The following is a 922,746-nucleotide window of genomic DNA, read 5'->3' as shown; positions in this document are numbered from 1 at the left end:
GCACGCACGAGCCAGTGACTCCAGTCGTTCGCCTCGGTGTAATAGCCGCCGAGCATGAGTGCCTGTAACGTGAGCGTGGCGTCGCGCAGCCAGCAATAGCGATAATCCCAGTTACGCTCGCCGCCCAATTGTTCCGGCAGCGATGTCGTGGGTGCCGCGACCACGCCGCCCGTCGGCACGAACGTGAGCGCCTTGAGCACGATGAGGGAGCGACGAATCGCCGACGACCATCGTCCGTCGAGCTGACAGCGATTGGCCCAGGTGCGCCAGTAACGTTCGGTATCGGTGAGCGCCGCGAGCGGATCGATTTCGCGGGGATCGGCGTGATGCGACGGCACGCGCGACAGCACGAACGGCACCGTCTCGCCCGCCTTCACGTCGAAGCGCGCGCGCAGGCTGCCCGGCACATCCCGAATCTCGACGGGCGTGCGCATGACGACCTTGTCCGGCCCGGCGATAAGACGCATGCCAGGGCCGGTCGGATCATCAGCATCGAGCGGACGCGACCACGGCACCGATGCGCCGTAATCGAAGCGCAGGATCAGCTCCATCGACATCGTCACCGTGCCGTGCACGCCTTTCACCAGGCGCACCAGGTCAGCAGCACCATCGCGCAACGGCATGAAGTCGATCACGGCGACGCAACCTTCCACCGTCTCGAAACGCGTCTCGAGAATCAGCGTGTCATCGTGGTAACGGCGCGTGGAAGTGGCGTGCGGGTCTTCGGGGGCGATTCGCCAGCGGCCATGCTCGGGGCCGCCGAGCAACGCGGCGAAGCACGCCGGGGAATCGAAGTACGGCCAGCAGAGCCAGTCGATGGAGCCGTCGCGCGCAACCAGCGCGGCGCTTCGGCAGTCGCCAATCATTGCGTAATCTTCAATACGTGCCGGCATGCTCACCTCGCGAACAGGAGAGGACCAACGCCCCCGATGCCGTCACGGTGCGCGACGTTGTCGCCAGTGACCGGGGGAGCGCAAGCGTATGAGGCTCAATGGTACGCGTCTCGCGGACGCAGGACCACCGTTCGGGCAATGCAATGGGCGAATTGCCGAGGATTCTGCCAGGGGTCATGCCTTCCCTCCTTACGACGTTGCGTCGGGTCGGATTGATCGGGACTGGCGACCGCCTCCACTTCGCGCGCATCGTCGAGAAATGAAGATATCGCCGGCCAGTTCAAAAACCGACCGGCGACCGGGAGGGAAGTTCGCTTAAATTGCCGCTCGGTGACGTTTCGCGAGTCAACTCGCGGAGAATCCGCACTGCAGCAGCCAGGCATACATCATGCCGTCACCGTAGCGCCCTCTTCCAGCGCATGCACCGCTCCTTGCGCGATCAGGGCGCGAACATGCTCGGCATCGAAGCCATATTCGGCCAACACCTCGGAAGTGTGCTCGCCCAGACGCGGTGCAGGCCCACCGGTACACTTCGGCGTCTCCGAGAATCGAATCGGCAGGCCGATGCTGCGGGTTGGGCCATCGAGCGGATGCTGCGTTTCGACCACCATCTCGCGCGCCACGATCTGCGGATGCGACACGGCCTCGGAAATCGGCAGCACTGGCCCAACCGGCAGACCGACCGCGTCGAGGCGTTCCACCCAGCGCTGCGTCGTATCGCGCATCAGATAGGCGGTGAGGCGCTCGACGAGTTCGTCGCGATGGGCGGTGCGCCCTGCATTGGTGGCGAAGCGCGGATCACCTGCGATTTCCGGCGCGTCGAGTACTTGCAGCAGACGTTCGTAATTGGCCTGATTCGCAGCACCGATGTTGATCCAGCCGTCTTGTGTGCGAAACGCCTGATACGGCGTGCTGGTCGGGTTGGCGGAGCCGAACTTCGGCGGATTCTCGCCGCTGGCGAAGAAGTTTGCCGCGGCCCAGTACATCTGCTGAAAACCCGCTTCGAGCAGCGACGTATCCACGATCTGGCCTTGCCCGGTGCGCAACCGGTGCGCGTAAGCGGCCGAGATGCCGAGCGCTGCCAGAATGCCCGCGTTGATGTCGGCAATCGGCGAACCGGCCTTGATCGGCGCCTGCCCCGGTTCGCCTGTCACGCTCATCAACCCCGACAGGCCCTGCGCGATCAGATCGAATCCGCCTTTGTCCGCGTAAGGCCCCGTGCGTCCATAACCCGAGATGGAACAGTAGATCAGCCCCGGATTGGCTTCGCGCAACGTGTCATAGCCGAGTCCCAGCTTTTCCATCGTGCCCTTGCGATAGTTCTCGGTGACGACGTCGGCACTCGCGAGCATCTTGCGCAACACGGCCTTGCCGCCGTCGGTCTTGAGATTGAGCGCGATGCCGCGCTTGTTGCGGTTGAGCATCATGAACGACGCCGACTCGCCGTGCGAGAGGATCGGCGCGAAACGGCGCGCGTCGTCGCCTTCCATCTTCTCGACCTTGATGACGTCGGCGCCCATGTCCGCGAGCATCATCCCGCACACGGGGCCGGACATGATGTGCGACAGCTCGATCACCTTGACGCCCTGCAACGGGCCGCCCTTCTTTGCCGTATCTGCTTTCGTATCGGTCATCTCAGCGGCCCTCGAATACCGGCATCGTCTTCGCAAGGAACGCACGATAGCCCGCCTGAAAGTCGGCGGTGCCAAAACACGCGAACCCTTCGTCGATCTGCGCGGGCGTGAGAGGCTTGCCGCTCACCAGTTCACGCACGAAGCGCTTGTGCCAGCGCGCGACAAGCGGTGCACCGGCGGCGATGCGGTCGGCCGTGGCGAGCGCTTCGCGGGTGACGTCGCTATCCGCCACCACGCGTGTGACAGCCCCGATGCGCAGCGCCTCCTGCGCATCGAAGATGCGGCCTTCGAGCAGAATCTCCAGCGCCTTGGTCGGGCCGAGCAAGCGTACGAGGCCGGACAACTCCGCATGCGCCATCACCAGACCGAGTTTGTTGATCGGTGCGCCGAAGCGACTCGACTCGCCACAAATGCGGATGTCGCACGACGCCGCAATCTCCATGCCGCCCCCGACGCAGATGCCATGAATCATGGCGACGAGGGGCACTGGGCAGTTCGTCAGCGCATCGAGCGTGCGATGCATGAGCGCGCCGTACGTTCGCGCCTGCTCCACGTTGGCGCGATCGGTCTCGAACTCGGCGATGTCGTTGCCCGGCGCGAAGGCCTTTTCGCCTGCCCCACGCAACACAATGCAGCGCACGTCAGAAGACTCGGACAACGTCAGAATCGTGTCGCCCAACGCCTGCCACATCGGCTTGGTCAACGCATTGAGCTTTTCGGGACGGTTGAGCGTGACCAGCGCAATCGCGCCGTGTCGCTCGGTCAGAACGGTCGATGTCACATTGCCTCCTGGAGTCGCCAACATGTATGTAACGTCGGCGGATAACGATTTTTGGTATACCAATTTTTCGTTAACGATAGAAGCAGACACCTTCAATTGACAAGCAACAATCGAATAAATCAGGGTTAACGTTGAATATCAGGTGATTGCCGATTGACGCCTTCGGTGATCGACATCAAAATTGGTATTCCAACCTCAACACCCCCGCACATGAGCACCACCGCTTCGCTGAATGCCGCCGCGTATGACGCCCTCAAGGCACGCATCGTGCGCGGGGACCTGCGCCCCGGCGCGCCATTGTCCGAGCGCGCCCTGTGCGACGAACTCGCGGTGTCGCGCACGCCGCTGCGCGAGGCGCTCAAGCGGCTGGCCAACGAAGGACTGGTGGAAATCTCGGAGACACGGCGGGCACGCGTGGCGCGAGTGAGCGTCGATGAAGTCGTGAACCTGCTGGCGGTGATGGCGGTGTTGGAAGGACTCTCGGGAGAGCAGGCGTGCGAGAAGGCCTCGGAGGCCGACCTCGATGAACTCACCCGACTACAAGAGGAGATGGAGTCGGCGTACGCACGTACCGATCACGCCGCCTACTTCGCGCTCAATCAGCAGATCCACCTCAGCATTCTGCGCATGGCCGACAACGGCCCGCTGGCCGAGTATTTCCACAATCTCAACGCGCGCTTGCGCCATGTACGGGAGCGCCTGACGCCGACGCCCGAACGGTGGCGTCAGGCCGTGGACGAACATGCGGAGATGCTGGCGTTGCTGCGCCGACGCGATGGAAAGCGGCTTCGCACATTGATGGAAGCGCACTTGCGCAGCAAGACCGACGCCTATGTGGCGGCCATGCTCAACGAAGGACTCGTGAGCATGAGTCGCGCCGCCTGACGGACGGTCAGGCCGCCACGCGTTTATTGGCAAGCACCGCCGCGCACTTCGCCATCAGATGCACGCGCAGCAGTCGCCCGAGCGTGGCGCCGTCGCGCTGACGCAAGGCATGGAGAATCTCGACGTGCTCTTCGATAGCGCGATCCCACTTCCCCGCATGCAGGTTGGAGCGAAAGCGCAGCGCCTGAAGCCGATGATTGACCGACTGATACATCTGCGTGAGCGCCGGATTGCGCGCCGCGACGTTGATGCGGTCGTGAATGCGCTGATTGCAGTCGAAGTAGCCCGACAGATCGCCGTTGGCATGGCAGGCGTCCATCGCACTATGCAGCTCCTGAATCTCGTCGATCTCGGCTTGCGTGATGCGCTGGCACGCCAGCTCACCGGCCAGCGCCTCCAGACCGCTCAGGAGTTCGAAGGCATCGGAGATATCGCTCGCGGACAACGTCACAACGCGCGCCCCGCGATTCGGCAGCAGATCGATCAGACGTTCGACGGCGAGCATCTTCAGCGCCTCGCGCAGCGGCGTGCGCGACACCCCCAATTGCTCGCACAGCGCACGTTCGTTCAGATGGGCGCCGGGCGGCAGAACGCCCTCGGTGATCATCTTGCGCAGCCTGTCCATCACAGCGAGATGCAGCGCCTGACGGCTGATGGGTTGACTCCCGCCTGTGTCTGGCGGATGAATAGCGGGGTCGCGTACGGCGTTCAATGTCACGGAGTGCATAAGCTTGCCCTGGTCATTCGTTTTAGGAAGAAAGACAGCGACTGCCTGTAAAGCACCTTCGCGGACGACGGCAAACCCGACCGAAGCCTCGCCACACGAAATATTTCGGTTTGCGATCAAATATTACGAAATATTACGAAGACCGATTCTCGCAGATCGATGCAGTTTTGACTACGTTATGTGGTGTTTTCACTGAGTAAGCGACATGTTTGCGCCGCACCGCAACATCGCTCGGATTTTGGATACGATGTGGACAACTGTGTTCGGCAAGTCACTGACGCAGCGCCCTTCCCTCTGGAGATTTGCAAGATGTTCGAGACCCAACCCGCCGTCGAGTCGCTGGCTCGCCTGCTCGCCGACACGCGTCGTGGCGACACGCCCATCGCCTCGCCAGCCCCGGCGCTGCTGCCGGTCGACGCCAACACCGCTTACGCAGTGCAACTGCGCACGCTCGATCTGCTCGGCGACACGATTGCGGCATGGAAAGTGGGCGCGAAAGCCCCGATGGACTTACCCAATTGCGCGCCGATCCCGGCGTCGGTGGTCAGCAACGCTGGTGGCGCACTCGCGCTGAGCGACTTCTTCCGCCCCGGGCTAGAACTGGAGATCGCTTTCCGCCTGTCGCGCGACATCAAGCCGGGCCGCTATGAAGAACGTGAAGCCATGATGTTCGTGGACGACATGCTCGCCACCATCGAAATCACCGACAGCCGTTTCGCGGAGAAGGGACTCGACAGCCGCTTTGCGCTGGCCGACCTTCAGAACAACGGGGCGCTCGTGATCGGCAGCGGTCGCGGATACGAGGCACGTTTCGATTACTCGCGCCCGAAGGCCGTCTTCTCGCTCGATGGTCGCGACATCACGCCCGCCAAGGTCTTCAACACGGGCGGCGACCCGCGCACGCTGCTCACGTGGCTCGTCAATCACAACGGCAAGCGCGGCATCACGATGCGCGCGGGCGCGATCGTGACCTGCGGCTCGTACGTCGGCATGATTCCCGCCACTGGTCCGGGTGAGCTGCGCGGCGTGATCGACGGCGTCGGTGAAGTCGCCGTGACGTTGAAGTAAGGCGGACGGCGCGTCCGGGGCATGGACCTTCGCAACGCGCCTGCCCTTGCTAGACAACCGGATGGGCTGCCAGCTCAGTGCTTTGCGGCGCGTCCGTCCACACCGGCCAGCATCTTCGGCGCGAGCAATGCGATAGGCACAATGCACAGCAGCCCCGTGCCGAGCGCGAATGGCAGGCTGATGCCGTGTGCGATGGCACCGATCAGCACTGGGCCGATCAGCAGCCCGAGGTAGGCGAGCTTCGCCATGACGGCAATCGCTTCTGCGCTCGCCATCCCGGCACCACGCGCCACTTCGCCCGACGCCGCAAACATCACCGGCATCACGTTCGACAAGCCGAGGCCCGCGAGTGCAAAGCCCGCCACCACGGCCGCCGGTTCACGCCAGAACAGCGCGAGCAACACGCCGCCGACACATAGCAAACTGCTCACGCGCAGCAAACGCGCGCCGCCCATGCGGGCGCGGACGGGATCGCCACCGAAGCGACCTGCGGCCATGCCGACGGAAAACGCCGCATAGCCCGCGCCGATCCACGCGCCCTGCGCCAGAACCACTTCGCGCATATACACGGCCGTCCAGTCATACATTGCGCCCTCCACCACCAGACCGAGGAACGCGAGGATGCCGAAGCCCGTCAGTTTGCGATGCAGCTTGCGACGCGACGCCTCGTCCAGCACGGGCGGCGGCGCGTGCTTGTGCGACGCTTCGCGCCCCTCGCCCGCTTCTGTCCGCGTCACCGGGGCTTCGCCCGGCATCATGTCTCGCTGCATGAAGCGCGCGCCGACGACGATCACCACCGCGCAGCCGAGCGCCGCCAGTCCGATATGCCACTGCGGCGAGCCGTGATGCGCGAGCCACGCGCCGCCCACGAGCGCACCGGCCATGCCGCCCAGACTGAAGCAGCCGTGCAGCGACGCCATGATCGGCTTGCGATAACGGGCTTCGAGCGTTGCGGCCTGCGCATTGACGGCCACGTCGTACGTCGCGTTCGCCGCGCCGTAAAGCGCCAGCCAGCCCACGAGGCCCCAGTAACTGGGCATCGAGAGAATGAACGCGCTCGTGAGCGCCAACGCAATGCCGGAGTGCAAGCTCGCGCGCTGACTACCTGCGCGCCCGACCCAGCGGGCCATGCGCGACATGGTGACGATGGCGCCGCCCGCCACGGCGAACATCGCCACCGACAGGCTCGCGTCGTTCAGGTCGAACATCGCCTTGACGGTGGGCACATGCACGCCCCACGTCGCATACAGGAATCCGCTGCAAAACAGCAATGCCATCGTTGCCGCGCGCGCAGGCCAAAAGCCCGTGCGCGGCTTCGCGATTTCAGAAGTCATGGGAATTGAAGAAGTGCGGGAATTCTGGGGTGACGAGGCAGAGAACACTACCTGGTCGTCATGAACGTTTTGATGCGGTCGACGAGGGTCCGACGTTGCGGATCTCGCAATTGATGTTGAGAATTCTAGCGCACTCTATGTGACAGCACAGTGCACTTTCGGCAACGTCGTCGCGAATCCCGCTCAACGCGTGCGCGCACGGCGGCGTGCGACCGCCCACGACTTATCCACCGTTTTTGTTCACAAGGCTGTGGACAACGAACGGGGACAACGTGCCAAGCACTTGATCGGTATGGAGATTTCGACGCAGGCGATCAGGCGGCGGCGCCCGCAGGCAAAAGACGGGCAGGCACCGCCGATTTATCCACAGATTTTGTGTTCAAGTCTGTGGACAAGTCCTTGATGAGAGGACTCAAGTGGTTGATTCAACTCAGAGAATCATTGCGCAGCGAGCGTCGAAGCAGCGCTGATCTGCTCCGGCGTGAGTGCAAATCCCTTGTTCCGTTCGCGTACCACGCGATGAATCAACTCCCACACCGTATGCGCGACGGGCGAGAGCGAGCGGTTCTTGCGACGCACGAGCACGATGTTGCGCTCGAAGGCGGGCAGCAGCGGACGCACGGCGAGCGTGGAATTCTCCGGCAGCGGCAACGCCAGCGGCGGCAGCACGCTCACGCCCAGCCCTTCCTGCACCATGCGGAAAATTGTGCTGACATGCCCCAGCTCCTGCGTGATGGTCCCCTGCACTTTCTGCGTGGTGAGCGCGCGGTCGATCAGCGGACGGCTACCCGAACTCTGGTTGAGCAGCACGAGGTTCTCGCCCGACAACTCCGACCAGTGCACAGCGCCTTGCATTGCCAGCGGGTGATCGTTGCGGCACACGAGGCAAAACGGTTCGCTCATCAGATGCTCGGTCGTCAGATCGTCGGCACCTTGCGGGGCCACCACGATGCCGAAGTCGACATCGCCCGCGCGCACGCTGTCGAGCACGGCGCGTTGCATCTGGTCGACGAGTGCGAGCGCGATGTCCGGATAGGTGGCTTGCGAAGCGAGCAACACGCGCGGCATGAGCGTCGCGGAGATGGTCGGTGCTGCGCCAATGCGTACACGACCGGTGGTGCGCGCCTCTGCCCCGTGGGTCTGGAGCAACGCGATTTCGAGTTCGTCGAGCACGCGATCGAGGTTGGTGGCGAGCGTGACACCCGCGTCGGTGAGTGCGACCTCGCGCGTCGTGCGGTCGACGAGGCGCAGGCCGAGTTGCCCTTCGAGTTCGTTGATGCAGCGGCTGATGGCCGGTTGTGTCAGGCCGATCTCGGCGCCCGCGCGACTGAAATTCTTGCTGCGCGCCACGACCATGAAGACCTTGAGTTGTCTCAGCGATACGTTCATAAAGCCTGCCCGTAAGTATTCGAACTAGCCACAAATGACTCAGGCGCGCCGCCCACGGCGGCGCGCCTCCGTACATGCTTCGATCAGGCCGCTGCCTTGACCATTTCCTCGATCACCTTCTTCGCGTCGCCGAAGACCATCATGGTCTTGTCGAGATAGAAGAGATCGTTATCCAGCCCGGCATAACCGGCGGCCATCGAGCGCTTGTTGACGATGATCGTCTTGGCCTTGTAAGCCTCGATGATCGGCATGCCAGCGATCGGTGATTGCGGATCGTTCTTCGCGGCCGGATTCACCACGTCGTTGGCGCCCAACACCAGCACCACGTCCGTCTGACCGAATTCGCCGTTGATTTCGTCCATCTCCAGCACCTGGTCGTACGGCACTTCGGCTTCGGCCAGCAGCACGTTCATATGCCCCGGCATACGCCCCGCCACCGGGTGAATCGCGTAACGTACGCTCACGCCCTTCTCGATCAGCTTGTCCGTCAGTTCCTTGAGGGCATGCTGCGCACGTGCCACGGCCAGACCGTAACCCGGCACGATCACCAGCGATTCGGCATTGCTCATGAGGAACGCTGCGTCGTCGGGCGAGCCGGACTTCACCGGACGCTGTTGCTGTTCGCCCGCTGCGGCCCCTGCGCCCGGCGTCGCACCGAAGCCGCCGAGAATCACGTTGAAGAACGAGCGGTTCATCGCGCGGCACATGATGTACGACAGAATCGCGCCGGACGAACCGACCAGCGAACCCGCGATGATCAGCATCGGGTTGTTCAGCGAGAAGCCGATGCCCGCGGCCGCCCAGCCCGAGTATGAGTTCAGCATCGAGACCACGACCGGCATGTCTGCACCGCCAATCGGGATGATGATGAGCACGCCGAGCACGAAGGCGATGGCGGTCATGATGACGAACGGCGTCCAGCTCAGCGTCGTGAAGAACGCAATGCCGAAGCCGAGCATCGCAATCGCGAGCGCCAGGTTCACGAAGTGCTGGCCCTTGAACACGACCGGCGCGCCCTGGAACAGACGGAACTTGTACTTGCCCGAGAGTTTGCCGAACGCGATGACCGAGCCCGAGAACGTGATCGCCCCGACGAACGTGCCGATGAACAGTTCAATACGGTTGCCCGGCGGCAGCGCCTCGCCTGCGGCGACGATGCCGAACGCGGCCGGTTCAGCCACAGCAGCCACAGCGATACACACCGCCGCCAGACCGATCAGCGAGTGCATGGCGGCCACGAGCTCCGGCATCTTCGTCATCTCGACCTTGCGGGCGACATAGGCACCGATACCGCCACCGACAACCAGACCCGCGAGGATCAGTCCCAGACCGGAGAAATTGCCGCCAGAGAGCTTGCGCAACTCGAAGATCAGCGCCACGGTCGTCACGGCCGCAATCGTCATGCCGATCATGCCGAAGGCATTGCCGCGACGCGCCATGCGCGGGTTCGACAAGCCCTTGAGCGCCTGAATGAAACAGATCGACGCGACCAGATACAACAGCGTCACAAGATTCATGCTCATGTCAGTGCGCTCCCTTTGCTGCCGATTCGTCGTTAGCCGCCTTGGCAGGGGCCTTATCCTTTTTCTTGAACATCTCCAGCATGCGCTGCGTGACGAGGAAGCCCCCGAACACGTTCACCGCTGCAAGCGCCACCGCCACCACACCCATCGTCTTGCCGAGGTTGCCTTCGGTGAGACCGGCGGCCAGCATTGCGCCTACGATCACGATGGCCGAGATCGCATTGGTCACCGCCATGAGCGGCGTGTGCAGCGCAGGCGTGACGTTCCACACCACGTGATAGCCGACGTACACCGCCAGCACGAAGATGATCAGGTTGATCACCGTGTGATTAATCAATTCCATGACAGAGCCTCCCCTTATGCCGCACGCAGCACTTGACCGTCGCGGCACATCAGGCACGCACTGACGATGTCGTCGTTGGTATCGATGACGAACTGACCTTCCTTGTCGATGACGAGCTTCAGGAAGTCGAGCACGTTACGGGCATAAAGCGCGGAAGCGTCCGCAGCCACCATACCGGCAAGGTTGGTGTACCCCGCGATGGTCACGCCGTGCACTTTGACGACTTCGTCGGCTACCGACAGCGGGCAGTTGCCGCCGCCGTTGGCACCGCGCCCGGCCGCCAGATCGATGATCACCGAGCCGGGCTTCATGGCTTTGACGGTGTCTTCGCTAATGAGCGTCGGCGCGGCACGGCCCGGAATCAGGGCGGTGGAGATGACGATATCGGCCTGCGTCAGACGCGTGTGCACCAGTTGCGCCTGACGCGCGAGCCATGCCGCAGGCATCGGGCGAGCGTAACCGCCCACACCCTTGGCGATCTCGCGTTCTTCGTCGGTCTCGAACGGCACGTCGATGAACTTCGCGCCAAGCGATTCAATCTGCTCACGCACCGCCGGACGCACGTCCGACGCTTCGATCACCGCGCCCAGACGCTTGGCCGTCGCAATGGCTTGCAAGCCAGCAACGCCAGCACCGAGTACGACCAGGCGCGCAGCCTTCACCGTACCGGCAGCCGTCATCAGCATCGGCATGAAGCGTTGATAGAGGTTCGCAGCGAGCATCACGGCCTTGTAGCCAGCGATGTTGGCCTGCGAGGACAGCACGTCCATGCTTTGCGCACGCGTAGTGCGCGGTGCGGCTTCGAGCGCGAAGCCGATGATACCGGCCGCCGCCATCCGCGCATTGTTCTCGGCATCGAACGGATTGAGCATGCCGACGACCACCGCACCGCGACGCATCTGCGCGATCTCGGCCACAGACGGCGCACGGACCTTCAGCACCATCTCGGCACCGAACGCCTCGGCAGCGCTGCCGGTCGATGCGCCCGCTGCGACATACGCCGCATCCGGTACGCTCGCCGCCTCGCCTGCGCTCTGCTCCACGGTGACGCGATGTCCTGCGCTCACCAGCTTCTTCACCGTTTCCGGTGTGGCCGCGACGCGGGATTCGCCGTCGGCCGTCTCCTTTGGAATGCCAATATGCATAGTTATTGTCTCGGGGTCTGAGCCCCTGTCGTGTTGTGAAACTCAGGCCGCAACGGCTCTCGGCGCTTGCATCGAACGGCCTTCGTTGGCCGCTTCGAAGCAACGCACCTTGGTGCAGTGAATCAGATCGCACAGGAATTCCGGCTCGTAAGCGCGCAGCAGGTGCGGCTGATGTCCGTCGAGGTAGGCCCCGATCATCACCAGCTCGGCCATGCGCAACGCTTGCGCCGAAACGCCTTCGAGATACGCCAGCGGCAAATCCTGATTGCCGGTGGTGTGCAGCAAACGGGTGTAGGTGTGGTTATCCCAATACCAGTCCAGACCCAGTTCGACGAATGCGTTGTTGAACGCATGCAGATGAGCGTTAGCAACCGGTGCCAGAGCGGCGGGTTTGATATGCGATTCGATGACCGACATGATGGCGTCTCCCAAAATAGTGATCGTCCAAACCCGCTTGCTTCTCTGGCGCGACGCATCCTCCAACGCTTTGCTGTCACACCGCCTTCATGCGGGCTGCCATTGCAGATTACGCAGCCCGACATATAAAAGACAGTTAAAGTTAATTATGCAAACCATCAACGATTACTTATACTTCCCGGAGCACATCATGCACATCGATCAAACATGAAACACGCCACACTCCGTCAGCTGAAAGTCTTCGAAGCCGTGGCGCGCCATCTGAGCTTTTCGCGCGCGGCCGAAGAACTTCACCTCACACAACCGGCCGTCTCGACGCAGGTCAAGCAGCTTGAAACACACGTCGGACTGCCGCTCTTCGAGCAACTGGGCAAGAAAATTTTCCTGACGCCCGCAGGCGCCGAGATGCTGCATTACAGCCGCGCGATCATCGCCCTCTTTCGCGAAACCGAAGAGGCGATGGATCACCTCAAAGGCATTACCGGCGGCAAACTCAACGTGGCCGTCATCAGCGCGGGCGACTACTTCTTCCCGCGCCTGCTGGCAGCGTTCACCGCACGCTATCCCGGCGTCACGCTCAACCTCACGGTGCATAACCGCGAGGAACTGTTGCACCAGTTGACCGAAAACCTGACCGATCTGGCGGTGATGGTGCGTCCGCCTCACGAGATCGACACGATCAACGAAGCTTTCGCGCCGCACCCTTACATCATCGTGGCCCCGCCCGGTCATGCGCTGGCCGGTCAGAAGCAGATTCCGTTCTCACGGCTGACGCAAGAACCGTTCATCAGCCGGGAGCGCGGCTCCGACACCTGGAATTCCTTACAGGACGCTTTCGGTCATCGCACACAGCAACTGAAAATTGCGATGGAAATTTCCAGCACGGAAACGATCAAGCAGGCGGTGATTGCGGGCATGGGGATCAGCTTCCTGTCCGCGCACACCGTCGGCATGGAGTTGCAGACGGGGCAGTTGACGGTGCTCGACGTGCAGGGCTTTCCGGCATGGCAAAGCTGGTACGTCGTGCATCGCCGCAGCAAACGGCTGCCGCCGGTCGCACTCGCTTTCCGTCAGTTCCTGCTCTCGGAAGGCGCAGCGCTGATCGACGGGATGATGGCCTACAAAAGCACCGTGCCGCCGCCCTCAGGCAGCGACACGAAATAGGCATCCAACGCCTTCACTGCTCCCATACCCTGGCAGATCGCGAAGATCTGCCGAATGAAAAAGGGCGATCGGCTCAGGCCATTGCCACCCCGGCCGACCACCGTGAAATCGCTTGCGAGGTGCCGGTCAACCGCCCATGCGGTTAGCCAGCGTGCCGAGTCCGTCGATGCTCACTTCCACCAGCGCGCCCTCTTTCATCGAGCCCACGCCGATCGACGTGCCCACCGCGATCACATCGCCGGGCAGCAGCGTCATGTCCTGCGACAGACGCGCAACGAGCTGCCACGGATTGAAGATCATGTCGGCGAGCGGGTAGCGCTGACGCTCCGTGCCGTCGAGCGTCGTGACCAGTTCGGCCTCGCGCCAGTCGAAGTCCTCGGCAATGAACGGGCCGAGGCAGCCGAAGGTGTCGAAGCCCTTGGCGCGCGTCCATTGTGCGAAGTTGCCGTCCTGCTCGATGATTTCAGCGGCCGTCACGTCGTTGACCAGCGTGTAGCCGAGGATGTAGTCGCGCGCGGCTTCCTCGCTGACGTTGCTCGCTTGCTTGCCGATGACGATGCCCAGCTCGCCCTCGAAGACGATCTTCCCGGCATACGACGCAGGGCGACGAATCACCGCGTCGGGACCGTTGAGCGTGGTCGCAGGCTTGATGAGGAAGAGCGGATGCGAAGGCGCCGCCTTGCCGAGCTTCGCGCCGAGCGCGTGATAGTTGTTCCAGAGCGCCACGATTTTCGAGGGCTCGCACGGGCACAGTAGCTCGACCGCGTCGCGCGCAATCGTTGCGCCCGTGGCGACCGGCTGATCGTAGAGATCGCCGCGATGTTCGAGAATCTGATCGCCCTGCAGCAGGCCGAAGCCGATGCGGCCATGTGAGGTCTTGAAACGGGTCCAGAGCTTCATGCGTTTGCCATTCCTGTAGCGGCCCGGCAGCACGGCAACGTTCGCCATGTGTGCGCCGGGCACGATGTCTTGAAGTCATTCACATCTGCCTCTTGCAGACACTGGGGCGCCTTGCACACGCATTGCGCCCATTCAGATTCGTCAGACCGCGCCGACTTCGCGCAGCGCTGCGATCTGTTGCAGGCTGTAGCCGAATTCGCCGAGCACGTCGTCCGTGTGTTCGCCCAGCAGCGGCGAACGCTCCACGTGCGTGGGGCTGTCGGAGAGCTTGATCGGGTTGCCGACGGTGAGGTACTTGCCGCGCTTCGGGTGGTCGACTTCGACGATGGTGCCGGTCTCGCGCAGCGACATGTCTTCGGCGATTTCCTTCATCGACAGGATCGGTCCGCACGGAATGTCGTACTCGTTGAGAATGCCCATGACCTCGAACTTGGTCTTCGTCATGGTCCATTGCTCGACGGTGTCGAAGATCTCGCGCAGGCGCGGCAGACGCGCACGCGGCGTGGCGTACTCGGGGTGTTCGACCCACTCGGGCTTGCCGATCACCTTGCAGATCGAGCCCCACACGGGTGCCTGCGTGATGAAGTAGATGTACGCGTTCGGATCCGTCTCCCAGCCCTGGCATTTGAGAATCCAGCCCGGCTGACCGCCGCCCGACGCATTGCCTGCACGCGGGACCGCATCGCCGAACTGACCGTTCGGGAACTGCGGGTACTCTTCCATCACGCGCGCGCGCTCAAGGCGCTGCTGGTCGCGCAGCTTCACGCGGCAGAGGTTCAGCACGCCGTCCTGCATGGCGGCCAGCACGCGCTGGCCCTGTCCGGTCATGGTGCGCTGATACAGCGCCGTCACAATGCCCAGCGCCAGATGCAGGCCCGTGCCCGAGTCGCCGATCTGCGCGCCCGTCACCATCGGCGGGCCGTCATCGAAACCGGTGGTGGAGGCTGCGCCGCCCACGCACTGCGCCACGTTCTCGTAGACCTTGCAGTCCTGATACGGACCGGGGCCGAAGCCCTTCACCGAGGCCACGATCATGCGCGGGTTCAGCGAGTGAATGTGCTCCCAGGTGAAACCCATGCGATCGAGCGCGCCGGGTGCGAAGTTCTCCACGAGCACGTCGCAGTCGCGAATCATGCGCTCGAGCACCGCCTTGCCTTCCGGATGCTTCGTATCGAGCGTGATCGAACGCTTGTTGCTGTTGAGCATCGTGAAGTAGAGGCTGTCCGCGTCAGGAATGTCGCGCAGCTGATCGCGCGTCACATCACCGTGCCCCGCGCGTTCGATCTTGATCACGTCTGCGCCGAACCAGGCCAGCAATTGCGTACACGTTGGCCCGGACTGCACATGCGTGAAGTCGAGAATGCGCACACCTTCGAGTGCCTTTCCCATGGTTTGTCTCCTCCTGATGCGACGGCGTTTATGTAATGGGTGCGCGAGATTCCCCCGATAGCCGTTCTGAAAGCAGCCTCACACGTGGGTCTCACCGGATCTGACGACGGCTGTCGCCTCTTCGGGCGCCATCCCATTCGTCGATCGAATCTTGTGATATACGGTATTTCATACACGATATTTTATCAACGGCTTTTTGTTGCCGATGCGATTTGCTGTGTCGCCGCATTTCATCGTGAAAATCGCGCAGATCCCTATGAATAAAGGCACTCCGCATTGCAACATCATTCGATTTCTACCAGTGGAATACGGGTTTACAGGCATGTGTCACAAAGATGAAATGGGGCGACGGATGGGTCGATTTTGTATTCCCTCCTCTTAAATATATTGAATACAAAATACTTATCGGATGAAGCTCTCGCCTTTCACCATCGCTGAAAGCAAAAAAGCACCGGTGCGCATAGCGCATCGGTGCTTCGTTTGTAGTGTGCAGAGGTCAAGCTACGGCATTAAGCCGACGCCCCCTCCTCTACCGTTGTCAGTCCATCAACTTGCCGTGGCGGCGAGTTTCGCTTCCAGTTCGGCCACGCGCTTGCGCAACTGACGGTCTTCCTGAAAGCGTGCGGTCTCGTCGCGGATCACCGCCACGATGCCGGTCACTTCGCCCGCGTCGCCGTGCAGCAGCGCAACGGTAAAGGCAATCGACATGGCGCGGCCGTCCTTGTGCGCGGCGGGCACCTTGAGCAGATCGCTACCGTATTTGGTCTGGCCGGTCTCCATCGTCTTGGCGTAGCCTTCGTTGTGACGTGCCCGCAGCCGATCCGGAATGATGATGTCCAGCGGCTGACCGACCGCCTCTTCTGCCGAGAAACCGAACATCTTCTGCGCACCGGAATTCCAGAGCGTGATGATGTTTTGCGGGTCGGCCACGACGATGGCGTCGCCCACCACTTCTACCAACTGACCGACGTCGACGGATGCGCTCATGATGTCTCCAATAATCTTGTGGGGAATGCGATTGGCATGACTACCAAACATGCCAATAAAGTACATCAATTAGAGGACAACACGGTCCCGAAAATAAAAATGGGTGCCGACTCCGCAGGGAGCCGCACCCATGAACACCTTGCCTGCTTGCGAAATGCCCGCACCGCCGCCGCCCGCAGGCGGCGATGGCACGTGCGACATCGCGATGTTGCGTGACGGTCTTAGACCGAGCGCGACGTGTGCAGGTTAGCGATCTGGTCCTTGCTGTAACCCAGCTCGGCCAGGATCTCGTCGGTGTGCTCACCCAGCAGCGGCGAACCCGTGATTTCCGGCTTCAGACCCGAGAACTTGATCGGGCTGCCGACCGTCAGGTACGAACCACGTTCCTTGTGCGGCACTTCCACGATCGTGCCCGATGCGCGCAGCGACGGATCGTTGGCGATTTCCTTCATCGAGAGCACCGGAGCACACGGGATGTCGAACTTGCGCAGGATGTCGACCGCTTCGTACTTCGTCTTGTCGGCCAGCCAGGCTTCGATGGTCGCGAAGATGTCGAAGATGTGCGGTTGACGAGCTTGCGGCGTCGCGTAGTTCGGATCGCTGATCCACTCCGGCTTGCCCAGCGCGCGGCAGATCGGCTCCCAGGCGTGACCCTGAATCGTGAAGTAGATGTAAGCGTTCGGGTCCGTTTCCCAGCCCTTGCACTTGAGCACCCAGCCCGGCTGACCGCCACCGCCGGCGTTACCGCCGCGCGGCACGACGTCGCTGAACTCGCCATGCGGGTACTGCGGATACTCTTCGAGGTAGCCGATACGGTCCAGACGCTGCTGGTCGCGCAGCTTCACGCGGCACAGGTTGATGACCGAATCCTGCATCGAGACAGCGACCTTCTGGCCACGGCCCGTCTGACCACGGCCGATGATGGCCGTCAGAATACCGATCGCGAGGTGCATACCCGTGTTGCTGTCGCCCAGTGCAGCGGCCGACACCGTGGGGGGGCCGTCCCAGAAGCCCGTCGTCGATGCTGCGCCGCCTGCGCACTGCGCCACGTTCTCATACACCTTCAGGTCGTCGTAGTGGTGACCGTCCGAGAAGCCCTTCACCGAGGCCATGATCAGCTTCGGGTTGAGTTCGTTCAGACGTTCCCACGAGAAGCCCATGCGGTCGAGGGCGCCCGGGCCGAAGTTCTCCACCAGCACGTCGGATTCACGCACCAGCTTTTCGAGGACTTCCTTGCCTTCCTGCGTCTTCGTGTCCAGCGTCAATGAGCGCTTGTTGCTGTTGAGCATCGTGAAGTACAAGGCATCGGCGTCGGGGATGTCGCGCAGTTGGTTACGCGTAACGTCGCCCGAACCCGGGCGTTCCACCTTGATCACGTCAGCGCCGAACCAGGCCAGCAGCTGGGTACAAGCCGGGCCGGCCTGCACGTGCGTGAAGTCGATGATCTTGATTCCTTCGAGGGGTTTGCTCATGTCATGTCTCCTTGATTGACTCGGCTCTTACTTTTTCATCGCCGCGCTTTGCGGATTCAGGTTCGTCAGACGACCGCTTTCGGTGCCTGCGGATTCATCGATCACGGCGTTGATCAGGACCGGCTTGCCCGAAGCAATAGATTCTTCGAGGGCCTTCGTCAGCTCAGCCGGCGTGGTCACGTTGTAACCAATGCCACCGAACGCTTCGATCATCTTGTCGTAGCGCGCGCCCTTGACGAACACCGTCGGGGCCACGTCCTTGCCGCCCGTCGGGTTGACGTCGGTGCCGCGATACACACCGTTGTTGTTGAAGATGATGGTGGTGATCGGCAGCTCGTAACGGCAGATGGTTTCGAGTTCCATGCCGCTGAAGCCGAAGGCGCTGTCGCCTTCGATCGCCACGACCGGCAGGCCGCTCGTGACTGCCGCGCCGATGGCGAAGCCCATACCGATACCCATCACGCCCCACGTACCCGAGTCGAAGCGCTTACGCGGCTGGTACTGGTCGATGATGCTGCGCGCATAGTCCAGCGTGTTCGCGCCTTCGTTGACGAGGTTGATGTCCGGGTGCTTCTTGAGCACGTCGCGGATCGCGCCGAGTGCACTGTGGAAGTTCATCGGCGACGGATTCTGCGCAAGGGTCTGCGCCATCTTCGCCAGGTTCTTGTTCTTGCGCTCGGCGATAGCGCCGGTCCACTCGGCCGAGGGCTTGCCAAAGTTGGCATCCACACCGGCGAGCAGTGCCTTCACGCATGAACCGATGTCACCGATCACCGGGGCGGCAATCGCGACGTTGCTGTCGATTTCCGTCGGCGAGATGTCGATCTGCACGAACTTCTTCGGTGCGGCACCCCAGGTCTTGCCCTTGCCGTGAGCGAGCAGCCAGTTCAGGCGTGCTCCGATCAGCACGACGACGTCAGCCTCCTGCAGCACGAACGAACGTGCGGCTGCGGCCGATTGCTCATGCGTGTCGGGCAACAAGCCCTTGGCCATCGACATCGGCAGGTACGGAATGCCGGTCTTCTCGACCAGCGCGCGGATGTCTTCGTCGGCCTGAGCGTACGAAGCGCCCTTGCCCAGCAGAATCAGGGGACGCTTGGCGCCCTTGATCACGTCGAGTGCGCGTTGGACAGCATCCTGCGCAGGGATCTGACGCGGTGCGGCGTCGATCACGCGGATCAGCGAATCCTTGGCCTTTTGTGCGTCGATGGTCTGCGACAGCAGCTTGGCCGGCAGATCCAGATAGACACCACCGGGGCGACCCGACACGGCTGCGCGGATCGCGCGGGCAAGGCCCACGCCGATGTCTTCGGCGTGCAGCACGCGGTAAGCCGCTTTGCAATACGGCTTGGCCGCATTGAGCTGATCCATTTCTTCGTAGTCGCCCTGTTGCAGGTCGACGATTTCACGCTCGCTCGAACCGCTGATGAGAATCATCGGGAAGCAGTTCGTAGTGGCGTTGGCGAGTGCCGTCAGGCCGTTCAGGAAGCCAGGTGCGGACACCGTCAGGCAGATACCCGGCTTTTGCGTCATGTAGCCAGCGATCGCGGCGGCGTGGCCAGCGTGCTGTTCGTGACGGAAGCCGATGAAGCGCAGGCCTTCGGCTTGCGCCAGGCGGGCCAGATCGGTGATGGGAATCCCCACCAGACCGAAGATGGTGTCGATGTCGTTCGCTTTCAGGGCATCGATGACCAGATGGAAGCCATCGGTCGTTGCTGCCTCGGACACGATGTTCGCGTGTCGGCTGTTGTCTTCGAGCGTCTCGTTTTCCGCCTTGCCGACTGGCACGGTCATCGCAATGGACATAATTCTCTCCTCCAATTTTTCCGGTTTCAGTGTTGCGTCGTCTTGTCTGACGATTAGTGGGTATTCCTGTACTGCTTCTCTACTTGCTCACCCGGCCGTGCAACCGAGCCCCCGAGGGCCCGGGTTGCACGCCGGTTAAACATGTTGCTAATCAAGCCAGCCAATCTGCCTCTAATTAGTACTGCTCAACGTCCAGATGACGTATCGAACTCGCTTTACGTGGTGCTGCGGCTCAGGTCCGCGGCTTTCACGACCGGCTCGCTCGACTCTGCCTTGTAGTCGCTGGCGTAACGCTGTGCCAGACGGGCACGCATCGGCTTCAAGACAAACAAGGCAAGGAAGGCGGCGAAGGCGTTCATGGCGCAAGCGACCATGAAGACAGCCTGCCAGCTACCCGTCATCGAGGTGATGATGCTGGAGAACGGCACCAGCAAGGCAGCGGTCCCCTTCGCGGTGTACAACATCCCCGCATTGGTCGCGGCATACTTCGAGCCATACGTATCGGCGCAGGTTGCCGGGAACAAGCTGTAGATCTCACCCCAGGCGAAGAACACCAGGCCGGTCAGCAGCACGAAGGCCACCGGGTGCTGGCCATACTTTGCCAGTGCGTAGATCCCCACGGCTTCCATCGCGAAAGCGATGAACATCGTGTTCTCGCGACCGATCTTGTCCGATATCCAGCCGAACACCGGACGCGTCACCCCGTTGAGCACACGGTCGATGGCCAGTGCGAAGGTGAGTGCGGGCAGTGTGAGACCGAGAAGCGAGACAGGTGCCTGATCCAGACCGTAGTCCTTGGCGATCGGGCCGAGCTGCGCCGTTGCCATCAGACCGCCAGCGGCCATCAGCACGAACATCAGATACATCAGCCAGAACACCGGGGAGCGCATGACTTCCGTCGGCTTGGCGTTGTAGCGCATTGCGCCCGGTGCCAGCTTCTTGAGCGCTTCGATCGATGCGGGCGGACTCGCGAGCGCCAGACCCAGCACCAGGACGATGATCCCCTGCCCCAGCCCGAAGGTCAGGAAGGTGTTCTCATAGCCGCTGGACTTGATCATGTTGGCGATCGGTACCACGGTCAGTGCCGAACCGGCGCCGAAACCGGCAGCGGTAATACCTGCGGCAAGACCACGGCGGTCCGGGAACCACTTCAGTGCGTTACCCACGCAGGTGCCATACACCGCACCGGCGCCGACACCGCCCACCGCCGCTGCGAAGTACAGCATCGGCAGCGACGAAGCATAGGCATTGAGCACCCATGCAATACCGCACAACAGACCACCACCGACCACCACCGGGCGCGGGCCGAACTTGTCGACCAGATACCCTTCGATCGGCACCAGCCAGGTTTCCGTCACGACGAAAATCGTGAACGCCACCTGAATGGCCGTACGGCCCCAGTGATACTTTTCATCGATCGGGTTGACGAACAGCGTCCACCCATATTGCAAGTTGGCGATCATCGCCATGCAAATCACGCCGAACACGAGCTGAACCCACGGGCTCGCGAACACGGATTGCTTACCGTGTTGATTTGTCGTCTCCACTTGTACCTCCTCCATCGGTTTTCAGTTGTTTGGCAGCTTCACAACAACAACACCTTCCGGATGGGGTCTATGCCCCCTGGGTATGCTTTACGAGGTCTATGCCTCGTCGACTTGTCTCTGATGCTTACGGGAGTCCATTGCGTTTCCCGTAAATATACCGAACGAAATATACGATATATCAGATATAAGTCAACACTAATTTATTGCTGTCCTCGTTTTCCAGCTCGCGTGCCGAAGTCGTTTTCGTCCATTGCATCGAAAACAACTACGGCACGCGAGGCACTGTCCTAAGTGGCGGCTAGATACAGTAACGCAACTGTAGGACGGAGCGGCGCAACAACGCAATGCGAAAACACTAAGGAGTTAACCTGATCCAGGAACCTTACCCAACAAGGCGCTCAGGCCTTTTATATCGGGCTCCTTGCGATTTTTTAAAACGGGCACAAGGCGATATTTTTGCTAATTTCACTCACAAGAAGACATACCCCTCTTCGTCCCCACCTCTCTGTAACACACCGTAATAATTCACTCGCAAGCAGCCCCCGGACATTTCACAAGTGCAGTTCATGACCGCAACGCTCACACATGCGGAAGCCCTTTTTTCAGGCCTGTGCGGGGAAACCATGAGGCCAAAAGGGCCAGGAAGGCTTGGCGCTATTCTTCTTGTGATATACGATATACAACATTTGGTATTAGAAGAATCAGAAGAATAAAGCGGCCAGTACCAGGCCCGGGTTTCGATTGACCTTTGGAGGGAGAGACTTCATGAAGATTTGCATCTATGGCGCCGGTGCCATCGGTGGCTATCTCGGCGTGCAACTCGCGCGCGCCGGAGCCGATGTCAGTCTGGTGGCACGTGGACCGCACCTCGCGGCCATGCGCGAGCACGGACTCAAGCTGCTCATCGATGGCGAAGAGCGCGTCGCCCACTTGCGTTGCACCGACGATGCGCGCGAACTTGGGCATCAGGATTACGTGATCATTGCCCTGAAAGCGCACTCGGTACCGTCGGTACTCGACGCGATGCAGCCGCTGATCGGCCCGAACACGGCCGTCGTCACGGCCGTGAATGGCATTCCCTACTGGTACTTCTATAAGCACGGCGGCGCGCTTGAAGGCACGACGCTGGAGAGCATCGACCCGGGTGGCCGTCAGTGGCGCGAACTCGGTCCGGAGCGTGCGATCGGCTGCGTGGTGTATCCGGCGACCGAAGTCGTCGCGCCGGGTGTGATTCAACACGTCTACGGCAACAAGTTCCCGCTGGGCGAAGCCAGCGGTGAGCGCACCGAGCGTGTGGAGAAGCTCTCGCAGATCATGATCGCCGGTGGGCTCGACGCCCCGATCCGCGAAAACATTCGCGACGAGATCTGGCTCAAGCTCTGGGGCAACCTCTGCTTCAACCCGATTTCAGCGCTCACCCACGGCACGCTCGACATCATCGCCAGCGATCCGGGTACGCGGGCCATAGCGCGCGCCATGATGCTCGAAGCGAAAGCCATCGGCGACAAGTTCGGCGTGCACTTCCGCGTGGACGTCGAACGCCGCATCAACGGCGCCGGCGCGGTGGGCGCGCACAAGACGTCGATGCTTCAGGATCTGGAGCGCGACCGTGCGATGGAAATCGACCCGCTCGTCTCCGTCGTTCAGGAGATGGGACGCCTGGCCAACGTGCCGACACCCACGCTCGACGTCGTGCTCGCGCTGATCAAGCAACGTGAGTTCATGACGAAGCCGGATGCCGTGGCGGCCGCACAGGAACGTCTGGCCAAAGCGGCATAATCAGACGGCATAACCAGCGGCATAACGCGTAACCGTTGTTTGTTTGAAACACCCGATCGCAGGGCACCGTGGCGTGCCCTGCCCGAATCGGCACTGACTATATATATAGAGGGCGATGCGATGGGTCCGAGAAACTCGTCGCCGACCCCGCCCCGCAAGCGCTCACCCGTGCCGCCACCGGACCTCCGGTCGCGGCCGATTTTTTGCCGGAAACCTCGGCGCTGTATGGCCGATGCAGGGAATAACGGCTGTGGTTTCGCGGCAACGCAATAACGTCCGTTTGGTCCACCCCAAAAGCAGCACCCGAATCACTGAAAACTGCGTGCGCCACTGGCGTCCCGAAATCCGCACCATCGCAAGCCAGACGGACATCCGAGGAGGTTCATCGCCATCATCGATCCCCCAAGCACTATCGGAAAAAGAGACAAATCCGAGACGTGTGAGAGCAGTGAGACCTGAAGAACGTCCCGAAAAACGATAAATTTTGATATTCGGTATGTGGTATATCTTGAGACTTGTTGCGGCGCGACATACAATGCAAAGCAAGTTCTCCCCCACATTACTACCCGTCAACCTTTATCTGGAGTCTCACCATGTTAGTCGCTGCCCTTACGCTTCTCGCCCTGGCTTCTGCCCTCGCCGCCGGTGTTGCAATGGTTCATCTGTTCGTCGCACTGCCCGCCAAATTGCTCGAAAAGGCTGAATCCAACGGCCGTTTCGCCTATCTGGCAGAAACCACGCAGGCAAACGAATCGGGTAAACTCGTCACGAAGCCGGCAACCCTCGTGGGGCAGCAAGCATTGCGCCTCTGAAGGGGCCGTAATACCTAGGAGACTATTGCATGTCCCTGATCACCCCAACTCCGGTGCGCGTGACGCCACTCGCACTGGAGCCGATCGACACCACCACGAGTTTTCGTAATCAGGCGTATGCGCTGCTGAAAAAAGCCATCGCCGATGCCGATATTTATAACCAGAAGGACGAAATTCGCCTGGACGAGCGTCAGCTCATCCAGGTGCTTGGCGTTTCGCGCACACCGATTCGCGAAGCCATGACCTTGCTGGAACAGGAAGGCTTTCTGCGCACGGTGCCGCGCCGGGGCATCTTCATCATCCGCAAGACCAAGCGTGAAATCGTGGAAATGATTCAGATGTGGGCCGCCCTTGAAGGGATGTCTGCGCGTCTGGCCACGCTGAACGCGAGCGACGAAGAGATCGCCAAGCTGCGTCATTTGTTCGATGAGTTCGTGAATGCACCGCCGACGGATCATATTGAAGAGTATTCGGACGCGAACATCGACTTCCACCAGGCGCTGATCAATCTTGGCGGCTCGCAAGCCATCGCCAACACGATCAAGAATCTGTTCATTCACGTGCGCGCCATCCGTAAGGTGACGATTGCTCAGAACGACCGGGCTGCGCGCTCGATCGTCGATCACCTGAAGATCATCACCGCGCTCGAAAAGCGCGATACGGAACTCGCCGAGAAGCTCGCGCGCGACCACACCCTCGGTCTGGCCGCGTTCGTCGAAGAGCACTGCGACTTCCTCGAGTAAGCGCTTGATCCGGATTTGATCCGGGTTCGATGTCTCCACGACGCGCTCACCGCGCGTCTGCGAAAAAGCCAGTGATATGGAAGTGTCACTGGCTTTTTTTCTACCCCCCCTCCCGCCTGTCACGCCCACCGGCATTGCCTTTCCGGATTCGGGTAAACGATCCCGCGAAACCGCTTGCCTCGGTATTGCACGTATACCGTATATGATATATCGTGTTTCACATACTGACCGAAGGTTGACGAAGTAAGCAACGGGCGAGAGGCCGAGCCCGTGCGGCATATGGTGGGGGCTATGTGTCGCACGCTCATCCGGCGTCACGCTGATCGACTAGACCCGAGAAGCATCGTCGTATGTGACCAATGGGTCTCTCGCCCCGGGGCAGGACAAGAACATATAACCACCCTCAGGCGCACCGTACCCCACAGTGCGCCAAACAGGAGACATCAGCCATGCGCGAGGCTTATTCCATCGCGACGGTGCAAGCGATTCTGGACCATCATGCATCTCAGGAAGGCCCCCTTCTGCCGATCCTCCATGATGTTCAGGAAGCTTTCGGCTACGTTCCCCCGGATGCCGTGTCCGTCATTGCCAACGCCCTCAACCTGTCACGCGCCGAAGTGCATGGCGTGATCACGTTCTATCACCATTTCCGCACCACCCCGCCGCCGCGACACGTCATTCAGATCTGTCGCGCGGAGGCATGTCAGAGCATGGGCGCCGACGCACTCGTGGCACACGCAGAACGCGCGCTGGGTTGCGCGATGCACAGCCACAGCGGTGACGTCGCGCTCGAACCGGTGTTCTGTCTGGGCCAGTGCGCTACGTCCCCCGCGATCACCATCGACGACAAGCTGCACGCGCGCGTCACCCCCGAGAAATTCGACCGTCTGGTCGCCCGCGCCAAGGAAGCCGTATGAGCCAGTCCACTACTTCCGCCAAGGCAGCTGTGCGCCTCTACCTGCCGCGTGACTCCGCCGCGCTCGCGCTCGGTGCCGATGAAGTCGCCGACGCCATCGCCGCTGAGGCCGCCAAACGCGGCATCGAGATCGAGCTGGTCCGCAACGGCACGCGCGGCATGCTCTGGCTCGAACCGTTGCTCGAAGTCGTGACCCCTGCGGGTCGCGTCGCCTATGGGCCTGTCGAAGTCGACGACGTCGCCGCCCTGTTCGATGCGAACGTCACCGCCGGTGGCGATCATCCGCTCGCGCTCGGTCTGACCGAAGAGATTCCGTATTTCAAGAAGCAGGAACGTCTGACGTTCGCACGCGTAGGCATCACCGATCCCGTTTCGGTCGACGACTACGTCGCGCACGACGGCTATCGCGGCCTGCGCAACGCCCTCGCACTGGACCCCGCGACCATCGTCGCGCAGGTGACCGAGTCGGGCTTGCGCGGACGTGGCGGCGCAGCGTTTCCGACCGGCATCAAGTGGAAGACGGTGCTGAACACGCCCGCCGCGCAGAAGTACATCGTCTGCAACGCCGACGAAGGCGACTCGGGCACGTTCGCCGACCGTATGCTGATGGAAGGCGACCCGCTCGTGCTCGTCGAAGGTATGACGATTGCTGGCATCGCCGTGGGTGCGACGCGAGGCTACATCTACGTGCGCAGCGAATACCCGCATTCGATCGACGTACTCAACGAAGCCATCGTCAACGCGAACAAAGCGGGCTATCTCGGCGAGAACATTCTCGGCTCGGGCCACGCGTTCCACCTCGAAGTGCGCAAGGCTGCCGGGGCTTACGTCTGCGGCGAAGAAACGGCGCTGCTCGAAAGCCTCGAAGGCAAGCGTGGCGTGGTGCGGGCGAAACCGCCGCTGCCCGCCATCGAAGGCCTCTTCGGCTTGCCGACGGTCATCAACAACGTGATTTCGCTCGCTTCCGTGCCGATCATCATGGACCGTGGCGCGGAGTTCTATAAGAACTTCGGCATGGGACGCTCGCGCGGCACCCTGCCAATCCAGCTCGCGGGCAACATCAAGTACGGCGGCCTCATCGAGAAGGCCTTCGGCGTGACGCTGCGCGAGATTCTGTACGACTACGGCGGCGGCGCCATCACCGGTCGCCCGCTGCGTGCGGTGCAGGTCGGCGGCCCGCTCGGCTCGTACCTGCCGGAATCGCAGTGGGACACCCCGCTCGATTACGAAGCGTTCGCCGCGCATTGGGCCGTGCTGGGTCACGGCGGCATCGTGGCGCACGACGACACTGTCGATCTCGCCAAGCTCGCCCGTTACGCGATGGAGTTCTGCACCATCGAATCGTGCGGCAAGTGCACGCCGTGCCGCATCGGTTCGACGCGTGGCGTCGAAGTGATGGACAAGATCATCGACGGTCGCGACCGTCCCAAGCAAATCAAGCTGCTGCGCGACCTGTGCGACACGATGCTCAACGGCTCGCTGTGCGCCATGGGCGGCATGACGCCCTACCCCGTGCTGTCTGCGCTGAATCATTTCCCAGAAGACTTCGGCGCGGCCGAATCGTCGAACTTGCCGACCAAGGCCGCCTAGGAGACCCCCGATCATGATGGATCCGATGTTTGAGAAGGATTACGGCACCCCGCGCCGCGAATCGACGAAGGAAGTCACGCTGGAGATCGACGGCGAACAGGTCACCGTGCCTGCGGGCACGTCGATCATGCGCGCGGCGTCCGAGGGCGGCGTGAATGTGCCCAAGCTGTGCGCGACCGACTCGCTGGAGCCGTTCGGCTCGTGCCGTCTGTGTCTGGTGGAAATCGAAGGCCGTCGCGGCTTCCCGGCATCGTGCACCACGCCGGTCGAACCCGGCATGAAGGTCCGCACGCAGTCGCCGAAGCTGCAAGAGCTGCGCAAGGGCGTGATGGAGCTGTACATCTCCGATCACCCGCTGGACTGTCTGACGTGTGCCGCCAACGGCGACTGCGAGTTGCAGGACATGGCCGGAGTGACGGGCCTGCGCGAAGTGCGTTACGGCTTCGACGGCGCGAACCACTTCGACAGCGAGAAAGACGAGTCGAACCCCTACTTCACGTACGACGCTTCGAAGTGCATCGTCTGTAACCGTTGCGTGCGCGCCTGCGAAGAAACGCAAGGCACGTTCGCACTGACGATCTCTGGCCGAGGCTTCGAAGCCCGCGTATCGGCGGGCCAAGATCAGGCGTTCATGGATTCGGAGTGCGTGTCGTGCGGCGCCTGCGTGGCTGCCTGCCCGACCGCAACGCTGCAAGAGAAGTCCGTCATCCACCTCGGTCAGGCCGAGCACGCCAAGATCACGACCTGCGCCTATTGCGGCGTGGGCTGCTCGTTCAAGGCCGAGATGAAGGGCAACGAAGTCGTGCGCATGGTGCCGCACAAGGACGGTCAGGCCAACGAAGGCCACGCCTGCGTGAAGGGTCGCTTCGCCTGGGGCTACGCCACGCACAAGGACCGTATCCTCACGCCGAAGATCCGCAAGAAAATTACCGATCCGTGGCAGGAAGTGTCGTGGGACGAGGCGCTCGACTACGCTGCGTCGGAGTTCAAGCGCATTCAGGCCAAGTACGGCCGCGACTCCATCGGCGGCCTGGTGTCCTCGCGTTGCACGAACGAAGAAGACTACCTGGTGCAGAAGCTGGTGCGCGCCGCGTTCGGCAATAACAACGTCGACACCTGCGCCCGCGTGTGCCACTCGCCGACCGGCTATGGTCTGAAGGCGACGCTCGGCGAATCGGCCGGTACGCAGACGTTCAAGTCGGTCGAGCATTCGGACGTGATTCTCGTGATGGGTGCGAACCCGACCGACGGTCACCCGGTGTTCGGCTCGCGTATGAAGAAGCGCCTGCGTCAGGGCGCGAAGCTGATCGTGATCGATCCGCGTCGTATCGACCTGGTCAAGAGCCCGCACATCAACGCCGACTATCACCTGCAACTGCGTCCGGGCACGAACGTGGCCATGGTCAACGCACTGGCGCACGTGATCGTTACCGAAGGTCTGATGGCCGACGAATTCATCGCCGAGCGTTGCGAAGATCGCGCATTCCAACAATGGCGCGACTTCATCTCCCGTGCCGAGAATTCGCCGGAAGCGACCGAAGCCCACACGGGCGTGCCTGCCCACCTCGTGCGCGGGGCAGCCCGTCTGTATGCGACCGGCGGCAACGCTGCGATCTACTACGGTCTGGGCGTGACGGAACACGCACAAGGCTCGACGACGGTCATCGGCATCGCCAACCTCTCGATGCTCACCGGCAACATCGGCCGCGAAGGCGTGGGCGTGAACCCGCTGCGCGGTCAGAACAATGTGCAGGGCTCCTGCGACATGGGCGCGTTCCCGCACGAACTGCCGGGCTATCGTCACGTGTCGGATTCGAGCGCCCGTGCGCTGTTCGAAGCCGAATGGGGCGTCGAGCTGCAAGCCGAGCCGGGCCTGCGTATTCCGAACATGTTCGACGCGGCGCTCGCGGGCACCTTCATGGGCCTGTACTGCCAGGGCGAGGACATCGTCCAGTCGGACCCGAACACGCAACACGTCACGCATGCGCTGGAGCAGATGGAGTGCATCGTGGTGCAGGACATCTTCCTCAACGAAACCGCGAAGTACGCACATGTGCTGCTGCCGGGTTCGTCGTTCCTGGAGAAGGACGGCACGTTCACCAACGCCGAGCGTCGTATCTCGCGCGTGCGTCAGGTCATGCCGCCGCGCGCCGGTTACGCCGACTGGGAAGTGACGATCCAGCTGGCGAAGCGTCTGGGCTACGAGATGAACTACTCGCACCCGTCGGAAATCATGGACGAAATCGCACGTCTCACGCCGACGTTCACCGGCGTGAGCTACGAGAAGCTCGATCGCATGGGCAGCGTGCAGTGGCCGTGTAACGAAGAAGCGCCGGACGGCACGCCCGTCATGCACATCGACGAATTCGTACGCGGCAAGGGCAAGTTCCTCATCACGCAATACGTGCCGACGGACGAAAAGGTCACGCGCCGTTTCCCGCTCATCCTCACGACCGGGCGGATTCTGTCGCAGTACAACGTCGGCGCGCAGACGCGTCGCACGGACAACAACAACTGGCACAGCGAAGATCGTCTGGAGCTGCATCCGCACGATGCCGAAGAACGTGGCATCAAGGACGGCGACTGGGTCGGCATTCAGAGCCGGGCGGGTGAGACGGTGCTGCGCGCCATCGTCAGCGACCGCATGCAGCCGGGCGTGGTGTACACGACGTTCCACTTCCCGGAGTCGGGCGCGAACGTGATCACGACCGACAATTCGGACTGGGCGACGAACTGCCCCGAGTACAAGGTGACGGCGGTGCAGGTCACGCCGGTGGCGCAACCGTCGGAATGGCAGCGTCAGTACTCGGACTTCAACCGTCAGCAGGAAGCGTTCCTCGGACACGACCAGACGACGGCGGCCAGCGCAAGCTGAGTCGGCAATCAGGCACGCGACGGCGCCGGTCGAGCGACCGCACCGCCGTGTGCCGCCACGGACAATCCGCGTCCATCGTCGGAAGCACACAGTGCCGACGAGCTTCGCCGTCTATTGCCAACAGACGGCGCGGCGGACGCGAGATTGGCCAAGCGAACCGGTGCAATGCATCGACAGAGAACGATCACAGGGGACAAGACAGATCATGGACACCGACAATCTGGTCAAGATGGCCAATCAGATCGGGGATTTCTTCGAGACGATGCCCGATCGCGGCGAAGCGCTTGAGAACATCGCCGGCCATCTGCGTCGCTTCTGGGCGCCGCGCATGCGCATGACGATTCTGGAACATCTGGAGACGACGGACGGGCATGGCATGCGCGAGATCGTCGTGGCCGCCATCACCGCGCATCGCGCCGAACTCTGGCCGCGCAGCTGATATTCATCTGGACTTATCGGCAGGACGCGAGGTCCGGCCGTGACATCGGGCGCGCTCGTGGAAACGATTGCGCCTGATTTCGTTGGCAGACGCCAATGCCGCCTCAGGCGCCCATTCAGGCCCCAAGCTTGATGAGTACCGCACCGCCGACAACCAGACTGCATGCGACGATACGCCTCGCGTTGAGTTTCTCCCGCATGAACAGCCAGCCCAGCAGCACCGCAAAGATGGCGCTCGATTCGCGCAACGCCGACACCACACCCATCGGCAGAAATTGCAGCGCGAAGACCACCATGCCGTAGGCGCATTGCGCCACCACGCCCGCACCCAGCGCTTGCGCCACCCGACGGCGCGGCTCGAGGAACATGCCGCGCCATCCGCCCCGCCACTTCCACACTGCCCCGACCAGCGGCACGCTCGCAAACAAGTACGCCCACGCGATGTACGCGAAGCCGTTCCCGCCACTGCTGTTCGTCAGGCGAATGCCGAACCCATCCACAATCGTATAGGCCGCAATGAACACGCCGGTGAGCAAGGCGGCAGGCACGCTGTCGCCGGACAGACGCCGCCCACGCAACGCGAGCGTCAGAATGCCGATACAGATGCACGCGATGCCGATCACCGCAATCCAGCGCGGAAGTTCACCCGCGAGCAGTAGCGCCGCCCCCGAGATCAGTAGCGGCGAGATGCCACGCGCGATCGGATAGATCTGTCCGAACTCGCCCACGCGATAGGCGCGGATGAGCGCCGCCGTGTACGCCACCTGCGCACATGCGGACAGGAGAATGAGCGGCCAGACCTCGACGGGCGGTATCGGCAGCACCGCAATGCCGACGACGGCGGTGAGCAACTGTGGCACGGCCATCATGCCGACTTGCCAGAGACGATCGGGACTCGCGTGAAGGAAGGCGTTCCAGGTGGCGTGCATCAGAGCCGAGAGCAGCACGAGGAGCACGATGGGAGTGGTAGTCATGTCGATCGGACGCGGCGGCGGTGTGTCGGAAATGGGATGACAAGGGTGCGCCGACGGCTTGGGGGTCAGCCACAAAAAAGTTGTCCACACCCTTTGTGGATAACCCACTGGATAACCTGACGTCGACTTCCGAGTCGCCCCGTGAACAGGGGCTGTCAAGAGCCTTGCTCAAAAAACGGTCAGAGAAGGAACAAATATTCGGCTTGACGGTCTGCCCCCTCCCTGCTCAACCGCCCGCCTCCTCGTTTGCCGACACATGAGACGACATCTCGGCATCCTTCTCAGTTTGCGGCGGCGGGCACGCTGCGCATTCAGGCGTCGGGAGCGGGCGACTGCGGCGTAGCACGCAACGCGGCCATCACCTGGCTCTGGCCCATGCCAGCTTCCGGCGACTTCTGCAGTGCCAGCAGATAGCGTTCGCCGAACTCGTCTTCTTTGCCGCCGGTACGACGGAACAGTCGCGCGGCTTCGTCGGCCAGTGCAATGCCAGCCTCGGCGAGCGGCGGCTCCTGCTCCTGCCATTCGTCGAGTGCAACGATCAGGCGCGAGACAGGATCGAGCCAGCGGAACCAGGGGTCTTCGGTGAACAACTGGACGAAGCGGCCAGTCGGCACCGCACCGAAAACCCCTTCGTATTGCTGACGGTCGTAGTCGATCAGCACCTTGTGCTGGGCAAGCAATGCGGCGCGCAACGCCTTCAGGGCAGCGATCTGGGCGGCACTGGCCGGTGTGGTTTCGGTCGGTTCGGTCATCTCTGGCACCGGGTTACGTCAGAAAGGATAGGAAACAGAATTGGAAAGCGTCTGACATGCACTTTAGGACTTAGCCCATAGCCAACAGACGTCTGGATCACGATACTACACGGGTCTCGCAAACACCTCGCGAGACCAGGCTTTCACTTCCCCGTGGGAGGCCTGCTTCCTCACCCGCCAACCCGGCGGGTTTTTTTTGCCCTGACACTTCGTCTGCCCACTTCGTTTATCATCGGCAGCGCCCTCACCTCCCCGCACTGCGCGTGGCTCACGTTCCGATATGACCCTTCCCCTGCGTCCCAAGACCATTGGCGTGATGGGGTCCGGCAAACAGCCGTGGCCCGAACTTGCCGTGCCGCTCGGCCGTGCGCTGGCGCTCGCTGGCTTTCACTTGCTTACCGGTGGTGGACAGGGAGTGATGACGAGCGTGAGCGAAGCGTTCTGCGCCGTGCCGCAACGCATCGGTCGTAGCATCGGCATCGTGCCGACGGAGGCAGTCGGTGGCACGGATGATGGCGACGATGGGCAGACGGGTGTGCCTGGTACGTTCCGCGCAGTGCCCGGCTATCCGAACCCGTTCGTCGAAGTGCCGATCCTCAGCCCGCTGCCGCGTCATCTGCCCGACGCGCCGCCCGGGACCCTTTCGCGCAATCACATCAACGTGCTCTCGAGCGACGCCATCGTCGCCCTGCCCGGCAATCACGGCACGCGCAACGAAGTCGGGCTCGCCGTGCACTACGGCAAGCCCGTGATTCTGTTCGGGCAGAGCGAGCACTTCGCGGACATGCCCGCGTCGCTCGTGAGAACGGTATCGCTCGATACCGTAATGGACTTCGTCAGAACGGTACGGTGAGCTTCGCGTCGATCGACTGGAAGCGATAGGACCAGCCGGGCGGGCCGCTCGCTGCGGGCATCCACGGCGCGTTCAAGCGCTGCATCACCGACAAGTCCAGCTTCGACGTCCCCAGATAATGCGTGTGACTCAGCCCCACCTCGGCGTAACTGTCGTAGGTGTGGATCGCGTTCGGATCCTCGGTGCGACTGCGGTTGTAGCGCAGTTCGAGGCCAGTCGTCCCGTTGGACGTCACATCGAACGCGCGACGCACACGCCATTGGAGCGTCTGCGTCTGCGTGGTGCCCGTTGCAATCTGATCGGTGGCGGCATTGGTGGAGCCGGTGATGCCGACGGTCCAGTCGGCGTCGATGGGTACCGAATAGTTGGCCGTCAGATCGCGGTTGGTCGCATCACGTCGCGCATTCTGCAAATCCTGACTGAGCTTCGTATCGAGCTTGCCGTACATCCCCAGCGGGTTGTTCATCAGCAGATTGGCGGTGCCCTGCATCTTGCCGGTGGTCGTCATGCCGCTGTTGTTCATGCCGACGTTGAACTGATACGGACGGTCGTTGAGTACCTGAAGCCCGATAGCGCCCTCGCCCGGCGTGCGGCTACGCGTGGCGACGAAAGGCAGTTGGTCGTCGCGCACCACGAGTCCGCGACGCATCAGCATGCGGATGTTGCGGTTCGCCAGACTCTCGTGACGCGGCATGCCGCGCAGGCACGATGCGCGTGCGAGGAACGTGTTGGGCGGTGCAACGTCGGGCAATGGCTGCGGCTCGCTAGCGGCGGCGGTAGCGCCTGAGGCCACGGCATCGATATCGACGGCGTGGATCGCGGTGCCGTCCGCGCTCAACTCCGGCGCGACGGCGAACTCGCCTGCAGGCAGTGGCGGCGAAGGCGGTGTCGGGGAGACGACCGGCGTCTCGGCAGACGCTGCGCTCGCGCCGTCTGCTGCGACGGTTTGCGACGGATCGGATGACGCGGACGGGTCACCTGCGGATGTGGTTGGGTTTGAAGCCGCGGCCGCAGCCGCATCGGCCGCACGCTTCGCGGCCTCCCGATCGACGGACGCAGCGATCGCGTTCGGATCGTCGCCAGCGAACAGTGCAATCGGATCGGTGGACGCCCCCGGATCCTCCACCACGGGCGGTGCAGGCGGTGGTGGGGGCGGCACAAAATACTGAGGCGCCAGTCCGCGGTCCCACAGTCCGTAGGACACAGCATTCTGCTCAGTGAAACACGGCGGATTAGGATCCGAGAAGAGAGATTGTGCGTGCGCGCCCACCGGTATTCCGGCACTCAGACACGCGGCCAGCAGGAGGCGACTCCGCACGACCGGCTTTACCGACATTCGACACCTGAAAATCCCACCCCACACCGTTGCCGTCCGCAAGCGTCGTGCGCCGCTTTCGACATGAGGGGGGTGACGTAGCGACAAGGGGCTATTTTACGTCGATCGGGTGACGCTCTGCCAGTCACGAAACGCCCAAATTCCCCGGGAACTCTTTCGCGGGATTGCCACTCTTATCGCGTGACTTCCCCTGTAGTGATTTTTGCCCGCCTCGTGCGGGCATTTTATTTTGCGATTCCACATCGCAAAAAAAGCCCGGGAAGTGGGTTCCCGGGCAATGGTCGATCGCCATGGAGGGGCGACCGAGGGGGGCCAGCCGATGCCGCGTCCCCGTCAGGACGCAGCACCGTCGTCATCACGTCAATTACTTCTTCTTCCCACCTTTTCCGCCAGCGAGGAAGCGTTCGTTGTACTCGTCCATGAGTTTGCGCACCGTCGCACCGATCTGGATGTAGTCCGGTTCGTTGAGGTTCGCGAGCGACACCCGACCCGAGGGGTGCAACGTACCGAAGCCGCGCCCCGGCAGCAGCACGACGCCGCTTTCCTTGGCCAGACGGAACAGCACCTCCGACGGATCGATGTTCTTCATGAACCAGTCCACGAACGCCTTGCCGTAGATCTTCGTACCCAACACCTCAAGATCGAGGATGTTGTAGTAGTCGACGGTGTTCGGCCCGCTTTCTTCCGAGATCCCCGCCGCGCGATACATCACGGCCTTGCGGCGGCGGATGATGCGCTTCACGGCATGCTTGTACGCGTCCGGCTCGTCCATCAGGCAGAACAGCGAGAAGAGCGCCATTTGCACCTGCTGCGGCGTCGACAGACCTGCCGTGTGGTTGAGTGCCACAGCGCGGCTGTCGGCCACGAGACGGTCGATGAACTTGAGCTTTTCCGGCTCCGTCGTGATCGACGAGTAGCGTGCATTGAGCCCTTCACGCTGCGCCTTGGGCAGTTTGGCGATCTTGTCGTCTAAGACATTCTTCTCGTGCGTGGCAATCGCGCCGAGACGCCAGCCCGTCGCCCCGAAATACTTCGAGTACGAGTACACGAGGATGGTGTTGTACGGCGCAATCGCGAACAGCGAGCGGAAGTCGTCGGCAAACGTGCCGTAGACGTCGTCGGTCAGGATGATCAGGTCCGGGCGCTTCTTGACGATAGCGGCAAGATGTTCGAGCGAAGCGTCGTCCATCTTCACCGACGGCGGGTTGCTCGGGTTCACGAGGAAGAACGCCTTGATCTTCGGATCGAGCAGCTTGTCGAGTTCCTTCTTCGAGTACTGCCAGCCCAGATCCGGATCGGCATTCAGATTGACTTCGTGAAGCTGATAGTCGGCCAGTTCCGGGATCTCGATATACGGCGTGAAGATCGGCATGCCCAGCGCAATCGAATCGCCCGCTTGCAGCAGATGGTTCGTCTTGAGCGTGTTGAACAGATACGTCATGGCCGCAGTGCCGCCTTCGACCGCGAACAGGTCGAAGTTGCCCACGAACGGGTGACGTCCGACCATCTCGCGACGCAGATACTTCGCCGAGATCTTCTCGGTATTGCGCAGCATGCGGTCCGGCACCGGATAGTTACACCCGAGAATGCCGTGCACCATCTCCGTGAGGAAATCCTCGACGACGAGCCCCATCTGATCGCGCACGTACGAGATCGATTTTTCCAGGAACTTCACGCCCGGCGCGTGCTGGTTCTCACGCGCGAAGTCTTGCCAGCGGGCTTCCACGCCCTTGCCCGGCGGAATGCCGCCCACGCCTTCCGGCATGTACGTGAACTGGCGCTCGGCTTCGGACAACGCGAACAGCCCCAGTTGGAAGAAGCCATGGCGCGGTTCGAGCGCCAGGAAGTTCGGGTTACCGCGACCCGCGTTGAGCATCGAGCGCTGCGCGCCATTTTCCTGTGCGAGTTCGATCAGCGTGTCCTTGAATTCGAACGGGCTGAGTTTGGCGAGTGCGTCGAGTTCCTTCGATTTCATAGCAATTTCTCCATGAACAACCACTTACAACCCATAGCGATGCCGTCTTGCGGGGGCAGCGACGGACGATCGGGACGAATGCATCAATCAGATAAAAGCCATAGGGGACGGTCGTGGCCTCAGGTCAGCGACACCACCAGCGGTCCGAGCAGCGTGAGCAGCACGTTGGCGATGGCGTAGGTGATGGCGAACGGCACGGTCGGCACGTTGCTCTCGGCCTTGTCCAGAATTTCGCCGAAGGCCGGATTCGCACTGCGCGAGCCGGACAGCGCACCCGCCAGAATGGCCACGTTGTCGTAGCGCAGCACATAGCGTCCGAACAGATACGTGAGCAACAACGGCACGATGGTGACGATCACCCCGGCAACGAAGATCGAAATGCCGCTTTGCTGCAACGTCTGCCAGGCTTGCGCACCGGCGGAGAGCCCCACGCAGGTCACGAACGTCGCCAGCCCCAACTCCTTGAGCAACGAGCTTGCCGCAAGCGGCATCGCGCCGAACGTCGGATGCTTGCCACGCAGCCAGCCGAAGACCAGACCCGCGAGCAGCGCACCGCCACCGCTGCCCAGCGTGAGCGGAATGCCGCCGACCTTGACCACGATGTAGCCGATCAGCAAGCCGAAGACGATACCGATGCCCATGTACACGTAGTCGGTCTTCACCGAGTACGCGACCGGATAACCGGCTTCCTTGGCGGCGCGTTGCACGTCGCTGTCGGCACCGTACAGCGTGACCACGTCGCCGTGATAAATGATGGTGTCGTCGAGAATCGGCACGGGCTGGCCCATCCGCATGATCTTCGCGATGTACACGCCATGCTTAACGTCGCGCTCCACACCGGCCTTGAGTTCGCCGAGCGTCTTGCCGTTGCCGCCCTTGCGCGCGAACACGACTTCCTGCATGCGCAGTGCGATATCGAGATCGGCGGACGGACGTTGTTCGTCGCCGAGCAGACGCCAGGCTTCGGTGGCCGCTTCACGTCGACCGATGAGCATGACGTCGTCGCCCGCTTCGAGCACGAGATCGTCGGTCGCGATGATGATCTTGCCTTTGCGACGCAGCCGTTCGATGGTCACGCCATCGGTCAGTTGCTTCTCGATCTCGATCACGCGCTTGCCTGCACCGGTCGTCACGCGATAGACGCGACCCACGAGCGCCGGCAGCGAGTCGACCTGATCGGCGGAGAGGACCGCACGGCCACCGGCCATTTCGAGCTCGGCCTTCTTCGAGTCTTCCTTGAGCGTGCGGCCCATGAGCTTCGGCACGAGCGACGCGCACACGATGATCGCGCCAAGACTGCCGAAGATGTACGTCACCGCGTAACCGATGGCGACTTCGGATTGCAGGCGCTTCACTTCGTCCGCAGGTAAGCCGAGGCGCGAAATGGCGTCGCCCGCCGTACCGATGATGGCGGACTGCGTGAGACCACCACCCGCCACACCGGCGGCGAGGCCTTTGTCGAAGCCGAAGATCTTCGCGCAGATCAGCACCGTGACCAGACCGGATGCGGCAAGGAACACGGCCATGCCGATCTCACGCAGCGTTTTGCGCGAGAGCGAACTGAAGAACTGCGGACCGCTTTCGTAACCCACGGCGTAGATGAACAGCGCAAACATGATGCTCTTCACGCCAGCGTCGACCGAAATACCGATTTGCGAGACGACCACGGCCACCAGCAGCGAGCCACCCACGCCCCCTAGCTGGAACGAACCGAACTTGATCGCCCCGATGGCGTACCCGAGGGCGAGCGACAGGAAAATCGCGACCTCCGGGACATGATTAAGAATCGTATGCACCAGTTCCACGGCAGAACCTCCGTCAAAAAGATGAATGCGGCCGCTGGCGGGGGAGCCAGCGCCGACTCGCTAACGCGAAAACTGATGGGCGACGAAAACCACCGCCGGTCCCATGAGCGGCAGCAGCACGTTCGACAGGGCGTACGTCACCGTGTACCCCACGACCGGCAATGCGCTGTTCGCGGTTTGCACCACTGCGCTGATGGCAGGCGTGCTTGCCTGCTGACCTGCGATGGCGCCGATCAGAATCGGGCCGTCGATGCGCAGCAACTTGTGACCCACCCACAGCGACACGAGCGCCGGAATGAGCGAAACGCAGATCCCCACGACCGGCAGCGCCATGCCGTGTTCGCGCAGCAGCACCGCCGCCTGCGGCCCGGCCGACAGGCCGACGCACACCACGAACACCGCCAGCCCAAGGTCTTTGAGCAATTCGTAAGCGGCCGGCGGGAACGTGCCCCACGTCGGCCGACGCGACAGCAGCCAACCGCTCGCCAGCCCCGAAACCAGCGCGCCGCCGCCCGAACCGAGCGTCATCGGTGCGCCGCCGATATGCACCGACAAGTGTCCGATGCAAAGGCCGACGATCAGCGCGAGGCCCACGAAAACAAGGCTCGTCTTATTGCCGTACGGCACGGCTTTGCCCATCACGGCACCCGCGCGCTCCACGTCTTCCTGCAAGCCTTGCAACGTCACCACGTCGCCGCGTTGCAGCGGAATTTTGTTGAGCGACGGCAACTGCATGCCCATGCGTTTGACGGATTTGACGAACACGCCGTGGCGCAGCTCCACTGGCGCTTCGCGTCGCAGATCGGCAACGGTGCGCCCTTCGGCTTCCTTATTCGTCATGATGAAATCGCGCTCCACCAGCACGATGTCGCTCGTCTCGGTACCCGCGACTTCCGGGCCGATGAGCGCGTGCGCGTCGAGCATGGCGTCGCGACGGCCAACGAGCAGCAGTTCGTCGTTGGGTTCCAACGTGAGGTTCTGAGCAACGGCCACTTGCGTCGCGGCGCGGCGCACCCGTTCGATGGCGACACGTCCGTCCAGCGCGGCTTCGAGCGCGGCGACAGTGAGTCCGGGGTGCGCCACGCGATAGCTGCGCCCGACGAGATCGGGCGCGGCCGGGGCGCCGAGTTCCTCACCGTTCTCGTCCTCCATCTCCTTGGCCAGACGTGCACTGTCGGCTTTCAGATCGATGCCGAGCAAACGCGGGGCGAGCAGATTGGTGAACAGGACGATGGTGATGAGGCCGAACACGTAAGTGAGCGTGTAAGCCGTGACGACGTTGGCCTGCCAGGCCTTGAAGGCTTCTGGATCGAGCCCGAGGCGTCCCAGCGCTTCGATGGCCGTGCCGACCATCGCCGATTCCGTTGCCGCACCGGCCGCCAGACCACCCGCCGTGCCCGGATCGAGACTGAGGAATTTCACGGCCAGCATGACGATGCCGAACACGAACACCACTTCGATGATGGAGAGCACGCCGAAGCGCAGGCCGCGCAGGTTCAGGTTCTCAACGAACTGGGGACCGGCAGAAAAGCCCATCGCAAAGATGAACAGCGCAAAGGCGAAATCTTTGAGCGAGCCTTCGACCATGCAGCCGGTCTGTCCCACGAGCAATGCGACAAGCAGCGCGCCGCACACGCCACCGAGCTGAATAGGGCCGAACTTGATTCGCCCGAGCAGTTGACCCAGGACGACGCAGACGAACACGGTGATCAACGGCACAGCATCGAACAGCGGAACTGAACACTGCATACAGGCTCCTGCCACATGTCGCGCTTCGGCGACGGGCTACCGCACTTGGCGGCCTACGTCCGGCATACGAGACTTCGGAAAACGACAGATCGTCGCGGCATCAGCCACGCCAATCGAGAGACAGCAGACCGTGTATCGGTCGTACGTTTTGCACCTGTGCGGGAACCGCCAGGCGTTTATGTAGGGAAGGCGCACACGGCGCACTTATTACCTGTGAAAGTTGCACGATCGTCGCGCAATCAGGTAGCACAAGTAATTAAAATTACGCTATCTGCGACTGTTCCGCATTTCGAGGCGACGCGGTGTGGGCATAGTATTGTTCAACGTTCCGGACGTGTCAACAGGTTTCGCGTAAGGTCTCCACCTTGTGCGCGTCAAGCCCACAATTCCACTCACTATGTCGGAATCCTGATTAATAGTCGACGAACGTCGGCCACACGGCATGACGTCGTGGGACGATAGATGAGGGCGTTACTTCGGTGCGCGGATTTCGTGGATGGTGCCCGGCCCCCAGCCGGTGGCGTCCCACTTGCCGTCGCGCAGCGTCCATTCATGGACACCGGTCTCTTCCCAGTGCGGCGGGGTGTAGCGCATGCCGGGGCGCTTGGCTTCCATGTGTCCGTCCACCCAGTCGTAGCGGCCGTCCTTCCATTGCCAGTAGCCCGGCACCCAGAACTCGCCGTTGGGCGCGGCGTGCGGATCTTCGAAGCGCGGCGGCGGCGGGCCGCGTTGCAGCGTCACGTCGGCCAGCGCAGGCAGGCTTGCCAGACATAGTGCGGCCACCAAAGCATAACGTCTATGAGGGCGATGTGCGACGAGGAAGGTCATGACGGACGTGACGGGCGAGACGATTGAAAGCGACGAGGACGACATGCGCAGACTTTCAGTGAAGACAGAGAAGTGGCACATTGTACCGTCCGCTTACCCGCATCATCAGTCCACATCGCGCGCGATGTGCGTCATAACGTCACGAAACCTTATAATCGGCGCACTCACAACCTGCCGCCTCGTGCGGATTCCGACGGTGCCGCCATGAACGGCTGCCGCAACGCTCACTCATGAACCCTGCCCCTGCGGCCGCCGGTCACCGGCAATTGCTTCGTCTGGCGGTGCCGATCGTGCTCGCCAATCTCACCCAGCCCTTGCTCTCGGCCGTGGACACCGCCGTGGCCGGTCATTTGCCAGGCCCGACGTATCTAGGCGGTGTCGCGCTCGGCGGACTGCTGCTGAACCTGATCTTCTGGGGATTCTCGTTCCTGCGCATGGGCACGACCGGTCTCGCGGCGCAGGCCTTCGGCGCGCAAGATGCACCACGGCTTCGCGACACACTCGCCCGTGCGCTGGCGCTGGCCTTCTCCATCGGCGCGGTGTTGCTCGTGTTACGCGTGCCGCTGGTGTCGCTGGGCGTCTCGTGGCTCGGCGGCAGCGAGCAAGTGCAGGCGCTGGCACGAGAGTACGCGAGCATCCGTATCCTCGCTGCCCCCTTCGCGCTTGGCAATTACGTGGTGCTGGGCTATTTGCTCGCGTGTCAGCGTGTGCGTCAGGGACTGGCGGTGCAGGTGTTCATCAATGTGGTGAACATCGTCGCCGTGCTCGCGTTCGTTCGCGGCTTCGGCTGGGGGGTCGCGGGCATTGCATGGGCGACGGCGCTGGCCGATCTGCTCGGTTTCGTGCTCGGGGCGTGGCTGCTCTGGCTTGCGCGCACGCCCAATCTGCCGCCGCTACGGGTGGCCACGCTCGTCGAGCGCGCAGCGCTCTGGCGTTTGCTGCGCCTGAATCTCGACATCTTCCTGCGCACGCTGTTTCTGCAACTCGCGTTCGCGTGGTTTGCCCGCGTGGGAGCGCGTCTGGGCGACACCACGCTCGCCGCTAACGCCCTGCTGCTGAACTTCCAGACGTTCATGGCTTATGGCCTCGACGGCTTCGCGCATGCCGCCGAAGCCCTCGTCGGCGCCTACATCGGGGCACGACAACGACAGGCGCTGTTGCACGCGATTCGACTCTCTCTGGGATGGGCGCTCGGGTGCGCCGTGGCGTTCGCGCTCGTCTACGCGATGGTAGGCGGCGTCATCATCGACGCGCTCACCGATCAGGCGACGCTACGTGAAACCGCACGCGAATTCCTGCCGTGGGCGGTGCTCTCGCCTATCGTCGCCGTCTGGTGTTTTCAGTTGGATGGCGTCTTCATCGGCGCAACGCGTACACGCGAATTGCTCACGTCGTCGCTGATCGGTCTGCTGGTGTTTGGCACGGTAATGCCCTTCACGATTGAGGCGTGGGGCAATCACGGCTTGTGGGTCGCGCTGATGGCATTCCTCGCCACGCGCGGCATCGTGCTTGGCGTGCTGCTGCCGCGCATCTGGCGCGGCATGCCTCGTCAGGCGGCTTAATTCGGATGATCTGAAGGGGACGGGCTTGCGTGGCTCGTCCATTCACCGCATGGCCAACTGCGGCCTCAGCCGCGAATGCAAGCCAGCGCCGCCGCGTGCAGCTCGGCGTTGGCGGCCGCCAGCACCTGCCCCTGCGACGTGAGCGTCAGCGGCTTGCCTTCCCAATCGGTAATGACACCACCGGCCGCCTCGACCACAGGGGCTACGGCCAGATAATCGTACGTCTGCAAGCCCGCTTCCATCACCAGTTCGATGTGCCCGCTCGCGAGTAGCCCGTAGGCGTAGCAATCGCCACCGAAACGACGACGGCTGACGGCCTTCGTCAGGCGTTCGAACCGGGCATACTCCGCCGCATCGAAAATGTCGGGCGACGTGGCATAGACGGTCGCGTCGGCCAGCGTGGTGACCGGGCTCGTCGCGCACAGCTCGCCACCGAAGCGCGCTTCGCGCACGCCCGCAGCGGCGTCGTTCACACCCACCCATCGCTCGCCTGTGGCAGGCATATCGATCACGCCGACGACCGGGTTGCCGTTTTGCAGCAACGCAAGCAATGTGCCCCACAGCGGATGCCCCGTGATGAAGCTGCGCGTGCCGTCGATCGGGTCGACCGACCAGACGAACTCGGCGTCCACACCGGTTTTACCGAACTCCTCGCCCCAGATGCCGTGCGACGGATAGCGTGCGGCGATCTTCTCGCGCAGCGCTGTCTCGACTTCGCGGTCGGCAATCGTGACGGGGCTTTCGTCAGCCTTGTCGTCGACCGCGAGACGACGGCGGAACCAGCCCATCGACAGCGGGCGGACGGCGTCGGCAAGCGAGGCGGCGAACGCCGCATATTCGGCAACAGCGGGAACGGACGACATGCACGAATCTCCTGCGAAGGTGCCGCACGATGCGGCAAATGGTGAAATCACTCGGTGAATCGCGATGATACGCGCTCGCCGGTGACGCGGCGACGACATTCGGCGCGTAAATATATCTGGCGGCCCGTGCGCCGGGAGTGCCCAATACTGGTGCAAATTTGCTATGCTCGCGGCCTGATTTGCCCCCTCTCACAGGACTCCCATGCTTTCCGGTCGCGGCGTGATGCTTTCCGTATCGGCGTCGGTCATGTTTTCCGTTATGCCCGCGCTCGTGGCGCAATTGTCGCCCCTCTCGGGACTGGACGTCTTTGCATGGCGCATCCTGCTCACCCTGCCCGGCACGCTGGTCATCGTCACGGCGTTGCGCCGCTGGGAAATCGTCGGCAGCACGTTCTCACACGTCTTTCACCGCCCTGCGCTGCTCGGCGCGGTCCTTTTGTGCGCCGCGATGTTGGGCGTCCAGCTCTGGCTGTTCGTCTGGGCACCGCTGCAACAGCGCATGCTCGACGCCTCGCTCGGTTACTTCCTGCTGCCGCTCACGATGGTGCTGGCGGGTCGCACCGTCTACAAGGAGCGCCTGAGCCCCTTGCAGACAGCTGCCGTCGTCTTCGCCGCGCTCGGGGTCGCGCATGAACTCTGGGCGACGCGGGCACTGTCCTGGGTGACGGCCGTCATCATGTTCGGCTACCCGCCCTACTTCCTGCTGCGCCGCCGCCTGCATCTGGACGCCCTGAGCGGCTTCATTCTGGAGATGCTCGCGATGGCGCCGGTCGCCATCTTTCTGGTCTGGCACGCGTGGGGGCAAAACGCGCCGGTACTCGCCGAGCCGCGCTTCTGGTTCTGGCTGCCCGCGCTGGGTCTGCTCAGCGCGAGCGCGCTCGCAAGCACATTCGCTGCCGCACGCGTGTTGCCTATCGGGCTTTACGGCATTCTGGGCTACGTGGAGCCGGTGCTGCTGTTCGCTGTGTCGATCACGTTGTTGGGTGAGCCCTTCACCGAACGCGGGCTCTGGACGTACGTGCCGATCTGGATCGGCGTGGCGCTCATCGTGTTCGACAGCGTGCGCACGCTGCGCCGCCAACGGTTGCTCCGTCCCGCAGAAGAGACGGCACCGCTGTAAGACTCGCTGTGGGGCCGGCTGCGGGTTGTTGGTTACGACGTCATGCAAGGCAACATCGGCGCGTTATACTCGCGCAAGCTTGTACGACAACGACTATGAAAAATCTCGCCAGAACCGCCATTCTGCTTTCCTCGGGGCTTCTCACGGTGACGCTGTCCGCCTGCGGCACGTCTGCACCGCTATTCACTTCCGACGGACGCGCCACGCAGCAAATCCAGTGCTCTGCCACCAATTCGGGCGACTGCGACCAGCGCGCCCGTACACAGTGCGCGCAAAAGGGGTACGACATCCTCACGCGAGATGTGAACGGTGGCGTCGCCAATCTCGTGATCGCCTGTCATCCGAGCTAAGCGCACCTCTCACAGCGCGCGTCTCACTCGCGTTTCGACTGCTGGCACCGCGCCTCACCCAGGCGCGCGCCGGCTGTTGGCATTCCGATGGGTTATTGCGCGCGGTCAAAGTCCCTCCCCGGGGCTGGGATGACTTTCAGGACACGCGGTGCGAGAATGGTATGCGTTTTCCCAATTGCCGCACGCATTTTCAGCCCCAAGAGGACACCATCATGTACGAACGCATTCTGGTTTCGATCGACGGCAGCACGCCCTCGAACCGCGCCATCGACGAAGCGGTCAAACTCGTTGCACTCAGCCAGGGCAAGATTCGCCTGGTCTCGGTCGTGCCGTCCCTCGCCAACGCCTACGCCGCCGGTGCCTACAGCGGCTTCGTGCCCCTGGAGAGCCAGGAGTCGTTCGAGAAGGAAACGGACGAGATTCTGGCAAACGCCAAGACCGAACTGCAAAAGCGCGGCGTCGATGCCGAGACGAAGATGATCACGCTCGAAGCGGGCACCGACGAGATCGCCGACGCCGTGCTGCGTGAAGCGCAAGAATGGAACGCCGATGTCATCGTGCTCGGCACGCATGGACGTCGCGGCATCAACCGTCTGCTGCTGGGCAGCGTGGCCGAAACGCTGCTGCGCATCACCACGGTGCCGGTGCTGCTGGTCAAGGCCGCCGACAAATAACTTCGAAAACGCTTCGCCCCTCGCGCTAACGTCCGCCCTTCCGGCTCGTTGAACGGAGTCCGGAAAGGTCGCTACGTCAGGCGAAGATAGGTCGGACGACAAGACGGCACGCTCTTCCGCGTGCCGTTTTGCTTTCAGCGCGGGTCTTAGCGAATACCCGCACGCATGAACGACTGTACGAACTGGCGCTGAAACAGCAGGAATGCGATGAACAGCGGTGCAGCGGTCATGAGCGTTGCGGCGGTGATCAACGACCAGTCGATGCCCTGATCCGTCGCCGCAAAGACCTGCAAGCCGACCGTCAGCGGGCGCGTCTCCACCGAGTTCGTCACGATCAGCGGCCACAGGAAGTTGTTCCAGTGGTGACTGATCGACACCAGCGCATACGCCACGTACACCGGCCGTGCGAGCGGCACGTACACGCGCCACAGCACCTGCCACGCGTTAGCGCCCTCCACGCGGGCCGCATCGTCCAGCTCGCGCGGCACCGTCTTGAACGCTTGCCGCAGCAAGAAGATACCGAATGCCGACGCGAAGTACGGCAGCGCAATGCCCAGAATCGTATCGCGCAGCCCCATCCAGGCGATGGTGCGGTAGTTCTCGACGATCAGCACGTCCGGCATGACCATCAGTTGCAGCAGCACGATCATGAACGCCACTTCGCTGCCCCGGAACGTGAAGCGTGCGAACGCGTATGCAGCCAGCGTGGCGAGTACGATCTGCGCCGCGAGAATCACCGTCACCAGCACGAACGTATTGATGAGATATCGCCCGAACGGCGCCGCCTGCCACGCGTGAACGAAGTTCTCCAGTGTGAGCGGTGCGTCGAGCACGAAGCGCGTGGCGTAGGCGGACGGATGGATCGCGCTCCAGACGCCATAGAGCAGCGGCAGCAGCCAGAGCAGGCCGAGCAGCCATGCACCGGTCACGTCGAGCAGGTTAGCGTGTCCCGTCGCGCAGAAGGCAGGAAGCGACGCAGACGCTTTGCCCGCACGGGCGGATGCGTCCGACGTCACCGCAGCGGAAGAGGGATTGGCAGAGGTCGTCATTGGTAATGCGTACGTGAGTCGAGCAGGCGGAATTTCACGAAAGCGACGATGGCGAGCAGCGTGAGCAGCACCACCGTGAGCGCCGCCGCGTACGACGTATCCCAGAAACTGAAAGCCACCTGATAGATGTAGTACAGCAGCAATTGCGTGGCGTTGTCGGGACCACCGCGCGTCATCACCACCACGTGATCGACCAGACGGAACGCGTTGATGACCGCATTGATCACCACGAACACGGTCGTGGGCATCAGCAGCGGCCACTGCACGCGACGGAAGAACTGCCAGCGCGACGCCCCTTCGAGCGCCGCCGCTTCGGCGAGCGTCGGCGAGATCTGCTGCAACGCGGCGAGATAGAAGATCATGAAGAAGCCCGCTTCCTTCCAGATCGTGACGACCATGAGCGCGGGCAGCGCGGTGCCCGGCTGTCCGAGCCAGTTGTGATCGCCCCAACCGAACGCTTGCGAGATCTGCGCGATGAGACCGTACTGCGGCGTGTAGAAGAAGAGCCAGATGTTCGCGACAGCAATCATCGGCAAGATCGCGGGAGTGAAATACGCCAGACGCAGCAGCGCGCGCCCGGGCACCTGACGATGCACCCACAGCGCCATGACGATCGACAGCACGATCGCCACGGGCACCGTGATCAGTGCGAACAGCAGGTTATTGCGCAGCGCCTGCCAGAAGACGGGATCGTCGACGAGCGCCTGATAGTTCTCGGCGCCGACATACACGGACGATGCACCGGCGCGCGCCGTCGAGAACACGCTATGCCATAGCGTCGCAACGGCAGGATAGTGGGTGAAGGCAACCAGCAGCACCAGCGCCGGTAACAGCAGCAGCCAGGGCACCCATGAGGCGGAAGAACGGTTCATCGTCGGTCCATCGGTTCAGCACCCGGGGCCGGGCCCCGGGCTTCTACATCAGCGAGCGTACGGACGCAGGATACGATCCGCTTCGCGCTGCGCATCGTCCAGTGCCTGCTTGGGTGACTTGGTGCCGGTGAGCGCAGCTTGCAGGCCGTCGCTCAGCGCCTTCGTCACGCGCTGGTTGTCGTGCGTCGAGAACTCGGCAACGCTCACGCCGAGCTGATCGCGCGCCACAGCGGCGGCGGGCACCTTCTGCACGTACGCCTTCATGGCGGGGGTTTCCCACGCGGCCGGCGTCACGGCGACGTAACCCGTGTCGATACCGAACTGCGCGGCACGCTCAGGCGTGGTGGCCCACTTGATGAACGTCATGGCCGCCTGCTTTTCCTCCGGCGTCGATTTCTTGAAGACGTAGAAGTTGCCGCCGCCCGTCGGGCTACCACCGCGCACCTTCGTCGGCATCTTGCCCACGCCGAACGGGAACGACGCGTTGGTGCGGATATTGGTCAGGTTGCCCGTCGTCGTGTAGATGATCGCGGTCTTCTTTTCGAGGAAGTCCTTCGGCGTGGTGCCCCACTCGATGGCGCCGGTCGGCATGACCTTGTACTTGGTCGTGAGGTCGACCCAGTATTGCAGCGACTGCACGGCTTGCGGCGCGTTGAGGAACGTCTTCGTACCAGCCGGGTTCATCAGCTCGATGCCCGCTGGCGTGGTGAATGCCTGGAACAGCCAGTAGGCAAAGCCGACGGACGGCACCTTGATGCCCCACTGCGTCACGTTGCCCGAAGCATCACGCTTGGTCAGCTTCTGCGCGTAGCTCACGAGTTCGTCCCAGTTCGCCGGGGCGCGGTCCGGATCGAGACCGGCTTCGCGGAAGGCGTCCTTGTTCCAGTACATGACGATGGTCGAGCGCTGGAACGGCACGCCCCAGGTGTGACCGTTGATGCGCGAGTTCAGCATCAACGCCGGGTAGAAGCTGTCGAGCCACTGCTTGTCGGCAGCCGTGTTGGCAATGCTGTCGATGGGCACGACGGCGTCTTCGTCGATCAGCGTGAAGACGTCGGCGGCGGCGAGCACGGCCAGTTGCGGCGGCGTACCGGCCTTCGCGGCAGTCAGCGCCTTGACCACCGAATCCTGATACGAACCGGCGTACACGGGCTTGATCTTGATGCTCGGATGGTCCTTCTCGAAGTCCGCCACCAGATCATTGATGATCTTCGTGACCGGGCCGCCCACGGCGACCGGGTAATAGAACTGGAGCTCAACCGGCTTCTGTTGCGCGATGGCGTGGCTCGTCAGACCGCTGAATGCCAGCGTGGCCAGACTGGCCGCAAACGTTTTCAGAATCGTGCGTCGCATGTTCCTGGGTTCCCCATGAAAGCGTAGTGGTGATGTGACTGGTAGTGAATGTTGGCCGCCCGGCCGTTTGTTCGTGCATCCGGCCGATGCCAGCCCCCGCCCTGATTCAGGCGTGTTGTTCCGGCGTCAGCGCCATGGCCTGCATGGTTTGCGGGGCTTGTGGCGACGTGGCGTCCGGCGTCTGTGCCGCGACGGGCGATGCAGGCAACGGCGTCGACGGTGCGATCTGTGGGCTCACGTTCAGCGTTGCATTGGTCACACGCTCGCCCGAGGTCGCGTCGAACAAATGCTGATCGGCGGCATCCCACTGCAAGCCGATGGCATCGCCCGGCAGGAACGGCCGATGGCCCGGCACGCGCGTGGCGATCTCGCCCGCGTCGCCGAGCGCACACGCGACAAGCGTGTCCGCGCCCAGATACTCGACAGCGCTCACCGTCGCGAGCACTGCGCCCACAGCGGTCGGCGCGACAGCGCGAACGTGTTCCGGACGCAGCCCGAGCAGCGCGGCGTCACGCGTGCCGGCGGGGGCGAGCGCGGGGCCGGTTTGCCCGGCGGGCACGAGCGCATCGCCATGACGCACCAGCTTGAGCAGATGCATCGGCGGCGTGCCGATGAAGCTTGCGGCAAAACGCGTCGACGGCGTGGCGTACAGCGTGTGCGGTGCACCGTGTTGTTCGATCCGGCCGTGACGCAACAGCACGACCTGATCGGCCATGCTCATCGCTTCGGTCTGATCGTGCGTGACGTAGATGAGCGTCATGCCGAGCTGCTGTTGCAGCGCGCGGATTTCACGACGCATTTCCTGACGCAACTGCGCGTCGAGATTCGAGAGCGGTTCGTCCATCAGACATACGGACGTCTCCGCGATGACCGCACGCCCCAGCGCGACACGCTGTTGCTGGCCGCCCGAGAGCTGCGACGGCTTGCGGTCCAGATAGGGCTCCAGCCCGAGCAACGACGCCACACGGGCGAGGCGTTGCGGGTAATCGCGCGTCGGCTCGCGGCGCACGCGCAGGCCGAACAGCAGGTTCTCACGCACGGAAAGATGCGGAAACAGCGCGTAGGACTGGAACACCATCGAGAGCTTGCGGCGCGCGGGCGGCAGCGCCGTAACGTCGTCGCCACCGAGCAGGATACGGCCGCTCGTCGGCGTATCGAGACCGGCGATCATGCGCAGCAGTGTCGACTTGCCGCAGCCCGACGGGCCGAGCAGAACGACCAGCGAGCCCGCGTCGGCCGAGAAACTCACATCCTGGAGCGCGTGTGTGCCGCCCCACTGTTTGCTGACGGATTCGATGACGAGCGATGACATGAGCGGATATGCACAGGCCACGCAAAGGCGGCCGGATCGGAAAAACCCGACCTTAACCGGCTATCGATGGCAGTTTGATGACATCGTGTGCACCAGTCCTGGCGCGGCTCTCGCGGGACAGGAATGTCAGGCATCCGATCAGTCGAGCGAAGACACACGCAGGCCCGATACCGCTCTCGTTGCGTGAGAATTCAGATATCCGAACGAAGGCCACACACGCTTGGGGAAAGCGTGTGCGACTTCATGAACTGCGGGGATGTCGGGCGTCGGGGTTGACGCCCGGGTGATGACGATCAGGCCGCTGCCTGACGGCGCTTGGCACGCAGCAGCGCCTTGGAGATGATGCGGGTCTCGGAAGTCGCGGCACCGGTGCGACGCGCCACGGCGTCACGGAAGAAACGTCGCGTCTCGTCGGCGACGGTCTCGCGCTCGTTGTCCATCGTGAGGATGTGATAGCTCTCGCCGAGCAGGCATTTCTGCTTCACTTCCGACGACACGCCTTGGTACACGATGCGCGCGTTGTGCGGGCTGGCCGTATCGTCGTCCACTGCATGGACGATGAGGCAATCCGCCGTCACACGATCGAGTCGGTGGCGCACGTGAGAGGCGAGCCGTCGCGCGTTATACAGATGCTCGATGGGCAGAGACGCCGAGCCGATTTCCGAGGCGTCGTGCAGCGACATGGACTTCTCAACGCGCGCACGCAGCCGCTCGTTCTTCAGCCCGAACGGCGCCTTTTCGTAGTAGCGGTAGCGATTGCCGAACGGCAGGTGATACAGCAAATCGAGCAGCGGATAGGCGAGCGGAATGGTCCAGCCGTCGTACACGAGCGTGACGGCCAGCACCGAGATCGCCGTGACGTCCGGCTCCTCTTCGGCCACGGCCAGACTGAGCGTCGCGCCCATGCTCAGCCCGCAAAGCGAGACGGTCTCGTGCGTGTCGCGCAACTCGCGATACTTCGCGCGCGCGGCAGCGATCCACTCGCGCCAGTGCGTGCACGGCGAGCCGAGGCCGTAGCCTTCGATATGGGGCACCGACACGGTGTACCCGTCGCGATGCAGCGCCTTGGCGACCGGACGCATTTCGAGCGGTGTGCTCGAGAGTCCCGGCAACAGCAGCACGGCGTGCTCGCCGCCCTTGTAGAAAATGTCTTCTTGAAACATCGTTAAGCCCCGCCGGAGACGACGGGCGCCTCCGAAACTTCGGTCACTTCGCGCCGGTCAGGCGTGCTGGTCTTCGTATCACTCGCATGGCTGGACGTGGATGCCTGCGACAGCGTGTGGAGCGGCGTCACCGGGCGCACCGTCGGCCCCGAGTGCAGTCGCAGAATCACATAAGTCCCCACATGCGCGCGGAAATGCTGAAGCTCGCAGTGGATCAGGTCGTAGCCACCGTCGCGCGTACGCACGCGCAAGTTGTACGCGCCGTGCGGCGGCGGCTCGACGTCGAGCGAGAAAAGGCCCTCCATGCGCTTCGCGTCGTCCGGATGCAGCAGTGCGCGCAGTCCCTCGCGCTTGGCGACCTCCGGCGTCACGCCCGTCTCGCGACGGAAATGCTCATCGATGAAGACGTAATGCGAGGCCGGGTTCGCCAGATAAAAGATCGAGTCCAGGTGCTTCGTCAGGTACGCCATGAGCGCGTTGCCCAGTTGCACCGAATCGGTAAGCACCATGCGCTCGTTCTCGGCGCGCAGCAGCATTTCGTAACGCGTCTGCGCCACCTCGGCGATCAGCTCGGCGCGATATTGCGCGCGGCGCAGCCGCTCGATCAGCGCCACGGCGAGCGGCGTGATCATCAGAAAGCCGGTGACGATAAGCACATCGCGGCGATCCAGTTGGGCAACGTCGCGAAACGGCGGCACAAAGAAGAAATCGAAGATCGGGATGCTGACGACCATCGCCATGATTGCGGGTCCGAGACCCCAGACGAACTCGACGATGATGACCGCGCAAACGAAAAAGAGACCTGGCATCGAGTGATCGAGCACCGGATGCAGGAGGCTGCGAACAAGAAACGCAGCAAGTACCACCATTAACGCACCGACATACCGCTTGGCGCCGGGCTCCGCCCAACGTCGGGCGTTTCTGATATCCATGATTCACCGCCGACTTTTGTCGACGCTCAATAATCCGAGGTTGTGCACTAAAAAGCGGCACACCTGTTACAAAATATTACGGATTATCGCACGTCCGCTCTTGACGTTCGGGGGCGTCAAACCCTAAATCAGTCGCGCCTTAGCAACACGGAAATGGCGGATCCAGCACTGGCGCGGCTGCGCGGCCAGTGCCGGTTCGGTTGACAGGGAAAAACCGGTGACGAAACTCGACAAAACGCTGCAAATCAAAAGGATACGGGGCCTTTTGGGGGACGCATTTTGCGGATTTCGGCGCCTTCAGCGCAACATGGAAGACATCGCGGAGAGGCAGTTGAGCATGCGAACGGCCGCCTCGACGGTGGGCGCTTCGAACTGCAATGTGACGCCGTCGACGCGCTCAAGCGTCGGCCACTGACAGAAGAGATCCGCCAGCGCGGTGGTCTGTGTTTGCAGACGCACTTCGACCGGCGTTTCCACCTTGAAGGTATGCCATTTGCGCGGGTCGGCCAGCGACACCTTGGCCGCTTCGCGAATCAGGTCGCACGACTGCGCCGGGTTGAGCGTCATGCCGCTGCCCTGCCCCCACGCCGACTTGGTCTGCACGAAATGGGCGGACGGGAAAATCGGTTGCGTCTCTTCAACGAACACGTCGTCGCCGCTGGCCATGACGACAGGCACGCCGCGCTCGCCTGCCAGCGCGCCGTAAATCATCGCTTCGCCCGCTTCCACGCCGCCCAGCCACACGCGCGCGAAGGCGAAGCTGTTGATGGTGTGGGCCAGAATGCCAGCGCTCTGCGACTTGCCGTGAAAACCGATCATGAACATCGCGTCGCACCCGGCTTCCACGCCAGCGGCCATGCTCAGATAGCGCGGCTTGCCCAGCACCAGACGCGCGCGCGGGTCGAGTTCGTCCGGCAGCAGATTGCGGAAGCTCCCGTGCGAGTCGTTGACCATCACTTCGGTCGCGCCGCCCGCGAACGCGCCTTCGACGGCGGCATTGGCCTCGCGCGTCATCCAGCGGCGGGCAAGTTCGTATTCGCCATTTCCGGCGCGGGTCTGTTCGGCGTGAAAGACGCCGGCGACGCCCTCGATGTCGGTGGAAATCAGGATTCGCATAGTGTCATCAATATCTCAGCAATGTCTCGGCAGTGTCATCGATGGGGTTTCCCGGGCTCGCCGGACTGCACCGGGCTGTGTATTCAAAGCGTCGCCCAGTCGGGCAGCACGTCGGCCAGCGCGCGTCGCACGTGACCATCGCGCCCAAGTACGGACTCGGCGGCGAACAACGCATGCAGGATGGCCTGCTCGGTAGCGTCGGCCGTCGCCTGGAAAATCGGATCGAGTAACGCATCGGGCACCAGCGCTGCGGGTGCAACACGCCCCAGCGCGTCGTGCGGCACCGTGTAACCGGTGGTGAAGGCGAGTGCGACGTCGCCGCTGCCGTGACCGTAGACGGAGCCCGTGCGGGCCAACCCTGCCCCGGTGCGGGTCGCGACGCGGCGCAACTGGCGCGCGTCGAGCGGCGCGTCGGTGGCGACGAGCATGATGATCGAGCCGCGCTCGGGCGCTGCGCTCTGCTCAGGCTGGGCAAGGCGTTCGTCGAGCACCGGGCCGACGTGGCGCCCGTCAATCGTCAATTGCGAGGGGCGTCCGAAGTTCGACAGCACCAGCACGCCGACGGTAAACGTCGCCCCCGCCGTCTCCACCACACGCGACGCCGAACCGATCCCGCCCTTGAGGCCAAAGCTGGACATGCCTCGCCCCGCCCCCACCGCGCCCTGTGCGAACACCGGCGACGCATTCGCCAGTGCCTGCGCGTAGTGCGCGTCCGAGACAGCGAACGCCTGCATGTCGTTGAGGTAACCGTCGTTGCATTCGAACACGGTCGGGTTCAGCGACGGGCCGCCGCGTCCGATGTCGGGGTTCGCGGCAATGGCGGCGCGCAGTTGCCCCAGCACGACCTGACTGACGGAGAACGTGTTGGTCAGCGCCAGCGGCGCTTCGATCACGCCAAGCTCTTCGATCTGCATGAGACCGACGCTCTTGCCGAAGCCGTTGATCACGGCGGCGGCAGCGGGAATCTTGTTGCGGAACGGGTCCCAGCGGGCGTGGGGGGCGCAGGCGTCGGGCGCGCCGCCCGCGTCAGCCGTGGAGGCCGGTGTCGGGCACACGACCGTGACGCCGGTCTGCACCGGGCCATCCTCCAGGGTGACCTGCCCGACGAACACGCCGGGCACATCGGTGATCGCGTCGCGCGCCCCGGCGGGTAGTTGCCCCACATGAGGTGCGCCGAACAAGGCTTCGCGAAATTCTGACGGGGGCATGGCTTCGCGCTCCTGCGGGAATATCAGTGCCGGTCGAGCTTCGGATCGAGCGCGTCGCGCAGACCGTCACCCAGCAAGTTGAAGGCGAGCACGGTCAGGAAGATGGCCAGGCTCGGGAAGATGGCAATGTGCGGCGCATTGACCATGTCGGCGCGCGCTTCGTTGAGCATGGCACCCCACTCCGGCGTCGGCGGCTGTGCGCCCAGACCGAGGAACGACAGGCTCGCGGCCGTGATGATCGAGGTGCCGATACGCATCGAGAAGTACACGACGATGGACGACACCGTGCCCGGCAGAATGTGCCGCATGATGATCGTCCAGTCGGACGCCCCGATGGAGCGCGCCGCTTCGATGTACGTCAGATGCTTGAGCACCAGCGTGTTGCCGCGCACGAGGCGGGCGAACGCCGGAATCGAGAAGATAGCCACCGCCACGATCACGTTGATCATGCCGTTACCCAGCACCGCCACCACGCCGATGGCCAGCAAAATACCCGGGAATGCGAACAGCACGTCGGAGATACGCATGACGATGCGATCCCACCAGCCTTCGTAATAGCCGGCGAGCAGGCCGAGCACGGTCCCGATGACCGCCCCAAGCGCGACCGAGCCGAAGCCCGCAGCGAGCGAGATGCGCGAACCGGCGAGCACGCGGCTGAAGATGTCGCGGCCGAGCGAGTCGACGCCGAACCAATGCTTCGCGGACGGCCCCGCATTCAGCGCGTCGTAGTCGAAGAAGTTCTCCGGGTCGAACGGCACCAGATGCGGCGCGAGAATCGCGACGATGACCAGCGCCAGCACGAAGGCCCCGGCGACCATCGCAATGTGTTGCTTCTTGAACTTGCGCCAGAATTCGCGCCACGGCGTGCGTACGCGGGTGTTGGTGGCGGCAGCCGCGTTCGCGGCCGTTGTCGGTTGGCTTGCGCTCATTGTGCTTGCCTCACTTGTAGCGAATGGTCGGGTTGATGACGGCGTACAGCACGTCGACCACGAGGTTGATCAGAATGAACTCAAGCGAGAACAACAGCACCAGCGCCTGAATCACCGGGTAGTCGCGCATCTCGACCGAGTCGATCAGCAGGCGTCCCAATCCGGGCCAGTTGAACACCACCTCGACGACGATCGAGCCGCCGAGCAGAAAACCGAACTGCAACCCCATCATCGTGACGACGGGGATCATGGCGTTACGCAGCGCGTGCTTGAACACCACGCGCATTTCGTTGAGGCCCTTCGCACGCGCGGTGCGCACGAAGTCTTCATGCAGCACCTCGACGAAGGCCGAGCGTGTGAAGCGTGCCATCACGGCGGCCACGGCCGCGCCCAACGTAATCGAGGGCAGGATGTAGCTCTTCCACGAGTCGGCGCCGATGGTCGGCAACCAGCCGAGTTGCACCGAGAAAATCTGCATCAGCAGCATGCCCAGCGCGAACGCCGGGAACGAGATGCCGGAGACGGCGAAGGTCATGCCCAGCCGGTCGGGCCAGCGATTGCGCCACACCGCCGAGGCCACACCCAGCCCCATGCCGATCACCACCGACCACACCATGCTCACCAGCGTGAGCCACAGCGTCGGCAGGAAGCGGCTGGAGATCTCCTGCGAGACCGGCTGCTTGCTGCGCATCGACAGACCGAAATCGCCGCGCACGGCGTTCGTGATGAAGGACGTGAACTGCGTGAGCAGCGGCTTGTCGAGGCCGAGATCCTGACGCACCAGCGCCACGGTCGCCTCGTCCGCCTGCGGACCGGCCGCCAGACGCGCCGGATCACCCGGCAACATGTGCACGAAGGCGAACACCAGCACTGCCACGATCAGCAGCGTGGGGATCAGGCCGAGTAGGCGTTTGAGAAAATAATTGAGCATCGCAGTCTTGCCGAACGTCTTGCCGAAACCATGTCTTGCGGTAGACCGCGCCGCCAGCGTCGAAGCTACTTCGCTGGACCGGGCGGCGCGGGGAACATCACACGCGCATCGAACGCATATCGCACGCATATCGCACGCGCGCCGCCCCGGCATTCCGGGGCGCACACGTGCCGCGCGATTACTTCATCGAGATGTCGGTGAAGTTGAACGAACCGTCAGGCATCGTGTACACGCCGCTCAGGTTCTTGTTGCGTGCGTACAGCAGCTTTTCCGTCACGAGGAACGCCCAGGGCGCATCGTTCCAGATCTTCTGTTGTGCGTCCGTGTACAGCTTCGTCTTCTCGGCGCGGTCCGTCGTGAGCAGCGCCTTGTTGAAGTCCGCGTCGACCGCTTCGTTCTTGTAGTACGCCGTGTTGAACAGCTTCGGCGGGAACGATTCCGAGCTCAGCAGCGGGCGCAGCGCCCAGTCGGCTTCACCCGTCGACGACGACCAGCCCACGTAGTACATACGCACCGGGGCCTTGTCGGGGTCCGGTGCGGACTCGACCAGCTCGACACGCTGACCGGCTTCGAGCGCGCGCACTTGCGCCTTGATGCCGACCTGCGCCAGTTGCTGCTGCACGAACTGGATCACCTTCTGCGCCGTGGTGTACGTATAGGCCGACCACAGCGTGGTCTCGAAACCGTTCGGGTAACCGGCCTCCTTGAGCAGTTCCTTGGCCTTGGCCGGGTTGTACGGCCACGGGCCGGTCTTCGCTGCGTAGTCGACGCCCTTCGGCACCACACCGTCGGCCGGCGTGGCGTAACCTGCGAAGGCCACCTTCACCAGCGCTTCCTTGTTGATGGCGTAGTTGATGGCCTGACGCACGCGCACGTCGTCGAACGGCTTCTGCTTCGTGTTGAAGCTCACGTAGCGCTGGATGATCGACGGACCGGCGATCACGTCCACCTTGCCGCTCGCCTTCAGACCATCTGCCTGTTCATACGGCACCGGGAAAGCAAAACCGGCTTCGCCCGTCTGCATGACGGCCGCGCGCGTGTTGTTGTCCACCACCGGCTTGAAGGTGATCGTGTCGACCTTCGGATAGCCCTTCTTCCAGTAGCCGTCGAACTTCTTCACCTTCACGTAATCGGTGCGGTTCCATTCGACGAATTCGAACGGGCCGGTGCCGACCGGGTGCGAAGCGATGTCCTTACCGTACTTCTTGAGCGCTTCGGGCGAGATGATCACGGCCGACGGGTGCGCCAGCGTGTTGATGAACGGCGAGAACGGCTCCTTGAGCGTGAACTTCACCGTGTGCGCATCGACGGCTTCCGTCTTGGCGATTTCCTTGTACAGGTTGTAGCGCTTGAGCTTGTTGTCCGGGTTCGTCACGCGGTCGAAGTTCGCCTTCACGGCGGCGGCGTCGAAGTTCGTGCCGTCCTGGAACTTCACGCCCGACTTGAGCTTGATCGTGTAGACAAGACCGTCTGGCGAGACCGTGTAGCTATCGGCCAGCACATTGATGAGTTTCATGTCTTTGTCGAAACCGAACATGCCCTCGTAGAACGACTTGGCGACGGCCTGCGACAGCGTATCGTTCGCGTCGTACGGATCCATCGTCGTGAAGGTCGATTGCACGGCCATCACGACATCCTTGGCGGCGAACGCCGGGGCTGCACCGAACACGGCGGACGCCACAGCGACGGACGCGAGCGCGGTTTTCCAGCGAGCGCCCAACAAAACGTTTTTCGACATCTGTCTTTCTCCTTCTGGTCTGACGGGGTCGCCCCGGGCGAGTCGTTCGACTGCGCCACTTGGCGGTCATTATGGTGACAACATGAACAGCAAAAGGTACTGCCTGAAACTACCGGGCGCGAAGCGATCGCACCCGGGGAAAACGGGTTCTGCTTACGACATCCGCGTCAAGCGCATCAGTAAGCACCGGCCACGCGATGGCGCGCGACAAAGTGCCCCGCGCCGACTTCGACCAGCGGCTGCACTTGCGGCTCGTCGCCCAGCGCGCGGATCGGACTCGGAATCTCTTCCGTGAGCAGTTCGCGTTTGGTGTGACGACGCGCCGGATCGGCAATCGGCACCGCCGACATCAGCTTCTTCGTGTACGGGTGTTGCGGGTTCTCGAAAATCGCGCGACGCGGACCGATCTCGACGATCTGGCCGAGGAACATCACCGCCACGCGGTGGCTGATGCGCTCCACGACTGCCATGTCGTGCGAGATGAACAGGAACGCGATACCGAACTCCTTTTGCAGGTCGAGCATCAGGTTGATGATCTGGGCCTGCACGGAGACGTCGAGCGCCGAGACGGATTCGTCGGCGATCACGACCTTGGGTTTGAGCGCCAGTGCACGCGCAATGGCGATACGCTGACGCTGACCGCCCGAGAATTCATGCGGATAACGCTGAGCATACTCGGCGGGCAAGCCCACGCGCTCCAGCAATTCGGCCACGCGCTTTTCGGCTTCGGCGCCGCTCGCCACACCATGCACCAGCAGCGGTTCCATGATCGAGAAGCCCACCGTTAGACGCGGATCGAGCGACGCGAACGGGTCCTGGAAGATGAACTGGATATCGCGGCGCAGCGTCTGCAAGGCACGGCCTGCGAGATCGTGAATCGGCTTGCCGCCGAACTCGATGGAGCCGCCCTGACTGGCGACCAGACGCAGCAGCGCACGGCCGGTCGTCGACTTACCGCAACCCGATTCGCCCACGAGGCCCAGCGTCTCGCCGGGATACAGATCGAAGCTCACGCGCTCAACGGCGTGCACGCGTTGTTTCACGCGTCCGAAGAGGCCCGATGGCACGTCGAAGCGCGCGATGAGATCCTTCACGCGCAGGATCGGACCGGCGTCCGTCTTCACCGTCGGCTGGGGCGTTTCGGCAACAGGCTTCGCATCGGGTGGTGCGTCGTAGCGCAGCAGCGGGAAGCGTGCAGGCAGATCGGTGCCGTGCATCGAACCGAGACGCGGCACGGCCGAGAGCAACGCCTGCGTGTAGCGCTCGCGCGGTGCGGAGAAGATTTCCGCCGACTTGCCTTCCTCGACCTTATCGCCGCGATGCATGACCAGCACGCGGTCGGCTACCTCGGCCACCACCCCCATGTCGTGCGTGATGAACACCACGCCCATATGCATCTCGTCCTGCAACGCGCGAATCAGTTGCAGGATCTGCGCCTGAATGGTCACATCGAGAGCTGTGGTCGGTTCGTCTGCAATCAGCAAACCCGGCTTGCACGATAGCGCCATCGCGATCATCACGCGCTGACGCATGCCGCCCGAGAGCTGGTGCGGGAAACGGCCCAGCACGCGGCGCGCTTCGGGAATACGGACGAGTTCGAGCATGCGCAGGGCTTCTGCGCGCGCGGCGGCGGCGTCCTTGCCCTGGTGCAGACGAATCGACTCGGCGATCTGCTCGCCGACCGGGAACACCGGGTTGAGCGACGTCATCGGCTCCTGGAAGATCATCGCCATGTCGGCACCCCGGATGCTGCGCATGGTGTGGCCACTTGCGCGCGTGAGGTCGACCAGCTTGCCGTTGCGACGGCGCATGATCATCGTGCCCTGCGTAATGCGTCCGCCACCGTTTTCCACGAGACGCATGGCGGCCAGCGACGTCACCGACTTGCCCGAGCCGGATTCGCCGACGATGGCGAGCGTCTCGCCCCGGTCGACGTGGAAGGACAGGTCGCGCACGGCCGTGACCACGCGCTCGGAGGTCGCGAACTGCACGGAGATGCCGCTCACGTCGAGCACACGCTCGTCGGGCAACGAAATGGTTGGGGTTGTCTTACGCTCAGCCACGCCTGTCCTCGCTAATCTTCACTTGCCGAATCTGTTGCCAAGGGCGATGCCGTCTCCGGTGTCGCCCTGTCCTGCCTGCCGTATTGAGACGTCAGGCGATACTGACGGACGTTATTCGTGAATGGCCGTCACCGGCGTCTCGCCGACACGGGCCACCCCGCGATACATCCCTTCCGTGTTGAACGGAAGCGCCACATTGCCCTGTGCATCCACGGCGATCAGACCGCCGCGGCCATCCACACGCGGCAGACGCTCGCGAATGACGCGCTCGGCCGCATCGGCCAGCGAGAGACCTGCGTAGGCCATCAGCGCGCCCACTTCGTAACACGCGACGGCGCGAATGAACGCCTCGCCGGTGCCCGTCGCCGAAACGGCGGCCGTGGCGTCGTTCGCGTAACAGCCCGCGCCGATCAGCGGCGAATCGCCCACGCGGCCAATGGCCTTGTTCGTCATGCCGCCCGTGGAGGTCGCTGCGGCTATATGGCCGTGCATGTCGCAGGCGACTGCGCCGACCGTGCCGAACTTCGTGTCCGGATCGATGGGCTCTTTCTTGAGCGGCATATCGTGATCGAGCGACACCGCAGCACTCGCCAACGCGCGCTGCAACTGGGCATAGCGCGCTTCGGTAAAGAAGTACTCGGGATCCACCAGTTCGGCCCCGTTTGCCGCAGCGAAGGCTTCCGCGCCCTCGCCCACGAGCAGCACGTGCGGGCTGTGCTCCAGCACCGAGCGGGCCGCCAGAATCGGGTTGCGCACACGGTGAACGCAGGCAATGGCGCCGGCGTCGAGCGTCGTGCCGTTCATGATCGCGGCGTCGAGTTCGTGCGTGCCTTCGTGGGTGAAGACCGCCCCACGTCCGGCATTGAAGCGCGGGCAATCTTCGAGGTGCTGCACGGCCACGGTGACGGCGTCGAGCGCCGAGCCGCCGGCCGCCAGCACAGCCTGACCGGCGCGCAGCACTTCGGCCAGGGCCTCGTGATACGCCTTGAGTTCTTCGGGCGACGTGTCGCGGCTGATCGTTCCGGCACCGCCGTGAATGGCGATGACCGCGCGTTGGGCGTGGCTCATGATGCGTTGTCCTTTCTGTCCAGACTGACGGGCGTCGCGCTGGACGCCGTGCTGGCATGACTCGAATGTCGGGATGCGGTCTGATGGACCGGATTCGGTGCGCCCAGCGTGCTGGTCGTCGCCGCAGCGGCGGCGTTCGACAGCGACTTCACGGTGGCGGTGGTAGCGGCGGTGGCAGCAGCGGTCGCGACGGGCGACGGCGCTCTGGCGACCGCTCTGGCCACATTGGCGGGGGCGTTCGACGGACTCTGCGACGCAGAGTCGATCCACGGCAGCAGGAAATCGGTCAGTTCGGTAGCGCGGTCCACCGCGTGTTTCGCGCGTTGCGCGACGGCGTCGCAGATGGCATCGATCATCGCCAGCACGCTCGCCTCGGAGTTGCTCGACAGGCGCGGCTTGCTGCGCACGAAGAGGACGATATCGCCCAGCGGTGCCAGCGGCGACGTCGGACTGTCCGTGAGCACCATCACCGACACGCCACGCCCGCGCAGGCGACGGCACAGCGTCACCGTGTCGGAGACGTAGCGCGGGAAGCCGAGCGCGATCACCAGATCGCCCTCGCGCAGTTTGAACAGTTGGCGTGCGGCATGCGTCGATCCGCCTGCGCCGACGACCGACTGCACGTTTTCACAATAGGGATCGAGACCGTGATGCAGCAGACCGGCGAGATAACCGCTCGCTCCCAGTCCCAGCACGTAAATGCGGTGCGCTTGCAGAATCGACTCGATGGCGCGCTCGCACGTACCGGCGTCGAGCGCGCGGCGAGTCCAGTCCAGATTCTCGATGGCCTGTGCAAGGGACGCGGCCATCACGTCCGCGCTGTCGCTCGCCTGTGCCTTGCTCGTGCGCAGGCTTTCGATAGGGGCCAGCGTCGCCTCGTAGCCGCGGACCATCGCCGCACGGCATTGCGGGTAGCCGTCGAAGCCGAGCGCGCGGGCAAAACGGTTGACGGTCGCGAGCGACACGCCGACGGCGTCGGCAAATTCGTCGATGCGCATGGTCGCGGCACGAAACGTATTGTCGAGCACGAACGCCGCCATGCGCTGCTGCGCGGGCGTCAGTTCGGGCATGGCTCGCACGATGCGCTCAGTGAGCGGCAAGTCGGCGGGCAACGAATCGGCGTCGATCATGAAAATGAAATGCATCCATCCTTCGGAGTGAAGGAAAGTATATTTTCATCGGCACCCCGTCAAAAGAAAAAAAATAGTTCAAATGCTGCCGGTCGAGCCTTCAGCACAGGTGTATTTCTCCTCCATAGCCCGCAAACCCTGTCAAAACAAGGGGGCATGACCTCCGTCATACGTAAAAAGCGGGCATACTAGGGGAAACCCGAATGCACGAACTTGCCGGCGGCTTTGCGATCCGACGCTGAAGTACGGTTTCACTGCGCGTCGGTTCATAAGCGTCGCGCAGCGTCACTCAGATATCGCTTCGATATCACTCAATCGTCAGGTAACAGATTCACAGGACAGTCACTGGACCGCCTGGGGAGGCTTGGTCGGAGGCGAGTCGTAACGTGCAGTAAACATGGCGTAGTCGCGGGCTTACATTCGTCCGTTACTGTGACCGAACGAATCGCGCCGACGCGAAAGCTATCGCCTCAAGGAGCATGACCATGCTAAGCCCGCATGAAATCGCCACGCTGTTGCTGGCGGCCGCATCTCTGGGCCCCATCGATGCCGATGCGCTGGAACCGCCCGACCTCGCCGCGCTGGAACAAGCGCGTCTGGTGCATGTGGCGATGGACGAGGGACAAACGAAAGTGAGCGTGACCGAAGACGGCCACAGAGTGTTGCGTCGTCTTGGATTGGAACGTTCGGGCGGAGAGCGCATGGAAGCGCCGCGTCTGGCGACGACTGCCGCGCGACACGCGGAGCCCGGCATGAGGGACGTTGCCAGTGAGGGAACTGTGACGCCTGAGGCATCCTGAGTGCCGCAGGCAGCAACGCTGCCCGCGAACACGAACGTCAATGCGTCAGAGCATCGCGAAGAAGAGGCTTAAGCGCGCGAGGACGATCAGCAGAATCTGCATCAGCAGGAACAGCGCTAGCGGCGAAAGATCGAAGCCGCCGAGCATCGGAATGACGCGGCGAAGCGGGCGCAGCAGCGGGTCAAGCAAGTGCTGGAGAATCGGCATCGCCGTGGCACGCGGATTGACCCACGACAGCACGGCCATCAGCAGCGTGAGCCACATCACCAGATTCGCGCCCCACTTGGCGACGAGCACCAGCGCCACCAGCAAGCCACGCGGGAACACCGTGACCGGCGACACCCCCACTACGGCCGTGATCAGTACCAGATAGAGGATCGCCGCGACCCACGCGCCGATCACACATGCCCAGTCGATCCCCCCAACGCCCGGCACGACACGCCGCAGCGGCAATACGATCCAGTTGGTGAACTGGAACACTCCTTGAGAGAGCGGATTGCGCGGGGGCAGCCGAGTCGCCTGCATCCACACACGCAAAAGCAATAAAGCGCCGAATAGCGAGAAAACAAGGTCTAGCAGCAGACGGGCGATTTCGACGAGCATCTGGACTCCAACGGATTGTGCGGTCCCCCGCAAAACCGGCATTGTCGCATGCGTTTGCCCGAGTTCAATCCCTGCCTAGCGCATTCAGTGGATGCTCCCCTTCCGGCCACGGTGAAACGAAGAAGGCATCGACCTCAGTCGTCGGCACGTCGTCCAATGTGGCGAAGCGCCAACGGGGTTGCTTGTCCTTGTCGATCAGCAGCGCACGGACGCCCTCGACGAAATCGCCGGACGCGAATGCGTGATAGCCAAGCACCAGCTCCATCCGGAAAGCGTCGGCCAGATCGAGGCGTCGCCCCTTCTGTAATTGCCGGTCGGTCACGCACAGACTGAGCGGAGAGCGTTGGCGAAGCAGCGCCAGTGTTTCGACCGCCCACGGGTTATCGACGTCGTCCGTCAGCGACGCCACGATGCCCGGCACGTCAAGGGCGCTGAAATGCCGGTCGAGCGACGCTCTTACGCCAGCAAGCGGCGCGGCGTCCGACGACGTATGCCCCAGCGGCACAATAGCGGCGCGCAGACGCGCGAGCAACGCGTCGTTACCGTGATCTGTGGCGCTCGCATCGTCCTTGGACCATTCGAACTTCAGGAGCACTTCGCGCAGTTGCGCCAGGGCATCGCCTTCAAGCCAGACATCGGCGAGTCCGCAGTAGAGCGCATCGGCCGCCGCAATGGTTGCTCCGGTCAGGCCGAGATAGCGCGCCAGCGTCGGCGCAAGATGCCCGAGGAACCAACTTGCGCCGACATCGGGGAACAAGCCGATGGCCGTCTCCGGCATCGCAAGCTTCGTTCTGTCGGTCACAATGCGTAGCGCCGCACCCTGCGCGACACCCATGCCACCGCCCATGACGATGCCATCGAGCAAGGCGATATATGGCTTCGGATATCGGTGAATCAAATAATCGAGCTGATACTCGTCGACGAAGAACGCCTGATGCGCGTCAGCGTTGTTCACACGACTGTCGTATAGCGCGCGGACATCGCCGCCAGCGCAGAACGCCTTCTCCCCCGCCCCTTCGATCAGCACCGCCCGCACCATGGGGTCGTCTTTCCACGCCCTCAGTTGTCGCCACATAGCGCCCACCATGCCGTGGGTGATGGCGTTCAGCGCCTTCGGCCGGTTGAGCGTGATCACACCGAACCCGTTGATCACGTCGAACAACACTTCGTCTTGCGCCTCGACAGCGCCATCGTGCAGATTCACTTGCCCTCCTCCTCAATCCAGTGCGCGGGCGATCACCTGCCGCTGGACTTCGCTGGTGCCTTCGTAGATTTGCGTGATGCGGGCATCGCGATAGAAGCGCTCGACCGGATAGTCCTCCAGATACCCGTAACCGCCGTGAATCTGAATGGCATGCGTGCACACCCACTCCGCCAGTTCCGACGCGAAAAGCTTTGCCTGCGACGCCTCCGTCAGGCAGGGCAAGCCTTGTGTGCGCAGCGCTGCTGCGTGCAGGATCAGGAAGCGCGCCGCGTTGATGCGCGTCGTCATGTCGGCCAGCATGTTGGCGATACTCTGATGCTCGCGAATCGGCTTGCCGAATTGCTGACGCTCGTTCGCATATTGCAGCGCCGCCTCGAACGCGGCGCGCGCCACGCCAAGCGCCAGCGCCGCGATCCCGATGCGCCCACCCTCAAGGTTCGATAGCGCGATTTTCAGACCCTGTCCCGGCTCACCCAACATGGCGTCCTCGCCGACCTCACAGTCGACCAGTGTGATCGGACAGGTGTCCGACGCACGAATGCCCAGCTTGTGCTCGGGACGCCCGACCTCGAATCCCTTCGTATCGGTCGGCACGATGAAGGCCGAGATGCCACGCTTGCCCGCCGCAGGATCGGTCACTGCAAACACGATGGCCACTGCCGCGCGCTTGCCATTCGTCACGAACTGCTTGTTGCCGTTGAGCACCCACTTGTCGCCCCGGCGCTCGGCGCGCGTCTTCAGATTGCTGGCGTCCGACCCGGCTTGCGGCTCGGTCAGACAGAACGCCCCGATCTTGCGGCCTGCCGCCAGATCCGGCAGCCAGCGCGCGCGCTGGGCGTCATTGCCGAACTTCAGGATCGGCGCACAGCCGACCGAGTTGTGCACGGACATCATCGTGGCCGTGGAAGCGCAACCTGCCGCAATTTCTTCCATCGCCAGCGCATACGCCGTGTAATCGGTGTACGAGCCACCGTACTGTTCAGGCACCATCATGCCGAGCAGGCCAAGCTCGCCCATCTGCGCGACCATCGCGTCGGGCAAGGCACACTCGCGGTCCCACTGCGCTGCGTTCGGCGCAAGCTGCTCGCTGGAAAACGCACGCGCCATGTCGCGAATCATGCGTTGGTCTTCGGTGTAGAAATCCATGTTCTGTCTCCTGCGCCGTGACGTTATCGGAACGTTATCGGGAAGCATCGCGTTAAGAATCGCGGTAAAAATCGCGGTAAAAATCGTCGACGTCTTTCGCCTATCGATAGGTCCAGTGTAGGGATCGCGCCCCGTTGGCACCATAGCCAAAAACGGCAAATTCGATGAGCAGAATTGCCATCGGAATCGTCTGTATTGGGCTCGGGACAAACCCTCATGGCCGCAAGGAATCGCCGCAGGCCTTACCGGACAACGCCCAGGGTACGCCTGACGCGGGGCGATATCCCCTGTTTGCGGAGTGGATAAATCCCTCACGAACTCTGACCCGATTGGACATTGCCTGCCGCCAACGCCACCCATTACGATGAATTTCCCCTTGCCCGCGAGCGTCGCACCCGAGAACAGACGGTGCCGCGGGCGGTCGGCGAAGCGCTCGGAGGTCACTGCATCGCAGGCGCGCTGCCGACCGGCATCGGACTACAGGAGACAACCCATGACTGCGGATTACGCCCAAGCCTATGAGGCGTTCGACCTCGACGCCACCGTGCGCGCCACGCTGGACGGCAACCTCGACGCGATGAATGCCTGTGTCGAATGTTGCGACCGCCACGCCCTGCCCGGGCGCATCGCCCTGTTCTGGGAAGGCAAGGACGGCACGAGCCAGACCTGGACGTTCAAAGTGCTGCAAACCCTGTCGGCGCGCTTCGCCAACTTCCTGCGCGAACAGGGTGTGCAGCCCGGCGACCGTGTCAGCGGCCTGCTGCCTCGCACGCCGGAATTACTCATCACGATTCTCGGCACCTGGCGCGCGGGCGCGGTGTATCAGCCGCTCTTCACGGCGTTCGGGCCGAAGGCGATCGAACACCGTCTGCAAAGCGCGCAGAGCAAGCTCGTGATTACCGACGCGACCAACCGGGCGAAGCTCGACGAAGTCGCCAACTGCCCGCCGGTCGCGACGGTCGGCGGCCCTCGCGGTCAGGGTGTGCGACGCGGTGACTTCAGCTTCTGGCACGAGGTAGAGCACCACGACGAGGTGTTCGACCCAGTGATGCGCCGGGGCGACGATCCCTTCATGATGATGTTCACTTCTGGCACGACGGGCGCGGCCAAGCCGGTAATGGTGCCGCTGCGCGCGATCATGGCGTTCATGGGCTATATGCGCGACGCCGTCGATCTGCGTACGACCGACACCTTCTGGAACATTGCCGACCCGGGTTGGGCATACGGGCTGTACTACGCCGTCACGGGACCGCTCGCGATGGGGATTCCCACGACGTTCTATGACGGGCCGTTTACCGTCGAGAGCACGTACCGAATCATCAACAAGCTGGGTATCACCAACCTCGCCGGTTCACCGACGGCATTTCGTCTGCTCATCGCTGGCGGCGAAAAAGCGGCGGCTCCCGTCAAGGGGCGGCTGCGCGCCGTGTCGAGCGCCGGTGAACCGCTGAACCCGGAAGTCATTCGCTGGTTCGCCGAACATCTCGGTGTGACCATTCACGACCATTACGGCCAGACGGAACTGGGCATGGTGGTATGCAACCATCACGCGCTCTCGCATCCGGTGCAATCGGGAGCTGCGGGCTTTGCCTCGCCGGGGCACCGTGTCGTGGTGCTCGACGACGAAGGCCGGGAGTGCCCTGTCGGCCAGCCGGGCGTACTCGCGCTGGACCGCAAGCAATCGCCGCTGATGTGGTTCGGCGGCTACTGGGAGCGGGAGACGCCTGCGTTCATGGGCGACTACTACCTTTCCGGCGATACCGTCGAGCGCAACGCCGACGGCAGCATCAGCTTCGTTGGACGTAACGACGACGTCATCACGTCGGCGGGCTATCGCATCGGTCCGTTCGACGTGGAAAGCGCGCTGATCGAACATCCCGCTGTGGTCGAAACGGCCGTAGTGGGCAAGCCGGACCCCGAGCGCACGGAGCTGGTCAAGGCATTCGTCGTGCTGCACGCCCAGTTCGCGCCGTCGGACGCCCTCGCCCGCGAATTGCAGGAACACGTTCGCCATCGACTGTCGACGCACGCGTATCCGCGCGAAGTCGAATTCGTGACCGAACTGCCCAAGACGCCGAGCGGCAAGCTTCAGCGCTTCATTCTGCGCAATCAGGAAATCGCCAAGGCCGCGCAAGCGTCGGCCAATGCGGCCTGAGCGCCACCTTTACTTATTCGGGATTCGCAATGCAAATCAAGGACCGTGTCTTTCTCGTCACCGGCGCATCGTCGGGGCTCGGTGCAGCAACCGCCCGCATGTTCGTCGACGCAGGTGCCAAAGTCGTGCTCGGCGACATCAACGCCGAAGCCGGTGCCAAACAGGCCGACGCGCTGGGCGAGGCCGCGCGCTTCGTCGCGACCGACATCACGCGCGAAGACGATGTGCAGCGCCTCGTCGACACGGCGAAAAGTGCCTTCGGCACGCTGAACGGTGTGGTCAACTGCGCGGGCATGGTCATTGGCGAGCGCATTCTTGGCAAGCAGGGACCGCACCGGCTCGAGAGCTTCGCGCGCGTCATTAACGTGAACCTGATCGGCACGTTCAATGTGCTGCGCATTGCGGCTGCGGCGATGGCCGAGGGTGAAGCGGATGCCGAAGGCGAACGCGGCGTCGTCGTGAACACGGCATCGGTCGCAGCGTTCGACGGGCAGATCGGTCAGGCGGCGTATGCGGCGTCCAAGGGGGGTGTCGCCGCGTTGACCTTGCCCGCCGCGCGTGAGCTGGCGCGACTGGGCGTACGTGTCGTGACCGTTGCACCGGGGATTTTCGAAACACCGATGATGGCTGGCATGACGCCCGAGGTGCAGGCTGCGCTCGGTGCGTCGGTACCTTTCCCGCCGCGTCTGGGCCGTCCGTCGGAGTACGCCGCACTGGTGCGACACATCGTCGAGAACACCATGATCAACGGCGAGGTCATTCGTCTTGACGGCGCATTGCGCATGGCACCGAAGTAAGCCCAGGGAAGTCTCGACGTCTTAGGCTGCAATCGAAACGCTAAGTCCACCAACCGCGCCAAATCTGCCAAATCCGCGATTTCGGAATACTCCGATCAGCGTTTCGGACGGCGACGGAAGCGCCGACAGGGGCCGCACTGCTAGAATTCCTGCGTCCCCCTGCTACGGCATTCCGCCGGCTCCGATTCGCGACGCATGGAAAAAGGCAGTATTTCGATTCATTTTGTGATCAACGCATTGGCGCACGTCGAGCGACTCGGCGGCGATCCAACGGCATTGCTGCGCGCCGCGGATATCGCCCCGTCGTTGCTCGCGCATCCTCAGGGGCGTGTCTCGGCGGATCGATACGCGCATCTGTGGCGGCTGATCAGTCTCGCACTGGACGACGAGTTCTTCGGACAGGATTCGCGACGCATGAAGTTCGGCAGTTTTGCGATGCTGTGTCACAGCGTCGTCGCCTGCCACACGCTGGAACAAGCGTTGCAGCGTGCCTGCCGCTTCATGGGGTTGTTGCTCGACGATCTGGAGATGCATCTGGTGCGCGACGGCGCACTGGCCCGGCTTGAAGTTCATGAGCGGCCGGATGCGAAAGCGCCGCGCATCTTCGGACACGAGACGCTGCTGATTCTCTTCTACGCCCTCACCTGTTGGCTGATCGCACGGCGCGTGACGTTGGGAACGGCGTACTTCGCCTTTGACGAACCGGTCTACAGCGAAGAGTACCGAACCATGTATTCGGCGCGGTTGGTTTTCGGTGCTCCGCATACCGCTATCGAATTCGACGCTGCCTGTCTGGACTTGCCGGTCGTGCAAAACGAAGTCACGGTGAAGGATTTTCTGCGGGCCGCGCCGGGCAACATCATCCTCAAGTACAAGAACACCAAGGGGATGGTGGCGCGGGTGCGACGCAGACTGAAGACCATGCCGACCGACAGCTGGCCCGCGTTCGAAGCGTTGGCGGGCGAGTTTCACACGACCCCGTCGACGTTGCGCCGGCGCTTGGAAGACGAGGGACAGTCATACCAGTCGATCAAGGATCAGTTGCGACGCGATCTTGCGATTCACGCGCTGTGCCACACGTCCAAGCCGATGCTGGAAATTGCGCTGTCGTTGGGCTTCGCCGATCCAAGCGCGTTCTTCCGGGCGTTCCGGAAATGGACGGGGGCGCGTCCGGGAGATTACCGGCGTCAGGCGGTGGAGGCCTGACGCGGAACGATCTCCCCTGAACCGACCTGCTCCGCACTGTCCGCCGCGATCCGTGAATGGCCAATTCGATGGCGGCCCAGTCGGCGCCGCCATCATCCGCCAAACGGACGACGGTGGCGATCTCAGGCCGCGCGGGCCTTCCCGGTCACGGCAGCACTTTGACCTTCCTTGCCGTCATCGTCATCGTCGTCCAGTTCGATGCGTTTGACTTCGCCGAGCAACAGCAGGTAGCACAGCACCCCGGCGATGGCGAAGATGCTGATGAGACCGAGGGCCCAGCCGAACGAGCCTGTCGCTTTGACGATGAAGCCAATCGCGATGGGCGTGATGATGCCCGAGAGGTTACCGGCAAAGTTCACCGCACCGCCGGTGATGCCGACCATGCCCTTCGGGGCAATGTCTGCCACGAGCGACCACGACGCCGACGCCACGCCTTGTGCGAAGAACGCGAACGACATGATGGCGATGACGAGCCAGTTGGCGTCCGTGAGTACCGTGAGCGACATCGTCGGCACCAGCAGCAGACCGGTGACGATAGGCGTCTTGCGCGCCGTACCGACCGCCACGCCGCGACGCAGCAACCAGTCCGAGAGCAGACCACCGCACACCACGCCGATGGACGCCGCGACGAACGGCACCGACGTCATGCCACCGGCCTTGAGCACCGTCATGTGACGTTCGGTGATCAGGTAGGTCGGGAACCACGTCAGGAAGAAATACAGCGACGAGAGCGACGCAAATTTGCCCACGCATATCGCGATAATCTGGCGATTACGAAACAGCGCCAGCAGCTTGCGCCACGGGAATTTCTGCGCCGTCGCAGGTTCCGCCGATTTCACTTCGACGAGCGCCCCGCCGCTACGAATAAGTTCGAGTTCTGCGGCGTTGACCCACGCGCACTTGTCGGGATCGCGATAACCGACGAACCAGACACCAGCCCACACGATGCCCAGCAGACCCGTCGCGTAAAAAATCTCGCGCCAGCCCCACGTGTGTGCAATCCAGAACAGCACCGGCGTGAGCGCCGCCATGCCGATGTACTGGCCGACGAGGTAGACGCTCGTGGCCACACCCCGCTCACGTTGGGCGAACCAGATCGAGACCACGCGGTTGTTCACCGGGAACGTCGGGGCTTCTGCAATGCCCACGCCCAGCCGCATACCGAAGAGCGTGGCGAAGCGCGACGTGAAGCCTTGCATGAACGTCAGCACCGACCAACTGAGGATGGCGACACCGTAGATCGCACGTGTGCCAAAGCGGTCGATGACCCAGCCGCCGGGAATGTTGGCGATCACATACGTCCATGCGTACGCCGAGAAAATGAAGCCCAGCTCGACCGGTCCGAGACCGAACTCCTGCTTGAGCATCGGGGCGGCGACCGAGAGATTGGCGCGGTCGACGTAGTTGATGACCGTGCCGACGAAGACCAGAAAGAGCATCCAGTAGCGCACACGCGAGGGGCGCTGGGAGGATTTGGGGGGCAGAGAAACTGACATGTTGAATCTCATAATGGGCGGCGACCTCATACGAACGCCACCGAAAATCCTGCAATCACCAACATCGCCGACATCGTCGGCACCGAACGAATTCGACGCCGACGATACCGACAATATCGAGGCTTAGCCGCTACCTCAGAAGCTGTGATACATCCCGACGCGCAGCAGCATCTGATCGTGATTGCTCGATGCGCCGATCGGATACGACGCGGCGTGGTTATTCCCCGTCGCGCCGATGTACGTCACCTGCGCCTGCAACTGCGTACGCTTCGAGAACGAATACAGGTCGCCCGCTTCGATCTGGTTGTAGTGCGTGTGGTTGAACGACGAGTACGAATAGCCCAGCGTCAACGCGTTTGCTTCCGTGACGCGGTATTCCGTGCCCACGTCGTAGTTGAACATGTTGCCCGAGCCGCCCGGCGCACGAACTTCGCTGCGCGTATAGAGCGCGTGCACGTTCCAGCGCGACGAAATGCGGTACGAAGCGCCGATGCCCGTGTTGTTCACAGCATCCGACTGGAACAGCTTCGTGGCGGAAAGGGCCGACTGACCGAAGATCGACGAAATGCCGAGACGCGACGAGAAATCGAACGTCCGCTTATTGATGCTCACGTAAGTGGCAGCCATCGACAGCGCGCCGTTGTCGTACTTCACGTAGGCACCGGCCGTGCGCCCTTGGGCATTGCCGCCAGCGAAACCGTACATCAGACCGCCCGTCAGTCCGTGGAAGCTCGTGCTGTTCCACTTCACTGCGTTATCGATCTGCGACGAGTTCGCCAGATTGTCGAGGTTACCGGGGTGATAGGCATACAGATTGTGCTGCCAGAAGCCGTTCGAGAAGCGGATCGAGACGTCTTGCATGAAGTCTGTCTGGTGCCCGATCGATACCGTGCCGAAACGATCGCTGGCGAGACCGACCCACGCCTGACGATTCCACTCGACGCCGCTATTGATCAGCGCACCGGAGCTCGTGTTGAAGCCCTGTTCGAGTTGGAAGATAGCGGCGAGACCGCCCCCGAGATCCTCGCGTCCCTTAATGCCGAAGCGGTCGGGTTGACCGATCCCGGCGTCCATTTTGAACAGACGTCCGCCGCCCTGATTGCTCACATAAGTGAGGCCATCGTCGACCGTCCCGTAAATCTGTAATGAATTATCAGCGGCATGTGCCGCGCCAACGCATGCCAATAGGCAGGCTGCGCCGATACTGCGTCTCTTCACCATCCACTCCTGTTTGCCTCTGATGCCCGGGGCTATTGACGCCCTTTGCCGGCACGCTCGACGTTATTCCCAACGTCCCGGCTGCTGCATCGTTATTGTCTTACCTATGAAACAATGATTAATAGGTGAGACAATTATGTCGAAGTGGCTACTGTGAGACAAGCAGAAAATAAGTAAGCATTTATTGATGTTGCGCAAATGCTAATGACAAAGGTGACGCGCGTCTGCGGGAAAAAATAGGGGAAAGGCACGACTGCGACGTCCGGGCGGGGTCGATCAGAAGATGGCGAGACAAGCGCGACGAAGTGCGCAACGAAGCGGGGGCGGAGAAAAACGGGGCGTATGAGTGGCGACGATCCCCGGCCCCCCCTGACGCAGTGACTTAAAGGTAGTGGAACGGAGTCAGGGGGCCGGGGATTGGCGCTGCCCGGGGGGTATTAAGGGCGGGGAGGATTTGGGACCGTAGGGTTGGGGACCGTAGGGTTGGGGACCGTAGGGTTGGGGACCGTCGGGTTGGGGACCGTCGGGTTACATCACGGATGCCCGCCGAGCGGCACAACACCAGTGCGCTCGGAGCGGTAATTCAGCTTATGAGAGAGTTCATCGGCTGCGGATACCACCTTCTCGACAATGCCGCTCTCGAGCAGGTCGGCTTCGACGCGTGCCTGCGGGATCGTCACGCTGATCACGGCGGCAATTTGCCCTCGATGATTGCGCACCGGCGCGGCGATCGTCGAAATGTTCTGTTCGAAGAAGGCTTGGCTCATGCTGTAACCGCGAGCGATGTCTTCCTGCACCACGCGGTGGAGCGCATCGACCGTGGTGGGCGTATGCGCCGTGTAGGCTTCGAGCTTGCGTTCCGGATAAAGCTGCTTGAGCGACGGCAACGAATAGTCGCCGAGCAGAATGTGCCCGACGGCGGTCGCATGAGCGGGCAGACGCGTACCCACGCGTACCGTACCAAACACCAGTTCGCGGCTGGCCGCCTTCGCGACGAACACTGCGTCGCGCTGATCGAGAATCAGGATGTGGCTGGAGAAGCCCGTCGCGTCGCGCAGCTTCTCGATGACGGGCGTCCCCAGATCCGTCAGCTCAAGCGAGTTCAGATACTCGAAACCGAGGCGCAGCACTGCCACACCGAGTCGGTAATGACGGTCGTCGCCCGCCTTCTCGATAAAGCCTTCGGCTTCCAGCGTCTGCAACAGACGGAACACCGTCGAGCGTGGAATATCCAGCCGACGGGCAAGGTCCGCCCCTGCCAGCACCGGCTCGCGCGCCGAAAAAGTCATGAGGATCCGCAGACCGCGCTCCAGGCCCGGGACCGAATATTTGTTATCGCTGTCGTTGCTCATGCCGTTTGCGCACAATGGCGCCGACCGGTGTGCGGCGGTTCCGCGCAGCCGATAGACGATATTCATGGAAGGCGCACATTATAGGCTACGGTCCCGCCACCCGACCATGACGGAAGACCATGAGGCGACCGGGCCACTTTCTCACCACGCGAGACGGAGTTGCGCCGATGGTATCGCGACGGTTGCGCTTGGTTGCGCCCGTTCTCGAAACACCATGCCCTATGCAAGCGCAGGCTGGCACCCATCCAGGGCAAGCGGGGCGGGCTTTCGGGCGATTTCGGGGCCCGACGCCCGCGTCCGGCGGCATGCACCGCAATGGGGGTAATTCCGAAGCGCGTCGACTCGCGGTTTTTGTCATGATTGCGGCTGCAAGCTTGACAAGCTGGCGCATGTGGAGCGAGACACCGTGGCCCGAGCCGAGAACAACAAACGATCCGGACTGGCCAAAAGGCACGTATTCCTTTTCTCCTGACGCTTTTGCGATTGCCTATCCCAATAGCCACTCAGGAGCTGCGCCCACCTGCCAAGTGGGCGTTTTTTTGCTGGTTAAACGCTCCCTTCGCAGTGTGGTTCGACCCGCCCGCGGCGTTCTTCAAAAGAGAACCCGATGTCCTGGCATGCTTGTTGCTTGTATTTCCAGCATCGGGGATCGACGCCGCCTTGGCCGAGTTTTGACGATAAGTACGCACCAGATTGCACCGGTTCTTACTAGATCGCGAAACCCGGACTCGCCCCCTGCGGCGCCTCCGTTTGTTTTGGGTCGAGGTGTTATGTTTAATGAACTGAGCGACGTTGAATGGCACGCCCTGCGTGATCTGATTTGCGACCGACCGGTCCGTACGGAACGACGCGGCCGCCCTCAAGTCGAGCAGCGCACGCTGACCAATGCTGTCTTGTGGGTGCTGTTCACTGGCGAGAGCTGGTCCAAGCTGCCCATGCAGTACCCCTCCGTGCCGACCTGCCGTCGCAAACTGAATGAATGGCGCGAATCGGGCATGCTCGATACGATTCTGAAACGCCTGCAACAATCGGGCCGCGATATCAGCGCCTGTGCAGGTCAGATCAGCAAACCGGCACGCAGCACGCCGTGTGGCGACACCGATCGACTGCGTGGTGTGTTCTGGACGAACCCCGCTTCGTGGAAGCCGCCGGTCGCCGTGCGGTAATGGGTGTCGAGTGGCGCTGATGGGTCGTCGGTGTGCCGACCCGCACACCAGATCGAATCCATCGATGTCACGATGTCCCCAGGCAGGATTGCCGCGCAACGTTCGCGGCGCCGCCGGGAAGGCATCACGGGGTTAGCCAGATAGCAGACATGAGCGAGATGTGGCCGGGCGGCCCATCTCGCGATTTGTCGCCTGACGTCTCTCCTCAGGGAGTCAGGCCATCAGTCCAATGCGGCGCGCACAGCCTCCGCAATCGCCAGCGACGCCGTCAGACCCGGCGATTCGATGCCGAACAGATTGACGAGCCCCGCCACGCCATGCACCGCCGGTCCATCGATCCGGAAGTCCGCTGCCGGCTCACCCGGTCCGCTGATCTTCGGTCGAATTCCCGCATAGCCCGGTTGTAACGCGCCATCCGCCAGCGTCGGCCAATAGCGTCGCACTGCGGCGTAGAAGCCGTCGCCGTCGGACGAATTCACCGTGTAGTCAATCTCGTCCACCCACACCACGTTCGGACCGAAACGCGCCTGACCGCCGAGATCGAGCGTCAGGTGGACGCCCAGTCCGCCCGGCTCGGGCACCGGATAAATCAGATGGGTGAACGGCGCACGCTGCGCGCAGGTGAAATAGCTGCCCTTCGCGTAATACCGCTGAGGAATGTGTTCCGACGCCAGCCCATCGAAGCGACGAGCGATATCGACAGCGTACAGGCCCGCGCTATTGACGACCGTGTTGGCGAGCAGTGTCGACGTGACGCCATCGGTCTCGACATCGAGTTCGATGCCCTCGGCACTGCCCACGCGAGCGCCTGTTACGCGCGCCTCGAAGGCCAGCATCGCACCTGCGTTCTCCGCGTCACCCTGCAAAGCGAGCATCAGCCCATGACTGTCGACGATGCCCGTCGACGGGGAGAGCAATGCACCAAACGTGTGCAGCGCAGGCTCTCGTTGTGCCACTTCCGCCGCCGTCAGCCACTGAAGATCGTCGACCCCGCTCGCGCGCGCGTTGGCGGCGATCGCTTCGAGCTCAGCGACCTGATGGTCGGTCGTCGCGACGATCAGCTTGCCGCAGCGACGATGCTCCACACCGTGCGAGGCGCAAAATTCGTACAAACGGTGTTTGCCCTCGACACACAGCGTCGCCTTGCGCGAGCCGGGCGGATAGTAGATGCCGCCGTGGATGACCTCGCTGTTGCGCGAACTCGTGCCCGTGCCGATGGCACGCTCGGACTCCAGCACGACGACTTCGCGTCCGGCCATGGCCATCGTTCGCGCGACGGCCAGTCCCACCACGCCCGCGCCGATCACGACGCAATCGACTTTGTCCATCGCTGTTCCCTGTTTGCCGTTCGAGATGTCCGATTCGGATGAAGGCGCACTTGCACACGTCTTCATCCGAATCGGCTGCGGGAGCGACTCCCGCAGCCCAACGCGTTACAGCGCGCCCGTCAGTTCCGGCACGACGGTGAACAGATCGCCCACCAGACCGTAGTCCGCCACCGAGAAGATCGGTGCTTCCGGATCCTTGTTGATCGCCACGATCACCTTCGAATCCTTCATGCCCGCCAAGTGCTGAATCGCACCCGAGATGCCCACAGCCACATACAACTGCGGCGCGACGATCTTGCCCGTCTGGCCCACCTGATAGTCGTTCGGCACGTAACCGGCATCGACTGCCGCGCGCGATGCGCCCAGCGCCGCACCCAGCTTGTCCGCCAGCGGCTCCAGCACCTTTGTGTAGTTCTCGCCGCTGCCCAGACCGCGGCCACCCGAGACGATGATCTTCGCCGAGGTCAGCTCAGGACGGTCCAGCTTCGTCACTTCACGGCCCACGAACTGCGACACGCCAGCGTCCGGCGTCGCTGCGACGCTTTCCACCGCAGCGCTGCCACCCGTGGCCGCCGCCGGGTCGAAGCCCGTCGAGCGCACCGTGATGACCTTCACCTTATCGGCGCTTTGCACCGTCGCAATCGCATTACCTGCGTAGATCGGACGCTCGAAAGTGTCCGCGCTGTCGACCTTCGTGATATCCGAAATCTGCGCGACGTCGAGCAGCGCTGCGACGCGCGGGGCGATGTTCTTGCCGTACGCCGTGGCCGGGGCCAGGATGTGCGAGTAGTTGCCTGCAATCGACACCACTTCGTCCGCGATGTTCTCAGCCAGACCGTCGCCGAAGTAGGCGGCGTCTGCGAGCAGCACCTTCTTCACACCGGCGATCTGCGCAGCGGCGTCAGCTGCTGCCTTCGCGTTGCTGCCCGCGACCAGCACGTGCACGTCGTCGCCGCATTGCAGCGCTGCCGTCACCGTGTTCAGGGTCGCCGACTTGATAGCGTTGTTGTCGTGTTCTGCAATGACCAGAATGCTCATCTCGTCGTCTCCCTTAGATAACCTTGGCTTCGGTCTTGAGCTTGTCGACGAGCGCTGCCACGTCCGCCACCTTCACCCCTGCGCTGCGCTTGGGCGGCTCGGCCACCTTCAGCGTCTTCAGACGCGGGCTCACATCCACCCCCAGATCCGCAGGCTTCACGGTCTCCAGCGGCTTCTTCTTCGCCTTCATGATGTTGGGCAGCGTCACGTAACGCGGCTCGTTCAGGCGCAGGTCCGTCGTGATCACCGCAGGCAGCGACAGCGACACGGTCTCGAGACCGCCGTCCACTTCGCGCGTCACTTGTGCACGGTTATCCGCCACCGACACCTTCGAGGCGAACGTCGCCTGCGGCAGCTTAGCGAGTGCCGCCAGCATCTGACCCGTTTGGTTGGAATCGTCGTCGATCGCTTGCTTGCCGAGGATCACCAGTTGCGGCTGCTCCTTGTCCACCAGCGCTTTGAGCAGCTTGGCCACAGCCAACGGCTGCAACTCTTCGTCAGACTCGATGAGAATCGCGCGATCCGCACCGATGGCCAGCGCCGTACGCAGCGTCTCTTGCGACTGGGCCACGCCCGCCGACACCGCGATCACTTCCGTCGCCACGCCCGCTTCCTTCAGACGCACCGCCTCTTCCACCGCGATTTCGTCGAACGGATTCATCGACATCTTCACGTTCGCGATGTCGACGCCACTGCCGTCGCTCTTCACGCGAACCTTTACGTTGTAATCCACTACCCGTTTGACCGGTACCAGGATCTTCATGCGGAACTCCCTTGAATCAAAAAAACCGGACGGCCTGCCGACACCACGGCAACGGCCGTCCTCGAACATACGAAAACTGTCTTGCGAATTCAGCCAACTGAGCTGCGAAGTTGCTCGCGAACTTACTCGATCTCGCGCCCTTTCGTCTCGGGCAACATGAACGCGGTGATCAGCACGACGAGGTACGCGCCACCGGCAAACATCCCGATGGCCGAGCCCAGACCGCTCGTCTTGGCGAGATAGCCCACCAGACTCGGGAACAAGGCGCCGATGCCGCGCCCGAAGTTATACGCGAAGCCCTGCGCATTCGCACGCACCGCCGACGGAAACAGCTCCGTCAGATACGCGCCCATGCCGCTGAAAATGCCCGACGCCGCGAATCCCAGCGGGAAGCCGAGAATCAGCATCTGGTCGTTGCTCAGTTGAAGCTGTGTGTAGACGTAAATGCTCACGCCCGAGAGCACGGCAAAAATCAGCAGGTTCGCGCGACGCCCCAGACGGTCGGTCAGATACGCCCCCGTCAGGTAGCCGATGAACGAACCGAGAATGATCACCAGCAGATAGCCGCCCGTGCCGATCACCGACAGGTGGCGCTCCGTCTTCAGGAACGTGGGCAACCACGTCGTCACGGCATAGTACCCGCCCTGCACGCCCGTGCACAGCAGCGCCGAGAGTGCCGTCGTCTTGATCAGTTCCGGCGAGAAGATCGCCCACGCCGACGTGCGCTTTTCTGCGACATCTTCGCGCTTGCGCGTGCGCTGAAACAGTTCGGGCTCAGGCACGTTCTTTCGGATGAAAAGCACGAACAATGCCGGAATCACACCGATCCAGAACAGCACTCGCCACGCATACTCTTCCGGCAGATACGAGAACGACGCCGTATAACAAAGCGCCGCCACGGCCCATCCGATAGACCAGCCGCTTTGCACCGTCCCCACGGCGCGGCCGCGATACTCGGTGCGCACGATCTCGCCCATGAGCACCGAACCCACCGCCCACTCGCCGCCGAAGCCCAGACCCTGCAACGCACGCAGCACGAAAATCTGCTCGAAGTTCTGTGCGAAGCCGATCAGTACCGTGCAGATGGAGAACCACAGAATCGTGACCTGCAAGATACGCACCCGTCCGTAACGGTCGGCCAGCACCCCGGCAAGCCAGCCACCGATGGCCGAGAACAGCAGCGTCACGGTCGCCAGCATGCCGGCTTGTCCCTTGTCGATGCTGAACACGGTGATCAGTGTCGAGATCACGAAGGTGAACACCATGAAGTCGAGCGCGTCGAGCGCCCACCCGCCGAACGCGGCAATAAACGTGTGCCGCTCGGTCTTGTTCATCTGGCGATACCAATCCATCTTGTCTCCTCCTGAACCTCTTGGACTTCATGAGCGCAAGGCGCGCCGGGAATGGGTAAAGCAAGCAAACCGGAAATCAGATCGTTTTCGGAAAGCCGTACAACCGTGCCGGGTTGTCCACCAGAATGCGCCGACGTGTCTCGGCGTCCGGTGCCCACTGCGGCAGCAGATTACGCAACGCACCGGTGTTCGGCATGCGCGTGAGCGACACATGCGGCCAGTCGCTGCCCCAAACCATGCGATCGGGGGCGTCTTCGATGAGCGCCTGTGCGAACGGCGTCACATCGTCGAACGTCGGGAAACGCTCGCTGATCCGGTAAGCGCCCGAGAGCTTCACCCAGTAACCGTGGTCGCGCACCAGCGAGCGCAACGCCGAAAAGCCCGGCGAATTCAGTCCTTGCGCCACGGGCGTATGACCCATGTGATCCACGATGCCCGGCACCGGCAGCGACGTCATGCGCGGCATGAGTTCGGGCAGCGCATTCACGTCCATCAGGAACTGCATATGCCAGCCCAGATCCTTGATGCGATGCGCGAGCGTTTCCATCGCCGTGAAGCCGATGCCACCACCGAACAGCACGTTGATGCGCAATCCGCGCACCCCCGCTGCGTGCATCGCTTCCAGCTCGGCATCGGTGACGTCCGGCGACACCACCGCAATGCCACGAAGGCGATCCGGGTGACGGCGTAGCGTTTCGAGCATGTACCGGTTGTCGGTGCCGTAGACGCTGATCTGCACCAGCACGCCATAGGTCATGCCCGTCGCGTCGAGCATCGCGAGGTACTTGTCCTCGGGCGCGGGCGGCGGCGTGTAGCTGCGCTCGGGCACCATTGGATACGCGTCGCTCGCGGCGACCACGTGTGCGTGCGTGTCGACAGCGCCAAAGGGCACTTCGAACGTGGGCGGATCGATCTCCGGCAGCGGGCCCAGACACAGCGGCGCACCGGCGGCGGAAGTTGCGGTCATGTCGACTCCTCAGGGGAAAACGTCATCGGACGCCGATGTCCGGCGTCCGCGATGCGAAAAAATCGTTACAGCAGCTTGCCCGGATTCATGATCCCGGCCGGATCGAACACGGCCTTGATCTCGCGCATCAGGCGCAGTTCGAGCGGCGATTTGTACTTGGCGAAGTAGTCGCGCTTGAGCTGTCCGATACCGTGTTCGGCGCTGATGCTGCCGCCGAAGCGCGCGACTTCGTCGAGCACTTCGGCCGTGATCGCCTCACCGTGCTTTGCCATGAAATCCGTCGCCTCACCTGCCGGACGCGACAGGTTGTAGTGCAAATTGCCGTCGCCGAAGTGGCCGAAGATGAACGGACGCACCTGCGGACAAACACGTCGCACCCGCGCCTCGGCGCTGGTCATGAACTCGGGAATCGATTCGATGGGCAGCGAGACGTCGTGCTTCAGGTGCGGGCCGTCGGCACGTTGCGCTTCGGAGATTTCCTCGCGCAACTTCCACATCTCTTCGACCTGACCCAGCGTGGACGACACCACGGCGTCGGCACACAGATCTCGCTCGATAGCGGCCTCGATCACCCGTTCGAGCAATGCCCCGAGGGCCTGTTCGTCTGCCGTATCGGCCAGCTCGACCAGCACGTAGCCCGGGTGACGCTCACCAAACGGCGCACGCACGCCCGGCACATGCGCCATCACCAGATCGACGCACTCGCCGGTGAAGAACTCGAACGCCTGCATGCGCGGGCCGCATTCGGCGAACAGCAGCTCATAAAGCTCGAGCGCCTGACGCGGCGACGTGACGGCGGCGATGACCACCTGACGCACCGGCGTGGGGGCGTACAGACGCAGCGCCGCCGCCGTAATCACACCGAGCGTGCCTTCCGAGCCGATGAGCAACTGCTTGAGGTCGTAACCGGTGTTGTCCTTACGCAGCGTGCGCAGGCCGTGAAGGATCTCGCCATTCGGCAACACGGCTTCCACACCGAGCACCAGATCGCGCGTCATGCCATAGCGCACCACGTTCACGCCACCCGCGTTCGTCGCGAGATTGCCGCCCAACTGGCACGACCCTTCGGCCGCGAGACTCAGTGGTAGCAGACGATTCGCGTCGCGCGCCGTGCGTTGCAGGTCTTCGAGAATGCATCCCGCTTCGGCTACGAGGGTATTGGCGATGGTGTCGAGGCTGCGCACCGCGTTCATGCGGTCGAGGCTCAGCACCACGTTCTGCTCGGACTTGTCCGGGGTGGCGCCGCCGCACAGTCCGGTGTTGCCGCCGCGCGGGACGACCGGGGTGCCCGTGCTCTGGCACAGCGCAAGAATCTTGGCGACGTCCTGCGTCGAGCGCGGACGCACAACGGCCTGCGCGTGCCCGCGATACATGCCACGCCAGTCGGCGAGCCACGGTGCGACGTCCTCAGTGGAAGTGAAAACGCTGTCGGCGCCGACGGCGTCGATCAGACGTTGAGCGAAAGCGGTGATGGTCATAAGGTCACGCGTCGGGGGTTACGGTGTAGGGGATGGCATCTGACGATAGCTCGGCGGCTCGCAGATCAATGGCGCTTCGGCGCAACCGCGCCGGTAATGATGTCGCGCCCGGGAAGCGTCAGGCCAAGACGCCCCGAGGCACTCAACAGATGCGAGAGCGACGCCTCACGCGCGCGCATCGGATCGCGCGCCTTGATGGCATCGAACACGGCGACGTGCTCCTGATGCACCTGCGCCGCGAGGCCCTCGTGGCGCAACGTATTCGTGCGTGCGGCCTGCACGACCTGCCGGATTTGCAGATTCAGGTACTGCAACAGGTCGGCGTAATAGCGGTTGTGCGTCGCGCGCGCGATGGCGGCATGAAAAGCGGTATCGAACTCGACGCCGTTCTCCGGGTGATACAGATGTGTTTCGAGTTTGCCGAGGATCGTTTCGAGCTGACGGATGTCGTCGTCGGTATGACGAACGGCGGCGAGCGCAGCGGCCGTGCTCTCCAGATCCAGACGCAATTCGTAGACGCTCGCGAGATCGGCCGCATCCTGCCCGACGGGCACCTGAAAACCGCTTTGCGGCGTACGCGCCTTCACGGTCACGCCTGCGCCCTGACGGCTGTCGATCAGCCCCTGCGCACGCAGACGCTCCGTCACCTCGCGGATCACCGCCGGACTCACGCCATACGATTCGGAGAGTTGCTTGCCGGTCGGCAGCCGGGTGCCGACGGGATAGACGCCCTGCCGGATCGCTTCCTGTAGTTGCTGCGCGACCTGCTCGGTCAGGGTTCTGGGCTTGGTGGTCATCCGTTCCTGTCGCTCAATTCTTTTCTGGTTTGCATGTTATCTGAAAACTTTTATTGCCTCATATCGCGTTAACCCTAGTCGTCCCGCTAAAAAGAAAAAGCGGTGGTGGAGACTGGCTCCATCACCGCTTCATCGGCTGCGCTCCGATTGGATCGGACGCAGAACCGCTCCTGCCTTAGAAGCCGATCAGCGCTTCCGTCACGTGGCCGACGTTCGGCGGCGCGGCGAAGCAATCGCTCACGAGCGCGCGCCATTGCTGGAAGGCTTCCGAGTTGCGAAAGTGAACGGTGTGGTCTTCGAGCGTTTCCCAGGTCACGACGAGGCTGTAATGCGTCGGTTGCTCGATGGACTTGAGCAGGCGCATGCCGTGGCAGCCTTTCGATCCCTTGAACAGCGGCGCGGCCTTGGCGACACCTTGTTCGAACTCGGCTTCCTTGCCGGGCTTCACTTCGATCTGCGCGATTTCAAAAATCATGGGGTTCCTCAGAGATGGGTCCGTGGTTTTGCTGATGGATTCTATACCGCGTGCCGGTGACACGCATCGCATGTGACGTCCCCTAGCCTTTCACCGCTTTTCCACAATCCGCAATGTCCGCATGCACGAAGAACGCCCGCGGCGTCGGTTTGCGGCACCACGACCGTGCACCCTGAAGCACCGAATGTCACATCACCAGATAAAACTCACATAGATATCAATGCGCTAGCGATTCCTGGCATCGCTCTTGCATATCTTCGTTTCTTCTCACGTTTGCACCAAAAGAGCACATTCATGCCCAATTCCAATACACCCGGCGACGTGCTGTTCCTGCTGCTCGGCGCGATCCTGGTGCTTGCCATGCACGCCGGTTTCGCGTTTCTCGAGCTTGGCACTGTCCGCAAGAAGAATCAGGTCAACGCGCTGGTCAAGATCCTCACGGACTTCGCCGTCTCGGGACTCGCGTATTTCTTCATCGGTTATCCGCTCGCCTATGGCGTGGACTTCTGGTCGAGCGCCACGGTGCTGTCCGAGCACAACGGCTACGCGCTGATTAAGTTCTTTTTCCTGCTGACGTTCGCGGCTGCCATCCCGGCCATCGTGTCTGGCGGCATTGCCGAGCGCGCCAAGTTTCATCCGCAGTCGGTGGCCACGTTCTTTCTCGTTGGCGTGATCTACCCCTTCTTCGAAGGCATCGCGTGGAACGGGCATCTCGGCATTCAGGACTGGCTCACCCAAACGCTCGGCGCGCCCTTCCACGATTTCGCAGGTTCGGTCGTCGTGCATGCGGTGGGGGGATGGATTGGTCTTGCGGCGGTGTTGCATCTCGGCGCGCGACGCGGGCGCTACAACGGTCAGGGTCAGGTCGCCGCGCATCCGCCGTCGTCGATTCCGTTCCTGGCCCTTGGCGCATGGATTCTGATCGTCGGCTGGTTCGGCTTTAACGTGATGAGCGCCCAGCGCGTCGGTGGCATCTCGGGGCTCGTTGCCGTGAACTCGCTCATGGCGATGGTCGGCGGCACGCTGGTTGCCATGTGGGTGGGACGCGACGACCCGGGCTTCATCCATAACGGGCCGCTTGCGGGACTCGTTGCCGTGTGTGCAGGGTCGGACGTCATGCACCCGCTCGGTGCGCTGGTCGTGGGTGCGGTCGCTGGCGGTCTGTTCGTGTGGCTGTTCACGGTGACGCAGAACCGTCTGCGCATCGACGACGTGCTTGGCGTGTGGCCGCTGCATGGCGTGTGCGGCATCTGGGGTGGGCTGGCGGCTGGCATCTTCGGACAGAAGGCGCTCGGTGGACTCGGCGGTGTGAGCTTCGTCGCACAGATCGTCGGCACGGTGATGGGCGTGGCGATCGCCTTCGCCGGTGGCTACCTCGTGTATGGGGTCATCAAACGCGTCTCAGGATTACGACTCGACGACGAACAGGAGTACTACGGCGCCGACCTCTCAATCCACAAGATCACGGCGACGCCGGAGCGGGAAACGAATTGGTAAGCGGGAGAATCTGAACCGCTGAATCATCAAACGGTGCGCAGTGACGCGACTCATGCCGATCACAGCGCACCGTTTGCAGGTCCCGCACTGAACGCCATCCATTGCGGCAAACCCACGAGGCAATTTCCTCCGGGACTGCACACTCAAGCCTGGACGGTCGTCATTGCGATTTGGGACGAAGAACAGCCTTAAGCAATGCGGGCAGCGCCAGAAGGACCAGCGGCATCTGGACGATAAGGCCCGCGATGATGGCCACCGCCAATGGCTGTTGCATGGCGGAGCCTTGTCCGATCGCGAACGCCAGCGGCAGCAGTGCGAGGATCGCGGCCAACGTCGTCATCGCAATCGGACGAAGGCGATTCTGCCCGGCGACAATCAGCGCTTCTTCCAGCGGCATGCCCTCCCGCGTCAGGCTCTGAAGCTCCGATACATAGAAGATCGCCACCTCCGTCACGATGCCGATGATCATCGTCATCCCCATCATCGCCGTGATGTTCAACTCGATGCCGGTCACCCACAAGCCGACGAATACCGCACCAGCGGCCAGCATCGGCATGGCCAGCACGGCGGCCGCCACACGAAATCGCTCGTAAAGGAACAGCAACAGCGCAAAGACCAGTGCGACGGCCGCCCCGAACACGACCATCAGACCGTGGAACGCGATTTGCTGCTGCTCGTAGAGCCCGCCCAGCGCGTAGTAGGTGCCCTTGGGAAGCAACGGCTGCGTGCCGAGCATCTGCTTCACATCGCCGATTACCGAGCCGAGATCGCGCCCGCTGATCCGCGCCGTGACCGCCACCATCGGCTTCAGGTTGTCCCGTTCGATTTCGGGTTGTCCGGTGACCGGGACAAGTTTGGCCACGCGGTCTAACGGAAACAGATGACCGTCGGGTGCGCGCAGGAGCAATTGGGCAAGCCCAGTATCGGTCAGCGCCTTCGCACCGGTCAGCTGAACGCGAATCCCCATGGCTTTGACGCCGACCTGATAGGTCGTCGCCACATTGCCTGCCAGCAGATCAGAAACCTGTTGGGCCACCCACTGCGGATCGACACCCTGCGCGGCCGCCGCGTCGGGCTGGATCTGGATGTCGAGCGCGTCACCGGCCGGATTGATCCCGTCATTCACATCGACGACGCCCGACACGTGCGCGAGGGCCCCCGCGACCTTGCGGGCCGTAGCCTCCAGCACCGCCTGATCGTCGCCGTAAATCTTGATTTGCACGGGTTGAGGCACCGCCGTCAGATCGCCGATGAGATCCTCCATCAGTTGAGCAAACTCAACGCTCACGCCGGGCACCCTCGCTTCCACCTGTGTGCGAATGTCGTTCATCACGGTATCGATCGGTTGCCTGCCGCCGGACTTCAACCGCACGAAGAAGTCCCCTCGATTCGGCTCACCCAGACCATCGCCCAGCCCTGTCCCGGTGCGTCGCGAGTACGTCTGCACATTCGGGTTGGACTGAACGATCTGCTCGATCTGGCGCACCAGTCGATCGCTCTCCGTCACCGATGTGCCCGGGGCCGTGTGATAGTCCAGCACGAAGCCGCCCTCGTCCATGCTCGGCATGAAGCCGCTGCCAACCTGCGTGAACGCGAATGCGGCAGCCGCCGCGAGCGGGACAATCCCGAGCAGCATGCGTGACGGGCGCAGTGTGAGCCCTCTCACCACACGTGTGTAGCGGGCGTCGACCCATCGCGCAATCTTGCCGCTGCTGTCCGCATGGGCGTCTTTTGCCGTCAGCCAGTGATCGCAAAGCAGCGGAATCGCCAGCCACGTCACACAGAACGACACAAAGAGCGCGCTTGCCATCGTGACGGAAAGCGCCTTGAAGAACGCACCGGTGACGCCTGTCAGAAGGCCAGCGGCACAAAGATGATCAGCGTGGCTGCCGACGAACCGGCAAGCGGTCGCGTGAACTCAAGCGCCGCCGCCATGACCCGGCCGTGAAACTTCTCTGCGCCATGCTCATGCATGCGCCGCACGATGTGCTCGATCATCACGATGGCGTCGTCGATGATCAGACCGACGGCCGCCGCCATGCCGCCCAGCGTCATGATGTTGAGTCCCATGCCGAATAGATGGAGCACCAGAAACGTTGCCGCCATCACGACAGGCACTTGCGCCACAGCGATGGCAGTGATTTTCCAGTTCCGCAGAAACAGCAGCAACGTAAAGGCGGCCAGCACGACGCCGATGAGCATGGCGTCGCGAACGCTGGCCGCAGACGCGATGACAAGCTCACTTTGGTCGTACCAGTTGGAGAGCTTCACGTCCGACGGCAACTGCGCCTTGAAGTCCACCAGCTTTGCCTGAACGTCGCGCGCAATCGCCACACTGTTGGCGCCCGGCTGCTGGTAGATGTTGAGCAGCACGGCGTCGCGGCCATTGGCGGTGACACGCAGCCATTGCGGAACGGTCCCCTGCGAGATGTTCGCGACGTCCGACAAATGGACCGGTCCGCCCGGCGTGTTCGCCACGACCACCCCGGCAAGCGTCTGCGGCGACGTCAGCGACGCGTGTGCGATAGCCAGATACAGCTTGTCGTGATCTTCGAGCCGACCGCTCGCGAGCAACACGTTGCTTGCCCCGACCGCCTTGACTACATCACCGATCGCAAGCTTGTAGGCGGCGAGCCGAAGGGGGTCGACAGTGACTTCAAGCTCGTCCTGCGCACCGCCTGCGGCCTCGACTCTCGCCACCCCGGCTACGGCCGACAGCAGCGGGCGCAACTGATACTGGGCAAGGTTGTACAGCTCCGAAGGCGAGCGTTTCGCGCTCGTCAGGCTATAGGCGATGACGGGAAACACCGTCGGGTCCATTCGCCGCACCCGCGTCGACGTCCCAGCCGGTAGCGAGGGCAACGTCTCTGCGATGGCCGACTGAATCTGAAGCGTGGCCAACGCCATGTCGGTGCCCCAGTCGAAGTTCACCGCAATCTCGGCGCTGCCGCGACTCGTTCGGGACGTCACGCCGCGCACGTTCGGCGCACGATGCAGCGCCTCTTCGACCGGCATGGTGACGAGCGTCGCCATTTGCTCGGCGGGGCGATCACCGGCGTCCAGTGACACGACGACGCGCGGGAACGCAACGTCCGGAAACAGCGAAATCGGCAACTGCGTCGACATGAGTGCGCCCGCAATCGCGATCATCGACACGACGAACAGCAACGAGCGCCGGTGCGCCTGCATCCATTGCACGAAACTCATCAGTGGTCTCCTGCGACGGTCACCGTCATGCCTTCGGTCAACTCGTAGTTGCCTGCCACGACGACCGGTGCCCCTTTGAGCAGATCGCCGTCGACACCGTATTTCTCCCCGGCGTCGACTTCCGGACGCACCGCGATTCGGTGCGCACGGTGCAAGCCGTCGATCTGGAAGAGATACGCGCCGTCCTTGTCGCGAAGCACGGCGCTACGCGGCACAACCCAGTGTTGCGCCGGTCGCGTCTGGATCGATGCGCTTACGCGCGTTCCAGGAATCAGGCCCGGGCTCGCAGGCGCATGCGCCGTCACAACCACGGCTTGCGTGACCGGATCGATGGCGGCACCGATGGTGGCGACGCGTCCGGTGACGACACCGCCCGTCAGATTGGCGGAGACCGGCCGGACCTCGACCACGTCCCCTGGGTGAATACTGGCCGCGAGCGATGGCTCGACGTTCAGGACAAGGTTCGGCACTTGAGCGTGCTGTGCGTCGCGGGCCAGCAGGCCGAGCGGTGCTCCGCTTGCAACCTGATCGCCCTGCCCCGCACTCAGTTGGACGACCACGCCGTCAAAGGGCGCGCGCAGCGTTTGCGTTCCGTTCGTCGCGCCGACACGCTGTTGAACCGCCTCGGCCTGCACGGCGTCGTCCAGCGATTTTTGCGCCGCGTCGAGTTGCGATTGCGTCGCCAGATGGGTGTCGTAAAGCGCGCGCGTATGCGCCAGGTCTCGACGGGCCGCTGCCAGCGCCGTACTGGCCTGATCGCGAGCGAGGGTCGCGGCAGCGTCCGCTACTACGTCCATCAGCGGCGTTCCCTTGGCAACCCGCTGACCGGGCGCGACGCGAAGCGCCGCAATCCGCACCGTATAGGGCAGCGTGACGGACTGAACCGCCGCGCCGGACGCCGACACGGCACCGTACGCGCTGACCGGTTGCGCAATCACCGCTTGCCTGACCGGTAACGCCGTCACCGAGACGGTGGCCGCATCTGCCGCTGCGCTGCCGCTAAACGAGGCGAGCAGACAACCCAGACCGAGTACGCCGGCCTGCCCCAGCGAGAGAATTTGCGGGCGTGCGCTGGCCCAGCGACGCGCGGCCGCTTGTTTATTTCTGTTCATGATTGGATTCCTTGGACGGAGTGCTGTCGGACACCATGGCCAGTCCGGCCAGTGTTTCGATGGTGATGTCCTGCTCTTCGACGGCCTCACGCAGTGACAACGCCTCGATGGACTTTGCCAACCACGCCAGACGGCTGTCGGTATAGGCGGTGAGCGTGAGATTGCGGGCTTGAAACTCGCGGGTTGCGTCGGCGCTCACTTGCGACAGACCGGGAAGCACGCCTTCGACGTCGCGTAGCTGCGTGCGCGAAATCGTGCGATCCGCGCGCAACCGGGCGATATCGGCATAGGCCTGATTCAGACGAATCTGGTACTCGTCATGCAGCCGGGTGCGCGTCGCGGATTCGATGGCGACGTTGCCCTGATTTCGATTGAAGATGGGCAGGCTCAGATTGATCTGAAAGCCTGAGGTGTAGACGTTTGAGGTGTCACGCGCTCGGACAAAACCCACCGTCAGACTCGGGAACTGTTTGAGAATGGCCTGGCGGTACTGTGCGTCCTGCGCTGCATAACCTTGTGCCAGCGCCAGCAAATCGGCGCGACGTTGTGCGAGATGGCCGACGGCCTCATCCAGTGCGACGTCGGACGCCGCAACATCCCGCGCACCGCCAATGAGCGTGAGTTCCGTCTCCGGCGACAAACCTAGCAATGCGTTGAGATCGGCATGCGCCTGAAGATCCGCATGCTGCAAGTCGGTGTATTGCTTGTGGGTATCCTGCGCGGAAGTCAGCGCTGCGCTGACGTTATCCGATGTCAGATTGCCTGCGCTGACTGCCTCCCGATAGGTCTCATAGCGTGCCTGCGCCAGCTCACTCGCCTGACGCGCCAACGGCAGCAGTTCGTCCTGATTCTCACGGCCCGCGACGCCCTGACGGATCGCGTGCAGGGGCTGGATGCCGGAGCCGACGACTATCTGGTCAAACCGTTCGAACTGGACGAGCTGGCCGCCCGGGTCAGAGCACTGGGCCGTCGCCGAGTCGGACAGGCTGCACCGCTCTACGTGCACGGCACGCTGATGCTGGACCCTTCCGCCCACACGGTTTCGCTCGATGGGCAGGCGGTCGACCTTCTCCCCCGCGAATTCGCGTTGCTGTCTGCATTGATGGAAACGCCAGCACCGGCCTCACCATGCTGTTGGCGAATCTTGTCGACAACGCGCTTCGTCATACGCCGCGGGGCGGTGCCGTCGATGTGCGGCTGTCGAGCGGTAGCAGCGGCGTGACACTGGAAGTGATCGATACCGGACCCGGTGTCGCGCCGAATGAACTTGAGAAGGTCACCACGCGGTTCTATCGCGGTGACGAGGCGGTCGGGCAAGGCAGCGGCCTGGGCTTGTCGATTGTCGGTCGGGTCGCCGAGCGCCATCGCGCGCGACTGGTGCTGGAGAATCGAACAGACCGGACGGGCCTGATCGCGCGTGTGGCACCGTTGTTGTCAGCTAGCGCCTGAGCGGATGGCCGGTCGACGTCCCAAATGAATTCTCAGACGGCGCCGACGGCAATCGCCACCGGCCCCTTCCCATCGAACTGCATCTCGCCTCAATGACTCTGCGCCGCAGCCGGTTGCATCCGCTTACGCTCGGCGTCGCTCAAGCTACGCCAGAGTGCGGGATCGACCTTGCCGCCCATGCCGAGAATCTGCACGGGGCTTGATGCATCGTACCGATAGCCTGCCCCGTAGCGTGCCGCGTCGCCGTTGGCTGCCGACGGCTTGCCGTCCGCCTCGCCCTGCGAACCCTGCACCGACGCGCCCAGCATCCGCACCGTGAAGATCGACGACTGTCCTGCGCGTTGGCTAGCCCGGTCGCGTGACACAGCATCCTGCGCTGCGGCAGCCGCCTGCGCGGCCGTCGCGCTTGCGTTCGTCAACGCCCCCACATTCACCGCTGCGATGGTCGGAATGCCCACCGACTTGCCCTGCACCTGAATGTTGTCGGCATTTAGCACGCGTAGCGCCGCGATGTTGACGTTGCCGGACACGCGAATGCCCGCTTCGCCCGCATCGATCGTGCCGAGCGGCGCGATCAGGTCGATGTCGCCCGGCGGAATCTCCGGAATCGGATTGAGCGTTGCGATACCGGCCCCGGTGTTCGGTGTCGTCGGCGACAGCGAAACCATGCCCATCTCGTCGTACACCCGACGCTGCGGCGTGTAGACCACCGTCGACTTCGAACCGCGCCCGGCGTTGATGTCTCCCTGCGCCGACCACGCCAGTACATTGCCGCCGAACGTCGTGAAGATACGGCTCTGGCCCAACAGGATGCTGTCTCGCGAATACAGATCCACGTTGCCGCGACCCTGCGTGAGGACACCCGATCCTTCGCCGGGGACGAAGCCGCCGTCTACGCCGATCAGCGTTCGTCCGCCCGGCGTGACGATGCTGATCCCGCCACCGAAGTCCGTGTGAATCCCAGCGTCCTGCACTTCGTAATGCGGCACGTCGTATTGCGGGCTGCCACGGGCAATCCATTGCGCCTGCGTCAGATACTGAACGCCCGGCAGCGGACGCACTGTCGCCTCGCGATTCAGGTTTTGCAGGTAATACTTCGCGCTGCTGTACATCGTGACGCTGCCCTCGTATGTCAGCGGGTTTCCGGCGGCGTCGTGCGTTGGGAACAGCGTGGCGATGGCTTCGCGTCCGCGCAGATAACTGCCCGCACGCGCGCCGCCAGTCTCGTTGTACTCGCGCCCAGACGCCCGCAGCTCCGCAAAGTACACGTCGCGCAGATACGTGCGTTGTTGCTCCGGCGCGAGCGCGTCGAAGAACTGACGCGCGTTCATGGACGTCGCATCGAAATGCAACCCTGCGTTGTTTGGCCCACCGTAGCGCGTCGTCAGCCAGTTCACGAGATGCAACTGGCTCTGCTGCGCGTACTCATTGCGCAGGTCGCGCTTTGCCGCGCCACTGCCCGCCTGACTCGCCGCGTTGGCAGCGTTCAGCTCGGCCTGCTTGCTCACGAGGAAGGCGTCGGCACCGGCTGCGTCGCCGCGATAACCGAACTCCTGTTGCAGCCACCCCACGAGTGTGAGTTCGCCACCGTAGACGACCACGGCCTTGCCCGGTTGATCCGACAGCGTGCGGCCGGGATCGGCCTGATTGGCCGCGTCGAGATAGCGTGCGGCGAAGGCCTTGAAGTCGACACCGTCGAGCCCCTTCGGACCGACGCCCGCCGCGACCGCAATCGCAGCGCCATTGCTTCGGTCGCCGGGTTTAACGTTGACGACCCCACCGAGGCTGCGCAACTCCGCAGTGTCGCCCATGAACACGTCGCGTCCCGCCGTCACCTCCAGCGCGCCCGGCCCGATGACGTAGAACGTGCTGTAGCGCACGTCGCGTCCGGCGGAGACCACGGAGACGTCGTCGGCGCGGTTGTGAACGATCACGTTGCCTTGCGTCGCCACACCGGTGCGCCGGCTCGGCGTGCCCGGCTTGGACGGATCGAGCGCGTCGCGCGTCATCGACCAGCCAGCAAAGTCGCTGTTGGAGACCAGATACGTGCCGAGCGGCGTGCCGGAATTCACGATGTCGCGTCCCGCACGAATCGCTACCGCCCCGTTGCCCTCGTACCACGTGGCCTCCAGCCCCTGCTTCGGGGACAACGACGCCCGGTAGTTGATGCCGCCCGTCTGAAGGCCCACGATGTCGCCTGCTACCGCGTAGAAGCGTGCCGGCGACACATGGCCAACGTCATAGCCCGAAACGGTGGCCGGCGTCAGGCTGAACATGGGGAACACGTTGGCACCAGAGGCACCGTAGTAGTAGAAAAGATCGGGCGCGAGCGCGTCCTGCCGCACGTTCGTGAGATACGAACGATTGCCCGGGATATCGGCCACCCCCCCGGCAAACGCAGGCGATTGCGGCGTGGGCAACGCGCGCGGATCGGCCGCCGAGCGGCTGATCGGGAACCCGCCGCCGAACATCGATTGCCCCGCGAGCATTTCGAGCGCCCCACCGTCGCTGCTCACCTTGAACAAACTGCTGACCGGCTCGGGCGCGAGCAGCATCGGTGTATCTGCCGTTGTCTGTGCGCCGTTCGCGAAGAAGCTGTCAGTCGCGGCGGGACCGTTGAAGATGTTGCCCGCGCCCGCCGTCACACGCAACGTGGCGGGCAGAACGAAGCGGCCGTCGGTCGGTGAATGGTTGCCCCCCACACGGGTGCGATCGGCGATGGCGGTGAGCGGTGCCACGCTGCCCCCGGCGCTGAAGAGATCGATGGCGGTCGAAGGGGTCCACAGCGTGAACCAACTGAAACCCTCGCCGCTGTAATCCACGCCGCCCACCGAGAACGGTGTGCCGTTGTTGCGCTGCTTCGTGCGGGTCGCGTCGCCATAGCCGCCGATGACGAGATCGCCACGGGTTTCGACGCGCGCACCCGAATCCCCGAGCACAAGCGTCGGGCCACCGCTGGCCATGCCGCCCGACACCACGAACGGGCTCGTCGCACGCGACTCACGCAGATCGGCTCCGCCTGCAACCGCGCCGCTGCCACCCAGTGCGCCGGCTTCTACGCGCGTTGCGCCGCGCAGATTCGTAAAGGTGCCATAGAGGGACAGATTGGCATTGCGCCACGCCGTCGACTCGCTGATCTCGTTGTTGGCGGGTGCGATCGCGCGCACGTCTCGCACCGGGTTGAGTCCGCCGCCGATGCGAATGTCCAGATCGCCGCCGCCTGTCAGCACGATCTGCGATCCGTCGGCAGACACACGTCCCGTACTGGCCACCGCGACGTTCACGCCCTGACTACGTGCAAAGACTTTCGTCGCATCCGAATTGCTCGGGCCCATGCGTGACTCAAGCATCCCCGCGTTGCCGCCGGCCTCCATGACGAGATTGCCGCCGCCCAGCGTACCCAGCCCAGTGAAGCCGACCAGATACGGCATCTTGGCGAATGCGTCATAACCTTCGGACGGACCCACGGTGTAGGTCCCGAAGTTGATCCACCACGCACCCGGCACGCCGCCGTCGGCAATCGCCGAACCGGAGCCCTGTCGCCAGAGCCAATTGCCCACGTTCGACATGTCGGCCGCTGCGCGCGGCATCCCGAAGCTCGTCGTGCGACGAAAGCCCGAGCCGTCCGCCGCGATGTCGCCGCGAATGTCGCCGCCCGCGCGAACGAACAGGTTACCGCCATGCTCCGGATACCACGCGCCGTAAAGACTGTCTGTCTTGCCGTCGACGTATTTCTCGAACGTCGCGCCGTCGGCACCGAGCACGTTCGCGCCCTTCACTTTGCCGCGAGCGAGGTTGTACGCCCCCGTGACGTCGGCGGCTTGCGTGCCTGCGGTGTAGACGCCGAACGGCGAATTCATCGTGAAGTTGCCCGCCGCAAGCATATCGAGATCGCCGGTCCCGGTACGCAACACGCTGAACGCCGGTTCGCGTGCCGGCAGCGAATTGAAGGTGTACGTCGGCGGCGTGCCTGGCGTGACGAGACGAATCACGTCGTAGCCGCCGTTGATGCCGTCGATGTCGCCGTCTTCCACAATGCCCAGCATTTCCAGCTCGGCTTGCGTCACGATCTCGCCGGGAATGCCGCCGTACCAGTCGCCGTAATCGCCCCATCTGAAGACGCCCGGCGACCCGCTGCCCGGCACCTTGACCCGCTCTTCTCCCATGCCGTAGTGCGTGTCGGAAAGCACCAGATGCCCGCGCTTGCTGTCGGGCTGCAATGCGCGCGGATCGGCCGCTGTCGTGTCGGCCCCGGCCACGAATCGCATCGACCATGACGCCGAACCCGGCGCGAGCATCGGCGCGATCGCGAGCAAGTTGCCCTGCACGCCGTCCGCGTCCGCCGGGCGCAGTTTGACGACCGTCGCGCCGCCCGGCAACTTCACATCCGTTTCCGCAGGAATGATCGCGCCCTTGCGCAGATCCACGGCGTTCGCGAGCACCAGCTTTACCGGCACGACGGCACCGGCAGGCCACGTGAGCGCCGCCACGGCAGTCGCAGCAGGCAGCACGTTACCGGCGTCGAGTTGCGTTGCGCTGCGCAGCGTCACGGCAGACGGCAACACGGCACCTGCGGCGTAGATCACGTTGCCTGCGGCGTCGCGCACCGCGCCGCCAAGGACCGTGCCGGCCGGCAACGTCAGCGTGCCCGTGAGCGAGACGCGTGTCGGCAAGCGCAGGCCGAGCGGCAGCGTCGTCGCCTGTACGGGGATGTCGTAGTTGAGTGCGCGTCCGACCGGGAATGCCGTCCCTGCGGCCAGCTTCACCTGCCCGCCCACCGGCACGACCGCATCTCCGCCCCAACCGGCCACGCCGCTCGTGAGCACCCAGCCCTTGCTGTCCGTGCCCGGCGTGAGACGGGTGGTGTCGAAGCCGTCGCTTACGCTGCCATAAACCTTCAGGTCGCCCCCCGCCCGAATCGTCAACGCGCCCGCCTCCCCGCTGCCATACACGCCTGTCTTCTGCGTATGCGGGTTCAGACTCGCGTAGCGATAGCGAGACAGGTCGATGTCGCCGTCGAGATGGATGTCGCCGTCCGGCGTCTTGCTCATGATCTCAACGCCCGGACGCAGATGAAACGCGTCCGTATAGCGACGCAGCCCCGCCAGCCGTGCGAGCATTGCCCCGTTGGCGAGCGCGTTCGTCATGAACGTTTCGTTCTTCGCGTGGAGTGCGTCGAGGTATGCCCGATTGACGACTTGATAGGGGCGGCCATCGACCGCCGTATCGGTGCCCGTCGGGGCATCCAGATCGCGATACATCCCATTGACGGTGATGGCGCGCGCGCCGTCGATCACCACATTGCCGCCCGCGTCGATGGCAATATCGTTGCCCGTCGCGCCACCTCCGGCACCGAGACGTTTGGCGCTGATCTCCAGCGTTCCAACGTTGAGCGACGTACCGTCCGTGCCCCCCCGCACATCGAGACGTGCGCCGTCTGCGAGCACCACGCGCCCTTCGCTGCCGTTGATTTCGATGACGGCGCGATTCGCCGCTTCGATGATCTGACCATAGCTGTCGCGACGAGCGACCTTGCCGTGCGCATCCAGCACGGCTGCGCCGCTCACGCTCACGCCATCGCGCGCCGACAGGCGAATCGTCCCCACCTGATCGCCGCTGGCGTCCACACGGCCCCGGACTTCGAGATGTCCGCCGTCGACCGAAAGCGTGATCTCGCGCGCCCTGAGTTCGTCGCCGACGACGAGATCGCCCTGTTTGATCTGGAAGCTGCGGCTGCCGAACACACCGCCGTCGGTCAGGCGCGCATTGAGTGCTGTGAAATCGTCGATGCGTTGCGCGCGCACATCGATCCCCCCGGCGGAGAACGGAACGAGCGTGCCGCCCGCATCGTACTGGCCGGTCGCGCTGCCCAACAGTTTGCCCAGCAACGAAACGTTGCCACCCGAGGCACCCAGCGCCACCACCGACAGCTTGCCCGCACGGTTTTCCATTGCCGACAGATCGATGCGCGATCCGGCCGCCTGACGCACGTTGCCGTTGGCGCTCGACAGCAGGACGTCGCCGCCCCAGCTGTACTTGCTCACGTCGAAGAAATCGAGCTTGCGACCTGCGAGATCCAGTTGCGCGTTATCGCCCAGCGTCACCTCGCCCTGCGCCGCCACGCTCAGTCGACCGCTCGGCAGCACCACACCGGTGTCGAGGTTCACCGTGCCACCGGCCTTGAGGGAGACGTCCGCGCCCAGAGCCCCCACGAAGTCGGCATTGGTCAGCACCGGTTTGGCACGGGCACGGGCGTTGGTCACCGTCAGGTTGCCCCCGGTCGTGTAGCTGCTCGTCGAACCGGCAGCGCCTGTGAGCAGCGGCGTATCGATGACGAGGTCGCCGCCGCTGTAGTCGTAATCCTTCGTCTGCGCATTCCAGCCTTGCTGCGACCGGTAGACGGACAGACCGCCCTTGTAATTGGCGCTCACGCGCTCGCTGGCGTTCAGATTCACCGTGGAGAACCCGAGCGCCATCCGGTTCTGGTCGTTGTTGCTGTCCGGCTGCGTGGCGGGCCCGTAGCCGAGCACAATCTCCTTCGCGTCGATGACGAAGCGCCCGCTGCCGGTGCCGGCGCCGTCGGCCGTCACCGCACCGGCCGGCGACTTCGAACCGCTCCATACGAGGCGATCGGTACGGATGCGCGCGAGTGCGTCGGCCGAGCCATAGCCGAAGATGGCCGGTGTGCCGAGCACGAGCGTGTCGATGCGCGACTTGCCCGTCGCCGGGTCGAGGGTCGAGAGTTCGACGGAATCGAAGAAGTTGATCGAGTCTCGCGCGACGAGCGACAGACTCTCAAGCGCGGGCGTGCCGTACGCGGTATCGCCACGCAGCAGGCGGCTCAGCATGGATTGGTCGAGCGTCAGCCCGTCGGCCAGTCGTCCCTTGGCGGCGAGTGCGTCGAGCGACGCCTGACTGCCGACGTTCACCCGGCCGACCGTCAGCGCCAACTGACGCGCGCCGTAGCGCACCGCATCGGTGATCGTGAAACGTTTGTCCGTCGACACGGCGATGCTGCCTTCGGAGAGCAGCAGCGTCTCGCCCGAACAGGTCGCGCCCGGCGCGCACACGCCCAGATCGATGGCGCCTGCCCCCTCGGTCGGACTGCCCGCCTCGGGTGCCAACATCGTCAATCGACCATTGGAGACGGCCAGTACGGCCTTCGAGCCGGGCGCGTAGACATAGCCGAGCGTGGAATCCCACATCGGCTTGCCGTAGCCGAGCGTGCTGATGCCGCTGCCCTGCTCGATACGAATGCCGTCCTGCGGCGAGTTCGACGAAATGAAGACTTCGCTGGCGCGCAGCATCGCGCCGCCGCGTAGCACCACATACTTGAGCGCACCGTTAATCGACGCCCTCATGGCCGACGCCAGCAGGCTGCTGGTACTCGTCGTCACCTCCGGCAACCCGCCGATCCCGATACGCGCCGCACCGACGGCGTTCAGATCGGCGGCGTTGAGTGAGATGAGCGTCCGGTCGCCCACGGTCGGCGTCGCGCGTGGCCCGAGTATCTCCACGCGCTCACCTAGCGAGGAAATCAGCAGACTGCTGCCGTAACCGTCCTTGGCCGCGGCGCCCGCCATCAGTCCGTCGAAGCGCAACGCGGGCACATCGACCACCTTGCCCGCCTCTCTGTCGCTCAGGAATTTCAGATCCAGACGCTTGGCATCGGCTTCGACAAGCGAGCGAGACACGCCATTGCGCGCCGAACTCGCACGGACATAGCCCGCGTAGCTCATTTCGTTGTACTGCGCATATGTGCGCAGCACGCTCGCCGGGCTCAGCAAGGCCTGCGTCGGCGCGGCATTGCGAATGCCGGTGTTGTTCACGCTCAGGGTCACCGGTGCGGTGAGCGAACCGTTGCGCATGGCGACCGGACCGAGCGAAGCGTCGACGGTGGCCTGCGTCTGCAATTCGACGCGGAACGCGCCCGGCAGCAGGGCAAACGTCGACGGCAGCAATGTGTAGGTGCCCGCAGGCAGTCCGGGCACACCGGCGCCGATCGTGATCCGCTGGCCGATGAGCGGGTCGCCTGCACCGCGCTCGCCGAGCACCGGGGCGTAGGCCGGTTGCGTCCCCGGCACGATGGCGTAGACCGGATTGGTCGACAGCGCGGGCAAACGGAAACTTCCCTTGTTGCCGGTCTGCACGACTTGCATGAGCGGCGAGAGGCGAACGTCGACGGAGCCGCCACGTCCGGCCAGGAACGCCGCACCGCGAATCTCGCCGCCGCCCGACAGATCGATCACGGCCCCCTTTTCCACCGCGATGGCGTGACTGGTGACGATGACGGACGGGCCACCGCCCGGCCAGAAGGTCTGCACGTCGTTGCCCGCGTACATGTAGCTGAGCCCGTCGAGCGAGCCGCCGTAAGGCATCACGAGACCGTTCGCGCTCACCGACGTCACGCTGCCGGGCAGCAGATGAAACATGCCGACGCCCTCCCCGCCAAACTGACTACCGACCGTGATCGTGCCCATCGGCGCGCGCAACACGCCGCCCTGACGGATCGTCGGCGCGACCAGCATGAGACTGCCGAAGAGAGAATAGGGCTGCTCGGGCAGCACCTCGGTCGTGCGAGCGATCGTCAGTACGCGCTTCGGGTCGAGTTCGATAGCGCCGTTCGACGCCTTGTACTGGCCCACCACGAACTTGCCGCTCGCGTTCGCCGCCGGATAGATCTGCGCGGCGGCCAGTGTCAGGTCGCCCGGCACGTAGAGTTCCTGCCTGTCGAGCAGACGTATGTCCCCGGCGCTGCGCAGCACAACGTCGCCGAACGCCAGACGCTCGACCTTGACCGGTGTCCCGCTGTTCGTCTCGATGGTCCCGGCGGTGCCGAACTGAACCATGCCCGTGAGATCGATGAGCGACGCGTCGATGTCGAATCGAGCGTCAGGGGCGAAGTTGGGCACACCAAGCACGCCGATGCCCCGCCCGCCGTTCTTCGAACCGTTGACCGGATTGGGCAGGATGAAGTTGTCGTCCTGACCGCCCCCCGCCGACGCGACTTGCACATATGGCGCAGCGAGTTTCACGCGCGTGGCAGGTGCCGCGCCGCTCGCCAGCCCCAGCGAGCTTGCCGCGATGCGCAGACTCTGGCCCATCGACAGGCTCACGTCCCCCGCGAAATCGAGCATGCCGTTGGCCATCAGCGACAGGTTGTCGAAGCCACCGGCCTTGATGCGGTCGACGCCGATACGCGCCCGTCCGAGCACCAGCCCTCCGGCCCCGCCCATCTGACCGGGCAGCAGTGCGTCCGACAATTCGCTCGGGCCTTGCGTTTGCGCGAGGATCATTTCCCGCGCGACGCGTACCGCATCGTCGACGTTGGCACCCTTGAGGCTGGTGCGATCCACGCGGCCGTAGAGCGGCGTGTCCAGCGCCACGTTCAGCGTGCCGCCCGCCGCACCCGCGCCACCAGCCTCGGCCTTCATGTCGCCGTCCAGATACAGGCCGCGACCGGACGCCAGCGAGATCACGCCACCGTTGCTGGCGACGCGTGTGCGGCCCAGCCCCGGCAGGTCGATGTCGGCGACGGCGCCGGAAGCGTCAAGTGTCGCCCCCGAACGCACGACGATGAACGCGTCGGCCCCGACCAACTTCGTCGCACCGGGCACATACTTCGCGCCAATCTGGATCGTGCCGCCATCGGCCACCTTGCCGGTGTAGGTGCCGGCAGTCGAGCGCGCCACGAACGGACGCGCCGCCACGTCGAGTACGGCGTTCTCGCCGATCCACATGGAGGTCGGTGTGAGACGACCTTCGGGCAGATTCGAGCCTTCGGTGAGGAATTCGCCCGCCAGCACGCTCAGGGTGCCCGACGCCGCATGCAGGCCGCCGAGCAACGTCATCTGACGATTGCCAGTAAGCGTGATGCTGCGACCGGCGTCCACCGAGATTTGCGAGCCGCTGCCCAGACGCAAGTCCGCGCGTTTGTACGACGCGCCCGCCGACAGCGCAATGTCCGCGCCGCCGCGTTGCGACACAGTGCCCTTCGCGGCGTCGGCCTGCCATTCGGGCGGCAGCCAGACGGACAGCATCTGTCGCGGAACGGTGCCGCTTTGGGCGTCGCGCGCAGCTTGTACGTCGACGTTGAAGACCGGCATCGCGACGTCAAGTCGCACGTTGTCCGCAACCACCAAGCCGAGTTGTCCCTTTACGTCGTAGCGGGCGAAGCCGCTGGAGAAGAGACCGGTGCCGAGCGACGTAGGGGAAGCCACACGCACGGCATCGACCAGCGAGAGACCGGCCGGAATCGTCGCGCCTTTTTCCAATCGAACGTCCGCAGGAAGCGGTTGCCCGGCCTTCGCGACGACGTCGTAAGCCACTATCGTCCAACCGGCCGGAAACACGTTCGCGGGCACGACATAACCGCTGGCAATCATCCCCTCGCCGCGGGAGATTTTGCGATCGACGGGCACGACGTCGCCTGAGCGGAACGCGTTCCCGTACTGATCGTAGACGACGTAAGCCGTGCCGTTCACGCCAGCGGGCACCGTCCAGGGGGCCGACAGCACGCCGGGGGCTGCCGTGGTGAAGACCGGCTGCGTCGTCAGCACTTCGCCGGCGCGCACGGTGGAGACGGTCTGCACGAAGTCCGTCGACATGACCGTGCCGGCTTTGATCACGTACTCCTGCAAGAGAGTGAGCGCGACCGGCGACGTTTCGCCAACGCCGAGCCAACCGTCTTTGACCAGCCCCGGGGCACCGATGATCACGCCGTTACCGGTGTCGATCTTGAGCGTGCCGCCGCCGTTCACGCCGAAGGCGCGCAGGTCGCCGTCGACATGCAACGCGCCCACGCGGGTGCCGTTCGTGTCGTACTGGCTCGCGAGCAACGACACGCTGCCGCCCTTGCCGCCGCGTACCGTGCCGTTGGCCAGCAGCGCGGCCCCGGATGAGACGTCGATAGCACTGCCCTTGGACAGAATCACGTCGCCCGTGCTCGATAGCGCGACGGACCCGCCATCGAGATACGGCATGCCGTGAACGCCCGCATCACCGTCGATGGCCCGGCTCCACACCCCGCGCGCGTCGAGCGTTGCGCCGCTCGCGACCTTTACGTATTGCGTCCCCGCGACTCTGGTGGTGTCGACGACCGGCAGGTCTTGCCATAACCCGCCGCCCTGATTCTCGTTCACGCGACGCAGCATGTTGCCGACGTTGATCGCGCCGCTTCGCGCGGTGAGGTTCGCGTCGATGTCTACGCGCGTCGCATGCAGGCCGATGTCGCCGCCATCCGCCACACGCAGATCGCGGGAGAGGCCAACGCGCTCGGTCGCGAGCAATTTCACGCCGCCGAAGTGCTGCCGATTGAGCCAGCCGGCGTCGAGCGAAATCTTCCCCGCGCGTTGCGCATCGATGTCGGCATCCAGCGCAATGGACGCCGCCAACGCCTGAATATCGCCGACATCGATCGTACGCACGACGGCGTTCGGACTGTCGCGCAAGGTGAGCGACGTGTCGTCGTAATACGGCGTGAGCTTGCCGACGATCAACTGCCCGCCACGCGGCGCGGCGAGTTGCGATTGCAGGTAACCGTCATACAGCCCCCGATCCGCTGCTTGCGTCTGACGCGAGCCTTGGTAGACGGTGGTATCGACGTCGCCTTCGAGCACCGCCGACTGTCCGGAGACGATCAGACGTCCGGCGTCGCGCCCCACGGTGTAGCCGTTCTCAAGCCGCTCGCCCGGCGCGATGAACGGCGTGGCATACGCCTCGGTCGTGTTCTTGCCCCAGCGCGCGTGGGCAACTTCGAAGCCGCGATACACGCCGAGGTAGCGCAGGTCGCCCGGTGCGTTGTCGACGCGATAGAACTGGCCGTCTTCTGCGCGCAACCAGCTTTGCCGGATCATGCCCGTCTGCACGTCGAGCGTGCCACCGGCCAGATTGATGAGCGAACCAGCGCGCGTGACGACTTGCGCGCCGCCCAATTGCACCGTGCCCCCCTGCGCGGCCCATTCGCCAACGCCGTGCTGCGCGGTGTTGAGATAACCGCTGACTTCCAGCAAGCCGCCCGACGTGTACCAGCGATCGGTCGAGTAGCCTTGCGTGCCCGCCGGCACGCGCACCAGATAACGACGGTCGATGAAGACCGTCAGACTGTTCAGTCGTTGGGTGTCGCGATTGGTGGGTGCGTCGCGCTGCTCGTTGCCCTGAATGTTGACTTCGAGATTGTTGGACGCCATCGCCATTTGCACACCGACCGCGCCCGACACATCAAGTTTGGCGCGTTCCATGGCAATCATGCGTCGCGTTGCGGCGACGTTGATCTGTCCGCCGGTCGCGAGCGTGAGCGTGTCGCTGTCGAGCAGCACATCGCCCGACGAGACGATCTGCACCAGCGACTGATCGCGACGGTTGTACAGTCCGGATTCCGCGACCTTTGCCGTGTCGGCAAGCAACGTAGCGCGTTGCACGTCGAGCGCGGTATCGCCGGAAGTATCGAGCACGATGGCATTCAGTGCGCCCGGTGCCACGTGCACCAGCGCGTTCGTGTCGCCACTCGCCGTCAGGTGAATCGTGCCGCGCGTGTTGACGGAGGTCGAGGTAACCAGCACGCCGCTTTGCTCGACCTGACGCCCCACCAGCGAGATGTCACCCAGCGGCGCCTGAATCAGACCGCTGTTGCTGACGCGTCCGGCCGTCGATCCCGCGAGGAGGCTCGGCGTGACTTCGTTGCCGCGCGTGCTCGAATTTGGATTGCCGTCCGTACCCATACCGCGACGGATGACGAACGCGTCGCCACCCGCGATCACCGTCTGGCCTGAGGGGGTGACGATCGTGCCTCGGTTATGCGCTTCGCGACCGAGCAGCAGCACGTAGCCGCCGCCTTCGGTCACCGACTGCGGCTTGCGCGTGTTGATGCGCGCACCCGCATCGACGACCACATTGGCCGTCGCGCCGGTGTGCGTGAACCCTGAGCCGGTGACGGTCAGGTCATTGGCGAACGTCGGCACCGTCACACTGGCGAGGGCCGTGCCGTAGATGCCGCGATTGAATTGGTCGTTCGTCATGCCCACGGCAGCCGCCACCAGATTGCGCGTATCGACCTGCGCCGTGCCCGTGAACTGAATGCCGTTGCGGTTGACGATCACGACCGTGCCATCCGCCTTGATCTGCCCCTGAATCTGGCTGGGACGCGCGTTCGGATCGTTCACGCGGTTAAGCACCGCCCAGCCCGGCTGCTGCGCGAATTCGACCGTCGTGCGACGCCCGACGTTGAACGTCTCCCAGTTCAGAATGGCTTTCTCGCCCGTTTGCTCGATCTTGACGTTGGTGTTGCCAGCGGCGTCGCGCGATTGCGCGATGTCCTTCTTCGCGTTGATCCAGCCCGCAGTGAGACTGTTCGTGTCGACCTTCAGGCCGCCTTCGGCGAGACCGTCGGGAATCGCTTCCGGAGACGCAGCGGCCGCCTGACGCGCCGCCGTCTGTGCGGCCTGCATCGCCGCGATGCCTTGCGCTGCGGTTGCGAGATTGGCGATGGAGTTCTGCAACGCCTGATTGGCACGTTGCTGCTGTTCGCCTGGGTTCTGCAGCGACGAGACGGGCATACCGTTCGGCAGACGTCCCGTTTGCGCCGCCGTGGTCTGCGCAGCACCGCGTGCGGCGAACCATGCGTTGCTGAACGCCTGCTGCGCGTGGGCCTCGCTCCAGAAGCTGCCGGTGGCGAGCACCAGTGCGACGGCGTGCGTCATTGGCGAGAGGCGCAAACGTCGTGCGCCTGGCGTCGAATGTCGTGACTGAACCGTCTTGCCCGTCTGTCCGCGTGTGACCATCTGGAACTCTCGCCTCATTCTGCGCCGGCCCCGCAACGCGACATTCCCCATGCGTGCGAATCGGCTTTTCCCGTAGATTTGTGCGCACTACGACCCGAGTGACGGTGTCGCAGAAACGTCGTGACGAGCTAAGACGAACCCGGCGAATGGAGTCCGCAAAATTTTTTGCAGACGGCTGTGGCAATGCGTTTTTGAAGGCATGCGAAGCGCATCGGCCACTCAGCCGACGCGCGCTTCACTTCAAGGGAACCAACCGGATCAGGTGAGAACGAGCAGACCGCCCGGCAACTGGCGAGCGTGCAGATCGAAGCTGTATTGCAACTGGGCGATGGCGCGATCGAGCGATGCGATGTAAAAGCTGCCGCTCACAGGCTGGTTGCGCACCTTGTCGTTCATCAGGACGATGCGCCCCGGACGATACCGGTTGATCTCGTCGAGCACGACCGCCAGACGCGTCTGACGAAACACCAGTTCGCCATTGCGCCATGCGGACACATTGGCGGCGTCGGCCAGCGTCACACCGGCGAGTTGGTGACGGTCGTACGCCGTCTGCTGCGCCGCGTGCAGCACGCGCTGCCCCATCGGATGATCGACACGCACCGCACCGGACAGGCAAGTCACACACACGCGGCCGTCGAGATACCGCACCTCGAATCGCCCAGAGGTCGACGAACTCGTGCCACCTGCGGCCGCCACAACAAACGCCGTACCCATACCGTTCCCACGGCCACCGGGCAGATCGACGGCCGCTTCCCCGCTCAGCAGTTCGATGCCCGGCACGCTGGCGGACACATCCGTACGAATGCGGGTCTGGGTGTTGAGCGTGACGTCGACCTGTCCAGCCGAACCAGCCAACCGGATAGCACGCTGTTCGCCGGTTGCAGTGCTGTAGTCCGCGCCCCATTGATCGGGGGACGGCCACAACCCCGCAGGCGGATGGACGATGGCGGCCACCGCCAACGCAGCGCCGCCCGCGACCATCGTGCCGAGAAAGGCGCGGCGGCCAGTGCGAACGGCGACGCGCACCGGCGGCGTGCGTCGTCCGAGTGTCTGACCGAGCGCCGCCGCAGCGGGGGTGTAGCTGTCCCACTGCGCTCGGGCGGCATTGAACGCCGCCTTGTGCGCCGGACTGGCGTCGAGCCAGTGTCTGAATCGCTCTGCATCCCATTGCCTGACGGTGTCCGACTTAAGCAGGCGCAACCAGACCCAGGCTTGCCGATGCAGCTCGTCCGGGGTGTTGGCGTGGTCGTCAGGAATGGAAGTCATGTCTGTCTTGTTATTCGATGGTGCACAGCGCCGGGGCACTCATCGTCATGCCGGAGCCCCACCGACGAGGCTCGCACGCGGTTTTGCCACGTCCGCCAGTAGGTAGACGGATGGCAAGCGCGAAATCCGCAAACTTTTCGCTGATCGAATTCTTACGCGGCATTACGCGAGCTTTGGTGTGCGCCGTTGTGAGTGCCATCACGTGTCCCGCTCCATTTTTCGCGCCAGATAATCGTGTGCATGCTTGAGCTCATACTCCACGGTACGTTTGGAGCACCCCAAACGCTGCGCGACGTCAGACTGAAGCAGGTTCTCGAAGTGAACGAGTACGAAGATCTCGCGACGGCGTTCGGGCATGCGCTCCAGCCACTGCATCATCGTCTGCATCTCGATGCGCGCCTGCACCGTCTGTGCCGGACCGGGTGCGGGGTCGGCCAGCTCGATGAGCGCGTCCACCTCGTCGAGCGGCAAGGCGCGGCTGTTGCGACGCAAGGCGTCCACTGCAATGTTGATCGCCATGCGCACCAGATAGCTGCCGGGGCTGCGCACCGACGCTGGTAAGGCATGGGCCGCTTCGCTGGCGTCACCGGGTTCGCCGGGGTCGCTCGCGTCGTCCGACGGCGGCGCCGGTTCGGCGTTCACGCGCAGCCATGCGTCGTGCAAGGCGTCGCTGGCCAGATCGCTGCTGCCGAGCAGATGCGTCACCCGGCGCTTGAGCGCACCGTAATGGCGGATCAGGTATTCGGAGAGGGCCGGTTGGGAATCGTGCGCCATGCCTAGCGTTCCCGGCGCTCAGACATGCATGGGGGCGTCGCGTCGGTCGCGCGCGCCGCGCTCGGCACGATCAGCAGCGTGAGCGGTTGATGCAGGTCGGCGGGCGGTGCGATGTCCAATACGACACGCTGCAAGCTGGCGAGGATGGCTCGGTCGCGCCGTGCGTCGCCCGTGCTGCTCAACAGCTCAACGTTTTCAAGCGCACCGCTCTGCCTGACACCAAAGCGCAGCAGCGCCCGATACGCGCCCGGCGCGCTGTCGCCGCCCGCGCACAGGGCCGACATCACGCGCGCCTGAACGAATGCCGGATAACCCGCAAGGTTGCCAAGTCCACCGCGCGCGGCCGCGCCCGAGGCCGCACCCTCCGCTGTGCGCAATACGAACGCCGGTCCCGTATCGCTGGCAATGCGTTGCGCCACGAGCCCCGTGCTTTCAAGCAATTGTGCGAGCGCCGTTTGCGCCGTCAGAAATCCATGAACAGGCGACGACTCCAGCCCGTCGACCAGTTCGCTTCTATAGAGCGTGGGCAAGCGGGTGACGCGGGCGAACTCGCGCAAGGCGTCGGACAGGGGTTGTGCGGGGATATCGAAGGACAGAAAGGCGTCGCCGCTGCGTAACGCAGGCTGTGCGATGGCGAGCGTGCCGCCGCAAAACACGAAGCCGGCAAGCGCGAACGCGCGCAGCGGCGCGAAGCTGCCTGTCATGTCGTCGAGAGTGGCGTTGGCTGAGAAGGCCGGACGTGCGGGGCCTGAGTTGGCGCGCGTCGCCTTCGGGTGAGCACAGAACCTGAATCGGCTTGAAAGTTACCGTTCGCTCATGACAGACGCATGACAGTTAGCAGTGCTGTGGGTAGCACGCAATGCCCGCTCATCCGGAATTAAACGGTCATTTGAAATAAAAGAGCTAAGCCGTGGCCGTTCGTCACTCGCATGACACAAAGGCAAGCCCGCGATATACACTATGTCTTAAGTAGTGCGACGTACTTTACGTATCAACGTGGTATGCGGCGCCGGCAGTTGCATCGCCTTTTGCCCGCTAGGTCCCTCCGACGTTTTTTCGAGAAACCGACGATGAATAAACCAGTTGCGCGCATTACCGTCCTCCTGGCAAGCCTCTTGCTTGTTCCGCCGCTGCCTGCGGTCGCTGCGGTCTACAGCAACGGCACCGCCACCAGCACCTTCACTGTCACGCTGATCATTCAGGCCGGTTGTTCGATCACGTCCACACCGATGAACTTCGGGACGGTGTCCAGCCTGACGACGCCACTCACGACGACGACGACCCTGTCGGTGACGTGTACGAATACCACGCCCTACAACGTCGGTCTGAGCGCAGGCACCACCACAGGCTCGACGACCAGCGCACGCTTGCTGGCAGGGGGCACCAGCGGCAACACGGCGACGGTCGGGTTCGGGCTCTTTCAGGACTCACAGCACACGACCAACTGGGGCACGTCTCAGGGCACCGATACGGTCAGCGGCACCGGTAACGGCTCAGCGCAGACCGTGACCGTCTACGGTCAGGTCCCGACATCGGCTGGCGCCATTCCCCGGCCCGATACGTATTCGACGTCGATCACTGCGACCGTTTACTTCTAGCGGGGCGCCAACGATGACAGTTTTCCGCCTCGGGGCGGAGCGACGCGCCATGACCGGCGCGGCGGGATTTGTTCGCCACATTGCGTTGCGCTCCCCTCTTCTCCTTGTGCTTGCCGCGACGCTCGTCAGTCTGCCCGCCGCAGCCGCCACGCTTCAGATTTCCCCCGTCAATGCCGAATTCGCAGCCAAACAGAACGCCATCGGCATGACGTTGAGCAATCCGGGCGACACGACCGTCTACGGGCAGGTCCGGATCTACACATGGACGCAGGCGGATGGCGAAGACAAGCTCACGCCGACCGACGCCATTGCGGCCAGCCCGCCGATCCTGCGCATCGAACCCGGCAGTTCTCAGATCATCCGGCTTGTGCGGATGGCGAACACGCCGCCCGCCACCGAACAAAGTTTCCGCCTGCTCGTCGACGAACTGCCCGAACCCGGTCAGCCCGTGCAGAGCGGCATCACCATTCATATGCGCTATTCGATTCCCGTGTTCGTCGCGCCGCCGACCGTGCCCGCGAAGCCAGATCTGCGATTCAAACTCAAGACCATCGACGGCGTGTGGCACCTCGAAGCCGAAAACCACGGCGGCACCCGCGCGCAGATCGGGGCGTCCGGTCTCGTCGACGCAGCAGGGAAGTCGCACCCGCTGACCAGCGGTCTGCTCGGCTATGCGCTTGCCGGGCAACGGCGTGTGTTCAAGGTGTCGTGGCCGGTCGGGAAACCGCCTGCGTCGCCGCTCGCCCTCGACGCGGCGATCAACACGGTGCCCACGCGCTTCGTCGTCAATATCGATGGCGGCGGGTGAGCGCGCGCGTATCCGTGCGAACGCCCTCACCCCTGCTCTCGCCCTATCCGTCGCGCCGCCCATCCCGTGCTGCACGCGGAAAAAACGCCCGCCTCGGCAACGACAGGTGGTCATATGGTTGGCGAGGATGGCGAGCGTGTTCGCGGGCGCGCTCACGCCTGTGCCGGACGCAACCGCCGCCGACGCCATGCCCGCCGATTACTATCTCGACGTCTCCGTCAACGGTGCGGCGACCGGGGCCATCGCCCACTTCATCCTGCGTGACGGGCGTTTCAGCGCCGCAGCCGATGACCTGCAATCGCTCGGTATCGACGTCAGTCAGCTCAGCGTCTCCGGCGACGCACAAGTGCCGCTCGACAGGATCGGTGGCGTGCAATATCGCTACGACGCTGCGCGACAGAGCATCGACATCGACGTGCCCGATGCGCTGCGCGTGCCGTTCCAGATCGGCCGTGTCGCACCGCGCGCGGCGAACGCCATGACGTCGCGCGGCTTCGTGTTCAATTACGACGCGCTGCTCGAGCGGGACCGGACTACGCGCGCCTCCAGCTGGACCGAGTTCCGGTACTTTCATCCGGGCGGCGTGTTCAGCCAGACGGGCGTATTCGACACGTACTCGGGGAGTCAGGCCTATCTGCGCTACGACACGTTCTGGCGTCATGACAATCCCGTGGAGATGAGCAGCCTGCAACTGGGCGACACGATCTCGGGTTCGCTGGCGTGGTCGCGCTCGATTCGCATGGCGGGTGTGCAGTGGCGCAAGAACTTCGCCCTGCGGCCCGACCTCGTCACGTTCCCCGTGCCCACACTCGGCGGCTCGGCGGCGGTCCCTTCGTCGGTCGACGTCTATCTCGACGGTATCCGGCGCTTTGGCGGCAGCGTGCCCGCCGGTCCGTTCGTGATTCGCGAGACGCCGGGGCTGATCGGCAATCTTCAGGCAACGGTCGTCACACGCGATGCGCTCGGGCGCGAGAGCGTCCTTAACGTGCCGTTATATATCGACACCCGCATGCTGGCGGCGGGACTGTCGAGCTATTTGTTCGAAGCAGGCGTGCCGCGCACCGACTACGGTTTCCGATCGTGGGGCTATGAGCATCGTGTGGCCGCGTCGGCGGCGTACCGCTACGGCGTGTCCGACCGGCTGACGACCGAATATCACGCAGAGGGCTCGTCGGGACTGGTGAATGCAGGCGTGGGTGCGCTGGTGTCGATGTCAGGCTATGGGGTTCTGAGCGGCTCGCTGTCCGGCTCCACGGGAAAGCGCAATGGCGCGCAGATCGGCGTGGGCTACCAATATCTGTCGCGCGGCTTCTCGTTCGATTCACTGTTTCAGCGGACCATCGGCGACTTCCGCGATCTCGCCACGCTCGGCGGCTCGGGCGTGCCGACGGCCATGGACCGTGTCACCATCTCCACGCCGTTCTGGGAAAACCGGACGCTGTCGTTGAGCTACATCGGCATGCGCGGCCCCGATTTCCCAACGTCGCGCGTGCTGTCGGCCAACGTCTCCTGGCCGGTGCGGGTCTTGGGCTCGCTCAACCTCGGGGCGTTTCAGGATTTTGCGAATCGCCGCAGCTACGGTGTGTTCGCGATGCTCAGCTTTACCCTCGGTCCGAATACCGTCGGGTCGGTGTCTCTGGCCCGACAGCAAGGCTCGACGCAGGCCCTCGCCGGGGCGACGCGCACGCCCGACTATGGCGGCGGATGGGGATGGAATGTGCTGGGCGGCGTAAACGACAGCGTGCGCATCGGTCAGGCGCAGGCGCAGTATCTGGGGCGCTACGGACAGGCGTCGGCACAGGCACAGACGTACGACGGACAGACACGTGTCGGTCTCGGACTGTCGGGGGCGGTCGTCGCCATGGATGGCGGCCTGTATCCGGCACGGCGCATCTACGACAGCTTCGCGCTGGTCAAGACGGACGACGACGCCAGCGTGCCCGTACTGCGCGAACAACTCCCGGTCGGACGCACCAACGGCATGGGCAATCTCGTCATCCCCGATCTCAACGGGTATCAGATCAACCGTCTCAGCGTCGACCCGACGGACCTGCCCGCCGACATGCGCATCTCGCCCGCCGCGCGCACCGTCATTCCCGAGTCCGGGGCCGGGGTGCTCGTCGCATTCCCCGTGCATCGCTACCGCGCCGCGCTCATCACGCTGGTCACGCCGGACGGCGCGCCGTTGCAGGTCGGTGCACGCGTCACGCATCGTGAAACGGGCGCGCAAACGGTTGTCGGCTACGACGGCCAGACGTTCGTGGACGCCTTGCTGCCCGACAACTCGCTAGTGATTTCGCAGAACAACGGCACATGTGTCGTGACGTTTGCCTACGATCCGGCCGTTCAGGGCGCGATGGCACGGATCGGGCCGCTAGTTTGCACGCCGCAGGGCAAACCCGCCTCAGCAAGACCGTCGGGGAGAGATCGATGAAACGCTTCGTCCTGCTCTCGATCCTTTTTGTGATGGGCTTGTTCGCCGCCCCCACTGCACAGGCTCAGACCTGCTCGCTGGGAGCGCCGACGATTGCCCTGCCCGCCTTCAGCCCGATCACAGGCACCGCACTGACGACGACTGGCACGGTCAAGGTCACTTGCACCTGGGGCGCGATCAATCTGGTGCCGAATGTGAAGATCTGCGTGACATTTTCGGGGACGTCGCCGCGCACGCTGGTGAATGGCAGCAACACGATTGCGTACAACATGTACACCGACAGCGGACACGCAACGCCTTGGGGGTCCACAGCGGCCACCGCGCTGTCCACCACGTTCAGCAATTCGATTCTTGGCGGCACGGACAGTAAGAACATCGACATCTACACACAGATCGCGGCGAACCAGACCACCGTGCCGAGTACCAACAACGGCGACACCGTCTACTCCGCGACGTACGCGGGAAGCACCGTCACGCTGTCCTATCAGTTCTATTTGCTGGTCGCCCCCGCGTGCGGCACGTCGGGCTTTTCGAACGGTACGACGAACGGGTTTACCGTGAACGTCACGGTGATCAACCGGTGCACGATCAACGCGACGGGCCTCACGTTCGGACCGTCGACCACGCTAAGCAATACGCTGACGGCACAAGGCTCGCTTGCCGTGCAATGCACGAACAACGACGCGTATCAGATTCTCCTGAGCAGCGGTGTGAGCGGGCAAGTCGGTGCGCGCACGCTGAAAGGCCAGAACTTTGGCGCGACGATTCCGTATCAGCTCTATACCAACTCGACTTATGCCACCGCGTGGGGCGACGGCACGGGCGGCACGTCGACCTATGTCGGCACCGGCACCGGGCTCGTGGTACCGATCACGATCTACGGCCGCATTCTTGCGCAACCCTCCACCCCGGCGCCGGACACCTATAAGGACTCCATCACGGCAACGATTCAGTTCTAAGGTCGGTGAGCGTGCGACGATGGCGATGGCATTGCGCGCATCGCCATCACGTCAAACGCTCAGAGCCATGTCGACTCCATGTCGACGCGTATCGCGCCCGCATGTGGCGACGCACTTGACCTCCGCTCCCTGACGGCCGTCTCCTCGTCGCCATGACACGGCGACGCACCCACGACCCGCTCCAGCAGCGCTGCGCTCCAATGCTGATACAGCAGCAACAAGCGATACGTAGCGCGCGCCGGTGTCGCAGCGACGCTTTCCCAGGCGTCGCCGGTCCAGCGTTGGCCCCACGGATTCTCCGCGGGACTCAGGCTCAGGTAGTTCAGGCCATCGACGCACGACGCATGGCACGGCACGTCGAACTCGCTGCACGCCACCGTGATCTGGCTGGCCGACAAGTCGCGCGCAGAGGCGAGTAAGCACTCGCATAAAGTCGGATGTGACGCAATCTTCGCCAGCAATGGCGTGTCGCAATGTCGGGCCAGTTGTGTCACGTGCGCGGCGCGGCGCTGTACCGTTGCCACATCGTCCGTTGCGACGTCTGCCAATCGGGTGGACAGCGCCTCCCAACGTTGCGTAAGCGTTTGCGTGTCGATCGTGAACGCTTCGTTACGTGCCCACGTGCCAAGCAGACTCGTCACCGCGCGGCAGGAGTCGAGCATCAGCCCGGCCACGCGCAGGATGCCGCGATACTCGTCGGTCGTGGACGATGACCCGGAGAACCATGATGGCACCCACAGCCCCAGTCGCGCGGGAGGCACCGCCGAGTTGGCGAATGTGAAGAGTGTTGCGACGTCGCGCGCACGCGTCAGGTTGCTCAGCGTGCCACGCCACGATGTCTGCGGCTTCGCCGGTAGCAGCACGCACGCTTCGAGCAAACGACAACCGGCATCCATGCGTTTGAGGATTTCGTCCACCGCGTGATGACGGATCAGCGTCGGCGAACCGAGCGACTGTGTGAGTACCCCCTTCACCCCTTCGAAGGCGAGCAACGACCAGTCGGCCCACGGTACGCCGAATGGCGTGTTGGCGGTCGTGATGCCGCGAGCGGTGGGCTGCGACGCCTCATCGTCGACATCTCGCTCCCGGTACAGGCACGCGGCAATCACGGCGAGCAACGACAGATTGCCCACGAGCGACATGGCATCACGTGCCGCACGAAAGTGCCATCCTCTGCGGCCGGTCGCGGCAACGGTGTCCAGCCAGGCGGTGATGTCCGCACCGATGCGCTCAATGCTCGCGTCAGCCCCATCTGAAACATCACCATCGTGAGTGGGCGCCAACATCGCATCGACCTGTTGCGTGCTCTGTGCGAGACGCGCGTCGCGTGCATGCGCCAGATCGAACTCCTTGCGATAGAAGTGCTGACACGGCCCGGAGCTCAGCCAGAGTCCAGCCCACGCGTGCGCAAACGCCTTTGACAGGTGAGGATCGACGCGACGCGTTGCGGCGTGCCCACTTACGTGTCCATGCATTTGCGCGTTCAGCCGTTCATGACGCGCCGCATTCGACGCCTGCGTGAGGCGCGTGCCGAAGTCGGCCCGTTCGGCACGACGGCACGCCGCCTCCTCGCGCATGCCCGCCGGCGCGATCCCCGCTTCGGCGCGCTCGCTCATTCCCCACCCCGGCCCCCAGCCGCTAGCCCTGGAACTCTGCTGGTACCACATCGCATCCCCCTGCCAGAACGTCGCCGGTCATCCCGGCAAACCGCCGACTATAGGCAGACGACAACGAACGCGCGGCGTCCTGTCGGGCGGATACGCGGGAAAGCCCCGGAATACCGGCGACGTCACGCGTCGTACGATGCCCTCCATCGGCACCCCAGCGAGCACCCACTTACGCAGTTTGTGCATGTCAGGCGGGACAAGCGAATCGCGTCCCCTCTCGCCAAGTGCCAATGCGTCGCGGTAGACTTTCGCCACACTGACGTCTGCGGTCGTCCCGGGCACTCCGGCGAGCGCCCACTTCGCTGAATCGATATGTCTACCAACACACCTGCTCAACCGTCCGTCGCTTCGACGTCGGTGCCTGTCTCGTCTTCCGTGCCTGCCTCGCCTGCTTCCGTGGCGCAGGGGCTCCCGCTTGTTGCGCTGACGCCCGACGAGATCCCGCTGGGCGAAGCCCTGCCCTGGGCCATCGTCGACCGCAATGGCGAGCCGCTGCTGGCCGAGGGCGATATCGTGCCGTCGCAAGCGGGCCGCGACTGGCTGTTCTCGTCGTTCGCGCCGCATCGCGTGGCCACGCTCGGGGAAGACGACGCGGCAGCCGTCGCGCCCACCGATGCGGCGCCAGTGACGCAAGCACCCACTGACAACGCGGCCACGGCCAGCGGTGCTACGTCGCCGCAGTACGGACTCGCCGACCTCAATCTGCGTCCCGGCGACTGGCTGCAAATTCAGTTGCCGCCCGGTGCCGGATCGCAGCGTGTGCGCACGCGCGTGATTGGCCATGCGCCGAATCAGATGCTGTTCGTCACGGCCCCCACGGGCCGCGCCGCCCCGCCGACGCTACAAGCCAGCGAGCGCCTCGAACTGTGGACTTTCTCCGGCGAAGACATCTATCACTTCGTTTGCACGGTCGAGCGCGTCGAGCGCACGCCGTTTGATTACGTGGTGTTGTCGGCACCGGCACAAATCCGTCGCAAGGTGCTGCGCCGCTCGCAACGCGTGCCCGCCAAACTGGTCGTCTCCGTGAGCGCTGCCGAAGCACGGCATCTGGCATTGCTTCAGGACGTGAGCGCCGAAGGCGTTTCGCTGCTCGCCGACACGCCGCTGGGCGCGCCCGGCGACAGCGTACAACTGGCGTTTCGCGTGCGCGTTGGCGACATCGATATGCCCATCGAAGCGACGGGAACGATTCGCGGCGTGCAACAGGGCGACGACGGTCATCTGCACGGTATCGAACTACCTGTACTCGAACCGTCGCATTACGTGGCGCTCAAGTGCTACGTGTACGAGCGCCTGCTGGCGCTCGGAGGTGCCTGATGGCCAAGCCGAAGGCACCGGAGGCCGAACGCCCTCGCACGCTCGCCAGTCAGACACTCTTTCGCGGCCTCGATATCGTGGAAGCGGTCGCCGCAGGCATCGACACCGTGCCCGCGCTCTCGGCGCACACCGGCATCACGCCGTCGACCACGCATCGCATTGCGTCGGCGCTGGTGCACGCGGGGTATTTGCGTTTCGAGCCACGTCGCGGTTATCGGCTCGGCAATAAGCTCATCGAACTGGGCTTTCTCGCCTATCGGCAGATCGACCTGCCGCGTGTTGCACGACCGACGCTTGAAGGACTCGCGAGCGAGACGCAAGACACGGTGCACCTCGCGGTCGCCGACGGCTGGGAAGTCATGTACCTCGACAAGCTGCCCGGCCAGCGCGCTGTAGAAATCAGCTCGCGCATCGGCGGACGCAAGCCGATTTGCGTCACGGGTGTCGGTAAGGCGTTGTTGCTCGATCAGGACGAGGCCGAGTGGCAGGCACAGCTTGAGCACTATCAATCGAAGGTGCCGTCGCATCCGATCGATACGGCGGCATGGCTCGCGCGCATGCACGACTATGCACGTCTGGGCTACGCCTTCGATCTCGAAGACGACACGCCGCAGATCCGCTGTGTCGCCGCCCCCGTCTATGACGCGAGCCAGCGCATCGTTGCGGCCATCAGCGTGTCGAGTACGACCAAGTACATGAGCCGCGAGCGCATGCAGGAACTCGTGCCCAGCGTGAAGAACGCTGCGGCGCAGATCAGCCGTCAGTTGGGCTGGTCGGGCAATACGCGAGGATAGGCGCAGGGGTAGGCGAAGGGATAGGCGCGGCCATAAAAAAACCGGCCCCGTCTGACGAGGGGCCGGCATTGGCACGGAGATGCCACGAACTATTTACGCAGCGCGTCGCTTGATCAAGTCGAGCGCAACGTCGACGATCATGTCCTCCTGACCGCCTACCATACGACGCTGGCCCAGTTCCACCAGAATGTCGACGGTCTTCAGGTCGTAACGCGACGCAGCGGCTTCTGCGTGGCGCAGGAAGCTCGAATACACGCCGGCGTAGCCGAGTGCCAGCGTCTCGCGATCCACGCGCACTGCGCGGTCCTGCAACGGACGCACGATATCGTCGGCTGCATCCATCAGCGTGTACAGATCGCAGCCGTGGTTCCAGCCCAGACGCGACGCCGCCGCGATGAACACTTCCAGCGGCGCATTCCCTGCCCCTGCACCCATGCCCGCCAGACTCGCGTCGATACGGTCGCAACCCTCTTCCACCGCAACGATGGAGTTCGCCACGCCGAGGCTCAGGTTGTGGTGCGCGTGCATGCCGGTCAGCGTTTCGGGCTTGAGCACGTCCTTGAACGCGCGGAAGCGATCGCGCACATCGTTCATGCCCAGCGCACCGCCCGAGTCCACCACGTAGATGCACTGCGCGCCGTACGACTCCATCAGCTTGGCCTGCTCGGCCAGATGCTGCGGCGTGGTCATGTGGCTCATCATCAGGAAGCCGACGGTGTCCATGCCCAGCTCGCGCGCATAGGCGATGTGCTGTCGGGAGACGTCAGCCTCCGTGCAGTGCGTGGCGATACGCACCACGCGCGCACCGGCGTCATAGGCTTCGCGCAGGTCGTGCACGGTGCCCACGCCCGGCAGCAACAGCGTCGCGACCTTGGCGTGCGTGACCGTCTCGGCCACGGCGGCAATCCATTCGAGATCGGTATGCGCGCCGAAGCCGTAGTTGAAGCTCGACCCGGCGAGGCCGTCGCCGTGGGCCACTTCGATGGAATCGACCTTGGCGCGGTCGAGCGCGGCGGCAATCGCCTTCACGTTGGCAATGCTGTACTGGTGACGAATCGCGTGGCTGCCATCGCGCAGCGTCACGTCGGAGATATAGAGCTTTTTCTGGGTCATGATGAGGTGTGTCTCCTGATAGCGCGTGCGACGTTCAGGCCGCGAGCGCCAGGCGGGTGGCGGCGATGCGATCGGCACAGGCCAGCGCGGCGCTGGTCATGATGTCGAGGTTGCCCGCGTAGGCCGGCAGGTAGTGCGCGGCGCCTTCCACTTCGAGGAATACCGAGGTCTTCAGACCCGTGAGCTTGCCCAGACCCGGCACGTTGAGCGGACGCGAGGCGTCGAATAGCTCGAACTGCACCTTCTGCTTGAGACGGTAGCCCGGCACGTAGGCGTGCACCTTGTCGACCATCGCCTGAATGCTGGCTTCGATGGCCGCCTGATCGCCCGGCTCCGACAGCACAAACACCGTGTCGCGCATGATGAGCGGCGGCTCGGCCGGATTCAACACGATGATCGCCTTGCCGCGCGACGCGCCGCCCAACACTTCAATCGCCTTGGACGTCGTTTCCGTGAACTCGTCGATATTGGCACGCGTGCCCGGCCCGGCTGACTTGCTGGAGATCGAAGCAACGATTTCCGCGTAGTGGACCTTCGCCACCTGCGAGATCGCCGCGACCATCGGGATCGTGGCCTGACCGCCGCACGTCACCATGTTGATGTTGCGGGCGTCGAGATGTGCGTCGAGGTTGATCGACGGAATCACGTACGGGCCAATCGCCGCCGGCGTCAGATCGATCACCTGCACGCCGCGCGCTTGCAGCAACTCGTTGTGATGCGCGTGCGCCTTCGCCGACGTCGCGTCGAATGCGATGCGGATGTCTTCGAAGCCGGGCATGGCCAGCAGCCCGTCGATGCCGCCTGCGGTCACGGGTACGCCGAGGCGCTCAGCACGCGCCAGGCCGTCCGACGCCGGGTCGATACCGACCATCGCGCCCATTTCCAGATGCTCGCTGTTGCGCATCACCTTGATCATCAGGTCGGTGCCGATATTGCCCGAGCCAATGATCGCTACTTTCTGTTTGCGTCGTTCCGTCACTGTCGTCTCCTGAACGTGTCCGTCCACCGGTATGAGCCGCATCGTAATTCCGCCCGAACTTAAATGTCAATATGTAAACATCAATCTCATATTTTGAGATTATCTAAATCGATGGCTTATCCACACTTTTTGTTCACAAGCCCGTTGATAACTTGCGGAAAAGCATCGCAAGTGACTGATCCAAAAGGGAAGATTTCCCGCGCGCGAAAGTTGTGCCACTTGCTGTAAAACGAGGCGTGGCGCGGGTTTCAGACGCACTTCGTTATCCACAGAATCTGTTTGCAAGCCAGTGGACAACTCGCGGATAGCTCGCTCAAGTGCTTGATCGGAAGGGAGAAAAATGTCGCGCGCAATTGCTGCGCCATGACGAGAGCACGCCGGGAAATTTCCCATGCCGAGTACGATGTCTTCGGGTCACACGCTTGCGTCGTCGCGTTATCCACAGAAAATGTTCACAACCCGGTGAATAACGCGTCGATATCCGCAGTATCTCGTTGACGTAAAAGGACTTCTTTGTCGCGCAGCAGGTTCGGTCAACACTTGCTCCCGCAACGGGCAGTCGTGTGAGATTGAATGAAAAAGTGTGAGAGGACGAACTTTCGCGTTTTCAGCCCGGTCTAGAGAACAGTTTCCAGGGAACACCGGATTCGCGCTCCGCGCTCCGGTTAAGCACGCGACTTCCAACTTAGATTCGCGGCCGCCCCAGACTCTCGCTCGACGCCGACGCTCGCGACCGGCACGTTTTTTCGCAACACGCTCACTCAACCATGACTACGACCCCCCAAGTCACCGGGCGGCTCGCGCCATCGATTTCACTCGCACCGCTTGCCCCACTTCCCCGGACGTTTCACCGCCGCGCACTCAGCCTGAGTTCGCGTCTTCGATCACTGCTTGGTTCGCCCGGCTCGCAGCCGTCGCATGCGTCGCAGGCGTCTCGTTGTGCCCGCGTCTTTTCGATGACGTCGCTCAGCATCGCCTGCGCCGTTACGTCGTTCACACCGCTTGTCGCGCATGCCGATGATTCCCCCGGCGTCGTCTCGACGTGGACGGGCGCCATTGCCGATGAGTTTCGGGAAATCGCCACCGAGGGGGCGAGCGAGCTTTACGTGCCGCTGCACACCCATCATCTGCGGTTCGCGTACACGAGCGAAAAGATCGCGCAGTACAACGAGAACCCGTGGGGTCTGGGCTACGGACGCGTACTCTCCGACGGCAAGAACGGCTCGCGCATGCTGTATGCGATGGCCTTCAAGGACTCGCACAACGACTGGTCGCCGATGGCAGGCTATGGCCGGATCTGGAACGTCGCGAACGCGGGGCCTGTGCGATTCGGTCTGGGCTACACCGTCTTCCTGATGTCGCGCTCCGACACGCTCGGCGGCGTCCCCTTCCCGGCTGCGCTGCCGTTGGCCGAAGTGGGCATCGGACGCGCCGCCGTCGCCACCGCCTACGTTCCCGGCGGTAAGGGCAACGGCAACGTGCTGTTCATTTTCGGACGCTACACGTTCGGCAAGCCAGGCTGATTTTCAGTCGCCTCATCTCCCGATGCGTCCATCTCCGGCATGGTGCGTGCGCACCATGCCCCGAAGCCTGCGATGTAGCAGTACGCCAGCGCAGGCACCAGAAACGACAGCACGATCCCAATGCCATCGGCCAGCGCTCCTTGCAGATAAGGCAGGATCGCGCCGCCCACAATGGCCATACAAATCAGGCCACCGCCTTCGCTCACACGCGCGCCAAGCCCGCCAACCGATAACGAGAAGATCGTCGGGAACATGATGGCGTTGCCCAGACCGCATGCCAGCAGCAACCACATGGCAATCGCGCCGGGCAACGTCAGCGACGCGAGGATCAACATCAGGTTGTAGAGCGCGCACAGACCGAGCAGCTTGCCCGGCGACACCTTGCGCAGCAGCCACGCACCTGCGAAGCGGCCCACCATCGCCCCGCCCCAATAGAAAGCCAGATAGCGGCTCGCATGCGCGTGATCGTCGATGCCCGTGCCCGTGTGCGTCAGATAGACGATCAGAAAACTTCCGATACTCACTTCCGCGCCGACATAAAGAAATAGCGCCACGATGCCGTAACGCAAAGGACGGTGCGATAACAGGCTGCGAACGTTACCGAGCAAACCGGGCGATGCCGCGGTGTCCGCGCGCTGCTCCGGCAACGTCAGACGCCACAGCACAACGCCGCCGAGCGCCAGCACTGTCGCGAGCAAGCCATACGGGCCGCGTACGCTGTCTACCGCGTGACCGGTCATCCCGGAAGCCTGTGGCGCGAGTATCCAGAGCGCCGCAAGCGGGGGGCCGACGGTCGTACCGAGCGAGTTGAACGCCTGTACCAGTGTGAGACGGCTGGCCGCTTCGCCACGCGAGCCGAGTGTCTCGACGTAGGCGTTCACGGCGACCTGAAGCAACGTGATGCCGCTCGCGAGCACGAAGAGCGCCGCGAGAAAGCACGGGTAAGAGACGAGCGCCGTCGCCGGGAAAAACAGGGCGCAGCCGAGGCCCGCCAGCCAGAGCGACGTAGCCAATGCGCGCCGGTAGCCCACGCGGGCGGTGTATTGCCCTGCCGGGTAAGACACCACGAAGTACGCAGCAAAGAAGCTCGATTGGATGAGCGCCGCATCGCGGTACGTCAGATCGAAGGCCGCCTTGAAATGCGGCACCAGAATATCGTTCAGCGACGTAATGAGCCCCATTGCGAAGAAGAGCGCTGCGAGCATCGCGAGCACACGATTCGCGGAAGGCATGGGGGACGCAGAGGAAGAAACAGAGAAAGCAGAACCGGAAGTAGGTGAAGACGTGCAGGGAGCGGGAACGGAAGCAGACTCAGAGGCGGGCTCAGAAGCGGACTCAGAAGCGGGCTCAGAAGCGTGAGCGGAATCGCCGGGGTCGCGCGTGCGGTCGACAGGCATGCAGGGTCTCCAGTGGACAACGGCAGAGCACGTTGAAAACGCCATGAAGGGGGCCGGTCTGCGCAGTGTAGACCGCACTATCGATGCCGCGATACGAGAGGAATCCGAATTTTGCGTGACGCCACAATGTTGCGCGGCCCCTCGTCATCCGTCGAACAGGGCCATTTCTTCCTTGTTTTTCGCCGCTTTCGGCTATTGTCAGCCGACGTCTTTTGATTGACTATCCGCAGCATAGGATATGCCGCGACATTGGGGAAACAACATGCGGGGTTTCAAGTTTTTGGGATTAGCGACGGGTTGGCTCGTTGCGGGCGCACTCGGCGCGGCCGGTCACGCTCAGGCACAGACCGCTGGCACCGCGCGTGCGCCGGTCGCCGCGTGTAACTGCGCGCAGATCATCGCCGACTGTTCGGCGTCGGTATCGGTACTTCCGACACGTGCCCTCAACGGCGTGTTTTCCGCCGACGTCACGCTGATGACGGATGCCCCCTCCTGCGCCAAGGTCGATTACCAGCTCGACGACACGCCTTACGTCACGATCCTGCGTGACGGCACGCAAGGAAGTCAGCGTCTGTACGGCACGCGTCCGCTGACCCGCAACAGTCTTTCGCACATGTCGTGCCACGTGTGTGCGGCCGCCGCAGCGCCCGTGCCGAACGACGGCCTGAGCGCCGACATGGCACGCGTCGACGGTGCATCGGGCACCTTCAGTGTTGCGCCCGCGCCAGCCGCCCCGGCAACTTCGGCCCCCGCAGCATCGGCAGTGAGCACCTATGCGCCGCCGGCGACCGCAGCGCAAAACGCGAGCATCGCGGCGACGGCACCGAAGGACACGCCGCTGCCGAGCACCATCGGCGACACCGCAGGACTGAACGCCGTGAACGCTGGAGGCACGTCCGAATCTCCGGAAGTCGCCCGCGATGTGGCAGCGATCAACGCCCCCGCACCTGCGGGCACGACGCTCGTGACGCCACCCATTCCACCAATGTCGCCAGGCACCGCCATCGTGCAAACCAGTGCACCAGCGCCGTTGCGCCTGGTAAATCCCTCGGGACGCTGGCGCGGTCTGTGCACGAACGCGCCGCCGTGGTGGGGACTTTTCGGCAAGCCGATGACGCGACTGATGGCGCTTGCACTTAACGGTTCGCAAGTGACCGGCAGCGTCGACGACGTCGAACCCAATGTTCACACCACGGTGCAGGGCACGCTCGCGGGCGATCGTCTTCAACTCGCAGGCAGTTACGGCGCGAAGCACGACATCACTTTCGGCCCCGACGGCAACACACTCACCGACGCCTGGTGCAACGACGACGGACGTTGCGAGACCTGCGAAATGCAGCGTTTCTGAGGGTTTCGGGACGATTGAGACTTCGCGCGAAGCGGCGTTTGCATCGAATCGCCCGGCAGACGCCGCGCAAAAATCACGTAAAAATTCGCGTCGAAAAATGCGCTGAAAGACGGGTGAAAACCGGACAACCGATTCGCCGTCGCGAGAAGAAATTCCCGGCACGTGAAAGCAGCGAATCGAAAAGTCGCGATTTTCGCCGCTCAGCCTTGTGCGGCAAGCGCGCAACATAATGCGCGCACTACTCGCACAAAGCGATTTCTTAGGTAGAATCGTCGGCGCAGCAAGACGTATCATTCGGGTGGCCGTTCTCCGACGGCACTTTCTTATTCTCATCGATTGGATCGATATGGCAACGGCAAAGAAAGCAGCAGCAAAGAAGGCCCCTGTGGCGAAGAAAGCTGCTCCGGTAGCAAAGAAGGCTCCGGCAGCGAAAAAGGCAGCAGCACCGAAGGCAGCCCCGAAGGCTGCTCCGAAGGCAGCCGCTAAGGTTTCGCCGATCAAGGAAGCACTCAACAAGACCCAGCTCGCAGCACACATCGCCGAAACCTCGGCTGTCGCCGTCAAGGACGTCAAGGCTGTGCTCGCCGCTCTCGAAACCACGATCGTCAGCGCTCTGCACAAGAAGGGCGCAGGCGAATTCACGCTGCACGGCCTGTTCAAGGTCACGTCGCAACAAATCGCTGCCAAGGCGAAGCGTTTCGGCAAGGACCCGTTCACGGGTGAAGAGCGTTGGTTCCCGGCAAAGCCGGCTTCGGTGCGCGTGAAGGTTCGCCCGCTGAAGAAGGTGAAGGACGCCGCTCAGTAAATCTTGCCATCGCGTTGCCATGAGCTTCACGGCCGCGCGAATCGACAGGATCTGACAGTAGTCCCGGAAGACGGTGCCGATACTTCGGCACCGTTTTTTTTCACCCCGACGACTGACTTCGTCATCCTCAACAATGCGCGCGGCATGCCTCGGCCCTCTCGCACGAAGGGTTTTCTCTGGGGTTTTTGCTGAGTGGACGCATCCGGAACCGACCGCTAACATCGCTCGGGACACGACGCGTCGCGACATGGCACGGCACTGCACGCCCCTCGCTCGCTGACAACGTCTTCGCGAACTCAGGAGATCCGTTTATGACCCGCAAGTTTTCGCGTCACCCGACAAGTCCCAGGCCGTCGGTATCGCGTTCATCGCATCCGGCCGATCACCCGAATTCTTACAATGCTCCCGACTCTCCGGGTGTAACGTCGCGCCGCAATTTCCTCACCACACTCGGCGTTGCTGCAATGCCTGCCGGTTTTGTCGGCTCGCTGGGCGGCACGCTCGGCAGTCTGCTCACGGGCACCGCCTCGTTTTTCGTGACACCTGCGCACGCGCAAACCGTGGCCGACATCAAGAAGAAAGGCTCGATCAACGTCGGCATGCTGATCGACTTTCCGCCTTATGGCACGACCAACGCGCAGGCGCAGCCCGATGGCTACGACGCCGACGTCGCCAAGTTGCTCGCCCACGATCTCGGCGTGAAGGTGAACATCGTGCCGGTGACCGGGCCCAACCGGATTCCGTATCTGCTCTCGGGAAAAGTGGACGTGCTCGTCGCATCGCTCGCGATCACGCCCGAGCGCGCCAAACAGGTGCAGTTCTCGAAGCCGTACGCGGCCGCGACGATCCTGCTGCTGGGCAAGAAAGGCACGTCGATCAAGTCCGCCGCCGATTTGAAAGGGCTGCGAGTGAGCGTGGCGCGCGCGAGTACGCAAGACACTGCCGTCACGAAGACAGCGCCGCCGGGCACCGAGATCCGTCGCTTCGACGATGACGCTGCTGCCATGCAAGCCCTGCTCTCCGGTCAGGTCGATGCCATCGGCTGTTCGGTGACGGTCGCAAACGTTATCAATACGCGTGCGCCGGACCAGTTCGAGCCGAAGTTTAATTTGCTGCAACAGGCGATGGGCATCGCACTGCGTCCGAATCAGCCGGAACTGCTCGCCAGCGTCAACGACTTCGTCACGCGCAACACCGCCAACGGCGAACTGAACAAGCTCTATCGAAAGTGGCTTCAGACGGATCTGCCGCCCTTGCAGTAAGTCCCCCTCCGCACACTCCACCGCCACTGCTTTCATCGCCCATCGTCCGGGATCTCCCCGGCGACGGGCGATGCGCCTCCGCCGCCCGCCCCCACTATCGAAATAGGTATTTCGATATAGTTTTCGGACAGTGCCGTCTTGCAACGCACTGACGAAAAACCTCCAGAACCATTACTCCACAAGGCTTTCGAGCATTCACCAGCCCATCTCCGCAAAAATAGTTTTGCTTTAGATGCAATTTAGATATATCGTAAACATGTCTTAACTACATCGATAAGGAGTCGCACCATGCGTGGATCACGTGGCGATTTCATGGGCCGAGGCCCAATGGACCTGGACAGAATGGATTTTGGCGACGAACGACGCGGTGGGCGTCATGGACGGCGCGGCGGTGGTGACGGATTTGGCGGTCGCGAGGGCGAAGGTCGTGGCGAGCGCTCGGAGCGCGGCGGTCGTGGGGGGCGTGGCGGTGGTCGTCTCTTCAGCCACGGCGGTCTGCGTCTCGTGCTGCTACACCTGATTTCGCAGCAACCGCGTCACGGCTACGAGCTGATCAAAGCCATCGAAGAAAGCGTGAACGGCACCTACAGCCCGAGCGCTGGCGTGGTCTACCCGACGCTCACGCTGCTCGAGGAAATGGGCTACATCCGGGTGCAGGAAAACACCGGCGACAGTCAGCGCAAGTCATATGAGATCACCGACACCGGCCGCGAATATCTGGCCGAGAACGAGGACTCCGTCACCGAACTGCTGGCACGCCTGGCCACCCGTCGCGAGCGCTCTGAGGACATGCCCCCGCAAGTCATGCGCGCGCTGCACAACTTCAAATATGCCGTGCATTTGCGTCTGGGCGCCGAGCCGCTCACGACCGAGCAGGCCAACGCGTTTGCCGCGATTCTCGACGCGGCTGCACAACAACTGGAGCGACTCTGATGCAAGACAACGCTGCACCGAACGTCACCCTTGATCGCACGCCGCAGCGCGTGCGCCATGAACTCCGATTCCGTCTGCTGGAAGTGCGCAGCGTAGAAGCACTCACGCCGCACATGGTGCGCGTGACGCTCGGTGGCGACGATCTGGAAGGCTTCAACAGCCCCGGCTTCGACGATCACGTCAAACTATTCTTCCCGAACCCGGAAACCGGCGAACTGGCCGTGCCGCAGATCGGCCCCGAAGGCATGGCGAAGCCCGCGCCGGGCGACGCCCCGCGTCTCATGCGCGATTACACGCCGCGTCAGTACGACGCAGCGTCGAAAACGCTCGTGATCGATTTTGCGATGCACGAATCGGGCCCGGCCACGCAATGGGCGCGCTCCGCCAAACCGGGCGACAAGCTCGGTGTCGGCGGCCCGCGTGGCTCGTTCGTCATTCCGATGAACTTCGACGGTTACGTGCTGATTGGCGACGACACGGCGCTGCCCGCGATCTCGCGGCGTCTGGCCGAGTTGCCCGCTGGCGCTATGGTTTTCGTCTTCGCGGAAATCGACGGCCCGGCCGACCGCCTGCGCTTCACGAGCGAAGCCGACGTGGTCGTGGAATGGATCTATCGCGAGGGTGCCGCTGCCGGTCAGAGCACGGCACTGATCGACGCCCTTGAGGTCGCCAGCCTGCCCCCAGGCGATCTGCATGTGTGGGTGGCGGCCGAAGCAGGCGTGGCGAAAGCGGTACGCCGTCATCTGGTCGAAGCGCGCGGGCTCAACCCGAAATGGGTGAAGGCAGCGGCCTACTGGCGGCGCGGCGACGCGGCCGTCCACGAAAATCTGGACGACTGAGATCGCGCCGGTTGCGCGGCCCTAAGCCCACATGACAAACGTTAGTTGCGTAGCTCTGTTCGTCCCTTTGGAGAAATTCCCTGCCGTCTTTCGGAATTGCCTGATAGAAATGCCGGGAACAAATTCCGACTATGAAAACGCGCCCGGGGATGTCGAATGTCGGCACCCGGAGGGCGGTTCACCCATAGGGGGTACGACGACATGGAGCAACGCAAACGACACGACGGTTTCGAACGTTGGGCGGCGGGCGCGACGGCGCGTCAGGCCGGACGGGACGACGCCCGCTGGCGTGTCTTTCGCGCGCCGGAGCAGGCGGACTTTCACGGGTTCATCGTCTGGTGCTACACGCAGGGCGTGTTTCTCGGGCAGGAATTCGACCGGCGCACCGATACCGTCACGCACTGCTATGTGCGCAATGGCGCGTGGGCCGTGCAGTTCGATTCGTTCAGCGAAGCCTGCGAGCGCGCCTTCGACATTCACGCGCCCACGCTGATTCTCTATGCGCCTGAGCGCAACGGCAGCGTCTTCATCACCAGTACGGAGCAATAGCCTGCCCCCGGCGTAATCGGCGTAATGCATCGTGCGCATCGCGCGCCGAAACGACACCGGCCAGCTGAATCGCTGACCGGTGTTTTTTTTTAAGCGTAGTTGCGGATGTCGTCGATTTCCGTCTGACCGAAGTCGTCGCGCTCGGTCAGCGCCAGAATGCGACGGGCGACGTCTTCCGGCGACGACAGCTTGCCGCTCACCTTGAGATCCTGAAAACGTGCCAACGCCGGGAAGCTTTCGATGCTGCTGCTGCGAATCGTCTCCTGCATACCGGTGTCGACCACACCCGGCGCCAGCGAAATCGCCTGGACGCCGTGCTCGCGATGCTCGGCATTGACCACGCGCGTATACATATCTAGCGCGGCCTTCGTCGAACAGTAGACGGCCCACCCGGCATTCGGATTGCGGCCCGCGCCCGACGAGATGTTCACGATCTGGCGCTTAGCCGTCAGCCCTTGCGTGGTCGCGAGAAAGCGCGACGTCAGCAACATGACCGACGTCACGTTCAGCGCGAACGCCGCGCCGATGGCCGCCGGATCGTTCAGCGCCGCCGAGTTGGCGACGGGGTGCACCGTACCGGCGTTATTAATTAGCAGATACCGTCCGGCGTCGCGCGGCAGCGAGGCGAAGACGCGCTCGGCCGTCTGGGCGGCAGCGGTGGTGTCGGCGAGATCGACGGCGATCTGTTCGAGCTTGACGCCCTTTTCGCTGGCCAGCGCGGCGAGTTCGTCGTCCGTGCGACGTGCCAGCGTCACAAGTTGGGTGCCGGGCGCGAGCAAACCGCGCGCAAGCGACGCGCCGAGACCACGGGAAGCACCGGTAAGAATGGCAATCGTTTGGGACATTGGGAGAAGTGCGGTCGGAAGACACCGCAAAAAAAGCGACGGGATTGCCATTATCCGCGTATCGCCTGAATGCCGCTATACCGACCAAAAGTCGTTTTTCAAGGCAAAACGGTCGGGATTACGGCGATCCGGCGCAATCTGGTGCGTCAAATAGACGCCGGGTGGCTCTAAAGCGAAATAGAGTATTGCGGAATATAATCGCGAACTCGGAACGCCTATCGCCTAACGTAGTAATTAGGGGTATTTGCAGACCCTTCGGAACACTCAGCCCGCAGTGCAGCGCAACGGTTATCGCGCGTCAATGCCCTGAATCGCCAAGGTTGTCGCGGTAAGTACAGGTGTTTTAAGTGCACTGCACATTACCGCTTTATGGGTATATATTCCCCCCTCATGGAAACGATACCGAAAATCATTTCGGCGCCTGCTGCTGCGTCGGCCACAAGTAAAACCGCACGTCCCGTGCCGCCGCGCCCGCGTCAATACGACGCCCGCCTCGCACGCTGGATGGTCACGCCGCTCGCGGATACAGCCGTGACGCCGAATCACCTCACGACGGTTCGCCTGATCGTGGGGCTCGCTTGTGCCTGGGCGTTCGCCAAGGGCGGCTATGCGATGGCCAATCTCGGCGCACTGCTGCTTGTGCTCTCGAACTTCATCGACCACACGGATGGTGAGCTTGCCCGTATCAGCGGCAAGACGAGCCGGATCGGTCACTTTTACGACCTCGCTTCGGACGCTTTCGTCACGGTGCTGTTGTTCGGTGGCATCGGCATGGGTGTCGACGCGATGGCCCCGGGTCACTTCCCGCTGCCCGTCCCGCTGTCGGCCTCTGCGCTCGGCTGGATCGCTGGCTTCGCCGTCGCCCTGATCTTCTTCCTGCGCATGCGCATTGAGGAGCGTGTGGGCAAGGCGGGGACCAAGCAGGCCTCCGTCGGAGGCTTCGAAACCGAAGACGTGCTGTATCTGATGCCACTCGTCACGCTGTTCGATGGCACGCGCGGCTTCCTGATCGCCGCCGCCATCGGCGCACCGCTCTTCGCACTGCTGGTCGTGGCCGATTACGTGCGCGTGATGCGCCGTCCGCTGCCGGTGAAGGCTGACGAATCAGTCAACGCAGCAGCCGCCCCGGCCGCACCGATGGCACCGGTCGCACCGGTCGCACCGATGGCGCCCGCCGCGTTTGCCGCAGACGCCGAGATCGAACGCGCCCTCGATGCCGTGGACTTCGACGGCGTCACGCGTGAGTTCAAGTCGCAGGACGCCTTCGTCTATATGGAGAAGTTCCTGCCGCAGTCGGTCACGGAGCAGTTGATCGCCGCCGCGCGCACCGTCACGCCGAGCGTGAACCGTAACTATCTGCCCGGTCACAAGCAGGGGGGCAGCGTGAGCCGTCATACGCTCGACGAGCTGGCCCCGTTCGTGGCCGAGCTGTACCGCTCGCCTGCGCTGATCGGTTTCCTTGAGCGTCTGGCCGGTGAGAAGCTGCTGCCGTCGCCGCAGGAAGATCCGCATGCGTATGCGCTGTATTACTACACGCGTCCGGGCGACCACATCGGCTGGCACTATGACACCTCGTACTACAAGGGGCGCCGCTACACGCTGCTGCTCGGCGTGGTCGACCAATCGAGCTGCAAGCTCGAATACCGGCTGCACACGCGTAATCCCGGCGCGACGCAAGTCGACGGCGCTGTGGCGTATCCGCCGGGCGCGCTGGTGTTCTTCGACGGGGACAAGCTGCATCACCGGATCACGCCGCTCGGCGATAACGAGGAGCGCATTTCGCTCACGTTCGAGTATGTGACCGACCCGCGCATGGGCACCTGGCAGCGCTTCATCTCCAATATGAAGGACGCTGTTGCCTACTTCGGTTTCCGGCAAGTGTTTCGTCAGATTTTTGGACGGACGAAACGCTAAATGAACCGGACCGCCATCGTCTCACTCACCCTCGGTTTCGCCCTTTTCGTCGCCCTGCTGATCTGGCAGGGTACGGGATCGGTGATGTCCACGCTGGGCGCCGCCGGTTGGGGCCTGCTGCCCATCGCCGCCTTCCACCTCGTGCCGCTGGTGCTCGACGCCGCCGCCATTCAGGTGCTGGTGTCGAAGTCGTGCACGCTCGGCCGCGCCACGCTCACGCGCTGGGTTGGCGAATCGGTGAACAGCCTGCTGCCCGCCGGGCAGATCGGTGGCCCGATCGCGATGGTGCGTCAAATGAAACAACGCGGCATGGCCGGTCGCGAAGCGGCCGCCGCCATTACCGTCAGCACCACGCTGCAAGCCGTGGCGCAAATCGTGTTCGCCCTGCTGGGACTGGCCGTGTTCGGCATCAGCGCGACGCAGGGCACCAGCGACAGCCTATGGCTGCCGATGTTGCTCGCCACGGCGCTCGTCTCCGCCCTCCTCTACGCGTTCTATGTCGCGCAGCGTCGTGGCATCTTCGGCTGGGCGTTCCGCATGCTCTCGAAGATGTCGTCCAAGCGCGACTGGTCGTCGTTGCTCGACCGTGCGGATGCCGTCGACGAAATCGTGCAGCGCATGTACGGCCATCGCCGTCAGGTGCTCGCCAGTTTTCTGCTCAGCCTCGTGGGCTGGATCGTCGGCACCGTCGAAGTCTGGCTGATCCTGCAATTCATCGGGCATCCGGTGAGTTGGGTCGACGCGCTGTTGCTTGAAAGTCTCGGGCAGGCGATTCGCGGTGCTGCCTTCTTCGTGCCGGGTTCGCTCGGCGTGCAGGAAGGCGGTTACCTGCTGCTCGCCCCGCTCGTGGGTCTGCCGGCCGACGCCGCGCTGGCCCTGTCGCTGGCCAAACGGACGCGCGAGCTACTGCTCGGCGTACCGGGCCTCGTCTATCTGCATTTCTCCGAACGTGGCTGGCGCCGTCAGCGCGCTGCGCAACAAAGCGTGCCGCTGCCCACTGCCACGGATACTGCACCGCTCTAAAGAAGGATATCGACCATGCGGGCCATCATTCTCGCAGCAGGCATGGGCCTGCGTTTGCTCCAGCCCGAAGACAAGCAGTCGCCCAAGTGCCTGCTGAAGTTCGACGGCATGTCGCTGCTGGAGCGCCACCTTCGCATGCTGGCAGCGGCCGGCATCACGGACGTCGTGCTCGCGCTCGGGTTCCATCACGAGCAAGTGAGCGAGGAACTGGAGCGTCTGAACTGGACGCCGCGTCCCAAGATTTACCTCAACCCGGAATTCAATCTGGGTAGCGTGCTCACGCTGCATACCACGGCTGAAGCCATGACCGCCGGTGGCGACGTGCTCGTCATGGATGCAGACGTGCTCTACGACCAGCGCATTTTCAACGCCCTCGTGGCGGGCAAGACCGCCAACCGTCTGCTCATCGACCGTGACTTCGAAGTCGGCGACGAGCCGGTCAAGCTGTGCCTGCGCGACGGCGTGCCCGTCGAGCTGCGCAAGCAGGTCATGGTCGGCCTCGAATACGACACCGTCGGCGAGTCCGTCGGTTTCTTCCGTTTCAACGAAGCGACGGCAACGCGTCTGGCGGAAATCACGCGCGATTACGTCGAATCGGGCCGCGCCAAGATGCCGCACGAAGAAGCCGTGCGCGATCTGCTGCTCGAGCGCGGCGCGCAATTCGAAACCGCCGACGTCACGGGCTTCCCGTGGATCGAAATCGACTACCCTGAAGATGTGAAGCGCGCCGCCGATCAGGTGCTGCCGCAACTCGAACCGCTCACGATGGTGTCCGAATGAACGCTCCCGACGCATTTACCCTCCCGCCGACGGCTACGCGTGCAGCGCAACTGCGCGCCATGCTGCTCAGCAATCAGCTCGAATTCCTGATGGAAGCCCACAACGGCATTTCCGCGCGTATCGTGCGCGAAGCCGGTTTCAAGGGCATCTGGGCGTCCGGGCTGACCATTTCGGCGCAGTTCGGCGTTCGCGACAACAACGAAGCCAGCTGGACCCAGGTTGTCGACAACCTCGAATTCATGGCCGACGCCAGCGACTTGCCGATCCTGCTCGACGGCGACACCGGCTACGGCAACTTCAACAACATGCGACGTCTCGTGCGCAAGCTCGAACAACGTGGCATCGCTGGCGTGTGCATCGAAGACAAGGTCTTCCCGAAGACCAACAGCTTCATCGGTGGCGAACGTCAGCCGCTGGCCGACATCGACGAGTTCTGCGGCAAGATCAAGGCCGGTAAGGACTCGCAGGCCGATGACGATTTCTCCATCGTCGCCCGTGTCGAAGCGCTGATCGCCGGCTGGGGTATGGAAGAAGCCCTGCGTCGTGCCGAGGCCTATCATCAGGCCGGAGCGGACGCCATCCTGATCCACAGCAAGCTCAAGCGTGCCGATGAAATCGTGCAATTCGCGCGTGAGTGGGGCAACCGCTGCCCGCTGGTGATCGTGCCGACGAAGTACTACAGCACGCCCACCGACGTGTTCCGCGAAGCCGGGATCAGCCTCGTGATCTGGGCGAACCATCTGCTGCGCGCCGCCACCTCGGCCATGCAGTCGGTGGCCGCCGAGATCCATCGCAACGAAACGCTCATCAACGTGGAAGACCGCGTAGCCACCGTGGACGAGATCTTCCGTCTGCAAGACGCCGACGAGTACACGCAGGCCGAAGACCGCTACCTGTCCGCCGCCAATGCACCGCGCTCGGCCATCGTGCTGGCCGCCAGCCGTGGCAAGAACCTGGAGAGCGTGACGACCGACCGTCCGAAGGTCATGCTGCCGGTCGCGGGCAAGCCGCTGCTGCGCTGGCTGGTCGACGGCTTCAAGAAGCAGAACGTGAACGACATTACGGTCGTGGGCGGCTATCGTGCCGACGCGATCGACACCGCCGGGATCACGCTCGCCGTCAACGAACGTCACGCCGAAACGGGCGAACTGGCCTCGCTCGCACGCGTTGCCAATGCCTTCACGCAAGACACCGTAGTGTCGTACGGCGACCTGCTGTTCCGCAGCTATATCGTGCGCGATCTGGTCGAGAGCGACGCCGACTTTACCGTCGTGGTCGACTCCACGGCGGCGGTCACCGCCAACGCGGCGAACGCCAGCGTGCGCGACTTCGCGTATTGCTCGGCAGGCGACGACCGTGGTCTGTTCGGTCAGCAAGCGCTGCTCGAAAAGATCAGCGGCGACGCCTCGGACGCGGGCCGCACGCCCAACGGCCGCTGGATCGGTCTGCTCGGTGTGCGTGGCGACGAAGGCCGCACGCAACTCCAACGCGTTTTTGCCGCGCTTCAGGCGCGTGCCGACTTCGACCAGCTCGGCATGCCCGAACTGATCAACGCGCTGGCCGCCGATGGTGCCAGGATCGAAGTGCAATACGTGCACGGCCACTGGCGCGGTGTGAACGACATGGAAGAATTCCGCCGCGCGGCCGATTTCGCCCATGGTCAGACGCCGTTCAGCGGCACCGCTCCGGAGACGCAAGGTGATTGAGGCAGGTCAGTTCGTCGAAGCTGCGCGCAAGCACGGCTTCACGTGGTACACCGGCGTGCCGTGTTCGTTCCTCACGCCGTTCATCAACTACGTGCTGCAAGACCCGACATTGCACTATCTGTCGGCAGCCAACGAGGGCGACGCAGTCGCCATCGCGGCAGGCGCGACGCTCGGTGAAGGCCGTGGCGCGCGCTCCGTCACCATGATGCAAAACTCGGGCCTCGGCAACGCGGTCAGCCCGCTCACGTCGCTCACGTGGACGTTCCGTCTGCCGCAGTTGCTGATCGTGACGTGGCGTGGCCAGCCGGGCATTACCGACGAGCCGCAACACGCGCTCATGGGTCCGATCACGCCCGCCATGCTCGACCTGATGGAAGTGCCCTGGGAGTTGTTCCCGACCGAGCCCGATGCGATTGCACCGGCGCTGGAGCGCGCGGTGCGTCATATGGACGAGACCGGCCGCCCCTACGCACTGGTGATGCAAAAGGGCAGCGTGGCGCCGTTCCCGCTGCAACCGTCGGAGCGTCCCGCACGTCCGGCACAACCGGCACCGGTGTCGGTCATGCGCGGTGTTGCGCCGTCGGACATGCCGACGCGTCGCGACGCCCTCGCCCGTGTCATCGCGCATACGCCGCTCGAAGGCACTGTGGTGCTGGCGTCGACCGGCTTCTGCGGACGCGAACTCTACGCCCTCGACGACCGTGCCAACCAGCTCTACATGGTCGGCTCGATGGGATGCGTGACGACGCTGGCGCTGGGTCTTGCGCTCGCGCGTCCGGACCTGCGCGTGGTCGCGCTCGATGGCGACGGCGCGGCGCTTATGCGCATGGGCGCGTTTGCGACGCTGGGCGCTTACGGCCCGTCGAACCTCATCCATTTGCTGCTCGATAACGCCTCCCACGACTCGACCGGCGCGCAGGCGACGGTCTCGCCGACGGTGTCGTTCGCCGGTGTCGCCGCCGCCAGCGGCTACGCGCTGGCGCTCGAAGGCGATACGCTCGACGTCATCGAGCAGTTGTTCGACGGTCGCAGCCACAGCCTGAACGACGGCCCCCGCTTCGCGTGTCTGACGACGCGCCCCGGCACGCCGGACGGTCTGCCGCGCCCGAAGGTGACGCCGGAAGCCGTGAAGTCGCGACTGATGGACCATATTGCACAACGCGCACAGGCTTCGGCCTGAGCGATCCCCCTTTACGATATCTGCCGAGGAAGCTTCGCCATGCTGTTACTGAATCCGGGCCCCGTTACCCTGACCGAGCGTGTTCGCAAAAGTCTGCTGCAACCCGATCTGTGCCACCGCGAGCCTGAATTCTTCGACTTGCAGGACGAAGCCCGCGCGCGTCTGACGGCCGTGTACGGCCTCGACCCAGCCGTGTGGACGCCGGTGCTGATGACCGGTTCGGGCACGGCTGCCGTCGAGAGCATGACGGCTGGCCTCGTGCCGGAAGGCGGTCGCCTGCTGATCGTCGAGAACGGCGTGTACGGCGAGCGCATCTCGCAGATCGCGAAGCAATATCGCATCGATCACGACGTCATCCATTTCGAATGGATGCAGGCGCCGGATCTGGCGCAGATCGTCGCCAAGCTGGACGCCGCAGGCGAGCGTCCGTACACGAATGTGGCGATCATTCACCACGAAACGACCACCGGCCGTCTGAACGATCTGACGGGCATCTCGCGTGTGTGCCGTGAGCGCGGTATCGACCTGCTGGTCGATGGCGTGAGCAGCTTCGCCGCCGAAGCCATCGACTTCAACGACTCGGCCATCGTGGCTGTAGCCGCAACCGCCAACAAGTGCGTGCACGGCGTGCCGGGCGTGTCGTTCGTGCTCGTGCGCAAGACAGCCCTCGCGAAGGCGTTCGCCCGCACCTACTATCTGGACATCGCGCGCCTCGCTAAGCTGCAAGCCGAGCGCAACACGCCGTTCACGCCGTCCGTGCAGGCTTACTACGCGCTCGTCGAAGCACTGCGCGAACTGGACGATGCGGGCGGCTGGGAAAAGCGTCACGCGCACTACGGTGCGCTCGCCGAGCAAGCGCGCGCCGGTCTGGCCGCGCTGGGGATCGACAGCGTACTGCCGCCGGGCGAATCGTCGGTGGTGCTGCGTGCCTACAAGCTGCCTGCCGGCGTCGACTATCCGCGTCTGCACGACTGGCTCAAGGCCGACGGCTTCGTCATCTACGCTGGTCAGGGCGGTCTGTCGAAGGAACTGTTCCGTATCTCGACGATGGGCAACCTTACAACGGCCGACATCGATCGCCTGCTGGCCTCCTTCGCCCGACTGGTGAAGTAAGCCGGGGACGGACGTTCAGCCATGACAGATTTGCTAGCCAGCCTCCACTCCCCTGCCGAACTGCGCGCGCTCTCGCGTCCCGAATTGCGCCGCGTGGCCGACGAACTGCGCGCCTGCGTGCTCGAGAACGTCTCACGCACCGGCGGGCACTTATCGTCGAATCTGGGCACCGTCGAGCTGACGATCGCCCTGCACTATGTCTTCGACACGCCGAACGACCGGATTGTGTGGGACGTGGGTCATCAGACCTACCCGCACAAGATCCTGACGGGTCGGCGCGAAGCCATGCCGACGCTGCGTCAGTGGCAAGGGCTGTCGGGCTTTCCGAAACGCGACGAATCGCCGTACGACACGTTCGGTACGGCGCATTCGAGCACGTCGATTTCGGCAGCGCTGGGCATGGCGCTGGCCAGCAAGGTCAAGGGTGAAAAGCGTCACGCCATTGCCGTGATCGGCGATGGCGCGATGACGGCGGGCGAGGCGTTCGAAGCGCTGAACAATGCCGGTGTCTACGACGATCTGCCGTTTCTCGTCGTGCTCAACGACAACGATATGTCGATCTCGCCACCTGTCGGCGCGCTCAATCAGTACCTCACGCGTCTGATGTCCGGTCAGTTTTACTCGGCGGGTAAGGAAAGCGTGCGCAATCTGCTGCGCAACGCGCCCGCGCCGATGCGCGAACTCGCGCACAAGCTCGAAGAACATGCCAAGGCCATCGTCTCGCCCACGGGCACGATGTTCGAGGAATTCGGCTTCAACTATCTCGGTCCCATCGACGGCCACGATCTCGACGCGCTGATCCCGGCGCTCGAGAACATCAAAGCCCTCAAGGGGCCGCAGTTCCTGCATGTGGTCACGCGCAAGGGCCGTGGCTACAAGCTGGCCGAGGCCGATCCCGTGCTATACCACGGACCGGGCAAGTTCAATCCGAGCGAAGGCATTCGTCCGGCCGCACCGGGCTCCGTTTCGGCCAAGACCTACACGCAGGTGTTCGGGGAATGGCTGTGCGATGCGGCTGCGGCAGACAAGCGCGTTGTCGGCGTGACACCGGCCATGCGCGAAGGCTCCGGCCTTGTGGAGTTCGAGAAGCGCTTTCCCGAGCGCTATTACGACGTCGGCATTGCCGAGCAGCACGCCGTCACGTTCGCGGGCGGGCTGGCGACGGAAGGTCTGCGGCCGGTCGTCGCGATCTACTCGACGTTCCTGCAGCGCGGCTACGACCAGTTGATCCACGACGTCGCCTTGCAGAATCTGCCGGTCCTTTTCGCAATCGACCGTGGCGGTCTGGTCGGTGCGGACGGGGCGACCCACGCGGGTGCGTACGACATCGCCTATCTGCGCTGCATTCCGAATATGGTCGTGATGGCCCCGGCCGACGAGAACGAATGCCGTCAGATGTTGCACACGGCACTTGGAATCGATGGACCGAGCGCGGTGCGCTATCCGCGCGGCACCGGCCCCGGCGTGAAGACCGAAGCGGGTTTGTCGACGCTGCCAGTCGGCCGTGCACAGGTGCGTCGTCAAAGCGCTGCCCCCGCAGGCAAGCGGGTTGCGATTCTGGCCTTTGGGTCGATGGTCGCGCTGGCCGAACAAGTGGCGGAAGCCTTCGACGCGAGCGTGGTCAACATGCGCTTCGTCAAACCGCTGGACGAAGCGACGGTACTTGAGATGGCGCGCACGCACGACCTCGTGGTGACGCTCGAAGAAGCATCGGTGATGGGCGGTGCAGGCACGGCCTGTGTGGAAGCGCTGGGCGCTAACGGTGTGTTGGTCCCTGTGCTTCAACTGGGGCTGCCCGACACGTACATCGATCAGGGCACGCCTGCGCAACAACTGGCCTCCGTCGGCCTCGATGTGCCGGGCATCACGGCCTCGATTCGCCGCGCAATGGCTGAGCGCCTCGGTGGGTCGGTCGAGGCGGTGTAGTGCGCATTTGACGGCGTACACGAGCATCGACCGCGCATTCGTCACACCTAAGAAAAAACGGCACCTCTCGGTGCCGTTTTTCATTGCCTTGCAGCTTCCGTGTGGTCAGGACTGCTTCGGCGGTACAGCCTTCCCGCGTGGCTTGCCCATCAGCACCGGCTGGAAGAACACCGCGCCGATGAGCGTACACACGAGCGACAGCGCCAGCAGCTTGCCCATACTCGACGTGCCGGGGTGATGCGACAGCCAGAGACTGCCGAACGCGATGCCCGTGGTCGCCGCAGACAGCACGATCGCCTGCGTCAGACCCGACGCCAGCAAGCGGTACTGTCCGTGACGCCACGCGATCACGTAGTAGATCTTGAACGCTACCCCCACGCCCAGCAGCAACGGCAGCGCAATGATGTTCGCGAAGTTCAGCGGCAACCCGATCAGCACCGTCACTTCAAGCGTCACGGCCGCCGAGACCAGCAGCGGGACCAGCGTGCGCAGCACGTCGCCGAAGTTGCGCAGCGCCAGCCACAGCAGAATCGTGATCGACAGCAAGGCCCACGCTCCCGCCTCGATGAACGCACGAATGATCGTGTTGGCCGAGCGCAGAATCGAGATCGGACCGCCGACGGCGTCCGGCGTCGTGCGCAGCACGGCCTCGGTGAATTTGCGCAGCATCACGTCGTCGCTCGGGTCCGCGCCCTTCTCCACGCGCGGCGAGATGTTGACGAGGGCACGCCCGTCAGCGGCCACCCACTGCGACGCGATGTCCTTCGGCAACGATTCACGCGTCACAGATTGGGGCTGCAACGCGTCTCGCAGTTGACCGAGCGCCAGTTTCAGCGGGTCGGCAATCGCACGGTCGGCACGGTCACGCGTGGCAGGATCGGCCGCTGCGAGCTTGCGCAACGCCGCCGCCAGACGCTGCGCTTGCTTCGCGCCCTCGCCCGGGTAATCGAGCGCGGCGTCTTCAAGCTGGCCAGCGGCCGTCTTGAGCGCCGAGACGCGCGTTGCATCCGGCACAGCGGCCAGCGGCGTTTGCGTGAGTACCGGCAGCAGCGATGTCGCAGCCGTTCCGATCATCGCCAGCTTGGCGGGTTGGTCGGACGGCAAAAACGTGGTCAGCGTCACCACGCGGCCGATCTCCGGCACGGCGCGCAGCTTCGCGGCTTCGGCATCGGCATCCGCGAGATTCGGCGCGAGCAACTGCACATCGTTGACCCCCGCTTCCGGCGAATTCGACAGATCGATGAGCGTCGCCATCGACTCCGTATGCGGGTCTTTCAGATGCAGCGGGTTGAAATCGAAGTGCAGATGCGCGAGCAACGGCAGCCCGGCAATGACCAGCGCGAGCGTGCCGTACAGCAACGGCTTGCGGTGCTTCTCGGTGAAATCGTCGACCGGCCCGAGGCTGCGGAACCCGGGCGGGCTCGGCTCGCCCTTGGGCTTGAACACGCTGATGAGCGCAGGCAGCAGCGTAATCGCCGACGGGAAGGCGACGCACAGAATGCCGACACCCGCGATCAGGCCCAGTTCGGACACGCCGCGATAATCGGTCGGCAGGAACGAGAAGAAGCTGGCCGCCGTAGCTGCTGCGGCCAGCGTGAGCGGCATCGCAATCTGCTTGCCTGCGCCCGCCAGAGCGCCGCGCAGTACGTCGTCGCCCGATTTGCCATCGTCATGCTCCAGACGATGTCGCTCTTCCCGATAACGCACGCCGAACTGAATGCCGAAGTCCACACCTATGCCGACGAACAGCACCGCGAACGCCACGGAAATCATGTTGAGCGCGCCGACCATCATCAGACCGAGCGCAAACGTGACGGCCAGCCCCGCGAGCAAAGTGATGAAGACAGCAAGAATCATCTTGCCCGAGCGCACAGCCAGCCACAGCACCACGAGCACGGCGAGCAGCGTGATGACGGCGTTCGGCCCTGCGTCCTGACGCACAGACGCGAACTCCTCGTCCGACAGCGGACGCGGGCCGGTGAGGCGCACCGTCGCGCCGTAGCGCTGCGCAAGCTTCAAGTCGGCTACAGCGTCGCGAATACGCGTGGCCGCGTTGGCACCTGCTTCGAGCGCGCCGTAATCCAGCACGGGCTGCACCTGCACGTAGCTGCGTGCGACGGTATCGGGCGCGACCAGCGCACGCCACGACATTGCGGCCGGACGATTCGCGAGCACAGCCTCCGAGGCATCTGCCGCGTTGCCCAGCAGGCGCGACATATCGGAGAGCTTCACCTGACCGGTTAGCAACGGCGTCTGCAACGTCACCGACAGCAGGTTCGACAGACCGGCGAGGCTCGGATCTTGCGCGAGACGGTTGAGCAACGGTTTGGCGTCTTCAAGCTTGCCGGTGAGCGACTTAACGTCGTCCGTCGACGCGAATAGCAATGCGTTGTGCGCGAAGAAGTCGCCCGCGCCGGGACGACTCACCGCGCGGAACACGTCCGTCTCGCTTTCCAGCTTGGCCGCCAGCTCAGCCGCAGCCTTGTCGGCGAACTCGGCGGCGGGTGCCTGCACGACGGCCAGCGTCAGATCGGTCTTCTGCGGGAACGCACGGTCGATTTCGCGACCGCGTTCGGCGGCCGGGGTATTCAGGTCGATCAGGCTGGAGACGTCGGTGTTGATCGCGAAATGCTTGGCGACGTACACACAACTGGCCACCACAAGCAGCAGCGAAGCGAAGATGACCGGGTACGCGTGCTTCGCCGAAAAACGGACGATGCGCACGACGAGCGAAGTCAGCATGAAGCGGTTCCGGAAGAAAGTGGAAGTCTCACTGTGACGTCCGACGCATAGCCCGCTGCCCCCCATCAACACGTAACGAAAGGTTAAACATTGGCGGGAATCAGGAACCAATTGCGGAGAAAGTCCGTCGATCAGCCCAGAGAATGCGCAGTGAACAGTGAATTTACAAAATCGCAGCAGTATACAGGGGCCGGGTGTGCGTCACGTGCACTACACTACGGCCTACCCCCGAATCCAACCTATTCAGACAAGCTGGCATGAATAAATTCCTGATGACGGTGGCTGCCGTCGCTTTGAGCGGTATCGGCAGCGTAGTGACCGTATCCAGTGCCTGGGCGCAGGCAAGCGCCAATCCGAACGACATGGTGAAGACGGCCGTCGAGACGGTCGTCAAGGCCGTGAAGGCCGATCCGGTGGCCAAGACCGGTGATGTCTCCGCCACGGCGCGCGTCGTCGCCCGCGACTTCCTACCGTATGCCGATTTCCTGCGCACCACGCGCTTTGCCGTCGGCCCCAAAGCCTTCGATGCCGCGACGCCCACTCAGCAACAGCAGGTCTTCGAACAGTTCCAGCAACTGCTCGTGAACACCTTTGCGCTGCAACTCTCGCAAGTGCGCGGCAACGACCTGACGTTCAAGTTCGATCCGGCGAAACTCACTGCAAACAGCAGCGATGTGGTGGTGGGCGCAACCGTCAGCGGCACAGGCGACAACCTGTCGGTCGCTTACCGTCTCACGAAGACCGACAAGGGCTGGAAGATCTACGACATCAACATGATGGGCGAGAACGTGGCCAACGCCTGGCTCATCCAGTTGTATCAGCCGCAGTTCAAGGCGCGCATCGCCCAGGGCGGCATCGACAGCCTGATCGCCTACCTGCGCGAGAAGAACGACCGTTTCGGCAAATAAAATCAACGGCTTAGAGAAGCCGTTCGCTTCCGGCCAGGCAGATTGAATGACCGTTCACCGAAATTTGCGGGGAATGGCAGCAGGATCGGCGCAGAACTCACCCAGATCGGCGCCGATTCGTCAACATTTACGCAACACTTGCGGGCGCTCTCCTACCGGGGGTCGTCAGCAATATTTGGCAGCCACGGTTACAATCGCTGCTTGTCAAACGACCGGACGGCGGTCCCCCCACGGGTGTGTACGATTTGCCATCGCAACTGGCCTTGTACGCTCCATCGCGCCTGGCTTCCAGGTGCATGGAAACCCGATAGAAACCGCCATCCCGGCCGACCTGAGCCGGAGAGCTGAATGCAAGTCTTACTTGCCCAACCCCGCGGGTTTTGTGCGGGTGTCATACGTGCCATCGAGATCGTAGAGCGTGCGCTGGAAAAATACGGCGCGCCGGTCTACGTTCGCCATGAGATCGTCCATAACAAGCACGTGGTCGATTCGCTCAAGGCGAAGGGTGCGCGCTTTATCGCCGAGTTGTCCGAAGCCCCTGCGGGCGCTGTCACTATTTTCAGCGCCCATGGCGTCGCACGCGTCGTCGAGCAGGAAGCGGAGATTCGCGGTCTGAAGGTGCTCAATGCCACCTGCCCGCTCGTCACCAAGGTGCACATTCAAGGCAAGAACTACGTGTCTGCCGGTCGTGAAGTCATTCTGATCGGTCACGCCGGACACCCGGAAGTCGAGGGGACGATGGGCCAGATCGACGGCCCGGTTCACCTCGTGCAGACCGAGGCCGATGTCGATGCCCTGCCGCTCGCCATCGACACGCCGGTCTCGTACGTCACGCAGACCACGCTGTCGGTCGACGAGACTCGCGGTATCATTGCTGCGCTGCAACGTCGCTTTACCAATATCGTCGGCCCGAACACCAAAGACATCTGCTACGCCACGCAGAATCGCCAGACCGCCGTGCGCGAGCTGTGCGAGCGTGTGGACGTACTGCTCGTGGTCGGGGCGACGAATAGCTCGAACTCGAACCGCCTGCGCGAAATCGGCTCCGAAATGGGGCTGCCGAGCTATCTCGTGGCCGACGGCTCCGAGGTAAATCCGGAATGGGTGCGCGGCAAAGCCCGCATCGGCATTACCGCAGGGGCGTCCGCGCCCGAGCGCATGGTCGAAGACGTGATCGATGCGCTGCGTCGCATCGACACGGTCGAAGTGACTCTCATGGACGGCATCGAGGAAACTATCCAGTTCCGCTTGCCGTCGGAATTGACCAAAGACGAGCCGGTCGCCGCACGCCACGCGGTCGCTGGCTAACGCTATACGAACAGGAGCCGAACTTGGCCATCCCCTTTCTGCAACAGGCGTATGTTGGCGCCTATCTGATGAAGCAACGCTTCAAGGGCGTCAAGCGCTACCCGCTGGTGCTGATGCTCGAACCGCTCTTCCGCTGCAATCTGGCCTGCTCGGGCTGCGGCAAGATCGACTATCCGGATCCCATCCTGAACCAGCGCGTCTCGCTCAAGGACTCCCTTGACGCAGTGGACGAATGCGGCGCACCGGTCGTCTCGATCGCTGGCGGCGAGCCGCTGCTGCACAAAGAGATGCCGGAGATCGTCAAGGGCATCATCGCGCGCAAAAAGTTCGTGTATCTGTGCACGAACGCCCTGCTGCTCGAAAAGAAGATCGACGACTACGAGCCGAGCCCGTTCTTCGTGTGGTCGATCCACCTCGACGGCGACCGTGAAATGCACGACGCCGCCGTGTCGCAGGAAGGTGTGTACGACCGCGCCGTGGCCGCCATCAAGCTGGCGAAGTCGCGCGGCTTCCGTGTGAACATCAACTGCACGCTGTTCAACAACGCCGATCCGGAAAAGGTCGCCAAGTTCTTCGATTCGACGAAGGATCTGGGCCTCGACGGCATCACCGTGTCGCCGGGCTACGCTTACGAGCGCGCCCCGGACCAGCAGCACTTCCTGAACCGTTCGAAGACCAAGCAACTGTTCCGCGACATTCTCAAGCGCGGCAACGGCGGCAAGAACTGGACGTTCAGCCAGTCGAGCCTGTTCCTGGACTTCCTCGCCGGCAACCGTTCGTACCACTGCACGCCGTGGGGCAACCCGACGCGTACGGTGTTCGGCTGGCAGCGTCCGTGCTACCTGCTCGGCGAAGGCTATGCCAAGACGTACACGGAACTGATGGACACCACCGACTGGGACAAGTACGGTGTGGGCAACTACGAGAAGTGCGCGGACTGCATGGTGCACAGCGGCTTCGAAGCGACGGCCGTGAACGAAACCATCTCGCACCCGCTGCGTGCTCTGGGTGTGGCGCTCAAGGGCGTGCGTACCGAAGGCAAGATGGCGGACGACATCTCGTTCGCCAAGCAGCGTCCGGCTGAGTTCGTGTTCTCGAAGCACGTCGAGATCAAGCTCGACGAACTGCGCCGGGCTAAGGCGTAAATGCCGTCGCGAGTGCTGGTCACCGGCGCCTCCGGGTTCGTCGGTTCTGCGGTAGCACGTACGGCGCTCGCGCGCGGTCATGAGGTTCGCCTGCTGGTGCGTGGCACCAGCCCCCGGGCGAACCTCGCCGACCTGCCTGTCGAGGTCGTGGAAGGCGACATGCGCGACGCGGCATCGATGCAGCGCGCGCTGACCGGCGTGGACGCCCTGCTCCACGTGGCCGCCGACTACCGCCTCTGGGCGAAAGATCCCAACGACATCATGCGGGCCAACATCGACGGCACGCGCACGGTGATGGAAGCCGCGCTGCGTGCGGGCGTCGAACGTGTGGTGTACACCAGTAGCGTGGCTACGCTGCGTGTGCACGATGCCACCGGCCCTGTCGATGAAACCTCCCCGAACGAAGAAGCCACGACCATCGGCGTGTACAAGCGCAGCAAGGTCGCGGCCGAACGTCTGGTCGAGCGCATGATTGCGAACGACGGCCTGCCCGCCGTGATCGTCAATCCGTCCACGCCCATTGGGCCGCGCGACATCAAGCCCACGCCCACCGGGCGCATCATCGTCGAAGCCGCGCAAGGCAAGATTCCTGCGTTCGTCGATACGGGACTCAATCTCGTGCACGTCGACGACTGCGCCGAAGGCCATTTGCTGGCGCTGGAGCGTGGGCGCATCGGCGAGCGTTACATCCTCGGTGGCGACGACGTGCTGCTGCGCGACATGCTCGCCAGCATCGCGGGCATGGTCGGACGCAAAGCGCCGAAGATTGCCCTGCCCCGCTGGCCGCTGTATCCGCTCGCGATGGCGGCGCAGGGTGTGGCGCGCTTCACCGGCAAAGAGCCGTTCGTGACGGTCGACGGTCTGAAGATGTCGCGCTATCACATGTTCTTCTCCTCGGAGAAGGCCAAACGCGAGCTGGGCTACACTGCCCGCGCCTATCCCGAAGGTCTGCGCGACGCGCTCGCCTGGTTTGGTTCTGCCGGATATCTCTCATGACTGTTTTGGCCTGGATCGCCGCGTTGTCGCTGGCCATCTGGATCTACCTGCTGATCTCGCAAGGCGATTTCTGGCGTGCGCGTGAGCGCGACGATCTGAACGAAGACCGTCTGCCCGCTCCGGTCGTATGGCCTGCCGTTGCTGTCGTGATTCCTGCGCGCAACGAAGCAGAATCGATCGGTCAGGTGGTCGAGTCGCTTTGCCGTCAGGATTACGCGGGACGCCTGCGCATCGTCGTCGTCGACGATCAGAGCAGCGACGGCACGGCGGACCTCGCCCGCGAAGCTGCCGCCCGCGCTGCGGCCGACGGCCTGACGCGACGCGTGGATGTCCTCTCGGGTCAACCACTGCCCGGCGGATGGACCGGCAAGATGTGGGCGGTGCGTCAGGGCGTCGCGTTCGCGAGCGATCCGGCAACCAACGACGACGGCATCCGCCCCGAATACCTGCTGCACACCGACGCCGACATCGCGCATTCGCCCGACAACGTGCGCCGTCTGGTGACGCGCGCGACGGGCGATAACCGCGTACTCGTCTCACTCATGGCGAAGCTGCGTTGCACGGCATGGTTCGAGCGCACGCTGATTCCGGCGTTCGTGCTGTTCTTCCAGATGCTGTATCCGTTCGCCTGGGTCAACGATCCGAAGAAGAAGATGGCGGCCGCTGCTGGCGGCTGCATGCTGATCCATCGGCCGTCGCTCGAAGCCGGTGGCGGTATCGAAGCGATTCGCGACGAGATCATCGACGACTGCGCGATGGGACGCATGCTCAAGAAGCAAGGTCCGATCTGGCTGGGGTTGACGGAGCGCGCGGTAAGCGTGCGTCCATACGACAACCTCGGCGAGATTCGCAAGATGGTGTCGCGCACGGCTTACGCGCAGTTGCAGTACTCACCGGTGCTGCTGGCAGGCACGATCGTGTCGTTGCTGCTGACGTTCATCGTGCCACCGGTCATGACGATCTTCGGCTCGGGCATCGGCCAGTGGCTGGGGCTCTTTGCTTGGATCGCGATGACGATTTCGTATCTGCCGATGCTGCGCTTCTACCGTCAGCCGTCGAGCTTCGGTCCGATGCTGCCGCTCGTGGCCGCACTCTATACCGTCTTCACGTTCGACTCGGCGCTGCAACACTGGCGCGGTCGTGGCGGCATGTGGAAGGGCCGTGCGCAGGCACGCGGGCAACAGTCGTCGGACGTTTGAGTTCAACGTTTCGCAAAATTCAAAACCCCACAAGGTGCTTGCACTTGTGGGGTTTTTTAATGATTGCGGCGTGTGCGAAAGCGAATCTCGCGCACCTGTCAACGCTGACAGGTATCCTGACGAGAGTGTGCGAACAGGCGTACGGCCAGCAGACGTCCGTTGGTATCGAACGCCTTTCGAGTCAGAGCTGCGTCTTCCGCGGAACGTAGTAGATGTAGTTAACGGGCCCTTCAGATCCCAAGAATCCTCCCTGCCCCGCCTCAGCCTCAGTGCCACCGGTGATGACAAATACTTGTAGCTGCCCGGGCGTCAGAGACGGAAGTACCGTGTTGATCTGTCCATCGCTGACGATCTTGAACGTGCGCTCGAAGATTTTCGTCGATGATGTCGAGTCCACGAAATAGACTGCCGTAGCCTTCGAGAACCCGTCGCCCATAATCGAGATACTGGCGTTGTTCATGTCCGCCAACTCTTGAGGGACAACACGGTGGATGGATGCCATGTTTGACTCCTGCGGGAGCGCCCCCGACACGGGAAGCTAACTGCAATTTAGGCAACGAATCCCGTTCACGCACCTGTCAAGGCTGACAGGTCTTTGGACAGATTGACGGGCAGATGTCGCTGGGATCGTCAAATCCCCGCCGCCACCGCGCCGAACCCTTCGCCAAGTCGCAGCGCGACGATCTGACGCCCGTGGCGCATCGCATCCTTCGCGTGTCCCGCATCCTTCCCCACGCGAAGCAACGCTGGCAATTGCAGCGGGTTTTTCGCGAGCGATCCCAGCACGCCAAGCAAATTGACCGAGCCATCGGGCCGCATACCGGCGAGCGCCGCCGGAGGCAACGAGCGCTCGGCGGGATCGATCACCACGCGCGCGACAACGAATGGCAACCCATGCGCCTGCGCCACGCGCGCGACGATATGCGACTCCATGTCGGCCGCCGCCGCCCCGCTCTCGCGAAACAGCGCCGCCTTGTCTTCCGCCGTCACCACCGGTGCCGTCACCCCTGCTAAATCGGCCCGTAGTGCGGCGGGCAACGCACGACGCAACGCATCGGCCCATGGGATCGACGTGACGGACTCACGCGCCTGCTGCGGCATGTCGAGCACCTTGTGCGCGATGACCCACTGCCCTGGCTTCACGCCGGGAATCAGGCCGCCCGCCGTGCCGAAGCTCACCAGCCCGCGCGCGCCTTCGGTGGCAATGACAGCCTCCACTTCCGCCGCCAGCGTGTCATTCTGTGCGCAGACCACACGCACGCCTTCACCCTTGGCAATGCGAGCCTCGAACGGCATACCGGTCACGACGATGATGGGCTGATTCATGAATACCTTGAACGAAATCGACAGCGAACGGTAAAACGAATCGCCCCGGCGATCAACACGAAAACGGTCGATGCCGGGGCGACGAGGGTCTGATTACGACGACGAGCGACGGGCGTTACATCCCGCAAGGCACCGGACAGTCGTTACGCACCGTCAGATTCCGGAAACGCGCGAGCGCCCACAGCGGGAAGAACTTGCGATAGCCGTGGTAGCGGAGATAGAACACGCGCGGGAAGCCCGTCGCCGTGTAGATGTCTTCGTCCCACAGCCCTTCGTCGTTCTGCGTGTTCAGCAGGTAATCGACGCCGCGCTTGACCGCCGGATGATCGGCCTTGCCTGCCGCCATCAGACCGAGCAGCGCCCAAGCGGTTTGCGACGACGTGCTCGGCGCGGCCTCGTAGCCCTTGTATTCGAGCTTGTAGCTGTCGCCGTCCTCGCCCCAGCCGCCATCGGCGTTCTGGATCGAGAGGAGCCACTGCGCAGCACGAGCCATCGCCGGATGCTCCGGCAGAATGCCTGCCGCCGCAAGACCGCACATCGCCGACCACGTGCCGTACACGAAATTCATGCCCCAGCGGCCGTACCAGCTACCGTCGGCTTCCTGATCGTCAAGAATGTACTTCAGCGCCAGATCGGCTGACGCACGACGCTCAGGCGACTGCGGCAGCTGCGCGAGCATCGACAGACAGCGTGCGGAGACGTCCACCGTCGGCGGATCGAGCAGCGCACCGTGGTCCGAGAACGGAATGTTGTTCAGGTACAGATGCGTGTTTTCCGGCTCGAATGCACCCCAGCCGCCGTTGCTGCTCTGCATGCCGATGACCCACTCCGTGCCGCGATCGATCGCATGACGCATCGGACGCGCGCTCGCGTCGACCTTGTCGTTCTCGAAGGTGCCAGCGAGCTTCTCGTAACGATCCATGGCCATCGCGACCACGGCCGTATCGTCCACGTCCGGATAGTGCGGGTTCGCGAACTGGAAGGCCCAGCCGCCGGGACGCACGTTCGGACGGCGCGAGATCCAGTCGCCGCGCACGTCGAGAATCTGCAACGGGATGAGCCATTCCAGCCCCTTGCCCGCCAGTTCGATAGCGCGCTTGTCGCCGGTTTCCAGCAGCGCGTGGGCCGACAGCGCGGTGTCCCACACTGGCGACAGACACGGCTGCACGTACGTCTCGTGATCGGCCGGCGTTACCAGCTTCTCGACCGACTTGCGGGCAATCGCACGACTCGGATGGTCTTCCGGGTAACCAAGCACGTCGTACATCATGACGGCGTTGGCCATCGCCGGATAAATCGCGCCGAGGCCGTCTTCACCGTTCAGACGCTCTTCCACAAACTCGACCGCGCGCTTGACCGACTTCTCGCGAAGCTTCTTCGGGAAGAACGGATCGAGCGCACGCAGCACATGATCGACACCCGAGAAGAACGTGAACCAGAAGCGGCTCTGATGCGGGGCGCGTTTGGGCGGACCGACATCCTTAGGGCTGCCGATGAACAGTTCGTCGATGGTCACGCCCTTCGGATTGCGCGCGAGCGGACGCTTGGCCTGCAACACGAGCAACGGCACGATCACCGTGCGCGCCCAGTACGAAACCTTCGAGAGATGGAACGGGAACCACTGCGGCAGCAGCATGATTTCGACGGGCATCATCGGCACCGCCTTCCATTCGAGCACGCCGTAAAGCGCCAGCAAAATGCGTGTGAAGACGTTCGAATTCTGCGCGCCGCCACGCGAAATGATGGCTTCGCGCGCGCGCACCATGTGCGGCGCATCGATCGGCTCGCCGATCATCTTGAGCGCGAAATACGCCTTCACGCTCGCGCTCATGTCGAACTTGCCGTTGTGGAACAGCGGCCAGCCGCCGTGCTCGCCCTGAATGCGACGCAGATACGCGGCGACCTTCGCTTCGAGGTCGGCGTCGACCTTCTCGCCCAGATGGTGACGCAGCAGCACGTACTCGGCCGGAATCGTCGCATCGGCTTCCAGTTCGAACAGCCAGTGACCGTCGTCCTGTTGCAGATCGAGCAGCGCCGTGATCGAGCGGTCGATACCGGTTTCCAGCGTCTGCGTCGCCATCGCCGTACTCACCTTTTGAGCGAGTTCGGTGTGCAGTTTGAGGTCCACAGCCGTGGCAGCGGCCGTGCGTCGCGCTTCCTTTTCGGAAGCATCGCGTATCGTATCCATGACGTTCTTGCCTATTCAAAGGCGATAGAGCGGCGCGCGTTAGGCGCCGGTTAACAGTTACATGCGCATTGACGGTCGCAGTGACGATTGCAACCGGTCAGGCGCGGTGCAGCAGATCGGCCGCCAGATTCCCGCTGCGCAGTGCGCCCTCGATGGTCGCGGGCAGCCCCGTAGCCGTCCAGTCGCCCGCCAGCAGCAGATTGCGCCAGCGCGTCTTCGCCCCGGGGCGACGCTTGTCCTGTGCGGGCGTCGCCGCAAACGTGGCGCGCTTCTCGCGCACCAGTTGCCACACCGGCATCGGCGTGGACGGAATCTTGCAAGCTTTGGCGACCTCTTCCCAGATGCGAAGCGCAAGCGATTCGCGCGACTCGTCGAGCAGATGGTCGGCTCCGCTGATCGTGACCGAGAGACGGCCATCGAACGCGAAAATCCAGTCGCTCACACCGTTCACCACGCCAATCATCGGCGGGCAGTCCGGCGGCGGTGGCACCTGGTAGTGCGCATTGACGATGGCACGGTACTCGTCCGGCGTCGTCAGCGACGGCACCAACGACGCCGCCACGTTCGGCGGCACCGCCAGCACCACGGCATCGTCGGCGGCCAGCGGCTCTGGCCCGTCGCCGAAATCGATCGCTTCAACGCGGCTGCCGTCGGCGGCAAAGTGCAATTCGCGCAGACGGTGCTGCATCATCACGCGCGCGCCCTTCGCTTCCAGATACGCCAGCGCAGGCGTCACGAACGAAACGTCCAACCCTTCCGTGGCAATCAGCGGATGGCAGGACTTGCCTCCCGGCACCAGCGTCTCGCGCAGCACCGCCCCGGCCATCTGCGCCGAACCCTCCGCCGGATCGGCGTTGAGCACCGCGAGGAACAGCGGATGAATCAGCCGCTTGTACAGCATCGGCGGGCAATTCATGGCGTCGGTCATGGTGGCGTCCGGCCCCGCGCGCAGCAGCGGCGCGAGCGACAGATAGTCCGACCACTTCGTGCCGGGCACACGGGCGTGCTTGTCGAAGATCCACCACGGCAGACGCCCTTCGGAGAGCCGCACCGTCCAGCGTTCGTCGCTTTCGAGATCGACGAACGCGAACTCGGCGCGATCCGGGCCGGTCAGCGTGTGCTCGGAGCCGATGGTGCGCGTGAACTCGCGCATCGTCGTGTTGCCCGAGAGCACCAGATGGTTGCCGTTGTCGATCACGGCGTTGAGTTGCTTGTCGAAGTACGAACGGCAACGTCCGCCGGCCTGCGGTGCGGCTTCGTGCAGCACCACGGCAACACCGCGCGTGGCGAGTCTGACGGCTGCGGCCAGCCCAGCCAGGCCAGCGCCAATGACGTGAACGGTCCCCGCCATCAGAAAACCATCTGCCGCACGAGCATCAGAATCAGACGCCAGCGCGGCACACGCACGCGCTCGCGGGGCACGGCGAAGCCGCGCGCAATGAGTTTGTCGAGAATCGCGCCGTACGCCTTAGCCATGACGGCCGGAGCTACCACGACACGTCGCGGGTGGCGCGCCATGATCGTGCGTGCACGGGCGTAATGCTCACGCGCCTGCGCCACGAGCGGCGCACACGCCTTATCGAGACGGGCGGCGACGACCATGTCGGGTGTCGCACCGACGATACCGGCGTCCGCCAGCGTTTCGCGCGGCAGATAGACGCGGCCAATGCCCGCATCTTCGTCGATATCGCGCAGAATGTTCGTCAACTGGAGCGCACGACCGAGGTGATACGACAGATCGATGCCGTCCTGCTCGGGCATGCCGAACACCTTGACCGACAGACGGCCGACGGCGCTCGCCACACGGTCGCAATACAGGTCGAGCGTAGGCAGATCGGGGGCGACGATGGGACCGCAGGCATCCATTTCCATGCCGTCGATGACCGCGAGGAAGTCTTCGTGCTTCAGACCGAATTGCTTGACGGCGCGCGCGAGGTTGCCCAGCGAAGGCGTCGGACGACCGTCGTAAAGATCGGCCAGATCGCGCCGCCACACGGCCAGACGCGCCATGCGGTTCGCCGACGTATCGTCGCCATCGTCGGCGATATCGTCCACGGCACGGCAAAAGGCGTAGATCTCGAACATGCCTTCGCGTTGCGCGGGCGGCAAAATGCGCATGGCAGCGTAAAAACTGCTGCCCGACGCCACGCGTGCACTGCTTTGCTCAGGCGAAATTTCGATCGGTTCGGCGACGCTCACGAGGCTCCTCGTCGTACAGGGGAACAGGGTGACACTGCTATAAGACCCAGAGAATTCTGGCAAAGGGTGAAGTATACCGGGGATTGGCACGACTTTCCCGACAGGATGAGGAGCGATGACATAGAATCTCGGGGCATTGCGCGCCGCCCCGGGGTTTTGGCCTTCGAAACCAAACATCGATGCGGCATGGCCCTCATTCGCTTCATATTCGCCTCACACGCATCACCCGATGACTTCCGACGCCAAGATCGAGCATTACGAGAACTTCCCGGTCGCCAGTGTCCTGCTGCCGCGCGAAATGCGCGCGCCCGTAGGCGTGATCTACAACTTCGCCCGGACGGCCGACGATATTGCCGACGAGGGCGACGCCACCAACGCCGAGCGCCACGCCGGGCTGGCCGCCTATCAGGCCGAACTCGACAAGATCGCCGCCGGACAGCCGACGTCGCCCGACATGCCGCTGTTCGCTGCTCTGGCCCGGGTGATCGCCGAGCACCGCCTTTCGGTGCAACCGTTCTCCGATCTGCTTTCCGCCTTCGATCAGGACATCGAGACCAAGCGCTACGCCACGTTTGCCGACCTGCGCGATTACACGCGCCGCTCGGCCGATCCCGTCGGTCGCATCATGCTCGGCCTGTTCAAGCTCGACACGCCGGAAAACATCGCCTGCTCCGACGACATCTGCTCGGCGCTGCAACTGATCAACTTCTGGCAGGACGTGGAAGTCGACTGGCGCAAAGCGCGCGTGTATCTGCCGCAGGACGACATGGCCCGCTTTGGCGTAACCGACGCCGACATCGGCGCGCACAAGTACGATGACAAGTTCCGCGCGCTGATGCGTTACGAAGTCGACTTCGCCCGCAAGATGATGTTGCGTGGCGCACCGCTGGCGAACCGCGTGCCGGGTCGCTTCGGGTTGGAACTGTGCTGCGTGGTGCATGGCGGTCTGCGCATTCTCGACATGATCGAAGCCGTCGACTACGACGTCTTCCGTCATCGCCCCCAACTGGGCAAGAGCGACGGCATCCGCGTCTTCCTGCGCGGCCTTGGCATGAAGCTGAGCGGCAAGGCGCCGAAGGCTTGAGCGCGCAGGCATTTCAGCGCCGTGGCACCAACGAATACCTCGGCGCTGGCGCTTCTCTACCCTCCACGCCTACCTTAACGTGATGGGATAGCGCGTTCTGCCTGCCGGACACCCGCAAGGTCGCGTTCAGATCCCCGGCCGCAGAGCGCCCGTCCATCCCTCACGGAGTCCGGGCACGTGAACCTGCCTGCCAGTCTGCAACGTCTCGCCTCGAACCGTTCGCCCGTGCGTTCGCACGCCGGGGTGCTGTTCGCCATCGTCATCGTGACCTGGGGCGTGAACTGGCCGGTCAGCAAGGCACTCCTCGCCCACGTCTCGCCGTGGTGGAGCACTGCGCTTCGCTCGGCCATCGGCATGGCGACGCTGTTCGTCATCTGCGCGCTGAGCCGTCGTCTCGTGCTACCGCGTCGCGGCGATTTGCCGGTGATCCTGAGCGTCGGTCTGTTGCACATGACAGCGTTCTCGCTGCTCGTCGCGCTGAGCCTGCAATACGTCAGCGCCGGACGCTCCGCCGTGCTCGCCTACACCACGCCACTCTGGGTAATGCCCGCCGCGCGCCTGTGGCTGGGCGAGGCACTGACCCCGCGACGCCTGCTCGGGCTGGCGTGCGGCCTGCTCGGTCTGCTGGTCATGTTCAACCCCATCGCGTTCGACTGGCACGACCACAACGCCATCTTCGGCAATGCACTCGTGTTGCTGTCCGCGTTCGTGTGGGCAATCGCCATCGTGCATATGCGTGCGCACCGATGGGTCAACGGTCCGTTCGAACTGAGCCCGTGGCAATTGCTGCTGGCGAGCGTCATGCTGTGCACGCTGGCGTTCGTCGTCGACGGGGCACCGCGCGTGACCGGCTGGGCCGGATTCTCGGCCTTGCTGACGTATGGCGGCGTGGTCGGCGGCGGCATCGCGTACTGGTTGGCGGGTGTGGTCACGCGTCAGTTGCCTGCTGGCGTCACGTCGCTCGGCTTGCTTGGCGTGCCCGTGGTCGGCACGCTGGCGTCGGCACTGATCCTGCGCGAGTCGCTCGGGCTGGACGTCTGGATCGCGCTCGCCCTGATCGTCGGCGGTATCGCGCTGGGCACGGTGCCGCGTGCTGCGACGCCATGCCGCACCGAAGACCCTGCCTGAGCGCACCCGCGCTTGACCCATCGCAAGAACCGTTCGCGAAGCGAATGTCAGACTGCCGGAACTGCTGCGCCGCATGCCTTCGTGGGCCAGCATTTTTCGACGAACGGATCTGACATGAACGAGCAATGGCTGACGCTGGCCGGCCGCCGGCTGGTGCCGGTGGTGCAAGGCGGCATGGGTATCGGCATCTCCGCACACCGACTGGCGGGCACGGTGGCGAAACACAACGGCATGGGGACGATTGCGAGCATCGACCTGCGCCACCATCACCCCGATCTGCTTGCTCAGGTGGACGGCACGCGTGACAAAGCCGCCATCGAAGCCGTCAACCTGATCGCGCTCGACCGCGAGATTCGCGCGGCTAAGGCGATTGCCGACGGCAACGGTCTCGTAGCGGTCAACGTCATGAAGGCGGTGAGCGCGCATGCGTCGCTCGTGCGTCAGGCATGCGAGAGCGGCGCGGACGCCATCGTCATGGGCGCCGGTCTCCCGCTCGATCTTCCGGAACTCACCGCAGCGCATCCGCACGTCGCGCTGATCCCGATTCTGTCGGACTCGCGCGGCGTCAGCCTTGTGCTGCGCAAGTGGATGAAGAAGGGCCGACTGCCGGACGCCATCGTCATCGAGCACCCGGCGCACGCGGGTGGCCACCTCGGCGCGTCGCGCATCGAGGATCTGGGCGATGCCCGCTTTTCGTTCGACCGCGTACTGACGGAATGCCGCGAGATCTACGCAACGCTCGGCATCGAATGGACGCAGGTGCCGCTGATCGTGGCGGGCGGCATCCATCGTCACGAACAGGTCAGGCATTGGCTCGCGCAGGGTGCGGCAGGCGTTCAGTTGGGGACGGCCTTCGCCGTCACCGAAGAATCCGATGCGCATCCCGACTTCAAGCACGTGCTGGCGAGTGCGCGTCCGGAGGACATTGCCGAGTTCACCAGCGTCGCAGGGCTGCCCGCGCGGGCGGTGCTCACGCCGTGGCTGAAGAAGTACCTCTCACGCGAGACGGCCCTGCAGGCGAAGGCGAAAGTGCGTCAGTGTCTGGAGGGCTTCGATTGCTTGCAAGCGTGCGGCTTACGCGATGGCGTCTCGCGCATTGGTCAGTTCTGCATCGACCTCAAGCTCGCCCAGGCTGTGCGTGGCGACGTGGCGCGCGGCCTCTTCTTCCGTGGCCGCGACCCACTGCCGTTCGGCGAGCGCATTCGTCCCGTGGCGGACCTGATGCGCTACTTGCTGACGGGCGATCTGCCGGACGCCGCCGCACCGACGTCATCAGCCGCTTCGGCAGCGCCTGCATAAGCGCGCCGGGGCAAACGCCCCGGCAACACCGACAGCACAGCGAGACGAGCTACGCGGCGACGTACGAAGTCTTCACCGTCGTATAGAACTCAGCCGCATAGCGCCCTTGTTCGCGCGCGCCATAGCTCGATGCCTTACGCCCGCCGAACGGCACGTGATAATCGCCACCGGCCGTCGACACGTTTGTCATCGTCATACCGGCTTGCGCGTGCCGCTTGAAGTGATTCGCATACTTCAGCGACGTCGTACAGATGCCGGCCGACAAGCCGAATTCGGTGTCGTTGGCCAATGCAAGCGCATGCTCGTAGCCGTCGGCCGCAATCACGCAAGCCACCGGCCCGAAAATCTCCTCGCGGGCAATTCGCATGTCGTTGTGCGCGTCGACGAATAGTGCCGGAGACAGGTAGTGACCCGGCGTGTCGCGCGACAGCCGCTCGCCGCCAAACGCCAGCGTTGCGCCCTCCTCGCGGCCGATGGCGATGTAGTCGAGGTCCGTCTGCAACTGCGCCTCGCTCACGACCGGACCGATCTGTGTCGACGGGTCCCGCGCGTCACCGATACGCAGCGTCGCGAGGCGTACCGTCAGCGCATCGACGAAGCGTCGATGTATGCGCTTGTCGACGATCAACCGACTCGATGCGGTACATCGCTGCCCGGTGGAAAAATATGCGCCTTGTACGGCACATTCAACGGCAACGTCGAGGTCGGCGTCCTCGAGCACGATCAACGGATTCTTGCCGCCCATCTCCATTTGCACCTTCGCAAGACGCGACGCAGCGCTCATGAGCACGCTCTTACCTGTCGCGACCGAGCCCGTGAAGCTGATGCCGCTCACATCGCGCGATTCGAGCAGCGCCTGCCCAACTTCGCGCCCACGCCCCATGACCAGATTGAACGCGCCGGCAGGCAAGCCCGCCCGGCTGATGATTTCAGTCAGCGCCCATGCCGACGCCGGGACAAGATCGGCCGGCTTGAACACTACCGTATTGCCGTGAGCAAGGGCCGGCGCAATCTTCCACGCGGGAATGCCCAACGGAAAATTCCAGGGCGTGATGATGCCGACCACGCCGAGCGGCTCGCGCGTGATGTCCACTGTAACGTCGGGACGCAGCGACGCAAGATGCTCGCCCCCGGGACGCAAAGCCTCACCGGCGAAGAACTTGAAGATCTGTCCGGCGCGTGCGGCTTCGCCAACGGCCTCGGGCAGCGACTTGCCCTCTTCACGTGCCAGCAACTCGCCGAGCGCTTGTTTGCGAGCGATGAGTTCCGTGCCGATCGCATCGAGCGCGTCCGCCCGCACCTGGGGTGTAGCGTGTGCCCATGCCTCACCGGCCGCGCAAGCCGCACCGATGGCATCGCGTGTGGCGGCCGCATCGCCGCGCGCGTATGCGTCGACGATGTCATTCGTGTCTGACGGATTGGCGTTCGGCGTGGCCGCCACGCCGGGCACCCACGCTCCGTTGATGTAATTAGGTTTCATCGGCGGGGATCTCAGGCAGCGCGCGCCGCACGAATCGATTCGGCAAGGACCGTCAAACCTTCTTCGAAGACTGTGTCCTCGATCGTCAGCGGGAAGAGGAATCGGATGACATTGCCGTGCACACCACAGATCAGCAACAGCAATCCACGCTTGAGCGCCTCGGCCTGCACGCGACGCGTCATCTCGGCGTCGGGTGCGCCGGTAAGCGCGGCGCCGAATTCCACCGCAATCATGGCGCCAAGCCCGCGCACGTCGACGATCTCCGGCACATCGTCACGCAATCCCGCCAGCATGCAGGTCAGTTGGTCTCCCAGCACCGACGCCCGCTCGGTCAACCCCTCTTCCTCGATGACGTCGATGGCGGCGAGCGCAGCTGCGCACGCAAGCGGGTTGCCCGCATACGTGCCGCCGATACCACCGGAGCCCGCGGCGTCCATCAGTTCGGCACGCCCGGTCAGCGCCGACAGCGGGAAACCACCTGCCAGACTCTTCGCCATCGTGATGAGGTCGGCGTCCACGGTGTGATGCTCCAGCGCAAAGCGCTTGCCAGTGCGTGCGAAGCCGGTCTGCACCTCGTCCACGACGAGCAGAATGCCGTGCGTGTCGCACAGTGCGCGCAGACGCTTCACGAACTCGGGGGGCGCCACGTAGAACCCACCCTCACCTTGCACGAGTTCGATGAAGATGGCCGCAACACGACGCGGATCGACATCCGTCTTGAACAACGATTCGAGCGCAGCCATGCTGTCATCCACGCTCACCCCGTGCAGCGCCACGGGATACGGGGCGTGGAACACCTCGGCAGGCATCGGTCCGAACCCGAGCTTATAAGGCGCCACCTTGCCCGTGAGCGCCATGCCCATCATCGTACGGCCGTGGAACGCGCCGGAAAACGCGATGATTGCGCTGCGTCCCGTCGCTGCACGCGCCACCTTAATCGCATTTTCAACGGCTTCGGCGCCTGTCGTGAAAAGCGCAGTCTTCTTGGCAAACCGACCCGGCGTGATGTCGTTCAGCCGCTCGCACAACGCCACATAGCCTTCATACGGTGTGACATGGAAACACGTGTGATGGAAATGTTCGAGCTGCGCTTGCACCGCGGCGACGATGCGCGGATGCCGATGTCCGGTCGCCAGCACGGCAATGCCGCCCGCGAAATCGATGAAACGATTACCTTGCACGTCCCAGATCTCGGCGTTCTGAGCGCGGGCCGTAAAGTGCTGCGTCATGACGCCGATGCCTTTGGCGCAGGCGGCGTCCTTGCGCGCCTGGAGCGATGCGTTGCTGCGGGCTGAATTCAACATGAAGTAGATCTCGTCAAGAATGCTTAGCCGGTCAGCGCCGGCGGTTCGGTGTGCCGAAGATGGCCGAGCCAGTGTAGATTTGACGTGAAATTTTTGCAATTAATTTTCATTAATGTGAAAATTTGCATAATTATTTTTTCCACCGCTGCGTCAGGTAAGGCCCCATCACCGCCGTCATTGGCGACCTTCTGCCAGCGACGCCAGCCCGTCGGCTAGAATTCGGGACGCGATGCGCGAGCGCGTCGTTCTTGCAACACGTTGGGGATCGGGATGCCAGTACACAAGAAATCGGGGACTGCACCGCAAGGCGAATCTGCCGCGCCGGTGGGCACGCGCACGAAGCGGGTGCCGACGAAGGCTACGCGACAGATTGGAGCGAAGCCGCCCATGCCGGACATCGCGTGTGCGGGCAACGCCGACGACGCCGCGCCGCTCGACTGGATCGGCCCCGAAATCAAGAGCCTGCGTAAAGCGCGGGGCTTGTCGCTACAGGATCTGTCCGCGCTTTGCGGTAAATCGATCGGCTTTCTGAGCCAATTGGAGCGCGGTAAGAGCAAACCCACCATCGGCGCCCTGCACGATGTCGCCGCAGCGCTCGGTGTTCAGGTTAGTTGGTTTTTCCCGCACGGCGAAAGCGCCGAACCGTCGGATGGGGGCGTTGTCGTGCGACGCGAGCGCCGCCGCCAGTTGACGTTCGATTCCGGCATCGCCGACTACCTCCTCTCGCCGAATCTCAGCGGCCAACTGGAAATACTGTGGTCGGTCATGGCCCCCGGGTCCGATAGCGGCGACGCCTACCAGCATCGTGGCGAAGAAGGTGGCGTCGTCATCAAGGGCACGCTCGAGCTCTGGGTCGGCGAACAGCACTTCGTACTCGAAGCGGGCGACAGTTTCACGTTCGAGAGTCATACGCCGCATCGCTACCGGAACCCCGGCAGCACACCGGCGGAAATCGTCTGGGTCATCACGCCGCCGTCGTACTAACCCACGTCCCCCGGGGCGCCCTCACAGCCTCGCGCCCTCGTATAAAAAGCCTGCCATTCGGTGGGCTTTATTTTTTTCCGACCCCCGATTTCACACGCGACGAACGCACACCTCGCAACGGTCGCAAGACGCCGCCCCGTGCGGGTTTGCGGTCGATCACCGCTCGCCACTCAAAAAAATGGCTTTCCCTGCATCACGCTTTTCCATTACGATGATTTCATGTGAATCATACGTATTCATATAGAATACATTCATTCGACGAATGTGCCGAATGAATGCGGACCCTACCGGCCAGTTGAAGGCCGATTCTGGAGACGTCAGTCATGGCCGCCGTGCCTACCGAAATTTCCGATCATCGCGATGCGCCGCCACGTGCGCGACATCCCGACGTTCTGATGCGCCCCGAGCGTTTGGCCGCATTGCAGCCCAGCCGTCTGTCGATGACACGCAGCTTCATGCGTCAGGCAGTCGACGAGCGTTGGGATATCCAGCGGCTCGCCTTCGACATCGATGCGCAATCACGCGGCACCGCGCACTACCGCATCGATGCAAACGGCGTACCGCTCGACTTCGTGTTGAGTTCTTTCGCGTATCAGGAGGCCGGACGCACCGGCCGCATCATCGGACGCGCGTGGGACATGATGGGAGGGCTGCTCGATGGGCCGGCCACCGACGCGCAGATCATGCAGACGCGCGCCGAACTACCCAAGCTTTACGAGGGCCGCGCCACACCCAACACGCTCACCTGGGCGCGTGCGAATCGCAGCTCACGTGTGTTCGCCCACGCGGTCGACGCGTTGGCCGCCGGCCGCCAACCCGATATCGAGACGGTGGCGCAAGTGTGCTATTTGATGCGCAACACGGGCATCGACGGCAACGGCACGTTCGGTACGCGCTCGTACAAGGCGCTCGAACGTCGTCACCCCTTGCGCAAGACGTTGGCTGCGCAGATGGCATCGGCCTACATGATGCGAGTCTTCGCGGTTGACCTCGTCAATCGTCTCGCGCACGCCCGCTCGCCGAATGCGGCCGAACTCTCGCCCGAATATCAGCAGTTCCTTGGCATCGGCAATGGATCCGCGCTGGGCCTGATCTTCTTCCTGCACAACCATCCGCACCTGATCAATCGCTGGCTCACGGCACGCGAGCAAGCGATCGTTGCCGCCAAATCGCTCAAGGTCGACGCGGGCCATCCCGCTGTATTGCATCTGCGCAATCTGCTCGACCGCGCGATCGCGTTTCGTCGCGAAGACCGGATGGAGTACGAACACTTCGCGCCGAGCGCACTGGTCGCCACCGAATTGGCCAAAGCGCGTGAAGATGTTGACACGCTGTACCGCACCGGTCTCGTGCGCGGTCGACGCACCACCTATCCTCTGAATGCGCTGGCCGACGCGCTCGAAGGTGAAATCCACATCGAAGCGCACGAAACACTGCTTGCCATGTACATCGAGCTGGTGCCGGAACTGGCGGATCGTCTGGTCGCAGACGCGCTCGACGCCGAAGAAGAAATGCCGGTGCAGCCGGAGATGACGGCCGGCTATCTGCGCGACATCCTGCACACCGAATATGCGTGGGCTCTGGCCATGGACCTGACAACGGAGGCCTCGCGCCGCTACATCTGGTACAAGTCCGCCACGGCGGAAGAGCCGAGGCGCGGTCCGCGCGAGGAAGTTGGCGACGTGCATCAGTTGGGTCTGGACCTGCCGCGCTTCGTTCAACAACTCGAACACGTGCTTGCCGGTGTGCAGCCAAAGACCCGCATGGCGCATGTGCTGCTGCGCCATCCGCATTTGCGCGCGATCGTGGCGCGAATCCAGTCGCTACGCGGGCTGCCCTATCACTCGCCGCAGATGAACATCATGGGCGAGGACTTCATTCCGATTCACATCGTGCGTCTGCTCAACGTTGCGATCCACGGCGTGGATCGTCCCCGCGACTATCTCGGGCGCAACTTGCGCGGCGTGTTGTTCCTCGGCGCCCCCACCCCAGACGCGATTCGCGCGGGTGCGGATCACGACTGGTTCTGCCCTCTGGAGCCTAAGCAATGAGTTCGACCTGCACCACCATGACGGGCACGCTGCAAATCAGCCTGCGCGAAGCGCGGCTGACCCTCGATCGCGCATTGCTGGAAACAGGCATGCCGTATGGCTTCAACAATGCCGTGCGCGAATGCGTCCTGATTTCGGAGGCGTGCCGCACCGTACCGGCAGGCGCGGCGGATTCGGATTCCGGCATGGGCGGTTTCCGGCACTTCATGGACATCCACGACGCCCTGGCGCAGGCCAGACCGGACGCTTTGCAGATTGCACCGGTGGTGGCATCGACCGATCCATTGACAGTCGAATGCGCTGAGCAACACGCCTGGGTCGTCGCACAAATGCTCCTCGACCTGCTGCTCGCCGAACATGCCGAGCGCGAGGCAACTTCGCTCGAAGCGACCGGCGTGCGCGAGCCGCACGAACTGAAGGTGATCGAGTGGCTCGCCCAGCGACACGGCGCGCGCGTCGGTGTGCAGACGTTCCCGGCAACCACCGACGAAACCGGTGCACGGGCGACGCTCACTTTGCACGCCCGGCGTCTGCCGCCAAAGGATGCCGCCGACGACGCCCTGCGCGCCATCATCCATCGCGGCTTGCCGGTCGACGCGGCGCTCTGGTGGTCGATGTACCACCTCTCACTGGGCGCCCTCGCGCCAGACAACGTCGTTTCACGCCGCCACGCCGGCGCGAACATCGTTGATGAAACGGGGGCGGTGATCGGCCGCCCGACAGACGACGACACCGACTTCTCGCTGCTCACACGCATCGAACGGAAGGAGGACGCGACAGGCAAGGCCCCTGCCTGAGCAGCAGGTGGGCCCAAGCAGCAATACGACATTCGAATCAAACAACGCGCGCGGAGGCAATGGGTCGCTGGCGCGTTCCTCAGGAGCATGACAATGATTATCGACGGTCTGCAATGCGGTCACTTCGACCGTGAAGTGTTCGAAAGCCTCAGGAAGGGCAACATCGGGTGCGTGACCAACACACTCGGATTCTGGGAGGGCGCGGTCGCGTCGATGGACGCCATCGTCAAATGGCGCAACATGGCAATGGCAAACGCGGACGTCTTCGGCATCGCCACGACCGCCGCGCAGATCGAGGCGCTCATCGAAAGCGGCAAGGTCGCAGTCCTCATGGGCTTCCAGAACACCGACCATCTGGAAGGACGCATCGGCTATGTCGAGCTTTTCGCCGATATGGGGGTGCGAGTCATGCAACTCACCTACAACAATCAGAACAGTCTCGGCGGCAGTTGCTATGAGGAGCACGACTCGGGACTCGCGCGCTTCGGCAAGGAAGTCATTCGCGAGATGAACCGCGCGGGCGTGCTGATCGACGTCTCCCACGTGGGCAACAAGACATCCCTCGAGGCGATCCGGTATTCGGAAAAGCCGGTCGCGATTACGCACGCCAATCCGGACTCCGTGTTCCCGCACAAACGAAACAAGACCGACGACGTGTTGCATGCGCTACGCGATAACGGCGGCGTCATCGGCTGCGCGGCCTACCGCAATATTGCAGGCGACTATTTCTGCCTGACCGTGCGGAATTGGTGTGAACTGGTCGCACGTACCGTGGACATCGCAGGCATCGATCACGTGGCCATCGGTACCGACCGCAGCCACAATACGACGCAGACCGACCTCGACTGGATGCGCATGGGACACTGGACTCGCGGTGTGGACTATGGTGCGGGATCGGCTGCGCGCCCCGGGAAGGCCGCTCGCCCCGAATGGTTCCAGGAAGTGCATCAGTTGGGCGATGTGCACGGCGGTCTGCGCGAAGTCGGTTTCACCGAGGCCGAAGTCGACAAGATCACGCACGGCAACTGGCTACGCGTGTATCGCGAGGTCTTCGGAGGCTGAGCGCACCTTTCCCGGTCATCAGCGTAAGCGAGCAACGGACTGCGGGAAAAATCCGGGCGTGTGGTGTCGTGGGGACGCCGCCCGGCACCTCGCAGGCCGGAGCGCACAGGTGTGGCGACGTAGTAGTCAAGCGATGGACGATGCAATGAGTGAAGTGACGAGAAAAGTCGTAAGGAGTGGCGTGAAATGAACGGTGCCGATGTCTTGTGCGACACGCTGCTGGCGGGCGATGTCGATGTCTGTTTCGCGAATCCGGGGACGTCCGAAATGCATTTCGTTGCCGCGCTCGACCGCAAACCGGCCATGCGTTGTGTCCTCGGGCTGTTCGAGGGAGTGGTAACGGGCGCCGCCGATGGCTATGCCCGTATGGCAGACAAGCCAGCCGCGACCTTACTGCATCTCGGGCCGGGATTGGCGAACGGCCTGGCGAATCTGCATAACGCCAGACGTGCGGGTACACCGGTCGTCAACATCGTCGGCGAGCACGCCACCGACCACCTGCCCTACGACGCACCGTTGACCAGTGACATCGAATCGCTGGCACGGCCAATGTCGGCGTGGGTCGGGCGCATCGGTCACAGCGACGAGGTCGGCGAACGCGCCGCGCAAGCGATTGCCGCCTCACGCGTCAATGGCGGCAGTGTCGCGACACTGATTCTGCCGGCCGACGCGGCGTGGGGCGAGACGATGCGCACCGCGCCCATCGCGCCGGACATTGTGCAAGCGGGAATTCCGGACGACACCGTGATAGACCACGTCGCTGCACGTTTGCGCAACGGACGCCGGACGTTGCTGCTGATCTCGGGTAAAGGGCTGCGTGCCGATGCACTGGCCGTGGCGGGACGCATCGCTCAGGCCACCGGGGCACGTATGCTCGCGCAGCAATCGAATGCGCGCATCGAGCGCGGCGCGGGGCGTGTTCCCATCGAACGCGTGCTGTACAACATCGACGCCTGCGTGGCCGACCTGGCGGACATCGACCAACTTGTGCTGGTCGGCGCCCGCGAGCCTGTCGGGTTCTTCGCGTATCCCGGCAAGCCGAGCGCCATGCTACCGGCGAGGTGCGAAGTGACTCGCTTCACTGAGCGCGGACACGATGCGCTCGCGTCACTGCAAGCGCTGGCCGACAGGCTTGGCGTGCGTCGCGACGCGTCGGTGACACTTGCGGCGCCGAGCACGCTCTTGAAGTTCGACCGTCCATCTGGTGCGCTGACCCCGGCGAGCATCGCCGCCGCTGTCGGACGCCACCTGCCGGAAGGCGCCATCGTTTGCGACGAAGCGATCACGTCCGGACATGCCTTCTTCAAGCACACGACAGGTGCTGCGCCGCACGATTTTCTGGCCCTGACCGGCGGTGCGATCGGCTCTGGCCTGCCGATGGGCACGGGCGCGGCGGTCGCCTGCCCCGACCGGAAGGTCGTCTGCCTGCAAGCGGATGGCAGCGGCATGTTCACGCTTCAGTCGCTCTGGACGCAGGCACGCGAGCGACTGGATGTCGTCACCATCATCTTCGCCAATCGTGGCTACGCGATTCTGCACAACGAATTGAAACAGGTTGGCGCAGGGGTGGCCGGGCATAACGCACGACGAATGCTCGACGTGGTCGACCCGACGCTCGATTGGGTACACCTGGCGGCCGGCATGGGCGTGGAAGCCGCATGTGTGAACACCCTCGAAGCCTTCGACGATGTGTTCGCAATGGCCATGCGCCAGCGCGGCCCGTTCCTGATCGAAGCCAGCATTTGATCTTTACCGAATGACACCGGCGGTGCGGTCCGCACGCCGCAGAAAGAGCACTGCAACCTTCCGAGCCGCCGCAAGCGGCTCTCTTTTTGCCCGGTCCTTAGCGTCTCGAAAAGGAAGGAAAAAAATGCGCCCGAAGGCGCACGCAAATGTTAGGGGAAATGGCTGGGACGGCAGCGCGAGCGGCCTCAGAACCTCAGAACGTATGACGCACACCGAACTGCACACCGGTCGTGCTGTCGCCAGCGTCCGGACGGTTGAGCAGCGTGCCGCTCGGTGCCTGTGCCGCGCCCAGCGCATAGCGCAGACCTTTAGAGTTCGTGATGTAGGCCGCCGACGCGTAGAGCGTCGTACGCTTGGAGAGCGAATGCAGATACATCAGTCCGAAGTGGTTCGCATGGCCTTTGCCGGGAAACACGGCTGTATCGCTGTTTGCCGCATCGGCCTTCACATCGATGTACGTATATCCCAGGCTCAACTGATCCGCCGGTGTGATGAACCATGCCGCGCTCACCGAGTACAGATCTTTGTTGATCGTGTCGTCCGACTGCTTGTTCTTGAAGTACCCGAGGTAAAGACGGAACGGCTGGATGTCGTAGCTGCCACCGATCGCAAACTGACGATCGACCACGCCCTTGTAAGTGTTGGGCGCGCTCACCAGCGGACGCGCCTCCACATATCCGGCCAGGAAGTAAGCGCCGTTCCCGCGATATTCGATGGCCACCTGCGACGATGTGCCGTTCGCCTTGTTCTGCGGGTCATTGCCCAGCGAGTGATGCAATTCTGCGCGCCACCCCGCCACACGCGGTGACGCGATCATGATGTCGTTCGAATTGCGAAAGTTGTAGCCCGACTCGGTTCCCAGCCCGGCACCGTACGTCCCGCCGTAGAACGCGGCGATGTTGCCCAGAAACATGAAGAAGACGCTGTTCTGCTGCCCGATGCGGAACTCACCATAGTGCTCATGACTCAGCCCCACCCATGCCTGACGATTGAACATGCCTCCCGCCACAGAGCCGGTGCCATTGTTCATGTTGAAGCCGTTCTCCAACTGGAAATTAGCCTTCACCCCGCCGCCCAGTCCCTCGGAACCGCGCATGCCCCAGCGCGAGACCTGCAGACCGCCGCTGTCGGCACCGTAAGCCGAACGTCCGCTACTGAAAATGCCAGTGACATACGTATCGATCACGCCATACAACTGAATATTGCTTTGCGCCTGGGCCGCGCCGGCAAACGCCGATATGCCGGCCGCGAGAAAAATCGATGCCGTGCGGGCGGTCAGGCCGTTCGGGACTCCCGTCGTTTTCATGGTCCTGCTCCTTGCTGAAGTGTGCTCTGGTAACTCGCTCACGCGAGGCTTGCTCTCAGGGCACGGCAACCGGGAGGGCTGGTCTTGTGTTTTGCGTCCCGCCTGCTACATCGTCTGCAGAACGAGCGCCGCCCAACGCTCTTGCACGGGCAAAAGCGTTCCCATCGCCCCTCGAATCGGGGGCGTCATCTCCAATGCTTCATTGCTCAGGAACGAAGGCCGGACGAGGCCGCAAGTCCGCGTCCGGCCGGGATCCGTGCGGTCAGTCGCTCAACACGTGCGTGTGGACCGGATCCCAGTGAATCGGGTGACGGCTGCCGACCGTCACGCCCTGCATATCGATGTTCGGGACCTTCACGCGCAGCGCCAGCCCCGCGCTCTCCCCGATCACCAACGCGCTATCGCCGTAGTGAATGACATTTTTCACGTCGAGCTGCGCATCCTTTACCCCCGCCGAACAGGCGGTGCCGCCACCGGTGCCGAGACGAATCCATTCGGGGCGCAACAACAGCGAGACCTTCGTGCCCGTGACGTGCGCACATGCCGCCGCCCGTACTCGGCCAAGCGCCGCCGAGGCATATTCGCCCTTTGCGGCGTCCACCACGCTGACGTCGAGGAAATTGCTCTCGCCGATAAACTCGCCCACGAACCGCGTGCGCGGCGCGCCGTAAAGGTCGAGCGGCGCGGCGAACTGCTCGACCCGACCCGCGTTGAACACCGCGATGCGATCGGACATGGTCATCGCCTCGCCCTGATCGTGCGTGACGAAGACCGTGGTCATGCCAAGCTCCGTATGCAGGCGCTTGATCTCGATCTGCATTTGCACGCGCAGGTTCTTGTCGAGCGCGGAAAGCGGTTCGTCGAGCAGGAGCACGTCCGGCTCGAACACCAGCGCACGAGCGAGCGCCACGCGTTGCTGCTGACCGCCGGAGAGCTGCGACGGCATACGCCCGCCATGCTGTCCGAGCCCGACGATCTCCAGCGCTCGTTGGGCACGCTTGGCCTGATCCGTTGCGTTCACCTTGCGCATACGCAGTGGAAACGCCACGTTCTGCGCTGCCGTCATATGCGGAAACAGGGCGTAGCTCTGGAAGACCAGACCGATATTGCGTTGATGCACGGGAATCTGCACCAGCGAGCGGCCGTTGACGCGAATATCGCCCGCACTCGGCGTTTCGAAACCGGCAATCATCGACAGCGTGGTCGTCTTGCCCGAGCCGCTCGGCCCAAGAAACGTGATGAACTCGCCGCGGCGGATTTCCAGGTCCACATCGTCCACCACGCGATGAACACCGTCATACGACTTGCACAACCGGCTAACGTGCAGGTAGGCATCCATCAGCGCGGGCGACGCCGCGCTGGCACTGGCCATGACACCGGCGGAATACATCGACTTCATAAACATGAATACCTCTGTGACATAGAGCGGGACAGCGTCGTCAAACAACGGCGACAGCCTGCATGGCCGAGCGCTGCTGCGCTGCCTCACGGCGTGCCTTCACACGTCGCACCACAATCGGCGTCAGCGAGCCGATCACCACCAGCGCAAGCAGGAGTGTCGAAACCACCGAAATCACGGGGTCGGCCTGCGTGCGCAAGCTGTCGAACATCTTGCGCGGGAGCGTCGACACGTCGCGCCCCGAGATGAACAACGAAACAATCGCTTCGTCGAACGAGTGAATGAACGCGAACATGCCTGCGGCGAGAAATCCCGGACGCAACACTGGGAATGTGACCAGCCAGAACGCCTGCAAGGGTGTCGCGCCGCAGTTGGCCGCAGCGCGCTCCAGCGTGCGGTCGTAGCCGCGCAAACTCGCAGACAGAATCAGATAGGCGATGGGCATCGACAGGCACGTGTGCGCCAGAATCACCCCCAGGTAGGTCTGAGTGAGACGCAGCGATCCGAAGTAATAGAAGTACCCCAGCGCCACCACAATGTTCGGTACGGTCAGCGGCAGCAGGATGAGCAGACTGCCAAAGGTCCGCCCGCGAAACTCGTAGCGCACCAGCGCGAACGATGCCGGAATGACCAGTGCCAGCGTGAGCGCCGCCGTGCCCAATCCGATCAGCAAGCTGTTGATCGCCGGTCCCGTCCAGGTCGGATCGGCGAAAAATGCGGCGTAGTAATGCACCGACCAGGCAGGCGGCGGGAACTGAAACGACTCCGACGCCGAGAACGACATTGGAATGACGACCAGCAGCGGCGCGCCGATCAGAATTGCCATGACGACGGCAAAGCACTTGAGCGCCTTCATTTGCCTTTGCTCCAGAGTTTGTCGAGACCGAAGAACCGGTTATAGAGCGCGTACAGACTGAGCGTCGTGCACGCGAGTACTACCGCCATGGCGGAAGCGTCGCCGAAATTGCCGAACTCCTCCATCTGTTGACCGATGAGTCCGGCCATCATCTGCTCGCTTGGACTGCCGAGCAGCACAGGCATCACGTAAAAGCCCAGCGAAACGATGAATACCATCGTGCAGCCGTTGACGATGCCCGGCAGCGAAAGCGGTAGAAACACGGCCCGGAAAGCCGCGAATCGATTGGCACCGAGATTGGCAGCCGCCTTGACCAGCGCCGGATCGATCTTCTTCATGACCGAGTACAGCGTGATGGTCATGAGCGGCAGCAGCGCGTGCACCATGCCCAGCGTCGACGAGAAGCGCGTGAAGAGCAACTCGGGTGGCGTCTGCACGCCCATTGCCCGCAACAGGCCGATGACCGGACCGCTATTGCCGAGAATGATCATCCACGCGTAGCTCCGGACGAGGAAACTTGTCCAGTAGCTCATGCCCACGACCAGCAGAATGCCCGCGCCGAACCGCGCTGTGGCCTGCGCGAGGCAGTAAGCGAGCGGATAGCCCAGCGTCAGACAGCACGCGGTCACGAGCAGCGACGTCAGGAACGTCATGCCGAGTACGCGAAGGTAGAACGGATCCGCAAAGAAGTGCACGTAGTTGGCCAAGCCAGGCGTCGGCTCCGTGAAACTCAACCAAAGCACTTGCGCGAGCGGCACCAGAAAGAACGCCGTCAAAAATATTGCCAGCGGCGCGAGTAAGAGATACGGGCGAAACTTATGCATGACGCGGCGACCGGTTACCGAACCACGAACTGATCGAAGCGACGCGCCAGTTCATTCAGTTGCGGCCCCATCTTGGCCAGATCCTGCTCAAAGGTCAGACGGTAGTTCGCGGGGTAAGTCGGCATTCCCTTGGCCTGCGCGTCGGGAATGTACTGGAACACACGCTGATCGACCGGGCTGTAGTCGGCCTGCATGCAAAATTTCGCCAGCCGTTCCGCCTTGAGCGCCGATGCAATGAATTGCCATGCTTGCCTGGCACGTGGCGTGCCCTTCGACACGACCCAATAGGCGCGATCGATTTCCCCCTGGTTCCACACCAGATCCACCGGCGCATTCTGACGAATCAGCGAGAGCGCGCGGCCGTGCCAGATCGCCACGGCGTTGACTTCGCCGTCGCGCAGCAACTGTTGGGACTGTTGGCCCTGCGTCCACCAGACACGCACATCCTTCTTGATGCGGTCAAACGATTTGAACGCGCGATCGAGGTCCATCGGATAGACCTTGTTAGTCGGCACGCCGTCGGCCAGCAGCGCCAGCGGCACCACTCGCGCGGCATAGCGCTGCAGGCTGCGTGGTCCGGGAAAGCGTTGCGTGTCCCAGAATTCCGCCCAGTTCTGCGGGCCGCCATGCGGGAATTTGTCTTTGCGCGACGCGATGACCGTTGCGAACGCATGCGTGGCGATTCCACTCATGTATGCCTGCCCCGGCGGCAGTTGCTTCATGTCGATGACGCTCGTGTCGATTTTCTCCACGAGACCGGCCTCGACCGCGCGAATCAGTTCGCCGCCGCCGAGCGTCGTCACATCGAATTCATAGACTCCGGTGCGGGCCTGCGCCGCGAGCTTGGCGTATGACACGGGCGACACCGTACGGATCGGAATACCGGTCTCTTTGGTGAACGGCTCAAACAGATGCGCTGCTGCGGCCTTTTCCCAGTCACCGCCCCACGTGTTGACGAATAGCGGATCGGCAGCGCGTGCCGTTTGGATAAAGGGTGCGGATACCGCAGCACCCGCTGCCGCCCCCAGCAGCTTGATGACGGAACGGCGGCCTGCCGACGGATTCGATGTTTCGTTCTTCACGTATTCCTCGCAATCGACTCAACGCTCCCGCAGGAGCGATCGGGGTGGTACCAATCTGGCGCTTTGCATGTATTAGAATTTAAATTGGTCACATCAAATAGTGCCGATCAATGAATGTTTGATGGAACCAATTACCGAACAACAAGTTCGGGTAATCCCTGCTTGCGCCTTATTTTTCCAATGTTTTGGCACTATCGTGCAGTATTATCCATCGATGGCATTGCCGTGACGTCGACAAATTGCACCATTTCAGTGCAATCAATTTCATTGTGGGGCCAATCTCGCCCCAAGGTGCCGCCTCCATGCAGATTCTGCTGTCCGATCTGATCCTTCAGCATCTCGAACCGGGTGTGGATATCCCGCGCAACCGGCAGCTGTACAACATCGTAAGAGCCTCGATTCTCGACGGGCGTTTGCCGGGCGGCACACGACTGCCCGCCTCACGCGACCTCGCACGCGAGTTGGGCATCTCTCGCAATACGGTGCTGTACGCGTACGAGCAACTTCGCGCGGAGGGCTACGTGCGCTCACGCACGGGCGACGGCACCTTCGTGACCGATGCAATTCCCGAGGAGTCCATGGCGACCCGGGCCAGGCAGGCACCTGACATGCCGCCCGATGCCGATGTCACGCTGTCACAACGCGGACGCGGTCTCATTCTCAATGCCCGTGCGTCCCGACGTCAGGCCGGCGCGTTCATGCCGGGCGTTCCCGACCTCGACGCGTTTCCGCTCAAACAATGGACGCGCCTCGTGGAGCGTCACTGGCGTCGGCGCACGCCGGAGAATCTGACCTACGGTTACGGGGGCGGTCATCCTGCGCTTAAAAGGGCACTGGCCCAACACCTTCGCTCGGCACGTTCGGTGGTATGTGAACCTGAGCAGATCATCATCACCGAGGGGATCCATCAGGCGATCCATCTGTGCGTGCAAATGCTCACCGACGTGCGCCATCGCGCCTGGGTGGAAGACCCCGGTTATTGGGGCATTCACAAGGTGCTGCAGGCGTATGGCGTGGAGACGATCTCCATTCCCGTCGACGCGGAAGGGCTGAACCCATCGCCTGCCGACTGGCGCAAACCGCCAAGGCTCATCTTTGTCACGCCCTCGCACCAATATCCCCTGGGACACGTGATGTCGCTCGCGCGTCGCAGGCAGTTGCTTCAATACGCGCGAAAGCACGATGCCTGGATCGTCGAGGACGATTACGACAGCGAGTTCCGGTATGCGGGGCGCCCGATCGCGTCGTTGCAGGGACTGGAGTCGGGCGCACGCGTGCTTTATGCCGGGACCTTCAGCAAGACGCTGTTTCCCGGACTTCGCATCGGTTATCTCGTCGTGCCCAAGGCAATGGTCGAGCCATTGCAGTTGGGCATCGCCGAGCTTTACCGCGAGGGGCGGTGGATGGAGCAGGCGGTGCTGGCCGACTTCATTGGCGAAGGGTATTATTCCGCGCACATTCGACGTATGCGGCTGATCTATGGTCGGCGTCGCGCGCTGCTGCAAGAAGCGATCCGGCGTCACATGGGAGAGGCCCGATTGATTTCCGCCGACAGTAATGCGGGGCTGCATCTGACCGTCCGGCTTGCGCCCGAAGTCGACGATGTCTCGCTGTCGGCGCGTGCCCAGGAACTCGGCCTGATCGCGTTGCCGCTCTCCCGCTATTATTTGGAACAACCGCCACTGCACGGACTTGTGCTCGGCTATGGATGCGTGCCGGACGACGAGATCGAACCATCGCTGGCAAGACTCGCCTCGTTGCTGACGTGAGCCGCAGCAGCACGAAGATCGCCCCGAAAACCTTTCGACTCCGATGGATGTTGCGTGAACAAGAAGCCTGACCCCGGCAGTGCCAACAACGCCACAGACGCAAAGCCTGACGATGAAGGCGGCGTGCGGCCGCTGTCGTCCGCCCTCAAGACGCTCGAAGTTCTCGACGCATTGGGCGAATCCGTCAGTCCCATGCGCCTTGTGGACCTGGCGCGTATCGTCGGTGGGAGCCGCGCAACGGTCTATCAGCGCCTTCTCACACTCGTTCGGGCAGGCTGGGTCGAGCCCACAAATGACGGGTTGTATCGGCTGAGTCTGCACGCGGCGCGTGTGGGGGATGCGGCGCTCGCCCACGCAAGCCTCGGCGACCGTGCGGAAGCCGTATTGCGGGAGCTTGCCGACACGACTGGCGAAACGGCGTCGCTGGCGGTGGTGGATGACGGACGCATTCGAATTGCGCGCCGTGCCGAACCGCATGGTGTGCTCAAAGCGGAGCTGCGCATCGGTGCCGTCCTCACGCTCGACGGCAGCGCATCCGGCCGGATTCTCGCAGCGTTCCTGCCGCAGGGCACGCTTGACGAATTGCTGCGTGCGGGGGGAATACTGGCCGACTCGCATGTCATCGAAGCGGCACGGGAGACCGGTTACGCGACGTCGAGCCAACGCGATATGCCGGACGTCATGGCGGTGGCCGTACCCGTCGAGGATGCGCAGCAACAGTGTTATGCGGCCCTCTCACTCGTCGGCCCCGTCTCGCGCTTCGACGCACAAGCCCTGCTTGGCCCCCTGCGAGACGCCGCCGCCGAACTCGCCGCGATGCACCGCCGCCAGCACATCGACATTCGCCGTTAAGCCAAGGTTAAGCTACCGTCAAGCCGCCGCGATGCCACCGTGATGCGAGCATGACGCGCGACAAGTCGCCTACTTCACACCGGGCATGCTCGCGGCGGCAGGCGCGTCGGCTGCCTCGCGCGCCGCCATCCGCCGGTCGAAAAACGCCGCGAGTGCCGGGTCGTTCACCTTGAGATCGAACTGACGTTCGTCCACCGCATTGAAATAGCCGTCGCATATTTCGGCTTTCGCGGTTTGCGTTGGCTGATCGTCAATGGTGTTCGAATACACGACGAACTGGCGTTCGACGAGCTTCGGAAACTGGTTGGTGAGGAGATCGTCGAAGCGCTGACGCGCCTCGGGGTCGGTGTAGACGGCGCGCAGTTCGTCGCGCACGCGCTGGCCCTCAGTGAGATAGTCGCGATGCCGCGCCTGCCATGCACGCAGCACGGCATTCCCATGCGCCTTGGTCGCCTCGCTATACAGCCCGCACTTCTGCACGAGCCGGTCGAGCACCTGACCGACGCCCTCGGGCGACGCGATCGCCGCGCCCATCAACTCCGCGTCGTTCTTGTATTGCGGCGGTTGCGCGAGCGCCGCCGTCGTCCAGACAAGCGCCGTGCCCGCAAAGGTGCAGGCGAGCAGGCGTCGCAATGCTTTGCCAGATAGCATGATTGCCGGATCTAAGGGATGGCGGGCTCGGCAGGCCCCGCTCTTGGAGATATCGCATCGGCCACGACGTCGATGGCTGCATCTTAGCCGAAGTTTGTGACTGCCGGATCAGTCCGGCATCAGGCCACCATCAAACCGCCATCAAGCCGATGAGGCCACCGGACAAGCTTCCGGCCCGAGCTTCGCCACCATGTAGCGCACGAAGTCGTCAAGCTTGGACGACACGTAGCGCCCCGCCAGATGCACGAGATGCATCGGCTCGCTCAATTGCGCCTGCGCTTCGAGCACACGCACCAGACGCCCCGCTTCCACCTCAGGCGCAAGCAAATACTCAGGCAGCAGCGCAATACCCATGCCATGCACCGCCGCCTGAAGCTGCGCGAGCGGATTGTGCGCGATGAGACGGGCATCGCCCGACGCCCCGGCAGGCGCAAACTCCCAGCGTCCCAGCACCTCGTCGTAGCGAAAGCCGAGGCAGTCGTGCCCGGCCAGATCGGCGGGCTGACGGGGCACGCCGCGTCGCGCAAGATAGCCGGGCGACGCGCACGCCACGCGCGTCACACCGCGCAACGTGTGCGCGACCAGCCCCGGTTCGGGATTGCCGCCCGCTTGAAAGGCAGCGTGAATGCCCTCTTCCTCCAGATCGACGGCCCGGTCCTTGAGTGCGAGGTCGAGCGCCACGTCCGGATGCGTCTGCAAGTACTCCGCAAAGATCGGCATGAGCAGATGCGAGCCGACCGTAGTGGGCGCGCTCACACGAATCTGGCCGACAGGCCGCGAGATCGCCGACGCGAGCAGTGCCCGCGCAGGACTCCCGTCGCCCAACGCGTCAGCCGTCTCGACGCGCGCGAGCACTTCGGCACACTCGGTGTAGTAACGCTCGCCGAGATCGGTGGGCACCTGACGCCGTCCGCTACGGCGCAGCAACGGCTGGCCGAGTCGGGCTTCGAGCGCTTGCACGTGGCGCGTGGCCGTGACGGCCGACATCCCACAGGCGGCCGCACCGGCAGACAGGCTGCCGGCGCGCACCACTTGCACAAACACCTCCATGCATTTGAGGCGGTCCATGGTCAGTCGCGCAGCTTCGCCCGGTCGATGGACATGTGCGTGGGCATCATGTTCTCGTTGGCGTTGTGCATCACCCACAACGAACCCGCGACGATGATCGCAATCAGCCCGGCCGTGCACAGGAAGATGGCCGAGTTCTGACGCTGGCTGCGCTTCGCACCGATGTGCAGGAAGTACACCAATTGCACCACCAGTTGCGCCACACATAGCACGACGATGGTCGCAAGCCCCCAGCCGCTCGGCACGAGCTTGAGCATGACTGCGCCGAACGACGCGAACGTCAGCACCAGCGACAGGAAGAACCCGATGATGTAATCGCGCAGATGGCTCTGCGAGGCGTAAGCGCCGTGGTCGTGAACTTGCGCGCTCGTCATACGAACTCCCGCAGATAAACGAAGGTGAAGACACAGATCCAGACGAGGTCCAGAAAGTGCCAGAACAGGCTCAGGCATTGCAGACGGCGACGCACGACCGGATCGAAGCCGAAGCGTCCGATCTGATGGATCATCACGACGAGCCACAGCAGACCGCACGTCACGTGCAGACCGTGCGTGCCCACCAGCGTGAAGAACGCCGAGAGGAACGCGCTGCGTCCCGGGCCTGCGCCTTCGTGCAGCAGTGCCGAGAACTCATAGATTTCCATCGACACGAACGCTGCACCGAGTGCGAACGTGATCCAGAGCCAGCGCTGGACGACGCCCTCGTTGCCCGGACGCATCGACAGCGATGCCAGCCCGAACGTGAAGCTCGAGAGCAACAGCAGCATCGTCTCGCCGAGCACGAACGGCAGCTCGAACAGTTCACGGCCGGTCGGCCCACCGGCCGTATTTGCAGCGAGCACGCCGAACGTCGCGAACAGCACGCAGAAGATGAGGCAGTCGCTCATCAGGTAGATCCAGAAGCCGAGCGTCGTCGTCGCGCCTGCGTCGTGGTGCCCGTGAGCGTGGGCGTCGGCTCCGGCAGCAGCGCCGTGACCGTGTGAGGTATGAAGGGATGCCGAGGACATCAGGCGGCCTTTTGCAGGGATTGATGCGCGCGATGCGCGGCACGCAGGTCGGCAAAGCGGGCGTTTTCGATACGCTCCACTTCGGCCGCCGGCACGTAGTAATCGACGTCGCGGTCGTAGGTGCGCCACAGGAACGTGGCAATCGTCGCGATCAGGCTCGCACCGGCCAGCCACCAGATGTGCCAGATCAGCGCAAAGCACATCACGAAGCTGAACGCCGAGACGATGAAACCGGTGCCGGTATTACGTGGCATGTGGATATCTTCGTAGTGCGTCGGCTGCACGTAGGCCAGACCGCGCTCCTTGTCATCCCAGTGCTGCTCCAGCGAGTCGATGTGCGGCACGTGCGCGAAGTTGTAGAACGGCGCGGGCGAAGACGTCGCCCACTCCAGGCTGCGCGCATCCCAGGGATCGCCCGTGAGGTCGCGGTTGGCGTTGCGGTCGCGAATGCTCACGACGAGTTGCACGCCAAAGGACAGAATGCCCAGACCGATCACTGCAGCACCGACGGCCGCCACGATGAGGTACGGCTGCCAGTCGGCCTGCACGTAGTGGTTCATGCGGCGCGTCATGCCCTTGAAGCCGAGCACGTACAGCGGCATGAACGCGAGGTAAAAGCCGATCAGCCAGCAGGCGAACGAGAACTTGCCCCAACGTTCGTTGAGCGTGAAGCCGAAGACCTTCGGGAACCAGAACGTAATGCCCGCGAGGCAGCCGAACACCACGCCGCCGATGATCACGTTGTGGAAGTGCGCCACGAGAAACAGCGAGTTGTGCAGCACGAAGTCCGCGCCCGGCACGGCCAGCAGCACGCCGGTCATGCCCCCGATGGCGAACGTCACCATGAAGCCGATGGTCCAGAGCGTGGCCGAGTGATAACGGATACGGCCCTGGTACATCGTGAACAGCCAGTTGAACAGCTTCACGCCGGTCGGGATCGAAATGATCGTCGTCATGATGCCGAAGAAGGCATTGACGTTCGCGCCCGAACCCATCGTGAAGAAGTGGTGCAGCCAGACGAAGAACGACAGAATGCCGATCGACGACGTGGCGTAGACCATCGATTTGTAGCCGAACAGCGGTTTGCGCGAGAACGTGGCGATGATTTCCGAGAACGCACCGAACGCGGGCAGGATCAGGATGTACACCTCCGGGTGTCCCCAGATCCAGATCAGGTTCACGTACATCATGGCGTTGCCGCCGAGTTCGTTCGTGAAGAAGTGCATGCCGAGGTAACGGTCGGCGGTGAGCAACGCGAGCGTGGCGGTCAGCACCGGGAACACGGCAACGATCAGGATGTTGGTGATCAGCGCGGTCCACGTGAACACCGGCATCTTCATCAGGTTCATGCCCGGCGCACGCATGCGCAGGATAGTGACGATGAAGTTGATGCCCGTGAGCGTAGTGCCCAGCCCCGATATCTGTAGCGACCAGATGTAGTAATCCACCCCGACCGTCGGGCTATACCCCAGCTCCGAGAGCGGCGGATACGCGACCCACCCCGTCGCGGCGAAATCGCCGACGAACATCGACATCATGACGAGCACCGCGCCCATGGCCGACAGCCAGAACGACAGCGAGTTGACGAACGGGAACGCCACGTCGCGCGCACCGATCTGCAACGGCACGATCACGTTCATCAGGCCCAGCACCAGCGGCGTGGCCACGAAGAAGATCATGATGACGCCGTGCGCCGTGAAGATCTGATCGTAGTGATGCGGCGGCAGATAGCCCGCTTCACCACCGGCGGCGATGGCTTGCTGCGCGCGCATCATGATCGCGTCGGCAAAGCCGCGCAGCATCATGACGAGCGCAAGGATGATGTACATCACACCAATGCGCTTGTGGTCGACGGAAGTGATCCACTCCGTCCAGAGATAGCCCCACTTCTTGAAGTACGTGATAGCGCCGAGCAGCGCCGCGCCACCCAGCAGCACCACGACGAGCGTGCCCATGATGATGGGCTCGTGTAGTGGGATGGCGTCGAGATCGAGTTTTCCGAACATGACTTACTCCGTGAGCGCGCGCTGCGATGCGGGTTGTGCACCGGCCTCGCGCTCGGGACGCTGCGCGAGGAGCGCGCGGCTGTCCAGTTGGCCGTCCACGCGGCAATTGGCGGCGGCGATGATGTCGTCGATGGCGCTGTTGCCCGAGACACGCATGCCCTGCGTACCTTGTGCGCCACCATCCATCGGCCCCATGTACTTGCCGACGACGGCGTCGAACAGGCCCGGCATGACGTTGGCGTAGACGGCGACCGGCGCAGCGGTACCCGGCTGTTCGAGCTTCACGTAGGTCGGTGCGTCGAGCGTGTCGGGCACGGCCTGCGCTTCCTTCACCCACTTGTCGAAGTCGCCCTGCGAAGTGACGTGCGCCTTGAAGTGCATGTCCGAGAAGCCCGGGCCGCTATAAGCGGACGACATCCCCGCATAAGTGCCGGTCTCGCTGGCGATCAGGTGCAGCTTGGTCTGCATGCCCGACATCGCGTAGACCATGCTGCCCAGTTGCGGGATGAAGAACGCATTCATCAGCGACTCGGCTGTGATCTTGAACTCCACGGGCGTGTCGACCGGCAGCACCAGCTTGTTGACGGTTGCCACCTTGTAATCCGGGTAAATGAATAGCCACTTCCAGTTCAGCGCCACGACTTCCACACGCACCGGCGGCTTGTCGGCGGCGATGGGTGCGATGGGCTGATAGGGATCGAGTTTGTGCGTCGTCTCCCAAATCATCACGGCGAGCGCCACGACGATGATCACGGGAATCGTCCACACGACGACTTCGATCCTGGTGGAGTGGGACCACTTCGGCGAATAGGTCGCCGCGGTGTTGGTCTCGCGGTAGCGCCAGAAGAACACGAGCGTGAGCACGATGACCGGGATCACGACAAGCAGCATGACGCCCAGCGCGATCAGGATCAGGTGTTTCTCCTGCTCGCCGACACTGCCTTTGGGGTCAAACAGCTCCATCGTGCAGCCGCTCATGGGCACCATCGCCATCGCAGCGGCGACGCGCGCACACCACGTGCGCCAATGCGTGCCGGGTGTCGTGTCTGCCCTTCCTCTGCGGGGGAGCGAGACGTTATGCATGGACATCTTAAGCCTCTATGTATGGATATACTATTTGCGTTACGAATGCTACGCATGCACATATTCCATACATCGCGACATAATGACGCACTCGGGAACTGATGGTTCGCGCATTGAAACCGAAATTGCGTCATGCCATGCCAAATGAAAAAACGCCAGGAAGTGCTAATTCCTGGCGTTCTTTGGTCTTTCTGGTAACGTCTTTGTTTATCGCTTTGATGCAACCTTAATTACATACATCAAAACCTCCATGTTGCCGACACGGAACCTGCTATGTTGGCATTTCCAGCCTTATAGACGTTGCTGGATACGGCCGCGCCGAGCACGATCTTGCGGGCCATGCGATACGACACACCGGCTTGCAGGCCGAGGCTGTCACGACCGACGACCTCGCTGCGCGTCGTGAACGATGCCCCTGGATAGCCCGCGAAGCTGGCCGTCTGGTTGATCGCCCCACTCGTCAGCTCGTGGTTCCAAGTCGCTTGCAGATTGGCCGTCAGCGCGTTGCCGGAGACCATCGGCAGATCGAAGCGCAACTCACCGCCCACGCGGGTGCGCAGCGAGTTGAACGTCTTGCCGTCGAGATGCAGGCTTGCAGCGCCGTCTTCCGTGAGGCTCGGACGATACAGCGCGGTGTAGTCGAGCGCCGCCACCGGGCCTGCACTCGTCGTGCTGCTCAACTGCCAGCGCCAGCCGCCGCCGATGCTCGCGGATGCTGTCGCGCCGGTCCATGTGCCGCGCGGCGTGGCCGAGTACCCGTTCACCGCGATGGTCCGGTCGACACGACCGTCCTCGACACCGAAACGCGCCAGGGCAAACGCGTGCGGACCGGCACTCGCCGACGGTGCATAGCGCGCGTGCACACCAATGTCGAACGCCGTCGTCTTGCCCGACCCGGGCGTCTGGCCGTCCAGACGCGTCGACTGGCCACTGACCGCGCCGTGCGCGCCGATGGTCCAGTCGCGCCCCTCTCCTGCCGCCTTCTCGACGCCGAACACCACGCCGTACGTGTTGCCGCTCGCACCCGCCATGTCACCGCTGCGCCCACGCCAGTAACCGCTACCGAACGGCATGGCGAACCCGCGCCAGTTACCCGTGAGCGCACCGTTGCCGGTGTTCTGGCTGCCGTCCGCATCGACGGCGGTGGCCACCATGTCCGTCAACTGACGCTCCCGCAGCAGCCCGCCGGTGAACATCGCGCCGTAGGCGGCGGGCGTCAGTTGCGGCAATGCACGAGCGATGTCGCTGCCGTCTGCGGCCGAGAAGTCGAGCGCTGTGACGAGCGGTTGCAAGTCGCGGCCGACGCTGCCCGCGATGCGGTCGAGCGCGGCGCCTACGCGACGGCTATTACCATCGATGCCGTATTGCGAATAGGCGTTGCCAGCGCGGGCGATCTGCACCCGATACGTGTTGTTGCCGAGCGAACTCGCAGTGGCGAGCAACGTCGGCGACGACAGCAGGGTCGTCACGTTGGCGAACGCACCACCGATGCTCGACGCGTTCAGCCATTGATCCGACGTCACCGTCATGCCGCTTGCGTACCAGCCGCGCTGCGGCGCAATGGCGAGCGTGCCGTCGAGCGCCGCGTGGCCGGTCACCACCAGCTTGGTAAACGTGCCGTTGTCCGACAGCGAGGAGACGAACCGGCCCGTGCTTGTCTGCGAGTAGTCGCCACCGATGCTGATGAAGCTGCCCGCCACCGACGGCGCTACCGTGCCCGCGTTCACGAAAGCGCCCGCTGAGTCGAGCGTGTAACGGCTGTTGCCGGTGAGCGTCGCGCCGCTGAGCACAGCCACGTCGTGCACCGTGTGGTCGCCGTTGATCTGCGTGGTGCCGCCCGCCATCGTCAGCGCCAGATTGCTACCGACGATATTGCCGTCGTAGCGCAAATTGAACGTGGGGTCTGCTGCGGTCGTCGCGAGGCCGTTCGCATCGGGCGTCAGACCGAAGTTCAGTTGCGTGAGACGCAGCGCCCCTTGGGCGTCCCGCTCGGCGTACCTGGAGATGATGTCGCCGTACAGCGCCGCCCCGCGCATGATGTTGATCTCCCCGACGTAGCCGTTCTCCGACATGTACAGCGACGCGTAGGTGCCCGCGAGGCGTCCGGTAATGTCTGCGCGGGTCACGAGCGGACCGTCGAGTTCGTCGGGCAGCGGCAAGGTCAGCTTGGTGACGGGATCGACTTTCGTCGAGATGTAAGACCCACGGTAGTCGCCAGCGTCACCCAGCGCGTTGTGGCCGAAATCGAAACTCGCCGCGATGCCGTTGGCGCCGAGTGCCTGAACGTCGCCACGCTGCACGAACGAATGGTTCTTGCCGTACGTGAACATCACGCCGCGTCCGTTGCTGCCGTCCGCATAGATGCGCGTGCCCGGCAGCACGGTCACGTTGTTGCCCACACCGTCCACCCGAATGCCCGCCCCGCCCGCGCCAATGGTCAGGAGGTCGGCGCGCTGCGCGACCGTGTTGCCGCTGCCGTAGATGTGCAGGCCAAGCCCGAGCGTCGCCGTGTTGTACGTGTTCGGGATGTAGGCCGTGCCATCGGCATTGCGGCCGAAGAACGGGTTGTCGTTGGTCAGCGTCAGGCCGTCGTTGTAGATCGAACGACCGAAGAAGTTGCGCCGGTCGATGTCGTAGCCGAGGTCTTGCAGCGCGGCCAGCTCCGCCTCCATGAACGCCGTGTAGTTACGGTAGGTCTGGTGGCTCATCAGACTGTTCTTGAGCTCGATGTGCGAGAAGATCGGCGAATCGTAGGTCGTCTCGTCGAACATCGCCTTCACGGGAATGCCCTTCATCGAGTCCCCGAGCACTTCCCTGACGTGATCGCCGGTGAAATACGCCGTGTCGTTGCGGGCGTCGAACGCGTTGGGGTCGGCCACCGTGCCCGCATCCTCCGGCGTGAGAATCATTTGTCCGGCCTTCGCCTGACGACCGTTGTCGTCATACAGGTGCGCGGACCACGAGTCCAGAACCGTCGCAAACTGGTTCGTATGCTTGCCCGACGGCAACTCGATCTCGGCGATATTCGTCCCCACACCCAGCGCGTGCGCCACTTCGTGCAACATGACCGCCGGAAGGTCGGCGTTGCTATTGAGTGGGATTTGCGACGCCGCAGGCGCTGCCGTCGAAAACGCCATCTGGCCCAGTGTGATCTCGCCGTTCGCGTTGTGATAACTATCACGCGCGAGCGGGTTGTTCTGCAGCGCTGCCTGCACGAGCGTCGGGTTCTGCCCGCCCGTGGCCGTCGGGTCGCCCGCCTCGAACGCGTAAGGGCTGTACGCGTGCGCGCCGTTCTCTGTGCTCATCCCCACATTGATGATCGCGGGCGAGCGACCGGGTTTCACCTTGATGACCTCAGCCCAGTAGTTCAGGGCGCTGCGAATCTGATCGGTTTGCAACGGCGAGAGCGTGCCCGTCGAAAACTGGTCTCGATTGTTGGGGTCGGTGGCATAAGCGCCATCCGTCGGGGAAAACAGCCGCGCTTGTATGAACGGCGTGCCGTAGCGGTCGGCGATGTCGATCGTCGTGTAGGCCTGCGCGGCCGACGTGATTGTGCAAAGCGCCGCAAATGCGACGCAGGTCATCCGAATCGTCCTCATTCAGTACTCCATTGTTCTATTTCGCTTCTGTAAGGCTTTGTAATGCGAAGCGAATGGTACGGAGCACTCTGAACGACGTCACTGCGATTTATACGGGGTTTTACGGCGAGCGCCCGTAACCCCCTATGAAATAAGCACTTTTTCCCTCAGACAATCACGAGTCCCTCTGAAATCGGGCCGACCTGTATTAATCACAGTTTCGCGGCGAGGGGGCGATGACGATACTTCACTCACCGGCTAACGCAACACAACGACAGCCGCCAAACCCAACAAACCGACTTAAGGAGAAACACCATGCCCGCACTCGTCACCTACGGCTTCGCCTCGATCCTCGGCCTCGTCGGCACCATCGTCTCGGCCCTCGGCTGATCGTCACCGACTCGCTTAAATCGCACCCAACACCGGAGAAACCACCATGAGCCTCATCCTCAACCTCGTCGACAGCCTCTTCTACAACGAAACCTGCATCGAAACCGGCATGCAATGCGCCATCCACGTCGGGCATGTGTTCGGCTACTGAGCCACTTCACCGGCCCCTCAGCCGCCCCAACCTCACGCACGACGGAGAACACGTCATGATCGAAAACCTCCAAAACATGGCATTGATCGGCATGCGGCTCGCATTTGAGATTTGCCCGGCACTCTTCGCCTGATCGGGCACTCATGCAAAATCTCCCGCCCAGAAAGGACCGCGCTCGCGGTCCTTTTCTTATTGGGCGAGAACAAGTGATGACCGGATAACGCGAGACGTGTCATGCGCGTGTATTTCTGCGAAATTTCGTCGTCCGGTGATTTTTTAGTACGATTTGTCTATTCCATAAAAAACCGGGGCCAGCGGGATGTCATCTCCCACCAAAGTTTTCTGCATTGAGGACGACGTAGATTCGGCAGATCTGATTCGAGAAGATCTGACGGATCGCGGTTATGTCGTCAAAGTCGCGCACGATTTTTCGGCCGCGCTGGCAACGCTCGCCGCGTTCATGCCGGACATCATCGTGTGCGACGTCAACGTGCCAGGCATGACCGGCTTCGAGTTTCTGGAAAGCGCTCGCGGCATCATTCAGGGCGAGCGCAAGATCCCCTTCATCTTCCTGACCGGCAACGCCGACAAGGAATCGATCATGCGCGGGCACAGCACCGGTGCGGACGAGTACATGCTCAAGCCGGTGGATTTCGACGTGCTCGACACCGTCATCCGCAAGTACACCGAGCATGACGAGCCGGAGGAAGGCACGCCGTTGCCCTTCGGTCTGTCGAAGCGAGAAGTGGAAGTGCTGCAATGGTCGGCAAAGGGCAAGACGTCGGCCGAAATCGCGATCATTCTCGATCTGGGCAAGCGCACGGTCGACTTCCACATCGACAATGCCCGCGAGAAGCTGAACGTCGCCACCCGCACCGAAGCCGTGGTGCGTGCCGCCCTGCTCAATATCATCCAGCTCTGAGCGCGTCGCCGCGCCGGGCCACACCTGCTGATTACTGCTGACATCGCATGTCGAAAGCGTCTTCCACACCGCCCAAGTCGCTCCCGATCCGGGGGCGGATGTATCTCCTGCTCGCACTGTGTCTCGTGGCGATGATCGCCGTGGGCGTCGCCGTGCACCATCAGGTCGACTCGTCCCAGCAGCGCGCCATCGCTGCCGAGCGCACCCAGATCGAGAATCTGAGCCTGCTCGAAGAGCTGAACGACTACATCTCCGACTTCCGCACGGTGGAGTCCGAAGCCCTCGCGCCGATGTCGCCCAAGGCCCTTGCGGACATCCGCACGGCGGCAAGCGAGTTCGACGACAAGATCAAGTCGGCGTCGGACCGTTATCAGAAGGTGCTGGCCCACGACGAATTCCGTCTCGCATTCTCGAAGTTTCAGTCGCAATGGGCGCAGTACCGTCGCGCGTCGAATCAGGTGTTTCAGCTTGCGCAGACCGGCAAGCTGAGCGATGCCGCCAAGCTCTATCGCGGCGACTCGAACAATAAGTACACGCAGGCGAACAGCACCTTCGGCTCGCTGGTGTTTCGCAGCACCGAGTCGCTGATCAAGGAAGTCGAGGTGAAGAACAGCGCGGCACGCAAGCATCTGCTGCAAATCGATGCGCTGATTGCCGCGATGATCGTCGTCACCCTGCTCTGCCTGATTTACGTGGACACCGTGATTCTCAGCCCGCTGACGCGTCTGATCCGGATGGCGGGCAACACGATGTCGGGCAAGGACAAGCTGCGTCTGCCGTGGCTCTCGCGCGGTGACGAAATCGGCACGCTGTCGCGCACGCTGTCGAAGATTCAGGAAAGCACGGCGTCGCTGGTGCGTAACCAGAAACTCGCGACGGCGAAGAACACGATTTTGCAGCGGGCGCTGGCGAATGAAGAGCGTCTGAATAACTTCCAGAAGACGTTCCGCTCGATGGCCACGCACGAGTTCCGTACGTTGCTCAGCGTGATCGACGGGCACGCGCAGCGGCTCTTAAACCCGCGTAACGAGGAAACGGATTCGACGCCGCGTTACACGAAGATTCGCGAAGCGGTGGCGAAGCTGAATAACCTGATTCAGAACTGGTTGGATGCGGCGCAAAGCGCATCGCTGGACGATCCGAAATTCGGCAAGCGCGCGGAGTTGTCTCTGGTAGCGTTGCTGGAGGATGTGCGCGGCGTCGGCTCGGACATGTTCCCGAACGCGACGATTACGGTGCAAGCACCGTCCGGCATGGACAGCAAGATGATCGGCGACAGCAACGTGCTGTTCCACGCATTCATCAACCTCATCAGCAACGCAACGAAGTACACGATGGCGCAACCCGCCATCGATATGAGCGTGACGGATATAGGTGAGGCTTTCCAGGTGGTGCTGCGAGACAACGGCACCGGCATCCCGGCGGACGAGTTGAAGGAGATCTTCCAGATGTCCTTCCGCTCGCGCAGTAATGCGGTACTGGAAGATGGCTCCGGCGTGGGACTGGCGGTGGTCTACGCCGCTATTGAGTTCCACAAGGGGACTATCGACGTCGCCAGTCAAGTTGGGGTTGGGACGACGTTTACGATCACGTTACCGAAGGCACCGGCGGTGGAAGCTACGCCAGCCTGAGCGGCTGGCGTATATGTCAGATACCCGCCTTGGAAGCGTTAAGAATCAAGCGCAGACCAAGCGCTGCAATGGCCGCGGCGGCAATTCTGTCGATCCACTTCTTCGCGCGCAGGTACACCTCGCGCGGCCCTTTGCTCGAAAAACACAGGGCGACAATGGTGTACCAACCGAATTCGATGGCAAAGACGAGTGGCGGCAGCACGAAGTAACACCACAGCGGCGGATGCTGCGGCAACAGCGCGGCAAAGATACTGCCGTACCAGATGGCCGTCTTGGGATTGCTCAATTGCGTGCTGAGGCCAATCCAGAACGATTTGCGTACGCTGCCGCGGGACGCCGTCAGCGTGGCATCGACCGTAATCGGATGCCCGGCACCGCGCCATATCTTCCACGCGACGTAGATCAGATAAACGCCGCCTGCGACCTTCAGGCCGATATAGAGCCATTCGACGGTCTGTAAAAGCGTGTAAAGCCCGGCGAGCGCAACGCCGCCGAAGAAAATGCCGCCGACGCCCATGCCGAAGGCTGTCGCCAGCCCATCGCGACGAGACAGACCGATCGCGTTGCGCGCGACCAATACGAAGCTCGGCCCGGGAATCATGGCGCCCAACCACAGCGCGACCAGAACGGCGAAAACGGCAGATGTAGCAGTCATCGGACACTCCTCGGCAACGAATTTGCCTCGTAAGCGAGGATTCTCGCACATGCGGGCCATGCGCGAGTGACGGGAGATTCCGGGCATTGCGTTGCGCAGGAGCTCAGGCCCGCTTGCGTTCCGGCGATCGCACTACTTCGCCCAAACGACCAGCAGGTGCAACGGAAGTGTCAGCGCGGCGGTTACGCCCACGCCGAGGCACCATAACGCGATGAACCACAGAAGCTGCCGTCGCCGATCGCCACGACGCGGCCTGTCATGGTGAGCCATATGCTTCTCCTCGCATTTCCCGGGCCCGAAGGATTTCCGGAACGCATCGTCTGATCTCATCGACGGCCAGGCGAACGCGCGATGGGAAAGGGTGTTTCGCCTGAATCAACAAATGCAGGTCCAAAGGAGGCACCTTGTGTCCCGGCAGCACCGGAACAAGGCTGCCGCCCTTGAGCGCCTCTATGCAGGCGGGCACCTTGACGACCCCAATGCCCGCAGCACCGCACAGCATGTCATACATGGGGCGCCAATGACTCATCGTCATCGCTGTCTGAATCGGCGTCGTGCTCTCCCGAGCCTGCGCATCGATCAATGGCAGCGCCTCGTTATCGAAGTCGCCCTTGATGCGGATAAACGGATGCGCAGCAATGTCGTCCGTTTGCCGAATCACCGGTGCGCGCGCCAGATAGGACGGCGCGGCCACCAGCATTCGCTGAACTTGCCCCAACTGGCAGGCGATAAAGCTGCCATCGGCGGGTCGGCCGAATCGAAACGACAGATCCACGCCCTCTGAAATCAGATCCAGCGGACGGTCTTCGAGCACCAGATCGATCGACATGGAAGGACATACAGCCCGAAGATGCCGAATGGCCTCAGGCACGACGCCCTCCCCCAGACAATGCGGGGCAGCAATGCGAATCTGGCCAGCCATCTGGGTGTTGTCCTGCGAGACCTCAAAAACGGCGCGCGTTGCGGCCTCAAGGACTTGCTTGCTGCTTGTGTAAAACACCTCACCCTCGGACGTGCACTTAACTGCGCGCGTATTGCGTTGCAGCAAGCGGCATCCGAGAAATTGCTCCAGTCGCTCGATGCGCTCGCTGACTGCGGACTGCCCGATTCCCAAATCGCGCGCAGCGCTCGAAATGCTGGTGCGCTCGACCACTCGCACATAAACGCGCATGGCTTCGAGGAGATTCATCGAACACCTCCCTTTGCCGGTCGACACGGACAACATCGTTCGCGCGGATTATCTGCCTTACTTCTCGCTGTTTTTGCCATGATAGTGATCCCTCTATTCCGAATGACTCAAGCGTAGTCCTCGAAAAGCGATGTGTGAGTGCACAAAAACAGGAGGTAGCGAAGAGTACAGTTCTGATAGAGTGACGCAGACATCGTCACAACGAACAAAATCGGCGGTGTGAAGAACACAGTTGGCAGGCAGGGAGCACGCGATGAGACTTTACGAGACGCTGGCGGACGACATCCAGAGCCAGATCGCCAACGGTGTCTATCAGCCGGGGGAGCGCCTCCCGTCGGTGCGTCAGACGAGCCAGCAGCGCCAGATCAGCATTACGACCGTCATTCGCGCCTATCTGCTGCTGGAGAGCCGCGGACTGATCGTCAGTCGCCCGCAATCCGGATACTTCGTGAGTACCCTGGAGGCCTACGCAGCACCGGCCCTGACTGCTGCGAAGCCAAAACCGATCGCGATTTCGGCTTCCGTCGACGTGAGTCGGCTGGTGCTCTCGACGCTGCGCTCCATTGCCACCGACGACGCCGTGCCGCTCGGCTCGCCTTACCCCGACCCCGGCGCGTTTCCCTTCGAGAAGTTGAACCGGTACGCCTACGCCGCAGCGCGCGACGACTCGCTGCGAGGCATGAGAGACGCCTTGCCGCCCGGGCATCCGAAACTGATCCGTCAGATCGCCAAGCGCTACTCCGAAAAGGGGGTGACGATCGATCCCGCCGAGATCATCGTGACGGTCGGCGCGACGGAAGCCATTAACCTGTGCCTGCAAGCCGTCGCCAAGCCCGGCGATGTCATCGCAGTGGAATCGCCAACCTTTTACGCCATGCTTCACGCCATTGAGCGCATGGGTATGAAGGCCATCGAAATCCCGACGCATGCGGCGCGCGGCATCGACGTCGATGCGCTGGCAAGCATTGCCCGCGACCAGCGCATCGGTGCTTGCATGGTGATGCCGAATTTCCAGAACCCGCTCGGGTTCGAGATGCCGGACGAAGCCAAACGCGCACTCGTGTCGCTCTCGGCCGAACTGAACATGCCGCTCATCGAGAACGGCGTGTACAACGAGCTGTACTACGGCGACACTTACCCCACCACGCTCAAGCAATACGACCGCGAAGGGCTCGTGCTGCACTGCTCGTCGTTTTCGAAGACACTTGCCTCGGCGTACCGAATCGGCTGGGCGCTGCCTGGCCGATACCGGGACCAGGTCGAGAAACTGAAGTTTCTCAACACGCTTACCACCGCGTCGATACCCCAACTGGCCATCGCCGAATTTCTGGAGCGTGAAGGATATGAGCATCATCTGCGCCGGTTGCGCAAGACTTACGCACAGCAAGCCAACCTGATGAAGGCCATCGTGACGCGCTTCTTCCCGGCGGGCACACGTCTGTCAAACCCGGCGGGCGGCTATGTACTCTGGGTGGAATTGCCGGATAAGGTCGACGGCATGAAGCTGTATCAGCTCGCGCTCGAGCGCGGCATCACAGTCGGTCCTGGCTATATGTTCTCGGCCTCGGGCAGCTATCGGAATTTCATCCGCCTTAACTACAGCACCCCGTGGTCCCCCGAAATCGAGCAAGCCGTCATCACCGTGGGCAAACTCGCCACCACCTGTGCGAAGTAGGCAGCCATCTGCGCACGCCTGTGCGATGTAAGCCGCGCGATCTGCCGATTAGCCGCCGGTGACGGGCGGGAAGAAGGCGACCTCGCTGTCGCCGCGCACCACAAAAGCCGTGTCTACAAGGTCGAAATTTACGGCCACACGCACCGGGCGCTCGCCATTGAACACGTCGTGCGAGCGGGCGTCGCGCGAGGCCAGCACGGCGCGCAATCGTTCGATGCTGATGTCCGGTGTGTCGACGTAGACGATCTCCTCGTCCAGCCCGAGCGCGTCGCGAAGACTCGCGAAATACTTAATGGTCAGTTTCATGATTAGAGCCGGGAGCGACGTTGTGGGACTTACCCCCACCGAATCGTCGCATGTTCGTTTGTTGAGTGAGGCACAACCCACTCGGTCGCGCCGTCGCGCCGCACTTCCTTTTTCCAGAATGGCGCGTTGTGCTTCAGAACGTCCATCAGGAATTCGCACGCGCTGAACGCCGAAGACCGCTGCTGCGCTGCCACGATCACCATCACCATCGCCTGTCCCAGCGGAACCCGCCCGATACGGTGGACGATCTTTACGGTATCGAGCGGCCAGCGTGCCTGCGCTTCCTCGACAATGGTCCAGAGCGTGCGCTCGGTCATGCCTGGGTAGTGCTCGATTTCGAGCGCCATGACGTCGTCGATGTCGCCGCTTTGCCGCACCACGCCGAGAAAATTGACGATGGCGCCGGTCTTCGGGTGACGCATGACCTGCGCGAGTTCCGCTTCGATAGCGATGTTCTGCACCTGCAGTCGAACTTCCACGCCTGACGAAATGCCGCTTGAAACACCCGGCGTGGGCAGCATGGCCTGCATGTACGGGAAAGAAGCCGTCATCGTGAACCCCTATGATTCTCACACCGTCGGTGCCCTCGGGGCCGCCGACACAACGGCGGGCTCAACCGCCGACCAGCGACATGCGGATCGTCGGATATCGACGTTTCCCGCCCGCCGCAGAGCGCTGGGCCCGGCGCTCGGAGTAGTTGTCGCCACGTCGCGCCCAATGCGCCCGAACCACGTCGGCGAGCGCCTCGGGCGACGCCCCGTTTCCGATCCCGTCTCCTAGCCAGGGGCGAATATCCAACCCCTGCGTCGCGAACAGACAGGTGTATAACCGACCGTCCGAGGAGACACGCGCACGCGTGCAGTCACCGCAGAACGGCTTCGACACGCTGGCGATGAATCCGACTTCGGACGACACGTCGTCGGCATGCCCGAAATTTACCGACGTGCTTCCCGCGCGCACATCTTCGAGCGGAACAAGCGGATAGACGGATTCGACGTGGCGACGTACGTCGTCTGCCGTGACCACACGGTCCATCGCCCAGCCATCGGCGCCACCGACGTCCATGTACTCGATGAAGCGCAGTGCCACGCCCGTGCCTTTGAAGTGGCGTACGAGCGGCAGGATCTGATCGTCATTCGCCCCGCGCTCAATGACCGTGTTCACCTTTACCGGCGCCAGACCGGCAGCGCTCGCCGCCGCGATGCCCTCCAGCACACGGGCCACCGGCACGTCCGTGTCGGTCATGCGCCGGAAAACGCCGTCGTCCAGCGCATCGAGACTGACCGTCACCCGCGTCAGGCCAGCAGCGTGCAGTGCTTTCGCCTTGGCTGCGAGCAGCGTACCGTTGGTCGTCAGCGCAATTTCCATTGGCGTGCCACCGAGCGTGGGGATCGCCGCAAGGCGTTCGATGAGCGACTCAACGCCACGCCGCAGCAATGGCTCGCCGCCCGTTATGCGGATCTTGTCGACGCCAAGCAGCGCAAAGCTGCGCGCCAACGTCTCCATCTGATCGAACGACAGACGCTCGGACGAAGCAAGGAACGGATAGTCCGCGCCGAACGTCCCACGCGGCATGCAATAGGTGCAGCGGAAATTGCACCGATCGATGACCGACAGGCGAAGATCGCGAAGCCAGCGCCCGCGCAGGTCGGGCACTGGCCCGCCAGCCACCGCCGGTGCGGAGGCGCACGTCAGGTCGGGCGAAGTGTCGGCGATAGCGTTCACGTAAGATTCCGGCGCGGGCGCCAAAGCGTAAGTCATGTCCACAGCATAGGCGCGCAGCCGGTCGACGAAGATCACAATTCGGGGCCGCGTCGAAGAGTACAGTTCTGTGCGCCGCACCTGCTCAGGTCAGTTGATAGGGATATTTCGGTGCGACCGGCTCGGGCAGTTCGCGCCCGCAAAGCTCGAATACCGAGCGTTCGATCGTTCGGGTCATCGCATCGAGCGCCAGTGCGTTGGGTGCCACGCTGAACGGTTCTGCGACTTCGTTCGCAATCGCTTCGAGCGCGATGAGCGTGTACGAAATGAACACGCACAGTAGCGGGGTGAAGAACTCCGTCGAATCCACCAACCCGAACGGCAGCAGCACGCAGTAGGTATAGACCGTGCGATGGAGCAATACGCTGTAAGCGAAAGGGATCGGCGTCGACGCAATACGTTCGCACCCGCCGATGGTTTTACCCAGCTCGACCAGTTGGGCGTCCAGCGTCCAGAACTGAGCATCCGTCACACGGCCTTGACTGTGTGCACGTGTGAGACGTTCGCGCAAGACATGCAGGATCGCCACGGGCCGGTATTGCTTAGCGCCGAACCACGCCGCCTGACCGGGGCCAAGCAACTGGCTCAGGTCGTCGTATGGATCGGTGCCGCGCAGTTGGTGCTTGAGCGCGTAGATGACCGCGACGCTCAAATCGGCGATGCGCAGCGTCTCCCCCGCTTCAGGCACGTAACTGAGTACCTGCGAGACGAGGGTGCGCGTGGCGATCAGGGCATTGCCCCACAGGTGCCGCGCTTCGTTAAACCGCTCGTAACTCGCGTTGTTGCGAAACGCGAGGAAGATGGCGAGCGTCAGACCGAAGAGTGTGAGCAACGTCGTATTCAGCGGAATCTTCTCGCCGAAAATCCGCCCATGCGTGAAGACGGCCAGGCTGCTGACCGCCGCCATGAACAGCAACTGCGGAATGATGGACTGCAGCACTGAGCCGTTCCAGACGAACAGGAGACGGAACCAGCTTTGTTTCGGCCGGACGATCATGAATGACAATAAGGGTTAGTGATAGCCGGCGTCATGCTCGCGAACCTTGCCGCGAAAAACACGGTACTGCATCGCGTTGTAGACGAGGATGATCGGCAGCACGATGACCGTTCCGACCAGCGCGAACGCCTGACTCTGCGGGCTTGACGACGCCTCCCAGATCGTGAGCGACGGCGGCAGGATATTCGGCCAGATGCTGATGATCAGCCCGCTATAGCCGAGAAAGCACAGCGCCAGCGTGAGCACGAACGGCATGGCCTCATGTCGCAGGCGAACCGAGCGATAGATGGCCGCCACGCATGCCAGCACCAGCACGGGCACCGGCAGGAACCACATCAGCAGGCCGCTGCCGAACCAGCGCTGCGCGACGCCCGGCAGGCCCAGCACCGTCCAGAGACTGACCAGCCCGACGACACCGAGCAAAACGCTAACCAACGGTCGCATGAGCAGCCGCATTTTTCGCTGCAATTCACCGTCCGTCTTCATGATCAGCCAGCCGCAGCCCAGCGTGGCATAAGTCACGAGCACTCCCATACCGCAGAACACGCTGAACGGTGAGAGCCAATCGAACGGACCGCCCGCGAACTGGCCGTTCACCACACGAATACCTTGCAGCAGCGATCCCAGCACAACGCCCTGACAGAAAGCTGCGAGCGCGGAGCCCCCGATAAAGGCGAGGTCCCAGACATGCTGCGTTCGCCTTGCCTTGTTACGAAGCTCGAACGCCGCGCCCCGAAAGATCAGGCCGATGACCATCAGAATCAACGGCAGGTAGTTGGCTGGCAGTAACGTCGCGTACACCACGGGGAATGCACCGTAAAGCCCGGCGCCGCCAAGCACGAGGAACGTTTCATTGCCATCCCAGACCGGGGCGACAGTGTTGAGCATGACCTGACGGTCGGTCTTGCTGTCGAAGAACGGAAACAGCAGTCCAATGCCAAGGTCGAAACCGTCGAGCACCACATAGATAAATACGCCCAGGCCGATAATGGCCGCCCAGACGACAGGCAGATCGATATGCATGGCATTACTCCCCTTGAACGGCTTCGAACGGTTCCGACAGGGCCCGATTGTTCAGCCCCGGATGCTTCAGGCGCACGAAGAACTCAGTCCTCTCGCTCGGCCCCTGCTTCATGAGCTTGAGCATGTAGTACACGCCCATGCCGAACACGAGGAAATACACGACCACGAGGATCAGCAGCGAGACACCGACTTGTTGCGCACTGACCGGTGAGACGGATTCAGTGGTGCGAAGCACGCCGTAGACCGTCCATGGCTGACGTCCGACTTCCGTCGTGATCCAGCCTGCAAGCAAAGCAATCAAACCCGACGGCCCCATGCAAAGCACCATCCACTGATACCAGCGCGTCTCGTAGAACTTCCCACGCAGACGCAGCCAGACACCGATGAGCGCGGTGAGCAGCATGAGCATGCCGAGGCCGGCCATGATGCGGAACGTCCAGAAGATGACAGGCGAGTACGGGCGGTCTTGCGGCGCGAATTCCTTGAGGCCGCGAATCTCGCCGTCCCATGAGTGCGTGAGGATCAGACTCCCCAGATGCGGGACTTTGACGGCATAACGCGTCACCTCATCCTTCATGTCGGGCAGGCCGAAGAGATTGAGCGCGGTACCGCCCTTCTCCGTCTCCCATAACCCTTCGATAGCGGCGATCTTTGCCGGTTGGTATTCGCGCGTGTTCAGCCCATGGGCGTCGCCCACTACGATCTGGATCGGGGCGAGCGCCAACAAGATCCAGAGCGCCATCGAAAAGCTACGCTTGACCGGCTTGTCGCGACGGCCTTTGAGCAGGTGCCAGGCCCCGCACGCCGCCACGATGAACGCTGCGACGATGAATGCCGCAATCGTCATATGCGCCAGTCGATACGGAAACGACGGGTTGAACACCACCTTGAACCAGTCCACCGGAACGATGCGTCCGGCCTCGATCGCATACCCCTGCGGCGTTTGCATGAAGCTATTCGACGACAGAATCCAGAACGTCGAGATGAGCGTGCCGACGGCCACCATCAGCGTGGCGAAGAAGTGAGCGCGCGCGCTCACACGCTCCCAGCCAAAGAGCATGATGCCGAGGAAACCCGCTTCGAGAAAGAAGGCGGTGAGCACCTCGTAAGTCAGGAGCGGTCCGGTGATGTTGCCGGCAACGTGCGAGAAGCCGGCCCAATTGGTACCGAACTCGTAGGCCATAACAACGCCTGACACGACCCCCATGCCGAAGCCGATAGCGAAGATCTTCGACCAGAAAAGAAACATGTCCTTGTACGTTTCGTCGCCGGTTGCCAGCCAGCGCCATTCGAGGACGGCGAGGAAGCTGGCCAGGCCGATGCTGATCGCGGGGAACACGATGTGGAATGACACCGTAAATGCGAACTGCAATCGGGCGAGATGGAGGGCATCTAACATGTCCATAAGCGTTCTCTGTAATGAAGCGACGACCGAACGCGGGCAGCACCTCGCCGCGCCCGTCAGGACAGACGGGCGTTGCGAAGGCTCGGCGGCGCGGGGCGGTGGGGTGAGCGCCTTGTCACGTGAGCCTCAGGGCAGCACGCGACACGAAGGCGTCAGCAGGTCATGACGCGGCGGCGGTCTCGTCGGACGTCGATCGCAAAACCCGTACCGGTATCGACTTGTATGAGGGCGTCCCGCTGTCTTCGTCGATGTAGTCGAGCGGCACCAATACGTTGGCCTCCGGGTAATAGGCGGCCACCGACCCCGGCGCGATGTTGTACTCGATCACCGTGATGCCCGACAGGCGCAGCGCACGGCCGGACGAGATCGTTTGGATATCGACGAGATCACCGTGCTCCAGCCCGTGCGAAGCCAGATCGTTTGGGTGCATGAACAGCACATCGCGACGCCCGAACACGCCACGATAGCGGTCGTCCATCGCGTAGATCGTCGTGTTGTACTGATCGTGGCTGCGAATCGTAATGAGCCGCAGCACGTCGTCCGCCCACGGCTCGTAGTTCTCGCGCACGCCCTTGAACACGGAGAAGATCGCCTTGCCCGAGGGCGTATTCCATTGACGCTCCGTCGGTGGCAGCGGCATGCGGAAGCCGCCCGGGACACGGATACGCGCGTTGTAATCGTCGAAGCCCGGCACGGTGCGCTCGATCAGGTCGCGAATGCGATCGTAGTCCTCGATCAGCGAAAACCAGTCGACCTTGCTTGCGGGCAACGCGGCGCGCGCCATCCCGGCCACGATGGCCGGCTCCGAGCGCAAGTGCTCGGATGCGGGCTTGAGCTTACCGGCCGAGGCGTGAACCATCGACATCGAATCTTCGACGGTCACCGACTGCGGGCCACCGGCCTGCACGTCCAGTTCGGTGCGACCGAGCACGGGCAGAATGAACGTCTCCTTCGCGACCAGCAGGTGGGTGCGGTTGAGCTTTGTGCCCAGATGCACGCTCAGATCGAGCGTCTTCATCGCCGGAAAACAGAGATCCGGATCGGGCAACGCTACGGCGAAGTTGCCCCCAAGGCAGATGAGGGCCTTTGACGAGCCGTCGACCATGGCCTGCATGGCCTTGACCGCGTCGTGACCATGGCCCTTCGGGGGCGTGAAGCCGAACACGTCCTCGATGCGTTCGAGAAAGTCCGCCGACGGCTTTTCGGTGATACCTACGGTGCGGTTGCCCTGCACGTTTGAATGTCCGCGCAACGGACAGATACCTGCGCCCGGCTTGCCGAAGTTGCCACGCATGAGCAGCAGGTCGGCGATCAGACGCACGTTGGCCGTTCCCGTGTTGTGCTGCGTGATGCCCATGCCGTACGTCACGATGGTCGCGTTAGACTTTGCGTAGGCGACGGCCACCTGCTCAAGCTCGTCGCGAGTCAGTCCGCTTTCCTTCTCGATGTCCGCCCACAAGGTCGCTTCGAGGTCGGCGGCGAGTGCGTCGAATCCCTCGGTGTGCGTCGCGATGAAATCCCGGTCGAGGACATTGCCTTGCGTCGCTTCGAGCGCGAGCAGCGCCTTCATAATCCCCTTGAGCGCCGCCGCGTCGCCGCCGGCCTTCACCTGGAAATAGGTCGACGCAATCTTCGTCGAGCTATACGTCGCCATCTCGATGATGTTCTGCGGATCGGCGAATCGCTCCAGGGCACGTTCGCGCAGCGGATTGAAGACGATGATCGGCACCTTGCGGCGCGCGACTTCGTGGAGCGTGCCCATCATGCGCGGATGGTTCGTGCCAGGGTTATGACCGATGGAAATGATCAGTTCCGTCTCATCGAAATCGTCGAGCGAGACGGTGCCCTTGCCTATGCCGATCGACATCGGAAGACCCACGCTGGTCGGCTCGTGGCACATGTTCGAACAGTCGGGAAAATTGTTCGTGCCGTATTCGCGGGCGAACAACTGGAACAGGTACGCCGCTTCGTTCGACGCGCGCCCGGAGGTGTAGAACTCCACCTTGTCGGGCGAATCGTAGCTACGCATGATTTCGCCAATGCGCGCGAACGCCGCGTCCCACTCGACGGGCTTGAACTTATCCGTTGCTGCGTCGTACGCCATGGGATGCGTGAGTCGACCGAAGTCTTCCAGCGCGTAATCGGACATCGCGAGCAGCGACGAGACGGTGTGCTGCTCGAAGAACGCCGGTGTGACGCGTTTGGTGGTCGCCTCCCATGTCACGGCCTTCGCACCGTTCTCACAAAACTGGAACGTGGAGCGGTGCTCCTTGTCAGGCCACGCACACCCCGGGCAATCAAAGCCCGTCGGCTGGTTGGTACGCATCAGGACGATGGGCGCCTCAAAGCTCTCCATCTGCTGCCGAACGGCAGTGGCGGTGGCGCGCAATGCGCCCCATCCGCCCGCGGGACCATCGTAGGGGCGAATGCCCGGCACTTCGCGTCGTTTGCTCATTTCATCACTCCGTGCATCTGTGGGGATGCGTCTGCTTGGGGGCTATGGCCGCTGGGCGACCGGGTTTGAAACTGTCATTCGACTATAGAGTTTTACCGGCGCCCCGAGACGTGCAGTTCGGCGTCCGGCAAAAGAGTACAGTTTCCCTAGTTCGAGTCCCCAGCCTTCTCTACGGTCGGCCGTCCCGTGGTTCTGACGAACGTCACGGCGTCGTTCGCGGCGTCGTACTTCACATCGGCCACGTCGCCTTCGCACAGCGCATCGTTGAGGATCTCCCTGGCGAGCTTCGTCTCGACCATCTGGCGAATCTGCCGTTTTAGTTCGCGTGCGCCGAACTCTGGTTGATAGCCCACGTCCACGAGATGCTCGACAAGCGCGGCGTCGAAGTTAAGCGTGATGTCCTGCGCGGCAGCGGTACGTTTGACGCGATCGAGCTGGATAGCCACGATGGCGCGAATGTTCTGCTTGTCGAGCGAATGAAAAACGACGATCTCATCGATCCGGTTGAGAAACTCCGGACGGAAATGTCCTTTGAGCACTTGCATGAGCGCCTCGCGAACGTCCTTTTCGGACTTGCGCTCGGTCTCTGGTAGCCCGGCGTTGTCCATAATCACGCGACTGCCCAGATTGCTCGTGGCGATCAGAATCGTGTTACTGAAGTCCACCACGCGGCCCTTGCCATCGGTCAGACGCCCATCGTCGAAGACTTGCAGGAGCACGTTGTAGACGTCCGGGTGCGCCTTCTCGATCTCGTCGAGCAGAATCACGCTGTACGGGCGGCGACGCACGCGTTCGGTGAGTTGGCCGCCCTCGTCGTAGCCGACGTACCCCGGCGGCGCCCCAATGAGACGCGCCACGGCATGCCGCTCCATGTACTCGGACATATCGATGCGGATGATCGACTGCTCGTCGCCGAAGACCGTCTCTGCCAGCGCCTTTGCAAGCTCGGTCTTACCGACGCCGGTCGGGCCGAGAAAGAGGAAGGTGGCGATGGGCCGGTGCGCTTGCCCCAGCCCTGCGCGCGAGAGCCGCACGGCGTCGCTCACGGCCACGACGGCCTCGTCCTGTCCAACGACGCGCTGGCGCAGCACCTCCTCCATGCGGAGCAGTTTCTGTCGCTCCTCCTGAGTCAGCTCAGCCACAGGAATGCCGGTGAGGCGCGATAACACGTCTGCCACCGATGTCACGGTCACTTCCAGGGTTTCCGAGCCGGTCTTGCGTTGCCAGGCTTCGAGCATTTCGTCGAGCGTCTTCTGTTTATCGGCAATGCGTGCCTCGAACGCCTTGGCTTCGTCGAAGCGTTTGCGCGAGGACGCGTAGTCCTGCTCGCGACGTAGTTGCAACAGTTCGGCTTCGGTCTCGTGGATCTCCGCCGGTCGCGAGGTCGCACCGATACGGACTCGCGCCGCCGCCTGGTCGATCAGGTCGATGGCCTTATCGGGCAAGAAGCGCGTCGTGATATAGCGGTCCGCCAGCTCGGCAGCCGCGACGAAGGCACTGTCGGCGAAGGTCACCTGATGATGCGCTTCGAGACTGTCGCGTAGGCCACGCAGGATGACGATCGTTTGCGCCACCGTCGGTTCGGCCACCAGTACCGGTTGAAAGCGGCGCTCCAGCGCCGCGTCTTTCTCGATGTGCTTCTGGTATTCGTTAAGCGTGGTGGCGCCGATGAGACTCAGTTCGCCGCGTGCGAGTGCGGGTTTGAGCACGTTGGCAATGTCGAGTCCACCCTCGCCGCCGCCCTGTCCCGCCCCAACAATCGTGTGCAGCTCGTCGATAAACAGGATCAGTTCGTCCTTCTTGGCCGTGACTTCATCGATCATCTGCTTGGCACGTTCCTCGAACTCACCGCGATACTTTGCGCCTGCCACCATCGAGTTGATGTTGACTTCGACCAGACGCTTGCCCCGAAGCACTTCCGGGACGTCGCCGTTGACGATTCGCTGCGCCAGCCCTTCCACGATGGCAGTCTTGCCGACACCCGGCTCGCCAATGAGCACCGGGTTGTTTTTCTTGCGACGCGCGAGGACTTCCACGGTATTTTCGATTTCCTGCGCGCGACCGAGCACCGGGTCAAGCTTGCCCTGACGGGCGAGTGCCGTGAGATCCCGGCCGAACTTGTCGAGATTCGGCGTCCCCGAGGGGGTGTCGACGCGCCCGTCCTCCGCGCCTTTGCCCACAATCTTGACGACCTTCTGGCGCAGCGCCTCCGGTGTGATGCCGTACTTCCTGAGCAGGGTGCCCGCGAGACTGTCGGGCACAGCGGTCAGCCCGATCAGCAGGTGTTCCGGGCCGATATAGGAATGCCCCAGGTCGTGCGAGGCCTGAAACGCAAACTGAAAGGCCTTCTTCAATCGAGGCGAGACCGTCATCTTGTCGATACCGTCATCGTCCTGCGCGTCGCCCCTTTTGGCATGCTCGTCGATGTATGTCTTGATATCCTGCGGCGAGAGTTTGAGTGCCTTCAACAACGCCGCGCAAACGTCGGTGTCCGCCAGAACGTAGAGAAGATGCTCCGTGTCGAGTTCGTGACGGCGCAGTTCGTGCGCCTTTTCGGCTGCCCGCTGCAGCAGGTCAACGGTCTGGTCGCTGAACGCGTCGGTCAGATCGACCGACTCCCTCGGCACGATGGGCGGTACGGAGACACCGGAATCGTTGACCGATGCGCTATCTCCGGGGTCCGTATCCATGCCGAACAGCCGCGACATGCCGCTGCCCATGCCGAGCAGGGAATCGAACGGATTGAGCGCGCTTTGATGGCGCATCAACTGGCGGTAGTGGAAATCGCAGATCGAGATCGACTTGGGCTCGCCATTCTCGACCACGGTCACGCGCGCGATGGCGGGACGCGCGTTACAGATATCGCACATAGCAGGCATGGTGGAAATCCTCCGTCGGTGGCGCATTCGTTTATGGCCTGAGCACGCTGGAGTCTCGGACGCGGCTCGCCGTTCCGATGTATTGTATTTTTGATGGCGTGTCGGCAGAACCTGGGGCCATCCGATAACACTTATCGGCATCGCCCGGATCATTGGAATGCGTGACGGTCGCGAACGTACCGTGCCTGCCGAAAATCGCGAGCGGATAGGAAAATGACAGCCCCCCGCGTCCGGTCGGCTATCATGCCAGTCTTCTTAGCGGTAGCTCCTTATGATTTCCGTCCGTAATCTCACGCTGCGTCGCGGCGTCAACGTCGTGCTCGACAGCGCATCCGTCACCTTCACCCCAGGCGAAAAGATTGGCCTTGTCGGCCGCAATGGCGCTGGCAAGTCGTCCTTTTTTGCCCTTCTTAACGGCACGCTGCACGAAGATAGCGGCGAATTCTCGATTCCTGCTGCATGGAAGATGGGCCAGGTCGCGCAGGATATGCCGGAGACCGAGCAGGGAGCGACCGACTTCGTGGTCGAGGGCGACACCGTGCTGATGGCCGCGCATGCGGAAGTCGCCGCAGCCGAAGCCAGCGATGACGGCATGCGCATGGCGCACGCTTACATGAACCTGCACGACGCCGGGGCGCACGATGCCCCCGCCCGCGCGCAGGCCCTGATTCAGGGTCTCGGCTTCAGCGCTGAGCAGTTGAATCAGCCGGTCAACAGCTTCTCGGGTGGCTGGCGCATGCGACTGCAACTGGCGCGCGCGCTGATGTGCCCGTCCGACCTGCTGCTGCTTGACGAACCGACGAACCACTTGGATATCGACGCACTGGTCTGGCTGGAAGCGTGGCTCAAGCGCTATCAGGGAACACTGGTCGTGATCAGCCACGACCGCGAGTTTCTCGATGCGGTGACGCAGGTCACCGTGCACGTCGACAATGCCAAGCTCGTGCGTTACGGCGGCAACTACAGCAAGTTCGAAGACATGCGCGCTGAGCAGCTCGTCTTGCAGCAGGCTGCGATGGCCAAGCAAGTGGAAAAGATCGCCCACTTGCAGAAATTCATCGACCGGTTCAAGGCGCAGGCATCGAAGGCGAAGCAAGCGCAGAGCCGGGTCAAGGCGCTTGAACGCATGGAGAAAGTGGCGCCGGTGCTTGCCGAAGCGGAATTCAACTTCGAGTTCAAGGAACCACTCAGCGTTCCGAACCCGCTGCTGTCCATGCTGGATGCGAGTTTCGGCTACCCCGCCCCTGCCGACGCACCGCTGGACACCCCGCCCACCGTCATCGTGAAGGGCATCAGCCGTTCCGTGCTGGCCGGGCAGCGTATTGGCATTCTTGGCGCCAACGGTCAGGGCAAGTCCACGCTGGTGAAGACCGTCGCGCATGCGCTCGCGCCGATTGCCGGAGAAATCAGCGAAGGCAAGGGGCTGAACATCGGCTACTTCGCCCAACAGGAGCTTGATGTGCTGCGTCCGCTCGACACGCCGATGGAGCATATGATCCGGCTCGCGCGGGACACGCCGCCCCAGATGCGCGCGCCCGGCCAGAGCGGCACGGAGCAATCGCTGCGCACGTTCCTGGGGACGTTCAACTTTAGTGGCGACATGGTCCATCAGGCGGTGGGCACCATGAGCGGCGGCGAAAAGGCGCGGCTCGTGTTGTGCATGATCGTGTGGCAGCGTCCTAACCTGCTGCTGCTTGACGAACCGACCAACCACCTCGATTTGGCCACGCGTGAGGCACTGGCGGTGGCGCTCAACGAGTTTGAAGGAACAGTGATGCTCGTCAGCCACGACCGCGCGCTGCTGCGTGCTGTCTGTGACGAGTTCTGGCTGGTCACCAACGGCGGCGTCGAGCCCTTCGACGGCGATCTGGACGACTACCAGCAGTTCCTGCGCGACGAAGCACGTCGACTGCGCGAGCAGGCTGCGGCCTGAGTGGCTTTCTGACGGTCGGCGTTACACGTCGACCGTCGTCGGCTTGCCTCGACCGGCCTTAGGTCGACAGGGCCTTCTTCATGGACGGCGCGGGGTGCAGTACATAGCTCTCTCGCTCATAGAACGGGATCGCGTCCGGCCGCGCGTCGAGAAATATCGCGGACATGCCGCGAGCGCGTGCGTCGGCTTCGGCATACGCCATCAAGGATCTACCAACACCTGTTCCCCGACCCGCCGCATCGACCACAAGGTCATCAATATGAAGGTGCGCCCCGCGCGCCAGAGTGTGGACGGGTCTCATCCCCATCACTCCGAGAATCGATCCCCTGTCGAACGCCGCTACGAGTTCGTAACCCGAATGCGATTGCCGACGGACCCGCTCCAGGAAGTCGGGACCGTCAAGGGTCCGCAGTTGAGCGATGACCGGGTATGCCAGCATCCATTCCGGTGGCGCCAGTCTTCTGATTTCCAACGTGCTGCTTCGATGTTCGGTCATGTGTTAAGTCGATAGCCCTTTAAGAGCTCAGATTGTTGCACGGAGCGACTGACGTTCCATCGAGGCTTGCGCAGCAATTGCAGACCACCAGGCGACGAGAGCTGAGCGAACAACGCGCCAGTGGTGCCCGAAGGGCCGCTTAGTGTCGGAAATGGTGGCCGACAGATGACCGCAATCGGCCATCAGCAGTCGTTCAGGCTAGGCTGTATGTTTTGATTGAGAGTAATAAAGAAAATGGACAGTCCGTCAATGGAAACGCCTGTCACGTTACGCCAGGCATACCTCATCATGTTCGACTTTCTCGAACGGGAATGGGAGCGGCTTGGCCGCTCGGATGAACTCGGCGCGCTCCTCAGCAGCCTTTCTCTGTGGGCCGAACCAAATGGTAAAGGCGTTCCGATGGATGCCGCGATATTCCCTGAGTGGATTGAGTGCGCCCGACGAGTCCTTCAAAGTGAACAGACATCCGACGGCTACCCAAATGCCGACATCAGACTATTGCCAATTACACCCAAAGATTAGTTTGTGCTTGACTCGGTCAGGTGTCCGCTTCGGGTCGGAAGGAGTCATTTGGCGTACGGCGGGGCTGCCGCTCGAAATACCTTGACGGTGCCGGACTGTCAAGGTAGTGTGTACAGAGAAACATTCAAGAAGCTCGATTGCTGATCATCATTTTTCTGCGTTTTCCGCGCGGTACTCGCTATCCTCTCTCCCTCCTTGAAGTTTTTCTCGCTCCGCAACGGAGCTAATTTGATTATTTCAAGGATTCATCATGGAAACTGGTACCGTTAAGTGGTTCAACGATAGCAAGGGCTTCGGCTTCATTACACCGGATGCTGGCGGCGACGACCTGTTCGCCCACTTCTCCGAAGTGCGGGGCGAAGGCTTCAAGTCGCTCGCAGAGAATCAAAAGGTTAGCTACGAGACCAAGCGCGGCCCTAAGGGCCTGCAGGCATCGAATATCACCCCGCAGTAACGTAGTTCAAGGGCCGGCTCACCGGCCCTTTGCTTGTATAGCATCCGCGCGGAGCCATTGCGCTCCCGACTTGATCGCACCATTTCGAGGTGTGCATCATTTGTCTTTCCGACACGATCTGTCTCGCTCCCATTTTCGAAGTTTTTCGACTTGTCTGGCCCGAATGCCATGCAAGCGTCACTCGCATTCCATCTATGAAAAATAATAACCATAACCACCATTACAACGGGTATCTGGTTTCCCCCTCCGCGTACCAGCTTCCGGACGGCTGGTTTGCGGCCAACCTCCTGCTCGAGCGGGGCGATGCCGCCCACGCGGCGCCCGCCGCCTACACATTCCATGCGCTGGACTATTTCGACACCGAACTGCAAGCCCTGGGGCACGCCAGTGCATGGGCGCGCGACTGGATCGACAATCGCGGTTAATCGTCGTAGCATCCGGCCACATCGCAAGATGCGCGATCGTCGTCCGTCTGCGCTTCGTCATCAGAATTGCGGTGACCCGTCGACATAAAATCGCGTCAATCCCGCGCCCCATTGAGTGAATTCTGCACCCATGTCGTCTCCACGCAATTGACACACCTACCCGAAAACGGATGCCGCGCTAAGTAAAGAGATGTGTGCTGGTCAAGATACGGTGAAACTTGGGAATCTAGCGCAATGCCAAGGCAGAACAGGCTGGGAAACGCTTACACAATATGCATTGAGTCCTCGATGCAATGGGCGTATAAGCAATATATCGAACATCAAGTCTGACGTTAATCGATCAAGCGTCGATCTCATCGTTCATTGCGAGACACTTCCGATCTCTGAATTTCTTGGTTGTCCGCCACTTGCGCCCAGTTTCGCGTTCCGCGATGACTATTCGCAGGGAAAACCTGGGGTTCACATGAGCACCGGAATTGTAAAGTGGTTCAACGGCAGCAAGGGCTTTGGTTTTATCACGCCGGATGATGGCGGGGACGACTTGTTCGCCCACTTCTCAGAAATTCAACCTCAAGGGCGCACGGAGTTTCGCACCCTGCAAGAGAACCAACACGTTTCCTTCGACCTCACGCGCGGCCCGAAAGGTTTGCAGGCATCCAACATCAAGCCCGCGTAGCGTCTTCCCTGAATCACTCGTTAGCATCGCCGTGCCAATACTGCGATGCGGCATTGCTCGCCATGTCGGAGGAAATATGTCACACACGTCGCCCTCATACAGAGGATTCAGCTTGGAAACTCTGGTGTTCTTAGACCCGGATACAACCCAAGCGAGCCGTAAACACGAAAGATTGCTGGCTGTATCCGTTCGCATCACCCCGAGTGCGGCCGTCGGTTCAGTTCCGTCGCCAGAATCGCGAGTGTTTCGACTTGAGACAGTCCTGTTCGATTCAATCGGCAATGCACGGCGCGCTGGGGATGAGTTCGGCCGCACACTGATAGACGGCTTTATTAACAAGGCTTCGTTGGAGGCATAACCCCATGGGCGCTTCTCCTAACTGGTTCTTGTATTCCGGCTACGTGCCAGTTGACGCGGCACGCCTGCTTTCTTTCGGATCGATTGCACGCGCGATTTGTCTGAGCAATCGGACGGAAGCGTCTGCGCATGCGCAGCACGGCCCCGTCGTTAAGTGGCTACGTTGGCGGGCCGCTGAACGCAAATTGCCCAACTGAGCGGCTTTATCGAAGCGCGGCGCACAGGGTCATAAAACTTTTACAGGAGCGAACATGCTCGCCCTTTCAGCACAAGCCATAACTGCGGCGCTTCAACGCATTGCGGAAAAAAACCCGAAGCAACCTTCAGACGCGGTTATCAATGCGTTGCTCGCACGCGAGTTGATACATCGGGTGGGCAAGCACTTTGAGCCGACCCAATTCGGTCGCTCATATTTCCGCCAGGCCTATACCATCCGTCCAGGATGGTAGACCTCGTCGGACACCGTTCGTAGCTGTACGAACTGGTCTCGCAAAAATCCATCTGAACTAGTGGCGAAAGTCGTCGAGGTGGGCGGAAAATGATGCCGTCGAACCTCTAGCTCACGTTAATCGCGTATCGTCAATGCGTCATAAGTGCGCTCGCAGGCAAGTTCTTCGATGTGCGCTGCATCAGCGTATCGAGCAAGTTCTTCCGCAGCCTGGTCAGGCTGACTGAGCAACCGGAGGATGCCTTACCAAGGGCGCTTTCAGGCTTCACGTAGCCACGGCTTTCACAAGCGCCGTATTATCTTCGCGAGATTGCGTGTCGTTTTGGACAAAGCCAGCACTTCGGCCCAATACGTTTTCGAACTCCGACATCGTTGGAATGTTGCAAACAGTATCTTCGGTGGATATCTAGCCAGAACCACTTAACGTTCGCTTCGGGTCGGATAGCGACCTTCCGTAGGCGCACGCTCGATCTCCCTTTGCCAGAAAGGAGATTGTCATGAAATCCGAGAATGTCGTGGTTAGCCATCGTGAGCCATGGAGTAAGGGCAAACTCACCGGGCAGAAGCCGCCGCTAAAGCTCAGAGAGATTTGGGCGATCCGAACGAGGCTTCAGATGACGTCGAATGTCCGTGAGCTTGCGATGTTCAATCTCGCAATCGATAGCAAGCTTCGAACGTGCGATCTCACACGATTGCAGGTGCGGGACGTCCGACACGGAAGCCACGTGGCAGCGAGGGCCACCGTCATGCAGCAGAAGACACAGCGACCGGTCCAATTCGAGATCACGGAACAGACCCGTGAGAGCCTCGAAGCATGGATCGACGCGCGAAGACTGAAGGCGGCGGATTTTCTGTTTCCGAGTCGGCTGCATACGTCGCCGCATCTATCGACCCGGCAATACGCCCGGATGGTACATCGCTGGGTCGCGTCGATTGGTCTCGACGATACCGCATACGGCACCCACACTATGCGGCGCACAAAAGCCTCGCTGATCTACCGGCGAACGAAAAATCTTCGAGCGGTGCAGTTGCTGCTCGGACATACGAAGCTCGAAAGCACGGTCCGCTATCTTGGCATCGAGGTTGACGATGCCCTTGAGATGGCGGAGCAGACAGAGGTCTAATGACGCGGTGGCTGGCGAGCGGTCGCTTGCTGGCCATCAGTGGACGTTCGCGAACCCAACGGCCACTTGGTAAAAAGCTGATCGGGGGCAGTCGCACCTGTTGTGGGATATGCTCCTGCCCGTTGTTACCAGTCGAGTCTTCAATGTTGATTTCAACGCTCCTCAACGGTCAATCAGTAGGGCCGTCCCAGCAATCCGAACCCATTGTGCCTTGGTGGAGCTTCACTAAAGCGGTGTTAGCCGCGACCGCGCTGAAGTTGGTACGCGACGGTCGACTCGTTCTGGATGCTCCGCTCGCTGAAAAGGCGTTCACGTTGCGTCAGCTCTTGCGCCATGAGGCTGGCCTCGCTGACTATGGCGAGCTTCCCGAATATCACGCTGCTGTCGCCAATCAGGAACAGGCATGGCACGCGGACGAAATGATGCGGCGTCTGGATGGTTCCCGGCTTCGCTACACCCCTGGCGCCGCTTGGCGTTACTCGAATGTTGGTTTCATGTTTGTCGCCAGGCTAATTGAGCGGGCAGCAGATATGCCACTTGAAGCCGCCATCAAGCAGCAAGTCTTGACGCCGCTTGGCATCTCGACGGTTCGCTTCGCAACGGAACGTTCAGAACTCTGTGGCGAGTATCTCGGCAATGCGTTGAATTACGACCCCGGCTGGGTTTATCACGGCCTCCTTATCGGCCCAGTTTTGCAGGCTGCTCTTCTGTTGGATCGCTTGTTGGCCGGAAAACTTCTGCCATCCAACCTGCTTGATGAAATGCTGGCGACGAAGGTATTGGGTGGCCCGATGATCGGCCGACCGTGGGTGACGCCAGGATATGCGCTGGGTCTTATGCGGGGCACAGTCGAAGACGGTTCAACGCTGGCGGGGCATACCGGATGTGGCCCAGGCAGCGTTGTGGCTGTCTATCGATGTACGGTTGACGGGGCGGCAGCGTGCAGCGCTGTTTTTTCAACGGGCGCGGATGAGGGCGGTGTCGAGGCGGTGGCCGTAAAAGCAATACGCGAGGCACTCGGAACAACGCTCTGAAGTTCGCAGCGCTCGACCAGCATCACGCGTCCGCACGCTTCAATGTCCGCTTCGTGTCGAAATCAGCCGTTCCCCTTAGCGCAATCCCCAACTTCATCCACACTCTCGGATTATTCTTTTTCTAATGAATGGTCTCCCCACGCCCCAACATCCCCACAAACTCCTCAATCTTCCGCGCCCGCGTCTCAGCCTTTTTAACGTTCTGAATCCGAAACAAGATGGCGTAGCGGTTCCGGCTGCTCAGTGTCGCAAAGAACTCGCGGGCTTTGGGGTTCGCATCTAACGCGGTTTGCAGGTCGTCGGGGACTACCGAGTTCTTAGGCGAGTCATAAGCTGCTTGCCATCGCCCATCCGCTTTGGCCTTTTCGATTTCTCGCATCCCCGACGGGCGCATTCTGCCTGAGGCGATCAAAGCTTCCGCTCGTTCTGTATTCAGCTTGGCCCAGATGCTCTTGGCTGTACGGGGCGTGAAGCGCTGCAACCAGTGTTCGTCGCTTTCCTTCTTCTTGTGCCCGTCGATCCAGCCGTGACAAAGCGCGCTTTCCACCGCCTGTGCGTAGCTCAGCGTCGGCTGTGCCGCCCCTTTCTTTGCCAGACGCAGCCATACCCCGGCGGATGTTCCACCGTTTTGCGTCAACCAGTTTTCCCATTCATTCTGGTCAGGAAGTGTCAGACAAGGCTCTGTCATAGCGCGATTTAGATTGTGATATCCGGGTAGCGGCGCTTTTGCGCCGCTACGATGTCGACATATCGTAGCGCGTGCGAAACGCCCCTGCGAATATTCAACTTAAATCCACTGATCGTTCGCCACCGTCCGATCCCCTGCCTCGCCGTCGCCCGTATTCACTACGCCTCGCGGCTCGATCAGCAGCAACTTGGCTTCGCTCTCTGCGAACGGCTTGTGTTCGACGCCCTTCGGCACCACGGCCATTTCACCAGCGCGCAGCACGATGGCACCGTCGCCGGTCGTCGCATCGCGGAAATCGATCCGCAGCTCGCCTTCCAGGACGATGAACGTTTCGTCGGTATCGGCGTGCTGATGCCATTGGAACTCGCCGATGACCTTGACGACCTTGAACTGGTAGTCGTTCATCTCGGCGACGACGCGGGGTTGCCAGTGACCGTCGATCAGCGCGATCTTGCGGATCGGATCGATGGCCTTGCACTGGCCGCGATCCGACGGGGCGTTGGGATGAGTAGGGAATTGCGACATCGTTCTCTCCGTTCTTGGGGGTAATGCGTCGAGGATACGCATGCCCCTTCACGGCCGTATTGAACGATTGTGCGTGGCGGTTCTAGCCGGGCAGAATGCCGCTCGCGACCTGAAGCCAGCGGCCGGGCATCAGCCCGAAGGTCTTCGAGAACGCCTTCCTTTGATAAAAGCCGGCTACTGCCATGTCTCGTTCCAATCGAATGCTCGGCGACGCCGTTCCGTATTGATGTCGTGAAATTTCGCGGATGTAGTATTGAATTCCAATTCCATCAACGCGACTCAGATGTAGAACATCGCGCCGGAGCTCAGGCATTCCGAGATCGCTTGCTTGACTGCGAGGCACGATCGAAGCAGCCGAACAAAAACACGGCAACCGCGAACCCCAGTGTGACGACGCACACGCCATTCCACCCCGCCCATGCCCACGCCGCGCCTGACAGCGCAGCACCAATTGCGCCGCCGACGAAAAAGATGCCGACAAAGAGCGCGTTCAATCGGCCACGAGCCGCCGGATTGATCAGGTTGATCGCGCGTCGACCGAGCGTTTGATCCGCGATCACACCGGCGTCGAGCGCCGCCGCCCCGACTACCAGCAATGCGAGTGCAAGGACGGGGTGCGTGGCCGCGGAGAACCCGCCCCAGCCCGCCCCGGCAATCGCGAGCACGAGTACCGCCGCGATCATCACCAGATGCGCAGTGATTTGTGTCGCGCGCCCCGCCCCGCGATCGCCGAGGTAGCCCGCGAGCGGCGTCACCATCGCGCCCGTTGCACCCGCCAGCGCGAAGGCAGCAATGCCTTGTGTACCCAGCGAAAACGGCGGCTGGGCAAGAAGCAGTGCAATGGCTGTCCAGAACGCGCTGAACGCACCGAGTGCGAGCGCGGCAAGCGTCGCGCGACGCTGTAAGACGCGTTCGGTGCGCAGCAAGGTCCACAGCGAACGCAGCAAGTCCAAGTAGCGAGCAGCCGTCTTCGGCTTGTGACTCGGCAACCGCGTCAGCAGCACGACAGCAAGCAGCGAGTCGGCCAACGCCGCGAAGCCATAGAACGCACGCCAGCCAAACGCTCCGCCGATCAGGCTCGCGAGCGGTCGCGACAACAAAATGCCCAGCATCAAGCCGCTCATCACGTTGCCGACTGCGCGTCCGCGCCGGCTTTCAGGCGCCATCGACGCCGCCATCGGCACGAGCATCTGGATCACGCTCGATGTCGCCCCGGCCATGAACACCGATGCCAGAAACAGCCAGCCCGATCGTGCGAGCGACGCGAATCCGAGGAACATCGCGCAGCAGGCGAGCGTCCAGACGATCAGGCGGCGATTTTCAAGGAGGTCGCATAGCGGTACGAGCAATAGCAGACCCGCGGCGTAGCCGAGTTGCGGGAGCATTGCGATCATGCCGGCAAGCTCGGGCGGCAAAGTCAATGCTCGGCTGACAGGCCCTGTCAGAGGTTGTGCGGCGGTCAGGTTCACGACGATGACGCCGACGGCGGCGGCAAAAAATATCGTCAATGGCGTGGTCAGGCCACCGCCTGGGGACGCATCCGCTTGCAGTGAGGGCAGCGAAGCGGAGGGCAGTTCGCGCGCGCAAGTGTCAGAAGGTTGACTCATGGGTTTGGGCTTCCGGTGTACGAGTGTGGCTTATCCTAAGGACGAGAACGTTATGCGACAATTGAATTATCTTGATAATGTTTATGCGAGATTGTTTGATGAACACGCGAGACTTGCAGGCTTTCGTGGCTGTGGTCGAAAGCGGCTCAATGGTGCGGGCCGCAGAGAGACTGTTTTTGACTCAGCCGGGACTCACGCGCCGTGTCCAGAATCTGGAAACGATGCTCGGCATCGAGCTGCTCGACCGGCAGAGCAAGCCGCTCAAACCGACGGCGGCCGGAAGCGACGTCTATGGCCTTGCGCGCGCGGTGCTACGCGCGGTCGACGACCTGCTGGCCGTCGCGTCGCCTGATAGCGAGCCGGCAGGCGAGTTTAGGATCGGGGTACCGCCGTTTTTGTCTGAGATGGCGTTGGAGCAACCCATCGACCGTCTGCGTGCCGCGTTTCCGAATCTGACGCTGCGCGTGACAGCGGGCTGGTCGCCGGGACTGCTGGAGGGCATCGAAAAGGCGAAGGCGGACGCGGTCGTCGTGCTTTTGCCTGAAGGCGTGCCATTGCCGGCAGGCCTGACGTCGACGCTTCTCGCCTATAAGCCCACGGTCGTCGTCGCGCCGCGCTCGTTCAGTCTGCCCGACAAACCCGTCTCGCTCGCCGATCTGGCGGCTTATCCGTGGGTGCTGAACCAGGACGGTTGCGGAATGCGTTCAGCACTGAGTCGCGCCATGTCTGCGGCGGGCTTGCCGTTCAACGTCGCTGTCGAAGCGTTCGGTTCGGAACTACAGTTGTCGCTGGTCGCGCGCGCTTTGGGCGTCGGGCTCGCTGCGCCTGAAGTGCTGGCGCGCAGCCCGCATCGCAATGCGCTGCAGATCGTCGATGTGCCTGAGTTCAATAGCGGGCTGAACGTGTGGCTCGTGCATGGCGTGCTGCCTGGCCGTCTCGTGCGACCCGTCGCGGTGATGCGCGACGCACTGATCGAAACGCTGGAAAGGGATGCGGTATGTTTGCCCCTCGCCGATTCCGTCGCATAAGCCCGAACAGAAGCTGAGTTGCAGGAGATTTCCCCACCACCGGCCTCGGCGCAAAAGCCGGGGAGATTCGCACGTCGAAGCCGCTTGCCACCGTCCATCCGCTTTGGCTTTTTCGATTTCTCGCATTCCTGACGGGCGCATTCTGCCTTCGGCGATCAAGGCTTATGCTCGTTCTGCATTCAACTTGGCCCAGATGCTGTTAGCCAAGCGTGGGGTGAAACGCTGCAACCAGTGCTCGTCGCTTTTCTTCTTCCCCCTGGCCGTTCTAGCCCGGCAGAATGCCGCTCACGACCTGAAGCCAGCGGCCCGGCGTCAGTCCGAAGGTCTTCGAGAAATGGCGCGTCATATGGCTCTGATCGGCAAAGCCTGCCGTAGCAGCCGCATCCACGAGAGATGTACCCGCAAGCAACTGGTGACGTACATCATCCAGACGCCGCATCGTCAGATACCGGTACGGACTCGTGCCGTAGAACGTGCGAAAGTCGCGCGACAGACTCCACCTATCCCGCCCTGTCGCCGCTTCGAGTTCGTCCAGTGTGACGACCCGCGCGCTGTGGGTATGCAGAAAGTCCCGCGCGCGCTGTGCCGCCAGATAGTCGCCCTTCGTCTTCCGCGCAGGCGCACCGGAGACTGCCGCGAGCGCGTGGGCCAGTTCCGTCAGCGCGTCGCTCTGTTCCAGCGGCTCCAGCGTGTGGCTGACGTGTTGCAGCAACGTCTCGGTCGCCGCCGCCAGACGCGGATCCGTCGTCACGCCGCCTTCGACGAACGGCAACGCCTGCCCGCCAAGTACATCCTGAAATAGCGACGGATGCACGTAAATCATGCGATACCGGAAGCCTTCGTCGGTGCCCGCCTGCCCATCGTGCGGTTCGTCGGGATGCAGCACCATTGTGTTGCCGGGCAGACTATTTCGCTGCCCCCGCCGATAGCTGAAACTCTGAACACCCGCGAGCGTGCGGCCAATCGCGTAGGTGTCGTGGCGATGCATCGAGTAAGCGTTACCGCGAAACCACGCCTCGAAGCGCTCCACGCCCTCAATCGGCTGTGCATGCTTGACCCAGTCGGGTGTTAAAGCGGATGTCCGTCGATTCATGATGTACGGCCTCGGATGACCTCACGCGTCACGGTGCAGTTCGCAGGTTCAAACCACGCTCGATATTACTCACTCAAGCAGGCGGATTCACATCCGACGCATTCCCTGCCCCGCCCAGCGCCTTGTACAGCACCATGCGATTGTTCAAACGGTTCAGGCGCACTTGCGCATCGGCCGTTTGCGCGTTGCGCAGCAACTGCAACTGCTCCAGCCACTGCTGCACTCCGATAGCGCCCGCCTGATAGCGCGAACGCAGCAAGGTCTCGGCACGCTGCGCCTGCACCAGCGACAGCGCACGTTGCTCGCCCTCCCGCGTCAGTTGCTCACGCGCCGACAGTGCGTTCTCGACTTCGCTCAGCGCCGTAAAGAGGCTCTTGCGGAAATTCACCACCGCTTCCTCGTACTGCGTCTGCGACACCTTGATCTGCAACTGCATCGTATTCCACTGGATGAACGGCAACGCCAGCCCCACCCCCAGTGAACCGATCGGGTTCTGCAACACGCGCTCCAGCGACGTACTCGTCGTCCCTACCTGCCCCGTCAGCGTGAACGTCGGGTAAAAGCTCGTGCGGGTGATGTCGACGTTAGCGAGCGTCCCACGCAAACGCAATTCCGCCGCGCGCAAGTCCGGACGACGGCCCAGCAGCTCCGCAGGCAAGCCCGCCGGTACGACAGGCAACGCCTGCGTCGGCAGCGTCGACGGTTCGGCCGCCGCCTGCTCCGGCGGACGGTCGAACAGAATCGCCAGCGCATTGCGGTTTTCCGTGCGCTGCTGCAACAACTGCGTGAGCGCCGCGCGCTGATCGGCCAGATTGCCCTCCGTCTGCGCCACATCCAGCCCCGACACCGCCCCCGCCGCATAGCGCGAGCGCACCAGCGCCAGAATCCGTTCGCTATAAGCGATATTGCCCTCGGTGTTGGCGATCTGCTGATTCAGGAAGCCGATCGTCCAGTACAACTGCGCCGTCGTACCGATGATCGACAGACGCGCGGACTCGCGGTCGGCGTCGGTCGCCTCATACTCCCAGCGCGCCGCATCGCGTTGCGCGGCCAGCTTGCCCCACAGGTCCAGCTCGTACGATGCCTGCGCCGACAGGGTGCTCTTACGCCCCGTTGCATGGGTATCCAGCGTGCGTTGCACGGTCGCGTTCCCACCAACGGTGACGGACGGCGTGAGGTTCGTATCCGCCAACCCCGCCTGCAATTGCGCGCGATACACGCGAATCCCCGCCGCCGCCAGGTCGTTGTTGACGGCCAGCACATCGGTAATCAGACGATCCAACACCGGGTCGCCGAACGCACGCCAGAAGTCGGGGGCAATCGTTGCGGTGTTGCCAGCGACGGCAGGCGACGTCGCGGAAGCCCCCGCCCACTGCGCGGGCACCGGCACCGCCGGCAGCGGATCGTGATGTACACCAGCGCAGCCAGTGAGCAGCACTGCTGCGCTCGCCAGCGCGAGGACCGTACGACGCAGCACCGTCGACGTGCCGGACAGATCGGCCGAAACTAACGAAGCGAACGAGTGGCAAGTAGTAGATTTCATTCTGGTCATCTGGCAATACCTCAATCGCGTGCAAGCGCTTCGACCGGATCCAGCCGCGCGGCATTGCGCGCTGGCATGAACCCGAACACCACGCCGATGAGCGTCGAACACAGGAATGCCGTGACGACCGAGCCCATCGAGAACACCATCTTCCACTTCTCGACGAACAGCGAGAACAGGAAGCTCGCCCCGAACGAAAGCGCAATCCCGATCGCGCCGCCCATCAGACACACCATGACGGCCTCCACCAGGAACTGCTGCATGATGTCGCTCTGACGCGCCCCGACCGCCATGCGGATACCGATCTCCCTCGTGCGCTCCGTCACCGACACGATCATGATGTTCATCACGCCGATACCGCCCACGACCAGCGAAATCACGGCGATAAGCGACAGCAGCAGCGTGAGCGACTGACTCGTCTTCTCGACGGTCTTCACCACGCTGTCCATGTTGTACGTGAAGAAGTCCTTGCGGCCGTGACGCTGCGTCATGAGCGTCTCCAGACTCTTCTCAGCGGCCTTGCTCGGCTGACCGTCACGCACGCGCACCGTAATGCTGTCGACGTTGCGCTGACCGAACAGACGCCCCGCCGCCGTGGTGTACGGCACCCAGATGTTCAGGCTCTTGGTGTCGCCGAATGCGCTCTTCTTCTCCACCGTCACACCGATCACCACGCACGGCAGATTGCCCACGAAGATCACCTCGCCCAGCGGATTCGGGTTCGCACCGAACAGCTTGCGACGCGTATTCTGGTCGATCACGGCAACCTGCGCCTGGCGCCGCACCTCGTCCGCACCGAACGCAATGCCCTGCCCGATCTTCATGCCGCGCACCTGGAAGAAGTGCTCGCCCACGCCCGTCACCATCGCGCTCGCGTCGACATTGCGGTAGCGCAGCAGCAGACTGCGCGCCGTTTCGGGCGTCGCGCTGTCCACGTAAATCTGCTCCGAGAGCGCGTGCACGTCCTCGGGCACGAGCGTCTGAATCGCCGTCGCGCGGTTGTCGCCCCAGTCTTTGCCCGGATAGATGTTGATCGTGTTCGTGCCGATGCTGCCGATCTCGGCCAGCATGTAGCGCTTCGCCCCTTCGCCAATGGCGACGATGGAGACGACCGACGTAATACCGATGATGATCCCGAGCATCGTCAGAAACGTGCGCAGCCGGTGCGAGATCAGCGCGATCCACGCCATGCGGAAGGCCTCCGCAAAGCGGTCGATGCCCCCGGTCCAGCGACGCGGCGGAATCGCCCCGCCGTGGCTGGCACTCACCGAAGCGGGATCGGCGGCCGGAGCTGTCGAGGCAACCACGGCCTCCTCGGCGGCCTCCTCCGGCGACGGGACATCCGGCTCGATCTCCACCGGCGTGTTCTCACGGTCGGCCACGATCTCGCCGTCGCGAATCTCGATGATGCGGCGCGCATGCGCGGCGACCTTCTCGTCGTGGGTCACGATAATGACCGTGTGCCCCAGCGCGTTGAGTTCCTTGAGAATGCGGATGACTTCGCGTCCGCTGCGCGTATCGAGTGCGCCGGTCGGCTCGTCGGCCAGAATCACATCGCCGCCATTCATCAGCGCGCGCGCAATACTCACACGCTGCTGCTGACCGCCCGACAACTGGCTCGGCCGATGTTCCGTGCGATCGGCCAGTCCGAGCCGCTCCAGCAGCATCACGGAGCGCGCACGACGCGCCGCATGCGGCGTGCCGGTGTACACCGACGGCATCTCCACGTTCGACGCCGCGTCGAGGTGCGGCAGCAGATGGTAGCGCTGGAAGATGAAGCCGAAGTGCTCGCGACGCAGTTGCGCGAGCGCGTCCGCATCGAGATCGCGCGTCTCGCGCCCCGCAACGCGGTAGCTGCCGTCGCTCGGATGGTCGAGACAGCCGAGAATGTTCATCAGCGTCGACTTGCCCGAGCCGGACGCCCCCATGATCGCGACGATCTCGCCTTCTTCGATGGTGAGATTGACGTCGCGCAACACGGTCACGTCACGCTCACCGGCCGGAAAGCGTCGGGTGATGCCCGTGAGTTCGAGCATCGGGTGGGGACGGACGTCGGAAGCCCGCTCAGCGGCTTGCGACGCTTGTGACACAGAAGACGTACCGGCGGCTTGAGTCATGGCGCTCGCCTTCCTTTATTGGGACGCACCGGGCGAGGCGTCCGTCGAGGCCTGCGTGCTGTCGCCCGCCTCGCCGATCACGACGCGATCGTCGGCCGTGAGACCTTCTTTCACCTCGACCCGCACGTTGTTGTTCAGTCCGGTGACGATCTGACGCGTCACAGCCTTGCCATCGCCCTTGCCCTCCGCAGGCAGAACACGCACTTCGTAACGGTCCGGGCCGACCTTCTTGCCCAGCGCCGCCACCGGCACGCTCAGCGCCTGTTTGGCCGTGCCGAGCAGCACGTTGACCTGCGCCGTCATCGAAATGCGCAGGCGATGGTCGGGGTTCGGCACTTCGAACAGCGCGTTGTAGAAGACCGCCGTGTTGTTGCGCGTCGCGCCCCCGCCCAGCGTGCTTTGGGTATCGAGGAAGTTCTGCGGCGCCGGCTCGATGGCGCGCAGCTTGCCGTAGTAACGCTTGTCGGGGTCGCCCAGGATCGTGAAGTAGGCGGTCTGTCCCGGCGAAATGCGGATGACGTCAGCCTCCGAGACCTGAGCCTTCACGGTAATGGTGTCCAGATCGGCGAGCTTCAGAATCACCGGCGCCTGCTGCTGCGCGATCACGGTCTGGCCTTCCTGTGTGACGATGGCGACCACCTGCCCGTCGATGGGCGCGTCGATGCGCGTATAGCCCACGTTAGCCTTCGCCGATTCGATGGCGACGCTGGCCTTACGAATCTGAGCGTCGAGTCCGTTGAGCGAGGCGCGCTGCACGTCCAGATTGGCTTGCGCCGATTCGAAGTCCTGACGGGACGTCGCGTCGTCCGGCAGCATCTGACGCTGACGGGCAAACGCCAGTTCGGCCTGCTTGAGTTGCGCCGCCGTCGAGCGCTTTTGCGCCTGAAGGTTCTGCTCCTCGGCCTCGGCCTGACGCAGGCTGTTCTGTGCGAGCACCGGATCGATCTGCGCGAGCCATTGCCCCTTCGTCACCTTGTCGCCCAGCTTGACCTTGAGCGACTTCAACTGCCCGCTGACCTGTGCGCCGACGTCCACCTGCTGGAACGCGCCCAGCGTACCCGTGGCGAGTACGGTGTTTTCAAGGTCGGTGCGCTCCACCTTGGCGCTGAGGTACTGCGGCACCTTCGGGGCCGCGAGACTGCGCAGACCGAGTGCCACGAGAACGATAAGCACAACGAGGCTGGTAACCAGATAGGGCCGACGGCGAATGAACTGGATCATGGAACGAAGTTGGCGATCAAAAAGACACGTCCGGGACACGTCAAAAGGGCTTCACTCGTAGCGCATTCGGGCCGGTGGGCCGGTCGGTCCGCCGACCGGCAGATCGGTCGATCTACCGGCCAGTAAGCCGCGCCGGGCGCGACGGGCACGCTTCGGAGCACAAAAGGATGAGATTTTAAGGGGTTTGCATGACGGGTGGGGCGGCTTTCCCGCGTCTGTCGTTTCGTTGCAGGCAGTGTCGCACCCGCGATAGACGCTGAAAACCTGTACAAATCACAGTTTCAGGCCCGCTGGCGCGGCAAAACACGGGCAAAAGCACCTGAAGTGATATATTCGCCCGGCACTGCAAGGGACATCATGAAAACAGAAATCTTCTACGCCCTGTACCTCATCGCCATCGTCACGGAAGCGATGTCGGGGGCCATCATGGGGATGCAGCGCGGCATGGACCGCTTCGGGCTCGCCTTCGTCGGTATGGTGACGGCGCTCGGCGGCGGCACCATTCGCGACGTGCTGTTCGGCCGCCATCCGCTCGTCTGGATCGCGCATCCGGAGTACCTGCTGCTCACCCTCGGCGCGGCGACGCTCGCGTCCATCGTCGCGCGCCACATTCACCGGCTGCGCATGACGTTCATCACGGTCGACGCCATCGGCCTCGCCGCGTTCACGATTCTGGGGTGCGATATCGGCATGACCGTGAGTACGAGCCCGGTCATCGTGGTGCTTGCCGGGGTGCTAACGGGGATTGGCGGCGGTATGCTGCGCGACCTGCTGTGCGGACAGGTGCCGCTGGTGCTGCGCCGCGAGATGTACGCGAGCGTGGCGTGCATCGCGGGTGCGATGTACGTGGCGATGCTGCATTTCGGCGTGCCCAACGGCGTGGCGACGGGCGTGGGCTTCGTCGCGGGCTTCGTCATCCGCATGCTGGCCGTGTGGTTTGGCTGGCGCTTTCGCACGTTCGAGGACGAAGCGCCGTCCGAGCCGTTGCACTAAGGCCTTACCCGGTGCAGCAGCGCGCACCGGACATCCATCATGGGACGCTCAGGGCTTGATCGCTTCCGACGCGTCGGGTAGCCGCGCCGGACGACGCGACTCCGTGATCCCGCCAGCAGCCTGACGGCCAGTCTGCTCGGCACAGTAGTCGAGCGTCTGACGCAGCAGCGTGTCCACCTTACGCAGTGACAGACCATGACGGGCCGCGACTTCCTCGCGCGTCAGATCGTCGATGCGCAACTCGACCAGCACGCGGCGATGGTGTCCCGACATCTCGCCGAGGGCACGTGCAAGCGCCGCCAGCTCCGAGCGTGCGCCCGCCACCGCCTCGGGTCCGGGGCTGCGGTCGGGCAACACGTCGAACACTTCGTTCTCGTCCGCCAGCGACGCCCACATCCGGCGTCCCCGCATCTGATCGACGGCGAGGTTGTAAGCCATCCGAAATACATACGTCTCGCCCTTGTGCACGGCCTCGGGCAAGGTGGCGCTGCCGAGCCTCACCCACGCTTCGTGCAGGCTGTCGCTGGCCGTATCGTGGCAGCCGATGCTGCGCGACAGACGGCGCAGCAAACGGTCGTAATTCGCCTCCAGACATTCCCGCAATACCTGCGTGGCAGTGCCCACGCTGCTTTCCTGCGCCTGCGCCGCACGCACCGCAGCTTCGACGCTGACATTGGTCAGATCCACGTCGCCGCTCCCGGTGCCTTGCCGTCCGCCCCTTTCCTGCCTTCCCCGTCATGCCACTGCGCGAACATTGTGTGCCCCCCGATACCCATGAACGCTTGCGTCGGCCATCGCTGCAATCGCGGGCCTCATTGACATGACGGATTTCAGAGGACAAAACCGCAGACTATTTTTCGAACGACTCGAAGGTTTCCGCAGTCACCGGCCCGCCGAAGCCGTACTTCGCACGCGGTCGCAGCATGAACGCCTGCGTGCGCTGCTCCATGACGTGCGCCACCCAGCCCGCCGAACGGCCGATGATCCACATCGCCGTCGACGTACCGTCCGGCAGTCCCAGCGCACGGGCGAGCGCGACCAGTCCCGTCGCCAACCCGGCATGCGCGTTTACTTCGGTGCGCATACGCTCGAGAAAGTCGAGCGTCAGACGAGTGTTGGTGCGCATTGCATCGTCGATGGTGACGTCGTCCGTCTCGCGCATCAGTTCGCCTGCCATCTGCATCATAAGATCGGCACGTGCATCGCCGCCCGGATACAACGGATGATTGAACCCGAGCAGGCTCGCGCCGTATTCGCGCACTCGGCCGACGCGCGAGTCGAGCGCATCGAACGGCTCGCACAGCAGCATCGTCTCGATCTTTTCGGTGCTGGTGCCGGTGGTGAAGCCGATATGCGAACCGATGGCCGCCGCGACGCAGCCGAACAGATCCGCATTGGTGGACGCCGCGACCCGCGCCGAAAACGTCGCCGGTGCGAGTTCGTTGTCGGCCAGCACGACCAGTGCGGCATTCATCGCCCGCAGTCGTGCGGGTGTCACCGCGCTGCCCGCCGCACGCAGCACATGCGATGCGACGCCCTCCCCGGTCTCGCGTGCGACGAAGCATTGCTTCGGCCCGAGAAACCCCACACATCCGACCATGCAATGCAGCATCGCGCGGGCCGCCTGCACGGCGGTGCCGTCGGCCAGCTCGCGTGCGCCGCGTCCGTGCATCGCGAGCGCGAACGGCACCATGCCGAGCAGATTGCCGATGTCAGCGCTCGCCACTTCGCCGTCGTACGTCGCCAGAAAGCGCAGCACGTCGGACGGCGTTTCCTGCATCGGCCATTCGGCAATGCCGTCCTGCCAGATTCCCGTCATCAGCAAATGCACCACCGACTCGAACGACGCCCCGCCGCTCGCCAGATCGATCGCCAGACGGTTGCGATAGCGCGGACCGTGCGGCGTGATCTGGGTGATGGCCGAATGCAGCACGGGATCGCCGAAGCGCATGGTGGATTCGGCCACCGCACCGGTCGGCGCGCGCCCGCGCTTGCGCGTGGCCAGACGCTCGACGTCGCGACGCAGATACAGGCTCTTGCGACCGTCCTCATGCGGACGCGCCCGAATCAATCCCCGGCTCACGTAGGCGTACAACGTGGCCGGTTTGATATCGAGTAGCGCCAGGACTTCTTCGCGCGTCATCAGGTCGGTTTGCGGCGTCATCGGTGTCTGCGGCTCCCTCGGTAGCACTGCGTCGCCCCGTGGCAACGCGTTTGCGGCTCATCATGCCACATTCATATTGACTTTAAAAATCAATATTGATAAACAAAAAATCGCTCAGTAAAGTCGTCTCCGGAACACAGACAAAGACACTGCGAACCGGCGCTCGCCGGTATTCGACAGGTCGCCCATCCGGAGACAACGCATGGCCCATGACCTTCCGCCGCGACACGCCGAGCGCATCGACGTTCGCGAAGCGCTGCAATCCGCCCCGCTAGGGGCCTTTCACTATCGGCTCGCCACCCTGCTGGCGCTGATCCTGCTGTTCGACGGCTTCGATCTCTACAACGCCGCGTACATCGTTCACGACGTCACCAAGCTGTGGCTTTTGTCGCCGAGCCAGATTGGTGTGCTGCTCTCGTGCGGGCTGGCCGGTTTTGCTGCCGGTTCGGCCGTCTCGGGACCGTTCAGCGACCGCATCGGACGCCGCCGCGTGCTGCTCACCGGCATCTGGTTGTCGGGTGTGATGAGCCTCGCCATCGCGCTCTTCGCTCACGACCTGCGCACGTTCATTGCTCTGCGTTTCGTGATGGGGATCTCGCTGGGCTTGCTCATGCCGGTGGCCGTCACGTACATCAACGAAATCGCACCCAAGCGCAGCGCCAACGTTTTCACCATCGTGTTCTTCTCGTGCGGCTGGATCGGTGGCGCAACGGCCTCCGGCTTCATCGCGGCGTGGCTGATTCCGCAGTACGGCTGGCAGAGCATGTACTACGTCGGTGCGCTGTCCGTCGTGTTGGCGCTCGCGCTGCAATTCGTGCTGCCCGAATCGGTGTCGTTCCTCGCGAGTCGTGGCCGTCAGGACGAAGTGCGCGCGCAACTGACCCGCCTGTGGCCCGCGCGTGCCGCGGAGTTTGCGACGGCGACGTTCACGTCTCCCGATGCCGGTGTGAAAGCCGGTTCTGTCGCCGCGCTTTTCTCTCCGGAATTCCGCCGTCAGACCATCTGCCTCTGGTCGATGGGGGCGCTGTCGCTGTTCTCGTCGTACGGTCTGTCGGGCTGGCTGCCGACAATCATGCTCAAGCGCGGCGAAAATCTCTCGACGAGCTTCGCCTACGGATCGCTGCTGGTGTTCGCGTCGGCGTTCGGCAGCCTGCTGACAGGCGTGGTCGCGGACCGCATCGGCAATCGCCGTCTCGCCATGTCGCTCGCGTGGCTGTGTGGTGCTGCGGCCATCGGCGTGCTCGCGACGATCACTGGCGGTTCGGTGACGTTCATCGGCATCGTGGTGGCAGGCATGTTCGTCATCGGCACGCAGACGGTGCTCAACAACCTCGTCGCCGTGAGCTATCCGACCGAGATTCGCAGCACCGGCGTCGGGCTGTATCTGGGTATCGCCCGCGTGGGCGCTATGTGCGGACCGGCCATCGCCGGTGTGCTGCAACAGGCGACGGGCGGCGCAGGCACGATGTTCTTCGTACTCGGCGCAGCGCTCGTGACGGCCGCTGCACTCGTGTTCCTCGTCGCACGCCCTGAAAACCTGCCGAAAGCACCGGCCTTCGGTCACTGACAGCCGCTTCAGAACATTCCATGTCCAGACTCTCGCTGTCCCTCGCCATCAACGATTACGACCACGTGCGCGATCTGCTCGACGCTCGCATCGCCGTCACCGGCATCGATCTCGTGCCGTCGGTCCTGCCGGTGGAAGAGATCTTCTATCGCACCACGCATTATCAGGAGTGGGATCTCTCGGAAATGTCGCTTGCGAAGTACGCGTCGCTGCGCTCACAGGGCGACGACCGGCTGATCGGCTTGCCGGTGTTTCCGTCGCGCGTCTTTCGCTTGTCCTCGCTCTATGTGAAGGCAGGCGGTGGCGTAGCGTCGCCCGGCGACTTGCGCGGCAAGCGCATCGGTGTGCCGGAGTGGGCGCAGACGGCCTCGGTCTATTCGCGCGGCTGGCTCGCCCACGATCAGGGCGTCGCGCTCACGCAGGTCGAGTGGGTGCAGGGCGGCGTGAATCAGGCGGGACGCCGCGAGAAAGTCGCGGTGCGCGTGCCGGAAGGCGTGCGCTACCGTCCCTCGCCCGACAAGTCGCTCACCGCCATGCTGCTCGACGGCGAGATCGACGCCATTCTCAGCGCACGTCCGCCTGCACCGCCCGCCGGACGCGAATACGAGATCGTGCGTCTGCTCGCTGACTTCGAGACGGTCGAGCGCGACTATTTCGAGCGCAGCGGCATCTTCCCGATCATGCATCTGATCGTCATGCGACGCGACGTCTTCAATGCCAATCGCTGGATCGCCAACAACCTAATCAAAGCGTTCACGCAGGCGAAGGACGCGAGCATCGCCCGTCTCGAAGACATCACCTGCTCGCACTTCCCGCTGCCGTGGATGAGCCAGCGTGCCGCCGAAGCTAAAGCGATGTTCGGGGGCGATCCGTGGCCCTATGGCGTCGCGCCCAATCGCGTCACGCTCGACGCCTTCCTGCGCTTCGCCTTCGAACAAGGCGTCTGTCATCGCCCGATGCAGGCCGACGATCTGTTTCCTCCCGAGGTGAGCGCCGCCGTTCGGGTTTGACGCCCGTCCTGCACATCGCGTCACCGTCCGACTATCGACACTCATTGCAAAACACCCCTATGCAAGCCACCACCCCCTACACACCGGCGATTACCGAACACGACGCCGCCTCCATTGCGCAACTGCGCGAAGACCTTGCCGCCGCCAACCACATCCTTGCGCATCACGAAGTGCTCGACGGCTTTGGGCACGTGAGCGTGCGCGACCCGCGCAACGCGGCGCACTTTCTGATCGCGCAATCGATGGCCCCGGAACTCGTCACGCCGGACGACATTCTTACGCTCGACCTCGATTGCCAGCCGGTCGACGGCGACACGCGCAAGCGCTATCTGGAGACGTGGATTCACAGCGAAATCTATCGCGCGCGCCCGGACGTCAAGGCCATCGTGCACAGTCATTCGCCGTCGGTGATTCCGTTTGCCGCGTCGTCGGTGCGACTGCGCCCCGTCTATCACATGGCCGGTTTTCTCGGCAGCGGCGCGCCGGTGTTCGATATCCGTCACTGCTTCGGTTGCACGGACATGCTCGTGCGCAACGGCGAGCAAGGCAAAGCGCTGGCCGACACGCTGGGCGATGCGGACGTCGCGCTCATGCGCGGACACGGCTTCGTGGCGACCGCGCCGACGCTGCCCGCCGCCGTCTATCGCGCCATCTACACCGAGTTGAACGCCGGTATGCAATCGACCGCCATCGCGCTCGGCGGCGAGGTGACCTATCTCAGCGAAGAGGAAGGCAAACGCTCCACGGAAACCAACCTCGGCGTGATGGAGCGTCCGTGGACGTTGTGGAAACGTCAGGCGGCGGCCTTGCGCCGCGACTGATCGGCCTCATGAGCTTGACGCGCCCGCGTGCGCCATTGCGCGGGTGTCACACCGACGACCTTCTTGAATACCCGCTGGAACGCAGCGTCGGACTGGTAGCCGACCGACTCGCCGATGTCCGCCACCGACGCCGTCGTGTTCGCGAGCTTTCGCCCCGCGATGGCCATGCGAATCTCGGCAAGGAAGTCGTGCGCCGAACAGCCCGCAGCCTCGTCGAACCGACGGGAAAACGTGGCGCGCGACATATGACACAGCGCCGCCAGATCGGGTAGCGACCACGGCTGCGCCGGGGCATCGAACATCGCCGCAAGCGCGGGCTGCAAGCGCGGCTCGCGCGCGAGCGCCAGCAGCCCGCGCGACGAACCCTCCCCCTCGCTCGCCGCGCGCAGCGTCATCGCGAACAATGCGCCGGAGAGATTACCCACGAGTGCTTCGCAGCCCGGCTCCTGTGCCATCGTCTCGTCCCGCATGAGCGCAATCAGACGCGCCAGCCGATCCCCGATGCTTCCGGGCGCGGGGGCTTCATCCCCGTTCGCCCCCTGACGCCCGCCACGCACGACCATGCGTGCGGGCAGATACGTCTGAAGCAGGCCGTAAGGCACCGTCCCGAAGAAGAAGCGGCCGCACAGCACATCGGCGGCATCGGCCGCTTCGTCGTCCCCCTGCCGCACGATGGTGAAGCCCGCGCCCGGCTCGAAGCGTGGTGGCTCGGTCGGGCCGCCCTCCCCCTCGCTCAACGAGTGCGCATCCCCCGTCGGAAACATGACGATGTCGCCCGCCGTCATGACGACCGGCGGCCCGTCGCCAGACGCAACCGTCGCGGTGCCGCTCAGCAACAGGTGCCAGGCGATCTGACTGTCGGCCGAGCGCCCTTCGTCGATACGCCAGGGCGCGCCGAAGTGGCAACGGAAATCGAGCTGCCCGGTCACGGGAATCAGCGTCAGCAGACGATCCAGCAAATTCATATGACCTCGGGCACGAAGCGATGTTGAGACGATTGAGCATGATATCGTCAAAATCAGGCATTAAAGATATCACCAATCCTCCCTAAGATGTGATCCATGCCGTCGCCACTGTGACGCGGTATCTCAAACACTTAAGGAGCAAGTCATGAGCCGTATTTCTGCCATCTCGCCGCAAGACGCCACCGGTCAAACTGCCGAACTGTTCGCCAAGATCAAGGCGGGCGCGGGCAAGGTGCCGAACCTGTACGCCACCATCGGCGCTCACGCCCCCGACGTGCTCGCCAACGTCCTCGCGCTCGACGCAGTCATCGGCAAGACCAGCCTCGCGAAGAAGGACATCGAGACGATCCGTCTCGTCGTGAGCGAAGTCGGCGGCTGCGACTACTGCGTGGCAGCCCACACGCTGATCGGCAAGATGTCGGGACTCGCACCGGAAGCCATGCGTGCAGTGCGTGCGGGAGTCGTCTCGGGCGACGACCGTCGTGACGCGCTCGCTCACTTCGTGCGCAATCTGGTCACCACGAACGGCACCATCGACACGAACGAATATCAGCGCATTCGCGACGCTGGCTTCACGGAGCGTCAGGTCATCGAGATCGCGCTGGTGATGTCGGGCATCACGTTCACGAATCTGGTCAATCGCATCAACGACACGGATCTCGATTTCCCGCGTGCCGACTGACTCGCGATAACCCGCCACGAACGGTGAAAAGACAAAGCGCCTCCCGGTCTCCCGGAGAGGCGCTTTTGCGCGTGAACGCGTGACCGCAGATCGTTACGGCATGACCGGCGGGTGATACGTCAGCGTCTGCGCCAGCAACCAGAGCATGACGATGACCACCGGGAAGTGCACGAGCAATTGCGTGAACGTGTAGCCCACCACGTCGCGGGCACGCAATCCGAGCACGCCCAGCAGCGGCAACATCCAGAACGGGTTGATCAGGTTCGGCAACGCTTCGGCCGCGTTATACACCGTCACGGCCCAGCCGAGGTGCACGTGCAAATCGTTAGCGGCTTGCATGACGTACGGCGCTTCGATGATCCACTTGCCGCCGCCCGACGGCACGAAGAAGCCCAGCACGGCCGAGTACACGCCCATCACGCCCGGGAACGACTCCTGCGACGAGATCGCCACGAAGAAACTCGACAGATGGTGCGAGAGCGTCTGCCCGTCCAGCCCCGGGGCCTTCGTCAGCAAGTAGGCGATGCCACCATACAGCGGAAACTGAATCAGCACGCCCGCCACCGACGGCACCGACTTGGCGATGGCGTCGAGGAACCGGCGCGGACGCCAGTTCAGCAACATCCCCAACATCAGGAACAGGAAGTTGTACGTGTTCAGGTTCGAGATGGCGAGCAGCGGGTCCTTGGTGGTGAACTCATGCCCGATCCACAACGCACCGAGCGCCACGATCAGCACCGTCACGAGCGGGCTGTATTCAAGCCAGTCGCCGGGACGCTGCGCACGCACGTATGGCTTCGACGCGTCGTCGAGCGACACGCCGAGATCGGCGGCCACCTTCGCACGCGCATCGCGAGGCGCGGAGTAGTACGCGAGGATCACCGAGACGACCGTCAGCACGGCGGCAATCGCCATCGACTGCGGCAGGAAAATCGTGTCCGAGAACGGAATGACGCCGGTGATCTCGATGAGCGCCTTGGGCAGACTCGCCGGATTCGCCTGCAACTGCGCGGCCGACGAACTCAGGCCCAGCGCCCACGTTGCGCCCATGCCCAGATACGCCGCTGCGCCACCCGCACGGTAATCCATGCGGATGTCGTCGCGCCGCGCAATCGCGCGCACCAGCAGACCGCTGAACACGAGACTGATGGCCCAGTTGAACAGGGAGAGCACGATACTCACGAACGCCACATACGCGACAGCGCTGCGACCGCTGCGCGGCACGGCGGCCATCTTGCGGATCAGCACGGCCGCCGGCGGCGAGACCGCCACCACATAGCCCGAGATGGCGACGATGGCCATCTGCATCGTGAACGGGATCAGGCTCCAGAAGCCGTCGCCGAACGCAACACCGACCTTGACGGCTGGCACCCCGATGGCGAGCGCCCCGCCCGCACACACGATGACGGCGAGTGCGGCGAACAGATAGGCGTCAGGAAACCAGCGCTCGGACCAGCGTGTGACCGATGCCGCCAGACGTTCTAGGAGCCCGCCGTCGTGCGGCGCCTCCGTCGTGCTCGATAGTGAAGTTCCCGGTTTCATTTCCTGCGTTCCCCTTGCTTGATGTGGCTTGAATTGGATGGGTCAGGTGCCCTGCGTCGCTCGCCAGACCAGCATGGCGGCAGCAAGGTCTTCTAGTGCGGTGCCCACGGCCTTGAACACCGTGCGCTCGTCTTGCGTGCTGCGACGAATACGTCCCTCGCGGCACAGATCGGCCAGCGTGCCGCGCACGTCCTCTTTCGTGAATACGCCGCGCGACATCGGTCCGAGCAGCTCGCCGGACTTCGCCAGCGCTTCCTCCGTGTCGACGAACAGCGTCGCACCGGCGAAGCAGGCGTCGTCCGCTTCGCGCATCTGCGGCGTGAAGCTGCCGATCAGATCCAGATGCACGCCCGGCTTGAGCCATTCGGCCTGCACGACCGGCTCGGTCGCGAGCGTGGCACAGGTCACAACGTCGGCATTCGCCACGGCGTCTTTGGCGGTCACGCTCACCTGCGCCTCGAAGCCCTGCTCGCGCAGGCCGTCGACCACGCGGGCAGCGGCCTGTGCATCACGGTCCCACACGCTCACGTGTGTAATCGGGCGCACCGTACGATGCGCGGGCGGCACCAGCGAGCCGACGCGCCCTGCACCCAGCAGCGCGAGATGCGACGCGTCTTCGCGTGCCAGATAGGCCGCCCCCAGCGCCGAAGCCGCTGCCGTGCGGCGCGACGTGATCTCGTTGCCGTCCATCTGCGCGAGCGGCACCCCGGTCGCGGCGTCGTACAGCAGATACGTCGAATGCAGTCCCGGCACGTTTCGCTGGGCATTGGCGGGTGCGATGTTGACCGTCTTGATGCCAAGGAAACCACCCGGCTGCCAAGCGGGCATGATCAGCACAGTCACCGACGCGCCCGTCGCCGGATCGGGAATCACGTGCGTATGGCGCAGCGGCACTTCGCATCCTTGCACGAACATGGCGTTCAGCGCGTCGAGCAGCGGGCCAAACGCGAGGGCGTTGCGGGTGGCGGCGGCGTCGATGATTTTCATGGATTGCGTCCTCTTCAGAATTGGGGGATGAAATTCGGATAAATCTGCACTCGATGTCAGGCGTCGCGGGCGTCAAGCGTCGATCACGACCGCTTCGCGCGGTATGGCCTGACAAGCCAGACACATGCCCGGCTCGTCGAGCGCAACGTCGCCCATGTGATCGACCTCGCCTTCCAGCACACGCACGGCGCAGCTTTCGCACTGTCCGACGCGACACCCGCTTGGCAGCGAAAGACCCAGCGACTCGGCGAACGACAGCAGGCTGCCGTGCGACGGTGTCCACACCGCCTGACGACCTGAGCGGGCGAACGTGACGGGCCACGCCGCATCGGCATCGACGCGCGGTGCGGCCGGTGAGCGGAACGCTTCCTTGAACATGTCGAACGCCGGGACGCCACGCGCGGCCAGCCCGCCCATCACCGCCGCCATCATCGGCTCAGGACCGCAGAGATAAGCGCGGGCGCGGCGGGCGATCAGATCGTCGGACACCACCGCCGCCGACAATCGTTCTGCCGACGCGTAGTCGCGCCCGAGCACATCGACGTCGCGCGGAGCGTCGTAGTAGTTGACGATATTCACGTCGGGCAACCGCTGCGCGAGCGCCGCCAGGCGATCGCGAAACGCGTGCGTCGCGCCGTTGCGGTTGGCGTAGTGCAGCCAGACTTCCGGCGTCTGCGTCAGGCCGTGCTCGACTTGTTCGGCCAGCGATTCCAGATAGCAGAGGAACGGCGTGATGCCGATGCCACCGGCGAAGCAGATCACCGGCTGACGGCTTTGCAGCGGCATGACGAAGCGTCCCGACGGTGCGCCGAGTTCGATCACGTCGCCCACGCGTGCGCCGGTGTTCAACCAACTGGAGACGATGCCCGCGAACGGCTCACCGCTGGCGGTGCGCCCCTGCTGATGTCGCACGGCAATGCGATAACCGCGTCGTGCAGACTCATTGGCGGGGCCGGTCAGCGAGTAAGCGCGTGTGACCGGTTTCGCGTGACCGGGGATGGGTACGCGCACAGTGACGTGCTGTCCGGCGAGATAGTCCGGCAGGCCGACGTCGTCCAGCGGTTCGAACGCGATGGCGCGCACGCCGTCGGCAGCTGCATCGAGTTCGCTGATGCGAAAGCGCGCCAGTCCTTCCCACGGGCGACGTTCGGGATCGCTGGCGGGATCGCGCGCTATGTCGCAGCGGAACGAGCGCAACGGCGACGAACCGCTGATCGGGTCGATGTCCGGCGTCGTCACCAACGCGTTGTAGTTGCTCGACTGCTCGCCCGCCATCGTGAAGCCGCGACGTCCGACGCTGTCGCACGCCTGCCACCAGCCGTACTCGGCAAGCAACACGTCTTCGCCGACACCCGCGTCGAATGCCGCACGAAAACGCGCAATACCCGCGGGCGTCGTCACGCGCACCCAGTCGCCTTCGGCGATCTGCTTGCGCTGCGCCAGCGCGGGATGCAGATGCACCAACGGGTCCGGCGCGCGCATGCGCAGACTGGCCAGCCCGCGATGCTGGCTATGGCAGTAGTAGCCGTTCTTCGTCGAGCCAAGCACCAGCGGGAAACGACGCGCTTCGTCGTCGGTGAGTACGTGCGACGCAACGTGCACTGGCACCGGCGGATAGCCGTGACGCAATAGAAGCTCGGAATACAGTTCGACGCGACGCGTCTCGGTCGCGAAGCCACGTACGCCGCCGGACTCGCTACGCGCGTACTTGCGTTCGTATTGCGGTTGCGGACGCGAGATGCCCTCGGGATGCGCGCGCAACGTCTGCACGTCCAGCCCCGTCGGCGCGAGCTGATGATTCCATCCCGCTTCCAGGCTGCCGCCGAAGAATACGTCGCCCATGCCCAGCCGTACGGCGAGATCGAACACGATGTCGTTGTCGCTGCGCGACTCGCCACGCGGCGACACCATGCACTGACGCAACTGAATCAGGGCATCCGCCTGATCGTCGATCTCGAAGCCGGGACGCAGGCCCTCGCGCTCCCACGGCGTGTTCACCGGCAGCACGATGTCGGCGTAGCGCGACGACGGCGTTTCGAACAGGTCGCAATGCACGTGGAATTCGAGCGTTTCGAGCGCGGCACGCGCCATCTCGTAATCGGCCTGCGACGCCAGTACATTGGTGCCGAAACAGAACAGAGCGCGCACGCGATACGGCTCGCCTTCAAGGATGGCGCGATAGGTGTCGCGTGCCGTCACCCAACCACGTGCGGGCGGCCCCAGTGGACGCTCGTCGATGCCCAGCGCTTTCGCCTGTTGTTCGGGACTCAGGAGGTCGTGCTGCGCGACGGCGTTCACCGGCTGACGCGTCATCACCCGGTTCCCGCCCCGTCGGTCGAAGCTGCCGGTAAGCGCATAGAGCACGGCGATAGCGCGCTCGATTTGCGTGGCGTTCGCGTGCTGAGCGACGCCCGACCACGCGTGATACGCGACGCGTTGCGTGCCGTCGAAGAGCGCAGCGGCCGCGTCGAGTTGTTCAGGCGACACGCCACACAATTCGCTGACGGTCGCCGGGTCGTACGGCGCAAGGCCTTCACAGAGCAGATCGAAGGCCGGGCGGCAGACGATGCGCGCGCCGTCGCTGCCATCGACGGTGAATTCTCCGCGCAAGGCCGCCCGGTTGGCGGCGTCGCGCGTCAGTGCATGCGTTGTGTCGTAGCTCTGCGGTGCGGCGGCCGCTTCGTCCCAGATGACGAAGGCGTCCGCAGACGCGCCCGCCCCAACCGTCGCCAAATCCTGCGTCCGCAGAAAGTGCCCGTTGTCATTGCGCACTAGCAAGGGCGCGTTGGTCCAGCGACGCACGAAGGTCTCGTCGAAACGATTGTCGTCGATCAGACGACGCGCGAGCCCCAGCGCCAGCGCCGCGTCCGTGCCGGGACGCACCGGCAGCCACGCATCGGCCGCAGCGGCCAGCGGCGTCTCGCGCGGATCGACCACGAGCAGACGCGCACCGCGTGTGCGACCGCGTCCGATGGCGTTGGCCTGACTCAGCCACGTGCTCGTCGGGTTATGCCCCCAGAGCATGATGACGTCCGCCTGCGAATAGTCGGCCGTCGGCATGCCGCAGCCGAATGTGAAGGCGTGCGCGAAGTCCTTGTGCCAGTTGCAGATTTCCGTCGCGTAGACGGTGTTGGGGCTGCCGAAGACCCGGATGAAGCGCTCGATCCAGTCGATGCTGTCCGACAGCGGCGTGCCGCTCGGTGTGGTGACACCGAAGGCCACAGCGTGCGCTCCGCTCTCGCGACGGATGTCGCCCAGACGCGTGGCGATCTCGGTCAGCGCTTCGTCCCACGAAATGCGTTCCCAGCGCGGATCGTCGGCCCCTTTGGGCGCGGTGCGGCGCAACGGCGTGGTCAGGCGATCCGGGTGATGCACCAGCTCCGGTGCGGCCTTGCCCTTGCGGCACATGGCAGCACCGTTCGGGTGCGACGGATCGGGCTCGACCGCGATCAGCGCATCGTTTTCCACGCGATTGAGTGTGCCGCAGCGGGATCTGCATAACGTGCAGAACCCGGGCTTGACCTCCTGAACCATGTCCCGTGCATCTCATATATGAAGCGATGTTCCGATGCTATACAGCGGACAGTTTTATTACTAATATAAAAAATATAGTTTGCAATATTGATTTTTTAAATGAAACCAACCCTGCGTCAGATCGAGTATTTCGTGGCCGTCGCCGAGACCGGGCAAGTGATGCGGGCCGCCGAGCGGTGCAGTGCGTCGCAGTCGTCGCTGACGATTGCCTTGCAGAATCTGGAGGTGATTGTCGGCACGCCGCTGTTCGTGCGGCACGCGAAGGGACTGCGCCCGACGGAAGCGGGAGAACGGTTCCTGCGGCACGCCTATCGCATCCTCAACGCGACGGACGACGCCCTGCACGAAGCGCGCACGCTGCCCGACGACGCGGGCGGGCGGTTGCGGCTGGCCGTCACGGAGACGATCTCCGCCTATCTACTGCCGTCGGTGGCAAGCACGTTGTCCAAGCGCTTTCCTAACGTCGAACTCACGCTGATCGAGGGCGACCGTCGCGAGCTGGAAATGGCCGTGCTTGCAGGCGACGTCGATCTCGCGCTGCTGCTAGTGTCCAACGTCGTCGCCGACGGTCTCGTCTCGCACACGTTGCTGCGCTCCACACGACGGCTCTGGACGAACCCCGGGCATCCGCTGCTCGACAAGCCGACCGTCACGTTGGACGACGTGCGCGGGCAGCGCTTCCTGCTGCTGGACATGGACGAGCATGTGCAGACGGTCGAGCGTTACTGGCATGCGGCGCACGTCGAACCGGTTGTGCATTTCCGAACGCGCTCGATCGAATCGATTCGCAGCATGGTGGCGCAGGGATACGGAGTGTCGATTCTGTCGGATCTCGTCTATCGGCCGTGGTCGATCGATGGTGGACGGATTCTGCGACGGGATCTCGGCACGGGTGTGCCGTCGATGGATGTGGGACTGGTGTGGGCGGAACGACGTCCACCGCAAGGGCTGACCGAGCGTATCGTCGGCGCGCTACGCACGCTCATCCGCGAAATCAACGATCGCGGCCATATGGGCGTGGAGTGATAGAGGACGCCGGTCGCTGACAGTCGTCAACGCCCCCACGTCCTCCTAATGCATCAGCCGCGACGCGTCGCCAGTTCGGCCCCCTGGCGCAGCGCTTCGAGCAGGCTGCCCTCGTCGGCAATGCCCTTGCCTGCGATGTCGAACGCCGTGCCGTGATCGACCGACGTGCGCACCACTTGCAGACCGACGGTCACGTTCACGCCTGCTTCAAGACCCAGCACCTTGACCGGGCCGTGGCCCTGATCGTGGTACATGGCGACGACCAGATCGAAGTCGCCACGACCGGCGCGGAAGAACAGCGTGTCGGCCGGGAGCGGGCCTTCGATGTCCCAACCGCGCTCGCGCAGCAGTTGCACGGCGGGCACAATCTTCTCTTCCTCTTCGCCGTAACCGAACAGCCCGTTCTCGCCTGCATGCGGGTTGATGCCACACACGGCAATGCGCGGGTTCGCAATGCCCGCCTTCACCAGCGTGGCGTGGCCGCGCTCGATCGTGCGCTGCACCAGCCCCGGCTCGATCTTGCGAATCGCGTCGATGATGCCGATGTGGGTCGTCACGTGGATCACGCGCAGTTGCGGCGCGACCAGCATCATCGACACCTCTTCCACACCCGTCAGATGCGCCAGCATCTCGGTGTGACCCGGGAACTTGTGACCGCCCGCGTGCAGCGCTTCCTTGTTCAGCGGTGCGGTGCAGATCGCGTCGATCTCTCCGGCTTCGGCCAGCTTCGCGGCATGCGCGATGTACTGATACGCCGCGTCGCCCGCAATCGCCGACAGCTCGCCGAACGGCAAGTCTTCGGGGATCAGATCGAGGTCGATGCACTCGATCACGCCGCGCGCGAAAGTGGCTTCCGCGACCGTCTTGATGCGACGTACGGTGAGCGGCTGCTTCACGATGGCAATGGCTTGCTCGAGACGGCGCGCGTCGCCGATCACGACCGGGCGGCACTGCTGATAAACGCTCTCGTGCGCCAGACTCTTGACGATGATTTCGGGGCCAACGCCCGCCGCATCACCCATGGTGATGCCGATAACAGGGAGGTAAGGGTTCATGGCGTTTGCGTTCATATCCGTTTTGTTGGGTTGCCCGGCGCACAGGCCGGGGCGATTTCCAGGTGTTCGTTTGCGGACGGCGTCACGTCTTGCGTCAACCGACGCTAGCATCCGCCGCCGCGCGCAGGTGACGATAGGCGCTGTGCAGCGCCGCCTCACCACCGAATGCGCCAGCCTTCGTGACGATGCGCATGGGCGCACCGTTGGCGGGACGTCCGACGGCCACGCCCGGCTCCACTTCCGACAGCAGTTCCAGTGCGCCGATGTTCGCAGCGCTCAACATGGCGCGGGCCGTTTCTCCGCCCGTGACGATCAGTCCCGACAGCTTCGCGAAGTGCGGCGCAATCAATGCCGCCAATGCGGCCGAGAGTTGTGCGCCTTCGGCGGGATCGAACGCATCGTCGCGTCCGATGCGCACGAGCAGGTCGGTGCCTTCCTCGATGGCTTCGCCGATGCGTTCGCACCACACGGCGCTCTGCGGATGCGCAGCACCTGCACGCAATACGGCAGGCGGCACGACCCACTCCACGACCGCATTGTCTTCGCACAGTCGCGCACATTGCTGCCGTGAGACTGCCGACAAGCTGCCGACGAGCGTCAACACGCGGCCCTTGCCGTTATCGGTGTCAACGTTGCTTGCCGCTACTGCCGACTGCGTTGCGCCTTCCGGCACCTCGAACAATTCCGGCAGTTCGGCCAGTTCACGAGCGAGACCGCCCGAACCGACCCAGAAGATTTCCGTGAGCGACGTGCTGGCGCGCGCGAGCATGGCGAGATCGTCGTCGGTCTGCGCGTCGACGATCAGCGCCGTCACGCCCGCTGCGCGAGCTTGCGCGACGATGCCAGCCAACGCCGATGTCACCTGCGCGAGTTCGTCGCGCAGCGTCTCGACAGACACCGTCTGCGTGACCATCCCGGCCGCGCTCAGCATGGGTGCGAGACGCGCTTCCTGCCCTTCATGCTCCAACTGCCACGTGTCCGTCTCGGCCAGCGGCACACCGCGCACGAAGACTTCGCCGTCGCGCACGGTGCGTCCCGTCGCAGGAAACGCGGGCGCGACAACCGCCAGTCCCGCGAGCGGCTGCAAGGCCGCCACTTCGGCCACCCAGTTGCCGCGCAACGTCGAGTCGATTTTCTTGTACAGACGACGGCCCGGTGCCGCCAGTCGCTGCCAGGCCGCGACCGCGCGTGCAGCCGCTTCACCCGGTGTGAGACGCCGCGTGTCGGTGTCGATGGCGACGACTTGTGCCGAGGCGTTGAAGCCGTCGACGTCGAGCGACACCACACTGCGCCGTCCGGCATTGGTAAAGCCAATGGCACAGTCGGCAGCGCCGGACAGATCGTCGGCGACAATCAGAACACTCACTGCACCGCTCCCTTACCCGAGCCCGCTGCCTTTGCCGTGTTGCGCGCCATCGCACGCTTGGCGACGGCCGCCGTCAGGATCGGCGAGACGATGGCGGTCACCACCACGCACGCTGCCACGAGCAGCGTCGCGCTCTTGGCGGCTTCTTCATAAACGGGGTTAGCCGCTGCGATCAGCGCAGGCACCGCCGCGGCATTCCCTGCCGTGTTGGCAGCAGCCGTACCGGCCACGCCCGTGCCGCCCGTCAGACGGTCGACGATGTACAGCGGAATGCCCGTCACGACGACGACGGCGAAACCGAGCAGTATGCCCAGCAGGCCGGCTTGCCAGACCTTGTGCAGATCGAGGCCAGCGCCGAGTGCCAGCGCGAAGAACGGAATCATGACGGGGACGGCACGGCCCAGAAAGTCGCGCATTTCGCGGTCGAGGTTACCGAGCAGCATGCCCACGGCCAGCGGCAGAATGCTGCCGACCAGCGTCGGCCACGGGAACGCCGACAGACCGGCCACGCCCAGCGTGACCATCGTCAGGAACGGACCCGATTCGAGCGACATGATCGTGTACGCGCCCACGTCTTCCGAACGACCGTACTGGCCCATCAGCGCCATGTACAGGCCGCCGTTGGTGTCATTCATCGCGGCGACCACGGCCAGCGTGGAGATGCCCGCGAACATGCCCGACGTCACCGGGGCTTCGCCCAGGAAGTGACCCAGCACGATGCCCACGACAATCGCCGCGCCCACCTTAGCGGCGAACAGCGCGCCGCCCTTCTTGATGAGGTACGGCGTGGCCTTCACGTCGATGCTCGCGCCCATGCAGACGTAGAACACCGCGAGAATCGGCAGCGCACCGGTGAACAGCGCGTTCGTGAACGAGCCGAAGAACTTCGGCATACCCGGCATGAACGTGGCAATCAACGAGCCGATCAGCAGGGGGACAATCATCATCCCGCCCGGTACGCGTTCGATGCCGCGCTTGATACGAATTTGAGCCATTGTTGTCTCCCGACTGATATCGATATTGATTGATCGATCATTATTTTGATCGATTTGAGCAGACGGAAGTCTAATCTCTGCCAGAAAAATGTGCAAACTTTGTGACTAGGGGTTTATCCTTGGGTGAAATCGGTCAAAACGAGGGCATCCGGATCGTCAAAATGATTGAATCGATCATTTTTGACAAGCAGCATGCTGGATGCACCCCTCCCCGCTCGTTTGCCAACGTCCCCGCCGGATGGCGGGCATCGCAAGCTACACTATGCGCGCCGTGCGGCGAACCCGCTGTCAGCCTTCAGTCCGAACTGAGTCAGCCCTGACGGCATGGCGCTCGCCCGTAAGACTTTGCCATTCGTATCACTGAGCGATCCCTCCATGAAAGTTGCTAACCGCCGCGAGGCGATTTTCAAAGCTGTCCTGTCGGGCATGACCGATGTGGCTGCGCTGTGCGCGCACTTCGGCATGTCGGAGGCGACCGTGCGGCGCGACCTGCGCGCGCTGGCCGATGAACGCCGCATCGTGCGCACGTACGGTGGTGCCGCGGCGCCCGTACGTATGCACGAACCGGAAGAATCTCTGGAATTGCGTCGCGAGAGTTTTCGCGAACAGAAAGACGCCATCGCCCGCGCTGCGGTGGCGCATGTCGCCGACGGCGACACGATCTTTCTCGATGGCGGTACGACGACCGAAGCAATGGCGCGTTTCCTCGCGGGGCGCGAGAGCGTGCAGGTCGTCACGAACAATTTACTCGCCGTCGGTGCGCTGGCCGCCAACAAGGTGCCGGTGACGCTCATCGGCGGCGACGTGCGTCCGTCGAGCATGAGCGTGCTCGGACCGCTGGCGCAGCTCGCGCTCTCGCGGGTTTCCGTCGACAAGGCGTTTCTCGGCGCAGACGGTGTCGTCGCCGGACGCGGACTGTGCGAAGCGTCGGCCGAACAGGCGTGGCTCAAGGAGTGCATCATTCGCCAGTCCGCGAGCGTCTATGTATTAGTGACGGCGAACAAACTCGACCGCGCAAGTCAGCAGCACTGGACGCCGCTTGAGCGCGCATGGACGCTCGTCACCGACGCGCGCCCGGACGACGGCGCGCTCACTGAATTCCACAAGCATCCGGAAATCGCCATCGAATCGGTGAACGGCTAAAGGGATGACGCGAGGCGTCGTTCGCCTCGCGTGCCCCGATCTGCGCCAACCGCTCACATATCGCGAGTGCGCGGAATGACGACGGCCTGCCCATGCAGCTTGCCGTCGGCGTCGATCAACTGCCACAGCGTGGCCTCTTCGATCATGAAACGCTCACCGGTCTTGGTGATGCGCACGCCCTTGTAGCCCGACTCATAGCCCAGACGCTGAACGCGTTCGAGGAACTGCTGACGCTCCTCACGGTTCGGCGCTTCGGCCGACAGGCGCGACGGCAAACGGGTGATTTCCTCCCAGTCGTAACCAAAGCGGCGCTGCGCCATCTTGTTGCCGTACATGAACACCGGATCGGCGGCCGTGTTGTGCGCGAGCACGGCAAAGGGTGCGTGCTCGTAGAGCCATTCGACGGCGTCTTCGGAGGGGATGTCTTGCGGGACGAGCGGGCGGCCAAGCAGTCTTGCGTGGCTATCCGCCAGAAGTTGAAAAAACGCTGGATCGGAGTGAAGCGGCATCATCGGGGGGACTTCGACAACAAATTACGGGAGCCCTGACGATACAACATCCGCGCAGTTTTCCGGGGGCAGGTCCCAGGCAAAACAATGGCGTCCGAGGACGCCGTTGTTTTGCCAATGTCGCCTGTTTTACTGAGTAAGCATCAGATCCAGATTCTGAATCGCTGCCCCCGACGCGCCCTTGCCAAGGTTGTCGAGCACCGCTGCAAGCAGGATCTGGCCGTTTTCCGGGTGCGCGAACACGCTCAATTGCATGACGTTCGTGCCGTTCATCGCCTCCGGATCGAGCTGTTTCACAACGCCCGGCGCTTCCATCGGCATCACCTGGACGAATTTTTCATCGGCGTAGTGAGCCGACAACGCGTCGTGCAACGCGCGGCCGTCGACGCCCGGCGCCAGCAAACGCGCCTGAAGCGGAATCGTCAGCACGATGCCTTGCCGGTACGAGCCATACGACGGCAGGAACAGGGGGCGGAACGCGAGACCCGAGCGTTGTTCGATCTCCGGCGCGTGCTTGTGCGACAACTCCAGCCCATACACGCGATGCGTCGACCGGGGTGTCGCATTCGGCCCTTCGTGCTCCTCGACCCCGGCACGTCCGCGACCGGAATACCCCGACACGGCGTTGACGCTGATTGGATAGTCGCGCGGGATCAGCCCGGCGTCGACCAACGGCCGCAGCAGGCCCACCGCACCTGTGGGATAGCAGCCGGGGTTCGACACGCGTTTGGCGCTCGCCACGCGCTCGGCCTGCCCTTTCGCCATTTCGGGGAAACCGTACACCCAGTCGGTGTGCGTGCGATGCGCCGAACTCGCGTCGATCACCCGGACATGCGGATTGACGATAGACGCGGCGGCCTCACGCGCGGCGGGGTCCGGCAGACAGAGAATCGCGATGTCGCAGCTGTTGATCGCCTCGGCGCGATGTTGAGGATCCTTGCGATGGGTGTCCGGCAACGTCAGCAGCTGAATATCGGTGCGTCCACGCAGTTGCTCGTGGATCTGCAATCCCGTGGTGCCCTGGTCACCATCGATAAAGACAAGCGGAGAAGACATATCGGATACCCCATCAGTGGAAACGTAAACCTCGTCGAAGTGGTATCTTCTCGCCACGAGTGAAATAAAAAAAGTTGAATTTCGTGAATCTGAAATTCTAATTTTCTGAATCACACCTCACGATATGACAGTGACGATATGAGAGAGATCAGTCTCGACCGATTGAAGACGCTGGTGGCCGTCGCCGACAGCGGCTCGTTTGCCGATGCGGCGCAGGCGCTGCACCTCTCGCCACCGACCGTCAGCCTGCATATCTCGGATCTGGAAGCGCGCGTGGGCGCACAACTATTGTCGCGCAAGCGCGGGCACGTGCGACCGACGTCGGTCGGCGAGGCGCTGGTCGAGCGCGCCCGGCGGCTGCTGGCCGACGCGGAGCGCACGCTGGAGGACATCGAGCGGCACGCACAGGGACTGGCGGGCCGGGTGAGGATCGGCGCGTCGACGGGGGCCATCGCGCATTTGCTGCCGCAGGCGCTTGAAACGTTGCGTCTGGATCATCCGGACATCGACGTGCAGGTCGCCATCCTCACGTCTCAGGAGACGCTCAGCCGCCTGCATCGCGGCGCACTCGATCTCGGGCTGGTGGCGTTGCCGCAATCGCAGGTCAAAGGGTTGACGCTGCGGCAATGGCGTCGCGATCCGGTGATGGCGTTCCTACCTGCGCACTGGGAGATGCCCAAACGCGTGACGCCGGACTGGCTCGCCGCCCAGCCGCTCATCCTGAACGACAGCACGACACGCTTGTCGCGCCAGACGGCCGAATGGTTCGCCGCCGCCGGACATCATCCGACGCCACGCATCGAGCTCAACTACAACGACGCCATCAAGAGCCTCGTCGCCGCCGGGTACGGTGCGGCGCTTCTGCCGCACGAAGCTACGACGCCCCACACGGACGAGCGCATCGCCATGCGGCCGCTGCGTCCCGCGGTGTGGCGCGATCTGGGCATCGCGCATCACACGGGGCCGCTGGAGCGCTCAACGCAGCATGTGCTCGATGCACTGTGGGGACTGCGGCTGCGATAGCGCTCAATCCTTGGCGACAGGATTGAGAACGAAGTCGTAATGCAACGCGTAGCTGCCATCGTCGCGGCGGACCCACGGTGCGATCAGTGACTGACGCACGCCGAACACCGCGTCCGAATCGAGCCATTTGTCGTCCTCGCGGAAGACATGCGTGACCAGCGTCTCGTATCCCGGCGCTTCAATACGGAAGTGCAGATGCGCGGGACGCCACGGATGCCGCGCGGTGGCCGCCAGCAACTCGCCGACAGGGCCGTCGGTGGGGATCGGATACGCTTCGGCCAACACCGTGTGGAAACGATACGTGCCCGCGTCGTCGGCATGGAGTACGCCGCGTCCTTGCGCGGTGTCGAGGTCGTCGCGCTGCACGTCGTACAGGCCCTGCGCGTCCGCCTGCCACACGTCGATGCGTGCGCTTGCAACGGGACGGCCGTCCAGCCCGCGAATGCTGCCGCTGACTTCGCACGGCTCGCCCGATGCGCCGTTCGCCACGTCGTCGCCGTTTTCGTAATGCGGTGCGCCATCGACAAAGAACGGCCCGAACACCGTCGCCTCGGTGCATTCCGGCGGCTTCGCGTTATTCATCGCGACAGTGAGCATCGACAGCCCCAGCACATCGCTTAACAGGATGAATTCCTGACGCTTGTCGTCGCACTTCTGCCCGGTTGCCGTCAGAAAGGCGATGCCCCTGGCCCATTCGTCTTCCGTCAGATTCACGTCGCGTGCGAAGTCGTGCAGATGGCGGATGAGGCTGGTGAGCACTTCGCGCACGCGCGGGTCCGGCGTGCCCGTCAGGCGATCGATCGCTTCCTGCGTGATCGTGTGTTGATCCAGATTGCGCATCGCGTGTCCTTGACGATCAGGTGTGATGAAACGAAAAAGGCACCACATGCCTGGGGAGTATCCCGGCATGTGGCGCCCTCATATGATGCGCTACGCCACGCAGACAGCGCGTGGCAACCACTCAGTCATTGCGTCAATTACGCCGCACTACGCAATGCCGGGCGCGAACCCTTGCCCAGCACCAGATTGGCGACCACGGCCACGACGACGTTCAGCGCCAGCGCGATCAGGCCGGTGTACATCGCGTACTGATCACCGCCCACCGTGAACGAGTGCACAGGCTTGATACCGTCGGCAAACGCCATCCAGCTCCCGCACACGATCCCGACGGCCCAGCCGCACAGCAACGCACGCGCGCCGAACCAGCCCACGAACAGGCCGAACACGAGCGCCGGGAATGTTTGCAGAATCCACACACCGCCCAGCAATTGCAGGTCGAGTGCGAACTTCGTCGGCAGGAACAGGATGAACACCAGCGCGCCCAGCTTCACGACCAGCGACACCACCTTGGCCACCTTCGCTTCACCCTCGTTCGAAATCCCCGGGTTGACGTACGGCTTCCAGAAGTTGCGCGTGAACAGGTTCGATGCACCGATGGACATCACGGCCGCAGGCACCAACGCACCGATGGCAATCGCGGCGAACGCAAAGCCTGCGAACCAGCTCGGGAACAAACCGTTGAACAACGCCGGTACGACGTCGTTGTTGGTCTGCACCTTCACGCCGGCCGCGTAAGCCATGAAGCCAAGCAGCGCGATCAGGCCGAGCAACACAGTGTAGGCGGGCAGGAAGACAGCGTTCTTGCGAATCGTGTTCGCATCCTTCGCGGCGAAAATGCCCGTGAGCGTGTGCGGATACATGAACGCAGCCATCGCCGAGCCGAGCGCCAGCGTGGCGAACGGCAGGAACTGCGACGGCTTGAGCGTCAGGCCGGTCGCCCCGCCCTTGTTCGCGAACACCTCACGCGCCGAGTCGAACACGACACCGTAGCCGCCCAGCTTCGCGGGCACGACGACCACCGCCACGAGCACCACGATGTAGATCATCAGGTCCTTGACGAAGGCGATCAGCGCGGGTGCGCGCAGTCCGGCCGAGTACGTGTACAACGCGAGAATCACGAACGCAGCGAGCAGCGGCAGCTCGCCGGTCAGTCCCAGCGCCTTGATCACGACTTCCATACCGATCAGTTGCAGCGCGATGTACGGCATCGTCGCCACCACGCCGGTGAGTGCAATCGCAAACTCCAGCGGACGCGACTGATAGCGACCGTAGACCACGTCGGCCGCCGTCACGTGACCCGCCTTGTGCGCGGCGTGCCACAGCTTGGGCATGATCAGGAAGACGATCGGGTAGACGAGAATCGTGTACGGCAACGCAAAGAAGCCGTAGGCACCGACGGCATAGACCAGCGCGGGAACAGCGATCACGGTGTAAGCGGTGTAGAAGTCGCCGCCGACGAGGAACCACGTAATCCACGCGCCGAAGTTACGACCACCGAGGCCCCACTCGTCCAGATGCGCGCCTTTGTTGGACGGTCCCGCCATCCAGCGCGACGCCCAGAACCCCATGACAGTGACGAGGATGAAGAAAAACACGAAGACCGCGAGCGCAGTCCAGTTGATACCGGCGTCCATTTACTCTTCCCCTTTCTTCAGACCATCGCGATACACGATCCAGATCAGCAGCGAGGTCAGCGGCACCCAGGCGAACTGGTACCAGTAAAAGAAGGGGAATCCCCAAAGGGCCGGCAGTTCTTTGTTGTAGAAAGGCACCCACAACAAGCCGATGAACGGCAGCAATAGCAATAACCGCATCTCAGCAGTCTCCTCTTGTTCTAGTTGGATAAAAGCGCATGTAAGACACGCTTAAATACACTCTAGCCGATGGAATGTGCTTTTGCCGCTGCGCCACAAAGCCCCATGAACAGTGGGGTTTCAGGGAGAAAAGGAGACGTTGCGCGTATCGAAACATTTTGTCCCGATGCGCAAGTTTTACGTCCGTTTTATTCGATGAAATCGACGTGCTTTTGCATTGATTTCATCGGGACTTAGGTTGAAATATCAGGCACGAATAATGCTCGGAGCAGAAAGCACAACGCACCTGCATCGTGGATAAAAATACGCAGGTGCGTTGAATTTGTCGCATTAAAAAATCTTGACTTCGGGCGATTATCGTCTACGTGGTCCTACGTAGTACGCCTGCGCAAGTGCAACCCAATACCGCACGCCGTCGCGAATAATGTCGTCGTTAAAGTCGTAGGCCGGATGATGCAAACCGACGCCGGTTTCGCCACGTGGTGCGTTGCCGATCAGCACATAAGCGCCCGGCTTCGCTTCGAGCATGAAACCGAAGTCCTCGGACGTCATGTTGGGCGGCACGTCGGCATGCGTGGCGTCGTCCCCGAACGTTTCGCGCATGACTTGCTCGCATAGCGCAGCTTCGTTCGCCGTATTGACGGTCGCCGGGTAGTACTGGAAGAACTCGGTCTCGATCGTCGCACCATAGGCCGCTGCCAAGCCGTCGCCAATGCGGCGGATACCGTCCTGCAACTGGCTCAGCACGGCCGACGACAGCGTGCGGATCGTGCCACGCAACTCCGCCGTGTCGGGGATGACGTTGTCCGTGTCGCCCGCGTGCATCATGCACACGGAGATGACCGCCGGTGCGACCGGATCCTTGTGACGGGCGGCCAGCGTCTGGCATTGCAGCACCATCGAGCAGGCGAGCGGAATCGGATCGAGGCCGAGATGCGGCTGCGCGGCATGCGCGCCCTTCCCGCGAATCGTGATCCGGAAGCGAACGCCCGCCGCCATGATCGGGCCGGTGCGCAGGCCGAACTCGCCCGCAGGCAGCGTCGGCCAGTTGTGCATGCCAAACACGGCCTGCGTCGGGAAGCGCTCGAACAGGCCGTCGTCGATCATCTTCTGCGCGCCCGCGCCGCCCTCCTCGCCCGGCTGGAAGACGAAATGCACCGAACCCGGCAACTGCGGCAACTGACGCAGCACGCGGGCCGCGCCGAGCAGCATCGTCGTGTGGCCGTCGTGGCCGCAGGCGTGCATCACGCCGTGATGACACGATGCATGCGAGAACGTGTTCGCTTCCTGAATCGGCAGCGCATCCATGTCGGCACGCAACACAATGCCTCGCGACGGGTCTGCCCCCGGCAGGCTAGCCACCACACCGGTGCCCGCCATGCCACGGTCGACCGTGTAGCCGAGCGACGTCAGATACTCGGCGACCACATCCGCCGTGCGGCGCTCTTCGAAGCGCAGTTCGGGATGGGCATGCAGGTCGCGGCGCAAGGTGCGCAAGTCGGCGTCGCCCTCAGCGAGCAATACGTCCAGATCGCTCGGAGGCGTCATGTCAGAGATTCCTTGGTCAGTGGGGATGATGCGAGCGTCGGTGATGCGATGTGTGTCCGGTCGACGGGGTTGTCGAGATTTGTCAGTGCGAGCAGCATGCCGACACAGGCATCGGCCACTTCGCGGCCCTTGTGGCGCAGATGTTCGTCGAAAAAGCCGTAGTGCTCGTCGTGCGAATGGAAGTGGTGCGGCGTGAGCGACATCGAGAACACCGGCACATCGGTGTCAAGCTGCACGCGCATCAGGCCATCGACCACGGCCTGCGCCACGAACTCGTGACGATAGATCCCACCGTTGACGACGAGTGCTGCACCGACAATGGCGTCGTACTGGCCGCTTTTCGCGAGGCGCCTCGCGAACAACGGAATTTCGAACGCACCGGGCACATCGAAGTGATGGATACGGTCGGCGGGCACGCCCAGTTCGGTCATGCGCGTCCGGAAGGCGTCGCGCGCACCGTCGAGCAAGTCGGCATGCCAGCCAGCCTGCACGAACGCGATGCGATGAATATCGAGGGAAGTCGTCATAGCTAGTCTGTTGCACGAAAGCCCGCCGCCCCTTGCCAGGCGGCCACGGGCCCTCGTTACTTCTCTTGTGACTGGATTACGATGCGTCTGCCGAGAGCTGCGCCGTCGCCGCCGTGCGGCGCGTGAGCAGCGTCACGACCACCAGCGTCGCCACGTTGAACACCAGCGCGACGATGCCGACGTTGAGGTCCTTGAGCGCGTCCGGCAGGAACGGGAAGAGTGCAGCGACCGACTTCTTCGTGAGCGACACCCACGCCACCGTCGCTTCACCGACGATGATGCTGGCGAACGCCGCCGGGCGGGTCACGAGGTTCTTGCCGATCAGGCTCGCCAGCAACACCGGGAACAACTGCGTCACGAGCGCATAGGCCATGAGCAGCAGCGCCACAATGGTCTGACCGCCGTTGAGCGTGAACAGCACCGCCACCGCCATAACCGCCGGGGCGAGCCACTTGGCGACGCGAGCGACGTGCGCATCGCTCGACTGCGGACGCATCGGGCGATATACGTTGTTCGCAAGCAGCGTGGCCGACGTCATCAGGATCATCGAACCCGGCACGAGCGCCGTCAGAATCCCGGCCGCACCGATCACGCCGACGAACCACGGATCGAACGTCGCGAGCGATACCTTGAACAGCGCCAGATCGATGTCACCGCCGGTGAGGCCCGGCACGGCGAGCACCGCCGAAAAGCCGACGAAGAGGATGAACAGCAGCATGAGCTGGTAGATCGGCAGCACGAAGGCGTTGCGGCGCAGCACTTCCTCACGCTTGGCCGTGTACGTCGCCATGAACATGTGCGGCCACATGTAGAAGCCTAGCGTCGACAGGATCACCGTGGAGACCATCCACACCGGGCTTTCGCCCACGTCCTTGAGCGCCAGGAAGCCCGGCTTGGCCTTTTCGATGGCCGCGAACATTTCACCCACGCCACCGTAGTAGTGATACGGCAGATAAAGGCCAAGGAACACAGCCACGAACATGACGAGCGCGTCCTTGACGACCGACGTCCATGCCGAGCCGTGCACGCCGGACAGCGCCACATACACCGCGACCACGACCGCGCCGATCAGCACGCCCTGATTCGCCGAGAGCGCGGAATACGACGACACGCTCACGATGATCCCAAGACCCTTGAGTTGCAACACGAGGTACGGCACCAGCGCCGCAAAGCCGACGATGGCCACCAGCACGCCGAGCACCGGACTGTTGTACTTCGAGGCGAAGAAATCCGGCTGCGAGATCAGGTTGCGTTCCTTCGCATAGCGCCAGATCGGCGGCAACAGGAAGTACGACAGGATGAACGGCAGGCTGCCGTAGCCGAGCAGGTAATACGCGCCCGCACCGTGGCCATACGCATAACCGCTGCCGCCGAGGAACACGAACGTCGTGTAGATCTCGCCCGCCATCAGCAGGAAGACGATGGCCGCGCCAAAACCGCGACCCCCGACGGCCCACTGCTCAAGGCTCATGTCCTTGCCGCGTCGCGCGCGGATGCCGAGGAACAATGCCAGTGCGATGGCCAGAAAGATGAAGATCAGTGCGCTATTCATGCTCAGACTCCTTCCTGGCCGTGGTCGGCCGCCTCGAATCGCGCCCGATCCGCGTAATAGATGATCGCCATCACAATAGAGGTCAGCACGAGCGCCCCCGCCAGCCACGCCAGCAGAAACGGCATGCCGAGCACATACGGCGTGACGCGGTTGACGAAAAACGGACCTACCAGAACCGCCAATACTGGTAGGAGTGCTAAAAGATGTATGGACCGCATGAGCGTCTCCTGGTTTTTCCCGTTGCCTTGTCGGGCCGGTCAGGGCATCGCAAATTCAAAGCGCTTGAATGTGCGATAACCGCCGTCCGGCACGTCGTGTATGCGGTGAAGCGTGTCCCGTACGTTCACCGCGACAGATCCGTCGTCGGGTTACGCCGTCTCCATCAGGTGCGAGATGCTCTTGACGTGCGTGTAGCACTCAAGCCCCTCGGTGCCCCCTTCCCTGCCGTAGCCGCTGTCCTTCACGCCACCGAACGGAGTCTCGGAGACTGCCGAGACCAGATGGTTGATCGCGAGGTTGCCGACTTCGAGTTCGTCGCCGAGGCGGTAGGCGTTCGCCGCCGAGCGGGTGAACGCGTATCCCGCCAGCCCATAGGGCACGCTGTTGGCGCGCTCGATGGCTTCGTCGAGGCTATCGACGGGCACGATCAGCGACAGCGGGCCGAACGGTTCTTCGAGCATTGCGCGCGCATCCGACGGCACGTCGGCCAGCGCGGTGAACGGGAACACGTAGCCGGGGCCTTCGGCGCGAACGCCGCCGCACAGTACGCGTGCGCCGCGCGCTACGGCGTCGTCGACCAGCGAATGCAGTGCGTCCAGACGCCGCTGGTTCACCACCGGGCCAATGTCGCTCGACGATTCGAGGGCGTGACCCGCGCGAATCGCCGCGCCATGTCGCGCGAACGCCGCCGTGAAGGCGTCGTAGACTTTGCGATGGACGAAGAAGCGCGTGGGCGCCACACACACCTGACCGGCGTTGTTGAGCTTGCCCTTGACGCACGCAAGCGCCGCCGCTTCGGGGTCGGCGTCGTCGCACACGATGACCGGTGCGTGACCGCCCAGTTCCAGAATGGCGGGCTTCATGTACTTCGCCGTCAACCCGGCGAGATGCTTGCCGACCGGCGTGGAGCCCGTGAACGTGATGCCGCGCACCACAGGGCTTGCAATCAGATGTGACGAAATCGTCGCGGGGTCGCCGAACACGAGGTTGAACACACCGTCGGGCAAGCCTGCGTCCTGGAATGCCTGCGCCATCAGCACGGCACCGGCCGGCGTTTCTTCGGCCGCCTTGAGGATGATTGAGCAACCCGCTGCAAGCGCGCCGCCGACCTTGCGGGCGGGCGAACTCATCGGGAAGTTCCACGGCGTGAAGGCGGCGATTACGCCGACCGGCTCACGCACCACGGTGTGACGCATGCCCGGCTCGGCGGGAATGACCCGACCGTAAAGACGCTTGCCTTCGTTGGCATCCCACGTCATCAGATCGCAGCCGCGCAACACTTCTGCGCGGGCCTGCGCCAGCGTCTTGCCCTGCTCCAGCGAAATAGCGAACGCGATGCTCTCGACACGCTCCTTGAGCAACGCGATAGCACGCAGCATGATCTCGGTGCGCTGTGCAGGCGACGTGCGTCGCCAGACGCGCAAACCATGCTCGGCCGCAGCCAAAGCGTCGTCGAGGTCGGTGAGCGTCGCCGTCGGCACCGTGCCGATGGTCGTGCCTTCCGAGGGGTTCGTCACCGGCTGGCCGGGCGCAGCGCGCCATTGACCGCCGATCAGCATCTTGATGTCGGGATAGGAATACATTTCAACGTCTCGGGTTACTTGAGGTACGGAAGAAAAGAACTTCGTGCGCTATCGGGATATCGGGCTATCGCTTGCCACCGGCCATGCGCAGCGACGCCGGGTGCTGACGCAATCGCCACATCGCCACGCAGCCGAGGGCCGGTCCGATAGCGAGCACCCCCATGCCGCCCTGCCAGCCGAGGTGCGCCACGATCACCGGCACCAGCCGGATGCTGGCGAGCGTGAGCAAGAACCCGGCACACGTCTGTGCGGTGAGCAGCGTGCCAACCGACGTCGGGTCTGCCAGCTCCGCAACGGCCGCCGAAAACTGCGCCGAGTCTGCAATGACGGAGAAGCCCCACACGAAGGCGACACCCACAACAAGTGCAAGCGGTGCAGCAGGCAGCCAGCCGATCACAGCGGCGCACGTCGCGCTGAGCGCCATCGCCCCCATCGTGACGAGCGTTCGGCCCAGACGATCCGCGAGCATGCCGCCCGCCCACGCACCGACCGCGCCGAACGCGATCACCGCAAACGTCAGCATCTCGGCCTTCTCATGGAACTCCGCCACGCCGTGCAGTTGCAACGTGTATTGCAGGAACAGGCCGAGCCACGCCCACATGGCATACAGCTCCCACATGTGACCGAGATAGCCCAGATTCGCCAGCCGCACCGCCGGGTCGCGCCACGCCTGCGTGACCTTCGTGAAGTCGACGCGCGCCGCGCGCTTGATGTTCGGGCCGATCTCAGCGAAACCGATGGCTACGCCCGACGCCACGGCCAGCGTGGCCGCCGCGAGATAGACCCAGCGCCAGTCGAGATCTTGTAGGCCGCCCACCAGATGCGGACTCGCGGAGCCCAGCGTGAGCGCCGCGACCAGCAAGCCGATCAGCAAACCGAGGTCGGCTTTGGCCCACGTTGCCACAAGGCGGATGCCGACCGGATAGACACCGGCCATGCAAATGCCCGTGATCAGGCGCAGCAGAATCACCAACGGCCCGGTCGGCGGCAGCACGGCCAGTGCACCGGTCGAGAGCGCCGCCATCAGCGCCGACGCCGCGAAGATCCGACGCAGATCGTACCGGTCGGGCAGCGCGAGCGTGGCCGACACGACCGTGCCGATCACGAACCCGAGCTGCACCGCACCGGTGAGCATCGCCTCGTCCCCCGAGGCAATTGCCTGCGTGCGCTTGATCAGCGCGACGGCGGTCGTCGACGAAAACCAGACGCCCATCGCCGCCACTTGCGCCAGCAGCACGATCGCCAGTGAGGCGACCTTGCCGTCGGGTGCGCCGTGTTCGCGCAGGGTGCGCAGGGTGGACGGAGACTTCATGGGCAGTGCGTCCTCAGGCGGAGACCGCTTGCGCGACCATGCCGACGCGGTGGAAACCGCGTGCGAAATAGATCAGGCCGTCGAGCGCCGCTGCCGAGCGCGCCGCCTTCACTTCACAGAAGAAGACCGTGTGCGTGCCAACTTCGGTGATCGACGACACTTCGCAGTCGAGCACGCTCACCGCACCTTGCAGCGCCGGCGCGCCGGTGTGCAGGGTGTCCCAGTCGCCGCTGGCGAAACGCGTTTCGATCGACAGATCCTTCGTCGCAAACTGCATGGCGATGTCGCGCTGGTCGGCCGACAGCACGTTCACGCACAGGCGTGCGTTCTCGCGCATCACGGCGTTGTTGCGGCTCGCCCGGTTGATGCAGACGAGCAGCGTGGGCGGATCGTCGGTGACGGCGCACACGGCAGAGGCGGTGCATCCGGCCAGCCCGCCAGGGCCGTCGGTGGTGATGACGTTGACGGCCGCACCCAGGCCAGCCATCGCTTCGCGGAAGATCGATTTGTCCACCGTGCTCTTGTCCATTTCCTTCACCTCGTTCAATACGTGCCTACGTGACGGTTCGCTTTCACGGGGACGCTTACTTCGCGCCCGAGCGGTACTGCGCAGCGCTGTGCGTCTGCGGCAGACGGTCATGACCGAAGAGCTTCTTGCGGTACGTGCCGTCGCCGTACGAGGTCTTGTACGCGCCACGCTCCTGCAACAGCGGCACCACGAGGTCGATCACGTCTTCGAAGCACTCCGGCACGACGGTGCGCGAGAGGTTGAAGCCGTCGATACCCGTTGCCTCGCTCCACGCCATCATCTGGTCGGCAATGGTCTGAGCCGAGCCGATCCACGGCGTCTGGCGACTGCCGAGCACCATCTGTTCGAGCAGCTTGCGGCGCGTCCATTGCGGACCGGCGGCGCGCGTCATGGCCGTGACGTTCGACACGATGGCCTGGCTCTTGCCGGTATCGATCGGTTCGTCGATGTCGTACTTGGCGAAGTCGATGCCCAGCGACGCAGCTGCATGTGCGAGAGCGCCTTCCGAGCTGACGTAACGACGATACTCCTCGAACTTCTCTTTTGCCTCAGCGTCGGTGCGGCCGACGATGGGCGTCGCGCCCATGAAGACCTTGACGTCGCTCGCTTGGCGGCCGTACTTCACAGCCTCGGCGCGGATCGTGTCGACGATCTCCTTCACGCCGTCCATCTTCTGGCCGTTCACGAAGACGCACTCGGCGTGGGTGGCCGCGAACTGGCAACCGCGCGGCGACGAACCGGCCTGATACAGCACTGGCGTGCGTTGCGGCGACGGGGCGCTCAGGTGCATCGCGTCGACCTTGTATTGCTTGCCGTGGTGATGGATCACGCGCACCTTCGACGGATCGGCGTAGACGCCCCCTGCGCGGTCGGCCAGCACGGCGTCGTCGTCCCAACTGCCTTCCCACAGCTTGTAGACGAGCGACATGTACTCGTCTGCCAGGTCGTAGCGGTCGTCGTGCGCGATCTGTCCTTCGATGCCGATGGCGCGCGCAGCGCTATCGAGATAGCCCGTCACGATGTTCCAGCCGATACGCCCGCCCGTCAGGTGATCGAGCGTCGACATGCGGCGCGCGAACAGGAACGGCTGCTCGTAGGTCAGGTTGGCCGTGACACCGAAGCCGAGGTGTTGCGTGGCGGCAGCCATGGCCGGAATCAACATGAGCGGATCGTTGACCGGGACTTGCACGGCGTTGCGCAGCGCGGCGTCGGCGTTGCCGCCATAGACGTCATACACGCCGACCACGTCGGCGAAGAACATCCCGTCGAAGAGCCCCTTTTCCAGCTTCTTCGCGTAGTCGACCCAGTATTGCAACTCGCTGTAGCGCGTGGATTGATCGCGGGGATGCGTCCACAGACCTTGCTGGATATGACCCACGCAGTTCATCTCGAAGGCGTTCAGTCGAATTTCACGGGGCATGTTGACTCCTTGTCTGCAACAAATTAGGGGCGGGACCAATGCGGTTCGATCCGTTGTTGCTGTTTACTATAGTAGACGTTTGACTACGATCAAAAATATTTCAGATGGGGGTAAACGCTAAATTTCCGGGTCGTGATAGAGGTGACTTGTATAATTTCGCAACCCGAAACCCTTGGAATCTCTGCATGACTCCCCCGATGGTGGACCCGACGCCCGCGATTTCGCATCGCATTCGTATCGAGCGCGAATCCCGCGGCTGGTCGTTAGGCGATCTGGCTGAGCGCTCCGGTGTCTCGAAGGCGATGATCAGCAAGATCGAACGTGGCGCTGCCAGCCCGACGGCTGCACTGCTCGGTCGTCTCTCGGGCGCATTCGGTCTGCAACTGTCGATGCTGCTTTCGCTCGCCGAACAATCCGGAGAGCGTTTGAGCCGCGAAGCCGAGCAACTGGTCTGGCAGGACCCGGAGACGGGCTATCTGCGCCGCGCCGTGTCACCGCGCAATGGCGGCATGCTGGAGTTGCTGGAAGTGACGTTGCCGCCGGGCGTGAACGTGTCGTATCCGTCGTCGGCCTTCACGTTTCAGCATCAGCAGATCTGGGTGCGCAAGGGAACGCTCACGTTCGAGGAAGGCGAGTTGACGTATGAACTCAAGGAAGGAGACTGCCTTCAGCTCGGACCGCCCGCACCGTGCACGTTCCTCAACGCAGGCAAACAACCTTGCGTCTACGTTGTGGCACTGGTGCGTCGTTAAGCCCACACTCAGCGGACATCGTCTTTACCGAACAAGGAATATTCATGCGCACTATCGGCTTGATCGGCGGCATGAGCTGGCAATCCAGCGTGGAGTACTACCGCATCGTCAACGAGGCGGTGCAGGCGAGGCTCGGCCCGCTGCGCTCAGCGCAGACACTGATGTTCAGCGTGGATTTCGGTCCGATTGAGCGTGCCCAGCATGAGGGACGCTGGGATGACGCCGGTGTGATGTTGCGCGACGCGGCGATGCGTCTGGAAGCAGGCGGCGCGGACTGTGTGGTGCTGTGCACGAACACGATGCACAAGCTGGCGAACTACATCGAAGACGCGGTCTCGATCCCGCTCATCCACGTGGCCGATCCAGTCGGACATGCCGCAAAGGCACGTGAGATTACCTGCGTCGGCCTGCTAGGGACCGCGTTCACGATGGAGCAGGATTTCATCAAGTCACGGCTGCAGCAGAAGTTCGGACTCGACGTGCTGGTGCCGGACAGCGACGACCGCGCCGCCGTGCATCGTGTGATCTACGACGAACTTTGCGTGGGCATCGTCAGCGATGCGTCGCGCGCCGTCTATCTGGACGTGATGCAACGGCTCGCCGCACGCGGCGCACAAGCCATCATCCTCGGCTGCACCGAGATTTCGCTGCTAGTGAAGCCGGAACACACCGACCTGCTGCTGTTCGACACCACCGAATTACACGCGATGGCAGCGGTCGACTTCGCGCTCGACGCCGTCGCCTGACATTGCAACGGGAGAGCGTCGAATCGATGTCGACGCCCTCCCACGCGTTTCGTCACGTTGTCGCTTACGCGCGGCTACGTTGCGAACGAAGCCACAGGAATTGCACGATCGAGCCGAGCACGAAGATGCCCAGCCACGCGCCGAGTGCGCCGCGCACGAGCGGCGACTCCGGACCGCTCGCGAGCGGATGGCTCGCAGGCAGTCTCGTCAGCGTCTCATTGATCCCCGGCACCAGCAGCAAAAAGAAGCTGAACCCGAAAGCGAACTGGGAGAGGTACGGGCGCACACGTCCCAGAAAATCGATCTTCGGGATGAGCAAACCACCCAGCGTCGCGAGCAACGCCAGAATGCCCAGCGCATGGCCGACGTTGAATCCACCCGTGCTCGATAGCCCGAACGACGTGAGCACCGAGATCAACATTCCGACGAGATAAAGCTGGCCGGAGCGATTGGCCGGATCGATCTTTCGATAGCGAACGAAGCTGGAGATGCCCGCTGCGAACGTCACGACACTGATGGCGGTATGCACCGCGCCCAAGGTGGAAATAGGATGAGGCATGGAGGGATTCCTTCGACCGACTAGTTGGTTGGTTTGATACTTCAAAAAGTGGGCGCAATTGCGCCCTTATCTGCATGCTCGTCCGAACGATGTTCAGTCGGTCGGCGTCATTTCTTCAAACTCACTTCTTCGAACTCAAGCGACTGATCGCCACTTGTGCGATCGCCTGAAACGAATCCGCGCTTCCCAATACCCGCGCCGTCAACATCGCGCCGTGCACCGTGGACATGAACGCCTGCGCCTCGACCAGCGCGCTGCCGTTCAACCGGAACTGCCCCTTCTCCACACCGGCTTCAAGCACCGATGCGAGCCATGCCGTCAGATCGTCGAAATAGCGACGCACCTCGTCGGCGATCTCCGTCGGGATCATCGGCAATTCCGCCGCCAGCATGGCGCAGATGCACATGGGCATCGAACCGTCGCGAATGCACTCCGCCCAGTAATTCGTGTAGGCAGTGAGACGCGCCGTCGGATCGACCACATGCCGATCGAGCGCCGCCAGCCCGTCGCGCGCCTGCTCGCGATGCCGCTTGACCACCGTCAGCACCAGATCTGCTTTGCTGGGGAAGTGGTGGTGAATGCTGGCCTTGCCGATATTCACCCGCTCAGACAGATCGGCGTAGCTGAACCCGTGATAACCGCCCGCCGCCAGCAGTTGCTTCGTGTGCTCTGCGATTTCGGTCGCCCGGGGAGACAGCTCGACGCTCATAGTCCTTAACTCGATTAGACGAAATGGCGTGAAGCCGTGCCTCACGCGAGGGTTTGACACCGGTGACGGCGTCCAATGGCAGCCAATCTACTAGTTGGTTGGTCGCGCGTCAAGTGCCCCCCCCGATCGTGCGTCGCCATACGTTGTGCGGCTTGCTTGACTCATGGTGCCTGAATCATGCGGCTAAACTCACGCGCCGTACACCAGCCGCTCGAAGAGATCCTCCCCGCCCATCTGCCCGCCCTTGAGCAGAATCTCCATGCCGTCGAACGACGGCACATCGCTTTTCAGACGACACAGCGGCGCACCCGGCGCGAGTGCCCCGGCATGCGTCAGTCCCCAGGCATCGAGCGCCCGCATGCCGTGGCTGGACGTATCTCCTCCCGCAATGCCCATGCGCGACACCGGCACTTCGCGCAGCACTTGTGCGAGCAATCGTCCTCCGGCTTGCGCGAGCCGTAGCGCGTTGATCGTGCCCTCGTTCGCCGTCGCCCCCTGAGAAGGGACGGTGCACGCCAGCGTATGACGCCCAGCTCGGAGATGTTTCACGAGCTCTAAGGCCGCCGACGCGCAGTATTGCCCATCCGCTTGCGTCAATCGCACGGCATCGAGACGCACGATCTCGAACGACTTTGCTGCGGCCACTTGTGCTGCGGTCACGGGCGAAAGACTCCCCGCCAACACCAGCACCGGCCCGCAAGCCGCCGCGACACCCGTCGACGTCACCGTCGCGCGTTGCGGCATGGCGCTCGCTAGCGCCTGCGTCACGCTGCTCGGGCCGACGGCCAGTAGCGGCGCGTGTTCGGCCGCCGTCCAAAGCTGCGCCCCGATTTCACCCAAGTCGCTTTGTCGCGCGACATCCCACAGCACGTGTCTCACGCCTGCTTCGCGCAACGCGAGCAAGCGCGCGGACGACGCGTGCGTGGCATCGGCGTCATAGCTCGTCCACGGAATCAGCCCGATGCCTTCCAGTCCCTGCCCCGCAAGATGCCGCCGCAAATCCGCTTCGCTCATCGGGGTGACCGGGTGGCGACTCATCGTCGGATGCCGGTCGATGCGGAATACGCCGCCACCCGCGCCAGCCGCTGCAAAGAGATTGCCGAACAGACAGAAGCGTTGCAGGTTCGGCTGACCGCCGACGATCGCCACCCACGGGCTGGGCATTGCCGCAGACAGCAGCCGCACGGCCTCTCCGATGCTGCCGACGTCCGGCGCGCTGTCGAACGTCGAACAGGTCTTGTAGTGCAGCACGCGCGGTTGAAGGCGTCGCGCGAGGTCGGCCACCGGCGCGAGTTCGTCGCGCATTTGCATCGGCGCCAGCGAGCGTGCGATGCCCGCGATGCCCAGACAGTCGATCTCGCCCAGCGAGGCCAGACGCGCCTCGGTCGGCGGCGCGAGCAACAACATGCTGCGCAATCCCGCTTGCGCAGCGGTCGCGAGCGTGTCCGTCGCACCGGTGAAATCGTCGCCGTAATAGAGCAGATGCGGACGATGCCGTTCGGTCGCTTTCGATTCGATGACCATGTCGTCCTACCGATCAGCGACCGAAGAAGCGCAACGCCGACGCGAGCGGCGACGACTGCTTCGCGGCGTCCTCAAGGCTGTGCCCCTCGCGAACGGCTCGCCATGCATCGCGCAGGCTTTGCACGCCCGCCGCAGGACCTTCCGGGTGCGCCAGAATGCCGCCGCCCGCCATGAACAACAGATCGTCGCGCCCCACCGCGCGCCAGGTCGCCGGGACGGTGCCCGCCCACTGCCCCGAGGAAAACGCGGGCATAACGATGTCCGCCTCACCAGCGGCGTTGCCCTCGGCCAACGGCCGGTAGCAGTCGTGCGCCGACTCGATGACCTCCTCGTCGGCTTGCGCAAACTTGCCTTGCAGACCGTGCACGTGCATGTGATCGACGCCCGCGAGTCGCCAGAGCGTCTGGTACGCCTGAAAGCCGATGCCGAGCAGCGGGTCGCGCGACATCGCGCCGTAGCCGTTGCGATGTGCGTGGATCGCGAGGTCGGTGTGACGCCGCAACGTCTGCACCGCGGAAAAGCCGCACCAGTTCAGGCTCACCATCACGCAGTTGCCGCCCTCTCGCTTCACGAGATCGGCGTGGCGACGCATCGCATCCGTCTCGTCGGTGATGTTGAACGCCACCATGACCTGTTTGCCGGTGCGCTCACGATGTTCGCGCACAGCAGCCATTACCGCCGGTACGCGCTTGGCGAGCGGCGCATGCACCGGGTCGGCGCAGACCTCGTCGTCCTTGATGAAATCGACGCCTGCCGCGCACAGGCGCGCCACCAGCGCGGCCGTATCCTCGGCGCTCATGCCGACGTTCGGCTTGAGAATCGTGCCGACCAGCGCGCCGCTCGACACGCCCGTTGCCGCACGCGTGCCTGCGATGCCATAGCGCGGGTATTCGAACTGCTCGCGATACGCTGCAGGCAGCGAAACGCGCTCCAGCCGCATGCCGGTGACTTCGCCCAAATCGTAAAGATTACCCGCGAGCGTGGCCGCCAGCGTCGGCAGGTTCGCGCCGACGTTATCCGTCGGGAATGCGATGCGCACACGCGCACGGTGCCACGGGCCGCGAATGCCCTTGCGTTCGAGATAGGCGTTGGGCAGCGACGCCGTCGCGACCTCGCCCACCGTCTCGACCGACTCGACGATGGCGCGCGCGCGCTCGCGCAGCGCATCGGTCTCGCCCTCCACTCGCGTGAACGTGCCGCACGACTGCTCGCCTGCCATCACTTCGGCAACCGCGCGCGGATCGAGTGGCGTCTCAATCAGATAGGTCGCATTCAGCATCGGACTCATAGCTTCGACAGATCAGGAAAGACACGCACCGGGTCACGGCCATCCCAATCGGCAGCCGCCTCGCGAATCATGCGAAAGAGTGTGCCCTTCGGGCCAGCCACTTCCGACAGCTCGATGGTCGTTCCCGGATGACACCCCGGGTCCGCGTCGCGATCTTCGAAGTAGACGAAGCGTCCGTTCTCGCCCACTTCGCCGCTCATGCAGACCTTGAAGCCTGCCGCCTGCGCGCGCGCCAGATCCTCGTCGAAGTTGTCCGTCCAGTACGCCACGTGCTGCGCGCCGGTGCGCCCGGCGCTGAGGAAGTCGCGATACATCGACGGTACGTCGTTGCGAATTTGCAGCAGCTCGATCTGGAGGCCGCCCGCATTGGCGAGCGCGACCGAATTGTGTGGTTCGAACGACTCGCCGCGATACGTGTAGTTACGGATCGGCACCTTGGGGTTGTAGTACCAGGGGCCGACACCGAGAACGTCGGACCAGTAGGTCATTGCCGCCTCGATATCGGGCACGAGGTATGCCACCTGACGAATCTCGCCGAAGAATCTGCTCATGGGTCGTCCCTTGTTCTTTGCTGTGACGTTCGTGTTGCGTGCGTCACCGCGCGTGCGAGGACCTTCCTCGCTCACCGGATTCGCGATTGTGTTGAATGTGTTTTTGTGTGACAGCCGAGTGGGCTGCGTTCCTTTGTGTGCTGCTGCTCAGCGCAGGAAGCCCGTCGAAATCCACGGAATCGCCGCGACGCAGATCAACCCGATCACGAGCGCGACGAGGTAGCCCCAGATCGCACGCATGCCCTTTGCCGGATCGACCTTGCCGATGGCACACGCCGCGTAGTACCCGACACCGAACGGCGGTGCGAACAGCCCCAGGCCCATCGACAGCACGACCACCATGGCGTAGTGCACCTCGTGCACGCCGACGGCGCGCGCAATCGGGAACATCAGCGGCCCGAACAACACGATGGCCGGAATCCCTTCGAGCACGCTGCCCAGCACGATGAACGCGACCACCGACACGGCGATAAAGCCTGCTGCGCCACCCGGCATGCGCTCCATCGCCGACGCGAGATCCTGCGCGAAGCCCGATTGCGTCAGCCCCCACGCCATGCCCGTCGCCGCCCCGATGATGAAGATGATGGCCCCCGAGAGCGCCGCCGTTTCGATCAGCATCGGCAACAGACGCCGCGCGTCGAACTGTCGGTAGACGAACAATCCCGCCAGCACCGAGTAGGCAATGCCGATGGTCGACACTTCGGTGGCCGTCGCCACGCCTTCGACCACCGCCGCACGAATCACGAACGGCAACGCCACGGCAGGCAGTGCGTAGACGAAGGCCTTCATCACCGCACCCTTCTTCGCCTTCTCGACACCGGACAGATCCTCATGGCGATAGCGCCACCAGACCACGCAGCACAGCGCCACGCCCAGTACGACACCCGGCAACAGGCCGCCCGTGAACAACGCCGAGATCGACACGCCCGTCACCGAACCGATGGTAATCAGCACAATCGACGGCGGAATGGTTTCGGTCTGTGCGCCCGTGGTCGAGAGCAACGCCACGAGATCGCCCGGATCTGCGCCACGTTTTTTCATCTCCGGGAACAACACCGGCGCGATGGCGGCCATGTCGGCAGCCTTCGACCCGGAGATGCCCGAGACCAGATACATCCCGCCGATCAGCACATAGCTCAGCCCGCCGCGCACGTGGCCGAGCATGCTCGCGAGGAACTGCACCATCGCACGCGCCATGCCGGTCATCTCGATCAACAGCCCGAGGAAGACGAAGAGCGGCACGGCCAGCAGGATCAGATGCGACATCCCCTCGTCCATGCGACCGACGAGCACGACCAGAGGCGTGGTCGTGGTGAGTGCAAGGAACCCGAACGTCGCCAGTGCGAAGGAGAAGGCAATCGGCACGCCAGCAAATACGCATGCCCCGACGACGCCCGCGAAGAAGATCACCAGATTCCAGCGACCGAGCGGTTCGAGCGATGGCCCCAGCAGCCAGAAGCCCGCACACACGACAGCGACGACCACCATCGCCTGCACCGTGCGCCACGCAGGCGCTGCGCGCAGCAGTCGCAGCACGCTCACGAGCAACATCAGCGCCATGCCCACCGGCAAGGCGGCGGCGCGCCACGCGTTGCTGATTTCCATGGCCGGTGTAACGACGAACGCTTCCTCCGACGCGTATTCGTACGCCGGATGCACGATCAGCAGCAGGAAAGCCATCGCGGCGGCAATCGCCAGCATGTCGAGAAACGCGCGTGTCCCCGGCGACGCCTTGCCGACGAACGCCGTCATGCGCATGTGTTCGCCGCGCCGCAACGCCACGACCGCGCCGAGCATCGACATCCAGAGAAAAAGGATGCCTGCGAGTTCGTCGCCCCAGACGAGCGGCGCATGGAACACGTAACGCGCGATCACCCCCGCGAGCATGACGACGATGTCCGCCAGCACGAGCAATGCCGCTGGGATCTCCGTCAGCCAGCCGATAGCGCGATCGAGAGCCGACACAAACGCGCGCCAGCCGTGTGCTGGGGTATCGACGTCAGCGGCATGGAGCCCTGACGCGGCAGACGGATGCGCAGGACGCGGCGTCATATCAGGCCACCTTGCCTGCGGTCGCTTCGAGCAACGCCCAGGCTTCTGCACCGAACTTCTTCTGCCATTCGGCGTAGTACCCCGACTTTTGCAACTGCGCGCGGAACGTTTCCGGAGACGCCGAATTGAAGGCTAGCCCCTTGCTCGCCAGTTCGTTTTGCAGGCCGGTGTTGAGCGCGTAGACATCTTCGCGCTGCTTGATGGCGGCTTCGTTGAACGCGCGTGCGACGATGGTCTTCAGATCGTCAGGCAGGTTTTTCCAAGACCGGCCGTTGACGACGAGGTGATAGCCGTCCCAGCTGTGATTCGTGATGGAGCAGAACTTCTGCACCTCATAGAGCTTCGCCGTCTGGACGATGGCGAGCGGGTTTTCCTGTGCGTCCACCACGCGCGTTTGCAGCGCGGAGTAGACCTCGCTGAATTGCAGACTCGTCGGCGAGGCTTGCAGCGATTTGAACAGCGAGATGCCCATCGGGCTGACCGGCACACGGATCTTCATGCCGGAAAGGTCGTTGGCTTTCGTGATCGGCTTGTTGCCGCTCGTGATCTGACGGAAGCCGTTGTCCCACATCTTCTCGAAGGTGTAGAGACCGGTCTTCGCAAAGGCCGCGCGGATGGTGTCGCCGAGCTTGCCGTCAACGGCATGCCACACCTGGTCGTAGTTGGAGAACGCAAAGCCGACGGCCGTGATCGCGCTGATCGGCGCGAGCGTTGCAATCACCATCGTGCCCGCGTTGAAGATGTCGATCCCGCCGTTGCGCACCTGAGCGAGCATGTCCGTGTCGCCGCCCAACTGGTTGTTGGGAAACACGCGCAGTTCCATCCGTCCCTTGCTCTCAGCGGCGATGCGCGCCGCGACTTCCTGCGCGCGCACGTTCAGCGGATGGCTGACGGGCAGATTGTTGCCGTACTTGAACACGTATTGCGGCGTAGCAGCGCGTGCGGTGCGCGGGAGCACACCCGTCACACCGGCAACACCGGCCACGCCCAATGCGGGCAGCGCAGACAGCGCGCGCAGTACGTTGCGACGGCCTTGTGAAGTTGAACTGGTCATCCGGTTGTCTCCTGATATTGTGGTTTTCGTCTCGTCACTATTGTCGATTGCACCGCAGTCAATTGCATCGTACGTGCATGCCGCCGTCGACCAGCAGCTCTACGCCGTTGATGTAGCGCGCCTCGTCCGACGCCAGGAACACGGCGGCGTTCGCGACATCCCAGCCGTCGCCCATGCGCCCGGTCGGCGAGAGGCGATTGCGCGCCTCGACCATCGCCTGCGTGTTGTCGTAGAAGCCGGAAATCTGCTGATAGATGTGCGGCGTGTCCATCACGCCGGGCAGGATGCAGTTCGCGCGAATACCGCGAGCGGCGTATTGCAGCGCCACACTCTGCGTGAGCGAATTGACCGCGCCTTTGGACGCCGCATAGGCGCAATAGGCATACCCCGTCCAGCGGACGCCACCGAGCGCACCGATGTTGACGATGGCGCCGCTCCCCTGCGCTTCCATCGTCGGCAGCACGGCCTTGCACGTCAGGAACATGCTCTTGACGTTGACCGCCATCACGCGGTCCCATACCTCTTCGGTGGTTTCCACCGGGCCGCCCTGCGACGTGATGCCCACGTTGTTGTGAAGAATGTCGATGCGTCCGTAGGTTTCGATGGCGGCGGCGACCGCTTGCTGGACGTCGGTCCAGCGAGTGACGTCGGCGGCCACGGCGATGGCGTCGTGGCCTTCACCGGCGATGACGTCGCGCGTGATATCGGCCGCCTGCGCCTCGCGATCGATGGCGACCACCCTCGCGCCCTGTCGCGCATAAGCCACTGCGGCGGCCTTGCCGTTGCCCCAGCCGTCGCCGACCGAACCGGCACCGAATACCAACGCCACGCGGCCCTCCAGCCGACGCGACGTCGACACCTCTGCTCCTGCCATCACTCGTCTCCTGTTCCTTTCCTGTTCTTTTCGCACCGATCTTGCGATGCGTTTCGATGCGTTTCAATGCGCTATGAAGTCGTACGATAGGGGGCAAACCGGCAATCGACCAACCCGATTTCATGATGCGATTTGATGTGCTTTGATGAAGTATGCTGCGTTTGTCACGATCATCGAAACACTCAGCGGACTCACTTCCATGCGACGAAATATGCCCAATCTCGCGGATATCGCCCGAATGGCGGGCGTCTCGACCGCCACGGTCGACCGGGTGCTGCATCGCCGGGAAGGCGTGCGTCAGACGACGGTTCAGCGCGTATTGCTCGCCGCGAGCGAACTGAAGTATTTGCCCGAGCAGGATCTGGAGGCAGTACGCCTGTCTCCGCCGACGCAGTTGCTGTTCGTGCTGCCCGACCGGAGCAGCAAGTTTCTGCGCATGCTCGGCGAGTGGGTGCAATGCTCGCAAACGCAATGGGCACCGTACAACGTCAACTGCCGGGTGCAGTTCATTCAGGGGTTCGATCCGGATGCGATGGCGTCGGCATTGCTGGGGCGTGGACGCGGCTGCGATGGCGTAGCGTTCATGCCGCTCGAACACCCGAAGGTGCGCGAAGCCGTCGACACGCTGGCCGACGAAGGCGTCGCGGCCGTCACGCTGGTCTCCGATCTGTCGCATTCGCGGCGCATCGCGTATGTGGGACTCGATAACGGTTCGGCGGGACGCACCGCGGCGTATCTGATTGCCCGGTTCGTCGGTCAGAAGCGACACGCAAAAGTGGCGCTGATTGCCGGGTCGCTCAGCTACAAGGCACACGTGGAGCGCGAGGCCGGGTTCTTGCAGTTGTTTTCCGAGCAGTACCCGCAGATGCAGGTCGTCGGGCTGCGCGAGGGCTACGACGACGAGCTGGTCAACTACCGCCAGACGCGCGCGCTACTCGAACAACATCCCGATCTCTCCGCCATCTACAACATTGGCGGCGGATCGGAAGGCGTGGGACGCGCGCTCAAGGAAGTGAGCAAGGAACACAAGGTGGTGTTCATCGGCCACGGTCTCACGCCGGATACCCGGGCCATGCTGATCGACGGCACGATGGACGCCGTCATCACCCAAAGCCCGCAGAGCGCCATCATGAACTGCGTGCGCATCTTCGCGAACCTGCGCGAAAAGCGCGACCTGTCCGCCGGTGTGGAAGCCAGCCGCAGTCAGGTGATCTTTCGAGAGAACTTGCCGTAGAAGTCGCGCGACGATGTCGAGCGCGCAATTCGACGGGTTGTCGGCCTTGCGCACTCGATATCGTTGTCGTTACTGCATCGTCAGTCGACTGAAACCGGCGTCGATCATCCCGGCATTGGCGAACCGGTGAAGAGATTCGAGAATGCGCGATTTCTCCAGCCCGTCGGTAATGAACACCAGCCGCGACGTCGACGCCTCCCCTTCGATTTGCGGCAGATGGCTGGGCGGATAGACGCGGTGACGCACGCCCTGCACCACGAGTTGCCCCGGCGTCGAGCGTATCGACAGAACCGACTTGAAGCGCAGAATGCGGTCGCCGTGACGATTGAGCAGCGCGGTGAGCCAGACGGAGAACGTCGCCCAGTCGAGCGACGTGTCGAGCGCGGTGGAAAAGCTCTGCACCGAACTCGTATGGACATGCGCGCCTGTCTGACGTGACGAGACGTCACCGATGACCGAAGCCTCGCCCGGTGCGAAGAGCGCCTCGGGCACTTCGCTGGTCATGATGGCGCACGCAGGATTCACGGCGCGAACCGCATCGACGAGTGCGCTCAGACGACTCTCGTCCAACAGATCGGTCTTGGTGATGGCCACACGATCGGCCGCCGCGAGTTGTGCTGCCGCCTCCGGATAGCGCGCGAGCGACGCGATGCCTTCCAGCGCGTCGAACGTCGTGACACATGCGCCCACGCGAAGGTATTCGTCGAGATTTTCGTCGGACAGCACGGTGCCCAGTATCGGGCCGGGGTCGGCCAGACCGCTGGTCTCGATGATGATGCGCTCCAGTTCCGGCAACTCACCGCGCGCGCGACGGGTCAGGATGTCCAGCAATGTCTCACGCAGATCATCGAGTACCGTGCAGCACAGGCACCCATTGGCGATGGTCGCAATCTCCGAATTCAGGTGCAACGTCAGGCGATCGTCAATCGATTCGCGCCCGAACTCGTTGATGATGACCAGTGTCGACGCTGGCGGCCGCTGCGCCAGATAACGCTTGAGCAGCGTAGTTTTACCGCTGCCGAGAAAGCCGGTGACGATATTCAGTTCGAGACGCGGTACGAGTCTGACCATAGCGATTGCGCGACCGTGAAGTCGCTCTCCAGCGGATCGATAAAGGTGTGACCAAGATGCTCGGCAACGCGCCAGAGCGACGACAGATCGGACGCGAGTTGACGACGCCCGCTCGTGTCTTCCACGCTGTACGATTCGCCGTCCCAGTCTTCGGCTGTCAGACCGTGCGGGCGCAGAATGCGGTTGATGAGCCGCAGCCGACGTGCGCGTTCGCTGCGATTCTCCAGAATGCCAGCGGCCACGGAATGCTGACCCATCGGGTCGGCGGCGTCCGTCCAGTGTTCACTCACGCCAAAGACGGCACAGACTTCACACATCTCAAGATCCTCCGGAAAACCCCGGCACGTTCGCCTGCGCGCCGACGGTCATGCTGCCGAGCGCACTGAGCGAGATGTACTCGGTCACGCGTTTGCGTGCGAGATTGGTATGCGAGGCCGCCAGCTCGTCTGCGCGCTCGGCGTCGCGCGTGCGAATGGCCTCCAGAATTTCGCGGTGCTCGCGCAGGATGTTGTTCAGATGTGCCTGTCGCGCCGCCTGCGTCGGGAAGGTTTCGTAGCTCATCGCCAATCGCGCGATCCGCAGGTTTTCCGTCAGCAGATTCGCGTAGATCTTGGCGAGCACGCGATTGCCGCAGGCATTGCCGATGGCCAGATGCAGTTCCCAGTTGCCGTCGATCATGCCGTTGACGTCCTCCTTCTCATGCGCCGTCTCGAAGGCCACCACCAGCGTCTCGATGCGCGCCAGATCCGCCTGCGTGCGTCGCAGCGCCGCCAGCCGCGTCGTTGCGCGCTGCGTCAACTCGAATGCCTCCAGATGCTCCTGCAACTGCGGGATATCCATCGACGACACCCGCGCGCCCCGGTTCGGCAGGATCGAAATCAGCCCTTCCGCGGCCAGACGAATCATGGCTTCGCGTAGCGGCGTGCGCGAAATGCCCAGTTCGTCGACAAGCGCCTGCTCGTCGATGTCGTCGCCCGGGTGCATCTCCAGCGAGACGATGCGATCGCGCAACAACTGGTAGGCCTTCGAAGCCCCGGAACCCTTGACGTGTTTGGTCGCCGCGTCCTGAGCGACCTCTGCTTTCTTGCGCATGGTGAGACGTGAAGTGATCGATTGGCAGCCAGTGTAGCGAACATTCCCCACTTGACACAATAATTTTATACACAAACAATTTGTCGTGTATTTATTGTGTATTTTTGGAGAATAAGATGAATCAGGAACCGCTGGATCTCTTGATAACGCGCGGTCGGGTGCATACCCCTGAAGGGTTTTCGACGCTGAACATCGGCGTACGAGGCGGAAAAATCGTGGCGCTGACGGACGACGCGAACACGCCGCCGGCGCTGCGGACCATCGACGCTGGCGGTCTGGACGTACTGCCGGGGCTTTGGCACGTGCACTGTCACTTCCGCGAGCCGGGACACACCTACAAGGAGGATTTCACGTCGGGCACCACGGCCGCCGCTGCTGGGGGCATTACGTTCTGCATCGACATGACGAACAACGATCCCCATCCGACGACCCTCGAATCGTTCATGCTCAAGCGGGAAACCATCGCGCCGAAAGCGCTGGTCGACTATGCGCTTTACGGCGGTGGGCTATACCCGAAAACCGTGGAAGCGCTCGCCGAAGCGGGCGCCATCGGCATCAAAGTGTTCAACACGCGGCACGTGAAGGAGGTGTATCCGTACATCTCCGAATTGGGCGTGGTCGACCACGGCATCCTGCACGAGCTATACGAAGCGGTCGCCGACAAGGGGCTGCTCTGCGCGGTGCACCACGACGATAGCGAATGGTGCAAACGACTGACGTTTCGCGATTACATCAACCCGGGCAAGACCAGCAATCGCGACTACATGGAGGCGTACGAGCGCGGTTACATGTACGGCCACGGGATGGCGGCGGGGCTGGCGGCGTCGATTTACTACGCGCGACTGACGGGTGTGCGCCTGCATGTCCTGCACATGGGCGTCATGCCGCCGGGTGCCAACGAGCTGGTGCGACAAGCCAAGGCGCAAGGACAGGACATCTCCGGCGAGATGGAATCCGCGACTTTGTTCATGACGCGCGCTCAGGCGGAGAAGGTCGGACCCGGTGCCTATGCGTGGGCGTATGCCCCGGAGCGCCATTGGGAGGCGGTACACGACGGCACGGCCGACATGCTGGTGGGGGAACATGCACCGCATACGCTTGAAGAAATCACGCCGGGTTGGAAAGACAACTTCTCCGTGCCGTTGGGCATTACGGGCGCACAGGAATTTATTCCGCTGGTGCTCAACGCCGTGAATGCGGGAAAGTTGACACTTCAGGACGTTGCACGCCTTTGCGCGGAGGCCCCTGCCAAACGCTTCGGCCAATATCCGAAGAAGGGGCGCATCCAGTGTGGCGCCGACGCCGACTTCACCATCGTCGACATGTTGCAGGAACAGACCTTTACCGTTGCCGACATGCATACGAAGGCGGGCTACACCGCCTGGGAAGGCATCCATACGACGGGTATGCCGGTCTACACCATCGTGCGCGGTGAGACGGTCATGGACCACGGCAAGATCGTCGGCACACCGGGACACGGCCAGTTCCATCCGGGCATCGGCGCTTCCGCCTGACACGCACCGACGCAACGAAACAAAGCGAAACGCAACGATTTCTCATGACACCGGTGCCGGCACTGCGTCCGGCCCTCACTGACAGACCAGAACATGACGACCTCTCGATTCGACTCTCGCCCGGGCGGCGATGCTGGCCGGATGTCCGGTGGCAACGCGACGTCCGCGACCTCGACAGCCTCGGCGTCCGGCGCCCGTGACGCCCTGCGGACTTCGACGCTCACCCAGCAGGACATTGCCCGGCGGCTCGACCGTCTGCCGGTTTCGCGCTTTCACCTGACGGTGCTGGTCGTCGCGGCGCTCTCGCTGTTCTTCGATACGCTCGACACGGTCATTACCGGCTTCGTCCTGGCGACCTTGCGACCGCTATGGGGATTCGATGCGGCCACCATCGGTGTGATCTCGGCCATCGGTCTGGGCGGCTATCTTGTAGGGTCCGCGCTCGCCGGATTTGCCGCCGACCGATACGGCCGCAAGAAAATGATCATGCTCACGCTGGTGCTGTATTCGCTGTTTTCCGCGTCGCGCGGACTGGTCAGTGACGTATGGTCGTTTGCCGCATTGAACTTCTTCACGTGGCTGTTCGTGGGCGCGGAGAGCTCGATTGTTCCGCCCTACCTGGCAGAACTCTGGCCGACGCGCGTACGTGGCAAGCTGGGGGGCTGGATGATGGGCTTCTTCGCGCTGGGGATTGCCGTGTCGCCGATCTGGGCGCTGAACATCATCCCGCACTGGGGCTGGCGTGCCGCGCTCTTCCTGACGTTGCCTTTCGCCATCGTCGTCGGACTGATGCGTTCGGGCCTGCCCGAGTCGCCGCGCTGGCTGCTGCGTCGCGGGCGTGCGGCCGAAGCGGAAGCCGTGCTGGCGTCGATCGAACAGCGCGTGGGACGTCGCCTGCCGGACGAGGCCGTTGTGCCTGGCGCTGCGACGACAGCCTCCGTAGTCGATGCCAAGCCCGCGAAGACTTGGACCGCACGCGACCTGCTCAGCCCGCGCTTTCGCAAGGTGACGCTGATGCTGTGGGCCACTTGGTTTGCCGAGTACGGCGTGCTCTACACATTCATGACGTTCGTGCCGACGCTGCTTGCGATGGAGGGCTTCAGCATCGTCAAGTCGTTCGAGTTCTCGATTGCGATTTACGCGTCGGTCATTCCGGGGTATGTGTTCGGCGGCTACGTGGTCGACTGGCTCGACCGCAAGCCGACGGCCATCCTCGCCTTCATCGGCACCGCCATTTTCGGCACGTTGTTCGGCATGTCGACAACATCCACCACGCTCATGGCGTTCGGCGGACTGACGTCGTTCTGTCTGGCGCTCGGCTCCACCGCCATTTACAGCTACACGCCCGAACTGTATCCGACGGAGATTCGCGCGACGGGGATGGGCCTCGCATCGGCATGGGGGCGCGCAGGCGCGATCCTGTTGCTTCTGGTCTTCGGCGTCTTCGCCGTGCTCAAAGGCAAGCTGTTCGTGTTCGTGATCAGCGACGTAATTCTGCTGGTCGCTGCGATTTGCATCGCGCTTTTCGGCCCGTCGACCAAAGGCAGGTCGCTCGAAGACGCCTCCACGGGCGGGTCGGACTAACTCTCCGTTTGTGCGCGCACGTCGAGCATATAACCTTCGCCGCGAATCGTGCGCAGCAAGCGCGGCTCCTTGATGTCTTCGCGCAGTTTGTGCCGCAGCCTCGATATCTGGACATCGATGCTGCGGTCGAACGCATCGATGGACTTCCCCCGTGCCGTATCCATCAGGTACTCGCGGCTGAGCACACGCCCCGGTGCGGAAAGAAACGCATTGAGCAGCCGGAACTCCGCATTCGAGAGCGGGATGACGGTGTTGTCCGGGGCAATGAGATGGCGGCCGATCAGACTCAGACGCCATCCCGCAAATTTCCGCTCGTCCTTCTGCTCGGTCACCGATTTCGCCTGCGCTTTCGTGCGACGCAGAATCGTCTGGATTCGCGCCACCAGTTCGCGCGGCTCGAAAGGCTTCACGACATAGTCGTCTGCGCCGAGTTCAAGCCCCACGATCCGGTCGGTCATCTCGCCGCGCGCCGTGAGCATGATGATCGGGATGTCCGACGTCGTGCGCAGCTCCCTGCATAGCGTGAGCCCATCGCTGTCCGGCAGCATCAGGTCGAGCACGACGATGTCGATGTCGCTGTGCTCCAGCACCCGGTGCATCTCCTCGCCGTTGGCCGCCTGCATGCAGGTCATGCCGAAGTCGGCAAGGCAATCGCAAAGCAGACTGCGGATTTGCGCATCGTCGTCGACGACAAGTACGTGCGTTGCCATGATGATTTTCCTTTTCTAGTCTCCGACACGTCGGGGCGTTCTTCTGCGTCCCTTCCCCACGCCCGGCGTCTTTATGCCCTCACGTCCCCGATTATCCGCGAGGAACGTGCAGGCATTCTTGCGGCATTGTTGCAGTCCTGAAACATTTGGTGGGCAGGCCCATTCATCGACTACGCGTCGCCTTCGCCTCGTCCGCGCTATGTATCAAACCCGATACAAAGTCGAGATGAACCAGAAATACCCGCGCCGTAACGTGACTCCACACAAGACATAAGCAGGCAGGAGACACGTAGTCCATGAATTACGCCCAACCCAAACCGCCCGCCCGGAGACTGCTCGGTATCGGTGTTGCACTGCTGCTGCACGCCCTGATTCTGTACGCCTTGCTCAGTGGCCTCGCCACCCGGGTCGCGACGATCATCCAGGCGCCCATTGAGACACGAATCATCGAGGAGATCAAACCGCCTCCTCCGCCGCCCCCGCCACCGCCGGTGAAGAAGATCGCACCCGCGCCACGCCCCGTCGTCCAGCCCAAGGCTTACGTGCCGCCGCCCGAAGTGCCGGTGCAGAGCGCGCCGCAACCGAACGCTATCGCGGCGCAGGCCGACAAGCCCGTCGACACCGCCCCGGTTGCGCCGCCCGCACCGCCCGTAAGCAAGCCCGTGCCTGCCAACGTTGGCGTCGTCTGCCCGAACTCGGCCCAAGTGCGCGCCGCTATCCGTTATCCGCGAGAAGCCCAGCGCGACAACATCACGGGCAGCGTGCTCGTCGAGTTCGTGGTCGGCACCGATGGACAGATCAAACAGCTTCGCGTCGCCCGTTCCGCAGCGCCTGTGCTGGACCGCGCTGCCGAGAACGCCGTGCGCCAGTTCCAGTGCGTTGCACAAGGACAGGAGGTCCGCGTGCAAGTCCCGTTCGATTTCCAACTCAATTGAGGCTGTGCTCAACAGCCCATCTTCCACCCTGATTTACGTCGAGGAGACAACCATGTTTCAGTTCCAATCTCGCGTCACGGCCCGTGCACGCGGTCTCGCGGTCCCGATGGCCCTGGTATCGATGACGACGGCGTTTGCGTCGCTCAGCGCCCATGCCGCCACGACGGTGACGAACCCCTACGGTCTGGAGGCCCTCTGGGAAGGCGGCGACATGATCGCTCGCGGGACCCTGCTGATCCTCGTGATCATGTCGATGGGGAGCTGGTACATCATCGTTGCCAAGCTGCTCGAACAGGCCAAGGTGCTGCGCCGGGCGCGTGCGGCGGAGCAGAAGTTCTGGAGTGCGTCGTCGCTCTCCGAAGGCGTGCGCTCGCTCGATGAGGGCAGCCCGTTCCGCTTCATCGCCGAGACCGGCTTGTCGGCCCGCGACCATCACCACGGCGCGCTGCTCGAACAGGTCGATCTGAATACCTGGGTCGCCACCGCCATCGAACGTTCGATGACAGGCGTCTCGAATCGCCTCCAGGACGGGCTGTCGTTCCTGGGCACGGTCGGCTCGACCGCACCGTTCGTCGGCCTCTTCGGCACGGTGTGGGGCATCTATCACGCGCTCACCGCCATCGGCATTGCCGGTCAGGCATCCATCGACAAGGTGGCGGGGCCGGTCGGCGAAGCGCTGATCATGACGGCCATCGGTCTGGCCGTGGCTGTGCCTGCGGTGCTCGGCTACAACTGGCTCGTGCGTCGCAACAAGGCCGTGATGGAGCGCGTGCGCGAGTTCGGCAGCGAACTGCACAACGTGCTGCTCACGGGCAAGACGACCGCGTCGGCCATCGTGGCGACGCGCACCTCGCAAGTCGCTCGCGTGGGGTGATGCCATGGCGATGACCGTATCCAGTGGGGAGGGTGGCGCAGAGCACGACGAGGTCATGGCGACGATCAACACGACGCCCCTCGTCGACGTGATGCTGGTGTTGCTCATCATCTTCCTCATCACCATTCCCGTGGTGTCGCACACCGTACCCGTGACGCTGCCGAAGGAAGCGGTTCAACCGCTGCAGACCACGCCCCAGAACGTTGTCCTCGCCGTCACCCACGATGGCGAGGTGTACTGGGACGAGCGACGTATTCCCGACGCCGCGACGCTGCTGGACAAACTCAAGGCGGTCGCCGTGCTGACCCCACAGCCCGAAGTCCATATTCGCGGCGACCTCGATGCGCGTTACGCCGCGATCGGACGCGTTGTCCTGGCGTGCCAGCGCGCAGGCATCGCCAAGGTCGACTTCATTACCGAAGCGCCGCCGCGTCAATAGCGCGCCGCGCGCACCACCTCAGGAGACTGCCATGGCCATGACCATGCCATCGGGCGCTGGCGAGAACAGCGACATCATGGTGGAGATCAACACGACGCCGCTCATCGACGTCATGTTGGTGCTGCTGATCATGCTGATCCTCACCATCCCGATCCAGACGCATGCCGTCAAACTCGACATGCCCACGCCATCCAACGCCGCGCCGCCAGCGCCGCCGGTCGTCGTGCAGGTCGACGTCGACGCAAGCGGTGTAGTGGCGTGGGACGGCTCACCGCTTGCCGATCGCGCGCAACTGGAAACCCACCTCATCGAAGCTGCAACGTCCACACCGCCTACCGAACTCCACTTGCGGGCGGACGCACAGGCCCCCTACCGGGCGGTTGCGATGGTCATGGCGTCCGCGCAAAAGCTGGGCGTGACACGCATCGGCCTCGTCGGCAACGAGCGGTTCGCACAATGACCGCACGACCGTCAGCCAGCCGCCTCGCGCGCTGACGCGTCAGACGCCCCACTCGCCCTACTACTGGACTACACATGCTGGAAACGAACACCGATACACCGGGGAAGCCGGGGAAGGCGGGGTATGCCGCCCGCGCGCGCCGCGCGCACTACGCGGGGGTCGGCGCGTGGCTCGGGCTTCTCGCCCTCGTCGTCGTGACCTTCTTCGCCAACGTGGACCGCCAGATGCTGGTGCTTCTGGCCGAACTCATCCGCGCCGAATTCGGCCTTGCCGACATTCAGGTCGGGCTGCTGCAAGGGGCCGGTATCGCGCTCTTCGCCGGTGCAGCCGCCATCCCCATCGGGTGGCTGGCGGACCGCATGGACCGACGTGTCGTGCTGGCGCTTTGCATCCTGCTCTGGAGCGCGGCAACCGCCGCGTGCGGTCTGGCGACCGGCTTCTGGACGCTCTTCATCGCCTCCATCGGTCTGGGCATCGGCGAAGCGGGACTTATGCCGATCATCTACGGCCTGCTGCCCGACCTGTTCCCTGCGCGCCAGCGCATCCTCGCCAACTCCGTCTTTGCGATGGTCAACCTGTTGAGCGCAGGCGCGGGTATGGCGCTCGGTGGGCTCCTAATTCAGGGGATCGATACGCTGCATGGCGCGCTGCCCTTCGGGCTGGCGGCCACATCCGCGTGGCGGATTGCGTTCTTCGCCGTTGCTGTGCCTGCGCCGCTGCTGGTGCTGATCGTCGCGATGATTCGTCCGCGCTACGCGCATTCGGACGTCCCGTCCCCGACAGGAGAAGCAGCAGCGCCCGGGTTCGCCGCCGGTGATTACTTCCGCCGCGAAATGCCGATGATGCTTCGCTTCTTCGGGGCCATCGCGCTGATCAATATGGCGTTCGCCGGTGTGACGAGCTGGATGCCGGTCGTCGCCGTGCGCTTCTTCGGTGACACACCCGCGACCGCCGGTGCCGGCCTCGGCAGCGCAGCGATGGTGGGCAGCGTGATCGGGTGCGTGCTCGGCTGGCTCGTGGCACGCCGACTCACCGCCCGACTCGGTGTGCTCGCGCCGCTGCGCGTGTGTGAATGGGGCGCGCTCGGGGCCTGCGTCGTCAGCCTCGGCTATCTGATTGCGCCGTCCGTGTCGTACGTCTACCTCCTCTTCGGCGCGCAGTTCATGTGCGTCGTGGCCGGGATGATCATGTTCCCGGGTCTGATGCAGAGCATCTGTCCGCCGTATCTGCGCTCCCGCGTGGCGGCCATCGGCGTGCTGACGACGGTGCTGATGCAGTCCGGCAGTCCCGTCGCTATCGGCCTGATGTCGGATCACCTGCATGGCACCGCCACCGGTCTGATCTGGGCCATTGTTGCCGTGTCGCTATCCGGTTTCATCGTCGCCTGTCTTCTGATGCGCAACGCGGCCAACGCCGTGCGCCTCGCCATCGAACGTTATGCATGAGCTATTCATGCGTTGAGCCCGAACGCCTATGACGATTCCCTGCACCCTCTCGGTTCGCATCGAACGGTGGCCGCTGGCCACGCCCTTTCACATCTCGGGTCACACGGTCGATGCGGCCGAAGTCCTGGTCGTCTCACTGAGGTCGGGACAGTGCCGTGGCCGGGGCGAAGCCGCTGGCGTCTACTACCGGCGCGAGACGCCGGAGAGCATGGCCGAACAGATTGCCACCGTGCGTGCCGACATCGAGCGCGGTATCTCTCGCGAAGACCTCATCTCGTTATTACCTGCCGGTGGCGCGAGAAATGCCGTCGATGCCGCGCTGTGGTCGCTGGCCGCCCAGCGGTGCGGCATGACCGTCGCACGACTGTCCGGACGCGCACGCCTGCGCCCGCTGCGCACCTCGCTCACGGTCGGTGTCGACACGGCTGAAGCGATGGCCGATGCGGCCCGCCGCTATGTGGGCGCGACGACGTTGAAGATCAAGCTGGACGGGAACGCACTCGACGCTGAGCGCCTCGTTGCGATTCGCAAGGCTTGCCCCGGCGTCGCACTGGCTGTGGACGCCAATCAGGGCTGGACGCAGGACCACATGCACCGGATGCTACCGGTCTTGCAACAAGTCGGCGTCGATCTGCTCGAACAGCCCTTGCCCGTGGGCGAGGACACATGCCTCGAATCGATGTCGTACCCGATTCGCCTCGCGGCCGACGAATCGTTTCAAGATCTGGACGACCTCACCGACGTCGCCCGCCGGTACGACGTCGTCAACATCAAGCTCGACAAATGCGGCGGCCTGACCCGAGCGCTGTCGCTCGTCGCGCCGATTCGCGATCTCGGTCTGTCGGTCATGGTCGGATGCATGCCCTGCACCTCGCTCGGTCTGGCACCGGCCTATCTCCTCGGACAGGTGTGCGACCGCGTCGATCTCGACGGCCCCTGCTTTCTGGCCGAGGATCGGTCTCCCTCGTTCCAATATCGGAACGGTTATGTACTCGGGCCTGACAGCCTGTGGGGCGTAGACGATGCCGAACGAATCGCAACGTGACTCAGGAGGATTGTCGTGTCAGCACCGGTACCATTTGACGACGATGCGCTCATTGCGCTTTTTGATCCCTTCAATCGAAGCGACGCGCCCGGTGTCGTCGTCGGCGCAGCGATCGACGGGAAGGTCGTACTGCGTCGCGCCTTCGGGATGGCGAACGTCGGACCCGGCATCGCCCTCGATGCGCGGACCCGACTGCGCATCGGTTCGACGACGAAGCACATGGCCTGTCTTGCCGCCCTGCTGCTTCAGGAGGCAGGCGCGCTGGATATCGATGCGCCCATCCGTCGGTATTTGCCAGAACTGACAGGCGTCGCGGGTGAGCCGACGCTGCGCTCGCTCATGCACCACACCAGCGGCCAGCGCTGCGCGCTCGACATCTCGCTACTTACCAACGGATTGGCGGTCCCGCAGGCGGGATATTTGCTCGACATTCAACGCCGACAACTGCATGTCAACTTCCCGGCCGGGGAGCGGATGATGTACTGCAACGGCGGCTATCACCTGGTGTCGCTCGCCATCGAACGTGTCAGTGGACAATCGTTCGCGTCGTTCCTGACGTCCGAAATCTTCGAACCGTTGGGGATGAGCGATACGTTCTGCATGTCCGACGATTTCCAGATTCGAAACCGCATGGCCGCATGCCATGTGAAGCGCAGCGACGGGGCTTACGAGCGAGGTCTGTTCCCTTCGCGCGAAATACTCGGTGAAGGCTGCGTCGTCTCCTGCGTGGACGATATGCTGCAATGGTGCGCCCATCTGCGCGGCGAGAAGACCGTCGGCAGTCGCGCCACGTGGGATGCGATGTTCTCGTCGCCGACATTCTCCAGCGGAATGCGCAGCGATTACATGATGGGTCTGAAGCGCACTCACTATCGCGGGTGTGAGCTGATTCACCATGCGGGGGGTGTCGTGGGAGGGACGTGTCAGATGTTGTGCGTCCCGGCGCACGGCGTCGACATCGTGCTGTTGAGTAACGGTGCCATCCCGGCACCCGCCTCACTTTCGCTGCGCATGCTCGACATCCTGCTTGCGGACCGGATGCAGGCGTATCCGATGCCAACGCCCGCGCCAACGCCCCCCTCCTCTGCCTACACCGGTACCTATCGCGACGCAAACGGCGATGTCGTCTACGACGTCGTCGGGCGCGATGGAGGTATGACGCTTAGCGGGCCGCTCGAACCCGGTATCCCAACGCTCTATGAACGCGATGCGCCCGAAGGCGGCACACGCGAATTTGCGTCAGAGTCGAGCGGCGACGGCACATTCCGATTGCAATGGGGAACCGACATTGATCCGGACGACACCGGACATCTGCGCATCGTGCATTGCGGTCACCCGGCAAACTTTCGCCGCACGGTGCCGCTGGCATCGCCAGACGAAGAAACCATCGACAGCCTGAGCGGCGATTATTTCAGCGAAGAAGCGGACGCTCGCGCCTCGTTGCGCCCGCTCGGGCAGGCACAGCCGCAGGGCGACGGCCGCCCCGTCATGTCGCTGGTGATGGCGGGCAACGCAGGGGAATGCTGCTACGACGTCTTTCAGGTCGAAAGCGATCTGTTTCGCTTTTCACCGGACGGTCCGGGCGCAATGCTTACGGGAACGCTGGCTATCGTCAGGCACCCGGACACCGGGCTTGTGGAGGGCATTTCTGTCAACACTACCCGGACCCGAAACCTCCGGTTCGCAAAGTCCTGACGGGAAGGGAGGGAACCTAAGTCCCCTCCCGGCTTCTTCATCACCCGATCCGGGAAAACGCCAGCCCTCGCGTGCGGGACGTGTACAGCGAAAACCGCGTGGCCTTGTCCTCACCACGCTCGACAAGCACGACACCGGCGCTAAGCGCCGATGCATCGGCAGGACGGAACGTCCAGACGTCACGGGTGAGCGCGTTGAGGTGATAACGTGCACTACCCGTCGCGCCACGAATAGACAGCACCAGAACGCCGTCTTCCTTAGAAATCAGCGCGTGGGCGTCGGCATCGTGGCTGAAGTATCGACCGCAGACCCCCTCCTGCTGCAACACCTCGGCCGATGGCGTGCCTTCGTAACGCCGGAGCGTGACGACGTGGCCGTTTTCGATGAAATCGATGGCAGGCACGTCACCCGACGCTGCACGCTCCTGCGGTATGACGCGTATCCGTGCGCCCGCGCCATCTTCGATGCGGTACCCCCGCTCGTCTGCGATCAGCGGTTGCGCAGGGTGTATCGCGTTGTTCGTCGCCGCGTAAAATCCGCCGTCCCGTTCCACGATCTCCAAGAGCTGAACCGGATCGGCGCTCAGGTACTTACCGAGAAGCCCCGGATTTTCCGACGTCGGCTCCGCCGCCTGTCGCGGTGGCCCAAGCACTTCGTCGCCTAAAACGATATCCACGATCTCGGTCGCCAGCGCGGCGGGATCGATGGGCGCCCCGTTGCTCATCAGAACGATATCCAGTGCGTGCGACGGCACCGTGAGCATCTGGCACGTGCCGCCGAAGACGCCGCCCGCATGATGAACGGTTTCGACATTGCGATACTTCGTGCGCATCAAGCCCAGCGCGTATATGCCGGTCTCGCCGCTCGAATACGTCGGCATGGTCAGCATTTCGCGCCACGTATCGGCGCTTCCCAGTCGGCTCGGATGACGCAAATGCGCGGCCCATCTCAGCATGTCGTCGATGGTCGAGACGATGCCACCCTCCCCCAGCACATCGAGACTCGGGAACAGCCCGCGCAGATATCCACCTTCGCCGTCGGGCACATGCTGCGTGGCCATGCGCGGACGAATGCGCAGGTCGTCGCTGACGGACTCCGTGTCGCTCATCCCCATCACGCGGAAGATGCGTTCATCGAGAAATTGCTCGAACGGCATGCCACCGACGCGCGCGATGATCTGCGACAGTAAGTGGTATCCGCCGTTGCAATACATCATGCGTTCGCCGGGCGGGAAATTGACGTCTTGCTGACGCAGCTCGATTTCCAGCGGCATGCCACGCCCGATCGGCGACACTCCCTGCGTAATGACGGACAAGTCCAGATAGCAGCGATAGCCGCTGGTGTGCGTCATCAGTTGACGCAGCGTCGGCTCGCCTGCGGGCACAGGGACTTCCGGCAGATAGGTGCGAACGCCCGCGTCGATATCCAGCTTGCCCTCCTGCGCGAGCAGCAGCGCGGCAAGACAGGCAAAGTGTTTGCTGGTCGAGCCGATTCGCATGCGTGTGGCCGGTGTGTTGGCCACACCGTGTTCGAGGCTCGTCATGCCGAACCCCTTGCGGTAGAGCGTGCGTCCGTCACGGGCGACGCCGACTACGAGCCCCGGCGCATCGCTTCGGTTGAATCGCGCGAAATGCGCGTCGAGCCTGGCGTGCAGGTCTTGTTGTTGCAAAGTCATTGGAAAACCTCCAAAGATTAGAACGGCACCGTCAGCACGGCGCCGAACGTGCGCGGACGCTCCACGCTGACCAGCGCCGGGCCACCCATCGGCATCAGTGCAGTGCCTGCGGCCAGCAACGCGCGACGGTCGAACAGGTTGCGCAAATAGAAGTTCAGGCTCGCCTTGCCGAAGTCGATCCCCGCCAGCAGGTCGGTAACGGCGTAGCCCGGAAGCTGGTAATCGGGGCGACCACTGCTATTGCTGAAGCCCGAATGGCGACGGCCGACGAAGCGTTCCGCAATACCGACATACGAGGCATACGAGCCGAGCGAGAAGTGATACGTCCCTGTCAGCGTCGCGGAGAACTTCGCCGAGTTCGGCAGCGGGTCACCCGACTGGGTGCCGGTCGACGCGTTGCCCTGTGTCAGCTTGGCGTCGATGTACGAGAAGCCGACGCCGAAATTCCAGTGCCGGTCGGGACGGAAGCTGCTCGCCAGCTCGAACCCCTTGACGCGCGCGTTACCGGCATTGAGCACCTGATTGACACCCTCGATAGCGCCGAGCTGCTGGATGTTCTTCCACTCGATGTCGTAGACCGTGGCCGACAGCGACAGACGCTTATCGAACAGGTCGGCCTTGTAGCCAGCTTCGTACGTCCAGAGCGTGTCGGGCTGGAACGTGGCATTGCCGTTACCGGGCAACCCCGTGATCGGGCTGACGAGTTGCGCGTTCGGTCCGCCCGGGCGATAACCGCTGGCCGCACGAACGTAGACGTTGCTGTTCTCGGTGAGACCGTAGCTCGCCGTCAGCATGTAGGTCTTGCTGGTGTCCGACGAGGGGGCGGAAATCGTTTGTACCGGTCCACCCAGCAGACCGCCGGTCGTCTGGCTGAAGTTCTGGTTGTTGTGAGCAATCCGCATGCCGCCTGTGAGCGCCAGTCGCGACGTCACGTGGTACGTCAGATCGCCATACGCCGCGTATTCGGTGTAGGTGCTCGGTGCCGTGAGCGATGAAAGGTATCCGGAAGATCCGTCGGGAAACGCCCCAACAATCCCCTGATCCGACTCGCTACGCTCACGCGTGAAGAAGAGTCCGGCGATCCATTCAAGTTGGCGGTTCCCGGGCGACGTCAGACGAAACTCTTGCGTCACCTTGTTCGTCGACGCGATGTTCGCCGCCACGACCGAATTCAGATTCAGGCCCTGTGCGGCCAGCGCAGGCACGTAGACGACCGACAGATCCTGCGGCGCATTCGTCTTCACCGACTGATACGACGTGATCGAGTTCAAGCGCGACCATCCGAAGTCATACTCCAGGCCGAGCGAGTAAAGCTGCACGTTCTGATGGAACGGCTCGGGCGCATAGATGCGCGTGGTCAGATCGCCATCGACAGGTTTGCCGCTGTTGTCGTAGGCGACGTAGTTCGGCGCATTTCGGTTGATGTTCTGGGTAATCGCGCTCAGACGCACGGTGAACTGGCTCGTGGGTGTGAGGAGCAGCGAGGCGCGCGCGCCGTACGTGTCTCCCCGGTCGACCCGCGTGCCTGCCTGCGGCCCGACGGCGTCGATATAACCGGCATCGTGCTGACTGAACGCCGACACGCGTACTGCCGCCACATCGTTCTTGATGGGGATGTTGAGGACTGCGCTGGCGGTATTGCCGATGCCGCCGTGCTTGGTCGTCGACAAACCCGCTCTCGCCTGCCCCGAGAACGTGTTGGTATCCGGCTCGTTGGTGACGTACTTCAGCAACCCGCCCATCGCGCCCGCGCCGTAGAGCGTGCCCTGCGGCCCGCGCAACACTTCGATGTGGTTCAGGTCCAGCAGACTCATGTCCAGCGCGAACGTCGCGCCTTGCGAGAACAGCGTGCTACCGCCGAAGGCGACGTCATCGACATAGACGCCGACGGTCGGACCCGTTTGCTCTCCGGTCGTCACGCCGCGCATGCTGATCTGTCCCGAACCGCTGCCGCCCTGCGTATTGAGGTCGACACCCGGCTCCGACGAGAGGTAATCCGACATCGTCTTTGCACCGCTCTTTTGCAACTCTTCGGCGGAGATGACGTTGATCTGCATCGGCACTTCGCGTGCCGGTTCGCGGCGACGCGTTGCCGTCACCACGACGGTGTTGAGCGTCGCGCCGTCCTTTGCCGTGGCCGGGGTCACGGTTTGCGCTGCGCCAGGCGCCACGGCATTCGCGTCGGCCGACGGGTTGGCCGATGGGTTGGCCGATGGGTTGGCCGCAACGGTCGCGCTCTCCGCTTCAGCCCTGACCGCCGACGCAGCACCGGGTGGCGTCACGGACTGCGCATGGCCATAGGCCGATGCCAGCCCCAGCAGTGAACCGACCAGCCAGGTGCCGCCGTTGGGTCGAAGTCTGAATCGGTGCAAAGTGCCTGCGGTCTGCCTGCGATGCTGTCTGCTTGCCACTGTCGTCTCCTCCGGGATTTCCGCGCTTCGGTCATCGCCGATGCCTTCGCGGTATGGATCGTGTTGCGCGGTGTGCCCACGCTCATCAGAGTCTTAGCTCTGGCATGAACGTTATTTGTGCGATATTTCTGGTTCATGTGGACTTTGTATCGCGCGTGAAACATAGATCCCCTGAGTGCAGCGCCCCGCCCATGCGGGATTCAGACGGACGGTGCGTGCTCCCGGATGTTTCCGTCCTGAAACAATCTGTTGACGAAGCCGCTACATGCGCGCGGGATAATGGCGCGCATGTTCGAATCCTCATCTACCGCGTCGGCCACACCGCTCATGCAAAAGCCATCGTTCGATTCCGCGTTCTATCGGCTGCTGTTCGTCATGCTCGTGATGGTGGCGTTGACGCAAGCCGGTACCGCGTTGCTGCTTTACACGTTCTATTCGTCTGCCGCCTTCAGAGCGCCTCCCGGCATGTCGACCGGACTCCAATTGGGGCTGGCCGCCACGGTTCAGATCGTGCCGCTGCTTTTCTCCTCCTGGGTCGGTGCACGCATGCTGTCGGTGCCGTTCCGGTCGCTCGCGGCCGGCGCAGCAGAGTTGTCGCGCAATATGGACGCGCCGCCGATTCCCGAAGCGGGGCCGATCGAAGCGCGTCAGGCGGCGCGCGTCTTCAACTCGATGCAGGCCGCCATCCGTCGTCAGGTCAACGACCGCAATCGCTTTCTGGCTGCGGTGTCGCACGACTTGCGCACGCCGCTCACGCGTATGCGTCTGCGAGTGCGCACGCTCGAAGGCTCGGAGTTCAACGACCGGATGATTGCCGACATCGACGAGATGACGCAGCTGCTCGACGCGACGCTGTCGTTTCTTCGTAACGAGGCCGTCACCGAAGAATTCAGCCCTATCGATATCGATGCGCTGATGGACGCCATTGCGGAAGATGCGCTGGAAGGCGGTCAGAAAGTCTCGGTGCACGGCGCCATCGCGCCACTCCTCGCGCAACCGCTGGCGTTGAAACGTTGCCTGACCAATCTGGTCGCGAATGCCATTCGCTATGGTGGCGAGGCGCGCATCGAGCTGATCGACGGCGAAGAGGAAGTGCAGATCGATATCGTGGATCGCGGGCCGGGTATCCCGGAGCCAGAACTCGAACGGGTGCTGGAACCGTTCTTCCGGCTTGAGCGCTCCCGCAATCGCGACACCGGGGGCACCGGCCTCGGGCTGGCCATCGCCAGCGATGTGGTGAAACGTCACGCAGGATCTCTGACGTTGCTCAACGCCAGAGATGGCGGGCTGATCGCCCGCGTGGTGTTGCCCAGACGCTAGCTGTCGTCGGTCGCGCGAGCGCGTTATCCGGCGTGTGTGTCAATGTCGATACACACTGCTCACAATCCGGCAACGCGGTCCTCATAGAGTGTGTGAAACGACCTTCTTCACACCTCTGGACTCGCAATGAAGATTTTCGCGGCAAACCTTTCTACCGAAACAAACACATTCGCGCCGTGCCCCACGGGATGGGGTGGATTTCAGGAGAACGGGATCTACCGGGGCGACGCCAGCATCCGCGCGTCCGATAGCGTGGGCTACATGATGGCCGAGCTTCGTCGTCTCGCCGAAGCGGACGGTCACGAACTGGCCGAAGGGCTGAGCGCAGAGGCGCAACCGTCCGGCCCGGTGATTCGGGAAGTCTACGAAACGTTGCGCGACGAAATCGTCGCTGGCGTGCGCGCCGCCTTGCCGCTCGACGCTGTCGTCCTCATGCTGCACGGCGCAATGGTCGCGCAAAACTACGACGATTGCGAAGGCGATCTGCTCGCTTGCATTCGCGAAGTGGTCGGACCGAATGTCCCCATTGCCGCGACACTCGACCCGCACTGCCACTTCACTGAGCTGATGCAGTACGCGTCCAATATTCTCATCGCCTACAAAGAGTATCCGCACACCGACGGCATCGACCGGCTGCATGAAGTCTATCGACTCGTGACGCAGGCCGCCGAGCGAAAAGTCGCGCCGGTCACCGCCGTGCACGATTGCCGGATGGTCGGCGCGTGGCACACCACGACGGAACCGATGGCGGGCTTCGTTCGCCGGATGAAGTCGTTCGAGGGACACGACGGCATTCTGTCCGTCTCGTTGGGTCATGGTTTTCCGTGGGGCGATGTGCCAGAAGCCGGTGCGAAGCTCTGGGTCGTTGCGGACGGCGACCCGCAGCGTGCCGCCGCACTCGCACATCAGTTGGGCAACGAGTTCTGGGCGTTGCGCCACGAGGTGCAGCCCAAATGGCTCGATCTCGATCATGGACTCGACGTGGCACTCGGCGTCGGCACCGGTCCGGTGGTCGTGGCGGATGTGGCGGACAACCCGGGCGGGGGCGCGCCGGGTGACAGCACCTTCATCCTTCGACGGATTGTCGAGCGGGACATCCCCAACGTCGCACTGGGTTGCTTCTGGGATCTTGGCGCCATTCAGATCTGTGCAGACGCCGGTGTCGGTGCCACGCTAGATCTTCGGATCGGCGGGAAGTGCGGCACCGCCTCGGGCGATCCCATCGATCTGCGGGTCACAGTACGCGCCGTGCACGATACGCACTCACAGAGCATTCGCGGCATGTCGATTCCCTTGGGACGTTCGGTCTGGGTGGAAGGCGCGAACGGTCTGGACATCGTGCTCGTTTCCATACGAACACAAGTCATTGGCGTCGACGCGTTCACCGGTCTCGGTATCGCGATGGAAGCCAAGCGTCTGGTCATCGTGAAATCGACGCAGCACTTTCAGGCGGAATTTGCGCCTCGCGCGAAGGCCGTCGTGCATCTTGCGGCACCGGGCGCACTGACGCCTGACTTCGCGGCACTTCCCTATCGACACCGCAGCCTCAAATACTGGCCTCGCGTCGAGAATCCGTTTGTTTGATTCTCGGCATCTCGCGCTCGACCAAACGCGCTTGATCGGAATTTCGCCCGCCATCGGCGGGCCAGTCTGACGATTTGCCGGGCTTCGCCAAAACTCCGGCAAATTTTTGCCCTTCCTCGCGAAGGGCATTTTTTTAGAACCTGTCGGCACGAAATGGCGTGGGGTCGACCAGCGTCCGCTCACCCGAGATCATTTCCGCGATCAGACGGCCCGTAACCGGTCCGAGCGTCAGACCGTGATGCGCGTGACCGAACGCGAACCATAGATCGCGATGCCGCAGCGCCGGGCCGATGATCGGCAACATATCGGGCGTGCAAGGACGGCTGCCCATCCACGGTTGCGCTTCGACGGGCGTGCCGAGTGGGAACACGCTTCTGGCCAACGGCTCCACCGCCGCGAGTTGGACCGGTGTGCGAGGGGCGTCGCGCAACGCAAGTTCAACGCCAGTCGTCAGACGAATACCCTGATTCATCGGCGCCAGCACGAAACCACGCTCCGCATCCAACACGGTTTGGTTCAACGTTGCACCGTTCTCGGGGCGGAAATGCCTGTGATAGCCGCGCTTGGCGATTAACGGCAGCCGGTAGCCCAGCGCGTTCGTGACGGTACCGGACCACGGCCCCATCGCAACGACCGCGTGACGACCTTCGATCTCGCCGTCTTCCGTTTGCACGCGCCAGTGAGGCTTCAGCGTGGTGGCGTCTCCCCGGACGATGCGTCCGCCGAGCGACGCGAAGTGTTGCGCATAGCGACTCACCAGTTCGCCGGGATCGCGTACCGAGCCGGAGGCCGTGTAGCGAATCGCGCCTGCCAGCGTTGTCGCGAGCGACGGTTCGTCGCGTTGAAGCTGCGCGGCGTCGAGCGGTTCGAACGGTACGTCGTACTCGCTTCGCCAGCGCTCGGCTTCGCGGTATGCGGCGTCGAACGCGTCTGCGGTGTGGAAGATCTTCAGCCAGCCGCCTTCACGCAGCAGATCCTGCGCGCCCGCACGTTCGATCAGCGCGTTATGTTCCGTCAGACAATGCTCGATGAGGGTGCTGTAATGACGGGCGATCTGCGCGTGACGCTGCGGCGCGGAGTGGTGCCAGTAGCGCGCGAGAAATGGCGCGATGCCCGGCAGTGCCGTCAGGTGATAGCGCACGTCCGTGGATCGATTGCGCGCATAACGAAGCAGCGTTCCGATGTCTCTGGCGAACGCATACGGATACACGCCTTCGCGCTGTATCAGTCCGGCGTTCCCGTAGGACGTCTCGCGTCCGGGCGCGGCACGATCGACGAGCACCGTGTTGAGGCCCCGGCGCTGGAGATGGATCGCGGTGGAGGTGCCGACAATGCCAGCACCGAGCACAAGTACGTCGACTGTCATGCCAGCGCCGTCACGGCAATTTCCACGTCGAAACCGGCGCGCATCAGCAGCGATTGAACGCACGCGCGCGTGGGGGCGTGCCCATCCGGCACCCAGACGTCCCACACGCGATTGAATTCGTCGAAATGACGCGCGTCGGACAGCCAGATGTTCGCGGTCAGAAGACGCGTCTTTTCGATCCCTGCCTCGGCCAGCAGCGCGTCGATATGCTTGAGCACTTCGATGGTCTGATCGGTAATCGTCGCGCCCGCCGTGTCCGGTACCTGGCCGGCAAGATATACAACCCCGTTGGCTACGACTACCTGACTCATGCGGCCGTTGGTTTGCATGCGCGTGATGTCTTTCTTCATGGTGCGAACTCGAAAAAGAGAAGTGAATGAACGGCCGCTAACGTAGACTCGACGGATTCGCGGCGGAGTGAATTATCATATATGAGAATTATTATTCTCGTATACGAGAAAACACCGACGCCGTAACGAGATCAACGACGCCGTGTTTTGTTCGGAGGATATGAACGGGACATGGTCAGTGAAGTGCTATGACGCCACCTACACGAAAGAAGACGCCGACGTCGGCTAAGCGGAAGCAGGTCCGGAGCGAGAGCGGACAGGTCAGCCAGATCAGCCATCAGACAGTGGGCGCACGGCTGCGCAATGCACGCAGCGCCCTTGGACTGACGCTCAAGGCACTGAGCGAGCGCTCAGGCGTGGCGGTCTCAACCATCTCGAAGGCGGAGCGCGGCGATATCGCGCTGACGTACGACAAATTCGGTGCGCTGGCGCGCGCGCTGAATCTGGACTACTCGGCGATCTTCGGCGACGAAGAGGCAGCACCCGGCGGCGCGATGGCCCCGTCGTTCACCGCAGCCGGAAAGCAGGCGATCTACGAGACGCCGAACTATCGCTACGGCATGATCGCCTCCGATCTGCACGACAAGCGCATGGTGCCGATGCGCGCGCACATCCGCGCGCGAAAGCTGGAGGATTTTCCCGACTACATCCGTCACGCCGGTGAGGAGTTTGTTTTTGTCTTATCGGGCAACTTGCTGTTGCAGTTCGAGAACGGGACGGCGTTCCGGCTGGCACCTGGCGACAGCCTCTACTTCGACAGCGGCGTGGGGCATGTGTATCTGAGTGAGCACGAGGACGGCGTCGACGCTGTCGTCTGCTGTGTGGACATGAACGTAGCGCATCCGGTGTTGTAACAGCAGGCGACCGCCTTGCGGCGATCGCCCGCCGCCTGACTTACAGAAACTTCGTCGGCCAGATGATGGTGCGCCACATATGCGCCGAGGGTGAACCGTCGAAACCCAGGCCCTCCTTCGGCTGTTTGAAATGGCGTCCGATGATGTCGATGAAGGGATCCCAGCTCACCTGCGCGTTCGGATCGAACGAGTAGATGTCGTTGAGCGTGATGAGACGGCTCGTCATGTACCACTTGTGATTACGTGCGTATTCCCAATCGGCCTTGACGTAAGGCTCAGGCTCGTAATCTCCACCGAAGTAGCGGATGTACGCTTCGGGATAGTCGTAACCAACGGAGGCATCCGGGAAGAAGCGCAGCGCCTGGTGGTAGCGAATGGCCCAGCTCACCTCTTCGTCGACGTATGGGGCAAGCAGTTGCGCACCCCAGTAGCCATGATCGGCGCGAATGAAGCCCGACACGCTGATGTCGTGCAACAGGCACGCAAGAATCGTCTTCTCGTCATGGCCCGCCTTGAGCGCATGCGTGGCGCTTTGCAGCAAATGGTTCGCGGGCGCGAACCGGTGCTTGAAAAAGTCGAGCAGCGTCGGGCGCTCCGGCATCTTCTGCAGGCGCGGATCGTCGCCCATGAGGAAGTGACGCGGATCGGGCTTGCCGCCCGGCGGCGGCATGATCGGCGCCGTCGGGTCGCGATCGCCCGACGTGAACAGCACCGAACGCACGATCTTGCGGTCAAGCGCCTCGATCATCTGATGTTCGAGCGCGTCGGCGCGCGCCGACAGACTCATACCGGCGTGCCCCGGCATTTCCTGTGTTTTCGTGGTGGACATGGCGTCTCTCCGAAACGATTCGTAGGGATTGGAAGCGACGTGCGACTCAGCGCTTCGCCGCACCGGTCGGTGGTGCCATCGGCGGCAACACCGGCACGCTCACGGCGCGAATCTCCGTGTAGTGCTTCAGCCCCTGCGCGCCATACTCGCGTCCGATACCGGACTCCTTCGTGCCGCCAAACGGCACGTCGTACTCCACGCCCACGTGATGATTGATCCAGGCGGTGCCGACTTCGAGCCGCTGTGCGATCTCGCGGGCCCGCACCGGGTCGGCGCTCCACACCGATCCCGACAGTCCGAAGCGGCTGTCGTTAGCGCGACGCACCGCGTCGTCCACATCGCTGAAGCGAATTACCGGCAGCACCGGCCCGAACGGCTCTTCGTCGACGAGACGCGTCCCTTCCGCGATATCGGCCACGATGGTCGGCGCGATGAAATATCCCGGACGCGGGAGTGCTTCGCCGCCACACAGAATGCGTGCGTTCTGGCCACGCGTATCCTCGATGAGTTCCAGCACCCGCTCGTATTGCATGCGGTTCTGCACCGGCCCCATCAGTACGCCCTCCTCGAAGCCCTCGCCGACCTTGACCTTGTTCGCGATCTCGACAAGCGCATCGCACAGCGCGTCGTAGACCTTCTCATGCACATACAGACGCTTGATCGCCATGCAGATCTGACCGCTGTTGCCGAAGCACGCCCAGAACAGACGCGGCGCGAGGGCCTTCACGTCGATGTCGTCGAGCACGATGGCCGCATCGTTGCCGCCGAGTTCGAGCGTCACACGCTTGAGCGTGCTGGCCGCACTGGCCATCACCCGCTTGCCCGTGGCGACCGAGCCGGTAAACGAGATCTTGTCGATGCCGGGATGGTTGGTCATCCACGCACCGAGATCGTTGCCGCCTGCGACGACGTTCACCACGCCGGGCGGGAAGTGCTCGCGTGCGATTTCGCCGATGAGCAGCGTCGTCAGCGGCGTATAGGGCGACGGCTTGAGCACGATGGTATTGCCCGTGTACAGCGACTGGGTGATCTTCGGCAGCGCGAGCAGTACCGGCACGTTCCAGGGCGTAATCGCGCCCACGACGCCCAGCGGGTGATATTGCAGCTCGACGTGCCCGCGCTCGTTATCGCGCAGGAGTTCAGGCTTCAGCTCGATGGCCAGCAGGCCTTCGAGGTTGGCGAACGCCCGGTTGAGTTCGTCCTGTGCGCGGGCGAACGGCTTGCCCTGCTCACGCGTGAGCAGCGTGGCGATTTCCTTGCTGCGCGCTTTCAGTGCTTCTGCAAAGCTGCGCAGCCGCTCGCGGCGATGCGCCGGGGTCGTCTCGCGCCAGACCGCGAATGCACGACGGGCAGCCGCCACGGCGCGATCGAGCTGATCTTGCGAGGCGTCCGGGCAAACGGCGAACGGTGCGCCCGTGCCCGGGTTGATGACGTCGAACGAGGCATTGCTGGACTCGCCGCGACCGTCGATGGTGTGGGTGAAACCGCTTTGTTGCATGTCGTCTCCTCCAGCGCTCTGTGCCGAGCGCATTGATAGTGTTTGGGCGTGATGCACGTGACTAGAGATCGAGCACCAGCCGGTCGCCGCGACAGCCGGAGCAGCAGATCATGACGGTGCGGCCACTGGCCCGCTCGTCCTGACTCAACACGAGGTCGCGATGCTCCGGCGTGCCGTCGAGTACTGCGACTTCGCACGTGCCGCACACACCTTCGCGACAAGAATACGGGGCGTCCACGCCAACGTCGAGCAATGCGTCGAGCATCGTCTGCCCGGCCGCTACGTGGACCGTCTTGCCACTGCGTGCGAGGACCACGTCGTATTGCCCCGTGGAACTCTGGTGCGTGCCCGCCCCGCTGAAATACTCCACATGTCCGTGGCAATCGACGCGGCGCGCCACCGCCGCTTCGAACGCCTGCAACATCGGCGCCGGTCCGCAGCAATAGAGGTGCGTGCCGGGCGCGGCGTCATCGATGAGGCGCATGAGGTCGAGCGAGCCACGCCCCGGCGCGCTGTCGAAATGCCACTGCACGCGGCCGTGCGAGAAAGTCGCCGCATCGAGGCGATTGGCGAACGCCGCCGTCTGGGCGCTGCGGGCGCAGTAGTGCAGCGTCCACGGGCAGCCCAGCGTTTCGAGGCGCGCCGCCATCGACAGTAACGGCGTGATGCCGATACCGCCCGCGACGAGCACCGTGTGTCCGGTGCGCGCCGCGCCCTCGTCGAGCGCGAAGTGATTGCGCGGCGCGCTGATCTTAAGCGCCGAGCCCTCGGTGAGATGCTCGTGAACGAAGGCCGATCCGCCGCGACTCGCCGCATCGCGTTGCACGCCGACGACATAGCGATGCCGCTCGGCCGGATCGTTGAGCAACGAATAGCAGCGTGACAGGCCGTCGCGCAGATACAGCTCGACGTGGGCACCCGCGGTGAAGGGCGGCAACGGGCTGTCGTCGGGCGCGCGCAGCTCGAAGACGGCAATCGTCTCGGTCTGCTGCTCACGCCGCGCAACGTTGACGAGCAGCGTATCGGTGAAATCGGACATGTTCATGAGTCGTCACACAGTCAGGTGGACCGGCCGGGCCGTCACTTATGCCGCCTTGGCGGGCAGACGGAAGACATGACGCGCGTTGTCTTCGAAGATCTTCTGGCGGTCCTGCGCGCTCAGCCAGTCGAGGTTGTCGATGAGCGAACGTACATCATCCATCGAGCGCCCCGTCTTCGGATTCACCGCCGAGCCCACGCCCGGGCACTCGGTGCCGAACAGGCAGCGATCCACGCCGACCGTCTTAATGAGCAGCGACAGCGCCTCTTCGGTGTAGAGCACCGTATCGAAGTACAGATTGCGCAGGCGATCGGAGAAGCGCTGGCCGTTCGGACGACGCAGCGACGGGGCGTCGAAGCGGCCGATCTGATACGGAATTGCCCCACCGCCGTGGCTCACCACGATCTTCAGGTCCGGGAAGTCCTTGAAGACGTCCGAGTTCACGAGGCCGAACACGGCGATGGTTTCTTCGTTGATAAAGTGCAGCGAGTACGGCACGCGCTCCGAGCGCGAACCCGTGCCGTGAATGTGCGCTGGCACGTCGAGCTCGCACAGCTTTTCGTAGAGCGGATACCAGTAGCGATCGCCCAGCGGCGGCGCCTCGGCCACACCGTTCTCGAACGGGTCCGGGTTGAGCAGGCAGCCCGAGAAGCCCAGCTCGTTAATGCAGCGCTCAAGTTCCGGCAGCGCCTGCTCGATCGGGTCGCCAGCGGTTTGCGGCAGACCCGCGACACCCGCGAACGTCTCGGGGAAAAGCTGCGTCTGGCGATAGATGATGTTGTTGCACTCTTCCGTGAACCAATGCACCAGTTTCGACGGCTTTTCCGACTGCATCAGTTGGAAAGGACGCGGCGAGACCAGTTGCAGGTCGGTGCCGTGGTCGCGAATGTAGTCGAGGTGCCCCTTGGGCCACGTTTCGGCGCGATTGGCGGCGGCGCGGATTTCGTCGTCGGACACGTTGATGCGTCCGCGCCCGTGCGAGCCACGGCTGGCCAGCAGGCTGGCCTTATAGGCCCACAGTTCGGTCGGTGCACTCACGTGGGCATGGCAATCGATGATCATGCTGGACTCCGGTTTCAGGTTGATTCGGGTTTGATGAAATGAGATGAAGACATGTGTGGCTTTGCTGCGGTATCAGTGTCTGGGTGCCGATGCGCCGCGTAGCAGCGCCGCCGCGCCGTCGAGCACCGGCGTGTCTTGCGGCAGCAGCATCGAGACGGGACGCACGTTGTAGAGCGCCGCATCGTTCGCACAGGCAGGCGCCTGCCCCTGCGCCAGATCGCGGGCGAGCTTGAGCATCAGCCGACGAAAGCGCACGATGCCGCGATCCGAAGCGCCCAGACGCTCCTGCGAGCGGTCGACGAGCGGCCCCATGCTTTCCTGCACGGCGGCGTCCTGATTCGGAATGCCTTCGATGCCTGTGAAGTTGGAGGTGCGCTGACGTGCGCGGTCGATGCCGTAGTCGTTGTCACGATGCAGCAGCGGCTGATAGCCCTCGTCCACCGGCCCCCAGAAGCCCTTGCGTCCGCCACGGAACGCGATCTCTTCGTCGCGATACGTGCGCGCAGGACTCGCGCTGAAAGACCATGTCCACGTGGTCTCGTCGTCGATAGGCACCCACGCGTGACCGTCGTAGGGCTCCTGACTCGATTCGTCGAAATTTCCAACGGGCGGAATCATCGTGTAGCACGGCAGCAGAAACTGCGTGACACGCCAGTAATACGTGCCCGGTCTGGCATGACGCCGCGCGGCGATCACCAGACCGTAATCCGCATCACTCACCTCGAATACGGGATGACGATCTGACGCGTGATACGGATTGCTCGGCGCACCGGCGACCGGCTCCGTGCGGCTGTGAAGAAATGAGATGTGGCTCGAATCGATGCCGCCCTCGACCGCCTGCGCCCAGTTGCACGATTGCAGTCGCTTGGTCGCCGTGTGCTGACGCTCGGGCAGCCGCGACCATTCGAAGTCGGGCAACGCGGGCACCGATTCGCGCGGCCCCATGTAGACCCACACGACGCCGTTGCGCTCGGCGGTGAGATAGGCCTTGATGCGCACGTTATGCGTCTGCGGATTCTCGTGCGGCTCGGACGGCATCTCCACACACTGGCCGTTCACGTCGAACTTCCAGCCGTGATAGACGCAGCGCAAGCCGCATTCCTCATTGCGTCCGAAGAAGAGCCCGGCCCGACGATGCGCGCAGTAGGCGTCCACGATGCCGACGCGTCCTTGCGTATCGCGAAACGCGACGAGGTCTTCGCATAGCAAGCGCAGCCTGACCGGTGCACCGTCACGCTCGGCGATCTCCTCCGAGAGCAGCGCGGGCAACCAGAAGCGACGGAACAGGTCGCCCATGGGCGTGCCCGGTCCAACGCGCGTGAGTGTTTCGTTGTCTTGCCTGGAAAGCATGCCTGCCTCCTTGCAGGTGGGGCCGGCGCGTCGTCCTCTACGAGACTTGCGCGGCCGGTGGCCTTAATTCGCCGGATGCCAGAGTACGAAGCCCATGGCGTTGCCCGTGCCCGCCGCCGAGCGGTAGCACGGCACGTAATCGACCAACTGCATGGTCATCTGTCCGGCGTTGGCCGCCGCAATGACGGGCAGCCAGTTCTTCACTTCCGAGGTGCCCGATTGCAGCAGCGCTTCGTCGATCTCGCGCAGGTACGCGGTGTCGCGACGCGTCATGGCGTCGAGCAGCGCATGGTCGAACGCCTCGTCGATGACGAAGTGGCTCAATCCGCCCGAGGCGATCACGGCGACGCGCACGTCGTCTGGCCAAGCCACGAGGGCGTCGCGCAGCGCCAGCCCGAGATCGACGCAACGCGTCGCACGTGGCTGGTTGGGCGGATAGAACGTGTTGAGCATGATCGGCACATGCGGCGGCACGTTGCCGTGCATGAGCCGCTGGTAGACGAAGCCGAACGCGTGCGGCATGCCGGTCGGACCGTCGTTGCCGCGCTGCGGGACTTCCGTCGAGATCGTGATGTCGTGCCCGCTGCCGGTGAACGCCGTCGCCAGATGGCGTGCAAGCGGCGCGTGCGCCGGGTACTCCGTGCGCGCCCCCGGCTTGATCGCGGCCGACGAGATCGAGATACCAGGCGGCATCTTCGCGAGTCGCGCGGCGCTGACCGGTTCGTCGAACACTGTCTCGCCGCCGAACAGCCACAGGGCCGGTGTGATTGCAGGGCCGAACACTTCGCGCTGATCGTTGCCGACGATCACGACGACGTCCGGCGCCGCGTCGGCGAGCGCCTTCGACATCACGCCGAGCGCCGCCGCACAGCGCGCGGCATGCGCCTCACGCGCGGGCAACGTCACTTTCGCTTCGATGTCTTCGGCGGCGCGCAACGTCATCAGTTCGTCGAAACTGTAAGTCGCACCGCGATACGGATGCGCCGGTTCGGCACGGTCCGCGCGTACGCGCAGATCCCAGTCGGCGGGCGGCGTCGAGAGCATCGGCCCGTGTGAGGTTCCCATGCACAGCACGATCTCAGCCATGCTGTGTGCTCCCGAGCGGCGCATCTACCACGTTGCCGTGCTCGTCGATCTGCACCCCCATCGCGTCGTGGAACGCACGCTTCACCGCTTCCGGTTGCCCGTACTGGAACGCGTATTCCTTGAGATGCTTCCCGATGATCGGATGCGCTTTGAGTTCCTCTCGCGTCAAACCGTCGACAAAGAGACGCCGGGCGGCGACAGGCAAATCGATGCAGTCGTTCTTGGCTTCTTCACGCACAAGCCCCTTCGGATCGCGGCCCTGTGCAACGGCATCGAGTTCGTCGAAGAAATGACGACGTAGCATGGCAATACCGCGATCGCTCGCGCCCAGATTCTCCTGGGTGCGATCGGCGATGCGCCCCTGCCCAACCCACGCGACGAAGTCCTGATTCATCACGTGGCTGGAGATCCATTGCCCAGTCGCCTCGTCCTTGACCGGGCCATACCAGGCAGGAATCGTCTCCTGCACGTACGGCTCGCGCTCGCGCGGAACACGGTTGAATGCCCACGTGATCGAGAGCGTGTTCTCGTCGTCGATAGGCACGCGCCATTCGAAGTGATCGCCGAGACAGAACACGTTCGGCCACAGGGCGAGACGGCCGACGGCCCACAGCGGATGCTTCTCGTCGGTGTCTTCACGCACGCGCTTGTAGATCAGCCCGTACTCGAATTCCTCGAAGCCGAGCTTCGTATGCGTGGGCGCGTAGGGGCCGGTGTCGCCGCGCAAGCGCACACTCCAGTTCGAGTGCATCCACTCGAAGTGCACCGGATCGATGGAATTCTCCTGACACTGGAACCAGTTGCACGGTACTTCCGAGATGACGACCTGACGGAAACCGTTCGCCCACGTGAACGGCTCCCATGTCGGCACGAGCGGCGCAGGCAACGGACCCATGTAGGCCCAGAGCATGCCCGCCTTGGCCTGTACCGGATACGACTTGATCTTGATCCGGTCCTTCAGGCGTACCTGCGGGTTCGCGATGTCCTCATACGGCTGCTCGGTGCATTGCCCTTTCTCGTCGTAGAGCCAGCCGTGATAGTTGCAGCGCAGTCCGCACTTCTCCACGAAGCCATACGCGAGATCGGCACGACGGTGCGGACATTGACGATCCACCAACCCGTAGTTGCCGGACAGATCCTTGTAAAGCACCAGGTCTTCGCCGAACAGGCGCGCCGGTCGCACCGAGATCTCGTCGAACTCGCTCTCGGCACCGATCGGATGCCAATAGCGCCGCAGCAATTCCCCCATCGGCGTGCCTGGTCCGACCTGCGTCAACAACTGGTTCTTTGCCTCGCTGAGCATGGATGTCTCCGTCCGTTTCTTGTGGAATGCGCACTGCATTCGACAGTGCATTTGCGCATACTGTATGCGTGTTTATTTTGCGTGTCAACGCCCTTTATTGGGCAATCGATGGTGTATTCACCCAACCCCGCTCATTCTTAAATCACCGTCAAAGCCCCACCCACCAAGGGAATCGCGGAAATTTAAGCACTTTCGCCTATTGACGGGACACGCTTACAAACATACTGTATGCGCATTCTACTACGATGCGTGCGTCGCTTGATCAGCGTCAAGGTCGGCCGACAGCGCGTGCCCTACGCTGCGACGACCATGTTCCGAACGTCCGACTTTCTTCCCGACACCTCGCGTACCGAATCCGACCAGCCCGCCATGACAGCGCCGCCGCCTCGCCTGCCCCATCGCCTACCGATTACGCTCCTCACAGGATTTCTCGGGAGCGGCAAGACCACGCTGTTGCGCGCGCTGCTCGCGCATCCGGGCATGAGCGATACGGCAGTGATCGTCAATGAGTTTGGGGAAGTCGGTCTCGACCATCTGCTGGTGCAGACGCTCGATGCGCACACCGTGCTGCTCGAAAGTGGCTGCGTGTGTTGTGCGGTGCGCGACGAATTGAGCGAGACCCTGCTGTCGCTGCAAGCACAGCTTCGCGCGGGTACGATCGCGCCGTTCTCTCGCGTGGTGATCGAGACCAGTGGCCTGGCCGATCCGAGTGCGGTTGTCGCGACATTGCTGCGCGATCCGGCGCTCTCGGCGCGATTCACACTGGACGCCGTCATCGTGACGGTCGACGCCGCCCATGCGCCGTTGCAGCTCGCGCAGCAGCCCGAGGCGCAGCGTCAGGTGATGCTGGCGGATCGGCTGTTGATCACCAAGGCTGACCTTGTGGACGAGGCCGCCCTCGACGACTTGCGCGTGGCGCTCGCCGCACGTAACCCCGCAGCGACGCAGCATACGTGCGATCACGGCCGCATCTCGCCAGCGGAAGTGTTCGGGCTCGGCATGCACGCGGCACAGAACGTCGCGGATGTGACGCTGCGCTGGCACGACGCCGATGCACCGCCCCCGGACCACCCGACGCGAACACCGCGCAAGTACCGACCGATCTGCACCACGCACGGGGCGCAAGGTTGCGCGGACTGCGGACCACTCACGTTACTGCCCGTCCATGAAGCCGCTCACCGCAGCGATGTCATCGCGCATTGCATCACTTTAGAGGCGCCGCTCGAATGGGATCTCCTGAGCAGTTGGCTCGGCGCGGTGACGTTCCATCACGGCGACGATCTGCTGCGACTAAAGGCCCTGGTGGACGTTACCGGGGAATCCGGCCCGGTGGTCATTCACGGCGTGCAGCACCGGCTGCACCCGCCCGAGACGCTTTCGTCATGGCCTGCGCAAGCGGCCGACGCCCATCCCGAACGATGCTCACGCTTCGTCTTCATCATGCGCAACGTGCCCCGCGACGCTTTGCTCGCGCACCTTCATGAAGCGCAGCGCGTACCCACATAGGCTATGCGCAATGTAGTATCTTGTTGCCGATTAAACGACCAGGATTCCCATGTCACGCGAAAAAGCAGAAACACCCGTCTGGAAACTCGGCCGCGCCGAATCGACCGCCATGCGCGTCGAACGTCAGATCAAGGAGGCATTGCTCGACGGGCACTTCGCCCCGGGTGATTTCCTCGGCTCGGAGAACGACCTCGCCACGCAATTCGGCGTGAGCCGTCTGCCGATTCGCGAAGCGTTGGGGCGTCTGCAGGCGCTGGGGGTCGTCGACATTCGCACGGGCGCCGGTGGCGGCGCGCGCATCGCCCAAGGCAATCCTTCGCTCTTCTCGGAGGCGCTCGCCATTCAGCTCAAGCTGGTGGGGATGTCCGCCGAAGAGATCTTCGACGCGCAGTACACGATAGAAGTCGCCGTCGCCGGACTGGCCGCGCAAGCCGCGACCGCCGAGGACATCGAGACGCTGGAAGTCGCACTCGAGAACGCGCAGGCGCTGGTCGGCACGCAGCATGAATTCACGCAGGCGTCGATGGCGTTCCGCAATGCCGTGGCGCACGCGTCGCACAACCATTTCCTCGAAGCGATGATGCAAGCGATCGTGCACGTGTTGTATCGCTCGCTCACGCCGTACACGACGGAGACCGTCGCCAAGGGCGTGATCAAGCGTCACCGCGAACTGCTCAACGCCATTCGCGCGCGCAACGACGAGGCCGCACGCCAGGTCGTGTCGCAAAACCTCAATGTGCTTCGCGAGAAGTATCTGGCCGCACGCGACGCCGCCGCCAAGGCCGCCACCAAGCGTTAAGGCACTACGCGGCGCACAAAAAAAAAGAACCGCGTCCCCCGACGCGGTTCGCAAAAGCCAGCCCACCCCCAAGCGGACCGGCACTGCCTTACATCAGGTGCGGTGGCGGCGCACCCGATTCGATAGCGCGTCGTCGAACCTGACGACGCGCACAATCCCCTCAGCGATTCCAGCCGTAAATGTCTAGCGAGGCTTCGCCCGCTTCCAGACGACGGATGATGTCCGCCTCCTTGGCTTCACGTTCATGGGCGGCACCCACAACCGCGTCGAGCGACGCCTGCGGCAGCGCCACGACGCCATCGGCATCGCCGACGATCACGTCGCCCGGTTGAACGACGATGTCCTCGATGCGCACCGGATAGCCGATCCACCCGCGCGCCGCGAAGTCCTTGCCGGTGCCGCGAATGCACAGCCCTCGCGCGAATACCGGAAAGCCGAAGCGCTCCAGAATGGCGCCGTCGCGCACGCAGCCGTCGATCACCAGACCGCCCAGCTTGCGTACGCGGCCCATCGTCGACATCACTTCGCCCCAGTAACCGGCGTCGTAATGCTCTGCGACGCGGACCACCAGCACGTCGCCCGGGCGCGCAAGTGCCAGCGCCCGATGCAGCCAGAGGTTATCGGCCGGGGGCGCGTCGACCGTCAGCGCAGGCCCGCAGATGCGGAAGGACGGTGCCATAGGCTTGATCGCTGCGGGTAGCGCGCCGATCTTGCCTGCAGCCTCGTGCAGCGTTGCCACGGGCAGTTCGGCTACGCGTGCGATGAGCGCAGGGTCCGGCCGCGCGAAGTCGACGTCGACCGTCGGCAAACCGGCGAATGGAAACTGCGTTGCTAGCGATGCGTTACGGGAAGTGGCGTCCATGACTCGGCTCCTTATCGCGCGCGCGTCTGCAACTGGTGATAGCCCAGATCCTTGCGCGCGTCGTCGAGGCGTTTGCCACCACGCACGGCCTCGCGGATGTGGCGCTCGGCAGCGTCGATCGCTTCGGCAGCATCGAGCACCGCCGCTTCGTGTTCTGCGGGAATCACGATCACGCCGTCGGCGTCGCCGCGCAGAATGTCGCCGGGATTCACGCGTGCATTGCCGATGTTGACCGGCACGCCCACCGACTCGACCTGCACCCGGTCCTTGCCGGTGCGCATCCAGTTACCTCGGCTGAAGAGCGGATAGCCCAGTTCGAGGGCTAGCGAAACGTCGCGGCAGATGCCGTCGATCACCGTACCTGCGATACCTCGGCGATGAGCGATTTCCGTAAGGATGTCGCCCCACACCGTGCAGTCTTCGCGGCCACCGTTATCGAGTACGAGTACCGTGCCCGGAGGAATGTCGTCGATGTAGTCGCCGACCGTGCCGGGCGGCGTGCTTGCAGGCCCATACTGCAAGGTGTAGGCACGTCCGGCCATGCGGTATGCGCTGTCGCGCGGCTTGACGAGATGGCATTGCCCGGCGATGCCGAGACGGTCGAGGGCATCGCTGAGTGTGGCGGTGTCGAGCGCAGCCGCGCGTTCGACGTTCTTATCTTGTTGTGTCATGACGTGTCTCCTGATGAATGGATTGTTGAGGGTCGTCGTGGCGCGCCTGTGCCGCTTATGCCGCGCCGTCGTGCAACATGTGTTCGTAGCTCGCCCCCATGACATCGGTCACGGGCTGCCCGGCGAGCAGTGCTTTCGCCATCGCGGCCTCGCGTGCGGCGATTTGTTCGGCAGCCGCCAGCACGCGCTCGATGTCGCTCACCGCCACGAAGACGACGGCACTGTTGTCGGCGATCACGTAGTCGCCCGGACGGACATCCACGCCATCCACGCAAATGGGCACATTGGTCCCCGCCTCGGCAACGCGAGCGCGCGCAGTGCGTGCCGTCAGTGCCCGACAGAACACCGGCAGGTCGTAGTCGCGCGCCTCGTCGATGTCGCGCACCGGACCATCGGCGACCACACCGGCCACGCCGCGCTGCACGGCCGCCAGCGAGAGAATGCCGCCCCAACTCCCCGCATCGAGTCCGGTGCGTTGCTCCACGACGATGATGTTGTCCGTGCCCGCCTGCATGACCGCCGTCGTGCCCAGGTGGCGCGGCGCGCCTGTCGTCGGCGGTACATCGGCAACCGCCACCAGCTTCACCGTCACCGCGCGCCCGGCAATGCGGCGTGCGCCCGAGCGGTGCGGCAGATGACAGACAGTACTGGGCAGACCGAGTTTGTCGAGGGCATCCGATACGGCGCAGGCATCGAGTTTTCGCAGTCGGGAGACGGCGTCGGCAGAAGCATTCATAGCAAGTCCCTTGCAGAGTGATGTGTGATGCAGCAATGCGCGAGTCGTTGAATGCCCGCTATTGCGCGTTATTTCGCGGGGGTCCAGTAGGCGAACGCCATCGCGTTACCTGTTCCTGCTTCGGTGCGATAGCACGGCACGTAGTCCACGAGCGTCATGCGCCAGTCGATGTCGTGCATCGCGGCGGCGAGCGGATACCAGCTCTTGATCTCCGCAGTGTTCCCATTGAAGTACGGCTCCGGAATATCGGCCAGTGCCGCCTCGTCGTGTTCGGCGAAGGCATTCAGCACGTGCCGGTCGAGCGCCTCGTCGATGACGAAATGCGTCATGCCGCCAGACGCCAGCACCGCCACGCGCAAATCGCTTGGCAACTGTTCGATCGCAGCGCGCAAGGCATGGCCGAACGCCAGGCATCTCGCCGCTCGCGGCTGGTTGGGTGCCACACCAACGTTGAGGAAGATGGGAACGCTCGGCGGCGGTGCGTCGCGCATGATCCGGCGATACAGAAAGCCGAACGCGTGCGGTATGCCGTGCAGACGGTCTTCACCACCGGGCAGACGGACCGATCTCGCCACATCGAAATGCCGGTCGCACAGAGACCTGACGAGCGCATCGGCCACGTCGGGTGCGCCGGGATACGTCGCGCCGTCGGGCGGGCAATGCCCTTCCTCCGCGATGGCGACGCCGGGCGGAAGACGTGCGACCTGTGCTTCGGTGAGCGGAATGTTCTCGATGCGCTCGCCCGCGTAGACGGTGATCGACGGCGTGAGATCTTCCTTGAAGACTTCGCGCTGATCGTTGCCAAGCAGGATCACCACATCGGCACGCGCCTCGTTAAAGCGCTCGGCCAACGTGTCGAGCGCACGCTGGCAAGCGTCAAAGCGTTGCTGCATGGCCTCGGGCGCGATGGCCTCGGCGAAACGCGGCGACTCGTCGGCACGTGCCGCCAGCAAAGCGTCGAAGGCCATGGCCTCGCCACGAAACCAATGCTGCGGATTCTTGCGATCTGCGCCAGCGCGCAAATGCCACATCTGGGGCGGCGTCGCGAGCATCGGCCCGTGCGAACAGCCCATCGCGAAAACGATTCGCGCCATCAGCGTCTCCTTCGAATATTCAGTATTACTGTATGCGTGTTTTGACGAAGAATAGGCGCGATGCATTTCGGTTGTCAACGACTCGCCGCATTTTTTTCGTCGTGTTTGACACTCGTCATAACAGACATATAGTATGCGTGTTATGTCGCGCTGTTCTGCGGGCAGGCACCAGTTCACGAGCCGCATGTCGCGCGTAACACTCTTACGATAACGATACTGGAGGCAGGCATGACCCAACACGCGATGGACGCCCGACCGGCGAACGCGCCCCCGCACAACCCCGCACCGGACAGTCCGGCTGCTTCACCTGAGGCATCCGCCTCTGAGACACTCGCAGCCGCGAACGAGACGCGTCGCGTTGGCCTTCGCGACTGGTACATGTTGATCGTGCTCACGGCAATCTTCGTGTTGTCGTTCATCGACCGCTCGTCGCTCTCGCTCGTGGTCGTGCCGCTCAAGAAGGAGTTGGGCGTCAGCGACTTCCAGATGAGCCTGCTGCTCGGTCTCTCGTTCGTGGTGCTCTACAGCACCTTCAGCATTCCGGCCGGTTATCTGGCTGACCGCTTCAGCCGACGCGGCATCATCGGCTGGGCCGTGTTCGTCTGGTCGTCGATGACGGTGCTCTGCGGCTTCGCCACCAACTACATCCAGCTCTTTCTCGGACGGACCGGCATCGGGATCGGTGAAGGCGCGCTGCAACCGGCCGCGTACTCGATGATCCGCGATACCTTTCCGCCCGACCGGCGCGGACGGGCGTTCGGCATCTATCACATGGGACCCATGCTCGGCGTAGGTTTCTCGTTGTTCGTCGGGGGCACACTGCTCAGCCTCTCGCAGAGTGGCGACGTGGCGCACTGGCCGATTCTCGGCGCGCTCAAGCCCTGGCAGTTCGTGATCGTCGTGCCGGGGCTCGTCGGCATTCCGCTCGCCTTGCTGATGCTGACGCTGCGCGAACCGAAGCGCGCGGCCAAGCAGAAGAGTGCCGACGCGCCCGGCTATCGCGACGCGCTGCGCTTCATCCGTAGCGAATGGAAGCTCTACGTGCCGCTGTGGATCGCCGCGACCCTCTACGCGATGGCGATCTCCGGTTTCAACGCGTGGCTCCCGACCGTCATCTCACGCGCCTGGGATCTGCCGTTGCCGAGCATCGGCCGCATGCTCGGGCCATTGATGATGGCGTCGGTGCCCGCCGGTCTCGTGATTCTGGGTGCGGTCATGGACCGGCTCTCGCGTCGCGGACGCCGTGCGGCACCGCTGGAAGTGGCGATGGTGTCGACCTTCGTGTCCTGTCTGGCGACGCTCCTGCTGGCGTTCACGGACAATCACGCGCTGGCCGTCGTGCTGTATGTCTGCCACACGTTCTTCGCGAGTCCGATTCCGTCGTCCGCTGGCGCAACGATGGCGCAGATCACGCCGGGGCGCATGATGGGCAAGCTCTCGTCGCTGTTCTTCCTCGTGCAAAACCTGCTCGGTCTGGCGCTTGGACCCACGGTGGCAGCCACGATCGCCCACGTGTTCTATAGCGGCCCGATGGCGATGGGATACGCCATCGTGACGACGTTCTGCGTCTGCACCGCCATTGCTGCCGTCATGTACGGGCTGGTCGCCGCACAGGTGCGACGCCGCAACTTCGAGTAAGCGCCCCACCCGATTCGGTCTCCCCCGCTTCGTCACGCGCCGTAAGCCTTCGGGCTCGCGGCGCGTTTGCTTTTGCGCGGGCATCAACCGAGCGCCCACCGAGCGCCCATAAAAAAACCACCGCAACGTTCGCGGTGGTCAAAGTACGACGCATGAAGCCTTCAGGGGATACTGTCAGAACCTGTGCCGCAAGCCGATACCGACACCGGTCTGGTCGCGACCGTTCGGAAACTCGGCACGTTGCGCGCCGTGACCGACGCTGTAATCGACCGTGCCGTAAAGCGTGGTGCGGCGTGAGAAACCGTACTCAGCGAGCAGCACATAGGTCTCGCGCGACCCGTCGCCTGCATCGCCCGACACACCGTTCACATTGCTCGCGCGGTCGTAGTACACAGCTGCGGTGATCGTCAGCGGTTTCGACACCTGATACGCCACACCGCCATAGAACGCATTGTCCTTACGCGGATTCGCGCCCCCCGTCACACCGCGCCCTGAAAGGAAGCCGTCCACGAAACCGGTCTTGTCGTTGCTGTTGTAGTAGCCGAGCGTTGCCGTCACCGGACCCCACTCGTACTTGACGCCCAGGTTGTAGATCATCTGGGTATTGGCGTTGATGTCGCGGTTCTGGAGCACGTTGGCCATCACACCGAACGGCTTGCCCACGTAGGCCAGCGACAGCACATACCCCGAGTTGCGCGCCGTGCTGCCTGCCACGCCGCCAACGATGTACTCGAGGCCGACTTGTACGTCCTGATACCGCTTCATGTACTTCACGGCGTTGTTGGCACCGTTCGGGCCGTTGGTGCCGAACACGACCGGCATCCACTCGTTCTGGTCGTAGTTGCCGACAGTGAGCGGATCCCAGCCTTCGATCAGCAGCTCCCACGCGGGGTTATCCTGCGTGCCGATGGTGAGCTTGCCGTAATCGCCGTCGAGACCGACGTAGGCCTTGCGGTTGAAGATCTTGCCGTTACGCTGCGACGTGCCGTTGTTCAGGTGATAACCACCTTCAAGCATGAAGATTGCCTTCATGCCCTGCCCGAGATCTTCCTTGCCGTAGATGCCCCAACGGCTCTGCGAAATGGCGCCGTCGGTGAGTGCGAAGGAACTCTTGTTGTCATTGGTAGCGCCGGACAGATAGCGAAGGCTCGCATCCGCCACGCCAAACATCGTCACGCTCGATTGCGCGAACGCCGGCGAGGCGATCAGCGCCCCGGCGGCCAGAGGAAATGCCCATGTCTTCATTTAATGCCTTCCCCAATGCGCCAACCGCCCTGCAGCGGCCGGCCATGATAGCACCGCCGCGACGCACGTCACCGCCGTTCATTCCGCAAATTCTGATCGTATATTTAGGATAACTAATAAATTGACATGAATTTGCGAACACACCTCTTCCTCGCCCTGCCTCCAAGCGTTGGCGAAGCCACTGACGGACGATGACGCTCTCCAAACCACGCGGCGCTACAGCGCGCCGACGGTCTCCCGTGTCGCGACTAGAAATTTGTATACCTAACTATTTTGATGTATTATTTTCGTCGTAGTCCCCTCCCGAATGGCAAAGCGTCTCGCACGCCGTTGAAGTTGTCCGGAGGCGCGGCGCTCCCTGGACGGAGCGCCGCATTTTCCCGAACTCTCGCGAAGTGAGAAGCGCAGTACGCATCCCCTCTCACCTTTGCTGCCTGGCAGACTCGAGCGCTTACTTGGCGCCCGCCGGTTTGACGGCAATCACTTCGATTTCCACCATCCAGCCCGGGTCGACCAGACGTGCCGCCTGCAGCACCGAGCGTGCGGGCAGGTTCGGACCGTTCTTATCGAAGAACTGGTAGTAGCCGTTCATGAAGCCGCCGAAGTCCATGACGTTGTTTTTCGCCGGATCGCCTACGAGAAACACCTGCATCTTCACCACGTCCTTCATGGTGAGATTCATCGTGGCGAGCAGCGCCTGGATACGCTTGAGTACGCTCACCGTCTGCTGCTCGGTATTGCCGTAGCCACCGCCTTCGAGCTTCTCCGGCACCTGCCCGCTCAGATAGACGGTCGTGGCGCTGGCAGGCACTTCGACGGCAAGGGCCAGCGGACCCGGTTGCTTCGGCAGATGGCGCACCACTTCCTGCGCCCCGGCGGCATGCGCGAAGCACATGGCTGCGCTGAGGGCTGCGAGTTTCCACCATCCTTTCGTTGACTTCGTCATCTCGTTTTCCTGAAGGTTGTTGAAATCGAGGCGCGCGCGTGCCCACGCGCGCCGGTCTTGCCGACGCGTGACTGTCGTTTCTGCTTTGAGGGGCGGCCCCTACCGGACGCGCTGCGCGGCATTTCTCCGCAGCGACGCGCCCGTCGCGGTCAGTTGCCCTTGGTGCCGCCCTCGTTTTCCTTCGCGGCGATCGTCTTGCGAATCGACGCGACCTGCTCGGTCGTCACCGGCGCGGCGTTGTTACCCCATTCAGCACGAATGAAGGTCACGACATCCGCGATCTGCTTGTCGTTGAGTGATGAATTGAACGTTGGCATGCCGCCGCGCCCACCGATCACCGTTTCAACGACCTTGACGGCGTCCCCCAGCACGAACTTGTCGCCCTTGAGCGCAGGAAACGCGCCGGGAATGCCCTGCCCGCCTGCCTGGTGACACGCTGCGCAGTTGTTGCCAAAGATAGTTTTGCCCGAAGGCGTCTGCGCGTGCGAGACACTGGCCACCAGACTGAGCAACGCGATCGACCACAACTTTTTCATTGCTTTACTCCTCTACCGTTCTACTGACTGCGACTGACGATGATGCTGAATTTCGTAGGGCTCACGCACTCAGGCGCGCATGAAGCTGCTCGATCTGATGCCAGGCCGATTCGATGGCTCCGGCCTGCCAGCCGTTGAGATGGCTCATGTGCTCACCAGCGAGCAACGTGCGGCCCTCGCCCTTGAGCAGACGCGGATACGCCGTGCGGCGTCCCGCTTCGCTCCAGTCGGCCCAACCGCCGAGGTTGTACTTCACGCGGTGCCACGCCACCGAGAACGACGACTCGGCCGAATCGCGATAATGCCCCGGAAACACCTTTTCGCCAGCGGCGAGGCCGAAGTCAGTGCGCTCTTTGAGCGACATCGCGCTTACCTGCGCGGCCATCGCGCCGAAGTTGTAATAGGACAGCAGCGTGCCCTTCTGCCCTTGCCAGTTGGTCGACGGCAGCGAGATCAGCGTGGCGCCTTTGATATCGGTCTGGATGTGACCGCCATAGATAAAATGATCTTCTTCCCAGAAGCGGCGCTTCATCTGCACACCGAGCTTGCCGACCGGCTCGTAGGCGACCTGCATCGCATCCTTGAAATCGTCGGAGAAGTCGGTGTCGATCTGCTTGAGTACCGACAGCGGGATCGTGCACAGGCAGAAGTCGCCCTTGACCGTGCGACCGGCGCCGGTGCGCGTGTCCTTGCATTGCAGCACCACACCGCTATCGGTATTGCGCAGGCTCACGACTTCGGTGTTGTAGCGGATCATCTTCTTGGTGCGACGCTCGAAGGCCTTCGCCACGTGATCCATGCCGCCCACGGCTTGCAACATCGTCTTCTGCTGTTCGATGTCGTTCGTCGAGCGATAGATGTTGCCGAGCTTCGACTTGAGCAGATCGCCGAATTGCAGCGGATCGGTCTGCACGCCCGACTGCACGCCGGGATAGGTCTTGTAGCCGCGCGCCGTCGTGCCCTTGTAGTCGAGGTCCTTTTTGTTCAGGTAGCCCTCATGCACGAGGTAGTCGAGCAACAATGCCCGGTCGCCTTCGCTCAGTTGGTCGTTGAGCTTGCCCGCGCGCAGTGTCTTGGCGAACAGTTCGTCGGTGTAGCCGCGCATGTCGGCCTTGATCTCGAACTGGCGCAGCCGTTTGCCCGCGAGCGGACCGTCGATGTTTTCCTTGTAGACGTAGGCCGCGTCGTTATCGTTGTTGAAGAGTTCGAGCGGCACGCCGAATTCGCGCGTGTAATGCAGCGTGGACTGCTGGCAGAACGGAATGCGCCAAGGGCCGTGGTTGATGTACTGGCCTTCGTCGAAGTTGCAGACCTGGCGCTCGCCACCCAGCTCAGTCAGCTCGAAGCCGCGCCGCGCAGTCTGGCAACGGCCGCCCGCGAAACTGCGTGCCTCGATGATTTCGCACGCGTAGCCGAGTTTCGACAGCTCGTAGGCTGCCGTCATACCAGCCAGCCCTGCGCCGAGAATGACCACGCGCTTACCGCGGCCGCTGCCTGAGAGGCGCGGCGGCGAGGTGCGAACCGAGGCGAGATCCACGCCCCAGGCCTTCATCGTCGCCAACATGAGACCGCTACCGCCGATGGCGAGTGTGCGCATCAGGAAATCGCGGCGGCGCAGTCCGCCCCCGACGCCAGCAGAATCCAAAGAACCCAATGACTTGCCCGTGGTGTGTTGCACGTCTGACATGACTCTCCTCACTCTTGAATGATGAAACGTGTCGCGAATGCCAACGCCGTGCGCGCAATGTGCAAGGGTGTGACCCGGCCTTGCGGACGAGCGCAACCCTTGAGCGCATGTAGCGCTTCAGCGAACGAATACGGGGGATGTGAGAAGGCTCAGGGCGAGTGGCCAGAGGACCGCATGATGTCTCCTTAAGCGCGAATTCCGGGGCAGTGCGACAGTCTTGCGCCGTCGTGATGCCGGGTTCTTGTCTTCTCGTGAAACGTCACCCTCCGAGCGGACCGACAACGTGCTCCGGGGGGAGGTGCGTCCGGTCATATACATAGCGCGCCGGTACTGCACTGCGGAGCCAAATCCTGCTCAGGGGAATCGGGTATGCTTGCTCGCCTGTACCGATAGGTTTGCCCGCCACCATAACGACCATACTATATGCGTGTTATGGGTTCGAGTATTAGCGTTACTACTTAGCGTGCGTATTTGACGAGGTGTTGGAGAGGCGCGGGGTGTGCGCAGGTGTGAGCGCCGCGACATGCGCGGCGCTTTTCAGACAGCAGCCTATCGGCGAATGGGCCAATGGGCCAATGGGCCGGTGACGCCGCGCCGCGAGCGAATCACTCAGGCGTTGCTGGCGTGCGCGAGTTCGCGAAAATTCATCCAGTGGGAACTGACGAGCCAGCCCGCATCGACCGGCAGGCTCACCCCGGTGATCGCGCTCGATTCGTCGCTCATCAGGAAGCTCACGGCCGCCGCAATTTCGTCCGTCCCGACGAGACGCCCGAGCGCCGAGTGCGATTCGATGGCCGTCGCGCTGCGCTTTCCGGTGGCGAGTTTGTCTTCGAAAATTGGTGTGAGCGTAAAGCCGGGCGCGACCGAATTCACCCGAATGCCCGACGCGCCGAGTTCACCGGCGGCGAGTTGGGTGAGCGCGCCCAACGCCACTTTCGCCGGGGAATAGGCGTGCAGCGGCAATGGGCGCAGCTCATTGATCGACGTAATGTTCACGACCGCACCGGCGCCGACCTCGGTCATGAGCGGTGTGAAAGCGCGCAGGCAATGCTGCGCGCCAAAGTAGTTCACTTCCCAAACGCGACGCTGCATGTCGTCGGTCATGTCGAGCATCGGCATCACATCCTGCAACACGCCCGCCACGTTCACCAGACCAGCCACACCCGGATTGCGCAGCGATGCCGCCAACGCATTCACCGCCGCGTGGTCTGTCACGTCGAGCGCTGCCAGCTGCATTCGCGTATCGTCCGCACGCTCGCCGAAAACACTCCGCAGTTGCGTCAAGTCCAGGTCCGTGGCCACGACATGCCAACCGTCGTCATGAAGACGATTGGTCACCGCCAATCCGATACCACCGCTAGCACCGGTCACTACGACAGCCTTGCCTGCGTCGCGTAACGCATTCAATGAGAGGCGCTTCGCGCGGTGGAGGGATGTGTTCATTCAGGGCGTCTCCGTCGGATTGTGTTGTCGTTTTATTTTCTAAACTATTCGTTTAGTTTATCCACAACCCTATCGGCAGCGTCAAGCTTTTTTTGCCAACGCCCTCGCGCGTGTCGTTTTGTTTGCACCGGATGGCGCACTGCCCGAGCGCGATCGGGTCAGCGCGGGCACCGTTCCGTTAGGGCCGAGCAGACCTTGCATGACCAGGTCGACGTGCTCGCGCACGAACGCCCGGGTCAGCGGCTTGTGACCGACGAGCAATCGGTAGTACAGCGGCGCGTAGAGTATGTCGAGAACGACATCGGGATCGCCCGGCTTGATGAGGCCCCGAGCGATCGCATCGCGTACGATCTCGACGCCCTGCTCGCGTCGCGCGGAGACATAGCCGTCGCGAAACGCTTGCGCGATCTCCGGGTCGGACTGCCCCTCGGCAATCAGCGCGCTGATCATCGTGCCCATCGGGCCGCAGAACTCCTCTGCCATTTTGAGCAGACGCGAGAAGATGCTGTCGAGCTGCAACTCCTCCGGATACGGCAGCGCCTGCCCCGCTTCGCGCAGGAACGCCGTCATGATCACGGACGCGCGATTCGGCCACCACTTGTAGATCGTGGCCTTGCTCACCCCCGCCGCCGTGGCGATGGATTCCATCGTCGTGGCGTGCAGTCCTTGTTCGAGCAGAAGACGGTAGGCGGCGTCGAGCACGGCGCGCTCGGCCTCGACACTGCGCTTGCGACCGCGTCGGCCTGGCGTGGGAGATTCGGGATTCGACTGACTTGACATTCGTTGTGCCCGGATAAATACTAAACTGAACGTTTAGTTTATAAATAACGACACCGTATTGAAACACACTGGCAGACGACTCTGCCAACGGTGCGTCGGATCGGAGAACGGAATGCTGAAGTCTGACACAGTTTTTTCTTCCTTTGACCTGCCTGTCGGCGAGACGATTGCCGACACCGGCATCACGCCGGACGAACAATGCGTGCGCGAGGATCTCGCAGCGGCGTACCGACTGTGTGCGATCAACGGATGGGACGATCTCGTCTACACGCATCTGTCGGCGAGGGTGCCCGGCCCGTCGCATCACTTTCTCGTCAACCCGCTTGGTCTGTCGTTTCACGAGATCACCGCGTCGAACCTGGTGAAGATCGATCTGGACGGGCGTGTCGTGGGGCAATCACCATACCGCCCCAATGCGGCGGGCTTCGTGATTCACGGGTGCATTCATGCGGCACGTGAAGACGCCGCCTGCGTAATGCACTTGCACACCGAAGCGGGCATGGCGTTGTCCGCGCTCGAAGACGGACTGCTGCCGATCACGCAGCACGCCATGCGCTTCGTCGGACGGCTCGGATACCACGATTACGAGGGCATTGCTCTCACCATCGACGAAAGGGATCGCCTGCTCACCGACCTCGGTAATCATGCGGCCCTTATTCTGCGCAATCACGGCACGCTGACGGTCGGCCGCTCGGTGGGGCATGCCTTCGTGGAGATGTTCTATCTGGAGAAGGCCGCACGCGCGCAATTGCTGGCGCAGAGTACCGGAGCGCGATTGCGGATTCCGCCGCATCACGTGGCTGTGCTGACCGCACAGCAGTGGGTGACGGACATGCGCGGCTCGGGCGATCGTGAGTGGCCGTCGCTGCTGCGCCAACTGGCCCGCGACGGGCACGATTACAAACAGTGATTCCCCGGTAGCACCGACAGCAGCGGGATAGCTTTGCGAAGTGGCGTCAGGTAGTACGTATCAGGCAGTTGGTAGTCATCAGCACTCAAAAACAGAACCATGACGGAGACACCCCTTGAACCCGACCATCGCATCAACGGCGAGTCAACCCGTGGCGGGCAGCGATAACGCTGCCGCACTGGACTCGCGCATCGCGCAGGAAACCATCGGCCAGCTATTTCGCCGCATCCTGCCCTTCCTGATTCTCTGCTATATCGTGGCCTTCCTCGATCGTGTAAACGTCGGCTTCGCGGCGTTGCACATGAACGGCGACCTCGGGTTCACCGCCACCGTCTACGGCTTTGGTGCGGGCATCTTCTCCATCGGCTACTTCGTCTTCGAGGTGCCGAGCAACCTGATCCTCCACCGCGTGGGCGCGCGCATCTGGATTGCGCGGATCATGGTGACGTGGGGCGTCGTCTCGGCGGGCTTCGCGTTCGTCTCAGGCGAGACGTCCTTCTATGTCATGCGCTTCCTGCTCGGCGTTGCCGAAGCGGGTTTCTTCCCCGGAATCGTGCTGTATCTGAGCCTCTGGTTCCCCGGACGCGCGATGGCGCGCGCCACGGCGATCTTCATTCTCGGGTTGCCGCTGGCCGTGCTGATCGGCGCCCCGCTCTCGACGTGGATTCTCACATCGTTCCATGAATTTGCCGGGCTGCGCGGCTGGCAATGGATGTTCCTGCTCGAAGGCGGGCTCGCCGTGGTGGTAGGCGTTGTGGCTTACTTCGTGCTGGGCAATGCCCCGGACAAGGCGACGTGGCTCAACGAGTCGCAACGTGAGTGGCTCGTTCGCACGCTGGCGCAGGAGAAGGCAGCCAAAGAACGCGCGCGCCAGTATGGTGTGATGGAGACGCTGCTCTCGGGCAAGGTGCTGCTGCTGGCATTCGCCATCTTCTGCAATATCACGGCACTGTTCGGTATCACGCTGTGGATGCCGCAGATCATCAAGGGCATTGGCGGACTGGACAACACGCGGGCCGGCTTGCTGAGCGCCGTGCCGTATGTGTGTGCGGGTGTGGCGATGGTCGTGAACGCGCGGCACTCTGACAAGACCGGTGAGCGCCGCTGGCACATTCTGCTACCGGCGGCCATCGGCGCCATCGGGTTGGTGATGGCGGGGAATGCCGCGTCGCCCTACGTCGGGATTCTCGGATTGTGCATCGCGGCGGCTGGGATTCTGGCGTCGAACATTCTGTTCTGGCCGATGGTGCCGATGTTCCTGACGGGTGCAGCCGCCGCCGCCGGGATCGGGTTGGTGAACTCCGTGGGCAACCTCGGCGGTTTCGTCGGCCCGTATCTGACGGGTTGGGCCAAGGACACCTTTGGCGGATACGGCGCGAGCATGACCACGCTCGGTGCGATGGTGCTGGCCTACGGCGTACTGCTGTTCGTTTTCCTTACCGTGAGCGCACGGCGTGTAGATAGCGTCGATGCGGGCACCACGGGTATTGCGAGGTCGTCATGAATATTGCCAGTACGCTCGCCCGCGCGGCCCAGCGCCACCCCGGGCATGTTGCCACCTATGTCGGCGACGCGCCGCAGTACGACTACGCGACACTCGCGCGACGGTGTGCTGCCATCGCAGCCGGGTTGCGCTCAATGGATCTGCCCGACGGCGCACGCGTCGCGCTCTGGATGCGCAACCGTCCCGAGTATCTCGAATGGCTCTATGCGATCTGGTGGGCCGGGCTGGTGGCCGTGCCCATCAACGCGAAACTGCATCCGCGCGAGGCCGCTTTCATCGTCAATGACGCCGAGGCTGCGGTATTGCTTGCGGAGGCGGAAGACCTGCTAGCGGTTCGAGACCATATCGGCAGTCAGGTGACGGGCTTTGCGCCGGAGGACGCGCAAATTGCCCGTTGGCTGGCAAGCGATGCGAGCGGCGAGGTGGCGTCCCGCGAGAATACCGATCTGGCGTGGATCTTCTATACGTCGGGGACGACAGGGCGTCCGAAGGGAGTGATGCTCTCGCATCGCAACCTCTGGTCGATGGCGGCCTGCTATATGACGGACGTCGACGCCGTGGGGCGCGACGACCGCACGCTATATGCCGCCCCCATGTCGCACGGCGCCGGACTCTACAGCGTCGTGTTCATGATGCAGGCGGCGGGGCATATCTTCCCCGCGTCGGGTGGCTTCGATGCGGAGGAAATGTTTGCGCTGGCCGAGACGCTTGGCAATGTCTCCTGCTTCGCCGCGCCGACGATGGTCAATCGGCTGGTGCGGCACACGCAGGCCTCAGGCGCTTCTTCGGCGGGATTCAAGACCCTCGTCTATGGCGGCGGGCCGATGTATTCGGCCGACATCGAGCGCGCGTTGTCGGTAATGGGTTCGCGGTTCGTGCAGATCTACGGGCAGGGGGAGTCACCGATGACGATCACGGTGTTGCCACGCGACGAAATCGCGGCGACGGCACACCCTCGATGGTCGCAACGACTGGCATCGGTCGGCCATGCCCACGCCATGGTGGAGGTGGCGGTGGTCGATGACGACGGCGTACCTGTAGCCACCGGCGAACCGGGCGAAGTCGTGGTCCGCGGCGATGTCGTGATGCAAGGCTATTGGCGCAATCCGGAAGCGACCGCCAAGACGCTGCGCGACGGCTGGCTGTGGACGGGCGACATCGGTGTGCTGGATGACGACGGCTTCCTCACTCTCAAGGATCGCTCGAAGGACGTGATCATCTCCGGCGGCACGAATATCTACCCGCGCGAGGTCGAAGAGGTGCTGCTCCGTGCAGATGGCGTGGCCGAGGTGGCCGTGATCGGCGAAGTCGACGCAGAATGGGGCGAGGTGGTCGTGGCCTATGTCGTCTGCACGCCCGGCGTGACGCTCGATAGTGCGATGCTGGATGCGTATTGCCTCGAACACATCGCGCGGTTCAAGCGCCCTAAACGCTACGTCGCCGTGGACGCCCTACCGAAGAACCACTACGGCAAGGTCTTGAAAACAGCGTTGCGAACGCTCTGAGTGAATTGAGCGCGTGATCGACTGACGCACAAAACAAAAAAGCCCGCTAGTTAGCGGGCTGATTCGTTCAAAGCAAGATGCTTGGCGGAGAGGGTGGGATTCGAACCCACGGTACGGTATAACCGTACACCGGATTTCGAGTCCGGCGCATTCGACCACTCTGCCACCTCTCCAAGCGTTCTTTCTGCTTTGGTTCGCTGCCTGAGTGGCCTCAAGCAGCGAGAAAGAGATTATAGCCGAATTTATTTTTCCGGCAACCCCTTTTGCAAAGTTTTTTACGCTGCGGGCTCAAGACGCTCGATGCCGCCCATGTACGGACGCAGCACGTCCGGCACCGTCACCGAACCATCGGCATTCTGATAGTTCTCAAGCACCGCCACCAGTGCGCGTCCCACCGCGAGACCCGAACCGTTCAGCGTGTGCACCAGCTCCGGCTTGTTCTGCGCATTGCGGAAACGTGCCTGCATCCGGCGTGCCTGGAAGCTCTCCATGTTCGAGCACGACGAAATCTCGCGATACGTGTTCTGCGCCGGAATCCACACTTCCATGTCGTACGTCTTCGCGCTGCCAAAGCCCATGTCGCCCGTGCACAGCACGAGCGTGCGGTACGGCAATCCAAGCTTCTGCAGAATCGTTTCCGCATGCCCCACCAGCGTCTCGAGCGCGTCGTACGACTCTTCCGGACGCACCACATGCACCAACTCGACCTTGTCGAACTGATGCTGACGAATCATGCCGCGCGTGTCCTTGCCATAGCTGCCCGCCTCCGAGCGGAAGCACGGCGTATGCGCCACCATGCGCATCGGCAACGCATCGTTCGGCAGCAGTTCGTCACGCACCAGATTCGTCAGCGACACTTCCGCCGTCGGAATCAGATAGAAGTTCTCGATACGCTCGCCCTCTTCACCACCGACCTTGCGCGGCACCTTGAACAGGTCGTCCTCGAACTTCGGCAACTGACCCGTGCCACGCATCGACGCCGCATTCACGATGTACGGCACGTACGTTTCCGTATAGCCGTGCTCGCTCGTGTGCGTGTCGAGCATGAACTGCGCGAGCGCACGATGCAGACGTGCAATGCCGCCCTTCATCACCGAAAAACGGGCACCGGCAAGCTTGGCCGCTGCGTCGAAATCCAGACCCAGCGCGGCGCCGAGATCGACGTGATCGCGCGGCGTGAAGTCGAACTCTCGCGGCGTGCCCCAGCGGCGCACTTCCACGTTCTGCGTTTCGTCCTTTCCGACCGGCACGCTCTCGTGCGGCAGATTCGGCACGCCCAGCAACAAATCCGACAGACGCGTCTGAATCTCTTCAAGACGCACCGACGACGCCTTGAGCGTGTCAGCGATGCCGCCGACTTCGGCGATCTCGGCCGAGGCGTCCTCGCCCTTGCCCTTCTTCATGCCGACCTGCTTCGACAACGCATTGCGACGCGCCTGAAGCTCCTCGGTTTGCGTCTGAATCTGCTTGCGCTCCGCCTCGAGCGCAGCGAATGCCGCCACATCCAGCGTGAAGCCGCGCGCTTTGAGTCGCGCAGCAACGCCGTCGAGATCCTTGCGAAGAAGTTGAATGTCGAGCATGGTGGGAAATCTATTGTGAGCGGCCCACGTGGGTGGACCATGAATTGGGTGTTGGCCGACGGCGGCGTTGCCAGTGCATTCTCGCCGACGACGGCACTAATGGCGGGATTTTACCAAACGCGCAGCGCTGTGACGCGATTTGACGCGTCGCCAAGCGCCGAGACGCTGCGGCGGCTCGTTACGGCCGCCCGACCCGCACGGCAGCGCGCCAACTCACGCGGACTCGTCGTCCCCGGATTCCGCTGGCGGTGACTTCTCGGAAGATAAGGATGGAGAGGACGTTTTCCCAGCCGTCGGCGTCTTCGCCGGGGCATCGGTTTTGCGTCCCTTGGCATTCGCACGACGCCACTCGGCATCGAGCGACTTCAGCCAGTTCAGCTTCTCCCCGATCTTGCCTTCCAGACCGCGCGGCACAGGACGATACCAGTTCTGCGCACGCAGATCATCGGGGAAATACGTCTCACCGGCCGCATAGGCATCCGGCTCGTCGTGGGCGTAGCGATACTCGTGACCGTAGCCGAGTTCTTTCATCAGCTTGGTCGGCGCATTGCGCAAATGGATAGGCACCGCGCGCGACTTGTCCTTGCCGACGAACGCCCGCGCCTGGTTGTACGCGTTGTAACCCGCATTCGACTTCGGGGCCGATGCGAGATACAGAATCGCCTGCGCCAACGCCAGTTCGCCCTCGGGCGTGCCAAGACGCTCGTACGTCTCCGCCGCATCCAGCGCAATACGCGCCGCTCGCGGGTCGGCCAGCCCGATGTCTTCCCACGCCATGCGCACGATCCGGCGCGCCAGATAACGCGGATCGGCACCACCGTCGAGCATGCGACAGAACCAGTACAGCGCGCCGTCCGGCGAACTGCCGCGCACCGACTTGTGCAGCGCGCTGATCTGATCGTAGAACGCGTCGCCGCCCTTGTCGAAGCGACGCAGATTCTCGGCGAGCACGCTGGCCAGCAGCGCCTCGTCGATCGTCTCCATGTCTTGGGACATCGCCGCCTGCGCCACGATTTCGACGTTGTTCAACAGCTTGCGGCCGTCGCCATCCGCCGAGTCGATCAGCCCCTGACGCGCTTCGTCCGTGAATCCGATATCGCCCAACTCATGCGCGGCGCGCGTGACCATCTCGCCGAGTTCTTCGTCGTTCAGGCTCTTGAGCACATACACGGCCGCGCGCGAGAGCAATGCGCCATTCACTTCGAACGACGGGTTCTCCGTCGTCGCGCCGACAAAGATGAACAGACCGGATTCGACGTGCGGCAGGAAGGCATCCTGCTGTGCCTTGTTGAAGCGATGCACTTCATCGACGAACACGACCGTCTGCTTGCCCTGTCCGCGCTGAATCTGTGCAGCCTCGACGGCGTCGCGAATGTCCTTCACACCGGAGAGCACGGCCGACAGCGCAATGAAGTAGGCTTTGAAGGCGTCCGCCATCAGGCGCGCGAGCGTCGTCTTGCCGACACCCGGCGGCCCCCAGAGAATCATCGAATGCGGACGGCCCGCTTCAAATGCCACGCGCAAAGGCTTTCCCTTGCCCAGCAGGTGACGCTGGCCAATCACATCGTCGATGGTATGGGGGCGAAGGCGCTCGGCCAAAGGCACCGAAGCCGACAAAGGGGCGTCGTTTGGCATGTTCTCAAGCAGTGCGGCCGGGGATGTCCCCGGCCGCAGTCAGATAATCAGATATCCCATTATGCCAGCCCGATGACAGGCACGCCTGCAAAGCGCTTCTCGGACGATGCCGGGCGGCAGGGACGAAGGTCAGCGCAAGCTCAACCCTTGATCACGTCCGCCCCTTTGGGCACCGTGAACTTGAAGTTGCCCGCCGGTAGCGGCGGATTCTTCTGCATGTTGCTGAACGTAAGCAAGGTCACGTTGCCGAACGCGTCGTACAGTTCCATCGCGGCGAGGTTGCCGTCGCGAAAACCGATGCCCACGCGCTGGAACTGCGTGTCCTGCGCCTTTGGCCTAAGCTCGACCCAGTCGATGCCGTTCTTCACCCCGGCGTCCTTGAGCGTGAAGCTCTTTTCAATGTCATTGCTACCGAACAGGATCGCCGCCGGGCTTGCGCCCAAGGAATCACCCAGCTTGCGCTCCGTGACCTGATTCAGATCCTTGTCGTAGACGTAGAGCGTCGTGCCGTCCGCCTGCAACAGCTGATCGTAAGGCTTGGTGTAGTGCCAGACGAACTGGCCGGGACGCGAGAACTCGAACGTGCCCGACGCATTGTTCGTCACCTTCATCTCGCCGTTCTGCTGTCCCTTCACCTGCTTCTGCTCGAAGTCGCCGCGCGCCGACTTCACCTGCGCCGCGAACGCCTTGAGTTGCGCCGTACCGCTTGCATAAGCCGGTGCGACCAGCGCCGCCAGCGTCACACCGACAGCACCCACCATGAGCGGCAAGCCGCGCTTGAATCCCAGCATATTCTTTATTCTCCCTCGCGATTCGGCACCAGAATTTCCCGGTTACCGTTGCTCGCCATCGCCGACACGACGCCTGACTGTTCCATCTGTTCGAGCAGGCGCGCCGCCCGGTTGTAGCCGATGCGCAAATGGCGCTGCACCAGCGAGATCGACGCGCGGCGCTGCTTGAGCACCACAGCCACGGCCTGATCGTATAGAGGATCGGACTCGCCGCCCCCCTCGCCAGTTCCACCGCCTGCGCCGCCCGCACCGTCGATACCACCGTCTTCGCCTTCGACCGCACCGTCGAGAAGACCTTCGACGTAGTTGGCCTCGCCCTGTTCCTTGAGCCGCTCGACCACGCGATGCACTTCGTCATCGGCCACGAACGCACCGTGCACACGCAACGGCAACCCGGTGCCCGGCGGCATGTACAGCATGTCGCCCATACCCAGCAGCGTCTCGGCGCCCTGTTGGTCCAGAATCGTGCGCGAATCGATCTTCGACGACACCTGGAACGCCACCCGCGTTGGCACGTTGGCCTTGATCAGACCGGTAATGACGTCGACCGACGGACGCTGCGTCGCCAGAATCAGGTGAATGCCCGCCGCGCGCGCCTTCTGTGCAATCCGCGCGATCAGCTCTTCGACCTTCTTTCCGACGACCATCATCAGGTCGGCCAACTCGTCGATCACGACCACGATGTACGGCAGACGCTGCAACGGCTCGGGTTCTTCCGGCGTCAGCGAGAACGGATTCGGAATATGTTCTTCGCGCTTGGCGGCGTCGTCGATCTTGTTGTTGTAGCCCGCCAGATTGCGAACGCCCAGCTTGCTCATCAGCTTGTAGCGGCGCTCCATCTCGGCCACCACCCAGTTCAGCGCGTGACCGGCCTGACGCATATCCGTCACCACCGGGCACAACAGATGCTGGATGCCCTCGTACATGCTCATTTCGAGCATCTTCGGATCGATCAGAATGAGTCGGACCTGCTCGGCCGTCGCCTTGTACAGCAGCGACAGAATCATGGCGTTGATCCCCACCGACTTGCCCGAACCGGTCGTACCGGCCACGAGCAAGTGAGGCATCTTCGCCAGATCGGCCACGACCGGCTTGCCGCCGATGTCCTTACCGAGCGCGAGCGTCAGCAGCGACGACGAACTGTTGTAGACCTCAGAGCCGAGGATCTCCGTCATCCGCACCGTCTGACGACGCGGATTCGGCAACTCCAGCCCCATGAAATTCTTACCGGGGATGGTTTCGACCACACGGATCGACACCAGCGAAAGCGAACGCGCCAGATCCTTGGCCAGATTCACGATCTGACTGCCCTTCACGCCCGTGGCGGGTTCGATTTCGTAACGCGTGATGACGGGGCCGGGATAAGCGGCCACGACGCTCACTTCCACGCCGAAATCCTTGAGCTTCTTCTCGATCAGGCGCGACGTGAACTCCAGCGTCTCGCCCGACACGGTTTCCTGTGCAACCGGCGCCGGGTCGAGCAACGCCAGCGGCGGCAGGATCGAGTCCGGCAGGTCGGCAAACAACGGCGCCTGCTTTTCCTTCTCGACCCGCTCGCTCTTGGGCACCACCTTGACCGGCGGCACGATCTGCACCGGCTCGTGGACTTCCGCCCTGACCCGGTTCTGGACGACCGCACCTTCACGCGCAATCGCCGCTTCCTCGCCCATCCGACGGTCCTGACGCGCCTCGCGGCGACGACGGATCACAGTACCGGTATCGAGAATCAGCGCACCGACCTTTTCGGCGGCGGACAACCAGGAGAAATGGAACAGCAGCGACAGGCCGAAGGCGAAGATCAGCAGCAAGGCCAGCGTGCCGCCAGTGAAGCCCAGTGCATGCTGGAAGAAGCCACCGACGGTCTCGCCGATGACGCCGCCCGACGCGCGCGGCAACTGGGCCTTGAGACGGTACAGACGCAGGGATTCGATACCGGCGCTCGAGAGCAGCACCATGAGGGAAGAGACGATCTCCACCCAGCCGCCGCTCGCGAGGCGTTCGCGCAACGGAGGCGCTTCGCGTTTGGCGGAGATGCGGCGGTAGCCGGAAATCACGCGGCGGGCGATGAACACCACCAGCCAGTAGGCGGACAGACCGAGCATGAGCAGCAGCATATCGGCGACCCACGCGCCGACGCGTCCCGCCCAGTTGGCGATACGCTCCACATGCGCCGCATGCGTCCAGCTGGGGTCCAGACGGCTGTAAGAGAACAACGCCATCAACAGGAATACCATCAGCGCGACCTGCGCCATCCAGCGGATTTCATGGAAGAGGTGCGTCACCCGATTGGGCAACGACGATCCGGCACCAGCAGAGTAGGAAGATTTCGTCGTCATCAAGCCATGCGGTTGGGCGGGCAGACGGGCGGCCTGCCGCGCAGCAATGCTCCATTGTAAACAACTATTACATCGATTAACGCATGAGCACGTCAGGAAAGCGTGACAAGCCGTAACCGCGCCACTCCCGAGCGATTTGCCGGACGCCGGGACGCCCGGTGGCAAAGCGAAGTCGGTGAACAGGCCGCCGCTCCCCTCGCCCACACCCGGCGCACTTGCATCCGATGCATCTGCCCCCAAATTTGAGAGACGTCCCGGCGCGGGGCCTTCGAACGTTCGTCCGGTGTAGTCACCGGACCCCCAACGCCCGCCCGAAGGCTATCGCCTCGATTGTGAGGCTCCATCAACGAAACATCGTCGGCCCTTTATAATGTCGGTTTGCGCCGGAGCCCCGGTCGCGCGCCAGGCGGTGCGCGTTCAGGGGCCCGACGCCAGCACCCAACCCCTTTCCGGTGAGTTCCATGTCTGCTGCCAAGCACGCCAAAGTCCTGATTCTCGGTTCCGGCCCCGCCGGCTATAGCGCCGCCGTGTACGCCGCGCGCGCCAACCTCAACCCGGTGCTGATCACCGGTATCGCCCAGGGCGGTCAGTTGATGACCACCACGGACGTCGAGAACTGGCCCGGCGACCCGACCGGCGTGCAAGGCCCGGAACTGATGGCCCGCATGCAGGCACATGCCGAGCACTTCAACACCGAGATGATTTTCGATCACATCCATACGGTGCATCTGAACGAGCGCCCGCTGCGTCTGATCGGCGACTCCGGCGAATACACGGCCGACGCCCTGATCATCGCGACCGGCGCTTCGGCGCAGTACCTCGGCCTGCCGTCGGAAGAAGCCTTCTCGGGCCGCGGCGTCTCTGCCTGCGCCACGTGCGACGGCTTCTTCTATCGCGGCAAGGAAGTCTGCGTGGTCGGCGGCGGCAACACCGCTGTCGAAGAAGCGCTGTACCTCTCGAACATCGCCAGCAAGGTCACCGTGATCCACCGCCGCGACAAGTTCCGCGCCGAGCCGATCCTGATCGACCGTCTGCTGGAAAAGGCCAAGCAAGGCGTGGTCGAACTGAAGTACGACAGCGTGCTCGACGAAGTGACGGGCGACGACAGCGGCGTGACCGGCGTTCGTATCAAGAACACCAAGACGGGCGCGCATGAAGACATCTCGCTGCACGGCGTGTTCATCGCCATCGGCCACAAGCCGAACACGGATATCTTCGACGGTCAGCTCGAAATGAAGAACGGCTACATCGTCACGCACAGCGGCCTGAATGGCAACGCCACGGCCACCAGCGTGCCGGGCGTGTTTGCCGCTGGCGACGTGCAGGATCACATCTACCGTCAGGCCATTACCAGCGCAGGCACGGGTTGCATGGCCGCGCTCGACGCCCAGCGTTACCTCGAAAACCTCGACCAGTAATCGCTCTCGCGCGTTTTTACGCCTGACGGCGGCGCCCCGGCTGTGTGATCTTTCATGCAGCCGGGGCGCCGTCTTCGCTTGTAGCGTCGCCATCATCTTCGTTACGTGGCGTCACGAGCCGTTATGATTCGGAAACGCGCCTTCGCTACCGCGCAGACGCAACGCGCCGCAACACACCATTTTGTCCTCCCTTTGAACGTCCTTGTTCGCACGATCATGAGCAAGAAACCACCGAAACTCAGCCTCAGCGACCTCTCCAACTTCCGTGACGCGCTCGCGACCGAGAGCGCCGCACGCGAAGCCGAACGCATCGCTGCCGCCAAGCGCGCCGCGCAGGCCAAACGCGATGCCAACGTGTTCCGCGACAGCGTCGGCGAGATCGCCCCGCTTGCCAGCAAAGGCTCGACCAATCGCGTCGAGCACCCGCGCTTCCCGCCCGAACCGGTGGCGCGTCAGACCGAGGAAGACGAAGCCGCAGTGCTTCACGAATCCCTGTCCGACGAGTTCGACCCCGAAGCGTTGCTCGACACGGACGACCGCTTGTCGTATCGCCGTCCCGGCATCAGCCACGATGCCGTGCTGAAGCTGCAACGCGGCGACTGGGTGGTGCAGGCGCAGATCGACCTGCACGGCATGCGTCGCGACGAAGCCCGCGAAGCGCTCTCCACCTTTCTGCACGACGCCGTCAAGCGCGGCCTGCGCTGCATTCGCGTAATTCACGGCAAGGGCCTCGGCTCGGTGAACCGTGAGCCGGTCCTCAAGGACAAGGTGCGCGGCTGGCTCGCCCAGAAGAACGAAGTGCTGGCATGGGCGCAAGCGCAAGGACGCGACGGCGGGGGCGGTGCGCTGGTAGTATTGCTCCAGGCTTCGCAGGCCCGGGGCGCGCGCGCGGGCGACTGACGCGCACCTGCGCCAGATGCCGCATCCCGCCAGCCACCGCTGGCATTGAAGATGTCACCGCCGATCACGACGTATTGACGAGGGACTGTCCACCGTCCCCAACAGGATTCGCCGATGATTCACGAGATGAGCGCTCAACTGCATACGATCCTGGCCGTCATGGAGGCCATCGCCGTATTGTCGTGCGCCATCTCCGGCTTCGCGGAAGCCCGCAAGCAGCATCTCGATCCGGTCGGCGCGTTCGTGCTGGCCTTCGCGACCGCCTTCGGCGGCGGCACGTTGCGCGACGTGCTGCTCGACCACCGCCCCTTCTACTGGGTCCAGCATCAGTGGTACTCGGTCATCATCCTCGTGTTGTCGTTGTCCACAGGCGTCGTGCTGAAGCTCGTCTCACGCGTGGCGACGGAGCGCGTGCTGCTCATTACGGACGCCATCGGTCTTGGGTTCTTCAGCGCGTCCGGCACATCGCTCGCGTTGCAGACCGATATGTCGGCGTTCATGTCGGTGATGATGGGCGTGATTACCGGCGTGGGCGGCGGCGTGATCCGCGACATCCTCTGTAACGAGGTACCGCTGGTATTGCGCGACACACGACCGTACGCCGTGTGTGCGTTCATTGGGGGATGGATCTACATCGCGCTGACTTACGCCGACCTCGATCCCGTCTACACCTTGTCGATCAGCGCGTTTTCCGTGATTTTCGTGCGGCTGATCACCGTCGCATTCGACGTGCGCCTCAAGTCCTGAGCCGATCCGGCACCGGCACCGCCAAAACGCCAAAGGGCGACGCCGCTCTCGCAGCCGTCGCCCTTCGTTTTTCCGACGCAATCACCGCAGCAATGCTGCGGCGCTCAAACTGCCGTCAGACCGCCTGTTCGCCCTCTTCGCCCGTGCGAATGCGGATCACGCGTTCGACATCGGTCACGAAGATCTTGCCGTCGCCGATCTTGCCGGTGCGGGCCGCGCCCAGCACGGCATCGATGACCTGTTCGGCCTGCGCTGCGCTCACCACGACTTCGATCTTGATCTTCGGCAGGAAGTCGACGACGTATTCCGCACCGCGATACAGCTCGGTGTGGCCCTTCTGGCGGCCGAAGCCCTTCACTTCCGTGACGGTCAGACCGGTCACGCCGACTTCGGCCAGCGCTTCACGGACTTCGTCGAGCTTGAAGGGTTTGATGATGGCAGTTACGCGTTTCATTGTCGCCTCGATATCTTGATTGGAATATTCTGCAATTTCGCCCGGCTATTGTACCGGGCCGGGAACGGCACGCCGATGACAGCGCACCCTGCCCGCCCCACTTATCGAATTACGCGTGCGGATCGTCCGGCACCGTGTCCAGATCCGCCAGCCACACCACCGACTCCGAATCGCTCGGCGCACGCCAGTCGCCACGCGGCGAGAGCGAACCGCCCGTGCCGACCTTCGGCGCATTCGGAATGCACGAACGCTTGAACTGGCTCGTACGGAAGAATCGATCCAGGAAAATGCGCAGGTTGCGCTTGATCGCAACCAGATCGTAGGCGTTGCGCGACGCGTGCCCTTCGTCCGGCCAGCGCCCCTGCGACGCATCGTGCCACGCACTCCACGACAGGAACGCCACCTTGCGCGGCGCATAGCCGAAGCGCAGCGTGTAGTAGAGGTTGAAGTCCTGCAATTCGTACGGGCCGATGAAATGCTCGGTGCGCTGTTCGGGCGCGCCGTTGGCCTTGCCCGGCACGAGTTCCGGGCTGATTTCAGTCTCAAGAATATCGATGAGGACGTTGCGGCGCTGTCCTTCCTTGCCGCCCTTAACATCCTTAACGTCCTTACCGTCCTTCTGCGCTTTGGCCGACGCAGCGCCACCCAGTTGCCCCGTCTCCGCGACCCAGCGCACGAGATGCATGATGAGCGTCTTGGGCACGCTGGCGTTCACGTTGTAGTGCGACATATGATCGCCCACACCGTAAGTGCACCAGCCCAGCGCCAACTCGCTCAGGTCGCCCGTACCGATCACAATCGCCCCAAGGTGATTCGCCAAACGGAACAGGTGGTTGGTGCGCTCGCCCGCCTGCACGTTCTCGAACGTGACGTCGTAGACTTCCTCGCCCTTCGCGAACGGATGATCGAGGTCCTTCAACATCTGCATGCAACTCGGACGAATATCGATCTCGCGCGCCGTGCATCCCACGGCGTCCATCAACTCGCGCGCCTGACGTAGCGTGCGCTCGCTCGTCGCGAAGCCCGGCATCGTGTAGGCCAGAATATTCGCGCGCGGCAGACCCAGCCGGTCCATGACCTTGGCGCAGACGAGCAACGCATGCGTCGAGTCCAGCCCGCCGGACACACCGATCACGACCTTCTGAATCTTCGACGACGCGAGACGCTGCATCAGCGCCTGCACCTGAATGTTGTAGACCTCGTGGCAGCGCTCGTCGCGACGCGCCGCATCGGACGGCACATAAGGGAAGCGCGCAATTGCGCGTGCGAGCGGCAGTTCGGCGTCACGCGGCAGGGTGACGTCGACCTTGATCGTGCGAAAGCGCGCCACTTCGTCGGCATGGCGGCGCACCGACACACCGAACGTCGTCTGATGCATGCGCTCACGGGCGAGGCGCTCCAGATCGACATCGGCGAAGATCAGATGCGACTCGCTGGCGAAGCGCGCCGACTCGGCGAGCATGTCGCCGTTCTCGTAGATGAGCGCCTGTCCGTCCCACGCGAGGTCGGTCGTCGATTCGCCCTGCCCGGCCGAGGTGTACAGATACGCCGCGAGGCAACGCGCCGACTGCTGGGCGACCAGTTGATGACGATAGGTCGACTTGCCCACGACCACGTTCGATGCCGACAGGTTGACGAGCACCGTCGCCCCCGCAAGTGCTGCGAACGACGACGGCGGCACCGGCACCCAGACGTCTTCGCAGATCTCGCAGTGAAAGCGCAGCAGCGGCTGATCGGCAGCTTCGAAGATGAGCGCACCGAACGGCACGTCGTTGCCCAGCAGGGCGACGGAATCGACGCCTGCGTCATCCGCTGCGTTGAACTGGCGCGCTTCGTAGAACTCGCTGTAGTTCGGGAGATACGTCTTGGGGACAACGCCGTGAATGCGGCCGCGCGCCACCACGACGGCGCAGTTGAACAGGCGCTGCTGCACGCGCACCGGCATGCCGACGATCATCGCAATGCCCAGCTCCCGGCTCGCGGCCACGATCTCGGCCAGCGCGGCGTCGCAGGCGTCCTGCAAGGCGCGCTGCTGGAACAGGTCTTCGCAGCTGTAGGCAGGAATGCCAAGTTCGGGGAAGGCGACGAGTACCGCACCCTCGGCGTCGGCCTGACGGGCCAGCGCGATGGTCTGGGCTGCGTTGAAAGCGGGATCGGCGACGCGGCATTGCGGCACTCCGACGGCCACACGCGCGAAATCGTGATTGTAGAGATTGAGAAATCGGTTGGTCATGTCGGCGGCTACCATGCATCGCCCTTGTGCCGTGACGTCGGCAGGCATACCTGTCGGGCGTTTGCAGCGATGAAGCGGGCGTAAGAATCGTCAGTATATTACGCGAGGCCCCGCCTTGCCGGGGCCTGCCTTCGACCGCCCCATGTCCCGAAATCGCTCAGGACGCCGGTCGCTTGAACGGCGTATGCGCTTCCAGCTCGCCGATGTGCTCGTCCATCGCTGACGTCTCACGGTCGAGAAAATCCTCGATGGCCTGCGCGAATCGTTCGTCGGCAATCCAATGGGCGGACCACGTAGGCGTGGGTAACAGACCGCGCGACATCTTATGCACGCCTTGCGCGCCGCCTTCGAAACTGCGCAGCCCGTGCGCGATACAGTACTCGATGCCCTGCGCGTAGCAGGTCTCGAAATGCATCCCGGAGACGAAGTCCGTCGTCCCCCAATAGCGGCCGTACATCGTGTCGCCGCTCACGACATTGAGTGCGCACGCGAGCGGCTGGCCGTCACGCTCCGCCATGACGAGCAGCAACGCGTCGGGCATCGTCGCGTGCACCTGCCCGAAGAACGCACGACTCAGATACGGTGAATTCCAGTGCTCACGGTAGGTGTTTTCGTAGCACTGATAAAAGAAGTCGAGCGCTGCGTCATCGATTTGCTCGCCGCGCAGCCAACGGTACGTCACCCCGGCCTCGCGCACGCGCCGACGGTCCTGTTTCAGCTTCTTGCGCTTCTCCTGATTCATCTGCGCGAGGAAGTCGTCGAACGTGGCGAAGCCCGGATTTTCCCAATGAAACTGCACGCCTTCGCGCAGCATGTATCCGGCTTCGGTGAGCGCGGCCAGATCGTCGTCGTGCGTGAACAGCACGTGGATGGACGACAACTCAAGCTGCCGGGCGAACGCAATCGCACCGCGCGCCAGCGCCACGCGATCCGCCTGCGTGCGTGCGAGCAGACGCGGCCCGGTCACGGGCGAGAACGGCACGGCGCACAACAGCTTGGGGTAGTACTCGAGACCGTGACGCGCGAAGGCGTCGGCCCATGCGTGGTCGAAGACATATTCGCCCCGGGAGTGCGACTTGACGTAGAGCGGCATCGCGCCGACGAGCACTTCGTCTGCATGCATGAGCAGATAGGCCGGTTGCCAGCCCGTACGCTTGGCGGCGCACCCCGTCTCGTGCATCGCGTGCAGGAACGCGTGCTGCACGAACGGGTTGTCGCCCGCGAGCGCGTTCCACGCGTTGGCTGGCACGTCTTCAATCGATTGCACTACACGGATGACTACGTCGCTGCTCACTTCACACCTCGTTTGCAAACCGGCGGCTTGCGAAAAAACCCGGCACACGGCCGGGTTTTCTTTGCGTCGACGAACGACGCGGCAAACTTGGCGAAGTGGAAATTACTTCTTCGCGTTCGCGACGCCTTCGGTGATTTCCTTGTGGGCGGCTTCGATGCCTTCCCAGCCTTCGACCTTGACCCACTTGCCCTTTTCGAGCGCCTTGTATTGCTCGAAGAAGTGCTTGATCTGGTCCTTCAGGTAGCCCGGCACGTCGTCGATCGACTTCATGTGTGCCGTCATCGGGCAGATCTTGTCGACCGGCACGACCACGAGCTTGGCGTCCACGCCCGACTCATCGGTCATGTTGAGCATGCCCAGTGCGCGGCAGCGGACGACCGAGCCAGCCAGCAGCGGGAACGGCGTGACGACCAGCGCATCGACGGGGTCGCCGTCGCCAGCCAGCGTTTGCGGAATGAAGCCGTAGTTGGCCGGGTAACGCATACCCGTGCCGATGAAGCGGTCAACGACCAGCAGGCCCAGATCCTTGTCGGCTTCGTACTTCACCGGGTCGCTTTGCGCCGGGATCTCGATGATGACGTTGAAATCGTTGGGGAGGTCCTTACCGGCAGGCACGTGGTTGAAGCTCATGATGGCATTCCTGTGAATGAAAATTGGCATGCCGCCGCGCGGCGCGCATGCCCCGCCAACCGGCCGGATGCCACGCCGCCCGACGGCAATCGGGCGCGAAACATTATAGCGGGTTTGCCTGAATTGCCCCGCCGGATCGGTTCTCGTGCAACGACGGCAGCCGTGCCAGCCGTTCAGCCGTCAACGCCCCCACGTTGGCGCAGCCGAGCAGTTGCATCGTCGTGCGCAATTCGCTCAGCAGCAATGCCAGCACCCCATCCACCCCCTGCCCGCCGCGCGCCGCCACGCCATACAGCGGCGCGCGTCCCAGCAGCACGCCCTTCGCGCCCAGCGCGACGGCCTTGGCGACGTCGGCCCCGCGCCGCACGCCACCGTCCATGAACACGGACATCGCAGGACCACCCGCCCCTGGCACGCCAACGGCATCGACGATCGTCGGCAACGCTTCGACCGGTGCGAGCGTGCTGCCCAACTGGCGTCCGCCGTGATTGGAGACGATGATGCCGTCCGCGCCGTGGGCCTGCGCCTGACGGGCGTCCTCCACCGTCAGAATGCCCTTGACCAGCACTTCACCCGGCCAGTGCTTGCGCACCCACGTCAGGTCGTGCCAGCCGAGCGACAAGTCCATCTGACGACTCAGCATCGCCGCGTGACGCGCCAGATCCGCCCGCTCACCCACGCTCTGAGCGATGTTGCGAAGCTGCGGCGCGCCGCCCACGAGCATCTGCCAGCTCCAATGCGGGTGTCGCATGCAGTCCGCCACGAGTCGCGGTGTGAAGCGCAGGGGCAGCTTGAAGCCGTTGCGCGTGTCGTGATCGCGCTTTCCGTGCACAGGCGTATCGACCGTCAGCATCAGCGTTCGAAAGCCTGCCTCGCGCGCCCGGCGCATCATGCTCTCGGCAATGCGCCGATCCTGCTGCACATAGAGTTGCAGCCAAAGCTCGCCGTTCGGCACCGCCGCGCGCACGTCTTCGAGTAGCGAAGTCGATGCCGTCGACAGCACGAACGGCAGCCCCGCATCCGCAGCGGCACGGGCGAGCAATTCGTCTGCGCGCGGCCAGAACAGGCCGTTCAGGCCGGTCGGGCCGACGACCATCGGGGCGGCCGCCGACCGTCCCCAGAAATTCGTCTCGCTGGATGTGGCGGAGATATCCGTCATGACGCGCGGCGCGAAGCCCCACTGCCCGAAGGCGTCCCGATTGCGCCGCAGCGCCTCCCCGTCCTCCGCACCGCCTTCCAGATAATCGAAGGCCAGCTTCGTCAGACGACGCTTCGCCGCCCGACGGTAATCCTCCACGCAGGAAAACGCGTGCATTGCTCCCCCTGTCTTGATGTTCTCGCGTGCCCCGCCGCATCCGCTTCTAAATGCCCTGAGATCGGGCAAAGTTCGCTACTTGGGCACAAACAATTGCATTACAATCACAATCATTACAATCCGAACAACCCGCACACCCATGCCGCGCTCATCCGCCGGGTCGTCGCGCTCTGCCACAGACGCCACCCAATCCACCAGCGACACCGCTTCGAGCGCCGCCGCCCCGCGTTCCTCGCTCTTCGTCGGCTCGACCGAGAAGACGTTTCAGGTGCTGCACGCCTTCGACGGTCCTGCGCGGTACATGACGCTGGGCGACATCGCCAAAGCGGCAGATCTGGATCGCAGCGCCACGCAGCGGCTGGTGCATACGCTTGAAGCCCTCGGCTATCTCTTCCGCGTACCGGAGACGCGTACCTACGGGCTGACGACCAAGGTGTTGCAGTTCTCGTACAACTACATTCGCGCCAACGAGCTGGTCGACAAGGCGTCGCCGTATCTGCTCGACATTAGCCGCCGTGTGGGCGAGACGACCAACTTGCAAGAGCTGGACGGCCACGAGATCGTGTTCGTCGCACGCTTTCCCGGACAGCATCTGGTGAACATCGATATCGTGGTCGGTGCGCGTCTGCCCGCGATGTTCACGGCGTCGGGCATTGCAATCCTGTCGCGTCTGCCCGAAGCGCGCGTGCGTGAGATTCTGTCGGGCACGGCGCTCGAACCGATGACGCCGTACACGCTCATCGACGAGAAGAAGCTGCTCGAACGGATTGCGCAGACCACGCGTCGCGGCTATGCCATCGTCGAGAACGAAACCGTGATGGGCGACATCTCGGTCGCCGCCCCGATCACCGATCACGACGGTCACGCCGTCGCAGCCATCAACATCTCGGTGCCGACCTCGCGCTGGACGCGGGAGCGCGCGGAAGCCGAACTCGCTCCGCACATTCAGGTCGCCGCGACGTCGATCTCGAAGTCGCGACTGTCGACGTTCCGACGCTAAGCGCGCTCAGGCGCTATCGGGTGCCATCAGTTGCTATCGGGCGGTGACACGCGTCACCGCCGACACACTTCAACGACCTTCGAAAATCGCCAGCTGACGCGCCAGTTCTTCGCGCAGTTCGGCCGACAGCGCCGGTGCGGGCGGCACGAGCGGTGCGAGCATCGCCGGGGCGTTCACGCCGATCAGATCCATCACCGACTTCATCGGACCGGGGTTGGTCTCGGCGAAGGCCAGATTCATCAGAGGAATCAGCGAGCGGTGCAGCGCCAGCGCATCGGCCGTCTTGCCTTCCGACGCGAGCGAGAAGATGCGTTGCCAGGCCGTCGGCAACAACGACGCCGTCACCACGATCCCGCCACGCGCACCGGCTGCCACATGCAGCGGGAACAACGTGTCTTCGCCGCTCAGCACGGCAAACGACTCGTCGACACCGGCGATGGTGCGCAGGAAATGCCACATGTCCGTGTTGCAGGCCTTCATGCCGATGATGTTCTCGTGGCGCGACAGCTCATGCAGCACTTCCGGCGCAATCGCGATACGCGTGCGATACGGAATTTCGTAGATGAGGATGGGCAGCGGCGACTCGTCGGCGTAGCGCAGGAAGTAGTCGCGAATACCGGCTTGCGTCGGGTTCGTGTAGTACGGCGTGAGGACCAGCAGACCGTCGGCACCGGCAGCGGCGAAGTCACGGCCCGCTTCGATGGCGTCGTGATAACCGGGATCGAGCACACCGGCGATCACCGGCACGTCGCGGCCGTGGTCACGCACTTCCTGCGCCGTAAGTTCGGCCATGCGTACACGCTCGGCGCGCGAGAGTGCACCGTATTCGCCCGTGCCGCCCAGCGGCACCACACCGTCGATGCCCTGCGCCAGCAGGTAACGCATGAGCGCACGTGCGCCTTCGATGTGGATCGTGTCGTCGGTGTGCACCGGTGTGGGGATGGCCGGGAAAATGCCCTTCAGTTGTGCGGAGCGAAGCATGAGTTAAACGTCCGTGAATCGTAAGTTTGTTGGGGCGGATACCGCATCCGGGCTTCAGGTCGCGAGGCTGCGCCGGCGCAGTCGCTCGGCCACCCAGATCAGTGCGGCGATGAAAAGGAACAGGCACGTGGACACTGCGGCGATCACCGGCGAGATCTGCATCGTGATCTCGTCCCAGAACTGCTTGGGCAAAGTGGTCGACAGCCCGCCCGACGTGAACAGCGCAATCGTGAGCTCGTCGAACGACGTCGCGAACGCGAACAGGAACGACGACAGCAGACCGGCACCGAGAATCGGGAACGTCACCCGGCGCAGCGTGGCCCAAGGGCGAGCGCCCAGGCTGTACGCCGCCAGATCGAGACGCGTGTCGTAGTTGCGCAGCACCGCCATCATCGTGATGACGACGTACGGCACGGCCACCACGGTGTGCGCGAGCGTCAGGCCCACGCTGGAGCCGACCAGACCGATCTTCGCGAAGAAATAGAACACGCCGACGGCGAGGATCATGCGCGGCACGACAATCGGTGCGAGCACGAAGGCGAGCATCGCCGACTTGCCGCGCATGCCACCGCGTACCAGCAGGAACGCCGCCGGGGTGCCGATCAGCATCGACAGCAAGCCTGCACCGATCCCCACGAGCATCGAGCGCGTGACTGCCTGCATCCACAAAGGCGAATCCCAGATCTGCTGATACCACTGCAACGAGAAGCCCTTCGGCGGCCATGCCAGACCCGAAGCCGAATCGAACGACATCGGAATCATCAGTAGCGCGGGCGCAGCGAGGAACACGACCAGCAGGAAAACGAACACGCGCAGCACGAGACCGTCGCCCTGCTCCGCCTGCGCACCGCGCCCTTTCGGGAACGCGCGCAGCAGCAGATCGGTCGCGATGCCGAGCGTCGCGAGCACCTTCTCGCCGAGCGTGCGTGTCCAGCCGCCACTGCGCTTGCCTGACTTCACATCGCCCGCGCCACCGGCCATCGTCGACAGACCAACCATACGGTCGTAGACGAAGAACACCACCAGCACCACGGCGAGCAGCAGCACCGAGATCGCACCGGCAAAACCCCAGTTCAGCGCCTGCATCACCTGATCGATGATGAGCTGCGTGATCATGGTTTCGTGACGGCCACCGAGCAATGTCGGCGTAATGAAGAAGCCGATGGACGTGACGAACACCATCAGCGCACCGGCGGCCACGCCCGGCAACGACAACGGGAAGTACACGCGCCAGAACACCGTGCCGGGACGTGCGCCCAGCGTCGAGGCCGCGCTCGGCAGACGACGGTCGATGTTCTCCATGACGGAGAGCATCGTCAGCACCGCCAGCGGCATCAGGGCATGCACCATCCCCAGCACCACGGCGGGGAAGCTGTAGAGCAGCGACAGCGGCTGATCGATCAGACCGAGATCGAGCAAGGTACGGTTCACGACGCCGTTACGGCCAAGCAGCACCACCCACGCGAACGTGCGAACAAGAAAGCTCGTCCAGAACGAGAGCAGCAGCCAGAACAGCAGACGTTGCTTGCGCGCGCCGCTGAGCGTCGAGAGCCGGTAGGCAATCGGATACCCGGTGAGGACCGCGAAGAAGGTCGTGTAGAGCGAGACCTTGAGGGTGATGAGCAACACCTCGACGTACACCGACGAGGCGAACAGCCGCTGATATTCGGCAAGCGTAAAGCCGCTTTCACCGCGAATGCTCAGCAGCAGCAACTGGCCGACCGGGTAGATCAGCATGACGGCCAGCAGGATGACGATGGGGGCTGCCATCAGCAGCGGACGCATGCGCGCGCGCCAGCGCGCCCGGCGCGGGGCCGGTTGAGCGGGTTGGGAGGACGAAGGGCGGACCACGGCAGATGCACTCATGGCTTACCCCGCAATCGCCACGGCGTCGTCGGCGCGCCAGGCGAGGCCCAGCGTCTGACCGATTTCGAAACGGTTGCCCTGACGGCGCGTCGGGAAAGCGGCCACAAGCGACTTGCTCGCGTCGCCGCCCGTCGCCGTCGATTGCAGATACAACTTCGTCATGCCGCCCGTGACCATGATGTCGGTCAGCTTCGCCGAGATCGTCGCCATGCCTTCACCGGCAGCGTCCGTGTCGTGCAGATGCAGGTTCTGCGGACGCAGCATCAGCTTGACAGTGCGACCCTGCTCGACTTGCGGGTCGTAGACCATCGCGCCTGCGCCGTTCGCAGCCGTCACGCCCGGCATGGCCACGCGCACCTGATCACCGCTACGCGTGAGCACCGTCGCATCGAGCAGGTTCGACTCGCCAAGGAAGTCGGCCACGAACACGCTCTTCGGACGGAAGTACAGATCGTCGGGCGTACCGAGTTGCGCGATCTCGCCCGCGTTCATCAGGCAGATGCGATCGGACATCGTCATCGCTTCTTCCTGATCGTGCGTGACATAGACGATGGTGGTGCCCAACTCCCGGTGAATACGCTTGATTTCGAGCTGCATGTGATCGCGCAGCTTTTTGTCGAGCGCACCCAGCGGCTCGTCCATCAGAATGATCGACGGCCGGTAGACCATGCAGCGCGCGAGTGCAATGCGCTGCTGCTGACCACCCGAGAGTTCGCGCGGATAGCGCTCTGCCACGTGCGGCAGATGCACCATTTCCAGCGCGTTCATGACCATCTTGCGAGCGGCCTGTGCGTCGGTGCGACGCATCTGCAACGGGAACGCGATGTTCTCCGCCACCGTCATGTGGGGGAACAGCGCGTAGTTCTGGAACACCATGCCGATGTCGCGCTCGTACGGCGCGCCGTACGTGACATCGGTCCCATTGATGCGGATGGCGCCCGCATCGGGCTGCGACAAACCGGCGATGAGCGAGAGCAAAGTGGTCTTGCCCGAGCCGCTGGGGCCGAGCAAGGTCAGGAATTCGCCCTGGGCGACATCGAGGTCGGTCGGCGCGAGGGCGACAAAATCGCCGTAACGCTTGGACAGGCCCGAAACTTGAAGATTGGCAACGGTCATGAGATCAGCACCCCAAAAAACATGAAACGGAACAGCAGGTGAGGATCAGGTCAGGATCCAGCGGTTGAAACGTTCGAGCGCCACGCTCTGGTTCTGCTGCCAGAACTGCGCGTTGATGTGCACGCCGCTCTTCATGTTGTCCGGGAACGTCGGGCAGTTCCTGGCGATCTCGGGCTTCACGTAATTGAAGGCTTCCGGCTGCGTCATGCCGGCCGGGAAGAACTTGACCAGTTCCGCCTGACGCTTCGGATCGCTCGCGAACTTGATGAACTCGCGGCAAGCGGCAGCGTTGGGCGTGCCCTTCAGAATCGACCAGTTATCGACGCCCCAGATGTTCTGGTTCCAGACGATCTCGACCGGCACGCCGTTGGCCTGTGCCGACTGCGCACGCGAGGCCCACGTGGCGACCATGTCGACTTCGCCCGAGCCGAGCATCTGCTCGACCTGCGCGCCGGTCGTCCACCACACGGCGACCTGCTTGGCGATCTTGTCCAGGCTCTTGAATGCACGGTCGAAGTCGCACGGATACACCGAGCCGGGCGCCACGCCATCGGCGAGCAGCGCCTGCTCGATGGTGTCGAACGGATACTTGCGAATCGAGCGACGGCCCGGGAAGTCCTTAACATTCCACAGATCGGCCCACGACGACGGGGCTTTGCGGCCCTTGAACGCATCGGAGCGATACGCCAGCACCGTCGAATAGACGTTCGTGCCCACGCCGAACGGCGACATGTATTGCTTCGGAATCTTCGCGATGGTCGGGTCCGCTTCCAGACCGTGACGCTCCAGATACTCCTTGCCGCCCGACGTCAGCAACAGAATCGCGGGCTGGCTGATCTTCGCCATGTCCCATGTGTAGCTGCCCGCCTCGACCATGCTCTTGATCTGCGCGGTCGGCTCTGCATTGGCCTGCACGCCGACGACCTCGATGCCCGTCGCCTTGGCGAAGGGCTTGTAGTACACGGCGTCGTACGCCTTGGTGTAGATGCCGCCGTCGTCACGCACCACGATGCGCTTGGTGGCGGCGCGCGAAGGCGTCCACACGAACGGGAAGGCGACGGCGGCCGCGCCGACGATGGCCGTCTTCATGGCCGTGCGACGGCCCGGTTGTGCGAGCGTCGCTTCGCTTTTCTTGGTGGTATCGAGCGGGCTTGCGGAGGTCTTGCGTTTCATCATGGTCTCCGGTCTTGACTGGGAGGGTGGGCGCGGCGACGGTTTGCGGACTGACATACGGAAAGGCAGCCGCCGCGCGCGCAGTTATGGCAAAACAAACAGCAAAACTTGAAAAACGTGTGTGTGTGAATTCGTGCGTGATGCTTACGGAACGAGACGCCCCGGATTGAACAGCTGGTTCGGATCGAGCGCCGCTTTCACCGCGCGCATCAGCGTCAGTTCGGCGGGGGCCTTGTAGCGCTGCATCAGCGGCAGGCCCGTTTGCCCGACGCCATGCTCGGCGCTGAACGTGCCCGACAGGCGCGCAGCAACATCGTTGACCGCAGCGCGCATCGCGTCGCCCATCGCCGCACTGTCGGCCAGTGCCGCCCAAGCCTCGAACGAGAACATCGGAATGAAGTGGACGTTGCCGTCGCCCATGTGGCCGACGATGGCGATGTCGAGTCCCGGCACGATGGCGTGCACGGCGCGCGTCGACGCGTCGATGAATTCGGGCACGCTCGACACCGGCACGGCGCAGTCGGTGGTGAGACCGATGGCAGCCTTCTTGTTCGCCTCGCTCACGCTGTGGCGCACTTCCCAGAGATCGGCGCGCTGCGTTTCGTTCGCGGCGATGACGGCGTCTTCGACCAGTCCTTGTTCGATGGCTTCGCCCAGCGTTTCGGTAAGCACCGCTTCGAGGCCCTCGGCATCGCGCGTGTCGCCCAGTTCGACAAGCACGTGCCACGCATGGGCACCGGTGAGCGGATTGCGGCGATTCGGCACATTCGCCAGCACCAGATCGAGCTGGTGACGGTTCATGATTTCGAACGCAGACAGACGCGAGCCGCAGGCGTTCTGGAACATGCCGAGGATGTGCTGCGCGGCGGCCGGATCGCGCGGCGCGAACCACGCGAGCGAGTGATGCGTAGGCAGCGGATGGAGCTTGAGCGCGGCCGCCGTGACGATGCCGAGCGTGCCTTCCGCGCCGATGAACAGATGCTTGAGATCGATGCCCGTGTTGTCCTTGCGCAGCGCACGCAGACCGTCCCAGATGGTGCCGTCGGCCAGCACGACTTCGAGACCCAGCACGTTATCGCGCGTATTGCCGTAACGCAGCACGCTCGTGCCGCCTGCATTCGTCGAGAGCGTGCCGCCGATCTGGCACGACCCTTCCGCTCCGAGACTCACCGGATACAAACGTCCGACGTCGGCCGCCGCATCCTGTACGGTTTTCAGAATGCACCCAGCCTCGACAACCATCGAGCCGTTGGCCGCGTCGACCTGACGGATATGGCGCATGCGCGCCAGATTCAGAATGACCGGTGCCGGGCCGTGAGTCGGCGGCACTGCGCCACCGCACAAGCTGGTATTCCCGCCCTGCGGGAGGATCGATACACCGGCCGCTGCGCACAGCTTCACAATGTCGCTCACCTGCTCGGTGGACGACGGCAGCACGACGCACAGCGCCTCGCCCCGATAACGGCCGCGCCAGTCTTCGGTATAGCCAGCGGTATCCGACTCACTCGTGAGCACGGCATCCGCGCCGAGCGCTTCCTGTAACCGGGTCAACAGCGGGGTCAACAGCGTCTCTTGGGTCACAGCGTCGTTCATCGCCTGCCTGCTCCTGAATGCTTCGGTTCGACTGCTTCGCCGGGTCCGTCCGTCATTGAACCGACGGTACGCAGCGAACTGTAGTGCCATGCCAGACGCCCGTCTGGCGATTCGATGTGATCAAGGATAGGCGAGAAAAAATTGCAATAAAATATCTTTAATTGCAATGCGCTCATTTTAGGTGTTTATGCGGATGTGACCTATACGACGGTCAATGCCCTCGTGAGTTAAGTGATAATGGCCCCACCCTTTACATGAGGTGCAGTCGACATGCCCGAAGCTACACACTTCATCGGCAATCGCTGGGTCGCCCCCGCCAGGCGCGGCGGTACTTCCGCGATATCTCCGCTGTCGGCCAATACGGCCAACACCGTCATTGCCGTCATCGATCCCTCCGACGGACAGCCCTTCACCGAAATCGCTCGCGGCGATGCCGAAGACATCGACCGCGCCGTGAGTGCGGCGCGTGCCGCCTTCAACGGCGACTGGGGCCGTACCGCCGCCGCCGAGCGTGGCCGCACGCTCTACGCCTTCGCCAGCCTGCTCGCCCGTCATCAGGAAACACTCGCCCAACTCGAAGCCCGCGACACCGGCAAGCCGCTCAAACAGGCCCGCGCCGACGCTGCCGCCATCGTGCGTTACTTCGAGTTCTACGCCGGGGCCGCCGACAAGCTGCACGGCGAGACGATTCCCTATCAGCAGGGATTCACCGTATTCACGGTGCGCGAACCGCACGGCGTGACCGGTCACATCATTCCGTGGAATTACCCGTTGCAGATCTTCGGACGCAGCGTGGCCGCCGCGCTCGCGACGGGCAACGCCTGCGTGGTCAAACCGGCGGAAGACGCGTGTCTCTCGCTGCTGCGCGTGGCGGAGCTGTCGCTCGAAGCCGGGCTGCCGCCGGGTGCACTCAATATCGTGACGGGCTACGGGGCCGAAGCCGGTGCAGCGCTGGCAAGGCATCCGGGCATTGATCACATCTCGTTTACCGGCTCGCCCGCCACTGGCACGCTGATCTCGCAGATGGCCGCCGAGAACCACACGCCGGTGACGCTCGAACTCGGCGGCAAGTCGCCGCAGATCATCTTCGCCGACGCCGATCTTGACGCCGTGATGCCGGTCGTCGTGAACGCCATCGTGCAAAACGCAGGGCAAACCTGCTCGGCAGGCAGTCGTCTGTTGGTGGAGCGCGATGCGTACGAGGGCGTACTCGCGCGACTGGCCGAAGCGTTCGCCCAGCTGCGCGTCGGGCCGTCGCATGACGATCTCGACCTCGGTCCGCTCATCAACGCGAAGCAGCAACAACGTGTGTGGGACTTCCTCTCCGAAGCCCAGCACGACGGAATTGCCGTGATGTCGCAGGGCGAAGTCGTCGGCAGCGCGCCGGAGGCTGGCTTCTATCAAGCCCCGACCTTGTTGCGCGATGTCCCCGACACGCACCGTCTCGCTCGTGAGGAAGTCTTCGGCCCGGTGCTCGCGGCCATGCCTTTTACCGATGAAGCGGACGCCGTGCGACTCGCCAATGGAACGCTCTACGGCCTCGCCGCCGGTGTGTGGACGCGCGACGGCGCACGTCAGATGCGCCTCGCCCGCGACATTCGCGCCGGTCAGGTGTTCATCAACAATTACGGCGCAGGTGGCGGTGTGGAGCTGCCCTTCGGCGGCATGAAGCACTCCGGCCACGGCCGCGAAAAGGGGTTCGAAGCCCTCTACGGATTCACCACGCTCAAGACCGTCGCCATCCGGCACGGGTGATTCGCTTCCTTTGCGCTTACTTTGCGCTTACTTTGCGCTTACTTCGCACTTCGGAGACAAGGCATGCGTTTGCAACAGAAAGTGGCTATCGTGACGGGCGCCGGATCGGGATTCGGCGAAGGCATTGCCAAGACGTTTGCGCGCGAAGGCGCGGCGGTGATCGTGAACGATCTGAATCGTGAAGCGGGCGAGCGCGTGGCCGGGGAGATCGTCGAGGCGGGCGGTCGGGCGGTTTTCGTCTACGGCGACGTGTCGCGCGAGGAAGATCACGCCACGCTGCTCACGGAGGCCGTCGCGCGCTTCGGCAAGCTCGACATCGTCGTAAACAACGCAGGTACCACGCACCGCAACAAGCCACTGCTCGAAGTCACCGAAGCGGAGTTCGACCGCGTCTATGCGGTCAACGTCAAAAGCATCTTCTGGAGCGCACGCGCCGTCATCCCCTACTTCCAGCAACACGGCGGCGGCGTGATGATCAACATTGCGTCGACGGCGGGTGTGCGTCCGCGCCCCGGCCTCGTCTGGTACAACGGCAGCAAAGGCGCGGTGATCACCGCAAGCAAGGCGATGGCCGCCGAGTTCGGCCCGCAGAACATTCGCGTCAATTGCGTCAATCCGGTCATCGGCGACACGGGCCTGACCGCCGAATTCATGGGCGTGCCGAATACGCCTGAGAACCGCGCCAAATTCCTCGCAGGTATTCCGCTCGGCCGCTTCTCCACGCCGCAGGACATCGCCAACGCGTGCCTCTATCTCGCCAGCGACGACGCCGCCTTCATCACCGGTGTCTGCCTCGAAGTCGACGGCGGCCGCTGCATCTAGCGCAGCCCCATCAATCTGCGCGCATACCGTTTCCAGTAGTCCGTAGCACCCGTAGTTGTCGCACCACAACATAACGATAGACAACACAACGTCAAACCGGAGGAGATCCGTATGAACAGCGTTCCGACGCCCCCCTCGCCTATGGCCGACACGGCCTCGGCGGACTTTGAAGCGGCCACCTACCGCAAGGTCGGCTGGCGGCTGATTCCGTTTCTGCTGCTCTGCTATGTCGTCGCTTATCTCGATCGCGTGAACGTGGGTTTCGCCAAGTTGCAGATGGTGGGCGACCTGCAATTCTCCGAGACCGTGTTCGGTCTTGGCGCAGGCATCTTCTTCATCGGTTACTTCATCTTCGAAGTGCCGAGCAACGTGATCCTGCATCGCGTCGGCGCGCGCGTGTGGATCGCGCGCATCATGATCTCGTGGGGCATCATCTCCGGTGCGACGATGTTCGTCACCACGCCGTCGATGTTCTACGTCATGCGCTTCCTGCTCGGCGTGGCCGAAGCGGGCTTCTTTCCCGGCATCATCCTTTACATCACCTACTGGTACCCGGCCTCGCGGCGCGGGCGCATGACGGCATGGTTCATGACGGCCGTGGCGCTTTCGGGTCTTATCGGTGGTCCGCTCTCGGGCTGGATCCTGAAGGACATGAGCGGCGTGAATGGCCTCGCGGGCTGGCAGTGGATGTTCCTCATCGAAGCGATTCCGTCGGTGATCATCGGCATTGCGGTGCTGTTCGTGCTCGATGACCGGATTCGCGACGCCAAGTGGTTGAACGACGCCGAGAAGTCGATGCTTGAGCGCAACATCGCAAGCGATGTGCTCACCAAGGAAGACCTGCCGCTGCGTCAGGTGTTCTCGAGCCCGCGCGTGTGGATGATGAGCCTGATCTACTTCTCGTTCGTGATCGGCCTCTATGGCGTGGGCTTCTGGCTACCGACGATCATCAAGAGTACCGGCGTGACGGATCCGTTGCAGATCGGTTTGCTGACGGCCATTCCGTACTTCTTCGCGGTCATTGCGATGGTCGTAGTGGGACGCCGTTCGGACCTGAAGGGCGAGCGTCGCTGGCACATCGCGATTCCCGCGTTCCTCGGCGCAATCGGCCTGTTCCTGTCGACGGTGTGGAGCCACAACACGCAACTCGCCATGGTCGCGCTCACGCTCGCTACGATGGGGATCATGATCGTGCTGCCGCTGTTCTGGAGTCTGCCGACGGCGTTCCTCGGCGGCACGGCAGCGGCCGCCGGGATTGCGATGATCAACTCGCTGGGCAATCTGGCGGGCTTCGTCGGCCCGTATCTGATCGGCTTCCTCAAGGACGCCACGCAGAGCACCAACAGTGGCATGTTCCTGCTCACCGTCTTCATGATTCTGGGCGGATTGCTGACGCTGGCAGTGCCTGCGCGGCTGGTGAACAAGTAGCGGACGAAGTCGACCAGACAGCGGCCAGACGGCGACGAGACGGCGACCAACGAGACAGATCACCTGACAAAACGCCGTCTCAATCGTCGAGACCGACGCGCTACGGGGCTTCTGGCCGCATGGCGCTTGCGGGAGTAACATATTTGGCACGTTTCGCGTGAATCAGGCCGTCCCTGCCGGGGCGGCTTGTTTTTTGCTCCCCCAAGCATTCGTCTTCATCCGCTCGCATGTCCGCCAACGACTCACAGACGACGCCAGCCGGCGTCTCGCCAACGTCACTCACGCCCGCCGAGGTCAAATCGATCCTCACCGGCCTGCTGCTGATCATGTTTCTGGGCTCGCTCGACCAGACCATCGTCGCGCCCGCACTCCCGACCATCGCGCGTGACCTCGGCAGTTTCGACGCCGTCTCGTGGGTCGTCACCGCCTATCTGCTCTCGTCCACGGCCATTACGCCCATCGTGGGCAAGCTCTCGGATTTGTTCGGACGCCGAGTCGTCATCGCCGCGAGCGTCGCCGTCTTTCTGGTCGGATCGGTGTTGTGCGCACTCGCCCCCTCGATGCTCGCGCTGATCGTCGCGCGCGGCGTGCAGGGGCTGGGCGGCGGCGGATTGATCGCCCTGTCGAACACGGTGATCGCCGATATCGTCTCGCCACGCGAGCGCGGTCGTTATCAGGGCTATATCTCGGGGATGTTCGCGGTCTCCGGTGTGGCCGGGCCCGTCACCGGCGGCGTGTTCGCCCAGTACCTCAACTGGACGCTCATCTTCTGGATCAACATCCCCCTCGGCCTTCTCGCGATCTACCTGAGCGACCGTGCGCTGCGACGACTGCCGCGACGCGAAGGCAAGCCGAGCATCGATTACCTCGGCTCGCTGCTGTTGATCGTGTCGACGGTTTGTCTGCTGCTGGCGCTCACGTGGGGCGGACACCGCTACGCATGGCTGTCGGCGGAAATCGGCGGTCTGGTCGCTGCGACGGTGATCGTCGGCGCGGTCTTCCTGCGCCATCAACGTACGGTGCGCGAGCCGCTGCTGCCGGTCGCGCTGCTCGCCAATCCGGTGTTTCGTATGACGTCGACAATGGCCGTGCTGGTGATGATGGTCAACATCAGCATCGGCATTTACGTGCCGCTATATCTGCAATTGCAGCGCGGCGAGTCGGCCAGCAGCTCGGGGCTGATGCTGATCCTGCCGCTGCTGGGCATTGTGGTCGGCGCGCTGAGTTCCGGGCACTACATGCGTCAGACGGGGCATTACAAGCGTCCGCCGCAGATCGGTCTGCCGGTGGCATTTGCCGGGCTCGCGATCATCGCGCTCGGTGTTCAGTCGCTACCGCTCACGGTAATCGGCATTTGCCTCGGCCTCGTTGGCATCGGCTTCGGCTCGGCCATGCCGGTCATGACCGTGGCGACGCAAAACGCCGTTGCGCCGCGCGACATCGGGATTGCAACCGCCGCCCACGCGTTCTTCCGCGCCCTGGGCGGGATGATCGGCGTGGCGATGTTCGGCGCGCTGATCGTCGGCCTGCTGGTGGCAGGTGACAACGGCAGCGCACCGCGCGAGCTGACCGACTTCCTGCGCCCGGGCGGCGCCCCTGCCGGGATGGAGGACCATCTGCGGCTGGCGTTTGGTGCGTTCTTCGGCGGCAGTGCGCTGATCGCCGCACTCGCCATCGTCGCCCTCGCACGACTGCCGGAATTGCCGCTGCGTCAAAGCTCGGGCAACGAAGCGACCGCTATCGAGTAAGTCGTCTTCAGCCAACGCGGTGTGCCGTTCGTCGGCACGGCCAATTCCGCAAAGTCCTGAGCACAGCGACAAAGTGCTACGCCAGGCAATACGGCACAGTGCGGGCTCCCTTATCCGCGACTAGGAGTCCGCGCTTGTTCCCTACACCGCGCTTCAGCCCTACCGCGCCGTCCGGCCAATGCGCCGTCAACGGCGATACGACAACGACGGCATCCACAACGCCCGCCACCGACACGCCCACACACACTTTCGTACGCGACTTCTGGCAGACGCTACAGCGACCGCTTAGCCCACCTTGGCTCATGCGGTCGATCGTGCCGCATTCGGTGCCCTCGTCTGTCATCGCACCGTCGGAATCGACCGGCGATCTTTCCAGCGTGTTGGACGTCCTCCCAACGGAAGCCGAGGAAACCGCAGTGCTGACACGCGGCATGGGAAAGCGAGACGCTCCCACAGCGTTCGGCAGTTTTGACGAGTCCCCCCATCTGTCGCGCTGGAAGCGTCTTGCCGCCCTGCACGAGATTCCGGCCCTCGAACCCAAGCCGTCGACCTCCGGCGTGTCGTATCGCGCCAGCCCACCGGTTCCCGATCACGTATTGCGCAAAGCGCTGCTGATTCTTGGCGATCCGGCGGCGCAGGCATCGGACTGGTTCGCAACGCTGGAGTCGCGCGCCATCGAAGCGGTACTCGACAAGAGCCCCTACGCCGATGCACATCAACTGATGGAAGGCTTGTTGCGACGTCTGGAAGCCGAGCAGTCGCAAGAGAACTGGGCGACGGCCTTCGAACGCGTCGTCGCCCTGACGTATCGCTTCGAAGACCGGACAGCGGTTGCCGCGCGCGCGATGCTTCTGACCTTCGACAAGCTGTCGGGCGACGGTGCGCAGGCACTGGCGCAAACGTCGACGTCTGCCAGCATCGAACACCTGATCGCCCACCGGTTGCACGCGATTGCCGATATGCCCTCGGACACACGCGCCGCCGCGTGGGGCAAATTGCTCGCGGCGGTGGAACGCTCGAAGGCTTGTCCGAGAGCGCAGCGGCTCGTACCCATGGCCCGGTTCATTGGGCTACTGACGGAGGCCGAACAGCGAGCCGCTGCGTTGGCGGTCGTGAGCGCCTCGCGGAATTTCGTCATTAACGGCGGGTGGCGCGACCTCACGGACGCGTTGCTCAAATCCGTCCCCGGAGGTGAGATGGCCACCGTCGCGCGCGCCATCGTGCACGCCGATCAACGGTTACACAGCGCCGACATGTACGACGCCATCGATGCGATTTCCGACCGCGTCGACTGCATGCCCGAGCGTGATGGGCGAGCACTGCTCGAACATCTGATCGAGATCGTCATGGCGCGCGGCGACTTCGCCTATCTCACGTTCTCGCCAGACGAATCCGCTCAGTTACTCGACGATCTGCGCTCGACATGCCGCCGCTGTGGCTTCGACGACCTTGCGGTAACCATGGCGCAAACGCTTGCGGACGTGATGGACGAGTACAAGGTCACGATGCTGGATTGACCGGCCGCCGCGCGGCTTATCAGGATTCGCTCACCGCGTCGAAAACTGGTCAGGATCGTGGTCGAAAAGCAAAGGTGTTCATCAACGAGGGGGCGCACGATGAAATTCCTCCCAACGAACTCAAGGAGTTCATGATGGAAATTTCCTCGGCATCCGCCTCACAGAACACCGTTGCCTCGCAGACTTCGGAAACGAACGCCCGCTCGACCACGCCGAAAAATCCGACTCAAGCTGAGATTTCCGCCTCACTGACTCGGGCGACCCAGACCGGCAGTAGTATCGAAACGGGGCATTCGGACACTCTCACCGCGAGCAGCACCGATGTTCCCCTCCAATTGAAGGCGTTACTGATCACCGGCAGCGCAGACGAACCAACGGATGCCGATCTGAACCAGCTTCGAAAAACGTTGAAGGCTCTAAAAACGCAGCTTCCCAATAGCTTCTCGAAAGAATGGACGCAGATCTTTCTCATGAAGCTCAACGCCTCATCCCCACTTTCCTCGAAAACACTGAGCGTTTTCTTTGATGCGATAGTGGATTTCCCACGCAACAAGCAAGAAAAGGACGCGAAATCATCGATGATCGCGACCTGGAAAGTTTTTGCCGAGCTCGTCTCTCCCAAGGGCAATCCGTTCGATGAAGGTACGGTGAAAAGTAGAGTCAGCGAGTTCTTTAGCAATATCTACGACAAGGCCGTCAATTTGGAAACGGCAAATCACATTCTCAATTTCGCCTCAGGCGAAATCAAGGATCGACCGCAAACCTGCCTCGCGCTCATCTCGGGACTATGGGGAAAGTACAGTGCCATCGAATCGACATTCGCCCCCGAACTCGCCGCTCGGATCGTGACATGCGAGATGTCGTTGGTGCCGAAAACCGATCGCTACAACGTCTGGAAGCACGCGTTCGACAGGGTGGGGAAAGTGAATTCAAACTTTTACCCAAGCGACATGTCGAGGTTCGTCAACGCACTCTCGTCGAACCCTCCCGATCAGGTGGAGGATATGGCGAGCGCCTATGACGACATCGCTAAGACCCTGTACGACTACCCTCTTACGCGCTCGCGCGAAGACGATCAGATTCGGATACGGGCGCTGGACGGATTTCTTAAGGGCGTAGCGTCGGAAGGCGCGCGTGCGTCCGTCACCGTGGCGCTGACGTCGCACGTAGATCTGGCAACGCTCACGGGCAAACGCTGGAAAACCGCCATCGTCACCGTCACGAATAGCGTCTCAACACTCTTTAATGCTGAGAATAAGGAGAAGATCCGCAACGCCTTGAATAAGCTTGCCGGTGCGTAAGTGGCATGAACAAATGAAAGCGCCCGCTGTTCGCGGGCGCTCAGGAAACGCTGTGTGAACCGGGCCGTTGCAGGCCCGACACCATTCACGCCGTGGCACACGCCCGGTAGTGACGATTCGCCTGATCCATCTGCCCCAACCCTTCGAAGAGCTGTGCGAGCGCCAGATGCAGACGCTGTTGCAGATGCCGGTCGTCCGTATGACGCAACGCCCCTTCGAGGAACGTCTGCGCCTTGCCCCACAGACGCTGATGCTGACACAGCTTGCCCAGCGCGTAGAGCAGATCGGGATCGTTCGGATGACGCTGCTGCCACGCTTCCGCCTTCTGGATGAGCGGCAAGGCGTCTGCACCGGCGCACTCGGCATAGCGGCGCAGCAGTCGGCCATCCCAATGCTCGGCCAGCGCCGCTTCGACGATGTCGCGTGCTTCGCGCGGACGGTCCAGCGAAATCAGCAGTTCGGCGGCAACGTCGGCAGTCCGCGACGAGGTACGCGCGTCAGCAGGCAGTTCCTGCCAGCATTTGAGCAATGCGTCCGCATCGTGGCGATGGTCGCGCAGAATGCCCTCGCTGGCCGTCTGCTTGAGCTTCGCGGCCAATGCCGGATGCAGCGCTTCGCGCTTTTCCAGCACCTTGAGCAGATTCAGCACCTCGGGCCAGTGCTTGAGATGCTGATGGGCACGCAGGGCGACGAGCTGCGCCTGCATGCGACGTGCGCCCTGCGCACGCATTTCCGTCAGCGCTTCGAGCGCACCCTCGGCATCGCGTGTGTCGACGCGCAACTCAGCCGTCTGCAACAGGCGCGCTTCTTCCAGATTGGCCCCTTGTGCTTCGGTCAGCCACGCATCGCGTCGTGCGAATTCGCGCATCCGATGCGCTGCACGCGCACCGATGATCGCAGCCACGCCGCGATTGTCGTCCTGCTCGGCAGCTTCGCGTGCCGCCTTCTCTGCGCGCGTATAACGTCCCGCAAAGAGATTCGCCACGGCATCGCGCAGCGCAATGTTCGCGCGACGGCTGCGTTGGCGATTGCGATACGCGGCCACGCGTTCCGGCATCTTGTAGATGTTGCGCAGCACGCGAATGATCACGTACAGCGCCACGAACAAGGCCAGCAACGCCAGCACGAACAGGTTCAGCGACACGTCGATACGGTACGGCGGCACCAGCATGACCACTTGTCCGTGATTGAACGTGGCCAGCACCGCGAAGCCGGCCGCTACCGCGAACAGGAGCGTCAACCAGATCAGTCCTCGCATGCCCGGCTCCTTACGGCTTTTCCTTGACGTCCTTGACCTGACCGATGGCGGTCAGGCTGGCGTCAAGGGTCGGCAGTTCGATGGTGCGCGAGCCCGAATCGACCTGATCGAGCAGCGTTTTGACGGCGGCGATGCGGCGCGACTTGGCATCGAAATACTTGTCGAGCGCAGCCTCGGCGACCTGCACGTCGCTGTGCACTGCCGACGCGTTGCGTGCAAGCAGCGCCAGACGCGCATTGAGCAGACGCAGCTTCAGGTTCGCACGCAGGAACGCGCCCTGCTCAGGCGCCACGAGCATCACGTCCGGATCGTCCAGACGGCGCACCTGCACCAGTTGCTTCAGGCTGCCGAGCATTTCGCCGCTCAGGCGGTGCCACGTCGCCGTCCAGCCGGTCTCGCCCGCGCCGCTGGGGCCGGTGCCGTCCGCCTTCGGTGCGACGCGCTGCTCCTCGGCCTGCAACGGCAGCGTATCGATCATGGCGATGGCCTGATCGAGCTTGCCCGTGAGTTGCGGCAGATCGGCGGCCGGTACGGCCTTCAGACGGTCGATGTCTTTCTTCAGTGCGTCACGCACACCGGCGAGTTGCGGTGCGCCCGTGCGGGCCAGACGCGCGTCTGCCCCTTCGAGCGCAATCAGTGCGCCGCGCACGTTGCCCGTCAGTTGAAGCTGTTGATTCGCACTCGTGACGATCTGCTCGGTCTCGGCCAGCACCCATTCGTCGCGGTTATGCGCGAGTTCCTGATAGAGCTGTTCGAGCGCGGCCTGCTGGCCGCGTGCGTCGGACACGCGCCCCTCCAGCGCCGTGAGGCGGTTCTGGAGATCGCGCTGATTGTCGAGCGCCTGCGCGGTGCGTACCTGCGCCTGCATAACCTGCGAGTCGCCCGCTTGCTGACGGCGCGCCATTTCCTGCTGCACGCGGTCGAGCTTCTGGTTGAGCGACCAGCCGCCGATACCAGCCCCCGCCGCGACCAGCACGAAGAGCAGCCAGGGTAGCGCCGCCCCGGAGCCGCGACGCTTCTGCGGCGGCTCGGGTGGCTGCCACGCGGGCGGGCTGCCGGCCGTGCTGTACGTCGCACCGCCGGTCGCTGTGGAATGTGCCGTCGGGCCGGTCGACGCCGACGGGTTCTGGGAAGACTCTGGAACGCGATTATCTGTCGTCATGCTTGACTTGAATGGGATCCGCCCATGTTTTGAGTGCGGCCAGCAAATTGTCGTCGCCGGGCGCGCACTGCGTAATCCTATCAAACCCCGCGGAACACGCGGCATCCGCGATGCGGGTATGCGATGTAAAGCACGGTGCACTGAGGATCTGCGCAAGCACCTGTGGGGTGCCCGGCGTATGCACGCCGTCGCGGGTGCCGTAGCGTGCAGCCAACAGTGTGCTCAGATGCCGGACCGCTTCGGAGCTGGTCAGCACCCACGCGCACCGCTGCGGCTCAACGAGCCGGGCTTCGAGTGCGGCCCACGCGGCGGCGTCCGGTTCGGGGGCGCGACGCGTGTACGCGCTCACGATATCGACCTGCGTGCCGTTGGCCCGCAGCGTGTCGGCCAGCAACTCGCGCCCGCCGTCCCCGCGCACCAGCAGCACGCGGCGACCGGCCAGCGCCGGCAGATCCAGTTGTTCGAGCAACGCTTCCGAGTCGAAGCGGGCCTGCGGACCGCCCGGCGGGACGATCACGCGATACGCCGGGGCCGCAATACCGGCTTCGGCCAGCGCTTGTGCACTGCCCGGGCCGACGACGGCCACCGGCAGTGTCTCTGGCCAGCGAACCGCGGCCTCGCCTTCGTCTGCCCCACTGCCAGGGGATTGCAGTTGCACCCGTCGCGACAACGCATGTACGACGGCGTTAGGCGAGACAAAGACAGCCAGTGAGTACGACGTCAGCGAGCGCAGCGCAGCGTCCAACGCAGCAAGCGCCGCCGGATCGGCTTGCGCCGCAATGTGCAACAGCGGAAATTCGAGCGTATCGATGCCCTCGGCGTGCAGCCGTGCGGCCAGCGACTGCGCCTGTCCGTCCGGCCGCGTCAGGATCGCGCACGGCGCGACCGGCGATGCGACGGTCCGACGGTCAGTGCCAGCAGTGGCATCGACGGCGGAGGACGGAGCCGGCGCACGCGGCGCGCGCGACGTCAAACGGCTGCGTCCTTCGGCTCGGACGGCGGCACCAGCGCCAACCCGCCCGCGTCGATCAGTTCCTGCGCCACGCGCTGCCCCAGCGCCTCGGCACCTGCCACGTCACCCTGCGCGACGCGCCCGGCCCCTTGCGCACGAAGCACGGTCGCCCCGTCCGTCGACGCAATGAAGGCACGCAGCGCCAGCTCACCCTGCGGCGAGAACTCGGCGTAGGCGCCCAGCGGCACCTGACACGAGCCGCCCAGCGCACGCGAGACGGCACGCTCGGCGCTGACTGCCAGCGTAGTGTTGGCATCATGCAACGGTGCGAGCCATTGCAAGATTTCGGGACGTCCGGCGCGTACCTCGATGCCCAGCGCCCCCTGACCGGCGGCTGGCAAGCTCGCTTCGGTCGGAATGATGGCGCGGATGCGGCTGCCCAGCCCAAGGCGCTTCAGGCCTGCCGCAGCAAGAATGATCGCCGCGAAGTCGCCCCGGTCCAGCTTGCCCAGACGGGTGTCCAGATTGCCGCGCAACGGCGCGACCTGGAGATGCGGATAGCGCGCGCGCAGGCTCACCTCACGGCGCAGGCTCGACGTGCCGACTACCGCCCCGGCGGGCAATGCGTCGAGACTGTCGTAATCGTTGCTGACAAAGGCGTCGCACGGGTCTTCGCGCTCAAGCACCGCGGCCAGCGTGAAGCCGTCCGGCAGTTGCATCGGCACATCTTTGAGGGAGTGGACGGCGAGATCGGCGCGGCCGTCGGCCAGCGCCAGTTCGAGTTCCTTGACGAACAGCCCCTTGCCGCCGACCTTCGCGAGCGAGCGGTCGAGAATTTGGTCACCGCGAGTGGTCATTCCGAGAATACTCACGTGACACTGCGGATATAATTTGTGCAGCGCGTCACGCACGTGTTCGGCTTGCCACATGGCAAGACGGCTCTCGCGCGATGCGATCACCAGGGTTTCAGGAGAAGCGAAGTTCATTCAGCAACCGCGTGAAGACCAAAAGAAAAAATGGTAACACGCTTGACCGGCCCGAACGGCTGGTCTCGAGAGGAGCGACATGAAGAGCAGCGCAAAGGCAAAAGCCCCGAAAGAGGGCCTGGCCAAGTCGGTCGGCAAGACGTCCCCCGCGAAGGCAGCATCCGCGGTTTCATCCCCCCCATCCAAGCGCTCGGGCCAGAAGGCCAACGGGCAGGACAAGTCCATTTCCACCTCACCCGCGATTACGGCGCCCAAAGCGCGCCGCTCGCGTGAGGACAAGGACGCGCCGCTGCGTGAGGACATCCGCTTTCTCGGCCGCCTGTTGGGCGATGTGCTGCGCGAGCAACAAGGCAGCGACGCCTTCGATCTGGTCGAAACCATCCGCCAGAACGCGGTGCGCTTTCACCGCGAAGGCGACCGCAGTGCCGCCAAAGCGCTCGATACGCTGCTCAACGGACTGACCAACGAGCAGGCCATTCAGGTCGTGCGCGCCTTCAGCTACTTCTCGCACCTCGCGAACATCGCGGAAGACCGCCACCACAACCGCCGCCGCCGCGTGCATGCGCTCGCGGGCAGCCGAGCCCAGCGAGGCAGCCTGAGCGCCGCGCTGCAAAGCCTGAAGGATGCCGGGCGCGACGACCCCGCCACGCTGCAAGCCTTCTTCGCCAGCGCCCTCATCGTGCCGGTGCTCACCGCCCACCCGACCGAAGTTCAGCGCAAGAGCATTCTCGACGCCGAGCGCGAAATCGCCCGTCTGCTCGAACATCGTGACGACGCCCTCACGGAGCGCGAGTCGTCACGCAACACCGATTCGATGCGCGCGTACGTCACGACGCTGTGGCAGACCCGCATGCTGCGTAGCTCTCGTCTGACGGTGGCCGACGAAATCGAAAACGCGCTGTCGTATTACCGCAGCACGTTCCTGTCCGAAATCCCCGCGCTGTACGACGACGTTGCCGCCGAACTGCACGACGCCGTGCCGAGCGTACGCTCCGAAGGGCTGGGCCGCTTCCTGCAAATGGGTAGCTGGATCGGCGGCGACCGCGACGGCAATCCGAACGTGACGGCGCAGACGCTGCAACTGGCGATCACACGTCAGGCGACGGAAATCTTCGCGCATTACCTCGAAGAGGTGCACTTGCTGGGCGCGGAGCTGTCCGTCTCGCAACTGCTCGCAGGGGCGAGCGATGCCCTGCTCACGCTGGCTCGCCGCTCGCCGGACGACTCGCCGCACCGCACCGACGAACCTTATCGACGTGCCCTCATCGGCGTGTACGCGCGATTGGCCGCGACCGCACGCGACTGGGTCGGCCATGTGCCGCATCGCGGTGCGGTGGGCAACGCCAGCCCGTATCACGACGCCAGCGAGTTCATCTCCGACCTGAATACGGTCGTCGCCTCGCTCATGGCGCACCACGGCAGCGCGCTGGTTTCGCAGCGGCTCGGGCCGCTCGTGCGTGCCGCCGAGGTGTTCGGCTTCCATCTCGCGAGCATCGACCTGCGTCAAAGCTCCGACATTCATGAAGCGGTCATTGCGGAGTTGTTCGCGAAGGCCGGCGTCGAAGCGAATTACGCCAAACTCGACGAGAACGAAAAGCTCGCGCTGCTGCTGCGCGAACTGCGCGAGGCGCGTCCGCTCTTCTCGCCATACCTCGATTACTCGCAACGCACCCGCGACGAACTCGCCGTCTTCTCGGCGGCGCGCGACATCCGCGCCCGCTTCGGCGCACGCGCGGTTCGCAACTACATCATTTCGCATACGGAAACCGTGAGCGATCTGGTCGAAGTGATGCTGCTGCAAAAGGAGACGGGACTCTTTCAGGGCGCGCTCGGCGTCGACGGCGCGAAAGCCATCGAGCCGAAGGTCGGCGCGATGGTCATCCCGCTGTTCGAGACGATTGCCGACTTGCGCAACGCGCCGGTCATCATGCGGGAGTTCTTCGATATCCCCGGCATGTCGAACGTCGTGACGCAGCAAGGCGGCGAGCAGGAAGTGATGCTCGGCTACTCCGACAGCAACAAGGACGGCGGCTTCCTCACATCCAACTGGGAGCTGTACAAGGCCGAACTGGCGCTGGTGCATCTGTTCGAGGAAAAGGGCATTCGTCTGCGCCTGTTCCACGGCCGTGGCGGCACCGTCGGCCGTGGCGGTGGCCCGACCTATCAGGCCATTCTGTCGCAGCCGCCGGGCACCGTGAACGGTCAGATCCGTCTGACGGAGCAAGGCGAGATCATCGCCAGCAAGTTCGCGAACCCGGAGATCGGACGCCGTAATCTGGAGACCATCGTCGCGGCCACGCTCGAAGCCACGCTGCTGCCGAGTCTGAATCAGCCGCCACGTCTGGCCGCGTACGAACAGGTCATGCAAACGCTCTCGGATACGGCCTTCAGCGCATATCGTGATCTGGTCTACGAAACGCCGGGCTTCACCGACTACTTCTTCTCGGCCACGCCGATCGCCGAAATCGCCGAGCTGAACATCGGCTCGCGTCCGGCGTCGCGCAAATTTTCCGATCCGAAGAACCGTCGCATCGAAGATCTGCGCGCGATTCCGTGGGGCTTCTCGTGGGGCCAGTGCCGCTTGCTGCTCACCGGCTGGTACGGGTTCGGTAGCGCCGTGAGTGCGTATCTGGAGGGCGACGGCAGCAAGGCAGACGCCGCGGGGCGCGACAAGCGTCTCGACACGCTGCGTCAGATGGTCAAACGCTGGCCGTTCTTCGCGAACCTGCTCTCGAACATGGACATGGTGCTCGCCAAGACGGATCTGGCCGTGGCATCCCGCTATGCCGAGCTGGTGGCCGACGAAAAGCTGCGCAAGCGTGTGTTCAGCCGGATCGTCGGCGAGTGGCAGAGCACGTCGCAGGCGCTGGCGCTGATCACCGGGCACGACGAGCGCCTGGCGGACAACCCGATGCTCGCGCGCTCGATCAAGAACCGCTTCCCGTATCTCGACCCGCTCAATCACTTGCAGGTCGAGCTGTTGCGTCGTCACCGCGCCGGGGAGTCGGACGAGCGGGCGCGTCGCGGCATCCATCTGTCGATCAACGGCATCGCAGCGGGCCTTCGCAACACGGGCTGATGCGACGCCGATGTCCCTGCACCGGTCCCGCCTGCGAGGCCGGTGCAGACGGTTTTCATGAGGGTGCGCAGCCGGTCGGCGTGCCTCTCCTTGGGAATCTCCCCAACGACAGTTGTCCGATAGGACGTTATATTTCGACCCATTCGACCAGATTGCCGGGGGGCAACCATCATGCAGACCGATTCGATCGGGCGATCCGAACGCGCAACCTTCACACGACGGGCAACGTTGTTCGTGACTTCTACCCTGCTGGGACTGGGTGCCGCCGCGCACGTGGCGTATGCCAACCCGGCCGCAGCCACCGAAACCTCCGAACCGTCGTTAGCCGCGCCGACCACCGGCCATGTGTCCTCGCACACGCTGGCCGCCGCGCCGCATGGCGTACGCGGCTTCGCAGTGCGTCTGGTCTCGCAGGCGATGGCGGCTGCGCCCGACCATCCGTCACGCCAAGCAAAGCCGCGTCCTGTCGTCGACCCGGTGCTCGATCCGCTGATGAACGGCATTCTCAAGCGGTTGGCGATCGGCGAAGCCGTGGCACGTAACAAGTACGGCACGGGCAAAGCCGTTCAGGACACGGCGCGCGAACAGGCATTGCTCGACAACATGGGCGAGCAGGCCCCGCAGTACGGCCTCACGTCTGCGCAGGCCCGCACCTTCTTCCGTCTCCAGATTGACGCGGGCAAGCTCGTGCAAACGGCGCTGCTGGCCCGCTGGACGCGCGACGGCCATGCGCCGGGCGAGCCGGTGGACCTTGGCACGCGCCTGCGTCCGGCGCTCGATAAGCTCGGCACCTCGCTGCTGCACGACCTCGGCCGTCTGTGCGCCCTGCCGGACGACCCGACGCGTCTGGCGCGGATCCATCAGGCCCGCGAGCGCATCGCCCGCGCGGCAAAGCTCGAAGCGCTGCAACGGGCCGCGTTCGACGAAGCGACGTCCGGCCTGTGCCTGTCGGCCCCGCCGCGCATCTGGACGCTCTCGATGGCGGCCACGTCCCACTAAACCGACCGAACAAGATCACAGCGCCCGGCAGTCGTGGCCCGGGCGCTGCGGCTGTATAATCGCGGTTTGCCGTGCTTTGCCACGGTTCCGCTACGTTCCACGTTTGGCCACGCTACGACAATGACCTCCCAACTCCACAAGAAAGGCGAAGCCTGGTCGGCACGCTTTTCCGAACCCGTTTCCGATCTCGTCAAGCGCTACACCGCGTCGGTGTTCTTCGACAAGCGCCTCGCGCTGTTCGACATCGAAGGCTCGCTCGCCCACGCCGACATGCTGGCTGCGCAAGGCATCATCAGCGCCCAGGATCTGGCCGACATTCAGCGCGGCATGACGCAGATTCGCGGCGAAATCGAAGGCGGTCAGTTCGAGTGGCAACTGGATCTCGAAGACGTCCACCTCAACATCGAAGCCCGCCTGACCGCCCTGATCGGCGACGCCGGCAAGCGCCTGCACACGGGCCGCTCGCGTAACGATCAGGTCGCGACCGACATCCGTCTGTGGCTGCGCAGCGAAATCGACAACATCGGCACGCACCTCGGCGACCTGCGCCGCGCGCTGCTGGATCTGGCCGAACAGCACAGCGCCACGATCCTGCCGGGCTTCACCCACTTGCAAGTCGCGCAGCCGGTGACGTTCGGTCATCACCTGATGGCTTATTTCGAGATGTTCAGCCGCGATGCCGAGCGCATGCTCGACGTGCGTCGTCGCGTGAACCGTCTGCCGCTGGGCGCTGCCGCCCTCGCCGGTACGAGCTACCCGATCGATCGTGAGCGCGTGGCCGCAACGCTGGGCTTCGAAGAGGTCTGCACGAACTCGCTCGACGCCGTGTCGGATCGCGATTTCGCCATCGAATTCACCGCTGCCGCCGCGCTCGTGATGACGCACGTCTCGCGCTTCTCGGAAGAACTGGTGCTGTGGATGAGCCCGCGCGTGGGCTTCATCGATCTGGCCGACCGTTTCTGCACGGGCAGCTCGATCATGCCGCAGAAGAAGAACCCGGACGTGCCGGAACTGGCGCGTGGCAAGACCGGCCGCGTCAATGGCCATCTGATCGCCCTGCTCACGTTGATGAAGGGCCAGCCCCTCGCATACAACAAGGACAATCAGGAAGATAAGGAGCCGCTGTTCGATACGGTCGACACCGTGATCGACACGCTGCGCATCTTTGCGGACATGGTGCCGGGCATCAAGGTGCGCGAAGCCAATATGCGTAACGCAGCGCTGCAAGGCTTCTCGACGGCGACCGATCTGGCCGACTACCTCGTGAAGAAGGGTCTGCCGTTCCGCGACGCCCACGAGATCGTCGCCCACGCGGTGAAGATCTGCTCGGATCGCGACATCGATCTGGCCGATCTCTCGCTCGCCGAATTGCAGAAGTTCTCGCCGCTCGTCGGGGAAGACGTCTTCGAATACCTCACGCTCGAAGGCTCCGTCGCCAGCCGCAACCACATCGGCGGCACCGCCCCGGCGCAGGTGCAGCGTGCAATTGCAGCAGCACGCGCGAAGCTCGCGAAGTAATCGCTTCGGCACTCAGCAACGAAAGATGCCACCCTCGGGTGGCATTTTTTATGCGCAGGACGAACCGTCGTCAGAACAACGGCAACGACAGGAAGCCCTTGATGATGAGCGCGTTCAGAATGTCGATGAAGAACGCCCCCACCATCGGCACGATCAGGAAGGCGAGGTGCGACGGACCGAAGCGCTCTGTCACCGCCTGCATGTTGGCAATCGCCGTCGGCGTCGCCCCCAGCCCGAAGCCGCAGTGACCTGCAGCAAGCACGGCCGCGTCGTAGTTGCTGCCCATCACGCGGAACGTGACGAAGATGGCATACGCCGCCATCGCCACCGCCTGCGTCACAAGAATGACGATCATCGGCACGGCCAGCGTCGACAGGTCCCACAGTCGCAGCGCCATGAGCGCCATCGCAAGAAACAACGACAGACTCACGTTCCCCAACACGGACAGCGAACGGTCGAAGACCTCGTAGCGGACAAGCGACAGCAGGTTGCGCACGACCACGCCCGTAAAGAGTACGCAGACGAACGTCGGTAATTCGAACGGCGTATCCGAGAGCCATGCCGCGATCAACTCGCCACCGAGCAGACAGATCGCGATCATCGCCACCGTCTCGACCAATGCCTGCGCCGTGATCAGACGCACCGTATGCGGTCGCTCGAAGCCCTCCGGTGCTGCATCCTTCGTCGCATCAAGGCCCGGGACTTTGCCGCCGAGGCGGCGTCCGACCAGATAGCGCGCGACCGGCCCACCCAGCAAACCGCCCATTACCAGCCCGAACGTGGCGCACGCCATCGCAATTTCGAGTGCCGACTGCACGCCATAGCGCGTCGTGAGCGTCTCGCCCCAGGCGGCGCCCGTGCCATGCCCGCCCGCGAGCGTGATGGAACCGCCCAGCAAGCCGATGCCCGGCGCCAGCCCCATCGAGACAGCCAGCCCGACACCGATGGCGTTCTGCATGATCAACATGCCCGCCACGACGCCCACGAACAGCACCAGTTGCTTGCCGCCCGCACGCAAGCTAGCGAGATTCGCCGAGAGGCCGATGGTCGCGAAGAACGCCAGCATCAGCGGGCCTTGCAGCGAGGTGTCGAACCGCAGTTCGAAATGCCCGAACTGACGCATCGCCAGCGTGCCGAGCGCCACCAGCAGGCCAGCCGCGACCGGCTCGGGGATGCTGTACGTGCGCAGCGGCGCAATCCATTCGACAAGCTTGCGCCCCAGCAGCAACACCAACGTGGCACAGACGAGTGTGCCGTAGGTGCTGAACACCAGTTCCCTCGTGACGCCCATGACCTCTCCCCGCTCGAAAAATGCGACGAGTGTAGCAATGACATCCCAACAAAATGATGGGAAAAGTCCCAAAAGTGACGCGTTCGAGTCCAGTCACTAAATTGCCGTTTTAGGCGATGCCGCGAACGTTTGCGAGATTTTCGCGGGAATTCACAGGCGATTATGGAAAATTGCGGTGATTGGCGTTGCTATCACATCGCCGATGAATGAATTACGCAAGTTGCACATCATTAATGGGCGTATGCGACAGCACCGCCTCAACGTTGCTCTCCGGGCCCGAAAAAAAACGGTCCCATGCTTTCACATGGGGCCGTCCCTTTATGACGCTTGTCGGCCGAAGCCTCCGGCCGCGTCGGACTCGCTTCGCAGCGATCCGGCATGCAGGTAAACGGACTTACTGTCGCACGCAATCCACGAAGTACTCGGGACGGCCGTCGACTTCCTCGACCACCAGACCGTGAATGTCGGTGTGGAAGCCGGGGAAGCGCTCGTTGAAGTCACGCGCGAAACGCAGGTATTCAATGATCGCGGCGTTGAAGCGCTCGCCCGGGATCAACAGCGGAATGCCCGGCGGATAGGGCGTGAGCAGCACGCTCGTGACACGGCCTTCGAGTTCGTCGATAGGCACCCGGTCGATCTGGCGGTGCGCCAGCTTCGAGAAGGCGTCCGTCGGCTTCATCGCGGGCTGCATGTCCGAGAGGTACATCTCGGTCGTCACACGCGCCACGTCGTTCGCCTTGTACACACTGTGGATCTGATCGCACAGATCGCGCAGACCGATACGCTCGTAGCGCGGGAACTGCGCGACGAACTCCGGCAGCACACGCCACAGCGGACGGTTGTGATCGTAGTCGTCCTTGAACTGTTGCAACTCGGTCAGCATCGAGTTCCAGCGGCCCTTGGTAATGCCGATCGTGAACATGATGAAGAAAGAGTACAGGCCGGTCTTCTCCACGATGATGCCGTGCTCGGCGAGATACTTCGTCACGATGGCAGCCGGAATGCCGCTCTCGCCGAACTCGCCGCCCACGTCCAGCCCCGGCGTGATGATCGTCGCCTTGATCGGGTCGAGCATGTTGAAACCGTCGGCCAGATCGCCGAAGCCGTGCCAGCGGTCGTTCGCCCGCAGCACCCAGTCCTCGCGCTGGATCGGGCCCTCGTCGCCGAGATTCTCCGGGCCCCAGACCGAGAACCACCACGAATCGCCATACTCCAGATCCACCTTGCGCATGGCACGGCGGAAATCGAGCGCTTCGACAATCGACTCTTCGACCAGCGCCGTGCCGCCCGGCGGCTCCATCATGGCGGCGGCCACGTCGCACGACGCGATGATCGCGTATTGCGGCGAGGTCGACGTGTGCATCAGATACGCTTCGTTGAAACGGTACGTATCGAACGTGCGCGCTTCCGAATCCTGCACCACGATCTGCGACGCCTGCGAAATCCCTGCGAGCAGCTTGTGCGTGGAGTGCGTGGCGTAGATGGTCGCTTCGGACGAGCGCGGACGGCCTTCGCCGATAGCGTGCATGTCGCGGTAGAACTCGTGGAACGCCGCGTGCGGCAGCCAGGCTTCGTCGAAGTGCAGTGTGTCGATGTTGTTGCCCAGCACGTCCTTGATCATTTCGACGTTGTAGATCACACCGTCGTACGTGCTTTGCGTAATCGTCAGAATGCGCGGCTTGGCGTTCGGGTCGCGCTCCAGCACTTCGCGGGCGAACGGGTTGGCTTCGATCTTGGCGCGAATGACGTCCGGCTCGAATTCCGACTTCGGGATCGGGCCGATGATGCCGAGGTGGTTACGCGTCGGCGTGAGGAACACCGGCACGGCACCCGTCATGGTGATGGCGTGCAGGATCGACTTGTGGCAGTTACGATCGACCACGACGATGTCGCCCGGCGCCACCGTGGCGTGCCAGACGATCTTGTTCGACGTCGACGTACCGTTCGTCACGAAGAAAAGGTGATCGGCGTTGAAGATGCGCGCCGCATTGCGCTCGGACGCCCCGACCGGGCCGTTGTGGTCGAGCAACTGGCCGAGTTCTTCCACGGCGTTGCACACGTCGGCGCGCAGCATGTTCTCGCCGAAGAACTGGTGGAACATCTGACCGACCGGACTCTTCAGGAACGCCACGCCGCCCGAGTGTCCCGGGCAGTGCCACGAGTACGAACCGTCGGCCGCGTAGTGCGTGAGCGAGCGGAAGAACGGCGGCGGCAGCGAGTCGAGGTAAGACTTCGCTTCACGGATGATGTGACGCGCCACGAACTCCGGCGTGTCTTCGAACATGTGAATGAAGCCGTGCAGCTCGCGCAGGATGTCGTTCGGAATGTGGCGCGACGTGCGCGTCTCGCCGTACAGGAAAATCGGAATGTCCGGATTGCGACGGCGCACTTCCTGCACGAAGGCACGCAGGTTGATGATGGCGAGCGCGAGTTCGCCTTCGCCTTCACCGCCTGATTCGCTCGAGAACGTGCCGAATTCGTCGTCGTCGATGGACAGGATGAAGCTCGACGCGCGGCTCGCCTGCTGCGCAAACGAGGTCAGGTCGCCGTAGCTGGTAAGGCCGTTGACCTCCATGCCCTCGGCTTCGATAGCCTCCGCCAAAGAGCGAATCCCGGACCCGGAGATGTTTTCGGAGCGGAAATCCTCGTCGATGATGACGATCGGAAAACGGAATTTCATTGGCGTTCCTTCGACAAAAGAACGAGCCACGGTCCGACATGGCCGTGGCTCTGGGGCATTGCGATGTGTGAGGTGCTCACCGGCGGCGAGTTAACGTATCAGGCTAGGTTTTCGGCAGCGTGACACCACGCTGTCCCTGATACTTGCCGCCGCGATCCTTGTACGACGTCTCGCAGACTTCGTCGGATTCGAAGAACAGCACCTGAGCCACGCCTTCGTTGGCGTAGATCTTGGCCGGCAGCGGCGTCGTGTTCGAGAATTCCAGGGTCACGTAGCCCTCCCATTCGGGTTCGAACGGCGTTACGTTCACGATGATGCCGCACCGGGCATACGTCGACTTGCCCAGGCACACGGTCAGCACGCTGCGCGGAATGCGGAAGTACTCGACGGTGCGCGCAAGCGCGAACGAGTTCGGCGGGATGATGCAGACATCGCTCTCGACGTCGACGAAGGACTTCTCGTCGAAGTTCTTCGGATCGACGATCGTCGAATTGATGTTCGTGAAGACCTTGAATTCAGGCGCACAGCGAATGTCGTAGCCGTAGCTCGACGTGCCGTAGCTGACGATCTTTTGCCCGTCCTGGGAATACCGGATCTGCGACGGCTCGAAGGGCTCGATCATGCCGTGCTCCTCGGCCATACGACGGATCCATTTGTCGGACTTGATGCTCATGTGTGGGCCTGAATTGGGGTAGTACGTAAAAAGTGGGCATATTTTACGCGAATGTTGCGGTGCGGTGATGTTTTCACTCGCAGCGCCCCGCGCCGGGCCTTCCAGCCCGGCCCGACGGGCTTTGTGACGTACCTACCCCGCTTTCACGCCATCCTCCTGCCATTCTTACGTGTTCTGCACGACGATCGACGGGAATTTGCTCGTCATGTCCTTCTGGCGCGCCGCAATCTTCACCGCGACCTTGCGGGCGATGGCCTTGTACAGCTCGGCCACACGGCCGTCCGGGTCGCCCACCACGCTCGGCATACCGGCGTCTGCGTGCACGCGGATGCTCATTTCCAGCGGCAGCTTACCCAGCAGCTCGACGTCGAAATCATGGCTCATGCGCTCGCCGCCGCCGACGCCGAAGATCGGCTCCTCGTGGCCACAGTTCGAACAGATATGCAGGCTCATGTTCTCGATCAGCCCCAGAATCGGCACGCCGACCTTCTCGAACATCTTGAGACCCTTGCGCGCGTCGAGCAGCGCCAGATCCTGCGGCGTGGTCACGATGACCGCGCCCGTGACAGGCACCTTCTGCGCGAGCGTGAGCTGGATGTCGCCCGTGCCCGGCGGCATATCGACGATCAGATAGTCGAGGTCGTGCCAGTTGGTCTGGTTAAGCAGTTGTTCGAGTGCCTGCGTGACCATCGGGCCGCGCCAGACCATGGGATTGTCCGGCTCGATCAGGAAACCGATGGAGCTGGCCTGCAGGCCGTGGCCGTTCATCGGCTCGAGGGTCTTGCCGTCCTTCGATTCCGGCTTGCCGTGAATACCCAGCAGGGTCGGCAGCGACGGGCCGTAAATGTCTGCATCGAGGATGCCGACATTCGCGCCTTCGGCCGCCAGCGCGAGCGCGAGGTTCACGGCCGTGGTGCTCTTGCCCACGCCACCCTTGCCCGAGGCCACGGCCACGATGTTCTTAACATTGGGAAGAAGCTTCACCCCGCGTTGTACGGTGTGCGCTACGATCTTTTGGCCGATTTCGACGGCTACGCGCTCGACCCCGGGCAGCTTGCCGACGGCCTCGGTAATGCGAGTGCGCATGGCTTCGAACTGGCTTTTGGCGGGATAGCCGAACTCGATCTGAATGCCGACGTGGCCGTGCTCGGCCGCGACTTGCTTCACATACTTTCCGGCGATCAGGTCCAGGCCCGTATCCGGGTCGACGATACCACGCAGCACTTCATTGATTTGGGCGACTTCCATATGGGTCTCTCGCTCTGTCGGGGCGCACCGGGACAACCCGGCATAGCGCTAACAACTTGTAACAACCGTGGCGCACGCTCTCGACTAGCATTCGAGGCGCGCGTGTTATGGGGAACCAGCCGTCGCGGCAAGATGTCCTTGCCTGCGGTTGAAGCTCAGCGCTATTGTAAAAGACGTCGCGCCTTCAGGCTCAAAACCCCTGCGGCGCGCGCGTGCTTCAACGAAGTGCTTACGCGTGTTTCATCACAGCTAGCTAATCGATAAGGAGCCTCAAATGAACAAGAACACTCTGCGCGCTTCTGCGCTCGTACTGGTCTCGGCCGCCATGCTGGCAGGATGCCAGACGCCGCAGGGCACCAACACGGCAGTCGGCACCGGTGTCGGCGCAGCGGTCGGGGCGGGGCTGGGCAACCTCATCGGAGGCAACACCACCGGCACCCTGATCGGCGCGGCAGTAGGAGCCGCCGCCGGCGGCGCCACGGGCTACAACTGGCAGTCCATCAAGAACACGCTGGGCGGTCACACGGCCGGCACCGGCACGCAGATCTCCGAGCGTCCGGACGGTCAGCTCCAGGTCAACGTGCCGAGCGACGTGACGTTCGACACGAACCAGTACGCCATCAAGCCGAACTTCGCCGCCGTGCTCACCGATCTGGCGAACTCGCTTAACCAGAATCCGGGCATCACGGCCCGTGTGATCGGTCATACGGACAGCACCGGTGGCGATCGCATCAACATTCCGCTCTCGCAAAATCGTGCCAATGCGGTCATCCAGTACCTGACCTCGCGCGGCGTCGATGCTCGCCGTCTGCAAGGCGTGGGCGTCGGCTCCAGCCAGCCGGTCGCCTCGGACGCCACGGCAGAAGGTCGCGCGCAGAACCGTCGCGTTGAAATTCTCCTGCAAGCGCCGCAGCAGCAACAGCAAGCGCCTCGCTAAGCGCATCGCTAGGCTTCACCGGACTGACATCCGGTCAGTCCATCCAAACGCATGCCCGGTCCGCCGGGCATGCGCGTTTCTGCGCTAAGGCCGGGTCGCATGTTGCGACGCAGCATCGAAAGTCGGCACATCGGTTGAACTAATCCCCTACCCCAGCGCTCAGACCCTTCGGAAGTGCCTACCGTGGGCGCTTTCATCTCCTCTTTGTTATTGACGTTACGTGTGCCTAGTTATGCCGGAACCTCGTTCCGGCTTTTTTTTGGCCGCGCGCTTTTCCACGACACACCCCTGCCCGGACGTCCGTTTGGGCGCGGGTGCCGCCCGCCTGCTAGAATCGTCCTTTCCCGCAACCCTCAACCCACACAGTCAAACCACATGTCCCGCCGCATTCTCGTCACATCCGCACTGCCGTACGCCAATGGCCAGATTCACATCGGTCACCTGGTGGAATACATCCAGACCGATATCTGGGTACGGTTCATGCGAATGCAGGGCCATGAGGTCTACTACGTTGGCGCGGACGATACGCACGGCACGCCGGTCATGCTGCGCGCCGAGAAGGAAGGCCTCACGCCCAAGCAACTGATCGAGCGCGTGTGGACGGAACACAAGCGCGACTTCGACAGCTTCAACATTTCGTTCGACAACTACTATTCGACGGACTCTGAAGAGAACCGCGAATTGTCCGAGAACGTCTATCTGGCCCTGAAGGAACAGGGCCTGATCGAGGCGCGCGATATCGAACAGGCCTACGACCCGGTCAAGGAGATGTTCCTGCCGGACCGCTTCATCAAGGGCGAATGCCCGAAGTGCGGCGCGAAGGATCAGTACGGCGATTCGTGCGAAGTCTGCGGCTCGACCTACGCGCCGACCGACCTGCTCAATCCGTACTCGGTCGTCTCGGGTGCCACGCCGATTCGCAAGACGTCGACGCACTACTTCTTCAAGCTCTCGGACAAGCGCTGCGAGCAGTTCCTGCGCAAGTGGGTGTCGGGCCTCGCCCAGCCCGAAGCCGCGAACAAGATGAAGGAATGGCTCGGTGAAGATGGCGAATCGACGCTCGCCGACTGGGACATCTCGCGCGATGCGCCCTATTTCGGCTTCGAGATTCCGGGCGCGCCGGGCAAGTATTTCTATGTGTGGCTCGACGCGCCGGTCGGCTACTACGCCAGCTTCAAGAACCTGTGCGCCAAGCGCGGTCTGAACTTCGACGAATGGGTCAAGCCCGGTTCCACGACCGAGCAGTACCACTTCATCGGCAAGGACATCATGTACTTCCACACGCTGTTCTGGCCGGCGATGCTCGAATTCTCGGGCCATCGCACGCCGACCAACGTGTACGCCCACGGCTTCCTGACCGTGGACGGCCAGAAGATGTCGAAGTCGCGCGGCACGTTCATCACGGCCCAGAGCTTCATCGACACCGGGCTGAATCCGGAATGGCTGCGTTATTACATCGGCGCCAAGCTCGGCAACACGATGGAAGACCTCGACCTGAACCTCGATGACTTCATCGCCCGGGTGAACAGCGATCTGGTCGGCAAGTATGTGAACATCGCCAGCCGTGCCGCCGGCTTCCTGATCAAGCGTTTCGACGGCCGTGTCTCGGCGGACGCCATGAACGCGCCGTTGCTCGCACAAGTGCGCGCCGCTGCCCCGCAGATCGCCGCGTATTACGAAGGTCGCGAGTTCGGCAAGGCGCTGCGTCTGGTGATGGAACAGGCCGACGCGATTAACGGTTACGTCGATACGGTCAAGCCGTGGGATCTGGCGAAGGACCCGGCACAGGCTGCGGCGCTGCACGAGGCTTGCTCGGTGTGTCTGGAAGCGTTCCGCTTGCTGACGCTGTACCTCAAGCCGGTGCTGCCGACGACGTCGCAGGCGGTGGAGCAGTTCCTGAACATCGCCCCGCAGACGTGGCAGGACGTGAACCGTCCGCTTACCGCCGATGCCGCCATCAACGCGTACAAGCATCTGATGACGCGCGTCGAAGGCAAGCAGGTCGAAGCGCTGCTCGCCGCCAACCGCGACTCGCTGCAAGCGACGGCTCCGGTGGCCGACGCCGCCGCAGCGAAGGGCAAGGACAAGGCGGCCAAGTCCGAAAAAGTCGAGAAAGCGGCAGAGAAGACTGACGACGGAATCATCACCATCGACGACTTCGCCAAGATCGATCTGCGTATTGCGCGCATCGTCGATTGCAAGGCTGTCGAAGGTTCGGACAAGCTGCTGCAACTCACGCTCGACGTGGGCGAAGCGCAAACGCGCAACGTCTTCTCCGGCATCAAGTCGGCGTATCCGCAGCCCGAAGTGCTCGTGGGCAAGCTGACCGTGATGGTCGCGAACCTCGCACCGCGCAAGATGAAGTTCGGTCTGTCGGAGGGCATGGTGCTCGCCGCTTCGGCCGCCGACGAGAAGGCAGAGCCGGGCATCTACATTCTTGAGCCGCACAACGGCGCGAAGCCCGGCATGCGCGTGAAGTAAAACGCGCAGTCCCGAAAGCGAAACACCCCGAGCGCCGGCGATCCGGCCTCGGGGTGTTTTGTTTTTGAGTGTCGGCGGAGTTGCTTACCGCAAGTGGTCCACCGGCAAGGCCGTGGTGAACTTCACCGTTTCCATCGAAAAGCTGGCGCTGATGTCCTGAAGATCGGCCACGCGGATGAGCTTTTTGTAGAAACGGTCGTAGGCCGCAATGTCGGGCAAGTAGACCTTGAGCAGATAGTCGATCTCGCCCGCCATGCGATGAATTTCGACGATTTCGGGCAACTCCCGCGCCCCCGCGACGAAACGAACCATCCAGTCCTCGCTGTGCGTTGCCGCCTTGATGAAGACGAACGCCGTGACGCGCAGGTCGAGTTGCTGCGGATCGCACAGCGTCACCTGTCCGGTGATCACGCCGCTTTCGCGCAGACGCTGCACGCGCCGCCAGCAGGGCGTAGGCGACAGATGCACCGCTTCGGCCAGTTCACCGAGTGAGCGCGAGGCATCGGATTGCAGATTTTCGAGAATTGCGAGATCGGTTTTATCCACAATGACACCCGGGAGGAAAATTTTTCCAAATCCTACCCCATTTGAAGGAAGATTTGGAAGCCTTTACCCGGTGACGGCAAGTAGACTTCAGAAACATTCTGAAAAAAACGCTCGCCATGAAAATCTTCACTCAACATCCCGCCTCGGTCGGCGAAAACTATCTCCAGCACATGGCGACGTCGTTGTCATTCGCCCTCCCCCTGCTCGGCGCATGCCTTGCGTGTCTCGTCCATGCGGTACTGCCGTTCATGTTCGAGAAGACCGGTAGCCGGATCATCACGCGGCTGCACGACCGGATGGTGACGCATCGCGACCGCCGCGCGGGTCATCAGACGCAATCGCCGCACGCCACCCAGTAACACTGAACCGTCACGGTCGCTCCGACGCCGGATCCGGCGAGCGCGACGTCACCGTGACGCGGCCATCCGGGCCGAAATGGGCGTTGAACATGCCTGGCGTGTTCACGCCGTCCTCAAGCCAGCGCCAACTCCACACCGTCTCCTTCTTCAGACGATATTCCGCGACCGTGGTCGGCTTGCCGAGCAGACGCCGCACGTCGTCCTGCGACATACCCGGCTGCACCTGCTGGAAGTTCTCCGCCGAGAGCGCCTGCGTCACGCTGCGCAGCTTGCCGTCGGCGGCGATGTCGACCATATAGGTCCGCAACCCGCCCGGTGAACGCGGATATTCGAGACGGCGCGAGCCGTCGTCGTTCTCCCATACGATCTCGGGCTTGCCCATCTGATCGCGCACCTGCGCCTCGGTCGTGACGCCCGGTTTGAGGTCGCGCAGCATCAGATCGTCCGGCTTGACGGCGTTGAACGTGTCCTGCGCCTTTTCACGCACCTTGTCGATTTGCTGCTGATCACAGCCGAACAGTCCCAACAGACTCGCAAGCAATCCCATAGCGACTCCCCAACGAAGGCCCCGGCGCACACCTGATTCGCGCGCCCCAAGTTCGAAATCGAGCGACGTTTTCATCGTTACCCTCCTCTGACTATTTGCCGGTCGTACATCCACGGCGCCGATGCAAAGACATCACTGCATCAGTCAAAGCGCCGGTTGAACAACACATCGAAGCCGGACAGCGAACCGGTGCGCAGCGCCAGTTGCCAGCGGCGCGATATCTGCCACGTGATTTTCACGATACTCGCTGCACTCGTCAGACTTTGCTCGTATCCCAACGAGAAGTTGTCCGAGATCGCCTTGCCGAGCTTGACCACCTGCTCGTCATCGGCCAAGCCGGAATCGCTGGTGCCGATGCTGAACTCGTCGATCCCCAGATCCTTGATGATGCGCTTGCCACCCGAGGCACCGAGCAACGCCGTGGCTGCACCCGCCATCGCCTGACGCTGGCCGAGACCCGCACCATCCGGACCATGCCCGAACATCAGCCACGACAGCTTCTCTTCGTCGGAGACGTTCGGCTCGGAGACGAGCGTCACACGCGGCTGGCGCACCGTGCCCGTCACCAGCACCCCGGCAGCAACTTCCTGATTGCGACGCATCGCCTGAATGTAGATGTTCGGGTTGCCCAGCGGGCCGACGAAGTTGATTTCCCCGCGCTCGATGGCGAGCTTGCGGTCAAACGCTTCGTACGTGCCTTCCGCCACCGTGATCGTGCCGGTGCCGCGCATCGGTGTGAGCGGATCGCTTTGCACACGCATACTGCCGCGCAGCAAAAGGTCTGCACCTGCGCCCACGAAGCGGAAATCGCGGCCCAGATTCACTTCGACGTTGATGTGCGGCGAGAACCGGCTGGCGGGCTTCTCGCTGATGCGCGCCGCTTCCTCCTTCGGATCGAGCGGCTTGGCCCGTGCCTGAGCGCCGCCACGCACCACCACGACGTCGTCGCCCAGCTTCGGCGCGGTCGTGGGCGGCAACGCGAAGCGCGCGCGATCCACGGTGAAGCTGCCGTTCACGGCGATCGCTTCGCCACTGCCCGTGGCCTTGGCCTCGCCCGTGAGCGACAACTGACGATCAGGTGCGGCGAAGAGCTGCAACTTGTCTGCGGCGAGCGTGATCGCGAGCGTCGGCTCAGGTGTGTCGAGACGGATATTGCCCGTTGCACGCGCCGTGCCACCGCCACCGCCGGTCACGACCACGTCGCGCAGCACGATCTCGGTCGGTGTGAGCGCGATGCGCATCCTGCCGTCCTTCACGCTCACGCCCGTGTCGAACATCTGCGCTGAAAGATCGTCGGCCGTCAGCTCCCCGGTCGGACGCGGCTTTGCTACCGTGCCCGCCAGTGCCACCTGCAAGTTGGCGCGGCCCTTGAAGGCGAACTGTGCTCCGGCGAGGTCTTCGAACTTCGAGAGGTTCGGAATCGCGACGGCGATGCGACCGGTGAGCGGCGCGTCGTCGGGTACGTCCGGAATACCGCCCTGCACGCGCAGCCCGGTTTGCACGTCAGCGTCGACCGTGCCGACCAGCGAGGACACGGCCTTGAGCGTCGTGTGCGCCGTCTGGCCCGACAGATCGATACGAGTGCGCAGCTCCGAGATGCCGAGCGGCACGCGTGCCCCTACGCCGCCCTTCTCCGCGCTCAGACCGGGAATGCCAGTGATCGTCACTTTGACGTGATCGTTCATGCCGCCGCGACGCAGCGTGACGTCACCACTGCGACGCACGATTTCCACGAACCCGTCCGCGCGCTGACCGGCGCTCACATTCCACTTGCCGTCGAGCACGAGGTCGCTGGCAATCGGCGGCACCTCGCCGGTGAACGTCTGAACGACACGCAGCACCTGCGCGACGTCGAGCGTGTCGATCGTGCCGGCGGTCTTCAGTTGGCCGCCGCCGTAATCGAAGTTCGCGAGCGAAAGCGCACCGGCCCCCGTCACGAGCTTCGCCGCACCGAGATGCACGCGCTGCGCGCTGGCTTCGATCTGCCACGGCGACGCGAGATTCAGCTTCGGCACGCCACGGTTTTCGAGCGTCTGGATCGTGCCCTTCCAACCCGGCTTGCCGCCTGCGTTGGTCACTGCACCCGATGCATCGAGATTCATGTCGAGCGGTGCTTCGCGCAACTTGCCCGCGGCCTTCAGATGCAGTGTGTGTGCACCGCGAGTACCCGCCAACGCCAATGACAGTTTGTCGAGTCGCGCGACGCTGCTCGCGAAACCCTGCCCGTCGAGCGTGACATTCAGACGATCGCTCGCGACGCCGGGGAAACCGCCGCTGACATCCACCTTACCGGCCAGATGCTCCAGCTTTTGCGCGCCGAACACGAGTTTGTCGGCGGCAAGCGTTGCGGCAACTACCGGGCGCTCCACCGTGCCCGAGACCTGGCCATCCAGTTGCAGTCGGCCTGCCAGACCGAAGCCCAGCTTATCGAGCGACGGGGCGTCAACGTTGACCGCCATCTTGTCGCCCGGCGCACCGAAGCTGCCCCGCAGCACGACCTTGTTCCCCGCGACGAGCAGGTTCGCATCGCTCGGCAACAAACGCGTGCCAGCGAGCTTCACGGTGCCCGCACCGCTCATCGGCAAGTCGGCGTAGACGCTGTCCTGCAACGCGAACTTCAGCGTCAGTCCGAAATCTGGACGCAGCGCGCCCTGTGCATCGAACTGACCGGTGACGCTGGCGACCGGTGTCTTTGTCCCGGCCTTTTGCGGGCCATAGAGGTCGTACCATGCGGCGGGATCGAAGCGCGTCAGTTTGATCTGCGCCTTGTAAGCGCCGGTGTCGCCGTTCTCCAGCACGCCGGTTGCCGCGACCTTGCCGTTGCCCGCATCGAGCGACAGCGCGTGAATCGTGGTGCCCTTCGCGTCGAGACCGACGTCGGCGAGCACACGACGGGCCGCATCGCGCCAGTCGAGCACGATGCGCTGGCCGGTCGCGTCGAGCTTGACGTCGAGCGGGCCGCCGAGCCTCGTCGCGGGCAGCTTGCCGTACAACGCGCGCAGGTCGAGGTCGCGCATCGTGAAGGCAAAGCCGCCGACGGTCGCTTCGGCATCGGCCGTGGTCCCATTCGTGGCCATCGCGGCGCTTGCGGTACTGGCTGCGCTTGCGGAAGACGTCGTCGGAGTAGCAGGCGCGGGCGCGCTTGCCGTCGCCGCCACCTTCTCCCGTCGCAACTCACCGCTGCCGGTCAGCACGGCGCGGCCTGCGAGTTTCAACTCGATGCCGGTCAATGCCTGACGCGTCGCATCGAGCAACACTTGCGTGCGCAGACTCTCCACTGGCAGCCAGCCCGCATCGATCGCACCGGGCTTCGCGTTGGTCACCGACACCGGACCCAGCACGCGGAATTCCTTTGCGCCCGGTTGCGGCCGCAAGTCGGCCTGCACTGCGAGGTCCGCCTGCGGCGCACCCGATGCGAAATCGCGCGGATTGAGGTGATCGAGCGCAATCTGCGCGCGCGAGAGCGGCACCGGACCGAACGGCGACGCCGCGATGTGCGCCGTCCCGTTCAGCTTCTCGCCGCTGGCCGTCAGGTCGACGACGAGAGCGTCGAGCGAGCCTGACAAATCGGCTTTGAGCGCGACGGGAATGTCACCCGCCTTGGCCTGCAATCCGACGTTGCCATTCAGCGCAAACGGACGCTGCCCGTTCAGTTGCAGACTGGCCTGCGCTTCGCCATACGGCGTGCCGAGATGCTCGATCTGCACCGTGTGCTGCGTGCCGTCGCTACGACCTGCGACGCGAATGTCTTCAAGCACGAGCGCGGGCGAGTGCAGCGTGAGCTTCGCCACGCGTACGTCGTTCAGCGTCAATCCCAACGGCAGACGCAGGCTTGTCGGCATCGTCGTCGGCGTGTTCGACGGCGGGGACGGCGCGAAAGCCAGATCCACATCGCCCGCATGGAGCTTGTCGACGGTGAAGTGCAGCGGCCGCAGGCCGAGATCCCAACGGCTTTCGAGTCGGCTGACAGTGATGCGCGTCGCACCATCCACGTAGCGCATGTCGTTGAGCGTGAAACCGTGCAACACGCTGCCGCTGCGCCATTCGCCGGAGAGCTTGCCGCCGAGCGTCGAGACGGCCGTCTGCCATAGCCAGCGGCTGCCGCGTTCGTTCGACATGGCCCACACCAGCGCGCCGATGGCGAGTACGACGATCAGCAGCAGCGCGAGGACGATGGCCGCGAGCGTACGTCCCCAGTGTCGGCGCCGTGGCGGCGGCGGTGTCGACGCGTTATCCGGCGGCGGAGTCCCGCTACCGTCCGTTCCCTGCATGCCGGAGCGCGTCAATGTGGGTTCCGTGGGTTCTCGCCCGGTGTCCTGTGCAACGCGACCGCCTTGGCGAACATCGGTCATGGCGGTCGTCGGCATCGAGGTATTGAGCAGCATCTTCATCATCAGAAGGCCACCCCCAGCGAGATCGACGGACGGAAACGCCGGTCATGCACGCCATATCCGAGATCGAGATTCACCGGGCCGACAGGGCTGCGCCAGCGCACCCCCAAACCGACACCGTGATACAGCGGTGTGGGATGACGATAGTCATCGGTCGCCGTACCCACGTCCCAAAACACTGCGCCGCCCCAATCGCGCGTGACCCAGCGCTGATATTCGAGACTTGCCGTCGCAAGGTACTTCGTCGGGAAGGTCGTGCCGTTCTGCTGACGGCCGATGCTCTGATAGGTGTAGCCGCGAATCGACGAGGTGCCCCCCGCGAAGAAGAGCAGCGACGACGGGATGCGGTTGCTGTTGCCGTTCGTCAGCACCGCGCCGAGTTCCAGGCGCGCCAGCACGAGATCGCGCTGTCCGACCGGGAAGTACTGGCGAATACGGCCGTAGAGCCGCGCGAAACTCTGATCGGTCAGCAGCGGCTTTGCGGCGAAGCCGAGCTGCGTGTTGATGATGTTGCCCTTGCGCGGAAAGATCAGGTCGTCGACATCGCGACGATTCCACGAGAACGCAGGTACGAGTGCCTTGTTGAGGAAACGCTCGCCACCATCGGGACGCTCGTCCGTACGATAGAAGTCCAGCGTGTACGCCCAGTCGTAACGCTCGCGCGAGCGCGCACGCTTGATGCCGACCTGCGTCGAGCGCTGGTCGAGACCGTTCAGATACGTGCGGTCGAACGACCCGCGCAGGCTGTTGGTGTAGGCGCTCTCGTCCGGTGGCATGCCGATTTCGGCGTAACCGCCCTGCCGGTACTGTTCGAGACGCGCTTGCGAGTCGAACGTCCACGCCTTGCCGAACAGGTTGTAGTAAGAGTAGCGCCCGTTGATGCTCGCGCCGGTGTCCGTCGTGTAGCCGACACCGGTTTGCACGCGCTGCTGGGGGAATTCGCGCACTTTCACTTCCACCGGCGCGAGTTCGGCCTTCGACGGGTCTTCCGTCACCGAGATGATCACGTTGGAAAAGTACGGCGTGGCCTGAATCTGGCGTTGTAGCTCCTGCAAGCGGTCAGCGTCGAAGGCCTCGCCCTCGGACAGCGGATTGACGTTGCGGATGATCTGCGCGGGATAGCGACGCGTGCCGGTGATCACCAGCGGCCCGAGCGTGAACGGCGGGCCGCTCTCGTAGGTCGCGGCGAGCGAGGCGGCATCGTTATCGGCGTCGACCACGGCGCGCGAGAACGTCATCTTCGCGGCGTGGTAGCGCTTCTGCCCGAGCTGGAACAGGGTGTCGTTCTTCGCCTTGTCCCAGTCGGACTGACGAAAGGGTGCGTCTACGGGCAGTTCCCAGGCGTTGCGCAACTGCTCGACGCGCTGCGGATCCTGCTCGGCGACCGGACCGGTGAACTTGAGATCGACTTCCTTGATATGCGTGCGGGGGCCAGCCTCGACCTTGATGTCGACGTCGCGCTTACCGTTGATGGTCGCCACGTCCACATGGGTGACAGGCGAGAAATAGCCTTCCGTGGACGTCAGTTCCTGCACCTGCTCGCCGATGGTGGCCACGATGTGCTCGAACTGGGCCTCACCGATGTCGTCGCGCGAGGCGTAGCGCACGACGTCGAGGTTGTCCTTCAGGAGCTTGGCGATGTCTTTGGGCGCGTCGACACGCACCCGATAGTCCGCTTGCGCCAGACCGGGTGCGCACAGGCCGCAAGCCAGCGCCGCCAGGCTCACCAGTCGGGTCGGCTGGTGGCGAATGCGCAGGAGATGCGGGAGTGAGCGTACTAATGAGCGTACTAATGAGCGAACCAATGGGCGTACTGAAATGCGCACGCCAAAGCGACGGCCAGCGTCGTGTCCGGATTTGATCTGCGAGACGGTCAAAACCTTCCTTGGAAATATCGCCGCCGGTGGTCCGGCGTGCCGTGAGGGGTGCTCAAACGCACGATGCCCGCCAGCATGGCACAACGAGACACCGCGCATTGCGTATGTGACTCGTATTTGAACATATCCGGGAGTACGGTTCACCCATGCGGCTTAAATTCGGGCGAATTGCCCAAAACGCCAAAACACCGAACGGCGACGGGTTTGCGGTAGAATCTGCGTCGATTGGCACCGTCAGGACGGTGCCGCTTTTGCCTATTTTTCAAGCAATCGACCATGTACGAGTCCGACATCACCCAATTCATCAAGCAACTCAAGACCGAGAAGCCGACGCTGGAAGCGGAGCAACGCAAGGGTCGTTCCCTGCTGTGGGACAAGCAACCGATTGATATGGAAGAGCGCAGCCGCGCCCAGCAATCGCGTGTGGCCCAGCAGCCGTACGTCTACCAAAGCGAGTAAATCGCCGCTCTCCGGCCGAGTTCCGCATTGAATCCGAGTACGCCCGACGATCCGTCGCTCACGCCCGACCCGATCCCCGAGATCGCGCCGGTGCCTGAGCACGTCGATCCCGTGGCGAGCAGTGCTGCCGACCAGACGCCGGACGATGGCCGAAACGACGGTTCGCAGGAGATTCCGGCCCAAGGCGAGCCTGTCGAAGCGGACAAGACCCACGCCGATGCCCCCGAAGGCGCAACCGGCGAAGCGCCACCCGCCGCAACGTCGCGCTCGGGAGGTGCGAGTGGTGCAAGTGGTGCCGGTGGTTCGGCCACCGAGCTGCCCGCGCCGCACGACGGGCAGGACTCCACGCCCGATACGGTCGACGGTGTAGCGCGTGCACGTCTTTACGGCGAGCCGCTGTTTGCGCTGCCGAACGATCTCTACATTCCGCCGGACGCCCTCGAGATCTTCCTCGAAGCCTTCGAAGGCCCGCTCGACTTGTTGCTGTATCTGATCCGCAAGCAGAACTTCAACGTGCTCGACATTCCGATGGCGCAGGTCACGAAGCAGTACCTGCTCTATGTGGAACAGATCCGCCGGACCAATCTGGAACTGGCATCCGAGTATCTGCTGATGGCGGCGATGCTCATCGAGATCAAGTCGCGCATGCTGCTGCCGGTGAAGAAGGCCGACACCGGTGAGGAAGCGGAAGATCCGCGCGCCGAACTGGTGCGTCGTCTGCTGGAGTACGAGCAGATGAAGCTTGCCGCGCAAAAGCTCGATACGCTGCCGGTGCTCGGCCGTGACTTCCTGCGCTCGCAGGTCTATATCGAGCAAAGCCTTCAGCCGCGTTTTCCCGATGTGGACGCCGAAGACCTGCGCGCCGCATGGGCCGAGGTACTGCGTCGCGCCAAGCTTGTTCAGCATCACAAGATTTCCCGCGAAGAACTGTCGGTGCGCGAGCATATGAGCCAGATTCTGCGACGTCTGCAAGGCGCGCGTTTCATGGAGTTCACCGAGCTCTTCGACGTCACGCGCGGCGTGCCGGTCGTGGTGGTCAACTTCATCGCCATGCTCGAACTCACGCGCGAGTCGCTGCTGGAGATCACGCAGGCCGAGCCGTTTGCGCCGATCTACGTCCGCCTGACTTACACCCCAAACTGAGCGCCCCATGAAAGTCATCCCCTCGATTCACGAACTGCGCGACCAACTGCGCGGACAGAATCGCGTCGCCTTCGTGCCCACGATGGGCAATCTGCACGAAGGCCACCTCTCGCTCATGCGACTCGCCCGCCAGCACGGCGATCCGGTCGTGGCCAGCATCTTCGTGAACCGTCTGCAATTCGGGCCGAACGAGGACTTCGACAAGTACCCGCGCACGATGTTGGACGACATCGAGAAGCTCACGCGCGAGAACGTCTACGTGCTGTTTGCGCCGGACGAGAAGGAGATGTATCCGGAGCCGCAGGAATACCGCGTCGAGCCGCCGCACGATCTGGGCGACATTCTCGAAGGAGAGTTCCGTCCCGGCTTCTTCAAGGGCGTATGCACGGTCGTGACCAAGCTGTTCTCGTGTGTGCAGCCGCGCGTGGCCGTGTTCGGCAAGAAGGACTACCAGCAACTGATGATCGTGCGCAGCATGTGCCGTCAGTTTGCACTGCCCATCGAAATCATCGCCGCTGAGACGGTGCGTGCCGACGACGGTCTCGCCCTGTCCTCGCGCAACCGCTATCTGTCTGACGCCGAGCGCGCGGAAGCGCCGCAGTTGTACCGTCTGCTGAATGAAATCCGCGACACCGTGAACGGTGGCAGCACCGACTACGCGGCGCTCGAAGCGTCGGCTATGAAGACGCTGACCGAACGTGGCTGGAAGCCAGACTACGTGTCGATTCGCCAGCGCGCCAATCTGCGCGTGCCCGCCCCCGGCGCGGCACCGGCAGAAAGCCTGGTGGTGCTCGCCGCCGCCAAACTGGGCGCAACGCGTCTGATCGACAACCTCGAAATTTGAGCGCCGGGCCCACCGCGCACGGTCGAGCAACCAGCACGACCGCCGCGAAGGGCTCCAGGCGCAAGCCGTGCGCGTGTCGGCACTTCGTCGATTCCGCGCGCACATTCTTCGTCGCGCAGCGTGCGCGGCATCGCAACACATCGCAACACAAGAGGCACGCCATGTACCGCACCATGCTCAAGTCGAAGATCCACCGCGCCACCGTAACGCATTGCGAATTGCATTACGAAGGCTCGTGCGCGATCGACGAAAACCTGCTCGAAGCCTCGGGCCTTGTCGAAAATGAGCAAATCGACATCTTCAACGTCAACAACGGCGAACGTTTCACGACCTATGCCATTCGCGGCGAGCGCGGCAGCGGCATGATCTCGCTCAACGGCGCGGCCGCACGTCGTGCGCAGCTCGGCGACATCGTGATCATCGTGTCGTACGCACAAGTCGAGGAAAAGGAAGTGCTGGCAGGCTTCAAGCCCAAGCTGGTGTTCGTCGACGAGAAGAACGTGCAAAAGGGCGAGCGCGATCACGTGCCGCTGCAAGCGTGGGAAGAAACCCGCGCCTTCGAAGCCGCCCAGGCTGCGAAGTAAGGCAACGCGCCGGATACCGGCGCAGCCCAAAGAAAAAGGGACCTGCGGGTCCCTTTTTTTATCTCGCCACGAACTCGGTGATGCCATCCCACTGCGGCAGGTCGCGCTCGACGCGCCCCGGCGCGACATCCCACAACGTCAGCCCATGCGCGGCGAGCTGCACGTAGTTCTGCGTGTTACGCAGCATGCCGAGCACCGGCAGACCCGCCTCCTCGCAGTAGCGCGAGAGCTGATCGGCCGCCCGGGTGCGAGCGTCCACACGCATCCCGACCACACCGATGCGCACGTCGCCCTGACGCACCGCCTTCTCTTCGCCCAGCTTCTGAAGAAAATCGCGCGTGGCGAGGATATCGAAGATCGACGGTTGCAACGGCACCAGAATGTGGTCCGCGAGCTTGAGGATCGACTCGAGACGCTTGCCGTGCAAACCCGCAGGCGTATCGAGCACTGCGTGCGTGGTGCCCTTGGGCGGACGCGCCACCTCGTTGTGGTCGACATCCCAGGTGGCGATCGGGCGCAGCGCCGGTGGACGCAGCCCCAGCCAGGCGCGCGAGGACTGCTGACGATCCGTGTCGCCCAGCATGACGGCATGGCCCTGCGCGGCGAGATAGCCCGCCAGATTCGTCGCCAGCGTGCTCTTGCCCACGCCACCCTTTGGATTCGCCACCACAATCACCGGCATTGCAGACTCCCCGAGGTCGATTTTCGCCAATATTACAACGGGTCGATGACGGAGCCGCTTCCGCCGGGTTCGGTCGAGTCCTGGCCGGACCTCAGCACGCCGTCCAGACGCGCGCGAGCTGCATGCCCACCAGCCTCCCTGCTAGCGCAGACAGGCCCACACGCGCGGCAAATCCAGATGCGCGGCAAACGCGTCGGCCAATCGGTCCAGCGACGCCTCGCGCAGCGCGTTGTAGTCCTGCACCGCCAGATCGCGTGCGCCCGCCCACGCGAGCAGCGCTTGCAGTGCATCAGGGGTGTCGAACAGGCCGTGCAGATACGTCCCCATGACCTGATCGTCGGCCGAGCGGGCACCGTCGGCGACCGGGGCTTGTTCGCCACGGTCCAGCCAGACCGCAGGACGCGCAAGCGCCGCCCCGCGCGTCACCCCCATATGGATCTCGTAGCCGTTCACCGGCGCGTCGCCAGCGGTGAGACGTCCGGCCACCACGCGCAATTGCTTCTGGGTCTCCATGGTGGTTTCGATCTCCAGCCAGCCAAGACCCGAGGTCGTACCCGCATCGCCTTCTAACCCAAGCGGGTCGTGAATCGCAGCACCCAGCATCTGCAAGCCCCCGCAGATGCCCAGCACTTTGCCGCCATAGCGTAGATGCCGCGCTATCGCCGATTCCCAGCCTTGTGCGCGCAACCACGCGAGATCGGCACGCACGTGCTTGCTCCCGGGCAGGATCACGAGATCGCTGGCGGGCCACGCCTCGCCCGCACCGACATAACGGAAATCGACTTGCGGATGCGCACGCAAGGCGTCGAAATCGGTGTGATTGCTGATGCGCGGCAAGGCGGGTACGGTCACGCGCAGACGCGTCTCGCCGCTCGCGGCCTTGTGACGTTCGCCTGGCAGCATGTCCTCGCCGTCGAGATACAGCCCGTGCAGGTACGGCAACACACCCAGCACCGGGATGCCCGTCTTCGTCTCCAGCCATTCCAGCCCGCTCGTGAGCAATGACGGATCGCCGCGAAAGCGATTGATGACGAAGCCCTTGATACGCGCACTTTCACTGTCCGACAGACACGCCAGCGTGCCGATCAATTGCGCGAAAACGCCTCCCCGATCAATGTCGGCGACGAGCAGCACCGGAGCATCGACTGCCTCGGCGAAGCCCATGTTCGCGATGTCGCGCGCGCGCAGGTTCACCTCAGCCGGACTGCCCGCGCCCTCGACCAGCACGGCGTCGTACCCCGTGCGCAGACGCTCGTACGCGGCCAGCACCGCCGCCATCGCGCGAGGCTTGTACTCCTGATACGCACGCGCATCGAGATCGGCCAGGACCTTGCCGCCGATGATGACCTGTGCGCCCCGGTCGCTGCTCGGCTTGAGCAGCACGGGATTGAAGTCGGTATGCGGGGCGACGCCTGCTGCTTGGGCCTGCAACGCTTGTGCGCGCCCGATCTCGCCGCCGTCGGCCGTCACGGCGCTATTGAGCGCCATGTTCTGCGGCTTGAAGGGGGCGACGCGCACGCCCTCGCGCAACAGCAGACGACAAAGACCGGCAACGACCGTGCTCTTGCCCGCATCCGACGACGTCCCCTGAATCATCAGGGTGCCGCGACGCGAGCCGCCGGGTGCTTCGAATTTGACAGGGATTTCACTCATGACGCGGATTATCGCATCGGGCGCTCGTACAATATCCGCCATGACCGACCCTGTCCCGAACTCCCCCGATCTCACCTTCGTACTCGGCGGCGCGCGCTCCGGCAAGAGCGCGTTCGCCGAACGTCTCGCCACGCAGAGCGGCCTGCCCGTGACCTATGTCGCGACGGCCGCCGTGACCGCCGAACCCGAGATGCAGGCGCGCATTGCGCATCACCGGGCGAGCCGTCCGGGACATTGGGAGACGGTGGAAGCCGGACGCGAGCTGTCAGACACACTGAGGGAAGTCGCACGGGACGGTCATTGCGTGCTTGTTGACTGCTTGCCGCTGTGGCTCGCGGGCTGGCTGTGTCCGCCGGACGATCACCCCGAGGGACCTGCGACGGAAGCGCAGTGGCAAAGCGTCGTCGACACGCTCGCGCAGACGCTGCTTTCGCTCCCCGGCAAGATCGTCGTCGTCAGCAATGAAATCGGTCTGGGCGTGATCCCGATGGGTGCGCTCACGCGGCGTTATGTCGATGAACTCGGACGTCTCAACCAGCGTGTCGCCGCGCTGGCACCGCACGTGCGTTTCGTGGTCGCCGGGCTGCCGATGGCCATCAAGGGATAAGAGAAAACAGGAGTCACTCGCCGATGCTCACAGGACTCGCGCCCGAATCGCTCTGGCTCGCCGCATTGATCGGCGTGTTGCTCGACGCCTGGCTCGGCGAGCCGCGACGCTGGCACCCGCTGGTCGGCTTCGGCTATATCGCCAACGGTGTCGAGGCATGGCTTAACGATCCCGAGGTGCGCGACAAGCCGTTCAGCGCCATGACACGTGGCGCGTGGGCGTGGTGCCTCATGCTCGTGATTCCCGTACTGATCGCGTGGGCGCTGACGTTCCTGCCGGGCTGGGGCGGCATCGTCTGGCAAGCGCTGGCGTTGTACGCGGCGCTCGGTGCCCGCAGTCTGCGCGAACACGTCGCGCCCATTGCTCATGCCCTGCGCGACGGCGATCTGACACAGGCACGCGCCCTCACGGCACGCATCGTCTCACGCGATACGGAAGACGCTAACGCCTCCGATCTCGCGCGCGCCGCCGTCGAATCTACGTTGGAGAACGGCAACGACGCCATCTTCGGCGCGCTCTTCTGGTTTGCGATTGCCGGTGCGCCCGGCGTCGTGCTGTTCCGTCTGGCCAATACGCTCGACGCGATGTGGGGCTATCGCACCGACAAGTTTCTATATTTCGGCCGCCCGGCGGCGCGCATCGACGACGTCCTCAACTGGATTCCCGCGCGATTGACGGCAGCGAGCTACGCGATCTTTGGCGACGTGGCGCGTGCCATCGATTGCTGGCGCACGCAGGCCAGCGCGTGGTCCAGCCCCAACGCCGGTCCCGTGATGGCCGCCGGTGCGGGTAGCCTCGGCGTTCAGCTTGGCGGCCCGGCGCGATATCACGGTGAGTGGGAGACGCGTCCGCCGCTTGGTTGCGGCATGGAACCCTCCGCACAACACATCAAGGCGGCGTGGCGGCTGATCTCCCGTTCCATGTGGATGTGGCTGATCGTCACAGGCGCGCTCGCGCTGTTCGCTGCATCGCAGGCCGATGCCATGCCCACCACACTGCTGTAATTGTCTTTCCGCTCGTCATGTCTGCATCATCCGCTGCACCCACTGCACCCTCATCGTCTCCCTCCGACGCCCCGCGCCACGGCGGCAATCTCGGCGAAGCCATCCGCCGGTTTGGGCGGCCGCGCGAAGACTGGCTGGATCTGTCGACCGGCATCAATCCCGTGGGATATCCGGTGCCGATGCCACCACCGAGTGTCTGGCGTGATCTCCCCGACGCCTTCGACGACCTGTGCGACGTGGCCGCGCGCTATTACGGCGTGCCGGTGGACACCGTCGTGCCCTGCGCCGGTTCGCAGGCGGTCATCCGCGCGCTGCCCGCGCTGCTTCGACCGGGACGCGTCGCCGTCGCATCCCTCACGTACAGCGAATACGCACCGGCATTCGCGCACGCCGGACACACGCTCGTCCCATGGCTCGGACCGGAAGCTGGCTTGCCGGATGTCGACTACCTCGTCTGGGTCAACCCCGACAATCCCACGACGCGATCCGTCTCACGTGAGACGCTCGCCCAATGGCAAGCACAACTGACGGCGCGCGGCGGCATGCTGATCGTCGACGAAGCCTTTGCGGACGTATCCCCTGCTACGTCGATGACGCCCCACGCGGGCGAAGACGGCCTCGTCATCCTGCGCTCGGTCGGCAAGTTCTTCGGACTGGCGGGGATCCGTGCGGGCTTCGCCTTGTGCCCGAAAGGGCTTGGCACACGTCTGACCGAACGGCTCGGTGCATGGACGATCAGCGGTCCGGCAAGGTTCGCAGTGCGAACCGCTCTGAGCGACACGGCGTGGCAACTGGCGACGCGGGAACGTTTGTTGCGGGAAGGTGAACGACTGTTATCGCTGTTGCGCGACCAGCGCTGGCCAACGGTCGGCACACCGCTATTTGCCTGGACGGCGCATGCGCTCGCGCCGCAATGGCACGCGCAACTGGCAGAACAAGGCGTATGGACGCGCTTGTTCGATGCACGCCCGATCTCGTTGGTGGATGGCATCGAAACGCTGCCGAGCCTGCGTTTGGGCCTGCCCGCGACTGAAGACGAATGGCAGCGGCTGGTGGGTGCACTGACGGCGCTGCGTCCCGGATTCCGTCGTGAATGACGTTTTCGGGAACTGACGCAGATCGGACCCATCCAATTTTCCCGTTATGCTTCAGAACGGGTGTACGTTGCCCGGGGATATCCCACGAATGGCCGAGTGACTGCCCAGAGGCTGCTTACGCGGTATTAAATAACGGGTGTTCCTGTCGTTTTCGTTACAAATTGAAGCATTTCTGCAACAAATGCACACAGTCATCGCCGAAGGGCGCCGCTAGACTGAAGGTTCTTTCGCAAGGGCTTTCCCCAATCAAAAGGACGACCAAATGAAAAAACTGCCTCTGTTGCTCGCCACGCTTCTGACCGCCACTATCGTGACGGTGGGTTGCTCCAAAAAGGAAGACCAATCGGCCGCCCCGGCAGCTGACACGACTACGACCGCACCGGCACCGGCTGCGGCCAGCGATGCAGGCGGCGGCGCCATGAGCGCCCCGGCTTCGGACGCAGGTGCCGCAGCACCCGCACCGGCATCGAACTGACGCTACACCGCGTTAGACACCGCGCCCCCTGAACGCTTCGGCGTCAGGGGGCGCGGTCGTTTCGGTCGACGGGTTCTTGTCGACGGCCTGGATCGGCGCGTTACCTCACCACAGCTACCCCTGCGTCGAGCACGCCGTAGGCTTGCACCTTGCTAGTGCTCGTTGCACTGGTTCCCGATCCAGACCCACCGCCCGGCGCAGCGCACCCGGCGAGCATCGCGACCAACACCAGCGCCGCAGCGCCCACTATTCCCATATTTCGCTTCACGACGTCGACTCCTTCAGTTCTATCCGGCACGGCTGGCATGCCGCCGAATGCCACGCATCTTTCGACACCCGTTGCGTGACATCGGTTCGCAGGACGGTCTTTCAAACGCTTGTCGCCGCGCACCAACCCGCAGAAAATGGCGAGTCCGTAGCGGGAATGATCTCATTTTTCGACGTTTCTTTATCGACGCGTCTCGCACCCGCCTGCCCTTACACCTGTCTCGCTTCGCGCTCATCGAACGCATCGCCCCCATGTCGCTGATATCGCTGCCCCGCCCGGCCATGCTCACCCGCCTACGCGTTCAGACGCTTGCCCTCGCCATCGCCTGCCTCGCAGGTGCGCCCCTGTCCGGCGCACATGCCGCCGTCTCCGTGAAAGACGACTCCGGCGCGACCGTCACGTTGCCTGCCCCGGCGCAACGCGTGGTCAGTCTGTCCCCGCACGCCACGGAGTTGCTGTTCGCCGCCGGTGCGGGCGACAAGGTCGTGGGCGTGGTGAAGTACTCCGACTACCCCGAGGCGGCGCAGCGCCTGCCGCACGTGGGCGATAACAGCGCGCTCGATCTCGAACGCATTCTCGCACTCAAGCCCGATCTGCTCGTCGTGTGGATGCACGGCAATTCGCAGCGTCAGGTCGAGGCGCTGCGTCAGTTGAAGTTGCCCGTGTTCTATTCGGAGCCGAAACATCTGACGGATCTGCCAGCCGCAATCGAGACGCTCGGCACACTGATGGGCACGCCTGCCAGGGCGAAGGAATCCGCAGACGCTTTCCGTGCGCGCTATGAAGCGTTGCGCAAGCAATATGCGTCGCGCGCGCCCGTGCCGGTGTTCTATCAGGTGTGGACGCAGCCGCTCATGACGCTGAACGGCACGCATATGGTGAGCGACGTGATCCGCCTGTGCGGCGGTGTGAATGTCTTCGCGGACGAATCGGCGCTTGTGCCGCGCGTGTCCATCGAAGCGGTGCTGGCCAAAGCGCCGGAAGCGATGTTCACCTCGACGCCCGGGGCCACGAAGTCCGACAAGCCGCTGGCCACGCTGGATAACTGGCGCAAGTGGCCGCAACTCCCGGCCGTCGCGCACAACAATCTGTTCGGCATCGACGGCGACCTCATCAACCGTCCCAGCCCGCGCATTCTCGATGGCGCCCGCACGATGTGCGAAGACCTCGATATCGCACGCTCGCGTCGGACGGCTTCGGCGAAGTAAATCGGCCAAACAAGGCGGCCAACAAGGCGGCCAGCGAAGCGGCAGCAGCGACGTGCGGTTACACGTGCGTTTGCACGTTCCAGTGAATCAGACGCGCGTTGCCGTCGTCGGCAATATGCAGATGACAGATGCTGCCGAAGTCGAGTGCCCACGACAGGCACGTGGTCGTCGGCAGACGCAACGCCGTGGCCATGTGCAGACGGATCGGCCCGGCGTGACCGATCACAACGTGCACCTCGTCGTTGTCCGATGCCTGCGAGCGCAACTCACGCGCCCACGTGTCCACGCGCACCACAACGTCGCGGGCCGACTCGCCGCCGGGCGGCGCAAAGCCAGCGATGTTTTGTGCCCACGCGTCGAGCGCACTGCGATGGATCTCGTCCCATGCACGCATTTCCCACTCGCCGAAGTGCATCTCGGCGAGGCGGGTATCGACGTGATGCGGCGCATGAAACATAGACGACAGCCAACTTGCCGGGATTCGCGCGCGCGTCAGATGACTGCTGTGCACCGCAGTCACCGGCCGGTCTCCGATAGCACTGCGGATTCGCGCGACCAGCGTCCCATGTTGAATAGGTTCGATTAGCGGCACATCCGTCTGACCGTAGCAGACACCCGACGCCACATCGGGCTGCGGATGACGCACCAGAATCAGATCCATGCGCACACCGTGAGATAGAGCGCCAGCTCGCCGAGTTGCTGCGCGAAGCCCAGCGTGTCGCCGGTGTAGCCACCGAGGCGTCGGCGCAGATAGCGGATGAACGCCGCACGCAATGCGATCAGAACTACCAGGCTGGTCACACCGGCTCGCCAATCGGGCCATAGCCACCACGGCGCGCTGCAAAGTACACCGAACATCAGTCCGGCGAGACTCAGCCGTTGCGCCACCGGCTTCGCCTTGCCTTCGGGACGCACGTAGTCGAGGGCGCGCAGCAGACTGATTGCCATGCTACGGCTCGCCGCATGCGCGCCGATCAGCACCACGGCAAAGCCCCCCCACCCGACCGACGCCTGAATGTCAACGAGCGCCTGCCACTTGACCGCCAGCGCGAGCCACAGCGCCACAGCGCCGTAAGTCCCGATGCGCGAATCGTGCATGATCTCCAGCACGCGCTCGCGCTCGAACGCCCCACCGAACGCGTCGACGGAATCGGCCAGTCCGTCTTCGTGAAATGCGCCCGTGAGCAACACGCTCACACCCAGCCCCAGCGCAATGGCGAGATGCGGCGACCAGAGGTGTCCCATCGCCACCGTCAACAACGCCACCAGCGCACCGACGAACACGCCGACGAGCGGGAAATACCGCGTCGCGGCGTTCAGTTGCTCAGGCGAATAACCCACCCACTGCGGAATCGGCACACGCGTGAAGAATCCGAGCGCGGTCAGGAACAGACGCAACTGTCCCCGGAATCCGCCGAACGAGACCCGCACGCGATCCTGCACCACAGGCACATGTGTCGGCGGTACCGTGTCGTCGGAAGGATCGGGGGCGGAGGTCGTCATTCGTTTGTCGTCTCTTTCACGCGCGGTCGCTGACGCCCGCACCTTCGAACGTCGCCATCTCGCGCAGGAACGCCGCAGCCGCCTGAATCAGAGGCATCGCGAGCGCCGCGCCTGTGCCTTCGCCGAGACGCAGTCCCAGTTGCAGAAGCGGTTCTGCGCCTAGCGCGTCGAGCATGGCGCGATGCCCGGTTTCGTCCGACGCGTGCGCGAACACGCAGTAATCGAGCACCGCAGGTGCGACGCGCGCGGCGACCAGCAGTGCCGACGTGCTGATGAAGCCGTCTACCACGATCACAAGGCCGAGCTTCGCGGCGGCAAGATACGCGCCGGTCATCATCGCAATCTCGAAGCCGCCGAAGGTCGCAAGCGTGTCGAGCGGGTCAGGCGTTTCACCCATTGCCGGATGCGCCGCGAGCGCGCGTTCGAGTACGGCCGTCTTGCGCGCGAGACCGGCGTCGTCGACACCGGTGCCACGGCCGACGCAGTCCGCAAGCGGCAACCCCGTCAGACGCTGCATCAGACAGGCGGCGGCCGATGTGTTGCCAATGCCCATCTCGCCGAAGCCGATCATGCGCGTGCCGCGCGACGCGTGCGCCACCACACGCGCGGCCCCGGCGGCAAGTGCCGTCTCCAGTTGCTCGCGCGTCATGGCGGGTGTGTCGACAAAGTTCTGCGTGCCGCGCGCGACGGGAATGTCCACGAGCGACGCGTGGGCCGGGAAGTCCGCCGCCACGCCCGCATTGATCACTTCCATCTCGATGCCGCCAGCGCGACAGAAGACATTGATGGCGGCGCCGCCGCGCAGGAAGTTGAGCACCATCTGCGCCGTCACGGCCTGCGGATAGGGACTCACGCCCGCAGCCACGACGCCGTGATCGCCCGCGAACACCAGCATGGCGGGACGTGCAAGTTCCGGCGTCGCGCTCTGCTGAATGCGGCCGATCCGGTGCGCCACGCGCTCCAGTGCGCCGAGACTGCCGGGCGGCTTCGTCTTGATGTCGATGGCGTGCTGGAGCGCGGCGTCCATGGCTGTCGACGGCGCGGCGATGTCGAAGAGTTCTGCCAGCAAGGGGCTGAATGCGGTCATACGGGAACGTCCTGAAACGATGAGCAGTGAGACTGAAATTACATTTCGACGCCGGGCTGCGCGCGGATGCCGTCGGCAAACGCGTGCTTCACGGGCGTCATGTCGGTCACGGTGTTGGCCGCATCGATGAGCGCCTGCGGCGCGCCTCGGCCGGTGATCACCACGTGCTGCATGTCGGGGCGCGCCTGCAAGTCCGCAATCACGGTGTTCACGTCGAGATAGCCGAGCTTGAGGGCAATGTTCAGTTCGTCGAACAACACCAGACCGAAGGACGCATCTTGCAACATGCGGCGCGCCTGCTCCCACGCCGCTTCGGCCTTGGCGATATCGCGCGCGCGGTCCTGCGTCTCCCACGTGTAGCCTTCGCCCATCACGTGGAACTCGCATTCTTCGGGGAAGCGGCGCAGGAACTTCTCTTCGCCCGTGGGGATAGCGCCCTTGATGAACTGCACGACGCCGGTCTTCATGCCGTGCCCCATCGCCCGCACGACCATGCCGAAGCCCGAGCTGGATTTGCCCTTGCCGTTGCCGGTCGTAATGACGATCACGCCGCAGTCGCGCTGCGCTTTCTCGATCTTCTCGTCAATAACTGCCTTTTTGCGCACCATGCGCGTGCGATGGCGTTCATTGCGACCGTCGTCGGCGTTTGCATCAATGCCGCTACCGCTGTTATCAGCGCAAAGCGCGTCGGATTTCGGAGTTTCCTGGGTCATGGACAGCACCTGTCAATCAAGTCGAATACGGAAATAGAGGACGTACACCGGCTACGTCAGTCATGTGCGCCGCACCGGCACAAGCGCCTCGTCGTCGCCATCGCGGATCAGGCGCAGCGGATAGCCGAACGCGTCGCTGCAATACTCAGCCGATAGCACTTCCTGCACCGGACCGGCACGCCAGCCGCCACGGCCGTCGAGCAAGAGGGCATGCGTGGCAAAGCGACGCGCGAGGTTGAGATCGTGACACGAGAAAACGACTGCACAATCGTCGCGCTGTGCGTGGCGGGCGAGGCGTTCGAGCGCGTCGATCTGATGATGCAGATCGAGATGCGATACGGGTTCGTCGAGCAGCAGCAACGGCGTGGCCTGCGCAATCACCGCTGCCAGCGACACCCGCTGACGCTCGCCGCCCGAGAGCGTCGTGACGTCGCGCGACGCGAAGTCTTCCAAACCGACCTGTGCGAGTGCGTCGATGGCCAGCCCGACATCCTCGTCGGACTCCCAGGCACCCCAGCGGCCCTGCGCGAGATACGGATGACGTCCGGCCAGCACGACTTCCAGCGCGGTCGCACCGAACGCGTCGCGGCTCTGCTGCGGCATGAGCGCACGCACTCTCGCCAACGGTGCCGGACGCCATTGCGCGAGCGGCTTGCCTGCGATGTCCACACGTCCGCTGGCGGTGATCGCGGCGTCGCGCTGCGGCTTGTCGTCGATGGGACGCAGCCCCGCGAGCGTGCCGAGCAGCGTCGTCTTGCCCGCGCCGTTCGGTCCGGCCAGACACCAGCACTCGCCCGGCGCAATCGCCAGGTCCAGCCAGTCGACGAGCACGCGCTCGCCCGCGCGCAGCGTCAGCGCATGCGTTTGCAATATCGCTGCGCTCGCCGTCGGGTTCGTTGTGGGTATGGATGTCATCGGATCACCCGTCGCGAGAGCAGCCACAGGAACACGGGCACACCGATCATCGCCGTGATGACGCCGACCGGCAGTTGCGTCGGCGCAATCACGGTGCGCGCGACCAGATCGGCGAGCATCAGCAACGCGCCGCCGCCAAGCGCGGCCGCCGGAATCAACATGCGCTGATCGTTGCCGAAGCGCAGCCGCAGAATGTGCGGCACCACAAGCCCGACGAAGCCGATGCTGCCTGCGGTCGTCACGGCGACGGCCGTCGCCAGCGACGCCGCCAGATAGATGCGCGCACGCAACGGGCCGACGGCGACACCGACGGCCTGAGCCACCGCCTCGCCGCGCAGCAGCACGTTCAGTCGATGGGCGACCGGGCACACGATGAGCAAGGTCACGGCCAGTGCGATCAGCGGCAACGACGCGCGATCCACACCATTCAGATCGCCCGTCAGCCAGAACAGCATGCCGCGCAGACTCGCGTCGGGCGCGAGCGTGAGAATCAGGGTGGAAAGCGCGCCGAAACCGGCGGCCATCATCACGCCAGTGAGCAGCAGTTTGGTGCTGCTGTCCTGATCGCCGGGGCGCAGGAAGCTGCGGTGCGAGAGGCCCATCACAATCGCGATGGCGGCGAGTGCACCGAGGAACGCGCTCGTCTGCACCCAGAAAAACGGCAGCATGAGCGCCAGCGACGCAAGCGCCGCGACGCCCGCGCCGCCGGAGATTCCGAGCACGTACGGGTCGGCGAGCGGGTTGCGCAGCAGCGTTTGCATGAGCGTGCCAGCCACCGCCAGCAAGCCGCCGCACGCGAATGCGGCGAGCGCGCGCGGCAGACGCAGTCGCCAGACCACGTCGCCAGCGAGACCGGCGTCGTGACCGAGCGCGAGCGCACCGATCTCACGCAACGAAACCGGCACGCTCCCGAGCATGAGCGACGCAACGAGCACGGCCAGCGCGATACCGGCCAGTCCCGTCCAAATAGCGAGGGCGCGACGCAGCGTCATGCGGCGTCACGTCCCGCCGGGACGTCGTCAGAACTGCTTCCAGCCAAGCGAGACGTAGATTGCGCGTCCGAGGGTGTTGTAGCCATAGACCGTCTGGTAGTTCTTGTTGAAAACGTTGTCCAGATGCGCCGAGACGTACCAGGATTTGTCGATATCGTAGCGTGCCTGCAAGTTCACGAGCGTGTAAGCGCCGAGATGCTGGCCGCCCGTATCGTAACGCTCGCCACTGTAATAGACATCGCCACCGACCGAGTACTTGCCAAGGAATTTCTGCGACACGCCGAACGACGCGTATTGCTTGGCGCGGCGGGCCAGCACCTTGTTGGCATCGAGATCGGTCGGGTTCTGACGCGTGAACGACGCGCGAACGTCCGTGCCCGTCCACTGAATCTTGCCCTGATAGGTCAGCTCAAGCCCTTCGACGCGCGCGTTCGCCACGTTCGCAGCCGTGTACGGGAACACGGACAGTGACTGGATCAGGTTCGTGTAGCTCGTGCGGAACAGCGCCAGTTTCGCGAGACCGAAGGCCGGGTCGTAGAACTGGACGGCGAGTTCCTTCGAAATCGAACGTTCCGGTTGCAGGTTCGGATTGCCGTAGCCCGGGTAGAACAGTTCGTTGAAGGTCGGTGCGCGGAAACCGTCCGACGCGTTGGCCATCAGCTTCCACTGCTCGGTCAGCTTGTAGCCGTAACCGACCCAGTAGCTGTTCGCACCGCCGAAGTCCGAATAGATGTCGCGGCGCACGGTGGCCTGCACTTCGTGCTTCTGTGCGAAAACACCTTCATAGCCGACGTAGAACGAGTCGAGATGGCGGTTGTTGTGGTTGTAGGTCGTGTTGCCTTCGACCGTCTGTTCCTGACGCGTGTAACCCGCGATCAGCTTGTGGTCCGGCATGAAGGCGTATTCGTTGGCCCAGTCGATCTGGTTGTTCGACGTATGGAAGTTGCCGTTGCCCTTGCCGTTCAGATAGTTGTAGCTATAGTCGTCGCCCTGCGTGACGGTGAAGCGCGTGTTCCACTTGTCGGTGATGTTGCCCTTGGCGTACGCCGAGATTTGACGCACACGTGCGTCGGTGTCGTTCAGATCGGAGGGCTTGCCGAACGCGTTGTCATAGCTGCTGCTGCCGTCGCTCTGGAACAGACGCGCACCGACTTCCCACGTGTCGCCGAACTTGCGCGAGAGCGAGGCCGTCACGCTGGTGTTGTCGTCGCCGTTGCGGTTCGGGTTGACCTTCGGCGCGAAGCGCGGGTCCTGTGCCGAAATGCCGTTGGTGTGAAAACGCGACACATCCAGCGAAAAGCGCGTCTTGCCGTCTTCGAACGACCCGGCGATACCGGCGTTGGCCTGCGTGGTGTTGTTCGTGCCGTAGCCGACTTCGGCGTAAGCCTTGGGCGGGCCGCCGTCACCCTTGCGTGTGAAGATCTGGATCACGCCGCCAATGGCTTGCGAGCCGTACAGGGCGGACACGTTGCCTCGCACGATTTCGATGTGGTCGATTTGCGACACCGGAATCTGAGCGATGTTGGTCACACCGGCCGTGGCCGAGTTGACGGGCACGCCGTCGATCAGCACCAGCGACGAGTTCGAGTTCGCGCCGCGCATGAAGATGCTGGCCGTCGTGCCGAAGCCGCCGGTCTGCGCAATTTCCACACCCGCCTGACCGCGCAGCAGCGACGGGAGGTCCTGCGCCTGGCTTTGCTCGATCTGCTCGCGCGTGATGACCGAGGTGGACGCGAGTGTGTCCGCCAGCTTCTGCTCGGTGCGCGAGGCCGTCACGACGGTCGTGTTGAGCGACGCATCGCTCGACTGCGCGTGTGCGCCGAGGCTGGTGGCCAGCAGGGCGACAGCGATCGCGAGACGGTGCGGAGCGGGAATACCAGTGGAAATGCTGGGAACGCGGGCGGCGGGCGCCGAAGCGAGACGTGCAAAAGCAGGCGCGTGCGGCGCCATCGCGCGAACGTGGGTGCGCATGGTCGGGTGTGACTTCCGTAGTTTTCTTATAGCCTAGGCCCGTTCCCCCGCGGGCCGCCGGCGCAAGGGGAGCGCCGGTGACACGTCACGGATGCTGAGCATCGACACATGAAAACGACGTCAGGCCACCTGCGGCGCAAAGCCGGGCGGCATGGATGATTCCCCACTCACTTGGGCCGGTATCCGGGCTGGTCATCATGGCGCCTGACCGGCCTTCCCGCATGCGGATAGCACACAGTGGCAATGGAGGCGAGGCGCGTTTTCGGAAACCTTTCGGGCCGAAAGAATGACTTACCGTTGCGGGGGCAGCACAGGTTGGCCAGCCCGTGTGGGGACGCGGCTCCCTGTTTCCCGTTTAACTGCGCATGCCGGGGGGCGTGCGCGAGCACCGAAGTGCCGCAAGTGTAGGGGCCATTGGAACGAGCGTCAATGCTCGTTCGTCGGGCACTGGCCGCCGATTCCGTTAGAATGTAGGGCAATCAAGAGGACGCAGCCCGATGCTCACCGATCTCGACAATCTCACCGACAAAATGGAACAGCTGGTTGTTATCAGCCAGCGTTTTCACCAACACAATCAAGCGCTGCTCGCGGAACTCGACCGCGCGCGTGCCGAATGCGACGAAACCCGCGCTGCCATTGAGCAATTGCGCACGGAGCGCGACGCCTTGCGTCTGCAACGCGATCAGCTTGCCGCCAAGATCGACGAGGCACAGGTTCGCCTGAACGCCATCCTTGAAAAGCTTCCCACGCAGAACCCCGCTGAGGGTCAGATGGATCTGCTCGGTGCCCCCGGTGGAGAAAACGCATGACGATCAAGCAGCTCGAAGTTCATATCCTGGAACAGTCGTACCGACTCGCCTGCCCGCCGGAACACGAAGCCGACCTGCTCGCCTCGGTGTCGCGCGTGGATGCCGAAATGAGCAAGGTCCGCGCGCAAAGCAGCGTGCGCGGCACCGACCGGATTGCCGTCATGGCAGCGTTGAGCCTGGCATCCGAATTGCTTGCACTGGAAAAAAGTATTGCTGCTGGACAAGCATTCCCCGCCGAAGAAATTCAGCGTAGAATGCAGCTCATGGACGAACGACTGAGCGCAGTGATCGATCAGTATCAGAACTGAAAGACACCCGCAGACGTCCGGTCCGAAAGGTTAGTTTTCCCTGCCTGGTTCGCGAAAGTCATAGATTCCTTGAACCAATGATCTGTTGCAGGTTGCGGAAGTTTGTAGTGCTGGCGTGAGCGTCACTCTGTCTGATGAACCCAAAGCGCTACTAACCGCGACCACCTTGAACCTTCGGTTCAGGATGCCGGCTTAGCGGCTGAGGCGGGGACCCAATGCACGGCACTGCGTGAATCACGCAGTGCCGTTTTTTTTTCCAACAATGTTTGTCCGACGATGTTTGTGCGCAAAAGAAAGGCGACCCGCAGGTCGCCTTTCTTTTTTCACGCAACGAAGCGCATCAGAACTGCGCGTCGCTCAGCGACAGGGCCGAGTCGGCCCCCTCGGTGATCGACTGCGCCAGCCCCGGCGCTTGCGTCAGGATGTGATCCGCGAAGAAGCGTGCAGTGCCGATCTTGGCATCGAAGAACGACGGATCCTGATCGCGCAGCTTCTGCGCGGCCAGCAACGCGCGCCCCATCTGCCAGCCACCCAGCACAATGCCCGCAAGCTTCAGATACGGCACGCTGCCAGAGAACACCGCGTTGGCGTTGTCTTGCGTGTTCGCCACGACATAGTCGACCACGATCGACAGCGCTTCGCGTCCCTTGGCAAGACGCTCCGCCACCGATGCCGCCACACCACCCGCTGCGCGCAGCTCATTCTCCGTCGCTTCGACCATCTCGCACAGCGTGCGTGCCACGGCACCGCCGTCGCGTAACGTCTTGCGACCAATCAGGTCGTTCGCCTGAATCGCGGTGGTGCCTTCGTAGATCGGGAGAATGCGTGCGTCGCGATAGTACTGCGCAGCGCCCGTTTCTTCGATGAAGCCCATGCCGCCGTGCACTTGCACGCCGAGGCTCGTGACCTCCAGCGACATCTCCGTACTCCAGCCCTTCACGATCGGCACGAGGAATTCGTAGATCGCCTGCGCGCGCTTGCGCTCCGCAGCATCGGCGGCGTGATGACCGATATCGGCCTGCGCAGCCGCCACGTAGGCCAGCGTACGAGCGCCTTCAGTCAGCGCACGCATCGTCATGAGCATGCGCTTGACGTCGGGGTGATGAATGATCGTGACGGCGTCGCGCGACGAGCCATCCACCGGACGACTTTGCAGACGATCGCGCGCATACGCCACCGCGTGCTGATAGGCACGCTCGGCGACGGCCACGCCCTGCATACCGACGGCGAAACGCGCGGCGTTCATCATGATGAACATGTACTCGAGACCGCGATTTTCTTCGCCGACGAGATACCCCGTCGCACCACCGTTGTCACCGAATTGCAGCACGGCCGTCGGGCTCGCCTTGATGCCGAGCTTGTGCTCGATGGACACGCAGTGCACATCGTTACGCGCGCCGAGCTTGCCTTCGGCGTCGACGTTGAACTTCGGCACGATGAACAGCGAGATCCCCTTCACGCCCGGGGGCGCATCGGGCGTGCGCGCGAGCACGAGGTGGACGATGTTCTCCGCCATATCGTGTTCGCCAAACGTGATGAAAATCTTGGTGCCGAAGATGCGATAGGTGCCGTCCCCTTCCCGCTCTGCGCGCGTGCGCACCATTGCGAGATCGGAACCGGCTTGCGGCTCGGTCAGGTTCATCGTGCCGGTCCACTCGCCCGAGAGCAGCTTCGGGACGTAGAGGGCACGCTGTGCGTCGGTACCGGCAGTGAGCAGCGCTTCGACGGCGCCATCGGTCAGCAGCGGGCACAGGGCGAACGACAGGTTCGCGGCATTGAGCATTTCCGTGCACGGCGTGGCGACGAGCTTGGGCAACCCCTGACCGCCGAACGCCTGCGGATGCACCACGCCTTGCCAGCCCGCTTCGGAGAACTGACGAAAGGCTTCTTTGAAGCCCGGCGTGGTCGTGACAACGCCATCCTTCCATGTGCTCGGCTGTTGATCGCCGATTACGTTCAGCGGTGCGAGCACTTCCTGATTGAAGCGGGCCGCTTCTTCGAGCACGGCCTGTGCGAGTTCGGGCGAGGCTTCCTCATAACCCGGCAGCGCAGCGATGCGGTTCAGGTCCGCCAGCTCGTTCATCACGAACTGCATGTCCTTGATCGGGGCCTGATAACTCATGTCGTTCCTCCAAGGGATTCCGATTGCCTTCGGTGGGTGGCGATTACCGGGATGCTTATTGTTATGTTCGTTCTGTTTTCACTTCAGATGCTGCTCGACCGATTCGCATGAAGACGCACTTGCACGCCTCCTCATGCGAATCGGCTGCGAGAGATGAATCTCGCAGCCGCACAACTTCACTTCGGTACTACGTCAGACGCGTTACAGCGCGCCCGTCAGTTCCGGCACGACGGTGAACAGATCGCCCACCAGACCGTAGTCCGCCACCGAGAAGATCGGTGCTTCCGGATCCTTGTTGATCGCCACGATCACCTTCGAATCCTTCATGCCCGCCAAGTGCTGAATCGCACCCGAGATGCCCACAGCCACATACAACTGCGGCGCGACGATCTTGCCCGTCTGGCCCACCTGATAGTCGTTCGGCACGTAACCGGCATCGACCGCTGCACGCGATGCGCCCAGCGCTGCACCCAGCTTGTCCGCCAGCGGCTCCAGCACCTTTGTGTAGTTCTCGCCGCTGCCCAGACCGCGGCCACCCGAGACGATGATCTTCGCCGAGGTCAGCTCCGGACGGTCCAGCTTCGTCACTTCACGGCCCACGAACTGCGACACGCCAGCGTCCGGCGTCGCTGCGACGCTTTCCACCGCAGCGCTGCCACCCGTGGCCGCCGCCGGGTCGAAGCCCGTCGAGCGCACCGTGATGACCTTCACCTTATCGGCGCTTTGCACCGTCGCAATCGCATTACCTGCGTAGATCGGACGCTCGAACGTGTCCGCGCTGTCGACCTTCGTGATATCCGAAATCTGCGCGACGTCGAGCAGCGCTGCGACGCGCGGGGCGATGTTCTTACCGTACGCCGTGGCCGGGGCCAGGATGTGCGAGTAGTTGCCCGCAATCGACACCACTTCGTCCGCGATGTTCTCAGCCAGACCGTCGCCGAAGTAGGCGGCGTCTGCGAGCAGTACCTTCTTCACACCGGCGATCTGCGCGGCGGCGTCAGCTGCTGCCTTCGCGTTGCTGCCCGCGACCAGCACGTGCACGTCGTCGCCGCATTGCAGCGCTGCCGTGATCGTATTCAGGGTCGCCGACTTGATAGCGGTATTGTCGTGTTCTGCAATGACCAGAATGCTCATCTCGTCGTCTCCCTTAGATAACCTTGGCTTCGGTCTTAAGCTTGTCGACGAGCGCTGCCACGTCCGCCACCTTCACCCCTGCGCTGCGCTTGGGCGGCTCGGCCACCTTCAGCGTCTTCAGACGCGGGCTCACATCCACGCCCAGATCCGCAGGCTTCACAGTCTCCAGCGGCTTCTTCTTCGCCTTCATGATGTTGGGCAGCGTCACGTAACGCGGCTCGTTCAGGCGCAGGTCCGTCGTGATCACCGCAGGCAGCGACAGCGACACGGTCTCGAGACCGCCGTCCACTTCGCGCGTCACTTGTGCACGGTTATCCGCCACCGACACCTTCGAGGCGAACGTCGCCTGCGGCAGCTTCGCCAGTGCCGCGAGCATCTGACCCGTTTGGTTGGAATCGTCGTCGATCGCCTGCTTGCCGAGGATCACCAGTTGCGGCTGCTCCTTGTCCACAAGCGCCTTAAGCAGCTTGGCCACGGCCAGCGGCTGCAACTCTTCGTCAGACTCGATGAGAATCGCGCGATCCGCACCGATGGCCAGCGCCGTACGCAGCGTCTCTTGCGACTGGGCCACGCCCGCCGACACCGCGATCACTTCCGTCGCCACGCCCGCTTCCTTCAGACGCACCGCCTCTTCCACCGCGATTTCGTCGAACGGATTCATCGACATCTTCACGTTCGCGATGTCGACGCCACTGCCGTCGCTCTTCACGCGAACCTTTACGTTGTAATCCACTACCCGTTTGACCGGTACCAGGATCTTCATGAACTCGCTCCAAAGTTACGTTTACGTCAATCCGCTGCCATTATAACCACTCGGCTGATGACGCATTATGTGCATATTTGCGGCATTTTGTGGCGAGCGTTCATGTGCCGCTTTGAATAAGCCACGGATGCACGATCCTTACGATCACGGCTCCGGAGGCAGGCCGGACGCGCTTACCCAGCGCCCTGCCACCCCGAACGATCGTGCTATTTTTATGCAAATCGTGACGCACAGCCAGTTTCCTCGTGGTGCGTTTCCTCTAGAGAATTCACCCCGGCGCAAGACGGCCTATGATCGAATGGCGCACCCGATCATCACTGTGCCGTCGCACATACGACGGTCACCCGGCCAACGCGCCAGGAGGAGACATGACAACGCATTCGGAATCGCGCCTGCAAGCCAGCGACGGACTGATGCTCCACGTCCATAGCTGGTACCCGGACACCGACGGCGACACAGACACCCCACTACGCGCTGTGGTTGCCATCGTGCACGGCATGGGGGAGCACGGCGGACGGTATGCGCGTCTGGCGGCGCATTTCGCGTCGCTCGGCATTGCGACCGTCACGTACGATCTGCGCGGTCACGGCCGCTCGGAAGGCTCGCGTGTCTACGTCAATCGTTTCGACGAATACCTTAACGACACCGAGATCTTCCTCACGCACGTGCGCACGACCTTTGGGCCGACGCCGCTCTTCCTGCTCGGGCATAGCATGGGGGGCGCCATCGCGGCGCTTTACACGATCACGCGCGCGCCCGCGAACGTGAGTGGCCTGATGCTCAGCAGCCCCGCCCTCGCCCCGGGCGAACCGGTCGCGCCGTGGATGGTGAAGGCCGGTCGCTGGGTATCGCGCTGGCTACCGAAGGTGCCGGTCTTCAAGATCGATCCGGCCGCCATCGCCCGCGACAAGACCGTGGTCGACGCAGCGAAGAAAGATCCGCTTAACGCGTATCGCGGCACCCCGGCGCGCACCGCCGCCGAACTGCTCGACGCCATGGCGCGCATTCACGCCAACGCCGACGCACTGCATTTACCGCTTTACGTCTTCCACGGCACCGCCGACCGGCTCACCGCCCCCTGGGCAAGCGAACAGTTTCACGGCAATGCCGGATCGCAGGACAAGACCCTTCGGCTGTATCCCGGTCACTTTCATGAAACGCTCAACGACCTCGATCGCGAGAAGGTTATCGACGAGTTGACTTATTGGTTGCTGGCGCACGTACCGGAAACCGCCGCCACAAAACGCAAGCACCCCCAGTCCATGACGCATGAACCGCGCATGAGCGAAACATCGACGGCAAAGCCCGCGCTCGGGACGCACCACAGCCACTGACGAATGCCTTCGCGAGGCGGCCCCGGAACCCGCCTCGCGAACAGGGTCTCGTCACGCAATACCTCGCTGCGCGTTACACTGAAGCCGTGTGGAATTGCGAGGAGCCTCCGGCATGCAAGCGCAGACGACGCAGCAGACACAGCAGACGAAATACTCGCCGCAGACGGTCACCGGCATGCATTTCTGGACGCCGACGATCTTCAGCATCAAGACCACGCGCCCGCCCGGCCTGCAATTCACCGCCGGGCAGTTCGTGCGTCTCGGACTACCGGGCGACGATGGCGAACTGATCTGGCGCGCCTATTCCTTCGTGAATTCGCCCGCCGAAGATACATTGGAGTTCTACGTAATTACGATCCCCGAGGGCCAGCTCACGCCCCGGCTGTCGGAACTCAAGGTCGGCGGCGAACTGTTCGTCGATCACACCGCCTACGGCTTCCTCACGCTCGACCGATTCACCGGCGGCGACGACCTGTGGCTGCTCGCCACCGGCACCGGCTTAGCGCCCTTTGTGTCGATTCTCCGCGACCCGGAAGTCTGGCAGCGCTTCAAACGCATCTTCGTCGTGCACAGTGTGCGATGGGAGCGCGACCTCGCCTATTACGAGGAACTCCGTCACTTCTCGCATCCTGATGTCGATCCGGCGCTCGTCGACAAGCTGCACTTTGCAGTGAGCGTCACGCGCGAGCAAACGCCCGGCGCGCTCTATGGACGCATCACGTCGTTACTGGCTTCAGGGGAACTGGAAAAGGCCGTCGGCGCAACGCTCGATCCCGCCACTTCGCGCATCATGGTCTGCGGCAATCCGGACATGATCAAGGAACTGCGTGCCTGGTTCACCGGCAATGGTTATGCGGTGAGCCGCACGGCGACACCCGGGCCGCTCGTGCTGGAAAAGCAGTGGTGACGACGGTTGGCGCTTAGTCCTTCGGCTTCGTCCACTCCGGCGGACGCTTCTCGATGAATGCCTGCACGCCTTCGAGCGCGCATGCATCCATCATGTTGCACGCCATTGTCTGCCCCGCCATCTGATAAGCCGCTTCGATACCCGTCTCGGCCTGACGATAGAACAGCCCTTTACCCGCCGCCACCGCTGCCGCAGGTTTGGCAAGAATCGAGCGGCACAGCGCCGCCACTTCGCCGTCGAGGCGCTCCATCGGCGCGACACGATTGATGAGACCGCGCTCGCAAGCCGTCTGCGCATCGATGAAATCGCCCGTCAGCAGCATCTCCATCGCTTGCTTGCGCGTGAGATTGCGCGAGAGCGCCACACCCGGTGTCGCGCAGAACAGACCGACGTTGATGCCCGACACCGCGAAGCGTGCCGCCGACGCGGCGACTGCGAGATCGCACATCGCCACCAACTGACACCCGGCCGCCGTCGCGATACCGTGCACGCGAGCGATCACCGGCTGCGGCATGCGCTGGATCGTCAGCATCACGCGCGTGCATTGGTTGAACAGCGTGCGGTAGTAGTCGAGCGACGGCTCGGCGCGCATCTCCTTGAGATCGTGCCCGGCGCAGAATGCCGCCCCTGCAGCGCCCAGCACCACGACGCGCGCAGTGTCGTCGCGCGCGACGTCGTCCAGCGCCCGTTGCAGCGCGTCGAGCATCGCTTCGGAGAGGGCATTGAATTGACGCGGACGATTCAGCGTGAGCGTGACCACGCCGGCCAGATCGCCTTCACCACGCGTGACGAGTACCAGCGGCCCGCTGGCCGCAGTCGCTTCCGATGACGTCATGTTGTCTCCTGTGCCGCCTCTAGCCCTTAACCCGATATATCGGGAAGACGGCCGGCATCTTGCATTCGTCGCACGCGTGCGACGCGCCATGCTGCCGTCAGACGTCGGCGAGCACCTTCAGATGGGCCACGACGCTGCGTCCGAGCGCCGAGAGGTTGTAGCCGCCTTCGAGGCAGCTCACGATGCGTCCCTTGGCGTGACGATCGGCAATGGCCTTGACTTCCTTGGTCATCCACGCGAAGTCCGCTTCGGTGAGCCCGAGGCCGCCGAGATCGTCTTCGCGATGCGCGTCGAAGCCTGCCGAGAAGAAGATCATTTCCGGACGGAAAGCATTGAGGCGTCCCAGCCAGCCGTACTCGATGGCTTCGCGTGCGGCCATACCAGACGTGCGCGCTTCGAGCGGAATGTTGAGCATGTTCGGCGCAGGATCCTTCGCGCCGGAGAACGGATAGAACGGGTGCTGGAAGATGCCGCACATCAGCACGCGCTCGTCGTTGCCGAACGCAGCTTCGGTGCCGTTGCCGTGGTGCACGTCGAAGTCGACGATCGCCACACGCGACAGCCCATGCACTTCGAGCGCGTGTGCCGCTGCAATCGCCACGTTGTTGAACAGGCAGAAGCCCATCGCACGCGTGGGCGTGGCGTGGTGGCCAGGCGGACGTACGCTGCAAAAGGCGTTGTCGAGTTCGCCTCGAATGACCGCATCCGTCGCTGCAATCGCCGCACCCGCCGCCCGCGTTGCCGCGCGCCAGGAGTACGGGTTCAGCAGCGTATCGGGATCGATGGGGAAGTACCCGGATTCGGGAATGTTGTCGCGAATGAAATCGATGTGGTCTTGCGTGTGCACGAGCCGCAGGCTGGCTTCGTCGGCCGCCGGGGCTTCACGGCGCTCGAGCAGGCCGTCGATGCGTCCCGCGATCAACTGGTCTTCGATGGCGCGCAGCCGTTCGGGGCATTCCGGATGCCACTCGCCCATTTCGTGACGCACGCAATCGGGGTGCGTATAAAACCCGGTAGCCATTCGTTGTGTCGCCTATCGCTTCGAATCGTTATATTGGGACGGGCGGGGGATGCCCGCCGCGCCGTGGTCTCCACGTCCGGTAGCGGCCGGGCGCAGAGCCTGGCTCGCGTCGCGAAAATGTGCCGCAAACATCACACGACATCACCTGCAAACGCGTGCCGATAGCCGGCATCCCCCATGAACACTGTCACGGACAGTGCACAGGCCTTAAGGTATCACAGGTGCACTCGGTTATACTGCCAAGCAGTCTCCCAGCAGACCCGTGTCAGCCGGTAAGGGCCGATCTCCCGAAATTCGGGACGGCAGGAACTGGCATGAATGGTTGACGCTCTAGAGGGCATCTCGCTTTGAGTGAGCACTTTGCGTCACTCGAAAGTGCGCCCATCGGCATCGATAGCTATCGATGAGAGCGCCAACGCGACTAACGTGATCGCGGCCCAACCGCCGCATCGCATTCGGACTTCATACAGGCCTGACAGACAGCATGACATCACCGGTACGGATGTACGATTCTCTCCCGTTGGCGCAAGCACGCCACGCTCGACCGGACACTGCGCGCCCTCTCACTGCGGCGTCGCTCCGGCAATTTTCCCGCTCGTCTCACGTCGCTCGCTCATTCGGCGCATTCGGCTCGCTCGGCATTGCGCTGTGCCTGAGTGCATCGTTCGCGATGACGGCGCTCACGAGTGTCGACGCGCATGCGCAGACGCGCCCCAAGGCGGTCGCGCAATCTTCTCAGTCGTCGCAGACGGAGTTCGAGGAAGAAGTAGTGCCGCAACGCTACGCGGCGAACCCGGAAGTCGACGCGTTCATCAACGACCTCGTCGCGCGCAACGGCTTCAATCGTGGCGAGCTTCAGAAGATCTTCTCGCGCGTCGTGTTCTCGCAGACGGCCGCACGCCTTGTCGCGCCGCCCGCCACGCCGGGCCAGAAGAACTGGACGAAGTACGAGAAGAACTTCCTCGACAACACCCGCATCAACGGCGGCGTGCGCTTCTGGAATCAGAATGCTGCGGCGCTCTCGCGCGCTGCACGCGAGTATGGCGTGCCCGAAGAGATCATCGTCTCCATCATCGGCGTCGAGACGATCTACGGGCGCAACATGGGCAACTTCCGCACCATCGACGCGCTCACCACGCTGGCGTTCGATTACCCGCCCGCCCGCAACCGTTCCGAGCGCATGGCGCTGTTCCGCAAGGAGCTTGAGAACCTGCTGCTGTACGCACGCGAGCGGAACGTCGATCCGTTCAGCATCTACGGATCGTATGCCGGTGCCATCGGCATCCCGCAATTCATGCCGTCATCGATCCGCAACTACGCGGTGGATTACAGCGGCGACGGCAAGATCAACCTGACGACCGACGTGGCGGATGCCATCGGCAGCGTGGCCAACTTCCTCAAGCAGCACGGATGGCAGGCGGGTCAGCCGGTTGTGTGGAACATTGCCGGGGATCGCGGCAGTCAGGGGCTGGCCGAAGCCGGTGCCGACGGACAACCTGAACCGCATTGGAAGCTCGGCGACTTCATCAAGGCTGGCATGCTGATGAACGAGCCGAAGCTCGATGTGGGCGGGGCGCTGGACACGCCGGTGCTGATCGTCGATCTGCCGACACCGGGACAAGCCACACAGTACCGCATGGGCCTCACGAATTTCTACGTGCTCACGCGCTACAACCGAAGCTTCTTCTACGCTATGGCGGTGTACGATCTGGCCGACGCGATCAAGGCGGCACGCGCGCCGTAATCTCGGCGACATCGCAGCGAGCAGCGACTTGCCGTCATCATGAACAACGGGACCCTCGGGTCCCGTTTTCGTTGGCTGTGCAGCGACTACATACCGCCTTACGCCGGGAACACGCCCGTCGACAAATAGCGGTCGCCCCGGTCGCAGACGACGAACACGATGGTCGCGTTCTCGACCTCACGCGCGAGATTCAGCGCAATCTGGCAGGCGCCCGCTGCCGAGATGCCGCAGAAGATGCCCTCTTCCGCCGCGAGACGGCGTGCCATGATTTCGGCTTCGGCTTGGGTCACGGAGATCGTACGATCCACACGCGCACGGTCGAAAATCTTCGGCAAATACGCTTCCGGCCACTTGCGAATACCCGGAATACGCGACCCTTCGGCAGGCTCTGCACCGATGATCTGCACGGCCTCGCTCTGCTCCTTCAGATATTGCGAGACGCCCATGATCGTGCCCGTCGTCCCCATCGCGGAGACGAAGTGCGTGATGCGTCCTTCGGTGTCGCGCCAGATTTCGGGGCCGGTGGTTTCGTAATGCGCCAGCGGGTTGTCCGGGTTGGCGAACTGGTCGAGGATGATGCCGCGTCCGTCGCGTTGCATCTGCTCGGCGAGGTCGCGCGCGTACTCCATACCGCCCTTGACCGGCGTCAGGATGATCTCGGCACCGTAGGCACCCATGCTCTGACGACGCTCGATGGAGAGGTCTTCCGGCATGATCAGGACCATCTTGTAGCCACGGATGGCGGCGGCCATGGCCAGCGCAATACCGGTGTTGCCCGACGTGGCTTCGATCAGCGTATCGCCCGGCTTGATGCGTCCGCGCAGTTCGGCGTGTTTGATCATCGACAGCGCCGGACGATCCTTCACCGATCCCGCCGGGTTGTTGCCCTCGAGCTTGCCGAGAATCACGTTGTTGCGGCGGCGGATTTCGTCGTCGGGCAAACGCACCAGTTGCACCAGCGGTGTATTGCCGATGGTGTCTTCGATAGTCTTGTAGGCCATTACGCTAAGCTTTTTCGGTCGGGAATCGGAACATTCTAATCCACCGGCCATGACCGCGCTCAGGGTAAGGTCTCGCGGCCGGGCGATGCGCCAACTCGCGCCCGGCGCAACCGGCCGCTGGCAGCGTCAGAGCTTCGGTGCGCTGGCCGGTGCCGGTGCCTTGGCCTTCTTCGACTTGGATGGCTTGGATGGCTTGGCTGCGCTGGCGTCACCGCTTGCAGCGGCCGAGCCCGATGCGGGGGACGGTGCGGCGGCAGTTGCGCCCTTGGTGCTGTCAGCCTTCGCATCCTTCGACTTCTTCGACTTGCTAGTCTTGGTGTCCGCCTTCGTGTCGGATGCGCCCGTGGTAGCCGTTGCCCCCGCTGCCCCCGTCGCGGCCGCCGCACCGGTCGCCGCCGGAAGCGGCGTGCCCGGCTTGGCCGGTGCGGTGGTGGCGCCCGGCGATGCAGGCTTCATCGTCGTACCGGCAGCCGGAGTGGGTGTCGGCGTCTTTTGCGTGGCGGTGGCAGGCACCGGCGCGGCAGGGGTCACCGGCTTGGCAGGCGTGGTCGGTGCCGGAGCAGCAGGCGTCTGAGCGGCGGACGGTGCGGGCTTCGCGGGGGCCGGCGCCGGTGCAGCAGTCGCAGGGGCTTTCGCGACAGGCTTGGCCGGTGCCGCAGCACCCTGTCCGTTGATCGTCATGCCCTCGGATTGCAGCGACGTCACGGACTTGGCGCCAAGGCCCTTGACCCGCTTGGCAACATCGGCCGCATCCTTGTAGGGCCCGTGGGCGTTACGCTCGTCGATGATCGCCTTGGACTTGACCGGTCCGATGCCCTTGAGCGTCTCAAGCTGCGATTGGTCGGCGGTGTTGATGTCGACGGCCGCCATTGCCAGGCCGCACAGGGTGAAGAAGGTAACAACCGCCAGCAAGAGTTTGCGAAGCATGATCTGTTCCTTGTAAGGTCACTCGGGCCAACGCCGTGGCGCACCGACACATCGGACATCCCAGCATCCCCGATACCCACTTAACGCCTCAGCGCCCGCCCGGATGACACGGGGAGACATCAAACGACAACGGGGAGCCGCCTGGCTCCCCGTCTTTTGCTGCTCAACCACCTGTCGACGCCTGTGGCGACACTTACTGCGCCAGCAACCAGCGCACGTAGCGGGAAACGCCCTCGCCCACCGTGTAAAACGGCTGCTGATAACCGCCGACTTGACGCAGATGGTCGATGTTCGCCTGCGTGAAGCACTGATACTTGCCGCGCAGGGCGTCCGGGAACGGGATGTACTCCACGAGGCCCTGCTTGACCATGTCGTCAAGCGACAACGCCGCTTCGCCGGTCTCCGCGCGCAGCGTGTTGATCACGGCGACCGCGATGTCGTTGAACGGCTGCGCCCGGCCCGTGCCGAGATTGAAGATACCGCTGCGCTCCGGGTGATCGAAGAAGTGCAGGTTGACCTTCACGACGTCCTCGACCGAGACGAAGTCGCGGCTTTGCGTACCGGCGGCATAGCCGTTGTACTCGCCAAAGAGCTTCACACGGCCGTTTGCGCGGAATTCATTGAAGTTGTGGAACGCCACCGAGGCCATGCGGCCCTTGTGCGCTTCACGTGCCCCATACACGTTGAAGTACCGGAAGCCCGCCACCTGGCTCGGCAACTTGCCGCCAGCGTCACGCATGGCACGGCGCACGATCTGGTCGAACAGGAACTTCGAATAGCCGTAGACGTTGAGCGGCTTCTCGTACTCGCGCGTCTCCACGAAGGTTTCCGACGCACCGTACGTTGCCGCCGACGAGGCATACAGGAACGGCACGGTCTGCGTCTGGCACGCCTCGAACAGCGCCCGCGTGTAGCGGAAGTTGTTCTCCATCATGTAGCGACCGTCCGTCTCCATCGTGTCGGAGCAGGCCCCTTCATGAAAGATCGCGCGCACGCGGCCGAATTCGCGGCGTTGAAAGCGTGCGACGAAATCCGTCTTGTCGAGGTAATCGCTGATTTCGCAATCGACCAGATTACGAAATTTGTCGGCGCGCGTGAGATTGTCGACCGCCACGATGTCGGTCTCTCCGCGCTCATTGAGGGCTTTGACGAGGTTGGCGCCGATGAAGCCCGCGGCGCCCGTCACGATGATGGTCATGTCAGCTCGGAAAAGAGTTCGTTGTAGTCGACGGTCGCCGTCCCCAGCTTGCCGACGACGATGCTGCCCGCGCGGTTAGCCAGCACCACCGCCTGCGGCAGCGGCAGCCCGGCCGACAGCGACGTGGCCAGCGTGGCGATCACAGTGTCACCCGCACCCGAGACGTCGTACACCTCGCGCGCCTGCGCCGGCACGTGGAGCGCGCCACTTTCGGTAAAGAGCGTCATGCCCTCTTCCGAGCGCGTGAGCAGCAGCGCTTCGAGGCCGAGCGATTCGCGCAGATTCTGGGCGCGCGACGTCAGATCGTCCTCCGAATGCCAGACGCCGACGACCTGCTGCAATTCGGCACGGTTCGGCGTGAGAATCGTCGCACCGCGATAGCGTTCGTAGTCGCTGCCCTTGGGGTCGACGAGCACTGCCTTGCCGGCCGCGCGCGCCGCTTCGATCATCGGCTGCACATGCGTCAGACCGCCCTTGGCGTAGTCCGAGAGCAGCACGACATCGTAGCTGGCGAGCAGTTGGCGATATTGGTCCAGCACCGCGAGCAGCACTTCGCGCGTGGGCTGATTCTCGAAGTCGATGCGCAACAGCTGTTGCTGACGCGAGACGATGCGCAGCTTGATGGTCGTCGCGAGATCGGCGTCGCGCGTGACGAATGCCGTCACGCCGCTGGCGTCCAGCATATCGACGATGCGCTCGGCGGGTTCGTCCTCACCGAGCACGCACAGCAGCCCGGCTTGTGCGCCGAGCGACGTCGCCCCCAGCGCCACGTTCGCCGCGCCGCCGAGGCGCTCTTCATTGCGCTTGACGTGCACGACCGGCACCGGTGCTTCCGGCGAAATGCGATTGACGTCGCCGAACCAGTAGCGATCGAGCATCACGTCGCCGACGATCAGCACGCGTGCGCGACTGAACGCCTCGCGTGGCACGTTGGGCACACCCGGCGCCTGAATCGTGCGCGTGAGCGAAGTTGCCGTCGAAGTCATCCGTCGTTCCTTGAAATTCAGGCCGGCTGGCCCAGGCCACGACCGATGGCGTGGTACTCGATGCCCAGCTCTTCCATCGCCTCCGGTTCGTACAGATTACGACCGTCGAAGATCAGCGGCAGCGAGAGTGCCGTCTTCACCTTAGCGAAGTCCGGGCTGCGGAACGCCTTCCATTCGGTGACGATCACGAGCGCGTCCGAACCGGTCAGCGCGTCGTTTTGCGTCGCACAGAATTCGATGCGGGCATGCGCGTCGGCATCGTCGGCGAAATCCAGCGCAATTACGCGGCGCGCTTCATCGAGCGCCACCGGATCGTACGCCCGCACCCGTGCGCCACGACGCACCAGCTCGGCAATCACACGACGGCTCGGGGCCTCGCGCATGTCGTCCGTGTTCGGCTTGAACGCCAGCCCCCACAGCGCGAACGTCTTGTCCTTCAGATCGTCGCCGAAACGGGTCACGATCTTGTCGATCAGCACCGCCTTCTGCGTTTCGTTGACGGCTTCCACCGCGTTCAAGATGCGCAGCGGCACGCCATAGTCTTCTGCGGTGCGCACGAGCGCCTGCACATCCTTCGGGAAGCAGGAACCGCCGTAGCCGCAGCCGGCGTAGAGGAAGTGGTAGCCGATGCGCGGGTCGGAGCCGATACCCTGGCGCACTTCGTCAATATCCACACCGACGCGATCGGCCAGATTGGCCAGTTCGTTCATGAACGAGATGCGCGTGGCCAGCATGGCGTTCGCAGCGTACTTGGTGAACTCTGCGGCGCGCACGTCCATGTACAGCGTACGGTCGTGGTTTCGGTTGAACGGCGAGTACAGGCGCTTCATCATCGCGCGCGCCTGCTGGCCGTCAGCATCGTCGGCCACACCGATCACGATACGGTCGGGACGCATGAAATCGTCCACTGCCGCACCTTCTTTCAGGAATTCGGGATTCGAAACAACGGAGAACTTCACGTCCGCATTACGTTTGGCAAGTTCGTCGGCCACCGCCGCGCGCACCTTGTCCGCCGTGCCGACGGGCACCGTCGATTTGTCGACGATCACCTTGAAGCTTTTGGCGTAGCGGCCGATGTTGCGTGCTGCCGCCACGACGTATTGCAGGTCGGCGGAGCCGTCTTCATCGGGGGGCGTGCCCACCGCGATGAATTGCACGTCGCCGTGGGCGACCGACGCTTCGACGTCCGTCGAGAATTGCAGACGGCCGGCTTCGCGGTTGCGGGCAATGACTTCCTGCAAGCCCGGCTCGTGAATCGGTACGCCGCCGTTGTTCAGGATCTCGATCTTGCGGGGATCAACGTCGAGACAGAACACGTCGTTGCCGACGTCGGCCAGACATGCACCCGTAACTAGGCCGACGTAGCCGGAACCGATGATGGTGATCTTCATGATATTGGGGTGTGAGAAGTCTTACGAAGCCGCCGGCACGTCGGCACGGCGCGGCGTGTAGGTCTCCCAGCCGTTACAGCCGGGGCATTGCCAATAGAACAGGCGCGCACGGAATCCGCACTGGTCGCAGACGTAGCGCGGCAACGACTTGGTACGTTGCGTGATGAGCTTACCCATCAGTTGCAGGTCGGACTGCGTGTCGCCATGCGCGGTGGCGGCGTGCGCTTCGAGCAGACGTGCCATGCCGGGTGCGCTCGGGGCGCGATGCATTTGCTCGCGCATCAGGGTGAGCGCGGCCTCCGGACCTTCGAGCGAAACCGTCTTTTCGTAGACGATTTCCAGCAGGTCGTCCGACGGATTCTTGCGCAGCGCATCGCGCAACATGGCCAGCCCTTCAGGGGCGCGTCCCAGCGCTTCATACGCCTTCATCACGCGCTTGGCGGCCAGACCGAGATACATCGGATTCTGTTCTTCGATGGTGCGCAACACGCGCAGCGCGCCTTCGGCGTCACCGGCGGCGAGCAACATGTCGCCGCGCAACAACGGGGCACGTACATTCGCCGGGTTGGCCGCCAGCGCGGCATCCAGTTCATGACCGACAGCGTCGACATCCTTGCGTTGCAGCGCTTCTTGCGCCAATTCGCAATGGAATTGCGCAATTTCCTTGCGATACGAGACGGCAGGATCGAGATCGCTCAGCGTCTCGGCCTCCGCCAGCGCTTTGCGCCACTCCTTCTCGATCTGATAGATCGTAAGTTTTGCGTGCTGTGCCGCTTTCGCGTATGCGCCGGTGTGCAGACGGCTGAACGCGTCTTCAGCGCGGTCGAGCAGACCGGCCTTCAGGAAGTCGTGACCGAGTTCGTAGAGCGCGTGTTCCTGATCGGCTTGCGGCAGATCGTCTCTCGAAAGCAAATTCTGATGCACGCGAATGGCGCGCTCCGTCTCACCGCGACGGCGGAACAGACTACCTAGCGCAAAGTGCAGTTCGGTCGTCTCGGGATCGAGCTTGGCGACTTCGATGAAAGCGTCGATCGCCTTGTCCGGCTGTTCGTTCAGCAGGAAATTCAGACCGCGGAAATAGGATGCCGGCAGATTGCGGCTTTCCGAGAGCAGGCTGCGCAAATCCAGTCGCGCGGCGACCCAGCCACAGCCGAAGATCACGGGGATGGCAAGTAGCCACCAGACCTCGAATTCCATGAATACGTGTTGTCGTTGAAACAGTCGATGAGGATGGCGAGCATCGCGCGCCGCAGCTTCGCCTTAGACCGGCGGCAGCATCGGCGGCTGATCGCTCGCTTCGGGTTCCCGCTGAGCACGGGCCAGATCGCGACGCGTGCGGCGCAACTCAAGGCGTTGACGCATCAGACTCGGCAACGTGGCGAGCACACCGATGACGCCACCGACCACGAAAAACGCCAGGCCGATCATGATGAGCGGCGCCGTCCACGTATGACCCAGGAACAGGTTCAACGTGACCTCGCCCGTGTTGGCGAGCGCCAGGCACAGCAACACCACGAATACGATCAGGCGAACGATCCAAACAATCAGCTTCATGCCGAAAGGCTCCTGCGGCAGGATTGCCGTATGTTTTGCGACTTGGGCCGGCCAAACGTGACGAGGCGAGACGACGACTGCGTCGAGCCCCTCCCGCGTACCGGGCCGGCACGTGGGCGTATTGTACCGGATGTGCCCTGTGAGGCGTCGTTCCTGCAAATGCCTTCACATTTCCGGCGCTTGTCCGCACTCGCGGCGCATTGCCGAACGCCGGAGACAAAAAAAGCGCCCGAAGGCGCTTTTTTTGCGTAGTAGATCCCAAAGGGCCTTATTGGTCCGACGCCTTGTGATCAACCCGCTCTCGCAACTCCTTGCCCGGCTTGAAGTGCGGCACGAATTTCTCCGGCACCATCACTTTCTCGCCCGACTTCGGGTTGCGGCCGACGCGCGGTGGCCGACGGTTGAGCCCAAAACTACCGAATCCGCGGATTTCGATTCGATGACCGCGCGCAAGCGCATCGGCCATCGCGTCGAGAATCGTCTTCACCGCGAAATCGGCATCCTTGAGCACCAACTGGGGAAACCGCGCCGCCAACTGGTTGACCAATTCAGACTTGGTCATAGGCCTTGGACCTTACTGATTCTGGCTGTCCAGCTTGGCCTTGAGCAGGGCACCGAGGTTCGTGGTGCCGCTCGCTGCCGAGCTATCCGACGACATCTTGCTAATCGCTTCCTGTTGCTCGGCCGAATCCTTGGCCTTGATCGACAGGTTGATGTTGCGCGACTTGCGATCGATGTTGACGATCATTGCGTTGACGGCTTCGCCTTCCTTCAGCACGTTACGGGCATCTTCCACACGGTCGTGCGAGATTTCCGATGCGCGCAGGTAGCCTTCGACGTCGTCGCCCAGCGAAACGACAGCACCCTTCGGATCGACAGCCTTGATGGTGCCGTCAACGATCGAGCCCTTGTCGTGGATCGCCACGAACGTGTTGAACGGGTCGCCTTCGAGCTGCTTGATACCCAGCGAGATGCGTTCCTTCTCGACGTCGATGCCCAGAACCACGGCTTCGACTTCGTCGCCCTTCTTGTACTTGCGAACGGCTTCTTCGCCGGCTTCGCTCCACGACAGATCCGAGAGGTGGACCAGGCCGTCGATGCCGCCAGGCAGACCGATGAACACGCCGAAGTCGGTGATCGACTTGATTGCGCCCTTGATCTTGTCGCCCTTCTTGAAGTTGCGCGAGAAGTCATCCCACGGGTTCGGCTTGCACTGCTTCATGCCGAGGCTGATACGACGACGGTCTTCGTCGATCTCGAGCACCATGACTTCGACTTCGTCGCCCAGCTGGACAACCTTGGTCGGAGCAACGTTCTTGTTGGTCCAGTCCATTTCCGACACGTGAACCAGGCCTTCGATGCCCGATTCCACTTCGACGAATGCGCCGTAGTCGGTGATGTTGGTGACCTTGCCGAACAGGCGGGTGCCTTGCGGGTAACGGCGAGCAATGCCTTCCCACGGATCTTCGCCGAGTTGCTTGACGCCCAGCGAGACGCGGCCCTTCTCTTGATCGAACTTGAGGATCTTGGCGGTGACTTCCTGGCCAACCGACAGAACTTCGCTCGGGTGACGCACACGACGCCATGCGATGTCGGTGATGTGCAGCAGGCCATCGATGCCGCCGAGGTCGACGAACGCGCCGTAGTCGGTGATGTTCTTGACCACGCCCTTGACGATCGCGCCTTCCTTGAGCGTTTCGAGCAGCTTGGCGCGCTCTTCACCCTGGGTGGCTTCGATCACTGCACGGCGCGACAGCACGACGTTGTTACGCTTGCGGTCGAGCTTGATAACCTTGAATTCGAGGGTCTTGCCTTCGTACGGGGTCGTGTCCTTGACCGGACGCGTGTCAACCAGCGAACCCGGCAGGAATGCACGGATGCCGTTGACCATCACGGTCAGGCCGCCCTTGACCTTGCCGGTAATCGTACCGGTCACGAGGTCGCCCGATTCGAGGGCCTTTTCCAGTTGCAGCCACGAGGCCAGACGCTTGGCCTTGTCGCGCGACAGCACGGTGTCGCCGTAGCCGTTTTCCAGGGCGTCGATCGCCACGGAAACGAAATCGCCGGCCTGAACTTCGACCTCGCCCTGATCATTCAGGAATTCTTCGATGGGGATGTACGCTTCGGACTTGAGGCCGGCGTTGACGACCACGAAGTTGTGGTCAACCCGAACGACTTCTGCGCTGATGACTTCACCAGCACGCATGTCTTGACGGGAGAGCGACTCTTCGAAAAGCGCCGCGAAAGATTCGTTGGTCGAGGTTTGCAGGTCGGACATAAAAGTGGATTACGCCGCTGACGTCCGTCTCCCGAGGGGGGTTGACGCTAACGTACAACGGTTGGGTTAAAGGTTAGACAAAGCCAAGCCGGATGACTGCATGAAACACCCGGTCAGGCGCCTTGCGGGTACTGCACTTGCGCGAACCATTCGAGTACCTGAGCCACCGCCTGATCGACGTTGAGCCCCGATGTGTCGAGTACCCGCGCACCCTCTGCCGGCCTTAGCGGCGCTTCCGCACGGGTACGATCCCGCGCATCACGCGCCTCAAGATCCAGCATGAGACTGTCTATGTTAGCAGAAAATCCTTTTTCTATCAATTGCTTATACCGCCTCTCGGCACGCGCCTGTGGTGTGGCGGTCAAAAAGACCTTCAGATCGGCTTCCGGGAAGATCACCGTGCCCATGTCGCGGCCGTCCGCCACAAGGCCTGGCGCGGTCTTGAAGCCCCGCTGGAGCGCCCTGAGCGCCTGGCGTACCGCCTTGTGCACCGCAATACTCGAAGCCCGGTTGCCGATCGCCTCCGCACGGATCGCGTCAGTCACGTCCTCGCCGGCCAGCCAGATCCGCTGATCGCGAAAACGCACGTCGAGCGTCTCGGCGAGCACCGCCAGCGCGCTGACGTCGTCCGGGTCGATCCCGTGGCGTGCGCTCGCCAGCGCGGTCAGCCGGTAAAGCGCCCCGCTGTCGAGGTAATGAAAGCCAAGCTCGTCGGCCACACGGTGTGCCACCGTGCCCTTGCCGGATGCCGTCGGGCCATCCACCGTAATGACCGGAATCGAGTCGTCCACCACCGTCAAATCAGGCATCCCTTCGTCTCTGTCTATTCAACACATTAAAAAATAATACTTCCCATCCAAATAATAATGATTATCATTTAGATGTAGACGCTATTTTGCGTCGCCGGAAGATGTCACTGCCATGCAAAGCCGCGATTATCCCTTAGCTGGCCCCGAATGGGTGCCGCCGCCCGATCAGCAAAACCGTACGCCGCGCCGCGCGCAGCGGTGGATGGGGTTTGCCGGGGCGGGAACGTTGATCGCCGTCGGCTATATGGATCCAGGTAACTGGGCCACGGCCATCGCCGGTGGTGCCCGCTATGGCTACACGCTGCTGAGCGTAGTGTTGCTCTCGAGCGTCATGGCATTGTTGTTGCAGTGGCTGGCCGCGCGCGTGGGTCTGGTGACCGGACGCGATCTCGCGCAACTCTCACGTAGCCAGTATAGCCGTCGCATCTCGCTGGCGTTATGGGGGCTTTGCGAGATCGCAATCATCGCCTGCGATCTTGCCGAGATCATCGGCAGCGCGGTGGCGTTGCAACTGCTGTTCGGTCTGTCGCTGCCCGTGGGCGTAGTGCTCGCCGGGGCCCTCGCGTTCGCGATGCTCGGGTTGCAAGGCTTCGGGCAGCGACGCCTCGAAGGCGCCGTCGCCGCATTGATTCTGCTCACGGCGGGTTGCTTCGCTGCGCAACTCGCGCTCGCGAATCCCGACTGGGGCGCGGCCGCTGCGGGTTTGCGTCCGCGCAGCGAGATCGTGGCGCAAGCAGGCATGCTCTGGCTCGCCACGGGCATTCTCGGCGCGACCGTCATGCCCCACAACCTCTACCTGCACTCGGCACTGCTTCGTATGCGTGGCGAAGCCATGCCCGAACGCACGCCTGCGGCCATGCACCTTGCGCTACGGACGACCCAATGGGACACCACACTCTCGCTCGGTTTCGCGTTCCTGATCAACGCAGCGCTGCTTATCCTGGCCGCAGCCGTCTTTCATGCCAGCGGGAACACGTCGGTTGAGTCCCTCGGCGATGCACACAAGTTGCTCGCGCCGCTGCTCGGCAACCAATGGGCCGGGGTGATGTTCGCGGTCGCATTGCTCGCCTGCGGTCTGAACTCGACGGTGACGGCAACACTCGCCGGTCAGGTCACGATGGAGGGCTTTCTGAACCTGCGCATGAAGCCTTGGCAACGCGCGCTCATCACGCGTGCGCTGGCTCTTGTTCCTGCCCTGTTAATCGTCGGCCACGGCGGAGAAGCGCAGACCACCAACCTGCTGATCTTCAGTCAGGTGATTCTGAGTCTGCAATTGCCCTTCGCCGTGATTCCGCTCGTACGATTTGCTGGCGACGCGAAGCTCATGGGGCAATGGCGAGTACGCGGTGTGCTACTTGCGACGGCCTGGCTGATCGCCGGTGCGATCGTTGCCCTCAATGGCGTGCTGCTCTGGCAGACCATGACCGGACAAGGGTGATGCAATTGCATCACCCTTGTTTCAGGACGCGACTCTCGCGAACTCCGCGAAGTACGTCGGGAATGTCTTGGCGACACATTTCGGATCGTTGATGGTGACCGGTACGCCCCCCAGACTCACGAGCGAGAAGCACATCGCCATCCGGTGATCGTCGTAAGTGTCGATAGCAGCGTTGGCGGTAAGCGTAGCCGGGGGCGTCACGCGCAGATAATCGGCCCCCTCTTCCACCGTCGCACCGACTTTGCGAAGCTCAATCGCCATCGCCGCCAGCCGATCCGTCTCCTTCACTCGCCAACTCGCCACATTGCGCAGCGTCGTCGTACCGTCCGCGAACAAGGCCGCGACGGCAATCGTCATGGCTGCATCGGGAATGTGATTGAAGTCCATATCCACAGCGCGCAGCTTGCCGGAGGGCGTGTCGATGCCGTGCACCTCAATGGCGTCATCGAACATCGTGACGCGCGCGCCCATGGCCGCCAGCGCGTCGACGAAACGCACATCGCCCTGCATGCTGTCGCGCCCCACACCTTCGACGCGCAACGGCCCGCCACCAATAGCACCGGCGGCGAGGAAGTACGACGCCGACGACGCATCGCCCTCAACACGCACCTCGCCCGGACTCCGGTACTTCGCACCATCGGCATCCGCCGCAGGCAGTGTGAATCGCGACCAGCCATCCTGACGCACGTCGATGCCGAATCGACGCAGCAGACGCAGCGTGATGTCGATATACGGCTTCGAAATCAATTCGCCCTCGACCTCCACAACGATCTCCCCCGTCGCGGATGGCAGCAGCGGCAACGTCAGCAACAGCGCCGTCAGGAACTGACTGGACACATCGCCGCGCACGCGAATCGGGGCGGCAGGCGCGATCACCTCAGCCGGCTTGATATGCAACGGCGGGTACCCGGCATTCCCGAGGTAATCGATCTGCGCGCCAAGCTGGCGCAACCCGTCCACCAGATCGCCAATGGGGCGCTCGTGCATCCGCGCCACCCCCAAGACCTCGTAGTCACCGTGACTCAGCGACAACGCGGCCGTCAACGGACGAATCGCCGTGCCCGCATTCCCCATGAAGAGCTTTGCGGCCTTCACAGGAAACACGCCGCCACAACCCTCGACGATGAAATCGCGCGAGTCGCCGATCTGCGTCCACTTGACGCCCAGTGCGGCCAGCGCGTCGAGCATGACTCGCGTGTCGTCAGACGCCAGCAGCTCACGCACGTGCGTCGTACCGCGCGAGAGCGCCGCGAGCAGCAGCACGCGATTCGAGATACTTTTCGAGCCGGGCAGACGAAGCGTGCCTTCGGCGTGGCCGTATGGGCCGAGATCGAGCGTTTCCATTACTTTTCCTGTTGCTTGGCCCAATCCGTTCGCGCCTGACTGGTGCGAGCGAACACGGCCTCGAGACCGGCACCGTCGCCGGCATCGATCAATTGACGCAGTGAGCCGAGCGTGGCGAGGTAACCGTCCAGTTCGGAGAGCAGCGCGTCGCGGTTGGCGACGCAGATGTCACGCCACATCTCCGGATTCGACGCCGCAATGCGCGTGAAATCCCGAAAACCACCGCCAGCGAATCCGAACTTCAGCGCAGCATCCGGTGCATCGAGAATCTGCGCGATCAACGCGTACGACAGCACGTGCGGCAAATGGCTGACCGACGCGAATACGCGATCGTGCTGCCGCTCGGTCATCTCCGAGACGCGTGCGCCGGTCGCTTCCCACATCGCCCGCACGCGTGCGACATCGTCTGCACGATTGGCCGGTTGCGGGCACAACACGACCCGACGGTCACGGTAGAGATCGACCTTCGCGGCATCGACACCGGACAGCTCCGCCCCGGCGATCGGGTGCCCCGGCACAAAACGCCAGGCTTCGTCGCCCAGCGCCTCGTGCGCAGCGGCGACGGCATCCGTCTTGGTGCTGCCAGCATCGGTCACGATCGTCTCGCCGCTCAGATGCGGACGAATGGCCGCCAGCAGCGCCGGCGTCTGCGCGACGGGTGCGGCGAGCAGCACGATGTCCGCCCCCGACAACGCGTCCGCCATCGACGTGGCAGCCCGATCGATCACACCCAGTTCGCAAGCGCGTGCGAGCGAGGCTTCGGTCCGGCCGACGCCCACGACTTCGTTCACCGCACCCGCGGCTTTGAGCGCGCGCGCAAGCGAACCGCCGATCAGTCCGACGCCGCAGATAACGAGTTTATTAAGACGCATGGTGGCCCGCCTGTCGTTCAGGCGGAACGCGGGTACGACCCGAGCACCTTGCAGTAGGCCGCATTCTGGCGAAGCGCCTCGAGCGCCTTCGCGACGTTCTCATCGTCGCGATGCCCTTCGAAGTCGACGTAGAAGTAATACTCCCACGTACCACTCTTCGCGGGACGCGATTCGAAACGCGTCATCGACACACCGTTATTCGCCAGCGGTTCGAGCAACGCCACCACTGCGCCTGCACGGTTCGGCACGGAGAGAATCAGCGACGTCTGATCGCGACCGCTCGGTGCTGGGTCCTGCGTACCGATGACGACGAAGCGCGTGCGATTATGCGGATCGTCCTGCACGTGCGAGAAAGCGATTTGCAGTCCGTACTGCGTCGCCGCCGACTCGCCGGCAATCGCCGCGATGGACGGGTCGGCTGCCGCCATGCGGGCGGCTTCGGCATTGCTCGACACGGCCTGACGCTCAAGCTGCGGAAAGTGTGCCGTGAGCCAATGCTGGCATTGCGCCAGCGACTGCGCATGCGAACAGATACGCGTCACACCGTCGAGCGTGCCGGTGCGCGACATCAGGTTGTGATGGATCGGCAACGCCACTTCACCACCGATGGTGAGCGGGCTCTGCAGCAACAGGTCCAGCGTGCGCGACACGACGCCTTCGGTCGAGTTCTCGACGGGGACGACACCGAAATCGGCACTGCCCGCTTCGACAGCGCGGAACACTTCGTCAAGCGACGGGCACGGCAGGCCCTTCACGCTTTGGCCGAAATAGGACAAGGCCGCTTGCTCACTGTAGGTTCCCGCCGGGCCGAGATAGGCCACGGTCATCACCTTCTCGAGCGCGCGGCTGGCCGACATGATTTCGCGCCAGATCGACGCGAGATTGTCCCCATAAAGCGGTCCGTCATTAGCTTGTTGCAGACGCGAAATCACCTGCAGTTCGCGCTCGGGCCGGAACACTGCCGCGCCGAAACGCTTTTTGACCTCACCCACTTCCAGGGCGACGGCCGCACGTTGGTTCAACAGCTTGAGCAGCTGCGCGTCGATGGCATCGATTTTCTCGCGCAAGGGGCGCAGCGATGCGTTCAGATCGTCTTCCATGGAGCGTATTGTCTTCTTGCTATGTGACATGGTCAGGCAACTCCCAGCGCGACGCTCCCAATCAAATTGAGGAACACGCGTCGCACTGGCAATGTGCCCTCGTCAGCCGTGGCTGCGCTCGAATTCGCGCAGGTAGTCGACCAGTGCCTCGACGCCGGCAAGCGGCATTGCGTTGTAGATCGAGGCGCGCATGCCTCCCACGGACTTGTGGCCCTTGAGTTGCAGCAGGCCGCGCTCGCGAGCGCCGGCCAGGAAAGTTTCGTTCAGTGCGTCGTCGTTCAGGAAGAACGGCACATTCATACGCGAGCGGCAATCCGGCGCGACCGACGTGCGATAGAAGCCGCTGCCGTCGAGATACCCGTACAGCAGATCGGCTTTCGCTTTGTTCGCCGCCTCCATTGCCGCCAGACCGCCCTGACGCTTGAGCCACTGGAACACCAGACCGGCGATATAGATGGCGTACGTCGGGGGCGTATTGAACATCGAATCGTTCTCGGCCACGATCTTCCAGTCGAAAGCGCTCGGCGTGAACGGCAACGCACGACCCAGCAGATCGTCACGAACGATGACGACCGTCAGCCCCGACGGACCGATATTCTTTTGTGCACCGCCGTACATCACACCAAACTTCGACACGTCCATCGGACGCGAAAGAATGTGCGAGGAAACGTCGGCAACGAGTGGCACGTCCGGCAGACCGGCAGCCGCCAGATCGGGTGTCCAGAAATACTCTACGCCGTGAATGGTCTCATTCGTGCAAATGTGCACGTACGCCGGATCCTTCGAAAGCTTCCACTCGTCGACTTTCGGCAAGCGAGTGAACTTCTCGGCCTCGGTACTCACGGCAATGTTGACGTCGCAATACTTGCGCGCTTCCTTCTCCGATTTGACGGACCACGAACCGGTCACCACGTAATCGGCCGTGCGGCGCTCATTGGCACGTGCACCACCCAGCAAATTCATCGGGATGATAGCGTTCTCGGCAAGCGCGCCGCCCTGCATGAACAGGATGCGGTAATTGTCCGGGACGGCCAGCAGCTCGCGCAGATCGGCTTGCGCCTGCGCCAGGATGCTCATGAACTCGCGACCGCGATGGCTCATCTCCATCACGCCCATACCGGCACCGTGCCAGTCGAGCATCTCCTCGGCCGCCTGGGTGAGGACCTCGGCCGGCAATGCAGCCGGGCCGGCGGAAAAATTGAAAGCGCGCGTCATATTGGATTTGCTGCAGTAAAAGTGAAACGCAAGCCGGCGGAATTCGACCCGTGCGGCTTGCGTTTCACGTCTTGACTCGTTTAGCGGCTGCGGCAAAGACTCACTATACCGCCAGTTAGGCATTAGGTGCGGGCACCCGTCTTAAATCAGACGCCGACCGACCGTCTCTCGGAATGATCCGAACTGACGCCTGCGTTGGTGGCGACATTGCCTCCTCCAACGCAAAATGGCCGTTTGCGATCTCTCGCAAACGACCATTATCCGGCAATCCCCGAGGGGACTGGCCGAAATTTACTTCTTGGCCGAACCCTTCGGTGCCGACTTGGCGGCTGCCGCGATTTCGGCGTCAGCTTGCTTGCTGGTCGCGTCGATCGATTGCGGCATGTACTTCTGCATCAGGCCGCCAACGACTTCCTGGCCAACCTGATCCTGCACCTTGATGTACTTCTGGCCGACTGCGCTCTTGTAGAAAGCGGTCAGACCCTTGATTTCGTCGGTCGTGTAGAACTTGCCGTAAGCGTTGTACTGCGCTTGCACAGCGTCGTTCTTGAAGGCGTCGGTCGTGAAGACCTTTCCCGCGCCGTCAACCAGCTTTTGCACCGAGTTTTGTTGCAGCGTCGGCACGATGGCCTGCTTCTGCGCGTCGCTCAACGTCTTGTTTTCAACCAGTTGACGCTCGAGCACCTGCGGAGCCAGTTGCTTGGCTTGCTGTGCCGCGCCGTCGCCGATGGCGCTGACGAGCTTGCTCGAGTCGATGGCTTCAAGCAGCTCCTTGATGGCTGCCTTCTTGTCCGCGTCAAGCGGAGCGCTCTGCTGAGCCATTGCCATTGCCGGTGCTGCGAGCAGCAGCCACATCCACTTCTTGACGTTGTGTTGCATAGTAATAGTCACTCCAAAGTTCGTCGGCCTTCGCTGACGATAAATAGATGCATCCTCGCCTGGGCACTTCACTGCATCGGGCCAGATTCTACTGACTTTTCGGGGCAATGCACCCCTAGATTACATCGAGTTACGCCGGTATTACTCGGTGACATCCGCTTCCGGCGTCTCATCGTCGCCTTGCGTCTCGCCATTTTCGGCAACTTCCGCGTCGGACTCAACGATGCGTTGCAGACCCGAGAGCGTCGTACCTTCGTCCAGGCTGATCAGCGTCACCCCTTGCGTAGCGCGACCCATTTCGCGAATCTCGGAGACGCGCGTGCGGATCAGCACCCCACCGGTCGTGATCAGCATGATCTCGTCATCCGGATCGACCAGCGTCGCCGCAACCACACGGCCGTTGCGCTCGCTCGTCTGGATCGCAATCATACCCTTAGTGCCACGGCCGTGGCGGGTATATTCCGTGATCGACGTGCGCTTGCCGTAGCCGTTCAAAGTTGCCGTCAGCACCGACTGCTGCTCGTTCTCCGCGACCAGCAGCGCAATCACGGTCTGACCGTCTTCGAGCTGCATTCCACGAACGCCCCGCGCCTCGCGTCCCATCGGACGCACGTCGTTCTCGTCGAAGCGCACAGCCTTGCCTGCGTCGGAGAACAGCATAACGTCGTGGGCGCCGTCGGTAATCGCCGCGCCGATCAGTACGTCGCCGTCGTCGAGATTCACCGCGATGATGCCCTTCTTGAGCGGACGGCTGAAGGCCGCAAGCGGCGTCTTCTTGACCGTACCCAAGCTCGTTGCCATGAACACGAAGCGATCTTCCGTGTACTCCTTGACCGGCAGCACCACGTTGATCTTCTCGCCATCCTGCAACGGGAACATATTGACGATCGGACGGCCACGCGAGTTCCGCGAACCCTGCGGCACTTCATAAACCTTGATCCAGTAGACGCGGCCACGGTTCGAGAAGCACAGGATCGTGTCGTGCGTATTCGCAATGAACAGCGTGTCGATCCAGTCGTCGTCCTTCGTGGCTGCCGCCTGCTTGCCGCGACCGCCACGCTTCTGCGCACGGTACTCGGACAGCGGCATCGACTTGATGTAACCCGAATGCGACAACGTCACGACCATGTCCTGCGGCGTGATGAGGTCTTCGGTATCGAGTTCGGTCGCGTTGTGTTCGATGGTCGAGCGGCGGGCGTCGCCAAATTCGGCGCGCACGGCCGTCAGCTCTTCGCTGATGATGGCCGTCACACGCGGCGGGCTGGCCAGAATGTCGAGCAGGTCGGCGATTTGCGCCATCACTTCCTTGTACTCGGAAACGATCTTGTCCTGTTCCAGACCGGTCAGGCGTTGCAGACGCATCTGCAGAATTTCCTGCGCCTGCGTTTCCGACAAACGGTACAGCCCATCCGGCTGCACGCCCACGGCAACGTCGAGCCCTTCCGGACGGTAGGCCGCCAGGCCACCCTGCGTTTCGGTCTCGGCGCGCGCCAGCATTTCGCGCACGACCGACGAATCCCACGACTTCTCCATCAACGCCGCCTTCGCGATCGGCGGCGTCGGCGCTGCCTTGATGATCGCGATGAAGTCATCGATGTTAGCGAGTGCTACCGCCAGACCTTCGAGCACGTGGCCGCGCTCACGGGCACGACGCAGCTCATAGACGGTACGGCGAGTAATCACTTCGCGGCGGTGCGCCAGGAAGTGCACCAGCATTTCGCGCAGATTCAGCAGCTTGGGCTGGCCGTCGACCAGCGCCACCATGTTCATGCCGAACGTGTCTTGCAACTGCGTGTGCTTATACAGGTTGTTCAGGACAACCTCGGGCACTTCGCCGCGCTTGAGTTCGATCACGACACGCATACCGCTCTTGTCCGACTCGTCGCGAATGTCGGAAATACCTTCCAGACGCTTTTCGTTGACGAGTTCGGCAATCCGCTCAAGCAGTGAGCGCTTGTTCACCTGATACGGCAGTTCGTCGACGATGATCGCTACGCGCTGGCCGCGATCGATGTCTTCGAAGTGCGTCTTCGCGCGCATCACCACCCGGCCACGGCCGGTGCGATAACCTTCGCGCACGCCGGAGATGCCATAGATGATGCCGGCAGTCGGGAAGTCCGGCGCCGGAATGATCTCGATCAGTTCGTCGACGGTCGCTTCCGGATTCTTCAATACATATAGGCAACCCTCGACGACTTCGTTGAGGTTGTGCGGCGGGATGTTGGTGGCCATACCCACGGCGATGCCCGACGAACCGTTGAGCAGCAGGTTCGGGATGCGCGCGGGCAGGATCAGCGGTTCCTTTTCGCTGCCGTCGTAGTTCGGTCCGAAGTCGACGGTTTCCTTGTCGATGTCGGCAAGCAGTTCGTGGCCGATCTTGGCCATACGAACTTCGGTGTATCGCATGGCGGCGGCGTTGTCGCCGTCAACCGAACCGAAGTTGCCCTGGCCGTCGACCAGCATGTAGCGCAGCGAGAACGGCTGCGCCATGCGAACGATGGTGTCGTATACAGAGGCGTCGCCGTGCGGGTGGTACTTACCGATGACGTCACCGACAATACGCGCGGACTTCTTGTAAGCCCGGTTCCAGTCGTTGTTCAGTTCGTGCATGGCGAACAACGCGCGGCGGTGAACTGGCTTCAGGCCGTCACGCACATCCGGCAAAGCGCGGCCGACGATCACGCTCATGGCGTAATCGAGGTACGACCGCCGCATTTCTTCTTCGAGCGAAATCGGGAGAGTTTCTTTGGCGAACTGATCCATTATCCGTGTCTATCAAGCCCTAATCGCGATAGGCGGCTGCCGGCGATATGATCTTGCGATTCTAACATGCCCGTCATAGGCATCCGAAACGAGCGTGATGCGATGCACAAGAGACGTCTGGCACGCCAAAACGTCAAACAAGGGAAAGAAATGAAACGGTTGGCGAGGGGCCTCAAAAGGTGTTGCGCTCAAACCACAACTGCGCCACGACGGGCGGCAAAGCTGGGGTTTTTATCGCGAGCGTCCGAATCGCTATGGCAAAATGCCGTGGCATAAGTTAGACATTATTCGAAGTGCATGGGCCATGCTTTCGCGCATTTGCCGATGTTATACTTCGAGCGATGTAAGACTTTGGTTCTGTCGTCTAGGCTCGCAGTAAACCTGCGGTAATCTCATTTCGAGAGGAGAAATATGAATAAATTCGCTAAGCTCGCGATCGTTGCAGCTACCGCAGTGATGGCTGCTTCGGCTATGGCCCAAAACTACGTCGAGAAGGCTCCGGGCCCGATCGCGGCCTCGAAGCAAGCCGTCAACGACAACTGGGTGAACGGCAGCGGCGAGTGGGTTTGGAAGAACGGCTCGGACGAACTGTGCTGGCGCGATGCGTACTGGACCCCGGCTACGGCTAACGCCAAGTGCGACGGTTCGATCATCGCTCAAGTCGCAGCTCCGGCACCGGCCCCGGTCGCTCCGGTCGCTCCGGTTTCGCAAAAGGTCACGTACCAGGCTGACGCACTGTTCGACTTCGACAAGGCTATCCTGAAGCCGGCCGGCAAGCAGAAGCTGGACGACCTGGCTAGCAAGGTTCAGGCTCTGAACCTGGAAGTCGTGGTTGCTACGGGCTACACGGACCGCATCGGTTCGGACAAGTACAACGACCGTCTGTCGCTGCGCCGCGCTCAAGCTGTGAAGGCTTACCTGGTCAGCAAGGGCGTCGAAGCCAACCGCGTGTACACGGAAGGCAAGGGCAAGCGTAACCCGGTTACGACCGATTGCAAGGGCCCGGTTAACGCCAAGCTCAAGGCTTGCCTCGCACCGGATCGTCGCGTGGAAGTCGAAGTCGTCGGCACGAGCAAGTAATACGCTCTACCGGCAACGAAAAAACCCCGCCTCGGCGGGGTTTTTTTTCGTCCCTGGAAAACGATCGGACAGCCGGATCGAACGATGCGCCAGCGACCTCAGGCCTCACTGCCCAACTGCGGGTATTGGCGCCTGACCATGAACGCCATCAGCGCCTTGACCGGACGGTCGCGCCACCACGATCCGGTCTCCAGCGGCTTGAACATCATGCGCGTGGCAGCCTCCACCGGCATGTACTGCTTCATGACGTCGCCCGACATCTCCAGGAAGGCATCCCACGTCATCGTCTCGAACGGCGGCGGCGTGCGCCAGAAGCGGTTGAGCGGTTCGAACGCAAACGCGATGTCTTCGTCTCGCACGAGTTCGCTGCGCGCCACCATCGTGCGCAACCGACTGATAACCCCGTGCTGCTCCACCGCGTTGTACCGGTCGAAGGTCTTGCGGAAATAGCGGTAGTGGCCGACTTCTTCGCTGCTCAGCTTATGCATCATCTGCTTGAGTTCGTCGACCGGCATATACGATTCGAGGCAGCGGTAGATCATGGCCGTCTGCGTCTCTGTGACGCACCGCGACAAGGCTTCGAGCGCCAGAGACGGGCGCATGTACTGCACATCGCAACGCGGCTTGTAGCGCGCCAGAAACGCCTCGTAAGCCTGAGGCCAGTCGAACTCCGGCCACACACGGGCGATGTAGTCTTTGGCGAGTCGCCCGTGCTCGACTTCCTCGGGCAGCCAGGTATCTTGCAGCCATGTGCGCATCTCGTCGTCGTCACCATACATCTGGTTGAGCGTGGAGACAAACTCGGGGACACTGGTCTCGATGAACGACACCGTGGCGAGGGAATAGAAGATGAACGCGTTGCTACGAACAGACGGCTCTGCTGCCATGACTCACGCTCCTATCGGCATAGGCGGTTGAACATGTACATGAAACGTCACGCAAAGGTCACAAAAGCATAGTATAGGAATTGGCCCAATATCGCAGTGCGGCAAACATTCGATAACAGATACATCGTCTTCGCACGCGATGTCCTCACAATGCCCACCGTACCGCACCACACCCAACACCGACACCTCATGGCCCAACGCTACTGGTTGATGAAGTCCGAACCCGAAGAGGCGAGCATCGACGATCTCGCCAACGCCCGGCAGCAGACCCTTCCATGGACCGGCGTTCGCAACTATCAGGCGCGCAACTTCATGCGCGACGACATGCAAGTGGGCGACGGCGTACTCTTCTACCATTCGAGCTGCGCAGTACCGGGCATTGCCGGGCTCGCCACAGTCGCCTCGAAAGCGTATCCCGATCCCACACAATTCGACCCAAAGAGTCCTTACTTCGATCCCAAATCACAGCCCGACACACCGCGCTGGCTGCTTGTCGACGTCAAGCTCGATCGCAAGACACGGCTCGTGCCGTTGACGGAAATGCGTGAGACGCCCGAACTCGACGGCATGCTCGTACTCGCACGCGGTAACCGCCTGTCCATCACCCCCGTGTCACCGGAACATTGGAAATTTATTAGCAAGCACTTACTTAGAGCTTAATTTGGGAAAAGTATCCAAAAAGCGGAACCAAAATTGTTGCGATAGCGTCTGTATAACGTTGCCGCCATGTGCATAGTGTGTACCCACTCGCTGGCATAGTGGCTTCAACCGGTCAAACGTTCGCCGCCAAGATGCGAACTCACACTCGAAAAAGGACAACAACTATGCGCAAGTCTCTCGCTGCTGCTCTTCTGATTGCGACTGCCGCCAACGCCGCGTATGCCCAGTCGGGCGACGAATCGACGCGTCAGGTTTCCGGCGTGCTGGGTCTCGAAGCGAACGCCACGAAGGAAGTCGAACAGGACACCGTGCACATCACCATGTCGGCGCAGGAGCAAGGTCCCGACGCGGCCACCGTGTCGCGCAACCTCACGCAGAAGGCGAACAAGGCGATGTCCGTCGCCAAGAGCCAGAGCGCTGTCGACGTGCACACCGGCAACGTCTCGCTGTATCCGACGACCAACCGCGACGGCAAGATCACGGCCTGGCGCGGTCGCACCGAACTGCAAATGACGTCGAAGGATTTCGGCGCGGCGTCGCGTCTCGCGAGCCAGATTTCGGACCAGATGCAGATGGATGGCGTGGCGTTCTCGCTCTCGCGTGAAGCGCAGGAGAAGACGCAGGCCGAGCTGACCAATCAGGCAATTCAGGCGTTCCGCAATCAGGCACAGAACAACGTGAAGGCGTTCGGTTACAGCGGCTACACGATCCGTCAGGTGCAGGTCGGCTCGAACGCGCCGATGATGCCGCGCCCGTACGCGATGAAGGCGATGGCCATGAGCGCCAGCGCCGACGCGGCCCCGCCGATGCAACTCGAAGGCGGCAAGACGCAAGTGACCGTCACGGTTTCGGGTACGGTGCAGATGAAGTAAGCGGTGCGCCGCTAACCTGCGGACAGCACCAAAAAGCAATGCCGCCTCCGGTACTCCGGGGCGGCATTTTTTACGTCGGTGGCAAACGTCGTGGCGTGTCACATTGCCGCGGGGCGCCGCATGCTCCAGACGCCCCGCGGGAGGTCGCAAGTCCCCCGCCCAACCTCATGCGACAACGTGTCGCAAGCGACTTACTTGAAGCGATCGCGCAGCACGTTCTTTTGCACCTTGCCCATCGTATTACGCGGCAGCTCCGCGACGACGTGCACACGCTTGGGCACCTTGAAGTTGGCAATGCGCTGCTTGAGTGCATCGATCACAGCGCGCTCGTCGGGTGCCTGCGCGCCGGCGCGTGGCACGATCACCGCGACCACCGCTTCGCCGAAATCCGGGTGCGGCACGCCGATCACGGCCGACTCGGCCACCCCGTCCATCTCGTCGATGAAACCCTCGATTTCCTTCGGGTAGACGTTGTATCCGCCTGAGATGATGAGATCCTTCGAGCGGCCGACGATGTGCACGTAGCCATCCTCATCGAACTTACCCACGTCGCCTGTCTTGAAGAAGCCGTCATCGGTAAACTCCTCAGCCGTCTTCTCCGGCATGCGCCAGTAGCCCGCAAAGACGTTCGGCCCCTGCACCTGAATATGTCCGATGTCGCCTTGCGCACTCGGCTGACCGTCGTCGCCGACCACACGCACGGTCACGTCTGGCAGCGGCACGCCGACGGTGCCCGCACGGCGCACCTTCGCTGCGTCGCCATGATACGGATTCGAGACGAGCATCACCGTCTCCGACATGCCGTAACGCTCCAGAATCGTATGTCCCGTGCGCTCGCTGAACGCGTCGAAGGTCTCGCGCAGCAGCGGTGCCGAGCCCGAGATGAACAAGCGCATATGGCGACACACTTCTCGATTCAGTCCCGGCTCGGCAAGCAGACGCACGTAGTACGTCGGCACGCCCATGAACACCGTGGCCCTCGGCAGTTGATGCAGCACTTCGCGCGCATCGAACTTCGACAGCCAGATCATCTTGCTGCCCGAGTAAAGTGCCGCATGACTGGCGACGAACAACCCGTGCACGTGGAAGATCGGCAGTGCGTGCAGCAGAACGTCTCCACCTTCGCGCTCCCCCCAGCCCCAGAACGCATGCAGCACCCGCGTGTTGCTTGCGAGATTGCCATGCGAGAGCATCGCGCCCTTGCTGCGCCCCGTGGTCCCCGAGGTATAGAGGATGGCCGCGAGATCGTCGGGTGCGCGCGGCACCGTCTCGAACGTGTCGTCGAACCAGGCCGCGCGCTCAAGTAGCGAGCCGGTCCGGTCGTCGCCCAGCGTGAAGACGTGTTTCGCGCCGTTAGTGAACGCAATCTTCGAGACCCAGCCAAAGTTCGACGGGCTGCACACCACCACATCCGGCTCGGCATTCTCGACGAAGTAGGTGATCTCACCCTCGCGATACGCCGTATTGAGCGGTAGATAGACGTACCCGGCACGCAGCGTGGCGAGATACAGCAACAGTGCTTCGGGCGACTTCTCGACCTGCACGGCAACGCGCGCCCCCGGCGTCAGATCCAGACTCGCGAGCAGGTTCGCGATGCGCGCACTGGCGTGCTCAAGGTCACCCCAACTGTAGTAAAGCCCTTCGGGGGTCTCGATGGCGCACGCCGATTTGTCCGCAGGGAAGCGTTCGGCAAAGAGTCGATAGAGGTTGGCGTCTTGCGTCATAAACAGAACCGGAAATCAATCAGAACGGGAAATGCATCGATAAACATTGCATAGAGAGGGCGAAGCGCACAAGGCACACAAGACGCTCAACGCCCCCTGAAATCGGGTGGCCGCTTCTCGAGAAACGCGGCCACGCCTTCGCGGTGATCGTGGGAGTCCCAGTAGGAGAAGGCTCGCTGCCACTCCGCCTCGGACAGCGGCGGCACGGGCGGCGCGAGCCGGGCAATCAGCCACTTGTTCAACTGCGCGGCGAGCGGCGCCCCGGCCGCGATGCGCCGTGCGCAAGTGTAGCCTGCCTCCTCGACCGCTTCATCGTCGACCACGCGGGTCAGCAGGCCTTTCTCGCGCGCCTCACTCGCGCCGAACACCCGCCCTTCGAGCAGGATTTCGAGCGTCGCAGCGCGACCGGCCAGCGCCAGCACGCCACGCAACTCGCCCGGCGCCATCGGAAACCCGAGTTTGTTGATGGGCACGCCGAAGCGCGCCCCCTCCCCCGCAATGCGCAAGTCGCAGTGCGTGGCGATCTCCATCCCTCCGCCCACACAAACGCCCTCGATCAACGCGACGCTCGGATGTCGGCAACGCGCCAGCGCATCGAGCGTCGGCCCGATGATCTCGCCGTGATAGCGACGCAACGTGTCATAGCTGCCGCGCTCGAGCGGAAACTCCTCGATATCCGCCCCGGCGGCAAAGTTGCCCTGCGCACCGCGAACCACGATGGCGCGCACGCGCGAGTCGTCGTCGAGCGCCTGCACATGCGTGCGCAGCGAGCGCCACATCGCCACCGAGATAGCGTTGAGTTTGGTGGGATTGGAAAGCGTGAGCGTCACCAATCCTTCGTCGAGCAGACTGTCGTCGCGCAGCACTTCGCCCACTACTTCGTTCACGCGTGTCTCCATGAGGTTATCCGTCATTACGCAAACGTTAAAGAAGACGCGACACCGCGCGCCCCAGCGCAGGCTCGCCATCGATGAGCCGTTGCAGGTTCGCGTCGAGTTCATCGGGCTCGTAAAGATAATTCACCATCATCCCGCACGACTGCTTCGCGCCTTTCTTCGAGAGATCGGCATGCCAGTTGATACGCTCCACGCGCGCGCCATTACCGAGGTGGAAGCGCGCCACGGGGTCTCGCGGCTGCCCACGCACGGTCTCGCGAGCGAGGTAGTGCGCTGCCAGCGCTTCGCCCAGCGCGCGCTGCAATGCCTGCCCGCTCTTGCGATCGGGGGTCGCCTGCAACCACGCCATCATCTGCGCCCCCGACGCTTCCGTCGCCAGCGACGGCTCCTGCGCAAGCAACTTCACACGCTTCGGCCCGAGGGCCTCGGCAAGCGCTTGCGCCGACAGTTGCCGCAACCAGTCGTTGAAGCCCGGAATCGGTGAGAGCGTTGCGAAGTTGCGCAGCTTCGGGAAGTCGACGTGCAACTCGTCTATCACGCGCTTAAGCAGGAAGTTACCGAAGCTCACCCCGCGCAGACCCGGCTGTGTGTTCGAGATCGAGTAGAAGATGGCCCACCGCACGCGCCGCAGGTCTTCGAGCGGCGCCTTTTCGTCCAGCAGCGAATGGACGTCCGCCGCCATCTCCGGAACGAATGCTACTTCGACGAAGATCAACGGTTCGCGCGACATACGAGGATGGAAGAACGCGTAGCAGCGGCGGTCGGAATCGAGCCGGTTGCGCAAATCGGCCCACGACGAAATCTCGTGCACGGCCTCGTAGCGCATGAGCTTTTCGAGCAGCGACGCAGGCGAATCCCAAGTGATCGGATGCAGCTCCAACAGACCGACATCGAACCAGGTCGAGAACAGGCTGCCCAGATCTTCTTCGAGCGCCGCCAACCCCGGCAACGCCGCGCGATGACGCAGCATGTCGGCTCGCCAACTTACGAGGAACGGAAGACCGTCCGGCAGCGCGTTGAAGCGCTTGAGGAACCGAACGCGCGCGCTCCCCAACGCCCCGGCGAGACCGGTCGCCGCGCTGGCGGCACGACGGGCGTCCTTCGTCGCATCTTTACTTGCGTCCTTGCCCGCATCCTTGGCACTGTCCTTGATCGCGCCCTTGCCATCGCCGCCAACCTCGCCATCGCTCGCGCAGATGTCGGCCACGACGGTGAGCAACGCCAGTTGTTCTTCGGCAGACGCGGCACCGTAGCGCGCCATGAACTCGCGCGCGGCCTCGTTGGCTGAGGAATCCGTCAGACGCGCCGAAAAGCACTGCGCCAACTGTCGGCGCAACGCGTTCTCCGCCCGCGCCGATAGCGGTGCGGCGACGACCTTGCCGTCCTTGCCGTCTTTCGGCGCACCGCCCTGCCCACCCGATTTGCCGCGCCCGAACCACTGCCCGAGCCGCTCCCCGAGCGTCGGCTTGGGCGACGGCACCGGTGCGCTCACGTCCGGCACGCTCTCCGACGCACCGCGGCCGGGCGAGGATGACGAGGGCGACGAAGACGAAGCCGCCATCGACGAATTCAGCGCTACAGGCACAGACATTGCGGACATGATCGGCTCATCCTTCATGGTTTCCTCTCAAGGCACAGGGCTCGGTTCGGCTGCCGCCATCTCACGCGATATCACGTGAGATCACGTCATCCCATCAGCCTGTCCGGCAGCCACAACGACAGACCGGGCATCAGACAAATGAGCACGACAGCCACCACCATCAACACGACGAAAGGCATCACGCCCCAGACGATGTCGCGCAGCGCGATATCGGGCGCGGTATTCTTGATCACAAAGATGTTGAGTCCGACCGGCGGGTGAATCAACCCCAGTTCCATGACAATCGTCATCACCACCCCGAACCACACCAGATCGAACCCGGCCGCGCGCAGCGGCGGCAGAATGATCGGCGCGGTCATCAGGATGATGCTTACCGGCGGCAAAAAGAACCCCAGCACGACCACCATCACCAGAATGGCGGCGAGCAGCACCCAGCGCGATAGTTGCAGCCCCACGATCCATTGCGCGGCCGACTGGCTGATGTGCAGATAGCTCATCACGTACGAGTAGAGCAGCGACATGCCGATGATGAACATGAGCATGGTCGACTCGCGCAACGTCCCCGTGAGAATCGGTGCAAGCTGACGCGGCTTCCACATCCGGTAAATCACGGCGATGAGCGCGAGCGCCAGCAACCCACCCAGCCCAGCCGTCTCCGACGGCGTTGCGTACCCGCCGTAGAGCGCCGCCATCACGCCGATGAGCAGCGTGACGAACGGCAGCACGCGCGGCAGCAGCGCCAGCTTCTCGCGCATCGTGGCGGGCGGCTCGCTCGGGAACGGCGATGGCGTACCGTCGCGCGCCAGTGCCAGTTGCGCGTTGGCGTATTCCTTGCGATAGCGCCATGCCGCGTAGCACGAGAACAGCCCCACGAGCAGCAGCGCAGGCACGATGCCCGCGAGGAACAGACGTCCCAGCGACTGTTCGGCCGCTACCGCATAGAGAATCATCGTGATCGACGGCGGCAGCAGAATACCCAGCGTACCGCCCGCCGCGATAATGCCCGCCGCGAACCCCGGCGAGTAACCGCGCTGACGCATCTCCGGAATCCCGGCGCTGCCGATGGCCGAACACGTCGCCGGACTCGACCCTGCCATGGCGGCAAACAACCCGCAGGCGAAGACGTTGGCGATGCCGAGCCCGCCCGGAATGCGTCGCATCCACGCGTGCAGCGCAAGGTAGAGATCCTGCCCTGCGCGAGACTTGCCGATGGCCGCGCCCTTCAGAATGAACAACGGGATCGACAGCAGCGTGATGCTCGCCATCTCCTCGTAGACGTTCTGCGTCACCGTATCGAGCGACGATGCAGGCATGAAGCCGAACATGAACGCCACCGCGACAGCCCCCAGCGCGAACGCGACGGGCATCCCCGAAAACATGACGACGAGCGTTGCGCCGCCATAGAGCAATCCGATCGTGAGCTCGCTCATGCGTGCCCTCCCGTGCCGTGCTGCGTGGTGCCTCTCATCTCACACGCCCCGATGGCCACTTGCAGCAGCAACTGGACGGTGAGCAACGTCATGCCGAACGCCATCAGGCCGTAGGGGATCGCCAGCGGCGGCCCCCATGTCGAGCTGCTGGTCTGGCCGTCGACGTAGGCTTCCCAGAAGAGCGTCCACGACTTCCATGCGAAGAACGAGCAGAACAGGAATGTCAGGATGTCGACGAACCAGCGTCGCACGCGATTCACGCGCGGGGAGAGCAGTGTCGTGATCGCTTCGATGCCGATGTGCCCGCGCAGATGCTGCACGTGTGCGGCCGACACGAAGGTCGCGCCAACCAGCAGGAACACGGCGGCCTCGTCCTGCCAGTCGGTCGCGAGCTTGAGCACGTGCCGCGCGAACACGCTGTAGCTGAGCACCAGCGCGGCCCCCACGAGCGCGAGCATGCACACGACCATGAGCAGGCGGCTCACGCCCTGCAAGAGGGCGTCGAGCCGTCGCAACGCGCGCGAACGGGCGACTGCCGGCTCCGCGCTCGCGACGGCCCCGCTCATGCAGGCACCTTCTCGGCCAGCGCGAGCAGCTTCGCGCACGTATCCGACTTGCTCGCGTAATCCTTCCACGCGGTGCGCCGGGCAATGTCGCGCCACTTCATCACGGTTGCTTCGTCGAGGTCATAGACCTTCGCACCGGCCTTCGTGTAGACACTCGCGATCTGCGCATCGTCCGCCTTCGCCGCTTCCGTGCCGAACGCTTCCAGATCGGCCCCGACTTGCAGAATGATCTGCTGCTGATCCTTCGGCAGCTTGTCGAAGACCTGCTTCGACATGAGCAGCGGCTCCAGCATGAACCAGTACGACTTGTTACGGCCGGTGGTCAGATGCTTCGAGACTTCTTCGAGACGGAACGACATCAGACTGGTGGAGGACGTCATCGCGGCATCCATGGCGCCGGTCTGCATGGCCGCGTATAGCTCGTTCGACGGCAGCGAGATGACCGCCGCCCCCGCTTCCTTGAGCATCATGTCCATCTCGCGGCTGCCGCCGCGCACCTTCATGCCCTTGGCGTCCTCAGGCGCGACAAGCGGCTTGGACCGGCTGGCCACACCCCCGGCCTGCCAGACCCAGCTCACGATCACGATGTCCTTCGCGGCAAGCACGTCGGTCAGCACCTTGCCGATCTCGCCGTTACGCCAGGCATTGCCCTGCGCATACGAGGTCACGAGTCCCGGCATCAATCCGATGTTCAGCTCCCGGACTTCGCCGCCCGCGTACGGCAACGGATACAGCGAGAGGTCGAGCGCCCCGCGACGCAACGCCGAGAACTGCGCGTTGGTCTTCATGAGCGAGCTGCCCGGATAGATCTGGAACTTCAGTGCGCCGTTGGTCCGCTTTTCGACTTCCTGAGCGAACTTGCGGCACAAACGGTCGCGAAAATCGCCTTCGGTCAGCGTGCCGCCGGGGAATTGATGAGAAATCTTGAGTGGGCCGGTTTGCGCGAATGCGCCGCCCCAAGGGCTGGCCAGACCACCGGTGACCAGCGCCGATGCGGCACCGAGCATGAGTTGCCGCCGCAGCGGGGAAGGTGTTGTCTCCATGGCGTCTCCTGTCACTTTTGTCAGCGATGAACCTGCGAAGTCCGGTGCGTGACATCGCCCGAAGCCCGCTTCGCCAACCGCCGAAGACGGACGCCGGGTGCACCACCGGAAACGCCGGCACTGCATGTACGGATGACTGCTTTGTTTTTGAGTTTCGAGTGCGCGAGTTGCCGCTCTCGGAATGAAATCGTATAGTTAATCCGTCATGGTGTATACAAATCGACCCGTTAAAAAATACACTTTTGGCGTTTACCCCGATCTTCAACGGGGAATTCGCGCGCTACTTTGGTAACCATGAACCCCATACGACCCCCGATCACGGGATCGAAACCCGACCGAGCGAGAGCGCCATGACCGTAAAACCGAAGCGATCGGAAGCGCTACGACAGGCCATCGAGGAAAAGATTGCGGTGGGCGAGTACCCGCCCGGCATGCGACTCGACGAGGTCGAACTGGCCACCGCGTTCGGTGTGTCGCGCACGCCGTTGCGTGAAGCGCTGATTCAGTTGGCGTCGTCAGGCGTGATTGAGATCCGGCCACGCCGGGGCGCGGTCGTCGCGCAGATCGACCCGCAGAGGCTGTGCGAGATGTTCGAGGTCATGGCGGAGCTGGAGTCGATGTGCGGACGGCTGGCGGCGCGCCGCATTACCGAAGATGAACTGGCCGAACTACGGCAGACGCACGAAGCCAGCCGGGCGGCGGCCGAGGCGCGCGACATCGACACGTATTACGAGGTCAACGCGCACTTCCACGCGCTCATCTATCAGGCGAGTCACAACGCCTATCTTCAGGAGACGGCGCTGCAACTACACCGGCGGTTGCGTGTGTACCGCCGTTTGCAACTGCGCGTGCGCGACCGGCCGCATCAGTCGTTCTCGGAACACGACGCCGTTTTTCGTGCCATCGAGGCAGGCGACGCGGACGCCGCGTCGGAGCACCTGCGCGGCCACGTCACCGTGCAGGGCGAGCGCTTTGCGGACCTGATGGCGTCACTGCATGCGCTATCGCGCAAGGCGGGCTGAGGGCTGCCTACGCGGAGATTGTAAAAATCGACCGACGTTACGTCGGGCCTTCGCGGCATCGTCAGACAAAAAAAACGGGCCACCGACGCAATGTCCGGTGGCCCGTTTTGAATCGAAGAACGGATGGGCGCGAGCGCGCCGTGAGTCACTACGCCTTCACGCCGCCGACGTCACCTGCGCGCGACGATACGACCACACCAGCATGATCACACCGGCGACGATCATCGGCAGCGACAGCCACTGGCCCATCGACAGACCGAACGACAGCAAGCCGAGGAAAGCATCCGGTTCGCGCGTGAATTCGGCGAGGAAGCGGAACAGGCCATAGCCGACGAGGAACATGCCCGACACCGCGCCCACCGGACGTGCACGACGCGCGAAGAACCACAGCAGCAGGAACAGCGCCACGCCTTCGAGCGCAAATTCGAACAACTGCGACGGGTAACGCGGCAGCCCGTGGAACTGTGCGAACACCATTGCCAGCGCATGATCGGCCATCGCTTGCGGATGCGCGAACATCCACTGCGCGTCTTCCGCAGCCGCTTGCGGGAACAACATCGCGAAGCGCGAATCGGGCGACGTCACACGGCCCCACAACTCACCGTTGATGAAGTTGCCCAGACGCCCGGCAGCCAGCCCCAACGGAATCATCGGTGCGATGAGATCGGTGCCTTCGAGCAACGAGTGTCCGCGACGGCGCGTGAACAGCCACATCGCCACCAGCACCCCGAGGAAGCCGCCGTGAAACGACATACCGCCTTCCCACACCTTGAAGATGTCGAGCGGATTCGCCAGATAGAACGACAGTTTGTAGAAGATCACATAGCCCAGACGTCCGCCGAAAATCACGCCGAGCACGCCATAAAACAGCATGTCGTCGAGATCCTGCGCCTTCCAGCCTTGCGCCGCGATGGATGGCTGGCGCACGCGCAAGCGTCCTACCAGCAGGAAGAGAATGAAGCCGACCAGATACATCAGGCCGTACCAGCGGATAGCGAGCGGGCCGAGATGAATCGCGACCGGGTCGAATTGAGGATGAATCAGCATGGATCAGAAGAATCGATTCGTGAACAAAAGTTCCGCCAGGGGGCGTAGGGACTGCCTTCGCAACGCGGCTGCCGTCGCCTCCGTCACCTAGTTTGCGCCACGCGCTGTGCCGGTCGATGAAACGGCCCACCGGCACGCTATGGGATGGGCTGCACGATACCACGAGCACACGGCAGCGCGACATGTGCACGCGTCCGCAAGTGCCACTTCCACGGTCCGGACACTCCGCAAGACGGCTCAGGTCGAGAGCGTCGCACCCGGCGGGGTATGCGCCACGCCGCGTGCCGTCTCGAGAAACCCTTCGAGCACCGGCGTGACTTCGGCCGTGCGCCATAGCAGTCCGGTCTCGATCAGCGTGCTCGTCTCGCGCAGCGCCCGGTAGGTCACCCCCGTGCGTCGCAAGTGACAAAGCGATTGCGGCACCAGCGCCACACCCATGCCCGCCGACACCAGACTGACAATCGTCTGCATCTGAATCGCCTCCTGTCCCACGCGGGGCGTGAGGCCGAGCGCGGCGTAGCATCCCATGATGATGTCGTAGAACGCCGGGGCCACGCGGCGGGGGAAGATGACGAGCGGCTCGTCGGCGAAATCCGCCAGGCTCACCGGCGCGCCGGGCTGGCCGTCGCCGTTCGACGCTAACGCATCGTCCGCATCGTCCGCATCGTCTGCGCCGCCGTGGCGCCCCGCAGGCAGCGCCAGCATCAGCGGTTCGCGCACGATGGGCAGATAGGACAGTTCGTTGGCATAGCGCGCAGGTACCGGCGGAATGAACAGACCGGCGTCGATACGCCCGTCCATCAGCGCCTCGACCTGCACGTCGCTGGTCGCTTCGAGCAGTTGCAGCCGCACGCGCGGATAGCGCTCGCCGAACTCGCGCAACAGCGGGGGCAGGATGCCGTAGTCCGCCGTCGAGACGAAGCCCAGCGAGAGCGTGCCGACCTCGCCGTGTGCCAACCCTTGCGCGAGGGCGGGCAGCGCGTCGGCATCGGCCAGAATGCGGCGCACTTCCGGCAGCAACTGCCGCCCCACCGCCGTCAGTTCGACTGAGCGGTTGGTGCGCACGAACAAGGGTGCGCCCAGCGACGCCTCCAGCGCCCGGATCTGCTGCGAGAGCGGCGGCTGGGTCATCGAGAGCCGCTGTGCGGCGCGGCCGAAATGCCGTTCTTCGGCCACGGCGACGAAGTATCGAAACTGACGCAGGTCCATGATATGTTTTTCGACTCAATCCGAGTCAAATAATATATTTGACAAGCATTCAAGGAAAGACGAATCTTGACGTCCTCCCCATAAGACAAGCTGTAGTTTCACGGAAGACGACCATGCCTCATTACCGTTCCCGCACCTCCACGCACGGCCGCAACATGGCCGGCGCCCGCGCCCTGTGGCGCGCCACAGGCATGACCGACAGCGACTTCGGCAAGCCGATCATCGCCGTGGTGAACTCCTTCACGCAGTTCGTGCCGGGTCACGTGCACCTGCGCGATCTGGGCGCCGTCGTCGCCAAGGAAATCGAGGCAGCGGGCGGTGTGGCCAAGGAATTCAACACCATCGCCGTGGACGACGGCATCGCCATGGGTCACGGCGGCATGCTGTACTCGCTGCCGTCGCGCGAACTGATCGCCGACTCCGTGGAATACATGGTCAATGCGCACTGCGCCGACGCCATGGTCTGCATCTCCAACTGCGACAAGATCACCCCGGGCATGCTCATGGCCGCCATGCGCCTGAACATTCCGGTCGTGTTCGTCTCGGGCGGCCCGATGGAAGCGGGCAAGGTCAAGTCGGGCGATGGCCAGGTCATCGCCAAGATCGACCTGATCGACGCTATGATCAAGGCAGCCGACCCGAAGATCAGCGACGCGGAAGTCGCCGAAGTCGAGCGCAGCGCCTGCCCGACGTGCGGCTCGTGCTCGGGCATGTTCACCGCGAACTCGATGAACTGCCTGACGGAAGCCATCGGCCTCGCCCTGCCGGGTAACGGCACCATCGTGGCCACGCACGCCTGGCGTCGCGGGCTGTTCGAGCAGGCTGGCCGTCTCGTGGTCGATCTGTGCCGCCGCTACTATCAGGAAGAAGACGCCTCGGTCCTGCCGCGCAACATTGCCACCAAGGCCGCGTTCGAAAACGCCATGACGCTCGACGTCGCCATGGGCGGCTCGACCAACACCGTGCTGCACTTGCTCGCCGCAGCACAAGAAGCGGGCGTCGATTTCAAGATGGCCGACATCGACCGTATCTCGCGCAACGTGCCGTGCCTGTGCAAGGCCGCCCCGGCGACCGACAAGTACCACATCGAAGACGTGCACCGTGCTGGCGGCATCATCGGCATTCTGGGCGAACTCGCCCGTGGCGGCCTGCTCGACACGTCGTGCGGCAACGTCCACAGCGGCACGCTCGGCAATGCCATTGCACAGTGGGACGTGACGAACAGCGCCAACGACAAAGCGCAAACGTTCTACAGCGCCGCCCCGGGTGGCGTGCCCACGACCATCGCCTTCAGCCAGTCGTCGACGTACCCGTCGCTCGACCTGAACCGCGAAGTGGGCTGCATCCGCGACAAGGAACACGCTTACACGAAGGACGGCGGTCTGGCCGTGCTGTACGGCAACCTCGCCGACAAGGGCTGCATCGTGAAGACGGCTGGCGTCGACGAATCGCAATGGGTCTTCACCGGCCGCGCACGCGTGTTCGAAAGCCAGGACGACGCCGTGGATGCGATTCTCGGCGACAAGGTGCAGGCGGGCGACGTGGTCGTGATTCGCTACGAAGGTCCGAAGGGCGGCCCCGGCATGCAAGAAATGCTGTACCCGACGTCGTACCTGAAGTCCAAGGGCCTGGGCAAGACTTGCGCCCTGTTCACGGACGGTCGTTTCTCGGGCGGTTCGTCGGGTCTCGTGATCGGCCACGCCTCGCCGGAAGCGGCCGAAGGCGGCACCATCGGTCTGGTGGAAGACGGCGACGTGATCGAGATCGACATCACCCAGCGCAAGATGCATCTGGCCGTGTCGGACGAAGAACTGGCCCGCCGTCGCGCCGCGATGGAAGCGCGTGGCGACGACGCGTGGCAGCCGGTCGGCCGCGAGCGTGTCGTCTCGCAAGCCCTGCAAGCCTATGCAGCACTCGCTACCTCCGCCGACCGTGGCGCAGTGCGCGATCTGTCGCAACTGAAGCTGGGCAAGCGCGGCTAATAGCGCGATCGGTTCAAACGTGAGCGGCGGCGGCCTCGCTGAACAAAGGCGCCCCGCTCACTCGCAGTAACACAGCAACATCGCATCAAGTGGCGTTCCGTATCCTTTCGGGATGCCACCGTCAGTACAGCGTGATACAACAACGCCTATGTGCGACGCTGCGACGGCTCGTGGCGTGGCGCATCCCCACAGGAGAGAGACGTCATGGCATTCAACCGTCGTTCGCGCAACGTCACGCAAGGCGTGGCACGCTCGCCCAACCGCTCGATGTACTACGCGCTGGGCTACAAGGAAGAAGACTTCGACAATCCGATGATCGGCGTGGCCAACGGCCATTCGACGATCACCCCGTGCAACGCGGGATTGCAGCGTCTGACGGACGCCGCAGTGGAAGCGATCAGAACTCATCAGGCCAATCCCCAGACCTTCGGCACCCCCACCATCTCCGACGGCATGTCGATGGGCACCGAGGGCATGAAGTATTCGCTCGTCTCGCGTGAAGTCATCGCCGACTGTATCGAGACGGCCGTGCAGGGCCAGTGGATGGACGGCGTGGTCGTCATCGGTGGCTGCGACAAGAACATGCCGGGCGGCATGATCGCGCTCGCACGCATCAATGTGCCGGGCATCTACGTCTACGGCGGCACGATCAAGCCGGGTAACTGGAAGGGCAAGGATCTCACCATCGTCTCCTCGTTCGAAGCCGTGGGCGAATTCACCGCCGGGCGCATGACCGAGGCCGATTTCAAGGGCATCGAAAAGAACGCGTGCCCGACCACCGGCTCCTGTGGCGGCATGTACACCGCCAATACGATGAGCTCGTCGTTCGAAGCGCTGGGTATGTCGTTGCTCTACTCCTCGACGATGGCCAACCCCGATCAGGAGAAGGTCGACTCGGCCGCCGAATCGGCGCGGGTACTGATCGAAGCGGTCAAGCAAGACCTCAAGCCGCGCGACATCATTACGCGCAAATCCATCGAGAACGCCGTTGCGCTGATCATGGCGACGGGCGGCTCGACCAACGCCGTGCTGCACTACCTGGCAATTGCCCATGCGGCGGATGTCGAGTGGAGCATCGAGGACTTCGAGCGCATTCGCACACGCGTGCCGGTCATCTGCGATTTGAAGCCCTCGGGCAAGTACGTGGCGACCGATCTGCACAAGGCCGGTGGCATTCCGCAAGTCCTCAAGATTCTGCTCGACGCCGGCCTGCTGCACGGCGACTGCATGACGATCACCGGACGCACCATTGCCGAAGAGCTGAAGGATGTGCCGTCGGTGCCGCGCGCCGACCAGCACGTGATCTTCCCCGTCGATCGCGCGCTTTACAAAGAGGGGCACCTCGCCATCCTCAAGGGCAATCTGGCCGAAGACGGCGCCGTCGCCAAGATCACCGGCCTGAAGAACCCGGTGATCACCGGCCCGGCGCGCGTGTTCGACGACGAACAAAGCGCCATGGAGGCGATCCTGAGCGACAAGATTCAGGCGGGCGACATTCTGGTGCTGCGCTATCTCGGACCGAAGGGCGGGCCGGGCATGCCTGAGATGCTGGCACCGACGTCGGCGATCATCGGCAAGGGGCTCGGCGAGTCGGTCGGCTTCATCACCGACGGCCGGTTCTCGGGCGGCACCTGGGGCATGGTGGTCGGACACGTGGCACCGGAGGCGTTCGTGGGTGGCACCATTGCGCTCGTGCAGGAAGGCGATTCGATCACCATCGACGCGCACAAACTGCTGCTCCAGCTGAACGTGGCCGACGACGAACTCGCCAAACGCCGCGCCGCGTGGAAAGCCCCTGCCCCGCGCTACACGCGTGGCGTGCTCGCCAAGTACGCCGCATTGGCGCAACCGGCTAACAAGGGCGGCGCGACGGGCTGATCCGCAGGAATTGCGCGTCGCAATTGCGACGAAGCACATCGGCCTGAACCAACGGCACGTCCCGCGACACGGCGGGCGTGCCGTTTTTCATGCGTCGTCGTGCCGCGCAGAATGGCGCAATTGCCGCCGTATAATGGCGCGTCGATGCATCTGCCCAAAGTCGTCGCCCACAGACGTCCCTGTCATGCAGCCTCGCATCGGATTCCGTCAACACGGTCGGGGAGTATCGAATGAAGGGATTTGCCGGCGTTCGCGCCGGGACGATGATGAGCCTGTGGCTGATGGCCGCCGCAACCGCCTATGCACAGTCTGCACCGCAGTCCGATGTGCCCGATCACCGCGTGATGGAGAAGCTGGCCCGGGCACGGAACTGTATGACGTGTCACGCCACCGACCGCACGCTGCTCGCGCCGTCCTATCGCGACATCGCAAAACGTTACGCCGGGCAACCCGGTGCCACGGAAGAATTGACACGCTCCATCTCGGACGGAAGTCAGGGGAAGTGGGGCAAGATTCCGATGCCCGCGGGCTTGCAACTCGCGCCGGGCGAGGCGAACGATCTCGCACGCTGGATTCTCGGGATGGTGCCGGGGCGTCGCCCCTGACCGACACGCGGGCCTCCCGCGTCACCCGTTCTTTCGATCACCCCTGCGAGCGCACCTGTTTCGCTACCTCTTCGATGACGGCCTGCCGGATACGATCCGGCAGTTGCGCCTGCAAAGCGTCCGCCACCTGTTTGCCGATCAGTTGCACCAGCCAGGACGTCTGATCGATCAGCGCGTCGTGACAGCGCCGCTCCACCATCGTCGTAATCTCGTCGGCCAGTTGCAACGTGAGCCGCGCGCTCACACGCTCGGCAAACACCGCGACATCGGCCGGGACACCCTGTTCAGCCACCGGCGCGGCAGCCTGCTTATCACCCACAGCGTCCTCAGCGCCCGCAGGCACCGTTTCGCCCTCAGCAAGCACTTCGGTCAGCGTGGGAATGCCGGGGTCGTTGCGCTCGGGCTCGTTCGTCACGATCAACCTCGCTGGTCGTAGTTGTTCAGGGTGTAGCCACGATCGCGGTAAAAGCGATAACGCTCGCGCGCACCGGTCAGGTCCTCGGGCGTGTCGCCGATGATTTCCACCACCCGTTCGAAACGCGCGAAGTGCGTGGGGACGCGGTTCGCCAGATTGAGCATGACCTGATGGTGCTGGGCTTGCTCGTCAGGTCCGGCCAGCACGACCGGCGTCTGGGCTGCGACCGGGTCGGCCGTAAAGCAATGCGGGACGAACTCCAGAGGCGAGAACGTCCACAAGGTCTGATCGAACGCCCGCAGCACGTCGGGCTCACCGACGACCACGAGCGTCTGCCCGGCCCCGTAGACCTTGCGCGCGAACCGGCACGCATATTCGAGCCGGTCCGCCACATGCGTGTGAAAGTCGACGCGGGTCACCGGGCTTCGCGATCGAGCAGGAACTGCGTGAGCAACGGCACCGGACGGCCCGTGGCCCCCTTCGCCGCGCCGCTCTTCCAGGCCGTGCCTGCGATGTCCAGGTGCGCCCACTCGTACTTTTCGGTGAAGCGTGCCAGGAAGCAGGCCGCCGTCACGCTACCGGCCGGACGCCCGCCGATGTTCGCCACATCGGCGAAGTTCGACTTGAGCTGCTCCTGATATTCATCTTCGACCGGCAGACGCCAGGCGGTGTCGCCCGTCGTGCGGCCAGCGGCCAGCAGTTCGTCGGCGAGCGCGTCGCTCTTCGAGAAGAGGCCCGAATTCACATGGCCCAGCGCAATGATGCAAGCGCCCGTGAGCGTGGCGACGTCGATCACCGCCGCCGGGTTGAAGCGCTCCGCGTAGGTGAGCGCATCGCACAGGATCAGACGGCCTTCGGCGTCGGTGTTGAGCACTTCGATGGTCTGACCGGACATACTGGTGACGACGTCGCCCGGCTTCGTCGCCTGACCGCTCGGCATGTTCTCCGTGGCAGGCACGATGGCGATGACGTTGAGCTTGAGGCCCATCTCGGCGACCGCGCGGATCGTACCGAGCACGGAACCCGCGCCGCACATGTCGTACTTCATCTCGTCCATGCCCTCGCCCGGCTTGAGCGAGATGCCACCCGTGTCGAACGTCACGCCCTTGCCGACCAGCACGATCGGGGCCTGCTTGGCGCCGGCGCCTTCATATTTAAGGACGATGAACTGCGGCGGCTCGACCGAGCCACGGGCGACCGACAGGAACGAACCCATCTTGAGCGCCTCGATCTGCTTCGGTCCGAGGATTTCCGACTTGAGCTTGAACTCGCGCGCGAGCTTGCGGGCGGTATCGGCCAGATACGTCGGCGTGCAGACGTTGCCCGGCAAGTTGCCGAGGTCCTTGGTGAGCGCCATGCCGTTGGCGATGGCCTCGCCCTGCTTGGCGGCCACCTTGGCGGCCTTCAGATCGTCCGGGACGACCGAGAACACGACCTTGCGCAGCGCGGTGTTGGCGGCTTCGACCTTGCTTTTCATGCGCGTGAAGCGATAGGTCGCCTCGCGCAGGGCGAGCACCGAGGCGCGCACGGCCCAGGCGGTATCCTGACCCACGACCTTGGCTTGCGGCAGCGTCCAGAGCGCGTCCGCGGCGCGCGAGGCGAGCACGGCGCGCACGGCAGCGCGCGTGGCTTCGTTGAAACCTTTCTGCGAGAGCTGGTCTTCGCGGCCCAGACCGACGAACAGCACACGTGCCGGACTCCATCCGGCGACTTCGTGCAGCATCAGTGTGCTGCCGAGCTTGCCATCGATTTCGCCGCGCTTGACCATGCGGGCGAGCAAACCCTTGCTCGCGCCGTCGAGCGCCTTGGCCAGCCCTGCGAGCGGCTGCTGCTCGAACACGCCAACCACCAGACATTCGGTCTTTGCGTTGGCGAGACCGGCTTGGCCCGCCTTGGTCGAATCGAAGGCTTTTGTGCTAAAGTCCATCGCGCTTTCCTCGGGTAAAATTCGTACGAGCCGCAATTATCCGCTTTTTTCCGCGCTCGCCCAACCGCGAGAGCACCCAACCGTCATCACATGATTTTTCAGCGTTCCCTGCAGCGCGAGCTGAACTACACCGCCGGGGCCGTCTTCATGGTGCTGATCACCGTCATGCTAACGACGATGATGATCCGCATCCTGGGCTTCGCCGCGTCCGGGAAAGCCGATCCGCGCGACGTTCTCGTGCTCATCGGTCTGGCCGTCATCGGCTACCTCGCCGTCATTCTGATCGTGACGCTCTTCGTCTCGATCCTGTTCGTCCTGACCCGGTGGTACCGCGACTCCGAAATGGTCGTGTGGTTTGCCTCGGGACTGTCCATCACCGACTTCATCAAGCCGGTGCTGCGCTTTGCCACGCCCTATCTGGCCGTCATCACCTTCTGCGCGCTGGTTGCCTGGCCCTGGGCGAACCAGCAGATCTCTCTGCTCGAAGCCCGCTTCGCCCAGCGCGACGACGTCTCCATGATCTCGCCGGGCCAGTTCCGCGAGAGCGCGGCGAGCCATCGCGTGTTCTTCGTCGAGACGGTTTCGCCGGACGCCACCAAAGTCCACAACGTCTTCGTCTCAGGCACGGAAAACGGCAAGGTGAGCGTCGTGGTGTCGAAAGACGGTCACATCGAGACGGCCAAGGACGGCAACCGCTATATCGTGCTGGAAAAGGGCCGTCGCTACGACGGCGTGCCGGGTCAGCCCGATTACCGCGTGATGGAGTTCGAGCGCTACGGCGTGAAGATCGACAATCCGACGACCGCAAGCGCCGACAACACGCCGACCAAGGGCGTGCCCACCGCGCGGCTGTTCCGTGAAATCCAGAATCCGATCTTCCGCGGTGAAATCGTCTGGCGCGTGGGCTTGCCGCTGCTCGCACTGGCGCTCGTGCTGCTCGCCGTGCCACTGGCCTATCAGAATCCGCGTCACGGGCGCACCGTCAACCTGGTCATGGCCGTGCTGATCTATCTGGGCTACACCAACCTGCTGAGCCTGTCGCAGGCGTGGGTCGCGCAGGAACGTCTGCCGCTGGCCATCGGCGTGTGGCTGTTGCATGCTCTGGCCTTGGCGGTCATCGTGCTGCTTTACGTGCGACGCGTGCGTTTTCGGGGTCTTTTCAGCCGACGCCGTAACAACGGTTCCGGCGCGGTGCGTGCATCGGGAGGGGCTCGCTGATGCGCGTCTATGAGAAATACTTCGCGCGCCAGATCTATCTGGCGTTCCTGTTCGTCTTGCTTGCGTTCGTCGGCCTGTTCGTCTTCTTCGATCTGGTGAGCGAACTGGGCGACGTGGGCCGCGGCGGCTACCGCTTCCAGCACGCGCTGGCGTACGTGCTGCTGTTCGCACCGCAGCGCATGTACGAAATCATTCCGGTCGCCTCGCTGATCGCGGCCATTTACGTGTGCGCCCAGTTGGCCGGGAATTCGGAGTTCACGATCTTCCGCGTCTCGGGTCTGTCCACGGGACAGGCGCTGCGCTCGCTGCTGAAGATCGGTTTCCCGATTGTGCTGATCACGTTCGTCATCGGTGAGTACATCGCCCCGAGCGCCGAACAACTTGCGCAGAAGATCCGCCTCGAAGCGCTCGGCAGCTCGGTCTCGGCAGGCTTTCGATCAGGCGTGTGGGTCAAGGACACCGTCGACCAGGACGGTAGCCGCGTGACCCGCTTCATCAACGTCGGCACCCTCAATCCGGATAACACCATTGCCGACGTTCGCATCTACGAGTTCGACGCGAAGCTGCGCCTCGACAGCGTGCGACTGGCCAAGCTTGGCCAGTTTGCCCCGCCCAACGCCTGGAAGCTGACGGATGTGTCCGAAACGGTCTTCAGCGCCATCGACGACGCCTCGGCCAACAACGATCCGTTGCGTGCGCTGGTGCAGAGCAAGCAGGTGCACATCGACTCGGTGCAGATGCGCTCGGAACTGACCCCGCAAATTCTGTCCGTGTTGATGGTCTCACCCGACAACATGGCGATCGGCAGTCTGTACAAGTACATCGGCCACCTGAAGGAAAACCAGCAGAACACCGATCGCTACAACCTCGCGCTCTGGCAAAAGCTGCTGTATCCGCTCGCCGTCTTCGTGATGATGGCGCTGGCCCTGCCGTTCGCCTATCTGCATGCACGCGCCGGGGCCATCGGCCTGAAGGTGTTCGGCGGCATCATGCTCGGCATGAGCTTCCAGTTGCTCAACAATCTGTTCTCGCATCTGGGCCTGCTCAATACATGGCCTGCGTGGTTCACAGCGGCGTTACCGTCCCTGCTCTATCTGGTGCTCGCCATCGGGGCGTTGCGCTGGGTGGACAAGCACTGAGGACGCATCGATGCACGGCAAACCCGGCGTCGTTCTCTTTGCCCACGGCTCGCGCGACCCGCGCTGGGCCGAACCGTTCGAGCGTCTGCGCGACAAGCTGATCGCGCAGCGCCCGGACGCCGATGTCCGGCTCGCGTTTCTCGAACTGATGACGCCGAATCTGGCCGACGCCGTCGCCGATCTCGTCTCGCAAGGCTGTCGGGACGTCACCGTCGTTCCGGTGTTTCTAGGCCAGGGCGGTCACGTCCGGCGCGATCTACCGCTGCTCGCCGATGCCTGTCGCAGCGCGCACCCCGGCATCACCTTACGTCTGAGCGCCGCCGTGGGCGAAGACGATGCGGTGCTTCAGGCACTCGCCGTGTACTGCGCTAACGAACTGCCGCGCGCCTGAGCGTCAGTCCCGCATCCTCGCCTCCCCGGCTCCCCGCCTCACCTTCCCCTCACGCCATTTCCGGCCGCGCCCAACTTCGGGCCTTTGAACGCAATCTGCAAGTCGTTGCAAGGGCCGCGCCGCCAAACTGATGTCTCGCGACCGGTGGGCCATTTTTATCTCATTTCGATCACCCCCCAAGCTCTCACGCTTGGCGCCGGTTCCATAGCACTGCACGGTAGTCCCTTTTCGACGGGAGTCCTGGCATGTATTCAAGAGCCGCCGACACATCAGGCACATCAGTTGTCCTTCCGTATCGGGACGATGCGATGGTCGACGCTGGGCATGCCACCGTCCTGAGAAGCGTCACCCACTTCGACAGACTGGCGACAAGCGCCCGGACAATTCTCGACGAATCCCCGGAGGCACAACCGGCGCTCGGTTTCATGCTACGGCTCGCGGAGGAAGGTGTCTGCCCAGCCGATCTGGCGGCGTTGACCGATGGCCTCCTCGACCACCTGGCGTACGCGTTCGACACGCGTCCGTGGCTGACGACCTACCTTCTGGACACGTTGCCGGGTCGACTTGCACGGCGCGCCCCCTGGGAAAGCGTCGAAGACGTTTGCCATGCGCTCCTCGGTGCGTCCGCCTTACGCGATCTCGAACGGTCCGTGGCGCGCGCCAAGGGTTCACTACCGGAAACGTGCCATTACGGCGGCGCGTGGAGCCGACACTTCTGCCGGTGGCGTCAGTCGATTGTCGACGCATGTCAGGACTTCCTGTTGCTCGGTAGCGGCGTGCGTGCATCGAACGGCATCACTCGGATGATGCTCACCTCGTCACCGCCACCGCCCGTCAATGTGCGCACATTCGATTTCGGCCGCGCCGGGGCGACCGGATACGTACTCGGAATTCTTTACGCCTCATCGATCTGCCACGTCACCCGTCCCGACTTGCCGCCCTCGCTGACCCGATATCGATCGCCGCCCCCCAACATCGACGTCGACTTCGAATGGTCCGCCACGGGGACATGCACGCGCCAACCCGACAGTCCCGTCGCGGAATCGACGCAGTCAGTCCTCGGTCGGCTGGAACACATCGTCGGCAGCGTCGAACGCTTCGTCATGGACACCGCCATGCCGGTCATCGAGCATCTCCCCCACGCGCTCGATCGGCTCCTGTTTCCCCCGCCGCTGATGTTCCCGACGACCGCCGCCGACTTGCCTGCGACGGCCGCGCCGCCGCCCGCGCTCCCCGACATGTCGCCGTCCCCCGAATTGCAACGTCTGATCAACACAGCGCATTTCTGGCGACACCGTGCAGCGACGCATAAGGCGCTTTCCAGCACATTTTCTCCGTTGCTGACGTTTTCGCCGCCGCCGAACGAGGCGGAATTGCTGCGTAGGCAATTCACGAACGTCACTGAGTTCACCGGCTTCGAGTTGAGCGATCTCCGTCTCAGACGCCACGCACCGACAGATCAATCGAGAATCAGGCAGGTGACGCACTGGTCTCTTCAAGACGGCGCCCAGCAGGTTCGTGATCGCCGACTGAATATCGGGCAGCCCACGCAGGGGGAGACTTTCGACATCAGTCTGGAAACCCGCCCCGGCGCAGTGTACGAATCTCCGACGGTCATGGCGGCAGACCGCTTCGACAGCATCGTCACACAGTGGGAAGCGGCGTGCCGCGAGCGGGTCGCCCGGACATGGCAGCCCCCCGCCGAATTCGAGACGATTGCAACGTCCCACCTCACGAACGTCACTATCTCCACGCTTGCCCTCAGCGATCTGACACTGTCCTACGTTAATGGGCTGATCTCGAATGAGGCGTTTTATCTCGCACATGCGGCGCTCACCAACGCAACGCTCTCGAACGATCCGTCGATGCCCGCATTTTTGGCGCACCGGCTCGAATTGACGATTTACAGGGACGGTCAGGACCATGTCGCGGCCCCCGCCGGAACGTGCGTGATCGGCAAGCCGTCCGGAAACGGCGTCACATTGCTGTACCTCCAGGGCCACGCACCGGCATGGCGCGCTTTCGCCTCGTACGAGGCCTTTTTCGACGCTATCGATAGCGACACGCTGGCGCTGCGCGCCACGCTCAGTGAAAGACTGCCGATCCCGTTGCGCGACCAAGCCGCAAAAAGCGTAGCGCTAGTGACGTTGCGCGAAACAAACGTTGACCTGCCACTTCAGATCGCATCCCAGGCGACCCTCGACGTCATCAAAGCTGACGGCGCACTCCAGGCCATACAGCGCGACACCGCTGCGCGCATCACGCAATACGGCAAATGGTTGTCCGGTACGAGCACGCAGGGGATGGAACAGGGACTGGACACATTTCGGCGCGACTGCGCCCACGCGGACATCGCGCTGCCGGGGCGGCCGACCGATATCACACTCAACGATGTTGTAAGAATTTCTCGTTTGGAAATGCTGCGATTCGACCTGTCGATGGCGGTTCCACAGATTAAGCGGATCACACGGCGACATCTCAAGGACCGACTCGGACGGGCAGGCTTCCACCCCCACGATCCCGATCAGATTTACGTCAAACTGGCTCATCGGGAAACCCTGACGCTCACCGATGCCGTATTGCGCTCGACATCGTTCGAAGCGCCGTGGTGGGATTTTCCGCTGCTCGTGCGCGATGCTGGCGGCCGATACAGAGTTGCGACCCCTCTGGGCGCATCGCGGGCCTCGCCGACAATGGCTAGCAAGGTACTCGACAAATCATGGGAGGAGGGTGTGCGTAGCGCGTTCCGGGACGCCGCCACGCATTTCTGGGAGACGTCGCGGGCCAACGTGCGCAAGGTACTCAAGGCGGAGTTCATTGCGCAGGTGTGGCTATTGCGTGCGCAACGCAAAATGCCCGTCGATCAGGCGCATATTGCCGCGCGAATCGCGGGGCCGATTGAACTCGCTCGTCTCGATGGCACAGAACTCGAGCGTGAGATCGGCGAGCCGAACGTCGAGCGGGAATGGCTGCGCATCGGTGGAACGACGACGAGCCTGATGCGAGTCTCCATCGTCGGCCGATCACCATGCCTGCTGATCGCGCCCTATGCAGAGGGCTTGCGTGTCTATGGTTTCGACGATCGCGACCGCATGGCGGTCTGGTTTCGCGAGCAGATGCGCGACGAGACGTCACGCGAGCGCATCGCCGGTACGTTCGTCGGCCAACGCCCTGCCGCCCCCTCATGGCATGAGAAGGCCACGCTCGACGCACAGCGCATGAGCGACGCGCAGCCCGTCGACACGTTCACAGCCGTGGCATCGGCATACGAGGCGCGCCAACAACAACCGAACACCACACCCGACGACACGCCTGCGGCCGCCCCCTTCCTGGCCATCATGGACACCTTCTCGAAAATCGACGTCGCTTTCGGCCTGGGCACCTGGTTTCTCCCGTTTGCTCGCCCGGTAAGCACGATCTACTCCATGATTGACGCGGGCATCGGCCTCACCGGAATCGGTGTCGGCGCAGTCACCCACAACGAGGACCTGTTCCAGCAGGGGTGGCAATCCATTTTGTCTGCGATCGGTGCACAGGGTCTGGCCGCTGCGAATTTCAAGGCCAAGTTGTTCGTCACCGGAGACCTGCGCTACAGGTACTTCATCTCACAAGCGCCGGTCGCAGCGGATAGGACGATTGTCGGGCTGCATCGGATCGGCGATAGATTTTATGCCGCCATCGACGCCGAGACCCGGGCGTATATCAGGTTCGATGAGTCGACGGGCTTCTTCCGTATGACGCCGGAAGCATCGTCGGATGTCGAGGACACCGATGCTCCGCTCATGCATATGTCGCCTGCGGGGGAGTGGCATGTTGTCTCGGCATCCAAATCTGTCCCGCCCGTCCTCGACGATCCGCATACTGCCTGGCGCATCGACCAGGCGTTTCGCTCGCGCTACGCCACGTTGCGCGACGCCCGCACGCCAGACTTCGACATCGCCCGACGCTCGGTAACTACCGTGGATACGACGCAGACCACCATGCCGTTGTCGTGGCAATTGCGCTTGCTCAAGCTCGACTTCCTGAACCCTGCGCAATCCAACCCTGAGGTACTCGGCAAGCTCGCCGGACGCATCGCCTACCTGCAAAACGCCGTGGATGCGGCGGAGACAGTCGCGCTTAGCCCGATGGCCGAGGACGCGCGTCGCCTAGGCGCCACCTACCTCGGCGTCACACAAAGTCCCCGCATGTACGTGGGGCATGTTCGGATGGGCCTGCTACGCGCCTGTGCGCTCGTTCCCTACCGATACTCGATCGAGTCGATGGTGAGGCTTTTCAATCAGCAGGCGCGACTGGTTCCGGAATTGTCGGCGTGGCTGGTAGCTGACCTGAGCCAATTGGGAAAAATCACGATCCGATACCTGGACCTGCCATCGGCTGGCCGGGGCGCGGTAGCGCTCGACACCGTCTTTGACGGACAGCAGGGGACAACTCGCGCTTTCGAGGTGACAGCAGGCGCCCGAACGCTATTGCTGGGCCGCCATATCGGCCGTGAAGGCGTGCCAGCCTACTACTTTCTCGATCCGGCGAATGCCATCGTCGTCCACCCCGAGGCCGCCGTCGTGCTGGGCCTGATGCGCAGTCACCTGAGCGCCCTCTTCGAGGACGCCGCGACCGCCTTCCACATCAGGGAGATCGACCTGGAATGGCTGGCCGATATTCATGTCGTCCGCCCCTTCACACAGCCTGTCCCGATCCGCATCGCACTTCATATTTGAGGAGTGCATTTTCAGAGGAGCCTTCTGCATGTTTCACACAGAGTTGACCATCTCGGCGTCCGCCAATATGTGTTTCCCTTTCGATGCCCCGACGTCGAATTCAACATGTCCAATGCGCCAGGATATCTCACGAGATTTCACTGCGCTTCAACAGGTCGAGCGTGGCGCGCTGCAACATCGAGAATCGATCCGCACGTGCGAATGGTTTACGAACCGATTGGAGCGAATGCAGAACAATATCGCAGCGTTCAACGCTGCACTCGGCGCACTGACGCGCAGAGAAGACGCCAGAGCACTCAGGGCGCCCGATACACGGGACCTCGTGTTGGCCAACCTCATCTCGATGTCGTCCGATACCCAGGTCGATAGCGCACTTCGCGAACTCGTTCACGCCATCAATCACCGCCCTTGCGGAGAGTCGGTTCAAGACGTTTGCGAACGTCGATTCGGTCGTTCGCTTTTGCGCGACATCCAGCAGTGGTTCGCACGCAATGAGCAGGTCTATCAAGACCGTCTTAAGCACGAAACGCGGAGGGATTTTGTGGCGTGCCTGGTCGCGGTGGGCTTCCTTGGACGCGACCACATCGCCGCGGCAGTCCGCGCCACCATTCATGCACTCCAGGCATTCCGGTGGGCTGGCACGGGCCGCGATCCGCAAAACGAGATTACCCAGGACAACCAAGTCGCGCTTCGTCCGGGGGCCGACAACTGAGTCGCTAGAGTCGTCAACACACACAATCGCGCGACCACCTGACATGGTGGCTGCGCGTTCGTCAACAGCTTCGCCCCCCAGGCGCCACGCGCGGGAGTGCCAGACATATGTATTCGATCTCCGCGAGTCCGCCCGCCGTTGCGAGTCCGGCAGCGCACCCCGAGTTGCCTGCCGCGTCGCACCTCCCGCCGGACACCTTCGCACGTCTCTCGGAATTCCAGCAAGTCGCAGACGCCACGCTCAACTGGCTCGATGAATCACCGGAATCCGCGCCAGCGCTCGGACTGATCTTCTCGCTCGTGAACCAGCGAGTTTCGTTTGACGATCTCTCAGCGCTCAACGACGACATCGTCTATCGGTTCGCCCGCCTCTTCGACGACCAGCCCCTGCTCGGTAGCTACGTGCTGGCCTGCCTGCCCGCGCAAATCCGACATCGGCTCCCCTGGGAGTCCGTCGAAGTCATCGTCGAGCGCGCGCTCAGCGAGTCGTCACTGCGCAGCCTGTCCCGATCGCTGGATCGCGCTAACGTCAAAACCCCGGAAAGTGCAAGACACGGCAGCGCATGGGGGAAGTACTTCACCCTATGGCGCGAACAGATCATCGGCTGGGCGCACGCGTTTCGGTGGGCAGGCTCGGGGCATACCTGCGGCGTGTCGGATCCGCGAACGATGCAAGCGTACGCAACGGCCCCCTCCCCCCGAACACCGACCTTGAACTTCGGGCAAAGCGGCTGGACCGGCTTCGCCGTCGCCATGCTCTACGGCTCGGCCATTGGCCACTCGCTCAGCCGCGTCCCGCCTATCGGACCGAGGCCCATCCTCGGCTGGCCGATCACGCCCATCGTTTCGGCGGAACGCATCGGCTCATGCGCAGCGCTGGCTCCCGAAGCGGCCTCAACACCCGGCAACGCCGACATTCCTACCTCGGATGCCTTCGATGTCAACGGCCTGAGCCTCGCCATCCACGAAGCATGGCAATGGCTGTCGGACACGACGATGGACATGACCGAGCGTTCGCTCAACGCATTCGACGCGTTCGACGCATTCGACGCGTTCGACGCGTTCGACGCACTGATGCCTCGCGATCCACTCCGCTTTAGCGGCGCCCTCGCAGAGTCGCTTGTTTCGCCCGATCCGTCGGCTCCCGCAGCCCCTTCGGTTCCTGACAATCGCCCCGCCGAATTCGCCATTGCGAAGTGGCGCGAACCGGAGCCCGTCGCCGCGGCCAACCAGCGCGACTTCTTTTCCATGTCACCGGGACTCGACCAGCTCACCATCGCAGCCAATAGCTGGCACAACCGCGGCTCGGAACATCGATCGCTACACGTCAAGTTCGATCGATTGATGAACTTCTCCCCGCCGCCGACCGAGGCGGAATTGTTTAACGCCACAATTTCGGCCGAACCGGATTTCCCAAGCGTCGATCAGCCCGATATCGTGCTCAGACGCCACAAACCGGTGCCGGGAAGTACGCGTCTGCTGGATGTGACTTACTGGAAGCTTTTCGACGCCGCACGAATGATACGTGCGGGATCACTTGACATCGATAACCCGCCCGAGGGCGTCTATTTCGATGTGTGTCAGCGCTCCCCGCACGGCGCGATACAGGGGAATCCCACGCTTGTGAGCGCGGAACGCTTTCGGGCGGTCGTCACCCACTGGACGGAAAAATGTGATGACCAGGCAAAGCAGACCTGGTCGATTCCCGAATCATTGCCCGGTCAGCTCGACGCCACACTGACCACCGGGTCGCAAATCGCACTGGCATTGAGCGATCTGACCCTGGCCTATCGACAAGGACTGATCCCCCATCGGGCGCTAACTATGGTGCGAGACGTCCTTTCCCAATCGAGCCAGTTCCACATGCTCGGGTCGCGTTCGACGTCGCGCCGTCTTATCGTCAAACTCACGCAAGATAGCCGCAAACAAACCTTGGTCCCAGCCGGTACTTTCGTCATTTTCGAGCGTCCGCAAGGCGGCTTGACCCTGCTCTATCTGATGGGCGACGGTCAAGCCTGGCGTGCATTTGCATCGCCGGAGAAGCTGGCGGAAGCCACCGAAACAAATGCCGGTGGCCTGCGCGACACGCTTCTCGAACGGCTACCACGATCTGTCGGCGGTGCGGGACTCGCCGACGCCCCGCCTATCGCATTAAGCCCCGTCCCGCTCGCCGATCCCATGCGGATGGCAAACCGGGCCACGCTCGACCTCATTCGCGCCGAAGCCCCGCTGAAAGCCATGGCTGTCACAACAGGCGCCAGGATCAGGCAATACACGGACTGGTTAAGCGGCGCTTCCACCTCGGCAGTGGAAGATGCACTCGAAACGGCAAGACGCGAGCGTGTCGATGCAGGCCTTCCGGCGTCGCGGCACAGTGCCGTGATCTCATTGGCGCAGATCGACAGCATCCGCCACATTCAGGTGCTTCGCGCGCAGTTGTCGACGGCCATGCCGGACGTCCATCGTATGGCACAGGACTTTGCAAGAAGCGTGCTGGATCGGGCCGGTCTCAGCAACACCGATCCGGACACGTTGTACGTGCGCATAGAGGGCTCTCCCGCCCCGATTTCCGTCACGGCATCCTTACTCTACAAACTACGGGTGCCCGACGCCACCGCGACAGGTCCACTACTCAGACGCTCGCCTGAAGGAGCGCTGCGCCCCGAAACGCAGGACTGGGCATCGGACAGCCCATTTCCCGACGCCGCCGCGATTGTCAGCAAACTGGCCGATGGCCCCCCTGAAAAGAGCATTTACGACGCCCTTGAAAATTTTTGGTCGACATCGCGCAACACGGTTCGTCAGGTGCTCAAAAGCGAGTTCATTGCGCAGGCCTGGCTACAACGCGCGAGCGGTGTACTTTCGGTCGAAGCGCGGCATCTGGCTGCGCGTATCGCGGGCCCGATCGACCTGAATCGCTTCTACGAGATGCAGCTGAGTCACGAAGTGGTTTCGCCGAAAGTGAAACGCGAATGGCTGCATGTGAAGGGGCGCAACTCCACGCTGATGGCTGTCTGCGCTGAAGGTCGGCCAGCGGTACTTCTGATTGCCGCGTATCCTGACGGCCCCCGTGTTCACGGTTTTGAAAGCCGGACGAAGCTTGAAGACTGGTTTCAACAGCAAACCGCCGACGACGACACTCGACGCCAGCTTGCAAGCAGCTTCAGTCCACCATCGCTCGACGACGAATGGCTTGTCGACGCAAAGCTCGATGCATCAGGACAAGCCGTGCCGAGCGAGCCCGACACCTTCACCCTGCTGACGTCCGTGTACGAAGCGCAATCGCCACACGGTGGGTGGGCACACGAGCACATCCCCCGCCGGCGGGCGTTACTCAAGGCCATGGACTATCTGGCGAAACTGGATCTGGCGGTTGGCTTCGCATCGTGGGCGCTTCCCGCAGTGCAACCGGTCGGCGCCGCCATTTCCATGGTCGACTTCAGTGTCGGCGTCGTCGGCGAAGGCGTGGCACTTCTGACCGGAGATGCGAAGCTGCACTCGCAGGCGTGGCAATCCATGGTCTCGGCCGTCGTGGCGCAAGGCGCAGTGGTTTCGCGGTTCCCGGCACTCGCCCTCTTCACGGGCTCACGCCGATTCAATTACTACGTGTCGCAACCGCCCGTCGTTGGTGAAGAACTCATCCTGGGTTTGCATCGCGCCGAAGGACGCATGTACGCCGCGATCGATTCGTCCACACGCGCTTACGTCGAGTTTGACAGCACGGTCGGACACTTTCGCCTGATTCCACCCGGCGGTTCGTCTGCCGCAGCGTCGGACGCCCCGTTCATGCGACTGGGATCCGAGGGGAGATGGCACGTGGCAACATCTGCGGACTTGCTGCAACCAGTGCTTGAGGAGCAGACAGTCGGGTGGCGTATCGACCAAAATTTTCTGGAACGCTACGATGGCTGGCGCAACAGACACGACCCGCTGTTCGAGAACGCCATGCGTGCGTACTCGGATACCGTATCGCAGCGTTCGAGTCCCGTTGACGTGACCGTTTCGGATCTCCGGCTGCTCAAGCTGCAATTCATCGATCGCACGATACGAAGCCCGGAGGAATTGGGCACGCTCGCCGGTCGGATCAACGAGCTGCAGAATGCCGTCGATGCCGCAGCGACGATCTCCGTCGCCCGGCTGCCCTCACAGGCAAGGGAGATCGGTGCTCTCTATGTGCCGATCACACAGCGCTTTCGCCACTATCTCAGCCATCTGCGCACCGGTTTGCTACGCGCATCCGCCGTCGCGGCCTATTACGGCCGCGCCGAATCCGTCGCGAATCAATTCAACGCGTATGCGCAACTGTCTCCGTCGGCTTCCGAACTCTTTGCTGAGGACCTCGCCGTGCTGGGCATCGGCGACATTCCCTACCTTCCCCCGCCGCCTAATCTCGTCACCGACGCCCGCTTCGAGACCATGCTCGAAGGGGCGCAGGACACCACACGTCTGTTCGAGATTACGGCGGGAAGCCGCACGCTTTTGCTTGGCCGACGACTGTCATCCACCGGCAATTCCCAATACGTATTCATGGACCCGGCGGTGGGAATCGTGACCCACTCGGACCGTGAAGCATTGACGAATCTGGTGAACACGCATCTGCACGATGTGGCGTCGGAATACGAGATCCCTCTGAATGAGGGCGGCAACTATGCGATAGAGGTTGCCGAGATCGACGCCCGAACGTTGGGCGACATGCCGTTGTTCCGCGACATCGATCTGTATGTACCGGTGCGCGAGGCGTTCAGGATCTAGCGACAACGCCCGGCCGGTGTTGTTCGCACGGACTCAGGCGGCTTCGCGCGAGGCGGTCGCCGACGGCGACAGGTGAACCCATTCGCGCAGAGCTTCTGCGTTGGCATCGGCAAACACCTCGCCGACGAGCAGCACACTGGGTTGGGACGCGTCGAACCACGCCGCAGCGAGGCCCTGCGCCAATTCATCGAGACGGAGCACCACACGGCGCTCGCGCACCGTCGTTGCGGCTTCGACAATGGCCACCGGCGTGGTGGCGGGTTTGCCTGCCGCGATCAGCTCTGCGGCAATGCGTTGTGCGGCGTCGCGGCCCATGTAATACACGAGCGAATCGGCCGACGCTTGCGTCGCAATCTCCGCCGAATCGGGCGCACGGCTTTGCGTGACGAATGCCACACTGCGCGAGACGCCGCGCAACGTGAGCGAGCGGCCGAGCGTCGCGGCACTCGCCAGCGCCGCCGTAATACCCGGCACTACTTCCACTTCGATGCCCGCCGCCTCAAGCGCGCGCAGTTCTTCGTCCGCGCGACCGAACAACATCGGGTCGCCGCCCTTCAGGCGGATCACCAATCCGTGCGTACGTGCGTGATCGATCAACTGCTTGTTGATGAAGTGCTGGGCGCTCGAGAGTTTGCCGCAGCGTTTGCCCACCGCGACGAGCTTCGCCTGCGGGCACAGGGCGAGCATGTCCGGCTCGACCAGTGCGTCGTGAAGTACCACATCGGCCTGTGCCAGCAAACGAGCACCGCGCACGGTGATCAGGTCGGCCGCGCCGGGACCGGCACCGACCAGATACACCTTGCCCGGGAGCTGGGCGGATTTCGATTGCGTCGTCGTCATGATGCTGCCGTTGTTCAGTGGGCGGGCACCGGCGCGGTCTGTGCGCGCCATGTGCCTGCAATGCGAGAAAGCGTGTGTCGCCGAGGGTCGGTGCGTCAGGCCGCCAATGCGCGAATCATGCCTGCCGCCACGGTGTGATGCGTCGCTTCGTCGATCAGCACGAACGCGCCCGTCGCCGGGTTGGCATCGTACGTGTCGGCGGCCACCGGCTTTTGCAGACTCAGTTGCACGCGGCCGATGTCGTTCATGGCGAGCGTCGTCTTGTCGGTGCCGTGCGAGAGCGTGCTCACGTCCAGCACCGTGTCCACACTGCCGACCTTCACATACACCGTGCTGGTCGCTTGCTTGAGCAGATACTTGCGCTGCGGTGCGAGTGCGTCTTCGTCGAACCAGCAGACGTCGGCCGCCAGCTTGCGCGACGGTTCCAGCACCGAATCCGCACTCACGAAGGTGTCGCCACGCGACACATCCACGTCTTCCGTCAGACGGATCGTCACACACTGACCGGCAAACGCTTCTTCGAGCAGCCCACGCGGGCCGACGATCTCGGCAACCGTCGCGCTACGACCTGCGGGCAACACGCGCAGCGTCTGACCCAGACGCACAACGCCCGATTCCACGCGGCCCATATAGCCACGGAAGTCGTCGGCATGCGAGCCGTCCTGACGCGCTACCAGTTGCACCGGGAAACGCAGTTCGCCTCCCGTTTGCGCGACCGGCAGCGATTCGAGCATATCGAGCAACGGCTCGTCCTGATACCACGGCATACGCTCGCTCGCATAGACGATGTTGTCGCCCTTGAGCGCCGACACCGGCACGAAGCGCACGTCCTGCAACCCGAGACGCTGCGCCAGTTCCAGATAGGCCGCACGAATCGCGTTGAACGCCGTTTCGCTGTAGTCGATCAGGTCCATCTTGTTGATGGCGACGATCACGTGCTGCAAGCCCAGCAACTTCACGATGGCGCTGTGACGCTTGGTTTGCGCAAGTAATTCGGTCTTGCCGTCGACTTCGCTCACACGCGTGGCGTCGACCAGAATGATGGCGGCGTGCGCCGTCGATGCGCCCGTGACCATGTTGCGGGTGTACTGCTCGTGGCCCGGCGTGTCGGCGATGATGAACTTGCGGCGCGCGGTCGTGAAATAGCGATAGGCGACATCGATGGTGATGCCCTGCTCACGTTCGGCTTCGAGGCCGTCGGTCAGCAGCGAAAAATCGATGTCTTCGCCTGCGGTGCGCTTGTGCTTGGCGCGTGCGAGCGCGGAGAGCTGGTCGGTCAGCACCGACTTGCTGTCGTAAAGCAGGCGTCCGATCAGCGTGCTCTTGCCGTCGTCGACGCTGCCCGCGGTGATGAAACGCAGCACGCCGAGGTCTTCCTGATGCGGGGTGAGGCTCATGATCTCTTCAACTCGATTGCGTGGCCCCTGAGCGACAACTTAGGTCGCCCGACCGGGCCGATGTTCTTTCGGTAGGGTCTAACGGTCGCAACAACGAATGCGCGCGCCTTAGAAATAGCCCTGCTTCTTGCGCTGCTCCATGGCCGCTTCCGATGCCTGGTCGTCCATGCGCGTAGCGCCACGCTCGGTGATGTCGGTCACGGCCGTCTCGGCGATGATCTCCACCGGGCTCGACGCGACGCTCGCCACCGGGCACGTGCAGCTGATGTCGCCGACCGTACGGAAGCGCACCGACGCCAGTTCGCTCGACTCGCCGTCCTGCTTCGGCGTGAGCGGCGTGACCGGCACGAGCAGGCCGTTGCGGCGCACAATCTCGCGCTCATGCGCGTAGTAGATCGACGGCAGATCGAGGTTTTCGCGGGCGATGTATTGCCACACGTCCAGCTCCGTCCAGTTCGAGATCGGGAACACGCGCAGGTGCTCGCCCTTGTGCAGACGGGCATTGAACAGATGCCACAGTTCCGGACGCTGGGCCTTCGGGTCCCACTGACCGAACTCGTCGCGGAACGAGAAGATGCGCTCCTTGGCACGGGCCTTCTCTTCGTCGCGGCGCGCACCACCGATCATGGCGTCATAACCGTACTCGTCGATGGTCTCAAGCAGCGTGACGGCCTGTGCGGCGTTGCGCGAATCCGTTTCGCGACGCAGACGCACCGTGCCACGCGCAATCGAATCTTCCACATGACCGACCACCAGCTCAGCGCCGAGTGCTTTGGCGTGACGGTCGCGGAACTCGATCACTTCCGGATAGTTATGGCCGGTGTCGATGTGCACGAGCGGGAACGGCAGTTGCGTCTTGCGACCCGGGCCGAGGCCGAAGGCCTTGAGCGCGAGATGCAGCACCACAACCGAATCCTTGCCGCCCGAGAACAGTAGCGCGGGCTTGCGGCACTCCGCCACGACCTCACGCAGGATGTACATCGATTCGGCTTCGAGCCAGTCCAGATGATCCATTCGCGAGCCATTGGCCTGCGCGACTTCGTGCATCGCACCCATAGTGTTCCCTTCCTTGACGATTCCGAGTTTTCCGAGATTCGGTCTATTCCAGTGTGCCGCCGCGCCCGTTGGCGTTCTTACCTGATCGCGTCACACCGTCTTAAATCTTGTTGCCTGAGGGCCCTGTCGATCAGTTCGACTGCACCGACACCGGGATCTTGCTCAGGTTGCCCGCGTGCAGCCCGCATTCCTTGCTATCGCGCGACTCCCACCACCAGCGCCCTGCCCGGCTGTCTTCACCCGGGCGGATGGCACGCGTACACGGCTCGCAACCGATGCTCGGGTAGCCGCGTGCGTGCAGCGGGTTGACCGGCACGTCGCGCGCGGTGAGGTAGGCCCACACCTGCGCTTCCGTCCAGTCGAACAACGGGTTGTACTTGGCGATGCCGCGAGCGTCGTCCTGTTCCGCGAAAGCCAGTTCGCCGCGCGTCACCGACTGTTCGCGACGCTGACCGGTGAGCCATGCGTCGGCGTCGGCAAGCGCACGGCCCAGCGGTTCGACCTTGCGGATCTGGCAGCAGGCTTTACGCAAGTCCACGCTTTCGTAGAAGGCGTTCGCGCCGTGATCGGCGACGTACTTCTCGACCGCGTCGGCTTGCGGCGCGTACTGCGCAACGTCATAGCCGTAACGCGCCTTGATCTTGTCGAGCATGCCGACGGTCTCGTCGTGCAGGCGTCCGGTATTGAGCGTGAAGACGGTGATCGGCAGTTGCTGTCGCAAAATCACGTGCGTGATTAGCATGTCTTCGGCAGCAAGGCTGCTCGCGAACTTCACGTTGCGATGCTTGCTTGCGATGCGGGCGAGGCGCTCGGCCAGCACGGCTTCCATTTCGTCGAGCAGCGCCATGTCCTGATGCTCGGCATCGGCCACGGTCGACGGCGAGGTCGACGATACAGCGGCCGGGGCGGGTTCCCAGCGGGATTCGTTTCGCATATCGCGAACTCCTTGTTTTGTGTGGGTGTCAGCCGACCAGCTTCACTGCCGCGAGCGTGAGCGTCGCCGCCAGCGCACCGCGCACGATGCGCTCGGGCAGATGACGGGTGAGCTTCGCGCCGAGCCAGATCCCGGGCAGGGAGCCGATCAACAGACTGCCGAGCAGTGCCCAGTGCACCGTCTCGAGCCAGATATGGCCCAGCGCCGCGATCGCCGTGAGCGGCACCGCGTAGGCGATATCCGTACCGGCGACTTCGGCCGGTTCCAACTGCGGGTACAGCATCAGGATCAGCGTCGCGCCAACGGCGCCCGCGCCAATCGAGGAAATCGTCACGAGTACGCCGATCACTGCGCCCACCACGACGGTGGCAATCGTTTGCGCACGGCCCGTCAGTTGCCAGTTGGGATGCGCGCGCAACGCAGCCAGCAATTTGGCGCGGAACAGCAGCGAGAGCACGGTCAACAGCACCGAGGCGGCAATCGTCAGCTTGATGACGTGCAGCGTCGACTCGTCGATACCGCCAAGGCGCTTGAGGAACAGGATCGTGACCAGCGCCGCCGGCAGCGCGCCCAATGTGAGCCGGCGCACGATATGCCACTTCACATGGCCGTGCGAGCGATGCGCCACCGTCCCGAAACTCTTGGTGATGGCGGCAAACGCGAGGTCCGTGCCCACGGCGACGGGGGCCGCGTACCCCAGTAGCAACGTCAGCAACGGCGTCATCAGCGAGCCGCCGCCTACACCGGTCAGGCCGACCAGCAGGCCGACGCCAAATCCGGAAAGGGGTTCGAGCCACAGCGACATGGATGACGTTCCTGGTGGGTCCTAAATGCCTGTAGGGAATAACGTTATCGAAACAGTGGCACCCACTGTAATGAAAAGGCTATATACTTCAAACGAATTAAAAATTGTTTGTATATTTTCTAAAGTTATACAAATGAACCTGCATCAGTTCCGTTTCGTGCGCGAAGCCGTCCGCCAGAATTTCAACCTGACGGAAGCCGCCAAAGCGCTATTTACCTCCCAGCCGGGCGTCTCCAAAGCCATCATCGAGCTTGAAGAAGAGCTTGGCGTGGACATCTTTGCCCGTCACGGGAAGCGCATCCGTAACCTGACCGAGCCCGGTCGCATCATCTTCGAGTCCGTCGAACGGATCCTGATGGAGGTGGAGAGCCTCAAGCGGATCGGCAAGGACTACGCGGCTCAGGATCAGGGCAGCCTGACCATCGCCACCACCCACACGCAGGCGCGCTACTCGCTGCCGCACGCCGTGGCCGAGTTCAAGAAGCGCTATCCGAAGGTGCGTCTGTCGATCCTGCAAGGCAGTCCGACGCAGATCGCCGAGATGGTGCTGCACGATCAGGCCGATCTGGCCATCGCCACGGAAGCCATCGCAGGCTATAAAGATCTGGTGTCGCTGCCGTGCTATCAATGGCAGCACGTGGCGGTCGTACCGCCCGATCACCCGCTGTTGCAACTGCCTTCGGTGGCCATCGAGGATCTGGCGAAGTACTCGCTAATTACTTATGACCCCCAATTCGCCGGTCGCGCCAAGATCGATCAGGCATTCGCGCTGCGGCACGTGGAGCCGGACATCGTGCTCGAAGCCATCGACGCCGACGTCATCAAAACATACGTCGAACTGGGACTGGGTGTGGGGATTCTGGCGGGTGTGGCGTTCGACCCTGAGCGCGACCGCAATCTCCGTGCGATTCAGGTGGGGCATCTGTTCGGAACGAACGTGACGCGCGTCGCCCTCAAACAAGGCGCTTATCTGCGCGGATATGTTTTCACGATGGTTGAGCTGCTTTCACCGATCCTGACCCGCAAGCTGGTCGAACAGGCGCTGCGCGGCGAGCACGAAAGCTACGAGCTTTGATAGATCAGAAGGCTTCGTTGATTTGAAAATAGGCGCCGCGCGTCTGGCGGCCGAAGCCCACGTCGAAGCGCACGTTCACGCGCGGCTTGAATTCGAACCGATAGCCGACCCCGCCATTGGGCAGCCAGTGCGCCGAGGCCAGATCGCCCGGGCGGTCGGCAATCGCCCCCGCTCCGATCCACGCGACAACGCCGTGCCGTCCGACGAGATGCATCCGGTACTCGACCTGTGCCGTGAGCATGTTCCTGTCGCGGTACTGCCCCAGAAAGTAGCCGCGCATGTGCTTGCCGTCGCCAAACGTCGGCATCATGCTCCACGGCACATCTCCCCAACTGAACTTTCCATAGACGTCGAACGCCAGCACATCGCGCTGGCGAAACTTCGTGTAGTGGTCGTACGCCCACTCGAACGACTCGAACGATGTGCTGCTGCCAAAGGCACGCCGGTAGACCGTGGTCGTGAGCGATAGCGCCTGTCCTTTGTATGGATTGGGGATGAAGTCGCGCGTGTCGTAAGAAAAGTTAGCGCTCAGACCGATGCTGCGCACATATGGCCCGATGGGGTCTGTTACGAAAGCGCTCGCGTCGCCCTTGTCGCGATTCACGGCGGAATCGAAGTGGGCGTCGACGCCGAAACCGCCGTAGGCACTGGGCCACAGCCGCCACAGAAAGGTCGGACGCACGAAGGCGCTACGTTTGGTGTACTTCTCACGGTTGTCGTCGTTACTCGCGCGGTCGTAACCGACGCCCCAATACTGCGTGGGCATGTTCACGACAGCGCCCGCGATAACGAAGCGAAAACTATCGTCGGTGAAGAAAGTGGTGTTGTCGACGCCGATGCCGAACGCGCCGGTCGTCGTGCCGAAGCCGTGAAGTGTCAGCGTGGAGAGTTGGGTGGTCGGTAAAGCGTCGCGCGTCTTATATAGACCCACAGCGGCCGCGCCGATGCCGAAGCCCATCTCGGGGTTGTAGAACGGCCCCGGCATAACGCCCCAGTCCATGCCGTGACTGACGTCCACCTTGTCTGCCGCGCCCAGCTTCGCGAGCAGTCGGTCGAGCCAGCCTTGTGGTGCGGCAGGCGGGGTTTGCGCAGCCGTCGGCGGCGTCTGGGCGAATCCAATACCGCTGTGCGCGGCCGTGGCCACCACCGCCCACGTCAGGACGGCGCGCAACGCCGGTCGTTGTCTCACGATGAATGCCGGGGCGCGCATCAGAACCTCAGGAAGGCAGTGAGGATGACGTCGCTACGGTTGTAGCCGTAACCGAACTCGGCGAGCAGACCGAAGCGCTTGCTCGCCGCCCAGCTCACCCCTGCCACGCCGCTCCAGCTTCCTGTGACAGACTGATCGATCTGATAATCGAGCCGCTGCGTCTGACCGCCTGCGGCTTCGATCGGCACGTCGAAGTGACCTGTGATCACGGCGCGCGTGCGAAACCACGTCGCGCCGACGTAGGGGGTGAGAATGCCCGCCGATCCGAGATGGAAGTTCCAACCGATGCGTGGCGAAATGTTCCACGAGTGGATGAGGGAGTCGGACATGGAGATGTCCGAGACCGTGTACGTCACAGGCAGCGAGAAAAACAGATCGCCGTAGGTGCCGACCAAAGTGAATCCGCCGCCGTAAGTGTGTCCGCTGTAGTCGGCGTGCGCCGTCGGCAGCTTGATCGGGTTCGCGCAATTCGGTGGCGGACGCCGTCCCGCACATCCGATGTTCAGTCCGAAAAACTGTTCAAGCGCTGTGAGCGACGAGAAGCCGATGTTGATGTCGCCGCCGCCGCGCACGTTGCCGACGATGCCGTACACGTTCATGAACGGAAACAACCACGCGCCAAGCTGAAACTGGTTCGATTCGCTGCGAATGCGCGATTGATCGAACTGCACGAAGTCGGCCGAGCGCAGGCCGTTGCCGTTCGCGCCAACCATCAGGTTGCTGAGTTGATACCGCTGCGTGCCGTTGAAATAGGAATAACCGACGTCGTACGGATTCGGCAGGTCGTATCCCCGGTCGACAACGCGCTGCGCGAAAAACGGCAGCGCATGGTCCCAATGTTTCGGTGCAGCGGGTGAAGATGTCGTGGCGTCAGGCGAGGCTGCGCCACTCGACGATGCCGACGCGTTGGCGGCCGCCCTGTCCTCCGGCGTGCCTGCGACACCCGACGGTGGCGAAGCGCTATCGCCGGAGGGCGTGGCCGTCGGCCCGATCACGCCGCGATACCATCCGCGCCTTGCCGCCACGTCGCCACCGGCGTCGGACGTCGGCGCGACCATCGTCGCCCCCGTCGCCCCTGCACCCCAGGCGGCGGCTTCGCGCGTCACGCCGACAAGGCACGCGAACGTTCCTGCCACGATCCACCAACATCTCGCACTACGCCACGATCCCATGAGTGTGCCTTGTTCTCTAAAGCCGGTTGTATTGACCGTCCATCGTTAGCGCCACGCGCTACCGACCTGAATGTAGAAGGCGTTCTCCCCTTTGCTGTGGGCGACGTCGATGCCTACGGCCAGACCCAGCTTGGCGGCGATGAGATAGCGAAACCCTGCGCCGACGCTCACGACGGCGTCGGCTTCAGAGAAGGATTTCCACTTGCCCCACGCGCGTCCCGCACCGCTGAATCCCAGCACCGACCAGCGCGGTGTGACGTTCCAACGAACCTCGGCTTCGACCATCGCCGCGTTCTGGTCCTGATATCGCCCTTGCTGCACGCCGCGCAGCTTCACATAGGGCTGCGCGTAGAAAGGCGTATCGCCCGCCGAGAAGCGACCGTCGAGGCGCAAACCGAGTACCCAGTCGCGTGCGAGCGGCAGCCATGTGTAGCCGCGTCCGTTATAGGTCTCGAACGATTGGGAACTGCCAGCCCACGGGCGCGCGGCCTGAAGTTCCAGTTCCATATAGCTGCCGCGATTCGGGAAGAACATGTTGTCGCGCGAGTCGTAGTCGATCACCAGACCGACCTTGCCGATACGGCGCTGCGCATCGGGTAGACCGACCTCCTGCGCCACCTGTCCCGTGAAGTGCGTGTTCGAATCGAAATACGTGTAGCGCGGCCCGATGTACCAATGCGAGTGTCCGATGCGAAACAGCACCTGCTGCACAAGCAACCAGCCGTTCAACTGATATGAGCGCGGTGCGCTCGACAGACCGTAGTAGTCCGTCTTCATGTTCACTTTGGCGAGGCCGCCGAGATAGCGGATGGCGTCGCCACCCCACGTATGGAAGTGCATGAGGCCCGCACCCCATGTCCCGTTTTCGGTGTACATCCCGCCGACGGCGGTGATGTTCGGAGGTGTCATGACACCGGTTTCTTTTGCGTTTCTCGCGGCGTCCGCCATCGACTCGGAAAAGAACAGCAGCCCAACGCCGCCACCATATCCAATGGCCGGTTCTGTGATGATCATCGGGACGGGTAACGCGCCACGATGATTCAGCAGGAAATCGCTGGCATCGAAATTACTGTCGTCCTTTGAATGCCAGGACACTTTTTCTTTAGTGGGTTCGGTTAAGGTGCCGGGTTTATCGGGTGCAACAATCTGATCGGCCTGTTTGGCTGCGGCTGTGCCATCCAATGTTTGCGCGCTGACGGAAGTCGTTGCGGCGGCAATACACAGCACTAATACCGCAGCCAGGCTTCGCTGAAGGCACCCATGCGTCACGTAGCCGGGCATCTCTACGCCTCCTCCCACGACAGTCTCTGCATTGGCTGTTCGCTCTCCGGCAAAGAGAATGAAATTCAGTGATATTTAATTTTCAAAAATCTCAAATACGTCAAGCAAAGTAATTTTAATTACTAATTAATTACTCAATTAAACTGACTTTCAACAAAACACTAAGACATTTAACAAGCTTTAGTCAAAAATAATTTTTAAATTCCCGATAACCACCGGTGGTTGGGCGATTGACTCGGTTCGAGCGGCGATTGAGGCCGGGCGACGGGTTGCTAACGACCCGAATCGGGGAGTATTTTTCCTTGCTGGTCTGACGCGGACGGTGCGGTATGCTTACGCGATTCGACCAAAAGGAGACCCCATGCGCTCACCTCTTCGCGGCATCCGCCTGTCGGGTGTTTTGCTTGCTCTGACGTTGTCCGGCGTAGTGACGGCGGCCCGCGCCGACCTGACCGTTGGCATTGACCTGTCCTCGACTGGGCCGGCGGCCGCTATCGGTATTGCCAGCAAGAACGCCATGCAGCTTTGGCCTGACCAGATCGGTGGCCAGAAGGTGCATTACATCTTTCTGGACGACGCCTCCGATCCCGGCACGGCTGTCAAAAACGCACGCAAGCTCATCAGCGAAAACAAGGTGGACGTGATCGTCGGCCCGAACATCACGCCGAGCGCGCTGGCCATGCTCGACCCGATCTCGGAAGCGGAAACGCCGATGATCACGCTGATCGGTTCGGCGGTGGCCGTAGAGCCGCAGGACGCCAAGCGTCGCTGGGCCTTCAAGATGGCCGCCAACGATTCGGCCATGGCTGACGTGATGACCCGTTACATGGCCAACCACGGCGTGAAGACGGTCGGATTCATCGGCTTTGCAGACGCCTATGGCGATAGCTGGTTGAAGGAATTTTCGAAGTTCGCCGCGCTCCGCAAATTGCAGATCGTGGCGCAGGAACGCTTCAACCGGACCGACACGAGCGTGACCGGGCAAGCGCTTAAATTGATGTCGGCGAAGCCGGACGCCATTCTGGTGGCGGGTTCGGGTACACCGGCTGCACTGCCGCAGCGCACGCTCCAGGAGCGCGGCTACACCGGCAAGATTTATCAGACGCACGGCATTGCGACGTACGACTTCGTTCGTGTCGGCGGTAAGGATGTCGAGGGCACCCTGTTCCCGACGCAACCGGGCGTCGTCGCCAAGACGCTGCCGGACGGACATCCCGCCCGCAAAGCGGCGCTTGCGTTCACGAAGAAGTACGAAGCGAAGTACGGCGCGGACACCGTGACCCAGTTCGCGGCGGATGCTTACGGCGTATGGGATCTGCTCAACGACGCCGTGCCGCGTGCCGCCAAGGTTGCGGCGCCGGGCACGCCCGCGTTCCGTGTGGCATTGCGCGACGCGCTGGAGTCGACGCATAACCTCGCGATTCCCAACGGCATCATGAACCTGAGTCCGCAGGACCACGTCGGTCTGGATCAGCGTGCCGGGGTAATGGGACAGATCAAGAACGGCAAGTTTGTCTACGTCTCCGACTGATATCGGGAAACGGCACGATTGTCGGCGGTGCCAAGCCTGAGGTTTGGCACCGCCGGTGACGCAAAGCTGCCGAAGCGGGCTTGTGGCGGGAGAAAATTTCGGTCATAATCTCGCCTTCGTCCGGTGAGCCGTCAGGTTTATCGAGCGATTCACGCTGCGACACCGTTCGGTGTCGGCACACCCGCCCAGGTGGTGAAATTGGTAGACGCAGGGGACTCAAAATCCCCCGCCGCAAGGCGTGCCGGTTCGATTCCGGCCCTGGGCACCACGGCTTTTCCAAGACATCTGGCGATTCCGCCATGCTCCGCAATTCGGTTATTTCGTCGGCTCGACTTTGTCGTCGAGACGGTCGCGCACGTAATGCTCGGTCATTACCAAAGAGCGGTGGCCAAGTTGCTTTTGGGCCTTTCGAATATCTCCGGTTGACTGCGCTTTGTCGGTACCGGCTTTGGCCCGAAGGTCGCGACACTGGAATGCATCCTTAGCAACCCCGGCAGCCTCGCGAGCCGCATCGAATCGAGTTCGCAAGCCTCGCTGAGGCAGATAACGGGGGGCGCTAAATGGTCAAGAGCAAGTGCTTGTAAATGTCGTAGAAAATCATCGACGGCCCACCGCATGAGATGGGCCATCTACAAAATTACCTTACCAATTTCGGGTTCGCTCCGGGCTTAGGTGAGTGAAGTATGTAGTACGGACTGAACAATCGTTCTGTCGCCACCATCGCCTCCGCAAAAGTATCGAAGTAAATCGCATGGTCCGGGTCAGGTACATGCGCCCGTTGGATTTCTCTCTGCTCCTCATCCCACGCGTAGCCGAGGTAACGGGCATGCGCATGAAACCAAATCACGTAGCCCTTGCGGGGAAATGACGGCGGCAACGTTGGTACTCGCTGCTTGTCCTTGGACGCGTCGGTCTTCTTGGTCGAGCCAACATCGTGTGGCGTAATGCTGCGCTCGCTTGCGTCTGTCACGGTGCCTCCACTTGGATAGGAATAGTTCACTGGGGGACGTAACTCATCATGTCAGGCGCGCAGATACTTGCGTTTCAGCAACTTCCGATAAATTTTTCGGCTAAACGGCCAATGCGCCGGAATACCAAAGGCGGCGACCTGAATTCAGAGGGGCGGGCACGTGATTTGATAACTGTTGATAAGAATGCTAGAGTGACCACTGACCTAGCCAACTCCGACAGGAGGGAAATCATGATCAGTGCAGAACTCGGGCGCTCGCTTGAGGAGTACGTCGCGGAACTGGTGAAGCGGGGCCGTTACGGTTCGAAGAGTGAGGTGTTGCGCGAGGGGGTCCGTCTGATTCAGGACCGTGAGTCGCAGCTTGCGGCGTTGGATGCGATGGTTGAGAAGGGCATTGCAGATGCCGCAGCGGGTAAGGGGCAGCCAGCCGCTGATGTGTTCGACCGCCTTGAGAAGAAGTATCAGGCAAAGGTGGACGACGAGGGATGATCGTTCACTTATTGCCCGAAGCCATCGTAGACCTTGAGACCGTTGGTGATTACATCGCGCTGGACAATCCGCGCCGCGCAGTAGCATTCATTCAAGAACTGCGGGACAGGTGTTTGAGCCTCGCAGACATGCCGTACGCCTTCCCCGTCGTGCCGCGCTATGAGCGCTTCGGTATCCGACATCGCGTCTACGGCAACTACCAAATCTTCTATCGTGTGGTCGAGTCGGACGAGCGTATCGACATCGTCCACATCCTGCACAGCGCACGAAATTACGCGGCGATTCTGTTTCCCTGATGGCATCAATTGAAGTGCCGAGGATAAAAAGTGGTGCTGCGAATGTCCTCGAAAGCCCCCTAAACATCCCGCAATAAACCGCTGGAATCACTAGCGACGCAGTCGTTCATCCCGTCCGACGGCTCAGTCCTGTTCCCGCGCCGCACTCACCGCCCCCGACATCTCGTCGACCACGACAATCTTCTCCAACGCATGCCGGTCTTGCGACATGTGGTAGTACCGCTTCATCCTGCCGTGAATGTCGCGAGCCAACAGAACGTGCGTTGCGTCGACGGCGATGTCCTTCGCCTTGCGGATGTCCGGCGCTTTCACATAGAAGTCTCGCCTCACCCCATCGATGACCGGCATGGCATTGGTCAGCGCGCGACGCGTTTCCGGGGTCATCTCCGATTGCAGTGTCGCATCCATTTCACGGGGAGAAGGTCCGAGCGCGTGAGACGGCAATTGTCCCGCCATCGGGCGCGCACGCATCAGCCCTCGTGCCATTCCCAAGGCCGCACGGCGCGCCGAAGGCAGCACCAGGTTCAGCTTGTTCAGCGTGCTGATCCATTTTTGCCCTTCACCGGAATTCCCCACGGGGTTCAAGTCGGCGTGATGCGTCGCCACGACGAGGTTCGGATGCCTGTAAAGACTGCCGAAAATACCTCCGTCGACGCCCGTCTTTCCACCGAACGCGTTTTTTCTGAACTGCGTCCCCGACTCTTCATAGCTGCCGCTGATGTCGTTCGAGCATCGAACATAGTCCGCAATCGAGGAAGGCAGGATTCGCCTGCGCGTCCCATTCTCCACATCGACCTGCACGCCACCACTGCGAAACACCCCGGCAACGTTCGCCATGTCCTCCGTGTTCACCATCACGGCGCAGGCTCTGCAATAGCTAAGAAAGGCATCCTCGGAAAGCGCTCGCCTGCATGACAAGGCGAACTCGGACGTCAGTCCGCCGGCACGTGTCGAGTTAGCGTCGACGAATGCCTTGCCATGTTTGCGCATCGCATAAATCGTCAGACTATCCTCATCCACAAAGCCCGAGGCATCCAGCGTCGCCAGCAATTGCCGGTTGCGACTCATTGCCTGGTCAGGCGGACAAAACTCGAACTCTCCGGCGGCCATGGCTTCATTGACGCTCAACCCCGGATTTCTCGTCAACGACTTCATCATCTCCAGGAAGCCATCGAACGGATCGCTGCCCGACGGCGTGTGAATCTGAATCAGCATCCAAGTTGCAAGCGCACCGATGTTCACACTCGAATTGAACGGACGGCCGTCGGGTGCGAGCGTGGCATCGTTATAGGGGAGCGTAGATGCTTGCATCCCGACGTATCGACCGTAGCGCTCAGGCTGACCGCCCATCAACCGAATCGCCAGCGCCATCGCCACCGGTTTGGACATGCTCTGCTGCGAAAAGCGGTGATGCATATCGCCAACGCTGACGATCTTTCCCGTGCGCGTGTCCATCAAAGAGATAGCGCGCTTTTCCGCACACGGATTCGTACCGGGAATGCCTTGAACGGGACGCCCTTTGCCGACGGGTGCAGCACGCGAACGAATCACTTCGCTCAGCAGCGCAGCGTCCACGACATACGATTTCCGATAGACCGCCGAAGGCGAGATGTCCTCTCGCGCCCCCTCACTCACGTTCCGAATGTGCATCAGGTCGGCGATCATCACGCGACCGGCAGGATCTGCCTGACATGGTTGAAGATGCACAGAAGCAACGTCATCCACGGGAATCCGTGGGACAAAAGACAGAATTTTCATGATGCGGCGACTTTCTTGAACTCGGAGATATCTGGTCTCAACCTGTTCGATGACCCTATTTCTCTCAGAGCTTCGCCTTGCGGCAAGATCGCCGTGTGTCCCCGCCGTCATTGCGACGGCTTCGGCATTTCGAGAAGAGCATCCCTAAACGATGTTTTATTTCCCTAGGCTACAGGTACGACCAGGAAAGCCGATTCTATGGTTCGCTCATCGCATACTCGACGCGACAACCTCATCGGGTCCGTTCGCTACGGCTCGGCAATCAGGTCGCTATCTTCATAACATCACGTAATTTCCGAATCGGTTGATAGCGCGGAGATCTCGCGCCGAACGCTGCGCAGTCGTCGTCGGATCCCTCGCGCCGCGCGCAATACCGCGTAGCACATGGATCGAAGCGCTCACTACGTTTTCATATTCAATTGGGAAAAGCGCCGAAGCCTTGCGCGTGGCAGCGATCGGGCAGAACGATTCGGACGATGCTGAAACTCACGTCACTTCACGCCTGCCATCATGAAAACACCCTAACCGTACATTTATGGGAGACCTTCATGAACGCTTCTAAAGACGCGAAGACCGAGAAGAGCAGCGACGTCGTTAAGAAGAATCGCAAGCGCTGCGGAACACTGAACGTGCCGAAATCGTTAGCTCGGCAAGGCTACGTAGTTTGGTTTTATGAGCACGGGGAGTATCTGGGATTGGCGTGGAACGAAACGGCTTCGGAAATCGAAAAAGCGCACGTCACCGACGACGATCACGCGATCTACTTCGAAACGTTCGCGCAAGCCGCAGTGGCGTGCGACAAGTTCGTCAGCCCGTGCCGCGTGCTCCATTCGCCTGGCCCCGGCAAGCGGCCGAAACTCATGGGCTAATCGCGGCGGACGGTTCGCCGTTTGTGGCGGGCCGTCCGTGCCTGTAGACGATCTGACACGGTTCGCCCGAGTGGGTGCTGCGGCGTCTGCACGCGCACCGTTTCGGCGGCGATCCCAACCTTTGGGTGCGCGTCACGTCGGCCTTGCGCCCACGCGAGAACCGTCGGCGACTACGGTGGGCTGATCTTCGAGAGAAAGTGCGTCGCGGCAACAAGCGCTGTGCCGACCGTCACGATGGTGCCGATTAGTCGCCAGGTGAGCACATGTAGTTCGCGATGTAACCCGGCACCCAGCGCGTGCATGTCCGATCTGACCGACGCGATCTCACCTGCTATTTCGCTGCGGACTTTGCCGAACTCCTGATGCATCTCTCGGCGCAACTCTCCAAACCCCTGATGCATCTCCTGACGCAACTCTCCGAGCCCCCGATGCATCTCCTGACGCACCTTTCCGAACTCCTGATGCATCTCCTGCCGTACCTTTCCGAGCCCCCGATGCATCTCCTGACGCACCTTTCCGAACTCCTGATGCATCTCCTGCCGCACCGTTCCGAACTCCTGATGCATCTCGCTTCTGAGGCCGCCAACTTCGCGATGCGTCTCGGCACGAACCGTGCCGAACTCCCTAGCAAGATCCTCCTTGGTTGCCAGGGTCGGTAACACCGCCTCGACGGACGCAATTCTTTCATGCAACCGCATCTCATCGTGCTTGTGCCGGGCATCCGCGTGCCCTACTTTGAACCGTGTAATACGTGAATCAATTTTCCGGAGTGTTCCCATCTTCATCTGCACCTTCTGTCGCATCGTCGCCCTCACCTCGCAGGCGTCGACACGTTGGGTAAACGATGTGCAGTGAAGGCGCTTTCGTGCGAAATATGCGGCTTTTTTGCGATCGTCCGGCTCCGCTGCGCTCGCGCCCGTCACTGCATGAGAACCACTCTATCCCGCTGCGCTGTGCTTTCGGTTCTACGTAGTCGCCGACATAGGTGCGGCCAGATGAGCCACGATCTCTTGCGCCGTCGCCCGCGCGCTTCGCATGACGCCGATCAGCGTCGCCGACGCATACCCCGTCCACTCGCCGTAGCCAACCAGCCATAGTCGGGGCTCATCGACGCTCCTTGTCCCGGTGACGCGAATCCGCCCATCGGCCTGCGCAATACCCAGGCCGCGCAAATGACCCAGCGAAGGCCGAAATCCGGTGCACCAGATAACGACGTCGACCGTCGTATGCGTCCCGTCTTCCCAGACGACACCGTCCTCGACGAATCGCGCGAACGGACGCACTGTGCGCAACACCCCACGCGAACGCGCTTCAAGCACCGACGGCACCATGACAATGTGCCCCAGCCCGCTATCGGGATACGGGTCCGGCAAGCCTTGCTGCACAGCCTGCCAGCGTGCCGTTGCGCGTTCGAACAGCACGCGTCCGTCGACGTCGTCCGGTAAGTAAGACGGCGGACTTAGCGTGACCCAGGTCGCTTCGCTCACCTGCGACACTTCGGCATAGATCTGCGCCCCCGAATTGCCACCACCGACGACCAGCACGCGCCGCCCGCGCAGCCCCTGCGCCCCCGCGTATTCGGCCGAATGCATCTGGAGTCCGCCGAACGCATCCTGCCCCGGATAGGACGGCACATACGGCGAACGCCACGACCCCGTTGCACTGACGACAGTGCGGGCCAGCCAGTCGCCGCGATCGGTACTCACCCGCAATCCGTCTGTCTGTGCGACGACGTTCGTCACGTTGACGGGACGCATCACCGGCACCTCATAACGCGCTTCGTACTCGCGCAAATACGTCACGACCGCGTCTCTCGACGGGTATTGCATCTCGCCGCCGCGCATCGGCCACCCCGGCAATGACGACCATTGCGCAGGCGAAAAAAGTTGCAGCGACGGCCACGCCCGTTGCCATGCGCCGCCCGCGGTCGTCTGATCGTCCAGCACCTGATAGTTCACCTGCCATCGACGCAGGAAGTACGCCGTCGCAAGCGCCGACTGGCCGCCGCCGATCACAAGCGTATCGACGTGCCTCATCGAAGACGACGAAGGCAAGGATGACGAAGGCGGCGCTGCCATCTCTTGCAGGCTCATGCCCCCTCCTCGTCATCCGCCTGCACACGCGGCCCCACCTGACGGAAGTAGCGTCCTGGCGATTCTCCGAAGGCACGCCGGAACATGGCGATGAAATTGCTGGGGGTCGAGTACCCGAGCGAATCGGCAATCGTACCGACGGGTTCGCCGTTTGCCAGCCGTTCAAGCGCACTCACCAGACGCGCCTGTTGCCGCCACTGCGTGAACCCCATCCCCGTTTCCGCCACAAAAAGACGCCGTGCCGTGCGCGACGACACACCGGCATGCTGGGCCAGCGCCTCCAGCGAGGTCTGCCCGCTCAGATCGTCGAGCACGGCACGCGCCACACGCGCTACGCGCGCATCGGTCGGCATTGGCAGCCCGAGCGGCTCGGCAGGTGCGCGCGCGATCTCATCGACCAGCACCTGCGCAAGCCGCATCTCCTCGTCCGTCAGCACGTCTCGCAGCGCCCACGACACGGCCCGTTTGACAAGCGCCGCCAGCAACTCCGACACGCCCACCACAGAGGGCGTGGACGGCAATGTCGTCGCAGCCGCTGGCGTCACCAGCACGATCCACCCGCTCACCACGCTCGATAGCGACACGCGATGCGTGACACCGGGCGGAATCCATCCCGCTCGGTAGGGCGGCAACACCCACGCGCCGAACGGCGTATGCACGTGCGCCAATCCCGCGTGAATACAGAACAATTGGCCTCGGACGTGCGAATGCCAATCCAGCTCGCGCGTGCCGATCCTGAACAGACTTCGCTCGTGATCGCGCCCGCCGAAGGCCCAGACGGGCGGGCCGTCGAGCCGGTCGTTCGGCTTGTAGCGGGCGAACGGCGAGTCGTCGAGTTGCATCAGCCCCACGTCGGGTTTCCTGCGCGGCAGGTCGAGAGAATCGGTGCTCATACGTTTGTCCGATGTTTGTCCGATTTGCATTGTTTTATGACCAAACAATGTTATCAGGTCAAACGCGAGCGCGCGGACAATGAGCGAAGTGCCACTGCTGGCCGCCTCATGACGGCCCATCGAAATCATGTCAGTCTTGCATGTCAACATCATCGGCGCGGGTCTGGGCGGCCTGTGCCTGGCGCAGGGCCTGCGCCGCGCGGGAATCTCGTTCGATGTCTACGAGCGGGATCCCGCCCCCGACGCCCGCTTCCAGGGGTATCGCCTGCGCATCGACGCCAACGGCCTGGATGCCCTGAGCGAATGCCTGTCCGACGGCGGCATCGACCGCGTGCGCGAGCGTGCGGCCGTGGCGCGCGCCGGCGGGCGATTCGTCACCCCTCAACTCGAAGACGCCAAGGTCGTCTTACCGCCTAGCTGGCACGACGCGCACACCGATTCGGCCGTCACAGACCATCGCCAGCGCACCACGACCGGCGCCGCGCGCCCGACGCCGCATGCCCCCGACATCCCCGGCGACGTCAGCGTCCATCGCCAGACGCTTCGCGAAATTCTGCTCGACGGCATTCTCGATCGTGTGCATTTCGGCAAATCGTTCTCGCGCACGACCACGATTGCCGACGGCCGCCGTATCGCCCATTTCGACGACGGCACGCAAAGCTTGCCGGGGCTCGTGATTGCAGCAGACGGCACTCAATCCCGCGTTCGCGAATACGTGTTGCCGGGCATGGCCCCTCGCGAGACGGGCGACATCTGCATCTACGGCCTCACGCCGCTGTCGACCGCCCTGCTCGTGCTGATGGACGCCCACGGCGAGGCCACCATGATGGAAGGCAGCACCGTCGTGTTTGCCGACGGATTTGCCGTCATCGTCGAGGCGATGCTGTTTCGTCGTCCGCTTCGTGGCGATATGGCCCCCGAGACAAAGCGCGCACCCGCCCGGATGCCCCTCTCGCCAGTCTCCGACTATCTCTATTGGGCGTTCATCGGTCCGTCGCGAACGCTGCTCGGCCCTGCGTACACCTGCGCGGAAATGCCGGACGCCATGCCGCTCGCGCGCATCGAGTCGATGACACAGTCATGGCACCCGCATCTCGGCTCGCTGTTCTCGCACGCGGTCCCCGAAACGGTCCGCGTGTCGCCCGTGCGCAGCACCGCCAGCCCGCTGCCCTGGCAGATCGACGGTGTGGCCGGGCTGGGCGATGCGGTCCACGCGATGAGCCCCGCCGGGGGACTTGGCGCAAACACGGCGTTGCGCGACGCCGCGCAACTGACCCGGCATCTGCGCACGGTCGCCGACGGCCACGTGCCGCTCTGGCAAGCCATCACCGCCTATGAGCGCGACATGTGCGAGCGCGCGCGCGAGGCGGTGCGTCTTGCCGATGCTGGCGCCGCACTGCTCAACGCGCGTCGCGGCCCGTCGCCCGCATCGACACGGCAATCCGCCGATCTGATGCATTTGTGAGACGACCGCGATCCCGTGTTACTTTTACGGCAACGTTACTGCGCGTGAGGAGTGACTATGTACACCGTAATGGGTATCACGGGTCGCGTTGGCGGCGTGATCGGACACGATCTGCTCACCGCCGGCCTGCCACTGCGGGCCATTGTTCAGGACCCCGTCAAATCAAGTCGATGGGCCACGCTTGGCGGCGAGATCGCGGTGGCGGAGAACGGTGACGCCGATGCGCTGACCAACGCCTTTCGTGGCAGCGAAGCCGTCTTCGTCATGCTCCCGCCGAACGCCGACCCGGAACTCGACTTCTCGCACGCTCGGCACCTGATCGACGCCATCGTCAAAGCACTGAGCGCCACGAACCCCAGGCGGGTGGTGTGCCTGTCGAGCATTGGTGCCGATTGCGACACTCCCAGCCTGATCACCGCGCTGCGTCTGTTCGAAGAGGCGGTGCGCGGGGTACGCTCGCCCGTGACCTTCCTGCGCCCTGCATGGTTGATGGAGAACTTTGCGTGGGACATTGCGCCCGCCCGGGAACGTGGCGAGCTGCCGAGCTATCTGGCACCGGTGGACCGGGCCATTCCGATGGTGTCGACGAACGACGTCGGCCATTTTGCCGCACGTGCGATGCAGGAGGATTTCGACGGCGAACGTATCTGGGAAATCGAAGGACCGGAGCGTTACTCGCCGGACGACATCGCCGCTGCTTTGGCGCGCGCCCTCGTGCGAGACGTGATCGCCGAGGCCGTACCGCGTGCAGGGTGGGACCCGCTGTTCCGCGCGCAAGGCATGCGCAACCCGCTGCCGCGCATCCAGATGCTCGACGGGTTCAACGACGGCACTTTCCAGTTTCGCGACAACGGCCGGCATGTCATGCGCGGAGACGTCACGCTGCTCGACGCGATTACCGCGCTGGTTCGGGAAACCTGAAGTCGAGAGTGAGCGTCTATGGCTTCATGGCCCGCTCCTGACGCCCTTCGGCTCGGTCACTGTGCCGAGCCGCACACGGGCGTCTGTGCGAGCAATGCAGGCCATCGCGCAGCCCACTCGCCGTCGTGCGAAAGGCCGGAGACGACAACCGTCTTGACGCACTTCCCACCGACAGCCGCCGCATAGCGCTTCTCGACGTCCGGGGGCACCACAGTGTCCTGTTCGCTGCTGAAGTGGATCTGAGGTATCGTCGCGACTCGCGTTGCAACGTCGATCGGATTGAGCGACGCCGGCATCGCCGACACGTTATGCATGCGGTTCACATACTCGACATCGAGATTACCGGCGACCGTCCGAAGCGACGCGACGTCCTGTCGTCGGGCGGCAATCAGCGCGACAATCGCGCCACCGCCGGAATAGCCCACGAGCGCCAACCGCTGCCCGGGCGCGCGCGCCGCCATCTTTCCAACGGCCTCGTTCATTGCGTCGATGACGTCCGGCGCAAAGCGCTTGCCGGTCCAATACTGCACCCCGCATGCCGGATTCAGTGCCATTGGCGTGAACTGACAGGGACGCGCGAGATACACCACGTTGGGCGATTTATCGGCCGCCGCAAGGGCGAGCCCCGTCGCAGCGACGGGCGTCGGATCGAGCGACGGCTCCGTTCGCGACAGCCACGCCAGTCCGTCGCCTTCGATATAGACATTCACCGGCGCGTCGGTCTTCGTGATGCGAGAGAACACCGTCAGCACGAACGGTCCGCCCGTCACCGTCTCACGACGCAAACCCGCCGGGTCGGCCAACGCCTGAGCGTGGGCATCGCGATCGAGGCTCGCGCAGCCTGACATCAGCACGGTGGCAACCAGACACGCGAACCCACCGAGCAAGGCCTTAATTTGCATCCTGCAACTCCACACCACGTCGTTGCGCGACAAAGGCGGCGAGCGCCCGCCCCATCCGATCAATCACAGGCCCCCACGCTGCGCGCTCGGACTGACGGAACAGTGTCATCCCCGGATACCACGGCGAATCGTCGCGACCGAGCAACCAGCGCCAGTCGGGTACAAACGGCAGCAGCACCCAGACCGGCCGCCCCATCCCGCCGGCCAGATGCACGGGGGACGAATCGACCGAAATCAGCAAATCTGCGAGATGCAAAATGGCGGCGGTGTCTTCGAAGTCACGGATCTCGTCGCTCAGCGACACCATCGTCATGCCTGCCGGCGGCGTTTGCGCCTGCGACGAAGCGGGTCCTTTCTGGATCGAGAGGAACGTTGCACCGCTCGCGCCGAGCGGCCCAAGCTGATCGAGAGATACGGATCGGTTGCTGTCGTTCACATGCTCCGGGCGTCCGGCCCAGACTGTTGCGACCCAAGGCCGGGGAACGTCGGCCAGACGCGCGCGCCAATGGGCGATGCGCTCGGGATCCGCACTGAGATACCCGACATCGCCGGGCAAATCGGTGAGTTTGAGGCCCATCGCCATCGGCAGGCTCATCAGTTCGCAATGCTGGTCGAAGGTGACGGGCAACGTGCCGCGTCCGACGATGTCCGCCTCGCCCCACATCCGTCGGGCAATCGACAACGTTTCGGGATTCACCTCGAAGATCACCCGCGCCTGACTGCGCTCGCGCACCCACCGCGCCATGCGCATGAACTGGAACGTATCGCCATATCCCTGCTCGTCGTGGATAAGCAACGTCTGTCCCGGAATCGGCTGACCGTCCCAGCGCGGACGCTGGACTTTGCGCTCAATCGACTGCGTGTGTTCGAGGCTGTAGCGATAGCGGTACTCTTGCCAGCCCCGCTCGAAATCGCCCAACAGAAGCAGGGATTCGGCCAGATCGAACCGGTTGGACAAATCACCGGGGACCTGACGCGCGAGCATCGCCAGCACGTCACGGCCAGCCTCGGCTTTACCCTGTGCGCGCAAGGCCATCGCGAGCAGACGCCAAATCGACATGGGCGCAGCGCCCGCCGCCACGACATCGCGCAGCAGCGCCTCTGCGCCTTCGAAATCCTGCGCCGCAATGCGTTCGGATGCCGCTTGATGAACGGATGCGTGATCGTGCAACGTACCCGCCTGCGATACCTGCGACGCCTGCGCGTCAGGTGCCCCGGCGGCGTCACGTCTCGCAATATCCGCTTCGACCGCCGCCAGCGCGGCCTGCACGTTGGTGCTTTGGGGCAGTAACCCGATGGCGGCTCGCGCGCTGACGAGCGCTTCGTCGAGGCGTCCGACCAGACGCAGCACGCCCGCTCGTGCCACCAACGTCGAGGGATGCTGCGCAGCGAATGCCGACATCACTTCCACGACCTGCAACGCAGCCGCAACATTGCCGCGCGAGAGTTCGATATCGGCCAGATTCCGATAAGCGTCGACAAAGTTGGGCGCCAGTTCAATGGCCCGGCGCGCCAGTCCCCCCGCCTCGTCGAAACGTTTCTGCAAGCTCAACAGCGACGCCAGATTACTCAGCGTATCGGCACGCCGGGGATCGATTTCCAACGCGCGGCGATAATGCGCTTCGGACACGCCGAAACGTCCCAGCAGTCGTGCGGTATTACCCAGATTGTTCTGCGCGTCCGCCGATCCCGGTTGAAGATCCCCCACACGCGTCAGACACGTCAGGCTTTGTTCGAGCTGACCGGATTCCTGCAATGCGATGCCCAGATTGTTCCATCCGGGCGCGAACGCGGGATCGATCTCGACGGCGCGACGCCCCGCCGCCACGGCATCCGTCAGACGCCCCGCCTGACGATACATCTCCGCCAGATCCGACCAGCATGCCGCATGCACACCCGGTGCCCGGCACGTGGTTGTCAGATGCTCGATCGCCATGTCGCGCTTGCCGTAAGCATGCGCCATCAGGCCAAGGAGATAGTGCGCGTCGGGGTGTTCAAATGAGGCATCCAGTACACGTCGGCACAACATTTCGGCCTGTGCCGCCTGTCCGGCTTGCCAATGGGAATTCGCCAGCGCAATCGCTTGCGCAAAAGTGAGCGTCCCGGCAGCAGCGGGCGACGACGACGCACCGTGAGGCGACGGGGAGGAGGGGGCGGAAGACATCGGATGACGTTCGGGAAACTCGGGAAGCCGTGGGCACTGCGCGATACTTCCACGGCGGTCGCAGCCATGTCAATGACTGCGACCGCCGATACCGTCTGAAGGTGTCAGACGATCAGAAGCGCTGCTGCACGCGCACGATGCCCGTGTGCGACACGAAGCCCGAGCCCACTTGCAGATCGTAGCGAACGGACGCACTCAGATTGTTCGCCCGCATCAGCGTCACACCCAGCGACATTTCGGCCAGATCCGACACCGGGGTCGCCCCCACCGTCGTGAAGCCGGTTTGCCCGGTCGGGTCTGCGGCAAAGCTCGCGCCCGTGGTCTGACGCGTGCGGTTGTACTCGTGCACCCAGCGCAGACCAAGCTCCGGCGTCCACGTGCCCGACGAGGTCTCGAACGGCATGGCAATCTTCGCGCCCAGAGCACTACGCACCGAACTGCTGCCCGCACTGCCGACCGACAAGGCCGTACCGTTGCCACCGGTTTCCGTGTAGCTGTTCTGATTCAGGTAGCTGTACGTGATGCTCGCGAGCGGGGTGACGATGGCACGGCCCAGCGCAAGCGGCCAGCCGAATTCGGCACTGGTTGCGTACTGCTGACCGTTGAAATTGCCGTTGGCCGCGCCACTGAAGCCCTGCATCGAAACCAGACGCGTCGAGTTGTAACGTTGCAGCACGACCGAACCCGTCAGGTTCACGTACCACGGCTCACCCGTGTAGGCGGCATAACCGATCAGGCCATAGCCGTTGACGCTGGTCTGATTGCCCGACGTACTCCCATCGTTATTGATGACGGTGCGCGAGAACTGGAACGCACCGCCCGCGCGCACGCGATCGCCGAACGCACGGTCGGCCCCCACCAGCAGGCCCCCATAGTTGGCGCTGTAACCGTCGACATTCTCGCGAGCATTCTGGCTGGAGTGACCGCCGAACGCCTGGCCCCACACGCCCCAGTTGGCCGCGCTGTCGCCGGTCGCCACACCCGTGCCACCCGCTTGTGCCACACGCAGACCGTTGACGTGCGAGTTCACGAGGTTCATCGAACCGAACGTCGCAGCACCGGCTGCCCGCGCGTTCTGCGCGGGTGCGAGCTGCTTGCCGACGCGGTTGGCCGAATCGGCCGAACGGTCGCTCAGCGAGCCGAGCGTGGCGTTGAACAGATTGAGCAACTGCGGATCGCTCACACCGGTGTAACCCAACAATCCGCGCAGGGCCGACGTCGCATTCGGTGCCGACGCGATCGTCGCGTTCGTACGCGGATCGAAGGCTGGCAAGCCGCCGTTGTTGCCGTTCCCGGCTTCGGGGTTGCTGCCCGTGCCACCGGCATTGCCCGAGTTGCCCGAGTTACCCGTATTGCCGCCGTTGTTGATACCGCCGTTGCCGCTGCCGTTGTTGGCACCGGTGCCGTTGGCCAGCGTCACCACCAGATTCTTGTGTGAACCGTTTGCTACCTCCGCACCGCTGGCGTCTAGCGTCGTCGAACCATTGACGCGATACACCAACGAGCTGGCGTTGTAGTTCGCCGTTCCTGCCGTATCGATCACGACATAGCGCTGACCGGCGGCAAAGTTGTAGCCCAGCGATTGCAGCGCCACGCTCGACCCGGCGGCAAGCGTCGTATTACCGCTCACCACGAGGCGGCCATACCCGCTGTCGGTCGCCGGATCGCCAGTGGTCACGGCATTGCTAGCCACGCCGATTTGCAGCGTTGCGCCTGCGGACTGCGCGTAGTTACCCGAGACCTGAATCGCCTTGTTGATCTGCAACACCGACGCTTCGTTGTATGCAGTGCGCGTGCCAGCCAGATCGAAGTTGTTGCCCACAACGAGGTTGCCGCCGTTAAAGCGCACGTCGGCATTGGTGCTGACGATCGTGCCGCCATACGTTGGGCCGAAGCTCGTGATCGTGCCGAAGGTGCCATCCGTTGCACCGGCAATGCGCAGATCGTTCGGCGAGCGGTTGATGATCCATCCCGCAATCGTGCCCGCGTTGTTGATCTGACCGATCGACGACGAGACGCTCTGGTTCGAGATAGCGCCGCCCAAACCGGTGATGAGACCACCGGAAAGGTTATTGATGACGCCGATCGAATTCGCGTTGTAAATCCCGTAGTAACCGGCCGTCAGCGTACCCGCGTTGTTGATCTGGCCGATCGTGCCCCCGGTGCTCACACCGTTCGCCGTCCCCCAGTCGTTGTTGATGCCCGTCGAATAGCTCGTGTCCGTCGCCTTGATGCTGCCACCGGCGAGGTTGTTGATCGTGCCGATGGAACCACCGTAGTTGCCTACACCGGCAAACTGACCGACCACGGTGCCGCTATTGGTCAGCGTGTCGAGCGTCGTGCGCGGCGAGACGTTGCCCGACGGCAGGAGCATCAGGCCGGTGTAGCCGCTGATCAGACCACTGTTATTGATCGAACCGATCTGCCCGGTGTTCGCCAGCCCCACAATCGTCGACGCCGTCGGGGCCGCCGAGATGGTGCCGGTATTCACAACCGACGTCAGAACACCGGCATTAATCACGCCGAACCGGCCGCCGGTGATCTGTCCGGAGTTCTCCAGACGCGTCAGCGCGGTCACGCTGTTCACGCCAGCCATGTTGGCCGAAAGCAGCGTGTTTTTGTTGAGCAACGTGCCGATGACACCGCCGTTGTAGATCGCCGAATCCGTCGCACCGGCCGCATGAATCAGGCCGTTGTTCTCGACGCGATCGATACTGCCGCCATTGGTTCCGACGGACAGCGCGGAGGTTCCGGTCAACGTGCCGTTGTTCGTGAGCGTGCCGAGCGAACCGTTGATCGATCCGTAGGTCGTGCCGGAGATCGTCAGGTTGGCGCCATCGTAGGCCCAGTCCGGCGTGCCGGTTGCCGTGCCCGGCGTCAGCGGCCACGTGCCAGCGATGGTCCCGATGTTAGCCGGTGCGAAGATCGTCACCACGAGATCGGTGTTACTGCCGTTACCGACCTTGGCACCGCTGGCCGCGAGCGACGGATAACCGTTCACGGCATAGCGCAGCGTGCCTTCGTTGTAGATGGCCGAACCCGCGGTATCGATCACCACGTAGCGCTGACCCGCCGCGAAGTTATAGCCCAGCGATTGCAGCGCAATGCTCGATCCCGGCGCAATGTATGTGTTGCCCGAGACGAGCAGACGGCCGTAGCCGACATCCGTCAGCATGCTGCCCGTCGCCAACGCGCCGTTGGCCACGCCGATTTGCAGCGTGCCCGCGGCAGCCTGCGAGTAGTTGCCCGCGACACGAAGCACGTTGTTGATCTGCAGCACCGACGAATCGTTGTACGCCGTGCGGGTGTTTGCGAGATCGAAGTGATCGTCCACCACCAGCTTGCCGCCGTTGAAATGTACGTCGGCGTTCGTGCTGACAATGGTGCTGGAATAAGTGGGGCCGAAACCGGTCAGCGTGCCGAACGTGCCGTCGGTCGCACCGCTGATGTACAGATTGTTTTGCGAACGGTTGATGATCCAGCCCGCAATCGTGCCCGCGTTGTTGATCTGGCCGATCGACGCCGTCGGTGCCTGATTCGAAATCGCACCGCCAATCCCCTTGATCACGCCACCGGCAAGGTTGTTGATCGTGCCAACCGCAGCATCGTTGTAGATGCCGTAGTAGGTGCCCCAAATCATGCCCGCATTCTTGATAAGGCCGATGGTGCTCGACGCGACGTTGCTCACCGCAGCGACGTCCGCAGTGAGGCCTCCGGTGGCGAGAATCTGGCCGCCCACCTGGTTGTCCAGCGTGCCGAGATAGGCGTTGCTGTTCAGCACGCCCTTGTTCGATCCGGTGATCGTGCCGCTATTGGTCAGCGTGCCGAGCGCCGCATTGGCCAAACCCGTCTTGCTAGAGATCAGGCCGTAGTAACCGGAGATCAGCCCCGTGTTCGTCAGCGCGCCGAGCTGCGCCGAGTTCAGCACGCCGTAGGCGTTGGCTGCCTGAATCGTACCGGAGTTGAATACCGAGGTGAGCGTGTTGCTGTTGTTCAGCCCCTGCAACGCACCGGTCACGGTGCCCGAATTTTCAAAGCGGGTGATCGTGCCGCCATTGCTGACGCCACCATAGGCCGCCGTCGACACAGAACCGCGATTGACCAGCGTGCCGATGGTCCCGCCGTTGTAAAGGCCCGAGCTGGTGTTGCTGGTCGCAGCGATCACACCGTCGTTCTCGACGAGACCGATGTTGCCCCCTGGGGACGTCGAGAGTGCATAAGCGCCCGTCAACGTACCCGAGTTCGACAGCGTCCCCATGTTGCCCGTGATGGTCGCAAACGAGGTGCCGGCAATCGACAGGTTCGTACCGTCGTAAGCCCAGTTCGGCGAAGACGACGGCGTACCGGCCACCAGCGTGTCCGTGCCGCCCATAGCGCCCACAAAAGGCGCCGTCACCGTCACGACCAGATATTGATGCCCCGAAACCGGAAGGCTTGCACCGCTGCCTGAGAGGTACGGATAACCATTGACTACGTAGCGCTGCGTGCCTTCGTTATAGGTCGCAGCCCCCACCGTATCAATCGCGACAAAACGCTGACCGGCGGCGAAGTTGTAACCCAACGACTGCAAGGCGATGGTGGAACCCGGGGCGACCGTGGTGTTGCCAGTCACCTTCAGATAGCCGTAACCGGCGTCGAGGCCAACGTTACCTGTCGTGACGGCACCGTTGCCCACACCAAGTTGCAGCGTGGCGTTGGCACCCTGCGCGTAATTACCAAAGATGTAGGTCGGTTGGTTGACCTGCAACACTGAGGCATCGTTGAATGCCGTGCGCGCATTGCCAAGATCAACCATGTCGTTCAACAGGAGGTTGCCTCCGGTGAAGTGAACGTCGGCCAACGGACTGGCCAGCGTGCCGACGACTGAACCACCGAAGCCCGTCAGCGTACCGAAGGCCGTGCCCGCCGCACCGGCAATCGACAGGGCCTGCGAGCCGTAATACAGAATGCTGCCAGCAATGGTGCCAGCGTTGTTGATCTGACCGATCATGGCGTCGGTCGACTGGTTCGAAATCGCCGCCGTCGGTCCGGTAATCAGACCGGACGCAAGGTTGTTGATCGTGCCGATCGAATCGGTGTTGTAGATCCCGTAGAGGCCACCCGAAATCGTACCGGCGTTGTTGATCGCACCAATCGTGCCGCGATAGTCCGTGCCGCTGACCGCGCTGGCATTGGAAAGCCCAATGCCGATGATGGTATCTGTGCCGGCAATCTGTCCGCCAACGAGGTTCTCGATGGTGGTGATGGCCGTGCCATTGTTGGAGATGCCCTTTTCCGTTCCGGTGATCGTGCCGCTATTGCGCAGCGTTCCGAGTAGCGGATTCGGCGCGCTGCCCTTGACGGCAGCGACGCCGAAAATGCCCGAAATACGCCCGCTGTTGTTCAGCGTGCCGAGTTGCGACTGGTTGAGCACGCCATAGCCGGCCGTCGCGGCAATCGACCCGCTATTGATGGCCTCCGTCAACGTACCCTGGTTGTTCAGCCCCTGAAAGAACCCGGTGATCGTGCCGGTGTTTTCAAACCGGGTCATCTGACCGCCGTTGCCGATCCCGGCAAACGTGCCCGTCGTCACCGACCCGCGATTGACGAAAGTGCCGATGACGCCGCTGTTGTACGAGCCCGAGTTACTACCTGCATTGATCGAACCGGTGTTCTCGACAAGAGACACGTTCGCTGCAGCAGAGAACGACAGCGCGTACGCACCGCTCATCGATCCGGCGTTCGAAATGGTGCCGAGGCCACCGGTGATCGTCGCGAACGTCGCGGGCAACGAGCCCGAGATCGTCAGGTTGGTTCCGTCAAAGGCCCAGTTCGGCGACGTAATCGTGTCCGGCGAGCCGGAGAAGAGTTGCGTCACACCGTCCATCGTGGCGACAGGCGCCGGTACGGCAAAGACCGCCCCCGCGTTCATCGACGCGACTGCCACGGCAGCAACGGCAGCGGCCTTGCGCGCACGGCGACGGTCGACGGAACGCGACTTGCCGCCGTGGCCGCTCGCCACTTCGGAAGCCACCTGATACATGCCGAGACTGGCACTCCACACCACGCGGTAGATGTGATTCATTTGATCCCCAGGTTCTGATTCTTATGGTTGCTTGTCATGCAATCGATGCACGAATGACGGAATTCGGCACCGCTTCCCGGGCAACACACACGTGCAGACGCCAATACACGAACGCTTCGCTGCAAACGGCGAAGTGCTTCGATATCGATCAGGCGGAAATGCGGACGAGAGCGCGCCGGGAAAGCGACGCAACTGCGCTATAGCGCTAATGGAGGGGATGAGCCCGTTCGCCCGATGAGCGACGTGATTGAACGATCTGTGCGAAACACAGATGCACCGTTGCGGCGAGAAGCGGCACGAACCATTCGGACTACCCCGGTATTTTTTGCAAGCCGACTGCGCTTGTTATTTATCGTAATTTTTGATCAAGCGAATCCTTTCATACGCTTACCCGACTGTCAATCGATAAACGTCACAACTCAGAAACACCGTTGATTTTATTGAATTTGTTTTGACTCAACGCGATCGACAAGCATCGCCACCGTGCCGACCATTTTATAAAACCTATAAATATTTATCATTTTTCAGACAATTCAATGACTTATCCCGAATTAACTTGCTTTGCATACCGATATACATTCCATTAACTCTTACGGACAACTTACATCGCGGGTGTCCGTATCCGATTTTGACGATACGACGACCCGGCACGGCCTGGCCGCCAGCGAACCCATACGCATTGGGCTAAACTCATTGGCGTTTGCGGCACCTAGGCCGCGTCTTCCGGGAAGTCACGCATGAGCACGAACATCGAAACCATCGCCGTCAATCGCAACGACGGCGCCGCCGCGTCGCTGGGCGATTACGCAGGCAAGGTGCGTCTGGTTGTGAACGTCGCATCGAAGTGCGGTCTGACGCCGCAATACGAAGGGCTGGAGCGTCTGTATGAAGACAAACGCGCCGCAGGCCTGGAAGTGCTGGCGTTCCCCGCCAACAACTTCAAGGGTCAGGAGCCGGGCACCGACGCCGAGATCCTCGACTTCTGCACCACGCAATACAACGTCACCTTCCCGCTGTTCGCCAAGATCTCGGTGCTGGGCGACGACCGTCACCCGCTGTACAGCGCACTGGTCGACGCCAAGCCGGAAGCCACCGGCGAAGGCCCGTTCCGCGAGCGTCTGAAGGGCTTCGGTGTCGAGCGCGACAACCCCGCCGACGTGCTGTGGAACTTCGAGAAGTTCCTGATCGGCCGCAACGGTCAGGTCGTGGCCCGCTTCTCGCCGGACGTCAAAGCCGACGACCCGCGTCTGGTCGCCGCCATCGACGCCGAACTCGCGAAGTAATTACGCGTGCGCGCCGCGTAAAAACGCAAAAGGGGGCGATGCGCTACGCATGCCCCCTCATGCCGCGTCGTTTCCCCCCGGATTCGACGCGCTGCTACAACTCTCTGCCCATACTTAGCGCTTGGCCGTATCGGTCATGAACTTGCCGGTCGGCGCTTCACCACCCTTCTTCTGGCGACGCGTATTGCCGTCCAGCCCGCCATCCACCGCCCACTCGGCGAACACCGTCGGCCCCGGCTCGAAATCGCGCGGCTGCCATTCCGGCGTCAGGATGTCCTCGTCGGCGTAATACTCGATGAGCGCGCCGCACGGATTCTTGAAGTACCAGAAATACGCCGACGAAATCGGGTGACGGCCCGGCCCCAACTGCGTTTCCCAGCCGCAGCGGTCGATGTGCATACCGCCGCCGAACACTTCGTGGATGTCGCGCACAGTGAACGCCACGTGATTCAGCCCGCGCTTGCCATTGGGCAATGCCAGCAGGAACAGGTCGTGGTGGCCGCCGTGCGGCGCGCAACGCATGAACGCGCCGCGATCCGGATAACGGTCCGACAGCTCGAAACCGAGCTTGTCCTCGTAGAACTTCTGCGTGGCGGCGAGCGCGTTCGTGAAGAAGACCACGTGGCCGACTTCAATCGGCTGCGCACGCTCGTACACCGGACTCGGCGTATTCACGCGCTGCGCGGGGAGTCCCCACGGATTCGTCGGTGCGCCCTGCACGTCCAGCGCGCGCTTGGCAGTCACTTCGACTCGAACAGCCAGACCGTTCGGGTCGATGCAGCCCGTCGCACCATCCCTAAAGAAGTAACCCGGCTGATCGGCAAGACGGTCGGCGATGGCAGCCACTTCGTCTGCGCTCGTCACGCCCCACGTCACTTCGCGTAGCGTCGGCCCTTCCTCCATAGCGGGCGGCAACGACGGATCGTCGTGACGCACGGCAAGCACACGGCCGCCGTTAAGCGTTTCGAAGCGCACGCCATTAGCGTCGGCGGCGACCTCAGTCAGGCCCCAGTCGGCCAGAAACCGGCGGCAGGTGTCGAGGTCGGTGACCCCGTAGGTAATTTGCTCGATGCCCAGAATCGTCATGACAGTCTCGGGAAAATCGGAAGTCTTGAATAAATGGAGGGAGCGCTCAGAGATCAAGCGTCAGACGCTCACCCTTGCAACCGGACACGCAGATCATCATGACCTTGTTTTCAGCACGCTCGGACGCGCTCAGCACCGAGTCGCGGTGATCGGGGCAGCCGTCGAGCACGCGGGTTTCGCATGCACCGCAAATACCCTCCATGCAGCTATGTTCAGCGTCGATGCCCGCCGCCAGAAGCGTGTCGAGCAGCGTCGCGCCGGCGGGCACGGCAAGCTCCTTGCCGGACTTCGCAAGCTTTACGACATAGCCCGACGACGTCGCGGGCGGCGGCGCGTCCGGTGCGGCGGCGAAGCGTTCGGTGTGAACATTAGCGATGCCCACTTCGGCACACGTGGCTTCGAAGGCATCGAGCATAACGCCCGGGCCACAGCAATAAGCATGCGTGCCCGTCGGCTGATCGGCCAGAAACGCCGCGAGCGACGCAGGCTTACCGTCGTGCTGATCGTCGAAGTGATAGGTGACATCGCCACCGAGCGCATTCAACTCTTCGACGAACGCCGCTTGCGGCGCCGTGCGCGCGCAATACATCAGCTTGACACTTTGACCGAGCGAGCGCAGACGCCGATACATGCAGAGAATCGGCGTCACGCCGATACCGCCTGCGACCAGCACCGAATGCACCGCCGTCTCGTCCAGTTCGAAGTGATTGCGCGGCGCCGAGATCTCTAGCGTCATGCCGACGCGGAAGTTGTCGTGAATGAAGCGTGAGCCGCCGCGACTCTTCGGGTCGGCCAGAATGCCCAGCACGTAGCGGTTTTCCTCACCCGGCGTGTTCACCAGCGAGTAACTCCGCACCAGCCCGCTCGGCAGGTGCAGATCGATGTGCGCGCCGGGCGTGAATTCCGGAAACGGCGTGCTGCTGTCCGCCGCAGGCACGAGTTCGATGCTCATGATGCCCGCCGCCTCATAACGAAGCGTGCGCACCATTGCCGACAGGGTTGACTTGCTCATAACGCCGCTCTCTGATGTTGCTGATTTTCTTGAGGTCCACCCGGCTTAACCTGCGATGGCCGCGACGGACAAATCGATGTCGAGACGCGCAAACGCCTCGATCTCCACACGCAGTTCCGGAAACACCAGACCGCTGACCGCGACGAGCGTCGAGCACGGATACGCGCCGCCGTTCGCCGCCACGTCCGCAAAGAACTCGCGGCGGGCGCGACCGACTTCGTCCTTATCGGCGATATCGGTCACGTACACCACAAGCTTGTAGACGTTCGCCAGTCGTCCGCCACCGGCCTCGACCAGCGCGCGGATCTTGCCGAGCACCACCAGCGTCTGCTCATAGGTCGTGAGTGGCTTTTCCGCATCGCGCGTGGCCGGATGCGCGGTCATGCCCGACATCAGGATTTCGTTGCCGAACCGGATGCCGTTGCTCCACGTAGCCGTCGCGAGATCGGGCACGGCTTGCGCACGAATGCGTTCGGCTTTGATAGCGGAAAGGTTTTGCATGATCGCGTCCATGAAGTTGCCGACGGCTTACGCCTTACCCGGCTGCATGCGCTCGAGCTCTGCCTTCGCCAGATTCTTCAGATGGCGACGCAGACGCACGATGCCCATGTCGTGCTGATACAGATGTTCGTTCTGGTTGGCGTCCGGCTCCATGTCTTCGAGCATCACTCGGTCCTGCTCCAGCACGTTCCAGTGACGTGCTTCCAGACGATTGCGATACAGGAAGCGCCACGTGTCGCGCTGCCAGCCGTCGAGCTTGCGGCAGCGCCAGTGGAACACGGCGGCCAGCGTCGGCGAGATCGGCGTATAGCTGCCCACGATCACGAAGTTACCTCCGGGGCCACCGGTCTTCGGATACGGAATCTCGAGACGCATCCAGTGCGTGCCCGTGTCGGCCCATTCGGTCCAGTCGAAGTTCACATCGCGCTGGCCTTCCTTCTCGAACACGAAGCCACGGTCGGTATCGCGAATGCGGAATGCCGCCGTGTTGTCGCCCTCGGCCATCGAGTGCGATTGCTTGTGCAGATACGTGCCGTGCATCGGGTCCATCACGTTATCGAGCACGTAACGGTAATCGCCCTTCCACTCCGTGTAGCAGAGGAACGACGAGAATTCGCCGTCGGCGTCGAGTTCTTCCGGCAGCACCAGCGGCGGCGGCGTCTCGATGTTCTCGGTGGCGTTGTACAACCAGATCGCCTCGTTACGCTCGACGATGTGATACGCCTGCGTCGGACGCGAGCCTTCGAGCTTGCAACCCGGGCTACCCGGCACACGCATGACCGTGCCGTCACAACGCACCTGCACGCCGTGATAACCGCAGGCGATGCGGTCGCCCATCACGATGCCCTTCGAGAGCGGCGCGCCGCGATGCGGGCAGTGATCGTCGAGGGCATGCACCTTGTTGTCCTGATCGCGCCAGAACACGAGCTTCTTGCCCAGACGGCGCAGCGAGACCGGCTCGCGGCCGATCATGTGCGACGGACAAATCGGGTACCAGAGATTCTTCAGGCCGCGCTCAAGCACGGCGTCGGCGGTGAGGATAGGTTGTTGCGTAGTCATGGGGGGACCTCCATCGCGAGCGCCGCGCAAGCGGCCATCGCGCTATGTAATGTTTTTACTCTTCGGCCAGTCGTGCGATCTGCGCTTTGTAGACGTCTTCCGTCCACAAGTCGCCTTCCTGCGGGCCGGGGCCGGTGCGATTCAGGTAGGCCACGAGGCCCGCCAGATCGTGCGTGCCCGACGCGTAGGCGCGCTCGATGGCGTCGCCCAGCAGGCTTTCGTATTGCGTCGGCTCATGACGACGCGCTTGATGCGGTTCCAGATAACGGTCCATCACTTCCCTCCATTACGTACCCGCTCGCGAATACGCGCGTGCACGGGTACAAAGTCGTACGTCGGATAGCATTCGGTGCGAAACACGCCCCAGGCCGAGCGTTCCAGTTCCACGTTCACGACCGGCAGCAAATGCGGCGGCAGTTCCAGCGTGACGATCTGGCCGAAGCCCATCGCCACGGTCCACGACACCACCTTGACGCCTGCGGGCGGGAATCGCTCCCACCATTCGGCCGCCTTCAGACGCTCCTGAAAATCCTCGAGATTGTTCGACTGATCGTGACGCAGGAACACCGTCAGCATCATGGTCTCGGGCTGGGCGGCGCCCGGTGCGGTTTCGCTCATTGCTCTCTCGCCTGTCGCTTACTGCACGAACTGGTTGGTGAACAGGTCTTCCGGCTTGGACTTCTCACGGATGACCTTCTCTTGTGCGTAGAAGTCCTGCAACTTCGTCACACGTGCCGGATCGAACGCGCCCAGACGTTGCTGGCCCGGATACACATTGCGGGCGTAGTACGTGAGGATCTTCTCGATCTCGGCTTCCTTACCCTTGTAAGCAGGCACGGCGGCGCAGTATTCCTTCGCAGCGCCCGCCGGATCGCGCATGATTTCCGCGACCGACTTGATCGTCGCGCGCACGAACTTGCGGATCATCTCCGGTTTCTCGGCGATCGTCTTGTCCGAAGCCAGAATCGCCTGCGCCATGCCCGGGAAATACTTGTCGGTCGACGTCATCGTGATCTTCACGCCAGCGTCTTCGATGTTCTGCGCCCACTCCGGCGTGCCGACCATCGCTTCCGCCTTACCCGTCGCCACCTGCTGCCAGACGCCCGCCGGGCCTGCGCCCTGAATGCGCGCATCGTTACGCGTGAGACCGGCCGAGGCGAGCAGGCCGAGCGTCGCGTAGAAGCCGGTGTCCTGATAAGCCAGCACGGTGATCGTCTTGCCCTTCAGATCGGCGGGCGACTTGATGTTGGCGTCATCGCGCACGACCAGTTGGTGCAGCGTGCGGCCACCAAGCAGCGCCACCCCCTTGATGGGAATGCCGTTCGGACGCAGCACGATCGGCGTATCACCCAGACCGCCGCCCAGATCGCCGTTACCGGACGCAAGCTGCTTGCCCACGTCGGCGCCGCCCTGCACGGTCAGCCAGCGCACCGACAGGCCTTCTGCCGCGTAGTAGCCCTTCTTCTCGGCCAGCATCAACGGCGCGAAGGCCGGCAGGTTCGCCGGGGCCGGGAGCAGATAGGTGATCTGCTGCGTCGCAGGCTGCTGCGCCATCACCGGTGCGGCGACGCCGCTGAGTCCCGCCACGGCACACAGACCCGCCGTCAGAAAGGCGCGACGCGCCAACGATGCACGGAAAATCGACAACATATCTTTGCCTCGCTCAAGTTTCGGATGTCCGCGATGCCCCGTGCATCGCGGCTTGCCACTGTCATTGCCTACTTCTGCCACCTACGTCAGACCCGACCCGCCCAGGCGAGCGGGTTCTCGTTCAGGCCCCAGTAAAGGCTCTTCTGATTCGTGTATTCCAGCAGTCCCAGACGCCCCTTCTCGCGGCCCATACCGCTCTCCTTCCAGCCGCCGAACGGCGTCGAGATGGAGAACTGCTTATAGGTATTGATCCAGACGGTGCCTGTCTCCAGCGCACGGCCCACCCGCCACGCACGCTTGAAGTCGCGCGTCCAGATACCGGCGGCCAGCCCGTAGACGCTGTCGTTGGCCTCGGCCAGCAGATCGGCTTCGTTCTCGAACGGCAGCACGGCCAGCACCGGCCCGAAGATCTCTTCCTGCACCATGCGCGCCTGATTCGTCAGGCCCGCGATGATCGTCGGCTGATAGAAGTAGCCCTTCTCGCGACCGTCGCCCGCAGGACGCTCGCCGCCGCACAGCAGTCGACCGCCCTCTTCCAGCCCGATAGCGACGTAGCGCTCGATGGAGTCGCGATGCGACGACGTCACGAGCGGCCCCATCTGCGTGTCCTCACGCAGCGGATCGCCCACGCGCAATTGCTTCGCACCGGCAACCAGACGCTCGACGAACGTGTCGAAGATCGCTTTGTGAACGAACAGACGCGAGCCTGCGATGCACGACTCGCCCGACGAACTGAAGATGCCGTAGAGCACACCGGCCACAGCGTGATCGATGTCGGCGTCTTCGAACACGATGGTCGGCGACTTGCCGCCGAGTTCGAGCGAGACCGGCATCAGCTTCTCTGCGGCGAGACGCGCGATGCCGCGCCCCACTTCCGTGCCGCCGGTGAACGCCACCTTCCTGACCTTCGGATGACGCACGAGAATGTCGCCGATGACCGAGCCCTTGCCCGGCAGCACCGACAACACCCCGCGCGGCACACCGGCGGCTTCGCAGATGCGGCCGAGTTCGAGCGAGGCGAGCGGCGTGACTTCCGCCGGTTTGAGCACCACGGCGTTGCCTGCGGCGAGTGCCGGAGCCAGCTTCTGGGCGTCAGACGCAATCGGCGAATTCCACGGCGTGATGGCGGCCACCACACCCAGCGGCTCATGCACGCTCATCGTCAGAAAGTCGCCGCGCGACGGCGTGAGCGTCTCTTCCAGCGTCTCCAGGCACGAGGCGAAGTAGCGGAACGTGCCCGCCGCACTCGCGACCAGCGCGCGCGTCTCGCTGATCGGCTTGCCGTTGTCGCGGCGTTGCAGATGCGCGAGCGCTTCGGCGCGTTGCGTGATGCCGTCGGCCACACGATGCAGCACGGCTGCGCGCTGATGCGGCTTCAGGCCTGCCCAGTCGGCACGACGCCACGCGGCGTCTGCGGCTTCGACCGCTTCGACGGCATCGTCGGCACCCGCAGCGGCGATCTCGGCATTTACGCTTTCGTCCGCCGGGTACAGGCTTTGATAGCGCTTGCCGGTGCCGGGACGCCACTCGCCGCCGACCAGAATGTCGCTCGAAAACCCTTGCAGCAAATCTTGATGGCTCATGACTCTCTTCCTGCTAGATCACACAGTTCGCGACGCGGTTGCGCAGTGCGCGAATAGCCGAGTACGCGGTGAGCGCCGACGTCTTGGGGTTGTCCGGCAACGGCTTGCCGCACATCTCCAGCGACATTTCGCCGAACGCACCGCGCGCCGCGATGTGATGCACGTTGCGCGTGCTCGTCGGGTCGGCGATCAGACGCACGCGCGTCGCGTCGAGTCCCAACCCGGCAATGGCGACGGTCGCCGCGACGTTTGCGTTCTTCGGGTACAGACGCGCAGCATCCCGGGCGCTGCCTTCAAAGATCACGGTCGCTGTGGTGAGCGTCGCGAGATCGCAGACCTGCTCGGCGGGCGTGCCCTGCCAGCCCATCGGCGGCTTGCGGCCCGTGTACAGCACTTCGTCCAGCCCGCCTTCACGAGCAGCGGCGATGGCGTCGATGCCACCGATCGCACCGGAGAGCAGCGTGACGGTCGATGCACCATCCTTCGCCGCCTGTTCCAGCGCTGCCAGCAGATCGGTATCCGAAAGCGCGCCAATCGACGCCACCGCGCAGTCGACACCCGACTTGAGCAGCGGCACGACGTGCCCCGAGAGTGCGCTGTGTCCGGCGCATTCCAGAACGAAGTCCGGACGGCTTGAGAGCGCTTGCGCCGACGACACCACTTCGGTGCCCGCACGCACGCTGCCGCGCACGCGCTCAGCAGCGTCTTCCGGCACGATCACATGGCCCACGCGCAGATACGGATCGCTCGCGCACGCTTCGTACACTTTCGAGCCAATCGCGCCGAAGCCGATGAGTGCGACGTCAACCGGACGATGATTCAATTCATGCATTCGCAGGCTCCCGAACCGGCGGACCGGCGAAATGCGACGCGAAGTTGCCGACCGACAGCATGTCGACTTCGAGCAGCACCGGACCGTCGTAAGCGACGGCGCGGGCCACGGCCCCTTCCGCCTGATCGATGGACGTAATGCGCTCGTGCTTGAGTTGCAGGCTCGCGCAGAACGCGGCGAAGTCCGGCTGATGCAGTTGCACGTAATGACGACGGCCACCGTACTGCGCATCCTGAATATTGCGGATCACGCCATAGCACTGATCGTTCATCAGCAGAATCACGACGGGCGCCTTCTCCTGCACAGCGGTCGCGAGTTCGCCCACGTTCACCATCAGGCCGCCGTCGCCGCACAGTGCGACGGTCTTCTTCGCATTACCCGCGAGCGCGGCGCCAATGCCCATCTGCATGCCCTGACCGATGCCGCCACCAAGTGCATGCACCCCGGCGCGCGGCGAGAAGATCTTCAGCAGACGGTTGCCCCACGTGCTGTTCGAGATCGTGACGTCGCGCACCCAGTTGAAGTCGCGACCGAGCGAGCCTTGCAGCGCTGCCACAAGTTGACGGTACGGGCCGAGGCCTTCAGCGACTTGCTTCACGGCAGCGTCGCGCGCCGCAGCGAGGTCAGCGTGGAATGCCGGATCGACCGAGAGACGACCTTGCAGACGGTCGGCGAGCGCATTCAGCACGCTTGCCGCGTCGCCCTGAATGAAAAGGTCGTTGCGATAGCCACGGTTGTCGGCCAGTCCGTCGGCATCGACGCGATACAGCGGACGCGGCAGCGCCAGCTTGTACTTGAGCGTTTCGTTACCGCGCAGACGCGAGCCGACTACGAGCACCGCGTCACACGTCTTGTAGAACTTCTCGACCGTCGGGTGGATGTTGAATGCACCCAGCGTCGCCGCGTGGTCTTCCGGCACGATGCCGCGACCCTGCACGCTCGTCACCACGCCGAAGCCCATGTCGACCAGACGCTTGACGGCCGCTTCCGCGCCGCGTGCACCGCCCCCCAGCCACAGCAGCGGACGATGCGCCGACGCCAGTTTGTCGGCCAGCGCAGCGACGCGCGCGTCGTCGTGCGTCGGCACGGCGATGTGTGGGGCAGACAGATCGGTCGGCCATTCGATTTCTGCGGCCTGAATGTCGATGGGGATCTCGACGCTGACCGGCCCGGTCGGCGCAGTCAACGCAGCGCGCACCGCTTCGCGCACCGTCGCGAGCGCCGTATCGACGCAGCGCACACGGTAGGCGGCCTTCGAGATCGAGTTGAGCATGCTCAGCTGATCCGGGGCTTCGTGGATATAAGCGAGATCGCGGTCGAGGAACTCGGTTTCGATCTGCCCGGTGATGTGCAACACCGGCGTGCCTGCCGTAAGCGCTTCGACCATCGCACCGGCCGCGTTACCGGCAGCCGTGCCCGTGCTCGTGAACGCAACACCGAGTCCACCGGACACGCGCGATAGGCCGTCGGCCATGTTCAGTGCGCCGGCTTCGCCGCGTGCGCCGACGTAACGGATATTTTCGCGGCGCGCGATGGCGTCGAGGATCGGCATGTTGTGAATCGAGATCACGCCGAATGCGGTCTGCACGCCGCACTGTTCGAGAAACGCCGCGATGACTTCGCCGACGGTGGTTTTGTTAGACATGTCTTGCCAAGCCTCCGGAAACATCGATGTGGCTGCCCGTCGTATAGGACGACTGCGGGCTAGCCAGGAAAAAGATCGCTGCGGCCGCCTCTTCAGGCTTGCCCAGACGTTGCAACTGGATTTGCTTCTTGCGCGCGAGTTCGCCGGTCCACTCCGACCACGTCTTGCCGTCGCCCGCCTCTTGCGCGGCGGCGTAACGACGACGCCACTGTCCCGACTCGACCAGCCCGATCAGAATTGCGTTGACGCGCACGCCATCCGGCGCGAATTCGCCCGCCATCGACCGCACGAGGTTCTGCACGCCCGCACGCGCCGACGACGTCGCCACCATGTGCGGCTCCGGTTGCAACGCGAGCAGCGAGTTGACGCAGACGATGGCGGCGTCGCCCGTCTCGCGTGCGGCGTCGCGCAGCATCGGCAGGCAGGCGCGCGTGGTGCGGATCACGCTGAAGTACTTCAGTTCGAGTTCTTCGCGCCAGGCGTCGTCGGTCGTGTCGGCAAACGTCGACACACGCCCTTGGCCCGCGTTGTTCACCAGCATGTCGAGACGACCGAATTCGCCACGGATGCGCTCGACCAGTGCGGTGACGTCGCCCTCATCGAGCACGTTGCACTGCGCGGCGATGAGACGCGCCTGCGGATGACGCTCGCGCAGATGCGCTTCGGCTTGCGCCAGCCGCTCGGGGTTGCGTCCGCAGATGGCGACGGCGGCCCCGGCGTCGAGCAGGCGCTCGGCGGTCGCCAGCCCGATGCCGGACGTGCCGCCCGTGACCAGCGCTGCGCGCGAGGAAAGGTCGATCTTGATCATTTGAGTCCCAGTGACTTCATGTAGGGGGTGGACTTGCCGTCGCTGCCCGGGCGGTAATTCAGACGGTGCGAGAGCGCATCGGCCGCTTCGCGCACCTGACCGATCAGGCCCGCGTCGAGCATCGATGCGTCGATATTGGCGCGCGGAATCGTGACCGTGATGGCCGCGCAGATGCGGCCCACGTCGTTGCGCACCGGTGCGCTCACCACGCTGATGCCGCGCTCGAACGACGAGGCCGACACGGCATAGCCGCGCTCGGCGTCTTCGCGCACGCGCTCGAACAGTTCGGTCAGCGACTCGGGCGTCTGCGGCGTGAATTTCTCCAGCGTCTTCTCGGGATAGAGCGCACGCAGTTCGGTGAGCGTCAGATCGCCCATCAGCACGTGACCGTGCACCGTGGCGTGCGCAGGCAAACGCGTGCCGACGTTGACCTTGATCGAGTTGAAGACGCCCGCCACGCTTTGCGCCTTCGCGACGAACACGATGTCGCGGCCGTCGCGAATCACGATGTGCGACGTCAGTTGGGTCGCGTCGCGCAGGCGCTCGATGATCGGAATGCCGAGGTCGGTCAGTTCCAGCGAGCTGAGGTATTCGAAGCCCAGACGCAGCACGGCCACGCCCAGACGGAAGTTCTTTTCGCTTCCTGCGCGCTCAAGAAAGCCCATGGCTTCGAGCGTCTGCAACAGACGGAAGACCGTCGTACGCGGAATGCCCAGCCGTTGCGACAGTTCCGGTGCACTGAACACCGGTTCGCGCGGCGAGAATTGCGTGAGGATGCGCAGGCCGCGCTCAAGACCCGGCACGAGGTAGCGGGACTCGGCGGCGCCTTCGACGACGGCATCGCCATCGAGCGAGACGTTTTGATCGTCATGCATCGTGTCGACTTCGGTGAGCGCTTCGCGCTTCGGTGTGGCCGGTGCCATCTCAACGCCCCCCTGCCGCGACACGTTCGAGCCACGCGGCGAGCGCAGCATTCAGAACGTCCGGCGTTTCGATGTACGACGCGTGGCCTGCACCGTCGATGATTTGCAGCGGCACGCCCGCGACCTTCGCGATGACCTCGCAAGCAGCAGGCGACGTGATGCCGTCCTGCGCACCCACGGCCACCGCAACGGGACCTGCCTTGGCGCTCACGTACTGTGCGAGTTCGCCAGCGACGTCGCCATTCGAGAGCAGGTGCGTCGCCTGACGGTAGCCGACCGGCAACACCCGCGACATATTCCATTTCACCCACGCGCGCGGCAGATCGGCGGCGCCGGGCGCGACGAGGTTGTCACTTCGCTCACGCGCCATGCCTGCGGGACCGAGCTTGTCGAGCATCGCCAGACGGCTGTCGCGCTTGGACAGACGTACCTCAGCATCGGCGCGGGCGTAGCCATTGGCTGGTGAGCAGAGAAAGAGGCCGCGCACGCGTTGCGGCGCGCGGCTTGCAAACTTCGTTGCCATGATCGCGCCCAGCGAATGGCCCACCAGCGCCACACGATCCAGACCGAGCGTGTCGAGCCACGCTTCAAGGGCGTCGGCATAGGCGTCGGGATGCGGTTCGGCGGCAGCGACATTCGACGTCGCGCCGTAGCCGGGTGCATCCCAGGCGTACAGCTTTGCATCGAGCCCCGTGGCTTCGAACTGCGCCAACCAGGACGCCGCGCCGGAGCCGATGCCGTGCAGCATCACGACCGGCACACCGGCGTCGTTCTCAGTGCCCACGCAGCGATAACCGACGGTGCCCGCCCGCGTGGCGACTGTGCGATACGGAAACGCGTCCAGCCGTGCGCGCAAGGGCGCGACGACATCGTCTTCTGGCACTTCGTGTTGATGGGCTTCGGCTTGCATGGCGGCTTTCGTCTAACTTTTACGGACTCGATGCAGACTTCCGACTGCGTGAATTTCTGCCGATGCCGCGCGCGCATTCGACACACGGACACCGGACTTTTCTTTGCGGACTTACTTCATTTCGCGCTTGATCTTCGCGAGCGGCGAATCCGGCGGATACGTCGGCGTGACCGGCTTTTGCGAGCCGAGCATCACGCACATCAGCGCGTCTTCGTCGCCGATGTTGATTTCCGTGCGGTACACGCCCGGCGGCACCGAGATCAGATCGCGCTCGCCGAGAATCGCTTCCCACGTTTCACCGTCGCGCTCGCAGATCACCTTCATCTTTCCGCGCATGACGAAGAAGATTTCCTCGACGTCCATGTGGATGTGGCTCGGGCCGATGTTGCCTGCCGGGATCACCATCGTGGAGAACGTGAAGTGACCGGCAGGCACGGTGTTGACGTCCTTGGCCACACCGGTGCCGCCCGTGCCGACGTAGCGCATCTGCGCACGGCGGTACTTCGGGTCGTAGTCGGCCTGGAACTTGAGGGCGTCCCAGTCGTATTTGCGCGTCGAGAAACGGGCGACGCGGGTCTCCAGCCAATCGCCGAATGCCTGACCTTCGGTCTGCGTCCAGCTCTCGACGGCCTGCGGCGTCGCGGTGTTTTTAGCGTCGGCTTGCGCCATGATCTAACTCCTGAAAGGCGTTGCGAATGAGAGTGGCTCGTCAGGGCATGACGAAGCCGCCGTTGACCGGCAGAACCTGCCCGGTCACGAAACGGGATGCGTCGGAGAGCAGGAACAGCACCGGGCCGACGACGTCGTCCGGCACCTGCGCGCGCGGCAGCGCACGTCCCTCCAGATAGTGGCGATGGCGCGCCGCCGGCACATACGCCGTGGCTTCGACTTCGACGAGCCCCGGCGCGATGGCGTTGACGGTGATGCCGTCCGGGCCAAGTTCGCGCGCGAGCGAACGCGTCATCGACATGACCGCGCCCTTGCTGGCGGTGTAGGCGAGCAGGCGCGGTGCGCCCCACAGCGCCGTGTCGGACGCGATGTTCACGACGCGGCCCTGACCCGAGGCGCGCAGGAACGGCAGCGCAGCCATCGTCATGAGCCACGTGCCGCGCACATTGACGTTCATCACGGCGTCCCACGTCTCGACGCTCAGCTCGGTGGCCATCTTGCCGCCCGAGTTGGTGATCGCACCGTTGTTGACGAGTCCGTCGATGCCGCCCATCTGCTGGCCCGCCGCTTGCGCCGCAGCTTCCACCGATGCGGGGTCCGACAGATCGACACGGACGAACGACACGCCATGTCCGGCGTCCTGCAATTCGGCAGCCAGCGCTTCACCGGCATGCGCTGCGATGTCGGCGATCGTCACTTGCGCACCACGCGCCACGGCGGCACGCACGAAGCCTTCGCCAAGACCGCGAGCACCGCCGGTGATCAGCAGCTTCTTGCCGTCGAGCGGCGGCAGCGCGTCGATATCGAGCGGCATCACCGGAAGGGTCGACAGTTCGTTCACGATTCGATTCCTTGTGAAGTCCGGCGCTCAGGCGATGTTCATGGCCGCACGCGGCACGTAATGCAGTGCACGACGCTCCAGCCATACCACCGCCGCGTAGGCCGCGATACCGATGACGGTCAGCCCGGCAATCGCGACGAACACCATTGCGGTATTGCCCTGCCCTTCGCCGTACACCAGCAGATAGCCGAGGCCACGGTCGCCACCGACCAGCTCGCCGACGGTCACGCCGATCACGGCCAGCGTCGACGCGATGCGCAGCCCGGCGAACAATGCCTGCATGGCCGACGGGAATTCCACGAAGCGGAAGATCTGCCAGCGGCGGCCGCACAGCGCACGCACCAGATTGACCATGTCGGGATCGACCGAGCGCACCGCACCCAGCACGTTGATCATCACGGGGAAGAAGACGATCAGCACCGCGACGAGAATCTTCGGGTAGATCGTGTAACCCATCCACATCACGAACAGCGGCGCGAACGCGACCTTCGGCGCGATCTGCAACGCGAGGATGTACGGCGAGAGCATGGCTTCGGTCGATGGCGACAAACCGAGGATCACGCCGATCAGCACGCCCAGCGCCGAGCCGATCACAAAACCGGCGATCACTTCGAGCGCCGTCACGCCGATGTGCAGCCACAGGTTTTCCACCTGGAACATGCGCACGCCTTCGACCAGCGTCGACGACAGCTTGGGCAACACGAATTCGGGCACGCCGAACGCCGTCGGGCCCCATTGCCACACGGCCGCGAAGAGCAACAGCAGCACGAAGCTACCGGCGGTCAGTTGCGTTTTGGAAAGGGATTTCATAGCGGAGATTCCAGTGTCTTGTGCGAAGTGCGAGCCAGTGCCGATCAACCGAGGTGGTCGTCGCGACCGACCTTGAGCAGTTCCATCAGATGCGCGACGTACTCGTTCATGCCCGCTTGCTTGCGGCGCTCGATGGGGTTGTCGCGGTGCGGCAGATCGACGGTGATCTCTTCGATGATCGTGCCGGGACGCTCGCTCATCACGAACACGCGGTCCGACAACGCAATCGCTTCGGCGAGATCGTGGGTGATCATCAGCGCCGTCTTGCCTTCACTGGCGAGCATCTGCGCGAGATCCTGCTGAAGCACCATCTTGGTTTGCGCATCGAGTGCCGAGAACGGCTCGTCCATGAGCAGCACGTCCGGCTCCACAGCCAGCGTGCGGGCGAGTGCCGCGCGTTGACGCATGCCCCCCGAGAGTTGGTGCGGGTAGTGGTTCTCAAATCCCTTGAGGTGGCAACGTGCAAGCAACGCCTTCGCGACTTCGGCGCGCTCGGCCTTGCTGCGGCCGCGAATCTGCATGCCGAGTTCGACGTTCTTCTGAATCGAACGCCACGGCATGAGCAAGTCCTTTTGCAGCATGAACGCGACTTGTTGCGACGGGCCACGCACCGGCTTGCCGGCCAGCGTCACCTGCCCTTCGCTGGGCGCGTACAGACCGGCGCCCATGTTGAGCAGCGTGCTCTTGCCGCAGCCGCTCGGGCCGATCAGCGAGACGAACTCACCGGCCTTGATGCCGATGGACACGTCCGAGACGGCGGTCATCTCGCCCTTGCCCTGGCGATTTTTGAAACGACGCGTGACGCCGCGATATTCGATAGCGAACGGCAACGGTGCCGCTGCGGGCTGCTTCTCACGCGCTCCGGCATACGCCTCGGCTACGTTTGCGTCCTTCAACTGAATCGACCTGAGCATGGGAAACCACCGTGTTTCTGGATGTTCAACTTGCCTCGGGCAGCCTGCGGCGACGGTTCGCTTGCACGGCTTGCCAGCCTGTCTTTCTTTTTCGCGTCACGTTTCATATGTGAAACGTTGATTTACTTATGGATCAATTATAGGGAGTGATGGCCGCAGTCAAAATTGTTTTTTGATTAGGGGAAACCCGAATTCATGGGCTTTCCGGGGGAGCCGCGATGTTTTGAGCAAAAAAAAAGCGCCGACGGGCAAAAGCCGGCCGGCGCATCAAGAGAGACCACTGGGTGAAAAAGGTAAAAGCGCGGATCGGCGTCAGAACGAGTGGTGCACGCCCGACATGATCACGAGCTGGTTCGACGTCGACGACGGGCTGATCGTGTTGATCGCGGTCACCGCGCCGTTGCCGCTCGCGTGCTGGTACGCGCCGCTCACGTAGACCTGCGTGCGCTTGGAGAACGCATAGACGTCGCCAAGGCTGACCTGCGTCCAGCGCTTGCCGGACATGTTGGTCGTGGCCGCGCCGAAAGTGATCGTGTTCGGCACGCTCGTTGCGAAGTTCACACCGGCGTCGAACGATTGATAGGTGTCGTTGTAGCCAGGGGACTGAAGCTTCACGCGCGTGTACAGCGCGTGCAGCAGCCACGGCCCGAAGCCATAGGACACACCCGCGCCCATGTTCTCGACGTTCGATGCCGCGTAGGTCGCCACCGGCTGGCCCTGGAACGTGGCACCGCCGAGCGCCGCAACGTTCGGCGTGCGGTTGTTCTCGTTCGAGTAGACCGCCGATGCCTTGAAGCCACCGTTCGTGTAGTTCGCCGCCGCACTCCACTTCCGACCGTTCGCGAAGTTCGTGTTGTTGCCGAACGAGAGCATCGCGCCCGCCTTGAAGCCCATGTAATCCGGCGTGACGTAGCGCACCGAGTTATCGACCTGCACGACGGACGTGTTGGCGAGTTCGTCGAGGTTGCCCGGGTGGAACATGTACCAGTTCATGCCCAGATAGGCCGTGCTGAACGGGCCCAGCCAGTCGAAGTTGAACGTGGTCATGTGGCCGATGGTGAGCGTACCCATCTTGTCCGACTGCAAGCCGACCCACGACTGACGGTTGAACATCGACCCCGCCTTGATCGTGTTGCCCGTGAGGGTCGAGAAGCCGTTTTCCAGCAAGAAGATGGCGCGATTGCCGCCGCCCAGATCTTCCACGCCACGCAGACCCCAGCGGTCCGGCTGCGAGCCGCCCTGCTGAGCAATCCAGTTCGAACTGCCGCCCTGGTTGTTCACGAATGCCACCCCGGCATCCATGCTGCCGTACAGCGTGACGTTGCTCTGTGCGTGTGCTGCGACCGGCACGCCGAGCGCCAGCAGCGTTGCCGCCGCGACCGTCGTCATGCCCGGGATCCGCCCCATCGGAAACCGCTTCATCTGTGAACTCCTGTCGTTCGATGATTCGAGAACGATGGATACGTCCACCAAAAGCGCAACCAGGCACCGGTCATCGGCACCCAATACGCTTGTTTTGTGACGTTCCACCTGTGAAACGTTGGATTACTTATGAAACCAACTGAGCGAAGCTTAGGCCAGGAGACTCTCGTCGCTTGCAGCGGAGATGCACGAATTGATGGCGGCAAATTGGCGTGATAACGCGCGTGCGTCGGTTCACCGGTGGTGCGTCTGTCCCTGTGAATAGCGGCACCAAACGTCCCGCCGACGTAGCCGCAAGTCCCGGCACGTCGACGTCCGGCGTTGCAGCGGTTGCTCGGGATTTACCCGAGGAAGGCTTGCGGTCGATCGAATCAAAAACAATAATATTTGAACATCATGTTCATATTTGAACGTTTTATTTTTTCCGATTCATCGAAACGCTCGTCAAAGGATGTCCCCCATGCAAGCTCCCCTCATTGGCATCAACGGTGCCGGCATCGGCGGTCTGGCCGCCGCCATCGGATTGCTCCGCGCAGGTTTTCGAGTGCGTGTGTACGAGCAGGCGTCGCAGTTCGCGCGCGTCGGTGCAGACATCAACCTGACGCCAAACGCCGTGCGCGCACTCGACGGGCTGGGCGTTGGCGACGAGCTTCGCAAGACGGCTGCGCAGCCGAGCCATCGCATCAGCCGCATGTGGGATTCGGGCGAAACGACGTCGTGTCTGGAAATGGCGCAGACCGCGCAGACGAAGTACGGCGCGCCCCAACTCACGATGCATCGCGCCGATTTGCTGCAAGCGCTGGAGCAAGCCGTCCCGACTGAAGCCATTGCACTCGGGAAGAAGCTCGTGTCCTTCGAAGCGCCCGACGCAGGGCAGACCGGCAGCATCCGTCTGACGTTCGCCGATGGCACGCATGACGACGTCGACGTACTTATCGGCGCCGACGGCATCCACTCGGTCGTGCGCCGTGGCCTGTTCGGGCAGGAGTCGCCGGAGTTCACCGGCGTGGTGGCATACCGTGCCGTCGTCCCCGCAGAGAAGCTGAGCGGCGTGCCGAATCTCGGTGCGTTCACCAAGTGGTGGGGACCGAATCCGTCGAGCCAGATCGTGACGTTCCCGCTCAATCTCGGCCGTGACATCTTCGTGTTCGCCACGACGCCGCAAGACAGCTGGACGCTCGAATCGTGGACCGCGCCGGGCGACGTGCACGAGCTGCGCGCCATGTATGCCGACTATCACAGCGAAGCGCGCGCCCTGCTCGACGCATGCAACAGCGTGCTCAAGTCGGCGCTCTACGTGCGCGATCCGCTGCCGCAATGGTCGCGCGATCGCGTGTCGTTGCTGGGCGATGCGAGCCATCCGATGATGCCGTTCATGGCGCAAGGCGCGGGCATGGCCATCGAAGACGCTGTGGTACTGTCTCGCCACCTCGCGGATGCCGGTACGGGCGCCGATGCAGCTACGCTGTCGAATGCACTGGCACGATACGAAGCCGCGCGTCGCGAACGCACCGCGCGCGTGCAGATCGGCTCGCGCGGCAATCAGTGGCTCAAGGAAGGCGGCAACGCCGACTGGGTCTACGAATACGACGCCTGGCAAGTACCGCTCGCCGCCTGAGTCCGTCAGGACTTCCGAGCATCGCCGTCCGATTTTGACGAAGGGATTCGAACGCATGACCAAAGCAACGTCCGCCAACACGCCAGCCGCAGGCGCTCCTGAGACTGAGGCGCAAGACACCGCGCAAACGGGTCTCGTGACGCCGGTCATGCGCGCGCTCAAACTGTTGCGCTATGTGGCGGACGGCGGCTCGACGGCGAACCTCAGCGACGTCGGACGTCGCATCGGCGTGAACCGGGTGACGGTCATGCGTCTCGTGGAAACGCTGCAATACGAGGGCGTGCTGGAACCACTGCCGCACGGCGGACATCGGCTCGGCCTCGGATTTCTGACGCTGGCCGCCAGCGCCCTCGCAGGCGAAGACCATCTCGCCACGGCACGACGCGTGCTCACTCGCGTGACGAGCGAGACCGGACTATCGAGCTACCTCACGGTGCTCGATGGCGCACAGGTGCGCTACCTCCTGTGCGAAACACCGGCCCTGCCGCTGGTGAGCAACATCCGGGCGGGCAGTCGCGTCACGGCGCATCTGACGGCACCGGGCCGGTCGTTGTTGGCCCATCTGAACACCGAGCGCCGCCGGGCCTTGCTCGGGCCTGAGCCGTTGGCCGCCGCAACCGCGCAGAGCGCGCGGACATACGCGGCGCTCGATGAACAGTTGTCCCGCGACCGCGAAGCCGGTTGCGCATGGAGTCAGGACGGCTTCGAAGCCGGTATCGATGCCTGCGCCGCCGCTGTACTCGACGCGCACGGTCGGCCCTTGGCAGCCCTGAGCGTTGCCGGTCCCCGGGCGCTCGTCGGCACCGATTCCGTCACACGCGAGCGCACGGCCCGCGTTGTGAAGTCGGGCGCTGCCGATCTCGCCGTATTACTGGCAGACGCGCCAGCTTTCCTCGCGGCGGCGGAACGGACCTGAGTTCACGCAAGCAACGTCATCCCTTTGAACACGTGGCATTCACGGCGACACCGCTTGCCACACACCGCCACACGTCGGTGGAAATCGTGCCCTCGCCAACATTGCCACGGCGTGCCGCGTAACACGCCGTAACGCGGTTCTCGCCTTACCTTCCCCTCTCAAAGCCCCTGATCCCCCGTCTCGGTTGCTAGGATTTTCTGTAACGGGCGCAGACATGCCGCATCAATTCCGCGTGTGTCGAAGCCCGCTTTGCGGCGAATCCAATGACGAAGAACTCTCTGAAATGGCAGCACGTGGCGGTCGCCAGCGTGCTTTGTGGTGCCTCGGCGTTTGCGCAGGCACAGGAAGCCACCGTGTTCGCGGGCGGCATGAACGCGCGTAACGACGACAACGCGCACACCTATGCGTGGGGTTTCGATTACCGTCAGGCGCTGAGCGAGCATTTCGCGACCAGCTTCACGTGGTTGAACGAAGGCCACGTGCCGGATCATCACCGGGACGGCTTCGCGGTGCAGGTCTGGGCGCACCAGCCGCTCTTCGACCGGCGATTCGATGTCGCCGTCGGCGTCGGCCCCTACCACTATTACGACACCGTTCAGGGCAGTCGCGGACGCCGCTACGAAGACGATCACGGCTGGGGTGCAATGTTCTCCGTCGCGGCGACGTGGTACTTCGAAAGCCGCTGGTACGTGCAGGCGCGTGCCAACTACGTGCAATCGCCGTCGAGTGTGAATTCCGTCACCTATTTGCTCGGCGTCGGCTATCAGTTGGAGAAGCCGTCGTCACCTGGCCCGTTGTCGGGCGGTTCGAAGCCGGGGTTGCCGACGGGCGATGTGCTGTCTGTGATGGCGGGAATATCCGTCGTGAACAGCCTCGATTCGCAGAATGCGGCAGCGGAGGCCATCGAATACCGTCACGGCTTCGGGCCGTGGTTCGACGGCACGGTGTCGTTCATCAACGAAGGACACAGCGATATCGGGAGTCGTCAGGGCGCCGCGGCGCAGGTGTGGATCAAGGACGATTTCTCCGACGACCGCTTCAGCCTCGGTCTGGGCTTCGGACCTTACGTCACGTGGAATAAGTACAAGGAGAACCGTGCGGCGGACGGTGCACAGAACGTCGTCGCCGGTTTGCTGACGATGAGCGCCGCCTACCGATTCGCCGATCACTGGGTCGGACGTATCTCGTGGAACCGTGTCGTCACCGGCTATGACCGCGACAGCGATATCTTCCTCGCGGGCGTCGGGTACAAATTCTGATGCATTGCGACGTTCTGTCGCACTCCTTTTAATTAATATCTTCATTAGAGTCTTCGCTCGACATTCCCGTTGACTGTCGAGCGACTCGAAATCCTTATATGACAAGGGTTTCGAGCCGATTCATTCTTCGCAATTCATTGTTGCGCCGCATGCGGTTACTCCTGCGACGTGGTCGTCCTACCTTAGAGGCGTAGGCGGTGCCGGACTCGAAAGCGAGCTGGCCGACCACCCCAAAAAAAGCAATGACAGGAGAATAACCATGACCCGCACTCTTTCTCATCTGATGATCGCCGCAACCCTCGCTGTAGCCGCTGCCCCGGCAGCGTTCGCAGGCACTGGCGGCAACGGTTATCCGAACGAAAACTTCTTCTGGCAATCGAGCGTGTATAGCGAACAGCTCGCCGTGCCGCGCGCTCAGGTCAAGCAAGAACTAATCGACGCACAAGGCTCGCTGACCCAGACCGATAGCCAGTACCCGGTCCTCAAGACCTACGGCAACCCGGTAGGCGCTCACGCGCAAGGCTCGACCGCGCTGATGAACTCGACTTATCGAGGGAATTGATTGGCCGTGGTGCCCCAGTTGAAAAGAAACACCCCGCGCAGTTTGGCAGGGTGTTTCTCTTTGTCTACGGGAATCAGACAGCGATGGCCGACAGTTTGCGTTCGCCGAGCGGCGTGACGCGCAGCGCCCGCGCCTCGCGCGTGGGTTCGAGCCATTTGGCGTCGAGATAAGTGCTGAGCAATGCAGCCCCCAAAGCGCCGCCGAGATGCGGCTTGCGTTCGCTCCAGTCCGGACAGGTACAAGCGAAGCGACGGCGCCGCGCATGCGCCTGAGTGAGATCGACGCCGAGTGCGATCAGGCCATCGGTGCCTGCGTCGGTAAGTGACACGTCGCTTCCATCGATACGAATCCACCGACGCGCGTGCATCCGCGCAAACAGGTCGACGGCAATCTCCCCGGCGAGATGGTCGTAGCAGGTGCGCGCGTGACGCAGCGGGATCGGTGTCGCACGGCTGACCGGCACCGGACGCGGCCGAAGCTCCCGCGTCGCCAGGACAGCGCTGGCGAGCGCCTCGATGGCCGCTGCCGTCTCCGGCGTAGCGATGCGGAAATACCGATGCCGTCCCCGCGCCTCCTGCGCAAGAACGCCGCCGTCGACGAGGCGGGCAAGGTGGCCGCTGGCGCTGGAGGGGGACAGCCCCGCAACGAGCGCAAGCTCCCCGGCAGGACGGGCAGAGCCATCCATCAACGCCCAAAGCATGGTCATGCGGCCAGCGTCGGCAAGGAGCGCGGCGAGGGAACTGACGCCCGGTGCGGCATCGCGTGCAGTGTCCATGTCAGGACTCCTTTGAAGAATATGTCCGCAGTATAGGTCCGACGGCGCGTTCAACAGTTCAGGACAGGATGAAACGTGGCAGGCGCTTCTTGGCGCATCCTTGACACCATCGAGACACGTTTCAGAGGCTCTTCGCCATGTCAGTCGCCACCCTTGCATCGCCCACGCAGCCGCACAACCGCTTTCCCGCGAACGCGCTTGAGGCCGTCACGCACCCCGATCCTTATCCGTACTACGCGTCGCTGGCCACCCGGCGCCCCTTGGGCTTCGACGCATCGCTTGGCCTCTGGGTCGCTGCCGGACCGGAGGCGCTGGCGGCGGTATTGGGGCATCCGGCTTGTGGTGTGCGTCCGGCGGGGGCTTTGGTGCCTGCCGCGTTGGTTGGCGGACCTGCTGGTGAGTGGTTTGGAGCGCTCGTCCGTATGAACGACGGTCCCGCTCACGCGGCGATGAAGCCTTGGCTCAACGCGCAGCTTGCGACGCTGCATGCCGACCGGGACACGCTCGTTCGTCTGCACGACGCCAGTCAGGCCGCCTGCGCCGACGCCTACCTCGCGCGCGGCGACGCCCCCGCCGCCCGCCTCGACGACTTCGTCTTTCGTCAGCCCATCTACGGCCTCGCGGCATGGCTGGGCGTTCCCGCAGCACAATGGACCGAAGTGCATGAAGACGTGCAGCCGTTGGTCGCGGCAATGGCCGAAGCTGGCAAACCGTTGCCGCGCGCCGACGTGCTGGCGCATGGACACCGCGCCGCCGCAGCGCTGCGTCTGCGTGCCGCTCGCTGGCTCGACAACGACGCCGCCCCCGGCACCTGGCTGCGAGAAGTCGCCCGGCGCGCAGCAGACAACGACAGTATCGACTTCAATGCCCTCACGGCGAACATCGTCGGCCTCTTCACACAAACCCACGATGCCTGCGCCGGTCTTGTCGCCAACAGCATCCGACGGCTTGCACGAAGTGCCGATGTCACCCCCGCGTCGGCAGATCCGGCAGACCTCAGTGTCGCCATCAAGACCGTCAGCGACGTCATCCGCTTCGATCCGCCGGTACAGAACACACGACGTTTTCTGCACGCGCCCGCGGTCATCTGCGAACAGGCACTGGCGCCGGGCGACGTCATTCTTGCCGTGCTGGCGTCCGCACCGCCGAGCGCAATGCCGGACGGTGTGGCATGGACCTTCGGGACCGGCGCCCACGCCTGCCCGGGACGCTCCCCCGCGAGCACGATTGCCGCCGTCGGCGTTCACGCAATACGCCAAGGGGGCGAAGACCTTGCGTCGCTGGCAGGCGGCACTGCGTACCACCCGCTCGTTAATATCCGCATCGCCCGGTTTTCCGTGTAGTCCTGGTGTTTTGAGTCGGTTGACGGCGGTCCGCGCAATTCGTTTTATCTATCGAAATATTAATTTCATCTGATAAAACAAGATTCATTGACACGCCCCCCTTTGCCCACAAGGCTTTGCGCGGCGTCCCGCCGTCCGCCCGGGATTTCAGGCAGCATGACACTTTCCTCTTCGCCACCCTCGTCCATCATCCTCTCCGGTCGCGGCAGCCTCGCGCGACGGACGGCGGACAGGCGACCGATGTTCCTGCTGCTCTCATGTCCAACACACTTTCCGACGGCATGCCCATGCCTGCACGGCTCTGGGCCGTGGCGACCGTCATGCTCGCTATCGCCTTGTCGGTGCTCGACAGCGCCATCGCCAACGTGGCACTGCCGACCATCGCGCGCGATCTGAACGCCAGCCCTGCCACCTCGATCTGGATCGTCAACGCGTATCAGCTCGCCATCACCATTTCGCTGTTGCCGCTCGCCGCGCTCGGCGAAATCGTGAGCTACCGGCGCGTCTACACGGTCGGTCTCGCCCTCTTCACCGTCGCCTCGCTCGCCTGCGCGCTCTCCGACTCCCTCGTCACGCTGACGCTCGCACGCGTAGCGCAAGGCTTTGGCGCGGCCGGGATCATGAGCGTGAACACGGCGCTTGTGAAGACGATCTACCCGTCGCGCTGGCTCGGACGCGGTGTCGCCCTCAACTCGCTGATCGTGGCCGTCTCCTCCGCTGCGGGGCCGACGATTGCTGCGGGCGTGCTCTCTATCGCCCACTGGCCGTGGCTCTTCGCGATCAACGTACCGCTGGGCATCATCGCGTTCGCTATCGCCGTGCGCTCGCTGCCGGACAGCACGCGCTCGTCGCATCCCTTCGACTGGATGGGTGCGCTGTTGAGCGCACTGACGTTCGGGCTACTGATCTCCGGCATCGATTCGTTTGGCCACGGTCAGGAGCGCTGGCTCGTCGCCGTGGAGATTGCGGCGGCCATCGTCATCGGGACGGTCTTCGTACGCCGCCAACGCCGTCAGCCAGTGCCGCTGCTGCCCGTCGATCTGTTGCGTATCCCCATTTTCGGGCTGTCGATCTGCACGTCGATGGCGTCGTTCTGTGCGCAGATGCTCGCATTCGTCTCGCTGCCCTTCTTCCTTCAGGACACCCTCGGCTTCGATCATGTGCAAACGGGTCTGCTGATGACAGCGTGGCCGCTCACCATTGTGGTCGTCGCCCCCCTGGCGGGACGTCTGCTGGAGTACTACAAGCCGGGGCTGCTCGGCGCGATCGGGCTGGCCGCTTTCGCGCTCGGTCTGCTCGCGCTCGGCTTGCTGCCCGATCAGCCAGGCACGCTCGACATCGTGTGGCGCATGGCGTTGTGCGGCTTCGGTTTCGGACTGTTCCAGTCGCCCAACAATTACGCGATGTTGATGTCCGCCCCGAGCCATCGCAGCGGGGGCGCAAGCGGCATGCTGGGCACCGCGCGCCTGACCGGACAGACGACCGGCGCGGCGCTCGTAGCGCTTGTCTTCAGCGTCGCGCCGCAGGGCTACGGCACGCGAGCGTCGCTTTACGTGGCGGCCGCGTTCGCAGCGGTAGCGGCGGTCGTGAGCAGTCTGCGCACGTTGCCGTCCGCGCAACCGGCAGTGAAATGACGACGCGTCGGACGCCGCGCCGGATACCCCTTCCCGGGCCACGTAAGCGGGTTCACCCGGCCGACCGTCCGGCCGTGCTACACTGCCGACCTTTTACGGCTCGCCAGCGCGGGCCGCAAACGCCATGAGTTTCTGCGCCATCGATTTCGGCACTTCGAATTCTGCCGTCGCCGTGAAAGGCGGCAGCGCCATGCGTCTGGTCGAACTTGAGGCCGGATACGGCACGCTGCCCACCGCCGTGTTCTTCAACGCCGACGAAGGCGGCCGCGCCTCGTTCGGGCGTCAGGCCGTCGCCGATTACGTCGATGGCTACGACGGGCGCCTCATGCGCTCGCTCAAAAGCCTGCTCGGCTCCTCCCTAATCGAAAGCACCACCGACCTCGGTAACGGCTCGGCGATGCGCTACATCGACATCATCGCCACGTTCCTGCGTCACCTGCGCACCCATGCGGTGAAGGCCGATGGCGGCGATCTGCGTCAGGTCGTCATGGGGCGTCCGGTGTTCTTCGTCGACGACGATCCGAAGGCGGACGCTGCCGCGCAGCGCTCGCTCGAACAAAGCGCACGCGACGTCGGCTTCAAGGACGTGCATTTCCAGTTCGAACCGATCGCCGCCGCATTCGATTACGAATCGCGTCTGACGGAAGAACAGCAAGTCCTGGTCGTCGACATCGGCGGCGGTACGTCCGACTTCTCGCTCGTGCGTGTCGGCCCGGATCGCGCCCGTCATCTGGATCGTAAGGACGACGTGCTCGCGCACCACGGCGTACACATCGCCGGGACCGACTTCGACCGCCGCATCGAGCTGGCAACTATCCTGCGCGAACTCGGCTACAAGGCGCTCGGCCCGGACGGCAAGGAAGTCCCCAACCGGATTTACTTCGATCTCGCCACGTGGCACCTGATCAACACCGTCTACACGCCCAAGCGCGTGGGCGAACTGGCGCTCACGGCGCATCTGTATGCCGACGCGGCGCATCACCGTCGTCTCATGCGCACGGTCGAACAACGCCTCGGGCACGCACTGGTCGGTCATGCGGAAGAGGCCAAGATCGATGTGTCCGCCGGTGGTGAGACGCGCATTGACCTCTCGGTCATCGAGCGCGAACTGGGTGTGGCCTTCTCGGAAGCCGGTCTGGTAGAGGCTGTGAGCGACGAAATCGCCAGCATCACGGCGGGCGCCGTGCATACGGCATCGCTCGCCGGGCTGCGCGCAGAGGATGTCGACGCCCTGTATTTCACCGGCGGCTCGACGGGACTGCGTTGTCTGTCCAGCGCGATGTGCGCTGCCTTCCCGCAAGCGACGCCGGTCTTCGGCGACCGCCTCGCCAGCGTGGCGCTAGGTCTGGGCATTCACGCAAAGCGCGTGTTTTCCTGATCGTTCGTCTCACGCGTCCCACGACGAAAAAAGCGCGCGACCGAAAGATCAGCGCGCTTTTTTTATGCCGTCAGGCGAAGCGAATCGAGACGAATCACACGAGGAATTGCCAGAGCAGCAACGTCATCACCAGTCCGACCAGCGACACGATGGTCTGCAACACCGACCACACCCACAGCGTCTCCTTGAGCTTGAGGCCGAAGTACTCACGCACCATCCAGAAGCCCGCGTCGTTGACGTGGCAGAAGAACACCGACCCCGCCCCGATCGCCAGCGCGATGAGCGAGCCCTGCACCGGCGGCAGATGCATCACGAGCGGCGCGACGATACCAGCGGTCGTGGTCGTGGCGACCGTCGCCGACCCCGTCGCCTGACGCAACGCCACCGCGATCAGCCACGCCAGCAGAATCAGCGGCATATGCGTGCCGACCGCCACCTTGCCGATGGTCGTCGCAATACCTGCCGTCACCAGCGCCTGCTTCAGCCCGCCGCCCGCACCGATGGTGAGCAGCAGCCCGGCAATCGGAGGCAACGCGCGACGCAGTGTCTCGCCCACGCGAGCGCGCGGCAAACCTCGCCCCCAGCCCAGCACGACGATGGCGACGACGACCGTCAGCGCCAGCGCGATGATCGGCTCGCCGAGGAAGTTGAGCGCGTCGAACAGCGGCGTCTCCGGGGTAAGCGCCACCTTCGCAAGCGTGCGGCCCAGCATGAGCACGACCGGCAGCAGAATCACCAGCAGCGCCGCCGCGAACGGCGGCTGCGACGCGTCGTCGTCACGCTTGGTGAATAGCTCGCCCATTTGCTGCGGTGCCTGCACTTGCAAACGCGGCGCAAGCCACATGCCGTACAACGGCCCGGCGAGAATCACGGCCGGGATGGCGATGAGCAGCCCCAACCCCATCGTCATGCCCAGATCCGCATGCAGCGCCGACACGGCGATCAGCGGTCCCGGATGCGGCGGCACGAGCGCGTGCAGCGTCGTCATGCCCGCCAGCGCGGGAATCGCCACGCGCAGGATCGGCGTGTTCGCGCGACGCGCCATCACGAAGATGATCGGCACCATCATGACCAGACCGACTTCGAAGAACAGCGGCAGGCCGATGATCATGGCGACGAGCGCCATCATCCACGGCAACGCCGCACCTTTCGCAAACTTCAGCAGCACCGTGACGATCCGGTCGGCCGCCCCGGTGTCGGCCATCAACGCCCCGAGCATGGCCCCGAGCGCGATGATCATGCCCGCATCGCCCAGCAGACTGCCTGCGCCCTTGCTGAACGAACTGGCCACCGCTTCGAGCGGTAGTCCTGCGCCAAGCCCGGCGATGAACGTGCCGATGAGAATCGACAGGAACGGCGATAGCTTGAGCGCGCTGATGAAAACGATGATGGCCACGAGGCCGACGAGACAGGACAGCAGAAGGCGAGTGTCGTGCGCTGCCCAAGGCACGACGTGGTTGACTATCTCCACGATGATCCTTGATGACGAGAAACGAAAACACCGGCGCGCAGCGCGCAGCCGGTGTGTGCAGGGATTGTGCTACTGGAGACGGCCGCATGCACGCATGGGCCGCAACGCCCCGTGAGACGGGGCAGGCGGGAGGCAGCGGCAAGTTTCGATCGACAAAACATCGCCGCTGCGGGTCGCGTTACTGGAACGCGACTTCGTTGAAACTGCGCAATTTGCGACTGTGCAAACGGTCCAGACCGTTGTCGCGCAGCAGCTCCATGGCCTTCACGCCGATCTTCAGATGCTGATCGACACGCTCGCGATAGAAGCGGTCCGCCATGCCCGGCAACTTCAGTTCGCCATGCAGCGGCTTGTCGCTCACGCACAGCAACGTGCCGTACGGCACGCGGAAACGGAAACCGTTGGCGGCAATCGTCGCACTCTCCATATCGAGCGCAATCGCGCGGCTCTGGCTCATGCGCTGCACCGGCTCACGGTGATCGCGCAATTCCCAGTTCCGGTTATCGACCGTCACCACCGTGCCCGTGCGCATTACACGCTTGAGCTCGAAGTCGTCCAGCTGCGTGACATCGGCCACCGCGCGCTCCAGCGCCACCTGCACTTCGGCCAGCGGCGGCACCGGCACCCACAGCGGCAGGTCGTCGTCGAGCACGTGGTCTTCACGCACGTAACCGTGCGCGAGGCAGTAGTCGCCCAGACGCTGCGAATTGCGCAGGCCCGCGCAGTGCCCCAGCATGATCCACGCGTGCGGACGCAGTACCGCGATGTGATCGGTGATGGTCTTGGCGTTCGACGGTCCGACGCCGATATTCACCATCGTGATGCCGGTGTTGTCCGGGCGCACGAGGTGATACGCGGGCATCTGCGGCAGGCGCGGGGGCGATGTGCCCTCTTCGGCGCGCGCCCCGATGTTCTGGTTCCAGTGCGTGACGTTGCCCGGCTCGACGAACGCCGTGTACTGGCTGCGGTACTCGCGCAGCGCGGGATCGTCCGTCGCGCTCATCAACTCGCGCCCCAGCTCCACGAACTCGTCGATGTAGAACTGGTAGTTGGTGAACAGCACGTAGTTCTGGAAGTTCTCGGGAGATGTCGCCGTGTAATGGCGCAGCCGGTGCAGCGAATAGTCGACGCGCGGCGCGGTGAACAGCGCCAGCGGCAGAATCTCGCCTGGCAGCGGATCGCGCGTGCCGTTGACGATGCTGTCGTCCATCTTCGCGAGGTCGGGCACGTCGAACACAGTGCGCATGGCGCGCAAGTGCGTCTGATCGAGATCCCCTTCGAGGTACACACCGTCCTGATAGGCGAAGTGCACGGGAATCGGTTCGTCCGAGACGCCGACCTCGAACGCGGCGCCGTGGTTGTGCGCCAGTCGGCGCAACTGCTCGATGTAGTAATTCTCGAACAGATCGGGACGCGTGACGGTGGTCTGATAGCTGCCCGGGCCCGAGACAAAACCGTAAGACAGGCGCTTGTCGAGCTGGGTGATGTCTTCCGTGGTGATGCGGATGAACGGGTAATGGGCGCTCACGCGGCGCGCCTGATCCTTCTGCTTCGAGAAGCGCTCGAATGCCGCGCGCAGATAGGCCGTATTGGCGTCGTAAATCGTCTTCAGATAGGCGACGGCTTCCACCGGATCTGCGATCGATCGGGTGGCATGGACCGGTTCTTGTTCGGACATGCGCAAACCTCTTCTGTCTTCTTCGTGATCTCGAATATGCGCCTATTGTGACACGACTGTACGACATCTGCGGGACAGTGAAGCCGGTCGATTCCCATTCGGCGGAAGGCGCGGTCGGCAGGGTTTTCGCGGGGATTCAGAGGGGATGCGAAGGAGATTGGGTGCGACGTCGGCCGGGGAAGTTCGTCCCCGGCCGAGCGTGTTCTTGCGGATGCTACCGGATGGTGCCGGGTGCGTGCGCTCAGTCTTCGAGGCGCATGCCGACCTTGAGCGTGACCTGCCAGTGCGCGACCTTGCCGTCTTCGATATGGCCGCGTGTTTCGGTGATCTCGAACCAGTTCAGATTGCGCAGCGTCTTGCTCGCGCGTTCGATGGCGCATTTGACCGCGTCCTCGATGGACTTGGTCGACGAGCCGGTCAGCTCGATTTGCTTGTACACGTGATTCGTCATGTCAGCCTCCGGGTGGGTTTGGAGACTTCCCATGCTAGGCGTGTGCTACTGAGGCCGCAAGTCGGTGCATTCCGACAGGTCGTCGCCAGCATCGTCGAGCAAGTCGACGGCCGCCGCATGCTCGCTGACGCTCGCCTCATTTCCCGCCTGCGCGCGACGCAGCACGGCGGGCACAACGGTATCGAGCGGCGTGGGAACGACGTGTGTGAGATTGCGTCGCACTTTTTGCAGCAACTGCGTGAGCTGCACCGCTTCGAACGCGGTCAGGCCGTGCAGCGCTTCATCGCGCACTTCGTCGGAAAGGCGACGCGCGATCTGCAATTGCGCAACGGCCGCCCGCGTGACGAACAGGCGTTCGATGCGAGGATCGCGCGCATCGGGCCGACGTCGCACCCAACCGGCCTCTTCCATGCGCTCCAGCGTGCGGGCGAGCGTCTGTACCGGCGTTTCCAGAATGTCGGCCAGCACTGTCGGGCTCACGCCGCGATTGACGGAGAGATAGGCGAGCAAGCGGCATTGCGCGCGCGTCATCGGCAGCGTGCGCTGTGCAAACTGCTCGAAGCGGCGCCCGAAGAGACGTTGGATGTCTGCGACGAGAAAGCCGAAACGTTGGGCGGAATCGGTTACTTTCATATGCCGCATTATGCTAAACATGTTTAGGGATATCAAGCCGACGACACTTCGGCATCCGGTGCATCCCCGGACCACTGCCCGGCCCTCCCCGTCCGGCGCCACCCTGGGCCGCCTCCGACCGCATCAGTCCGCCTCAGGCCGCCGCCGGTGTCCCGTCACCCTGTCCGCTGCCGTGTCCCAACCAGTCGAGCGCGCCCTCGCCTGCGGTTTCGCCTCCCGGACCGGCGCGCCGAATTGCGACGCCCACGGCCAGCACGTCGATGGCGGCGAGATGCAGGATCCGCGCGATCATCGTGACGTGTGCGCCCATCGTCTCCACATGATCGTTAGGCAGCACCAGCGTCGCCTTGCGGGCGAGCGGTGAATTGCGAGCGGTAAGCGCAATGACCTTGGCACCGCGCGTGAGTGCGATATCGACGGCGCGGTTCAGGTCCGTCGAGCGTCCCGATGCGGAAATCGCGACGACCACATCGCCATCCCCCAACAACCCGGCCGACGCCTGCAACAGGTACGGATCGCCGTACGCGATCGTCGGCTTGCCGAAACGGAAGAACTTGTAGTGTGCATCCTGCGCGATCACACCTGAGTTGCCCAAGCCGTAGAACTCGATGCGACGCGCGCCGTCGAGCAGCGTCACGGCCGCCTCGACGGTGCGGGCATCGAGATGCTCGCGCATTTGCAGAATCGACGACACGGTGTTGTCGAGCACCTTGGCGCTGAATTCGGCAGCGGTGTCGCCCACGTGCACCTGCCCGTGACGCACAGGCAAAGTGCCCGTCAATGCGCTCGCGAGCTTGAGCTTGAAATCCGACAGCCCCTGACAGCCGAGCTTGCGGCAGAAGCGAATCACCGTCGGCTGACTCACACGCGCCAGACGCGCGATCTCCGCCACCGGCTCGGCCAGCAACGCGCGCGGTTGCTTCAGCGTAAGTTCCGCGACGCGCTGCTCGGCGGGACTCAGACGGTCGCGCAAACGATGCAGACGGTCGATGAGCGCTCCCGCCCCTGCTGCGTGCGTGCCCAGTTGCTCCGCGAGAATCGCCGACGTCCCTAGAAACGCGGGATGATCGGCCGTGATGATGTAAGTCGGAATTTTCTTCAGATACGCTTCGAAACGGCCCTTCGCCTCGAAGCGCTGACGAAACGGCGAATCCTCGAACAGCTTGCCGAGCTTCGGAATCACGCCACCGCCGAGGTACACGCCGCCGACCGCGCCGAGCGACACCGCCACGTTGCCTGCGAGCGTGCCCAGCATCGCGCAGAAGCAATCGACGGTCTCACGCGCGAGCGCGTCGTCCGATTGCGCGAGCTTGACGATGGCCGGGGTCTCAAGCGATTCCACGCGACGTCCTGCGCGCTCTGCCAGCGCCTGATAAACAAGCGCCATGCCGGGGCCCGCCACCAGCCGCTCGAACGATACATGCGGGAAGTGCTTCCACGCGTAGCGCAGCACGTCGATCTCACGCTCGTCCGCCGGAGAAAATGTTGTGTGGCCGCCCTCGCTGCCCAGCGCGATCCATCGGTCTCCCGCCGGAATGAGGCCCGACACGCCCACACCGGTACCCGGCCCAAGCAGACCCAGCACACCGTTCGGACGCGGTTCGCCGCCGCCGATCTTGTGCTTCTGCGCGTCCGTCAAATACGGCAGCGCCATCGCCAGCGCGGTGAAATCGTTGACGACCAGCAGCGTCTCGAAACACAACGCACGGCGCGTCGCTTCGATGGAGAAGTGCCAGTCGCGATTCGTCATCTGAATCTCATCGCCTTCGATGGGATTGGCGATGGCGATGGCAGCGTGCTGTACCGGCTCGGCGTGATCCGCCTCGTCGAGGTAAGCGCGGATGACTTCGGGCACACCCGCGTAGTCGTCGCAGGCGTAATCACGGATTTCAACGAGATCGCCCGGCGAGATCTCCAGCGCAAAGCGGGCGTTGGTGCCACCAATGTCGGCCAGCAATCGCGGACCGCTCAGGTGGGGCGGGTTATTCCTCACTCCAGAAGACATCGAGCTTGACTCCTTCTCGGTGGATCAGCCGGGAGATGGCATTGTCCTGTTCGCTCGCCTGCGCGGCTTCGAGCACGGCGCGTTTGGCCGGGCCCTGTATTTGCAGGATGAGCCGGTCGCAGGCCGCGAGCGCGGCGAGCGACCACGACACGCGCGGATACGGCGCGTGCTGCGGCTGCACGAAGACGAACTTGTCGTGGGTGGTGGTGGCCTCGGGCCATTGCGGGGCGTCGGCAAAGAGCGACGCGGTGTGCCCATCCTCGCCCATGCCCAGCACGCAGACTTGCGGCACGCCATGCGTCCACGTGTCGTTGAGCGTGCGCACGTGCAACGCCGTGGCCGTCGCTGTGTCGACGATCGGCAACCAGCGCGCGCCGGTCGCACCGGGCAACAGCGTCTCGCTCACGAGTCGCGCATTGCTGTCGGCGTGATCGGGCGGCAGCCAGCGATCGTCCACCAAGGTGATGTCGACGTCGCGCCACGCCACGGGCAGGCGCGCGAGCTGCGCGAGAAAGGCCCGAGGGCTGGTGCCGCCGGAGACGGCCAGCAACGCCCGCTTGCGAATCGTCAGCGCTTCGTCGATGCCCGCCACGACGGCGTTGGCCAGCGCATGTGCCTGCGCGTCGCGCGTGGGAAAGGTTCGCCAATGGATCATGCGGTCCGCCGTCAGTTGTCTTCTTCCACCCAGCTCGATCCGTATTGCGTGAGCAGCGCGCTGGCGGCGGGCGGTCCCCACGTGCCGGCGGCGTAACGCTTCGGGCCCTTGTGCTGTCGCGACCAGTACGCCTGAATCGGCGCGACCCAGCGCCACGCCTGCTCCTGCTCGTCGCGCCGCACGAACAGCGCCAGCCGACCGTTGATGACGTCGAGCAACAAACGCTCGTACGCATCCATCCGGTGTCCCTTGAAGAACTGGTCGAACGCCAGATCGAGGTGGACGGATTGCAGATTCATGCCCTCGCCCGGCTGCTTCGCGAGGCAGTACAGACGGATCGATTCGTTCGGCTGAAGGCGAATGACGAGACGGTTGACCCCCGGTTGTGCCGTCGCGTCGCCCAGCAGCGGATACGGCGTCGCGCGGTAATTGACGACGATCTCCGCCACGCGCTCGCCGAGCCGCTTGCCCGTGCGCAGGAAGAACGGCACACCCGCCCAGCGCCAGTTGTCGATGTCGGCCTTGAGCGCGACGAACGTCTCCGTCTGGCTGTCCGGTGGCACGCCCGGCTCGTCGTTGTACGCGGGCACCGCCGAATTGCGGATCGCCCCGCCGCCGTACTGCCCGCGCACGACATTGCGCGAAACGCTCTCGTCGTCCAGTTGACGCAGCGAGCGCAGCACGCGCAGTTTTTCGTCTCGCACGGCGTCGGCGTCCATCGACAGCGGTGGCTCCATCGCGACGATGGCCAGCAGTTGCAGCAAATGGTTCTGCACCATGTCGCGCAGCGCGCCGGTCTGTTCGTAGAACTCGCCGCGTCCCTCGACGCCGATTTCCTCGGCAATCGTGATCTGGATGTTATCGATCAGTTCGCGCCGCCACAGCGGCTCGAAGATCGCATTGCCGAAGCGCAGGGCCAGCAGGTTCTGCACCGCCTCTTTTCCGAGGTAGTGGTCGATGCGGTAAATCTGGTCTTCGCGGAAGATCGCGCCGACAGCGTCGTTGATCGCCTCCGACGACGCCAGATCGTGACCCAGCGGCTTTTCGAGCACGATGCGGCTGTTCTCGTTGAGCTTCGCGCTGCGCAGCCCTTCGCAAATGGGGATGAACAGCGACGGCCCGGTCGCCAGATAGAAGATCCGCACACCGGGACGCTTCGACAGCCGCTCGGCCAGTACGCCGAACTCGTCTTCGCGGCCCAGATCGAGCGGCATGTAGTCGATGGTGTCGAGGAAGCGCTTCCAGGCGCTCTCGTCCCACACGTCGGGCTTGATGTGTCCGCGCACATGCTGCTCGCACCACGCGTGGTACTCGGCGGCGTCCATCGGTTTTCGCGCGATGGCGAGGATGCGGCCAGCATCGGTGGCGGCGGTGATCGAACTCGCCGTTGCGTCCTTCGCATCGTCCGCGCCGAGCTGGCCGGTGCGGAACGCGCGGAACAGCGCGGGAAGGACTTTGCGCAGCGACAAATCGCCGGTAGCGCCGAACAACACAAAGGTATAGGGTGAAGGCGTGTTCATGACAAGACGTCCACGTGTCACTGGGAAAGCGCAACTTTTGACACTGCATTGTAGTTTAACTACACTGCAATTCAACAAAATATCGTGCTTTAACTACATGCCCTCATGGCGTGGCGAGTTAACGACATTCACGAAAGTTCGCACGCATTCCGCGCTTCCTCCCGCCCCACAACGTCCGTCCCGGGATCCCTCATGACCCAGTCTTCGCATAACGTGTCGCTGCATCCGGTGGTACAACGCGTGACCGAGCGCCTTATCGAGCGCAGCCGGTCGTCCCGTCAGGCCTATCTCGACGGCGTCGCGCGCGCCACGCAGGGGCAACCCGGGCGCGACAAGATCGGATGCGCGAATCTGGCCCACGCACTGGCCGCCGCCCCCGCCGACGATCGTCTGAAAATCCGCTCCGAGCGTACGCACAACATCGGCATCGTCACCGCATACAACGACATGCTCTCGGCGCACGCGCCCTTCGCCGAATTCCCCGACATCATCAAATCCGCAGCGCGCGCGCATGGTGCGAGCGCGCAGGTCGCCGGTGGCGTACCCGCCATGTGCGATGGGGTGACGCAAGGCTATGCGGGCATGGAGCTGTCGCTGTTCTCGCGCGACGTGATCGCGCTGGCCGCCATCGTCGCGCTCTCGCATCAGATGTTCGACGCCGCCATGTTCCTCGGCGTGTGTGACAAGATCGTGCCGGGGCTGGTGATCGCCGCGCAGGCGTTCGGCCATCTGCCCGCCGTGTTCAGCCCGGCAGGCCCGATGCCGTCGGGGTTGCCGAACGACGAGAAGTCGCGCATCCGGCAGGAATATGCAGCGGGCCGCGTCACACGCACCGCCCTGCTCGACGCCGAACTCGCCGCCTATCACGCCGAAGGCACGTGCACGTTCTACGGCACGGCGAACAGCAACCAGATGCTCATGGAATTCATGGGCCTGCATCTGCCCGGGTCGTCGTTCGTCAACCCGCATACGCCGTTGCGACACGCGCTCACGCAAGCCGCCACGGCGCGTGCGGTAGCGCTCGCGAAGTCGGGCATCAATACGTCGCAGATTCTGGACGAGCGAGCGTTCATCAACGGCGTCGTCGGTCTGCTTGCCACCGGCGGGTCGACGAATCACACGCTGCACCTGGTCGCAATGGCCCACGCAGGCGGCATTCTGCTCGACTGGCAGGACTTCGCCGAGTTGTCGGACGTCACCCCGCTGCTCGCGCACGTCTATCCGAGCGGCAAGGCCGACGTGAACCAATTCCATGCGGCCGGTGGCCTGAGTTTTCTCATTCGCGAACTGCTCGATGCGGGCTTTTTGCACAACGACGTGACGACCGTCATGGGACACGGTCTGCGTGCCTACACGCAGGAGGCCTTCCTGCGCGACGACGTGCTGTCGTGGCAGGAAGCGCCGACCAAAAGCCTCGACGAAAACATCGTGCGTCCGGCGTCGCGACCGTTCGCGCCCGAGGGCGGCCTGCGCATGCTCGCAGGCAATCTGGGACGCGCCGTCATCAAGTCGTCCGCCGTCAAGCCCGAACACCAGAAGGTACGTGCGCCGGCGCGCGTGTTCTCCGATCAGGAGTCGGCGCAAGCGGCCTTCAAAGCGGGCGAACTGACGCGCGACGTGATCGTCGTGGTGCGCTTCCAGGGGCCGCGTGCCAACGGCATGCCCGAACTGCACAAGCTCATGCCGATGCTGGGGCTCTTGCAGGATGAAGGGCATCACGTCGCGCTGGTCACGGACGGTCGCATGTCCGGGGCATCGGGCAAGGTGCCTGCGGCCATCCATCTGTCGCCCGAAGCGGAGGAAGGCGGCATGCTCGCGCGCGTGCAGGATGGCGACATCATCGAGATCGATTGCGAGACGAATACCCTGCACTGCGAAGTGGACGACGCCACACTCGCCGCGCGCACGCCCGAGGCGGTGCCGCAACGACCGTTCGATCCGTGGCGCAATATGTTCGCGCTGTTCCGAAACAACGTCGGCACCGCACCGCATGGCGCAAGCGTGCTGTTCAACGACGCGCAGTACCCGAAACACGACTGATCTCACCGCTCAACGTCAGGCAAACAAGGCGTCAAAATCTTGACGCCTTTTTTACCTGCGCCTCCCTAGACTGGCCTCGTTGTCACTTCAGTCGTCAAAACGACACGTCGCCATGCCCTCAATCGCCCAACGCGTCAGCCTTGAACCTCCTGGTGCGAACGCCACTCCGGCTGATCCCTCGCGCGCTTACAGCGCAACACCCGCCGCGGCCCGTGCGTCGCTCAGTTCGGCGCAATCGGCCAACAACGCCGTCGCCGCAACGCCAGCCAGTACGCTGACCACGCTGGGCGCACCGTCCGCCGAGACCGTGTCTGTGGCGCGTCAACGCAATCGATACAACCCGCGCGCCCGCCTCGACGCGACGCTCGACATCACCCTCAGCCGCGCCGCCGTCTCCTCGCTGGCCGTCACGCTGGCGATGAGCCTGCCACTGCCATGGCGTGTCGAGACGATTCGTCCGATCCGGCGCGATACGGCGGCTGTGGTGTCGATTGCCTTGCCGCGCGTCGAAGCGGCACGGGCGATGGACGTCGTCATGCAATCGCTGCCGGAAGCCGAATTCGGCGCACTACGCCTGCGTCCGGCCGTCTGAGACCCTCCCGGCGATCTTCGCCAACACCGATGCTTCAGGTTATGAACACAGCCATCTTCGAAGGCGTGTGGGTTCCGCTCGTCACGCCCATGTCAGGCGCCAATGGCGCTCAGATCGACTACAACGCGTTTGCACGTCTGGTCGACTACTACCTCGCCGCTGGCGTAAACGGCCTCGTGGTCGCAGGCACCACCGGCGAGGGCACACTGCTCACCGATGAGGAGCGCCGCCGTCTCGTCGAGACGGCCTGCCACCTCGCTCACGGACACGCGCCGGTGCTCGCCGGTGTCGGTGCCGCCGACACGACGAATGCCGCGCGTCAGATCCGCAGTCTTGACGACCTGCCGCTCGCCGGTTACCTCGTCCCGCCGCCCTACTACCTGCGCCCCTCGCAGGAAGGCATTCTCTGGCACTACCGCACGCTTGCCGCCGGTACGCGCAAGCCGCTCGTGCTCTATAACGTGCCGCTTCGCACCGGTGTCACGCTCGGCGTGGAGACGATCCGCGAGCTGGCATCGCACGAGTCGTTCGCCGCCATCAAGGAGTGCGATGCGCACCCGCTCACACATCTCCCCGCGCAAGTGACGATGCGCGTGCTGTGCGGCGACGACATGCAGATCCTGCCCGCGCTGCGCGCCGGTGCCGTCGGATGTATTTCGGCGGCAGCGCATGTGCGCCCGGACCTCTATCTCAAGCTGATGCGCTACGTGCGCGAAGGCGACATGGATCACGCGAACACACTCTTCAACGGCATGAAGCCGCTGATCCGACGACTGTTCTCCGAGCCGAATCCGGTGGCGATCAAAGCGGCCCTCGCATCGCTGGGCTTCTGCCAGGACACGGTGCGCCGCCCGCTCATGCCGTGCACCACCGCCCTTCGCAAGGACATCGACGCACAACTGGAAGTCACGATGGCGTTCTGATATCGGCAGCATGCCGCCCCGACGTGGTCCATGACCGCACCTGACAGGACACTCGCAATGGATGAGATCGAACGGCGTCACCGCACCGTCGCCCGTCTGCTGATCAAGCTCTCGGGCACCACGCAGGCAAGGCTCGCTTACGCGACCGGCATCACCGGCAACACCATATCGCGCTGGGTGCATGGCGATCACTGCGCGCTCGGAGCACAAGGCAGAGACAAGCTGTTTGCCGCATTGGGCGTGCGCAGCGACGGCGTGAACATCCGCTTTGCGCCCCGCTCGACGGGCGCGGCACAACCGGTCTTCCAGATCAGCGGTCTGGTGCAGGCCGAGCGATTCGCCACACTTGCCGCGCTCACATCGACGCAGTTCGTCGCTGCGCGCGAGACGTCTCAGGGGCGAACGCTGGTGAGCGTGGTCACGGACATCAGCGGGCAGACGACGGCGTTGCTCGTCGGCACTCGCGAGGCGTTCGACGAGCTGTACGCCGAGCTTGGCATCGCGCTCTCGCCCAATCGCCGTTTGGAGGCAGGCCTCCGCCCTTATGGGGTGACGGACAAGGCGATGCGTCTACACTCGAACTGACAGCAGATTGCGTAGCAAAGCGCCGATGGCCACCGGTCGGCGATCCATTCTTGGCCCCCCGTCAACTATGGAGCGTTGTCATGACGACAGATCGCATCAACAAGCGCATGAAGGTGTACGCCACCGAGGGCTGGCAGGACACGGGATACAAGGTCGGGGAGCAAAGCGCGCCGAAGGTCATTCTGCGAGCGTCCGGCGAGTGGTGCACACGCACGGACGACCGCAAGTTCGGCCGCCGCGACGCCAACGGCCGTACCCCCAACTCCGGCGCGACGTATCTGCACAAAGTCTCAGGTAACGACGAGTATCCGTATCACGGCCACGACGCCCTGATGGGGCAACTCGTCGGGCGCTTCGGCGAGAAGGGCGAACCGTTCCTCGTCGGCAATCAGAAGTCGTTCCGCGTCGAAGGCATGCCCAAGGATGTGTCGCTGTGGCTGTGCTGCAATGATCCTCTCGGCAGCGCGAAGAAGGACAACGATGGCGCGCTCGACGTCACCCTCGAACTCGACGACGCCCGTGACGTTTTCGCGCCGCGTTCGCAGCACTTCGACCGGCCGTCGGGCACCTGGGTCGACGATTAAACCTCGCATCGAAGCCCTGTGAAAAAGCCAGCGGTGAACGACTCGCCGCTGGCTTTTTTCTGTGACGGCTACCGCAGCAACGTCACTGCCACCCGAACCGTCGCGCGAACACGCCCTTCATCAACTGCGTGAGCACGGCGTACGCCAGCAGAATCGCGGCGAGCATCGGGAAGTACGCAAGCGGCAGCGCCTGCATCTTGAAAGTCTCGGCGAACGGCGACAGCGGCAGCATGATGCCGATCAGCATCACCGCGCCCGTCATCAACAGCAACGGCCATGCGGCGCGACTCTGGATGAACGGCAGACGGCGCGTGCGGATCAGGTGCACGATCAGCGTCTGGGACAGCAGACCTTCGACGAACCAGCCGGACTGGAACAACGTCTGATGCTCGGCACTGTTCGCGCCGAACAGATGCCACATGGCGACGAACGTCAGCACGTCGAAGATCGAGCTGATCGGGCCGAAGAACACCATGAAACGCGACAGATCCGACGGATTCCACTGCTGCGGCTTGGTCAGTTGTTCGGCATCGACGTTGTCGAACGGAATCGTCGTCTGCGACAGGTCGTACAGCAGATTCTGCGTGAGCAACTGCAACGGCAGCATGGGCAGGAACGGCAGGAAGGCGCTCGCAATCAGCACCGAGAAGACGTTGCCGAAGTTCGAGCTGGCCGTCATCTTGATGTACTTGAGCATGTTCGCGAACGTACGGCGTCCCTCGATCACGCCCTGCTCCAGCACCATCAGGCTCTTTTCCAGCAGGATCAGATCGGCCGCTTCCTTGGCGATGTCGACTGCGGTATCCACCGAAATGCCGATGTCGGCCGCGCGCAGTGCCGGGGCATCGTTGATGCCGTCGCCCATGAATCCCACGACGTGACCGTTCGCGCGCAGCATGCGCACGAGACGTTCCTTGTGCGCAGGCGTGAGCTTCGCGAAGACGTTGGCGCGCTCGACGGTCCTGGCAAGTTCGGGGTCGCTCATCGCTTCGATGTCGTCGCCCAGCACGCACGCCGTCACCGGCAAACCGACTTCGCGGCAGACTTTGGCCGTCACGAGATCGTTGTCGCCCGTGAGCACCTTGACGTCCACGCCTGCCGCCGCCAGCGCCTTGAGGGCCGGTGCCGTCGACTCCTTGGGAGGATCGAGAAAGGCGATGTAGCCAACGAGCACGAGCTCGCTTTCGTCCGCGATGCTGTAGCGCTCACGTACCGGCGGCAGATGCCGCGTCGCCACCGCCACCACACGCAGGCCTTCGGCGTTCAGGTGGGCCGTCACGCGACGCAATTGCGCCAGCACGTCCGGCGTGAGCGGTTCGACGTTCGCGCCATGCTGCACGCGGTTGCACACCGCCATTACCTCTTCCACTGCACCCTTGCAGATCAGTTCGTGGTGATCGCCGTTCTCACTGACCACCACCGACATGCGACGGCGCTGGAAATCGAACGGGATTTCGTCGATCTTGCGATAACGATTGACGACGTCCAGACGCTGATGCAACTCGGCGTGATTGAGCACAGCGACATCGAGCAGGTTCTTCAGACCGGTCTGATAGAAGCTGTTGAGGTACGCGTATTCGAGGACATCTTCGGAGAAGTTACCCCACACGTCGGTGTGACGCTCCAGACAGATCTTGTCCTGCGTGAGCGTGCCGGTCTTGTCGGTGCAGAGCACGTCCATCGCGCCGAAGTTCTGGATCGCGTCGAGTCGCTTGACGATCACCTTCTTGCGCGAGAGCACGACCGCGCCCTTGGCGAGCGTGGCCGTCACGATCATCGGCAGCATTTCGGGCGTGAGGCCGACGGCCACCGACAGCGCGAAGAGCGACGCTTCGAGCCAGTCGTGCTTCGTGAAACCGTTGATGAGCAGGACGATGGGCGTCATGACCAGCATGAAGCGGATGAGCACCCAAGATACGCGGTTCACACCTTGTTGGAACGACGTGACGGTCGGTTGCTGCGCGCTCACGCGCTGCGCAAGCGAGCCGAAGAAGCTGCGACCGCCCGTGGCGACGACGACGGCCGTGGCCGAGCCGCTCACCACGTTCGTCCCCATGAATGCGAGGTTGTCGTAAGCGAGCGGGTTGCTGCCGCCAGACTCACAGGGATGCGCGAATTTCTCCACAGGCAATGCTTCGCCCGTGAGCGCGGACTGCGAGACGAACAGGTCTTTGGCAGTAAGGATTCGCACGTCGGCCGGAATCATGTCGCCCGCCGCGAGCAGCACGATATCGCCGGGCACGAGGTCCGCGAGCGCGATTTCACGGCCCATGCGTCCGAGGCGACGCACGTTCTCCGGCTCGACTGCACCGTCGATCAACGGCTCACGACGCAGCACGGTCGCCGTAGTGCTCACCATCGCCTTCAGCTTCTCCGCTGCCTTGTTGGAGCGGGCTTCCTGCACAAATCGCAACACCGTGGAAATGATCACCATCGCCGCGATGATGATCGTTCCCTCGGTGTCGTCGGTCGCGTAAGACACAGCGGCCAGTGCAGTGAGCAGCAGGTTGAACGGATTGCGGTAGCAGTTAAAGAGATGACGCCACCAGGGCAGCGGCTTTTCGTGCTCGACCTCGTTGGGGCCTACGTGCGCACGCACCGTGGCGGCTTCGTCGTCGGACAGCCCGTCGCGGGTGGTGCGCAGACGCGCGAGCAGGTCCGGCCCCGCGTCGCGCGCGGCTTCGAGCAGACCCGGCGGTGCCTCGTGGCCATGGGCTGGCGCATCGAGCGTTTCGAGCATGTCGCGGCGACGGAAGAAGCGCAGGCCGAGGCGCGCGCCAAGCACCGCAATCAGTCGCTCGCTGAGCGTGAGAGCTTGTTGCATGAATACATCCTGAAATGGCTTGCGAGGCACCGGAGAACCCCCGGCGCCTCACGTAACAACGGAAAGACGCGCGGTCAGCCTTGCTTGACGCTCTCGCGATGGCGCACGAACGAGGCCAGCCACTGCCCGGCACGCGTCACGAGACCGGGACGCGCCGCGTCATGGGCCGCGTCCGGGTGCGGATCGACGTGATAGTGATGCAGGCACTGGGGCGGCAGCATCAGAGCTTGCGGATTGCCTCCGCGCAGGGTCATGGAATAACGGAACACGATGAATCTCCCGGCCGCACGGCATCTGGCCGACGTGAGCGGCGGGTTCGCGTTTCATGCAAAACACGCGAACGCACGCGCACGACGGGACAGCCCGAACGGCAGACGTAAAACCAATAAGGGAGCGTGCTACGAGAGACGGACGCTATCGGTACATCCCAACAAAACCCTTCGTCGCGCGAGTGCTGCGGCTAAGGGGTGAGGGCATTCGACAGGTACATCTGAGGTGCGCGCCAACCCGACTATGCGAGTTAGCGGCTGGGAAGATCCCGGGGACTAACTCGCGGTGATGGTGTCGACTTCGGTCGACCGGCAACTACCACTAGAACTACTGTCCACGGAAGGACCTCCTGAGAGCTATGACGGCGCGATTCTACCTCCGAGAGCGTCGAAAGAAAAGTGACAATTCAAGGTGTTACAAAATGATGACAAATGGCACTTTCCTCGTGGCGACGGGTCATTCAGAATCTGTCACGCAATCGTCACAAACCGTCGGCCGGCGGCCGTTGAGGCGCCGGCACCGCTAAAGCGCCCGGCCGCACTCCCAATCTCCGGCAGACCTTCGTTCCCCCCGGAGTTCATGGATTCGCTCAACCGCGCCCTCTTTCTCGCCATCAACGCCTCGCACGATGTGAGCGATGGCGAACTGGCCATCGCCGTCTTCATTGCCAAATATCTGATCTTGCTGCTGCCGGTGGGCCTCGTCACGCTGTGGCTCGCGGGCGGACGCGACCGCGAAGGCGCGGTGCATGGCCTGCTGGGCGTGGCGCTCGTGCTGCTGATCAACTTCGTTATCGGATTCGCCTGGTTCGAGCCGCGACCGTTCGTCGTCGGCCTCGGCACGAATCTGCTCGCACACGCGCCGACGAGCGCCTTCCCGAGCAACCACGGCTCGATCATGTTCACGTCGGCGTTCGTGCTGATGGGTACGGTAGCCCGCACGCCACGTCTGCTCGGCAAGCTCCTTCTGATTTGCGCGCTGCCCGTGTGCTGGGCGCGCATCTACCTCGGCGTGCACTGGCCGGTCGACATGCTCGGCGCGCTGGTGGTGTCGCTGGTCGTCGCGCTCATCATGCGCACGGCGAGCGCACGCGAGACGAGCCGTATCGTCGCGGCGATCCTCGAAGGCATCTATCGTCGCCTGTTGGCATGGCCGATTTCGCGCGGCTGGCTACGTCGCTGAGCGGGGAGTTGCGGAAATTGCAGAGGGGATGACTGGGAGACTCGGGAGATCCGAATCTCCCAATGGTGCTGCGGAGAAGGGAATTAACGGTGGTATTCGCCAGCGGCTTCAGGCTGGTAGTCGAGGCCAAGCAGTTCCAGCTCGATGAGATGACCGCCCGGCACTTGCCAGTGAATCGACTGGCCGACACGCAGACCCAGTAACGCGCTCCCCACCGGCGCCAATACCGAAATGCCGTTTTCCGTGGCGGCGAGATGCTGCGGATACACGAGCGTCACGCGGTGCTCCTGCTGCGTGCTCAGATCGCGATAGCGCACCACCGAATTCATCGTGGCGACATCGGCCGGCATTTGCTCCGGCTCGACGACGCTCGCCCGGGCGAGCTCTGTTTCGAGTGCCTCCACATACGGCAGGGCCGTGCGCGGCGCATTCTCGATGACCGAATAAAGACGATCGAGGTCGAGAGACGAGACAGTGATCGAAGGACGTTGTGCGTTGACGGTGGACATGTCGAAGGGCCTTGAATTTCCTTGGCGTTGAGAAAGTTGCCTTCAATCTAACAGAAGCCCCCGGCCGCGAGAAGTCCCGGACTTTGACGCCATCCGCTAGAATCGACGCATTAAGGTGAATAGGCCTATGCGCCGCAAAGCTGAAGTCATGTCCGAAAACACTACGAATGTCGCGCTGTTCGAGCGCGCCCAGCAAACCATTCCCGGCGGTGTGAACTCGCCCGTGCGCGCCTTCCGCTCGGTTGGCGGCACGCCGCGCTTCATCGCCCGCGCACAAGGCCCCTACATGTGGGACGCCGAAGGCGTGCGCTACATCGACTACATCGGCTCGTGGGGCCCGATGATCGTCGGCCACCTGCATCCGGAAGTCGTCGCCGCCGTGCAAACGGCCATGTCGCAGGGTTTCAGCTTCGGCGCACCGACCGAAGCCGAAGTCGTGATGGCCGAAGAAATCTGCCGTCTCGTGCCGTCCATCGAGCAAGTGCGTCTGGTGTCCTCGGGCACCGAAGCCACGATGAGCGCGCTGCGTCTGGCACGCGGCTTTACGGGTCGCAACAAGATCGTCAAGTTCGAAGGCTGCTACCACGGCCACGCCGACAGTCTGCTAGTGAAGGCCGGTTCGGGTCTGCTGACGTTTGCCGACTCCACGCGCAACGCGCCCTCCTCGGCCGGTGTGCCGCCCGAAGTCACGCGCGACACGCTCGTCCTCGAATACAACAACGTCGAACAGCTGCGTGAACTGTTCGCCGGTCAGGGCGGCGAGATCGCGGCCGTGATCGTCGAGCCGGTCGCGGGAAACATGAATCTCGTGCGCGGCTCGCGTCACTTCCTCCAGACGCTGCGCGAGCTGTGCACCGCGCACGGCGCCGTGCTGATCTTCGACGAAGTGATGTGCGGTTTCCGCGTCGGTCTGGGCGGCGCACAGGCGCTTTACGGCATTACGGCCGACCTGACGTGTCTGGGCAAGGTGATCGGCGGCGGCATGCCCGCAGCCGCATTCGGCGGACGCCGCGACATCATGTCGCATCTTGCCCCGCTCGGTGGCGTCTATCAGGCGGGCACGCTCTCGGGTAACCCGCTGGCGGTCGCCGCCGGGCTCGCCACGCTCAAGCTGATTCAGGCGCCTGGCTTCTACGAAGATCTGGCCAAGCGCACATCGAAGCTCGTGAGCGGTCTCGTCGAAGCCGCGCAGGCCGCCGGTGTGCCGTTCTCCGGCGACAGCGTCGGCGGCATGTTCGGTCTGTACTTCCGTGCCAACGTGCCGCAGAGCTTTGCCGAAGTGACGACGTCGGACGTCGCCCGCTTCAACAAGTTCTTCCACGCCATGCTCGATCGCGGCGTCTACCTCGCACCGAGCGCGTTCGAAGCCGGGTTCGTGTCGGCCACGCACGACGACACGATCATCGATGCGACGATCGAAGCGGCGCGCGACGCGTTTGGGACGATTGCATGATCGCGTCCGAGAGCTCGCCTACCATTTGCAGTGTGGTTCGTGCCACGTTTTGCGCAGTCTGCCGGATGTCCGTCCGGTCATAACAAGGGGAAAACGTCATGCAAATGTTACTGCCGATTCTTCGTCGTCAGTCCTGGGTGCGATGGCTCGCGCTGGGACTTCTCGCGTCGATGCTGTCCTCCTGCGGATACAACGAGATTCAGGTCAAGGACGAAGCAGTCAAGGCGTCCTGGAGCGAGGTCGTCAACCAGTACCAGCGACGTGCCGATCTGGTGCCGAACCTGGTGAACACGGTCAAGGGCTACGCGTCGCACGAGCAGGCCACGCTCACCGAAGTGATCAACGCCCGCGCCAAGGCGACGAGCATCACCGTCACGCCGGAGACGCTCAACGATCCGGAAGCGTTCAAGCGCTTCCAGCAAGCGCAGGGTGAGCTCTCGGGTGCACTCTCGCGCCTGATGGCCGTCTCGGAGAACTACCCGAACCTGAAGGCCGACGGCCTGTTCCGCGACCTGCAATCGCAGCTCGAAGGTACGGAAAACCGCATCACGGTCGCGCGCAATCGTTACATCCAGTCCGTGCAGGACTACAACGTGTATGTGCGTCAGTTCCCGAACAATCTGACGGCCAAGATGTTCGGTTACGGCACGAAGCCGAACTTCACCGTGGATAACGAGAAGGCGATTTCCACGGCACCGGCCGTCAAGTTCTGAGGCCGCGGCAATGACAGCGCTCATGCAACCGAAGCGCTTTGTGTGGGCGTTGTGGGCACTCGCGCTGGCCAGTCTTTGCTGGCTGGCGCTGCCCGCGAGCGCAGAAGCGCTGGTGGCCGTGCCCGCGCTGACGGCGCGCGTGACCGATCTGACCGGCACGCTCACCGCCGAGCAGCGCAACGCACTTGAGGCGCAGCTCGCGCAATACGAGCAGCAACGCGGCAGCCAGATCTTTGTGCTGATGCTGCCGAGCACCGCGCCCGAGACCATCGATCAATACAGCATCCGTGTCGCCGACGCCTGGAAGGCGGGCCGCAAGGGTGTTGACGATGGCGTCATCATGCTGATCGCGAAGGACAACCCGAACGACTTGCGCAAGATGCGCATCGAGGTCGGACGCGGCGTACAAGGCTCGCTCACCGACGCCATTTCGGGCCGCATTCTGCGCGACGTCATGGCACCGTACTTCCGCAATGGCGACTTCTTCGGCGGCATCGCGGCGGGAACGGCGGCCGTGCAGGCGGCCATGAACAACGAGGCGTTGCCCGCACCGAATCTGCCGTCCACGCGCGCACCGCACTCCGATTTGTCCGATTTTCTCCCGCTGCTCTTCATCGTCTTCATCATCGCAATGGTGGTGATCATGGAGGGCCGCCGGCGCTTCAGCGGTCCCGGCTTGCCGAGCGACCCCAACGACCCGCGCTCGCGCGTGCTCACCGGTCAGCGCGGACGCATCGGCCCCGGTGGTTTCGGCGGCATCGGTGGTATTGGTGGAGGCATCGGCGGCGGACTCGGCGGTGGCTGGGGACGTAACGACGGCGGTGGCGGCGGTGGCGGCGGGGGGGGCGGTGGTTTTGGCGGCGGAGGCGGCGGCGGTTTCGACGGCGGCGGCTCGTCCGGCAACTGGTGAAGACGATGACGACAGCACACGAACCGGCAGTCGCAATGCAACCGAAACCGCACGACGTGTCGCGCTGGCTGCGTCACGCAGGCACCTGGCGGGCACATGCCCGCTGGCTATTTCCCGACAACGCACTCGACACGCTGGAAGCCTCGATCCGCGAATCCGAATCGGAGCATCGTTGCGAAATCCGGCTGGTGATCGAAGCAGCCATGCCGCTCGCCAACGTGTGGCGCGGGCAAACGTGCCGTCAACGCGCCGTTCAACTGTTTCACCATTTGGGTGTCGCGCACACCAGCGAGCGCACAGGCATACTGCTGTATATCAACATCGCCGATCACGATATCGAGCTGATCGCCGACAAAGGCGTCAATGCGCTGGTGGACGATGCCAAGTGGGAAGCCGTCGTGAAGCAGATGAGCGCCGGGTTTCGCGATGAACGCTACGTCCAGAGCGCGCTCGACGCACTGAACACCCTGCGCGGCATTGCGCGCGAATCCCTGCCGGCCCGAGCCGGCGCAGCCCCGGACAATGCGCTGACCGACCGGCCGCTGATGCTCTGACGATCTTACGTCTCATGTTTTCCGATCAGGATTTTGACTACATGCGCCGCGCGCTGGCCCTGGCCGAGCGCGCGATGTTCACTACGACGCCGAACCCGCGCGTGGGCTGCGTCATCGTGCAGGACGGCCGTGTTATCGGCGAAGGCTTCACCCAGCCCGCCGGGCAGGATCACGCCGAAGTGCAGGCCATGAAGGATGCGCGCGTGCGCGGCGAATCGGTGCGCGGCGCGACGGCCTACGTCACGCTGGAACCATGCAGTCATTACGGCCGCACACCGCCGTGCGCCAAGGGGCTCATCGACGCGGGCGTGAAGCGCGTGATCGCCGCGATGGAAGATCCGAACCCGCTCGTCGCCGGGCGCGGGCTGGGCATGCTGCGCGACGCCGGTATCGACGTGCGCTGCGGTTTGCTGGAGAACGAAGCGCGCGAGATGAACATCGGGTTCATCGCCCGCATGACGCGCGGCACGCCGTGGGTGCGCATGAAAGTGGCAGCGAGTCTCGACGGCAAGACGGCGCTGCACAACGGCGTGAGTCAGTGGCTGACCGGCCCGGCCGCACGCGCCGACGGCCACGCATGGCGCGCACGCGCCTGCGCGATTCTCACGGGCATCGGCACCGTGCGCGAAGACAATCCGTCGCTGACGGTGCGTGAGGTGGAAACGACGCGTCAGCCACTGCGTATCGTCGTCGACTCACGTCTGGACATCGCCCCGACGGCAAAGGTGCTGGCCGGTGGCAATGCGCTAGTGGTCTGCGCCAACGGCGATGCGGATCGCGTGGCGCGGCTGCGCGATCTTGGCGTCGACGTGCTCGATCTGCCGAACCCCAACGGCAAGGTCGAGCTACCTGCGCTACTGCGTGCGCTGGGCGAGCGTCAGTTCAACGAAATCCACGTGGAAGCCGGTTACAAGCTCAACGGTTCGCTGCTGCGCGAAGGTTGCGTGGACGAACTGCTGACGTACTTCGCGCCGAGCATCGTCGGCGACGCGCAAGGCATGTTCAACCTGCCCGCGCTCACTTCGCTCGACGACAAGCTCGCACTGACATTCACCGACGTGCGCATGATCGAGGCCGATCTGCGTGTGATGGCCCGGGTGAAGCGGGACTGACGCACTACTGAAATTCGTCGGACAGTAAAGACAAAAACGGGGCGTGCCGTATGGCGCGCCCCGTTTTGCATGGCACGGCAGAAACGTCTGCCGCACTCACCGACGAATGCGTCAGACGTGGAAGCCCACGCGACCGAGCGATTCCATCTCGACCGACACGTACTGACCCGGCTGGATGTACTCGGCCGGTGTCGCGCCGCCCGCCATCACGATCCAGCCCGCCTGCAACGGCTCACCGGCCGCCGCCGACAGGCGCGCCGCCGCTACGAGCGAGCGCAGCGGATGACCCAGCAGCGCCGCCGTCGAACCGACCTGCACAGTGCGGCCGTTGATCGACATCGCCAGCCCCAGATTCGAGAAGTCGACGTGCGGGCTATGCCACGCGCCGATCACGAAACCGCTGGACGACGCGTTATCGGCAATCACTTCCGGCAACGTAAACTTGAAGTTCTTGTAGCGCGAATCGATGATCTCGATGGCCGGTGCGATCGCCTCGACCGCTGCCAGCGCCTGCGGCCCGGTGACGTTGCCTTCGAGCGGCTTCTTCAGAATGAAGGCGATTTCCGGCTCGACGCGCGGATGCACGTAGCGCTTAAAGTCGATGGACGTGCCCTCTTCGATCTGCATGCCGGACGTCAGACGTCCCCAGATCACATCGGACAGCCCCATCTGAATCATCTTCGCGCGGCTGGTGAAGCCCATCTTCACGCCGACGCGCGTCTCGCCACGCTCGGCACGGCGCGCCAGCGAGGCGGCCTGAATGGCGTAGGCGTCGTCGAGCGACAGGCGGTTATCGGTGTCGAACTGTTCGACTTCGTGGGCGAAATGCGCTGCGTCGTCGAGCAGCTTGGCGTAATCGTGGATGTGGCTCATCGTGCAGCCTCGCTGGCAGGTTCAAAGACGGCGCGGACCGAGCCCAGGCCATTGATGCGGGTCTCGAAGATGTCGCCCGGGGTGACGGCGGCCATCGGACCAAGGGCGCCCGAAAGCACCAGATCGCCCGCCCTCAGCGGCGTGCCCACCGCAGCCATCGTGCGCGCGAGCCACACCACGGCGTTGATCGGGCTGCCCAGACAGGCCGCGCCTGCGCCGACCGAGACCGGCTCGCCACGACGCTCAAGCACCATGCCGCACATGCGAACGTCGAATTCCGAGAGCTTCTTCGGCGTGTTGCCGATCACATAGGCCGACGACGAGGCATTATCGGCAATCGTGTCGGTGATACGGATATTCCAGTCGGCCACGCGGCTGCCGACGATTTCCAGCGCGGGCAGCGCGTACTCGATGGCATTGAGCACATCCAGCTGGCCCGGATTCTCAACGTTCAGATCGCGGCCGATCACGAACGCAATCTCGGCTTCGATCTTCGGTTGCGTGAGGATCGAGGCGGGAATCGGTTCACCGTCGCCATAGCCCATGTCGTCGAACAACAGGCCGAAATCAGGCTGGTCAACGCCGAGCTGCTTCTGCACGGCGACCGACGTCAGACCGATCTTGCAGCCGACGATACGGCGACCGGCCGCGAGGCGTCGCTCGGTGTTGATGCGCTGGATGGCGTAGGCGTCGTCGATGGTGAGCGGTGCGAACGTGTCGCGCAGCGGGGCGATGAAGCGGTGCGAGCGTTCGGCTTCGAGCAGCGCATCGGCGGCCTGCTGGAGACGCGCCTGCGTAGCTGCGTCGCGTTGGATAGCGTTGCTCATTACGCGCCCGCCTTGGCCGGTGCTGCCGGCTCGTCCTTCGTGCGCTCGCCCACCGCCCAGTGGGCGGCCGGCACCTGCGTCGCGAAGACGCGAATCGATTCGAGCGGCGCGCCGAGCGTCTCGTGCACGGTGCGCGCCACGGCCTTCACGCAGGCCTTGACGGCAGCGTCATCGCGGCCCTCGATCAGATTGATATGTACGATTGGCATGATGCTGTCTCCTGAAATGCTCGATCGAGCGGCTTCGTGCAGGCATGATGCGCGCGCGGAAAGATACCGTCCAATACCAAATTTCCAGATTCCGATACTATTTCGGTATCGAGTTGAGGCACTGAATCATGGATATCAAGCAAATGCGGTACTTCCTCGCGGTGGCGCAGGAGGGCCATTTCGGACGCGCTGCCGAACGGCTGAACATGGCGCAGCCACCGCTCACCCGTCATATCCACGCACTGGAGGCGCAACTCGGCACGGCGCTCTTCGTGCGCACGCCCAAAGGCGCGACGCTGACCGCCGCCGGGCAGACGCTGCTCGCCGAGGTGCCGAACATCCTCTCGCTCACGCGCCGCGCAGAAGAGCAAACGCGGCTCGCGGGTGATGGGTATATCGGGCGGCTCGACGTCGGCATCTTCAGTTCCGGCATTCTCAATGTGATTCCGCGACTGCTCGCAGACTTCCACACTGAGCGCCCCGAAGTGAAAATCGGCCTGCACAACCTGTCGAAGACGGAACAGATTGCGGCGCTGCGTGAGCGGCGCATCGCCATCGGCTTCAACCGTCTGATTCCGGACGAACCGGATCTGGTCGTCGACTGGATTCACCGCGAGCCGTTTCTCGTCGCACTGTACGAAGGGCACCCGCTGTGCAAGCGCGCATCGCTCACGCTCGCCGATCTCGATAACGAGCGGATGATTCTCTACCCGAACGCACCGGTGCCCGGACTCGCAGAAGAAGTGGCCGCCGCGTTTCGCGCCGAGGGCGTGACGCTGCGCGTAGAGCAGGAGGTGGAGGACGTGGTGACGTCGATTGCACTCGTGGCGAGTCGCTTTGGCGTGTGCGTCACGACCGAGTCGGCCGCGAATCTGCGATTGCCCGGCGTGGTGTATCGGCCGCTGAAGTCGCAGCGGCTGCGCTCCATCGAACTGAACTGCATGTACCGGCGCGATGACGATTCGCCGATTCTCGCCGCGTTTCTCGCGCTGATCCGCGCATCGCGCACCCGGCGTCACCCGCTGCCGATGTAAGGCTGGCGTCTATCCATAGATATATGCGCACGGATACGACTGAATGCAAAGCGCCGACGATTGGATTTCAATACGCACCGGATTGCATCCAAAATGTCCTGATGCCTATTTCGTCGCATCCATTCAACATGGCCCTCATTTACCGATTCACGTGACATTTGCGGATTTTCCAATCTGCGTAGTACTACGGAGAATCGCTGTGACGACTCTTATTTTTTTCTTATGACCCTTTTGAAACCCTTTATCCATGCGGGTTTTCGGGGGACTCAGGATACCTGTTTCTATTAAAGAGCGTATTACGCTACTATGGCGCATCGTTCAGGCCGCCAGCGGTTTGAAGGATCCAATACCGACCAGGTTTAGCAGTCGATTAAGGCTACCGCACCACGAGGTAGTCAAAAAATACAAATCAAGGAGATGTCCACAATGCAGTTTCGTCACAAATCCCTGTTCGTTGCCGCTGCTCTCGCCCTCCTCGGAACGGCTGCCAATGCAGAGACCGTCAAGATCGCCATCGCCGGTCCGTTCAGCGGCTCGGTTGCTCAGTACGGCGACATGGTCAAGGCCGGTGCGCTAACCGCGATTGAAGAAGTCAACGCAGCTGGCGGCGCGAACGGCAACAAGCTCGAAGCCGTGTTCATGGATGACGCATGCGAGCCGAAGCAGGCTGTCGCCGTCGCCAACAAGATCGTTAGCCAGAAGATCAAGTATGTGATCGGCCATGTGTGCTCGGGCTCGACGATCCCGGCATCGGACATCTACGAAAACGAAGGCGTCGTGATGATCACGCCGTCGGCCACGGCACCGCAACTGACCGAAGGCAAGAAGCGCCACTTCATCTTCCGTACGATCGGTCGTGACGACCAGCAAGGTCCGGCAGCTGCTCAGTACATCATCAACAAGGTCAAGCCGAAGAAGGTTGCCGTGCTGCACGACAAGCAGTCGTACGGTCAGGGTATCGCCACCTCGGTGAAGAAGGACCTCGACGCCGCCAAGGTGCCGGTCGTGCTGTTCGAAGGCATCAACGCTGGTGACTCGGACTACTCGGCTGTCATCACCAAGCTCAAGGCGCAAGGCGTGGACTTCGTCTACTTCGGCGGCTACCACCCGGAAATGGGTCTGCTGCTGCGTCAGGCACGTGAGCAAGGCGTGAAGGCCACGTTCATGGGACCGGAAGGCGTGGGCAACAAGGACGTGACGGCTATCGCCGGCCCGGCTTCGGAAGGCATGCTCGTGACGCTGCCGGCCGACTTCGCTGCCGACCCGGCCAACGCCAAGCTGGTGAAGGCCTTCGCCGACGCCAAGCGCGATCCGAACGGTCCGTTCCAGATGCCGGCCTACACGGGCGTGCAACTGATCGCCAAGAGCATCGCTGGCGCGAAGAGCACCGACTCGGAAAAGGTGGCGAAGTACCTGCACGCCAACACGTTCGACACGCCGATCGGCAAGGTGGCGTATGACGCCGCCGGCGATCTGAAGTCGTTCAAGTTCGTGGTCTTCACCTGGCACAAGGACGCCACCAAGACCGCAGCCAACTGATTCCCTGACGCTTTACTGGCCAGCGAATCACCCCCAGCCGCCCGCCGACCCCGGCGGGCGGCTCGCATTCGCGCTCGGCCCCCGCTAGTCGCGAGGCTTCCCGCATGAACGAATTTTTCCCACAGCTTGCCCAGCAACTGGTCAATGGCCTGACGCTGGGCGCGATCTACGCGCTGATTGCCATTGGCTACACAATGGTCTACGGCATTATCGGCATGATCAACTTTGCCCACGGCGAGATCTACATGATCGGCGCCTATGTCGGGCTTGTCACACTGACTGCAATCGGAACGGCGGCGGGCTACCCCTTGCCGCTCGTGCTGGGCGCAGCGCTGCTGGTATCGGTGCTGGTCACGGGCCTTTACGGCTTCGCGATCGAGCGGGTGGCGTATCGCCCGCTGCGCGGCGGACCTCGTCTCGGACCGCTGATCTCCGCGATCGGTATGTCCATCTTCCTGCAGAACTACGTGCAGATCGGTCAGGGTGCACGCGATGTTTCCGTGCCGATGCTGATCTCCGGCGCCATCGATATTCCGATGGGCGACTTCACCGTGACGATTCCCTACGCTCGCATGCTGATCGTGGGTGTGACGGTGGCACTGATGATTCTGCTCACGCTGTTCATCGCCAACTCGCGCATGGGCCGCGCCTGCCGTGCCTGCGCCGAGGACATGCGCATGGCCAACCTGCTCGGCATCGATACGAATCGCGTGATCTCGTTCACGTTCATTCTCGGTGCCATGCTCGCGGCCGTGGGTGGCGTGCTGATCGGCCTGACCATCGGCAAGCTCAATCCGTACATCGGCTTCATCGCTGGCATCAAGGCCTTCACGGCAGCGGTGCTGGGCGGTATCGGCAGCATTCCCGGCGCCATGCTGGGCGGCGTGCTGCTGGGCCTGGCGGAGACGCTCGCCTCGGGCTACATGCCCTCCGAGTACAAGGACATCGTGGCGTTCTGCCTGCTGGTGCTGGTGCTGCTGTTCCGCCCGACTGGCCTGCTGGGCAAGCCTGACGTCGAGAAAGTCTGAGGTCGACCATGACACAACAACTCACCATGAAGTCCGGCGCCGCCCACCGCGCGCCGGCAGGAGAGACGCTCAAGGGTGCGGTCATCGCCGCAATCGTGACGATCATCCTCACGGCCCCCATCCTGGGCCTGCAACTGAAGCTCGACGGCTACAAGGTCGTGCTCGAACAGCATTGGCGTCCGGTCTGGATCGCGACCGCCATCGTGTTCGTGTTCCAACTGATCAAGCCGTTCCTGTTGCGCACCAAGCGCGCGGTGAAACTGCCGACGATGCCCACGATGGGACGCCGTCAGCAACTGACCGCCATGTGGGTGCTGCTCGCCGTCGGTCTCGTGTGGCCGTTCGTCGGCTCGCGCGGCGCAGTGGACGTGGCCACGCTCGCGCTCATCTACTGCGTGCTGGGTCTCGGCCTGAACATCGTCGTGGGCTTCGCCGGTCTGCTCGATCTGGGCTATGTCGGCTTCTATGCCGTCGGCGGTTATACGTACGCGTTGCTCAATCAGTACTTCGGTCTGACCTTCTGGGAATGCCTGCCGCTCGCCGCGCTGATGTCGGCGACGTTCGGCTTCCTGCTGGGCTTCCCGGTGCTGCGTCTGCGCGGTGACTATCTCGCCATCGTGACGTTGGGCTTCGGCGAAATCATTCGCTTGCTGCTCAACAACCTGACGAGCCTGACGGGCGGTCCGGACGGCGTGTCCGGCATTCCGAAGCCCAGCGTGTTCGGCTTCGAGATGGCGCGCTCGTCGAGTGTGGAAGGCGCGAAGACATTCCATGAACTGATCGGGCTGGATTACAGCGGCGGTCATATGGTGATCTGGCTGTATCTGCTCGCGTTCGCGCTGGTCGGATTCACGCTGTTCGTCACGAGCCGTCTGATTCGCATGCCGATCGGTCGCGCATGGGAAGCCCTGCGCGAAGATGAAATCGCCTGCCGCTCGCTCGGTCTGAACCCCACGCGCATCAAGCTCTCGGCATTCACGCTGGGCGCCTCGTTCGCGGGTCTGGCCGGGGCGTTCTTCGCCGCGCGTCAGGGTCTGGTCACGCCGGAGTCGTTCACGTTCATCGAATCGGCGCTGATTCTCGCCGTGGTGGTGCTCGGCGGCATGGGCTCGCAGATCGGTGTGATTCTCGCGGCCATCCTGCTGACGATTCTGCCGGAAGTGGCACGCGACTTTGCCGAGTACCGCATGCTGATCTTCGGTCTGGTGATGGTGCTGATGATGATGTGGCGTCCGCAAGGTCTGCTGCCCGCCACCCGCCCGCATGTGGAGTTGCCGCAATGAGTGCAGAACTGTTGAAACTCTCCGGCCTTCAGATGCGCTTCGGCGGTCTGCTGGCTGTCGACGGCGTCGAGTTCGACGTCCGCAAGAACGAAGTCTTCGCGATCATCGGTCCGAACGGCGCAGGCAAGACGACCGTCTTCAATTGCGTGGGCGGCTTCTACCGTCCGACGGGCGGATCTATCGTGCTCGACGGCAACGACATCACCGGCTTGCCGAGCCATATGGTGGCGCGTCGCGGTCTGGTGCGCACGTTCCAGAACATCCGTCTGTTCCGTCAGTTGACGGTGGTGGAGAACCTGCTCGTCGCGCAGCACATGACCGTGCACACCGGCTTTCTGCAAGGGCTGCTCTCGACGGGCGCGTTTCGTCGCTCGGAGCGCACGGCGCTTGAGCGCGCGAAGATGTGGCTCGATCGTCTTGGCCTCACGCCGGTCGCCAACCGCGAAGCTGGCACGCTGTCGTACGGCCACCAGCGCCGCCTCGAGATCGCGCGATGCATGATCACCGAGCCGCGTCTGCTGATGCTCGACGAACCGGCTGCCGGTCTGAACCCGCAGGAGAAGGTCGAGTTGCAGCAACTCGTGGACAACCTGCGTAACGAGTTCGGCATTTCGGTGCTGCTCATCGAGCACGACATGAGTCTTGTGATGGGCGTCTCCGACCGGATTCTCGTGATGGAACACGGCAAGCCGATCATGACCGGCAAGCCCGACGAGGTGCGCAACGACCCGCGCGTCATCAAGGCCTACCTCGGGGAGGAATAATGCTCAAGCTGGAACAGATCCACACCCATTACGGGGCCGTCGAGGCGCTCTCGGGCGTGTCCATCGAAGTGAACAAGGGCGAGATCGTCACGCTCATCGGCAGCAACGGCGCAGGCAAGACCACGCTGATGATGACCGTGTGTGGCACGCCCCGCGCGTCGAGCGGCCGCGTCATGTTCGAGGGCAACGACATTACCAACCGTCCGACGCACGAGATCATGCGCATGGGCATGGCGATTTCGCCGGAGGGCCGTCGCGTGTTTCCGAGCCTGACCGTCATCGAGAACCTGAAGATGGGCGGCTTCTTCGCGTCCAAAGACGAAATCGATGCTGGCATGGATCACGTCTTCAAGCTGTTTCCCCGGCTCGCACAACGTGGCAAACAGCGTGCAGGCACGATGTCCGGCGGCGAACAGCAGATGCTCGCCATCGGGCGCGCGTTGATGAGCCGTCCGCGTCTGTTGTTGCTCGATGAACCGACACTCGGTCTCGCACCGCTCGTGATCGCGCAGATCTTCGACATCATTCGTGCGATTCGCGAAGAAGGCGTGACGGTGTTTCTGGTGGAGCAAAACGCGAACAAGGCGCTGCATGTGGCCGACCGCGGTTATGTGCTCGAAACCGGGCGCGTCGTGCTCGCCGATTCGGCCGACAACCTGCTCGCCAACGACGACATCAAGCGCGCTTATCTGGGTGCTTAAGTCGGTGGTCACGAGGCCATCGATCAGGCCGATGTGACGGGCAACAGAAAAGGGGATGTGCTTTCGGGCACATCCCCTTTTTCATACGTCTGCGAAAGATGACTTCAGCCGGGTTACTTCATCAGATCGACCAGTTGATCCAACGCCTTGCCCCAACCGTCGTGGAAGCCCATGGCTTCGTGCTGCGCGCGCGTGGCTTCGTCGCCGTGCATGGCGATCGCCGTGTAGCGCGTGCCCTTGCCATGCGTCTCCATTAGCACGGCGGCGGTGAACTGAAAGCCACCGTGTTCGGCTACCGGCGCGGGCGCGGGACGGAAACCGGGCAGCACCGCGTTCGTCCACACGAGTCGCGAATTCTCGACCACTTCCAGATAGCAACCGACGTTCGGAAACTGCTGCCCTTCCGGTGAACGCATGACGGTGTGAAACAGACCGCCCGGACGCAGATCGATTTCGCACTCGACCGTTTGCCAGGGCGCAGGCGTGAACCATTTCTTGAGATGCTCCGGCTGCGTCCACGCGGCCCAGACGCGCTCGCACGGGACGTCGACATAGCGCTCCAGCACCAGGTCCAGCTTCGGGTCCACCGAGAACAGGTTGGGTTGACTCATCTTCACGTCTCCTTCATCTGCAAAAGATAGTTATCGAGTTGGTCGAGGCGACACGTCCATTTGTCGCGCTGCAACTGGAGCCAATCCTGTGCGCCCGCCAGCGTTTCAGTCTCCAGCGCGTAGGTCCGCACACGCCCTGTCTTGCGCGAGATGACCAGCCCGCTCTCCTCCAGCACGCTCAAATGCTGCGAGAAGGACGGCAACGCCATTGAAAACGGACGCGCCAGTTCACTCACGGACGCCGGGCCCAACGTCAGGCGCTCGACGACCGCACGACGTGTGGGATCGGATAACGCCTGAAAGATTCGATCGAGAGGGATGGATTGGTTAGCCATGCGCCTAACTATAGTCACAGCAATTACTTAGGTCAAGACCTTTGTATTGACGTCTTTCCGTTGTCCGATGCGCTAGATCGGACGCAGCCGCGCACCGGCTTGGCGTAGAATAGAGCCTTTCCAAATTGAGCCCCGCGTTGCCGCTATGCCGTTGGCCACTACAGAAGAAATCATTGCCGAGCTCAAGGCCGGCCGCATGGTTGTCCTCGTTGACGAGGAAGATCGTGAAAACGAAGGCGACCTGGTCATGGCAGCCGAATTCGCAACGCCCGAAGCCATCAACTTCATGGCGAAGTACGGTCGTGGCCTGATTTGCCTCACACTCACGCAAGCGCGTTGCAAGCAGCTCAACCTGCCGCTGATGACGTATCGCAACGGCACGCAGTACGGCACGGCGTTCACGCTGTCGATCGAAGCGGCCGAAGGCGTGACCACGGGCATCTCCGCCGCTGACCGCGCCCATACGGTGAAGACGGCGATTTCGCGCGACGCCCGTCCCGAAGATATCGTCCAGCCGGGTCACGTGTTCCCGATCATGGCGCAGCCCGGTGGCGTGCTGGTGCGCGCCGGTCACACCGAAGCCGGTTGTGACCTGACGGCGATGGCCGGTCTTACGCCTGCGGCCGTCATCTGCGAGATCATGAACGACGACGGCACGATGGCGCGTCTGCCGCAGTTGCTGGAGTTCGCCGAGCAGCACAACATCAAGATCGGCACCATCGTCGATCTCATCCACTATCGCAGCCGTACCGAATCGATGATCGAGACGGTGTCGTCGCGCGAGATGCAAACGGCATGGGGCCCCTTCCAGGCCACGCTCTATCGCGACAAGCCGAGCGGCAATCCGCATCTGGCGCTGGTGCGCGGTGTGCCTTCGCCCGACGAAGAGACGCTGGTGCGCGTGCACGAGCCGCTGTCGGTGATGGACCTGCTTGAGACCGGCGTGTCGACCCACTCGTGGACGCTGGCCGGTGCGATGAAGGCGATTGCCGAAGAGGGCAAAGGCGTGGTCGTGCTGCTGAACTGCGTCGAGACGCCCGAGCATCTCTTCAACCAGTTCGAAGCGCTCGACGAAACCGAGAAGGCGGCACGCGCGAAGCGCCGCCCGGTGGACTTCCGTACGCACGGCGTTGGCGCGCAGATCCTGCGTGAGCTGGGTGTCGGTAAAATGCGAGTCCTGTCGAGCCCGCGCAAGATTCCCAACATGGCAGGTTATGGCCTTGAGGTCACCGGTTTCCAACCGATGCCCGGCGCCGCGACTGCCTGAGTTACCTTGTATCGGCGTCCCGTCTGTGACGGGGCGTCATCTTGCCGAGCATTGCCTGTCTCGGGCATGCCGGCATCACGTTGGCAGCACCGCCTGGACGGTACTTTTTTGAGGAAGCCCATTATGGAAATCGGACAATACCAGCCGGAACTCGACGGTGAAGGCCTGCGCGTGGGCATCGTGCAATCACGATTCAATGACGCGGTCTGCACCGCACTGCGCACGGCAGCCGTGGCCGAACTCGACCGCCTGGGCGTCGACGGCGAAGACGTGCTGCTCGTGACGGTGCCCGGTGCACTGGAAATTCCGCTGGCATTGCAGAAGATGGCCGAAAGCGGCCAGTTCGACGCGCTCATCGCGCTCGGCGCGGTGATCCGCGGCGAGACGTATCACTTTGAGCTGGTGTCGAACGAAAGCGGCGCCGGCATTACGCGCATCGGTCTCGATTTCGGTATTCCCATCGCCAACGCGGTGCTGACGACCGAAAACGACGAACAGGCCGAAGTGCGCGCCGCCGAGAAGGGCCGCGATGCGGCTCGCGTGGCGGTGGAAATGGCCAATCTGCTCGAAGCCATCGACATGTTGAGTGGCGACGATGCAGAGGATGAAGACGAAGACGAAGAAGAGGAAGATCGGTAATGAAGAGTGCACGGCGCCGCGCGCGCGAATTTGCGCTGCAAGGAGTGTATCAATGGCTGATTTCGCGCGGCCACGCGAGTGAGATCGATGCTCACCTGCGCTCCACCCCTGGCTACGACAAGGCGGATCAGGCCCTGCTGGAAGCTGTCCTGTACGGCAGCATCCGCGAGGCCGACGCCCTGTCGGAGCAACTCCAGCCGCATCTGGACCGTCCGGCAGCCCAGCTGTCGCCGATCGAACATGCCGCGCTCATCGCGGGTGCGTACGAACTGATTCATCTTCAGGACGTGCCGTACCGTGTGGTGATCAACGAGGCGGTCGAAGTCGTGAAGACGTTCGGCGGACCGGACGGTCACCGTTTCGTGAATGGCGTGCTCGACAAGTTCGCCGCCGAGGTTCGCCCGGCGGAAGTCGCAGCTAACCGCAACGGCGGTCGCGGCAAGAGCGCCTGACGTTCCAACTTACGTAAGTCCCCCGTCCTCCCCCCGATATGGACCGCATGCCCAACCTCGCCTCCGCGCTGACACTGGCGCAACGTGTCGACGACATCGCCCCTTTTCACGTGATGGAGTTGGCCAAGCAGGCCGCGTTACGCGAGAAGGCGGGGCACCATGTGATCCACATGGGGATCGGGGAGCCGGATTTCACGGCCCCCGAAGCGGTCATCGAGGCCGCGACGAAAGCCATGCGCGACGGTCGGACGCAATACACCAGCGCGATGGGCGTTCCCGCGCTGCGCGAAGCCATCTCCGGCTACTACCGTAGTTTTTACGGGGTGGACGTCGATCCGTCGCGCATCGTTGTGACGGCCGGTGCTTCGGCTGCGCTTGTACTGGCCTGTGCCGCGCTCGTGGGTGTGGGCGACGAAGTGCTGATGCCGGATCCCTGCTATCCGTGCAACCGTCACTTCGTGTCGACGTTCGACGGCAAGCCGGTGCTGATTCCGTCGGGTCCGGCGGAGCGTTTCCAGCTGACGGCCGAGCGCATCGAATCCCATTGGGGGCCGAAGACGAAGGGCGTACTGCTGGCGTCGCCGTCGAATCCGACGGGCACTTCCATCGAGACCGACGAACTTGCACGCATCGTGAAGACGGTGCGCGCGCGTGGCGGCTTCACGCTCGTCGACGAGATTTATCAGGGGCTGTCTTATGACGGCAAGCCGACGACCGCGCTGAGCTTCGGCGACGACGTGCTGGTCGTGAGCAGCTTCTCGAAGTACTTCAACATGACGGGCTGGCGTCTTGGCTGGCTGGTGGTGCCACCGTCTCTGGTGCCGACGTTCGAGAAGCTTTCGCAGAATCTGTTCATCTGCCCGTCGGCGGTGGCACAGCACGCTGCAACGGCATGTTTTCTCCCCGAAACGCTGGCGATTTACGAAACCCGCAAGGAAGCGTTCCGCCAACGTCGCGATTACGTTGTCCCCGCGCTGGAGCGTCTGGGCTTCAAGGTGCCGGTCATGCCGGATGGTGCGTTCTACGTCTACGCCGACTGCACGGGTGTGCCGCATGCGCACGCTGGTGACAGCGACCGTCTCACGCAAGCGCTGCTCCAGCAGGCCGACGTCGTGCTGGTGCCCGGCCTCGACTTCGGGTTTGCGGAGCCGCGCCAGTACATCCGCTTGTCGTACGCCACGTCGCTCGAACAATTGAGCGAAGCGATGGACCGGATCGATAAGGTCTTCTCCGCAGGCTGAGCCAGCGCCTGATATATGACGCCCCCCTTGCGTCACTGACGCGTCCTCTCCGGCGCTTCGCCCCGTTCCGCTACAACGGCTGAGTTACGCCGTCGCACATTCCGCCTTTCCTAACACGATGGCCGACAATGTCGTTGGCCACTGTTGAATCAATTCCTGCCCGTCTCTCGGCCATTCCAACCGCCGTCCCCGCCGTTCGCCCAAAAATCGCGAATTCGTTCAGCGCAGTCCCGATCCGTCCGTCGCTCGACAAGGCACCACGATAGGTGATTCAAAATCTCCCGTCACGTCATCGAACGCGTGCGTTATCCGACCGGAACGTTCCCCCCTCAGGAGATGAATCATGATTCAGCCGCTGACGCAGTGCTCTGCGGTCACCCACCTGACGTCATTCGCTGAATGCGGGAGCAGTCAGACACCTGATATACATGATGGCGGGACGGTGCATGGCTCCGTTGATGCAGCGGCCATTGGCGTGAGCGCAGCGGCGTCATCACACGTAGACTCCATCGCGGACCTCGGTTCGATGCCTTCGCAAGTCGACCTACATGGCGAGGAGATCGTTTCGCCCCCAACGCTCCTCCCTCCCGTACATCCCACACCTTATCCACTGAAAGTAACCGTCGAGGCGACACCTGCGGCCGTTCGCGCCCTGCTTTCGAAGTTCGGGGCAGACAAGACGGTCTCGGATAGGCCCGTGGCCATTGTTTCCGGTGGCAGCATTAGCGGCTACGCGGCGGCACTCGCGCTCGCCAGACAAGGCTTCAACGTACTTGTCGTCGAGAAGCGTGATGGCTACAGCCGCCAGAACATTCTTGCGCTGAAGCAGGATGCCATCTTCTCCCTAGCCCGTCTCGCACCGGATCAAGCAGTGGGAGGCGCTGCGCCGACGACCAGCGGCTTGCTGCGTGCGATGCGCGACAAGCAGTTACTCACCGTCATGAAAAATAAGATCCAGTGCAACGGCGACATGCTTACACGCAATATTCAACGGCAGCACCGCTTTATGGAGTGGGTCGCATCGTCAGATGGCCTCCCCAGCATGCTTCCTCAATTAAAGCGCACCAATGGTGGTATTTCCGCCTACCTCGATGCCCAGGAATCGAAGGCGGCCAGCGATAGCGACAAACAGAATGTAACCATCGACGCGTCCTATCTCGACCTCGCGTTTCCCAGTGATGAGCTCATCGGCGCAGTGAAGCCGGATGATTGGCGACTCGGAGCCCCGGAAGGAATGCGTACCGAGAGTCTCGTGGCCGCTCAAGTGATGGACTTTGAAACGGGACTCAACGATTATTGTGCGGCTCAGCCGGGCATCGACATCGTGCAGGCAGAAGTACAACTACAACAAGGCGACATCGGAGACGACCGATTTGTCCCGGTGCTGAAGATCGGCGGTGAATCAGTTCGTCCGGATTTTCCGGTCGATCTGATCTGCATCGCCGAAGGCGCGCAAAGCAAAAATCAAGAAGTCATCGGCGGCGCACTAGCCATGGTCGCCCCGAACGAAAGCTGGCGTCAGCGCAACTACGTCCAATCTTCGAAAGGCCCTCGACGACTGGGCGGGTTCGAGGTCGTCGATACGCACAGCAATCCGTTCCAACTAACCGTCACGGGATACATCGAGCAAAGCGATCAGTCACTGGCAATGGTTTGGATTTACGCGCCGACGAACGAAAAACCGGGAGAAGAGGAAACGCGCGTGAGAATGGAAGCTGCGCAGAAGCACGTCATTGCTGGAGGTGCAATCCGACTACGGATGGATGAAGGCACGCGACAGTTCTACTCGGGTGACATCGACGTGAAACTGCTCAGTGCGAACGTCGCGGCGAGAAGCAACACGATATTGGTCGGCGACGCGTTCGCCAGCGGCTCCCCGATTGGGGGATATGGCGCTTCGATGGCATTGTGCACCTACCCTGAGGCCGTCGAGCGCCTCGTCTCGCATCCTTTGTTTAAGGGCACGAACGGCGTAATACCGAAAGCACTGCTGGATACGTACCACAAGCACGTATCGAGCACTGCCGAAGTCCTCCATGGCAGGGCGAGCGACATCATGCGCGGCTACGACGTCTACACGCTGGAAACTAGAACGGCACTCGCCCGCCAGATCGCAAAAGCACGCTTCGGGAAACTCGAATGAAGTTTGGAACAGTGGGAGACCTGACGGCTTGCTGAAACCGGGGTCATCTGGAGGGAGTTTTGTTGGCCGTTGCGAAGGCTATCTATATAGATAGCCTCGCAGGCCGATGGATGCGCCGGCCGTGGCGCATCGCGAGGTCGTCGGCTGGTGCCGACCCGGTCAGGCTGCCGTGCTGTCGTCCGCTTCGAGCGGCTTGGCAGCCGCAGCCGCCTTGCCGTTCGAGGTCGACGCTGCCGGCGCGGGGGCCGATTCCGTCGAGTCGACCGGCTTGCCGGTCGAAACCGGCTTGGCCACCGGCTTGGCCGAGCTGACGATCACCGGCGCTTGCGGCTCGTTCGGCGAGACCTTGCGTCCCATGGTCACGCCACGAAGACGATCGCGCTCGGCGAGCACCTTGGCGCCGTAGCCACCGTCACCGGCGCTGGTGGATCCGACGTACAGACGCAGACCGCCCGCGAGCGAACCGCCGCGTGCGATGCATTCCTTCAGGATCAGGGCACCGACCTTGATATTGGCCAGCGGGTGCAGCGCAGCTTCCGGACCGCCGAAGTATTCAAGCTTGTCCTGATGCACCTTCGACATGACCTGCATGAGGCCCTGCGCACCGACGGTGCTCTCGGCATACGGGTTGAAACCCGATTCGATGGCCATCACGGCGAGCAGCAACAGCGGATCGAGTCCGACTTCCTTGCCCGTCGAATAAGCCGCGCGCACGAGGTTACCCGTCACGTCGCCCGCCACGCGATAGCGGCGTGCGAGATAGTCGGCAACGGCGATCTGCTCGCGCGTATCGAGGGCCTTGGTGGCGCGCGCATCGGCCGCCACACGCTGGTTCGGAATATACGCGGCGAGGACAGCGGCCGACGGCACGTGCTGCGCCGCTTGCGCCATCATCGTCGAATCCGATGCTGTGCCTTGTGCAACGATGCCGCCGTTGGCGCCCTGGCCGGCCGCGTTGGCCGTACCGGTGGCTGCCTCAAGCAACGGACCCACGCGCGACGCCATATCGGCGCGCCACGTCGGTCGGGCCCACAGCGCCAGCGTGCCAACCACAGCAACCAGACCGACCGCGCTGGACGTATACAGTCCAACACGACCGCCGTGCCAGGCAAGGCGACGCCAATCGCGGCGAGCCACGGCTACCGTTGCCGCGCCGCGCGCGCGAAGCGCACCGAACACGGCCAGTAGCCAGGGTGATAAACCAGACTTCTTCATACTACGTACTCCGGTTACGCCGTCACCACGGGGTGGCCCCGGGGCGTAAGGAAGTAAGCCGGTATGCCCGCCAGGCATCCCGTTAAGCGCTTACTTACGGCATATGGAAAGAGGCGGTGCATCGTGTTGTCATGGACGATGCCGCTACCGCCGCAGCGCGCCGACCTGTTCAGGTCTCTGGCGCTGACGAGCTATCGCTCGCGCTGCTTCCTAAAACACTGGTTTCCCGACCTCGGTGAGAAAACCAGCCACTGAAAATCCACGTCGATGTTGTAGTTGTCGCTAAGCTCGAGCGGGTCGGCCTACCCGTCATCGAAGCCGCCTTTCTGGATTCAACGGGCGGATTGTAGCAGTGATATATAAACCGTCAATACTATTAACAGTCAAAATCATTACCAAAAGTAATTTGTAACACCTGTTTTGCCGTGACGTTTTACTGCCTTGGCCGGTAAAATGCCCTGCCCCACCCCGCGTTTACAAGGGTGTCACCCCGACTTTTACGCGATTCAAACGCCCGTTCGATCCGGACGTATGAATTTCGTAAAAATTTTTGGTAACGGTTTGTTTCATGAAATATCTCGATCTTCGTGACTTCACCGCGCAACTGGAGCGATCCGGCCAGCTTCGTCGCGTAGACGTGCCGGTCTCTCCGGTGCTTGAGATGACAGCGCTGGCCGACCGCGTACTCAAAGCCGGCGGCCCGGCCCTGTGGTTCGAGCGGCCGACCGGTCATGACATGCCCGTGCTGGCTAACTTGTTTGGCACCCCTGAACGAGTGGCACTGGGGATGGGTGTCGAGGACGGCGAGAACGCCCTCGGCTCGCTGCGCGATATCGGCCGCCTTCTCTCGACGCTCAAGGAACCCGAGCCGCCGCGCGGGCTGAAGGACGCAGGCAAGTTGCTCAGCATGGCCAAGGCCGTGTGGGACATGGCTCCGAAAGAAGTCGGTAGCCCGGTGTGTCAGGAGATCGTCTGGGAAGGCGATGACGTCGACCTCTCCCGCCTGCCGATCCAGACCTGCTGGCCCGGGGATGCTGCGCCGCTGATTACGTGGGGACTGGTCATCACCAAGGGCCCGCACCGTAAACGTCAGAACCTCGGCATCTATCGTCAGCAGGTCATCAGCCGCAACGAAGTCATCATGCGCTGGCTCGCCCATCGCGGCGGTGCGCTGGATTTCCGCGAGTTCGCGCAAGCGAATCCGGGCAAGCCGTTCCCGATTGCCGTCGCCCTCGGTGCCGACCCGGCGACCATGCTCGGCGCGGTCACGCCCGTCCCCGACACGCTCTCCGAGTATCAGTTTGCTGGTTTGCTGCGCGGCAGCCGCACGGAATTGGCCAAGTGCGTGACGCCCGGACTGGAGTCGCTACGCGTGCCCGCCCGCGCCGAGATCGTGCTGGAAGGCTTTATTTACCCGTCCGAACAACCGCCTGTCGTGCCCGAAGGCGCACCGCCGCCGCCCTCGCGGGGGGCAACCGCCGGTTATGAACACGCGCTCGAAGGCCCCTACGGCGATCACACCGGCTATTACAACGAGCAGGAGTGGTTCCCGGTGTTCAAGATCGAGCGCATCACGATGCGCCGCAACGCCGTCTATCACTCGACCTATACGGGCAAACCGCCCGATGAGCCGGCTGTCCTGGGCGTGGCCTTGAATGAAGTCTTCGTGCCCCTGCTGCAAAAGCAATTTCCGGAAATCACCGACTTCTATCTGCCGCCCGAGGGTTGCAGCTACCGGATGGCCATCGTCCAGATGAAGAAGGCTTATCCGGGGCATGCCAAACGCGTGATGTTCGGCGTGTGGAGCTTCCTGCGCCAGTTCATGTATACGAAGTTCATCGTCGTGGTGGACGAAGACGTCGATATCCGCGACTGGAAGGAGGTCATCTGGGCGATCACGACACGTGTCGACCCGACACGGGACACGACGCTCGTCGACCAGACCCCCATCGACTATCTCGATTTCGCCTCGCCCAAGGCCGGGCTGGGCTCGAAGATGGGGATCGACGCGACCAACAAGTGGCCGGGCGAAACTTCGCGCGAGTGGGGGCGTCCGATCGAAATGACCGCCGACGTCGACGCACGCATGGCTGCTCTATATAAGGATCTCGGCCTGTAAAACGAGCCACTGATCCTGCGTCATACCGAACGCCGGCGGCCATCGGGCTGCCGGCGTTTGTGTTTGCGCGCAATGCACCCTGCGCGTCACGAACCTTCTCCATCAATGGAGTAAGCTGGCACCCGAAAGACAGATAAGCCGTATCCGTTTCCGTCCCCCGGGTCGGCGCGACCTCCCCCCGAGCGCACCGACCGGTCATCGAAAGGAGCTAATCGTGTCCTCATCCCCCACTTCCCGCGCTTCTCACGCCCCCCATGCGTCAGCCAGATCGCATCCCGCGCTGGCCCGCCTCAAAGATCCCGACCTGCTCAAGTCCAACGCCTACATCGACGGCGACTGGACGCAAGCCGACTCCCACGCCACCTTCGCGGTCAGCGATCCGGCCACCGACGCCGAAATCGCGCAAGTCGCCGATCTCGGTGCGAAGGAGACCGAGCGCGCACTCGTCGCCGCCGAAGCCGCGCTGCCCGAGTGGCGCGGCAAGACCGGCAAGGAACGCGCCCGCATCATGCGTCACTGGTTCGATCTCATCATGGCGGCGCAGGACGACCTCGGCGCCATCATGACGGCCGAACAAGGCAAGCCGCTGGCCGAAGCCAAGGGTGAGGTGGCGTATGGCGCGTCGTTCATCGAGTGGTTCGCCGAGGAAGCCAAACGTATTGACGGCGACGTGCTCGCCTCACCCGAAGGCGGCAAGCGCCTGCTGATGCTCAAACAACCCATCGGCGTGTGCGCGTCGATCACGCCGTGGAACTTCCCCATCGCGATGATCACGCGCAAGATCGCGCCAGCCATCGCCGCGGGCTGCACCATCGTGGTCAAACCGGCCCGTCTCACCCCACTGTCTGCATTGGCTCTGGCCGAACTGGCCAACCGCGCCGGATTGCCCAAGGGCGTGTTCAATGTCGTGACGTCGAAAAACTCGTCGGACGTGGGCAACGTGCTGACGTCCAGCCCGCGCGTGCGCCATCTCTCCTTCACGGGCTCGACGCCGGTCGGTGCGAAGTTGATGGAGCAATGCGCGTCCACCATCAAGAAGGTGGCACTCGAACTCGGCGGCCTCGCGCCGTTTCTGGTGTTCGACGACGCCGACGTCGATGCCGCCGTCGAAGGCTGCATCGCATCCAAATTCCGCAATGCAGGACAAACGTGCGTCTGCGCCAACCGCATCTACGCACAAGACGGGATCTACGACGCCTTCGTCGAAAAGCTCACCGCTGCGGTGAGCCGCCTGCGCGTGGGCAATGGCTTCGAGCCGGGCGTGGCGATCGGCCCGCTCATTGAGGATGCCGCCATCGCCAAGGTCGAGCGTCATGTCGAGGACGCTGTGGCCAAGGGCGGACGCGTCACCGTCGGCGGCAAGGTGCTGCACGGCCGGTTCTTCGAGCCGACCGTCGTGGCCGATGCCAGCGCCGACATGCTCGTGGCACAGGAGGAGACGTTCGGCCCGGTCGCGCCCGTCTTCCGCTTCAAGGACGAGGCCGACGGCATCCGGCTGGCCAACGCATCGGACTTCGGACTGGCGTCGTATTTCTTCGCGCGCGACGTAGGCCGCGTATGGCGCGTGGCCGAGGGCATCGAGGCTGGCATGGTCGGCATCAACACCGGCCTCATCTCGAACGAAGTCGCACCGTTTGGTGGGGTCAAGCAGTCCGGACTGGGCCGTGAAGGGTCGAAATACGGCATCGACGAGTACCTTGAGATGAAGTATCTCTGTCTCGCCGGGATGTGAAATTCATCTGACCCTTTAACAATTTGTAATAGTTGCTTTCCCACGGCGTGAGCCGCGCCGTGACTGGGTTGCGCGCATTTCGACCTAACGTCGCCGAACCGGACGCCATCGTGGAAACGTTACAAAGTCCCACAGAGGCGGCCCGGCTCGGGTAGAATCGCGCTTTTTTTCGCGAACCGCGACTCCGACCCCAATTCGGTCGTCTCATACGCCAATTGCGGCACCCCCGTTGGAATCCGGTGCAGTCTCGCGAAGCCGATCAACAGAAGTCGCGTCCGTCAGCGCCTCCCCCTGCGCCGTCATGCTCCTCGTGATGGCGACGGCCTGACGACCGTGTCCGCCCTCGCGCAATGCATCCCCCGCTCCTTGCGGGCGTCTGCGTTGTACCCCCCGGGCGTGGAGAAGACATCTATGGATAACAACCAATCGCTCATGCGCAACATCGGGCCGTTCGCCCTGATGTTGACCGGTCTCGGCTCGATCATCGGCTCCGGCTGGCTATTCGGTGCCTGGAAAGCCGCCAAGATTGCCGGACCGGCGGCCCTACTCGCCTGGCTTATCGGCGCTATCGTCATTCTCGCCATTGCCTTGACGTACGCCGAACTCGGCGCGATGTTCCCCGAATCGGGCGGCATGGTGCGCTACTCCCGGTACTCGCATGGCAGTCTCGTCGGCTTTATCGCCGCGTGGGCCAACTGGATCGCCATCGTGTCGGTGATTCCGATCGAAGCCGAAGCGTCGATCCAGTACATGAGCACGTGGCCGTACGACTGGGCGCACGCCTTGTTCGTGGACGGCACGCTCACCACGAGCGGGCTGGCGCTATCCGCGTTGCTCGTGATCGTCTACTTCATGCTGAACTACTGGGGCGTGAAGCTGTTCGCACGCGCCAACACGGCGATCACGCTCTTCAAGTTCGCGATTCCCGCGCTGACCATCGCCGGTCTGATGATTGCTGGCTTCCATCCCGGCAACTTCAACATCGCCGAGCATGGCGGCTTCGCGCCGAACGGTATGTCGGCAGTGCTGACCGCCGTCGCCACGTCCGGCATCGTGTTCGCGTTCAATGGCTTCCAAAGTCCCGTGAACCTCGCGGGCGAAGCGCGCGATCCGGGCCGCAGCATTCCGTTTGCGGTCGTCGGCTCGATCCTGCTCGCGACCGTCATCTATCTGTTGCTGCAAGTCGCGTACATCGGCGCGCTCTCGCCGGAGCAACTCGCGGGCGGCTGGCACATGGTGAGCTTCAGCTCGCCGTTTGCCGAACTGGCGATTGCGCTGGGCTTGAACTGGCTGGCGATCGTGCTGTACTTCGACGCGTTCCTGAGCCCGAGCGGCACGGGCACGACGTACATGGCCACCACGAGCCGCATGATTTACGCGATGGAACGCAACCGCACGTTGCCCGCTATCTTCGGTCGTGTGCACCCGTTGTACGGTGTGCCGCGTCAGGCGATGTGGTTCAACCTCGCGATCTCGTTCATCTTCATGTTCTTCTTCCGCGGCTGGGATTCGCTGGCCGCCGTGATCTCGGTGGCGACCGTGATTTCGTACCTCACCGGCCCGATCAGCGTGATGTCTCTGCGTCGTTCGGCACCGGAGATGCATCGTCCGCTGCGCCTGCCGGGCCTGTCGCTGATCGCGCCGTTCGCGTTCGTCTGCGCCTCGCTGATCCTGTACTGGGCCCGCTGGCCGCTGACCGGCCAGATCATCGTGCTGGTGGTCGTGGCGCTGCCGGTGTACTTCTACTATCAGGCAAAGGACAACTGGCAAGGCTTCGGACGCGACCTCAAGGCCTCGTGGTGGCTGATCGGTTATCTGCCGTGCATGGCGCTTTGCTCGTACATCGGCAGCAAGGAATTCGGCGGCCTCGGTCTGCTGCCTTACGGCTGGGACATGGTCATCGTGGCGGTGCTGTCGCTCGCGTTCTATCACTGGGGCGTGAAGGCTGGCTGGCGCACGCCGTACCTGTCGGAAGAGCGTGAAAACGACGCCGCCAGCATGGAAGGCATGCCCGCGCTGTCGCACTAAGTTCTAGAGTGCTTCAAACGAAAAGCCCGCCAATCGGCGGGCTTTTTTATATTGTGACGAAGCGCCGCCAACCGGCTTACCGATGCGCCCGACGGCGTTCGATGAACAGACTGTTGCCGAGCGCGCGCTTGGCCATCTTCTTGGCATCGGCAGCAGCAGCCGAGACTTCCACGTGTGACGGAAAGCTCTCCGGTGTAACCGCGACCACGCCAATCGACAGACTCGTGATCGGATGGAAGATGACCATGCCGCGACGATCCTCCGCCTCGAACCCGCCAGCCGCGATCTGATCCGGGTGGAAGTACTCCGTCACCGCTTCGCCGAAACGCGTGAGCGCTTCGCGGCAACGGGCCTCCCAATCGGGGCTGCGAAACAGAATCAGGAAGTCGTCGCCGCCAATGTGTCCGAGGAAATCGCGCTCGGGATTGCGCACCGCCATCAACACGCGCGCGACCAGTTGAATCAGGTCGTCGCCGCGACGATAGCCAAACACGTCGTTAAACGGTTTGAAGTTGTCCAGATCGACGTAACAGGCGTGGAACGATTGACGCTCCCCGATCATGCGATCCATGTAGTCGTCGATAGGCACGTTGCCCGGCAGTAGCGTCAGCGGGTTGGCATAGCGCGCCGCATCCAGTTGCATATCGGTGATGTGACGCATCAGCGCGTGCCCCTGCGCCACACCGAAATATCGCCCCTGATCCGTGACGATGAAACCGGCCGCGATCTGACGGCTCGCCCCTTCGGCAATCATCCGGCTCAGATCCTCGACGCGCGCCGCCTTATCGAACGTGAGCGGTCGCGGCTCCATCACGGCCGAGCATGGCTTGCGTCCGTACAACTCGCGCGTGAACGGTCGTGCAAAGCGCCCGATCAGCGACGCCCGTCCAATCAGCCCGACGGCGCGCTCGCGCTCCACCACCGGCAGCACTTCCAGCGCAGGATCGCTCTCGAAGCGCGCCACAACATCCTCGCTGCGCGTGTCCGGCGAGACGGGAGCCACGTACGATGCAATGCGCTCCAGCGTCACATTCCCCGCCCCCAACTGACTCGGTTGCTGATGGACGTAAGCACGACGCTCGTTCACCACTTCCTGCACGTTCGCCGTGATGGCGCGCTGCGGCTGCGCTTCGGGTCGCGCGATGAAATACCCCTGCCCAAGAAAGATGCCCAGATCGCGCACGACCTGAAGTTCCTCGGCATGCTCGATGCCTTCTGCAATGACGCGTGTGCCGCTCGTCTCCGCAATCTGGCGCATCGAGCGCACAAACTGAAGTTTGACGGTGTCGGCATCGATGCCGTCGACGAAATGCCGGTCGATCTTGACGTAATCGGGTCTCAGTTCCGACCACAAGCGCAGGCTCGCATAGCCCTCGCCCATGTCGTCGAGCGCCACTTCGAAGCCTAGCGCACGGTAGGCGGCAAGCGACGCGCGCGTGCTCGCCAGGTCCAGCGTGGGTGCGTGTTCGGTAAGCTCCAGCACGACGCGCTCCGGCGCGAGCCGAAACGACTGAAGCATGGCGAACGTCTCGTCCAGACCGAGCGATTCGCTCACGCCACCGCCGGGGTGCGCACGCGTGACCGGACCGATGTTCAGGAACAGACGTTCAGGCAGGTCCTGCTCCACAAACCCGCGCAGCACCGTACGTCGACAGGCGAGTTCGAGCGGCCCGCTCACGCCGTGACGCCGCGCCGCAGCGAACAGCGCCATCGGCGAATGAATCGATGTGCCCGCAGGCCCACGCACCAAACCTTCATAACCCGCGACTTCGGACGTGCGGAAATCGACAATGGGCTGGAACACGCAGGTCAGGCCGATGCCTTCGCACAACTCGGCGAGCAGCGACGCTTCGTCGGGCTCGACGTAGGGAGTGGAAGCGGAGGGCAAGGTAGAGAGAGCGGAAGCTGGCTGCGCGTCGCGCGCTGTCGCGGGAGCGTCAAAGCGATCCTGCGGACGTATCCCGGCAACTGCGGCAGGCGGGAGAGGGTTCAACTGAGACTCCGTAAGTCGGTGCGGCGCGCCGGCATCATGCAAACAGCTGTACGTTATGCGGGCATGTGTCGGGCACACTCCTACGCACCGGGGGCATCTTTGCTTCGATGTGCCCCGATGAAGTCTCACCCGTTCCCCGTGTTTCACGTGCGGTCGCTGCTCTTTGGCCCATATCCGCGTCTTGTGACGGTGCCCGTGGGCACCCTCTTTTACTCGGCACTCAGGCTATCGCCGTTATTTGACAAAACCGTGACAGCATCGGAATTGCAACAAATGTCGTCGCAGCGCCCGCCCCCGTCTCCCGCTACGCGGGAATCCGTAGCCTGATGGAGAGATTCGCGTCGCACAAGGACGAAAAAAAAACGGCAACGCCGCGAAGCGTTGCCGTCTTTCGTCAGGCGCATCCGAGCGGTGCGCCGTCGAGCCATCCCGAAACTTACCAGGCCGTCACGACCGAGCCACCGAACTTCTGCTCGATGAACGCCTTCACTTCCGGCGAGTGGTAAGCCTTGATCAGCTTGGCGACCCACGGCTTGTTCTTGTCGGCCGAACGGATGACCAGCACGTTGGCGTACGGACCGTTCGCGTCTTCGATGGCGATCGAATCCTTCTTCGGGTTCAGACCGGCTTCCATCGCGAAGTTGGTATTGATGACGGCCACGGCCACGTCGTCGAGCGAGCGCGGCAGTTGGGCGGCATCCAGTTCCACGAACTTCAGCTTCTTCGGGTTTTCAGCCACGTCGATCGGCGTTGCCTTCAGACCGGCGTCGGCGCGCAGCTTGATCAGGCCCTGCTTTTGCAGCAACAGCAGCGCACGGCCGCCGTTGGTCGGATCGTTCGGCAGCGAAACCTTGTCGCCCGTCTTCAGATCGGCCAGCGACTTGATCTTCTTCGAGTAGATGCCCATCGGGAAGATCACCGTCTTGGCGATCGATTCGAGCTTGTAGCCACGGTCCTTCACTTGCGCGTCGAGGTACGGCTGGTGCTGGTAGCTGTTCACGTCCAGATCGCCCGACGACAGAGCGGCGTTCGGCTGCACGTAATCGCTGAACTCGATGACCTTGAGGTTAAGGCCGTCCTTGGCTGCGACCTTCTTCACTTCGTCGAAGATCTGGGCGTGCGGGCCGCCCGTCACGCCGACCTTCAGGTTGATGGCGTCAGCGGCAACTGCAGGTGCTGCAAATTGCGTGGCGAAAACCGTGGCGGCGCCAACACCGGCCAGCAGCTTGAAAATCGTACGACGTTGCATGAAAAACCTCGCGTGTGTGAGTGAAGTGCCGGTTCGACCGGCAACCGTTGTTATGTGGGATTTACTTGTGGCTCAGACGCCGCACCAGCCAGTCGCCGAACGTCTGCACCAATTGCACGAAAACGATCAGGATCAGCACCACGGTGATCATGACTTCCGGCAGGAAGCGCTGATAGCCGTAACGGATGCCGAGGTCGCCCAGGCCGCCGCCGCCAATCGCACCGGCCATGGCCGAGTAACCGACCAGGCTCACGAACGTGATCGTCAGACCGGCGACGATGCCGGGCAACGCCTCGGGCAGCAGCACCTTCATGACGATCTGACCGGTCGTCGCGCCCATCGACTGGGCAGCCTCGATCAGGCCACGGTCCACTTCACGCAGCGCGGTTTCCACCAGACGCGCCACGAACGGCGCAGCAGCGATGGTGAGCGGGACCACGGCGGCCATCGTACCGATGGACGAGCCGACGATCAGTCGCGTGAACGGAATCACCGCGACGAGCAGAATGATGAACGGCGTCGAGCGCACAGCGTTGACGAGAATGCCGACGATCCGGTTGGTCGGCAAGTTCTGCAACACGCCGTTGCGGTCCGTCAGGTACAGCAGCACGCCCAGCGGCACGCCCACGACCGCGCCGATGAGGCCGGAGATGCCGACCATGATCAGCGTCTCCCAGAACGACGAGACGAACAGATCGAACATTTCACTCCACATGGCTCAGCTCCTCAACGACAACGCCTTGACTGGCGAGGAACGCCATGGCTTCGGCCACGCGGGCCGGGGTGCCGCCCGCCATCACGGCGAGCGATCCGAACGCCTGCCCCTGGATCTCGTCGATCTGGCCATGCAGGATGTTGAAATCGAGTTCGTAGCGGCGAATGGCCTCGGAGAGTAGCGGCTGGTCCACGCCCGCCCCGGAGAAGGCCAGACGATACAGATGGTCGTGGCCATTGCCGATGCGCGACGCCACACGCTGGCGCACGCCTTCGGGCAGTTCCTGCGCAATCACGTCGCCGATCAGCGCACGGGTGACTTCGTGGCGCGGACGCAGGAACACGTCGATCACGGCGCCCTGCTCGACCACGCGGCCAGCATCGAGCACGGCCACACGGTCGCAGACCTGCTTGATCACTTCCATCTGGTGCGTGATGAGCACCACCGTCAGACCGAGTTCACGGTTGATGCGCTTGAGCAGTTCGAGAATCGAGCGGGTCGTTTCGGGGTCGAGCGCCGAGGTGGCTTCGTCCGAGAGCAGCACTTGCGGCTCGCTCGCGAGCGCACGGGCGATGCCCACGCGCTGCTTCTGACCGCCGGAAATCTGCGACGGATAACGATCCTTCTGCGCGGTGAGGCCCACGAGTTCGAGCAGCGGCAGCACCTTCGCGCGAATGTCTGCGGCCGACATGCCCGCGAGTTCCAGCGGCAGCGCCACGTTCTGGTAGACGGTGCGCGAGCTGAGCAGGTTGAAGTGCTGGAAGATCATGCCGATGCGACGGCGCGCCTGACGCAGTTCGTCGGACGACAGCGAGGTCAGATCCTGACCGTCGACCCGCACCGAGCCGTCGCTGGGACGGTTAAGCAGATTGATGACACGCACGAGCGTGCTCTTACCGGCGCCGCTTCGGCCGATGATGCCGAAAACTTCGCCGCGCTCGATCGACAGGCTGATATTGGAAAGCGCGTCGATCGGCCCCTTGGGTCCAGCGAAGCGCTGGGTAATGTTCTGGAGTTCGATCATGCAAAAAAATAGCAGCCCCACTGCCGAAACTTCCCGAACAGTGCCGCCGCCAAGACTCTATTTAGCGCAAAGGCAATATTCTAGCCCATGCGCCTAAATAGTTGAAAATAATAAAATTTGATCTCTTTATACTGAATTTCGCAGATAGAGAGGGCAGGCCTCAGGCCCGCCGCTCGTTGGCAAAATCGTCGAGCACTCTGATGACTTCGTCGAACTCCAGCGACTTGTCGAAAAAGTGCCGCACGCCCAGTTGCTGACAGCGCTTGCGGTAGGTCGCGAGCGCATAGTTGGTCAGCACGATCGCCATCAACTTTTCTAGCATGCCTCTGCTGTGCAGGTACGACAGCACGTCCATGCCGGAGCCGCGCCGCAACTGGATATCGACGATGACCGCGTCGAAGGAATCGTTTTCAAGGGTACGGACCGCGTCGTCGGCCGTCTCCGCCACGCCTGTCACTTCCAGCATCCCGCTCGATCCGAGCGCTTCGGACAGACTCTCGCGTATCACCGCCGAATCTTCGATCAGCAGCACCTTGAGGGGCGCTCGCGTCCCTGTAAGCGTTGCTGCGTTCCCAGTTGACATGAAAGCCTCTCTCAACTGATCAGGCCGTTCTTGAGCGCATAAAGCGTCAGGTCGGCATTGGTTTTCAAATGCATCTTTTCCAGCACACGTGCGCGATAAGTGCTGACGGTCTTCACCGACAGATGCAATTCGTCGGCGATCTCGGTCGGCGTGCGTCCCTGTGCCAGCTTGCAGAACACCTGGAATTCGCGCTCCGAGAGCTGTTCGTGCATGGGTTCGTCGACCGGCTTGTCGAGCTTTTGCGCCAGCAGATCCGCCGTCACTTCGCTCACATAGCGATGACCACGCGCTACCGTCCGGATCGCCCGAATGATCTCCTCGGGCGCGGCATCCTTCATCAGATAGCCGTCGGCACCGGCGCGCAGCAGATTGACTGCATATTGCGCTTCGGGATACGTGGACAGGAACAGCACACCCTGCTCGGGTCGCAATTGCTTGATCACGCGCAGGGTGTCGATGCCGTTCTTGTCAGGCATGGCGATATCCAACAGCACGACATCGAATTCGGTTTCGCGCACGGCACGAATCACCTCGTCCCCGCTCGCGGCCTCGCCCAGCACCTCCATGTCCGACTCGTCGGCAATGAATTGCTTGAAGCCGGTACGAACGATCGCGTGGTCGTCGGCAATGAGGATTTTTATTGTGAGTGACATCTAAGCTCCAGAGACTGTCCCCGTCGGCCTCCTGGCCGCACTTGAGTGAATTCGGTGCGCGCGCCATGGCCATCACTCCCGGTCGAGTAGATCCCGCATATCGTCGGCATGCTCTTCCTCAACGGCGAGGATTTCTTCGAGCAAACGACGGGTTGTGGTATCCCGGTCGCCCAAATAATGAATCATCTCGCGGTAACTCTCAATCGCAATACGCTCGGCGACGAGGTTTTCGCGAATCATGTCGCGCAGGGTCTTACATGTGACGTACTCGGCGTGGCTGCGCGAGGAAAGGCTGTCCGGCGAGAAATCCGGCTCACCGCCCAGTTGCACGATACGCGCCGCGATGCGATCCGCGTGATCCTGCTCCTGTGTGGCGTGTTCGGCGAATTCGGCGGCCACCGGCTCGGCATGAATCCCCGTGGCCATGAAATGATGGCGCTTGTAGCGCAGCACGCAGACCAGTTCGGTGGCGAGTGCATCGTTAAGCATGTGGACGACCGCGTCGCGATCGGCCCGATAGTCCTCCGTGACGGCACCTTCGTCGAGGTGCTCACGGGCACGCTCGCGCAGGGCGCGAACGTCGATTTCGAAATCCTCTCCCGCGTGCTGGCTATGACCATTACCGGTCATCGCGTGCTTAGCCTGCTTGGCGTGCTGTTTAGCTTGCTTGGCGGTGTGCATCTGCGAATCCTCCTGTAGCGGTTTGGCGAGTTTGCCGGGGTCGAGGGAACGTTAATGCCATAACTGACGCCAGATATGGCGAAGGGCGGCTCAGGCCGCCCTGCGTTCCTTGACGGTATCTATCGTCGGACCACCCCGAAGAGCAGCGTGACCAGGAAGATCACCAGGAAAATGAAGAACAGAATCTTCGCGATTTCAGCCGCACCGGCGGCGATTCCCGTGAAACCGAAAACCGCGGCGATCAATGCGATCACGAAGAAAACAACGGCATAGTGAAGCATCGCAACCTCCTTGAATGTCGATGGCCCGTTAGCCCATGTGGCAAGCGCTGCGCGAACCGCTTGCCGCGAGCCACATGGCTATGCTGCGGCGCAAAATACGACCGCACCGCAGCGCGCTTCTAGTCGACGATTTTCTTGGCGACGGTCAGGCCAAGCAGCAAGAAAACCACGAACAGCACCAGGAACAGAACGAACAGAATCTTCGCAATCCCGGCGGCACCGGCGGCGATCCCGGTAAAGCCCAACAGGCCTGCCACGATCGATACCAGCGCGAATAACAAAGCCCACTTCAGCATGGCGTTCTCCTTGGTTCAATGTGTCATTTCCCGGAGACTTTCTCTGGCTCCCTGCGGCTGGCGCCTGCCTTGTCGGGCAGCACACCAACCCGAGGGCGCTGAATGAATAGTAGAAAAACGCCGCTCGCGGGACTGCCCGCGCGGCGCTGGTTTTTGCGTAGGAATTTGCTGACAATTGCCCGGAAGGTGCGATTTTCGCCGTATGATCAAGGCACTCCCCGCTATCAACGGTCATTCAAACCCCGCCCAATGCCCCGATTTACGTCCTGGTTGCGTCGCCGAAGCTGGATCATCGCCATGATCGCTGCGATCGTCATCACGGTCGGGAGTCTGATCGGACTGGAGTCGGCGCACCGCCGTCTCGCCTCCACCTACGAAGCGGCGCTGCAAAACATGACCGCCGCCAACGAGCTCAACGAGATCATTGCGCGCACCTCGACGGTGGTCGCGAGCCAGCGTGGTTATCTGCTCACGAACGATCCGAGCTATCTGGATCCGTATCTGTCGGCCGTGCGACGCATTCGCGATCTCTCCGCGCTCGTCATCCAGCACTACAAGGATGTGGGTGACGATCAGGCCACACGCGAATTCGCGCGCGTCATGACCTTGTTCTCGCAGCGCATCACGGCGATGGACACGGCGCGATCCGCCGTGACACAGGGCGAAATGACGCTTGAAGAAGCGTTGTCACCGGCCAATCTCGGCATCGGGACGATGGAACCGGTGCAGACCGGCATTACCGACCTCTATAACCGCGAGCTGGCCCGCGCCCGCACGGCGCAGGACGACGGCCGCTTCGATCAGGCGATCTCGGCGGTCAGCGCCGGCGCACTGTCGGTGCTGACGATTCTGCTCTTCATCTTGTTGTTCCGCTCGCTCGGCAAGCAGATGCGTCAGGAACAACTCGCCCGCGACCAGCTGCACGAGCAGCAGGCCCACCTCGACAGGCTCGTGCGTGAGCGCACCGAACAGCTCGACGAACTGGCCACCCACTTGCAGAACGTGAGTGAAGACGAGAAGACGCGTCTGTCGCGTGAATTGCACGACGAACTCGGCGCAATTCTTACGGCGTGCAAGATGGATGTTACGTGGGCACATCACAAGCTGCGCAACGTCGAGCCGGTGATTTCCGAAAAACTCGCACGCGCGCAACGCAATCTCGATTCGGGCATTCAGACCAAGCGCCGCATCATCGAGAATCTGCGCCCGACCGTGCTGATCAACTTCGGCCTCGTCACCGCGCTGCGCTCGCTCGCGGAAGAAACCGCTGACCAGCAACACTGGCAGCTCGATCTCGATCTGCCCGAGGAAGACTTCGCATTGCCCGAGTCGACCGCCATCGTGCTGTTCCGCGTGGCGCAGGAAGCGCTGACAAACGCAGGCAAGTACGCGCGCGCCACGACTGTGCGCATCGCCCTCGCCTGCGACGACCAACGCGTGCGCCTCGAAGTGATCGACAACGGCATCGGCCTTACGCAAGATCAGTTCAACAAGCCCAAGACACACGGCCTGTTCGGCATGCGTCAGCGCGTCTCGGCCAAGGGTGGACGCATCGACATTCACTCGCTGCCGCAGCGTCTGGGCACTGAGATTCAGGTGGTATTGCCCTTGTGCAATCCGGCCGATGCGATGGATATCGCGACCGAGGTCACCGAAAGCACCGTCTCCGCACAATCGGGCGAGGCATCGTCCGACGGCAAGACCATCGCATCGTCGAACGCGACACCTTCGCGCGACGGCATCGACACCACCGCCACGTCAGACACCTCGCAGCCTCCCCGCCCCCCGGTCGGAATGCACTGACAGCGCAACCCGACTCCGCCTACACCGCGTTGACGTCGCGGCTGACAGCACAAACACTTCGCAGTCCCTACCATGGAATCACCTGCCGACGCCGTGAGAGGCGCGGATTGTGGTCTCCGTGCGCACGCCGCGCTATAGGCGTCCGATGTGCGCTAAATGACGGAATCGCGGACTCCCCGCAGAAGCACCTGAACTAACCCAACACTGAGGAGTTGTTTATGAACTCGGATCTGATCAAGGGCAAGTGGAACCAGCTCAAGGGCGAAGCGAAGAAGCAGTGGGGCAATCTGACCGACGACGATCTGCTGAAGATTGAAGGCAATCGCGACAAGTTCGTCGGTGTTATCCAGGAACGTTACGGCAAGGCCAAGGCCGACGCCGAGAAGGAAGTCGACACCTGGAACAACCAGCACAAGCTCTGGTAAGCCAGCGTCGCTCGCGTGAGCCATGTCAGCCGGGAGGCTGGCGTGGCCCTTCCCTCCCCGCTCGCGCGTCCTATGCGCTTCGGACGACATCATCTCTCCAAGGAGAAATCAAAATGAAACGATTGATCGCCATCGCACTGCTTTCGGGCTTCGCACTCGGCCTGGCCGGTTGCAACACCATCCACGGCGCAGGCAAGGACGTTGAAAAGGGCGGCGAAGCCATTCAGGGCGCAGCCGACCGCAACAAGTAACGCGGTATCGACCGGCGTCTAACCACACCGGCGCGCAGTACCCGAGAGCATCGACATCCCCCCGAATACGCGACGCACGGCGCATAGCTCATTCCCCATGCCGTCCGGGCGTCGCCTCCATGCTTGCCCAATCCCCAGACTAGGAGGACTTTGAGATGTCACATCGAATCGCTATGAACGTCCTGACCTGCGCCTGCATCGCGGCGGCAGGCATGCTCGGCACATCGGCGGCCAGCGCCGCCGATGCTGCGGCCAAGGACCGTTACGACGCTGCGCAGAAATCGGCCGAAGCCGACTACAAGGCATCCGCTGCGCGTTGCGACGACATGAAGGACAACGCGAAGAAGATTTGTGTGGAAGACGCGAAGGGCAAGGAGAAGATCGCCAAGGCCAACGCGGAAGCTGACTACAAGCAAACGCCGAAGGCCCGCTACGATGCCGCCGTCGCCAAGGCAGACGCCGATTACAGCGTTGCCAAACTGCGTTGCGACGACAAGAAGGGCAACGACAAGGACGTCTGTGTGAAGGATGCTGACGCCGCCAAGACGAAGGCCTACGGCGACGCCAAGGTCATGCGTACGAGCCGCGAATCGTCCAAGGACACCATGGCGGCACGTCAGGATGCCAACGCCGATGCCAACAAGGCCCAATACAAGGCCGCGATGGAGCGCTGCGACAGCCTCGCGGGCAATAGCAAGGACAGCTGTGTGGCCGACGCCAAGTCGCGCTACCACCAGTAAGCACAAGTGATCATCGACTAGAACGACAGCAGGTTTAGCAGGGAGGAGGAGGCGTCACGGACCGTCACCACGGGTGAGCGCCGGACGTCGGCACCGGGCGAATGTTGCGCAAGCGGCATTCGCCCGGTGTTTTTGCGCCACAGGCCGGGCACACCATGTAAATGAATGTAACAAGTGTCGCGCGCCGCAGGCGGCGGGCCACCCCGGGACTTGGGGGGCGATGTCAACCGAAACGAGCGCAAAGCGTTGATTCTGAATAGAATAGAGGCCTTAATTTCACGTTTGGCGGCCGCTTTTCTACGCCCGAACGTTCCCCACACCGGATGGCTTCGCATACTTTGCAACAATTGCGTTACGCCCGCGTTTCGGAACTTCAGTAAAGTAAAGCCAAGGAATCTGACGAACCAGGGTGCCGGCGGGCACCGGGCGCGTCGAACGGCATGGTGCCGTTCGGGTGCCGTCATCAGTACGCTGCCAAGTCCGCAGGAGAAATGTCATGAAAACCAAGTTTGCCGCCCTTGCCATCGCCGGGGTCGCGCTCGCCGCGGGTGCGATCGGGACGGCGCAGGCACACGTTTCGGTCGGAATCGGTATTGGTGTACCGCTGATCGCACCGGCTCCGGTTTATGCACCGGCACCGGTCTACGTTGCGCCGCCTCCGCCGGTCTACGTCGCGCCGCCGCCAGTCTATGTCGCCCCGGCCCCGGTCTACTATGGCCCGCCGCCAGCGTATTACGGTCGCCCCTACGGGTATGGCTACGGCCACGGGCGCGGTTACTGGCGTCATGGCCGCTGGTACGGCTATTGATCGACGGCCGGACCGGCTTCGCTGAAACAAAACGCGCTGCCGACTGAGAAGTCGGCGGCGCGTTTTGCTTATGAAAGAGGAAAGTCTCCGGCGGAGCTCAGCGCGCCACCCGGTATGCAATCCGGAAGCCGCCCCAGTGACGTCCGTTCACATAGATCGGAGCGGACGCATCTTTCATCACCACGAACTCCCCGCCGCCCATATCTCGCCGATACGTTTGCAGCAACAGCGGCTTGGTGTTGCGCCCGGCCGCCGCCCCCGTCCGGTCGTTAAACAGACGTCGATTGCGACAGTGCGCGGCGTTCCACACGGGATCGTTCGTCGGCGCTTGCGAGAACTTGCGATTGTGCGTCGGCAGATAGCCGTTTTCATCGACCGCCGCACAGAACGTGATGCGCTCGTTCATGCCGAGCAACGGTTCCTGAATCGCAGGCAACGTCTCGTCCGTAAAGCGTGTAAAGCGCGCCATCAACTGCTGTGGGTTCGAGCCCGGAATCGGTTCGTAGCGACGATCGAACAACTCCTGCTCGCTGATCTTGCCCTTCGCGAGCGCCGCTTCGAAGCTTTCGCCGACCTGTCTGGCCGCGCGACGCACGGCCCGAATGAACGGCGTGTCCTCCGTCTCGACATCCGCCTCGGCAATCAGACCGATCAGATGCTCCGACACCGACAGCAAACCGTTGATCCGCTCGCGCGCACTCTCGACATGATCGGCGGAATGCGTCACGCCATCGGCCATTTCGTCGACGTGTGCGGCGAGCGTGTTGCATTCGTTTTCGATGGATTCACTCGCCTGTGCGATCTGTCCGGCCTGACGGTCGAACGTATCGAGCGCCGTACCGGCTGTCTCGATGACGCTGGCGATGGCGCGAGTGCCTTCGCGCGCGTCGTTAGCGCGCGCGACGTTGGCGTTGCTCTCACGCATGAGACGCTCGGTGCGCTCGCTGAGCGCCGCCAGCGTGTGTTCGATCTGCTGCGTGGCCTCGGCCGTCTTGCTCGCGAGCAGCTTGACCTCGGTTGCCACCACGGCGAAGCTGCGTCCCGCCGCCCCGGCCCGTGCGGCTTCGATGGCGGCATTCAGAGCGAGCAGATTGGTCTGACGCGCGATGACGGAGATGCCTTCGGCAACCTTGCCGACGTGATCGAGCGCTTCGCGCAGGCCGGAGATTTCGTCCGCCATGCCGGAAACGCCTTCGACAAGTCCGTGAATCGACGCGAGCGACGCATCGGCCGTACTGCGCGACGCCGAAATTTCCGCACTGGCACGATCGGCCACGTCGCGGGCTTCGCGCGCCGCCTCGGCAATCCGCTGATTCCCTTCGCTGGTATCGGTCGCGGCGCGGCGAAGCTCCTGAAACACTTCGGCCTGACGCTTGATGCGAACGGCGATTTCGTCGACGTTGCCCGCGATATCGCACAACTCCACACCGAGGGTGCCCGCGTTGTCCGCCACCTCGTTCATGATGTTGACGGTCTGCCCCGCTCCCCTTGAGCGCGTGAATAGCCCCATCGTCAGTCTCCTCGCATCTCTGATCTGCTTGTTATGACGAGGGCGAGACGGTCGCCGGAACTGCCAAAAACGTAAAACGCCGGATAGACGTCTGCGCCACACGTATGGGTATCTTTTTTACCCGGTGTCGAAAAGTATAACGGGAGAAAAAACGGCGGACTTGAGGGTTTCTTCGCGTGATTCGTCCCCGTTTTCTCTATTTTTCGACGTTTATAGGGGCACCCTCTCACGCAAGGCTTACGCGGGACTTACTGCCGGGCACGACGCCCCCTTCAAGGACCTCTCAAGGCCCTTTCAATGCCCCTGCTAACGCATCGGCCAGTGCCACGACCAACCCGCCCGCGTCGCGGCGGCGCAGCAACGCGACTTCGCTGTCGGCATTCGCGTCGTCGAGCGCAACCCGGCGCACATCCGGCCCGGCGAGCGCCGCCAGGCTCTCGGGCACGATCGCCACACCGAAACCGGCGGCGACCAGATTGACGAGGGTCGCCTTGCGCGAAGTTGCCGGAGCCGCCGCCGGAAAGAAACCGTGTTGCTGACACAGTTGCGCGACCCGGTAGCTCAGTCCACCGCGCTCGCGATGCGGCAGCGACACGAACGGCTCGCCAGCGAGCGCCGCCACGCTCACTGATGCCACATCTGCCAGCGCATGATCGCTGGCCACCAGTAGCAACAAGCGCTCACGCGCAATCGTCTCGCAAACGAGCGACGGCGCGGGGCGCAGCACGGGCAATCGCACCAACCCCAGGTCGATGCGCCCGGCTTCGACCTCGTCCTGTTGTTGTTCGGACGACAGCGTCGAGACATCGACGGTGACGCCCGGGTTCGCCTGCAAATGGGCACGCAACGCTACCGGCAGTCCCCCGGCGAACGGCACGGAACTGGAATGCGCGAGCCGCACGGTGCCTTGCTCGCCGCGCGCCACACTGCGCGTGAGCGCGACGGAGCCTTCGAGTTCGGTCAGCACGCGTCGCGCTTCGGTAACGAACGTCCGCCCGGCGGGGGTGAGCGTCACGCCTTTCGACGAGCGTTCGAGCAACACCGCCTGCAACTCCTTTTCAAGTTCGGAGATCTGGCGACTCAACGCCGACTGCGCGACGAACAGACGCTCCGCCGCCGCGCTGAATCCGCCCGCGTCGACCACTTCCAGGAAATAACGCAACTGCCGCAGCGACACCATGACCATGCCGTTTCGAGATCGAACATCGCCACATTCTATATTGGCGCGACGCCTGCACGCGGCCCTATGCTGACGGAAAACCCGCGTGCTCTCAGGCCTGTACGCCAGCACGCTCCGCATCGAATCTCAACGCCGTCACCATGCTCACCACGCTAACCACCTCTGCGCTCGACTCACTCGGCTCACTGACTGCGGCCCTTCCCACACCCGGCCACTGGCTGCTGATGAGCGCAGCGCTCGTCGTCGCCTATGTGATTTTCGGCATCGCGGGCTTCGGCACGGCGCTCGTCGCCAGCCCCCTCCTGGCTTACGCGATGCCTGTCGCGCAAATCGTGCCGATGCTCGCCCTGCTCGACTTCAGCGCGGCATCGGGTAATGTCCTGCGCAATGCCCGCGCCGCCGACATGAGCGAGTTGCGACGTCTGCTGCCCGCCATCGCGATCGGCAGCCTCGCGGGCGGGGCGCTGCTGTTGCGGCTGCAACCGGAGGTGCTGCTTAAGGCGCTGGCGTGGTTCGTCTGCGCATATGCGGTGTTTTCGCTGATCGGGCCGCGCGCGAAATCGCGTCTGTCACAGTCATGGGCGATTCCGTTCGGGACGGTGGGGGGGATGTTCGGGGCGATGTTCGGCAGCGGGGGCTTCGTCTTCGCCATCTATCTGACGAGTCGTCTGGAGCGCGTGGAGGCGATGCGCGTAACGCAGGCGACGCTCATCGGCTTCAGCACGCTCGCGCGCGCCGTGCTGTTCCTGCTGGCAGGTGTCTACGCCAACATGTCGATGCTGGTGACGGCCGTCTCGCTCGTCCCCGCGATGATCGTCGGTATGTGGCTCGGCAAGCACATCACGTTGCGGCTCTCTCGGCAACAGTTCGTGCGCGCGGTGAATTTCGTGGTGCTGGTCGCAGGCATCGCATTGCTGATACGCAGCCGGTAAACATCGCGCCAACAAGCGGGTATGCAGGTATGCTGACGGCCATTCTTACGCGACGCTCCGCTCATGTCTCTGCCCGCCCTGCTAGTCTTTGGCGAAGCCCTCACCGATCTGATCCGTCAACCGGAGAGCGACGGCCGCCAATGGATCAGCCGTGCGGGCGGTGCGTGCTGGAACGTCGCTCGGGTGACGGCGGCGATGGGCGTGGCGACTGGCTACGGCGGCGCCATCAGCACGCATGCTCCGTTTGGCACCGAATTGCTCGCGCTCTCCCGCGAAGCCGGGCTGGATGAGCGCTACTGGCAGGCCGTCGATGCGCCACCGCTGGTGGCTGTCGTGCACCGGCACGATCCGCCCGCCTACTTCTTTTTCGGTGAAGGCGCGGCCGATCTGGCATTCGATCCGGCGGCCTTGCCCGTCGGCTGGCAGGATGCGGCACGCATCGCGCATTTCGGTTGCATCAGTCTCGTTCGGGAGCCGCTGGCGAGCACGCTACTCGCGATGGCGCAGACGTTGTACGATGCCGGTGTCGCGATCAGCTTCGATCCGAATCTTCGGAATCTGATGGGGCCAGCGTACTTCGCCACGTTCACTCGCATGGCGAGACTCTCTACGTGGCTCAAGCTCTCAGTCGAAGACTTGCGCGGCCTCTACCCGACATATACCGACGACGACGCCCTCGCCGACATCCGTCGCATCGCCCCGCAAGCCCAGATTCTGTTGACGGATGGGGCGCGTGGCATGCGCTTGCTACTGCCGGACGGCAGTGCCCTCGTCCAACCGGCGTTCAACGTCGAAGTGGCCGACACCGTTGGCGCAGGTGACGCGGCTATCGGGGGCTGGTTAGCCAGCCTGTCCCGAGTGCCGGACGCGCCGCTCGCCGTCCATTTGCGCCGTGCTGCGGCTGCCGCCGCGCTGGCCTGCACCCGCACTGGTGCGCACGCGTCCGGCTGGGACGATGTCGAAGCGCTCGCTCGAACCTGACTTCCACCGCGATTCGAACGCAAGCGTCGAGTCAATCATCCGAATACTGGCTATGATGAGAGCCAATCATCACCCCAGCCGATACATTCGACAATATGACGCCCGACCAATTGCTGACCTTCGCGACGGTGGCCGAACTCGGCAACATCAGCCATGCGGCGCAGGCGTTGCACCTGTCGCAGCCAGCCGTTTCCGGCCAATTGCGGCTGTTGCAGGAGTCGTTCGGCGAGCCGTTATACCGGCGTGACGGACGCGGTATCCGTCTGACCGCCGTGGGCGAGCAGGTGGCCGTCTACGCGAACAAGCTGCGTCAGGATTACCGTCAGGCGATGGCGTTGCGCGACAGCTTGCGGGGACTGGAGACGGGCGCGCTGCGCATTGGCGCAAGTACGACGCCCGCGAGCTATCTGCTGCCATACGTCATCGCAGAATTCCATCAACGCTACCCGGCGGTCGCGCTGCATATCATCGACGGCAACACGAGCGAGATCGTGGCGCAGCTCGACCGGCTCGACGTCGCATTTATCGAGGGCGCGGTGCCGCCGGGGTTATCGCCGGAGATTGCGGTACGTCCTTGGCGCGACGACGAGATCGTGGCGATTGCGCGCGCCGATCATCCGCTCGCACAGCATCCCGAGGGCGCGTCGCTGCAAAGCATTGCCGCCTATCCGCTGATCATGCGCGAACCCGGCTCCGGGGTGCGAGCACTGGTGGCGCGCGCCTTCTCGGTATCGGGACTGGAGCCGCGCGTGGCGCTCGAACTTGCGGGGGTGGAAAGTATCAAGGAAGCCGTGCGCGCGGGCATGGGCGTGGGCTTCGTGTCGGCCATGTCGATGCGGCATGAAGACGCCGCGCTTGCCACGGTGCGTATCGATCCGCCGCACGGCCTCAAGCGTCTGCTCACCGCGCTCGTGCCGCATGCCGACGCGTTGTCGCGTCCCACCGAACGCTTTCTCGCGCAATGTTTTGCAGGGGACGCCACCGATCCGGCCCCGATGCGGTGACACGTGACAACGACCCCATCGTGCGCTGCACGGCACTCGTCGCATCGCGAACCGGATCGGCGCGTCAGGCCGATCTCCTACGACCTTATTTGAAATCCCAGGCCATCTGCTCGGCGACCGACGTCGCTTCCGATGACCGCACACACACGTCCAGATAGTCAGTCACGGCAGGCGGCGGAGGCGTGCCCTCGCCGAGCAGACGACGGTTGTCGAACACATAGTCGAGCGCTGCAAAAGCGCCATAACGACGCAACGCCTTCGCCATCAGACGGCTATTGCCATGTCCCAACTGACGCGCCAGCGCAGGCGTCAGCCGGTCGATCTCCGCTTCGCCGATGTGGCGGAAGCGCTCGCCAAGGGGCGCCACACCGCGCGCTCTGGCCAGCGCCGCCTCGATTTCGCGAATCGTGCGCGCACTGCCCTCGCCCGCCGACACGTGATACAGGTCGTGACGCAGTCGGGGCAGGAACGCGAGATCGATGAGCGCATCGGCGCAGTAATCGACCGGCACGACGTCGAGACGGTCGTCAAGCCCGCACGTGAATGCGCCCAGCAACTGCACCATCCGGAACATCCAGAAAATGCTCCCCGATGGCTCGCAGCCGAGGCGCGTATGCCCCACCACGATGGACGGCCGCGCGATCACCAGCGGCAGGCCCGGCCACTCGCTGCGCAGACGCCGTTCGGCCTCCGCCTTCGACGCCGTGTAGGCCACCACCTGATGGTCGGCAAACGCGAGCTCGTGCGATTCCTTCACTACGCCGGACAACGCGTCGCCGCACGCCATGGCGGTGCCGACGTGCACGAAGCGCTCAAGCACCGGCGACGCCGCGACTGCGCGCGCCAGCGCCAACGTCCCGGTCACGTTGACGGTATCGAGTTGCGGATGTGCCGAGAAGCTCGCAATCGCCCCCGCGTGAATCACGTGCGTGACGCTGCGCATGCGCGGGTCGTCGTCGAACGTCACCGGCTGCGCCAGATCGCCGCAAACGATGTTCGCTTCGGTGAGCGTCAGCCGATGCACGGGTGCCACGCGAAAACGGTCCATTGCGGCGCGTACACGGGCAAGACCGTCGCTGCTGGTGCGCGCACGCACGAGCAGCAATAACGACGGACCGAAGCCGTCCTTCAGAAGTTGGGCGACAACGGCGCCGCCCACAAAACCGGTACTGCCGGTGACGAGAATTCGCATGGCGATGGCCTCACAGAACGATATGCGTCGCAGATCGCCCGATCAGAACGTGTAGTCGAGCGTTGCCGCGGCCTGATAGTTGGTCTTGTTGAAGACGATGGGGCTCTTAGCCGCGTTGCCGGTGTAGCGAATCACGCCTCCCGCGACCGTCGTGCTCCAGTGCTTGGTGAATTTGTGCGTCCAGTTCGCCGTCAGGCTCACGCCGTACAGGCCGCCGCCGGGGGCGTACTGACCGAAGCCGGAGTTCAGGCTCTGGTTGGCCGTCACACCGAAATAGGTTTGCGCGTACTTGCCGCTGGCGAAGTGCGCGGTAGCGCCGATGCCGACGGAATCGGCCGCCGACTTGTAGATCACGCTATCGACCGAGAAGCGGTAGATGTTGCCGCGATCGCGGTTGGTCAGCGCAATGTCGGTCGCGACACTCACGACGGCCAGATCGCTGATCGTGTAGCCAGCTTGCAGCGTGGTGAAGAGCGAGCCCTTGATGTTGCCCATGCCGCGCAGCTTCTTCGAACCGGCGTCGAGCCCTTTGGGGTCGTCCTTGCGTCCGCCGTCATACGACAGTGCAGCGGACACGAAGAAGCCCGCGGGCAGCGACAGGCGATAACCGATGCCGCTCAGGCCGATGAACACGCCGATAGGCGTTTGCAGCGCCAGGTTCAACGCGGGCGTCGCACGGTATTCGTCGCTGCCCATGTAGCGCGGCGAGACACCGACGCCACCGCCAAGGGTGAATTCGTAGCCGCTGTCCGCCGCCTTCGTGGGCAGACTCTGGTCCGGCTGAATGCCGCTGTATCGGGTCGGCTCGACAGCTAATGCGGGCGATGCGACACCCGCGAACAGCACGCCCGCCGCCACTGCCATGAGAGGGTGCAAATGGCGATTGCCGCAATGGCTTCGGTGGGCGCGAAGGCGACGGAGGGGGCTGGCGAGACGGCTTTTCATGGCACTCCTACAAAATTCGATGAGTTTCAGTAGTGGGAACTTGGAACTTGGCATTGCAATCTGCGGATGGATCGCAAGTTGAACGCATGGTAGGCAAGAAGCCTTCGCGTGGCTGTTATCCGATTTAGGAGAGTTGTGAACAAATGTTTTCATTTGTTCGAAGGTTTGAAACGCCCGCCTGGCGGGCCTCCAGGGCAGTAAAATGCGCCTCACGGGAGTGCTGCCGGCCGTCGGACGCGGAACGCCGGACGTGGAAAACCGGGCGGCACAGAAAAATTGACAGGAATAACGACCATGTATCGAGTCTTGCTGGTCGAAGACGATGCACGCCTTGCCGCGCTCGTTACCGAATATCTGCACGCTTACCGCTTTGAAGTGATGGTCGTGGGCGACGGCTCGCGCGCGCTGGAGCGGTTTCGCGCGTTTTCGCCGGACATCGTGATCCTCGATCTGATGCTGCCGGGAATGGACGGCATGGAAATCTGCCGCCAGTTGCGCGCCGTGAGTACCACGCCGATCCTGATTCTCACTGCACGCGAAGACACCTACGATCAGGTGGCGGGGCTGGAAGTCGGGGCGGACGACTACGTCGTCAAGCCGGTCGAGCCTCGCTTGCTGCTGGCGCGGCTTCGAGCGCTGTTACGGCGTGTCGTGCCCAGCACCGAGCTGGAACTCGAGAACGACGACGGACTCGCGTTCGGGCAATTACGCATCGTGCCGCGCGACCGCATGGTGTTCTGGCGCGGCGCAACGGTCGAGCTCAAGTCCAATGAGTTCAGCCTGCTCCTGATATTGGCGCGCGGTGCGGGGCGAGTGGTCACGCGCGACGAGATCCTTCAGCAGTTGCGCGGCATCGAATTCGACGGCATCGATCGCACGGTGGATGTGGGCATTTACCGGTTGCGCAAACGCTTCGAAGACACTGACGGTGAACCCCAGCGCATCAAGACCGTTTGGGGCCGGGGCTATCTGTTCAGCCCCTCGGCCTGGGAAAGTTGAAGGGAAATAAAGGGAGAGTTAGGGCATGTTTCGCGTCCTATTGAAGCTGTACGCGCTGGTCGGTATTTCTATCGTTGCGTCGATTCTGATCATTACCTACACGTTCGGCCATCTGTTTCTGGACACCATGAACAGCTCCGCGCAAAAGCAACTGGGCGGTTATGCGTGGCTGATCAACGAGAAACTCGGTGATATCCCGGAATCCGAGTGGCCGCAGTTCGTCAAAGAATTTGCCTCGAAGACGCAGGACACCCTGACCCTCCAGCCGCTCAAGGATTTCCCGGTAGAACGCGAGTATCTTCGCCAGGATCTCGAAGCGGGGCTGCCGATCGTGAACGGCACCGACGGCGAGCACTACGCCATGCGCCTGCGCAATTCGCAGTGGGTTCTGACGTCGGAAAGCGGTACCGATCTGAGCATGAAACAGATCAATTACCTCGCCTATGCCGTGGTGGCCATACTCATGCTGATCTCCGTGTTGACCTGGGTGCGTTGGTACTGGACGGATCTGAAATCGCTCAATCGTGCGGCAATTCGCTTTGGCGAAGGCGATTTCAGCTCACGTGCCAAGGTGTCACGCTTCTCGAATCTGACCGCGCTGGTGCGCGTGTTCAACACCATGGCCGACCGTATCGAGCGGTCCATCAAAGCGCAGAAAGACATGATCAATGCCGTGTCGCATGAATTGCGCACGCCGATTGCGCGACTGGATTTCGGGCTGGAGATCTTGCAGCAACGGCGTCAGGAACCGGACGCAGACGACCGGATCAACGCCCTCAAGGGCGACATCCGCGAGCTGGACGAACTGGTGACGGAGTTGCTTTCGCTGGCCCGACTCGACCAGATCACTGCGCCGCCGATGCGCCAGACGGTGTCGTTGCGCCTGATGTTCGACAGTCTTGCGGCGAATTGCACGGAGGTATTGGCGACGCGCTCGATTGCCCTGGACATCGCGGCCGAGCCGGGCGCGGATCGTGTGGAGGTGGAGCCCAAGCTGATGGCACGTGCGGTACAGAACCTGCTCAACAATGCGATGCGGCACACGTCACGACGCATCGTCTGCGGCGCGCGGGCGTGCGAGAACGGCGAGGTGATGATTTACGTGGACGACGACGGCGAGGGTGTCCCGCCCGCTGAGCGTGCCCGCATCTTCGAGCCGTTCCACCGATTGGACAGCAGCCGCAATCGCGCGACGGGCGGCTTCGGCCTGGGCCTGGCCATCGTGCGGCGCATCGCGCTACTCCACGGCGGGCGCGTGCGCGTCGACACCTCGCCACTCGGCGGCGCCCGCTTCACGATCACGTTGCCTGCACCGCCCGCCTGAAAGCGCACAATCTTCGTGTCGCCTGCGTTGTTTATTTGCAGAAACCGCTGTGAACGTTTGAGTTTTTGCAAATAAATAACGCAATTCCCACATCCCCTCTGCCTGCCCGGCCCCCTCCTCCGCCGTTGAGTATCTAGCAAGTCCCCCTCTTTCGGATGACGACACATTGTCATGTTCGCGACATGTTGGCCGCTTACATTGGCGGCTCAATTTAATCCCAAAGAGGACCTTGAAATGAAACCCAACCTCCGCATCGCGGCGGCAGGGTGCTGCCTGGCGTTCGCCAGCAGCCTGCCCATGCCCGCTCTGGCCCAGTCAAACGTTCAGCTTTACGGCTTGATCGACTCGGGCGTCGAATTTCTCACCAACGCCGATAAGAACACCGCTGGCAGCGCCGTGAACCTCACGCGCGTCACGTCGGGCAACCTCGCCGGTTCGCGCTGGGGCCTGAAGGGCACCGAAGATCTCGGCGGCGGCAACAAGGCGTTGTTCCTGCTCGAAAACGGCTTCAACCTCGGTAACGGTCAATCGCTTCAGGGCGGCCGCGAGTTCGGTCGTCTGGCCTACGTCGGCCTGTCGAACAAGTCGTTCGGCACCGTCACGATCGGCCGCCAGGGCGGTGTGTTCCTCGACTGGGTCAGCAAGTTCAACCCGCTCAACAACGCCGTCTACGCCATCAAGATGCAGGACACGGCGTTCTCCGACCGTCTCGACAACAGCCTTCGCTACAGCGCCAAGCTCGGCGACTTCGAAGCGATGGTCCAGTACTCGAAGGGCTACGACGACGTGAGCTTCGGCGCGGCTAGCACCACGCCGGGCGACAATCGTCGCGCACAGGTCGTCGACGCCGGCGTGCGCTACGCCAACGGCCCGCTCTCGTTCGTGATCGCTTACGACCAGAAGAACGGCGGCTCGACCCTGCCCAATGCAGCCATGACCTCGAAGGTCGGTGGTTATGAAGGCAACATGGATCGCCGTATCGCGGCGGCGGTGCAGTACTCGCTGCAAAGCGTCGATCTGTACGTCGGCTACCGTTACCTGAACGCCAAGGCCATCCACCTCTCGGCCCTGAACAAGAGCCCGGTGGAAGCATCGAGCTACTACTGGATCGGCTCGACGTGGCACGCCACGCCCGCGCTCGACCTGTCGGCCACGGCCATGTATCAGGACTTCTACGGCACGAACCGCGACCCGCTGTCGTTCCAGGTCAGCGCCGACTACAGCTTCTCGAAGCGTACGGACGTCTACGTCAACATGGGCTACGTCGTGAACCGCAATGGCTCCGATCTCGGTCTGAACGGCTTCGGCACCAACGTCATCGCTGGCAAGAACCAGTTCGGTACGATGGCCGGTATCAAGCACACGTTCTGATGACGAGCGACGCTCTGCCTGCGCCGCAAGGCGTCGCTGTGTCGCTGCGCGCGCTGCACCAGACTTTCGGTGCGGCGCGCGTGCTCGACGGCATCGACATCGATGTCCCGGCCGGCACCACGACCGCTTTGCTCGGCCCCTCCGGATGCGGCAAGAGCACGCTGCTCAAACTGCTCGCCGGTCTGCTCGCCCCCACTGGGGGCGAAATCCGTTTCGACGACACCGTGGTCGCCAGCGCCAGCGTCTGTCACGCCCCCGAATTGCGCTCGCTCGGCATGGTCTTTCAGGACTACGCCCTGTGGCCGCACATGAGCGTGGCCGCCAACGTTGCATTCCCGCTTGAGATGCGCGGGGTCAAACGCACGGAGCGCGCCGAGCGCGTCGAAGAAGCGCTCACGCTCGTTGGCCTTGCCGGTCTCGGCGCCCGGCGTCCGCAGGCGCTCTCCGGTGGCCAGCAGCAGCGCGTTGCGCTCGCGCGCGCTATCGTCTCGGCCCCGCGTCTGCTGCTGTTCGACGAGCCGCTATCCAACCTCGACCGCGATCTGCGCACGCGTTTGTGCGCCGATATCGGCGCGCTGCTCTCGCGCCTTGGCACCACCGCCGTCTATGTCACCCATGACCGCGAAGAAGCCGAGGCGTTGGCCGACCAGATCGTGATCCTCGCCCACGGGCGCGTTGACAAACGTATTACGAGGTAGCCCATAATGCTCCACCGCAAAATTATCGCGACACTCACCATGGCCTTTGCTGCAAGCGTTGGCGTTCAGCACGCGCACGCGCTGACCGTCTATACCGCCGGCCCCGGCAACCTCAGCAAGAAGCTCGCTGCGGGTTTCGAGAAGAAGACCGGTATCAAAGTCGATGTCTTTCAAGCCACGACCGGCAAGGTGATGGCGCGCATCGAAGCCGAACAGGCCAACCCGCGTGCCGACGTGCTCATCTCGGCCTCGTGGGACACCGCACAGGATCTCGAAAAGCGCGGCTGGCTCGCCCCGTTCCAGAGTGCCAACGCCTCGCGCGTGCCAGCCCCCTTCAAGACGACGCATTACGTCGCGCAAGGCCTCTCCGCGCTCGGCATCGTCTGGAACGCCAAGTCGGGCACGCCGGAACCGCATGACTGGCGCGATCTGACCAAACCCGCGTATCGCCATCTCGTGACGATGCCGGACCCGGCCCTCTCGGGTGCGTCCGCCGACCTGTTGCTGGGTCTGCAAGCGCGTCTGGGCGGCGAAGCATGGAAGCTCTTCGACGATCTGAAGCAAAACGATATGGTCGTGTCCGGCCCGAATGCTCAGGCGCTCAACCCGGTGCTGCAAGGCGCGAAGGCTGCCGTGTTCGGCGCGGTCGACTACGTCGCCTATGCCGCCGCCGCACAGGGCGAAGCCGTGAAGGTGATCTTCCCGACGAGCGGCACGGTCATCGCACCGCGTCCGATGATGATTCTGAACACGTCGAAGCAGCAGAAAGAAGCGCGTCAGTTCATCGATTACGTGCTCTCGGAAGAAGGCCAGCAGATGGTCGCTGAAGCGTGGCTGATTCCGGCACGCGAAGACATCGCCATCAAGCGCGCTTCGTTCAGGGATCTGCGTCTGTTGCCGCAAGGCGACGCGCAATCGTCGAGCACCTCGCGCGCCGATGTTCTGGCACGTTTCGCCAAACTCAACGGCCAGCACTAACGGTGAAATCGCTCCGACTACTGCCGACGGCGACCGTTGCAGCGCTCGCCGTCGTGGTGGCATTGCCGGTCGCGTTCGTTCTGTTACAGGCTATCTTTCCGCATCTCGCGCAGGGATCGTTCGCGGATCCCTTCTCCGCTGTCTGGCCCACGCTGTCGCACGACAGCACGCTGCCGCTCGTCACCAATACGCTGAGACTCGGCGTGTCGGTGGCGCTCGGCACGGCGCTGGTCGGTGGTGCGCTCGGCGCGGTGCGCGGCCTGTTTCACGTACCGGGCGCGCGGCTCTGGGATCTGTGCTTCCTCCTGCCGTTTCTGGTGCCGCCGTATCTCGCGGCGCTGGGCTGGATGTTGTTGCTGCAAACGGGCGGCTACGCTCAGCAGCTCACCGGCATGGACGCCGGACAGTTCCTGTTCTCGCTGCCGGGCCTCGTGTTCGTGATGACGCTCAACATCTTTCCCGTCGTCTACTTCGCGGTGTCCCGCGCGCTCGCGACCACCGGCTCGCGACTGGCAGACGTTGCCCGCGTGCATGGTGCGTCCGCGTGGCGTGCGTTTGCACGGGTGACGCTGCCGCTCGCGCTGCCGGCGTTCGCGGCCAGCCTGCTGCTCGCGTTCACGATGGCTATCGAAGAATTCGGTGCACCTGCCGCCCTCGGCGCGCGCGCCGGTTTCTCCGTGCTGGTCACGTCCATCGAAGGCCGCTTCGCCGACTGGCCGATCGACCTGCCGGGCGCGTCGGTTCTGTCGGTCGTGCTGGCGGTGCTCGCGCTCGTCGCCTTCGTGTTGCAACACCGGCTCGCGGCAGGCAAGGACTTCGAGACGCAGACAGGCAAGCCCATCGCATCGCCTCCACGCGAACTGGGCCGCTGGAAAGGTCTCGCGCTCTTCGGCTTCGCCTTCGTGGCACTACTGGCCACTGTGGCACCGCTGTTCTCGATTCTTGCCACGGCGTTCTCGGGCACGCTCTCGGGTGGCCTGTCGCTCGCCAATCTGACGACGTCACACTTCGCGGCGTTGCTCGGTCAGGGCGCGGAAGGGCTTGAAGCGTTGGCGACGAGTCTGTCGCTGGCGTTGGGCACGTCGCTCGTCACGGGCGTGCTGGGTTTCCTGTGCGCGTGGTGTGTCGTGAAGTCGACGATGCGAGGCCGCGTGCTGATCGACGGCCTGTCGCTGCTGCCGCATGCCTTGCCGGGCATCGTTGTCGGCGTGGGCCTGATCCTCGCGTGGAACCTGCCGTTCTGGCCCGTCACGCCGTACAACACCTGGGGCATTTTGCTGCTGTCCTACAGTTGCCTGCTGCTGCCGTATCCGGTGCGCTACACGAGCGCTGCGCTGCGGCAGACGGCGGCGTCGCTCGAAGCCGCTGCGCGCGTGCACGGCGCACCGGCGGGTGTCGCGCTGCGACGCATTACACTTCCGCTGGTAATGCCCGCGCTCGGCGCGTCGTTGATGATCGTGTTTGCGATTGCGTCACGCGAACTCGTGACCTCGCTGTTGCTCGCGCCTAGCGGCGTGCAGACGGTCTCGATCTTCGTATGGCGTCAGTTCGAGCAGGGTTCCATCGGTCAGGGCATGGCGATGGGCGTCGTCTCGATGGCCGTGAGCGGCACGTTGCTCATGCTGGCGTCGCGTCTGGGGAACAAGCGCGAGCGCGCTGCCTGATCCTGATGCGATAGCACCGAAGGGGCGCGCTGCCGGTCGCCGGTCAGCGCGCCCCTTCTTCATTTCACACGGGACAAGCCGCTATCGATTTAACGACGCCAGCGCAGCGGCCGACGCAGCGGGTGCCGTTGCGGCCCCGTCGCCATCCACACCGGCCCCGCGCCGACCATTGACGAAGGGGTTCCGGACATCGCCTTCGCCTCGTCCTCCTCGTCCTTGTCGACGGTCTTGCTCGTGTCGATAAACAGTGCGGCGACAACGCCCATGCCGAGCAACACCGCCGAGATGGCGAACGGCACGTTGTAGCTGCCGCTCGTCTCGATCAGATAGCCGAACGCCACGGGTGAGATCATTCCCGCGAGACCGAAACCGGTGTTCATCATGCCGCCCGCCGTGCCCGCATACTTGCCCGCGATATCGAGCGGCAAAGTCCAGAGCACCGGATTCGTGATTTCGAGGAAGAAGAACGACGCCGAGAGCAGGAACACCGCCACCATCGGGTCGGACACCATCGTCATCGGCAACAGAAACGCCAGCGATCCGCCCATGCCGACGACCAGCACCGATACACGCGCGAAACGCAGGCGTCCCGTCGCCTTGTAGAGCTTGTCGGACACCACACCGCCCAACGTATCCCCGACCACCCCCGCGAGCAGCGGCAGCGCCGTGAACAAGGCCAGTTGCTTGAGATCGAAGCCCTGCGACTCGCGCAGATATGACGGCATCCACGTCAGATACACCCACAGCAGCCAGCCATAACAGAAGTCGACGAACGTCACGAGCCACATGCGTCGAATGAGCTTGCGCCACGGTGTCGACGCACGCTTGGCACGTTCGCAATCCCCCGGCCGGTAGCCGATCTCGGCCGCTTCTTCCGGCGTAACGCGACGGTGTTGCTCGGGCGTGTTGGTGAACACCTTCATGTAGAGCACGGTCCAGATCAGGCTCACCACCCCCAGCACGATGAACGCCTCGCGCCAGCCGAACGCCACCACGATGGCGAGCACGACCGGCGGCGTGATCGCCCCGCCCAGACGCGCAAAGCTATGCGTAATGCCCTGTGCAAAGCCACGCTCGCCGACGGGCATCCAGTAGGTGAACGCGCGCGTTGCCGTCGGGAACGCACCGCCCTCCCCGATGCCCAGCAAGAAGCGCAACGCAACGAGTGCCGCAATGCTGCCCGCAAAGCCGGTCGCCAGTGTCGCGACGCCCCAGATGAGCGAGAGCACCGTCAGTACGAGCTTGGGTCCGTACCGGTCCGCCAGCCATCCACCGAAGATTTGCATCGCGGCATACGGATAGGCGAAGGCCGAGAACACGAGTCCCAGTTGCACCGTCGTCAGTCCCATCTCCTGTCGGATGAAGGGGCCTGCGACGGCAATATTGACGCGATCGATGTACGAGATGAAATACATCAGGCACATGACTGCAAGAATGATGTGGCGCGTTTTCACGCGACCGGTACGCTTGTCCATGTTGTCTCCTATGTATTTACGTCGCACACGTCATGCGCATGCGATCGTGTCCTGCACCCGGGGAGCGATGGCCCCTCGGGTCGTTACTGTTGCAGCAGCTTGAGTCGTTGCACCTTGCCCGACGGGCCACGCGGCAGTTCGGTGACGAAGCGGAATTCCTTCGGGGTCTTGTAGCGGCCAAGGGTTCGCAGACAGTGTTCGCGCAATGCCTGCACGTCGGCCGACGTGCGTTGAGCGTCGCCCGGCCCACGCAGCACGACAAACGCCACGATCTCCTGTCCATAGGCCGGGTCGGGCACGCCGACGGCGGCCGCCTCCAGCACATCGGGATGCCGCAGCAGCGCCTCGTCGATCTCGCGCGGCGCGATGTTCTCGCCGCCTTTGATGATCAGTTCCTTGGCGCGTCCGGTGATGTAGAAGTACCCGTCGCTGTCGCGATGACCGAGATCGCCGGTGCGCAACCAGCCATCGGCCGTGAAAGCGTCGGCGGTCTCGTCCGGACGTTTGTAGTAACCGCGCATGATCTGCGCACCGCGCAACACCAGTTCGCCGGTCTCGCCTGCGTCGGCTTGCGAGCCGTCGCGGCGTATGACGCGCGCCTCGCCGCCCGACGGCAGACCGACACTGCCGATGCGGCGCATGTGCGCATCGAACGGATTACTGAAAACGGGCGCGGCGGTCTCCGTCATCCCCATCGTCTCGATGATGCCGATGCCGAAGCGCGCTTCGAACGCACGGTGATGGTCGGCGGGTAACGCCGCCGACGCACTGCGGCAAAAGCGCAGCCTGGCTAGCTCAGCACGCGACGGGGCATCGCCTTCGAGCAGATACGCGACGATGGTCGGCACGACGTTGATCCACGAGCACCGCGTTGCGGTCACGTCGCGCCAGAAGGTGCGCGCGGAGAAACGCGGGGCCATCACGACCGATCCGCCGTGAAACAGCGGTGCCAGCAACGTCACCACCAGACCGTTGATGTGATAAAGCGGCAGCGAGGCCAGCACGCGATCCTCATGCGTGAGCCGATGCTCGGCGCTGATGAACGCAGCGTTCGCGAGCAGACTTCGATGCGTGAGTAGCACCCCCTTGGGCACCCCGGTGGTTCCCGACGTGTACATGAGCAGCGCCACGTCGGCGATCACCGGCGAGGCCAGCGATGGCACTGCCGCCATCGACGGGATCTCGGGCAGTGCGGTGGCATCGGGTGACGTGCACACCAGCGCCACCGCGCGCATCATCCCCTGTCCCCGTGCCGCATCCATCGCTTGCGTCAGCGCTGGCAGCATCGCCTCGGAGACGAAGATCAGCCGCGTATCCGAGTGCTCGACAATGTATTGCAGCTGCGTCGGCTGACAAAGCAGATTGATGGGATTGACGATCAGGCCGCTGTACATCGCAGCGAGGATCACGCGTGCCGACTGCGGACCGTTGCCCATGCACACAGACACGATGTCGCCTGCGCGCAGGCCAGCCGCTGCAAAACGCCGCGACAGTTCCCGGCAGTCGTCGCGCAACGCACGGAAAGTCAGCGGCACGGCTTCGCCACTTTCATTGCCGCTTTCATTGCCATCATTGAGCGCCAGCAGGTACGGACGCTCGCCGTGCGTGTGCGCCTGCCGCTCGATCAGATCTCGCAACGTGCTTGCGTTAGCGGCGGGCGATTCATGCGCTGCGGCAAGGGCGGCGGAGACAGGGTTCATGGGCGCGTTCATCGTCCGAATCTCCCGAAATAGTCGGCGAGCAGGTCGTCGGCCTCAGGCACTTCGGCGGCGATGGGATAGGCCACGCGCGTGACGTTGAGGTACTGACGGTAGCCGAGGTTGTCGGTGAAGTTGTTTCGTCCCCACGTGCCGCACCCCATCGACAGGGAGAATGGCAGGCCGTTGTCGAAATTCCCGCCGGTCGCGAAGCAATGCGCCTGATTCACGATCACGCGCGCCACCGGCAAGGTCTCGCCCAGTTGCAAGGCCTGCGCCTTGTCAGCGCCGTGCAGACCGACCGAGTGACCCGCGCCCATGTAGCGGTAGATGTTCGAGACGAGCGACACGGCGTCGTCGAAGTCGCGGGCACGATAGACCGTCAGCACCGGCGAGAGCTTTTCACCCGAGAACGGGTAGTCCGAGCCGGTGCCCGACTCCTCGACCATCAGGAATTTGGGATGTTGCGCCGCAATATCGTCGAGCCCGGCCAGGCGCGCAATCCGCTGCGCCGACTTGGCCGTGCATGCGCCGGAAAGCTTGCCGTCCACCCACATGACTCGTGCCAGGGCCTGCTTCTGGTCCGCACTGAGCAAGACGCCACCGGCGGCGTGCAATGCGTCGATCATTGCGTCGTAGACCCTGCTTTCGATCACGACGCTGTTCTCCGACGAACAACTTGTCGCGTTGTCGAACGTCTTCGAACGGGCGATCTTGACGGCGGCATCCGGCAGATCGGCGCTCTGCGTGACGATCGACGCGACGTTACCAGCGCCGACGCCGAACGCGGGTGTTCCGCTCGTATAGGCCATGCGCACGTTCGCCTGCGAGCCGGTCGCCACGATCAGATCGGCCTGACGCATGAGCGCCGCCGTAGCAGCCTTGCTGATCGGCTCCGGCAGCATCTGTACGAGATCCGGCGAGAGGCCCGCTTTGACGAGTTCTGCATGCACAAACCGCAATAGCAATGCGCACGCGCTGTAGCCCTTGGGCGACGGCGCGACGATCACCGCATTGCCACACTTGAGCGCATTGACGATCTTGTTCGCAGGTGTCGCAGCCGGATTGGTCGACGGCGTGATCGCCGCCACCACACCGACCGGACGTGCGATCTCGACAATGCCCTTGCCCGCATCCTCGTCAATCACGCCATGCGTCTTGCGGCCATGCAGATCGCGCAGCAGGCCGAGCGTCTTACGGAAGTTCTTCTGAATCTTGTCGTCGACGTTGCCCAGCCCGGTGTCGTGCACCGCCAGTTCCGCGAGTTGACGGTTGCGCGCCGGTTCCATGATCGCCCATGCGGCTGCACTGGCCGCCGTGTCCAGCGCCTGCTGTCCGGCAGCGGCGAAATCGCGCTGCGCTACCCTGGCCCGCGCGATGAGTTGCGCGACCTGTACCTCGACGTCGGCCATATCGTTGCTCGCGCGCGGCGCTAACGTGCGAGCGTCCGACGGTGCAACGACAGCTCCGAGAGCCCGTGAATTCATGAGACGCCTCCTGATGGTTTTCGAGTGGGTTCGCGTAACCAATCTAGCCAACACACGACGCGTCGCCGGTCTCAAATTCCCGGTCAAGCCGGACACCTTCGGAGGGTGTAAAGGGTGGGTCGAAATTCGGGACCGCTAAAGTCCGCAAAAGTAATCAAACCGATGCAGAATTGCGGTAACGGGCGAGAGAACAACGACAAAGCTTCGCCACAGGCGACATCAGATTGCCGAGGGGGACATAGCAACACTCAGGAGACGACATGGCAGCATCGAATCAATCGAACGCCGCTGCAGTGCGTGCGTTTCGCGTGCTCGAAACCCTCGCCGACGCTGGCGGTCCGCTATCGATGATGGATCTCGTGAACGCGCTTGGACTGCCCAAGCAAACGGTGCATCGCATCCTCACGCAGTTGAAGGACGCATGGCTGATCACTCGCAGCGACGATGACCGGCGCTATGAATGCTCGCCACGCGTGCGCGCGCTGGCCATCAATGTGTTGATGCAGACGGGCCCTGCTGCAGCGCGTCATGGTTTGCTGGAGCAACTCGTCGCGAGCATCGGCGAGACGTGCAATCTGACGATGCTCTCGGGCAACGATGTGATCTACGTGGATCGTGTGGAGACGGAGTGGCCGCTGCGCATGCATTTGCAGCCCGGCTCGCACGTCCCGCTGCACTGCTCGGCAAGCGGCAAACTGCTGCTGAGTTTCCTGCCGAAGGAACGTCGCGAACATCTGATCGATACATTGCCTCTGCGCCGCTTTTCGGATCAGACGTTCACCGACCGCAGCGCGTTGCGCGCCGAGCTGCAACAGACGCGGCGTCGCAAGATGGGCATTAACAATCAGGAGCATTTGCAGGGGCTGATCGCGATTGCCGTGCCCGTCATGCTCAATCGCAACCGCGCGTGCGCCGCTATCGCTGTGCAGGCGCCTATCGGGCGCCTGACGCTCGACGACCTGCTGGCATTCGAGCCTGAACTGCGCTTCGCTGCCGAAGAAACCGCACGCACCTTCAAGCACTGAGCGGCCCGCTCTCACTGCATCACCGCATGTCACCGCCCCGCCCCGCGCGGGGCGTGGTTCACCTCCTCTCTTGGCGACACCCGCGCGCACACCTGTCCATTATCTGAACAGGTGTCATGCCTGCGGACGCCCGTTCGCCCCCTGAAAAATCCCCTCAATCGTCTAGATTCTTGCGTTTCGAGACGCTGGCATCGAACTTGCTGATCCCTGTGGGCGACGACTTGAAAGTCGCGCCGCATTCCCCCTCGCACAGGTTGATTTCAACATCGTTATCACAAGGATGCCTATCGTGGACAAGATCGAACATCTCGAACGTCAGATCAAGGAACATCACGCGACGCTTGCACATCACCCGGTGTTCCACTCCATCGAATCGATGCAAGGTTTGCAGACGTTCATGGAGTGGCACGTGTTTGCCGTCTGGGACTTCATGTCGCTGGTCAAGCGCCTGCAGGCCGACCTCACGACGATCACGCTGCCGTGGATCGCACCGCGCAATATTCATGCCGCCCGTCTGATCAACGAGATCGTGCTCGGCGAGGAATGCGACGAGACGCCGCAAGGCCCGATGAGCCACTTCGACCTGTACCTCGCCGCCATGCGCGACGTCGGCGCCGATACGCGCCAGATCGAGAAGCTGATCGACCTCCTCGTCAAGGGCCACAGCGTGAGCGCTGCGCTCGCTGCCGTCGACGCCCCCGCGCCGGTGCTGCGCTTCGTCAACTCGACGTTTGCGACCTGCTACGAAGGCAAGACGCATCAGGTGCTCGGCAACTTCTTCTACGGCCGGGAGAACGTGATTCCCGACATGTTCCGCACACTGCTCGACGGCTGGCAGATCGATCCGAAGAGCGTGCCGCTGCTCACGTTCTATCTGGAGCGCCACATCGAAGTGGACTCCGGCGAACACGGCCCCGCTGCGCGCGCCATGATCGTCGAGGCCGCCAACAACGACGAGCGTCTGATGGTCGAAGCGCTGGAAGCGGGCCTGCGTGCCATCGACGAGCGGCTGCGTCTGTGGGACGGCCTGCACGAACACATCGTGGCGTCGCAGAAGGAAGCCGTCGCCGCGTAAGCCGTTTGCGCGATTCGTTTGCGAGCGCGTTTTTCATGAGGCAGGACGGTCGGGGGACCGGAGGGGCGCGGCCGACAGCACACGCTGTCGGCCGCATACGCCCCCTCACATCCTTACATCCCTCACCGCATGCTGCGCGCGCTCCCATTCGAATCCTGAGTTGCAGGTCCTCTGCCGTCCCCCATATTCCGAGGCAACGCCATGTCATTGCAGAGTTACGTCAGCCATGCTGACCAATGGGAACAACGCGCCACGATCCGTTCCCGTCCGCGCCGCATCGTCGAAGACGACGACCTGAGCTACTACCCCGTCGAGCGTCAGCCGCTGTACGCGCACCCCGCCGTGATCGACGCCGGCCGCGAGGTGCAGGACTACATCCTGCTGCAAAGCTTCTACAAGTACATCAACGACGTCATCATCTTCGAGACGGAGATCGTGAACCGCACGGCGCTGGCCATTGCCAAGTCACGCTTCCCGTTCGAGTTTCCGTTCGCGTGCCGCAGCGACGCCATGTCGGTCGTGATCGACGAGAACTACCACGCCTACGTGGCGATGGACTACCTCGACCAGGTCGAGCGCAGCACCGGCATCGGCCCCATCGAGCAAAACCGTGAGATCGAACTCTCGCGCGCCATTCCCCGTGCCATGGAATACGTGCCGCCGCAATACGCCGCCGGTATGGAACTGCTCGGGGTCGCTATCTCGGAGAACACCGTCACCGCAGAAGTCGCCGCATTCTCGCGCGACACCACGCTCAAGCGTTCGGTCAAGGGTGTCATGGCCGACCATCTGGCCGACGAAGGCCGCCACTCGGTCTTCTGGATCAATCTGGTCAAGCTGTACTGGTCGGAGATCGACGAGACGGCACGCATCGAACTCGGACGCGGCCTGCCGTTCTTCCTTCGCGAGTACCTCACGAACGAGTTGCAACTCGAATTCGACCGCCGCCTGATCGGCACGCTCGATCTGCCCGCCGCCACGCGCGAACAGATCGCGAACGACATGGTCGGCGCATACCCGATCACCAACCAGCACCCGATGATCGTCAACATCCGCAAGTTCTTGAAGATGGCGGGGCTGCTCGAACACGAACCCACTCGCGCGGCCATCGCGCAATACCTGTGAGGAACGAGTCATGAGAGCGATTTCCTTCGCCATCGCGGGCAACAACCGCCTCGGCGCACGTCTGTTCGCCGCGCTCCACGACATGGGGCACGACGTGATGCCGCTGTCTTACAGCAGCGGCCCGCTCACGGAGATGGCGGCGCAACTGGGCGCGAGCGTGCCTACGCCGGACAGTGGACCGCAGCGCGTCGAGTGGCGTATCGACTGCGGCGACGCCGCACCGGAAACCGCCTGTGCCGCCACGCACATCATGACGTTTCGTGCCAGCGCCCCGGCACTGCCACCGGTCACGTCCACGCTCGCCTGGCAGTGGCATGGCCCGCGTGGCGATGTCGACGTCGCCACCACGGCCTGCGTGTTCGACAGCCTGCGCTGCGGCGCGGACATGGTCGCGCAGATCGATGCCGAAGCCGAAGCCATGCTCGTCGACATCGTCAGCCAGCTCGGCCGCGACGTGCTGACCACCGATGCGCTCGCGTCGCGCCCGGTGGCCGAGGCGGCGCCCGGGAGCGTGGTGCTCGACCTGCATCGTCTGTCCGGCTGGCATGCGACGAACGAGACGGCACGCGAGATGGCGTTGGAGCCGTCGCTGCCCGAGATGATTTCGCGTCGCGCGCTCGAGGCCCCGTCGGCCGTCGCGCTGCGCGATGCCAACGGCGACGTCAACTACCGCACGTTCGTCGCCGCATCGATGAAGCTCGCGCTCGACATCGCCGCGATGCTGCCCGTGCAATCGCCAGACGACCGTACACCCCAGGTCGTTGCGGTGCGGCTGCCCAAGTCGCGACTGCTGTACACCGCGATTCTCGGCGCCATCGGCGCAGGCGCGGCCTATGCGCCGCTCGACCCGTCGTTTCCTGCGGAACGCGTGCGCCAGATCGTCGAACAGAGCCGTGCGACGTGCCTGATCACCGATGACGATTTCGACGCCAGCGCGCTCGAGGGGCTGAACGTCAGAATCATTCGTCTGCGCTCGCTCAATGTCGCGGACGTGAACATCGGCGTGACAGCGTGGCCCGTCTCGCGCCTGCCCGATCGCGCGAGCCGCTGCGCCATCACGATCTTCACCTCCGGTTCGACGGGTGTGCCCAAGGGGGTGATGCTCACGCACCGCAACATCGTGCACTTCTGCCACTCGTATCGCGACTACATCGGACTGGACGCCAGTTCCCGCGCGTTGCAGTTCTGCACTGTGGCGTTCGACGTCTCGCTGCTCGACATCTTCCCGACGTTCCTCGCCGGTGCCATGCTGGTGATCCCGACCGAAGCCCAGCGCCACGCACTCGACGATCTGAGCGCGCTCATCGAGCGCGAAGCCGTCACGCATGCTTTCCTGCCACCCGCGCTGCTCGGCGTGATGCCGGACGCGCAGTGGCCTGCGCTGCGGCATCTGCTGACCGGCGGTGACGTCTGTTTCCCTGAGACGATTGCCCGCTGGAGTCAGGGCCGCGAGTTCCACAACATCTTCGGCCCGGCGGAATGCACGGTATTCGTCACCGTCGCGCGGCTGAAGGCGGGCGACAGCAACCGGTTGATCGGACGGCCGCTCGCGAACGTGCGCTGCTACGTGCTCACCGAGACAGGCGAACCGGCGCTCACGGGTGAAGCGGGCGAACTGTGCGTCGCCGGTGCCGGTGTGGCGGATGGCTATCTGCATCGTCCCGATCTGACGGAGCGCAGCTTCGTGCCCAACCCGTTTGCCGATCCGAACGGCCAATGGCCGTCAGCCCACGACGAACTGCTGTATCGCACGGGCGACATCGTGCAGTGGGACGAGTACGGCGCACTGCACTTCGTCGGACGCCGCGACGCACAGGTCAAGATTCGGGGCTTTCGCGTCGAACTCGGCGAAATCGAGTCGGCCGCACTCGCTACCGGCCAGTTCGGTCAGTGCGCGTGCGTGGTCGACGACCGCAAACGCATCCGTGGCTTCGTCGCGCGCCCGCTGGCGGCATCCGTGACGGGCGACACGTTGCGCGACCTGCTCGTTGCCCGTCTGCCGGACTACATGGTGCCTTACGAGATCGTCGTGCTCGACGCACTGCCCGCCACCAACAACGGCAAGATCGACCGCAACGCGCTTGGCCGCATCCCGGCGCAGCGCGCCCGCACGGAAGACGACGCCGCGCAGGCACCGCTCACCGAAACGGAAACGAATCTGCGTGCCCTGTGGGCACGGCTGCTCGATCTGGAACCGTTCGAGATCGGCCGCGACGATTCGTTCTTCAACCTGGGCGGCCACTCGCTGCTGGTCTCGCGACTCATGCTTGCAGTCAAGAAGGAGTTCGGCGGCAATGCACCGCTTGCCCGCTTCATGGAACGTCCGACCATCGGCGCGCTGGCATCGCTGCTCTCGAACGACGACGTCAACAAGGGCGAACGCATTCCGCAGCGTGTCTTCGACGACATGGTGCTGCCCGACGACATTCGTCCGGTCGACGGTCTGCGTCCCATTGCGGACGGTGCACGCGCCATTCTGCTTACGGGCGCGAACGGCTTCCTCGGCACCTTCATCGCGGCCGAGCTGATCGCGCAGACGTCCGCCACGATCCATTGCATGGTGCGGGCAGCGAGTCAGAAGGAAGGCGAGGCGCGTCTCGCGCAGGCGTTGCAGGCCAACGGGCTGGCTGCGCTCGCAGGCCATCCACGCTTGAGAGTCGTGCTCGGCGATCTGGCGAAACCGCGACTCGGCGTATCGCCGGAAACGTGGCGAACGCTGGCGCACGATATCGATGCGATCTATCACAACGGTGCACACGTCAATCACGTCTACGACTATCCGTATCTGTACGACGCGAACGTCGGTGCGACGCTCGAACTGTTGCGCCTCGCCTGCGAGTTCCGCAACAAGTCGATGCACTTCGTCTCGACGTTGTCCGCCGCGAGCGCGGTGAACGCCGACGGTCATGTGCTGGAGGAAGGCCCTGCCCGCAACGCGCCAGCCTTCGTGAACAACGGCTACAACGTGACGAAATGGGTGGCGGAGCATCTGGTGTGGGAGGCCGCCGAGCGCGGCGTCGACGCCACGATTCTGCGTCCAGGCAACATCACCGGGGTGTCTGGCACGGGGCTGTGCCAGCCGACGCGTAACCGGATCCTGCTGCTCGTCAAAGGCTCACTGCAACTGGGCGCGGCCCCTGCCGGGGATACGGATTTCGACTTCACACCGGTCGACTTCCTGGCGCGCGCGATGGTCCGCTGCACGACCGACCCGCAGCGCGAGTTGCGCGTCTTCCACCTCCAGAACCCGCAACCGCTGACGTGGGAAGACTACCTCGGCGCCCTCGCCCGATGCGGTTATTCGCTCGCCCTCGAAGAGCCCGCAGACTGGCGCAATCGCCTGACGTCCATCGACGAGACCAACGCGTTGTTCGATGTGGTCGCGTTCTATCTGGACGACAGTCAGGAGGATATCGGCGACATGGCGCGCATTGCCCACCGGCAATCGGCGCAAGCGCTTGCACGTCTGGGGCTGGCGTATCCGCGCAAGGACGACGCCCTGCTCATGCATCACTTCGGGTATCTGATCGAAAGCGGTTTCCTGCCCGAGCCGGGTAGCAGCAATGCCCGGCGTACCGAACCGAAGGGAAATCAGGCGGGTAAGTCCGACGAGAAGGAGACGGCCTCCGTCGCCTGATCGGCGTGTGGGGTCTCTCTGTCATTTGTTGCACCTTTTTTCGCGCAGTCCATTTTCATCATCGAGGAGTTCATCATGCTGCAAAAAGTCCGCACCGAACTGCAACCCGACACGCTGATCCACAACCTCACGACGACTGTGCACGCCGGGGTAGCCGACCTGAATGCGTCTGCACGCGACGTGTGGAACATCGTCGGCCGCTTCGACGGCTACAACCGCTTCGTGACCGGTCTCGAATACATCCAGATGACCGGCACGGCGACCGGCCCGCGCTCGCTGCGTCACAAGCACTTCACGGGTGGCGATCTCGTCGTCGAGCAACTCAACACGCGCAACGACGACGCCATGACCATGAGCTGGACGCTGATCTACACGACGTTCGACATCGGCAACATGTGGGCGTCGATGGAAGTGGTGCCGCGCGGCGACAAGGCATGTACGGCAACGTATCGCATCGTCGGCGAAGCGCGCTCCGGCAATCCGAAGGACCAGCCAGCGTTCGACGATTTCGCCGTCGGCTTCCTGAAGATGGCGATGGACAACCTGCGCAAGATGTTCAACGAGTAAAGCGCGAGTTGCCCGGCATCGATGTTATCGATGGTATTGCGCCCTCACGGCTCGCGTCGTGAGGGCGTCCCACTTCTTCGTTGCGGACCGCACAATGGACAGACATCTCCCGCCCGCCGGTCGCTGGCAGCTCGCGGCGCGCGCGCAACGCATGCAGCCTTCGGCACTGCGTGAACTGCTCAAGGTCGCCGAGCGGCCTGACATCATCTCGTTCGCGGGCGGCCTGCCCTCGCCCTACGCGTTGCCGGTCGAACGGCTTCAGGCGTCGGTCGACCGGATCTTGCGGCGCGACGCCATCGGAGCGCTGCAGTACGGGCCGTCCGAGGGCTATCTGCCGCTACGTGAGGCTATCGCCGCGCGGCTGACCGGGCAGGGCGCGGCAGTCAGTCCGTCTCAATTGCTCATCACGACCGGCTCACAGCAGGCGCTCGACCTCGTCGCACGCGTGCTCGTCGATCCCGGCTCGCGTGTGCTGATCGAGACGCCGACCTATCTAGGCGCGGTGCAGGCGCTCGCGCAATACGAACCCGTGTTCGAAGAGGTCTCGACAGACGCGGCAGGCCTGTTGCCCGAACGGCTCAACGAGACGTCGATGCGCAATGCGCGCCTGCTCTATACGCAACCGAACTTCCAGAATCCCACGGGACGCACGCTCCCCCTCGACCGGCGCATGGCCCTGGCGTCGCTGGCCATCCGTCATGGCTTACCGATCGTGGAGGACGATCCTTACGGCGAACTCGTCTACACCGGCGTGACCCTGCCTTCACTACTGTCGATGGCGCCCGACCACGTCGTGCATCTCGGCTCGTTCTCGAAGGTCATTGCACCGGGCCTGCGCGTGGGGTACGTGGTCGCGCCGGAAGAACTCATGATCAAGCTGTTGCAGGCGAAGCAGGCGAGCGACCTGCACACGACCGGCATCACGCAACGGCTCGCGCATGCCCTGCTCACCGACGGCGAGTACGACACGCACCTCGAAGCCATTCGTCTGCGGTATCGGGCGCAATGTGCACTTATGCTCAAATGCCTCTCCGAGCATATGCCTGAGGGCGTGAGCTGGACGCGCCCCGCAGGCGGCATGTTTCTGTGGGTGACGCTGCCGCCCGGCATCGACAGCGCAAGTCTGTTCGAAGACGCGTTGGCGCGCGGTGTGGCGTTCATTCCGGGCGCATCGTTCCATGCCGTCTCACCGAAGGCGAACACGATGCGGCTGACGTTCACGACCGCCACCCCCTCACAGATCGAAACCGGGATTGCACGCCTGGCGCAGGCGATCGAGGCGCGGCTTCGCAAGACCGAAACCTGCCTCACCGTCTCCTAGGTTCCGCTACCCCGACACCGGCACTTCAGGCGCAGGCCTGAAGTGCCGCGTCCGACGGCTCGAACAGTCCGATGTTCTGCGCCGTCTGCACAAAGCGCTGTACGCACGGGTTGCTGCTGGTCGCGCTCCATACCAACGCCACGTCGATATGCGGCGCGTGCAGCAGCGGCACGAACTGCACGTTCTCTGCGCGCGTGCTGCGCATCGAGCTGTGCACCAGTGCGACCCCGAGGCGCTGTCCGACCAGATTTACGATCGTCTGCTGGAAGTTCGTCTCCAGTCGAATACGCGGTGAAAAACCTGCCTGGCGACAGTGGTCCGTGATGGTGTTGTGGATGAACGGCGATGCTTCACGCGGCGAAATGATGAAAGCATCGTCACGCAATTCGGCAACCGAAATGGCCGAGCGCGCTGCTAGCCGATGACCGGCAGGCAGCGCCGCCACCAGCGGTTCGCGGAAGATGGTTTCCGTGCATAGCTCGACCGACGCATCGGAGGAATACATGATGCCCACGTCCACCTTGCCGCAGCGAAGTTCGGCGGCGAGGTCGGTCGGAATCGACTCTTTGAGTTTGACCTCGATACGCGGAAACGCCGCAGCAAATGCGCGCGTGAGCACGGGAAGCACGCTGCATGCGACCGCAAACATGAAACCGGCGCACAGCATGCCTGAGTCGCCGACTTCGGCCGCGCGTGCGTGAGAGCGCGCCTGATCGAGCGTGGCGAGCACAGAGCGTGCGTCGCGATAGAAACGCTGTCCTGCCGCAGTGAGCGCCACGCTGCGCTGTGTGCGTTGAAACAATACGACCCCCAACTCCTCTTCGAGCATCGCGATCTGACGCGACAACGGCGGTTGCGAGATGTGCAGCAAATTCGCTGCGCGCCCGAAGTGGAGTGTTTCGGCCAGTACTACGAAATAGCGAAGTTGCCTCAGTTCCATGGAGCCTTCCCCCCTTAAAAGAACATCGGTTTCTATTCATAGCGAACCGGTATCAGTCATCGCATCATATGGTATTGGAGACCGCTCGCGAATCGAACTATGCTTGGTCTTGCTTTATGGAGCACCCCCCACGGCATTCGCCATGATGCGATACCGCGCCGCCAAACGCAGCGCCCGCCAATTCCTATAAAGTCAATGAGAGACGCTATGTACGCCCACGATCCGCTGGACCGTTCAAACGCAAACTTTCAGTACTCCTCCCGGCCAACGCTTGACCGGCTCTGCGGTAGCGATCCCTCCATGCTGGCCACCCTCGCGCGTGCCAGACTGCTCATCGATCGCCAACTTCCCATTCTGATTCTCGGAGAAACCGGTACCGGCAAGGAGTACCTCTCACGCGCCCTGCATGACTACAGCGCACGCCGTCAGGCGAGCATGGTGTCAGTCAATTGCGGCTCGATTCCCGAAAACCTTATCGAAAGCGAATTGTTCGGATACCAACGCGGCGCCTTCTCCGGTGCCCTCAACACCGGCATGAAGGGCAAGGTCGTACAGGCCGATGGCGGAACGTTGTTCCTCGACGAAATCGGCGATATGCCCTTCGCACAGCAGACACGTTTGTTGCGCGTACTCTCCGAGCGGGAAGTCACGCCCATCGGCGCGTCCGCGCCGGTTCCCGTCGACCTGCAACTCATTTGTGCGACGCACCAGAATCTCGAATCCCGCGTGCAGACGGGGGCGTTTCGCGAAGACCTCTATTACCGCGTAGCCGTCGGCATCGTGCATCTGCCGCCACTGCGTCTGCGGCAGGACCGCGCCTGGCTGCTCGACGCGATGATCGTCGCCGAATCTCACGGCAAAGCCAGTTTCGAATCGCTCGATCGCGAGACGCGTGAGCTACTGCTGTCCTATGCGTGGCCGGGCAACCTGCGTCAGATGCGTGCGGCCGTTCAGTACGCCTGTGCAGTCAGGAGCGGCGACACGATCCGTGTGTCCGACCTGCCTGCGAATCTGCTGCAAAGTGCGATGGCTCCCGCGATTGCGCCAGCGATGACACCGGCAGCCTTCTCGCCGGGCGCGTCCGTGGCGTCAGGGCCTGCTGGCAACATCCAGATCGCACCGCTCGCATCGCTATCGGCCATCGCCAACGGCGAGCGCGAGATCATTATTCGAGTGCTGTCGTCGCGACGCTGGAATATCTCCGCCGCCTCTCGCGAACTCGGCATTTGCCGCACGTCGCTCTATCGCAAACTGCGTGAACTGCATATTCCTCATGTGCGCGATATGGGCAGCGACGTGTTGCTCGGACCGGATCGCTGATATCGACGCGAGAAACGAACGGCCGGACGACGGGGCCGCATACGCCTCGCGCCCCTCGTCCACCGTTCGCTTCAATTCTCTTCCATCCCCTTACACCACTACGCCGGATCCGCCAGCAACGCCATCATGGCGGTCGGCTTGTAGCGGTTTCCGGAAGTCGCGTTCGTGCCGAAATGGGCGTCGAGCGCGCGCACCATGCCCGGGTCGAGATGCACGCTCGCCGCCGCGAGGTTCTCCTCAAGACGGCTGATGCGACGCGTGCCCGGAATCGGCACGATGTCGTCGCTGCGCGAGAGCAGCCACGCCAGCGCCAATTGCGCAGGCGTCACGCCGATTTGCGCCGCGTAGCCCGCGAGCGTCTGCGCCAGCTTCACGTTCGCCTCGAAATGCTCGCCTTGCAGACGCGGGTCCGACGTGCGACGCGAGTCGCCTTCCGGAAAATCCTCGGCGCGCCGCGCGGTGCCCGTCAGAAAGCCACGCCCGAGCGGTCCGAACGGCACGAGTCCGATGCCCAGCTCGCGCAGACACGGCAGAATCGACGCTTCGATATCGCGATGCCAGAGCGAGTATTCGCTTTGCAACGCGCTGACCGGATGCACGGCATGCGCGCGACGGACGGTACGCTCACTGGCTTCCGAAAGCCCGAAGTAACGCACCTTGCCCGACTTGACGAGCTCGCCGACGGCACCCGCCACGTCTTCGATCGGCACATTGGGGTCGACGCGGTGCTGATACAGCAGATCGATGTAGTCCGTGCCGAGCCGCGACAGACTGGCGTCGACCACTTCCCGGATATGCTCGGGTCGGCTGTCGGCCCCCGTGACCGCTCCGTTCTCGAAGCGAAATCCGAACTTCGTCGCAATGATCGCCTTGTCGCGACGGCCCTTGAGTACGCGTCCGAGAAGACGCTCGTTTTCGAACGGGCCATACACTTCCGCCGTATCGAAGAAATTGCAACCGAGCGCTATCGCCCGTTCCAGCACGCGAACCGATTCAGCTTCGTCGGAAGGCCCATAGGCATAGTGCATGCCCATGCAACCCAGCCCAATGGCGGGGACTTCCAGCCCCTGTTTCCCCAATCGGCGTGTTGGCAGCATTGTCGAACTCCTTTGAAGTGGTCGTAGGTCCGGCGTCTGTCGGTCGACGCCGGTACGTCGTCTTCACCATGCAAGTTTCGATCCATTGTTTTGTCTGCGACGTCGGCATTTCATTCGAATCGTCGCGCTGAACGGCACTCCCCTCACGTAACCCGCATGTCTGCTCGGAACACGACTGACGATCGTGCCGATGGCGACGCGCGACATCGCGGTTAGAACGCGTGTTCGACATCGCACACCTGCGCAAACAGCTGTCCGAAGCTGCGACACCTGTCGCAGCCTGCGACAGGTGTCCGCGTATGTGATGCGGCATCGAAAGTAACCGTTCACAGAGGGAACACGTGTCTGTCGATATGGCATCCAAATTGCTTGGAGTCCGTCATTTGTCTTCGCCACCCACAGGCGCACGACACACGATGAACAACGACAAGAACGCCGTGCAAGCGGGCACGGGGCTGGCGCTTTACGGGGCTTCGGGAGACGTATTGGCCCGATTCAGGGGATGGGCCGCGCATCTGAGCCCGGACGAGCGCAGGCGGGCGGACGCGTTTTCCCGACCGTCCGATCGGGAGGATTATGTTGCAGCGCACATTCTGGCGCGGGTCGCTGCGGCGCGCATTACCGGGCGTCCGGACACGCCCGGCCCGGCAGCGCGCACCTATGTTCTCGTGCAGCGCTGCGAGCAATGTGGCGGTGCGCATGGACGCCCGCGTCTGCCTGCGCATCCGGGCTTGCATGTGAGTCTGAGCCACACCCGGGGCGCGGTCGCTGCGGCGTGCGCGATCTTGCCCGTCGGCATCGACGTCGAACACTGGGACGAAGCACTCGCCCCGGACGTCGACCTCCCCGGCCTGAACGAGCGCGAGCGCAAGCGACTCGGCGCGTTCGCCAGCGTCGCCTGCACGCATCATGCACCGTCGCCACGTGCGCTGGCCTGGTTGCGTCTCTGGACGCGCAAAGAGAGCCTGATCAAGGTCGGCGGCACGACGCTGGACGAGATGAGCGGTATCGACCTGTCGGCCCTGCCAATGAGCGAAGCGCCGCTGCGCGCCTGGCAACGTCGCGTGGCACATGGCGTGTGGGCGATGACCGACTGGCTGGACCCGGCGCTGCGCGTGACGGGCACCGTCTCCAGCGCAGGGGGGGTGAGCGTCGAGCGCATCGACGCATGACGTCGATCACGCATTCGACGCAAAAAAAGTAAGCCGCCCGAGGGCGGCTTACTTCATGGCAACGACAATGACCCGATGCGTGTTCAGGCCACAGCGGCTTCGTTCTGCTCGGCGTCGACTTCGTCTTCTACCGAGCTGAGCATCAGGTGTTCGAACGCGCCGAGCGACGCCTTCGCGCCTTCGCCGACAGCGATCACGATCTGCTTGAACGGCACGGTCGTCACGTCGCCTGCGGCGAACACACCCGGCACCGAGGTCGCGCCCTTGGCATCGACTTCGATCTCGCCATGACGCGAGAGCGACACCGTGCCCTTGAGCCATTCGGTGTTCGGCACCAGACCGATCTGGACGAACACGCCTTCGAGCGCAATCGTCGAACGCTCGCCCGTCGCACGGTTGAGGTAAGTCAGGCCGTTCACCTTCTGACCGTCACCGACGATCTCGGTCGTTTGCGCATTCATCAACACACGCACATTCGGCAGGCTGCGCAGCTTGCGCTGGAGCACCTCGTCGGCGCGCAGCTGGGTGCCGTATTCGATCAGCGTGACTTCCTTGACGATGCCCGCCAGATCGATGGCCGCTTCTACGCCCGAGTTGCCGCCCCCAACCACTGCAACGCGCTTGCCCTTGAAGAGCGGGCCGTCGCAGTGTGGGCAGTAGGCCACGCCGCGATTGCGGTATTCGCGCTCGCCCGGCGCGCCGATTTCACGCCAGCGTGCACCGGTGGCCAACACCACGGCGCGGGCCTTGAGCACCGCACCGCTGGTCAGATGCACTTCGTGAATCTTGCCTGGGATGAGCGCTTCGGCACGTTGCGTGTCGATGATGTCGACGTCGTACGTCTTCACGTGCTGTTCGAGCGCCGTGGCGAATTTCGGCCCTTCGGTGTGCGTGACGGAGACGAAGTTCTCGATGGCCATCGTGTCGAGCACTTGACCGCCGAAACGCTCAGCCACTACGCCCGTCGCAATACCCTTGCGAGCAGCGTAAATCGCAGCCGCCGCACCTGCGGGGCCACCACCCACGATCAGCATGTCGTAGACCGGCTTGTATTCCAGCGCTTTCGCTGCACGCGCCGTCGCCCCCGTGTCGAGCTTTGCCAGCAGTTCCTTCACGCTGGTGCGGCCTTGCGTGAACGATTCGCCGTTGAGGAACACCGTCGGCACGGCCATCACCTGACGCGCTTCCACTTCGCTCTGGAACAGCGCGCCGTCAATGGTGACTTGCTGGATACGCGGATTGATCAGCGCCATCACATTCAACGCCTGCACGACTTCCGGGCAGTTCTGGCACGACAGCGAAATATACGTTTCGAAGCGGAAGTCGCCATCGAGCGCGCGAACCTGTTCGATGGTGTCGTCGTCGAGCTTGAGCGGGTGACCGCCGACCTGCAACAGTGCCAGCACCAGCGACGTGAACTCGTGGCCCATCGGCAATCCGGCGAAGCGAATACGCGGTGCCTCGCCCGGCGTGCCGATCGCGAACGACGGACGACGCTCGTCGGCATCGGTGCGTGCCACGACGGCGATCTTGTCCGACAGCGGGGCGATCTCTTCGACCAGCGCCTTCATTTCTGCAGACTTGGGGCTATCGTCGAGCCACACGGCGATTTCGATGGGGCGCGTGACTTTCTGGAGATACGTTTGCAACTGGGCTTTGAGGTTCGCGTCCAACATGGCTGTTTTTCCGTCTCGATAGGGTGAGCGAGGTCCACCGCGTCGGCCGGGGGCTGGCGCAGGTAAGCGTCGGGAATTCGGGGTTGGGTGCCGGCGCAGCGGGCTTTAGGGGGGACCCGCGCGCCGGCAGGTGACGCCGCTGCGTGACAGGAGCGGCGCTTGCTGCGGTACTACCGGTGAAACTCTGGGTGGTGCTTAGATCTTGCCGATCAGGTCGAGCGACGGGCTCAGCGTTTCAGCGCCCGGCGTCCACTTGGCGGGGCAGACTTCGCCCGGGTGAGCGGCGATGTACTGCGCTGCCTGCACCTTGCGCAGCAGTTCCTTGGCGTCGCGGCCAATGCCGTTGTCATGGATTTCGCACAGCTTGATCTCGCCTTCCGGGTTGATCACGAACGTGCCACGCAGCGCCAGGCCTTCTTCTTCGATCAGCACGTCGAAGTTGCGCGAGATCGCCAGCGTCGGGTCCGCCACCATCGGGTACTGGATCTTCTGGATCGTGTCCGACGTGTCGTGCCAGGCCTTGTGCGTGAAATGGGTGTCGGTCGACACGCTGTAGATCTCCACGCCCAGCTTCTTGAATTCTTCGTAATGGTCGGCCAGATCGCCAAGCTCGGTCGGGCACACGAAGGTGAAGTCGGCCGGGTAGAACACCACCACCGACCACTTGCCCTTCAGGGTTTCGTCGGTCACGGTGATGAAGTCGCCGTTTTGGTAGGCGTTGGCTTTGAACGGCTTGATCTGGGTGTTGATGATCGGCATGTCGTAGTCTCTTGGACGGGGTGGAAAGTGTTGCCAGTATGCCGAATGCTATCGATATATAGAAATTGATTATTGAAATCTATGCGATTAAGCCAGGCTATCGGGGCCGATAGCCTGGCTGCTATGACGACCGCCCCCATCCGGACGGCCACGGGATTCGGACCCTCTCAGCGGTTCGAGCCCTTCGGATAACGCACCGCGCGCACCTTGCCGCTGGCTGCGCCGCCGCAGTAAAACGTGCCGTTGCCGTCATACTCGAGGCCGCTCACGACCAGACCGTCCGGCATCTGGACACGCCTCATAACTTCGCCGCTGACGGCATCGATCTGGCGCAGTTCGCTCTCGTCGTTCTCCCACGTGCCGTGCCATAGTTCGTCGTTCGCCCACGTCACGCCGGTCACGAAGCGATCGGATTCGATCGTGCGTAGCACGCGTCCATCGGTCGGGTCGACTTGCAGGATGCGTCGGTCGCGATACTGTCCGACCCACAGACTGCCCTCGGCCCACGTCAAACCCGAGTTACTACCGCGATCTGCCGGTGCAGGAATCGAATGCACCACGCGGCCGGTGGACGGCTCGATCTTGTCGATGCGCGACTCGGCGATCTGGTACAGATGCTTGCCATCGAAAGCGGTGCCCGCATCGCTCGGCGCATCGACGGTGTGGCTGAGCTTGCCGTTCGCGGGATCGAAGGCGACGAGGGTCTCGCCTGTCGCCGCCCATACCTGCTGCCCGTCGAAGGTCACGCCGTGGATGCGATCGATGCCCGGAAAGGGGCCGTATTCGCTGATGATGTCGGCTGCGCTCACGGCGGCCGTGCGGAAGTTTCGTTGCGGTGTGCTCGTCATATCAGGCTCCGGTTGTTACGCCGCGTTCGGCGTGCAAGTCCACTCTAGCCAAACGACCATCCGGCAGGGAGTAACAAAATTGTCGTGAATTGGGTGAGCGGCGGCGCCATCCAGCGCCGCGCCCGCGCGAGGCCGACGGCACGCACGCGCCCTTCCGCTTCCAGTTCGCCGAGTGCGCGCTGGACCGAGCGCTGGCTCGCGTTCAATGCGAGTGCAAGTGCCGACGTCGACCAGGCCGCGCCGTCTGCCAGCAACGCGACGAGCGAGGCGCGCTCGCCGTCGATGGGCGGTAGCAGGACGGTCACGGAAGGTCTGGCGATGTCAGGAGCGGCGACTGTCGTGGCTCGCTCGCTTGCGTGAGTGCGTGGGTGAACGTCAAGGGGGCGCAAGGCAAAGCCGCGCGGTGTTGCATCGATCTCAGCGATGCCTTTGAGCACACTGCGCAAGCGTCCGATTTCGACACGCAGGCGCGCCCGATGCGTCTCGTCGGGACGACGCAGGCGGAACGCCTCGGCGATCAGTGTCTCTCTGTCGATATCCCCTGGCCACGCACGCGCCAGATGCAACGCAAGCGTGAACAGCACCGGCCGTCTGGCCAGCGGACGCCACACGTTGCCCGTCCCGATACCTCGACGGCAGGCATCGACCACCAGGGTGTCCGAGTGCAGGAGTTTCGCGACCTCCGCGAGCGACAGCATCTGTTCGCCATCGCGATGCCAGCGTCTCGCTGCCGGACGCCCCATCGTCTCGCGAAGACGCCGCACTTCGGCGCTGAGCGCCGGAACGTCGGCGGTCGCCGCTGCGGCCTGCGCCTGGGCGAGCGCGGCATGAGCGTCGGCGATGCGTAGCGTACGTAAGGCAAGTTCTGCTGTCGTCAGTGCATGCACGGCCGTCAATCGTGCAGGTGCATGGGGCAACGGCGCATCTTGCAGGGCAAGTGCTGCGGCATCGAGTTTGCCGAGCAGCAACAGACGCCGCGCAACGATCAACCGCGCGAGCATGGCGTTGGGGAAATCACCGCACTCGGCAAGCTGTGACGCAGCGGCTTGTAGCGACCGGTGCGTGCCACCGAGGTCTCGCATAGCGAGCGCGACCTCGGCATCCGCAACGACACACCGTGCACGAGCGACCGACTCATGCGTGCCGAAGCCACGCGCAGCACGCTTGAGCAGATCCCGGGCGCGAGCGAAATCCCCAAGCTGCGCCATCGCAATCCCACGCAACGCAAGGGCCGGCGGGTCATCGCGAAGCGCCACGCGACGCAGTGCGCCGAGCGGATCGCCCGACGCCAGCGCGCGGGCCGAAGCGGCAATGAGGGAGTCCATCGCGGGATATTACCGCGCGCGACAGCCAAGTCCGGGACCGGGTCCTGTCGAACGGTCGCACGACGGATGCAAAGTTCTAGGCCCAGTAACCGTTAAAATCGGGGTTTTCGTCCGGAATACGTCCATGTCTTTTGACTCGTTGGGTCTGATCGATCCGTTGCTGCGGAATTTGCAGGATCTCAACTACGAGACGCCTACGCCGGTGCAGGCGAAGGCGATTCCTGCCGTCCTCGCGGGCAAGGACGTCATGGCAGCCGCGCAGACCGGCACGGGCAAGACAGCGGGTTTCGCGCTGCCGCTGTTGCAACGTCTCGTGCAACTCGGACCGCAAGTGTCCAGCAACCGGGCGCGCGTGCTGGTGCTGGTGCCCACGCGCGAACTGGCGGAACAGGTGCTGCAAAGCTTCGTCGAGTACGGCAAGGGACTTGGCTTGCGATTTCTCGCAGCCTACGGCGGCGTGAGCATCAATCCGCAAATGATGAAGCTGCGCAAGGGCGTAGATGTGCTCGTGGCAACGCCGGGTCGTCTGCTGGATCTGAATCGCCAGAACGCCGTGCAGTTTGATCAGGTGCAGACGCTGGTGCTAGACGAAGCCGACCGTATGTTGGATCTGGGCTTCGCGCGAGAACTCAACGCAGTGTTTGCGGCGCTCCCGGCCCAACGTCAGACGCTGTTGTTCTCCGCGACGTTTACCGACGACATTCGCGCGATGGCCGCGAACATTTTGCGAGAGCCAGTCGACATCAGCGTGAGTCCGCGCAATGCCACGGCCAGCAAAATCAAGCAGTGGGTCATCCCGGTGGACAAGCGCAACAAGCCGGATCTCTTCATGCATCTGGTCGCCGAGAACGACTGGAAGCACGCGCTGGTGTTCGTCAAGACCCGTAATGGCGTGGACTATCTGGCGGGCGTTCTGGATGAGGCGGGCTACTCGGTCGACACGATCCACGGCGACAAGCCGCAGCCCGCACGACTGCGTGCGCTGGAGCGATTCAAGACGGGCGAAGTGCAGATGCTGGTGGCGACCGACGTCGCCGCGCGGGGACTGGACATCGACGACCTGCCGCTCGTCATCAACGTCGATCTGCCGATCGTGGCGCAAGACTATGTACACCGGATCGGCCGCACCGGTCGCGCGGGGGCAAGCGGCGTGGCCGTATCGCTCGTGTGTGCCGATGAAGCGCCACAATTGGCCGCCATCGAAGCACTGATCCAGCAAACGCTGCGTCGCGAGGAAGAACCCGGCTTCGAAGCCGAACACCGCGTGCCGGAGACCAGCGCGACGGGGCAAATCATCAAGAAGCCGAAAAAGCCGAAGAAGCCGAAGGTGCCGAGCCTTCCGCAAGGCGGCGTCGGCAAGCAACCCGCGCCTAGCAAGAAGGCGATGCCGCAACACGGCGAGAAGAAGCACAAACCCGCGGCACAGCGCCCGGCGTCGACGGGTAACAGTCCGAAGCCCGCTAGCGGCAACCCGTTCAGCGGACAAAAGACGCGTAGCAAGCCCGCGAAAGACTCCGTCGCGAATTTGCTTAAGCCTGCCGGTAAACCTTCGGGTGGTCGCGGCAAACGCTGATCTGGCTCTGCGGTGACGCGAGCATTTTGCGGTCGGCCCCGCTCGGAACATCGTGCGTCTGACTGATTTCGTCTACGACTTTGCTTAGCACTTCAAACACAGTATCCGGGGACACCTTTGTAGGAGGTTCCTTGTTGGTGTTCCGGTGCGCGATCCAATCTCGGTATCTTTTGATCTGCTTCGCGCGTCCGATCAGATTTACGTCCAACTCCGGTTTGAAAAGGTCGAGAATCTCGTCGAATCGCCAGTACTCGACCTCTGACTTGAACTTCTCGGCAAGCTTGCGCGAATATCCCGAGGGATGTCCAGAGGCCAGCAACTCATTTGCCGTCTGCAATCGCTCGACGACGTATCGTTCAAACGTGGCGAAAAGCGCGAAAACTGCGAGTTCGGCGGCTTGTTTTTCCGCGTTCACCAAGGCGGTTTCAACGTCCTCGCGCACAGCACTAAAGAGTCCAGCCCGTGGCACGAGTACCCCATCAACATGGTCACGCGCAATGTACGCCACAACGAAAAGACTCTCATGCGAGACGCGATATGCCTGATAGACGACCTCCAGTGGATTAATGAATGTCATGGCCACAAACGTCCGCAAGCAAGTCCATGAACAGCGCTTCATCGAGCAGCACCGCGCGGCGTACCCTCGACTCAATCCAATACCATCCGTTCTCTTCTATTCTTCGTACGAGCCGCCCTCTCAGCGGATTCCCGGGTCGGCGAATGACAATCGTCGCTGATTTGAACCCCGGGTCGTACTCTCCGTAGAACACCAGATTGTGGAATGTGTACGAACCAACGATCTCCACAAGGCCATCTGCGGCGAGGGCATCAGACGCTGCCGGAACGATTTTGGCCAGCAGATTGCCATCTTTTGAGATGTACAAAGCAGGCGCTTCGTACTTCCCCTCTCTTTCCTCACTCAACAACTGAAGTCGAGTTTCGACCTCCAGCTTGTGTCGATGACACCACCGGGTCGCGTCTTGTAGCAAGGCGTCTACGCGCTCGAGATATTGCTTGAGGAGGAAAGATTTTTCCCGACGTAATTCACTCATTTCATGACTCACAGGACTCGGCGGACTCCGCAGCGAAGTGTTCGCTCGCGGCACCATCGCCGAGGGGTTGAAGAAGTCATGAGCGTACGTGACGCACTAACGTGTGCGACGCGGGCATTTGCTCTGGGAGATGTGAAGCGGTACGCCTCCGGCTTGAAACTACGGCGTGAGGCGCATACGGAAGGCTTCCGATAGACCCAGTGCCTTCGAAACGAAAATCGGAAATTGCCGAGCTTTTCACAAAGCCCTACGCAAATTACTCAATACCCAGTCACCACCGCGAACGCGAGTGCGCCGCCCGAGAGCAACAGCAGCACCAGGAACAGCGGCAGGATGAACTTGATCCACTGACCGAACCCCACACGTGCCGTAGCGAGATACGCGAGCAGCATGCCCGAGGTCGGGGTGATCATGTTCGTCAGTCCGCCGCCGAGCAGGAATGCCAGCACCGACGTCTGCGGACTGACGCCCGAGAGCTGCGCGATCGGTCCGATGATCGGCATGCTCACCGCCGCCTTGCCCGACACCGAGGGAATGAAGACGTCCAACGCCATCTGCACGCCCATCAGCCCGTTCGCCACTGCCACCGCCGACTGTCCGCGCACCGTGCGCGTGAAGTCGTTGATCAGCGTATCGAGTACATAGCTGCCATGCAGAATGATCTCGACGGACGCCGCCAGACCGATCAGCAACCCGGCGAGCATCATGCCCTTGAGTCCCTCGACGAACGCGTCCGCCGCCGTGCGCGAATCGAGACGACCGACGACGGCCGTCACAAGACTCGTCAGCACGTAAAAGGCCGACAACTCCAGATTGCCCCACTTCAGTTCGCGCGTACCGTAGACGAGCATCGCGGCCGCCACAGCCAGCACAAGCAGCGTCGCCTTGTGACGCCCCGACAACCGCGCATGCAGATGCGCCACCGTCGCCATCTGCGCGCGCGCTTCACTTAGCCGGTACTCACTGCGATACACATGCCACAGGAAGTACGCGATGCCCAGCGCCAGAAATACCACGAACACCGCGATGCGCAGACCGATCCCCGAGAACAGCGGCAAGCCGACGAGCGGCTGCGCCACGGCGAGCGCCAGCGGGTTCGTCACCGATGCGATGTAACCGATCTTTGCCGCAATCGCCACCAGCGCGACGGCAAACAGATTCGACAGTCCAAGGCGGCGCGTGAGCACCATCACCATCGGAATGACGACGAGATACTCGGAGATGAAGCCGAGCAGCGTACTGCCCAGCGCGATCAGCACCATCAGCAGCGGTGCGAGCACGTACATATTGCCGGACGTGAGTTGCAACAGCCGGTCAATGCCTGCGTCGATGGCTCCCGTCTTTCGCATCACACCGAACATGCCGCCGACGAACATCACCATGAAGATGAGCGGTGCGTTCTTCACCAACCCTTGCGGCACCGAAAGAAACGCGGAGACGACGTTCGCCGGTTGTGCCTGCTCAGGGGTGCTGTGCGTGGCTTTGGGCGCGACAAGCATGCCGATGTCGTGCGTCTTGGGCACCACCTCGTACGTGCCCGGCACCACGAGCTTGCCGTCGCGCTCGAAGCGTCCGGCATCGACCCACCAGGTCATCGCTACAGCCATCACGAGCACCCACAACATCATGACGACGGGGTGCAACATCTTGCCGTGTGGCTTCTCGGTAGGCCCCGCGGGCGGGTCCGGCAATTCGGATTGCGGGGATGCGGGGTGCCCGTCGACGGGTGTCGGCGCGAGTGCTGTCATGTCTGTCTTGCCTGTTGTCTCTTGTTGTATTCGTGAAATGACGTCGCACCGCGCCTGAGGCAGTCGGCTACGCCACCTTATTGGCTTGCGCCTCGAACGAGGCCGGTGCGGCAGCGCCGCCCGTGTAACCCAGTTCAGCGGAAATCTGACGGCTGCACGCTTGCAGACGCTCCAGATAATCCGGGATCTCGATACGGCTGATGCGCGCTTCCGGTCCCGAAATCGAGAGGGCTGCCACAACCTCACCGGACACGTCGCGCACCGGCACCGCAATGGCGACGGCGCCACTCGTGACTTCGCCCGCACTCATCGCATAGCCCTTGCGGGCGACGGCGGCGAGTTCATCCGCGAATGCCATCGCGTCGGCCGCGACCGGCACGTGCTTCATCCGCGCGAAAAACTCGTTGCGAATGGCGTCCTGCGAAAACGCGAGCAGCAATTTGCCCGACGCCCCCGAGCTGAGCGGCCGACGATTGCCGACCGAGCCGACCGAGCGCACCTGATGCGTGGTCTCGCAGCGTGCGACGCACACCGTTTCCAACCCTTCAGGCACGCGCAGCACGACGGTCTCGTTGATTGCCTGATTGAGCGTCAGCATGTGCTTCTGCGCCGCGCGTACAAGAATGTTCTGCTGCGACGCAGCCACCCCGATCACAAACGCCTGCGGGCCGAGCGCGTAGGTCGTCGTGCGTTCGTCCTGCAGCACGAAGCGGTTGTGCTCCAGCGTGCACAACATGCGATAGGTGCGTGACTTATTGATGCCCAGACGGTTGGACAACTCGGTCACGCCCAACCCAGGATGCTCCGCAACGAGCGAGAGCAGTTTCAGGGCGCTGTCGACGGAATCGACGATGTAGTTCATGGGATTTCCTTCGGGCTTGACTGCGAGCGGACCCACCGGGCGAGCGCAGCCGTGAACGTTTCCAGATGGCGCCCGAGCGTATCAAATCCTGCGTGCTTCACAAAGCGCGCTTCGTCCATGTACAACGCGCGGTTGATTTCGATTTGCAGGCTCGAACGGCGGCGGGCCGGATCGCTCACCGCCGTGAGCAGATCGCCGCCCTGATACGGCGTGTTGACCTGCACCCGATAGCCCAGTTCGCGCAGTTGATCGGCGACCCACTGCGTGAACACCGGATCGGACGTCGTGCCCAGCCGGTCGCTCACCACCATGTCGGGGCGCGCCGCACCGTCGTCCACATTCATGGCGTTACCTCGCGACTTCATCGAATGACAGTCGACGTGCCACAACGCGCCGTGACGTGCAAAAGCGTCCTGCGCCGCGTCGATCAGTGCCTGACGGTACGGCAGGTAATACGCGTCGATGCGATGACGCACCTCGGCCACCGTCAGCTTCCGGTCGTACATCGGCACGCCCGGCAAGGCGTAACGACGCAGCAGCCCCATGCCGCGCGCCGAGTACTTCTCCGGTGCAATCGGACCCGGCCAGGGCGCGTCGAGCATGTCGGCATCGATGTCGGTCACGGCACGATTGGCGTCGATATACATGCGCGGGAAGTTCGCGGCGATCAGCGTGCCGCCGTGGCGCGGCACGCACGCCCAAAGCTCGGCGACGAAGGCATCCCAGCCGGTGAGGAGCGCCTCATGCGGCACCGGCGTGTGGAAGTCGTCCGGCATGCCGACGCCGCTGTGCGGCGAGTCGAACACGATCGGCAGCGAAGCGTCGACCGCGCCCGCAGCCGGACGCGTGACGACGCACGCTTCGCTATGCGACACGCAAATGTCTGCCGACGAAACCGTTGTGAGGTTCGCGCCTCCAGCCTTGTTGTTTTCTTGCGTCACCATCAAAAATTTTTTCCGCGTTCCCACGACCGCTGTCCGGTCGAAATCGCTGCCATCGAAACTCATAAATCCTCGTTGTTTTATTTATTAAAACAACGTATTAAAAATTAAACCTCAAAAATTTGAGCCGGTCAATTGAGGAATCTGTCATCGACGCAGGAGATGGCAAATGCCCGGCTGCCAGTCATCACAAAAACCAATGCCATCAAGCATGTTTTATTGATTGAAATACAAAATTCGGCAATCCCCTCTCCTCCTGCCCGCTCGATTTTTTTCTCGTCGGTTGACGTCTCCGAAGCATCGAATCGATAATTTTCAAAACATTGTTTTAATCATTAAAACATTTGTAACAAGCCGAATTTCACACCAACACCCGGAGGGGGGATATGAAGCACAAGGCCTGGCCAATCGCTCGCGTGGCCGTCATGGGGATGGGAATGGCACTGACGGGGCTCAGCACGTCGGCGCTCGCGCAATCCAACGTCACGCTTTACGGCCTGATCGACAGCGGACTGACTTACGTCAGTAAAGTCGCGGGACCGACCGGCACCGCCACGGGCAGCCGGTTCAGCGTGGACAGCGGCGATCTCCAGCAATCGCGCTGGGGCATGAAGGGGACGGAGGATCTCGGGGGCGGCCTGAAGGCGCTGTTCATTCTTGAGGGCGGCTTTTCAGTAGCCAACGGCACGTCCGGCCAGGGCAATCTGCCGCTCGGACGCACCTCCGTCGTCGGCCTGTCCAGCCCGTACGGGACGGTGCAAATCGGCCGTCGTAAGGATTACATCGACGAGATCGCCACCTGGTATTCGAGCGTCTACAACTTCGGCGTCTTCATCAACGGCGTTCACGACAACAACCTCGACCGCGTGGGCGGCAATCGCGCCAACAACTCGATCCGTTACGACACACCGGACTTCCGCGGGCTGACCGCCAATGTGACGTACGGCTTCGGCGGCACCGCCGGGTCGATGGCCACGGGGCAATCGCTGGGCTTCGGTGCGAACTACAAGTACGGCGGCTTCGGTGTGGGCTTCGGCTACTGGCAGTCGCGTCTGGGCACGGGCACGGCGAGCACGAACACGTCGAGCGACGTGGGTGCGTCATCCGGCGCAGGCTGCGATCCGGCCTACGGCAACGCAGGCGCAGTGTGTATCCGCACGTGGATGGTCGGCACGAGCTACAAGTGGGATAAGGCGCGCGTCTACGCGTCGTGGTCGCGCACGTTGCAGCCGCTCGCACGCTTTGGCGGCACCGCCGCCCCGTTCGCCACGACGTTTACCAGCACCGCAAGCAGTGGCGCATTCGCGGCCGCCGGATCGAACAACAACGCGACGAACGTCTTCGACGTGGGCGTGAACTACTGGGTATTGCCGAATCTGGAACTGATCGGCGCAGTCCTGCACTCGCGCTACTCGTTCGTGGGCGCACCGGCGACGGGTCGTCTGCTGCAATTCAACGTCGGCCTGGACTATTTCCTGTCCAAACGCACCGACATCTACACGTACTTCGCCAACTTGCGCGCGACGGACATGTACAACCCGGGCATCACGGGTGGCGCACCGGGACGCGACGCGACGCAGAACGCCATGACCATCGGCATGCGTCATACGTTCTGACACGGCTCGGATCAAAGGTAGGAAAGCATAGGAAAGCCGCACCCTGCAACGGGGTGCGGCGGTGCTTTGCCGAACATCAGCGGGGAGGCGACTCCCCGTCGTCCCGGCAATCGCTTCCGGAACAGCGCGACGGCGCACCGCGCGCATGCGCGGCATGTCCGGACGACGTGCCCTGACGTCCGAAGCCAATCTGCTGAAAAACACCGCCACCGATTTCGAATCCGGTGGCGTAGTGATAAGCGGCAACGGTCGAACCAAGTGCCACCGACAGCAACAACAACGTACCCGTACGCCAGCGGCGTCGGACCGTGGAAGCCATGTCTCCTCCCTGTCAGAGGTCGGCCCGCTCGGAAGACGTCTGTCGCCGGTTCCCGGTGAACAGCACTCCGGCACTGCTACGTCTTGGCGGGGATCGAGTTTCCAGTCACTACTGAGTCTCGTTTTTTCGCGATTCTGCACGCATCAGCCGCGAATTGTCACCCCGGCTATCCCTAAGACCAAGCAAATATATCGCGATGTGATATATTTTTCGGTTTTCGGACACATCCCATTTCCCTGACGGCCGACTTATGACTGCACCGACTCCGCCGAACGCACCGATCACAGGTGACGCGCTGACCAAGAGCGATTTCGAAGCGCTCTCCGAGTTTCGCTATCGCCTGCGCCGCTTCCTCAATTTCAGCGAGACGGCGGCACGCGAAGGGGGCATCACGCCCCAGCAATATCTGTTGTTGCTGCACGTTAAAGGTATCCCGGGACGCGAGTGGGCGTCCATCAGTGAATTGGCGGAGCGCCTGCAAGCGGTGCACCACAGCGTAGTGGCCCTCGTCGCCCGATGCGAGAAGGCTGGCCTCGTGACTCGCCGCCAGAACGAGAGCGACCGGCGCGTGGTCGAGGTGCATCTCTCGCCGACCGGCGAAGCCTGCCTCGCGAATCTCGCTGCGCAGCACCGCAACGAATTGAGCACGTTTGCGGACATCTTCCACATTCGTGGCGTTCATCTGTAATTCCCAGGACTGTCATGGCATCCGCTTCTCAACCTGCTTCTCAACCGACTTCTCAGCCGACTTCTCAAGCTGCGTCGACGCAAGCGTCGAGTGCCCATCACTCACCGCTCGCGCCCATGGCCTTGCCGGAACACGCCCGCGACTTCGCACGTGCGCCGGGACTGCCACGCCTCATCGCACTGGCCGCCGTCATCGGCTTTTGCGGCGTACCCGCCGCCTGGTTGCTGCTGAACCTGATTCAGGGCTTCACCAACCTCTTCTTCTATCAAACGCTCTCGTTCGCCCCACGCTCGCCTGCGGGCAACACGCTCGGTGCCGTGGTTATCGTGCTGCCGGTCATCGGCGGTCTGATCGTTGGCGCCATGGCGCGCTTCGGCAGCGACAAGATTCGCGGCCACGGCATTCCGGAAGCGATCGAAGCGATTCTCTTCGGCAAGAGCAAGATGTCGCCGCGCGTGGCCGTGCTCAAACCGTTGTCGTCCGGCATCGTGATCGGCAGCGGCGGACCGTTCGGCGCGGAAGGTCCGATCATCATGACGGGCGGGGCCATCGGCTCGCTCATCGCTCAGTACTTCCACCTAAGCGCCGCCGAACGCAAGACGCTGCTCGTAGCCGGTGCCACGGCGGGCATGACCGCCGTGTTCGGCACGCCGGTCGCGGCCGTGCTGCTCGCTGTCGAACTGTTGCTGTTCGAATGGCGCCCCCGCAGTCTTCTGCCGGTGATCGTGGCGTGTGCCGTCGCCGGTTTTGCGCGTCCGTTGCTGCTCGAAGCCGGGCCGCTCTTCCCGATGACGACGCCCGCCGTCTCCCCGATTGCGCTGGTGTCATGCGTGATCGCGGGCGTGTGCGCCGGGCTGCTGTCGGCCGGGATGTCGCGCGCGCTTTACGCCATCGAAGACGCCTTCCACAAGCTCCCCGTGCACTGGATGTGGTGGCCAGCCATCGGCGGCCTCGCCGTAGGCATCGGCGGCTATCTTGAACCGCGCGCGCTGGGTGTGGGCTATGACGTGATCGCCGACCTGCTCGCCGGTCATTTCACGCTGCATGCGGCAGCGGCGCTGCTGCTCGTCAAGGCGCTGATCTGGGCGATTGCGCTCGGCTCGTGCACCTCCGGCGGCGTGCTGGCCCCGCTGCTCATGATCGGCGCAGGTCTGGGGACGTTGCTCGCACCGATTCTGCCCGGCGGCGACATCACCTTGTGGGCGCTCGTGTGCATGGCTGCCACCCTCGCGGGCGTGCTCGGTGCCCCGCTCACGGCCATCGTCTTCGCGTTGGGACTCACGCACGACGTCAATGCGCTGCTGCCTTTGTTGCTCACCTGTGGCGTGTCGTATGGCGTAACGATCTGGATCATGCCGCGCTCGATCATGACGGAGAAGATTGCGCGGCGCGGACGTCACATTCATCGTGAGTATGGCGTCGATCCGCTGGAACGCCTTCACGTCGGCGAGTTGATGACGCGCGAGCCGGAAGCGCTTGTCGCCGATATGACCATCGAAGAAGCGGCGCAACGCGCCTTTGGGGTGACGCAACGTCACCGCGCTTATCCGGTGATCGACGCATCGCGCGCCGTGCTCGGCATGGTCGATCGTCAGGCGCTCACGCGGGCACAGGAACAAGGTCTGCAAACACTGGGCCAGCTATACGGCGTGAATCCGCCGCTCGTCGCCCTGCCGTCCGAAACCGGACGCATCGTATCGGCCCGCTTCGCCGCGCACCATCTGGAGCGTCTGCCGGTGGTGAGCGACGCCACCTCGCGCAAGCTCATTGGCATCATCAGCCGCAGCGACCTCGTCAAACCGGCCGAACACTGGCGCTCGGAAGAGGAAGTGCGCGAACGCATGCTGCACCTCGGACGCAAACGTCGCTAAGCATCGCCGCACGCATGCGTTAAGCGCCGGGCGCGCGTCAGCACCATTGACGCGCGCCCGGCCGTTGATCCACCATCGGGGCTTCCTCCCACCGAATGCGCACCGGCGCGTGCGCCTCTGCCCGATGGCGACGACCCGATCCTCCAAAGCTTCGTCTTCCACAACAACGCGGTCCCAAGCCCCTGACGCGCGCATTCGCATTGGCGTCGGCGGCTGGAACTTCGCGCCGTGGCAAGGCTCGTTCTATCCAGAGAAGTGGCCCAAGCGACGTGAGCTCGAATACGCGAGCCGTCACCTCACGTCCATCGAAATCAACAGCACCTTCTACGGCTCGCAAAAGCCCGCAACATTCCGCAACTGGTTCGACGAAACGCCGGACGATTTCGTGTTCTCGGTCAAGGCGTCGCGCTACGCCACGCACCGACGTGTGCTGGCGGAAGCCGGTGAATCCGTGGCGCGATTTTTCGACACCGGTGTGCTGGAACTCGGCAAGAAGCTTGGCCCGGTGAACTGGCAGTTCGCGCCGACGAAACAGTTCGACGCCGAGGACTTCGAGCATTTCCTGAGCCTGTTGCCGACGTCCGCAAACGGGCACACGATTCGCCACGCCCTGGAGGTCCGCCACGAGACCTTCGCCGTGCCCGAGTTCGTCGCGCTCGCACGCAAGTACAAGATGGCCATCGTGCTCGCCGGAGACGCCAAGTTTCCGTGCATCGCCGACGTCACCGCGCCCTTCGTCTATGCACGCCTCATGGGCACCGAGGAACGCTACAAGCTCGGCTACGCCCCGAAAGCCATGACGCAGTGGCTGGACCGCGCGACCACGTTCGCGAACGGCGGCGTTCCGGACGATCTCGATACAGTGGCCAAAGCCCCACCGAAGGCAAAGCATCGCGACGTCTTTCTCTATGTCATCAGCGGCTTCAAGGAACGTAACCCGGCTGCGGCAATGGCGATGATCGAGACCCTCGCCAAGCGAAAATAAGACGCCCATAGAAAAAGCGGCGCACAAAGCGCCGCGTCGGTACAGCCACTGCTACGGTCAATCGATCAGTCGCATACGCTTCGCGCGTCAGTGCATCGCGGCCGAGTTGCGTGCCTCGCTGGCGTTCTGTGCCGGGCGGTTGCCGTTCGAACGCTCCCATGCGTTCTTGGCAAGCAGCGCGATGGTCGCGATCACGGCCGGAATCGCCAGCAACGAGAACGTGGCCGAAAAGCCAAGGTGACGACGCACCAGCTCTGCGCCGAGCAACGCACCGGCAATGCCCCCGAAGCGGCCGATGCCGAGCATCCAGGCCACACCGGTCGCGCGACCGTTCGTCGGATAGAACATCGCCGCCAGCGACGGCATGGACGATTGCGCACCGTTCATTGCCGTGCCCGCGAGGAAGATCAGCGTCACCAGCATGCCGATGTTGCCGATCGCCTGCCCGACGGCATAGACCAGCACAGCGGTCACCGCGTAGCCCACGGCCACGACCTTCTGCGCGTTGAACTTGTCCATCAGCCAGCCCGACAGGATCGTGCCGATGCCGCCGCCGAGCGGGAACAATGCCGTGATCAGCGCGGCGCGCTCGATCGTGAAGCCCGCATCCTTGAACAGAATCGGCATCCAGCTCGTGAGCAGGTAGAAGATCACCAGCCCCATGAAGTAGGTGACCCACAGCATCAGCGAACCGAAACCGTATTGCTTCGACAGCACCACCCCCATCGCCGATCCGGCGCGCTTCGGTGCGGCTTCCACCACGGTGAATGCGCCAACGTCATCGAGCGATTCGCCCGAGATGCGCGACAGAATGCGACGCACACGCTCCACCGGCTTCTGCTTGACCACAAGAAACTTCACTGACTCCGGCAGGCAAACGATCAGCAGCACCGACAGCACCAGCGGCAGTACGCCACCGAGCACCAGCACGCTATGCCAGCCGAAGTGCGGAATCAGCCACGAAGCGACGAACCCGCCGACCGATGCGCCCAGCGGAAAGCCACAGAACATGGTGTTGACGATCACCGCACGGCGCGCTTCCGGCGCGTACTCGGAAATCAGCGTCACCGCATTGGGCATGGCCGCGCCCAGACCGAGGCCCGTGAGAAAACGCAGCACAGTCAGTGTCTGGAGATCTTGTGCGAACGCCGTCGCGAGACTGGCGATGCCAAAGAACACCACGGACAGCACGAGCATCGTCTTGCGACCGACCTTGTCGGCGAGCGGCCCGGCGAAGATCGCGCCACCGGCCAGACCGAAGAGCGCCGCCGAAAGCACCGGGCCGAGCGAGCCCTTGTCAATGTGCCATTGCTGCACCAGCGACGGTGCGATGTAACCGATGGCCGCCGTGTCGAATCCGTCGATGGCCACGATGAAGAAGCACAGGATCAGCACCAACCACTGATAGCCGGAAAATCGCTGTGCGTTAATGTAGGCGGGCACGTCCACCGTGCGCGGTTGATTCATGACGCTGTCTCCTCGGGGCGATGCCGCCCCGTTGTTCATTCCATTATTTTTTTGAAATCGTCGCTGCCGGTGCGCACCCAGGTGTCGGGGGTGGTGCGCATAACAATGAGCGGGGTGTCCGGCCCGATGGCTGCCCGCCGTCTTGATGCGGCATTGCAGCGAAGCGGATTTCTGCCGCTAATGTACGTCCTTACCTTGCCTGTCGAAATGATCTTTCGTCAAGCCATCCATAACGGGCAGTTATGGATGGCTTGAGGCGCGCCACGCTCAGGCCAGCGGCAACCCGACGTAATTCTCTGCCAGCATGAGCGACGCGGCGCGCGAGCTGACCACGTACTCCAGCTCCGAGCGCTGCATCTGCTGTTCGAACGGCGTGGCATCGTCGATCCGGTGCAGCATGCGCGTCATCCAGTACGAGAAATGCTCCGCACGCCAGATGCGCTTGAGCGCCGCCTCGGAATAGCCTTGCAGTGCGGTTTCACTGTCGCGATGAAAGAAGTCGTCGAGCGCACGCGCCAGACGCCACACGTCAGCCACCGCCAGATTCATCCCCTTCGCGCCGGTCGGCGGCACGATGTGGGCGGCGTCGCCCGCCAGGAACAGACGTCCGTATTGCATCGGCGTCGCCACGAAGCTGCGCATCGCGACCACGTTCTTCTGGAAGATCGGCCCTTCCTTGAGACGCCAGCCATCGTCGCTCTCGGTACGCGCATGCAGTTCTTCCCAGATGCGCGCGTCGCTCCACTCCTCGGCGCGCTCATTCGGATCGCACTGGAAGTACATGCGCTGCACCGTCGGCGAGCGCGTGCTGATCAGGGCGAAGCCACGCTCGTGCGCGGCATAGATCAATTCATCCGACGACGGCGGGGCCTCAACCAGCACCCCGAACCAGCCGAACGGATACACGCGTTGGTATTCCTTGCGCACCGACGCAGGCATGGCCGGGCGGCAGACGCCGTGGAAGCCGTCGCAGCCTGCGATGAAGTCGCACGCGAGTCGACGCGGCTGACCATCCACCGTGAATTGCACACTCGGTTGCGTGCTATCGATGTTGTGCACCGAGACGTCGGACACGTCGAACAGAATCTCGCCCTGCGCCGCTTCTCGTGCCGCAATCAGATCCTTGATGACTTCGTGCTGCGCATAGACGGTGATCGCACGGCCGGTCAGCTCTGTGAGCGCGATGCGGTGACGCTGCCCGCCGAACGCCAGCTCGACACCGTGGTGCACCGCGCCTTCGCGACGCATGCGCTCGCCCACGCCGGTCTCGTTCAGGATATCCATCGTGCCTTGCTCCAGCACACCGGCACGAATGGTCGATTCGACGGCTGCACGCGAGCGCGATTCGAGCACGATGGACTCGATGCCTTGCAGATGCAGCAGATGGGACAGCAGTAGACCGGCAGGACCGGCACCGACGATGACGACAGGGTAATGGGTGCGCATGAGTTGTCTCCTTTCATTGCACCGCCCGCGTCCGGCACACCTGCGCCGGACATCTCGTGACAGGAAAACTGCCTGTCGGCGGATTGCATTTCTTGGATGCTTCACGCCGACCGCCCCAACTTAGGACTGCGCGTAAACGAGCATGTCCGAAGTCATTTTGATGCCTTGTCACGAGGGGCGAATGCGTCATATCTTATGGAGCGCGCACGTCGCGTTGAATGGATGAATCGACGACTTTCTTGTACTTTTTCGACAACTTCGACCAAGGGAAAACCAGTATGTCAGGCGCGTCATCCCGGCTGCGCGCGGCGCGCGAGACGATTCCGGAATTCTCCTTGTATGGCGAGTTGACCGAAACCGACAGCGGCGACTTCGTCCATATCGAATGGATCGAGACACGCAGCCGCCTTTACGACTGGCATATCGATACGCATCGCCATCTGGGGTTGTTTCAGGTGCTCGCGATTTTCGAAGGCACGGTGGAAGCTAACGTCGACGACGCGACGTGGGAAGTCGAGGGCCCGGCCGTCATCACGGTGCATCCTTCAGCCGTGCACAACTTCCGCTTCTCGCGCGGGGCACACGGCTTCGTGCTCACAATGGCGCAGAGCGTGCCGTTCGATGCCGCCATCGGGGCGGACGCCGACATGGCGTCGCTGCTGCGAAAGCCGTGGCTATTCCCCCTGGCCGACGCGCCGCAGACACGCGACCGTCTCTACACGCTGCTGGGCCTCATCATGGATGAGTTCTCGCGCCCGCAATTGGGGCACGCGGAGATGGTCGGATGGCTCACGCGCAGCGTTCTGCTATTGCTAGCTCGTCTGCACGCGCATCACGATTCGGCCACGCGCACGGGGCGTACCGAACTGGATCTGTTCGCTCGCTTTCGCGCATTGGTGGAGGCGCACTACACCGAGGCGTGGGCTGTCCCGGCGTATGCAGAACGGCTACATGTGACGGAGAGCAAGCTCAACCGTCTGTGCCGACGCATCTCGGGAAAATCGGCGTTCGATCTGGTGCAGGACCGGTTGATGCTGGAGGCGCGGCGCAAGCTGATCTACATCCCCGCGCCGGTCTCCCACGTCGCCTACGAACTGGGGTTTCAGGACCCGGCCTACTTCTGCCGCGTGTTTAAGCGGCATGTCGGCGTCACGCCGTCGGCCTTCCGGCGAACGGCGCAACACGCGCATCTGGGCGACGAATCCGATCTTGCGTCGGATCTCGTCACCGCCATCGCCGAATAGTCACCAAAGTCACGCACGCAGGAAGGTCAGCAACGCCTCGGTGACCGCCGGTGCACACTCGATGTTCGAGAGGTGTGCGCCCGGCACGATGACCTGCTTCGCGCCCGGAATGCGCTCGACCATCGCCGTGGACATCGCAGGCGGCGTCGCCAGATCGCCCGAGCCGGTAACGACCAGCGTCGGCGCAGTGATCGCAGCGATCTCGTCCAGCTGATTCATGTCGCGCACCGCCGCGCAAGCGGCCGCATATCCGGCGGGTGCGAGCGAGCGGAACATCGCTTTCATGCGTTCGACGGTCGCCGCCTCGCGCTCGGCGAATTCGGGCGTGAACCAGCGCGAGACCACGGCGTCTGTCACGGCGTTCATGCCGTCGGCCTGCACGGCGCGAATACGGCCGTTCCACACGTCTTCCGCCCCGATGTGCGCCGACGAGCAAACGATGGCGAGACGATTCAGACGCTGCGGCGCGTGAATGCCCAGCCACATGCCCGTCATGCCACCCATCGACACGCCCGCGAGGCTGGCACGCTCGATGTCCAGCGCGTCGAGCAACCCAACGACATCGCGCCCCAACTGGTCGATGACGTATGGTCCCGGCGTGACGGACGAGCCGCCATGCCCTCGCGTGTCATAGCGAATCACGCGGAACTCGCGCGCGAGCGCGGGCACTTGCGGCGCCCACATGTCGAGCGTCGTGCCCAGCGAGTTGGACAACACCAGCGCAGGCGCATGGTCATCGCCATCGATGGCGATACGCAACTGGGCATCACCCACGTCGATCAGACGTTCTACCGTCATTTGCTTCGTCTCCTCAGGCGGTCTTATCGTCACCCACGTCGGGCACGCGCGTGGTCGATCCCGGCTCGGCGGCTTCCATTTCCGCGAAGACCTTCTCGGCATCGTGAATCGCCTGATTGGCGGCGGGCAGCCCGGCGTACAGCGCAGCGTGCATGAACAGTTCCTTCATCTCCTCGCGCGTCACGCCGTTGTTGAACGCTGCGCGCACGTGCATGCGGAATTCGTCGCCGCGATTGAGCGCGATGAGCAGCGACAGCGTGATCATGCTGCGCATATGGCGCGTCAATCCCGGGCGCGTCCAGATATCGCCCCAGGCGAAGCGCGTGATGAAGTCCTGAAAGTCTTCGTTGAAGTCGTTGCGGCGCGTGAGCGTGCGGTCGACGTGCGCGTCGCCAAGCACACCGCGTCGCACTTGCATGCCGTTGTCGTAGCGTTCCTGATCGTTCATTTGGATGTCCTGCCCTGTTGGGTTGACGGCACCGCCGCATCTGCGAGCGCAAGCACCTGACTCACGAACGTATCGGCAGCGCCAAGATAGTGTTGTGGGTCCGTCAGGCGTTCAAGCACCTCGACGGACAACACGCGGGTGATCTCGGTGTCTTCACGCAGGACGTCGAGCAAGTGACGCTGCTGCGCGAGCGCATCTCGGCAACGCGCTTCCACGCGACGATGCGCTTCGAGCCGGCCCATCGATTCGCCCAGCGCCATCGTCACGGCTTCGGCCATGATAAGCCCGTGCGTGACGTCGAGATTGGCGCGCATGCGTGCCGTGTCGACCGTCCAGTCGTTCACGAGTGTGCGTGCCGTCGCCAGCGCGCCGCCGCACAACATGAGCAGCTCGGGCAGCGTTTCCCACTCTGCGTGCCAGGTGCCCAGCCCGCGCTCATGGTCCTGCTGCATGGCCGAGAACAGCGTGGCGACGAGTTGCGGCGTGCGTGCGGCAGCCGCGAGGATGGCCGCGCAGCCGACCGGGTTGCGCTTGTGCGGCATGGTGGACGAGCCGCCCCGCCCCGCACCGGAAGCTTCGGCGATCTCGCCGACTTCCGTTTGCGTCAGCAGCGCCGTGTCGCGGGCGAACTTGCCGAGCGAGCCGGTGAGCGTCGCCGCCCAGCTCCCCACTCTTACGATGCGATCGCGCTGGCCGTGCCACGGCGTCGCGCCTTCGGACAGACCGAGATGGCGTGCGAGCGCCGCCGCGACGGCCGGACCTTGCGTGCCAAGCGACGCCAGCGTGCCCGCTGCGCCACCGAACTGCACACAGAGCACCTGTTCGCGCACGCTGGCGAGGTCGGCACGCGCGCGCAACAGCGCGTCGAGCGTACCGGCGAGTTTGAGACCGAAGGTGATCGGCAACGCGTGCTGAAGCCACGTACGGCCGATCATGACCGTCGCGCGGTGATGCCGGACCTGCTCGGCGAGCGTAGCGATCAGCGCGTCGAGATCCGCACCGAGGTCGTCGAGCGCACCGCGCACTTGCAGGATAAGACCGGTATCGATGGCGTCCTGACTGGTCGCGCCCCAATGGACGAAGCGGGCGGCATCGGCGTCGTGCGTCTTCACGCGCGCCGTCAGTTGCTTGACCAGTGGAATGGCGAGGTTGCCCGCGCAGGCGGCGGCGTCGCGCAAGGCCATCCAGTCGAGATCGCCCGCACGGGCGGCCACAGTGATCGGCGCGACGGCGGCGGCCGGGATCAGGCCGACTTCGGCTTCGGCGGCGGCGAGCGCCACTTCGAAGTCGAGCATGCCCTGCAATGTGGCGTCGCGGGAGAATCGCGCCGACACGGCAGCGCCGCGCAGTAGAGAGTCAAGCAGTTCCGTCATCAGAGAATTCGATGCGTTGCAACAATGCAGATACGGCCACGGGCTGCCGGCATTCGCATGCCGGCAGCCCGAAGCCGCGCCAGATTCAGCGTGACATGACAGACGTCAGAGGTCGAGGAACACCGTCTCCTCGTCACCCTGCATGCGAATGTCGAACCGGTACGACACACGCCCGCCGTTCACTTCACGGCGCGCAATCAGCGTGTGACGGCGCTCGGCCGGCACTTGTTGCAGCACGGGGTCGGCCGCATTGGCCGCTGCCTCATCGTCGAAATAGATACGCGTAAACAGATGATTGAGCAAGCCCCGCATCGTCAGAATCACGTCGATGCGCGGTGCGTCGCCCTGCGCAGCCGCGCCAGGCTTGACCGTTTCGATGACGAAGCGGTTCTCGGCGTCGGTCCCCGTGCCGCAACGGGCCGCGCCCGCGAAACCGGTGCGCTCGATGTCTTCGGCGGTCTCGACGTAGCGACCGTGGGCGTCCGCCTGCACGATTTCGATGAGGGCGTCGTTGACCGGATTGCCCGCACCGTCGAACACCTGCCCGATCAGGCGGATGTGCTCACCTTCGGCGCGGTCCGTGGCGACCACCGGCGTGAAAGCGCTCTTGAAGTCATACAGGTACTGCTCCGGCGACAGGCCATAAGCGAAGTACGGGCCGACGGTCTGCGACGGCGTTTGCTTGAATTCGGGAGTAGTCGACATGGCTCAGGACTCCATCGGCGTTTGGTCGGCACCGCGCAGGACGATGTCGAATTCGTAACCCAGTGCGTACTCCGGCTCGGTGATGTCCATCGAGAAGCGCGCGATCAGGCGGTCGCGGGCGTGGGCCGGCGTCGCTTCGAAGATCGGGTCGTAGGCGAGCAGAGGATCACCCGGGAAGTACATCTGCGTGACCAGACGGGTCGCAAAGTAATGGCCGAATACCGAGAAGTGCAGATGCTGAGGACGCCACGCGTTGTGGTGGTTCTTCCACGGATACGCGCCCGGCTTGATCGTCAGGAATTTGTAGCGGCCTTCGGCGTCGGTCATGGCGCGCCCGGCGCCGAGGAAGTTCGGGTCGAGCGGCGCGTCGTGCTGGTCGACCTTGTGCACATAGCGCCCGCACGCATTGGCCTGCCACAGCTCCACGAGCGTGTTCGGCACCGGACGCCCGCCTTCGTCGAGCACGCGGCCCGTGACGATCATGCGCTCGCCCAGCGGCTCGCCGTTGCGCACCGCATTACGCGTGAGGTCGTTGTCGAGCGCACCGATGATGCCGTTGCCATAAACCGGCGAGCGCAGGTCGGCCAGATTCTGCTTCACCGGCACGAGCAATTGCTTGGGGCCGCGCAGCGCCGTGGACTTGTACCCGCTGTCGATGAGCTTGGGATGCGAATCCCAGTCGCGGGGGCGCAGGACGGTTGTCGTCTTCGACATGGTCTCACTCCATTTTGTGTTGACTGATCTGGCAGGCACGTTGGCCGGTCGCCAGCTTGTTTTCGACACTATATCCATAATCAACGGATATATTTATTGACATTTTCTTAGGCTTTTCATAACTTTTCGGCATGGAAAGACATCTACTCGACGGACGCATCAAGCTGCGTCATCTGCAATGCCTGCTGGCCGTCGCCCAGCACGGCAGCTTGCAGCGCGCGGCGGAAGCCCTGTCCATTACGCAGCCCGCCGTTAGCAAGACGATTGCCGAGCTGGAAGGGTTGCTGGGCGTGCGTCTGTTCGACCGTGGCCGTAACGGGGCCCGCCCCACTGCACAAGCCGAGCTGTTCCTGCGCCATGCAGGGGCGAGCGTCAGTGCGTTGCGTCAGGGCATCGACGTGCTGTCGCGTGCCGTCGGCCAGACTGGCGGCGTGATCGAGATCGCCGTGCTGCCCACGCTCGCGGCGGCGATGATGCCCGGCGTGCTCGAAGCGTTTCGACGCGAATGGCCGGGCATCGTCGTGCAGGTGCATACCGGCGCCAACCAGCAACTCCTCACGCAACTGAAGTCCGGTCAGGTCGCGCTGGCGCTGGGGCGGATGTCCGACCCCGAAGGCATGGCCGGGCTGACGTTCGAACATCTGTGCGCCACGCCGCTGTGCGTCGTCGTGCGGCCCGAGCATCCGCTGGTGCAGCAGCGCAGCGTGTCGATGGCGGACATCGCCCACCATCACGTGATCCTGCCGCCGCACGGCACGATCCTGCGTCACACGGCGGACAGCTTTCTGCGTGCGCACGGCGTCGGCACGCTCGACGACTATTCCGAACTGCTTTCGATGTCGCTCGCCCGCGCGATGACCTTGCGCGACGACGTCGTCTGGATCGCCTCGGAGATCACCGTGCAGGACGACCTCGCCGACGGCGCACTGTGCGCCCTGCCCTTCGCGACGAAAGGCACCGAGGAGTCCATCGGCATTCTGTGGCGCAACGACACCGTGCCCACGCCGCCCGGGCAGACGCTCATCAGCGCCATGCGCGAAGCTGCGCGCGTGCGTTACGGAATGCCGGGGTTGCGCTGACGACATCTCGGCTCACACCTCGGCGGCGGCCATTGTGTTCGACACGGCCGCCAGCCCGAGCATGCCCACGGCGTTGTCCTTAAGCAGCAGCGGTTTGACCTCGTCGCGAAAGCCCGCCGTCTCGAAGTCCTTCAGCCAGCGGTCCGGTGCGATGAGCGGGAAATCCGAGCCGAACAGCATCTTCTCGCGCAGCAGCGAATTCGCGTACTGAATCAGCTCTGGCGAGAAGTACTTGGGCGACCATCCCGACAGATCGATGTAGACGTTCGGCTTGTGAAGCGCGATGGACAGTGCCTGCGATTGCCACGGCCACGACGGATGCGCGATCACGATGTTCATGTTCGGGAAGTCGGTCGCCACGTCGTCGAGGTGGATCGGCTCCGAGTACTTCAGCCGCAACCCACCGCCGCCCGGCATGCCCGAGCCGATCCCCGAATGCCCGCTGTGGAACACCGCCGTGAGTTTGTGCTCGGCGATGAGTTCGTACATCGGGTACGCCATGCGGTCGTTGGCGAAGAAGCCCTGCATCGTCGGATGGAACTTGAACCCGCGCACACCGAATTCCTCCACCAGCCGACGTGCCTCACGCACACCCATCTTGCCCTTGTGCGGATCGATGCTCCCGAACGCGATCATGATGTCAGCGTTCTCCTGCGCGAAGCCCGCGATCTCCTCGTTCGGAATGCGGCGTCGGCCGATGTTCGCTTCGCAATCGACGGTGAACATCACAAAACCGATATTGCGCTCACGGTAATGCGCGATGGTCTCGGGAATCGTGGGACGGCGGTTCTGCTTGAGCACCGTACCGAAGTACTTGTCGGCGGCGTCGTCGAACGCCTTGCCGAACAGGTCCGGTGGCTGACAGCAGGACACTTCCGCGTGCACGTGCGTGTCGATGGCGACGAGATTGTCTAGGTTCATTCGGCGGTCTCCGGATCCTGAATCTGCGATGCAACGATCGCCATCGCGCGATGCGTCTGCGGCAGTTCGAACTTCAGCCAATAGCGTGCGGCGCGGCGTTTGGCGTCGGAAGGGATGCCCGCCGCGACCTCCGCTATCGAGGCCTGCGCCCAAAGCCCGGCCATCGACAGGCCATGTATCGCCTGCATGACTTCCCCTGCGACGCACAGCGCGGCACGCGGCGTCGCGCGCGCCAAAGCGATGAGCGAGGGCATCAGGTCGGTCCACGTATCGAAGCCGTGAAGAGCGTCGTCGAAGCCATTCAGTCGTTCGAGCGCCCGCGCTTCCCTTACCTGCGCCTGCCCCCACGCCAGCCAACGCGACAGCGTCACGCCCTTGTCTTTGACGATCTTGCGCATCAGCAAATCGATGGCCTGAATCTCGTTGGTGCCCTCGTAGATCATCGGAATGCGCGCGTCTCGCACGAATTGCGAGATGCCCGTCTCTTCGACGTAGCCATAACCGCCGAAGACTTGCAGCGCATCGCTTGCCCCATGAAATGCCTGCGCCGTGGCGGTGGCTTTGACGATGGGCGTGAGCAGCGCCGCGAGCGCATCGGCATCGGCGCGCATGGCCGAGGTGGCCGCGTGATGGGCTTCGTCGATGGCAAGCGCTGCGCGATACAACAGCAAGCGCGCGCCCTCCACGCCGACACGCTGCCCTTCGAGCAGACGCCAGACGGCCGGATGCCCGGCAATCGGCGTCCCGGCGTCTGCGCCCGGCACACGAGATTGGGCACGCTCATGCGCATGACGCACCGACATCTCGTAAGCGCCCTGCGCCAGCCCCACCGCCGACGCACCGACATGCAAACGTGCCGAGTTCATCATCGCGAACATCGCCTCCAGTCCGCGATGCACTTCGCCGACGAGATACCCCGTCGCACCTTCGAACGCCATCGAACAGGTCGCGCTGCCACGAATGCCCATCTTGTGTTCGATGCCGGTGCAGCGCACTTCATTGCGCTCTGCGTTGGCGAGAATCTTCGGCACCAGAAAGAGCGATAAACCGGCGCTGCCTGCTGGTGCATCCGAAGTACGCGCCAGCACCAGATGCACGATGTTCGGCGTCAGATCTTGCTCACCGCCGGAGATGAAGATCTTTTCCCCCGTAACGCGCGCAGTCTCCTGTTGCTCGTCGGCCCAGACCGCGCGCGTACGAATCTGTCCCAGATCGCTGCCCGCGCCCGGCTCCGTCAGACACATGGTCGCCAGCCACTCGCCGCTGACCAGCGGCGCGAGCCACGCGTCGCGCAATGCTGCGCTGCCGAAGCGGTGTACGCACTCAAACGCGCCGTGCAGAATGCCGGGGTACATCGTCCAGGCGAGATTCGCGCCCGCCGTCAGTTCCTGCACGGCGATCTGTGCGACGAGCGGCAATCCTTGCCCGCCCAACGACGGATCGCACGGCAGCGACGGCCAACCCGCGTCGCGATACTGACGGTAAGCGTCGGCGAACCCCGCAGGCGTGCTCACTACACCGTCGCGCCAAGTGCAGCCCTCGCGGTCGCCGACAGCATTCAGTGGGGCAAGCACCTCACGCGAGAAGCGAGCCGCCTCGTCGACGACCTGCACGAGCGTGGCCGTATCGAATTCCTGGAACGGTGCGAGCCGCATCAGCGCCTCGCCTACCCCGAGTGTCTCCAGCACGAACGCGATGTCATCGGCCGCGCTGCGCAACTCCGGTGAATGCATGACGGTGACCTATCGACGTGCGGGCGCAAGGATCACGCGTGGGTCGCCTGCGGTGGCGGCGTGGAGCAAATCCACCGTCGCGGACCGATGGTCTTGCACCGCGCGCTGATTGATCGAGCCCTTGTCCGTCACCTCGCCTCTGTCGAGCGACGGCGGCGTGTCGAGCAGCAGCAGACGGGCGACGCTCGTGGCGCTGCCGCTCGCGTTGGCATTGAGCTGCGTCAGGAGCGACGCGAACATCTCGCGCACCGGCGTCGACGCCAGCACGTCGGCCAGCGGCGCATCCGCCGGCAAACCGCTCAGTCGACGGCAATCGTCCACGCGCGGGAAGATCATCAAGCCGATATCGTCGCGATTGATGCCGGTGACCACGGCGTCCTGCACGTACGGTGCGCCTTCGGAGATCACGCGCGCGCGCAGCGGTCCCACGCTGACGAAGGTGCCCGAGCTGAGCTTGAAATCCTCGGTGATGCGACCGTCGAACTGAAGACCCGCCTCAGGGTCTTGCGCATCGACGAAGGTCGCGGCGTCGCCCGTGCAGTAGTAGCCCTCTTCGTCGAAGACCGGGTCCGACGCTTCGTGACGCCAGTACCCCGCCATGACGTTCGGACCGCGAAAACGCACTTCGAGCTTGCCGCCCACCGGCGCGAGCTTCACCTCGCACCCCGGTGCGGGCAGACCGATGTAGCCTGCGCGCATGACCGGTCCCGTGGTGAACATGCAACTCGGCGACGTCTCCGTCATCCCGAGACCGGACATGATGCGAATCCGCTCGCCGCAATGCGTTTCGGTCACACGTTCGAGCCGGTCCCACGCCGCTTGCGACAATCCCGCTCCGCCGAAAAAGTAGAGATTCACACGAGCGAAGAAGCGCTCGCGCAGGGCCGCGTCGCGCTCCAGCGCAATTGCCAGGTCTTCCCAGCCCTTGGGCACATTGAAGTAGACGGTCGGGGAGATCTCGCGCAGGTTGCGCAGCGTCTCCTCGAACTTACCCGCGACGGGCTTGCCGTCGTCGATGTAGAGCGTGCCGCCGTTGTAGAGCGCGATGCCCACGTTGTGACTACCGCCATACGTGTGATTCCACGGCAGCCAGTCGACGAGCACGGGCGGCGCCTCGCCGAACGTCGGGAAGGTTTGCAGCAACATCTGCTGGTTGCTGCACAGCATGCGTTGCGTCGTCGGCACGGCCTTCGGCTGACGAGTCGAGCCCGACGTAAAGAGAATCTTGGCGACGGTATCGCCGTTCACCTTCGCGTGTACGGCATCGATGTCGCGCGGCACCACGTCCGCCAGCGTGTCGAACGACACGGTGCCGAGATCGCCGTGTGCCGTGACGCGAATCACCTCGTCGCTCAGCACAGCGTCCATCGCGCGCCCGTAAGCCGTCGCATCGCTCGCATACACGAGGCCCGGCTTGAGCAGACCCAGCGTGTGACGCAGCTTGCCGTAGTCCGTCGACACGATGGAGTACGCTGGCGAAATCGGAGCAAACGGTACACCCGCGTACATCGCGCCCAGCGCGAGTTGGAAGTGTTCGAGATCGTTGCCCGAGAGAATGGCAATGGGCCGCTCCGACGACAGGCCCCGGTCGCGCAAGGCCTGTGCAATGGCGCGCACGCGCAACAGCATCTGCGCATAGGTGATGCCGACCCACTCGCCTTGCGCGTCACGGCGAGCAACGAGCCACCGCGTCGGATGCTTCGCTGCGCCCGACACGAGCCGATCGGTCAGACGTTCGGGAAAATCGCCCAGCGCCTCACGCGAGCGCAGATACCAGAACTCGCCGTCGCGCTGCACTTCGACACCGGGATTGCCGATGGCGACATGCCGGTAGCGATGCCCGGCCACATTGTTGCCTTGATTCAACACACTGTCTCCTGCTGGGGCTCTGCCCTCTGGGTCCTGCACTCGCCCGGCACGACGCGCTTTTGTTCTCTGGGCAGCGTTCGTGCGCGGGGATCAGATCGGATAGTGACGCGGTGTCGTCTGCACGGTGATCCAGCGCAGCTCCGTGAATTCGCCGATGGAGGCCTTACTACCGAAACGTCCGTAGCCGCTCGCCTTCACGCCGCCGAACGGCATCTGCGCTTCGTCGTGCACAGTCGGGCCATTGATGTGGCAGATGCCCGATTCGATACGTTTGGCCAGTTGCAGGGCGCGCGAGACATCGCGACTGAAGATCGCCGCCGACAGACCAAACTCGCTGTCGTTCGCCACGCGCACTGCTTCGTCGTCATCGCTCACACGATGAATCGTCACCACCGGGCCGAACGACTCCTCGCGATACAGGCGCATCGCAGGCGTCACGCCATCGACAATCGTCGCCTGCATGATGGCGCCGTCGACGCGGCACCCGAGCGGCAGACTCGCACCGTGTTCGCGCGCGTCCTCGACCAACGCCGCGACACGCGACGCCGCCTGCGCGCTCACCATCGCACCGAGCACGCTATCGGGCGACGTCGGCGAACCGGCGTGCAGCTTGGCGGCCTTCGCCGTCAGCTTCTCCACGAACGCATCGGCAATGCGTGCGTCGACAATCACGCGCTCCGTCGACATGCAGATCTGCCCTTGATTGAAGAACGCACCGAAGGCGACGCCATCGACGGCGGCATCGAGATCGGCATCGTCCAGCACCAGCACGGGCGCTTTGCCGCCCAACTCCAGCAACGCAGGCTTGAGATGCTCGGCCGCCAGACGCGCGATGATGCGGCCGACGTGCGTCGAGCCAGTAAAGTTCACGCGACGCACTGCCGGATGCGCGATCAGACGCGCCACGATGTCGCCCGCATCCTGAGGTGCATTCGTCACGACGTTGACGACACCGTCGCCAAGACCTGCTTCATGCAGGCAAGCACCGATCAGCGCATGCACGCCGGGACATTGCTCCGACGCCTTGAGCACCACGGTATTGCCGCAAGCGAGCGGCATGGCTAGCGCACGCGTCGCCAGAATCACCGGCGCATTCCACGGTGCGATGCCAAGCACCACGCCGACTGGCGAGCGCACGGCCATTGCGAGACTGCCGGGCACGTCGCTCGGAATGACGCTACCGTCGATCTGCGTGGTCATCGCCGCCGCTTCGCGCAGCATGTTGGCGGCAAGCATGACGTTGAAGCCGTACCAGTTCGCCATCGCGCCGGTCTCGGCTGCGCCAATCGCGATGAACTCTGCCGCGCGGGCGTCCATGCGCTCGGCCGCCGCCAGCAGACGCTGACGGCGCGCCGTCGGAGAGAGCGCCGCCCACGCCGGGAACGCGGCCTGCGCGGCATCGACGGCCGCATCGGCGTCGGCCAGCGTGGCCGCCGGGGCGCGCGTCGCCACGTCACCCGTCACCGGATCGATTCGCTCGAACGTCGCCCCGCCTTGCGCGCCGCGCCACTGGCCGCCAATCAGCATCTGCACTTCATGCATCGCAGTCTTCCTCAGTGTTCAACGCTTGTAGGCTTGCAGGCCCGGCTTGATCGACTTGTCGTCAAGGAACTGCTTCAGACCCTGTTCGCGGCCATGCTCCGGATCGCGCAGTTGGGCCTGATCGAGCTTGGCGTACAGGTAGTCTTCGCACTGCTCCCACGTGAGTTCGCGCGAACGCTTGAAGCCGTGCTTCGCCGCACGCAGCACCACTGGGTTCTTTTCGAGCAGCTTGGCCGCGAGCGCCAGCGTGGCGGCACGCAATTCGGCAAGCGGCACGCTCTGATTGACGAGGCCCATATCGGCAGCTTCACGGCCAGTGAACGTGTCGCCCGTCATGATGTAATGCAGCGCGCGACGGTGACCCACGGTGTCGGCCATGGCCTTGCTCACCAGATTGCCCGGCGGAATGCCCCAGTTGATTTCCGACAGACCGAACACGGCGTCATCGGCAGCAATCGCCAGATCGCACGCCACCAGCGGCGAGAAGCCGCCGCCGAAGCACCAGCCGTTGACCATCGCGATGGTCGGCTTGGCGTACATGCGCAGACGACGCCACTGCCAATCGGACGCGTCGCGACGAATGCGTTCCTGCACGATTTCCGGTCCGCCGTCGATCTCGCGGAAGTATTCCTTCAGGTCCATCCCCGCCGTCCACGCTGCGCCTGCGCCCGTCAGCACGACAACACGCGCGTCGCTATCGAGTTCGAGCGCGTCGAGCACCTGGTTCATCTCGGTGTTCAACGTCGGGCTCATGGCGTTGCGCTTGTCCGGACGATTGAAGGTCACCCAGCCAATGCCGCCCTCCACCTTCACGTCGACCGTCTTCCAGCGTCCTTCGTATGCATTCATTTTGCGTAATTCCCAAATGTCCGGGGCAACCGGACCGCGCGCCGGGAGTGGTGCGCGGCGTTGCCGACAGACACAATTTAATATCAGGTTACCTTACATTGCAAGCGCGACGACTTCAGGGGAAACCCTGAAGATCGATCCGCGCTTGCGATCAGAACGTGTGACGCATGCCGAGCATGACGCCCGCCTGCCCCTCGCCTGCGGGCGGCGTGGTGCCGCCACCGCCACCGCTGACCGAATAGGCCGCGCGGGCGCTGTTGAAGAGGTAGGCGGCCTGTGCATAGACAGCCGTGCGCACGGAGAGCGAGTACGTGGCGCGCAGCGTTGTCATCGTGCCGCGCGTATCGTGGTCGCTGTTGATGATGCGATAGACCTCGGCGTCGACCAGCCAGGCGGGCGTGACGCTGTACGCCGCGCCGAGATAGAACAGGTTCGAATGCGTGTTGACGGCAGACGTCGACACGCGACGTCCCAGCCAGCCGCCGCCGACCTTGAGGGCGCCGTACTTGTAATACGCACCGAGGGTGGTGCGCGTGTCCTTGTCGCCGCTGCTGGTGAAGGCGGAGGTGGCTTGCCCATCGAAGAAGTTGGCCGCCGCGTTGGTGCCGCCGCGCTGCTCTTCATACGACGCCGCCACGCCGAAGTTGCTCGCGTCGTACTTCAGCATGACCGACCAGTCGCGACACTGCACCGACTGACCCGGCACTTGTCCGGCGCAGGTGCCCTGCCCCGGCGAATTGCCGGTGCCTGCCGAGTCGCGACCGAAGGAGTAGCCTGCGCCGAACGTCAGGCCCTGCCAGCCGACCTGATACGTCACCGAGTTGTCGGTGCGGGCGTTCGGGATGTAGGCGTCGAACGACCCCATGCCGTAGATGTCCGGGCCGAGAATGTCGGAGCCCAGCAGCGCGTAGTACGTCATGGTGTATTGGCGACCGAACGACAGCGTGCCATACGGTCCCTTCACACCCACGAACGCCTGACGGCCGAACAAACGACCGCCTTGTCCGAGATCGCCGCCACGAATATTGAAGCCGCTCTCCAGTTGGAAGATGGCCGCAAGTCCTCCGCCGAGGTCTTCGCTGCCGCGCAGCCCCCAGCGCGACGGCAATTCGCCGGTCACGCCGGGCATACGCACGACCGAGCCGTTCGGGCTCGCATGCGAGACGTACTCGATACCGGTGTCGACGATGCCGTACAGCGTGACGCTCGACTGCGCGCTGGCAATGGCCGGTACCGCCAATGCGGCGAGCGCCGCGAGTGGCGCAAGCGTGTGACGTGAAATGCGAAAAGCCATGAAAGTCTCCAAATTATTGATGTCGTTATGTGTGCTACGTGAATCAGGCGATGCATCCGGCGGTGCGCCAGAAAAAACGCGACGGCGGCCTTCGCATGCCGTCCGTCGCGCACAAGCGAGGCCGAGTCGAGTCAACCTTTCGGGCCAACTCGTGAAGCGAACTCAGTCGGCCGCGCGGGGACGACGGATCAGCGTGAGTGCCGCAAGCGCGGCCACGATCGTCACGGGAATGCTTGCGCCGATCACCACCGCAGCGCTGCTGCCCACCGCGAGCAACATGCCAGCGGCGAGCGGGCCCACCACGGAGCCGATGCGACCGATGGCAACCGCTGCGCCCACGCCGGTGCCACGCATGGCTGTCGGGTAATAGGCGGCGGCAAGCGCGTAGAGCACCGACTGGCCGCCGATGATGAACATGCCAGCAAAGAATGCTGCCGCAGCCAGCACACCGAAACCATGTGCGGCGGCCAGACCGACGAGCGACGCGATCATGCCGAGATACATGCCGCCGATCACGAACGACATGCGCGCGCGGTCCATCAGATAGCCCAGTCCCAGCACGCCGACAGCGCTCCCCACGTTGAAGAGAATCTGCACCCAGCCGATTTCGCCACGTGCAAGGCCGCGCGACCCCATCAGCGACGGCAACCAGTTGAGCAGGAAATACAGCACGATCAGCGTGCAGAAGTAGGACAGCCAGAGCTGCACCGTCGAGAGGCCGCGCCCTTCGGAGAACAGCACCGACATCATCGGCGCAGGCGTGGCGCGTTGTCCTTGCGACGTCGCCGCTGCGAATGCACGCGACTCCGGCAGGAACCAGGCGAGCAACGGCAGGAGCAGGATCGGGCCCAGGCCGCCGACGTAGAAGATGTGCCGCCAGTCGGCGTCGCTTACCGCCAGCATGCCGATGGTCGCCGCGATACCGCCTCCCAGCGGAATGCCGCAATACATGATGCTCACGGCCGTGCCACGCAGACGCGGCGCCACCGCCTCTGACGACAGTGCAATCAGGTTCGGCATCGCGCCGCCCAGCCCGACGCCCGTGAGCATGCGCACGATCACCAGCATCCAGAAATCCGATACGAACGCGGTGGCGATCGACAACACACCGAAAAGCGCTGCACTCAGCATCAGCACGCGCTTGCGGCCGATGCTGTCGGCGAGGCGTCCGCCCACCATCGCGCCCGGCAACAGACCAAACGTGCCCGCCGAGAACGCAATGCCCATCTGCGCCACGCTCAGGCCGAACTCCTTGGACATGCCACGCGCCGCCACCCCGACCGACTGCAAGTCGAGTCCTTCGAGCAACGCCACCGCGAAGCACAGCGCGAGTGTCAGCGCGACGGAATTCGTCGCACTACCGACGCCGCCGGTTCCGTCATCTCCCAACGGCAGCGCCTGCGCGCCGCCCTCCCGATTCGATTTCATGGTGTCTCCTGTCATCTTCTTTATGGATGTCGGTTGCCACCCCGCACGGTCCACCGACATCGGCAACGAACGCGTATTACACAACCATTTAATCAGGTAACCTGATATTAAAGGCGCACATACGACGGACGTGACAACGCCGCGAGAGCGTTGCATCGCTTTCGTCTTACCGGGTCACTGGGATTCGGTCGCGCGGTTATTTAACGTCCGCAGACTGCCGCAGACGGGGCGCGATCCGGTTAGCCGCCGGTGGGCACACAACGATGCCTACCGGGGTGACGGACTCCATTTAATATCAAGCAACCTGACAATACAAGCTATTGTCCGGTCGGGACAAACCCGGAGTCAGTCGCGCAGATTGCGCACGAACAATTCGAGATGACGTTGTACGGCGGCGGCGTCTTCGCGCGCCACACCGGCACGCATGCGCGTGTCGATTTCCTTGGCGACGGCTTCGCATTGCGCGAGTACGCGCCGACCTTCGTCGGTCAGTTGCAGCAGTACGATTCGGCCGTGATTCGGATCCGGTTCGCGGGTGATCCACTGACGCGACGCCATGATGCTCACCACTTCATTGGCGGACTGCGGTGTGATGAACGAGCGTTGCGCGAGTTGCGCATTGGACAGCTTGCCGCGCGCATCGAGCACGGAAAGCGCGGTGAATTGCGCGAGCGTGAGGCCCAGCGGTGCGAGCGCTTCCGACATGTGTCTGCGCAGCAAACGGTCGAGACTGGCGATGACGTAGGTCAGGCGCAGCTTGGAGCGGCGCGGGCGGGTGTCGGCGCCTGTCGCATCGGCGCAGGCCACGGGTTCCGCGTCGCCATCGGCCGCGAGCGCGACGTTGTCCGGCGTGTCGTGCGAACGTGAGTCGCTGGCGGCAACTGCAGCGGCAGTCTTCTTCTTCGAGGGTACGACGCTCATGATGACTCAGCGAGAATGCGCAGATTTTCGCGTAATGCGGGAAAGTCAGCAGTGTAACGCCGCCGCCAGGGCGGTGGCGACGGTCTGCCCGCGATTCATCCCGACGATGAGCGGCGTTCGCCGCCTGACCGGCTCGCCGGAAGCCCCCTCAGGCCTCCGGCGCAGCCGGCAAGCGGTATCAGCTGGCGAGCTTGCGGAACGTTTCCAGCACGGCGTCGCCCTTGAACGGCTTGACGATCCAGCCCTTCACGCCAGCGGCCTTGCCGCGCTCCTTCATGGCCGGGCTGCTTTCCGTGGTGAGCATCACGACATTGACGGATGCGTTCGCGAGTTCGCCGCGAATCTTCTCAACCATCGTCAGGCCGTCCATATTCGGCATGTTCACGTCGCTGATGACGAGACGCACGCCGGGGCTGGCCTTGATCTTGGCGAGGCCGTCGCGGCCGTCGACGGCGGTGTCCACGTCCAAGCCGTTCTTGCGCAGAAAGCCGGCGACTTCGTCGCGCACGGTGCTCGAATCGTCGACCACGAGAATCTTCGACATGGTGTTGTCCTTTGTGTGTAAGAGAGAGTGAATTGGCGAGCCGGGATCTCAAAACATTTCCAGCGCCCCGGTCTCGACGGGCTCAGCTGCGCTCTGCGCCGCCTCACGAAACGCTTCGGGCGACCAGTTCAGGCTGAATACAAAGTGCTGATGCAGCGTAACGATCTGACCGTTGACCGGATCGGTCAGGCGGTAGACGAAACACAGCTGCGGGTTATCGGTGCCGAAGGTGATGTACTTCTGCTTGTGGTTGATGAGCAGCGGCACTTGCACCTGCGTGCGGTCCACGGCGAGCGGATCGCCCATGTAGCGGTTCTTGAATGCGCCCCAGACGAGGTTCGTCAGCTCGCCCAGCATGCCGTTGAGTTCACGAAAACCGGCCTGCCCTTCACAGCGACCGGTGTGCTCCAGCAGTTGCATCAACGGCACCTGCTCGGCCTGCATCATCATGTAGCCACGGCACCAGGCGCTCTCGAGCGGAATCAGGCTGAACACTTCGCCGAAGATGATGCGGTCGCGCACTACGCTTGGCGAATCGCAGGTCACTTCGACGTCGCCGAACAGACCACGGAACACGCCGTCGGTGATGTCGATCATGCCGCGGACCAGCGCGTCCGGGTACTCATGCTCGACGCTATCTTCAAGGATCAAGAACTGGCTGACGGACTCGCGGGGGGAGCTTCGGTTCATTGTGGTGGTTTCCTAAAGCGTAATTCGTGAGAGGCGATGGGGTGCGACCTGAAGCGACATCCGGTGCACGAGCCGCGTCAAAACAATTCCAGTTCACCGCCGGTGTCCTGCGTCACGCTGACATCGGCGTTGAAGTCCAGCGGCGCATGCGCACACACGCACAACGTAGCCGCAAGACTGACCGAACCGTCGAGCGTGATGTCCCACGACGCCAGATGGTTCGGCTTGAGTTGCATGAGGTGAGGCACGCAGCGCGCGCTGAGCACGTAGGGCGTGGACATGCCCAGATCGGGGAAGTACCCCAGTAACTCCTGGTTGATCGCCCCGCAGCACAGATTGCTGATTTCGAGGAAGGCTTCGCGAAACGACTTCTCCTGATCGTCGCCCACGAAGTACGCGCGGGTGGCGTCGTCTTCGTCGAAATGCAGCACGAGCAGCATGCGAAAGTCGATGCCGGAGATCGTGAGCACGACCACGTTGGTGTGACGCACCTTCAGCGCGATGCTCATGGTCGTATCCGACGCGTCGGCCTGCTGCACGGCGAGCGGTGCAATCTCGCACTGTGCGTCGGCCGAGCGGGCGAGCCGCGTGCGCGCCGCCTTGTGAAGGATGCGTTCGAAACTGTCGCGTGCGTGAGCGCTGATCACAACGAAACCTGCCTGCTGAGTGCTTAGTGGAGACGGGAATGCAGCTGCTGCGCCAGCGATTCGACGCTGGAGAGCGACGCCGCAATCATCTTGCCGCCGGCCTGAATGTCCTGGAACGTCGCCGTGGTCGTGACGTCGTTGCGATGCAGGCTGTCGCGGTAGCTCTTCGAGAGTTCTTCCGAGCGCGTCGCCAGCGCGCGCACTTCGCTCGCGACGATGCCGAAGCCGCGACCAGCCGTGCCCGCGCGCGCCGCTTCGATGGACGCGTTGAGCGACACGATCAGCACATGGCGCACGATCGAAGCGAGTTCGTGGTTCTTCGCGTGCATGTCCTGGTTTTGCGTCATCAGCGAAATCATCTGCTCGTGCCAGCGCTCGAACGTGGCCGCCAGACCGCGCAAGCGAGCGGCTTCACCCGCGATACGCTGCGCTTCGCCCTGCCACATCGCCTTGTCTTCCAGCACCGACGCTTCTGACTTCTGTGCGGCCTGCAAGTCCTGCTCGGCCTGCGTCAGGCGCGCCTGCAATGCGGCGATGGCGTCGTCATGCGACTGAACGAGTCCGTCTTTGTCTGCGACGGCGACACGCTCACGCTCAAGCGCCTGCTCCAGCGCTTCGTCGTGCGTTTTGGTCAGCGCGCGCCAATGCGCCGTGGCCTGCGCCATGCGCCAGCGATGCACGACGTAACCCGCAACGCCCGCACCGACGAGGCCCGCCGCCGCACCCGCGAATAGCCATTGAACTGCTTCCATACTCGATCCATCTCCGAAAGCGGTGTGGCGGCCGCAGACCCGTCAGGTCTGCGCCGCCTCGCCGATCGTCCTTACGCCGGGATTCCGACGCTCATGTTCGCGCCTCAGACTTTCCCGGTTTGCGACAAGTCGTCTCGCGACGTGTCCTGCGCCGCCGTCAGACCGTTCGATCCGGCTTGCGGGGCACCGTCTTCCAGCGCGGGCAGGTCGACGGCATCGGCCGCCACGCTGTTCAGATCGAAGCCGTCGACCACGAGGTTGTCGGGCAGGCACACCACCGTCTGGAACTGCCGGAATTCCGCGCCCTTGCGTTCATCCGTGAAGCGCAGTTCGATGCGGCCGTGTTCGCGGCGCACGAAGTCCTGCACGGCGTCCATGCCAACGCCACGTCCCGACACCTCGGTGACGCTCGACGCTGTCGAGAAGCCCGGGCGGAAGATGAACTGCGCGATCTGTTCGTCGGTTACGTACGTCTCGGCCGTGATCCAGCCGCGCTGCACGGCGATGCTGCGAATGCGATGCAGCGCAAGGCCACGACCGTCGTCGGTCAGCGTGACTTGCAGCATGTTGTGATCGAGACCCACTTCGATATCGATGGTGCCCGCCGCTGGCTTGCCCTTCGCACGACGCTCGTCCGCCCCTTCGAGACCGTGGTCCATCGAGTTGCGCAGCAGGTGCATGAAGACGTCGCGCAGAATGCGCACGGCTGGGGCACGCAGACGGTAGCCGTTGTCGTCGATACGCACGGCCGGAGCGGGTTTGCCGAGTTCGCCCGCGAGCGACGGCAGCGAATCGAGTACGCCGCCCAGCGCTTCGCCTACACCTTCGGTGCCCAGCAGACGCAGCGTCTGGTGCACCGCGTCGCGCATGGCGACCAGTTGATGCGGATCGTTCGGATCGGCGGCTTCGAGCATGCGCAGGCTCGCGCGGATGTGCGCGCGGTCCACCACCATCGACTGTTCGTCGGCGGTGCGGCCCGGACCCTTGCGACCGAGGCTCATTTCGTTGATGTGAGCATATGTGTCGACAGCGTCGCGCACGCGTTCGAGTTCGCGCATCAGGCCGTCCTGATCCCACAAACGAGCCTCGTCCGGTGCACGCAGATCGTGATAGCGCTGCTCGGTCTCGTGCACGACGTTCGTCAGGTATTGCAGGTTGTACGTGCGCGCATTGCCCTTGATCGTGTGCATGTTGCGGAACAGCTCGGCAATGGCCGCGCTGTCGGCTTGCGAGTGCTTGCGGATGATGCGCTCGTTCTCGCGAATGAAGCCCGTCGAGCTTTCGATGAAGTGATGGAACTTCTCCTGACTCACCGCCAGAATCTCGCCGATCATCTCCAGACGCTGCTTCTGCTCGTTCGCTTCAGCCGCGAGTTCGCGCAGTTCGGTCACGTCGCGCACGCACAGCATCAGGCGCAGGATCGTGTCGGTCTCATCGGTGATCGCCGACCACGTCAGATCGAGCTGCTTGATGCGGCCGTCCGGCATGCGCTTGCCGATCTCGCCGACCAGCAGGTGTTCGTTGAACGCGAAGTTGATGGCGTCCTGACCGATGCAGGCATCGATGGCCGCTTCGACTTGCGAGACGGCGTCGGACCCCAGATCGCTATCGGCGAACACCAGATCCATGACACCGCGACCGGCGATGTCCTGCGTCTCGAAGATCGCTTCGAGGTAGGCCGAGTATTCGCCGTGCACCTTCGAACCGTCGACGACCGTCAGAATGCCCTGCTGCATGTTCTGCAACATCGCCTGAATGTCGGCCGTCTTCTGCTTGAGTTGCGCGGAGCGCTCCTGAATCTTCTCGATCATCCCGTTGAAAGCGACGATGGAGTGCCCGATTTCATCCATACGGCCGACCGGCACGCGACGGGTGAAGTCCTGACTGTTCGCAATCTCGCTCATCATGGCCTGCATGCGCGAGAGCGGACGCGTGATCTGGCGATACAGCAGCGCACCGATGGCCGTGAGCAGCACAATGGCAAGCCCCGTCACGATGCCGATGGCCGTCGTGGTGGTCGAGAGCGTGTCGTTGAGCGTGGCGATGGCCGAGTCTTTCTGACGGTTCTTCTCCACGCGCAGCGTGTTGACCACGCCTTCGAGTTCATCGCGGTACTGCGCGACCATCGCGAAGAGGAACGCCTGCGCCATCTCCGTCTTGCCCGCCTGCTTGAGCTTGGCGGTGTCGTTGATGGCGTTGAAGTAGTTGTCGACGCTCTCGCGTGCCTGCGTCACCAGCCCCTTCTGGGCGTCGCTTGCGGCGCCTTCGGCCTGACGGGCGAGCGACTGGTCGATGTCGCCGCGCAGCTTCTTGAGATTGTCGAGCGCCTGTTCGACGACGGTTTCGTCGGGCGCGTAGACCAGCGTCATCGTGGCGATCTGCACCGCCTTGACTTGCGAGACGAGATCGGCGGAAGCGAGCGCGCTGGGCACCACACCTTCCGTTACCTGCCGTACTTTGTGAGCGCTGGCGCGTGTCTGATAGACCGCGTAGCCACCAATGATCGAGAGCGCGACAAACGTCAGGATCACCAATAGCGTTATTCGATGACGGATGGTCATTGCGTCATTTCCCCGGGTCGCACCGGCGCCCGGTGCCACGCGTGATTTGACGCAGTAGATCGGCCGCCGAATTAGTTTGTAGATTCCTCGTGCGCCGTGATTATTGCGGGTGAACTGTGACGATTCGATGAATCAACAGAAGCTTCACGTTACCTTGATGCCGTAGTGCCGTGTAGGAATCCGAGATGAGTAAGCGCGTACTGACGAGGCTAACATCCTTAGACCCTCAAGATTTCGGTCCTCACAACGTCCCCCATCCTTCGCGTTGCAGCGGCCACCCAGTCAGCACTAACTTCTGCGCTCGTCCGCGATGGCATCGATGCGTTGCAGCGATTCGACGACCAGCTCGGTGAACTGTCGCCACAGTTCGGGCTTCGCACGCCCGCGCTTCACGATGCGATGAAAACCCAGCGTGACTTCCGGGTCAGTGAGCACCTCCCAACGTACCGCGCGATGACGACATGCAGGCAGCGCGAACGTCGGCACGATCGCTGTGCCGACACCGGCTTCGGCCATGCCGATCAGCGTCTCAAAGCGGCGAAACGGCGCGCGTGGCTCGTCTGCCCGGTCGATGCGCGCGAGATGCGTCTCGACAAGTTGCTGAATCGGATTGTCCGACGGCAGACCGATCAGCGTTTCGCCCCGCAGGGCGTGCCACGATGCATCGCCCGCTTCCGCTTTGGGGTTGCCCGCTTTGCGGGCAGGTCGCTTCGTCGCCGTCACGCGCATCAGACGAAACGATTGCAGCAGGGTTCGCTCGATGCCGTGCGAAGCCTTGGTGAAAAAGCCGAAGCCCATGTCCGCCTCGCCCTGCTCGACAAGCGCATGCACCTGCGCAAGTTCGGTTTCATGCAGCCGCAGGTCCACATCGGGGTTCGCCCGTTGAAACGTACCGAACCACTCGGGCATCAGATGCGACGACACGAGGGGCGTGGCCGCAATGCGCAGCGTCTTGCGCGACACCTGCCCGAACGTCGCAATCTGGCCCGCGACGGCATCGAGCTGGCTGACGGCCGCACTCGCGACCGGGAGCAACGCATGACCGGCGTCGGTCAGCGTCACGCTGCGCGTCGTGCGGTCGAACAGACGGCTGCCGAGTTGCGTTTCGATCTCGCGCATCATGACCGACAAACCCGCCTGCGTGATGTGCAGCCGCTCGGCCGCACGCGTGAAATTGCCCAGCGTGGCCACGAGTACGAACGCTTTCAGTTGACGCAGTGAGATGTTCATCGTCAATTCATAACTGATTCATATTAATTCATATGATAGTCAAAATTCCCTGATGACTGACGACGCGCTTTAATGGTGGCCATTCCAGAACCATTTGCGCAGTCGCGCTCAGGAGACTTTCCCATGCCCCCATCGATCGACGTGGCCATCGTCGGCGCAGGTATCGGCGGTTTGACGCTCGCGCTAAATCTGCATGAAGCCGGTATCGCCTGCCGTGTGTTTGAGGCCGTCCCCGAAATTCGTCCGCTGGGTGTCGGCGTGAACATCCTGCCGCACGCCGCACGCGTGCTCGACGGGCTGGGCCTGACGCCTGCACTGCGCGAGGTTGCCGTGACGACGCGCGAGTCGGCGTTCTTCAACCGCTTCGGCCAGTTTGTCTACAGCGAACCCGCCGGAGAACATGCCGGTTATGCGTGGCCGCAGTTCTCGATTCATCGGGGCGATCTTCAGGGCGTGTTGCTTGCCGCCGTGCGAGAACGTCTTGGAGAAGACGCCGTCGTCGTGGGGCATCGCTGCACCGGCTTTCTCCAGGACGACGACGAGGTCACGATCTCGTTCGAGTCACCGGAGGGCGACACCCTGGCGCCGGTCACGGCACGCCTGCTGGTCGCCGCAGACGGCATCCATTCGGTCGTGCGCAAGCAGTTCTATCCGACTGAGGGCGCGCCGCGATACTCCGGCGTGAACATGTGGCGCGGCAGCGTCGTGCTGCCACCGTTCCTGAGCGGCGCTTCGATGGTGCGCGCGGGCTGGCTGTCGGTAGGCAAGATGGTGATCTACCCGATTCGCAACAACGTCGACGGCCACGGCAATCAGTTGGTGAACTGGGTCGCGGAGATCGAGGCGCCACGTCCGGCGCGTCGCGACTGGAACGGCGTGGGGCGTCTGGAAGACTTCTTCCCCGCATTCGCCGACTGGCACTTCGACTGGCTCGATGTGGCGGGCATGATCGAGGCGACCGAGACGATTCTGGAATATCCGATGGTCGATCAGGATCCGTTGCCGCGCTGGAGCTTCGGACGTGTCACGTTGCTGGGCGACGCCGCGCATCCGATGGTGCCACGCGGCTCGAATGGCGCGGGGCAGGCGATTCTCGACGCGCCTTGTCTGGCCGCACAATTGCGCGAGCACGGTCTGACGCCGAAGGCGTTGGAGGCCTACGATGGCATTCGCGGCAAGGCGACCGCCGACGTCGTGCTGATGAACCGCAAAGCGCCGCCGGACGCGATCTTGCAAACGGTGCACGAACTGAGCGGCGACAAGCCCTTCACGCATATCGACGATGTGATCAGCGCTGCCGATCTCGCGGAGATTTCGAATCGCTACAAGAACGTTGCGGGTCTGAACCGGGAAGCACTTAATGCCGCTCAGGCTGGTCAGGCAGCTCAGGCGGCTCAGACCGGTCGTTGAGTCACCCGGCAGTCGACTACCAATCACGCGTGCGCGCTCCCAGGTGCGCACGCTTTTGCCTATTAGACAGAGCCTCGTCAACGAGGCCGATCATGGAGACAGTGCCATGCCCCAACCCAGCATCGATCTGCGTGCGCTCATCGACGAACGGCCCTTTGGCCATTATCAGATATTCGTCACGGCGCTTTGCGGGCTGATCGTTTTTCTCGATGGTTTCGACACCCAGGCCATCGGCTATGTGGCCCCGGCCATCGTGCATGCGCTGGGCATCGATCGCTCGGCGCTCAGTCCCGTGTTCTCGGCCAGTCTGGTCGGCCTCACGCTCGGCGCGCTCGTCGGCGGACCGGTGTCCGATCGCGTGGGGCGGCGCCCGGTGCTGATCGCGGGCATGCTGATCTTCGGGGCGATGTCGCTCGCGACGGCGTTCGCGTCGTCCGTCACTTCACTGCTGGTGTTGCGACTGCTCACCGGCATCGGGCTGGGCTGTGTAATGCCCAACGCGATTGCGCTGACCGGGGAGTTCGCCCCCGAGCGCGTGCGCTCCACCGCCATCATGGTGATGTTCTGTGGATTCTCGCTGGGCGCGGCGCTCGGTGGACTCGCTGCGGCAGGCCTGATTCGGGATTACGGCTGGCCATCCGTGTTCATCGTGGGCGGTTTGCTGCCGCTCGCCGCTGCACTGCTCGCCTGGCGACATCTGCCGGAATCGCCGCGCTTTCTCATCGTGCAGGCGAAGCATCCGGCGCGGCTGCTTGCCGTCTTACGGAAACTCGCCCCCGATCTGCCGGAAGACGTGCGCATCGACAGCGGTGCCGACGTGCACGCCAAGGGGCATGTCAGCGTGTCCGCCCTCTTCGCGGACAAGCGTGCGCGGATCACCGTGCTGCTGTGGGTGATCTTCTTCATGAGCCTGATGGATTTGTACTTCCTGTCGAGCTGGCTGCCGACGGTGATTCACGATGCAGGCATCGCACTCGATACCGCTGCGATCATCACCTCCATGCTGCAAATCGGCGGCACGCTCGGCACGCTCACGCTCGGACGTGTATTCGACCGCGTCCCGCCCTTCAAAGCGCTCGGCGTGGTGTATCTGGGCGCAGCGGTGTGCGTCGTGCTGGTGGGATTGGCGGGCACATCGGTCGCGGTGCTCACCGCGACGATCTTCGGGGCGGGGTTCTGCGTCGTCGGCGGACAGATCGGCGCGAACGCGCTGGCCGCACGCACCTATCCCACGACGATTCGCGGCACGGGTGTGGGTTGGGCCTTGGGGATCGGGCGTATCGGCTCCATCGTCGGGCCGATCGTCGGCGGTGTGCTGCTGGCCCTGCATTGGGACCCGCAGCACCTGTTCATGATGGCCGCCGTGCCGGTGACTATTGCCGGGGTGGCGGCCTTCACGATCAGCGCTTTCGTGCAACGTGAAGCACGGCTTGAAGCCCGTCGCGTCGCCCGCACTGCGAGCGACGCTATCTGACGAAGACGGGACTCGGCGAACTCAGTAGCCCGCAGCGAGGCCGTCGCGACGGCTGTCGCTCGCGGCCACGTAGCCGCGCTCCGGATCGTTGCGATCCAGACGCCAGATGTACTGGCCGGAGCCGAAGTCCATGTACGGGTCGTCAATGGACTTGAGCTTGTGGCCCAGCGCTACGAGCCCGGCCACCGTTTCGCGGTCCATCGTCGACTCGATATCGACGGTGAAGTCGCGATTGACCTTCCAGCGCGGCGCGTCGCAGGCGGCCTGCGGTTGCTGACCGTAGTCGAGCATGCGTACCACCGATTGCAGATGGCCTTGAGGCTGCATGTCGCCGCCCATCACCCCGAAACTCATCACGGCTTCGTGCTGACCGTTGACCTTCTGCGTGAGGAACGCCGGAATGATCGTGTGGAACGGGCGCTTGCCGCCCTCGACCACGTTCGCCGACTTCGGGTCCATCGAGAAACCGCAGCCACGGTTTTGCAGCGCGATGCCGTAGTCCGGCACCACGACGCCCGAGCCGAAACCCATGTAGTTCGACTGGATGAAGCTGACCATCATGCCCTGCTCGTCAGCGGCCGTCAGGTAGATGGTGCCGCCGGACTTCGGCATGCCGAAGTCGAAGTGCGTCGCCTTGTCCGGATCGATGAGCTTCGCGCGCTCGGTCAGGTAAGCGTCGTCGAGCATCTGCTCCGGCGTCACTTCCATCGAGCGCGGATCGGCCACGTACTTGTAGAGATCGGCGAAGGCCAGCTTCATCGCCTCGATCTGCAAGTGCTGCGAATGCACGCGGTCCACCGCGAGGCTGGAGACATCGAACTTGTCCAGAATGCCCAGCGCGATCAACGCTGCGATGCCCTGTCCGTTGGGCGGAATTTCGTGCACGGTGTAACCGCGATAATCCTTCTCGATGGGCTTGACCCAATCGGCGCGATAGTTGCGCAGATCGTCGGTCGTCATCACGCCACCATGCTCGGCGCTCCAGGCCGCGATGCGCTCGGCGATCTCGCCCTCGTAGTACGCACGCGGGCCCTCCTTCGCCAGCAGACGCAGCGTACGGGCGTGGCCCGGCATGCGCATCATCTCGCTGGTGGTCGGCGCGCGGCCATTCGGCATGAACGTCTGCGCGTATCCCGGCTGATTCTTGAGTTCGGGCACCGCTGCGGCCCACTTGCGCGCCACGATGTTCGCGACAGCATGACCGCGCTCGGCGATCTCGATGGCCGGGGCCATCAGGTCGGCGAACGGCAGCTTGCCGAACTTCGCGTGCAGGGCTTCCCAACCGGCGATCACGCCGGGAATGCTGACGGAGTCGACGCCGCGAATCGGCTGCTTGGCGATGCCGTGCTCCTCGCCGTACTTCTTGCGGAAGTAGTCGACGTTCCATGCGCCGGGGGCGGTGCCCGAGGCGTTCAGGCCATGCACCTGCTTGCCGTCCCATACCAGCGCGAAGCAATCCCCGCCCAGACCGTTGGAGACCGGCTCGACGATGGTCATGCACGCGGCAGCGGCAATCGCGGCGTCGACGGCATTACCGCCCTGCCAGAGAATGCGCAGACCGGCTTGCGCGGCGAGCGGGTGCGACGTCGACACGATGTTGCGGGCGAACACCGGCAGGCGCGGCGTCGGGTACGGGTTTTGCCAGTTGAAGTGCGTCATGGGAATCGCTGATGACCTCTGTCTCGAATGGTTGGAATAAGTCTGCCGGAGCGTGATGTTGCTTTGGTTGCGTGACGTTTATTGCTCGCGAGGATCCAGCGCGTCGCGCAGTCCGTCACCCAGCAGGTTGAAGCCGAGTACCGTCAGGAAAATGGCGATACCGGGAAAAATGGACATCCAGGGTGCTTGTTCGACAAAGTCCTTGGCCGTGTTGAGCATCGAGCCCCACGACGGCAAAGGCGGCAATTGCCCCAGCCCGAGGAACGACAGGCTCGCCTCGGCAATGATCGCGGTCGCGACCGTGAGACTGGCCTGAACGATGATTGGCGGCAGCACGTTCGGCAGGATGTAGCGCACGATGATGCGCGTGTCCGTGAGGCCGATAGCACGCGCACCCTCGACGTACTCTTCCGCCTTCACGGTGAGCGCCTGCGCGCGCGCCAGCCGGACGAAGCGCGGCATGGCGGACACACCGATGGCAATCATCGCGTTGGTGAGGCTCGCGCCGAGGAACGCCGCCATCGCAATGGCCAGAATCAGGAACGGGATGGACAGCAGCGCGTCGGCCAGCCGCGAGACGATGGCGTCGACCCAGCGGCCGAAGTAGCCCGCCAGGAGTCCTAGCGGCACGCCCACGATCACCGCGATACCGACCGACACCACCCCCGCCGCCAGCGACGCCTGCGCGCCGTAGATCATGCGCGCGAGAATGTCGCGGCCCAGCTCGTCGGTGCCGAACCAGTGCAGCGCACTCGGCGCCTGACGCACCGTCATGAAACTCGTGGCAATCGGGTCGTAGGGCGAGATCCACGGCGCGAGCAGGGCGACGAGGACCGCGAACGCGACGATGATTGCCCCGGCGACGGCCGCCTTGTTGCGCGCGAACTTGCGCAGCCCGCGATAGCGACGACGCGGCAGGCGCTCGGCGCTCACGGCAGCGGCCACCGGCGCGACGGTAGGATTCGCGTCCGGCGTCGAAGAGGATGACGTCTGTGTCGTCTGGATAGCAGCCATGTTCTCTAGGGTCTGTTCACATTCTCAGGCGCGACGCAGGCGCGGGTTAAGCAGGACGTAAAGCACGTCGGCCAGCAGGTTCAGCACGATGAAACTCACAGCGGTCACCAGCACGACACCCTGCACCACCGCATAATCGCGGTTGAACACAGCGTCGACGACCAGCTTGCCGAAGCCCGGAATCGTGAAGACCTGTTCCGTCAGCACCGCCCCCGCGAGCAACTCGCCGAACAGCAGCGCCAGCACCGTCACAATCGGGATCAACGCATTGCGAAACGCATGTTTGAGCACCACCGTACCGCGCAGCAGCCCCTTCGCACGCGCCGTACGGATGTAATCGGTGCGCAGCACGCCGAGCATGGCGCTGCGCGTGTGACGCATCAGTTGCGCGCCCAGCGCCGCCCCGAGCACAAAAGCGGGCATCACCATCGTCTTGAAGCTCATCCACAGATCTTCGCTCGGTGGCACGTAGCCCGACGACGGCAGCAACTGCCAGCGCACGGAGATGAGGAAGATCAGCAGAATGCCGAGCCAGAAGTTCGGAATCGACATGCCCGAGAGCGCCAGCACGTTGGATCCGTAATCGATGGCTTTGCCACGATTGGCCGCCGAGAGAATCCCCAGCGGAATACCGATGCCAATAGCGATCACGAGGCCGAACATGGCCAGTTGCAGCGTGACGGGCAACTTCTGCGCGATGAGTTTCGTCACAGGCTCGCCCGTGCGCAACGAGTTGCCGAGATCGCCGCGCAGCACGCTGCCGATCCACAGCGCGTACTGTGTGGGCAGCGGCTTGTCGAGGTGATACTTCTCGCGCAGGGCAGCGATGACCTGCGGGTTCTGATCCTCGCCAGCCATCGCGAGCACGGGATCGCCGGGCAGCATCTTCTGCAACCCGAAGATCATCATCGACACGATGATGAGCGTGGGAATGGCAACCAGCGCACGATGGACGACGAGGCGCAGCATGGCGGCAGTCCCCTTAGCCCTTGATGGTCACGCCGCGCAGACGGATCAGACCGTCCGGGTAGGCCACGAAACCCTGCACCTTCTTCGTGAGCACATACGGCCACGGCTGCACGTACAGATAGAGGATCGGGTCTTCGTCGGACAGGATCTTGTTCGCGGCGTCATACAACGGCTTGCGCTCGGCGACGGTAGACTTCACGCGTGCGTCGTTCAGCAGCTTGTCGACCTCGGCGTTACAGTACTGGCCGTAGTTCAGATTGCCCTTGCACGAGACGAACTGATGCAGGTTGCCGTCCGGATCGACACGTCCCGACCAGCCGTTGTAGAGCACGTCGAAGTCGCCACGGTGCGCGGCGTCGAGTGCCGCCGCGTAGTCCATCGGGCGCAGCTTGAGCGTAATGCCCGCTTCCGCGAGCATCGCCTGCAACATCTGCGCCATCTGGTTGGAGACGGTGCTGTTGCCGAAGCTCAACGTCACGTTGACCTTCTCGAAACCGGCCGACTTCAGCAGCGCTTTCGCCTTCGCAACATCGCGCTTCGTGGTTTTGATCGACGTGTCGTAATACTGCCCCGTGCGCGGTAATGCCTGATTGGCGGGGGTGAAGATGCCACCGCCGATCACCTGATTGATGGCGTCGCGGTCGATGGCCAGATCGAATGCCTGACGCACGCGCTTGTCACGCAGGGCCTTGTTCGCATTCGGTGCGACGTTGAACGTCAGGCCGTAGTAGCCGAGGCCGTCCATCGAGATGAAGGTGAGGTTCGCGTCGCGCTTGACCGACTTCACGTCGGACGGCGAGAGACGCTCTAGCATGTCGAGCGAGCCCGAACGCACGTTTGCAAGACGCACCGTCGTGTCCGGAATCGGCAGGAAGATGACCTTCTGGATGGGGTACTTGTCAGCTTCCCAGAAGCCCGGGAATTTCTCCAGCACCACGCGATCGTTCTGCACACGCTGCACGAACTTGTACGGGCCGGAACACACCGGCTTCGATTGCACGCTCGCATCGTCGGCAAGCGTCTTGGGCGCGAGCATCATCCCCGCGCGGTCGGACAGCGTGGCGAGCAGCGCCGAATCCGGGGCCTTGAGCACGATGTTCACGGTCGAGTCGTCCACCACGTCGACATGGTCGATGGACGACAGCTCGCTCTTGCGGTTGCTTGCCTGCATCGTGCGCGCACGGTCGAGGTTGGCCTTCACGGCGGCGGCGTTGAACGGCTCGTCGTCGTGGAACTTCACGCCCTTGCGCAGTCTGAACGTCCACGTCTTGCCGTCGGCACTCACATTCCATGCGGTGGCCAGCATCGGCACGAACTTCAGATCGGTGCTGATATCGACCAGCGAGCTGCACAGCGAGCGCAGCACCATGCGATCGACGACCTGCGAACTGCGCGCAGGATCGAGCGAACCGATGTCTTCCTGCAAGCCAATCCGGATAGTCGATTGCGCCATGGCCGAAGCCGCGCCGGTCGTGAGAGCCGCCGCCAATACAAGATCGAGCAGAACGTTGCGCATGCGTGTGATCCCTTGTCTGTGTGATGGTGTCGTGAAGGTGTTCTTAAGCACTCGTGCGGGCCGCGATCGCATCGGCCTGCGACTGTCGCGCCCGGTACAGCGCGAGCCGCTCGCCCAGCTTCTCGCTCGGTGCCGCCGCCCGTGCCGGGCTTGCTCCGGCGTTCTGAATCTCACGCCAGAAGTGGCAGGCGACCTGTCGGCCGTCCGGCAGCACTTCGTCGACCGGCTTCTGCTCCCGACATGCCGCGCGCGCATGCGGGCAGCGCGGGTGGAAGCGGCACCCCGGCGGCGGCGCGGTCGGGCTGGGCAGTTCGCCCCCCAGCGGTGCGCGCTCACGTCGCAGATGCGGACGGCTCGCCGGAATCGCCTGAAGCAGCGCCTGTGTATAGGGGTGCAGCGGGTTGTCGAAGAGCGCATCGGCGCTCGCCAGCTCGACGATCTCGCCGAGATACATCACCGCCACCCGGTCGCTCATGTGGCGAATCACCGCCAGATCGTGCGCGACCATGATGAGCGTGAGGCCGAAGTCATGCTTGAGCCGTTCGAGCAGGTTGATGACCTGCGCTTGCACGGAGACGTCGAGCGCCGAAACCGGTTCGTCGCCGATGATCACGCGCGGCTCACCAGCCAGTGCGCGTGCGATGCCGATGCGCTGGCGTTGTCCGCCGGAAAACTCATGCGGGAAGCGTTGCGCGTAGTCCGGTTGCAGGCCGACGGTGCGCAGCAGTTCGGCGACACGCTCGTCGCGAGCGCGTCCGTGGGCGAGGCCGTGCAACGCAATCGGCTCACCGATCAGTCCGCCCACGGTCATGCTCGGATTGAGCGACGCGAACGGGTCCTGGAAGATGATCTGAAGTTCGCGCCGCAGACGCCGCATCGCGCCCGCCCCCAGTGTCATGATGTCTTCGCCCTGATAGCGCACTTCGCCGCGTGTCGCGTCGAGCAGTCGCAGCAGCAGACGTCCCAGCGTGGATTTTCCGCAGCCCGATTCGCCGACGATGGCGAACGTCTCGCCCGCCTGCACGGCGAACGACACGCCGTTGACGGCATACACCGTGGGGGCGCGTGAAAAGCCGAGGCGATGGCCGCCGAAGTGCTTGGTCAGATCGCGGGCTTCGAGCAGCGGGGACATTGTCGATGGTGCGTTCATGCCACGGCCTCCTCACGCAAAGACGGCGGCGGGGTAAGCGACTCGACCGGCGCGAGCCAGCACGCCACGCGGTGCGCGCCGGACAATGTCCGCTCGGGCGGTGCCTCACGGGTGCAACGCGCCTCGGCGAACGGGCAACGCGGCGCAAAGCGGCATCCGGCAGGCATGCGCTCCGGCGAGGGCACGGCGCCGCGAATCGTCGCCAGCGTGCCTTCGCGTTTGCCAATGGACGGGATCGCGCCCATCAGCCCGATGGTGTAAGGGTGCTGCGGATCGTCGAATATCTCGCTCACGGTGCCGTACTCGACGATGCGCCCGGCGTACATCACGGCCACGTCGTCCGCGACTTCGGCGACCACACCCAGATCGTGCGTGATGAGCACGACGGCGGTGCCGGTTTCGCGTTGCAACGTCTGAATGAGCGTGAGCACCTGCGCCTGAATCGTGACGTCGAGCGCGGTCGTCGGCTCGTCGGCGATAAGCAGCGCGGGCCGGTTGGCGAGCGCCATCGCGATCATCACGCGCTGGCGCATACCGCCGGAGAGTTCGTGCGGATAGTTGTCGAGCCGGGTTTCGGGCGCGGGAATGCGCACGAGCTTGAGCATGTCGAGCGCTTCGGCACGCGCGGCGCGCCGGTCCAGCCCGCGATGTCGCCGAATGCCCTCCTCGATCTGATGGCCGATCGTGAACGACGGATTGAGCGACGTCATCGGCTCCTGAAAGATCATCGCCAGACGATTGCCGCGCAGGTCCGCGAAGTCGCGTTCGTCCAGCGCCAGCAGGTCGCGACCTTCGAAGACGGCGCGTCCGGCCACAAGGTTCGCCGGCGGGCTGGGTAACAAGCCCATAAGGGCCAGCGACGTCACGCTCTTGCCGCATCCCGATTCGCCGACGATGCACAGCGTCTTGCCGGGGTGCACGGCGAAAGAGACGCCATCGATCAGATTCGGCGCGTCGGGTGCCTTGGAGAATTTCAGCGACAGTCCGGTGACATCAAGCACCGGCCCAGCATCTGCGGGCATGGTCATGGGGCGCGTTGTGTGGGTCGGCCACCCGCTCATGCGGGATGTGCATGACACGATTATGTCTTCCCCGCACGCAAAGGAAATATTAATATTTCTTTTTCATGCTTAAGTTATTTTTACTTCCCAAATGCTCACCCTGCGCATGTTGAAGACGTTTCGTCTGGTGGCCCAAACCGGCTCGTTTGCGGCGGCGGCCGAGCGCGCCGCATTGACGCAGGCGGCCGTCAGTTTGCAGATGCGCGGGCTGGAGGACGCCGTCGGTCAGCGGCTGTTCGACCGGCGCGGGCGGCAGATCACGCTCACGCGTCAGGGACGCGACCTGTTTCCCCGCGTCGAGCAGATTCTGGCGCTCACGGCCGAGCTGACCACCTCGCCCATCGATGCGATGCAGGGCCCCGTGACCATCGGCGCGGTGGTGTCGGTCATCGGCGCGCTCTCGCTCGTGGTCGCCGAACTGAAGACCGCGCATCCGCAGCTCGATGTGCGGCTGACGTCCGCCCGCTCGGACGAATTGACCGATCTTGTCGAACAGGGAGAAGTGGACATCGCCGCCGTGGTCGCACGCGCGGACGACGCCCGCGCCGACGGACTGGTGTGGACGCCGCTCTACACCGAGCCGATGGTGATGGTCGTCAATCGCGACATCGCGCAAACCGATCCGCAGCAGATTCTCGATGCACACGCGTTCCTGCGGTTCGACCGTCGCGTGCGAACCGGTCTCGTCGTCGAGCAGGCGTTGCGCGCCGCAAGACTCAGCGTGACCGAGTATCTGGAGCTGAACTCCATCGAGACAATCGTCGCGCTCGTGCGCAAGAACGTCGGCGTATCGGTATTGCCGTTGCTGCATCGAGGCGATTGGCACGCTGACCCGCTGCTGCGCATTGTCCCCATCGCCGAGCCGCCACTGCTTCGCACCGTCGGCATGATTCATCGCGAACACGATTCGCGCACGCACAACATTACCGCTGCGATTGCGGGCATGCTGTACGACGTTTGAACCAGCTTGAACGGGTTTGACACGCACGAACAAGTCGCGCAAATGACAACGGCGCGAACTTTGTCGCGCCGTTGGCGGGAAACAACGTGAAATGAAATTGTTGAGCGGCGTTCAGTCTTTCGTTTCAAGTGCTTTGTTGATGCGCAGTGCGAGCAGCGTGCAGACCGTGCCGGAGAGCAGATAGCCGCTCACGGCGATCAGGCCGAACTCTGCCGACAATCCGAGTGCGACGAGCGGTGCGAACGCCGCGCCCAGCAGCCACGCAAAGTCCGTCGTGAGCGCCGCCCCGGTGTAGCGAAAGCGCTGCTCGAAGTTGGACGTCACCGTACCGGCCGCCTGACCGTACGACAGCCCGAGCAGGCCGAAGCCCACCAGAATGAAGATGTCCTGCCCCACCGAACTGCCGCCCATCAGGAACGGCGCAAACAGGGCGAAGACGCCGATGAAGATCGCGAAAAGACCCAATGTCGTGCGTCGGCCAATGCGGTCGGCAATGCGTCCGGAAATCACCGTGCAGATGATTGCGATCACCGCGCCGAAGAGCTGCACGATCAGCACGCTGTTCAGATCCTGCGTGTTTTGCAGCGAAATCCACGACAGCGGGAACACCGTCACCAGGTGGAAGAGCGCATAACTTGCCAGCGCCGCGAACGCGCCGAGGAAGATGTTGTAGCCCTGCGAGCGCACCATCTCCCGCGTGCTGATCGGCTCCAGTTGCCCCTCTTCGAGCATGGCCGTGTATTCGTTCGTCACGACCAGACGCAGCCGCGCGAACAGCGCCACCACGTTCACAGCGAACGCGACGTAGAACGGATAACGCCAGCCCCAGGTGAGGAAGTCGTCCGGATCGAGGCTCCAGTGCAGAAACAGGAACAGCGACGCCGCGATGATGAATCCGATCGGCGCGCCCAGTTGCCCCATCATCGAATACCAGCCGCGCCGCTGCGGCGGGGCGTTCATCGCCAGCAGCGACGGCAAGCCGTCCCACGAGCCGCCGAAGCCGATGCCCTGTACCAGACGGAAGAAAGCGAGCAGCCAGATGGCCTTGTCGCCGATCACCGCATGCCCCGGCAGAAAGGCCATGCCCGCCGTTGCCGTACCGAGCACGAACAGCGCCGCCGTGAGCTTGACGCTGCGTCCCCAGCGACGCTGCACGTTCATGAAGAGCGTGGTGCCGAACGGGCGCGAGATAAAGGCGAAGGAGAAGATCGTGAACGAGTACAGCAGCCCGTGAAGGCCGTCCGCAAACGGGAAGAAAACGTGTGGAAAGACGAGAACGGCAGCGATGCCGAACACAAAGAAGTCGAAGTACTCGGAGGCGCGTCCAACAACCACGCCGACCGCGATTTCCTCAGGCGCGATACGGGATTTACTCCCGTGATCGTGCGCTGTCGGCGCGCCGGGTGCCCCCGGTTGCGTCGGCGATTGATGAGCACTGCTTGACATTATCGGACCCCCTCGCGGATCGGGATGACGATGACACTCGTGCCAGAAAAGCATCGCAGGTATCTCGAATTGCCGCTATAGGGTTTACCCTAAATTGATGCATCAGAAAGTGCGGTCCATGATGGGTACGGTCTAAGGCTACGGTTCCATCAATCGCAGCATGACTTCCCCCAAGTTCCTCCGCGGGGTACTTTTACTCCCCGCCTTCGCGCTGCTGTCCGGCTGCAATACCGTATTGATGTCGCCTTCGGGGGATCTCGCGGTAAGGCAGCGGGACATCATCATCGTTTCCACCGTTCTGATGTTGCTGATCATCGTGCCGGTGATCGTGCTGACATTGCTGTTCGCCTGGCGATACCGGGCATCGAACAAGAACGCCGTCTACACCCCCGAGTGGGATCACTCCACGCTGCTCGAACTGCTGATCTGGGCAGCTCCCCTGCTGATCATCATTGCGCTGGGGGCCCTCACCTGGGTCAGCACCCACAAGCTCGATCCATACCGTCCGCTTGAGCGCATCGACGCAAAACGGGAGATTCCGCCCGACACGCGTCCGCTTACGGTGCAGGTCGTGGCGATGGACTGGAAGTGGCTGTTCTTCTATCCCGACCAGGGCATTGCGACCGTGAACGAACTGGCCGCGCCGGTCGACCGTCCGATCCGCTTCGAAATCACGTCGACCACGATGATGAATTCGTTCTTCGTGCCAGCGCTCGCCGGTCAGATCTACGCGATGCCGGGCATGGAGACGAAGTTGCACGCGGTCATCAACAAGCCCGGCGTGTACGACGGCTTCTCCGCGAACTACAGCGGCGCGGGCTTCTCCGGCATGCGCTTCAAGTTCCACGGCATGACGGCGGACGAGTTCGACGCGTGGGTGAAACAGGTCAAGACGAAGGGCGAAAACCTGTCGCGCGACAAGTACGAGGCGCTCGCGAAACCGAGCGAGTGGGTGCCGGTGAAGTATTACGCCGACGTAGCACCCGACCTCTACGACGCGATTCTGAACCGTTGTGTTCAGCAGGGGCAGACCTGCCTGAAGGACATGATGGATCAACCGAATCACGCGCACGCCAGCCGGGCCGGTTCGCGCAAGACCGATGCGTTGCTCGCCGACGCGATGTGTACCGCACAGAACACCGTGCAGTTCGCCGCCGACGCGCAACGTGCCCCGGGGACTGCGCTCGCGCAGTGACTTCGTGAAGCCGTTTCGCGACGACCCACCCGTGACGCGCACTGCGCCTAACCGTCGACAATGATGCGCCTCGCGCGCGAATGATCCCAGGTTCGAGCTTATGGACATCGTCAAGCTGATCTTCGGTCGCCTCACGCTAGAGGCGATCCCGTACCACGAACCGATCCTCCTCGCGACCTTTGCGGGGGTGGCGATCGGCGGCGTCGTGGTACTGGGCGCCATCACCTACTTCAAGCTATGGGGCTACCTGTGGCGAGAGTGGTTCACGAGCATCGATCACAAGAAGATCGGCATCATGTACGTGATCCTCGGCATCATCATGTTGCTGCGCGGCTTCGCCGATGCCGCGATGATGCGCCTGCAACAGGCGGTCTCGTTCGGCGACAACATGGGCTATCTGCCGCCACACCACTACGATCAGATCTTCACCGCGCACGGCGTGATCATGATCTTCTTCGTGGCGATGCCGCTCGTGACCGGTCTCATGAACTTCGTGGTGCCGCTCCAGATCGGCGCGCGCGACGTGGCCTTCCCGTTCCTCAATAATTTCAGCTTCTGGATGACGACCAGCGGCGCGGTGCTCGTGATGATGTCGCTTTTCGTCGGCGAATTCGCACGTACCGGCTGGCTCGCGTATCCACCGCTCTCGGGCGTGCTGCAAAGCCCTGACGTGGGCGTCGACTACTACATATGGGCCTTGCAGATCGCAGGCGTCGGCACGTTGCTCTCAGGGATCAACCTGCTCGTGACCATCGTGAAGATGCGCGCACCGGGCATGACGATGATGCGCATGCCGGTGTTCACGTGGACGTCGCTGTGCACCAACGTGCTGATCGTGGCCGCCTTCCCGGTGCTCACCGCCGTGCTCGCCCTGCTCGCCCTCGACCGTTACGCCGGGACCAACTTCTTCACGAACGATCTCGGCGGCAACGCCATGATGTACGTGAACCTGATCTGGATCTGGGGCCACCCCGAGGTCTACATTCTCGTGCTGCCGGTGTTCGGTGTGTTCTCGGAAGTGGTGGCGACGTTCTCGGGCAAGCGACTGTTCGGTTATGCGTCGATGGTCTACGCCACTGTCGTGATTACGGTGCTGTCGTACCTCGTGTGGCTGCACCACTTCTTTACGATGGGCTCGGGCGCGAGTGTGAACTCGTTCTTCGGGATCACGACGATGATCATCTCGATACCCACGGGGGCCAAGATCTTCAACTGGCTCTTCACGATGTATCGCGGACGCATCCACTTCGAAGTGCCCATGCTCTGGACCATCGGCTTCATGGTGACCTTCGTGATCGGCGGCATGACCGGCGTGCTGCTCGCGGTACCGCCTGCGGACTTCTCGCTGCATAACGGCCTGTTCCTGATTGCCCACTTCCACAACGTGATCATCGGTGGGGTCGTGTTCGGCGTGTTCGCCGCCATCAGCTACTGGTTCCCGAAAGCCTTCGGCTACAAGCTCGACCCGTTCTGGGGCAAGTGCTCGTTCTGGTTCTGGTTCATCGGCTTCTACGTGGCGTTCATGCCGCTCTATCTGCTCGGCCTGATGGGCGTGACGCGACGCGTGAGCCACTTCGACGATATGTCGTTGCAGATCTGGTTCCAGGTCGCCGCCGTGGGTGCGCTGCTCATCGCCATCGGTATCGCCTGCTTCATCATCCAGTTGGTGGTGAGCTACATGCGTCGCGATCAACTGCGCGACGAGACGGGCGATCCGTGGGGCGGACGCACGCTGGAATGGTCGACGTCGTCGCCGCCGCCGGTCTACAACTTCGCCTTCACGCCGCTCATTCACGACAACGACGCCTGGTGGCAGATGAAGCAGCACGGCTTCAAGCGCCCGATGGACGGCTTCATCCCGATCCACATGCCGAAGAACACCGGCGCAGGCATCATCCTCGCCGGGCTGGCGACGGTGTGCGGCTTCGGGCTGATCTGGCATATGTGGCTGGTGGTGATCGTGGCCTTCGTCGCACTGATCGCGACGGCCATCGGACACACGTTCAACTATCACCGCGACTACTACATCCCGGCCGATCAGGTCGAACACACGGAGGCAGCGCGCACGCGACTGCTCGCCCAGAATGTCTGACACGACCGCACCGTTCCCTGCCGGTGGCGTGCCGCTCGGCGGCGGCGCCCACGCCCCTTACCCGCCGCGCGAGGGCGACCTGAAGTTCATGATGTCGACGGACTACCACCCGCCGGGTGGTACGTTGCTCGGCTTCTGGATTTATCTGATGAGCGACTGCCTCGTCTTCGCCTGTCTGTTCGCGGCGTATGGCGTGCTCGGTCGCAACTACGCGGGCGGGCCGACCGGCGCGGAGCTGTTCGAACTGCCGCTCGTAGCGGTCAACACCACGTTCCTGCTGCTCTCGTCGATCACCTACGGCTTTGCGATGCTGGAGATGCAACGGCGCCGCCAGAGCGCTGTGACCGGCTGGCTGATCGTGACGGGGCTGCTCGGCGCCGCGTTCCTTTCGCTCGAACTGTACGAGTTCGCCACGCTGATTCATGAAGGTGCCGGACCGTGGCGCAGCGCGTTCCTGTCGTCGTTCTTCACGCTGGTGGGCACGCACGGGCTGCACGTCACGTTCGGCATCATCTGGCTCATTACGCTGCTGGTGCAGATCGGCAAGCACGGCCTGACCGCACCGAACCGTCGGCGGCTGATGTGCCTGTCGATGTTCTGGCACTTTCTGGACGTCGTGTGGATCGGCGTCTTCACGTTCGTCTATCTGATGGGAGTGCTGCCGTGAGCACCCACGACTCGACTTTGCACGATGCCCACGGGCACGACCCTCACGATCATGAAGACGATCATGGGAACGAGGGGCCGCACAGCACGCTGCGCGGCTATACGACCGGTTTCATTCTGTCGGTGGTGCTCACCGCGATTCCGTTCTGGTTCGTGATGGGCGGCGTGTTCGAGAAATCGAGCACGACCGCGATCATGATCCTGTTCCTCGCGGCGATTCAGATCGTGGTGCACATGATCTACTTCCTGCACATGAACGCGAAGTCCGAGGGCGGCTGGAACATGCTGTCGCTGATCTTCACGATCGTGCTGGTCGTCATCACGCTCTCGGGCTCGCTGTGGGTGATGTATCACCTGAACCAAAACATGATGCCGGGTATGATGCAGGATACGAAAAACCTCCCTTGAACGGCATTTCCCTTGAGTAGCGATCGACTTCACGATTCGGGGGACGCACAGCGTCCCCCGCGCGCTTCTGGCGCCCCCTCCCGCACATCTCCCCTTCGCGTGGTGATTCTCGGCGTCATCACGCTGGTGCTGATTTCCCTTTTTGTCTCGCTCGGCACGTGGCAGCTGCAACGCCGCGCGTGGAAACTCGATCTGATCGAACGCGTGAATTCGCGCGTGCACGCGCCCCCGTCGGCGGCGCCCGCGCGCGCGCAATGGGCTGACGTCAGCGCCGAGAAGGACGAGTATCGTCACGTCTGGCTGACCGGCACCTACCAGTTCGACAAAGACACGCTCGTGCAGGCCGTCACCGATCTGGGCGGCGGCTACTGGGTGCTCACGCCGCTGCGCACGGCAGATGGTGGCGAAGTATTGGTCAATCGAGGCTTCGTGCCGCCGGGCTGGAAAGAGTCGGTGCCGTCCGCCCCGGCGGGCGAAGTCACGGTGACGGGATTGCTGCGCATGCCCGAGCCGGTCGGCGGCTTCCTGCGCAAGAACGCTCCGGCGGAGAACCTCTGGTATTCGCGGGACGTGGTGGCGATTGCGGCGGCGCGCGGTCTCAATGCGTCCGACGTGGCCCCGTATTTCGTGGACGCCGACGGCAAACCCGGCGCGAATGCGGGTGCCGGTGCAAACGCCATCACCAACGACGCCGAAGCCATGACCAGCAAGGTTCAGTCGCAAGATCGCGACTATCCCGTGGGCGGCCTGACCGTGGTGCAGTTCCCGAACAACCACATGAGCTATCTGCTGACGTGGTACGCACTCGCCATCATGTCGGCCGTCGCAGGCTGGTTCGTCATTCGGCTCGAACTTCGCAAGCGCGGCGAGCAGACGAAATAAGCGTCGCAATGCACGTCGCAATACACGTCGCAATCTCCGGCAGCCGCGCATCGTCGAGCGCGGCGTAGCCGAGCACCAGACCCGGGGGCACCGTCTGCGCCCGGGCGAACTCCCCCAGTCCTTCCACGAACACGCCTTGCGCGCGCAACGCCGCGACGAGCGCCGCCTCGTCCACCTGCGACGGCAGCCACAGCACACAATGAAAGCCCGCGTGGTCGCCGGTGATGCGACAAGGTGTCGTCATCCTCGCGCGTAACGTTTCCAGCAGCAGATTGCGACGTCTGAGATACACGCTGCGCGAGGCGCGCAAATGCCGCGCGAAATCGCCCCCATCGATATAGCTCGCGAGCGCCATCTGTTCGATGAGGCTGTTCGAGCGTCCCGATGCCGAGCGCTGCCCCGCGATTCGCGCAAGCAATGCTGGCGGTGCCAGCAAATAACCGATACGCAGAGACGGAAACAGCGACTTGTTGAAGCTGCTGCAATGGATCACGCGCGCCTGCGTGTCGATGGCCTTGAGCGCAGGTAAAGGCGCGCTCCCGTAGCTGAACTCGCTGTCGTAGTCGTCTTCGACAATCCAGACGTCGCGCGCACTCGCCCACTCCAGCAGTTGCATGCGGCGATTGATCGACATCGTGGTGCCGAGCGGTGCCTGATGCGCAGGCGTCACGTAGGCGATGCCGGGACGCCCCGCCCCCGCATGGTCGGCGGCCTCCACGACAAAGCCCTCGTCGTCGACAGGCACGCTCACGCAACGCTGCGACGGCGCGCGCACCAGCGTCGACAGATTCTTGTAGCCGGGGTCTTCGAGATAGAACGATGTGGTGTCGTCCGCCAGGACTTCCGTGACGAGATCGATGGCATGGCGAATACCGGTCGTCACCACGATTTCGTCGGCTTCGCAGGCGATGCCCCGCGTCATGCGCACATAGCGAGCGATGCTTTCGCGCAGCGGCAAATAGCCGCGCGGGTCCGTGTCGGCCAACAATTCGGGGGTGACGGCCCGCAACGCACGGTTCATATGCTTGCGCCAGACGGGTAGCGAGAACAACGCGGCGTCGGGCGACCGGCCGGTTTTCGACGCAAGCGATGCAGCGCTCTCGGGCAGCGGTTGCGTTGACGCTGCGGTTTGACCGGATGCCGCCGATGTCGCCACCGCCCCGGAGAAGTCCGCGATCACTTCCGTGCCCGCGCCAACGCGACTCGCCACATAGCCTTCGAGCGTCAGTTGCTCGAACGCCAGCTCGACGATGCCGCGCGACACCTCCCAGCGCTCCGCCAGCGTGCGCGTGGACGGCAGACGATCACCGCGTCGCAACTCGCCCGCGACGATGCGCTCGCGCACGCAACGGTAGACCCATGCCTGACGCGTCTCCTTCTCGTGGCGAGCGGAAAGCGGCAATTCCAATGGCTGGCTGAGATGGCGTCGGCGCATGAGGCGGCTGCACAAAGGGATGGAAGCGCGGTGTCACATCGGATGCGGGCCTTTCACGACGGTCGAATCATCGATCCATTGCAAAGTGGCCCAACCCATCCTGCGACAAATGGCGCTTCGAATTATACAAGTTAGGCCTTATCCTAAACACCATGACGTCTGTTCCGCAGGTTGCAACGCGACTGGCGTTCCCCCCAAATCAGAGTAAACAGTGGAGAAATTTGATGGAGTTGACGGAGTTAGTCCGGCGCGAAGCGGTCGGAACCAAGTACAGCGTCGAAGCGATGCAACGTGCACAGGCGCTGACCTGGGAGGCCACCGAGAAAATCGCCGCCATGATCAAGCCCGGCATGCGCGAGTCGGAAGCCATCGCCGCGAGCAAGACGCTGCTCGGCACGCTCGGCATGGACCGCATCTGGCACCCGGTGCTGATTCGCTTCGGTGAAAACACGTTGCGCACGTTCAGCGAGCGCAGCGATAACGACCCGGTGCTCGGCGACGACGACATCTATTTCATCGACATCGGCGTGGTGTTCGGCGCGCACGAAGGTGATTGCGGGTTCACACGCACGACCGGCAGCGATCCCGAGATGCAGCGTTGCGCGGACGACGCCAAGCGTCTGTTCGACATCGTCCATCAGCATTGGCGCGCCGAGGGGGTCAACGGTCAGGCTCTGTACGAATTCGCGAAGGCACAGGCCGAGGCGATGGGCTGGGTGCTCAATCTCGACATCAAGGGCCATCGCGTGAGCGACTTCCCGCATGCCATCTACAAGGGCGGCAAGCTCGGCGATTTCGAAGGTACGCCCAATGGCGGCTTGTGGATTCTCGAGATCCAGATCGCGCATCCGACGCGTGCGTTCGGTGCTTTCTACGAAGACCTGCTGATCTGACCGGAAGCGTTGACGCGAGCACCGCCGGGGTCGCTCGCGTCATTCGTCTCGCATCAAAACTCAACACGCAGTTCAATCCAGCTCAACACGGCGATATCTGCCTGTTATCTGTGCAAGTCGGGCTCGCCTCCCGACTTCGGTTCGCTAATACACGGGTCACATGACAGCGTGGTGATCGCGCAACAATAACGAGTGGATTCCGAACTTTTCGCGTCGTTTCGCTTCGTGATCCCCTCCGTTTCGACGGATAAACCCCCATCGATATCTGACCCTATATCGACCTAAGTTCGCGTCGCGCAAGGCCGGTGAAGGCGCGCGTGCGATTTCGCGAATTGTCCAGAGCCACCCGAAGTCGCGTTGTGGCCCGTCGCCCGGACTTTTGGCGCATCTTTCCCCAATTACCCGTTTTGCGTTAACGTTCGATGGTCGACGGGATTGTTCACACACGTCGCAACGTCGGCGTCGTAATGTCGGCGTCGTAATGTCGGCGTCGTAATGTCGGTATAGGCAGCGGAGACATCACCCCGCAACCGTGTCGCCCCCCGAGGCGCATGGGCGAGGGCGAGCTGCCCGTCGTGTGTCCGTCGCTAGCGCAGTTGAAGCTACCTCCATCTCGCTCACCATAAGAACCACAGAAAGACGATGAAAAACCCAACCTTCACTAAAGCGCTCTTAGCCACAGCTCTGAGCTGCGCGCTGTTCAACGTTCACGCGGCATCGCAGGCACCGGTCGGCGCGCAGAACGGCATGGTCGTGACGGCCCAGCACCTCGCGTCGAAAGTCGGCGTGGACGTGCTCAAGGCCGGCGGCAATGCCGTCGACGCCGCGGTTGCGGTCGGTTACGCACTCGCCGTGGTGTACCCGGCAGCGGGCAACATCGGCGGCGGCGGCTTCATGACGATCCAGCTCGCCGACGGCCGCAAGACCTTCCTCGACTTCCGTGAAAAGGCCCCGCTCGCTGCGACGGCCAACATGTACCTCGACAAGGACGGCAACGTCATCAAGGGCGCTTCGACGACCGGCTATCTGGCCGTCGGCGTACCGGGCAGCGTGTCCGGCATGGAATACGCACGCGAGAAGTACGGCACGAAGACGCGTCAGCAACTGCTCGCACCGGCCATCACGCTCGCCGACAAGGGTTTCGTACTCGATCAGGGCGACGTCGACATGCTGTGGACGTCCACCAAGGACTTCGAGAAAGACCACGCCAACTCGGGCGCGATCTTCCTGAACAAGGGCCAGCCGTTCCAGCCGGGCGAACGCCTCGTGCAGAAGGACCTCGCCCGTACGCTCAAGCTGATCAGTGCCAAGGGCACCGATGGCTTCTACAAGGGTGAAGTTGCCGACAAGCTGGTGGCGTCGATGAAGGCGGGCGGCGGCATCATCACGCAGGCCGACCTCGATCAGTACAAGACGCGCGAACTGGCCCCGGTCGAGTGCGACTATCGCGGCTATCACGTGGTGTCGGCCCCGCCCCCGAGCTCGGGCGGCGTGGTGATCTGCGAGATCATGAACATTCTCGAAGGCTACCCGATGAAGGAGCTGGGCTATCACTCGGCTCAGGGCGTGCACTACACCATCGAAGCCATGCGTCACGCGTATGTCGACCGCAACAGCTATCTGGGCGACCCGGACTTCGTGAAGAACCCGATCGCACAGTTGCTCGACAAGAACTACGCCGCGAAGATTCGTGCTGCGATCAACCCGCAAAAGGCTGGCATCTCGCAGGAGATCAAGCCGGGTGTGCCGCCGCATGAAGGCAGCAACACGACGCACTACTCCATCATCGACAAGGACGGCAACGCCGTATCCGTCACCTACACGCTCAACGACTGGTTCGGCGCGAAGGTCATGGCCAACGGCACGGGCGTGCTGCTCAACGACGAAATGGACGACTTCACCTCGAAGGTGGGCGTGCCGAACATGTACGGTCTGATTCAGGGTGAGGCGAACGCCATCGGCCCGGGCCGTCGTCCGCTGTCGTCGATGAGCCCGACCATCGTCACGAAGGACGGCAAGCCGGTGATGGTCGTCGGCACGCCGGGTGGCAGCCGCATCATCACGGCTACGCTGCTGACGATGCTTAACGTGATCGACTACGGCATGACGTTGCAGGAAGCCGTCGACGCGCCGCGTTTCCACCAGCAATGGATGCCGGAAGCGACCAACATCGAAGCGTTCGCGCTGAGCCCGGACACGCAGAAGATCCTGGAAAGCTGGGGCCAGAAGTTTGCAGGCCCGCAACCGGCTAACCACATTGCGGCGATTCTCGTCGGCGCACCGTCGCTCGGCGGTAAGCCGGTCGGCAAGAACCGCTTCTACGGTTCGAACGATCCGCGTCGCAACACGGGTCTTGCACTCGGGTATTGATGAGAGTTGAACGGATTCGGCGTTGCGCCGGGTCCGGGTAGCGAATGAAAAGAGGCCGCAGATTTGCGGCCTCTTTTTTGTCGGATGCTGTCCGTCTTCGCTCCTCAGCGGCGATGATCCACGCGACGCGCGAGACGTTCCCCCGCGAACTGCACCAGCGTCACGAGCGCCACGAGAATCACGATCACGTTGAACATCACACTCGTCTCGTAACGCTCATAGCCGTACCGCACGGCGAGGTCGCCAAGACCGCCTGCCCCGACCGCGCCCGCCATTGCCGATGCGCCGACCATCGCAATCACCGTCACCGTCGCACCGCCGAGAATCGCGGGCAACGCTTCGGGCAATAGCACGTGACGCACAATATGCCAGCGACGGCAGCCCATCGCGCGCGCCGCTTCGATCAGTCCCGGGTCGATCTCGCGCAAGCCGACTTGCGTCACTCGTGCGAAGAACGGAATCAGATGGACTGCGAGCGGCACCACGGCGGCCCACGTGCCCATCGTCGTGCCGACGATCCAGCGCGTGACCGGCAACAACGCCACCAGCAGAATGATGAACGGCACCGCGCGGAACAGATTCACCACGATCGACAACGCGCGGTTGAAGCGCGGACGTGGGACCAGCCCGCCCGGTGCTGTGATCACCAGCACAATGGCGATCAGCATGCCCACCGCAAAGACGATAGCGCACGCGCTCGTGACCATTAGCAACGTTTCGCCGAAGGCGCGCAGATATTTGTCGAGCATAACGATTCCGGAGGAATTAGACGGCCTGGACCTGATGGCGCTGCGCACTTTGCGCGAGACGTCCCTGCCAGGCGTGTTGCAACGGGCGTAGCAGCGCGCGCGTTGCCTCGGCCAGCGGGTTCGCGAAGACTTCGTCGACCGGACCGAGTTCGGTGATGCGTCCCTGATCGAGCACCAGTACACGGTCGCAGGCCTGATGGATCACGCCCATGTCGTGCGTGATGAGGACCACCGTCAGACCGAATTCGCGCTGCACGTCGCGCAACAACGAGAGAATCGAATCGGTCGTCTCGGGATCGAGTGCGGACGTCGCTTCGTCGCACAGCAGAATTTCGGGGCGATGTACCAGCGCACGCGCGATCCCCACGCGCTGCTTTTGTCCGCCGGAGAGCATGGCGGGATACGCATCGGCTTTGCCCGACAGTCCCACGAGCGCAAGCAGCTCATTCACGCGCGGCGCGATTTGCGTTTTCGGCATGCCTGCCACACGCAGCGGCAGCGCCACGTTTTCGAAGACGGTCTTCGCCGACAACAAGTTGAAGTGCTGGAAGATCATGCCGACGCGCCGACGCAAACCGACCAGCGCCGCTTCGTCGAGCGACGCCACGTCGACGCCATCTACCTTCACGTGCCCCGTACTCGGCAACTCCAGCGCGTTGATCGTGCGCAGCAGCGTGGACTTGCCAGCGCCGCTGCGTCCGATGATGCCGAAGCTCTCGCCACGATGCACGGCGAAGGTGATGTCCTGCAACGCCGCGCTCGACGCCCCGGTGTAAATCTTGCCGAGTCCGTCGAAGGTGATGTGTGCGACTTCGCGCGCCGCCGCCGTGGGTAAGCGGGTCACCGTGGTCGTTGGCGCAGTGGCGGTGTGCCGGGTTGTCATCGACGGGGTCCTCGCAAATGTAAATGGTGAATGGGCGATCAGAACGCCGGGACGACCGAGCCCTGATACTTTGTCTCGATGAACTTGCGCACTTCCTCCGACTGATAGGCCTTCACGAGGGGCGCGACCCACGGCGCGTTCTTATCCTTCTCGCGTACGGCAATGATGTTGACGTAAGGATTGTTCTCGCGCTTCTCGACCGCGATGCCATCGCGCGTGGCGATCAGCCCCGCCTGATACGCGAAGCTGTTGACGATGGCTGACGCGTCGACGTCCGGTAGCGAGCGCGCCAGCACGACCGATGCGCTTTCGATGAACTGAAGCTTGCGCGGGTTGGCGGTGACGTCCGAGAGCGTGGCCGTGCCGGTGTACGGGTCGAAGCCGTCGCGCAGTTTGATGAGACCGTGATCGCGCAGGATCACGAGCGCACGGGTCTGGTTGCTCGGATCGTTCGGCAGGCCGATCTTCGCGCCTTCGGGCAGCGATTCGAGCGATTTTTACTTCTTCGAATAGAACGCGATGGGCGAGATCAGTGTGTCGCCGACCGACACAAGCTTGTAACCGCGTTGCTTGATCTGATCGCGCAGGAAAGGAATGTGCTGGAAGGAATTGGCGTCGAGATCGCCGTTGTTCAGCGCTTCGTTCGGACTGGCCGTGCCGCTCACCACCACGGATTCGACGTTCAGGCCACGCGATTTCGCGACCTTCGTGACCACTTCCCAAATCTCTTCGTCGACACCGCCGCGCACACCGACCTTGAGCGGTTTGTCGGCCGCAAAGGCGCTCGCCGAGCCCAACGTACCGAGCGAGCCGATGGCCAGTGCGAGCAAGAGACTGCCGAGCAGACGAAACAGTTGGCGGCGTTGCATGACGTGTTCCCCTTGATTTAGGTATGGGTGATGCCGATTCAGGCGAACGCTCAGTCTAGGAAGTGGGGGCAATCAGCGTCCAATAACCAATTGCGCAAAGCTAAGTTGCCGACGGGCGCAGAGCATTCGTACGCCGAAGGTTCTGCACTTGTAACTTTTTGTAATACATCGCCGAAAAACTCAGGAACTCCTCTTGTGACCGGCGTCCAACTGGTTTCCCCGTGGATTGCGTCTTGCTCTCTCGTGTGACGGTTGCCGTCGCGCGTGGGGCGCATTTTTGTTCGACGCACATCGCTTTCTCGTCCCTTCTCTCTACGGAATCGCGCGAAGATGTCTGCCCTGTGGTGCCCGCTGCTCAGCCCGTCCCTGCCCCGCCTTTACCGTATGCCGCCACGCGCGATTGCCATTGCGCGCCTCGTGCTGTTCGGCGTCATTCTGCTCATCGCGGGACTGCCGGTCAGCGACGCGCTCGCTGCCAATGCGCATCAGACGAGCAGCGGCAAGCGCCGACACGATGCCGTCAAGAAGAAGAAAACGGTGGCAAAAAAGGCGAAGGCAGCACCGCAGCGCAAGGCGACGGCAGCGAGCGCGTCGCGCAAGCGTACGGCGGCTCACGCCGCAAAGGGACGCACGAGCCGCACCGCGAAGAAGGCGACGCCGCCGCGTCGCGCCAAGATGACGAAGTCCACGGCGAAGCGATCGCCGACGGTCGCGCGACGCAAGGCCGTGCCGAAGGCTGCTGTGGCCGCAGGAGCTGCGACGCCCCCCGGAGGAACGGCGGCGGCATCAGCCCAAGTGAGCACTGACGCTAAACCCCGGCTGCTCGCCCGTTGCGGCTTCACGTCGGCATCGCGCAAACGACTGTTCTCGAAGGCGGTGTACATCGTCGACGAGAACACGCACACGCCGCTGTTTGCCATGAATGCGGATCAGGTGCGCCCCATCGCGTCGCTCTCGAAGCTGATGACGGCGGTCGTCTGGCTCGACAGCGGCCCGGCCATGCGCGCGCCGCTCACCGTCACGAATGCGGATCTCGACACGCTGAAGTTCACACATTCGCGTCTGGCCGTGGGCTCGACGCTCTCGCGCGCCAACATGCTGCACATCTCGCTGATGGCCTCCGAGAACCGTGCGGCCGCTGCGCTGAGTCGTGACTATCCGGGCGGGCGGCCCGCTTTTATCTCGGCAATGAACGCCAAGGCGCGCTTGCTCAACATGCCGAACACACGCTTCGAAAACTCCACGGGACTCTCGCCGCGCAATGTGTCGACGGCGCGTGAACTGGCGCGGTTGGTACGCGCGTCGAACGGCTATCCGCTGATTCGTCGCTACTCGATCGATCATCAGCAGTTAGTGCCCACTGGCAAAGGACAACTGCAATACGTCAATACGAACCGGCTGGTGCGTTACGGCAAGGTGCACGCCAGCGTGCAGAAGACGGGCTTCATCAACGAGTCGGGGCACAACATGGTGATGCGGGTGATGGTGCACAAGACGCGTCCCGTGATCGTGACGATGCTTGGTAGCGACACCCCCGAAGGGTCACGCCTCGATGGCGTTCGCATCGCGCATTGGTTGTCGTGCTCGTTGCGTTGAACTCACGCCGAGGGACAAAGAAAAACGCGCGCTCACGAGTGGGTGAGCGCGCGCTTCGGTGACGATGAATGCCGGGGTCGGTTAGTGCTTTCGTGCGTGCCAGCGTCCCCAGATCGCCGTGGCGAAGAGCAGGAACGCGCCCGCGCCGATCACGGCGTCGAACCCATGATTGAACGCGGTGTTGGAGAGCATCGTCAGCGCATCGGCGGCCACCGGCGGTAAGTGCTCGGCGACGATCTGCGCTTCGTCGAGGCTGTCGCGCACGGTGTCCGGAAGCGTCGCGACTTGCGGCACATCCATCGAACGGCCGTAGACGAACGTCAGCAGGCTACCCATGAAGGTCACGCCCAACGCGCCGCCGAGTTCGTACGAGACCTCCTCGACCGACGCTGCCATCCCGGCGCGCTCGGGCGGTGCGCTCTGCATGATGGTGCTCGACGCCGCCGTCATGGTCGCGCCGACGCCAACACCGAGCGTCGCCAGTGCCAGCGCAGACAACACAAGACCCGAATCGCGCAGCATCAGGTAGCCCGCCATGCCCACGGCCGACGTCAGCAACGAGATGAACAACATCTGCGCACTGCCCATGCGGGGGAGCATGCGTCCGGCAATCGGTCCCGCGACGAACGCGGCAATCGATAACGGCATGCCCGCCCATCCGGCTTCCAGCGGCGAGTAGCCCATCGTGAGTTGCAGACGCTGGCTGAACACCAGTTGCATGCCGATCAGAGCCGCCGCAGCCATCAGTGCCGCGGCCACCGCACCGGCGAACACCGGATTACGGAACAACGCGAAATCGAGCAACGGATGCGCGCTGCGCTGCTGGCGTTTGACGAACGCCCACAGAAACGCAACGCCCACGACGACGGCAATGGCGACCGTCGCCCAGTCGGGGGACAGTTTGCCCGCGCTCTTGATCGCGTACGTCACACCGATCAGACCGACCATGAAGAGCAACGAGCCGAACCAGTCCCATGGTTGGGACGAAGTCGCACCGCCCTTCGGAATCAGCCAACAGGCCACAGGCAACGCGATGAGTACGATCGGGACGTTGATCAGGAAGACCGAGCCCCACCAGAAGTGTTCGAGCAGTGCGCCACCCACAATCGGGCCGAACGCCGCACCACCTGACGCGACCGACGCCCAGATACCGATAGCGAGCGCCTGCTCACGAGGATCGGCAAACGTCAGGCGAATCAGCGACAGCGTGGCGGGCATCATCATGGCCGCACCGACCCCAAGGAATCCTCGCGCGACGATCAGGACGTTTGCGCTCGGCGCAAAGGCGGCGGCGAGCGACGCCACACCGAAGACGACCAGACCTGCGAGGAACAATTGCTTGTGGCCAAGACGGTCGCCGAGCGTGCCCATGCCGAGCAACAGGCCCGAGACCACGAGCGCGTAAGCGTTGACGATCCACAGCTTGGCGGAGGCCCTCGCTGCCAGATCGTGGGTCAGACGAGGCAGTGCCGTATAGAGCACCGTCATGTCGATCACGATGAGCAGCAGCACCACCGACACGATGGCCAGTACCAGCCAACGGCGTGCGCCGCTCGCATGAGGTACCGGATGTGTTGAGGTATGCAGACTGGACATCGGAAAAGCTCCTTTCCTTTTTGGTGCGTAACGCCCGTTTGTCCGACGGGGTTACGTACTGACTTTATTTCTAGGGAAAACCCGCATCATCCATCAATAAATCGATTGAGAAAAGTTGGATTCCATCTGATAAGTGGATGGATTTGAAAGGTTTTTCCGTTTAGCGACCGCCAGACGCGGATGCCGACGATCTCGCGGGTGATAGGGTCAGATTCGAACGGTCGTTCTAGTGCGCCCGTCAAGACTGGCGGTGCACCACGCAGGCGCATACAATCTGCGCCACATTCCCATTGGGCGAAAAATCCCCCCTATTCGTACATGGCATCTCATCCGACCCGAATTCCCGACGCCGTCTCGCTCCCCGAGTTGACGGTACGCGGCATGATCCTGGGCGCACTGATCACCGTAGTGTTCACCGCCTCCAACGTTTATCTCGGCCTCAAGGTCGGTCTCACGTTTTCGTCCTCCATTCCTGCGGCCGTGATTTCGATGGCGGTGCTCCGCGCGCTGCGGGGCGGCAACATCCTCGAGAACAACATGGTGCAGACGCAGGCGTCTGCGGCGGGCACGCTCTCATCGATCATCTTTGTGTTGCCCGGCTTGTTGATGATCGGACACTGGCAAGGTTTTCCGTTTGGCCTGACGCTGGCAATCTGCGCGTCGGGCGGCATTCTTGGCGTGCTGTTCACGATTCCGTTGCGTCGTGCGATGGTCGTCGACAGTGACTTGCCGTATCCGGAGGGTGTGGCAGCCGCAGAAATTCTGCGCGTCGGCAGTGAAGGCGACGAAGGCACGTCGTCCTCCAACGGCAAGGCATCGACGGGTAACGAAGCGAGCGGTGTGCGGGAGATTGCCTTCGGCGGGATCGTCTCTGCGCTGTTCGCGTTTGCGACGGCTGGCCTGAAGATTCTCGGCGAGAGCATTACCGCGTGGATCCCGGCGGGCGCTGCGGTCTTTCGTCTGACGACCGGCTTCTCGCTCGCATTGATCGGTGCCGGTTATCTCATCGGCATCGTGTCGGGGCTGGCCATTCTGCTCGGCTTCGTGCTCACCTGGGGCATTGCTGTGCCAGTGCTCACGACCATCACACCGAATCCCGATGGTCTGGCGATGACGGCATTCGCGAATGGGCTGTGGCAACACAAGGTGCGGTTTATTGGGGCCGGTGTGATCGGCGTGGCGGCTATCTGGACGCTGATCACGTTGGCAAAGCCGATGGTCGATGGTGTGAAGACGTCGTTCACGGCGTTGGGCAAGGCACGCGGCGCGCGGGGTAAGTCTGGTAACGGACAGACGCTCGGTCGCACGGAGCAGGATCTGTCACCGTACTGGGTGATCGGTCTCACGTTGTTGTGCGTGGCGGTGTGGGTCGTGACGTTCGGTGTGTTCCTCGCGGACGCGCCGCTGTCGTTCGGCGGTACCGCGACGCTGGTGATTTGCAGCGTGGTTTTCGCCGTGGTCTTCGGCTTCCTGGTGGCTGCGGCATGTGGCTACATGGCGGGGCTGGTGGGATCGTCTGCCAGTCCGATTTCGGGTATCGGCATCGTTGCAGTGGTGTTGGTGTCGCTGCTGATTCTGAGCGTCAGTCAGGCAAGCGGGCTGCTCGATACCGCAGGCGGCAGCAAGCTCGCGATTGCGTTGGCGCTCTTCACGACGGCTGCGGTCATCGCCATTGCCACGATTTCCAACGACAATCTGCAGGATCTGAAGACGGGTTGGTTGGTGGGCGCGACACCTTGGCGTCAGCAGGTGGCGCTGTTGGTGGGCTGTGTCGTGGGTGCGGCGGTGATTCCGCCGGTACTGAACCTGCTGTACAACGCTTATGGGTTCACCGATGCATTGCCGCGTGCGGGGATGGACCCGTCGCAGGCGCTTTCGGCGCCGCAGGCGATTCTGATGACAGCGATTGCCAAGGGCATCTTCACGCATCAGCTCGACTGGTCGATGCTCGGCATCGGTGCGGTGTTGGGGCTGGCGTTGATTGCGATTGATGCAGCGTTGGCCAAGCGTGGTGGCGTTGCGCGTGTGCCGGTTATTGCTGTGGGTATCGGTATCTATCTGCCGCCGACGATCGGCTCGGTGCTGGTGATCGGTGCGGTGCTGGGTTGGATTGCGCAACGCATTCTGAAGTCACGCGCCAAGGCGCAAGGAAAGGACTTCGGGCCGTATGCGGAAGCGGCCGAACGACGCGGCGTGTTGCTGGCATCGGGCCTGATCGTAGGTGAGAGTCTGGTGGGCGTTGCGATGGCGATGGTCGTCGGCTTCACCGGTTCCGACGCACCGCTGGCCCTCGTCGGCAGCAGCTTCGCCCCAACGTCGGAATGGCTCGCCCTGCTGGTCTTCGCTGGCATCTGCATCGTCATCGTCCGCCGAGTCCTATCGACAACGCGGTCGGCGTGACCCGCATGATCGGCGTAGCGATCTATTCGCACGCTACTGCGTTCAACGTCGTATAAATTCTAGCGTCCTCCTGTGAGTCGATAAGCGCGATCCCGCGCACATCGACTCACAGCATCCCCCCAGCAAGTCCCTCTCCTCCCTGTTTGATCACACGCTAAAGCGCCCAGACTTCGCGCATGGGCATGACGCGTCACGCTTTTACTGAAACACGTCCACGTTAAGGCTGAGATTTCATGTCATCCGACGAAGATGTCGATGGAGCGTCGTTGTTGATGGGAGTGAAGGGGGGTACCGCTGATCGTAGGCAACGTGTTCTAGTCGAGTCACGCCCCCCACCGGAATGGTCGACGCCAATTGCGGGGCTAGAGGAATACGACGTCAGGCACCCAAGCACACGTTAATACGTGAATACGCGATTGAGCAATCCGCAGACGGAGCGCAATCGTTAGAGGGTACAAAACCGGAAATAATGACTTGGACGTGGCCTGACTGGCTGGCCCGTTACCTCAAGCGTACGGTCGAGCAAAATCGCTGTTGAGGCGCACAGCAACACCCGGAAACTGACGGCACGATGGATTCGTGTGCAAATGCTCGCCTCAGAGCCTCCCCCTTGCTGTCGTCTATTCAAGAAGCGGCCGCGACGACAATGCGTGAGTGGAATGCGTTAAGAACGGAGAATACCTAAGAACACGCAAAGTGCGCGCCGCAAAGCCTCCCCCTTGCTGTCGTCTATTCAAGAAGCGGCCGCAACGACAATACGTGAGTGGAATGCGTTAAGAACGGAGAATACCTACGAACACGCAAAGTGCGGGCCGCAAAGCAAAAACCCCTTGCTACGTTTGTAGCAAGGGGTTTTTAAGGGGAGCCTGACGATTACCTACTTTCACACGGGTATCCGCACTATCATCGGCGTGGAGTCGTTTCACGGTCCTGTTCGGGATGGGAAGGGGTGGTTCCAACTCGCTATGGTCATCAGGCTTAACTTGTATGTTCTGCTGACCTGAGGTCAGCAAAACCAATTCGGAAGAAGCGTAGTACAACAACTATTGTGGGTTGTGAGTGTATCGGCACATTGCGATACTCACACCAGGAAAAACACACTGGTTATAGGATCAAGCCTTACGGGCAATTAGTATCAGTTAGCTTAACGCATTACTGCGCTTCCACACCTGACCTATCAACGTCCTGGTCTTGAACGACCCTTCAAAGGAATCGAGTTCCTAGGGAAGTCTCATCTTAAGGCGAGTTTCCCGCTTAGATGCTTTCAGCGGTTATCTCTTCCGAACATAGCTACCCGGCGATGCCACTGGCGTGACAACCGGTACACCAGAGGTTCGTCCACTCCGGTCCTCTCGTACTAGGAGCAGCCCCCTTCAAACTTCCAACGCCCACGGCAGATAGGGACCAAACTGTCTCACGACGTTTTAAACCCAGCTCACGTACCTCTTTAAATGGCGAACAGCCATACCCTTGGGACCGGCTACAGCCCCAGGATGAGATGAGCCGACATCGAGGTGCCAAACACCGCCGTCGATATGAACTCTTGGGCGGTATCAGCCTGTTATCCCCAGAGTACCTTTTATCCGTTGAGCGATGGCCCTTCCATACAGAACCACCGGATCACTATGACCTGCTTTCGCACCTGCTCGACTTGTCAGTCTCGCAGTTAAGCACGCTTTTGCCATTGCACTATCAGCACGATTTCCGACCGTACCTAGCGTACCTTCGTACTCCTCCGTTACACTTTGGGAGGAGACCGCCCCAGTCAAACTGCCTACCATGCACTGTCCCCGATCCGGATTACGGACCTAGGTTAGAACCTCAAACAAGCCAGGGTGGTATTTCAAGGACGGCTCCACAGAAACTAGCGTTCCTGCTTCAAAGCCTCCCACCTATCCTACACAGACCGGTTCAAAGTCCAATGCAAAGCTACAGTAAAGGTTCATGGGGTCTTTCCGTCTAGCCGCGGGTAGATTGCATCATCACAAACACTTCAACTTCGCTGAGTCTCGGGAGGAGACAGTGTGGCCATCGTTACGCCATTCGTGCAGGTCGGAACTTACCCGACAAGGAATTTCGCTACCTTAGGACCGTTATAGTTACGGCCGCCGTTTACCGGGACTTCAATCAAGAGCTTGCACCCCATCATTTAATCTTCCGGCACCGGGCAGGCGTCACACCCTATACGTCCACTTTCGTGTTTGCAGAGTGCTGTGTTTTTATTAAACAGTCGCAGCCACCAGTTTATTGCAACCCCTTCACCCTTCTGGCGCAGGCCAGTTAAGCTACAAGGGCGTACCTTATCCCGAAGTTACGGTACCAATTTGCCGAGTTCCTTCTCCCGAGTTCTCTCAAGCGCCTTAGAATACTCATCTCGCCCACCTGTGTCGGTTTGCGGTACGGTCTCGTATGACTGAAGCTTAGAGGCTTTTCTTGGAACCACTTCCAATTGCTTCGTGAACAAGTTCACTCGCCCCACAGCCTTGAATTACGCGCCCGGATTTGCCTAAGCGCCTTCTCCACTGCAGGGACCGGGACTTCCAACACCCGGACAACCTTCCGCGATCCGTCCCCCCATCGCATCATACGACGGTGCAGGAATATTAACCTGCTTCCCATCAGCTACGCATCTCTGCCTCGCCTTAGGGGCCGACTCACCCTACGCCGATGAACGTTGCGTAGGAAACCTTGGGCTTACGGCGAGGGGGCCTTTCACCCCCTTTATCGCTACTCATGTCAGCATTCGCACTTCTGATACCTCCAGCATCCTTTACAAGACACCTTCACAGGCTTACAGAACGCTCTCCTACCATGCGAGCAAGCTCGCATCCGCAGCTTCGGTATATTGCTTAGCCCCGTTACATCTTCCGCGCAGGACGACTCGATCAGTGAGCTATTACGCTTTCTTTAAAGGGTGGCTGCTTCTAAGCCAACCTCCTGACTGTTTTAGCCTTCCCACTTCGTTTCCCACTTAGCAATATTTAGGGACCTTAGCTGGCGGTCTGGGTTGTTTCCCTCTTGACACCGGACGTTAGCACCCGATGTCTGTCTCCCGTGATTGCACTCTTCGGTATTCGGAGTTTGCTATGGCGAGGTAATCCGCAATGGACCCCTCAACCATGACAGTGCTCTACCCCCGAAGGTGATACACGAGGCACTACCTAAATAGTTTTCGGAGAGAACCAGCTATTTCCAAGTTTGTTTAGCCTTTCACCCCTATCCACAGCTCATCCCCTAACTTTTCAACGTTAGTGGGTTCGGTCCTCCAGTACGTGTTACCGCACCTTCAACCTGGCCATGGATAGATCACTTGGTTTCGGGTCTACACCCAGCGACTGAACGCCCTATTCGGACTCGCTTTCGCTACGCCTTCCCTATTCGGTTAAGCTTGCCACTGAATGTAAGTCGCTGACCCATTATACAAAAGGTACGCCGTCACCCCTTACGAGGCTCCGACTGTTTGTATGCATGCGGTTTCAGGATCTATTTCACTCCCCTCCCGGGGTTCTTTTCGCCTTTCCCTCACGGTACTGGTTCACTATCGGTCGATTACGAGTATTTAGCCTTGGAGGATGGTCCCCCCATCTTCAGACAGGATTTCACGTGTCCCGCCCTACTTTTCTCAAGCTTAGTTCCACACCAGGGTTTTCTCATACGGGGCTATCACCCACTATGGCCGGACTTTCCATTCCGTTTTGATAACACCGGTGCTAAATCTTGAAGGCTGGTCCCATTTCGCTCGCCACTACTTTGGGAATCTCGGTTGATTTCTTTTCCTGCAGCTACTTAGATGTTTCAGTTCGCCGCGTTCGCTTCGCTAGACCTATGTATTCAGTCTAGGATGACCTAAAAGGCCGGGTTTCCCCATTCGGACATTTGTGGATCAATGCTTATTTGCCAGCTCCCCACAACTTTTCGCAGGCTATCGCGTCCTTCATCGCCTGTAATCGCCAAGGCATCCACCACATGCACTTATTCGCTTGACCCTATAACGAGTGCGTCTTTCGACACATTCTTCATAGGTTGAGTATTAGCGTTGTGCCGTATTCCAAGTCATCTTTCGATCACTTAAATACTGGTTGATACAATCACAACCCGTACAATTTCCACGCGCCATCTCTAACGCGCTTCCGTTGTACTACTTCTTCTTCCAAATTGTTAAAGAACATAAACTGCATGACATTGCTGTCATTCAAAAGCATTCACTTTGCTTGTAATTCATCACAGGGGATTTACTACAGACGTAAAGCGCTTTTGACTGACATCGATGTGATCTAAGGTTTTTGGTGGAGGATGACGGGATCGAACCGACGACCCCCTGCTTGCAAAGCAGGTGCTCTCCCAGCTGAGCTAATCCCCCAATCAAGCCGACTTACCACCACTTGAGTCTATCGAACAGTGGTTAAAAAGCTTGGTGGGTCTAGATGGACTCGAACCATCGACCCCCGCCTTATCAAGACGGTGCTCTAACCAACTGAGCTATAGACCCGACTTAGATCTACGCAGTCAACAACCGATAAGCGTGAACACTCAACTTCCAGTGCATGCTCTAGAAAGGAGGTGATCCAGCCGCAGGTTCCCCTACGGCTACCTTGTTACGACTTCACCCCAGTCATGAATCCTGCCGTGGTAAGCGCCCTCCTTACGGTTAGGCTACCTACTTCTGGCAAAACCCACTCCCATGGTGTGACGGGCGGTGTGTACAAGACCCGGGAACGTATTCACCGCGACATGCTGATCCGCGATTACTAGCGATTCCAGCTTCACGCAGTCGAGTTGCAGACTGCGATCCGGACTACGATCGGTTTTCTGGGGTTAGCTCCACCTCGCGGTTTGGCAGCCCTCTGTACCGACCATTGTATGACGTGTGAAGCCCTACCCATAAGGGCCATGAGGACTTGACGTCATCCCCACCTTCCTCCGGTTTGTCACCGGCAGTCTCCTTAGAGTGCTCTTGCGTAGCAACTAAGGACAAGGGTTGCGCTCGTTGCGGGACTTAACCCAACATCTCACGACACGAGCTGACGACAGCCATGCAGCACCTGTGTTACGGTTCTCTTTCGAGCACATCCGCCTCTCAGCAGACTTCCGTACATGTCAAGGGTAGGTAAGGTTTTTCGCGTTGCATCGAATTAATCCACATCATCCACCGCTTGTGCGGGTCCCCGTCAATTCCTTTGAGTTTTAATCTTGCGACCGTACTCCCCAGGCGGTCAACTTCACGCGTTAGCTACGTTACTAAGGAAATGAATCCCCAACAACTAGTTGACATCGTTTAGGGCGTGGACTACCAGGGTATCTAATCCTGTTTGCTCCCCACGCTTTCGTGCATGAGCGTCAGTATTGGCCCAGGGGGCTGCCTTCGCCATCGGTATTCCTCCACATCTCTACGCATTTCACTGCTACACGTGGAATTCTACCCCCCTCTGCCATACTCTAGCCTTGCAGTCACGAATGCAGTTCCCAGGTTGAGCCCGGGGATTTCACATCCGTCTTACAAAACCGCCTGCGCACGCTTTACGCCCAGTAATTCCGATTAACGCTTGCACCCTACGTATTACCGCGGCTGCTGGCACGTAGTTAGCCGGTGCTTATTCTTCCGGTACCGTCATCCCCCCGAGGTATTAACCCAGAGGATTTCTTTCCGGACAAAAGTGCTTTACAACCCGAAGGCCTTCTTCACACACGCGGCATTGCTGGATCAGGCTTTCGCCCATTGTCCAAAATTCCCCACTGCTGCCTCCCGTAGGAGTCTGGGCCGTGTCTCAGTCCCAGTGTGGCTGGTCGTCCTCTCAGACCAGCTACAGATCGTCGCCTTGGTAAGCTTTTACCCCACCAACTAGCTAATCTGATATCGGCCGCTCTTGTAGCGCGAGGCCCGAAGGTCCCCCGCTTTCCTCCTCAGAGCGTATGCGGTATTAATCCGGCTTTCGCCGAGCTATCCCCCACTACAAGGTACGTTCCGATATATTACTCACCCGTTCGCCACTCGCCACCAGGTGCAAGCACCCGTGCTGCCGTTCGACTTGCATGTGTAAGGCATGCCGCCAGCGTTCAATCTGAGCCAGGATCAAACTCTTCAGTTTAAACCTGTTACTGTTTTCGGTTTTTCGTGATAAATCACTAGAACCGGTCGCTCTCAAAGTATGCTGACAAGTTAATTACTTAACTTACCTATTACTATGTGAGCCTCAATAAATTTAAAGCTTATCTGCCGAAGCAGACGCACTATTCATCGAGTGCCCACACTTATCGGTTGTTTAATTTTTAAAGATCAATCGCATCTGACTTAACTTCGTCGCTTAATTACCGCGCCGTCGCTTCGTTTTCTGCGTCGCTGCATCAGCAGCAGAGAAGTGAGATTATGTCGCAGCTTCTCGTCGTCGTCAACAGTTTTTTTCGCTTTCTTCGTTCGTCGCCGTAGCGACTCACAAGCTCCAAAACCACTAACCACCGGGCTTTCTAGCCCGTCGCTTCAACCTCGTCGCTGCTTTCGCTGCGTCCCCGTCGTTGCGAGAGACGGAATATTAATGACGTTCACGAACGAGCGCAAGTCCTTTGTGAAATTATTTTTACGATCGTGGGAATCTTGCGTGTCCACGCGCCAGCCACCGCCCAAACGAAGAGGACCGGCCGCTCTCCCTATATATAGAGAGCGGTCGGTCCTTCTCCTCATCAAGAACGATCAACGCATCAAGTTCTTCCGTTCCGTCGGGGTCAGCGCCTGTAACTGGGACTCGGACAGATTCATCTGACCAACCACCTGCACGGGCGACGCCGGATCGTAGCGGAACATCTTGCCGGTATCCGCACGCGGCTTACCCGTGCTGTCTGTCTGCGCCCCGGCATCCAGCATGCGCACGCTAAAGATGGACGACTGATTCTGCCTCGATGCCGCCCGATCGCGAGCCATCGCCTCCTGAGCGGCGGACGCCGCTTGCGCCGCCGTGGCGCTCGCATTCGTCAGCGCACCGACGTTGACCGCAGCGACCGTCGGGATACCCACCGATTTGCCTTGCACCTGAATGTTCTCGGCATTCATCACACGCAATGCCGCAACGTTCACATTACCCGACACCCGAATCCCGGCTTCGCCCGCGTCGACCGTTCCCAGCGGGGCGATCAGGTCGATGTCGCCCGGCGGTACCTCCGGGATCGGCGCCAGCGTCGCAATGCCAGCGCCCGTGTTCGGCGTCGTCGGCGAGAGCGAAACAATGCCGAGCCCGTCATACACCCGGCGTTGCGGGGTATAGACGACGGTGGACTTCGAGCCGCGACCAGCGTTGATATCGCCTTGCGCCGACCACGCCAGGATGTGGCCGCCGAACGTCGTGAAAATACGGCTCTGTCCCAGCAGAATGCTATCGAGCGAATACAGTTCGACGTTGCCCCTGCCCTGCGTCAGAATCCCCGACCCTTCTTCCGGGACGAACCCGCCGTCCACGCCGACGAGCGTCCGCCCGCCTGGCGTGAGTACGCTCACGCCGCCACCAAAGTCCGTATGAATCCCGGCATCCTGCACTTCGTAGTGCGGCACGCCCGTCGCCGGACTTCCACGCGCAATCCACTGAGCCTGCGTCAAATACTTAACGCCGGCCTGCGGACGCGTCGTCGACAAACGATTCATGTTCTGGAGGAAATACGCCGCGCTACTGTACATCGTCAGATCGCCGTCGTACTGCCGTGCCGCGCCCGTCGCATCGGTCGTCGGGAACAAGGTCGCAATGGCTTCCCGACCGCGCAAATAGCTGCCCGCGCGCGGGCCGCTCGCGTCGTTGTACTCCCGGCCCGACGCACGCAGTTCGGCGAAATAGACGTCCCGGAGATAGGCACGCTGTTGCTCGGGCGCAAGCGCGTCGAAGAACTGACGCGCGTCCATCGACGCCGCATCGAAACGAACGCTCTGACCATAGCGCACCGATGCGTCGCCAAAACGTCGGGTCAGCCAGTTCACGAGATACAGATTGCTTTGCTGCTGATATTCATTTCGCAGATCGCGCTTGGCAACAGCCCCGGCACCGCCCGCCGCTTTGCTCGCGGCATCGAGTTCGGCCTGTTTGTTGACGAGATAGGCCTCGGCACGGCTCGCATCGTCCGCATAACCAAACTCCTGCTTCAGCCAGCCGCTCAACGTCATCTCGCCGCCATACACGACGACTGCCTTACCTGGCTGATCGGCGAACGGACGCCCCGCTTCGGCCAGATTCGCCGGATCCAGATAACGAGCAGCGAACGCCTTGAAGTCGATACCGTCGAGCCCCTTCGGACCGACGCCCGCCGCCACGGCAATCCCGGCACCGCTGCTCCGGTCACCCGACGTGACGTTGGTCAGCGCCCCGAGGCTGCGCAGCTCGGCCTTGTCGCCCATGAGAATGTCGCGTCCGGCCGTCACTTCGAGCAAGCCCGGACCGGCCACGTAGAACGAGCTATATCGGATATCGCGTCCGGCCGAGACGACGGAAATGTCGTCCGGCGAGTTCTGCACGATCAGGTTGCCCCGTGCCGTTGCATTGCTTCTCGGTTGCGGCCTGCCCGGATTGTTCACCGGATCCTGAAAGTCCGGAATGGTGTACCAGCCTGCGAAATTGCCGTTAGTCGACAGGAACGTTCCAAGCGGTGTGCCCGAGTTGACGATGTCTCTGCCCGCCCGGATGGCGACTGCGCCGTTGCCCTCGTACCAGTTCGCCTCCGTACCCGGTTGCGGCACCACGGTTCCGCGATAGTTGATACCGCCGGTCTGAAGTCCCACGATATCGCCGGTCAGCGCATAGAAACGTGCGGGCGAGATGCCGCTGAAGTCGTACCCTGAGACGGTCGCCGGCGTCAGGCTGAACATCGGGAAACGATCGAGCGAATCCTGACTGTAGGCAAGCAGCATGAACCCCGGCGCCAGCGCATCTTGCCGAACGTTGGTCAGGAACTTACGACCGAACCAGGTGGCGAGCACCCCGCCCGCGAACGCCGGATTCTGCGCAGTGGGCAATGCTGTCGGATCCGCCGCCGAGCGACTGATCGCGTAGCCGGAGCTGTACAACGACTTACCTGCGATCATCTCCAGCGCGCCACCGTCGGTAGCGACCTTGAACAGGGAACTGACCGGCTCAGGTGCCAACAATACCGGTGTGTCGCCACGGGACGGATACGAATCTTCGCCGAGGATCCCCGTCGCCGAGTAACCGTTGTAGATGCTCCCATTGGCCGCCACAGCACGCAACGTGGCGGGCAACACGAAGCGCCCGTCTGTCGCCGAATAGTTCATCCCCACACGGCCGTTGTCCCCCAACGTCGTGATCGGCACCAAATTCCCGCCCGCGCTGAACAGATCGATGGCAGTCGAGGGCGTCCAGAGCGTGAACCAACTGATGCCCTCGCCGCTATAGGAGGTGCCGTTCACGGAGAACGGCGTGCCATTGGTGCGCTGTTGCGTGCGCGTGGCGTCGCCGTAACCGCCGATTACCAGATCGCCACGCGTGTCGATACGGGCCGTCGAGTCGCCCAGCACGAGCGATGGTCCACCGGTCCCGATGCCGCGTTCGGCGACATAGGGGTCGCGAGCGCGCGACTCGCTTATGTCGGTGCCGCCAAAGATGGCGTCGAACCCGCCCAGTGCTCCGGCTTCGACGCGTGTCGCGCCGCGCAGGTTGGTGAACGTGCCGTTCAGTGCAAGATTGCCGATACGCCATGTGGACAGATCGGTAATCGGGTTATTGGTCGGCGCGACGGCGCGAACTTCGCGCACCGGATTCAGGCCGCCGCCGATACGCACGTCGAGATCGCCCCCACCGGTGAGTACGATCTGCGAGCCATCGGCCGAGACACGACCGGTACTGGCCACAGAGACGTTCAGCCCCTCGCTTCGCGCCAGCGCACGTGGGCCTTCGGTATTGCCCGGCCCCATCCGCGATTCGAGCATGCCCGCGTTGCCGCCCGCCTCAAGCACGACGTTGCCACCGCCGAGCGTTCCAAGCCCGGTAAAGCCCTGCAGGAAAGGTGCCGTACCGAACACGTCGGAACCGCTCTGTTTACCCGCCGTGTAAGTTCCGAAGTTCACCCACCATGCGGTCGGCACACCGTCCGTCTGAATCACGGAACCGGAGCCTTGTCGCCACAACCAGCTACCGACATTGCCCGAATCGGTGACCTGACGCGGGTCGCCGAACCCCGTCGCATTCGGGCGTCGGTAGCTATCGGACGTGCCGATCGTATCGCCACGAATGTCGCCCTGCGCGCGCACGAAGAGGTTGCCACCGTGCTCCGGATACCACGCCGAATACAGGCTCTGCGCCTTGCCGTCGACGAACTTCTCGAACTCGCCGCCGTCCGGCCCCAGCACCGTTGCGTTTTTCACCTTGGAGCGGGCCAGGTTGTAGGCGGCCGCCACATCTCGCGATTGCGTACCGGCCGTATAGACACCGTACGGCGAGTTCATGGTGAAGTTTCCGCCCGCGAGCATGTCGAGATCGCCCGTGCCGGTGCGCACCACACTGAAAATCGGCTCACGCGCCGGGCTGGCTTTCAGTTCGAACTGCGCAGGAATTCCCGGTGTGACGATCTGAATCATGTCGCCCATCGTGTTCCAGAAGTCCGCATCGGCGTCGGAATTGATACCGTAGTCCGCGAGCTCCTGCGCCGTAATCGGATCCCCGGGAGTCGTACCGAAATACCACGATGCATCACTTCCCCAGCGATACACACCGACTGTTCCCGTGCCCGGGATTTTCACTGACTTTTCCCCCATCCCGTAATGCGTATCCGAGAGCGCCAGATGACCGTTCGCAGCAGACGCGCGCAGTGCACGCGGATCAGCGGCAGCAAGGTCGGCACCAGCGACCAGCCGCATCGACCAAGCGGCCGATCCCGGCTGCAGCATCGGCGCGAGCGCCAGCAGTTGTCCCTGAATTCCGTCGGCATCGGCGGGACGCACGTTGACGAACGTCGCATCGTTCGGCAGCTTGACGGTCGTTTCTGCCGGAATGATCGCGCCCTTCTTCATCGCCAGATCGCTGGCCAGCACAAAGGTCGTGGGCAGCACCTTGCCTGCGGGCCAGATCATCGCGGCGACCGATGCGTCGCCGGGCAGCAGCACGCCTGCGTCCAGCTTCATGTCGCGAGTGAGCGTCACGCTTGACGTGAGTACCGAACCCGCCGCGTACACCACGTTGCCGGACGCATCGCGCACCGCGCCGCCCAGCACCGTGCCTGCGGGGAAGGTCAGATCGGCCGTCAACGTCGCCTGCCTTGGCAGACGCGTGCCGCTCGGGAGCGTGCTGGCTTCGATCGAGATGTCGTAATTGAGTTGTCGCTCTGCCGGGAACGTCGTCCCTGCCGCAAGTGTGACCAGACCGCCCACGGGCACGACGGCGTCACCGCCCCAACCCGCCTTGCCGCTGGTGAGCACCCATCCCTTGTTGTCCGAAGACGTCGCAGTCAGCTTGCTCGTGTCGAAGCCGTCGTTCACGCTGCCGAACACTTCGAGGTTGCCGCCCGCACGAATGGTCAGCGCCCCGGCTTCGCCGCTGCCGTACACACCGGTCTTCTGCGTGTTCGGATTCAGACTCGCGTAGCGATAGCGCGACATGTCGATGTCGCCATCGATGTGCAGATCGCCCTCAGGCGTGGCACTCACGATCTCGACGCCCGGTCGCAGATGGAAGGCGGCCGTATAGCGACGCAGGCCCGCCAGTCGCGTGAGCAGTGCGCCGTTGGCCAGCGCGTTGGACATGAACGTCTCGTTCTGTCCGTGCAGCGTGTCGAGATAATCCTGATCGATGATCTGATACGGTCGGCCGTCGACCGAAACGTCGGTGCCCGGACGCGCATTGGCATCCCGCTGCATGCCGTTGACGGTAATCGAACGTGCACCATCGATCACGACGTTGCCGCCCGCATCGATGGCAATGTCGTTACCGGTCGCACTACCCGCGCCATTCGGCCCCAGACGTTTGGCGCTGATCTCGACGGTGCCGACGTTGAGCGGCGTGCCATTCGTCCCGGCACGTACATCGATGCGCGCGCCATCGGCCAGCACAACCCGCCCGTCACCGCCGTTGATTTCGACAATAGCGCGGTTCGAAGCCTCGATAGGCTTACCGTAGCTATCCAGCCGGAGCGTGGTGCTATGTGCGTCAAGCGTTGCATTGCCGCCGACGTTGACACCGTCACGCGCCGACAATCGGATGCTCCCCACCTGCTTGCCGCTCGCATCGACCCGCCCGGCGATATCGAGCCGCCCGCCGTCGACCGACAGCGTAATTTCGCGTGCCTTGAGTTCGTCGCCGACGACGAGATCGCCTTGCTTGATCTGGAAGCTGCGGCTACCGAACACGCCCCCTTCGCTCAAACGTGAATTCAATGCCGTGAAGCCATCGATGCGCTGTGCCCGCACATCGATACCGCCCGCGCTGAACGGGACCAGCGTGCCGCCTGCGTCGTACATGCCGGTCGCGCTGCCGAGCAACTTACCTGCGAGCGAGACGTCCCCGCCGGTCGCGCCCACTGCCGTCACGGACAACTTGCCTGCACGGTTCTCGACAGCCGACAGATCGATGACCGCCCCACCCGCCTGACGCACGTTGCCTTGCTCGCTGGAAAGCAGCACGTCGCCGCCCCAGCTGTATTTCGTCGCGTCGAAGAACTGGAGCTTGCGTCCTGCGAGATCGAGTTGCGCGCCATCTCTGAGCGTGACATCACCGGCCGCGTCCACCCGCAGGCGACCGCTCGGCAGCACGACATTGGTATCGATGTACGTCGCGCCGCCGGACTTCAGCCCGACTTCCGCCCCGAGGGCGGCGACCAGTTGGTCATTGCCAACCGCTGACTTCGCCCGTGCGCTTGCATTGGCGACCGTGATGTTCCCGCCCGCATTGAAGCGATTGACCGAACCCGCCGCCCCAGTGAGGATCGGCGTATCGATGACGATATCGCCGCCGCTGTAGTCGTAGGCGTGCGTCTGGTCGTTCCAGCCGTCTTGTGAGCGATAGACGGACAGGCTGCCCTTCTGATTGGCCGTGACACGTTCGCTCGCCTTGAGCTCGACCGTCGAGAACCCGACCGCCAGACGGTTCATGGCGTTGTTGACGTCGGGCTGCGTGGCCGGCCCAAAACCGAACTCGATCTCGCGTGCCTCAATCGCTAACCGACCGCTGCCGGTTCCCGCGCCACCGGCGACCACACTGCTCGCCGGGGCCTTCGAGCCGGTCCAGACCAGACGATCCGTGCGAATACGCGCCAGCGCATCGCTCGCCCCGTAGCCGAAGATCGCAGGGGTGCCGAGCACGAGCGTATCGATGGTCGACTTGCCGGTGGTCGCGTCGATGGTGGACAGTTCGACGGAATCGTAGAAGTTGATCGAATCGCGGGCGATGAGCGACAGGCTCTCCAGCGCCGGTGCGCCGTACACCGTGTCACCGCGCAGCAGACGCGACAGCACCGGTTGATTCAGCGTCAGCCCCTGCGCAAGCTTCCCGGATGCCGCCAGCGCGTCGAGTGAAGCCTGCTCGCCCACGTTCACCCGCCCGACGGAGAGCGATAGTTGACGCGTGCCGTAGCGCACGGCATCGGTGATCGTGAAGCGCTTATCCGTCGCTACCGCGATGGAGCCCTCGGACAGCAGCAGCGATTCGCCGCTGCACGCAGCGCCCGCCGTGCAGACCCCTAGGTCGATGTAGCCCGAACCAAACGAGTCGGTAGCCGTTGTCGGCGTCGGCGCGAGCATCGCAATCCGACCGTTGGACACGGCCAGCACACCGGACGTGCCCGGTGCGTAGGTGTAGCCGTTCGACGCATCCCACATCTGCATGCCATAGCCGAGCGTGTTGATGCCGCTGCCCTGCTCGATGGTGATACCGCGGGTCGGTGAGCGTGTCACGATGAACACCTCACCCGCGCGCAAGACCGCGCCGCCGCGCAGCACCACGTCGTACACATTGCCGCGACCATTGACATCGAACGATGCCGTGGCGGCCCCCAGCGTGCCTCCCGTGCCCTTGAGCACTTCGGGCAGCGCACCGATCGCCAGTCGCGCCGCACCGATGGCGTTCAAGTCGTTGGCATAGAGCGATACCAAGCCGATATCGCCCACCGTTGGCCTGGCATTCGCGCCGAGAATTTCGAAGCTAGCGCCGGACGGCGAACTGACGAGAACGCTGGCACCGTAACCGTCCTTTCCATGCGTGACGTCGGCGTGACCTTCGAAACGCAGCGACGGAAGTCCGTCGATTGCGCCCAGGTAGGAGTGCGGCAGGAAATATAAGTCGAGACGCTTGGCATCCGCCTCGATCAGCGAGCGGGGAACACCATCGCGGGCCGACGCCGCCCGTGCGAAATCGGCGTAGCTCATCTCGTTGTACTGCGAGTACTTACGCAACGTGTCTGCGGACGTGAGCACAGCCCGCGTAGGCGCGGCGCTGCGAATGCCGGTGTCGTTCACGCTCAACTGTGCCGAAAGCGCGAGCGAGCCGTTGCGCATCGCGAGCGGCGTGAGACCCGCCGGTGCCGTCGTCCCCGGTTGTAACTCCACGCGGTACGCGCCAGGCAGCAGTGCGAATGTCGACGGCAGCAGCGTGTAGGTTCCGGCAGGCAGTCCCGGCACACCGTTGCCGATAGTGATCTGCTGACCGATGAGCGGTGCGCCCGCGCCGTTGTCGCTCACGATGGGCGCGTAGCCCGACTGTGCACCGGGAACGATGGCGTAGACCGGATTGGACGACAGGGACGGCAGCGTGAAGCTAGCCTTGTTGCCCGTCTGCACCACCTGCATGAGCGGCGAGAGGCGCGCGTCGATCGAGCCGCCGCGTCCGCTAAGGAACGCCGCGCCGCGAATCTCGCCACCGCCCGACAGATCGATGACCGCGCCATCATCCACGCCTACCGAGTGCGCATACACAGCAATCGTCGGCCCTGCGCCTGCCAGCGCGAATTTCGCGTCGGCACCGGCATTGAGATAGCTCAGGCCGTCGAGCGAGCCACCAAAGGGCATCGTCAGCCCGGCCGCACTCACCGACGTGACACTGCCCGGCAGCAAACGCAGCAAACCAATGGTCTGAAGGTTACTGGCGGTGCCGAACGTGATGGAGCCCATCGGGGCGCGCAACACCCCGCCCTGCAAGATATTCGGCGCGGCGAGCATCAGATTGCCAAAGAGCGAATAGGGTTGTGCAGGTAGCGCGTCGCCCACGCGCTCGATGGTCAACTTGCGCTCAGGGTCGAATCGGATTTCGTTCGTCTGCCACTGTTCGTTCACATACGTGCGCTGCCCCACGACAATGGTCGCGGTGGCTTCGGAGACAGGGTAGATCTGAGCGGCGGCAAGCGTCAGATCGCCCGGAACGTAGAACGTCGTCTTGTCGAGAAGCCGCAGGTCGCCACGGCTGCGCAACGCGACATCGCCAAACGCGAGTCGGCGGACTTCGATCGGTGCAGTGTTCGTCTCGATGGTCCCCGCTGTGCCGAATTGCATCGGACCCGACAGATCGATGATCGATGCATCGACCTCGAACTTTGCGTTGCGGTCCTGCGCTGGTAATCCGAGCGCACCGCCACCCTGCCCCTGATTCTTCGAGCCCACGACCGCATTGGGCATGATCTCGTTTTCGCCCTGCGCACGCGTGGCCCCGGCCAGTTGCACATACGGCGCCGCAATCTTCACCACGCTTCCCGGGGTCGCGTTCGCTGCCAGACCGAAGGAATTGGCCGTCAGTCGCACGCTTTGTCCCAGCGACAGGTCGACGCTGCCGTCGAAGTCGATCATGCCGTTGGCGAGCAGCGCCAGATTGTCGAAGCCACCGGCCTTGACGCGATCCACGCCGATGCGAGCAGTCCCCATCGCGAGCCCGCCACCGACTGCGCCCGCCGTCAGGGTGTCCGACAGCGTGCTCGGACCCTGCGTTTGTGCAACGACCATCTCGTGGGCGACGCGAACCGCGTCTTCCACGGCGGCACCCTTGAGTGTGAGGCGGTCGACAGGGGCGTACGCCAGCGTCTCAAGCACCAGATTCAGCGTGCCGCCCGCAGCGCCCGCGCCCCCCGACGCGGCGATCATCTCACCGTCGAGATACAGGCCCCGTGCCGAGGCCAGCGAAATCACGCCGCCGTTGCTCGTCACATGCGTGCGGCCCTGACCCGGTACGTCGACGTCTGCCGACGCGCCCGACGCATCGAGCTTCGCTCCGGGGCGCACGATGACGAAAGCGTCTGCGGCGTCGACCTTGGTCGCTCCGGGCGCGTACTTTGCGCCGATCTGGATCGTGCCGCCAGCGGCCACCCGGCCGTTGTATGCGCCGGACGCGTCCTGCGCCACAAACGGTCGGGCCGCCACATCGATCACGGAATGGCTGCCGAGCCAGATCGAGCGCGCCGTGAACGCGCCGTCGGGGCGATCGACGTCATTGCCCGTGCCGAACGCGCCGCGCAACAGACCGACCGTCCCCGAGGCCGCGTACAACCCGCCGAGCAAGGTGATCTGATCGTTGCCCGTCAGCGCGATGCTGCGCCCCGGATCGACGTCGATGCGCGCACCTTCGGCCACGACCAGCGGCGCGCGCTTGTAGACCGTCCCCGCGTTGAGCGCGAGATCGGCACCGCCGCGTTGCGTGACGGTGCCCTTCGCGGCGTCGCTCTGCCAGACCGGCGGGAGATACGTGCGCAATACGCGAGACGGATCGCTGCCGCTCGCGGCGTCCTGCGCGGCCTGCTTGTCCGCATACAGCACCGGCATCACGACGTTCAGATGTGCATTGTCGGCCACAGACACGCCCAGTTGACCCGTGACGTCGTAGCGCGCGAAACCCGTAGAGAAGAGATCCGCACTCAAGACCGTAGGCGACGCCACCCGCACCTTCTTAGTCACGGTCAGCCCGACGGGGACGACATCCCCTTTAGTCAGCGTCACGTCGAACGGCAGCGGCGTGCCTGCCTTGGCGACTACGTTGTACGGCACGACAGGGATGCCCTGCGGGAAGACGTTACCCGGAAGCACATAGTCCGGCGCGACGGTGCCGAACGTGCGCACGATAACGGTGCCCGCAGGCACGACCTGCCCCGAACTATAGGAGCGGCCACTCGGTGCGTAAGCGAAGAAGGTGCCCGACGCCCCTGCAGGCACCGTCCAGTCGGCGGCGAGCGTCACCGGCGCGTCGGCGGTGATCGCCGGTGCTGTGGTGAGCGTCTGCCCCGGCATCACGCGTGAGATCGTCTGCTTGTAGTCGACCGGCGCGATGGTGCCCGCCTTGATCGTATAGTCCTCCAGCAGCATGACGTTAATCGGCAACGACTCACCGGCAGCGAGCCATCCCTCCGTCTGAAGCCCCGCACCGCCGATGAGCACGCCGTTGCCCGTGTCGACCTTGAGCGTGCCGCCGCCGTTCACACCATAGGCGCGCAACGTACCGTCGACCTGCAACTCACCATGCCGCTTGCCGTCGAGGTCGTACTGGCTGGCCAGCAGCGAGACGCTGCCGCCCTTGCCACCACGCACCGTGCCGTTCGACAACAACGCTGCGCCCGACGACACATCGACGACACTCCCCGGCAGCAACCTTACGTCGCCCGAACTGGAGAGCTGCACACTACCGCCGTTGACATACGGCAGGCCGTGAATGCCCGCTTCGCCGTCATCCGCGCGGCTCCACAGGCCACGTGCGTCGAGCGTCGCGCCGCCCGCCACCTTGACGTACTGCTCACCGCCGACGACGGCAGTGTCCGCAACGGGCATGTCGGTCCAGACACCGTTGCTGGTGATCGTGAGCATCTGATTCAGGATGTTGCCTGCGGCGATAACCCCGCCGCGCGCCGTCACGTTAGCGTTGAGTTCCACGCGCGTGGCATGCAGGCCGACGTCACCACCATCGGCAACACGAAGGTCGCCGCCCAGCGTCAATCGCTCGGTCGCCATCAGCTTCACGGCACCGAAGTTCTGACGATTGATCCAGTCGGCGTCGAGCGAGATCTTTCCTGCGCGCTTCGGATCGATCGCCGCATCGAGTGCGATGTCGGCCGCCAACGGCAGCACCGACCCGACGTCGATAGTACGAACGAGCGCCGACGGACTGTCGCGCAAGGCGAGCGCTACGTCGTCGTAATAGGGCGTGATCCGCCCAACGATGAACTGTCCGGCGCGCGGTGCAGCCAGTTGAGATTGCAGATAACCGTCGTAGAGTCCCCGGTCGGCGGCCAGCGTCTGGCGCGGCCCTTGATAGACGGACGTATCGACGTCGCCCTCAAGCACGGCCGACAGACTGGAGACGACCAGACGCCCCGCATCGCGTCCGACGGTGTAGCCGTTCTCCAGGCGTTCGCCCGGCGCGATGAATGGCGTGGCGTATGACTCCGTGGCGCCTTTACCCCATCGGGTGTGAGCGACTTCGAAACCGCGATACACACCCAGATAGCGCAAATCGCCCGGCGCATTGTCAGCACGATAGAGTTGCCCGTCATCGCCACGCAGCCAGCTCTGACGGATCATGCCGGTCTGCACGTCGAGCGTGCCGCCCGCGAGATTGATCAGCGAACCGGCGCGCGTGACGACCTCTGCGCCGCCCAATTGCACCGTTCCACCCTGTGCGGCCCACTCGCCGATACCGTGTTGCGCCGTGTTCAGATAGCCGCTGACTTCGAGCAGACCGCCCGCGGTGTACCAACGATCGGTCGTGAAGCCTTGCGTACCCGCTGGCACGCGTACCAGATAGCGACGGTCGATGAAGAGCGTCTGGTTGTTGAGCAGTGCGGAATCGCGATTGGTCGGCGCATCGCGTTGCTCGTTGCCCTGCACGCTGATTTCGAGGTTGTTCGACGCCATCGCCACCTGCACGCCGACCGCGCCCGACACGTCGAGCTTGGCACGCTCCATCGCGACCATGCGACGCGTCGCCGCCACGTTGATCTGCCCGCCGTTGGCTAGCGTGAGCGAGTCGCTGTCGAAAAGTACGTCGCCCGACGAGACGACCTGCACCAGCGACTGATCGCGACGGTTGTACAGCCCGGATTCAGCGACCTTGGCAGTGTCTGCAAGCAACGACGAGCGCTGCACATCGAGCGCCGTGTCGCCTGCCGTGTCGAGCAGGATGGCGCTCACTGCACCCGGCGCGACCTTCACCTGTGCGTTTGCGTCGCCGCTCGCCGTCAGATGGATCGTGCCGCGCGTGTTCACGGAGGTGCTCGACACCAGCACGCCACTTTGATCGACTTGACGACCGGTGAGCGTGATGTCGCCCAGCGTCGACAGGATCAGACCGCTGTTGCTGACGCGTCCGGCCGTCGATCCCGCGAGGAGGCCCGGCGTGACTTCGTTGCCGCGCGTGCTGGAATTAGGATTGCCGTCGGTGCCCATACCGCGACGGATAACGAACGCGTCGCCGCCCGCAATCACCGTCTGGCCCGAGGGTGTGACGATCGTGCCCCGGTTATGCGCTTCGCGACCCAGCAGCAGCACATAGCCGCCGCCTTCTGTCACCGACTGCGGATTGCGCGTGCCGATTCGTGCACCTGCATCGACGACCACATTGGCCGTCGCGCCGGTATGCGAGAAGCCCGAACCGGTGACAGTCAGGTCGTTGGCGAACGTCGGCACCGTCGCGCCTGCGAGTGCCGCGCCGTAGATGCCGCGATTGAACTGGTCGTTCGTCATGCCCACGGCAGCCGCGACGAGATTGCGCGTATCGACTTGCGCCGTGCCCGTGAACTGAATGCCGTTGCGGTTGACGATCACGACCGTGCCATCCGCCTTGATCTGGCCCTGAATCTGGCTCGGGCGAGCGTTCGGGTCGTTCACGCGGTTGAGCACCGCCCAACCCGGTTGCTGCGCGAACTCGACCGTCGTGCGACGCCCGACGTTGAACGTCTCCCAGTTCAGAATGGCCTTCTCGCCCGTCTGCTCGATCTTGACGTTGGTGTTGCCAGCGGCGTCGCGCGTTTGCGCGATGTCTTTCTTGGCGTTGATCCAGCCCGCCGTGAGGCTATTCGTGTCGACCTTCAGGCCGCCTTCGGCAAGACCGTCGGGAATCGTTTCCGGAGACGCAGCGGCCGCCTGACGCGCCGCCATCTGCGCGGCCTGCATCGCCGCGATACCTTGTGCTGCGGTGGCGAGATTGGCGATGGAGTTCTGCAAAGCCTGATTGGCGCGCTGCTGCTGCTCACCCGGGTTTTGCAGCGACGAGACGGGCATGCCGTTCGGCAAACGTCCCGTTTGCGCCGCTGTAGTCTGCGCAGCACCGCGTGCGGCGAACCATGCACTGCTGAACGCCTGCTGCGCGTGGGCTGCGCCGATCATGGCGCTACTCGCGGCGAACACCGCGACTGCTTGCGCAAGCGGGCGGATGCGCAGCACGCGCAGTGGCAAGGAGGGCACGGAGGGCGAAGAAGAAGCTACGCGCTTACGCATGATGGTTTCAATCCCGTCTGTCGTCTGGTGCGGCTGTGGGGCGGTGTCTCGCGACAACGCCAGCGGACAGCCTCTGGCAGGTTTTCGTCCAAACGTCCCATGCATAGGAATGCGAAAGGAACACTTGACGCTCTCGGGACTAAGACCCTTCGACGCAGGCCAATCGGCAAGGATTTATTTGAATCTTTCGTGACATGACCGAACCGTCACGACGAACGGCCAACTCGCGGCGTTCGGAGACTACATTGACTTAGGGGATCCGCGCCAATCAACCGAGCAACACGATGCCACCGGGCAGCGTGCGCGCCGACAGACTGAGTGAATGCTCGATCTGACCGAGCGCCACGTCGAGCGAGCGGATCGCAAAGCGTCCGGTCACCGGACGCGCGGCGATCTTGTCGTTCAGGAGTACGACTTTCCCCGGACGGTAACGGTTGATCTCTTCGATCACATCGCCCAACGGCACCTCGGCAAATCGCAGATAGCCGTCGCGCCATTCGGGCATGGCGTCGGCGTCGACATTGACCAGCGATTGCAGACTGTGCGCGTCGTACACGAGTTGTTGACGGGCGCGCAGCGTGACACGCCCGGCGGTATGCACCACATCCGCCGCGCCTTCGATGCAGGTCACGCAGACCTTGTTGGCCACGTTGCGCACTTCGACACGTGCGTGGTGCGCAATCGTGCGCCCTGCGCCCGCCACGATTTCGAACGGGCGCGACGCCAGCGTTGTGTCTACGGCCGCTTCGCCGCTCAGCAGGTCGATGCCCGGCGTACCGGCCGCAGCGCCCCCAGTACGAAGCGCCACGCTCGTACGCGTGTTCATTTCGACGGAGACGTCGCCTGCCAGCGCGACCGTGCGCTGTTCGCCGGTCCCGGTGCTGTAGTCGGCGTGAATGGATGCCGCACTGGGCAGCAACCCGAGCGGCCCACCGATGACGGCCACACCGGCGGCCGTAGCGAATGCGCCTGCCGTGCCCGCAAGGATCCAGCGGCGGCGCGGATCGAAACCCCGTTCGGTCTTCCGCTCAGCCTTCGCCTTCGATTTGGCTTTGCGCGACGGAGCCGGGCACGCAGCAACCGCCGACTCAGCCGCCGCCGATTGCTGCGCCGCCTGCGTCAGTTGCTTCCACTGACGCTGTGCGCTTGCCAGTGCCTGCGCGTGCTTCGGATCGCGCCGCGCCCATTCGCGCAGCGCGTCGCCATCGGCGTGCGTCATTTCGCCGGACGCCATACGTCGCACCCAGCTCATCGCCTGCCGCTCGGCGGCATCGAGACGCCGCTTGTGCGGCAACGGGGTATCGGGTCGGGACATCATGGCGTCACCTCTCGCATGAGACGGAAGGTCTCCTTTGCTGAGACGGTTTTGCCCCGCGCCATCGGCAATCCCCGGTTCATTCGGACCTCGGCATATGCGCCATGCAGTATTCGTGCGCACGCTTGAGTTCAAGACCGACGAGACGCGGCGACACGCCGAAGCGGCGTGCCACGTCTTCGTTCGACATTTCATGGACGCGCACCGCGATAAAGATCGCGCGACGGCGCGGCGGCAGATCGGCCAGCAGACGTTCGAGCGTGGCGATATCGTCGCGCGCTTCGATGGTCTGTGCGGGCCCCGGCGTCGGATCGACGAATTCGGTCATGAGCGCGTCGATTTCATCGTCGCTCATGTAACGACGTTCGCGCTGCACGCGGTCGAACGCCATGTTCATGGCGATGCGCATGAGATACGCGCCCGGACTCTTCACGTCGCTCTGCCGGTCGGCACGGTCGTCGAGATGCACCCACGTGTCGTGCAGGGCGTCGCTCGCCAGCTCGGCGGAACCCAGCCGCCAGGTCAGTTTGCGTTTGAGATCTTCGTAACGCTGCGCGAGCAGGTCACGCAGGAAGGCGCGCGGTGTGTCGACCATCTAGTGCTCCGTCATCGCCTGACACGGCGACTGCACACACGCGACATGACCGGTGCGACACCCCGCAGGCAACAGCAACATGACGAAGGGGCGCGTCGTATCCGCAGGCACGCGGCCGACGTCGAGCCCCTGCAACCGTTGCACAATGGCCGTGTCCCGGCGTGCATCCCCGGTGGTATCGAGCAGACGCACCCGGCTGACCCGCGCACTCGCACCGACCTGCACCGTCATTGCCAGACGATAATCGCCGGGCGAGAGAGACGGTGGCGCACACAGGGCGCGCAGCACAACGTTCTGCAACGTCCCGTGGTAGCTCGCAGCAACGCCCGCCTCGCCACGCTGCGCATCTTGCAAGACCGGTGAATTCACCGGTGCCAGCACGAACGCGTTCTCTGCCGTCAGCTCCGCCGTCACACCGGTGCCGGAGAGCAGCTCGTCAAGCGCCTCATGCGGGGCGTGGATACCGGACACAGCATGCGAACGACGGCCCTCCACCAGCGAAGACGGGTAAAAGACAGACATGCGCGTGAGCGCGTCGAAGCGGGCGAGCGCGTCCTTCAAGGGGAGCTCCGGGATATCGAACGACTGCGCCTCAGAGGCAGTCGTCCGGGCAATGGCGGCCGGACCGAACAGCAGACACGCGAGCCACCCAAGCGCTAATACGCCAGCCAGCCAACTCACCCCGGCGGGCGATTTCCGCATCCCCGTTGATCCACTAATGATTTGTAAGAATTCCTGACAATTCTCGTGTCCGATTGTGACGATGCTTTGACAATGCGCAGGATTGCCTTCTCAAAGAAAAAAACCCGTAACGCGCCCACGGGGTAGTAAGCGCGCTACGGGCCAACCAGTCGTCTGCTGGACGTGATACTGCCGCGCGGGGAGGTCCCCAGGCTCGAGAGGAAAACGCGCTTGATGCGCCGCGCGGCGACGCTTCAGTTGAGCGTCATCGGTGCCTGCGACTCTGCGGCATCGACACCGGCGAGGGCGTCGCCCGGCGTCGCCAGGTCGTCACGCGGTGCGGCGGCCTGACCGGTCGCCTGCTGCGTGAAGTTACGCAGATGCAGGAAAAACTGTCCCATCATTTCGACCCACAGACGCATCGAGAAGCGCAGGAACTCCGACGTGACGCCGCCCGCGACGAACACGTCCATCTCCAGCACGAGGAATTCGCCGTGCGCGGCCACGCGCGCGAAGCGGCGCGAACGATGCCATTCGTTGATAAGTCCTTCAGGCAGATCACCGCCCTGAATGCGCAGCGGGCAGCTCAGCGTGAGATCCAGATACTGATCGACGCCCGCCTGATTGCCCCAGTGCACCTGATAGCCAATGCCGTGGCTGGCGCTGTGCAGACGCGTCACCAGATCGTCTTGCTGAACCGAGACGGCGCAACCGGCGGCACGAATCGCATCGGCCACCTGTGCGGACGTCATGAAGGTGATGACGTCCAGGGGGGATGACTCGTTTGACGTCACCGGCGCGGCTGCTTGTGCTGCGTCGTGGTTGTCTTGTTGCATCGTGTTCTCTTCGTTCATGCCAGTGGTCCTCAACGTCCGTTTTTGATATCTGATACTGCGTTCTGATTACGCGTTGCAAAAGCGTGACGGGGTCCGCTGCGCTCGCCCCGTCACGCCGTCTTACTTCGAGGCCTGAGCAGCCGATGCTGCCGCGTCAGTCTGAGCCGACGGGGCGGGCTGTACTGCCTGTTCCGCTTGCGGGGCCGGTTTGGCCGACGCGGCAGCCATCGCTTGCTGCTCGTCGAACTTGCCCTCGTAGAGCTTGTCGCCGTACTGCTGGGCGATCTGCTCGTACTTCACGCGCGCCTGTGCGGCGAACGGCTGGCGTGCCGCCACGATCGTCGCCACATCCATCGTCTCGTAGGCCGTCAGGATTTCCTGACCGACGGCGTACAGACGATCGTTCTTCTCCTGCGCAAGCTTGAGCGCGGCCCGTTGTGCGGCCGTCTCCTCGGCAAGCTGCTTGCGCTGCGCATCGGCCTGACGCGCGAGCTTGAGCAGTTCGTCGTAAGCGTTGCGATACTGCGAGATCTGCGTGTTCGCCTTGTCGGCAATCGTCTTCACTTCCGATTGCGAGGCGCGGGCGTCCTGCGCCAGACGCTCACGCGACTGACGCTCCGCCGCCAACTGCTGCTGCGCGTCGTCCAGTTGCTTGCGCAGTGCTTCGGGCGAGTCCTTGCTGGCCTTGCCCGCAGTACCGGCGGTTGCACCACCGGCCTTGAGCGCCGCGAGTTCGTTCTTCGCCTGCTGAAGCTGATCCGTCGTCGTGCGTAGTTGCGTGCGCAAACGCTCTTCCATCGTCGGCGCGCCCTGCGGCGTCTGCGCCAGCGCGACCGAGCTCACGGCGAGCAGCATGGCCGCTGCGGTGACCTTGGCGCCCGAGGTCAGACGCGACACCGTGCGCGAGGGCTGTTGGCTCATGACACCTCCTTAGAATCGGGCGTTGACTTCGATTTGCAGCGTGTCGATCGACAACGGCTGACCGTAGACTTCCTTCGTCGACAACCAGCGGCCCGTAATCCAGGCGTTCTTGTCGAATGCGTACGAGCCGCCCAGGTAGTAACCCTTCGCGTTCGTACCGCCGCCGTGGAACGTCGAATCGTTGTAGGCATCGGGCACGGCATCCGGCTCGATACGCTTGTAGCCGAACAGCACGTTCCAGTCGCCGCGCGCAGCCATGACCGGCTTGCCGAAGGTGGCCTGGAACATGTAAGCGTTCGGGCCGCTCTTGAAGTTTGCGCGCGTGGCCGTGCCCGCCGCGAAGTTGTTCACGATGCCGCCGTTCGAGCGCGCCCACATCTCGCCCTCGTTGTAGGCCAGGTTGCGGATGTAGTTCACGTCGAAGCGCAGCGGGTAGCGGCCTGCGAGCACCGTATCCCAGCGCGCCGACAGATCGAGCAACTGGAACTTCGAGGCGTAACCGACGTATTGCGGCTGCGCCGTGTTGGCCGGATCGAGCGGGTTGAGCGCGATGTTACGCAGCAGCATGAGCGTGTTGCCCTTCTGCATGAACGCCGGACGCGACCAGTCCGAATCGCAGCTCGTCTGCCCCGCGTACAGCGCACACGGCGACGACAGCTGCCCCGTAATGTTGCGGAAGTCGAAGTAGCCGACCGTGCCGCGGAAGCTGTTCTTCGAGTCGAGCTTCCAGTTCGCGCCGAACTGCGTGCCGAGCATCCACTTCGTCTGGCTCGACATCTTGCTCTGGCTGTTCGACGGCGAGTTGTCGCCCGAGTATTCCAGCGGGATGAAGCCCAGCGAACCGAACAGTTCGACGTTCGGGTTCGTCGGCAGCGCCTTGTTGAACTGTGCGGCGATACCGTCGATGTTCAGGTCGCTCGAGAACAGCATGTCGCTCGTGACGTACGGCGGCGCAAAGCGACCGCCGGTCACCTTCATCCACGTGAACGGCTGATACGACATCCACATCTGGTCGAGCCAGACGCTCTTCTTGTTCAGACCGCCGCCCAACGTGCTGTTGGTCGAGACCGGACTGTCGTCGTTGCTGCTTGCCAGACGCACACCGGCCTTCACCTGCTCCGACACGTCGGCGAAGATGCCGAAGCGTGCGCGCGCACGGAACTGGTTGGTCCGGTTCTGCGTGGTGTTGAGCAGCGGCGGGAGCGCGAGGTTGGTGTTCGAGTTGACGTCGAAGCCGTTGCCCTTGTTGATCTGAGCCCAGTCGATCTGCGTGTTCGTGTTGCTGCTGGAGTAGAAGCGCGATTCGTTACGCAGACGGAAGTCGCCTTCGATGTGAATGCGCTTGGTCCACTCCGGCGTTTCGTTCGGGGCGGCCCAGCCTTCGGTCTTGGCTTGCGCCATGACTTCGTTCTTCACCTCGTCGCGAATCTGGTCGCGCGTGGTCTGGGAGATGTACGGGATGCGCACGTCGCCCGGCTCGGCACCGGCCCAGCCTGCACCCGCAGCCCCTGCCACGGCAGCGCCTGCCGGGGCGGCAGCCGCTTGCTTCTGCGCCGCTTGCGACGCCGCATACGCTTCGGTCTCAGCCTGTGCGAGCAGCGCTTCGCCGGTGGCGCGGTCAATGGCGCCGCTCTTGATCAGGCCGCGAATGAGCTTGACCATCGCGGTCTCTTGCGGTGCGGCCTGGGCTTGCGCCTGCGCGAGTCCGGCGGTGCCCAGCAATGCGAGCGCCAGTGCGACAGCGCCCGCCGTACCGGCGGCGCGACGGGGTGCCCCTCGGCGCGCGCCCCCGTCAGTCATACGTTCCAGTGCTTTCATTTTGTGTGTGACGTTTGCGTAAAAAGGATGGTCTGCTTCAGCCCGGTCGGCCGCTTGCACGGTGTGACAGGTGATGTCGGTCATGGGCGGCGTCCCCGAATGCTCATGGCCAGCGGATAGCGCAGCGACGCGGGCGGCTTCTCTTCCGCACGGAAGTCGCGCAGCATGGCGAGCACCGCTTCGTCGATGGTCGAACTGCCCGTGCCACGCACCAGTTGCACACGCGTCGCACGGCCGTCGGCGTCGAGCCAGAGATCAATGCGAACGTCGTCGAACGCGAGCGTGCGGGTGCGCTGATCTCGACCGAACGCCTGTTGCAACGAACTGGCGAGCCAGGCGCTGTAAGAGCGGCTGCCCAGACCACCGCCACCGCCGGTCATGCCGCCGCCACTGCCTGCGCCAATGCCGAAGGCATCGGTACCGGCCTGCGCGTCGCCATTGATCGTCACGGCGTCGCCAAGATCTTTGGTCGGGCTGGGCGGCGTGTCGTCCTTGGGTGGCTCGACCGGATCGGCGGGCTTGGGCTCGACGACCTCCGGTTTGACCTTCTCCGGCGTCGGCTCAGGCGGCTTCTCCTGAGGCGGCGGCGGGGGCGGCGGCGGAGGCAGCATGAGCATCGGCGGGCTGTTGACCTCGCGGCGCATGCTGGCCTTGTCGGTGAGCAGGTGCCAGAAGAGCGCCGCCAGACCGATGACCACGACGGCACCGACGATCAGCCCGCCACGACGACGCAGGAGTGCGAGCGCCGGGCTGGAAGTCGTCGACGTAACCGGGGAGCGCGGGGCGCGCGGGGAGCGAGACGCGAAATCGCGAGGTTTCACGCTGCGCTCCTTACTGCGGCTTGCCGGTCACGAGGCCGACCTGATTGAGATCGATGCGACGCAACAGGTCGAGCACTTCCACGACCTTGGCGTACTGCACCTGCGCGTCGCCGCGCACGATCACCGGGAAGTCGGGCGTGACTGCCTTTTCCGTGCGCAAGCGATCCTCAAGCTCGTTGAGCGTCACGGGATAGGCGTCGAGAAACACCTGCCCCGAGTTGTCGACCGTGATGGCCTTGGTCTTCGGCTTCTCCAGCGCCACCGAAGAACTCGCCTTCGGCAGATCGACCTTGATGCCGGGAATGCTGGCGTTACTCGTGAGAATGAAGATCACCAGCACCACCAGCAGCACGTCGACGAACGGCGTGATGTTGATGCCACCCGCGCGCTTCTTCGCAGCGAATCGCGTTGCGTTAGCCATGATTCGTCCCCGTCACGCGCGCTGCAGCACGGGCTGACGGCGGCCTTCGCCCTGCTCTTCCGCGAGGCGCGTCGTGAACTCGTCGACGAACACCGCCATGTCGGCCGCCAGAGCGTCCGAGCGCGAGACCAGCCAGTTGTAGCCAAACAGTGCGGGGATAGCGACGCCGAGACCGGCGGCCGTACACAGCAGTGCTGCGGCCATACCCGGTGCCACCGAGTTGATGTCGACTGCGCCCGCCATCGCTGCCACGACGAACACCAGCATGATCCCGATCACGGTGCCGAACAGACCCACGTACGGTGCGCCTTCGATCGACGTCGAGAGCCAGTTCATGCGCTTGCTCATCGTTTCGACTTCACGCACCATCACGCCGTCCATCGACGCGCGAATGGCGCTGATGGTCGCGTCGGAGACAGCGCTCGTGTCGTAGCCGAGTTCGTGGCGGCGGTGCAGTTCGTCGAGCGCGACTTCGTACAGGCGCCACAGCGGCGATTGTTCGCGCACGTCGTCAGGCACGCGGTTGGTACGCGCGATCTGATCGAGCGGCGCGCCCGACGCCTGGCGAAAGTGCTCCATGAACACGGTGTTAGCGCGCGTCTTGGCGCTGTAGCTGCGGCTCTTCGTGATCATGATGACCCACGACACCAGCGCCATCAGGCCGAGTACGACCACGACCACCCAGGCGTCGACCGGCATGGCCGCGAGGATGAACGCGAAATGGCTCTTGCCCGCTTGCTGTTCGTCCGGACCGAAGGCGATCAGACGCGATTCGGCACCTTGCGAGACGGCGTCCGTCTGGATGAGTGCGGCAGGACGCGCGACCTTCGACAGGCGCACTTCGTCCACCGCGCCCGAGAAGCGGGCCAGGCCAGCGGCTGCACCATCGGCGTCGCCACCGATGATCGTCGGCGAATTCAGTGCCGGGAGTGCTGCGGCGACCGAACCGGCCGCATGACCTGCGACGTACAGCGTGACCGTCTTGCCGTCGCTCGTCACCGCGAGGTGCGACCACTGACCGGCCTGAATCGGCTGGCCTGGCTGGCTGCGCTGAGCGCCGACCTGCACGAACGGCACGCCCTGATCGACACCCACGAGCAGATCGCTACCGCCATCGCGACGCGTGTAAATCCCTTCGTTCGCGCCGAGCTTTTCCGGACGCACCCATGCCGAGAACGTGAAGTTGCTACCAGCAGCAATAGTCAGCGACGGCGAGGCAGGCAGCACGAGCGGCGAAGCGCCAGCTTGAATACCACGGCCGATGATCGCGCCATCGAGCGTGACGACCGGGTTCTGACTGTTGTTGCCGTAAGCGGTCGTGTCGCGAGCGGGCACATTCGGCTCGCCGAAGTGATAGACCGCCGTGTAATCCGGATCGAACACGCGCTGACCGTTACCGGCTGCGGGCGCCTTGCGGTTGCCGTAGTACATCCAGATCTGCTGCTTGTTGGCAGCGGTCACGGCGGGCACGTCCACCCACACGAGCGCGATGCCCAGCACCGGATCGAATTGCTCGATCTGGTGATTCAGCACGGTCTTGTCGTCACCGGCGACGAAGCGCAGGTCCGCGCCGGTCTCGTTGACGCCTTCGAAGCTGAAGTTGCCGGTGTGCAGGCGCAGCAGCATCGGCACACGGCCCGCGTCGCCCGTGATGTTGCCGCCCTGCGGACCGGCGTCGATGGTGATCGGCTTGCGGTACGCCCAATCCGGTTGCCACCAGGCGTGCGCGAGCACCGGCATCAGCGTGCCGATCAGCGCAAGCAAGAATGGAAGAATGCGTCGCATGGCTGTAGTTCTCCGTGTATACCGCCTGACGCATCGAGTGAGCGCACCAGGCATCAGGTCGTAAATGTTGTTTGGTTGAGTACGTCGATCAGTAAGTCGCCGTCACGCTGAAGTTGAAGCGCGGTTGATAGCGTTCGGTACGCGGGCCGTTCGTCAGCGGCCACGCGGCATCGAAGCGGCCCGTCACGTGCGACGTGAGGCGCAGCGAAGTGCCCACACCAAGCGACGCAAGCGAATACGTCGAGGTCTGCTCCGGCAGCGCATCGCGCAAGCCCAGACGTGCACCGTCGAAGAACGCATATGCGCGCCAGTTCGAGACGACCGGGGCGAGCAACGGGATCGGCGGCGTACGCCATTCGATGGAGCCGACCACGCCGTAATCGCCCGTGGCTTCCGCCGAGAGATAACCGCGCACCGAGTTCATACCGCCACCGGCGATCTGTTCGTTCGAGACCAGCGGCGAGTCGGTCATCTGCGTGGCCACGCGCGCGGCCAACTGCCATCCGCCGCCAATCGTGTATGTGCCGTTCGCATCGGCGCGCAGCACCGTGAAGCTCGGCGACGCCTTATAGCGCTTCGCGTCGAACTGCGCCGGGCTGCTGCCGTAACCGAGGAAACTCGACATACCCGTCGTGATCGACGTGTTCAGACCGGCTTGAAAGCTCTCGTTCTGATAAAAGCCGCTGTAGCTGAGGGTGATCGGGGCATACTTGAGCGGCACCACGTCGCCAGCCGTACCGAAGCGCGTGGTTTCCGTGTTGTCCTTGAAGTCGACGCCGAGGCTAAAGGCGTGATACCAACTGCCCGTGTCCGGCACCGTGTACGTGGTCTTCAGGCCGATTGCATGGCCCTTTCCGAGCACGGTGGTGCCACCGGTCGTGGCGACGTTGCTGTCCGACTGATAGCCATTGAGTTCGAGCGACCAGGGCGACGAGCCCAGCGGCGCGACGTACGAGCCCGACCACACCTTGCTCTGCTTGAAGTCCTGCGGCGCGCCGAAGAAACTCATCGAGACGCGATGGCCCAGTTGCCACAGGTTGTCGTAACCGAGCGAGGCGAGCATGCGCAGCGGCTTCGTGTCAGCGCTGCGGTCGTTGTTCAGGCTGAAGCTGGCGCGCCACGGGTTGGTGTCTTCGACCTTAAGGTCGACGTCCATCGTGCCGGGCACTGCCCCCTGCTTGACCAGCGGCACGACCTGCTGCTCGCCGGTACGGTTCAGCGCCGTGAGTTCCGCCTGCGCGGCGTTGAAGTCAGGCACCTTGCCCTCGGCCAGCGACGGCACGCGCTCGCGTACTTCGCGCGGCGAGTGATATTCCGAGCCGACCACACGCAGGCGTCCCAGCTTGGTCTCGCTCACCTTCAGATAAACGATGCCGCCCGTGACCTGCTGTTCGGGCAGGTCGACGTACACCGACTGATAGCCCTTGGCCTGATAGGCAGCGAGTAACGCGTCGCGTGCGGCTTCGATATCGGCGAGCGTGCGGTCAGGCCCCAGATAGGGCGTGACAGCCTTCTCGATAGTGCGGATGTCGAGCACGGTGTTACCGCGCACGATGTACTCGTTGATGTTCACTCGCTTTTGCGCGTCGGCGGATTTCTCTTTCGCGCCGTCGGCCGCAGGTGCGCCTGCCTGCGGCACTACCGCAGGCGATGGGTCCGGTTGTGCTGCTTCGGTTTGCTGAGCAATCGCGACGCCATGAACAGTTCCCCCCAACGTGACTGCGCACACTGCCGCCCAGCGCAGCCACGGCCGGTTCGTTTTCATCAAACGCATATAGAAGACTCTGACTTGTTAGGTCGACGCGGCCCTGCCCGATGCAGTGCCCCCGGTGGCCTGGCGCTTACCCAAGACGCTTTCCTGACGCCTCAGGTTTCGCCCGGCCGCACGCAATCCGTGTCGACATTTCTCTCGAATACGGATACCTAGACGGGTGAGCCGACGGGCAACTAACGTTTGTCACGAGAAATTCATCTTTCTCGAAAAACGCGCTGGCTAACGTATGCTTGTTCAGTCGGAGTCCTGACGGATGACTACTATTTTTGACGGGGAGACGTGCGATGACGAGGCAGCGCAGCGGCACAGACGTTGGGGGTCGGATGAGAAATCGAACGGGCAAACTCACCGTGACAGTCGCAACAACGGTGCTGCTGAGCGCGGTGTCACAGCTCGCCGCAGCGGCCGATGACGCCCCGCGCGTGGGCGGCACGGCACCGGCATCGCGGGCGGGCTGCGTGGATGTCGAGGTGAACGGTCAGCGCTCGCCGTCCTACGACTGTCTGACGAATCAGTTGCAACCAGCTTCGGCACCGGGATCGGGCCACGCGCCGGGACTGGAGTCGGAAGCTATCGCCAACAAGCCGAGCAATCAGATCGGCGGACAGTTCAACTGGAGCGCGACGTCTCAGCGCATGGGAAACAGCTTCGGCAACTCGGCCACGCCGCAACGCCCGGCGGCGCCGCCGCCGTCTGCGCCCATCGTGACGCCCGGTCGCTAAACAAAAAATGCGCCACCCGGTGTGGGTGGCGCATTGTCGGTGGATGTCGGTGGATGTCGGTGGATGTCGGTGGATGTCGGTAAGCGTCAGGCCAGCTCTCGCCTGTGCCGTCCGATCCCGCCGTGATAAAGCGCGGGCGACGTCATACCGAGTTTGTGCGCCATGATGACCAGATCGGCAAACGAGCGCGCTTCCATCTTACGCATCGCATTCCCGCGATGAATCTTGACAGTGACTTCGCTGATGCCGAGTTCGTCGGCAATGTGCTTGTTCATGCGTCCTGCCGCCACGAGCGCCATGACTTCGCGCTCCCGTTGCGAGAGCCGCTGTGCGCGCTCGATCACGTCGGTGCTCGCCCGCTCACGTCCGAGACGCTGCCGGTCGAGCGCCAGCGCCGCGCCCACGGCGCTTAGCAACACGCCCTCCGGCATCGGCTTGCTCAGGTAATCGACCGCGCCCGCTTTCATGCCGCGCACGCTGGTCGTCACATCGGCCCGGTCGGTGATGAGCACGACGGGAATCGGATCCTGCAAATCGGCGAGGGCATCTTGAAGCAAGAGGCCGCCGCCGGGCGCGCCCAGATCGGCATCCAGCACAACGCACGCCGGTCCGGCACTGCGCTCGCTGGCAAGAAACGCCACCGCGCCCGTAAAGCCGCGCGCCCGCAGGCCGACGTCGGTCAATTGTGCACAAAGCGTGTCGTTCTCCGCCGGGTCGTGGGCCACGACGTAGACGGTCGCGATGTCGCTGTCCGGAAGCGCGTTCATGCAGGGGCGATGTATTGATTCAGTGAGCCTGAGTATACGTCAGTCATGTGACGTTCAAAACCATAAAAAAGCACGAACGTGCTGGCATTTTTGCGGTTTGACGGTTGGCCGTCGATGGCAGGGGACCGCCCGGCGCGGGGTTCGGGCGCTAATACGAAAAGACGATAGTGAGGCGACGGGAGTCGGCATACGCTCATGGACCGTCGTTCGTGGCGCTTCGGCGGCCTTCCGGGCCGTACTTTCCGCGTCCACGAACGGCAAGAATCGTCCGCCGACTTCCCCACCGGAGCCTCCCATGTCAAATCCCGACCTCATTCTGGTCAATGGCAAGTTCACCACGCTCGACCGTGCGAACCCGCAGGCGGACGCCGTCGCGCTCACCGGCGGCACGTTCACCGCTGTTGGCACCCGCGACGACATCATGCGTCTGGCCGACAACGCCACGCAGGTCATCGACCTCAAGGGCCGACGTGTGATTCCGGGGCTCATCGACAGCCACATGCACATCATTCGTGGCGGCCTGAACTACAACATGGAGCTTCGCTGGGATGGCGTGCGCTCGCTGGCGGACGCCATGCGCATGCTCAAGGCGCAGGTCGACCGCACGCCCGCGCCGCAGTGGGTGCGCGTGGTCGGTGGCTTCACTGAGCATCAGTTCGCAGAGAAGCGACTACCGACCATCGACGAGCTCAACGCCGTCGCGCCCGACACGCCGGTGTTCATCCTGCATCTGTACGACCGCGCGATCCTGAATGCTGCGGCGCTGCGCACCGTGGGCTACACGAAGGACATGCCGAATCCGCCGGGCGGCGAAATCGTGCGCGATGCGTCGGGTAACCCAACCGGCCTGCTGCTCGCCAAGCCGAACGCGACCATTCTCTACGCGACGCTTGCCAAAGGGCCGAAGCTCCCACCGGAGTATCAAAAGAACTCCACGCGCCACTTCATGCGCGAAGTGAACCGGCTTGGCGTGACGGGCGTCATCGACGCCGGCGGTGGCTTCCAGAATTACCCCGAGGACTACAGCATCATCGAAGAACTGCACCGCGAAGGACAGTTGACGGTGCGCCTCGCGTACAACCTGTTCACGCAGAAGCCGAAGGCCGAACTCGCCGACTTCAGCCAGTGGGTCAAGCAAGTCAGCCCGGGGCAAGGCGACGATCTTTATCGTCACAACGGCGCTGGCGAAATGCTCGTGTACACGGCAGCCGACTTCGAGGACTTCCGTGTCGAGCGGCCGGAAATGGCACCGTCGATGGAAGACGATCTCGAACCGGTGGTGCGATTGCTTGCAGAGAACCGCTGGCCGTGGCGTCTGCACGCCACGTACGACGAGACGATCTCGCGCGCACTCGACGTCTATGAGAAGGTCGCGAAGGACATCCCGTTCGACGGCCTGCACTGGTTCTTCGATCACGCCGAGACGATCAGCGACCGCAACATCGACCGCATTGCGGCACTCGGCGGCGGCATTGCCGTACAGCACCGCATGGCCTATCAGGGCGAGTACTTCGTGGAGCGCTACGGTGCGAAGGCTGCCGAGGCGACACCGCCGGTGCGTCGCATGCTGGAGCGCGGCGTGAAGGTCGGTGCGGGCACGGATGCGACGCGCGTCGCGTCGTACAACCCGTGGGTGTCGCTGTACTGGCTGGTGACGGGCAAGACCGTCGGCGGGCTGCGCATGGCGGCCCCGGGCAGTCTGCTCGACCGCGACGAAGCGCTGCGTCTGTGGACGGAAGCGAACACGTGGTTCTCGTCCGAAGTCGGCAAGAAAGGGCAGATCAAGGTCGGGCAGCTCGCCGATCTGGCCGTGCTCTCGGAGGACTACTTCAGCGTGCCGGAAGACGAGATTCAGGACATCACGTCCGTGCTCACGGTGCTGGGCGGCAAGGTGGTGTACGGCGACGGCGACTTCGGCAGCTATGCCCCGGCACTGCCGCCCGCGATGCCCGACTGGTCGCCCGCGCGACACGGTGTGGGGTATCAGCCGCGACAACCTAATGTGCTTAACGTGAGCGTGAGTTGCGCGTGTGCGACGTCGTGCGGCGTGCACGGTCATGCGCACGCGAAGGCTTGGTCGTCGAGCGTGCCCGCGTCGGACGAGAGCGGCTTCTGGGGTGCGCTCGGCTGTTCGTGCTGGGCCTTCTGATGTCCATTCTGATGTCCATTCTGATGTCGCTACTGTCCGCTACTCACTGTTGAGGTCCGTCATGGCCACGATGCTGCCGTCGTCCGATCCTTCCTCGTCAATGGCACGCGAGACGTCTTTGCTGCCGGGCTGGGCTTACTGGCTTGCACTGTTGCTGCTGTGCAGCGCCTATCTGCAAGGCGGCATCGACAAGGCGTTGGACTTCTCCGGCGCCATCGCCGAAATGCAGCACTTCGGACTGTCACCGGCGGCACCAATGGCGGTGGCAGTCATCGTGCTGGAAATCGGTGCGTCGCTGATGATTTTGACGGGCAAGGGGCGATGGTTGGGTGCGTTGGCGCTGGCGGCATTCACGCTGGCCGCCACGTTCCTGGCCAATCGCTTCTGGTCCGCCCCGCCGGACGCCCGCACGATGCTCGCCAATAGTTTCTTCGAACACCTCGGACTCGTCGGCGGCTTTATCGCCGTGGCGTGGTACGACCTCGGAACGCGCGCCGCGCGGAGTCAATCATGAAGCTCTATCTCGTTTCGCTTGCTGTGGGCGTGCTCGTCGGCATCATCTACGGCGGTCTGGGCGTTCGCTCACCGGCACCGCCCGCGGTGGCGCTCATCGGTTTGCTCGGCATGCTGATCGGCGAACAGGTCGTGCCGCCCGTCAAGCGTCTGCTCGCAGGCGAGCCGGTGAACCTCGTGTGGTTCCATCGCGAATGCGTGCCGAAGATCACGGGACTGCCGGGGCCGGTGGCGCAAGCGGCGAAGGATGAGGACAAGACCGAAGCGCCGAAGGCGTAAGACCTGATGGCGTCCACTGCGACATCCATTGCGCCGTCGACGGCGCGCTCGCGCAGCGCCATGTCACCCTACTTGAAAGAACGCGCCGCCTCCGCCTGCTCGCGAATCACGTCGATCAGCGCGCGCAACGCCGCCGGAATGTGGCGCCGTCCGGGATAGTAGAGCGCGAGTCCGTCGAACGGCGGTGTCCACGCTTGCAGCACGCGCACCAACGTACCGGCTTCGAGATCTTTGTGCACGTCCCACTCGGTCAGATATCCCACACCGACGCCCGAACGCACGGCTTCCAGGATCAGCGCGCCGTCGTCCAACGTCATCGGCCCGTCCACGTCGACGCGCACCATCTGGCCGTGCCGCTCGAACTCCCAGTGGAACATCTTGCCGCTCGGCATCCGCGTGCGAATGCACTGATGCTTGCGTAAGTCGTCCGGCGTACGCGGCGGTTTATGACGGGAGAAATACGCTGGCGTGGCGACCACCGCGAAGCACTGTCTGTCGCCGAACGGCACGGCGATCATGTCCTGCGGCACCGACTCCCTCAGACGAATACCCGCGTCGAACCCTTCCACAACAATGTCGATGAGACGGCCTTCCGTCACGATGTCCAGCTTGACGTCCGGGTAGCGCCGCGAGAACTCGATCAACACGGGCATGACCCGGTGCACCGCGCCGGCCGAACTATTGATGCGCAGCGTGCCCGAGGGGGAATCGCGAAAGCTCCCGGCTTCGTCGATCGCCGTCTGAATGGTCGAGAGCGCGGGCGCGACGCTGTTCACAAACTGCGCGCCCGCTTCGGAAAGCGACACACTGCGCGTCGTCCGGTTAAAGAGCCGCACACCGATGCGCGTTTCGAGCGCCGCGACGGCATGGCTTAACGCAGACGTCGACACGCCCATATCGTTTGCCGCGGCCCGGAAACTCCGGTGACGCGCCACCGCCATGACGGCTTCCAGTTCGGTGAGTCCCGACGTCTTCATTGTCCTAAATTCCTCAACAAGGCATCCCGGATTGTACGTCTAGTCATATCAATGCCGGACGACTATCTTGAGTCATCGAGACCGCATTTCACCCTGCCCCCCACTCATCATGAAGATCATCGATCAGATTTATATCGACGGCGCTTTCGTCACTCCGCACGGGGACGAACGATTCGACCTGTTCAATCCGGCGACCGAGCAAGTCATCGGCAGCGTCCGGCTGGCAGACGCCGAAGACGCTCGCCGTGCCATTGCGGCGGCCAAACGCGCGTTTCCGGCGCATTCCCGAAGCACCAAAGCCGAACGCATCTCGATGCTCCAGCGCATGCACGCCGCCGTGTCCGCACGCGAAGACGATTTGCTCGACGCCATCATCGAGGAGTACGGCGCCCCCGTCGCGTGGGCGCGCTGGATGGCACGTCATGCGAGCGATGTCCTGCTGCAGGCTGCGAAGACGCTGGACAGCTACGACTTCGTGCGCCGTGCGGGCACGGCGGAAGTCGTCATGCAGCCGCTCGGTGTGGCGGGACTCATCACGCCCTGGAATAGCGATGCGGGCTTCATCTGCGGGAAACTGGCCGCAGCACTCGCTGCCGGTTGCACGGCCGTGATCAAACCGAGCGAGATGAGTGCGATTCAGACGCGCATCGTGACCGAAGCGCTGCACGACGCGCAGTTGCCGCCGGGCGTCGTCAATATCGTGACGGGACGCGGGGAGACGGTTGGCGCGGAGATCAGCACGCACCCCGACGTCGCCAAGGTATCGTTCACCGGATCGACGGCGGTGGGCCGGTCGATCTTGCGCGCGGCGTCGGAAACCTTCAAGCGGGTGACGCTTGAACTCGGCGGCAAATCGCCGATGATCGTGCTCGACGACGCGAACTTCACGCAGGCCATCCCGCTCGCGCTCAATGCGGGCTTTATGAACAGTGGTCAGGCATGTGTCGCCGGGACGCGGATTCTCGTGCCGCAAGCACGACTGCACGAATTCGAAGCGGGCATCGCGGCTGCCATTGCGAACTTCCCGGCAGGGGATCCCCGCGACCCGAAGACGCATATCGGCCCGCTGGTCAGTCGAAAACAATGGGATCGCGTGCAGCGCTACATTCGCATCGGCATCGAGGAAGGTGCACGGTTGGTCGCCGGTGGCGAGGGTCGCCCGACCGGGCTGGACGCCGGATGGTTCGTACGCCCGACCGTCTTCAGCGACGTGCGCAACGACATGACGATTGCCCGTGAGGAAATTTTCGGGCCGGTGCTCTCGATCATCGCCTACCGAGATGAAGCGCAGGCCATCGCCATTGCCAACGACACACCTTATGGTTTGCAGGCGTATGTCTGCGCGACGGATGTTGAGCGCGCCGCCGCTGTGGCAGCGCAAATCGAAGCGGGGCGCGTGCTCGTCAACACCCTCACTCACGAACCTGCTGCGCCGTTCGGTGGATTCAAGCAATCGGGCATCGGACGCGAGTACGGCACCTTCGGACTCGAAGCCTTCATGGAACCGAAGGCCGTGCTCGGGGTGTTGTAAGCGCAGCGGCAGCGGCTCGGCGCGATGGGCGCCGTCGAAACACAGCGACGCCCATCACGCCACCCGCCGTAGTCGCAGACCTTACTTGCCGATTTCGTAGCGAAGCAACAATGCCGCCACGCGCGCGCGGTCGACGTCGGGAATGCGCTCCATCCCGACGTACTCCCAGAACTCTTCGACGGCGGCGACGCCTTCGCTGCCGTCAGACAGGAGACATGCAAGCGCATCCGCCCGTCGTTCCGGCGGCAGGATGTCAAGGCTCAGGATCAGCGCATCCATCACGCGCTGTCGGCGGCTACCTTTGAAGAACCGCTCGCTGATGTGGCCGACGAACGCGGACCAAGCTTCAGACTCGCTCCCTTCCTTCGCGGCGACACCCCACTTCTCGACGAGCGCGGGGTTCGCCTTCAACGGTTCTCGGAAAAACACGTAATCCACTGCGGGCTTCGGCGCTGCCGGGTCGATCATCCGCATCGCCGAGGCGATCGGCGGTACATACCTCGCGCCACGCGGCTCGACAAACACCGCGGTGGGGATGACCGACGGGCGAAGCCCACCTCCGCGCATGAGGCGAACCGTGCCGAGATCGACGCGAAAGCGCTCGCGATGCGGGCACAAATGCTGGTGAAGCGCACGCGTCACCGTCGGTAAGGAACTAATCGTTACTGCGTTCACAAGATTCATCGAGGACCTCCATCGTGGAAAGGAGATCGCATCCTGACAGCGCTTCGTCTTCGGACTTTGCGATAGCGTCGGCGAGCTGTCAGTTCTGACGCTGCCGTGCCCACATGCTTGCGTTCGCAGACGTCAATTGCCGTTATCCGCCCATCGCCATGCGGGACGCTCGAGCGGGTGCTGGCCGAGAATCGTCGTCGCCGAGAAGGACTTCTCGAGTTGGATCGAATTGCATTCGGGGTCCTCTTCGAGCGCGGCCGCCAGACGCTGCGAGTGCGAAACCACCCAGAGCTGGCTGCGCTGCGATGCGCGACGGATCAAACGTCCCAACGCGGGCATGAGATCAGGGTGAAGACTCGCCTCAGGTTCGTTGAGCACCATCAGTTCAGGCGGACGCGGCGTGAGCAATGCGGCTGTCAGCAGCAGGAATCGCAGCGTCCCGTCGGACAGTTCTGCGGCGCTCAATGGTCGCAGCAAACCGTGCTGGTTGAACTCCAGCATGAGTCCGCCACGCCCCGTGCCATCGATCGTGACGCTCGCGCCGGGAAAGGCATCTTCCACCGTTTGCGCCAGCGCTTCGTGATCGCCGATCTCGCGAATCGTCTGCCACGCGGCGGCCAGATCCCGGCCGTCGTGATGCAGCGCCATCGTGCGCGTACCGATCTGCGGCCACCGCGCGGGGGCATCTGCGTCGGTGCGGAAGTGATCGTAGAAGCGCCAGTTGCGAATGCGCTCACGTACTGTGAACACCTCAGGGCAGGTGTTGTCGTTGGCAATGTGAGAAAAGAGACTCTCAAAGCGAGGCAGACTGCTTGTGAGGATGTCCCACTCACGCCCCGACTTGCGTCGCACCACACTCCCCTGTCGGTCCACGAGCATAGTGGCCGGACGTAGAAACTCACCGGCCCAGATGCTCTCGTGCTTGAACTCCGGATCGGCACTGAACATGGAAACGCCACCAGCGCTGCCCATCCCCATGCAGATGGCGTAGCCGAAGGTGCCGCTGCTGAAGCCAAGACGCATGCGCCCCCGCTTCTGACGCGGGCCGCCCTGAATCGGCACCTCGCCGCGACGCATGCGCGGGCTGATCGTCTCCGGCCCCGCCCATAGCACGGAGCCGAGTCCGCCCTCGCGGGCGATGGGGCCGATGATGCCGTCGCTTGCCGTGCCCGCCAGCAGCCGCAGTGCCCGGTAAAGATTGGACTTCCCGCTACCATTCGCGCCGCTGATGACGTTAAGCCGGGTGAGCGGCATCACAAGCGACTGGATAGAACAGTAGTTGTCGATGGCGAGGGCGGTGAGCATGGCAGGCGGGAGAACGTGAGGAAACGCAGCAGACGAGCGCGGGGAATCAAGAGCGGTGAAGTTCGCAGATTATCCCTTCGAGCACGCCGCGCCGCTACCGTTCCCTAAATCCGGCGCACAGCTTTCCCAGACGGCCCGCTGCTCAAGGGACGCACAGCCGCGTCCACATGACATAAACTCACCGTTTCGACCTCTTACAGCGACACCTCGCCTGCCCCGATGTCAGACGTTACCCCTGAACCGAAAGACAGCTCCGGCGTTGCCGTCATCGACCGCGCCTGCGCTATTCTGTTCGCGTTCAAACCCGACGACAGCGCCCTCACGCTGGCCGAACTGGCTGCCCGCACCGGTCTCTACAAGAGCACGCTGCTGCGTCTCGCGGGTGCGCTCATCCAGCACCGCATGCTCATGCGACTTGAAGATGGTCGCTATCAGCTCGGCCCGGCCACGTTCATGCTCGGCGCCCTGTATCAGCGCAGCCTGAACCTCGGCGACATTTTGTTGCCGCTGATGCGCGAACTGGCGGACGTGAGTGGCGAGAGCGTGTCGTTCTATGTGCGCGACGACGCCGTGCGTGTGTGTCTGCATCGTGTCGACTCGACGCACGCCGTGCGCTTCCACGTACGCGAGGGCGATGTACTGCCGCTCGAACACGGCTCGGGGGGACTGGCGTTGCTGGCCTTCGGCGGGGAGACGGGCGACGTCTACGACCGCATTCGCGAGGTGGGTTACAGCGTATCGATGGGCGATCGCGAGCGCGATACGGCGGGGGTGTCGATGCCGGTGTTCGGGGTGCGTCAGACGCTGCGCGGCGTGCTGACGCTAGCCGGTCCCAGCTCACGCATCGACCGGGCCTTCATCGACCGGCATCTGACGGATCTGTTCTCGTGCGCCGCGCGCGCCACCGACGGACTCGGCGGTGACTCTCGGGCACTGCGCGCGGCGTGGAAGCGGCGAGAGGAGTGATACGCTCACGCGATCAATCGCTCGCGCAAGGTCTCGTCACGCATCAAGCTCGATCTCATGCTTCTCGAAGAGATCTTTCACGTGCGCCTTGTCCGTCTCCGGAATCGTTTCGAAAATCTCATCGCTGAATCCACGCAGTGCGATAACACCTACGCCGTCGGCATCGACACTGATGCCTTTCTCGTCAACGCGGTAATTGAGCAGCGTTTTGACCGCATCGACCCGGGAGGCGTCCGGGACGTACTCGAACGACTGAACCAGCGCGTCGACCACCTTTTGACGCCTGGGCTTGGAATCAGCCCCCATCAGGTCTGCGACAAACACGCCCAACGTGTCGTCGCTCGAAACGATGGCCTCCTGAAATCGCGCAAGGAACTTCGTATCTGCGTTAAAGCTGGCGGCTAGCGCCCGGGGGCCGAAGATCTCGTTTAGCTTATCGGGAACCTCAAACGAGCGAACGATCTCGGTGGACTTCAGCGCCTGCGGCGTGAGGATCTGGCTCACGGTTTGCAGATCCTCGCCAACCGCGTGGGCCTTCTTGCCCTTCTCGTCAGCCCCCTGACTCCCAGTCAGCGCCTGAGTCGCAGCACCGGAATTAACACCCGTCGAACTTACTTCCATGATGGCTCTCCATCAAAATTGGGGAGTTCATTCTGGTACGGGGAGTACGTCGACGTTATGCAAACGAACATCATGCTTTCGTTTCTCGCGCCCCCTTGGGAAAAAGATGTGGTGCGCGCTTGGGATTCATTGACGTACCCGCCCCTGCCGGGTCGCCGCCGGTTCGCTGCCGTGTCGCTGCCGTATCAATACTCAGGGCAGTTCGCGTTCTGCGCGACCGGTGTAGCGATAAGGCAACTGACGCGGCAACGGACCTTTGTTGCGCTCGCCGCGTCCGCGCTGCTCCCACGCGTGCGACAGAATGCCCACCGCGCGCGACAATACGAATACGCCTCGCGCGAGCTCTGGCGCAAACCCCAGCTCGGCATAGATCACAGCGGTGATGCCGTCGATGTTCATCGGCACCGGCTTTTGCTTGCGCGCCTTAAGATGCGCTTCGATGCCACGTGCGATGGCTGCGTAATGGCCTTCGATCACGCCTTGCGCCACGGCATCGTCGACGATGGCGAGCAATCGCGTCGCGCGCGGATCGACCGGATGGAAACGATGACCGAAACCCGGCAGGTACTTCCCGTGGGCAACGTTAAACGCAGCGATGCCGTCTGCCACTGCAATCGATAGATCAGGTACTTCAGCGGTCGAATCCGCCAGCCGCTGCGCGATGTCCTGATAAAGCTCGACGGCCTGCTGCCCCGCGCCGCCATGCACGTCGTCCAGCGCATTGATGGCCGAGGCCATCGCGCCGTTGAGCGGCAAGCCACAGCTCGTCGCGATCCGCGAGATCGCAATCGACGGTGCGTGCGGTCCGTGATCCACCGAAGCGACGAGCGCCGCCTCCAGCAATCGTGCCTGCGCATCGGTGGGCAACTCGCCGCGCAGCATCAGCCAGATCATCTGCGGAAAGCTCACGTTGCCGATCAGTTCCTGAATCGGATAGCCACGCACGTTGATCGATCCCGGGTGGATATCGATGATCGACGTGCTCCAGTAATCGGCGCACAGCGCCGCAGCATCGAGTGTCGGATTCATGGTCAGATCACGCCGTCGGCGCGCAGTTGATCGATGGAGGCCGTGTCATAGCCCAGGTCGCTCAGCAGGTTCAGCGTATCTGCGCCGAGCGATGGTGCGGGTGCGCCTGGCGCGGCATCGCCGCCGGAGAGACGGAAGCCCGCGCGCGTCACGCGCTGCGGCTGCGCTTCGCCCGGCACATCCAGTTCGCGCACGAATTCGCGCGAAGCGAGATGCGGATGCGCAAGGACGTCGGGCACAGAAAGAACGCGCCCGGCAGGCACACCGCTTGCGACGAGTTTCGTCTCCCAGTTCGCAGCGCTGTCGAGCGCGAGTGCCGCTTCGATTTCCGCTTTGAGCGCGTGACGATTCTGCTTGCGCGTGTCGCGTTGCGCGAAGCGAGGATCGTCTGCGATATCCGGGCGGCCGATCAATGCGCACAAACTCACGAACTGACGCGTTTCGTTCGCCGCGATGTTGAGTAGGCCGTCACCGGTGCGGAAGGTGCCGGACGGCGCAGCCGTGAAGTTCTCGTTGCCCATCGGCACCGGTGCGACACCCGCATTCAAGTAGTTCGAGACGACCCAGCCCATCGTCGCAAGCGTGGCTTCGAGCATCGAGACGTCGAGCATGCGGCCCTGCCCTGTCGTGCGCGCATCGAGCAGCGCCGCGCAGATCGCGAACGCGGCCGTCAGACCGCCGACGGTGTCGGACACCGGATAGCCGACGCGCAACGGTGCGCTCTGCGCATCTCCCGTCACGCTCATCACGCCCGAAATACCCTGAATGATCTGATCGTAGGCAGGACGCGACGACAACTCGCCGTCCGCACCGAAGCCCGAGATCGCACAGTAGACAAGACGTGGATTGATTTCGCGCAGCACGTCGAAATCCAGACCGAGACGCGTCATCACGCCCGGACGGAAGTTCTCGACGAGCACGTCGCTCGATGCCACCAACGCCTTCAGGATGGCTTTGCCGCGCGGATCTTTCAGGTTCAGCGTAAGCGAGCGCTTGCCCGCGTTCACCGCCACGAAGGACGCGCCCATCTGACGCGCAGCTGCCGCTTTGTCGGCCCCGAGTCGACGGGCCAGATCGCCCCCTTCGGGGTTTTCGACCTTGGTCACGTCAGCGCCCATCAGCGCCAGTTGATAGGCGCAGAACGGTCCCGCGAGGACGTTGGAGAGATCGAGGACTTTCACCCCGGCTAGCGGCAATGCCATCGTTGGCTCCCAAAAATGCGTGTTTCGGTTGAAGCGAGATGCATCGGATCGGTGCGAATCAATGCGAGATTTCGTCCAGCGTGCGCTGGTTGGTACGCGGCCCGAACAGGCCGATGGACGCCATCACCATGACCATCGCAAACGTAATCAGCGCAAACACGCCGGTCACGTCGAAATGGCGCAGAGCAAAGGCGATCATGAAGCCGGAGAACATGGCCGACAGGCGCGACATCGAGTACACGAAGCCGACGGCCCGGGCACGAATGCGCGTCGGGAACAGCTCCGTCTGATAGGCGTGATAGCCCACCGACAGCAGAGTGCCGCACAGCGTTATCGCAACGCCCAGAATCATCAGCATGCCGGGCGACGTCTGCACCGCGAACAGCGAACCGAAGATCGCGATACCCAGCGCCGAGAGCACGACCAGCGTCTTTCTCTCGATACGATCGGCAATCGCCATGCCGATGAGCGGACCGAACGGGTTCGAGATCGCAATGACGAACGAGTACATCAGGCTGTGTGTGATCGTGATGCCCTTGGACACGAGCAGCGTGGGCACCCACGACGCGAAGCCGTAGAACCCGATAGCCTGAAACAGGTTGAAGACCAGCAACGTGATGGCACGACGGCGATACGGCTTTTGCCAGATTTCGCGGAACTTCGCCTTGGTCGCAGCAGGTTCGACGCTCAGCACCGGCGGCGGCAACGGACGGCCGGACTCGCGTTGCACACGCGCTTCCAGCACCGAGAGGATCGCTTCGGCCTCGGCGGCGCGGCCTTGCTGCGCGAGCCAGCGCGGGCTTTCCGGCACGCGGCGACGGATCGCCCAGACGATCAGCGCGCCCAGCGAACCGATGATGACCACCGTGCGCCAGCCGTCCATTCCGAAGACTTGTTGCGGCACCAGCCACCACGACAGCAACGCCACCGCGGGCACCGCGAGGTACTGAATCAGGTGCATGAAGGCGAAGGCACGGCCGCGCAGATGCTTCGGCGCGAGTTCGCTCACGTACGTATCGATGGTCACCAGCTCGACGCCGACGCCGATCCCGGCAATCAGACGCCACAGGTTGATCATCGGCGCAGTCGTCTGAAACGCCATGATGAGCGTGGCGATGGAATACCAGAGCAAGGAGACAGTGAAGATCGTGCGACGGCCGTAACGGTCGGCGAGCCCCGTCAGAAAGAACGTGCCGATGAACAGCCCTGCGAAGGACGCCGCCACAAACGCGCCGAGACCCGACACACCGAAGAACGATGCCGTCGTCGTCGAGTACAACCCGCTCTTGACGAGGCCGGGGCCCACGTAAGCGGTGAAGAAGAGATCGTAGAACTCGAACCAGCCGCCCAGCGCGAGCAGCAGGATCAGCATCCAGACGGAGCGCGTGGCGGGCAAACGGTCGATGCGCGCATTGATCTGCCGACTCGCGTCGGACGGCCCGGCATGGGCGGCGGGCGACGCGTGTGCCGCGCCGACAGGCAAACTCGACATCTCAATCCTCCTTTGGATTGCATTGCAGGTCATTCTGCCAAGTTCTGTCAGACAGAATGACGTTCTGTTTTATGAGAAGTCGAAGGGTATGCCTCCACCCAAGGGGCGGGTATCGGGGTTTACGCGGACATAGAGAGGGCAATTCGGGCGCTTATGCCCGTCGCAAGGTTGGATCTGTAGACCTGGCCGATGGCCGCCACGCCGTCACATCTCGTCCACCGCTGTGGTGGCCGTCGGCTGACCGTCGTGGCATTCCAGCGAGAAGCGATTGCGCGTATCGACGTAAAAGCTCGCACCGAAGCGTCCGACAGGGAAGTAGTTTTGCAGACGCACGCGCCACGCCTGCGTGTCGATCAGTTCGTCGCGCGCGTGCATGCGTTCGACGCGTCCGATGAAGATGTGGCGGCTCGGTGTCTCTAGCGTCTCCCACAGCGTGCATTCGAACGCGACCGGGGCTTCGGCGATGCGCGGCGGGGCCACGAGACTACTCGCCACGGGGGTGAGCCCTGCATGCACGAGCTCGCTTTGCGTCGGCGGCAGACGCTCGCCGCACGCATGCATGCGCGCCGCCATCGTCTCGTCCGTCAGGTGCACGACATATTCGCGCGTGCGCAGAATATTCACCGCCGTGTCCTTGAGCGAATCGTCGTCGCGCCGGTTGATCGAGAGCATGACGATCGGCGGTTCTTCGCCGAGCATGTTGAACATCGAAAACGGCGCGGCATTGACGACGCCGTCTTCGTTGACCGTCGTGACGAGTGCAATGGGACGCGGCACGATCAGGCTGGCCATCAACTTGTAGCGTTGATAGGCCGTAATTTCCCGGAAGTCGATTTCCATGCGATGGCCTCAGGTGCGCTGGCGAATGGTGGATTTGGTCGATTTGGTGGCTTTGGTGGCTTTGGTGGATTGGGCAGACGATGTGGCGGTGTCGCGCTGCGCAGCGCCGGTCTCCGGCAAGCCGAGCAGCGAGGCGAGACTCTTCTGCCCACGCATCCGGGTCGTCTCGATGCGTCGCTCCAGTTCCTCCAGATGCGATTGCATACGGTCGATGGCACCTGCGGCGTCCCGTCGCTCGATGCACGCCACGATGGCGGTGTGTTCGTCGTGCTCGCACGGCGCGTAGCCCGGTGGCTCGTACAACCCCACGATGAGCGAGCAGCGCGAGATCAATTCACCGAGATAGCGCAAGAGCACGGCATTGCCTGCAAGCGCCGCCACGCGTAGGTGGAAGTCACTCGCCAGCCGCGCCCAGGACGGCTGATCGAAGCGGTGCATGGCCGCATGCTCGGCATCGAGTTGCCGACGCAGCATGGCCAGATCCTCATCGGTCACCCTTGCCACCGCCAGCTCGACGAGCGCGCGCTCCAGCGCACGTCGCGCTTCGAAGATCTCGCGCGTTTCTTCCGGCGTCGGCTCGGCGATCACGGCGCCCTTGTTGGGACGCAGCGTGACGATCCCGTCATGCGCCAGACGTTCGAGCACTCGGCGTACGACCGCCCGGCCCACGTCGAAGAGCTGACAAAGCTCGGGCTCGGGGAGCTTGGTGCCGGGTGTCAGACGGTGCGCCAGCACGCCGTCGACGATGGTCCGGTAAATGTGCGTCTCGACGCGCGTCTCGGCGCTCTGCTCAAGCGTGTCGTCGGACGGGGGGGAGTGCAGCGAGTGGAGCGAGAGCGGGCGGGAACCGGCGAGTCCGGTCGCTGTGGCGTCTGGGGCAGCACTGGCGGGATGACGGCGCGCTCGCGGCGCAGGCTTGTTGGCGGGCATAGCAGCTGAAGGCAATAGGGTCGACGTCGAATAATCGGTGCAGTCCGGGCAATCGGGACAGTAGGGCTTGAGCGTCATGATGTCCTCAGCCCATCACGGCATCGGGCCGCGTGAGACTGACCGAGGCGACGTGTGCGGCGATATCGCCCGGGCGCGTGAGCCAAATCTCGCCGCGCTGCGCGGCTTGCACGATCGGTGTGAGCACGCGGCGCAAGTGCCGCAACCGGTAGGGCTGCCCCACGAGATACGGATGCAACGCGATCCCCATGACCAGCGGCTGAGCGCGGGTCGGGTGTTCGGCCTGCGCGTACATCTCGTCGAAGTTATCGGCAATCATGTCGGCGAACGCCACACCGTCCATCTGACGGCCAACGATCATCGGAATGTCGTTGACCTCCTGAGGGTATGGCACCGACCAGAGCGCTCCATGGGCGGTTCGCATGCGCACCGGCCGGTCGTCGTGGCACCAGTTCAGCGTATAGCGGTAGCCGGTGCGGGCGAGCAGATCCGGCGTGTGATGCGTCTCCGAGATCCAAGGCGAGAGCCATCCCGTGGGAGCGCACCCCGTCGCCTGCGCCAGACGCGACCGGCAGTGCATGAGCAGATCGTGCTCGCGCGCGGGCTCGAAGTCACTCTGACGATGCGCATTCGTGTGGCCGTGCCCGATCAGCTCGTCGCCGCGAGCGACGCAGGCGTGCACGAGCGCCGGGCAATGATCGAGCAGCGATGTGTTGAGCACGACACCTGCGGGCATCGACAGATCGTCGAACAAGTCCAGACAACGCCATGCCCCGACCCGATTGCCGTATTCGCGCCAGCTGAAATTGAGCACGTCCGGCTGCGGCGAAACGGGGCCGAGATTCGCGCCCATCCCTTCCCCGAAAGCGAAGTGCTCCAGATTGAAACCCAGATAGACGGCCAGGCGCGCGCCATTCGGCCATCGATACGTATCGCGCGCCGTGATCGGCAGATAGTCGAAGCGGTCGTGAGAACGCAATGCGCCGAAGCGCATGTCGTCGTTCGCCAGAACGTCGCGTTCCGGAAGCGTCAGAGCAGAAGTCATCGGTATGTCGTCATTACGGTACGGCATCGCAGCAGGCTCAGCGAGTGAGGCCGTTCATTCATCGTCGAATCGTTCGTTATTCGAATCGCTTGCCCGGCGTCGGGCAACTACACAGCCGGACATGCATCCGCGTCATGAGCCGTCTTGAAACATCCGCGCACTGCCGCAGTGCGCGCGCGTTCCGAGTTGGCGCAAAACGCGTCGTCAACGAACACCACACAGAATCGTTCGCAATTTCAATGCCAGATCGTCAACACATTGCCGTGCATATCGTGCAAGGCGATTGCCATGAAATGTCGACGTGGTGGCACGCCTCTTGCGTACGGCGAAAACGTAGTGAGGGGTGCCCGATGCCAGAGCGCTCCTCGTCTTCGAATCGCTTCAGATATGCCTTATGTGTTCTTACGGAGATTGCTCATGTCTGCCTCTGCACGTCGCCACACCCCCTGCTCCACCCTCACCGGCGACCCGGCACCGCTCGCCGCCCCTACCCGCCGCCGTTGGCTTCGCACCGGCGCGCTCGCCCTGGCGGCAGCGGGTATGACGTTTGCCAGCGTTTCGGGTTACGCAGCGGAAACGATCAAGATCGGTCTCATCACTGCGCTCTCCGGCCAGTCGGCGCGAGCGGGTGACGCGTTGACCCGCGGCATGACCATCGCCATCGACGAGATCAACGCGAGCGGCGGCGTGCTCGGCGGCCGCAAGCTCGAACTGGTGCGTCGCGACGACGAGGGCAACCCGGCCAAGGGCGTGCTCGCCGCGCGCGAACTCATTTATAAGGACAAGGTGGCCGTGCTCTTCGGCGGGCTGGATACACCGGTCTCGATGGCCATCGTCCCGATCGCCAATCAGGAAAAGGTGCCGTTCATGGGACCGTGGGCGGCTGGCACGCCGATTACCCACAACGGTGCGAATCCGAACTACGTGTTCCGCGTCTCGGCGGTTGACGAGATCGTCGACGGCGCGATGGTGAACTACGCTCAGCAGACCTTCGGTGCGAAGAAGCTCGGCCTCATTCTCGTGAACAACCCGTGGGGTGAATCGAACGAAAAAGGCATCGTCGCAGCGCTCTCGGCAAAAGGCATGAAGCCTGCGGCGGTCGAAAAGTTCGAAGCCAACGACGTGGACGTCACACCGCAATTGGGACGCCTGAAGGCTGCCGGGGCGGACACACTGCTCATGGTCGGCAACGTCGGACCGTCGGCGCAAGTCGTGAAGTCGCTCGACCGTATGGGGTGGAAGGTGCCTATCGTCTCTCACTGGGGTCCGGCAGGCGGACGCTTCACCGAACTCGCGGGTCCCAACGCCAAAACCGTGCACTTCGTGCAGACGTACAGCTTCTTCGGTGCGACGTCGCCGGTGAGCGCGCGGGTGATAGCTGCGCTCAAGGCGAAGTACCCCGACATCAAGGGGCCTGACGACATCACGCCTGCGGTGGGCGTTGCCAATGCCTACGACGCGATGCGTCTCACGGCGCTCGCCATCGACCGCGCCGGCTCGACCAACGGGGATGCGATCCGCACAGGCTTCTACAAGATCGACCGCTACGAGGGCCTCATCAAGACCTACGTGAAACCGTTCAGCGAGCAGCAGCACGACGCGCTTTCGGCACAGGACTACGTGTGGGCGCAATTCATCGACAACCGCATCGTGCCGGTGGCCGCTGCGGGGGCAAAGGTCGCGGCGAAGTAATGCTTGCCTAATGCTTACGTAATGCGCGCATTGTCGGTGACACGACGGCGTCAACGAACGGGCGCTGCCGAGGCAGCGTCCCGGAGGACATCTCATGCAATGGATCTCGGCGCTCGTCGCCGGCCTGGGGCTCGGCAGTATGTACGGCCTCATGGCGCTAGGCTTTCATCTGACTTTCGCCGTCAGCGCGACGGTCAATTTCGCGCAGGGCAGCTCGATGATGCTGGGCGCCGTACTGGCGTACACGTTCTCGCAAACGCTCGGCTGGCCGATGCCGCTCGCCGTCGCCATCGCGCTCGCGCTGTGCGCCGTCTACGGTCTGGTGGTCGAGCGGCTTGCGGTGCAGCCGTTCGTGCGGCGCGGTTCGAGCGCGTGGCTCATGGCGACGGTGGCGCTCGGCATCGTGCTCGATAACCTCGTCATGCTGACGTTCGGCACGGAGCCGCGCAGCCTGCCCTCGCCGCTCGCACAAAGCGCGTTGCAGATCGGTGACGCCGGGCTCGGCGTGTATCCGTTGCAACTGCTGATCCCCGTCGTCGGTCTCGCGCTCGCAGGCGTACTGCATTACATCTTGCGACGCTCGCGCTGGGGTATCGCCATGCTGGCCGTTGTGCAGAACCGGGATGCGGCGCGCCTCATGGGGATTCCGATCCGTCGCACCATCGCCGGGGCCTTCGCTGTCTCGACGCTGCTCGCAGGGATTGCGGGCGTACTCATCGCGCCGCTGTTCAACGTGCAGGCGGACATGGGCACGGTCTTCGGCCTCAAGGCTTTTGCGGTCGCGATTCTGGGTGGATTGTCCAGCGCGTGGGGCGTAATGATTGCCGGTCTGCTGTTCGGCCTTGCCGAGGCGATGATCACGGCGACGCTCGGATCCGGCTACACACAAATCATCACGTTCGGTCTGGTTATCGTGTTGCTGGCAATGCGTCCGGACGGCATGTTCGGTCGCGCGGAGGTACGTAAGGTATGAGCGATTCCGTGTTGAAAATCGCGTCGAAGACCGACAGCGCCCGCGCAACGGCGACACCCCCGCGTTCGCGCGACGATCTGGCATTGGGTGGCGCAATCGCTGTCGCGCTTCTGTCGATGGCCGGTGCGGCGTGTGTGGTGAACGGCTATTTCGTAGTGGTGATCGCGGGCGTGGCGTTACTGGCTATCTGCGGTGTGGGCCTGAACCTTCTGCTGGGTTTGACCGGGCAGGTGTCGTTCGGCCATGTCGGCTTCTATGCGATTGGCGCCTACGCCGTGGCGATTCTGACCACACAGGCAGGCTGGCCATTCTGGCCCGCGTGGCTGGCGGGTGGCGTCATCGCGGCATTCACCGGCGCGCTGCTGGCGTTACCGGCGCTGCGCGTGCGCGGGCCCGGACTCGCGATGGTGACGATTGCGTTCGGGTTCATCGTCGAGCATGGCGCGGTGGAGTGGCGCACGTTGACCGGCGGCCAGAACGGACTGATGGGCGTGATGCCGCCGGGCGCATTCGGCATAGCGGGCAGCGAACGAGTGGTGGCCGTGGCCGCGCTGGCGGTGCTGGCGGTCGCACTCGTCGTCTACGTTCGCATTTCACGTGGCACCTGGGGCGCTGCCATGCGCGCGGTGCGCGACAGCGAGACGGCGGCCGCATCGATCGGTGTCGACCCGCTGGTTGTGAAGGCGGTGGCCTTTGCGTTTTCCGCCGCGCTCGCGGGACTTGCGGGCGGACTCTTTGCGCCGTTGCAAGGCATGGTGACACCGGGCATGTTTTCCTTCCTGCAATCGATTCTCTTCGTACTTGTCGTGATGATCGGCGGGGCGGGCACGATTGCGGGACCGCTCGTCGGGGCCGCGATCGTGGGCTTGTTACCGGAGTTTCTGGCGAGTCTGGAGAACATGCGCCTGCTTTGCTTCGGCGTGTTGCTGCTGGTCGTGCTGTGGGGCGCACCCAATGGCGTCATCGGGGTGCTCGGGCAATGGTGGATGTCGCGCAGACGTGTTGTGCCGGACGGCACGGACCTCGCGGCAACGTCGATGCTCGCCCTGCCGGTGCTTGAGGCATCGCAACGAAAGGAACTGACGGCGCAGGGACTGACGATGACCTTCGGGGGCGTCAAGGCCGTCGCCGATCTTTCGTTCACGTTGCCTGCGGGTCGGGTGACGAGCCTGATCGGGCCCAACGGCGCGGGCAAGTCGACCGTCCTCAATATGCTCTCGGGCTTTTACCGGCCGCTGTCCGGCACGCGTGCGCTCGGCGCTCACGCACTGGCGGCACGCGGTGCTTGCGACAGCGCGCGTCGCGGAGTGGCGCGCACGTATCAGACCTCGCAATTGTTCGGTGGCATGAGCGTGCTCGATAACGTCACGCTGGCACGCAGTGCCGGACGTCTCGGTGCACTGCTCGGCGGCGCCCGGATGCGAGGCGAGACACCGCGCCGGGAGGCCCTGGCATTGCTGCGTGCGTGTGGCTATCTGGGCGACGTCGAGCTGATGGCGGCGGATCTCGCGCACGTCGACCGGCGTCTGGTCGAAATCGCGCGAGCATTGGCAACGCGCCCGTCGGTGCTGCTGCTCGATGAACCTGCGGCCGGGCTCTCGACGCAGGACAAGGCGCAGTTGGGCAAGCTGTTGCGTCGCATTGCCGACAGCGGCGTCACCGTGGGACTCGTCGAGCACGATATGTCGCTGGTGATGGGCGTATCGGACGGCATCGTCGTGATTGATGCGGGGCGCTTCCTTGCGCAAGGCTCCCCCGCCGCGATTCGCCGTGACGAGCGGGTGCGTGAGGCGTATCTGGGGGCTTCGGTCCCCGACGCGACCGGCGCGACGACGGCCCCGACAGCGCGCGAAAAGGCAGTGACCCCGGAAATCCTCGGGGTCGGCAAATTGACGGCGGATTACGGCGCAGCGCCGGTATTGCACGACGTGTCGATTCAGGTGCGCGAAGGAGAACTCGTCGCCCTGCTCGGTGCCAACGGCGCGGGCAAGTCGACGCTCATGCGCGCACTCGCGGGACTGCACCGTCCGGTCAAGGGCGGCATCACCTTCAATGGACGCGATCTGTCACGTCTGGACGCCGCGCAGATCGCGGCGCTCGGCGTGGTGCTCGTGCCGGAGGGGCGGCAGGTGTTCCCGGAGTTGTCGGTCCTCGACAACCTGCGTCTCGGCGCTTTCCCGTGCGGACGTCTGCCCAAAGCGACGCTCGATGCACGCATCGCACAGATGTTTGCACGCTACCCGCGACTGCAAGAGCGCCAGCATCAACGCGCGGGCTTGCTCTCCGGCGGCGAGCAGCAAATGCTGGCGATTGCGCGAGCGCTAATGTCGTCGCCGCGCGTGTTGTTGCTCGACGAGCCTTCGCTCGGTCTGGCCCCTAAGGTGATTGCGTCGTTGTTTGCGTCGCTCGATGCGCTGCGTCGCGAATCGCTCTCGATGCTGCTCGTCGACCAGATGGCCGCCATGGCGCTGTCGATTGCCGACCGTGGCTATGTTCTTGAAGAGGGACGTGTGACGGTCAGCGCAGCGGCGAGCGAACTGGCAGGCGACGCACGGCTGGCCGCGGCGTATCTCGGGGGTGAGCATGACGCAGGGGCGGCAGCATGATGCGTGACATGACGGTTTGCGAGTCGCCCCGCGCCGCGAGTGGGTGTCGTGGACTGGTGACCAGCCCGCACACGCTGGCGAGTGCTGCGGGCCGCGACGTGTTGCAACAGGGCGGCAACGCCATCGAAGCGGGCATCGCCATCGCCGCGATGCTGTGCGTGACGATGCCTCATTTCACCGGCCTCGGCGGAGACGGTTTCTGGCTTGTCGCCGACGGGACGTCCGAGGGCGGCACAGCGCCACTTGCCATCTCCGGCATCGGACAGGCGGCGCGGGATCTGCCGTCACGATGGCTCGGCGGCGAGGCCATTCCCTTGCGCGGGCCAAGCGCCGCATTGACCTCGGCGGCGACGGTGGCGGCATGGGAAGCGGCGTTCCGCATCAGCCGCGACACGTGGGGCGGTCGATTGTCGTGGGCATCGTTGCTCGCACCGGCGATCGCGGCTGCCGACGCGGGATTCCCGACGAGTCGTTCTCAGGACTTCTGGTACACGTATCGCGCCGACGAGATGCACGATGCGTCAACGTGGCGCGGCTTCGCACAAGCATTTCTGTCCGGCGGTCGCGCCCCGGCGGCAGGCGAGACATTTCGTCAACCGGCATTGGCGGCGACACTGCGTCAGCTGGCAGACGGCGGACCGCGCGAATTCTATGAGGGCGAGTTGGCAACCCGCATGGCGCACGGCTTGCAGGCGGCAGGCGCTCCACTCACGCGCGAGGATCTTGCCGCCACACGTGTGCATGTGTCGCCTGCGCTGACGATGCCGTATGCAGACGGCGTGCTCGCGACGATGCCGCCGCCCACACAGGGCGTCACGACGCTCCAGATCATGGGCATTCTCGAGCGCGTCGGACTGAAAGACTGCGAGCATGGCAGCGCGACGTATTACCACCGGCTAGTTGAAGCCGTGAAGCAGGCGTTCCTTGATCGCGACCGATACGTCGCGGATCCGGAGTTCGTCGACGTTCCCCTCGCGGCGATGCTGTCGGCCGACCAACTTCGGGCCGCCGCCTCGAGAATCGAAGATCGTACGGCGCTCGAATGGCCCCATCGGTTTCGTGAGGGCGATACGGTGTATTTCGCCGCGACCGACGCGGCAGGACGGGCCGTGAGCGTTCTGCAAACGATCTATTTCGACTGGGGAAGCGGTGTCATGGCGGGCGATACCGGCGTGCTTTGGCACAACCGGGGCGCGGCGTTTCGTCCCGCCGCAAGCGCGCATCCGAACGCACTCATGCCGGGCAAGCGGCCGTTCCACACGCTCAATCCGGGCATGTATCTAAAGGGCGGGCGCGCACGGTTGTTGTACGGCACTCAGGGGGCCGACGGACAACCGCAAACGCTGAGTGCATTGCTGACCCGACTGATCGACTTCGGGATGTCCCCGCAAGAAGCACTATCCCATCCGCGCTTTCTGCTTGGCCGCACGTTCTCCGACAGCCGGGACAATCTCAAGCTCGAGCGCGATGCCGGGCAAGCGGTATTCGACAGCCTCAGCGAGCGCGGACATTCGGTGGTGCCCTTACCTGCCCACAGCCCGCTAGCCGGACAGGCAGGCGTCATCGCGATTGCGGAGGACGGCGTGGCAACCGGCGCACATGACCCTCGCAGCGATGGAGCGGCGTTGGCGGTTTAGGGCCAATCGACAGACGTCATCATCCATCGGAAGTCGCAATGAATCTGCAAGCTCTCCGTTGCATTGCGGTGGATCTGAAATCCGTATTGCTTTAGCAAAGTGAGGATGCAGCTCAGGGATGATGCGTGCCGCCGGACCCGGCGCTGCTGCCAGCTTGAAGGGGTGAAGACGCCAAGCGGCAGCATGCGGATGCGGCGTCCGTTTACGCAGAACGAGACGTCGACATGTGTGCCATCGACGTCGTGGCCGTTGCTGCCGAAAATGTCGGTGATCTCGTGTTGGCGATTTGGGTACAGCCGACGGAACACGCCAATGCCGAACTTGCGGAACTGCCTCCTCGCGAAGCCGAGTTGGGACGCGTGGGCCTCATATCCTCTAGTGAGGATCAGCGTGATTTCTTCGGGCAGTTGCGTCTGAATATCCTGAAGGGCTTTCAGAACAGCCTCATCCACACGAACGTAGCGCGCGGGCCATCGGGGGCTAACTCGCAGTCCGCCGTGGGAGCCGCGTGTCAAAGTTGTCAGAGGCATGCAGGGACTTTCGTGTGCGTCAGGTTGGACTGCTACGGAAGTCGAGCAGTTTAATCGACGTCTGGTCCCTTGCGTCCGGCTTTACCCGCCCAATCGGCAGACGTCATGACCAGCCGGAAGCCAATGTGCGACATCGGATTCGCGGGGTCCGTGCCGCGTCTCGCGCTGGTGCGGTAACCGCTGCAATAGGTGTCGCTGCACAGGAACGAGCCACCGCGCGTGACGCGCTTCGGCGCATCGACCGGTGTCGCGCCGTCGTCGGGATCGAAGCTTGACGTCGGGCCAGACGGATCGACGGTTCGGCCGCGACGTTTGGCCTGCGTCGCGAATTCGTCAGCGCGGTACCAATCGGCCACCCACTGCCAGACGTTGCCCGCCATGTCGTAGAGGCCGTAGCCGTTCGGCGAGAACTGTCCTACGGGAGTCGTTCCGATCTGAATCTTCGACGAGTCGACGACGGGGAACGGACGCGCGTTGTCGTCCCACACGTTCGCCATGGATTTGCCGTCGGGACGTTTCGTATCTCCCCATGCGTAGTCCGCTTGTGTCAGTCCACCTCGTGCCGCCACCTCCCATTGCGCTTCGGTCGGCAGGCGCTTGCCCACCCATGTCGCATAGGCCAAGGCGTCGTCATACGACACCTGCACCACCGGGTGATTTTCTTTGCCCGTCAGATCGCTGCCCGGCCCTTGCGGATGACGCCAGTTCGCCCCGGGCACGAATCGCCACCACGCCGAATAGTCCCGCAGTGACACCATCGCTTCGGTGCCGACGAAGACCATCGCACCGGGCACGAGAGCTTCCGGCCGGGGCGCAGGCGTTCCCGGTGGCAGCTGCACACGCAAGTCTTCCCAGCGCGGTGGGCGCTCGGCTGTGGTGACGTAGCCCGTAGCGTCGACAAATCGCGCGAACTCTGCGTTCGTGACGTCGTGAACATCCATCCAGAATCCACTCGTCGTCACATCAAATGCAGGGCGTTCGTTGTGCTGCGCAAGACGGCTGTCGGTGCCCATGAGGAACGTCTGCCCCGGAATCCACGCCATCTTCTCGGGACCGCGCTTGCCGTCGCCAACGAGCGGCAACGTCAGAGGCGCGGGCGGAATGTTCGACTGGCTTCGCTGAACCAGCGCCGACGCGTGTCGCGACGACGCCATCCACCCGATCGATACGCCCAGCAAGATAATCGCGAGCGCCCATGCGAGGTGATCGTGACGCGTCCCCTTACTCATTCGGTCGCGCCCGGTGCCAGCACCACACCGACACGTTTGGCGTAGTCCACCCAGCCCTGCTTCAGACGCGCCACAATGTCGGGGTGATCGACTGAGAGGTCCGTCGTCTCGCCACGGTCACGGGTCATGTCGTATAGCTTCCAGTCGGGCGGTTCTGCGACCGGCTGCGGACCGCGCTTCATGTGCACCGACAGCAACTTCCATCGGTCGTCGCGAACATAGCGGTTCCCGCCAAACTCCGCGCTGAGCAGACTGCCGTCGGGGAGATGGCGCTGCGTCTTTCCGGTGAGAAGCGGAAGCAACGACGTGCCCGTCATCGGATTGACGGATTCGCCGCGATAGCGGTCGCCCGGATTCGGTAGCCCGGCCAACTGGAGGAAGGTCGGGGCGAGATCGAGGACGGTCGTCAGTTGTGTCGCCGTCGCCTGAGCGCTCAATTGTTTCGGCATCCGTACGATAGCGGGTACGCTCACGCCGCCCTCCGACGGGTATCCCTTGAACAACCGGAAAGGCGTCGCGCTCACTTCCGCCCAGCGGGTGCCGAGAGCTATGTTGGAGCGGCGACGGCCGAGATTTTCATAGCTGTTGTCGTTGTTCGGCCCGTCCGGGTAGAACATATCGACCTTCTCGCCTGACGGGCCGTTGTCGGAGGCGAAGAAAATGAACGTGTTGTCGTACGCGCCGACCGACTTCAGATGATCGACTAGGCGGCCGATGTTGGCGTCCAGTGTTTCGACCATCGCCGCATAGACTTCCATCTTGCGGGCTTCGGTCTTCTTTTGCTCCGGCGAGAGTTGATCCCAGCGAGGATTCATGGGCGACGCAGGCAGTAACGTGGCCGGACGGAAATCCGGTGGCAGCAATCCCAGCTGCCTTTGGCGTGCAATTCGCTCGTTACGGATCGCGTCGTAACCGGCGTCGTAGCGACCACGATAGTTGTCGATGCGGTCGTCCGGTGCCTGCAAGGGCCAATGCGGGGCCGTGTAGGCCGCGTACGCAAAGAAGGGTTTTCCGTCGCCGAGATTCCGGTCGATGTAGCCGATCAGTTTGTCGGTATAGCCGACGCTCGAATAGAAGTTTGGCGGCAGCGTCACCATCTTGCCGTTCTCGCGATACGACGCCCGGTCGGCAGAGGTGACTGCACCCGGGGCCGGAGCGAAGTGCGCCGCGCCCCCTTGAAGCAACACGAACGACGATTCGAAACCGCGCGCCTGCGGGCTTTGCCCCGGCGTGAGACCGAGGTGCCACTTGCCGACCATGTAGGTGTGATAGCCGCCATCGCGCAGCAGACTCGCAATCGAGAACGAGCGTTCGTTGAGATATCCCTCGTATCCGGGATGCCCGACCTGATAGATCTGCAGCGTCTCGGCCATCGTGCCCAGACCCGACTGATGGTGATCGGCCCCGGAGAGCAACATCGCGCGGGTGGGCGAGCAACTCGGCGCGACGTGGAAGTTCGTGAGGATGCGTCCGGACGCGATCAGCGCGTCGAGATTCGGCGTGCGAATCTCGCTGCCGAACGCGCCGATGTCCGAATAGCCGAGGTCGTCCGCAAGAATCATGAGGATGTTCGGCTTCTCGGACGGGGCCGCTGCCACGGGTGCGGATGCACTGGCTACCAGTGCCGCCAGTGCGCAGAGGCACGTAGTGAGCTTGCGTCGCATCTGCGCGCGCAGGTGTGTTCGTCGATGGTTCATGAGCGGCTCCTGTCAGAACGCATGACTGATACCCAACGCCACAGCGCTGGTGTTCTCGCCGGGCATCGGGACCATGTCGAACGCCAGCGCGTAACGGCTATTGCCCCGGTTGTTAATGCGCGCGTAACTCGCATAGAGGCGCGTGCGTTTGGACAGGCTGTGTTCGATGCCGACGTACAGGCCTGTCGCGTCGCCGTTCGAACTACCGGCTTCGTTGCGATTGACGAGCGAGACGACCAGCTCGTTTGCAGGGGTGATCGAGTAGCGTCCGCCGATCTGCCAGTCGAAGCCTTGCTGCGATGGCTTGCCGGACGTGTACACGCCGGAATAGCGATGCAGTGCCGCAGTGATCTTGTATTGCCCCCGAATCCAGTATTCACCGACGAGCCAGACGTCCTGCATGCCTTCACCGGGACGCGCGTTGTTGAAGTTGTCGTAGACGACGGACGCGAACCACGGGCCGGTCGAATAGCGCAGGCCCGTACTCGTCCCCTGCCCGCTCTTGGGGCGCTCGCCCGGCTGGAGGTTCTCCCCTTGCTTGCCGAGCGACAGCGACGAGATCACCTGAAAGCCCTGCCACTTCGGCGACTCGTACTTGACGGTGTTGTTCTCCAGCCAGCGCTCGTAGGAAGCGATGACGTTAGTGATGACGCTGTAGTTGCCGGTGTACGTGGGATCGATGCGTCCGTAAGTGGTGGCAGACGTCACTCGCATGCGGCCGAGCAGGAATCGACCGAACTCGCCTTTGAGGGCGACGTAGGCATCGCGCGCGGGTGGCACGGGCGTCGTGCCGTTGTTCACGCGCAAGCGCCATTCCAGAACGGCCTGCGCTTCGAGGGTGTCGGTGATCTTTTCGACGTCGCGAAAGACGAAGCGCGACGTCTGAAGTCCGCCGCTCTGAAGCCGTTGCGCCGTGGTGTTTTGCGCCCGGATCGACTCGACGTAGCTGTCGACGAAGCCGGACAAAGTCGGGCCGGTTTGCGCCCAGGATGCTCCCGCACACTGCGCTAACGCGAGTGCGGTGCAGGCCTTCTTGTACATGTCTCCTCCTGTGCGCCGGACGACGCGCCACGAGTCATGGCGGAGCGTTGCAGGCGCAGTGGCCCGGTGACGCCGTGACGTCCCGGTGCTCGATATGGGGGTGTTCCGATGGCGGGATCTGGCCTTACTTGTTGAGGCTCATGACCCAGTGGGCGAAGCGCTCGGCTTCGTCGTCGGGAATGGCGTTCGCGGGCATGGGGATGTTCCCCCACTTACCGGTGCTGCCCTGGAGGATGCTCTTCCTGATCTTGGCGAGCGCGTCTGGATCGTTCCGATAGGACGCCGCAATTTCACGGAACGACGGCCCGACCTTTTTACTGTTCATGTCGTGACAGGCACGGCACGTCTGCTCGCTGGCCGACGGTGCAGCCCAGACGCTGTGCGCCTGAGCGGTGGCGGCGAGCGCGATGGCAATACTTAACGAAACTCGGCGAAACTTCATGGATACCTCGCAAATGAGCGATTCCCAGGGCCGAGGAATCGAGGTGGACTAAAGGAGTTTTATGTATACATATTTATGTCAAAGAATACATTTAAATAATTTGGTGTACATGAAAGGTTTGGGGTTAGTTATTCCAAGGGGTTATAGCGAGGGAGTCGTGGACGAGGCGTCGAGCGTGCGGGCGTCACGGGTCAGGGGTCTTTCCAAACACTCATAGGTGTCGTGACAAATCTTCGCTTCATCCAGCCATGTGTTCCTGCTTCAATGAATTAGCGAACGACGGCCACCCACACCCGGCACGCGTTCGGATCGGAAATCGACGCGCATCGTAACTTTGATGCCGTCGTTTCTTTCGTCTGTAATTCAATTGGAGTCGGTAGACATCATGAGCAACTGGCCGGAAGCCCTTTCCCATCTGAAAAAAGCCGCCGGCACGCTGGCACAAGTTAACCCGCCGGTTGTGAAGGCCTTTCAGGCGTTGAACCAATCGCTCGATCAGGGCACTGCATTGGATGCGAAGACTCGCGAACTGATCGCCCTTGCGGTTGCCGTCACGACGCGCTGCGAAGGTTGCATTTCGTCGCACGCCGCTGCGGCGCAAAAGCTGGGCGCGTCGCGTGAAGAAGTCGCGGAAGCACTGGGCACTGCGATCGCCCTGAATGCGGGTGCTGCCTTCGTCTATTCGACGAAGGCGCTCGAAGCGTACGATCAATTCGGCGGGTAAGTAGCGCGGAAGCCGCTAAATGCAATGCGGGCCGATCTGTTGATCGGCCCAATGTTTGTCGGCGTTGGGGCGCTATCTGGAGATCGTTGTTAGCGCTCGAAGAAGCGTCGATCCAACGAGTAAGCGCCACCACCCCGTGCGACGATGTAGAACGCCAGGAATGCCATGAGCACCGGGTATTCAATCCCGCGGTCGATCCACGGCCAAGTCGGTCCGAGTGCGTAGCTGATTCCCACCATCTCCAGAACGCAGAGCGACGCAACGGCACGTGTGAATAGACCTAGCGTGAGCATGATTGCACCGACGGTCTCAAGCAGCATGACAAGAAATGCCAGTTGCGGCGCGAACGGTAGCCCCATCACGTTCTGGATAAGGTTGATCGAACCGGCCATTGGATCTGCCATCGAGCCGTGCGATGCGCCTAGGACTTTGGGGAGACCGTGAGTGAACAGCACGATGCCGAAGGTGGTGCGCAGCAATGCATACAGCGCGGGCTCGCAGTGTTGGCAAGCACGTCGCCAGGTTGAAAACGACGTCAGTATGGGTTGCGCGTTTTGTCCATTCGTTGTTTCGGTTGTCATCGCGATGTCCAATCAGGTCCGGTAAGGCGGAGTGTCCCTGTTTGGTCGCTGCGGATAAATCCCGCAAATTTGGCTAGACAATTCAAAACTGAATAACAATAGGGCCGATGTCGTGACGGTGTTGAAGCGCTCGTCGCCGACGATGCCTCTCCCGCTCGGGGTATTGCACCGTTCCTCCCCCACCTAAACGGGAGGGAGGATTTTGAACACTACGCGCACGCCAAGGCTCGATACCCGCTCAGTTGCCTCGATAGGTCGAGTAACCGTACTGACTGAGAAGCAAAGGAATATGGTAGTGCTGGGTTGCATCTACGACGCGGAATAGCACCGGAATTTCCGGGAAGAACGTGTCCTGCTTCATCTTTCCAAAATACTCCCCGGTTTTGAAAATCACGCGATATTCACCTTTGGTGAAGCGCTCTCCCTTTGGAAAGAGAGACTTAATTCTCCCGTGTGCATCGGTCTCTCCCGACGCAATTTTTTGCCACGACTCCCCATGCATCCGCTCAAGCACAACGGCCACGCCAACAGGCGGCTTGCCGGTTTGCTGGTCAAGGATATGCACACTAATAGGATTGACGTCCGCCATGGCTACGCGGACCGGCAGCAGGCAAAAAGCAAGAACGACGAAAATGCATTTTTTCAACATACGTGATCTCTTCATGGTCAAAAATTACATATACAGTTTCGGACCAACCGGCAGGTGAGTGCGCGCGTGACTAATCGTACGTCTTATCAACTCACCTAAAGAGGGGAAATTCCCCAAATGTTAGGGTGCGTTTGCCAAAGCAGGACTACGGAATAGGCGATCCGTGAATCACGCCCCGCGACGTATGTAGAATGCGCCGTGTCGATGCCAAGCCGGTGAACCTATGATTCAGTTCGCATTACTTCTTGTTTCAGCGACTACTCTCATTGCGGTGATCGTCGCGGCGGTAAGAGATGTTGATCACCGTCGATATTGGACGGTCTGCGCATGCTTCATCTTCGCTGGATTCGCATGTTGGATCGCGTTCGCTGCCATCGGATCGGAAGTCGATGCGCAAGGTGTTTTGCATGAACCCTTCGCATTGGTGCCGGTGGGAATGTTGATGGTAGTCATCGGCGTAATCGGTAGCTTGGTACGCGGAACGATGGCGCTGTGTCGCAGCCAATCGCAGGGCACTAAATAGCAAGACGGTCGAAGTGTCGGGTCTGGGCCGAACGTCTCGGAAATATGAACAAGGCGAAGACCGTTGGCCACTGAATCGTAAACGCACAAAGGGCCTCCCAACGGGGAGGCCCTTTGTTTGTGCTTGGCATGGCGAGGGGGACTCGCCCCCGTTTAGCGACTGGCTGCATCTCGCCCTGCATCGGACCGGAACCTCTGACGATACTCGAGAGGCGTCACACCAAGCCTACGCATGAATGCACGTCGCAGGCTGTTCTGGTCACTGAAGCCGCAAGCATACGCAACCCTCTTCAGCGGTGTATCACTTTCTTCGCGCTGTGCCAAAGGCAAAAAAAAGGGAGAGGAACAGGGGTCTCAGCCGGATAGGACAGATACGGCTTGCATGCGGCGTGGCATTCATCGGCGCGCTCCCAATACAGTGTTCTTTTGGCGTAAGAACTCCGTCTGCGGAAACCTTAATTGCTTCGCACTCTAAGATCAATTGACAGTTGCCATTCGACTACAAATATCTAGAAATACGTAACGACAAATGAGTCAATGTCGTTTGCACATGGCAACCCAAGAGGCTGATTACGTAAGCAGCATCCGTTCCAAGTCATCGCGGCTTTACTGCGATTGCTCTCTAGACGGTATCGGCGAGCGTTCATCCTCCTGATGTTGATATACCGGCAACATCACTTCAGTCGAGAAACTGCAGGTTAAGGCCGAAGAATAGCTGCCACCGCGGTTGTCCCTGACCTCGGTCCGCAACCGAGAATTGCGGTTCAAAGAAGACGTTGTAGACAGTCTTGCCTCGCTTGATGACTTGGCCGACACCCACCCCTAAAGGGATGCTGTAGCTACCATTTTCGAGATTGAATGCCCAAATCGGGGCAGCTCGAAGATATGTGCCGCCGCCCAACTGATAGAAAGCGAACGGTTGAAATGCAGCTACGCTGACCGTTTGCCGGTCGCTGATGCCAGCAAAGCTCTGCTGCCAAGACGCGAGATACCCGAATTGAAATTTTGCGGAGCTGGCATCGAACAGGACATTTACCAGTCCCGCAGACCACTTCCCGGAACCCAGTCTAGTGTCGCCGGCCGTGGGTGCTGTAAGTTGAGGGCCGATACCGAAGCTAATTGCAGGATTTCCCAGATCGATAAGATAGGCCGTAAAAAGGTTAAGGTCGCCGACGGACGTATGCCGTCCGAAAGTCGGCGCCAATGGCATTGTGTTGACCGGCAACGACGCACGCAATAGCCAGTGACTGCTTCCAACTTGAAACGGTTTTGCATACCGCATCCAGAACTGATTTCCGCTCTCCCCGGCCTCGGTGATGTTACCTATGTAGTAGTTCTGTAGATTGAACGCTGTCATATTGGCCAGCGGGTTGTTAGCCTGTGCGGCATTCGCCGCAGCTTCCTGAGCCTGTGCGGGCCCCTGTCCAAGTAGGGCAAACAAAGTCCCGCAGCATGCCGAGGCCAACACGAGGCGAAATGAAAAGTGGGTTCGCACACGCACCTCCGAAACGTTCTCGATTAACGCGTCGTTGCCGGTGAATAGGCGACGGTTTGAATTGGTACTAGAGGCTATATCGCCGCTTGAGACTACTTGAAGTTGATTCCGTCCCGCATGAGCCGCAAAAAAATGCCCGTATGTGCATACGGGCATCACCCCTGCTACCACACAATGTTGTGCTGACTGAATCACGGCTCCGCGATCGTGAACCAGAAATCGAACTTGTCGTAAAGGCCGAGCATTTCTTTGAACTTCGCGCGGTCCCCGTCGAATTGCACCTGACCGCTGTCCGCGAGATTTCCAAGTTGGAGCTTACCCAGCGCGATGTCGTCCAGTGTCGAGCGATTCAGCGAGATGTTGGCGTCTGCCTTCTGTAGCACGGTGTCCTTGCTGTAATTCATGACGCCGTTCTTCACCGACAGCGCGTACTTCTCCTTCGTGTCGGGGAACGTCACATTGAACGCATAGGACTTGCCAGCTGCTTTCGGCCCGTTCAGGTGGATCGCCAGAAAGTCGAGGAACATCTCCGTCGTCATACCCCGAATGATGTCGGGTGATGACGTGTTGGGGGTAGCCACTTTGTGCACGCCACCCCGAAGTTCCTGTGCTCCGCTCAGGTAGAAGTTGCGCGCGGGTCCGGACTCGGCCTGATACCCCAGCTGCTCAAGCGCTGCAGCTTCAAGGTTGCGAGCGGCCTGATTTGTCGGTTGCGCAAAGACCACCTTGTTCGTGAGTTCCGCCGCCCACCGATAGTCACCCTTGTCGAACGCCGACTTGGCCCCCTTGAGCATCTTGTCCGCGCCGATCAGCTCGACATAGCGCTTCGCTTCGTCAGTCGGCGGATACGGATCGAAGTTCGCGGGGTTACCGTCCCACCATCCGAGATAGAGCTGGTAGGTGGCACGCACGTTGTGCTTCAGATTGCCGTAATAGCCGCGGCTATAGAACTCCTTGGCGAGCGAGTCGGGCAGCACGAACTTGTCGGCAATTTCGTGCATCGTCATGCCCTGGTTGGCCATGCGCAGCGTCTGATCGTTGATGTAGCGATACAGATCGCGCTGCTTCTCCAGATGCTCGACAACACGGTCGTTACCCCATTGCGGCCAATGGTGGCTGCTGAACGACACCACCGCGTCCTTCCCCCAGAGACGAATCGTCTCATCGAGGTAGTGCGCCCACTTCTGCGCGCTACGCACCTTCGCCCCGCGCAACGTGAGAATGTTGTGCAACGTGTGCGTGGCGTCCTCAGCGAGATCGATGGCCTTGAACTGCGGGAAATAGAACAGCATTTCCGCCGGGGCCTCCGTACCGGGCGCCATCTGGAAGACGATATCGACGCCGTCGATATTCAACGTCTCGCCGGTCTTCTTGATGAGTTTGCTCGGCTCGAACAAGGTAATCGTCCCCGCCGCCGTCGTCAGACCGAGGCCGCCGCCGACGTTCCCCTTCGGATCCTTGGGCAGCAGGTTGCCGTACATGTACGATGCACGGCGGCTCATGACGGTGCCCGCGAATACATTCTCGCTGACCGCCTCTTCCATGAACCCTTCCGGTGCCACGAGCGGCACCTTGCCAGAGCGTACGTCTTTCTCGTCGACGACACCACGCACGCCCGCGAAGTGATCGACGTGGCTATGCGTGAAGATCACGCCAGTGACCGGCAGCTTCTCCACCTTACTGTTGATCAGATCGAGCGAGGCTTTGGCCGTCTCGACGGACGTGAGCGGGTCGATCACGATCCAGCCCGTCTTGCCACGCACAAACGTAATGTTGGCCAGATCGACGTTACGGACCTGATAGATGCCGTCCACCACCTTGAACAGACCGTGCGCAGAGAGCAATTGCGATTGCCGCCACAAGCTCGGATTGACCGTCGGCGGCGCCTCGCCTGCCATGTTCTTCTTTAGAAAGTCGTACTGCGTGAGGTCGATGACAGTATTTCCCGCTGCGCCCTTGATGACCGGATTCGAAAGATCGGCGACGAATCCGCGCTGAATGTCCTCGAAATCCTGCTTGTTCGCGAACGGCAGGAAGTTGAGCAACTTCTGGTTCGCATCTCGTGTCGCCGCTGTTGCATCAGCGGGCTGCGGCGGCGACGACTGTGCTTGCGCCGCAGTCCCGATCAGGGTTCCGGCGACAAGCGCAATCAAAGCAACAACTGACTGGCGTTTCATGAAGTCCTCCCCAAAGCACGTTGAGTAAGAGCGAAGAGACCGCGGGTCAAAAACCACGGAAGTCATTTTCATCGCCTCGGATTGGCAAGGACATAGGTATTTGGGGCAAAAGGGGTTCCCCTTCGGGCAACGCTAAACCCGGAAAGTGATATGGCACTGGATGCCTGCGAGCGCAATACGGGCACGCGCAGTCTCAAAAAAATCTGAATCTGTTGAGGCTCGTTTTCGAGCTTTACGAATTTATTGAGAAGTGCTATCAATGAGTAAAGGCTAGAATTTCTAGACAATTTCCATGCAGTTGCAGAAAGTAATTTAAATACTTTATTTCGGCAATTAATTCAGTAATTGCCATTTCTCGTGTAAGTATTATTCGTACAAAAACGTAGGTACTAGTCAACGCCGGGGAAATACAGTTTTCGTATGCGAGGCGGAGAATCCATGAATGCTGATCGTGAATCGGTAGTGCATATCGTCGATGACGACGCTTCTATGCGGGCAGCACTAGGCCGGCTGCTGTGCGCTTCGGGCTATGCCGCAAGGGAGTACGCTTCTGCAGGCGAGTTTCTTGTCAGCGAGCCAGATGAACGTCCGGGATGCGTTCTCATCGACCTTGAATTAGGCGGGCCAAGCGGACTTGACTTGCAGCGCACGCTACGCCGCCAAGCATCGGCATTGCCGGTCGTTTTCATGAGTGGCTACGGCGATGTGGCCCGGTCGGTCGAAGCGATGAAGGCTGGTGCAGTCGACTTCCTCATTAAGCCTTTCGGTCGCGACTCCCTTGTCGGTGCCGTGGAGACGGCGATCAGCCTTGTTCGGCGACCCAGTGCTGCACCTGCACATGAGGCGAAATCCGTACTCAGCGATCGTGAAGAGGTCGTACTCCAAGGTGTCGTCAAAGGGCTCCGCAACAAACAAATCGCAGCCGAGCTGGGACTGTGCGAGAGAACCGTCAAAACGTGTCGTGCTGAGCTGATGCGTAAATTCAGCGCGAACTCCCTCGCCGAACTCCTCAGGAGCGCCGGCAAACGCACCGAGGCCGAAGCCGCCCCACACACTGCCCAAATGTCGTGAGCAACACCGTTGCGGGAGCCGCCCGGGGCGTGGTGTCGCTGGCGGTCGTCGCGCTATGCAGCTTCGTCGTAAAAGACGCGCTCAGCGCGGAACCGCCCAAGGTGGCGCTGCTTCGCGAGTACTGGCAGGAAGTCGCCGTGGTGATTTTCGTGATTGGCGCTCAGACCGTCACAATCCTAGCCATGCTTCAGCAACGCCGTGAGCGTCGTCGTGCTGAACTCGACGCCGCCAAGCGTCGTGCCGACCTTACTCGTGCCTCGCGTATCGCGACCGTTGGCGAGTTGAGCGCGTCCATCGCCCACGAAGTCGGTCAGCCGCTAGGGGCCATTCTGAGCAACGTAGACGCAGCCGATCTCATGATGCAAAGCGGCGACCCGAGCGACGCCGAAATTCGGGAGATTCTGAGCGATGTCAGACGCGATGCCCTGCGCGCACATGACGTGATCGTGCGCTTGCGCGCACTGCTACAAAAGCAAGCGATTACGTATGCCCCCGTCGCCTTCGATGTCGTGCTGGAACGTGCGACGTCGCTCGTGCACCCCGAGGCGCGGCGGCGCGGCATAGTGCTGCACACAGCCTTCGCCACCCGCGAGGCCCGGGTGCTTGCTGACCAGGTGCAGTTGCAACAGGTCTTGCTCAACCTCTGCATCAACGCCATGGACGCTATGGAGAACGCGGAGCAAAAGGACAGAGAGTTATACGTCGCGACACGTCTTCTCGACGAAGGCGTAGAACTTGTCGTTGCCGATCGTGGCGTCGGCATTGCGGATGGAGACGTCGAGCCGTTGTTCGAAGCGTTCTACACAACCAAAGAGCGCGGCACGGGACTCGGCCTGTCTATCGTGCGCTCGATTGCCGACGCGCATCGTGGCAGCATCTCTGCTCGGCCCCGCGCCGGAGGCGGGGCCGAGTTCGTCCTCTGGTTGCCACTTGCGATACCTGCCGCGCATCAGTAAGGTGCGTTGACGACGATGAACTGCGTCCCTTGCGGTTGGTACCACGTGTTGCCGCACTGTTGATAAATCATGCCGCGATAGTTCACGGGCACGCAGTTAGCCGGGACCGAATGCACGATCGATCCGACGACCGCCGCAGTCACGCCTACCGCAGCCGTAACGGCAGCGGCCGTTGCGACCGGATGGTAATCGTCGTCCCATCCGCCGTGATAGTAGCCGCCGCCATGATTATCGACGTTCACGTTCACATTGCGATTGACGTTGACGTTGTTGTTATTGACGTTGTTCACGCTGGTGTTGCGAACGTTGCGGGTGCGGGCGTCGGGTTGCCGGTTGCCTGCATTGGCGGCATTCGGGCGTTGCGCGGCGTGCTGACCAGCCTTACCGCCACCGGCGTGCTCGCGCGTATGCGCGCCGCCACCACCGCCGCCACGACCAACAGCCTCAGCGGGCGACAGTGACACAAGAATGGCGGCCAATGCAGTGGCCACGACACACAGGTGAACGAAGGGGGAGCGTCGTGTTGTCATGATGTCACCCCTTGTTCGCAGGCAATTGAACGGCTTCGATCCGCTTTGCGCCCGCTGGCGGCCGGAACTCAAAGGTCGACGGCTTGATAGAGAAGCCGGGTTGCCAGGACAGGATCGAGACCGACTGCGGACGCGCTTCGTCGTCCGTACGCGTCACCACGATCTTGCGTGGCAACGGTTTGCTGCCACTGGTGATCCATATCTGCCAGTCGATACCGGGCTGCCGGAACGCGTAGTGGTCGCACAGGTCATTACCGATATAGTCCTGCCCCGCGAACATGGCCGAATCGAATTTCCGATGCTGCGCGTCTGGCGTCCCCCAGGAGAAGAGGTCGGCAAGCGGGAGTTCCACGCCGTATCGTGCGCGCAGCGCGTCGACCAACTGGGCCAACGTTCCGTCGAACGGCACCGATGCGTAGTACTTCTGCTGCGGCGAGTACAGCGTTGCCTGCTTCCCGTCGTAAATAATCTCGCGTTCGGTACGCGCGCTCTTCATGATCGCGCGCAGCCGATGCGGCCGATCGACTTCGAGTGTGGCATTTGCACCGTGCTGGAGCTTTTGCCCGTCCGCCAGCACACGCTCCCCGGTCAGATCTGTGAACACGCGAAAGCGTTGGAGTGATTGCAGGTAGGTTCCCATCGTGTGCAGCGCCTGAACTGCGTCAGGATCGACGCTGTTCACCGGTTCGGACGGTGCGGACGACGCGCTAGCGGGGACCGCCTGCTGCGCCCATGTCACTGTGACCGTCGATGCTGCACCTGTCGTGAGCAGCATCAGGATTGCCAACGCCTGTCGTCTCATCGTCATGCCTCGATTAGTGGAGCTACAGTGGCGGGGAAATGCGGAAGGTTGGCGCATACCGATGCGGAGATGCTCGGCAGACACTCCGAATCAATGTAGCGCGCAAAACTGGCGAAGCAAAGGCGATTGCCCCAAATTGCCCGATGGGGAATCTTCGTTGCCCCAAATCCCGATGGCGGTTGTCTCGTATTCCAAAGAAAAATGTCGTTATATGGATACGACCGCCTCATGACCACGTCAAGGAAGCTCATCGCGATTCTGGAGGACGACACAGGCATGCGTCGCGCTGTCGAGCGCCTGCTGACGATCTCCGGATACCGTACGCGAGCCTTCACGAGTGCGGGGGAAGACGGTGTCGCCGAGAGCATCCGCGCGGCCTACTGCGTGGTCGCGGACGTGAACCTTCCCGGGCTCTCAGGACCGGCGTTCTATCAGGCGTTGCCCTCGCCTCGTCCGCCAGTCGTATTCGTCACGGCGTACGACAACGAGGCAGCGCGCGCCGAGATTCAGCAGTCGGGCGGCCGGGAGCTGTTGACCAAACCGTTCCTTGGCAACGACCTGCTGTCTGCCATCGAGCGCGCCGCACGCTCGCAGCCGTAAGCGTTGAGCGCGGCACGCTCAAACGACGGCTCGGCGTGTCGGTACGCGCCGAACCGACAATCCACGCGACGCGTTATACGCGGAAGTCGGCAGCCATGTCCTCGTCGCTACGCGCCACGAGTTTTCCGGAGCGGCATGCCTTTATGAACGCCTCGTAATCTTTCTGGTTCTGCGTCGCATAGGCGAGCGCGTAGTCGGTCATCGCGTCGGCGAGGCGCTTCCCGTCGCCGATGTACGACGATATTTCTACGGCCAGCCCCCCGGACTTGGCGTGCGCCCGAGCCAACGCCCATCCGCATATTCGGGCATAGCCCTGGAGAATCGTGTCGTTCATGCGCTCGACTTCCGCAGAGACCTTCATGTCGCGCAACTGCCGGAAGTAGAAGTGGCGTCCGTTCGGGCCGGTCGTCCAGCCGAGAAACGCGTCGCTGGCGGCCTGAAGCAGCCGCTGCCCAGCAACGACGCGAAGCCCCTGATGGTGCACTTTTCCCGTAGGGAAGTGGCGAGCAATGACCGATTCGCGGGCCTCTTTCACTTGCAGGAACAACGGCTTGCCGTGCGCGTCGACGAACAACATCACGAGACAGAAGGTTCCGACGCTGCCCACCCCGACCACTTTGAAGGCGATGTCCTGAAGCTGAAACTGATCGATCAGCGCACGCCGGTCGACCGGGAGCGTGCCGACGTATTCGTTGAACGCCTGTGCCAGCTTGCCCTTCCAGGCTTCCGTGTTCGACCACGCGTGTGCGTTGCCCAGCAAAGAGTTCGGGCCAGCCGGATGGAACAGCGCAGGCGGCGCGTCCTGAATCGCCCAGCGGCCGTCCTCAAATACTGCAATCTTCTCGAGCATAGCTTCGTGCGAACGTCCGGCGGCCTTCTCTGCGGTCTTGCGGATCAGACGTCGTCCCTCACCGGTGACGGCCGCTTCCGCCATACGATCGAACGTCACGATCTCATGCCAGAGATCGAGCGCGCTGTAGCGCGCATACTCTTGCATCCGCTTTCCGTATTCGGATACGGCCGACGTCACAATGTCGCGAATCGTGCTGCGATCGACGCTCATGTGTTCGCCTGCAATGGCAAAGCTCGCAGCAAGGCGTTTCAGATCCCATTCCCACGGTCCCGGCGCAACCTCGTCGAAGTCGTTCAGATCGAATACCAACTGGCGCTCCGGCGTGGCGAAGCCGCCGAAGTTCATGAGGTGGGCGTCGCCGCAAATGGGGAACGCGAACCCGGTGGTGGTCGTTCGCGCCAGATCATGCGCCTGAAGGACGGCGCTGCCGCGATAAAACGTGAAGGGCGAGACCGACATGCGGCCGTACCGCAGCGGCACCAGCGCATCGACGCGGCCCGCGCTGTTCTGGCGCAGCAACGCCACGGGATCGCGATCGACATTGCCGATGTCCGATTGCTTCGAACGGGGCGCGCGTTCACGCGCCAGCTTTCCAGCGGCCTTGCGTTGGTCAAGCGTCAAATCGCTGGGCATGGGGCACCTCCTGAGGTTGCGTGAATGCAGACGCGGTCGCGACCGCTGCTCTTGGCTGCGTAAAGGGCTTCGTCCGCCGCTTGCAGCAGCGCTTCGGGCGTGCCGGTCGGCATCACCCCTGTGGCGGCGACCCCGATGCTCACCGTCACGTGGCCGTGCGGTGTGCCCTCGTGGGCGATGGCGGCGGAGCGCACAGCGATGCGCACGCGCTCGGCGACGTCGCGCGCGCCGTTGGCGTCGGTGTTTGGCAGCACCACCATGAACTCCTCGCCGCCGTAGCGCCCCGCGAAGTCGCCCGGCCGCCGGATCGTGCGCCCGATTGCGTGACTCACGGCGACCAGCGCGTCATCGCCTGCGGGGTGGCCATAGCGGTCGTTGAACGTCTTAAAATGGTCGACGTCGATGAAGAGCAACGCGAGTGGCGCATGCTCACGTACCGACCGACGCCACTCCCTGTCGTAGGTCTCATCGAGCGTGCGTCGGTTGGCCAGCCCCGTTAGCGGGTCGGTGCTCGCCATTCGATGCAACTCGGCTTCGGCGACGTAACGTCGCTGGCGCTGCTTCCTGAGCAGGACGGCGAGAATCAGACAGGCTGCGCCGAGCGCGGCAGTGAGGCCGCCCACCCACATCGCTCGTTCTCGCCATGCGGCATAGATCTCGCTTCTTGGCGCGCGAATCTCGATCAGCATGGGCAGGCCGGGGAGTGGCTGTCGGACGTAGAGAAATTCGCCATCCGCGCCCGTGATCGAAGCGTCCGAGGGTGTGGCGGTGACAGCGACGAGAGGCGCGGCGCTTGCGACAGTGGTGCCGGTCGCGGTCGACGTGATAAGTACCGCGCCGTCGTTGCGCATTAACGAGACGATGCCTTTCTCCCCCGGGGCAAGTCCCGCGAATTGCCGTAAGAAATAGCGAGCGTCTATCGTCACGATGCCAACGCCAGCAAACTCTCCGTCGTCACGCCGGATGGTGTGCGTCATCAGCAGACCGCTGCCAGCGCTTACAGGGCATAACGCAGCCGATGTGGCGATCGAAAGCGCGTCGTTGTTACTTTGCCTGTGCGCGTTGACGATGCGCTGGGCGAAGCGAAGATCGAGGCAGCCGGTCGAAGGCATGGCCTCATAAACGACCTCCCCTGCATCGCTCATGATCACGGCCTGCACATCGGTCTGTGCTGCCGCGCTCGCAGGATCGCCGAACAGCGCCATGCAGTTAGAAAGTGGTGTGCTCGGGTCGCCATGACCGGCTGCACCGAGTGCTTCGAGTCCGCGTGCACAGGCCCCGATGTCGTCGCCCACGGTGCGCGCGGCGAGCATCGCCACGCGCAGGTTTGCATCGCGTGCGTCGTCGCGAACCGCCAGACGGCCTTCATAAAGCAGCGTTGCGCGCACACCGATCACGATGAGCGCGGCAACGATCCCCGCAACGACCGTCAGGCCGAGTGCACCGAACCAGCGACCGGCCTTCTGTGATGGAGGATGTGAAGTATCGGGCGAATTCATGTTCCCTGGCGCACCGTGACCAACGCGCCCCATTCTTTGCGTAATCGCCGCACCGGGCTATCGGGAGTGGGGGCAAGTCATTTGCCCGTCGGGGCAACACGGTTGCCCCCTGCACCGATGGTCCGCCAGCCGAGCGGCCGCGACAATTGCCCACGGTGGCCAGTGTTCCGCAACATCAACGACGCGGGTGGAGTATGGCGGCAATACGACACACGAGCAGGCGCAGTGGCGGGCATGCGGCACGACGTGGATTTCGTCGGCCGCTTCGGACGTGGCTGACCTCACTCGCGAGCCTGTCCTACCTGACGATGATCACCCCGACCGTGCTTGCCCAATCGGCACCCCTGCGTGTCGGCACCGATGTCCGCAGTCACGCGAACAGCGTACTGGCCATCATGAGCTACACGACCGTGCCGGATGTGACCACGAGTTCGCTGTCGATCAACAACGGCTCGACCGGAAATCCGGGTTTCTGGCAGACGCAGCTGGGCGGCGGCTTCACGCTCAGTCGCTCGTTCCCGCTTTACCTCGAAGGCACGCTTGCCTATAGCCGCTACGACCCGACGTTCGTGGCGTCGGACGGCTCGGAATCGCGCGCGCTCCCGGTCCGCTGGAACACGCTCAGCACGACCATCGGTGTGGGATGGGACATTCGTCTGGCCGACGAACTGGTGCTTCGACCGATTTTGAACGGGAGTCTGGGGCGCGTCGCCAGCGATCTGCGTGTCGGCGAAACGCTGCTGAACCGCGCGACCGATCTCGATACGCAATTTCTCAAGAATGGCGCGCTTAATGCGTACGGCCTTGGCGGTTCATTGATGCTCGACTTCGAGCACTATCGCGAGGCGTACGAAATCGATGTCGAACTGCGTCTGACGAACATCCATCTGCGCAGCTTCGGCAGCTCGTCCGCCGGTGTGCAAGGCAGCGCCAACGCCCAACAGTTCAGCCTTTGGTCGAGATGGCGTGCGCCGACCGGCCTGCGTGCGCTCGACCGACCGGTGCGCTACGTGCTTGAGGCCGCCTATTCGCAATACTTCGGGGACAGCGCGGGCGTGCTGGGCTTCAACAATCTGACGTCGCTGGGTGTCGGTCTGGAACTCGACAGCAGCAAGTATCCGGTGATCGTCACGCGCACACGCCTCATGGCCCGCTACGTCTTCGGCCACAACGTGCAAGGCGTCTCGTTCGGCTTCGCCATGAGCTTTTGAGCGGCCATCGCCCTGCTCTTAACCGTCAGATCAGTGCTTTGGCGACCTTGCCGAGTACCGCCGTCAGCGGCAATTGCAGGGCGGCGACGTAAAGCATTGGCACGGCAGCTGGCGCGACGATCGCCACGATGGACATCTTGCTCAACGGCACGGAGCGCATATGCGCCACTGCGTCGTAGATGGCATGAATGTCTGCGACGGGGCCCAGCTCGGGTGCGTCGAGGATTTCGGGCTTGCCAATGTCCCGATGCAGGATCCAGCGCTCGTGGACAAGACGGTCGTGATGCGCCACAAGACTCCCGTATTCGAAGATCGCGCGGCGCTTAAGCCTGCCCAAGGGCATGGCGAGCGGCAGCAATGGCAAGAGGAACAAGACCGAGATCAATGCGGCGGAGGCGATCAGCAGCGTCTTCATTTGCAAGGCGCTCGCGCCATGGTAGACCACCTCGTGCGCGAACGATGCGGCGATGACGGCCGAAATAGCAAAAGCCACCGGGCTGAAGCTGAAGGCCATGCGTTCCACGAAGCTCAGGCCGCCTACCCGGTCCGGGTGCGACGGCACCAGCGCGAGCGGCAACTTGCCAATCCGAAAGAGAAGAATGAATAGCAGGCAAGCACGCCAAAGCCAGGCGAGCAGCATTATGGTGAAGAGCGGCCGGATGACGAGCACGAACCACCAGCCGCCGAAACTGATATCTGCGACGTGCGTGCCTTGGTTCATCCAGACCACATCTTCCGCGTCACCCAACAGTGCACGGGTCGTCGACCATGCGACCGTCGCGCCTAGCATGATCACCCAGGGCAATGCACGATCGCGAAGCAGCGACATGCGTGCGAGCTGCCGTCGAAAGTCGGGGAGCGTCTCATCGGTGATAAGGCCGGAATCGACGAAGTACTTCAGGAGCGGAGGCATCAGATTCTGAGCCACGCCTTCGGCAATCACCATCAGCGGAATGGCGATCAAACATCTCACATGGATTCCAAAATGGGCGACGAGTGTGTCGTCGCCAGTGCCGCTGAACGCGCGACCGGTCAGGATTGCCCAGAGGGCCAGCGGTAGCCAGGTCACAGCGGCGAAGATCAGCGCACGTCGCACGACCCCCATGCCTGCGGCAGGGATGAGGAAGGCCCTGCGTTGGAGATGAAACCCCAGATCGCCTCGCACCAGCGACAAATCGACTTCCGGCAGATCGGAGGTCTCGGGGGGACTCTCGTCAGCAGCACGACCGCTATTCGCCATGAGTTTCTCCTTGCGCAGCGTTCTGACACAAGTGGATAGGCTCGTAGTCTTTCGCTGAATGCTTACTCGCGCCATCGGGGTTTCGGGCAACCAATTTGCCCCCCGGGGCATCGTGCTTCGCGGGACAATCGCCTAAGGTCCGCTGTGGCATTTCATATCAGGAGCGTCCATGACGATCTGCGCGGCTGCACACTCGACTTCCGCGGGCAACGCGCGAAAAGACGCGACGCCCTTGTCACGCCGCAAAGCGGCCACCCTGCTCGCAGGCCTATGGATGTCACTTATCGTGTGTCTGACGATGCTCTCTGCCGTTCCGACGGCGTTCGCACAGACCTCACACCCCGCTGCAACACCCGACGCCCCCGCCGCCGACCTCCGATACATGGATCGCCCTATCACGACGTTTCGCGCTTCGCTAACGGGGGCCACACCGCAGCAGCGCGCCGAGCGCTCCTATGCCGCGCTGGATGCGCTGCCCGAGAGCATGCTGCGCTTGCCGACGCAAGCAGTTCAGGGCTCGCTCGGCCAGAATCGCGGCATCGTCTTCCGGCGCGGTGACCGCATTCTCTTCGCCTTGCTGGAGGGCGACGTCGACGAGGCGGACAATCGACCGTTCGAGGTCATCGCAGGCGAGACCCAGATGCGACTGGACGCTGCACTGGCGGCCCGACAGGCCCAACTGCATTGGCCCAACATCATTCGCGGCATTCTGCTTGCGCTGCTCGCGACGGCCGTGCTGGCGATACTGGTATGGACGGCCGGACGACTGCAAAGCCGTTTGCAAACACGCCTTCAGTACGCCATCGAGGCGCATTTGCTTCGTCGCACTTCCAAAACATTCGACTGGACCGGCTCGGCGTTCCATCTGGTGCGGCAGATCGTTCAGTTGCTCTTCCTTTTTTTCGTGGCAGCGCTCATATACGTCTATCTGATCTACGTGCTGGAGCGGTTCCCAGTATCGGAACCCATGGGCGAGCGTCTGAGCGATTTCCTCTGGAACCTGCTCAACACCTTTGCACTGGGCATCGTCAATGCGATTCCGGGGCTCATCGCCATCGCCGTCATATTTCTTCTGACGCGCGCCCTGCACAATCTCATCAACAACGTTTTTGCAGCGATCCAGCAACGCCATCTCAACGTGCCTGGCTTGCATCCCGACACGGCAGATGCCTCGCGCCGCATCGTGGCCATTGTCGTATGGGCGTTGGCGCTGACATTCGCTTACCCTTATTTTCCAGGCGCGCAGAGCGATGTGTTCAAGGGACTGAGTGTGTTGCTTGGTCTGATGGTGTCGCTAGGGTCGGCGGGCATCGTCAATCAACTGATGAGCGGCATTGTCGTCACGTACAGCCGGGCATTTCAGGCGGGCGACATGGTGCAGATCGGAGACACGTCAGGCGTGGTGGTGAGCGTGGACACATTATCGGTGAAGCTAACGAACGTCAGGCAGGAAGAAGTCACGATTCCCAACGCCGTCGTCGTTGGGGCCATCGTGCATAACTTTTCCAGTCGCGACGGCAAAGCGCCAGCGCTGGTGGTCACGTCGGTGACGATCGGATACGACACCCCGTGGCGACAGGTGCAAGCCATGCTGTGCCTCGCGGCGGCGCGGACCCAAAGCATTGCGCAGTCGCCGCAGCCGTTTGTATTGCAGCGTTCGCTGTCGGACTTTTACATTGAATACGACTTGCACGTCGCCCCCGTCAATCCGGCCCAACGTCTCTTGATGCTGAGCGAGCTGCATAGCCAGATCGTCGACGTCTTCAATGAATTCGGCGTGCAGATCATGTCGCCGCATTTCGAGGAGCAGCCGAAAGCGCCGGTGATTATTCCGCCGGATGGCTGGACTCCTTCCCCCGCAAGACCCGCGTCGGACTCGGGCAAAACCAAAACTACCGAGGGCTGACGTGCATCCCCGTCTTCGAACTGCCCTTTGGGGCAAACGAGACTGCCCGAAATACCAATGGCGATGTCGTGTCACAGAACTGACACTGCAACGCAGACGCCCGCGGTGGCATTTGCCGAAATCGAAGACGGGCGTCGTACGTCCACCTATCGGTGAGCGATCCAATCCACTTTGCGGAGTCAGTCATGCAAACACGTCGTCACTTCGTAGGTGCTTCCGTCGTCGCGGCCGCCCTGGTCGTGGCTTTGTCGGGATGCTCCACAACCGGCAGCGCACCCGCCACGCCCGAAGCCAATGCGTCACGTAAACAGTCCATCGACGCGGCCGCCGAAGGCACGCTCTCGCGACTGTTCTCCACGGTGCCCGGTTCGCGCGAGCTCGTAGGTAAAGCGCGTGGCGTGCTGGTTTTTCCTACGGTCATTCAGGCTGGGGTGATCGTGGGCGGGCAGCACGGCGACGGTGTCCTGCGTGTCGGGACAACCTCGTCGGGCTATTACAGCATTTCGTCCGCCTCGGTGGGTGCGCAACTGGGAATGCAGTCGAAGTCAATGGTCTATCTGTTCATGACGCAGGAGGCGTTCGACAAATTCCGTAATGCGAGCGGTTGGTCTGTGGGGGCAGATGCTTCTGTGGCGGTCGTCAAACTAGGGGCGAACGGTCAAGTCGACACGACGACGACCACGCATCCCGTTGAAGTGTTCGTGATGACAAACAGCGGGCTCATGGGCGACCTCTCGCTTTCAGGAACCAAAATCACCCGCCTAGACTTGTGATGTGGAACATCTTCGCGATTCAGGTTGATGACGCAATGCGAAGGCGCACGCGACAGTCGGATTCGACATGCTCCTGACGCCACGTTCGGATCCCTACATTCATTTTCGGTTACGGCACGATTGAATTGAAGCACCTCAACGCGCTCAGACGCGTTGAGGTGCTTCATCAATTGTCGGCGGAACAGAAGATGCCGGAGTACTTTCTGGCGACTTTGTCGCGGACTACAGTTTAGCCACAGCCGTCCGTCGCGGAGCCGGTCCCCCATGGTCCGACGAACCTACTACTGCACATTGAGCGTGCCGCCAGGATACATGCCATTCCCGAGTTCGTGCGCGATTTCGAAAGCTCGCAAGAGCGGAGCATTTTCGCAATGCAAACCCGCCACAACTCGTGCAGCCCAGTCGAAGTATTCCTTCCTGCGTTCCATAGACCATTGCGGCGGCGGCGCATTTATCAGGTCCCGCAAATTGCAGGTGGCATCAGCGATCTTAATCATCGCTGCCTTGTGCGATTTCCGAGCCGCATGCTGCACTTGCCGTTCCTTTCGCAACTGCTTTGGCAGCGACTTGTCGTCTGATACCTCTGCAACGAGCGTCGCAACCTCTTGGCCGAAGAGAAGGCTCAGTTCTTCGAACGTCGTGTGCGTGTCTTCGATGGTGTCGTGAAGAATGGCGGCCTGAAGTACGGAAATTTCGGTGACGTTCCCGGTCGTCGCAAGCAAATGGGCGACAGCGATCGGATGGTTAATATAGGGTGACGCCTCAACGTCTTTTCGACGCTGGTTCTTGTGTCGATCAGCTGCAAAGTGAATTGCACTGAGCAAATCGGCTAGATTATTGATATACATCCCTAGTCACCCTGCTCGAGTTGACGTACGACGCGCGTTTATCAAGCACCGGACGAACCCCTATTTTTCGGTCGATCTTATCCCTATATCGGCGGGCCTCCCGTCTCCGACAGACCAAGCCGTCTGCGCAAGATCCGCGTGTTCCGGCATGGGGCAAATGTATCCGCGACGAGAAAGAATCTGCGCAGTTATCTTATTTCCCCAAAGAGCATAGCGCCCAAGATATAACCCGTAAGCGCACCAGAGCAACAGCGATACCATGTAAAAGTCTTTGCTGGCATAGGACGATTCAGCAGGAATCACGTCAACAAAGCCCATCCACATCGAGCTACCTACTCGAAGATACGTCTGTGCAACGATGTACCCGATTACGATCAACGCCTGCATGTACAGGCGACGTCGTACATAAGCGATAAGCGCCACGATCGGGAGTGCCAACGCGAACCAGAACGGCCAAGCCACGCCAGCCTTTACGCAAACGACGGCCTCCCCTTTCTTCATCAAAACCTTCATGTCGTCTCTCCGGAGCACATTCGATGTCGATCTGCCCCGGGCATGGAGGCCGTCATTTTTGTGGAACGAGAAGAGTTACCCGCGACCGATCGTCAAACGTCTTCGTACCGTCAGGCCAAACGATGAGGTCACCGACAACGCTGACCAACTGGGCGCTGTCTTCAAGTCGTTGGATTTGTGCCTGAAGAGTTTCGGGCACGTCCCAGACGTAACGAAGCTTGTATTGACGGTCACCGACCAGAAGAGCGATGAAACCGCCTGCGGGGTCGTGATCAAAGACGAGCGTTCCGTAGAGAACAGCGCTCGAAAGTACCGATGTCTTTGCAGGAAGCGATACGCCTCCAGTGCGGGGAAATGTGAGAACTCGGCCATTCTCCGCACTTACGCGAAGAGCGCGTGTTCGCTCGCGGTAGGCGTTGGCAATGCATTCGTCGCTACGACACTTGTCGCGAACGGTGGCGCGCCATTTGTTCTGGTCTTTTCGCAGGCCCACCTTGTCGGTCGTCCGATTCGCCGCTGTCGCGAATGCCTGCGCAAGCTGGCTATCCAATTCGGCAAGCGAAGGGCTAATGCAGATCGAACGCTCAACCGAACTCGTCGCTTTGCGGCAGTCGAACGAAGGTTTTGCAATCTCGGCCAATGCCGGAATAGCCGAAAAGACCCCGATCATGGCCACAGTTGCCCATCCAACTCGCTTGGCCCGCAAATGCGTCACTCCCCAGTTCATCGGATCTCCCCTGCAGCTCGCTGACACCTCGAGGTCATACCACCGCCGAACGTGAGCATGGTGGTGATATTGATGATTCCCTTTTGTAGCTCTTCGCGGGCAGTCGTTGCGCAAGCCTGGGCCACATTGTCATAGCCGTCGCTCTTAATATGCGCCCGCATACCGGACACCAGTTCACGTGTGTCCACATATCGCTTTGTGTTCTCAAGGTCTGCAGGCCGGCGCAACTCGATGAGCTTAACGAGATCGGCCCCACAAACGTTGAAGGCCGTGATGTATTGCTGGCAGGCCGGGGGAAGGGACTGCGCCGTAACGCCCTCTGCGGCGCCAACCAGCATGACGAAGAGCCCCGAATACAGCACTTTTTTCATTCTTTAGATCCTCGAATGTTCGTCGAACGCTTCTAACTGCTACATCCGAAACAAATTGTAGCATTTGTCTTGTAAATAAAAATGTCTACATGACATACGCCGTGGTTACACGTCGTGTTTCCGCCAAGAATCTCGGGGACTTCGTTCTTCGGGAAAGTCTTGATGAAAAGCTTGAGGAAGCGCTTTGCCGAAACGGTCCGAGCCCGCCGCAAGTACTTGAAGTTGTCGCAGGAAGCTTTCGCGGACAAGGTAGACATGGACAGGACGTCCATTAGCCGTATTGAGCGCACTGCCCCAAACGTTTCCATCAGAACTGTGTTTCGGATTGCCGAGGCACTTCAGACGAAACCGGGCGCGCTCCTGGACGGCGAGTACACCGAACAATCGACCAAATCGGTGCCGCCAGAGGTATTCGGTAGCGCTGTTAGAGACGCCCGCGTGATTCGGGGGCTGTCGCAAAAGGCCGTGGGAGATATGATCGGGATGGATCGGAACTACGTGAGCACGATAGAGCGCTCTGAGGAACTCCCGACACTCGATACACTGGAGAAATTCGTCAGCGCTCTCGACTTGAAGGTTCGGGCTATTTTTGGCTAATCGGAGCTAAATAAGGACCGCGCACCTTGATAGTCAAAATGATAGTTGACTCAAACAAAGATAAAAAAAGCCCTTGAAATCAAGGGCTTTTTAACATCTTTGGCGGAGAGAGGGGGATTCGAACCCCCGATAGGCTATTAACTTACACGGAGAACTCACAATTAGGTAACTAAATCAGTTTGTTGCAATGGTTACTGTGTGTCACAGAATTCGTTCACGCGCTGCGGTAAGTGTTTGAATTGACTGGTTCAGAGTAGGCTGAGTGACACAGTGTGCACCACCCTGCACTAGCGCTCAAACAAGCCCCCGAAGACGCGCATCCACTCTGTCCTGAATGCGTGCCGCACGCTCCTTGAACTCGCGCAACGCCTGGTCACTGGTTTGCCGTTCAGGACTTCTAGGCGATCGCGCATACGGATCCATGATCGTCGCCATCAATCGGTCAATCTGACGAAAATCGTCGAGCGCCTCCGGAAGGTACGCGAGGCACACAAAGTGCCACGGGCGCTCCTGTAGCTCATGCGTCGCGGCCCGCCATTCCGGTAGCAAGAACGCCGCTCTTGCGGCGGCGTCTGCCGTGTGATGCTGGTCAAAGCTGACGTTTATCATCTGCTCGAAGTGCAGGGCCAAACGCGATCGCTTGTTAAGTTCACCTACGACACTACGTAGGCCTTCGATTGTTCGGCTGCGCTTCTCGCGCCGTCCGGTCAGAAGCTGACCAACGTACACTCCGCCGATCCCGCCGACGAGCCCAACAAATCCGCCCACTAGTACGCCTGTAAGGCTGCTCTCCACGGCATGCTCCTCGTTGTAATTCTTACCCGCGAAGTGGAATCCTCGAGATGACGAGCTTTTTGTCTAAATCGGGAACACCCGCGCCTTCCAGAAGCTTGTACATCGCCTCGCTCACGACAGATGCGTACTGAGTCGGCCCAATAATCAGCCGATCAATCACAGCAGCGAGAGTCATACCTGAAATTCCCGCTTCAGGCACGTCTTCAAACACCAATCGATGCACAACTTGCGGCAATTGCTGATGCACTACGAGCGACTGCGGAACATGCTTGGAATGGAAAAGCGCTGGGTTATAAATTGCACGCCATTCCCGCTCCTCTTCGAAGCCGGGATGCTTCAGCGAAAATATCGTTGTCAGCAGCATCATCACGCCGAAATCCTTGACGATGGCCCGGTCTGTTGCTGCCAGTCGATCACGATGAGCGATCAGGCTGTCCATCGCCCGCCCAAACTCTGCGCAGAAGCGGGGGAAATCGAAGTAAGCGACAGGCGAGAGAATCACGCCTAGGTTCGCTGCTTGCCCATCAAGCGGAGGCCGCACGACGAAGCCAACGCTAGGCGTGTTCTGGCCGAACGCCCGCCACATCGAAAGGCGGCCGTGCATGTCATCCTGCGGCAAGTGTTCGGAAAAACACGCGATAGACGTCGCTAAAATCGCGGCCGGCAGCGCAGTGTCGTACACGCTCAAAATTTCCTCCGCGAGACCGCTATGGCTGCCGTTGAACGCCAGCCGGAAATGTTCGCGGCGCTTCTCATCGCTCAAGCATTCGCGCAGCATCTGGTGACCATGCTCGGACTCGCTGTAGTCGTGCATCGCCCGCGCGTTCCGCATCCACACTGAGCGCCCCTCAATAATTCCTTTCGCACCGGCCGCAGTCGTGTAATGAATCAGCCTTCCCCCGTTACCCTTCAACTTCTCCATTTGCTCGTTTGAGTGCGGATGAAAGATTGCCCCCAGCTCCCGCCGCTGCTCGTAAGTCAAAGCCGTTGGCTTCGCTTCCTGTTCGGCTGGGCCGTGCCCCGTGTCTTGTTGTTCGTTGGCCATTGAGAGTAAGTGCGTGTTGGATGACGTGGTTGCCGTATGGCGATGAATTACTGCCCCCGCCGAAGTATCTCATCCGCGAAAAACCGGCGGGTGTCGGGAAAAAGGTAACCGGGGTAACCGGCCCTCGAAAATTGGCCTCAGCCCCTTACCGGCAAAGGCTTTCATCGATTTGGGCAAAAGGTAACTTTATGGTAACCAAAAGGTAACCGGTTACCTTTTACTAAGGTAACTTCTCATTTTTTCCACATCATTTAAAATCAATGACTTAGAACGAAGTTACCTTTTGGTTACCCTCGGTTACCTTTGAAAGGTAACCGGCATAATCCTTTATCCGTGCGGGTTTTCAAGCGATTTTAGCGAGCGGTTACCTCGGTTACCTTTTTCCCGACACCCACCGTAAAATGACTCGGTTCGCTCGGTGTCGGCCGCAGGTTCGATCCCCATCGGCTCACCAATATTCTGATCGTCGACGACAACGAAAGGCGGTCTCGATCGGTATCCCAACCATTCATCCGAGCCCAAGCGCCATCGCAGAAATCGTCAAGCTCGCAACTACGGGGAAGAATTGAAATGCAGCCGTGTGTCGCCGCCATTCAGCCTGAATGGGTATCAGCTTTTGCCGCAGTCGTTGCATTGGGAATAGCAGTGTGGACCAACGTTAGCCAGAAGCAAGCTCGAAAAGAAGACATCGAACGGACCGAGTCAGAAATACGCCGTGAAGTGGAGCGCACCGAAGCGATTCGGCGCGACGAGATTGAACGGCGGGACAGCTCCTATGTCCTTGAGCAAGCGGAACGGTCACTGGCGAGAGCGTATGACGCGCTCACGGAGAATGGCTCCGAGCAGGTTGCTCCAGCGAATCGCCTGAATTGGCTGATGGCGGCAAGGTACATCGAAACATACCATCGGCTTCATAGCGAAATCTCAAACGAGCTCGACAAACGGGCGAGTTTGGATGCGCGAGACTTCTGGAGTCTTCGGATTTCCGACGCTATTTCTAACCACTCAACCGGCAGGGGGTGGGATTGGTACGCCGAAGTCAAGGGCACTCAACATCGGCAAGGCCTGGAGCCGGTTTCATTGTGTGTGGTGTACGAGTTTGCTCAATGGCGCGACGATAAGGCCGACCCAATTGATCAAGTCGACGTTGCGCGGTTCTTCTCTGGGGATACCAAAATGAAAATCGGCTTGGGGAATCTCGGACTCAGGATGTATCTCGCAAAATTTGGGGGAAAGAAGTTTGCCCCTTATGACAATAACTTGATGTGAATCCCGGTGCATGAGCTTGGCGCATGGAAGTGCACACGTTTTGCGCATCCTACGACGCCCTTCCCTGCCAATGCTGGCAAGCCTCTGCGGTCCGTCCAAAGGTGCATAAAAAGTGTTCGATCAAGCGCGCAGGCGTGGCGGGGTCATGACCGCGCGCGCTGAGGTCTGAGAGGGGGCGGCGGCAACAGCGGAACGGGCGAGCAAGGCCACTCCTCGGTCGCACAACGGGCCGGGACGTCCGGCCCTGGGCCGTGACGCTCCGCACGCGGCAGGCCGTTGTAGCGCCTCTCAAGCGTTCCCTGCGATGCGCTAAGATGCTGTTTATTTATACAGTGTTTTTTGACTATGCGACGCCGACAACCTCACACCCCGGAGCGGCGTGCCCTGACGAGTGTCGACCTGCGTGCGATCTGGACGCGTGCGCCGTCACCCGAGGCGCGAGAACTGCTCTGGGAGATTCACCGCCTGCACGGCGTGTTGCTGGGATGCCAAGCTGATATGGAAATCATCCGCGCCGCGTGGCAGGAAGACGTTGGGGGCCGACTTGCCGCCATTGAGTGGCTACGCGCGCGGCTGCGCGAGGAGCCGTGTGTGGCCGAAGCAAACGTCGACCGTATGCGTTCGACGCGCGAAAGTTAAGACGACCGACGACGGCTGGCAAACGCGCATCAACGAAGCGCTTCGCGGGTACGCGGAAACGAACCACCTGATCTCAGCGTGACGGCATGAAACCGAACGCAAGCCGGATCCGAAGCCGGGAGAGCTGGTGCTGTGCGGTGGGTGTGGGGAGGTAATGACGCCCTACACCCCGCCGTACCTTCCCGAAGAATGCCTGTGCGACGAGTGCGATCGCGTGGTTGGCGAGATGATCGCCAACGGCGAACTGGGTTAGGCCGATGCGGCCAGTGCGTATTCGTTAAAGCGCATCACCTCGACGCCAGCCCAGTCGTTCACCGCCTTCATACTTTCCTGCAGCGGAAACAACTCGTTCACGCCGAACACCTTCGCCGCCTTCTCCACGTCCCCAAATCCCCCCGTGTTGCTCGGCATCACACTGATGAGCTGCGGCGGCACGCGATGGGCCGCGAGCATGTCGTCCCGCGTCACGTTCTTGATGTTGAAAAACTCGTCTTTGGCGGCGACCTCCGACACGGGGATAAGCTGGATTCCGTCCTTCTTCCCTTGCGGGGCGTACATGAATAGGTTGCGGAAATTTCCCGGCCCTTTCGAGTTCTTGATCGCGGCGCGCAGGTCGTCGACGTCGTCCTGCGTTTGAGCGGAATCGGTCATGTACAGGATGAAGCCCGCGTGGCTTCCGTTCTTGTAATAGCGACGGCGGAACAGCGTTGCCGACTCGTTGAGCCATGCGGAATTGAGTGCGGCCAAGTATTCCGGCACACCGTACACCTCCTGATGGACGTCGGGCTGCATCAGGTGGAACACTTCGCCCGCCTCATACTGCACCTCCTGCCCGACTTCGGGCACCCACCAGTACGACTCGAGATCGAGGCTCCGCCGCGTGTACTTCGTGAGCAGCGGCTTGAGCGCCACCGTGCCACCCAAGCGATTCTTCCGGCGTTCGAGATACGCGTTGCCGAAGATCATGAAGTTCGTCGCGAAGATGGAGAAGTCGGCCCTCGATAGCAACCGGTGAGGGATAAACGTCGAAGCGAGGATATTGCGCTTCACTTGAATCGCCGAGCTGTGGTGCGGAGCAGAATAGAACGACCGAGCCAAGCCGTCCCACGACAGCGGCGGCTCGTACCACTTCCCCATCCGCATGCACTCGATGTATGACAGGATCTCCCGCTTGTCCAACACGGCAACAGGATCACCGAAGCTGAATGCCTCCGCACGCGCGGCCGGTGCCTTCGACGGCGTTGCCGCCGGTTGCTGATGAGCGGCGTATCGGCCGCGTCGTTTCTTGCTCACGAGTAGATCTCCATAATGCTTCGATGAGTGCCGGTCTGCCCGTCGATAGGTTCGTTCGCCATGGCGTGCATCATTGCCCACGCGATATCGCCGTGGCTCGCCTCTGCCGACCGGTCGGCTTTGTACGTGACCTGCCCGCCACTAGCGGTGGTCGTTTTACGGATGGTCATGAAGGACTGCGCAATGTCGGTGTGCCCCGCGTCGAACTCGAGGCGACCTTTGCTGATGACGTCATACGCTTTGAGCACGAGCTGCGTCTTCACGTGTGGCGAATACGTGAAGCCAACGGCGGCGGGGAAGAAATTCCGCACGAGCTGATAAACCGAGTCGCCAATGCCAGTGCGATCAATGCCGATGTACGTCACCGTGTAGCGATTGGTCGCTTCCTTGACCGTCCTGGCTTGTGCTTCGTAATCGAGACCACGGAACTGGATGCGCTCCAGTACGCGGAACTTGCCACCGACGACGGCGGGCGGCGCAAGCACCACGAGGGCAGCGGAGTCCCCCATGCCGCCCCCGCCGTTCGGGTCATAACCGAGCCAGACCGGCCGACGTCCGAACGGCCGCGCCGCAAACGGCATGAAGTCGTCCCACACCTCCCAGCTATCGACCATGCACCGCTGGAGCATGGTGAACTTGAACACTGCCAGCAGGTCGTCGATGAACTGGCAAAGCAGCAGGTTCGCAAAGTCGTCGGGGCCGTACTCCAGCCGAAGCTGCTCGAGGTCGAACAGGTTGCATCCGCCCGCGAGCGCGTCTTCCACAGTGACGATCTGCCGCCACTGCCCGTCCGGCCCAAGCACGCCGCGAGCCAGCGCCTTATGCGACAGATCCAACTGGATGCGCTCATCCTTCGGGCGCCCACGGTTGAAAAGGCCACCGCTCCAGAAGGCATAGCCCTCGTGTGCCAGCGTCGACGGCGTCGAGAAATACGTCTGACGCCAGCGTTTGTGGATCGCCATCCCCGAAGCGACCTTGCGCAGCTCCTGAAATTTCGACGTCCAGAAGTACTCATCGAAATACAGGTTGCCGTGATAGCTCTGCGCGGTGCGCGCGTTCGTACCGAGGAAGTACAGATTCGCGCCGCTGTCTGGCAATAGCATCGGCGTGCCCCGCAGCTCGACGTCCGCCGCATCTTTCGCGAACTGGACGATGTACTGCTGGAACACGTGGGCCTGCGCCTTGCTGGCAGACAGGAAGATCTGATTGCGCCCCGTGTCGATGGCGTCAATAAGCGCCTCGCGAGCGAAATACCACGTCGCGCCGATCTGGCGGCTCTTGAGGATGTTCCGGATGCGGTGCGCCATGCCGGACTCGTACCAGACGCGCTGGTAGTCGAAAATCGAGTCCATGAACGCGTCGCGTAGCTGTTGCGCTTGCTTCTCGCTGATACCGTTGCGCTCGACCTTCTTACGTGGCCCCGCGTTGCGGCTTGCAATGTTCGGATTACCACCAACGCCACGGCCGCCACGGTCGGAGTCGCTGTGTTGTCCCTGTTTCCCGGTGTCGATGCCGCCGTGGTCATGGGGGCGTTCGCGGGCGCTGGTGTGTTTGTGCTGGCCTCCGACGATCTCGCGCCCCTCAAGCGCGTGGCGTTCTTCCTCATCTCATTCGTTGCTGGGTGCCTGTCTGCCCGGCTGGCGGCTGATCTCATCGGGTGGGCACTGCCCGAGCGAATTCAAGTGAATGCCGCCGTTGGGGCGCTCGTGGCCTCGGCCGTCATCATCAAATTGCTGATGTGGCTTATCCGGCGAGCGGCGAACCCCGAGAAGTTGTTCGACACCTTCAAGGGAGGGCCAAAGCCATGAACGCGATCGCCATCGTCAACGCCGTGCTGTGCGCGGTCATCGCGCTGCGCCTGATGCTGTTCCGGCGCGCGTCCGGCAGCCATCGTCCGTGGGCCTCGCGCTTCGCCTACGCCCTCATCCTCGCCACCGGCTCCGTGCCGATCCGCGCGATCTTCGGTGCACCGCCGCCGGTAGATGTGACGTCGCTGGCGATCAACGCCGTGCTGTGCGCGGCTGTCATCGCCGTGCGCGGCAACGTCGTCGACCTGTTTCGCGGCGGCATCGGCCACGACAACCCCATCACCCGACTACTGAGAAAGACCCATGACCACGCCCGCTAACATGCTGCGCGAAGGCGATCACGGCGCTGCCGTCCGCGCGCTGCAGGTCGCCCTGAAGAAATACGACGGCACGCTGGAGACCGACGGATGGTTCGGCGAGAAGACGACGACGGCGGTCATGCACGTGCAGCACGAGTTTGGCCTGGTCGTCGATGGCATCGTCGGCACCAAGACGCAGCAGGCACTGGCAAACGGTACGCGAACCCACGGCCACCTCACGGCCGCCGATCTGGCTGCTGCGGCCGACAAGCTCGGCGTCGAGCTGGCAATCGTGCGCGCGGTCAACGAGGTGGAGAGCAAGGGGTGCGGCTTCCTGCCGGACGGACGCGTGCTCATCCTGTACGAGCGCCACATCATGTACCGGGAAGTCGCTGCGGCCAAACTCGATGCGCCGTCGTTGGCGAAGTGGTATCCGAACCTCGTCAATCCGCAGCGGGGCGGCTATGTGGGAGGTGCTGGCGAGCATTCTCGCCTTGCGAACGCCTGCACGATCCACCGCGCCAGCGCGTTCGCGTCGGCGAGCTGGGGCGCGTTCCAGATCATGGGCTTTCACTGGAAGTCACTCGGCTACACCAGCGCCGAGGCGTTCGCCGACATGATGCGCACCGGTGAAGCTGCCCAGCTCGACGCCTTCGTTCGGTTCGTAATGAACGACGCCACCCTGCTCAAGGCGATGAAGGCGAAGAAGTGGACCACGTTCGCCGAGATCTACAACGGCCAGAACTACGCAGCAAACCTGTATGACGTGAAGCTCGAGCGTGCTTACGGCAAATACAAGGCGATGGAGGTGGCAGCGTGACGCCGCTCGCCAAAGCCGCAAGCGTGCTGCTCGCCATTGCGTGCGTTGCACTGGCGTTCGCCGTGCAGCAATTCCGACTCGACGCGATCGAGCATCGCGCCGAGCGGGCCGAGAAGGAGGCGAGGCAACTCAAGGCGGATCTGAACGATGCGCGCGATAACCCGGCCGTCATCACCAAGTACGTCGACCGCGTGCGCGAGATCCGCGTCAAGGGCGACACCATCATCAAGAAGGTTCCCGTCTATGTCACCGCTGAAGCTGATGCCGCTTGCACTGTGCCTGTCGGCTTTGTCCGGTTGCACAATGCCGCCGCCGATAACGCCCCACCTGACGATTCCGGCGATGCTGATGCGCGACCCTCCGGTGTTGCGCTCTCTGCCGTCGCCGACACCGTCGCCGACAACTACACCGCCTTCCACGAACTCGCAGCACGATACGACGCTCTGCGGGACAAGCTGCGCCGCAGCCCGTTCGTGACCGTCGAGGAAGACGAGAGCCAGCCACAATGAAAAAGCCCGAACTGCTGCGCGCCGCACTGGTGGAAAACAATCGCTTCCTGAAGACGAACCCGGACAATCTGCACCTGTTCGTCGAAAGCGGGCGTCTGCTTGCGACGCGCGCGGCTGGCAGGGTGGCTTCGCGTGGCGGCTCGTTCATGTACGAGTACACGCTGAACATCATCGTCACGGACTACCCTGACGAGTCTCCAACGCTCATGCTGCCGATCGTGGCATGGCTGGCGGACTGGCAGCCCGATTTGCTTGCCAATGACGGAAGGCAGCGCGACGGCATCAAGTTCGAAGCCGAGATCCAGACGCACGAGACGGCGACAATCTCCATCGATATCCGGCTGACGGAATCGGTCGACGTGCGCTACGTGGACGACAAGCCCACATTCGACTACCGAGAAGAGCCGTTGCTCGACGATGAAACGAAGCGATTCTTGGGGGTCTGACGATGGCTACGGATCTGCACGAGCTAGACGCATGGGCCGTTGGCCTTCTCAACTCCATCAGCCCGGCAGGGCGTCGCATACTCGCGGGCAACATCGCTCGCGAGCTGCGTCGGCGCTCACAGGATCGGATCGCGGCACAGGTCAACCCTGACGGATCCGCCTACGAGCCGAGAAAGCCGCAACTGCTTCGGCGCAAGCAGGGAAGCATCCGTCGCAAAATGTTCATGAAGCTGCGCACCGCGCGTTACCTGAAGGCCGAGGGGTCAGCCGACGGCGCTGTGGTGAAGTTCGTCGGGCAGGTTCAACGCATGGCGATCGTTCACCACTACGGACTGAGGGATCGCGTACAGAAGGATGGCCCCATGGCTAGGTATCCATCCCGCGAGCTGCTCGGCATTACAGACAATGACCTCGAGACACTAGCCGCAATAGTCATGGGTCACGTTTCACTATAATCTGATGCAAAGACCGCACTAAAATCTTGCAAATTTAACGCACATCAGAACACTCACATTTGGACGCGCGTTCATGAATAATCAAGCATCCGAAGAACAACAGTCAAAGATCAAAGCTATTTCTCATTTGGATACTCTGGTAAAGCTCAGCGGACTGGCCGTGTTTGCAACTGCGGCATTTGTGTACTTCGGATATCAAGTGACGAGGAGCTATTTTCAGAGTATCGGTGCGCCATGGGCACTCGATCTTCTAACGACGAATGCGCTTATATTGTCTGCCCTCCCTCTCACGGGATCCTTCCTGTTTGCGATAATCGCCGGATTAATCTGGGCTAAGCGATGCCCAAAGCGATCTTGGATCATTGGTTTCACAGTCATCTGCCTCGCAATCGCGGCGGTCGCTATATCGGTAGTTATTTTCTTCGAAAAAGCCCGCGTAGTAACGGTGGCGGGACAGACCTTCTTCTTTGCTTACGCCCTAGCGATAAGTGGAGCTTCTGCCGAAGTAGCACACGACCTAAACAACGGAAAAGGATTCTCTTCGAGCGTAATTTCAACCGTCTACTATTTTTCCTTCTTCGTTATCTTTCTGGCTCCCATTAACTACGGACAGATCCTGGCGCGGATCGATTGCGATTGGACTTCCAGCCCACTGGCCGTCATTCCGCTTCAGGACGCGCCGAATGAGCAATGGCGTCTTGTTAGAGTGCTTGCAGACAAGGCACTTTTAGTGCGACTCACACCTCAAGAAGTGGACCGTGAGTTTCGTATAGTTGCCACAGACAAGGTTCGCGCTCATTACACGAAGTTCGCTTTTAGCAAATAGTGTTGTGTACGACAGCGCCACAACACTAGTGGCGTGACGCTCTCCCGCGCGCGCGGCATCCTGCATTCATGGATGCCGAACACAACCGTCTCATCGAAAACCTGATCGCCACGGGCACCGTGGAAGACGTCGTCTATAAACCGCGTCTTCGTGTCCGTGTATTGATTCGCGGCCGACTCACTGACTGGCTGCCGTGTATTCAACCGGCCGCTGGGCGCGTTCGCATCTGGTCGCCGTTGAGCAAGGGCGAACAGGTCACGGTCTTTTCGCCGAGCGGCGAGACAGGCAACGGGATCGTGCTTCGTGGTCTGCCATCCGATCTCATCATCTCCCCGTCCGATAGCCCCGACGAGTTTCTTATCGCCTTCCCGGACGGCGCTCGCATCGTCTACAACGACGCAAACAGTGCCCTCGACGCCACCGGCATGAAAACGGCGACCGTGCAGGGAACCGGCCGGGCGACCGTGGACTTCCCCGACGCTGACTTCACCGGAAACGTGCGTATCGCAGGCACGCTCACCGTCGAAAAGCTGCTGACTTACAACGGCGGCATGGCCGGGCAAGGTGGAAGCGGCGGCAAGACCGTCATCAAGGGCGACTTCACGCACACCGAGGGGAACCTCTCGTCCAATGACGTCGTGGTTCACGACCACGATCACGGCGACGTGCAGAGAGGGGGCGACCGCACCGGCGGTCCGCGCACTGCATGACTTACACGGGTATGAACAAGGCCACCGGCCGCGCGCTCTCCGATATCGAACACATCGAGCAATCCGTGGCCGACATTCTCACCACGCCGATCGGCTCGCGTGTCGAGCGTCACGAATATGGCTCACTGGTGCCGGATCTGATCGACCAACCGACCAACGAATACACGCGCATGCTGATTCAAGCCGCGTGCGTCATGGCGATTACCCGCTGGGAGCCGCGTCTGTCGCTGACGAGCCTTACGTTCAATGTCGGCACTGGAGAGAACGCCGGAAAGACCGTCGTCGACTTCGAAGCTGACCGCGTCGACGGTTCGCGCTCTGGATCTCCCGTGAAAGCGAGCGTCGCACTCGGACGAGGTGCTGCATGAGTGCGCTCGTCGACTTCTCGAAGCTGCCGTCCCCGACCGTTGTCGAGCAGCTCGACTTCGAAACCATCCTCGCAGAGCGCAAAGCCCGCCTCATCGAGCTGACACCTGCCGACCAGCGCGACGCCATCGCTGCCACGCTCGAGCTGGAGTCAGAACCCATCGTCAAGCTGCTTCAGGAGAACGCCTATCGTGAAATGATCCTGCGTCAGCGCGTGAACGAAGCAGCCGTGGCCGTCATGCTGCCGTATGCGAAGGATGAAGACCTCGATAATCTGGTAGCGCTCTTCGAGGTGCAACGCCTGACCATCGTAGAACCGGATCTGACCGTCAGCCCGCCGGTAGAAGGCGAATATGAAGGCAACGACGCGTTGCTAGAGCGCGCGCAAAATGCGTTTGAGGGGCTTTCGATCGCCGGGCCAACGAAAGCGTATGAGTTTCATGCGCGATCGGCGGATGGCCGCGTTGCAGATGCGTCGTGCGTCAGTCCGGAACCCTGCGAAGCCGTGATTACCGCTCTGGGCGTTGCCGATGACGGCAGCGTTCCGGAGGAAGCGCTCGCCGCAGTCCGCGTCAAGCTGAACGACGAGGATATTCGCCCCGTTGGAGACCGGGTGACCGTGCAGTCTGCCAGCGTTCAGTTTTACGAGATCGTCGCCGACCTCTACGTTACTGACGCCAGCCCCGAGAAGGCTCTTCTCTTGCCGGTCGCGCAGGCAAACGCCAAGTCGTTCGCCAAAACCCGTCGCCGCCTTGGATTGAGCATTTACCGGGCAAAGATCGACGCCGCGCTGGCTATCGAGGGCGTTGAGAACGTCGTCATCGCCTCGCCGCAGCAGGACATTCCCCGAGACAAGACGCAGGCGGCGATCTGCACAGCCATCAAGTTGCGGCTGGTAGGCCCGGACGGCGTGGTGCTGGCCGAAACTGTATGACCGCCACATTGCTCCCTCCGAACTCCACTGCGCTCGAGCGAGCTGCTGCGCGCGCGCTTGCCGAGATCGCGCGCGTGCCGGTACCGCTGCGAGACCTTTGGAATTTCCGCACCTGTCCCGTGCCCCTGCTGCCCTATCTGGCGTGGGCAGTGTCCGTAGATCGCTGGGACGACACGTGGCCGGAGGCTACAAAGCGCGACGTCATCCGCAAGAGCTTCTGGCTGCACAAGCGTAAAGGAACCATCACTGCGTTGCGCCGCGCCGTGGAACCGCTCGGCTACCTGATCGAGGTTATCGAGTGGTGGCAGCAGGCACCCGCCGCGCGCCGCGGCACGTTCCGGCTCCGAGTCGGTGTGTTGGATACCGGCATCACCGACGAGATGTTCAACGAGCTGGTGCGCGTCATCGACGACGTGAAGCCTGCGACCCGACACTTGCTCGGAATGGAGATCAGTCTCGAGACGCGCGGGAAGCAGTACTTCGGCGCGGCCACCTTCCAGGGGGAGATGCTGACCGTCTACCCCTACACCCCTGAAACCGTCAGCGTGGGCGGCCCGGTGTACACCGGTGCGGCCGCGCACATCATTGAAATTCTGACCGTTTATCCATGACTGCGACCTTCTACACCATCGCCACCGATATCGGCAACGCCAAAGAGGCGAACGCGATCGCCCTCGGCCTTCGTCGGAAGTTCGTCGCGCTCGCCGTCGGCGACGGCGGCGGCGACAACGCCCCGATCCCTACGCCGAAACCGAATCAGAAGGCACTCCTCGGGGAATGGCGTCGCGCGCCTCTCAACTCGCTCGAGCCGGATCCGAAGAACCCGTCGCAGCTCATCGCAGAACAGATCATCCCCGAAAACGAGGGTGGCAAGTGGATCCGGGAAATGGCGCTCATCGATGAGGACGGCGACCTGTGCTACATCTCCAACGCGCCGCCGACGTATAAGCCACTGCTGCCCGAGGGGTCGGGAAAGACGCAGGGCCTGCGCATGGTCATCATCGTTTCGAACGTCGGCAACGTCGAGCTGAAGATCGACCCAAGCGTTGTGCTGGCAACGCGCGAATATGCCGACAAGGCCATCACGGTCGCGATGAAAGCGCACAGTGACGCGGACGACCCTCATAGCCAGTATGCAAAGAAGACTGTCGTTGCGAAGTCGATCTCAGACGCCTTTGCGGCACACGTGGGCGATGCCGACCCCCATCAGCAATACGCCTCCAAGTCGAAAACGCCGTTGGTCTTCTCAATCCTCGACTTGCCGACGAAGAACATCGGCCCTATCTCGGTTGCCGAATGCGGCGAGATCTGGATCTGGTCGGCGTCCGACTACTTCACCGGCTACCGATCACCTCTGTGCGGTCGCCCCGTGGATGGCCACACGCTCGTACCGCTCGCAAGCGAAATTGACGCGGTCGGAGGTTTGGTGAGCAAATCCGACTACGCGCGACTCTGGGGCTATGCCAAGGAAAACAACCTTGTTGTGCCCCAAGCAACGTGGGATAACGCGCGTGGCGCTCATTTCTTCGTTGACGTTAGCGGGACGCAATTCCGCGTCCCCGACCTGCGCAACATGTTCCGCCGCTACATGGGAACTGACGCTGACACTGCAAATGCAAGAACGCTCGGAACGCGGCAATCCGATCAATTCAAACGCCACTCACATTCGCCCGGTAGCTATGTCTCGCAATCCAACACGCCGAGTGCGACCAGCGCGCGGATCGCGATGACATCAGACACATATTGGGTAATCCCGTCCCAAGACGCGGCTGAAGGCGGCACAGAAACACGAGCCACCAACACCGCGTACGCTCCGCGAATTCACGTTTAGATGTGCAGGCGTGGCGCGTATGCCGTGTTCGTTGGCGACGTCTCTTTCCCGACCCGAGGGGTGCCGTTCTTGCCGTCGGAAACGGCCCCGGATGTCTTGCTGAACGTTGTATATGTTTCGCCCCCGCTAGACGGCCCTTTGTCGCCTCCGCCAATGAACGCGAAGATGTTGGCTCCGCCCGGACCGAGGCTGAATTCATGGCCCTGCATGGTGTCCGCTTTGTACGAACCGAGCGTTCTTGCATTTGCAGTGAAGCGGACGCTACACATGAATGCGGGGCGCGTATGCGGTGTTGACGGGGCGCGTCTCTGATCCACCGGCATCATTCGTGGCGCTGCTAGGCGAATCGCCTGGCGTTTGCATCACGGCCGAGTAGTTACCGGCGGGGAATACCGTACTTGAGGGGAACATCGTCAGCGTATGCGAGTGCTTCGCGAGTGCCGCATTCTGTCGCGTTCCGAGCGTCCGCGCATTTGCAGTGAAACAACCCTTTTGGGAGCTTTGTAATGAAAACGATCGATGTATATCAGACTGACGCCAACGGCTTCTTCCTGTACGCGGCGACCGCGAGCGAGCTATTTCTCTCGCCCGGCACGTTCAACATACCCTACGGCGCCGTGACCGATGCGCCGCCGAAAGCGGTCACAGGCAAAGCTGCGACTTGGGACGGGAATACATGGCGAATGGTCGAAGACAACCGCGCCATTCGGCTTTACGTCGCACACTCCGGTGCTGAATATCAGTTGAGCAGCGAAGTGAATATCGACGGTGAAAGCGTCACCTATCACGGCGGTGGCCCGATCCCGGATTGGCTGACGAAGACTCAACCGGCCCTGTCCGCCCCGATCCTCCCCGTCGAGTAAATTCAGTCTTCCACTGTTCCCCGTTCGGACCGGATCCGCGCAGCCTGCTTTCGACCAAGCGGGCTGCGCGCAATCTTTCTCGCAAGCTCTCGTCCATCAGGATGGTAGTACCGCAGTAGCATCCGAGTGCTCTTGTGCCCGCTGATCTTCGCTAACTCATGCAGTTGGAAGATCGGCGCAAGTACTGACGTCGCCTCGTGCCTGAGATCGTGCAAACGTAGGTCGCTGAAGAACTGCGGGTTAGCCCTACGCCCCAGAGATCGACACAACGCTTCGTATCGCGCGCGCGCTCGAGTCCGTGCGCGGATAAACGCTCGAGTTGCGGCCCCCGGCGACACAGAGAATATCGGGCCGCGCTGCGGCCGACCAGCGAGATACTGACGCAGCGTCTCTCGCGCCCACGGCGAAAGCGGCACATCTCTCGACGTACCGTTCTTTGTATCGGGCAAATGCACTACGCCGTGGAGCAGGTCGACGTATTCGCGCCTGATGTGGCAGATCTCCGATCGACGCATCGCGGTCTCCGCTGCGAGCGTCAGGATGACCGGCAATTCTCTCGATGACGTCGACTGGATGATCCACTCAAGCTCGCTCCGTGGGCACTCGTCAGCAGATACGCCTCGCATCCTGATCCTGCTATTCACTCGTCTGTCGCGCGCGTCATCCACCGTTGGGCGGCGCACGAGCTGAACCGGATTGGCAAGCGCCGTCCAGCCCCAATCCTTCCTCGCCACAGTGAAGACATGCGAAAGAAACGCCAACCGCCTGACCACCGTCGCGGCCGCTCGATCGCTCGACCATTCGTCACGCAAGGCTATGAGATCGGTATTTCGGATTCTGTCTATTGGCCTCCCCGAGAGACGCGTGCCCAGCCATGTTTTGGCGATGGACTGCTCGGCAGATTCACTCTTCTTGTGTGGGGAGACTTCAACGAGATACCGCGCGATAGCGGCAGCAAGCGTTGGCGGGGTAGTGCGCCGTAGGCGACTGGGTTTCATCGCAGTTTTCGACACGGATAGCGAAGTAATGGCGACGCGCCAGGAATTCGTCTTGCACCGGGAGATGGTGGAATCTCGAAGGGAGCGACGTGCCGGTGTTGTAATCACCCGGCAGACAACACTTGACGCAAGCGCTTCGCGCGAGCGTGAGAGAAGATGCAGGAAGGCTCCAACACCCGGTGGCAAGCGCGTTCGCAGGCTCTCGGGAGACGACCGGACGACGGCGTGCAGGGTGTGGGAAAGACGCGGCGACGTGCTTGGTGCGCTAACACCACACACGCCCCGCCCTCGCAGAGCATGCCTGCAAGTTTGGCAAGGCCGCGCCACCTGTCGACAGGCCGCGAAACCTTACCACAATTGTGCAAGGCTTTCACATGCAGGAAATTCGCTGCGGTTCGTGCAACCGCAAGCTGGGAGAAGGGGAGTACGTTCGCCTCTCCATCAAATGTGCCCGTTGCGGCACGCTTAATTTTCTGAGGGCCGAGAGCCCCATACCAGCGCGCCACGGAGCGTCGGAAATGAGGACACTCTCACATGAGCAACATCGCCCCACAGCCGCTCGCTGATTTTCAAAACCGCATCTATCAAGAGGACGCATTGAGCGTGCTGCGTCGCTTGCCCGACCGGAGCATCGACATGGTCTTCACTGACCCGCCGTATTCGTCGGGCGGGCTGCACAGCAGCTCCCGTGCGCGCCCCCCCGGCGAGAAGTACATCAACAGCTCTAACGGCACCTATCCCGACTTCTCGCACGACAACAAAGACCAACGGTCGTGGACGTTCTGGTGCATGACGTGGCTCGCCGAAGCGTACCGCGTCACCAAGCCGGGCGGGTATCTGGTGTGCTTCGTCGACTGGCGACAGTTGCCGAGCCTCACCGACGCCGTGCAAGGTGCCGGATTCATCTGGCACGGCGTGGCCGTCTGGGACAAGACTGCCGGTGGCGCACGCCCGCGTCGCGGCGGCTTCTCGGCGCAGGCTGAATACATGGTCTGGGCATCGCGCGGCAGTCTTCCCAAGGACTCCACCACATACCTGCCCGGCGTGTTCAACGAGCGCGTGCCCCGCCCAAAGCAGCACATGACGCAAAAGCCGGACGAGCTGGCCCGTCAGGTCATCCGACTTCTCCCGCCCGGCTCCACCGTGTTCGATCCTTTTACCGGGAGCGGCACGTTCCTGAAAGCAGCACGAGATGCAGGGCATTTTTGGATCGGGTGCGAGCTGGAACCGGCATATCACGCGATGGCCACGGCGCGACTTGAGTCCGAGGCGGCATAGCGACCTGAACATGACCCGACCGCGGAGCTATATCTATTTATGGGGTGGCATTTCGCCGCGCCGACTACCGGAGTCGTTCCAATGAGATTCACCTTCGCGCTGGCGTGCTGGGCCAGCATCCTTCTCCTCTTCCTCACGGGCACTGTTGCCTCCGCCGCCAAGGGCGAAGCCGAAGCGTTGATTGGTCTTTTCGGCTGCTGCGCGTTGGTCTGGCTGGGGCCGGAAACCTTCGAAGGGAGGTGACGCGTGCGCCGGGTGTTGTGTGCGTTTGTGGCACAACACCCGGCGCGTGCTTCTCGCGCGAGCGCGAGAGATCCTACCGGCAGGCTTTCCAACACCTCCGGAGGATCTGAATGCCCAGCGATTTCCACCACGGCGTACGAGTGCTCGAGCTGAACGACGGCACGCGTCCCATCCGAACCATTGAAACGGCCGTCATCGGCATGGTCTGCACGGCCGAAGACGCCGACGCGACCGAGTACCCGCTTAACGTTCCCGTGCTGAAGACCAACGTGCAGGCAGCCATCGGCAAGGCTGGCACGAAGGGCACACTCGCCGCGTCGCTCGATGCCATTGCAGACCAAACCAACTGCGCCACGGTCATCGTTCGCGTCGCAGAAGGCAAGACGGCCGAAGAAACGACGAGCGCCATCATCGGTACGACCACCGCCGACGGCAAGTACACGGGCATGAAGGCGCTGCTCTCGGCGAAGAACAAGGTCGGCGTGCAACCGCGCATTCTCGGCGTTCCGGGCTTCGACAGTCTGCCAGTCTCCACCGAGCTGACCGGGATCGCGCAGAAGCTGCGTGCATTCCAATACGCGTCCGCATGGGAGTGCGCCACGAAGGAAGACGTCGTGGCCTACCGCGAGAATTTCGGCGCACGCGAAACGATGTTGATTTGGCCTGACTTCGTGAGCTGGGACACGGTAGCGAATCGCGAAGCATCGGCATACGCAGTCGCCCGTGCGCTCGGCATGCGCGCCAAGATCGATAACGAGACGGGCTGGCACAAGACGCTCTCGAACGTACCTGTGAACGGCGTGACGGGCCTTTCGAAGGACGTCTTTTGGGATCTGCAAGACCCGTCGACCGACGCTGGCTTCCTTAACAGCCACGACGTCACCACGCTTATCAACCACCAAGGCTTCCGCTTCTGGGGTTCGCACACCTGTTCTGCCGATCCGCTCTTTGCCTTCGAGAACTACACGCGTACCGCGCAAATTCTCGCGGATACGATGGCCGAGGCGCACTTCTGGGCCGTCGACGGCCCGCTTAACCCGTCGCTGGCCCGCGACATCATCGAAGGCATCAACTCCAAGATGCGCTCGCTCGTCACGGCCGGATACCTGATCGGCGGCAGCTCGTGGTTCGACGAAGAGCCGAATACGAAAGAGTCGCTCAAGTCCGGGAAGTTGTTCATCGATTACGACTACACGCCGGTACCGCCGCTGGAAGATCTGTCGTTCCGCCAGCGCATCACCGACCGCTATCTGGTCGACTTCGCGGCAAAGGTCGCCGCCGCAGCGTAACCCCATCAACCAGAGGACACGATCATGGCATTGCCCAAGGTACTCAAATTCTTCAACACGTTTCAGAACGGCGAAAACTGGGTGGGTCTGACGCCCGAAGTCACCCTGCCTAAGCTCTCGCGAAAGATGGAAGCCTATCGCGCGGGTGGCATGCCCGGCGAGGTCGATCTCGACCTCGGCGTGGAAAAGCTCGAAGCGAAGATCACGTGGGGCGGGCTGATGGTTGCGGCCATCAAGACCTTCGGTACCGCGAAGGTCGACGGCGTCCTGCTGCGTTTCGCGGGCTCGTATCAGGAAGACGGCGAAGGCTCCATCTCGAAGGTCGAGGCGATCATGCGCGGCCGGTACAAAGAGCTTGACCCCGGCAACTCGAAGGCGGGCGACAAGAGCGAGAACAGCGGCACGCTCTCGCTCTCGTACTACAAGCTGACCGTCGACGGCGAAGTCGTCTACGAAATCGACATGGTGAACATGATCGAGAACAGCGGCGGCACCGACCGACTCGCCGAACACAAGGCCAATATCGGTCTCTGATTCCACGCGGCCAGCGTAACGCTGGCCCAACCATCTACCTTCTATCCTAAATACGACCATGCGCGAAACCATTACCCTCGACACCCCGATTCAATCCGGCCGAAGCGAAATCACCACATTCCAGATCCGCAAGCCGGGTTCCGGAGAGCTGCGCGGCATCAACCTCTCCGATCTCGCACAGATGAACGTCGACACACTCATCAAGGTGCTGCCGCGCATCACGGCCCCGGCGCTGGCCGAACACGAGGTCGCGTTGCTGGATCCCGCCGACCTTCTTCAGTGCGGACTCGCGGTGAGCGGTTTTTTGCTGCCGAAAGCCTCCAAGCCGGAAGCATCCCCCTCGACGTCGAAGAAGCCTTCGCAGACGTCGCAGTGATCTTCCATTTCCAGCCATCAGCGCTTGATGGCTGGAGCCTCACCGATCTCATGAAATGGCGCGAGCGCGCCCGAGTACGTAGCGGAGCAGATACCGAATGAGCGACGCAGGCCGCAAGCTGCAACTGGAAGTTGTCTGGAAGACCATCGACCAGATGACCTCCAACACGCGCAAGATCCTCGGCACCAACAAGGAAGCCGCGCGCAGTCTGAAAGAGGTGCGCGACCGCCTCAAGGATCTGGAGAAGGCGCAGCGCGAGGTCGGCGAGTTCGGCAAGCTCCGCGCAGGACTCGGCAAGACGTCGACCGAGCTGAAGGCAGCACAGGAGAAGCTGCAGAATCTCTCGAGCGAGTTCCAACGTGCGGAGAAGCCTAGCAACGCGCTCGCCAAGCGCATGCAAGCGGCGTCCCGCGATGTCACCGAACTGTCCCGACGGCACGCAGACCAGAGCGAGCGACTGTCCGTGCTTCGTCAGCGCATGGAAGCTGCCGGGCGCGGCACGCAGACGCTCTCGTCCTACGAGAACAACTTGCGCACCAGCATTGCCGGTGCCAATGCCGAACTGTCCGAGCAGAAGAACCGCCTCAATGCCCTGCGACAACAAGAGGAGCGGCTGGGCGCTGCGCGCGAGCGTCGCGACAAACTGCGATCAACGGCCGGGGCTTTGGCAGGTGCTGGCGTAGGCGCGACCGCCGCCGGTGCCGTGCTTGGCTTGCCCGTCAAATCCGGGCTGCACGAATCGAAGCACATGGCGACCGAGATGCAGCGCGTGCGGGCGCTGGGTCTGAGCGATAAAGAGACTCAGGAGGCCATCAGTTTCGCAACGCAGATGAAGTCCTACGGCACCAGCCGCACGGAGAATCTCGAGCTGATGCGCGATGCACTTACCGTTTTCGCCGACGCCCATCACGCAGAGATGGTGACACCGCTACTCGCAAAAATGAAGTTCGCGAACAAGGCGCTATACGGTGCGGAAAAGGGCGAAGAGAACGACAAGAAATTCATGGACATGCTCAAGGTCATTGAACTGCGCGGTGGCCTTGCGAGCGACGAAGAGTTCGCCAAGCAGGCCAACATGGTGCAGCGTGTTCTGACGGCAACGGGCGGTCGGGTCGGTCCAGAAGAGTGGCTCAACGTCATCAAGACCGGTGGCCTCGCCGCAAAAGGCATGGACCCCGACGGCTTCTATAACCAGCTTGAGCCGCTCGTGCAGGAAATGGGCGGCCATCGCGTGGGCACTGCGCTCATGAGTGCGTACCAGAACCTTTACCAAGGTCGAACGACCAAACGCGTGTCGCAGAATCTCGAGAAGATGGGGCTCATTGGTGACCCTACAAAGGTCAAGCACGACAAGGCCGGGCAGGTCTCGTATCTGAATCCCGGGGCCATCAAAGGCAGCGACCTGTTCCGCACCAACCAATTCGAGTGGATGGAAAAGGTGCTGTTGCCGCAGCTCGCTGCCAATGGCATCACCGAAAAAAACGATGTGCTGGACGCTATCGGTGGTCTCTTCTCCAACCGCACCGCATCGAACCTCTTCTCGCAGATGTACCTGCAGCGAGACCAGATCCACAAGAACGCCAAGCTCAACCGAGGTGCGGCCGACATTGACACGCTCGACAAGCTCGCCAAAGGCAACGCGAGCGGCGTAGAAGCAGAGAACCAAGCCAAGTTGCACGACCTGATGCTGGAGATGGGCAATCAGGTTCTGCCTTTGTACGTGCGAGCAATGCAGGCGTTGACGTCCTCCATCAAAGCCGTGACGGGGTTCATGGAGGAACACACGACTACGGCCAAGGTGCTGATGGTTGCCATCGCCGGTATCGCGGGCGTTCTGCTGTTGCTCGGCCCGGCCATGCTGGCGGCCGCTGCATTGCTTGGCCCGTTTGCCGTTCTGCGCTTCGCATTCCAGGCTGCAGGCATTCAGGGCGGAGTGCTGGCGACCAGCCTGCGCCTCGTCGGATCCGCCTTTCGGTTCGTCGGCACGTCCATCATGTGGATGGGCCGGGCGCTGCTCACCAATCCGCTCGGCATCGCACTCACCGCGCTGGCCGTTGCCGCCGTCCTGATTTACACGAACTGGGACAAGGTAAAGGCGTATTTCGTGGGGCTGTGGTCGGAGATCAAGGCGGCATTCGCTGGCGGCATCGGTGGCATCGCGTCGCTCCTGTTCAACTGGTCACCGCTCGGCATCTTCTACCAAGCATTCGCTGGCGTCTTGAGCTGGTTCGGGATCGAGCTGCCGGGCAAGTTCACCGAGTTCGGCCGCAACATGGTTATGGGTCTCGTCAACGGCATCACCGGTGCGCTCGGCACCGCGCAAGATGCCGTCGTGGGCCTCGGTGAGCGGACGATCGGCTGGTTCAAGGACAAGCTTGGCATTCACTCGCCAAGCCGCGTCTTCGCCGAGCTGGGCGGCTTCACGACGGCGGGCCTCGAGCAGGGCATCACCAACACGCAGGACGGCCCGCTGTCAGCCGTGCAGTCACTCGCCCGACAGCTCGCCAGTGCTGGTGCCGGAATCGCGTTCGCTGCCAGCACGCCCGCTGCGGCGAACATCGCCTTCGATACACGCCCGCCCATCGCGGCAAGCGCGGCAATGGCCGCACCGGTCGCAGGCAATCACTACGAGATCCACCTGCACGCCGCGCCGGGCATGAATGAAGCGCAGCTCATGGCAATGCTCGAGCGCAAGCTGCAGGAACTGCAGCGCAGAGACGCGGCGCGCGTGCGCTCGCGATTTACTGACAGAGATTGAAGGGGGTCACCATGATGATGGCGTATGGGTTGTTCGTATTCACGTTGAGTACGGTGCCCTATCAAGAATTCAAGCGACAGGTGAGCTGGCGATTCGCATCCAACAACCGCATCGGTATGCGACCGTCTCGCCAATTTCTCGGCCCGGACGACGAGCCGATCACGTTGAGCGGCATCCTGTTGCCCGAACTGTCCGGCGGGCGTCTGTCGCTCAAAGTGCTCGAGCTGCTCGGCTCTCAAGGCAAGGCGTGGCCGCTCATCGAAGGCTCCGGCACGATTTACGGCATGTACACGCTGGAGAGTCTGGAGACGACAAGCACGATCTTCTTCAGCAATGGCACGCCGCGCCGCATCGAATTCACAGCGGCATTCAAGCGTGCTGACAACTACGATCTGCGGCTGCTGGGCCTTGCCACGAGTCTGCTCGGCGGCCTCGCGGGTAACGTCCTCGGCAACGTTGGCGGTCTCGTCGGCGGTGCTGTCGGTGGCGTCGTCGGCAGCGTAGCCGGTAACGTGGTCGGCGGCATTGCAGGCAACGCAGTCGGCGGTGCTGTGGGTAACGTTGTGGGGAAGGTACTGTGATCGACGCGTTGGGAGGTGTCACCGGCTTGCTGGTGAAAGCACTCGGCACGCAGGACGATCTCGTGCCCGTGCCAATCTATCGAATCAAGAAAGATGGCAAGGACATCACCGGAAGCTTTGACGGGCGGCTGATTAGTCTCCGGCTCGAAGAGAACCGTGGCTTCGAAGCCGACCGTCTCGATCTCGAGCTTGACGACGCTGACAGCGCGCTCGAGCTGCCATCGCGCGGCGCAAAACTGTCAGTAGCCATCGGCTGGAAGCGTGAGGGTTTGGTAGACAAAGGCGTCTACACGGTCGACGAGATCACCCACGAAGGCCCACCGGATCGCCTCATTATTCGCGCGCGCAGCGCCGACCTGCGGTCTGGCCTTACGACGAAGCGCGAGACCTCGTATCACGACATTTCGGTACTCGACTTCGTGAACCTGATTGCTGGCCGCCACAACCTCGGTGCGATGGTCGCATCTGCACTCGCCAACCAGTTGCTGTCCCATCTCGACCAGACTGGAGAGTCCGACGCGAGCCTGCTCACGCGTGTAGCGAAGACGTTCGATGCCATCGCGACAGTGAAAGCCGACAAGCTGCTATTCACGAAGATCGGGCAGGCCGTGACGGCTTCTGGGAAGCCGCTGTCGCCCGTCACGATCACGCGGCAAACTGGCGATCGTCACCACTTCTCCGTGGCGGATCGTGAGTCGTTCGACTCCGTGGTCGCCTACTATCAGGACACGCGTGCGGCGAAGAAAGGACAGGTGGTCGTCACCGCCGTGGCCGAAACGAGTACGGCGCGCAGCCCTTCGAAGAAAAAGAAGAAGGGCCAGCCCGCGCCGAAAGAGCCACCGATTGTCGAGCCGACCGGCAACACGAAGGAACTGCGCCACACCTACGCGAGCAAGACGAACGCTTTGCGTGCGGCGCGCGCCGAATGGCAGCGAATCCAACGGGGCGTCGCAACCTTCACGTGGGTGCTGGCCCGTGGCGTCCCCGAGCTGTTCCCGGAGGTTCCCGCAACCGTGCGCGGGTTCAAACCGCAGATCGACGCGACCGATTGGTTGCTTGCTCGAGCCGTTCATACGATTGACGGAAATGCCGGTTTCACCACCGAACTGGAGCTAGAGATTAAGGCTACGGACGTGCCTGATGAAGAGCGCTAGGGTCTCATAGTGGGTCACTCTTCGTAGTCTCGGTCCGACCAGTCGGGCTCGATTTCACCTGCGTTGAACTCTATAAACATCGGCAATAAATCGATGCCCTCGATTTCCATGTCGTCAGGAATAGTTCCACCAAGGCGAACAAGAACCGAGAACTCGACGGGTTCAGTAACGGATACCTTGGTGTCTCCCATCGAAACGTAGTCGCGATCTATGGAGTCAAATTTGCTGAGCGAAACCCATGCGTCAGCAGTGACATCAGCGGCAACCGTGACTTTTACCGTGGCGACACCGGCCTCCATGCTTAGCGGCTCGAAGTTCCCGTCGTTTAACGCGCCTGCGCCATCAAAATTCAGATTGCGTACGAAAAACTCATCGAAACCAAAGTCCTCGATCGTGAAGTAGGAATCTCCGTCCAAGGTGTAGTCCCACTTGTTTGCAACCTCGCGGTCGAACTCGGATTCAATCCACTTAATAAGCCCGAGTTTGTCGCCATCGCGCACGCTTTCAATTAGACGCTTACATGCGTTTTCCGCCGTTGGTCCATTAAATCCATTGATGGCGTCCGCTAAGTCTGCGACACAATGCAAGTGCGCTGACTCGTTGCAGTAGCGGATCCAATCACCATCAGTGGAAACTACTAGCACGGCGGTTCCGTTCTGCTCCGCCCATGCCTCAAGCGCAAGAAGTGCCAATGCGTCTGGAAACTCGTTCTTTTTGTTCCCCTTATCAGAGAATGGCGCACGAGCTTCAAAATACCTGTCCATTAATTCTGCGACGTCGACATGATCCTCACTGTTTATGACCGATGCGTCAGCGGCGGTTAGCCATTCTTCAAGCCGCTGCTTCGCCCAATCCTCCGGTTCGCGGCGCGCGGCCTTCAGAGCATCCGTAATCGCAGCGACGCCCACACCGCCAAGGACATTCTGGCGGATGGCGTCTTGAAGCGATGAGTCGACTTGTCGGAGTGACTCCTTGGCCTTCTCCGTCAAATGCCGCCTAACTTCTCGCACCACAACCTCAGAGATCACGAGCTTGGCGCGAACGTTCTGCGTAAGTAGGAGCAGTAGACCGCTTCCGAAGTTATAACTGTTGGCGCGTAAGACACTTGTGTCTATCGACAACGCCGTGATTTCTTCAAGTTGGATGAGCTCACGCCACGGTTCATTCATTCTTATTATCGTCTTTGTTATTACCCGTTAAATGGACCGGAAACCAGCTTGCTCCCGGCGTGGTCGACTCAGTCCGGCACTCTCTGCCTTGATTCCCGGCAACGATGATAAGACTGCCCACTGAGAACGAGCGCCCCTCGTAGTGGCACAGCGGCGCAGCATCTGGTGTCACGGCCATGGCGAAAATCGCGACGATGAGCGAGATGGCGATAGCCCCGACCAGCAGCAAGCCCCATTGCGCCAATTTCCGCGCCTTGCCCGGACAATTTGCACATATCTGCCCACACTGCATCGCCACGGCGGCAGTCATTGGGCCGTTGGCCGCTTTGCGCGACACACTTTGCTCCACGTCATAATCAGCGTCTGCCGCGATCTGCACGGCCGCGCGAAGGCGTTGTCTATCAACCTCCTCGACATCTGATCGAACACCGACCGCTGATCGCGTCGTAACGCTGAAATCGTGACCGGCGACGTTCCCAACGTCGCCCAAAAAAAAATCTGTTGCCTGACCATGCCTCGCTAAACCCCGGATTGCGTGATAGGTCAGTCTGGTCGGCTACTGTGGCTACTTCTTCTTCTCGACGCCGACGACCTTTCGCGTTTTGACATTCACGTCGCCAACGTTCTGATTGCCAATCGTGGCTCCGCCGAAATTCATCTGGTACTTGCTACTGCTTGGTGCTGCGCCCGCCGTCAGTGCGGCGATGGCTACGGCTTTCACTACATCCGGCGCACCGCGATAGCGGCGCACCAAATCCACTTCGTCTTCGGTCAGCGCGCTGTCTGACGGAACGCCTGTCACCACGAAGGCGACGTCCACACCGGCTTTCGCGACAGCAGCCAAATAGGCCGCGTCAGGGCTGCGCACGTCGCTTTCGTAGTTGCTCTGTGCATTCTTTTGGACTCCTGCGATAGCCGAAAAGTCGGTCTGGTTAATGCCCAAACGCTTCCGTTCGGCTTTGAGTCGCGATCCAATGGTATCCATTTGATGGAAATGTATTGACTTTCCCTCATACGAGGGAAATAATATGGCTTGTTCAAGGCTTTCAACGAGTATATCGCCATGCCCAGCAAGGCCAAAACTCCGCGCGTTTATTCGCCACGCGGCGAAGCGATCAGTGAAGTTATCTATGTGTCCGTCACGGCCACCGAGAAGAGCGCCATCAAGGCGTTTGCAAAACACTCCTCCGGCGACCGCGAGATCACCACTTCGTTTGCCTCCCGTTCCCTGATTGCCATTGCTCTTGCGCTCCACGCCCGCGACGTAAAGACGTTTGATCGTCTGCACGCGACGCTGGCCGAGGAAGCGACCCGTTCCTAGCCCGCTGCGATTGGAGGTCACCGTGTATCTCGATCCGAAATGTGTCCGCGACCACCGCATCACGCTTCGCCTCAACGATGCCGAACTGGACGTCATCACGTCGATGGCGAAGTACCTCGGCGAACAGCCCGCAGCGCTCGCACGACAGCTCATGCTGCGCCAAGCCGCCGAGGCGTTCGGCTTGGCAAGCACTGTATCGCGCGACGCCGCGTAATCGAAGTCGACGAAGAGCCGCTCATCAGATGCCGGATATGGAAATCGCAGTCAGCGACGCAGAGCTGGCGATGCTGGAGCAAATTCGCGAGCTGTACGAATTGCCCAGTATCGAAGAGACAGTGACGTGGTTACTGAAGGCCCGTGTCCGCGAGCAGATGGAGCGTGTATCCGGACGGCGGCGAGCGATCTACGAAGTGAAGCAAGGAAGCGCGTCATGAAACTCAACTGCCCCCACTGCGCGCAGCGTTTGAAGATCCGAACGAGCCGCCCGGTGACAAGACAGACGAGCCAGTTGTACTACCAGTGTGAGAACGTCGAATGCGCGTTCACCTGTGTGGCGCTGCTCTCGATCGTTCACACGCTGGCACCGAGCCAGACACCAGACCCATCGGTTCTTATCCCGATGGGCAAAGCCAAGCTTCAGCCGGTGGATAGTCGGCAGATGGATCTGCTCAATAGCAGCGCATAGCGCGCAAACCGAATCACCCCGAGTTTCCCCTCGCATCGTGCCCCTACGGCGCGAGGGGATTTTTTTGCCCAAATTTTCTGAGCGGGAGGCTTGCACGAGTGGATACGAACGCAATTACGCACGACGACCTGCGCCGCGCACAACGCGCGATGCGCCTTCCAGAAGCGCCCGTAGAGGGCCTGTCCCCGCGCATGTTCGCGACCTTGGCAGCGGTCGCACGAGGTGTTCTCAATCGCCCCGCAGCACCGTTGCCCAACCCGCGCGAGATCACCGGTACCGACGCGAAGCGTCTGGCCGCTGGCGACCGCGATTAACCGTAGCAGGAGCAACCATGCGACACCGCAATAATCGTTGTGCCCTGATTCACCGCTCGGCCCTCGGCGGCTACACCATCGAAGGCCCCTACAACCGCAATCGAGGTGTGCGCGGCCTCGTCTCCCGCCTGATCGCGTGGATCGGAGGTGCCCGATGAACATTCGTACCTTCGGTCTTCCGCCGACCTTTCCTGAATCTCTCGTTCCCGACGCCGCCGTCCACTTCATGGCCGAGCATCGTGGACGCACCCTCGAAGAGGCGATCGACGCCGGAACGGCGCGCGGCTACCGCCCGACCGTCTGGCCGCTGCCGCAGATGGCTGGCAACTGGGCATACGGCTTCGGAATTGTTGTCGACAGCCTCATCGTTCCCTTCATCGTTGATCTGTCGTACTTCCCCGCTGGTCACGCCTAATACGGAGACTGATATGCCCGCAAGCAAGCATCGCAAACGTCGTCGCGCATACGTCCCCGCAGAACGGCGCATTCCGATCATTCTTCGCCACGACTCCGCCGCCGAATGCCAGCTCATGCTGGTGCCGCACGAGGAGCTTGAGAAACTCCGCACCGGCGTTGCGACTGAGGAGTCGTGGCACACGCTGGCCTTCCGCATCAATGTCGGACAAGCCCTCGCCGTCGCCTACTTCACGCCGGACGTGCGTGAGGCGCTTTCCGACGCAGCAATCGCCGTTTCCGAGGTCGGAAAGCGGTACATCGCAGAGAAGCGCCTCGGCGTCTCCGGTGACCAGTTCCGCGCCATCGCGCGCGGCCTAACGCTCACAGACGATTTGCAAAAGATCACCACGCGTCGCGAGCAGCTCGCAGCACACGAATTCGCGCTGACAACGGCCAAACGCGTTCCCGCAGGGGAGGTTTTCACATGTACTCAGTGAATAAAGAAGCGGAAGCGCTACTCAGACACTTGGAGTATGCGAGGACATCTAGTTCTGCACCGAAAGGTGTTGTTGCGGCCATCGAACGCGCTATCTGCTTCGTCAGCCCCTTAATCGACTACAGGGTGCTGTATGTCGCACCTGCCAGCGTAGACGTAGAGCCGTCACGTGTCCCGCTCGTGACGAGCCACTGCCCGCTCTGTGGCAATCATTTGAAGGCGGCTGAGGCACAAAGCCAAGAGACACTTGCATACCTGCACGAACCCACTGGGCGCTTGCTTCATTGGCGATCTCAGGAACTCTGTGACAACCGTAGGCGCGAGTGGACGGCGCTCGGTCGAATCGGCGCACCCACCATCACCGACGAACTGATAAGCGTGCTGATAGAGGTTCTGGACAAGGTGCCTCTCACTGACAGCACTCGCGAATCAACCCCGACGGCATCAAAGGCCCGCGCAGTTCTTGCCAAAGCGCAAGGAATGACCCAAGCCGCGTCCGAGATCGCGTCGCTGCGCGCCAAGGTTCGTGAGCAAGCCGACCGAATTGCAGCGCTCGATGCGTTGCTTGATACGGCGCAGCCCACTGAGACCGCGAGAAACACACGATGAAGGGCCTCGCTCGAGTTGCCGGGGTCTGGTGCAACGACCGCGTGTTTCTCGCGTGGCTCGAGGATCTCTCGGGCCACGAGTTCACGCCGGATGATGCTATCGAGCTGATCTACCTCAAATGCGGCATCAGCTCGCGGCGTGAGCTGGAAACCAACCACGATGCCGCCGCGATTTTCTTGAGCGAGATCCGCGCGCCGTTCATGCGCTGGCGTGCAGCCCGCCCCGACGAAGTCGCCAAGTATTAACTAAGAAAACCATGGAAGACAGCCTTTACAACGACCTCTTGGAACGCCTCCTGAACGACTACCAGTTCAAGGAGCGCGGCGGCTACTTGCGGCAAGGGGTGTGCCCCAAATGCAGCAAGAAAGAGCTGTACACGCACGCCGAACACCCGTGGGTTCTGCGTTGTGGTCGATTGAGTAAGTGCGCGTGGGAAGGTCACGTGAAGGAGATCTATCCCGACCTCTTCGAGAGTTGGACAGATCGTTACCAGACGCCCACCGAAACCAACCCCAACGCAGCCGCCGACGCGTACATGCGGGAGGCACGCGGCTTCGACATTTCCATTGTCGGCGGGTGGTACACACAGGAGCAGTATTTCGACCGCGAGGCGAACGCGGGCACGTCGACCGTGCGCTTTCCGTTTGCTGGCGGGTATTGGGAACGCCTCATCGACAAGCCAGGTCGCTTCGGCAAGAAGAAAGCGCGCTTTAATCCCGGCCTCCAATATCAAGGGCAATGGTGGAAGCCGCCAGTGCTGGTATTTCAAAGTGTGCGCGAGCTTTGGCTTGTCGAAGGCATCTTCGATGCGATTGCTCTCCATCACCACGGTATTGCGGCCGTGGCTTTGATGTCGTGCAACAACTACCCAGAGCATGCGCTGCGCGACCTTGCAATGGTGTTGTCTGAATCCGGCAATGATCGCCCTGCCCTCATCTGGGCGCTTGACGGCGACGCAGCGGGCAGCAGCTTTACCCGCAAGCACGTCGAGCGCGCACGTGAGTCAGGCTGGAAGTGTTCGGCCGCGCAGATCCCGCAGAGTGGCGGAAGCAAACTCGACTGGAGCGATTTGCACCTGCTCGACAGGCACCACGACAACGCGAAGCGTCACCGGCTTTCCAAGGACGGCTTGGCTGAATACCGCCATCACGGTGCGGTGCTGATCGCAAAGAGTGCCAGCGAGAAGGGCATGCTGATGTACTCGCATAGCGACGGCCACCGTTCCGAGTTCGACTTTGAATTCGGCAAACGGTTGTACTGGTTCAAGTTCGACCTCGATCGCTACAACAAAGCGCGCGACGAGATCGAAGACGGCCCTCACGCCGCCGACATGACCGACGAGCAGAAGCGCGAAAAGGCGCTGCAGCAGGCAGGCAGCATCCGCCCGATCGCCAACTGCTTTCCGATGCCGCTGTACTTCCAACAGAACCGCATCACCGACGAGAGCTGGTACTACTTCCGGGTGCAATTTCCACACGATGGCCCCGCCGTAAAGAATACGTTCTCCAGCTCGCAGATCTCCACGGCGAGCGAGTTCAAAAAGCGACTGCTCGGGATCGCGCCCGGCGCGGTCTATTCCGGGACGAGCGGCATGCTCGAGCGGATGATGGAGCGCCAGCTCTTCAACATCAAGAGCGTGGAGACGATCGACTTCATCGGTTACAGCCGCGAGTACGGCTGCTACGTTCTGGGGGATCTCGCCGTTAAAGACGGCCGCGTCCACCAGATCAACGGCGAAGACTTCTTCGAGATCGGCAAGCTGGCCGTGAAGTCCCTGAATCAGTCTGTGGCGCTCTCTATCAACGACAACGCGAAGGAGTATCGCGACGATTGGTTAAAGCTGCTGTGGACGTGTTTTGGTGCCAAGGGACTCGCCGCACTGGCCTATTGGCTAGGCTCGCTCTTCGCTGAGCAGATCCGCGCCACGCAGAAGTCGTACCCGTTTCTTGAAATCGTCGGCGAAGCTGGCGCAGGCAAGTCCACGCTGATCGAATTCCTCTGGAAGCTGTTCGGCCGACGCGACTACGAGGGCTTCGACCCAAGCAAGTCGTCGTTGGCAGCGCGCGCACGCAATTTTGCGCAGGTGTCTGGTCTGCCCGTCGTCCTGATCGAATCAGACCGCGAGCGCATCGGCGAGGACAAGACACACGTGAAGTCGTTCGATTGGGACGAGCTGAAAACGGCGTACAACGGCCGAAGCGTGCGCGCCCGAGGCATGGCGACCGGCGGCAACGAGACGTATGAGCCGCCGTTCCGTGGTGCTATCGTCATCAGCCAAAACGCCGCCGTCAATGCATCTGCCCCGATCCTACAGCGCATCGTGCATCTGCACTTTGACACGTCCGGCCAGACGCTGCGCACTCGCGAGGCGGCGATCGAGCTCGAAAGCCTCTCAACCGAAGCGGTATCGGGCTTCATTCTCAACGCAGCCAAGGCCGAAGCGAAGATCCTCAAGACGGTGGAAGAACAATCGGCCGTGCATGAAAAGGCACTGCTCGCGCTGCCCGGCATCAAGTCCACACGTATCGCAAAGAACCACGGCCAGCTCATGGCGTTGGCCGATGCTTTGTGCCACGTCGTCGCGCTCACGGACGAGCAGAAGACCGCGCTCGCCAGTCAGGTGGAAGCGATGGCGCTCGAGCGTCAGGAAGCGATTAACGACGATCACCCGATGGTGCGCGAGTTCTGGGAAGCGTTCGACTATCTCGACGGAGCCGACCATCCCCGCCTGAATCACTCGCACGATCCCGAACTGATCGCAGTGAACCTCAACCACTTCGTGCAGGTTGCGGCCGACCGACGCCAGCAGATCCCGTTGTTGCGCGATCTCAAACAGGTGCTACGCACCAGCAAGCGCCGTCGATTCATCGAGTACACGACCGTGAAAAGCGCGATCTACGCCCGCGAAGGAAGCCCCACGGCACCGACGACCATCAAGTGCTGGCTGTTTGCGAAGGAGGCGTCGTGAGTCTGCTCGTATGCCCCATCTTCCTGACCCAAGGCGAGATCCGCGAGATGACGGGACGCGTCAGATATAAGTCGCAGGCACATGTCCTTTCGGCGCTAGGCATAGAACACATGGTGCGGCCTGACGGCAGCTTGCTGGTCCTCCGCGCGCACGTCGAGCAGTCGCTTGGCGGCGTCTCTAAAACCCAGACGCGCCAACGCGTCTACGAAATCGATAGGAGCGCTCTCTAAATGCCACGCAAACGCAATAAGGAAAATCAGACGCTACCGGTTCGCTGGCAGTTCACGCACGGCGCGTACTACTACCGAGTTCCGCCCGGTCTTGAGCGTCTGTGGGACGGTAAAAAGAGATTTCGACTAGGCAAGACCTTGCCTGAGGCGTATCGGGAATGGGCAAACCGCATCGGCACGCTTGACGCCGCACGCAACGTCGGCGAGTTGCTGAATCGCTACGCGTTGGACGTGATCCCAACTAAAGCAAATACGACGCAGACGCTCAACCTTCAGGCGCTCAAGAGGCTGCGTATAACATTCGGGGCGTGGCCTCTAACCGCCATTGAACCGCACCACATCTATACCTATGCCGACGCCCGCACGAAGACCGTTAAGACGGCTGACGGCGGCGTGAAACGCGAGAAGGCATATACGGCAGCGCTGCACGAGATTGAGGTGCTCTCACATGCGTTCACGAAAGCGGTTGAGTGGGGGTACATCAAGCGGCATCCGTTCGCACACGAGGTGCGCCTCAAGAGCAAGCAACCGCGAGATCGATACGTTGAGGATTGGGAAATTGCTGAATGCCTTGCCATCGAGCCGAAACGCAAGCTCGGCGGGGTGCGGGCGGTGCAGGCATATATCCGAGTGAAGGTGCTTACTGGCCTCTCACGCGGCGATCTGCTGCGACTGGAGCCGGACGTTCACTTCCTCGACGACGGAATTCATGTGCAGCGGCACAAGACCAAGAACAGCACGGGCAAGCGCACGCTGTATCTCTGGAACGAGGATCTCCGCGCTGCCGTTGCGGCTGCACTTGCAGCGCGCCCGGTTGCGAAGTCCCGCTGGCTGTTCTGCACCCGCAAAGGGGAGTGCTACGTCAAGGAGCATGGTCGCGCAGGCGGATGGGAATCACTATGGGCGGACTTCATGGCCCGAGTCATGGCAGAAACGAAGGTGACGATCCCCTTCGGGGAACATGACATACGGGCCAAAGCGGCAAGCGACGCCGAGTCGCTCGAGCAAGCGCGTGCCCTGCTCTCACATGCGGATAGCAGAACAACGCAGCGTATCTATCGTCGGAAGGCTGAGCGTGTGAATCCGCTCAAAAACCGGGTTGAATGACACAACGCCCGATCTGTGACACAAACGGGTTTCCTGAACTGCCCGGAAACCCGCATGAATATTGGTGGCGGAGAGAGGGGGATTCGAACCCCCGATAGGCTATTAACCTATGGCTCGCCACAGCATAACATCATGAATTGATTAGCAATTAACGCCGCACTCCATCCTAATCAAACATCCGCGTCTTCCCAATACATCCCTGCAAATTAGATGTCGCTGTTGCCGTATAGGAAGATCCAACAACTAAACGGTCACGCGCCCGACGCGTAGCTCGAACTCATATGTGACCGTGTGGGGCCCCACCTCCAGAACGAATTTGCATTTGCCCATAGCCTCTGCAACGAAAGGCGCAAGCTGCATGATGGACGTGTGTCCCTCAACGTCCGGCGACGCTTTAAATTTTGAAATAACGGTGCTAGGCGGCATCGCTTCTTTGCCATTTGCGGAATATAGCGATGCTTTCAGCTCGTACTCTCCGTCGTCCAGACCCGACACGGTCGAAACAATACAGAGCTTCGGAAGCGCCACCTTAGCAACCTCGCCCTCCGGCGTGGTTACGTCAGGCCCTTCCGCAAAAACGATTACATCGTTTGGGTACAATCCGAGAAGAGTGAGCTTTCCCGACACCTCTGCGCGCGCGTCCTCCGCGAGGTAGAACTTCGCCTTCATACACGCATCTCCTCACTGATTTGCTTCCGTTCTTGAACGGGAACAAGGAAAACATCGACACTATCTGCGGCCGCCGTGCCGACACGCTTCTCGATAAAGTCCCATCGACTTGAAGGTGAGTGCACCTCCAAGGCAGCGGCAATAAACCCTTGACCCGCGTGCCCCATCCTGTAGACCACGGGCGGCATATGGTCGTGCTTGAGGAAATACAGCGCCTTCTCACCGAATGCATTCACTACTTTGAGAAGCTTATCCATCGCTTGGCTTTGAAGAACCTCGCCGGATTCGTATTTGTGGAACGACTTTGGCCCCCCACCAAACAGCATCGAAGCTTCTTTTTGACTCAATCCAAATGTCTTGCGAATCTGGGCGATCTGCTGACCATTGAGCAGCCCCAAACTTTGTCGAAGTCTATCGCGCTCACGAGCGTACCCCGCCTTCAGTAGTCCGTCGTTATGCTCCTTTTGCGCCCCTGTGAACCACCGCGTGCCGCAAGATTCACAGCATGTGACGATAAGATCTTGCAGGTTAATAACAAGATCCCGATATTCAATCGTGTCGCTATAGCGTAGTTCTGAGTGGTTTTCACTGCCACAGTTTGGACAGGACTGATCCCGCTCATCGCGTGAAAGTCTGTTCATTTTGATCCTGATGAATGTAATGTGACTAATCCCGCCATATCACCGGAGGGCAATTGAATCAGAGCCAACTTCAGCGAAATCGAAATTAACCCTAGTTGTGGGGCCTCGCGCCATACGCCTTCATCTTCATCCCAATGAATCTCGTACTGATCCGCGTCCACACCCTGCAGACCATAGCAATTCCCAACCGCGCAATTCTGGGCGGTCGTCTGCCAATGGCACTCATCCAGTGCGAGCAGCATTTTGACCAAGTCTTCCTCTTCCCACCCGAGGTTGTCCATCGTCTTCCATGCCAAACCCCGCCATTTGCGGCCATCCTCTTCATTGAGGTACTGGTATTGACCATCGCGGATAAGCTCCTGCAGCTTCTTGAGATCGTACAGAGGCATGTGGGTATCTGATCACCATTATGGTGATCACAGAGCAAGGTTTCAAGTGATTTTCTCGGGTGCGTTGTTGGGAAAGAACCCAACCCAGAACCCACGCTTCGGGAAATTTACCATACCAAGTGTCGCGCTATGCCTGGCAAGGAGTGCAATGTCACCGGCCGCGCACTGGGTCGTCTTGACCCTATCCTCGCGCCGCGCCGATTTTGCATTTCGACGTCCGTACGAACAACGAAGCGGCAATTATACTGTACGAATCAACAGTACTCGTACTGAACATAGCCCATGCCACGCCCCCCCCCCGAACTGTCCATCGCTCAACTACGCCGTCTCTGGTTAGCCAACCATGACCCTATGGTTCGCCAGGCCATCGAAGAGGTTGCGCTCCGACGAGCGAAGGCGGAGCGCAACGACGCTAAGATGCGTTTGGTCGAAGAACTCTGCGATCTGGTTCGGAGCGCGTGGCGGGATGAAATCGGCGGCCAACTTGTGGCGCTCGAACATCTGCGTGCGGCCGTGAATGACCTGCGAAGGCTCCGAGGCGAGCTGCCGGGCGAAAAGCCTCCTCCCGGCGAACGCCCTCGATATGACTCGCGCTACTACGGCGGATCAGCCAAATAGCCCGACCGGCTCAGCACTCCGGTCCCAACTGTAGATGATCAGCTCAGTTCGCGATGCAGCCCTTCCGCCACCGCCGACGGTGTAATCGATACCGCACGTCTCGAGCTCGAAACCGTCGAACACCCGCCGGATGTCCGGGTGATCGTTGATGCTGACAATCGCGCGCCCCTTGATTCGCCGCAGCAATTCCGCCATGCGTTCGTACTCAGCGAACGGAAACGGCACACCATAGCCCTCGGTTTCCCAATACGGCGGATCGAGATAAAAGAACGAGTGCTCTCGGTCATATCGCTCGATACAGTTGTGCCACTCCAGATTCTCGATGTACGCGGTGGCCAGCCGCAGATGCGCGGCCGAGAGCGACTCCTCGAGGCGCAAAAGGTTTAGGCCAGGCGGCGTCGTTGTGGCGGTACCGAATGTCTGCGACTCCACCTTTCCGCCAAAACAACTTTGCTGAAGATAGTAGAAGCGCGCGGCCCGCTGAATGTCCGTTAGCGTACGAGCCGGAGTCTCCTTAAGCCACTGGAATACCTCGCGGCTCGATAACGCCCACTTGAATTGACGCACGAACTCCTCGAGGTGATTCTGCACGACGCGGTATAGGTTCACCAGTTCGCCATTGATATCGTTGATCACTTCCACTTCCGCAGGCGGTCGCAGAAAGTAAAGCGCGGCTCCGCCAGCAAAGACTTCGATATACGTTTTGTGGGCCGGGAAACGCGGCAAGAGAATGTCTGCCAGGCGACGCTTGCCGCCGATCCACGGAATGATTGGTTGTGCCATTAATGTGAGCCTTTGGGGATTTGTTACAATCGCCCCGCCTCCTAGGAAGGTGGCAGGGCCTTGGCTTGGCTCACTGGGTACTCAGTGTGTCCGGCGGCCGGTTCGGTGCTACAACACCAAGCCGGTCGCTCTGTCTTCCCGAACGCCGCAACGCCACGCTCAGAGAAAAATTAATAAAGAAATCTGCATATGGCCGACTTCGACGATTCGCCCGATAAGGCACGACGAAATTTGATCACGCTTTCTGCCGCGATTTTGGCGGGCGGGTATCTTCGGCCAGAGATACCTGCAGATGCGAAGCTATTTGGAATCGTTGCCTTAGAACACGTCAATCAGCCGCGCTTTTGGGTTGTGCTACTTTCCCTGCTGGCATACCTCACGATCCGCTTCATCCGCTCATCTACGTGGAGCGTCGCCATGCAGAATTGGCGACAAGAAAGGCAAGAGCAATGGAACGCGGCACTCGCGCAAAGCTTCGATGCCGACGTGCTGGCGTTTCTACGCACGAAAGAAAACAGTGCGAAACTGCGTCATATGCCATCGGGCGGCGAGCCGCCTACTCTTCTCAAGCGCGATTTTGAGAATTTGCAGTTCGATAATCGGCAGCTCACGTGGATAACCAAACGCAAGACCCACGCATCCCTAGAAGTTGAATACCACTTCCCCAACCTGGCGAATCGCGTTTCCGTGAACAAGCTCAGATTTGAGGTGTATCTGCGAGGCGACGAGCTACCGTGGATTCGAGCGTGGACCTCCATTTGGTCCCAGTTCACCTCGAACCTTGCATTGGAAGTGCACCTCGTTCTCCTTCTAACCGGCGGCGCGGTAGCCGTTGTCGCATCTGCCTTTGTAAAATCCTGCGCGGATGGGTTTCCGGCCTGCGCGCTTTGATCGACTAGCGCTCGACAGCAGGGGCTATGCAAGCCTTGCCGATCGCTTCCCACTTCCTCTCGTACACGTCGCGCTCAAGCCGCTCAGCGCGAAGACGCTGCACCGCCTGGTAGGTGCTGCCCGCGAGAATCTCTTCATCGGTATACCGGCGCCCGCGCACGGGCACCTCTTTGATGCACGGCGTCGCGACCGGGATCTGAGCTTCGATCACTGTCGGCGGCGGTTCGGCTGGTGCCAGCGTACACGCCGTCAGCGCACTACATGCCAGCACGCCACTCTTCAAAAGCGTCTTCACAGGTTTTCCCCTTTGCCGACTCGTCGGCGATTCGTTGGTTGAGCACGTCGATCTTTTGCATGGCCGTCGACGCACGCACCTCTGCCGCGCGCAGCGCATCGTCGGCCGCCGCCTGGCGCTTCGCCGCCGTTGCAGCCCACGCTGCAACCGCGCCGTTTTGACGTCCGAGGGTCTCGGACATCGCGGTGAAGCTGCTGCGCCACTGCTTCGCCTGATCCTGCGCCCGCTCCGCCTCGGACTGGGCGACAGCCAGCCGAGGCGAGAAGTACACACGATCTGCGGCCACGATCGCGACCACAGCGATGACGAGCACGGCCACCGCCATCGCGAGCACCTTGGCCGATGCCGTCCAGTTACTAAGCGCTTCCACGATCCACCTCCCTTAGTCCACGATTGAGCACCGCATCGAGCACTCGCGACCCGCCATATCCGGCGAGCGTGATGGCGAGCGCCTCAAGCGCCCACCGCCATTCCATCCACTCCGAGACGAAGAACGCGGCCAGACCGGCCACTACTCCGACGACCAGGTCCTTCGCGACCTCGAGCGGAACAGACCGCACCGGTGGCGCGTCGACGCGCGCGAGTTTCTGCAGCGTGTTCGCGACCCCGCCGAGCAGCGAGAAGACCACCGTGAGCACGATGGCCGCCGGTGCCACGTGCGCGAGATCCTGATCGAATGTGACCGCGCTCCCCGCAATCGCGGCCGTGGCCCAGCACAAGAGCCACATCCCCCAAGTCAGCTTGATAATTTGTTGCACGCGTTCCCCCGTTGGGTGCGATGTTTGTTTAAGGCGTCACGCATCGCGAGCGCAACGCCGAATACGGCCATTCCGATGTGTAGCGCGTAGCCCGCCCAATCGCCGAATCCGACACCGGCACCCCGGAGCACTTGTGCAGCGACGAATGGCGGCACGAGATAACCGAAGGCGACGCCGACGTAAATCCAGTGACGCAAATTCACTGCCCAGGGCAGCACGAACTGCGCAGGCATGATGTCGTTGATCAGCACGTCGGCCAGCAGCGAGGTGGCAAGCACCGCCGTGCCGCACGACACGAGCGTTCCCGCAGCCCCGCTGAAATCGACCATCAGAGCGGCCAACGAAAACGGCGAGCCGAACGCCGCAAACGCCATGTAGATGGCACAAAGCGCGTACATGACGCGCGCGAGGATGTCTCGTTGCATATCAAACTCCCAGCGCTTTCTTTGCTCGGTCCCACCGCGACTTCCGGTCGTCCCAGCCATTCGTGCCACCGTTGATGACGCGGGTGAGCTGCACAAAGTCACCGCGATCTGCGAGCGCACTGCACCCGGTGTTCCGCCAATACCATCCGGCGGAGCGCGCAGCATTGACCGGCTCGAGCAGCAGCTCGGGATGCTCGAGCAGGTCCAGCTCGAGCGCCATGCCGCACAGCACATAGTTGCGGTGCCCTGTCACCTGAATAAGGCCACGCCCCTTGTACCGCTGCCCGTCACCGTCGGCCTCGGGCGTGTTCCCCAGCGCGAGCGCCTTCGGGCCGGTGTCGTACGCAGCGCCACTCGCATACTCTTGCGCCGTGTTGAATCCGTCGCTCTCGTGCCCGATCTGAGCGAGGAACGCGGCCTGTCGCGCAGGCGTGTCAATGCCGAACTCGGCCATCGCTGCCGTGACGGGTGCGGCCCATTTGGCCGCAAGCGTCGCGCTCGTTCCGGTTGCTCGTTGAAATGTCTGTTGATCCATCAAACCCCCACGAACCAGAGCGTTAGAAAGGGCGAACTCGCGACGATGCCAACGATGACGAACCCCATGACCTCGGCCATTCCGACCTCCAGAAAATAAAAAGGCCGCCCGTAGGCGGCCGTGCGGCAATCGTTGTGCGCAGCGCTACAGGAGCGACACGTCCAACACCAATGCTCCCCAACGAAGCGAGGAGCCAAAGTCATAGTTGTAGTTCGGCGGGCTGGGGGCTTTCGGCCCGAAGCGCCAGTGGTAAAAGGACTGAACCACCACGCCGACGCCGGTCGACCAGCCGCCGACGCCGAGAATCCCACTCCAGTTACCCTCGTCCTTTCGCGCACCGCTAAGCGTGGTCGTCGGCGTGAGCACAGCACCCACGGCCAGCTTTTGCGCGTCGTAGTTGTACGGCGTGTTGTACTCCCCGGGAAACGCGTACTGGCCATAGCCGTCAGACCCCATCGCTATCCGACCGTTGAGCATCGCCAATACCCTCGGATAGGGCGTTCTGGCGTCGAACACCAGCTTTCCCGCCCCATCGAACACCTGCGTGCCGAACCCCGCACCGACGTACTGCGGCGTCGCATCGAACACATACCAAGTCACGGTCTGCGCGTAGAGCGACTGCAGCTGCACTGTCCACGTGCCATCGCCGTTATTGCGGCAAACAAACTGCGCGACGGCGCCCGGACTCGAATATGCAAAGAGCGGCATCGACGCAGCAAACGTGATGTTGGCTACGTACGCGTTCGCGGTCACGTCACCATTGCCGCTACCGCCGATCCAGATCCCAGAATAGGCAAGGTCGGTCGTACCCTTCAGGAGCAGCCCATAGTTCGAATACAGCCCGTCGATCTGGTAGTGCCCTGACTGCGTCCATGCCTCAAATCCCGCCTGCCAGCCCATCACCACACTCCATAAATAAGATAGCCAGGGCAACCGTATTGCGTGCCTTGAGGTGCCGGATAGGACCACTCCAAAACACCAACGCCTGGCGCGATGACCGGCATGCGCTTGTACGCTCGAACATCACTGAAGAGCTGCGCCAACTGAAACGAAAACAAGATTTCGCCCGTGAGGAACGCGGGATGAACGACAGAGCCCGAATTAGTGCCATCGAGATACGCCAACCCCAGCGTGCGAGGAATTCGCCCCGTTCCGTCGAAGATTCGCCGACCGTACGCATCGAACGCCTCGCACCCCACTACGATTGCCATATGCCGCTCCTCCAACGCAGGACGTTATTTGCATCGAAGACCTGAATCAGCTGGTTCGTGAGCGTCATCCGACCGCCGTTACCGGCCGCGCCATTGAGCTGGATTTCTCCAGTGCGGAAGTTCAACCGGAGCAGCGGCAGGCCCTGCTCGTTCTTCGCATCCGACTCGAGCCAGTCCACCAACTTTGCGGAGCCGATCGTCGCCTTCCCGATCAGTGCGCTGTTGATGATCGTGTCGCCGTTCTGGATGATGAACGGGATAACGATTCCTTTCGAGGTACTGTTGAAGATGCCAAACGAGTCCGTCTCGAACAGCACACGGCGCTGCACGGTGTCACCGTTCTTATCGATGCCGATAGTCATTCCGACGCCATAGATGACGCCGTCCGACGATATCTGCATCTTGACGGAGTAGTACGCACTGACCTTCCCGTCCAACGCTGCCTGTGCTTGCGAAACTTGCTGCACGGATGCCGACACATCACCGACCGTCGCCTCAACAGTTGTCACCTTCGAAGCAATTGCCGAGGTCGCGTCGACCCGCGCCTGCGATTCGTCCCGCACAGCGGCCGAAAGCGCCGCATCCGCTGTGCGCAGTCGTGCCGAGACAGTCTCGATCTGCTTTGCAAGCGCTAGATCGCCCTCCGCTCGGGCCGACTGCTCAGACCATGCGCCAGCCATCGACGCCGCATCGCCCGCCATGTCCGTCGTGCTACCGGCCATCTGCGGATCGAACTTCGCCACTACGCCTTCGACACGCGTCGACAACGCGGCGTCGGCGTCCCGCCGAGCCGTCGCCTCGTCGACAATCGCTTCGTTCGCGTCGATCAGTCCCTGCTCAATGTCCGGAATCTTCTCGATCGGCGAGAGCAAGTCCTGCGTGAGCTGCTCCTTTCCAATGCCGCCCGCCAGATAGCTGAGCACTTCCGTTGAGTCGACACTGCTAGTCCCTCGCACGCCAGCACCGGCCGGGTAGAACTCCCCAACATTTCCCGAACGGTCGATCAGTCGAACCCAGAAGAACAGCTCCGTCGCGGCGGCCATCCCGAGCAGAGTGTGCGACGAGACCGGGTACGCGTACGCACCCGCCCGCGTCGATGCATCGCGGGACGATGACGTGCCATACCAAAGCTCCGCCTGCGCCACATCGAGCGCCCCTGCTGGATAGCCCCACGCCACTTCGATCCCTAACGGCAGGCTCTTCGTGGTCAAGCTCGTCACGGCGGGCGGCGGCGTCGTTTTGCCCTGCAGTTGCGTCGCGGCCGAATACGCGTACCCCGACGCTGTACCCACCGCATTGATTGCGCGCACCCGCACCGTAAACAGGCCAGCGTAGATGCCCGGGATCTCGACTCGCGCCAGACCTGTTCGAGGCACCGAGACCCAATCCCCGTTATCCCGTCTCCAGCCCACGTCGTATGCGACACCATTCGGTGGCGGCGCCCACTCGATCACCAACGTCGTGTTCGCGATGCCCTGAGAGATTGCGCTGTACGTCGAGAGCGCAATCCCCGTCGGCGCGGCCTGCACGGACGGCGGCACAACCACGATGGGGCGCGTATCAATCCGCGTCCCGGAGTCGATCATCGCGAACTTCTCCGGCACGTGCTGCACCGCCGAAATCTCGAACTCGATGCCGCCGTTTTCCTTGATCGACAACACGCGATACGTCGGGGCGGTCAGCTCCGAAGTCTCGATGTGCCATCCAGCCTCCGCAGCGATCACCTCCGGCCAATCGCCAGTAACCGTCACCACGATATCGCTCACGAGCTTGATCGTGCGCGTCGCGCTGCCACCGCTCGGCAGGTTGACCGTCAGCGTGTCACCGGCCTGCGCGAGCGGCGGCCGATCCAACGTGACCGTGCGCCCGGCGGCAGACCGCACGCGGCCGTCGTTCATGACGCCCGCCCGCTTGCGGTCGTACACCTTTACGATCTTGCCGGGCAGCGGCAGAGTGCCCTCCAGCCCAACAGAGAAGCGCACCGTGTCGCGCTCGAGGCGCGACGTCAGCAAGATCCACTGCCCGGCACGCTGCGCTTGCCCCTGTGAGGTACATCCAAAGGCCGTCACCGACGTCGACTGGATGCCGTAACGCACGATCCCCTCTCGGTCTTCGACGTATTCGACCTTTTGACGGTAGAAATCCGCCGGGTCGTTCCACGACACAAGCGCGACCGTTGAGCGGGCTTTACGCTTGCTGCCCGCATAGGAGAATTTGCCGTTGCTGACCGTCGCGGCGTTGAACGTGTAGACATCGTCGGTCGGCATATCCGCAGATGCATACACACTGCCACCGGCGACGTAGGCCATGCCGCGAAAGATCGACGCCAGATCCTGCATGACGTCGATGGCCGCTTTCTGCGACTGCAGATAGAGGTTGCAGGTAAAGCGTGGCTCCTTCCCGCCCTTCCCGTCGGACACCAGCTCATCGCAATACTGGGCGATGCGATACAGCCCCCACTTGTCGATCTGAGCTGCCGTGATGTAACGGCCAAGGCCATAGCGCTCATTGAGCGCCAGATCCATGAACACCCACGCGGGATTGTCAGTCCACGCCAGCTTAAAAGAACCGTCCCAGACGCCGAGGTATGCCCGCGTAGCCGGGTCATAGTTGGACGGCACCGCGATGATGCGACCGTAAATATCGAAGGCCCGCGCGGGCAGCCTGTTCGAAAAGTAGGCCGCGTTCAGCTTCGAGAAAACGAGAGCGCTCATCGGATACCGCAGCTTCGCGTCGATGACCTCGGTAAGCGCTTCGACCCTCACGTTGCCCGACACCGTGGCGCTTGTCGAATCAGGCGTCAGCCGCCTCACCCGAATCGTCCACCCTTGAGTCGCACGCGGCAAATCAATTCGATGGCTTCGCGGGTACGTGCTTACCGTCTTGCCATCAAACGCCGACGTAATCACATCCTGGAACGCCCCGCCATCAGTCGAGAGCTGAATCACGTACTCAACCCGCCAACCCACACGATCGCCGTTGTCGAGCTGCTGAATAAGGCTGGTCACCGACAACCGCACGCGGGCCGCAGACAACGACAGGTTCGTGATTGCCCTCGTCCACGGCTGCGAAAACTTCAGATCGGTCGCAACAACCGCTTCACTCTCAACCGACGGCATGCCAGCGATGTATGACTGGTCCTGCGTACCGAGGCGCGTATCGATAACGGTCTCGGGGAAATTGAGCGTTCCGTCCGGGTTTTGCACCGGCGTACCGTCGTAGTACACCGACTGCAGGCCGCTTACCAACCCGAGAATCGGCCCCTCTGAGACGATATCCAGAATCTTCGCCCACGAAGTGGCGTGCAGACTGTCCGGTGATTCGACGGGCGTATGTCCGGACTCCTCAGCTTTGAACCCAACAATGCTCATCATTGCTGGTCCTCCGCGTAGATGCCAACGGACCCCACTGCCGACCCTACAATCATGCGCCCGTAGCACAGCGGGGCTGGATTTCCCTGCGCCTGCGTGTTGACGGCCCCATTGAAGTTGTACGACGCACCGTTATCCGGCGAGTCAGCCGTGGAAAGCCCTTTCTGTTGAGGGGAAAGCAACTGAGAGACGCCACCGAGCATCATCGAAATGCCCAGAGGAGCAAGCGCCGGTGCCCAGATCGACACCACTGTGATCACCGCCCCGAGCAGCGTCTGGAATAGGCCAGCGGCCTTCGAACCCTGCAGGATCGGCGCGATACGAACGTCCGCGCCGTTCAACGGATCGTGCAGTTGCTGCTTGACCAGATTCCGCTTGTCGGCAAACACCGCGTACGTCACGCCGCGATCCTTACTCGTCATCATCTCGCGCTCGAACCCCGGCAGCAGCACGCACAAGGCGCGCACCGCCTCGGCGGTGCTCGCGACGGCCAGTCGATGCAAACGACCAAAGCGCGCCCCCAGTGCGCCGTAGAGGCGCACATTCACGATTTGTGCAGTCATAGATGGTCGAAAAAAAACCCGCTCGTGCGGGCTTGATTGAAGGCTGAAATCGACCGCTACCGGCCGACGTATCTCAAGATGCGGCGTGTTGATTCCCGCCAGTAGCCGCCGTACACATCGCGGCCAGAATTGCGCCCAGCCAGGTGGTGAAGAAATTGCCCGTCGCCGACGTACACGCCAGCGTGATTCGGCACACCGTTCTTGCTGAAAATCTGCATGACGATGACGTCTCCGGGCTGCAGGCACTTCTCGGCCTCGTGCAGCTCGCAGGGACTTCCGTCGACGTCGGCGAAACCTGCCACCGCGAAATTCTGCGTGTACAAGTCACTTTGCCCGTCGTCCCACCAGCCGTCACGCCGGTCGAAGTCGGGCAGACTCACGCCGCGCTCGAGCCGATACCAGTCACGAATCAGCGTGTAGCAATCGAGCACGCCGTGCGCGAACGGTCGGCCGATCAGCGGCGCCTCGAACCCTTCGGGATGCATCTCACGCGTGTCGCCTTGCGGCCAACCCATGACGAACCAGGGCAAACCGCTGCGCTCGCACGCGACACGATCGGCAATCGACGGATCGGCCGTGGTGTCCGGGTGCGTATGGACGACCCACAGAATCCGGCCACGATCCTCTGCATCCGCGAATTCGTCGGCCGGGAGGATAAAGCTCTCGTATTGCCGCGTCTTCGGGTTGCGTTGCGCAAGGTTCGAGCACGGCACATACACTTCGCGCCCACCTTCCTCGATGACCAGTCCGCACGCCTCCTGCTTGTCTGCTGCGTATGCGGCGGCAGCGTGAGTGCGAATGTCGCGCAGTGTTTGCTTGTTCATGTTCTCGTCAGATCAGCAGCCGGGAAGCCACCGAAGCTCAGTTCGTTGAATTCGCCGAATCGCTTTTTGCAATCCGACAAGCACTTCCCGCAGACGTCACGCGCAGCATCGTCGACGGGGTTGCCTCGTTGGTCGAAATAGTTCGTGCCCGTATAACCGCACTCGGGACCGCGATACCGCCAACTGCACACGTTCGCGATGATTGCCCGACCGGGAAGTTGCTTATCGTTGAAGTCCAGCGGCGACGCCAGCTCGAAATCGACACGCTCGCCCGGCTCTTCGTTGGTCTTCTGCTCGACCAGCCAGATATCGACCGACAGCGACTCATCGGGATTTGCCAACGGGTTGCCATCGGGAAAATTGCGTGCGTCCAGGTATTTCGCGAGCGTGCGCCGACGGGTGATTACCGCACCGGCGAGGTCTTCGTAGAGGACGCACAGCGCCGAGATCGTGTTGTTGACGTCGCCGACCGATAACGTCGGTGTGGCTTGCTGACCTTCGCCGGTGATCAGGAATCCATCGCCCGCCACCGGCCACGGCGAATATTCGACGCCGCGCCACCAGATCGACTGCTCCGTGCTGTAACCATGAAAGTGGAACATGCCCGCACCCAACTCCGATGCATCCAGTTCGAATAGTTCGACCACGCCGCCTGGGCTAAGCGTTTGGACATCTGCTGAAGTAGGCATGGGTCATTCCCCTTCGACAGGAGGCCACATCGCCGGTGGCGGTGCGATAAACGAACCATCTTCGCGCGTGTATCCCGGCGCCACTGGCGAGTCGCTCGTCAATTCGACCGCGCCGTCTGGAATCGCTTCGCACTCGGTTTGGCCATCCCACAGCACCACATTTACGACCGTGCCGTTCTCAATGATTGCGTATCGTTTCATCATGCGAACTCGTAAACAATGATCACCCCGTCCGCCCCTTTGCCGCCGACATAGGCAGGTGTGTTGGACGCCCAGATCCCGCCACCACCGCCGCCATAGCCACCGCCGGGGTTGCCGTTGCCGTTAAGTGCTCCCGCGCCGCCTGCCCCTAGCTGCGAAGCACCGCCAAGACCGGTAATTAGGCACGCGGTGTTGACGGCCATCGACTGCCCCCCTGGGTTGCCTGGAACGTTCAAGATGTTGCCGCCTGTGGCCTGTCCACCGGCACCAGCAAGCGCAATGAACGCTGAGATATTCCCGACACTTGCGGTGCTTCCCCCGAACCCGCCTCGCGCAATCAGCGTCCCGAAAGTTGAGTTGCCACCGGGACCGCCAGCAGCGCCTGCCACGCCAACGCCACCGGCGCCCACCGTGTACGCAAGGCCGTCGAAATCGGACGTGAATCGATGCCGGATAAATCCTCCGCCACCGCCCGCACCACCCAGCGCCATCGACACACCCGGAGTTCCTGCGGGCGTCCCGCCGCCCGCTCCTCCGGCCGCCTGAATGTCCGCGATGACGCTCTTGGTGCCCGGTGTGGAGTTGTAGGTCCCACTCGCCGTCAGCACGCGTATGCCAATAAGCCGACCGCCAAAGCTCGCAGCCATTTTTGCGATGGATGCCTCAAGCGAATACGACGATGCGCTCGCACCGGCCTCCACCTTGAGACGGCGGAACTGAAAGGTGTTCCACGTCGCACCTGCGGCAACGGCCCGGAGGCGGGCACTTTGCGCCCCGGCCGGAACATTCAAATCCGTGCCCGACACAAATTGCCACGTTCCGAGCGAAGTCCGAGATCGGGAGAAATTCGAACCATCGAGCAGGACCGCTCCCGTTCCGTCCGTAGTCGAGTAGTAGACGACATCGATGTAGAAGTCGCCCGTGGACTGCGCGTCGACCAGAATTTCGCCCTGAATGGTATGCGGCACTCCCCCTGTGACACGGAAAAGCGGGCTAGTCCAGTAACTCGTGCCGACCACCGCGTTCGGTGCTGCGGAGAAATACGTCCCGCGCGAATCGGTCAGCACACCGAGCTGCGTCGGCCAAGAACTCCATCCATCTGCCCCAAACTCGCCGCTGCCGTTATAAAGAAGATTGGGGGCGTTCACCGCCAGTTGCTTGCCAAGCGTCGCTTCATCGACGGATGTGGACCGTGAGCGAATCAGGCCCGCCCACGTCGCCACGCCGTCGGTGTCCATGACAACGCTCTCCCCGGGCAGTAGCGATGAGAGCGTCACGGCGTCTGCCGATCCCGGCGCGGGCGACAACGTCACCGCGCTGGCACCGACGTTGCGCAGCAAGATCACCGAGTCAAACGGGCAGTCGGCCGCGCGAGGCATTGAAACGCCCCCGGCGGCCGCCAGATTGATATTCACGCGCTTACCCAGGTGGTCGACGGTAAGTGCCTGCGGGGCCTTGATAACGTCGGAGGAACTGAGAGGCAACTGCCCGGAAAGCGCATCAACGTTGCCGTTGTGCTTCAGGCTTGCCACGCGATTGCTGTCACCGTCCTTGCCATCATCCCGAATTCCAACCACGACTTTTTTCAGAGATGCCATGTGTCATTAGGGCGCTGGCGCCAGTTCAAAGGTGGCCGTGATCGACGCGTTACCACCGGAGTTAGGGATGTAATTGAATTGCCGCGCTTTGAACAGCGCTTGCTCGAATCCGGGCGGTGTCCAGAGGAACCGGATATACCCGCGATGTCGCCGCAAGAACTCCAGGATCGGCTGCATCTCGGCGGCCGAGCCGATGAACGTCAGCGGCCACGACTGCTTTTCGATGTTGATGCCGTCCTCGGCGACCTGCTCATAGCCGTCGCCGAACTGGGCCGACAAGAGGCGATACGTGATCGCCCCTGACGGCTCAGCCTGAAACGGATAAGCGAACGTTTCATATGCCATTCGGCTATCTCCGGTTCACAAATTTGTAAATCACGCCCCCCGCCTGCGTTTCCTTTGCGAGCACCTGACGAACCATCCCGTTGACCATGTCGCCAAGTGACTTTGCATCGGCATCACCGCCCGAGCTTCGCGTGCTACTTGATGCCTGCCCGTCGGCGTTGATGGTCGTATCGATGTTGAAGATCACATCGCCGCCCCCCGCTCCGCCCTGCGCTCGCACGCCGAGGCGGCCGCTGCCGTCGCGTGTGAGCGGCATGATGGCTTCAGGTCCCGCCTCACCGAAGAGCGCCATCGGCGCCATCGTCGGCTGCGTCGCGATCGTGTTGGTGAATGCTCCGCCAAGCGCAAAAGCTCTAATGGCATTGCCGCCCGAAAACACGTTTCCCTTCGCACTGGCAATGCCACCGAACAGCGACGAGATTCCAGCGCCGATACCGCTAAACAGACCACCTCCGCCGCTGCTCCCCGAGGACAGGTAGTCCCACAGGCCCGTAAATGCCTTGTTGGCGAATAGCTGCGACGCCGAGCTGGCGATGTTGGCGAACATGTTTCGGAACGCACCGCCAATGGACTCGGTCGAGCGAGACAGGTCGGATGCGAAGCCGGAAAACGCGCTCGAACCGATCTGTCGAAAATCAGCCAGATACGAGTTCGAGTCGAGCATCGACGTGCGCACCTTGTTTCTCAACTGGTCAAGACCAGCCAGAATCTCGGGATCGCTTGTCGTCGCGCGGAACTGCTCAATCTGGCCGAGCAGATCCTGCAAACCGGCCGTCGACATCGCCGACACATCGCGCATCTTCTCGAAACCGCTAACGATGCCCTCGGTCCCTTCGCGCTGGCTGAGCGTGATGTCTTCTTTCGCCTGCTTCGATTTCTGCAGCAAATCGTCAAGCTGCGCCGACATCGTCTTCAGCCGCTCGGTCTGGCCGATAAAAGCCAGGTCGTCCGGCCGATTCAGATCGAGCGCGTTCTGCAGCAGCCCGGTGTCCTGCTTGCGCATGTCGAGCTGCACTTTCGGCAAGGTGATGCCAGCCTGCGAGAGCATCAGCGCGCGCGATTGCTCGATCGTGTCGGTGAAATCCTTCTCTGCCTGACGAAGTTGCGCGACCCGATCCTGATTGACCGTCGCTTCCTTCTCCGCCAGCTCCCGCATACGTGCGAGATACTTCTCGCGCTCCGCCAGTGCCCCCTTTGCGCCTGCGACTTGCGCAGCCTTTTCAGCGAGCACCTGCTGATCCTGAAGCGACTGCACCTGGGCGTCGTGCGACCGGTTGATGTAGTCGATTTCCGAAATCAGCCCGAGCTTGCGCTGCGCATCGAGATCCTTCGTTTCCTGCGCCTGCATCTGTTCGCGCTGCTTGGCGTAGCCGTCGTACACGGCAATCTGCGCCTGCAGTGACTTGTTCAACTCGGAAGTCGCCTGCGTGCTGTACTTCTTGCGAATCGCGGCCTCGTCGGCCGCCTGCTGCTTCGCGTCCGGCGCCAGCGCCTTATCGCCGGGCTTGCGGATCGCATCGGCCTTTTGCAACGCCGTGACATCGCGCCGGTACAGTTCCAGCTCGTGATTGAGCTTCGCCCGTTCGTCGGTCTCAAGCCGGATGTTGCGAATGCGCTTGTCGGCGTCGATCCCGGCCTCGTTAATCTGCGCCTCGCGGGACTTCTTCGCAGCGGCGTCGCTGTCGGCTGTGATCTTTGCATTGAGCCGTGCCAACTCCTCACGGCCCTTTGCAAGCTCCGCATCGATAGGACCGGTATCGCGCCCAAGCTTGGCGACTCGGTCACGCCGATCCTGCAAGTCCTGCATCTTGCGATACTGCGCCTCGAGCGCGTCGCCATCGGTCCCGGCGCGGCCAATTCCCTTCATCGCATCCCACGTGCCCGAGACTGCGATTCCAAGCCCACGCCACGCCGTCTCGAGAAAGCCGAGTTGCTTCGGCGCTTCTTTGCCGAGATGCTCGTACAGCGCCTGGGACACAATCCGCTGCGCCTCTTCCTTTCGGCCCTGCTCTTCGAGCGTGCGGATGTAGTCGTACTGCGCCGCGCTGACAAAGTGCATCCAACGGTTATGCTCTTCCGCCCACTTGGCAACGCCCTCGGGCATCTTGGCGAAATCCTTAACGATCTCGTCAACGCTGCCGCCCGTGAGCTTCTCGAGCGCCTGCACGTTCTTGCCAACGAGCAGCATTTGGTCACTCGTGAAACGCCCCGTCTCGATCAGGCTGGCCATGATCTCGCGCGACTGCGAGAGCTTGCCGTCAGGCATAGCGGCAAGACTACGCGCCAGCGAATCGACCGAGTCGGCCGTCACACCCGCATAGTTGCCGGTGACCTTCAGGTCATTGTTCAGCTTGACCGTCTCGGCATGGCCCTTGTACACGGCCGCGCCGAACAACCCCAATGCGGCCACGGTGACGCCAAGCGCAATGCCTACGCCGCTGAAGATCAGCGACAAGGCGTCCATTCGCTCGGCCATCACCAGAGACGAGCCAAAGAAGTTTTTCCACTGCCCTTGTGACGCCTCGTGCGCAAGCACCAGCAGCTCACGACGCACGGCGACGCTGCTGAAATTGAGGTGATCGAGCGCGGAGGCACCCTGATCACCGGCTTCCTTGAGTTTCTTTCGAGCTACGTCGCTCGCTGTGCCGACGTCATCGGCAAGGCTCTTGCCGAATGCCGACGTTTTGCTCGCATTTCGATCGATGGCCGGGCCGTACTCGCCGTCATTCAGCCGCAGCTTGACTTCGAGATCGCCGATGTTCGTGCCCATGCACCACTCCAGTTGCGGGCAATCATGCGTCCCGCAGGTCTTCGTTCAATACGTCCAGCGCCTCGCGCTCCATAAGCCGCACCCCCGCAAAGCGCTCGCGCACCGCGTCGGTAGACTGGCCCAGCATTCGCATGACCGGCTCTACACAGGCGTAATCGATGCCGGTGCGCACGACCAGCGACGCAAAGCCACTTTGCAGGCAGGCCGTACGCCACTGCGTGCCAAGCGCGCAGAACAGCTCGACCGTCGGCCAGTTCTCCGGCCATACCTCGAACACGTCCAGCGGCTGCATCGCGCGTGCCTGACGGATCACGTCGGCCGGGGCACCGAAAGCTTGCAGCGACTCGATCAGGCTTTCATCTACATGCTCGAGCGTGTCTCGCTCCCCGGCCCAGTAGCGCGCGGCGCCGATCAGTTTTTTGCGCTGGCCTCTTGGAACGAAGCCCAAAATGCACGGGCCACACCGGCGGCCGCTTGCGGGATGCTGAGCAATCGGGCGACGTTCTCGTCGCTAAATACGAGTGGCGCATCCTTGGTCGCATAGACACCATCCCAATCGACAAGGACGTGGCGAGCCAGATCCACGGTCGTGCCCTTCCCGTACTCGGTTGCCTCGTCAACGGTGCAGCGCTTGAACACGGCCATGAAGTCATGTTCTTGAGCGTCACCGTTCTCGTCCGGCACGGAGAATTTCACGGGGAACTTGTAAGTCGGCGACAGTGCGACGATGAACGGCATGTTGCATCTCCTGAAATGAAAAGCCCCGCTCGGAGGCGGGGCACTTGCTGATTGAGTGGGCGGCTTACTTGACCGTGATGACGAACTCGTCGTTACCCTGGTCCGGGTTAATGGTCAGGGCCGAGGTCAGCATCGCGATGCCGTCCTGATCCGAATACTGCAGGCCCGTCAGTTGAACCTTCGGCGCGTCGATGACGATGATGTTGCCCGCGTCGACGCCGTGCGTGATGCTCAAAGGCGCGGCCGTTCCCGCCTCCACCGTCGTCCACCAGTTCTTCGCTGCCACCGATCCCAGCTCGAATACAGCCGAGCCGGTCGGCTTACGATCAGTGAGCCGCGGCCCCTCGCAACCAACGAGACCGCGATAGACAAGCTGGTTTGCCATGTCGGCCTGCAGTGCCTGCAGACAGCCGGTGTAGCCGTGCATCGACCACATCGGCGTGTTGCTCTTGTTGACCGCTCGCGGCGTGAGGAACTTCGAGTAATCGACGGCGCCCGGGACCGGCGAATCCGTGACCGGGTTATACGTCCCAATGAAATGGAATTTCATGATCGGGATGCTCTTCGCCGTCAGATCGAACGACACCGTGCCCACGCAGTCCGTGAGCTGGTGCAGCACGCCGTCGAGGTTGTAATGCAGCGTCAGGCTTTCGAGGTTGTCCGTGATCGGGTGATACTTCACGTCGGCATCGGCCGTGACGGTCTGAGCGAACGCGCACGCACGCAGCAACGGACCCCATGCCGGTGCGACGCCAGGCGTACCAGACCCCGCCAGCTCGACCTCGAAATCGATCTCACTGTGAATCAGGCCGGGCAGTTGCTCGCTATTGCCGAAGTACGGGCGCAACAGCGCACGGTCGACGCTTTCGGTCACCACAGGGTTGGGGTTCGGATTCCGCACGAGAATTGCGTTCTCAGCGACGGTCGGCACGGCCGGTACGCCCGCAGCCGCTTGAATCTTCGCCAGCACCAGCACTTTGCGCGACGACTTAGCCATATGAGGTAACTCCTGTTCGGGTGCGCCGACGCTCATGCCACGAGGCTTTCGGGCGCGGTGCGGTACTTAAAGAAATAGTGAACGGTGATCACAGCGTTCTCGCCGTTTCCGAAGTCGAAGATCGGAGGCTCAGTCAGCCCCTCTTCCACATCGGTCAACTGCGAATCGCTCAGGCAGCAGGCCATGACGATCGGATGAGCAACCTCGAGCACGGTGTCGGCGAGCGCGTCCGGGGCTACGTCGTTCGTCAGCACCGACACCATGATCTCGGCCTGCCGATGCGTGCACCCGACAAGCGCCTCGGGCAGATCCCCGCCGCGATGCACCACCACCGCAGGCAGCAACTCGCCATCGATCGCATCGGCCACCGACCGCTCGAACGACTTGACGATGCGCTGCATTTCCGGCGACGCCTTTAGGGCAGCGAGCACCGCCTGAACATACGTTTCACGACGGGTTGTCATTTCTTAAGGTCAGCGTGAGAGAAAAAGCCGTTATCGATCTTCGTCGGCACGCGCGCTACCGAGTACTCAACCCCGCCAATGGCGACCTTGTCGTCTTTCGCCAGGTTAGGCAGGTCTGCGGTCTGATACTCCATGCCATACGACGCAGCGATCACCTTGCCGCCGAGAATCGGCTGGTCGGGTTGCCAGGAACGGACCTGCACCGGCTCGAGCGGCTGATCGCTGCCTTTGGGCGTCACCACGGCCTCATCGAGCAGGCCGTGGCGCGCGAACGCCTCGAAGAATCGAGAGGGATCGAGGGGCATGGTTAGGAAATGACAGCGTCGATCAGCAGCGACACAGTCGCGCCCCCGGCCGCCTTCGCTTCAGTGGCAACGCCCACGCGCGTATTGCCTTGCGCGGTGATAGTCAGGCGCTTGTTGTCGGCGTCCCAATACAGCGGCACGCCCTGCGCGACCTGATCGGGCGCGTTCACCGGCAGCTCGAACACGCCTTCGCGCTGGAACTCGCCCGATTGACCTGCAGCGACGTTGGTAACGGCAACGGCAAAGATTTTGCCAATGAGTACGGCCTGCCCGGAAACGACTGCTGCGGCAACCGCCAAGGTCAACGTGCTGCCGCGCTGGATAGCGTTTTGCATATGAGATTCCTTTGGTAAAACGAAAATGAGCGGACAGAAGGCGACAGGGCCGCCTCCTTGATTCCCACACGACCGAGCGATTACGGCTTGGCCGACGTCTTGTACAGACCGCGCCAGTCGATCGCCTTCGCGGCGAAAACATGGCGCACCTTGATCTGGACGCCATCCACCTCGAAGCCGTTACGCTGCTCGGTGAAAATCCCCTCTTCGCCTTCGAGGTATGCGTATTCGATCGTGTCCACCAGTCCGGGCGCAGCCGACATGAACCAGTCGAGTCCCTCGATGCGGCCCTCGGTCACAACATCGAGAGTCGTGTTGTAGCTCGGGTTGATCGCTCCAGCCGACGCCGCGACGAAGTTGGTCGACGTGTACTTGTTGGCCGCCAGCTCGTTGTCCGGGCCGACAATCAGGAAGCTCGGCGACAGGTTCAGCTGACGCCCCTTGAGACCCTTTTGCTTGCGCATCGCTGCGCGAGCCGCCGAAAGCGCCACCTCGTCGATATCGGCACCAGCCGCCGCGAGGTTGCCGTGTGCGGCATCGAACAGCGATTTGCCGTCGGCCATCTTCGACGCGCCGAGCAGGATGCCGTACACGATGTCGCTTTCCAGCGCACCGGCCTCTGCTGCCAGCGCAAGCGGAATCCGGCTAAAGGCATCGAGGTCGTCGTTAATCAACGTCTCCCACGTCAACGAGACGATGCCACCGTATTTGCCGAGGGAGTACTTTTCAGCCGACTCGCCAAACGTGACAACCTTGTACTCGCCGCCTTCCTTCACTTGCTTGAGCGCCGACGACTCGGAGAGCTGGGTGCGCGCAATCTGCTTGAAGTCCGGTGCGGTCGACTGGCGGCACCAGCCGGTGAAGGTGCGCGGCTGAAGGTCGTACGCCTGACGCAGTGAGCGGTTCACCGTGTTACCCAGGATCTCGGGGAAATCACTGGTGCCGGACATGCCGCGCTCGAGATTGAGCGCCATGAGCGCCACCTCGCGTTGGCTCATGCCCCGCGTGCTACCGCCTGCCGCTTCGATGCAGTCTCGCGCCATGTCCATCAAGCGCAAGCCACGATACTGACGCGCCGCCTCAATGCGCTCTGCACCGAGTTGCGCTCGCGGATCGGAGCGCAGCGTGATCGCATCGGCCATTGCGGCGCGACGCTGCTCGGTTTCATCGCGCAGCGTTTCGATTTGCGCCGCCGTGCGAGTCGGATTGGCCGCGCTGCGCGCATGCATTTCGCGCAACACCGCCAGGCCAGCGCTCGCGCCGGTCATGTCGCGCTGAGCGATCAGGCCGTCAGCAAATGCGGTATCGAGACCGCCCATTCGAACCGCTTCGCGGATCTCCTGCTGACGTTGTGCCTCAGCCGTGGCACCCGCCTGACGTGCTTCGTCAAGCGCACGCTGGTTCACTGTCGGCGCGGCCGAGGGCGATACGGCCTGCGGTTGAGCCGCCGAGTTCGTGGTTTCTTCGCCATTCATATGGGTTCCTTTCCGTGATTGAGTGCCAGCGGCTGCCAGCGGTTGAACAACTTCGGTAAATGCGCACGCGAACGTGCGCTGTGATTTCTCGGGGCCAGCTCGACCGTCTGCGGAACGTGTCATGGCGCCCGCGTCGGCCGGAATCGGCACCATCGAAAGTTCGTAGGGCTCCCAGTCGACCGCTCGGTAAGTCCAGAGACCACCGTCCGTTTCCGGCGCGATCATCTCAATGGCATACGTCGCATAGCCGACCGAAACGCTACGCACGATGCCGTCTGCGACATCTTGGAAATACGGCTCGACGTCCGGACGGCGGCTAAAGCGCACAGTCGCGGCGCCCTCGCCGCCGTCGATATCCGCGCTCGTAATCACGCCGAGTACGCTGCTGAGATTCCAACTGGAGTGTGTGTTGAGCAAATTGGCAGCGCCGGATTGCAAGCGCCCCATGCGCACGTGCGCCGGATCGAGACTCAGCTCCTCGAGATACCAGCGTTCGCGCCACCAGTCGTAGCGCTTGACCGGCGCCCCCGTTGTCCATACGAGATCCACCGAGCGCGCCTCGACGTTGACCGTGCCGACAGATGCCGAACGGCCTAGCAACGGCATGTCGTGCTGCGATCGCTGCCCCGACTGCACTTGCGGAGTAGTGTTTTGAGTCGTCATAGTCGGAAATGAAAAAGCCCCGCAGGCTCTCGCCAAACGGGGCTGGTTATCAGGGATGCGGCTCTATTTATCGAGCAGCTTTGCAACGTCTTCCGGGCTTAACAGGCGCTCGCTGACAGCGGCATCTGAGTCGACAACGATGCCGAGGGCGCGCAACTTCTCCCTCTCGGCCTTGATCTCGGCAAAGACCTTGTCCGGGTCGTCGCCGCGCTCACGAATCGCCTCCGAGATTGACTGGAAGCCACCACGCGCCAGCTCTTTGATTGCCATCGCATCCTTAAGCGGATCAACCCACGGCAGGCGCGGCGCGGTCCAAGTGAATTTGTTCACGGCTGCGCGCTGCGCACCCGCAAGCTTGGCCGTCACCTGAAAGCGCTGCGCAATCGGATTGAGCACCATCGGCACGAACGCGAGCCACTGCTCGGCCGCGATCGCCTGGCGAAACTCTACGAGCAGCGATCGCCCTGCGCTGTAGTTCACCCGCGAACCGTCCCCCGTCAATTGTTCGTACGTAACGCCAGCACCTGCGGCCACGGCAAACAGCTGCGTGGTCGTGTAATCGCCATAGCCACCACTCGCAGCAGGAGAGCCAAAATCGACAGACTCAGCGTTCGATAGGTATTTGATCATCCCCGGTGCGACGCGCTCCTGCCGTTGCTTGCCTGCGTCAACGCCGTCGGTGCTGCGCATCGTGCCAAGCGCCTGCTGATCGTTGTCGGTGCTGACGAATGCAACGAAACACGCCTCGATCTTCTTGCGCACCAACTCGGCCTGCTCGTAATCGGCCAGATCACGCAATCGCAGCAGCGAAACGCCCAGCTCGGGCATGCCACGCACCTGCGAAGGCCGACGCTTACGATAGTAGTGAAGGATCTCCGACGCGGGCACGCGCTTGCTTTCGAGACTGTTGATTCGGAAGCTCGCCACATCACCAGGGTGATGCGGGAACAGCCAATAGGCAACGCGCTGCCCAATCAAGTTGAACTCGACGCCCGCGATGACGAAGTTACCCCCGTTGATCGGCCCGTTCCGCGAGTGATCCAAGTGATCAGGCTCGAGGACTTGGATTTGCAACGGCACTGCATAACCATCCTCCGGTAGTCGCTGACGGAATCGAATCAGCACCTCACCACTTTCACGTCGGGTGCGCTGCGCCAGTTCGGTCAGCCCGTTGAAATCAAGCTGACCGTCAGCGTCGCAGTAGGCGCACCAGTCGTCCCAGACTTGTTGCTCCGGTGCCGAGGCGGTGAAGCCGGTGCCCACCGTGTTGGTGACCAGCGCGTCGATCGTCTTTGCCGCGTACTCGTTATTGCGCACCATCTCGCGACAGCGATTTCGCACACGAACGAGTGACGGGCCGATCTCGACGTTGGCGCTACCGCTTCCCGCGTGCCAGCCAGCGGTGCGCCTCCCTACCTTGGCCGCCTCATACGACCGGTGCATATCCAGAACAACGCGAGAATGCTCACGCCGCAAAGCAACCCCGGGGGCGAAGTACTCGATGGTCCGATCAAGCCAGTTTCCACGGCCCGTTTGGTCGATTTCGCTCATATCAGTCTCGCGAGAAAACGGTAAGCGAGCCGGGACCGCGATTGGTCATTGCGGGAGGGTTCAGCAGCCCTTGCGCAACAAGACCGTCGCGCACGAGATTGCGGGCCTGGATCAACTGGTCGATTGACCGGTACTCGATTCGCTTTCCGTCATATGCGACCGAAAGTTCACCCGAGGCAATCGCATCGTCCAGCGCCTGCAATTGTTTCAACGAAAATGCCATATGCGTCCTTGTCAGTTGAGCCAGTTGTCGATGTCGCCCAGCCAATCACCACCATCGGCGAGTGCGGGTTCCTGCGTTGGCTCCGTCGCGGCCGACGCCGACGGCGTTTCCGCATCCGCCACGGCAAGCGCAGGCGCGAATAGGTCCCGAACCTTGGGTTCGACAATGGCCTCGAGCGCGGTCCAATCAGCGTCGGTCATGAGATTGAGCCGCACGCGCGGATGATAGGCACACGCGAGGTTGTAGACCTTCAGGTCGAGTGCTTCGTTACGTGGCCTCAGCTTGTCCCATCGGTCCTTTGACGGGTTGTATGCTTCAGACACCAACTGCTGGAAGTACTCGTCGGACAGCCCCGTCGAAAAGCGCATGCGGTAGGCGCCCTGGTCCGTTGCGTCGGCGTCCGCGATGTATGCCCCGAAAATCCTGTCCTTTGCCGTGTCCGTTCCGACCGGCCACAGCTTCACGCCGTTCTTGTACGTCTTGCCCTTGATCGTTACGTCCTGCGTCGTCGGGCGTCCGATGATCGGCTTGTGCCGCTCTTTCGCCCCCTTGAGAGCGAAAACACCTTCGTGCTGACGCAACCGGCAATAGTCGTACACGTCTTGCGTTCGGCTACCACCCGAGTCGATGCCGCAGACCTGGGCACGCATGGGCACGCCGAACGAGTTTTCGATCGCCTGCGCCCGCAGCTTGTCCAGCTCCTCCCACGGCCCCGGTGTGGCCGGATCGCCGTGGATTACGACGTGGTCGATCGTCCAGTTGACCATTCCGCGCCCCCACCCATCGATGGTGACTTCGAGTCGGTCGTTTTGCGTGTCGACGGCCATCGTCAAGAGCAAACAGCCGAGCGGTATCGTTCGCAGCGCATACGGAATCGCGCGCCGCTTGACCACCTCCCACTCAACCTCGCGGCTGCGATCCTGCCAGCACTCCGCCAGCTCGTTGTTCACGAAAGCGATGAGCTTCTCGACGTCTTTTTGCGCGGCAATCCAGTCGCGGACCAACTCCGGCCACGGCCGCCAGCCCATCGGTGCGTAGAGCGCACTGAGGTGGAAACTCGCCGTCTTGCCATCGCCGGAGGCGGTCGGCATCCAATACGCCCCCTCGAACCCTCTCGTCTTCCAGAGGTGCTCGGGACTACCTACGCCACAGCCGTCGCCCTGGCAGTGATAGACGACCGAATCCGGATCGTCGTCAGCCCACCGCATGTGCTTCCATTCGAAGTATTGCGGATGGCCACAACACGGACAGCGCATGAAGTAACGACGCTGATCGCCCTGCTGATAGAGCTTCGCGATGTGCGAGCGTCCAAGTATGGTCGGCGTGCTGTTCGCAAAGATTTTTGCTCGGCGGCCAAAGTTACTTGTCCGGTTCAAAGCGAGATCAATCGGATTGCCCTGACCGTCAACGTTCAACTCGTATTCGTCAATCTCCTCGAGCAACACATAGCGCACCGTTGTCGACTTGAGTCGTCCGGCACGCGTCGCGCTCACAAGATTCAGCATGCCGCCAGGGAAACGCTTACGCAGCTTCGTCGCTTTGGCGTCCTTTGAGCTGGACTGCCCGATGCGCTTGCGCAGCTCGGGCGTTGATGTCCGCATTGCCTCGAAGCGATCCATCTCCCACTTCTCGGCGTCATCCTTCGTCGCGAAGACGGCGAGGATGTTGCCCGCCGCACTCGTGATCGAACGTCCGATGAAGTTCTCGCCGAGCGCGGACCCACCCAACTGGTGGCCCTTTTGCAGCCCGACCAGCTTTACGAAACGGTTGCTGAATGGCCGCTCGTCGTCGTGGGCGGAACGCGTAACGTGGCTCTCGATGCCGGAGAGCGCGTCCATGATGCCGACAAGGTACGGCGTGCGTTCGTTTCGCCACTGCCCCGGCTCTGGACTGTCGGGAGGCAGGATGCGGTGCTTCGCCGCCCATGCTGCGATACCGATTTGCTCGTCCGGCTGGATCGCGTCGACCAGCGTTCGCAAAAACTTGTCAGTCGCCCCCATCGCTGTCGTCGTCCTCGGACTCGCTCAGAATGGCGTCCGCATTGATCGAGTGAAGAGCGTTAGCGAGTTCCTCCTCGAGCCGCAGTTGGATACGGCTCGGCTCGGTCTCTGCCGCGAACTCATCCATCACCCGAACTGAGATGTTCATGATCGCGTCACGCACCGTGCGCAACGCAGTAAATGCCAGACGCTGCGCCTCACTCACAGGGATGAGGTTGCCTCGCATCTGATCGAGCTCGAGTTGCTCGCGCTCGTGCCGCGTTTTTTCGCGCGCAGCTCGAGCGGTGCGGTACTCGCGCTGGATCGCATCCTCTTTCGCGCCAGCCGACGACGGCGGCGGTGGCGGTGGCTCACCTGTCGAGGTGGGCATATCGTCGAGATCGGCGTCGATGTCATCGTCGGCCGCTGGCATCGCGCCAGCCGGAACGTCGCTATGCCGGGAAAGATCGGAAAACGACTTACGGCCTTCGTCGGTATTGCGCCGCCATGCCGCCGCCGCAACGTCCGAGTCGATCTTTCCGTTCTCGTTGAGAGCGATGCGCCGCGATGCGATCGCTTTCTGCACTGCGCGGAGCGTGACGCCCATGTGCAGAGCGAACTTGCGTTGGCTCATCTCAGACATGGCGACGACCCTGAAAGTGTGAAAGTGACTACCTGACTACCCGGTGACTACCCTGAAAAAACTTGGCGACAACGCGCGCGACGTGGTTCGAATTACCCGCATCGGGCAAGGCCCCGGGAGGACCCGGCCAAAGCATGCCTTGACCCTGCCTCGTGCTTTTGTTGAATGCTATCGAACAACTAATTCAATAGCATTTCATTATCGCGCCGTCGCTATCGCGTAGGCCGCCGCCGCCCGCATCTCATCGGGCAACGTCTCGTTGATGACTTCTTGCACCAATCCGTAGAACTGGAAGCGCATCTGGTAATGCGGCTGTCGCGCGAAGATCAAGATCGGCCGAATCGCCGAGCCGTGCGCGAACTGTCGAGCCTCATACACCCCCGGCTTCAGATGCCCACCAGGTCGAGCCACGAAGTAGCGCGCAGCCGGTATCGCCTTACCGCGTCGCCGCTTTCTGGATCTCGCCGTCTCGTTCTGCGAAGTGTCTGCGGACGCCTTGAGTTGCGAGAGGATGCGCTGATACTGCCCGCGCGAAACGTTGCCGTACGCATCAAGCTGCGCGCCCTGCCCCGGCATAACAAACTGGTCCGACGACATCAACCCCGCGTATTGCAAGCGCATCTCGACGCGCTTGCGTGACCGCGTGCCGCCATACACCTGAGGCGGTAGGTACTTCGTGGCCGGTGTGCCCTTGTACGTGTCGTCCTTGAACCAGACTCGAGCTTCGAGATTCCGTTTCGTTGCAGGCTGAGTGCGCAGCGCATTCAGCGTGTACGGCGTGGGCCGGTCGAACACCGTGCGCATCTGGTAGAGCAACACGGCTTTTGCCGCATTGATCGTCCGATTCAACGCCATCGACGCAGCGAACGGGAATTGCCGCCCGAGCTGATCGCGCATCGACGCAGCGATCTGGTCAGCGTTCGTCACAAATGCGTTGCTGGTCATGGCGGGCGAATGGCGGCGGAAAACAAAAAGCCCGCGAGGCGTTGACCTGGCGGGCTGTGGCTGCAAGTGCTGCGCCCCGTACATTCTGGAGACGCAGGCTTCGCAAAGCGTAGCTGAAATGTACGAGTATCCGCGCCTGTTTTCAAGGGTCCGAGGGGTAGCTGTTCTGGAAGCTCATGATTTGAAAAGAGAAAACGGTGTCAATTCGCGTGCAGTTTTGTGCAGTTTCTAGGCCCGCGCCATCGGCTTTAGAACAGCAGCATGCGGCGGCACCGCCTCCCGAGGATTCTCGATGCAGTACTGAACGCCGTTGTGCAACATCTGCCGCAGCTTTCGGTAATGCCCCTCGCTGACTCGTGCCCGCTGCGCGGCATCCGACACCGTCAACGCCCATACGTACTCGAGCAGCGCGATATCCTGCAACTGGCGCGATTGCTTGCGGACCGCATCGTCGGTCTGCGAACACTCAAGCTCTTGCACCGGGACGTAGACCGGTGGCATGGCCCGGTCGCTTGGGTCGATGGTCAAACTACTGCTGCCGTACCCCATTCGCCCCTGCATCTCCACCCAACGCCCCCACGAAATAAGCCGCTCCCGCACCCGCTCGTGTGGGTCACGCCGTCCACCGCGCTCACGCGGGATTGCCAATCGAGTCATGCCCTCTCCTCGTTATCAATCGTGTCTCGGTAGTGCGGCATGCACCACCAGTGCCCACCGTGTTTCATCGCGCCGGGCCTTGAGCAACGCTCGCCTGTTGCGCTGACGTGGCAACAGCCGCCATCGGCATGAGTGGCCGCCGGTAGTGCTGCCACCTTGCCCGCCGCAACGACTGTCGACGCCTCACGGCGAATCACCAACTGGTCCCACTGATCGCGCAACTTCCCTGGCGACAGTATGTTTCTTCGCCAAAACGCGTCGCGGTTCGCCCAATCGAAAAGCGCCGCAATCTCTCGACGTGAGTGGTTATCGCGCTCTCGCATCAGACGCACATCGCGCGCCCACGACTCCATGTCGGGCTGACGGTGCTTCGGATGCATGCCGAGAATGCGCGCGAAAATCCACTCTGCCAGTCGCAAGTCCTCCGCCGCGTCGTCAACGACCATTCCCCCATCAAAGGAAAGGTCATTTCTCGTCCCATCGCCAGATGGGACAAGAGAGGTTTTATTACTAACATCTGATAGTGGAGTATTAGTGTCCGTGCCACGGACCTGATCCCCCCCAAAATCCCTCTCGGGCATACCCTCGCCCGAATCGTCAAGTCCGTCCTGCGGACCTTGCTCGGCATTACGTCCGTGATACGGACCTAACCCATTGGCGGCGGCTTTAGAATCAAGCATTTGCGTGTCGTCACGTCCGTGCGACGGACTTTGTAACAGTCCCGCTACCTCAGCGACGTGCACACGCACAACTCCATCGGGCACAGCCAAACGATAGTGATTCTGCGCCCATTGCTCACCGGGCTGCCTTCGCCGCCACTTCTCGAGCCAGCCCGCTTTAACAGCGGCATCGAGGTACTTGCACACTGAGCTTCGCGACAAACCAGTTTCCTCGACCAAGCGCTCGATCGACGGCCACGCTATCTCGTCGGCGACGTTCATGTAGCAACCGATCGTGTGCAAAATGAGGCGGGAGTGCGGGTGCAAATCGCTTTTCTGCATCGCCTTGCGCCAATTAAAGAAGTTCGGCAAAGCCGTCATAGATAACCTCGTTACGTTGAGCCTTGCGGCTCACTCGAGAAATCCTCGAATCTTGTTACGTCACCACGCCACGCCAGTCGGATGGTGGCCCGCGCGCCGTTGCGCTGTTTCTCAACGATCAACTCGGCGCTCCCCTTGTCCATCGTGTCGGGGTTGTAGACCTCATCGCGATACAGGAACCAGATCTGATCGGCGTCCTGCTCGATGGCGCCGCAGTCCTTGATGTCGGACATTACCGGCCGTTTGTTGGCACGCTTCTCGACTTCGCGATTCACCTGGGCCAGCGCGATCACCGGTACGCGCTCGTCCATCGCAAGTTTTTTCAATGCTCGTGAAACCTGCGCGAGGTCGGCCGCGCGGTTAGCCGTGGGCGACTCGATATCCATCAGTTGCAGGTAGTCCACGACGATCAGCCCGAGTTGCTTCTCACCCACCATCCGCTTGAGCTTCCGCACCGCAGCGCGAAGCGAGGTCGGCGTGACCGTCGACTCCTGCTTGACGTAGATCGGGATGTCGTTGAGGTGCATTGCGCCATGCGTCAGGCGTGGCCAGTCTTCGTCGCGCATTCGACCTGCCCGAAGTCGGTTCTGACTGAGCTTCGAAGCTGACGCGAGCAGGCGCATCGCCAACGCGAAGCCACCCATCTCCATTGATGCAACCGCGACGGTCCTACCCAGCGTGGTAGCAACGTATTCGGCAATGTTCATCGAAAGCGCCGTCTTGCCCATCGCGGGACGTGCGCCGATGACAACGAAGTCGGTGTCCATCAGTCCCGACGTCAGTTCATCTAGCGCTGTAAAGCCCGTCGCAAGGCCCACGATCCCGGACTTATCCTCGCGGTGATACATGTCATCGACGTGCTGCACCACTTCGGCCAAGTACGGCGTAATCGGCTGAAATCCATCGTTTGCGCGTTGAGCGTTATCGGTTAGCGACAGCAGTTCGGCCTGCGCCTGGTCGATGACATCGGCAGCTTCACGGCCGCCCGTTTTGTATGCCATCTCCAGAGCTTTATTGGCCGACCGAGCCAGCCCGCGCAGCATCGCGCGATCGCGAACAATCTCCGCGTATCGCACGATGTTCGCAGCGCTGGGCGTGTTGGAGGCCAGTTCATTCAGATAGGCGAGCGGCCGCTCGATCTTGACGCCGGTGTCCTGTAGTCGCTGAAACACCGTGATAACGTCTGCGTGCTTTCCGATGGATAGCAACGCCTCGATTGCGCGGTAGATCGCGGCGTGCTCGGAGATGTAGAAGTCGTTTGCAGAGATGGTGTCGCAGACGCGGTCGTATGCCTCGTTGTCGAGTAGCAGCGCACCGATTACGGATTGCTCAGCCTCTTGGGCAAAGATCGGCCTCTTCGCGGCGACGGGATCGCGCGTTCCCATTAATGCTCCCGGTATTCCGGCGCTGATCAGCGCGCGGCAAAGTGTTCAAGATCAGCTACAACGGCATCGATGTCGGCCCGGCCGTCGTACACGCCCACTAGGTGGCCGTGCACAGTCGAGCGGCGAAGTTCACAAGCGCATCGCGCCGTCGACGTGCGCAGCGCCACTGCCTCCCCTTTCACGACAAACACTGCGAAGGGTTCACGGGCGCGGTAGAGCACGCCGTCGATCACGCGCACCGCTCGTTGCATTGCCCGCTTTCCGAGCGTCGGCTTCGGCATCAGTCCCCCACGCAGCAGTTCGGTCGGCCGGAAGCGGCCATATCGCTCTGATGTCGAGCGGTCACGTTCGCACGCCACAGCGACACCGCGCGAAGACATTCCTGAAACAGTTTCTCGATTTCACCGTGCTCGCTGCAGTCGATCACACCGTCGTTCCGAATCGACTCACTGACCTTCTCAGCGACTGCGCCAATCCGTCCGATGGCATCGCCGAGCGCCGTTGCGAGTTGCCCCTGATCACCAGCATCTTCAATAACCGGCATCTGGAAGGCCACGCGGCCTAGACGCCATTCCGCTGCATCGAACGCCAACGATGCCTCGCGCACGCGCGCAGCGACGCACAACTCTGTGATCTCGGTAGCCTCCTCGAACGTCACGTGATGCGTATCGATATCGGGCCGGAGTTTGTTTCGCAGCACATTGACTGACTTCCCCATGCGCTGCGCGAGTGCCTCAATGCCACCGGGGTACGCGCGCGCGATCAGGTAAAGGGCGTCATGCTGGTTAATTTCGTTGTAGCGACGGGTCACGGTTAACGCTCCTCATTTTTGCCGTGTTTACTTTTGGGGTGCGCCGATACCATTGAGACAGTCAACGCTCAATGGAACTGACATGCACCGTAAGCCGAAACAATTGCGACGCCTTTCACCTCTCGAGCGCACCCGCATTGCTCGCCTCATACGCGCTCGACCGCGCGGCCGCGTGGCTGGTGAGCAAGCTCAGGCCAGAACTCAACCCAATCGTCTGGGCGAAGATCAAATCGAGTGACATGGCGAGAAGACTCCCGCTCGATTGCGACGCACAGCGCCGCACCCAAGGCTTGGCGAGCACTTAGAGCCTTTCGGAGATACCCGACGGAGGTGCGGCAGGCCGCGCAAAACTGTGCTTGCTCGGCTGCCGAGAGGGAATTTAGGTAAGCGCGCAGTTTGTCCATGCGCCGAATAATTACCGTTTAGTAATTTTCTGTCAATACCATTCAGTGATTCACCTTATGGTACTCGTCCCCGATAATCGCGCGATGGATATCCAAGCGACCCGCAGACAGCGCCTCCGCCTGCTCATCAACGAGCATTACGGGGGCGTTCAGGCAAAGTTTTTAGATGCCACCGGCATGAACCAAGGCGAACTCTCGTCTTTGTTGCGCGACAAATCGTTCGGCGAACGAAAGGCCCGCAAGATCGAAGCACTTGCGGGAATTGCGGCCGGATGGTTAGACTCTCTCCCATCGAACGAGAAAACTAACGAAAGCGGCCCGGGCCATCCGGTACCCCTCACTTATGCCGTCGATCTCACCAAGTTCCGCGAGATCCCCGTGATAGGCAAAGCGCAGGGCGGTCTCCCTGACCGCATTTGGACAGATGGGGACTATCCAGTTGGGGTAACTGATCAATACGGCATCCTAGCCAGCACCGACCCACAGGCATTTTTGGTTCCAGTCGTGCAGGACTCGATGGCTCCGCGCTATAACCCCGGCGAGTTCGCACTGATCGAACCGGGTACCGAACCGGACTTAGAGGACTGCGTCTTGGTTCGACTCAAGTCCGGCGAAACGATGCTGAAGCGCCTGCTCTCCAGACGAGACGGCATTTTGAGATTCGGCAGCTACAACCGGCCAGAAACTCTCACATACCGCGACGAGGAAGTGGCGTGGATGTACTACGCTGCGCATCCTGTACCTGCTCGCAAAATCAAGACACGCATGTAATCTCTTGCGGCCCTTCTCTCGGGCCGCAGCCCCCGCTCCAACCCCATCAAGCGCCCCCCCCGCCTCACAACTAAAAATTACTAAAAACTAATGTTTTTGAATACCGTTAGGTAAATTCAATCCTATACATTACTTTTTGGTATTGCTCTAAAAATTACTGCAAAGTAATATTCCTCCAACTCGCATCACAACCTGAGTTGGAGGAACTAAATGGAACTGCACCAGTACTCTGCAGCGTATCTCCCTGCTGGCACGGCGCATCTCAATGCGAAGCCGCTCACGGACGTCGTCCAGGCCGCAAATGCGCTGGACGCACGGACGCAGATCTGCGCAAAGTATCCCGCCGCAACCGTTGTCGACATTTTCCGCGTCGAGGGCTGACCTACGATGCGCGCCATTCTTTCTCGACTCGAAGCGATCCATCCGGACATCCCACTTTGGATAGGAGCGATCTTCTTCACCGTGATCGCCCCTGGCCTGGCCGGTTACGCCGCTCCGCCGTTTGAGTTCTTGGCAGGGCTGGTCAAATGAATCGCCGCGACCCGCTCTCTATTAGCAACGCCATCGCAGGGCCATTCCGCGCACGCCGCCTGGGATTGCTTCGTCGCGTCTGGCGCTGGCTCGCTGAGGTCTGACATGGACAGGACCGCGAAAGTCACCCGCGACGAGCTGTTGCGCACTTGCGCGCTGTTTCGGGTCACAACGCCGCTCGAACAGGCTGGCCAACACCTGCTGGCGACTCTCGAGGTCCTGACCCGAATCCGCATCGAACGCGAGCAGCGCCCGCTCCCTCACCACCCCGTCGACTTCAAGCGCCTCGCCGCTGGCGACATCGACGACTAACCCGCCATCCAATGAAAACGAAGCCAACCAACAAGGTCGGGCTTGGGCGTGATCGCGCTCCCACCACTACGACTCAAGTGCGGCCGATCCACGGGACGCCGCACACGCGCTACATCGTGCGCGCCGGTGACGCCATCGTGCTCGATACGATCAGCGCACCGAGTACATATGACTGTGAGTGCGCTGCCCGCGTTAGCATCCTCGCCGACAAGGCCAGTGCAGCTATCGGCCGTCGCCGCCCCCGCGTACTCAATGGTGCCGCACGCGCAGCGCGAGGTGCGGCATGACTGCGCTGATCATTCAGTTCTACATCTTCGTCACGTCCGTCACGGCGGTCTACTTCCTGACCAGCAAGCCCGCGCACGCACGATGGGGATCGCTGATCGGCCTGTGCGGCCAACCCGCTTGGTTCTACGTGACCATCAAAGCCGAGACGTGGGGCATCTTCGCGCTCAGCGCCTGGTTCTTCTTTTGTTATTACCGCGGCGTCGCGCGCGGCTTCTTCCCCCTTCACAAGCAGTAATCGCTCCGGAGACTTTCATGTTCACCGAATTGCACGCGCTCGCGCAGCGCACCAGCCTGACCATCGCAGTGACCGCCGAAGGCGAGCATCTGCGTGTGCACGTCCTGCCCACCCCCACTAAGGAAGGCACGCCCGTGCACCCACTTTCGTTGATCGGCACACCGGAAGAGCTCGACGAGCAATTCCCGGAAGCCGTGGCGATCTACGAGCCGGGCGCTCTTTCGTTGCTCGACCAGGCTCGCGCCGCCGCGCATGCCAATGCGAAAGGCAATGACGCCGAGACGCCTGCCGCCACAAATAAGCCCAAGAGCACGCGCGGCCAGAAAAGGCGCGGTCCCACCAATGACACGCCGCCCACGAACGAGAGCGCGCAGGGTGCCGCGCCGACCGACACGAATGGCGAAGCATCCGGCGAGAGCGCAGCATCCTCCGCCGCAACGCCGAACGCCCCCAGTGACGCAGACGACTTGCTCGGCAACGAGGCGCTCGACCTGATGTAACAGCCACTCACCGAGGAGATTCCCGCCATGAAAACCGAAGCGCTCCACCGCGAGTTTCGTTACAACAGCGTCAAACTCGCAGATCCGGCCCCTGCGTTCAGCATTCAGCAGGTTCGCGATTTCTACGCAAACACGTATCCGGAAATCGTAAACGCGGATATCGAAGGGCCGGAAATGTCCGGCAGCAAGCAGGTCTACACGTTCCGCCGCGCAGTGGGTACGAAAGGCTGCATTTCGATCAGCACAAAAGCTGCACGCCTCAAGACACTCGCCGAGGAAGGCGACGTGCCCGAGCGCGAGCACGCATTTATCGGGAAGCTAAACCGCGCCCTCAATAGCGGACAGGTTGTCGCGATCGCCGACCGCGATCTGCGACGCATCCATCGCCTTTATGACGAACATGCCGGGGTGAAGGCATGAAGCTCATTGACCTGCACGCTGCAATTCGCGGCGGCTCACTTAATCGAGCTACCAGCACGCGCGTGTCAGCGCGACATATCAACTCGCCTTTGGTACGGGGCATTGAGCGCGTCATCCGCCAGTCGGCTCTTGGCGACCAGCGGCGCCCGTCGCCGCCCTCCGCGAGCGTGGGGTTGCTGCCATGAGAGCCCTTGCGATTCCACGCGCAAGCGCTATCGCGCCGCTCTATCAGCTCGCTGGAGACGCCGACTACACCGCAGCGCTGGCCATGACGCTACTCGACGCCGGACTCATTGGTGACGAGTGCGTTCGCGGCAAACCTCCGCGATCGTTCGCGGAGGTTTGCAGGCGCGCAATCGCGCCCACGTTCGCGACAGCCACCACCGGTCTGCGCACGTTTGACTGGCATCTGCATGTCTTGGCAGGAACCGAACTCTATGCGCCCGACGACGCCACGGCATTCTTCTGCATGATGCGACCGGATACCGTTGATCAGTGGCCGGTGATCGAAATCGGCGCACGCATTATGGAACTCGAATCGACGCTGCCGGGCCTGGGGCAAACCGCCCTCGCCTTGCTCTACGACGCGCTCGATTGCCTACCGGCCGTCTATACCCCCAGAACCGCGCTCTGGAGCGCGGAATATGTGCACTGGTATGGCGAGCGAGATGAAGAGCTTGCGGTCGAGGAAATGCTCGGATGGATGACGCCCGAGGAAGCCAAGGACGCGACGGTTGATGTGTTCCGCCGCGCCGAATTCTTCTCTGGCATACCCGAGTGGGCGACTTTCCCTGAAAGAGTTCTGACGAAGCGGGACATCCAAGAGGCCGCTAAACGCGACGGATATGCCGCAGCCGTCATCGCTTCGTGCGACGCAATAAGCGCTCTCGCGCAGCATTCGGCGTACTTCCCGTCTGTCGCAAACGACGCTCAGTGTGAGTTGGTCGGCGCATCCGCCCTTATTCGATGGCACAGCGACGACGCAGTTCTCCGTCTCTGGGATGACCACGCCAACACAGCCATTCAGGGCGAGCACGTGGACGCGTGCACAGCAGTCGCTATACCCGTTAAGGGAAACGACTTGCGGGCGTGGCTCGAAGGTCTCCCGCGCATGGGCGAACTCGCGCGACGGGTCGAAACATTGCTTGACCTGATCGGGGAGCGTACGGCATGAGTCAAGTCACCATCGAAGCAAAGCGCGATGCAACGCTTTTCCCGCGCAGCGCCATCGTCTTGTATACGGACACCGGTCGCGCTCAAGCGTATGCCACGTGCCACCCGATCCACATCGCCGACGATGTCCCACACCTCGGTCCCGGTACCGCACTGACTCACGACGATCTGGCCGACTTCGCAGCAGTGGCGCAGGAGCAAGCGGCCTATGCCGGGTTCGTGCCCGAACGCTTGGTGTTCACGCAGCCGAATTTGATCGCGTGGTGGCGTCCGGCCGAGAAGCGCCATGTCTGGTTCGCCACAGACGATGCGATCGGCGAGCGCGCCGGAATTACGGAGCATCCCCCGCTGCTGTTCGTCGCATCACATCGCGGCTGGCATGTCTTCGCCCTTCGCAAGAATGCTCGCCCGACGCCGGAATCTGCGCTGTTCAATGCGCCCTACTACAACGTCTGGCAAGGCGGAAGGATTTGCACCGGCAGCGCACAAACGCCGAAGGCCGCTACGCCTGAATCGATCAAAGGATTCGAAGACGCGTTTTTCCGCAGCCGCTTCACCCATACCAACCAGCCCAGGCTTATCAAGCGCAAGGGTGGCGCGGCTCAACTTTGGGTCGACCTTCTTGACGGCGCGACCTTTCCGCTGTCGGCCCTCATTCCCGCCGACGAGACGCTGGCCAGCGCAATCCACCGCATCTCCAAAGGAGAGAAATGATGCAACAAATTCTCAACGCATTCGACGTAGCTTCGAAAGACGCACTCAAACAACTCGCGGACGCCCTGACTGAATTCTCCGGTGCCGTGAAGCACGAACTGGAGTCTGCCCGCCCACGTGCGATCGCTGCGAAAGATGACGACGCGCAGATCCAACTCGACGCCGCCCTCTTCGACAGCGCGCCGACGCTGGCCGTGCCGAAGCACGCTCAATTCGAAGCGCTGCAGGAAGTCGGGCACCGCTTCCTCGCTGCCGCCGATGGGATCTTCGTGGAGATTCGTCGCCCGTGGCTCCACCTCATTCGCCAGGTCAGCAAGTTTGCGCCGGACGGCCCGCGCCCGCCTTACGGGACCGTCGAAGGCAAATGCGAAATGGCGTTCGGCCGACTCCCCGCCGCACTGCCGCTCATTGCTGGCTTCGCCATCGAGGCGCGTGACAATCTACCAAATGAGCACGCTGCGTGGATCGTCTGGAATGACCAGTCGCAGTTGCTCGAGTACATGGCATTGCAACCGAGTGAGGTATCCCCGGGCCATATCAAGTACGAGCGCCCGAAGCTCGCGGCGCATTTGTCGCTGGTGGTCGATATCCACAGTCACGGCACCGCACCGGCATATTTCAGCGAGACGGATGACCAGGACGATCTCGGCGAAGTGAAGCTGGCATGTGTCGTCGGCAACCTCGGTGAAGAAGGCAACACGCCGTCGATCGAGATGCGCCTTTGCGCGCTCGGCCTCAACATCCCGATAAAGGTTTCGTCGGCGGACGTGTTCAAGTCGTGGGAGGCAACTCATGTCGCATAAGCCCCTCACCGACAAGCAGCTTCAGCAGGCCGCGCGCATGTTCACGATGGGTGGTGGCACGTACGGTGCAGCCGAGCGCGTCATCGCTCACGTGGCGCAACTAGCCTTCGAAAATGGACTCGCTAAAAGCAGCCCGCAGGCGCTCGCTCTGTGGCAATCGATCGAGACGGCACCAAAGACCGGACACGCGATGTTGCTCGGCTACAAGAACAGCTACGGAAAATGGCAGACCGTTCGCGGCAAATGGATCTCCAAGGAAGAGATCGAGGGGGAGTGGGACCAACCCGAAGACTTCGACGCCGGTTGGTATGAGGCGGCCGTCGAAGCAGACGACGTTCCGAATTGCTGGCCCGTCGCGCCGACGCACTGGATGCTGCTGCCCGCCGCCCCTGGCACTTCCCCCTCACAGACCGCGCAGAGCGGCGAGCGCGCGAAACCTGCGCCGCTTCTCATGAGCGGCTGGCAGCTTCTTGAAGCACTTGACCTGATCGCTCCTGACCGCGACACAGACAGCGACCAGCTCGACGGAGAGATCGCCTTGCAGATGGGCGGCGAAAGCAGTCATAGCGGCGCTGGGCTGTACGCATGGGACGTTGAGTATCCCGAAGAGGGATCGTCGTTCCTCGCCGGTGAAAGCGCCGCAGATAAGACCATCGACGCCACCATTGCAGCCACGCGGCCAGAGAAGGTGCAGGGATGACCAAGCTCGATCAGACCCACATCGCTCCGTCGGCCTATCTGAGCCGTGCTGTGAACGTTCTGCTCATCGGATGTGGCGGCAATGGGTCGCTTATGCTCACCGGCCTCGGCCGACTGAATCACGCACTGACGGCGCTTGGTCATCCGGGATTTGATGTCACCGCATACGACGACGATACGGTAAGCGAAGCGAACATGGGGCGCCAGATGTTCAGTCCGGCCGACGTCGGCCTCCATAAGAGCAGCGTACTCGTGCACCGCGTAAATCAGTTTTTCGGACTGAGCTGGCGTGCAGAACCTCGGCGATTTGCATCCAATCAGGACAGCGGGAGTTTCCAACTAACCGGGAAACCCACGATCGCAATCGTCTGCGTGGACAGCTCGGCCGCGCGCGCCAATATCTACCGCTTGCTGGAAGAGAGGAGCTTTCGCGGGTACATCCTTGATTTAGGCAACCGCGCAAGCGACGGCCAGGTGCTACTCGGCCAACTGCCCGTGCGTGACGATCTGCCACCACTGCTCGTCGGTGATGGCATCGAACCGCGCGCGCGACTTCCCGCTCCGCATCGCACGCTCCCCGAACTGGTCGACACCACTGCACCAGCTGACGACGCGCCGAGCTGCGGACTCGCCGAGGCGCTCGAGCGTCAGGAGTTGTTCATCAATCAAGCCGTGGCCACACCAGCGCTCGCCCTGCTCTGGGAGTTCTTCCGATACGGACAGATAACGTGGCGCGGCGCGTTCGTAAACCTCAAGACCGGAAACATGCGCCCTATCGCAATTCCGGCCGGGGAATAGGTGCAGCAATGACCACCACGTTCCTGTCGCGCGACGAAGTCTGTGAACTCACAGGGCGGCGGCAGCATGCGGCCCAGGCCCGAGCACTGCGCGCGATGGGCATCGAGCACCGCGTGCGGCCGGACGGCTCCATCGCCGTTCTGCGCACGCACATCGAAACTGAAATGGCCCCTACCGCCACGCGACGCGTCGCGGAGTGGCAACCGAATTGGAGCGCAGCCTAATGCCACGACCGAGAAGCAAAGAGAACAAGGGTCTGCCGACCCGCTGGCGCCAGCGGAGTGGCGCCTATTACTACCAGGTGCCGCTCGGCCTTGAGGGTATGTGGGACGGAAAGAAGGAGTTTCGTCTCGGCTCGTCGCTGCCCGAGGCGTATCGCGTGTGGGCAGAACGTCTCGGCAAAATGGAAGAAACGCGCACTGTCGCCGAGCTTCTCGATCGCTACTCGCTGCAAGTCGTGCCAACGAAGCAGCCGACGACACGCGCGCAGAACCAGGTGGCAATTAAGCGCCTGCGCAACGTGCTGGGCGTGGTGCCGATCACCGCCGTCAAGCCGCAGCTCATTTATCAGTACGTCGAGCGGCGCGAAGCCAAAGTGGCGGCGCGGCGCGAAATCGAAATCCTGTCGCACGCCTTCACGAAGGCTGTCGAGTGGGGGATTCTGGATCGCCACCCGTTCAAAGGTGAGGTACGGCTTCCCGGGGAGAAATCGCGCACGAGGTACATCGCGGACTGGGAAATCGATGAGTGTCTCACGCTCGAGCCGAAGCGGAAGAAGGGTAGCGTGCTCGCCCTGCAGGCTTACATCAAGATCAAGCTGCAAACCGGCATGGCGCGGAGCGATCTTCTGCGTCTTCAGCCGGACCGCGATTTTGACGACGACGGCATCCACATCATGCGCCACAAGACAGCGGATAGCAGTGGCAAACGCACGATCTATGAGTGGACGGACGAATTGCGGGAGGCGGTAGCTGAAGCTGTTCGCGCACGGCCGGTGCGCACGTCCAAGTGGCTTTTCTGCACACTCGAGGGCGCAGGCTATATTGACGAGGAAACCGGACGCGCAGGCGGCTTCGATTCGATGTGGCGCGGCTTTATGGATCGCGTGCTGGCGGAGACCAAAGTCACTGAGCGGTTCACCGAGCACGACCTACGCGCCAAGGTGTCGAGCGACGCGGAATCGATCGAACACGCCCGCGCGCTACTCTCGCACACGACGACGCAGACCACGCAGCGCTCGTACCGGCGCAAGGCCGAAAAGGTCAAACCGCTGCGTCGGGGACGATCTGAATAGGAAAGCCCCGTCCGAATAGGAAACGGGGCTTTCGTAGAAAGGCTGAAAAGCCTTATGGAATGCGGTGGCGGAGAGAGGGGGATTCGAACCCCCGATAGGCTATTAACCTATACACGCTTTCCAGGCGTGCGACTTAAACCGCTCATCCATCTCTCCTGAATGGTCGCGCATTATAGCAGGTCGGCGACAACATCTCACCCTCTTTCGTGAAATGCGGCGTCAAATTCCTTTGGATGTCCGTCCTTAGGGCCGTCGGAGATGGTCTACAAGATGGCGGTCGCGCTCGCTGGGACGTCCGCCCAGCAAGCTAAACGCGATCGCGACCGCGAAACCCACCGGCACGCCGAACGCCCCCGCCGAGATCGGGTCTACCCCCCACCATCGGGTGCCCGCGAAGCCCGTCAGGCGGGTGAAGAACGGATACGTCGTCATGATGTAGTACACACACACCAGCAACCCGCTGACCATCCCCGCCGTCGCGCCCAAACGCGTCGTCCGCTTCCAGAACACCCCCAGCACCAGCGCCGGGAACAGACACGACGCCGCCAACGAAAACGCCGCCCCCACCAAAAACAAAATATTCCCCAACTTCAACGACGTCACATACGACGCAAACATCGCCACGCACAACAGCAATATCTTCGACGTCGTCACCCGCTTCTGACTCGACGCGTTCCGGTCCACCATGTGAAAGTACACGTCGTGCGACAACGCATTCGCAATCGTCAGCAACAGACCGTCCGCCGTCGATAACACCGCCGCCAACGCGCCCGCCGCCACCAACCCCGATATCACGTAAGGCAGCCCCGCAATCTCCGGTCCCGCCAGTACCAACATGTCCGGCTGCATCCAGATCTCGCCCCACTGCACCACGCCGTCGCGATAAACATCCGAGATATCCAGTTGCACCGGCGTCGCGTGGCGCCATTGCGTCACCCATCCCGGCAGGTTGTCGTAACGCGCGCCAACCAGATGCAGCAACACGTCGTACTTGAGCATCACCGCCAACGCTGGCGCACTCACATACAACAATGCGACGAAGAACAACGTCCAGCCTACCGAGCTACGCGCCCCCTGCACCGTCGCGGTCGTGCCGTAGCGCGTCAGGATGTGCGGCAAGCTCGCCGTCCCGATCATCAGACACACCATCAACAGCAAGAAATTCAGACGCTGCGAATTGCGCGTCGTGTCGTCACGCGCCGGGAACGGCTCCGTCATTGCACGCGGCGGCTCGCTGCGCTCGACGTACTGGTTGCGCATCTCCAGCCACTGGTTCTGCGCCTCGCCCACGTCCCGCGGAAACGCCTCCAGCTTCGCTTCGAGCACTTTCACATCCCGCAGCGGACCATTGCGACGCTTCGTGTCCAGCAACTGCCGCTCCAACTCCGCCCGCTCGCTGAAGAACGTATCCGGCAACCCGTCCAGCCGACGCTGCATCTGCTCCGCCTGCTCCCGGTAGTAGTCGCGCACCTCCCGCTCCGGCACAGAATTGCGCAACTCCTTTTCCAGCACCTCGACCTTCGCCAGCGCCTCGCCGTAGCTGAACTGCGGGAACCAGCCATTGCCTGTCTGATGGCCGATCATCGCCGTCGGCACCAGAAACGCGGTGATCATGATGATGTACTGCGCCACCTGCGTCCAAGTCACGGCACGCATGCCACCCAGGAACGAGCAGACGAGAATGCCCGCCAGTCCAAAGAAAATCCCGATCGTGAACTCGACACCGATGAAGCGCGACGCGATCAGCCCCACACCCTGAATCTGCGCAACGAGATACACGAACGAACACAGAATCGTCGAGAAGACGCCCAACGCACGCACGAGATTGCTGTCGTATCGCGTGCCCAGGAAGTCGGGCACCGTGTAGCGCCCCATCTTGCGCAAGTACGGCGCGAGCAAGAACGCCACCAGACAATACCCGCCCGTCCATCCCATGACGTAAGCGAGGCCGTCGTATCCGGAGACGTAAAGCGAGCCCGCCAGGCCCATGAACGACGCAGCGCTCATCCAGTCGGCTGCGCACGCCATGCCGTTGAACATCGGCGGCACGCGACGTCCGGCGACGTAATACTCGGCTGCGTCGGACGTGCGGGAGATAAGACCGATCACCGCGTACACGGCAATCGTCACGAAAAGGAAGGCGTAGCCGATCCACACGCCCGGGCCGTTGACGCGCTCAAGCAAGCCGATCATCAGCACGAACGCGAGAAATCCCGCCGTGTAATACAGGTAGTAGCGCAGCAACCTGCGCGTGAAACTCATCGGTAGGTCTGCGCCGAGGCGGCGCGAGTGGAAGCACTGCCAGCGCTACGTGATGTGGCGGGTGCCATCGCGCGCTCAAGTGTGTCGTCCGGCAAGCCGAGACTGTCACGACGCGCCTCGCGCAACTTGTGCAACGCATCGCGGTAACGCGCATCGTTGAGACGCTGCATCAACGCGTAGACGATGATCAGCCCAATGTCGATCAGGATCGAGCCTTGCGCCCCCATGTAGAACGGCAATGGCCATCCCGCGATTCGCACCGACGCCCACTCGCGCGCCCAGAACTGCGGGACGAAGGTCACGACAAAACCAATCACCATCAGCACCGCGACCAGCCACAACGTGCGACGCCAATGACGCGCCGCAATTGCGGCGGCTTCGCCATGCCAGTCGATGTCGATTTCAGCGCAGGACAAAGGGAGCGAGCCAACAGAGTTTTGCGAACGCGGCCTGCCCTCCGACATGACGTCAGAGGGCAGGCCGTTGGCATCGTGGGTCTGCGGCGCAGCAGCATTGCCGTGCGCGCCGGGCCGCGAGCGTTTCGTCATTGCAGGCGCAACGGAATCGAACCCGCGCTTACTGCGCCTGCTTCAGCTGGTCCAGGATGGCCGGGTTTTCGAGCGTCGACGTGTCCTGCGTGATCTCTTCGCCCTTCGCGATCACTCGCAGCAAACGACGCATGATCTTGCCCGAGCGCGTCTTCGGCAGGTTGTCGCCGAAACGGATGTCCTTCGGCTTGGCGATCGGACCGATCTCCTTGCCCACCCAGTTACGCAGCTCCAACGCCAGTTGCTTCGCTTCGTCCCCCGTCGGGCGCGAACGCTTGAGCACCACGAACGCGACAATCGCCTCGCCCGTCGTGTCGTCCGGACGCCCCACCACCGCAGCCTCGGCCACGATCGGGTTCGCCACCAGCGCCGACTCGATTTCCATCGTGCCCATGCGGTGACCCGAGACGTTCAGCACGTCGTCGATACGGCCCATGATCGTGAAGTAGCCGGTCTTCGCGTCGCGAATCGAACCGTCACCCGCCAGATAAATCTTGCCGCCCAGCTCTTGCGGGAAGTAGCTCGACTTGTAACGCTCCGGGTCGCCCCAGATCGTACGAATCATCGACGGCCACGGACGCTTGATCACCAGCATCCCGCCCTGACCGTTCGGTACGTCCTGACCGGTTTCGTCGACGATGGCCACCGCCACCCCCGGCAGCCCCAGCGTGCACGAGCCCGGCACCAGCGGCGTTGCACCCGGCAGCGGCGTGATCACATGACCACCCGTCTCCGTCTGCCACCACGTGTCGACGATGGGGCAACGACCGCGACCGACGTTCTCGTAGTACCACATCCACGCTTCCGGATTGATCGGCTCGCCGACCGACCCGAGAATGCGCAGCGACGACAGGTCGTACTTCTTCGGATGCACTTCCGGCGTCTGCTCCGCTGCCTTGATCAGCGAACGGATGGCCGTCGGCGCGGTGTAGAACACCGTCACCTTGTGACGGTCGATCATTTCCCAGAAACGACCCGCATTCGGATACGTCGGCACGCCCTCGAACACGACTTGCGTCGCACCCACTGCCAGCGGGCCATACGCGATGTACGTGTGCCCGGTGATCCAGCCGATGTCGGCCGTGCACCAGAAGACGTCGTCCGGCTTCATGTCGAACGTCCACTGCATCGTGAGCGACGCCCACAGCAGATAGCCGCCGGTGCTGTGCTGAACGCCCTTCGGCTTCCCCGTCGAGCCCGACGTGTAGAGGATGAACAGCGGATGCTCGGCGCTCACCCACTCCGGCTCGCACTGGTCCGACTGCGTAGCGACGAGGTCTTGCAGCACTTCGTCACGACCAGCTTGCATCGCCACATTGCCGCCCGTGCGACGATAGACGATCACCGACTTCACGTGTTCGCAGCCGCCCATCGCGAGTGCTTCGTCGACGATGGCCTTCAGGGGCAGCGCCTTGCCGCCACGCATCTGCTCGTCGGCGGTGACGATAGCGACCGCGCCAGCGTCGATCACGCGCTCGTTGAGGGACTTGGCTGAGAAGCCACCGAACACGACCGAGTGCGTAGCGCCAATGCGGGCACACGCCTGCATCGCGACCACGCCCTCAATCGACATCGGCATATAAATGACCACACGGTCACCCTTCTTCACGCCCTTCGCCTTGAGCGCGTTCGCAAAGCGGTTCACGCGCGCGAGCAGGTCGCGATAGGTGACGGGGGTCACCGTGCCGTCGTCGGCTTCGAAAAGGATGGCAGGTTTGTCGCCCAGGCCCGCTTCGATCTGGCGGTCCAGGCAGTTGTAGGAAGCGTTGATCTGACCATCTTCGAACCACGTATAGAACGGGGCGTTGGTCTCGTCGAGGACTTTGGTGAACGGCTTGTGCCAGGCCAGATTCTCGCGCGCCTGACGCGCCCAGAATCCCTCGTAATCCTTCTCGGCCTCGGCGCACAGCGCCTCATAGGCTGGCATGCCGGAAATGTTCGCTTTGGCGACCAGCGCCTGCGGCGGCGCGAAAACGCGCTGCTCCTGCAATACCGATTCAATTGCTGCCATGAGTTGTCCCCTCTTATGGATATGCAAATACCATTGCAATCAAGCCAAAACAAATCGCTAACGTCTCCTAACGTCACATTAAGACGAGCGACTTACTAACGCCTTACACTGGTGCATTCGACTCCCGTGCCTTGCGTGCGGGACTCACGCAGAACGCGTTGTCGCAGTGCAGCAAAGTGTGGCGTAATCGCTACAATCCTACGCTTATCACCCTCGTCCCGCCACCCCGGAATCGCCCGGAGCGCCCGTGAATTCGACATCTACGCCTCAAACAACCAGTCACAACCCTGCGGCCAAGCACGTCGCACCGACCGGCACCGACCGCCTGTTTGCCCGCTTTCCGAGTTTCGCGCTGGCGCTGGCGATGACGTTCGTCGGCACGAATGTCGGGATCGGCAAGACGATGGTCGCCGTCATGCCGGTGGCCGCGTTCGCACTCTGGCGCTTCGTCATCGCCATCATTGCGCTTGCGCCGCGCTACCGTCCCTCGGCCATGCGACGCGTCACCCGCAGCCAATGGGGCCACCTCTTCGTGCAGACGTTCTTCGGCACATTCCTCTTCACATTACTCATGCTCTACGGCGTGCGCATGACGACGGCCACGGCGGCCGGGGTCATCACCGCCACGCTGCCTGCCTGCGTGGCGCTGCTGTCCTGGGCCGTGCTGCGCGAACACCCGTCGCGACGCACGCTCGTCAGCATCGGGCTGGCGATTGCCGGGGTGGCGCTGCTCAATGCCTCGCGCAGCGACGTCCACGGTGCGAGCGGGGCCGACGCCAGCAGCGGCGCATGGCTGGGTAACGCGCTGGTGCTGGGGGCGGTGGTCTGCGAAGCGATTTACGTGATCGTCTCGAAGCGCCTCGCGGCGGAACTCTCGGCCATCGACATCTGCGCCTATACGCATCTGATCGGCGGCGCGCTGATGCTGCCGCTGGGCATCGTCGGGCTGATGGCGGTGGATTACTCAGCCCTCACACCCGGTCACTGGGCGCTTATCGTCTGGTACGGTCTCGCCGCCAGCGTCTTCTCGTTCTTCCTGTGGATGCGCGGGATTCGTCACGTCAGCGCGCAGCTTGCGGGGGTCTTCACGGCGATGGTGCCGGTCGCGGCTACGGCCTACGGCGTGATATTTCTGGGCGAGCGGTTGTCCGTCGCCCAAGGCAGTGCGCTGGCGTTGACGGTCGCGGGGATCGTGCTCGCGGCGCTGCCGTCCGCCGGTTCGCGAAAGACGCTATTGCCAGCCCGGGACTGAATCGGACACGGTGCCGTCCTCAAGACGTTGTAAAATGCCCGCCATGCCGGATAGCGCGCCGCGCTATCCGTGCCCGTGCACTTTGCTTGCGATTTGCGTAACCGATAACTAGAGCCCGCGTCACGAGGCGCAGGTCTACACCCCGTCAAATTAGCCATGTCGACTCCCGGCCGCCCGTCCGATGCGCCGCCGCGCACCGCTCGTCCGATGCGTCCCCTGCCCCGCGTCATTTTCTTCAGCCGCTGGCTGCAACTGCCGCTGTACCTCGGACTGATCGCCGCGCAAGGCGTCTACGTCTACAAATTCCTCGTCGAGCTGTTCCATCTGGTGACGCACGCCGCGACCTTCGACGAAACGCAGATCATGCTCGTCGTGCTCGGTCTGATCGACGTGGTGATGATCTCGAACCTGCTCATCATGGTGATCATCGGCGGCTATGAGACCTTCGTCTCGCGCCTCGGCGTGGAAGGCCACCCCGACGAGCCCGAGTGGCTCGATCACGTGAATGCCGGTGTGCTCAAGGTGAAGCTGTCGATGGCGCTTATCAGCATCTCGTCGATTCATCTGCTTAAGACGTTCATCGATGCGGCCCAGCAAACGCCGCACACGATCATGTGGCAAGTCATCATTCACTGCGCTTTCCTGCTTTCCGCCGTGGTCATGGCCTACGTCAACAAGATGACGAACGACAGCCATGCACCGGCGTATGCGTCCGCGCAGCATTGAACAGAATTTAGCCGTAGCAAGTCAGTACAAAAAACCAGTCCCCCACTAAGTCGAGAGCCGTTTCATGTCTACCGTCATTAAAGAAGACGACGTCATTCAGAGCGTCGCCGGTGCCCTGCAGTACATCAGCTACTATCATCCGGACGATTACATCCAGGCACTGGGTCGCGCCTACGAGGCCGAAGAAAGCCCGGCCGCCAAGGATGCCATCGCGCAGATCCTGACCAACAGCCGCATGTGCGCCGAAGGCCGCCGTCCGCTGTGCCAGGACACCGGCATCGTGACCGTCTTCGTGAAGGTCGGCATGAACGTGCGCTGGGACGCCAAGCGCAGCCTCACCGACATGATCAACGAAGGCGTGCGTCAGGCTTACATGCACCCGGACAACGTGCTGCGCGCCTCGATCGTCGCGCCGCCGGAAGCCGGTCGCAAGAACACGAAGGACAACACGCCCGCCGTCATCCACTACGAAATCGTGGAAGGCGACAAGGTCGACATCACGGTCGCAGCCAAGGGCGGCGGCTCGGAGAACAAGTCGAAGTTCGTGATGCTCAACCCGTCCGACTCGATCGTCGACTGGGTCGTGAAGACGGTCCCGACGATGGGTGCCGGCTGGTGCCCGCCGGGCATGCTCGGCATCGGTATCGGCGGCACGGCCGAGAAGGCCATGGTCCTCGCGAAGGAATCGCTGATGGACCCGATCGATATCCATGACGTGATCAAGCGCGGTCCGCAAAACTGGAACGAAGAGCTGCGTATCGAGCTGTTCGAGAAGGTCAACGCACTGGGCATCGGCGCGCAGGGCCTCGGCGGTCTGGCCACCGTGCTCGACGTCAAGATCCTCGACTACCCGACGCACGCCGCGTCCAAGCCGGTCGCCATGATCCCGAACTGTGCCGCGACGCGTCACGCGCACTTCACGCTGGACGGCTCGGGCCCCTCGTTCCTCGCCGCGCCGTCGCTCGACGCCTGGCCGAACGTGCACTGGGCGCCGAACACGGAAACCAGCAAGCGCGTCGATCTGGACACGCTCACGCCGGAAGAAATCACGAGCTGGAAGCCGGGTCAGACCCTGCTGCTCTCGGGCAAGATGCTCACGGGCCGCGACGCCGCGCACAAGCGTATCGCCGACATGGTCGCCAAGGGTGATCCGCTGCCGGTGGACTTCAAGGGCCGTGCGATTTATTACGTCGGTCCGGTCGATCCGGTGCGCGACGAAGTCGTCGGCCCGGCAGGCCCGACCACGTCGACCCGCATGGACAAGTTCTCCGATCTGATGCTCGGCAAGCTCGGCCTGTCGGTGATGATCGGCAAGTCGGAACGCGGCCCGGCAGCGATTGAAGCCATCAAGAAGCAGAAGGCCGCCTATCTGATGGCCGTCGGTGGTGCCGCGTACCTCGTGTCGAAGGCGATTCGTGGCGCACGCGTGCTGGCCTTCGAAGACCTCGGCATGGAAGCCATCTACGAATTCGACGTCAAGGACATGCCGGTGACGGTTGCCGTCGATTCGACCGGTGTCTCCGTGCACCAGACCGGCCCGAAGGAATGGCAAGCCAAGATCGGCAAGATTCCGGTCGCGGCGGAGTAAGTCTGGCTGAGTCTGACGTCACGTCAGTCAGTTGAAAAAGCCCGGATTCGTCCGGGCTTTTTTTCGTCTTCCGTCGGTGGTCGATTGCGGCTGCGACGGTGAAAAATGTCATGGAAAAGAGCGAGAATAACTCGCATTACCATTCACGAAAAGCCTTGTGAGGCTTGGCTTTCCGCGCTTTTCAAGCTACTCTTCAACCGCTCGCAAATTGCTTAAGACAGGGATCCAAAATGAAAGGCGACAAGAAAGTCCTCGAACTCCTCAATGCCCAGCTCACGAACGAGCTGACGGCGATCAACCAGTACTTTCTGCACGCCCGCATGTACAACCATTGGGGCCTGAACAAGCTGGGCAAGCACGAGTACGACGAATCCATCGGCGAAATGAAGCACGCCGACAAGCTGATCGAACGCATCTTCATGCTCGACGGCCTGCCGAACCTGCAAGATCTGCACAAGCTGCTCATTGGTGAGAACACCGAAGAAATTCTGAAGTGTGATCTGAAGCTCGAATATCTCTCGCAGAAGACCTGCAAGGAAGGCGTCGCTCACTGCGAAAGCGTGAAGGACTTCGTCTCGCGCGAAATCTTCAACGAAATCCTGCACGACACCGAAGAACACATCGACTGGCTGGAAACGCAGATCGATCTCATCGGCAAGGTCGGCATTCAGAATTACCAGCAGTCGGGCATGGCGTCGTTCGAAGAATAAGCCCGACACCCCGCAAAACCCAGATAATAAAAGCGCATCACCGCACTGTAGGCACCGTATCCTCCGATATCGGGTCGCAGGCTTTGCGCTAGAATTTCAGGGCCGACAATTTGTCGGCCCTTTTTCATTTGCCATGCCCTCCAACGCGCCGATTGGCGTCTTCGATTCCGGCCTCGGTGGCCTCTCGGTCCTTCAGGCCGTTCGCGCTCTGCTTCCGCACGAGTCGCTCATCTATGTCGCCGACTCCCGCTACGCGCCGTACGGGGAACGCCCGGATGCCTTCCTCCAGCAACGCAGTCTCGCCATCGGCCGATGGCTGCGCGAGCACGGTGCCAAGGCATTCGTCGTAGCCTGCAACACGGCGACGGCGCATGGGGTGGCTGCGCTTCGGGCTGATGACGCCTGGCCGGTCGTCGGCGTCGAACCCGGGATCAAACCGGCTGCCGCCACGTCGCGCAGCGGTGTGATCGGCGTGCTGGCTACGGCCGCCACGCTGCGCAGCGCCCGCTTTGCAGATTTGCTCGCACGTCATACCGCGCAAGGACAGCGCTTCCTGTGTCAGCCCGGCCATGGGCTGGTCGAACGCATCGAAGCCGGGGATGTCGATTCCCCTGCGGTGATGGCGCTGCTCGACAAGTACATCGCGCCCATGATTGCCGAAGGGGCCGATACGCTCGTACTCGGCTGCACGCATTACCCCTTCCTGATTCCCGCCATCCAACGACATTTCGGCACTGCGCTGACGTTGATCGATACGGGGGCTGCCATCGCCCGTCAGCTTCAGCGCCGACTTGAAGACGCTGATCTGGCCGCCCCCGTAATTTCGGAAAGCACGGTTGCCAGCGGCAGCATCCAGTTGTTCACCACCGCCAACGCCGTGGCACTACAAACGATGGCGGATCGGCTGATGCCGGAAGCACCCGCCGCTGCCGGTTCGACTGCCGCAACCAACGTGTCGCACATTTGCGCCACCTCCGGCGATGTTTCCCGTCACCCCGCCGCACCCCGTGTAGCCACTGTCGAGATTGCCGAAACCGCGCCGCAGGCCGCAGCCGGTCTGGCTTTGCCGTAAGACCTTCCCATCATTCCCGCTTGACATCCAGTCCGTATATCCCTGAGGGGTATATGGGATAGGTCAATGGCGCTTGCAAAAGGCGCCAACTTAAATAATAATTATTCTCATTAGTGTTACATTTTGACGTTTTCATCATGATCGTCTGCGTCTGTAAATCCGTTTCCGACCGCCAGATCAAGGCCTGCATCGATGCCGGTGCCACCACCATGGAAGATCTTCAGATCGACCTTGGCGTTGCATTGTGCTGTGGCAAGTGCGGTCCGTACGTCCAGGAGATGGTGACCGGTGCCACGCCGTGCTGTGGTCGCTCGTGCGGTGGCTGCTGCCAGTCCGCGCATGGCGAGACGACGGAAGTCGAAGTCGTGATGGTGCGGCAGGAACTCGCACTGGCCGCTTAAGCGCCGTGCACGGGTCTTCGGACCCACGGAATCCGCCTGCGTGACTGGCATCGACTGAGGTCACGGGGCAACGGAGCCAGCCAGGCGTCTTGAGGCGTCATGCGCCAGCCAGCGACTTGTCACCCTGGAGGTGTCAGATGGAACTCCTGATTGGCTTTGTTTCGACGCTATGTTTATCGTTTTTCCTGTTTCGAAGGTGAGTTGCAGCACGGCTTCCAACTCACTGCGTTCGCCGACCGCGCCCCTTGGCGCGGTTTTCCTTTGATCGTACGTCCGGCCACTCTCGAACCCGAGGCTTCGCACACCGCGTTTCACTCACCGTTCATCGCCGCAATTTAGCGTACCCTAGCCGTTATCATGTCGACCGCCGTACCCCCCGCCGTGACCTCATCCGGCCTTGCGTCCACGCAATTCCGAGATCCGCTGCAATCGCCGCGAACGCTTGCGATTGCTGCCGCGATCGTCGTCGTCCACATTGCCGCTCTGATCGGTCTGTCGCACCTGCGCAACGAGCCTGAGCAAGCGACGATCGAGCCGACGACGTTTACCGCCACGATCATTCCGCTCACGCCCGCCCCGACGCCGCCGCAACCCGCGCCGCCCAAACCGCAGCCGGAACCGCCCAAGCCGAAGGTCGCGCCGCCGCCGCCCAAGCCGCGCGAGCAGCCCAAGAACGCCATCACGCAAAAGGCCGAACCGGTCGCCCCGCCGCAACAGGCACAGGTCGAGCCGGTGCAGAACGCAGCGCCCACGCCGCCGGCACCGCCCGCACCGGCCCCGGCACCGGCACCGTCCGGCCCGATCGAAGGTCTCGCCGTGAAGTGCGACGAGCCTCGCGTGGCCTACCCGACGCAATCGCGTCGCGTCGGCGAAGAAGGCACCGTTACGTTGCGTCTCGTGATCGACACCCGTGGGGTGGTCTCGAGCGCCAATGTCGTCAAGTCGAGCGGCTTCCCCCGTCTCGATCAGGCCGCCCGCACCGCCGCACTGGCGATGCGTTGTGCGCCCCCGATGCAAAACGGCCGTGCGGTCGAAGCCGCCGCGACCAAACCGTTTAATTTCAATCTGAACGACTAACGAATTGGATTTTCCGAGGAACGCAAAATGCAAGAGTATGGTTTGAGCCACGTCTGGTCGCAGGGCGATTTCGTCACCCGCGCCATCGCGATCGTATTGCTGGTGATGTCGGTGCTGTCGTGGACGGTCATCATCATCAAGGGCACGCAAGTCTTCCGCCTGAGCCGCCTCACGCGCTCCGCCGAGCCGGACTTCTGGCACTCGGAGAATTTCTCCGCCGGTCTGCAAAAGCTGGGCGAATCGGGTCAGAACAACCCGTTCCTCGCGCTGGCCCTCGCCGGTCAGGACGCCGCCGAACATCACCGTCAGAGCCAGCCGCATCTGCACGACAAGATGGACGTGAGCGACTGGATCACGCGTGCACTGAAGAATTCGGTGGACGATACGGTGTCGCGCCTGCAAAGCGGTCTGGCCATGCTGGCCTCGATTGGCTCGACCTCGCCGTTCGTCGGTCTGTTCGGCACGGTGTGGGGCATCTACCATGCCCTGCTGGCCATCGGCGCATCGGGTCAGACGACCATCGATAAGGTCGCAGGCCCCGTGGGCGAAGCCCTGATCATGACGGCCTTCGGTCTGTTCGTAGCCATTCCGGCCGTGCTCGGCTTCAACGCCCTGACGCGTGCCAACAAGGGTATCGTCTCGAAGCTCAACCGCTTCGCGCACAGCCTGCACGGTTACTTCCTGACGGGCGCCAGCGTGCACTCGACGCAGTTCACCAGCAACGTCACGCCGGTGCGCAAGTCGACGTCGGCCAGCGCCAGCTAAGCCGCCGCGCAAGACAAGGAGTTCGCTATGGCTATGGGTTCATACAGCAGCGACGACGGTGCCGATGACGCAATGATGAGCGAGATCAACATGACGCCGCTCGTCGACGTCATGCTGGTGCTGCTGATCATCTTCATCGTGACGCTGCCGGTGCTCAATCACGCGGTCAAGCTCGACCTGCCGCAGGCGAGCAGCCAGCCGGAAGACACGAAGCCTGCCAAGGTCGACCTGTCGATCCAGGCAGACGGCAGTGTCTTCTGGGACAAGCAGCAGATCGACGACGACACGCTCAAGGCGCGTCTGGCGCAGGCCGCCGAAGCGCAGCCTCAACCGGAACTGCACCTGTTCGCCGACAAGAGCGTGCGTTACGAAAGCGTCGCCAAGGTGCTTTCCGAAGCGCAGACGGCAGGCGTGACCAAACTCGGTTTCGTGACCGAGCCGGCGAAGTAAGTCGTGCAGTAAGCCGGTCAATCCACGAATCGCAGAAGTGAAAAGCGCGGTGCCAGTCACCGCGCTTTTTTTCGTCTGTGCAGTTCGAAATCCGTTGCGATTTCACGGACTTCTTACCCATTGTTCCAATCGGGTAACAATCCTTCCTGTGTTACGGGCTACTCCCGGTGCCATACGTCCGCATATAGTCTGGACATGACAACGGATGTCGGCGACACCCGAAGCGGCTGCGAGGCATGCTTCGCTCGTCCATCCCCAACAGGAGAACACCCCCATGAGCACTCCCTACACCCGCCCGGTTGCCCGCGTGTTTACCGCAGCGCAAACACAGGAAGGCGCTGGTTTTCACGTCAACCGCCCGTTCCCGACGCGCATGATGATGGACTTCGATCCGTTCCTGCTGCTCGACGAAATGGGCCCGATGCAAGTGGCCCCTGGCGACGCCAAGGGCGCACCCGATCACCCGCACCGCGGTTTCGAAACCGTCACCTACTTACTCGCTGGCGAGATGGAGCACCGTGACTCGCAAGGTCACGCAGGCAAGCTCACGCCGGGCGACGTGCAATGGATGACGGCCGGTGCCGGGGTGATTCACTCGGAAGAGCCGTCGCACGCGTTCCAGCAACGCGGCGGCGAGATGCACGGCTTCCAGCTGTGGGTGAATCTGCCGAGCACCGACAAGATGATGACGCCGCGCTATCAGGAGCTGCCCGCCGCCGGTATTCCCACGGCAACGAGCGACGACGGCAAGGTCTCCGTACGCGTCATCGCTGGCGAGGCGCTGGGCACACGCGCCGCCATCGAAACGCGTACGCCGATTCTGTATCAGCACTTCACGCTGCAACCGCAGGCGCTGCTCGATCATCCTGTGCCTGCGGATTTCAACGTGTTCGCCTACGTCATCGACGGCGAAGGGCATTTCGGTGCGGAGTCGACGCCAGCCAAAGCCCATCAGATGGTCGTGTTCGGCACAGACGGTGAGGGTGTGACCGTGCGTAACGATGGCGACAAGCCGCTGTCGTTCCTGCTCATCGGCGGCAAGCCGCTGGGCGAACCGGTGGCGCGCTACGGCCCGTTCGTCATGAACACGGAAGGCGAGATTCGTCAGGCGATTCTCGACTTTCAGGCGGGACGTATGGGGCACATTCCGGCGTCCGTGTCGCGCACCTGACGGGAAACCGCACCCGCCCGCTCACGAAGCGACATTCACATCGTGAGTGGGTGGGTGACGCATCGTCATACGCCGACGGTCCGGCGAAATTGGGTCACAATGACACTCACTGTACGCAGCAAGCGTTGAGTGTTTTGTGACCCGATGTTTTGATGCCGCAGATCCCCGGAACTGCGGAGCATCGTGACGGGCCGTTTTCATCGAAGTGAATCAGGATCCATCCAGACCTCCAGGAGCTGCCATGGCCGCAGAAGCGATTGTCACCGCCCACTTGGGCGCCGCCGGATACACCACCCAACTGTCGGACGGCAAACACGAATGGCTTGCCGACGAACCCGAATCGCTGGGCGGCGGCAACCTCGGCCCGGCCCCCTCGGCGCTGCTGCTCTCGAGTCTGGGGGCCTGCACGTCGATCACGCTGCACATGTATGCACGCCGCAAGGAGTGGCCGCTCAAGGACGTGAAAGTGACGCTTGCGATGAATCCGGATGGCAAACCGCCTGCGGGCACCACGCAGATCACGCGCAAGATCGAACTGGCGGGCGATTTATCGGAGGAACAGCGTCAACGTCTCTTGGAAATCGCCAATGCGTGCCCAATTCACAAGGTGTTGTCCGGCACCATCGCCATCGACAGTTCGTTGGTTGAGTAATATCCGGCACGAGGCAGGCGCTGCATTCGCATTTTCGGTAAGCGCCGGCCCTCATCGACAGAAGGGGAAATAGTCTTGCAGTACGAACACCTGATCGAGGTCAACGACCTCCTGAATCCGCTGACCCTCGCGCTCTCGCGCGATCAGCTGTGGCGTGGCCTCGTGCTGCGCGCCGAACAGCCGGAGGCATTCGTGCTGGGACTCGACGAGTGCACGATGCTTGAACGCACCGAAGACACGTTGAGCCGCGAACTGCGCTTCGGCGAGACCGTCGTGCTGGACCGGGTTGTCTTCGATTCCATGCAATCGGTGCGCTACGAGACGGCAGCGACCCACGCACACGCGGGCGGCACCCTTACGATGCGTATCGAAGAGCCGAATCCGACGCATCTTTTCGTACGATTCACGTATAGCACGACGCTGCAAGAAGACGCCGTGACCGCCGACACGCGCTACAGCGAGTTTGTGAAATCGGCCTATCGCGAAGCCGACATCGACACCGTCCGTCGAATTCGCGAGTTTGCCGAGCAAGGCGCGTTGGACTGATCGACCGTCCTGGCCTTGTGGCCGGGGCTGTCGTCGATTTGGCTGCCGGGTTTGCTGGATGGCGGATCCCATCGTCCAGCAAACGCAATTTAGATAAAAACTACTGAACGAATAAAAATAATAGTCAAATTCAAATATAAATGGGAATGATTCTCATTTAAGATTCATCTCACAGTCAGCCACACGGATGAGCGAGATGACCGCAAGCCACACCACTGCCCGCCAGACCACGCCCGCCACGGCACCGCGTCGCACCTTGTCGGTGTCGCGTACGCAAGTGGCCAGCCCGGTGGCAGAAAAGCCGGCCACCAGCCAAACCACCGGTCGCGTGCTGACGAGCGATCACCTGCTGCAGGGCACGCAATGCGTGAACATCCTGCACAACGGCCAGACTTACCAGCTACGCGCTACGCGTTACGGCAAGTTGATCCTGACGAAGTAAGCAATTGAGTTCAACGCAGTAGACGTCAAGCAGTCAGGCTTTTTTAACGAATTTTGGCGGCGGCGAGACCACGACCTTGCCGCCACCTTCACCGAGTTTTGTGGGGACCACCTCGCCTAAGAGGTGTTTGGCAGTAGCCAGCGAACGCAACGCGATCCCATGTAGTTACGGCAAGCCCCTCTCTACCTGCGTTGCGCGCCAGCCAAGCCGCTTTTTTTGTCTATCCACTCGGGTTTCATTGATGTTCTCCTCGTGACTAACCTGCCAAGCCTCAGGTTTGTCATACGGCCTGACAAGCCTTTAACCCGTTCGCGAGAGCGGGTTTTTCTTTTTTGGCGCAGGGTTTCACGTACAAAAAAAGCATCGCCAACTTTCATTGGCGATGCTTTTTTTGCTTTCTGCGCTGTCACGGCATCGGATGCCGCGCCAGCGCATGGTGACGCGCGATGCCAGGCGGATGAATTACGCGCCGGTGACGGCTGCGATGCCCGCGCGGGCGATCTGCGCGTCCTGGTTCGACTTCACACCCGAGACACCCACTGCACCGATCACGTTGCCATCGACAACGATAGGCACGCCGCCCTCGAGCATGGCCGTGTTCGGTGCGCTCAGGAACGCGAAGCGGCCACCGTTGATCATCTCTTCGAACGCACCGCTCTCACGACGGCCGACCGCCGAGGTCTGCGCTTTGCCCAGCGACATCATGGCCGTGCTGGGGGCAGCACCGTCCATGCGATACAGCGACAGGGCATGGCCACCGTCGTCGACGATCGTAATGCACACGTTCCAGCCGTTCGAAATGGCTTCCGCCACGGCGGCCGCGTTGATCTTCTGCACGTCTTCAACGCTCAGGACAGCTTTCGTCTTCATACGTCTCTCTCGTTTAGGGTTGGCAAGTCATGGAGCCCGCACGACGGCAAAGCTCCGAATCATCATTGTCTTTATTTGTTTCCGCCAGCGACGACCGCTCAATGTCCCACACTCAGCGCCATCCACTCGCGCAGCGACACACGCGTGGTGCGCAAGCCGTCGAGCGTTGGCCACCAGCCGGACGCGGCGTCGGGCTCCAACGCGTTGGCATCGCAGCACGGTGCGGGTACCACCGTGAGGCCAGCACGCACGAACTGGTCGCGTGCACGGCGCATATGCCAGGCGTTCGTGACCAGATACACGCGCGTCACACCGACGTTGGTCAGCATGCGCGCGCTGAAAATGGCGTTTTGCGCCGTGTTCAGTGATTGTCCTTCGATCCAGCGTACCGGTACGCCGAATTCCTCCTGAAGAACGTTTGCCATCAGTTGCCCTTCGGACACCGGATAGCCCGACGGCGCACCGCCGGAGACGAGTACGGGCAACTGCGCATGACGCGCCAGGAATGCGCCGTAACGCACACGAGCCAACGCACTGGGATGCAGATCCGCACCGTCGCGCCGACCGAACTCGGTTGCACCGAGGCTCACGCCGCCGCCGAGAATCACGACCGCTTGTGGCAGCGTTGCCGCCTCGTCGGAAGCAGACGACGAGCGCACCGCGTCGATCGTCTTGATGTCGAGCACAGGGGCCACGTCCAGGGAATGCGACAGGCGGTTACCGAACCACGGCGTGGCCTGCAACCAGAGCGCCAGCGCCGCAGCAATCGCCAATGCCTTACCGCTTCGCGGAAAACGCCGCCAGCAGACGAGCGCCATAGCGGCCAGCACCAGCACATTGGCAGGCGGCAGGAAGAGGCTGACGAGGAGATTTCGGGCGAGCCAATCGAAGGGCATCCGGCCAGTGTACTGGACCGGCCTTGCAAGTGCACCTTATCTCTATGATTTCTTCGGAATGAAACCGCGTGTGTTCTCGGCCGTGTGCCAGAATGCTGGCTCCCGACGTCAACAACTCAGACTCGCAAGACATGCGTCAACAAAAATTCTTGGAATCCGCGTGGCCGATGCTGGCCATCGTACTGGCTTTCGGGCTCTTCAATTTCTTCTTCGGCGAGAAGATTCTTCTTAACGAAGGGTTGGGTTGGGACGGCGCGCGCTATGCCGAAATGGTCAGGCGTCTGCCCGAGATGATCCATCTCGGCGAACTCAACACTTACTACGCTCAGCGGGTAGCGCCGCTGTTTGTGGTGCGCGCGCTGATGTTGCTCGCAGGTGTCTCGCTGGCCCCTTCGATCAACATCATTCACGCGTTCGAGATTTACAACCTCGCGCTGCTGCTACTCACGTGCTGGCTGTGGCACGGCCTGATGACTTCGGTCGGACTCGAATCCCGTTGGCGCTGGTTCGGCTTCCTGAGCCTGTTCTTTTCGTACGAAGCGGCAAAGCAAGGCTTCTACTATCCGGTGCTGACCGACATCACCGCGCTGCTGATTTCGGTACTGCTGCTGCGCTTCTACATTTCGTCCCGCCCGTTCGCAATTCTGGTCACCACGGTGGTCGGTGCCTTTGTGTGGCCGTTCGCGACCGTCGTCGGCGCTTGCCTGATCCTCCTTCCCCGGGCGGGCGCTCAGGCACCGGTCGCCAACGTTGCGTCGCGCGTCGCCAAACGCCCGTACACGCTTTATTTGTGGTGCGGTCTGGCCGTCGTGATGGCTGCGTGTGGTGCCGTGTACGCCTGGCTGTCGAACCAATACCCCGATGCCCCGCTCCGCTGCAACGTCCCGGACGTGATCACGACGTGGTTCGGCGGGCCGACGGTGACCTGCACCTGGTCGGCATTCGTCACGGGTATCCCGTCGGTCCTGTTGATGGCGGCAGCCAGTCTGACTCTGCTCGTGATGTGCGTGCGGCAATGGTCCGTCGGCACCCTGTGGCGGGCGGTGTCGCTCTATCGCGTCGTTCTCGCCGTCGCGGCGGGTGTCGTTCCCTATGTGATCCTCAAGCTCATTTCGAACCCGGCACTCCAGCCCCCGTCGGGCATTCGCGCGCTCCTCGAATTTATGTTGCTGCCGCCCGCCGGCAAATTTCTGTTGCCGTTCGTCACGCTCGGCGTCTTCTGGGGGCCGATGTTCCTGATCCTCATGCTGCGCTGGACGTCGGCCAGTCGTGCACTGTCCACGTTGGGGCCCGGTATTGCAGTGTCCGTCGCGCTGTCCTTGCCCCTCGGTCTGGCAAACGAGCCGCGGTTTCTCACGCTCTCGTGGCCGTTCTGCATCATCGGCGGGCTCTTCGTCCTGCGTGAGCTCGATGTCGGCCGCCGGTTTGCCACCCTGTTCGGCGCGCTCGTTCTGCTGACGGCACAGTTCTGGTTGCCACTGAACCGGCTCCCTTGGGAACCCATCGGCACGCCGCCCAAGTCGGACGCGCTGACGGCCACTTACTTCATGCACTACGGCCTCTGGATGGAATGGTTTCCGTACGTCGCGCAGGGGATCTGCATTGTGGTGGCGATGCTCTGGCTCAATGCGCTGATGCGTAAAAAAACAGCGAGCACCGCAGTGACGGGCACCGCAAAAGCCGCGCAATAGCCCGCAATAGCCGCACAAGCGCGGCCCCCATAAGTCAAAACGCCCGACGGGTCCGAAGACAGACCCGCCGGGCGTGCAGACTACGCGCCTAAACCTCGCTCAGCGCACACTTACGCCAGCAAACTTCTCAGCATCCACGCGTTCTTTTCGTGCAGTTGCATGCGCTGCGTGAGCAGGTCGGCGGTCGGCTCGTCCGAGGCCGCGTCGACGATAGGGAAGATGCCACGCGCGGTGCGCGTCACGGCTTCCTGCCCTTCGACCAGCTGACGAATCATCTCTTCGGCCGCAGGCACGCCTTCTGCCTCGGGAATCGATGACAGCTTCGCAAATTCCTTGTACGTGCCCGGTGCCGGGTAGCCAAGCGCACGGATACGCTCTGCGATCTGATCCACCGCCAGCGCGAGTTCGTTGTACTGCCCCTCGAACATCAGATGCAGCGTGTTGAACATCGGACCCGTCACGTTCCAGTGGAAGTTGTGCGTCTTCAGATACAACGTGTAAGTGTCTGCCAGCAGATGGCTCAAACCCTCTACGATGCGCTTGCGATCCTTGTCGCTGATACCGATGTTCACGCTCGCCACCAGGCTCGCATTGTTTTTCTTTGCCATGATTTGACTCCGTTTGCTGTGCCGTCTTCCGAAAACGCCGGAAGAAACGTCTGAAGAAACGTCGGAAGCGGCACTGAATAAAAAGACTCGACGGTGACCGGCATCGATCTCCGTATTTTCCTCAGGACGTTCGTCACGTCATTCCGGTTACACTGCGCCCTATCCGAATAAGTCAGCCGCGCCTGCTGCCAACCTCCCGTCGATGCCCATACGTCTCACCGGAACGTCGCACGCAAACGCCGTCGCTCAAGACGCCGCGCCTCCCGCCGAGCCGCTTCTGCCCCGCCAGCTTCTGGTGACGCCCGATGTCGCGTCGCGCTCACAGATCGCCGCCTTCGCCTCGCAACTCGCGCAGGCGCTCGCGCGCGGCACTCGTCTTGTCCAGCTGCGCAACCGTTCGCTCGATGCCGACGGTTACCGCGCGCTGGCGGAAAGCGCGTTGGCGCTCACTCACGCGGCCGGGGCGCAACTCATTCTGAATCCGCCGCACGATGTGGCCGACCGTTGGCTCGACGCTCCCCAGGGCATGCACGCCGGCACGATGCCGCAAGCCGATGGCTGGCATCTGACGAGCGAACGCCTCATGGCCTGCGAGTCGCGTCCGGCAGGCTGGAAACTGATGAGCGCCGCCTGTCACAACGCCGCGCAACTGGCGCAGGCTTCGCATCTGGGACTGGACTTCGTGACGCTGTCACCGGTGCTGGCCACCGCCACGCATCCGGAAGCGACGCCCCTCGGCTGGCCCGCCTTCACGGCACTCGCCGCGCAAACCACACTGCCCGTCTTCGCGCTCGGCGGCATGCGTGCCGAGACACTCAATACCGCCCGCAACGCTGGCGCTTATGGCATCGCCGCCATCCGCGCCTTCTGGCCCGCAGCCTGAAAATACCAGCACGGAGACGGTCAGCCCGTCCCCGCGACCTTGCTGCGCCGACTGAAGCACCGACTGAAGCTCCGGCAGACGCGCAGCCGGAACCCTCAACAGTGATGCCTTACTTCGCCAATGCCTCGCGTGCGGCGATCACGCCTTGCGCATACGCAGGATCAATCTTGGCGAAGTGCGCGATCTGGCGTTCGGCAACGTCGTCCGGCACCCCTTGCATCGATGCGGCAATGTTGCCGAACAGACGGCCCTTCTGCGCATCGTCGAACAAGCGGAACAGGGCGCGCGGCTGCGAGTAGTAATCGTCGTCTTCGCGATGATCGAAACGATCGGCCACGGCACCCACCGCCTGCTGCGGATCGCGATACTCGGCCTGCTCGGCAAATGCACCGTAACGATTCGGCTCGTAGTTCGGCGTGCTGCCCAGATTTCCGTCCACGCGCATCGCACCATCGCGATGGAAGCTGTGATGGAACGGGCACTTCGGCGCGTTCACGGGAATCGCACTGTGGTTCACCCCGAGGCGATAACGCTGCGTATCGCCGTACGAGAACAGACGCCCCTGCAACAAGCGGTCGGGCGAGAAGCTGATGCCCGGCACCACGTTGCCCGGATTGAACGCTGCCTGCTCCACGTCCGCAAAGTAGTTCTCCGGATTCCGGTTCAACTCCAGCACGCCGACGTCGATCAGCGGGTAATCCGCATGCGGCCACACCTTCGTGATGTCGAACGGGTTGTAGCGATACGTGGCGGCGTCCGCCTCCGGCATCACCTGCACCTGCATGCGCCAGCGCGGGAAGTTGCCGGTTTCGATGGCGTCGAACAGATCGCGCTGATGGCTTTCGCGATCGTCTGCCACGACCTGCGCCGCTTCGGCGTTCGTCAGATTCTCCACGCCCTGCATCGACTTGAAGTGGAACTTCACCCAGAACCGTTCGTTCGCCGCGTTGATGAAGCTGAACGTGTGCGAGCCGAAGCCGTGCTGCTGACGATAGTTCTTCGGAATACCGCGATCGCTCATCAGGATGGTGACCTGATGCAGCGACTCGGGCGAGCGCGACCAGAAATCCCAGGCGGCCGTGGGGCTGCGCATGTTGGTCTTCGGATCGCGTTTTTGCGTGTGGATGAAGTCGGGGAACTTGAGCGCGTCGCGAATGAAGAACACGGGTGTGTTGTTGCCCACGAGATCCCAGTTGCCTTCGTCGGTATAGAACTTCAGCGAGAAGCCGCGTACGTCGCGCTCGGCGTCAGCCGCACCGCGCTCACCTGCCACGGTCGAAAAACGCAGGAACACCGGCGTTTCCTTGCCGACAGATTCGAACACGCGGGCACGGGTGTACTTCGTGATGTCGTGCGTGATGGTCAGCTTGCCGAACGCGCCCGAGCCTTTCGCGTGCACGCGACGCTCCGGAATCACTTCACGGTCGAAGTGTGCGAGCTTTTCGATCAGCCAGACGTCTTGCAACAAGGCCGGGCCGCGCGGGCCGGCCGTTTGCGTGTTCTGGTTGTCGGTGACCGGCGCGCCTGCGGCGGTCGTGAGTTTCATCTTGTCGGACATTTGACGCTCTCCTGTTTCCTGATTCGTGATCGGACGATGGCTTGCGACTTGCGAAACTTGAGCCACTTAGGCACCCATCAGGGCGAAGTCGGCAAGTACGTGTTCCAGCGTGGTTTCGATGTCGTGCAAATAGGCCTTGAGTTGGGTCATTGCGGGCACCTCGAATGCGTCTTTGTACGGTAGGGATTCGCGCCTGGCGGCTCGGGCTTGTCTGTGTGGCCCGGTTTCAAGCGCGTGGGTGTAGATTAATTATTTATATTAAAACGGTCGAATTAATCGTTTTTATGTATGTTATAGGTAAAAGCAATACGCCGCGGCACGAGGCAGCGGCGTAGGGCTTTACAGCGGGATACATCGGAATACAGCGGAAGATGAGGACCGGCCGGAAGTGTCCGGTCCTGGGTGCGAGCCGTCAGACGTTAGTTGGACGTCGCGGGCAGATCGAGCGGGATGATGCCCGGCAGATCGCACTTGGCGATCGCCTGCGCCACCGCCTCGATGGCTGGCAGACGCGTGAAGCTCTTGCGCCACGCGAGCACGACGCGACGGTCCGGCACCGGTGCCGAGAACGGCACATAGCTCAGCAGGCTGTCCGGCGCCTGCTTTTCGGGCACGGACGTCTTCGGCAACACCGTAATGCCCACGCCGCTCGCAACCATATGGCGAATCGTTTCGAGCGACGAGCCTTCGAACGTCTTCTGGATGCCGTCGGCGTTCTGCGAGAAGCGCATCAGTTCCGGGCACACGCCCAGCACGTGATCGCGAAAGCAATGGCCGCTGCCGAGCAGCAGCATCGTTTCTTGCTTGAGGTCGCCCGCATCGATACGCTCGCGGCCCGCCCACGGGTGCGAGCGCGGCAGCGCCACAACGAACGGCTCGTCATAGAGCGGGCGCACCATCAGGCCGCTCTCCGGGAACGGCAGCGCCATGATGGCGGCGTCGATTTCGCCTTGCTTGAGCAACTCGATGAGCTTGAGCGTGTAGTTCTCCTGCAGCATCAGCGGCATCTGCGGCGTGGTCTCGATCATCTGTTTGACGAGTGCCGGCAGCAGATACGGTCCGATCGTGTAGATCACTCCAAGACGCAGCGGACCGGCGAGCGGGTCGCGTCCCTGCTTGGCGATTTCCTTGATGGCGATGGTTTGTTCGAGCACGCGCTGTGCCTGCGCCACGATCTGCTCGCCGAGCGGCGTCACGCTGACTTCCGCCGCGCCGCGCTCGAAAATCTGAACGTTCAGCTCGTCTTCGAGCTTCTTGATGGCCACCGAGAGCGTCGGCTGGCTGACGAAACAGGCTTCCGCCGCGCGACCGAAATGGCGTTCACGTGCCACCGCCACGATGTACTTGAGTTCCGTGAGGGTCATGTCGTCCTAACCTGTGTAAATTAATCGAACCGATGAAATCGATAGATTTTGTTTTTTATAGCACAATCGAGCGGCAATTGCCCGTTTTCGACCGCGCGCGGGCGACGTCCTTCCCGTGAACGTCACACGCTGCGGCTGCCACGCCTCGTGGCCGTCAGGCTTTCAGATAGTCTTCACGCGCGCCGAGCCATCGCTCCAGATGCGCGGCGACCGCACCCGGATGCGACTTCAGCAGCGCATCGGCAGCTTCCTGCGCGCCCGGAATCATCCAGGCGTCCTCGTTGAGATCGACGAAGCGCAGCATGGCCGCGCCCGACTGACGTGCGCCGAGAAACTCGCCGGGGCCACGGATTTCCAGATCGCGTCGGGCGATGATGAAGCCGTCGGTGGTTTCGCGCATCGTCTGCAAACGGGCTTTTGCGCCCATCGACAGCGGCGAGGCGTACATCAGCAAACAGACCGATTCGGCGGAGCCGCGACCGACGCGTCCACGCAGTTGGTGCAATTGCGCGAGACCGAAGCGCTCGGCGTGTTCGATCACCATGAGTGACGCGTTGGGGACATCCACGCCCACTTCGATGACGGTCGTCGCTACCAGCAAATGCGTGTCGCCGCGCGTGAAGTCCTCCATCACGGCGGCCTTCTCCGCAGGCGACAGACGTCCATGCACCAACCCCACCCGCAACTCCGGCAACGCCGCTACCAGTTGCGCGTGCGTATCGACAGCCGTCTGCAACTGCAGTGCCTCGCTCTCCTCGATCAGCGGACAGACCCAATACACCTGACGCCCCGCCAGCGCCGCCGCGCGCACCCGGTCGATCACTTCCGGGCGGCGCGTGTCGCTGATGAGCTTCGTCACGACGGGGCTACGACCGGGCGGCAGTTCGTCGATGACGGAGACGTCGAGATCGGCGTAGTACGTCATGGCGAGCGTGCGCGGGATCGGCGTGGCGCTCATCATCAACTGATGGGGCATGGCGTTCGGGCCCATGCCAGCGGTCTGCATCTTGCTGCGTAGCGCAAGCCGTTGCGCGACACCGAAGCGGTGCTGTTCGTCGACGACCGCCATGCCGAGACGCGCGAACGTGACTGTGTCCTGAATGATGGCGTGCGTACCGATGACGAGCTGCGCTTCGCCGCTGGCCACGCGTGCCAGCGCTTCGCGCTTTTCCTTCGCCTTCATGCTGCCCGCGAGCCACGCGACTTCCACACCCAGCGGCGTGAGCCACGCCGAGAGCTTGCGCAGATGCTGCTCGGCGAGGATTTCGGTCGGCGCCATGATCGCAGCCTGAAAGCCGGCGTCGATGGCTTGTGCGGCGGCGAGTGCGGCGATGATCGTCTTGCCGCTGCCGACGTCGCCTTGCAGCAGACGCTGCATCGGATGCGCTTCGGCCAGATCGGCGCGGATCTCCGCCCAGACGCGCTGCTGCGCGCCCGTCAGTTTGAACGGCAGTGCGGCTTCGAAACGTTCGAGCAAACCGCCTTTGATGTGCTCACCCAGCGACGGGGCACGCAACCGGCGACGTGCCGCCTGCGCCCGTTTGAGTGAGAGTTGTTGCGCGAGCAATTCCTCGCACTTGATGCGTAACCACGCAGGATGCGAACGCTCCATGAGCGCCGTCTCCGACACGTTCGGCGGTGGCGCGTGCAGCAAATGCACGGCGTCGGCCAATGCAGGCAATGGATGGTCAGGACCGATGGCGTCTTGCAGCAAGCCCGGCGGCAGCAGTTCGGGCAGCGGCGTTCGATCCATCGCGTTGTGGATCGCTTTACGCAGGTAGGCCTGCGACAGGCCGGCGGCGCTCGGATAGACCGGCGTCAGCGACTCGGGCAGCGGCGCGGCGGCGTCCTGTACCACGCGGTAGGCTGGGTGGACCATCTCCAGACCGAAGAACCCGCCGCGCACTTCGCCACGCACGCGCACCCGCGTGCCGATGGCGAGCTGTTTTTGCTGACTGCCGTAAAAATTCAGAAAACGCAGCACCAGCTCATGGCCTTCGTCGGCGATGCGTACGACCCACTGACGTCGCGGACGGTAAGCGACGTCGCTCGCTGTGACCACGCCTTCGACCTGCGCAAGCTCGCTCGGCAGCACTTCGCCGATCTTGCGCAGCGTGGTTTCGTCCTCGTAACGCATCGGCAGATGCAGGATCAGATCGATGTCGCGCTTGAGGCCCAGCTTGGCGAGCTTGTCGGCGCTGCCGGCCGCTTTCTTTGCGGCGGGCTTGGCGTCTTTCGCGGACTTGGCGGACTTGGCGGACTTACTGGTTTTGGTGGCGCGCTTCGCCGCTTTCGTTGCTTTCCCCGCAGGACGGGCGTCGGCGTCGGCCTGCGCGCTTGCAGCAGCATCGGCAAGGTCCACGAGGTCGGCGGAGGCGTCGTCAGGCGCGGTGGCGGGCATTCTGCGTTCGGTCATGCAGTCGCGATTGGGAGTTCGGAGGCATTCCGCCGAACCAAGTAAAATGTCGGTTGCTACGCATTGTAAACGCTGATGTATACCCTTTCCGATTTCGATTTCGACCTGCCGCCCGAACTGATCGCGCAGACCGCGCTCACCGAGCGTACCGCCAGCCGCTTGCTGGAGGTCGACGGCAGCGTCACGCCGCCGCACCTGTACGACCGCAGCTTCGCCGATCTGCCCAGCCTACTCGCCCCCGGCGACCTGCTCGTGTTCAACGACACGCGCGTCATCAAGGCGCGCCTGTTCGGCCAGAAGGCCAGCGGCGGCAAGATCGAGGTGCTCGTCGAGCGCGTGATCGACAACCGCACCGTGCTGGCACAAATTCGCGCCAGCAAGAGCCCCGCGCCCGGCACCGTCCTGCATCTGGCGGATGCCTTCGACGTCACCGTCGGTGAGCGCGTCGAGCCGTTCTACACGCTGCACTTCCCCGAAGACTGCTACACGCTGCTGGAAACCTACGGCCGTCTGCCGCTGCCGCCGTACATCGAACACGATGCCGACGCCGCCGACGAGACCCGTTACCAGACCGTCTACGCCCGCAATCCGGGTGCCGTGGCCGCGCCGACGGCCGGTCTGCACTTCGACGACGCCCTCTTCGCCCGTCTCGACGCCCTCGGCGTCCAACGCGCCACGCTGACCCTGCACGTGGGTGCGGGCACGTTCCAGCCGGTGCGCGTAGACAACATCGGCGAACACAAGATGCACTCGGAGTGGTATGAGATCACGCCCGCACTGGTTGACGCCATCGCCGCCACCCGTGCACGCGGCGGCCGCGTGATCGCCGTCGGCACGACGTCGATGCGCGCGCTGGAATCGGGCGCGCAGGCCGCGCTCGCCGCCGGAGGCGCACCGGGCACGCTGCGCGCCGGCAGCGCCGAGACGGACATCTTCATCACGCCGGGTTACCGCTTCCAACTGGTCGACCGGCTCGTGACCAACTTCCACCTGCCCAAGTCCACGCTGCTCATGCTCGTGTCGGCGTTCTCGGGCATGGAGACGATCCGCGCGGCCTATCGCCACGCCATCGAGCAGCGTTATCGCTTCTTCAGCTATGGCGACGCGATGATCCTCTCGCGCGTAGAGATTCAGGACACCCCGAAGGCTGCCGCCTGAATCCCGGACGGCCGTGGCGTCCAAGGCCGTCCGACCAAGTACAATACCGCCTTGGCCACGCATGGGGCGCTGGCCGCTTTTTTCACGTCCCGCGCGGGCGCCGGCTTGTTTTGCCGGTGGTGCCGGGGCGCACGACACATGCTCAAGTTCGAACTCATTACCACCGACGGGCAAGCCCGCCGGGGGCGCGTCACGCTCAACCACGGTGTGGTCGAGACGCCCATCTTCATGCCCGTCGGCACCTACGGCTCGGTCAAGGCGATGTCGCCGGTCGAACTCGTCGAGAACAACGCCCAGATCATCCTCGGCAATACCTTCCACCTCTGGCTGCGCCCGGGACTGGAGACGATTGCCGCGCACGGTGGCCTGCACCGCTTCATGGGCTGGGATCGTCCGATTCTCACGGATTCGGGCGGTTTTCAGGTGTTCAGCCTCGGCGATCTGCGCAAGATCAGCGAAGAAGGCGTGAAATTTGCGTCGCCCGTGAACGGCGACCGCCTCTTCCTCTCGCCAGAGATCTCGATGCAGATCCAGCACGTGCTCAATTCGGACATCGTCATGCAGTTCGACGAATGCACGCCGTACGAGATCGACGGCCGTCCGGCCACGGAAGTCGAGGCCGGCCAGTCCATGCGCATGTCGCTGCGCTGGGCCAAACGCTCCATCGACGAATTCAACCGTCTTGAGAACCCGAACGCGCTGTTCGGCATCGTTCAGGGCGGCATGTACGAGCATTTGCGCGACGAATCGCTCGCCGGGCTGTCGGAACTGGACTTCCACGGCTACGCCATCGGCGGGCTGTCGGTCGGCGAGCCGAAGGAAGACATGATGCGTGTGCTGGAGCACGTGGCGCCGCGTCTGCCCGCAAACAAGCCCCACTACCTGATGGGCGTGGGCACGCCGGAAGATCTGGTGGCCGGTGTGGCCGCCGGCGTCGACATGTTCGACTGCGTGATGCCCACCCGCAATGCGCGTAATGGCTGGCTGTTCACGCGTTTCGGCGATCTGAAGATCCGCAATGCGTCGCACAAGACCGATACGCGCCCGCTGGACGAAACTTGCGGCTGTTACGCCTGTCGAAACTTCTCGCGCGCCTATCTGCACCACTTGCAGCGAGCCGGGGAGATTCTGGGCGCGCGGCTCAACACCATCCATAACCTGCATTACTATCTCACGCTGATGCAGGAAATCCGGGATGCCATCGAAGCGCACCAATTCGACGCGTTCGTCGCCAAATTCAAGGCCGATCGCGCCCGCGGCGTGCAGTAACGTGGCTGGTGCGTCGAGGCGTTTGGCTCGGCCACCGAATCCCCCGGGAACGGGGTCGGGCAGTGGTAAAATGCCGGGCTTGGATGCTGCATCCTCGCACCGAAACACACGCCGCGCGTGTCCTGAGACCGGCCACACGCGGCTTTTACACGTCTTACATAAGGAGAACCGAACGTGCTGATTTCCGAAGCCTTCGCGCAGACCGCTGGCGCCAGCGCCAGCCCCCTGGGCAACCTGACGAGCTTCCTGCCGCTCGTGCTGATGTTCGTGGTGCTGTACTTCATCATGATCCGTCCGCAGATGAAGCGTCAGAAAGAGACCCGCAACATGCTGGCAGCACTCGCCAAGGGCGACGAAGTCGTGACCTCGGGTGGCCTGGCCGGTCGTATCTCGAAGGTCGGCGAAACCTTCGTGACCGTTGAAATCGCCGACAATGTCGAGATCAACGTGCAGAAGGGCGCTATCACCACGTTGCTGCCGAAGGGCACCATCAAGGCGCTCTGATCGTTTGCACCACCGCACGCGGCCGCCCTTACCGGCGGCCGCAGTGCATGGCGACGCCGGTCTATACGTCCTGCGTTGCCATGCAAGACGGTCTGAAGCACGGTTTGCCACGAGGCATCACCCTAGCCCGCTGCTATGAATCGCTATCCTCTCTGGAAGTACATCGTCATTCTGGTGGCTCTTGCCATCGGGGTGCTCTACACGCTGCCGAACCTGTTCGGTGAAACACCGGCGGTACAGATTTCCAGCGTCAAGGCGACCGTCAAGGTCGATCCCTCGACGCTCTCGCGCGCCGAAGACGCGCTCAAGGCACAGAACATCGCCTATACCGGCGCGGTGTTCGACAGCACGGGCAACAACCCGAGCGTGCGTATCCGCTTTGCCGATACCGACACGCAGCTGCGCGCCAAGGATCTGCTCCAGACGTCGCTGAACACGGACGCGACCGATCCGACCTTCGTCGTCGCACTCAACCTGCTCTCGGCCTCGCCGGAATGGCTCTCCAAAATCCACGCGCTGCCGATGTACCTCGGTCTCGACCTGCGTGGCGGTGTGCACTTCCTGCTGCAAGTCGACATGGCCGGTGCCATCACCAAGCGTCTGGATGCGTCTGCCGCTGACGCGCGTACGCTGCTGCGTGACAAGAACATCCGCCACAACGGCGTGACGCGCACGGACACCGGCATCGAAGCCGCTTTCAGCTCGCAGGCGGACGCCGAGCGCGCCCGCAGCGCGCTGAGCGACGGCCTGCCCGACCTCTCCTACACCACGCAGCCCGCTGCGAACGGCGCGTTCAAGGTCGTGGGCGCGTTCACGGAAGCCGCCCGCCGCGCGGTGCAGGACAACGCCGTCAAGCAGAACATCGTCACGCTGCATAACCGGGTGAACGAACTCGGCGTGGCCGAACCGGTGATTCAGCAGGAAGGTCCGGACCGCATCGTCGTGCAGCTGCCCGGCGTGCAGGACACCGCCAAGGCCAAGGACATCATCGGACGTACGGCGACGCTCGAAGCACGTCTGGCTGATCCGGATGCCCCGCGCATCGTGTCGGCCGACACGCCGGTGCCGCCGCAGGACGAACTGTTCCTGCACGGCAACGGTGCGCCGGTCCTGCTCAAGCGTCAGGTGATCTTCAGCGGCGACCGCATCACGAGCGCCTCGGCCGGTTTCGACGATCACCAGCAACCGTCGGTCAACATCAAGCTCGACGCCGCCGGTGGCCGCGTGCTGCGCGACGTCTCGCGCGACAACATCGGCAAGCCGATGGCCATCGTGCTGTTCGAGAAGGGCAAGGGCGAAGTGCTGACGGTGGCGACCATCCGCGGCGAACTGGGCCAAAGCTTCCAGATCACCGGCATGGGTTCGGCACAGGGCGCGAACGATCTGGCGCTGCTGCTGCGCGCCGGTTCGCTCGCCGCACCGATGGAAATCATCGAAGAACGTACGATTGGCCCGAGCCTCGGTGCCGACAACATCCATAAGGGTGTCGACTCGGTGATGTATGGCTTCCTCGCCATCGCCGTGTTCATGATGGCGTATTACATGCTGTTCGGCGTGTTCTCGGTCATCGCACTGATGTTCAACCTGCTGCTGCTCGTGGCCGCGCTCTCGTTGATGCAAGCCACGCTCACGCTGCCGGGTATTGCCGCTATCGCGCTCACGCTCGGTATGGCCATCGACGCGAACGTGCTGATCAACGAACGTATCCGTGAAGAGTTGCGCGGTGGTGCGTCGGCCCAGAAGGCGATTTCGCTGGGCTTCGAACACGCCTGGGCGACGATTCTGGATTCGAACGTGACCACGCTCATCGCCGGTCTGGCGCTGCTGGCCTTCGGTTCGGGCCCGGTGCGCGCGTTCGCTGTGGTGCACTGCCTGGGTATTCTGACCTCGATGTTCTCCGCCGTGTTCTTCTCGCGCGGTCTGGTCAACCTGTGGTACGGCGGCCGTCGCAAGCTCAAGTCGCTGGCGATCGGTCAGGTCTGGCGCCCGGACGGTGCGACGAACGCACCCGACGCAGGCGAGCAATAACCGCAGGCGCGAGAGGAAACAGTCATGGAATTTTTCCGCATCAAGAAAGACGTGCCGTTCATGCGGCATGCCCTGATCTTCAACATCGTCTCGGCGCTCACGTTCGTGGCGGCGGTGTTCTTCCTGCTCACGCGGGGCTTGCACCTGTCGATCGAGTTCACCGGCGGTACGGTCATGGAAGTGGCCTACACGCAGGCGGCCGATCTCGAGAAGATCCGTGGCGAAGTCGGCAAGCTCGGCTATCGCGACGTGCAGGTGCAGAGCTTCGGCACCTCGCGCGACGTGATGATCCGTCTGCCGATTCAGAACAGTCCGGACGGCAAGCAGGTCACCAGCGCGCAGCAAAGCGATGCCGTGATGACCGCGCTCAAGGCCGACGCCCCCGACGTGTCGCTGCGTCGCGTGGAATTCGTCGGTCCGCAGATCGGGCATGAGCTGTTCACGGACGGTCTGCTGGCGCTGACCTTCGTGGTCGTCGGCATCATCATCTACCTGTCGTTCCGCTTCGAATGGAAATTCGCCGTAGCGGGCGTGATCGCCAACTTGCACGACGTGGTGATCATTCTCGGCTTCTTCGCGTTCTTCCAGTGGGAGTTCTCGCTAGCGGTGCTCGCGGGGGTGTTGGCGGTGCTGGGCTACTCGGTGAACGAATCGGTCGTTATCTTCGACCGGATTCGCGAGACGTTCCGCAAGATGCGCAAGGCGACGGTGCAGGAAGTCATCGACCACGCCATTACGACGACGATGTCGCGGACCATCATTACGCACGCGAGTACGGAAATGATGGTGCTGTCGATGTTCTTCTTCGGCGGCCAGACGCTGCACTACTTCGCACTCGCCCTGACCGTGGGTATTCTGTTCGGTATCTACTCGTCGGTGTTCGTGGCCGCAGCGCTTGCGATGTGGTTCGGCGTGAAGCGCGAAGACCTCATCAAGCATGGCAGCAAGGATGACGAAGAAGGGCTGGATCGCAACGATCCGAACTTCGGCGCACGTGTCTGATTCACGCGTCGCTCACGAAAAAGCCGCCGGCATGTCCGGCGGTTTTTTTTCGTCCGTCGCCTGGACGCTATTCCTTTGAAGCAGCGGGCGCAGGCCTCGTCAGTCGTTGCATCTCCCCAAACCATTCCGACAGCGCGAGCGACGTGTTGGCGTGTGCGGCTTGCTGCCCGAGCAAATCGGCGTCGCCGCCTTCTCCGTGGGTATAGCGCACGCCACTGCGCAGATCCTGCGCCCCTGCCGTGGAGAACAGATAGCGCTGTTGGGCCACCGCATAGCGACGTGCCGTCGGCACCACACCGAACAGCGGTTCACCGAACCCCACGTAAGGCGCGTCCGAAAGGGCGAGATGATAGAGCGTGGGGAAGATGTCGCGATGGCCGACGAAGTCGTCCAGCCGCAGCGGCCCGATCGGCTCATACGCACGCGGCACGCGGAAATAGATCGGCACGTGATAGCGCTCGAACGGCGAGAGCGACGCGTTATCGAGATCGCGCCATTGCGGCGCACGATGATCGCCCGTCGCCACCAGAATCGTGCGCGAACGCATCGGTGAGTATTTCAGACGGTCGATGAAGTCGCCGAGTGCATCCATCGCGTAGCGATAAGCGCGCACGCCGCGCTGACGTTCGTCCCGCTCGGCAGCGTTGGCGGGTGAGGCGCGCCATCCCCTCGTCAGGTCGAACGGGCCGGTCGCCGCATCGTCGGGCACGTTGAAAGGCCAGTGGTTGCTCATCGTCAGCGCGAAGACGAACAACGGTTGACCGCGCGCGTCGGCGTCCTCCAGCATGTCGTGCACATAGCGCCAGAGATAGCCGTCGTACACACCGTAAGTGCCGGTGTCGGCTTGTGGATAGCGCGCGACGATATCGGCCTGCGTGATCACGTCGTCAAACCCTTGCTGACGCATGACACGGTCGATATGCCGCCACGTACGTGCGCCGCCGTAGACGAATACCGTTCGATACCCCTTTTGCTGAAACGGTCGGACGGCGGCGGACGTGAAGGACACCGGCACCGCACTGTCCGTCAGCATCAACGACGGGCTACCGCTATTGATCAGAAGATGTTCAAGCGTGGAGATCGTATCGGAGCGTGCCGCGACGGCGTGCCGGAACCACCATCCGGCATCCAGATGTCTGCGCATCGCGCCTGCGATGGGAAACCCGTCGGCGTCGAGCGACAGGCCGTAGCCGCCCCACCCTTCCATCAATCCGAAGATGACATGCGGCGGATGCGCCTCCAACATCGCGTTGGGCGGCGTGCGATGCCACGCAGCGCGCTGAAGGGCCGCTGTCGGGTCGTACACATGCGTATCACCGCTTCCCTTACCCTCATCACCGCCATCAACCTCGTCGCCTGGGCCTTCAACGCGCAAGGCGCGGGCAAGCGCAGCGGCATCGTCGAAGCCGTGCGACTTCAGCGCACGTTTCGGACTGTCTGCCTGCCCGGGCGCTTCCCGCCTTTGCCGGAACGCAAGGTAAAGCCGCACGGGCGTGTTGACGAGCAGGTCGTCGAGGATCGGACGTCGCGCCACGCTGACCCCCTCCTGCGTTGTCAGCCGCGCAGCAGGCTTGCCACAGGCGGTAAACAACAGCGTCGCAACCACAGCGATCTGCACGGTTGCGTCGCGCCACGTTGCCCGTCGCTGCGGGACTAGCGTCAAGCGCAGGGTGCACCACGTCTGCATGAGCGCGAGCCCTAACGCGCACAGCAACGCCGTGCCCACAGGAAGCAGACGCGCTGCGGCGTTCATGGCGATGCCGACATCGTCGTCGAAAATGCTGAAGATCTGAGAGCCGAACGGCACACCGAAGTAGCGCAGGTAGTAGTGTTCCGTCAGCCCCGCTGCATTCACCATGACAAACCAGAGCACGACGCCTGCGACAAATGTCGCCCGCATGGCAGGTGTCGACGCCAACATCGCCCGTCCGATCGCCAGCGGCAGCAGCCACACCAACATTCCCCAACTGCTCAGCAGGGCGTCGTAGCGCGCGCCGTACCAGAGCCAGAGCATCCATTCATGCGCACTCGTGGTGACGACGGTGTGCTGCGCGTCTGGCGTGAGCGCCATGACGCCGAAACCACGGATCAGCAGATTGCCAAGCCACGTCGCGAGCATGACGACCGCACATAGGCGTAGTAAGCAGGGGAGTCGGGGAGCGGCTGACGAGGCGAGCGTCGCCGCCGGGATGTCGGCAGACGTGGGAGTCATGGCTGGACGGCCCTTTGCGCGGGCGCAAACGGGACCTGCGTGGAGATGGCTGCCAGCCTGACAGCGAATATCAGGCTCCCGATGCGGGTGGTTTCACAACGTGCGTGCCCCCTGTCGAACGTGCACGCGCCACGGGCTTGCGGTAATCTCGCGGAATTCGCAATTTACGAATTTTCACGCCGATGAAGCCGATCCGCATATGGGACTTGCCGACGCGATTGTTCCACTGGTCGTTCGTGGTGCTGGCCGTCGCCGCCTACGTCACCGCCAAGACGGGTGGCAACGCGATGATCTATCACTTCTGGTGCGGCTATGCCGTGCTCGCGTTGCTGATCTTCCGTGTGATCTGGGGCATCGCCGGTCCGCGCTATGCACGTTTCTCGGCGTTCCTGACCGGACCGCGCACGTTCTTTCGCTCGCTGCGCGACACGTCAAGCACGTCGGACGCGTCGGCCATGCAGGCGCGCTTCGCCGGACACACCCCACTCGGCGGCCTGTCGGTCATCGCCATGCTGTTGTTCTTCGGCATTCAGGTCGCGCTGGGCCTGTTCTCGAACGACGACATCTTCAACGACGGGCCGCTCGTCAAGTTCATCGACAAGGATACGAGCGACATGCTCACCGGCTGGCATCTGCGCAATCAGTGGGTGCTGATCGCGCTGGTGGCATTGCATGTGCTGGCCATTGCCTATTACCGCATCGCACGTAAGAAGGATCTGGTCCGGCCGATGATTCTCGGCGACAAGACGCTGCCTGGCCCCGTGCGCCCGGCACGTGACGACTGGCGTGTGCGCATGGGCGCGCTGGTGCTCATCGTGCTGGCGTCGGCGCTCGTGTACCGCATCGTGAATCTCACACCGGCGGTGGCGGCGTTGCCGTCATATTGACGACGCGCCAATGGCCGACCGATGTCGGCGTCTCCCTAACGAAAAAAGCCGGTCGCGTGAAACGACCGGCTTTTTTTTGGCGTGCTGAACACGCCAGATGTGCCAGACAGCTTACTTCGCGCGGAAGTTGTCGTGGCAGCTCTTGCAAGTCTGCGCAGCCTCGCCGAAAGCGGTCTTGATCGACGCGAGGTCGCCACCCTTGGCCACCGTGTTGAGCTTGGCCACAGCGGTTTCCATCTTCTCGGCCGCTTGCTGGAACTTCGCCTTGTCGGAGAAGACTTCCGGCTTGGCTTTGCTCTTGCCGTTGGTCTGACCGCCGTCAAAGGCGGGCCACGGCAGCTTCGAGAGCGTGGCGACGAGTTCGGCGTTCTTTGCCACGTCGTCCTTGTTGAACGGCGCGTCGCCCTTGACCACGGCACCGATGCGGCCGAAGTGGTTGCCCATCAGAAACAGCGCGGATTGACGGTACTCGACGGCGTCGTCGGCTTTGGCGAACTGGGCTTGAGCGAGGGTCGGCGTGAGGACGGCGGCGGCAAGCGCAGCCACTGCGAGAGTGAACTTCATCCGTGGGGTTCTCCTTATGGTTTGTGCGGCTATGATACACACCAACTTGCGCACCCGTATGACACGATGGTCATAAGCACAGAAGCCAGCCATAAGGTCGACGAACAAAGACGAAAACCGAAGAACCATGCAAAACGGGCCGCAGAAGCGGCCCGTCTTGATAATGCGGATAAAGCGTCGCGAGCTTACACGCGCTTGGCGAGCGACTCGGCGATACCGACGTAGTTCGCCGGCGTCATTTCCAGCAGACGCGCCTTGGCATCTTCCGGAATGGCCAGTTGCTTGATGAACGCTTGCAGCGCTTCGCGGGTGATGCCCTTACCACGCGTGAGCTCCTTCAACTGCTCGTACGGGTTCGGCACACCGAAGCGACGCATCACGGTCTGTACCGGCTCGGCCAGCACTTCCCATGTGTTGTCGAGGTCTTCGTCCAGACGCTGCGGGTTCACTTCGAGCTTGGCCAGACCGCGCAGGCACGAGTCGTACGCCAGCAGGCTGTAACCGAAGGCCACGCCGATGTTGCGCAGCACGGTCGAGTCCGTCAGGTCACGCTGCCAGCGCGAGACCGGCAGCTTGTCGGCCAGGTGACGCAGCACGGCGTTGGCCAGACCGAGGTTGCCTTCCGAGTTTTCGAAGTCGATCGGGTTGACCTTGTGCGGCATGGTCGACGAGCCGATTTCGCCAGCCTTCGTCTTCTGCTTGAAGTAGCCGACCGAGATGTAACCCCAGATGTCACGATTCAGGTCGAGCAGGATCGTGTTGGCACGGGCCACGGCGTCGAACAGCTCGGCCATGTAGTCGTGCGGTTCGATCTGGATCGTGTACGGGTTGAACGTGAGGCCCAGACGCTGTTCGATGACCGTCTTCGAGAACGTCTCCCAGTCGTATTCCGGGTAGGCCGACAGGTGGGCGTTGTAGTTACCCACAGCACCGTTCATCTTCGCGAGCAGTTCGACGCGACGCACGCGCTCCAGCGCACGCGCCAGACGCACCGCGACGTTGGCGATTTCCTTGCCGAGCGTGGTCGGCGAGGCCGGCTGACCGTGCGTGCGCGAGAGCATCGGCTGGGCGGCATGTTCACGCGCCAGTTCGCCAAGCTTGGTCACGAGCGATTCGAGGGCCGGGACGATGACTTCGTCGCGCGCGCCCTTGAGCATCATGCCGTGCGAGGTGTTGTTGATGTCTTCCGACGTGCAGGCGAAGTGAATGAACTCGCTTGCCTTCTCCAGTTCGGCCTGACCCTGTACCTTTTCCTTGAGCCAGTACTCCACGGCCTTCACGTCGTGGTTCGTGACCTTCTCGATGTCCTTGATGCGTTGAGCATCCGCGTTCGAGAAGTTGGCCGCCAAATTCAGCAGGAACGTCTCCGCCGCGCCCGAGAACGGGGCGATTTCGGCGAAACCGGCCTTGGACAGGGCGATCAGCCAGTGGATTTCGACCTTCACGCGGTTGCGCATGAATGCCGCCTCGGACAGCCAGGGACGCAGGGCGTCGGTCTTGCTGGCGTAACGGCCGTCGAGCGGGGAGAGCGCGGTCAATGGGGAGAATTCGTCGGACATGGCACTGGGCACCGAAAAAGAAAATCGGGGGAGCCGGCGATGTGCCAACTCGGAAAGGCCAGTATTTTACCATTCCCCGGCCCCGGCCATCCCACACGTTATACTCTGCTCCGCGCTACAGCGATTTATCAAGGATTCACATGAAGTTGATCGGTGCCCTCGCCAGTCCCTACGTTCGTAAAGTCCGCATCGTGCTGGCTGAGAAAAAGCTCGACTACAAGCTCGAACTGGAGAACGTCTGGGCCGACGACACCCGCATCCAGCAGTCGAACCCGATCGGCAAAGTGCCGTGTCTGGTGATGGAAGACGGCGAAGCCGTGTTCGATTCCCGGGTCATCTGCGAGTACCTCGACACCCTCTCCCCGGTCGGTAAGCTCATCCCCCCATCGGGTCGCGAACGCGCCGAAGTGCGTTGCTGGGAAGCCCTCGCCGATGGCGTGACGGACGCCGCCGTCCAGATTCGCGTCGAAAAGATGTTCCACGACGAAGCCTCGCGCTCACAGGTGTTCATTGCGCGTCAGGTCGGCAAGATCGACGAAAGCCTGCTGGCGATGGCACGCGGGCTCGACGAGCGCCAATGGTGCGCGGGCAATCGCCTGACGCTGGCCGACGTGGCCGTCGTCTGTGCGCTCGGCTATCTCGACTTCCGCTATCAGGAAATCGACTGGCGCGCCGCTCACCCGAACCTTGCGCGTCACTTCGAACGCATGGCTGCCCGCCCGTCGGTCGCGGACACGGTGCCGACGGACGTCGTGCCAGCGCTTTGATGTGACACGGCGCGGGCGACGCTTCGCAGCGCCCGCGCCGCCCCCAATGTCCCGCGTCCCATTGCGCCGCCGTTCTGCGCTTCCGGGCCTCCTCCCCAGCCTCACCCGTCGCCGTGCCCGGCGGGCCGGAGCGCCGCCCCGGCGGTACGCTCCCGCACGCGCGACGGCATAACAACCGCCGGTTGGTCCCGCCGCCGGGCATCAGCTTTGCCCGCTCGACTTGCGGCGTCGGCCGACGGGCTGCGTGTAATCAGTTCTCCGAGCCCCTGTAGCAGACGCCACACGCGGGCGTTCTTGTCGTCCGCGACGTCAGCCCTGTCGGACCTCTCGACACTCCCGGCTTTCGCGACCTTTCGCACATTCGCGATCTTGTCCCGCATGTCGTTCCGCCCAATGTCATCCGTCTGGACGAGTGTCTGCGCGACAGACGACGAGGCAACGCCTCTCGATGCCAGCGGCGCTACGTCGGCATCCGCACCTGCGGGACCGCGCAGACGCGAGTAACTCGCCAGGACCTTCCGCACGTAGTTCTGCGTCTCCGGGTACGGCGGCACCTGACGGCCATACCGCAATACCGCACCCTCTCCGGCGTTGTAGGCCGCGAGCGCCAGACTGACATCGTCATCGAACCGCGAGAGCAGCCAACGCAGATACGACGCGCCTGCGCGCAGGTTCTCGGCAGGGTCTTCGAGACGGCGGACACCGAAACGCTGCCCGGTGCGTGGCAGTATCTGCATCAGCCCGATGGCGCCGCGCCCCGAGACTGCCTGCGGGTCGTATCCCGACTCGGTGTCGATGATCGCGTGCAGCAGGGCCGCATCGACGGAGGTCGCCCGGGCCGCGCGACGCACGAGCGCATCGAAGGGGAGCTTTGCAAGCACCGCGGTGGCGGCAGCGCCGGGGTTCGCGGGTGCGCGGCGGTCCAGCATTGCCGGATCAGCAAGATCGGGACGGTTGCCCAGACCGGACGCGACGTCCGGGCCGGCCTCCGGGTTCCGTCCCGCTGGCGCCGCCGCCGTCCTTGCCGTCCTCGCCGACACGATGGACGGTGGCGTCGGGGCCGGGGCCTCCCGTAACGGCGAGACGAGGCGCCTCGCGGCATCGATCACAGTGGTTGCATCAGGCGCGCGCAACGTCTCACGCGCCTCGCGCACCCCGATCCCTGTGCCAGCGGCGGCCCCCGTCGTATTGGCAACACGCCCCGCCGTCGGCACTGCGATCTGCGCATCCGCAACTCTTGGATGATGCGGCAGCAATCCCCGATCCGCCGCCAACGATGGCAAACCGCCCAGCCCCAGCGCGCCGCACATCAGCAACACGTGACGCCAGCGCCGCCGCCGCCGATTCGTCGGCCACTCGCTCATACGCCCTCCCCATCGCGAGTGCGCATCGTGGGACGTGCCGGTGTTTCGGCCTCAACCGAGGACGTCTGCACCTCATAAGGCAAATCCAGTGCGAGACGCAGAATGGCAGCCACCGCGTCAAAGAGGTCTGGCGGGATCGGCGCATCGATTTCGACATCGTCCATCAGCCGCCGCGCCACCGGCACGTGCTCGACGACCGGAACGCCCTCGCGCTCCGCAATCCGCACAATCGTGCGCGCACGCGCGTGGCGGCCTTTTTCGATCACCAGCGGCACGGCCGTCTCACCCGGCACGTAGCGCAGGCAAATGGCGAGACGCGTCGGGTTGCGCACCACGGCCGTCGACCGCTTGACGTTGTCCGACAGGCTCCCGCTCTCGATCGTCTCCCGATGAATCTCGCGCCGCTTGTTCTTCAGGTCGCGGTTGCCCTCCACTTCCTTGGTCTCACGCTTGATTTCGTCGTGAGACATCATGAGCTGCTTGCGCAACTGATACTTCTGATACGCGAAGTCCAAACCACCGAACACGACATAAGCGATCACCAGCACCGCCATCAACCAGAACATCAACCGCACGGTGAGCGCCAGCCCGCAAGACGGGCCGCACTGCGCAAGCACGGCCAGCGACGGCGTGTACTGCCGGATCAGATAGAAAAAGACCACGCCCAGCACGGCAACCTTGACGAGCGACTTCGCGAACTCGAAAAGCGATTGCATCGAGAACAGTTGCTTGGCTTTGGCGACGGGATCGATACGCTCATACTTCGGACGAATCACTTCCGGCGCGACCAGTGCCCCTACTTGCAGGATCATCGCGAGCCACGTCGTCACGATCAGCAGCACAGCGAGGCCGCCAGCGAAGCGCACGAAGATCAATAGCGACGGGCCGAGCATGCCCTGTACAGCTTCATCCACCGGATCGCGCAGCACGAGCAGCATGCGGGCAATCAGCGCTTGCAGCGCATCGTAAAGGGCGGGCCCCTCGAACATCAGCCATGCGAGCGTCGCACCGAGTTGCATGCAGACGGCAAGATCGGCGCTCTTGGCGACGCGCCCCTTCTTGCGCTCGTCCTGAATCTTCTTGGGTGTTGGGGGAAGGTTCTTCTCGCTCACGCGCGCCTCACGAAGCGGGAAGCGTCATGGCCGCCCACGTGCGGAGCACCTCGGGCAGGCGATACCAGTGCGCGAGCGGCACGGCAATGGCGAACGGCAGACTTGCGACAGTCACGAGCAACGCCATCGCGCTCTTGACCGGCATGGCGAGGAAGAACACGTTGAGTTGCTGCGCCGCGCGGTTCACGAAGCCCATCGACATATCGACGAGCACCATCACGACCATCGCTGGTAACGCCACCGCCACGCACATGACCTGCATCGCCTGCCAGAGCGACAGCAGCCAGGCGACGGACGCGTCCTCCCATCGCCAAGGTTGCCCGATAGGCACAGCAACGTAGGAGTCGTACAGCGCGCTCAGCACCGCATGTGCCGCCGGAGTGACGAAGAAGAGCACGCAGAGCATCTGCGTCAACGCAATGCCGAAGATCGACGATTGCGCGCTCATGAGCGGATTGAGCACGCTGGCCATCGATGCCCCGCGCATGGTGTCGATCACGTACCCCGTCATATCGACGGCCCAGAACGGTAGCGTAGCCACGAACCCCACAAGACCGCCAATGAAGAGCTCGCGCAGGATCAACATGCCCCACGCGCTCCATTGCGTTGGCATATCGGGCGTCGCATGCACGAGCGCGACGACCGGCAACGCGAGCGCGAGCACCAGCGCGTTGCGCAACATACCTGCACCGAGCATGCCGACCGACAGCACAGGCAGCAACATCGCAACGCCTAGCGGGCGCAACATCGCCACGCCCCACGCCAGCGTCCAGCCGAACAGGTCGGACCAAAGTGGCGCGATCAGCGTGTCGGATGACGCGGCTAGGGCAGCGATCCTCGGCATATCGACCATATCGACCATCGCGCTCACCCCATCCTGCTGATTTGCTCGAACGCGCTACCCGCGTAGTTGAGCAACACATGGCCCATCCATGCATAAGTCGCGGCCAGCGTGACCGACACGGCAATGAGCTTGATGAGGAACTGGACGGTCTGATCCTGCACCTGCGTGAGGGCCTGCACCAGCGACACCAGCACGCCGACTGCGGACGCAACGACGACCGTCGGCAATGACATCAGCAACGTGAGCCAGAGCATTTCACTAGTGAGATTGACGACGATGGCTTCGCTCATAAGCAGGATCCCGGCGGCGTCATGCGTACGAGAGCATCAACTGCCGCACCAGTTGCTCCCAACCGTTCATCATCACGAAGATGAGCAACTTGAATGGCAGGGCGATGGTCATGGGCGAGACCATCATCATCCCCATCGCGAGCAGGATGTTCGAGATCACCAGATCGATCACGATGAACGGCAGATAGAGCAGCAAACCGATCTTGAAGGCCTCGGCCAACTGACTCAGCGCGAAGGCAGGCATCAACACGAGTAGCGAGTCCGCACCCAGCCGGTCGCGATGCGCCTCCGGCCACGTCTCACTTCCCAGCCCGGCGAAGAAGTCGCGTTGTCTGGCGTCGGTGTGACGGGTGAGGAACGCACGGTACGGCGAGAGCACGCTGGCGTCGACGTCGGCCACGAAGTTTTTCGATGAGAGCGAAACCGGACGGGAACCGAGATTCGCTTCGATGTCGAAGGCGACCGGCGCCATGATGAAACACGTGAGGACAAGCGAGAGACCGTAGATCGCGATGTTGGGCGGGATCTGCTGCGTACCCAGCGCGTTTCGTAGCAGCGCGAAGACAACCGCCAGTTTCAGGAAAGCAGTCCCCAGCACCACCAGCAACGGCATGATCGAGAGCAGCGATAGCAAGACAACAAGCTGCACCGGGTGGTCGAGCAAGGACATACGAACTCCAATGAACGCCTTCGTCCGCCGGACAGGCACGCCGACCGGAACGGACGAAGGAAGAGAGAGCAGGACGAGGCGAAACGACATGGCCGGCACGCAGCCGCATGCTGACGAGGCACGACGCATAGGTCGTCGATCGGCAAATGGTAGGACGTGGCGGAATGCACGCCCATCGGGTCACGACCCGAAATCAGGGCATCGGATCGATGTGCACCGCGAGACGTCCGTCGCCGAAGCGTAATAGCCGTCCGTTGGCCCATGGCGTGCCGTCGCGCCAGAGTGAGATACGTGCGGCGCTCAAAACGCTTTGCGGTGCGCGCTCATGTGACGTCGCGCGCCCGAGATGCCACGCCGCCAGACTCGGAACGGGCACCGCCCTTTCGGCAATGACCGCGACCAGACGGGTACATGACGCGGCGCCGCCTTCAACGGCGCCCGGTGTCGGGAGATCGGGTAACACGACGTGTCGCCCCGACGGTTGTCCGTCACACATGGCAATGGCTCGCGCGCCGTCGAGCAGCCAGTACTCGCCGGACGCAACGTCGGCCGCCACGTCGAGAAGTACCGCACCGCCCTCACGCAGACGGTCGCAAAGCGACGCTGGGAGCTCGGCCCAGCCCGCCGCGAGGGTGCATCGACGCGTCGGGAAACCGGACGGGTCCAATGGTGTGTCGCACCGCACCGCGCGCTGGCAACGGTCCGTGAGCCACGACGTCACACCGTCGAGATGCACTAACGCCAGCCGACGCGCCCCGCGCTGTAACACGATGCCGATGCGCCACGTCGCCTCGACGGATTCCCGCGTGATCGCCGTCACCTGCGGCCAGGAAGTCGGCGCAGCGAATGTGTCCGGGCATTCCCGACGCATCGCGGCAGCGGACCGTTCCGTGTCCGACGCGCTCCCCGCCATCGCCTCGCGCTCCGGCTCTTCCTCACCCTCGATGTCTGCGCCCTCCGTTGCGAGGGTCAGCGACGCGGCGCTTGCCCGCCAGTCCGGCGGCAAGGCCTCCCACGACGGTACAGGAAGCCGGTCGTCGAGCCACGCTGCCCATTGTCCGGCGTCGCACCAGAAGTGCGTCTGACTCACGACGCCCTCATCGACCCGTGCAGTCGCAACGAGCCCGTCACCCCCTGCGCGAAGCCATCCGACGCGCACCTCCGTCTCGCCTTCGATGAAGCGCACGCAGCCCGTGCCCGCGAGTACCCCCTCCAACGCAACGCCGACATCCCGCGTCAGCGGATGATCCGACTCCGTGCCTGTCTCACGGAACATAACGCGCCTCGACTTCGACCGTGACGGGCAGCGCGAAGCGTGACGTCAACGTCCGGGAGAGTTGCCCTCGATGCGCCAGCAGTCGGCGATACATCGTCAGACGCGCGCACAGCAGACTCACGGTAATGCCCTGCCGTCCGCGACGCGCTTCGACAACCAGTGTGTCCAGCGCACCGCCATGCACGACGACGCGCAGCGCGCTTGCGCTGTCCCAGTTTGCGTCCTGACGGGTATGCCAGACACGCAACCAGCGCAGGACATCGGCGGGACCGGTCACGCAAGCTGCAGGTTCGCCCATCAACGCGAATGCTCGCTCGTCCCGTTCGTCGCGGTCAGCCCGGCCGTTGTTTCGTGCTTGCGAAACCGCTGTCGTGTCGCGTCGTTGCGAAAGCGATCGTTCCGACAGACTGCCGAACGCGTCGGCGGACAAGCCACTGCGGCGAATGGTATTCATTGTGAAGTCCTCGAAATGGCGGTTGGAATGGAAACGGATCACCGTGGGGAATCAACTTAAGTCCGGTAGAACTCCAGCAACTCCCGCAATTTCTCCTGTTTCCGGGAGTTGCTCTGAAGGCGTTCGCGCTGCTCGCGCACATGGGCCTCGGCTTGCTGCGCGATGTCGATTGCCTTGCTGTGCCGGGCTTTGGCGTCGACCAGCGAAGCGCGCTCCTCCTCCACGAGACGCGCCGCACCTGCCGCCTCGCGCGGCCCGTACACGCCGCCGCGCGACAACGCCCTCTGCCATACATCACGTTGAACATCGCAAGCGCGCTCACAGGTAACGACGTTATCGGCGGCCTCCCTTGCTGCCAACATGAGACGTGCCAACGCGGCGCGTAAGCCTGCTTCCCGACGTTGCGCCAGCATCGCCAACGCGGCGATGCCTTCGCGGTCTTTCAGTTCGCGAGATGTTCGAGCCATGCGAGGGTGTCGTCGAACGGCGCCACCTCGTGCTGGGCCTGACAAAGGAAAGCACGGATGTCCGGCGCGCGCGCCAGTGCCTCGTCCGTATCGGGATCGTTGCCTGCCTGATACTCGCCGACACGGACCAGCAGTTCGACGTCGGCCGCAAGCGCCATCGCGCGGCGCACGCGTGCAGCGCTTTCTACATGCTGTGCACCTGCGACTTGCGTCATCACACGGGACAGGCTCTTCGGCACGTCGATGGCGGGGTAGTGATTTTCCTGAGCCAGACGCCGCGACAACACAATGTGACCGTCGACAATCGAACGAACTTCGTCTGCGAGCGGTTCGTCCAGATTGTCCCCCTCGACCAACACCGTATAGAACGCCGTGATGCTGCCGCGCTCGCCTGTCCCGGCGCGCTCCAGCAAACGCGGCAACCGTGCATAGAAACTCGGCGGCAAGCCACTTGTCGCCCCAAGTGGCTCACCTGCCGCCATGCCGATATCGCGCACGGCACGGCCGAACCGGGTCAGCGAATCCATGAGCAGCAGTACATCCTTTCCTTCGTCACGGAACGCTTCGGCGATCGCCGTCGCTGTGTACGCAGCCTTCATCCGTTCCAATGCCGGACGATCGGACGTGGCCACCACGCACACCGTTCTTGCGCGAGCTTGCGGCGTGAGCCCCTGCTCAATGAATTCACGCACCTCCCGGCCACGCTCGCCGATCAGCGCCAGCACGATGACATCCGCCGCTGCGCCCTGACACATCATCGCGAGCAACGTACTCTTCCCACCTCCTGCCGCCGCGAATATGCCCAGGCGCTGGCCACGGCCGCACGTCAGCATGCCGTCGATGGCCCGAATGCCAATGGGTAGATGCGTGGAGACGAGCGCGCGTCGCAGGGCTGGCGGTGGTTCGGCGTCGAGCGCACGCCACTCGACATCGGCGCTGTGCGCACCGGACTCAGTGGCCAGCGGCCGTCCCAGGCCATCGAGTACCTCACCGACCAGATGCTCGCCCACCGCCACACGCGACGACAATCCCAACGCCTGCACCAGCGCGCCATTGGCCACACCCGTCGGCTCCGCATAGGGCGCGAGCCAGACGTGCCGCCCTTCCACCGCAATGACCTCCGCATCGAGCGCCGGCGACATCACCCGGCACTGCTCTCCGAGTGCTGCACCGGGCAACCGGGCCCGCATGGCGTTTGGCGTGATCTTATCGATGCGCCCGTAGCGCACCTCGCGTGGCGCGCCGCGGCGCAGGTCATCACAGGCCTTGCGCTGCGCGTCCAACGTACGACGCAGTCCATTGGCGATTCGTGCGGCATCGGGGCGGCGCATGTCAGAACGCCCCCCGCACATCGATCGTCCCCAGCACGCGAACATGCGGCTCGTCGGCAACTTCCTGAAACGACAACACCGGCAAGTCGGCACGCTCCCGCTCGATCAGCTTGCGCACAAAGCGTCGCACGTCCATGGCCGTAAACAACACAGCGGGGGTTCCGTCATGCGCATCCACCGCCCCATCGATCGCGCCGAGAATCGCGTCCGTCTGAGCGGGATTCAGGTCAGCGTACGAACCGGAAGCCGTTTGACGCACCGCAGCCCGAACGACGTCTTCGATACCGCGACCGACATTCCAACCTGTGATGTGCTCGGTGCCCCGACGAAAGCGCCGGGTGATGTGGCGGCGCAGACTCAGCCGCACGTACTCCGTGAGCATGATCTGGTCTCGCTCCTTAGGGGCCCACTCGATCAGCGCTTCGAACACACGCCGCAAGTCGCGGATCGACACCCCTTCGGCGACCAATCGTTGCAACACCTCCGCCGTTCGGCTGATCGGTAATTGGCGCTGCAACTCTTTGACGAGTTCGCCGTAGCGATCCTCCATCGCATCCATCAGGAAGCGCGCTTCCTGCACGCCCAGGAAATCGGCAGCATGCGCGTCGATGACCAGCGAGACGCAATGTGCCACGCGATCCGCACCATCGATGACAGTGCCACCGCTCGCGAGCCACGCCGCGCGCTGCCCATCCTCAAGCCAGAAGAGCGTCTGTCCACCGAACGGTAGCGGCGTCTCACGCGGCGCACCGCCTTCGAGCGCACGCAACGCGGGGATAGGATGTGTGGCGTCGTAGTGCGCCAGCGCGGCCTCCGACACCACGTCAATCGTCATGACGCTCTCGTGATAGAGCTGAATGTCCAGTCTGTCGCCCGGCAACGTGGCATCGGTCGTCACCTGCACTTCCGGCATCGGCACGCCGAACTGCTCGAACTTCTGATGCCGCAGGGCATCGATGCGTCCGGACACGGCCGCGATTCCCCCGCACGACTCCGACAACGCTACGCCGACCCTCGCCAGCAACGGCTGCGCACCGGGGCGTCCGGGTTTCGCTGCTGCGCCATCCGCACCGGCCACGGCGCCGGCTTCCGTGGCGAGCGCCCCGTCCTTAGCCCCCCGCTTTGTCCACCACGCTGCGCCGCCCGCCAGCGCAGCGAGCAACAGGAAATAGTGCATGGGAAAGCCGGGAATCAGACCGAACAGCACCAGGACGACGGCCGCCAGCGTCAGCGAGCGCGGTTGTGCTGCGAGCTGGTCGGTGAGCTCGCGCGCCAGATTGCGCCGTTGCTCACCAGGGACGCGCGTCACGATAATGCCCGCCGTAACGGAGATCAGCAGTGCAGGGATCTGCGACACGAGCCCATCGCCGATGGAGAGAATGGCGTAGATCGCCGCCGCGTCGCCCGCACTCATTCCCCGCATGAACACGCCGACGCCGATGCCGCCGAGCAGGTTGACCACGATGATGACCAGTCCGGCAATGGCGTCGCCCTTCACGAACTTCATCGCCCCGTCCATCGCACCGTAAAACTGACTTTCCTTCTGCACGATCCGGCGAAGTCGCTTGGCTTCGGCCGCATCGATCGTCCCCGCACGAAGATCGCCGTCGATGCTCATCTGCTTGCCGGGCATGCCGTCGAGCGAAAAACGCGCGCCGACTTCGGCCACCCGCTCCGAGCCTTTCGTGATCACGATGAAGTTGACGATGGTGATGATGAGAAACACGATCATGCCAACGACGATGTTCCCTCCGGCGGCAAAGTCACCGAACGTGTACACGATGTCGCCCGCGTCGGCGTGCAGCAGAATCAGTCGGCTGGTACTGATGGTCAGTCCGAGCCTGAACAGCGTCGTCATCAAAAGAACGGAAGGGAACGCGGAGAAGTCCAGAGGCTCGTTGATGTACAGCGCCACCATCAGCAGCAACAGCGAAACACCCAGATTGAGTGCGATGAGCAGATCCATCACCGACGGCGGCATCGGGATGATGATCATCAGCACGGTCACCAGCAGCAACGCCGCCAGGACAATGTCCTGACGTCCCGCTGCGGCGCGCAACCAGATCAGCACGCGCGTCATGGAAGGCTCTCCCGTTGCTGCCCGGCGTCGATCCGCTCGAGCAGGCGGCGCATGCGCACAAGACAGGCAAACCAGTCGACGGCCTGTAAGTTGGCGCTGGACGGCGGCGCAGCAATGAGCATGGGGCGGCCTTGCGCAACGCAGGCGCGCACCGGAATGCCGAGACTCCACTCCGGCGCGCACGTTTGCAGAAGTCGCGGCAGCCAACGCTCCGCACGTGCGACACGATGGAGTAACGTCAGGGCGAGCGTCACTCCCTGCGCTTCGACCTCTGTCATCAGCACGCACGGCGCGAGCGCTACGCGCATGCGCGGCTCAATGCGTTGCGGCGGCAACGCCAGTAGTTCGAAGAGGTGTTCGAGCTTGCGCTGAGTCTGAGTATCCATCGGGGGCATCCGGAGCATCGGTAACGAGGAGCTTGCGCGTGAAGGAAAACGCTCGCGGTGAGTGGCACGCAATACGCAACACACGGTGGGCATTCGAAAATGAGCAGCGACGATGGTCGCGCAATCACGGCGGCGGCGGCTATCCGGCGCGGACCTGAATTTCTTCGCTCCACACCGCTCGTGCCGACACGCCATGCCAGCGTCACGGTTCAAAGCAGCATCCGCAAACGATGTGCCCACCTCACGATATCGGCAACGTTGTGCGCATCGAGCTTGCGCATCATGTTCAGACGGTGCGTCTCCACCGTCTTCACGCTGATCGACAGGAGTTGGGCGATGTCGCGATTGCGCTGCCCCTCCGCTGCGAGTTTTAGCACCTGCCGTTCGCGCAGTGTCAACAGCCGTTCGGGCAACTCCGCTGCGCCTGGCTTCGACGCCAGCGGCATGCCCGTCGGGTCGTGAACGATGCCGAACACCGCCGGATCGATGAAGCGATCACCCCGCATGACAACGCTCACTGCGTTGATCAACGTCGTCCGCGAACTACTTTTGAGCACGAAAGCGCCCGCGCCAGCTTCCAGCGATTGCCGCGCGCGTTCGCCGTCGTCGCTCGCCGAATGAACGACGATCCGCAGCTCCGGCCAACGCTGAACGCATTGACGGATGACGTCCACACCGTCCATACCGGGCAGGCCCAGATCCAGCACGATCAACGCGGGACGATGCACCACGCAGGCGCGGTAAACGTCCAGTCCATTGACGACTCTCGCCAGCACGCACCATCCGAGTTCGTCCTCGATCAGGCGACAAAGCCCGTCGGCCAGCAATTCGTGGTCTTCCACAACGATGACACCGGTACAACCCGTCATTCGCAGCTCCTCGACAGTTAGTCATTAGCATTCATGCGGATTTTTGTTCAATCTCTTTCGACTTCGGGCCAACGGGCACGAATCTTGTGCCTTCGCCTGATCGCCCGCATAGGAAAACGCCGCAAATCTCCAGGTTCGGCGGTGACTTCAGGTCTGCGCCGGATGGCGTGCGTGACACAGCGCTCGATAATGACGGTCCCTGTTCGCAGTGTCGGGCACCCACCCCAACAGACATCTATGCGTTTGCCATTTGCGCTCTCCGCGCTCGACTGGATTGCTCCACGCGACGTTCAAGGCGCGCGCATCGTGCTCGATATCGACGGCCACCCGGGCTGGACCTGCCCGGCAGCCGGCGGCTACTGTGTGGCAACCGCAGTGGATCCCCCGGCACGCCATTCGTTATGCGCTCCCGGTCGTGCGGACGTCGACGACTCGGCACGCTCGCGCTGGCTTGCGCGCAGTTCGCTCGTGCTGGCTGGGCAGTCGGCGTTACGCGACGACAGTCTGTGTGTCGCGAACGACGTCGTCTGCTGGGTCCATCGATTCGATGCGCACGCCTCGCCGGCGCAAGTGGAAGCGCAGCTCCGCCGCCAACTTCTCGCGGGCGAAATGCTTTCTTCTCAAATACGGCGATTGCATGTCGTGCGCCACGGGTGATCATGCGCTGCCGTCTCCTGCGTCGCGCATCGCGACATCTCCTTCGCCTGACCTTGCCGGTCGCCGTGCTGACGATGGCCCCGGCGAGCGCTGCGTTATCGAGCGCATCCGGTTCGACGGGCGACAAGACGAACGACGGAACGTCGCCCATGTGGCGCGGCGGGCCATTCGCTTTTCAAAGCGCCGGAACGCCACTTGCGGAGTTGCTACGCGACTTCGGCGCGCATCACGGCATACCGACGGTCGTCAGCGCGCAGGTCGACGACCGCTTCATCGGCACGCTCCCGCCAGGTGCCGCACAGACGACACTCGACACACTGGCTGAACGTTATCGGCTTTCGTGGTACTTCAACGGCCAGACGCTCAACATCTATAAGGCCAGCGAAGCCACGCGCCGTGTGTTGCCGCTGCGTTACGCGTCGCCTCGCGACCTCCTCGCGCATCTGCACGACGCCGGAGTCCTCCACCCGCGACACTGCGTGGCACGGGCGATTCCGGCGACACACGCACTCGAAATCGCGGGCGTTCCGGCATGCGTCGAAACGGTTTCCATGCTGGCCGACTACGTCGAACGAGACGCGCGCGATCAACAGGAGAGCGAGGAGACCATCAAGATATTTCCCCTGAAATTCGCGACGGCGGACGACACAAGGTACTTTTATCGCGGGCAGGAAGTGGTCGTTCCGGGCGTAGTCAGCGTACTTAAGGATCTGATTCAAGGGGCAGGTCCGCTGATCGCCACGTCCTCGACTACGGACGCGACCGGAGCGGCCCCCCGTTCCCGAACGTCGACCGACGTCGGCTTCGCCGCTACATCACAGACCGGGACACCGCGATTTTCCGCCGACCCACGTCGCAATGCCATCATCGTGCGAGAGCGTCGCCGCAACATTCCCATCTACGGCGATCTCATCGCCCAACTCGACGTGCGCCCTCGCCTGATCGACATTTCGGTCGCCATCATCGATGTGAATGCCAGCGATATCGCCGAGCTTGGCGTCGACATCTCCGGCAGCGCTCGGCTCGGCGGCTTCGGTACCGTCTCGCTCAACGGGCCGTCCAGCGACGGCGACGCGGGCACGTTCACCACGCTGGTCGGCGATACCAATAAGTTCATGCTCAATCTGAGCGCGCTTGAGCGAAACTCCAAAGCACGCGTGCTATCGCGGCCATCGATCGTCACTCTGGACAACATGCAGGCGGTACTGGATCGCAGTGTGACCTTCTACACGAAGGTCTCCGGCGAAAAGGTGGCGAAGCTGGAGAGTGTGACGTCGGGGTCGCTTCTGCGCGTCACGCCGCGCCTCGTGCCGAGCGAGCCGACGGGCAGCGCGAGCGACGGAAGTCCCGAACATGCGGGCATCAGCAGTGAGCAGGTAATGCTCACCCTGAACATCGAAGACGGCGGCGAAGTCCGCAGCGACCGCAATTTGCGGAACGAGGTGCCGACCATACGCAATTCGTCGATCTCCACACACGCGACGCTTCAAGCGGGACAGTCGCTACTACTCGGCGGATTCGTGCAAGACGCGCAACACGAACATGAGCGCAAGATCCCGTTGCTCGGCGACCTGCCGCTCATCGGGCGTCTGTTCAGTTCTACGAGCAATCGTAACGACAGTGTCATGCGTTTGTTTCTCATCAAGGCCGAGCCTGCGGCCGTATTGCCGAACGCCTGACGATGCCAACGCTAACGCTCCTCGACGGGCCGCTCGCCGGGCGTCCCATGCCACTTCCGGCCGGACCGCTCACCATCGGAAGTGGCGAGGCCGACATTGCGATGACGCTCGACAACGAAGCGAACGTCACCCTGCATGTCGAGGAAGATCGCGTCAGGTTGGTCTCGCACACTCCCGTCTGGGTCGACGGCATGCCGGTCATGGCGACTGACGACGCGTCCGACACCCGCCCACTTCCCCTGCACACCGTGATCGATCTTGCGGGCCTCGGCGTGTGGCTCAGCGACGACACCGAGCCGTTGCCCACGCCGCTCCCCAAGCGCCCCGCACGTCGTCTCCCTCCGTCCACGACGGCGGATGCCGCAGACGTTCCAGACGTTGCACCGTCAATCGACGCGAACAGACAGCGCCGCTCGCCTGCCGCCTGGCTGGCAATCTCGGGGCTGTCGCTGCTTATTGCTGGCGCGGGTGTCGCTATGTGGCGCACCGGAACCGCCAACGTCATCTCCCGTCCCCCGCAACCCGATGCCCTCCGGGCGCTGGCCACCCGCATCGCGCCCAATATCTCGCTCAATACTGCAGGTGACGCCGTGCGCCTGTCCGGCGGTTGTATCGACGACGACACACGCGCCCGCTTACGCGCCGAGGCGCGTTGGCTCGGCAAAGCGTTGAGCGACGACACCTGGTGCCCCGCGAATGCCGTACAGACGGTGAGCACGCTGCTGCGGTTGCATGGCTTCGGCAATGCACATGTCAACGTGGCCGCGGACGGTGCGCTGGTCGTCGGTGGCCCGCTCGTTGCCGATGCCCGGTGGCGCGCTGCGTCGGATGCGCTCGACACGCTCGCGTTGCCTCATGGATGGCGCGTGGCGAACGGCACCGCCCATGGTTTCGACCAGTTGGTGAAAACACTGCGCGAGTCAGGTCAACTGCGCGGTGTCGACATCTCGCGCGACCGCAACGGGTGGCGGATCACCGGTGCATTGTCTGTCGGACGGCAAGCGTCGCTCAAGGGCCTCGCCAACACGTGGAATCGTTCGGCCGACGCCATGCCGCTACGCATCGATCCGCTGCCGCCACCCATTCCAACGCTGGCCGAGACGGGCTTCTCCGCACCGCTCGTCAGCATTGGCGGTTCGCCAGGTGCACCGCAGCTTACGCTTGCCGACGGCACCCGTCTTGCGCAGGGCGTCCGCCTGCCTGGCGGCACGCGCATCGTTGCCATTCATGCCGACGGCGTGTCGATCGGTGCCTACGACCGCCTCTTTTACCTTCCCCTGACACCCGCTACTCCGGAGACCCACCATGACGATCCGTCTGACCCGCCTTGAAGACGCCCTAGCGGACTCCCCTGGCCCAGTGTCGCGCAACGTCGGGACGGCACTCGTTGCTGCGCGGGCAACGCTCGAAGGATCGCTTCGCATGCCGCTTACCCCTGCACAACACGCACAGACGCAATCGCTGATGCAAGCGGTTCGTGCCGCCGAGGCGATTCTCGAAAGCCTCGCACGTCGCTACAGCACATCGTATGGAAAATTGACCGCCGTCGATAGCGGCCATGGCGATCGGCGCAGTCACAACGCGCAGTCAATGCGATGACGCAGGTCGCGATGCACGATGGCGCGGCAGCAACATGCTCATAAGCGACAACGCGGTTCGCGCCACCAAAGTTATCGTCGACCTAACGTGGGAACCTTTGCCATCGCCCCCCGGTCGTGTGGCACGCATTTTCGATCTTCCGAATGATGTATGACGCCGGCACGGGGCGCGTCATCAATGCCGTTCCACTCTTCACGCTCACTTCCACGCCCATCATGCCCAGTTACGATTTAGCGCAAACTCTCGTCGAAGCCCTGAAGCTGATCGGTTGCGACCCCAGCAAGATCGACGCCGTCGACAACCATTCGCCCATCGAGCTGACGTTCAATGCTTCGCCGAGCATCATTGTGGAAACGCTGGACAATCAGGTGTGCAGCATTCATGCCGTGGTGGCGACAGACGAAGCCGCCCGGCTGCATCGGGCCAACAGCGAGCGGTTGCTTCAGTTTCTGATCGAGCCCGCTGAGTGGGCTGTCACCGGGCATGTTCAGTTGCGCGAACGCGATAACCGTCTGATTCTCCACGCGCAAGTCAAAGACGACGCCGCCGCAGAAGCGGAGCCGTTCGCCCAGGCGCTCACCGATTTCTACGACCGCATCAAGCTCTGTCGCGAGCATCTGCGCGCCTGACGGACGACTTCGATACGTCCGATATCCCCGCCTATCACCTTCCATCCCGCTTCGGCGCGTGCCTTATGCGCCGTCGGATGGACCTCCGCTCAAACGTCAGTGGTTCGTCGCATCGGCCTCGTGCGCAATTTCCGTTCGCCAGACACTCAGCGCTTCTTCGAGCGCTTCGCGTTGCGTCTCGTCCCGGAAACATCCGTCGTGCGCCGACTTGATGAGTTCGGAAAGCCCTCGCGCGAAGGCGTACCGGACGTTGACCGTCGTCAGGCCCAGATACGCAGCGCGTTGCGTCAGCCATTCGGCGCCCGCCCAAGGCTGATCGAGTAACGTCAGTGTCTCCGCGATCATGGTGTCGGTCGCAAACGCACGGCTTCCCGCGTCGCGCATCGCGCTCGCCGCGCGTTCGCACATCGATTCCAATGTGAGAAACAGCACTACGCGACGCAGATCGTCCACAACGGCCGACAACCGCTGAGAATCGGCGTCGGCTTTCTGCGCGCCCAACTCCAGACCGAGTGCCTGCATGAGAGCGCGAAGTCGCTCGCGTCGCTTTGAGAAGCGACGGCACTCTTCGAACCATTGTGTGAGCGAGCGTTGCGTTCCATTCGATTGACGAAACAGCGATTTGATCTGTTGCATCAGCGCCAGGTCAGGCGACTTCCCCTCGCCGCATTCAAGTGCCGCAAAGGCCTCGATGGCCCATGTGTCCGAGGCCGTCAGAGCGTCGAGCGCGCGCCGCAGTCGCGTGCGCGTTTGCGCATCGAGTCCGTTCTCGGCCAACCACGCAGCGACAACCAGTGCAGCGTGCCCGCCCGACAACTGCGCCTGCCGGATCAGTTGATGAGGATCGGGGACATACGGCAAATCGCGCAATTGGCCGCGCAATCGTTCGAACTGCGCACCGTTCACGCGAGCGAATCTTTGCATCTGCTGCTCGAACAACGCGCGCGCGCGTTGCTTGTCGTCGCGGACGTCTCGCTCGCCCGTGCGCCGAAAACGAACGCCCAGCGCGAAGCTCAGATTTTCCTGCGACTCCGAGAATGCGGCCTCCTCGTTCTGCGCGATGGTCGCTTCGATCAACGCCACATGACCCGGCACGTCCGCCAGTGTTGTGCGAGACGACAGACTGTCGGCTTCAAGCGCCTGCCATTCGCCCGTCGATATGCGCTCGAGCGCCTTGTTTTCCTGCGGCGTCCGAACGCTCGGATTGGCAGACGTGGGGAGACGCTCAACCATAAGCGACCTCCAGATTCGGCACCGCGCGCAAACGTTTGATGACCGCCGCCAGATCCGCATCGAGATCCAGACACACGGTGACCCACTCGCTTTCGATGCGCGCCTGACGGCCGGAAAGCGACGCATCCGGTGTGCACGCGAGCACGATGTCGGCATCGCGCAATGCGCCCGCGACAGCGGCGAGATGTGCCGTCGGCACACGCAGGACGAGGACGCCTTCGCGCACGAGGTCGGGCAGCGTTTGCCCAACACGATGCGCAAAGCGCTCACCGACGTCGAGTTTGCCGACGAAATTGGACAGCGCGCCCGTCATCGCATCGGCAACCCTGCGCTCCAGCGAACGAACGATCTCGCGCTCCATCGACGCCTCGTCGACAAGCCAGTCCACGGTCTGCGCGACGGCCGCTTGCCGCGCGGCTTCCGCCTGCGTCTCCGCCTCCTGCCTGGCTCGCGTCTGCGCCGCCTCCTCCCATGCATTGCGCTGCACTTCCGCGTCGTTTCGCGCCAGCTCGCGCTCCACTTGCGCAGCGTCGCGCTCGGCACGTGCCTCGTTCATCCAACGTGCCCGCTGACTGGCGTCGTCACGCAGTCTAACGATGACCTCGGCGGAAATCACCGGCCCCGCCGGAGCGGGGCCGTCAATCGTTTCGATGGGGGTCAATGCGTAGTCGATGACATACATAGCATTTTCTCCAGCGCCGCGAGTCGCGGCCAGATATCGTCCATGACCGGATCGCCGTCCACCGCCGCCGCTGTCATCCCCGGCGGTGGGAGCAAGATCCGCGCAGCCATGTGGACGGTGGCGACGTCGTCGATCATTGCGAAGGGATCGTCCGACGCGCCCGAAGTGCCCGGCGATGTGCGAGCGGCGCAGACAGCGTCAAGCTGCTTACCGGTCGTCGCCATCGCCACCGTCGCAAGCTCGTCCGCCTCAAACGCACAGTGCGACGGCCAGTCGTGCCGCGTCAGCAGCAGACGGTCACATTGCCACGCATCCAACCACGGCGAGAGCGCGCGACGAAATGTGCCGAGCAGCAGATAGTCGGGACAGCCCAGCACGCGCAAACCGTGGGCCAGCGCGACGCGGCGCAGATTCGGTACCAGATGCACCATGACCAGTGCAGCCTCGTTCCGAGGAAGCGTGCAGTCCGCTCGCCCGGCCACCGGCCATCCGCGTCGTTCGACCAATAGCCTGTCGACAGGTGGACGACACACCGCATGTCTGAGGTAAGAGGCACGCCACCCCGACATTCCGAACGCGCTCCACCATCCGGCATCCATATGCAACCCCGGTTGCCAGATCAGACGCGAGAGCCGGGCGCACGCCGTCACGTCGCTCTCGCCACGCGCTGCCGTAACCGGACGACCCATGCGCCCCGTCGACGCCAGGCCATCACCCCAGCCACGGCAAGCACCATCGCTGCCGTCACTAACATTCCCCACCCCAGCCACGGACGCCAGGGCATCTCGCCGCCCCCGTTCGCCGGCACTCCTGCCGCCTCGATGGCCGCCCGAGGCAAACGATAGTCCGCCGGTTGCAGCACGATGCTGATGCGCTCTGGCGATACCCCCGGCACGCTGTCGTGCACCAGGCTGCGAATGTCGGTCATGCGTTGCGTCATGTTGATTTCAGGGCTGTATTTCACGAAGACGGCCACCCCCGGCGGCAAGGTCGCACGTCCGGCCGAGTCCGTCGGCACTTGTGCAATCGACACCTCCGCCACCATCACGCCGTCGAGCGCCGCCAGCATGCGCTCCAGCCGCTGCTCCTTGAGAAAGATAAGTTTCGCCTGCTCCTGCACCGGCGAACTGACGAGTTGCCCCGGCGGAAACACATCCTCGACCGATGCCCGCTTCTGGCGCGGCAACCCATGCTGGCGAAGCACTTCGACGCCACGCACGAAATCGCTGCGTTCGATCCGGACGGTCATGCCCGTGGTGTCCGCGCGCTTGTCAGCCTGAAGTCCGGAGACCAACAGTAGCGCGAGCATCTGATTCGCTTCGGTCTCGCTCAATGCACGATGCAACTCGACTTTGCAGCCGACGAGCATCAGCAAGAGCAAGCCGACGAGCAGGATCCGCCCTGATGCGATGCCCGCAACGATCGGCAAGACGCCTTTCACAACACGACCGCAACGCGTCATTGCATGTGAACCAGCTTGTTGACGCCCTGCGTCATGGCACCGGCGGTTTTCGCGACAAACTCCAGCGCCAGTACCCGCTCGGTCATGTCGAGCTGAGTGGCCAGCAGACGCGCCGGATCGTCCAACGCTTGCGCGTCCAACGTCACGCGTTGCACCAGATATTCGGTGTCGCCCGCCAACTTGTTCGCCGCGCTCAGCAAGTGATGCTCGGGCAACGGCGCTGCGTTCGCCAATGCGAGATTGAATCGCGCTGCGTCGGCCTGCTCTGCGGTCGAGAATGGGGCAGGGAATGCGACAGACGGTTTTATCGACCCATCGACGGCCGACGTTTGCGCAACTGCCGCGGAAAGCGCAGGTGATGAGAGTGTCGTCATGGCAAAGGGAGGACTTCGGAAGAAGAAGGAGAAGAGGAAGCCAGAGGAGGAGATGACGTCGATGAGGCCACCGCGTCTAGCCAGTGCTGCAACACGCGCGCAGCGCCCACGCCTGACTCGTCTGTCTTGTCCACCTCGCATCCGGCTGTCAGACGCGCAAGGCAAGCGCGCGCTTGCACCGTGTCGCCCAGCGCGATGAGCAACGCAGCATGCAGACATTGACGCGCCTCAACCTCAGGCACGAGCAACGGTAGCGCACGCAGAATCGTCCGCGCTTCCGTCTCCAGCCCGTGATGCGCTCCGGCCAGCGCGAGTTCGACGATTTGCTGCCGGACCGAAGCGTCCAGCCACACCGCCGCGTCGTCATGGGATTCGGACGATGGCGTCATCATGCGATCTTGGCGATGATGCCCATCAACGTATCCTTGATGAGCTTAATGGCCGCACTGTGCAAGCCGACCGCCGTCGAGAACTGCTGCAAATTGAACTGCGCGTCGAGCATCTTACGGGGATCGTTGAAGTCCGGAGTCTGCACCGATTGGGTTGCCTTGTTCGACATCTCCCGTACGCTCTCCGACATGCTGCGGTGGATTTCCTCGACGTTCATAGCACGCCTGCATCGGTCACTGCGCCGTGTCCCGCGACGAGATCGGCGCGCATGGCAGCGTAGGCATCCGCGCGCGGCATCGCGACACGACGACCACCCCGCTGAGGCGGCGTACCCAGACGAATCTCCGTCGGCGCGCAATCGAAGCGCTTGCGGAACGTATCGGTGAAGTGCGCGTGATTGGTGAAGCCGCACTCCAGCGCAATGTCGAGCACCTTGTGACGCGTGGAAAGGAGCAGGTCGCGCGCGAGTCGCAGTCGGCGTTCGAGCAACCATTGCTTGGCGGGCATGCCGTAAGTCTGCTGAAACAGATACCGGAATTTCCTCAGCGGCATGCCGAACTCCTCGGCCAGACGCCCCACCGGCCAGGGCCGATGGAAATTCGCTTCGACGAAGTCGAACAGCGAGTGACTGCCTGCAATCGTCTGGCGCAACATCGCGGAAAAGTAGCGCTGATCGCGGCACAGACAGTAGACATAAAAGAAGCGCAGCATCGCCATGCGGTCGACGTTTTGCAACGTCATCGCCACATCGACCATGCTGGGTTCGAGGATCAGCGTGCGCGCCGCTTGTCGGTGGAACACGCCGAGCGGGCGGCGGTCGAGCAGATCGACGACGTCCGGATACAGCGCCTGCAAATCGCACGCATGAAAATCGTGAGACACCACTGGCCCTGGGGCATCGATCGTCGCATCCGAACTGGTCGCGGTCATGCTGCCCGCAGGCAACGTGTGCACAAGACCGTTCACAATGAGTTTGACGTCGTGGCGGCTGATCAGAAATCGCACCGTACTCATAGGCTCCTCCTCTGACGACAATCCGTCGGCGGGATGACAAAGTCGAAGGCCACACGATAGGCGAGTACGCGCGCGAGCATCATCCGGTGGAGACCTTAATGTGAGTCGCCACGCCCGGCATTTTTGGCTTTTGGGAAGAAAACTATCGAGAAGCATAAAAAAACCCGACGCCACCACGCGTCGGGTTTGTTTTTCAGCGACCGCTTCGGATCGCTTTAGCGCGATATCGTCAGGCCACCGCCGCCGGCGAGAAACTGTCGGCGCGCGCCATCGGCCAGTACTTCTCGTACAACTGATAGCGGAACTGACCGCGCAATAAATCGCCCGGCTCCAGATACTTCAGCGATTCGGACATGAGACGAATCTCATTGGACGACACACGCTTGACGATGTGATGTGCGCGCAGATCCGACGGATGCGCCAACCCTGCGGCCTGAATCAATTCCTGCAACGCGTGCAACGTCTGCGCGTGGAACTGATGCACACGCTGCGCCTTGTCCGGCACTACGAGCGCCCGTTGACGCAACGTATCCTGCGTGGCCACACCGGTAGGACAGCGGTCCGTGTGGCACTTCTGCGATTGAATGCAGCCGATGGCGAACATAAAGCCGCGCGCCGAATTGCACCAGTCGGCGCCAATGGCGAGCGTGCGTGCAATGTCGAACGCCGTCACGATCTTGCCCGACGCGCCAATGCGGATCTTGTCACGCAACCCCGCGCCCACGAGCGTGTTGTGAACCAGCAGCAACCCTTCCTGCAACGGCGCGCCCACGTGGTCGGTGAACTCCAGCGGTGCAGCACCGGTGCCACCTTCGGAGCCGTCCACCACGATGAAGTCGGGGAGGATGCCGCTCTCGAGCATCGCCTTCACGATGCCGAAGAATTCCCACGGGTGACCGATGCAAAGCTTGAAACCCGTCGGTTTGCCGCCCGAGAGCGTGCGCAGCCGGTCGACGAATTGCAGCAGCCCCAGCGGCGTCGAAAACTCGCTGTGGCGCGACGGCGAGATGCAGTCCTGCCCCATCGGCACGCCGCGCGTTGCGGAGATCTCCGGTGTGATCTTCGCGGCGGGCAGCACGCCGCCGTGGCCCGGCTTCGCACCTTGCGAGAGCTTCACCTCGATCATCTTCACCTGCGGCGTGGTGGCCTGCGCGGTGAACTTCTCGGCGTTGAACGTGCCGTCGTCGTTGCGGCACCCGAAGTACCCCGACGCCACTTCCCAGATCAGATCACCGCCCTGTTCGCGATGATGCGGCGAGATCGAACCTTCGCCCGTGTCGTGGATGAAGTTGCCCAGTTTGGCCCCACGATTGAGCGCGCGGATAGCGTTGGCGGACAACGCGCCGAAGCTCATCGCCGAGACGTTGAAGATCGAGGCCGAATACGGCTGCGCGCGATCCGCACCGATGGTGATGCGAAAGTCGTGATTCTTCAGGACGGTCGGCGCCAGCGAGTGGGCAATCCACTCGTAGCCGGTCGCCCTGACGTCCAGCTCCGTGCCGAACGGTCGGCTGTCGACGTCACCCTTGGCGCGCTGATAGACGATGCTGCGCTGAGCGCGCGAGAACGGTGTCTCGGAGGTGTCGTCCTCCACGAAGTACTGACGGATTTCCGGCCGGATGAACTCGAACAGAAACCGGAAATGTCCCCACAGCGGGTAGTTGCGCAGTACGGCGTGACGCTGCTGAACGACGTCCCAGACCCCGAGGACGACCAACGCAGCAAACGGTATGGGCCAGAGCGGATTCCATCCGTCGACGAGCACCAGCACGAGCGTCGCAACGAGCAACGCCACGGCGATCCAGAGAGCCAGAAATCGGCGCGAAAACATGAAACCTCCTAGGCTTTTGCGGGGGGAGCAGCAAGACGGTCGCCGGCACGCTGCCGGGTGTCCCCCCGGCGAGCGCCGGCGGCTTCAATGCGTATTGAGGATGATGTGTTTCGATGCTGCGGACTTGCCGCCTGCGTCAGCCGCCGCGTCCGTTGCTGCGACGGCAGGCATCGTGGACGCGATGATGCCGCCGCCCAGACACACCTCGCCGTCGTACAGCACGGCGGACTGACCTGGCGTCACGGCCCATTGAGCGTCCGAGAACGACAGCGTGAGCCCGCCGGCGTCGGCGCGCACGACTTCGCAGGCAGCGTCTGCCTGACGGTAGCGGGTCTTCGCACCGCAGCGCGTGCCTTCGGCCGGTGCAACGCCTGCGACCCACGAGAGGTCCTCGGCATCGAGCGTGCCCGAGAGCAGCCACGGGTGGTCGTGTCCCTGAACGACATACAGCGTGTTGCTGGCCATGTCCTTACGTGCGACGAACCACGGCTCGCCCGAACCGTCGCGGCTGCCGCCCAGACCGATCCCCTTGCGCTGGCCCAGCGTATAGAACGCCAGCCCCACGTGCTCGCCGACGGTCGTGCCGTCCGGTGTCTTCATCGGCCCCGGCTTGGTCGGCAGATAGCGATTGAGGAAGTCGCGGAACGGACGCTCCCCGATGAAGCAGATTCCCGTCGAATCCTTCTTCTTCGCGTTCGGCAGGCCGATCTGCGCGGCGATCTCGCGAACCTTCGTCTTCGGCATTTCGCCGAGCGGGAACATCGTGCGCGAGAGCTGCTGCTGGTTCAGACGGTGCAGGAAGTAGCTCTGATCCTTGGTGTGATCGAACGCCTTGAGCAGTTCGAAGCGCCCTTCGCGCTCACGCACGCGGGCGTAGTGGCCGGTGGCGATGGTCTCGCCGCCCAGCGCCACGGCGTGATCGAGAAACGCCTTGAACTTGATCTCGGCGTTGCACAGCACGTCCGGGTTCGGTGTGCGTCCGGCCGAGTATTCGCGCAGGAATTCCGCAAAGACGCGGTCCTTGTACTCCGCGGCGAAGTTCACCGCTTCGACGTCGATGCCGATCAGATCGGCGACCGACACCACGTCGATCCAGTCCTGCCGGGTCGAACAGTATTCGCTGTCGTCATCGTCTTCCCAATTCTTCATGAACAGACCGACGACGTCGTAGCCTTGTTGTTTGAGCAGCCACGCCGTGACCGACGAATCGACGCCGCCCGACATGCCCACTACTACGCGTTTTTGACTCATGTGTTGCCTTGCCCGCCGGTCAGTGCCGGATGGGTCTGAAGTATGCCGAGGTCGTACCGGACGCCTCGCAGGTAATCGTCCATGCACTGCTCGAGGATGGGCGAGCGGTGCCGTGCCCGCTGCGCGCGCACCTCGTCCGGCGTGAGCCAGAGCGTGCCGACGATGCCGTCGTCGAGCGTGCGCGTCGCGTCGAATTCACCCAACGTGCCGCTGAAGGTGAAACGCAGGTAGGCGATGTCGTCGGGTCCCGGCGCGAGATAGATGCCGAGCAGATGCTGCGGCTCGAACGTATGTGCGGTCTCTTCCAGCACCTCACGGCGCACGGCATCGAGGATCGACTCGCCCGGCTCCAGATGACCGGCCGGTTGGTTAATCAGCAGACCGGCACGCTTTTGCTCTTCGACAAACAGAAAACGGCCGTCTCGTTCGACGACCGCAGCAACCGTCACGTTGGGCTTCCAGCGTGCATTCATGGCACATCCTAGCGGGACGCGGGGACAGGAGACCCCGATAAAAGCGACATTTTACCGTCTGACGGGGTTTGGCGCTGAAGACGGGGCCGTTTCAAGACCGACCGTCCGGTCGGCGAGTCCCGTGCAGATCCCGTCACATTCATTACCGATAGTTAGTATTGATATGCCATTCCATGCAATAGGCGCATTTGTAATCTTCGGGTAAGCTTCGAGCACCAGCAAAGTGCAATGTGCAGTTGCAGTACCGCATCACCGGTTTTTGCAGTAGTTCGAACGCAGTGGTTTGTGCAGGACTAATGTCATCAGCGGCGAAACAGGTAACGCGTCTGCCTCGGCAGCGTACGCGCTGCGGCTCCTTGGTTTTTGGCCGCTGATGAGATCAGTTCACAAACCCAAGGAGATACGCAATGAAAATCGGCATTCCCGCCGAAACGCTTTCCGGCGAATCCCGTGTCGCGGCTACGCCCGAGACGGTGAAGAAGCTGGTCGCGTCAGGACACCAGATCGTGATCGGCCGCAGCGCTGGAGACGCTGCCAGCGTGCCCGACGCCGCCTTTGAGGCGGCCGGGGCCACCCTCGGCAGCGCCGCCGACGCGCTCGGCGCAGAACTCGTCCTCAAGGTACGCGCCCCCTCCCCCGAAGAACTTGCCCAGATGTCGCGCGGCAGCGTGGTCGTCGGCATGCTCAATCCCTTCGACGCGGAGAACAATGCGCGTATGGCCGCCGCTGGCGTCACTGCCTTCGCGCTCGAAGCTGCGCCGCGCACCACGCGCGCGCAAAGCATGGACGTCCTCTCCTCGCAGGCCAACATCGCTGGCTACAAGGCCGTGATGCTCGCTGCGAACCTCTATCAACGCTTCATGCCGATGCTGATGACGGCCGCCGGTACGGTGAAGGCTGCACGTCTGGTCGTGCTCGGCGCGGGTGTCGCGGGCCTGCAAGCTATTGCGACGGCCAAGCGTCTGGGCGCGGTGATCGAAGCATCGGACGTGCGTCCGGCGGTGCGTGAGCAAATCGAATCGCTCGGCGCGAAGTTCATCGATGTGCCGTTCGAGACCGACGAAGAACGCGAGATCGCCAAGGGTGTGGGCGGTTACGCTCGCCCGATGCCTGCGGCATGGCTCGCGCGTCAGGCGCAACTGGTACACACGCGTCTGACGCAGGCCGACATCGTCATCTCCACCGCCCTGATTCCGGGCCGTGCCGCGCCGACGCTCATTAGCGAAGACACCGTCAAAGCCATGAAGCCCGGCTCGGTGATCATCGACCTGGCGGCCGGGCGCGGTGCGAACGGTGGTGGCAACTGCCCGCTGTCGGTGGCCGACGAAGTCGTCAAAGTCCACGGCGTCACCATCGCGGGCTACACCAACCTCGCCGGTATGGTCGCTGCCGATGCCTCCGCACTCTACGCACGCAACGTGCTCGACTTCCTGAAGCTGGTGATCGACAAGGAGGGCAAGCTCGTGATCGACACGAACGACGACATCGTCGCCGCCTGTCTGATGTGCCGCGACGGTCAGGTGCTGCGCGCCGCCTAAGGAAAAACGAAGGGGAATGTTATGGAAATGATTAATCACACGGTGATCAATCTGATCATCTTCGTGCTGGCGGTGTACGTCGGCTATCACGTGGTGTGGAACGTCACACCGGCGCTGCACACGCCGCTCATGGCCGTGACGAACGCGATTTCGGCCATCGTAATCGTGGGTGCGATGCTCGCCGCCGGTCTCACCGAAGGCAATCTCGGCAAGACGATGGGTGTGGTGGCGGTGGCGCTTGCAGCGGTGAACGTGTTCGGGGGCTTCCTCGTCACCCAGCGAATGCTGGAGATGTTCAAGAAGAAAGATAAGCCGGTTAAGACGGCTGGGGCGATCGAGGGGGACAAGCAATGAGCATGAATCTCGTCACGCTGCTGTATCTGGTCGCGTCGATCTGTTTCATTCAGGCGCTCAAGGGCCTGTCGAATCCGAAGATGGCGCGACGCGGCAACGCATTCGGCATGATCGGTATGGCGATTGCGGCTGTTACCACGATTGCGCTGATTTACGAGTTGCGACGCCTGATGGGCGGCAACTACTCGGGTCTCGCGCTGATCCTCGCAGGTCTTGTGGTCGGCGGCGGCATCGGTGCCTTCGTCGCCCGTAAGGTCGAGATGACGAAGATGCCGGAACTCGTGGCCGCCATGCACTCGCTGATCGGTCTGGCGGCGGTGTGCATCGCTGTTGCGGCCGTCGCGGAGCCTGCGGCATTCGGTATCGTGCCTGCGGGCGAAACCCTCCTGCCGCCGGGCAACCGGATCGAACTGTTCATCGGCACGTTCGTCGGGGCGATCACGTTCTCGGGGTCGGTCATCGCGTTCGGCAAGCTCTCGGGCAAGTACAAGTTCCGTCTGTTCCAGGGCGCGCCGGTGCAGTTCGCCGGACAGCACACGATCAACCTGCTGCTCGCCATCGCGATGCTCGGCTTCGGCGTCATTTTCTTCCTGTCGCAAAGCTGGCTGCCGTTCATTCTGATGACGGCCATCGCGTTCGTGCTCGGCGTGCTCATCATCATCCCGATTGGCGGTGCAGACATGCCGGTCGTGGTCTCGATGCTGAACTCGTACTCGGGCTGGGCGGCCGCGGGCATCGGCTTCTCGCTGAACAATCCGATGCTGATCATCGCGGGTTCGCTGGTCGGTTCGTCCGGCGCGATTCTGTCGTACATCATGTGCCGCGCGATGAACCGCTCGTTCTTCAACGTGATTCTCGGTGGCTTCGGCGCAACGCCGGGCACGAGCGCGGCGGGTGGCGAACAGCAGCAGCGTCCGGTGAAATCGGGTTCGCCCGACGACGCCGCGTTCCTCATGAGCAACGCCGAATCGCTGGTGATCGTGCCGGGTTACGGTCTGGCGGTCGCCCGGGCGCAGCACGCGCTCAAGGAACTGACCGACAAGCTCTCGGAGAAAGGCGTGAACGTACGCTACGCGATTCATCCGGTCGCGGGCCGCATGCCGGGTCACATGAACGTGCTGCTGGCCGAAGCCGAGGTGCCGTACGATCAGGTGCTGGAAATGGACGAGATCAACGGCGAATTCGGTCAGACGGACGTGGTGCTCGTACTCGGCGCGAACGACGTGGTGAACCCTGCCGCGAAGAACGACCCGGGCTCGCCGATTGCGGGTATGCCGATCATCGAGGCATACAAGGCCAAGACGATCATCGTCAACAAGCGTTCGATGGCCGCCGGTTATGCCGGGCTCGATAACGAACTCTTCTATCTCGACAAGACCATGATGGTCTTCGGCGACGCGAAGAAGGTGATCGAGGAGATGGTGAAAGCGGTCGAGTAAGCCGGACCCTTTCGCTGGATCTTTGCGCGGGGCTGCACGCCAACATCGGGTGCAGCCCCGCGCTACAATGCGCGCTCGATCCACGCATTAGCGCGCCACCGCGCGCGAAAGAGTCCCGCATCATGACGCTAGGCATCGTCGCCGCCCTTCACGAAGAAATCGCCGATCTGCTCGCGGAGATGGCCCCCGGGGCACACGTCGAACACATCGGCATGCGCGACTATCACGTGGGCAAGCTACACGGTCACGACTGCGTCATCGTGCTCGCGCGCATCGGCAAAGTGGCGGCAGCTGCCACGACGGCTGCGCTGATCCATCGCTTCGACGTGCGGGAAATCGTCTTCACCGGCGTGGCCGGGGGACTCGCGCACGGCTTGTCGGTGGGCGACGTCGTCATCGCCGACACGCTCACGCAGCACGACATGGACGCGAGCCCCCTCTTCCCCCGCTTCGAAATCCCGCTGCTCGGGCGCGCTGCGTTCGATGCAGAAGCCTCACTGCGCGATGCCCTCGCTCAGGCTGCGCGCGACTGGCTTGCCGACGAGATGGCCGCGCAGGTGAGCGCCGAACTGCGCACTGAGCTGCGGATGTCCGCGCCGCGCGTGCACGTCGGGCAAATCGCCAGCGGCGACCGCTTCGTCTCCAGCGCCAACGAAGTCACGCTGTTGCGCGGCACGCTGCCGCAAGCCCTTGCCGTCGAGATGGAAGGGGCGGCGGTCGCGCAGGTCTGCCACGAGTACGGCATTCCGTTCGCCGTCATGCGCACGCTTTCCGACGCGGCCGATGACACCGCACACGTCGACTTTTCGCGCTTTCTGCGCGAGGTCGCGAGTCACTATTCTCACGGCATCCTTCGCCGCTTCCTGAGCGCGCGTGCCGCACCGTCCGCCTAAACACACCGAACCATCGCTACCCAACCCCGTTTGGACATTCCGGCGGGCGATCTCGACATCCCGCATCGGCCTCCTTCCAGACAATGTCGCCTTGTCCATTGTCCGGAGGAGACACCCAATGAACGTAGACGGTCATCGCGCGCTATCTGCGCCACCCACGTCCTCAGCGCAGACTGGCCATCCAAGCACCCCTGCCCTCGAACCGTTCTACCGCGCGCTCAGTTGGACGGACGTCGTCAACATCCGGGCGCTCAACCCAAAATGCAATCCGACGAAGGCTGCCGTGATGCGCGCCGCCGAACACCCCGACAGCACGTTCGGACGCGAGATCGAGGCGTGCATCGGCAAGACGGTCGTCGGAGAGCCTGCCCGCACGGCGGAGCAAGTCATCGCGCTTCGTCGGCTGGCTGTTCTGGAAGATCACGAGGTCACACTGGATGCCCTCAGAGATACGGGATTGCCCGCGGACATTGCCGTCGATCTGCTGCGTCGTCTGCTCCCGCGCCGCACCGGCTGGACACTCTACGAGCGCATCGCCGGCACGCCGAACCTCGAAACATGGGCGCAGTCGGTGTTCGTGCGCGATCCGGAAACGCATGTCGCCGACGACATCCTGACCCTGCGGATTCTGCAAGCCTTCGGACACGATATCGCCGTGCCCTGGTCGTTCGACACGACCAACAAGTGGGTGTATTTCTACAGTGCGGGCGCCAACCCGACCAGCGTGCTCTCGCGGATGATCGACATCGCAACACTGGATCGTCCCTGGTGCTACGCGACGCGCGACGTCTGCCGCAAGGCCTATCAGGCCATCGCGTACTGCCATTACGGCGCTGGCGGGCAGATCTGGCCGCACTGGGAAGCCACGCACGACGTGTGGCAGATTCATCCGGACCCGCGCGAACTCGGGATCGTCGACGACATCCTGAGTCACAACGCCGTCACTTGCGACACCGAACGGTGGCTCAGGGACGTCACCGTCGTCGGTGTGCTGGATGTGCGGGACTATTCGCCACGCACCGGCCCCGATTACGAGAGTGACCTGTCCGATCCGGAAAACGTGACATGCGATCCCCGGCGCAGCCGTATCGCGCCGAGCGATCTGCGCGAACGTCGCGCGGTGCTCACGGCTGTCGCCGCCCAGCGACGCGCCGCACAGCGCGCTGCCTTGCCGCCACCACCGGAACCTCCGTTGCAACCGCCGAGCGAGCGCCCCCGCTCCGCGCCGCCTGCGACCTATCTCGCAGAGGCGGACGACAGCCGCGACGGTAACGCAGGCTAACGCTGCTGTGCGCACAAAGCAAAAGACCGGCCACTGGCCGGTCTTTTTCATGACGCAGAACGTCGAGGCGCTAACGCTTACTCAGCCGTGTCGCGCCCACCTTCCGTCTTGCCCTCACCCTCGCCTGCGCGCTTGCGCACGGAGCCAGCGATCAGATCGAAGCGGAACAAGCGGCATTCCAGCGCACCGTTGTACAGCGGCGTACGACGCGATTCACGCAGGCGCATCTGCCCAGGCAGGCTCATGTCGGCCGTGAGCAGAAACGCGCTCCAGCCGGTGAAGCGTTGCTTGAGCGCATCGCCGAAGGCACGGAAGAACTCGGCGTCGACGCCGTCCGGCTGGTTGCGTTGGAAGCCACCGCGATTGCCTTGCACGTCCGGCGAATAACCGTCGTCGGCGTCGCGCGGGGCACGGCGGCCGCGCACTTCGATACGTTCGCCGTACGGCGGATTGGCGACGATGATCCCCGGACGATCTACCGGCGGCGACATATCGCGCGCGTCCACCTGCTTGAGACCGATGTCGCCCACACCGGCACGCTCCAGATTGGCGCGCGACTTGACCAGCATGTCGCCGGAAATGTCGCTACCGAAGATGCTCTCGGGCACGCCGCGCACGCGGGCGTCGCGCTGCGCTTCGTCCGCCTGCACCTTGAGCGCCTGCCAGGCGGTGATGTCGTAGCCCTTGAGCTTCTCGAAGCCGAAGCGGCGTCCCGCACCGGCCGGGACACCCAGCGCGATCTGCGCGGCTTCCGCGAGGAACGTGCCGCTGCCGCACATCGGGTCGTACAGGACCATGTCGGCGGCCGTATCGGTGCGCCAGCCGGCCAGTCGCAGAATGCCCGCCGCGAGGTTTTCGCGCAGGGGCGCTGCGCCCTTGTCCAGACGCCAGCCGCGCTTGAACAGCGGCTCGCCGGAGGTATCGAGATAGAGCGTGGCGTCGGTCGCCGTCAGGAAGGCGAACACGCGCACGTCGGGCTGCATGGTGTCGATGTTCGGACGCGCACCGGTCTTCTCGCGCAGACGGTCGCACACGGCGTCCTTCACACGCAATGTGACGAATTCGAGGCTGCGCACCGGTGCCTTGATACCGGTGACGTCCACCCGCAGCGTCTGCTGATAGCCGAACCAGTCTTCCCAGCGCTGACGCAGGGCAAATTCGTAGATGTCCTGTTCGGTGCGGTAGCCCTGCTGCGCGACGCGCAGCAGCACACGGCTCGCGATGCGCGAATGCAGGTTGGCTGCCATGCCTGCGGCCCACGGACCGGCGAAGTGCACACCACCGGGCACCTGTTTGCCCACCGAAATCGGGGCGAGACGCCCCAGTTCTGCCAGTTCGGCGGCAAGCGCCTCTTCCAGTCCACGGGGACAGGGCGCGAAGAATTCGAAGGAAGCCATGTGGGTGCGTGCGACCGGCGCGCGAAGCGCCGGCGGAGGGAATAAACCGCTATTGTACGCGCGCCGAACCGGCGGACGTCAGCGGCACGCCGCCGGGGCAGGCGGCAAGCTTGTGAAGCAAGGTTTCGACGATGGCGTCGGGGGAATCGCAGATGTCGACGATCAGCGCATCGCGCGGTTCTTCCAGCGTATTGAACTGGCTTTGCAGCAACGCCGGATCGAAGAAATGGCCCGAGCGCGACGCCAGACGCTCCCCGATCACCTCGGGCGCGCCCTTCAGGTAGACGAACACGACGTCGCCGTCGTGCTCGCCGAGCACGTCGCGATACCGTGCGCGCAGCGCCGAACACGCGAACACGTGATGACGCCCCGCCACCCGGCGTGCAACGATGGCTTCGCGAATCGCCGCCAGCCACGGCGCGCGGTCGGTGTCGTTAAGCGCTTCGCCGCGACGCATTTTCTCGATGTTCGCGGGGCTGTGAAACGAATCTGCGTCGGAAAACCCGCAGCCCAGCCGGTCGGCAAGCATTTGCCCAACCGTGCTCTTGCCGCTGCCCGATACGCCCATTACCACGACGATCATGGCTCGTCTCCTTGTTCCGTGCCGACCTGTGCCAGCGTGTTACCCGTAATGCTCGCGCCGCTCTGCGCGTGTTCACTGCCCGAGCGGCGCGCTTACCCGTTACAGCGATATTGCCGATTACACCACCGCAGCCAGACCCAGCGTGAGCAGCAGCGCGACAACCGAAATGATCGTCTCGCACACCGTCCACGTCTTGAAGGTCTGCGGCACGGTCATGTTGAAGTATTCCTTAACCAGCCAGAAACCGCCGTCGTTCACGTGCGACAGGATCAGCGACCCTGCGCCCGTAGCCAGCACCATCAGTTCCGGCTTGACCGTCGAACCGGCAGCCATGGCAATCGGGGCGACGATACCGCAGGCGGTCGTCATAGCCACCGTGGCCGAACCCGTCGCAATACGGATCAGCACCGCCACCAGCCAGCCGAGCAGCAGCGGCGAGAGATGGGCGTTGTTCGCGACGTCGACAATCGCCTTCGACACGCCGCTGTCCATCAGGATACGCCCGAAACCGCCACCAGCCCCCACCACCAGGGTGATCGTGGCAATCGGGGCCAGACATTCGTTGGTGAACTTCAGAATCTGATCGCGATTGAAGCCGCGTTGCTTGCCGAACGTGAAGAAACTCACGAGCGTGGCGATGAGCAGCGCCATCACCGAGTTGCCGATCAGGCGCAGGAAGTCGTTCGCGAACGTCTTAGGTGCGAAGAACAGGTCGGCCCAGCTACCGATGAGCATCAGAATGACCGGCAGCAGAATCGTGAACAGCGTGATGCCGAAGCCCGGCAGCTTGTCCATCGGACGGTCGGCTTCGACGAACTGGGCGAGCAGCGGGTTATCCGGATTGGGCACCACGTGACGCGCCATCAGCTTGGCGAAGAGCGGACCGGCAATCGCAGCCGTCGGAATACCGACGATCAGCGCGTACATGATCGTGTGACCGATGTCCGCGTTGTAGGCGGTCACCGCCAGCAGCGCCGCCGGGTGCGGCGGGATCAGGCCGTGCACGACCGACAGACCGGCGACCATCGGGATGCCCACGAGCACCATCGACGTGCCGGTGCGCTTGGCGACGTTGAACGCAATCGGAATCAGCAGCACGAAACCGACTTCGAAGAACACCGGCAGACCGACGATGAACGCGATCACGACCATCGCCCAGTGCACGTTCTTCTCACCGAAGAAACCGATGAGCGTACGCGCAATGCGCTCCGCACCGCCCGACTCGGCCATCATCTTGCCGAGCATCGTGCCAAGCCCCACCACGAGCGCAATGTGACCCAGCGTGTTGCCCACGCCCGTCTCGAATGCCTTGACGATACCGCCCATCGGCATGCCTACCGCCAGCCCGAGCACGAGCGAGACGACGATCAGCGTGATGAACGGATTCAGTTTGAAACGCGCGATCAGCAGAATCAGCGCGATTACCGCGATAAGCGCGTATACCAGCAGCAAGTTGCCTTGCACCGCGACCATGGGGGGTCTCCTCGTTTGGCTAGATGGGCGGATGCCCGTTGGGCTCGCGCCCGTTTATTGAAATCCTGTTATTCGGTAAAACCGGCGATGTTCTGCCGTCGATGCGAGTTGCTACAGTTGCGAGATTCGACGTTGCGTTTGCGGCACGGGCGCCGCTTCAGGCACGCGGCAGCGCGCTCGCCGCGCGGGCCAGACGCGTAATGCCGTCCCAGTCCTTCGCGTCGACCAGCGCCTTGGGCGTGAGCCACGAGCCGCCCACACACACCACGTTCGGCTGCGCCAGATACGACGGTGCCGACTCCGCGCTGATGCCGCCCGTCGGGCAGAAGCGCACCTCGCGGAACGGGCCGTAAAGCGCCTTGAGCATCGGCACACCGCCCGAAGGCTCGGCCGGGAAGAACTTCACCGTCTCGTAACCGTCGGCGAGCGCCGCCAGAATGTCCGAGGGCGTCACCACGCCCGGCAGCAGCGGCAGACCGGCCGCCTTGGCGGCTGCGCCCAGCGCTGGCGTATAACCCGGCGACACGCCGAAGCGCGCACCGGCGGCCACGGCCTGCGCCATTTCTTCGGGACGCGTAAGCGTGCCCACGCCAACGATCAGTTCGTCCGACAGTCCGGCCACATGGCGGATGACGTCCATCGCCGCCGGCGTCCGCAGCGTGATTTCGAGCACGCGCACGCCGCCCGCGAGCAATGCACGCGAGACCTGCTCACCCTGCTCGACGTTATCGAACTGGAGCACCGGAACCACGGGGCCGGCACGAACGATGTCATTGATGTTCATTACGTTTTCCTTGAATGCAGTGACGTAGTGCTCGTCACTCGATGCCGAAGAACACGGAAGCGCCCGTTTCCGCCGCGCCTACGGACGCACGCATGTGCCCGAAGAGCAGACGTCCGGTGTCGTCACCTGACACGTCGACCGGCGCGTTCTCGCGCTCGGCCCACACTTGCGGCGACACTTCGGCGTGCAGCATGCCGGTGTTGGCGTCGAGCACGATCGGATCGCCGTCGCACACGCGTGCCAGCGGACCACCGCCAGCCGCTTCGGGCGACACGTGAATCACCGCAGGCACCTTGCCCGACGCGCCGGACATCCGGCCGTCGGTCACCAGCGCCACGGCAAATCCCTCGTCCTGCAAGACGCCGAGCAGCGGCGTGAGGCGATGCAGCTCGGGCATGCCATTAGCGCGCGGCCCCTGGCCACGCAACACCACGACCACGTCGCGACGCAGCTCGCCTGCGTCGAACGCGGCCTGGACCGCTTCCTGCGAAGTAAATACGCGTGCCGTTGCGGCCACGCGCCGATGTTCCGGCTTGACCGCCGACACCTTGATGACGCCACGTCCCAGATTGCCGTGCATGAGCCGCAATCCGCCATCGGGGGCGAACGGCTCGGCATGGCCGCGCAAGACGTCACGATCACCACTGTAGGCGCTCCCTGCGCGCCACGCCACCCCTTCGGGCGACAACCACGGCTCGGCGCGGTAGCGCGAGAGGCCCGGACCGGCGACGGTCTTCACGTCGTCGTGCAACAGGCCCGCGTCGAGCAGCTCGCCGATCAGGAAGCCCATGCCGCCCGCGGCGTGGAAATGGTTCACGTCGGCTTTGCCGTTCGGATAGACGCGCGCCATGAGCGGCACGACGGCCGACAGCGCGTCGAAATCGTCCCAGTCGATGATGATGCCCGCCGCACGAGCCATCGCCACGAGGTGCAGCGTGTGATTGGTCGAGCCGCCCGTGGCCAGCAGGCCGACGATGCCGTTGACGACAGCACGCTCGTCGACCACATGGCCGACGGGGGTGTATTCGGGGGTGTCTGCGCCGATGGCCAGCACGCGCGCGAGCGCCGCGTCGGTGAGCGCATCGCGCAGGGGCGTGTGCGGGTGCACGAAGGCTGCGCCCGGCAGATGCAGACCCATGATTTCCATGAGCAACTGATTGCTGTTGGCCGTGCCGTAGAACGTGCACGTGCCCGCACCGTGATACGCCTGCGATTCGGCTTCGAGCAGCGCGTCGCGGCCCACTTTGCCGGTGGCGTACAACTGGCGGATCTTGGCCTTCTCGTCGTTCGATAAACCGCTCGCCATCGGGCCAGCGGGCACGAAGATCGTCGGCAGATGCCCGAACTGCAAGGCGCCGATCACGAGACCCGGCACGATCTTGTCGCACACGCCAAGCATCAGCGCGGCGTCGAACATGTTGTGCGACAGGGCGACGGCCGTGCTCATGGCGATGATTTCGCGCGAGAACAGCGATAGCTCCATGCCCGCATTGCCTTGCGTGACGCCGTCGCACATGGCGGGCACGCCGCCTGCGACCTGCGCCGTTGCGCCCAGCTTGCGGGCCGCCTCACGCAGACGCGCCGGGTATTGCTCGTACGGCTGATGCGCCGAGAGCATGTCGTTGTACGCCGTGACGATGCCCACGTTCGGGCGACGCTGCTCGCGCAGGATCAGCTTGTCGTTGGCAGGCATGGCCGCGAAACCGTGCGCCAGGTTCGCGCAGGACAGCGCGCCGCGCTGCGGAAAGCGACCGGCGCTCGCGTCGATGCGGGCCAGATACGCTGCGCGCGTGTCGCGGCTACGCGCTGCAATTCGCGCAGTGACGGCCATTACGGTCGGGTGCAGGGGCTTCTTTTGCTCGGACATCATGTCGTAGGACTGGACTCGCGATGCACCTGGGGCAGGTGCGATTGGGAGCGGAGTTTAGTAGAAATTCTACATCTCATCAATCCAAAGCCATCGACAGTCAGGGTTTTACCCAGTCATATCCAATACTTACGCCATATTTTGCCGGATTAAGAAACCTCACTCCATAATGTAAAATGTCGTATTTTTGTAGTTTTTGTACATTTCATTCATGATTTCCGCGTCCGCACCCTCAACCCCGGCGCGGTGCCACGCGGTGTGCGGGTGCTATAGTGAGCGCCGTCCCTTGCCGCACGTCTGCTTTAGTTGCTGCCTGCCATGCTTAACCGAATCGAAGCCACGCTGACCCAATTGCGCCCATCCGAGCGCAAGCTCGCGACCTATGTGCTGGACGCCCCGCGCGAAGTCGTCGATCTCTCGATGAACGAACTCGCCGAGCGCGCCAACGTCAGCCAGCCGACGATTGCCCGCTTCTGTCAGGCGGTGGGATGCAGCGGCTATCGCGAATTCAAGATCCGTCTGGCGCAGGGCATTGCGCAGGGCGTGCCGTTCGTGCACCGCGACGTGCGTCCGGACGAGCCGGTGCCGGGCATCGCCAGCAAAGTGCTCGACCGCACCATCGGCAGCCTGATGCAGGTGCGCAACAATCTCTCACCCGACAGCATCGGCCAGGCGATCGAACTGCTCGCGTCGGCACGACGCATCGAGTTCTACGGCGCAGGTGCGTCGGGCATCGCCGCGCAGGACATGCAGCACAAGTTCTTCCGCCTCGGCGTACCCGCAGTCGCGTACAGCGATCCGCATGTGTATGGCATGTCGGCGGCACTCCTCAAGGAGGGGGACGTTGTTGTGGCGATCTCGAATACGGGACGCACGCAGGATCTGCTCGAAGCCACACAACTGGCGCGCACGGCGGGCGCGAGCGTGATCGCCATCACGCACAGTAATTCGCCATTGGCGCGGCAGGCCAGCGTGGCGCTGTTCGCCGACGTCGACGAAGACACCGACGTGTATTCGCCGCTGACCTCGCGCATCGCCCATCTCGCCATCGGCGACGTGCTCGCGGTCGGCATGGCGTTGCGTCTCGGGGATCGGCTGCCATCGCAACTGGCACGAGCCAAGGAAGTCATCAACCGGCGACGCACGGCGAACGACGGCAAGTAACCGGATCCGGTGCACCTCAAATGCACCGTACACCGTCAACGAAAAAAGGGGCGAAGCGCCATGACAGCGCTTCGCCCCTTCTCGCTTCTCCACGCAATGTTCCGCGCGTGAAGGCCCGGCTTACGGATTCACCACGTTTTGCAGTGGCTTGCCCGTCAGCGCAGCGATCAGATTGTCGGCAGCGCACGACGCCATCGCGTGACGCGTCTCGTGCGTGGCCGAGCCGATATGCGGCAACGCCACCACGTGCTTCATCTTCAGCAGCGGCGAATCGACCGATACCGGCTCACGTTCGAAGACATCGAGACCGGCAGCACGCAGATGTCCGGAGGCCAGCGCGTCGACCAGCGCGGCTTCGTCGATCACCTTGCCACGCGCCGCGTTGATGAAGATCGCACCGCGCTTCATCTGCGCGAATTCCTTCGCACCGATCAGACGCTCCGTGGCGGGCGACAGCGGCACCAGCGTCACGACGAAATCGGATTGCGCGAGCAGTTCGGGCAACGTGCGATGCTCCGCGCCGTAGGCCTTCTCCGCCGCTTCGTTGCGCGAGCGGTTGCTGTACAGCACCTTCATGCCGAAGCCGAGGGCGGCGCGGCGCGCCACTGCGCCACCGATGCGTCCCATGCCGACGATGCCCAGCGTCTTGCCTTGCACATCGGTGCCGAAGTGCTCCTCGCCGAGGCTCGCCTTCCAGCCGCCAGCCTTCACCAGTTCGGCCAGTTCGACCACGCGACGCGCACTCGACAACACCAGCGCGAAGACGGTATCGGCGGTGGTTTCCGTCAGCACGTCGGGCGTGTTCATCAGCTTGATGCCACGACGCGTGAGGTCGGGCACATCGAACTGGTCGTAGCCCACAGAGATCGTGGCCCACGCCTTGAGCTTCGATGCGCCGTCGAGCAGCGCGGGCGTCGCGTTCACGCCGACACCGATGGCACCGTCCGCACGGCTGAGCGCCGTCGCGAACTCGGCACGGTTGCCGTCGTTCACGCCGTCGAATTCAGTGAGCGAGAAATGCTCGGCCAATCGTGCACGCACATCAGGCGGCACGCTCTTGTACAACACAACTTCCGGACGACTCATGCTTCACTCCTGGGGGTTGCCGCCACCGGCATCCCCGGCAGCGCGCGAGAGATTCTGCGACAGACTCAGCGCTTTGCGCTGGCCTCGGCGAAGGCGCGTTCGAGGAAGTCGAGGCGGTCCTGGCCCCAATACGGCTGGCCTTCGAAGACGAACCACGGCGCACCGTACACGCCCGCGGCGGCCGCGTCGTCGGTGTTGGCGTCGTAGGCTGCCTGCACGCTTGCGCCATGCGACGCGGCGAGCAGCGACTTGCCGTCGAGCGACAGGCTATCGGCGAGCGCCTGCAGCGTGGCATCGTCGGCAATGTTGCGCTCTTCGACCCACAACGCATTCGACACCACGCCGACGAGTTCCAGCGCCTTGTCGGTGCCGTGCGCGAGCTGCGTTGCGATCACAAGCTTTGCCGCCGGATCGCCCGAGACGGGGAAGAACTTCGGTTCGAGGTTCAGTGGCAGGCCGAGATACTTCGACCAGCGCGCCAGTTCCACCAGACGATACGCCTGACGCTGCGGCGCGCGCTTGGCGAGCGGCAGACCGCCCGAACCGCTGAAGACACGCCCGAGGTCCATCGGCTTGAGCTGGATCTGCACACCGTAGCGGCGCGCCAGCTCGACGAAACGGGCGTGCCCCATGTAGACATAGGGCGACTGCGTCGCCAGAAAATACTCACAAGTCAGACTCACGGCAAAACTCCTCTTGCTATCGGTAGGGGGCGCCTATGACTGGCGCTGTTGATGCATGACGTGTTCGATGTGTGTTGTGCAGGCGACGGTCGCAGGCGTTGTCAGAACGGTTTGACGACCACAAGAATCACCGCGCCGAGCAGCCCCAGCACCGGAATCTCGTTGAAGTAGCGATACCAGCGATGCGAGCGCGTGTTGCGCCCGGTTTCGAACTTGCGCAGCAGACGGCCGCACGCATGGTGGTAGCCGAGCAGCAGCACCACGATCAGCAGCTTGGCGTGCAGCCAGCCACCGTAGCGGCCGATGCCGTAGTACAACCAGAGGATCAGTCCGAAAGCGAGCGCCGGGACGGCGAGAATCGTCATGAAGCGATAGAGCTTGCGCGCCATGAGCAGCAGACGTTGCGTGGCGGCCGGATCGCTCTCCATCGCAAGGTTGACGAAAATGCGCGGCAGATAGAACAGACCGGCAAACCACGAAGCGACGAAAACGATGTGAAGCGCTTTGATCCAGAGCATCGGGGACAAGCGGCCCGCCAGCAGGCCGTCGAATATTTTGAACAGCAAGCAATGTACAACAATCCGCCGTATCGCGATGCGCAGCGCCACCCGCCAACGGGTGCCGGGCCTGCGGCAAATCGACGCGATGCATTCGACTCGATGCCGCCGGGCTGTGCCAGAATACGGACCATATTGGCTTTTTTGCCTCACATCGGCGTAGCACGCCGGTCATCGGCCCCCGCATGAGAATTCTTGGTATCGACCCCGGCCTGCGCGTCACCGGCTTCGGCGTGCTCGAAAAGCACGGCAACCGTCTGCAATATGTGACAAGCGGCGTCATCCGTACCGGCGAAGGCACCCTGCCCGCCCGGCTGCGCATCATCTTCGAGAGCGTGGCCGAACTGGTCGACACCTACCGGCCCGATCAGGCCGCCATCGAAAAGGTGTTCGTCAACGTCAACCCGCAATCCACACTGCTGCTCGGTCAGGCGCGTGGTGCGGCCATCACGGCACTGTCCGTCGGCGGGCTCGAAGTCTTCGAATACACCCCGATGCAACTGAAACAGGCGGTCGTCGGCTATGGACGCGCGCGCAAGGAGCAGGTGCAGGAGATGGTCACCCGTTTGCTGACCCTCACCGGCACGCCGGGCAAGGACGCCTCCGACGCGCTGGGCGTCGCCATCTGCCACGCGCACAGCGGCGAAACCTACGCGGCGCTCACCGAAGTCGCGCCCGCGCTGGCCGCCAAGGGCCTGCGTGTGAAACGCGGTCGACTGGTGGGCTAAAGGGTGGCCCAAAGGGTGGGCTAAGGGCGGACGTCCGAAGCGCTACAATGCATCCATGATCGAAACCGACAAACTCGCCGCCGAGCGCATCATTGCGCCCACGCCGGCCTCGCCCAACGAAGAAGCCTTCGAGCGCGCACTGCGCCCCAAGCTGCTCGACGAATACGTCGGTCAGCGCAAGGTACGCGAACAGCTCGAAATCTTCATCGAGGCGGCCCGCAAGCGCTCGGAACCGCTCGACCACGTGCTGCTCTTCGGCCCGCCGGGTCTGGGCAAGACCACGCTCGCCCACATCATCGCCCGCGAAATGGGCGTGCATCTGCGTCAGACGTCGGGGCCGGTGCTGGAGCGTCCGGGCGATCTCGCCGCGCTGCTGACCAATCTCGAAGCCAACGACGTACTGTTCATCGACGAAATTCACCGGCTCTCGCCGGTCGTCGAGGAAATTCTGTACCCGGCGCTGGAGGACTACCAGATCGACATCATGATCGGCGAAGGTCCGGCGGCGCGCAGCGTCAAGCTCGATCTCCAGCCGTTCACGCTCGTGGGCGCGACGACCCGCGCCGGCATGCTGACGAACCCGCTGCGAGATCGCTTCGGAATCGTGGCGCGTCTGGAGTTCTATACGGCAGACGAACTGGCGGGCATCGTGCGCCGCTCGGCGAGCCTGCTCGGCGCAGTGATCGCCGACGACGGCGCCTTTGAGATCGCACGCCGCGCACGCGGCACGCCCCGTATCGCCAACCGTTTGCTGCGCCGTGTGCGCGACTACGCCGAAGTGAAGGCCGACGGTCGCATCACCGCCGCCGTGGCCGACGCCGCACTATCGATGCTCGACGTCGATGCGGTCGGCTTCGACGTGATGGACCGCAAGCTACTCGAAGCGGTGCTCCACAAGTTCGACGGCGGCCCGGTCGGCGTCGACAACCTTGCCGCCGCCATCGGCGAAGAGCGCGACACCATCGAAGACGTGATCGAGCCGTTCCTGATCCAGCAGGGCTTCCTGCAACGTACGCCGCGCGGTCGCGTCGCCACGCTCGCCGCTTACCGTCACTTCGGGCTGGCAGCGCCCGGCAGCGCACCGGAAAGCGGTTCGCTCTGGTCGCCGGACGCGACGGGCAAGTAGCGCCCACAGCGACCTTATGGCGACGATACGTCGCAGGTCCGGCGAATCCCTCTGTCGGACAATCGACGTTCACGCTCCCCCCAAGGCACGACATGGCCTCCCACGACGATCTGCCCACCCCGCCCCCGGCAACGCCCCTGCGGCCCGCCGGACCGGTCGTGGGTGTGTCGGGGCGATTGCGGCACGCCATCGCCATGCGGCTCGTGAGCCTGACGTCCGGCCCCGGTGCCCCGCGCCTGAATTACGACACGCCTGATGGCGACCCGGGCCTGTTCGGTCCGGACGCCGCCTGCTGGCACGTCCACGGCGATTTCACTTCGATGATGATTGGCGGCGTAAGCGCGCTGCTGCTGCAATCGCTGCATCCGCTGGCGATGGCCGGTGTCTGGGACCACTCGACTTTCCGGCAGGACGTGATGGGCCGTCTGCGCCGCACCGCGACGTTCATCGGCGGCACAACCTTCGGCAACACGGCCGACGCCGAAGCGCTGCTCGAACGCGTGCGACGCATCCATCTCCAAGTCAAAGGCACGGCCCCCGATGGGCGGCCGTACGCCGCTTACGATCCCGATCTGCTGACGTGGGTGCACGTGGCCGAGACGTCGAGCTTTCTGCGCAGCTATCTCGTCTACAAGAACCCCGCGTTCTCGCTTGACGATCAGGATCGCTATTACGCAGAAGTTGCTCGCATTGCCATTGCGTTGGGTGCGCGCGATGTGCCGACGAGCGTCGCGCAGATCGACGACTATCTCGCGGCGATGCGCCCCACGCTCAGCGCAAGCGACCGCACGGAAGAAGTCGTGCGCGTGTTGCGCAACCTGCCCGCACCATTTGCTGGCGCGCGGGTATTCAGTGGACTGCTGTTCCGAGCGGGGGTCGATCTGCTGCCGGACTGGTCGCAAACGATGCTCGGCTTCGATGAAAAGGCGACGATTCGCCGCCTTACCGTGCGCCCTGCTGTGCGCCACATGGCACAGGTCGCACGCTGGTCGATGCGCAACAGCGTGGCGCATCGGGCGCGTCGTCGGGCACTGGCGACACCAGCGGTGGAGGTGACTGCGCCGTCGCTGGAGCGCTAGACGCGCGCTCTGTTACACCACACGCGGATCGACGCGGTCGCCTGCGGCATCGGCAGGCTTGTCGTTACTCTCGTCGCGCACGGCGTCGTCCAGATGCGTGACGTCGCCCCAACTCAGCACTTTCCAATGCGCCCCGTCGTACGACAGACGGTTCACGCTGGCATTGAGCAACGGGTACGACCGCGGCTCGGTCAGGGCCAGCCCCGTCGCGAGCCGGTAGCAGCAATCGAGCACGCCACCATGCGCTACAAGCACCACGCGCTGGCCCGCGTAATCACGCAGGACCCGCGCGATGAAACCGGTGATGCGCGTATAGAAGCCACGCGTCGACTCGCCGCCAGGAATCACGAAGTCCGGATCGCGGCTCTGCCAACGCACGTAGTCCTGCGGAAAGTCCGCCTGAATTTCATCGGGCACACGCGTCTCGAAAGCGCCATAGTGGCGCTCCCGAAGACTCGCTGTGCGCACCAGCGGCAATCCGCATGCCTGCGCAACAGGCTCCGCCGTCTGCACCGCGCGCTGCAAATCGCTCGTCAGCACGTGATCGAACACACTACCGCTCACTGCCATTTCACGTGCAATACGCGCCCCCAACAACACGGCCTGATGCTCGCCCTCCGCCGACAGCGGAATGTCCGTGTGCCCCTGAATCCGTTTGACGCGGTTCCAGTCGGTCTCGCCGTGGCGAATCAGGGTCAGGGTCGTGGTCGTGCCGTTCATCGATGCAATTGCGTGTTCAGGTTAAGCGGAGTGCTGGGCGAGCCGTGAAGCAGGTGGTGAGCAGACGTGACGTCCTTACTTCGCCTTCGAATTGAGCGTGTAGGTGCCGGTCACGCTGGCGCTGCCCAAAACATGCGGCTTGATCGCGGCGAGCACGTCGTTGCCGTCGAAGCGGCCGTCGAGCGGCACACGAGCAACGTCGAGCGCGTACACGGTGAAGTGATAGTGGTGGACGATCGTGTCATTCCACGGCGGGCACGGGCCGTCGTAGCCGTAGTAATCGCCCTTCATGGTGTCGTCACCGGCAAACCACGCGGTGTAGTCGTTCACCCCATGACGCATGCCGTCGAGCGCATCGGGGCCGAACTTGCCGCGCGGCGTGACGTGATTGCTGTGGCTGGCCGCCGGGATTTCTCCGGTCGACGCGGGGACGTCCACGAGCACCCAGTGGAAGAAGTCGACGCGCGGCAGATCGGCCGGGACTTCACGACCTTCCTTGTTGACGTCGTCACCCTGGCTCGGCACATCGCTGTCGGTGCAGATCACGACAAACGAGCGCGTACCGGCGGGGACATCGGACCAGGCGAGATGCGGGTTCTTGTTCTGCGAGAGCGCAACGTGCGTCTCCGCGTCCGGTTTGCCAAAGGCGAACTGTGCATCCATCGCCGCATTGTCGGCAAACGAGTCACTCCAGACTTTCATCAGATTCTCCCAAGCTGTGAATTCTTGAATTCGCGAATTCGGAACCCAAGGACGGTATCACACCGATGCGAATCGCGTGCACTCACCCCGGCGCTTCCGAACGATTCCAGACAATTCCGAGCGATTTTCGGGATAACAGGAGGGGCGGCACCAGACTGCGCCGGAGCGCTTCAGGCCGCTTCAGGCTGCTTCAAGCCGCTTCCGGCCGCGTCTGCAACCAGAACGTGACGGGACCGTCGTTCACGAGCGAGACACGCATATGCGCCCCGAACTCGCCGGTTTCCACGATGGGATGGCGTGCACGCGCCTGCGTCACGAAGTAATCGAACAGACGCTTACCGTCTGCCGGGCTGGCCGCGGGCGTGAAGCTCGGGCGCGTGCCGCTGTTCGTATCGGCCGCGAGCGTGAATTGCGAGACGAGGAGCAAGCCACCGACACGAACGGCGGCACCGTTGCCGTCAGGATTACCGTCGAGATTCGAGACACTGCGGTTCATCTTGCCCGCCTCGTCCGAGAACACGCGGTAGCCGAGCAACTTCGCGAGCAGCTTGTCGGCGCTCGCCTCGGTGTCGCCGCGCTCGGCGCATACCAGCGCGAGCAACCCCGGACCGATCGCGCCGACGGTGCGGCCGTCGACCGTCACCGCCGCTTCGAGCACACGCTGAATGAGCGCGATCATCGTCGCTTGCCTTGCAAAGGGACGCCGACGCTCAGGCGAGCGTCACGCGTGCAAAGCGGCGCTTGCCGACCTGCACGACGTAAGTCCCTGCGTCGATCTTCGCGCCCTTGTCGGACACCACTTCGCCATCGATGCGCACGCCGCCCTGCTCGATGTTGCGGTTGGCTTCCGACGTCGACGGCACGAGCGCAGCCTGCTTGAGCAGTTGCGCGATACCCAGCGGGGCGCCATCGAGGGAAACTTCCGGAATGTCGTCCGGCACGGCGCCCTTGGCGCGTGCGTTGAACTCTTCGAGCGCACGTTCGGCGTCGGCCTGCGAATGGAAGCGCGCCACGATCTCCTGCGCGAGCAGCACCTTCACGTCGCGCGGGTTACGGCCTTCCTCGATGTCGCGGCGCAGTTGCGCAATCTCTTCGAGCGTGCGGAACGACAGCAGCTCGTAGTAACGCCACATGAGCGTGTCGGAGATGCTCATCAGCTTGCCGAACATGTCGCTCGGCTTCTCGCTGATACCGATGTAGTTGTTCTTGGACTTCGACATCTTCTCGACGCCGTCCAGCCCTTCGAGCAACGGCATCGTGAGAATGCACTGCGGCTCCTGACCGTATTGCTTCTGCAATTCGCGGCCCACGAGCAGGTTGAACTTCTGGTCCGTGCCACCAAGCTCCAGATCGGACTCCAGCGCCACCGAGTCATAGCCCTGCATCAGCGGGTAGAGGAATTCGTGGATGGCGATCGGCACGCCGCCCTGGAAGCGCTTCGTGAAGTCCTCACGCTCAAGCATGCGCGCCATCGTGTAGCGCGACGCGAGCTTGATCATGCCGTCGGCGCCCAGCTTCATCGACCATTCGCTGTTGTAGCGGATTTCGGTCTTGTCGCGGTCGAGCACGAGCGCGGCCTGCTCGAAATAGGTCTTCGCGTTCGTTTCGATCTGTTCGCGCGTGAGCGGCGGACGCGTGCTGTTGCGGCCCGACGGATCGCCGATCAGCGAGGTGAAATCGCCGATCAGGAAAATGACGGTATGCCCCAGATCCTGCAACTGACGCATCTTGTTGAGCACCACCGTGTGGCCGATGTGAATGTCGGGCGCGGTCGGATCGAGACCCAGCTTGATGCGCAGCGGCTTGCCGGTGGCTTCGCTGCGCGCGAGCTTCTGCAGGAACTCCTCTTCCACGAGGAGTTCGTCGCAGCCGCGCTTGGCGACGGCCAGCGCAGCGCGCGCGGCATCGGTCACGGGGTACTTCTTTTCCGAGGTGAGTGCGTGTTCACTTGTCATAACATCATTGTCCAGACTGGGTCGGGGGTTTCCCCTTATCCAGGCAGTAAAGGCGGAGGCAGCGGCGGGTCTGCTATAATCGCCGCTCAATTCTCGGCTCGGGCCGAAGCGACGCCGGGTTGCCCCGGATATTCCGACAGGCAATCTCGAAGCGTGTCGCTCCGCCCGGGCTTTTTTCGTAAGTTGCGCAGAATTTTACGTGATGTGGCCAAAACTCCGTGATTTTTTTGCGCGTGAACTGCTGACCCTGATCGATCCCACGCAGCCGAAGCACCGTCGCAGAAAGGTGCAAATCGTGGCGACGGTCGGTTCGGCCCTGACGTTGGGAATGGTGACCGCTTTCGGCGTGGCACCGATGGTGCCGGATTCGGCACGCAACGGTGCGAGCGTGACTCTGCCGCTCACCTTCCCCGATCTGGCCAAACAAATCCAGCAGCTCGACGCGCAATCCCAGACCTTTATCCATCAAGTGGCGCTGCGGCGCGGCGAAACCCTCGGCGACATGCTCTCCCGGCTGTCGATTCAGGATCCCGCCGCCGAGAAGTTCATTCGCGAGAATGCCGTCGCCCGTCGCCTGATCGGCGTGCCCGCCGGGCAAGTGGTTCAGGCCGAAACCGATGACGACGGCAAGCTCGTCACGCTCTCCACCGTCCTGTCGACCGGCAGCACCGCCGCACAGCAACTGGTGATCGAGCGTAACGACGCAGGCCGTTTGCGCGCGCGCATGGAGCAGTTGGCGAACGACACCGAATGGGCCATGCGCTCAGGTGCGATCGCGGGCAACTTCTTCACCGCGATGGACGACGCGGGTGTGCCCGACGCCGTCGTCGCGCAAATGGTGAACATCTTCTCCGGCGTAATCAACTTCCAGCGCGACGTGCGCCGTGGCGACCGTTTCCGCCTCGTGTACGAGGTGATCAAGCAGCAGGATCGCACCGTTCGCACCGGGCGCGTGCTCGCCATCGAGTTCATCAATCAGGGCAAGACGCACCAGGCCATCTGGTACGCCGATCCGCAGGGCAACTCGCCCGACGGTGCGTACTACGGCTTCGACGGCCGCAACCTGAAGCAAGCCTTCCTGCGCACGCCGGTCGAGTTCTCGCGGATTTCGTCGGCTTTCGGCGGTCGCGAGCATCCGTTCCAGCACAAGTGGAAGAAGCACGAAGGCGTGGATCTGGCCGCTCCGGTCGGCACGCGCGTGTTCGCTGCGGGTGACGGCGTCGTGAAGTTCGTCGGCACGCAAAACGGTTACGGCAATCTGGTCGAAATCGAGCACGCGGGCAACTATCAGACGCGCTACGCCCATCTCTCCGGCTTCGGTCAGGGGATGAAGCCCGGCACGCGCGTGACGCAAGGTCAGGTCATCGGCTTCGTCGGTCAGACGGGCTGGGCGACCGGCCCGCACCTGCATTACGAACTGCGCCTCAACGGTGTGCCGCGTAATCCGTTCTCAACGGATGTCGCCGCCGTCGCCCCGCTCGCGGGCAACCGCCTGAAGCTGTTCGACATGTACGCCGAGAACCTGCTCAAGCGCATCGATCTGATGCGCACCGTGCAAGTCGCCGAACGCGATTGAGGTATGCTGGAGTCCGCACTGTGCGGGGTGACGTCTGATCCATCGACGCGCCGTGCGCAGTGCCGGACTTCCTTCTCAAGCTCATCGCACGCGCGCGCCCGCACATGAACGACATCGCTCGTCACCTGGCCGATCCGGCCACCGCCTCCCTCGCTGCCTCCACCAAGTCCGCCTGCTACATCGGCCTGATGTCCGGCACCAGTCTGGATGGCGTCGACGGTGTGCTCGTCTCGTCTGCCGACGGGCAAGTGCTCGCGGAAGCCTATTTGCCATTCCCGCACGATCTGCGTGAGACGCTGATGGTGCTGCAAGCGCCCTCGGACAACGAACTGCATCGCGAAGCGCTTGCGGCGAATGCACTGGTGCGGGTGTATGCCGAGTGCGTGACGCAGTTGCTCGCCGCGGCAGGCTTGCCCACGTCTGCGGTATCCGCCATCGGCGCGCACGGGCAGACGATCCGGCATCGCCCCGGCGAATTCGACGGCATCGGCTACACGCGCCAGCTCAACGCCCCCGCATTGCTTGCCGAACTGACGAACATCGACGTGGTAGCCGACATTCGCAGCCGCGACGTGGCGGCAGGCGGCCAGGGTGCGCCGCTCGTGCCCGCCTATCATCAGGCGATGTTTTCGGATGCTGCCGAGACGCGCGTCGTGTGCAATCTCGGCGGCATCAGCAATGTGACCATTCTGCCCGCCGCCGCGCTGGGCCAACTGGTGTCCGGTTTCGATTGCGGTCCGGGCAATGCGCTGCTCGACGGCTGGGCGGCACGCCATCTCGGTAAGTCCTACGACGACGGTGGTGCATGGGGCGCGACGGGCCGTGTCGACCCCGCCCTGCTCGCCGCGCTGCTTAGCGAGCCCTACTTCCGTCAGACGCCGCCGAAGAGCACCGGACGCGACCTCTTCCATGCGAAATGGCTCGACGACCACCTTGCCGCTTTCCCGAAAGTGTCGCCGGTCGATGTTCAGGCGACGCTCGTCGCACTGACGGCGCAATGCGTTGCAGACGACGTGCTGCGCTTCGCCCCCGACTGCCGGGGGTTCTATGCCTGCGGCGGCGGCACGCGCAACCGTGCACTCATGCAGGCCATTGCCGATCGTCTGCCGGGTGTGACGGTAGCGACGACCGACGCGCTTGGCGTTCCGCCGCATCAGGTCGAAGCCCGCGCATTCGCATGGCTGGCCGAGCGCTGCGTGACGCGTCAGCCGGGCAATCTGCCGTCCGTCACAGGTGCGAAGGGCCTGCGCATTCTGGGTGCGATCTACCCGCGCTGAGATTTATCGACGGTATCTGCAACGCTCGCGACCTGATCGTGACGTAAACGAGAAAAGGGCCCTTCCGGGCCCTTTCTCTTACTACGGCAGGACGACTTCTGTCGCGTCGCTCAGACCGAGAACGAGGAACCGCAGCCACACGTGGTGGATGCGTTCGGGTTCTTGATCACGAACTGCGCGCCGTTGATGTCTTCCTTGTAGTCAATCTCGGCGCCGACGAGGTATTGATAGCTCATCGAGTCGATCAGCAGCGATACGCCGTTCTTGTCGAGCACGGTGTCGTCTTCGTTAACATCTTCGTCGAAGGTGAAACCATACTGGAAGCCCGAGCACCCGCCACCTTGCACGAAAACGCGCAGTTTCAGGTCCGGGTTGCCTTCTTCGTCGATCAGTTGCTTGACCTTGTCCGCAGCGCTGTCGGTAAAGACCAGGAATGCGGGCATTTCCGTGACGGCGTCCTCAAGCAGTGCGCTCATCGCAAATCTCCATAAATCGGTTTGGTGTCATTCTAGCCCTATTCCCCAAATCGTGCCGAACGCCGGAAAATCAAGCGCTTAGTGACGATAAATACCGTTACGGCAGTACGGGAATATGGGTCAGGCCCATGTTCTCGGGCAGGCCGAACATCAGGTTCATACACTGCACGCCCTGACCGGACGCGCCCTTGACCAGATTGTCCTCGACAACGAGGATCACCAGCGTGTCGCCATCGTTCGGACGGTGCACGGCCATGCGCACATAGTTCGACGCACGCACCCAGCGCGTTTCCGGCATCGAGCCTGCCGGCAGCACGTCCACAAACGGCTCCCCGGCGTAATACGTTTCAAACAGCGCCTGGAAGTCGGTGTCGCGCGCTTCAGGCAGGATCGTCGCGTACAGGGTCGAATGGATGCCACGAATCGTCGGCAACAGATGCGGCACGAACGTCAGACCCACGTCGTAACCGGCAATCGCCTCGAGACCCTGCTTGATTTCCGGGTGGTGACGGTGACCCTTCACGCCATAAGCCTTGAAGTTGTCAGCCGTTTCCGCGAGGATGAGCGACGTTTCGCCCTTACGACCCGCACCGCTCGCGCCCGACTTGGCGTCGGCGATCAGATGTTTCGGGTCGACCAGCTTGCGGCCACCCGCGAACAGCGGCGCGTAGCCCAGCTGCACGGACGTCGGATAGCAGCCCGGCAAGCCGATCACGCGCGCGCTCTTGATCTTGTCGCGGTTGATCTCGGGCAGGCCGTAGACGGCTTCTTCGAGGATGTCCGGGCACGAATGCGGCATGCCGTACCACTTTTCGAACGTGGCGGTGTCCTTCAGACGGAAGTCCGCTGCCAGATCGATCACGCGTACCCCGGCGGCCAGCAACTCGCGCGCCTGCGCCATCGCCACACCGTGCGGCGTCGCAAAGAACACCACATCGCAATCCGTCAGACGTGCGTCGTCAGGCGTGCAAAATGCCAGGTCGACACGGCCTCGCAGGTTCGGATACATATCGGCGACTGGCGTACCCGCTTCCTTGCGCGAGGTAATCGCCGTCAACTTCACTTCCGGGTGCTGCGCCAGCAAACGGAGCAGCTCCACACCGGTATAGCCGGTGCCGCCTACGATACCTACCTTGACCATGTCCTACCCCTTTCAATCGGAACCGCGATTCTATCAAGCTTCGACGACACTTGTGGGACGGTAACGCCTCCCGCGTCTCACGCGTCGCCAAAAGAAAAAGGCCGCGCGAGGCGGCCTTTCCTTGCATCCACCGAAGCGGATGCCCACAAGCACTCGTGGCGATTAACGCTTCGAGAATTGCTTGCGACGGCGGGCTTTGTGGAAGCCAACCTTCTTACGTTCGACTTCACGGGCATCGCGCGTAACGAAGCCTGCGGTCGACAGCGTCGGCTTGAGCGTCGCGTCGTAGTCGATCAGTGCGCGGGTGATACCGTGACGAACCGCACCAGCCTGACCCGTTTCACCACCGCCCGAGACGTTGACTTTGATGTCGAACGTTGCGCCGTGGTTGGTCAGCTCGAGCGGCTGACGAACGATCATCAGCGACGTTTCACGAGCAAAGTACTCTTTGATCGGCTTGCCATTGACGATGATATCGCCCTTGCCAGCCTTGATGAACACACGAGCCACTGCGCTCTTGCGACGGCCGGTGCCGTAATTCCAATCGTTTTTGAACATGGCTGGCCCTTAGATCTCGAGCGACTTCGGTTGCTGCGCTTCGTGCGGATGGTTGCCGTCGGCGTAAACCTTCAGCTTCTTGATCATCGCGTAGCCCAGCGGACCCTTCGGCAGCATGCCCTTCACGGCCTTCTCGAGCGCACGGCCCGGGAAGCGCTCTTGCATCTTGCCGAACGTGGTTTCGTAGATACCGCCCGGGTAACCGGTGTGACGGTAGTACTTCTTGTCAGTTTGCTTTGCGCCCGTAACTTTCAGCTTGGCAGCATTGACGATGATGATGTAATCACCCGTGTCAACGTGCGGCGTAAATTCAGGTTTGTGCTTGCCGCGCAGACGGCGTGCCACTTCGCTGGCGACACGGCCGAGGACTTTGTCCGTCGCGTCAATCACAAACCATTCGCGCGTCACCTCTGCCGGCTTAGCGGAAAACGTCTTCATGATCGATCCAAATAAAATGCGTTTGCCCCATTAACACCAACTTCCTGCTTGTCTGCCGGCCACGTCCTTGCGACGCGAGGTCACATGGCGCAGTCCTGTGCTTGCAGGCTCTCCCTGATGCTTTTTCCGTGGGCATTTCCGGAAAAGCCGTTGATTATACAGAAAAATCGCCCCACCGGTAAACGGCGTTTCCGGCCGACGTTTCCGGCGGCACAAAAAAAAACCCGAACCTCAATGGGTCCGGGTTAAATCCACCAAAGGAGGAGGGTGGAGGAGACACTTGCAGCGTTGCTGTGAAGCACAACAACCAATGACTGAAGTCTAGCAAATGGTATGGTGCAACGCAAGAAAATTTATAGTGCGAAATGCAACACCATAATGTGAAAAGCAAAAGAAATGAGCGATATCACAAAAACTCATTAAAAATCAACTAGATAAAACTTTTCCACATCCCCTGCAGCGTCACCACCTAGAAGGCAAAACCTAAATTTAGGGTTTATCCCCCTCAAAACCCGATCAAAAAAGCGCCAATATTGCGATGCAACAACCTGAGGCGCGATTCGCGGTCACACAGGTTTGAGGCGGCGTCGTACGCAGGTTCTCGGAAGCCGCTACAATTTTTGCTTGAATGGGATATCGGGGTTTCGAAATATGGAATGCAAGGTTAGCTGGATGGGCCCGGGCGGCATGTCCTTCGTCGCACAGACGGGTAGCGGACACATTGTCGCGATGGACGGCGCACCGGAAGGCGGCGGCAACAATCTCGCGCCGCGTCCGATGGAGATGGTGCTGGTCGGCACCGGCGGATGCACGGCGTACGACGTGGTGATGATCCTCAAGAAGAGCCGCGCAGACGTCAAGGATTGCAGCGTGACGCTCAAGGCCGAGCGCGCCAGCGAAGACCCCAAGGTCTTCACGAAGATCCACTTCCACTTCACCGTGACGGGCCGCAATCTGAACCCGAGCGCCGTGGAGCGTGCGGTCACGCTCTCGCACGACAAGTACTGCTCGGCGTCGATCATGCTCGCGAAGACGGCGGAGCTCACGCACAGCGTCGAGATCGTGGAAGGCTGACAGCGACGGTCGCCGTCGGCGCGGCACACATGGCGGTGGCAAGCGCTGAAACACAAAAGGCTCCCGAGGGGAGCCTTTTGCATTGTGTTGGGATGCAGAGCCGGCCGATAAGCCGGATTCTGTGAACGCGACTCGCGCCGCGCCTGACAATCATTCCTCTAGGCGACGCATCACTACGCCGCTCAAGCTTCCTACCCGCAGGCTCCCGGGGGCCCCGTTGCCGGCACACGCACGAGGCGCATGCCGCTCACCTGCCTATTTGGAATTGCTCCGGGTGGAGGTTACCGTGCCGTGTGCGTTGCCGCACGCCGCGGTGCGCTCTTACCGCACCGTTTCACCCTTACCTGATCCCCTGACTTGCGCCAGGGGCCATCGGCGGTCTGTTCTCTGTTGCCCTGTTCCGCGTCTCGCGACGGATGGCCGTTAGCCATCACCCTGCCCTATGGAGTCCGGACTTTCCTCCCCCTCCCCGAAAGGAGGCGGCGATTGTCTGGCCGACTCTGCGGGCCGAAGTGTATCACGGGGTGTCATGTCGACGCTGCGCCCGATCACGGCGCCCGGGACGGAAGACGGACACGTCACGATAAAACGCCGGATCGTCGTTCGCAGGCCACCAGCCAGGGATACCCAGGACCGGCAGCGGCGAGAAATCACGCGTTGTGAGGGAGACGGATGCCAGCGTCGGGGCGATCTGCGTGTCGAGCCACTCGCGCCGTCGCTCGTCCGCCCATTCGAAGTAAGTCTGGGGAACATCGACGATCCATGCGTGCGCGGTCACCGACTTGTAGGGCGTCACGAGCTTTTCCAGCAAGGCATGCCCGAACGGCTGCACTTCGCAAGCGCGCCCCCAGTCGGCACGGCGCGCTACGAACAACGTCTGCCAGTCGAACGCGCGCAACGCCGCACCGAGTGTGGCATCGCTGCAGGCAAAAACGACGGCATTCTCGTCGAACAGCGTTGCGGCGTCGCGTGTCGCGCCCCGGGTGGATTGCACACCGTCAGCCTCGATAGCCGACGCCTGACGCGCGTTGAGCGCCGCCTTGCCGCGCGGAAACGTCAGCCAGATCAGCGCATTGAAGAAGTCGTGGAGGTTCCGGCGAGTCGGCACGCCACCGGTGGACGCAATGAACGCCTCATAGGCGACACCGACGGGTAGATCGTCCTGCGCGACGAAGCGAAGTGCCTGCCCCTGCCCGCTGACCAGACCGGCGTTCGCGGCCAGCGACGACAGTGCACCGCGCCAGTCGTCACCGGTCAGGGCCAACTGAGCTGGCCCTGCCACGGCGCTAAACCAAGGCGCGCGCCAGTCGATCTCCGGCAGTTCGGATGTCGCGCCCGCCGAATCCAACGACCTCAGCCCTTGAACTTCCAGCCGATGACTTCACCACCACGCAGCGGCACGACGGTCTGGTCGCCCATCGGCAGTTCCGCAGGCAGCGTCCAGTCTTCTCGCACCAGCGTGACCTTGTCTGCATTACGCGGCAGTTCGTAGAAGTCCGGGCCGTAGAAGCTCGCGAACGCCTCGAACTTATCGAGCGCGCCCGCCTTGTCGAAGGCCTCGGCGTACAGCTCAACCGCGTGCAGCGCCGTGTAGCAACCGGCGCAGCCACATGCGGCTTCCTTCACGCCACGGGCATGCGGCGCGCTGTCGGTACCGAGGAAAAAGCGCGGGCTGCCCGACGTGGCGGCCTTCACGAGGGCTTCGCGATGCGTCTCGCGCTTGAGCACCGGCAGGCAGTAATAGTGCGGACGAATACCGCCGGTGAAGATGGCGTTGCGGTTGTACAGCAGGTGGTGCGGCGTGATCGTGGCAGCAATCGGGCCTTCGGCAGACGCGACGTATTCGGCGGCGTCCTGCGTCGTGATGTGCTCGAAAACGACCTTCAGGCCCGGGAAATCGCGACGCAGCGGCGACATCACCTTGTCGATGAACACTTTTTCACGATCGAAGATGTCGATGTCCGAACTCGTCACTTCACCGTGCACGAGCAGGGGCATGCCGACGTCCTGCATAGCTTCGAGCGCACCTCGGCACTTCGCCAGATCGGTCACACCGGCATCCGAATTCGTCGTCGCACCGGCCGGATAGAGCTTCACACCGTGGACGAAGCCCGACGCCTTCGCGCGACGGATCTCTTCGGCCGGGGTGTTGTCGGTGAGGTACAGCGTCATGAGCGGCTCGAACGTGTTGCCAGCCGGGCGTGCGGCGAGAATACGCTCGCGATACGCAGCCGCGTGTTCAGTCGTGGTGACCGGCGGCTTCAGATTCGGCATGATGATCGCGCGGCCGAACTGGCGGGCGCTGTCGGGCAGCACGCTCTTGAGCACGTCGCCATCGCGTACGTGTAAGTGCCAGTCATCGGGACGGGTGATAGTCAGTTCGGTGCTCATGGGCGTTTTCCGGGGGCAGGAGGGACGTCTAGCCCAATGCGACCGTAGCTGCGAAGTGCGAATGAGTGACGCGTCGACGCGACGGACCGCCTGGGCGGGAATGTACGTGCACAGAGGCCGGTGCTATGCTTCTGTAACCCCATATTGTAACGGTTGCGGCGCTCAGACACGACGTGCGCAGCCAATCATCGATTTGCCCGTCCCATGTGCCAACTGCTCGCAATGAATTGCGCGGAACCGACCGACATCACGTTCTCATTTACCGGTTTCGCGGCGCGTGGGGGTGGCACGGATCACCATGCCGACGGTTGGGGTATCGCTTTCTTCGAGGACAAGGCCTGCCGCCTGTTCATCGATCATCAGGCAGCGGCCAACTCGCCCATCGCCGAATTGGTCAAGAAGTACCCGATCAAGTCCAAAAACGTCATCGCGCACATCCGTAAGGCCACGCAAGGCATCGTCGAGCTGGAGAATTGCCACCCGTTCCAGCGCGAGCTTTGGGGGCGCCACTGGATCTTCGCCCACAACGGCGATCTGCACGATTACGACCCGTTTCTCTCAGGCGTCTATCAGCCGGTTGGGACGACGGACAGTGAGCGCGCTTTCTGCGACATCATGCAGGGTCTGCGCAAGCGCTTCCCGGGCTCGCAACCGCCGCTCGACGAGCTGTTCCATGCGGTGGAAGACATCACGCGCACGATCACGCGCCACGGTGTATTCAACTTCGTGCTCTCGAACGGTCAGGCCCTGATCGCGCACTGCTCGACCCGGCTTCATTTCATCGCCCGTCAGTGGCCGTTCACGAAGGCGCACCTGATCGACGCCGATTGGGAGATCGATTTCGCCAAGTTCACCACCCCGGCCGATCGCGTTGCGGTGATCGCGACGGCACCGCTCACCGACAACGAAGTCTGGACGACGTTCGAGCCGGGCGAACTCATTCTGTTCGAGAAAGGCGCGCCGACGCTGCGCACGGTGGTGCCGATTCCGGAAGCGGTCCGTCTGCGCAACGCGCAAAACACGGCCTGCCAGTAACCGAGTGACTGCGATGCGGGGCGTCTCCCGCGTCGCCACCCATAAAAAAAGCGTGCCCGGAGGCACGCTTTTTCATTTCTGCGCTGACGGCGATCAGTGAAGGATCTTGGCCAGGAAGTCCTTGGCGCGGTCCGACTTCGGGTTCGCGAAGAACGCGTCCTTCTGGTCGTCTTCCACGATGGCGCCCTGATCCATGAAGATCACGCGATTGGCGACCTTCTTGGCGAAGCCCATTTCGTGCGTGACCACCATCATGGTCATGCCTTCCTGGGCCAGTTCGACCATCACGTCGAGCACTTCGTTAATCATTTCCGGGTCGAGTGCCGAGGTCGGCTCGTCGAACAGCATGGCGATCGGGTCCATGCACAATGCACGGGCGATAGCGACACGCTGCTGCTGACCGCCCGAGAGCTGGCCCGGGAACTTGTGAGCGTGCGCCTTCAGGCCCACGCGCTCAAGCAGCTTGAGGCCCTTGTCGCGCGCTGCGTCCTTGCTGCGACCCAGCACCTTGACCTGTGCGAGCGTCAGGTTTTCGGTGATCGACAGGTGCGGGAACAGTTCGAAGTGCTGGAACACCATGCCGACGCGCGAGCGCAGCTTGGCCAGGTTCGTCTTCGGATCTGCGACCGAGGTGCCATCGACGATGATCTCGCCTTGCTGGATCGGCTCCAGACCGTTGACGGTCTTGATGAGCGTGGACTTGCCCGAACCCGACGGGCCGCACACCACCACGACTTCACCCTTCTTGACTTCAGTGGAGCAGTTCGTGAGCACCTGGAACTGGCCGTACCACTTGGAGACGTTTTTAAGGGTAATCATTTCGCCAACCTCTTTTGAAGACGTTTAACCAACATCGAAACCGTGAAGCAGATCACAAAGTAGACCGCCCCGGCAAACACAATCATGGCAGGCAGCGTGCCGTCACGCTGACCGACCGAGTACGCCATGCCGAAGAAGTCGGACAGGGCGATCGCGTACACGAGCGAGGTATCCTGGAACAGAATAATGCCCTGGGTGAGCAGCAGCGGCACCATGTTGCGGAACGCCTGCGGCAGCACCACGAGGCCCATCGCCTGCCAGTACGACATGCCCAGCGCAAATGCGGCGGACAGCTGACCACGCGACACGCTCTGAATACCGGCGCGGATAATTTCCGAATAATACGCCGCTTCAAAAAGCGAGAAGGCCACGAGTGCCGAGACCATCCGGATATCCCACGTCGGCGGCACGTCGAGCAACGAACGCAGCACCTGCGGCACGATCAGGAAGAACCACAGCAGCACCATCAGCAGCGGGATCGAGCGAAACACGTTCACGTACAGATCCGCGAACCACTTGAGCGGCGCCACGCCCGACAGACGCATCATCGCGAGCAGCGTGCCCCAGACGATGCCAACGACCACGGCGAGCGCCGTGACCTGCAGCGTGGTGATCATGCCCCTGACGAGCAGAGGCCAAGCGTCGACGACACCGCCCCATGCGAAGATCTCGAACATTATTTGCCCCCGATGTAGCCCGGCAGGCGGGTCTTGGCTTCGATGAAGCGCATGAGCACCAGCACCGCGATGTTGATGATCATGTAAGCCACCGTGATAACGATGAACGACTCGTAGCTATGCGCCGTGTAGTCGATAAGCTGCTTGCCCTGGCCCGTCAGTTCGAGCAGGTTCACCGTCGAAATCACAGCCGAGTTCTTGAAGATGTTGACGAACTCCGACGTAATCGGCGGAATCACCACACGGAACGCGACCGGCAGCAACACGAAGCGGTAGGTCTGCGGGAGCGTCAGCCCCATCGCGAGGCCCGCATTCTTCTGGCCCTTGGGCAGCGAGATGATACCGGAGCGCACCTGCTCGCAAACCCGAGCCGCCGTGAACAGTCCCAGGCCGATCACACCGGTGAGCAGCGAGACGTTAGCGGGGTTGAGCGAGAACAGCCATTGGCGAACCGCTTCCGGCAGGAAGTCGGGGGCTACGTAATACCAGAAGAACAACTGCACGAGCAGCGGGATATTCCGGAACAGTTCGACGTAAGCCGCGGCGAATCCGGAAATCCATTTGTTTGGAATGGTGCGCATCACCCCGAGCACGGAGCCGATGATGAGCGCAATGATCCAGCCGCCGAGGCCGACCTCAAGCGTGAGCTTGAGACCCGAGAGCACCCAACCGAAGTAGGTGCTGTCCTCGCCGGTAGCAACCGGCTGGAAGAAAAAACTGAAATCGAGACCGAAAGCCATGATCTCCCCTCTTCTACTTGTCTTGCTTAAAAAGAAGCGGAAGGATCGACTCCTTCCGCTTCGGAATTACCAGCTTACGCCTGGCGAATCAGTGAGCCGGTTGGCTTACTTGGCGCCCTGGACGTCTGCCTTGTCGTTCGGCGCTTTCCACAGTGCAGCCATTTCAGCCGACGGCGGGAAGTCCATGTTCACGCCGTTGAGCGCGGGGATCGGCTGTTGGAACCACTTGGCGTAGTCCTTCTGTGCCTGACCCGACTTCTGGTAGTCTTCGACCGCCTTGTCGACCAGCTTCTTGAATGCCGGATCGTCCTTACGCATCATGCAGCCGTAGGCTTCGTACGAAGCAGCCTTACCAACGATGCTGTAGTCCTTAGCATCCTTGAACTTGGCGCGCTCGCCGGCCAGCAGTGCGTCGTCCATCATGAACGCAACGGCGCGACCTTGGTGCAGCGTAATCGCAGCTTCACCGTGGTCCTTCGCGCTGATGATGTTCATCCCCATCTTCTCTTTCTCGTTCATCTCGCGCAGCAGACGCTCAGACGTCGTACCTGCCGTCGTGACGACGTTCTTGCCCTTCAGGTCCGCGAAATCCTTGACGCCCGAGTTGTTCTTCGTCAGCAGACGCGTGCCGATGATGAAGAACGTGTTCGAGAAGGCAGCCTGCTTCTGACGATCGGCGTTGTTCGTGGTCGAACCGCACTCGATGTCGATCGTGCCGTTCTGAACCAGCGGAATGCGGTTCTGCGAGGTGATCGGGGTCTGCGTGACCTTGAGGTTCGGCAGCTTCAGTTCTTTCTTGACTTCGGCAACGATGGCTTGCGCCACATC

Annotated in this window: 814 protein-coding genes, 5 tRNA genes, 3 rRNA genes, 2 other RNA genes, 9 pseudogenes and 1 riboswitch (2 of these 834 running past the window's edge); of the genes and pseudogenes, 340 read left to right on the top strand and 493 right to left on the bottom strand. The window is 62.9% G+C overall.

Annotated elements, in window-relative coordinates; translation table 11 throughout:
• The 3 genes from NTU39_RS08950 to NTU39_RS08940 form a co-directional block, all read right to left on the bottom strand.
• Positions 1-893, bottom strand: the 5' end (the start) of a protein-coding gene (locus NTU39_RS08950; protein WP_257959684.1) for a glycoside hydrolase family 15 protein. It extends 985 nt beyond the left edge of the window; the window shows 893 of its 1,878 coding nt (coding positions 1-893); the start codon lies at positions 891-893; its stop codon lies beyond the left edge, outside the window.
• 386 nt (positions 894-1,279) lie between these two features.
• A complete protein-coding gene (locus NTU39_RS08945) occupies positions 1,280-2,527 on the bottom strand; it encodes a CaiB/BaiF CoA transferase family protein (protein WP_150665647.1) in 1,248 nt (415 codons plus the stop codon).
• 1 nt (position 2,528) lies between these two features.
• A complete protein-coding gene (locus NTU39_RS08940; protein WP_150665648.1) occupies positions 2,529-3,332 on the bottom strand; it encodes an enoyl-CoA hydratase/isomerase family protein in 804 nt (267 codons plus the stop codon).
• 186 nt (positions 3,333-3,518) lie between these two features.
• Between NTU39_RS08940 and NTU39_RS08935 the strand changes: the two genes are divergently transcribed.
• A complete protein-coding gene (locus tag NTU39_RS08935) occupies positions 3,519-4,193 on the top strand; it encodes a GntR family transcriptional regulator (RefSeq protein WP_150665649.1) in 675 nt (224 codons plus the stop codon).
• A gap of 7 nt (positions 4,194-4,200) precedes the next feature.
• Here NTU39_RS08935 and NTU39_RS08930 read toward each other — a convergent pair whose 3' ends face one another.
• Positions 4,201-4,920, bottom strand: a complete 720-nt coding sequence (locus NTU39_RS08930; protein WP_150665650.1) for a GntR family transcriptional regulator — start codon at positions 4,918-4,920, stop codon at positions 4,201-4,203.
• Positions 4,921-5,229: 309 nt separating this feature from the next.
• On the opposite strand from NTU39_RS08930, the gene NTU39_RS08925 reads away from it, so the two are divergent.
• Entirely contained in the window at positions 5,230-5,988 is a 759-nt protein-coding gene (locus NTU39_RS08925) for a 2-keto-4-pentenoate hydratase (protein ID WP_257959681.1), read from the top strand.
• Positions 5,989-6,062: 74 nt separating this feature from the next.
• Here the strand turns inward: NTU39_RS08925 and NTU39_RS08920 are convergent, their stop codons facing one another.
• The 6 genes from NTU39_RS08920 to NTU39_RS08895 form a co-directional block, all read right to left on the bottom strand.
• Positions 6,063-7,322, bottom strand: coding sequence for an MFS transporter (locus NTU39_RS08920; RefSeq protein ID WP_257959680.1), 1,260 nt, complete (start codon positions 7,320-7,322; stop codon positions 6,063-6,065).
• A 438-nt stretch (positions 7,323-7,760) separates the two neighbouring features.
• Positions 7,761-8,711 carry a LysR family transcriptional regulator gene (locus tag NTU39_RS08915; protein ID WP_150665653.1) on the bottom strand — a complete coding sequence of 317 codons (951 nt, stop codon included), beginning with the start codon at positions 8,709-8,711 and terminating at the stop codon, positions 7,761-7,763.
• Positions 8,712-8,794: 83 nt separating this feature from the next.
• Entirely contained in the window at positions 8,795-10,234 is a 1,440-nt protein-coding gene (locus NTU39_RS08910; RefSeq protein WP_257959679.1) for an NAD(P)(+) transhydrogenase (Re/Si-specific) subunit beta, read from the bottom strand.
• Position 10,235: 1 nt separating this feature from the next.
• Complete coding sequence (locus NTU39_RS08905; protein WP_039399633.1) at positions 10,236-10,577, bottom strand: NAD(P) transhydrogenase subunit alpha part 2; 342 nt, start codon at positions 10,575-10,577, stop codon at positions 10,236-10,238.
• Positions 10,578-10,591: 14 nt separating this feature from the next.
• A complete protein-coding gene (locus tag NTU39_RS08900) occupies positions 10,592-11,722 on the bottom strand; it encodes a Re/Si-specific NAD(P)(+) transhydrogenase subunit alpha (protein ID WP_039399634.1) in 1,131 nt (376 codons plus the stop codon).
• 42 nt (positions 11,723-11,764) lie between these two features.
• Positions 11,765-12,139: an HAD family hydrolase gene (locus tag NTU39_RS08895; protein WP_150576533.1), complete on the bottom strand. Its 375-nt coding sequence runs from the start codon at positions 12,137-12,139 to the stop codon at positions 11,765-11,767.
• Positions 12,140-12,346: 207 nt separating this feature from the next.
• Here NTU39_RS08895 and NTU39_RS08890 point away from each other — a divergent pair, with 207 nt between their 5' ends.
• Complete coding sequence (locus tag NTU39_RS08890) at positions 12,347-13,303, top strand: LysR family transcriptional regulator (RefSeq protein WP_257959678.1); 957 nt, start codon at positions 12,347-12,349, stop codon at positions 13,301-13,303.
• A gap of 126 nt (positions 13,304-13,429) precedes the next feature.
• Here the strand turns inward: NTU39_RS08890 and NTU39_RS08885 are convergent, their stop codons facing one another.
• The 6 genes from NTU39_RS08885 to oxlT all read right to left on the bottom strand — a co-directional run bounded on the left by NTU39_RS08885 (position 13,430) and on the right by oxlT (position 21,419).
• Entirely contained in the window at positions 13,430-14,203 is a 774-nt protein-coding gene (locus NTU39_RS08885; protein WP_257960066.1) for a fumarylacetoacetate hydrolase family protein, read from the bottom strand.
• 141 nt (positions 14,204-14,344) lie between these two features.
• Positions 14,345-15,592, bottom strand: coding sequence for a formyl-CoA transferase (gene frc / locus NTU39_RS08880; RefSeq protein ID WP_150576530.1), 1,248 nt, complete (start codon positions 15,590-15,592; stop codon positions 14,345-14,347).
• 546 nt (positions 15,593-16,138) lie between these two features.
• Positions 16,139-16,579 carry a PAS domain-containing protein gene (locus tag NTU39_RS08875; protein ID WP_150665657.1) on the bottom strand — a complete coding sequence of 147 codons (441 nt, stop codon included), beginning with the start codon at positions 16,577-16,579 and terminating at the stop codon, positions 16,139-16,141.
• A 221-nt stretch (positions 16,580-16,800) separates the two neighbouring features.
• Positions 16,801-18,051: a formyl-CoA transferase gene (frc, locus tag NTU39_RS08870; RefSeq protein WP_150576527.1), complete on the bottom strand. Its 1,251-nt coding sequence runs from the start codon at positions 18,049-18,051 to the stop codon at positions 16,801-16,803.
• Between the two features lie 27 nt (positions 18,052-18,078).
• Positions 18,079-19,857, bottom strand: coding sequence for an oxalyl-CoA decarboxylase (gene oxc, locus NTU39_RS08865; protein WP_246184684.1), 1,779 nt, complete (start codon positions 19,855-19,857; stop codon positions 18,079-18,081).
• Positions 19,858-20,072: 215 nt separating this feature from the next.
• A complete protein-coding gene (oxlT, locus tag NTU39_RS08860; RefSeq protein WP_150576526.1) occupies positions 20,073-21,419 on the bottom strand; it encodes an oxalate/formate MFS antiporter in 1,347 nt (448 codons plus the stop codon).
• Positions 21,420-22,169: 750 nt separating this feature from the next.
• Between oxlT and NTU39_RS08855 the strand changes: the two genes are divergently transcribed.
• The 7 genes from NTU39_RS08855 (at position 22,170) to NTU39_RS08825 (ending at position 30,558) form a co-directional block, all read left to right on the top strand.
• Positions 22,170-23,183: a 2-dehydropantoate 2-reductase gene (locus NTU39_RS08855; protein WP_039399644.1), complete on the top strand. Its 1,014-nt coding sequence runs from the start codon at positions 22,170-22,172 to the stop codon at positions 23,181-23,183.
• A 593-nt stretch (positions 23,184-23,776) separates the two neighbouring features.
• On the top strand, positions 23,777-23,995 hold the full coding sequence (locus NTU39_RS08850) for a hypothetical protein (protein ID WP_150665658.1): 219 nt from the start codon (positions 23,777-23,779) through the stop codon (positions 23,993-23,995).
• Positions 23,996-24,024: 29 nt separating this feature from the next.
• On the top strand, positions 24,025-24,738 hold the full coding sequence (locus NTU39_RS08845) for a GntR family transcriptional regulator (protein WP_039399646.1): 714 nt from the start codon (positions 24,025-24,027) through the stop codon (positions 24,736-24,738).
• Positions 24,739-25,187: 449 nt separating this feature from the next.
• Positions 25,188-25,655, top strand: a complete 468-nt coding sequence (locus NTU39_RS08840) for a formate dehydrogenase subunit gamma (RefSeq protein WP_150665659.1) — start codon at positions 25,188-25,190, stop codon at positions 25,653-25,655.
• The gene (locus NTU39_RS08835) at positions 25,652-27,244 is read left to right on the top strand and encodes a formate dehydrogenase beta subunit (protein WP_150665660.1); all 1,593 of its coding nucleotides are present in this window, start codon (positions 25,652-25,654) and stop codon (positions 27,242-27,244) included. The genes NTU39_RS08840 and NTU39_RS08835 overlap by 4 nt, the downstream gene beginning before the upstream one ends.
• Positions 27,245-27,257: 13 nt before the next feature.
• A complete protein-coding gene (fdhF, locus tag NTU39_RS08830; protein ID WP_150665661.1) occupies positions 27,258-30,119 on the top strand; it encodes a formate dehydrogenase subunit alpha in 2,862 nt (953 codons plus the stop codon).
• A 205-nt stretch (positions 30,120-30,324) separates the two neighbouring features.
• The gene (locus NTU39_RS08825; RefSeq protein ID WP_150576520.1) at positions 30,325-30,558 is read left to right on the top strand and encodes a formate dehydrogenase subunit delta; all 234 of its coding nucleotides are present in this window, start codon (positions 30,325-30,327) and stop codon (positions 30,556-30,558) included.
• 115 nt (positions 30,559-30,673) lie between these two features.
• Here NTU39_RS08825 and NTU39_RS08820 read toward each other — a convergent pair whose 3' ends face one another.
• Both NTU39_RS08820 and NTU39_RS08815 read right to left on the bottom strand, forming a co-directional pair.
• Positions 30,674-31,531 (bottom strand): EamA family transporter, encoded by an 858-nt coding sequence (locus NTU39_RS08820; RefSeq protein ID WP_257959677.1) that lies wholly within the window; start codon positions 31,529-31,531, stop codon positions 30,674-30,676.
• A 311-nt stretch (positions 31,532-31,842) separates the two neighbouring features.
• A complete protein-coding gene (locus NTU39_RS08815; RefSeq protein WP_150665663.1) occupies positions 31,843-32,283 on the bottom strand; it encodes a hypothetical protein in 441 nt (146 codons plus the stop codon).
• A 280-nt stretch (positions 32,284-32,563) separates the two neighbouring features.
• Between NTU39_RS08815 and NTU39_RS08810 the strand changes: the two genes are divergently transcribed.
• The gene (locus NTU39_RS08810) at positions 32,564-33,136 is read left to right on the top strand and encodes an SLOG cluster 4 domain-containing protein (protein ID WP_246184685.1); all 573 of its coding nucleotides are present in this window, start codon (positions 32,564-32,566) and stop codon (positions 33,134-33,136) included.
• On the opposite strand, the gene NTU39_RS08805 is transcribed toward NTU39_RS08810, so the two are convergent.
• The 5 genes from NTU39_RS08805 to NTU39_RS08785 form a co-directional block, all read right to left on the bottom strand.
• A complete protein-coding gene (locus tag NTU39_RS08805) occupies positions 33,120-34,340 on the bottom strand; it encodes a ShlB/FhaC/HecB family hemolysin secretion/activation protein (RefSeq protein WP_150665664.1) in 1,221 nt (406 codons plus the stop codon). The genes NTU39_RS08810 and NTU39_RS08805 overlap by 17 nt on opposite strands.
• Before the next feature lie 496 nt (positions 34,341-34,836).
• Positions 34,837-36,447, bottom strand: a complete 1,611-nt coding sequence (locus tag NTU39_RS08800; RefSeq protein WP_150665665.1) for a bifunctional aspartate transaminase/aspartate 4-decarboxylase — start codon at positions 36,445-36,447, stop codon at positions 34,837-34,839.
• A gap of 119 nt (positions 36,448-36,566) precedes the next feature.
• Positions 36,567-38,252 (bottom strand): aspartate-alanine antiporter, encoded by a 1,686-nt coding sequence (aspT, locus tag NTU39_RS08795; protein ID WP_150665666.1) that lies wholly within the window; start codon positions 38,250-38,252, stop codon positions 36,567-36,569.
• A 60-nt stretch (positions 38,253-38,312) separates the two neighbouring features.
• A complete protein-coding gene (gene aspT, locus NTU39_RS08790; RefSeq protein WP_257959676.1) occupies positions 38,313-40,001 on the bottom strand; it encodes an aspartate-alanine antiporter in 1,689 nt (562 codons plus the stop codon).
• Positions 40,002-40,472: 471 nt separating this feature from the next.
• A complete protein-coding gene (locus NTU39_RS08785; protein WP_174984943.1) occupies positions 40,473-40,784 on the bottom strand; it encodes a YXWGXW repeat-containing protein in 312 nt (103 codons plus the stop codon).
• Between the two features lie 275 nt (positions 40,785-41,059).
• Here NTU39_RS08785 and NTU39_RS08780 point away from each other — a divergent pair, with 275 nt between their 5' ends.
• The gene (locus NTU39_RS08780; RefSeq protein WP_150665669.1) at positions 41,060-42,391 is read left to right on the top strand and encodes an MATE family efflux transporter; all 1,332 of its coding nucleotides are present in this window, start codon (positions 41,060-41,062) and stop codon (positions 42,389-42,391) included.
• 65 nt (positions 42,392-42,456) lie between these two features.
• On the opposite strand, the gene hisN is transcribed toward NTU39_RS08780, so the two are convergent.
• Positions 42,457-43,254 carry a histidinol-phosphatase gene (gene hisN / locus NTU39_RS08775; RefSeq protein WP_150665670.1) on the bottom strand — a complete coding sequence of 266 codons (798 nt, stop codon included), beginning with the start codon at positions 43,252-43,254 and terminating at the stop codon, positions 42,457-42,459.
• A 202-nt stretch (positions 43,255-43,456) separates the two neighbouring features.
• On the opposite strand from hisN, the gene rarD reads away from it, so the two are divergent.
• The 3 genes from rarD to NTU39_RS08760 all read left to right on the top strand — a co-directional run bounded on the left by rarD (position 43,457) and on the right by NTU39_RS08760 (position 45,398).
• Complete coding sequence (gene rarD, locus NTU39_RS08770; protein WP_257959675.1) at positions 43,457-44,374, top strand: EamA family transporter RarD; 918 nt, start codon at positions 43,457-43,459, stop codon at positions 44,372-44,374.
• 95 nt (positions 44,375-44,469) lie between these two features.
• Positions 44,470-44,724 (top strand): hypothetical protein, encoded by a 255-nt coding sequence (locus NTU39_RS08765; RefSeq protein ID WP_052253000.1) that lies wholly within the window; start codon positions 44,470-44,472, stop codon positions 44,722-44,724.
• 212 nt (positions 44,725-44,936) lie between these two features.
• Positions 44,937-45,398, top strand: coding sequence for a universal stress protein (locus tag NTU39_RS08760; RefSeq protein ID WP_174984946.1), 462 nt, complete (start codon positions 44,937-44,939; stop codon positions 45,396-45,398).
• A gap of 146 nt (positions 45,399-45,544) precedes the next feature.
• On the opposite strand, the gene NTU39_RS08755 is transcribed toward NTU39_RS08760, so the two are convergent.
• From NTU39_RS08755 to NTU39_RS08690, 14 genes are all read right to left on the bottom strand, one after another.
• Positions 45,545-46,447, bottom strand: coding sequence for a carbohydrate ABC transporter permease (locus NTU39_RS08755; protein ID WP_257959674.1), 903 nt, complete (start codon positions 46,445-46,447; stop codon positions 45,545-45,547).
• Entirely contained in the window at positions 46,444-47,319 is an 876-nt protein-coding gene (locus NTU39_RS08750; RefSeq protein WP_150739079.1) for a carbohydrate ABC transporter permease, read from the bottom strand. The genes NTU39_RS08755 and NTU39_RS08750 overlap by 4 nt, the downstream gene beginning before the upstream one ends.
• Positions 47,320-47,367: 48 nt before the next feature.
• Positions 47,368-48,672, bottom strand: coding sequence for an ABC transporter substrate-binding protein (locus tag NTU39_RS08745; RefSeq protein WP_150665674.1), 1,305 nt, complete (start codon positions 48,670-48,672; stop codon positions 47,368-47,370).
• A 106-nt stretch (positions 48,673-48,778) separates the two neighbouring features.
• The gene (locus NTU39_RS08740) at positions 48,779-49,984 is read right to left on the bottom strand and encodes an ABC transporter ATP-binding protein (protein ID WP_150665675.1); all 1,206 of its coding nucleotides are present in this window, start codon (positions 49,982-49,984) and stop codon (positions 48,779-48,781) included.
• A 293-nt stretch (positions 49,985-50,277) separates the two neighbouring features.
• A complete protein-coding gene (locus tag NTU39_RS08735) occupies positions 50,278-51,147 on the bottom strand; it encodes an alpha/beta hydrolase (protein ID WP_150665676.1) in 870 nt (289 codons plus the stop codon).
• Between the two features lie 2 nt (positions 51,148-51,149).
• Positions 51,150-52,079: a DUF4118 domain-containing protein gene (locus NTU39_RS08730; protein WP_150665677.1), complete on the bottom strand. Its 930-nt coding sequence runs from the start codon at positions 52,077-52,079 to the stop codon at positions 51,150-51,152.
• A 297-nt stretch (positions 52,080-52,376) separates the two neighbouring features.
• Positions 52,377-53,195 carry a M55 family metallopeptidase gene (locus NTU39_RS08725; protein ID WP_150665678.1) on the bottom strand — a complete coding sequence of 273 codons (819 nt, stop codon included), beginning with the start codon at positions 53,193-53,195 and terminating at the stop codon, positions 52,377-52,379.
• Between the two features lie 83 nt (positions 53,196-53,278).
• Positions 53,279-54,403, bottom strand: coding sequence for a DmpA family aminopeptidase (locus NTU39_RS08720; RefSeq protein WP_257959673.1), 1,125 nt, complete (start codon positions 54,401-54,403; stop codon positions 53,279-53,281).
• Positions 54,404-54,426: 23 nt separating this feature from the next.
• Entirely contained in the window at positions 54,427-55,332 is a 906-nt protein-coding gene (gene gsiD, locus NTU39_RS08715; RefSeq protein ID WP_150665680.1) for a glutathione ABC transporter permease GsiD, read from the bottom strand.
• Positions 55,333-55,342: 10 nt separating this feature from the next.
• Positions 55,343-56,263: a glutathione ABC transporter permease GsiC gene (gene gsiC, locus NTU39_RS08710; protein ID WP_039399676.1), complete on the bottom strand. Its 921-nt coding sequence runs from the start codon at positions 56,261-56,263 to the stop codon at positions 55,343-55,345.
• Positions 56,264-56,441: 178 nt separating this feature from the next.
• Positions 56,442-58,001 carry a glutathione ABC transporter substrate-binding protein GsiB gene (gsiB, locus tag NTU39_RS08705; RefSeq protein WP_150665681.1) on the bottom strand — a complete coding sequence of 520 codons (1,560 nt, stop codon included), beginning with the start codon at positions 57,999-58,001 and terminating at the stop codon, positions 56,442-56,444.
• A 176-nt stretch (positions 58,002-58,177) separates the two neighbouring features.
• Entirely contained in the window at positions 58,178-60,064 is a 1,887-nt protein-coding gene (locus NTU39_RS08700) for a dipeptide ABC transporter ATP-binding protein (protein ID WP_150665682.1), read from the bottom strand.
• 111 nt (positions 60,065-60,175) lie between these two features.
• On the bottom strand, positions 60,176-61,132 hold the full coding sequence (locus NTU39_RS08695) for an isoaspartyl peptidase/L-asparaginase family protein (protein WP_150665683.1): 957 nt from the start codon (positions 61,130-61,132) through the stop codon (positions 60,176-60,178).
• The gene (locus tag NTU39_RS08690; RefSeq protein ID WP_257959672.1) at positions 61,129-62,277 is read right to left on the bottom strand and encodes a MurR/RpiR family transcriptional regulator; all 1,149 of its coding nucleotides are present in this window, start codon (positions 62,275-62,277) and stop codon (positions 61,129-61,131) included. Before NTU39_RS08690 ends, NTU39_RS08695 begins: the two co-directional genes overlap by 4 nt.
• Positions 62,278-62,747: 470 nt before the next feature.
• On the opposite strand from NTU39_RS08690, the gene NTU39_RS08685 reads away from it, so the two are divergent.
• On the top strand, positions 62,748-63,062 hold the full coding sequence (locus tag NTU39_RS08685; RefSeq protein ID WP_174984949.1) for a hypothetical protein: 315 nt from the start codon (positions 62,748-62,750) through the stop codon (positions 63,060-63,062).
• A 45-nt stretch (positions 63,063-63,107) separates the two neighbouring features.
• Here NTU39_RS08685 and NTU39_RS08680 read toward each other — a convergent pair whose 3' ends face one another.
• The 3 genes from NTU39_RS08680 to NTU39_RS08670 all read right to left on the bottom strand — a co-directional run bounded on the left by NTU39_RS08680 (position 63,108) and on the right by NTU39_RS08670 (position 66,015).
• Positions 63,108-63,665 (bottom strand): YggT family protein, encoded by a 558-nt coding sequence (locus tag NTU39_RS08680; RefSeq protein WP_257959671.1) that lies wholly within the window; start codon positions 63,663-63,665, stop codon positions 63,108-63,110.
• A 64-nt stretch (positions 63,666-63,729) separates the two neighbouring features.
• Entirely contained in the window at positions 63,730-64,869 is a 1,140-nt protein-coding gene (locus NTU39_RS08675; RefSeq protein WP_257959670.1) for an enoyl-CoA hydratase/isomerase family protein, read from the bottom strand.
• A gap of 12 nt (positions 64,870-64,881) precedes the next feature.
• Entirely contained in the window at positions 64,882-66,015 is a 1,134-nt protein-coding gene (locus NTU39_RS08670; protein ID WP_257959669.1) for an acyl-CoA dehydrogenase family protein, read from the bottom strand.
• A gap of 493 nt (positions 66,016-66,508) precedes the next feature.
• Between NTU39_RS08670 and NTU39_RS08665 the strand changes: the two genes are divergently transcribed.
• The 3 genes from NTU39_RS08665 to NTU39_RS08655 all read left to right on the top strand — a co-directional run bounded on the left by NTU39_RS08665 (position 66,509) and on the right by NTU39_RS08655 (position 70,173).
• Complete coding sequence (locus NTU39_RS08665) at positions 66,509-68,170, top strand: AMP-binding protein (protein WP_257959668.1); 1,662 nt, start codon at positions 66,509-66,511, stop codon at positions 68,168-68,170.
• A 29-nt stretch (positions 68,171-68,199) separates the two neighbouring features.
• A complete protein-coding gene (locus tag NTU39_RS08660) occupies positions 68,200-68,967 on the top strand; it encodes an SDR family NAD(P)-dependent oxidoreductase (RefSeq protein WP_150665688.1) in 768 nt (255 codons plus the stop codon).
• 195 nt (positions 68,968-69,162) lie between these two features.
• Entirely contained in the window at positions 69,163-70,173 is a 1,011-nt protein-coding gene (locus NTU39_RS08655) for an AraC family transcriptional regulator (RefSeq protein ID WP_257959667.1), read from the top strand.
• Between the two features lie 122 nt (positions 70,174-70,295).
• On the opposite strand, the gene NTU39_RS08650 is transcribed toward NTU39_RS08655, so the two are convergent.
• The 3 genes from NTU39_RS08650 to NTU39_RS08640 all read right to left on the bottom strand — a co-directional run bounded on the left by NTU39_RS08650 (position 70,296) and on the right by NTU39_RS08640 (position 74,239).
• Positions 70,296-71,669, bottom strand: coding sequence for an MFS transporter (locus tag NTU39_RS08650; protein ID WP_257959666.1), 1,374 nt, complete (start codon positions 71,667-71,669; stop codon positions 70,296-70,298).
• A gap of 135 nt (positions 71,670-71,804) precedes the next feature.
• Positions 71,805-72,890: a porin gene (locus NTU39_RS08645; protein WP_257959665.1), complete on the bottom strand. Its 1,086-nt coding sequence runs from the start codon at positions 72,888-72,890 to the stop codon at positions 71,805-71,807.
• A 530-nt stretch (positions 72,891-73,420) separates the two neighbouring features.
• Complete coding sequence (locus tag NTU39_RS08640) at positions 73,421-74,239, bottom strand: IclR family transcriptional regulator (protein ID WP_150665692.1); 819 nt, start codon at positions 74,237-74,239, stop codon at positions 73,421-73,423.
• Between the two features lie 770 nt (positions 74,240-75,009).
• Between NTU39_RS08640 and NTU39_RS08635 the strand changes: the two genes are divergently transcribed.
• Positions 75,010-75,405: a transposase gene (locus NTU39_RS08635; protein WP_039399697.1), complete on the top strand. Its 396-nt coding sequence runs from the start codon at positions 75,010-75,012 to the stop codon at positions 75,403-75,405.
• Between the two features lie 221 nt (positions 75,406-75,626).
• On the opposite strand, the gene NTU39_RS08630 is transcribed toward NTU39_RS08635, so the two are convergent.
• From NTU39_RS08630 to NTU39_RS08595, 8 genes are all read right to left on the bottom strand, one after another.
• Positions 75,627-76,733: an NAD(P)/FAD-dependent oxidoreductase gene (locus tag NTU39_RS08630; RefSeq protein ID WP_150665694.1), complete on the bottom strand. Its 1,107-nt coding sequence runs from the start codon at positions 76,731-76,733 to the stop codon at positions 75,627-75,629.
• 105 nt (positions 76,734-76,838) lie between these two features.
• A complete protein-coding gene (locus NTU39_RS08625; protein ID WP_150665112.1) occupies positions 76,839-77,771 on the bottom strand; it encodes an electron transfer flavoprotein subunit alpha/FixB family protein in 933 nt (310 codons plus the stop codon).
• A gap of 13 nt (positions 77,772-77,784) precedes the next feature.
• Complete coding sequence (locus NTU39_RS08620) at positions 77,785-78,534, bottom strand: electron transfer flavoprotein subunit beta/FixA family protein (protein WP_039399700.1); 750 nt, start codon at positions 78,532-78,534, stop codon at positions 77,785-77,787.
• A gap of 122 nt (positions 78,535-78,656) precedes the next feature.
• Positions 78,657-79,886 (bottom strand): MFS transporter, encoded by a 1,230-nt coding sequence (locus NTU39_RS08615; RefSeq protein ID WP_257959664.1) that lies wholly within the window; start codon positions 79,884-79,886, stop codon positions 78,657-78,659.
• 76 nt (positions 79,887-79,962) lie between these two features.
• Positions 79,963-80,853: an amidohydrolase family protein gene (locus NTU39_RS08610; RefSeq protein WP_257959663.1), complete on the bottom strand. Its 891-nt coding sequence runs from the start codon at positions 80,851-80,853 to the stop codon at positions 79,963-79,965.
• A 65-nt stretch (positions 80,854-80,918) separates the two neighbouring features.
• The gene (locus tag NTU39_RS08605) at positions 80,919-82,331 is read right to left on the bottom strand and encodes an FAD-binding oxidoreductase (protein WP_150665698.1); all 1,413 of its coding nucleotides are present in this window, start codon (positions 82,329-82,331) and stop codon (positions 80,919-80,921) included.
• Between the two features lie 65 nt (positions 82,332-82,396).
• Positions 82,397-83,128 carry a FadR/GntR family transcriptional regulator gene (locus NTU39_RS08600; RefSeq protein WP_150665699.1) on the bottom strand — a complete coding sequence of 244 codons (732 nt, stop codon included), beginning with the start codon at positions 83,126-83,128 and terminating at the stop codon, positions 82,397-82,399.
• Between the two features lie 175 nt (positions 83,129-83,303).
• Entirely contained in the window at positions 83,304-83,603 is a 300-nt protein-coding gene (locus tag NTU39_RS08595; protein ID WP_039399708.1) for an antibiotic biosynthesis monooxygenase family protein, read from the bottom strand.
• A 294-nt stretch (positions 83,604-83,897) separates the two neighbouring features.
• Between NTU39_RS08595 and NTU39_RS08590 the strand changes: the two genes are divergently transcribed.
• Positions 83,898-85,100 carry an ammonium transporter gene (locus tag NTU39_RS08590; RefSeq protein WP_150665700.1) on the top strand — a complete coding sequence of 401 codons (1,203 nt, stop codon included), beginning with the start codon at positions 83,898-83,900 and terminating at the stop codon, positions 85,098-85,100.
• A gap of 160 nt (positions 85,101-85,260) precedes the next feature.
• Here the strand turns inward: NTU39_RS08590 and NTU39_RS08585 are convergent.
• From NTU39_RS08585 to NTU39_RS08575, 3 genes and pseudogenes are all read right to left on the bottom strand, one after another.
• A pseudogene (locus tag NTU39_RS08585) lies at positions 85,261-88,307 on the bottom strand (efflux RND transporter permease subunit).
• Positions 88,307-89,419, bottom strand: a complete 1,113-nt coding sequence (locus NTU39_RS08580) for an efflux RND transporter periplasmic adaptor subunit (RefSeq protein WP_150665701.1) — start codon at positions 89,417-89,419, stop codon at positions 88,307-88,309. The pseudogene NTU39_RS08585 and the gene NTU39_RS08580 overlap by 1 nt, the downstream one beginning before the upstream one ends.
• Positions 89,406-90,110, bottom strand: a complete 705-nt coding sequence (locus NTU39_RS08575; RefSeq protein ID WP_505557879.1) for a TolC family protein — start codon at positions 90,108-90,110, stop codon at positions 89,406-89,408. Before NTU39_RS08575 ends, NTU39_RS08580 begins: the two co-directional genes overlap by 14 nt.
• A gap of 150 nt (positions 90,111-90,260) precedes the next feature.
• On the opposite strand from NTU39_RS08575, the pseudogene NTU39_RS26910 reads away from it, so the two are divergent.
• Positions 90,261-90,533, top strand: a pseudogene (locus tag NTU39_RS26910) (response regulator); the annotation flags it as partial.
• Positions 90,534-90,547: 14 nt separating this feature from the next.
• The gene (locus NTU39_RS08565) at positions 90,548-90,868 is read left to right on the top strand and encodes an ATP-binding protein (protein ID WP_150665703.1); all 321 of its coding nucleotides are present in this window, start codon (positions 90,548-90,550) and stop codon (positions 90,866-90,868) included.
• A gap of 89 nt (positions 90,869-90,957) precedes the next feature.
• Here the strand turns inward: NTU39_RS08565 and NTU39_RS08560 are convergent, their stop codons facing one another.
• The 4 genes from NTU39_RS08560 to NTU39_RS08545 form a co-directional block, all read right to left on the bottom strand.
• Entirely contained in the window at positions 90,958-104,646 is a 13,689-nt protein-coding gene (locus tag NTU39_RS08560) for a filamentous hemagglutinin family protein (protein ID WP_257959662.1), read from the bottom strand.
• 258 nt (positions 104,647-104,904) lie between these two features.
• Complete coding sequence (locus NTU39_RS08555; RefSeq protein ID WP_150665705.1) at positions 104,905-105,912, bottom strand: FecR family protein; 1,008 nt, start codon at positions 105,910-105,912, stop codon at positions 104,905-104,907.
• A gap of 198 nt (positions 105,913-106,110) precedes the next feature.
• Entirely contained in the window at positions 106,111-106,686 is a 576-nt protein-coding gene (locus NTU39_RS08550) for an RNA polymerase sigma factor (RefSeq protein WP_150665706.1), read from the bottom strand.
• A 2-nt stretch (positions 106,687-106,688) separates the two neighbouring features.
• Positions 106,689-107,390, bottom strand: a complete 702-nt coding sequence (locus NTU39_RS08545; RefSeq protein ID WP_150665707.1) for an STN domain-containing protein — start codon at positions 107,388-107,390, stop codon at positions 106,689-106,691.
• A gap of 366 nt (positions 107,391-107,756) precedes the next feature.
• On the opposite strand from NTU39_RS08545, the gene NTU39_RS08540 reads away from it, so the two are divergent.
• The 4 genes from NTU39_RS08540 (at position 107,757) to NTU39_RS08525 (ending at position 112,485) form a co-directional block, all read left to right on the top strand.
• A complete protein-coding gene (locus NTU39_RS08540; protein WP_373275369.1) occupies positions 107,757-108,284 on the top strand; it encodes a Csu type fimbrial protein in 528 nt (175 codons plus the stop codon).
• 13 nt (positions 108,285-108,297) lie between these two features.
• Positions 108,298-109,092, top strand: a complete 795-nt coding sequence (locus tag NTU39_RS08535) for a fimbrial biogenesis chaperone (protein ID WP_257959661.1) — start codon at positions 108,298-108,300, stop codon at positions 109,090-109,092.
• 127 nt (positions 109,093-109,219) lie between these two features.
• Positions 109,220-111,526, top strand: a complete 2,307-nt coding sequence (locus NTU39_RS08530; RefSeq protein ID WP_257959660.1) for a fimbria/pilus outer membrane usher protein — start codon at positions 109,220-109,222, stop codon at positions 111,524-111,526.
• A complete protein-coding gene (locus NTU39_RS08525) occupies positions 111,523-112,485 on the top strand; it encodes a Csu type fimbrial protein (protein ID WP_174984958.1) in 963 nt (320 codons plus the stop codon). Before NTU39_RS08530 ends, NTU39_RS08525 begins: the two co-directional genes overlap by 4 nt.
• Positions 112,486-112,544: 59 nt before the next feature.
• Here NTU39_RS08525 and NTU39_RS08520 read toward each other — a convergent pair whose 3' ends face one another.
• Positions 112,545-114,101, bottom strand: coding sequence for a hypothetical protein (locus tag NTU39_RS08520; RefSeq protein ID WP_150665711.1), 1,557 nt, complete (start codon positions 114,099-114,101; stop codon positions 112,545-112,547).
• A 363-nt stretch (positions 114,102-114,464) separates the two neighbouring features.
• Between NTU39_RS08520 and NTU39_RS08515 the strand changes: the two genes are divergently transcribed.
• Both NTU39_RS08515 and NTU39_RS08510 read left to right on the top strand, forming a co-directional pair.
• Complete coding sequence (locus tag NTU39_RS08515; protein ID WP_150665712.1) at positions 114,465-115,469, top strand: flagellar brake protein; 1,005 nt, start codon at positions 114,465-114,467, stop codon at positions 115,467-115,469.
• Positions 115,469-116,263 carry an IclR family transcriptional regulator gene (locus tag NTU39_RS08510; RefSeq protein WP_150665713.1) on the top strand — a complete coding sequence of 265 codons (795 nt, stop codon included), beginning with the start codon at positions 115,469-115,471 and terminating at the stop codon, positions 116,261-116,263. Before NTU39_RS08515 ends, NTU39_RS08510 begins: the two co-directional genes overlap by 1 nt.
• A 93-nt stretch (positions 116,264-116,356) precedes the next feature.
• Here the strand turns inward: NTU39_RS08510 and dmpG are convergent, their stop codons facing one another.
• Together dmpG and NTU39_RS08500 are read right to left on the bottom strand one after the other, a co-directional pair.
• Positions 116,357-117,376 (bottom strand): 4-hydroxy-2-oxovalerate aldolase, encoded by a 1,020-nt coding sequence (gene dmpG, locus NTU39_RS08505; protein WP_150665714.1) that lies wholly within the window; start codon positions 117,374-117,376, stop codon positions 116,357-116,359.
• A gap of 34 nt (positions 117,377-117,410) precedes the next feature.
• Positions 117,411-118,397, bottom strand: coding sequence for an acetaldehyde dehydrogenase (acetylating) (locus tag NTU39_RS08500; RefSeq protein ID WP_170836280.1), 987 nt, complete (start codon positions 118,395-118,397; stop codon positions 117,411-117,413).
• Positions 118,398-119,311: 914 nt separating this feature from the next.
• Here NTU39_RS08500 and pagP point away from each other — a divergent pair.
• Positions 119,312-119,878 (top strand): lipid IV(A) palmitoyltransferase PagP, encoded by a 567-nt coding sequence (gene pagP, locus NTU39_RS08495; RefSeq protein ID WP_174984961.1) that lies wholly within the window; start codon positions 119,312-119,314, stop codon positions 119,876-119,878.
• On the opposite strand, the gene NTU39_RS08490 is transcribed toward pagP, so the two are convergent.
• The gene (locus NTU39_RS08490) at positions 119,854-121,110 is read right to left on the bottom strand and encodes a sugar MFS transporter (protein ID WP_257959659.1); all 1,257 of its coding nucleotides are present in this window, start codon (positions 121,108-121,110) and stop codon (positions 119,854-119,856) included. The genes pagP and NTU39_RS08490 overlap by 25 nt on opposite strands.
• 427 nt (positions 121,111-121,537) lie before the next feature.
• Here NTU39_RS08490 and NTU39_RS08485 point away from each other — a divergent pair, with 427 nt between their 5' ends.
• The 6 genes from NTU39_RS08485 (at position 121,538) to NTU39_RS08460 (ending at position 127,011) form a co-directional block, all read left to right on the top strand.
• Positions 121,538-122,623, top strand: coding sequence for a hypothetical protein (locus NTU39_RS08485; RefSeq protein WP_257959658.1), 1,086 nt, complete (start codon positions 121,538-121,540; stop codon positions 122,621-122,623).
• A gap of 346 nt (positions 122,624-122,969) precedes the next feature.
• Entirely contained in the window at positions 122,970-123,428 is a 459-nt protein-coding gene (locus NTU39_RS08480) for an HU family DNA-binding protein (protein ID WP_150577330.1), read from the top strand.
• A 464-nt stretch (positions 123,429-123,892) separates the two neighbouring features.
• Positions 123,893-124,690: a transporter substrate-binding domain-containing protein gene (locus tag NTU39_RS08475; RefSeq protein WP_150665872.1), complete on the top strand. Its 798-nt coding sequence runs from the start codon at positions 123,893-123,895 to the stop codon at positions 124,688-124,690.
• A 327-nt stretch (positions 124,691-125,017) separates the two neighbouring features.
• Positions 125,018-125,623: a PadR family transcriptional regulator gene (locus NTU39_RS08470; protein ID WP_246184690.1), complete on the top strand. Its 606-nt coding sequence runs from the start codon at positions 125,018-125,020 to the stop codon at positions 125,621-125,623.
• Entirely contained in the window at positions 125,623-126,462 is an 840-nt protein-coding gene (locus tag NTU39_RS08465) for a siderophore-interacting protein (RefSeq protein ID WP_150665719.1), read from the top strand. The genes NTU39_RS08470 and NTU39_RS08465 overlap by 1 nt, the downstream gene beginning before the upstream one ends.
• 201 nt (positions 126,463-126,663) lie before the next feature.
• On the top strand, positions 126,664-127,011 hold the full coding sequence (locus NTU39_RS08460) for a hypothetical protein (protein WP_257959657.1): 348 nt from the start codon (positions 126,664-126,666) through the stop codon (positions 127,009-127,011).
• A gap of 89 nt (positions 127,012-127,100) precedes the next feature.
• Here the strand turns inward: NTU39_RS08460 and NTU39_RS08455 are convergent, their stop codons facing one another.
• A complete protein-coding gene (locus NTU39_RS08455) occupies positions 127,101-127,856 on the bottom strand; it encodes an SDR family oxidoreductase (protein ID WP_257959656.1) in 756 nt (251 codons plus the stop codon).
• A gap of 504 nt (positions 127,857-128,360) precedes the next feature.
• Here NTU39_RS08455 and NTU39_RS27005 point away from each other — a divergent pair.
• The 8 genes and pseudogenes from NTU39_RS27005 to dxs form a co-directional block, all read left to right on the top strand.
• Positions 128,361-128,948, top strand: a pseudogene (locus NTU39_RS27005) (CDP-alcohol phosphatidyltransferase family protein); the annotation flags it as partial.
• Positions 128,928-129,770, top strand: a complete 843-nt coding sequence (locus tag NTU39_RS08445; protein WP_373275395.1) for a HalD/BesD family halogenase — start codon at positions 128,928-128,930, stop codon at positions 129,768-129,770. The pseudogene NTU39_RS27005 and the gene NTU39_RS08445, both read left to right, overlap by 21 nt.
• Entirely contained in the window at positions 129,771-130,793 is a 1,023-nt protein-coding gene (locus NTU39_RS08440) for a flippase-like domain-containing protein (RefSeq protein ID WP_150665722.1), read from the top strand.
• A 15-nt stretch (positions 130,794-130,808) separates the two neighbouring features.
• A complete protein-coding gene (locus tag NTU39_RS08435) occupies positions 130,809-131,573 on the top strand; it encodes a phosphocholine cytidylyltransferase family protein (RefSeq protein ID WP_039399729.1) in 765 nt (254 codons plus the stop codon).
• Positions 131,570-133,279, top strand: a complete 1,710-nt coding sequence (aepX, locus tag NTU39_RS08430) for a phosphoenolpyruvate mutase (protein WP_257959655.1) — start codon at positions 131,570-131,572, stop codon at positions 133,277-133,279. Before NTU39_RS08435 ends, aepX begins: the two co-directional genes overlap by 4 nt.
• On the top strand, positions 133,272-134,459 hold the full coding sequence (gene aepY, locus NTU39_RS08425) for a phosphonopyruvate decarboxylase (protein WP_039399731.1): 1,188 nt from the start codon (positions 133,272-133,274) through the stop codon (positions 134,457-134,459). Before aepX ends, aepY begins: the two co-directional genes overlap by 8 nt.
• 39 nt (positions 134,460-134,498) lie before the next feature.
• Positions 134,499-135,572: a 2-aminoethylphosphonate aminotransferase gene (locus tag NTU39_RS08420; protein ID WP_150665724.1), complete on the top strand. Its 1,074-nt coding sequence runs from the start codon at positions 134,499-134,501 to the stop codon at positions 135,570-135,572.
• 21 nt (positions 135,573-135,593) lie between these two features.
• Positions 135,594-137,498 carry a 1-deoxy-D-xylulose-5-phosphate synthase gene (gene dxs / locus NTU39_RS08415; protein WP_150665725.1) on the top strand — a complete coding sequence of 635 codons (1,905 nt, stop codon included), beginning with the start codon at positions 135,594-135,596 and terminating at the stop codon, positions 137,496-137,498.
• Positions 137,499-137,603: 105 nt separating this feature from the next.
• On the opposite strand, the gene hpnN is transcribed toward dxs, so the two are convergent.
• A complete protein-coding gene (hpnN, locus tag NTU39_RS08410) occupies positions 137,604-140,240 on the bottom strand; it encodes a hopanoid transporter HpnN (RefSeq protein WP_257959654.1) in 2,637 nt (878 codons plus the stop codon).
• Between the two features lie 257 nt (positions 140,241-140,497).
• On the opposite strand from hpnN, the gene NTU39_RS08405 reads away from it, so the two are divergent.
• The 5 genes from NTU39_RS08405 to NTU39_RS08385 all read left to right on the top strand — a co-directional run bounded on the left by NTU39_RS08405 (position 140,498) and on the right by NTU39_RS08385 (position 145,796).
• The gene (locus tag NTU39_RS08405) at positions 140,498-141,148 is read left to right on the top strand and encodes an MlaC/ttg2D family ABC transporter substrate-binding protein (RefSeq protein ID WP_150665727.1); all 651 of its coding nucleotides are present in this window, start codon (positions 140,498-140,500) and stop codon (positions 141,146-141,148) included.
• 348 nt (positions 141,149-141,496) lie between these two features.
• Positions 141,497-142,456 (top strand): 4-hydroxy-3-methylbut-2-enyl diphosphate reductase, encoded by a 960-nt coding sequence (ispH, locus tag NTU39_RS08400; protein ID WP_150665728.1) that lies wholly within the window; start codon positions 141,497-141,499, stop codon positions 142,454-142,456.
• 23 nt (positions 142,457-142,479) lie between these two features.
• On the top strand, positions 142,480-143,601 hold the full coding sequence (gene hpnH, locus NTU39_RS08395) for an adenosyl-hopene transferase HpnH (RefSeq protein ID WP_257959653.1): 1,122 nt from the start codon (positions 142,480-142,482) through the stop codon (positions 143,599-143,601).
• The gene (gene hpnA / locus NTU39_RS08390; protein ID WP_150665730.1) at positions 143,602-144,597 is read left to right on the top strand and encodes a hopanoid-associated sugar epimerase; all 996 of its coding nucleotides are present in this window, start codon (positions 143,602-143,604) and stop codon (positions 144,595-144,597) included.
• Positions 144,594-145,796, top strand: coding sequence for a glycosyltransferase (locus tag NTU39_RS08385; RefSeq protein ID WP_257959652.1), 1,203 nt, complete (start codon positions 144,594-144,596; stop codon positions 145,794-145,796). The genes hpnA and NTU39_RS08385 overlap by 4 nt, the downstream gene beginning before the upstream one ends.
• A 181-nt stretch (positions 145,797-145,977) precedes the next feature.
• On the opposite strand, the gene NTU39_RS08380 is transcribed toward NTU39_RS08385, so the two are convergent.
• The 5 genes from NTU39_RS08380 to hpnD form a co-directional block, all read right to left on the bottom strand.
• Complete coding sequence (locus tag NTU39_RS08380) at positions 145,978-146,298, bottom strand: IPT/TIG domain-containing protein (protein WP_150665733.1); 321 nt, start codon at positions 146,296-146,298, stop codon at positions 145,978-145,980.
• Between the two features lie 128 nt (positions 146,299-146,426).
• Positions 146,427-147,122, bottom strand: coding sequence for a phosphorylase (locus NTU39_RS08375; protein WP_150665734.1), 696 nt, complete (start codon positions 147,120-147,122; stop codon positions 146,427-146,429).
• Positions 147,123-147,237: 115 nt separating this feature from the next.
• Positions 147,238-149,202 (bottom strand): squalene--hopene cyclase, encoded by a 1,965-nt coding sequence (gene shc / locus NTU39_RS08370; protein ID WP_150665874.1) that lies wholly within the window; start codon positions 149,200-149,202, stop codon positions 147,238-147,240.
• A gap of 205 nt (positions 149,203-149,407) precedes the next feature.
• Positions 149,408-150,661 carry a hydroxysqualene dehydroxylase HpnE gene (hpnE, locus tag NTU39_RS08365; RefSeq protein WP_257959651.1) on the bottom strand — a complete coding sequence of 418 codons (1,254 nt, stop codon included), beginning with the start codon at positions 150,659-150,661 and terminating at the stop codon, positions 149,408-149,410.
• A complete protein-coding gene (hpnD, locus tag NTU39_RS08360) occupies positions 150,661-151,509 on the bottom strand; it encodes a presqualene diphosphate synthase HpnD (RefSeq protein ID WP_150577348.1) in 849 nt (282 codons plus the stop codon). The genes hpnE and hpnD overlap by 1 nt, the downstream gene beginning before the upstream one ends.
• Positions 151,510-151,738: 229 nt before the next feature.
• On the opposite strand from hpnD, the gene hpnC reads away from it, so the two are divergent.
• From hpnC to NTU39_RS08345, 3 genes are all read left to right on the top strand, one after another.
• Positions 151,739-152,593, top strand: coding sequence for a squalene synthase HpnC (gene hpnC, locus NTU39_RS08355; protein ID WP_150665736.1), 855 nt, complete (start codon positions 151,739-151,741; stop codon positions 152,591-152,593).
• A 177-nt stretch (positions 152,594-152,770) separates the two neighbouring features.
• A complete protein-coding gene (locus NTU39_RS08350; RefSeq protein WP_246184691.1) occupies positions 152,771-153,721 on the top strand; it encodes a DMT family transporter in 951 nt (316 codons plus the stop codon).
• 114 nt (positions 153,722-153,835) lie between these two features.
• Positions 153,836-155,020, top strand: a complete 1,185-nt coding sequence (locus tag NTU39_RS08345) for an NAD(P)H-dependent flavin oxidoreductase (protein WP_257959650.1) — start codon at positions 153,836-153,838, stop codon at positions 155,018-155,020.
• 49 nt (positions 155,021-155,069) lie between these two features.
• On the opposite strand, the gene NTU39_RS08340 is transcribed toward NTU39_RS08345, so the two are convergent.
• Both NTU39_RS08340 and gabT read right to left on the bottom strand, forming a co-directional pair.
• Positions 155,070-156,500, bottom strand: a complete 1,431-nt coding sequence (locus NTU39_RS08340; protein ID WP_257959649.1) for an aldehyde dehydrogenase family protein — start codon at positions 156,498-156,500, stop codon at positions 155,070-155,072.
• An 11-nt stretch (positions 156,501-156,511) separates the two neighbouring features.
• Positions 156,512-157,804: a 4-aminobutyrate--2-oxoglutarate transaminase gene (gene gabT, locus NTU39_RS08335; RefSeq protein WP_257959648.1), complete on the bottom strand. Its 1,293-nt coding sequence runs from the start codon at positions 157,802-157,804 to the stop codon at positions 156,512-156,514.
• A 270-nt stretch (positions 157,805-158,074) separates the two neighbouring features.
• Here gabT and NTU39_RS08330 point away from each other — a divergent pair, with 270 nt between their 5' ends.
• The 5 genes from NTU39_RS08330 to NTU39_RS08310 all read left to right on the top strand — a co-directional run bounded on the left by NTU39_RS08330 (position 158,075) and on the right by NTU39_RS08310 (position 164,444).
• The gene (locus NTU39_RS08330) at positions 158,075-158,788 is read left to right on the top strand and encodes a helix-turn-helix domain-containing protein (protein WP_217426176.1); all 714 of its coding nucleotides are present in this window, start codon (positions 158,075-158,077) and stop codon (positions 158,786-158,788) included.
• A gap of 323 nt (positions 158,789-159,111) precedes the next feature.
• Positions 159,112-160,839 carry a hypothetical protein gene (locus NTU39_RS08325; protein WP_217426177.1) on the top strand — a complete coding sequence of 576 codons (1,728 nt, stop codon included), beginning with the start codon at positions 159,112-159,114 and terminating at the stop codon, positions 160,837-160,839.
• Positions 160,836-161,636, top strand: a complete 801-nt coding sequence (locus tag NTU39_RS08320) for a hypothetical protein (RefSeq protein ID WP_150665740.1) — start codon at positions 160,836-160,838, stop codon at positions 161,634-161,636. Before NTU39_RS08325 ends, NTU39_RS08320 begins: the two co-directional genes overlap by 4 nt.
• 93 nt (positions 161,637-161,729) lie before the next feature.
• Positions 161,730-162,698 (top strand): membrane dipeptidase, encoded by a 969-nt coding sequence (locus NTU39_RS08315; protein ID WP_150665741.1) that lies wholly within the window; start codon positions 161,730-161,732, stop codon positions 162,696-162,698.
• A 186-nt stretch (positions 162,699-162,884) separates the two neighbouring features.
• The gene (locus NTU39_RS08310; RefSeq protein ID WP_257959647.1) at positions 162,885-164,444 is read left to right on the top strand and encodes an acetolactate synthase large subunit; all 1,560 of its coding nucleotides are present in this window, start codon (positions 162,885-162,887) and stop codon (positions 164,442-164,444) included.
• 193 nt (positions 164,445-164,637) lie between these two features.
• Here the strand turns inward: NTU39_RS08310 and NTU39_RS08305 are convergent, their stop codons facing one another.
• The 5 genes from NTU39_RS08305 to NTU39_RS08285 form a co-directional block, all read right to left on the bottom strand.
• Positions 164,638-165,750 carry a porin gene (locus tag NTU39_RS08305; protein ID WP_150665743.1) on the bottom strand — a complete coding sequence of 371 codons (1,113 nt, stop codon included), beginning with the start codon at positions 165,748-165,750 and terminating at the stop codon, positions 164,638-164,640.
• A 262-nt stretch (positions 165,751-166,012) separates the two neighbouring features.
• Complete coding sequence (locus tag NTU39_RS08300) at positions 166,013-167,155, bottom strand: ABC transporter ATP-binding protein (RefSeq protein WP_257959646.1); 1,143 nt, start codon at positions 167,153-167,155, stop codon at positions 166,013-166,015.
• Between the two features lie 34 nt (positions 167,156-167,189).
• The gene (locus tag NTU39_RS08295; protein WP_257959645.1) at positions 167,190-168,005 is read right to left on the bottom strand and encodes an ABC transporter permease; all 816 of its coding nucleotides are present in this window, start codon (positions 168,003-168,005) and stop codon (positions 167,190-167,192) included.
• Positions 168,002-168,829, bottom strand: a complete 828-nt coding sequence (locus NTU39_RS08290) for an ABC transporter permease (protein WP_150665746.1) — start codon at positions 168,827-168,829, stop codon at positions 168,002-168,004. Before NTU39_RS08290 ends, NTU39_RS08295 begins: the two co-directional genes overlap by 4 nt.
• Before the next feature lie 14 nt (positions 168,830-168,843).
• Entirely contained in the window at positions 168,844-169,911 is a 1,068-nt protein-coding gene (locus NTU39_RS08285; protein WP_150665747.1) for an ABC transporter substrate-binding protein, read from the bottom strand.
• 302 nt (positions 169,912-170,213) lie between these two features.
• Here NTU39_RS08285 and pdxR (NTU39_RS08280) point away from each other — a divergent pair, with 302 nt between their 5' ends.
• A complete protein-coding gene (gene pdxR / locus NTU39_RS08280) occupies positions 170,214-171,680 on the top strand; it encodes a MocR-like pyridoxine biosynthesis transcription factor PdxR (protein WP_150665748.1) in 1,467 nt (488 codons plus the stop codon).
• Positions 171,681-171,734: 54 nt separating this feature from the next.
• Positions 171,735-172,532 carry an IclR family transcriptional regulator gene (locus tag NTU39_RS08275; RefSeq protein WP_257959644.1) on the top strand — a complete coding sequence of 266 codons (798 nt, stop codon included), beginning with the start codon at positions 171,735-171,737 and terminating at the stop codon, positions 172,530-172,532.
• Between the two features lie 69 nt (positions 172,533-172,601).
• Here NTU39_RS08275 and NTU39_RS08270 read toward each other — a convergent pair whose 3' ends face one another.
• The 7 genes from NTU39_RS08270 to NTU39_RS08240 all read right to left on the bottom strand — a co-directional run bounded on the left by NTU39_RS08270 (position 172,602) and on the right by NTU39_RS08240 (position 181,945).
• Positions 172,602-173,183, bottom strand: coding sequence for a hypothetical protein (locus NTU39_RS08270; protein WP_150665749.1), 582 nt, complete (start codon positions 173,181-173,183; stop codon positions 172,602-172,604).
• A 141-nt stretch (positions 173,184-173,324) separates the two neighbouring features.
• Complete coding sequence (locus NTU39_RS08265; protein ID WP_150665750.1) at positions 173,325-174,251, bottom strand: LysR family transcriptional regulator; 927 nt, start codon at positions 174,249-174,251, stop codon at positions 173,325-173,327.
• 2 nt (positions 174,252-174,253) lie between these two features.
• Positions 174,254-174,625 (bottom strand): cytochrome o ubiquinol oxidase subunit IV, encoded by a 372-nt coding sequence (gene cyoD / locus NTU39_RS08260; protein ID WP_150665751.1) that lies wholly within the window; start codon positions 174,623-174,625, stop codon positions 174,254-174,256.
• A complete protein-coding gene (gene cyoC, locus NTU39_RS08255; protein ID WP_150660309.1) occupies positions 174,622-175,257 on the bottom strand; it encodes a cytochrome o ubiquinol oxidase subunit III in 636 nt (211 codons plus the stop codon). Before cyoC (NTU39_RS08255) ends, cyoD (NTU39_RS08260) begins: the two co-directional genes overlap by 4 nt.
• Complete coding sequence (cyoB, locus tag NTU39_RS08250) at positions 175,257-177,263, bottom strand: cytochrome o ubiquinol oxidase subunit I (RefSeq protein ID WP_150577355.1); 2,007 nt, start codon at positions 177,261-177,263, stop codon at positions 175,257-175,259. Before cyoB (NTU39_RS08250) ends, cyoC (NTU39_RS08255) begins: the two co-directional genes overlap by 1 nt.
• A 3-nt stretch (positions 177,264-177,266) precedes the next feature.
• The gene (gene cyoA, locus NTU39_RS08245; protein WP_373275394.1) at positions 177,267-178,226 is read right to left on the bottom strand and encodes a ubiquinol oxidase subunit II; all 960 of its coding nucleotides are present in this window, start codon (positions 178,224-178,226) and stop codon (positions 177,267-177,269) included.
• 359 nt (positions 178,227-178,585) lie between these two features.
• Positions 178,586-181,945 carry an autotransporter outer membrane beta-barrel domain-containing protein gene (locus NTU39_RS08240; RefSeq protein WP_257959643.1) on the bottom strand — a complete coding sequence of 1,120 codons (3,360 nt, stop codon included), beginning with the start codon at positions 181,943-181,945 and terminating at the stop codon, positions 178,586-178,588.
• Between the two features lie 839 nt (positions 181,946-182,784).
• Between NTU39_RS08240 and NTU39_RS08235 the strand changes: the two genes are divergently transcribed.
• Both NTU39_RS08235 and NTU39_RS08230 read left to right on the top strand, forming a co-directional pair.
• Positions 182,785-183,387: a response regulator transcription factor gene (locus NTU39_RS08235; RefSeq protein ID WP_150665753.1), complete on the top strand. Its 603-nt coding sequence runs from the start codon at positions 182,785-182,787 to the stop codon at positions 183,385-183,387.
• Positions 183,388-183,434: 47 nt separating this feature from the next.
• Positions 183,435-185,018: a sensor histidine kinase gene (locus NTU39_RS08230; RefSeq protein WP_150665754.1), complete on the top strand. Its 1,584-nt coding sequence runs from the start codon at positions 183,435-183,437 to the stop codon at positions 185,016-185,018.
• A gap of 16 nt (positions 185,019-185,034) precedes the next feature.
• Here NTU39_RS08230 and NTU39_RS08225 read toward each other — a convergent pair whose 3' ends face one another.
• On the bottom strand, positions 185,035-185,673 hold the full coding sequence (locus NTU39_RS08225) for a LysE family translocator (protein WP_150665755.1): 639 nt from the start codon (positions 185,671-185,673) through the stop codon (positions 185,035-185,037).
• A 256-nt stretch (positions 185,674-185,929) separates the two neighbouring features.
• On the bottom strand, positions 185,930-186,862 hold the full coding sequence (locus NTU39_RS08220; RefSeq protein ID WP_150665756.1) for a LysR family transcriptional regulator: 933 nt from the start codon (positions 186,860-186,862) through the stop codon (positions 185,930-185,932).
• Between the two features lie 253 nt (positions 186,863-187,115).
• Between NTU39_RS08220 and NTU39_RS08215 the strand changes: the two genes are divergently transcribed.
• Positions 187,116-188,537, top strand: coding sequence for an aminotransferase-like domain-containing protein (locus NTU39_RS08215; protein WP_257959642.1), 1,422 nt, complete (start codon positions 187,116-187,118; stop codon positions 188,535-188,537).
• 48 nt (positions 188,538-188,585) lie between these two features.
• On the opposite strand, the gene NTU39_RS08210 is transcribed toward NTU39_RS08215, so the two are convergent.
• The 8 genes from NTU39_RS08210 to NTU39_RS08175 form a co-directional block, all read right to left on the bottom strand.
• Positions 188,586-188,843, bottom strand: a complete 258-nt coding sequence (locus NTU39_RS08210; RefSeq protein ID WP_150665758.1) for a MoaD/ThiS family protein — start codon at positions 188,841-188,843, stop codon at positions 188,586-188,588.
• 29 nt (positions 188,844-188,872) lie between these two features.
• Positions 188,873-189,394, bottom strand: a complete 522-nt coding sequence (locus NTU39_RS08205) for a molybdenum cofactor biosynthesis protein MoaE (protein WP_150665759.1) — start codon at positions 189,392-189,394, stop codon at positions 188,873-188,875.
• A gap of 61 nt (positions 189,395-189,455) precedes the next feature.
• Positions 189,456-190,604 carry a GTP 3',8-cyclase MoaA gene (gene moaA / locus NTU39_RS08200; RefSeq protein ID WP_257959641.1) on the bottom strand — a complete coding sequence of 383 codons (1,149 nt, stop codon included), beginning with the start codon at positions 190,602-190,604 and terminating at the stop codon, positions 189,456-189,458.
• A gap of 85 nt (positions 190,605-190,689) precedes the next feature.
• Entirely contained in the window at positions 190,690-191,601 is a 912-nt protein-coding gene (locus tag NTU39_RS08195; protein WP_150665761.1) for a bestrophin family protein, read from the bottom strand.
• Between the two features lie 15 nt (positions 191,602-191,616).
• Positions 191,617-192,624 carry a cytochrome d ubiquinol oxidase subunit II gene (cydB, locus tag NTU39_RS08190; protein ID WP_150665762.1) on the bottom strand — a complete coding sequence of 336 codons (1,008 nt, stop codon included), beginning with the start codon at positions 192,622-192,624 and terminating at the stop codon, positions 191,617-191,619.
• Between the two features lie 4 nt (positions 192,625-192,628).
• Positions 192,629-194,029: a cytochrome ubiquinol oxidase subunit I gene (locus tag NTU39_RS08185; RefSeq protein ID WP_150665763.1), complete on the bottom strand. Its 1,401-nt coding sequence runs from the start codon at positions 194,027-194,029 to the stop codon at positions 192,629-192,631.
• 160 nt (positions 194,030-194,189) lie between these two features.
• Positions 194,190-196,484, bottom strand: coding sequence for an FdhF/YdeP family oxidoreductase (locus NTU39_RS08180; protein WP_257959640.1), 2,295 nt, complete (start codon positions 196,482-196,484; stop codon positions 194,190-194,192).
• A 146-nt stretch (positions 196,485-196,630) separates the two neighbouring features.
• On the bottom strand, positions 196,631-199,363 hold the full coding sequence (locus NTU39_RS08175; RefSeq protein ID WP_257959639.1) for an ATP-dependent Clp protease ATP-binding subunit: 2,733 nt from the start codon (positions 199,361-199,363) through the stop codon (positions 196,631-196,633).
• 271 nt (positions 199,364-199,634) lie between these two features.
• Between NTU39_RS08175 and NTU39_RS08170 the strand changes: the two genes are divergently transcribed.
• Positions 199,635-201,296: an ABC-F family ATP-binding cassette domain-containing protein gene (locus NTU39_RS08170; protein ID WP_257959638.1), complete on the top strand. Its 1,662-nt coding sequence runs from the start codon at positions 199,635-199,637 to the stop codon at positions 201,294-201,296.
• A gap of 58 nt (positions 201,297-201,354) precedes the next feature.
• On the opposite strand, the gene NTU39_RS08165 is transcribed toward NTU39_RS08170, so the two are convergent.
• Positions 201,355-201,792 carry a GNAT family N-acetyltransferase gene (locus tag NTU39_RS08165; protein ID WP_257959637.1) on the bottom strand — a complete coding sequence of 146 codons (438 nt, stop codon included), beginning with the start codon at positions 201,790-201,792 and terminating at the stop codon, positions 201,355-201,357.
• A gap of 249 nt (positions 201,793-202,041) precedes the next feature.
• Between NTU39_RS08165 and NTU39_RS08160 the strand changes: the two genes are divergently transcribed.
• The 5 genes from NTU39_RS08160 to NTU39_RS08140 all read left to right on the top strand — a co-directional run bounded on the left by NTU39_RS08160 (position 202,042) and on the right by NTU39_RS08140 (position 204,675).
• Positions 202,042-202,314, top strand: a complete 273-nt coding sequence (locus NTU39_RS08160; RefSeq protein ID WP_150665768.1) for a hypothetical protein — start codon at positions 202,042-202,044, stop codon at positions 202,312-202,314.
• A 250-nt stretch (positions 202,315-202,564) separates the two neighbouring features.
• A complete protein-coding gene (locus NTU39_RS08155; protein WP_107338538.1) occupies positions 202,565-202,768 on the top strand; it encodes a cold-shock protein in 204 nt (67 codons plus the stop codon).
• A 194-nt stretch (positions 202,769-202,962) separates the two neighbouring features.
• Positions 202,963-203,193: a hypothetical protein gene (locus NTU39_RS08150; RefSeq protein ID WP_150665769.1), complete on the top strand. Its 231-nt coding sequence runs from the start codon at positions 202,963-202,965 to the stop codon at positions 203,191-203,193.
• Positions 203,194-203,656: 463 nt separating this feature from the next.
• A complete protein-coding gene (locus NTU39_RS08145; protein WP_150681217.1) occupies positions 203,657-203,869 on the top strand; it encodes a cold-shock protein in 213 nt (70 codons plus the stop codon).
• Positions 203,870-204,477: 608 nt separating this feature from the next.
• Complete coding sequence (locus NTU39_RS08140) at positions 204,478-204,675, top strand: hypothetical protein (protein ID WP_150665771.1); 198 nt, start codon at positions 204,478-204,480, stop codon at positions 204,673-204,675.
• A 116-nt stretch (positions 204,676-204,791) separates the two neighbouring features.
• Here the strand turns inward: NTU39_RS08140 and NTU39_RS08135 are convergent, their stop codons facing one another.
• Positions 204,792-204,905: a DUF2514 family protein gene (locus tag NTU39_RS08135; RefSeq protein WP_246184692.1), complete on the bottom strand. Its 114-nt coding sequence runs from the start codon at positions 204,903-204,905 to the stop codon at positions 204,792-204,794.
• A gap of 266 nt (positions 204,906-205,171) precedes the next feature.
• Between NTU39_RS08135 and NTU39_RS08130 the strand changes: the two genes are divergently transcribed.
• Together NTU39_RS08130 and NTU39_RS08125 are read left to right on the top strand one after the other, a co-directional pair.
• A complete protein-coding gene (locus tag NTU39_RS08130) occupies positions 205,172-205,798 on the top strand; it encodes a tyrosine-type recombinase/integrase (RefSeq protein WP_257959636.1) in 627 nt (208 codons plus the stop codon).
• Positions 205,799-205,941: 143 nt separating this feature from the next.
• On the top strand, positions 205,942-206,832 hold the full coding sequence (locus NTU39_RS08125) for a serine hydrolase domain-containing protein (protein WP_257959635.1): 891 nt from the start codon (positions 205,942-205,944) through the stop codon (positions 206,830-206,832).
• Between the two features lie 121 nt (positions 206,833-206,953).
• On the opposite strand, the gene NTU39_RS08120 is transcribed toward NTU39_RS08125, so the two are convergent.
• The 3 genes from NTU39_RS08120 to NTU39_RS08110 all read right to left on the bottom strand — a co-directional run bounded on the left by NTU39_RS08120 (position 206,954) and on the right by NTU39_RS08110 (position 209,652).
• Positions 206,954-207,520 (bottom strand): YdeI/OmpD-associated family protein, encoded by a 567-nt coding sequence (locus NTU39_RS08120; RefSeq protein WP_150665774.1) that lies wholly within the window; start codon positions 207,518-207,520, stop codon positions 206,954-206,956.
• Between the two features lie 99 nt (positions 207,521-207,619).
• Positions 207,620-208,045, bottom strand: coding sequence for a cupin domain-containing protein (locus NTU39_RS08115; RefSeq protein WP_150665775.1), 426 nt, complete (start codon positions 208,043-208,045; stop codon positions 207,620-207,622).
• Positions 208,046-208,350: 305 nt separating this feature from the next.
• On the bottom strand, positions 208,351-209,652 hold the full coding sequence (locus NTU39_RS08110; protein WP_257959634.1) for an MFS transporter: 1,302 nt from the start codon (positions 209,650-209,652) through the stop codon (positions 208,351-208,353).
• Between the two features lie 98 nt (positions 209,653-209,750).
• Here NTU39_RS08110 and NTU39_RS08105 point away from each other — a divergent pair, with 98 nt between their 5' ends.
• On the top strand, positions 209,751-210,680 hold the full coding sequence (locus NTU39_RS08105; protein WP_150665777.1) for a LysR family transcriptional regulator: 930 nt from the start codon (positions 209,751-209,753) through the stop codon (positions 210,678-210,680).
• Positions 210,681-210,945: 265 nt separating this feature from the next.
• Here NTU39_RS08105 and NTU39_RS08095 read toward each other — a convergent pair whose 3' ends face one another.
• The 5 genes and pseudogenes from NTU39_RS08095 to macA form a co-directional block, all read right to left on the bottom strand.
• Positions 210,946-211,773 (bottom strand): AraC family transcriptional regulator, encoded by an 828-nt coding sequence (locus tag NTU39_RS08095; protein ID WP_150665778.1) that lies wholly within the window; start codon positions 211,771-211,773, stop codon positions 210,946-210,948.
• Between the two features lie 73 nt (positions 211,774-211,846).
• The gene (locus NTU39_RS08090; RefSeq protein WP_484549328.1) at positions 211,847-213,268 is read right to left on the bottom strand and encodes an efflux transporter outer membrane subunit; all 1,422 of its coding nucleotides are present in this window, start codon (positions 213,266-213,268) and stop codon (positions 211,847-211,849) included.
• A gap of 68 nt (positions 213,269-213,336) precedes the next feature.
• A pseudogene (locus tag NTU39_RS26990) lies at positions 213,337-214,611 on the bottom strand (ABC transporter permease); the annotation flags it as partial.
• Between the two features lie 68 nt (positions 214,612-214,679).
• A pseudogene (locus tag NTU39_RS26985) lies at positions 214,680-215,352 on the bottom strand (ATP-binding cassette domain-containing protein); the annotation flags it as partial.
• Between the two features lie 96 nt (positions 215,353-215,448).
• Positions 215,449-216,654 (bottom strand): macrolide transporter subunit MacA, encoded by a 1,206-nt coding sequence (gene macA, locus NTU39_RS08080; protein WP_150665780.1) that lies wholly within the window; start codon positions 216,652-216,654, stop codon positions 215,449-215,451.
• Positions 216,655-217,011: 357 nt separating this feature from the next.
• Between macA and NTU39_RS08075 the strand changes: the two genes are divergently transcribed.
• A complete protein-coding gene (locus NTU39_RS08075) occupies positions 217,012-217,647 on the top strand; it encodes a trimeric intracellular cation channel family protein (RefSeq protein ID WP_039399799.1) in 636 nt (211 codons plus the stop codon).
• Positions 217,648-217,695: 48 nt separating this feature from the next.
• Here the strand turns inward: NTU39_RS08075 and NTU39_RS08070 are convergent, their stop codons facing one another.
• Both NTU39_RS08070 and NTU39_RS08065 read right to left on the bottom strand, forming a co-directional pair.
• The gene (locus NTU39_RS08070; protein WP_150665781.1) at positions 217,696-218,334 is read right to left on the bottom strand and encodes an RNA polymerase sigma factor; all 639 of its coding nucleotides are present in this window, start codon (positions 218,332-218,334) and stop codon (positions 217,696-217,698) included.
• Positions 218,335-218,497: 163 nt separating this feature from the next.
• Complete coding sequence (locus NTU39_RS08065; RefSeq protein WP_246184693.1) at positions 218,498-219,811, bottom strand: citrate synthase; 1,314 nt, start codon at positions 219,809-219,811, stop codon at positions 218,498-218,500.
• Between the two features lie 202 nt (positions 219,812-220,013).
• Here NTU39_RS08065 and NTU39_RS08060 point away from each other — a divergent pair, with 202 nt between their 5' ends.
• From NTU39_RS08060 to NTU39_RS08050, 3 genes are read left to right on the top strand one after another with little or no spacing between them, the layout of a single operon-like run.
• Positions 220,014-221,378 (top strand): MFS transporter, encoded by a 1,365-nt coding sequence (locus NTU39_RS08060; protein WP_150665782.1) that lies wholly within the window; start codon positions 220,014-220,016, stop codon positions 221,376-221,378.
• Between the two features lie 20 nt (positions 221,379-221,398).
• Positions 221,399-222,388 (top strand): substrate-binding domain-containing protein, encoded by a 990-nt coding sequence (locus NTU39_RS08055; RefSeq protein ID WP_257959633.1) that lies wholly within the window; start codon positions 221,399-221,401, stop codon positions 222,386-222,388.
• A gap of 59 nt (positions 222,389-222,447) precedes the next feature.
• On the top strand, positions 222,448-223,209 hold the full coding sequence (locus NTU39_RS08050) for a class II aldolase/adducin family protein (RefSeq protein WP_150665784.1): 762 nt from the start codon (positions 222,448-222,450) through the stop codon (positions 223,207-223,209).
• Here the strand turns inward: NTU39_RS08050 and NTU39_RS08045 are convergent.
• Complete coding sequence (locus tag NTU39_RS08045; protein WP_150665785.1) at positions 223,182-224,174, bottom strand: cupin domain-containing protein; 993 nt, start codon at positions 224,172-224,174, stop codon at positions 223,182-223,184. The genes NTU39_RS08050 and NTU39_RS08045 overlap by 28 nt on opposite strands.
• 145 nt (positions 224,175-224,319) lie before the next feature.
• Here NTU39_RS08045 and NTU39_RS08040 point away from each other — a divergent pair, with 145 nt between their 5' ends.
• On the top strand, positions 224,320-224,856 hold the full coding sequence (locus NTU39_RS08040; RefSeq protein WP_257959632.1) for a carboxymuconolactone decarboxylase family protein: 537 nt from the start codon (positions 224,320-224,322) through the stop codon (positions 224,854-224,856).
• Positions 224,857-224,949: 93 nt separating this feature from the next.
• Here the strand turns inward: NTU39_RS08040 and NTU39_RS08035 are convergent, their stop codons facing one another.
• The 3 genes from NTU39_RS08035 to NTU39_RS08025 form a co-directional block, all read right to left on the bottom strand.
• Entirely contained in the window at positions 224,950-226,398 is a 1,449-nt protein-coding gene (locus NTU39_RS08035; RefSeq protein ID WP_257959631.1) for a short-chain fatty acid transporter, read from the bottom strand.
• A 42-nt stretch (positions 226,399-226,440) separates the two neighbouring features.
• Positions 226,441-227,385 (bottom strand): bifunctional Delta(1)-pyrroline-2-carboxylate/Delta(1)-piperideine-2-carboxylate reductase, encoded by a 945-nt coding sequence (gene lhpI / locus NTU39_RS08030; RefSeq protein WP_150665788.1) that lies wholly within the window; start codon positions 227,383-227,385, stop codon positions 226,441-226,443.
• 72 nt (positions 227,386-227,457) lie between these two features.
• Positions 227,458-230,919: a molybdopterin-dependent oxidoreductase gene (locus NTU39_RS08025; protein ID WP_257959630.1), complete on the bottom strand. Its 3,462-nt coding sequence runs from the start codon at positions 230,917-230,919 to the stop codon at positions 227,458-227,460.
• A gap of 99 nt (positions 230,920-231,018) precedes the next feature.
• Between NTU39_RS08025 and NTU39_RS08020 the strand changes: the two genes are divergently transcribed.
• Positions 231,019-231,945, top strand: coding sequence for a LysR family transcriptional regulator (locus tag NTU39_RS08020; protein ID WP_150665790.1), 927 nt, complete (start codon positions 231,019-231,021; stop codon positions 231,943-231,945).
• A gap of 53 nt (positions 231,946-231,998) precedes the next feature.
• On the opposite strand, the gene pdxA is transcribed toward NTU39_RS08020, so the two are convergent.
• The 3 genes from pdxA to NTU39_RS08005 all read right to left on the bottom strand — a co-directional run bounded on the left by pdxA (position 231,999) and on the right by NTU39_RS08005 (position 235,361).
• Positions 231,999-233,000, bottom strand: a complete 1,002-nt coding sequence (gene pdxA / locus NTU39_RS08015; protein WP_150665791.1) for a 4-hydroxythreonine-4-phosphate dehydrogenase PdxA — start codon at positions 232,998-233,000, stop codon at positions 231,999-232,001.
• Positions 233,001-233,094: 94 nt separating this feature from the next.
• On the bottom strand, positions 233,095-234,366 hold the full coding sequence (locus tag NTU39_RS08010; protein ID WP_257959629.1) for a four-carbon acid sugar kinase family protein: 1,272 nt from the start codon (positions 234,364-234,366) through the stop codon (positions 233,095-233,097).
• Positions 234,363-235,361 carry a 2-keto-3-deoxygluconate permease gene (locus NTU39_RS08005; protein WP_150665793.1) on the bottom strand — a complete coding sequence of 333 codons (999 nt, stop codon included), beginning with the start codon at positions 235,359-235,361 and terminating at the stop codon, positions 234,363-234,365. The genes NTU39_RS08010 and NTU39_RS08005 overlap by 4 nt, the downstream gene beginning before the upstream one ends.
• 375 nt (positions 235,362-235,736) lie before the next feature.
• Here NTU39_RS08005 and NTU39_RS08000 point away from each other — a divergent pair, with 375 nt between their 5' ends.
• A complete protein-coding gene (locus NTU39_RS08000; RefSeq protein WP_150665795.1) occupies positions 235,737-236,504 on the top strand; it encodes a DeoR/GlpR family DNA-binding transcription regulator in 768 nt (255 codons plus the stop codon).
• A 53-nt stretch (positions 236,505-236,557) separates the two neighbouring features.
• Here NTU39_RS08000 and NTU39_RS07995 read toward each other — a convergent pair whose 3' ends face one another.
• Both NTU39_RS07995 and argC (NTU39_RS07990) read right to left on the bottom strand, forming a co-directional pair.
• Positions 236,558-237,016: an MEKHLA domain-containing protein gene (locus NTU39_RS07995; protein ID WP_150665796.1), complete on the bottom strand. Its 459-nt coding sequence runs from the start codon at positions 237,014-237,016 to the stop codon at positions 236,558-236,560.
• Between the two features lie 126 nt (positions 237,017-237,142).
• On the bottom strand, positions 237,143-238,069 hold the full coding sequence (argC, locus tag NTU39_RS07990) for an N-acetyl-gamma-glutamyl-phosphate reductase (RefSeq protein ID WP_257959628.1): 927 nt from the start codon (positions 238,067-238,069) through the stop codon (positions 237,143-237,145).
• Positions 238,070-238,207: 138 nt separating this feature from the next.
• Between argC (NTU39_RS07990) and NTU39_RS07985 the strand changes: the two genes are divergently transcribed.
• On the top strand, positions 238,208-239,092 hold the full coding sequence (locus NTU39_RS07985) for a LysR family transcriptional regulator (protein WP_257959627.1): 885 nt from the start codon (positions 238,208-238,210) through the stop codon (positions 239,090-239,092).
• Positions 239,093-239,095: 3 nt separating this feature from the next.
• On the opposite strand, the gene NTU39_RS07980 is transcribed toward NTU39_RS07985, so the two are convergent.
• From NTU39_RS07980 to NTU39_RS07930, 11 genes are all read right to left on the bottom strand, one after another.
• A complete protein-coding gene (locus tag NTU39_RS07980; RefSeq protein WP_257959626.1) occupies positions 239,096-239,932 on the bottom strand; it encodes an intradiol ring-cleavage dioxygenase in 837 nt (278 codons plus the stop codon).
• A gap of 137 nt (positions 239,933-240,069) precedes the next feature.
• A complete protein-coding gene (mctP, locus tag NTU39_RS07975; RefSeq protein ID WP_150665800.1) occupies positions 240,070-241,566 on the bottom strand; it encodes a monocarboxylate uptake permease MctP in 1,497 nt (498 codons plus the stop codon).
• Positions 241,567-241,746 (bottom strand): DUF3311 domain-containing protein, encoded by a 180-nt coding sequence (locus NTU39_RS07970; protein ID WP_257959625.1) that lies wholly within the window; start codon positions 241,744-241,746, stop codon positions 241,567-241,569.
• A gap of 354 nt (positions 241,747-242,100) precedes the next feature.
• Entirely contained in the window at positions 242,101-243,294 is a 1,194-nt protein-coding gene (locus NTU39_RS07965) for a M20 aminoacylase family protein (protein ID WP_257959624.1), read from the bottom strand.
• Positions 243,291-243,821 (bottom strand): 6,7-dimethyl-8-ribityllumazine synthase, encoded by a 531-nt coding sequence (locus NTU39_RS07960; RefSeq protein ID WP_150665802.1) that lies wholly within the window; start codon positions 243,819-243,821, stop codon positions 243,291-243,293. Before NTU39_RS07960 ends, NTU39_RS07965 begins: the two co-directional genes overlap by 4 nt.
• Before the next feature lie 76 nt (positions 243,822-243,897).
• The gene (locus tag NTU39_RS07955; RefSeq protein ID WP_150665803.1) at positions 243,898-245,373 is read right to left on the bottom strand and encodes a sodium:solute symporter family protein; all 1,476 of its coding nucleotides are present in this window, start codon (positions 245,371-245,373) and stop codon (positions 243,898-243,900) included.
• A 2-nt stretch (positions 245,374-245,375) separates the two neighbouring features.
• Positions 245,376-245,591 (bottom strand): DUF3311 domain-containing protein, encoded by a 216-nt coding sequence (locus tag NTU39_RS07950; RefSeq protein ID WP_150577397.1) that lies wholly within the window; start codon positions 245,589-245,591, stop codon positions 245,376-245,378.
• Between the two features lie 150 nt (positions 245,592-245,741).
• Positions 245,742-247,175: an NAD-dependent succinate-semialdehyde dehydrogenase gene (locus NTU39_RS07945; RefSeq protein WP_150665804.1), complete on the bottom strand. Its 1,434-nt coding sequence runs from the start codon at positions 247,173-247,175 to the stop codon at positions 245,742-245,744.
• Positions 247,176-247,239: 64 nt separating this feature from the next.
• Entirely contained in the window at positions 247,240-248,487 is a 1,248-nt protein-coding gene (locus tag NTU39_RS07940) for an MFS transporter (protein WP_257959623.1), read from the bottom strand.
• A gap of 13 nt (positions 248,488-248,500) precedes the next feature.
• Positions 248,501-249,016 carry a flavin reductase gene (locus NTU39_RS07935; RefSeq protein ID WP_150665806.1) on the bottom strand — a complete coding sequence of 172 codons (516 nt, stop codon included), beginning with the start codon at positions 249,014-249,016 and terminating at the stop codon, positions 248,501-248,503.
• Between the two features lie 55 nt (positions 249,017-249,071).
• Positions 249,072-250,436, bottom strand: coding sequence for an LLM class flavin-dependent oxidoreductase (locus tag NTU39_RS07930; RefSeq protein WP_150665807.1), 1,365 nt, complete (start codon positions 250,434-250,436; stop codon positions 249,072-249,074).
• 185 nt (positions 250,437-250,621) lie between these two features.
• Between NTU39_RS07930 and NTU39_RS07925 the strand changes: the two genes are divergently transcribed.
• Complete coding sequence (locus tag NTU39_RS07925) at positions 250,622-251,188, top strand: helix-turn-helix domain-containing protein (protein ID WP_046291224.1); 567 nt, start codon at positions 250,622-250,624, stop codon at positions 251,186-251,188.
• A gap of 44 nt (positions 251,189-251,232) precedes the next feature.
• Positions 251,233-251,934, top strand: coding sequence for an aspartate/glutamate racemase family protein (locus NTU39_RS07920; RefSeq protein WP_150665808.1), 702 nt, complete (start codon positions 251,233-251,235; stop codon positions 251,932-251,934).
• Positions 251,935-251,998: 64 nt separating this feature from the next.
• On the opposite strand, the gene NTU39_RS07915 is transcribed toward NTU39_RS07920, so the two are convergent.
• From NTU39_RS07915 to NTU39_RS07880, 8 genes are all read right to left on the bottom strand, one after another.
• Positions 251,999-252,493, bottom strand: a complete 495-nt coding sequence (locus NTU39_RS07915) for a hypothetical protein (RefSeq protein ID WP_257959622.1) — start codon at positions 252,491-252,493, stop codon at positions 251,999-252,001.
• Positions 252,494-252,614: 121 nt separating this feature from the next.
• Entirely contained in the window at positions 252,615-253,202 is a 588-nt protein-coding gene (locus NTU39_RS07910; RefSeq protein ID WP_257959621.1) for a TetR/AcrR family transcriptional regulator, read from the bottom strand.
• Between the two features lie 189 nt (positions 253,203-253,391).
• A complete protein-coding gene (locus NTU39_RS07905; RefSeq protein WP_257959620.1) occupies positions 253,392-254,726 on the bottom strand; it encodes a four-carbon acid sugar kinase family protein in 1,335 nt (444 codons plus the stop codon).
• A 13-nt stretch (positions 254,727-254,739) separates the two neighbouring features.
• A complete protein-coding gene (locus NTU39_RS07900; RefSeq protein WP_150665812.1) occupies positions 254,740-256,014 on the bottom strand; it encodes a ribulose-bisphosphate carboxylase large subunit family protein in 1,275 nt (424 codons plus the stop codon).
• On the bottom strand, positions 256,011-256,565 hold the full coding sequence (locus NTU39_RS07895; protein ID WP_150665813.1) for a VOC family protein: 555 nt from the start codon (positions 256,563-256,565) through the stop codon (positions 256,011-256,013). Before NTU39_RS07895 ends, NTU39_RS07900 begins: the two co-directional genes overlap by 4 nt.
• 147 nt (positions 256,566-256,712) lie before the next feature.
• Entirely contained in the window at positions 256,713-258,617 is a 1,905-nt protein-coding gene (locus tag NTU39_RS07890) for a TRAP transporter large permease (protein ID WP_257959619.1), read from the bottom strand.
• Between the two features lies 1 nt (position 258,618).
• The gene (locus tag NTU39_RS07885) at positions 258,619-259,671 is read right to left on the bottom strand and encodes a TRAP transporter substrate-binding protein (protein ID WP_150665815.1); all 1,053 of its coding nucleotides are present in this window, start codon (positions 259,669-259,671) and stop codon (positions 258,619-258,621) included.
• A 58-nt stretch (positions 259,672-259,729) separates the two neighbouring features.
• Positions 259,730-260,545 carry an SDR family NAD(P)-dependent oxidoreductase gene (locus NTU39_RS07880; protein ID WP_150665816.1) on the bottom strand — a complete coding sequence of 272 codons (816 nt, stop codon included), beginning with the start codon at positions 260,543-260,545 and terminating at the stop codon, positions 259,730-259,732.
• A gap of 211 nt (positions 260,546-260,756) precedes the next feature.
• Here NTU39_RS07880 and NTU39_RS07875 point away from each other — a divergent pair, with 211 nt between their 5' ends.
• Positions 260,757-261,779, top strand: a complete 1,023-nt coding sequence (locus tag NTU39_RS07875) for a LacI family DNA-binding transcriptional regulator (RefSeq protein ID WP_150665817.1) — start codon at positions 260,757-260,759, stop codon at positions 261,777-261,779.
• Between the two features lie 69 nt (positions 261,780-261,848).
• On the opposite strand, the gene NTU39_RS07870 is transcribed toward NTU39_RS07875, so the two are convergent.
• From NTU39_RS07870 to NTU39_RS07860, 3 genes are read right to left on the bottom strand one after another with little or no spacing between them, the layout of a single operon-like run.
• Positions 261,849-262,850, bottom strand: a complete 1,002-nt coding sequence (locus tag NTU39_RS07870) for a CobW family GTP-binding protein (protein WP_150665818.1) — start codon at positions 262,848-262,850, stop codon at positions 261,849-261,851.
• Positions 262,820-263,167 (bottom strand): hypothetical protein, encoded by a 348-nt coding sequence (locus NTU39_RS07865; protein WP_150660264.1) that lies wholly within the window; start codon positions 263,165-263,167, stop codon positions 262,820-262,822. Before NTU39_RS07865 ends, NTU39_RS07870 begins: the two co-directional genes overlap by 31 nt.
• Position 263,168: 1 nt before the next feature.
• Entirely contained in the window at positions 263,169-263,942 is a 774-nt protein-coding gene (locus tag NTU39_RS07860; protein ID WP_150665819.1) for a GntR family transcriptional regulator, read from the bottom strand.
• Positions 263,943-264,058: 116 nt separating this feature from the next.
• Between NTU39_RS07860 and NTU39_RS07855 the strand changes: the two genes are divergently transcribed.
• Both NTU39_RS07855 and NTU39_RS07850 read left to right on the top strand, forming a co-directional pair.
• Positions 264,059-265,456, top strand: coding sequence for a dihydroorotase (locus tag NTU39_RS07855; protein WP_217426179.1), 1,398 nt, complete (start codon positions 264,059-264,061; stop codon positions 265,454-265,456).
• A 93-nt stretch (positions 265,457-265,549) separates the two neighbouring features.
• Positions 265,550-267,040, top strand: a complete 1,491-nt coding sequence (locus tag NTU39_RS07850) for an MFS transporter (protein WP_217426180.1) — start codon at positions 265,550-265,552, stop codon at positions 267,038-267,040.
• On the opposite strand, the gene NTU39_RS07845 is transcribed toward NTU39_RS07850, so the two are convergent.
• On the bottom strand, positions 267,037-267,750 hold the full coding sequence (locus tag NTU39_RS07845) for a response regulator (protein WP_150665821.1): 714 nt from the start codon (positions 267,748-267,750) through the stop codon (positions 267,037-267,039). The two genes, NTU39_RS07850 and NTU39_RS07845, sit on opposite strands and share 4 nt — an antisense overlap.
• Before the next feature lie 296 nt (positions 267,751-268,046).
• Here NTU39_RS07845 and NTU39_RS07840 point away from each other — a divergent pair, with 296 nt between their 5' ends.
• The 7 genes from NTU39_RS07840 to NTU39_RS07810 all read left to right on the top strand — a co-directional run bounded on the left by NTU39_RS07840 (position 268,047) and on the right by NTU39_RS07810 (position 274,643).
• The gene (locus tag NTU39_RS07840) at positions 268,047-268,685 is read left to right on the top strand and encodes an energy transducer TonB (protein ID WP_150665822.1); all 639 of its coding nucleotides are present in this window, start codon (positions 268,047-268,049) and stop codon (positions 268,683-268,685) included.
• 106 nt (positions 268,686-268,791) lie between these two features.
• Positions 268,792-269,559: a MotA/TolQ/ExbB proton channel family protein gene (locus tag NTU39_RS07835; RefSeq protein WP_246184701.1), complete on the top strand. Its 768-nt coding sequence runs from the start codon at positions 268,792-268,794 to the stop codon at positions 269,557-269,559.
• Positions 269,560-269,563: 4 nt separating this feature from the next.
• Positions 269,564-269,998: an ExbD/TolR family protein gene (locus tag NTU39_RS07830; RefSeq protein ID WP_150665824.1), complete on the top strand. Its 435-nt coding sequence runs from the start codon at positions 269,564-269,566 to the stop codon at positions 269,996-269,998.
• Positions 269,999-270,029: 31 nt separating this feature from the next.
• Entirely contained in the window at positions 270,030-270,458 is a 429-nt protein-coding gene (locus NTU39_RS07825; RefSeq protein WP_150665825.1) for an ExbD/TolR family protein, read from the top strand.
• A 74-nt stretch (positions 270,459-270,532) separates the two neighbouring features.
• A complete protein-coding gene (locus NTU39_RS07820; RefSeq protein WP_150665826.1) occupies positions 270,533-271,903 on the top strand; it encodes an MFS transporter in 1,371 nt (456 codons plus the stop codon).
• A 28-nt stretch (positions 271,904-271,931) separates the two neighbouring features.
• Positions 271,932-272,948: a dipeptide epimerase gene (locus NTU39_RS07815; protein ID WP_150665827.1), complete on the top strand. Its 1,017-nt coding sequence runs from the start codon at positions 271,932-271,934 to the stop codon at positions 272,946-272,948.
• Between the two features lie 15 nt (positions 272,949-272,963).
• Positions 272,964-274,643 carry a serine hydrolase domain-containing protein gene (locus NTU39_RS07810; protein WP_257959618.1) on the top strand — a complete coding sequence of 560 codons (1,680 nt, stop codon included), beginning with the start codon at positions 272,964-272,966 and terminating at the stop codon, positions 274,641-274,643.
• Positions 274,644-274,683: 40 nt separating this feature from the next.
• Here the strand turns inward: NTU39_RS07810 and NTU39_RS07805 are convergent, their stop codons facing one another.
• Both NTU39_RS07805 and NTU39_RS07800 read right to left on the bottom strand, forming a co-directional pair.
• Positions 274,684-276,318, bottom strand: a complete 1,635-nt coding sequence (locus tag NTU39_RS07805; protein ID WP_257959617.1) for a serine hydrolase domain-containing protein — start codon at positions 276,316-276,318, stop codon at positions 274,684-274,686.
• A 17-nt stretch (positions 276,319-276,335) separates the two neighbouring features.
• Positions 276,336-278,729, bottom strand: a complete 2,394-nt coding sequence (locus NTU39_RS07800; RefSeq protein ID WP_257959616.1) for a TonB-dependent receptor — start codon at positions 278,727-278,729, stop codon at positions 276,336-276,338.
• A 288-nt stretch (positions 278,730-279,017) separates the two neighbouring features.
• On the opposite strand from NTU39_RS07800, the gene NTU39_RS07795 reads away from it, so the two are divergent.
• Positions 279,018-280,049: an ATP-binding protein gene (locus NTU39_RS07795; RefSeq protein WP_257959615.1), complete on the top strand. Its 1,032-nt coding sequence runs from the start codon at positions 279,018-279,020 to the stop codon at positions 280,047-280,049.
• Positions 280,050-280,175: 126 nt separating this feature from the next.
• Entirely contained in the window at positions 280,176-281,633 is a 1,458-nt protein-coding gene (locus tag NTU39_RS07790) for a M81 family metallopeptidase (RefSeq protein ID WP_257959614.1), read from the top strand.
• 133 nt (positions 281,634-281,766) lie between these two features.
• Here the strand turns inward: NTU39_RS07790 and NTU39_RS07785 are convergent, their stop codons facing one another.
• Positions 281,767-282,999, bottom strand: coding sequence for an NAD(P)/FAD-dependent oxidoreductase (locus NTU39_RS07785; RefSeq protein ID WP_257959613.1), 1,233 nt, complete (start codon positions 282,997-282,999; stop codon positions 281,767-281,769).
• The gene (locus tag NTU39_RS07780) at positions 282,996-283,349 is read right to left on the bottom strand and encodes a RidA family protein (protein ID WP_150665833.1); all 354 of its coding nucleotides are present in this window, start codon (positions 283,347-283,349) and stop codon (positions 282,996-282,998) included. The genes NTU39_RS07785 and NTU39_RS07780 overlap by 4 nt, the downstream gene beginning before the upstream one ends.
• Before the next feature lie 188 nt (positions 283,350-283,537).
• Here NTU39_RS07780 and NTU39_RS07775 point away from each other — a divergent pair, with 188 nt between their 5' ends.
• Positions 283,538-284,203, top strand: coding sequence for a helix-turn-helix domain-containing protein (locus NTU39_RS07775; protein WP_257959612.1), 666 nt, complete (start codon positions 283,538-283,540; stop codon positions 284,201-284,203).
• A gap of 40 nt (positions 284,204-284,243) precedes the next feature.
• Here the strand turns inward: NTU39_RS07775 and NTU39_RS07770 are convergent, their stop codons facing one another.
• From NTU39_RS07770 to NTU39_RS07740, 7 genes are all read right to left on the bottom strand, one after another.
• Positions 284,244-285,032: an HD domain-containing protein gene (locus NTU39_RS07770; RefSeq protein ID WP_217426181.1), complete on the bottom strand. Its 789-nt coding sequence runs from the start codon at positions 285,030-285,032 to the stop codon at positions 284,244-284,246.
• 46 nt (positions 285,033-285,078) lie between these two features.
• Complete coding sequence (locus tag NTU39_RS07765) at positions 285,079-286,530, bottom strand: aldehyde dehydrogenase family protein (protein WP_257959611.1); 1,452 nt, start codon at positions 286,528-286,530, stop codon at positions 285,079-285,081.
• Between the two features lie 61 nt (positions 286,531-286,591).
• Positions 286,592-287,569, bottom strand: a complete 978-nt coding sequence (locus NTU39_RS07760) for a PDR/VanB family oxidoreductase (protein ID WP_150665836.1) — start codon at positions 287,567-287,569, stop codon at positions 286,592-286,594.
• A 45-nt stretch (positions 287,570-287,614) separates the two neighbouring features.
• A complete protein-coding gene (locus NTU39_RS07755) occupies positions 287,615-288,631 on the bottom strand; it encodes an amidohydrolase family protein (RefSeq protein WP_150665837.1) in 1,017 nt (338 codons plus the stop codon).
• A 72-nt stretch (positions 288,632-288,703) separates the two neighbouring features.
• A complete protein-coding gene (locus tag NTU39_RS07750; protein WP_150665838.1) occupies positions 288,704-289,981 on the bottom strand; it encodes a Rieske 2Fe-2S domain-containing protein in 1,278 nt (425 codons plus the stop codon).
• Between the two features lie 63 nt (positions 289,982-290,044).
• Positions 290,045-291,067: a DODA-type extradiol aromatic ring-opening family dioxygenase gene (locus NTU39_RS07745; RefSeq protein WP_174984970.1), complete on the bottom strand. Its 1,023-nt coding sequence runs from the start codon at positions 291,065-291,067 to the stop codon at positions 290,045-290,047.
• On the bottom strand, positions 291,060-292,370 hold the full coding sequence (locus NTU39_RS07740) for an aromatic ring-hydroxylating oxygenase subunit alpha (RefSeq protein WP_150665840.1): 1,311 nt from the start codon (positions 292,368-292,370) through the stop codon (positions 291,060-291,062). Before NTU39_RS07740 ends, NTU39_RS07745 begins: the two co-directional genes overlap by 8 nt.
• Positions 292,371-292,679: 309 nt before the next feature.
• On the opposite strand from NTU39_RS07740, the gene NTU39_RS07735 reads away from it, so the two are divergent.
• Entirely contained in the window at positions 292,680-293,876 is a 1,197-nt protein-coding gene (locus tag NTU39_RS07735) for a CobW family GTP-binding protein (RefSeq protein WP_257959610.1), read from the top strand.
• A gap of 49 nt (positions 293,877-293,925) precedes the next feature.
• Entirely contained in the window at positions 293,926-294,675 is a 750-nt protein-coding gene (locus tag NTU39_RS07730; protein ID WP_150665842.1) for a FadR/GntR family transcriptional regulator, read from the top strand.
• Positions 294,676-294,835: 160 nt separating this feature from the next.
• On the opposite strand, the gene NTU39_RS07725 is transcribed toward NTU39_RS07730, so the two are convergent.
• The 4 genes from NTU39_RS07725 to NTU39_RS07710 form a co-directional block, all read right to left on the bottom strand.
• The gene (locus NTU39_RS07725; protein ID WP_257959609.1) at positions 294,836-295,537 is read right to left on the bottom strand and encodes an RraA family protein; all 702 of its coding nucleotides are present in this window, start codon (positions 295,535-295,537) and stop codon (positions 294,836-294,838) included.
• A gap of 11 nt (positions 295,538-295,548) precedes the next feature.
• A complete protein-coding gene (locus tag NTU39_RS07720; protein WP_257959608.1) occupies positions 295,549-296,208 on the bottom strand; it encodes an RraA family protein in 660 nt (219 codons plus the stop codon).
• A gap of 55 nt (positions 296,209-296,263) precedes the next feature.
• Positions 296,264-296,944, bottom strand: coding sequence for an RraA family protein (locus NTU39_RS07715; RefSeq protein ID WP_257959607.1), 681 nt, complete (start codon positions 296,942-296,944; stop codon positions 296,264-296,266).
• 68 nt (positions 296,945-297,012) lie between these two features.
• Positions 297,013-298,038: a DODA-type extradiol aromatic ring-opening family dioxygenase gene (locus NTU39_RS07710; RefSeq protein WP_257959606.1), complete on the bottom strand. Its 1,026-nt coding sequence runs from the start codon at positions 298,036-298,038 to the stop codon at positions 297,013-297,015.
• A gap of 228 nt (positions 298,039-298,266) precedes the next feature.
• Here NTU39_RS07710 and NTU39_RS07705 point away from each other — a divergent pair, with 228 nt between their 5' ends.
• Positions 298,267-299,676: an MFS transporter gene (locus tag NTU39_RS07705; protein ID WP_257959605.1), complete on the top strand. Its 1,410-nt coding sequence runs from the start codon at positions 298,267-298,269 to the stop codon at positions 299,674-299,676.
• 174 nt (positions 299,677-299,850) lie between these two features.
• Here the strand turns inward: NTU39_RS07705 and NTU39_RS07700 are convergent, their stop codons facing one another.
• From NTU39_RS07700 to NTU39_RS07675, 6 genes are all read right to left on the bottom strand, one after another.
• The gene (locus NTU39_RS07700) at positions 299,851-300,921 is read right to left on the bottom strand and encodes a porin (protein WP_257959604.1); all 1,071 of its coding nucleotides are present in this window, start codon (positions 300,919-300,921) and stop codon (positions 299,851-299,853) included.
• 451 nt (positions 300,922-301,372) lie between these two features.
• Positions 301,373-301,867, bottom strand: coding sequence for a RidA family protein (locus NTU39_RS07695; protein WP_217426182.1), 495 nt, complete (start codon positions 301,865-301,867; stop codon positions 301,373-301,375).
• A gap of 149 nt (positions 301,868-302,016) precedes the next feature.
• Entirely contained in the window at positions 302,017-302,403 is a 387-nt protein-coding gene (locus tag NTU39_RS07690) for a c-type cytochrome (protein ID WP_257959603.1), read from the bottom strand.
• Positions 302,404-302,464: 61 nt separating this feature from the next.
• On the bottom strand, positions 302,465-304,090 hold the full coding sequence (locus NTU39_RS07685; RefSeq protein WP_246184696.1) for a flavin monoamine oxidase family protein: 1,626 nt from the start codon (positions 304,088-304,090) through the stop codon (positions 302,465-302,467).
• A gap of 609 nt (positions 304,091-304,699) precedes the next feature.
• A complete protein-coding gene (locus tag NTU39_RS07680; RefSeq protein ID WP_257959602.1) occupies positions 304,700-305,533 on the bottom strand; it encodes an SDR family NAD(P)-dependent oxidoreductase in 834 nt (277 codons plus the stop codon).
• Between the two features lie 81 nt (positions 305,534-305,614).
• A complete protein-coding gene (locus NTU39_RS07675; RefSeq protein WP_257959601.1) occupies positions 305,615-306,313 on the bottom strand; it encodes a TetR/AcrR family transcriptional regulator in 699 nt (232 codons plus the stop codon).
• A 112-nt stretch (positions 306,314-306,425) separates the two neighbouring features.
• Here NTU39_RS07675 and NTU39_RS07670 point away from each other — a divergent pair, with 112 nt between their 5' ends.
• The 3 genes from NTU39_RS07670 to NTU39_RS07660 all read left to right on the top strand — a co-directional run bounded on the left by NTU39_RS07670 (position 306,426) and on the right by NTU39_RS07660 (position 310,232).
• Positions 306,426-307,223 carry a class II aldolase/adducin family protein gene (locus NTU39_RS07670; protein WP_257959600.1) on the top strand — a complete coding sequence of 266 codons (798 nt, stop codon included), beginning with the start codon at positions 306,426-306,428 and terminating at the stop codon, positions 307,221-307,223.
• A gap of 115 nt (positions 307,224-307,338) precedes the next feature.
• The gene (locus NTU39_RS07665) at positions 307,339-308,727 is read left to right on the top strand and encodes an MFS transporter (protein WP_257959599.1); all 1,389 of its coding nucleotides are present in this window, start codon (positions 307,339-307,341) and stop codon (positions 308,725-308,727) included.
• Positions 308,724-310,232 carry a class I adenylate-forming enzyme family protein gene (locus NTU39_RS07660; RefSeq protein WP_257959598.1) on the top strand — a complete coding sequence of 503 codons (1,509 nt, stop codon included), beginning with the start codon at positions 308,724-308,726 and terminating at the stop codon, positions 310,230-310,232. Before NTU39_RS07665 ends, NTU39_RS07660 begins: the two co-directional genes overlap by 4 nt.
• Before the next feature lie 82 nt (positions 310,233-310,314).
• On the opposite strand, the gene NTU39_RS07655 is transcribed toward NTU39_RS07660, so the two are convergent.
• The 5 genes from NTU39_RS07655 to NTU39_RS07635 all read right to left on the bottom strand — a co-directional run bounded on the left by NTU39_RS07655 (position 310,315) and on the right by NTU39_RS07635 (position 316,574).
• Positions 310,315-310,405, bottom strand: a tRNA-Ser gene (locus NTU39_RS07655).
• 102 nt (positions 310,406-310,507) lie between these two features.
• Complete coding sequence (gene serS / locus NTU39_RS07650) at positions 310,508-311,812, bottom strand: serine--tRNA ligase (protein ID WP_150665071.1); 1,305 nt, start codon at positions 311,810-311,812, stop codon at positions 310,508-310,510.
• A 213-nt stretch (positions 311,813-312,025) separates the two neighbouring features.
• Positions 312,026-313,447, bottom strand: coding sequence for a replication-associated recombination protein A (locus NTU39_RS07645; RefSeq protein WP_150665072.1), 1,422 nt, complete (start codon positions 313,445-313,447; stop codon positions 312,026-312,028).
• 140 nt (positions 313,448-313,587) lie between these two features.
• Positions 313,588-314,238 carry an outer membrane lipoprotein chaperone LolA gene (lolA, locus tag NTU39_RS07640; RefSeq protein WP_150665073.1) on the bottom strand — a complete coding sequence of 217 codons (651 nt, stop codon included), beginning with the start codon at positions 314,236-314,238 and terminating at the stop codon, positions 313,588-313,590.
• Between the two features lie 5 nt (positions 314,239-314,243).
• Positions 314,244-316,574, bottom strand: a complete 2,331-nt coding sequence (locus NTU39_RS07635) for a DNA translocase FtsK (RefSeq protein ID WP_150665074.1) — start codon at positions 316,572-316,574, stop codon at positions 314,244-314,246.
• A 461-nt stretch (positions 316,575-317,035) separates the two neighbouring features.
• Between NTU39_RS07635 and trxB the strand changes: the two genes are divergently transcribed.
• The 3 genes from trxB to NTU39_RS07620 all read left to right on the top strand — a co-directional run bounded on the left by trxB (position 317,036) and on the right by NTU39_RS07620 (position 319,639).
• A complete protein-coding gene (gene trxB / locus NTU39_RS07630) occupies positions 317,036-317,992 on the top strand; it encodes a thioredoxin-disulfide reductase (protein WP_069342590.1) in 957 nt (318 codons plus the stop codon).
• A gap of 216 nt (positions 317,993-318,208) precedes the next feature.
• Positions 318,209-318,892: a Smr/MutS family protein gene (locus NTU39_RS07625; RefSeq protein WP_150665075.1), complete on the top strand. Its 684-nt coding sequence runs from the start codon at positions 318,209-318,211 to the stop codon at positions 318,890-318,892.
• Positions 318,893-319,018: 126 nt separating this feature from the next.
• Positions 319,019-319,639 carry a trimeric intracellular cation channel family protein gene (locus NTU39_RS07620; protein ID WP_039403915.1) on the top strand — a complete coding sequence of 207 codons (621 nt, stop codon included), beginning with the start codon at positions 319,019-319,021 and terminating at the stop codon, positions 319,637-319,639.
• Positions 319,640-319,754: 115 nt separating this feature from the next.
• Here NTU39_RS07620 and NTU39_RS07615 read toward each other — a convergent pair whose 3' ends face one another.
• The 5 genes from NTU39_RS07615 to NTU39_RS07595 all read right to left on the bottom strand — a co-directional run bounded on the left by NTU39_RS07615 (position 319,755) and on the right by NTU39_RS07595 (position 325,565).
• Positions 319,755-320,093 carry a P-II family nitrogen regulator gene (locus NTU39_RS07615; protein ID WP_010805431.1) on the bottom strand — a complete coding sequence of 113 codons (339 nt, stop codon included), beginning with the start codon at positions 320,091-320,093 and terminating at the stop codon, positions 319,755-319,757.
• A 109-nt stretch (positions 320,094-320,202) separates the two neighbouring features.
• Positions 320,203-322,326 (bottom strand): NAD(+) synthase, encoded by a 2,124-nt coding sequence (locus tag NTU39_RS07610; RefSeq protein WP_257959597.1) that lies wholly within the window; start codon positions 322,324-322,326, stop codon positions 320,203-320,205.
• Between the two features lie 157 nt (positions 322,327-322,483).
• Positions 322,484-323,620: a GNAT family N-acetyltransferase gene (locus NTU39_RS07605; protein WP_150665077.1), complete on the bottom strand. Its 1,137-nt coding sequence runs from the start codon at positions 323,618-323,620 to the stop codon at positions 322,484-322,486.
• A gap of 102 nt (positions 323,621-323,722) precedes the next feature.
• Positions 323,723-324,250 carry an inorganic diphosphatase gene (gene ppa, locus NTU39_RS07600; RefSeq protein WP_039399943.1) on the bottom strand — a complete coding sequence of 176 codons (528 nt, stop codon included), beginning with the start codon at positions 324,248-324,250 and terminating at the stop codon, positions 323,723-323,725.
• Positions 324,251-324,353: 103 nt separating this feature from the next.
• On the bottom strand, positions 324,354-325,565 hold the full coding sequence (locus tag NTU39_RS07595; protein WP_257959596.1) for an alpha-hydroxy acid oxidase: 1,212 nt from the start codon (positions 325,563-325,565) through the stop codon (positions 324,354-324,356).
• 139 nt (positions 325,566-325,704) lie between these two features.
• Between NTU39_RS07595 and NTU39_RS07590 the strand changes: the two genes are divergently transcribed.
• Positions 325,705-326,565 carry an IclR family transcriptional regulator gene (locus NTU39_RS07590; protein ID WP_257959595.1) on the top strand — a complete coding sequence of 287 codons (861 nt, stop codon included), beginning with the start codon at positions 325,705-325,707 and terminating at the stop codon, positions 326,563-326,565.
• A 69-nt stretch (positions 326,566-326,634) separates the two neighbouring features.
• Here the strand turns inward: NTU39_RS07590 and NTU39_RS07585 are convergent, their stop codons facing one another.
• The 5 genes from NTU39_RS07585 to NTU39_RS07565 all read right to left on the bottom strand — a co-directional run bounded on the left by NTU39_RS07585 (position 326,635) and on the right by NTU39_RS07565 (position 333,294).
• Positions 326,635-327,546 carry a dihydrodipicolinate synthase family protein gene (locus NTU39_RS07585; protein ID WP_150738341.1) on the bottom strand — a complete coding sequence of 304 codons (912 nt, stop codon included), beginning with the start codon at positions 327,544-327,546 and terminating at the stop codon, positions 326,635-326,637.
• Positions 327,547-327,600: 54 nt separating this feature from the next.
• Entirely contained in the window at positions 327,601-329,316 is a 1,716-nt protein-coding gene (locus NTU39_RS07580; RefSeq protein WP_257960061.1) for an ABC transporter permease subunit, read from the bottom strand.
• 99 nt (positions 329,317-329,415) lie between these two features.
• Positions 329,416-330,528: an ABC transporter ATP-binding protein gene (locus tag NTU39_RS07575; RefSeq protein ID WP_150665080.1), complete on the bottom strand. Its 1,113-nt coding sequence runs from the start codon at positions 330,526-330,528 to the stop codon at positions 329,416-329,418.
• 45 nt (positions 330,529-330,573) lie between these two features.
• A complete protein-coding gene (locus NTU39_RS07570) occupies positions 330,574-331,617 on the bottom strand; it encodes an ABC transporter substrate-binding protein (protein WP_257960060.1) in 1,044 nt (347 codons plus the stop codon).
• A 228-nt stretch (positions 331,618-331,845) separates the two neighbouring features.
• A complete protein-coding gene (locus NTU39_RS07565) occupies positions 331,846-333,294 on the bottom strand; it encodes an FAD-binding oxidoreductase (RefSeq protein WP_150665081.1) in 1,449 nt (482 codons plus the stop codon).
• Positions 333,295-333,564: 270 nt separating this feature from the next.
• Here NTU39_RS07565 and NTU39_RS07560 point away from each other — a divergent pair, with 270 nt between their 5' ends.
• From NTU39_RS07560 to NTU39_RS07535, 6 genes are all read left to right on the top strand, one after another.
• Positions 333,565-335,049, top strand: coding sequence for an aldehyde dehydrogenase family protein (locus tag NTU39_RS07560; protein ID WP_257959594.1), 1,485 nt, complete (start codon positions 333,565-333,567; stop codon positions 335,047-335,049).
• Between the two features lie 63 nt (positions 335,050-335,112).
• Entirely contained in the window at positions 335,113-335,871 is a 759-nt protein-coding gene (locus NTU39_RS07555) for an SDR family oxidoreductase (RefSeq protein ID WP_257959593.1), read from the top strand.
• A gap of 111 nt (positions 335,872-335,982) precedes the next feature.
• Positions 335,983-337,299, top strand: a complete 1,317-nt coding sequence (locus tag NTU39_RS07550) for an MFS transporter (protein WP_233328374.1) — start codon at positions 335,983-335,985, stop codon at positions 337,297-337,299.
• A gap of 227 nt (positions 337,300-337,526) precedes the next feature.
• The gene (locus NTU39_RS07545; RefSeq protein ID WP_150665083.1) at positions 337,527-339,047 is read left to right on the top strand and encodes an MDR family MFS transporter; all 1,521 of its coding nucleotides are present in this window, start codon (positions 337,527-337,529) and stop codon (positions 339,045-339,047) included.
• 302 nt (positions 339,048-339,349) lie between these two features.
• Positions 339,350-340,564 carry a hypothetical protein gene (locus NTU39_RS07540; RefSeq protein ID WP_257959592.1) on the top strand — a complete coding sequence of 405 codons (1,215 nt, stop codon included), beginning with the start codon at positions 339,350-339,352 and terminating at the stop codon, positions 340,562-340,564.
• Positions 340,561-341,865 (top strand): hypothetical protein, encoded by a 1,305-nt coding sequence (locus NTU39_RS07535; protein ID WP_150665085.1) that lies wholly within the window; start codon positions 340,561-340,563, stop codon positions 341,863-341,865. The genes NTU39_RS07540 and NTU39_RS07535 overlap by 4 nt, the downstream gene beginning before the upstream one ends.
• 85 nt (positions 341,866-341,950) lie before the next feature.
• Here the strand turns inward: NTU39_RS07535 and NTU39_RS07530 are convergent, their stop codons facing one another.
• From NTU39_RS07530 to hemC, 4 genes are read right to left on the bottom strand one after another with little or no spacing between them, the layout of a single operon-like run.
• A complete protein-coding gene (locus NTU39_RS07530; protein WP_039399977.1) occupies positions 341,951-343,123 on the bottom strand; it encodes a heme biosynthesis HemY N-terminal domain-containing protein in 1,173 nt (390 codons plus the stop codon).
• 10 nt (positions 343,124-343,133) lie between these two features.
• Positions 343,134-344,285: a uroporphyrinogen-III C-methyltransferase gene (locus NTU39_RS07525; RefSeq protein WP_174984807.1), complete on the bottom strand. Its 1,152-nt coding sequence runs from the start codon at positions 344,283-344,285 to the stop codon at positions 343,134-343,136.
• Positions 344,272-345,258 (bottom strand): uroporphyrinogen-III synthase, encoded by a 987-nt coding sequence (locus NTU39_RS07520; protein WP_257959591.1) that lies wholly within the window; start codon positions 345,256-345,258, stop codon positions 344,272-344,274. Before NTU39_RS07520 ends, NTU39_RS07525 begins: the two co-directional genes overlap by 14 nt.
• Positions 345,255-346,223 (bottom strand): hydroxymethylbilane synthase, encoded by a 969-nt coding sequence (gene hemC / locus NTU39_RS07515; RefSeq protein WP_257959590.1) that lies wholly within the window; start codon positions 346,221-346,223, stop codon positions 345,255-345,257. The genes NTU39_RS07520 and hemC overlap by 4 nt, the downstream gene beginning before the upstream one ends.
• A gap of 79 nt (positions 346,224-346,302) precedes the next feature.
• On the opposite strand from hemC, the gene ppc reads away from it, so the two are divergent.
• The 3 genes from ppc to argH all read left to right on the top strand — a co-directional run bounded on the left by ppc (position 346,303) and on the right by argH (position 351,819).
• Positions 346,303-349,302: a phosphoenolpyruvate carboxylase gene (gene ppc, locus NTU39_RS07510; RefSeq protein ID WP_257959589.1), complete on the top strand. Its 3,000-nt coding sequence runs from the start codon at positions 346,303-346,305 to the stop codon at positions 349,300-349,302.
• A gap of 234 nt (positions 349,303-349,536) precedes the next feature.
• On the top strand, positions 349,537-350,301 hold the full coding sequence (gene aroQ, locus NTU39_RS07505; protein ID WP_257959588.1) for a gamma subclass chorismate mutase AroQ: 765 nt from the start codon (positions 349,537-349,539) through the stop codon (positions 350,299-350,301).
• A gap of 120 nt (positions 350,302-350,421) precedes the next feature.
• Complete coding sequence (gene argH / locus NTU39_RS07500) at positions 350,422-351,819, top strand: argininosuccinate lyase (RefSeq protein ID WP_039399986.1); 1,398 nt, start codon at positions 350,422-350,424, stop codon at positions 351,817-351,819.
• Positions 351,820-351,889: 70 nt separating this feature from the next.
• On the opposite strand, the gene gltS is transcribed toward argH, so the two are convergent.
• The 4 genes from gltS to apbC form a co-directional block, all read right to left on the bottom strand.
• Entirely contained in the window at positions 351,890-353,110 is a 1,221-nt protein-coding gene (gene gltS, locus NTU39_RS07495) for a sodium/glutamate symporter (RefSeq protein ID WP_257959587.1), read from the bottom strand.
• Positions 353,111-353,504: 394 nt separating this feature from the next.
• On the bottom strand, positions 353,505-355,790 hold the full coding sequence (locus NTU39_RS07490) for an arginine/lysine/ornithine decarboxylase (RefSeq protein ID WP_150665092.1): 2,286 nt from the start codon (positions 355,788-355,790) through the stop codon (positions 353,505-353,507).
• A gap of 103 nt (positions 355,791-355,893) precedes the next feature.
• Entirely contained in the window at positions 355,894-356,463 is a 570-nt protein-coding gene (dcd, locus tag NTU39_RS07485) for a dCTP deaminase (protein WP_039373928.1), read from the bottom strand.
• A 165-nt stretch (positions 356,464-356,628) separates the two neighbouring features.
• Positions 356,629-357,711: an iron-sulfur cluster carrier protein ApbC gene (gene apbC, locus NTU39_RS07480; protein WP_150665093.1), complete on the bottom strand. Its 1,083-nt coding sequence runs from the start codon at positions 357,709-357,711 to the stop codon at positions 356,629-356,631.
• A gap of 274 nt (positions 357,712-357,985) precedes the next feature.
• Here apbC and NTU39_RS07475 point away from each other — a divergent pair, with 274 nt between their 5' ends.
• Together NTU39_RS07475 and metG are read left to right on the top strand one after the other, a co-directional pair.
• Complete coding sequence (locus NTU39_RS07475; RefSeq protein WP_150665094.1) at positions 357,986-358,648, top strand: YiaD family glycine zipper/OmpA-like lipoprotein; 663 nt, start codon at positions 357,986-357,988, stop codon at positions 358,646-358,648.
• A 375-nt stretch (positions 358,649-359,023) separates the two neighbouring features.
• Positions 359,024-361,129 carry a methionine--tRNA ligase gene (metG, locus tag NTU39_RS07470; RefSeq protein ID WP_150665095.1) on the top strand — a complete coding sequence of 702 codons (2,106 nt, stop codon included), beginning with the start codon at positions 359,024-359,026 and terminating at the stop codon, positions 361,127-361,129.
• Between the two features lie 84 nt (positions 361,130-361,213).
• Here the strand turns inward: metG and NTU39_RS07465 are convergent, their stop codons facing one another.
• On the bottom strand, positions 361,214-361,675 hold the full coding sequence (locus NTU39_RS07465; RefSeq protein WP_039403921.1) for an Lrp/AsnC family transcriptional regulator: 462 nt from the start codon (positions 361,673-361,675) through the stop codon (positions 361,214-361,216).
• A 116-nt stretch (positions 361,676-361,791) separates the two neighbouring features.
• Between NTU39_RS07465 and NTU39_RS07460 the strand changes: the two genes are divergently transcribed.
• The gene (locus NTU39_RS07460; protein WP_257959586.1) at positions 361,792-362,034 is read left to right on the top strand and encodes a DUF6356 family protein; all 243 of its coding nucleotides are present in this window, start codon (positions 361,792-361,794) and stop codon (positions 362,032-362,034) included.
• Positions 362,035-362,044: 10 nt separating this feature from the next.
• Here NTU39_RS07460 and bamE read toward each other — a convergent pair whose 3' ends face one another.
• From bamE to NTU39_RS07445, 3 genes are all read right to left on the bottom strand, one after another.
• Complete coding sequence (bamE, locus tag NTU39_RS07455; protein WP_150665303.1) at positions 362,045-362,581, bottom strand: outer membrane protein assembly factor BamE domain-containing protein; 537 nt, start codon at positions 362,579-362,581, stop codon at positions 362,045-362,047.
• A 140-nt stretch (positions 362,582-362,721) separates the two neighbouring features.
• The gene (locus tag NTU39_RS07450; protein ID WP_257959585.1) at positions 362,722-366,975 is read right to left on the bottom strand and encodes a translocation/assembly module TamB domain-containing protein; all 4,254 of its coding nucleotides are present in this window, start codon (positions 366,973-366,975) and stop codon (positions 362,722-362,724) included.
• Positions 366,975-368,699: an autotransporter assembly complex protein TamA gene (locus tag NTU39_RS07445; RefSeq protein ID WP_257959584.1), complete on the bottom strand. Its 1,725-nt coding sequence runs from the start codon at positions 368,697-368,699 to the stop codon at positions 366,975-366,977. Before NTU39_RS07445 ends, NTU39_RS07450 begins: the two co-directional genes overlap by 1 nt.
• 426 nt (positions 368,700-369,125) lie before the next feature.
• Between NTU39_RS07445 and NTU39_RS07440 the strand changes: the two genes are divergently transcribed.
• The 4 genes from NTU39_RS07440 to panD all read left to right on the top strand — a co-directional run bounded on the left by NTU39_RS07440 (position 369,126) and on the right by panD (position 371,879).
• Entirely contained in the window at positions 369,126-369,308 is a 183-nt protein-coding gene (locus NTU39_RS07440) for a DUF3460 family protein (RefSeq protein WP_150577487.1), read from the top strand.
• A 315-nt stretch (positions 369,309-369,623) separates the two neighbouring features.
• Positions 369,624-370,451, top strand: a complete 828-nt coding sequence (locus tag NTU39_RS07435; protein WP_044457839.1) for a segregation and condensation protein A — start codon at positions 369,624-369,626, stop codon at positions 370,449-370,451.
• 7 nt (positions 370,452-370,458) lie between these two features.
• Entirely contained in the window at positions 370,459-371,295 is an 837-nt protein-coding gene (panC, locus tag NTU39_RS07430; protein ID WP_150665098.1) for a pantoate--beta-alanine ligase, read from the top strand.
• A 161-nt stretch (positions 371,296-371,456) separates the two neighbouring features.
• Positions 371,457-371,879: an aspartate 1-decarboxylase gene (gene panD, locus NTU39_RS07425; protein WP_047907323.1), complete on the top strand. Its 423-nt coding sequence runs from the start codon at positions 371,457-371,459 to the stop codon at positions 371,877-371,879.
• Positions 371,880-371,937: 58 nt separating this feature from the next.
• On the opposite strand, the gene NTU39_RS07420 is transcribed toward panD, so the two are convergent.
• Positions 371,938-372,561 carry a nucleotide-binding protein gene (locus tag NTU39_RS07420; RefSeq protein ID WP_257959583.1) on the bottom strand — a complete coding sequence of 208 codons (624 nt, stop codon included), beginning with the start codon at positions 372,559-372,561 and terminating at the stop codon, positions 371,938-371,940.
• A 141-nt stretch (positions 372,562-372,702) separates the two neighbouring features.
• Complete coding sequence (locus tag NTU39_RS07415; protein WP_257959582.1) at positions 372,703-374,214, bottom strand: cobyric acid synthase; 1,512 nt, start codon at positions 374,212-374,214, stop codon at positions 372,703-372,705.
• Between the two features lie 40 nt (positions 374,215-374,254).
• On the opposite strand from NTU39_RS07415, the gene cobU reads away from it, so the two are divergent.
• From cobU to NTU39_RS07390, 5 genes are all read left to right on the top strand, one after another.
• Positions 374,255-374,821 carry a bifunctional adenosylcobinamide kinase/adenosylcobinamide-phosphate guanylyltransferase gene (cobU, locus tag NTU39_RS07410; protein WP_150665101.1) on the top strand — a complete coding sequence of 189 codons (567 nt, stop codon included), beginning with the start codon at positions 374,255-374,257 and terminating at the stop codon, positions 374,819-374,821.
• A 23-nt stretch (positions 374,822-374,844) separates the two neighbouring features.
• On the top strand, positions 374,845-375,825 hold the full coding sequence (gene cbiB / locus NTU39_RS07405; protein WP_257959581.1) for an adenosylcobinamide-phosphate synthase CbiB: 981 nt from the start codon (positions 374,845-374,847) through the stop codon (positions 375,823-375,825).
• 17 nt (positions 375,826-375,842) lie between these two features.
• Positions 375,843-376,922, top strand: a complete 1,080-nt coding sequence (gene cobD, locus NTU39_RS07400; protein ID WP_257959580.1) for a threonine-phosphate decarboxylase CobD — start codon at positions 375,843-375,845, stop codon at positions 376,920-376,922.
• A gap of 262 nt (positions 376,923-377,184) precedes the next feature.
• Positions 377,185-377,397 carry a hypothetical protein gene (locus NTU39_RS07395; RefSeq protein ID WP_150665104.1) on the top strand — a complete coding sequence of 71 codons (213 nt, stop codon included), beginning with the start codon at positions 377,185-377,187 and terminating at the stop codon, positions 377,395-377,397.
• Between the two features lie 519 nt (positions 377,398-377,916).
• Positions 377,917-378,873, top strand: a complete 957-nt coding sequence (locus NTU39_RS07390) for a cobalamin-binding protein (protein ID WP_257959579.1) — start codon at positions 377,917-377,919, stop codon at positions 378,871-378,873.
• A gap of 58 nt (positions 378,874-378,931) precedes the next feature.
• Here NTU39_RS07390 and cobC read toward each other — a convergent pair whose 3' ends face one another.
• From cobC to NTU39_RS07355, 7 genes are all read right to left on the bottom strand, one after another.
• Positions 378,932-379,534 carry an alpha-ribazole phosphatase family protein gene (gene cobC, locus NTU39_RS07385; RefSeq protein ID WP_257959578.1) on the bottom strand — a complete coding sequence of 201 codons (603 nt, stop codon included), beginning with the start codon at positions 379,532-379,534 and terminating at the stop codon, positions 378,932-378,934.
• Entirely contained in the window at positions 379,525-380,376 is an 852-nt protein-coding gene (locus NTU39_RS07380; RefSeq protein WP_257959577.1) for an adenosylcobinamide-GDP ribazoletransferase, read from the bottom strand. The genes cobC and NTU39_RS07380 overlap by 10 nt, the downstream gene beginning before the upstream one ends.
• A gap of 16 nt (positions 380,377-380,392) precedes the next feature.
• Positions 380,393-381,463 carry a nicotinate-nucleotide--dimethylbenzimidazole phosphoribosyltransferase gene (gene cobT, locus NTU39_RS07375; RefSeq protein WP_257959576.1) on the bottom strand — a complete coding sequence of 357 codons (1,071 nt, stop codon included), beginning with the start codon at positions 381,461-381,463 and terminating at the stop codon, positions 380,393-380,395.
• A gap of 38 nt (positions 381,464-381,501) precedes the next feature.
• A complete protein-coding gene (cobO, locus tag NTU39_RS07370) occupies positions 381,502-382,071 on the bottom strand; it encodes a cob(I)yrinic acid a,c-diamide adenosyltransferase (protein ID WP_231965188.1) in 570 nt (189 codons plus the stop codon).
• A 165-nt stretch (positions 382,072-382,236) separates the two neighbouring features.
• Positions 382,237-383,091, bottom strand: a complete 855-nt coding sequence (locus tag NTU39_RS07365) for an ABC transporter ATP-binding protein (RefSeq protein WP_257959575.1) — start codon at positions 383,089-383,091, stop codon at positions 382,237-382,239.
• On the bottom strand, positions 383,088-384,083 hold the full coding sequence (locus NTU39_RS07360; RefSeq protein WP_150665109.1) for a FecCD family ABC transporter permease: 996 nt from the start codon (positions 384,081-384,083) through the stop codon (positions 383,088-383,090). The genes NTU39_RS07365 and NTU39_RS07360 overlap by 4 nt, the downstream gene beginning before the upstream one ends.
• A 27-nt stretch (positions 384,084-384,110) precedes the next feature.
• Positions 384,111-386,054: a TonB-dependent receptor plug domain-containing protein gene (locus NTU39_RS07355; RefSeq protein WP_257959574.1), complete on the bottom strand. Its 1,944-nt coding sequence runs from the start codon at positions 386,052-386,054 to the stop codon at positions 384,111-384,113.
• 157 nt (positions 386,055-386,211) lie between these two features.
• A riboswitch (cobalamin riboswitch) is annotated at positions 386,212-386,462 on the bottom strand.
• Positions 386,463-386,551: 89 nt separating this feature from the next.
• Here NTU39_RS07355 and NTU39_RS07350 point away from each other — a divergent pair.
• The 3 genes from NTU39_RS07350 (at position 386,552) to ssrS (ending at position 387,386) form a co-directional block, all read left to right on the top strand.
• Positions 386,552-386,863, top strand: a complete 312-nt coding sequence (locus NTU39_RS07350) for a hypothetical protein (RefSeq protein ID WP_039400036.1) — start codon at positions 386,552-386,554, stop codon at positions 386,861-386,863.
• Positions 386,860-387,171: a cell division protein ZapA gene (locus NTU39_RS07345; protein WP_039400039.1), complete on the top strand. Its 312-nt coding sequence runs from the start codon at positions 386,860-386,862 to the stop codon at positions 387,169-387,171. The genes NTU39_RS07350 and NTU39_RS07345 overlap by 4 nt, the downstream gene beginning before the upstream one ends.
• Before the next feature lie 34 nt (positions 387,172-387,205).
• A non-coding RNA gene (gene ssrS / locus NTU39_RS07340) (6S RNA) lies at positions 387,206-387,386 on the top strand.
• Between the two features lie 125 nt (positions 387,387-387,511).
• On the opposite strand, the gene NTU39_RS07335 is transcribed toward ssrS, so the two are convergent.
• The 3 genes from NTU39_RS07335 to NTU39_RS07325 all read right to left on the bottom strand — a co-directional run bounded on the left by NTU39_RS07335 (position 387,512) and on the right by NTU39_RS07325 (position 391,190).
• The gene (locus NTU39_RS07335) at positions 387,512-389,293 is read right to left on the bottom strand and encodes an acyl-CoA dehydrogenase (RefSeq protein ID WP_257959573.1); all 1,782 of its coding nucleotides are present in this window, start codon (positions 389,291-389,293) and stop codon (positions 387,512-387,514) included.
• A gap of 201 nt (positions 389,294-389,494) precedes the next feature.
• Positions 389,495-390,427: an electron transfer flavoprotein subunit alpha/FixB family protein gene (locus NTU39_RS07330; protein WP_257959572.1), complete on the bottom strand. Its 933-nt coding sequence runs from the start codon at positions 390,425-390,427 to the stop codon at positions 389,495-389,497.
• A gap of 13 nt (positions 390,428-390,440) precedes the next feature.
• A complete protein-coding gene (locus NTU39_RS07325; protein ID WP_039399700.1) occupies positions 390,441-391,190 on the bottom strand; it encodes an electron transfer flavoprotein subunit beta/FixA family protein in 750 nt (249 codons plus the stop codon).
• Positions 391,191-391,558: 368 nt separating this feature from the next.
• Between NTU39_RS07325 and NTU39_RS07320 the strand changes: the two genes are divergently transcribed.
• Both NTU39_RS07320 and NTU39_RS07315 read left to right on the top strand, forming a co-directional pair.
• Positions 391,559-392,524, top strand: a complete 966-nt coding sequence (locus NTU39_RS07320; protein WP_257959571.1) for an alpha/beta hydrolase — start codon at positions 391,559-391,561, stop codon at positions 392,522-392,524.
• Positions 392,525-392,636: 112 nt separating this feature from the next.
• Positions 392,637-393,431 carry a ferredoxin--NADP reductase gene (locus NTU39_RS07315; protein ID WP_257959570.1) on the top strand — a complete coding sequence of 265 codons (795 nt, stop codon included), beginning with the start codon at positions 392,637-392,639 and terminating at the stop codon, positions 393,429-393,431.
• Positions 393,432-393,444: 13 nt separating this feature from the next.
• On the opposite strand, the gene NTU39_RS07310 is transcribed toward NTU39_RS07315, so the two are convergent.
• Together NTU39_RS07310 and NTU39_RS07305 are read right to left on the bottom strand one after the other, a co-directional pair.
• Complete coding sequence (locus NTU39_RS07310; RefSeq protein WP_150665115.1) at positions 393,445-394,266, bottom strand: enoyl-CoA hydratase; 822 nt, start codon at positions 394,264-394,266, stop codon at positions 393,445-393,447.
• A 97-nt stretch (positions 394,267-394,363) separates the two neighbouring features.
• Positions 394,364-395,287, bottom strand: a complete 924-nt coding sequence (locus NTU39_RS07305; RefSeq protein WP_150665116.1) for a histone deacetylase family protein — start codon at positions 395,285-395,287, stop codon at positions 394,364-394,366.
• Positions 395,288-395,789: 502 nt separating this feature from the next.
• Here NTU39_RS07305 and mltB point away from each other — a divergent pair.
• Positions 395,790-397,031: a lytic murein transglycosylase B gene (gene mltB, locus NTU39_RS07300; protein WP_150665307.1), complete on the top strand. Its 1,242-nt coding sequence runs from the start codon at positions 395,790-395,792 to the stop codon at positions 397,029-397,031.
• A 98-nt stretch (positions 397,032-397,129) separates the two neighbouring features.
• Here mltB and cysM read toward each other — a convergent pair whose 3' ends face one another.
• From cysM to cmk, 10 genes are all read right to left on the bottom strand, one after another.
• Complete coding sequence (gene cysM, locus NTU39_RS07295) at positions 397,130-398,032, bottom strand: cysteine synthase CysM (RefSeq protein ID WP_150665117.1); 903 nt, start codon at positions 398,030-398,032, stop codon at positions 397,130-397,132.
• 126 nt (positions 398,033-398,158) lie between these two features.
• Positions 398,159-398,959 (bottom strand): ComEA family DNA-binding protein, encoded by an 801-nt coding sequence (locus tag NTU39_RS07290; protein WP_257959569.1) that lies wholly within the window; start codon positions 398,957-398,959, stop codon positions 398,159-398,161.
• 193 nt (positions 398,960-399,152) lie between these two features.
• Positions 399,153-400,157, bottom strand: coding sequence for an ADP-glyceromanno-heptose 6-epimerase (gene rfaD / locus NTU39_RS07285; RefSeq protein WP_257959568.1), 1,005 nt, complete (start codon positions 400,155-400,157; stop codon positions 399,153-399,155).
• Entirely contained in the window at positions 400,154-401,143 is a 990-nt protein-coding gene (rfaE1, locus tag NTU39_RS07280; RefSeq protein ID WP_150665120.1) for a D-glycero-beta-D-manno-heptose-7-phosphate kinase, read from the bottom strand. Before rfaE1 ends, rfaD begins: the two co-directional genes overlap by 4 nt.
• Positions 401,144-401,160: 17 nt before the next feature.
• Positions 401,161-402,534, bottom strand: coding sequence for a UDP-glucose dehydrogenase family protein (locus tag NTU39_RS07275; RefSeq protein ID WP_257959567.1), 1,374 nt, complete (start codon positions 402,532-402,534; stop codon positions 401,161-401,163).
• 21 nt (positions 402,535-402,555) lie between these two features.
• Positions 402,556-403,731, bottom strand: coding sequence for a lipopolysaccharide assembly protein LapB (gene lapB / locus NTU39_RS07270; protein WP_257959566.1), 1,176 nt, complete (start codon positions 403,729-403,731; stop codon positions 402,556-402,558).
• 63 nt (positions 403,732-403,794) lie between these two features.
• Positions 403,795-404,088 (bottom strand): LapA family protein, encoded by a 294-nt coding sequence (locus NTU39_RS07265; RefSeq protein WP_039400068.1) that lies wholly within the window; start codon positions 404,086-404,088, stop codon positions 403,795-403,797.
• Positions 404,089-404,356: 268 nt separating this feature from the next.
• The gene (locus NTU39_RS07260) at positions 404,357-404,650 is read right to left on the bottom strand and encodes an integration host factor subunit beta (RefSeq protein ID WP_017232087.1); all 294 of its coding nucleotides are present in this window, start codon (positions 404,648-404,650) and stop codon (positions 404,357-404,359) included.
• 12 nt (positions 404,651-404,662) lie between these two features.
• Positions 404,663-406,366: a 30S ribosomal protein S1 gene (gene rpsA / locus NTU39_RS07255; RefSeq protein WP_039400075.1), complete on the bottom strand. Its 1,704-nt coding sequence runs from the start codon at positions 406,364-406,366 to the stop codon at positions 404,663-404,665.
• 113 nt (positions 406,367-406,479) lie between these two features.
• The gene (gene cmk / locus NTU39_RS07250) at positions 406,480-407,175 is read right to left on the bottom strand and encodes a (d)CMP kinase (RefSeq protein WP_211279352.1); all 696 of its coding nucleotides are present in this window, start codon (positions 407,173-407,175) and stop codon (positions 406,480-406,482) included.
• Positions 407,176-407,287: 112 nt separating this feature from the next.
• On the opposite strand from cmk, the gene NTU39_RS07245 reads away from it, so the two are divergent.
• Positions 407,288-408,613: an Nramp family divalent metal transporter gene (locus NTU39_RS07245; RefSeq protein WP_150665123.1), complete on the top strand. Its 1,326-nt coding sequence runs from the start codon at positions 407,288-407,290 to the stop codon at positions 408,611-408,613.
• 21 nt (positions 408,614-408,634) lie between these two features.
• On the opposite strand, the gene aroA is transcribed toward NTU39_RS07245, so the two are convergent.
• The 6 genes from aroA to gyrA all read right to left on the bottom strand — a co-directional run bounded on the left by aroA (position 408,635) and on the right by gyrA (position 416,786).
• Positions 408,635-409,957 carry a 3-phosphoshikimate 1-carboxyvinyltransferase gene (gene aroA / locus NTU39_RS07240; protein WP_150665124.1) on the bottom strand — a complete coding sequence of 441 codons (1,323 nt, stop codon included), beginning with the start codon at positions 409,955-409,957 and terminating at the stop codon, positions 408,635-408,637.
• Positions 409,957-410,829, bottom strand: coding sequence for a prephenate dehydrogenase (locus NTU39_RS07235; protein ID WP_150665125.1), 873 nt, complete (start codon positions 410,827-410,829; stop codon positions 409,957-409,959). The genes aroA and NTU39_RS07235 overlap by 1 nt, the downstream gene beginning before the upstream one ends.
• A gap of 17 nt (positions 410,830-410,846) precedes the next feature.
• Positions 410,847-411,929 carry a prephenate dehydratase gene (gene pheA, locus NTU39_RS07230; RefSeq protein ID WP_150665126.1) on the bottom strand — a complete coding sequence of 361 codons (1,083 nt, stop codon included), beginning with the start codon at positions 411,927-411,929 and terminating at the stop codon, positions 410,847-410,849.
• Between the two features lie 102 nt (positions 411,930-412,031).
• A complete protein-coding gene (gene serC / locus NTU39_RS07225; RefSeq protein WP_150665127.1) occupies positions 412,032-413,144 on the bottom strand; it encodes a 3-phosphoserine/phosphohydroxythreonine transaminase in 1,113 nt (370 codons plus the stop codon).
• Between the two features lie 291 nt (positions 413,145-413,435).
• Positions 413,436-414,023 (bottom strand): DUF2059 domain-containing protein, encoded by a 588-nt coding sequence (locus tag NTU39_RS07220; RefSeq protein ID WP_373275367.1) that lies wholly within the window; start codon positions 414,021-414,023, stop codon positions 413,436-413,438.
• 141 nt (positions 414,024-414,164) lie between these two features.
• Positions 414,165-416,786, bottom strand: coding sequence for a DNA gyrase subunit A (gene gyrA, locus NTU39_RS07215; RefSeq protein ID WP_150665129.1), 2,622 nt, complete (start codon positions 416,784-416,786; stop codon positions 414,165-414,167).
• 411 nt (positions 416,787-417,197) lie between these two features.
• Between gyrA and ompA the strand changes: the two genes are divergently transcribed.
• Positions 417,198-417,866, top strand: a complete 669-nt coding sequence (gene ompA / locus NTU39_RS07210; RefSeq protein WP_150665130.1) for an outer membrane protein OmpA — start codon at positions 417,198-417,200, stop codon at positions 417,864-417,866.
• A gap of 98 nt (positions 417,867-417,964) precedes the next feature.
• On the opposite strand, the gene NTU39_RS07205 is transcribed toward ompA, so the two are convergent.
• Positions 417,965-418,753 (bottom strand): hypothetical protein, encoded by a 789-nt coding sequence (locus NTU39_RS07205; protein WP_257959565.1) that lies wholly within the window; start codon positions 418,751-418,753, stop codon positions 417,965-417,967.
• 189 nt (positions 418,754-418,942) lie between these two features.
• Here NTU39_RS07205 and NTU39_RS07200 point away from each other — a divergent pair, with 189 nt between their 5' ends.
• Positions 418,943-419,413: an EVE domain-containing protein gene (locus NTU39_RS07200; protein ID WP_150665132.1), complete on the top strand. Its 471-nt coding sequence runs from the start codon at positions 418,943-418,945 to the stop codon at positions 419,411-419,413.
• Positions 419,414-419,577: 164 nt separating this feature from the next.
• Positions 419,578-420,285: an SIMPL domain-containing protein gene (locus NTU39_RS07195; protein WP_257959564.1), complete on the top strand. Its 708-nt coding sequence runs from the start codon at positions 419,578-419,580 to the stop codon at positions 420,283-420,285.
• Between the two features lie 191 nt (positions 420,286-420,476).
• Here NTU39_RS07195 and NTU39_RS07190 read toward each other — a convergent pair whose 3' ends face one another.
• The 6 genes from NTU39_RS07190 to dctP form a co-directional block, all read right to left on the bottom strand.
• Positions 420,477-422,009 (bottom strand): malonate--CoA ligase, encoded by a 1,533-nt coding sequence (locus NTU39_RS07190; protein ID WP_257959563.1) that lies wholly within the window; start codon positions 422,007-422,009, stop codon positions 420,477-420,479.
• 86 nt (positions 422,010-422,095) lie between these two features.
• Complete coding sequence (locus tag NTU39_RS07185; RefSeq protein WP_257959562.1) at positions 422,096-422,896, bottom strand: enoyl-CoA hydratase/isomerase family protein; 801 nt, start codon at positions 422,894-422,896, stop codon at positions 422,096-422,098.
• A 37-nt stretch (positions 422,897-422,933) separates the two neighbouring features.
• Entirely contained in the window at positions 422,934-424,505 is a 1,572-nt protein-coding gene (locus NTU39_RS07180; protein ID WP_246184635.1) for a malonyl-CoA decarboxylase domain-containing protein, read from the bottom strand.
• Positions 424,506-424,591: 86 nt separating this feature from the next.
• Positions 424,592-425,935, bottom strand: coding sequence for a TRAP transporter large permease (locus NTU39_RS07175; protein ID WP_257959561.1), 1,344 nt, complete (start codon positions 425,933-425,935; stop codon positions 424,592-424,594).
• Complete coding sequence (locus NTU39_RS07170; RefSeq protein ID WP_150665136.1) at positions 425,932-426,501, bottom strand: TRAP transporter small permease; 570 nt, start codon at positions 426,499-426,501, stop codon at positions 425,932-425,934. Before NTU39_RS07170 ends, NTU39_RS07175 begins: the two co-directional genes overlap by 4 nt.
• Positions 426,498-427,544, bottom strand: a complete 1,047-nt coding sequence (dctP, locus tag NTU39_RS07165) for a TRAP transporter substrate-binding protein DctP (protein ID WP_373275366.1) — start codon at positions 427,542-427,544, stop codon at positions 426,498-426,500. Before dctP ends, NTU39_RS07170 begins: the two co-directional genes overlap by 4 nt.
• 350 nt (positions 427,545-427,894) lie before the next feature.
• Between dctP and NTU39_RS07160 the strand changes: the two genes are divergently transcribed.
• A complete protein-coding gene (locus tag NTU39_RS07160) occupies positions 427,895-428,566 on the top strand; it encodes a GntR family transcriptional regulator (protein WP_039400112.1) in 672 nt (223 codons plus the stop codon).
• Positions 428,567-428,722: 156 nt separating this feature from the next.
• Here the strand turns inward: NTU39_RS07160 and lgt are convergent, their stop codons facing one another.
• On the bottom strand, positions 428,723-429,613 hold the full coding sequence (lgt, locus tag NTU39_RS07155; protein ID WP_150665138.1) for a prolipoprotein diacylglyceryl transferase: 891 nt from the start codon (positions 429,611-429,613) through the stop codon (positions 428,723-428,725).
• Between the two features lie 237 nt (positions 429,614-429,850).
• Positions 429,851-430,822, bottom strand: a complete 972-nt coding sequence (locus NTU39_RS07150; RefSeq protein ID WP_257959560.1) for a LysR family transcriptional regulator — start codon at positions 430,820-430,822, stop codon at positions 429,851-429,853.
• Between the two features lie 113 nt (positions 430,823-430,935).
• Here NTU39_RS07150 and ilvD (NTU39_RS07145) point away from each other — a divergent pair, with 113 nt between their 5' ends.
• The 3 genes from ilvD (NTU39_RS07145) (at position 430,936) to NTU39_RS07135 (ending at position 435,287) form a co-directional block, all read left to right on the top strand.
• On the top strand, positions 430,936-432,804 hold the full coding sequence (gene ilvD, locus NTU39_RS07145) for a dihydroxy-acid dehydratase (RefSeq protein ID WP_150665140.1): 1,869 nt from the start codon (positions 430,936-430,938) through the stop codon (positions 432,802-432,804).
• Between the two features lie 204 nt (positions 432,805-433,008).
• Complete coding sequence (gene ilvD / locus NTU39_RS07140) at positions 433,009-434,682, top strand: dihydroxy-acid dehydratase (protein WP_150665141.1); 1,674 nt, start codon at positions 433,009-433,011, stop codon at positions 434,680-434,682.
• Positions 434,683-434,912: 230 nt separating this feature from the next.
• Entirely contained in the window at positions 434,913-435,287 is a 375-nt protein-coding gene (locus NTU39_RS07135) for a c-type cytochrome (RefSeq protein ID WP_150665142.1), read from the top strand.
• 37 nt (positions 435,288-435,324) lie between these two features.
• On the opposite strand, the gene NTU39_RS07130 is transcribed toward NTU39_RS07135, so the two are convergent.
• The 3 genes from NTU39_RS07130 to NTU39_RS07120 are packed head-to-tail and all read right to left on the bottom strand — an operon-like array spanning position 435,325 to position 437,629.
• On the bottom strand, positions 435,325-435,702 hold the full coding sequence (locus tag NTU39_RS07130; protein WP_174984816.1) for a DUF2486 family protein: 378 nt from the start codon (positions 435,700-435,702) through the stop codon (positions 435,325-435,327).
• Positions 435,703-435,704: 2 nt separating this feature from the next.
• Positions 435,705-436,121: a DNA polymerase III subunit chi gene (locus NTU39_RS07125; RefSeq protein ID WP_150665144.1), complete on the bottom strand. Its 417-nt coding sequence runs from the start codon at positions 436,119-436,121 to the stop codon at positions 435,705-435,707.
• Positions 436,118-437,629 carry a leucyl aminopeptidase gene (locus NTU39_RS07120; RefSeq protein WP_257959559.1) on the bottom strand — a complete coding sequence of 504 codons (1,512 nt, stop codon included), beginning with the start codon at positions 437,627-437,629 and terminating at the stop codon, positions 436,118-436,120. The genes NTU39_RS07125 and NTU39_RS07120 overlap by 4 nt, the downstream gene beginning before the upstream one ends.
• Positions 437,630-437,719: 90 nt before the next feature.
• Here NTU39_RS07120 and lptF point away from each other — a divergent pair, with 90 nt between their 5' ends.
• From lptF to NTU39_RS07105, 3 genes are read left to right on the top strand one after another with little or no spacing between them, the layout of a single operon-like run.
• A complete protein-coding gene (gene lptF / locus NTU39_RS07115) occupies positions 437,720-438,847 on the top strand; it encodes an LPS export ABC transporter permease LptF (RefSeq protein WP_150665146.1) in 1,128 nt (375 codons plus the stop codon).
• Entirely contained in the window at positions 438,847-439,986 is a 1,140-nt protein-coding gene (gene lptG, locus NTU39_RS07110; protein WP_150665147.1) for an LPS export ABC transporter permease LptG, read from the top strand. The genes lptF and lptG overlap by 1 nt, the downstream gene beginning before the upstream one ends.
• Before the next feature lie 10 nt (positions 439,987-439,996).
• Positions 439,997-440,377: a sirohydrochlorin chelatase gene (locus NTU39_RS07105; RefSeq protein ID WP_150665148.1), complete on the top strand. Its 381-nt coding sequence runs from the start codon at positions 439,997-439,999 to the stop codon at positions 440,375-440,377.
• A gap of 895 nt (positions 440,378-441,272) precedes the next feature.
• On the opposite strand, the gene NTU39_RS07100 is transcribed toward NTU39_RS07105, so the two are convergent.
• Positions 441,273-441,503: a hypothetical protein gene (locus tag NTU39_RS07100; RefSeq protein WP_257959558.1), complete on the bottom strand. Its 231-nt coding sequence runs from the start codon at positions 441,501-441,503 to the stop codon at positions 441,273-441,275.
• Between NTU39_RS07100 and NTU39_RS07095 the strand changes: the two genes are divergently transcribed.
• From NTU39_RS07095 to NTU39_RS07085, 3 genes are all read left to right on the top strand, one after another.
• Positions 441,493-445,095 (top strand): dermonecrotic toxin domain-containing protein, encoded by a 3,603-nt coding sequence (locus NTU39_RS07095; protein WP_257959557.1) that lies wholly within the window; start codon positions 441,493-441,495, stop codon positions 445,093-445,095. The genes NTU39_RS07100 and NTU39_RS07095 overlap by 11 nt on opposite strands.
• 28 nt (positions 445,096-445,123) lie before the next feature.
• A complete protein-coding gene (locus NTU39_RS07090; protein ID WP_150665150.1) occupies positions 445,124-445,807 on the top strand; it encodes a hypothetical protein in 684 nt (227 codons plus the stop codon).
• A 299-nt stretch (positions 445,808-446,106) separates the two neighbouring features.
• A complete protein-coding gene (locus NTU39_RS07085; protein WP_257959556.1) occupies positions 446,107-450,558 on the top strand; it encodes a dermonecrotic toxin domain-containing protein in 4,452 nt (1,483 codons plus the stop codon).
• A gap of 33 nt (positions 450,559-450,591) precedes the next feature.
• Here the strand turns inward: NTU39_RS07085 and cobA are convergent, their stop codons facing one another.
• From cobA to NTU39_RS07060, 5 genes are all read right to left on the bottom strand, one after another.
• Positions 450,592-451,398 carry a uroporphyrinogen-III C-methyltransferase gene (gene cobA / locus NTU39_RS07080; RefSeq protein ID WP_257960056.1) on the bottom strand — a complete coding sequence of 269 codons (807 nt, stop codon included), beginning with the start codon at positions 451,396-451,398 and terminating at the stop codon, positions 450,592-450,594.
• A 95-nt stretch (positions 451,399-451,493) separates the two neighbouring features.
• Positions 451,494-452,795 (bottom strand): sulfate adenylyltransferase subunit 1, encoded by a 1,302-nt coding sequence (locus NTU39_RS07075; protein ID WP_150665152.1) that lies wholly within the window; start codon positions 452,793-452,795, stop codon positions 451,494-451,496.
• Positions 452,796-452,903: 108 nt separating this feature from the next.
• Entirely contained in the window at positions 452,904-453,851 is a 948-nt protein-coding gene (gene cysD, locus NTU39_RS07070) for a sulfate adenylyltransferase subunit CysD (protein ID WP_046291108.1), read from the bottom strand.
• Positions 453,852-453,981: 130 nt separating this feature from the next.
• Positions 453,982-454,698 (bottom strand): phosphoadenylyl-sulfate reductase, encoded by a 717-nt coding sequence (locus NTU39_RS07065; protein WP_257960055.1) that lies wholly within the window; start codon positions 454,696-454,698, stop codon positions 453,982-453,984.
• Positions 454,699-454,813: 115 nt separating this feature from the next.
• Positions 454,814-455,590 carry a sulfite exporter TauE/SafE family protein gene (locus tag NTU39_RS07060; protein WP_150577680.1) on the bottom strand — a complete coding sequence of 259 codons (777 nt, stop codon included), beginning with the start codon at positions 455,588-455,590 and terminating at the stop codon, positions 454,814-454,816.
• A 133-nt stretch (positions 455,591-455,723) separates the two neighbouring features.
• Between NTU39_RS07060 and NTU39_RS07055 the strand changes: the two genes are divergently transcribed.
• Positions 455,724-456,665, top strand: a complete 942-nt coding sequence (locus tag NTU39_RS07055) for a CysB family HTH-type transcriptional regulator (RefSeq protein WP_150665154.1) — start codon at positions 455,724-455,726, stop codon at positions 456,663-456,665.
• A gap of 4 nt (positions 456,666-456,669) precedes the next feature.
• On the opposite strand, the gene NTU39_RS07050 is transcribed toward NTU39_RS07055, so the two are convergent.
• The 3 genes from NTU39_RS07050 to NTU39_RS07040 form a co-directional block, all read right to left on the bottom strand.
• On the bottom strand, positions 456,670-457,854 hold the full coding sequence (locus NTU39_RS07050; protein WP_150665155.1) for a BamA/TamA family outer membrane protein: 1,185 nt from the start codon (positions 457,852-457,854) through the stop codon (positions 456,670-456,672).
• 20 nt (positions 457,855-457,874) lie between these two features.
• A complete protein-coding gene (locus tag NTU39_RS07045) occupies positions 457,875-459,011 on the bottom strand; it encodes a hypothetical protein (RefSeq protein WP_246184636.1) in 1,137 nt (378 codons plus the stop codon).
• Between the two features lie 81 nt (positions 459,012-459,092).
• Positions 459,093-460,142 (bottom strand): BamA/TamA family outer membrane protein, encoded by a 1,050-nt coding sequence (locus tag NTU39_RS07040; protein ID WP_257959555.1) that lies wholly within the window; start codon positions 460,140-460,142, stop codon positions 459,093-459,095.
• Between the two features lie 547 nt (positions 460,143-460,689).
• Between NTU39_RS07040 and NTU39_RS07035 the strand changes: the two genes are divergently transcribed.
• Complete coding sequence (locus NTU39_RS07035) at positions 460,690-461,859, top strand: ABC transporter substrate-binding protein (RefSeq protein ID WP_039400156.1); 1,170 nt, start codon at positions 460,690-460,692, stop codon at positions 461,857-461,859.
• A 183-nt stretch (positions 461,860-462,042) separates the two neighbouring features.
• Positions 462,043-462,127, top strand: a tRNA-Leu gene (locus NTU39_RS07030).
• A gap of 47 nt (positions 462,128-462,174) precedes the next feature.
• Here the strand turns inward: NTU39_RS07030 and NTU39_RS07025 are convergent.
• The gene (locus tag NTU39_RS07025; protein WP_308340649.1) at positions 462,175-462,387 is read right to left on the bottom strand and encodes a tyrosine-type recombinase/integrase; all 213 of its coding nucleotides are present in this window, start codon (positions 462,385-462,387) and stop codon (positions 462,175-462,177) included.
• Between the two features lie 109 nt (positions 462,388-462,496).
• Positions 462,497-462,829, bottom strand: coding sequence for a hypothetical protein (locus NTU39_RS07020; protein WP_150665158.1), 333 nt, complete (start codon positions 462,827-462,829; stop codon positions 462,497-462,499).
• A gap of 231 nt (positions 462,830-463,060) precedes the next feature.
• Here NTU39_RS07020 and NTU39_RS07015 point away from each other — a divergent pair, with 231 nt between their 5' ends.
• Positions 463,061-463,318 carry a type II toxin-antitoxin system ParD family antitoxin gene (locus NTU39_RS07015; RefSeq protein ID WP_150665159.1) on the top strand — a complete coding sequence of 86 codons (258 nt, stop codon included), beginning with the start codon at positions 463,061-463,063 and terminating at the stop codon, positions 463,316-463,318.
• Positions 463,315-463,614, top strand: coding sequence for a type II toxin-antitoxin system RelE/ParE family toxin (locus NTU39_RS07010; RefSeq protein ID WP_257959554.1), 300 nt, complete (start codon positions 463,315-463,317; stop codon positions 463,612-463,614). Before NTU39_RS07015 ends, NTU39_RS07010 begins: the two co-directional genes overlap by 4 nt.
• Positions 463,615-463,737: 123 nt before the next feature.
• Here the strand turns inward: NTU39_RS07010 and NTU39_RS07005 are convergent, their stop codons facing one another.
• Positions 463,738-465,483, bottom strand: coding sequence for a glutaminase (locus NTU39_RS07005; RefSeq protein ID WP_150665161.1), 1,746 nt, complete (start codon positions 465,481-465,483; stop codon positions 463,738-463,740).
• Between the two features lie 365 nt (positions 465,484-465,848).
• Between NTU39_RS07005 and NTU39_RS07000 the strand changes: the two genes are divergently transcribed.
• On the top strand, positions 465,849-466,241 hold the full coding sequence (locus NTU39_RS07000; RefSeq protein ID WP_246184637.1) for a hypothetical protein: 393 nt from the start codon (positions 465,849-465,851) through the stop codon (positions 466,239-466,241).
• 170 nt (positions 466,242-466,411) lie between these two features.
• Here the strand turns inward: NTU39_RS07000 and NTU39_RS06995 are convergent, their stop codons facing one another.
• The 3 genes from NTU39_RS06995 to NTU39_RS06985 form a co-directional block, all read right to left on the bottom strand.
• Positions 466,412-467,044, bottom strand: a complete 633-nt coding sequence (locus tag NTU39_RS06995) for a hypothetical protein (RefSeq protein ID WP_150665162.1) — start codon at positions 467,042-467,044, stop codon at positions 466,412-466,414.
• Positions 467,045-467,206: 162 nt separating this feature from the next.
• Positions 467,207-468,277: an ArsO family NAD(P)H-dependent flavin-containing monooxygenase gene (locus NTU39_RS06990; protein WP_150665314.1), complete on the bottom strand. Its 1,071-nt coding sequence runs from the start codon at positions 468,275-468,277 to the stop codon at positions 467,207-467,209.
• A 53-nt stretch (positions 468,278-468,330) separates the two neighbouring features.
• A complete protein-coding gene (locus tag NTU39_RS06985; protein WP_150665315.1) occupies positions 468,331-469,176 on the bottom strand; it encodes an AraC family transcriptional regulator in 846 nt (281 codons plus the stop codon).
• 178 nt (positions 469,177-469,354) lie between these two features.
• Between NTU39_RS06985 and NTU39_RS06980 the strand changes: the two genes are divergently transcribed.
• Together NTU39_RS06980 and NTU39_RS06975 are read left to right on the top strand one after the other, a co-directional pair.
• The gene (locus NTU39_RS06980; RefSeq protein WP_150665316.1) at positions 469,355-470,692 is read left to right on the top strand and encodes an FAD-dependent oxidoreductase; all 1,338 of its coding nucleotides are present in this window, start codon (positions 469,355-469,357) and stop codon (positions 470,690-470,692) included.
• Positions 470,693-470,749: 57 nt separating this feature from the next.
• Entirely contained in the window at positions 470,750-471,613 is an 864-nt protein-coding gene (locus NTU39_RS06975) for an NmrA family NAD(P)-binding protein (protein WP_150665163.1), read from the top strand.
• 56 nt (positions 471,614-471,669) lie between these two features.
• Here NTU39_RS06975 and NTU39_RS06970 read toward each other — a convergent pair whose 3' ends face one another.
• From NTU39_RS06970 to NTU39_RS06960, 4 genes and pseudogenes are all read right to left on the bottom strand, one after another.
• The gene (locus tag NTU39_RS06970) at positions 471,670-472,515 is read right to left on the bottom strand and encodes an alpha/beta hydrolase (RefSeq protein WP_150665164.1); all 846 of its coding nucleotides are present in this window, start codon (positions 472,513-472,515) and stop codon (positions 471,670-471,672) included.
• Positions 472,505-473,686, bottom strand: a complete 1,182-nt coding sequence (locus tag NTU39_RS26900; protein WP_308340669.1) for a glycosyl transferase family 8 — start codon at positions 473,684-473,686, stop codon at positions 472,505-472,507. Before NTU39_RS26900 ends, NTU39_RS06970 begins: the two co-directional genes overlap by 11 nt.
• A 294-nt stretch (positions 473,687-473,980) precedes the next feature.
• Positions 473,981-474,544 (bottom strand): annotated as a pseudogene (locus NTU39_RS26895) (tetratricopeptide repeat protein); the annotation flags it as partial.
• 247 nt (positions 474,545-474,791) lie between these two features.
• Positions 474,792-480,743, bottom strand: coding sequence for an autotransporter domain-containing protein (locus NTU39_RS06960; protein ID WP_257959552.1), 5,952 nt, complete (start codon positions 480,741-480,743; stop codon positions 474,792-474,794).
• A 737-nt stretch (positions 480,744-481,480) separates the two neighbouring features.
• Here NTU39_RS06960 and NTU39_RS06955 point away from each other — a divergent pair.
• Positions 481,481-482,026 carry a glutathione peroxidase gene (locus NTU39_RS06955; protein ID WP_046291094.1) on the top strand — a complete coding sequence of 182 codons (546 nt, stop codon included), beginning with the start codon at positions 481,481-481,483 and terminating at the stop codon, positions 482,024-482,026.
• Between the two features lie 114 nt (positions 482,027-482,140).
• Here the strand turns inward: NTU39_RS06955 and NTU39_RS06950 are convergent, their stop codons facing one another.
• From NTU39_RS06950 to NTU39_RS06865, 18 genes are all read right to left on the bottom strand, one after another.
• Positions 482,141-483,112, bottom strand: a complete 972-nt coding sequence (locus NTU39_RS06950; protein ID WP_257959551.1) for a VOC family protein — start codon at positions 483,110-483,112, stop codon at positions 482,141-482,143.
• 46 nt (positions 483,113-483,158) lie between these two features.
• On the bottom strand, positions 483,159-484,124 hold the full coding sequence (locus tag NTU39_RS06945; RefSeq protein ID WP_150665169.1) for a PDR/VanB family oxidoreductase: 966 nt from the start codon (positions 484,122-484,124) through the stop codon (positions 483,159-483,161).
• A 45-nt stretch (positions 484,125-484,169) separates the two neighbouring features.
• Entirely contained in the window at positions 484,170-484,625 is a 456-nt protein-coding gene (locus NTU39_RS06940; protein ID WP_257959550.1) for a RidA family protein, read from the bottom strand.
• 27 nt (positions 484,626-484,652) lie between these two features.
• A complete protein-coding gene (locus tag NTU39_RS06935) occupies positions 484,653-485,684 on the bottom strand; it encodes a Rieske 2Fe-2S domain-containing protein (RefSeq protein WP_150665171.1) in 1,032 nt (343 codons plus the stop codon).
• Positions 485,685-485,739: 55 nt separating this feature from the next.
• Positions 485,740-485,958 (bottom strand): recombinase-like helix-turn-helix domain-containing protein, encoded by a 219-nt coding sequence (locus NTU39_RS06930; RefSeq protein ID WP_150665172.1) that lies wholly within the window; start codon positions 485,956-485,958, stop codon positions 485,740-485,742.
• The gene (locus NTU39_RS06925; protein WP_150665173.1) at positions 485,958-486,302 is read right to left on the bottom strand and encodes a hypothetical protein; all 345 of its coding nucleotides are present in this window, start codon (positions 486,300-486,302) and stop codon (positions 485,958-485,960) included. The genes NTU39_RS06930 and NTU39_RS06925 overlap by 1 nt, the downstream gene beginning before the upstream one ends.
• 18 nt (positions 486,303-486,320) lie before the next feature.
• Entirely contained in the window at positions 486,321-487,334 is a 1,014-nt protein-coding gene (locus tag NTU39_RS06920) for an ABC transporter substrate-binding protein (RefSeq protein ID WP_150665174.1), read from the bottom strand.
• Positions 487,335-487,420: 86 nt separating this feature from the next.
• Positions 487,421-488,917, bottom strand: coding sequence for an aldehyde dehydrogenase (locus tag NTU39_RS06915; protein ID WP_257959549.1), 1,497 nt, complete (start codon positions 488,915-488,917; stop codon positions 487,421-487,423).
• Positions 488,918-488,930: 13 nt separating this feature from the next.
• Positions 488,931-489,749, bottom strand: a complete 819-nt coding sequence (locus NTU39_RS06910) for an aspartate dehydrogenase (protein WP_150577662.1) — start codon at positions 489,747-489,749, stop codon at positions 488,931-488,933.
• Positions 489,742-491,394 carry a thiamine pyrophosphate-binding protein gene (locus NTU39_RS06905; protein ID WP_257959548.1) on the bottom strand — a complete coding sequence of 551 codons (1,653 nt, stop codon included), beginning with the start codon at positions 491,392-491,394 and terminating at the stop codon, positions 489,742-489,744. Before NTU39_RS06905 ends, NTU39_RS06910 begins: the two co-directional genes overlap by 8 nt.
• Positions 491,387-492,202 carry an SDR family oxidoreductase gene (locus NTU39_RS06900; protein WP_257959547.1) on the bottom strand — a complete coding sequence of 272 codons (816 nt, stop codon included), beginning with the start codon at positions 492,200-492,202 and terminating at the stop codon, positions 491,387-491,389. The genes NTU39_RS06905 and NTU39_RS06900 overlap by 8 nt, the downstream gene beginning before the upstream one ends.
• Positions 492,199-493,077 (bottom strand): IclR family transcriptional regulator, encoded by an 879-nt coding sequence (locus NTU39_RS06895; RefSeq protein WP_174984868.1) that lies wholly within the window; start codon positions 493,075-493,077, stop codon positions 492,199-492,201. Before NTU39_RS06895 ends, NTU39_RS06900 begins: the two co-directional genes overlap by 4 nt.
• A 49-nt stretch (positions 493,078-493,126) precedes the next feature.
• Positions 493,127-494,035 carry an alpha/beta fold hydrolase gene (locus NTU39_RS06890; RefSeq protein WP_257959546.1) on the bottom strand — a complete coding sequence of 303 codons (909 nt, stop codon included), beginning with the start codon at positions 494,033-494,035 and terminating at the stop codon, positions 493,127-493,129.
• 111 nt (positions 494,036-494,146) lie between these two features.
• Positions 494,147-494,704, bottom strand: coding sequence for a cupin domain-containing protein (locus NTU39_RS06885; RefSeq protein WP_039400236.1), 558 nt, complete (start codon positions 494,702-494,704; stop codon positions 494,147-494,149).
• Between the two features lie 40 nt (positions 494,705-494,744).
• Positions 494,745-495,518, bottom strand: coding sequence for an SDR family oxidoreductase (locus tag NTU39_RS06880; protein ID WP_257960054.1), 774 nt, complete (start codon positions 495,516-495,518; stop codon positions 494,745-494,747).
• A 54-nt stretch (positions 495,519-495,572) separates the two neighbouring features.
• Positions 495,573-496,355 carry an ABC transporter permease gene (locus NTU39_RS06875; RefSeq protein WP_150577656.1) on the bottom strand — a complete coding sequence of 261 codons (783 nt, stop codon included), beginning with the start codon at positions 496,353-496,355 and terminating at the stop codon, positions 495,573-495,575.
• A gap of 44 nt (positions 496,356-496,399) precedes the next feature.
• Positions 496,400-497,269 carry an ABC transporter ATP-binding protein gene (locus NTU39_RS06870; RefSeq protein ID WP_150665179.1) on the bottom strand — a complete coding sequence of 290 codons (870 nt, stop codon included), beginning with the start codon at positions 497,267-497,269 and terminating at the stop codon, positions 496,400-496,402.
• A 312-nt stretch (positions 497,270-497,581) separates the two neighbouring features.
• The gene (locus NTU39_RS06865) at positions 497,582-498,658 is read right to left on the bottom strand and encodes a porin (RefSeq protein WP_174984871.1); all 1,077 of its coding nucleotides are present in this window, start codon (positions 498,656-498,658) and stop codon (positions 497,582-497,584) included.
• 493 nt (positions 498,659-499,151) lie between these two features.
• Here NTU39_RS06865 and NTU39_RS06860 point away from each other — a divergent pair, with 493 nt between their 5' ends.
• From NTU39_RS06860 to NTU39_RS06845, 4 genes are all read left to right on the top strand, one after another.
• Positions 499,152-500,309 carry an FAD-dependent monooxygenase gene (locus NTU39_RS06860; protein ID WP_257959545.1) on the top strand — a complete coding sequence of 386 codons (1,158 nt, stop codon included), beginning with the start codon at positions 499,152-499,154 and terminating at the stop codon, positions 500,307-500,309.
• A 55-nt stretch (positions 500,310-500,364) separates the two neighbouring features.
• Positions 500,365-501,225, top strand: coding sequence for an IclR family transcriptional regulator (locus NTU39_RS06855; RefSeq protein ID WP_257959544.1), 861 nt, complete (start codon positions 500,365-500,367; stop codon positions 501,223-501,225).
• 263 nt (positions 501,226-501,488) lie between these two features.
• A complete protein-coding gene (locus tag NTU39_RS06850; protein ID WP_257959543.1) occupies positions 501,489-502,484 on the top strand; it encodes a hypothetical protein in 996 nt (331 codons plus the stop codon).
• Between the two features lie 259 nt (positions 502,485-502,743).
• Positions 502,744-503,046 (top strand): DUF4148 domain-containing protein, encoded by a 303-nt coding sequence (locus NTU39_RS06845; protein WP_150665184.1) that lies wholly within the window; start codon positions 502,744-502,746, stop codon positions 503,044-503,046.
• 73 nt (positions 503,047-503,119) lie between these two features.
• Here the strand turns inward: NTU39_RS06845 and NTU39_RS06840 are convergent, their stop codons facing one another.
• Complete coding sequence (locus tag NTU39_RS06840; protein WP_150665185.1) at positions 503,120-503,821, bottom strand: ArsR/SmtB family transcription factor; 702 nt, start codon at positions 503,819-503,821, stop codon at positions 503,120-503,122.
• A gap of 137 nt (positions 503,822-503,958) precedes the next feature.
• On the opposite strand from NTU39_RS06840, the gene NTU39_RS06835 reads away from it, so the two are divergent.
• From NTU39_RS06835 to NTU39_RS06825, 3 genes are all read left to right on the top strand, one after another.
• On the top strand, positions 503,959-505,164 hold the full coding sequence (locus NTU39_RS06835; RefSeq protein WP_257959542.1) for a cytochrome P450 family protein: 1,206 nt from the start codon (positions 503,959-503,961) through the stop codon (positions 505,162-505,164).
• A 257-nt stretch (positions 505,165-505,421) separates the two neighbouring features.
• A complete protein-coding gene (locus NTU39_RS06830; RefSeq protein ID WP_150665187.1) occupies positions 505,422-506,798 on the top strand; it encodes an MFS transporter in 1,377 nt (458 codons plus the stop codon).
• Positions 506,799-506,922: 124 nt separating this feature from the next.
• Positions 506,923-508,176, top strand: a complete 1,254-nt coding sequence (locus NTU39_RS06825) for an Hsp70 family protein (protein WP_150665188.1) — start codon at positions 506,923-506,925, stop codon at positions 508,174-508,176.
• A gap of 94 nt (positions 508,177-508,270) precedes the next feature.
• Here NTU39_RS06825 and NTU39_RS06820 read toward each other — a convergent pair whose 3' ends face one another.
• The 7 genes from NTU39_RS06820 to zwf form a co-directional block, all read right to left on the bottom strand.
• On the bottom strand, positions 508,271-509,647 hold the full coding sequence (locus tag NTU39_RS06820) for a GntT/GntP/DsdX family permease (protein ID WP_257959541.1): 1,377 nt from the start codon (positions 509,645-509,647) through the stop codon (positions 508,271-508,273).
• 178 nt (positions 509,648-509,825) lie between these two features.
• Positions 509,826-511,325 carry an AMP nucleosidase gene (locus NTU39_RS06815; protein WP_150665192.1) on the bottom strand — a complete coding sequence of 500 codons (1,500 nt, stop codon included), beginning with the start codon at positions 511,323-511,325 and terminating at the stop codon, positions 509,826-509,828.
• A gap of 241 nt (positions 511,326-511,566) precedes the next feature.
• On the bottom strand, positions 511,567-511,776 hold the full coding sequence (locus NTU39_RS06810; RefSeq protein WP_150665193.1) for a dodecin: 210 nt from the start codon (positions 511,774-511,776) through the stop codon (positions 511,567-511,569).
• Positions 511,777-511,821: 45 nt separating this feature from the next.
• Positions 511,822-512,409 (bottom strand): MarR family winged helix-turn-helix transcriptional regulator, encoded by a 588-nt coding sequence (locus NTU39_RS06805; protein WP_174984823.1) that lies wholly within the window; start codon positions 512,407-512,409, stop codon positions 511,822-511,824.
• 133 nt (positions 512,410-512,542) lie between these two features.
• A complete protein-coding gene (locus NTU39_RS06800) occupies positions 512,543-514,414 on the bottom strand; it encodes a bifunctional transcriptional regulator/glucokinase (RefSeq protein WP_257959540.1) in 1,872 nt (623 codons plus the stop codon).
• Entirely contained in the window at positions 514,392-515,069 is a 678-nt protein-coding gene (pgl, locus tag NTU39_RS06795) for a 6-phosphogluconolactonase (protein WP_150665195.1), read from the bottom strand. The genes NTU39_RS06800 and pgl overlap by 23 nt, the downstream gene beginning before the upstream one ends.
• Before the next feature lie 11 nt (positions 515,070-515,080).
• Entirely contained in the window at positions 515,081-516,589 is a 1,509-nt protein-coding gene (gene zwf / locus NTU39_RS06790; protein WP_150665196.1) for a glucose-6-phosphate dehydrogenase, read from the bottom strand.
• A 192-nt stretch (positions 516,590-516,781) separates the two neighbouring features.
• On the opposite strand from zwf, the gene edd (NTU39_RS06785) reads away from it, so the two are divergent.
• The 5 genes from edd (NTU39_RS06785) to NTU39_RS06765 all read left to right on the top strand — a co-directional run bounded on the left by edd (NTU39_RS06785) (position 516,782) and on the right by NTU39_RS06765 (position 521,313).
• Entirely contained in the window at positions 516,782-518,629 is a 1,848-nt protein-coding gene (gene edd / locus NTU39_RS06785; protein ID WP_257959539.1) for a phosphogluconate dehydratase, read from the top strand.
• 112 nt (positions 518,630-518,741) lie between these two features.
• Positions 518,742-519,221, top strand: coding sequence for a hypothetical protein (locus NTU39_RS06780; protein ID WP_257959538.1), 480 nt, complete (start codon positions 518,742-518,744; stop codon positions 519,219-519,221).
• 41 nt (positions 519,222-519,262) lie between these two features.
• Positions 519,263-520,144 carry a 4-hydroxy-tetrahydrodipicolinate synthase gene (gene dapA, locus NTU39_RS06775; RefSeq protein ID WP_174984834.1) on the top strand — a complete coding sequence of 294 codons (882 nt, stop codon included), beginning with the start codon at positions 519,263-519,265 and terminating at the stop codon, positions 520,142-520,144.
• Between the two features lie 57 nt (positions 520,145-520,201).
• Positions 520,202-520,729 (top strand): helix-turn-helix domain-containing protein, encoded by a 528-nt coding sequence (locus NTU39_RS06770; RefSeq protein WP_150665198.1) that lies wholly within the window; start codon positions 520,202-520,204, stop codon positions 520,727-520,729.
• Positions 520,730-520,809: 80 nt separating this feature from the next.
• Positions 520,810-521,313, top strand: a complete 504-nt coding sequence (locus NTU39_RS06765; protein WP_150665199.1) for a hypothetical protein — start codon at positions 520,810-520,812, stop codon at positions 521,311-521,313.
• Positions 521,314-521,395: 82 nt separating this feature from the next.
• On the opposite strand, the gene mgtA is transcribed toward NTU39_RS06765, so the two are convergent.
• Both mgtA and NTU39_RS06755 read right to left on the bottom strand, forming a co-directional pair.
• Positions 521,396-524,137: a magnesium-translocating P-type ATPase gene (mgtA, locus tag NTU39_RS06760; protein ID WP_150665200.1), complete on the bottom strand. Its 2,742-nt coding sequence runs from the start codon at positions 524,135-524,137 to the stop codon at positions 521,396-521,398.
• Between the two features lie 74 nt (positions 524,138-524,211).
• Positions 524,212-524,406, bottom strand: coding sequence for a hypothetical protein (locus NTU39_RS06755; protein ID WP_257959537.1), 195 nt, complete (start codon positions 524,404-524,406; stop codon positions 524,212-524,214).
• Positions 524,407-524,986: 580 nt separating this feature from the next.
• Between NTU39_RS06755 and NTU39_RS06750 the strand changes: the two genes are divergently transcribed.
• Entirely contained in the window at positions 524,987-525,589 is a 603-nt protein-coding gene (locus tag NTU39_RS06750; protein WP_150665202.1) for a phosphatase PAP2 family protein, read from the top strand.
• Between the two features lie 83 nt (positions 525,590-525,672).
• On the opposite strand, the gene rnk is transcribed toward NTU39_RS06750, so the two are convergent.
• Positions 525,673-526,098 carry a nucleoside diphosphate kinase regulator gene (gene rnk, locus NTU39_RS06745; RefSeq protein WP_150738798.1) on the bottom strand — a complete coding sequence of 142 codons (426 nt, stop codon included), beginning with the start codon at positions 526,096-526,098 and terminating at the stop codon, positions 525,673-525,675.
• Positions 526,099-526,246: 148 nt separating this feature from the next.
• Here rnk and hemL point away from each other — a divergent pair, with 148 nt between their 5' ends.
• From hemL to ribD, 5 genes are all read left to right on the top strand, one after another.
• A complete protein-coding gene (gene hemL, locus NTU39_RS06740; RefSeq protein ID WP_150665204.1) occupies positions 526,247-527,551 on the top strand; it encodes a glutamate-1-semialdehyde 2,1-aminomutase in 1,305 nt (434 codons plus the stop codon).
• A gap of 98 nt (positions 527,552-527,649) precedes the next feature.
• Positions 527,650-528,264, top strand: coding sequence for a LemA family protein (locus NTU39_RS06735; RefSeq protein WP_150665205.1), 615 nt, complete (start codon positions 527,650-527,652; stop codon positions 528,262-528,264).
• A 10-nt stretch (positions 528,265-528,274) separates the two neighbouring features.
• Positions 528,275-529,174: a TPM domain-containing protein gene (locus tag NTU39_RS06730; RefSeq protein ID WP_150665206.1), complete on the top strand. Its 900-nt coding sequence runs from the start codon at positions 528,275-528,277 to the stop codon at positions 529,172-529,174.
• A 5-nt stretch (positions 529,175-529,179) separates the two neighbouring features.
• Positions 529,180-529,728: a TPM domain-containing protein gene (locus NTU39_RS06725; protein WP_150665207.1), complete on the top strand. Its 549-nt coding sequence runs from the start codon at positions 529,180-529,182 to the stop codon at positions 529,726-529,728.
• Positions 529,729-529,742: 14 nt separating this feature from the next.
• A complete protein-coding gene (gene ribD / locus NTU39_RS06720; RefSeq protein WP_150665208.1) occupies positions 529,743-530,840 on the top strand; it encodes a bifunctional diaminohydroxyphosphoribosylaminopyrimidine deaminase/5-amino-6-(5-phosphoribosylamino)uracil reductase RibD in 1,098 nt (365 codons plus the stop codon).
• A gap of 111 nt (positions 530,841-530,951) precedes the next feature.
• On the opposite strand, the gene NTU39_RS06715 is transcribed toward ribD, so the two are convergent.
• Genes NTU39_RS06715 through NTU39_RS06705 form a run of 3 tightly spaced genes read right to left on the bottom strand, consistent with a single transcriptional unit; the run spans position 530,952 to position 532,749 of the window.
• A complete protein-coding gene (locus NTU39_RS06715; protein ID WP_150665209.1) occupies positions 530,952-531,713 on the bottom strand; it encodes a 2-keto-4-pentenoate hydratase in 762 nt (253 codons plus the stop codon).
• On the bottom strand, positions 531,710-532,540 hold the full coding sequence (locus NTU39_RS06710; protein ID WP_150665210.1) for a 2-keto-4-pentenoate hydratase: 831 nt from the start codon (positions 532,538-532,540) through the stop codon (positions 531,710-531,712). Before NTU39_RS06710 ends, NTU39_RS06715 begins: the two co-directional genes overlap by 4 nt.
• Positions 532,540-532,749 (bottom strand): tautomerase family protein, encoded by a 210-nt coding sequence (locus NTU39_RS06705; protein ID WP_039400297.1) that lies wholly within the window; start codon positions 532,747-532,749, stop codon positions 532,540-532,542. Before NTU39_RS06705 ends, NTU39_RS06710 begins: the two co-directional genes overlap by 1 nt.
• A gap of 128 nt (positions 532,750-532,877) precedes the next feature.
• Here NTU39_RS06705 and NTU39_RS06700 point away from each other — a divergent pair, with 128 nt between their 5' ends.
• The 6 genes from NTU39_RS06700 to NTU39_RS06675 all read left to right on the top strand — a co-directional run bounded on the left by NTU39_RS06700 (position 532,878) and on the right by NTU39_RS06675 (position 539,098).
• Entirely contained in the window at positions 532,878-533,783 is a 906-nt protein-coding gene (locus NTU39_RS06700; RefSeq protein WP_150577625.1) for a LysR family transcriptional regulator, read from the top strand.
• Positions 533,784-534,209: 426 nt separating this feature from the next.
• Positions 534,210-535,322: a branched-chain amino acid ABC transporter substrate-binding protein gene (locus NTU39_RS06695; RefSeq protein ID WP_095178473.1), complete on the top strand. Its 1,113-nt coding sequence runs from the start codon at positions 534,210-534,212 to the stop codon at positions 535,320-535,322.
• A gap of 104 nt (positions 535,323-535,426) precedes the next feature.
• Positions 535,427-536,350 (top strand): high-affinity branched-chain amino acid ABC transporter permease LivH, encoded by a 924-nt coding sequence (gene livH / locus NTU39_RS06690; protein ID WP_044454576.1) that lies wholly within the window; start codon positions 535,427-535,429, stop codon positions 536,348-536,350.
• A gap of 8 nt (positions 536,351-536,358) precedes the next feature.
• A complete protein-coding gene (locus tag NTU39_RS06685; protein WP_150665211.1) occupies positions 536,359-537,633 on the top strand; it encodes a high-affinity branched-chain amino acid ABC transporter permease LivM in 1,275 nt (424 codons plus the stop codon).
• The gene (gene livG, locus NTU39_RS06680; protein ID WP_150577623.1) at positions 537,630-538,397 is read left to right on the top strand and encodes a high-affinity branched-chain amino acid ABC transporter ATP-binding protein LivG; all 768 of its coding nucleotides are present in this window, start codon (positions 537,630-537,632) and stop codon (positions 538,395-538,397) included. The genes NTU39_RS06685 and livG overlap by 4 nt, the downstream gene beginning before the upstream one ends.
• Positions 538,397-539,098, top strand: coding sequence for an ABC transporter ATP-binding protein (locus NTU39_RS06675; protein WP_039400315.1), 702 nt, complete (start codon positions 538,397-538,399; stop codon positions 539,096-539,098). The genes livG and NTU39_RS06675 overlap by 1 nt, the downstream gene beginning before the upstream one ends.
• Before the next feature lie 113 nt (positions 539,099-539,211).
• On the opposite strand, the gene NTU39_RS06670 is transcribed toward NTU39_RS06675, so the two are convergent.
• Positions 539,212-539,709: an SRPBCC family protein gene (locus NTU39_RS06670; protein ID WP_150665212.1), complete on the bottom strand. Its 498-nt coding sequence runs from the start codon at positions 539,707-539,709 to the stop codon at positions 539,212-539,214.
• A gap of 2 nt (positions 539,710-539,711) precedes the next feature.
• A complete protein-coding gene (locus tag NTU39_RS06665; protein ID WP_257959536.1) occupies positions 539,712-540,044 on the bottom strand; it encodes an ArsR/SmtB family transcription factor in 333 nt (110 codons plus the stop codon).
• A 145-nt stretch (positions 540,045-540,189) separates the two neighbouring features.
• Here NTU39_RS06665 and ribBA point away from each other — a divergent pair, with 145 nt between their 5' ends.
• From ribBA to NTU39_RS06640, 5 genes are all read left to right on the top strand, one after another.
• Positions 540,190-541,311 carry a bifunctional 3,4-dihydroxy-2-butanone-4-phosphate synthase/GTP cyclohydrolase II gene (gene ribBA / locus NTU39_RS06660; protein WP_150665214.1) on the top strand — a complete coding sequence of 374 codons (1,122 nt, stop codon included), beginning with the start codon at positions 540,190-540,192 and terminating at the stop codon, positions 541,309-541,311.
• A 123-nt stretch (positions 541,312-541,434) separates the two neighbouring features.
• Positions 541,435-541,950 (top strand): 6,7-dimethyl-8-ribityllumazine synthase, encoded by a 516-nt coding sequence (gene ribH, locus NTU39_RS06655; RefSeq protein WP_150665215.1) that lies wholly within the window; start codon positions 541,435-541,437, stop codon positions 541,948-541,950.
• Positions 541,950-542,402 (top strand): transcription antitermination factor NusB, encoded by a 453-nt coding sequence (nusB, locus tag NTU39_RS06650; protein ID WP_039400328.1) that lies wholly within the window; start codon positions 541,950-541,952, stop codon positions 542,400-542,402. Before ribH ends, nusB begins: the two co-directional genes overlap by 1 nt.
• A 38-nt stretch (positions 542,403-542,440) precedes the next feature.
• Positions 542,441-543,643 (top strand): pyridoxal phosphate-dependent aminotransferase, encoded by a 1,203-nt coding sequence (locus NTU39_RS06645; RefSeq protein ID WP_373275365.1) that lies wholly within the window; start codon positions 542,441-542,443, stop codon positions 543,641-543,643.
• 343 nt (positions 543,644-543,986) lie between these two features.
• Positions 543,987-545,786, top strand: coding sequence for a hypothetical protein (locus NTU39_RS06640; RefSeq protein WP_257959534.1), 1,800 nt, complete (start codon positions 543,987-543,989; stop codon positions 545,784-545,786).
• Between the two features lie 159 nt (positions 545,787-545,945).
• Here NTU39_RS06640 and NTU39_RS06635 read toward each other — a convergent pair whose 3' ends face one another.
• Positions 545,946-547,001 carry a lytic transglycosylase domain-containing protein gene (locus NTU39_RS06635; protein ID WP_257959533.1) on the bottom strand — a complete coding sequence of 352 codons (1,056 nt, stop codon included), beginning with the start codon at positions 546,999-547,001 and terminating at the stop codon, positions 545,946-545,948.
• Between the two features lie 568 nt (positions 547,002-547,569).
• On the opposite strand from NTU39_RS06635, the gene NTU39_RS06630 reads away from it, so the two are divergent.
• The 3 genes from NTU39_RS06630 to NTU39_RS06620 all read left to right on the top strand — a co-directional run bounded on the left by NTU39_RS06630 (position 547,570) and on the right by NTU39_RS06620 (position 552,880).
• Positions 547,570-549,120 carry a UbiD family decarboxylase gene (locus tag NTU39_RS06630; protein WP_257959532.1) on the top strand — a complete coding sequence of 517 codons (1,551 nt, stop codon included), beginning with the start codon at positions 547,570-547,572 and terminating at the stop codon, positions 549,118-549,120.
• Positions 549,121-549,400: 280 nt separating this feature from the next.
• Positions 549,401-550,852: an NAD-dependent succinate-semialdehyde dehydrogenase gene (locus NTU39_RS06625; protein ID WP_246184653.1), complete on the top strand. Its 1,452-nt coding sequence runs from the start codon at positions 549,401-549,403 to the stop codon at positions 550,850-550,852.
• Positions 550,853-551,263: 411 nt separating this feature from the next.
• On the top strand, positions 551,264-552,880 hold the full coding sequence (locus NTU39_RS06620; protein WP_150665221.1) for an APC family permease: 1,617 nt from the start codon (positions 551,264-551,266) through the stop codon (positions 552,878-552,880).
• Positions 552,881-552,956: 76 nt separating this feature from the next.
• On the opposite strand, the gene NTU39_RS06615 is transcribed toward NTU39_RS06620, so the two are convergent.
• The 9 genes from NTU39_RS06615 to NTU39_RS06575 all read right to left on the bottom strand — a co-directional run bounded on the left by NTU39_RS06615 (position 552,957) and on the right by NTU39_RS06575 (position 560,355).
• The gene (locus NTU39_RS06615; protein WP_257959531.1) at positions 552,957-554,768 is read right to left on the bottom strand and encodes a GGDEF domain-containing protein; all 1,812 of its coding nucleotides are present in this window, start codon (positions 554,766-554,768) and stop codon (positions 552,957-552,959) included.
• Positions 554,769-555,309: 541 nt separating this feature from the next.
• The gene (locus NTU39_RS06610) at positions 555,310-556,122 is read right to left on the bottom strand and encodes a MetQ/NlpA family ABC transporter substrate-binding protein (protein WP_046291043.1); all 813 of its coding nucleotides are present in this window, start codon (positions 556,120-556,122) and stop codon (positions 555,310-555,312) included.
• 61 nt (positions 556,123-556,183) lie between these two features.
• Positions 556,184-556,837, bottom strand: coding sequence for a methionine ABC transporter permease (locus tag NTU39_RS06605; RefSeq protein WP_039400341.1), 654 nt, complete (start codon positions 556,835-556,837; stop codon positions 556,184-556,186).
• Positions 556,827-557,861, bottom strand: coding sequence for a methionine ABC transporter ATP-binding protein (locus NTU39_RS06600; protein WP_150665222.1), 1,035 nt, complete (start codon positions 557,859-557,861; stop codon positions 556,827-556,829). The genes NTU39_RS06605 and NTU39_RS06600 overlap by 11 nt, the downstream gene beginning before the upstream one ends.
• 160 nt (positions 557,862-558,021) lie before the next feature.
• A complete protein-coding gene (locus NTU39_RS06595; protein ID WP_150665223.1) occupies positions 558,022-558,444 on the bottom strand; it encodes a response regulator in 423 nt (140 codons plus the stop codon).
• An 11-nt stretch (positions 558,445-558,455) separates the two neighbouring features.
• Positions 558,456-559,097, bottom strand: coding sequence for a response regulator (locus tag NTU39_RS06590; RefSeq protein WP_039400349.1), 642 nt, complete (start codon positions 559,095-559,097; stop codon positions 558,456-558,458).
• A 72-nt stretch (positions 559,098-559,169) separates the two neighbouring features.
• Positions 559,170-559,727 (bottom strand): ferritin-like domain-containing protein, encoded by a 558-nt coding sequence (locus tag NTU39_RS06585; protein WP_150665322.1) that lies wholly within the window; start codon positions 559,725-559,727, stop codon positions 559,170-559,172.
• A 170-nt stretch (positions 559,728-559,897) separates the two neighbouring features.
• Positions 559,898-560,059, bottom strand: coding sequence for a DUF1328 domain-containing protein (locus NTU39_RS06580; protein WP_039374862.1), 162 nt, complete (start codon positions 560,057-560,059; stop codon positions 559,898-559,900).
• Between the two features lie 119 nt (positions 560,060-560,178).
• Positions 560,179-560,355 (bottom strand): DUF1328 family protein, encoded by a 177-nt coding sequence (locus tag NTU39_RS06575; protein ID WP_150577609.1) that lies wholly within the window; start codon positions 560,353-560,355, stop codon positions 560,179-560,181.
• Positions 560,356-560,652: 297 nt separating this feature from the next.
• Between NTU39_RS06575 and NTU39_RS06570 the strand changes: the two genes are divergently transcribed.
• The 5 genes from NTU39_RS06570 to NTU39_RS06550 all read left to right on the top strand — a co-directional run bounded on the left by NTU39_RS06570 (position 560,653) and on the right by NTU39_RS06550 (position 564,382).
• On the top strand, positions 560,653-562,158 hold the full coding sequence (locus NTU39_RS06570; RefSeq protein ID WP_174984840.1) for a sensor histidine kinase: 1,506 nt from the start codon (positions 560,653-560,655) through the stop codon (positions 562,156-562,158).
• A gap of 218 nt (positions 562,159-562,376) precedes the next feature.
• Positions 562,377-562,583 carry a CsbD family protein gene (locus NTU39_RS06565; RefSeq protein ID WP_039400354.1) on the top strand — a complete coding sequence of 69 codons (207 nt, stop codon included), beginning with the start codon at positions 562,377-562,379 and terminating at the stop codon, positions 562,581-562,583.
• Positions 562,584-562,696: 113 nt separating this feature from the next.
• Entirely contained in the window at positions 562,697-562,834 is a 138-nt protein-coding gene (locus NTU39_RS06560) for an entericidin A/B family lipoprotein (RefSeq protein ID WP_039374867.1), read from the top strand.
• A gap of 173 nt (positions 562,835-563,007) precedes the next feature.
• Positions 563,008-563,574 (top strand): hypothetical protein, encoded by a 567-nt coding sequence (locus NTU39_RS06555; RefSeq protein ID WP_150665225.1) that lies wholly within the window; start codon positions 563,008-563,010, stop codon positions 563,572-563,574.
• A 496-nt stretch (positions 563,575-564,070) separates the two neighbouring features.
• Positions 564,071-564,382, top strand: coding sequence for a hypothetical protein (locus tag NTU39_RS06550; RefSeq protein WP_246184639.1), 312 nt, complete (start codon positions 564,071-564,073; stop codon positions 564,380-564,382).
• A gap of 97 nt (positions 564,383-564,479) precedes the next feature.
• Here NTU39_RS06550 and NTU39_RS06545 read toward each other — a convergent pair whose 3' ends face one another.
• Together NTU39_RS06545 and NTU39_RS06540 are read right to left on the bottom strand one after the other, a co-directional pair.
• The gene (locus NTU39_RS06545) at positions 564,480-565,892 is read right to left on the bottom strand and encodes a methyl-accepting chemotaxis protein (RefSeq protein WP_150665226.1); all 1,413 of its coding nucleotides are present in this window, start codon (positions 565,890-565,892) and stop codon (positions 564,480-564,482) included.
• A gap of 283 nt (positions 565,893-566,175) precedes the next feature.
• Entirely contained in the window at positions 566,176-567,078 is a 903-nt protein-coding gene (locus tag NTU39_RS06540) for a LysR substrate-binding domain-containing protein (protein WP_246184640.1), read from the bottom strand.
• A gap of 134 nt (positions 567,079-567,212) precedes the next feature.
• Here NTU39_RS06540 and NTU39_RS06535 point away from each other — a divergent pair, with 134 nt between their 5' ends.
• From NTU39_RS06535 to NTU39_RS06525, 3 genes are all read left to right on the top strand, one after another.
• The gene (locus tag NTU39_RS06535; protein WP_257959530.1) at positions 567,213-568,004 is read left to right on the top strand and encodes a sulfite exporter TauE/SafE family protein; all 792 of its coding nucleotides are present in this window, start codon (positions 567,213-567,215) and stop codon (positions 568,002-568,004) included.
• Positions 568,005-568,067: 63 nt separating this feature from the next.
• The gene (locus NTU39_RS06530; RefSeq protein WP_257959529.1) at positions 568,068-568,985 is read left to right on the top strand and encodes a carbohydrate kinase family protein; all 918 of its coding nucleotides are present in this window, start codon (positions 568,068-568,070) and stop codon (positions 568,983-568,985) included.
• A 95-nt stretch (positions 568,986-569,080) separates the two neighbouring features.
• Positions 569,081-569,989, top strand: a complete 909-nt coding sequence (locus tag NTU39_RS06525) for a LysR family transcriptional regulator (protein ID WP_150665229.1) — start codon at positions 569,081-569,083, stop codon at positions 569,987-569,989.
• An 85-nt stretch (positions 569,990-570,074) separates the two neighbouring features.
• Here NTU39_RS06525 and NTU39_RS06520 read toward each other — a convergent pair whose 3' ends face one another.
• Both NTU39_RS06520 and NTU39_RS06515 read right to left on the bottom strand, forming a co-directional pair.
• The gene (locus NTU39_RS06520; protein ID WP_150665230.1) at positions 570,075-571,181 is read right to left on the bottom strand and encodes an SDR family oxidoreductase; all 1,107 of its coding nucleotides are present in this window, start codon (positions 571,179-571,181) and stop codon (positions 570,075-570,077) included.
• 42 nt (positions 571,182-571,223) lie between these two features.
• Entirely contained in the window at positions 571,224-572,126 is a 903-nt protein-coding gene (locus NTU39_RS06515; RefSeq protein WP_257959528.1) for a MipA/OmpV family protein, read from the bottom strand.
• Positions 572,127-572,402: 276 nt separating this feature from the next.
• Between NTU39_RS06515 and NTU39_RS06510 the strand changes: the two genes are divergently transcribed.
• From NTU39_RS06510 to NTU39_RS06485, 6 genes are all read left to right on the top strand, one after another.
• Positions 572,403-573,125: a response regulator gene (locus tag NTU39_RS06510; protein ID WP_373275364.1), complete on the top strand. Its 723-nt coding sequence runs from the start codon at positions 572,403-572,405 to the stop codon at positions 573,123-573,125.
• A 25-nt stretch (positions 573,126-573,150) separates the two neighbouring features.
• The gene (locus NTU39_RS06505; protein ID WP_150665233.1) at positions 573,151-574,449 is read left to right on the top strand and encodes an ATP-binding protein; all 1,299 of its coding nucleotides are present in this window, start codon (positions 573,151-573,153) and stop codon (positions 574,447-574,449) included.
• Between the two features lie 234 nt (positions 574,450-574,683).
• Positions 574,684-575,820, top strand: coding sequence for a porin (locus NTU39_RS06500; protein ID WP_150660053.1), 1,137 nt, complete (start codon positions 574,684-574,686; stop codon positions 575,818-575,820).
• Positions 575,820-576,518, top strand: coding sequence for an ABC transporter ATP-binding protein (locus NTU39_RS06495; protein ID WP_233328695.1), 699 nt, complete (start codon positions 575,820-575,822; stop codon positions 576,516-576,518). Before NTU39_RS06500 ends, NTU39_RS06495 begins: the two co-directional genes overlap by 1 nt.
• Positions 576,519-576,557: 39 nt before the next feature.
• On the top strand, positions 576,558-577,496 hold the full coding sequence (locus tag NTU39_RS06490) for an ABC transporter substrate-binding protein (protein WP_257959527.1): 939 nt from the start codon (positions 576,558-576,560) through the stop codon (positions 577,494-577,496).
• 2 nt (positions 577,497-577,498) lie between these two features.
• Entirely contained in the window at positions 577,499-579,160 is a 1,662-nt protein-coding gene (locus NTU39_RS06485; RefSeq protein ID WP_257959526.1) for an ABC transporter permease, read from the top strand.
• An 89-nt stretch (positions 579,161-579,249) separates the two neighbouring features.
• Here the strand turns inward: NTU39_RS06485 and NTU39_RS06480 are convergent, their stop codons facing one another.
• From NTU39_RS06480 to sauS, 3 genes are all read right to left on the bottom strand, one after another.
• Entirely contained in the window at positions 579,250-580,635 is a 1,386-nt protein-coding gene (locus NTU39_RS06480; protein ID WP_150665237.1) for an MFS transporter, read from the bottom strand.
• An 83-nt stretch (positions 580,636-580,718) separates the two neighbouring features.
• Positions 580,719-582,335 carry an AMP-binding protein gene (locus tag NTU39_RS06475; protein ID WP_257960053.1) on the bottom strand — a complete coding sequence of 539 codons (1,617 nt, stop codon included), beginning with the start codon at positions 582,333-582,335 and terminating at the stop codon, positions 580,719-580,721.
• Positions 582,336-582,343: 8 nt separating this feature from the next.
• On the bottom strand, positions 582,344-583,744 hold the full coding sequence (gene sauS / locus NTU39_RS06470; RefSeq protein WP_257960051.1) for an acylating sulfoacetaldehyde dehydrogenase: 1,401 nt from the start codon (positions 583,742-583,744) through the stop codon (positions 582,344-582,346).
• A 335-nt stretch (positions 583,745-584,079) separates the two neighbouring features.
• Here sauS and NTU39_RS06465 point away from each other — a divergent pair, with 335 nt between their 5' ends.
• The 6 genes from NTU39_RS06465 (at position 584,080) to NTU39_RS06440 (ending at position 592,569) form a co-directional block, all read left to right on the top strand.
• Positions 584,080-584,844, top strand: a complete 765-nt coding sequence (locus tag NTU39_RS06465) for an IclR family transcriptional regulator (protein ID WP_150665239.1) — start codon at positions 584,080-584,082, stop codon at positions 584,842-584,844.
• A 289-nt stretch (positions 584,845-585,133) separates the two neighbouring features.
• The gene (locus tag NTU39_RS06460; protein ID WP_039403981.1) at positions 585,134-585,919 is read left to right on the top strand and encodes a DUF3050 domain-containing protein; all 786 of its coding nucleotides are present in this window, start codon (positions 585,134-585,136) and stop codon (positions 585,917-585,919) included.
• A gap of 201 nt (positions 585,920-586,120) precedes the next feature.
• Positions 586,121-587,044 carry a diiron oxygenase gene (locus tag NTU39_RS06455; RefSeq protein ID WP_039400399.1) on the top strand — a complete coding sequence of 308 codons (924 nt, stop codon included), beginning with the start codon at positions 586,121-586,123 and terminating at the stop codon, positions 587,042-587,044.
• A gap of 10 nt (positions 587,045-587,054) precedes the next feature.
• Positions 587,055-590,681 (top strand): amino acid adenylation domain-containing protein, encoded by a 3,627-nt coding sequence (locus NTU39_RS06450; RefSeq protein WP_257959525.1) that lies wholly within the window; start codon positions 587,055-587,057, stop codon positions 590,679-590,681.
• 75 nt (positions 590,682-590,756) lie between these two features.
• Entirely contained in the window at positions 590,757-591,248 is a 492-nt protein-coding gene (locus NTU39_RS06445; RefSeq protein WP_150665241.1) for an SRPBCC family protein, read from the top strand.
• 94 nt (positions 591,249-591,342) lie between these two features.
• Positions 591,343-592,569 carry an aminotransferase-like domain-containing protein gene (locus tag NTU39_RS06440; protein ID WP_257959524.1) on the top strand — a complete coding sequence of 409 codons (1,227 nt, stop codon included), beginning with the start codon at positions 591,343-591,345 and terminating at the stop codon, positions 592,567-592,569.
• Positions 592,570-592,594: 25 nt separating this feature from the next.
• Here the strand turns inward: NTU39_RS06440 and NTU39_RS06435 are convergent, their stop codons facing one another.
• Positions 592,595-593,509 carry a LysR substrate-binding domain-containing protein gene (locus NTU39_RS06435; protein WP_150665243.1) on the bottom strand — a complete coding sequence of 305 codons (915 nt, stop codon included), beginning with the start codon at positions 593,507-593,509 and terminating at the stop codon, positions 592,595-592,597.
• Between the two features lie 300 nt (positions 593,510-593,809).
• On the opposite strand from NTU39_RS06435, the gene NTU39_RS06430 reads away from it, so the two are divergent.
• The gene (locus tag NTU39_RS06430) at positions 593,810-594,829 is read left to right on the top strand and encodes a sigma-54-dependent Fis family transcriptional regulator (RefSeq protein WP_246184642.1); all 1,020 of its coding nucleotides are present in this window, start codon (positions 593,810-593,812) and stop codon (positions 594,827-594,829) included.
• 98 nt (positions 594,830-594,927) lie between these two features.
• Here the strand turns inward: NTU39_RS06430 and NTU39_RS06425 are convergent, their stop codons facing one another.
• Positions 594,928-595,926, bottom strand: coding sequence for an aldo/keto reductase (locus tag NTU39_RS06425; protein ID WP_150665245.1), 999 nt, complete (start codon positions 595,924-595,926; stop codon positions 594,928-594,930).
• 416 nt (positions 595,927-596,342) lie between these two features.
• Between NTU39_RS06425 and NTU39_RS06420 the strand changes: the two genes are divergently transcribed.
• Positions 596,343-597,098: a 4'-phosphopantetheinyl transferase family protein gene (locus NTU39_RS06420; protein WP_174984848.1), complete on the top strand. Its 756-nt coding sequence runs from the start codon at positions 596,343-596,345 to the stop codon at positions 597,096-597,098.
• A gap of 83 nt (positions 597,099-597,181) precedes the next feature.
• Here the strand turns inward: NTU39_RS06420 and ahpF are convergent, their stop codons facing one another.
• The 4 genes from ahpF to NTU39_RS06400 all read right to left on the bottom strand — a co-directional run bounded on the left by ahpF (position 597,182) and on the right by NTU39_RS06400 (position 601,706).
• Positions 597,182-598,774: an alkyl hydroperoxide reductase subunit F gene (gene ahpF, locus NTU39_RS06415; protein WP_257959523.1), complete on the bottom strand. Its 1,593-nt coding sequence runs from the start codon at positions 598,772-598,774 to the stop codon at positions 597,182-597,184.
• Between the two features lie 195 nt (positions 598,775-598,969).
• Entirely contained in the window at positions 598,970-599,533 is a 564-nt protein-coding gene (gene ahpC / locus NTU39_RS06410; RefSeq protein WP_039372199.1) for an alkyl hydroperoxide reductase subunit C, read from the bottom strand.
• Positions 599,534-599,700: 167 nt separating this feature from the next.
• Positions 599,701-600,381: a Vgb family protein gene (locus tag NTU39_RS06405; protein WP_257959522.1), complete on the bottom strand. Its 681-nt coding sequence runs from the start codon at positions 600,379-600,381 to the stop codon at positions 599,701-599,703.
• Positions 600,382-600,425: 44 nt separating this feature from the next.
• The gene (locus NTU39_RS06400) at positions 600,426-601,706 is read right to left on the bottom strand and encodes a helix-turn-helix domain-containing protein (protein WP_257959521.1); all 1,281 of its coding nucleotides are present in this window, start codon (positions 601,704-601,706) and stop codon (positions 600,426-600,428) included.
• A 124-nt stretch (positions 601,707-601,830) separates the two neighbouring features.
• Between NTU39_RS06400 and NTU39_RS06395 the strand changes: the two genes are divergently transcribed.
• Positions 601,831-603,279, top strand: coding sequence for a DEAD/DEAH box helicase (locus tag NTU39_RS06395; RefSeq protein WP_257959520.1), 1,449 nt, complete (start codon positions 601,831-601,833; stop codon positions 603,277-603,279).
• Here NTU39_RS06395 and NTU39_RS06390 read toward each other — a convergent pair.
• The 5 genes from NTU39_RS06390 to NTU39_RS06370 all read right to left on the bottom strand — a co-directional run bounded on the left by NTU39_RS06390 (position 603,236) and on the right by NTU39_RS06370 (position 607,885).
• Entirely contained in the window at positions 603,236-603,856 is a 621-nt protein-coding gene (locus NTU39_RS06390; RefSeq protein WP_257959519.1) for a hypothetical protein, read from the bottom strand. The two genes, NTU39_RS06395 and NTU39_RS06390, sit on opposite strands and share 44 nt — an antisense overlap.
• Positions 603,843-604,331, bottom strand: a complete 489-nt coding sequence (locus NTU39_RS06385; RefSeq protein ID WP_150665252.1) for a hypothetical protein — start codon at positions 604,329-604,331, stop codon at positions 603,843-603,845. Before NTU39_RS06385 ends, NTU39_RS06390 begins: the two co-directional genes overlap by 14 nt.
• Before the next feature lie 260 nt (positions 604,332-604,591).
• Complete coding sequence (locus tag NTU39_RS06380; protein WP_257959518.1) at positions 604,592-606,079, bottom strand: YfcC family protein; 1,488 nt, start codon at positions 606,077-606,079, stop codon at positions 604,592-604,594.
• Positions 606,080-606,146: 67 nt separating this feature from the next.
• Positions 606,147-606,941, bottom strand: a complete 795-nt coding sequence (locus tag NTU39_RS06375; protein WP_150665254.1) for an IclR family transcriptional regulator — start codon at positions 606,939-606,941, stop codon at positions 606,147-606,149.
• Entirely contained in the window at positions 606,938-607,885 is a 948-nt protein-coding gene (locus tag NTU39_RS06370) for an N-formylglutamate amidohydrolase (RefSeq protein WP_150665255.1), read from the bottom strand. The genes NTU39_RS06375 and NTU39_RS06370 overlap by 4 nt, the downstream gene beginning before the upstream one ends.
• Positions 607,886-608,268: 383 nt before the next feature.
• Here NTU39_RS06370 and NTU39_RS06365 point away from each other — a divergent pair, with 383 nt between their 5' ends.
• A complete protein-coding gene (locus tag NTU39_RS06365; protein WP_246184643.1) occupies positions 608,269-609,498 on the top strand; it encodes a porin in 1,230 nt (409 codons plus the stop codon).
• Between the two features lie 76 nt (positions 609,499-609,574).
• On the opposite strand, the gene NTU39_RS06360 is transcribed toward NTU39_RS06365, so the two are convergent.
• The gene (locus NTU39_RS06360; RefSeq protein WP_039400430.1) at positions 609,575-609,817 is read right to left on the bottom strand and encodes a hypothetical protein; all 243 of its coding nucleotides are present in this window, start codon (positions 609,815-609,817) and stop codon (positions 609,575-609,577) included.
• 250 nt (positions 609,818-610,067) lie between these two features.
• Between NTU39_RS06360 and NTU39_RS06355 the strand changes: the two genes are divergently transcribed.
• From NTU39_RS06355 to NTU39_RS06345, 3 genes are all read left to right on the top strand, one after another.
• The gene (locus NTU39_RS06355) at positions 610,068-610,505 is read left to right on the top strand and encodes a MarR family winged helix-turn-helix transcriptional regulator (RefSeq protein WP_150665256.1); all 438 of its coding nucleotides are present in this window, start codon (positions 610,068-610,070) and stop codon (positions 610,503-610,505) included.
• Between the two features lie 116 nt (positions 610,506-610,621).
• On the top strand, positions 610,622-612,376 hold the full coding sequence (locus NTU39_RS06350; RefSeq protein WP_150665327.1) for a chloride channel protein: 1,755 nt from the start codon (positions 610,622-610,624) through the stop codon (positions 612,374-612,376).
• Between the two features lie 124 nt (positions 612,377-612,500).
• On the top strand, positions 612,501-613,361 hold the full coding sequence (locus NTU39_RS06345; RefSeq protein ID WP_257959517.1) for a DUF72 domain-containing protein: 861 nt from the start codon (positions 612,501-612,503) through the stop codon (positions 613,359-613,361).
• An 87-nt stretch (positions 613,362-613,448) separates the two neighbouring features.
• Here NTU39_RS06345 and NTU39_RS06340 read toward each other — a convergent pair whose 3' ends face one another.
• On the bottom strand, positions 613,449-614,828 hold the full coding sequence (locus NTU39_RS06340; RefSeq protein WP_257959516.1) for an MFS transporter: 1,380 nt from the start codon (positions 614,826-614,828) through the stop codon (positions 613,449-613,451).
• Between the two features lie 267 nt (positions 614,829-615,095).
• Positions 615,096-616,274, bottom strand: coding sequence for a 4-hydroxybenzoate 3-monooxygenase (pobA, locus tag NTU39_RS06335; RefSeq protein ID WP_150665259.1), 1,179 nt, complete (start codon positions 616,272-616,274; stop codon positions 615,096-615,098).
• A 278-nt stretch (positions 616,275-616,552) separates the two neighbouring features.
• On the opposite strand from pobA, the gene NTU39_RS06330 reads away from it, so the two are divergent.
• Positions 616,553-617,518: a helix-turn-helix domain-containing protein gene (locus tag NTU39_RS06330; protein WP_257959515.1), complete on the top strand. Its 966-nt coding sequence runs from the start codon at positions 616,553-616,555 to the stop codon at positions 617,516-617,518.
• A gap of 9 nt (positions 617,519-617,527) precedes the next feature.
• Here the strand turns inward: NTU39_RS06330 and pcaD are convergent, their stop codons facing one another.
• The 5 genes from pcaD to pcaH form a co-directional block, all read right to left on the bottom strand.
• On the bottom strand, positions 617,528-618,316 hold the full coding sequence (gene pcaD, locus NTU39_RS06325; protein ID WP_150665261.1) for a 3-oxoadipate enol-lactonase: 789 nt from the start codon (positions 618,314-618,316) through the stop codon (positions 617,528-617,530).
• Between the two features lie 13 nt (positions 618,317-618,329).
• Positions 618,330-618,764 carry a 4-carboxymuconolactone decarboxylase gene (pcaC, locus tag NTU39_RS06320; protein ID WP_150665262.1) on the bottom strand — a complete coding sequence of 145 codons (435 nt, stop codon included), beginning with the start codon at positions 618,762-618,764 and terminating at the stop codon, positions 618,330-618,332.
• The gene (locus tag NTU39_RS06315; protein WP_150665263.1) at positions 618,761-620,137 is read right to left on the bottom strand and encodes a 3-carboxy-cis,cis-muconate cycloisomerase; all 1,377 of its coding nucleotides are present in this window, start codon (positions 620,135-620,137) and stop codon (positions 618,761-618,763) included. Before NTU39_RS06315 ends, pcaC begins: the two co-directional genes overlap by 4 nt.
• 105 nt (positions 620,138-620,242) lie before the next feature.
• The gene (gene pcaG / locus NTU39_RS06310; protein ID WP_150665264.1) at positions 620,243-620,842 is read right to left on the bottom strand and encodes a protocatechuate 3,4-dioxygenase subunit alpha; all 600 of its coding nucleotides are present in this window, start codon (positions 620,840-620,842) and stop codon (positions 620,243-620,245) included.
• A gap of 3 nt (positions 620,843-620,845) precedes the next feature.
• Entirely contained in the window at positions 620,846-621,556 is a 711-nt protein-coding gene (gene pcaH, locus NTU39_RS06305) for a protocatechuate 3,4-dioxygenase subunit beta (RefSeq protein ID WP_150577561.1), read from the bottom strand.
• A gap of 131 nt (positions 621,557-621,687) precedes the next feature.
• Here pcaH and pcaQ point away from each other — a divergent pair, with 131 nt between their 5' ends.
• Entirely contained in the window at positions 621,688-622,635 is a 948-nt protein-coding gene (pcaQ, locus tag NTU39_RS06300; protein ID WP_257959514.1) for a pca operon transcription factor PcaQ, read from the top strand.
• 12 nt (positions 622,636-622,647) lie between these two features.
• On the opposite strand, the gene NTU39_RS06295 is transcribed toward pcaQ, so the two are convergent.
• From NTU39_RS06295 to NTU39_RS06230, 14 genes are all read right to left on the bottom strand, one after another.
• Positions 622,648-623,556: an amidohydrolase family protein gene (locus tag NTU39_RS06295; RefSeq protein WP_257959513.1), complete on the bottom strand. Its 909-nt coding sequence runs from the start codon at positions 623,554-623,556 to the stop codon at positions 622,648-622,650.
• The gene (locus tag NTU39_RS06290; protein WP_150665267.1) at positions 623,553-625,289 is read right to left on the bottom strand and encodes an acyl-CoA dehydrogenase family protein; all 1,737 of its coding nucleotides are present in this window, start codon (positions 625,287-625,289) and stop codon (positions 623,553-623,555) included. Before NTU39_RS06290 ends, NTU39_RS06295 begins: the two co-directional genes overlap by 4 nt.
• A gap of 9 nt (positions 625,290-625,298) precedes the next feature.
• The gene (locus NTU39_RS06285; protein ID WP_257959512.1) at positions 625,299-627,155 is read right to left on the bottom strand and encodes a feruloyl-CoA synthase; all 1,857 of its coding nucleotides are present in this window, start codon (positions 627,153-627,155) and stop codon (positions 625,299-625,301) included.
• A 93-nt stretch (positions 627,156-627,248) separates the two neighbouring features.
• Positions 627,249-628,700 carry an aldehyde dehydrogenase gene (locus tag NTU39_RS06280; protein ID WP_257959511.1) on the bottom strand — a complete coding sequence of 484 codons (1,452 nt, stop codon included), beginning with the start codon at positions 628,698-628,700 and terminating at the stop codon, positions 627,249-627,251.
• Positions 628,701-628,718: 18 nt separating this feature from the next.
• Positions 628,719-629,549, bottom strand: coding sequence for a p-hydroxycinnamoyl CoA hydratase/lyase (locus tag NTU39_RS06275; RefSeq protein ID WP_150665270.1), 831 nt, complete (start codon positions 629,547-629,549; stop codon positions 628,719-628,721).
• A 151-nt stretch (positions 629,550-629,700) separates the two neighbouring features.
• Positions 629,701-630,843 carry a porin gene (locus NTU39_RS06270; protein ID WP_150665271.1) on the bottom strand — a complete coding sequence of 381 codons (1,143 nt, stop codon included), beginning with the start codon at positions 630,841-630,843 and terminating at the stop codon, positions 629,701-629,703.
• A 162-nt stretch (positions 630,844-631,005) separates the two neighbouring features.
• Entirely contained in the window at positions 631,006-632,271 is a 1,266-nt protein-coding gene (gene mhpT / locus NTU39_RS06265) for a 3-(3-hydroxy-phenyl)propionate transporter MhpT (RefSeq protein ID WP_246184644.1), read from the bottom strand.
• 345 nt (positions 632,272-632,616) lie between these two features.
• A complete protein-coding gene (locus NTU39_RS06260; RefSeq protein WP_246184645.1) occupies positions 632,617-633,192 on the bottom strand; it encodes a MarR family winged helix-turn-helix transcriptional regulator in 576 nt (191 codons plus the stop codon).
• A 178-nt stretch (positions 633,193-633,370) separates the two neighbouring features.
• Positions 633,371-633,736 carry a response regulator gene (locus NTU39_RS06255; RefSeq protein ID WP_046290992.1) on the bottom strand — a complete coding sequence of 122 codons (366 nt, stop codon included), beginning with the start codon at positions 633,734-633,736 and terminating at the stop codon, positions 633,371-633,373.
• 48 nt (positions 633,737-633,784) lie between these two features.
• Positions 633,785-634,426, bottom strand: a complete 642-nt coding sequence (locus tag NTU39_RS06250; RefSeq protein ID WP_257959510.1) for a chemotaxis protein CheX — start codon at positions 634,424-634,426, stop codon at positions 633,785-633,787.
• A 77-nt stretch (positions 634,427-634,503) separates the two neighbouring features.
• Entirely contained in the window at positions 634,504-635,073 is a 570-nt protein-coding gene (locus tag NTU39_RS06245) for a hypothetical protein (RefSeq protein ID WP_150665273.1), read from the bottom strand.
• 23 nt (positions 635,074-635,096) lie between these two features.
• Complete coding sequence (locus NTU39_RS06240) at positions 635,097-635,825, bottom strand: methyl-accepting chemotaxis protein (RefSeq protein ID WP_150665274.1); 729 nt, start codon at positions 635,823-635,825, stop codon at positions 635,097-635,099.
• A gap of 104 nt (positions 635,826-635,929) precedes the next feature.
• A complete protein-coding gene (locus tag NTU39_RS06235; protein WP_246184646.1) occupies positions 635,930-638,386 on the bottom strand; it encodes an MCP four helix bundle domain-containing protein in 2,457 nt (818 codons plus the stop codon).
• A 288-nt stretch (positions 638,387-638,674) separates the two neighbouring features.
• The gene (locus NTU39_RS06230) at positions 638,675-639,616 is read right to left on the bottom strand and encodes a LysR family transcriptional regulator (RefSeq protein ID WP_150665275.1); all 942 of its coding nucleotides are present in this window, start codon (positions 639,614-639,616) and stop codon (positions 638,675-638,677) included.
• Between the two features lie 123 nt (positions 639,617-639,739).
• Here NTU39_RS06230 and NTU39_RS06225 point away from each other — a divergent pair, with 123 nt between their 5' ends.
• Positions 639,740-641,026: a flavin-dependent oxidoreductase gene (locus NTU39_RS06225; protein ID WP_257959509.1), complete on the top strand. Its 1,287-nt coding sequence runs from the start codon at positions 639,740-639,742 to the stop codon at positions 641,024-641,026.
• 106 nt (positions 641,027-641,132) lie between these two features.
• Entirely contained in the window at positions 641,133-642,500 is a 1,368-nt protein-coding gene (locus NTU39_RS06220) for an MFS transporter (protein ID WP_257959508.1), read from the top strand.
• Between the two features lie 21 nt (positions 642,501-642,521).
• Here the strand turns inward: NTU39_RS06220 and NTU39_RS06215 are convergent, their stop codons facing one another.
• From NTU39_RS06215 to NTU39_RS06190, 6 genes are all read right to left on the bottom strand, one after another.
• Positions 642,522-644,159: a gamma-glutamyltransferase family protein gene (locus NTU39_RS06215; protein ID WP_150665278.1), complete on the bottom strand. Its 1,638-nt coding sequence runs from the start codon at positions 644,157-644,159 to the stop codon at positions 642,522-642,524.
• Positions 644,160-644,237: 78 nt separating this feature from the next.
• Positions 644,238-645,173, bottom strand: coding sequence for an ABC transporter permease (locus NTU39_RS06210; protein WP_246184647.1), 936 nt, complete (start codon positions 645,171-645,173; stop codon positions 644,238-644,240).
• A 24-nt stretch (positions 645,174-645,197) separates the two neighbouring features.
• Positions 645,198-646,142 carry an ABC transporter permease gene (locus NTU39_RS06205; RefSeq protein ID WP_150577545.1) on the bottom strand — a complete coding sequence of 315 codons (945 nt, stop codon included), beginning with the start codon at positions 646,140-646,142 and terminating at the stop codon, positions 645,198-645,200.
• Positions 646,143-646,155: 13 nt separating this feature from the next.
• On the bottom strand, positions 646,156-647,658 hold the full coding sequence (locus NTU39_RS06200) for an ABC transporter substrate-binding protein (RefSeq protein ID WP_257959507.1): 1,503 nt from the start codon (positions 647,656-647,658) through the stop codon (positions 646,156-646,158).
• Positions 647,659-647,701: 43 nt separating this feature from the next.
• Positions 647,702-648,808, bottom strand: coding sequence for an ABC transporter ATP-binding protein (locus NTU39_RS06195; protein WP_257959506.1), 1,107 nt, complete (start codon positions 648,806-648,808; stop codon positions 647,702-647,704).
• Positions 648,805-649,830 carry an ABC transporter ATP-binding protein gene (locus NTU39_RS06190; protein WP_257959505.1) on the bottom strand — a complete coding sequence of 342 codons (1,026 nt, stop codon included), beginning with the start codon at positions 649,828-649,830 and terminating at the stop codon, positions 648,805-648,807. Before NTU39_RS06190 ends, NTU39_RS06195 begins: the two co-directional genes overlap by 4 nt.
• A gap of 130 nt (positions 649,831-649,960) precedes the next feature.
• On the opposite strand from NTU39_RS06190, the gene NTU39_RS06185 reads away from it, so the two are divergent.
• Complete coding sequence (locus NTU39_RS06185; RefSeq protein ID WP_257959504.1) at positions 649,961-650,830, top strand: LysR substrate-binding domain-containing protein; 870 nt, start codon at positions 649,961-649,963, stop codon at positions 650,828-650,830.
• 111 nt (positions 650,831-650,941) lie between these two features.
• Here NTU39_RS06185 and NTU39_RS06180 read toward each other — a convergent pair whose 3' ends face one another.
• The gene (locus NTU39_RS06180; protein ID WP_150665283.1) at positions 650,942-652,276 is read right to left on the bottom strand and encodes an MFS transporter; all 1,335 of its coding nucleotides are present in this window, start codon (positions 652,274-652,276) and stop codon (positions 650,942-650,944) included.
• Positions 652,277-652,436: 160 nt separating this feature from the next.
• Between NTU39_RS06180 and cyoA (NTU39_RS06175) the strand changes: the two genes are divergently transcribed.
• The 5 genes from cyoA (NTU39_RS06175) (at position 652,437) to NTU39_RS06155 (ending at position 657,519) form a co-directional block, all read left to right on the top strand.
• A complete protein-coding gene (gene cyoA, locus NTU39_RS06175) occupies positions 652,437-653,471 on the top strand; it encodes a ubiquinol oxidase subunit II (RefSeq protein ID WP_052253061.1) in 1,035 nt (344 codons plus the stop codon).
• Between the two features lie 100 nt (positions 653,472-653,571).
• Positions 653,572-655,563: a cytochrome o ubiquinol oxidase subunit I gene (gene cyoB / locus NTU39_RS06170; RefSeq protein WP_257959503.1), complete on the top strand. Its 1,992-nt coding sequence runs from the start codon at positions 653,572-653,574 to the stop codon at positions 655,561-655,563.
• Positions 655,556-656,230: a cytochrome o ubiquinol oxidase subunit III gene (gene cyoC, locus NTU39_RS06165; RefSeq protein WP_150665285.1), complete on the top strand. Its 675-nt coding sequence runs from the start codon at positions 655,556-655,558 to the stop codon at positions 656,228-656,230. The genes cyoB (NTU39_RS06170) and cyoC (NTU39_RS06165) overlap by 8 nt, the downstream gene beginning before the upstream one ends.
• On the top strand, positions 656,227-656,637 hold the full coding sequence (cyoD, locus tag NTU39_RS06160) for a cytochrome o ubiquinol oxidase subunit IV (protein WP_150665286.1): 411 nt from the start codon (positions 656,227-656,229) through the stop codon (positions 656,635-656,637). Before cyoC (NTU39_RS06165) ends, cyoD (NTU39_RS06160) begins: the two co-directional genes overlap by 4 nt.
• 99 nt (positions 656,638-656,736) lie before the next feature.
• The gene (locus NTU39_RS06155; protein ID WP_308340647.1) at positions 656,737-657,519 is read left to right on the top strand and encodes an SURF1 family protein; all 783 of its coding nucleotides are present in this window, start codon (positions 656,737-656,739) and stop codon (positions 657,517-657,519) included.
• Here the strand turns inward: NTU39_RS06155 and pdxR (NTU39_RS06150) are convergent.
• Entirely contained in the window at positions 657,476-658,954 is a 1,479-nt protein-coding gene (gene pdxR / locus NTU39_RS06150) for a MocR-like pyridoxine biosynthesis transcription factor PdxR (RefSeq protein WP_257959502.1), read from the bottom strand. The two genes, NTU39_RS06155 and pdxR (NTU39_RS06150), sit on opposite strands and share 44 nt — an antisense overlap.
• Positions 658,955-659,178: 224 nt before the next feature.
• Between pdxR (NTU39_RS06150) and NTU39_RS06145 the strand changes: the two genes are divergently transcribed.
• Together NTU39_RS06145 and ggt are read left to right on the top strand one after the other, a co-directional pair.
• Entirely contained in the window at positions 659,179-659,847 is a 669-nt protein-coding gene (locus NTU39_RS06145; protein WP_257959501.1) for a M24 family metallopeptidase, read from the top strand.
• Between the two features lie 747 nt (positions 659,848-660,594).
• Complete coding sequence (gene ggt, locus NTU39_RS06140; protein WP_246184656.1) at positions 660,595-662,217, top strand: gamma-glutamyltransferase; 1,623 nt, start codon at positions 660,595-660,597, stop codon at positions 662,215-662,217.
• A gap of 104 nt (positions 662,218-662,321) precedes the next feature.
• Here ggt and NTU39_RS06135 read toward each other — a convergent pair whose 3' ends face one another.
• From NTU39_RS06135 to NTU39_RS06125, 3 genes and pseudogenes are all read right to left on the bottom strand, one after another.
• Entirely contained in the window at positions 662,322-662,966 is a 645-nt protein-coding gene (locus NTU39_RS06135; RefSeq protein ID WP_257959500.1) for a methionine ABC transporter permease, read from the bottom strand.
• A 52-nt stretch (positions 662,967-663,018) separates the two neighbouring features.
• Positions 663,019-663,849: pseudogene (locus tag NTU39_RS06130) on the bottom strand (methionine ABC transporter ATP-binding protein); the annotation flags it as partial.
• A 38-nt stretch (positions 663,850-663,887) separates the two neighbouring features.
• A pseudogene (locus tag NTU39_RS06125) lies at positions 663,888-664,718 on the bottom strand (MetQ/NlpA family ABC transporter substrate-binding protein).
• Between the two features lie 330 nt (positions 664,719-665,048).
• Here NTU39_RS06125 and NTU39_RS06120 point away from each other — a divergent pair.
• The gene (locus NTU39_RS06120) at positions 665,049-666,314 is read left to right on the top strand and encodes a serine hydrolase (RefSeq protein WP_257959499.1); all 1,266 of its coding nucleotides are present in this window, start codon (positions 665,049-665,051) and stop codon (positions 666,312-666,314) included.
• A gap of 81 nt (positions 666,315-666,395) precedes the next feature.
• Here NTU39_RS06120 and NTU39_RS06115 read toward each other — a convergent pair whose 3' ends face one another.
• Positions 666,396-667,910: an MFS transporter gene (locus NTU39_RS06115; protein WP_257959498.1), complete on the bottom strand. Its 1,515-nt coding sequence runs from the start codon at positions 667,908-667,910 to the stop codon at positions 666,396-666,398.
• 318 nt (positions 667,911-668,228) lie between these two features.
• Here NTU39_RS06115 and NTU39_RS06110 point away from each other — a divergent pair, with 318 nt between their 5' ends.
• Positions 668,229-670,310 carry an OPT family oligopeptide transporter gene (locus NTU39_RS06110; RefSeq protein WP_257959497.1) on the top strand — a complete coding sequence of 694 codons (2,082 nt, stop codon included), beginning with the start codon at positions 668,229-668,231 and terminating at the stop codon, positions 670,308-670,310.
• An 864-nt stretch (positions 670,311-671,174) separates the two neighbouring features.
• Here NTU39_RS06110 and rrf read toward each other — a convergent pair.
• From rrf to NTU39_RS06030, 16 genes are all read right to left on the bottom strand, one after another.
• Positions 671,175-671,287, bottom strand: a 5S ribosomal RNA gene (gene rrf, locus NTU39_RS06105).
• Positions 671,288-671,418: 131 nt separating this feature from the next.
• Positions 671,419-674,296: ribosomal RNA gene (locus NTU39_RS06100) — 23S ribosomal RNA — on the bottom strand.
• A gap of 298 nt (positions 674,297-674,594) precedes the next feature.
• Positions 674,595-674,670 (bottom strand) — tRNA-Ala (locus NTU39_RS06095).
• Positions 674,671-674,722: 52 nt separating this feature from the next.
• Positions 674,723-674,799: transfer RNA gene (locus NTU39_RS06090), tRNA-Ile, on the bottom strand.
• A 64-nt stretch (positions 674,800-674,863) separates the two neighbouring features.
• A 16S ribosomal RNA gene (locus NTU39_RS06085) occupies positions 674,864-676,396 on the bottom strand.
• Together the 16S, 23S and 5S rRNA genes with 2 tRNA genes alongside form the textbook arrangement of a ribosomal RNA operon.
• Positions 676,397-676,995: 599 nt before the next feature.
• Positions 676,996-690,684 (bottom strand): filamentous hemagglutinin family protein, encoded by a 13,689-nt coding sequence (locus NTU39_RS06080; RefSeq protein WP_257959496.1) that lies wholly within the window; start codon positions 690,682-690,684, stop codon positions 676,996-676,998.
• A 268-nt stretch (positions 690,685-690,952) separates the two neighbouring features.
• Positions 690,953-692,002, bottom strand: a complete 1,050-nt coding sequence (locus tag NTU39_RS06075; protein ID WP_257959495.1) for a FecR family protein — start codon at positions 692,000-692,002, stop codon at positions 690,953-690,955.
• Between the two features lie 76 nt (positions 692,003-692,078).
• Complete coding sequence (locus NTU39_RS06070) at positions 692,079-692,594, bottom strand: RNA polymerase sigma factor (RefSeq protein ID WP_150666688.1); 516 nt, start codon at positions 692,592-692,594, stop codon at positions 692,079-692,081.
• On the bottom strand, positions 692,595-693,296 hold the full coding sequence (locus NTU39_RS06065; protein WP_257959494.1) for an STN domain-containing protein: 702 nt from the start codon (positions 693,294-693,296) through the stop codon (positions 692,595-692,597).
• Between the two features lie 233 nt (positions 693,297-693,529).
• Positions 693,530-694,129 carry a YbjN domain-containing protein gene (locus NTU39_RS06060; RefSeq protein WP_150666690.1) on the bottom strand — a complete coding sequence of 200 codons (600 nt, stop codon included), beginning with the start codon at positions 694,127-694,129 and terminating at the stop codon, positions 693,530-693,532.
• Positions 694,130-694,231: 102 nt separating this feature from the next.
• Positions 694,232-695,032: a hypothetical protein gene (locus NTU39_RS06055; protein ID WP_257959493.1), complete on the bottom strand. Its 801-nt coding sequence runs from the start codon at positions 695,030-695,032 to the stop codon at positions 694,232-694,234.
• A gap of 9 nt (positions 695,033-695,041) precedes the next feature.
• The gene (locus NTU39_RS06050) at positions 695,042-696,850 is read right to left on the bottom strand and encodes a putative porin (RefSeq protein ID WP_257959492.1); all 1,809 of its coding nucleotides are present in this window, start codon (positions 696,848-696,850) and stop codon (positions 695,042-695,044) included.
• Positions 696,851-696,930: 80 nt separating this feature from the next.
• A complete protein-coding gene (locus NTU39_RS06045) occupies positions 696,931-697,671 on the bottom strand; it encodes an energy transducer TonB family protein (RefSeq protein ID WP_257959491.1) in 741 nt (246 codons plus the stop codon).
• A gap of 10 nt (positions 697,672-697,681) precedes the next feature.
• A complete protein-coding gene (locus NTU39_RS06040) occupies positions 697,682-698,092 on the bottom strand; it encodes an ExbD/TolR family protein (protein ID WP_039396424.1) in 411 nt (136 codons plus the stop codon).
• 12 nt (positions 698,093-698,104) lie between these two features.
• Positions 698,105-699,877: a DUF2341 domain-containing protein gene (locus NTU39_RS06035; protein WP_150666692.1), complete on the bottom strand. Its 1,773-nt coding sequence runs from the start codon at positions 699,875-699,877 to the stop codon at positions 698,105-698,107.
• Between the two features lie 88 nt (positions 699,878-699,965).
• Entirely contained in the window at positions 699,966-701,651 is a 1,686-nt protein-coding gene (locus tag NTU39_RS06030) for a ShlB/FhaC/HecB family hemolysin secretion/activation protein (RefSeq protein WP_246184773.1), read from the bottom strand.
• A 350-nt stretch (positions 701,652-702,001) separates the two neighbouring features.
• On the opposite strand from NTU39_RS06030, the gene NTU39_RS06025 reads away from it, so the two are divergent.
• On the top strand, positions 702,002-702,373 hold the full coding sequence (locus NTU39_RS06025) for a hypothetical protein (protein WP_257959490.1): 372 nt from the start codon (positions 702,002-702,004) through the stop codon (positions 702,371-702,373).
• Between the two features lie 86 nt (positions 702,374-702,459).
• Here NTU39_RS06025 and NTU39_RS06020 read toward each other — a convergent pair whose 3' ends face one another.
• A complete protein-coding gene (locus tag NTU39_RS06020; protein ID WP_257959489.1) occupies positions 702,460-703,140 on the bottom strand; it encodes a response regulator transcription factor in 681 nt (226 codons plus the stop codon).
• Between the two features lie 295 nt (positions 703,141-703,435).
• Between NTU39_RS06020 and NTU39_RS06015 the strand changes: the two genes are divergently transcribed.
• From NTU39_RS06015 to NTU39_RS06005, 3 genes are all read left to right on the top strand, one after another.
• Positions 703,436-705,289 carry an amidohydrolase gene (locus tag NTU39_RS06015; RefSeq protein WP_257959488.1) on the top strand — a complete coding sequence of 618 codons (1,854 nt, stop codon included), beginning with the start codon at positions 703,436-703,438 and terminating at the stop codon, positions 705,287-705,289.
• A 70-nt stretch (positions 705,290-705,359) separates the two neighbouring features.
• Positions 705,360-705,803: a DoxX family protein gene (locus NTU39_RS06010; RefSeq protein ID WP_150666741.1), complete on the top strand. Its 444-nt coding sequence runs from the start codon at positions 705,360-705,362 to the stop codon at positions 705,801-705,803.
• Entirely contained in the window at positions 705,800-706,081 is a 282-nt protein-coding gene (locus NTU39_RS06005) for a XapX domain-containing protein (RefSeq protein WP_150666696.1), read from the top strand. Before NTU39_RS06010 ends, NTU39_RS06005 begins: the two co-directional genes overlap by 4 nt.
• Positions 706,082-706,149: 68 nt before the next feature.
• Here NTU39_RS06005 and NTU39_RS06000 read toward each other — a convergent pair whose 3' ends face one another.
• Positions 706,150-707,058: a LysR family transcriptional regulator gene (locus tag NTU39_RS06000; protein ID WP_150666697.1), complete on the bottom strand. Its 909-nt coding sequence runs from the start codon at positions 707,056-707,058 to the stop codon at positions 706,150-706,152.
• 109 nt (positions 707,059-707,167) lie between these two features.
• Here NTU39_RS06000 and NTU39_RS05995 point away from each other — a divergent pair, with 109 nt between their 5' ends.
• Complete coding sequence (locus NTU39_RS05995; protein ID WP_150666698.1) at positions 707,168-708,589, top strand: aldehyde dehydrogenase family protein; 1,422 nt, start codon at positions 707,168-707,170, stop codon at positions 708,587-708,589.
• A gap of 81 nt (positions 708,590-708,670) precedes the next feature.
• Here NTU39_RS05995 and NTU39_RS05990 read toward each other — a convergent pair whose 3' ends face one another.
• Together NTU39_RS05990 and NTU39_RS05985 are read right to left on the bottom strand one after the other, a co-directional pair.
• Positions 708,671-709,273, bottom strand: a complete 603-nt coding sequence (locus NTU39_RS05990; RefSeq protein WP_150666699.1) for a hypothetical protein — start codon at positions 709,271-709,273, stop codon at positions 708,671-708,673.
• Positions 709,274-709,396: 123 nt separating this feature from the next.
• The gene (locus NTU39_RS05985; protein WP_257959487.1) at positions 709,397-710,569 is read right to left on the bottom strand and encodes an AAA family ATPase; all 1,173 of its coding nucleotides are present in this window, start codon (positions 710,567-710,569) and stop codon (positions 709,397-709,399) included.
• 219 nt (positions 710,570-710,788) lie between these two features.
• Here NTU39_RS05985 and NTU39_RS05980 point away from each other — a divergent pair, with 219 nt between their 5' ends.
• The gene (locus NTU39_RS05980; RefSeq protein WP_150666701.1) at positions 710,789-711,535 is read left to right on the top strand and encodes an IclR family transcriptional regulator; all 747 of its coding nucleotides are present in this window, start codon (positions 710,789-710,791) and stop codon (positions 711,533-711,535) included.
• Between the two features lie 36 nt (positions 711,536-711,571).
• Here the strand turns inward: NTU39_RS05980 and NTU39_RS05975 are convergent, their stop codons facing one another.
• From NTU39_RS05975 to NTU39_RS05945, 7 genes are all read right to left on the bottom strand, one after another.
• On the bottom strand, positions 711,572-712,156 hold the full coding sequence (locus tag NTU39_RS05975; RefSeq protein ID WP_150666702.1) for a hypothetical protein: 585 nt from the start codon (positions 712,154-712,156) through the stop codon (positions 711,572-711,574).
• 192 nt (positions 712,157-712,348) lie between these two features.
• Positions 712,349-713,185 (bottom strand): citryl-CoA lyase, encoded by an 837-nt coding sequence (locus NTU39_RS05970; RefSeq protein WP_174985192.1) that lies wholly within the window; start codon positions 713,183-713,185, stop codon positions 712,349-712,351.
• A gap of 2 nt (positions 713,186-713,187) precedes the next feature.
• On the bottom strand, positions 713,188-714,387 hold the full coding sequence (locus NTU39_RS05965; protein WP_150666704.1) for a CaiB/BaiF CoA transferase family protein: 1,200 nt from the start codon (positions 714,385-714,387) through the stop codon (positions 713,188-713,190).
• Between the two features lie 58 nt (positions 714,388-714,445).
• On the bottom strand, positions 714,446-715,879 hold the full coding sequence (locus NTU39_RS05960; RefSeq protein WP_150666705.1) for an MFS transporter: 1,434 nt from the start codon (positions 715,877-715,879) through the stop codon (positions 714,446-714,448).
• A gap of 204 nt (positions 715,880-716,083) precedes the next feature.
• A complete protein-coding gene (locus NTU39_RS05955) occupies positions 716,084-716,719 on the bottom strand; it encodes a flavin reductase family protein (protein WP_257959486.1) in 636 nt (211 codons plus the stop codon).
• A 9-nt stretch (positions 716,720-716,728) separates the two neighbouring features.
• Positions 716,729-717,727, bottom strand: a complete 999-nt coding sequence (locus tag NTU39_RS05950) for a GntR family transcriptional regulator (RefSeq protein ID WP_246184775.1) — start codon at positions 717,725-717,727, stop codon at positions 716,729-716,731.
• A gap of 7 nt (positions 717,728-717,734) precedes the next feature.
• Positions 717,735-718,712 (bottom strand): polysaccharide deacetylase family protein, encoded by a 978-nt coding sequence (locus NTU39_RS05945; RefSeq protein WP_373275363.1) that lies wholly within the window; start codon positions 718,710-718,712, stop codon positions 717,735-717,737.
• 540 nt (positions 718,713-719,252) lie between these two features.
• On the opposite strand from NTU39_RS05945, the gene NTU39_RS05940 reads away from it, so the two are divergent.
• The 4 genes from NTU39_RS05940 to NTU39_RS05925 all read left to right on the top strand — a co-directional run bounded on the left by NTU39_RS05940 (position 719,253) and on the right by NTU39_RS05925 (position 725,620).
• Positions 719,253-720,404 (top strand): ABC transporter substrate-binding protein, encoded by a 1,152-nt coding sequence (locus NTU39_RS05940; protein WP_150666744.1) that lies wholly within the window; start codon positions 719,253-719,255, stop codon positions 720,402-720,404.
• Between the two features lie 94 nt (positions 720,405-720,498).
• A complete protein-coding gene (locus NTU39_RS05935) occupies positions 720,499-721,377 on the top strand; it encodes a branched-chain amino acid ABC transporter permease (RefSeq protein WP_150666707.1) in 879 nt (292 codons plus the stop codon).
• A complete protein-coding gene (locus tag NTU39_RS05930) occupies positions 721,374-723,983 on the top strand; it encodes a branched-chain amino acid ABC transporter ATP-binding protein/permease (RefSeq protein ID WP_257959485.1) in 2,610 nt (869 codons plus the stop codon). The genes NTU39_RS05935 and NTU39_RS05930 overlap by 4 nt, the downstream gene beginning before the upstream one ends.
• Entirely contained in the window at positions 723,980-725,620 is a 1,641-nt protein-coding gene (locus NTU39_RS05925) for a gamma-glutamyltransferase family protein (RefSeq protein WP_257959484.1), read from the top strand. Before NTU39_RS05930 ends, NTU39_RS05925 begins: the two co-directional genes overlap by 4 nt.
• Here NTU39_RS05925 and NTU39_RS05920 read toward each other — a convergent pair.
• The 5 genes from NTU39_RS05920 to NTU39_RS05900 all read right to left on the bottom strand — a co-directional run bounded on the left by NTU39_RS05920 (position 725,617) and on the right by NTU39_RS05900 (position 730,559).
• The gene (locus tag NTU39_RS05920) at positions 725,617-726,072 is read right to left on the bottom strand and encodes a hypothetical protein (protein ID WP_217426198.1); all 456 of its coding nucleotides are present in this window, start codon (positions 726,070-726,072) and stop codon (positions 725,617-725,619) included. The genes NTU39_RS05925 and NTU39_RS05920 overlap by 4 nt on opposite strands.
• A 128-nt stretch (positions 726,073-726,200) precedes the next feature.
• Positions 726,201-727,304, bottom strand: a complete 1,104-nt coding sequence (locus NTU39_RS05915; protein ID WP_373275393.1) for a formylglycine-generating enzyme family protein — start codon at positions 727,302-727,304, stop codon at positions 726,201-726,203.
• Between the two features lie 71 nt (positions 727,305-727,375).
• Entirely contained in the window at positions 727,376-729,076 is a 1,701-nt protein-coding gene (locus tag NTU39_RS05910) for an arylsulfatase (protein ID WP_257959483.1), read from the bottom strand.
• A gap of 12 nt (positions 729,077-729,088) precedes the next feature.
• Positions 729,089-730,117, bottom strand: a complete 1,029-nt coding sequence (locus NTU39_RS05905) for a porin (RefSeq protein ID WP_257959482.1) — start codon at positions 730,115-730,117, stop codon at positions 729,089-729,091.
• Positions 730,118-730,241: 124 nt separating this feature from the next.
• On the bottom strand, positions 730,242-730,559 hold the full coding sequence (locus tag NTU39_RS05900; protein WP_150666712.1) for a c-type cytochrome: 318 nt from the start codon (positions 730,557-730,559) through the stop codon (positions 730,242-730,244).
• A 382-nt stretch (positions 730,560-730,941) separates the two neighbouring features.
• On the opposite strand from NTU39_RS05900, the gene NTU39_RS05895 reads away from it, so the two are divergent.
• The gene (locus NTU39_RS05895) at positions 730,942-731,283 is read left to right on the top strand and encodes a carboxymuconolactone decarboxylase family protein (RefSeq protein ID WP_257960048.1); all 342 of its coding nucleotides are present in this window, start codon (positions 730,942-730,944) and stop codon (positions 731,281-731,283) included.
• An 89-nt stretch (positions 731,284-731,372) separates the two neighbouring features.
• Here NTU39_RS05895 and NTU39_RS05890 read toward each other — a convergent pair whose 3' ends face one another.
• Together NTU39_RS05890 and uraH are read right to left on the bottom strand one after the other, a co-directional pair.
• Positions 731,373-731,864 carry a DoxX family protein gene (locus NTU39_RS05890; protein ID WP_257959481.1) on the bottom strand — a complete coding sequence of 164 codons (492 nt, stop codon included), beginning with the start codon at positions 731,862-731,864 and terminating at the stop codon, positions 731,373-731,375.
• 238 nt (positions 731,865-732,102) lie between these two features.
• On the bottom strand, positions 732,103-732,513 hold the full coding sequence (uraH, locus tag NTU39_RS05885) for a hydroxyisourate hydrolase (RefSeq protein WP_257959480.1): 411 nt from the start codon (positions 732,511-732,513) through the stop codon (positions 732,103-732,105).
• Between the two features lie 223 nt (positions 732,514-732,736).
• On the opposite strand from uraH, the gene NTU39_RS05880 reads away from it, so the two are divergent.
• Complete coding sequence (locus tag NTU39_RS05880; RefSeq protein WP_257959479.1) at positions 732,737-733,036, top strand: DUF3955 domain-containing protein; 300 nt, start codon at positions 732,737-732,739, stop codon at positions 733,034-733,036.
• Positions 733,037-733,188: 152 nt separating this feature from the next.
• On the opposite strand, the gene NTU39_RS05875 is transcribed toward NTU39_RS05880, so the two are convergent.
• The 3 genes from NTU39_RS05875 to NTU39_RS05865 all read right to left on the bottom strand — a co-directional run bounded on the left by NTU39_RS05875 (position 733,189) and on the right by NTU39_RS05865 (position 736,707).
• Positions 733,189-733,359 carry a helix-turn-helix domain-containing protein gene (locus tag NTU39_RS05875; RefSeq protein WP_308340646.1) on the bottom strand — a complete coding sequence of 57 codons (171 nt, stop codon included), beginning with the start codon at positions 733,357-733,359 and terminating at the stop codon, positions 733,189-733,191.
• A gap of 355 nt (positions 733,360-733,714) precedes the next feature.
• Entirely contained in the window at positions 733,715-734,725 is a 1,011-nt protein-coding gene (locus NTU39_RS05870) for a hypothetical protein (protein ID WP_257959478.1), read from the bottom strand.
• Positions 734,722-736,707 carry an alkyl/aryl-sulfatase gene (locus NTU39_RS05865; RefSeq protein ID WP_257959477.1) on the bottom strand — a complete coding sequence of 662 codons (1,986 nt, stop codon included), beginning with the start codon at positions 736,705-736,707 and terminating at the stop codon, positions 734,722-734,724. Before NTU39_RS05865 ends, NTU39_RS05870 begins: the two co-directional genes overlap by 4 nt.
• 438 nt (positions 736,708-737,145) lie before the next feature.
• Here NTU39_RS05865 and NTU39_RS05860 point away from each other — a divergent pair, with 438 nt between their 5' ends.
• Complete coding sequence (locus NTU39_RS05860; RefSeq protein WP_257959476.1) at positions 737,146-737,778, top strand: response regulator transcription factor; 633 nt, start codon at positions 737,146-737,148, stop codon at positions 737,776-737,778.
• On the top strand, positions 737,775-738,734 hold the full coding sequence (locus tag NTU39_RS05855; RefSeq protein ID WP_257959475.1) for a sensor histidine kinase: 960 nt from the start codon (positions 737,775-737,777) through the stop codon (positions 738,732-738,734). Before NTU39_RS05860 ends, NTU39_RS05855 begins: the two co-directional genes overlap by 4 nt.
• Here the strand turns inward: NTU39_RS05855 and NTU39_RS05850 are convergent.
• Complete coding sequence (locus NTU39_RS05850) at positions 738,728-739,264, bottom strand: hypothetical protein (protein ID WP_257959474.1); 537 nt, start codon at positions 739,262-739,264, stop codon at positions 738,728-738,730. The two genes, NTU39_RS05855 and NTU39_RS05850, sit on opposite strands and share 7 nt — an antisense overlap.
• Before the next feature lie 4 nt (positions 739,265-739,268).
• A complete protein-coding gene (locus tag NTU39_RS05845; protein ID WP_257959473.1) occupies positions 739,269-740,072 on the bottom strand; it encodes a DUF2092 domain-containing protein in 804 nt (267 codons plus the stop codon).
• A 222-nt stretch (positions 740,073-740,294) separates the two neighbouring features.
• Between NTU39_RS05845 and NTU39_RS05840 the strand changes: the two genes are divergently transcribed.
• The gene (locus tag NTU39_RS05840; RefSeq protein ID WP_257959472.1) at positions 740,295-740,666 is read left to right on the top strand and encodes a response regulator; all 372 of its coding nucleotides are present in this window, start codon (positions 740,295-740,297) and stop codon (positions 740,664-740,666) included.
• 73 nt (positions 740,667-740,739) lie between these two features.
• Here NTU39_RS05840 and NTU39_RS05835 read toward each other — a convergent pair whose 3' ends face one another.
• Entirely contained in the window at positions 740,740-742,152 is a 1,413-nt protein-coding gene (locus NTU39_RS05835) for a DUF2252 domain-containing protein (RefSeq protein WP_257959471.1), read from the bottom strand.
• A complete protein-coding gene (locus NTU39_RS05830) occupies positions 742,137-743,651 on the bottom strand; it encodes a sensor domain-containing diguanylate cyclase (RefSeq protein WP_257959470.1) in 1,515 nt (504 codons plus the stop codon). Before NTU39_RS05830 ends, NTU39_RS05835 begins: the two co-directional genes overlap by 16 nt.
• A 308-nt stretch (positions 743,652-743,959) precedes the next feature.
• Between NTU39_RS05830 and NTU39_RS05825 the strand changes: the two genes are divergently transcribed.
• Entirely contained in the window at positions 743,960-744,862 is a 903-nt protein-coding gene (locus tag NTU39_RS05825) for a hypothetical protein (RefSeq protein ID WP_257959469.1), read from the top strand.
• A 25-nt stretch (positions 744,863-744,887) separates the two neighbouring features.
• On the opposite strand, the gene NTU39_RS05820 is transcribed toward NTU39_RS05825, so the two are convergent.
• Positions 744,888-745,958 (bottom strand): hypothetical protein, encoded by a 1,071-nt coding sequence (locus NTU39_RS05820; protein WP_257959468.1) that lies wholly within the window; start codon positions 745,956-745,958, stop codon positions 744,888-744,890.
• 376 nt (positions 745,959-746,334) lie between these two features.
• Here NTU39_RS05820 and NTU39_RS05815 point away from each other — a divergent pair, with 376 nt between their 5' ends.
• Positions 746,335-748,008: a mechanosensitive ion channel family protein gene (locus NTU39_RS05815; protein WP_257959467.1), complete on the top strand. Its 1,674-nt coding sequence runs from the start codon at positions 746,335-746,337 to the stop codon at positions 748,006-748,008.
• 185 nt (positions 748,009-748,193) lie between these two features.
• Positions 748,194-748,781 (top strand): BPSL1445 family SYLF domain-containing lipoprotein, encoded by a 588-nt coding sequence (locus NTU39_RS05810; protein WP_257959466.1) that lies wholly within the window; start codon positions 748,194-748,196, stop codon positions 748,779-748,781.
• Between the two features lie 281 nt (positions 748,782-749,062).
• Here NTU39_RS05810 and NTU39_RS05805 read toward each other — a convergent pair whose 3' ends face one another.
• The 4 genes from NTU39_RS05805 to NTU39_RS05790 are packed head-to-tail and all read right to left on the bottom strand — an operon-like array spanning position 749,063 to position 751,240.
• Positions 749,063-749,629, bottom strand: coding sequence for an HD domain-containing protein (locus NTU39_RS05805; protein WP_257959465.1), 567 nt, complete (start codon positions 749,627-749,629; stop codon positions 749,063-749,065).
• A gap of 60 nt (positions 749,630-749,689) precedes the next feature.
• A complete protein-coding gene (locus tag NTU39_RS05800; RefSeq protein ID WP_257959464.1) occupies positions 749,690-750,142 on the bottom strand; it encodes a hypothetical protein in 453 nt (150 codons plus the stop codon).
• Between the two features lie 52 nt (positions 750,143-750,194).
• Positions 750,195-750,869, bottom strand: coding sequence for a lysozyme inhibitor LprI family protein (locus tag NTU39_RS05795; protein ID WP_257959463.1), 675 nt, complete (start codon positions 750,867-750,869; stop codon positions 750,195-750,197).
• Positions 750,866-751,240 carry a hypothetical protein gene (locus tag NTU39_RS05790; protein ID WP_257959462.1) on the bottom strand — a complete coding sequence of 125 codons (375 nt, stop codon included), beginning with the start codon at positions 751,238-751,240 and terminating at the stop codon, positions 750,866-750,868. The genes NTU39_RS05795 and NTU39_RS05790 overlap by 4 nt, the downstream gene beginning before the upstream one ends.
• 162 nt (positions 751,241-751,402) lie before the next feature.
• Between NTU39_RS05790 and NTU39_RS26890 the strand changes: the two genes are divergently transcribed.
• The gene (locus NTU39_RS26890) at positions 751,403-751,837 is read left to right on the top strand and encodes a helix-turn-helix domain-containing protein (RefSeq protein ID WP_308340645.1); all 435 of its coding nucleotides are present in this window, start codon (positions 751,403-751,405) and stop codon (positions 751,835-751,837) included.
• 294 nt (positions 751,838-752,131) lie between these two features.
• On the opposite strand, the gene NTU39_RS05775 is transcribed toward NTU39_RS26890, so the two are convergent.
• Positions 752,132-752,632, bottom strand: a complete 501-nt coding sequence (locus NTU39_RS05775; protein ID WP_257959461.1) for a hypothetical protein — start codon at positions 752,630-752,632, stop codon at positions 752,132-752,134.
• Positions 752,633-752,654: 22 nt separating this feature from the next.
• Positions 752,655-753,677: a DUF2971 domain-containing protein gene (locus tag NTU39_RS05770; protein WP_257959460.1), complete on the bottom strand. Its 1,023-nt coding sequence runs from the start codon at positions 753,675-753,677 to the stop codon at positions 752,655-752,657.
• A gap of 570 nt (positions 753,678-754,247) precedes the next feature.
• Here NTU39_RS05770 and NTU39_RS05765 point away from each other — a divergent pair.
• The gene (locus tag NTU39_RS05765; protein ID WP_257959459.1) at positions 754,248-754,946 is read left to right on the top strand and encodes a hypothetical protein; all 699 of its coding nucleotides are present in this window, start codon (positions 754,248-754,250) and stop codon (positions 754,944-754,946) included.
• Between the two features lie 345 nt (positions 754,947-755,291).
• Complete coding sequence (locus NTU39_RS05760; RefSeq protein ID WP_257959458.1) at positions 755,292-755,585, top strand: hypothetical protein; 294 nt, start codon at positions 755,292-755,294, stop codon at positions 755,583-755,585.
• Between the two features lie 249 nt (positions 755,586-755,834).
• Here the strand turns inward: NTU39_RS05760 and NTU39_RS05755 are convergent, their stop codons facing one another.
• Positions 755,835-756,878, bottom strand: a complete 1,044-nt coding sequence (locus tag NTU39_RS05755; RefSeq protein ID WP_373275392.1) for a phage portal protein — start codon at positions 756,876-756,878, stop codon at positions 755,835-755,837.
• Positions 756,875-758,326 (bottom strand): annotated as a pseudogene (locus NTU39_RS05750) (terminase large subunit domain-containing protein); the annotation flags it as partial. The pseudogene NTU39_RS05750 and the gene NTU39_RS05755, both read right to left, overlap by 4 nt.
• A 36-nt stretch (positions 758,327-758,362) precedes the next feature.
• On the opposite strand from NTU39_RS05750, the gene NTU39_RS05745 reads away from it, so the two are divergent.
• The 13 genes from NTU39_RS05745 to NTU39_RS05685 all read left to right on the top strand — a co-directional run bounded on the left by NTU39_RS05745 (position 758,363) and on the right by NTU39_RS05685 (position 766,745).
• A complete protein-coding gene (locus NTU39_RS05745) occupies positions 758,363-758,686 on the top strand; it encodes a putative holin (RefSeq protein ID WP_257959456.1) in 324 nt (107 codons plus the stop codon).
• Positions 758,683-759,006, top strand: a complete 324-nt coding sequence (locus NTU39_RS05740) for a phage holin family protein (RefSeq protein ID WP_257959455.1) — start codon at positions 758,683-758,685, stop codon at positions 759,004-759,006. The genes NTU39_RS05745 and NTU39_RS05740 overlap by 4 nt, the downstream gene beginning before the upstream one ends.
• The gene (locus NTU39_RS05735) at positions 758,990-759,805 is read left to right on the top strand and encodes an N-acetylmuramidase domain-containing protein (RefSeq protein WP_257959454.1); all 816 of its coding nucleotides are present in this window, start codon (positions 758,990-758,992) and stop codon (positions 759,803-759,805) included. Before NTU39_RS05740 ends, NTU39_RS05735 begins: the two co-directional genes overlap by 17 nt.
• Positions 759,802-760,314: a hypothetical protein gene (locus tag NTU39_RS05730; protein ID WP_257959453.1), complete on the top strand. Its 513-nt coding sequence runs from the start codon at positions 759,802-759,804 to the stop codon at positions 760,312-760,314. The genes NTU39_RS05735 and NTU39_RS05730 overlap by 4 nt, the downstream gene beginning before the upstream one ends.
• On the top strand, positions 760,311-760,760 hold the full coding sequence (locus tag NTU39_RS05725) for a phage tail protein (RefSeq protein ID WP_257959452.1): 450 nt from the start codon (positions 760,311-760,313) through the stop codon (positions 760,758-760,760). The genes NTU39_RS05730 and NTU39_RS05725 overlap by 4 nt, the downstream gene beginning before the upstream one ends.
• A gap of 2 nt (positions 760,761-760,762) precedes the next feature.
• Positions 760,763-761,215 (top strand): phage virion morphogenesis protein, encoded by a 453-nt coding sequence (locus NTU39_RS05720; RefSeq protein ID WP_257959451.1) that lies wholly within the window; start codon positions 760,763-760,765, stop codon positions 761,213-761,215.
• 73 nt (positions 761,216-761,288) lie between these two features.
• The gene (locus NTU39_RS05715; protein ID WP_257959450.1) at positions 761,289-762,041 is read left to right on the top strand and encodes a hypothetical protein; all 753 of its coding nucleotides are present in this window, start codon (positions 761,289-761,291) and stop codon (positions 762,039-762,041) included.
• Between the two features lie 68 nt (positions 762,042-762,109).
• Positions 762,110-762,751, top strand: coding sequence for a phage baseplate assembly protein V (locus NTU39_RS05710; RefSeq protein WP_257959449.1), 642 nt, complete (start codon positions 762,110-762,112; stop codon positions 762,749-762,751).
• Complete coding sequence (locus NTU39_RS05705; protein WP_257959448.1) at positions 762,748-763,119, top strand: GPW/gp25 family protein; 372 nt, start codon at positions 762,748-762,750, stop codon at positions 763,117-763,119. Before NTU39_RS05710 ends, NTU39_RS05705 begins: the two co-directional genes overlap by 4 nt.
• The gene (locus NTU39_RS05700) at positions 763,116-764,051 is read left to right on the top strand and encodes a baseplate J/gp47 family protein (RefSeq protein ID WP_257959447.1); all 936 of its coding nucleotides are present in this window, start codon (positions 763,116-763,118) and stop codon (positions 764,049-764,051) included. Before NTU39_RS05705 ends, NTU39_RS05700 begins: the two co-directional genes overlap by 4 nt.
• A complete protein-coding gene (locus tag NTU39_RS05695) occupies positions 764,048-764,662 on the top strand; it encodes a phage tail protein I (protein WP_257959446.1) in 615 nt (204 codons plus the stop codon). The genes NTU39_RS05700 and NTU39_RS05695 overlap by 4 nt, the downstream gene beginning before the upstream one ends.
• Positions 764,659-765,882 (top strand): phage tail protein, encoded by a 1,224-nt coding sequence (locus tag NTU39_RS05690; RefSeq protein ID WP_257959445.1) that lies wholly within the window; start codon positions 764,659-764,661, stop codon positions 765,880-765,882. Before NTU39_RS05695 ends, NTU39_RS05690 begins: the two co-directional genes overlap by 4 nt.
• A 506-nt stretch (positions 765,883-766,388) precedes the next feature.
• Positions 766,389-766,745, top strand: a complete 357-nt coding sequence (locus NTU39_RS05685; protein ID WP_257959444.1) for a phage tail protein — start codon at positions 766,389-766,391, stop codon at positions 766,743-766,745.
• A gap of 2 nt (positions 766,746-766,747) precedes the next feature.
• On the opposite strand, the gene NTU39_RS05680 is transcribed toward NTU39_RS05685, so the two are convergent.
• Positions 766,748-767,260, bottom strand: coding sequence for a tyrosine-type recombinase/integrase (locus NTU39_RS05680; RefSeq protein WP_257960046.1), 513 nt, complete (start codon positions 767,258-767,260; stop codon positions 766,748-766,750).
• A gap of 857 nt (positions 767,261-768,117) precedes the next feature.
• Here NTU39_RS05680 and NTU39_RS05675 point away from each other — a divergent pair.
• The 10 genes from NTU39_RS05675 to NTU39_RS05630 all read left to right on the top strand — a co-directional run bounded on the left by NTU39_RS05675 (position 768,118) and on the right by NTU39_RS05630 (position 775,956).
• The gene (locus NTU39_RS05675; RefSeq protein ID WP_257959443.1) at positions 768,118-768,309 is read left to right on the top strand and encodes a Com family DNA-binding transcriptional regulator; all 192 of its coding nucleotides are present in this window, start codon (positions 768,118-768,120) and stop codon (positions 768,307-768,309) included.
• Positions 768,278-769,021 (top strand): DNA-methyltransferase, encoded by a 744-nt coding sequence (locus tag NTU39_RS05670; protein WP_257959442.1) that lies wholly within the window; start codon positions 768,278-768,280, stop codon positions 769,019-769,021. The genes NTU39_RS05675 and NTU39_RS05670 overlap by 32 nt, the downstream gene beginning before the upstream one ends.
• Before the next feature lie 81 nt (positions 769,022-769,102).
• Complete coding sequence (locus NTU39_RS05665) at positions 769,103-769,264, top strand: hypothetical protein (protein WP_257959441.1); 162 nt, start codon at positions 769,103-769,105, stop codon at positions 769,262-769,264.
• A gap of 110 nt (positions 769,265-769,374) precedes the next feature.
• Positions 769,375-770,553, top strand: a complete 1,179-nt coding sequence (locus NTU39_RS05660) for a phage tail sheath protein (protein ID WP_257959440.1) — start codon at positions 769,375-769,377, stop codon at positions 770,551-770,553.
• A gap of 24 nt (positions 770,554-770,577) precedes the next feature.
• A complete protein-coding gene (locus NTU39_RS05655; protein WP_257959439.1) occupies positions 770,578-771,087 on the top strand; it encodes a phage major tail tube protein in 510 nt (169 codons plus the stop codon).
• A gap of 58 nt (positions 771,088-771,145) precedes the next feature.
• Positions 771,146-771,463, top strand: a complete 318-nt coding sequence (locus NTU39_RS05650) for a phage tail assembly protein (RefSeq protein ID WP_257959438.1) — start codon at positions 771,146-771,148, stop codon at positions 771,461-771,463.
• Positions 771,460-771,564: a GpE family phage tail protein gene (locus NTU39_RS05645; RefSeq protein ID WP_373275362.1), complete on the top strand. Its 105-nt coding sequence runs from the start codon at positions 771,460-771,462 to the stop codon at positions 771,562-771,564. The genes NTU39_RS05650 and NTU39_RS05645 overlap by 4 nt, the downstream gene beginning before the upstream one ends.
• Positions 771,561-774,221 (top strand): phage tail tape measure protein, encoded by a 2,661-nt coding sequence (locus NTU39_RS05640; protein ID WP_257959437.1) that lies wholly within the window; start codon positions 771,561-771,563, stop codon positions 774,219-774,221. The genes NTU39_RS05645 and NTU39_RS05640 overlap by 4 nt, the downstream gene beginning before the upstream one ends.
• Before the next feature lie 11 nt (positions 774,222-774,232).
• Positions 774,233-774,802: a phage tail protein gene (locus NTU39_RS05635; protein WP_257959436.1), complete on the top strand. Its 570-nt coding sequence runs from the start codon at positions 774,233-774,235 to the stop codon at positions 774,800-774,802.
• Positions 774,802-775,956 (top strand): phage late control D family protein, encoded by a 1,155-nt coding sequence (locus tag NTU39_RS05630; protein WP_257960044.1) that lies wholly within the window; start codon positions 774,802-774,804, stop codon positions 775,954-775,956. Before NTU39_RS05635 ends, NTU39_RS05630 begins: the two co-directional genes overlap by 1 nt.
• Positions 775,957-775,970: 14 nt before the next feature.
• Here the strand turns inward: NTU39_RS05630 and NTU39_RS05625 are convergent, their stop codons facing one another.
• The 3 genes from NTU39_RS05625 to NTU39_RS05615 all read right to left on the bottom strand — a co-directional run bounded on the left by NTU39_RS05625 (position 775,971) and on the right by NTU39_RS05615 (position 778,110).
• Entirely contained in the window at positions 775,971-777,125 is a 1,155-nt protein-coding gene (locus NTU39_RS05625; RefSeq protein ID WP_257959435.1) for a PIN domain-containing protein, read from the bottom strand.
• Positions 777,118-777,504, bottom strand: coding sequence for a hypothetical protein (locus NTU39_RS05620; RefSeq protein ID WP_257959434.1), 387 nt, complete (start codon positions 777,502-777,504; stop codon positions 777,118-777,120). The genes NTU39_RS05625 and NTU39_RS05620 overlap by 8 nt, the downstream gene beginning before the upstream one ends.
• Before the next feature lie 186 nt (positions 777,505-777,690).
• On the bottom strand, positions 777,691-778,110 hold the full coding sequence (locus NTU39_RS05615) for a helix-turn-helix domain-containing protein (RefSeq protein ID WP_257959433.1): 420 nt from the start codon (positions 778,108-778,110) through the stop codon (positions 777,691-777,693).
• A 48-nt stretch (positions 778,111-778,158) separates the two neighbouring features.
• On the opposite strand from NTU39_RS05615, the gene NTU39_RS05610 reads away from it, so the two are divergent.
• The 13 genes from NTU39_RS05610 (at position 778,159) to NTU39_RS05550 (ending at position 785,251) form a co-directional block, all read left to right on the top strand.
• Positions 778,159-778,446: a hypothetical protein gene (locus NTU39_RS05610; protein ID WP_257959432.1), complete on the top strand. Its 288-nt coding sequence runs from the start codon at positions 778,159-778,161 to the stop codon at positions 778,444-778,446.
• A 22-nt stretch (positions 778,447-778,468) separates the two neighbouring features.
• Positions 778,469-778,660: a hypothetical protein gene (locus NTU39_RS05605; protein ID WP_257959431.1), complete on the top strand. Its 192-nt coding sequence runs from the start codon at positions 778,469-778,471 to the stop codon at positions 778,658-778,660.
• 37 nt (positions 778,661-778,697) lie between these two features.
• On the top strand, positions 778,698-778,880 hold the full coding sequence (locus tag NTU39_RS05600) for a hypothetical protein (RefSeq protein WP_257959430.1): 183 nt from the start codon (positions 778,698-778,700) through the stop codon (positions 778,878-778,880).
• Positions 778,881-778,933: 53 nt separating this feature from the next.
• Entirely contained in the window at positions 778,934-779,131 is a 198-nt protein-coding gene (locus NTU39_RS05595; RefSeq protein WP_308340644.1) for an ogr/Delta-like zinc finger family protein, read from the top strand.
• 98 nt (positions 779,132-779,229) lie between these two features.
• Positions 779,230-779,445, top strand: a complete 216-nt coding sequence (locus NTU39_RS05590) for a hypothetical protein (protein WP_257959428.1) — start codon at positions 779,230-779,232, stop codon at positions 779,443-779,445.
• Between the two features lie 17 nt (positions 779,446-779,462).
• Positions 779,463-779,603 carry a hypothetical protein gene (locus NTU39_RS05585; RefSeq protein ID WP_257959427.1) on the top strand — a complete coding sequence of 47 codons (141 nt, stop codon included), beginning with the start codon at positions 779,463-779,465 and terminating at the stop codon, positions 779,601-779,603.
• On the top strand, positions 779,600-779,860 hold the full coding sequence (locus tag NTU39_RS05580; RefSeq protein WP_257959426.1) for a hypothetical protein: 261 nt from the start codon (positions 779,600-779,602) through the stop codon (positions 779,858-779,860). The genes NTU39_RS05585 and NTU39_RS05580 overlap by 4 nt, the downstream gene beginning before the upstream one ends.
• Positions 779,861-779,873: 13 nt before the next feature.
• The gene (locus NTU39_RS05575) at positions 779,874-780,338 is read left to right on the top strand and encodes a hypothetical protein (RefSeq protein ID WP_257959425.1); all 465 of its coding nucleotides are present in this window, start codon (positions 779,874-779,876) and stop codon (positions 780,336-780,338) included.
• Positions 780,326-780,946, top strand: a complete 621-nt coding sequence (locus tag NTU39_RS05570) for a hypothetical protein (RefSeq protein ID WP_257959424.1) — start codon at positions 780,326-780,328, stop codon at positions 780,944-780,946. Before NTU39_RS05575 ends, NTU39_RS05570 begins: the two co-directional genes overlap by 13 nt.
• Complete coding sequence (locus NTU39_RS05565) at positions 780,943-781,191, top strand: hypothetical protein (RefSeq protein WP_257959423.1); 249 nt, start codon at positions 780,943-780,945, stop codon at positions 781,189-781,191. Before NTU39_RS05570 ends, NTU39_RS05565 begins: the two co-directional genes overlap by 4 nt.
• An 11-nt stretch (positions 781,192-781,202) precedes the next feature.
• Positions 781,203-783,914, top strand: a complete 2,712-nt coding sequence (locus tag NTU39_RS05560; protein ID WP_257959422.1) for a toprim domain-containing protein — start codon at positions 781,203-781,205, stop codon at positions 783,912-783,914.
• 47 nt (positions 783,915-783,961) lie between these two features.
• Complete coding sequence (locus NTU39_RS05555; RefSeq protein ID WP_257960042.1) at positions 783,962-784,144, top strand: DUF4224 domain-containing protein; 183 nt, start codon at positions 783,962-783,964, stop codon at positions 784,142-784,144.
• Positions 784,145-785,251, top strand: a complete 1,107-nt coding sequence (locus NTU39_RS05550; protein ID WP_257959421.1) for a site-specific integrase — start codon at positions 784,145-784,147, stop codon at positions 785,249-785,251. It abuts the gene before it with no gap.
• 243 nt (positions 785,252-785,494) lie between these two features.
• On the opposite strand, the gene NTU39_RS05545 is transcribed toward NTU39_RS05550, so the two are convergent.
• The 4 genes from NTU39_RS05545 to NTU39_RS05530 all read right to left on the bottom strand — a co-directional run bounded on the left by NTU39_RS05545 (position 785,495) and on the right by NTU39_RS05530 (position 788,351).
• A complete protein-coding gene (locus NTU39_RS05545) occupies positions 785,495-785,920 on the bottom strand; it encodes a hypothetical protein (RefSeq protein WP_257959420.1) in 426 nt (141 codons plus the stop codon).
• Positions 785,917-786,561, bottom strand: coding sequence for a type II TA system antitoxin MqsA family protein (locus NTU39_RS05540; protein ID WP_257959419.1), 645 nt, complete (start codon positions 786,559-786,561; stop codon positions 785,917-785,919). Before NTU39_RS05540 ends, NTU39_RS05545 begins: the two co-directional genes overlap by 4 nt.
• Positions 786,558-786,950 (bottom strand): hypothetical protein, encoded by a 393-nt coding sequence (locus NTU39_RS05535; RefSeq protein WP_257959418.1) that lies wholly within the window; start codon positions 786,948-786,950, stop codon positions 786,558-786,560. Before NTU39_RS05535 ends, NTU39_RS05540 begins: the two co-directional genes overlap by 4 nt.
• 606 nt (positions 786,951-787,556) lie before the next feature.
• Positions 787,557-788,351: a DNA adenine methylase gene (locus NTU39_RS05530; RefSeq protein ID WP_257959417.1), complete on the bottom strand. Its 795-nt coding sequence runs from the start codon at positions 788,349-788,351 to the stop codon at positions 787,557-787,559.
• A gap of 189 nt (positions 788,352-788,540) precedes the next feature.
• Between NTU39_RS05530 and NTU39_RS05525 the strand changes: the two genes are divergently transcribed.
• Positions 788,541-789,242 (top strand): hypothetical protein, encoded by a 702-nt coding sequence (locus NTU39_RS05525; RefSeq protein ID WP_257959416.1) that lies wholly within the window; start codon positions 788,541-788,543, stop codon positions 789,240-789,242.
• 4 nt (positions 789,243-789,246) lie between these two features.
• On the opposite strand, the gene NTU39_RS05520 is transcribed toward NTU39_RS05525, so the two are convergent.
• The 33 genes from NTU39_RS05520 to NTU39_RS05360 all read right to left on the bottom strand — a co-directional run bounded on the left by NTU39_RS05520 (position 789,247) and on the right by NTU39_RS05360 (position 817,279).
• Entirely contained in the window at positions 789,247-789,513 is a 267-nt protein-coding gene (locus tag NTU39_RS05520; RefSeq protein ID WP_257959415.1) for a hypothetical protein, read from the bottom strand.
• A complete protein-coding gene (locus NTU39_RS05515; protein ID WP_257959414.1) occupies positions 789,500-789,907 on the bottom strand; it encodes a hypothetical protein in 408 nt (135 codons plus the stop codon). The genes NTU39_RS05520 and NTU39_RS05515 overlap by 14 nt, the downstream gene beginning before the upstream one ends.
• Positions 789,894-790,295 carry a phage holin family protein gene (locus tag NTU39_RS05510; RefSeq protein ID WP_257959413.1) on the bottom strand — a complete coding sequence of 134 codons (402 nt, stop codon included), beginning with the start codon at positions 790,293-790,295 and terminating at the stop codon, positions 789,894-789,896. Before NTU39_RS05510 ends, NTU39_RS05515 begins: the two co-directional genes overlap by 14 nt.
• Positions 790,274-790,720 carry a hypothetical protein gene (locus tag NTU39_RS05505; protein ID WP_257959412.1) on the bottom strand — a complete coding sequence of 149 codons (447 nt, stop codon included), beginning with the start codon at positions 790,718-790,720 and terminating at the stop codon, positions 790,274-790,276. The genes NTU39_RS05510 and NTU39_RS05505 overlap by 22 nt, the downstream gene beginning before the upstream one ends.
• Position 790,721: 1 nt before the next feature.
• On the bottom strand, positions 790,722-791,255 hold the full coding sequence (locus NTU39_RS05500) for a glycoside hydrolase family 19 protein (protein ID WP_257959411.1): 534 nt from the start codon (positions 791,253-791,255) through the stop codon (positions 790,722-790,724).
• A 144-nt stretch (positions 791,256-791,399) separates the two neighbouring features.
• Entirely contained in the window at positions 791,400-792,155 is a 756-nt protein-coding gene (locus NTU39_RS05495) for a hypothetical protein (protein ID WP_257959410.1), read from the bottom strand.
• The gene (locus NTU39_RS05490; RefSeq protein WP_257959409.1) at positions 792,155-792,466 is read right to left on the bottom strand and encodes a hypothetical protein; all 312 of its coding nucleotides are present in this window, start codon (positions 792,464-792,466) and stop codon (positions 792,155-792,157) included. Before NTU39_RS05490 ends, NTU39_RS05495 begins: the two co-directional genes overlap by 1 nt.
• Positions 792,454-795,906 (bottom strand): TipJ family phage tail tip protein, encoded by a 3,453-nt coding sequence (locus tag NTU39_RS05485; protein WP_257959408.1) that lies wholly within the window; start codon positions 795,904-795,906, stop codon positions 792,454-792,456. Before NTU39_RS05485 ends, NTU39_RS05490 begins: the two co-directional genes overlap by 13 nt.
• Positions 795,837-796,400, bottom strand: a complete 564-nt coding sequence (locus NTU39_RS05480; protein WP_257959407.1) for a tail assembly protein — start codon at positions 796,398-796,400, stop codon at positions 795,837-795,839. The genes NTU39_RS05485 and NTU39_RS05480 overlap by 70 nt, the downstream gene beginning before the upstream one ends.
• A 56-nt stretch (positions 796,401-796,456) precedes the next feature.
• Entirely contained in the window at positions 796,457-797,224 is a 768-nt protein-coding gene (locus tag NTU39_RS05475; protein ID WP_257959406.1) for a C40 family peptidase, read from the bottom strand.
• A complete protein-coding gene (locus tag NTU39_RS05470; RefSeq protein ID WP_257959405.1) occupies positions 797,221-797,913 on the bottom strand; it encodes a phage minor tail protein L in 693 nt (230 codons plus the stop codon). The genes NTU39_RS05475 and NTU39_RS05470 overlap by 4 nt, the downstream gene beginning before the upstream one ends.
• Before the next feature lie 3 nt (positions 797,914-797,916).
• Positions 797,917-798,117, bottom strand: coding sequence for a hypothetical protein (locus tag NTU39_RS05465; RefSeq protein ID WP_257959404.1), 201 nt, complete (start codon positions 798,115-798,117; stop codon positions 797,917-797,919).
• Entirely contained in the window at positions 798,114-799,712 is a 1,599-nt protein-coding gene (locus NTU39_RS05460) for a hypothetical protein (RefSeq protein ID WP_257959403.1), read from the bottom strand. Before NTU39_RS05460 ends, NTU39_RS05465 begins: the two co-directional genes overlap by 4 nt.
• 6 nt (positions 799,713-799,718) lie before the next feature.
• Positions 799,719-800,057 carry a phage tail protein gene (locus tag NTU39_RS05455; RefSeq protein WP_257959402.1) on the bottom strand — a complete coding sequence of 113 codons (339 nt, stop codon included), beginning with the start codon at positions 800,055-800,057 and terminating at the stop codon, positions 799,719-799,721.
• Positions 800,058-800,061: 4 nt separating this feature from the next.
• Positions 800,062-802,827: a phage tail length tape measure family protein gene (locus NTU39_RS05450; RefSeq protein WP_257959401.1), complete on the bottom strand. Its 2,766-nt coding sequence runs from the start codon at positions 802,825-802,827 to the stop codon at positions 800,062-800,064.
• A gap of 22 nt (positions 802,828-802,849) precedes the next feature.
• Positions 802,850-803,275, bottom strand: a complete 426-nt coding sequence (locus NTU39_RS05445) for a DUF1799 domain-containing protein (RefSeq protein WP_257959400.1) — start codon at positions 803,273-803,275, stop codon at positions 802,850-802,852.
• Positions 803,239-803,565 (bottom strand): phage-derived protein YdaY family protein, encoded by a 327-nt coding sequence (locus tag NTU39_RS05440; protein WP_257959399.1) that lies wholly within the window; start codon positions 803,563-803,565, stop codon positions 803,239-803,241. Before NTU39_RS05440 ends, NTU39_RS05445 begins: the two co-directional genes overlap by 37 nt.
• Positions 803,566-803,629: 64 nt before the next feature.
• Positions 803,630-804,562 (bottom strand): phage tail tube protein, encoded by a 933-nt coding sequence (locus NTU39_RS05435; protein WP_257959398.1) that lies wholly within the window; start codon positions 804,560-804,562, stop codon positions 803,630-803,632.
• A gap of 32 nt (positions 804,563-804,594) precedes the next feature.
• Positions 804,595-804,963 carry a hypothetical protein gene (locus NTU39_RS05430; RefSeq protein WP_257959397.1) on the bottom strand — a complete coding sequence of 123 codons (369 nt, stop codon included), beginning with the start codon at positions 804,961-804,963 and terminating at the stop codon, positions 804,595-804,597.
• A gap of 59 nt (positions 804,964-805,022) precedes the next feature.
• Positions 805,023-805,331: a head-tail joining protein gene (locus tag NTU39_RS05425; RefSeq protein ID WP_257959396.1), complete on the bottom strand. Its 309-nt coding sequence runs from the start codon at positions 805,329-805,331 to the stop codon at positions 805,023-805,025.
• 2 nt (positions 805,332-805,333) lie between these two features.
• Positions 805,334-805,666 (bottom strand): DUF2190 family protein, encoded by a 333-nt coding sequence (locus NTU39_RS05420; RefSeq protein ID WP_257959395.1) that lies wholly within the window; start codon positions 805,664-805,666, stop codon positions 805,334-805,336.
• An 80-nt stretch (positions 805,667-805,746) separates the two neighbouring features.
• Entirely contained in the window at positions 805,747-807,747 is a 2,001-nt protein-coding gene (locus tag NTU39_RS05415) for a prohead protease/major capsid protein fusion protein (RefSeq protein ID WP_257959394.1), read from the bottom strand.
• 120 nt (positions 807,748-807,867) lie between these two features.
• Positions 807,868-809,355: a phage portal protein gene (locus tag NTU39_RS05410; RefSeq protein ID WP_257959393.1), complete on the bottom strand. Its 1,488-nt coding sequence runs from the start codon at positions 809,353-809,355 to the stop codon at positions 807,868-807,870.
• Between the two features lies 1 nt (position 809,356).
• On the bottom strand, positions 809,357-809,566 hold the full coding sequence (locus NTU39_RS05405; protein WP_257959392.1) for a phage head-tail joining protein: 210 nt from the start codon (positions 809,564-809,566) through the stop codon (positions 809,357-809,359).
• Positions 809,567-809,589: 23 nt separating this feature from the next.
• Positions 809,590-811,578 (bottom strand): phage terminase large subunit family protein, encoded by a 1,989-nt coding sequence (locus NTU39_RS05400; RefSeq protein WP_257959391.1) that lies wholly within the window; start codon positions 811,576-811,578, stop codon positions 809,590-809,592.
• Positions 811,565-812,200 carry a hypothetical protein gene (locus tag NTU39_RS05395; protein WP_257959390.1) on the bottom strand — a complete coding sequence of 212 codons (636 nt, stop codon included), beginning with the start codon at positions 812,198-812,200 and terminating at the stop codon, positions 811,565-811,567. The genes NTU39_RS05400 and NTU39_RS05395 overlap by 14 nt, the downstream gene beginning before the upstream one ends.
• Before the next feature lie 198 nt (positions 812,201-812,398).
• On the bottom strand, positions 812,399-813,145 hold the full coding sequence (locus NTU39_RS05390; RefSeq protein WP_257959389.1) for a hypothetical protein: 747 nt from the start codon (positions 813,143-813,145) through the stop codon (positions 812,399-812,401).
• A 228-nt stretch (positions 813,146-813,373) separates the two neighbouring features.
• Positions 813,374-813,802, bottom strand: a complete 429-nt coding sequence (locus NTU39_RS05385; protein ID WP_257959388.1) for a hypothetical protein — start codon at positions 813,800-813,802, stop codon at positions 813,374-813,376.
• Positions 813,799-814,842, bottom strand: coding sequence for a helix-turn-helix domain-containing protein (locus NTU39_RS05380; protein ID WP_257959387.1), 1,044 nt, complete (start codon positions 814,840-814,842; stop codon positions 813,799-813,801). Before NTU39_RS05380 ends, NTU39_RS05385 begins: the two co-directional genes overlap by 4 nt.
• Positions 814,843-814,853: 11 nt before the next feature.
• Complete coding sequence (dnaB, locus tag NTU39_RS05375) at positions 814,854-816,227, bottom strand: replicative DNA helicase (protein WP_257959386.1); 1,374 nt, start codon at positions 816,225-816,227, stop codon at positions 814,854-814,856.
• Between the two features lie 26 nt (positions 816,228-816,253).
• Positions 816,254-816,478: a hypothetical protein gene (locus NTU39_RS05370; protein ID WP_257959385.1), complete on the bottom strand. Its 225-nt coding sequence runs from the start codon at positions 816,476-816,478 to the stop codon at positions 816,254-816,256.
• 29 nt (positions 816,479-816,507) lie between these two features.
• Complete coding sequence (locus NTU39_RS05365; protein WP_257959384.1) at positions 816,508-817,038, bottom strand: phage regulatory CII family protein; 531 nt, start codon at positions 817,036-817,038, stop codon at positions 816,508-816,510.
• 115 nt (positions 817,039-817,153) lie between these two features.
• The gene (locus tag NTU39_RS05360; RefSeq protein ID WP_257960155.1) at positions 817,154-817,279 is read right to left on the bottom strand and encodes a hypothetical protein; all 126 of its coding nucleotides are present in this window, start codon (positions 817,277-817,279) and stop codon (positions 817,154-817,156) included.
• 247 nt (positions 817,280-817,526) lie between these two features.
• Here NTU39_RS05360 and NTU39_RS05350 point away from each other — a divergent pair, with 247 nt between their 5' ends.
• From NTU39_RS05350 to NTU39_RS05280, 15 genes are all read left to right on the top strand, one after another.
• Positions 817,527-818,213: a S24 family peptidase gene (locus tag NTU39_RS05350; RefSeq protein ID WP_257959383.1), complete on the top strand. Its 687-nt coding sequence runs from the start codon at positions 817,527-817,529 to the stop codon at positions 818,211-818,213.
• A gap of 210 nt (positions 818,214-818,423) precedes the next feature.
• Entirely contained in the window at positions 818,424-818,594 is a 171-nt protein-coding gene (locus NTU39_RS05345; protein WP_257959382.1) for a hypothetical protein, read from the top strand.
• A 6-nt stretch (positions 818,595-818,600) separates the two neighbouring features.
• On the top strand, positions 818,601-818,744 hold the full coding sequence (locus NTU39_RS05340) for a hypothetical protein (protein ID WP_257959381.1): 144 nt from the start codon (positions 818,601-818,603) through the stop codon (positions 818,742-818,744).
• A gap of 105 nt (positions 818,745-818,849) precedes the next feature.
• Complete coding sequence (locus tag NTU39_RS05335; protein ID WP_257959380.1) at positions 818,850-819,056, top strand: hypothetical protein; 207 nt, start codon at positions 818,850-818,852, stop codon at positions 819,054-819,056.
• Positions 819,057-819,067: 11 nt separating this feature from the next.
• Positions 819,068-819,343: a hypothetical protein gene (locus NTU39_RS05330; RefSeq protein WP_257959379.1), complete on the top strand. Its 276-nt coding sequence runs from the start codon at positions 819,068-819,070 to the stop codon at positions 819,341-819,343.
• Entirely contained in the window at positions 819,340-819,579 is a 240-nt protein-coding gene (locus tag NTU39_RS05325; RefSeq protein ID WP_257959378.1) for a hypothetical protein, read from the top strand. The genes NTU39_RS05330 and NTU39_RS05325 overlap by 4 nt, the downstream gene beginning before the upstream one ends.
• Before the next feature lie 17 nt (positions 819,580-819,596).
• Entirely contained in the window at positions 819,597-820,079 is a 483-nt protein-coding gene (locus tag NTU39_RS05320; protein ID WP_257959377.1) for a PRTRC system protein E, read from the top strand.
• Between the two features lie 27 nt (positions 820,080-820,106).
• On the top strand, positions 820,107-820,499 hold the full coding sequence (locus NTU39_RS05315; RefSeq protein WP_257959376.1) for a PRTRC system protein C: 393 nt from the start codon (positions 820,107-820,109) through the stop codon (positions 820,497-820,499).
• A 181-nt stretch (positions 820,500-820,680) separates the two neighbouring features.
• Positions 820,681-821,673 carry a PRTRC system protein F gene (locus tag NTU39_RS05310; RefSeq protein WP_257959375.1) on the top strand — a complete coding sequence of 331 codons (993 nt, stop codon included), beginning with the start codon at positions 820,681-820,683 and terminating at the stop codon, positions 821,671-821,673.
• 59 nt (positions 821,674-821,732) lie between these two features.
• Complete coding sequence (locus tag NTU39_RS05305; protein WP_257959374.1) at positions 821,733-822,386, top strand: PRTRC system protein B; 654 nt, start codon at positions 821,733-821,735, stop codon at positions 822,384-822,386.
• On the top strand, positions 822,383-823,189 hold the full coding sequence (locus NTU39_RS05300; RefSeq protein ID WP_257959373.1) for a PRTRC system protein A: 807 nt from the start codon (positions 822,383-822,385) through the stop codon (positions 823,187-823,189). The genes NTU39_RS05305 and NTU39_RS05300 overlap by 4 nt, the downstream gene beginning before the upstream one ends.
• Positions 823,179-823,889, top strand: a complete 711-nt coding sequence (locus tag NTU39_RS05295; protein WP_257959372.1) for a hypothetical protein — start codon at positions 823,179-823,181, stop codon at positions 823,887-823,889. Before NTU39_RS05300 ends, NTU39_RS05295 begins: the two co-directional genes overlap by 11 nt.
• Positions 823,886-824,686, top strand: coding sequence for a PRTRC system ThiF family protein (locus NTU39_RS05290; RefSeq protein ID WP_257959371.1), 801 nt, complete (start codon positions 823,886-823,888; stop codon positions 824,684-824,686). The genes NTU39_RS05295 and NTU39_RS05290 overlap by 4 nt, the downstream gene beginning before the upstream one ends.
• Before the next feature lie 8 nt (positions 824,687-824,694).
• Entirely contained in the window at positions 824,695-824,910 is a 216-nt protein-coding gene (locus NTU39_RS05285) for a DUF4224 domain-containing protein (protein ID WP_257959370.1), read from the top strand.
• Positions 824,910-825,980 carry a site-specific integrase gene (locus NTU39_RS05280; protein ID WP_257959369.1) on the top strand — a complete coding sequence of 357 codons (1,071 nt, stop codon included), beginning with the start codon at positions 824,910-824,912 and terminating at the stop codon, positions 825,978-825,980. Before NTU39_RS05285 ends, NTU39_RS05280 begins: the two co-directional genes overlap by 1 nt.
• A 65-nt stretch (positions 825,981-826,045) precedes the next feature.
• Here the strand turns inward: NTU39_RS05280 and NTU39_RS05275 are convergent.
• The 4 genes from NTU39_RS05275 to acs form a co-directional block, all read right to left on the bottom strand.
• Positions 826,046-826,136: transfer RNA gene (locus tag NTU39_RS05275), tRNA-Ser, on the bottom strand.
• Positions 826,137-826,223: 87 nt separating this feature from the next.
• A complete protein-coding gene (locus NTU39_RS05270; protein WP_233328080.1) occupies positions 826,224-828,242 on the bottom strand; it encodes a sodium:solute symporter family protein in 2,019 nt (672 codons plus the stop codon).
• Positions 828,239-828,790 (bottom strand): DUF4212 domain-containing protein, encoded by a 552-nt coding sequence (locus tag NTU39_RS05265; protein WP_257959368.1) that lies wholly within the window; start codon positions 828,788-828,790, stop codon positions 828,239-828,241. The genes NTU39_RS05270 and NTU39_RS05265 overlap by 4 nt, the downstream gene beginning before the upstream one ends.
• 28 nt (positions 828,791-828,818) lie before the next feature.
• On the bottom strand, positions 828,819-830,801 hold the full coding sequence (gene acs / locus NTU39_RS05260) for an acetate--CoA ligase (protein WP_150666718.1): 1,983 nt from the start codon (positions 830,799-830,801) through the stop codon (positions 828,819-828,821).
• A 364-nt stretch (positions 830,802-831,165) separates the two neighbouring features.
• On the opposite strand from acs, the gene NTU39_RS05255 reads away from it, so the two are divergent.
• The 13 genes from NTU39_RS05255 (at position 831,166) to hemP (ending at position 841,653) form a co-directional block, all read left to right on the top strand.
• A complete protein-coding gene (locus NTU39_RS05255) occupies positions 831,166-832,053 on the top strand; it encodes a DMT family transporter (RefSeq protein ID WP_150666749.1) in 888 nt (295 codons plus the stop codon).
• A gap of 156 nt (positions 832,054-832,209) precedes the next feature.
• Positions 832,210-832,779: a TIGR00645 family protein gene (locus NTU39_RS05250; protein ID WP_150666719.1), complete on the top strand. Its 570-nt coding sequence runs from the start codon at positions 832,210-832,212 to the stop codon at positions 832,777-832,779.
• A gap of 64 nt (positions 832,780-832,843) precedes the next feature.
• Complete coding sequence (locus tag NTU39_RS05245; RefSeq protein ID WP_257959367.1) at positions 832,844-834,367, top strand: fumarate hydratase; 1,524 nt, start codon at positions 832,844-832,846, stop codon at positions 834,365-834,367.
• A 230-nt stretch (positions 834,368-834,597) separates the two neighbouring features.
• Positions 834,598-835,077, top strand: coding sequence for a bacterioferritin (gene bfr, locus NTU39_RS05240; protein WP_150666720.1), 480 nt, complete (start codon positions 834,598-834,600; stop codon positions 835,075-835,077).
• Between the two features lie 133 nt (positions 835,078-835,210).
• Positions 835,211-836,149, top strand: coding sequence for a glutamate racemase (murI, locus tag NTU39_RS05235; RefSeq protein ID WP_257959366.1), 939 nt, complete (start codon positions 835,211-835,213; stop codon positions 836,147-836,149).
• Positions 836,150-836,286: 137 nt separating this feature from the next.
• On the top strand, positions 836,287-836,550 hold the full coding sequence (locus NTU39_RS05230) for a (2Fe-2S)-binding protein (protein WP_257959365.1): 264 nt from the start codon (positions 836,287-836,289) through the stop codon (positions 836,548-836,550).
• Between the two features lie 357 nt (positions 836,551-836,907).
• Positions 836,908-837,627, top strand: coding sequence for an energy transducer TonB (locus NTU39_RS05225; protein WP_150666723.1), 720 nt, complete (start codon positions 836,908-836,910; stop codon positions 837,625-837,627).
• Positions 837,628-837,654: 27 nt separating this feature from the next.
• Positions 837,655-838,392, top strand: coding sequence for a MotA/TolQ/ExbB proton channel family protein (locus NTU39_RS05220; RefSeq protein ID WP_257959364.1), 738 nt, complete (start codon positions 837,655-837,657; stop codon positions 838,390-838,392).
• A gap of 27 nt (positions 838,393-838,419) precedes the next feature.
• Positions 838,420-838,842: an ExbD/TolR family protein gene (locus NTU39_RS05215; protein WP_039396348.1), complete on the top strand. Its 423-nt coding sequence runs from the start codon at positions 838,420-838,422 to the stop codon at positions 838,840-838,842.
• 274 nt (positions 838,843-839,116) lie between these two features.
• Positions 839,117-840,013, top strand: coding sequence for a pirin family protein (locus NTU39_RS05210; protein ID WP_150666724.1), 897 nt, complete (start codon positions 839,117-839,119; stop codon positions 840,011-840,013).
• A 241-nt stretch (positions 840,014-840,254) separates the two neighbouring features.
• Entirely contained in the window at positions 840,255-840,665 is a 411-nt protein-coding gene (locus tag NTU39_RS05205) for an OsmC family protein (RefSeq protein WP_039396342.1), read from the top strand.
• Positions 840,666-840,740: 75 nt separating this feature from the next.
• Positions 840,741-841,211, top strand: a complete 471-nt coding sequence (locus tag NTU39_RS05200) for an SRPBCC family protein (protein ID WP_257959363.1) — start codon at positions 840,741-840,743, stop codon at positions 841,209-841,211.
• Between the two features lie 187 nt (positions 841,212-841,398).
• A complete protein-coding gene (hemP, locus tag NTU39_RS05195; RefSeq protein WP_150666726.1) occupies positions 841,399-841,653 on the top strand; it encodes a hemin uptake protein HemP in 255 nt (84 codons plus the stop codon).
• 462 nt (positions 841,654-842,115) lie between these two features.
• Here hemP and NTU39_RS05190 read toward each other — a convergent pair whose 3' ends face one another.
• On the bottom strand, positions 842,116-842,523 hold the full coding sequence (locus NTU39_RS05190; protein WP_150666727.1) for a GlcG/HbpS family heme-binding protein: 408 nt from the start codon (positions 842,521-842,523) through the stop codon (positions 842,116-842,118).
• Positions 842,524-842,621: 98 nt separating this feature from the next.
• On the bottom strand, positions 842,622-843,419 hold the full coding sequence (locus NTU39_RS05185; protein ID WP_257959362.1) for a YdcF family protein: 798 nt from the start codon (positions 843,417-843,419) through the stop codon (positions 842,622-842,624).
• A 167-nt stretch (positions 843,420-843,586) separates the two neighbouring features.
• On the opposite strand from NTU39_RS05185, the gene NTU39_RS05180 reads away from it, so the two are divergent.
• Positions 843,587-845,110: a hypothetical protein gene (locus tag NTU39_RS05180; RefSeq protein WP_257959361.1), complete on the top strand. Its 1,524-nt coding sequence runs from the start codon at positions 843,587-843,589 to the stop codon at positions 845,108-845,110.
• Positions 845,111-845,220: 110 nt separating this feature from the next.
• Here NTU39_RS05180 and NTU39_RS05175 read toward each other — a convergent pair whose 3' ends face one another.
• A complete protein-coding gene (locus tag NTU39_RS05175) occupies positions 845,221-845,718 on the bottom strand; it encodes a Dps family protein (RefSeq protein WP_150666730.1) in 498 nt (165 codons plus the stop codon).
• A gap of 202 nt (positions 845,719-845,920) precedes the next feature.
• Here NTU39_RS05175 and NTU39_RS05170 point away from each other — a divergent pair, with 202 nt between their 5' ends.
• Positions 845,921-846,601, top strand: coding sequence for a thiamine phosphate synthase (locus tag NTU39_RS05170; protein ID WP_150666731.1), 681 nt, complete (start codon positions 845,921-845,923; stop codon positions 846,599-846,601).
• 109 nt (positions 846,602-846,710) lie between these two features.
• Here NTU39_RS05170 and NTU39_RS05165 read toward each other — a convergent pair whose 3' ends face one another.
• The 3 genes from NTU39_RS05165 to recG form a co-directional block, all read right to left on the bottom strand.
• Positions 846,711-848,159, bottom strand: a complete 1,449-nt coding sequence (locus tag NTU39_RS05165; protein WP_150666732.1) for a catalase — start codon at positions 848,157-848,159, stop codon at positions 846,711-846,713.
• Between the two features lie 419 nt (positions 848,160-848,578).
• Positions 848,579-849,523 (bottom strand): LysR substrate-binding domain-containing protein, encoded by a 945-nt coding sequence (locus NTU39_RS05160; RefSeq protein ID WP_039396318.1) that lies wholly within the window; start codon positions 849,521-849,523, stop codon positions 848,579-848,581.
• Between the two features lie 154 nt (positions 849,524-849,677).
• A complete protein-coding gene (gene recG, locus NTU39_RS05155; RefSeq protein WP_150666733.1) occupies positions 849,678-851,939 on the bottom strand; it encodes an ATP-dependent DNA helicase RecG in 2,262 nt (753 codons plus the stop codon).
• Between the two features lie 75 nt (positions 851,940-852,014).
• Between recG and queA the strand changes: the two genes are divergently transcribed.
• The 5 genes from queA (at position 852,015) to secF (ending at position 857,900) form a co-directional block, all read left to right on the top strand.
• Complete coding sequence (gene queA, locus NTU39_RS05150) at positions 852,015-853,097, top strand: tRNA preQ1(34) S-adenosylmethionine ribosyltransferase-isomerase QueA (RefSeq protein ID WP_257959360.1); 1,083 nt, start codon at positions 852,015-852,017, stop codon at positions 853,095-853,097.
• A 138-nt stretch (positions 853,098-853,235) separates the two neighbouring features.
• A complete protein-coding gene (gene tgt, locus NTU39_RS05145; RefSeq protein ID WP_039396307.1) occupies positions 853,236-854,366 on the top strand; it encodes a tRNA guanosine(34) transglycosylase Tgt in 1,131 nt (376 codons plus the stop codon).
• Between the two features lie 174 nt (positions 854,367-854,540).
• Positions 854,541-854,870 carry a preprotein translocase subunit YajC gene (yajC, locus tag NTU39_RS05140; RefSeq protein WP_150575699.1) on the top strand — a complete coding sequence of 110 codons (330 nt, stop codon included), beginning with the start codon at positions 854,541-854,543 and terminating at the stop codon, positions 854,868-854,870.
• A 135-nt stretch (positions 854,871-855,005) separates the two neighbouring features.
• Complete coding sequence (secD, locus tag NTU39_RS05135; protein WP_150666735.1) at positions 855,006-856,898, top strand: protein translocase subunit SecD; 1,893 nt, start codon at positions 855,006-855,008, stop codon at positions 856,896-856,898.
• Between the two features lie 24 nt (positions 856,899-856,922).
• Positions 856,923-857,900, top strand: a complete 978-nt coding sequence (secF, locus tag NTU39_RS05130; protein ID WP_150666736.1) for a protein translocase subunit SecF — start codon at positions 856,923-856,925, stop codon at positions 857,898-857,900.
• Positions 857,901-857,967: 67 nt separating this feature from the next.
• On the opposite strand, the gene NTU39_RS05125 is transcribed toward secF, so the two are convergent.
• Complete coding sequence (locus NTU39_RS05125; protein ID WP_257959359.1) at positions 857,968-860,112, bottom strand: LTA synthase family protein; 2,145 nt, start codon at positions 860,110-860,112, stop codon at positions 857,968-857,970.
• Positions 860,113-860,294: 182 nt separating this feature from the next.
• On the opposite strand from NTU39_RS05125, the gene NTU39_RS05120 reads away from it, so the two are divergent.
• Complete coding sequence (locus tag NTU39_RS05120) at positions 860,295-860,999, top strand: cytochrome b/b6 domain-containing protein (protein WP_257959358.1); 705 nt, start codon at positions 860,295-860,297, stop codon at positions 860,997-860,999.
• A 111-nt stretch (positions 861,000-861,110) separates the two neighbouring features.
• On the opposite strand, the gene NTU39_RS05115 is transcribed toward NTU39_RS05120, so the two are convergent.
• Both NTU39_RS05115 and purB read right to left on the bottom strand, forming a co-directional pair.
• Positions 861,111-861,563, bottom strand: a complete 453-nt coding sequence (locus NTU39_RS05115; protein WP_046290928.1) for a c-type cytochrome — start codon at positions 861,561-861,563, stop codon at positions 861,111-861,113.
• 185 nt (positions 861,564-861,748) lie between these two features.
• Positions 861,749-863,122 (bottom strand): adenylosuccinate lyase, encoded by a 1,374-nt coding sequence (gene purB, locus NTU39_RS05110; protein ID WP_150666750.1) that lies wholly within the window; start codon positions 863,120-863,122, stop codon positions 861,749-861,751.
• A gap of 140 nt (positions 863,123-863,262) precedes the next feature.
• On the opposite strand from purB, the gene NTU39_RS05105 reads away from it, so the two are divergent.
• Positions 863,263-863,889: a glutathione S-transferase family protein gene (locus NTU39_RS05105; RefSeq protein ID WP_257959357.1), complete on the top strand. Its 627-nt coding sequence runs from the start codon at positions 863,263-863,265 to the stop codon at positions 863,887-863,889.
• 101 nt (positions 863,890-863,990) lie between these two features.
• On the opposite strand, the gene NTU39_RS26885 is transcribed toward NTU39_RS05105, so the two are convergent.
• The 12 genes from NTU39_RS26885 to NTU39_RS05045 all read right to left on the bottom strand — a co-directional run bounded on the left by NTU39_RS26885 (position 863,991) and on the right by NTU39_RS05045 (position 875,032).
• Positions 863,991-865,253, bottom strand: a complete 1,263-nt coding sequence (locus NTU39_RS26885; RefSeq protein ID WP_308340643.1) for a lytic transglycosylase domain-containing protein — start codon at positions 865,251-865,253, stop codon at positions 863,991-863,993.
• Positions 865,250-866,365, bottom strand: coding sequence for an EscU/YscU/HrcU family type III secretion system export apparatus switch protein (locus tag NTU39_RS05095; protein WP_257959356.1), 1,116 nt, complete (start codon positions 866,363-866,365; stop codon positions 865,250-865,252). Before NTU39_RS05095 ends, NTU39_RS26885 begins: the two co-directional genes overlap by 4 nt.
• Positions 866,366-866,372: 7 nt before the next feature.
• Positions 866,373-867,209 carry a type III secretion system export apparatus subunit SctT gene (gene sctT / locus NTU39_RS05090; protein WP_150666792.1) on the bottom strand — a complete coding sequence of 279 codons (837 nt, stop codon included), beginning with the start codon at positions 867,207-867,209 and terminating at the stop codon, positions 866,373-866,375.
• Positions 867,210-867,232: 23 nt separating this feature from the next.
• Positions 867,233-867,499: a type III secretion system export apparatus subunit SctS gene (gene sctS, locus NTU39_RS05085; protein ID WP_039396281.1), complete on the bottom strand. Its 267-nt coding sequence runs from the start codon at positions 867,497-867,499 to the stop codon at positions 867,233-867,235.
• Between the two features lie 19 nt (positions 867,500-867,518).
• Positions 867,519-868,169: a type III secretion system export apparatus subunit SctR gene (gene sctR, locus NTU39_RS05080; RefSeq protein WP_257959355.1), complete on the bottom strand. Its 651-nt coding sequence runs from the start codon at positions 868,167-868,169 to the stop codon at positions 867,519-867,521.
• Positions 868,170-868,362: 193 nt separating this feature from the next.
• Positions 868,363-869,445 (bottom strand): type III secretion system protein SepQ, encoded by a 1,083-nt coding sequence (locus NTU39_RS05075; protein WP_257959354.1) that lies wholly within the window; start codon positions 869,443-869,445, stop codon positions 868,363-868,365.
• Positions 869,435-869,899, bottom strand: coding sequence for a hypothetical protein (locus NTU39_RS05070; protein ID WP_257959353.1), 465 nt, complete (start codon positions 869,897-869,899; stop codon positions 869,435-869,437). Before NTU39_RS05070 ends, NTU39_RS05075 begins: the two co-directional genes overlap by 11 nt.
• 56 nt (positions 869,900-869,955) lie before the next feature.
• On the bottom strand, positions 869,956-870,366 hold the full coding sequence (locus tag NTU39_RS05065) for a hypothetical protein (RefSeq protein WP_150666756.1): 411 nt from the start codon (positions 870,364-870,366) through the stop codon (positions 869,956-869,958).
• The gene (locus NTU39_RS05060; protein WP_150666757.1) at positions 870,342-871,697 is read right to left on the bottom strand and encodes a FliI/YscN family ATPase; all 1,356 of its coding nucleotides are present in this window, start codon (positions 871,695-871,697) and stop codon (positions 870,342-870,344) included. The genes NTU39_RS05065 and NTU39_RS05060 overlap by 25 nt, the downstream gene beginning before the upstream one ends.
• 1 nt (position 871,698) lies before the next feature.
• Complete coding sequence (sctV, locus tag NTU39_RS05055) at positions 871,699-873,777, bottom strand: type III secretion system export apparatus subunit SctV (protein WP_150666758.1); 2,079 nt, start codon at positions 873,775-873,777, stop codon at positions 871,699-871,701.
• Entirely contained in the window at positions 873,774-874,163 is a 390-nt protein-coding gene (locus tag NTU39_RS05050; protein ID WP_150666759.1) for a hypothetical protein, read from the bottom strand. Before NTU39_RS05050 ends, sctV begins: the two co-directional genes overlap by 4 nt.
• A 209-nt stretch (positions 874,164-874,372) precedes the next feature.
• Positions 874,373-875,032 carry a two component system response regulator gene (locus tag NTU39_RS05045; RefSeq protein WP_150666760.1) on the bottom strand — a complete coding sequence of 220 codons (660 nt, stop codon included), beginning with the start codon at positions 875,030-875,032 and terminating at the stop codon, positions 874,373-874,375.
• 237 nt (positions 875,033-875,269) lie between these two features.
• Between NTU39_RS05045 and NTU39_RS05040 the strand changes: the two genes are divergently transcribed.
• The 5 genes from NTU39_RS05040 to NTU39_RS05020 all read left to right on the top strand — a co-directional run bounded on the left by NTU39_RS05040 (position 875,270) and on the right by NTU39_RS05020 (position 879,596).
• Positions 875,270-875,689, top strand: coding sequence for a hypothetical protein (locus tag NTU39_RS05040; RefSeq protein ID WP_257959352.1), 420 nt, complete (start codon positions 875,270-875,272; stop codon positions 875,687-875,689).
• A gap of 2 nt (positions 875,690-875,691) precedes the next feature.
• The gene (locus NTU39_RS05035) at positions 875,692-877,368 is read left to right on the top strand and encodes an EscC/YscC/HrcC family type III secretion system outer membrane ring protein (protein WP_257959351.1); all 1,677 of its coding nucleotides are present in this window, start codon (positions 875,692-875,694) and stop codon (positions 877,366-877,368) included.
• A gap of 2 nt (positions 877,369-877,370) precedes the next feature.
• The gene (sctD, locus tag NTU39_RS05030) at positions 877,371-878,699 is read left to right on the top strand and encodes a type III secretion system inner membrane ring subunit SctD (protein WP_150666762.1); all 1,329 of its coding nucleotides are present in this window, start codon (positions 877,371-877,373) and stop codon (positions 878,697-878,699) included.
• The gene (locus NTU39_RS05025; protein ID WP_257959350.1) at positions 878,674-878,967 is read left to right on the top strand and encodes an EscE/YscE/SsaE family type III secretion system needle protein co-chaperone; all 294 of its coding nucleotides are present in this window, start codon (positions 878,674-878,676) and stop codon (positions 878,965-878,967) included. The genes sctD and NTU39_RS05025 overlap by 26 nt, the downstream gene beginning before the upstream one ends.
• A gap of 143 nt (positions 878,968-879,110) precedes the next feature.
• On the top strand, positions 879,111-879,596 hold the full coding sequence (locus tag NTU39_RS05020) for an InvB/SpaK family type III secretion system chaperone (RefSeq protein ID WP_150666764.1): 486 nt from the start codon (positions 879,111-879,113) through the stop codon (positions 879,594-879,596).
• Between the two features lie 96 nt (positions 879,597-879,692).
• Here NTU39_RS05020 and NTU39_RS05015 read toward each other — a convergent pair whose 3' ends face one another.
• The 11 genes from NTU39_RS05015 to NTU39_RS04965 form a co-directional block, all read right to left on the bottom strand.
• On the bottom strand, positions 879,693-880,829 hold the full coding sequence (locus NTU39_RS05015) for a TyeA family type III secretion system gatekeeper subunit (RefSeq protein ID WP_257959349.1): 1,137 nt from the start codon (positions 880,827-880,829) through the stop codon (positions 879,693-879,695).
• Positions 880,822-881,511, bottom strand: coding sequence for a hypothetical protein (locus tag NTU39_RS05010; RefSeq protein WP_174985209.1), 690 nt, complete (start codon positions 881,509-881,511; stop codon positions 880,822-880,824). The genes NTU39_RS05015 and NTU39_RS05010 overlap by 8 nt, the downstream gene beginning before the upstream one ends.
• Complete coding sequence (locus tag NTU39_RS05005) at positions 881,487-882,200, bottom strand: type III secretion system domain-containing protein (protein WP_257959348.1); 714 nt, start codon at positions 882,198-882,200, stop codon at positions 881,487-881,489. The genes NTU39_RS05010 and NTU39_RS05005 overlap by 25 nt, the downstream gene beginning before the upstream one ends.
• On the bottom strand, positions 882,158-882,940 hold the full coding sequence (sctJ, locus tag NTU39_RS05000) for a type III secretion system inner membrane ring lipoprotein SctJ (RefSeq protein WP_246184778.1): 783 nt from the start codon (positions 882,938-882,940) through the stop codon (positions 882,158-882,160). Before sctJ ends, NTU39_RS05005 begins: the two co-directional genes overlap by 43 nt.
• Before the next feature lie 29 nt (positions 882,941-882,969).
• Complete coding sequence (sctI, locus tag NTU39_RS04995) at positions 882,970-883,347, bottom strand: type III secretion system inner rod subunit SctI (RefSeq protein ID WP_257959347.1); 378 nt, start codon at positions 883,345-883,347, stop codon at positions 882,970-882,972.
• Positions 883,344-883,739 carry a DUF1039 domain-containing protein gene (locus NTU39_RS04990; RefSeq protein WP_257959346.1) on the bottom strand — a complete coding sequence of 132 codons (396 nt, stop codon included), beginning with the start codon at positions 883,737-883,739 and terminating at the stop codon, positions 883,344-883,346. The genes sctI and NTU39_RS04990 overlap by 4 nt, the downstream gene beginning before the upstream one ends.
• Positions 883,736-883,954, bottom strand: coding sequence for a type III secretion system needle filament subunit SctF (gene sctF / locus NTU39_RS04985; protein WP_150666768.1), 219 nt, complete (start codon positions 883,952-883,954; stop codon positions 883,736-883,738). Before sctF ends, NTU39_RS04990 begins: the two co-directional genes overlap by 4 nt.
• Positions 883,951-884,751 (bottom strand): helix-turn-helix transcriptional regulator, encoded by an 801-nt coding sequence (locus NTU39_RS04980; protein WP_246179464.1) that lies wholly within the window; start codon positions 884,749-884,751, stop codon positions 883,951-883,953. Before NTU39_RS04980 ends, sctF begins: the two co-directional genes overlap by 4 nt.
• Positions 884,752-884,980: 229 nt before the next feature.
• Complete coding sequence (locus NTU39_RS04975; RefSeq protein ID WP_150666769.1) at positions 884,981-886,582, bottom strand: FMN-binding glutamate synthase family protein; 1,602 nt, start codon at positions 886,580-886,582, stop codon at positions 884,981-884,983.
• Positions 886,583-886,666: 84 nt separating this feature from the next.
• On the bottom strand, positions 886,667-887,833 hold the full coding sequence (gene mnmA / locus NTU39_RS04970) for a tRNA 2-thiouridine(34) synthase MnmA (protein ID WP_257959345.1): 1,167 nt from the start codon (positions 887,831-887,833) through the stop codon (positions 886,667-886,669).
• Positions 887,830-888,306 (bottom strand): NUDIX hydrolase, encoded by a 477-nt coding sequence (locus NTU39_RS04965; protein WP_150666771.1) that lies wholly within the window; start codon positions 888,304-888,306, stop codon positions 887,830-887,832. Before NTU39_RS04965 ends, mnmA begins: the two co-directional genes overlap by 4 nt.
• Before the next feature lie 407 nt (positions 888,307-888,713).
• Between NTU39_RS04965 and NTU39_RS04960 the strand changes: the two genes are divergently transcribed.
• The 5 genes from NTU39_RS04960 to NTU39_RS04940 all read left to right on the top strand — a co-directional run bounded on the left by NTU39_RS04960 (position 888,714) and on the right by NTU39_RS04940 (position 893,812).
• The gene (locus tag NTU39_RS04960) at positions 888,714-889,844 is read left to right on the top strand and encodes a Re/Si-specific NAD(P)(+) transhydrogenase subunit alpha (RefSeq protein WP_150666772.1); all 1,131 of its coding nucleotides are present in this window, start codon (positions 888,714-888,716) and stop codon (positions 889,842-889,844) included.
• 21 nt (positions 889,845-889,865) lie between these two features.
• Positions 889,866-890,198: an NAD(P) transhydrogenase subunit alpha part 2 gene (locus NTU39_RS04955; RefSeq protein ID WP_150666773.1), complete on the top strand. Its 333-nt coding sequence runs from the start codon at positions 889,866-889,868 to the stop codon at positions 890,196-890,198.
• Positions 890,195-891,637 (top strand): NAD(P)(+) transhydrogenase (Re/Si-specific) subunit beta, encoded by a 1,443-nt coding sequence (locus tag NTU39_RS04950; RefSeq protein WP_150666774.1) that lies wholly within the window; start codon positions 890,195-890,197, stop codon positions 891,635-891,637. Before NTU39_RS04955 ends, NTU39_RS04950 begins: the two co-directional genes overlap by 4 nt.
• 122 nt (positions 891,638-891,759) lie before the next feature.
• Positions 891,760-892,530 (top strand): 5'-methylthioadenosine/adenosylhomocysteine nucleosidase, encoded by a 771-nt coding sequence (locus NTU39_RS04945; protein ID WP_257959344.1) that lies wholly within the window; start codon positions 891,760-891,762, stop codon positions 892,528-892,530.
• Positions 892,531-892,648: 118 nt separating this feature from the next.
• The gene (locus NTU39_RS04940; RefSeq protein WP_257959343.1) at positions 892,649-893,812 is read left to right on the top strand and encodes a hypothetical protein; all 1,164 of its coding nucleotides are present in this window, start codon (positions 892,649-892,651) and stop codon (positions 893,810-893,812) included.
• 77 nt (positions 893,813-893,889) lie between these two features.
• On the opposite strand, the gene NTU39_RS04935 is transcribed toward NTU39_RS04940, so the two are convergent.
• The 5 genes from NTU39_RS04935 to edd (NTU39_RS04915) all read right to left on the bottom strand — a co-directional run bounded on the left by NTU39_RS04935 (position 893,890) and on the right by edd (NTU39_RS04915) (position 899,916).
• Positions 893,890-895,209, bottom strand: a complete 1,320-nt coding sequence (locus NTU39_RS04935) for a THUMP domain-containing class I SAM-dependent RNA methyltransferase (RefSeq protein ID WP_257959342.1) — start codon at positions 895,207-895,209, stop codon at positions 893,890-893,892.
• Between the two features lie 49 nt (positions 895,210-895,258).
• A complete protein-coding gene (locus NTU39_RS04930; RefSeq protein WP_150666778.1) occupies positions 895,259-895,792 on the bottom strand; it encodes a gluconokinase in 534 nt (177 codons plus the stop codon).
• A gap of 117 nt (positions 895,793-895,909) precedes the next feature.
• A complete protein-coding gene (locus tag NTU39_RS04925; protein ID WP_150575673.1) occupies positions 895,910-897,265 on the bottom strand; it encodes a GntP family permease in 1,356 nt (451 codons plus the stop codon).
• Positions 897,266-897,422: 157 nt separating this feature from the next.
• Positions 897,423-898,049, bottom strand: coding sequence for a bifunctional 4-hydroxy-2-oxoglutarate aldolase/2-dehydro-3-deoxy-phosphogluconate aldolase (gene eda / locus NTU39_RS04920; protein WP_150666779.1), 627 nt, complete (start codon positions 898,047-898,049; stop codon positions 897,423-897,425).
• Between the two features lie 34 nt (positions 898,050-898,083).
• Positions 898,084-899,916: a phosphogluconate dehydratase gene (edd, locus tag NTU39_RS04915; protein ID WP_257960041.1), complete on the bottom strand. Its 1,833-nt coding sequence runs from the start codon at positions 899,914-899,916 to the stop codon at positions 898,084-898,086.
• Between the two features lie 318 nt (positions 899,917-900,234).
• On the opposite strand from edd (NTU39_RS04915), the gene NTU39_RS04910 reads away from it, so the two are divergent.
• Positions 900,235-901,080 carry a MurR/RpiR family transcriptional regulator gene (locus tag NTU39_RS04910; RefSeq protein ID WP_039402356.1) on the top strand — a complete coding sequence of 282 codons (846 nt, stop codon included), beginning with the start codon at positions 900,235-900,237 and terminating at the stop codon, positions 901,078-901,080.
• Positions 901,081-901,200: 120 nt separating this feature from the next.
• On the opposite strand, the gene NTU39_RS04905 is transcribed toward NTU39_RS04910, so the two are convergent.
• From NTU39_RS04905 to NTU39_RS04895, 3 genes are all read right to left on the bottom strand, one after another.
• A complete protein-coding gene (locus NTU39_RS04905; protein ID WP_150666781.1) occupies positions 901,201-902,166 on the bottom strand; it encodes an NAD(P)-dependent oxidoreductase in 966 nt (321 codons plus the stop codon).
• Positions 902,167-902,231: 65 nt separating this feature from the next.
• Positions 902,232-902,849 (bottom strand): 2-hydroxychromene-2-carboxylate isomerase, encoded by a 618-nt coding sequence (locus NTU39_RS04900; RefSeq protein WP_150666782.1) that lies wholly within the window; start codon positions 902,847-902,849, stop codon positions 902,232-902,234.
• Positions 902,850-902,950: 101 nt separating this feature from the next.
• The gene (locus tag NTU39_RS04895) at positions 902,951-903,367 is read right to left on the bottom strand and encodes a CopD family protein (protein WP_150666796.1); all 417 of its coding nucleotides are present in this window, start codon (positions 903,365-903,367) and stop codon (positions 902,951-902,953) included.
• Between the two features lie 224 nt (positions 903,368-903,591).
• Here NTU39_RS04895 and ruvC point away from each other — a divergent pair, with 224 nt between their 5' ends.
• The 3 genes from ruvC to NTU39_RS04880 all read left to right on the top strand — a co-directional run bounded on the left by ruvC (position 903,592) and on the right by NTU39_RS04880 (position 906,339).
• Positions 903,592-904,134: a crossover junction endodeoxyribonuclease RuvC gene (gene ruvC, locus NTU39_RS04890; protein ID WP_150575668.1), complete on the top strand. Its 543-nt coding sequence runs from the start codon at positions 903,592-903,594 to the stop codon at positions 904,132-904,134.
• 55 nt (positions 904,135-904,189) lie between these two features.
• Complete coding sequence (gene ruvB, locus NTU39_RS04885; RefSeq protein ID WP_150575667.1) at positions 904,190-905,260, top strand: Holliday junction branch migration DNA helicase RuvB; 1,071 nt, start codon at positions 904,190-904,192, stop codon at positions 905,258-905,260.
• Between the two features lie 92 nt (positions 905,261-905,352).
• Positions 905,353-906,339, top strand: coding sequence for an oxygenase MpaB family protein (locus NTU39_RS04880; protein WP_373275361.1), 987 nt, complete (start codon positions 905,353-905,355; stop codon positions 906,337-906,339).
• A gap of 12 nt (positions 906,340-906,351) precedes the next feature.
• On the opposite strand, the gene NTU39_RS04875 is transcribed toward NTU39_RS04880, so the two are convergent.
• From NTU39_RS04875 to tyrS, 4 genes are all read right to left on the bottom strand, one after another.
• Positions 906,352-907,059: a histidine phosphatase family protein gene (locus tag NTU39_RS04875; RefSeq protein ID WP_150666783.1), complete on the bottom strand. Its 708-nt coding sequence runs from the start codon at positions 907,057-907,059 to the stop codon at positions 906,352-906,354.
• Positions 907,060-907,134: 75 nt separating this feature from the next.
• Complete coding sequence (locus NTU39_RS04870) at positions 907,135-907,761, bottom strand: YbhB/YbcL family Raf kinase inhibitor-like protein (protein ID WP_150666784.1); 627 nt, start codon at positions 907,759-907,761, stop codon at positions 907,135-907,137.
• 190 nt (positions 907,762-907,951) lie between these two features.
• Positions 907,952-908,440, bottom strand: a complete 489-nt coding sequence (dtd, locus tag NTU39_RS04865) for a D-aminoacyl-tRNA deacylase (protein ID WP_150666785.1) — start codon at positions 908,438-908,440, stop codon at positions 907,952-907,954.
• Between the two features lie 31 nt (positions 908,441-908,471).
• Positions 908,472-909,716 carry a tyrosine--tRNA ligase gene (gene tyrS / locus NTU39_RS04860; protein ID WP_150666786.1) on the bottom strand — a complete coding sequence of 415 codons (1,245 nt, stop codon included), beginning with the start codon at positions 909,714-909,716 and terminating at the stop codon, positions 908,472-908,474.
• A gap of 202 nt (positions 909,717-909,918) precedes the next feature.
• Here tyrS and NTU39_RS04855 point away from each other — a divergent pair, with 202 nt between their 5' ends.
• Positions 909,919-911,292 (top strand): M23 family metallopeptidase, encoded by a 1,374-nt coding sequence (locus tag NTU39_RS04855; RefSeq protein ID WP_150666787.1) that lies wholly within the window; start codon positions 909,919-909,921, stop codon positions 911,290-911,292.
• 104 nt (positions 911,293-911,396) lie between these two features.
• Complete coding sequence (locus NTU39_RS04850; RefSeq protein ID WP_257959341.1) at positions 911,397-912,569, top strand: anhydro-N-acetylmuramic acid kinase; 1,173 nt, start codon at positions 911,397-911,399, stop codon at positions 912,567-912,569.
• Between the two features lie 110 nt (positions 912,570-912,679).
• On the opposite strand, the gene erpA is transcribed toward NTU39_RS04850, so the two are convergent.
• From erpA to rplM, 4 genes are all read right to left on the bottom strand, one after another.
• On the bottom strand, positions 912,680-913,045 hold the full coding sequence (gene erpA, locus NTU39_RS04845) for an iron-sulfur cluster insertion protein ErpA (protein WP_039396169.1): 366 nt from the start codon (positions 913,043-913,045) through the stop codon (positions 912,680-912,682).
• A gap of 97 nt (positions 913,046-913,142) precedes the next feature.
• A complete protein-coding gene (gene argC, locus NTU39_RS04840) occupies positions 913,143-914,186 on the bottom strand; it encodes an N-acetyl-gamma-glutamyl-phosphate reductase (protein WP_039396165.1) in 1,044 nt (347 codons plus the stop codon).
• Positions 914,187-914,348: 162 nt separating this feature from the next.
• Positions 914,349-914,744 (bottom strand): 30S ribosomal protein S9, encoded by a 396-nt coding sequence (gene rpsI / locus NTU39_RS04835; protein WP_150666790.1) that lies wholly within the window; start codon positions 914,742-914,744, stop codon positions 914,349-914,351.
• A gap of 9 nt (positions 914,745-914,753) precedes the next feature.
• Positions 914,754-915,182 (bottom strand): 50S ribosomal protein L13, encoded by a 429-nt coding sequence (rplM, locus tag NTU39_RS04830; RefSeq protein WP_010805091.1) that lies wholly within the window; start codon positions 915,180-915,182, stop codon positions 914,754-914,756.
• 651 nt (positions 915,183-915,833) lie between these two features.
• On the opposite strand from rplM, the gene NTU39_RS04825 reads away from it, so the two are divergent.
• Positions 915,834-916,256 (top strand): OsmC family protein, encoded by a 423-nt coding sequence (locus tag NTU39_RS04825; RefSeq protein ID WP_039396159.1) that lies wholly within the window; start codon positions 915,834-915,836, stop codon positions 916,254-916,256.
• 92 nt (positions 916,257-916,348) lie between these two features.
• On the opposite strand, the gene rnpB is transcribed toward NTU39_RS04825, so the two are convergent.
• The 3 genes from rnpB to pyrC all read right to left on the bottom strand — a co-directional run bounded on the left by rnpB (position 916,349) and on the right by pyrC (position 918,647).
• An RNA gene (rnpB, locus tag NTU39_RS04820) (RNase P RNA component class A) lies at positions 916,349-916,758 on the bottom strand.
• Between the two features lie 15 nt (positions 916,759-916,773).
• Positions 916,774-917,538 (bottom strand): DUF3025 domain-containing protein, encoded by a 765-nt coding sequence (locus NTU39_RS04815; RefSeq protein WP_257959340.1) that lies wholly within the window; start codon positions 917,536-917,538, stop codon positions 916,774-916,776.
• Between the two features lie 71 nt (positions 917,539-917,609).
• Positions 917,610-918,647: a dihydroorotase gene (gene pyrC / locus NTU39_RS04810; protein WP_046290882.1), complete on the bottom strand. Its 1,038-nt coding sequence runs from the start codon at positions 918,645-918,647 to the stop codon at positions 917,610-917,612.
• A 204-nt stretch (positions 918,648-918,851) separates the two neighbouring features.
• On the opposite strand from pyrC, the gene NTU39_RS04805 reads away from it, so the two are divergent.
• The gene (locus tag NTU39_RS04805) at positions 918,852-919,682 is read left to right on the top strand and encodes a class II glutamine amidotransferase (RefSeq protein WP_039396153.1); all 831 of its coding nucleotides are present in this window, start codon (positions 918,852-918,854) and stop codon (positions 919,680-919,682) included.
• Positions 919,683-919,775: 93 nt separating this feature from the next.
• On the opposite strand, the gene NTU39_RS04800 is transcribed toward NTU39_RS04805, so the two are convergent.
• The 4 genes from NTU39_RS04800 to NTU39_RS04785 all read right to left on the bottom strand — a co-directional run.
• Positions 919,776-920,501, bottom strand: coding sequence for an amino acid ABC transporter ATP-binding protein (locus NTU39_RS04800; protein WP_150665582.1), 726 nt, complete (start codon positions 920,499-920,501; stop codon positions 919,776-919,778).
• Positions 920,498-921,178 (bottom strand): glutamate/aspartate ABC transporter permease GltK, encoded by a 681-nt coding sequence (gene gltK, locus NTU39_RS04795; protein WP_150665581.1) that lies wholly within the window; start codon positions 921,176-921,178, stop codon positions 920,498-920,500. Before gltK ends, NTU39_RS04800 begins: the two co-directional genes overlap by 4 nt.
• Positions 921,178-921,918, bottom strand: a complete 741-nt coding sequence (locus NTU39_RS04790; protein ID WP_150665580.1) for an amino acid ABC transporter permease — start codon at positions 921,916-921,918, stop codon at positions 921,178-921,180. Before NTU39_RS04790 ends, gltK begins: the two co-directional genes overlap by 1 nt.
• Positions 921,919-922,023: 105 nt before the next feature.
• Positions 922,024-922,746: the 3' portion of a glutamate/aspartate ABC transporter substrate-binding protein gene (locus NTU39_RS04785; protein ID WP_150665579.1), read on the bottom strand. Its footprint extends 186 nt past the window's final position; only the last 723 of its 909 coding nucleotides appear in the window; its start codon lies beyond the right edge, outside the window; the stop codon is at positions 922,024-922,026.

It is taken from the genome of Pandoraea commovens, assembly GCF_024704525.1.
Taxonomy (GTDB): domain Bacteria; phylum Pseudomonadota; class Gammaproteobacteria; order Burkholderiales; family Burkholderiaceae; genus Pandoraea; species Pandoraea commovens.
Note: the sequence above shows the minus strand (reverse complement) of the source record. Positions and strands in the feature narration are given on the sequence as shown.

Bases quoted from the DNA above. Each gene is read 5' to 3' on its own strand.
- NTU39_RS08945 (WP_150665647.1), bottom strand. From the start codon at position 2,527: ATGACCGATACGAAAGCAGATACGGCAAAGAAGGGCGGCCCGTTGCAG.
- NTU39_RS08940 (WP_150665648.1), bottom strand. From the start codon at position 3,332: ATGTTGGCGACTCCAGGAGGCAATGTGACATCGACCGTTCTGACCGAG.
- NTU39_RS08935 (WP_150665649.1), top strand. From the start codon at position 3,519: ATGAGCACCACCGCTTCGCTGAATGCCGCCGCGTATGACGCCCTCAAG.
- NTU39_RS08930 (WP_150665650.1), bottom strand. From the start codon at position 4,920: ATGCACTCCGTGACATTGAACGCCGTACGCGACCCCGCTATTCATCCG.
- NTU39_RS08925 (WP_257959681.1), top strand. From the start codon at position 5,230: ATGTTCGAGACCCAACCCGCCGTCGAGTCGCTGGCTCGCCTGCTCGCC.
- NTU39_RS08920 (WP_257959680.1), bottom strand. From the start codon at position 7,322: ATGACTTCTGAAATCGCGAAGCCGCGCACGGGCTTTTGGCCTGCGCGC.
- NTU39_RS08915 (WP_150665653.1), bottom strand. From the start codon at position 8,711: ATGAACGTATCGCTGAGACAACTCAAGGTCTTCATGGTCGTGGCGCGC.
- NTU39_RS08910 (WP_257959679.1), bottom strand. From the start codon at position 10,234: ATGAGCATGAATCTTGTGACGCTGTTGTATCTGGTCGCGTCGATCTGT.
- NTU39_RS08905 (WP_039399633.1), bottom strand. From the start codon at position 10,577: ATGGAATTGATTAATCACACGGTGATCAACCTGATCATCTTCGTGCTG.
- NTU39_RS08900 (WP_039399634.1), bottom strand. From the start codon at position 11,722: ATGCATATTGGCATTCCAAAGGAGACGGCCGACGGCGAATCCCGCGTC.
- NTU39_RS08895 (WP_150576533.1), bottom strand. From the start codon at position 12,139: ATGTCGGTCATCGAATCGCATATCAAACCCGCCGCTCTGGCACCGGTT.
- NTU39_RS08890 (WP_257959678.1), top strand. From the start codon at position 12,347: ATGAAACACGCCACACTCCGTCAGCTGAAAGTCTTCGAAGCCGTGGCG.
- NTU39_RS08885 (WP_257960066.1), bottom strand. From the start codon at position 14,203: ATGAAGCTCTGGACCCGTTTCAAGACCTCACATGGCCGCATCGGCTTC.
- frc (WP_150576530.1), bottom strand. From the start codon at position 15,592: ATGGGAAAGGCACTCGAAGGTGTGCGCATTCTCGACTTCACGCATGTG.
- NTU39_RS08875 (WP_150665657.1), bottom strand. From the start codon at position 16,579: ATGAGCGCATCCGTCGACGTCGGTCAGTTGGTAGAAGTGGTGGGCGAC.
- frc (WP_150576527.1), bottom strand. From the start codon at position 18,051: ATGAGCAAACCCCTCGAAGGAATCAAGATCATCGACTTCACGCACGTG.
- oxc (WP_246184684.1), bottom strand. From the start codon at position 19,857: ATGTCCATTGCGATGACCGTGCCAGTCGGCAAGGCGGAAAACGAGACG.
- oxlT (WP_150576526.1), bottom strand. From the start codon at position 21,419: ATGGAGGAGGTACAAGTGGAGACGACAAATCAACACGGTAAGCAATCC.
- NTU39_RS08855 (WP_039399644.1), top strand. From the start codon at position 22,170: ATGAAGATTTGCATCTATGGCGCCGGTGCCATCGGTGGCTATCTCGGC.
- NTU39_RS08850 (WP_150665658.1), top strand. From the start codon at position 23,777: ATGTTAGTCGCTGCCCTTACGCTTCTCGCCCTGGCTTCTGCCCTCGCC.
- NTU39_RS08845 (WP_039399646.1), top strand. From the start codon at position 24,025: ATGTCCCTGATCACCCCAACTCCGGTGCGCGTGACGCCACTCGCACTG.
- NTU39_RS08840 (WP_150665659.1), top strand. From the start codon at position 25,188: ATGCGCGAGGCTTATTCCATCGCGACGGTGCAAGCGATTCTGGACCAT.
- NTU39_RS08835 (WP_150665660.1), top strand. From the start codon at position 25,652: ATGAGCCAGTCCACTACTTCCGCCAAGGCAGCTGTGCGCCTCTACCTG.
- fdhF (WP_150665661.1), top strand. From the start codon at position 27,258: ATGATGGATCCGATGTTTGAGAAGGATTACGGCACCCCGCGCCGCGAA.
- NTU39_RS08825 (WP_150576520.1), top strand. From the start codon at position 30,325: ATGGACACCGACAATCTGGTCAAGATGGCCAATCAGATCGGGGATTTC.
- NTU39_RS08820 (WP_257959677.1), bottom strand. From the start codon at position 31,531: ATGACTACCACTCCCATCGTGCTCCTCGTGCTGCTCTCGGCTCTGATG.
- NTU39_RS08815 (WP_150665663.1), bottom strand. From the start codon at position 32,283: ATGACCGAACCGACCGAAACCACACCGGCCAGTGCCGCCCAGATCGCT.
- NTU39_RS08810 (WP_246184685.1), top strand. From the start codon at position 32,564: ATGACCCTTCCCCTGCGTCCCAAGACCATTGGCGTGATGGGGTCCGGC.
- NTU39_RS08800 (WP_150665665.1), bottom strand. From the start codon at position 36,447: ATGAAATCGAAGGAACTCGACGCACTCGCCAAACTCAGCCCGTTCGAA.
- aspT (WP_257959676.1), bottom strand. From the start codon at position 40,001: ATGCAGTGTTCAGTTCCGCTGTTCGATGCTGTGCCGTTGATCACCGTG.
- NTU39_RS08780 (WP_150665669.1), top strand. From the start codon at position 41,060: ATGAACCCTGCCCCTGCGGCCGCCGGTCACCGGCAATTGCTTCGTCTG.
- hisN (WP_150665670.1), bottom strand. From the start codon at position 43,254: ATGTCGTCCGTTCCCGCTGTTGCCGAATATGCGGCGTTCGCCGCCTCG.
- rarD (WP_257959675.1), top strand. From the start codon at position 43,457: ATGCTTTCCGGTCGCGGCGTGATGCTTTCCGTATCGGCGTCGGTCATG.
- NTU39_RS08765 (WP_052253000.1), top strand. From the start codon at position 44,470: ATGAAAAATCTCGCCAGAACCGCCATTCTGCTTTCCTCGGGGCTTCTC.
- NTU39_RS08760 (WP_174984946.1), top strand. From the start codon at position 44,937: ATGTACGAACGCATTCTGGTTTCGATCGACGGCAGCACGCCCTCGAAC.
- NTU39_RS08755 (WP_257959674.1), bottom strand. From the start codon at position 46,447: ATGACGACCTCTGCCAATCCCTCTTCCGCTGCGGTGACGTCGGACGCA.
- NTU39_RS08750 (WP_150739079.1), bottom strand. From the start codon at position 47,319: ATGAACCGTTCTTCCGCCTCATGGGTGCCCTGGCTGCTGCTGTTACCG.
- NTU39_RS08745 (WP_150665674.1), bottom strand. From the start codon at position 48,672: ATGCGACGCACGATTCTGAAAACGTTTGCGGCCAGTCTGGCCACGCTG.
- NTU39_RS08740 (WP_150665675.1), bottom strand. From the start codon at position 49,984: ATGTCATCGCTCGTCATCGAATCCGTCAGCAAACAGTGGGGCGGCACA.
- NTU39_RS08735 (WP_150665676.1), bottom strand. From the start codon at position 51,147: ATGTTTCAAGAAGACATTTTCTACAAGGGCGGCGAGCACGCCGTGCTG.
- NTU39_RS08730 (WP_150665677.1), bottom strand. From the start codon at position 52,079: ATGGATATCAGAAACGCCCGACGTTGGGCGGAGCCCGGCGCCAAGCGG.
- NTU39_RS08725 (WP_150665678.1), bottom strand. From the start codon at position 53,195: ATGCGAATCCTGATTTCCACCGACATCGAGGGCGTCGCCGGCGTCTTT.
- NTU39_RS08720 (WP_257959673.1), bottom strand. From the start codon at position 54,403: ATGCCCCCGTCAGAATTTCGCGAAGCCTTGTTCGGCGCACCTCATGTG.
- gsiD (WP_150665680.1), bottom strand. From the start codon at position 55,332: ATGAGCGCAAGCCAACCGACAACGGCCGCGAACGCGGCTGCCGCCACC.
- gsiC (WP_039399676.1), bottom strand. From the start codon at position 56,263: ATGCTCAATTATTTTCTCAAACGCCTACTCGGCCTGATCCCCACGCTG.
- gsiB (WP_150665681.1), bottom strand. From the start codon at position 58,001: ATGTCGAAAAACGTTTTGTTGGGCGCTCGCTGGAAAACCGCGCTCGCG.
- NTU39_RS08695 (WP_150665683.1), bottom strand. From the start codon at position 61,132: ATGAGCCACGCCCAACGCGCGGTCATCGCCATTCACGGCGGTGCCGGA.
- NTU39_RS08690 (WP_257959672.1), bottom strand. From the start codon at position 62,277: ATGCATTTCATTTTCATGATCGACGCCGATTCGTTGCCCGCCGACTTG.
- NTU39_RS08685 (WP_174984949.1), top strand. From the start codon at position 62,748: ATGCTAAGCCCGCATGAAATCGCCACGCTGTTGCTGGCGGCCGCATCT.
- NTU39_RS08680 (WP_257959671.1), bottom strand. From the start codon at position 63,665: ATGCTCGTCGAAATCGCCCGTCTGCTGCTAGACCTTGTTTTCTCGCTA.
- NTU39_RS08670 (WP_257959669.1), bottom strand. From the start codon at position 66,015: ATGGATTTCTACACCGAAGACCAACGCATGATTCGCGACATGGCGCGT.
- NTU39_RS08665 (WP_257959668.1), top strand. From the start codon at position 66,509: ATGACTGCGGATTACGCCCAAGCCTATGAGGCGTTCGACCTCGACGCC.
- NTU39_RS08660 (WP_150665688.1), top strand. From the start codon at position 68,200: ATGCAAATCAAGGACCGTGTCTTTCTCGTCACCGGCGCATCGTCGGGG.
- NTU39_RS08655 (WP_257959667.1), top strand. From the start codon at position 69,163: ATGGAAAAAGGCAGTATTTCGATTCATTTTGTGATCAACGCATTGGCG.
- NTU39_RS08650 (WP_257959666.1), bottom strand. From the start codon at position 71,669: ATGTCAGTTTCTCTGCCCCCCAAATCCTCCCAGCGCCCCTCGCGTGTG.
- NTU39_RS08645 (WP_257959665.1), bottom strand. From the start codon at position 72,890: ATGGTGAAGAGACGCAGTATCGGCGCAGCCTGCCTATTGGCATGCGTT.
- NTU39_RS08640 (WP_150665692.1), bottom strand. From the start codon at position 74,239: ATGAGCAACGACAGCGATAACAAATATTCGGTCCCGGGCCTGGAGCGC.
- NTU39_RS08635 (WP_039399697.1), top strand. From the start codon at position 75,010: ATGTTTAATGAACTGAGCGACGTTGAATGGCACGCCCTGCGTGATCTG.
- NTU39_RS08630 (WP_150665694.1), bottom strand. From the start codon at position 76,733: ATGGACAAAGTCGATTGCGTCGTGATCGGCGCGGGCGTGGTGGGACTG.
- NTU39_RS08625 (WP_150665112.1), bottom strand. From the start codon at position 77,771: ATGAGCATTCTGGTCATTGCAGAACACGACAACAACGCTATCAAGTCG.
- NTU39_RS08620 (WP_039399700.1), bottom strand. From the start codon at position 78,534: ATGAAGATCCTGGTACCGGTCAAACGGGTAGTGGATTACAACGTAAAG.
- NTU39_RS08615 (WP_257959664.1), bottom strand. From the start codon at position 79,886: ATGGATTGGTATCGCCAGATGAACAAGACCGAGCGGCACACGTTTATT.
- NTU39_RS08610 (WP_257959663.1), bottom strand. From the start codon at position 80,853: ATGACCGCAACTTCCGCCGCCGGTGCGCCGCTGTGTCTGGGCCCGCTG.
- NTU39_RS08605 (WP_150665698.1), bottom strand. From the start codon at position 82,331: ATGACCATCACCGCTTTCGCTCAACGTCTGATCGACGCCGTCGGCGCC.
- NTU39_RS08600 (WP_150665699.1), bottom strand. From the start codon at position 83,128: ATGACCACCAAGCCCAGAACCCTGACCGAGCAGGTCGCGCAGCAACTA.
- NTU39_RS08595 (WP_039399708.1), bottom strand. From the start codon at position 83,603: ATGATTTTTGAAATCGCGCAGATCGAAGTGAAGCCCGGCAAGGAAGCC.
- NTU39_RS08590 (WP_150665700.1), top strand. From the start codon at position 83,898: ATGCCCAATTCCAATACACCCGGCGACGTGCTGTTCCTGCTGCTCGGC.
- NTU39_RS08580 (WP_150665701.1), bottom strand. From the start codon at position 89,419: ATGAACAGAAATAAACAAGCGGCCGCGCGTCGCTGGGCCAGCGCACGC.
- NTU39_RS08565 (WP_150665703.1), top strand. From the start codon at position 90,548: ATGCTGTTGGCGAATCTTGTCGACAACGCGCTTCGTCATACGCCGCGG.
- NTU39_RS08560 (WP_257959662.1), bottom strand. From the start codon at position 104,646: ATGGTCACACGCGGACAGACGGGCAAGACGGTTCAGTCACGACATTCG.
- NTU39_RS08555 (WP_150665705.1), bottom strand. From the start codon at position 105,912: ATGACTTCCATTCCTGACGACCACGCCAACACCCCGGACGAGCTGCAT.
- NTU39_RS08550 (WP_150665706.1), bottom strand. From the start codon at position 106,686: ATGGCGCACGATTCCCAACCGGCCCTCTCCGAATACCTGATCCGCCAT.
- NTU39_RS08545 (WP_150665707.1), bottom strand. From the start codon at position 107,390: ATGACAGGCAGCTTCGCGCCGCTGCGCGCGTTCGCGCTTGCCGGCTTC.
- NTU39_RS08540 (WP_373275369.1), top strand. From the start codon at position 107,757: ATGAATAAACCAGTTGCGCGCATTACCGTCCTCCTGGCAAGCCTCTTG.
- NTU39_RS08535 (WP_257959661.1), top strand. From the start codon at position 108,298: ATGACAGTTTTCCGCCTCGGGGCGGAGCGACGCGCCATGACCGGCGCG.
- NTU39_RS08530 (WP_257959660.1), top strand. From the start codon at position 109,220: ATGGCGAGCGTGTTCGCGGGCGCGCTCACGCCTGTGCCGGACGCAACC.
- NTU39_RS08525 (WP_174984958.1), top strand. From the start codon at position 111,523: ATGAAACGCTTCGTCCTGCTCTCGATCCTTTTTGTGATGGGCTTGTTC.
- NTU39_RS08520 (WP_150665711.1), bottom strand. From the start codon at position 114,101: ATGAGCGAGCGCGCCGAAGCGGGGATCGCGCCGGCGGGCATGCGCGAG.
- NTU39_RS08515 (WP_150665712.1), top strand. From the start codon at position 114,465: ATGTCTACCAACACACCTGCTCAACCGTCCGTCGCTTCGACGTCGGTG.
- NTU39_RS08510 (WP_150665713.1), top strand. From the start codon at position 115,469: ATGGCCAAGCCGAAGGCACCGGAGGCCGAACGCCCTCGCACGCTCGCC.
- dmpG (WP_150665714.1), bottom strand. From the start codon at position 117,376: ATGACCCAGAAAAAGCTCTATATCTCCGACGTGACGCTGCGCGATGGC.
- NTU39_RS08500 (WP_170836280.1), bottom strand. From the start codon at position 118,397: ATGCGGCTCATACCGGTGGACGGACACGTTCAGGAGACGACAGTGACG.
- pagP (WP_174984961.1), top strand. From the start codon at position 119,312: ATGACGTCGCTCAGCATCGCCTGCGCCGTTACGTCGTTCACACCGCTT.
- NTU39_RS08490 (WP_257959659.1), bottom strand. From the start codon at position 121,110: ATGCCTTCCGCGAATCGTGTGCTCGCGATGCTCGCAGCGCTCTTCTTC.
- NTU39_RS08485 (WP_257959658.1), top strand. From the start codon at position 121,538: ATGCGGGGTTTCAAGTTTTTGGGATTAGCGACGGGTTGGCTCGTTGCG.
- NTU39_RS08480 (WP_150577330.1), top strand. From the start codon at position 122,970: ATGGCAACGGCAAAGAAAGCAGCAGCAAAGAAGGCCCCTGTGGCGAAG.
- NTU39_RS08475 (WP_150665872.1), top strand. From the start codon at position 123,893: ATGCCTGCCGGTTTTGTCGGCTCGCTGGGCGGCACGCTCGGCAGTCTG.
- NTU39_RS08470 (WP_246184690.1), top strand. From the start codon at position 125,018: ATGGACCTGGACAGAATGGATTTTGGCGACGAACGACGCGGTGGGCGT.
- NTU39_RS08465 (WP_150665719.1), top strand. From the start codon at position 125,623: ATGCAAGACAACGCTGCACCGAACGTCACCCTTGATCGCACGCCGCAG.
- NTU39_RS08460 (WP_257959657.1), top strand. From the start codon at position 126,664: ATGGAGCAACGCAAACGACACGACGGTTTCGAACGTTGGGCGGCGGGC.
- NTU39_RS08455 (WP_257959656.1), bottom strand. From the start codon at position 127,856: ATGTCCCAAACGATTGCCATTCTTACCGGTGCTTCCCGTGGTCTCGGC.
- NTU39_RS08445 (WP_373275395.1), top strand. From the start codon at position 128,928: ATGCGCCGTCCGCTGCCGGTGAAGGCTGACGAATCAGTCAACGCAGCA.
- NTU39_RS08440 (WP_150665722.1), top strand. From the start codon at position 129,771: ATGAACCGGACCGCCATCGTCTCACTCACCCTCGGTTTCGCCCTTTTC.
- NTU39_RS08435 (WP_039399729.1), top strand. From the start codon at position 130,809: ATGCGGGCCATCATTCTCGCAGCAGGCATGGGCCTGCGTTTGCTCCAG.
- aepX (WP_257959655.1), top strand. From the start codon at position 131,570: ATGAACGCTCCCGACGCATTTACCCTCCCGCCGACGGCTACGCGTGCA.
- NTU39_RS08420 (WP_150665724.1), top strand. From the start codon at position 134,499: ATGCTGTTACTGAATCCGGGCCCCGTTACCCTGACCGAGCGTGTTCGC.
- dxs (WP_150665725.1), top strand. From the start codon at position 135,594: ATGACAGATTTGCTAGCCAGCCTCCACTCCCCTGCCGAACTGCGCGCG.
- hpnN (WP_257959654.1), bottom strand. From the start codon at position 140,240: ATGCTGACTTCGCTCGTCGTGCGCATCGTCCGTTTTTCGGCGAAGCAC.
- NTU39_RS08405 (WP_150665727.1), top strand. From the start codon at position 140,498: ATGAATAAATTCCTGATGACGGTGGCTGCCGTCGCTTTGAGCGGTATC.
- ispH (WP_150665728.1), top strand. From the start codon at position 141,497: ATGCAAGTCTTACTTGCCCAACCCCGCGGGTTTTGTGCGGGTGTCATA.
- hpnA (WP_150665730.1), top strand. From the start codon at position 143,602: ATGCCGTCGCGAGTGCTGGTCACCGGCGCCTCCGGGTTCGTCGGTTCT.
- NTU39_RS08385 (WP_257959652.1), top strand. From the start codon at position 144,594: ATGACTGTTTTGGCCTGGATCGCCGCGTTGTCGCTGGCCATCTGGATC.
- NTU39_RS08380 (WP_150665733.1), bottom strand. From the start codon at position 146,298: ATGGCATCCATCCACCGTGTTGTCCCTCAAGAGTTGGCGGACATGAAC.
- NTU39_RS08375 (WP_150665734.1), bottom strand. From the start codon at position 147,122: ATGAATCAGCCCATCATCGTCGTGACCGGTATGCCGTTCGAGGCTCGC.
- shc (WP_150665874.1), bottom strand. From the start codon at position 149,202: ATGGCGACGCAGACGCTGGAAACCGGTATCGACCGCTCGATCACGGCG.
- hpnE (WP_257959651.1), bottom strand. From the start codon at position 150,661: ATGGCGGGGACCGTTCACGTCATTGGCGCTGGCCTGGCTGGGCTGGCC.
- hpnC (WP_150665736.1), top strand. From the start codon at position 151,739: ATGACTTCCGACGCCAAGATCGAGCATTACGAGAACTTCCCGGTCGCC.
- NTU39_RS08345 (WP_257959650.1), top strand. From the start codon at position 153,836: ATGAACGAGCAATGGCTGACGCTGGCCGGCCGCCGGCTGGTGCCGGTG.
- NTU39_RS08340 (WP_257959649.1), bottom strand. From the start codon at position 156,500: ATGAAACCTAATTACATCAACGGAGCGTGGGTGCCCGGCGTGGCGGCC.
- gabT (WP_257959648.1), bottom strand. From the start codon at position 157,804: ATGTTGAATTCAGCCCGCAGCAACGCATCGCTCCAGGCGCGCAAGGAC.
- NTU39_RS08330 (WP_217426176.1), top strand. From the start codon at position 158,075: ATGCCAGTACACAAGAAATCGGGGACTGCACCGCAAGGCGAATCTGCC.
- NTU39_RS08325 (WP_217426177.1), top strand. From the start codon at position 159,112: ATGGCCGCCGTGCCTACCGAAATTTCCGATCATCGCGATGCGCCGCCA.
- NTU39_RS08320 (WP_150665740.1), top strand. From the start codon at position 160,836: ATGAGTTCGACCTGCACCACCATGACGGGCACGCTGCAAATCAGCCTG.
- NTU39_RS08315 (WP_150665741.1), top strand. From the start codon at position 161,730: ATGATTATCGACGGTCTGCAATGCGGTCACTTCGACCGTGAAGTGTTC.
- NTU39_RS08310 (WP_257959647.1), top strand. From the start codon at position 162,885: ATGAACGGTGCCGATGTCTTGTGCGACACGCTGCTGGCGGGCGATGTC.
- NTU39_RS08305 (WP_150665743.1), bottom strand. From the start codon at position 165,750: ATGAAAACGACGGGAGTCCCGAACGGCCTGACCGCCCGCACGGCATCG.
- NTU39_RS08300 (WP_257959646.1), bottom strand. From the start codon at position 167,155: ATGTTTATGAAGTCGATGTATTCCGCCGGTGTCATGGCCAGTGCCAGC.
- NTU39_RS08295 (WP_257959645.1), bottom strand. From the start codon at position 168,005: ATGAAGGCGCTCAAGTGCTTTGCCGTCGTCATGGCAATTCTGATCGGC.
- NTU39_RS08290 (WP_150665746.1), bottom strand. From the start codon at position 168,829: ATGCATAAGTTTCGCCCGTATCTCTTACTCGCGCCGCTGGCAATATTT.
- pdxR (WP_150665748.1), top strand. From the start codon at position 170,214: ATGCAGATTCTGCTGTCCGATCTGATCCTTCAGCATCTCGAACCGGGT.
- NTU39_RS08270 (WP_150665749.1), bottom strand. From the start codon at position 173,183: ATGCTATCTGGCAAAGCATTGCGACGCCTGCTCGCCTGCACCTTTGCG.
- NTU39_RS08265 (WP_150665750.1), bottom strand. From the start codon at position 174,251: ATGGACCGCCTCAAATGCATGGAGGTGTTTGTGCAAGTGGTGCGCGCC.
- cyoD (WP_150665751.1), bottom strand. From the start codon at position 174,625: ATGACGAGCGCGCAAGTTCACGACCACGGCGCTTACGCCTCGCAGAGC.
- cyoC (WP_150660309.1), bottom strand. From the start codon at position 175,257: ATGTCCTCGGCATCCCTTCATACCTCACACGGTCACGGCGCTGCTGCC.
- cyoB (WP_150577355.1), bottom strand. From the start codon at position 177,263: ATGTTCGGAAAACTCGATCTCGACGCCATCCCACTACACGAGCCCATC.
- cyoA (WP_373275394.1), bottom strand. From the start codon at position 178,226: ATGGAGCTGTTTGACCCCAAAGGCAGTGTCGGCGAGCAGGAGAAACAC.
- NTU39_RS08240 (WP_257959643.1), bottom strand. From the start codon at position 181,945: ATGAGGACGATTCGGATGACCTGCGTCGCATTTGCGGCGCTTTGCACA.
- NTU39_RS08235 (WP_150665753.1), top strand. From the start codon at position 182,785: ATGTCATCTCCCACCAAAGTTTTCTGCATTGAGGACGACGTAGATTCG.
- NTU39_RS08230 (WP_150665754.1), top strand. From the start codon at position 183,435: ATGTCGAAAGCGTCTTCCACACCGCCCAAGTCGCTCCCGATCCGGGGG.
- NTU39_RS08225 (WP_150665755.1), bottom strand. From the start codon at position 185,673: ATGACTGCTACATCTGCCGTTTTCGCCGTTCTGGTCGCGCTGTGGTTG.
- NTU39_RS08220 (WP_150665756.1), bottom strand. From the start codon at position 186,862: ATGAATCTCCTCGAAGCCATGCGCGTTTATGTGCGAGTGGTCGAGCGC.
- NTU39_RS08215 (WP_257959642.1), top strand. From the start codon at position 187,116: ATGAGACTTTACGAGACGCTGGCGGACGACATCCAGAGCCAGATCGCC.
- NTU39_RS08210 (WP_150665758.1), bottom strand. From the start codon at position 188,843: ATGAAACTGACCATTAAGTATTTCGCGAGTCTTCGCGACGCGCTCGGG.
- NTU39_RS08205 (WP_150665759.1), bottom strand. From the start codon at position 189,394: ATGACGGCTTCTTTCCCGTACATGCAGGCCATGCTGCCCACGCCGGGT.
- moaA (WP_257959641.1), bottom strand. From the start codon at position 190,604: ATGACTTACGCTTTGGCGCCCGCGCCGGAATCTTACGTGAACGCTATC.
- NTU39_RS08195 (WP_150665761.1), bottom strand. From the start codon at position 191,601: ATGATCGTCCGGCCGAAACAAAGCTGGTTCCGTCTCCTGTTCGTCTGG.
- cydB (WP_150665762.1), bottom strand. From the start codon at position 192,624: ATGCATATCGATCTGCCTGTCGTCTGGGCGGCCATTATCGGCCTGGGC.
- NTU39_RS08185 (WP_150665763.1), bottom strand. From the start codon at position 194,029: ATGGACATGTTAGATGCCCTCCATCTCGCCCGATTGCAGTTCGCATTT.
- NTU39_RS08180 (WP_257959640.1), bottom strand. From the start codon at position 196,484: ATGAGCAAACGACGCGAAGTGCCGGGCATTCGCCCCTACGATGGTCCC.
- NTU39_RS08175 (WP_257959639.1), bottom strand. From the start codon at position 199,363: ATGCCTGCTATGTGCGATATCTGTAACGCGCGTCCCGCCATCGCGCGC.
- NTU39_RS08170 (WP_257959638.1), top strand. From the start codon at position 199,635: ATGATTTCCGTCCGTAATCTCACGCTGCGTCGCGGCGTCAACGTCGTG.
- NTU39_RS08165 (WP_257959637.1), bottom strand. From the start codon at position 201,792: ATGACCGAACATCGAAGCAGCACGTTGGAAATCAGAAGACTGGCGCCA.
- NTU39_RS08160 (WP_150665768.1), top strand. From the start codon at position 202,042: ATGGAAACGCCTGTCACGTTACGCCAGGCATACCTCATCATGTTCGAC.
- NTU39_RS08155 (WP_107338538.1), top strand. From the start codon at position 202,565: ATGGAAACTGGTACCGTTAAGTGGTTCAACGATAGCAAGGGCTTCGGC.
- NTU39_RS08150 (WP_150665769.1), top strand. From the start codon at position 202,963: ATGAAAAATAATAACCATAACCACCATTACAACGGGTATCTGGTTTCC.
- NTU39_RS08145 (WP_150681217.1), top strand. From the start codon at position 203,657: ATGAGCACCGGAATTGTAAAGTGGTTCAACGGCAGCAAGGGCTTTGGT.
- NTU39_RS08140 (WP_150665771.1), top strand. From the start codon at position 204,478: ATGCTCGCCCTTTCAGCACAAGCCATAACTGCGGCGCTTCAACGCATT.
- NTU39_RS08130 (WP_257959636.1), top strand. From the start codon at position 205,172: ATGAAATCCGAGAATGTCGTGGTTAGCCATCGTGAGCCATGGAGTAAG.
- NTU39_RS08125 (WP_257959635.1), top strand. From the start codon at position 205,942: ATGTTGATTTCAACGCTCCTCAACGGTCAATCAGTAGGGCCGTCCCAG.
- NTU39_RS08120 (WP_150665774.1), bottom strand. From the start codon at position 207,520: ATGACAGAGCCTTGTCTGACACTTCCTGACCAGAATGAATGGGAAAAC.
- NTU39_RS08115 (WP_150665775.1), bottom strand. From the start codon at position 208,045: ATGTCGCAATTCCCTACTCATCCCAACGCCCCGTCGGATCGCGGCCAG.
- NTU39_RS08110 (WP_257959634.1), bottom strand. From the start codon at position 209,652: ATGAGTCAACCTTCTGACACTTGCGCGCGCGAACTGCCCTCCGCTTCG.
- NTU39_RS08105 (WP_150665777.1), top strand. From the start codon at position 209,751: ATGAACACGCGAGACTTGCAGGCTTTCGTGGCTGTGGTCGAAAGCGGC.
- NTU39_RS08095 (WP_150665778.1), bottom strand. From the start codon at position 211,773: ATGAATCGACGGACATCCGCTTTAACACCCGACTGGGTCAAGCATGCA.
- macA (WP_150665780.1), bottom strand. From the start codon at position 216,654: ATGATCCAGTTCATTCGCCGTCGGCCCTATCTGGTTACCAGCCTCGTT.
- NTU39_RS08075 (WP_039399799.1), top strand. From the start codon at position 217,012: ATGAAAACAGAAATCTTCTACGCCCTGTACCTCATCGCCATCGTCACG.
- NTU39_RS08065 (WP_246184693.1), bottom strand. From the start codon at position 219,811: ATGACGCCGCAAACCGACCTGATGACGCGCGAAGAAGTCCTGGCGCTA.
- NTU39_RS08060 (WP_150665782.1), top strand. From the start codon at position 220,014: ATGGCCCATGACCTTCCGCCGCGACACGCCGAGCGCATCGACGTTCGC.
- NTU39_RS08055 (WP_257959633.1), top strand. From the start codon at position 221,399: ATGTCCAGACTCTCGCTGTCCCTCGCCATCAACGATTACGACCACGTG.
- NTU39_RS08050 (WP_150665784.1), top strand. From the start codon at position 222,448: ATGCAAGCCACCACCCCCTACACACCGGCGATTACCGAACACGACGCC.
- NTU39_RS08045 (WP_150665785.1), bottom strand. From the start codon at position 224,174: ATGAATTTGCTGGATCGTCTGCTGACGCTGATTCCCGTGACCGGGCAG.
- NTU39_RS08040 (WP_257959632.1), top strand. From the start codon at position 224,320: ATGAGCCGTATTTCTGCCATCTCGCCGCAAGACGCCACCGGTCAAACT.
- NTU39_RS08035 (WP_257959631.1), bottom strand. From the start codon at position 226,398: ATGAAACCGGGAACTTCACTATCGAGCACGACGGAGGCGCCGCACGAC.
- lhpI (WP_150665788.1), bottom strand. From the start codon at position 227,385: ATGAAAATCATCGACGCCGCCGCCACCCGCAACGCCCTCGCGTTTGGC.
- NTU39_RS08025 (WP_257959630.1), bottom strand. From the start codon at position 230,919: ATGGTTCAGGAGGTCAAGCCCGGGTTCTGCACGTTATGCAGATCCCGC.
- NTU39_RS08020 (WP_150665790.1), top strand. From the start codon at position 231,019: ATGAAACCAACCCTGCGTCAGATCGAGTATTTCGTGGCCGTCGCCGAG.
- pdxA (WP_150665791.1), bottom strand. From the start codon at position 233,000: ATGAACCCTTACCTCCCTGTTATCGGCATCACCATGGGTGATGCGGCG.
- NTU39_RS08005 (WP_150665793.1), bottom strand. From the start codon at position 235,361: ATGGCTCAAATTCGTATCAAGCGCGGCATCGAACGCGTACCGGGCGGG.
- NTU39_RS08000 (WP_150665795.1), top strand. From the start codon at position 235,737: ATGAAAGTTGCTAACCGCCGCGAGGCGATTTTCAAAGCTGTCCTGTCG.
- NTU39_RS07995 (WP_150665796.1), bottom strand. From the start codon at position 237,016: ATGATGCCGCTTCACTCCGATCCAGCGTTTTTTCAACTTCTGGCGGAT.
- argC (WP_257959628.1), bottom strand. From the start codon at position 238,069: ATGTCTTCTCCGCTTGTCTTTATCGATGGTGACCAGGGCACCACGGGA.
- NTU39_RS07985 (WP_257959627.1), top strand. From the start codon at position 238,208: ATGAGAGAGATCAGTCTCGACCGATTGAAGACGCTGGTGGCCGTCGCC.
- NTU39_RS07980 (WP_257959626.1), bottom strand. From the start codon at position 239,932: ATGCGCAATCTGGATCAACACACGATCACGCAGGAAGCGATCGATCGC.
- mctP (WP_150665800.1), bottom strand. From the start codon at position 241,566: ATGGACGCCGGTATCAACTGGACTGCGCTCGCGGTCTTCGTGTTTTTC.
- NTU39_RS07970 (WP_257959625.1), bottom strand. From the start codon at position 241,746: ATGCGGTTATTGCTATTGCTGCCGTTCATCGGCTTGTTGTGGGTGCCT.
- NTU39_RS07965 (WP_257959624.1), bottom strand. From the start codon at position 243,294: ATGACGCCTCCGAGCGATCTGGACGTATTGCTCGCTGAGGGCGACGCC.
- NTU39_RS07960 (WP_150665802.1), bottom strand. From the start codon at position 243,821: ATGACGACTTCCCTCGATATTCATCGCATCGCGTTCGTGCAGGCTGGC.
- NTU39_RS07955 (WP_150665803.1), bottom strand. From the start codon at position 245,373: ATGAATAGCGCACTGATCTTCATCTTTCTGGCCATCGCACTGGCATTG.
- NTU39_RS07950 (WP_150577397.1), bottom strand. From the start codon at position 245,591: ATGCGGTCCATACATCTTTTAGCACTCCTACCAGTATTGGCGGTTCTG.
- NTU39_RS07945 (WP_150665804.1), bottom strand. From the start codon at position 247,175: ATGTATTCCTATCCCGACATCAAGATGCTGATCGGCGGTCAATGGCGC.
- NTU39_RS07940 (WP_257959623.1), bottom strand. From the start codon at position 248,487: ATGAAGTCTCCGTCCACCCTGCGCACCCTGCGCGAACACGGCGCACCC.
- NTU39_RS07935 (WP_150665806.1), bottom strand. From the start codon at position 249,016: ATGGACAAGAGCACGGTGGACAAATCGATCTTCCGCGAAGCGATGGCT.
- NTU39_RS07930 (WP_150665807.1), bottom strand. From the start codon at position 250,436: ATGCCCCGTGAAATTCGACTGAACGCCTTCGAGATGAACTGCGTGGGT.
- NTU39_RS07925 (WP_046291224.1), top strand. From the start codon at position 250,622: ATGACTCCCCCGATGGTGGACCCGACGCCCGCGATTTCGCATCGCATT.
- NTU39_RS07920 (WP_150665808.1), top strand. From the start codon at position 251,233: ATGCGCACTATCGGCTTGATCGGCGGCATGAGCTGGCAATCCAGCGTG.
- NTU39_RS07915 (WP_257959622.1), bottom strand. From the start codon at position 252,493: ATGCCTCATCCTATTTCCACCTTGGGCGCGGTGCATACCGCCATCAGT.
- NTU39_RS07910 (WP_257959621.1), bottom strand. From the start codon at position 253,202: ATGAGCGTCGAGCTGTCTCCCCGGGCGACCGAAATCGCAGAGCACACG.
- NTU39_RS07905 (WP_257959620.1), bottom strand. From the start codon at position 254,726: ATGGTCATCGAATCGAAAGCGACCGAACGGCATCGTCCGCATCTGCTC.
- NTU39_RS07900 (WP_150665812.1), bottom strand. From the start codon at position 256,014: ATGAGTCCGATGCTGAATGCGACCTATCTGATTGAGACGCCACTCGAT.
- NTU39_RS07895 (WP_150665813.1), bottom strand. From the start codon at position 256,565: ATGAGCAGATTCTTCGGCGAGATTCGTCAGGTGGCATACCTCGTGCCC.
- NTU39_RS07890 (WP_257959619.1), bottom strand. From the start codon at position 258,617: ATGACGCCGCGTCCTGCGCATCCGTCTGCCGCGTCAGGGCTCCATGCC.
- NTU39_RS07885 (WP_150665815.1), bottom strand. From the start codon at position 259,671: ATGACCAGTTCAACTTCACAAGGCCGTCGCAACGTACTGCGCGCGCTG.
- NTU39_RS07880 (WP_150665816.1), bottom strand. From the start codon at position 260,545: ATGGCAGGAGCAGAGGTGTCGACGTCGCGTCGGCTGGAGGGCCGCGTG.
- NTU39_RS07875 (WP_150665817.1), top strand. From the start codon at position 260,757: ATGCCCAATCTCGCGGATATCGCCCGAATGGCGGGCGTCTCGACCGCC.
- NTU39_RS07870 (WP_150665818.1), bottom strand. From the start codon at position 262,850: ATGGTCAGACTCGTACCGCGTCTCGAACTGAATATCGTCACCGGCTTT.
- NTU39_RS07865 (WP_150660264.1), bottom strand. From the start codon at position 263,167: ATGTGTGAAGTCTGTGCCGTCTTTGGCGTGAGTGAACACTGGACGGAC.
- NTU39_RS07860 (WP_150665819.1), bottom strand. From the start codon at position 263,942: ATGCGCAAGAAAGCAGAGGTCGCTCAGGACGCGGCGACCAAACACGTC.
- NTU39_RS07855 (WP_217426179.1), top strand. From the start codon at position 264,059: ATGAATCAGGAACCGCTGGATCTCTTGATAACGCGCGGTCGGGTGCAT.
- NTU39_RS07850 (WP_217426180.1), top strand. From the start codon at position 265,550: ATGACGACCTCTCGATTCGACTCTCGCCCGGGCGGCGATGCTGGCCGG.
- NTU39_RS07845 (WP_150665821.1), bottom strand. From the start codon at position 267,750: ATGGCAACGCACGTACTTGTCGTCGACGACGATGCGCAAATCCGCAGT.
- NTU39_RS07840 (WP_150665822.1), top strand. From the start codon at position 268,047: ATGAATTACGCCCAACCCAAACCGCCCGCCCGGAGACTGCTCGGTATC.
- NTU39_RS07835 (WP_246184701.1), top strand. From the start codon at position 268,792: ATGGCCCTGGTATCGATGACGACGGCGTTTGCGTCGCTCAGCGCCCAT.
- NTU39_RS07830 (WP_150665824.1), top strand. From the start codon at position 269,564: ATGGCGATGACCGTATCCAGTGGGGAGGGTGGCGCAGAGCACGACGAG.
- NTU39_RS07825 (WP_150665825.1), top strand. From the start codon at position 270,030: ATGGCCATGACCATGCCATCGGGCGCTGGCGAGAACAGCGACATCATG.
- NTU39_RS07820 (WP_150665826.1), top strand. From the start codon at position 270,533: ATGCTGGAAACGAACACCGATACACCGGGGAAGCCGGGGAAGGCGGGG.
- NTU39_RS07815 (WP_150665827.1), top strand. From the start codon at position 271,932: ATGACGATTCCCTGCACCCTCTCGGTTCGCATCGAACGGTGGCCGCTG.
- NTU39_RS07805 (WP_257959617.1), bottom strand. From the start codon at position 276,318: ATGACTTTGCAACAACAAGACCTGCACGCCAGGCTCGACGCGCATTTC.
- NTU39_RS07795 (WP_257959615.1), top strand. From the start codon at position 279,018: ATGTTCGAATCCTCATCTACCGCGTCGGCCACACCGCTCATGCAAAAG.
- NTU39_RS07790 (WP_257959614.1), top strand. From the start codon at position 280,176: ATGAAGATTTTCGCGGCAAACCTTTCTACCGAAACAAACACATTCGCG.
- NTU39_RS07785 (WP_257959613.1), bottom strand. From the start codon at position 282,999: ATGACAGTCGACGTACTTGTGCTCGGTGCTGGCATTGTCGGCACCTCC.
- NTU39_RS07780 (WP_150665833.1), bottom strand. From the start codon at position 283,349: ATGAAGAAAGACATCACGCGCATGCAAACCAACGGCCGCATGAGTCAG.
- NTU39_RS07775 (WP_257959612.1), top strand. From the start codon at position 283,538: ATGACGCCACCTACACGAAAGAAGACGCCGACGTCGGCTAAGCGGAAG.
- NTU39_RS07770 (WP_217426181.1), bottom strand. From the start codon at position 285,032: ATGTCCACCACGAAAACACAGGAAATGCCGGGGCACGCCGGTATGAGT.
- NTU39_RS07765 (WP_257959611.1), bottom strand. From the start codon at position 286,530: ATGCAACAAAGCGGTTTCACCCACACCATCGACGGTCGCGGCGAGTCC.
- NTU39_RS07760 (WP_150665836.1), bottom strand. From the start codon at position 287,569: ATGTCCGATTTCACCGATACGCTGCTCGTCAACGTTGCGCGGCGTGAG.
- NTU39_RS07755 (WP_150665837.1), bottom strand. From the start codon at position 288,631: ATGATCATCGATTGCCATGCCCACGTGAGTGCACCGACCGAACTGTGG.
- NTU39_RS07750 (WP_150665838.1), bottom strand. From the start codon at position 289,981: ATGCTTTCCAGGCAAGACAACGAAACACTCACGCGCGTTGGACCGGGC.
- NTU39_RS07745 (WP_174984970.1), bottom strand. From the start codon at position 291,067: ATGGCTGAGATCGTGCTGTGCATGGGAACCTCACACGGGCCGATGCTC.
- NTU39_RS07740 (WP_150665840.1), bottom strand. From the start codon at position 292,370: ATGCTCAGCGAGGCAAAGAACCAGTTGTTGACGCAGGTCGGACCAGGC.
- NTU39_RS07735 (WP_257959610.1), top strand. From the start codon at position 292,680: ATGTTCCGAACGTCCGACTTTCTTCCCGACACCTCGCGTACCGAATCC.
- NTU39_RS07730 (WP_150665842.1), top strand. From the start codon at position 293,926: ATGTCACGCGAAAAAGCAGAAACACCCGTCTGGAAACTCGGCCGCGCC.
- NTU39_RS07725 (WP_257959609.1), bottom strand. From the start codon at position 295,537: ATGGACGCCACTTCCCGTAACGCATCGCTAGCAACGCAGTTTCCATTC.
- NTU39_RS07720 (WP_257959608.1), bottom strand. From the start codon at position 296,208: ATGACACAACAAGATAAGAACGTCGAACGCGCGGCTGCGCTCGACACC.
- NTU39_RS07715 (WP_257959607.1), bottom strand. From the start codon at position 296,944: ATGAATGCTTCTGCCGACGCCGTCTCCCGACTGCGAAAACTCGATGCC.
- NTU39_RS07710 (WP_257959606.1), bottom strand. From the start codon at position 298,038: ATGGCGCGAATCGTTTTCGCGATGGGCTGTTCGCACGGGCCGATGCTC.
- NTU39_RS07705 (WP_257959605.1), top strand. From the start codon at position 298,267: ATGACCCAACACGCGATGGACGCCCGACCGGCGAACGCGCCCCCGCAC.
- NTU39_RS07700 (WP_257959604.1), bottom strand. From the start codon at position 300,921: ATGAAGACATGGGCATTTCCTCTGGCCGCCGGGGCGCTGATCGCCTCG.
- NTU39_RS07695 (WP_217426182.1), bottom strand. From the start codon at position 301,867: ATGACGAAGTCAACGAAAGGATGGTGGAAACTCGCAGCCCTCAGCGCA.
- NTU39_RS07690 (WP_257959603.1), bottom strand. From the start codon at position 302,403: ATGAAAAAGTTGTGGTCGATCGCGTTGCTCAGTCTGGTGGCCAGTGTC.
- NTU39_RS07685 (WP_246184696.1), bottom strand. From the start codon at position 304,090: ATGTCAGACGTGCAACACACCACGGGCAAGTCATTGGGTTCTTTGGAT.
- NTU39_RS07680 (WP_257959602.1), bottom strand. From the start codon at position 305,533: ATGAACACATCCCTCCACCGCGCGAAGCGCCTCTCATTGAATGCGTTA.
- NTU39_RS07675 (WP_257959601.1), bottom strand. From the start codon at position 306,313: ATGTCAAGTCAGTCGAATCCCGAATCTCCCACGCCAGGCCGACGCGGT.
- NTU39_RS07670 (WP_257959600.1), top strand. From the start codon at position 306,426: ATGCTGAAGTCTGACACAGTTTTTTCTTCCTTTGACCTGCCTGTCGGC.
- NTU39_RS07660 (WP_257959598.1), top strand. From the start codon at position 308,724: ATGAATATTGCCAGTACGCTCGCCCGCGCGGCCCAGCGCCACCCCGGG.
- serS (WP_150665071.1), bottom strand. From the start codon at position 311,812: ATGCTCGACATTCAACTTCTTCGCAAGGATCTCGACGGCGTTGCTGCG.
- NTU39_RS07645 (WP_150665072.1), bottom strand. From the start codon at position 313,447: ATGCCAAACGACGCCCCTTTGTCGGCTTCGGTGCCTTTGGCCGAGCGC.
- lolA (WP_150665073.1), bottom strand. From the start codon at position 314,238: ATGCTGGGATTCAAGCGCGGCTTGCCGCTCATGGTGGGTGCTGTCGGT.
- NTU39_RS07635 (WP_150665074.1), bottom strand. From the start codon at position 316,574: ATGACGACGAAATCTTCCTACTCTGCTGGTGCCGGATCGTCGTTGCCC.
- trxB (WP_069342590.1), top strand. From the start codon at position 317,036: ATGTCTGCTGCCAAGCACGCCAAAGTCCTGATTCTCGGTTCCGGCCCC.
- NTU39_RS07625 (WP_150665075.1), top strand. From the start codon at position 318,209: ATGAGCAAGAAACCACCGAAACTCAGCCTCAGCGACCTCTCCAACTTC.
- NTU39_RS07620 (WP_039403915.1), top strand. From the start codon at position 319,019: ATGAGCGCTCAACTGCATACGATCCTGGCCGTCATGGAGGCCATCGCC.
- NTU39_RS07615 (WP_010805431.1), bottom strand. From the start codon at position 320,093: ATGAAACGCGTAACTGCCATCATCAAACCCTTCAAGCTCGACGAAGTC.
- NTU39_RS07610 (WP_257959597.1), bottom strand. From the start codon at position 322,326: ATGACCAACCGATTTCTCAATCTCTACAATCACGATTTCGCGCGTGTG.
- ppa (WP_039399943.1), bottom strand. From the start codon at position 324,250: ATGAGCTTCAACCACGTGCCTGCCGGTAAGGACCTCCCCAACGATTTC.
- NTU39_RS07595 (WP_257959596.1), bottom strand. From the start codon at position 325,565: ATGCACGCGTTTTCCTGCGTGGAGGATTACCGTCGGGCGGCGAAGCGT.
- NTU39_RS07590 (WP_257959595.1), top strand. From the start codon at position 325,705: ATGCCGCGCTCATCCGCCGGGTCGTCGCGCTCTGCCACAGACGCCACC.
- NTU39_RS07585 (WP_150738341.1), bottom strand. From the start codon at position 327,546: ATGCTTCGCTCCGCACAACTGAAGGGCATTTTCCCGGCCATCCCCACA.
- NTU39_RS07580 (WP_257960061.1), bottom strand. From the start codon at position 329,316: ATGGCAGCCCCCATCGTCATCCTGCTGGCCGTCATGCTGATCTACCCG.
- NTU39_RS07575 (WP_150665080.1), bottom strand. From the start codon at position 330,528: ATGACCGTTGCCAATCTTCAAGTTTCGGGCCTGTCCAAGCGTTACGGC.
- NTU39_RS07570 (WP_257960060.1), bottom strand. From the start codon at position 331,617: ATGAAGACGGCCATCGTCGGCGCGGCCGCCGTCGCCTTCCCGTTCGTG.
- NTU39_RS07565 (WP_150665081.1), bottom strand. From the start codon at position 333,294: ATGAACGACGCTGTGACCCAAGAGACGCTGTTGACCCCGCTGTTGACC.
- NTU39_RS07560 (WP_257959594.1), top strand. From the start codon at position 333,565: ATGCCCGAAGCTACACACTTCATCGGCAATCGCTGGGTCGCCCCCGCC.
- NTU39_RS07555 (WP_257959593.1), top strand. From the start codon at position 335,113: ATGCGTTTGCAACAGAAAGTGGCTATCGTGACGGGCGCCGGATCGGGA.
- NTU39_RS07550 (WP_233328374.1), top strand. From the start codon at position 335,983: ATGAACAGCGTTCCGACGCCCCCCTCGCCTATGGCCGACACGGCCTCG.
- NTU39_RS07545 (WP_150665083.1), top strand. From the start codon at position 337,527: ATGTCCGCCAACGACTCACAGACGACGCCAGCCGGCGTCTCGCCAACG.
- NTU39_RS07540 (WP_257959592.1), top strand. From the start codon at position 339,350: ATGCGGTCGATCGTGCCGCATTCGGTGCCCTCGTCTGTCATCGCACCG.
- NTU39_RS07530 (WP_039399977.1), bottom strand. From the start codon at position 343,123: ATGCGAGGACTGATCTGGTTGACGCTCCTGTTCGCGGTAGCGGCCGGC.
- NTU39_RS07525 (WP_174984807.1), bottom strand. From the start codon at position 344,285: ATGACGACAGATAATCGCGTTCCAGAGTCTTCCCAGAACCCGTCGGCG.
- hemC (WP_257959590.1), bottom strand. From the start codon at position 346,223: ATGAACTTCGCTTCTCCTGAAACCCTGGTGATCGCATCGCGCGAGAGC.
- ppc (WP_257959589.1), top strand. From the start codon at position 346,303: ATGAAGAGCAGCGCAAAGGCAAAAGCCCCGAAAGAGGGCCTGGCCAAG.
- argH (WP_039399986.1), top strand. From the start codon at position 350,422: ATGACCTCCCAACTCCACAAGAAAGGCGAAGCCTGGTCGGCACGCTTT.
- gltS (WP_257959587.1), bottom strand. From the start codon at position 353,110: ATGGGCGTCACGAGGGAACTGGTGTTCAGCACCTACGGCACACTCGTC.
- NTU39_RS07490 (WP_150665092.1), bottom strand. From the start codon at position 355,790: ATGAAATTCCGTTTTCCGATCGTCATCATCGACGAGGATTTCCGCTCC.
- dcd (WP_039373928.1), bottom strand. From the start codon at position 356,463: ATGAGCATCAAGTCCGACAAATGGATCCGTCGTATGGCCGAGGAGCAC.
- apbC (WP_150665093.1), bottom strand. From the start codon at position 357,711: ATGGAAGTCGCCCAAATCAATGAAGTGCTGCGTGGTATCGTCGACCCG.
- NTU39_RS07475 (WP_150665094.1), top strand. From the start codon at position 357,986: ATGAACAAGAACACTCTGCGCGCTTCTGCGCTCGTACTGGTCTCGGCC.
- metG (WP_150665095.1), top strand. From the start codon at position 359,024: ATGTCCCGCCGCATTCTCGTCACATCCGCACTGCCGTACGCCAATGGC.
- NTU39_RS07460 (WP_257959586.1), top strand. From the start codon at position 361,792: ATGAAAATCTTCACTCAACATCCCGCCTCGGTCGGCGAAAACTATCTC.
- bamE (WP_150665303.1), bottom strand. From the start codon at position 362,581: ATGGGATTGCTTGCGAGTCTGTTGGGACTGTTCGGCTGTGATCAGCAG.
- NTU39_RS07450 (WP_257959585.1), bottom strand. From the start codon at position 366,975: ATGATGAAGATGCTGCTCAATACCTCGATGCCGACGACCGCCATGACC.
- NTU39_RS07440 (WP_150577487.1), top strand. From the start codon at position 369,126: ATGTACGAGTCCGACATCACCCAATTCATCAAGCAACTCAAGACCGAG.
- panC (WP_150665098.1), top strand. From the start codon at position 370,459: ATGAAAGTCATCCCCTCGATTCACGAACTGCGCGACCAACTGCGCGGA.
- panD (WP_047907323.1), top strand. From the start codon at position 371,457: ATGTACCGCACCATGCTCAAGTCGAAGATCCACCGCGCCACCGTAACG.
- NTU39_RS07420 (WP_257959583.1), bottom strand. From the start codon at position 372,561: ATGCCGGTGATTGTGGTGGCGAATCCAAAGGGTGGCGTGGGCAAGAGC.
- NTU39_RS07415 (WP_257959582.1), bottom strand. From the start codon at position 374,214: ATGAGTGAAATCCCTGTCAAATTCGAAGCACCCGGCGGCTCGCGTCGC.
- cobU (WP_150665101.1), top strand. From the start codon at position 374,255: ATGACCGACCCTGTCCCGAACTCCCCCGATCTCACCTTCGTACTCGGC.
- cbiB (WP_257959581.1), top strand. From the start codon at position 374,845: ATGCTCACAGGACTCGCGCCCGAATCGCTCTGGCTCGCCGCATTGATC.
- cobD (WP_257959580.1), top strand. From the start codon at position 375,843: ATGTCTGCATCATCCGCTGCACCCACTGCACCCTCATCGTCTCCCTCC.
- NTU39_RS07395 (WP_150665104.1), top strand. From the start codon at position 377,185: ATGAAAAAACTGCCTCTGTTGCTCGCCACGCTTCTGACCGCCACTATC.
- NTU39_RS07390 (WP_257959579.1), top strand. From the start codon at position 377,917: ATGTCGCTGATATCGCTGCCCCGCCCGGCCATGCTCACCCGCCTACGC.
- cobC (WP_257959578.1), bottom strand. From the start codon at position 379,534: ATGGATCTGATTCTGGTGCGTCATCCGCAGCCCGATGTGGCGTCGGGT.
- NTU39_RS07380 (WP_257959577.1), bottom strand. From the start codon at position 380,376: ATGACGACCTCCGCCCCCGATCCTTCCGACGACACGGTACCGCCGACA.
- cobT (WP_257959576.1), bottom strand. From the start codon at position 381,463: ATGACCGCATTCAGCCCCTTGCTGGCAGAACTCTTCGACATCGCCGCG.
- cobO (WP_231965188.1), bottom strand. From the start codon at position 382,071: ATGGTGCGCAAAAAGGCAGTTATTGACGAGAAGATCGAGAAAGCGCAG.
- NTU39_RS07365 (WP_257959575.1), bottom strand. From the start codon at position 383,091: ATGACATCCATACCCACAACGAACCCGACGGCGAGCGCAGCGATATTG.
- NTU39_RS07360 (WP_150665109.1), bottom strand. From the start codon at position 384,083: ATGACGCTGCGTCGCGCCCTCGCTATTTGGACGGGACTGGCCGGTATC.
- NTU39_RS07355 (WP_257959574.1), bottom strand. From the start codon at position 386,054: ATGCGCACCCACGTTCGCGCGATGGCGCCGCACGCGCCTGCTTTTGCA.
- NTU39_RS07350 (WP_039400036.1), top strand. From the start codon at position 386,552: ATGCTCACCGATCTCGACAATCTCACCGACAAAATGGAACAGCTGGTT.
- NTU39_RS07345 (WP_039400039.1), top strand. From the start codon at position 386,860: ATGACGATCAAGCAGCTCGAAGTTCATATCCTGGAACAGTCGTACCGA.
- NTU39_RS07335 (WP_257959573.1), bottom strand. From the start codon at position 389,293: ATGAGTTATCAGGCCCCGATCAAGGACATGCAGTTCGTGATGAACGAG.
- NTU39_RS07330 (WP_257959572.1), bottom strand. From the start codon at position 390,427: ATGAGCATTCTGGTCATTGCAGAACACGACAATACCGCTATCAAGTCG.
- NTU39_RS07325 (WP_039399700.1), bottom strand. From the start codon at position 391,190: ATGAAGATCCTGGTACCGGTCAAACGGGTAGTGGATTACAACGTAAAG.
- NTU39_RS07320 (WP_257959571.1), top strand. From the start codon at position 391,559: ATGACAACGCATTCGGAATCGCGCCTGCAAGCCAGCGACGGACTGATG.
- NTU39_RS07315 (WP_257959570.1), top strand. From the start codon at position 392,637: ATGCAAGCGCAGACGACGCAGCAGACACAGCAGACGAAATACTCGCCG.
- NTU39_RS07310 (WP_150665115.1), bottom strand. From the start codon at position 394,266: ATGACGTCATCGGAAGCGACTGCGGCCAGCGGGCCGCTGGTACTCGTC.
- NTU39_RS07305 (WP_150665116.1), bottom strand. From the start codon at position 395,287: ATGGCTACCGGGTTTTATACGCACCCCGATTGCGTGCGTCACGAAATG.
- mltB (WP_150665307.1), top strand. From the start codon at position 395,790: ATGTACGATTCTCTCCCGTTGGCGCAAGCACGCCACGCTCGACCGGAC.
- cysM (WP_150665117.1), bottom strand. From the start codon at position 398,032: ATGGCCTACAAGACTATCGAAGACACCATCGGCAATACACCGCTGGTG.
- NTU39_RS07290 (WP_257959569.1), bottom strand. From the start codon at position 398,959: ATGCTTCGCAAACTCTTGCTGGCGGTTGTTACCTTCTTCACCCTGTGC.
- rfaD (WP_257959568.1), bottom strand. From the start codon at position 400,157: ATGACCATCATCGTGACGGGCGCCGCGGGCTTCATCGGCGCCAACCTC.
- rfaE1 (WP_150665120.1), bottom strand. From the start codon at position 401,143: ATGACTTCGACGGCAACTTCGCTCACGCGCACGATTCAGGCGCCGGGT.
- NTU39_RS07275 (WP_257959567.1), bottom strand. From the start codon at position 402,534: ATGAAGATCACCATCATCGGTTCCGGCTACGTCGGCCTAGTTACGGGT.
- lapB (WP_257959566.1), bottom strand. From the start codon at position 403,731: ATGGAATTCGAGGTCTGGTGGCTACTTGCCATCCCCGTGATCTTCGGC.
- NTU39_RS07265 (WP_039400068.1), bottom strand. From the start codon at position 404,088: ATGAAGCTGATTGTTTGGATCGTTCGCCTGATCGTATTCGTGGTGTTG.
- NTU39_RS07260 (WP_017232087.1), bottom strand. From the start codon at position 404,650: ATGACCAAGTCTGAATTGGTCAACCAGTTGGCGGCGCGGTTTCCCCAG.
- rpsA (WP_039400075.1), bottom strand. From the start codon at position 406,366: ATGTCCGACCTGCAAACCTCGACCAACGAATCTTTCGCGGCGCTTTTC.
- cmk (WP_211279352.1), bottom strand. From the start codon at position 407,175: ATGCCTGATTTGACGGTGGTGGACGACTCGATTCCGGTCATTACGGTG.
- NTU39_RS07245 (WP_150665123.1), top strand. From the start codon at position 407,288: ATGCAAAGCCGCGATTATCCCTTAGCTGGCCCCGAATGGGTGCCGCCG.
- aroA (WP_150665124.1), bottom strand. From the start codon at position 409,957: ATGGAAACGCTCGATCTCGGCCCATACGGCCACGCCGAAGGCACGCTT.
- NTU39_RS07235 (WP_150665125.1), bottom strand. From the start codon at position 410,829: ATGCGTCTTAATAAACTCGTTATCTGCGGCGTCGGACTGATCGGCGGT.
- pheA (WP_150665126.1), bottom strand. From the start codon at position 411,929: ATGGAAGACGATCTGAACGCATCGCTGCGCCCCTTGCGCGAGAAAATC.
- serC (WP_150665127.1), bottom strand. From the start codon at position 413,144: ATGACGCGCGCTTTCAATTTTTCCGCCGGCCCGGCTGCATTGCCGGCC.
- NTU39_RS07220 (WP_373275367.1), bottom strand. From the start codon at position 414,023: ATGCAACACAACGTCAAGAAGTGGATGTGGCTGCTGCTCGCAGCACCG.
- gyrA (WP_150665129.1), bottom strand. From the start codon at position 416,786: ATGGATCAGTTCGCCAAAGAAACTCTCCCGATTTCGCTCGAAGAAGAA.
- ompA (WP_150665130.1), top strand. From the start codon at position 417,198: ATGAATAAATTCGCTAAGCTCGCGATCGTTGCAGCTACCGCAGTGATG.
- NTU39_RS07205 (WP_257959565.1), bottom strand. From the start codon at position 418,753: ATGGCAGCAGAGCCGTCTGTTCGTAGCAACGCGTTCATCTTCTATTCC.
- NTU39_RS07200 (WP_150665132.1), top strand. From the start codon at position 418,943: ATGGCCCAACGCTACTGGTTGATGAAGTCCGAACCCGAAGAGGCGAGC.
- NTU39_RS07195 (WP_257959564.1), top strand. From the start codon at position 419,578: ATGCGCAAGTCTCTCGCTGCTGCTCTTCTGATTGCGACTGCCGCCAAC.
- NTU39_RS07190 (WP_257959563.1), bottom strand. From the start codon at position 422,009: ATGACGCAAGACGCCAACCTCTATCGACTCTTTGCCGAACGCTTCCCT.
- NTU39_RS07180 (WP_246184635.1), bottom strand. From the start codon at position 424,505: ATGTCCGCAATGTCTGTGCCTGTAGCGCTGAATTCGTCGATGGCGGCT.
- NTU39_RS07175 (WP_257959561.1), bottom strand. From the start codon at position 425,935: ATGAGCGAGCTCACGATCGGATTGCTCTATGGCGGCGCAACGCTCGTC.
- NTU39_RS07170 (WP_150665136.1), bottom strand. From the start codon at position 426,501: ATGAGCGGGGCCGTCGCGAGCGCGGAGCCGGCAGTCGCCCGTTCGCGC.
- dctP (WP_373275366.1), bottom strand. From the start codon at position 427,544: ATGGAGACAACACCTTCCCCGCTGCGGCGGCAACTCATGCTCGGTGCC.
- NTU39_RS07160 (WP_039400112.1), top strand. From the start codon at position 427,895: ATGACCGTAAAACCGAAGCGATCGGAAGCGCTACGACAGGCCATCGAG.
- lgt (WP_150665138.1), bottom strand. From the start codon at position 429,613: ATGCTGATTCATCCTCAATTCGACCCGGTCGCGATTCATCTCGGCCCG.
- NTU39_RS07150 (WP_257959560.1), bottom strand. From the start codon at position 430,822: ATGGACCTGCGTCAGTTTCGATACTTCGTCGCCGTGGCCGAAGAACGG.
- ilvD (WP_150665140.1), top strand. From the start codon at position 430,936: ATGCCTCATTACCGTTCCCGCACCTCCACGCACGGCCGCAACATGGCC.
- ilvD (WP_150665141.1), top strand. From the start codon at position 433,009: ATGGCATTCAACCGTCGTTCGCGCAACGTCACGCAAGGCGTGGCACGC.
- NTU39_RS07135 (WP_150665142.1), top strand. From the start codon at position 434,913: ATGAAGGGATTTGCCGGCGTTCGCGCCGGGACGATGATGAGCCTGTGG.
- NTU39_RS07120 (WP_257959559.1), bottom strand. From the start codon at position 437,629: ATGGACTTTAGCACAAAAGCCTTCGATTCGACCAAGGCGGGCCAAGCC.
- lptF (WP_150665146.1), top strand. From the start codon at position 437,720: ATGATTTTTCAGCGTTCCCTGCAGCGCGAGCTGAACTACACCGCCGGG.
- lptG (WP_150665147.1), top strand. From the start codon at position 438,847: ATGCGCGTCTATGAGAAATACTTCGCGCGCCAGATCTATCTGGCGTTC.
- NTU39_RS07105 (WP_150665148.1), top strand. From the start codon at position 439,997: ATGCACGGCAAACCCGGCGTCGTTCTCTTTGCCCACGGCTCGCGCGAC.
- NTU39_RS07095 (WP_257959557.1), top strand. From the start codon at position 441,493: ATGCCGGTCATCGAGCATCTCCCCCACGCGCTCGATCGGCTCCTGTTT.
- NTU39_RS07100 (WP_257959558.1), bottom strand. From the start codon at position 441,503: ATGACCGGCATGGCGGTGTCCATGACGAAGCGTTCGACGCTGCCGACG.
- NTU39_RS07090 (WP_150665150.1), top strand. From the start codon at position 445,124: ATGTTTCACACAGAGTTGACCATCTCGGCGTCCGCCAATATGTGTTTC.
- cobA (WP_257960056.1), bottom strand. From the start codon at position 451,398: ATGACGACGACGCAATCGAAATCCGCCCAGCTCCCGGGCAAGGTGTAT.
- NTU39_RS07075 (WP_150665152.1), bottom strand. From the start codon at position 452,795: ATGAGCCTCACCCCGCATCAGGAAGACCTCGGCGTGCTGCGTTTCATC.
- cysD (WP_046291108.1), bottom strand. From the start codon at position 453,851: ATGGGTGCGATGCACGAAGTCGCGCAGGCCAATGGCTCGCGAATGGAT.
- NTU39_RS07065 (WP_257960055.1), bottom strand. From the start codon at position 454,698: ATGGCGCTGCTCGACGAAATGGAAGCCGTGCTGGCCGAGCGCCTCGCC.
- NTU39_RS07060 (WP_150577680.1), bottom strand. From the start codon at position 455,590: ATGTCGCTGTGGCTCGAACCCCTTTCCGGATTTGGCGTCGGCCTGCTG.
- NTU39_RS07055 (WP_150665154.1), top strand. From the start codon at position 455,724: ATGAACCTGCATCAGTTCCGTTTCGTGCGCGAAGCCGTCCGCCAGAAT.
- NTU39_RS07035 (WP_039400156.1), top strand. From the start codon at position 460,690: ATGCGCTCACCTCTTCGCGGCATCCGCCTGTCGGGTGTTTTGCTTGCT.
- NTU39_RS07015 (WP_150665159.1), top strand. From the start codon at position 463,061: ATGATCAGTGCAGAACTCGGGCGCTCGCTTGAGGAGTACGTCGCGGAA.
- NTU39_RS07010 (WP_257959554.1), top strand. From the start codon at position 463,315: ATGATCGTTCACTTATTGCCCGAAGCCATCGTAGACCTTGAGACCGTT.
- NTU39_RS07005 (WP_150665161.1), bottom strand. From the start codon at position 465,483: ATGACGGCGGGGACACACGGCGATCTTGCCGCAAGGCGAAGCTCTGAG.
- NTU39_RS07000 (WP_246184637.1), top strand. From the start codon at position 465,849: ATGCTGAAACTCACGTCACTTCACGCCTGCCATCATGAAAACACCCTA.
- NTU39_RS06995 (WP_150665162.1), bottom strand. From the start codon at position 467,044: ATGCGACAGAAGGTGCAGATGAAGATGGGAACACTCCGGAAAATTGAT.
- NTU39_RS06990 (WP_150665314.1), bottom strand. From the start codon at position 468,277: ATGAGGCACGTCGATACGCTTGTGATCGGCGGCGGCCAGTCGGCGCTT.
- NTU39_RS06985 (WP_150665315.1), bottom strand. From the start codon at position 469,176: ATGCAACTCGACGACTCGCCGTTCGCCCGCTACAAGCCGAACGACCGG.
- NTU39_RS06980 (WP_150665316.1), top strand. From the start codon at position 469,355: ATGTCAGTCTTGCATGTCAACATCATCGGCGCGGGTCTGGGCGGCCTG.
- NTU39_RS06975 (WP_150665163.1), top strand. From the start codon at position 470,750: ATGTACACCGTAATGGGTATCACGGGTCGCGTTGGCGGCGTGATCGGA.
- NTU39_RS06970 (WP_150665164.1), bottom strand. From the start codon at position 472,515: ATGCAAATTAAGGCCTTGCTCGGTGGGTTCGCGTGTCTGGTTGCCACC.
- NTU39_RS06960 (WP_257959552.1), bottom strand. From the start codon at position 480,743: ATGAATCACATCTACCGCGTGGTGTGGAGTGCCAGTCTCGGCATGTAT.
- NTU39_RS06955 (WP_046291094.1), top strand. From the start codon at position 481,481: ATGAGCACGAACATCGAAACCATCGCCGTCAATCGCAACGACGGCGCC.
- NTU39_RS06950 (WP_257959551.1), bottom strand. From the start codon at position 483,112: ATGACGATTCTGGGCATCGAGCAAATTACCTACGGGGTCACCGACCTC.
- NTU39_RS06945 (WP_150665169.1), bottom strand. From the start codon at position 484,124: ATGAGCAAGTCAACCCTGTCGGCAATGGTGCGCACGCTTCGTTATGAG.
- NTU39_RS06940 (WP_257959550.1), bottom strand. From the start codon at position 484,625: ATGCAAAACCTTTCCGCTATCAAAGCCGAACGCATTCGTGCGCAAGCC.
- NTU39_RS06935 (WP_150665171.1), bottom strand. From the start codon at position 485,684: ATGACTACGCAACAACCTATCCTCACCGCCGACGCCGTGCTTGAGCGC.
- NTU39_RS06930 (WP_150665172.1), bottom strand. From the start codon at position 485,958: ATGGACCGTTATCTGGAACCGCATCAAGCGCGTCGTCATGAGCCGACG.
- NTU39_RS06925 (WP_150665173.1), bottom strand. From the start codon at position 486,302: ATGAGCGAAACCGCACCGGGCGCCGCCCAGCCCGAGACCATGATGCTG.
- NTU39_RS06920 (WP_150665174.1), bottom strand. From the start codon at position 487,334: ATGTTGTCGATTTTCCGTGCATCGTTGGCGCGTCGCGCCTTTCTGACG.
- NTU39_RS06915 (WP_257959549.1), bottom strand. From the start codon at position 488,917: ATGAGCCATCAAGATTTGCTGCAAGGGTTTTCGAGCGACATTCTGGTC.
- NTU39_RS06910 (WP_150577662.1), bottom strand. From the start codon at position 489,749: ATGCATGAATTGAATCATCGTCCGGTTGACGTCGCACTCATCGGCTTC.
- NTU39_RS06905 (WP_257959548.1), bottom strand. From the start codon at position 491,394: ATGTCTAACAAAACCACCGTCGGCGAAGTCATCGCGGCGTTTCTCGAA.
- NTU39_RS06900 (WP_257959547.1), bottom strand. From the start codon at position 492,202: ATGATCAAGATCGACCTTTCCTCGCGCGCAGCGCTGGTCACGGGCGGC.
- NTU39_RS06895 (WP_174984868.1), bottom strand. From the start codon at position 493,077: ATGCATGACGATCAAAACGTCTCGCTCGATGGCGATGCCGTCGTCGAA.
- NTU39_RS06890 (WP_257959546.1), bottom strand. From the start codon at position 494,035: ATGCAAGCCGAAGCCCATCAACACGAAGTGCCAGAAGACGATGTCGTC.
- NTU39_RS06885 (WP_039400236.1), bottom strand. From the start codon at position 494,704: ATGGCGCAAGCCGACGCTAAAAACACCGCGACGCCGCAGGCCGTCGAG.
- NTU39_RS06880 (WP_257960054.1), bottom strand. From the start codon at position 495,518: ATGCCGCTCGATATCGACGCGCTGCCGCCGCTCGACGGCAAGAAGCTG.
- NTU39_RS06875 (WP_150577656.1), bottom strand. From the start codon at position 496,355: ATGAAATCCCTTTCCAAAACGCAACTGACCGCCGGTAGCTTCGTGCTG.
- NTU39_RS06870 (WP_150665179.1), bottom strand. From the start codon at position 497,269: ATGCTCAGGTCGATTCAGTTGAAGGACGCAAACGTAGCCGAGGCGTAT.
- NTU39_RS06865 (WP_174984871.1), bottom strand. From the start codon at position 498,658: ATGACGACGGTCGCGGCGGCAACGCTGCTGGCGCTCGGCGTGCCGGTC.
- NTU39_RS06860 (WP_257959545.1), top strand. From the start codon at position 499,152: ATGCAAGCTCCCCTCATTGGCATCAACGGTGCCGGCATCGGCGGTCTG.
- NTU39_RS06855 (WP_257959544.1), top strand. From the start codon at position 500,365: ATGACCAAAGCAACGTCCGCCAACACGCCAGCCGCAGGCGCTCCTGAG.
- NTU39_RS06850 (WP_257959543.1), top strand. From the start codon at position 501,489: ATGACGAAGAACTCTCTGAAATGGCAGCACGTGGCGGTCGCCAGCGTG.
- NTU39_RS06845 (WP_150665184.1), top strand. From the start codon at position 502,744: ATGACCCGCACTCTTTCTCATCTGATGATCGCCGCAACCCTCGCTGTA.
- NTU39_RS06840 (WP_150665185.1), bottom strand. From the start codon at position 503,821: ATGGACACTGCACGCGATGCCGCACCGGGCGTCAGTTCCCTCGCCGCG.
- NTU39_RS06835 (WP_257959542.1), top strand. From the start codon at position 503,959: ATGTCAGTCGCCACCCTTGCATCGCCCACGCAGCCGCACAACCGCTTT.
- NTU39_RS06830 (WP_150665187.1), top strand. From the start codon at position 505,422: ATGTCCAACACACTTTCCGACGGCATGCCCATGCCTGCACGGCTCTGG.
- NTU39_RS06825 (WP_150665188.1), top strand. From the start codon at position 506,923: ATGAGTTTCTGCGCCATCGATTTCGGCACTTCGAATTCTGCCGTCGCC.
- NTU39_RS06815 (WP_150665192.1), bottom strand. From the start codon at position 511,325: ATGTCCGAACAAGAACCGGTCCATGCCACCCGATCGATCGCAGATCCG.
- NTU39_RS06810 (WP_150665193.1), bottom strand. From the start codon at position 511,776: ATGACGAATCACGTGTACAAGCAAATCGAGCTGACCGGCTCGTCGACC.
- NTU39_RS06805 (WP_174984823.1), bottom strand. From the start codon at position 512,409: ATGAAAGTAACCGATTCCGCCCAACGTTTCGGCTTTCTCGTCGCAGAC.
- NTU39_RS06800 (WP_257959540.1), bottom strand. From the start codon at position 514,414: ATGTCTTCTGGAGTGAGGAATAACCCGCCCCACCTGAGCGGTCCGCGA.
- pgl (WP_150665195.1), bottom strand. From the start codon at position 515,069: ATGATCCATTGGCGAACCTTTCCCACGCGCGACGCGCAGGCACATGCG.
- zwf (WP_150665196.1), bottom strand. From the start codon at position 516,589: ATGAACACGCCTTCACCCTATACCTTTGTGTTGTTCGGCGCTACCGGC.
- edd (WP_257959539.1), top strand. From the start codon at position 516,782: ATGACCCAGTCTTCGCATAACGTGTCGCTGCATCCGGTGGTACAACGC.
- NTU39_RS06780 (WP_257959538.1), top strand. From the start codon at position 518,742: ATGCCCTCAATCGCCCAACGCGTCAGCCTTGAACCTCCTGGTGCGAAC.
- dapA (WP_174984834.1), top strand. From the start codon at position 519,263: ATGAACACAGCCATCTTCGAAGGCGTGTGGGTTCCGCTCGTCACGCCC.
- NTU39_RS06770 (WP_150665198.1), top strand. From the start codon at position 520,202: ATGGATGAGATCGAACGGCGTCACCGCACCGTCGCCCGTCTGCTGATC.
- NTU39_RS06765 (WP_150665199.1), top strand. From the start codon at position 520,810: ATGACGACAGATCGCATCAACAAGCGCATGAAGGTGTACGCCACCGAG.
- mgtA (WP_150665200.1), bottom strand. From the start codon at position 524,137: ATGCAACAAGCTCTCACGCTCAGCGAGCGACTGATTGCGGTGCTTGGC.
- NTU39_RS06750 (WP_150665202.1), top strand. From the start codon at position 524,987: ATGGATTCGCTCAACCGCGCCCTCTTTCTCGCCATCAACGCCTCGCAC.
- rnk (WP_150738798.1), bottom strand. From the start codon at position 526,098: ATGTCCACCGTCAACGCACAACGTCCTTCGATCACTGTCTCGTCTCTC.
- hemL (WP_150665204.1), top strand. From the start codon at position 526,247: ATGTCCGAAAACACTACGAATGTCGCGCTGTTCGAGCGCGCCCAGCAA.
- NTU39_RS06735 (WP_150665205.1), top strand. From the start codon at position 527,650: ATGCAAATGTTACTGCCGATTCTTCGTCGTCAGTCCTGGGTGCGATGG.
- NTU39_RS06730 (WP_150665206.1), top strand. From the start codon at position 528,275: ATGACAGCGCTCATGCAACCGAAGCGCTTTGTGTGGGCGTTGTGGGCA.
- NTU39_RS06725 (WP_150665207.1), top strand. From the start codon at position 529,180: ATGACGACAGCACACGAACCGGCAGTCGCAATGCAACCGAAACCGCAC.
- ribD (WP_150665208.1), top strand. From the start codon at position 529,743: ATGTTTTCCGATCAGGATTTTGACTACATGCGCCGCGCGCTGGCCCTG.
- NTU39_RS06715 (WP_150665209.1), bottom strand. From the start codon at position 531,713: ATGAGCCACATCCACGATTACGCCAAGCTGCTCGACGACGCAGCGCAT.
- NTU39_RS06710 (WP_150665210.1), bottom strand. From the start codon at position 532,540: ATGAGCAACGCTATCCAACGCGACGCAGCTACGCAGGCGCGTCTCCAG.
- NTU39_RS06705 (WP_039400297.1), bottom strand. From the start codon at position 532,749: ATGCCAATCGTACATATCAATCTGATCGAGGGCCGCGATGACGCTGCC.
- NTU39_RS06700 (WP_150577625.1), top strand. From the start codon at position 532,878: ATGGATATCAAGCAAATGCGGTACTTCCTCGCGGTGGCGCAGGAGGGC.
- NTU39_RS06695 (WP_095178473.1), top strand. From the start codon at position 534,210: ATGCAGTTTCGTCACAAATCCCTGTTCGTTGCCGCTGCTCTCGCCCTC.
- livH (WP_044454576.1), top strand. From the start codon at position 535,427: ATGAACGAATTTTTCCCACAGCTTGCCCAGCAACTGGTCAATGGCCTG.
- NTU39_RS06685 (WP_150665211.1), top strand. From the start codon at position 536,359: ATGACACAACAACTCACCATGAAGTCCGGCGCCGCCCACCGCGCGCCG.
- livG (WP_150577623.1), top strand. From the start codon at position 537,630: ATGAGTGCAGAACTGTTGAAACTCTCCGGCCTTCAGATGCGCTTCGGC.
- NTU39_RS06675 (WP_039400315.1), top strand. From the start codon at position 538,397: ATGCTCAAGCTGGAACAGATCCACACCCATTACGGGGCCGTCGAGGCG.
- NTU39_RS06670 (WP_150665212.1), bottom strand. From the start codon at position 539,709: ATGAGTCAACCCAACCTGTTCTCGGTGGACCCGAAGCTGGACCTGGTG.
- NTU39_RS06665 (WP_257959536.1), bottom strand. From the start codon at position 540,044: ATGGCTAACCAATCCATCCCTCTCGATCGAATCTTTCAGGCGTTATCC.
- ribBA (WP_150665214.1), top strand. From the start codon at position 540,190: ATGCCGTTGGCCACTACAGAAGAAATCATTGCCGAGCTCAAGGCCGGC.
- ribH (WP_150665215.1), top strand. From the start codon at position 541,435: ATGGAAATCGGACAATACCAGCCGGAACTCGACGGTGAAGGCCTGCGC.
- nusB (WP_039400328.1), top strand. From the start codon at position 541,950: ATGAAGAGTGCACGGCGCCGCGCGCGCGAATTTGCGCTGCAAGGAGTG.
- NTU39_RS06645 (WP_373275365.1), top strand. From the start codon at position 542,441: ATGGACCGCATGCCCAACCTCGCCTCCGCGCTGACACTGGCGCAACGT.
- NTU39_RS06640 (WP_257959534.1), top strand. From the start codon at position 543,987: ATGATTCAGCCGCTGACGCAGTGCTCTGCGGTCACCCACCTGACGTCA.
- NTU39_RS06635 (WP_257959533.1), bottom strand. From the start codon at position 547,001: ATGAAGAAGTCTGGTTTATCACCCTGGCTACTGGCCGTGTTCGGTGCG.
- NTU39_RS06630 (WP_257959532.1), top strand. From the start codon at position 547,570: ATGAAATATCTCGATCTTCGTGACTTCACCGCGCAACTGGAGCGATCC.
- NTU39_RS06620 (WP_150665221.1), top strand. From the start codon at position 551,264: ATGGATAACAACCAATCGCTCATGCGCAACATCGGGCCGTTCGCCCTG.
- NTU39_RS06610 (WP_046291043.1), bottom strand. From the start codon at position 556,122: ATGCAACGTCGTACGATTTTCAAGCTGCTGGCCGGTGTTGGCGCCGCC.
- NTU39_RS06605 (WP_039400341.1), bottom strand. From the start codon at position 556,837: ATGTGGAGTGAAATGTTCGATCTGTTCGTCTCGTCGTTCTGGGAGACG.
- NTU39_RS06600 (WP_150665222.1), bottom strand. From the start codon at position 557,861: ATGATCGAACTCCAGAACATTACCCAGCGCTTCGCTGGACCCAAGGGG.
- NTU39_RS06595 (WP_150665223.1), bottom strand. From the start codon at position 558,444: ATGTCAACTGGGAACGCAGCAACGCTTACAGGGACGCGAGCGCCCCTC.
- NTU39_RS06590 (WP_039400349.1), bottom strand. From the start codon at position 559,097: ATGTCACTCACAATAAAAATCCTCATTGCCGACGACCACGCGATCGTT.
- NTU39_RS06585 (WP_150665322.1), bottom strand. From the start codon at position 559,727: ATGACCGGTAATGGTCATAGCCAGCACGCGGGAGAGGATTTCGAAATC.
- NTU39_RS06580 (WP_039374862.1), bottom strand. From the start codon at position 560,059: ATGCTTCACTATGCCGTTGTTTTCTTCGTGATCGCATTGATCGCCGCG.
- NTU39_RS06575 (WP_150577609.1), bottom strand. From the start codon at position 560,355: ATGCTGAAGTGGGCTTTGTTATTCGCGCTGGTATCGATCGTGGCAGGC.
- NTU39_RS06570 (WP_174984840.1), top strand. From the start codon at position 560,653: ATGATCGCTGCGATCGTCATCACGGTCGGGAGTCTGATCGGACTGGAG.
- NTU39_RS06565 (WP_039400354.1), top strand. From the start codon at position 562,377: ATGAACTCGGATCTGATCAAGGGCAAGTGGAACCAGCTCAAGGGCGAA.
- NTU39_RS06560 (WP_039374867.1), top strand. From the start codon at position 562,697: ATGAAACGATTGATCGCCATCGCACTGCTTTCGGGCTTCGCACTCGGC.
- NTU39_RS06555 (WP_150665225.1), top strand. From the start codon at position 563,008: ATGAACGTCCTGACCTGCGCCTGCATCGCGGCGGCAGGCATGCTCGGC.
- NTU39_RS06550 (WP_246184639.1), top strand. From the start codon at position 564,071: ATGAAAACCAAGTTTGCCGCCCTTGCCATCGCCGGGGTCGCGCTCGCC.
- NTU39_RS06545 (WP_150665226.1), bottom strand. From the start codon at position 565,892: ATGGGGCTATTCACGCGCTCAAGGGGAGCGGGGCAGACCGTCAACATC.
- NTU39_RS06540 (WP_246184640.1), bottom strand. From the start codon at position 567,078: ATGGTCATGGTGTCGCTGCGGCAGTTGCGTTATTTCCTGGAAGTGGTC.
- NTU39_RS06535 (WP_257959530.1), top strand. From the start codon at position 567,213: ATGCTCACCACGCTAACCACCTCTGCGCTCGACTCACTCGGCTCACTG.
- NTU39_RS06530 (WP_257959529.1), top strand. From the start codon at position 568,068: ATGTCTCTGCCCGCCCTGCTAGTCTTTGGCGAAGCCCTCACCGATCTG.
- NTU39_RS06525 (WP_150665229.1), top strand. From the start codon at position 569,081: ATGACGCCCGACCAATTGCTGACCTTCGCGACGGTGGCCGAACTCGGC.
- NTU39_RS06520 (WP_150665230.1), bottom strand. From the start codon at position 571,181: ATGCGAATTCTCGTCACCGGCAGTACCGGTTTTGTGGGCGGCGCCGTT.
- NTU39_RS06515 (WP_257959528.1), bottom strand. From the start codon at position 572,126: ATGAAAAGCCGTCTCGCCAGCCCCCTCCGTCGCCTTCGCGCCCACCGA.
- NTU39_RS06505 (WP_150665233.1), top strand. From the start codon at position 573,151: ATGTTTCGCGTCCTATTGAAGCTGTACGCGCTGGTCGGTATTTCTATC.
- NTU39_RS06500 (WP_150660053.1), top strand. From the start codon at position 574,684: ATGAAACCCAACCTCCGCATCGCGGCGGCAGGGTGCTGCCTGGCGTTC.
- NTU39_RS06495 (WP_233328695.1), top strand. From the start codon at position 575,820: ATGACGAGCGACGCTCTGCCTGCGCCGCAAGGCGTCGCTGTGTCGCTG.
- NTU39_RS06490 (WP_257959527.1), top strand. From the start codon at position 576,558: ATGGCCTTTGCTGCAAGCGTTGGCGTTCAGCACGCGCACGCGCTGACC.
- NTU39_RS06480 (WP_150665237.1), bottom strand. From the start codon at position 580,635: ATGGACAAGCGTACCGGTCGCGTGAAAACGCGCCACATCATTCTTGCA.
- NTU39_RS06475 (WP_257960053.1), bottom strand. From the start codon at position 582,335: ATGAACCCTGTCTCCGCCGCCCTTGCCGCAGCGCATGAATCGCCCGCC.
- sauS (WP_257960051.1), bottom strand. From the start codon at position 583,744: ATGGCCGACGTCGAGGTACAGGTCGCGCAACTCATCGCGCGGGCCAGG.
- NTU39_RS06465 (WP_150665239.1), top strand. From the start codon at position 584,080: ATGGCAGCATCGAATCAATCGAACGCCGCTGCAGTGCGTGCGTTTCGC.
- NTU39_RS06455 (WP_039400399.1), top strand. From the start codon at position 586,121: ATGTCATTGCAGAGTTACGTCAGCCATGCTGACCAATGGGAACAACGC.
- NTU39_RS06450 (WP_257959525.1), top strand. From the start codon at position 587,055: ATGAGAGCGATTTCCTTCGCCATCGCGGGCAACAACCGCCTCGGCGCA.
- NTU39_RS06445 (WP_150665241.1), top strand. From the start codon at position 590,757: ATGCTGCAAAAAGTCCGCACCGAACTGCAACCCGACACGCTGATCCAC.
- NTU39_RS06440 (WP_257959524.1), top strand. From the start codon at position 591,343: ATGGACAGACATCTCCCGCCCGCCGGTCGCTGGCAGCTCGCGGCGCGC.
- NTU39_RS06435 (WP_150665243.1), bottom strand. From the start codon at position 593,509: ATGGAACTGAGGCAACTTCGCTATTTCGTAGTACTGGCCGAAACACTC.
- NTU39_RS06430 (WP_246184642.1), top strand. From the start codon at position 593,810: ATGCTGGCCACCCTCGCGCGTGCCAGACTGCTCATCGATCGCCAACTT.
- NTU39_RS06425 (WP_150665245.1), bottom strand. From the start codon at position 595,926: ATGCTGCCAACACGCCGATTGGGGAAACAGGGGCTGGAAGTCCCCGCC.
- NTU39_RS06420 (WP_174984848.1), top strand. From the start codon at position 596,343: ATGAACAACGACAAGAACGCCGTGCAAGCGGGCACGGGGCTGGCGCTT.
- ahpF (WP_257959523.1), bottom strand. From the start codon at position 598,774: ATGTTGGACGCGAACCTCAAAGCCCAGTTGCAAACGTATCTCCAGAAA.
- ahpC (WP_039372199.1), bottom strand. From the start codon at position 599,533: ATGCCGATCATCAACACCCAGATCAAGCCGTTCAAAGCCAACGCCTAC.
- NTU39_RS06405 (WP_257959522.1), bottom strand. From the start codon at position 600,381: ATGACGAGCACACCGCAACGAAACTTCCGCACGGCCGCCGTGAGCGCA.
- NTU39_RS06400 (WP_257959521.1), bottom strand. From the start codon at position 601,706: ATGGACTCCCTCATTGCCGCTTCGGCCCGCGCGCTGGCGTCGGGCGAT.
- NTU39_RS06395 (WP_257959520.1), top strand. From the start codon at position 601,831: ATGTCTTTTGACTCGTTGGGTCTGATCGATCCGTTGCTGCGGAATTTG.
- NTU39_RS06390 (WP_257959519.1), bottom strand. From the start codon at position 603,856: ATGACATTCATTAATCCACTGGAGGTCGTCTATCAGGCATATCGCGTC.
- NTU39_RS06385 (WP_150665252.1), bottom strand. From the start codon at position 604,331: ATGAGTGAATTACGTCGGGAAAAATCTTTCCTCCTCAAGCAATATCTC.
- NTU39_RS06380 (WP_257959518.1), bottom strand. From the start codon at position 606,079: ATGACAGCACTCGCGCCGACACCCGTCGACGGGCACCCCGCATCCCCG.
- NTU39_RS06375 (WP_150665254.1), bottom strand. From the start codon at position 606,941: ATGAACTACATCGTCGATTCCGTCGACAGCGCCCTGAAACTGCTCTCG.
- NTU39_RS06370 (WP_150665255.1), bottom strand. From the start codon at position 607,885: ATGGTGACGCAAGAAAACAACAAGGCTGGAGGCGCGAACCTCACAACG.
- NTU39_RS06365 (WP_246184643.1), top strand. From the start codon at position 608,269: ATGAAGCACAAGGCCTGGCCAATCGCTCGCGTGGCCGTCATGGGGATG.
- NTU39_RS06360 (WP_039400430.1), bottom strand. From the start codon at position 609,817: ATGGCTTCCACGGTCCGACGCCGCTGGCGTACGGGTACGTTGTTGTTG.
- NTU39_RS06355 (WP_150665256.1), top strand. From the start codon at position 610,068: ATGACTGCACCGACTCCGCCGAACGCACCGATCACAGGTGACGCGCTG.
- NTU39_RS06350 (WP_150665327.1), top strand. From the start codon at position 610,622: ATGGCCTTGCCGGAACACGCCCGCGACTTCGCACGTGCGCCGGGACTG.
- NTU39_RS06345 (WP_257959517.1), top strand. From the start codon at position 612,501: ATGGCGACGACCCGATCCTCCAAAGCTTCGTCTTCCACAACAACGCGG.
- NTU39_RS06340 (WP_257959516.1), bottom strand. From the start codon at position 614,828: ATGAATCAACCGCGCACGGTGGACGTGCCCGCCTACATTAACGCACAG.
- pobA (WP_150665259.1), bottom strand. From the start codon at position 616,274: ATGCGCACCCATTACCCTGTCGTCATCGTCGGTGCCGGTCCTGCCGGT.
- NTU39_RS06330 (WP_257959515.1), top strand. From the start codon at position 616,553: ATGTCAGGCGCGTCATCCCGGCTGCGCGCGGCGCGCGAGACGATTCCG.
- pcaD (WP_150665261.1), bottom strand. From the start codon at position 618,316: ATGACGGTAGAACGTCTGATCGACGTGGGTGATGCCCAGTTGCGTATC.
- pcaC (WP_150665262.1), bottom strand. From the start codon at position 618,764: ATGAACGATCAGGAACGCTACGACAACGGCATGCAAGTGCGACGCGGT.
- NTU39_RS06315 (WP_150665263.1), bottom strand. From the start codon at position 620,137: ATGACGGAACTGCTTGACTCTCTACTGCGCGGCGCTGCCGTGTCGGCG.
- pcaG (WP_150665264.1), bottom strand. From the start codon at position 620,842: ATGTCGACTACTCCCGAATTCAAGCAAACGCCGTCGCAGACCGTCGGC.
- pcaH (WP_150577561.1), bottom strand. From the start codon at position 621,556: ATGTCGAAGACGACAACCGTCCTGCGCCCCCGCGACTGGGATTCGCAT.
- pcaQ (WP_257959514.1), top strand. From the start codon at position 621,688: ATGGAAAGACATCTACTCGACGGACGCATCAAGCTGCGTCATCTGCAA.
- NTU39_RS06295 (WP_257959513.1), bottom strand. From the start codon at position 623,556: ATGAACCTAGACAATCTCGTCGCCATCGACACGCACGTGCACGCGGAA.
- NTU39_RS06290 (WP_150665267.1), bottom strand. From the start codon at position 625,289: ATGCATTCACCGGAGTTGCGCAGCGCGGCCGATGACATCGCGTTCGTG.
- NTU39_RS06280 (WP_257959511.1), bottom strand. From the start codon at position 628,700: ATGCATGAAGTGCAGATGCTGATTGGCGGCCAGTGGCGCGGCGCGCAA.
- NTU39_RS06275 (WP_150665270.1), bottom strand. From the start codon at position 629,549: ATGAATGCATACGAAGGACGCTGGAAGACGGTCGACGTGAAGGTGGAG.
- NTU39_RS06270 (WP_150665271.1), bottom strand. From the start codon at position 630,843: ATGGCTTTTCGCATTTCACGTCACACGCTTGCGCCACTCGCGGCGCTC.
- mhpT (WP_246184644.1), bottom strand. From the start codon at position 632,271: ATGAAATCGAATCGGGAGGGCGGCGCGCAGGCGCTGCCGTTGGGAGAT.
- NTU39_RS06260 (WP_246184645.1), bottom strand. From the start codon at position 633,192: ATGAGCGTCGTACCCTCGAAGAAGAAGACTGCCGCTGCAGTTGCCGCC.
- NTU39_RS06255 (WP_046290992.1), bottom strand. From the start codon at position 633,736: ATGTCGAAGATTCTCGTGGTCGACGATTCGAGCACCGTGCGCGACGAA.
- NTU39_RS06250 (WP_257959510.1), bottom strand. From the start codon at position 634,426: ATGAACCGAAGCTCCCCCCGCGAGTCCGTCAGCCAGTTCTTGATCCTT.
- NTU39_RS06240 (WP_150665274.1), bottom strand. From the start codon at position 635,825: ATGGAAGCAGTTCAATGGCTATTCGCGGGTGCGGCGGCGGGCCTCGTC.
- NTU39_RS06235 (WP_246184646.1), bottom strand. From the start codon at position 638,386: ATGACCATCCGTCATCGAATAACGCTATTGGTGATCCTGACGTTTGTC.
- NTU39_RS06230 (WP_150665275.1), bottom strand. From the start codon at position 639,616: ATGAACATCTCACTGCGTCAACTGAAAGCGTTCGTACTCGTGGCCACG.
- NTU39_RS06225 (WP_257959509.1), top strand. From the start codon at position 639,740: ATGCCCCCATCGATCGACGTGGCCATCGTCGGCGCAGGTATCGGCGGT.
- NTU39_RS06220 (WP_257959508.1), top strand. From the start codon at position 641,133: ATGCCCCAACCCAGCATCGATCTGCGTGCGCTCATCGACGAACGGCCC.
- NTU39_RS06215 (WP_150665278.1), bottom strand. From the start codon at position 644,159: ATGACGCACTTCAACTGGCAAAACCCGTACCCGACGCCGCGCCTGCCG.
- NTU39_RS06210 (WP_246184647.1), bottom strand. From the start codon at position 645,173: ATGGCTGCTATCCAGACGACACAGACGTCATCCTCTTCGACGCCGGAC.
- NTU39_RS06205 (WP_150577545.1), bottom strand. From the start codon at position 646,142: ATGCTGCGCCTCGTCGTCCATCGTGCGCTGGTTGCCATTCCCACGCTC.
- NTU39_RS06200 (WP_257959507.1), bottom strand. From the start codon at position 647,658: ATGCGCAACGTTCTGCTCGATCTTGTATTGGCGGCGGCTCTCACGACC.
- NTU39_RS06195 (WP_257959506.1), bottom strand. From the start codon at position 648,808: ATGAACGCACCATCGACAATGTCCCCGCTGCTCGAAGCCCGCGATCTG.
- NTU39_RS06190 (WP_257959505.1), bottom strand. From the start codon at position 649,830: ATGCCCGCAGATGCTGGGCCGGTGCTTGATGTCACCGGACTGTCGCTG.
- NTU39_RS06185 (WP_257959504.1), top strand. From the start codon at position 649,961: ATGCTCACCCTGCGCATGTTGAAGACGTTTCGTCTGGTGGCCCAAACC.
- NTU39_RS06180 (WP_150665283.1), bottom strand. From the start codon at position 652,276: ATGTCAAGCAGTGCTCATCAATCGCCGACGCAACCGGGGGCACCCGGC.
- cyoA (WP_052253061.1), top strand. From the start codon at position 652,437: ATGACTTCCCCCAAGTTCCTCCGCGGGGTACTTTTACTCCCCGCCTTC.
- cyoB (WP_257959503.1), top strand. From the start codon at position 653,572: ATGGACATCGTCAAGCTGATCTTCGGTCGCCTCACGCTAGAGGCGATC.
- cyoC (WP_150665285.1), top strand. From the start codon at position 655,556: ATGTCTGACACGACCGCACCGTTCCCTGCCGGTGGCGTGCCGCTCGGC.
- pdxR (WP_257959502.1), bottom strand. From the start codon at position 658,954: ATGCGCCGACGCCATCTCAGCCAGCCATTGGAATTGCCGCTTTCCGCT.
- NTU39_RS06145 (WP_257959501.1), top strand. From the start codon at position 659,179: ATGGAGTTGACGGAGTTAGTCCGGCGCGAAGCGGTCGGAACCAAGTAC.
- ggt (WP_246184656.1), top strand. From the start codon at position 660,595: ATGGTCGTGACGGCCCAGCACCTCGCGTCGAAAGTCGGCGTGGACGTG.
- NTU39_RS06135 (WP_257959500.1), bottom strand. From the start codon at position 662,966: ATGCTCGACAAATATCTGCGCGCCTTCGGCGAAACGTTGCTAATGGTC.
- NTU39_RS06120 (WP_257959499.1), top strand. From the start codon at position 665,049: ATGTCTGCCCTGTGGTGCCCGCTGCTCAGCCCGTCCCTGCCCCGCCTT.
- NTU39_RS06115 (WP_257959498.1), bottom strand. From the start codon at position 667,910: ATGTCCAGTCTGCATACCTCAACACATCCGGTACCTCATGCGAGCGGC.
- NTU39_RS06110 (WP_257959497.1), top strand. From the start codon at position 668,229: ATGGCATCTCATCCGACCCGAATTCCCGACGCCGTCTCGCTCCCCGAG.
- NTU39_RS06080 (WP_257959496.1), bottom strand. From the start codon at position 690,684: ATGCGTAAGCGCGTAGCTTCTTCTTCGCCCTCCGTGCCCTCCTTGCCA.
- NTU39_RS06075 (WP_257959495.1), bottom strand. From the start codon at position 692,002: ATGATGTCCCGACCCGATACCCCGTTGCCGCACAAGCGGCGTCTCGAT.
- NTU39_RS06070 (WP_150666688.1), bottom strand. From the start codon at position 692,594: ATGGTCGACACACCGCGCGCCTTCCTGCGTGACCTGCTCGCGCAGCGT.
- NTU39_RS06065 (WP_257959494.1), bottom strand. From the start codon at position 693,296: ATGCGGAAATCGCCCGCCGGGGTGAGTTGGCTGGCTGGCGTATTAGCG.
- NTU39_RS06060 (WP_150666690.1), bottom strand. From the start codon at position 694,129: ATGAACGAAGAGAACACGATGCAACAAGACAACCACGACGCAGCACAA.
- NTU39_RS06055 (WP_257959493.1), bottom strand. From the start codon at position 695,032: ATGAGCCAACAGCCCTCGCGCACGGTGTCGCGTCTGACCTCGGGCGCC.
- NTU39_RS06050 (WP_257959492.1), bottom strand. From the start codon at position 696,850: ATGAAAGCACTGGAACGTATGACTGACGGGGGCGCGCGCCGAGGGGCA.
- NTU39_RS06040 (WP_039396424.1), bottom strand. From the start codon at position 698,092: ATGGCTAACGCAACGCGATTCGCTGCGAAGAAGCGCGCGGGTGGCATC.
- NTU39_RS06035 (WP_150666692.1), bottom strand. From the start codon at position 699,877: ATGCGACGCATTCTTCCATTCTTGCTTGCGCTGATCGGCACGCTGATG.
- NTU39_RS06030 (WP_246184773.1), bottom strand. From the start codon at position 701,651: ATGCGTTTGATGAAAACGAACCGGCCGTGGCTGCGCTGGGCGGCAGTG.
- NTU39_RS06020 (WP_257959489.1), bottom strand. From the start codon at position 703,140: ATGAACGCGCTTCCGGACAGCGACATCGCGACCGTCTACGTCGTGGCC.
- NTU39_RS06015 (WP_257959488.1), top strand. From the start codon at position 703,436: ATGTCAAATCCCGACCTCATTCTGGTCAATGGCAAGTTCACCACGCTC.
- NTU39_RS06010 (WP_150666741.1), top strand. From the start codon at position 705,360: ATGCTGCCGTCGTCCGATCCTTCCTCGTCAATGGCACGCGAGACGTCT.
- NTU39_RS06005 (WP_150666696.1), top strand. From the start codon at position 705,800: ATGAAGCTCTATCTCGTTTCGCTTGCTGTGGGCGTGCTCGTCGGCATC.
- NTU39_RS06000 (WP_150666697.1), bottom strand. From the start codon at position 707,058: ATGAAGACGTCGGGACTCACCGAACTGGAAGCCGTCATGGCGGTGGCG.
- NTU39_RS05995 (WP_150666698.1), top strand. From the start codon at position 707,168: ATGAAGATCATCGATCAGATTTATATCGACGGCGCTTTCGTCACTCCG.
- NTU39_RS05990 (WP_150666699.1), bottom strand. From the start codon at position 709,273: ATGAATCTTGTGAACGCAGTAACGATTAGTTCCTTACCGACGGTGACG.
- NTU39_RS05985 (WP_257959487.1), bottom strand. From the start codon at position 710,569: ATGCTCACCGCCCTCGCCATCGACAACTACTGTTCTATCCAGTCGCTT.
- NTU39_RS05980 (WP_150666701.1), top strand. From the start codon at position 710,789: ATGTCAGACGTTACCCCTGAACCGAAAGACAGCTCCGGCGTTGCCGTC.
- NTU39_RS05975 (WP_150666702.1), bottom strand. From the start codon at position 712,156: ATGGAAGTAAGTTCGACGGGTGTTAATTCCGGTGCTGCGACTCAGGCG.
- NTU39_RS05970 (WP_174985192.1), bottom strand. From the start codon at position 713,185: ATGAATCCGACACTCGATGCTGCGGCGCTGTGCGCCGATTACTGGAGC.
- NTU39_RS05965 (WP_150666704.1), bottom strand. From the start codon at position 714,387: ATGGCATTGCCGCTAGCCGGGGTGAAAGTCCTCGATCTCTCCAACGTC.
- NTU39_RS05960 (WP_150666705.1), bottom strand. From the start codon at position 715,879: ATGTCGAGTTTGCCTGTCGGCGCGGCACACGCGTCGCCCGCCGCCCAT.
- NTU39_RS05955 (WP_257959486.1), bottom strand. From the start codon at position 716,719: ATGGAAATCGACTTCCGGGAAATTACGGCCTATCAACGCTACAAGTTG.
- NTU39_RS05950 (WP_246184775.1), bottom strand. From the start codon at position 717,727: ATGACGCTCAAGCCCTACTGTCCCGATTGCCCGGACTGCACCGATTAT.
- NTU39_RS05945 (WP_373275363.1), bottom strand. From the start codon at position 718,712: ATGACTTCTGCTCTGACGCTTCCGGAACGCGACGTTCTGGCGAACGAC.
- NTU39_RS05940 (WP_150666744.1), top strand. From the start codon at position 719,253: ATGACGTTTGCCAGCGTTTCGGGTTACGCAGCGGAAACGATCAAGATC.
- NTU39_RS05935 (WP_150666707.1), top strand. From the start codon at position 720,499: ATGCAATGGATCTCGGCGCTCGTCGCCGGCCTGGGGCTCGGCAGTATG.
- NTU39_RS05930 (WP_257959485.1), top strand. From the start codon at position 721,374: ATGAGCGATTCCGTGTTGAAAATCGCGTCGAAGACCGACAGCGCCCGC.
- NTU39_RS05925 (WP_257959484.1), top strand. From the start codon at position 723,980: ATGATGCGTGACATGACGGTTTGCGAGTCGCCCCGCGCCGCGAGTGGG.
- NTU39_RS05915 (WP_373275393.1), bottom strand. From the start codon at position 727,304: ATGGCGTCGTCGCGACACGCGTCGGCGCTGGTTCAGCGAAGCCAGTCG.
- NTU39_RS05910 (WP_257959483.1), bottom strand. From the start codon at position 729,076: ATGAACCATCGACGAACACACCTGCGCGCGCAGATGCGACGCAAGCTC.
- NTU39_RS05905 (WP_257959482.1), bottom strand. From the start codon at position 730,117: ATGTACAAGAAGGCCTGCACCGCACTCGCGTTAGCGCAGTGTGCGGGA.
- NTU39_RS05900 (WP_150666712.1), bottom strand. From the start codon at position 730,559: ATGAAGTTTCGCCGAGTTTCGTTAAGTATTGCCATCGCGCTCGCCGCC.
- NTU39_RS05890 (WP_257959481.1), bottom strand. From the start codon at position 731,864: ATGACAACCGAAACAACGAATGGACAAAACGCGCAACCCATACTGACG.
- uraH (WP_257959480.1), bottom strand. From the start codon at position 732,513: ATGTTGAAAAAATGCATTTTCGTCGTTCTTGCTTTTTGCCTGCTGCCG.
- NTU39_RS05880 (WP_257959479.1), top strand. From the start codon at position 732,737: ATGATTCAGTTCGCATTACTTCTTGTTTCAGCGACTACTCTCATTGCG.
- NTU39_RS05865 (WP_257959477.1), bottom strand. From the start codon at position 736,707: ATGAAACGCCAGTCAGTTGTTGCTTTGATTGCGCTTGTCGCCGGAACC.
- NTU39_RS05860 (WP_257959476.1), top strand. From the start codon at position 737,146: ATGAATGCTGATCGTGAATCGGTAGTGCATATCGTCGATGACGACGCT.
- NTU39_RS05850 (WP_257959474.1), bottom strand. From the start codon at position 739,264: ATGACAACACGACGCTCCCCCTTCGTTCACCTGTGTGTCGTGGCCACT.
- NTU39_RS05845 (WP_257959473.1), bottom strand. From the start codon at position 740,072: ATGACGATGAGACGACAGGCGTTGGCAATCCTGATGCTGCTCACGACA.
- NTU39_RS05840 (WP_257959472.1), top strand. From the start codon at position 740,295: ATGACCACGTCAAGGAAGCTCATCGCGATTCTGGAGGACGACACAGGC.
- NTU39_RS05835 (WP_257959471.1), bottom strand. From the start codon at position 742,152: ATGCCCAGCGATTTGACGCTTGACCAACGCAAGGCCGCTGGAAAGCTG.
- NTU39_RS05830 (WP_257959470.1), bottom strand. From the start codon at position 743,651: ATGAATTCGCCCGATACTTCACATCCTCCATCACAGAAGGCCGGTCGC.
- NTU39_RS05825 (WP_257959469.1), top strand. From the start codon at position 743,960: ATGATCACCCCGACCGTGCTTGCCCAATCGGCACCCCTGCGTGTCGGC.
- NTU39_RS05810 (WP_257959466.1), top strand. From the start codon at position 748,194: ATGCAAACACGTCGTCACTTCGTAGGTGCTTCCGTCGTCGCGGCCGCC.
- NTU39_RS05805 (WP_257959465.1), bottom strand. From the start codon at position 749,629: ATGTATATCAATAATCTAGCCGATTTGCTCAGTGCAATTCACTTTGCA.
- NTU39_RS05800 (WP_257959464.1), bottom strand. From the start codon at position 750,142: ATGAAGGTTTTGATGAAGAAAGGGGAGGCCGTCGTTTGCGTAAAGGCT.
- NTU39_RS05795 (WP_257959463.1), bottom strand. From the start codon at position 750,869: ATGAACTGGGGAGTGACGCATTTGCGGGCCAAGCGAGTTGGATGGGCA.
- NTU39_RS05790 (WP_257959462.1), bottom strand. From the start codon at position 751,240: ATGAAAAAAGTGCTGTATTCGGGGCTCTTCGTCATGCTGGTTGGCGCC.
- NTU39_RS26890 (WP_308340645.1), top strand. From the start codon at position 751,403: ATGAAAAGCTTGAGGAAGCGCTTTGCCGAAACGGTCCGAGCCCGCCGC.
- NTU39_RS05770 (WP_257959460.1), bottom strand. From the start codon at position 753,677: ATGGCCAACGAACAACAAGACACGGGGCACGGCCCAGCCGAACAGGAA.
- NTU39_RS05765 (WP_257959459.1), top strand. From the start codon at position 754,248: ATGCAGCCGTGTGTCGCCGCCATTCAGCCTGAATGGGTATCAGCTTTT.
- NTU39_RS05760 (WP_257959458.1), top strand. From the start codon at position 755,292: ATGCGACGCCGACAACCTCACACCCCGGAGCGGCGTGCCCTGACGAGT.
- NTU39_RS05740 (WP_257959455.1), top strand. From the start codon at position 758,683: ATGAACGCGATCGCCATCGTCAACGCCGTGCTGTGCGCGGTCATCGCG.
- NTU39_RS05735 (WP_257959454.1), top strand. From the start codon at position 758,990: ATGACCACGCCCGCTAACATGCTGCGCGAAGGCGATCACGGCGCTGCC.
- NTU39_RS05725 (WP_257959452.1), top strand. From the start codon at position 760,311: ATGAAAAAGCCCGAACTGCTGCGCGCCGCACTGGTGGAAAACAATCGC.
- NTU39_RS05720 (WP_257959451.1), top strand. From the start codon at position 760,763: ATGGCTACGGATCTGCACGAGCTAGACGCATGGGCCGTTGGCCTTCTC.
- NTU39_RS05715 (WP_257959450.1), top strand. From the start codon at position 761,289: ATGAATAATCAAGCATCCGAAGAACAACAGTCAAAGATCAAAGCTATT.
- NTU39_RS05710 (WP_257959449.1), top strand. From the start codon at position 762,110: ATGGATGCCGAACACAACCGTCTCATCGAAAACCTGATCGCCACGGGC.
- NTU39_RS05705 (WP_257959448.1), top strand. From the start codon at position 762,748: ATGACTTACACGGGTATGAACAAGGCCACCGGCCGCGCGCTCTCCGAT.
- NTU39_RS05700 (WP_257959447.1), top strand. From the start codon at position 763,116: ATGAGTGCGCTCGTCGACTTCTCGAAGCTGCCGTCCCCGACCGTTGTC.
- NTU39_RS05695 (WP_257959446.1), top strand. From the start codon at position 764,048: ATGACCGCCACATTGCTCCCTCCGAACTCCACTGCGCTCGAGCGAGCT.
- NTU39_RS05690 (WP_257959445.1), top strand. From the start codon at position 764,659: ATGACTGCGACCTTCTACACCATCGCCACCGATATCGGCAACGCCAAA.
- NTU39_RS05685 (WP_257959444.1), top strand. From the start codon at position 766,389: ATGAAAACGATCGATGTATATCAGACTGACGCCAACGGCTTCTTCCTG.
- NTU39_RS05680 (WP_257960046.1), bottom strand. From the start codon at position 767,260: ATGCGTCGATCGGAGATCTGCCACATCAGGCGCGAATACGTCGACCTG.
- NTU39_RS05675 (WP_257959443.1), top strand. From the start codon at position 768,118: ATGCAGGAAATTCGCTGCGGTTCGTGCAACCGCAAGCTGGGAGAAGGG.
- NTU39_RS05670 (WP_257959442.1), top strand. From the start codon at position 768,278: ATGAGCAACATCGCCCCACAGCCGCTCGCTGATTTTCAAAACCGCATC.
- NTU39_RS05665 (WP_257959441.1), top strand. From the start codon at position 769,103: ATGAGATTCACCTTCGCGCTGGCGTGCTGGGCCAGCATCCTTCTCCTC.
- NTU39_RS05660 (WP_257959440.1), top strand. From the start codon at position 769,375: ATGCCCAGCGATTTCCACCACGGCGTACGAGTGCTCGAGCTGAACGAC.
- NTU39_RS05655 (WP_257959439.1), top strand. From the start codon at position 770,578: ATGGCATTGCCCAAGGTACTCAAATTCTTCAACACGTTTCAGAACGGC.
- NTU39_RS05650 (WP_257959438.1), top strand. From the start codon at position 771,146: ATGCGCGAAACCATTACCCTCGACACCCCGATTCAATCCGGCCGAAGC.
- NTU39_RS05640 (WP_257959437.1), top strand. From the start codon at position 771,561: ATGAGCGACGCAGGCCGCAAGCTGCAACTGGAAGTTGTCTGGAAGACC.
- NTU39_RS05635 (WP_257959436.1), top strand. From the start codon at position 774,233: ATGATGATGGCGTATGGGTTGTTCGTATTCACGTTGAGTACGGTGCCC.
- NTU39_RS05625 (WP_257959435.1), bottom strand. From the start codon at position 777,125: ATGAATGAACCGTGGCGTGAGCTCATCCAACTTGAAGAAATCACGGCG.
- NTU39_RS05615 (WP_257959433.1), bottom strand. From the start codon at position 778,110: ATGGATACCATTGGATCGCGACTCAAAGCCGAACGGAAGCGTTTGGGC.
- NTU39_RS05600 (WP_257959430.1), top strand. From the start codon at position 778,698: ATGGAAATCGCAGTCAGCGACGCAGAGCTGGCGATGCTGGAGCAAATT.
- NTU39_RS05585 (WP_257959427.1), top strand. From the start codon at position 779,463: ATGCGACACCGCAATAATCGTTGTGCCCTGATTCACCGCTCGGCCCTC.
- NTU39_RS05580 (WP_257959426.1), top strand. From the start codon at position 779,600: ATGAACATTCGTACCTTCGGTCTTCCGCCGACCTTTCCTGAATCTCTC.
- NTU39_RS05575 (WP_257959425.1), top strand. From the start codon at position 779,874: ATGCCCGCAAGCAAGCATCGCAAACGTCGTCGCGCATACGTCCCCGCA.
- NTU39_RS05570 (WP_257959424.1), top strand. From the start codon at position 780,326: ATGTACTCAGTGAATAAAGAAGCGGAAGCGCTACTCAGACACTTGGAG.
- NTU39_RS05565 (WP_257959423.1), top strand. From the start codon at position 780,943: ATGAAGGGCCTCGCTCGAGTTGCCGGGGTCTGGTGCAACGACCGCGTG.
- NTU39_RS05560 (WP_257959422.1), top strand. From the start codon at position 781,203: ATGGAAGACAGCCTTTACAACGACCTCTTGGAACGCCTCCTGAACGAC.
- NTU39_RS05555 (WP_257960042.1), top strand. From the start codon at position 783,962: ATGACGGGACGCGTCAGATATAAGTCGCAGGCACATGTCCTTTCGGCG.
- NTU39_RS05550 (WP_257959421.1), top strand. From the start codon at position 784,145: ATGCCACGCAAACGCAATAAGGAAAATCAGACGCTACCGGTTCGCTGG.
- NTU39_RS05545 (WP_257959420.1), bottom strand. From the start codon at position 785,920: ATGAAGGCGAAGTTCTACCTCGCGGAGGACGCGCGCGCAGAGGTGTCG.
- NTU39_RS05540 (WP_257959419.1), bottom strand. From the start codon at position 786,561: ATGAACAGACTTTCACGCGATGAGCGGGATCAGTCCTGTCCAAACTGT.
- NTU39_RS05535 (WP_257959418.1), bottom strand. From the start codon at position 786,950: ATGCCTCTGTACGATCTCAAGAAGCTGCAGGAGCTTATCCGCGATGGT.
- NTU39_RS05530 (WP_257959417.1), bottom strand. From the start codon at position 788,351: ATGGCACAACCAATCATTCCGTGGATCGGCGGCAAGCGTCGCCTGGCA.
- NTU39_RS05525 (WP_257959416.1), top strand. From the start codon at position 788,541: ATGGCCGACTTCGACGATTCGCCCGATAAGGCACGACGAAATTTGATC.
- NTU39_RS05505 (WP_257959412.1), bottom strand. From the start codon at position 790,720: ATGCAACGAGACATCCTCGCGCGCGTCATGTACGCGCTTTGTGCCATC.
- NTU39_RS05500 (WP_257959411.1), bottom strand. From the start codon at position 791,255: ATGGATCAACAGACATTTCAACGAGCAACCGGAACGAGCGCGACGCTT.
- NTU39_RS05495 (WP_257959410.1), bottom strand. From the start codon at position 792,155: ATGGGCTGGCAGGCGGGATTTGAGGCATGGACGCAGTCAGGGCACTAC.
- NTU39_RS05490 (WP_257959409.1), bottom strand. From the start codon at position 792,466: ATGGCAATCGTAGTGGGGTGCGAGGCGTTCGATGCGTACGGTCGGCGA.
- NTU39_RS05480 (WP_257959407.1), bottom strand. From the start codon at position 796,400: ATGACTGCACAAATCGTGAATGTGCGCCTCTACGGCGCACTGGGGGCG.
- NTU39_RS05475 (WP_257959406.1), bottom strand. From the start codon at position 797,224: ATGAACAAGCAAACACTGCGCGACATTCGCACTCACGCTGCCGCCGCA.
- NTU39_RS05470 (WP_257959405.1), bottom strand. From the start codon at position 797,913: ATGCCTACTTCAGCAGATGTCCAAACGCTTAGCCCAGGCGGCGTGGTC.
- NTU39_RS05465 (WP_257959404.1), bottom strand. From the start codon at position 798,117: ATGATGAAACGATACGCAATCATTGAGAACGGCACGGTCGTAAATGTG.
- NTU39_RS05460 (WP_257959403.1), bottom strand. From the start codon at position 799,712: ATGGCATCTCTGAAAAAAGTCGTGGTTGGAATTCGGGATGATGGCAAG.
- NTU39_RS05455 (WP_257959402.1), bottom strand. From the start codon at position 800,057: ATGGCATATGAAACGTTCGCTTATCCGTTTCAGGCTGAGCCGTCAGGG.
- NTU39_RS05450 (WP_257959401.1), bottom strand. From the start codon at position 802,827: ATGGGCACGAACATCGGCGATCTCGAAGTCAAGCTGCGGCTGAATGAC.
- NTU39_RS05440 (WP_257959399.1), bottom strand. From the start codon at position 803,565: ATGCCGTTCATCGTCGCACTGTCGCCGACTTACAAGTTCCCCGTGAAA.
- NTU39_RS05435 (WP_257959398.1), bottom strand. From the start codon at position 804,562: ATGGCTAAGTCGTCGCGCAAAGTGCTGGTGCTGGCGAAGATTCAAGCG.
- NTU39_RS05430 (WP_257959397.1), bottom strand. From the start codon at position 804,963: ATGCAGCGCATCGTCAAGTCGTTCGAGCGGTCGGTGGCCGATGCGATC.
- NTU39_RS05425 (WP_257959396.1), bottom strand. From the start codon at position 805,331: ATGCCCCTCGATCCCTCTCGATTCTTCGAGGCGTTCGCGCGCCACGGC.
- NTU39_RS05420 (WP_257959395.1), bottom strand. From the start codon at position 805,666: ATGCAAAACGCTATCCAGCGCGGCAGCACGTTGACCTTGGCGGTTGCC.
- NTU39_RS05415 (WP_257959394.1), bottom strand. From the start codon at position 807,747: ATGCCGTTGCTAGGCCGTTCGGCATCTGTCGGCACGGTCAACGTCGAG.
- NTU39_RS05410 (WP_257959393.1), bottom strand. From the start codon at position 809,355: ATGAGCGAAATCGACCAAACGGGCCGTGGAAACTGGCTTGATCGGACC.
- NTU39_RS05400 (WP_257959391.1), bottom strand. From the start codon at position 811,578: ATGGGGGCGACTGACAAGTTTTTGCGAACGCTGGTCGACGCGATCCAG.
- NTU39_RS05395 (WP_257959390.1), bottom strand. From the start codon at position 812,200: ATGTCTGAGATGAGCCAACGCAAGTTCGCTCTGCACATGGGCGTCACG.
- NTU39_RS05390 (WP_257959389.1), bottom strand. From the start codon at position 813,145: ATGACCAGCAACGCATTTGTGACGAACGCTGACCAGATCGCTGCGTCG.
- NTU39_RS05385 (WP_257959388.1), bottom strand. From the start codon at position 813,802: ATGACTCGATTGGCAATCCCGCGTGAGCGCGGTGGACGGCGTGACCCA.
- NTU39_RS05380 (WP_257959387.1), bottom strand. From the start codon at position 814,842: ATGACGGCTTTGCCGAACTTCTTTAATTGGCGCAAGGCGATGCAGAAA.
- dnaB (WP_257959386.1), bottom strand. From the start codon at position 816,227: ATGGGAACGCGCGATCCCGTCGCCGCGAAGAGGCCGATCTTTGCCCAA.
- NTU39_RS05370 (WP_257959385.1), bottom strand. From the start codon at position 816,478: ATGCAACGAGCGGTGCGCGTGATCGACGGCGTGCTCTACCGCGCCCGT.
- NTU39_RS05360 (WP_257960155.1), bottom strand. From the start codon at position 817,279: ATGTCACTCGATTTGATCTTCGCCCAGACGATTGGGTTGAGTTCTGGC.
- NTU39_RS05350 (WP_257959383.1), top strand. From the start codon at position 817,527: ATGGATATCCAAGCGACCCGCAGACAGCGCCTCCGCCTGCTCATCAAC.
- NTU39_RS05345 (WP_257959382.1), top strand. From the start codon at position 818,424: ATGGAACTGCACCAGTACTCTGCAGCGTATCTCCCTGCTGGCACGGCG.
- NTU39_RS05340 (WP_257959381.1), top strand. From the start codon at position 818,601: ATGCGCGCCATTCTTTCTCGACTCGAAGCGATCCATCCGGACATCCCA.
- NTU39_RS05335 (WP_257959380.1), top strand. From the start codon at position 818,850: ATGGACAGGACCGCGAAAGTCACCCGCGACGAGCTGTTGCGCACTTGC.
- NTU39_RS05330 (WP_257959379.1), top strand. From the start codon at position 819,068: ATGAAAACGAAGCCAACCAACAAGGTCGGGCTTGGGCGTGATCGCGCT.
- NTU39_RS05325 (WP_257959378.1), top strand. From the start codon at position 819,340: ATGACTGCGCTGATCATTCAGTTCTACATCTTCGTCACGTCCGTCACG.
- NTU39_RS05320 (WP_257959377.1), top strand. From the start codon at position 819,597: ATGTTCACCGAATTGCACGCGCTCGCGCAGCGCACCAGCCTGACCATC.
- NTU39_RS05315 (WP_257959376.1), top strand. From the start codon at position 820,107: ATGAAAACCGAAGCGCTCCACCGCGAGTTTCGTTACAACAGCGTCAAA.
- NTU39_RS05310 (WP_257959375.1), top strand. From the start codon at position 820,681: ATGAGAGCCCTTGCGATTCCACGCGCAAGCGCTATCGCGCCGCTCTAT.
- NTU39_RS05300 (WP_257959373.1), top strand. From the start codon at position 822,383: ATGATGCAACAAATTCTCAACGCATTCGACGTAGCTTCGAAAGACGCA.
- NTU39_RS05295 (WP_257959372.1), top strand. From the start codon at position 823,179: ATGTCGCATAAGCCCCTCACCGACAAGCAGCTTCAGCAGGCCGCGCGC.
- NTU39_RS05290 (WP_257959371.1), top strand. From the start codon at position 823,886: ATGACCAAGCTCGATCAGACCCACATCGCTCCGTCGGCCTATCTGAGC.
- NTU39_RS05285 (WP_257959370.1), top strand. From the start codon at position 824,695: ATGACCACCACGTTCCTGTCGCGCGACGAAGTCTGTGAACTCACAGGG.
- NTU39_RS05280 (WP_257959369.1), top strand. From the start codon at position 824,910: ATGCCACGACCGAGAAGCAAAGAGAACAAGGGTCTGCCGACCCGCTGG.
- NTU39_RS05270 (WP_233328080.1), bottom strand. From the start codon at position 828,242: ATGAGTTTCACGCGCAGGTTGCTGCGCTACTACCTGTATTACACGGCG.
- NTU39_RS05265 (WP_257959368.1), bottom strand. From the start codon at position 828,790: ATGACGAAACGCTCGCGGCCCGGCGCGCACGGCAATGCTGCTGCGCCG.
- acs (WP_150666718.1), bottom strand. From the start codon at position 830,801: ATGGCAGCAATTGAATCGGTATTGCAGGAGCAGCGCGTTTTCGCGCCG.
- NTU39_RS05255 (WP_150666749.1), top strand. From the start codon at position 831,166: ATGACGTTCGTCGGCACGAATGTCGGGATCGGCAAGACGATGGTCGCC.
- NTU39_RS05250 (WP_150666719.1), top strand. From the start codon at position 832,210: ATGTCGACTCCCGGCCGCCCGTCCGATGCGCCGCCGCGCACCGCTCGT.
- NTU39_RS05245 (WP_257959367.1), top strand. From the start codon at position 832,844: ATGTCTACCGTCATTAAAGAAGACGACGTCATTCAGAGCGTCGCCGGT.
- bfr (WP_150666720.1), top strand. From the start codon at position 834,598: ATGAAAGGCGACAAGAAAGTCCTCGAACTCCTCAATGCCCAGCTCACG.
- murI (WP_257959366.1), top strand. From the start codon at position 835,211: ATGCCCTCCAACGCGCCGATTGGCGTCTTCGATTCCGGCCTCGGTGGC.
- NTU39_RS05230 (WP_257959365.1), top strand. From the start codon at position 836,287: ATGATCGTCTGCGTCTGTAAATCCGTTTCCGACCGCCAGATCAAGGCC.
- NTU39_RS05225 (WP_150666723.1), top strand. From the start codon at position 836,908: ATGTCGACCGCCGTACCCCCCGCCGTGACCTCATCCGGCCTTGCGTCC.
- NTU39_RS05220 (WP_257959364.1), top strand. From the start codon at position 837,655: ATGCAAGAGTATGGTTTGAGCCACGTCTGGTCGCAGGGCGATTTCGTC.
- NTU39_RS05215 (WP_039396348.1), top strand. From the start codon at position 838,420: ATGGCTATGGGTTCATACAGCAGCGACGACGGTGCCGATGACGCAATG.
- NTU39_RS05210 (WP_150666724.1), top strand. From the start codon at position 839,117: ATGAGCACTCCCTACACCCGCCCGGTTGCCCGCGTGTTTACCGCAGCG.
- NTU39_RS05205 (WP_039396342.1), top strand. From the start codon at position 840,255: ATGGCCGCAGAAGCGATTGTCACCGCCCACTTGGGCGCCGCCGGATAC.
- hemP (WP_150666726.1), top strand. From the start codon at position 841,399: ATGAGCGAGATGACCGCAAGCCACACCACTGCCCGCCAGACCACGCCC.
- NTU39_RS05190 (WP_150666727.1), bottom strand. From the start codon at position 842,523: ATGAAGACGAAAGCTGTCCTGAGCGTTGAAGACGTGCAGAAGATCAAC.
- NTU39_RS05185 (WP_257959362.1), bottom strand. From the start codon at position 843,419: ATGCCCTTCGATTGGCTCGCCCGAAATCTCCTCGTCAGCCTCTTCCTG.
- NTU39_RS05180 (WP_257959361.1), top strand. From the start codon at position 843,587: ATGCTGGCCATCGTACTGGCTTTCGGGCTCTTCAATTTCTTCTTCGGC.
- NTU39_RS05175 (WP_150666730.1), bottom strand. From the start codon at position 845,718: ATGGCAAAGAAAAACAATGCGAGCCTGGTGGCGAGCGTGAACATCGGT.
- NTU39_RS05170 (WP_150666731.1), top strand. From the start codon at position 845,921: ATGCCCATACGTCTCACCGGAACGTCGCACGCAAACGCCGTCGCTCAA.
- NTU39_RS05165 (WP_150666732.1), bottom strand. From the start codon at position 848,159: ATGTCCGACAAGATGAAACTCACGACCGCCGCAGGCGCGCCGGTCACC.
- NTU39_RS05160 (WP_039396318.1), bottom strand. From the start codon at position 849,523: ATGACCCTCACGGAACTCAAGTACATCGTGGCGGTGGCACGTGAACGC.
- recG (WP_150666733.1), bottom strand. From the start codon at position 851,939: ATGACCGAACGCAGAATGCCCGCCACCGCGCCTGACGACGCCTCCGCC.
- queA (WP_257959360.1), top strand. From the start codon at position 852,015: ATGTATACCCTTTCCGATTTCGATTTCGACCTGCCGCCCGAACTGATC.
- tgt (WP_039396307.1), top strand. From the start codon at position 853,236: ATGCTCAAGTTCGAACTCATTACCACCGACGGGCAAGCCCGCCGGGGG.
- secD (WP_150666735.1), top strand. From the start codon at position 855,006: ATGAATCGCTATCCTCTCTGGAAGTACATCGTCATTCTGGTGGCTCTT.
- secF (WP_150666736.1), top strand. From the start codon at position 856,923: ATGGAATTTTTCCGCATCAAGAAAGACGTGCCGTTCATGCGGCATGCC.
- NTU39_RS05125 (WP_257959359.1), bottom strand. From the start codon at position 860,112: ATGACTCCCACGTCTGCCGACATCCCGGCGGCGACGCTCGCCTCGTCA.
- NTU39_RS05120 (WP_257959358.1), top strand. From the start codon at position 860,295: ATGAAGCCGATCCGCATATGGGACTTGCCGACGCGATTGTTCCACTGG.
- NTU39_RS05115 (WP_046290928.1), bottom strand. From the start codon at position 861,563: ATGAAGTTCACTCTCGCAGTGGCTGCGCTTGCCGCCGCCGTCCTCACG.
- purB (WP_150666750.1), bottom strand. From the start codon at position 863,122: ATGTCCGACGAATTCTCCCCATTGACCGCGCTCTCCCCGCTCGACGGC.
- NTU39_RS05105 (WP_257959357.1), top strand. From the start codon at position 863,263: ATGAAGTTGATCGGTGCCCTCGCCAGTCCCTACGTTCGTAAAGTCCGC.
- NTU39_RS26885 (WP_308340643.1), bottom strand. From the start codon at position 865,253: ATGAGCGAGTGGCCGACGAATCGGCGGCGGCGGCGCTGGCGTCACGTG.
- sctT (WP_150666792.1), bottom strand. From the start codon at position 867,209: ATGCCGAGGATCGCTGCCCTAGCCGCGTCATCCGACACGCTGATCGCG.
- sctS (WP_039396281.1), bottom strand. From the start codon at position 867,499: ATGAGCGAAGCCATCGTCGTCAATCTCACTAGTGAAATGCTCTGGCTC.
- sctR (WP_257959355.1), bottom strand. From the start codon at position 868,169: ATGTCCTTGCTCGACCACCCGGTGCAGCTTGTTGTCTTGCTATCGCTG.
- NTU39_RS05075 (WP_257959354.1), bottom strand. From the start codon at position 869,445: ATGTTCCGTGAGACAGGCACGGAGTCGGATCATCCGCTGACGCGGGAT.
- NTU39_RS05070 (WP_257959353.1), bottom strand. From the start codon at position 869,899: ATGAATACCATTCGCCGCAGTGGCTTGTCCGCCGACGCGTTCGGCAGT.
- NTU39_RS05065 (WP_150666756.1), bottom strand. From the start codon at position 870,366: ATGGCTCGAACATCTCGCGAACTGAAAGACCGCGAAGGCATCGCCGCG.
- NTU39_RS05060 (WP_150666757.1), bottom strand. From the start codon at position 871,697: ATGCGCCGCCCCGATGCCGCACGAATCGCCAATGGACTGCGTCGTACG.
- sctV (WP_150666758.1), bottom strand. From the start codon at position 873,777: ATGACGCGCGTGCTGATCTGGTTGCGCGCCGCAGCGGGACGTCAGGAC.
- NTU39_RS05050 (WP_150666759.1), bottom strand. From the start codon at position 874,163: ATGGATACTCAGACTCAGCGCAAGCTCGAACACCTCTTCGAACTACTG.
- NTU39_RS05045 (WP_150666760.1), bottom strand. From the start codon at position 875,032: ATGACGGGTTGTACCGGTGTCATCGTTGTGGAAGACCACGAATTGCTG.
- NTU39_RS05040 (WP_257959352.1), top strand. From the start codon at position 875,270: ATGCGTTTGCCATTTGCGCTCTCCGCGCTCGACTGGATTGCTCCACGC.
- NTU39_RS05035 (WP_257959351.1), top strand. From the start codon at position 875,692: ATGCGCTGCCGTCTCCTGCGTCGCGCATCGCGACATCTCCTTCGCCTG.
- sctD (WP_150666762.1), top strand. From the start codon at position 877,371: ATGCCAACGCTAACGCTCCTCGACGGGCCGCTCGCCGGGCGTCCCATG.
- NTU39_RS05025 (WP_257959350.1), top strand. From the start codon at position 878,674: ATGACGATCCGTCTGACCCGCCTTGAAGACGCCCTAGCGGACTCCCCT.
- NTU39_RS05020 (WP_150666764.1), top strand. From the start codon at position 879,111: ATGATGTATGACGCCGGCACGGGGCGCGTCATCAATGCCGTTCCACTC.
- NTU39_RS05015 (WP_257959349.1), bottom strand. From the start codon at position 880,829: ATGGTTGAGCGTCTCCCCACGTCTGCCAATCCGAGCGTTCGGACGCCG.
- NTU39_RS05010 (WP_174985209.1), bottom strand. From the start codon at position 881,511: ATGTATGTCATCGACTACGCATTGACCCCCATCGAAACGATTGACGGC.
- NTU39_RS05005 (WP_257959348.1), bottom strand. From the start codon at position 882,200: ATGGGTCGTCCGGTTACGGCAGCGCGTGGCGAGAGCGACGTGACGGCG.
- sctI (WP_257959347.1), bottom strand. From the start codon at position 883,347: ATGACGACACTCTCATCACCTGCGCTTTCCGCGGCAGTTGCGCAAACG.
- NTU39_RS04990 (WP_257959346.1), bottom strand. From the start codon at position 883,739: ATGATGACGCCATCGTCCGAATCCCATGACGACGCGGCGGTGTGGCTG.
- sctF (WP_150666768.1), bottom strand. From the start codon at position 883,954: ATGAACGTCGAGGAAATCCACCGCAGCATGTCGGAGAGCGTACGGGAG.
- NTU39_RS04980 (WP_246179464.1), bottom strand. From the start codon at position 884,751: ATGAGTACGGTGCGATTTCTGATCAGCCGCCACGACGTCAAACTCATT.
- NTU39_RS04975 (WP_150666769.1), bottom strand. From the start codon at position 886,582: ATGTTTTCGCGCCGATTTCTGGCTCTCTGGATCGCCGTGGCGTTGCTC.
- mnmA (WP_257959345.1), bottom strand. From the start codon at position 887,833: ATGAGTCAAAAACGCGTAGTAGTGGGCATGTCGGGCGGCGTCGATTCG.
- NTU39_RS04965 (WP_150666771.1), bottom strand. From the start codon at position 888,306: ATGAATGCACGCTGGAAGCCCAACGTGACGGTTGCTGCGGTCGTCGAA.
- NTU39_RS04960 (WP_150666772.1), top strand. From the start codon at position 888,714: ATGAAAATCGGCATTCCCGCCGAAACGCTTTCCGGCGAATCCCGTGTC.
- NTU39_RS04955 (WP_150666773.1), top strand. From the start codon at position 889,866: ATGGAAATGATTAATCACACGGTGATCAATCTGATCATCTTCGTGCTG.
- NTU39_RS04950 (WP_150666774.1), top strand. From the start codon at position 890,195: ATGAGCATGAATCTCGTCACGCTGCTGTATCTGGTCGCGTCGATCTGT.
- NTU39_RS04945 (WP_257959344.1), top strand. From the start codon at position 891,760: ATGACGCTAGGCATCGTCGCCGCCCTTCACGAAGAAATCGCCGATCTG.
- NTU39_RS04940 (WP_257959343.1), top strand. From the start codon at position 892,649: ATGAACGTAGACGGTCATCGCGCGCTATCTGCGCCACCCACGTCCTCA.
- NTU39_RS04935 (WP_257959342.1), bottom strand. From the start codon at position 895,209: ATGGCTTCCTTCGAATTCTTCGCGCCCTGTCCCCGTGGACTGGAAGAG.
- NTU39_RS04930 (WP_150666778.1), bottom strand. From the start codon at position 895,792: ATGATCGTCGTGGTAATGGGCGTATCGGGCAGCGGCAAGAGCACGGTT.
- NTU39_RS04925 (WP_150575673.1), bottom strand. From the start codon at position 897,265: ATGGTCGCGGTGCAAGGCAACTTGCTGCTGGTATACGCGCTTATCGCG.
- eda (WP_150666779.1), bottom strand. From the start codon at position 898,049: ATGAACATCAATGACATCGTTCGTGCCGGCCCCGTGGTTCCGGTGCTC.
- edd (WP_257960041.1), bottom strand. From the start codon at position 899,916: ATGTCCGAGCAAAAGAAGCCCCTGCACCCGACCGTAATGGCCGTCACT.
- NTU39_RS04910 (WP_039402356.1), top strand. From the start codon at position 900,235: ATGCTTAACCGAATCGAAGCCACGCTGACCCAATTGCGCCCATCCGAG.
- NTU39_RS04905 (WP_150666781.1), bottom strand. From the start codon at position 902,166: ATGAGTCGTCCGGAAGTTGTGTTGTACAAGAGCGTGCCGCCTGATGTG.
- NTU39_RS04895 (WP_150666796.1), bottom strand. From the start codon at position 903,367: ATGCTCTGGATCAAAGCGCTTCACATCGTTTTCGTCGCTTCGTGGTTT.
- ruvC (WP_150575668.1), top strand. From the start codon at position 903,592: ATGAGAATTCTTGGTATCGACCCCGGCCTGCGCGTCACCGGCTTCGGC.
- ruvB (WP_150575667.1), top strand. From the start codon at position 904,190: ATGATCGAAACCGACAAACTCGCCGCCGAGCGCATCATTGCGCCCACG.
- NTU39_RS04880 (WP_373275361.1), top strand. From the start codon at position 905,353: ATGGCCTCCCACGACGATCTGCCCACCCCGCCCCCGGCAACGCCCCTG.
- NTU39_RS04875 (WP_150666783.1), bottom strand. From the start codon at position 907,059: ATGAACGGCACGACCACGACCCTGACCCTGATTCGCCACGGCGAGACC.
- NTU39_RS04870 (WP_150666784.1), bottom strand. From the start codon at position 907,761: ATGAAAGTCTGGAGTGACTCGTTTGCCGACAATGCGGCGATGGATGCA.
- dtd (WP_150666785.1), bottom strand. From the start codon at position 908,440: ATGATCGCGCTCATTCAGCGTGTGCTCGAAGCGGCGGTGACGGTCGAC.
- tyrS (WP_150666786.1), bottom strand. From the start codon at position 909,716: ATGACAAGTGAACACGCACTCACCTCGGAAAAGAAGTACCCCGTGACC.
- NTU39_RS04855 (WP_150666787.1), top strand. From the start codon at position 909,919: ATGTGGCCAAAACTCCGTGATTTTTTTGCGCGTGAACTGCTGACCCTG.
- NTU39_RS04850 (WP_257959341.1), top strand. From the start codon at position 911,397: ATGAACGACATCGCTCGTCACCTGGCCGATCCGGCCACCGCCTCCCTC.
- erpA (WP_039396169.1), bottom strand. From the start codon at position 913,045: ATGAGCGCACTGCTTGAGGACGCCGTCACGGAAATGCCCGCATTCCTG.
- argC (WP_039396165.1), bottom strand. From the start codon at position 914,186: ATGGTCAAGGTAGGTATCGTAGGCGGCACCGGCTATACCGGTGTGGAG.
- rpsI (WP_150666790.1), bottom strand. From the start codon at position 914,744: ATGTTCAAAAACGATTGGAATTACGGCACCGGCCGTCGCAAGAGCGCA.
- rplM (WP_010805091.1), bottom strand. From the start codon at position 915,182: ATGAAGACGTTTTCCGCTAAGCCGGCAGAGGTGACGCGCGAATGGTTT.
- NTU39_RS04825 (WP_039396159.1), top strand. From the start codon at position 915,834: ATGGAATGCAAGGTTAGCTGGATGGGCCCGGGCGGCATGTCCTTCGTC.
- pyrC (WP_046290882.1), bottom strand. From the start codon at position 918,647: ATGAGCACCGAACTGACTATCACCCGTCCCGATGACTGGCACTTACAC.
- NTU39_RS04805 (WP_039396153.1), top strand. From the start codon at position 918,852: ATGTGCCAACTGCTCGCAATGAATTGCGCGGAACCGACCGACATCACG.
- NTU39_RS04800 (WP_150665582.1), bottom strand. From the start codon at position 920,501: ATGATTACCCTTAAAAACGTCTCCAAGTGGTACGGCCAGTTCCAGGTG.
- gltK (WP_150665581.1), bottom strand. From the start codon at position 921,178: ATGTTCGAGATCTTCGCATGGGGCGGTGTCGTCGACGCTTGGCCTCTG.
- NTU39_RS04790 (WP_150665580.1), bottom strand. From the start codon at position 921,918: ATGGCTTTCGGTCTCGATTTCAGTTTTTTCTTCCAGCCGGTTGCTACC.